Origin of the sequence: Rhodococcus sp. 27YEA15 (genome assembly GCF_049739425.1) — a bacterium.
GTDB lineage: Bacteria > Actinomycetota > Actinomycetes > Mycobacteriales > Mycobacteriaceae > Rhodococcus_F.
In genome coordinates, this window is record NZ_JBMHHW010000001.1 from 3,984,797 (window position 1) to 4,907,542 (window position 922,746).

Consider the following 922,746-nt stretch of genomic DNA (forward strand, 5'->3'; position numbering starts at 1 on the left):
TGTCGATCCCTTGGCTGCGATAGCCCTACTGGCCGCGTCTCGACACAGTCGGGGCCCGCCCGCCCGGGGACCTTCGTCCCCGGCAGGGAACTAGGTCCCCGAGATTCGGTTTACTTGCAATTTGAAAGCGAATCAACTTCCGCCTCTTGGAAATACGGAGCGTTGCACCAGCTGCGACGACCGATCGTGGCTAGGGCGCCAGAAATCAGTGCGCTGAAAATCGATTCAGCAATTCCCACTATGTGGGAATTGTGGTGCATTTGGGGACCTTCCGATCCGATGCGCCCCTTCTCGATCCGAGATTCCGACACTCAAGTAAGGTCGAAAAGTCGGGTTCTGCTCTCCAGCCGGCCGGACGCGAGATCCGCAAACCGTCATCTGCCGGTCGATGTCGAATGGGACCACACGTTGAAAATTCGCGAGTTCCGCACGGAGTCCGGAATAGTTCCTCGACTTGCTGTTCGCTGGGTGATGATCGCGCTCGCCACGATTTTCGCGTTCTGGCCCACCTGGAAGAACCTGTGGTCGAGCACTGCGGGCGGTACCGCCATCGGGTTCGTATTCGTCCTTCCGCTCCTGTGCGTGATCGCGGCGGTGGGCATCGACCTCCGACGCGGACCCGACTTGCCCATTCACGATCGCGAAACCGACAAGATCGTCGGCTGCATCGGGTTGGCAGTGTCACTGGGCACGCAGGCATTGCTTCTGCCGCGCTTCGCCGAGAACTACGAGCTCATGCACATCGACGTACTCTCCGCCTGGATTTTCGTCTGGAGTTCGGCCGTACTGATGTTCGGTCTTCGACCCGTCAACCGGTACTGGCTGATCTGGATCGTACCGATCATTCTGTCGCCGCTGGCATATCGGACGGTGGCCACCGAACTCGGCGGAACCCGATTCGACTACAGCATCATCATGGTTCTCGTCGCCTCCGCCGCAACCACGATTGCCGTCAGTCGCACCTGGACACGGGGCTTCGTCGGATTCCTCGCGTCGGTGGCATTGGGCACCGTCCTGGTTTACTACGTCGCCGACGCGTATCCCCTTGCGCCCCTGTTCACCGTGCAGCTCTTCCCCCCACTCGGTGCCGCACTGGCGATAGGTGGAGCCTTTTATCTCTACGAGCGACGCGGCAAGTCGTTGAAGCCGTTCGATCGCCCGCTACGACGACCGTCGACCCCGACCAGCAACTGGACCATCCTTGCCGTCTTCGGGGCTGCGGTACTTCTGTTCTTCACCTCGCTTCCCGATCCGAAGGGTGCGCCGGTCGCCGTCGGTCCACCGCCGACCGGTGAGCCCGGACTCGTGGTTCCGGCCGGCTGGCACCAACTCGCACTCGTCCGATACGACTGGCCGAAGCGCTATTTCGGATCCACCTCCGCTCTGTCGCGGCAGACGATCCGCGCCGACACACCCAACCCTGCCTGGGATTCACAGATGCGCCCACGCACCGTTCAAATGGATGTCGTCCAGGTTCGACGCCCGTCGACGCTGGCGGTGTATCCGAGCAGCTCCACATACGAGCTGCAGAACTCGCGGGTCAGCCCCACGATCGAGGTGGAGCTCACACGAGGAGTGATCGCACAGATGTACACGATCGTCGACGATTCGCTCCTACTCACCTGGACCAACCTCAATTTCGTGTGGGTCAGAGGCGACAATGTCGCCCAACGGGTCAGTCTCATCACCGTCGACAATCACGAACCGGACGCGCACTTTCCCCAACCCAAACCGTCGATGGCATCGAATGCAAGCAATACTCTGGCCGTTCTGCTGCGCGGACGAACGTCGACAGTCGACAACGAATCGCAGTACAAGGACCAGGCAATGCTCCAATCACTAGGACGTCACATCGTGGAGGCCCAACCGTGGTGAATGCCGACAGTCCCGTCGCCGGCGATCCGTCGTCTCCGGCCTTCAAGGCAGCTGCGCTCGACGATGCTGTCAACGGGCTACGTGAGCGGCGGCCGATCTCATCCGCCTCGGTGGCGTTCTATCCCTGGCAACGGAATACGCTCCTGCTGGCTCTGGCTCTGGTAATCCTCGGTCTGGTCTTCTTCCTGACTCCGACGCTGATCGCCCTGACGCTGATCTGCACTGTGGGTTACGTATGGACGATGATCGACCGATTGCTGCTCTTCACTCGCGGGTTGGATGCAGCGTCGATCGTCACGGTGAGCGACGAAGAGGCCAGAGCACTCCCGAACGAATCTCTGCCCACATACACGATCCTCGTTCCGGCGTACAACGAACCGGAGGTCGTGGCGGACTTGATCGCCGCCATGCGAGCCATCGAGTATCCGCCGGAGAAACTCCAGGTCCTCCTTCTCCTCGAGGAAGACGACGACGTCACCATCACCGCGGCCGAGGATGCCGGGGTCGACCAGGTGGTGAGCATCTTGAAAGTCCCGGCGGCGGACCCGCGCACCAAACCGAAGGCGTGTAACTACGGGCTGCACTTCTCCACGGGCGAGATCATCACGATCTACGACGCCGAGGATTCTCCCGACCCGCTGCAATTACGAAGGGTGGCTGCGACCTTCGCCGCAATGCCGCCGGAAACCGCGTGCGTGCAGGCGAAGCTGGCTTTCCACAACGGAACCCAAAATCTGCTGACCGCCTGGTTCACCGCCGATTACGCACTGTGGTTCAACTTCATCCTGCCCGGCCTCATGAAGAGCAACTCTCCGATCCCGCTCGGTGGCACCTCCAACCATCTCAAACGCAGCGTGCTCGACGACATCGGCGCCTGGGATCCGTACAACGTCACCGAGGATGCCGATCTGGGGGTCAGAATCGCCGAGAGCGGTTACCGGACAGCAGTTTTGAACTCGACAACGCTCGAGGAGGCTAACAGCGACACCATCAATTGGATTCGGCAGCGCTCACGCTGGTACAAGGGCTACCTGCAGACCTGGTTGGTGCACATGCGTCGGCCGGTAGCGCTGTGGCGCGGGCTGGGGCCGATCGGATTTCTGCGATTCTCCCTCCTGATGGCGGGCACTCCTCTGGTCGCTGCCGTCAACATGGTGTTCTGGCTGGTCAGCCTCGGCTGGATTCTGGGCCAGCCGACAGTGATCCAGGAGGTCTTCCCGAACTACGTCTACTTCCCGGCGCTGGCATCGTTGATCTTCGGTAACGCCGCAGTCATGTACATGAATCTCGTAGCGTGCCGGGAGACACGTAACGCCACTCTCCTGCTGGCATGCATTACTGCGCCGCTGTACTGGGTGTTGATGAGTATCGCGGCCATCAAAGGCACCTATCAGCTGATTCGAAACCCGTCCTATTGGGAAAAGACGTTTCACGGATTGAGTAGTTGAGCTGATCACGCTACCCAGCTCGGCGGCGTCCGCCACGACACGCCGCGATTGGTTCACCCCGAATTTCACACTTCCTCGAGCTGCGAAGGCATAACGCCAGGACAGTGGCGCACCAGCCTGCCACCGGGCGAGCTCACCGGCATCTGCACAGGGAGCGAAAACAGCCTGAGAGGTCTGTTCGGCTCGGTTGGTGGTGGATTCCCCGATAACCGTCGTGCAATATGACCTTTATGACCGGTTTCTCCGATTGGGTTAAGTACCAGCTCACCCTTCGCCTCTACACCGACGTGCCCGAAGCAGCGCGAGCGCTGAAACTTCGCCCGTCCGAGCTGAGCCGGTGGATATCCGCCAAACGCCCACCAACTCAGGACACGATTCGCGCTGCGTGCCGGGTCTTCGACGCCCCCGTCCTCGAGGTGTTGATCGCCGCCGGCTATCTCTCCGCAGAGGAAGCCGGCGTGCGAGAAGACCTCCCCGCGGTCTCGTCTCTCTCGACCCAGGACCTCGTCGACGAACTGTGCAGGCGCCTCGGACCGGAAGCGGTGTCGGCATCGGTCTCGCGCACGCTGTCGTGACATCCGCTCGTCAGGCAAGCTGGGGGTCAGGCTGCCGCAGCCGCTCCTCCATCCACACTCGCAACGCAGGGCCGTATTCTGCCCGCCCGAGCGCATGATCGAGCGCCGCGCGTAGAAATCCTCCAGGATTACCCAGGTCGTGGCGGGTACCACGGTGGACGACCACGTGGACGGGATGTCCACGACTGATCAACAGGGCAATGGCATCGGTCAGTTGAAGTTCGCCACCTCGACCGGGACGAATCTCGCGGAGTGCGTCGAAGATCGCACGGTCGAGCAGATAACGTCCCACTGCAGCCAACCTCGACGGTGCGTGCTCCGGCGCGGGTTTCTCGACCATACCGACGACTTCGAGCACATCGGGATCGCCGGTTGCCGGTTTCACGGCGAAGATTCCGTAGGAACTCACTTCCTCTTCGGGTACGTCGAAAGCACACAGCACCGAGCCGCCGCGTTCGGCCCGCACCCGAGCCATCGCATCCAGAACTCCACACGGGTAGACGAGGTCGTCGGGCAAGAGCACGGCGAACGCACTTTCATCTTCTCCCAGAACCGATTCCACCAGACCGACGGCATGGCCGAGTCCGAGTGCGATGTCCTGGACCACTGGCTGGACGGTGATCAAACCCGGCGCCTTCCGCACCTTCTCGAGTAGATGATGCTTTCCCGACTGCTCGAGCTTCCCTTCCAGTACCGCATCTTCGAGAAAATGAGCCATCACTGCGGCCTTGCCCGGTGCTGTGACGATCACGAGCCGGTCAGCTCCGGCTCGCGCCGCCTCGCCTGCCACCAGTTCGATCCCCGGCGTATCCACCACCGGAAGCAATTCCTTGGGAACGGTCTTGGTGGCGGGCAGGAATCGCGTACCCAAACCCGCCGCCGGAACCACGGCCGTCTTGAAGGAGAACTTCTCGGTTGTCGTCATCTGTCGCCTTTCCCGGCCTGCGTACCCGCGTGTCGCACATACGTAGTGTCAAGGTTTAATTCTTCAGCCCTCGGCAGGCAAGTCGTCGGTCGCACCGAATCCGGTGAGCGCGAACACCACTCGAGATGCCAGAACAGAGGTGCCACCAAACAGGTTGCGGATCACCGCTACTGGCGCGTTACCCGAGGCTGGAACCGGCAAGAACAGTCGCAGGGCATGAACCACGGGCCGGTAACGCCAGCACCGCACTCCCCCGGGCGGTCCGACTCGACGCCATACGTCCGGCTGCAGTGACGACAAAGGTCCCGGGCCTTTGGTCACGCGTATTACGTTCACAGTCAATACTATTCGACTCCGCTACTGGCAAGCGAACCGTCATGTCGAGCGTGTCGTCGAGGGTGCGACAACCGAAAGCGTCTCCGATCAGGGCGTTTGGCGGCTCATTTCGTAATCGAATTGTTACCGGATATCGACTCAGCCCCACTCGCCTTCGGCTTCGATCACGACGTGAAGCGGATCGTCCGGTCCGATGTCCATGGTGCATTCGCCGGGCCGTGGGTCCGGTACGAACGCCCACAGGAGGGCACCGGCAGTACCCGCCGCTTTCTGTCCCGCGATCTTGGTACCGATACTCTTCGCGCGAGTATCGAGCGATCCGCAGCTTCCGGCCGATTCACCGATCTCTGCCACCAACAGCGGCTTGCCGACCGCCTCGGCTTGGTCGATCCGCCGGGCGAGCCCGTTCCACTGATCACCCGGCAGCGGCACACCATCGGCTCCGTAGTCGTGGTATTGCACGATGTCGACATACGGCGACGCACTGACGAACTGGTAATCGTCTCCGGCAGTACCACATTGGCCACCACCGGTAAATCCTGCGGTAATCGGCGTCGAGGCGTCGACCTCACGCAACTCGGCCCCTGCCACATCGAAGAAATTGCGGAGGACGATCGCGGCATCGGCTGGGCACGACCTTGTCCACCAATGACAGGCCGCGTCGGTGCACGCACTCGTCTCCGGTTCACCGACGAGCTCCCAGGCGGCCAGGGACGGTGAGTCCTTCCACCTGGCAACGGCGGTGCTCATCCAGTCCTGGAAGCTCATCCGGGCACGCTCCGCACCCACGGTGTAGCGCTTCCAGCCGTCCACGTACCACTGCCGATCCTTGAACTGATCGTTCTCACACGCACCGTCTTGAGGGGCCAGTACCGGCACCACCAGCTGATCGTGCGCTTCGGCTGCGGCAAACACCCGATCCATCGGACCGAAATCGAGGGCACCGGTGAAGCGGTTGACCGCCAGTGCCTGGAACAGGTTGAAGCGAGTCAGGGAATGGGCGGGCAGCGCCGCGAAATACGCGTCGAGGTCTACCATCGCGCCACACCCCCAGTTGACCGACCAGTCGGTGGACAGCTGATAGGCGTTGAACCCGGTCGGCCACCACCTCTGCCCGTCCAACCGGATATCACCCGCTGCCACGGTGACCCGCGGGTGTGCCTGCGGGCTGGCATCGACGGAGCGAGCGTTGAAGCAAGCCGCCATGGTCAGCACTAGTACCGCCACGAACAGCAGACTGATAGTTCGCCGATATCGCGACACCGTGTTGTCACCGTTCATGGCTCACCTTCGCCTCGTACTCCGTTGATCACGCGGAGAAAGTGTCCCATATGTCCAGTTTTTAGTTACCGGACCGAGGTTCCCCGGTCGCTCGATACAACCGCCATGACGACGGCGCCATCCCCCCGTCGTTGGGTACCTCCAACACCAATGCTCCCACCCCGCCGGCTCCGGTGTCGAACATCGTCGGATAACGGCGGTTGATCGCATCGGACTCACCACGCCCGTCGTTGGGGACGGCCAGGATGTACTCCACTGCGAACGTCGTCGGATCGTTGAGAATCCGAACGAAGTCGCCGTCGGAAGGCACGACGAACTGGCGAGGATTGTCGGAGGCAGTCACCACCGCGTAGCTCTCGACGGTGTCGAGCAGAACCGACCCCGGTGGTAAGTCCAGATTGTCGAGGTACTTGGCAATACGACGCTCGGCCGCGAATGTCCGCAGAATCGCCTGCTCGTCGAGATCGTCCCGGCCTGGAACCACCGCACTGGCTATCGAGTGTTCCAGTACCGCCAGTCGCGCATTACCCATTGCCACGAAAGTCAGGGCGTTGGATCCGGCCAGTAGACAGAGCGCGACGATCACCGACAACGACGCCGTCGCCGGGGCTCTCTTCAGGCCGACGGCGGTACTCGCCGCGCGGCCCGGCCGTCGCGAGATCACCGGGGCACCCCGCGGATCGGTGAGCACCGCCAGGACGAAGCACAGCGGGATGACCGCGATGTAGAACCGCAGCAGCGGGAAGGTCGAGCCCATCGCGTACAGCAGTGTCTGCGCCCCCAGGATCGAACCGAAGACTGCCGATACGACGATCAGTTCCGGGTCACGATGACCGATGGCACGCACTGTTGCCAACACCAGCAGGACGGGCAGTGCCGGACCGAGAACTGCGATCTCCGTCGTGGAGAACACCACGCGCGTCAGCAGTGAGTCGGCATTGACGCCCGCTTGTTCGATGATCGCGCTGTTGCCGTACACGGACGAGAATTGTTGAAACGCCTGGCCCGTGATGAGCCAACTCGAGAACGACCATGCGATGAAGGCCAGCATTCCCGGCATCAACACGACTGTTCCGTCCAGTACAGCGGCCCACAGTCGGCGTACGCGAACACTGTCGTCGGAATCTGGGTCGACATCGGAAAACCGGATCCAACTCACGACGGTCACCAGCATCACGGCGACGAACAACGGCGCCAACGCGTCGTATCTGGTCAGATAGGCCAGACCGAGCGCCAGGCCGGCCGCGATCAGATCATGTACGTCGTCGCTGTGCATCCACCGCATCAGACGGCGAACCGCCCACAGCACGAAGAACAGGAACGGGGCTTCACTCATGCCGCTCGCGGCGTACATGACGATCATCGGGTTGAGCGCGAACAGTGCGGTCAAGACCACCGTGGTCCATCGAGTACACCCGCGGTCGCGGCTGATACCACGAATTTGAACCACTGCCCCGGCCATGAATGCCGCCGACATCACCGCAGCGGTGATGTTCCAGCGCAACAATTCCGGCCACCAGTGTCCCAGGATTCCCATGGGAATCTGTGCCGCTGCCGTCAACGGTGTGAAGATGAATCCGATGGCCGCGAAATGCGGGTCGCGGCTGAGGAGCATCGCCGACACCGACGCGACTCGGCTCAGCGAGTCGGTGAAGATGAACCCGATGCCGGCGTTCATCCACACCCCCACCGCGGCGTAGAGCACGAATATCGCAGTGTACAGCCGCCATGGCTTCCGAACCGGAAGATTGTGCTCCACAACGACCTTCATCGGCAGGTCAGCGACGGTCACTTCGCGCGACGCCTGGCCATCAGCACTGCCCCGACGGCAATCACGATCAAGGCCACGGTGCCGGCGCCGATCCAGCCCAGTAGCGCGCGATCGATACCCGAATCCACCGACATTGCCGGAGTCGAACCCAGCGGAGCCACGTTGACGCCGATGTCGAATGGCGCAACGTCGCGGGTGCCGACCAGCAGATCGCCTGTCAGAGCAGCGAAGCGGTTCCGATCACCGTCCAGCCAGTTCAGAATGTCGTCCGCATCGCCGGCGTCGCCGTTGGAGGTCAGCGCGAGTATCTCGTTGTGCGGCCCGGACACCACCTGCAGTGCTCCGTAAGCGCTGTCGAACGCGAATCCGTGAAAGCGGAGCAGCCCCTGATCCGCGGAGTCCATCGGCAGAACGACGGCAGTAGGCAGGTCGCCGTCCGCGGCGACGAGGAGAGCAGGCAGCGAGCTCGTCGCCGCGTCGTCGAACGACAGGACACGGGGCTGCAGCGGCAGGTAACTCAGTCGCTGCATCTGCACCATCAAACGCTGGGCCCGAACCAGATCGGCGAAATCGCCATGGCTCAGGCCCACGTCGATGGTGGGCAGCATCGACTGTGGAAGTGACTGGAATCCACCGGGCACCGGCGGGAACGCCGTCGAACTGCTGATCGTGCTCGACGGATCGAGAGTGAGCGTCGACGGACTACTGGTTCCACATTGGAAATCCCCGGTCACGTCCATCGCGAGCTGCACCACGTTGTCGCGTCGCAGCAATTCGTTCGCAATCGTGACGCTGATATCGAATCGCCCGCTCGAATCTGCGTTCTGCGAACCCAATCTCGTATCGCCGACGGAGACCGTGAGTTCACCGCTGCGCGAATTGGGCAGCGGGACATATGTTCCGATCAGACGCAGCTTGACATTCTCGAGGGATCGGCCCAACTGCGACTGACTGAACGGGACATCCACCTGAATGTGGGTCAGCCCCGACGCGCTCAACGTACCCAACTTCAATTGCCCGAGGGTGATCACGTCCTGGGATATTTCGGCCACTGCTCGATCCGGGGAGGCAAGCGCCTTACTGGCAGACCAGAAGCCGTCGAAATTTGCCGCCAGCAACGTGACCTGGGATACCAGTGACCGAGCGTCGCCGCTGATGCGCAGCACCGGGGCATGCCCGACCTGAGTGACCAGATCGATTCCGGCTTCACTGCTGTCCGACAGTACGATGCTGCGCTCGAACAACTGCGGATCGACCTGAGGCAGCGTTCGACCCGCTGGGAGTTGTTCGAGCACGACCGAATCGGGGCGGCCGTCGTATTGATTGACTATCGCGGTGCTCAGACGCAGCGCTGCACTCTGTTGCGCTTCCGAGGATCCGTCGGTCACGTAGACAGTCGCCTTACGCAGGATCGACGGGAAGAATGCCGCGACGGTTTTCGGCTGCTCCTCGACCCCGTCGTACACCACGCTCGCCCCGCGCACAGCCAGCGGCTGGTAGTTGGTTCGGTCATAGCAGCGGTCGTCGATCGGAACGAGATGAGCAACCATGGAGACGGTGACGCTTCGGTCCACCACCTCGAGTCCCGCCAGCGGGATCGACACCGGCAAGCCCTGACCCGCCTGAACACCGTCGAAGTCGAGGCGGTTCACCAACCTGCCCGCCGCGGTCACCTCGAGCCAGCCTCGACTGAAATCGGTCGGGGCAGTCAGCGTCCCGGTGATCGCAGATGCGGTGAGACCGTCCGGCACCGGGACGGTCACCACCACCGCGGTGTCGTTCGACGGGAACAAGACGTCGATCCCACGTCCGAGTTCGGTGAACGAGATCGGCACGGAACCAGCCGGGACGATTTCCGATTCCTGATCGACATCAACCGACTCCGGCGCTGAAGTGGTCGGCTCCGCGGAGTCCTGTGCGGCAGCGATTCCCGCGCCGGCGCTCACCAGGCCGAGAGCAACCACGAGTGCAACGGCCAGCGAGCGGGTCGAGCCGAGACCAATTCGTCTCATCGCCTTCTCCTCAGTGTCGATTCCTGGAGTACCCGAAGGTCTGTCACCCAGGGCACGTTCCCGCCGACCCGGTGGCTGACAGCTACCCGGCCGATGTAGACAAACAAACCATATCGAGGGTTTTCAGGGTTTGGCTAATTGTCCGGAAATTGATCTGGAGTCGAAAGTCCGTAAACGGAACTGTTCGCTTGGTGGGACTACCGAAAAAGCGGCCCACCGACGATTGCCGGTGGGCCGCTTCATGGAACGAGTTCTAGTTGGTGAGCGTGTCCTTGATGTCGGAGGCAGCATCACTGACCGCGTCGCCCACTTTCTTCGCCTTCGCCTTCACCTGATCCCCTGCACCTTCTGCAGCGAGATCGTCGTTGCCGGTTGCGTGACCGATCTTCTCCTTGGCCTCGCCGATGAGATCTTCGGCACGGTGCTTTGCCTTGTCGATGAAATCAGCCATATGTTCCTCCTGGAGAATTGCGTGGGTTGTACCGCCCGACGAGGCGGTTCGTGTGCCGGTCAGCGTCGTACGGTCAGCGTTTCCCCGTAACCGTCTTGACGATGAACAGCAGAATCACTGCGCCGAGAACACAAGTGAGGAAGCTGAAGATCAGGCCTCCGCCGTTGACGTCGACCCCGAATATCTTGAGCAGGAACCCACCGATCAAGCCGCCGACGATACCGACGACGATGTTGAGGACAATGCCCTGTTGGGCGTCCGTCTTCATGATCTTGCTGCCGATCCAACCGGCCAGGCCGCCGATGATGATCCATCCAATGATTCCTAAACCGAGCATTGCAACTCCTTGTGAAGGTTTTTGACGGACATTTGATGATAGGCGGCGAAATCGCAGCCGTCTGCCGTTTCAGTGCCACTGTCACCCGATCGAGATGTACGCCGACGATCGCTCGGATGCCGACGCGGAAGCGTCGTCGTACGAGATCCGAAACGGAACAGTGGCAACATCACCGCCTTTTATTTCTATCAGGACAAACGTTCGATTCCAAATCCGAACCACGGCAACATAATAAGACATTTCAGGCTGTTGCGGGTTCACCCGTCGCAATGGACCGAGAGCCCGAGCGTGCTACCAGCAGGAAGGTGCGAACCTCGATCGACGGGTCCTGTGCCATGTGTCTCACACTGTCCCGAACCGAGTTGATCGTGTCATACACCGCAGCAATGGAATCGGCGCTCCGAACTGCGGAACGCCGAACGGTGACGTTCAGTTCGACAGAGCGGACCCGCTGATCGAGAACAGCTTTTCCGCGCGCGCGAACAACATGTGGTGAACGTTCCAGCGCATCGGCAGCCGCCGATGTCAACATGCTCAGATCCGAGGTCACCTTTTCTCCGGTTCCGTGGTCCGCCAACACTATCCGCTTCACCTTGCGCGCCGGTCGATGCGAGATGAGCCACCACACGGACAATGCTCCGAGCCCTATCCCCGCAGCACCGACCGCCCACGGCCACCAGGATCTATCCGTTTCGGACAGGACTGATGACAGATTCAGGCGCTCAGGCATGCCGGGGAATCGATCGGTACCCCACACAACCGCGCCACCACCGATCGCGACGACGCTCAACGCCACCACCCCGGACACCACGCGGTCCACAAATTCGACTGTGCGAGACATGATCACCTCCTGACATCGCTACGTATCACGAGACGAGGAACAGGCGACAGAGATTCCGTCAGATGAGCGACCACCGCCCTCGCTTTCGCCTCGACATCGACGGGATCGACTCCGGCGATTGTCAGTCGAACCACCAGGCGCCGGCGACTGGCCTTCGCCTTCGCTGACAGCACACCGTCGACGGACTCGGCTCGCACCGTGGCCACTGACGCCACGTCTCGCGGCGCAATCCACAGATCGGGCTGCCCTACAACCCGATTGGCCCGCTTTGAGCGAGGCTTGAGGGACAACGTCAAGATGCAACCGCCCACGACGACGGCCGCGATCCCGGCCGGCAACATCCATGACTGATAGCCGATGCCGTCTGCCGCGTCGAGCGCGCGGACTATCCAGGACGGTCCGGCGAGCAAACCGGTGGCGACAAGGGTGTCTCGGATTGCGACAACTCCCACCGCCAGAACGCCCATTGCCAGAACGACACCGACGAGCACGGCACCGGCCGTCGCGACCGGGACCCGCTCTTCCGGGCTCGATTCCCTCGGCAGCACCTCGACACTTTCGTCTGGTCGCACCTCGGAATCTATCACCGCACACCCCTCCGCGACTCGTCCGTTTCCGGCGGGAGAACACTCACCACATCGACTTCGACTCCCGCCACTGTCAGACCCGACACCGTTTCGAGTTCGGTTCTGACATTGTCGCGCACCGCCGAGCCGATGAACGCCGGTGAGTCGGCCCATTGCACTGCGATATCCACCCGAACATGAACCACGTTCCCGGACAGAGTGACTCGGGCCCGAGGTAGACGGCGTCGGGTGAGTTTCTCGATCCCTCCCGCATGCCGCCGAACACCGGTCGTCTCTCGGGCAGCTTTGAGAACCAGCTTGTGCGCGACGTGATCGCGAACAGTCAAGGTTCCGCGCATGCCTGGCTCGACTGACTCAGCCACGACCGCGCCCTCGGAACAAGACGGCGAGATCGAACTCGCCGTCTCGTTGCCCGCCCACGAGATATCCGATCACTCCCAGCACGAGTGCGATGAGAAACCCGGTGAATCCGCCTGCTGCTGCGGCAATTCCCAGAAGTAGTCCGGCAATGAGACCTACCGTGGATGTGGTCATGACATGTCCTCCCGTGAACGCCTCGGCGTTCAGATCTCGGTATAGGTACGCGCGCCCGGCAATCGCGCTCGAAACTTCTTGTAACGAACCCGAACCGGCTTGGCCAACTGTTCAACGGTCCCGCGAAAAGATCTGAGTACGGTGACTTCGCCCGATGCCGAAGCCGAAGCCGAAGCCGATGCCGATGGCGCGTCGGCGAACAGTGCATCGATGTCGGTCAGAGCCGCTCTCAACGCATCGGCGGATCCGCCTATGTCCGGATGGAACTTCCGGACCGCCGCTCTGCGAGCAGAGCGGCGATCGGGATATGACGTCCATTCGATGTCGGCCACGAAAATCAGTGCTCGACTATGTCTTCCACGGTCACATTGACCGTCCCCGTCACCAGATGGGCCACAGCGGCACGAATACGTGCGGCAGTGTCGTCGATCGACGCCTCGGTGGTGACGGTGACGTGAATATCCGTGCCCGCGTCACCGACACGAACTCCCACCACCCGGTGGCCCGGTAGATACGTACCGACCTCACCGAACATTCCGGGATGTAATCCCGACACCCCCGGTACGGCCAGCACTGCCACCGCTATCGAATCAGCGACATCCGGTTCGGAATTCACTGCACCCGCGAGATCTTCGGATCGCCGCTGTCGTCGTCGTTGCCGTCGTCGAGATGGACGTCGTGGACGGTGATGTTGACCTCGGTGACCTCGAGCCCGGTCATCCGTTCCAGCGCTGCAATGACATTTCGGCGAATCCCCGTGGCCAGATCCGCGAGCGAGACCCCGTACTCTGCGACGATGTCGATGTCGACAGCCGCCTGCTTTTCGCCGACCTCGACCGAAACCCCCTGCGAGTGGTTGATGCTCGCGCCCGGAATGCGTTCGCGCAGGGCGCCGACCACACGAGAAGCACCGCCGCCCACGTCGTAGACACCGCTCACCTCGCGAGTTGCGATCCCGGCGATCTTCGAGACAACCGTGTCGGCGATCGACGTCTTGCCCTGTGAGCTGACCAGAGCCGAGTCGGTAGTCGACTCGACGTCCTTGCTCGAGCTTGATCCTGACTGTGTGCCGGCCATTACCGTCTCCTCCTGTTTGGTCTTTCCACCTGTGTAGTCGGTGGTCGAGCTCCGAACCGAACGTACGAATACTGTGACACCCATTACTTCTGCTCACCAGTTACCTTACGTAACATTTACCACCGATGCGGACGAAAGAATGAACTACCCGTCCGAAGTACCTACCTGTCACTCGAGAATTTTCACGAGAGGAGCGACTGTGGCGTCACCACGACCACAGGGGCTCACAGGGGCCTCGACACCGGGCGGGACCACGGGCGGTGAAGCCGGCCTCGATCAGCGGATCGTGGACGCTGCGATGCTCGACGATCGTGAGGCGTTCGAAGCCGTCGTTCACCACTACGGCCCGGCATTGCACCGCTACGCGCGAAGAATGCTCGCGGACGAGGGAGACATCCTCGAAGTCGTACAGGACACCTTCGTCGCGGCGTGGCGCCGGCTCGATTCCTTCCGCGGCGAGTCGTCCATCCAGACGTGGTTGTTCTCGATTTGCTCGCGCAAGATCATCGACACGTACCGGATCAAGCGGGCCCAACCGATCGACGACAAACTCCTCGATCCCCTGATCCCGTCGCAGGAGGCCGGACCTTTCGACACCACCTCCAATGTCGCATTCCTCGAAGCGCTCGAGGAGGCACTCGGCGAACTACCGTATCGTCAACGCGCAGCCTGGATTCTCCGCGAAGTGGAGATGCTGACATTTGTTCAGGTGGGCGAGATACTTCGACTTTCTGCAGACTCGGTCCGGGCCCACCACCATCGAGCACGTGCGAACCTGGGTGAACGAATGATGAGGTGGCGATGACGAAACCGGAATCGGATCAATTGCTGACACGAGCGGCGGACGTTCTGAAGACCCTCCCCGAGCCGGGATGGACTCGGATCAGCGACTCGGTCATCGGTGCTGTTCGATCGGCGCCGATGTCCGGGTGGCCGATCCGGGTCCGGAGGTCCCCGAGTGCGAAGCTCGGCTCGGTGTTCGTCAGCGATCGTGTCGTTCGGAAAAAGCTCGCAGCTCGGATTCGCCGGGACGATCGCTGCTCGCCGAGCGCTGTGGAGCTTGAACTGAGCGGGGTCGATCTGCGTTCGATTCGAATCGAACTGGCAGCGGCGTACGGGTCCGATCTCACGGAACTCGGGGCATCGGTCCGAAGGGACACCGTCGAACTCGTCAGCGAGTTGCTCGGCGAGTTCGACTCGTCGAGCTCACTGTTGCGGGTCGACGTGGAAATCACCGACATCATCGAGGTGCACGCGAGCACCGTCGAGGAGTAGCCGCCCGGCGGAACTCCGACACTCCTCAGCCGCCCAGTTCGGCAATCATCGAGGTCAGCGCCTGCGCCGCGACGCTCAGTGCGGCCTCGTCCGGTGCGGCCGATCCCACGATCACACGCTCGGCCAACTGCTCTCGACCGATCAACGACACACCGTCGAGTTGGAATCCTTCCTCGTCGGGGACGAAGATCTCGATCTCGCCACCGATGGCTACCAACTCCGACCGCGGACTACTGGCAAGCAACCTGCGTAGATGGTCCGTCGTGATCGTCAGTCCACTCATGGCGAGCCTCTCCCGGTTCTACAACTTTGCGCACACATGACTCGGTTTTCCGGCATGCCGAACCTCTTGACTACCAGCGCACGGTGAGCGGAATGCGTCGCCCAGTTGAACAGTGATCGGTACCGTGGATGATTCTCGAACCGGGAACACAGTCCCACATGGTGACGGTACTCCGAACTCATTTCTTCACAAGACTTTTCACTGCGATGCCTGATTCATGTACCGTAGAGGCGTCGAATGGTTCGGTCGAGTTCGCACCCGAAGACCGTCGCAGTACTTGGCAGCGCCACGCGTACGAGCCATCACACACAAGGCAAACACACACGACCACGAACACGAAAGACACGGACATCCGATTGACGACGGCGCCACGGCCTGACCGGGTCGCATCGCCGCCACGAACGAGAGGAAGAACATGTCGAAGTTCACGATCCCAGGTTTGACCAGCACCGACGGCGCAACTGTCGCGGCCGCCCTGCAAGAGCGCCTCAGCATGTACAACGACCTTCACCTGACACTCAAGCACGTTCACTGGAACGTCGTGGGGCCGAACTTCATCGGCGTACACGAGATGATCGACCCGCAGGTCGAGTTGGTGCGCGGGTACGCCGACGAGATAACCGAACGTATAGCGGCCCTGGGTAATTCACCTCGAGGAACAGCCGGCGCCATCGAACGCGACCGGACGTGGGACGACTACTCGGTCGAGCGGGACGATGCCACGGCACACCTGGCCGCCCTGGACCTGGTCTACACCGGCGTGATCACCACCAACAGAACCGTGATCGACACGGTCGGCAAGATCGATCCGATCACCGAAGACATACTGATCGGGCAGACTGCGCAGTTGGAGAAATTCCAATGGTTCGTCCGTGCACATCTGGAAAACTCCGGCGGCGGACTGGTTCACGAGGGATCCGCCACCGAGCGTGGTGCCGCGGACCACGCCCGGTCGAATTGATCGGAATTCCTGTCAAACATATTCTCGGACAAGACGATCGAACTCGGCGCGGTCGATGATGCCCGGTTGACCGATGTCGAGTGCCTCGAGGTACTTGTTCGCCAACCGGTAGTCGTGACCCCATCGACCGCCCTCGCCATCCTGATCAGGGCGTTTCACGCTCGATCCAGGCGGTACCTCGTCCCGCAATCCGTTGGTTTTCGAACCGATCAGCGTATCGAGCTTGGTGGAGACGACGGTCAGTGCTTCACGATCGTTCATCGTTGCCCTTTCGTTGCACGAATGCCGTTACACGGCCGGAACTACCTACACCGTACCTGTTTTCGACATCGAGAACTCTTGTTGCACTTTCTACTTGGTTCAACGGCGGTCGACATCCCATGTCACGGCACTACAACCGATGCACTTTCGAATGCGGTCATGCCCGGTCCGGTCGAGGCCACGCACAGCGCGGCCTCGGCCGTTAGCGGCTAGGGTTCTTCGAGCCGACGGCCGAACGAAAGTGACCGGACATGACGATTGCCACCCGCCTGGACGCGCTCCAGCAGAAGCATCCCGCGCTGGGATTCCCCATCGCCGTGCTCTACAAGTTTCTCGATGATCAAGGTGTGTACCTGGCGGCACTGATCGCGTACTACGGGGTCATCTCACTCTTTCCGCTTCTGCTGCTCCTGTCGACCGTGCTCGGATTCGTTCTCGCCGACAACCCCGACTTGCAGCAACAGATCATCGACTCCGCCTTGCACCAGTTCCCGGTCATCGGCGACGATCTGGGTGATCCCACTCAGATCGGCGGTGGAACCGCCGGACTGGTCATCGGGATCGTGGGCGCTCTGTACGGCGGCCTCGGCGTTGCGCTTGCCTGCCAGAATGCGATGAACACCGTGTGGTCGGTCCCGCGGAACATGCGCCCGGACCCGATCCGCGGCCGACTTCAGGGACTGCTACTGCTGGGAACCATCGGCCTCGCCGTTCTCGGCACCACAGCGGTCTCCGCCGTCGGTGGAGTCTTGCATCTGGCCGGTCCGTTCCAGTACCTGTTGATCCTGGCAGCCGTCGCACTGAACTCTCTGATATTCATTCTGGCTTTCCGTCTGACATGTGCTCGACCGCTTTCCTTCACCGACGTCGCCCCCGGGGCGGTGGCGGCGGCAATTCTGTGGCAGGCACTGCAGTCGTTCGGCGCCCTGTACGTGGACTCCGTGGTCCGTGGCGCCTCGACCACAAATGGCGTTTTCGCCATTGTTCTGGGATTGCTGGCGTTCTTGTTCCTCGCTGCCGCTTCGATAGTGATGTGCGCGGAGATCAACGTCGTGCGGGTGGATCGACTACATCCACGCGCGTTGCTCGCACCGTTCACCGACAACACCGAACTCATCGAAGGCGACCGTCGCACCTTCGCCGATCAGGCCAAGGCGCAGCGTGCCGTCCCCCACGAAAACATCCACGTCACGTTCGACCCACCCGCTTCCAAGACGCCCGATGCGGTGGCCGACACGACGCCGGAACCCCTTGTCGTTAGTCCCCATTGCGACGCAACGCGGGAACAGGACACATAGACCCAAGATTTAACACAACGATCCCAATTCTTCTTCGCAATCCCCTTTTCGGCACGTATTGACTGTTCAGAGCGGCCTTCAACGCCCGGCACTTCAACTGAACAACGTATCAATACTGACAAATTGGTCAAAAATTTCAACTCGCCATGGAGGTAATTGGAGACAGAAAAAGAACGGCATGGCAGGATCACTGGGGAGACCGAACTCTCGATGGGAGGGCTCGGCTCGATGGATCCAGGAGAATTTGGTTATGGCTCAGGGCAGTGTCAAGTGGTTCAACGGTGAAAAGGGCTTCGGATTCATCGAGCAGGAAGGTGGCGGACCGGATGTGTTCGTTCACTACTCGGAAATCCAGGGCAGCGGCTACAAGTCCCTCGACGAGGGCCAGAAGGTCGAATTCGAGATCGGACAGGGCCAGAAGGGCCCCCAGGCGCAGAACGTTCGCGCTATCTGAGTTCGACCCCCGTCTGACTTCAGATTGAAAAGGCTGGAACCGCACCCAGAGGTGATGGCTCCAGCCTTTTCTGATGTCGGACGCTCGAAGCGTCGCAGAGTTGTCGTTACAACAGAATCCTGTCATTACAACAGTATTCGTTCGTTTCACCTATCCGCGCTTGTCGAGTACCGGATCCTCACCGGTATGCAGTTCGGCTACTTCGGTCTTGAGGATTCTCATCGACCGCCCCAACCCGCGGGCGGCTTCGGGTAACTTCTTCGAGCCGAACAGCACGAGTAACACCACCGCTACGATCGCCCAGTGGGTCGGGCTCAGCGCGCCCATCAGGCCGGTTCCTTGTCTGCCGGGTAGACGGCGTCCACCTCGACCTCGACCAACCAACCCGGCACTGGCAGACCGGCCACCTCGAGCGCGAATCGGGTGGGCCTGGCGCTGTTTCGTTCGATCGGGGCACCGGGTTCGGCCGTGCCCAGTGGCACCAACTCCGTGTCACCGGTATCGAGATTGGTGTTGGCGAAGAATTGGCGATAGGCGCGGTTCCAGCCGGCGTAGTCGGCCTTGTCGGAACCCGGTGCGTTGTCGAGGAAGACGCGCATCGTGACGACGTCTTCGAGAGTGAGTCCCTGCGCTTCGAGATTGTCGCGAATCTTCTCGAGCACGTTGAGACCCTGAGCCTCGGTGACGGTGACCCCGGCCGGCAACACTCCCCCGGCGAACCGTCCGCCGATGTAGGACTCGGGCGATCCTTCCGGAGCGGCCTTGTTGCTCGCGGTCGGCCCGATGCCGCTCGTCTTGTATATTGCGGCGTTGCTCCCGATCGACACCCCTTGGGCGATCATCGGATTAGCTTGCCCGGCTTCGAGTACCGACTTCGAGACGAATGCGCTCGTAGGTGATGCGGGCTTGTCGGAATCGGACGAACATGCCGTTGCGGTACCGAGCAGGACGGTAGCGGCGAACGCCGTGACAACGGTCTTGGCGACTGATGATTTCATGGTGTGCTGACTCCTCGAAAATGGGATGGGTGATTCGCTACGAGCCCGACGCGACACGTTGATGCAGAGCCGTGACGACGTCCTGAGCGGAGGTGAAAGCGCCGTGCTGCCAGGCGATCGCGTTGGAAAGGTGATCGCCGGCGAAGTAGATCTTGTCTACTGGTTCGAGCAATTTGGTGTACTCGGGGGTGGCGACACCGCCATGAGAGTCCCCCGCGCCCGCCCACGACGCCCAGGCGGACTCCGAGTACTTTGTGCGACGCCAACTTCCGGAGAACGAGGACGAGATGTCGCGGGTGTACTTGTCGCCGTGAATCTCGGCACCTTCGGCGATCGCTTTGGCCAGCCGTTGGCGATGGGTGAGAGATTCGAATGCCTGCTGCCGCTTGCCGGAACTGTAGTAGGCGACGACGACTCCCCGGTCGGAGTTGTAGTGGTCGTAGGGGAACATGATCTGAGAGATGTCGCGGTCGGTGTTCGACGCTCCGCCGTAAATTCGCTCCTCGGTCTCCCACCACCGGCGCGAGTACTCGATGCCGAGCTTGCCGGACGACGACGGCTTGGCCGCATCCAAGGCCAGCAGGATGTCGGCGGGCAGATTGTTGTCGAGTCGCTTGATCAGATGCGGTGGAATCGTGCAGATGGCGTAGTCGGCGGTGATCGACTTCGTCTGCCCGTTCACGACGTAGTCGACGGTGACGCCGTCGGAGGTGTTCTTCATTCCCCGCACCTCGGCGCCGAACTCGATGTTGTCCATACCGATCGCGTCCTGGAACCTGTAGTAGATCCGGTCCATGCCGCCGACCGGTGTCAGCATCGTCATCGCCTGGTCGTACCCGAATTCGAAGGAGAACGCTCGGCCGATACCACCCTGGATGACGTCACTCATCCCGAACGGTTCGATCTCAGTTCCGAAGTTCAGTCCGGCTCCCGGCTCGGCCGAGTGACCACGTCTCGACGATCCGAGATAGCGCCCGTCGCTGGAGAGATCACCGAAGTCACTCAGGAACGAGGACAACGCTTCCTTGTCCTCCTTGCTGAGAACCTGGTCGAGCGCACCCTGGTTGGTTGCCTTCTGCAACAGTTCCGACATGTATCCGTAGGTGTCGGCCTTCGCTGCCCGGTAGGTGATCGACTGACCCGCCAGCGGCGTGTCGCCGGTGTAATTGACCACCGTGTTCGCGTTCTGGTTTCCGAACATCTGCAGTTCGACACCGAGTTCACGGCAGTAGTCGATGGTGTTGTGATTCTGCGGGATTCGGGTGGCTCCGAGATTGTAGAAGTGGCCCTCCGAGAATGTGCATGTCTGGGTCTCGCCGGCCAGATCTGTTTCCTGGGTTCCGTTACGGATCGACCACACGCGTCCGCCGGGGCGAGTGCGGGCTTCGAGGACGGTGACCTGGTATCCGGCCTTCTGTAGTTCGTAGGCCGAGCACAGTCCGGCCGGCCCGCCGCCGAGGATCACCACCGAGTGGCTACCCTTGACCCGACCGATGAGATCCCCAGGCGTCGGCGCTTGAAAGCGCTTCGGGCTCGCCGCCGCCGTCGGCGCCAGTCCGATGGACGACATCGCCCCGAGAGCCAGACCCGCTCCGCCGGTCAAGCCCAGTCTGCGCATGAAAGATCTACGTGTATATGGCAATTGAGTCTCCCATTCGTGGACCCGGCGACCCGGGTTGTCGGTGTGAGAGACAGACTTCAGGATCGGTGAGTCCAGAACTTGTCGGCTGCGAAACGCTCCGGGATGCCCGAGTGGGAATCCGATGCGTGCCGACGTCCCGTCCCCTCACTCGGATGCGATCAGCTGAAGCATGTTCGAAATCTCGGCGTTACAGAAGGCGACTAGCGTGACGCGACATGTCCGCCCTCAACGAAGCCATTGCGCTGTCCTTCACGACACGCGTGGACGAACCGCCTGCGCGGTCACCTCTTCGCGCCCTGGGCCGACGTCAACTCTCCGGCGTCGAAGTTCTCGCACAATCGGTGGCGACCACGGCCCCCGCCGCCTCCATGGTGGCGCTTCCGGTCATCATGCTGACACATGGGCGACTGCTGAGCGGGATGATCACCATCATGGTAGCCACCGTGTCGGTGACTCTGATCGCATTCTGTGTCTCCCAGTTCACGCGTCGAATGGCGGCATCGGGCGGCTTGCACAGCTTCGTCTTTCGCGGCCTCGGAACCAGAGCAGCGTTGACAACGGGCATCGCCATGCTGGTCAAGTACGTCGGTAGCGCCGTCATGACGCTCTATCACGGCGGTCAGGCCGCGGTGCTACTTCTCGGCTTCGCCGGTATCGGCCTCGACAGCGCGGCTGCTGTGATCGCCGTATACGCGGGGATCGCGCTACTGATTCTCGGAGCACTCGTTCGCGGTGTTCGATTCGCGGCTCTGGTAATCCTTGCCGTCGAGGTCTGCTCGTTGCTCTTCATCGTCGGGCTGATGGTGTTCGGCGGATCGGGAAGCCAACAGGCTCAGCTTGTTCCCCCTACATCTACCCATGGACTACTGCTCACCGCATTGACAGCGGTGTTCGCGCTGGCCGGCTTCGAGAGCGCCGCTTATTTCGGACCAGAAGCCAGAAGACCGCTGGTCACCGTCACTCGTACGGTTCTCGCGACTCCGGTGATCTGCGGATCACTGTTCATCTTTGCCGGATGGGCCGCCTGGACCGGGCGTAGCGACACCCTGGTCAACGCGTACTTGCACGGCACCGCAACGGGAGTCAGCTCGACTGTGGTGATCATCCTCAACATCGGCCTGGCGTGCTCGTGGTTGGCGTCGTCGATGGCGTCGTCGAATGCGGCTTCCCGGCTGGTGTATTCGTTCGGGGTGGAGCGTCTGCTACCGCGCCGGTTCTCGTCCGTTCATCGCACATTTCGCACACCGTATTTCGCATTGGTTGCGGTCGTCGTCGTAATTTTGTCGATCAGTGGAACTTTCGCCGTACTCGGCCAAGGATCGATCTTCGAAGATCTGAAACTCACAGTGCGCGCGGCCGTCATAGTCGCGTACGTTCTGGTTGCCGTCGCATCGGTCGTATTCCTCGTCGGAATCGGTGAGCACACCCCACTGGTGCTGGTTGCGGCGTCATGCGGCAGCGGTGCGGGCGCGGCCGTGCTCGGATATCTGGTGTATGTCAACGTCGTCGACGCACACATCGGTGCTCCGATTGCCGTTCTGGCAGTACTGTTTTCCGGCATCGCATGGCGGTTCTGTCTACACCGTCGACGCCCCGAGTGTCTGGCACACATAGGCGCATTCGACAGTGCCGAAACCGAAGACGTACTTCCCGGCGCCGGGGTGTTCAGCTCCGATGCTGCGGGCAACATCGTGTTGGTGGGCGAATCCTCCGCCGGCTCCCGCTGATGGTCGGAAGAACCCGTGATCTCGGTGGCCATGAGCCGAGAGCTGTGCAGCGCGCGTTGACGCTCCTCGAAGCGGCTGCGCGTCTCGGCTCCGGAGCCACCGCCAAGGACATCGCCGCAATGGCCCAGATTCCCCCGGCTACCGCCTACCGGCTGCTGAACATTCTCGTCGCCGACGGCTACCTGGTGAGAATCGCCGATCTGTCCGGCTTCGCTCTCGGTCGAAGGACCCGCGAACTGGCCGGGGCCGCCCTGGAACCGACGTCCATCGACAATTCACTGATCCTCGCGGAACTGCGCGATCAGCTTCGCTACGGCGTCTACCTCGCGTCGTACGTCGGCGGGAAGGTCCAACTGATCGACCGCGATCCCGATCACGAGCTGAGCGGCGAACGTACGGTGGTGAGTGCATTGCACGCATCGGCGATCGGGAAGATCCTGCTGTCCGCGCGACCCGAGCTGCTGGATGTGCCACTACGGAGAATCACGGCGCGAACAGTCACCGACACCGATCAACTCGAATGCGAACTGTCCCTGATCCGGCGGGGGGAACCGGCCCGCGAGGTCGACGAGGTTCGTCTCGGACGATCCGCCATCGCCGTACCGGTACTCGACGTCGACCGCTCGCCAGTGGGAGCTCTTACAGCGATCGGACCCACCGGGCGGCTCGCCGTTCTCGATCCGGACCTCGAATACCTACTTCGCGACTATGCCGGAAGACTCGCTACCCCGGCGATTTCCCGAGCAGGCTGATCCGGAGCATCAACTCTCAACTGACGGGTGGCGGGTTACGACGGTCGGTGCGAGCGTGCTCCGTTTCCGGTTCTTCCCGCATCCGCCTCAACACGTTGTCCACCCACCCGCGGTTGCGCCGCTCGAACTCTGTGTGGTCACGACGCGAAATCATTCGTCCCACGAGGATGGCAACAGGAACGGAACACACCACCCACACGAGGAGTACGCCGCCGACTATCCACCACATAAGCTGCAAGTATGCCCGATTTTTTCCGTTACGCCGGGTGCTCTTAACAAACACACAGGATAAAAGCGTCCCTTACTGCGCCGGGCGCCCGGTATCCGAGTTCCCGGTCAATCCGCGATGCTGCATCCACCCCCGTGCCGCGACGGCTATTGCCACGAACGACAGTAGATCCGAAACGGTGAGACCGTGTTCCCGGTTGATCGAGATCAACACGTTCCCTTCGAGAGGGCCGTTGAAGAACAGCCAGGCCACAGCCGAGAACACCGTGGCCGCCACGCTCCACGTGGATGGTTTGACCACACAGACCGCACTGGTCACGAACAACAGATTCATACAGACCAGCCCGTAGAAAAGCTGATTCATGGCACTTTCCCCCACCGCAAGACCGATTACGTACAGTCGTCAGCCACGATTGAAATTCAGGTACGCCTTCGACGGTGTCGGGCCGCGCTGCCCCTGATACTTGGAACCGACCTCGGAGCTGCCGTACGGATGCTCCGCAGCGCTCGAGAGGCGCAGCAGGCACAACTGCCCGATCTTCATTCCCGGCCACAGCGTGATCGGGAGGTTCGCGACGTTGGAAAGCTCCAACGTGATGTGCCCGTTGAAGCCCGGATCGATGAACCCTGCTGTCGAGTGCGTCAGCAGACCCAACCGCCCCAGGCTGGACTTACCTTCGAGCCGGCCGGCCAGATCGTCGGGCAGTGAGCACACCTCGAGCGTGGAACCGAGTACGAACTCCCCCGGATGCAGCACGAACGGTTCGCCCTCGGCGGGTTCCACCAAGCTGGTCAACTCGTCCTGCCGCAACGACGGGTCGATGTGTGTATACCGCGTGTTGTTGAAGACCCGAAACAACCCGTCCAGGCGCACGTCGACACTGGACGGCTGAACCAGGGCGTCGTCGAAGGGTTCGATCCCCAGACGGCCCACAGAAATTTCGGCACGGATGTCACGATCTGAAAGCAGCACGTATCGAGGTTACCGGTAGAGCACCGAGCGCTTTGACCTCGACCAGGTGAGGCTCTGCGCAACCGCTCCGGTGATCTGATAATCTTCCCGAGAGCGTTACGCCGATGTAGTTCAATGGTAGAACATCAGCTTCCCAAGCTGAATACGCGGGTTCGATTCCCGTCATCGGCTCCAGTACTTGGAATACCCCGCCTTCAGTTGCCCTGGAGCGGGGTTTTTCGTCCCTGGCTCGGGATCGTTCCGCGACGCTGAATCGGTAGGACGCACCGACGGACGATGGGCACTACACGATCGGCTACTTCGCCCTGTCGATCACATCGACAGGGCAGAAGACCGGTGCACTTCCGATTCCCGACACCGCGTGTCGACTGCCTGCACACGGAGCGCTGTGCGTTCCGGGCATCGGCCCACCGCGAGTTCTATCACCCCGGCAACTCCGTCGCCGCGCTGCGTCGTATCCGACGCGAAACCTGTCCGACGTGCAGGACGCCGCCTGTGTCGTGTCGTCGTCGTACGTCCGGGCAATTCGTTCCGGATCTGCGGTGGCGGTGAAGTTGAGCAACGAGTATCCGGCACTCCACGGAGACACCGCCTGCATTACCTGTTGCGTATGAGCAACTGTGGCCTCCGCGAAAGCCGGATCGAGCGCGCCGACCACCAATATGGTAAAAGCCGCATCACGGTGACAGAATACGCTGCGGTACAGCGGATCTCTGCTGAGCGCTCCACCCAGAAGTCGCAGTCCGACGACTATGTGCGGCGAGACCGAACCCGGGCCGACCACAGCGAGCAACTCATCGACAGCGTCATGGGGGCAGATCTCTCGTCAATGACACTGACTTCGTGTGCAAGCATGGGATCCACCGGATCAGCGTGTACCGCCGCGATTGCCGAATACGGCAAGTACACCGACACCGTCGATCAGTGGCGTTGCCACCGAACGGATTCGACCCATGATCTCCTCCGCCTCCGACTGTTCGGCAAGACTGCAAATCGGACCGCGAAGGTCAGCCGGCCGGCAAGCGGTGGAGGAACCTCCGGAATCGGCCGAAGTCGAAGAAAAGCAACAGCAGTGGAACTGGGCTCCGGAAGATCTGCACACCAGTCCAGCCACGCGTGCGCAACGACGCCCGCATCTGATCCGTCGACATACAGTGCACCACCGTAGAAGTTCTCGATCGTCACGAGATCGATCTCCGTCGCCGCAACGATACCCACCGTCGCCTTGCCGCCACGAAGTCCCGCGAACAGGTCGGGATGTGATCAGCCTAGATCGCAGGCAGTGACACAGGGCCTGGATTCGAGTACGGACTCGAGGGTGAAATCGGAAATCCTTGCTCGTACAGTCGAACCGAACCATCGCGGCCTACAGCACCCTCCCCCGGGTCAGGGAGTTCGCGATGTCCGAGAGGTCCGCGGCCAGTGCCCGCGCATCGGCCGCCGAGAGGTCTGCGGTGCACACGCGTACGAACGGGGGGCTCGACAACCGGGACAGCTCCCCGGCGCGAACGGCCCAACCCCGCGCCATCAACTCTGCGCACACCGTGGACTCGTCACCTACCGGAACGGTGAGGGTAAAGCCGGAACTGCCGATCACGTCGATACCTCTGATCGCGAGTTCGCCTGCAAACGCTTCTCGGCGAGTGCGGTACGCATCTGCCGCGTCGGCGATGCGTGCCGAGCATGCGGCGTCGGCGAGCATCGCAGCCACGGATCGCTGAACCAGGTGACTGACCCAACCCGGGCCCAGCGCCTGCCTGCCCTGGACGAGATCTGCGGTGGTCCGGTCGCTGGACATGACGGCAAGCCGTAAGTCGGGTCCGAGGATCTTGGACATCGACCGGATCACCGCCCAACTACGACGGCCGTGTGTGAGCGAATGCGCCGGGGACCCAGACACCAGGGAAACATGATCATCTTCCACCACAACACAATTCGGATATTCCTGCAAAATCTCACGCAGCTCTTCCGCGCGAGGGGCGTCCAACGCGGCTCCGGTGGGATTCTGGGCGCGAGGTTGCAGGAGCAACATCGCGCAGTGATGCTGCTTCATCACCGCCGACAAACTTGCGGGAATCAGTCCGCGCGCGTCGACGTCCACCCCGGCAAGGGCATACCCGGCCGTTCGAAGCAGTCCGTAACCGGCGATCCATCCGGGGTCTTCGACCGCCACTGTCGAGCCGGGTGCGACGAGGGCCAGCGCAATCCGCTCGACTGCATCGTGCGCGCCGTTGGTCACGGTGAGATGACCGTCGATACCGTCGCCACCGAAGAGTCCGCGCATGACGGCGCCCAATTCGGCTGTCACGTTCTGCATGGCGTACTCACCGCTGCGCGCACTTCCGGCACCGAGGAAACGGCGCACGTCGGGAAGCATCTCCGTATCCGGCGCGACCGTGCGCAGATCTCGGATTCCCGGCCTGACCGGCATGTCACCGATTGCCGGCACCGCAGGTTTTGCCGCAACCCGTGCTCGTTTGCGGTCCCCGGACGTGATCAATCCTCGTTCTCGCAGTGTGCGATACGCCAACGACACCGTTCCTGGACTGACTCCGAGGTCGGCAGCGAGGGCGCGGACCGACGGCAGTGCCTGACCGGACTGCAGTTCACCGTCTCTGATCGCATCCGCGATTGCATGATGGATTTCACGCGAGTATCTTTTTCCTACCAGCGCTTCAACCAACACAGTTTGAAACTGTACTAGGACAGATTATGTGGGTCAATCCCCTGTTTCACCGTGACCGCACCGCCGCGCTGGACTTCGTCGGCCGAAATCCCTTTGCCACCATCGTCGGCAGCACCCCCATCCAGGCGGCACATCTGCCTGTTCTTCTCGACGACCTGAACGATCCGCGATATCTGATCGGTCATGTTCCCCTCGTGGACCCCATCGTGGAACAGTTTCGGCGTGGCGCGAGGGTGCTGGCGGTATTCGGCGGTCCGGCCGGTTACGTGAGCCCGGCCGTCATGACCGGCACCGCCCTGCCCACCTACAATTTCGTGGCCGTGCACGTCACCGGCAGTGCTGAGGCGATCGACGACGAGGAGTTTCTCCTCGATCATCTGCACGCCCTCACTCGCGCCGCCGAAGCCGCCAAGAGCTACGAACCGCAATGCGCGTGGTCGATCCGGGGAGCGGCTGCCGAGCGGGCAGAATCCCTCCTCGAACACATAGCAGCCTTCCGTATCGAGATCGACACGGTGGATGCCAAGTTCAAGCTGGGCCAGGACAAATCCGTCGACGATCGCTCCCGGATTCAACATGCCCTCGCCGGCTCCCAGAATGCGAACGACCGTGCCGTGGCAGCTCTGATGAGTGCGAACTCTCGCCGATGCGCGACGCCGGAGACGCGGACGGTTCGCACAACCGAATCATCTGCCCACCCCGCTGTCGCGGACTAGAGTCGCCCATTCTCCCGACCGAGTGCAAAGACAAGCAGTTGAGCGAGATGCTCACCTCTGCGCTCCGTCAGATCCGACAGTTGGGTACGGCACGAGTACCCGTCAGCGAGGATCGTCGTATCTGCTTCGGCCGCTCGGACTGCAGGCAGAAGTTGCTGCTCGGCAACAGCAACCGATACCTCGTAGTGCCCCTTCTCGACGCCGAAATTACCCGCGAGTCCGCAGCATCCGCCGAGTCGATCCACCTGCGCGCCCGCGTTCTCGAGCAATTGCGCGTCGGCGTTCCATCCCATGACCGAGTGATGGTGACAATGCGGTTGCGCAACAACAGACTTCCCCACCAATGACGGTGGTTGCCAGTTGCTGTCCGTCAACAACTCGGCGAGCGTCTTCGTGGCCGAAGCCACCGACTCCGCCGAATCTCCCACCAACTCCACTGCATCCGAACGTAATACGCCGACACAGGACGGCTCCACCCCGACGATCGGAATTCCGGCATCGACGTACCCGGACAACGCCGCAACCGTTCGACCGAGAATCCTCCTCGCCGCCGTCAGCTGCCCGGTCGAAATCCAGGTCAACCCGCAACAGTGCTGCTTGTCCGTCAATTGAGGGCGGAACCCCGCCGCTTCGAGCACCTGCACCGTGGCACGTCCGACGTCCGGCGTGAAGTAGTTGGTGAACGTATCGACGAACAACACCACCGGCTTACCGGCGTCGACACGTTCGCTCCGCGTTGCCCTGAACCAGGATCGGAAACTCTGGCGAGCGAACGGCGGAATCGTACGTCGCGAGTCGACGCCCGCAGCGGACAACGCCAACCGACCCACAACGGGAATCCGTGCGCCCGCATTGACCGGCCCCGGTGCCAGGCTCGCAATCCTTGCCCATCGTGGAAGCCACCCCAACGAATAGTGAGACGTGGGCCGGAGACGGCCACGATAGCTCTGATGCAGCACCTCGGATTTGAACGCCGCCATGTCGACGCCGGTCGGACAATCCGAGAGACATCCCTTGCAGGACAGGCACAGATCGAGAGCGTCGTGCACTTCGGGTGAGCGCCACCCACCGTCGATCGCGGAGCCGTTGATCATCTCCTGCAGGACGCGAGCACGCCCGCGAGTGGAATCCTTCTCCTCTTTGGTGGCCTGGTAGGACGGGCACATCACCCCACCGGACGCGGTGTTGTCCGCACGACATTTTCCGACGCCGGTGCAGCGGTGCACTGCCTGGGTGAAATTGCCGTCGTCGTGGCGATACGCCAAAGCCAGATCGCGCCGCAACACCGGCGCTGCCGGTATTCGCAGATCGACGTCGATCGGTTGCGGGTCCACCAACACGCCGGGATTGAGGATGCCGTCGGGGTCGAAAGCGTGCTTGACGGCCGCAAACAGATCGAGGGCGGCCGGGGAGTACATCAGCGGCAGCAGTTCACTGCGGGCGCGTCCGTCACCGTGTTCACCCGAGAGCGATCCGCCGTAGCGGGCGACGAGTTTCGCAGCTGATACCGTGAAACTCCGGAAAATTGCTGCGCCGCCGAGCTTGTCGAGAGGCCAATCGATTCGGACGTGCATACAGCCGTCACCGAAGTGCCCGTACGGCAAACCCGTCACACCGTATTCGTGCATCAAGGATTCGAAGTCACGCAAGTAGGCGCCGAGCCTGGGCGGCGGCACCGACGCATCCTCCCAACCCGCATGAGCCGGCAGCCCGGCCGGACTGCGGCCCGCCAGCCCGGCCCCGTCGGCGCGAATTCGCCAGAGCTCCGCAGCCTTCGCGCGGTCGGTGACGACGAGATTGTCCACTGCCCCACAGGTGCGCCCCACCCGCTCCGCTTTGGCCACGGCCTCGTCGAGCCGATCTCCCACTACTTCGACGAACAGCCATGCCGCACCGGACGGCAAGGGTGGCACCGCATCCTGACCGCGACGATCGCGAACGACATCGACTATTCGCGAATCGATGCCCTCACACGCGGTGGGGTGATGCTCGAGGACCAGCGGAGCTGCGTCGCCGGCGGATGCGATGTCCGGGTAACCCAATGCCACGAGGACTCGATGCGCCGGTTCGGTGACGAGCCGAACAGTAGCCTCGGTGACGACGACGAGCGTGCCCTCACTACCGACCAACATGCGAGTGACGTCGAATCGGTGTTCCGGCAGTAGATGCTCGAGCGCATATCCCGACATCTGCCTGCCGAACCGTCCGAATTCCGTTCGGATGGTGCTCAATCCGGATCCGGTGACCGCTTGCAGCCTGTCGAGTGACGTAGACGCGTGAACCAGAGACTGCCACTGCCCTGCCGAATCGAAGACCAGAGATTCTCCGCTGCCACTGAGCACATGCAGACCCGTCACGTTGTCCGACGTGCGGCCGTAGCCGAGAGTCCTTGCACCACAGGCGTTGTTGCCGATCATACCGCCGATCGTGCAGCGAGTGAAGGTGGACGGGTCCGGACCGAACCTGAGCCCATGCGGTGCCGCTTCCTGCTGCAGCGATACTTGTATCACTCCCGGCTGCACCGTTGCGATCTTGGCATCGGGGTCGATCGACAAAATCTTGTTCATGTGGCGACTGAAATCGAGAATCACACCGGTACCCACCGCATTTCCGGCGACAGAGGTACCCGCTCCACGAGAGGTCAGAGGCACACCCGTTCGTCTGCAGACTTCGAGGGTCTGCGCTACGTCGTCGGCGTTCCGCGGGCGCACCACCACTAGCGGTCGCACTCGATACAGAGAAGCGTCGGACGAGTATGCGGCCCGCGTAGTACCGTCGAAGAGAACATCACTCACACCTGACCCACGCAGCAGTGCAGCCATCGAGCCGGCGGAGATCATGCTCAGTATGTTACATACTCCACCGTCCGGGCGGACTACCAAATCGATTGGACGCACCACGGCCGCTGTGGGAGACTGACTCGCAAACCTTTACCTGCCCTTGGGAGTTGGCATGGCCACCGCAGTATCGTTGATTCGCTCGAACACCCTCAGCGGCGTAGCCGAATACGCCTACGCTGCAACAGCTCCCGCGAATGCCCGCTTGATCTTCCTAGCCGGGGCCTGCCCGCTCGAAGACGACGGTTCCACAGCAGCCGTGGGCGACTACGCCGGTCAGGCCGCGAAAGCCGTGGAGACCATGAAGACAGCGCTCGCCGATGCAGGTGCATCCATCGAAGACGTCGTCAACACCCGCGTCCTCGTGGCATCGAGCGAACAAGCCGATCTGGTCACCGCCTGGGAGGTCGTCCGGGCAGCATTCGGTGATCACGACGCTCCGAGCACCTTGATGGGCGTCACGGTCCTCGGATACGACGATCAGCTGGTGGAGATCGAAGCGATTGCCGCCGTCGTGGACTGATGCTCAGCTCACTTGCCGGGGGGACGACTCGGTTCCGGTCCCGGTCAGACGAATCTGTGACGGCGTCAGGTCGTAACGGTCGCGGACAGCCCGACGCAGTTCACCGACCGACGAAAATCCGGATCGGACGGCAAGTTCTTCGAGCGGTGGCGGTGCCGCACCGCCCCCTCGAAGCAGCAGGGCTGCATAACCCGCTCGCTGATGCCTGATCTCACGAATCACAGTCCCGCCGACCTTTTCGAAAGCGCGCTGGAGTTGTCGCACGGTGACACCGAGCCGTTCGGCGACAGCGGTCGGGGTCAGTGACGGATCGCGATACGACGCGCCGATCGTGGCAACCGCACGAGCATGAAGTCCGTAGTCGAGTTCGGAACTGTGACCCTCGTAACCGAGTCCCTCGAGATGTAGCCCCACGAGCAATTCGAGTGCCGCAGATTCGATCGCTGCCGGAACCCGAGCGTCCGTCAGTGCCTGACCATGCAAGGTCGCCTTGACAAGCGCGGACAACGCATACGTGGTCGTCGTCGCAGTCGGCGGCCCGAAGCCGTCCGCCTCGGCCGCGATCCGCACACCCCGCTCCGCGAGAGAGCGTCGGTCGAGCCGGAGCATGATCAAGTCGACATCGGTGTCGTGAGTGCCATCGTGTCGATTCCAACCCACCTGAGCGTTGATCTGTCCAGGCAAGAAGACACTGTCGCGTTGACGGTGCTTGACCACCGTTTTCCCGCCCAGGACCAACGTCAGATTGACGATTTCACTGTCGACAATCTCTCCAGGCAGAAATCGACTGGGCGACATGCATATTCGACTGAAATTGAGCGATCCCACGTCGCTCGACTCGAGGCTGAAGTGGAACCGATCCGGGTCGGGCACGATTATCTCGGTTTTGTTTCCGGCCTCTGGGATCATTGCTTCGAACCCGGACCTTGCTCGGAGTTCGACTTTGTGCAACATCGTTTACTCCCTTCTCGGGATCTGTGGTCCCGTCGAAAGACTAAGCGAAAAGACGCGAATCTTACCGAAAAAGCGATGTCGCAATTGTCACTTTCTGTCGAGATATCAGGAATTTCGAGTTACATGTAACCCGTCGAATTACGTGGTCGAAATCCAACTCACCCGGGCGCGCCACTTGCCTTGTTCCAATTTACGACACCGTATTAGAAAATACGACAAATCGCCCATGCTTGTGCTGACCAATTGATATCTTGCGCAATGCTCACAGATCTCGTGCAGTTCGCTTAGTCCATCCGGAAACGAATGGTCGGTCCCGTCCCGATACATGAGTTTCCACCTTTCATCGAGGAGTTACCGATGCCCGACGCATCACCATTACTCAGTACTGCCCAGATCAAGGATGTTGTGGCCGGGTTGATGCCGGTGCTCGAGGCTGAGTTGGTGGGGCTGGTGGGGATTCCGTCGGTTGCGGTGGAGGGTTTTCCCGACGAGCCGTTGTTTGCTGCGCACGAGATGATTGTGGGTTTGCTTACCGATGCCGGTGTCGATGAGGTCGAGGATTTACTGATTCCTGGAAAGACTGCTCCGGTTATTCGTGCCTGTGTTCCGGGGCCGGTGGGCGCTCCTACAGTTCTCTTGTATTCGCACTACGATGTGGTTCCTGCTGATGATGTGGAGTTGTGGGATTCGCCGCCGTTCGAGGCGGACAAGCGCGATGGTGCGTTGTACGGGCGGGGGACGGCGGATTCGAAAGCAAACATCATCGCGATGATCGGAGCGTTACGGGTCTTCGGTGGGCGGCCGCCGGTGACCGTGAAGTTCGTGATCGAGGGTCAGGAAGAGTTCGGGAGTCCGTTCGACACTTATCCGCCCGAGGCGCCGGAGCTCTTCGCAGCGGATGCGATGATCATCGCCGATGTAGGAAGTGTGCGGCCGGGTTCGCCGACGTTGACGGTGGCGTTGCGTGGTTCGGCGCAGGTGGTGGTGGAGTTGACGACGCTGGGCACCGACAAGCACAACGGTTTGTACGGCGGTGCCGCCCCTGATGCCCGGTTGGCGTTGATTCGAGCGTTGGCGACGTTGCACGACGAGAGTGGCGATGTCGCGGTCGAGGGATTGTTGCGTGAGCCGTGGGCGGGCAGTACCTACACAGAGGAGGAGTTCCGCACTCTGGCCGAGGTTCGTGAGGGTCTACCGCTGCTCGGTAGTGGTGGTATCGGGGAACGGATCTGGTCGGGCCCGGCGATCACGGTCACCGGGATCGACGCCCCACCGGTGGACGGGGCGGTCAACGCTGTCGCCAGTTCTGCTCGGGCGGTGATCAATCTGCGGGTGCATCCGCGTCAACCCGCCGCGCAGGCTCAAGCAGCACTGGTGCGTCACTTGCAGGCGCTGCGTCCGTTCGGGCTCGAACTCACCGTCACCGCGGGGGAGACCGGCGACGGGTTCGCTGCCGCTCAGGGCGGGCCTGGCTTCGATGCGGCGTTGTCGGCGCTCTCCCAAGCGTGGGATGCGCCGGCGGGGTTGATGGCGGGTGGTGGTTCGATTCCGATCGTGATGGCCCTCGACACCGCCGTCCCGGGGGCGGAGAAACTGCTCTTCGGTGCCACGGACGGGTACGCGAACATCCACGGCCCCAACGAACGTGTCCTGCTCGACGAACTCGAGAAAGCAGTCGTCGCGAAAGCGGTGTTCTTCCAGGAATACGCCCGAACCTTCGACGCACGCACGCCCGAAGCAGACACTGCCGAGGGAAGCAAGTGAGTATCGGGGTCGACAAGGGCGCCGCGCAGATACCGGCGAAGAAGAAGTTCGAGTTCCCCGGTGCGGTGACGATGCTCGCAATCGTGACCGTGTTGGTGTGGGTTGCGGCGCTGTTCATTCCGTCGGGGCGTTTCGGTGTCGACGAGGACGGCTCCCCGATACCGGGCACGTTCGAGACGACCTCGTCTCCGCTGACGTTCGGCGAACGTATCGAGCAGTTGATCTTGTCGCCGGTCAACGGTTTGTACGGTGTGCAGGACTCGGTGACCGGGTTCGTCGACACCGACAACATCGGCCGGTTGTTCGGCTCGGTCGGTGTTGTCCTGTTCATCATGGCGTTGGGTGCGTTCATCTCGGTGAGCTTCGCTACCCGCAGCTTGGAAACCGCTGTCTCGCAGTTGGCGACGAAACTCGGAGACAAGGGGTGGCTGCTGATCACGGCCATCATGGTGTTGTTCTCGCTGCTCGGTTCGACCATGGGTTTCTCGGTGGAGACGTTCGGGTTCTACGCCCTGCTGATCCCGTTGATGACCGCTCTCGGGTACGACCGGATGGTCGCAGCGACGATGATCATCCTCGGTGCGTTGGTGGGGAATCTGGCCTCGACGGTCAACCCGTTCTCGATCGGTGTCGCGTCCGGTGAAGCGGGCGTCTCGATCGGCGACGGAATCGTGCTGCGGGTCGTCTTGTGGATCGTGTTGACCGCGGTGGCCGTGGTCTTCGTGCTGCGCTACGCCGCGAAGGTGAAGAAAGATCCCACCACCTCGATCGTCGGATTCGACATCGACCACCACGACAGCGACAGCGGCGCGGACTCTGCCGAGCCGCTCGATATCGACGGCAGGTTGACCCGGGTCCAGAAGCTCGTGTTGATCATCACCGGTCTCACGTTCGGGTTGATGATCTTCTCCGTCATCCCGTGGTCGAGCATTTTCGGCGGCTCCACCGGCCCGGCCGAGTACGACGCGTACCACGTCACCGCGGCCGAGCCGTACTGGTTCGAGTTGAACTGGTGGTTCCCGCAATTGGCGATGCTGTTCACCCTCGCTGCCGTCCTGGTCGGGATCGTGGCGAAGATGGGTGAGAAGAAAACGGTGTCGCTGATCACCCGCGGCGCGGGCGACATGGTCGGCCCGGCGATCGTGATCCTGCTCGCCCGCGGGGTATCGGTGATCATGACCAACACCGACACCCTCGACACCATCCTCAACGCGATGGAACACCTCGTCAGCGGCGCCTCGGCCGGAGTGTTCGCCATCTTGGTGATGCTGGTGAACATTCCGTTGGCGTTCTTGATCCCGTCCAGCTCCGGGCACGCCACCCTCGCGATGCCGTTACTGGCCCCACTCGGTGACTTCGCGGGTGTGAGCCGGTCTTTGGTCATCACCGCCTTCCAGATGGGCCACGGCCTGATGCTGATGGTGGCACCGACCAACGTCGTCGTCGTCGGTGGCCTCGCGATGGCAAAAGTGGGGTACGACAAGTTCCTACGGTTCGTGTGGCCGCTACTGCTGATCAACTTCGTGATCGTCGTCGTCGTCCTCGGCGCCGCAGCCGTCCTCGAATGAGCCCCGCCGCGATCAGCCTCCTGGTTCTGGGCTGCGTCGTCGTTCTATTCGTATGGAACCGGCTTCCGGTGGAAGTAGTGGCCATCGGATCGGCGATCGTGCTCTACTTCACCGGCGTGATCACCCTCCCGGAAACCCTGGCCGGTTTCGGGGATCCCACGATCGTGCTCATCGCCGCCCTGTTCGTGGTCAGCGAGGGCCTCGAAGCCACCGGTGTCACCACCTGGGTCGGGCAGATCCTGCTCAAAGGCGCCGGGGACAACTCCCGCCGGTTGGTGATCCTCACGATGGCGTTGGCAGCGACGCTGACCGCGGTGATCAACCTCAACGGGGCGGTGGCCGCCCTGTTGCCGATGGTTGTGGTCATCGCCGTCCGCAAAGGGATTGCGCCCTCGAAGCTGCTGATGCCGTTGGCCTTCGCGGGCAGCGCCGGATCACTACTGCTCCTGACCGGCAGCCCGGTCAACGTGATCATCTCCGAAAGCGCCGAAGCTGCCGGAGTCGGCGCGTTCGGGTTCGCCGAATTCGCCGTGATCGGTATCCCCCTGATCATCGGAACCATAACCTTGGTGACCTTCCTCGGGGATCGGCTCCTCCCGAATCGTGTCAGTGATCTACTTCCCCCAGATTTGAGCGCACACGCCTCGACGTTGGCCCGGCAGTACGCGCTCGAGCACATCACCCACCTCCGGTTGACCCCGCAGTCCCCGTTGGTCGGTACAGATCGGGGAACCTGGGATCTACGCGGCTACGACGGCATCAACATCGTCACGGTCCTCGACACCGCAACCGACAGCCCCGTCTCGGACGGTCGGCACCGCACCACCGATCGGCTCACCGTTGTCGGGGACTGCGACGTCGCCACCCGCTTCGCCGACGCCCATGACCTGATCGTCGACGCGGTCTTCGGCGACTCCGACGTAGTGGAACGGTTGATCGACCGTGGCAACGGCGTGGCCGAGGTGATGATCTCCCCCCGATCCCGCCTGATCGGGGAACCCGTGCGACCGGGCCGGGTCGTCGACGGGCGAATCGTGATCCTCGCGGTTCACCGGCAAGGTGCCGATCGCGGCGCGGAGACCACCGTCCTGAGGGTTGGTGACGTCCTACTCCTCGAAGGGCCCTGGGACGAACTCGACCGCGGTATCACCCGCGACGGATTCCTGGTCGTCAACGACCCCGATCTCGTGAAACGGCAAGCAGTTCCGTTGGGTAACCGCTCGGCACGCGCCATCGCCGTCCTGGCCGTGATGATCCTCGCCCTGGCCACCGGTATCGTGCCCCCGGTAATGGCGGCGCTCCTGGCCGCCGGAGCGATGATCGTGCTACGGGTGTTGACCATCGAACAGGCGTATCGCCGGATCGCCTGGACCACCGTCCTTCTCGTTGCCGGCATGATTCCCCTCTCGACGGCGATCCGAACGTCCGGCGCAGGGGAACAGGTCGCGGAACTGATCGTCTCAGCAGTCGGCGGCGCAGGCCCGACCGTGTTCCTCGCCGCACTGTTCACGTTGACGGTCGTCTTCGGACAACTCATCAGCAACACCGCGACCGCGCTGGTGGTGATACCGATCGCCGTCTCCGCCGCTGCGCAACTCGACATCTCGGCCCGCCCGGTGTTGATGTGTGTCTGCATCGCCGCGGCCGCCTCCTTCCTGACCCCCGTTGCCACCCCGGCGAACATGATGGTCATGAACCCGGCCGGGTATCGGTTCGGTGACTACTGGAAACTCGGCCTGCCCATGATCGGACTGTTCTTCGTCGTCGCCGTCGGCGTCGTTCCCCTGATCTGGAAGTTCTGACCAAAACATACATAGCGGACCATCCCGGCGGGAAGACTGACAGTTCGGAAAACAGAAAGGAACAAAAAAATGAAGAAGATTCTCAATTCCCTCAACGAGGACGAGTACGTGTTGATCCTCGAAACCAAGAAAGCTCAACTCCTCGAACTCGACGAAGACGAGTTGATCGCCCTGCACACCCGAATTCGTCGGGCCCGCAACAAATACACAAAAAACTATCGACGCGCCGGAGCCGGGAAAGTCGGCGCGAAGAAGGGCCGCGGCGCCGGCAAAGCAGCCAACGCGCGCAACGCCGGCAAGGCCGAAGTCTTCGAGGACGCCCTCAGCCGCGTCAGCCGCCGACTTGCCGCCGCCGCCAACCAAAGCGCTCGACAACTCAAAGAAGAACGCCTGGCCCGCGCCCGCAAGGACGCACCCTCCTTCAACGACATCGACACCGGTTCGGGGAAGGTCGGTTCCGCCGGAAAAGCCCGCGTAGACTCCACCCGTGATTCGTCCGGCAAGAAGAAGTTCGAAGCCTCCAGCATCGCGGCCGGTGCACGGCGGCAAACCAAGAAAGACAACCGCCCCTAGCGCACCACGCCGAGGGCACCGATAGATCGAGTGGAGAGAACGATGACGGCGGTCGAGGATCTGACCGAGGTTGCGTCCAGAGCCGTCGCCGCCGAGCGGGACGCTCGATCGGTGCGGTGGCACAACCGGGAAGCTGTCCGCAAAGCTGCGGCGTCCGTGCGAGATTCGCTGGACGACGAACGGTCGGCACTGCGCCGGCCGTCGTACAGCGGCTTGTCTCCGTCACCACACATGGCACGTCAACTCGAGTTGATCACGCGCCTGCAACCGCCACCGGTCGCCGACGACGGCGTCGGTGCTGCCGCCCAGGCAGAGGCCGACGCCGTCGCGGCGGTGACCACGGCGCGGATAGCTTTGCGTACCGCTCATCTGGCCGTACTCGAAGCCAGAGTCGCCGCGCTGGACGCCGGGGACTCCGATGCCGTGGCCGCTGCGATCCGTGGCTACGTCCCGTTCGACCCCGGAAATCCCGCGATCCGGAATCTGCAGGAACTCGGCGGGCGTATCCGCGAAGAGATACGGAATGTGTTCGTTGCCAAGCCTCGATCGATCGCGTTCCGACTCGGACTGAGCTTGGGAATGGGCATGGCCTACCTCGCGTTCATCCGGCTCTTCCAATGGGACGCCAAGGAAGATCGTCTGCCTTATCTTGCGCTGTATGCGCTTTCGGGCGTCGTCGGCAGTGTCGTGTGCACCAACGCACTGAGCTTCGACGCCGGTCGAGTGCGCGCCGCCTTGTCCGGAGGAACACGACTCTGGCATGTACTCGTCGCCAAGAACGCCGTGATGTTCCTGCTCGTCGGTTCGGCCGGACTTGCACTCAGTCTTGCACTTTCGTGGCACACCGGGAGCACCGCCGAGTTGGTGAAAGCCTGCGGGCAGGTATTGACCATGATCTTGTTGTGGCTGGGTGTCGCCAACGTCATGTCGGTCAGCCTGCCACTGCGGGCCGAACCGTTGACCGCGCGGCGCCACGACGGTACCTGGAAGCCGTTCCTGCTCTCCTTCGTGATCTCTTACGGCATCGGCCTGGTCGTCAATTTGATGCTCTACTGGCGGGTCTGGGCAAAGACGACGCTCCTCGAGCAGATGGGCGGACCGTGGATTCCGGTGCTGATGCTTGTGGCGAGTGCGGCGATAACCTGGCTGCTCCTGACGGTACTCGCCGTCCTACTGGCCGAGCAGCCACGATTCCGGCGCAGCCTTCAGCGCGAAATGATCGTGTATCGCCGTGCCGATCTCACCGCTACCGAGTAACCGAGTCCGAGGCACGTGACGGGGTCGACCGAATCCGGAAGTCCGCGTCGGCGATCCGGACGAGGACCCGCTGATCCTTCACCAACGGCCACCGCTCGAACAGCAACATGTCCACTGGATGCCACAGCGAAATCCAGCCGATGATAACGAGACCTTCGGTGGAGACCTGCTGAATCCATTCGGGGACGATCGACGCCAGCTCGAGACTTCCGGCAAGTACCAGACACACTGCGAGAAAGATCATTCCGAACATCAGTTCCTTGCGCCCACGACGCTTGACCCCTGCGATCTCGGATGCGAGCTCCGCGGAACGCACGCGGCAGTAGCCCTGCACCGCCACACGAACTCGCTGCTCGACGTCCTGATCCAGGGGTGAGGCAACCGAGATGTCGACAGTCAAGGGCTGCTGTCCCATTCCCCGCGCCTGGGCCATAGCCCGATCCATGCCGGAGGTGGATTCGAACTGCCCGGCCATCGGGTCGAGGTCCGGGGCGACAAAAAGTTCGTCGATGTCGTTCAGGGACAGTTCGACAAGGCCGGTGGATTCAGGTCCAGGCATGGATGGGTCTCTCTCGCAATACGTTCGAACTCCACGATCGACAGCCGCCGGCGTGGGCAATGGAACCTGTATCGTACCGCTACACCTCATCCCCTGTACGAAATACCCGACTATTTGGACATGGAGGCCGACGGATGGTACCCACACGCAGCAACGTCCCATTCGATCGACCGGACCACCAGAACGCACTCCTGAGCGGAAGACACCACCCGTTGGTGTCCAGGACGCCCCGGTCGGCGACATTCCACAACGCCCGACACCCCGCGCCACAACACTGTTCGAGCAATTCAGCGGTTCGCCGGAGTTCGCGCACCCACAGAATATCGGCTTGGCCCGGATCGAGGACTCCCCACCACTGCGAACCTGCGAATCCGAGGAAGACAGGTGAACCTGTAGCTCCACATTCGACTGCTTTCGCCAGGGTCGCCGGGTCGACACGTCCTCGAACCGATGGAGGTTGTCGGCAGTTGCGTCCCGCACTCCGTGGACGGCAGACTCTGCTCGAGTACCTGGCAGCTGCTATCTGTGCAGGTTCTGTGGTGTGCAGCCATGTCAACGACGGCGGCTTCTGGATGGCCGTCAAGTTCTTCAACATGACCGTCAAACAAGGACTACAGACGTTCACCGTGGTGACCACGATCCTCTCGCTCACCAGCTTCGCTGTGGTAGCAGTGCTGTACAGCCTGATTGCCTGAGCATCACATCGATATCAGAAGGAGATGCCGCTGTGATCGACACAGAACGGATCGACCGCCTGCACTCGACGACGATAGGCCCGGAGCACAAAAGCTTTCCAGCCCGCTCGTGGGGCATGACTGTGGACGAGTTCTTGGAAAGCTCACCGCGCCTGAGCGACCTACACACCCCCATCGCAACTCTCGACGCGAGAGCTCTCGACGCAAATCAGTCCGTGATGACCGGCTGGGTTCGTGGACTCGGTGTCGAGATCGCCCCGCACGGCAAGACGACCATGTCTCCCCAACTGTGGCGCCGCCAGCTCGACGCCGGCGCCTGGGCGGTCACTGTGGCCACGGGCTGGCAGGCACAGCTCGCCCGACAGTTCGGCGTCCGCCGCATCCTGGTGGCCAACGAAGTTGTCGACCCTATCGCGCTGTCGTGGATCCACGACGAGCTCGAGCGTGATCAGGAATTCGAAATCTACTGCTGGGCCGATAGTCCGCAGACAGTTCAGACCATGACCAGTGTCTTGGACGGCGGACGAGAGAGCCGAATCAACGTTCTGATCGACGTCGGGACCGGGGGTGGCCGCACGGGTGCGCGCGACCGTGCCACTGCCATGTCCACCGCTCGAGCAGTTGCCGCCTCACCGCACCTGAGGTTGGCGGGGGTCGCCGGATGGGAAGGTGTACTCGGGCACGACCGGACACCGGAGACCACGGATCGACTCCACCGATATGCCGACGAATTAGCGGCCGTACACCGCGAAATTCGCGGCGCAGGTCTGTACGACGGCCCTACGGTACTGACGGCCGGCGGCAGTGCGTTCCCCGATATCGTCGCCGAGCACCTCACCCCTCTGATCGACGAGAGCACGTCCGTCGTCATTCGATCGGGGTGTTACATCACTCACGACGACGGCATGTACGCCGAACTCTCGCCACTGCGTGCGAACCGCACCGATCGGCCGTTAAGATCTGCACTGCATGTCTGGGCGAGGACGTTGTCTCGACCGGAACCCGGTCTCGCAATTCTCGACGCAGGCCGACGTGACATGTCGTTCGATGCCGGACTTCCCGTTCCTCAACAACTTTCCACCGGCGAATCTGTCGGCGGTGACATCACCGCTCTCAACGACCAACACGCGTTTTACGCCGTGCCCGCCGACAACGAGTCCATCACGGTGGGCACCGTCGTCAGACTCGGTGTCTCGCATCCGTGTACGACTTTCGACAAATGGAGACTGATCCCGGTGATCGAGGGTGCGGACACACCCGATCCACGCGTCGTCGACGTAATTCACACCTTCTTCTGACGATCGGCAGCGTCGGATACGCTCGTTCGGCCTCGCCGCTCCCGTCGAGAGCGGCGAGGCCGAACGTGATGCTGACGTCGAGCAATGTCGTCGCGCAGACGATTCCCGGTTCCCGTACCGGTCACCCCGCCCAGGCCTCCGTAGCGTTTCCCGGTTGGCTCGTCTCCACTTGTCCGGGTGCTCGAGTCCGCTTGATTCCGAGAAGTCGGGAGGGTCGTGAGATTCACCGGCATTGCCCATTATATCGATATCTGTCAATATAGAAGAATGTCGAATCAAGGGTCACAAGGTGCCGACGCGTGCTGCACTCCGGTAACACGGGAACCCCTGGCCGAGAATCAGATCGCCGATCTCGCTCGAATGTTCAAGGCCCTCGGCGATCCTGTTCGCCTTCGGTTGTTGACCCTGGTGGCGAGCCATCCCGGCGCAGAAGCGTGCGTCTGCGACATCTCCGATACCTTCGACCTGTCCCAGCCGACCATCTCGCATCATCTGAAAGTGTTGCGCCAAGCCGGAATTCTCGAGTGCGCGCGACGCGGAACCTGGGTGTACTACTGGGTGGTTCCGCGAGCACTACAACAGCTCTCGGCGCTCCTACTGGTCAACAGCTCCCCCGCGCCGGCCTCCAACCGGTGCGCACAATGACCTCAGCCGCGGCTCCCCCGGTCATCGGGAGGCTGTCTACCCTCGATCGATATCTGCCGGTGTGGATCGGCGTCGCGATGGTCGCGGGCCTGCTTGTCGGCCGATGGATTCCCGGTGTCAACACTGCGATCGACTCGATCCAAGTCGACGGGATCTCACTCCCGATTGCCGTGGGCCTACTCGTCATGATGTATCCGGTGCTGGCGAAGGTGCGCTACGACCGTCTCGGTACCGTCACCGGAGATCGAAAACTTCTCCTCGGATCGCTGTTTCTCAATTGGATCGTCGGCCCCGCCGTCATGTTCGCCCTGGCCTGGTTACTGCTACCCGATCTTCCGGAGTACCGAACCGGGCTGATCATCGTGGGCTTGGCACGCTGCATCGCGATGGTGGTCATCTGGAACGACCTCGCGTGTGGTGACCGTGAGGCCGCTGCCGTTCTGGTGGCGATCAATTCGGTATTCCAGGTGGGGATGTTCGCAGTCCTCGGCTGGTTCTACCTGTCCGTGCTTCCCGGCCTGCTCGGCCTGGAACAGACCACGATCGACGCATCGCCGTGGCAGATCGCCTCGTCGGTTCTGATCTTCCTCGGCGTCCCACTGCTCGCCGGATTCCTCTCACGGCTACTGGGCGAGAAGATCAAGGGGCGCGACTGGTACGAGAACCGTTTCATACCGAAAATCAGCCCGTGGGCGCTGTACGGACTGCTGTTCACCATCGTCGTCCTGTTTTCGATGCAGGGTGCGCAGATCACGTCCAAACCTTGGGACGTCGTGCGCATTGCGCTACCCCTGCTGGTGTACTTCGCTCTCATGTGGGGCGGCGGCTACGTCGTGGGCGCGGCACTCGGATTGGGCTACGCGCGTATCACCACACTCGCGTTCACGGCGGCGGGCAACAACTTCGAGCTGGCAATCGCCGTCGCCATCGCCACCTACGGCGCGACGTCGGGTCAGGCACTCGCCGGTGTCGTCGGCCCTCTCATCGAGGTGCCGGTACTGGTCGGGCTGGTGTACGTCTCACTCGCACTGCGAAAACACTTCGGCGCCGCGAACAGGTCAGAGTTCGGATCGGTCCGTGGCTGAACGATCGGTGTTGTTCGTGTGTGTCAAGAACGGTGGCAAGTCCCAGATGGCTGCCGGGCTGATGAAACAGGCTGCCGGTGACGCGGTCGACGTGCACTCTGCCGGCACCGAACCGGGCAGTTCCGTCAATGCCCTGTCCGTCGAGGTGCTTCTCGAAGTAGGCATCGACATCCGCAAAGGATCTCCGAAACCCCTGGACCCGCAACTGGTGTCGGAAGTCGATCTGGTGATCACGCTCGGCACCGAAGCGACGGTCGAACAGGTTCCGGAGACCGCATTCGAGAACTGGGCGATCGACGAACCCTCACTGCGCGGCATCGACGGGATCGAACGAATGCGACTCGTCCGCGAAGACATCTCGGCACGAGTCACCGCGTTGGCCGCCCGCCTACGCCACGGCGTCAGCGAGTCAGACGGCCAAGACAGGCCGAGGCAACGACGATACTGATCAGTGCAGCGGCAATGAGAACCGCGAAATCGATCCAGTAGTTGGTCGGAACGCCGATCAGCAAGCCGCGCAACGCCGACACTTCGTAACTGAGCGGGTTGATCCGGCTGAGCCACTGCATCCACCCCGGCATGGCACTGACGGGATACAAAGCATTGGAGGCGAAGAACAGTGGCATCGTGATCGCCTGCCCGATCCCCATGAGTCGGTCACGTTTGAGTACGATTCCGGCGATCGCCACGGACAGGCAGGCGAAGAACGCCGCCCCCAGCACCACCACCACGAGCACACCGAGCAGCTTCACCGGGTTCCACGTCATGCTGACACCGAGCAATGCAGCGACGATCACCACGACAGCGGCTTGTGCAACGGCGCGGACGCCGGCGGCAAATGCCTTGCCAGTCACCAACGCTGCTCGTGGAGTCGGTGTGACGAGCAGTTTGGTCAGCACCCCCGCGTCGCGTTCCCAGATGATCTGGATTCCGTAGAAAATCGATACGAACATGGCCGACTGCGCGATGATTCCCGGCGCCAGGAAGTCGAGATACGGAACGCCTCCGGTCGGGATCGAACCGATCTTGCTGAACGTCGTCCCGAATATCACGAGCCACAGGATCGGCTGAATCGCGCGCGTGACCAACTCCGACCGATCGTGGCGGAGTTTCTGCAGTTCGACGAGGCAGAAGGTATAGATCCTCGACAGGAGTCGAACGACCGGATTGACTACTGGCTCATCCCATACGGTGAGCGGTACTGCGGGTGCTACGGACATCGCGAAGACCTCCTGACTTTCCTTCGGCGACATCGTCGCCGGTGTAGTGACGGAAGACGTCCTCCAGTGTGGCGTTCGGGCCGAGTTCTGCTGCCAGATCCGCCGGCCTACCTGCAGCGCACAGCTTTCCGTGATGCATCAAGGCCACTCGGTCGCACAGCACCGACGCTTCTTCCATGTAGTGCGTGGTGAGCAGTACGGTCATTCCGTACTGCTTCTGCATGTTCGCGACTCTCGTCCAGATAGATTCGCGTGCAATCGGATCGAGGCCAACTGTCGGTTCGTCGAGCACGAGGAGAGCCGGTCTGTTCACCAGCGCCTGCGCCAACTCCAGTCGACGAACCATGCCGCCGGAGAAACTCGATGCGAGTTTGCCTGCCACGTCGAGCAGATCGACCATCTCGAGCGCCTCGTCGACGCGATCCCGACGCTCCGCTCGCGGGACGTCGTACAGCCGAGCAAACCAGGTGACGTTCTCGCGGGCCGTCAGACCGCTTTCTATGGAAAGTTGTTGCGGGACATAGCCGAGAACTCGGCGTATCGCGATCGGTTTGGCGCGTAGCGATCGACCGAAGATTTCGATGTCGCCGCTCTGAACCGGAAGCAGTGTGTTCAACACTCTGATCGTCGTGGTCTTGCCCGCCCCGTTGGGGCCGAGCAGACCGAAACACTCGCCCGCGTCGATGTTCAGGTTCAACGAGTCCACTGCCGTGTGGTCACCGAAGCGGTAGGTCAGATCGGAAATGCGAACAGCCGACCCCACTGCCTTCATCGGGGCGGATGGATAATTCGAATATATAGTCACAGTTACCTTTCCGTTGTCGAGCCCTCCAGGGTGCGGAGTTCGTCGACAAGTCGAACAAGTGACGGAAGTGCCGCTTCGACGGATTGTCGATCGGCGGGCGAGAGCGCGGAATACGCGAGCGTGAGCGCGCTGCTTCGCCGAGCACGAAACGCGTCCACCCGGCGACTGGCGTCCGGGGAAAGACGCAAACGGGCCACGCGCCGATCCGCGGGATCGGCTACCCGTTCGACGACGCCCGCATCGGTCAACTGACGGACCAAGGTAGACACCGTGTTCGCGGCCAACCCCAGTTTGGCTGCCGCGTCTGCCACCGAGACGTCGGGGTGACGCCTGACCAACCGAACCAATTCCACTTGGGATCCGTTCAACGGCGAAGCCTCGAACGGGTGCCCGGACACGCGGCGACTCTGGCGTCGGATCTGACCGAGAACCTCGAACAATTCGTCGGCGACGTCGGCGGACGGTTCGATCGTGGATTCAGCCGGTGACATGCATCAAAATTACCTCTGGAACAGAGGCAGTGTCAACGATCGGACCTGATTCCGCCGAGACGGTGACAGGAGTTCGGAATGCGACTATCTTGGACGAATGTCCAGCTCAGAGTTCGGTCCGGCGCGCTCCGCCATGTCCGAAGCCGCGCGTGCACTCGCGCGCGACGGCCTCGTTCCCGGTACGGCCGGAAACATCAGCGTGCGAATCGGCGACGCCGTGGCCGTCACGGCAACAGGAGCTCGCTTCGAGTCCCTGACGGCCGATCAGATCACCGTCGTCGACCTCGACGGCAACACGATCGACGGCACGTTGGCGCCCACTTCCGAACTGGGCCTGCACCTGGCGGTGTACCGCACATTCGGCGCCGGAGCCGTCGTCCACACGCACGCAGCCACCTGTGTCGCGGTCACCTGCGTGACGGACGAACTGCCCTGCATCCACTATCAGATGCTCACGTTCGGCGGTTCGGTCCGCGTCGCCCCGTTCGCTCCCTTCGGTAGTGCCCAATTGGCCGACTCCGTGATCGACGCCCTCGAGAACAAGACCGCCGCGCTGATGGCGCACCACGGAACCGTCACCTACGGGCACGATCTCGAGGCGGCCCTGACCTCCACCCGACTACTCGAGTGGGCCGCGAAGATCTACTCGACAGCTCGCTCCATGGGTGAGGTACGCAGCCTCGACGTCGCTCAGCAGACCGCCGTGATCACAGCAGCGGTCGAACAAAAATACGGCTCCACCCGACCGGCCAGGACCTGAGGAGAACCAGATGAAAATCGTCACACTCGGAGTTCACATCCTCGACGTACTCGTTCGCGCGGTCGACGAGATTCCCCCCGGCCAAGGTTCGGTGTTGGTGGAACAGATCCGCCTCTCCCCCGCAGGTACCGCCGGTGGAACCGCACTGACCCTCGCGAAGCTGGGCGCCGAAGTACTCAGCGCCGGAGCCGTCGGAGACGATCATTCCGGACGAATGCTGATCTCCATGCTCGAGGACTACGGCATCTCGACCCAGCATCTGCTGACCAAACCGGACACCCAGACGTCCGCGTCGGTACTGCCCATCCGGCGCAACGGCGACCGACCCGCATTCCACGTCGTCGGCGCCACCGCCGCGTACACGATCGACGACGTACCGCTCGACGCCATTGCCGGCGCCACCCACCTGCACTTCGGTGCACCTGAATTCCTCGGTGGTGAAGTGGCGTCGAAGATACTCGCCCATGCCCGCGAGAACGGCGTCACCACCTCCGCCGATATTCTGGCCGAAGGAAATCCGGGCCTGCTCGAATGGATCGCGCCGGCTCTGCCGTACATCGACTTCCTGCTCCCCAACGACCAGCAGGTCACGGGATTCACCGGGACCGACTCGCTCGAAGACGGTTGCCTCGCGCTGCTCGAACGCGGAGTCGGTTGCATCGCAGCAACATCGGGCCCCAACGGCGCGTTGGTGGTCGACGGCACATCCGCCGTCCCGGTACCGGCATACGAGACGGACGTCGTCGACACCACCGGATGCGGCGACGCCTTCTCCGCCGGGTTCCTGCGTGGCCATTCGTTGGGCCTCGACCCGGTCGAATCCGCCCGCTTCGGTTGTGCCGCAGCCGCACACGTCGCGGCAGGCCTCGGCAGTGATCACGGCAATTTCGATCTCACCGCAATCGAGGCCTTCGTCGCCGCACATCCTCCGGTGGCCGAGTGACCTCGACGGACATGATCGACGTCGTCATCGTCGGCGCGGGCCTCTCCGGTCTGACGGCCGCACGAAGCCTGACCGCGCTGGGATTCTCGGTGAAAGTGTTCGAAGCCGACATCCGAGTGGGCGGCCGTACGATGAACCACGATCTCGGGGGCTGCAACACCGATCTCGGCGGTACCTTCATCGGTCCGGGCCAGGACCGAATCATCGCGCTGGCCCACGAGACCGGCGTCGGCTACCACCCCACGCACACGCGCGGTGACAGCGCGATCTCCTGGCGTGGGCAGATTCGTCGATACTCCGGCACCGTCCCGGCATTGGGGGTGTTCGAACTCGCCGACATCGGACGGTTGCAGTTCGCGATCAACCGACTCACCCGCCGTATGGTTGCGGGAAAACCGTGGCAGTCGCCCGGTGCCGCCACACTCGATTCGCACACCATCTCGAGTTGGCTCACCACACACCACGCCACCAGGGCAAGTCACGACCTGTTCTCGATAGTCGCCAAAACCACCTGGGGATGCGAAACCGACGAGATCTCCATGCTCTACGCGTTGGACTACATCCGCGGATGCGGTGGGTTCGACAGCATGCTCGACACCGAAGGCGGTGCCCAACAAGATCACTTCCCCGAAGGCTCGCACACTATTTCGTTGCGGATGGCTGCCGATCTGGGCGAACGAGTGATCCTCGACTCCCCGGTACGTCGTATCGACAGGTGTGCAGATGCCGCGGTCGTGCACACCGACCGGGAGTCGGTACAGTGCCGCTGCGTCATCGTCGCGATACCGCCGACCATGCGCTCGAAGATCGAATTCTCGCCGCCGCTACCCGAAGAGCACCGGAGCCTGATCCAGCGATGGCCGCAGGGCGTCCTGACCAAGATCTACGCCTCCTATCCGCACCCGTTCTGGCGTGAGCAGGGCCTCAACGGCCAGATCCTTTCGGACGCCGGTCCGATTTTTGCGACCTTCGACACCAGCCCGGACGTCGAGAACGGGCGGGGGGTTCTGCTCGGGTTCATCGGTGGCGACTATGCCCGCGAGTTCGACCGCCTCCCCGATGCCGAACGCCGCCTTCGGGCGCTCTCGTCGCTGTCGTCCATGTTCGGCGACGAAGCTCTCGACGCCATCGACTACGTCGATCAGCGCTGGGCCGATCAGGAGTGGATCGGCGGTGGTCCCACTGCCGTCGTCGGCCCCGGCATCCTGACTCGATACGGTTCGCGGTTGGCCGAACCGGTCGGACCCGTTCACTGGGCCGGTACCGAGACGGCCGATCAGTGGTCCGGATACATGGACGGCGCGGTGCGCGCGGGTGAGCGTGCCGTTCACGAATGTCTACCGCTGCTTCGCTCGACGCGATCGGCCGCCTCCGCAATGAAAGCGAACCTGCCATGACCTGGATCCGTACGTACAGCGTCGTCACCACCGCTGCCGCAAGTTCGGTCTACGGACGCTGGACGGACCTCGACACGTGGGCGATCGACGACGCCGATCTGCAGTGGGTGCAGGTCGAGGGCCCTGTCCGGGTGGGCGCGAGCGGAAAGGTGAAATCCGGCGGGCCCGCCCAGAAGATCACCTTCACCGAACTGGTACCCAACCGAGCCATGAACTTCGAGATCAAACTGCCGTTGGCGACTCTGTCGTTCCCGCATTCGATCGAGAAGCTCGACGAGGGTCTGCGAATCACCCACGGCGTTCGCTTCGACGGCCCGCTGGCTGGGTTGTTCGGCGCCGTCGTCGGGCGAAGCATCGGTGCCGGTCTACCGGCAGTGGTTCGAGCAGTCGTCGACCGGGCGGTTGCCGCCGAGCACGGAAACTCCTGAAACAGCGCCTTCAGGAGTTGGGCCGGCACGACACCACGACAACGGCACCGAGCATGGAGATCACCGCAGTCAGCACCGCCGCCGTGTTCCATCCGGCGATCAGTGCGGCGGCGCTCACCCCATGCGCGGGAACGGCGATCACGGACACCACGGTGACACCGAGTGCCGATCCGACGTATCGCGCGGTATTGTTTGCGCCACTTCCCATTCCGGCACTGCCGGCCGGGACGCTCGCCACTGCCTCACGGCCGAGGGCCGCGTTGATCACACCGCTTGCCAGCCCGGCGAGTAGAAGTCCCGGGATCAATCGCAGCTCCGACGAGCTTTCGGCGAGTCCGGTCAGTGCGAGCTGGCCGAGCGCCACGAACACCAACCCACCTGCCAGTTGGAATCGACCGGTCCACCGCGCAGGGAGACGACGGGCGAGAAGTGCCGCCACCACGCTGGTCGCCGACCAGGCCGTCAACAGCAGCGCAGCCGACGTGGAACTGGTCTGGTACGCGGCGGCGAGGAACCCTGCGAGGTAGGACATCAGCGCGATGATTCCGGCCCCGGTGGCGAAGGCCGCCAAGGTGGCCGAGAGGAATGCCGGAGCTCGGAACAGTCGCAAGTCCAGCATAGGCTCGTCCGAGTAGTGTTCGACCGCAACAAATCCCACCAGCGAGATCACCGATGTACCGAGAAGTACCAGCGGCGCAGGCTGCGACCATCCGCCTCTGCCGATCACCAGCGCCGCAAGCAGAGTACTGATACCGGCGACGAGCAACGTCGCCCCGAACAGATCCAGTCTGCGCCGATCGTCCGAGCGCGACTCGGCGAGACAACGACGGGCGCCCAGCACCAGAACGAACGTCAACCCCGCCAACAACCAATAGCACGCCCGCCACGACGAGACGCGATCCAATCCGACTGCCAGCAGCGGTCCGAGCATGATCCCGCCGCCGACACTTGCTCCCCAGATGCCGCTTGCGCGTGCCCTGCTCGGCCCGGCCGGAAAGGCGTGCGCGATCAAGCCCAGGCCGGCCGCGATGATCGCCGCACCGCCGACGCCTTGAACCACCCGGGCCAGAACGAATACGAGGGTATTGGGTGCTACTGCGGATGCGAGGGCGCCGGTCACGAGGATCAGCGCTCCCACCACGAAGGTGCCACGCCGACCGTAGTTGTCCGCTACAGCACCTGCCGTGAGCAGTGCCGCGCCCAGACCGATGCTCATCGAACTCAGAATCCAGATCCGACCCGACGCATCGGCGCCCAGGGACGACGCCACCGCCGCCATCGTGGACAGCGGTGCCGTGAACGCGATCAGCGCGAGAAGCGTACCGACAGCGGCGATCACCAGGGTCGCGCGCTGGGTGCGGGCGTCGGCGGGCCGAACAGGTGCGGTGAGAGTCATCGGACGTCCTTAAGTCTGTTCAACGAACCTTAGGTGGAGAATCCGGTTCGGTCAACAGACCGTCGCGTACGATTGGTCCATGGCGCTAGGACACGATTACGCACAACAAAACTGCTCACTGGCGCGAGCACTCGAACTGGTCGGCGAGCGGTGGACACTTCTGATCATTCGAGACGCTTTCTTCGGCGTCCGACGATTCAACGACTTCCAGGAGCATCTCGACATCTCCAAGGCCGTACTCACCCAGAGACTGTCCAAACTCGTCGCCAACGGACTCCTCACCCGCCAACCCGTCGGAGGTCGAGACGAGTACGTACCCACCGAGATCCTGACCGACCTGTGGCCCGCGCTGTACGCGCTGACCGCGTGGGGAGAGAAGTACGCGCCCGCGCCTCTCGGTCGGCGCAGGTTCTTCACCCACACCGAGTGCGGCGAGCGCCTGAGTGAGACCGGGTGGTGCACGCGCTGCGGCCGCATACCGCTACCCGAAGCAACGGTGATGCATCCAGGTCCCGGTACCGCTGCAACCGCAACCTCCGAGATATCGGTTGCACTTCGCGCACCCCGACGACTGCTCGAACCACTGCGATGACTGCACCTACACAGCCGTGAGTTCGGCGAGCAACGCTCGCGGGTCGTCGACGTGCAGACTCACCCCGACAACCGCTTTCGGGCCGCCCGCACCGACGCGAACCGACACCGCTCTGCGAAAGTCGATGTCGAGCACAGTCCCGTCCGGGCCGGGCAGGAACAATCGATCGTCGGCCACCACTTTCTGTGTGCGATCGAAACGTCGTGCCATCCGCACCGACTCGATGTCGGATCGATCCACCGTCGCCACTACCGTCGAACCGGAGCGGAGGATCAACTCCCGCTCGGTCACCAGATGCGGATGCACCACACGCGTCGCCAGCGTCCCCACCAGCAGCACGATCGAGAGAGTCGTCGCGACCAGCAGCACCCATCGCAGCCACTCCCACGGCACCAACAGGTGCACCGCGAGCGCCTCGATCAGACTTGCCACCACGAACGCAACGGGTATGACGAACGTTCCTGCGCAGTAGCCGAATCCGATCGCACTGCCGCCTCGGTCATCGACCTGCCCGCGACTCCACAGCCACACCGACGCGATCACGGCTCGGACCTCAGATCGCGTAGCACGAGAGCCAGAACCTTCTGCTGCGCCCGATCAGGCACGATGGACTCGACACTGACCACCGATTCCGGGAACGACGCGGAGTCGAACAGATCCACGTCGGCATACTCCCTGCGGAGCACCGACACCAGATCGCCGGCAAGAGTGCCGATCTCGATCTGCACCGCGTCAGGATCTGCACCGGCCACAGCGGCGAATCGTCGATAGAGCTCAATCGTCTCCGCTCGTTTCTCCGAATCGGCGAGCACCCGTGCCGCACCGTCGAACAATTCGGCCGGCCCCGTCCCGGAAATAGCCAGTAGCTCCCACGCATCGCGATCGCGCTCGAACTCCTGCCGCGTCGCCGGATCGGATTCGTCCTCGATCAACTCGGCAAACGCCATCGCCAAACCACTCGGCAACGGTGACACCGGCCGCCCACTGCGATGCGCGGCGAGCATGTCCTGCAACCGGCGTCGTTGCCCCTGCAGCCGCTCCAACTCCACGTCGAGGCTCTGCACGAGCGAGCTGAGGTCCGCTTCGAGATCGTCCGCGTCGGATTTCTCGCGAGTCGACGCCATGACCGTCGCTACGGAGCCGAGCGGAACACCGGCCGCCGCCAGCCAACGAATTCTCAGCAACCCGATCAGATCGGTCAGCGCGTAGTCCCGGTAGCCGTTCGAGAGCCTCGTCGGCTCGGCGAGCAGTCCCAACCGGTGATAGTGCCGAATAGTTCTCGCAGTGACACCGGCGGTGCGCGCAACATCGCTGATTCGCATGCAGCAAGCATCAACCATGACGCTACGTCATAGTCAAGCACCGGGTCGAGCGTCCGAAACGTATGACATTTGTCAGTGTCAACCGAGGAACGCCTCGGTACCGCAGTACGAACAGTTCTGTACCGAAGACGGATGTGCAAATCAACAGTTAATGATGAAATTTCGGTATGAAAACACACATACACCGAAACAGGCGACGGCCGCTGGCGCTGATCGCACTTGCCTCCGCAGCCGTACTTGCGCTCGGAGCGTGTTCGTCCGACAAGGACTCGACCCCCACCTCCGGTGGCACCACGACGGCGGGCACGACCACAGCCGCCACCGCCGGCGTTCCCGACAGCAGCGTCGGAAAGCAGATTTCGTGGCTGCTGGACACGATCAACTCCGACAAATCCGCAACGCAGGACGAGATCGACCAGCATTTCGGCCCGGCCATGCCGGTCAAGTTGACCCCGCCCGACTTCGACTCGCTGCGCGTGAACCAGCCTTGGACCACTGTCGCGTACTCCGGTGGAGACACCGACGGAACAGTGTCGATCACCAGCACCGGCGGCGGAGCGCTCGACGTCAACATTGTCGTGGACGGCACCGGAGTGATCGCCGGAATGCAGATCACCCCGACACCGGAACCCCACGTTCCGGCCACGTCCTGGCAGGAACTCGACGCGGCCGTGCAGGCATTGCCGTCACCGACCAACGTGACCGTCACCGAGGTGACCGGCGGCAAGAACACCGAACTCTTCTCGGTCGGCGCCACCGGGCCGCAGCCCACCGGATCCGTCATCAAGCTGTACGTCCTGGGCGCCGTCGCGACCGCCGTGGAAGACGGCAAGCTCAGCTGGGACCAGAAGTTGACCGTCACCGACGACCTCAAGTCACTGCCCGGCGGCACGATGCAGGACCTGCCGGCGGGAACCGAGGTCACGGTCCGCGAGACCGCCGGAAAGATGATTTCCATCAGTGACAACACCGCCACCGACATGCTGATCGCCGCAGTCGGACGCGAAGCCGTCGAAGCCGAACTCACCACCATGGGCATGGCCGATCCGTCCCTGAACATCCCGTTGAAGCCGACGCGGGCACTGTTTCAACTCGGTTGGGGCGACGACGGTGCCCACCGCGCCGAATGGCGTGACGGCACACCGGATCAGCGTCGCGCGATGCTCGCTGCCCTGCCCACCGGACTGATCGACATACCGCTGACCGCGTTCACCGATCCCGCCTGGCCCTTCGACGTCGACTGGTTCGCCGGCCCGGCAGACATTCGGGCCGCGCTGGTCTCCTTGCAGGCGAAAGCAGAAACCCCTGCGGGTGCACCGGTCCGCGACATCCTCGCGATCGATCCGGCAATCAACGACAAGGCAGCCGAGTACTTCGACTACGCCGGGTTCAAGGGCGGAAGCTCCATCGGAGTTCTCGCCGGCGCCTGGTATCTCAGCCACGGTGACCGTTCGTGGGTAGTGACGATGCAGACCTCCAGCCCGGACCTGGCGCTCGTCTCCCAGCCGAACTTGTACTTCGACATCACCGACGACGCCATGGCACTGATCGAGAAGGAAGCCGGACGCTGATTCGGCGAAATCGAAGGGCTTAACGCTTCTTCTGTCAACACAATCGGGAATCTCACCCGGTCGACCGGTGGCGGACGGGTGAGATTCCGGGTGATATCTCGCGGCTACCGCGAATCGGCAGGGCCTCCGCTCTACTCTGAATACCGACGCGCCATTCCCCGAACCACCCGACGCGTCTGGACCTGTTGACGCTCGCGGAGATGTTGACAAGACCGAGCACAGACCCCGCTCTCCCGGGAGGGCGGGGTCGCTTCGTGTCAGGAGTCCGCTCGAACGGGCATCACCAACGTCGTCAGGTCCCCGGCACCAGCGGAACGAATCACCACAGGCTGATCCGGGCCGGAGATGTCGACCATGATCTCCGGCCCTACGGCACCTTCGACTGCCGGGCGCAAAGTGGCCGGATCGAAGGTGAGAGTCACATCGGTACCTTCCACCGTCGCCGGAACGAGAAGGTCGTCGCCGCCGATCGTCGATGTCAGACCGCCGGACCCGAACCAGCAACGCACCGCCGTCGACCCGGCGTCGTTCAGGACCTGCAGTAACGCTTCACGCGAAAGAACCGCCCTGGTCGACACCGGGCGCAGCGACCCGAGCATGCTCCGGTAGTCGGGGAACACGTCGTCGAGCGCAGTGAATCGAAGATCGACGCCACCCCCGTCAAGTCGGAACTCCGCGACCGAGGCACTCACGCGGATGTCCTCGTCCCGCCTGACCGACGACAGCGCGGCGGCCAGTTCCGCCGCGTCGACCACCCGCGACCAGTCACCGCCACCGCCGCCTACGTCGACGAGCGTCCGCGTGGTGAGTCGGTAACGATCCGTTGCCGTCAGCACGAGCGAATTCTGGGTTGCCTCCACGAAGATCCCACGCAGCACCGGGAACTCCCCGCCCTGGGCCGCGGCCGGAAACACCTGTGCGATTGCATCCGCGAGTTCCGCAGCCGAGACGACGACGCCGGACCCGGAGCGGCCGAAAGCCATCTTGACCGTCTCTGCCACCAGCGCGGCGTCACGGGCTCGCTGTTCGAGGTCGCGAACGTGCTCGTCGAGCAAACGAGTCGCATCGTCGACGTCGCCGGCGAGAACGGCCGCCACCGTGTGGAGCGGCATCCCGATTTCCCTCAGACGCCGAATGGTCGACGCCCGCTCGCGCTGCGAGTTCGTGTAATACCGGTACCCGGTGTCGGGGTCCACTCTGGCCGGAACCAGCAGCTTGCAGTCGTCGTAGAACCGGAGGGCGCCGGCGGTGAGCCCACTCCTTCATGCGAGTACGCCGATGGTGATCAGTTGGTCGGATTCGGAATCAGTCACCCCGCCATCTTGGGGCTTCAACCAACTCCAAGGTCAAGCCGACAACCGGGGTACCCGCCGATAGATCGCTAGGGTGGAGTCGAGCCGACCCACAATCGACCGAGCAGGGGCCCGACGTGACTTCAGTACCCGATCGCAGCCGTATCACATTTCCCGATATCAGCTCGCGCGCCTGGGAGCACCCTGCCGACCGTGCAGCGCTGGTCACCCTCCGCACGCTTCGCGGATTCGATGCGGTGCTGCGAACGCTGTCGGGCCTCCTGCAAGAACGTCAGCATCGGCTCATGTACCTCGCGACGTCCGTCCGGGTGAACGAGCGTCAATTCCGCGATCTTCACGAGCTACGTCAAGACTGCGCCGACATCCTCGACGCCGACCAGATCCCGGAACTCTTCGTTCTGCAAACCCCTGTGGTCAACGCGTTCACCATCGGAATGGACAAGCCGTTCATCGTGATCACCACGGGTCTACTCGACGTGATGAACTACGAGGAGCAGCGATTCGTCATCGGACACGAGCTCGGACATGCCCTGTCCGGCCATGCCGTGTACCGCACGATTCTCATGCACCTGATGCGGTTGGCAGGAACTATCGGGTGGTTGCCGGTCGGCGGCTGGGCATTGCGAACAATCATCGCCGGACTCATGGAATGGCAACGCAAATCCGAACTCTCGGGTGACCGGGCCGGTCTGCTGTGCGGACAGGACGTCCACACGGCCATCCGCGTTCAGATGAAACTTGCCGGCGGCTCACGCGTGAGCGAGATCGACGTCGACGCCTTCCTCGAGCAAGCCGCCGAATACGATTCCAGCGGCGATCTGCGCGACGGCGTCCTCAAACTCCTCAACATCGAACTCCTCTCCCACCCGTTCTCGGTACTGCGAGCCGCTGAATTGAAGAACTGGGTGGACAGCGGCGCGTACTCCACCATTGTGCGCGGCGACTATCCACGGCGCGCCGGCGACGACGCCGCGAAGATCGGCGACGAGTTCAAGAACGCGGCCAAGAACTACAAGCAGAACTTCGACCAGTCCGAAGACCCCCTGATCCGGACGATCCGTGATCTCGGCAGCGGATTCGGCGGAGCCGTCGGGGCAGTCGGCAATGGAGTCAGCGATGTCGCCTCCGATATCAAGGACCGATTCACCCACTGGCGCAAGAATTCCGACACCACATCGGGAGGCGAGGACGCCTGACGTCACTTGCCGTGCGGGTCCAGGTGATTGAGGGTCGCAACCACCTGCGCATAGTCTCCCCTGGCTTCGCCGTAGCGAAGGAATTTGACGTTCTCCACCTGAATTTCGGTGGCATCGGGCTGCGAGTCGAGCAGTCCGATCACCTCGGTCACGAAATCGTCGAGCGGCATCGCGAAGGCGCTCTCTTCCTGGCCGGGCATGAGTGAGGTACGCACCGCCGGGGGTTCGAGTTCGAGAACCTGCACGCTTGTATCGGCCAACTGAAGACGTAGCGATTCGCTGAGCATGTGGATGGCGGCCTTGGTGGCGTTGTAGCTCGGAGTCGCCGCAAGCGGGGCGAACGCGAGACCTGACGACACTGTGAGAATCGTCGAGTCCGGGCGAGTGGACAGATGCTCGACGAACGCGCCGATCAACCTGATCGGTCCCAGCAGATTGGTGGTGACCGTCTGCTCCGCCGAGGCCAGGAATCCGTCCGGGGTATGCCAATCCTCCACGCGCATGATTCCCGCCATGGGGACCACGACATTCAATTCGGGGTACGCGGCGATCACTTCCGCTGCCACCGCTGTGATGCTCCCCGGATCGGTCGTGTCGATGGTCACGGTGTGGATGCCAGGGTTCTCGTGTCCGATCCGGTCGAGGAGTTCGGTCCGGCGCCCACCGACGATCACGGTGTTGCCCTTCTCGTGGAGCGCCAGAGCCAGGGCCAGGCCGATTCCGCTGGTAGCGCCGGGAATGAATACGGTGTTTCCGCTGATCTTCATTGTTCGACGATGACACCTCTGGTGCGCGTACAACAGGGTCCGTCGATCGGTGGATTCGCGATCCCTGGATAAATCGAGCAACCGCTCGGATGATGGAACGATGGACCGCCCTGCACTCGCCGACTTCCTCCGACGCCATCGGGAGGCCCTGCAACCTGGTGATGCCGGTCTACCGACTGGGCCACGGCGCCGAACCGCCGGTTTGCGCCGCGAGGAGGTTGCGGGGCTCGCCGTGATGTCGGTCGACTACTACACCCGGCTGGAACAGCAACGCGGCCCACAACCGAGTGTCCAGATGCTCGCCGCTATTTCGCGGGCCTTGCGACTGACCGACGACGAACGCGATTACCTGTACCGACTCGCCGGTCACAGCTCCCCCGACCGGAACGGTACCGGCGGTCAGGTCGCTGCTGCACTGCTACGGGTGCTGGACCGACTCGAGGACTGTCCGGCGTTGATCATCTCGAACATCGGTGACACCCTGGCCCAGAACCGGATGGCCGCAGCACTGTTCGGTGACGTTTCGCAATACTCGGGACTGGAACGCAACGAGATCTACCGCTGGTTCGTCCGCCCCACAGCCGAACGTCTGCGATACCCCGAGGCCGACCAACCGCGACACAGTCGTGCGCAGGTGTCCGCACTGCGCGCAGCATACGGTTCGATGGGTCCGATGTCGCGGGCCGGCGAACTGGTACTCGCCCTACTCGACAAGTCCGAGGAATTCACGGGGCTGTGGGCACAACACGAAGTGGCCAAACGATTCGAGGATCACAAAACCCTCGTCCACCCCGAGATCGGATTCATCGAGGTCGACTGCCAGGCACTGTTCACCGAGGACCAGTCCCAGGCGCTGCTGGTACTGACCGCCCCACCGGGCAGCGAGGGAGCCGACAAGCTGAAACTCCTGTCGGTACTGGGCCTGGAAACCTTCAGCGACCACTCGCACTGACACCTCTCGGGCCCGCCACCGCGGAAAGCGGTTCGGACGGAACGAGTATCACGTATGGTGTATCCCGGAACCGAATTCGCTTCCGCCAGTGAGCCGGTCGCCGCCTCGGCGGCTGCGTTCGTGCACCCACCCGGCAGGGCCTGCCAATGCCCGGGTGAGGCCGAGAGTAAAACGGCACCCGCACCCGCGCCGATGCAATCACCGCGGTAACCGCACAGCTCACCACCACCGAATCGTGCGGTGCGAGAGAACGTGCGGTGCGAGAGAACGTGCGGTGCGAGAGAACGTGCGGTACGAGAGAACGTGCGGTACGAGAGACAAGGAGAAGACAATGGGACGCCTCGCCGGAAAGATCGCTTTCATCACCGGAGTAGCCCGAGGTCAGGGACGCGCACACGCCATTCGCCTCGCTCAGGAAGGCGCCGACATCATCGGCGTCGACCTGGCTGGACCGTTGCCCGGAGTTCTGTACGATTCACCCACACCCGACGACCTCGCGAAGACGGTCGAACTCGTCGAGAACGAAGGCCGTCGCATCATCGCCGACAAGGCCGATGTTCGCGACCTCGAGGGCATGCGCGCCGTACTCGACCGAGCAGTCGGTGAACTGGGTGGGCTCGACATCACCGTGGCCAATGCGGGCATCTGCATCCCGGCAACATGGGACAAGTCGACACCGGAGATGTTCCGAGATCACATGGACATCAACGTCACCGGCGTCTGGAACACCGTCATGATCAGTGCACCCCACCTCATCGAACGCGGCAAGGGTTCGATCATCTTGACCAGTTCGTACGCCGGTAAGAAGGTCCAGCCGTTCATGGTGCACTACACCACCAGCAAGCATGCGGTGACCGGCATGACCCGCGCGTTCGCCGCAGAACTCGGTCGACACTCCATTCGCGTCAACAGTGTGCATCCCGGCGGCGTACGGACCCCGATGGGCTCCGGGGACATGCAGAGCGCCTTGGCCGCGGCGTCGGAATCGAATCCGAAGCTCGCGCAGATGGGCACCCCGTTCCTGGAGCAGTGGGCCGCCGACCCCGAGGAGATCGCCGCTGCGGTCGCGTTCCTCGCGTCCGACGACGCCGGCTTCATCACGTCCGAGCATTTGAGCATCGACGGTGGATCGCAGTACTTCTGACCGGCAGTACTTCTGACCGGCAGCACTTCGGGTCAATGTCCTTCTGGTTCGAGGAATTCGAGCCGATTCCCGACGCCGTCGTGAGTATGAAAGCGGCGGCGCCCGGGAATCTCGGCCGGATCGGCCCACGTGATCGAGAAGCCTGCGTCCTCGAGCGCCTGTGCCGCGGCGTCCACGTCGACGACGAATGCTGGATGAGCCTTGCGGGCCGGCCGAAAATCGGGCTCGATGCCGACGTGTAGTTCACCGTCCGGCCCGCCCACTCCCGGCACCTTGAACCAACACCCACCGCGGGCGGCGAGCAGAGGCGGCTTGGGAAGTTCCGTCCACCGCAGAGCGCCACCGTAAAAGGCGCGCTGTGCATCCTCGGAACCAGGCGGGCACCCCACCTGAACGTGATGGATCATCTCTCGACTCTACTCGGGATTTGAGTCGGCCAGGTGCACGCGCAATCGTCGCTTCACCGAATATGTTGTTCACCAACATATTCCGTCTCCAATTTCTACTGAACTCAACCTCCGGATAAAACCTGGGCCTTGCATGCGGTCGTTGTAGTGTATACCGTATCCAATACATGAGATGCGCGCCACTCTGCGCGTTCCGTGTGATGACTACGACAAATGCCCAGCAATACCGTGGAGGTACCGCGTGTCACCGTTCAATCACCAGGTTTCCGTCGAGGACGACTCGTTCCACACCATGCCTGATGGCAGTGGATTATGGAGTGAGAGCGTGCAATTCACGTGCTACGACCCGAAATCCCAGATCGCCGCGTACATTCACTGGGGCCTGCTTTCGCGCGAAATCTGGGAAGCCAATTTCGCGATCTACCTGCCCAACGGCGAGATTCTCGTCAGCCGAACCTTCGCACCCAGACGCGAAGGTGAGCCGATGTACACAGGCCAGGCCGAGACGAAGCCGCTGGAACCACTCGAGAAGTGGCAAATGACCTACGACGGCGTAGTTCGGCGCGTGCTGATGGCCGACCTCGCGAAGGGTCCGCTGACCGACGGGCTGACCGAGCGTGTGAAAGTCGACCTCGTCGGCACGGCGTCCTCGCCGGCATTCGGCAAAGGAATGCGTCTCGATCCCAAGACCATGACGGCGCACGACAAGAACCCGGCGGTCAGCGGATCCGGCCTGCACATCGAACAGTCCATGAGGGTGACCGGCCAGGTGGAAATCCACGGCGAAACGATCGAGTTCGACGCCGTCGGGCATCGCGATCATTCGTGTGGTCCGCGCAGCAACAGTCACATGTGGCGCGAATCGTGGATCAACGGAACCTTCCCGAGCGGAAAGACCTTCCACCTGCTCCAGATCCACGTCACCGGGCGTCCCACCTACTTCATGGGTTATGTCTGGGACGGTTCGGAATTCATCGAGGTGAGCAACCATCAGGGTCCGGCACTCACCGGTCCGCTGGGCGAGCCCCGCGAGTTCGAGACCACCTTCGACACTGCGGAAGGACCGCAGGTCATCCACGGTGAAATTCTCGGCGTACTTCCGATCACCGTGCTGCCACAGGGCATGTACCCCGGTGTGGAGCCTCGCGGCAACCTCGCCGCGGAGGCACCCACTCGGTGGACCTGGAACGGTGAGGTCGGTTACGGCTGGACCGAGCGGGTATTCACCAGCGGCGGTTGGGTGCAGTTGCGCGACGCCGACGCCAGGGCCAAGTGAGCACTCCGTCATCCGATCGACTCGGGTTGTCCGAGCATCTCCCTGACACGGCACGTTGACGAAACGGAACCAAAGAACATGCTATTCGACAATAAAATGGAAATGCCAGATTCGGTCGCATCCGAAAACCTCGGAGTCTGGCTGTCCAAGCACATGCCCCTCGCCGAAAATCTGACTGTCGACAAGTTCGAAAGGCCAGGCGAAAACGGCTTCTCGAACATCACGGTGTTGATCGACGCGTCGTGGACCATCGACGGGGTCGAGGAATCGAAGTCGATGGTTGCACGTATCGAACCCACCGGCGAGACCCTCTTTCGCAAGTACGACGTGGAATTTCAGTTCAAGGTCATGAAAGCACTCGCCGATTCGGAAGTGCCAGGTTCCGAATGTCCTCTGGTACGAGAAGTCGAACGACGTGCTCGGCGCACCGTTCTTCGTGATGGAGCACGTCGCCGGAAACATCCCGTCCGATGATCCGAGTTTTGCAGCACCCGGAAGCTGGGTGCTCAGCCTCGACGTCGCCGATCGCGAACTCCTGGTGAACAACGGCCTGAAGACCCTCGTCTCGATCCATCGGCTGGACTGGCAGTCTCTCGGCCTGAATTTCGCGGCGCGGACATTCGACGGAAACTCGGCAGCAGAAAAAGAAGTCAACTACTACGAGGACTTCTACACGTGGACCGTCGGAACCGACCGCTGCCCGGTCATCGACGAAGCACTGTCCTGGGCCAAGGCCAATCAACCTACCGGCGAAGAACTCGTGCTCTCGTGGGGCGACAGCCGAATCGGCAACATGATCTTCGGTGACGACCTCTCCGTCAGCGCTGTGATCGACTGGGAGGGCGCCACCTTGTCCTCCCCGGAGAAAGATCTCGGTCACTGGATTCATCTGTCGCGGGTGTTCAGTCAGTACTACGGTTTCGATCTCCCGGAAGGTTTTCCCAGTCGCGACGAGATAGTCGGACGATACGAAGAGCTTTCGGGCCGGACCACCCGAAATGTCCATTTCTACGAGGTGCTGTCCGGAATTCACGGGTCGATCCAGGCGAACCGCGCGCTCCGCCTGATGATGGAGTCCGGAGTCATCCCCAAGGACAAGAACGCCCTGGACAACAATCCCTTCACCCGTTCGCTGGCCGATCTGATCGGCCACGTCCTGCCGGAATCGGAGGGACTTGCCGTCATCTCCGGCAAGGGGTGAACACGTTACCCTGACCGGAGGACGAAACCTTCGTTTCCGAAGTGACGCCTGCCTGACAATCCGAAACCAATCGGTAGCAACAATTTTCAGATCCGATCGAATCCGGACCTAGTTCTACCGATGGTGCCGTCGGACTCCCCTGAACGGTGAGGAACAACTCGAGGTTCACAGCTGAAGGCAGTCAGCTGTGAACCTCGAGTTCGTGGCGGCAGTGATGCAGGCTTCCCACTGCACCACTGCCGCGCAGTAGAACGGTAACATTTTTCGAACAGATGTGCGAATGTATTACTTGGATGCGTGTCGGCCCACCGAGTCGGGGAAGCCCTCGGCGATCGCAGCCACCAACTCGAGATACGCCCGGGCGGTTCGCTTGTTCAGGAGTTTCAGGTCGATCGGGCCGCCTTCGCCCAGATGGTCGTCGTACGGCAAGGTTCGCACTGCGCGTACCCCCCGCTGCACGAAGACATCCTCGAGTTGATCCAGATCCAGCGACGACGACCCCGGCCTGGTCGCATTGATCGCCACCACCGACCTCGTCACCAGATCCGCATAACCGTGCTTCGACAACCAACTGAGCGTCGCTGCAGCACTACGTGCACCGTCCTGGGCTGTCGGACTGACGATGACCAGCGCGTCAGCCTCGTCGAGGATTCCGTACATCGCCGAATGCATGATCCGCGGTACCACAGTCGGTGATGATGATGTTGTAGTGAACCTCGAGTATGCGCAACGTGTCCAGGTAATCCTGCTCGTTGAACGACTCGGACGTTTCCGGGTCCGCCTCGCTGGCAAGAATTTCCAGCCGACTCTCGCCTTGCGACGTGTAGTACCTGACATCGCTGTAGGTCTTGATGTCGCTGTCCGCCAACAGATCTCGAACCGTCAGATGATGCTCGCGCTCCTCGCGATCGGCAAGAGTGCCCAGATCTGGATTCGCGTCGATGGCGACGACGCGGTCCCCACGAATCGATGCGAACGTGGAACCGACGGTCTTGGCGGCGGTCGTTTTTCCCACACCACCCTTGAGCGAGATGAACGCAATCTTGTACACCCCTCGGACCGTCTGATTGGCCCGGCGCACCAGCGCCTGGTGCTCGAGTTCGGCGGCCGACTGGCCCGTGTTGATCCGTCCACCGGACAACTTGAAGAGCACGCTGCCGAAGCCGCGCTCCGGTGGCCGCTTCGCTCGCTTGATGATGTCCAGATCGTCCACCGACGTCATGTCCTGCGGGCGTGCCGATCGAAAATCCGCCTGCTCGTCACGCCGTGACTGTCGCATCCGTTGACTGGGCAGGGGCTTGGCCGACGGCTCGTCGAACTGTGGCGTGAACGTCACTGTTCGCAACGACCTCACGTGTTCCTCGTCGGACGCGGCGGTGCCGCCGGACTGCGGCGTCGCCGAGCCGTCGCGGAGAAATCCCGTATTCGAGCCGTTGTTGTCGCTTCGCACCGTCGTCCTATGTCGAGTTGGGAGTAATCGGACATAACGTCTCGGACGTTATCACTGCTGAGGCCTCCGAGTTCGGCGGTCGATACCGTCTCGGAGAGAGAAACCGTTGCACCCGAACTTCGATGACTTTGGTCCTCTTCGACCGTCGACGTGCAGCAACTTTCCCGAAGGTGCCCTCGACGCAGCACCGACTCCACCCACGGGTTCCCGACGCTCGCCACGGGCAACGGGCGCGGCAAATGCCCGGGGTGAACTTTATTGTCAAATTCCGACTCGACGCCGCCGAAAGCCACCGCCATCGCCACAGGTATCTACTAGTTGCCGTAGTAGATACCTGTATCCTTCCGCGTATGACGCCTGGACCCCGCGATGTCGCGCAGTTGCGCGGGGCAGTCGTGGGCGGCACCTCTGGAGCAGTCAGCATCGCGGCCCACGCTCTGGGTGGCGGCAGCGCGCCTTCGGAGAGCGCGATGGCACTTCTGGTCCTTGCGTGCGTAGCGGTCGGCGCAGTGGTCGCATCCTTCGACACGAGACGCGCGCCTGTCCTCTCGTCGGCACTCATGCTCGCGGCCGGGCAGACAGTCGGCCACGCCACCTTGACCGTGGCATCCGATCATCACCACGGATCGCTGCGTACCCTCCCGATGCTCACCGCGCACGTCCTCGCCATCGGTGTCTGCGCACTCCTCGTCCGCGCAGCAGAGCACGGATACCGGGTGACCGCATCAACCCTGGCAGCCGTCGTGGCCGTCGTTCTGCGTCCCTGGGCACCTGCACCCGCCACTTCTACTGTCAAGACCCGCTACCGGCCCAAAGTTGTTCTGCGTCAACTCCTCACCTCAGGCCTGGGCACTCGCGGTCCGCCCGCATTCGAGTAGTTCGCCCCCTTTTCTCATTGCGCGCGGAAAGCCCGTGCGCCACTTTGCCGTGCGCCTTTGTCGACCGCCGGCGGTTGACAAAGGCGCACAGCGGGAGTGCTTTGCCGCACTGCCCCAGTGCAACCACCAGGATCAGCTCGCCTGCTGGTCCTGCAACCGAACTTCACCGATCACGGAGACACATATGTCTGCTCGACACACGATATTCGTTGCTGCCGTCTTGACCGCAGCATTGGCACTGACCGGTTGTTCCTCGGAGTCCGACAAGGAAACCGAAGCAGCACAAGCCGTCACGATCAAGGACCAGTGGGTCAAGGCCGCACCGGACGGAATGAGCGCGGCCTTCGCCGAGCTCGTCAACTCCGGCAGCAAGGACGTGCGCGTCGTCTCTGCGACCAGCCCGGCCTCACCACGGGTGGAACTGCACGAAGTGGTCACCGGCGACGGCGGAACGATGACGATGCGACCGAAGGACGGCGGATTCCTGATCCCCGCCGAGAGCACCGCAAGCCTGACGCCGGGTGGCGATCACCTGATGTTCATGGACCTGTCCGCACCGCTGCTTCCCGGCGCCGAGACAGACGTGACCGTGATCTACGACGACGGCTCGAGCACCACGTTCACAGCCCAGATTCGCGACTTCTCCGGCAACCAGGAGAACTACGACCCCAACCACGGTGGCTGACAACAGCAACCCGCACGTCCGAGCGCTCAGCAGGCGACGCCTCCTCGGAGGAGGCGTCGCCACGCTCGGAGTGGCGGGAATCACCTGGGGCGCAACAACAGCGATCGACCAACGCGGGCATGATCGACCGGCCGGGCAACTGGTGGAACCGTTCCACGGTGCGCACCAGGGCGGGATCACGACCACCCCGCAAGCACATGCCGTCTTCATCGGGTTCGACCTGTTACCGAGTACCGACCGTTCGGTGGCGGTGGGGATCATGAAGATGTGGTCCGAGGACGCGTCGCGGTTGACGGCCGGACAACCCGCCTTGGCTGACACCGAACGGGAGTTGTCGCTCGATCCGGCCCGCTTGACGGTTACGGTCGGGTACGGACCCGGACTGTTCACGAAGCTGGGACTTCAAGACAGCCAACCGGATTGGTTCGCACCACTTCCGATCTATGCGATCGATCGACTCGACGACCGCTGGGGTGCCTCCGACCTGCTCTTGCAGATCTGCGGCGACGATCCGGTGACGGTCGCCCATGCTGTCCGGGTGCTGTCCAAGAACGTCCGCGCCTTGACGACGATTCGGTGGACTCAACGAGGCTTTCGCAACGCTCGCGGAACCACCGCTGAAGGCGCCACGATGCGCAACCTCATGGGACAGGTGGACGGTACCGTCAATCCGAGACCCGGCAGCACGGATTTCGACTCCCTGGTCTGGCACGACGGCACCGACTGCCCCTGGCTCGCCGGGGGCACATCGTTGGTACTGCGACGGATTCGAATGGAGATGGACACCTGGGACGAACTCGATCGGCCGGGGCGCGAGATCACGGTCGGTCGCACACTGTCGAACGGTGCCCCGCTCAGCGGCACCGACGAATTCGACGAGGTCGATTTCGAGGTGACCGACGCGTTCGGAATCCCGGTGATTCCGCAGGGCTCGCACATCGCGCGCGCTCGTCACACCACACCGCAGGAACAGTTCTTCCGGCGGGCGTACAACTACGACGACGCACCGGAGGCGGGCCAGAGCAGCAATTCCGGGCTGATCTTCGCTGCGTACCAGCGCGACATCGCGGCGCAGTATCTACCCGTACAGCAACGGTTGAGTGATTTCGACGCCCTCAACGAGTGGACGACGCCGATCGGCTCGGCCGTCTATCTCGTTCCGCCGGGCTGCGGCGAGAACGACTATCTGGGCAGCGGACTACTCGGGTGACCAACTCCGGGCGGACTCTTTCGACGAGTCCGCCCGGAGTGGGCAGTCGCCCTACTTCGTCTTACGCGGACCCGGCATCGCTGCGCCCGGGCGGGCGGTGGTCAACCGGGTGACCCACCCGCTGACCGGCCACTTCTTGAGGCCCACATTGTGCGGTGTGACCTCGGTACCGACGTACGTACCGGCCAGCTCTTCGTCCGCGTCGCCGACAAATCGCCACAGCATACTGCCGTCGGCGTTGCGGGTCGACACCTCCCACGAGTGGGCGCGGAATGCTCCACGAATAATGCTGTCCGCGAACACCAGAACGGGGATCCCGGCTTCGGCTCGCACCGCCGCGCCCGCCGACCATTCCTGGCGCGCCAGCTCGTAGATCTCTTCCTGGGTGGCCCCGGCCGCCGCTGACGCCGGTACGTGCAGAACCACACTCGGGGTCGGCAGTTCCGGTGCCGGATCGGGCGGAGTACCGCAGCGCCAGTTCTTCGACCCTGGTGGCGCGCAAGTCTTTGTCGATGCTGTCGCCGGCAAGGTTGGTCAAGCTCGCGCCGCTCTCGCCGATACGCAGAACCTCGACGATGCCTCGCACGATCTCACCGGCAGTCCCCGACGCCTCGCCCGTCGGCGCGGTCGAACGAACAACGACGAAGTGTTCCACTGCCGACCCGGCATCGTAGATCTCTCGGATCCGTGAGATCTTCGCAGCGGTGACCTTGGTATCGGTTTCGACCGGACCGACTGCGCCCTCGAGTGCCGCGGACTCCCCCAGCGCTTCGAAGACCGGCGCGAACACCTGGTTGCCGCTTCCGTGGCCGACGTGGAACACCTGATCGTTTCGCGGATCACGCAGCGCAAAGACATACTCCCCCAAACGCTTCGCCACCTTGTCCGAGAACGGTCGCGGAGCAGGCTTTCTGACGATGACCTCGGTGGAGAGGGTTCGCATCACCGCGAGCCGAAGTGCGTCCGGAACCGTGCTGGAGCCGGCTGCGCCGGAAAAGATGGTGGCCGACGCCGTGCTGATCGAGGTGAATGTGCGACCTGTCAGCTTCTCCAACGACGCCGATACGAGGCTGACGGCGGCGAGCTTGGCGTCGAGAGTGCCGCCGTCGGCGGCGAGAAACTCCTTGACCGACGGTGCTACGAGCAGGGTGGGGCCGATACCGCGAGGAACTGTCCAGACAATTGCCATGGGACGAGCCTAGGCGATCACACTCGACGCCGAAGGCAGGTCGCCGCTCGTGTGAGCGTGCGGAGCCCGACCGGCCGGTAGCATCGATGTTCACCGCGTACTCGCCGAGAGGAACAGCTACCGCCGTCATGACCCTGTTAGTGCGCGGAATCGATTGGTCCGATTCGGCTACGCCCAAGATCCGCTGTGTCGACGACGACACCGGTGCGACGTCGTACTTCACGTGCGGTTCCACGTTCAGGTTCTTCGTTCACCAATCGCGTGGCCTCCGGTGTCTGGGCCGACAGGACGGCTCGGTTCGTCTTCCGTGCGATCGCGACGCGCAGATCGTCTCGGGCCGCCAGTGCGAGCGGTGCCGCGCACGGGACGGTTTCACCACCGTTCACCAGGCCCACCTCGACGGCGCCCGCATCCACCCCAATGTTCGCGCCTACCTCGCGCTCCCACAGTGGCTGTACGTCGATATCTTCGCGGGCGGTCGAATGAAGGTGGGCACTGCTGTCGACTTCCGCAGACACTCGCGAGTGGCCGAGCAGGGCGCGGTGTCGGCTTTTTTCCTCGCCCGCTCCCGTGACGGGGTAGCGGTCCGGGAATTGGAAGCACGTGTGTCCCGAGAATTTCACCTGAGTCAGGCAGTCAGGACCTCACGCAAGATCGAAGCTCTCGCCGCCCGAGTAGACCGCGGTGAGCTTCGCCGAGCGCTGCACGACTTCGTGGTCTCGGCAACGGCGGATCTGGCGGAGCTGTCCGACGGGATCGACGGAGTCGACATCGCCGGACCCGCCGAAGAATGGTCGCCGCCGGTATGCGCCGAACAAGTTTTCGATGCCGCTCCGCTCAACGTGTATCCCCACGCATTCGTATCCGGCGAGCACTCTCTGTATGTGACCGGAATGGCCGGTTCTGTCGCGATGGTGCGCACCCGACTCGATCCCGAATCGCCACGTTTCGTCGCCGACCTGTCGTCCCTGGTCGGTCGAACCCTCACTGTCGGAGAATTCGACTCACCAGGCGTGGCAGTTCAGGAATCGTTGTTCTAGCCGCGTCAGCAACTACCGTCCGCTGCGGCGCCGATGCCTCTGGTCACCTCGGACTGCTCGTCCGGCGACAAAGTAGACCACTCCGGGTACGCCTGGATCGAGGACAGCAGGTCGTCGGCAAGTGACTGACGCGTGATCCCCGTCTGGCTGCCGGTCTCGTCGATCGCCTGCTGATATCCGTCGAGATACTGCAGAACGTCGGAACACGCCTGCGCATAGGTACGCGGCAGAGCCGACCCGGCGGCAGGATCGACCGGCACGTCGCCTGAGGGCGCACCGTCTGCTGGGGGAAGATCGGCGGGCGGAGCATCGCCACTTCGGCTCTCTCCTGGAAGTGCAGACGGCGCCGGCGCGGCGACCGATTCCGACGATACGACCGTCGACGACCCCGACCCGTCCTCAGCCGGCGACGAGTCCCCCGACCCACACGCTACGAGGACAAGTACTGAGCAGGCACCGATGAACCCGGTGATCGTCTTCTTCATTCCACCAGCATGCCAGAGGGGCAGGCAGCGCCTTCCCACACCGAGGGCAATAGCGGCTTTTGGGAGAAACCAGTTCTACCAGCACTTTCGATGGAGATTTCGACAAAAGGGCCGATTCCCCGCCGCAAACTCACCGCAACCCGACCGATTGCCGGAGCTCTTGCACCCCTGTTGACGCCCGACATTGCGTCTAATACCGTGCTAGTGTTGCTTAACTAAAAAGTAACTGCGTAGCGAATGTCTGAGTTGTCGGACTATTTTCAGCAGTAACTATTCGGTGGGGATTCGTCTCGAAGGGGTAGAAAAGTGGGTCTGTTTCGCCGGCGGGGGTCGCGGGAGGAAGACGACGATCGTGGCAAGAATGTCGATCACGAAGATCCCGCATACGCAGCATGGTTCGCGAATGTCATCGATTCGAGCGGGCAGGCCATTCCCTACAAGCGCCCGCTCACCTCACCGGTGTATCCGCAACTCCAGCAGTCTGCACCGACGCAGCATTACGAGATGTACTCGCCGCCGCCGCAGACCGGTCGAGACGCGTGGACCTCAACGGCTCGCACCCATGAAGAACCCGACCAGAACGATCAGTTACCAGCGCATAACGGGATAATCCCGCAAACATCCCATCTTGGACAACGTGCGCTCGAACCAGTGGAACCATCGCATCCCCCACCCGAACCACCCCCACCCGAACCACCCCTGAGCAACCCGATCTTTTCCCCACCGAAACATCAACTGGAGACGCCGCCGGTGCCTCTGCCCTACCAAGGAGAACTAATGAGCAACATCGACAAAGTCCTCAACGAACTGATGCGCGTCGACGGTGCGACGGGCGTTGCCGTCGTGGACGCGGACAGTGGAATGGTTCTCGGCATGGCCGGAAACCCGGCTTTCAGCCTCGAGTACGCCGGGTCCGGCAACTCCGAGGTGGTCCGGGCGAAACTCCGCACGATGAGTAACCTGGGAATTACTGACACCATCGAGGACATCCTCATCACGCTCAGCACCCAGTACCATCTCATCCGCCTCATCGAGACCCCGGGGTTGTCCACACTTTTCACCTACCTCGTGCTCGATCGTTCTCGCGCAAACCTGGCGCTCGCACGCCACAAGCTCGGGGAGCAGACTCCCAAGATCGAAATCTGATACCACGTCGTCAGGCGGCCCGGAATGCGCGCACTCTGCGCGTTCCGGGCCGTTCCGGTTTCCGTAGCGTCCAAATTCCTTACTCCACACCATAATTGGTATTCGACACAGGGCTCGAGGGTCCGATGGTCGTCGTTCGCCGAATCACCTTCACCATGCACGGCCCGCTAGGGTACACAGGCGCCGAACACCGCCCTCGAGCCTGAGTCATTCGTATTTCATTGCCACACAGCATGGTCCGCTACATCCTCGACCACGTCCGATCGTTCGACGTGTCGAGATCGCAGATCCCTTCAGGCCCGGTTTGTCATAAATGACATACTTGTAGTTCACCTCTGAAGGAAGCGATTTCACACGCATGGCAAGCAAGACACACCGCGGTCGCGGCATCACTGCGGTCACCATCGGCGTATTCGCCGCTCTCACTCTCACCGGATGCGCCGGAACCTCGGCCGCCGGCGACGCACCGTCGACGAACGTCGGGTCAGGCGTCGGCGTCGGCGTCACCCCTTCCGTGAGCGCCGGATCCGGTGTCGGAGTAGGGGTCACCCCTTCGTCGGCGCCTACGGTACCGACACACACCTCCGCGACCTCGGACCTCCTGGCCCAGATCCCGATCAAGGGCCGAGCCCCCAAAACCGGCTATGACCGGGCGTTGTTCGGCCCGGCCTGGACCGACGCGGTCGACGTGGAGTTCGGACGCAACGGTTGCGACACACGTAACGACATCTTGCGACGTGACCTGACGGACCTGGTCGTCAAGGACGGGGCCAAAGCATGCACGATTCTTTCCGGAACGTTGCACGATCCGTACACCGGGAAGACGATCAATTTCACTCGGGGACAAGATACGTCGACGGCCGTCCAGATCGATCACGTCGTCGCGCTGTCCGACGCCTGGCAGAAGGGCGCACAGCAACTGGACACGCAGACTCGAACAAACCTGGCCAACGATCCGCGCAATCTACGCGCCGTCGACGGACCGACGAACCAGAAGAAGTCCGACTCCGACGCCGCGTCGTGGCTACCACCGAACAGATCGTATCGATGCGAATACGTCTCCGCTCAAGTGGAAGTGAAAGCGGCATACGGGCTGTGGATGACTCAAGCCGAGCACGATGCCATCGCCGCAATCCTCGAGTCCTGCTGACGGATCCGACGCCGAGGCTTCCGGCGCTGATCTAGGCTGGATACATGGCCAGATACTTCGATGTGCACCCGCAGAATCCGCAACCACGCTCCATCGGCCAGATCGTCGAGCTTCTGCGCGGTGATGCCGTCATCGCTTACCCCACCGATTCGTGCTATGCCCTGGGCACGCGGATGGACAATCACGGTGGAGCCGACCGCATTCGAGACATCCGAGCACTGCGGTCGGACCACCACTTCACTCTGGTATGCGCCGACTTTGCGCAACTCGGCCATTTCGTGCACGTCAGCAACTCCGCATTCAGAGCAGTGAAGAACGCCACACCCGGGCAATACACCTTCATCCTCCCGGCCACCAAGGAAGTACCGCGCCGTCTCGCACACCCGAAGAAGAAGACCGTCGGAGTACGCATCCCCAGCCATCCGGTCGTCCGCGCACTGCTGCAGGAACTGGGCGAGCCGATCCTTTCGAGCACACTGATTCTTCCGGACTCCGACGAACCGATGACCGACGGATGGCTGATCAAGGAAGAACTCGACCATCAACTAGATGCCGTCGTCGATTCCGGAGACTGCGGCACCGAACCCACCACCGTCGTGGACTACTCCTCCGGAGTACCAGAAGTCATCCGTGTCGGTGGTGGCGACCCGAGTCGGTTCGAGTAGCGCCTCGAGCGGGACACCGGCCCTTGTTCACGAGGTTGCCGGTCCATGCCTACAGCCGAGACTCGCTCCCACGGGGCGCGCCCTTCGGTATCGCCCGAAATCGGGCCGCCGATGAGGCGAGCAGTCCTGCAAAACAAGACAATTCGACGCGGATACACCTCCGGCCCGCTACCGCGAAGGTCATGCCTTCACGGTGGCGGGCCGGAGATTTCCGACTGCCGAAGCAGATCAGGAAGCGCTGTTGCCACCGAAGAGGGCAGCGAGGGTCGCGGCTGCACCGATCGCGCCGATGAGCGTTGCGACGGGTCCGACGACCTTGGCCAGATCGGTGAGCGGTCCGGTGGTTGCGTTGGCTGCAATGCTGCTCTCGTATGCCATGTCTATCTCCTCATCATGGAATGTCTACGCGGTCCGCGCGTCCGGTTGTGTAACGGCGCTCACAATATACGTAAGACAGCCGAAAGTTGAAACAGCCCCCTCATGTGCGATGTAACTCACACCTCACCCGATCGGAACCCGCCAGTAACTATGCGGGCCACGAACGACGTGCCGGAAACAAGCACGTGACGAACAGGCTAACAACCGTCGGCAACCTAGGACTGAAAAGTGGCTCCGATCACGATTGCCATATCAGATCGCAGCCGTGAAGCGGTGCTCACCCGACACCCGGAACCGACCGCGACTCAACGTAATCGGACACATTCACTATGAATCACTGTCACAGACATCTGCTCATCCGGACGATTCCTCCATACCGAGCCACTTCCCGAGAATCTGTCGGCGCACGCGCGTAGCGTGCGGTTCGCGTCCCCCACCTCTCACCTGTTCGACCGATTTCACTCGGCAACCTCGGCGAAAGAGAATTCAGATGCCTGCACGTACCCCTGTCGACGGAACACCCTGTTGGATCGACCTCACCAGTTCCGACACCAAGACGGCCGCAACCTTCTACACCAACCTATTCGGATGGCAAACCGACACGAACGACGACGACCAGTACGGCGGTTACGTCATTTTCAGCAAGAACGGTCAGCCGATTGCCGGACTCGGCGGTCGACAGCCGGGAAATCCGTACGCAGACGTGTGGACCACGTACATTTCCTCGGCCGACGCCGCCGCGTCGGCAGCCAAGGCCGAAGCCGCAGGCGCAACGATCATGATGTCCGCCATGACGGTCGGGCCGAAGGGCAGCATGGCGATCCTCGGCGATCCGAGCGGCGCCGTGGTAGGTCTCTGGCAACCAGACGAACATGAAGGGTTCGCACTGGCCGGTGAAGCCGGTGCGCCGGTGTGGCACGAGACCCTGTCCAAGGACTACGACGCCGTCCTCCCGTTCTACAGCGACCTCTTCGGCTGGCAGTATCACACGCTCTCGGACAGCGACGAGTTCCGCTACTCCCAGGCCACCCGGAACGGCACCGTCGTTGCCGGGCTCATGGACGCACGGTCGTTCCTTCCGGCCGACGCACCGTCTTTCTGGCAGGTGTATTTCGGGGTGGACGACACCGACGCGGCAGTGGCCAAGGTGATCGAGTTCGGCGGCAGCGTTCTCAGAGCACCGGAGGACACCCCGTTCGGCCGCCTGGCATCGGTAGCGGATCCGCTGGGTGCGGCCTTCCAAATTTCCACCAACGAGGGGTGACCTCGACCTGTTTTTCCGTTTCGGCACCACGCTTCATCGCTTACTTCTGGTCATTCATCCAGTAGGTGTGCGCTTTTCCCACTCCACCGCCTAATCTCAGTGAATGCCCGAACACACACCTCTCCTCGATGTGTACTCGCAGCCGACGCTGTCGACGCTCGCCCCGTCCGTTCTTGCGTCGTTGGGCGTCGCCGGTGAGGTGAACAGACTGAACCTGCCGCCGAGTAAGCGCACGGTGATACTGCTGGTGGACGGGCTGGGAGCGAACCTCCTCGCCAGGAACAGTGCGCACGCCCCTTTCCTGGCATCGCTGAGCGGAAGCCCCATCCGGGCCGGGTTCCCCACGACGACGGCCACAAGCATCGTCTCGCTCGGTACCGGCTTGGCTTCGGGCGCTCACGGCATCACGGGCTACCAGTCGTACGTCGAAGAAGCCGATTCGGTGTTCAACTGGCTCGGTTGGCACAGCACCGGCAAGTCGGCGGCGCAAACCGATTCCATCGTCCCCGAAGTTCTCCAGCCCTCGGCGACCACCTTCGATCGTGCACAAGCGGCCGGGATCGTCACCACCACGGTCGTTCCGTCGAAGTTCGACGGTAGTGGACTCACCAGGGCCGGCATGCGCGGTGCCAACTTCACCGGGGTTCAGGCCTATGGCGACCTGGTTGCCAAAACCGTCGCCGCGGCGCGTTCGGCCGAACGGACCTTCACGTACTGCTATGTCAGCGAGATCGACGCACTCGGTCACGTGTACGGCCCCGAATCCGAACCGTGGAACTATCAACTGATTCTCGTCGACCGCCTGGTCGAACAGTTGTCGACGGCGCTCGGACCGGACGTGACGTTGCTGGTCACGGCCGATCACGGCATGGTCGAGGTGGCCGACACCGACAAAATCGACTTCGACAGCACCTCGGCGCTGTCCCAGGACGTGGCGGCGCTGGCCGGCGAGCCGCGCTGTCGCCACATCCACACCCGCGCCGGCGCCGCAGACGACGTCGCCGCTCGGTGGCGGGCCGAACTCGGTGACAGAATGTGGATCGGTACCAGATCCGAAGGTATTGCTGCCGGGCTGTTCGGGTCTTCGGTGCATTCCGGCTATCACGGCAGGATCGGGGACGTACTCGCCGTAGCGAACGGTGACGTCGCTGTGGTCAGACGCTCCGTCGAGCCAGGCCTGTCGAACCTACCCGGACAGCATGGCGCTCTCACCCCCGACGAACTGCTGGTTCCGCTGCTCACGTCACGGCCGTAGCAGGACCCGCGCCCGACGCACCTCGGGCACGCCCACCAGTGAACACCCCCACAATAGAAGTGCGCCGCCTGCCACGGTTCCGGCCACCAGCGCGGCCACCGCCGCAATCCTGGGCTGGTGCACGGCGCCGTCGATTCCGAGCACCACAGCGAGTGCGAGCCCACCGGCCGGCACCGAGGCTGCGACGATCCGGCCGAGCGTTTCGCCGACATGGTGAAAACCCAGCAGTCCGTATCGTTTCCGCAGCAGAACGTGACCGAGAACAGCACCGACGACGAATGATACCGATCCGGCCGAACAGAGAGTCACGAAAAATGCGTCGCCACCGAGAGAGTGTGCAGCAACTACGATCACCGCGATCTTGACGGTCACCATGACGCCGTTGATCACGGCCGGTGTTCGAGTGTCGTTGCCGGCGTAGAACACCCGCAGTTGCAGCATCACCATCGCGAACGGAACGAGACCGAAGGCACTCAATGCCAGCGCCGTTCCGATCTGTCGCGCACTCGCCACATCCACCTGGCCGATGAAGATCACCGTTGTCAGCGACGGCGCCAACACCATCAATGCCACCGTGACCGGAATCAACGTCACCACCGAATATCGGGCACCCCGGCCGAGATCAGATATCACCGCACGGACGTCTCCGACGGAGATCGACTGTGCGATACGCGGCATCAGCACTGTCAACAACGACACCCCGAGAACGCCGTACGCCACCTGGAACAAGAGATCCGCCTGCAGATATGCCGCGAATCCTTCCCGCGCGAGAGCCGCCTTCATCGCGACCACGATGCCGATCTGGCCTGCCACGACGTAGACGATCACCCAACCGAGAATCGGCGCTCCCGCGCGGATCGGCCGCCAGGTGTGCGGAATTACACGAACCCGCAGCTTCCATCGGAAACCCGTGCGGTGCAGGGCGAGTGCCACCGCTGCCGCCTGTGAGACGACACCGAGAAGAGTTCCGACGCCGATCACCAGAATCTGCGGGACCGTCATGGTGGTAGGTGTCAATGTCACCGGACCCGGAACAAGAAGGAACACCGAAATACTCACCAGCAGAACGATATTGTTGATCACCGGGGCCCATGCCGGCGCGGCGAAGACCGCACGGACGTTGAGTACCGACGTCATGACGGCCGTCATTCCGTAGCCGACGATTCCCGGAAGCAACAGATAGGCGAAGAGCGATGCCAACCGCCGCTGCTCGGGATCGGAAACGAGGGCGCCCACGATCAGCGGTACGCAAGCCAGAGCGACCAGTGTGATCGCCGCCAAGGCAAGTGCTGCAACTGTGAGCAGTCGCTGCGTCTGTTCACGGTCGAGTCGGCGTCCGCGAGCCCGCTGACGGGTCAGGTAAGGAAGCATCACCGCAGCGAGCACGCCGCCGAGCAGCAACTGGTAGATCATGCCCGGAAGACTGTTTGCTGCACTGTAGGCGTCACCGACGAGCCCTACCCCCAACACAGCCGTGAGTGCGGTGGTGCGGGCAAGTCCGGTCAAGCGGCTGACGGCACTCGCCACGGTCATTTTCCCGCCACCGCGAGCCAGTCCCGCTCCGGATCGGTCTACCGCACTGATCCTCTCCATCTCGACAGAGTGCCACAGCTGAGGGCCGTCGAAACAGAAAGTGAGTGCCGCGAGCCGAGTTCGCGGCACTCACTTCGTCAAGGCGGAGCTCAGGACGTGGCGGCCGCCGCCAGCGGCGGCATCACGACAACCTGTCCGGCGAAGGACAGACCGGCACCGAAGGCAAGCAGCAGAGCCTTGTCACCGGTCTTGCACTGGCCCTCTCGCAGCATCTGCTCCATGGCCAGCGGAATCGACGCGGCCGAAGTATTGCCGGTCTCGGCGATGTCATTGGAGACCGGGAAGTCCTCGGGCAGCTTGAGGCTGCGCGCAATGACCTCGTTGATGCGCTGGTTGGCCTGGTGCGGCACGAACGCGTCGATGTCTTCGATGGTCAGACCCGAACGCTCGAGGGTACGGGTGGCGACCTTGCCCATCTCGAATGCAGCCCAGCGGAACACAGCGGTGCCTGCCATCTTGATCCACGGCCGCGGGCCGGCCGGATTCTTGGCGAAGTCGAGCCAACGCGGCTCCTGGACTATGGCATCGGACTGAGAACCGTCCGAGCCCCACTCGACCGGTCCGATGCCGACGGTCTCGCTGGGTCCGACCACCACGGCGCCCGCACCGTCGCCGAAGATGAAACGCACACTACGATCGGTCGGCTCGGTCGCCTCACTCATGATCTCGACGCCGACCACGAGGACGTTGTCCACCGTTCCGCCGCGAACGAGATCGTTCGCCACTGCCAGAGCCGTACAGAAGCCGGCGCAACCAGCACAGAGGTCGAATGCCGCCGGGCCCTTGATGCCCAGTTCGTGTGCGACGATGGCCGCTGCCTGCGGGGTCTGCATGTCCCACGTCGACGTCGCGATGATCACGGCGCCAATCTGCTCGGGCGCGATTCCACTGACCTCCATCGCCTTGCGGGCCGCGCTGACCGACATCGAGATGACGCCTTCGTCCTCGCCGATGAAGCGACGCGACTTGATACCCGAGCGCGTCTGGATCCATTCGTCACTGGAATCGATGAGCTCGCAGATCTCGTCATTGGAGACGACCCGCTCGGGGCGATGAACGCCGAGCCCGAGGAGGGCGGACTGCCGGCCTCCGATGACACTGGCTATCGGCTTACCCATTCGATCGATCTCCTCGTTCTGGTGATAATTCCGCTACGTCCATCACACGTTACGTAGTGGACTGCTGTCCCGGTCCCCCAGGTCCGTCGGGTCGCATCACGTCGACAACGTGAGGCGGGCTCACATTACGCTTCGGTAGGGTGCACCGTCCACAGTCTCGAGCACCGACGCCGACGGGCACGAACCGTTCCGACGCTTCGGCACGCTCCCGCACCGGATTTTACGACGCTGCACTCGGACGCAGTCCTTCACCACAACCCGACCGACCAGCGGTTTTCGGATGACGTGCCGACCCACCCCCGTTCCGGTCGTCGGTTCGAGCACCTCCGGCCCGCACGAGGCCGGCGTGATGATCCATCCTCCGCCTCGGCATCTGTTCACTGGATGGGACAGCGGTCGGTGAACCAACCGAACGCCTACCCGACGTACCGAGATTCCCCGACCCGAACGGCACCGAGGGGTACCACTACCGTCGTAGATCATGGACTCCGCTGCCTGGGACAAGAAATACGCACAATCCGAACTCGTCTGGGGAGCACCGCCCAACGAACTGCTCGTGGAGTACGCAACCGCACTTCCCGACGGCGCGGCTCTCGATCTGGCATGTGGAGAAGGTCGAAACGCGCTGTGGCTCGCCACCCGAGGCTGGTCGGTGACGGGAATCGACTACTCGTCCGTCGCCATCGACAAGGCCGCCGCAATCGCAGCCCGATCGCCGCGCTCGGTCCGCGAACGCCTCGATTACCGCTGCCTCGATGTGACCGATGCCGACTACGGCAGCGACTACGACCTGGCGATGCTTCTTTACCTTCATCTTCCGGCGCCGATTCGGACGCTGGTTGTGAACCGTGCCATAGATTCTCTCAAACCTGACGGAATCCTCATGATTCTGGGGCACGCGCGCAGCAACATCGAGGAAGGCGTCGGCGGGCCGCAAGATCCCGAAATCCTTTACGAGCCTGAAGATCTGGTGACGGAATTCAGCAGTCGTGTTCGATTCGAACTCGCCGGCCGGCCGCAACGCACAACCGAATCGGGCATTGCGATCGACGCCCTCGCCATCGGAAGGAAACTCGGTGTTGGCAAGGAACTGAACGCCAAGTAACATGTATTAAGTTACCGACGAGTAATAAACTTCGGGCGGTACTAGGAGTGCTGGACCGCACCACCTCACTGGAAGAAGCGAAGACATGGGCCATTACAAGAGCAACGTTCGGGACCTGGAGTTCAACCTCTTCGAGGTACTCGGACTGGAGAAGCCGCTGAGCGAAGGCACTTGGGGCGATCTCGATGCCGACACCGTCCGCAGCATGCTGGGCGAGGTCGCACGCCTGGCCGAGGGACCCCTCGCCGAAGCGTTCGCAGACACCGACCGCAACCCGCCTGTCTTCGATCCGGAGACACACGAGGCGACGTTCCCCGAGTCGTTCAAGAAGTCCTTCCACTCCATGTGGGATGCCGAGTGGTACCGCATGGGTCTGAGCGAAGAGATCGGCGGAGTGCCGGTCCCCCGCACCGTCGTGTGGGCAATCTCCGAAATGCTGCTCGGCGCTCAGCCCGCGGCATTCATGTACCAGGCCGGCCCGTCCTTCGCCGACGTGCTGTTCAACAACGGCACCGACGAGCAGAAGAAGTGGGCGGCCACCGCCGTCGAACGCGGATGGGGAGCGACCATGGTCCTCACCGAACCCGACGCTGGTTCGGACGTCGGAGCGGGCCGCACCAAGGCCGTCAAGCAGGACGACGGCTCCTGGCACATCGAGGGCGTGAAGCGCTTCATCACCTCCGCCACCTCCGACGACCTGTTCGAGAACATCTTCCACCTCGTTCTCGCGCGCCCCGAAGGTGCCGGACCGGGCACCAAGGGTCTGAGCCTGTTCTTCGTCCCCAAGACGCACTTCAACTTCGAGACCGACGAACTCGGCGAACGCAACGGCGTCTTCGTCACCAACGTCGAGCACAAGATGGGCCTCAAGGCCTCCACCACCTGTGAGCTCACCTTCGGTGGCCACGGCATTCCAGCCCAGGGATGGCTGGTCGGCGAGGTCCACAACGGCATCGCCCAGATGTTCGACGTCATCGAACACGCCCGAATGATGGTGGGCACCAAAGCTATCTCCACGCTGTCGACCGGTTACCTGAACGCACTGGACTACGCAAAGCAACGCGTCCAGGGCGCGGATCTGACCCAGATGACCAACAAGGCCGCGCCCCGCGTCACCATCACGCACCACCCGGACGTGCGTCGTAGCCTGGCCATGCAGAAGGCGTACGCCGAAGGCCTGCGCGCGGTGTACCTGTACACCGCAGCGCACCAGGACGAGGTAGTCGCCCAGCACGTCTCGGGCGCAGACAAGGACACCGCGTTCCGCGTCAACGATCTGTTGCTGCCCATCGTCAAGGGCGTCGGCTCCGAGCGTGCGTACCAGTACCTCACGGACAGCCTGCAGACCCTCGGCGGCTCCGGCTTCCTGCAGGACTACCCGATCGAGCAGTACATCCGCGACTCCAAGATCGACTCGCTCTACGAAGGCACCACCGCCATCCAGGCGCAGGACTTCTTCTTCCGCAAGATCGCTCGTGACCGCGGCGTCGCCCTCGCTCACGTCGCGGGACAGATCAAGACGTTCATCGACAGCGAAGCCGGGAACGGTCGCCTCAAGGCGGAGCGCGCATTGCTCGCCACCGCTCTCGAGGACGTCCAGTCCATGGCCGCCACCCTGACCGGCTTCCTCATGGGCGCGCAGGAACAGCCCACCGAGCTGTACAAGGTCGGCCTCGGCTCGGTGCGTTTCCTGATGTCCGTCGGTGACCTCCTCATCGGTTGGCAGCTGCTCCGCCAGTCCGAGATCGCGCTGGCCGCCCTCGACAACGGCGCATCCGAGAAGGACAAGGCCTTCTACGAAGGCAAGGTCGCCATCGCGTCCTTCTTCGCGAAGAACGTGCTGCCCGAGCTCACTGCCTCACGCGAGATCGTCGCGCACACCGAGAACGACATCATGGAAATCGACGAAGCAGCATTCTGATCCGAGTCGATCTTTCGACAGAACGGCCCCGAGATTTCTCGGGGCCGTTCTTCGTCGGCACTCAACCGTACGATATTGACGTAACCAAGAGTCACACATACAGTGCGGTAGGCAGGCGAGCTACGACGAAGGTGTGATCATGGGGACCGAGGACACGAACGCTCTGGCAACGCCGTTGACGCTGGCATGCGGACAGGTACTACCGAATCGAGTGATGAAAGCCGCGCTGAGTGAAGGACTGGCAACCGACACCCACGCGCCCGACGTGCGCCTCGAACGCCTGTACACGCAGTGGGGAGCTGGCGGGTACGGACTGATCGTCACGGGTAACGTCATGGTCGATCGACGCCATCTCGGCGAACCCGGCAACGTGGCCGTCGACGACGATCGCGACCTCGACGCTCTCACCCGGTGGGCGAAATCCACTCACGACGGTGGAGCCCCGATCTGGATGCAGCTGAACCATCCCGGCCGACAGGCGAACCCACTGGCGACGGGTACGAAACCCGTAGGACCGTCTGCGCTCGCTCCCGGCATTCCAGGGATTCCGGCACCACGAGCCCTGGAAGAATCCGAAATCCACGACATCATCGATCGGTTCGCGGTGACTGCCGCCGTTGCCGAAACGGCAGGATTCGACGGTGTCCAGATTCACGGCGCCCACGGATACCTCGTGTCGCAATTCCTCTCACCACGGTCGAACCGGCGCGAAGACTCCTGGGGAGGCGACCTCGACGGACGAATCCGATTCGCGGTCGAAGTGGTTCGCGCCGTCAGAGCTGCGGTGTCACCGGGGTTCGCGGTAGGAATCAAACTCAATTCGGCAGACTTTCAACACGGCGGCTTCAGCGAGCAGGACTCACGCACAACCGTCGAACGTCTTGCCGACGAAAGCATCGACCTGATCGAAATCAGCGGTGGGAGTTACGAATCGCCGGCGATGACGGGCCGACCGGTGACCGTCGGCGACAGTACCCGCAGTCGCGAAGCCTACTTCCTCGACTACGCCCGAACAGTCCGGGCCGCCGCAGGTGCCGTGCCACTGGCGGTGACGGGCGGCTTCAGAACCAGATCGGTGATGAACCTCGCCGTCGCGTCCGGTGACTGCGACATCGTGGGCCTCGGACGCCCGACTGCACTGACTACCAAAGCCGCAGGAGCACTGATCGACGAGAACACCACCCGACTCGACTCGCCCACGATCACTCTCGGCCTGCCGAAACGGATTGCCGCCCTCAAACAACTCGAAGGCGCGCTCGATCTACAATGGCACACCGATCAACTGCACCGGATCGGTGCCGGAGAGACACCGGACCGGAATCGCTCTGCGTGGCGGACGGCGGCAACCATGATCGAACGTAACGGGATCGGAGCATTTCGCAGCAGACGCGCGATATCGAATCGTCGCTACTCGCCTGCCGAACGAAAGTTTCAGCGCGAGAGAATCATCGGCAAGTACCTGGCCAATCCCGTCGTGCGAGGACTCGCCGCCCTCGGCTTTCGCGTGGCGTTGATGACCGATATCGAAACGATCGGACGAAAGACCGGACGAGTTCGCAGCGTCCCCGTGTCGGCGTCTTTCGACGCCGACGGCGCCTGGATAATCTCACAGCACGGCACCCGCTCCGGATGGGGCGCAAACATCTGCGACAATCCGAACATCAAGATCCGAGTCGGTACCCGCTGGCGCAGCGGTACAGCTGTTTTCGTGCACTCCGACGACGTATCGGCACGGGTCCGGACCTTCTCCACAAACAAGGTGTTCACGCCGATCATCGCCGCGGCATTTCGAACACTTCAGTCGAACCCGGTATCTGTGCGCGTCAACTTCACCGACCACCAGCCGTGAACCAATCCGCCACGGACACTTTCTCGATGTTCAGGCAGCCGGCCTGGCGAACGGCACGGCAGGATCAGCTCTCACGCGGCCAGAGCTCGACCACGAGCGACGGCCACTCCTGCTGCCAGCGTGCAGCTTTGGTCTCGTAGACCTCCCGCGGCGCAAGCACCGGATTGGGTCGCACGATCATGGCGAACAGATCGTCGTATCCATGCGGGGCGTACACGTCTAGATCTCCGCCCACGGTGCGGGTTATTCCGAAACAACACGTGGTCGAAGCAAAGTGGTCGATCGCATCACGGCAGCTGGTGAACGGAACACCGGGACTTCCGAAGTGTTCCTCGTACCAGAGATGCACCCGCGCCTCGTTGCGTACCTCGATCTCGACATCGGCATCGGCAAACAGCTCTGCCGCACTGCGGATCACTCGATCCTCGGCGTCGTAGGTCAGATCCGAATCGTCGAAGTAGAAGAGGTCATAGTCCTTGATGCCCGCCCCGAGTTCACGGCCGTCGAGGTGGTTCCACACGGTTTGGACCAGCCCACCGGCGGTCAGATACCACTCGCCGAGTCCGAGTTGCGGTGCGCGCTCGAGGATCGTCTCGATCACCGGATTGCCCAGAACTGTCTCGAGGAATCGATCACGCATGCGCTCAGCCTTGCACATGACAAGCAAACTTGACATATTTTGACAAGTATTCTTTACTTTTTTCATGCCAGCCCCGGTCGGAGACAACACAGTGCGCGAGCACCGACGCCTCGCCGGCCTCACGCAGGTCCAACTGGCGACCGCCGGCCGGGTCAGCCGTCAGAGCATCGTCTCGATCGAACGAGGCGACTACGCACCGAGCGTCTACCTGGCGCTTCGACTGGCCGCCGCCCTGGGAACGACAGTCGAAACACTCTTTCCGCTACCCGAACTCGAGGAGACGAGATGAACACCATCGTCAAGGCACTGCGGTTCGTCGGTGATCTCGACGACGACTTCTACCGCGACGAGCGTCAGCGTGACGTGTGGAACGAAGCCTCCGCCGTGGGATTTCAGTTCGCCTACTGGCTCGCGCTCGTCGCTGCCGCTATCCTGCCGTGGGCGGCGGGGCGAACCGGCGCCTGGATCGCGCTCGGCCTGCTCGCCGGATGGCTACTCACGTCGGTGGTGGTGATGGGCTACGCAAAAGCTTTCGATGTCAACGTCTACGACAGCTCCCGCTTGACTCCCCGCGTCGTCGTCGCAATCACCGTCTATCTCGTTGCCGCGGTGGGAGTGCTGGCCCAGTTGATGATGCCGCCGACCGCCGACACGGCAACCTGGGCGGGCGGTGCCGCAGGAGCACTGATCGGCGGCGGCGCCGCCGCTATGGGTGTGAAGTTGCACCAGCGCAACGTCGCCCGACGCGACATCAAGGAAGAATTGCTCTGACACGATCCGGCAATCGGGCGTAGCGTCGAACCGGTGAGCACTCGCCTCGGATACCAGATGCCCAACTTCAGCTACGGCGGATCGGTCAAGGACCTGTTCCCCACCGTCATCGCGCAGGCCCGCGAAGCCGAAGCTGCCGGCTTCGACACCGCCTTCGTGATGGACCACTTCTATCAACTCCCCGGCATCGGAAACCCCGACGCTCCGATGCTCGAGGCTTACTCGGCGCTCTCCGCGCTGGCCACGGCCACCGAGACCATCCAGCTGTCGGCGCTGGTCACCGGCAACACCTATCGAAACCCGCCGACCCTGGCCAAAACCGTCACCACTCTCGACGTCGTGAGCCAGGGGCGCGCCATCCTCGGTATCGGGGCCGGCTGGTTCGAACTCGAACACAACTCGTTCGGCTACGAATTCGGCACCTTCACCGAACGATTCCAGAAGCTCGAGGAATCACTGACGATCATCGAACCGATGCTGCGCGGCCAACGACCCACCTTCACCGGGAAGTGGTATCACGTCGAGGACGCGATCAACGAGCCCCGCGTGCGCGACGACCTGCCGATCCTCCTCGGCGGTGGTGGCGAGAAGAAGACGTTCGGGCTCGCGGCACGCTTCGCGAATCACCTCAACATCATCGCCAACACGTCCGAAATTCCCACCAAACTCGACGCGCTCGCGGCCCGCTGCGACGAGGTAGGACGTGACCGCGACACCTTGGAAACGAGTTTCCTCGCGTTCGTGATCATCGACGAAGACGGCGACAAGGCCCGTGCCCACCAACGCACCTTCCTCGCCGAACGGGGACTCGACATCACCACGGCACCGGACGACGTCGTCGCCCAGGCCACCGCACGCCAGTTCGCCGGTAACCCGGATGACGTCGCCGAGCAGATTCAGACGAGAGTTCTCGACCACGGTATCGACGGCATCGTCATCAACCTGGTCACCAACGGCGACGAGCCGGGCATCGTCGATCTGGCAGGGCGCACCCTCGGCCCACTCGTCGGCAGGTAGTCTCCTACTCGCACTTCACGATCGGCACCGGATCATAGGTGACGGTCCGCGTAGTCGAGGAAATCTGAGCACCACTGGCGACATCGGTGATCGTGCGGGTATCGCTGGTCGTGAAGCCGGGAGCACCGCCGGACGCAATGCAGCCCGGTCCCTTGGGCAGGACCACGGTATTGGGCGACGTCGGGGACGTCCGAGGACCGGTACTCGAGGTGACCTCGACGGTCTTCGTTCCCCAGATCCGCACCGTCACGTCGGACGACGTCGCGCTCGCCTCGATCAGCACACCGGTCTTGGCCGGATTCCGGAACTGGAGGTCGATGGCCCCGTCGAAGATGGTGGCCTCGCGCGCCGCCGGATACCGTGAGATGTAGTAGCTGTGTTCGGTGTGCGCCACGTCGTCCATCCCGGCGAAATACGTGGCGTTGTACAGCGTAGTGGCCAACTGGCTGATACCGCCGCCGACGGCCTTGTCCGGGCGGCCGTTGTTGATGATCCCCGATTCCACGTACCCCTCGGCCGCGCCCCGTGGACCGGTGAATCCGTTGAGCGAGAACGTGTCTCCGGGCTTGACCACCGCTCCGTTGATCTTCGACGCCGCCAGTGCGATATTGACTCCCGAGGCGTACTCGAACCCACCCGTGGTGTACTCGCCGATCACCTCGTTGATACCCAGACCTTCGGCTGCCTCGGTGGTGAGCGCAGGCGGAACCGGCCCGTACAGAGCAGGAGTCGCACGAGAAGCCTTGCTGGCGAGTAGAACCGGAAGATCCTTGACGGTGTCCGGCCAGTTGATCAGATCGCCGACCACACCCGGCACCACCGTCGGCTTCCCACCGGCAAATGTGAACGACGCATCCTTGGGCTGCTTTTCCGTCGAGACCAACTGCGGCGCCAACAGCTTGACCGCAGCATCGGTGTCGTACTCCGGCGTCAGTCCACCCGAACCGTCCGGGACGAATCTCAAGACCTCGCCGATCTGATTCGGCTCCAAAGTTGCCGCGGCAGCATCTCGACCGTTGACGACTACAGCACTCGACACCGCAGGCTGTGCCACATCGGTCAGAGCAGCATCCACTCCGGCCTGCGTCACCGTCACGGGCACATCTGTCACCGGTACGGTGATCGGACCACCGTCGGACCACCGTTGAGTGAAGGTTCGGCCGGCCTCGGCCACGTCAACGGACTGACCAGCCAGCGGAGACACCCCGTTGGCCTTGCCGTTCTCGATCACCACCGCGCCTTCGACGGGCGCTCGATCTGCAGCCGCGGCCACCTGCGTCATCGACGCGTCGAGCGCACCCTGATCCGCGCGGGAGACAACCGGCACTTCTCGTGAGCCGAAGAGCGAAGTGACCCTGGTGATCGGGTTGATCGGCTGAGCGTTGACGCCCGCCAGCGTTGCCGCCCAGTCCACGTCGACGCCCGCCGCCGCGGGGACCACCTCCACGTCGACTCCACCCGCGCGGACCTGTAGCGGCTGAGCCAGCCGCGGACCGAGATCGGAACGTAACTTCGCCTCGGCGTCGGCAGGGCTGAGAGCGCCGATGTCGACACCCGCAACCTGCGTACCTCGAGGCGTCTTTCCCGAAGAGGTGACCATGTCCACGCCGTACACCAGAACTGCGGCGGCAACTATCCCACCGACGATCAGTGCAGGCTTCGCCCAGTGACGCTTGGACGCCGGAACTACCTCGTCGGTCGGCTCCGGCTCTTGATGCACCGGTTCCGGCTCGGCCCACTGCGTCACCGTGTCCGCGTCAGTGGCCGGCCCACCTGGTTCGGAGATCACCCCCGGCACGAGCGGGATTCGCGCAAATTCCTCGGTCGCGTCAGTGGAGCCCCCGTCCGGTGCACCGGACGGGGCCACTAATTCAACAGTCGGCACCGGCTCGACAACGGGAATGACCGATGTGACTTCGGCTGCGGATTCGTCGGATTCCGACGGCGACAGCTCATCCGGCTCTTCTGCATGCGCGAGTTCATGCTCGTCCGGCGCAGCCGACTCGTCCGACTCGGCCGCGTGCGCGTGCGCGGGTTCGTGCTCGTCCGGCGCAGCCGGCTCGGCCGCGTGCGCAGGCTCGTGCTCGTCCGGCTCGGCCGCGTGCGCGGGTTCGTGCTCGTCCGGCTCGGCCGCGTGCGCGGGTTCGTGCTCGTCCGGCTCGGCCGCGTGCGCGGGTTCGTGCTCGTCCGGCTCGACCGCGTGCGCAGGCTCATGCTCGTCCAGCTCGGCCGCGTGCGCAGGCTCGTGCTCGTCCGGCTCAGCCGCGTGCGCGGGTTCGTGCTCGTCCGGCTCAGCCGCGTGCGCGGGTTCGTGCTCGTCCAGCTCGGCCGCGTGCGCAGGCTCGTGCTCGTCCGGCTCAGCCGCATGTGCGGGCGTCGTTTCGCTCTCCCCAGAGGCATTCTCGGCGGACGCGCCGTCCTCGTCACTCACCTGTAGGGCTCCCTCGCTGCATCCTTGCCTCGCTGCGGCGCTCACCGACAACTGATCACAGACTAACTGGACAGACGAGAGCCCCGTGTTGCTGCTAGGTCGGGGGTCAGGCAGCAACACGGGGCTGACATGTTTATCGGCCAACACCCACCGGCGTTACACCACCACGAAAAAACTTTGTACGAGGTCGGGGACCCGGTCACCCCTCGTGGCCGGATCCCCGATTTACCCCACCTTTTGCCGTCATCACTGCAGGTGAGCGCAGCAGCTTCGAACAAAAGGACGACTACTGGACCGCTACCGCTCGATGATCGCCGTGACGCCCTGCCCACCGGCCGCGCAAATCGAGATCAGGCCACGCCCCGATCCCTTCTCCGCAAGCAGCTTGGCCAGAGACGCGACGATGCGTCCACCTGTTGCCGCAAACGGGTGCCCCGCTGCCAGAGAGGAACCGTTGACATTGAGCTTGCTGCGGTCGATCGACCCCAGCGCGCCGTCGAGGCCCAGACGCTCCTTGCAGTACTCGTCCGACTCGAAGGCCTGCAGCGTCGCCAACACCACCGAGGCGAAGGCTTCATGGATTTCGTAGTAGTCGAAGTCCTGCAACGTGAGTCCGTTGCGGGCAAGCAGACGCGGGATGGCATAGGTCGGCGCCATCAAGAGTCCGTCCCGGCCGTGCACGTAGTCGACCGCTGCCGTCTCGGAATCGACGAGGTGGGCCAACACCGGCAGGTTCCGCTCGGCAGCCCATTCATCGGTGGAGAGCAGGACCGCCGACGCGCCGTCGGTCAGAGGCGTGGAGTTTCCGGCCGTCATGGTGGCGTCGCCCAGTTTGGTTCCGAAGACCGGCTTGAGGGTTGCGAGTTTCTCGACGCTCGAGCCCGGCCGGAGATTGTCGTCACGCGTGAGCCCGAGGAACGGGGTGACGAGATCGTCGAAGAAACCGCGGTCGTAAGCGGTGGCCATGTTGTGGTGGGACGCGGCGGCCAGTTCGTCCTGGTCCTCACGCTTGACACCGAACTCCTTGGCTGTGATCGCCGCGTGATCGCCCATCGACTTACCGGTCCGCGGTTCGCCGTTGCGAGGAATCTCGAGACCGAGCATGCCGGCCCGGACGTTGCCGAGAAGTTTGATGCGGTCACCGGTCGACTTCGCCCGGTTGAGGGAGAGAAGGAACTCGCGGGCCTGCTCGTTGACTCCGATGGGCGCGTCGGACGTGGTATCGGTCCCGCCGCCGACGCCGGAGTCGACGCGACCGGCGGCAATAGCGTCACCGACCGCGATGACGGACTGCAGTCCCGTGCCACATGCCTGCTGCAGGTCGTAGGCCGCCGTGTACGGGCTCAACGCACTGCCGAGCACCGATTCGCGGATGAGATTGAAATCACGGCTGTGCTTGAGAACCGCGCCGCCGACCACCAGACCCAGCTGCTCACCCTGCAGGCTGAACCTGCTGACCAGGCCGTCGAGTACCGCCGTGAACATGTCCTGGTTGGACGCTTGCGCGTAGGCCTTGTCCGACCGCGCGAAGGGGATCCGATTGCCGCCGACGATCGCGACCGGGCGTCGCTGACCTGCAGGCTTGGCCGAGGATGCGGAGGGTGCTGCCGGCTTTGCTGTGGAACGGGCTTTGCTGGTCACTTGTCTCTCCAAGGATGGTGCGATTACCGGTTGAAGACTATTCTTACTCAGTAGTAAGTTACTTGTCTATCGCCGCATTCACCCGAGTGCCCGGAAATCGACACATTGACACCGACAGAAGGTAGGACCGTGGCAGCCAGCAAGGGAGCTCCCGACCCGTATTCCCAGTTCCTCTCGTCCGCACCCGGCGCATTCATCGCGTCCAAGGTCGGCCTGCCCAGGCCTGAGCACCTACGCCGCTACCGGGCAGGAGAGCCCGCACTGGCCGGTCCCGTCCTGATCGGCGGCAACGGACGCCTCGCGGAACCACTGCGCGTTCTGCTCTCCGACTACCCGGCAGCACAGGCCCACGACACCTCTTACGGCGGACTGGTCTTCGACGCGACGGGCATCACCACGGTCGGGGAACTCGAGCAACTCTTCCAGTTCTTCCAGCCGGTCATCCGCAATCTCGCACCGTCGGCGCGCGTCGTCGTCCTCGGCACGACGCCGGAGGAAACGTCGAGTGTCGACGAGCACGTGGCGCAGCGCGCGCTGGAGGGGTTCACCCGAAGCGTCGGCAAGGAAATCAAACGCGGCTCCACCGCTCAGCTGGTCTACGTCTCCCCTAAGGCGTCCACCGGACTGTCCGGTGTCGAATCGACCCTGCGCTTTCTGCTTTCGGCCAAGTCCGCCTTCGTCGACGGTCAGGTCATCGTGGTCGGAGCCGAAGATTCCGTAGCCCCCGCGAGTTGGGACAAGCCGCTTGCAGGCAAGGTTGCCGTCGTCACCGGCGCAGCTCGTGGCATCGGCGCTACCATCGCCGAAGTTCTCTCCCGGGACGGCGCCCACGTCGTTTGCGCCGACATCCCGGCCGCCGGTGAAGCCCTGTCTGCGACTGCGAACAAGGTGGGCGGAACATCGCTCGCCCTCGACGTCACCGCCGACGACGCGGCCGAAGTTCTGGCAACGCATCTGCTCGAACGCCACGGCGGAGCGGACATCATCGTCCACAACGCAGGCATCACCCGCGACAAAACCCTCGCCAACATGGACGAGAGCCGATGGAACACGGTTATCGGAGTCAATCTCCTTGCACCACAGAAGATCACCGAACACCTCGTCGCGAAGGGTGCGCTCAAGGAAGGCGGCCGCGTCGTCGACGTCTCCTCCATCGCGGGCATCGCGGGCAACCGCGGCCAGACCAACTACGGCACCTCGAAGGCCGGCGTCATCGGTCTCGTTCACGCCGAAGCGCCCGTCCTGGCGAAGAAGAACATCACCATCAACGCCGTCGCTCCCGGATTCATCGAGACCGCGATGACCGCAGCCATCCCGTTCGCGACCCGTGAGGCCGGGCGCCGGATGAGCTCGCTGCTACAGGGCGGCGAGACGGTCGACGTCGCCGAAACCGTCGCCTACTTCGCGAGCCCGGCCTCCAATGCCGTTACCGGACAGGTCGTTCGCGTGTGCGGCCAGAGCCTGCTGGGTGCATGATGGCACCGCAGACCGTCTCGCTGACCGAGCAGCCGAAGACCCTCGACATCTATTCCCGCGCAGTCTGGGGATTGCTGCCGTGGAACACGTCGAACTCTCGATCGGTGCCTTCGCAGAACCTCGCTCTTCGCGGACTGACCGTGGATACGGATAATCTGGCGGCGTACTGCCGGGTCACCGGGCTCCGGTTCGGTGACACGCTTCCGATCACGTACCCGTTCACCTTGGCCTTCCCGAGCGTGATGAAACTGATGGTGGGCAAGGACTTTCCCTTTCCTGCCGTCGGTTCCGTTCATGCCGAGAACGTCATCGAATCACTGCGGCCCATCTCCGTCAGCGAACCGCTCGACCTGACCGTTCACGCCGAGAACCTGCGTGAGCACCGCAAGGGCTTGCTGATCGATCTGGTCACCGAAATCCGGGTGGGTCGTGAGCTGGTGTGGCGGCAGAAGTCCAGCTTCTTGAACCAGCAGAAGACCTCACTGTCCGGCGAGCCACGTCCGGAACCGAAACCCGACGAGATCCCGCCGCCACCGATGAGCACCATTCGTGTCGACCAAACCGCGATCAGCAAGTACGCTGCAGTCTCCGGGGATCGTAATCCGATTCACGTGTCATCGTTGGGCGCCAAGGCTTTCGGATTTCCGAAAACCATTGCTCACGGAATGTGGAGCGCTGCAGCGCTTCTACGGACAGTAGAGGGAGGCGTGGCGGACAAGGTGACGTACAGCGTCCGTTTCGGCAAGCCGATTCTGCTGCCGGCCACACTCAACGCCTATGCCGATCGCGTAGACGGCGGTTGGGATCTGGCACTGCGTCACCCCAAGAAGGGGTACCCGCACGTCACCGCGACGCTGCGCAGTTAGATCACGAACCCATCGGGGTGAGCGAGCCCTTCGACACGCAGGGGGCGTCGAAAGACTCGTTCACTCCGATTTCTTCTTGCCCGACAGACCACGCCAGGCCAGGGATTCGAGGAGATCGGCCGCCGCGTCGACGTCGATGTCGCCGCCGGCCACCCGGTCTGCGACCGCTTCGCCTGCACCCACCAGTGCGATGGCGATGATCTGGAAATCGTGCGAGTCGTCCGGCTCCCTGGTGCTGGATTCGAGCAGATGGGCCGTGAGTTCGATCAAACGATCACGACTGGACTGCACCGTACCGGCAAACGCCTGCTGACCGACGGCCTGACGGTAGAGCACCATCCACGAGTTCCTGTTGGCTCCGACAAATCCCAGGAACCCTTCCAACGCGACACGCAACTGCTCACGCGGAGACAGGTCGGGGGCGCCGGCCGGTGCCAGCGCCTCGAGGAAACGCAGCCCCTCACGGTGAATGCACGCGGCGAACAACTCTTCTTTGGATCCGTAATACAGGTAGAGCATCGGCTTGGAGATTTCAGCTTTGGCCGCAATGGCATCCATCGATGTTTCGTGAAAACCCCTGTCGGAGAATACCTCTACCGCCGCGTCCAGCATCTGCTGCTCCCGCACTGCGCGCGGGAGTCGCTTGGTGCCACCGGCCATTCTTCCTCCAACCACCGAAAAGAACTACCTTACTCTACGGTAAGATGGAGCGTCGAATCAGCAGGTGATCGCACCCTTCATCCGCGACACGGTGATCACCGCCTGATCGACCCGCTCGGCCGCAAGCGCACCCGACTCCACCGACGCCTCGAGATGGTCGAGGACCCGCGGCACGTCGTCGGTGGTCAACCACAATGCTTGATCGACCCCCGCCCCCAGAGCCGCCTGCACGGCATCGGCAATATCGTAACGGTCGGTGATCGCCTGCATACCGCTCAGATCGTCGGTGAAGACCGGCCCGGCGAACGGCGCTGCTCCGTAACCAACCCCGTCCCGAAGCAACGCGACTGCCGCCGGGCTGATACTGGCGGGCACTCCGGGTTCGGTCAATCCCGGAACCTCGAGATGACCGATCATCACTCCGACCCCGGTCCCGGACAACTCACGGAACGGAACCAGATCCGAGGCGATCAGATCCGCCAACGGCGGCGTCGTCACCGCACCGGTGTGCGAATCCCCCGAGGCGCTGCCGTGCCCGGGGAAATGCTTGATCACCGGAAATACACCGGCATCTCTCATACCTTTCGCGTACGCACCGGCATAGGCGACAACCGTCGCCGGATCATCGGAGTACGAGCGATCACCTATCACCGAATCGGCAGCCTGACTGCTGACGTCGACGTCGGGCGCGTAGTTGACCGTGATTCCGAGATCCCTGAGACCCTGCCCGCGTTTGAATGCCATGTCGTAGGTCTGCTCCACCGTCATCGTTTGCGCGGTCGATCGTGCGGACGGATCGGGCCCGAGGATGTCCGCGACTCGGGAGACCCGACCACCCTCTTCGTCGATGGTCACCATGAGCGGCAACTTGGAGGTCGAAGACACCTCGGCGACTTCGCGATTCGTCAGCATCGACTGATCCGTCCAGCTGCCGACGAAAATTCCGCCGATCTGCTCGTCGGCGACAACAGCCTTCGCATCGGCGGTTCCCGTGACACCGACGTTGAGGAGTTGCGCAAGCTTCTGACGAGTGGAGAGCGACGCGAGCAGATCACCGCCACACACCACCGGGGCAGGCTCGACCATCCCGGTCTCGGCGGCGATCGACGCCGGTGCGGTCGACGACACCGCACTCGACGGCGCCGCTGTCGAGCCCCCGTCACCACTGCCACACCCTGCGGCCAACACTCCGCAGAACACCAGGGCAGTCGCCGTCTTCACGCTCGAGATCCGCATGACCCGACCGTAACGGACCGGCTGACCCCACATCCCCTCGCGGGGTGGACCTGGAATGTAAAGTGACGACAACCGATACCCCCCACGAGGAGATCGTGATGTCCGAGAATCTGATGCTCATCGCCTACGACGGTTCCGAGAACGCCAGACGGGCCGTCGACTACGCCGGACGATTCCTCTCCGCACATCGTGCCGTGCTGGTGACTGCATGGGAACCGATGGCCAGACAGGCCGCCAGGATGTCCGGCCTGTCCGGGGTCATGGCACCGGAATGGATCGCCGAGGAAGACGTCGAAGACATCGCATACACCGAGGCGAAGGCCACTCTCAGCGAGGGCGTCTCGCTGGCCGAAGCCGCCGGGCTCACCGTGGAAGGCCGTAGCGCCGAGTGCACGTCCGCCATCTGGTCCGCGATAGTGGAGACGGCCGACGAACTGGACGTCGACATCATCGTGACCGGCACCCGAGGTACCACCGGGTTGCGCTCCTTGCTACAGAGCAGCGTGGCGGATCACGTTCTGCGTCACAGTCATCGGCCGGTACTGATAGTCCCACCGGGAAAGTGATCCGAAGCATCTCCCGGCGATGACCGCAACAGCCTCGTCGACAGTGGCCGATTAGGCTCGACAGCACTATGGACGGATTTGTGCTCTCTCGGCCCGATCACAGTGTGCTCACCCGCGGTACACGGCAAACGTTCGACGGTGCCGCGGTGGCAGCTCACGCGCTCTCCTCGGGTTCTGCACACATGGTGGTCGGTGCGCTCCCGTTCGATCCTGCCGGGCCCACTGCCCTGTACGAGCCGGTGGATTCGACGGTCTCCGATCACCGCTGGCAGGCCGTGGCGCCCGAACCGCTCCCGCTCACCCGGGTGCGGGACGAAGTCCCGTCACCGCACGAGCACTTGCGCCGAGTGGCGCACCTGGTGACCAGACTGCGAAACGGTGAGGCCGACAAAGTCGTCTCGGCACGCACCGTGGAATTGGAAGCGGAAGCCGCCTTGCAGCCGACGGTGCTCGCCGCGCGGTTGGCTTCGCTCAACCCGACCGCTACGACATTCGCCGTGGACCTCAGTGCCGCCGGACCCGGATTCCGGGGGCACTCGCTGGTCGGTGCCACCCCGGAGGTACTGGTCAGCCTGCGCGGAGACACTCTCACCTGCCGACCCCTCGCCGGCACCGCGCGTCGGGCGACCGAACCCGACGCGGATCAGGCCGTGGCTACGTCGCTTCTCCGGTCGACCAAGAACCTGGCCGAACACGCCTTCGTCACCCGGTGGATTCGCGCCGTGTTGGAACCACTGTGCAGCGATCTCTCGGCGCCGGAGACTCCCGTCCTCACCAGTACGCCTCAGGTGTGGCATCTCGCCACCGACATCCGGGGCACCGTGCGTGATCCACGCACCACTGCGCTCGATCTCGCCGTCGCCTTGCATCCGACACCGGCCCTGTGCGGAACACCCACCGACGTGGCGCTCGACATCATTCGCTCGACCGAGGGGCCACGGCGGTTCTACGGCGGCGCTGTGGGCTGGTGCGACGAATCCGGAGACGGCGACTGGGTGGTGGCTATTCGGTGCGCGGAAATAAGCGCGGACGGCCGTACCGCGTGGGCTTCGGCCGGGGGAGGAATCGTCTCCGATTCCGACCCTCAGGACGAATTGGACGAGACCACCAACAAGTTGCGCACTCTCCTGACGGCCCTCGGTGTGGACGAGGACAACTGATCGTCCACGTCGCGAAGCTAAACGTCCGGATTCCGGAATGCGGGTGATACCTTGACCCGAGCAGTTCCTGCGAGCCGGTACCGATGTGCGGCGGGTAGAGCGGCTGCGTCACGACCACGACTCACGACCACGACTCACGACCAATTGGGAGATCTGAGATGGCTTCGAAGTTCCTTGTCCCCGGTGTGGCCAGCGCCGTCATCGGTGCCGTTCTGGGTGCCGGTGTGATCTTCGGTGTCACTGCCGCAGCGTCGGACAACACCCGCCCCGACATCGATCGCAGCGGAAATGCCAATTCCTCCGTCCTGAACCAGGTTGAGTACGGCAGCCGCTGAGAACGCGCAGCCCTCGGATTCCCGTATTCGCCCCGACGCCGTATCCGAGGTGTCGGCGCAGCCGCTGTCCCGGCGGTGGCTTTTCGGCGCCTCCGTCGTAGCGTTCCTTCTTGCTTTCTTGCAGTCGCCCGGCCTGATCACCGCTGACACCAAATACGACCTGACCCAGAACCCGTTCGGGTTCCTCGAACGTGCGTCGCATCAGTGGAGCAGCCAGGCGCCACTCGGCCAGGTGCAGAACCAGGCCTACGGCTACTTCTTCCCCCACGGCCCGTTCTTCGCTCTCGGCGAACTCGCTCATGTTCCGCCGTGGATCGTTCAGCGTGCCTGGTGGGCGTTACTGCTGATCGTCGGCTTCTGGGGCATCGTCCGGCTGGCCGAAGTGCTCGGTATCGGCAGCAGCAGTTCACGGATCATCGCGGCGATCGCGTTCACGCTCGCGCCTCGGGTGTTGACGACTCTCGGTTCCATTTCCTCGGAAACCCTGCCGATGATGTTGGCGCCGTGGGTGCTGATCCCGGTGGTGGTGGCCTTCGCCCCGATGCACCGTTCCGGTAGCTCCCACGACCGAAAAACCGCACAGTGGAAATTGGCGGCACAGTCGGGGCTGGCGGTCGCGCTGATGGGCTCCGTCAACGCCGTCGCCACCGCCGCCGCCTGCCTGGTCGCCGTGATCTGGTGGCTCTCGCACAAACCCAACCGGACGTGGCTGACATTCACCGCCTGGTGGGCGCTGTTCGTCACGCTCGGCACCCTGTGGTGGATCGTCCCGCTACTTCTCCTCGGCAAGGTCAGCCCGCCATTTCTCGACTACATCGAATCTGCCGGAGTCACCACCCAGTGGGCATCGCTCGCCGAGATCTTGCGCGGCACGGACAGCTGGACGCCCTTCGTCTCCCCCGAACGCATCGCAGGCGCAGTACTCGTCACTCAACCGGCAGCCGTTGTCGCTACCGGCCTGGTTGCCGCTGCCGGTCTGGCGGGCCTCTGTATGCGGTCCATGCCTGCCCGTGGGCGCCTGACGATCATCTTGTTCGTCGGCATCGCCGGACTCGCCGCCGGATACGTCGGCGAACTCAGCTCCCCGATCGCAGACTCGGTCCGCCTGTTTCTCGACTCCGCCGGTGCCCCCCTGCGCAACGTCCACAAGCTCGAGCCCCTGGTTCGTCTACCGCTGGTTCTCGGGCTCGCCCATCTGCTGGCCAAGGTGCCGCTACCCGGCTCGGTTCCGCGCCGGCGCTGGCGGCAGGCATTCGCGCACCCCGAACGCGAGCCGATCGTTGCCCTCGCAACGCTGATACTCGTGGCACTCACCCTTTCGACGTCACTCGCCTGGACCGGCAAACTCGCGCCACGCGGCGCATACCCCGAGGTTCCGTCGTACTGGAACGACGCGGCCGGCTGGTTGCAGGAGAACACCTCCCCCGGTTCGGAAGCCGAACGTGCCCTGGTGGTCCCCGGAGCGCCGTTCGGCAGCCAAGTATGGGGCCTGACCCGTGACGAGCCCCTCCAGGCGTTGGCGAGTACACCGTGGGCCGTGCGGGACTCGGTTCCGCTGACACCGCCCGGCGCAATCCGGGCACTCGATTCGGTGCAACGTCTGATCGCCGACGGTCGACCGTCCGACGGTCTGGCACCGACGCTGCTCGGTCAAGGCATTCACTATCTCGTGATGCGCAACGATCTCGACGGCGACACGTCCCGCTCGGCCCGCCCCATCCTCGTTCACCAGGCCGTCGCAGGATCGCCCGGCATCACCAAGGTCGCGGAGTTCGGCGACGACACCCGGCGAGCACCGGTGGAAGGACTGGTCGCGGACAGCGACCTGCGACCCGGCTACTCACCGATCGAGATCTTCGAGGTCACACTGCCCGACGGCGGTAGTACCGTCGGTGGTCCGTACTCGGTGGACGTGAACGCAGTACCGCGCGTCCAAGGCGGTCCCGAAGCCCTGCAGCGGCTGCACGAAACCGGTCTGATCGCCGGCGCCGGTCCCGTCCTTCTCGCTGCCGATGCCGAGGCTGCCGGACTTCCGGTGGACACCACCATCGTCACCGACACCCCACGAAACCGCGAAACCGACTTCGGTCAGGTGGACAATCACAGCTCGGCGCTACGCACCCCCGACGAGGCGCGCCGCACCCACAACCTGGTGCCCGACTACCCGGTGGCGAACACACCCCTGGTCGAGGGTCGGTGGATCGGCGCAACCATCACCGTCTCCAGTTCGGCCTCCGACGCCACCCAGCTGGGTGGAGCGTCGCCGTCGAGCAGTCCCGCCGCCACTGTCGACGGCGATCCGGCGACGGGCTGGTTCAGTAACGGCATCGAGCGCGCACTGGGCCAGTGGTTGCAGCTCGATTTCGATCAACCCATCTCGAGTGGGCTGCTTCGTCTGACCACCAGCGCAGCGGCGATAGGCGCGCCGGTCAAGTGGGTGGAGGTGTCGACTCCCCGAGGCAGCACCGCCGTCAAAGTGGACAGACCGGGTGAACCTGTCACGGTCTCGATTCCCCCCGGGCAGACGCCCTGGGTGCGCGTGACCGCCACCCACACCGAGAATGGCTCTGCCGGAACACAGTTCGGAATCAGCGAGCTTTCCGTGGAGGACTTCTCCGACGCGAACAACCCGAAACCGGTGCCCATTCGATTCGACACCGTCCTGCCGACTACACCAGAGGGCGCATCGGTGCAGGCCTGGAACCTGAGCCAGGAGTTTCCCGGGCGCAACGCCTGCGCCGACTCTGCCGACCGCGTCCGCTGCAGCAATGCATTCATGGCGATCCCGGAAGAACCGGGCCGCTTCGAACGCACCCTGTCGGTGCCCGAGAACACCACGGTGACACCGAGTCTGACGGTGCGAGCACGCCAAGGTCACGCCCTGGATTCGCTGCTCACCGATCCGGATCGGATCACCGCCTCAGGATCGAGCGATATCGGAGACACCCGTGGATCGGCGTTCGCCGCGACCGACGGTGATCCACGCACCACGTGGTCGGCCCCGCAGAGCACCACCGAAGCGGGTGGCCCGAAACCCACCCTGACACTGAAACTTCCCGAACCCACGGTGGTGACGGGCGTCGACATCGCTCGTGGCCTCGGCGCCTTGCCGTCGACGCCGACGAGCGTGGCGGTCAACCTCGGTAACGGGCCTCAGGTTCACGATCTCCACGATGATCGGAGTCGGATAGCTCTCTCTCCCTTCTTCACCGACACTGTCGTCGTCAGCGTGACCGCATGGGACACAGTGCTCGACCAGACCGCACTCGGGTTTGCCCAGGCACAGCCGACCGGACTGGCCGAGATCGGAGTCCTCGGGCCGGACGGCACGCCGATCGCCGGTTCCGCAGTGAGCAACACCGATACTGTGGACGACCGACGGATCTCCGTCCCCTGCGGGCTCGGACCGACCGTTACCATTGCCGGGCAACAGTTCTCCACCTCGATCGACACCACCACACGCCTGCTCCGCACCGGCGCGCCGGTGCACGCTCACGTCTGCGAAGACCGCACTGTCGCCGCCTTGACGGCGGGTACCGCCGAAGTCGTCGTCGACCCCGGGCCGGCATTCTTCGTCGACAATCTCGATCTCACCGCCGCTGCATCCGACGCGGTTCAGGAACAGCGACCGCTGAGTTCCACCGTATGGACGGCGAACCACCGCGAACTCACCGTTCCCGAATCGTCCACCGACCAACTGATCGTCAACCCGGAGAGCACGAGCATCGGATGGATCGCCACGGCGCCGGACGGCACCGAATTGACCCCGGTGGTCGTCAACGGATGGCAGCAGGGCTGGATCGTGCCTGCCGGAGTCTCGGGAACCCTCACCCTCGACTTCCCCGGTGATCGCTGGTATCGACTCGGCATCTTCGGTGGTCTGATTCTGCTGATCCCGTTGCTGTTCGCGGCGCTGGCCCCCACTCGCAGACCGGCGAAGCCCACCGCAGCGCCCAGGCCCTGGCGCAGCGTCACCGCCGGCTGGGTGGGCGTCCTGCTCGCGGCCACCGTCATCGGCGGCGGCGTCGGTGCGGCGATCGTGGTGGTCTGCTCGGTGGTCGGGATACTTCTGCTGTGCACCGTCGGCGCCACCCGAACGGCCCGGATCATGGTCGCCACGGCCGGTGTGGCGACCATGATCGGCATCACGTTGCTCTCGACCGGCCCGTGGCGCGCGGTGGGCGGCTACGTGGGTGACTCGTTCGCGATTCAGTTCTCCGTGTTGGTAGGACTGGTGGTGGCCGGACTCGCCGCGCTGCCCGTGGCCGATTCACCGATGTGGCGACGTCTCTCCCAGCGGGTCACCGCCATGCGAGCCGGTTCCTCCACCAAGGCGTAACTCACCGATGCGACGGGAATGCTCAGGGCGATCGTCAGGGCAAGCACGTAGTAGAAGTTGCCCGAGAACGGCACGATGCCGAATACCGGGAACACCACGTTCAGTACCGCGAGATGCCAGATGAACAGTCCGTACGACCATCGCCCGATCGCGAGGGCGAACGGACTGGCCAGAAAGCGATGCCTGGCTCGATCGCGCAGAACCAGGGGCGCGATCAACGAGAAACTGATCACCGCACCAAGCGCCACCTTCACCGCGTACTGCCACGGCTGTGGCCGGACCAACCCTTCGGGGCCGGCCAGATCCGTGCACGCGAGCACGAAGGCGATCAGCGCGATCGCAGTGAGCAGCGCGCGATGACGAGCCAGTCGATGCATCCACGTCGACGGGCCGACGGCAAGTTCGGCGAGAATCATCCCGGCGGCGAACCACGGCAGATAACCGGGGAGCCAGTTGTCGTGATGGATGGCGTCAGGTGTGGGCACCGGGATGAACGCCCACGTCAAAGCGAACGCCGACATCACCAGGAGCAGCGGGATGCGAAACTTTGCCGAGTTCTCGCGCACCCGCACCATCAGGAGCGCGAACAACGGCAGAAGTACGTAGAAGGCGACCTCGACGGACAGACTCCACATCTGGGTGAGGCCCTCGGTCAGGGTCAGCGGCACGAAGACCTGCACCAAACCCAGATTCGCCAGCCACACCTGCACGCCGCCGCCTGCGCCTGGCAGAAACAGCAGGATGAGGACCACCGCCACCCAGTACCCCGGCAGGATGCGAGTGGCGCGCGAGATCCAGTACCTGATGATCGGTTGCGGGCGTCCGATACCGCGGGCAGCGGCCGCATGAGGGCGCCACAGCAGGAACCCGGACAGCGCGAAGAACACTGCAACCGCCAGATCAAGTCGCCCGTACGCGCGACCGATGAAACCCGACTGCACGTGGCCGGTCTGAAAGGCCACGTGTGTGACCAGCACGCCGAGCGCAGCCAGCCCACGCATACCGTCCAGTGCAGGTACGAATCCGCGTGCTTGCTGCGGTCCGGATTCCGACACTGTCGGGCTCGACTTCGTCATCGGTCAGTGCCCCTCGGCTGGATTTGGACAAACTGCCAAGACGGTGAAAGAAAAGCCTGGCAATCGGGACCTCGTACGACAATACGGGCCCCTGGACTGTTAGTGTTCTGCCACACATGGAGTTCACGGGGGCACCATGGGACTGAGCAGCTCATTATTGTGCCGGTTGGGGAACCTCGAACGACTAACGGGTTAGGAGTCACAGCATGGCGGAACGCTCAGGACCGAGCCGGATACTTCCTTGCATTCTGGTGGGCCTGGGGGCCTTTTTACTGGCCGTCGCCATTCTCATCCCTTCCTACACGGTGGGCAGGTTGGAGAAGACACCTCTCGATCTGGAGGTGACCACCATCGCCGACGGTAACGGCAGCGTCTTGAACGCCGCCTCCCTCGCCGCAGGCAAGGCCCAGGTCGATACCAACGTCCCCATCGTCGCTCAGCGATACGTGACGACGCAGGACCCGTCCAACGCCGACGTCATCACCGTCCAGGCCGGGCAGACCGTGCGCCGCACCGACAAGCAAGGCGATACCGGCCTGCTGACGGCAACCGTGGACAAGGTGACACTCGATCGCGTCAGTTCGTTGCCCACCAATGATCCGGCCGGCACTCTCCAGATCAGCAGCGACCAGCCCGCGACCGAAGTTCCGCGCGACGGACTGCAGTACAAGTTCCCGTTCAACACGGAGAAGAAGTCCTACCCGTACTTCGATCTGAACGCCCGTGCGACGCAGCCCATTGATTTCGTCGAGGAGACCGAGATCAACGGCCTGAAGGTCTACCACTTCTCCCAGACACTCGAGCCCGTCGACCTGTCCAAGGTCGTCGACCTTCCCACCAACAAGCTGAGCCTGCCCGCAGACACCTGGGGTGTTCCCGGTGGCGCAACACCCATCACGATGACTCGTTGGTACACCAACGTCCGTGACTTGTGGGTCGAGCCCAAGACCGGTGTCGTCGTCAAGGGTCAGGAAGCTCTCCACCAGTACTACGGACGCAACAAGAACTCTGTCGACGTCGAGGTCTTGAAGGTGACGCTGCCGTTCGACGAGGCAACCATCGAATACCAGGTCAAGCAGGCTCGGGACGGCATGGACAAGCTGTCGACGTTCGGACGTACCGTGCCGATCATCGCCGGTGTCGTCGGCGTGATCGCCCTGCTGGCCGGCATCTTCCTCGGTCTGCGCTCCGGTCGCGGTAATCCGCCGCCCGCCGCCGCGCGTAACACGAGCTCGACACCTCCCCCTGGACGCGGTAACGCTGCACCCGCCGCAGGTGCGCACGATTGGACTGCAGACGACACCGCAGTGATTCCGCGGCCGGATCTACGCAAGGACTGATCCGCACCACGACACGAGTAAGCGCCTCTTCCCGCACGGGAGGGGCGCTTTCTCGTTGCCCGATTGCCGTACAGGTTGGCGCGCAGCACGCTACCCGCGGCGTCGAAACCGCACGTAGCGTTTTCGAAGTAGTACCAGTTCTCGAACACAGGAGCTCCATGCCGATCGCTGTGAAACCCGCCCCGACCGACCTCGGACCCCGCACCTGCGTCGGTGGTCTGAGCAGGAGACGATTCTTCGTCGGCACCGCCGCGGTGTCCGGTCTCCTCGTAGCCGGATGCGCTCGATCCACGAACGCCGATGGCGCTTCCGTCGACATGCGCACCGTCACGTCGTCTCTAGGAACCTACGACATCCCGGTGACACCGAAGCGAGTGGTTGCCATCGATTCCCGGCTCGATCTCGAACCCGCGGTCGCGATGGGACTACCCGTCGTCGCATACAGCTTCGACGCCGCCGAACCGTGGGTACCCGCCGATCCCACCGCGCAGGTGTTCGAAGCACCCGTGAACGTCGAAGCGATTCTGGCCTTGGAGCCGGATCTGATCATCTGCACCGACATCGGCGAGGCGTCGGACATGTGGCCGCTCGAGCAGTTGAGCAAGACCGCTCCGGTCCTGCCGATGGACTTCACACGTCCGTGGCGCGAGAACATCGACCAGTTGGCGTCGTGGTTGGAGCGAACCGACAACTCCGAGGTCCGGCAGGTGATCGGAGGGTACGAGGACAAGGCTGCAGGCCTCCGCGAGCGTCACGCGAAAACCATTGCAAGTAAACAGATCATTCTTCTGAACTACGTGAACGAGAAGGTCAACGGCGTCAACCGGAAGGGCATCTCGGCGCAGGTGGCCGAAGACCTGGGTGTCCGGGTGCTCTGGCCGGTGGAGGGTCAGCAGGAGATCTCCACCGAGAATCTGGTGACCAGCCTCGACGAGGCCGACGGCATGATCGTCACCACCGCCCCGGGCGTCGATCCGGTAACCGATGATCGGGCCATGTGGAATCGCATCCGTTCCGTCCGCAACGACGACGTCGTGTACACCGGCGGCAACATCAACTACGGCTCCGTCTACACCGCGACACGCACCCTCGACTACTTCGACGACCTGTTCACTCGTCTGGAGAACTGACCGTGACGGGCAGCGCCGACTCGACCCGGTCGGCGCTGCGCACTGCGGCGACGGCGACGCCGATCGCCGTCACCGACGCGACGGTGACGCCGACGCCGATGAGTTCCCCCGGAGTCTTCGCCCACACCAACATGGTCGTCGCCTCCACGGCCAGCCCGATCCAGGCCAGCACCGCCACCCTGGTGCGTTCGGACGCGATGGCTGACAGCAGGGCGCCTTGGAGCACTGCCAACACCGCGCCGTGCAGTGCGAAGGCCCACAGCATCGGTGCCACGGCGGCGTAGTCGTCGCCGGCTAACATCGGCACGAGCGGTCCGGCGACCAGGGCGCCCACGACAAGCACACCGCCGATACCGACCAGTACCGCCAACGCCGACCGCACGGCCTGCGCGGACTGGGCGGGATTCGCCATTCTCGGATAGAGAACGACGCCGACCGCCTGCGGCAACCAGAACGCCACTTTGGTGGCGACGGCGCCGAGTGCGTAGACCCCAGCGTCGTGTTCGTCGAGGACAAGACGCACGATCAGCAGATCCAGTGACGAGAGGGCGATGAGTGCCAACTGGACCTGCGATGCGGCGAGAACCGACACGACACCGATACGAACCGGTGCGGCGTCGTGCGGCGTCTCGGTCCGATCCAGCACCCGCACCAGTGCGACAAGCAGTGCGGTTCCTGCCGCCCCGGCCATCAGAGCCGCCCCGGCGCCCCCACCGAGAGCTAGAACCGCTACCGCTGGAACCACTTTGAGCAGTCCCGCACCGGCCAGCACCGAACTGAGCGCGACAAAACGGCCCTTACCCTGGAGCAGGCCCTGTTCGGTCGCGAGGAGAACGAGCATCGGCGCGGTGACCAGCGCCGAGAACGCGGCCCCGATTCCGGTACCGAGCAGCCAGGCCATCGCCGGGGTGAGAGCCACGGCGAGTACGGTGACCAAGGCCGCACATCGATATCCCAACGAACGCAACGCGTCCGGGCTTCGACCGCGCACCGATTCGCGCGCGACCACGGTCTGCAGTGCCAACGCGGGAACGGCGAGCACAAGTTGCGCGGCCAGGAGACTGGCGAACTCCCCGTACCCGGCCGGACCCAACCATCGGCTCGCGAGCCAGGCCAGCAGGTAGGACACGACGTTGGCCGTCATCGACCCGGCCATGACCAGACTGACCCCGGTCGCCGCGGCGCGATCGAGTGGTTGGCGAGGCATGCGAACAATGATGCACCACGTATCGTGCGCGTCATGACAGTGCAAGCGAAACGCCGCACCACGATCCCGGCGGCGTACAGCTTGGCACTGACGCTGTTGATCGTCGGCCCCCTGCTCGGACCCGGCTACCTCCTCCTTCGCGACGCGGTGAGCACTCCTCGCTCGTACCTGACCGATTCCGCGCTCGGCCTGACCGATGCCGCGGCCCGCGCAGTTCCTCAGGACGCCTTGATCGCAGCGCTGAGCACCGTCGTCGACGGCGGTGTGGTGGTGAAGGTCATTCTGGGGGTGTCGCTGTGGCTGGCCGGATGGGGCGCGGCCCGCATGGTCACGACCCTGTTGCCGAGCGCCGGGATCGGTGCGCAACTGGTCGCGTCCACGGTCACGTTGTGGAACCCGTACGTCGCCGAGCGCCTCCTGCAAGGGCATTGGAGCCTGCTGGCCGGATACGGTGCGCTGCCGTGGATCGTCTGCGCGGGCGTCGGGGTGCGGCGGGCCTCGCCTGGTTCCTGGTGGGCTCTGGCCGCGGCGCTGGCCTTCGCCGGTTTGACCCCTACCGGCGCGCTGCTGGCGGTGGTGACCGCCCTGGTAGTGGTGGCGTCCCCCGGTGGCCGTACGACCGTGCTGCGCCGCGTCGGCGGGGTGTGTGGGCTCTTTCTCGTGACGGCGTCGCCGTGGCTGGTAGCGACCGTCGTGTCCGGAGGCGGCGGCGGTTCCGATCCGGCCGGGGTGGCGGCTTTCGCGGCCCGCGCCGAACCCGGGTTGGCCACCGTCGGCAGTGTGGCCGGGTTGGGCGGCATCTGGAACTCTCAGGCGGTGCCCGGAAGCCGCACGACGGTGTTCGCGCTCGTCGGGACGGTCGTGCTGCTGATCGTGGTGGTGGCCGGTCTGCCCGCACTGTGGCGTCGCCGTCGTAACCCGGTGATCTCAGGCTTGGGTGTACTCGCCCTGTTCGCGGTGCTGGCTCCGGCCCTCGCTGCCACGCCGTGGGGATTGGCGGCCGGACGGGTGTCGGTGGAGTCCTTTGCCGGCGCCGGTCTGTTGCGTGACGCACAGAAGTGGTCGGCGTTGGCGGTGCCTTTCTACGCGCTGGCCGCCGGGGCCGCCGGCCCCGTGCGACTTTTCGGTAGTCGGAACTACCAGAAAGGCGCACAGGCGGCTGCCGTGCTGGTCGTCCTGCCCGACTTGGCGTGGGGCGTCGGGGGTGCGTTGACGCCGGTGCACTATCCGTCCTCGTGGACTACCGTGGCCCAGGAAGTTCGCGGCGAAACCGGTGACGTGGCAGTACTTCCCGCCGGGATGTTCCGGACGTTCGACTACAGCGGCGATGCCCCGGTCCTCGATCCGGCACCACGATTGTTGCCACTCGATGTTCTGCAGACCGGCCAACTCGTGGTCGCAGGTGGCTCGGTGGGCGGTGAGGGAACCCGCGCCGGCCAGGTGGAGGATGTCCTCCTGACCGGCCGAGGCCCCGACGCTCTGGCGGAGTTGGGTGTCGGCTGGGTACTGCTCGAGCATCGGACGCCGGGCGAACTCGGCGAATCCACGCAGACCCTGAGTCAGCTCGAACGGGTGTTCGCCGACGACTCGCTCGAACTCTACCGAGTACCCGCGCCGATGCCCACCGAGACTGCGTCGCCGGCAGCCCGCGCAGCGGTGATCGCCGCACACCTTGTATGGGTGGCGACGGGAGTGATCGGGCTGCTCTCAGTCGGACTGCGCCGGTACCGGATTCGCCGCACGCACCGAAACGAGCCCTGACACTCGCTGTCCGGCATTCGTCGCCGTCAGAACTCCGAGAACTCCGGCACCGGTCTGTTCCCAGGAGAATTCACCAGACCACACCCGTGCCTTTTCCCCGAGCACGCCGCGCAATTCGTGATCGCGCAGCAATGTACCGGCGGCGTCGGTGAGGTCGGCGACGTCATCTGCTCCGACGCTCTCGCCACCTACCAGCAACCCGGTCACACCGTCGACGACGGAGTCGGTGAGCCCCTTGGAACTGCGGTATCCGACGGTGGGCACACCGTGCTGCGCCGCTTCGATGACAGCCAGTCCCCACCCTTCCTTGCGTGAGGGCATCAGGTGAATCCACGACTGCGCCAACAGTTCGTGCTTACGCATTTCGTCGACGTGCCCGTGAAAGGTGACGGCGTCGCCGATACCCAGATCCGCAGCACGTTCTCGCAAATTCTGCTCCCACCAGCCGCCGCCGATCACGTCGAGATGCAGGGTCGGCATCGTCGGTCGTAATGCCGCGACGGCGTCGAGTGCGTCCTCGATCTGCTTGTGCGGCACCAATCTCGAGAGAACCGAGATCGTGGGCTCGGCTGCCCGGGTGATCGAACCACCGGCGTCGACACCAACCGGAATCCGATCCGATCCGTTACGCACCACGGCAATTCGTTCACGGTCGACTCCCAGATCCACCAGCTCGTCGGCCGACGGAAGTGAGACCGTCAAGTACTGGCTGCGACGGTGGACGCGCGGCGACAGCACCGATTCCACCCACCAGCCGATCCGACCGACCAGTCTGCCTGCCACCGGCCACTGCTCGCGGTGACCGTGGTGCACCAACAAGGTGACGGGGGCGCCCACCACTGCGGTGGAGAAGAACGGGATGCCGTTCTGGGTATCGACGACGGCGTCGGGACGAATGCCTTTGAGTGGTCCGAAACCGAGGCGCCCGGCTGCGATGGCGACGAGAGCTCGCGGGTACACGGTGAACCGGCCACCGCCGCGGCTGACGGTGATTCCGTCGCGAATTTCCTTCGCTGCAGCACCCGGATACGACGCGGTCCGCAGCGTCACCTTGACGCCCTGTGCGGCCAGTTGCGATCCGACCTGTTCGAGGTATCGCTCGCTACCGCCACCTTGCGGGTGCCCGGTGTCTCGCCAGCAGAGCAACAGAACCTCGCGCACGTGCGTTACTCCCCGAATCGGTTCGACGATCACCACGGCCGGTGGCGATCCTGGCGGGTCGCCACCCTGACCGGCCGGTAACCCTGCGGAACACCCTAACTGTTCTCGCCGGAAAAACGATGCGCTACCGCCCGCGCCTCGGCGGATGCGGATACAGCGATGCCGACTGGCTAAAGTGGCTCTTCGTGACCAAGCCCGAAGTGACCCGATCGTTCGGCCGCCGGGCGACCTTGAAACGATCGGTACGACTGCTCGGCGACTTCCGCCACGAACAGAGCGCACCGGACATCTTCTACGGCGCACTGGCCAGAGATTCGGTCGAGCTGATCACGGACCTGCACAAAGGCCACACCGGCAGGTCCCTCGACGGGTTGACCGTTCTGGACGTCGGCGGCGGACCCGGCTACTTCGCCGAGGTGTTCGAAGCAGCAGGTGCCCGGTATGTTCCGGTTGAACCCGATCCGTCGGAAATGCATGCTGCCGGTCTCACAGTGGGAGCCGCTGTCCGAGGTTCCGGACTGGCATTGCCGTTCCGTGACGGCTCGGTGGACATCTGTTTCTCGTCGAATGTCGCCGAGCACGTGTCCGACCCGTGGTCGATGGCGGAGGAAATGTTGCGGGTCACCAAACCGGGCGGGCTGATGGTTCTCTCGTACACCCTGTGGTGGGGTCCGTTCGGTGGCCACGAGACCGGACCGTGGCATATCTTCGGCGGTGAGTACGCGGCGCGACGGTACAAGCGTCGAAACGGCCGTGAACCGAAGAACAGATTTGGTGTCTCGTTGTTCGAAGTGGGCGCGTCCGACGGCCTACGCTGGGCTCGTGGCACCGCCAACGGCTCGCTCCTTGCCGCTTTTCCCCGCTACCACCCGTCATGGGCCTGGTGGCTGGTGCGCGTACCGCTCGTGCGGGAGTTCCTGGTGAGCAACCTGGTCGTGGTTCTGGAAAAGCGCTGACCGTGCGGGTCGCACCTGATATTGCCGTGCGGGTCGCACCTGATGTTGCCGTGCGGGTCGCGCTCGACGTGGGTGGGACGAAAATGGCGGCCGGGGTCGTGGAAGCGGACGGCACGGTCCCCACTTTCGAGACGGTGTCGACGCCGCAATCGGGAACGTGGGAGGGGTGTGCCGATTTGCTGCGCACAGTCGCTGCGGGCCGCGAAGTCGACGCCGTCGGGATTGCATGTGCCGGCCCGGTGGACACCGTTGCCGGGGTCGTCTCGCCCATCAACATCGCCGAGTGGTCCGACGGCTTCGGGCTGGCCGAGTCGGTGTCCTCGATTTTTCCGGACGCTCGAATCAGCCTCGCAATGGACGGTGCAGCGGCGGCGCTCGCCGAGTACCGCCACGGCGCCGGTCGTGGCACCCCGAACCTGCTGAGCCTCGTGGTCTCCACCGGTATCGGCGGTGGTGTTGTCCTGGACGGTCGGATCGCGTCGGGCCGCACCGGAAACAGCGGGCATATCGGGCATATGGTGGTGCCGGGTTCCGACGAGAGATGCTCGTGCGGCGGTGCAGGTTGCCTGGAGACCGTGGCCAGTGGGCCGTCAACGGTGCGCTGGGCTCGTAGTCGGGGCTGGACCGGCGGCGGTGACGGACGCGACCTCGCCGAGGCCGCCCGTCGCGGTGACGTCGTTGCACTTGCCGCCTTGCACCGGGCGGGAACTGCACTCGGAATTGCCGTCGCCTCCGCGGCCGCACTGCTGGACGTGGATCTCGCCGTCGTCGGCGGCGGGTTCGCGCAGTCCGGGCCGGCACTGTGGGCACCGATGCTCGAATCGGCTACCCGACACGCTCGGTTGTCGTTCATCTCGAACCTTCGGATCGTGCCCGCCGAACTCGGGAGTCGCGGAACTCTGACTGGTGCCGGACTGCTCACTCTCTGACACTCGTTTCTGCAAGCGTTCGATACACAGATCCTGTGAAATCACTACCTTTTCAAGCTCATTTCTGTGATGAGTTTCAGGGTCTCCGGTGTGCACGGCACTCAACGGAAAGAAGGTGGCCGTTCGCGTCGAGCTTTCTGCCGATACCAAGCACCTCACTCGAAATGCCTGGGCCGGCACTTCACTTCGCGAAGGCGAGGGTCGACGCACACGGCGGGCAAGATCGGCGAGGTAATCCTCCGACCTCGACCTCCACCCAGGATCCGCACCGACACCGATGCGATCCACCGGGATGCCTTCGACCCCGGTTCATCGTTCGGTGGCTACAAGAATTCGAGCATCGGAGGCGAAAACGGACCGGAAGGACTCGAGGTGTTCGGTGAGACCGAATCGGTATTCGTAGCGCGTGGTTACACGGGCTGATCGTCGGACCGCACACCGACCAGTGCTCCGTCAGCATGAAGCGGGCGCTCACTGCCAGGAAATACTCAGCGGAGCGCGCTACCGTCAGGGACGAATCAGTCGCCTGACAAAGGAGCTTCATATGCTCACCAACGTCATCAACGCTTTCCTCGGTCTCTGGGGTAGCGCCTCCGTCGGCAGCAGTGGCTACCAGATAGACCCGGGAACTCTCCCCTACGGTTCCTGAGATCGGACGAGAACACCCGCTGGACCCGATGGGTTCCAGCGGGTGTTCTCGGTGGGGTCAACGCGGCAGTAGTTGCTCGCCCAAATCCTCGTGGTTCCCCTCGACCAGCGCCTGAGCATGATCGGCGGTCAGGTGACCGAACCACGACCCGTGCGGATTCTCGATCGCCAACGGCCCCAGGTTGCACGGGCTCAGGCAACCTGTCCCGGTCACCTTGGTGCTGGTGCCCTTGGACGCTGCGGTCAGAGCCCGGTGCAGGGGCCCGGCTCCGTACGCCATGCAGCGAGGTCCCTTGCACACCAGGACGTGGCGGTCATGCTCCTCGATCACCGACCACGCCGGACTTCGATACGACGCCGCGCTGACGGTGATCGGCCTACCCGGCTCGCCCAGTTCCCCAGCCACCGCGCCGGCCAGTACATCCTCGACCGATCCCGGCTCGTGTATCGAAATATTCACTGCCGCACCGGCTCTGGTTTCACGCCAGTTCGCCACGGCCCGCGCGGTCCAGGTGATCAGGTACTTGTCCCGCGGCACCGCAACCGGTACCAGCAACACACTCGCCGCCCCGTCGGCTTCGGCCAGATCGAGTTCCTCGTGCACACTCGGCGACGCCACGTCCAGGTACGCTATCCGAACGTCGGCGTCGGTGCCCGCGGTGATCCCGTCGATCAGCCGGTCGGCTGCGCCTTCGTCGATCCCGCTGACCGTCGGTCGCAACACGATCAGGACCCGGCGACGTTTGCTACTCATGCGGACGGCGCTGCGGCCCAGTCGATACCGCTCGCGGGAGCCAGCCCGAACGCTTCGATCTGCGCACGCAACTGCTCGGCGCCGTAGATGTTCGGAAATCCGCTGGTGAACATCGCCAACGGGAGGACGACAAATCTGTTCTGCTTCACCGCATCCAGATCACGAAGGCCCTCACGTGCCTTGATCGCGTCGATCTTGCCCTGCACCTCGTCGGCACTCTTCTTGTAGTCCATGATCACGATGACGTCCGGCTCCGCCTTCGCGACGGTCTCCCAACTCGCCTTGAACCAGGTGTTGTCGACGTCGGCGAAGACATTGGTGGCGCCGGCCGCGTCGATGATGCCGTTGGGGGCACCGTTTCCGCCGCTGGTGTACAGGTCTTCCTCACCGCTGTCGTAGATCAGCACCTTGGGCCTGGCAGCTGCGGCCGGAGCAGACTCCAAGCGCTCGAGGCGTTGGTCGAGTTCGGTGCGCGCCGACTTCGCCTTGTCCTCGGTCTCGAACAGCTTGCCGTAGTTCTCGATATCGGCGCGCAGTGCGTCCCACGGCCCCATCGTGCCGAGTACCGTGTCGTCCGCCGCATTCTGCCGGCAGCTGTCCGAGATGACATATGCACCGACACCGTTGTCCTTCAACGATTCCGGAGTGACTCCCGATGCGCCCTTGAACAGTCCGCTGTACGAGCCGACCACCAGGTCCGCATTCTTGCCCAGAACCGTCTCCATGGTGGGAGTGCCCTCGAGATGCGGAATGTCCGCGATACCGGGGCCGAACATGGAGTCCATGACAGCGTCGTTGGCGGTGTTCAGGGTGACGGCGGAAAGCTTGTCCAAGCCGCCGACCTTGATGATAGTGCCGACGTTGGCGGAGTTACTGGTGGCGATGACGCTGCGGATCGGGAGATCGAACGAGGTGTCGGTACCGCAGTTCTCCAACGTCACCGAGGTCTTCGCGGCTGCCTCGTCCACCGGCGCGGTGGCCGAGCATCCTGCCGCTGTGAGCAGCGCCGACACGGCGGCTCCGGCGTAGAGGGTCGACCGAATTCTCTTGGACATCAACGTGCACTCTCCGAATTATCTTGTTGGGTTTGACGTGTCGGTGACTCGAACACCAGATGCGTGCGTCCGGTCACGGGGTTGCGAAGCTCGAAGGCCTGCACACCGAAGACCGAGGCGAGAACCTCGGGGGTGAGGACGGCGCCCGGGCTGCCGAATGCCCGGGTGACGCCGCCGTCGAGGACCATGATCCGATCACACACGGACGCAGCCAGATCCAGATCGTGCAGGGCGACGATCACCGTGCGGTCCAGCGACCGGATCAGATCGAGAAGCTCGAGCTGATGCCGGATGTCGAGGTGATTGGTAGGTTCGTCGAGGATGAGCAGGCCGGCGTCCTGGGCGAGTCCGCGGGCCAGTACCACGCGCCGACGCTCACCGCCGGACAGTGAGTCCATCGAGGCGTCGCGCAGGCCGCCGACGCCGACCTCTCCCAGTGCCCGATCCACCACCAGCGCTTCGCTCTTGCCGCCGATGGTCCAGGGTTTGGCATGCGGGGTACGCCCGAGTGCCACATATTCGTGGACGAGTAGATCGGCCGGCGAATCTTCTTCCTGAGCAACGAACGACACGGCGCGGGCCCGCGTGCGCGCCGACATGGATCGCACCGGGACGCCATCTATTCGCACGTCGCCTGCGCTGAGCGTCGACAGCCCGGACAGCGCGCGCAGCAAGGTCGACTTGCCCGATCCGTTGGGCCCCACCACCCCGACGACGGACCCCGCGTCCACCTCCAGGTCCACGCTGTCGACGATCGTACGTCGGTCGATGCGTACCGAGACCCCGTGCGCCGACAGCGCTGTCGCCGCCCCGGTCACGAACTGCCGCCGAACCGGTAACGACGCCTGCCCAGCAAGAGCAGGAACAGCGGGGCACCGATCACACCGGTGACGACGCTGAGCGGGATCTCCGTGGGACGCAGTGACGTCCGTGCGATGACATCGACCCACACCAGGAACATGGCGCCGATCAGCGCGGCTGCAGGCAGCACCACCCGGTGCCGGGCACCGACGATCATTCGCGTGACGTGCGGGATGACCAGACCGACGAATGCAATGGCTCCCGATACCGCCACCATGGTGCCGACCAGTGCGGCCAACACACCGAACAGCACGTTCCGCAGGGTGCGGATCGGAATACCCAGGGAGGCTGCGACGTCCGGTCCGGCCGCGAGCGCGTCGAGCCATCCGTGCAGTGCGAACACCACAACCGTCAAGACCAGCACCACGGCCAGCGGCAGCCACAGTTTGTCCCACGACGCCCCGGCCAGCGAGCCCAGTAGCCAGAACAGCACCGACTGCGCTGCCTGGGAGTCATTGGTGCGCAACACCAGAAAGCTCGAGATCGCGGACAGTGCGGAAGCGGTGACGGTTCCGGTGAGTACCAGCCGCAGCGGCGTGATCCCGCCCTGCAGGGTGGCGATGGTGAAGACCAGTATCGCCGCACCGAGAGCCCCCACCATGGCGCCGAGGCTCAGCGCCCAGATCCCCATCCCGGCGAACAGGCCGGTGGTGATCACCGCCGTCGCACCGACACTCGCTCCGGACGAGACACCGAGCAGATGCGGATCGGCGAGTGCATTGCGGACCAGGGTCTGCACCACTGCCCCGGCGACGGCCAATCCAGCTCCGACAACCAGCCCGAGCAGGACGCGCGGCGCACGAATTCCCCACACGATGGCCAGTTCCGAGCGGGTGACGGCTGGTCCGCCGAACCGCGAGTGCACCACGTCCACCACCGTGGACACCGGCAGCATCTCCGCACCGAACGCCAGCGCGCAGATCGCCGAGGCGACGGTGAGCAGCAGCAGAACGGGCAGCGCCGTCCGCGCCCGCAACCGTCCCCGAACTGCACGTACCGGCGATTGCGGTACGTGTTCGCGCGGAGTCTGAACTCCTGGCGAAGGCATAGCTCCGCCTACAACTTTCATGGTGTGACTGTTCCATCCTCGTGGTCTGACACAACGTCGACGAGGGTGGTATCTGGCTGCGGCCGCCGTTACGGCGACCTCACAGTGGCGGGACCGCGTCGGGTTTGCACCGACTTCCCAGTACCTCGTTGATGACGTTCAAAACCATAGCGGACGATCATCGGTCGTCCGTACACCGGATCGGATGCCACCGAGGCGTCGGCGGCGGGGAGGGAACTCGGTCAGGTCGCGAATTTCTCGTACGCGCCGGCCGAGATCGATGCCCGGACGGGGCTTTCCGTCGAGCCGACGCACCCAGCAGTGCGCGTTGCCCGCCGACACGTCGCCACGAATATGGCGCGACACTGCACCCGGGGGTGAGCGTCACCTTTCGTTCCACTGCAACGCTGCCGGCGATACCGGACTCGCCGAGGTCCTCATCTGCGGCGGTGTCCCCGACATCCGGATCGGATTGCGGAGTTGCGGTGTCACGACGCCGTCGTAGTTGCTCACGTCGACGAAATCCTGCCGCAGCACGATCTGTTTGTCGGCGAGGACGTCACGGATGGAGTTGACCGGCGAATAGCAAACGTCGGCGTCGCCGAGTAGATCAGACCATTCGGCGCGGGTCCGGCTCGCGAACTCCGTCTCCAGCTCTGCCGCAACCTCGAGTGGATCGCTGTACCTCAGGGTCGGGAGCTCCGGGCGTCCCACCAGTTCGCACAGCCGAACGAAGAACTTGTGCTGAAATGCTCCGATCGCTACGTGCAATCCATCCGATGTTCCATAAGTTCGATACGCCGGATCATGTCCACGGTTATGGTCGTCCTCCTCACGGACCGGTTCGGGCGAGGTCGCTTTTATCACTTGTGGCGCAACTAAACTCAGCGCTGCACCGAGAAGACTGACATCGACATGCTGACCTTCACCCGTCCGATCACGGTGATGTAATGCTGCCAGTATCCCGACAGCCGCATGGAGTCCGGCGGTGATGTCGGTGACGGGTGGCGCTACCGGTACCGGATCGCCCGCCGCATCTCGCGACTGGTCCAGGAAACCTGAGCGAGCCTGGTAGGTGAGATCGTTACCGGGCGATCGAAGACTCGGATCGCTGTTCCCCGCACCGGAAACACTGCAATAGACGATATCGGGCTTGACTGCAACACACTGCCGATAGCCGATTCCCAGACGATCGGCAACCCCAGGTGTGAATCCCTCGACCACGATATCGGCCTCTCGAAGGAGCTCGAAGAACACATCGCGACCCTCCTCGGTCTTGAGATCGAGAGAGCGACTGCGCTTGTTCCGTCCCACCCAGTTGTGCAGAGCACTGTCCGAACCGACTCTCGGTTCGACAGACCGCGCAAGATCTCCACCTGGCGGTTCCACCTGAATCACGTCGGCACCGAGATCGGCCAGCATCAAACTCGCATACGGCCCCGGCAGATACATCGACACATCCAGGACCCTGATCCCGGCCAGCGCCCCCGGCGTGTGTCGTTCGGCCAGCCTGCTGCGCAGATCCGCCTTACGTACCTTTCCCGTCGCCGTCATCGGCAGTGCATCTATCAACTCGAGACGCTCCGGCAGTTTGAACGTTGCAATTCCTTGTTCGAGCAGGAATTGCGTCAACGAACGCAGATCAGGCGCATGCCCGGGCGCAGGCACGACCACCGCACAGCACCTTTCCCCGAGCCGGTGGTCCGGGTAGCCGACCACAGCGACACCGTCGACCGACGGATGCCCAGCCAGCGCTTCCTCGATCTCACGGACGCTGATGTTCTCGCCCCCACGGATCACGATGTCCTTGATACGTCCGGTGACGTGGAGCATGCCGTTGTCATCGATCAACCCGAGGTCGCCGAACCGGTACCACTCTCCGCGAAAGCTCCGTCGAGTCAGATCGGGGTCCCCCAGGTAGCCCAGAAACAATTGCGGACCGCGAGTCACGATCTCACCCGCACTACCTGCCGGTACCGGATCACCTTCCTCGTCGAGGATCGCAACCTCGATGCCAGTCAAGGGATTTCCGTCGGACATCGCCAACAGATCAGCCGAGCCCGGAGTGGTCGCCGTGGTGACGTAAGATTCGCTCGCACCGAACACGGCCAACAGTTCGGCGCCGAAAGTCTCGCGAACCCGAGGAAAGAGATGGCGCGGAATCGCCGCGCCGCCCGATGCGACGTATCGCAGCGACTGCCCCCGTACCGGTCCGGTGGACGCTGCCGAGAGCAGGTCGACGATGAACGGGGTGGCCGCCAACGTGTACGTGCAGCCGTGCGTGTCGATCAGGTCAAGCGCCACTTCCGGATCCCAGCGATCCTGCAACACCAACGGGGCACCCACGTAGATCGCAGTGCGCAACCCCCACTCCATGCCGGAGGCATGGCAGATCGGCGACGGCATGAACACGACGTCGCCGGCGGTGAGTCCGAGTCGGTCTCCGACGTAGGCGCGGAGCCCGTACATCGTGGTCTGATGGGTGTGCACGACCCCCTTGGGGAGGGCCTCGGTTCCGGAGGTGAATGTGACGGTGTCCCATGCTCGGGCATCGGGCGACCACCGCGGAACTTCGACACGGTCCTCCCACGACTCGGCGAGGATGTCGTCCAATGTTCCTTCGCCGCCTCGAACCCGAACGACCTCGATGACGGACTCACATCGCTCGGCTGCACGAACAGCAAGCGTCGCGGGCAACAGCCGACGATGCTCGTCGGCAGCGAAGACGAACCGTGAACGGGAAGTGCCGAACACGTGCTGCATCGTCGCCTCGTCCACCAGTGGCAGAAGTGGATTGACCACGCCACCGAGCAGCCCGACGGCCATGTGCACCACGACGAACTCGCGCCAGTTCGGCATGATGACGGTGACGACGTCGCCGCTGCGCACCCCGCGGTGGTACATGTACGCGCTGAGCCGTCGTGCGGCGTGCAGAACTTCACCGTGATCGAGACTTCCCTGTTCGTCGACCACCGCCGGCGCACGTGGGGTCTCTCGCCCCAACGCCTCCGCCAACTCGACCCACGTCTCGTCGGTCCAGTATCCCGCCGCCTCGAACTCCTGACGGACGGAGTCGGTGAGCCACGTCGTGACCGTCGGCCCGGCAAAACTCGATTGCGTGCTCACAGTCAGGACGTCTTCCATTTCAGTGTCCGGTTCTCGATTGCCAGCAGAATCGAATTGATCAGAGTCCCTGCGATTCCCAAGATTATGAGCATTGCAAAGACGCCCTCGGGTCTGAGCTCCTGAGAACTACGCACGATCAGCTGACCGAGGCCCTCCCGGGACGCGATCATCTCACTAGCGACGACGCCGAGGATCGAGAAGATCACACCGAGCCGAAGCGCACCGAAGATCGACGGAAGCGCACCGGGGAGGATAGCCTTGGTCAATTCGAACCGAGCGTTGCCACCGAGTAGACGCACGGCTCTGATCAAGTCTGGATCCGAACTCTTCATGCCGGCCTGAGTTCCGACCAGAACTACGAAGAACACGACGCTGACTGCCAGAACTACCTTCGCCTGCAAGGTGATTCCAAACCAGAGCAGGAACAGCGGTGCGAGCGCAATACGAGGAAGGCTGGCAAGAAACGTGACCCAAGGATCGAAGATTCGTCCGACAGTCCGCCATCGTTCCAAGACGATACCCAATACCAGACCGGCAAACGAACCGATGACGAACCCGAGCGTTGCAGCATAAAACGTCGCGACCGTATTGGAGATCAACATCGATCGTTCTTCGACGATGTAGTCCACAACCGCACTGGGACGACTGACGAACAACTCACGCATGATGCCCGCCCGGACCACCCATTCCCAGCCGGCCAGCAGAATGACGACCGACGCTACCTGGCACGCTCTGACGAACGCGGTGGTCCGTCGCCGTCTCGTCCGTGCCCTGGTAGTCCCCTCCGATACCGCGCGGACGACGTGGTCCGGTATTTCCCGTCCCTGTCCCTTGTCCAGCACCGCAGTCATGACACACTCTCTTCCGCAATCAGACCCCACAACCGTTGTACAAGCGCCGAGAATTCGGGGTCGAACCTGAGAACATCTAAATCCCTGGGCCTTTCGAAGGGGACGTCGATATCTTCTACGATCTCTCCCGATCGCATCACCACGATGCGATCGCTGAGCAGCGCGGCCTCCGAGAGATCGTGGGTAACGAAGACGACTGTTGTCCGTTCGCCTTCCCAGATACGCAGAAATTCGCCCTGCATGTTCGCCTTGGTCTGGGCATCGAGTGCACCGAACGGCTCGTCGAGCAACAACATGCGCGGCCGAACGGCAAGGATACGAGCAAGATTGACTCGTTGACGCATCCCTTGGGATAGTTCGCCCGGTCGTTTCGCACCGTGCCCGCCGAGGCCTACGAGTCCTAGCATTTCATCGGCTCGTGTCCGTCGTTCCGAGCGGGGCACACCACGGATCTCCAGCCCGAGTTCCACATTGCGTCGCGCACTTCGCCACGGCATCAGCGCATCTCGGGCGAACATGTACCCGACCTCACTCGACGGGGTGGGTTCCACACGTCCGTCGAGCAGGAAGTCCGCGCGGCCATGCCCGACTTGTACCGAACCTGCGATTGCATTGAGCAAAGTTGTCTTACCGCAGCCACTCGGCCCGACGATGGACACGAACTGCCCCTGCGGTATCGACAGATTCACCTCGTGCAGGGCGAATTTGGTTTCCTGGTCGACAGTAAACCACACCCAAAGGTCCTCGACCTCCACAGCGTTGCCCGTGAGCGAAGTCGCGCCCGTGGGGTCAGGTAGAACTACTTCATCGGCTACGTACGTCATCGTTCTCCTTCAGTCTGTCTCGGCCCGGCTCGAGCGCGTCTGCGTTTTGCACACCGACGCATGGGTGAAGCAACCAGTTATTGAGATGGCGCCTGCCACAACAGTTCTTGACCGGTGACATCCGACTTCAACAGACCGATCTGGCGCCAGAAATCCAGTGTCGTATCGAACGCTGCCGGATCAACTTCCGAAATGTATCCGGGGGCCAGTTTTCTGATCGTCGCGTCGAGTTCGGGGGAGTCCTTGGTGGCCGCCATGTTGTTCACACTTCGCAGAGCCACGTCGTGCAGGTACTCGGAGTTGGCGGGATCGTTGATGAGATCGACGGCCCGCTGAGTGGCACGCTGCCATCGAGCCTGCAGTTGTGGATACTTCTTCAGTGTGGTTTCCAACGCTGCAAAGCCTACGTACTGCAAGTTCGCGAAGTATTCGGGGATGTCGTCCGCCAGATCGAGTGCAACTTCCCCCACTCCCGAATTCACTGCCGTGATGGTGGTGGCGTCGGCGTGCAGGAATGCGTCCGCACGGCCACTTTCGATCGCACCCACAAGTGGAGCACCGGCCGCGGTCTCGATCAGTGTGTAGTCGCCGGACTTCAACCCGGACTCACCGGCTAGCATCTCGAAGATACGGCCACCCGAAACTGCAACGCCAGGAGTCGCGACCACGCGACCTTTCATCGCCGCCATGACGTCTTTCCACTCGATGCCGGGGTCACCCATCTTGGGGATGTCCAGACCCTTGCGAACGACGAGTTGCAAACGCAAGCCCTGGTAGAGGCCCGCGAACACACGCAGATTGATGCCACGGTCGAAGTTCGCGGCATGCACCGAATTGTCGTCGGCAGCTACGTCGACAGACCTGTTCTCGAGAGCCGCACCGATCACGCCGGGATCGCCGATCGTGATCACTTCGGGGTCGATGCCTTCGTCTGTGAAGAAGCCCTTGTCATGTGCGACGCGAATCGCCAGGAAACTGAGGGACCCGGCCGACTGGTGAGCAATTTTCACGGGGATTCGATCCGCGTCGTCGGCAACCTGGATGTTGTCGTCTCCATTGCCGCACGCAGCGAGCGTGACTCCGAGGAGGCTGATCGCGGCAACTACTGCTGCTGGGCGAATTATGTTCCGCAGCCAACTCACATGACGTTGTGGATTCATTCAATCTCCTCAGAAACTCGACTCACGCAAGACCGCGATGATGTCGCATTCGAGTATCCAAACACGCAAAAAACAATGCGTCAATACAGTATTCCGTATACGGTAGACCTACCAGCGAGTTCATTTCCGTGTGTCGAACAGAAAGCATGCGCAGGTGTCCCCACTCTCCTGCGCCAATATTTTTTCAATCCGATTGACATTCAACAAGAAGAAGGACAGCACGGGATCTCGATCTGCCCCTGGAAGCTCTGGCGAAAGTTGAACGCCAACTCCTCGGCGGGAAATCCGAAATCGTACATCGTTTCCGAATTCACGACTCGGTATTGAAATACATCAATCAGTACATTTTTTCAGCTCGTCACTGTCACTCATGCCCGAAATCGAAGGCCTACGCATTCCTGCCGGGCGCCTCGAATCCGTCAGGTAGTCTCGTCACATCGGCCAGCAGTGCGAGCTTGCACCCCGGCAGGATCTGCGCAAGCAAACAGCCGAGATTATCCAGCTCCGAACAAGACACAGGAGCCTCGGAGCGGCATCACAACACAATCGATGTTTCACGCCCTGTCTTGTCGATCCTGTCCAAGCCCGACAGACCAAGTTCACGGGCGGTGTTCGCAAGCGCAACTCGGTTGGTGACTCCAAGTTTCCCCATCGAATTCTCCACATGCCGCACCACCGTCTTCGTCGAGATTCCCAATCGACTACCGATCCAGTGATTCGTCGCGCCAGTTGCCAGAAGCGTGAGAACGTCGAGTTCTCTGGCAGTGACTGCATACGGAAGCGCATCACGTCGATGCATCACCATCCATCCGTCGACTACCGGCACCGCGAATACGTAATGCCATTCTCCGGCCGGATCCTGCCAATGCCACCTGGCATCGAGTGCAGCCATCGACGAGTGTGGCGGCAGCTGTCTGCGCACCGATTCCAACAGATCACTTGCTCTTTCGAGCAGATCACACGCGGCACGTCCCGGAATCACCTCGATTCCACCGGCCACCATCACAACGGCGCAGGTTCCAGGAGGTTGCTCGTCTAGCAGTCTTTGAGGAAGCGTGAAATCGTTGACCATCCCGGAGATGAGGGGGCCCATGAGGTCGATGACCGACAACGCCCGTGGCGTTGGCCAACGCGGATCCTCGGTACTTATGTGCAATTCGCCGACGTAGCGGCTCCGCACTTGAAGATGATTGGTCGATCCCCCCGAAAATCCGGCCGGACGAAACCAGATTCGCGCGGAATTGCTTGATGCATAGTCGAAGTCAGGAGCAAGCCAATTGAAATGCCGGGACCCGGATTTCAACATCCACTGATATCCGGGATCCTCGCGAAGGTAACTTCGATCGAGGAATTCGAGAAGCGACTGATCGTACCCACGCGATGCGATGGTCCGATGCTGTCCGACAACCGGACGTGGAACCGACAGTGACAGACCGGCATAAGGAACTAACCGCTCCAACGCATCGAACATCGCATCAGCGGTCGTCTCGACCGGAAGACCTTCCCCCAAGATCTCCGCAACGTCGGAAACGACTTCCGCTTCCGAGTGTGTCAACTCTCGCAACAGATCGGCACGACTTGCTGTGGGCATGCCTTCCACCTTTCCGATCATCTGACAACAACCAAAATCTATTACCACAGTCTAACTGAAAGTTCAATGGGAATTGAGTCCCATTCCCCATTCTGCGTGATCTGGATAACTTTTTCACCAGGTGATTCTCACCCTCCCAGACTCCACGGCGCTGCGTCGGATTTCACAGCCGTGGCGAACGATGAAGATTAGGAATCCACATGCCACGACAGCCCGCCCGACATCTGCCCGGTTATCGAGACCGTCAGCAGGACTGGGACGATCACTTCGACCGCACTCGTCGCCGTGAGATCGCAGCATTGATCGATGACGATGTCACCACCGAGCACCAACTCAATCCGATCGGATACCGCGCATGCCACAGTTGGAAGCTGCAGCGCGTTCTCAACTACATGCGCGTACAGCCCGTGCTGGGAAAGTACTTCGTCTACCCCGAAAAAGCGTGGGAGAAATACCGTATCGCAGTGATCCACGAACGTGGGCATCCGCCAGTCGTGCTCGATGAGCACATCTATCGCTCGGAGGAAGAAGCCATGCACGCAATTTTCCTTCTGCGAGCCGAAGAAATAGTCACCAGTGTGAAGGAGCACGTTCGATGAGTAACATCACGATCCGCGGCTACTGCGACACGCCAAGTGTCGCACCTGGTGAGGTAATCACGTTCCACGTCTCGAGCGACCTGCCCGGCCAGTACGAGGCCAAGCTCGTGCGTTTGATCCACGGCGACACCAACCCTCGTGGTCCCGGATTCAAAGAAATTCTGCTCGATTCCACAATCGACGGCACTTACCCGGCGACGAATCAACGAACCCAGTCCGGTGGATTCATCGAAATATCTGATCCTTCAGCCTCTTTAGCGCCCGACGGAGACTTCGGGGTTCAGCTTTTCCTGTGGTCCACCACACCGAGTAAGCATCGTCAAGGTGTCCTGGCACGCTGGACTGACGACGACCACCGAGGCTGGGCGCTCACCGTCGACGACGGCCATCTCACCTTCACAGTGGGTGACGGCACGCAACAGTCGTCCGTTCGCAGTGACATGCCACTGTTTGCCGAGGCCTGGTACGCCGTGACCGCAAGCTTCGATGCCACCAGAAGCGTTCTCTCACTGCGCCAATCACCGGTGGTGAACCGCGTCAACAGCATTTTCGGTCCAGTTTTTCCCATCAAATCGTCCTTCGCAGGGGAAGTGCATGACGCGGCACCACCGGCACCTGCCGAGGCGCCCGTTCTGATCGCCGGATTGGCAGAGTCGGCTCCCGATCACGGCCGCACGTGGGTGAAAGATCATTTCAACGGAAAGGTAGACAGCCCACGCATATTCGGACGGATCCTCACCGAGTCCGATCACTCGTCTTTGATCGACGACAGACCTTCTAGCGGAGCATTGTTGGCCCATTGGTCGTTTGCCGAAGGAATCGGTATCGGAGGCATTCCCACCGATCGAGTCGGTGATGTCTCCGGGCACGGACGCCACGGGCGATGCGTCAACCAACCCGACCGTGCCATGACTGGTTGGAACTGGAAGGGAAAGGAGGAGAACTTCGTTCACGCACCGGAAGAATACGGCGCGATCTGGTTCCACGAGGATTCCCTGGATGATTGCAGGTGGAAGCCCGCGTTCAGTCTCACGATTCCGGAGGAACTCCGGTCCGGGGTCTATGCCGTCAAAGTGAGTCAACTGGGAGGTGAGGACTACATTCCGTTCTTCGTCACCCCGGCCCGCGGGACCGCAACCGCGAAAATTCTGTTGCTGTTCCCCACCTGCTCGTACATGGCGTACGCGAACGGGCAGATCATGCAGAATGCCGATGCCGGACAGGCCGTCGCGGGCCACGTACCGGTACTCGACGAAAGAGACATCGAACTTCACGAACGATACAAGGAGTACGGGCTGTCGACCTACGACTATCATGTCGACGGGCGAGGTGTCGGATACTCGACTTGGCGCAGACCGATTCTCAACATGCGACCCACCCATCGACAGGAGTTCGGATCGCTGTGGCAGTTCCCGGCCGATCTCCATCTGGTCGACTGGCTCGAAACCCACGGTTACGACTACGACGTGGCGACCGATCACGACCTGTGCCGAGAGGGTGCCGATCTTCTCGGGCGTTACAACGTCGTCATGACGGGCTCCCACGCCGAGTACTCGACGTGGGAAATGGAAGATGCTTGGGAGGACTACCTCTCGGCTGGAGGCCGCGGCATGTATTTAGGGTCGAATGCCTTGTACTGGATCATTTCGATGCATCCGGAAAAGCCGTGGCTCCTGGAAGTCAGGAAGGGCGAGACCGGGGCGAAGGCCTGGCAGGCAAGACCTGGCGAGCTCTACCACTCCACGTCGGGCGAACGAGGAGGTTTGTGGCGCAACAGAGCCAGGGCGCCTCAGAAGATCTGGGGAACCGGATTCACCAGCTTCGGCTTCGACCATTCAGGCTACTTCGTGCCGATGCCCGACAGCAAGGATGCGGAGGTGAGTTGGATCTTCGAAGGATTTGCCGAGGACGAGCGGATAGGTGACTTCGGGCTCGTCGGGGGTGGAGCCGCCGGTTACGAACTCGACCGATACGACCTGTCGCTGGGAACACCCCCCAACACACGGTTACTTGCCAGCTCGTACGGACACAGTGAAAACTACACCGTCGTCCCGGAGGACATGATGTTTCCGCACCCGGGCCTCAATGGCGGTGAGAGTTCGTTGGTTCGAGCAGACATCACGTACTTCAGTACCGCCAACGGTGGCGCGATGTTCAGCAGTTCCTCCATCTCGTGGCTGGGAAGCCTGTCATGGAACGACCACGAGAACAACGTCTCCCAGATGATGCATAACGTTCTCCGCCAGTTCGAGAAAGACGAACCCGCTCCGACCGTCTGACACGTCTGCAGTCCACTTGTGCCGGCTGGCGACGCACCAGACTCCGCGTCGCCACCTGGTGCAGGGCCGATCGCCGGCAACCCAGCCCAGATGCTCGGATCACGGGTGAATGCCAAGCCGAACAAAGTCTGCTGATTGCCACCGCACGAATTCGGCCGATCGGGCCTAGCCTGAGGTTCGTGAGTACCGAAACCGAGGTCGAAACCGCGAGCGGGGACGAAAGCACAACGACGGTCGTTCTGGCTTTCGCCGCCAATGGTCTGGTGGCTGCTGCGAAAACGGTAGCCGGAGTGATCACCGGGTCGGCGTCGATGGTCGCCGAGGCCACGCATTCGTGGGCCGATACCGGCAACGAGGTGCTACTCCTCATCGCAAACAGGCGTTCCCGACGGCCTGCCGACAGTGAGCACCCGCTCGGATACGGACGTGAGGCGTACATCTGGTCGATGTTCGCCGCGTTGGGACTCTTCGCCCTCGGTGCTGGAGTGTCCATCACCCACGGCGTGCAGGAGCTGTTCCATTCGGAGCCCGCCACCGATTTCGGTATCGCCTACGCCGTACTCGCAGTGTCCTTCGTGCTCGAGGCGATCTCGTTCCGGCAGGCGTACCGGCAGCTACGCGCTGAGGCTCACGCGGTCGACCGTGACGTCCTCGATCAAGCCATGCACACCTCCGATCCCACCACGCGCGCCGTCTTCGCCGAGGACGCGGCTGCTCTCGTGGGCCTGGTCATCGCCTTCGCCGGAGTTCTCGCCCATCAGATCACCGGCTCGCCAGTCCCGGACGCAATCGGTTCCATCGGCGTCGGTGTTCTACTCGGTGTTGTCGCAATAATCCTCATTGATCGCAATCGCAGGTTCCTGGTCGGAGAAGAAGCATCACCCGCCCTGCGCGCTGCCGCGGTGACCAAACTCGTTCAGCTTCCGGACATCGATCGAATCACCTTTCTGCGCATGGAGTACCTCGGTCCCCGACAGGTCTACCTGGTGGCAAGCATCGACCTCGTCGGTGACTACGCGGAATCTCAAGTGGCGCAGACCCTGCGCAACCTGGAACGCTCGATCGAACGCAGCCCGCGCGTCGTTCGCGCGGTGCTGACACTCTCGACCCCCGAAGAACCCTCCATCTCAGTGTGATTCAGATTCGACAAAGCTCCGCGAGTCCCCTGCCTCGAGTTCGATGCTCAGAATCGGCCGCGTGGGTGCCTGTCGACAGGGCTCGCTCGCGCGTACCTCTACCAGAGCGTCGACCCAGAACCAGCTTTCGACTCGCAGGCCCCACCGAAATGAACTGGCAAATCCGACGAACCACAACGAGAACAGCCTATCGTCGAATGATGCGGACACTGGTGATCGTCTTGACCCTACTCGGCTTGGTCGTCGGCGCGATTCCGTTGGCGATGTACCTGATCGACGTGACGACCGACTCCGATTCGACCATCGTCTACCAGGGAGCGTACGAACCGCTGCACGGCGTCACCATGAGCCGCAACTACGAATCCTCGGCAAACATTTCGTTCGAGGACCGTTCCGCGGCGCGGCCAGAGTGGATTCTTCCAGCCCTCTTTCCCGTCGGCGGTGCCGCGCTCGGGGCTCTGACAGCCCTGACACTGGGTCGGGCAGGATGGCGTCTGACACGTAAGGGGTAGCTGTGGAAAGCCTTTCGGAATCAGCGTGGCGGCCCACCGTCGAGACGGAAGGCGGCCACCGGATTCGGAAACTGCACCAATCCTGGCCGAACGTCGGCCAAAGTCACGCGAAAGCCCTCGAAATATTCTGTTCCCCGACCGTGAGGATCACCTTCCCGTCGGTGCGACGGCTCTCCAACGCGGCATGCGCGGCCGCAGCGTCCGCCAGCCGGAACCGTGTCACGGTTGGGGTCAGGACCCTTGCTGCTGCCAGCGCGAGAGCTTGTTCCTGGAGTGCGCGTGGGTCTGCGTCGGGATACAGGTGTGGCCCGATCGCCCAAGTCGCGGTCAATCCGCGCTGAATGAGATCGTGCGTGTCCAATTCGGTCGGAGCGCCGGATGACCATCCGTACAGGAGGATTCGACCGCCGGGTCCGAGCAGTTCAAGCGCTGTTCGCCCGGAACGACCACCCACGCCGTCGAGAACGAGGCTGACCCGCCGATCTCCGAGCGCCAGGCTAATCCTGTCGGCCCAGTTCGGATTACGGTAGTCGACGGCAAGATCGGCACCCAACCGGCGGACGCGGTCTACTTTCGTCTCACCGCCCGCAGCGCCGATGACAAAGGCCCCCGTTTTCCCCAGAGCCTGGACCATCAGGCTGCCGATTCCCCCGGCTGCGGACATCACCAATGCAACATCGACTGCTTTTGGTCGGGCGACATGCAGGAATCCCAACGCGTTTGCGCCGGAACCTATCATCGCAACAGCGTGATCTGTGGAGAGGCTCTCGGGGACCGCGTACAGCGACTTCACGTCAGCGACAGCTTTCTCCGCGTATCCACCCCCATGGCCGAGTCGTGCCACCACGCGTCTTCCTCGCCAACTGGTGTCGACTCCGTACCCTGTTCCCTCCACGAAGCCGGCCACTTCTCCACCTGGAATCATCGGCAACACGGGTGGGGCGTGTGGCCCGACCGCTTCACCTCGTCGGAGAACAGTTTCGATCACGTGGACGCCGATGGACTGTACTGCGATGCATACTTCTCCAGCAGCCGGGACAGGATCCGGCAGCTGCTCGTATCGTAGATTTTCGGAAGACCCGAACTCGTAGAGCCTTATCGCCCACATATCAGGCCCTGTAGGGGTTCTCGGCACGAGCGGCTCGCAGGGTAGTGCCCCACCAATAAAGTTGGTCGAGCATGTTCTTTGCCGCACCGTCGCACACAGCGCTCTCGATCGGCATCCCGTCATCGCCGAAAATTCTTGCGGCGCCATGGAAGCTGACCGAATCCCGAACGGTGACGGCATGCAGCTCAGCGAAAACCAGGCGTAGGTGTTCGACCGCACGCAATCCCCCGCCTTGCCCTCCGTAGGACACGAAACCTACAGGTTTGGCTTTCCATTCGTCGCGGAACAGGTCGATCGTGTGCTTGAGTACAGCCGGAAAGCTGTGGTTGTACTCGGGTGTGACCACGACGAATGCATCGGACGCGGACAGCCGCTCGCCGAGTGCCGCCAGCTCAGATGTTGCTACCGTCCCAAATGCCGGATGCACCACAGGAAGCTCTATTTCGGCTGGATCTACGATGTCGATCGTCATTCCGCCGTGGCTGGTTGCCACATCGGTGAACCAGGTGGCGACAGTCGGGGCGAACCGTCCCTCCCGGGTGCTGCCGATGATAACGGTCGTATGCAAGGTCTCGTTGAACATACTGTTCTCCTGTACGTTTCGGAGTCGTCGGGCCGGAGCTGTTACTTGGTCGAAGTTCTGAGGAGAAGACGAACGGTGAGAGCGGCAACAACACAGAAGCCTGCCACCGACCAGAGAAGGATGTGCCAGGCATCGGTGAAATGGGTGGCCCACAGCAAATGGTCCTCTCCCAATGAAATTCCTGCCGTGACGTATTCGGCCGCGTCTTCGCCGATGTCGCGTTGGAGCAGGGTGAACAAAGCGGTTCCGAACACTGCGATGACAACCGCATTGGATCCACCTCTGACTGTGTTCAGGAGTCCGGAAGCCATCCCGATTCTCGATGGTTCCACCAGGTTCATCGCCTGCGCATCGATGATTCCGATCGCCAGTCCGTTTCCCGCGCCGACCGTGACCAGTGGACCTGCCAGCATGAACGCGCTGATTCCCGGGTGCAGCACGGTGAGCGCGGCGTTGCCCGCGGCGATCGCGAGTAAGGCGATCACGATCAGAAATCGAGGCGATACGCCGACATTGACCAGGCGACCCGCAATCGGCGACACAAGCAGAATCGGCACGGTGAACATCAACATCAGCGCACCTGCTTCACCGGCCGACGATCCATTGGCACCCTGAAGGTATGTCGGTAACGACACCAGAATTCCTGTCGAGCCGACGGCCACTGTAACGGACGCCAGGCACCATCCTGAAAAATATTGATTACCTAGCAGTTTCAGGTCCAAGAGCGGATGCTCACTTCGGCGCTGCAGAACCCGAAAACCGGCGAGTAATCCACCACCCACCGCGAACAGGCCGACGATCCGAGGACTACTCCAACCCGATTGAGAGCCTTGGGTGACGGCGATCATCACGGCCCCGAGCCCGAGCATGAATGTCGTTGCCCCTGGCCAGTCGATCGGCGACGAGCCCTCGGCGCTCGATTCGGCGATGAACACTGTTCCCAGGAGTATGAGAATGCCCGCGGCAGCGAACGCGAGAAACATTGCGCGCCAACCGACCGAGTCCACAAGCCCCCCTGCAAGCGACGGACCCAGCGCCAGTCCCATGCCTGCCGTGGTGCCGACAGCGGAGTACGCACGGGTGCGTGCAGCACCTGTGAATGTGACCGCCATAATGGCACTTCCGGCGGCCATGACCGCAGCTGCGCCGAACCCGGACAGTACGCGAGCGGCGTTCAACACCCAGATATTTTGAGCCAGTGCGGATATCAGTGCGCCGAGAAAAAAGGTCGACGCTCCGAGACGGAACATCCGGCGTCGTCCCAGCTGGTCGGACAGTGAGCCGGCGGTGAGCATGGACGTCGAGGCCGCGAGGAAGTAGCCAACGACCACCCACTGCAATGCTCCGCCGCTCGCACCGAGATCCGTTCCGATACGTGGCAGCGCGACCGTAATCCCGGACATGAGCATAGGTAGTACCAGAAATCCCATGAGGACCGAGGCCGCGGTGACCGCACGGCGGAATCGGCCCGATCGAGTGTCGATGACCGGATAATGCGTTGATTCATTCCCAATCGCCATAGTAAGTAAAGTACAACATGCATTGTACTTTTGTAAAACGGTCGTTGCATTACACTGAGAAGATGTCCGTGAAAAGCAAACGTGTGACACCACGACCTCGCACGCGCTCAGAGGAGAAACGGCAGGCTATCGTCGACGCCGCTCGAAAAGTCTTCGGGCGCGAAGGGTTCGCCCGCACCAGTATCGATGCCGTCGCCACCGAGGCGGGAGTATCCACCCGAACGATCTACAACCACTACGCCGGCAAGGATCAACTGTTCGCATCCGTCATCGAGGAAAGCGCCACTCAGGTCGCTGACAGCCAAGAAGCGATGATCGCGCACCACCTCACCGAGGTCGTCGACGTCGCGAAGAGTTTGACAGATTTCGGCTGCGCCTGGGTGAGCACACCGCTCTCGGCCGACTTCGCAGACCATTTCGCGATGGTCAGGCAGATCGGAGCCGAGGCCGCTCATGTTCCGCGAGCAGCTCTCGTCGCCTGGCGCGATGCCGGCCCCCGCCGCGCACATCGCGCACTCGCGACAGCATTCGAAAGACTTGCCCGCGACGGACAACTGTGCACAACCGACGGACCCCGTGCTGCACGTCATTTCATTCGACTGGTTGGCTCGGAGGTGGAAGATCGATCCGAGTTCGGGGCAGTTCCGCTCGGCGCTCGCGAAGTGCGGGCAGCGGTCACCGCAGGCGTGAACGTCTTTCTGCACGGCTATTCACCGAAAGAATGACATTCCTTCGGAAGCAGTGTGGCCGCCCACCGTCTGAACGGAGAGCGGCCACCGAAGCCTGAACGGTAACTCAGATGTACATGGCCGGGTCTATGTAGCTGTTGGGATCGACCAGTTTTTCCTTCGACGTCCGCGGACGAGCAACTGCCGGAATCCCGGTGGCGATGGAGTCGGCCGGAACATCGCGTGTGACAACGGCATTGGCACCGATGGCGCTGCCCTCACCGATCACGACGGGCCCGAGGATCTTGGCTCCGGCCCCTACGGTGACGCGATCCCCGAGCGTCGGATGACGTTTGACCTGCTCGAGGGAACGACCGCCGAGAGTGACCCCGTGATAGAGCATCACGTCGTCGCCCACCTCCGCTGTCTCCCCGATCACGACGCCCATGCCGTGGTCGATGAAGAACCGCCGGCCGATGGTGGCACCGGGATGAATCTCGATGCCCGTCGCGAATCGCGTCAGCTGCGCCAGTACACGCGCCGGGCCCCGCAGAGCGGGAACAGCCCACATCCGGTGTGCAATCCGATGCGACCAGACGGCGTGCAGCCCCGAGTAGACGAGGGCGTTCTCCACATTGCTGCGCGCGGCCGGATCCTGGCCACGCGCAGCCTGCAGGTCCTCGCGAAGTGTCCCGAGGATACTCACGAATATCAGTCCCGGATGTGTTCGAACAGCGGGGTGGAGATGTAGCGCTCGCCGAAGTCGCAGACGACAGCCACGATCAGCTTGCCCGCGTTCTCCGGGCGCTTCGCCAATTCGAGGGCGGCCCAGACGATCGCGCCGGAGGAGATACCGCCGAGGATGCCTTCCTGCGTTCCGAGTGCCCGCGCGGTCTCGATGGAATCGGGGAACGAGACGTCGACGATCTCGTCGTAGATCTCCCGATCGAGGATGTCGGGGACGAAGTTCGCGCCGATGCCCTGGATCTTGTGCGGGCCGGGCTGGCCGCCGTTGAGGATCGGGGAGTCGATGGGCTCGACGCCGACGATCTTGACCTCGGGCTTGTGCTTCTTGAGGGTGCGTCCCACACCGGTGATGGTGCCGCCGGTGCCGATACCCGCGACGAAGATGTCCACTGCGCCGTCGGTGTCGGCCCAGATCTCCTCGCCGGTGGTGGCCTCGTGGATCGCCGGGTTGGCGGGGTTCGCGAACTGGCTCGCGGAGACGGCGTTCTCGGTCTGCTCGACGATTTCCTTCGCCTTGGCCACCGCGCCCGCCATCCCCTCTGAGCCCGGGGTGAGCACGATCTCGGCGCCGTAGGCCCGCAGCATCACGCGACGCTCGGTGGACATCGTCTCCGGCATCGTCAAGATGACCTTGTAGCCACGTGCAGCACCGACCATGGCGAGAGCGATACCGGTGTTACCGCTGGTGCCCTCGACGATGGTGCCGCCCGGCTTGAGTTCACCGGACTTCTCGGCTGCGTCGATGATCGCGACGCCGATCCGGTCCTTGACGCTGTTGGCCGGGTTGTAGAACTCGAGCTTGACGGCGACCTGCGCGTCCAGGCCCTCCGTCAGACGGTTGAGTCGAACGATCGGGGTGCGCCCGACCAATTCGGTCACATTGTTGTAGATCCCGCTCATATCTGATCCTCCTGAAGGTCGACCGCGCCGACCACTCGATTCACTGATCACTGACAAAGGGCGTCAAGACGACTGATGCCGCATCGGTTCATCAAATTGAACCAATGCGGCATCAGGCCACTACAGACGGGTACGGATTATCAGCCCAACCGCTGCTTCAAGGCTTCGAACTCGTCACGGATACCGGTGGGCAGCTTCTCGCCGACGAAGTCGAACCACTCCTCGATGAGCGGGATCTCGGCCTTCCATTCGTCGATGTCGACTGCGAGCGCCTCGGTGACATCGGCATCCGATACATCCAAGCCGTCGATGTCGAGAGCCGCCGCGGTCGGAACGACACCGATCGGGGTGTCGATACCGGCGGCCTTGTGCTCGATGCGCTCCACGATCCACTTCAAGACGCGCGAGTTCTCACCGAAACCTGGCCACAGGAAACGTCCGTCGTCGCCGCGGCGGAACCAGTTGACGTAGAAGACCTTGGGCAGCTTGGACTCGTCGGCAGCCTTGCCGAGGTCGATCCAGTGCTGGAAGTAGTCGCCCACGTTGTAGCCGAGGAACGGCAACATCGCCATCGGATCACGGCGAACCGTTCCCACCTTGCCTTCCGCGGCTGCGGTCTGCTCAGAGCCGACCGTGGCACCCATGAAGACACCGTGCTGCCAGTCGCGAGCCTCGGTGACCAGCGGAACCGTCGTCTTACGACGCCCACCGAAGAGGATCGCCGAGATCGGCACGCCCTTCGGATCGTCCCACTCGGGAGCCATGATCGGGCACTGCGCCATCGGCGTGCAGTACCGCGAGTTGGGGTGAGCGGCGTGCGTACCCGACTCGGGCGTCCACTCGTTGCCCTTCCAGTCGATCAGGTGCTGCGGGTCTCCTTCGAGGCCCTCCCACCAGACGTCGCCGTCGTCGGTCAGAGCGACGTTGGTGAAGACCGTGTTGCCCTGGTCGATGGTGCGCATCGCATTGGGGTTCGAGGACCAGTTGGTACCGGGAGCCACACCGAAGAAACCGAACTCGGGGTTGACGGCGTACAGCTGTCCGTCGTCACCGAAACGCATCCAGGCGATGTCGTCGCCCAGGGTCTCGGCGCGCCAACCCGGAATCGTCGGCTGGATCATCGCGAGGTTCGTCTTGCCGCAGGCGGACGGGAAAGCCGCCGCGATGTAGTAGGCCTTGTCCTCCGGCGAAATCAGCTTGAGGATCAGCATGTGCTCGGCCAGCCATCCCTCGTCGTGCGCCATCGCCGAAGCGATACGCAGCGAGAAGCACTTCTTGCCGAGCAGGGCGTTTCCGCCGTAGCCGGAACCGAAGCTCCAGATCTCACGATCCTCGGGGAAGTGGGTGATGTACTTGGTCTCGTTGCACGGCCACGGAACGTCTGCCTGTCCGTCGGCCAGCGGCGCACCCAGCGAGTGCAACGCCTTGACGAAGAATCCGTCGGTTCCCAACTTCTCGAGAACCTTGGCACCCATGCGTGTCATGACACGCATGGAGACCACGACGTACTCGGAGTCGGTGAGCTCGACACCGAGCTTCGGATCCTCGGCATCGAGCGGACCCATGCAGAACGGCACGACGTACAGGGTGCGACCGCGCATCGAGCCGCGGTAGAGATCACTCATGAGAGTGCGCATCTGCGACGGATCCATCCAATTGTTGGTGGGGCCGGCGTCGACTTCTTCCTTCGAACAGATGTAGGTGCGCGATTCCACACGAGCCACATCGGACGGATCGGAATTACCGAGGAAGGAATTCGGCTTCTTCTCCTCGTTGAGGCGGGTGAACGTCCCGGCCTCCACGAGCTTGTCGGTCAGGCGGTCCCACTCCTCGTCCGAACCGTCGGCGAAGACGACTCGATCGGGCTGGGTGAGTTCGGCAACCTCACGTACCCAGGCAAGCAATTCTGCATGCTGGGTGGGAGGCGTGCTGTCAGTTCCATTGAGACCGGGAATAGTCGCTGAGGTCATCAAACTCTCCTGGGGTGAGCCGGAACCGGGTCCTCCCGGAATCGGACGCGATCTCGTGCAGCGCCCCGATGCCGGTCGATCCCGGTGTCCCCCTCTCGACGGGGTCCAGCCGCGTCATCCACTCACGTAGATTCCACGGACGCCGGGTGTCCAATGTAATGAGGCTAACGCCGGTAGTTCACCTGCAGGTAATCGGGTGTGGTCAGAATTGTCACAGAAACGATTCAGTTGGCCCTCTCGACCGCCCGTCAATGGTGTCCGACTCCGATACTGGCACCGAATCAGAGGCTTCCCGCATCCGTTTTCTCCCAAACGAGCTCACCATCAGGGTTTCGGCGGCATTCCCAACTCGTGTAGTCACCGTCGGATTCGATGGCCGACAGTTGATCGACGGTGCCGTCCCGATCGAAATCTGACACCACGAGAATGGTGTCCCCCACCTGCATGACGTGACTGTCGACGGCGCCGTCGCCGTCGAGGTCGAATCCGTACAGTTCGAAGTTGTCGACGCCGAACGTGACGTCTCCCGCCGGTCCGTCTCCGTGGGAATTCACACCGAGACCACCGGGATCGAGCGGTTCGAATCCGACACCGCCGACTTCGACGTCCACTGCTGACACAGAAAAAACATCCATGGCCGTCCCCCGCCCATAGTGCTGACCCGGCAACCCCTACCGAGCACTGACTGCTCAGTAGTACCAGATTGCGGTCACCCCGTCACCGCAATCCGACGCACCCCGTTATCGGCCCACGGACTTCAACACCGCAAGATCACGCTCACACGCTGCCAACCTGCCGGACCGGGATCGGGCCGTATCCCTGAGTTCGCCGTCGATCGCCACTATCCGCTCGTGCACCGACGCCGCCTGTTTCCTGCTCGCCGCCATGATCTGCGCACCCAGTTCCTCCTCCGCATCCACGAGAGCTTCCTGAACGCGCTGCTCCCATTGCGCGCGCACTGCCGACATCGTTTCCTCGACCCATCCCCTGGTTCGCGCCCGATCTGCCATCACCGACCGAGTACGTGTCAACCACCATGCCGCGACCCCGCCGAGAACGAGAGTCACCGGAACACTGGCCACGTCGAGCATCGGAACCATCTCGAGCGGAGCAACCACCATCCGGCCCAAACCCACGCCGGCCGAAGCTCCGACCACCACCGTGATTCGTTCCTCCGTCCCGCGCCGGCGTTCGGGCCGATCGGCGGGAATCTGCGGGGCCGACGAAAAACCACGCGCGGCAACCACACCCGGAACTATCTCGATCGACCCGTCCAAATTCCTTGTGGAGGAATCTATTTCCTTTTGCAACCAGACCGCAATCCCCTCGAGTTCGCTCGGTGAAGCTATCTCGATCCGCGACCTCGCGGACAACACGATGGTTCTGACCGCGTCGGAGATCTGCCTGCCCAGTTCCCCTCCGGCACGGTGAAGACGACTGCGTATCCGAACCAGCAGTTCGCCACGACGACCGTCTCGGTCGGCGAGAAGTCTCGACCGTTCGCTTCGTAGTTCGTCCTCGGACGACCGGTCGGACAACACCGCCATCTCGGCTTCGATCATCCGACGGGTGCGCGCGATCACAGCCGAAAATTCGTCCACCAGTAACGCCCCGGACGACGCAACCCGAGCTTGCGAAGCTCCGATCATGGCGTCGAGCAAGGCTTGTTCACCACCCGATACCAGTGGCACCGTCGTTACCGGCACAGCGCCGTGATGATCAGCGAGGATCTTCCGGTCCCGGACCAATACCTGCTGCCAGTCAGCGTGAGTGTCGATCCCGGTGAGCGCAACCACCACCGGCGTTCCACGCGCCGACGCGTCGTCGAGCAGCGTGAGCTCCTCACGCCCGATGACGCTGCTCGCATCGACGGCCAACACCGTCAACAACGCGCGACTCGAGGATCCGGCGAGAGCGAAATCCGGTGATGCCCGCACCGCGCACTCGACAGCGTCGCGACCGGACCGCGGCGGACCCACGACGGACACCGACCGGGGGGAGCATTCGCCGAGATTCGTGGAATCGAACTCTGCAGGCATCGCCGCCAGAGTCGACATCGCCGCAGGATTCCACCGACGCACCACCGCCAGCACCGATTCGGACAGCTGCACCGGGTCAGGCATCGGTTGCCACCGGAGCGCTGCGATCGCCACCGAGTCGAGCCCATTGCCGTAGGTAGGCGCGACGAATCGACGTGCATGCGGGCCGAGCAGACTCGGTCGCCTCGCCACCGTGGCGAGTCCACCACTGCACGCAATCCCACGCCTGCTGAGCCGTCTGCGGCGGTGGCGGCGATGCGTCGACCAATCCGGCCGAAAGTGGGCTCGCCATCGCTGCGGCGCCCGACAGCAGCACCGACTCGTCGGAGCACAGGTAGTCCTCGATCGCGTCGCGTCCAACGCCGTCGATCGACGGTGCAGCTTCCAACACCGGACCGATCAGCTCTACCCGCCGCCACCACTGCGCCTCGAGGAGGCCGAGTATCTCGCGGCGCACGCCGTCGCCTCCACGGCCGTCCGACGACGACACCGCAACGGTCGGTACCCCGAAATCTTCGGCGATCTCGACGGCTCGACGCTCGGCATCCCCCCAACCGTCACCGACCAGATCTGCCTTGTTCAGCGCCACGACAACCCTCCCGTGAGCGCCGGACACCGCGCGGCGATCAGCCTCGCGGATCGAATCCACCACCACATAGACCACGCATCGCTCCCGAAGATCCGGATCTTCGGCCCCCGGGACGTCGAAGGCCGCGAGTTCGGTCACCGAGATCGGACCCGAAGCGGTGGCGGCAAGACTCACATCTGCCCGGAGCATGTCGGCCAACCTCGAACGGCCGACTCCTGCCCGTCCCGCCACCGCCACCTCGAGAGGCGCACCGAGCTCATCGCGCACCGCCTCTACCGCATCTGCGAGATCGGCATCACCGGAGCGAATCCGCTCGGCAAGCTGATCCAAGGCACCGATCGTGTCGGTAGCGAGCGCGCTCAGCGACGTCGACGGCACCATCCGCGCCCACCGACTCGAATTTCCAGCTGTGTCCATCCCCACCCCACCCACACGTCCCAACCGTGCAGTCACCCCACCACACGTTCCCACCGTACGAAGCACGATTGTGTCAGTAACCAGGCGATGTCGGCAGGTCGATGTCAAGCGCCGCCGGCGTCTACATTCAGCCCGTTTTCCGAGAGTTCGCACGGAAAGTCTCAAGTCAAACTTCAGACCCGTCTGCGTCAAAACGCGATCATGCGTGACAATGGGTGAGTGAACGAAGCCGATCAGCACGCACCGCAAGCCCCGGAGACAGAGAGAACCGACGATTCCACCGGTTCCCGTCTCCACCCGAGAGTGACGAGTTTCCGCTCTCGCCGGGGTGCGCTGACCGACGCACAGCAGAAGTCCTGGGACCGGCAATGGCCTCTCATCGGCGCCGACGTCTCCGACACACCGCTCGACGCAACCACCTGGTTCGGTCGCGACGCGCCGTTGATCATCGAAATCGGTTCGGGTACCGGCACGGCGACAGCAGCGATGGCCAAGGCGGAGCCGCACGTCAACCTCGTCGCCATCGAGGTGTACCGGCCGGGGCTCGCGCAACTCCTGCAACACGTGGAGCGCGACGAGATTCCCAACATCCGTGTGCTGCGCGGTGACGCCATGGACGTACTGGAGAACATGGTCGCTCCGGGTTCACTGACCGGTGTTCGGGTGTTCTTCCCCGATCCGTGGCCCAAGGCCCGCCATCACAAGCGTCGGCTGCTGCAGCCGGCAACGTTCGCGATGATCGCCGATCGTCTCGAGCCGGGCGGCGTCCTCCACGTAGCCACCGATCACGCCGACTACGCCGAATGGATCGAGGAGTTCGGCAACGCCGAGCCCCTGCTGACGACCCTGGACTGGGAATCGCCGATGACCCACGAGCGTCCCGTCACGAAGTTCGAAGACAAAGCCCATAAGGTCGGGAGTGCTATCACGGAGCTCATATGGGGGAAGATCAGAGAATGAGTGTCAGCGAACAGCTATCCGACGACGTCGAGTCATCGGGATCTCCCCTCGACACCGGACGTGATTCACGCACCGGCAAACGCGTCCTCCTGGTGTGGGACGCCCCCAATCTCGACATGGGCCTCGGTGCGATTCTCGGTGGCCGACCGACCGCCGCGTACCGGCCACGATTCGATGCCCTCGGTCGGTGGCTGCTTTCCCGCACCGCGGAGTTGTCCACTCGAGGTAACGGCACTCTCGAGCCGGAGGCGACGGTCTTCACCAACATCGCCGCAGGCAGCGCCGATGTTGTGCGTCCCTGGGTCGAAGCTCTCCGTAACGTGGGCTTCGCCGTGTTCGCCAAACCGAAGGTGGACGAGGACAGCGATGTCGATTCCGACATGCTCGAGCACATCGCGCTGCGGCACGGTGAAGGTCTCGCCGGAATCATGGTCGCGTCCGCTGACGGCCAGGCGTTTCGTGAGCCGCTCGAAGACATCGCGGCCACCGGCATCCCGGTCCAGGTTCTCGGATTCCGGGAACATGCCAGCTGGGCTGTCTCGTCCGACATTCTCGACTTCGTCGATCTGGAGGACATCCCCGGTGTCTTCCGCGAACCGCTACCGCGGGTCAGCCTGGACACTCTGCCCGACGAGGGTGCCTGGTTGCAGCCGTTCCGACCGCTTTCAGCCCTGCTTATCGGGCGAAAAAGTGTTGCCGACTAGGAGTTGATCAGTGTTCGCCAGCTGGGGAAGCATCGTCTACCGAGCCCGCTTTACCGTTATCGCGGTCATGGTGGCGGGTCTGCTCGGGCTCGCTGCCTACGGTGCGAGTCTGCAGGACCACCTCAGCCAGAGCGGCTGGGACGATCCGAGTTCGCAGTCAGTGGAGGCGGCGAAGCTCGCTGACAGCACCTTCGGCCGCAGTACCACCGGCGATGTACTGGCGCTGTACACAGCTCCCGAGGGCAAGACTGTCGACGATCCAGAGTTCCAGGCGAAGGTCATCGACAGCCTGCAACGGCTCGTGTCCGAAAACCCGGATCAGATCCTCAAGATCAACGGATCGTATTTCAAGGTCGGCAACGCGTTGTCGGTCGCGGCCCTTGCCGACGAGAGTAAACAGCACGCAGTGGCGAGTATCGCCATCGCGGGTGACAACGACACCGCGGTGTCGAACAACTTCAGGGATGTCTCCGACGCATTCAAGATCGACGGCGTCGACGTGCAACTGGCCGGCCTGCAGCCGGTCGCGAACGCACTCAACGACACGATGGCAAACGACATCAAACGCATGGAGATGCTGGCGATCCCGGCCGTGGGCATTCTCCTGTTCTTCGTCTTCGGTGGTGTGGTTGCAGCGGCTCTGCCGCTGATCGTCGGCGGTTTGACGGTGATCGGCGCCAACGGAATCATTCGTCTGATCACCAACTTCACCGAGGTCAACGCCTTCGTCGCGCCGGTGGTCTCGCTGGTCGGTCTGGGTCTGGCGATCGACTACGGCTTGTTCATCGTCAGCCGTTTCCGCGAGGAGATTGCCGAGGGTTACGAGACTCCTGCTGCTGTGCGGCGCACCGTCATGACGGCGGGACGAACCGTGATGTTCTCGGCGACCATGGTGGCCGTCAGCCTCGGTGGTCTGCTGATCTTCCCGCAAGGCTTCCTCAAGTCGGTGGCGTACGGCGCCATCGCGGCCGTCATGCTGGCCGCTGTCTCGTCGATCACGATCCTGCCTGCGATCCTGGGGATCCTCGGCAAGCGGATCGACGCCCTCACCTTCAAGAGACTTCGGCAGACCAAGACGAACGAGGAAATCGAGAACGGTTTCTGGGGCAAGCTGACCCGCTGGGTGATGCGACATCCCCTCAAGGTCGCCGTTCCCATCGTGGCCGCGCTGCTGCTGATGATCATTCCGCTCAGTGGCATCAAATTCGGCGGAATCAACGAGACGTACCTGCCCCCGGACAGCCCGACGCGAGTCGCCCAGGTCGAGTTCGACGAACTGTTCCCCGGCAACCGAACCGAACCGGTTCGGCTTGTCATCGAAGGTGCCGACAACACCACACTCGGGCAGATCGTCAAAGCTGCCAACGCCGCCCCCGGACTGATCGAGACCTTCACTCCCGAGGTGGCCACCAAGGACGGGGTCAACGTCCTCAAAGCAGGTCTGACCGAACGGAACAACGCCCGCCCCACGATCGACTACCTGAGGTCTGTCGATTGGCCGGACGGCGCGACGGTGCTCGTAGGCGGGACCCCGGCGATCGAACAGGACAGCGTGGACGCGTTGCTCGACCGATTGCCCTTGATGGTGGTCTCGGTCATCCTGATCACCACCTTGCTGATGTTCCTCACCTTCGGATCGCTGGTGCTGCCCATCAAGGCGGCCCTGATGAGCGCACTGGGGCTGGGATCGACTCTCGGCATCCTGACATGGATATTCATCGACGGGCACGGGTCTGGCTTACTCAACTTCACGCCGGGTCCGATCATGTCGCCGGTACTGGTCCTGATAATCGCGATCGTCTACGGCCTGTCCACCGATTACGAGGTGTTCCTACTCTCCCGCATGGTCGAAGCGCGAGCCCACGGGGCAAGTACCACGGAATCGATACGTATCGGTACCGCGCACACCGGCCGCATCATCACGGCCGCGGCACTGATATTGATCGTCGTCACCGGAGCCTTCGGACTGTCCGAACTGGTGATGATGAAGTACATCTCGTACGGCATGATCTCGGCGTTGATCATCGATGCCACCCTGATCCGCATGTTCCTGGTGCCTGCCACCATGAAGATGCTCGGCGACGACTGCTGGTGGGCTCCGAATTGGATGAAGCGGATCCAGCAGAAAGTCGGTCTCGGGGAACTGATCCTGGACAACGAGTTGGCCCTGGCCAACGTGCCTCAGATCGCACCGGTCGGTGCGATCCCCGGTCCCGATACCCCGCGCAATTCCCCGCGTGCGGAAAGCACGCGTAGCTCGCGCGTACTCCCACCGCCCGCCGCAGCGCCTCGCGTTCGGACACCGGACCCGCTCACCGAGCCGATACCTCTCTCGGACATGTCGATCAAGGCGCCGATCGCCGTACCGACACCACCGGTCGAGTCCAGGCATCCGACCGTGGTGACCCCTGTCGAGACGCCCGCACCGATCGAACGGGCCACACGAATCCCGCGCGACACCGCAGAACCGCCGACGCAACGCGTCATCGGACGCCCGCAGTCCGGACAGACGGACAGATCACGACGCGCGCCTTCCGTCGCACCGGACGAACGCCCCATCGAGAGTTGGCTCTCGGACTTGCGTTCTCGCGAACAGGTTCCGCCGCCGTCGCGCCCCCTACCAGTGGTGCGGACACCCTCTCGGGTCAACGGATCGGCATCCACCAACGGATCGGGATCCGGTTCCTGGTCTGCGTCCGGCCCGGTCAATGGCTCTGCGCCGAGGAACGGTTCGGCGACCACGACTGACCACGCGTCCGCAACCGGTCCCGGGAAGAACGGCCTCACGAACTCCGCTGATGCCGCCTTCGAGGCCACACCGGCCCGTACCGACGTTCCCGAAGCACCGCCTGTCACACCGCCGCAGGCTTCGGAGGAGACGACACCCCAGTCGCCGCCTCCCCCGAGCCCCGCACCGAGCACCGGACGCAGATCGCGGCGATCGGAGATCGACGACACCGCTACCCAGCCGGACGGAACCACCGGCGGCAGGCACCGGGCCGACGACGGCCAGGCCGTCAGTGTCAGTGAGCTCATCGCTCGGCAGAAGCGGGACTGACCTGATCGTGCTTGCCGAATGCACGCGCGTAGCGTGTACCGACGAGCAGGAGAAGCAGCCCCACCACCAGGAAGGCTGATCCTCGGACGAGACCGCTGAGTGTGGCGAGGTCGAAGAGGAACAATTTTGCGAGGGCCGCACAGGTGAGTGTCAGACCCGCACCGAGTAACACCCGAGCCTGTCCGCGGTTGCTCAGGCCGAGTACCAGAGCGGAGGTGGCGGCAAGCATCCACACCACCGTGGCCACACTGTGTCCGATGACGAATCCGCTTGTACCCCCGAAGAGTTCGACACCGGACGAGACGAGCGCACCGGTCGCCGAATACAGGGCGGCGCATCCCGTCACCGCCCACAGTGTCGCGGAATTCGACTCGGTGACAAGCCCGAGACGGTGAATCGTCCACGTCAGCATCACCAGAACGCCGATCATGACCAGACTGGACAGCGCGGTGATGGCATCGAGGTACAGTGCCGCCGATCGCGCCGTCGTCATGGCGGTGAGCGGAACGGTGTCGAGGTAACCGACGGCGCCCAGTGTGGCGAACGCCGCACCGAGCGCGAAGACGAACCGCGATCCGGTTCGATCGGCAACTGCCAGGAACACCATCGAGATCACGAGCACAGCCGGAACCGCGAGAGATTCGGTCGCCCCGGCAAGCACTGCCAGAAGCAGCGCGAGCGAACCCGATCCGGCCGCGCCGAAGCGAAGATGAGTCGGCAAGGCGGTGCACACGGCAGACCCGGACAGCAACACGAGTGCACCGGCGCCGTAGATCGCAGCAGCCACATACTCCTCGAGTACAGCACCGACACATACCAGGGGAAGCACCGCGACGACAGCGGATGCAGTGGACCAGGCTCCGGCCGCACCGTCACGCAGGGGCGAGCCGGGGCGCTGGAGAACAGCCGCGGAACCGAATCCCACCGCCGCCACGAGTGCGGCAGCGATCACCAGTTGAGCGGCTGTACCTGCTGGTCGATCGAAGGCGGACGCCGAGGCAACGGCGAGGAGCAGTGCGAGCACCGCCGGTACGGTTCGAGCCATCCCGAGGTACTTCCAGTCCCGACCGACCTGCACCGAAAATGTACCGAGCTGGATCGCGACCAGAAACGCAATCAGGGTAATCGACACTCCCGAGGTGAGAACCGGGGCGAGTACGGACGCACCGAGCACGGCCATCAGCGCGAGCGGTTCGGAGTCCCATTTCACCGCCACGGCTACCCCGGCGGCCGAAATTCCGAGCGCGATCACGACGGCCGGCGCAGTGATCATCCAGCCGTACAGCACCGATGCCGCGACAACGTCCAGGAAGAGCCCGGCAAAACCGGTGGCGGCCAAGGCGACTGCGCCGACGGTACCGCCTGGTCTGGCGTGGACGCGCAAGGCGACGACAATCAGCGCCACGGACAGGATCGCGCCACCGGCGACCCGCAGCGGCGGCCCGAACAGTCCCGCTTGGGCCGCGAGCACCAGGAGCATCACGACTCCGGTCAGGGTAACCGCAACACCGGCGATCGCGAGAAGCCGACTGATCACACCGTCACGTTGAAACCACGGCAGCCGGTCGGTCGCGAGGTGCGGCGGCGGTGCCGGACGCGCCGGTCTCAGGGGTACCGGTCGAGCGGGTTCGAACTGCGTCGGCTGCACGTACACGGGCGCCGGTGGTGCAGTCTGGTGAGGCGCGGCGTTCGATGCCACGACGGGCGGAGCCGCGACGTTCGATGCCAACTGCATCTGCAGGATCGAGAGATTGCGGCCCATGTGGTGCAACTGTCGGCCGATACTCTCGCATTCAGCCGACAGCGCCGTCACAAGCCTCGGATCGACAGTGGAAGGTCGCGGTGAAGTCATACGTACAGCCTGACGGGCCGACACGACGATCAGATGCGTAGTTCTACTCGAATGCCCTGGGTGCTTCTCGCGTCGACGGTTCGGGAGTGCATGCGGGCACTGATGCACACCGGCGCGTCGCCGTCGGCTGAGGCATCACGGAAAGCTCAAGAACCGAACATCTTTCGGAAAGTGGTGCTGTACGGATATCTGGCTGTGATGTTGCCGAATCGCACCTTCCCGTGCACAACCAGGTGTAGCGGACCCATCCGCAGGCCGGAGCCGACCTTGTTGGTCGCGCTTCCGCCGACGGCCTGGACGCCGTTCATGTCCACCGTCGCCTCGGCCGGAACGATCAGCGTTATCGACGAGGCGTAGTCGTCGATCGACACTGTCACGATCTGAGTCTGCATCACTGCTCTGGTGAAATCGACGCTGATACTGGACATTCGGGTGTCGATCACGAGATTCGGTGGAACGCTCCACGCCCCGTTCCGATTCACCGTGGACATGCGCCCTCGGATGACTGCCGAGTTGGAGGGACCGTACGAGCTGTGCGCGGTAGTCGTATGCGGGCCCGGCGCCGGCGGCTGATAGGCAGGGGGCTGATACGGCTGCCGATATCCGGGCGGCGGCGAACTCGGGTACATCGGTGGTTCGTAATCCGAAATCAGGGTGATACCGGGAAGGTCCGCGAGGACGGAGTTCAGCTCCCCCCGGGTCTTGGATGCCAACGCCGTGTCCATACGTTCGGTGAACTCACCGAGTGAGAGCATCCCCTGACCGACGGCTTTCTGAAGCAGTTCACCGACATGCTCGCGTTCGGCATCGGACACACGCAGATTTCTGGCCTCCATGGATTCCAGAATAGGCGTTATTCCAGTCCTTTTTCTATTGCGTAGCGCGTCAATTCGACCCGGTTCGCCAATTGCAGCTTCCGCAGTGTCGCTTGTACGTGGTTTTCGACGGTTCGATGGCTGAGGGTGAGCCGCGTGGCGATCTGCTTCGCACTCAGACCTTTTGCCACCAACCTCAGCACTTCGGTTTCGCGATCGGTCAATTGCGGCACCTCGGGCACTCGGTCGTCGACCGGTGCAGCGGACATCCGGCGGTACTCCCCCAGCACCAGCCCGGCGAGACCCGGCGTGAAGACCGCCTGGCCGTCGAACGTCGCACGGACGGCCTCAAGCAGTTCCGTTGTCGAAGCACTCTTGACCAGATATCCCGACGCACCGGCCTTGACCGCGTCGAGTACGTCGTCCCGCTCCGAGGACGCGGAGAGCACCAGTACCTTGCTGCCCGGTGACACCTCGAGGACGGCGGTGGTGGCGTCGGCACCGTTACCGTCCGGCAGGTTCATGTCCATCAGGACGACCGCGGGGTGGACGGCGGATGCGCGGCGGCGCGCGCTCTCGACTCCGTCGGCGGTCGCCACGACGGTGACACCGGCGGCTTCGAGATCGCGGGAGACTCCGTCACGCCACATCGGGTGGTCGTCGACCACCATCACCGTGATCGATGTACCGCGCTGTTCGTCAGTCACTCGACTTCCCTTTCGGAACCGTGATCTCCCATTCCGTACCCTCACCCGGTCCGGTATGTAGATCTGCTGTGCCGCCGAGTACCTCCGCGCGGCCGAGAATGGACTTCGATACTCCCATGCGACCTTCGTTCCGGGCTTGGTCCAGTCTGCCCGCTGCGATACCGACACCGTCGTCGCGGATGCTGACGACCACCTCACCGGGAAGATCCTCCAGGAGTACGTAAGCCTTGGCGCCCGGACCTGCGTGCAGTTCGACATTGGAGAGTGCATTGTCGACTATCGCCGCCAATTCGATTGCGCGATCTCGCTCGAGCACGACGGGATGCGCGGGAGTGGAGACGGACACCGTCGTACTCGCCTGGGTGGTGAGCAGCGGGCAGAGGTCGACGGTCTGCCCGCCGACGTCGGAGGTGGAGCCGGAGACCTGTTCGGAGATGAGCGTCCGCAGGGCCACCTCCTGTTCCCCGGCGAGTTCGGCGAGCAGCGCCGCTTCACCACCGAGTGCCGTTCCACGCCGACGGACCATCGCCAGGACTTGCAGGACACCGTCGTGCACCTCGCGAGCAAGTCGTTCTCGCTCCTCCGTTGCCGCTGCCAGCCGTACCGCCTGTTCGAGTTGGCGGTGGGCGCGCCTGGCGGTGGTGGTGGCCAAACCGAGGGCGAGTCCGACGGACACGAGAACCGGCGCGGTGGCGTCTCGCCACAGATCCAGATTCAACTGATCACGTACCACCACGCTCGCTGTCGAGATCAGCACGCCCGATGCCATTCCGATCCACGGTCCGCCGAGGACTGCCGCCGATATGACGGCGTTGGTCGCCCAGAGTGTGGTGGGCAGGGTCTGGTGGTCGTGGTACCAGTCCGGATCGGCGACCAGACGCGTCGACGCCATCAATGCGATCACGATCACCTGGTCGGCGAGCACGATTCGGTATCTCGGCACCTTGCCGCCGGCAAGCATGATCGCGGACGCACCGGACCAGATCGCCATCAATGCGACGAGCGACCAGCTCAGACGCAGGTGGGTGTACTCCGACGCCGACGCGAACTGGTAGCTGACGGCGTACCCGAGTGTGACCAGACGGAAAGCCTGCGCCGCCCGCCAGAGCGGTGCGTCCGGGTGGGTGTCGACGCCGGACGCTTCACGCACGCTCGGACGATAGTGCAAGCGCCGACGCCGGCTCGGCTCAGTCATCGCCGGGTGGGTTGGGACGGTCGGCGCCGTCGCCGGGTGGGTTGGGACGGTCGGCGACGACGCCGGGTGGGTTGGGACGGTCGGCGCCGTCGCCGGGTGGGTTGGGACGGTCGGCACGCGGTTCGGTTCGTGTTTCGTCCGGTCGGGCGGGATGTAGGGGCGTATCCGGATCGTCGACGTGCATTTCGGCGTACGTGGCATCCGGATCATCGGCGAGAAGGGAGCGGATTGCCGTGTTCAACACGGCGACGATCGGTACGGCCAGCAGTCCGCCGATGATGCCACCGATCACGATGCCCGCGGTGATCGACAGGACCACCGCCAGTGGATGCAGGCGGACTGCCCGACCGAGCAGCAGCGGTTGCATGACGTGGGCTTCGAGTTGCATGACGCCGACGATGATTCCGAGAACTATCAGTGCCGTCAGAAATCCCTGAGTGACGAGGGCGACGAGCACGGCGAGGAATCCGGTGAGGAAAGCACCGATGATCGGGATGAACGCGCCGATGAACACCAGCGACGCCAGTGGCAGTGCCAGCGGTACGCCGAGTATCGCCAGGCCCGCGCCGATGCCGATCGCGTCGGCGGCGGCCACTGCGACGGTGGCGCGGACGTATCCGATCAGCGAACCGAACCCGGCCGCGCCGGCGATCCGGACCCGCCGCCTGGACGTGCGCGGCACGATTCGGGTGACGAACTCCCAGATCTGGTCGCCGCCGTACAGGAAGAAAATGAGAGTGAACAGTGTGAGCAGGGCGCCGGTGAATATCTCGCCGATGACGGTTGCGGTGGTCAGGGCTCCGCTGGTGAGGGATTCACGGTTGGATTGCACGGATTTTACGACGGAGTCGCCTGCTTGACGGATCTGGTCCTCACTGAAGTGCAAGGGTCCGCTGGTGAGCCAGTTCTGAATTTGTGTGACGCTGGCGGTGAACTGGTCGGCGAGTTGCGGTAGTCCGTCGATGAACTGTTCGACGACGAATGTCATGATGCCGGCGATGATGCCTATCGACCCCAGGAGAACCAGTATCACCGCGGCAGCGCGTGGGACGCCCCACCGCTGAAGTCTGTCGACCAGGGGAACGAGTAGGGCGGCGGCCAGCAGGGCCAGACCGACGGGGATGACGACCGTCTGCAATCGGTGCACGACATATCCGAGTACGAGGAGGCCGGCGAAGATCACGATCAGCCGCCACGACCATTCGGCGGCTATCCGCACTCCCGGATGTACTGCGCCGGCGTCCGCACCGGTGAGTTTGCCCGCCGAAAATCGCTCTCCACGCCTCTGCGTTGCACTCACCACGCGAGCCTAACCGCCGCGGGCTACCGGCGGCGGTCGGACGCATATCCGGGCGCGGATGCGACGATGTGGACCCGTCCCGGCTAAATTGAACGGTGTGCGGGCGTCATACAGAGCGATATCGGTGACCATCCGCAGCCGGTGGCCTCTCTACATGGTGTCGATGCTCGGCGCGAATCTGATCGGTGCCGTTCTGGTCTTCGCGTTCATCAGGTACGGCATTCCCATTCACGAATCCGCCTCGATCGTGCAAGACCGGGTTCGCAATTTTGCCGTCTTCGGCGTGTACCTGGCATTTGCCGGAGCGGTGAGCCTGACGGCAGCGGCGGTGATGCTGAGATCGGTCATCCGTTGGCGTCTGCGGGGTGGCCCACCCACCAGGTCGGAGCAGATGTCCGCCCTCCACGCTCCGCTACGGCAGGCCATCGTTCATCTGGTGCTCTGGATCCTCGGTGGAATCATCTTCGTTTTACTCACCGCCAAGGAGATGCCAGGTCTGGCCGTCGCCGTGATCGTGACCGTGTGCATGGCCGCGACCACTACTTTCGGTTTCACCTACATGCTGGGGGAACGAATCCTGCGGCCGGTGGCCGCGCAGGCACTGAGCGAGGGCGAGTTCGATCGCACACTGGCGCCCGGCGTCGGCACCCGGCTGGCGATGACGTGGGGTCTGGGTACCCTGATGCCCGTTGCCGGCATCATCCTGCTCTGCTCGACGCAGCTGACCACGGACATGGAGTTCTCCCCCGACTCCCTCGCGTGGGCGATCCTGTTGATCTCGATCATGGCGATCGTGCAGGCGTTTGCGCTCACCATGCTCAACGCCTCCCAGATATCCGACCCGATCCGTCAGCTTCGACGCGCCATCGAGCGCGTCCAGCGAGGGGCGACCGACGTGCGTGTCGAAGTGTTCGACGGTAGTGAGATCGGTCGACTGCAGGTCGGGTTCAACCGAATGATGCGCGAGTCCGACGAGCGTCGACTGCTCCGTGAGTTGTTCGGCCAGCATGTCGGTGAAGATGTGGCGCGTCGCGCGTTGAAGTTCGGCACCGAGTTGGGCGGGGAGACCCGCTTCGTCGCGGTCATGTTCGTGGACATGGTGGGCTCGACCGGGGCGGCGGCGGAACGTCCACCAGGTGAGGTGGTCGAGTTGCTCAACGAGTTCTTCCGGGTGGTCGTCGACGTGGTCGATCGTCACAACGGTTTCGTGAACAAGTTCATGGGTGATGCGGCGCTCGCGATTTTCGGCGCTCCCCTGGATCGACCCGATGCGCCGACGGCAGCGCTGGCCGCCGCTCGTGAGCTCCGGTTCAAGTTGGCCGAGATCACCGGGCTCGATATCGGCATCGGGGTCAGCGCTGGGCTCGCAGTCGCCGGAAACATCGGCGCTGCGGAGCGCTTCGAGTACACGGTGATCGGCGATCCGGTGAACGAGGCATCGCGGTTGACCGAACTGGCGAAACTTCGCCCGAGCCGAGTGCTCGCCTCGACGAGCGCACTGTATTTCGCCGACGAGGACGAGCAGGCCGAGTGGGAACTGGGCGAGCAGGTGCAATTGCGGGGTCGACGGCGGCTGACCCATCTGGCCTGGCCGGACAAGTATCCGGAGGTGGATCCGGAACTCATTGGTTAGGGTGAGTCGATGGCTCAGCCTGGAACTACCCCACCCCCGGCCGAACCCGGCCGGCGAAGCGGGCGCTTCCGGTGGCTGAAATGGGTGCTCGGTGTCGCGCTGGTCGCCCTGCTCGCAGTCGAGGGCACGATCATGTGGCCGCTCCTGAGCGAGTACTGGCAGGCGTTGACGGAAATCCATTGGGGCTGGGTTGCGGCGTGTGTGGCTGCGCAGGCGGTATCGCTGAGCGCGTATTCGGCAGTGCAGCAGCGACTGCTCCGAGCCGCCAACGTGATAGCCGGGCATTGGAAGAATGTGTCGGTGATCTACGCCAGCACGGCGATGGCGTTGACCTTGCCCGCCGGTCAGGTGTTCTCCACCGCGTTCACCTACAAGCAGACCCGCAAGTGGGGAGCGACGCCGGTGGTGGCGTCGTGGCAGCTGGCGATGTGCGGGGTGATCGCATCGGTCACGCTCGCTCTGCTCGGCGCTACCGGGGCGGTGGCGTTCGGCTCCAAGGTGAGTCCGGTGACGATGACCATCTCGATTGCCGGAATGATCGTACTGTTCATCGGCCTTCGGTACATCGCACGCAATCCGGGCAGCCTCGAGCGGATCGGGCATCGGATCCTCGCCTGGTACAACCGTTTCCGCAAGAACGAGACGGGTCGCGGGATGCGGCGCTGGTCGCAGATTCTCGGCCAACTCGACTCGGTTCAGCTCGGGAACACCGACACCGCAGCCGCTTTCGGGTTCTCGGTGACGCACCGCGTCGCAGACTTGCTGTGTCTAGGTTTCGCGTGCTGGGCAGTCGGCTCCGATCCTTCGTTCGCCGGGCTGCTCATCGCGTTCACCGCAGCCAAAGCTGTCGGTAGTATTCCGCTGCTGCCGGGCGGTCTCGGCGCCGTGGAACCCGTCCTGGCGGTGGCACTGACGGTCGCCGGCTCCTCGGCGGCACAGGCCGCCGCTGCCGTATTCGTCTATCGGATAGTCAGCCTCGTCCTCGTGGCACTGGCCGGGTGGCTCGTCTTCCTGATCTCCTTCCGCGCCACCCATCACGAGGATCCGGAGCTGAATCTCGCGTACGAGAGCCGGGATCAACCCGGCAACTGAGCCAGTAGTGCGTCCGCCAGACCGTCGAGATGCGCTCGGCTGATCCGCACTGCCGCATCCGCGTCACCCGCTTCGATCGCATCCACCAGCTGGCGGTGCTCGTCGGCGTCCGGCTGCTGCTCCGAGCGAAGGTCGAGTACACCGATCAGCTCGAGTAGCGCCGCGCGTAGACGCGGCACGAACGTCTCGAACAGCTCGGAGAGCACCGGATTGTGCGCGGCGAGAACCACGGCGCGGTGGACTGCGATGTCTGCGTCGACGAAGGCGGCGTCGCCGGCATGGGCGGCGGCGGAGCGCCCGTCGAGAGCGCGTCGCAGTGCGTCGATATCGGATGCGTCGCGGCGTAGGGCAGCCAGTCGGGCGGCTTCGAGTTCGACGGCGTTGCGCACTTCCACGACGTGCAGGATCGCCTCGGCTTCGAGCACTCGCGGCCACTGGTCCGGCGGGGTGATGCTGCGCAGGAACACTCCCGCGCCTTGACGCGATTCGAGCATTCCGAGCCCGGCGAGAGTGCGTACGGCTTCCCGGATCGTGGATCGGCCGATCCCCAATTCGGCAGCGAGAGTGGTCTCACCTGGCAGTTTCGAGCCGACTTCCCATTCACCACTTACGATGCGGGCGCGCAGCAGTTCCGCGGCCTGGTCGGTGAGCGGGCGTCGCTGGACTGTCGGTGGCACAAAAACTCCTCAGGTTGTCTGATAAGTGATTTCGCTCTAGTGTAGCCCGCATGCGCATCAGCGGACTTCTTCTCGACCGCCGCGGCGGGGCCTGACAGACCGGCACCCCGCCGCGGGGTTTCGCCGTGCCGGTCGATCGTTCACCTCGACCAGCAGGAGCCACCCGTGAGCACCACCTGGAACAACCAGAAACCCTCCCCCATGCCGTCCGGTCGATACCGCGCCGCGTGGGATCGCGTCGACATCCCGGACGTCGAACGCACCTGGCCCGCCGCCCGTACCACCGAAGCACCGTTGTGGGTTCCGGTGGATCTACGCGACGGCAATCAGGCGCTCGCCGAACCGATGGACCCGGCCCGCAAACGTCGCATGTTCGAACTGATGGTCTCGATCGGCTACAAGGAGATCGAGGTGGGCTACCCGTCGGCCAGTCAGACCGATTTCGACTTCGTACGCGACCTGGTGCGCTTGAATCTGGTGCCGGACGACGTCACGATCGTCGTATTCACCGCCGCCCGAACGGATCTGATCGAACGCACCTACCAATCCATCGAGGGTTTGCCCCGCGCGGTGGTGCACATGTACACCGCGACAGCCCCGACGTGGCGCAACGTCGTACTGGGAAAGGAACGAGAAGATTTGCACGCCATGATTTTCCGTGCCGCCGAAGACGTCGCGCGCGGCGGCGAAGGCCAGGACGGATGGCGTTTCGAATTTTCCCCCGAGGTGTTCAACCTGACCGAACCCGATTACATCCTGCAGGTGTGCAACAGCCTCACCGAACTATGGGACGCCAGTACAGATCGTCCGGTGATCCACAACCTGCCCGCCACAGTCGAAATCGCGACACCCAACATCTACGCCGACCAGATCGAGTACATGCATCACCACCTGACACGTCGCGAGTCGGTGATCTTGTCGGTCCATCCCCACAACGACCGCGGCACCGGTGTGGCCTGCGCCGAACTCGCGGTACTGGCCGGGGCGCAACGCGTCGAAGGCTGTCTGTTCGGAAACGGTGAGCGCACCGGCAACGTCGATCTGGTGACACTCGGACTGAATCTGCATGCGCAGGGCATCGATCCGATGATCGACTTTTCCGACATCGACCGAATACGTCGAACTGTCGAGTACTGCAACAGAATTCCCATCCACGAGCGACACCCCTACGGCGGCGACCTGGTGTACACCGCTTTCTCCGGCACTCATCAGGATGCGATCAAGAAGGGGTTCGCCCACCACTACGAACGCGCGGCGGCGGCCGGCGTCGACCCGTTGCACGCCCCGTGGGAGGTGCCGTACCTGCCGATCGACCCGGCCGACGTCGGCCGCGACTACCAGGCCGTCATCCGCGTCAACAGCCAATCCGGCAAGGGCGGGATCGCGTACCTGCTGCAGTCCGAGTACGGCGTCGAACTGCCGCGTCGACTACAGATCGACTTCGCATCGCGTGTGCAACTCGAGACCGACGACTCCGGCTCGGAGATGACCGCCGATCAGTTGTGGAACCTGTTGCTGCGCGAGTACGGATACCAAGGGGGAATACGCCGATACGCGGTGGAACACACCGAAGCCGGTGACCATCTGCTTGTCGTGTTGGATCAGGACGGCCGAGAGGCCGTCGCCCAGGCGAATGCCGCCGGCCCAGTGGACGCTCTGACCGAGATTCTGAGCACGTTCGGCACGAGCATCGAGGTCCTCTCACTGACCCAACACGCTTTACCTGTTGCCGCCGATGCGTCGGCGAATGCGGGCTCGGCGGTGAGCATCACCGAATGCGTTGTGAACGGCGAGAGTCGGTGGGGCGTTGCGGTGCACCAGTCCGTGACCGCGTCGGCTCTGCACGCGGTGTTCTCGACAGTTCGAGCAAATGTGATGCAGGACACCTGATGTTGCGGAAGTATTCCTTCGGGCTCATAGTTGAGAGAAGAAGAGCTTGAACCTTCAACTACTTTTAAAGGGGACATCATGACCACCACCACCTTGCCTGCACTGACCGCCGGAACCTGGGTCATCGACGCTGTTCACTCGACCGTCGGCTTCTCCGTACGCCACCTCGTGGTCTCCAAGGTTCGCGGAACCTTCGACGAGTTCTCCGGAACCGTCACCGTCGCCGAGGACGGAACGCCGTCCGTCGAGGCCGAGATCTCCGTGGCCTCCATCAACACGCGCAACGAGCAGCGTGACGGGCACATCAAGTCTGCCGACTTCTTCGACGTGGAAAAGTTTCCGAAGGCCACCTTCAAGTCCACGGCAGTGCGCGCAAAGGGCAGCGACTTCGTCCTCGCCGGCGATTTCACCTTGCACGGCGTCACCCGCGAGGTCGAACTGAACCTCGAGTTCAACGGCGTCAACCCCGGAATGGGTCACGGCCCGGTTGCCGGTTTCGAGGCCACCACCGTCATCAACCGCAAGGACTTCGACATCTCCATCGAAATGCCCCTCGAAGGCGGCGGAGCTGTTGTCGGCGACAAGATCACGATCACCCTCGAGATCGAAGCCGGCTTGCAGGCTTAGGGAAGAGGCTTCGCGCCCTGTGCGCCTTTTTGGTAGTGGTCACTACCAAAAAGGCGCACAGTCGTATTGTGGTCGCGTGAAGAAGTACGCACTCCCCTTGTTGATCGACGCCGTCCTCGTGATCGTCTTCTGCGCGATCGGACGCCGAACCCACGACGAGGCGAATGCAGTGGCCGGGCTGCTGAAAACCGCCTGGCCCTTCCTCGCCGGGCTGCTCCTCGGATGGGCGGCGACATACGCGCTCTACCGCGACAAGTTCGTCCCGGAGCTGATTCTCCCCACCGGCATCATCGCCTGGCTGTCCACCGTCGCGATCGGCATGGTCCTGCGCGTGATCAGCGGTCAGGGCACCCAATTCAGCTTCATCGTCGTCGCGACGACGGTTTTGGCGGTCCTTCTACTCGGATGGCGCGCGCTCGCTCCCCTCCTGAACAAGGTTCTTGCACGTTGACGACGTACACAGCACCTCTCGAGACAAGCGGGACCGCCGTTTGCCGTCACTTCCAGTCGAGTTGACCGTTCACGACGACCGGCGTCGCGTCACCACCGAAGGCAGTGCCGTTCTCGCGACTGTCCACGAGGTCGATGACCTCAGCGCTGACAAAACCCAGCGCGGGCCGTCGCCGGTACCTACCTTGTCGAATTTCGGTCACGCCCGTTGAGTGGGCCCGGTCTGGTGAGGCATTCCTGGGTCGCGTCCGGATCATTGTGATCGAATGCGCCGGGTAACTACGACAATCAACTCGAATCTGGCTGAAGTCCCTGCTCACGCTCTCTCGAAACTTCTTTGGGCTGCACCCGAATCGACTCGGAACGAGCGACCGAGGTGTCCCGGGTCGGTGAAACACCACTCCGCGGCCAGAACACCGATCCTCGTGCAGGATTACGTGCCGCACGCACTTCACACCCTCGACTCCTCTCGTCTACGACGCCCGCGAGACCGCCCCACCGTGTCGGGTTCCGTGACTGTCCGTCTCATACGTCTCCCCTGGTAAGACCGGCGCGAACCTCATGCAGACCGGAGGTCGGTATCCTGGGTTCGAACCGTCGACGACGAACTACGCTGGGGGCGACCGTGAAGCTCTGGACCTGGTTGATGATCAAGATTTCCGAAGTCGGTAGCTCGCCGCGGTTTCGCAAGATCGCCGATTCGCCGATCTGGGCAGGAAGTGCCGACCGGAAACTCTGATAGGCGAATCGCCCCCGGCGTCAGTTGCCGTCGACGGCGCGCCGATAGTCGCTCGGGCTCGAACCCAGGTACCGCTGAAAATCCTTCGCCAGGTGAGCTTGGTCGGTATAGCCGAATTCAGCGGCAATGGTCGCGAGGTCGGTTGCCGGATCGGCACGTGCCGTGTCGGCCGCCTCCTGCAGCCGTCGGCGCCTGATGAGTGACGTCGGAGTCAATCCCACGTACTTCCGAGCGAGCCGCTGCAAGGTTCGCGGCGAGACAGTGAGCCGCGCCGCCACGTCGCCGAGTCTGATGACGTCTCGCTCGGTTCCGATGAGTTCCGCCATGGTGTTCGCCAAGAGTCCGTCCGCGGTGATCGCGATGTTGCGGCCGACGAACCAGTCGACGAACACCTCGACTGCACGCGCTCGACGCGCGTGTGGCCTCGTTCCGCCCATCGCTGCGGCAATCGAGCCGTGCAGATCCGGAAGATCCAGCGGCACAACGGTATCGCACAGTTCGCTCGGAACGTCGGTGAAGTGCGCAATGGCCGCCGGCTGCAACAACGCTCCGACCGCCCAGCCCTTGCCGGTGAGATCACGGTGCGTGCTGCGCGTGGTAGGCCCGGCGAATTCGACGCCGCTGTCGGTGACGACGAGGTTCGATGTCGGAAACGACATCACGTGCTGGCGTGACGTGCATCCAGGCTGAATGTCCCACTCGGGGATCCAGAACCACCGGACCAGATCGGCGACCAGCTCCGGCGCGGGTAGCCGATGAAAGGTCGGCAGTCGCTCCGGATAGAGGATACCGGTGAACGATTCGACCATGAACGAATCTCCTTCCGGCCTGTCGCACATTTACAAGCGCCAGGGTAACTGCTATCCGTAGCGTCGAATACATGACCGAAACATCGAACGACTTTCCGACCGCCGCCAACGGAACCCACACCACGAATGGTATTCCGCACGGGTCGACGTCATTGACACCTTTCCTCGCCGTTGCCTCGGCAAAGGACGCCGTGAATTTCTATCGCGATGTCTTCGGCGCCCGCGTCGTCGACGCCACCGAGATGAACGGCGTCGTCGTCCACGCCGATCTCGATTTCGGAAACGGCCGCCTTCAAATCGGGGAACCCAATCCGGACTACCACCTCGTTCCTGCACCGAGTGGTGACGACGACTGCTACTCGCTCGGGTTGTACTGCGCCGACGCCGACGCGCTGGTGACCCGCGCCGTCGATGCAGGGGCGACAGTTCGCGAACCGCTCACCAATTTCGTTTCGGGCGACCGCTTCGCAAGTATCCGTGACCCGTTCGGTGTGCGCTGGTCGATCATGACCCGGGTGGAAGACCTCTCCGAAGCGGAGAGCGCCGAGCGCGTCGCGAAGTGGGCGGCCGAACAGGGCTGATTGATCGTCCTCTGCTCGCGCTCGACTGATTCGGTGGACCGAAGGCCGGCTCCTTATGAGTAGTGCTCTCGCAACGATCGCAATCATCAGCGAGCAGCCCGAGGGACTCGACCAACCGATTCCCTCGCATCTTCGCAACGTCAATCGGTTTCGTTCCACGGGAACAGCACTCAGCAGGATTAATGACAAACCGCTCGAGACGAGCACTGCACTGCTCATTGTCGCCGCCGTGATGTTCGCCGCCCACCCCGTGTTCCGGTCCTGTTCGAACGAGGCGGGATTGGACAACGCCCGTGCACCACCGGCACCACTCGGCTCGTCTCGCTCGGTTTCATTACGCGAGCCGTGACGCTCGGATCGACTTGCTCGGCGTTGGGCTTGCCCTCACTTCCTTCGACGCAACGGTTGCGGGCACTTGGGCTGCCACACTTAGTTCTTCGCTCCACCTGCCGTGCGCACAACGCACGGCATACTGACGGCTGTCGGTTGCCTGATCCTTGCGACGGCGTTGCGACGGATATCCGCCAACGGCGTCGTTTCACCGAGTCCGTAACCGGTCTGACGATCGAACGGGCTGCGAAACGATGCGGCTTCACCACCTCTCGTGGATTTGCCTCGGCGTTCGTCAACTGCCGGACGGGAACCTGCGTCGCTCCGGTGAAGTCGGTGATCGCCGCCGCAGTACGAAAGGCGTGATAGCGCCGCCATCGGTCACGCACTCGTTCCCAGCCTTCCGGCGGCCGATCGGCGGCCCATGTATGTCGCGGCGACGGCATAGACGATCGCGCCGACCCCGGCCGATACCGTCATCGAGACAACCCCGTGAGCCAACCCGACGACGGTGTCACCGACTTGCACGATCGCAGACAGAATCAGGACTGCGGTCAGGCTGACCCGTTCTCGTCGGACGATGACGAATATCGCCGCGAGACCCAGCGGAATATTGCGTACGGCGACAAGATCACCGAAAAACTTCGCAGACGAATCGGCGATGTCGTCGGTCGGCAGCATGGTGTCGGGGGCGAACACCGCGATGAAGCCGAATACGACGACCACAACGCTGAATACTGCAGCGAGCGCGAGCGCGACCACTGCCGCCCTCGAGTACCTGATATCTGAGGATGCGAGTGAAACCATGTCGTTCTCCTTGTCGTGTCTGCCGGAGGTTGTCAGGCCCGCGCGCTCGTGTGCGCATCTTCGGTCTCGGATTCGTTTGCGGGGTTGACATTCTCGTTGTGTTCCGACGCGCGGATGAGGGCGATCGAGACGAGCGCACCGACGATCCCGACCAGAGCGGCTGTGTAGAAGGTGATGTTCAGCCCGGCGGCGAACGCCGAGTGGACGACGCTAGCGAACTCCGCACGCGCCCCGCTCTGAACCGCTCCGATCAGTTCGTTGCCGCCTCCGCCGGCCACGGCGCGTGCGGCCGTGTTTGCGTCGGCGATCCCGGCATCGGCAAACTCTCGACTCACTCGGGCCTGGAAGACCGTGCCGAGCAAAGCGATTCCGAATACCAAGCCGAGCTGCCTGGCAGTGTTCACTGCCCCTGCCGCCATGCCGCCGCGGGTAGGTGGCACCGACGACATGGCAGCGGAGACCAGCGTCGGCGTTGCCAGACCCACACCGCAGCCCGCGACGACGAGGCCGGCGATCAGCCGCGTCCAACTCGAGTCGGCGTTGAGGATTCCTTGCAGTGCCGCGCCGATGGAGATCAGCAACAGTCCGCCGCCGATGATCCAGCGCGGATTCGAATCGTGCAGGTGCCTGCCGATCGCTCCACTGACAACGAAGCCAGCGATCGCCAGCGGCGCCGCACCTGCCAATCCTGCCGCGACCGGGCTCATTCCGCGATCGGTCTGCAACCAGAGTCCGCTGTAGAGCAGATAGCTGAACGCCGCAAAGTTGAGCAGTGCCGAGCCGACGAGGATGCCGGTGAACGATCCGTTGCGTAACAGACGAAGATCGAACACAGGGTCGGCCACGACCAGTTCGACCACCACGAACACGGCGAGCGCGAGGACTGCAATCCCCGCGGACAGGACGAACTCCGCGCTCGACCAGCCTTTCGCTCCTGCCTCGATGAGCCCGAAGGTGGCAGCGGCGGCGGCAACGGTGAACAGGATTGTTCCGGGGTAGTCGAGGCGACGCGATCGGTCACCCGTCCCGTTGATCCGGAATACCCGGTAGGACAGGACAATCGCGATCACACTGACGGGGATGTTTATGATGAACACCCATCTCCACGAAATCTCCTCGGTGAGAAATCCTCCGAGGACCGGGCCGATTCCGCCCGCCGCACCGGCAACCGCACCCCACACCCCGAAGGCGATTCCACGGTCCTTCCCCGAGTACGAACTGCTCAACAGCGCGATACCGGTCGCCAGCATCGCTGCTCCCCCGATTCCTTGAACGGCGCGGGCGGCGACGAGGATCGAGAGATCCGAGGCAATGCCGCACACCAGCGAGGCGAGCGCAAACACCACAAGCCCGCATACGTAGATTTTCGCGTGTCCGACGCGGTCGGCGAGCCCCCCTGCTCCGAGGAGCACGGCGCCCAATGCCAGTGCGTAGGCGTTGACCACCCACTGCAAGTCGGCCAGATCGGCGCCCAGGCTCCGGCCCATGTGAGGTATCGCGACGTTGATGATCGTGACATCGATCAACAGCATCAAGGTACCGAGCGCAACAGCCACTAACGGTGTCCATTTTCGCATGTCGGACCTCCTCGATTCATATGTACCGACGATTCGACTGTCGTCTGCGCAGGATGCTAGGAGGCGGTTGTCAGGCATTGACATCTGCAGTGACTCTGATGAGTATTTCTTCCATGCATCCCGACTACGTCGAGAAAACCGCCATTGTCGATGCCGTGGACATGCAGTTGATACAGGCGTTGTCGATTCACCGTCGAGCTTCGTTCGCATTGCTCGCCGCGGTACTCGGGTTGTCCGAGCAGACGGTCGCTCGCCGATACCGTCGCCTGCAATCGGAAGGGATACTGCGCATCGTCGCGGTGGTCGACACCGGTGATGCGTTGCAGACCAACTGGACCTTGCGGCTCCGGTGTAGCGCCCAGGTTGTCGAGCAGGTCTCGGCGACGCTCGCGCGGCGTACCGATGTGTCGTGGGTGTCGATTGCCGCCGGCGGCTCGGAGATCGTGTGCAACGTCCATTGCCGGACTTTGCAGGAGCGGGAGTCGTTGCTGCTGAACAAGCTTCCGAAAACACGGTTCGTCGACCATGTCGATGCCAGTGAGTGGATTCACGAGTTCAAGAAGGATGAAGGCGCGGACTGGCAGGCATACGGCGACTACCTGAGTCTGGATCAATGCGCAGTACTGGAAGCCGAGATCGTCGGCCGTGCATCCTCGACTGCAGCCAGTGCGTTGACCGCCGAAGACATGCCGATGCTCAGTCTGCTGGCCGTGGACGGCCGGACGAGCGTTGCTCGCCTTGCCCGCGCTACCGGGCACACGTACGGGCGAACCTCACGCCGGCTCGACGCGTTGGCCACCAGTGGCACAGTCGCTTTCGACATCGACATCGCCTATGAATTGCTCGGCTATCGATCGACGTCGTATCTGTGGCTGACGGTCCACCCGAATCACCTGGCCGAAGCCGGGCAGTTCCTTGCCGGCCAGCGTGAAGTCCCCTTCGTAGTTGCCATCACCGGTCGCTACAGTCTCGCGGCAGCGGTCATCTGTCGAACTGCGGCAGATTTGTACGATTTCGTCACCACGAAGGTGCGGATTCTCCAAGGGCTGAGCAAGTTGGAGGTCTCACCGATCATCAGAACAGTCAAACAGGCCGGAGCCCTACGAGACGGCCTGCGGCTTGCGCCACCGGCTCCGGCGGTCGGCTGACACCGGGAGTCCGGAACCTACGGCGCGAGATTGCCGGCTATCACGGTGTCTGCTTCCGCGTGTCCAACGATTTCGGCGGAATCGGGAAGTGCCGTGATGTTCCAGTCTGCGGACGCGACCGATCCGGTTCGATCGAGTCTGGCCGGGGGCGGCCAGACCGCCCCCTGAGACCGGAAGGTCACGTTCGGCGAGTCGTTAGGAGAGTTCGTATCCGTAGACCGGATAATTTTTCAGGAGGGCCAGAAACGAGATATGCCGACAAACTGCCATTCGAATAGGACACTTTCAGGATGAGCGATACCGAAACCGATGCCCGGAAAGATCGCCGCTTCTTCGGGCAGCCGTTTGCACTGGCTAATCTCTTCGGCGTCGAGATGTGGGAACGATTCTCGTTCTACGGGATGCAGGGCATCCTCATCTACTACCTGTACTACAGCGTCAACGACGGCGGCCTCGGTATCAGCCAAGGCGCTGCGACCAGTATCGTCGGCGCCTACGGCGGAACGGTGTACCTGTCCACCATTCTGGGCGCATGGATAGCGGATCGTCTTCTCGGATCCGAGCGCACCCTGTTCTACAGCGCGTCACTGATCATGACCGGCCACATCGCCCTGGCAATTCTGCCTGGAATGTGGGGCGTCGGAACCGGTTTGGTGATGGTTGCATTCGGCAGCGGCGGCCTCAAAGCCAACGCCACGTCCCTGGTCGGCGATCTGTATGCCGAGAAGGACGAGCGCCGCGACGCCGGATTCTCCCTGTTCTACATGGGTATCAACATCGGCGGTTTCGCCGGACCGCTGCTGACGGGAGCCGTTCAGAAGGCGTGGGGTTTCCATGCCGGATTCGCGGTTGCGGCCGTCGGAATGGCGCTCGGACTGTTTCAATACACCGTGGGCCGCAAGCATCTCCACGGTATCGGGACACATCCCGGCAATCCCCTTCCCCGCGAGAAGGGGCCGCTCTACATCGGTATCGCGGCGGGTGCCGTGGTGGTGATCGCCGTCGTCACGGTAACGGGGTTGGTCACTGCCGACAATCTCTCCAATGTCGTCGTCGGTCTGACGATCGTTGCCGCGGTGACGTATTTCGCCTTGATGTTCACCAGCACGAAGGTAACCAAGGTCGAACGCAGCCGCGTAGTTGCCTTCATCCCGATGTTCATCGCCAGTGCCGTATTCTGGTCGTTGTTCCAACAGCAATTCACGACGGTTCCCGTGATCGCGGACAAGTTGTTGAACCGCAATCTCTTCGGCTGGGATTTCCCACCCAGCTGGGTGCAGTCGATCAATCCGGTGTTCATCATCGTCTTCGCGGGATTGTTCGCTGCGATGTGGACCAAACTCGGACCCCGCCAACCATCGTCACCGTTGAAGTTCGCGGTGGGTACCGGCCTGATGGGATTGGCCTTTCTCGCGTTCATTCCGATAACGGGTGGCGGGCCGAACAGTGCTCCGATTCTCGGGCTGGCCGGGGTGCTGCTGCTCTTCACCTGGGCGGAACTGTTCCTCTCGCCGGTCGGACTGTCGCTGGCCACCAAACTGGCGCCCGAGCATTTCCACACACAGATGGTGGCGCTGTTCTTCCTCTCCGTCGCTCTCGGGTCGTCGTTGTCCGGCACGTTGGCGGGATACTTCGACATCGACGACAGTCGGCCGTTCTTCCTGATCATCGGTGGCGCGTCCATCGCCATCGGCGTGATCCTGGCCGTGATGTCGCCATGGATCAAGAAGTTGATGCACGGCGTCCAGTAGCCGTCACCTGACCGCGAGCCAGATCGCCAAGCCGAATCCTGCCAGCGCGACCGCCACTCGTAGAAGTGAGGGCGGGATCTTCTTGACCACCAGCGGCCCACACCAACCGCCTGCCAACGCTCCGAGAGCCATCGATGCCGCCGCACCCCAGTGCACCTGCCCGGAGAAGGCGAACAAACCGGCCGCTACCAGGTTCGCAATACCGAGGAAGAAGCTCTTGAGGATGGTTGCCCGCCAGATGCTTTCGGATGTCAGTATCAGTGTGGCGGCCAGGAAGACGATTCCGGCTCCGGCCCCGAAGTAGCCGCCGTACACGGCGACGCCGAACAGGGACGCCGAGTACAAGCCGGGGCGGTCCGCGCCACCGGAGCGCTTCCGAATCTTCGGTTGCAGGAGCAGCGCCAAGGCCGCGACAGCCACCAGTGCCGGAACCGTGGCCTCGAAGGAGCCTTCGGGCGCTGCCCACAACAACACCGCACCGACGACGCCACCGGCTGCCGAATAGAGCGACCATCGCACCAGCTTGGGTCCGGTGTCGGCCACTTCACGCGAGGAGTTGGCCAGCGCGCCGATGCCGACGGCGACGAGCGCGACGGTGTTGGTCATGTTGGCGCTGACCGGCGGCAGTCCCACTGCGAGCAGCGCCGGATACGAGACGATGGACGCGAGACCGGTCACGAAACCGACCAGACCGCTGAAGAAACCTGCTACGACGAGAAATCCGATATCAAGCAGGCTCACGAACCGACAACTTACCGGGAATCGTAGGGCAGGCTGTCGGCAGGGACTCCGCCGCTGACTACATCAGTTGGCCGCAGGTGCCGAGAGTTCTTGAAGGAACTTCGCCGTCATCTGCTGAGCCCGGTCGCCACCGTCGGCGTCGGCGACGAAGACTGCGAAGGCAAGATCGCCGCGTGATCCGAAGAACCATCGATCGTCGCCACTAGCTGCGCCGACAGCCTGCACGTCGGGATAGCCGACCAGACCGCCTGCTCCCTTCATGGCTTCGCGCAACCGATCGTTGACATCGGCGGGCAATGCCGGCGCAGATGTCCCTGCGGTCCCCGGTTGCCCGAAGATCATCGTCGGCAACACTGCGCTACCGCGCGCGATCGAGGCCGCCAGGACCGCCATGCCGAACGGAGTCACGGCCGGGCTGTCAGATCCGGTCGAGGTCCGCGAGGCCATCACGTTGCTGACTGCTTGATCGGCGGAGGGCCGGTCCGAGGCAAGCACCGCGGTCTGCTGTTCGAGCCCGGGAATGATCAAACCTGCACCGAGTCCGAGCTGTCGCCCGGTGTCGGCGAGCTGTTGGGGACTCACTGCACCCGGATCGACACCGTTCTGGATCGAACTCGCCAGACGCACCAGGTCCAGTGCGCCGCCGGCCGGTTGTAGGCCGGTGAAGGCAATGGGGCCCTGTTCGAGTGCCTGATTGTTCTGCGCGGTGGCCAGGATCGCGCCGTCGGACGGTCTGATCGCCACGATGGCGGCCGGGGTTCCGGCACTGACGACCGCTTCGATCGCTGCCAGTTGAGTTCGCGAATCGAGGGTTGCCGCGACATCAGGGCCGGGCGGACCTTGGAACCCGGCTTGCCTGATCCGGGCTCCGTTCTGATCGATCAGATTGACTGCCCAACCCGCCGTCGCATCGCGATTGTCCTGCCAACGCGTGCGCAGCGGGTCGAGCAATGGTGACGTGATCCGGCGATCGGAGGCGATCAGTTTGGGGGTCTTGACCACCACTACGCCGGGGATGGCGAGGTCGTCTTGCAGATACAGGTAGTCGGGATCACGCAACTGAACCGCGGTGACCTGATTTCCGGGGTTGGCGGCGAGCTCGGCAAGCATGGTGTCCGAGGTCACCAAGGGAGCGACGGGTTCGATCACCTCGGCAAGACGACGGGTGGTCTCTACCGGGTCGGCCATGGTAGCGGGGTCGAGGGTGATGCTGTTGATGGTCTGCTCGTTCATCAGCAAGGTTCCGGAGCTGTCTACGACCTTGGGTGCGGGTGCGTCGGTCCGGGTGTAAGCCACGGTCGCACCTCGGCCGAGGCCGGGCACCACGGCATTGGGATCCCACGAAACTCGCCACCCCACGGACAGGTCGCGAACCTCGCCCTGCGACTGGTAGCTCCAGTCCTTGCCTTCACCGAAATTCCAGGAGGCGTCGAGGGTGAAGTAGCTGGAATCCGACCCCAGATCCATCACCTGGGCGACACCGAAGTTCGCCGAGTCGGCCGGCAGTCCGTCGAAGATCTGCGCGATGGAAGTACGTGCCGCGTTCGGATACGAGGTGAGGGCGGCGGCGGCGTCGACGTCGTGGTTGTTCAGTGCATCGACGAAATCCTGCACCACGGAGGAGGCATCTGCCTTCTCGCCGCCGATCACGCACGACGCCAAGCCCACCGTCAGCACGACGGCAGTTAACGACGCCAGGACGAATTTTCCACGACGGTTGTGCAGTACTACGGGCCCCATACCTGCCACTCTTCACTCCTGTCACATGAGCCACAAGCACGACTTGCCTACAAACGTGTCACGGTTGAGATACGACGATACTGCGCCAGTGCCGTCCATGACGAGTTTCAACGGAGAAAAGCGCCCGCTACCTGCACCGCAGGCGCAGAGCTCTCACCACCTTCGACAAACACGGCAAAAGCCACGTCTTCCCGAATGCCTACGAACCACCCGTGCGCCGGACCACCCGCAGTTTCGGCGGTTCCGGTCTTGCCCAGCAGCCCGGAAATATCGTTCAGTGCGGTGGCAGTTCCACCCGTGATCGTCTCGCGCATCATGATCCGCAACTGTTCAGCCACCGATGCGGGGACAGGCGGAACGGTTTGGTCGGCCACTCCCGGTCGACCCTGAACGAGCATCGGAGTCGGGGTGGAAGAATTCGCGATGGCGGCGGCCACCAAGGACATACCGAACGGTGTGGCGGTTACGGCGCCTTGGCCGATCGCCGATTCGACACGTTCGGCGGGCGTGCCCGCCGCCGGAACATCGCCCGTCACCGTTGTCAATCCAGGCGTCACGTAATCGATTCCCAGACCGAATTGCAATGCTGCGTCGTGTAGAGCATCTGCGGGCAAACCGACCGCGAGTCTGGCCATCGTGGTGTTGCAGGACTTGGCGAATGCGGTGTGCAGGGGTACCGAACCCAGGTCGAACTCGTCGTCGTTGGGGATTTGACGGCCTTCGACGTTTTCTGTTCCAGGGCACGGCAGAACCGTGTCCGGAGTGGCTACTGCGGCCTGCAACGCCGCCGAGGTGGTCACGGTCTTGAACGTCGAACCCGGTGGATACAAGCCTGTGAGCGCGATCGGACCCTGGGCATCGGCGGCGGCGTTCTGCGCCACCGCCAGAATCGCCCCGGTCGACGGGCGCAACGCTACGACGGCCGCCGGCTCACCGACCCCGGACACCGCCTTCTCCGCTGCGAGCTGCGTCGGTCGATCCACAGTGGTCGCGATGTCCGGCGCCGCCGTGCCGTCCTGACCGGCCACGGTGTCGACACTTCCGTCTGCTTTCACCGACTGCACGGCCCACCCCGCCGACGCGTCCTGCCCCTGCTGCCACAGCTCGGTGAGGCCGCTGAACAGGGGCGACGACAACGATTTGTCGACGGTGAGCAGGCGTGTCTGGGGTGCGAGCGTGACGCCGGGGATCGCAGCCAATCGGTCACGGATCGGATTCAGATCTTCCTCGCGCAAAGTGATTGCGGTGACGGGCTTCCCCTTTGCTTCGGACAGGTCCTGCCGGAGCGAGTCGCCGGTGATCGTGGGAGCAACAGGCGCCACAAGTGCGGCGAGGGCATCGACGTCCACTGCCGGAACAACAGCGGGATCGAGATCGACGAGAGTCACCACCTGCTGCGTCAGGAGCGGTTGCCCGGCGGCGTCCGCTACCTGCGCCGGCGTACCGCTGGTGGGGGTGTAGCGCAGTGTCGTGGACGACGCCAGGCCCGGAGCGAGAAGGGCCGGGTCCCATCGAATCTGCCAGGTGTCACCGTTCTTGGTCGCGTTGCCGTCCGTGGAGTAGGTCCAGTTCTGTCCGTCGGCGAACGTCCAGGTTGCGCCGAGGGTGAACGTACCGGCATCGCCGCCCGACTCCTTGGCGTCCGACACGGTGAACTTTCCCTTGTCCTTTCCCAGTCCGCCGATCAACGACGCGATCGCAGCCGACGCCGCGGCGGGGTCGGTGGTCAGGTTCGCAGCCGTATCGACGTTGCCGCTCGAAAGCGCCGAAGTGAATTCCGCGGCAGCCGATTTCAGCTGGTCCACCCCAGCACTACAGGCCACCACGGACGCGGCGGCCACCACCGACACGGCAAGCACGGCGACGCTACGAGGAGAATTTACGAACCGACCGCGAGCTGGTGACGTACGCATCTTCTCGATCATGCCCGAATCCGCCGACCGCTGCGATGGCCCCACGCGTACTCGGCCAGACGGTGGCGCGATGCGCGATATCGGAGTAATCATGTAATCAGTGCAATGATCTACGGCCAACCCGGCTCCACACTTTCAGAGGAGTAAGAACATGAAGAATCCCTCGAGCCCCCGCGACCGCAAGTTCGGCCGCCCGGGCGGCTGGCAACAAGCGTCGGTTCCGGACGCGAGTGACGCGGCCGACTGGTTCGCCGGTCGCCTCCCGGACGACTGGTTCGCCGGCAACGCCGATGTTCAGGTCGACCGCGAGGAGATCGTCGTCATCGGCGAACTACCCCCGGTAGACGGCGGAGCCGCCGCTGCGGACGGCCGGATCTCACGATTCCGGGAAAGTACCCGAGATACCCGAATGACCATCGCCGACGAAGCAGAGGCGCGGTACGGGCGCAAAGTCGCGTGGGGAGTACGCATCGACGAAAAGACGGTCCTGTTCACACATCTCGCCGTTCCGGTGATGACACGGTTGCGTCAGCCCGAACGCAAGGTCCTCGACACCCTCGTGGACGCGGGGGTTGCTCGTTCACGGGCGGACGCACTCAAGTGGACCGTACGACTGGCAGGCAAGCACAGCGAGCAGTGGCTCGCCGAATTGCGAGAAGCAATGTCCAAGGTCGACGACCTACGGTCCGAGGGCCCGTCCATCTGATTCCGCAGGCGGGGCTCACACAGGAAATACCGCACCGGGCATACTGATCCGGTGATGCTGAATGTGACGAACCCGGTGGACGGAACACGTATTGCGTACCAGGTGATCGGTGACGGACCACCGTTGTTGATGGTGCACGGCACCGCACTCTCGCATGTCATCTGGCGCGGATTCGGATACGTCAAAGCGCTCCAGGATCACTACCGGCTGATTTTGGTCGATGTCCGCGGCCACGGACGGAGCGAGAAGCCGCATCACCCTGATTCTTACGCAATGGATCTGGTGGTCGGGGACCTACTCGCGGTACTCGAGACGGAGTCCCCGTCGGAACCGGCACACGCACTGGGGTACTCGTTCGGAGCTCGAGCAGTTCTGTCCCTCGCCGTCGGACATCCCGAGCGCGTCCGTTCGGTCAGCGCGGGCGGCGGAAGCAGCAGGCCGATGGCCGGCGCGTTCGACGCACTGTTCTTCCCGGGTTGCATCGACGCCCTCGAGACGCAGGGCATCGACGGCTTCCTCGCCGGCTGGGCCGCCCGTCGCGGATCGCCGGTCGATTCACAAACCGCGCTGGCCTTCCGCAGCAACGACCCGATCGCCCTCGCCGCCTACATGCGTCGATCCGATGTAGAGCCGGGCATCGACGATGCTGCACTGTCTGCGATGCAGATTCCCACCTTGCTGTTCGTCGGTTCTCGCGACAAACAGCGTATCGCCGACTCGCGGCATGCGGCTGCGTTGATTCCGAACAGTTCCCTGACTGTCGTCGAGGGCACCGATCACGCCACCGCAGCCGCTGCCTCCGGGCCGGTGCTGGCCGCGCTGATCCCCTTCCTCGACGACGTCTCCCGCAGCGGCACCAGCTGACGTCAGGCCAGGAGCCCTTTTGCTATGTGGGTGACCTGAATTTCGTTACTGCCCGCATAGATCATGAGCGACTTGGCATCTCGCGCCAACTGCTCTACCCGATATTCGGCCGTGTAGCCGTTACCGCCGAAGAGCTGCACTGCTTCCATCGCTACGTCGGTTGCGGCGCGGGAGGAATACAGTTTCATCGCCGACGCCTCCGCCAGGCTCACCTTCTGTCCAGCTGCACTGCGTTCGAGCGCATTGAACACCATGTTCTGCACGTTGATCCGGGCAATTTCCATCTCGGCGAGCTTGAGTTGGATCAGCTGGAAATGCCCGATCTCCCGCCCCCACAGTTTCCGCGACTTTGCGTATTCGACACTGAGTCGGTGACATTCGTTGATGATGCCCAACGACAGTGACGCGATGCCGACTCGCTCGGAGACGAAGTTTTCTCGGGCACTGGACTTTCCGTCAGATTTCTTCGCATCTTCCGTCTCGCCGAGCAGTCGGTCCTTGGTAATGCGGACGTTGTCGAAGAACAGCTCACCAGTCGGCGACGAGTTCATGCCCATTTTCTTGAACGGCGCGCCCTGGGTGAGCCCCTCCATGCCCTTGTCCAGAATGAAAGCGAGCACGGGGCGATCCCGCCGGTCGACGGAGCTGTCGCCGTCGTCGAGTTTCGCGTAGACGATCATCACGTCGGCGTAGGGCCCGTTGGTGATGAAAGTTTTGCTGCCGTTGAGGATGTAGTCGTCGCCGTCGCGGCGAACCGTGGATTTCATGCCACCGAACGCATCGGAACCGGAATCGGGTTCGGTGATCGCCCAGGCGCCGACCGTCTCGAACGTGACCAGACCCGGTAACCATCGCTCCTTCTGCGCAAGGGTGCCGCGACTGCGAATCGTCCCAGCAGCCAAGCCGAGGCTGACTCCGAGCGAAGCCACGAGTCCCAGACTGACCCCGGCCAGTTCGCTGTTGAGAACCACGGCGAAACTACCCGCGCCACTGAACACGTTCGGCGTCTCGCCATCCTCGTCCGGCGCCTCGCCGCGCTCGCGAGCCAGTGCCTTCTCCAATGAATCGCGTGCCAATTCGTCCAGACCGAAAGTTGCGTAGAGTTTTCGGATGATGTCGAACGGTGGCAACGCCCCGCTCTCGAGATCATCGACGTACGGCTTGACCTCCTTGTCGATGAACCCACGCAACGCATCTCGGAACATAAGGTCGGTATCGGACCATTCGTACATTCTTGCACTCCAGTCGACGAAGGATCTAGCCGTGCTCCCCGAATATAGAACACGTTCACCTTCGATGACCTACCTCAGCTGATCAAACCCATCCGCTGCGAGATCCAACCGAGTTCCTGTTCCACTCCCGCAGACCACACGGCGAAGCTGTGGCCACCCGGCAGTTCCAGATACTTGACGTCCATACCGGCAGCCTTGGCGGCTTCGTACACCTTCTGCTGGCCTGGTTTGAATTCGTTGTCGTCGGAGCCGACAACGAAGACACCTCCCGAGTCGGGGAATTTACGCGTGGCCAGTATGTCCATCGGGTTGACCTTCACGAAGGCAGCCTCGTTACCGCCGAAAATCTGGTCGACGGTTCGTTGCCGATCACCGAGCGTCGGCTCCAGCTGCCCGGAGAGGTCGAGAAAGGTGGGGTAGACCTCTGGATAGTTCGTCGCCATCTGGAGTGAGCACGTACCGCCGTACGACAGCCCGCCGATGGTCCAGGCCTTCGGATTCGTGTCGATCTGGAATGCGCCGGCCACCGCAGCCGGAACATCCTTGGCCAGATACGTTCCGACGTTTCCGGCCGGAGAATCAGTGCACAGTGGGTTCGCCAATTGTGATCCGGTGCCGTCCACGATGACGACGACCGGAGCCAGACCGGAATGCTGACGGGCAAACGAATCCATGGTGGCAGTGAGTTTTCCACCCTGCAACCAATCTTCCGGCTTGCCTGGCTGACCGGCCATGAGAACCAGAACCGGCAGCAACGGACGTGGATCCGTGAAATACGCCGGCGGCAGGTACACCTGTGCGTCCCGCGCGGTGAACCCCGAAATCGTGCCAGGCACCGGGAGCGTGGTCACGCGGCCGCGAATCGGCATGCCTTCCGGCGCTTTCCAGAGACTGTCCGTCGGATTTCCGGTGACGACAGGATCGGTGGGACCGGGTACGTCCGTGAGTGCGACTCGATCGAAATCGTCGTGACCGAGCACGATTCCGACGGTGGGATAGGCGGCGAAGAACAGATTGATCTGCGTAGCCGAGGTCAGGATCATCGACAAGGCCGCTAAGACACTGACAATCGCCCGTCCGGCGGTGCCACCTGCCTTGATCCGTGGCCCGAGGAGCAGCAGCGAGAAGATCCCCAGTCCGATCCATACGTAGACGGACATGGCAACCGGATCAGGGAAGGGCCTGATCACTTTCTCCACCGTGATCCAGATGGCGATCATGACGACCAGCGAGACCAGAGCGCACACCGGAACGGCAATTCGCGAGAACCACCGGGCCCTGGCGCCGAGAAGCCACACACCACCGAGCACACCCAGTACGGTCACGACAACCGGCAGCGGGCCGGAAATCACACTGATTCGGTAGAGCCAGTCCACGTCGAGCCTCTCGTATCTGTCATCCCTCACGCCGATGAAAGCCTAGAGCCAGGACGGCGGGTTCGTCACGATCTTGCCGGTGTGACCGGTACTCTGGTCTGAGTGACATTCATCAAGGTCTGTGGGCTACGTGATGCGGGTACCGTTGATCTCGCCGTCGATCTCGGCGTGGACGCCGTCGGTTTCGTCTTCGCCGAGAGCGTCCGCAGGGTCGAACCGTCCGCGGCCGCCGATCTGGCGAAGCGCGTTCCCCGTTCGGTGAACGCAGTCGGCGTGTTCCTGGGCAATTCCGTCGAACAGATACTGCAGGTCGCCGACACCGTCGGATTGACGACCGTGCAGGTTCACGACCTCGAGACTGCCGATCAGGTCGGCCGACTTCACGATGCCGGTCTAACCGTGATCCGGGCGGTGGTCGCGAGCCGTATTCGCGACGGCTACGACGCAGACCTCGGCGAGGACGGCCTTCTCGTCGACGGGGCCGACGCCGGTTCCGGGGTGGCGTGGGACTGGTCGGCGGAGCGATCGCGCCCACGCGGTGACTGGATCCTCGCCGGCGGTCTCTCCCCTGACAACGTTGCCTCAGCACTGGCCGCCACCGGAGCTTGGGGAGTGGACGTTTCGAGTGGCGTCGAGTCCACTCGCGGAGTCAAGGACCACGCTTTGGTGACCCGTTTCGTTGCCGCCGTTCGTGGTGGCGCCTAGTTCTTCACCTGTTCGCTGTTTCGGAGTTTCAGATCCTCGACCGCCCAGGCACTCATGACGGCTCGAACTCCGGTCACCAGTTGCAGTGGCTGATCGATCATCACGTGATGGCCGGCCTCGGGGATTTCCGCGATGATGGCAGTCGGGCCCAACAGTTCGACGGTCTTGTCCATCAACTCGTCGTCGATGATTCCGTTCTCAGCTCGAAAATAGGCTGTTCGGCAACGTGGTTGACGCTCCAATACGTCGTCGACCCCGGTACGAAGGAAGAATTTGGGGTCGAACTTCCACGACCATCCCCCGTCGACTTGCCTCATCGAGGTCTCGGCGACATGGTCGACCACCGCCGGGATGCCTTCGTCTTGCGGCGGCACGAATCTGAACCGGCCGATCGCCGTTTCTTTCGACGGATAGATCCGCTTGGGCCCGAACGCATTCTGCCGTCGAGCCGCTTCTTCTTCCGGCGTTCTCGCCCGGAGTGGAGAATCGATGATGACGACACCGCGCAGCTGCTCGCTGTGCTCGTGCGCGGCGGCGAAGGAGACTATCCCTCCCATACTGTGCGCAACAAGCACCGGCTTGCCCTCGACACCGCCTGCTCGGCCGGCCGCGAGAATCTCACGGCCCCACTGCAACATCGAGTACTCCGCGCGGGTGTCACTGTCGCCGTGCCCGGTCAGGTCAAGGGCGACCACTCGCTGATTCCGGGCGAACTGCGGGCCCACGTGATCCCACCATCGACTGTGTGCGGCACCGCCGTGAACCAGCACCATTCCGGGCCCTACCTGCCCCCAGGCACGGAATCGAACTTCGGCGCCTTCCACGTCCACCGATCCGGTCTCGACCGGCGCATCCAACGCGCGCGAGAACCAACCAGGTACTTCGTCGACTCGAACGTTACTCATCGTTCGAACATACATAGCCCCTGAATGTGTCTGCGCACCCTTCCCAGTTCAGGGTTCGTCGCCTATATTGAATCCGGCCTCGAGTTCAGTTCGCCTTGACGAAAGGGAGCGATGACCAACCGCCAAGTGCGCCTCGCCGCCCGCCCCACCGGACTTCCCGACGCGTCCACCTGGGAGTACATCGACGCCGAGATCCCGACAGCCGGGCCGGGCGAATTCGTCGTCAAGATCGAGTATCCGTCGCTCGACCCGGCGATGCGCGGTTGGCTCAACGACGTCAAGTCCTACGTCCAGCCTGTCGAACTCGGTTCAGTCATGCGTGCCCACGGCGTCGGACCCGTCAACGAGTCGCAACATCCGCCGTACCAGGTCGGCGACGTCGTCGCCGGAGCCTTCGGCGCGTCGGAGTACGGGGTGTCGGACGGGCGTGACGTGACGCGGGTGGACGAATCGATCGCGCCCTTACCCACCTGGCTGGGAGCACTCGGATTCCCCGGCATGACAGCCTATTTCGGACTCCTCGACGTCGAAAAGCCGAAAGACGGCGACACTGTCGTTGCCTCGGGTGCCGCCGGCAGCCTCGTCGGCCAGATCGCAAAACTGCGCGGCCGCACGGTGATCGGTATCGCCGGTGGTGCCGAGAAGTGCACCTGGCTCACCGAGGATCTCGGCTTCGACCTGGCGATCGACTACAAGAACGAGTCCGTCTGCAAGAGTCTCGAGACTCATGCACCCGACGGTATCGACGTGCACTTCGACAATGTCGGCGGCGAAATCCTCGGCGCGGCGCTGTCTCGCCTTCGCCTGGGCGCGCGAGTTGTCATCTGCGGCGCCATCGCGGGATACAACGCGACGGAGCCGCAATCCGGCCCTGCCCACTACCTTTCGCTGCTGGTCAACGGGCGAGCATGGCAGGCTTCGCGGTTTTCGACTACCTCGATCAGTGCTCCGAAGCGCAGAAGTAGATCGGAATGTGGATCAGCAGCGGCGAATTGACCGCTCGCGAGCATGTCGTCGACGGCGGTAGCGATGCCTTCGGCGACAGCCTCGATCTCCTCTTCGCCGGTGCCAACACCGGGAAGCTGGTACTGAAGGTCGACTGATCGTCGTCGGGTACGCTGCACAGCGCGAGGCACCCAACCTCCGTACAGTCGCATCCGGCACTGAAATTCTCCACTACAGTTGACGCGATGAAAACTCTCACGGCGGCGTCGCTGACCTCGATACTGTGCACGGCATCGGTGCTGTTGTACGCGGCGCCGCAGCTGCTGAGCTCCGGAATGATAGAACTCGGGCCGCTGTTCGGACTCATGGTGGTGCTGCCGACGCCGGTCGGGCTCATCGCCTCTCTGGTGGGTGCCGTGGCCGGCGTCGGTGGCCTGGTTCGGCGGACCGACCGAACGTGGGCCGCTGCGCTGACGACACTCGGGCAGGTGATCACCTGGGTTCTGGCAATCGTGATCGTCGTGTGGTCCCAGAATTTCGGCACGACGGGGTGGGAACTGCTGGCACTACCGGGATCCTTGCTCGTGGGGCAGACCGTGGTCGCTGCTGGTCTGATCACAGCGGCGATCACTCGGCCCACTCCGCAACGAGGCATACCCGCCGTCTGATCGCGGCCCGCCTTCGGTGGTCAGGAAGTCCAGTTCGCCGATCCGAAAGAACCGAGAGAGCCGGTCGGGTTCATGGTGGTGTCGGCGATCTCGAAGACCACCGGCAGCTCCGTATCATCGCCGAACGCGACTGCACTGAGACCTGTGGAGAGTTGGACTCGCCATCGAGGCGAAGATGATCGATCGACAACAGTCATGACCAGCGTGTCCTCCTGGTGCAGTCCGCACCGGCGGGGTGCGCAGTGGCCCACAAACGTAAGCCTCGCAAAGGAATATAACGTGCATCAAGCCCTAAACAGACCGCACGGACGGTGTGTGTAGCTCGATGTAGCGCCCTCGGCGCGGCCGGTCTGACCATGCCCTGCCTTCGGCAGTCAGGCAAGCGAGTTCACCGGTCGGCCGGATTCGAATCGCCAGATCGCGTGGTCGAGATGAATGAGGTTGTGACCGCAATTCTCGGCTACTGCTTTCACGAGCCCGGCCGCGTCGACGGCACCGACCGTTTCCGGCGCAACACCGAATGCGGTGGCGACATACCGGACATCCATGCGATCAGCCTTGACGCCGGGAATTCCGGCGAGCTTCAGGAAGTAGTCCCACGTGATTTCCGACCGCTGCCCCCGAGACTGCGAGCCACGCTTTCTTCGCATCCGCGAGGAAATCGGCGGTTGCCGAGCGGATGTTGTCGGTGCTGTCGATTCCGAGATCGTGAAGCAGACTGGCCGCGTCTCGAATGGCTGCTGTTTTGAGTGGAGGTCGGCGTCGCACCGCTTCTGCAGAAATTCTACGCGGGCATCGTCGGCATTTTCTGTCCTTCGGGTCGTTCCCATCGGGCGGCTTGACGACGCACTTTGCCCGAAATCACCGGCAATGGCGCGAGGACAGCGGTATTCAGTTGTCGAATGCTGCGACGGACGCCAGTGCTGCCACCACGGCGTCCGGGTCGATCCCGGCGTCGGCGAGTGCACTACGCAACACGTTTTCGATGGCGGCCAATTCGGCAGTGAGACCGGCGTGTTCGCGCCGCCCCGACTCACTGATCCGCACTTCCACCTTGCGGCGGTCGGTCAGGCTGGGCGCCCGGTACACCAGCGATCGACTGACCAGGCGATCCACGGCGCGAGTCAACGATGCACCTGCGGACAGCACGTGTGTCGAGAGCGTCGACATCGCAAGCCCGTCGGCGGAGGCAAGGGTGTCGAGGATCAGCCATTCGTCGGCGGACAGGCCAAGGTCGATTCCGGCTGCCGTGGCGGCCGCTTCGAGTCTCGAACCGCGCACGATCAACGACCGGAGCACGGAGGCTCCGATCTCGGGGCGCTCGACGGAAGCCGTCGCGAGTTCGCCGGTTGCGTCGGGCATGGTTCTTCCTCTCGATCCTGTTAGCTGAAATACTTTCATTTGAAGCAATACGCTACATACACTTCGAGGCAACTGTGAGACATGACCCATTTCGGTCGTGGCGTGACCTGGCCGAGATGGGAGGAAGTGTGATGTCGCGGATCATGTTCGGCACCGGCGCTTCGTATCGAATCGGCATGGTGATCCCGCTCCAGGGAACGGGCGGGATCTTCGGACCGTCGTGTATCGCCGTGTGCGAAATGGCGAAGAACGAACTCAACACAAGCACCGGGATCAACGGGCGTGAAGTCGAGATCGTCTACATCGACGGTGGTCGGGATCCCGCAGTGGTCGCCGCCGAGGTAGCGGATCTGGTAGATACCGGTGGAATCGACGCGATCACCGGGTGGCACATCTCGTCGATACGGCGGTTGTTGGAGCCGATCGTTCGGGGCCGCATTCCGTACGTCTACACCTCGCTGTTCGAAGGCGAGGAGAAGGCGCGCGGCGTTTACCTCAGTGGCGAGACTCCCGATCAGCAGATTCTTCCGGCCATGACGTGGTTGCGTGACAACCGTGGAATCCGGCGGTGGCACGTGATAGGCGCACGGTACGTGTGGCCGTTGCGGTCGCTACAGAAGGTGGTCAGCTTCGCGTCCACACTGGATGTGGAGATTGTGGACACTTCGTTTGTCGCGATGGGCTCCGGCGACGATCCGCGCCTTCCGTCGGCAGTAGCCGCGAGTGGCTGCGACGCGGTCCTGATGCTGCTGGTGGGTCAGGATGCAGTTGCCTTCAACCGGGCGTTCTCCGACGCCGGGTTGTCTTCGCGTATCACGCGTTACAGCCCGTTGATGGACGAGAACATGCTCCTTGCGAGTGGGCCGGACGCTACTGCCGACCTGTATTGTTCGGCCTCCTATTTCAGTAGCCTGACCAGTGGTGACGCGTTGGACTTCCTCAGTCGCTACGTGGCGTCGGCTGGTCCGGCCGCACCCTCGCTCAACAACATGGCGCAGTCGTGTTACCAAGGTATGCACACGCTGGTCGAACTGGCCAGGCGATCGGGGGCCTTCGGCGTGGACGACTTCGACCGGGTCATCGACGGTCTCACGTTCGTCGGACCGCGGGGTGTGGTGCGCTTCGACGGAAACCAGGCCGTGCAGGACGTTCATCTCGCTCGCGCCGACGTCTTCGACTTCGACGTCATCGGCACCCTCTGACCGCATGGGAAGAACGCAGAGCCCACCATCGCGGGTGCGACGGTGGGCGGTAGCCGGTCAAATCATGCGGGGACGGGCGCGGGACGGGCGGGTTCAGGTCGGGCGATCACGAAAACGGCTGCGGCCACACCGATCACCTGCGCGACGATGATCCAGCCGAGCGGCAACCCGCTCCACGATCCGTCGATCATGAGGAGCGCCGGGACGGTTGCGGTGGTGACCGACTGGGCGATCGCGATGACACCGGCCGCCGTGTCGAACCGGGGGTTCGCCGTAGTGGCGGACAGGAAGAATGCGAAGAAGAGAACGGTCCACGCCAGCCACAGCCATGCCATGTGGCCGTCGCCTGCGGCAAAGTTCACTCCTGCCAGTATCAGCGCCACCACCGCCGCCCAGCCGCAGTACCAACCGAGCGCCGAGCCGTCGGCTCCCAACAGGGATCCACTGCCGACGATCAAGTAGGTGACTCCGAACAACGCGAAGCCCACTGCACCGAACAGGGTGAGCCGAGCATCGTCACCGGCTGCGGGAATTGCCGCGAGCAGTGACGCGGTCACGAGGCCGGCGCCGACGATCAGATTTACCGGAACGGCTGCGCGCGCCGATACCCGTCCCAGCAGAACGAGACCGTTCACCAGCAGGACTGCACCGACGAACAGCAGAGCGAGACTGGACATGAGTTCTCCGAGCGGTATCGGCTCACCGACCGTGTCGGCGAGGGTGTGGGATGAACCCGCGGACGTACCGAAGTCGGCACGCCCGCGGGCAGTGGAAATCGTCTCGCCTGATCAAGCGGCGTGTGGGGCGCGCTTGCCCTGCAACGGATTCGATTCCTCGACCAACTCTCCGACACGAAGCACGGTGGCCTCGTCGAACGCCTTCCCGATGATCTGCAGACCGACGGGAAGTCCGCCGTTGAGTCCGGCAGGCACGGTGAGCGCTGGTAGCCCGGTCAGGTTGCTGGGTCCGGTGAACCGAATGAAGTTCTGCACCAGGTCAACTGGCGAACCGTTGAGGTCTGCCACCGCAGATCCGATGTCCGGTGCCATCACCGGCAGTGTGGGCGCCACAATGACGTCGACGTCGGCCAGCGCTACCGCGAACTCCTTCTTGATCTGGCGGCGCGCCTGCTGGGCTTGCAAATAGTCCACCGACGAGAACAGCTCGCCCAGGTAGAACAGGAATCGGATGTCGGCACCCAAGTCCTCGGGACGGTCGATCAAGTCCTGATGATGGATTGCCGACGCCTCGGAGAGGCTGGTTGCGAGTTCGGTCCACTCCGAATACCGCAGGGCCGGAATCGACACCTTCTTGACGGTGGCGCCGCGGGCGACCAGGTCTTCGATGCGAGCGCGCACCAGACGTTCCACTTCGGAGTCGACGTCACGGAAGAAGTATTCCTCCTCGATTCCGATCACCAGATTCGACGGGTCGCCGCCGAGAGCGCCCGCGTAGTCGTCGACCGGCACGTCCACCGATGTCGGATCGCGGTGATCGAAACCGGCAATCGCCTGCAGCATGACGGCGGCGTCGGCCACGGTCTTTGCCATCGGGCCGATGTGGTCGAGGGTCCATGCCAGCGGGTAGCAGCCGAACTTGGCGACACGGCCGTGCGTGGGCTTGAGTCCGACCAGTCCACAGGCCGACGACGGGATTCGAATGGAGCCGGCGGTATCGGTGCCCAGCGTCGAGAACGACATGTCGGCTGCGACGGCAGCGCCAGATCCGCCGCTCGACCCGCCTGGAACCTTGTCGAGGTTCCACGGATTGTGGACGGCACCGAAGTGCGGGCTGTTGTTGTCGATTCCCCACGCGTATTCGTGCATGTTGAGCTTGCCGGTCAGTACGATTCCCGCGTCTCGAAGTTTGGAGACCACGCTCGCGTCGTCTTCGGAGACGAAGTTGCCGTGGATCTTGCTCGCCATGGTGGTGACTTCACCGGCCACGTACAGATTGTCCTTGAGCGCCATAGGCACGCCATGCAGTGGTCCGCGGTGCTGTCCGGCGATGATTTCCTTCTCGGCTCTCTGCGCTTCGGCTATCGCTGCGTCGTCACGGAAGCTGACGTACGCGTTGATCTCGTCGTTGCGAGAGTGTGCGTGTTCGAGGAGCGCACGAGTGAGATCGACGGGCGATACCTGCTTGGTACGGATGAGTTCGCCGACCTCGGTCGCGGACTTGGAAAGCAGTTCCTCAGCCAATGTGATCCCCTCCCGGGATGTTTCGGACGGCGATGTCGGCGTCGGCGGTCTCGATGGTTGCCAGGTCACGGCGCAATTCCTGGTACCCGGCCCAGGTGGATTCGATCCGGGCGAGCTCGTCTGCGTCCGGGTGCAGCCCCTTGGCGGCGAGCGCGTCCTTGATTGACAGCGGCATCGAAGGTCTCCGTTCAGCTTGACCGTTTGAAATAGTTCCATTTGAAACTGTTTCAAAAGTAAGTGATCCAGACCACTTTGTCTCCAATTGTGACTTGAATCACATTTTAGGTTGATCGTTCGCGGTAGCCCCGGGTCCGCTGACCCTGACCCCACCGCGGCCGCGGCCGCGGCCGCGAGCACGAGGTATCGCGCCCGGCCTACCGTTATTTCAGCCGGCGGGCAGTGGCATCAGTGGTCAAAACAGTTCGAGTGCCTCTTCGATCATCCGGCGGCCCGGACGCTCGAACGATGTGTCGCCGACCTGATACGCCCAGACGGCTGTTCCCACGGCTTCTCGCAGCGACAACAGCGCCCAGAGTTCCGGCTCGCGCGGATCGGTGCCGTACCCCTCGAAGAATGCGCGTTCCAAGGAAATTCTGTGTGGTTGATCCAGCCATGCAATAGATTTCGCTACCAGGCCGGATACCGCGTCGTGATCGAGCCACTCCGACTGTCCGTGGAAGATTCGGAGCGCGTCCCCCGCCTGGCGGTAGATGTCGTGATCGCATTCGGCCGGAGTCCCCATCACCGGATCACCGTCCAGATATTCTGTGACGAGAATGTTCGCCGACCGTTGTAGTCGATCATTACGGCCGCCCGGCCGATGTCGACCAACACGGACGTCGAACTCTGGTGCGCGGTGATCTCGCGGCCGATGTGATGGTTATTCGGACCGGCGGCCTTGACGACGAAGCGACCGCGATCGGCTTCGACGTCGAGGACGACGGTCTCGACCAGATTCCAGCTCAGGTCCGCATTGAACCGCACTCCCGGCAGGCGACGTTCGACGTGCGCGGCCTGCTCCGCGCTGAGTCGTCCACGATGCCAGGAATCCACCCGAACGAAACTAGCAGGCCGCCGCTCCGTCCTCCCCCAGTCTCGGCGGTGCCGAGCGATAGGTGGCCGGAGTGACGCTGAGACGAATGGGGTTGGCCACCTGCCGGGTTGGCACCTCGCGTCGCGGATCGTCGATACTGACTACCGGGTCCAGATTCAGTCGCTCAGCCAGTGCCAGCGCGTCGGCGATGTCGTTGAGGGGGCCGCACGGAACGCCCCGTTCGGTGAGCGCCTCGAACCAGAAGTCCGCAGTACCACGCGAGAATGCCGCGGCGAGGGCCTCGAACAACTCCACTCGATGCGCAACGCGCGAGCTGTTGGAGGTGAAGCGCGGGTCCGACGCCAGCTCGGACAGGCCCAGAACCTCTGCCAGTGCGCCGAATTGACGGTCGTTGCCGACAGCCAGAACCAGTGGACGATCGGCGGTGTCGAACACCTCGTACGGTGCCACACTCGGATGCCGGTTTCCCATCGCCTGCGGCACCACCCCGGCCGCGACGTAACCCGACGACTGGTTGGCCAGCGCGGACAGCAACGAGGACAACAGATTGACCTCGACGTGCTGCCCCTCGCCGGTACGATCTCGGTGTCGCAGCGCGGCAAGGATTCCCACGCCGGCATGCAGTCCGGTGATGATGTCGACCACGGCGACACCGACTTTGGTAGGCGTCGCCGCATCCGGCCCGGTGATGCTCATCAGTCCACCGACTGCCTGGATCAGCAGGTCGTACCCCGGCAACGAGTTGTTGGCGCCGAAGCCGCTGATCGAGCAGTACACGGTGTGCGGATTCATCTCCCGTACGGCGTCGTAACCCAGCCCGAGGCGGTCCATGGTGCCGGGCAGGAAATTCTGCACCACCACGTCGGCGCGCCGAACGAGATCACGCGCACTTTCCACATCGGCACGCTCACGCAGATCGAGGGTGACCGATTTCTTGTTCCGGTTCACCGACAGAAAGTAACTCGACTCCTCCCCCACCCACGGCGGGCCCCACGCACGGGTGTCGTCGCCGACCCCTGGCCGCTCGATCTTGATCACCTCGGCTCCCAGGTCAGCGAGGATCATCGTGGCGTACGGTCCGGCGAGAACGCGGCCGAAGTCTGCGATCACCAGCCCGTCGAGCGCACCGGCAGTGCTCAACGGAATGCTTCCTCGCCCGTCAGCGCCCTGCCGATCACCAGCTGGTGTACCTCGGACGTGCCCTCGTAGGTGAGCACAGACTCGAGATTGTTGGCGTGCCGAATCACCGGGTATTCGAGGGTGATGCCGTTGGCTCCCAAGATGGTTCGGCACTCGCGAGCGATCTTGATGGCTTCGCGGACGTTGTTGAGTTTGCCGGTGCTGACCTGCTCCGGGCGCACGGTTCCAGCGTCCTTGAGTCGTCCGAGATGAATCGCGAGCAACTGGCCCTTGCCCAATTCGACTGCCATGTCGGCGATCTTGGCCTGAGTGAGCTGGTACGCGGCGAGCGACTTGTCGAACACCTTACGATCGCGCGCATACGAGATCGCCGTCTCGAGGCAGTCGCGCGCTGCGCCCATCGAGCCGAAGATGATGCCGAAGCGCGCCTCGTTGAGGCAGCCGAGCGGACCGGAGAGCCCTCGCGCCTTCGGCAACATCGCCGAGGCGGGCAGGCGCACGTCGTCGAGGACCAGTTCGGAGGTGACGGACGCGCGCAGCGACATCTTGTTCTTGATCTCCGGAGCCGAAAACCCCGGAGTGTCGGTGGGGACGACAAATCCGCGCACCCCGTCATCGGTACGCGCCCAGACCACCGCGACATCCGCGATGGAGCCATTGGTGATCCACATCTTGGTGCCGTTGAGAATCCAGTCGTCACCGTCACGCTTGGCGTTGGTCCGCATACCGCCGGGATTGGAACCGAAATCGGGTTCGGTCAATCCGAAGCAGCCGATGGCCTCACCGGCGGCCATGCGCGGCAGCCATTCCTGCTTCTGCTCCTCGCTGCCGTTGTGGTGGATCGCGAACATCGCAAGTGAACCTTGCACCGAGACGAGGCTGCGGATACCGGAATCGACGGCCTCGAGTTCCTGACAAGCCAGGCCGTAGGTGGTGGCGCTCATGCCGGCGCAACCGTAACCGTCGAGATGCATTCCGAGCACGCCCAGCTCGCCCAACTCTTTCGCCAGTTCACGGGCGGGCAGTGCAGCCGCCTCGAACCATTCGCCGACGTGCGGACGGATACGATCGCTCGCCATCTTGCGGACGGTGTCGCGGATCGCGATTTCCTCGGCGTCGAGCAGGGTGTCGACGGCAAAGAGTTCGGACAGGGACTGCGGCGTGCTCACGTGGCCTCCGGTGACGTAGTGCGCAACCGTTCGCGAGAACGATTGTGCAATCGTTTGCATCGCCTAGAGTAGGGGGCAAGCGCACCCTCGTCAATCCCCGATCCACTCCAGGAGCACCACCGCTGATGACGTCCGATCCGTCGACCCGCAGTAACGGCCGCCCGCCCACACTGCGCGAAATCGCCGACCGAGCCGGCGTCCACGTCTCGACGGCGTCGCGGGTGCTGCGTCAACCAGAACCTGCCGACGGCTGGTCGGACTCCGCGCTGCGCGTGCGGCAGGTCGCCGCCGAACTCGGCTACCAACCGAATCTGTGGGCGGCGAGCTTGCGCACCCGCAAGACCACCACCATCGGCGTCGTGATGCCGAGGCTGACCGACGTCGTGGTGGCCACCATGTTCCAGGGCATCGAGGAAGCTGCGACGGCAGCCGGGTACTCGGTACTGCTCTCGAGCCCACCAGACGATCCGGACGCGCAAGGTAAATCCGTCGAGTTCCTGATCAGCCGTCAGGTGGACGGCCTGATCCTGAGCAGCATCCACCTGCCCGGAGCCGATTTCGTGGACACACTTCCCGTGCGCTCCCTGCCGCTACTGCTGCTCAACCGACACACCGACGGCGGCCTACCGTACGTGAGCGGTGACGATCGTCGCGGCGGCTACCTCGCGGGGAAGCATTTGATCGACTGCGGCTACCGCGATCTCGGCGTCGTCGCCGGGCCCGACCATGCCAGCACGTCCCGCGAACGCGTCGCCGGCTTCCGGGACGCGCTAACCGAAGCCGGTCTGGAACTACCGCCGTATCGAATAGTGGCGTCCGAGTTCGAAGTTCAGGGTGGCGTCGACGCTGCGACCCGGTTACTCGGAGGCACCTCACGCCCCGACGCCGTCTTCACCGTCAGCGACACCATCGCGATCGGTGTACTCGGCGTGGCCCGCGATCTCGGCCTGAGCATTCCAGGTGATCTCGCTCTGGTCGGCTACAACGACATCCCGGTCGTCTCGCAACTTCCCGTGCCGCTGACGACGGTGCGATCACCGGCCCATCTGATCGGGGCGACCGGTGTGGACCATCTCCTGGCACTGATGGCCGGCCGCAGCCCCGAATCGGTGAAGCTGCCGGTGGAACTGATCGTGCGGGCATCCACCGACACCCACTGACGAGACTTGTCCGGCTCCCCTACTGCGCGATCAGGCCGATGATTTCTACAGCAGCTTTTCGAAGTGGCCGTTTGCGCAACCACACAGCATGTTGCGGAATCGGCAATCCGTTCTCCGTGTTCTCGAATTCGAGTTTCCGCAACAACCCGGAGTCGATCTGCGATTGGACACAGGCAACAGGAAGGTTGGCCCACCCAGCACCCCTTGCCACCAATTCGATTGCCGATTCGACGGAATTGGTACGCCACAGCGAGTCGGAGAGTTGCAATCGTTTATCCGATATCGGTCTCTCGTGACTCGCGACCAGTATTTGTCTGGCCCCGCCGAGTTCTTCGAGATACCTGAAGTCGGACCGAATGCCGGCGGTTCCGACCGTAGCCGAGACTACCGCCACAAACACCGACATACCAACATGCCTGAACAATTCGTCTCGATCATAGCTACTACCCGAAAACATTATCGCAAAATCTATCTGGCCGGAATGCAGCATTCCTTGAATGTCGTCCTGCTGCCCGAAGAAAGTGTCCACGGACAGTAGCGGGTATTTGATCAGTAGAGAATTCATCGCGTCGAGTATCGAATCTCGGTCTATTCCGGCCGATATTCCGATCTTCAATCCACTCTCCAGGTCATCTCCGAGTTCTATCGCGTGTGAATTCAGTACTCGCAATCTCCGGTCGATGGCGCGCGCCTCGGGTACCAAAGCCATCGCTCTCGAAGTGGGTATCGGCTCCCGCCCTGAACGATCAAAAAGTTGATAGCCCAACTCGGCTTCGATATTCGCGATTCCCATACTCACAGCCGACGGGACTCGGCGAAGCTTTCGCGCTGCGGCCGAAAAAGAACCGTGCTCGACGACAGCCAGGAATAACGTAATACTCTCGCTGGTCAACACCATGTTCCATTCCTATCATCAAAACTGACAGTAGCTGTCTTTTCCCGCACACACCACAACAGTACGGTGATCGGACCAATGAAGGATATCGATGCCGAAGAGGGTCACGTGCAAGGTTTCAAACGTAAAGTAGTCTACGTTCTCGGATACGAAGGCGTAGGGCTTCTCATTTCCACCGTACTACTCACAATTTTGTCCGGGAACTCCCCGACGTCGACGGGCGCGCTCGCGGTCATAATCATGACCATCGCCGCGACGTGGAACATGATCTTCAACTACTCGTTCGAGGCGTGGGAAAGTTCCCGAAAAAGCCGAACTCGAACATTGTCTCGGCGAATCCTGCACGCGATCTTGTTTCAACTATCGATTGTATCAGTACTGATACCCGTCATAGCGTGGTGGATGAACATCAGTCTCCTGGATGCGCTTCTACTGGACTTTGCGCTGATATTAATCTTCCCCGTGTACACGTTTTTCTACAATTGGGTGTTCGACAAAATCTTCGGCCTTCCCACTTCTGCGATCGAAAACCCCGAGCTCAGCCCATGCCGATGACGGTGTCAGCGGATGCCGATGGTTCGCGCCTCCACCGGCATCCGCTGATCTGCTACCAGACCTGGGACTCGTCGATACCCAATCGCCGGGCGTATCCGGAGTTAAGTGCATCCCAACCGTATTCGCGGGCCTTCGCTCCGACGACCGGTCCGAACGGCTTACCGGCGAGCAGGGCGTCGAGCACGTCGAAGCACAGGTGCCAACCGGCCGCGAGCGCCGACGCCATACCTTCGGCCCGCGATCGTTGTGTCAACACGACGCGAGTCCCGCCGTCGACGGCCGTCAGGTCCCACACCAACTCGTCCGGGCCCCACTCGTGTTCGAGACGCGATGCGTTCTTCACGACGCGAATAGCGGCCGGGAAGGACATTTCCGGATCACCGTTCTCGGCCAGCATGGTGATGACTGCCTCGCCGGTGCTGCTCAGCGCTCGATCTGCCGTGTACGGAGTCCACTGCGCCAGCAGCTCCGGATCGGTGATTGCAGCCCACACCTGCTCGACGGGGTACGGGAGCATCCGAGGAAAGGTGACGACGGTATCGTCGCCGTCCGCCTCGACCGTCACGTCGGCGAAGATACTGGGCTGATACTGCTGCGCGCTCATGCGTCGATCTCACCAGGAATCACCGTGTTCGGGCAAACGACCCTCGGAGTTCGAAGAGTTCGAGCACTGCGGCAACCGTCTTCTCCACCACCGGGAACCTGGTCACGGACAGATCGTGCCTGGCTCCGTCGAATTCCACGAGTCGTGTTGTCGCAGGTACGAGCGCCAGCGCAGCGGCCATCTCGTCGGTGGTGGCAAATTCGTCCTTCGACCCGTGTACGACGGCGGTAGGGGTGTTCAGTTCCGGTAGATGTTCGGTACGGAGCTTCTCGGGTTTCTTCGGCGGGTGCAGCGGATACGAGAGCAGAAGCAGACCGTCGGCGAGCGAGGGGTTCGCCGCTGCCGCCATCGACGCCTGACGGCCTCCGTACGAGTGGCCCCCGAGCAGCACCGGACCCGGCGTCGGATAGTCCTCACACAGCATCGCGACCACATCCGCGATGCCGGCCCGATCCTCACCGGCACGAGAAGGGTGCGGCGGACCTTTCGGCTTGCGCACCCGGAACGCGAGATCGAATCGGAGAACCTGAATTCCGGCGTCCGCGAACCCTTCGGCCACCGCACGCAACAGAACTGTGTCGCAGTCACTTCCGGCACCGTGCGTCAATGCGAGAGTGGCGACGGGCGAGGCCGTCGGTCGGTGCAGAAAGCCGCGCAACTCGCCGCTGTCGACTGTTTCGACGGTTGTCACGGTCGCATACTCGTTCGCCCCGCACGAGCCTGCTCGACGGCCGTCGTCATGGGGCCCCGGTACACGGGTCCGTGCCCGGGCAGAAGTACGTCGGCGGGCGCGGCCGAGATGTTGTCCAAGGCCGTGTCGGTGGCCGCACGGTCGTGATTGAAGGGGCACACCAGAAATTGTGGTCCGGCCAGGCTCGACGTCGCATGCCCGGTGACCAGAGCATCTCCTGATGCGATCACCCCGGCATTCGGGATCAGATAGGCACTGTGCCCGTCCGTGTGTCCGTGCGTGGGGACGGGGACGATTCGGCCGGGAACATCCAACGCCGCACCATCGGTAAAGCCCTGCGCCTGGGGAAGTTCCGCACCGTCGAGGGCGCCGGCCCGGATCACGTCGAACAACCATCGCGGAGCTCCCCTGCGCCACAACAACAGCGGAACCTTGACCGGAGACAGTTGGTGCAGGTACTCCCGCTTGGCGTGTGCCACTTCGAGCGGATCCATCAGGACCGGAACCTGATGGCGGGTCAGAATGTTCGCGATCCCACCGATGTGATCGACGTGCGCATGCGTCACCAGCACGGCGCGGACGTCTTCGAGTCTGCGACCGATCTGCTCGATCGAGCGCTCGACGTCGGCTCCGTTGTGCGGATAGCCGCCGTCGATGAGAGTGAGTTCCGATCCTTCTTCCACCAGCACCCAATTCGCGTGGCCACAGCGAATCAGGTAAGTGTTCTCGATCTGTGTGATGGACAGGTCCGCGTTGGTCATGGACCTCAGTGTGCGCCACCGACCGTCGAACTCGCTCGTGGAACGTCGACCTGAAGGATCTCCCGGACCGTGTCGACCAACGGACCGACGGGCAGTTCCGGATCGATCGCGCGTTGCAGCCCGAGACCGACGCCGACACTCAGAATGCGCAGAGCGGCCGCGTCCGGGTCCATGTCCAGCGTCACACCACTGGCGGTGGCCAGGTGGCGCAGGACGGTGGCGATCAGAGCGCGCGCGTGATCCGCACCGGATGCGATCTTGTCCTTGATCTCGTCACTGTGACGCGCTCGGACCGAAAACTCCACTTCCAACAGCGTCCAGCGTTTGTCGCCGATGGTCCGCTCCGCCCAGTGCTCGAAGTCGACGAGCGCAGCATCCAGGCTGGTCCCGGAGGTCAAGTGGCCGGCGATCTCACCGACCTTCGACATTCTGATCCGCCCGAGCACCTCGTCACACAACTGGTCCTTGTTCTTGAAATTCGAGTACACCGCGCCTTTCGAATATCCGGCGTCCTCTGCTATCTGATCGAGCGACGCGGCGGCATACCCGCATTCGAGGAAATGCTCGACGGCCGTCTCGAGAAGATTCTCGCGGGTCAGCGCCTGCGCTTCCTGCCTGCTCAATCTGGCCATCGATATTTCTCCCAGTGATCGGTTTCGGGATTCCCACGGTAGTCGAATACCGACAATGGGCCGACTCCGGACTCGGTCGCACAATTCCGAGTACTCATGTTATTCAAATACTGATAGTCTCCGAAATATGAATCGAACTGTGACCGACAACACGGTGCCGCCGGGTCGGCAGGCCAGACGCGGATTGGCCATCGGGTGCGGAGGCACTCTCGGTTTCGCATGGACGGTCGCCGCACTCGCATCGGTCCGAGACGCGTTGAACTGGGATCCGCGCGAAGCAACAGCAATGATCGGCACCTCGGCCGGCGCCGAACTCGTGACGATGCTCGGCAGCGGCGTCGGCGTCGACGAGTTGATCGCGATGCAACTCGGCGATTCAACAGTTCGCCCCGACCTCCTCCGACACCTCGAATCCGGACCCGGCCGCACGCCGCCACTCTCGCGCCCCCGAATCGGAAACCCGCGCCTGGCCATCAGGAGTGACCTTCCGATTCTGAGTCGAATGAGCGGCCTCGCACCCCGCGGTGGCGGCGATCCGTCCTGGCTGGCCGAACTCGCGGAATCCATGTCAGCGGGCGATACATGGCTCCCGCATCCGAACGCATGGATGGTGTCCATGGACTACCGGACCGGCGAGAGGGTCGCTTTCGGAGCCCAAGAGTCTCCGAAAGCGACTGTCAGCCAAGCGCTTCGCGCATCGTGGGCCATCCCCGGATGGTTCCCGCCAGTGACCATCGGCGGTACGAGATACGTCGACGGCGGCGCCGCGTCCACCGCTTCCGTCGACTTACTGCTTCCACTCCAGCTTGACGAGTTGATCGTCTTGGCACCTATGGCATCTCGAAATCTTCGAAAGCCCCGTGGTGCGGCACGAATCGAACGCGCCGCGCTACGGAACACCATGTCGGCTCAGCTCGATCACGAGATCGAACTGGTTCGTGCGGCCGGAACCACGGTGTTGCGGATCGACGCCACCGACGACGATCTGGCGGTGATGGGCGCCAATTTCATGGACGGCCGACGCCGTCTGGCCACGTTCGAATCCTCGCTACGCACCACCAGAGCGTCCGTGGCACAAGAGTTGGCGGTCAATCCGCTGCAACCGTCGAAAGCGGTAAGCCTGTGAACGAGAACAGCACACATTTCGAAGCGGTCGTCGTCGGAGCCGGAATCTCCGGCATCGGGGCTGCCATTCACCTGAAGCGAATCGGCGTCCGGAACTTCGTGATTCTCGAGAGGGCAGATTCTCTCGGTGGCACCTGGCGGGCCAATACCTACCCCGGTTGCGCATGCGACGTCCCGTCCGCCCTGTACTCGTATTCCTTTGCCGCGAACCCAGATTGGTCGCGGGCCTTCGCCGAGCAGCCGGAGATCCGTGAGTACATCGAATCCACCGCAGGCAAGCACGACGTGGATCGACATGTGCGCTTCGGCGTCGAGATGACCAATGCACGGTGGGACGCGGCTCGATCTCGGTGGCAGATCGAAACATCCGACGGCGACATCACAGCCCGATTCCTGATCGCTGCCGCAGGGCCGTGGAGCGAGCCGTTGACTCCGGACCTTCCGGGGTTGGATACCTTCACCGGCGAAGTGTTCCATTCGTCGCAGTGGAATCACGACTACGACCTGCGCGGAAAACGGGTTGCGGTGGTGGGCACCGGCGCATCCGCCGTGCAATTCGTTCCCAAGATAGTCTCGCAGGTTTCATCACTGCACCTGTACCAGCGAACTGCGCAATGGGTACTCCCCAAACCGGATCACTACGTTCCCCGGATCGAACGGTCGATCATGCGCTTGATCCCCGGCGCCCAGAAGACCTTGCGCAGCCTCGAATACGGAATGATGGAAAGCCTGGGCCTGGGCTTTCGCAATCCGTGGATACTTCGGATCGTCCAGAAATTGGGATCGGCTCAACTTCGCCTACAGGTACGCGATCGGAAACTCCGCAAGGCCTTGACACCGAACTACACCCTCGGATGCAAGCGCCTGCTGATGTCCAACACCTACTATCCCGCCCTCAGCCGCCCCAATGTGAGCGTCCATACCAATGCCGTCAGTGCCCTACGCGGCAACACCGTAATCGGTGCCGACGGTGTCGAAGCCGAAGTGGACGCCATCATTTTCGGGACTGGATTCCACATCCTCGACATGCCTATCGCCGACAAGGTCTTCGACGGCGACGGACGCTCACTCGACGATCACTGGAAGGGCAGTCCGCGGGCGTACTACGGATCGACAGTCACCGGCTTCCCCAATGCGTTCATCCTGCTCGGTCCAAGCCTGGGCACCGGCCACACCTCGGCATTCATGATCTTGGAAGCACAGTTGGACTACATGGCGCAGGCGATTTCGCATGCACGCGCTCGAGAGTGGGATACTTTCGACGTACGCCCTGAGGTACAGGCCGCGTTCAACGCCCACGTTCAGGATGCACTCGCCACCACCGTTTACAACGCAGGCGGTTGCGAAAGCTATTTCTTCGACGTCAACGGCCGAAACAGCTTCAACTGGCCGTGGTCGTCGGACGCCATGCGGCGACGGCTTCACGACTTCGATCCGAACGCCTACAACCATACGGGCCGATCACACGCCACCTCACCTGCTGCGGCACTGAACGAGGAGTACTCGGTATGAGCCTGTTCGGAACCACATACCCGAACATCGAACTCGGCGCGGTGGTCGTCGTCTCCTGAGGCGGACGCGGCATCGGCCGCGCCACCGCCGAACTGTTCGCCTCCCACGGCGCAATCGTCTGCATCGGCGATCTGGACTCCGGTACCGCCGCCGATGCCGCCGCGACCATCGTGGACGAGCGCGCGGATACACCCTCGACGTCACCGTACGAGAATCGTGGGACGGCTTTGTCGGCAAGGTGATCGACGAATTCGGCCGTATCGACATTTTGGTCGACAACGCCGCAGTGATGCCGCTGGGCGGCTTCCTCGACGAATCCGATGCCACCGGCCGCGTCACCCTCGACGTCTACGTCTGGGGCCGATCCACGGAATGCGCGCCGTACTACCGGGAATGGCCAGCGGTGTCGAGGCCATGTCGTCAACATCGCGTCGATGGCCGGTTAACTCCCGGTGCCCGGGATGGCCGTGTACAACGCCGGCAAGTTCGGGGCAGACGGCCTCTCGGCATCGGCACGAGTGGAATTCGCGGATTCGGGAATCCGCGTCAGCACGATCCTGCCGAGCGCAGTGCGCACCGGACTCTCGTCCGGGGTTCCGTCGGGTAAGGGAATGCCGACCGTCGAACCGGAAGTCGTCGCCGAAGCAGGGGTGGGCACGCTCCGTCATCGCAGCGCCGAAACCGCCGTTCCGCGATACCTCGCCGTCTGGGATCTCGTCGATGCCGTGGTCCCCGAATGGCTGATCAACGTGGGACGACGGTCCGTCGGCGACCGCCGCGCCCTGACTGCGGTCGATCCGGCAGAGCGCGCCGAATACACGCAGCGGGTAGCTCGCCAGGCGGAAAGCGGCGAGCACGCGCCGAGCAGGTAGTTTTGTCTCCGCGCCGTGAAACCCCGTCCGATCGAGAAGCGGTGTACTCCCTTCTCGATCGCGCATTCGCAGAACAGAAACCGCCAGGCCAGGTCCCGGTCGAGACAGAACTGACACGTCGACTCTTCGCCTCGTCCGAGTACCTGCCGGCCAGACCGGAACCTTCATCTACGCAGCACCCTTCGACGATCTGTGATAAGAGTTCTTTGGCATACGCGATTGCACACTCCAACCTTCGAATGTCAAAGAACTCTTACATAGGCGGATATGGTCATGACACGGACTACCAGGTGGAGCACCGTCGTCACTATCGGCGTCGCAGTGGCGCTGACGCTCGGCTTCTTCGCATTCTTGGCGACCGACGATCGCAAAGTCCTCACGTTCGTCGTCTTCGCGGTGATGACCGCTCCAGTCTGCATCGGAGCGGCATGGGCGTTCTTCACGTCCGAGAAAAACGCACCTCCGACTCACCCCGAAGACACCGTCGAGACGGAATGGAGTCGCAAAGCCGGGTTGGGGGCGTTCAGCGACCTGATCTGCGCCATGGGCATCGCCCTGACCGCACACTACGTATTCGGCGCGCCCGAGGTCCCGCTACCTGCATTCCTCGCACTCGGCATGGCCGACTTCGGAATTCGATATTTCGCTGCCACACGAGCACACCGCTGATGCACAACAATCTGCACGAACTCCGAACGGCAGCCGGACTGTCGCAGCAGGCCTGCGCCGACGCGCTGGGCATCACCCGACAAACTGTCGTCTCGATCGAGAAGGGCCACTTCGACCCACGGCTCTCACTGGCGTTCCGAATCGCCGAGTATTTCGGCAAGCGAGTCGACGACGTTTTCTCGGGCTGAGTTCCCGGCCATACGGCAACTCAGCCGCACAACAGCTCAGTCGAACAGAGTCGGCGATGCACCCTCCTCCGAATCACTTTCCACCGCAGCCGCTTTGTTGCCCGAGTTCTTGCGGACCACGGTCAAGGTGGTTGTTCGACGCGACAACTTGTGCCCGTCCGCGTGTTCGAGCAGAGCCATGCCCTGACGTACTTCGATCACCGTCCACGGACCCGCATGCCCTGCCGCCTGCACGAGGTCACCGGACTCCACCTCAGTCGCCATCACCACTCCTCGTCGCTCTCGTACTGCACGTTCTCCTTGTCACAGTATCGAGGTCGAGGTGTTGCCGCTCGCGCGCAGGTCCCCTATGCTGCGGCAGCCGACTTCACCGCCAGCCCCACTTCGGCACGAATGGCCGCATATTCGGGGGATCCGCGGAGTTCGTCCGGGGCAACTCCGGTACGGGGCAGGTCGATCTTCAGATCGAGTGCGACCTTCCCCGGCCTACTGGTGAGGACCACTACTCGGGAGCCGAGAAACGCCGCCTCCTCCGCACTGTGTGTGACGAACACGCTGGTTCTACCCGATTCTTCACTGACTTGACGAAGGTCTTCCTGCAATCGTTCCCGCGTCAGTGCATCCAATGCGGCAAACGGTTCATCCAGCAGGAGCAACGACGTTTCCGCGGCAAGAGCGCGGGCGATGGCGACCCGTTGTTGCTGACCACCGGAGATTTCCCAGATACGTCGATCTGCGGTTCCTTCCAACCCGACACGATGCAACAAGGCATCCCGTCGCTGCGCACGATCGGATTTCGCGACGCCCGCGTACTTCAGAGCCAAGTCGATGTTGCCGCCCACCGACTTCCACGGAAAGAGTCGTGGCTGCTGGAACACGACGCCGGCGCTGGCTCCCGGAACCGGGTCTGCCCCCGATACCTGCACTGCCCCGCTGGACGGAGATTCGAAGCCCGCGATGAGTCGGAGCAGCGTGCTCTTTCCACACCCCGACGCTCCGACAAGGACCAGGAACTCACCTGGGTCCACGTCCAGTGAGACCGGTCCAAGTGCGGTCACCGCGTCACGGCCGTGCCCGTATCGGTGCGAGACACCGCCGATGTGAATAGTGCCTCGGCTCTCGGACCGCACGCTGTCCGAGTCCGTCCTGGTCTCAGCCGGCAAGGACATCGGGAAGACCTCTCAGATAGAGAGCATTCTGGAATGTATTCAGATCCGGTGCCGCATCGATCTGCTTCTGCTCGGCCAGAAACTGTGCCGCGCTGTGCAGGTTGACCGCCAAGTTGCCCGGAGCGCCTTCCGTTCCCAACCATTCCGGTGAACTGATCTGAGCCGGGGTGAGGAATACGCCTTGCCGGAGCTGAGACGCAGCATCGTCCGTGGTGGTGCTCAGTTCAGCGGCAACGGCTTTCGCGGCAGCGTCAGGGTCGGTTTCGATGGTCTCGAGTGCACGTGACTGATTTTGCCGCCAGATGTCGACGACGTCCGGATGATCACCGGCGAACTTCGTGGCGACCACGCCGAGGTCCAATGTCGGTTTTCCTGCAGTTGCGAGCTCACGACTGCTGATCAGTTGCGTTCCGTCCTTACGAAGTTCGTCCAGGGTAGGCAACCAGGTGTAGACGGCGTCGATGTCACCACGCTGCCACGCGGCGAGAGAGGCTTGCGGCTGTAGGTCCACCAGTTGAACGTCCTGAGCGCCGAGTCCGGCCTGATTCAGTGCGGCCAAGAGGCTGTAGTGGGCTGTGGAGGCGAAAGCGGTACCGATCTTCTTGCCGCGCAGATCCGCAACCGTCTTGATGCCGGTGTCGTTACGCGCTACGAGAGCTTCGTTGTCGCCGGCCACATCGAGAACAAAGGCAACCTGATACGGAATGTTCAGTGGTGCAGACAATCCGCGGGCGACAGGACTGGATCCGATTGCGCCGAAGTCGATCTCACCGGCGATGAAGGCGGTGTTGATATCGGCACCGGAATCGAACTTGGTCCACTTCACGTTGTAGTCGGGAAGCGCGTCCTCGAGCCACTTGTTGTTCTTCACCACCAGATCACCGCTCGGGAAGGACTGGTAAGCAATGCGTATGGTCGGCTTCGACGAATCCTGGCCGGAGTGATCGACCGAGCAGGCACCGAGTACCAACGCGAGAACCCCGGCGAGAATTGCCAGCGCGGATTTGGATGCCACATCGGCGCTCCGCTTCTTCTTGTCGGTCATACTTTTCCCCTCCAGGGAACGGCGCGACGCTCGGCGACACGCAATAGTCCGTCGATGATCAGCCCGGAGAAACCGATGGCGAATATGCCCACCAGAACCACTGGGGTGTTGTTGTAGTTACTTGCGTCCTTGACCATCCCGCCGATACCGGGAATTCCGTTGAACAGCTCGGCAGCGACCACTGCCGAATACGCCATTCCGACCGACAGCCGAATCCCGGTGAACGTTTCCGGTAACGCCGAAGGAATCACCACGTCACGGATCACCTGAGCTCTCGATGCCCCCAGTGCCCGCGCCGCCTCGATCAGGCTCAGTGGTGCCGCAACCACAGCGGCCGTGGTGGCCACCGCGGTCGGCGGAAGCGCAGCCAACGCCAAGAGCGTGATCTTCGGGGCCTCGTCGATGCCCAGCCAGATCACCAGCAGGAAGAAATAGGCCAGCGGTGGCAAGGCCCGTAGAAATGTGAGCCAGGGCTCGAGGAGGCTGCGAACCCACTTCACCGATCCCATGGCCAGCCCGAGCAGAACACCGAGTCCCACACCGATCACCACACCCACCAGCACTCGGCGCAAGGTCATGTACAGGTGTTCCCACAACAGGTACCCCTGGTAGCCGCGCACTCCGTCGTGGGTGGTCATGGTGTTGACGAACGCATTCCACACCGTGCTCGGGTAGGGCACGAAGGTTTCGCTCCAGGTGCCACTGACCGCGGCCAGCTGCCACAACGCACCGAACACGATCACCGAGAGCACCGGCAGACCCACAGTGGTCAGGCCGGATTTCCAGGTTCTACGTGGACTGCGGTCGGTCTCCTGGACCGGCGGATCCTCGACTGCTTCGACAAGTGTCGACATTGCCATCTCTTCCTCGACGGATGGTCACCTGCGCATGCGGACAAGGCAGATGCGACGGTGCGAGCGCACACTGACGGGCGCCACGTTCTTTCGAACGGAGAGTCGGAAGGATCAACGGCAACAGCAGTTGGCGCCGAGACGGCACAGGTCGACGGCGATGCGTCGAGTCAGTGGCGTCGTAGGCATGAGGCAAATTAATGCATGTTCCACCCATTTACCGCAAGCGGAGGGGAAATACCCACCGATCCCACCGATCGATGTCCGAGAACGCTCGACCCCTGGGTCGCGCTCGCAATCGCAGCCTCGGTGACCACCAGCATTCGTCTCGGAGCGTCGGCAGCCGGACCGCTCGAACACGATCCGATCGCCCCCGCGAAGACCATCATGTCGCTCGAGCACCTCTCCGACGGCCGTGTGGTGTTCGGAGTCGGATTCGGGTGGAATGCCGAAGAACTCGCCGATCACGATGGTTTCGCCGAACACGCGGCGCACCGCACTGCGCGAATACCGCGAAAGTCTCCCCGAGAGGTTCTCGGCTACATCGAGCGACTCGCGGCCACACTCGACCGGTGACCGAGGTCACCACTTCTTGACCTCGAGTGCACTCGAGATCCTAGGGTCGGGTTCGCATGAAACGTGCATCAACCGCACACGGAAGGCTCCTCCACGATGACCGAATACGTTCTGCCAGAACTCGACTACGACTACGCAGCTCTCGAACCCCATATCTCGGGCGAGATCATGGAATTGCATCACAGCAAGCATCACGCCACCTACGTAGCCGGTGCCAACAGTGCGATAGAACAACTTGCTTCCGCTCGCGAGGACGGCTCGATCTCCACCAAGGCACCGCTGCTGAGCAAGAACCTCGCGTTCCACCTGGGCGGGCATACCAATCACTCGATATTCTGGAAGAACCTCGCACCCGCCGCCGGGCAGCGGCCCGAAGGCGAACTGGCAGCCGCACTCGACGAGCACTTCGGCTCATACGACGCGTTCGTCACTCACTTCTCCGCGGTCGCAACCACTTTGCAGGGTTCCGGTTGGGCAGTCCTGGCATTCGACACGATCGGACAGCGACTGGTCATCGAGCAGCTCACCGACCAGCAAGGAAATATCAGCATCGGCCTGATCCCGATCCTCATGCTCGACATGTGGGAGCACGCCTTCTATCTCCAGTACAAGAACGTCAAGGTGGACTACGTTGCCGCGTACTGGAACGTGGTCAACTGGGCCGATGTCTCGCAGCGCTACACCGATGCACGTTCCGCAGCTCGTGGGCTGATTGTTCCGGCCTGACCCCACGCTTGAGCCCGGTTCGGTACTCATGACACCGGTACCGAGTCGGGCCTGAGTAATAGCTTCCCCCGAGGACAAGTTCCTGTGAAGTCGGGTAACATGCAGCGTGGTCGCCGTCATTTCGGTCGACACGTCGATCGGAGGGGCGACAGTGGCAGATCTCGGTGAAACAAGTCGGCGCTGGCGACATGCTGCGCGCAATGCCTGGGGCCTGACCCTCGGTGGGGGCGTCGAAAAGCCGGACCACGCCACGTCGTATCTCGTCGAGAGCGGCCCGCACCGCGATCTGTACAAATTCGGCGCCCGCTGGGCGCCGAAGCAGCGCCCGGTTCTGCTGGTACCGCCGCTCGCCGTCTCGGCACACTGCTACGACCTTCGCCGAGGTCAAAGCTTGGCAGCACATCTGGCCGACGGCAGGTTCTCGACCTACCTCCTGGACTACGGAGCCATGCGATACGCCGATCGGGATCTCGGTTTCGAAGACTGGGTCGACGGCATTCTTCCGGAGGCAATTCGCCGAATCTCCGAACTCCACGACGGTGACGACGTAGCGGTGATCGGCTGGAGCCTCGGCGGAACGATGTCACTACTGACCGGAGCGGCACACCCGGACCTTCCCCTGGCTTCCGTCACCGCGATCGGTACGCCGATCGACTATCGCAAGATCGGCGCGATAAGCCCGCTGCGGCTGATCGGAAAGTACACGGGAGCCACACCGCTGACCACTCTCACCGATCTGGTGGGCGGACTGCCGTCACCTTTGGTCAAGGCGAGCTACCGGGTGACGGCATTGCAACGGGAGTTACTCAAACCGTGGTTCGTCGTCCGGAACCTGCAGAACACCGAAATCCTCGCCCGGATGGAAGCCATCGACAGGTTCATGGCCGAGATGCCCGGATATCCGGGCAAGGCATTTCGGCAGATCTGCGAACAACTCATGTTGGGTAACAACCTCTTCCACGACCGTATCGAGTTGGCAGGCAGAAAAGTTTCGCTCGCAGATCTGAAAGTTCCAGTACTCGCCATCGGTGGCACCTCCGACGTCATCGCACCGATTGCCGCAGTTCGAGCAATTACCACCGTCCTGACCGGGTCGCCGTCCGTCCGGTTCGAAACAGCGCCGGGAAGCCACCTCGGACTGGTCGCCGGACCGACCGCCGCCGGGTCCACCTGGGCTTTCATCGACGAATTCCTCGAAGGAATCGAAGTACGCACGGCCTCGACCGCGTAACTCGCTTCGATCGGCTACCTGTTTGTCACGACGAACGTGTCGGTCGGTATCGAGATGCCCGACTCCCATGCCGCAGCGACGAGTGGTCTCGGCGGTGCGATGACAGGGGTCACGGTCTGGGTTCCGGTAGCTGCAGCGGTTGCGTCGTTGGACATCGGGGGACAGATCCGACTCGGATGACGGCGGATTTCCGTGGACCCGCGCTTGTCGTTTCTACACATTGTCGCAGCGGTGAACGAATCCGACGATGTCTTCTCGCCCCGCCAATATGTCGGATATCTTCTATTTCCGTGGTTGTTCGTGATAGCCAGTGCGCGCACCCCGAGTTAGTTCCGACGGAAAGGGCGATAGGGGCATGGCATCATGTCGACGACACGAGAGCTTCGCATCAACCACAACGGCCTCGCGGACCCACTCGGCGACACCGTGATCGATACCGACCCGAATCGGCGGACATCATCGTGAGAGGGTCGCTCCAGACGGCCGGTGTCCGCTCGACCGCCGCCACTCGACCATGGTGAGCGAGTTCGGTCTCGGGAACATGGGAAAACGTGAATTCGAATTCACGACCGGGGCACTGCGCACTACCGGGTATCTGGGGGTTCTCAAGAGCGCGATCTGCGTGCTGTGCGTGTCCATGGCCGTCTTGGGGACGATCGTCCAGTTTCATCCCTTAGGCCCCCAAGGACTGGAAGTCAGAATCATTCACGGCACGATCCTGGCATCCGCAGTGGTGGTCGGCGTGTGGTGGCAGGTGCGGCCGTGGCCTGGTCATCGCAGCGCGATCGCCTTCGTGGTGTGGGCAGACGTGAGCGTGATCGCGGCGGCGGCACTGACGTCGGCTCCGCAAGCGAGGCTGTCCGCCACCACCCACATGGGGCTCATCGGAGTGTTCGCTGCGTTCCTGCTCGGCTGGCGCGTCCTGGCGCTGCACTGCGCACTGGCGACGACGGCTATCGTCGGATTCACCCTGTGGGCAGTATTCGCCGACCAGGCCACTCTTCTCGATCTTTACATCTACTACGCTCCGGCACTGTCATCTGTCGTGGTGTTGCCGATCGTCATTCAAACCGTCATCGAGGCCGGTCGACGATCCATCAAGAGAACGGCGCGCTTGGCATCTCGTGACCCGTTGACCGGCCTGCTGAACAGGCGGGGCATGTACGCCGCCGCCGACGCCTCCAAGCCGGCATCGTTCGAAGGTCCGATTCTGGTTGTCGTCGCGGCAATCGACGTCGACCGGTTCAAACAGCTCAACGACGGACACGGCCACGACGTGGGTGACCGGGCTCTGCAACTCGTCGCCGGACAACTGCTCGGCATGATCCGATCCGGCGACATTGCCGCACGAACCGGCGGGGACGAATTCGTGGTCATCGCGTATCGCGAGAATGCCAGTGACGTAGACAGTTTCGTCGATCGATGTGCAACTCTTCTGCTCAACAAGACCGACGGCGCAGTGGTCACTACCAGTATCGGCGTCGTGTGCGAGTCGAGCACCGATCGCCACTTCAGCCTCGACTCACTGCTGCGCAACGCGGATTCGGCAATGTACCAGGCCAAACGAAGCGGTGGTCGACTTCTTGTCAGCAAACATCACAGAACCTCGAACCACCACACCACGCTGTGAGGGGTGTGCCGACGGATCACCTGTCCATCAGTACGGCCGAGTCGGCAGTCACGCTCTCATACTCGGGTGTACTCTGCCTCGACGTCACCGTCGAACAGCCTCCAGTAGAAGGCGTTCATCCGCGCCGCGACGGGTGCATGCCTGGCCAAGATCTCGGCGACTTCCGGTGGTATGTCGTCCGCAATGACGCCGCCGGCGCAACGACGTACATACTCGTTGCGAGCGGTGGGGCCGCCGCTCGTCGGCGACGGCACTCCACCGACCGCGGTGACCAACCAGTCGACCAGGAGCATCGCGGCATAGTCGGCGTCATGGGTGGCGTGCCGGTTGGCGAAGGTACGCTCGGCGGCCGACAACTCGAAACGCGGTGATGTGGCCAGCCCGAAATCGCAGAGGTAGATCTGGTGTCCATCGGTACGCATGTTCCCGAAATGCCCGTCCATGTGCAGCAATTCCCTGTCCTCGAGAAATGTCACGACATCCGCGAACTGATGTTCCACCCAGGTGGCCTTGCCTGCCGGACCCTCACGCAGCCAATCGACCACCGAGTGCGGAATGTATTCGAAGAACAGCACGAGACTGCACGTTGCGGCGGCCAGTGCTTCGAGACGAGCGCGGACAGCCGGGCTGCCGCCGTGCGCGGTGACCACCGATTCGATATCGGCGTGTTCGGCGGCTATTGCCGAGCGGCCAGGCAGCACCCTCCAGTGGTACAGCACCGGAAAAGACCGTGTCCGGCCGGCCAGAACTGCGTCGGTGACGATGGTGTTCGCGGCCAACTCTCGCCACGCATTGAAGCTCGGTCCACCGATTCCGTACTGGCAGTGTGTGGGAAGGTCGAACAGATTGGCGGTGGAACCCGGATTGTCGAGCTCCCGATCGGTCAGTGGTATCCGCTTGACGAACACGCTCTCGCCGTCGATCTCGACAAGCACCGCCTCGCCACCGACACCGATGTTCACTACTCTCCCGACGCCCACGAGCTGATCGAGCTCGACATCGCTACGGGATGCCAACGCTGCCGAAAGCCGGTAGTGGAGGGAAGTTCGGCCGACTGTCATCGCACAATTGTGGCACGCTGGGCCCAACCGCCTGTGCGCCCTTTTCGGTAGTCGGGCCTACCGAAAAGGGCGCACACCGGGCGGAGCCCTCTTCAGAATGGAGTCAGTACCGATGACCGACGAACACCTCGACGTCCTGATCGTCGGAGCTGGGTTGTCCGGTATCGGTGCCGCGTATCGGCTGCAGACGAAACTTCCCGACAAGTCCTACGCAATCGTCGAGGCCAGGTCTGCCATCGGCGGAACATGGGATCTGTTTCGCTACCCTGGCATCCGGTCCGACTCCGACATGTTCACCCTCGGCTACCCGTTCCGGCCGTGGACCGGCGAGAAGGCCATCGCCGACGGCGATTCGATCCTGCAGTACGTCCGCGACACCGCCCGCGAGAACCGCATCGACGAGCGAATCCGGTTCGACCGGAAGGTCACAGCTGCCTCGTGGTCGTCGGAAGCTGGGCGGTGGACGATCACCATCTCACCGACCGACGGCGAAATCGAAACACTGACATGCACTTTCTTGTACCTGTGCAGCGGATACTACGACTACGACGCCGGGTATACGCCGAAATTCCCTGGTCTGGAGCGCTTTACCGGAATCGTAGTGCATCCGCAGACATGGCCGGAGGACCTGGACCACGCCGGCAAGAAGGTGGTGGTCATCGGTAGCGGAGCCACCGCAGTCACCTTGGTGCCCAATATGTCTCGCACCGCAGAACACGTCACCATGTTGCAACGCTCCCCCACTTACATCATGTCGCTCCCGTCTCGCGATCGAATCGCCGACGCTGTTCGCGCCGCACTCCCGAAGAGGCTGGCGCACAGTGCCTCCCGCTGGAAGTCCGTGCTGGCGCAGCAGGCGTTCTTCCAGTTGTGCCGACGAAGTCCGACCCGCGCAAAACGGCTTCTGAGGTCGTTGGTTGCACGCCAACTCCCGCCCGGTGTTCCCGTGGACCCCCACTTCCTTCCGACATACGACCCCTGGGATCAGCGGCTGTGTGTCGTTCCGGACGGGGACCTGTTCAGGGCGCTGCGGTCAGGTAGGGCCTCGGTCGAAACCGACCACATCGAGACGTTCACCGAAGCCGGGATAACACTACGGTCCGGCAAAAAGCTCGAGGCGGACATCGTGGTCACCGCGACCGGCTTGACGATGCTGGCGTGTGGTGGCATGTCGATCGAGGTGGACAGCGAACCCGTGACCCTCGGCGACCGGTTCGTCTACAAAGCGATGATGGTCAGTGGTGTCCCGAATTTTGCGATGTGCGTCGGTTACACCAATGCGTCCTGGACGCTGAGAGCAGATCTGACATCGCTCTACGTCTGCCGCCTCTTGGCGGAAATGGATAAGAACGGCTATGTGACGTGCGTGCCGCAGGTGACCGAAGACATGGATCGACTCCCGATCCTGGATCTTGCATCGGGGTACGTCCAACGCGCAGTGGAGGCGTTCCCGAAGCAAGGATCCAAATCTCCGTGGACGATGCGGCAGAACTACGTTCTCGATCGCGCCTGGACCTCCATGGGAAGCCTGAACGATCACATGAGGTTCTCGACGTCAGTCGGCCACGGAGCCTCGGTACCGAGCGGTAAATGACCGTTTTGCACCGGCGTGCCGCACCAGCGGGCAGAAAACTCGAACAGCGCCTCCGAGCACACCGATCGTCAAGCAGAGCAATGATCCGGTAACGGCCGCAACCAAGGCCCCCAGGACGACGATGGTTGACGCTTCCACCACGAGGCCGGCCATTTCGGAGTCGAGCAGGTGCGTTCCCTCGTCTCCAGCATCCATTCCGCTATCGTCCGTCGAATACACGAGGTGAACGTAGAGACTTAAGTCCTGATTAGTGCGAAAATCGGCATCTCATGCCCGCCACCTCGATAATCGCGGACGATCGAGGCGGTCACGACACACCCGCCCTCGGGCAACCAGTTCCAAGGTCACCGCTACCGAACACGTCTGTGCCAGCAACAATCCGCCGAGCACGAGAATTTGAACGGCGCCGGCCTGCAGCGCGGACCCAGTAGCCAGGAGTACACCGACAAACGCTCCCGGAAGGGTGACCAGGCCTACGGTGCGTGTCTGATCCACCCCAGGCAGCAATGCATCCGCAGCAGCCGTTCGCGCTACCTCCCAGCGTGCGTCACGCTCGGAAAATCCTAGGCTCAGCGCGGCTTCCACCTCTCCGTATCGAGCATCGACGGCATCCAGAGCACGTTTGGCAGCCATGGAGGTCGCAGTCATCGCCCCGCCCATCACGATCCCGCCGACCGGCACCAACGCCACACCCTCGAGTGGCACCACTCCGGAGAGGAGCATCAGTGGTAGCACCACACAGATTCCCGACGCCAGAGCCAGAGTCAGCCAGACCCCCGAGAGACCGGAATCCGAACGCCGCACTGCCGTCACCGACGCCGCCGCAAACATCACGACGAGCACTGCGACAGCGGAGAAGATGTGAGCCAAAGCCGCGGCAAGGACGAGTGACACGGCGGCCAACTGCAGTGCGCCACGCACGAGGGCGCCCGGTGCGACGAGCGGGCTACCCAGCTTCGTTACGTGGTAGACCAACGCCGCAAGTGCAACCATTGCGAAACAGAGCGCGAGGAGTCGGACGCCCGAGTCCGCCACGGAAATGCTCATGGCTCACAGTGTTCCCCACGAGCAAGGGCGACCGGGAGTCAGAACACCAGTCCGCGTAGCGCGACGAAGCGCAGGCCACCGACGACGCCACTGACCAATATCACCAGAGTTGCCTGGACCAGACCGTCGGCGCCCGGGAAGATCATGCCGAGCACACTGATCGCCGCTGAACTGGCCGCGAGACCGACCAGCGCGAGCCCTCCACCTTCCCACTGCGCAGTGAACCAGTTGACCCGATCTGCGGCATGGAACGTCAGTCTTCGGTGGAGTTCGTTGGCGAGGATCGTACTGAGCACCGCGCCTACCGCATTGGCGATCAGGGCCCCGTCGCCCCGCAATGCGAGGAAGGCCGCGAAGTACAAGATGTTGCTGGCGCCACCGACGAGGGCGAAGCGCACGAGTTGCGCGAAAGCACCGTCACTGCCGAGCCTGCGTAGCCGGGTGACACCAACGCTCGACATCCGCGCCATCGGGATCGGAGTGTGTCCGGCCCAGATGTCCGTCGTGCTCATATCGGCTTCTCTCGTACAAGTAATCGGAACACCACGTTCCGCTTAGAAATATAGCACTAACGGAACTTATGGTTCCGCTTAGTCCCGTAGGCTGTGTAGATGTCGACAACACACCCCGATGCGACTGTCGCGGGACATTCAGCCGACTCGGCCCCGCCTCGCCTCCGCTCGGATGCGCAGGCCAATCTCGGCAGAATTCTGTGTTCGGCCCGCGAGGTTTTCGCCGCCCATGGCCTCGACGCCACCCTCGCGGACGTCGCGCGCCATGCCGGGGTCGGCGTCGGCACCGTGTATCGACGTTTCTCGAGCAAGGACGAGCTGATCCAGGCACTGTTCGACAACCATTGCGCCGAGATCGAGTCCGTCGCAGCCGCCGCGGGTGACATCGCGAACGCCTGGGACGGACTGCTGTTCTTCGTCGAGACGATGGCGGGACGAATGGCGGACAACCGCGGTTTCGGCGATCTGCTCATGGACGCCCGTTTCGAGTCCGACACCTTCACCCGCGCCCGCAGCAGCATCTTCGGGCACACGGCGGTGCTGGTCGACCGCGCCAAGGAGCAGGGATCGTTACGCGCGGACTTCGACGTGAAGGACATTCCACTCCTGATGCAGATGATCAAAGCAGCTCAGCGGTTCGGCGGCGACGAAGCGCCCGATGCCTATCGCCGATTGCTCGGATTCGTGACCGACGGATTGTGCTCGTCTCGGACCGGGCACTGCGAGCTTCCGGTTCCACCGCTCACAGAACAGCAACTCGATCGCGTTCTGCACCGCTACAAATCGGGTCCGAGCTGCTGACTGAGCACTCTCCCACTCCGGAGAGCGCTCAGGGGACGAGCACCGGTTCGCCGTGGGCCCCATGGAACGTCGCGAAATAGCCTGTCACCCCCTGACCTTGCGCCTGACCGCGAACATTGCGACACCAGAGACGACGATCGCCAGGAACGAGCCGGCACGTACGCCGCCGCGTCGGATCCGTACGGAGATTGCTTCTGCGGTCGAGAAATTACGGTACACCGAAACGGAGACATTGTCTCCGCTTGTCAAGGTAAGGTGTTGGTCATGAGTACCGCAATCGAGCGCCCCCTTCGCGCTGACGCTGCACGAAATCGGCAGCTCATCATCGAAGCCGCCCGCGATCTGTTCGCCGAGGAAGGGATCGACGTCACACTCGACGACGTCGCCCGACGAGCCGGCGTGGGGGTCGGGACGGTCTATCGGCGGTTCGCGAACAAGGAAGAGCTGATCGACGGCGTATTTCAGCAGAACTTCGTCGACATGGCGGCTGCTACCGAAGCGTCACTTGCCAACCCGGATGCGTGGGACGGGTTGGTGACCTTCGCAGAGTTCGCCTGCGAACGAATGGCCGTCAACCGCGGACTCAAGGACGTTCTCAACGGAACCGACGAAGGTTGCACCCAGGTCGCAGACCAACGGTCCATCATCGAACCCGCCGTCGAACAGATCTTCACCCGCGCGCAGGATGCCGGAATGATCAGGTCCGACGCGGTACCTACCGATCTGTTCGGCCTCATCTACATGGTGGGAGCCGTTTCCGAATTCGCCCAGCCGGTCAATCCCACGGTGTGGCGACGGTATCTGTCGGTGGTGCTCGACGGCCTCCTCGCCGAAGGACGGCAACGTGATTCGCTTCCGCTTCCACCGCTGTCCGCCGATCAGTTGCAGTGCGCGAAGTTGCAATTGAGCAGACCACGCCGACGCTGATTCTTACCCGCCGGCCCGCGGGATGACTATCCACATCACCACGTAGATCAGGAACTGCGGGCCCGGAAGAACGCACGAGACGATGAACAGAAGTCTGACCGCCGACGGTTTCCAGCCCACGTAGGCCGCGATACCGGCGCACACGCCGCCGAAAATCCGGCCCGATCGTGCCCGAGTCAGCCGACGTCCGTTCGGAGAAGCCATGACGTAGGGCCTTTCTGTCGAAAATCAGGTTCGGTACCCTGCACTCTCCCCTACCTGGAGTACCGCCGCATCACCCTCCGGTACCGACGATTTCGCCGAATACTCAGGGCACTCCCCCAACCGCGTCACCACGAGACTGCCGATCCGATTTCGAACAGCCTTCCGCAGGAAGGTTTTCCGAAGCCCAGGTGGTGAGCGCTTCGAGGGCGGGCAGCAGCGCGTTTCCCGAATCGGTGAGTTGGTATTCGACGGACACCGGCGGCCCTGCCTCGACACTACGGACCACCAAACCGGCCGCGGAAAGTTCGGTGAGCCGGTCGGAGAGCACGGAATCACTGATGCCGGTCACCGCACGCTTGAGTTCGGAAAATCCCGAGGCCCCATTGGAGAGGAGGGTGCCGAGGATGATTCCGTTCCATCGTTTGCCGAGAAATCCGAAGGCTCGAGCCAGCGCCCCGTCGCAGGCACGAGGCTCGTGTCGAGGGTCACTGATACTTGTCATGCCGTCATCCTACCGGCGGTGCTACCGTATCCATAGTCACTTTGTTTTTACTAGTAACTCGGTTTCTCGAATAAACGAGATCGAGCCTTCACAGAAACGGATTCGCGATCATGTCGATCGACGCAACCACTTCACCGACCACCGCACTCGACGATGCGGCCCTGGCTCAGCTGTTCACACAGGCGCGCACGGCGAATACCTTCTCCGACGAGCCGGTGTCGGACGCCGAACTCACCGCGATCTGGGAACTGGCGAAGTGGGCACCCACCGCTGCCAATACCCAGCCACTGCGCGTGCTGTTCGTTCGTACCGAAGACGGCAAGGCGCGCCTGGTGGAGCACATGGCCGATGGCAACAAGGCCAAGACCGCATCGGCTCCGGCGGTGGCAGTGCTGGCCGTGGACACCCAGTTCCACGAGCACATCCCGACCATCTTTCCCATTCGTCCGGAAATGAAGGATTACTTCGCCTCCGACGAGGCCGCCCGCACCACCACGGCACAATTCAACGCGACACTTCAGGCCGCTTACGTGATTCTGGCGATCCGGGCACGCGGGCTCTTCGCCGGACCGATGGCCGGTTTCGATGCCGCAGGAATCGACGGAGAATTCTTCGAGGACGGTCGATTCAAGACAATTCTGGTGGTCAACCTCGGACATCCCGGCACCGATCCGTGGTTCGATCGCCTTCCGCGCCTGACCGATGACGATGTCATCAGCTGGGCCTGACACAGAGATCGATCTACCTCTGGTAGTTGATGATTCACCGAACGGGAAGGTTCCTCACGGAACCTTCCCGTTCGGCGTAGGGCCGCGATGGATAGCTGCGGAGCGGTCAACCATACACCTTCGGCGCACAGCCCGTGGGCACTTTGATCACGCAATCGTCCAGAATCCGAACAACATCCGACACGCTGCACACAGAATTAGTTGCGGTATCCGAATCTTTGGAGAACAGTCGTAGCAAAGCCCTTGTGCTCTAGCCAGTGTCGGTCTCCTTGTGCACCGGATGGAGTGAGGGGCTGTCCGTTTCGAGTGAGCAGCAGTCCGAAAGTGGGTGGGTTCGGAAAATGGGCACGCTGTGGAGTTTTGTCGTTGAACGAAGACAGCAGTTGTTGACCGATTCGTATCTTCACGTTTCAGCAGTTTTGCAATCCGTGATCATCGCGACAGTAGTCGCCGTCGCGGTCGGGATCCTCGTCTACCGAAGCCCGGTCGGCTCGTCGCTGGCAACCGCGCTGGCCAGCACCATCCTCACGGTCCCGTCGTTTGCACTTCTAGGCCTGCTCATCCCCATCCTCGGGTTGGGCGTCGCCCCTACCATCACCGCGCTGATCCTCTACGCGCTCCTGCCGATCATCAGGAACACGATCATCGGCCTCGATGCCGTCAATCCGGCTATCACCGACGCCGCTCGGGGTGTGGGCATGAATCGACTGCGGGTACTGAGCCGTATCGAACTACCGATAGCCTGGCCGTCGATCCTGACCGGTATGCGCGTCAGCACACAAATGCTCATGGGAATCCTCGCGATCGCGGCGTACGCCAAAGGCCCTGGCCTGGGCAACCTGATCTTTTCGGGACTGTCCCGCGTGGGCAGCCCCAACGCCGTCCCCCAGGCCCTCGTCGGCACCGTTCTCATCGTCGTTCTCGCCTTGATCCTTGACGGCGTTTACGTCGTCATCGGGCGTCTCACCACCTCGAGAGGTCTGAAATGACTGCAACCAACTCATCCGACACTTCGCACGGTGACAAAGTCTCCGGCGTCGAGATCGTGCTCGAATCCGTCACGAAGCGGTACTCGGGGCAGAAGACGCCGGCTGTGGACGATGTCTCGATGACTGTCCCGGCCGGCGAGATCGTCGTGTTCGTCGGCCCGTCCGGCTGCGGTAAGACGACGACCATGCGGATGATCAACCGCCTCATCGAGCCGACGTCGGGCCGCATCACCATCGACGGCCGCGATGCCCTGTCCATCGATCCGGACAAGCTACGGCGCGGTATCGGCTACTCCATCCAGCAAGCCGGACTGTTTCCACACTTCACCATCGCGAAGAACGTCGCCACCGTTCCCGGATTGATCGGTTGGGACAAGAACCGTGTCGCCGCACGTGTCGACGAGATGCTCGATCTCGTCGGTCTCGATCCCGACACCTACCGCAACCGCTACCCACGCCAGCTCTCCGGCGGCCAGCAACAGCGCGTCGGAGTGGCGCGGGCACTAGCCGCTGATCCCCCGATTCTGTTGATGGACGAGCCTTTCGGCGCCGTCGATCCGATCACTCGCGGACTTCTCCAGGACGAGCTGATGCGTCTGCAGTCGGAACTGGGCAAGACCATTGTCTTCGTCACCCATGATTTCAACGAGGCAGTCAAACTCGGTGATCGAATTGCCGTACTGGGCAGCCAGTCTCGGGTGATGCAGTACGACACCCCTGAAGCCATCCTGGCCAATCCGGCAAACGAGATGGTGGCCGGATTCGTCGGGGCCGACGCGTCGTTGAAGCAGCTGACTCTGACCCGGGTTCGACAGATCAAACTCGAGCAATGCCTCACCGCCGGCGAGGACGACTCCGTCGACGACGTCCGCGCGTCGCTGGCGGCGAGAAAGTGGAAGTGGGCCCTGGTGATCGATCAACGAGGACGCCCACTGCGATGGGTAAACCCCGCCCATCTCTCCCACGCGTCGTCGCTGCGCGGAATCGGCAACGAGATCGGTGAAGTCGTTTCCATCCAGTCGACCCTGCAGGACGCACTGGAAGCTCTTCTCGCCGAAAGTAATGCATCCACCGTAGTCACGGGCAGGCGCGGCGAATACGTCGGGCTGATCACCATCGATTCACTGGTAAGCCATCTTTCGGAGATGCGTCTCGAGCATCTACACGACCACGACGACGATCACGTTCCACACTCGGCACCGGGCACCGAGCCGAATCCACGAGTAGCGGTCAGCGAGGGTCACGCATGAGCGCCCCCGTCGACGAACAGGCTTCGCCCCCTGGCCCCGGTGGTTCCGTCCCCGATCCAACCACTCCCGATCCCACCACTCCCGATCCCACCACTCCCGATCCCACCACTCCCGATCCCACTGTGTCCGAGAACGCGGCAACGCGAAGAGCCGAACGTGCCCGACTGTTCGTCCAACCTATCATCGTCCTGATTCTTGCTGCGGGAGTAATCATCTGGGCGTTTTCACGCGATCTCACCGCAACTCAGAAGGCGAGTATCAACGCGAGCAACATCGCCACCCTGACGTGGCAGCACGTCACCATCACCGCGGCGGTGGTGGTCATCGTGGTCGCGGTGGCGGTTCCACTCGGGACCATGCTCACCCGGCCGAGATTCACCCGACTTGCCCCCCTGTTCGTCGGCGTTGCCAACATCGGCGCGGCGGCCCCTGCCATCGGTCTCCTCGTCTTGTTCTACCTCGCAACCAGAACCACCGGATTCTGGATCGGTGTGCTACCCATCGCGTTCTACTCGTTGCTCCCGGTATTGCGGAACACGATCCTCGGATATCAGCAGGTGGACAAGACACTGATCGACGCCGGACGCGGCCAGGGGATGTCTTCGTCGGCGATTCTGCGTCAACTCGAATTCCCGATGGCTGTTCCCTACATTCTCGCCGGCCTACGTACGTCGCTGGTGCTCGCGGTCGGTACCGCTACGCTGTGCTTCCTCGTCAGTGCGGGCGGGCTGGGCATCATGATCGACACCGGGTACAAGTTGCGCGACAACGTGACTCTGGTAGTCGGTGCCGTACTGGCGGTCTCCCTCGCCCTGCTCATCGACTGGCTCGGCGCTCTCGCCGAACGATACCTGGGGCCGAAGGGACTGCGATGAAAGCAAGACTCACCCACGGTTGGAAAATTGCCGTTGCAACACTGGCGGTCGTCTCCGTGGCATCATGTGGGCTCGAATCCGGAGGCGCGCTGCCCCTGTCCGTCAACCCGGGCAGTATTCAACCGATCCCCGAACTGCAGGGCGTCAAGGTCACGGTGGGGTCCAAGGATTTCACCGAACAGATAGTGCTCGGATACATCATCGAGTTCGCACTCTCCGCCGCCGGAGCCGACGTGCGCGATCTGACGAACATCCAGGGCTCCAACAGCACTCGCGACGCGCAGTTGAACGGCCAGGTGGACGTGACGTACGAGTACACCGGAACCGGTTGGATCAATTATCTGGGTAACGAAACCCCGGTCCCCGATCCCCGGGCGCAGTACGAGGCCACCCGCGACGCCGACCTGGCGACCCATGACATGGTGTGGAGTGACCCGGCGCCGATGAACAACACGTATGCGCTGGCGATGAGCCGGGACACCGCCACACGAACCGGCGTGAAGACGATCTCCGATTACGCCCGCCTCGTGGAATCGGATCCGGGTGCTGCGGTGACATGCGTGGAAACCGAATTCAACGTCCGCCAGGACGGGTATCCGGGTCTGGCCGCGAAATACGGCTTCGATGCCGGCCGCTCGCAACGGAGCATCCTCCAGTCCGGCATCATCTACCAGGCGACGGCCGACGGGGACCAGTGCAAGTTCGGTGAGGTGTTCACCACCGACGGGCGCATCATCGCTCTCGATCTGGTGCTACTCGACGACGACCTCGCTTTCTTCCCCAAGTACAACCCGGCGATCGTCGTCAAGAAGAACTTCTCGCAAGCACACCCGGAGATCTCACAAGTGATGGCACCCATCTCGGCGCTCCTCACCAACGACGTGATCACCGAGATGAACCGGCAAGTCGACGTCGACGGCCGCGAACCCGCCGACGTGGCGCGGGACTGGCTGGTGTCGGAAGGGTTCGTCACGGTCGGATAAGTCGGCATCGACAGCAATGCGCGAGATTGGCGCCGAATCGGTTAGGCGGCTACTGCTTTCGACCGACGCAGAACACCCGCCGAAACGGGAACAGTGTCCCGGCCGACGTCGGCGGGTACGCCTCCCGCAGCATGGCGGCGTACTCGCTTTCGAACTCGTGCGATTCGGCATCGCCGAGCACGTCGAGTACCGGGCGCAGCGCTGTTCCACGAACCCACTCCAAGACGGGGTCGGCCCCGGGAAGCACGTGGACGTACGTCGTCTCCCAGGCGTCCACGTCGAATCCGGCGGCCTGTAGTCGTAGTGCGTACTCGGCCGGGCCGTCGACACCCTCTGCTCCGCGCAAGAGCGAACCCACCCGAGTGTTCCAGCGCGGCGACGACGCCAACGTCCGCATCAACGCATGCGACGGTGCGCTGAAATTGCCCGGAACCTGCCAGGCGATCCAGCTGCCCGGCGTCATGGCCGCGGCCCACTGGTCGATCAGCTCGCGATGGCGCGGAACCCACTGCAGAGCCGCGTTACTGACGATCACGTCGAATCCGGTGGATTGGAAGCTGTCGATATCTCCGAGTTCGACGCTGACATTGGCGGGGAGCCCGGACGGAGCCTCGGCGACCATCTGGGGTGAGGAGTCGAAGCCGGTGACACTCGATCCCGGCCATCTCTCGCCGAGCAGTGCGGTGAGTGCGCCCGAGCCACAGCCGAGGTCTGCGACACGGTCCGGCTCTGCGGCACCGACTCGTGTGATCAGATCCACGAACGGTCTGGCTCGCTCGTCGGCGTATCGGCCGTACACATCGGGGTTCCAGGTGACGGTTGCCATTCCTCCATCCTCGCTCGCCTCCCCCACCCGCGCCAGGAGAAGGGCAGGTGCTTTCGGCGGGATCTGGATCGGGGAATACGCGGGGCTCGACTTTGTTGACGTCGAGTGAGATAGTTGAAATATCAACTACTGAGCACGAGGAGAACACCATGCCTGCAGTGACAGTCGACAACATCTTGACGCTGCCCCGCCTCGACGAGCCGTCACCCACATCCGTCGACCGACCGGTTACCGGCATCACCACCGCGCCGGTCGGCTACGAGGGCGAAGGCTTCCCGGTCCACCGGGCGTTCGCGGGCATAGACATGACCGCCCTCGATCCGTTCATCCACATGGATCAGATGGGTGAGGTCAACTACGCCCCCGGCGAGCCCAAGGGCACCCCGTGGCACCCCCACCGCGGATTCGAAACCGTCACCTACATGATCGACGGCATCATGGAACATCAGGATTCCAACGGCGGCGGCGGCGTCATCGGCGGCGGCGACACCCAGTGGATGACCGCAGGTGGCGGAATCCTCCACATCGAAACCCCACCGGAGCACCTCGTTGTCAGCGGTGGCCTGTTCCACGGCGTCCAACTCTGGGTGAACCTCCCGCGCGCGGACAAGATGGCCGCACCGCGTTACCAGGACATCACCGGCAGCAAGGTCGCTCTACTGTCTTCCCCTGACGGCGGCGCACTCGTTCGCGTCATCGCCGGAGAAATCGCAGGTCATGCCGGACCCGGCTCGACCTACACCCCCATCGCGCTCTCCCATGCGACAGTCGCCCCCGGTGCCCGCGTGACCTTGCCGTGGAACCCCGAATTCAATGCCATCGTCTACGTCCTCGCGGGCAAGGGCAGCGTCGGAGCCGAGCGTCGACCGATCCACGCGGGACAGACTGCCGTGTTCGGCCGAGGCGACACCGTCACCGTCGCAGCCGACGAGCAGCAGGATTCGCGTACCGAGTCGCTCGAGGTCTTCGTTCTCGGCGGCAAGCCGATCCGTGAACCCGTCGCCATGGCCGGACCGTTCGTCATGAACACCAAGGCCGAAGTCATGCAGGCATTCGAGGACTACCAGGCCGGTCGTCTGGGCTCTGTGCCGGCCGCGCACGAAACGCTGAGCTGACATGTCCTCGGCAATGGTCCAGCGTGCGGACGAACGTGTCCATCTGAACTACGGCTGGCTCACGGCGCGTCACAGTTTCCCCTTCGCCGGAAACTTCGATCACGCCGCGTATGCACACGGACTACTCCTGGTGAACAACGACGACATCATCGAAGCGGACTCCGGGTTCGACACTCATCCGCACCGCGACACCGAGATCGTGACGTGGGTACTCAGCGGGTCACTGGTTCACCAGGACTCCGCTGGGCACTCCGGCGTCATCCATCGTGGCCTCGCCCAACGGATGAGTGCCGGTTCCGGAATCCTGCACTCCGAGCGCAACGACCGTTGGCGGGCCGACGGCTCTCGCGTCACCGATCCCGTGCACCTGGTCCAGATGTGGATACCGCCGGACGCCTCCGGGGTGACACCGAGCTATCAGGAACTCGACATCAACTCCGAACTCGATGCAGGAGGGCTGATCACCCTGGCCTCGGGTATGCCTGCCCATCGGGGCGAGAGCGCGATCAGCCTGCACAACAAACACGCGGCACTACATGTCGCGCGTCTCGGGCCGGGCAGTTCGATCACGCTCCCGGATGCGCCGTACGTGCACGGGTTCATCGCTCGCGGCACCGTCGACGTGGAAGGGATCGGATTACTCGGTCCGGGAGATTCCTTGCGGCTCGCAGGAACCGGTGGCCACCATGTCGCGGGCATCGACAACGCCGAGATCCTGGTGTGGGAGATGCACGCTTCGGTCAACTGACCGCGCTACCGAGTACTCGTGCCGCCGGATCAGGGGTTCGCGGACTGCCACGCAAGTTGGCCGTAGGGTGGGTAACGGCCGTTACAGCAGTACCGCCGAACAGCAGGAGGAGCCATGGCATCCGGTCGAGCACAAGCCCCGCGAGCGGTACCGCACGTCGACGTGCACCGCGCCGGCGATCGCTTGAAATCCCGGGTGTCCTGGCTGGATTCGAAGCACTCGTTCTCCTTCGGACAGCACTACGATCCGGACAACACTCATCACGGCTTGCTGTTGGTCAACAACGACGACACCGTGCTGGCCGGGACCGGTTTCGACACCCATCCGCACAAAGACATGGAAATCGTCACCTGGGTGTTGGGAGGATCACTCGTGCACCAGGATTCGATCGGGCACTCGGGCATCATCTATCCCGGCCTCGCTCAACGGATGAGTGCGGGATCGGGCATCATGCACAGCGAGAAGAACGACTCCTGGCGGCTGCACGGGCACCGGCATACCGACCCGGTGCATTTCATCCAGATGTGGGTGGTGCCCGATCAGAGTGGGCTGACGCCTGGATACGAGCAACTCGAGATCGACGACGCACTCCTGCGTGGAGGATTGCTTCCCGTCGCAACGGGAATGGCACGATACAAGGATCATTCGGCCATCCGTATCAACAACAAGAACGCCGCACTCCACGTCGCACGCATCCAACCAGGAACGTCGGTGCACATCCCGGACGCGCCGTTCTCACACGTCTTCGTCGCGCGAGGCGCTGTCGACATGGAAGGTGTCGGCATACTGCACGAAGGCGACGCAGTCCGGCTCACCGACTCCGGCGGGCAGCACCTGACCTCCGCCGAAGGAGCCGAAGTCCTGGTCTGGGAGATGCATTCGCGACTGGGCGGCTGAGTACCCGCTCGCACCGGCCACCGTCGGCCCCGGCGATACTGGACCGATGAGTATCGACACCACCGCCACCCATGCCCATCCACTCAACACCCTGATGGACGTGCGGGTCGTCTCGGTAGCCCCCGGCAATCTGACCTTCTCGCAAGAGGTCGGCACCCGATTCCACGATCATCGCGGCCGCACCGTGTTCGGCTCCCTCGGTGTCATGCTCGACGGCGCTGTCGGCGGCGCCGTCTACACCGGCCTCCAGACCGGTCGGCAATCGGTCATCGCCCAGGTCACACTTGCCGCTGCCGCCGACATGAGATCGGACGGATCGGTCGCTGCCACCGGCACCCTCGTCCATCTCGACGACGGCGTCGGGTTGGCATCGGGAGAACTACGCGGCGAGGACGGCGCTCTTCTCGGCGTCATCGCCGGACGAGCAATGGTGGTTTCCCGCCCACCGACCGTGGACCACGACACCTACGTCAACGGTGAGGCGCTCAGCGTGCCGGAATCCGAACCCGTCAGCGACCTCGACGGGCTGAGCGGATCCGACATCGTGGACGGCATTCTGGGCGGGACGGTCCGACGCGGACCGTTGGCAGGGCTGCTCGATTTCACCATCACGTCGGCCTCCGACGGATCCGTGGTCGGAGAACTGGCTCCGGTGCAGTGGATGGCCAATCCATTCGGTGCCGTGCAAGGCGGCGTACTGATCTCGATCGTCGACGTCGCCACCGGGTTTCTGGCGCAAACTCTCACCTCGGACCGGCAGGACTATCGCATTCTCGATCACAAGATCGACTTCCTACGCTCACCGAACATCGACGGACCGCGGCTTCGCGCCGAGGCACACCTCCTGCGTGCGGGTCGTCGGCTCGCGCTCGTCGAATCTCGACTCGTCGACGCGTCCGGCCAGGTCTATGTTCGCTCGACCTCCAGCGTGCAGATGATCACCCGGCACAGCGCCCACCTCCGAGCGGAATCCGATCACGCCTGAACAACTCCTCGTCGGGCTCTCTCGTCCGGTGGCCGACATCGCCACCGGACGTTCTCTCGAGGTTTCGGTGGTAGGAATCGTGACGAAGTGCGAGGTCAGTTGCGGAGGGTGAGAGAACCTTAGGGTTTACTTACCTCATCGTCCTCGAAGAGGTCCTTACCGCTAGGAGCTTCATGCGCCTCAACATTTCGCGTCTCTCACCGCCGCGCCGCCGAATCGGCACTGCAGTGATCGCCACACTCGCCACCGCACTGGTACTCACCGGCTGCTCGTCCTCCGATTCCGATTCCGGGTCCGGCTCGAACACCTCGGCGTCCGACGGATCGTTCCCCGTCACGATCGAGAGCGCCCTCGGCTCCGTCACGATCGAGAAGCAGCCCACCCGCGTCGCCACCTGGGGCTGGTCGACGCAGGACGCAGTTCTGGCATTGGGAGTGGTACCGGTCGCCATGCCGAAGAATGTGTACGGCGGCAATGCCGACGGCGTTCTGCCCTGGAACGTCGACGCGATCAGCAAGCTCGGCGGTGACACACCCCAACTTCTGAGCGGCGGCGACAACGGAACCATTCCGTTCGAAGAATTGGCAAAGGCCGATCCGGACATCATCCTGGCCCCGTATTCCGGGCTGAAGCAGGAGGAGTACGACACCCTGAGCAAGATCGCTCCGGTTGTCGCCTACCCGGACAAGCCGTGGTCGCTGCCCTGGCAGGATCAGCTGTCCATCGTCGGTCGCGCCCTCGGCAAGACTGCCGAAGCCGACACGCTCCGCAAGGACGTCGACAAGCAGATCGCCGACCTCGCTGCCGCAAATCCGGTGCTCGAGGGCAAGAACTTCATCTACGTCTCCGCACGCGAGGCGGACAAGCTGAACATCTTCCGCACCAGCGATCCTCGCGTCGACCTGCTCACGCAGCTCGGTCTGGTTCCTAGCCCCGACGTCACCGAACTCGATGCCGATCCCAACGCAGGCACCTACTTCTTCCAGCTCAGCTACGAGAACCTCGGTAAGATCAACTCCGATCTCATCGTGGGCTACTTCGAGAACCAAAGCGCTGTAGACGCTTTCGTCGCCAACCCCAGCGTCGCCGCGATGCCCGCAATCCAGCAGGGACGTTTCGCGCCGGTCGTCGGCGAATCGTTCGTGATGGCCAGCAGCGCACCCACCGTTCTTTCCATTCCGTGGATGCTCGACCAGTACGTTCCGCAGTTGGCTGCCGCTGCGGAAAAAGTCGGCTGACACTCTCACCGATTTCCTGACCGTGATGCTCCCGCCCGACTCGGGTGGGAGCATCACCGGTTCCAGCTCACCACAGATTCCGCCGTCACAACCAGTCGATCACGGGCGAGCAGCATCGACCACCACATCGACGTGGTGTCGGACCTGCTCGCCCCAGCGTCGCAATCGGTGATGAGCAGGGCAGAGTTTCAGGGACCGTATCGGTTCGGCGTCCACTCCGGTCGCAGCGACATCCGCGAACATCGGCCAGGCACCACACACTGCGGGTAGCGATACGGGTGTAGTACGACGGCACTTGCGCCGCAGACGGCTGCATCGAGCAGTTCACCACGATCTTTCCCAGCTGGTATCGGTCCGCATCACCCACATTCACGTCGAAGTTCACATCGACAAGAAAACCGTTCTCGCCTCGCAGACGTTCTTCGACGAAGACCTGCTCGACCAGGTGCATTCCGTCGATCCCACGCAGCTCCTACCTCGCAGTCGTGAAGCTCGAGATCAACGCTCGACGCGGCGGCACACCCCTGGTCAGCCGACTCCCGAGCAAACCCGGCCCCGGAATTCGAGAACCCCACGATCGGTGTGCACACCTGGCACTTCGCCCTGATCGTGTAAGGATGGAGAAATGACCACGGCTCATCGCTCAGGCATCGACCTCACCCACCTCGACGGCGCCACCCGCGCACAAGACGATCTCTTCGTCCACGTCAACGGAAAATGGCTCGCCGAACACGAGATCCCAGCCGACCGCGCGGTGGACGGTGCATTCCGCACTCTCTACGACCGCGCCGAAGAGGACGTCCGGACCATCATCACCGAGGCCTCGGATTCCGCTGCGGCCCCTGGCACCGATGCACAGCGCATCGGCGACCTCTACTCGAGCTTCATGGACGCCGAGGCAGTCGAAGCCGCCGGACTCAACCCGATCGACGACGAACTCGACGGCATCGCCGACGCCCCGGACCGGTCCGCTCTGGCCACCGTGATCGGTCGTCATCAGCGTGTCGGTGTCGGCGGCGCCATCGCCCATTACGTCGACACCGATTCCAAGAACTCCGAGCGCTACCTGATCCACTTCAGCCAGTCCGGCATCGGACTACCCGACGAGTCGTACTACCGCGAGGACGACTACGCCGAGATCCGTCAGAAGTACGTCACACACATCGGGAACATGTTCGATCTGGCCGGAGTCGGCTACGACGCCCAGCGGGTGTTCGAACTGGAGAAGAAGATCGCCGCCGGCCACTGGGACGTCGTCAAGCGGCGAGATGCCGACCTGAGCTACAACCTCCTCGGCTTCGAAGAACTCACCGAGCAGAACCCGGGTCTGGACTGGGCCGCATGGTTGTCCGGCTTGGAAGCCGATTCGGACAAGTTCGCCGAGATCGTGGTCCGTCAACCCGACTTCCTGCATACCTTCACGGCACTGTGGGCGTCGGAATCCCTCGACGACTGGAAGGCTTGGGCGGCGTGGAAGGTCCTCCACGCACGCGCACCGTACCTGCACTCCGCTCTGGTGCAGGAAAACTTCGCGTTCTACGGCACCGCACTGTCCGGCACCGAAGAGAACCGCGAGCGGTGGAAGCGGGGGGTCGGGCTCGTCCAGGATCTACTCGGCGAAGCAGTCGGGAAGCTGTACGTGGAGCGTCATTTCCCCGCCGACGCCAAGGCCCGTATGCAAGAACTGGTCGCGAATCTTCAGGAAGCATACCGCCGCAACATCTCCGATCTCGAGTGGATGAGTCCCGCCACTCGCGAGGCAGCGTTGAAGAAGCTCGAGAAGTTCACCCCCAAGATCGGCTACCCCGACACATGGCGTGACTACTCCGGTCTGGAGATCTCCGCCACTGACGTCGTCGGGAACTACCGTCGTGGTTACGCCGCGGAGTACGATCGCGACCTGGCCAAGCTCGGCGGACCTGTCGACCGCGACGAATGGTTCATGACGCCGCAGACCGTCAACGCCTACTACAACCCGGGCATGAACGAAATCGTTTTCCCCGCAGCGATTCTCCAACCCCCCTTCTTCGATGCAGCTGCTGACGACGCAGCGAACTACGGCGGTATCGGCGCCGTGATCGGACACGAGATCGGGCACGGCTTCGACGATCAGGGCGCCAAGTACGACGGCGACGGAAATATGGTCGACTGGTGGACCGACGACGACCGCACCGAGTTCGGCAAGCGCACCAAGGCACTGATCGAGCAGTACAACGAGTTCGAGCCCAAGGACCTGCCGGGGCACACCGTCAACGGCGAATTCACGATCGGCGAGAACATCGGCGATCTGGGTGGCTTGTCGATCGCGATCGCGGCGTACAAGATCGCCACCGAGGGAACCGAACCGCCCGTGTTGGAGGGGCTTACCGGCCTGCAGCGCGTCTTTTTCGGTTGGGCTCAGGTGTGGCGCACCAAGGCTCGTGATGCCGAGGCGATCCGTCGTCTCGCCGTCGACCCGCATTCGCCGCCGGAATTCCGGTGCAACGGCGTGGTCCGCAATCTCGACAGCTTCCACGAGGAGTTCGACGTCAAGCCCGGTGACGCGCTGTATCTGGAGCCGAGCAAGCGCGTCCGGATCTGGTAGAAGCGGTAAAGCCCCTGTGTGCCTTGCTCGTAGTGCGGACTACCAGTAAGGCACACAGGGGCCTAAGGCTCTACAGTCGCGCGCCCGTCTCCGCCGAGAAGAAGAACACTTCCTCCGGGTTGGGCAGGAGCCGCAACTGCTCTCGGGCGGTCACCGATGTCTTCCGATCGACGCGGATCACGATGTGCCCCGTAGCACTCTCCCATGTCGCTTCCGGCGCGCCTTGTGCGTGAATGAACGATTCGGCACCCAACTCTTCGATCTGATCGACCGTGACGGAGAAGGCCCCTTTGCGCCACTCGCCCACCAGGTTCCATGCCTCCGGGCGCACACCGACGACGACCGTGCTGCGCTTCGGCGCCCCCGTCGGCAGCGGAATGCGCAGGTCACCGATCACCGCGACGGTACCTTCGACCGGCGCGGTGATCAGGTTCATACCCGGCGATCCGATGAACGAGGCTACAAACGTGTTGACCGGATTGTCGTACAGCTCACGCGGTCTCGCCACCTGCTGCAACCGACCGCCCAGCAGAACCGCAACGCGATCCCCCATCGTCATGGCCTCCACCTGATCGTGGGTGACGTACACCGTCGTGGTACCGAGACGGCGTTGCAATGCCGCGATCTGCGAGCGAGTGCTCACGCGCAACTTGGCGTCGAGGTTGCTCAGCGGCTCGTCCATGCAGAACACTTTGGGGTGCCGAACGATAGCTCGCCCCATGGCAACTCGTTGCCGTTGGCCTCCGGAGAGCTTCGCGGGTTTACGCCCCAGAAGCGGCTCCAGTTCGAGCATCTGAGCTGCTTCCAGGACGCGTTGCCGGCGCTCGACCTTGCCGACGCCGGCGTTCTGCAACGCAAAGCCCATGTTCTGCTCGACGGTCATGTTGGGGTAGAGCGCGTAACTCTGGAACACCATGGCGACGTCACGGGCGCGGGGCGCCATGTGGGTGACGTCCGTGCCGCCGATCTCGATCCGCCCGTCGGAGGTGGATTCGAGACCGGCGAGCATTCGCAGGCTGGTGGACTTCCCGCAACCGGACGGCCCTACCAGTACCAGGAATTCACCGTCGGCGATGTCGAGATCGAGTCGGTCGACTGCCGGTCGGTCGGTTCCGTCGTAGCGATGGGTGACGCCTGCGAACTGCACGTTGGCCATGAGTGGTCTCTCCTACTACTTCGGCAGCTTGGGGGTGATCTGCCGGTCGATGATCTGCTGCAACTGCGAGGTGACGCCGGCGAAGGTCGATGTCACCTCGGCATTCTGGAGCGCGACCTGTTCGAGCCCGGTACCGATGATCTGGTCACCGCCGGGGACGAATACGCGGGCGTAGTCCTGCGAGCGGGTACGTGCCAGCTGATCGACGGCGGTACGCGAATTGGGGTTCTTGTCCAAGAATGCCTTCATCTCGGGCTGCTCGGACGCGGACTTGCGCACCGGCATGTAGCCGACGTTCTGCGAGAAGTAGGCGGTGTTCTCACCGTTGGTGACGAAGTCGATGAACGTGAGTGCATTCTTCTTGCGCTCGTCGGAGATCTTGGCCGGGATGGCAAGTCCGGCACCACCGGTGGGGCAGCCGGGGATTCCGTCGACCGCAGGCAGGAAGGCGGTGCCGAAGTCGAAGGTGGCCGTCTTGGTGATTCCGGAGAGGTCACCGGTGGAGGCGATGGTGGAGGCGAGGATGCCGGTACCGAATTCGTTGGCGATGTCGGTGGACACAGCGGCGTACTTCTTGTCGTAGATCATCTGCTGCAGGAAGCGGCCGGCCTCGACCGTCTTGTCGTCGGTGAACTTCAGGTCCCACTGGTCCGAGTACGATCCACCGAACGTCCAGATGGGTCCCTCGAAGGTCCAGCCGAGGTAGTCCTTCGCGTTGCCCCAGCCGTGGGCGAGCTTGCCATTGCCGACGACCTTCTGCAGTTCTGGGCCCCACTGGTCGAATTCCTGCCATGTCGACGGTCCGCGATCGGGCAGTCCGGCCTTGGACCAGACGTCCTTGTTGTAATAGAACAGTGGGGTCGAGCGGGCGTAAGGCAGTGCGTAGTGCTTGCCCTGGAACAGGTAGTCGGACAGCAGTGAATCGACGTAATCCGCCGAGTCGACGCCTACTTCGCCGAACATGCCGTCGAGGGGTTCGATGGCACCCGTGAGCGCGTAGTTGAACCACCAGACGTCGGAGAGCACGACGACGTCGGGTACTTCACCGCCGGAGAGCGCGGCGTTGAACTTCTGGGCGACCTCTTCGTAGTTCTTGCCACCGTCGACCAGGTTCACCTTCAGATCCGGGTACTTGGCCTCGAATCGTTTGATCAGTTCCTTCTCGACGTCCGTGGACTTACCCGGGTGGTTCGACCAGAAGGTGATCGTGTTGGTCTCGCCGCCCGATGCAGCGGAGGTCCCGGACGAGCCCGCGCTCGATCCACCCGAGCCTGCACACGCGCTCAGCGCAGCGCCGGCGGCGAGTGCGCCACCGAGGCTGAGGAACCCACGTCTGTTCATGCTTGTCATTACCGCTCCTTGAAAAAATTACGGAAGAGAGTGTGATGGGAGTAAGTCAGCCCTTGACCGCACCGGAAGTGAGGCCCTTGATCATGTGCCGTTGCAGCACAAGGAAAATCACGAGAACAGGCAACATGGTCAGCACAGTTCCGGCCATGACCGGACCCCAGTTGGTAAGGCCGTCGTTGTTCTGCAACTGTGTCAGCCCGATCGGCAGTGGCGCCACCGACGAGTCGTCGGACATCAGGAACGGCCAAAGATATTCGTTCCACTCGTTGACGACGGTGATGATGCCGAACGCCACCATCGTCGGCCCAGAGATCGGCAGTACGACACGTCGCAGCAACCGCCAGTGACCTGCACCGTCCATACGCGCCGCTTCGATGATCTCGCCGGGAATGGACAGGAAGTGATTGCGCATCAGGAAGGTGCCGAAGGCCACGCCGGCCAGAGGAACGATGATGCCCTGAAAGGTGTTCCGCCAACCCCACTCCGCAACCAGTGCGTAATTGGAGATGACGGTGATCTGATTCGGCACCATCAGAGCGGCGATGATGCCGAGGAATACGAAGTTCTTGCCGGGGAACCGGAGGAACACCAGACCGTACGCACTCAGTGTTCCGAGTACGAATTTCACGGCGGCCAGAACGGTGGTGATCACTATCGAGTTACGCAGAAAAGTCCAGAAGGGGACGGTAGTGGTTGCCTCCGTGTAGTTTTCCGGATGCCACGACGACGGCCACCATGTGGCCGGCTGCGTGTAGATCTCCGGCCGATCCTTGAACGAGGTCATCACGATCCAGTAGAGCGGCAGCACGATCACGGCCAGCGCGATGATCATCGCGGCGTATCCGAGAATCGTCACGCCGATCTCACGCTTGCCGTGCGGCTTTGCATCCGCCCTGATCGCCGACGCGGTCACGACTGTTTCCTTCTCCTGCAATGCGGTCACGCGGTCTCTCCCCGGTCCATGACACGAACCTGATACACGGTGATGATCAGGAGAACCAGGAACATGACGGTGGCGACGGTGGCCCCGTAGCCGGCCCGAAAGTTACGGAAACTTTCGTTGTAGACCTGATAGACCATGGTGGTGGTACCCGTTCCGAGTGGGCCGCCGCGTGTCATCACGTTGATGATGTCGAACACTTGAAGCGAATTGAGCATCACCGTGATGGACAGGAAGAACGTCGTCGGCCGCAACTGCGGGAGAAGTACCCGGCGGAACTTCGTCCACGGCCGCGCACCGTCGATCTCGGCAGCTTCGTTCAATTCCTGCCGAACCCCTTGCAACGCAGCAAGATATATCACGAAGGTGTAGCCGAGATTCTTCCACATGTACGTCACCGTCACCATGAACAACGCCCAGTGCGGGTCCTGGTAGAAATCTGGCGACTGTATTCCCACGCGCTGAAGTAGATCCTGGATCAATCCGAAATGCGGATCGAACACGAACTGGAACGCGACACCGATCGCAGCACCGGAGATCACAAACGGTGCGAAGATCGCCGAGCGAACCAGATTGCGCCCCACCAGTTTGCGGTCGAGTAGCATTGCCAGCGCCAACCCGATCGCCATCGATCCGAGTACCGTCACAACCGTGAAGATCACTGTGTTGCTGACGATCTGCCACGTATCGCTGCGCCCGAACCACTCGCGGTAGTTACTCAGACCGATGAATGTCGCCTGAGGATCGGCGATGTTCCAGTCGAAGAACGAGAGCCTGATGTTGTCGACCAGGGGTCGGTAGGTGAAGATGACCAACAACGCGAGGTTGGGTCCCACCAGTAGCGCGAACAGCAGATAATCTCGCCAGGGCCTACCAAGTAGACCTGGCCTCCCTGTTTGGGGCAGCGTTCTTTCCGGACTCGACGGCACTGTGGAAGTCTGGACGCCTTCAACCAATGAACGGTGAACGAATGAGACATTCAGTCTGAACGGGATACGAAAAAGGTCCCGCACGAGTCATTCTCGTGCGGGACCTTCAGCTGTTGGTGTACTAACGGTTCCAGTCGCCCAGACCGTCTGCGCCGTTGAGGACTCCACCGGCTGTGTTCTGCACGATCACCGGATCACCCTTGCCCGCATTCTCGAAGAACCATTTGCCGTCGTCGGTGCTGACGTTGAGGCAGCCGTGACTGACGTTGGTGAAGCCTTGCTGGGCCACCGACCACGGGGCCGCGTGAACGAAGATGCCGCTGTAGGAAATACGCGTGGCGTACTCGACGTAAGTGCGGTATCCCTCCGGGGAGTTCACCGGAACACCGTAGGTGGACGAGTCCATGTACATGTCCCGTCGCTGCTCGCCGACGATGTAGGTGCCGTTCGGTGTCTCATGGCCCGGTTTGCCGAACGACGTCGGCATGGTGCGCACCACCTCGCCGTTGCGGGTCACGGTGATCTGCTTGGTGTTGTCGTCCGCGACGGTCACGAGAGCGTCGCCGATGGTGAACGTCGAGTGCGAGGCTCCGGCGTCGACCGTGACGGAGATGTTGGCGGGCCAGAACTGTGCAGGCTTCCAGCGCACCTGACTGTCGTTGATCCAGTAGAAGTTGCCCTCGACCGGCGGATCGGTGGTGACACGGATGGCGCGTTCGGCCGTTGCGCGGTCGCCGATCGCCTCGTTGAACCGGATGATGACGGGCTGCGCGATACCGACCGTCTCGCCGGATGCCGGATTGACCGACGGTGCGGAGAAGTTCGGAGCGCCGATGGGCGGCGTGAAGGGCTGACCGGGCACCGGGACCGCCGGATCGAAGAACGGCACACCGGGGATCAGCGGCAGTTGAACGTCGGGGCCACCGGGAAAGAGGGGCACCGCCGCTGACGGTCCGGCCAGTGCGAGTCCTGCGGCCACCGCTCCGACGAGTGCCACTGCAATCCGTGACGTCCGACGAACCTGTTTGCTGCGCATGTCACTTCTTTCGCTCGGCTACGTGTCCGGGAATGTGTCGACCTCTCGCTCGGCGCCTTACCAACGCACAAACCAGACCAAACCGAACATTTCCATAGCCATTAACACACAAATGCGGCAATCGAGCAATTCGCATGTTTGCCTGATCGTTGCCGACTTCGCGCGCACGCGCATCGGCTCGTCCGGTCGGCGACCTGTCGCCCGTCGATTCGGGGTGCCTGGTCAACCGCTCCTGTCCAGCTGACCGGGTCAGATCCGACGAACCAGCTCCTGGGCTTCCGCACCCAGCTTGGCCAGACGAAGATCACCGAGGGCAGTGACAGCGCTTCCGAGCCTGTTGGTGGTGAACGCCAGCGAGAGTCCCGTCGCCAGATCTGCGTATGCACCCGATCCACCGACGCCGTAGTGACCGATCGCGTGCTGAGGTTGCCGACGAGCGGCGATGATCGGCGGATGGTATCCGAGGGTCCAATTGGGCCGTATCGCCAGCACGTAGTCGCGGTCCCGGGTCTGGATCGTCGCCATCTGCTCGATGGTCGACTCCTTCAGGAAGACGGCGCCGTCGATCACGCCCCCGTTGGCGATCGCACCGTACATCTTGGCCAGCGCACGGGCACTGAAAACACCGTTCCAACCTGGCATGACAGCGTCGTACACCGCCGGGTTACGAACCATGACGTCGAAACCGTCCGGCATGGCCGCTTCCGCCAGACCTCGTGTCGGTCCGACGTGTGAGAGCACCGTCGACGCCAACGACCAGTTGACTCCGGCCGGATTGATGTGCGGGAACAACTTCGCGATCCGTCCACGATCAGGCTCCGGGACCCGATACCAGAACTCGTCAACTCCCAGGGGCCCTGCGATCTCCGCCTCGACCACGTCGACGAACGGGCGCCCCACAACCCGAGCGACAAGTTCGGCGACCAGCCACCCGTAGGTCACCGCGTGATATCCGGGCCCTTTCAGGCGACGTTTGTCCGGTGTGGTCGCCGCCAATGCGGCGACCACACTGTCGTAGTTCATCAGGTCCGTCGGATGCGGCACGAGTCCGCGGACTTTGTGGAGTCCAGCGCGATGCGACATGAGTTCTCGGACCGTGATCGACTCTTTGCCCGCTGCTGCGAATTCCGGCCAGTACCGGGCGACCGGTGCGTCGTAGTCGACGAGGCCGCGCTCGGCCAGCCGGTGCACTACCGTGCTGGCGACTCCCTTACCGGTGGAAAACGACAGTGAGACGGTGTCGTGGTCCCAGCGACGGTCACGATCGGCATATCCCGCCCAGATATCGAGCACCTTCTCGCCACCCAGATAGGCGACAAGGGCGCCGCCACCCTGATTCGACTGGCGATACATCGCGAAGAAACGATCGGCGAGCGGCAGGAACCTGCGATCTACATACAGCTCCGTCCGCGAGGGAACTGCAACATTCGCGAGTGAAACGCCCTGTGCGTCAGGTGCCATCACGCCCTCCGCTTCCCCTGATCATGCCCAGCCGCCTGATCCACGACCGGAACCTTTTCTCATTGTGACTACCGTCACGTCGTTGACACGATTCAGGGTGGGTTCAGGGCAGAGACCACACTCTCGCGCCATCGCTGACGCAACCTTGACCTGTGGCTACGTTGAAAACCAGACTGGGACCGCCTGCACAGATCGCACCGACCGATGCGTCGCCCACCGCAGCCCGGCCACCGGGACCGCTGATCACCAGAGCCAGCGGAGCCGAGTCCGTGCGACCGAGTGCCAGCGAATCGGGTCCCACCGCGATGCTCGCGAGGGCTCCCGCTCTCGATTCCGCAGCCGAAACACCCCCGAAAAGACTGATTCCGGCGGCGAATCCACCATCGCGTGAGTCGGCCGCCGCCACCCCGTCACCGTACACGCGGGAGATCGCGTTACTGGTGTCGTCGGCCACGGCCCGGCACGCGGACGCTCCGATCACCGTCGTCTGGTCCTGGCTGCGAGCCGAACAGTCGAGTGTCGCCGCTGACGCGGTCCCACCTGCCAGAACTGCGATCGATCCCACGGCTGCCACCGATGCCGTCGAGATGCCCAGCAACACTCGTACTGTTCGCTTACCGCCGCGATACATACCGTTCAACCCCACTGAGCCGTCGAAGTGCAGAAATATCCGAAGTGCAGAAAACCTAGGTGTAGAAAAACTGAAATACCCGACATTCGTCCTCGACGTTACCCGTCTTCACGATGCCGATCGCGATCTCGGCTCGGTTGCACGCGTTTCGGTTCGCCCGGCATCTTGGGATAGTTCGGCGGATACGGCAGGTCACTCAACCCGGCGACCACGTCGCGCTCGGCCATTTCCAGCAGAACGTCGAGCGAACAGGGGCTCTCGTGGATCGACGCCATCGGATCGCCGCGATCGGCCAACAGTCCGGGCACCGTCGCGATAGTGCAATCGTCCGGATGGACGTCGCGCAACTCTGCCCACGTCACCGGCGTGGACACGGTGGCAATCGGCGTCTTCCGGGCGGAGTACGCAGCCGCGATGGTTCGGTCGCGAGCGTTCTGGTTGTAGTCGATGAAGATGCGCTCGCCTCGTTCTTCCTTCCACCAGGCCGTGGTGGCGCGATCACCGCTGCGCCGCTCGACTTCACGGGCCAACGCAATCCCCGCCCGGCGAACCTCGATGAAATCCCAGTTCGGAAGGATCGGTACGTACACGTGCAGACCGCGCCCACCGGACGTCTTGGGAAAGCCGGTCAGACCCAGCTCGTCGAGCAGGGGCCGCAGAACGTCGTCGGCGATGGCAACCGCCTCGGCAAATCCCGTTCCCGGCTGGGGGTCGAGATCGATACGCAGCTCGTCCGGATGATCGACGTCCGGGCAGCGCACCGCCCACGGGTGGAAGGTGACGGTCCCCAGGTTGGCCGCCCATACGATATTCGCGGCAGTGCGGACTCGAAGCACCTCGGCCGTGCGCCCTGACGGAAAGGTCACGGTGCACGATTCGACATGATCGGGTCGCTTGGCAGGTAGTCGTTTCTGGTAAACCTCGTCGCCTTCGACGCCGTCCGGAAAGCGCTGAAGATGCGTCGGGCGATCCGAGAGAGCCCGCAGCGCGGCGCCGTTCTCGGCAACTGTGCGGTAGTACTCGACGAGGTGACGTTTGGTCCCGCCGTCGACGCCCAGTTGCGGGTAATAGATCTTGTCGGGACTCGAGAGTCGGACGGCGATTCCGTCCACCGTCAGTTCTTCTGCCGCTGCAGCCATCATCTACCGCCTGCCAGTACATCCGTGAATTCGTATCGCACCGGAACCTCCAGTTGCTCGAACGTGCATTCGTCGGGCACACGGTCCGGACGCCAGCGCAGGAATCGGGCGCCGTGCCGGAATCGTTCCCCTTCCATCTGGTCGTACGCCACTTCCAGTACCCGCTCGGGTCGGAGCGGAATCCAGGATCGTTCGGCAGCCGACCGCCAACGGCTCGCTTCACCTTCGGCAACGACGTCGTCGCCCAGGCGCAGCGGCTCGAGTTCGGCGAGCAATTCGATCCGCCTGGCAGCGGTGAACGCCGAGGCGCCGCCAACAGATATGAGTTCGGAACCGTCGAACAGGCCGAGTAGCAACGATCCGATACCCGGCACGCTCTTGTGCGGACGGTAACCGAGCAGTACGACATCTGCTGTCCTGGCGTGCTTGACCTTGACCATCTCGCGCTTGCCTGGCAGGTACGGTCCCAGGAGTTTCTTCGCGACGACGCCGTCGAGGCCTGCGCCTTCGAACATGTCGAACCAGCGCCGCGCCTCGGCACTGTCGGTGCTCGCGGCCGTGACGTGGCAGCGCGCCCCACCGCCGGTGTCCGCGAGCGGCGCCCCACCGCCGACGGTGTCCGCGAGCAGCGCCCGCCGCACCGCGAAGTCCTCGGTCGACACATCACGTGAGCTCAGGGCAAGGATGTCGAACGCGACGAATTGCGCCGGAGTCTGCTCGGCAAGCAACGTCACTCGACTGGTTGCGGGGTGAATGCGTTCGGACAGTGCTTCCCAACTCGAACGCGTGACGCCGTCCTGGGATCGAGTAACGACCAATTCGCCATCCAAAACGCATTTTTCGGGCAATTCATCGCGAAAGGCATCCACCATCTCCGGGAAGTACCGTGCCAAATCCTTCCCCCCGCGTGAACCGATCACAACCTCCTCGCCATCCCGAAACACTATCGCCCGGAACCCGTCCCACTTCGGCTCGTACGACCAGACCGGTTGTTGCCCTTCGGTTTGCGTCGGCACGGACGCCGCCGCCTTAGCCAGCATCGGCGCAACAGGCGGCATCACAGGAAGGTCCACCACCCCATACTGTCAGTCGGCTTGGCAATTCGACTACCTATGCAGTGGAATAGGTCCCGAACAGTTCGATCCAGCACACAGGGAGCACATATGCCCGGAACCCTCCGGCGCCTTCTCGTCGCCGCGACCGCCGCCTCGGCGGTCGCATTCTTCGTCGCAGGCTGTAGCAGCAGCAGCGACGGCACTCCGATGGCCGCAGCAGACTCCGAGACTGCCGTCACCTCGTCGAGCGCACCGACCACCACGCGGATCGTGGGCCAGGAAGGCGACGACGACGGTGGCCGAGTGAGCATCGACGTGGCGATCGGTGACTGCGTGAAACTCGGCGGAACGATGACCAATGCCGAGATAGACAAGGCGGACTGCGGTAGCGCCGATTCCAACTACAAGGTTGTGGCGAAGGTGCCGTCCAACTCACAATGCGCCTCCGACGTCGACTCGTATTACTACGAGACCTTCGGCGGCAACGAGCGAGGGGCAGTCTGCCTCGACGTCGACTGGGTGATCGGCGGATGCGTCGACCTCGGATTCGGCAGTACCGAACCCGCGCACGTCGACTGCGGAGCCTCGGATACCAGTAACGGCGTCAAAGTACTCGACATTCTGCAGAACACGTCGTCCATCGACGACTGCGGCGGCGAATCGGACTCGGGCTTCTCGTACCCCGAACGCAATTTCGCCGTCTGCGCCCAGACGCTCTGACCGTGGTCCGTGCGCCGACCTACAACCTCGCCGGTCGGCGCACGGCGAACGTCAGAGCCAACCCCGCCGCTTGAACACGGTGTAGAGCGTGCCGCAGGTGAGCACCATCATCGACAAGGCAAACGGATAACCCAGATGCCAATGCAATTCCGGCATCTCGTCGAAGTTCATTCCGTACACGGTTCCGATCAGCGTCGGCGCGAACAAGATTGCCGCCCACGCCGACACCTTCTTGATTTCCTCGTTCTGCGTGTAACTCGCGCGCGTCAGATTACGCATTTCCTCGTTCTGATTCTGCGACACCAGCGTCGCGTTCACGGTGAGGATGTTGCCGAGCAGCTGACGGAAACCGTCGGCCTGCTCGACGACCGTGGTTGCATGGTCGGTCACGTCTCGCAGATAACGCTGTAGTTCTTCGTCCGTATGGTACTTGTCGAATCCGGCTGACAGTCCGCGCAACATTCCGAGCAAGGGACGTGACGCACGTTGGAACTCGATGACCTCGCGGGTGAGCTCGTAGATGCGACGCGACACCCCGGGATCACCGCTGAATACTTCAGTCTCGATCTCGTCGATGTCGTTCTGCAGGCCCGCCACCACCGGTGCGTATCCGTCGACCACCGCGTCCAAGATCGCGTACAACACAGCTTCGGTACCGAGTTTGAGTAGCTCGGGATCATTTTCCATGCGGTGGCGGACGGCAGAGAGATCCGGCGACTCGCTGTGGCGAACAGTCAGGATGAAACTGGGGCCACAGAATACGTGCAGCTCACCGAACTCCACCCGCTCGGTCTCGTCCCGATAACGAGCCGCTCGCAGCACGACGAACAACGTCTCGCCGTAACGCTCGAGCTTCGGCCGCTGGTGCGCGACGATCGCATCCTCGACCGCCAGCTCGTGGAGATCGAAATGCTTTGCTGCATCGTACAATTGAGCATCATCGGGGCGGTACAGGCCGATCCACGCCATGGACTGCTCGTCCGGGACACAGGAGAGCGCCTCGGCCAGCGTCGACGGCGACGCGATCCTCGCACCGTCGCGGTACACCCCACTGTCGACGACGGTGGACTCGACGGCGATATCCGGCGACGGTGACGGACGCGGGCCACCGGAATGGCCGGGACGTGACTCGCCCAGCCCGGCGGAGCGGCGCGGGAGGATGGATCGAGGCTGACGAAATTCGCGCATACTGAACAGCTTTCACGGGAAGAGTGAACAACCTTGACTCGCCCGACAGCGAAGCAGAGGTCGATGAACACACGGTGAAGCTGCAGCGAAACACCCGGCTGACCGGATCGTCTGCAGCTTCAGTTGGTACTCGGAGGTTGGCCACGCATTACAGCCACACCTCCTCTTCCCTGGATTCCCACTCGAAAGTCGTGCCAGGACCGCGCACGACGCCAACACTCTACCCCGCGCCCTGCGGTAGGACAAACCTGCCGAGAGCGCGGGGCGGGCGCGGCTAGAGCGTGATGGCGTCGAGTCGCAGCTTCACGAAATCGGCCGACACCACGGGGTCGAGATCGGACACCTTTCCGACCGGCTCGGTCAAGGGAATCACCACCGCATCGTGGTTGAGTTCGTAGAAATAGATGAGCGATACCAGATCTTCCTCGGGTGCATCGGATTGGGGCGGCAGCACACGATGCCGGCCCGACGGCCACCGTCTTCCGCTCCAGTATTCGAGGAGATCGCCGATGTTGACGGTCAGCGCTTCCGGATCGTACGGCGCATCTTCCCAACCACCTTCGTCGGTGTACACCTGCAGTCCGCCCGAACCCGGTTCCCGGTCCAGCACGGTGACGGTCCCGAAGTCGGTGTGCGGTCCGATCCGGAACTGTCCGGGTTCAGGCTCACCCACGGAACTCAACGGCGGATAGTGATTGATGTTGCAGGTCCACGTCGGACGGTCGGCGAGTCCGTCGAAAGGATTCGCAGTCAGGCCGAGGGCGGCAGCGAACATCTCGAGCAGGTCGTCGGAGAGTCGCCGCATCTGCGCGGTGTAGACGGTGAGAAGTTCGCGCAGTTCGGTCACCTCCGTCGGCCAGACATTCGCGCGGAACCAGACGTCGTCGACCGCTCGATCACCGGTAGCCGTGTCAGCACCCACCGCGAAGGTCTCTTTGAGATCGGGCGGAGTTTGCGTTCCCTCCGAGTAGCCGTTGGCCTCCATGCCCGGCCCGATCCAGCCGCGTTCCCCGACCACTGCGGCGTACTTGTTCTTGACCTCGGTGGGCAGCGCGAAGAACTTCCGGGCGGCGGCGCGCACGTCGGCGGCCAGCTCCGCAGTGATCCCGTGGCCACGAACAAGAAGGAAACCGGCGCGTTGCAGTCCCTCGTCCACCTGCGCGGCCACATCCTGCGCTCCCGGGCCACCGGCACGCCAGAGGGAAATATCGATGGTGGAAACAGCTTTCATTCGGGTACTCCGATGTCTTCGTTCCAGAGAGCTGGACACGTATCGATGAATTCGGTCATCAGGTCTATGCAGCGTCGGTCGCTCAGCACGGTGACGTTCACACCGTGCTCTCGCAGCCACTCGTGCCCACCGGTGAATGTGACACTCTCCCCGATGATCACGGTGCCGATGCCGAACTGCCGCACCAGTCCGCTGCAGTACCAGCAGGGCGACAACGTGGTGACCATGATCGTTGTCCGGTAGTCCTGTTGACGGCCCGCGGCGCGAAAAGCGTCGGTCTCGCCGTGCACCGACGGATCGTCGTGCTGCACTCTGCGATTGCGCCCACTGCCGAGAAGGGTTCCGTCGGAGCCGAAAAGTGCGGCGCCGATGGGAATACCGCCTTCGCTACGACCCAGTTCCGCCTCGGCGATCGCGCACTGCAACATCTGTTGGGGATCGAGAGCCGCCCGGGCACTCGTCGTTGTCGTCGACATACCTCTACTTTCTGCGGTTACCTACCGGACCACAACGGACACATTGTGGTAACGAGCCGCTCCTAATGTGGACATACTGTCGCCCCGAGAGAGGAAGCCCTGCCCGTGACCCTGACTGTGCGCGAGCTGCTCGACCGCCAATTCCGCAGTGCAGATCCGCAGGTGTTGGCCGGCGGGCGGTCATTGGGGCGGGCGGTCCGGTGGGTACATTCGAGCGAAATCTACGAGATCAGCCCGCTGCTCTCCGGCGATGAACTGCTCCTGACCACGGGATTGGGGCTCTCCGGCGTCGACCCAGGAACCCGCAGGCACTATCTGCGCGAGGTCGGCAAACGCAATGTTGCAGGCGTCGCCGTAGAACTTGGCCGAACCTTCGACACGATTCCTCAGGACATGATCGAGGAAGCCACCGCCATGAACATGCCCTTGATCGCCCTGCGAACGGTCGTGCCCTTCATCGAACTGTGCCAGAACGCGAATACCGAGATCATTTCGCGTGAAGTTGCCGTGCTACGACTGCGCGACGAACTGGCCCGGTCCCTCGAACTAGAGTTGATGGCAGGCAACGGTGTGGCCAAGCTGCTCGAACGCATCAGTGCAGTGACCGGGTGCCCGCTCATCGTGACGAGCGGCAGCGGCGCGCTCGTCGCAGCGCACGGCGTCGACGACGATCGGTCGGCATGGCGGGCGGCCGACGCTGGAACCGCCACTGCCGCTGTACGTTCCAGGGACGGCGTGTGGGGCACGTTGACGGCTGGTCCCGGCTCACCGCTCGATACCGGTGCACTTCACGCTCTACTCGAGCAGTCCGCCTTGTCACTGGGTCTGGCGTTGACCTATTCGGGGAGTCTGACCGGCCGACCCCAACGCGCTGCCGCTGCTCTGGTCTCGGACCTACTGGACGGCGGCGACGTCCGCCACATCGATCTCCGGGTCCGGTCCGGCGCCGCAGGCTTTCACCCGGCACCGGGGAATCTCGTGGTGGCGGTCGCCGTCGATTCTCCGGGCTCGCGAATTGCCAGTCGACTGCTCGAATCCGCAGCTCGGCATCTGGGTCAGCCCAGCTTGTGCGCCGAAGTCCACTCGCGCACTTACGGTCTCGTCGCGGTGCCGGCCGGTACCGTCGACGCCGTCGGCGCCGTCAGCGATGCATTCGGGAAATCGTTGGCCGCCAACATCACCGACGGGGTGACGGTGGTGATCGGCGATCCGTGCCTGTTCTCGCCACCCGAGGTGAGTACCGCACTGCACGGGGCACGCTCGGGGCTTCGCCTTGCCACGTCGGCGCGTCGGACGTGGCTCGCAGGCCGAGTCGTGACCACCACGCGCGAGCTGACACCGGAACTGTCCGTCGACCAACTGCCCGCGCGGGCCCGAGATCGGATGCTGGACATCATTGCGCCGCTGATCAACTGGGATTCAACTCATTCCAGTGACCTGACTCGAACCCTCGAAGTGCACTTGCGGCACGGATGCAGCGCGACCAGTTCCGCGTCCGCACTTCACCTGGGGCGTCAGTCGCTCTATCAACGACTCGATCGCATCCGCTCGTTACTCGGATACGATCCGTCGACGCCGTCGATGTACGCGAGCCTGTTACTTGCGCTGTGCGCTTACCGTCTTGCCGCCGCTGATCCGCGAGCCGTTGATCGCCAGGTACAGTCCGGCCGCCATGACAAAGCCGACGAAGAACGTGATGTCCCCCAACTCCGGCACTGAGCGAACGAGGTACCCGACGAACTTCTCCTGATTGGAGAACAGTAGAACCGAGCCGACGAGCGCGATGAGGAAGGCCGAAAAGCCGCCCCAGTTCGAATATTTCGGATCGTAGAGCAGCTCGTCGACACGCTGCCCTCGGCGCAGGTACTGGTCGGCGAACATGATCCCGAGCCACGGCCCGATCCAGTAGGCGACGACGAGCAGGAAGGCCTCGTAGCTGGCGGCCGCATCAGCGAGAGCCCACCACGCCACCAGGAATCCGATCACACCGAACGCCATACTGACCACAGCGCGCTGCGTTTTCAGCGGCAAGGTCAATCCGATGGTCACAAAAGCCATGGAACCCGAGTAGACGTTGAGAGCGTTTGCGGCGACGGCACCGAGAGCGATTGCCAGGAGCGTCAAGTCGGCGAGCAGCGAAGGAAGGTTGGACGTGAACGCATCAGCCGGGTTCGTCGACGATACGCCACCGATCGTCACCGATGCCGCACCGACCACCGACAGCACCACGCAGGAGACGAACAGACCGGCCGAGGCGTACAGCCCGGTGCGAACGGTGGAGACCGATGCAGGTAGATAGCGGGTGTAATCGGCGGCGTACGGGGTCCAACCGGCGGCGTAACCGAACGCGGTACCCACGGTGAGCAGGAAGCCGCCGATTCCGCCGACACCCCCCTCGATCGCCGGTGCGCCCGGGTTCGACTTGGTCAGAATGACGATCGCGGTAATCGCGAAGATCACGGCGAGTACCGGAAATGCGTAGCGCTCGAATGCCTGGACGAGATTGTGACCGAAGAAGGCGAACACGGTCTGGATGACGACGATCACCAACAGCGACGGTACCGGCGGTAGCCCGGTCAACGTGTTGAGGGCGAATGCTCCGCTCACGCTGTTGGTCGCGAACCATCCGACTCCGCACATGATCGACATGAACGCCGACGGCAGGGCGTTGCCCCGATATCCGAATCCCAGCCGGCCCAACACCATCTGCGGAACCCCGTGCAGCGGCCCGCGAGCGGAGAGAACGAAGTGAGCGGCAGCTCCGAGTCCGGCACCGATCACCAAACCGAGCGCCGCCTGCCAGAACGTCATACCGAACACCGACACGGCGAGAACGCCGATGAAGATGGTGGCGAACTCGAGATTCGGCGACATCCACGTCCAGAACAGTTGTCGTGGAGTGCCGTGCCGATCTTCGTGCGGAATGAACTCGTTTCCGCCAGGCTCGACGGCGAGTACCCGATCTCCGTACTCGCGATCCGCCACGGCTCGTTCGGATGCACCTTCGGTAATTGCCATACCAGAACTCTGCGGTGCGGCGCCTCTGGCGACAACCGACAGAATGTCCGTCGCGGACCTTGTTCCGACGGACATTTCGAGTCGAGTCCGACCTTCTACTCCGCCGCCCGCCTATTTCGTCATCCGCCTACGTCGTCATCCGCCTATTTCGTCATCCGCAGCCCGCCGATCAACAGTTCGACGATCTCGGCGGCCAGTGCCGCGGTCTCCTCCGTCGTCTGCCCGTCGCGACGCCGAAACCACAGATCTGTCCCGTTGAGGCTACTGAGCAGTACCTTTGCCGCCATCCGCGGCGATGTCGTCACGATCGACCCATCCCGCACACCGGCCTCGATCACCTCGACGTAGCGGTCTTCGTAGTCCAGACGCAGCGAGTTCAGGGCGGCCAACTGAGCTTGTTGGCGCGGCTTGAGCGCCGAATTCATCTGACCACGAACCCCGTGATGGATGGTGTGGTGGTGCCCGAGGTGGGTCATCAAATTCACCAGATGCGCACGCGACATCGCCTCCAGTCGTCCGAGACCGCTGCCCTCGGCTGCCATCGGGATGTCCACGGCGGTTCGAAGCAGACTCATACCGCGTTCGTAGATTGCCAGGTAGATGTCGAATTTCGACCGGAAATGGTAATAGACAAGGCCTTTGGTGGCTCCGATCCTCTCTGCCAGGTCGTCGACGGTCGTCGCCGCGTAGCCGTCGTCGGCGAATGCGTCGGCGGCGGTGTCGATGATCACCGATTTCATGTCCGGCAGAACGGTCTCCATGAGCGTGTCGTCTCCTCGTGCGCCTTGACTTGTCTCGAACCTTGACCCCGGGAATACTCGAGAGCAGTAATACTCAGTAGTATCCCTGATCAGAGAGGTTTTCCAATGTCGTTGGATTTTTCGGGCAAGGTAGCGATCGTCACGGGCGCAGGCGGCGGTCTCGGCCGCTCACACGCGCTGGCCCTGGCTGCGCGCGGTGCACGCGTCGTCGTCAACGACATGGGCGGCTCGGTGAACGGTGTCGGTGGAGCCGACACGGCCGCAGCCAAGGTGGTCGCGGAGATCGTCGAGCAGGGCGGTGAGGCGATCGCGGACCATTGCGACATCACCGACGTCGACGCCGTAGCCGCCATGGTGGCCGCCGCGATCGAGAAGTGGGGCCGCGTCGACATCCTGATCAACAACGCCGGGATCCTGCGCGACAAGTCCTTCGTCAAGGCCGAACTCGACGACTTCCGCAAGGTGATCGAGGTTCATCTGATGGGATCGGTGATCTGCTCCAAAGCGGTCTGGCCGCACATGGTCGAACAGAACTACGGCCGAATCCTCATGACGACGTCGGCGTCGGGAATCTACGGCAACTTCGGCCAGTCCAATTACGGTGCCGCCAAGTCGGGCGTGGTCGGTCTGATGAACGTCCTCGCCATCGAAGGAGAGCGGAAGGGAATTCGAGTGAACTCGCTCGCACCGACCGCCGCCACCCGAATGACCGAAGACCTCCTGGACGAGAAGACGCTGGCGTTGCTGGCCCCCGAGTCGATCTCGCCCGGCGCGTTGTTCATGGTCTCCGACGACGCTCCCACCAAGACGATCCTCAGCGCCGGCGCCGGAGTGTTCGCCATCGCCCGGATGGAAGAATCCCAGGGTGTCTACATTCCGACGGATGCACTCTCACCGGAGGTCGTCGCCGAACGGTGGGCCGAGATCAGCGACATGAGCAATCCGGTTCAAGTTCCGTCGGCGTTCGATCAGACACATCGATTCGTCGAGAAGGTCGTCACGGAGCAGTCCCCCACCTGAGTGACAGGAGCTGAGAAAACCGCCTGGACATCTCTACTCGAGTGAACTCGCTCATGCCCGCACGCCCTGTTACCCGAGTCGGACCGCAAGGTTTCGGTCCGCGTGGGAGGTGTGCGGGCGTTTGTCGCTCTCCACATCAAGCGGTGACGACCGTCGCATCGAACCGGCATCTCCGCTGGTAGTTCCCGACCTCATCCCGAACGATGACCCCTGTTTGCCGGCGGCAACACACGTGATGCCGCTGATGCGCCGTTTTGCGGACTTTTGGTGAGAACCGACTAAAAACGGTTCGAATTTCGTGCGGATCGACAGAGATGCAGGTCACGCCATGGGACAAGATTTAGCAGTCAGTACTCGAACACGCCCAGCCGATCTCCACTCGGGCGACGGCTCCATCTCGGAGGCACCATGAAACACCGTTCTTACCCAACACTTGCAGCAGCCGCAGGGCTCGCACTCGTGTTGACCGCTTGTGGCTCAGGAGGCACCAACGCGGGTGGCTCCGGTGGTGGCGATCCCGTCACGGACGGTACGTTCCGATTCGGTCTTCAGGCCGATCCCGGCGCCCTCAACCCGATCATGGCGGCTTCCTCCGCGACTGCGGAGGTCTCCCGGTTGGCGTACGACTATCTCGTCTATCAGGATCCTGACACGAGTGTCGTCGGACCGTGGCTCGCGGAGAAGTGGGAAGAGTCGCCCACGTCGGCGTCCTTCACCATTCGTGACGGCGTCACCTGTACGGACGGATCCGCCCTGACCGCCCAGACTGTCGCTGACAACATCAATTTCGTCGCGGACCCCGCCAACGGCTCACAGATGCGCGGAACCAATGTGCCGGCGACGGCAACAGCCGCAGCCGATCTCGCGACCCGCACCGTCACCGTCACGACTCCCGCTCCCAGCCCGTTCCTGCTGCTCAACCTCGCTCGGTTGCCCATAGTCTGCGACGCGGCATTGAAGGATCCGACCGCCGCGAACAAAGCTTCGCTCGGCACCGGAATGTACAAGGTCACCGAGGTCGTGCCCAACGATCACTACACGTTCGAACGCCGCGACGGTTACAACTGGGGCCCGGACGAGACCACCTCGGAAACGCCCGGCGTGCCCAAGACGGTCATCGCGTCGATGATTCCGAATGTCAGCACCGCTGCCAACCAGCTGCTGAACGGTGAAATCAACGCCGTGGCGATCTCCGGACCCGACAAGGCCCGTGTCGACGCCGCCAACCTCACCGTCGTCGAGCGTCCGGTGCCCGCAGGCCAGATGTACTTCAATCACATCGACGGCAACCCGACCAGCGATCCGGCCGTGCGCAAGGCACTGGTCCAGGCTGTCGACCTCGACGACATCGCCCAGGTCTTGACCGCCGGTCAGGGTGTCCGGGCGACCAGCTTCGTCGCGATCGAACCCCGCGCCTGCATCTACGACTCGGTCGACGGCAACCTTCCGACGTTCGACGTCGACGGCGCCAAGGCGACACTGGATGCCGCAGGCTGGAAGGCCGGCTCCGACGGCAAGCGCAGCAAGGACGGCCAAGCCCTCAAACTCCGCATGTACTACGACGGTGTCGACGACTCACGCAACGCGGCAGTCGAGATGGCGCAGAACGCGTGGAACGAGATGGGCGCGGTGGTCGAGGTGACCGGTGGCGATTCCAACAAGGTCATCGACGTCATGGTCAGCGGCAAGGACAACACGGCCTGGGACATCGGCTGGATTCAGATCAACAACAGCGTTCCGAGCGCGTTCACCGGCTTCTTCGCCGGGCCGGTTCCGCCGGCAGGAAAGAACTTCTCCTCGATCAACAACGACGCTTACGAAGCAGGCGCAACCAAAGCCTCCGGCCTGACCGGTGCCGAAGCCTGCGATGCCTGGGCCGACGCCGAGTCCGAGATCGTCAAGGCTGTCGACGCGGTGCCGTTCGCGAACTCGGTCAACAACACCTACTTCTCCAAGTCCGGACTCGCATTCGGTAAGACGTTCACCGGCCCGGCGCTGCGCGTCTACCAGTAGGCCGTTCCACCGTCCCAGCATCCCGCCCCTCGGAAAGACAGCCATGAGTCAAACACTTGAAGCCGCGACACCACCAGCGGCACCGTCGGCTCGCAAGAAGTTATTCGAGTCCGACAGCTGGCCTGCGTATCTCCTACGCCGTCTCGGTACGTTCGTTGTCTCTCTCTGGGCGCTGGTGACGGCGGCCTTCCTGATGCTCCAACTGATTCCGGGTGATCCCGTCCGGTTGGCACTGGGATTGAACGCTCCCGTCGAACTCGTCGAGGCGACGCGCAAGCAACTCGGTTACGATCTGCCGCTCTACCAGCAGTACTTCCGCTTCATCGGCGGACTACTCACCGGCAATCCGGGTGACTCGATCACCTTGAGGACTCCGGTCCTCGAGGTGATCGGCACCCGATTGCCCGCCACGCTCGAACTGGCCTTCCTCACGGTCGTCACCGTGTTGGTCATCGGCATCCCGATCGGGCTCATCTTCGCGGCGCTGACCAGAGGTGGCCGGCGACGCGGAGTCGAAATCGGTTACACCGCAACATCGGGCACCATCGCCGTGATTCCGGAGTTCATGTTCGGTACGGCACTGGTCTACCTCTTCGCCGTCACCTTCCCGATCCTTCCCGTCGCCGGACGGGGCGGGCCGGAAAGCTACATCCTCCCCGTCGCCGCCATGTCCATCGGCACCATCGCCTCCATGTCACGGATCGTGCGCGCCGAAGCCCTCAGCGTGCTCGACATGGATTACATCCGTACCGCGCGCGCCAAGCGGATGTCCCCGGCGCGCATGTACTTCCGGCACGCCATGCCCAACCTCCTGACGTCGACCCTGACGCTGGCCGGTCTGCTGCTCGGTGGTCTCATCGCCGGAACCGTGCTCATCGAAAGCATCTTCGCTTGGCCCGGAATGGGATTGGCACTGGTCAAAGCCATCACCGAGAAGGACTATCCGCTCGCCCAGACGCTGGTCGTGATCTACGGCAGCATCGTCCTCCTCATCAATTTCATCGTCGACGTGGTGCTCGCTCTGATCGACCCACGATCCACCATCCGGGAGAACTGAGTTGAGCACCTCACCTACGGTCGAAACGGCCGCAACGACGCCTCCTCGTCGGCACTGGCTGGTCCAGACTTTCCGCACTCCGTTGGGAATGCTGGCTCTCACCTTTCTGACCGGGCTGATCGCACTCGTGATCTTCGGGCCGATCATCTGGGGTGATGCCGCTGTCGTCGGAAACCCCAAGGCCCTCTCCCAGGGTCCGAGTTCCGAACACATCTTCGGCACCGACGCCGGTGGACGAGACGTCTTCGCCCGCACCATGACCGCAGCACGGTTATCCGTTCTCATGGCGCTGAGCGCCGTGGGACTCGGCGTCGCGCTGGGCCTGTTCCTCGGAACGCTCCCATTGCTCGCTCCGCGCTGGATCGGCCGGTTCGTCGTGGCGTTCCTCAACTTCGCCATCGCCTTTCCCGGACTGCTGCTCGCCATCTTCCTGCTGGTCGTGCTCGGACAGGGTTCGGGCAGTGCCGTGATCGCGATCGGTCTGGCCATGGCGTCGCCGTTCGCCCGTCTGACCTACGCGCTGTCCTCGTCGGTGAACGGCCGCGACTTCATCGATGCCGCTCGCATCCTCGGAGTCACCAAGCCCGGCTTGCTGTTCCGGCACATCCTCCCCAACATCCGCGAACCTCTCATCGTCAACGCCAGCATCTCCGTCGGCAGTGGGCTCGTCGTCTTTGCCGGTTTGTCGTTCCTCGGACTCGGCATCCAGCCGCCGTCCTTCGACTGGGGTCGCATGCTCAACGAGGGTCTGTCGAAGATCTTCGTCAACCCCGCCACCGCTCTGGCACCGGGTATAGCCGTCGTACTCTCCGGTCTGACCTTCACGTTGGTCGGTGAAGCGATCGCCCGCGGCGCGGGTGTGCGCAGCCCGATCAGCAGCAAGCTCCCCAAGTGGAAGCCTCTCAACACGTCCAAGCCGGCGCCGAAATCGGCTACCGCCGAAGACGTCACGCCGTCGGCGCCGGTGGACAAGGACGCTGTTCTCACTGTCCGGAACATGTCCGTGGCGGTTCCCGCCGGTAATACCTGGCGTAGCCCGGTCGACAACATCAGCTTCACGGTTCACCGCGGTGAAACCGTCGGTATCGTCGGCGAGTCCGGTTCCGGAAAGTCGCTGAGCTGCATGGCGATTTCTCAGCTCACGGACTATCCGACCGTCGTCGACGCCGGCCTCATCGAATTCGACGGCTCGGTTCTGATGAAGGACGGCAAGCGGCCGGAAGGCACTGCCGCCCGCAAGATCGCCCGCCAACTCGGAACCCGTCTGTCCATGGTGTTCCAGGACCCCATGTCGTCGATGAACCCGTCTCTCAAGGTCGGCTACCAGGTCGCCGAGATCGGCTGGCTACACGAGGGAATGAGCAAGACGGAAGCCAAGAAGGCTGCCGTCGACCGTCTGACCGCCGTGAAGATCCCCGACGCCGAACGCCGGGCGAAGCAGTACCCCCACGAGTTCTCCGGCGGTATGCGTCAGCGTGCCATGATCGCCATGGGCCTGATGGGAAAGCCGGCATTGATCATCGCGGACGAGCCCACCACGGCACTCGACGTCACCGTTCAGCGCGAGGTCCTCGGACTGCTGCACGAGGTTCGTGAAGAGACCGGTGCCGCAATCCTTCTCATCTCACACGACATGGCTGTCATCACGGGTATGTGTACCCGAGTCCTGGTCATGTTCGCCGGCAACATCGTCGAGGACATCACCGTCGACGATCTGGTAGCCGGGCGCGCTCGACACCCGTACACCCGCGCACTCATCGCCGCAGTCCCCACCATGACCACCGATCGCGACAAGCCACTCGCCACCGTCGACGAGGCCTGGCAGGTCGAAAACCTCGGAACCCCGGCGAGCGCCGTGGACGTCGAGTTGGAAGAGCTGGTTTCAGCCGCAGAGGAGACGACCAGATGAGCAGGCTGGAATTTCGCGACGTCAACGTCCATCTCGGCACCGGCACCAAACGTTTCCACGCGGTCAAGAACATCAATCTCGATATACCGTCGGGTTCGATTGTAGGGCTGGTCGGTGAATCCGGTTCCGGAAAGTCCACCCTCGCGCGGGCAACCGTCGGTCTGGCGGAACCCAGCTCGGGCCAGATCCTTCTCGACGGTGTCGACGTGGCTCATGCTCGCGGCGCCACCGCCCGCCTGCGCCACACCATCCAGATGGTGTTCCAGGATCCCTATTCCTGCCTGGACCCGCGTATGACGATCGGACAGTCTCTGGCCGAGGCTCTACGCTCCACCGAACGACGTGACAAGACCAAGCGCAGTCGTGGCGAGCGTGACACCGAGGTGGCCCGGTTACTCACCACAGTCCAGCTCCCGGCAGAGAAGGCCCACGACTATCCCGGTTCGTTGTCCGGTGGTCAGCGTCAGCGTGTCGCGTTGGCGCGGGCGCTCGCTGCAGCTCCGTCGGTACTGTTGGCCGACGAGATCACCTCTGCACTGGACGTATCCGTACAGGGCGCCGTCCTGAATCTGTTGATGGATCTGCAGAAGCAGTTGGGCCTGACAGTCCTGTTCGTCAGTCACAACCTCGCGGTGATCCGCTACGTCTGCGATCACGTGGCGGTCATGCTCGGTGGACAGATCGTCGAGCACGGCCCGGTTCTCGACGTGATCGATTCTCCGCGTGAGGAATACACACGAAAGCTGCTCTCAGCCATTCCCCAGCTCGGGGAGCCGATGTTCCAGTGACCATCCTCGAGTCACCAGTGGCCTCTCCGAGTGCGACTGCGCGCCGAGCGGCAACCATCGAGGACTACGCCTCGGTGGTCACACCGAGCAGCATCGCCGTCGGCGCGTCGGGCCGCATTGCGTACGTACGCACTCGGTCGAACCTGGTCGACGACGTCGACGAGCACTCGATCTGGCTGGCGTCGCCGCAGGCGCAACTGACCGCCGGTCCTTTCGATACTGCTCCGGCGTGGCATCCCACGTCGACGCAGTTGGTGTTCGTGCGTCCGGATCGCTCCGGCACGCCGCAGTTGTGGTCGGTCGACGCCGCCGGTGGACAGCCGATACAGCTGACCACCGCTGCGCAGCTTCCGCTCGGCGCAGGCGCACCGGTCTTCTCGCCGGACGGCACCCGGATCGCATTCGGTGCCCCCGTCGAGCGTGCGGTCACGACGTCGACGCGGCCCCTGGTGACTCGAAAGCTCAACTACAAGATCGACGGGCCGGGGACGCGCGGCAGCGTTCGCGTGCACCTGTTCGAACTCGATCTCGCAGAGGGCGCTGTCCGCCGGTTGACGGACGGTGACTGGGACGCCGCCGATCCCGTGTACAGCCCCGACGGCAGCGAACTGGCCTTCACCGCCGCGACGGACGAGAACTCCGATCTGACGCTGGCGAACTCCGCCTGGGTCGTGTCACTGACGGAGATCAACGCGGCCCCGACCCGACTGGGGCAGGCGACGAGCATCTGCGGGCCGCTGGCCTGGGCACCGAACGGGGACGCCGTCGTCGCGGTCGGTCGCCACTGCCCCGATATCGGAAACAACGAACTTCTCGTCCTTCACCGAGACGGTCGGGTGACCGATCGCAGTCTCACCGCCGGACTCGATCGCAACGTCATGCCGGGAGGCACCGGATATCCCGGCGGTGCACCAGGTTTCACCGCCGACGGCGACGTCGTCTTCTGCCTGCGCAATCACGGCTCGACCGAGCTTCACCGGATCGGATTCGAATCCGGGGTGGCCGCACCGGTCGTCGCCGGTGAGCAGACCGTCGTCTCCGGACTGGCGCTGACCGACGGACATGCCGTCGTCTCCGTGTCGACGGCCGAATCGTTCAGCGAGATCGCCGTGGTCGATCTGGCCACTCGCGACATCGAGATCGTCACCGAACTGAACACGGAAACAACAGCGTCGGCTCGGTTCCCGGTCGCCACCGAGCGCTGGTTCGACATCAGCGACGGCACCCGCGTTCAGGCCTGGATACTGCGAGATCCGGCGGTCACGAGCGCCGGACCGCTGGTACTCGACGTGCACGGCGGACCGCACAACGCCTGGACCGGCACCCGGACCGTGATGCACGCCTACCACGCGGAGTTGGTGCGCCTGGGATACACGGTGCTGACCGTCAATCCCCGTGGCAGCGACGGTTACGGCAACGCGTTCCTGGACGGCGTCCGCGACAGCTGGGGTGACGCGGACCGCGCCGATCTGCTCGAACCCGTCGAGACCCTGGTCGCCGAAGGTATCGCCGATCCCGCCCAACTGGTGCTCACCGGGTACAGCTACGGCGGATTCATGACGTGCGCGCTCACCTCGATCACCGACCGGTTCGCGGTGGCAGTGGCGGGCGGACTGGTCTGCGACGTCGCGAACACGGCGGGCGCGTCGGACGAGGGCATCTTGTTGCAGACCGTCGAGTTCGATCCCCGGTCGGCTCGCGTGCAGGAAATCTCGCCGCTCGCACGCGTCTCGAAGGTCACCACGCCGACCCTGATCCTGCACGGCGGCAGCGACGTCCGCTGTCCCGTCAACCAGGCCGAGCAGTGGTTCGCCGGTCTGCGTCTGGCCGGTGTGGAGACAGAACTCGTCGTCTACCCCGAGGCGTCGCACGCATTCGTTCTCACCGGACGACCCTCGCACCGCTCGGATTACAGCAGGCGTCTGGTCGCGTGGGTGGAGCGCCATCTGTCTCCGACACCGGCACGGACCGCCGTCGATCCCGACTACTGGCAGTACCGCCTCGACACCCTCGTCGAGAAGTACGGTGTCGCCGGTGCCTCGCTGGGAATCGTGACGACCTCGCGCAGCGGCTTCGACCGCACCGTGGTCACCTCCGGCGTCGTCAACACCCGCACCGGTATCGCTGCTACCCCGGACACCGTGTTCCAGATGGGCTCGATCAGCAAGGTCTGGACCGCCACGTTGATCATGCAACTCGTCGAAGAAGGGCTTCTCGACCTCGACGCACCGGTCCGAAACGTGTTGCCCGAATTCACAGTGTCCGACGAGACGGCAAGCGCGGCGATCACGACACGGCACCTGTTGACCCATACCAGCGGAATCGACGGTGACGTCTATATCGACACGGGCCGAGGTGACGACTGCATCGAACGCTACGTGACGGAGCTGAAATCCGTCGCACAGCTCTTCACGCCGGGCTCCGCCTGGGCTTACTGCAATGCTGCATTCGTCGTCCTGGGAAGAGTCGTCGAGGTTCTGCGCGGCAAGGTGTGGGACGTCGTCCTACGCGAGCGGATCATCGAACCGCTCGGGTTATGCCGGACCACGACGCTGCCCGAGGAAACCATCCTGCACAGCGCAGCGGTCGGCCACGTCCGCTCGGGCGACGATCTCGTACCGACACCGCACTTCCTGATCTCGCGCTCGATGGGTCCGGCCGGACTTGTCAGCGCCGCCGTCGAGGATCTGCTGCTGTTCGCTCAGGATTCGATGCGTGACGATCCGATACTCCTTCGCCGCTCGACTCACCTGCAGATGATCGAGAATCCCTTCGACATCAGCACTGTCGCAATGGCCGATGCCATGGGGCTCACCTGGCAGATCCTGGATTGGGACGGCGCCCGCGCATACGGGCATACCGGTGCGACCCTGGGACAGAACGCGATCCTGCGCGTTATCCCCTCGCGCGGCATCGCGATAGCGCTGATGACCAATGGCGGCGGAACAGATTCACTCACCGCCGATCTCGTATCCGAGATCGCTCGAGTTGTCGGCGGCGTCACCGTCACTCCGGATTTCACGCCTGGCCGTCCAGAGAGTCGCCAAATCTCGTCCGATGTGGAACGTGACGCATTGTGCGGACTCTACCGCGATGCCGCCACCGACTACGCCGTCTCCAGAACCGGTAGTTCGATGACCCTGATCCGCACCGAGCACACGAATCCGTCCGGCTCCGAAGAACTCGCCCAATCCATCGAACTCGATCTGATCGAAGTCCAGCCAGGAGTGTTCGCGTCCAGACTGCCGCAGACGGCCGCCTGGGTGCGAATAACCGTCATCGACAACGAGAGTAGACAATTGCTGTACGTCGGAAGTCGCGCATACCCGCGAGTGGAGGATCAGTGACCACACTCCTCGGCCTCGCCGAACAACATCTCCCCCAGATCCTCGACGACGCCATCGCTCTCATCGAGATCGAGTCACCGTCGCACGATCTCGAATCGGTTGCCCGCAGCGCGAAGTGGACGTCGGACCTGATCCAGGAACGGCTCGGGGTCAGCCCGGATTGGGTCGTCGTCGAAGGCCGCACCCACCTGATCACTCGTTTCGGCAGCTCGCCGACGCGGCTGATGCTCCTGGGACATCACGACACGGTGTGGCCGATCGGCACCTTGCAGCGCCTACCTGCCGCCGTGACCGACGGCGCCCTTCGCGGCCCCGGCGGTCTCGACATGAAACTTGGCGTGGTGCAGGCAATTCACGCTCTCGCCATCACCAGGGACTTGCACGGGCCCGACGCCCTCGACGGCGTCACGCTCATGGTGACCGGTGACGAGGAGATCGGCTCGCCCACCTCACGTGCATTGATCGAAGAGCACGCAGCAGGCGCTGTCCTGGTACTCGAAGCCGGTGGCGACGGCGGCGAACTCAAAACGGTTCGTAAAGGTGTCTCACTCTACCGAATCCACGTTGCGGGGCGTGCCGCTCATGCCGGCCTCGAGCCGGAAAAGGGCATCAATGCAGCGGTGGAGCTTTCGCACCTCGTCGTCGCGATCAGCGCCATGTCGTCACCGGAGCACGCCACCACCGTCACCCCCACTGTGACGGCGTCCGGGACTACCACCAACACCGTTCCGGCGCAGGCGTTCGTCGACGTCGACGTCCGTGCGACCAGCGCGGCCGAGCAGGCTCGCGTCGACGCGAACATGAGGGCGCTGCGCGCAATTCATCCCGAGGCCGTCGTCACTGTCACCGGCGGCGTCAATCGCCCACCCCTGGAAGCCGCGATGTCCGCACCGCTACTGGCACTGGCAGCGCAGATTTCGCTCGACAACGACCTGCCCGAACCGGTCGGACTCGCTGTCGGTGGAGCGTCGGACGGAAACTTCACCGCCGGAATAGGCGTCCCCACCCTCGACGGACTCGGCGGCGTCGGCGGCGGCGCCCATGCCGAAACCGAGCACGCACTGGTGTCTTTCATCGCACCCCGAACTGCCTTGGTGGCCGGGTTGATTCGCACGATCACGACAGAAGGAGGCGACGGTGCAGGCTGACAACGCTGTCGAGTTCCGAGAATTGGTCGACACCCAGGAGATAGCCGAACTCTCAGCCGTCTTCGACGAGATCTGGGCGACCACTCCCGGTCCGGCACACTTCGGCACCGCGATGCTCGTGGCACTTCATCACGGCGGCCACTACGTCGTCGGCGCCTTTTCCGGTGACCAGATGATCGGCGGCTGCGTCGGGTTCTTCGTCGAGCCTCTCGGCGAGGTGCTTCATTCACACATCGCCGGCGTGCTTCCCAGGTTTGCCGGCAAAGGCGTCGGGCGCGCTTTGAAGCTCCACCAACGAGATTGGTGCCTCGAGCGCAGCGTCCCGACAATTCGCTGGACATTCGATCCGCTCGTTGCCCGTAACGCATACTTCAACATCGAGCGCCTCGGCGCCGATCCTGCCGAGTACAACCCGGATTTCTACGGATCGATGGTGGATGGAATCAACGCGGGCGACGCCAGCGACCGAATGCTGGTGAGCTGGAATCTGGCCGCCAGCGATGCGCCGAGTTCGGCTGCACGCGTGGAAGATATACTCAAGGTGCTCGAACCGTCCCCCGACGGTAAGCCTCACAAGATCCCGATACCTTCCGACTGCACGGACATCGCCGTCGGAATACCGCGGGACATCGAGCAACTGAGGTCACTCGACCGCGAAGCGGCGTTCGCATGGCGGCTGGCGCTTCGCGAGTACCTCGAACCGCTCGTCGCGTCGGACCAATGGCGCTCGACAGGCTTCGACCCCAGCGGCTTTTACATGTTCACGAAAATCTGCGAGACAACCGGAGAAGAACAAGTCCATGCACATTGAATCCGTAGAATTGCGCGAGCTGCGCATTCCCCTGGTCTCACCCTTCACCACGTCCTTCAGCACCCAGCTCGAGCGCAACACCCTCGTCCTCAAGGTCTCGGGAACGACCGAGGGCCCGAACGGTCCGGTCGAGACCGTCGGCTGGGGCGAGTGCGGTTCGCTCAGCGATCCGTACTACAACTCGGAATACACCGCCGGGGCACGAACGATGCTGCGCGAGTATCTCGTTCCCACTCTCCGTAAGTCACAGACGGACCAGCCGCTGTCCGCCGAGACGGTCGGCAGCGTCCTGCACGGCATCGTCGGCCACCAGATGTCCAAGTCGTCCATCGAGATGGCGATCCTCGACGCCGAGCTGCGTGCTCGTGGTCAGTCGTTCGCCCGTTACCTCGGCGCGACCCGCACCCGCGTCCCTTCCGGTGTGTCCGTCGGCATCCAGGACAGCATTCCCGAGCTACTCGAGACGGTCGGAAACTACCTGGCCCAGGGATACGTCCGCATCAAGCTGAAGATCAAGCCCGGCTGGGACATCGCTCCTGTCGCTGCCGTCCGTAAGGAATTCGGCTACGACGTACCGCTGCAGGTCGACGCGAACGCGGCGTACACCCTCGTCGACTCCCAACTGCTGCGTCGCCTCGACGAATTTGCGCTGCTGCTCATCGAGCAGCCGCTCGCCGAGGACGATCTGGTGCAGCATGCCAAGCTCGCGCAGACCCTGTCGACCCCGATCTGCCTCGACGAGTCGGTCGAATCCGCCAAGGACGCCGCCGACGCGATCACCCTCGGTGCGGCGTCGGTCATCAATATCAAGCCGAGCCGCGTCGGCGGATACCTGGAAGCCAAGCGCATCCACGATCTCGCCTCCGCGCACGGGATCGCCGTGTGGTGTGGCGGAATGCTCGAGACCGGTATCGGCCGCGCCGCCAACACCGCTCTCGCCGCACTCGACGGCTTCACGCTGCCCGGTGACATCTCGGCGTCCGACCGGTTCTACAAGGAGGACATCACCGAGCCGTTCGTCATCGAGGACGGCCACATCGCCGTTCCGCAGGGCCCCGGCTTCGGCGTGACGCCGCGTGAGGACGTCATGGATCGCTTCACCGTGGGTACCGAGATTCTGTAAGTCTCACAACTCGAGACAGCCATCTCCACCGATTCCCGGCGGAGGTGGCTGTCTTCTGTTTGTGTCGGTAGGGACGTGCATAGTGAATCGGACATCGACGTTCGCACCGAAAGGCCCCTGATGAGTAGCTGGTCCGATCGCCCGATCTGCGCGTTCGACCTCGAGACCACGGGGCGAGATCCGTCGACGGCGCGGATCGTCAGCGCCTGCGTTGCGGTTGTCGACGGCCCTCGGATCGAAACTCGCACATGGCTGCTCGATCCGGGAGTGGACATCCCGGCCGGGGCCAGCGCAGTTCACGGCATCAGCACCGAATACGCCGCTGAGCACGGTCAGGACTATCTCGAAGGATACGACGAGATCCGCGACGCCCTGCAGCACTCCTGGGCCAGGGACCACGCGGTAGTGGCATTCAACGCCTCGTACGATCTGACGATCATGCATTCGGAAGGGCTTCGCCTCGGCCGGGACGGACTTGTCCCCGGACTCGTGATCGATCCGTACGTCATCGACCGCGCCATGGATACCTATCGTGCGGGCCGCCGGACCCTCGCAGCCGTATGCGAGCATTACGGCATCACGCTCGAGTCAGCGCACGAGGCCGAGGCCGACGCGATGGCCGCAGCCGGTCTCGCCCGCGCACTGGCAGTGCACTTCCCGGAGATCGTCGAACGCGATTTGATGACCGATCAAGCCGACTGGCATGCCGAGCGTCAACGCGATTTCGCCGACTATCTGATCAGCCAGGGCAGGGAGGCTTCGGACATCAACGGGCAGTGGCCGATTCGCTTCACCGCCTGAGCGGTCAGAAAATCAGTCCCTGACTGCGCGCTTCGACGACGGCCTCGTGACGACTGCGGGCGTCGAGTTTGCCCATCAGATTCCGCATGTACGTCTTGACCGTCTCGACGCTGAGGAACAGCCGGTCGGCGATGTCGGCGTTGCGCAGGCCGAGGGCAACGTAGCCGAGCACCTGGCGTTCGCCGGGTGAGAGGACGGTCGCGGACTCGGCCGCCATCGGCGAGACGAGTGCTCGGAGTTTCGCTTCGACGGCCTGCACTTGCGCACCGAGGGCGGCATCGTCCAACCTCGCGACGATCTCGTGCAATGCCAGAACACTCTCGGACACTACGTCGCGGTTCGAATTGTTTTCCACTGCAACGGTATCGAGCATTTCCACTCGCCGGTCCACTTCGTCACGAATCTCGATCTCGCGAGCGAGTGCATACGAGGCTCGCATCATCTTGTCCGCGATCACGTTCCCGATCGGAAGATTGGCGCGCAGCCCACCGCAAATCGCGCCCCTGGTGACACCACGGACGACGATCGGTACCGCCATCAACGATTCGATGGCCTCGGCGCCCACTTCGTAGTCGTAGTCGTGGGTGATGTGCGACGAGTTCGCATAGTCCTGCACAGCGCCCGGGCGCTGTTCGGCGATCGCCCGACCACCCAGCCCGAGAGCGGCATCGATTTTCAGGTTCCGCAGGACGTTACTGCGGGTGCCGAGATACCCGGTGATGGTCAGCGACCGGTCGGCGGCGCAGCCGCCGAACAGCACCGGCAGTTCGGTCTGTGGGTGCAAACGTCACAGTTCGGCGCGTAACGCGTCGTCGTCGCTCGGCCTCAACACCCTGCTCACTCGCACTCCCTGTCACTGCGCCTACCCAATTGAGAGGGTAGCGGCCACATGTGCGAGGTCATAGCGTGCATGAAGAACATGCACCCCGACCACGCCGTCAGTTCCGGAGGAACCGCGTCCGCACCGATCGCTCTCGCCGCCAACAACACCCCGCTCAGTCCGCTGCGCTTTCTCGAACGCAGTGCGTCGGTGTTCCCGGACCGCATTGCCGTCGTACACGGCAACCGGGCGTCGGTATGGTCCAGGCCGAGAACGCCCGCGTCGTCGATACCGCGATGAACGACGTCCCTGCAGACGGCACGACAATGGGTGAGATCGTGCTGCGGGGTAACAATGTGATGCTCGGGTACTACCGTGACGACGCAGCGACCGCCGAGGCGTTTGCCGGTGACTGGTTCCACTCGGGCGATCTCGGTGTCATGCATCCCGACGGGTACATCCAGCTCGAGGACCGGGCCAAGGACATCATCATCTCGGGCGGCGAGAACATCTCGACCGTCGAGGTGGAGCAGGCGATCATGAGTCATCCGGCGGTGGTGGGCGTGGCGGTCGTCGGTGTTCCCGACGAGAAGTGGGGCGAACGCCCCAAGGCGTTCGTGGTACTCGGCAAGGATGCGCAGGCGAGCGTCGAGGAGATCGTCGAACACACCCGCACGTTGCTGGCCGGATACAAAGTGCCCCGGGACATCGCCTTTCCGCTCGACCTTCCCCGTACACCGACGGGCAAGGTACTCGAGTTCCGACTACGCGCCGACAGCTGAGTGAGCCTGCACCTGGATACTGGCATCCATGACCGAACGCGCCGACGTACCCGAAACTGATCCCACACAGTTTCGGGTGCACGTCGCCTCTCAGGCCATTCGCCTGTTCTCCGAGAACGGCTACGAGGCCACCACCGTCGAACAGATCGCGGCCGCAGCCGGAGTGTCTCGCCGTACCTTCTTTCGTCAGTTTCGTTCGAAAGAGGACGTGATCTTCGCTGATCACGAGTCCCTCCTCGCCCAGGCGGCGGAGTTCCTCACGGTCGACGCCCCGGATCCGTGGGCGCGGGTGTGTGATGCTGCGGGCCTGGTCTTCGATCGATTCCGTCAGAACCGAGATCTGTCCATGCGCCGCTACCGCGTCGTTCAGCACGTTCCGGCGCTACGCGATCGCGAACTGGTGACTGGCTTCCGGTACGAGAGATTGTTCGTCGACTATCTGCGCAGCTCGGTGCCGCGAGAGCCGGTACTGCGAGTGGTCGGTTTCGCCGCCGCTGTCACCGCGTGCCACAACTATCTTCTACGCAGCATGATCAAAGGTGACTCCGATGCCACCGCCGAGGCATTGCGAGCTGCACTGCTCGACGTCCGGCGCACGTATGCAGTGGTTCCGGGCGCGGACGTCGAGCGCCGTGGTGACGAGAAGTCCGTGCTGGTGGTGACGTTTCCGCCTGGTACATCCGCGGCAGAAATCAGCCGGCAGATCCACCGACAGCTCGATTGACGGTCCTCGTTTTCGTGATGATCTTCGACACTCGTTCATCTGACCACCCTTGACCTGGCACTCAGTGCCGTGGTTGACTTCCCCCTGTTGGTCCCAATTCGTCCATATCGCCGCCCCGGCGCGGTCGACTCGGACATAATTCGGACCAGATCTTCGCACCGCCCTGGCACTGAGTGCCTATATCGTCTTCGAACTAGGAGCGCCCCATGGCCGGAAATCCGGACTTCAACCTCTTCCAGCTCGGCGAAGAGCACGACGAGCTGCGGGCCGCGATCCGCGGCCTCTCCGAAAAGGAGATCGCACCGCATGCCAAGGACGTCGACGAGAACTCACGCTTCCCCGAAGAGGCACTGACCGCGCTCAACGCTTCGGGCTTCAACGCCATCCACGTCCCAGAAGCCTATGACGGTCAGGGCGCGGACTCCGTCGCCACCTGCATCGTCATCGAAGAAGTGGCCCGCGTTTGTGGCTCCTCCTCCTTGATTCCCGCCGTCAACAAGCTCGGCACCATGGGTCTGATCCTGCAGGGTTCGGAAGAACTCAAGGCCAAGGTTCTCCCGGATCTGGTGGCAGGCGCCATGGCGTCGTACGCCCTGTCCGAGCGTGAGGCCGGCTCCGACGCCGCCGCCATGCGCACCCGCGCGAGGGCAGACGGTGACGACTGGATCCTCAACGGCTCCAAGTGCTGGATCACCAACGGCGGCAAGTCCACCTGGTACACCGTCATGGCCGTCACCGATCCCGACAAGGGCGCGAACGGAATTTCCTCGTTCATGGTCCACAAGGACGACGAAGGATTCGTCGTCGGACCGAAAGAGAAGAAGCTCGGCATCAAGGGCTCCCCCACCGCCGAACTGTACTTCGAGAACTGCCGCATTCCCGGTGACCGCATCATCGGCGAACCGGGCACCGGCTTCAAGACCGCACTGCAGACCCTCGACCACACCCGCCCCACCATCGGCGCTCAGGCCGTCGGACTCGCTCAGGGCGCACTCGACGCGGCACTGGCATACACCAAGGACCGCAAGCAGTTCGGGAAGTCCATCAGCGACTTCCAGGCAGTACAGTTCATGCTCGCCGACATGGCGATGAAGGTCGAGGCCGCCCGCCTGATGGTCTACACCTCGGCAGCTCGCGCCGAGCGCGGCGAGAAGAACCTCGGTTTCATCTCCGCCGCCGCCAAGTGCTTCGCGTCGGACGTCGCCATGGAGGTCACCACCGACGCCGTGCAGCTGTTCGGTGGCGCCGGTTACACCACCGACTTTCCGGTCGAGCGCATGATGCGTGACGCCAAGATCACGCAGATCTACGAAGGCACCAATCAGATTCAGCGCGTCGTGATGTCGCGTGCACTGTTGAAGTAAGAAGGGTCTCCGGCCGCTGTGCGCCTTTTCGGTAGTTCCGACTACCGGAAAGGCGCACAGGGGCTTCGCCCCCCATTCAGAGGAGAAACATGGAACTCGTAGGCGTAGTCGGCGGCGGCACCATGGGTGCCGGCATTGCCGAGGTCTGTGCAAAAGCCGGTAGCTCGGTGCTGGTGCTCGAAACGAAGGAAGAGTTCGCGGACGCTGCCCGCGAGCGGATCACCAAATCCATCAATCGCGGTGTCGCCAAAGGCAAGATCACCCAGGAAGACGCCGATGCCGCGATCGCTCGCGTCCGCGTCACCCTGGATATCGAAGAGTTCGCGGACCGCGATCTGGTGATCGAGGCCGCCCCCGAGATCGAAGCACTCAAATACGAGATCTTCGGCAAGCTGGACAAGATCGTCAAGCCGGCCGGCATTCTGGCAACAAACACGTCGTCCATCCCGGTCATCAAGATCGCCAAGGCCACCACCCGCCCCGGCCAGGTTGTCGGCGTTCACTTCTTCAACCCCGTACCGGTCATGCCGCTGGTGGAGATCGTCGTCAGCCTCACGACGTCCGAGGAGACGGTGCTCGCCGTCACCGACTACGCGAAGAACACGCTGCGCAAGAAGACCGTTCGCGCGGGTGACCGCTCGGGCTTCATCGTGAACGCGCTGCTGATCCCGTACCTGTGCCAAGCCGTGCGGATGCTCGAATCCGGTTACGCCACAGCCGAAGACATCGACGAGGCCATGAAGGGCGGCTGCGGCTACCCGATGGGTCCGCTGACGCTGCTCGACACCGTCGGTCTCGACATCGCGCTCGCGGCCGCAGAATCTCTGTACGCGGAGTTCGCCGAGCCGCACTACGCACCGCCTGCTCTGCTTCGCCGCAAGGTCGACGCCGGCCAGTTGGGCAAGAAGACCGGTCGCGGGTTCTACGAATACGCCTGATCCACCCGCTGCAGCGGCGCCTCGAATATCGAGGCGCCGCTGCAGTCACGGTGTCGAGACTCGCCGCGCGAACTCGTCCACCGCATCGGCCGGCTGCTGCAGCCGCATTCCACCCCCGTCGACAGACTCTTCTCATCGAACGCGACGACGCCGGCCGGCGCAACCGAGCCCGGTATCGTGGACCCGTGCCGTCACTGCCTCCTACCTCACTCTCCGTTCGCGTGGACAGCTGGACGTGGGCGGTCCGCCTGTTCAAGACACGCTCGCAGGCTGCAACGGCATGCCGCTCGGGGCACGTCCGGGTGAACGGCGCGTCGGCGAAGGCTGCGCAGCAGGTCAAGGCCGGCGACGAGGTGCGCGTTCGGGTGGCCGGGGTCGAGCGGATAGTCGTGGTGGTCAAACCGATCACCAAACGAGTCAGTCCTGCACTTGCCGCGGACTCTCTCGTGGACAATTCGCCGCCGCCACCGCCACCTGAGGTCATCGCCTCCATACCTCGGCGCGATCGGGGTGCCGGGCGCCCCACCAAACGGGAACGACGCGATCTGGAGAAGCTCCGCGGACACGAGCTCTAGCCGTGTGTTCACCGCCGGCGTATTCGGACATTGTTGTTAACAGACCAATGGTCCTTTAACCTGGATGGAGTGAGCTCCCCTTCGGCGAATACCGCCCCCACCACGACGCGACCTCGACGACCGCTGCGTATCGTCACGATTTCCGCCGTCGTCACTGCCATCCTGATCTTGCTGTTCGGGGTGCCGTGGTGGACGCTCGTCGCCGGTGGACCGAACTGGCCGACACCCGTCGTCGTGGTCGGCACCCTCATTTTCGCGCTGGCCTTGGTCGGACTACCCGCGTCGATGTTCCTTTCCTACGGTCGCGTCGACCGTGACGGGCTGCACCGAGTCGGTGACACCCTCATCGGAGTGGTGTGGGTGGTGTTCGTGTGGTCGGTGCTCGGATACGTTCTCCGACTGACGTTGATGCTGTTCGGCGTCGACGATCCGGTCCGCTCGCGGATTTCCGCGCTTGCGACGATCGTGGTGTCCGTGGCCCTGGTGCTGTGGGGTTACCGCGAGGCCATGCGGGTTCCACGCGTCAAGTACGTGGACGTCGTCATTCCCCGCCTCGGCGCCGGCCTGGACGAACTCAGGGTCGTCGCGATCACCGACACCCACTACGGCCCGATCAATCGGGCACAGTGGTCACAGGGAGTCGTCGACGTCGTGAACGAACTGGACGCCGATATCGTGGCGCATGTCGGCGACATCGCCGACGGCACCGTCGATCAACGCCGCGAGCAGGCTGCGCCGCTGGCCACCGTCAGGTCGAAGTTGGCCAACGTGTACGTCACCGGCAATCACGAATATCTACACGAGGCCCAGGGCTGGCTGGACCACATGGACCACCTCGGCTGGGAAACCTTGCACAACAAGCACATCGTGATCGAGCGAGGGGGCGACCGACTGGTGGTCGCGGGCGTCGACGACGCCACCGCGCGCGGCTCCCGGCAGGCAAGTCACGGAGCCGATTTCGGTGCCGCGCTGGCTGGAACGGATCCCACACTCCCTGTCCTCATGCTCGCCCACCAGCCCAAGCAGGTCACCGATTCCGTTGCGGCGGGAGTGGATCTGCAGATTGCGGGACATACGCACGGCGGTCAGATCTGGCCGTTCAATATGCTGGTGAAGCTCGATCAACCCTCGGTACACGGCCTCAGCCGTCACGGTGAACGCACTCAGCTGTACACCAGCCGGGGATCGGGATTCTGGGGACCGCCACTGCGGGTTTTCGCCCCCAGTGAGATCACCGTCCTGACTCTGCGCCGCTCCTGAGCGAGGCCCGCACCGACGCTCCCACAACCTGATTGATCAAACTCTCTCGCAGGATGGACGCGAACACGTCCGCCGCCGGCGCCGACCCCATTTCCTCCTGCACGGTAGCGACGGCGGCTGCGGGTTCCGCGTGGGGCCACAGGCCCGCCACCAGCATCATGATCGAACTCGCAACCTGCCTGGCGTCGGCCTCCGAGAGCGCCGGAATCCTCGAACGGATCAGCGCCGCAGAACGATCGACGTTGGCCACGGCACGAGATTTGAAGTCGCGCGCAAAATCGACAGAGATATTTCGCTCGAGAACACCCGCCATGACGGAGACCAGTTCACACAGCAGGCGTCGTTCGACCAACGATTCGGCAAGTTGGGTGGCGACCTGGATCTCGGCCGCGTACGGAGCATCGGAATCGACGGCTGTCGGTGCGTTCTCGACGGCGTCGAGCCAGGACACCCAATTCTCGTCCAGCACCTCGAGGAAGATGGCCTCACGACTGTCGAAGTAGCGCAGCACATTCGACTTCGCGAGCCCGATGCTGTCACTGAGTTCCCGCAGACTGATGTCGGCCACCGGCTTGGAGCCGAGCAGAGCCCGAGCCGCGTCGAGAATCGCGCACCGCCGGGCTTCGATCTGCTCGGGTCGCCGCGCCCGCTGGAACCCTTGAGTCGACACCATGACGCGAGGCTATCAAACCGTCGTTCTGTTATCCGGATCCCGGACGGCAGCCACGGGTGCACCTGTCTCGGCTGCGGCGTTTCGGGACGCCAACTCACGACGCAGCGTCTCCGTGTCGACATGGCTGAGATCGACGTGGCCCAGATCGGTGGGTTGATGCCGCTCGGCCAGCGCTCGAACCTCTGCGGCCAGATCGGCAACCTGCTTTCGCGTGGCTACCTGCGCTGCCTCGTCCTGTTCGGCCACTCGATCCACCAACCACGACGCGAGGGTGGCCGTCACGATGCCCAACAACGCAATTCCGCCGATCATCAGCGCACCTGCGATCAGTCGACCAGTCGAGGTGACCGGGGCCATATCGCCGTATCCCACCGTCGTCACGGTCTCCATCGACCACCACAGCGCTTTGCCGTACGACGTGATTTCCGCACCTGGTGCATGTCGTTCCGTGTCCAGCATCGCCAGCGCGGCGACGCCGATCAACAACGTCGTCGCACCCACCGCGTACACGACCACCCGACCGCGCAAACTCGCGCCGCTGGAGCGGTACACGACGGCCAACAGAGTCACCAGACGCAGTAGCCGCAGGGGGCGCAGCATCGGAAGCACCACCATCGCGAGATCGAGGAGGTGGCGGACGAACCAGCGACCACGTTGCGGAGCCAACCACAGGCGAACGGCATAGTCGACCGCGAATACCACCCAGGCTGCCCACATGATCCGGTTGGTCAGCACGTACGCGCCACCCACCGGCTCGGCCAGCACCTGATACGCATAGGCCACCAGAATCAGACATGCCGCTGCCGTCAGCGGTAAATCGGTCAACCGCTGCCACCGCTCCGACGTCCACACGGTGCGATCATGCACCGGGTTCACTGGTTCGTTCATCCGGGCAGTCTGACACTCCGGCAACGGATTCGTCAGGAGAAGGTGGTCAAATCCGGCTTCGAGTCAGTATCCGCACGGCATCGGGCACGGCATCGATCGAGATCGGCAACGGGCCGACTCGATCACCGTCCGCGTACGCGGTGATACCTTCGCAGACCAACCGGACATGCGCAGACCGAAACGTCTGCACCTCGGGGAGATCGATGTGCGTTCCCTTGTACACCCGCGGAAAGAGCCGAACCAGTCGCAGCCTCGACCCGTGGCCGACCACTGTGACGTCGAGGAGCCCGTCCGATCTGGACGCGTTCGGCGTGATGAGCATTCCGCCGCCGTACGAACGCCCGTTCCCTACGGCGACCAGGCTCGCATCCACGTCGACGATCCGATCGTCGAGTTCTATCCGATAACTCAGCGGGCGCAGCTGAGCCAACTCCGCGAGCATCGCCAGGTTGTACCGCATCGGCCCCTTGGGCCAGGACATCCGATTGGCCCGTTCGGTGACAAGTGAATCGAACCCGCTTGCGACGATGGTCCCCGACCACACGATCGAACTGTCCTCGAGGGTGATCCGTGCCAGGTCCGACAACTGCACCAGACCGTCGACGACGACATCGGCAGCGGCCTCGGGATCACCGGTCGGAATCCCGAACTCCCGGGCGTGATCGTTGCCGGTACCTGCCGGTACCAGCCCGATCGGTATGTCGGTGAGCGCGGCCGCCTGCAAGCCGATGCTGATCGCACCGTCACCGCCGACCACCACCAACGCATCCGTTCCGCCCGCGATTGCCCGCGCTGCCAGTTCCTTGGCCTCGTCGGCATCGGTGCCGATGATCTCGCTGACGGCAACGCCACGCTCACGCAATCGGGCGACGGCCCGGCGCCCGGCGCCCGGCGCATGCCCGTGGCCCGCCAACGGGTTGATCAGAACGGTGACCTTCTCGATCCGGCGGCGGGTTTCGGTCAAGGGATCAGCTTTCCAGGGTTGAGGATTCCGGCAGGGTCAACTGCATTCTTGACCGCTTGCAGAATATTCGCACCCAATCCGCCGATCTCGTCTGCCATCCACGGCCGATGGTCGACACCGACGGCGTGATGATGAGTGATGGTCGCACCTGACCCGGTGATGGCGTCGCCGGCTGCGCGTTTGGCCGCCAGCCACTGACCGCTGGGATCAGTTGTCTGGGCGCACACCACGGTGAAGTACAGCGAGGCCCCGGTTGTGTAGGTATGCGAGATGTGGCACATGACCAGTGGAGACGTTCCCTGCGTGGTCAACGCGTCCACCAGTGCCTGCGTCACGGCGGTGCGCACGTTCGCCAGATTGCCCCACGTCGTCGCCGTTTCGAGGGTCTCGCACAGCGCTCCGGCGTCGAGCAGCGCGTCCCGTAGATACGGAGCGTCGAATCTTCCTTTTTCCCAGTCATTTCCGGGTTCCGGACCGAGCGACGTACCGCCATGGGCGGCAAGGACGGCGCGCGCCTGCGCCATCCGTTGCGACACCAGCTCTGCTGTGCCCTCGTACGTCGTGATACCGAGACATCCTCCGGCTACGGCACTCTCACCGATCTTGCCGGTGGTAGCCAGGTTGACGCCGGTCTCGGCTTCATCGGACAACCGCAATACCGTCGGTACCGAACTCTCCTGAACGAGTTGACGCAATGCCGCTGCCCCGGTGGCGAAGTCGGGAAAGTTCCAGCCTTCGCGTTCGATCGCCTCCGGCACGTGGTGCACTCTGACTCGAACCTCGGTGATGACACCCAAAGTCCCTTCCGACCCGACGAAAAGCTCGCCCAGATCCGGTCCGGCCGCCGACGCAGGCGCCCGGCCGGTAACGAGTACACCACTCGGCGTGACGACGGTCAGCCCGTGCACCATGTCTTCGAAACGCCCGTAACCGGCCGACGCCTGACCCGAGGAGCGGGTCGCTGCGAAACCGCCGATGGTGGCGAATCGGAAGCTCTGCGGGAAGTGTCCGATCGAGAACCCTCGGGCACGAAGTAGTTCCTCGGCCCGAGGACCCGTGATGCCGGCCCCCAATGTGGCTATTCCCGATTCCTCGTCCAGATCGGAGAGCTGGTCGAAGCGTCGCAGATCGAGGGACACCACTGCCTCGAACCCGTCTCGGACCGGGTCGAGCCCACCCACGACGGACGTTCCACCGCCGAACGGAACCACCGCGATGCGATGCTTCGAGCAGTACCGCAGAATGTCCTGCACTTCGTCCGCACCGCCGGGTGTCAGGACTGCGTCCGGCGCCTGTTGTCGGTCGACGCTTCGACGACGAAGCAGGTCGAGGGTGCTTTTCCCACCGGCGTGCAGGAGCCGATCGATATCCGAAACTCCGACGTGCGAGTCGCCCACCACCGCGGACAGCGCTCGGAGGTGGGTTGGGCCGAGAGCGGACGGTTCGACCGGGACCTCACCGATGCTTCTACGCAGGACCGGCGGCGCGGTAACCCCCAATGCGCTGGTCAACAGTGCCCGCACACCATCGGAGAGTTCACGCCTGCACGCTGGATCACCCCAGGCATCCCACTGCATCGGAGGGAGCGACGGAGCATTCTCGGTACTCATCGCCTCAGTGTTACACATCTGCTAGATGTGTAACACTGATCGTCCGTCAGCCCATCGTCTTCATGCCGTCGATCGATTCCCGCAGGATGTCGGCGTGGCCGGCATGCTGCGACGTCTCGGCAATTATGTGCAGGATTACTCGCCGCGCCGACCAGCTCGCATCGGGTTCGAACCACGGCGCCCGGGGTAACGGATGTGAGCTGTCGAGACTGTCCACCGTTGCCAGTATCTCGTCCGTCTCAGCTGCCACCCGCTCGTATTCGGCCAGGATCTCGGCCAGGTTCTCGCCGTCGACTACGGCGAACTCGTCGGCGCGCATCTGCTGCATCTCGGGCGTCCACGCCGTCGGATCGAAATCACCACCCAACCCGCGAGCTCCTTCCAGAATAAATGCAGCCCAACCTTTTTCGGTTGCCGCCACGTGTTTGACCAATCCGCCGAGGCAGAGTTCGCTGACCGTCGGACGGGACGCGGCTTGATCCTCGCCCAGACCGGCAACGGTGAACCGGAGGAATTCTCGATGCCGGCGCAGACTCTCGAGAAGGTCTGCGCGTTCGCCGGTGAGGGTGCTGTGGGTCGTGGTCATGACGGGAGTCCTGCCTGTAGGGGTTCGTGCTGATACCCACAACGCTAGAATCGATTGCGGACAGTTTCAGTCCTGAATTGACCGGAGGTGATCGCAACCCTTCTGATCGCGCCAACACTGCGATAGACACGAGCTGTGGATACGTCGTCCTGGTACCGATCGTTCGCAGAAGTCGAGGCCCGCGGGAACTCCGACATGTACGAACAGTGGGGCATCGGCGTCGCCGACGATCCGGAACTGCTCGCCCTCGTCGACCGCCTACCTCGACACAAACGGCAACCGAATCTGATCCTCGGCGCCAGTCGATATCTCGGCGCCCCGGCCGGGGCGTACTCGTCGTTTCGGCGGTGGGCGATCGATCATTGGCCTCAGATCGAGCACCTCGCACTCAATCGCTCCACCCAGACCAACGAAGCCGGCCGAGCGGCGGCCTTGCTTCCCGTCCTCGGACTTCTGGGCGGGCCACTGTCGCTGATCGAAGTCGGCTCTTCCGCCGGACTCTGCCTCTACCCCGACCGGTACAGCTACCGTTACGACGAGCATCAGCGGCTCGATCCCGTCAGCGGCCCGTCGACGGTGGTTCTCAACTGCACGACTACCGGACAACCTCCGATTCCCCGGGCACTTCCCGTGGTGACCCGTCGGGCCGGGATCGACCTCAACCCACTCGACGTCTCCGACGAGGACGATATGCGATGGTTGGACAGCCTCGTGTGGCCAGAGCAGGAACATCGACGCCTGCGCCTACGCGACGCCGCCGCCATTGCACGGACCGAACCGCCCCACCTTGTTCGCGGCGATCTCAATTCCACTGTTGCCGAACTGGTTCGGCAGTCGCCTCCAAACACCACCACCGTGGTCTTTCACAGCGCTGTACTGAACTATCTGGCACCGGACGAGCGAGCAGCGTTCACCGACACCGTGCAATCGTTGCCGTGCCACTGGATTGCGAACGAGGGCATCGGAGTGCTGCCCGCGGTAGACGAGCAGTTGACGACCTCCCCGGCCCGACAGCGCGGGAAGTTCGTCGTCTCTCTCGACGGAAAGCCGAAAGCGCTGGCAGGTGGCCACGGGCAATCGCCGGCTTGGCTCTAACCTGCTGTGCGCCTTCATCAACCGCGGGCGGTTGATAAAGGCGCACAGCAAAAGGTCAAACGGTTCGGGCCAACCGGTCGGCCAGCAGGCGGGTGAAGTGAGCGGGATCGCTCAGCTCTCCGCCTTCGGCGAGAAGAGCCATGCCGTAGAGCAGCTGCGCGGTCTCGGTGAGGTTGTCCGCGTTGTCGTTGGCAGCCTGAGCCTCACGTAGACCGGACACCAACGGGTGCTCCGGGTTGAGCTCGAGAATGCGCTTGCTGTGTGGGACCGGCTGCCCCGACGCCCGATACATCTTCTCGAGTGTCGGCGACATGCTGAACGCGTCACCGACGATGCATGCGGCCGACGTCGTCAACCGGGTGGAGAGACGAGTTTCCTTGATGTCGTCGGACAGGGTTTCGGTGAGCCACGTCAGCAGCGCGCCGAATTCCTTTTCCTTCTCCTCACGTTCGGCCTCGGCTGCTTTCTTCTCGTCCTCGGTGTCGAGGTCTACCTCGCCCTTGGCGATGGACTGGAAGGACTTGCCGTCGAAGTCCGACACCGCGTCGACCCACATCTCGTCCACCGGATCGGTGAGAACGAGCACCTCGAGGCCCTTGGCCTTGAAAGCCTCCATGTGCGGCGAGCTTTCGATGAGGTGGCGAGATTCGCCGGTCATGAAGTAGATCTGCTCCTGACCGTCCTTCATGCGCTCCACGTACTCGGCAAGAGTGGTCACACCCTCGTCGGAATGGGTCGACGCGAACGAGGAGACGTCGAGCAAGGTCTTCCGGTTGTCGGCATCGGCCATCAGACCTTCCTTGAGCGCCCGACCGAACTCGTTCCAGAAGGTCGAGTACTTCTCGGGCTCGTTCGCCTTCATGTCCTTGATGGTCGAGAGGACCTTCTTGGTCAGACGACGACGAATCGCCGCGATCTGCCGGTCCTGTTGCAGGATTTCACGGGAGACGTTGAGCGAGAGGTCTTGTGCGTCGACGACACCTTTGACGAAACGCAGGTAGTCGGGTACCAGCTCTTCGCAGTCGTCCATGATGAAGACGCGCTTGACGTACAGGTGAATGCCGGTCTTGCGCTCGCGCATGAAGAGATCGAACGGGGCTGTCGACGGAATAAACAGCAGCGCTTGGTATTCGAACGTACCTTCGGCCTTCATGGGAATGATCTCGAGCGGCTCGTCCCACGCATGACTGACGTGCTTGTAAAACTCCTTGTACTCTTCCTCGGACACGTCGTCCTTGGAGCGGGTCCACAGCGCCTTCATCGAGTTGACCGTCTCGGTCTCGATGGTGATCTCGGGTTCTTCGCCTTCGGCCGGCGTCGACGTCCGGGCCACGTCCATGCGGATGGGCCAGGCGATGAAGTCGGAGTACTTCTTGACCAGTTCCTTGATCTTCCACTCCGACGTGTAGTCGTGCAGGCCGTTCTCGGAATCCTCGGGCAGAAGCTGCAACGTCACAGAGCTGCCCTGTGGTGCCTGCTCGACGGTCTCGATCGTGTAGGTACCTTCGCCACTGGATTCCCAGCGCGTCGCATGCTCTTCGCCGGCGCGACGGGTCAGCAGCGTGACCTTCTCCGCGACCATGAAAGTGGAGTAGAAACCGATGCCGAACTGGCCGATCAGCTCTTCCGATGCGGCGGCGTCCTTCGCTTCCTTGAGCTTGCGCCGCACCTCGGCGGTGCCTGACTTGGCGAGGGTTCCGATGAGATCGACCACCTCCTCGCGCGACATACCGATACCGTTGTCACGGATGGTGAGGGTACGTGCCTCTTTGTCGATGTCTATTTCGATGTGCAGGTCGGAAACGTCTACCTGCAGTTCCTTGTTCTGGTACGACTCGAGACGGAGCTTGTCCAGCGCATCGGAAGCGTTGGAAATCAGCTCACGAAGGAAACTGTCCTTGTTCGAATAGATTGAATGAACCATCAGATCCAGCAGCTGGCGCGTTTCTGCTTGGAACTCGAGCTGCTCGGTGTGCGCGGTCACTTTCGAACCCTCTCTCTACTCTGAGTTGACTCGGAGAATTTTACGTCACCGAGATAGCTGCAGACGTGCAGCTCGGCCAGGAGCAGAACCAGGATCGACGACGACGCCCGTTACACGTCGTCGAGTTTGCCGAGCATGTTCACGAAGCCCCCCGCTTCGGGGCCGAGCCTAGCGAAAAACTCGCGATCAGTCGCCTCGACCACTTGATTTGCCCTGTTCACCAGGGTTGCCCCGGCCGGCGTGACGGCCAGAGATCGCGCTCGCGCGTCGGTGGGATGCCGGTGACGCTCAACCAACCCCTTGGCGGCGAGCGTCCTCACCACCTGCGACGTCATCATCGGATCGACCCTCGCATGGTCGGACAACTCACGCTGGGTGATCGCGGATTCGCCGTCGAGCCAGGCCAACGACGCCAGGAGAACGAACTGGACATGGGTGAGGCCGAATGGTTGCAATGCGCTGCGGATGACGGCCTGCCAGGAGTTGGTGACCCGCCACAGCATGAGACCGGGGCTCGCGGATTCGTCGTCGAACCCGGTTTCGAAAGTCTTCGTCACCGACACAGTCTGTCAGCTCATCGCCGACCTCAGGACCGCGACGTCGACGTCCGCCAACGGGATCAGTCCCCGCCGCAGTTGGTACCCCCAGTGCGGTGACGCGGTCAGTTGCAACCGGTCCTTCACCTCGTCGAGGCGAACCGGCTCGAGCCCCTCGTACCGCACGCGACGCCGGAACGGCGTGAACTCACCCTCGTCGGCTTGCCATATCTCGTCGTCTTCGACGGTTCCGAGCGCAGTGAACTGACGCAAGGGATTTCGGTTACCCATGGATTCGACGGGCGAATAGTAGACGAGGGTGTCGCCTGCATTCATTCTCACCAGGCCTGCCTTCTTCCCGTGCCCGATCTGCGCGATCCCCAGCGAGACCGCGCGCCGCACGTGTTCTGCCGACACCACCCCCAGCCAGGCGTTCATCGCCCCTCCACAAGAGCTACGAGACGATCCAGATCGGCCTGGGCCGATTTCTCGAAGCCGCGACGCAGTACCAGACCCCACACCAAGGAAAGGGGTCCGTCAATGGCCACGTGCACTGCGAGCCGAGTACCGTCGGCGAACGCCTCCGCAGTATGGCGGAACACCAGTCGGGCGCCGAAGAACAGTGCGGTGTCGGTGTATTCACTGTCGGGTTCGACAGTAGTGATCTCGAACCTCACCCTCGGGCCACCCTTGGCTCGTAGTACACCCCGAGCCCCCGCTCGAACTGGTCCGTCGACACGAACCCATTCGGTATCGGGCGACCATTGCGGCCAGGTCCGGTGATCGACCCATCTCGCATGAAACTCTGCCGGAGCGGACGTAGAAGTTGCTGAACCACTGGCAAGTTCGATCATGAATTTAGTATGCGCGCTTATTAAATACTTCGCAAGACCGCCCGCACCAACCTCTCCGATACTCGAGGTGGCACTACCGGCTACAGCCCGCCGGCAGTGCCACCGTAAGTGGCGATCTTGTATTCCGTCGCCGCCAGTGACAGAGTCAATTCCTTGATCTGACGACGAACGGTGTCGCGATGTTCGAGCAACATGTCGAGTCGCTCCGCGATCGTGCTGTCGCCTTCGTCGACGAGTTCGACGTAATGTTGAAGATCTCGAATTGCCATTCCCGAGAGCCGCATTCGCGTCAGGAATACCAATCGACGAATGGAATCCGGCTGGTAGAGACGATAGCCGGTGCTATCGCGCGCCACAGTCACGAGCCCGATTCTCTCGTAGTACCTCAGCGTGTGCGCCGAGGTGTCCAGCAGGTCGGAGACCTCGGCGATGGACATCGGACCTGCCACGTCCCCGGCATCGACGAGTCGGTGAATCACCTCGATCGACATCGGGCCGTCGACCTCACCGAGTACGGCGAGCGCCTTGCGCATCAGATCGTCGGTAGCCATACCGTCGAGCCTAGAACGGTCGGACCGGACCGGCAGCGTCGACGAAGTCCGCACTACCGGCGACATCCGCCCACACCTGCAACTCGGCGAGGTTCCGACGATACGAATCGGAGATCCGGCGGACCGCCTCGTTCCCCAACGGAAGGCGCAGCGGGAGCCGATCGCCGTGCACCAGATCGACGATGATGTCGGCAGCTTTTGCCGGGTCACCTTCCTGAACACCGTTCGCCGCGCTCATGTCCGCGAACACGGGTGCGAGGATGTCGCGATACGTCGCCGACAGCTCGGCACGGCCGAGCACTCCCGGTTCGTTGAATGCGGTTCGGAAGCGGCTGGGTTCTACGATCATCACCCGGATACCGAAAGACTCCAGTTCGCTCGCCAACGCCTCGGACCAGCCTTCCAGTGCGAATTTGGCCGCCGAGTAGCTGCCTGCACCACGGAACGACATGCGTCCGCCCTGGCTGCTCATCTGGACTATTGTCCCGCTGCCCTGCTCGCGCATGCCAGGAAGTACCGCACGCACCAGCGCGGCCGGCCCGATCAGGTGCACGTCCAACAGATTCCGCAGTTGCGCTTCCGTCACGTCTTCGGCGGCACCGATCATGCCGCTCCCGGCGTTGTTGACCAGTACGTCCACACCCCCGAACCGGTCCTCCGCCTGTCGGACGACAGCGGGCGCCGCCGCGGTGTCCCGCACGTCCAACTGCACCGTGGCAAACCGGTCGGGATACTCGGAGGCGATGTCGTCGACGGACTCCGGGCGCCGTACCGCGGCGAGAACCGAATCTCCCGAACGTAGAGCCGACTGTGCAAGTTCTCGGCCGAATCCCTGGGAGACGCCGGTGATAATCCATGTCTTGGTTGTCATGACGGCCACGCTAAGGCTTCGAGCGCGCTCGAACGCAAGCTCGGAGCGGCGGCCCCGCTCACCAACTTCGGTTTCCATGGAGCAATGCCCATCGACACGACGACCTACACAACGCTCTTCCGTCGGCTCACGGCCGGCGTCGGTATCGCCGGGACAGTGGTGGGTGGAGCTGCGCCGGCCGCCACGAGGCTCGACGTCGACGACGATGCGGTGATCATCGCGGCGCCCCTTGCCCCGCCTGCGATGATCGCCACTGCCGCAGGAGCAGCAGTCGCGGCGTTCGGTCGACGGTGGACGGTCGTCGCCGCATCGCTCACCGTCCTGGGGCTGTTCGGATGGTCGGTGAACCCGCTGTACGTCCCCGCGATCGCGGATCCACTTCGCGATGACGACACCTCGATTCGGATCATGCAAGCCAATCTTCTGGTGGGGTCTGCCGATCCGGACGCTCTGGTAACGACCGTTCACGCCCGCGGCGTCGACGTGCCGGCCGTCCCGGAGTTGACGACATCCGAGGCCAGAGCCTTCAAGGACTCCGGCCTCGAAGATCTTCTGCCCCATCACTTCTGGTTACGTATGCGGACGGGGGCGGCGGGACTGGTATTTGCAGTCGCTACCCGCTCTCCGATACCCGTGCCCTGGACGGCCTCTCTCCGCAGACCCTGGCCGCCGAACTGCACGTCGGAGCGCGACATCCGGTTACCGTGTTCTCGGTCCACACTGCCGTCCCGTACGTATCGCCGGCGACGGTGTGAGGAGCCGAGCAACGCCGACTGGGCGAGCATCTGAGGGGCACATCGAGCAGCGTGATCATCAGTGGCGACTTCAATTCGACTTACTTACACAAGCAGTTCCGTCGGGTGATCGCCGACCTCACGATCGAGGGCGACGAAGCGCTTCGCGGAGCGGACGAATCCGAACACCCTGCGCAATCAATTCCTTTCGCGCCTTGCCACGGGTGACCAGGACACCGGCGATACCCAGAATCCAGACCGGGTACTGCACCAGCCAGGCAACTCGGAACGCGTCGAACGTGTACCCACCGAGACGACCCAGGATCACGCCCATCACCTGAATCACGATGAGAGTCGCCAGAAATCCGCCGATGTTCACCATTCCCTGCGCAGTGCCCATCGACGAACTCGGATTGGAGGTGCGCGCGAAGTCGAATCCGATCATCGATCCTGGACCACCCACCGATATCACGATGATCAGAAGCACGAGAAGCCACAGTGGTGACGGACCGCTACGTAGAAGAACGACGGTCCAGATCACGGCGCTGGTGGTCATGATCGCCAGCACGAGCAGCGACCGGCGCATCGGATAGCGGCCGGTGAGAATGCCCAGTATCGGCCCGGCCGCTATCGCTGAGATCACCGACAACGTCAGGAGTGAACCGACAGTGGCCGAGTCGAGCCCCTGAGCCGACGTCAGATACGGCACACCCCACAGCAATGCGAATGTGGTGATCGAGAACTGGGTACCCATGTGGCTGAAGAACCCCAGCCGAGTTCCCGGCCGCATCCAGGCCGTCTTGATCTGACGACCGATGTCTCGGGCGCCGGCCGATACCGTCACGAGCTCTGTTCCGGGCGGCGCGTTCCGGACCACGGTCAACGCCAGAACGCAGGCCAACGCACCCAACGCGGCAGCGCTCACGTACGCCGCCGACCAACTCACGTTCGTCAACAGCATCATGAACGGCAAAGCCGAAAGCACCTGCCCCAATTGGCCGAGAATGCCGGTGAACTGGGAGACGAGCGGCACCTGCCGAGGCGGGAACCACTGCGGCACCAGTCGAAGTACCGAGATGAACGTGAACGCGTCACCTACGCCCACTGCCACGCGAGCAGCGATGGCGACAGGCAACGATTCCGTTGACGCCAACGTGAATTGCGCTGCCGCCATCACGAACGCACCGATGGCAATCATCACCCGCGAGCCGTACCGATCCAGCAGAACACCGGCCGGAATCTGCATTCCCGCGTACACCACGATCTGCAACACGACGAAGGTGGAGAGCACACTCGGCGAGATCGAGAATCTTTCTGCAGCAGAGAGTCCCGATACTCCGAAAGAAGTACGGTGGAGAACGGCGATCAGGTAGGAGAAAACTCCGACGCCCCACACCCACCATACTTTTTTCATCGAGGGTGAATACTACCCCGTTCTCCGGGGGCTTCTCGGTTCGACTATTCGCGCCCCTGCGACACCCAGTTCAGGTCTGCGGAACGCTGACCGACCGTTCGACCTGCCAGCGCGTCGAGTCGGGCGATCTGATCGTCGGAGAGCGTCACCTCCAACGCCCCGGCGTTCTCACTGACACGGGCCGCGAAACGGGTGCCGGGAATGGACACCGACGGCAGTCCGTAGTGCCGCCCCTTCGCGTCGAGCCATGCCAACGACACCTGCGCGGGCGTCGCTCCCAGTTCGGCGCCCACTTCGCGTACGACGTCGAGGACACGGTAGTTGGCCGGCAGCGCTTCGGCGGCGAAGCGGGGGAAGCGTCGTCGCAGATCGTTCTCGGCTGCACTCGCGTCGTCGTACGATCCGGCGAGGAACCCCCGGCCGACGGGCGAGAACGGAACGAACCCGATGCCGAGTTCGGCTGCCGCGGGAACCACCTTGTTCTCGACGTCTCGACTCCAGATGCTCCATTCCGACTGGATCGCGGCAATCGGGTGCACTGCGTACGCGCGCCGCAGCTCGTCGCCGGTCGCCTCGGAAAGGCCGATGTGGCGAACCTTCCCCGCCTTCACTTGCTCCGCGATGGCGCCGACGGTGTCCTCGATCGGGACGTTCGGATCGACACGGTGCAGGTAGTACAGGTCGACGTGGTCGACTCCCAGACGGCCCAGTGATTCTTCGAGTGCCTGCGACACGTATGCCGGATCGCCGTTTATCCCCCGCTGACCGTTGCCGAGAACACCGACCAGGCCGAACTTGGTGGCCAATTGCACCTCGTCACGACGGTCCTTGATCACCTCGCCGACAGCGAGCTCGCTGGCGCCCTCGCCGTACACGTTGGCGGTGTCGATGAACGTGATGCCGATGTCGATCGCATGATGAAGCGTCGCGAGTGCTTCGGCCGGGTCCACCGGGCCGTAGACCGGAGCCACCGACATCGCGCCGTAACCCTGAGCGCTGACGGTAAGACCTGCGGCCAGTTCGACGGTGGGAACAGACATGAAAACTCCTCGGGCTCGATTTCGAGAACAACCCTTTCAGTGTTCACGGAATCGACGCCGAACGCACCGGTTGTGCTCATCCTGACGAGTATCCGAACCTCACCGGCCCCGCGCCCCGGATTCCGGCCGCGAGAGGACACCGGCGGAAGCTTCGACGCCCACTCGAATGGCATTGCGATCGAACTGTCACCATCGCGGCCGCCGTAACGCGTTAGCCTGAAACTTATGGCATTCGATTGGCTCGAACTCGTGCTGGCTGCCCATCAGGAATTCGGTTCACGCCTGGCCGAAGTCGACGACTGGAACGGATCCACCCCCAACTCCGACTGGAATGTGGAGCAGCTGGTCCGGCACGTCATCGACGAACAGGAATGGGTGCCGCCACTGCTCGGTGGTCTGACCGTCACACTTGCATCCGCCCACATCGCCCCGATCGGTGATGATCTGTGGACCGAATGGCAGAAATACTCGGACGCCGCGATCAACGCCTGGCAGAGCACCAGCTTGTCCGCCAAGGTCCATCTGTCGTTCGGAACCGTGGGCATGGAGTACTACCTTCGTCAGCAGATCTCCGATGTTCTCATCCACAGCTGGGATCTCGGCCGCGCCGTGGGCTACGACGATCGACTGAACCCCGAACTGGTCGAGGCCGTGTGGTCCGACATGTCGCACCAGCAGGACGTCCTCGCCCAGAGCGGCCTGTTCGCCGCCCCTGTCGAGATCGCCGAAGACTCCTCGTTGCAGGACAAGCTGATTGCGTTGACCGGCCGCGACCCCCGCTAGAGGTTCAACGCCACACCAGCGGTGCGGGCCACACCGTCCCAACCACCTACCGGTGCACCGAGACCGAACAACGCTGCGACGGTGGGCGCGACGTCGATCGTACGCGCCTGCGTCGAGACGGACCGCCCGCCGTCGAGCGCCGGATGGCCGCCGCTGAGGAAGAACGGAATCGGCAGAGTCACGAAATGTCCGTGGTTGCCAGGGATCGGATTCGACAACGGGGTGGGGTCGCTGAACCGCCAACCCGGCGCGCAGAACGCCACGACGTCACCGGCATTACCACCGAGAGTGAATTCGGATGGGAGATGGGTTGACTCGACGCCGGGGACACCGCTCGCAATTCGACGGATGCGCTCGACGGCTTCGGCCCGTTCACCGTCCTGGCCCACGAAGTAGATCAGGTCGGCACCACCGTTCTGCGATATCCGAATCTTGCCGGACAGCAACGGATCCGCATTCAGTGGCTGGTCGAGCCCGATGAGTCGTGCCGGTTCGGACCAGTCCATCGAATGGTCGGCCAAGACAATGAGAATACTCCGATTCCAGCGGCCGGTGCCGTGGAGGAAGTCGACGAAACGTCGCACCTGGTTGTCGGTGTTCTGCAGGGCCGCCGTCCGTGCGATGCGAATCGACGGCCCGGTCAGATCCAGGTGCCCGACGCGGTCGACGTCGCCGAGATTGGTGAACGTCAATCGTGGTGAGTTCGCTCCGACGATCTGCACGAGTGCGTCGATCGTGAAGTTGTCCGGGGCATGAGCGGTACCGGGCACCAACGGTTGCGGATCCCACACCACCGATGCCCGATCTCCGAACAATCCGTGCAGATAACGTTTGGAGAGCACGCCGGCCGTGGTCAATCCGAGTTCGGTGCGGACGCGATCGAGCACTGTCGACGTTTTCAGATCCGACGCCCGATCGAGATCGCGCGTCTTGTCGATGGCGGGATCGTAGACGGAGTTGGCGGGCACACCCGAACGTGCGGGGAGAACGCCGGTCATCATGGCGGTGTGATTGGGTAGCGTCTCGGCGATGGTGATCGCCGTGGCATCCGGGTAGTGTATTCCGCCGGCCGCCAACCCGGTGAGGATGGGGGTGAGATCGGCGCGTAGCTCGTCGGGTCGCATACCGTCGATGACCACGACATGAACATCGACATCCGGAATCCCGCCGCGAGCAGGGACATTCGCGTGCGCGGTCGATCCGAACAAGGCGGTTCCGGCAGCTACGCCGCCGCCGATGAGGACGTTGCGGCGCGAGACTTCGATGCTCACTGGGTCACTCCTGGTCGGTACGATGCCGGGTCGAGGGCAACAGCGGTGGAGGCGACTGTACTGCCCGCCCCGGCCGGCTGCCGGTAGCTGACTGCGTAGTGCACGTCGCTCTGCGGGTTGGTGACGTCATCGAGGAAGTACCAGTCCATCTGGGTACCGCTGCGTGCGATGTCGAATACCCCGTAACCATGCGAATCCAACTCGACGTAGCGAACATGACGATTGATCGCCTTGAACGCCTCTTCTGCCGCCGGCGACACCGTGCGCGGGGGTACGTTCAGCATCTCGTCGATGTTCGGGGAAGTCACCGAGGGCACCACGAACTCGGCCCCCACTGTCGGTCCCCCCGGGTAGTCGGCGGCATTGATCGGCAGATCGCAGGCCCACGAGCTGTGAATATCGCCGGTGATGAAAACCGTGTCCGCGATGTTGTGGTCACGAATCGTGTCGAACAACCTCCTGCGGTCGGCCGTGTACCCGTCCCACTGGTCGGTGTTGTACGGGTATCCGGCCTGCGGGAGGCCGACCAGTTCCGTCAGCGCTGCCGTCGTCGCTGGTTCGAGCGGCGGGAACACACACGGGGTGATCATCACCGGATTGCCGACCACCTTCCATTGCGTCGGCGAGCTGACGATACCGCTGGTCAACCAATCCATCTGGGCTCTACCGGTAATGGTGCGGGTGGGGTCGTCGACCTGCTTCAGCGTCGGCTGCTCGTCACGATAGGTGCGCAGATCCAACATCGAGATCTCGGCGAGATTACCGAAGCGGAATCGCCGATACAGTTGCACGTCCGATCCGCGCCCGGACGGGCGAACCGGCATCCATTCGAAATACGCTCTGGCGGAGTGCGCCTTTCGATCCGCCCAGTCGCCTTCGATGCCAGGGGTGTGGTTCTCGGCGCCGTCCCGGTACGAGTTGTCGGCGGACTCGTGATCGTCCCACGTGGCGATGAACGGAAGCTTGGCATGCAGAACCACAAGATCAGGGTCGGTCTTGTACTGCGCATGGCGGATTCGGTAGTCCGCGAGCGAGATGATCTCGTGCGCGGGCTCGTGCAGACGCACCGCCCCACTTTTCGTGCCGTACTCCCCCTGCCCGTACTCGTAGATGTAGTCGCCGAGGTGAATGATCGCGTCCAGATCGTCCCGTAGGGCCAGGTGACGGTAGGCACCGAAGTACCCGGCCTCCCAGTTGGAGCAGGACACCACACCGAACCTGATCCGATCCAGGTCTGCCGAGTTCGACGGCGCCGTCCTGGTCTGCCCGACCGGCGACACGACGGAATCGAGCGTGAAGCGATACCAGTAGGCAGTGGCCGCCTTCAGTCCGGTGACGTCCACCTTGACAGTGTGATCGGAATCCGCCGACGTGTTTGCACTTCCTGATCGGACGACGTTCGCGAACCCTGCATCGGTCGCGACCGCCCAGTTCACCGTGACGGCCGGTCCGATCCCGGAACCCGGCGTCGCGGCGGCAGTGGGAGTCACCCGCGTCCAGATGATCACCGCCTCGGGTAACGGGTCTCCGGAAGCAACGCCGTGCCCGAAGACTGCACCGTCGGTGGGCGTTCCGGCTCCGGCACTGGTTGCCGACGCGACTGCGAACCCCACCGCACCGGCCAGCGCCGCCGAGCCCTGCAGGAGTCCACGTCTGGATATTCGATCGAAGGCATTCGTCTGCACGCTAGGAGTGAACCGGGAACTGAACAGGTGTTCAAGGGAGTTACCCGAAGTTCACCCAGGCTTCGCCTGTGCGCCTTTTTGGTGGTCCGCGCCGGCAGAAAGACACACAGGGGGTAGAGTGCCTGGCATGACAAATTTCCGACAGGCATGGTGGTGGCTGCGTCCGCAGTCCGACTGACCATGTTCACGGGCTGTACGTAGCCCGTGAATGCCTGCGATCGGCATGAGGGTTCGTGTAGTCCTCTCCCGATCTGGAGCTTGAATCATGAATTCCTACACGACTTCTCGTGCGCGTAGCGACGACCTGAACACCGACGTAGCCCGCGATCCGGCCCGGTATCGCATCCTCACCGGTGAGCGCCCCACCGGCCCGTTGCATCTGGGCCATTACTTCGGCACCGTCACCGAACGGGTGCGCTTGCAGAACCTGGGCATCGAGACATTCGTCATCTTGGCCGACTACCAGGTCATCACCGATCGGGACGGTATCGGCCGGGTACGCGAGAATGTCTACGCAGCCGTACTCGACTATCTTGCGGCGGGTATCGATCCCGAACAGTCAACGGTGTTCACCCATTCGGCTGTTCCGGCATTGAACCAATTGCTGCTGCCATTTCTGAGTTTGGTCACCGAAGCCGAGTTGCATCGCAATCCGACGGTGAAAGCGGAACTCGGCGCATCCGGGCGCGCGCTGAGTGGGCTACTGCTCACCTACCCCGTTCACCAAGCCGCAGACATCTTGTTCTGCAAGGGAAATCTGGTGCCGGTCGGCAAGGACAACTTGCCGCACGTGGAGCTGACCAGGCTCATCGCCAGGCGTTTCAACGAACGGTACGGCCCGATCTTCCCGGAGCCGCAAGCATTGCTGACACCATCGCCAGAGGTTCCCGGTCTGGACGGCCGAAAGATGTCGAAGAGCTACGGGAACGCAATCTCCCTGTCGATGACTGCCGATCAGACTGCCGATCTGATCCGGCGGGCCCCTACCGATTCCAACCGGACCATCACCTTCGATCCGGAGATCCGCCCCGGAGTATCCGCGCTGCTGACCACTGCCGCGCTCTGCTGCGGCGCCGACGAGAATGCCATCGCAGCCGAGATCGGCGACGGCGGTTCCGCAATGCTGAAGAAGCTCACGACCGAGGCTGTCAACGACTACCTCGCAGGCCATCGTCACCGTCGTGAAGAGTTCGCCGCTGATCCGGTTCTTGTTCGCGACGTACTGCGGGCCGGTAACGAACACGCGAACGAGATCGCACTCCGCACCCTCGACGAGGTAGGTCGGCCATGGGCACCGTGTACTAGAGCGAGTACAGGCGGCGTCCGCCGAATCGATCACTGCTCCTGTTCAATTCGTCGAGCGCTGCCTGCGATACGGCATCGGCCGCACGGTAGACGATCAACCTCAGATCGGGATCGTCCAGTGGATTCAGAACGTCGAAGGTCACAGTCAACGGACCGACCGTCGGGTGGTTCATCGGCTTGTCTCCTCGAGCGCGTACCGACACCTCACGAGATTTCCAATACCGCGCGAATTCTTCACTGCCGTGGACCAACTCTGCGATCAACGATGCCAGTTCACCATCCTCGCAGTGAGCTGCCCATGCCGCACGCAGATCCGCAACGGCGCCCCGGACAACATCCTCGCGTCCTCGATAAAAGTTTCGAAAACGCTCGTCCAGGAAGCACATTCGAAGAATATTTCGATCCTCGACCGGCCGCAGATTCAGGTCGAGAAGTAGAGCTGACATCACATCGTTGAAAGCGAGGACGTCGAGTCGGTAGTCGAGGATCATCGCGGGCAAGGGACTGACGTCGACGACCAGCCTCGCCAGGCCGGCCGGGACTCGCTCCCGTTCCGAGCGGCCCGGTGCACGATGGCCGGCGAGGGCGAAGAGGTACTCGCGCTGATCGTCGTCGAACCGTAACGCTCGACTGAGCGCTCGGACAACCTGCGACGACGGGCGAACGTTCCGGCACTGCTCGAGCCTCGTCAGATAGTCGACGCTGACTCCTGCGAGCGCCGCGACCTCTTCACGTCGCAGACCGGGCGTGCGTGTGTGCCCGATACGCGGCGGTAAGCCGACCTCTTCCGGCTGGAGCGCTTCCCGTCGATCACGCAACAACGCGGCGAGTTCGCGGCGGGCTATCGGAAACGGTGTGCTCACTCCTACGAGACTAGGCCGCTCGCGGTCATCCAGCCTGGTACCGGCCGTCCCAGGGTAGGGCCGGCCTGGTTGCGGGCATGCGTGTACGACACAGTCGACAGGCGTCAGAAGATCGACCCGTCGAAAGGAATCACGTATGACCAAGTTGAACGACTATCGGTTACTGGGCAAGTCCGGTCTGCGGGTATCACCGTTGTCGTTGGGTGCCATGACGTTCGGTGATGCCTGGGGATGGGGTTCGGACAAGAAGACCGCACGCAGAATCTTCGACGCCTACGTGGACGCGGGCGGCAACGCAGTCGACACCGCGAACATCTACACCGACGGCCAATCCGAGGAATACCTGGGAGAATTCGTTCGAGGTCGTCGCGAATCGATCGTTCTGGCAACCAAGTACACCGGCACCCGCAATCCGTCGGACCCCAATGCAGGTGGAAACAATCGCAAGAGCCTCGTCGCGTCGGTGGAATCGAGTCTGCGACGGCTGGGAACCGACTACCTCGACCTCTTGTACGTCCATGCCTGGGACGGCCTGACCTCTGGGGACGAAGTCATCGCTGCACTCGGGGATCTCGTACGCAGTGGAAAAGTGCTGTATCTGGGGATTTCAGACACCCCGGCCTGGCAGGTGGCCAGAATGCAGACCATCGCCGAACTCAGAGGCTGGGCGCCGTTGGTGGCGCTGCAGGTGGAGTACAGCTTGATCGAGCGCACCACCGAACGAGACCTGATCCCGATGGCGGCCGAACTCGGCCTCGGCGTCGTACCGTGGGCACCGCTGGGCGGCGGCGTTCTCACCGGCAAGTACACCGCCGCCGACCTGGCCGCCCCACCGGCGGATCGTCCGGGCGGCACCCGTCGTGATCACGCAACTGCCAACCGCACGCTGACCGCGCGTGGGCTCTCGATCGCCGACACCGTCGTAGCAGTGGCGAACGACCTCGGAATACGACCGGCGCAGGTGGCACTGGCCTGGACGCTGCAGAATCCGGCCGTCGCAAGCTCGTTGATCGGTGCTCGGACACCCGAACAACTGCACGAGAACCTCTCCGCTCTCGATGTCGAATTCGAGGTGGAGCACCTTCGGCGACTCGACGACGCCAGCGCAATCGACCTGGGTTTCCCACACGAATTCCTGACCCGGCCCATGGTTCGCGGGGTGGTGCACGGAAACACCCGTACTCGCCCGAGGGTGTAGGGACTGCGCCCCTGTGTGCTTTTCTGTCAGGCCGGTCTACCGGAAAGATGCACAGGGCGAAGCCTATGCTGAGGCAATGACCGAACCCGACATCAAGCCCAGAAGTCGTGACGTCACCGACGGACTCGAGAAGACCGCAGCACGCGGCATGTTGCGAGCAGTGGGGATGGGTGACGAGGACTGGGTCAAGTCGCAGATCGGCGTCGCCTCGTCCTGGAACGAGATCACCCCGTGCAATCTTTCCCTCGACCGGCTCGCGAAAGCCGTCAAGGAAGGGGTGCACGAAGGCGGCGGCTTCCCACTCGAATTCGGCACCATCTCCGTCTCCGACGGCATTTCCATGGGCCACGAGGGCATGCACTTCTCCCTCGTCTCTCGTGAGGTCATCGCAGACAGTGTCGAAACGGTCATCCAGGCCGAACGCCTCGACGGCTCGGTCCTACTCGCCGGTTGCGACAAATCACTGCCCGGCATGCTGATGGCGGCTGCCCGCCTCGACCTGGCCAGTGTCTTCCTCTACGCCGGTTCCACCCTGCCCGGAGTGGCCAGACTGTCCGACGGCAGCGAACGCGAGGTCACCGTGATCGACGCGTTCGAAGCGGTGGGCGCCTGCTCACGCGGATTGATGAGTCGTGCCGACGTCGACACCATCGAGCGCGCCATCTGCCCTGGCGAGGGCGCGTGCGGTGGCATGTACACCGCGAACACCATGGCCAGCGCCGCCGAGGCGATGGGAATGTCCTTGCCGGGCAGCGCGTCACCGCCTGCCCCGGACCGACGACGCGACGGATTCGCCCGAGAGAGCGGCAAGGCCGTGGTCGAATTGCTTCGCCGAGGCATCACCACCAGCGACATTCTCACCAAGGAAGCGTTCGAGAACGCGATTGCCGTGGTGATGGCGTTCGGTGGTTCCACCAACGCGGTGCTGCACCTGCTGGCCATCGCCCATGAGGCGTACGTCCCGCTGACGCTCGCCGATTTCGCCCGCGTCGGTGCGAAGGTTCCGCACCTCGCGGACGTCAAACCTTTCGGACGTCACGTCATGACGGACGTCGACCGCATCGGCGGCGTCCCCGTCATCATGAAAGCCCTACTCGACGCCGGACTCCTGCACGGCGACTGCCTGACCGTCACCGGACGCACCGTGGCCGAGAACCTCGCCCACATCACCCCGCCCGACCCGGACGGCAAGGTGCTGCGCGCGATGAAAGATCCCATCCATCCCACCGGCGGCATCACCATCTTGCAAGGCTCACTCGCACCCGGCGGCGCGGTGGTCAAGTCGGCGGGCTTCGATTCCGACGTCTTCACCGGGACAGCAAGGGTTTTCGAGCGCGAGCGCGCGGCAATGGACGCTCTCGAAGACGGAACGATCACCAGCGGTGACGTGGTCGTGATCCGCTACGAAGGCCCTAAGGGCGGACCGGGAATGCGTGAGATGCTCGCCATCACCGGCGCGATCAAGGGTGCAGGTCTGGGTAAGGACGTCCTGCTGCTCACCGATGGGCGGTTCTCCGGCGGCACCACCGGGCTGTGCGTCGGCCACGTCGCCCCCGAAGCTGTCGACGGCGGACCGATCGCCTTCGTTCGTGACGGCGATCAGATCCGGCTCGACGTCGGCTCCGGGCGACTGGACCTGCTGGTCGACGAAGCCGAGCTCGAAACCCGCAAAGCCGGATGGGAGCCGCTGCCTCCGCGTTACACCCGCGGCGTGTTGGCGAAGTACACGAAGCTGGTGGGTTCGGCGTCGGGTGGGGCGGTCTGCGGCTGATCACGAGCGCCGCAGACCACCCACGTCACTGGTCTGCGGCGCCCAGTGCTTCGAGCATCTTGCGCGCTTCTTCCAGTTGACGGCTCAGCTCGTCCACCCGGGCCGCGGCAACATCGCGCGCGGCGACGATGATCGACTCGACCGCCTCGACGGCGGTCGGTTCGCCCAGTTCACGGATTGCGCGCTCGACAGCGTCCGGGGTGACCGGAACTGCCTTACCAGGGCGCTTCGCCCCATGGGTAACCGTCACGCTCCAGTCGTTGTCGGCTCCGGCGTGAATGGTGACGCTGACACCTGCAGGCAGCTTCTTCGCGCGCTTGACCGCCGGCCGGGGCACCGGCACCGGAGCTGACGTCACTTCCGCCTGCACTGCGACTGCGCGCGGTTGTTGCCTGGTCCGGGGATTCGGGGTGAGAGGTTCCATGAGAGGTTCTGACTCCACTACTGCCGGTTTGGGGCGCTGCATCGGGGCGGCAGGCGTGGCCGAGACTCGATTGATTCGCAATTCCTCTGCCTCGAAGGGCAATTCGTCGTTCACACCCTTCGGCCGAATGAGCACGGTATTGCCATCGACGGACACCACCTTGGCCGAGGTGCCCGCTTCGATTCCCAAGCTGGGGGTGGCCTCACGCAGATAGACGGTGGCACGTTTTCCTTCGGCTACTGCCGAAGCCAGTGTCTCCAACTGCTCCGCGGTGAGATGATCCGGCGTCGACGCGGCGGCACCGGAACGTCTACGGGGTGGCATGCGCAAGTCCTTTCACGAGGTCGGTTGTGCTCTGTTGCGCAAACTCTTGCACATGCCACCGACCAACACTGCACCCCCTGCGCTCGGTTCATCGCCACCGGTAGTTCCGGACTGCGTCCAGGGCTGTGGTAACCCGCGGCGACCCGAATTCCGAACTCCGGTCCACCGCACTTCCGCCACCCGTCGAACACACCGGCGGTAAAGTCGGATCAGGCATTCGAGCTACCGCCCGATCCCGCAGACCGTGAAGTTCGTCCACGCCTGTGTGCACAACCCCTCCCGTTACCGTACGAAGGAGCCAGGTGAGCAGTTCCCGTTCAGCTCGGACCGACCACGCACCCGAACTTCTGACACCTGTCCGCTCCGGTGTGGACCCTCGGCTCCTGGCGCGAATCCAAGCCGACATCGAAGAGTCACTCCTCGGCGGTCCACCTTGCTTCAACCAGTCCCAGATCGCCGAATACGCAGGCGTCTCGCGCGACCGTGCCGATCGACTGTGGGTCGCGATGGGCTTTGCCCTCGACGAAGATCCAGATGCCGTCATGTTCACCCAGCAGGACGCCGACGCGCTCGCCACCATCACCGGCCTCGTCGACCGCGGCATCATCTCGGCCGGAAACGAGGTGGCCGCCGCGCGTTCGCTGGGTCAGACCATGTCTCGACTGGCCGAATGGCAAATTTCGCTGATCAGCACCCACATCGTCGACCAACTCTCGAACTCCGCCGATCTCGAGCCAGAGGAACTCAGGAAGATGGTGCTCCATCTGGGAGCCGACGTGATCCCCGCCGTCGAAGCACTCCAGACATACGTATGGAAACGACATGTCGCATCGTCGACGGGCCGTAACGTCGGCAATCCCGGCGAGGAAGTCGCCAGCAGGGTCGTCGTGGTCGGATTCGCGGACATCGTCGGCTACACGTCACTGACCGGCAAACTGGACCCAGCCGAGTTGAACGAGCTGTTGGAGCGTTTCGAGTCGGCATCCACCGAGATAGTCGGGCGCAACTTCGGATGGGTGGTCAAGACCGTCGGCGACGAGGTCATGTTCGCCACCGAAAGTGCACACCATGCGGCAATGTTGGCGCTGCAACTGCAGGAATTGGTCTTCACCCACCACGATGATCCCCAGTTGCGAGTCGGCTTGGCGCTGGGCCCCACTCTGGTCCGTTTCGGCGACCTCTACGGTTCGGTGGTGAACAAGGCCGCCAGGCTCACCAGTTCTGCTCGTCCGGGTACCGTACTGATCGACTCGGCGCTGGCCGAAGAACTCGAGTCGGATGCGAATTTTGCACTGCGCCATCTGCGTCCGCGGCGTGTGCGCGGGATCGACCGGCTCGAGCAATACGTGCTACGACGCGCGGCCGAGCAGTGACCGTCTGTTCCATCGCCGAGCGACCACTGCCACGGCGTTACGCAACTCCCGTACTGCCGGGCTGAGATCTCCCTGCCTCGTGCAGAGCTCGATCGAGCTGGGTTCGATGTCGGTGATCGTCACGAACCTGATGTCCGAACGGGTGTAGTACTCCGCGATGGTGGCGGCCGTGATCGCCACTGCCCGACCGTTTGCCACCACTTCGAGCTGTTCGTCCATGGTGCGCACCGACCGCCCGTACGTCACGGGGACGCCGCTCGGTCGCGGGTCCACCGACCACCATTTCACCCATTCTGCCGGGGCACTGTCGCTGGCGACCTGGATTTCGCCGTCCAATTCGTCGATCGAGATCACGTCACGATCGGCGAGCCGGTGCCCGCGCGGCAACGCGGCCACCCGCGGTTCGGTCCCGATGCGCTCGAGGACCAGGCCGTCGAGGTGCGGCAACGGTGGCCGTACGAACGACGCGTCGACCATCGCACCCGCGACCGCGCTGACCTGCTGAGTCCAATCCAGTTGCACCAGTTCCACTTCCGAGTGCAGGGAGTCGAGAACTTCGCGCCCGAGACTGCCGGCCGCCCCGTTGATGAATCCGATCCTCAACCGCCTCGATCGACGCCGGTCCAGCGCGTCGAGAACGTTCATGGCCCGGTCGGCCGAGTCGAGACACTCCCGCGCCTGCGGCAGGAACAACTCCCCCGCCTCGGTCAGCGTCACCGGATGGACACTGCGGTCGAGCAGACTCGCACCCACCTGCTCTTCGAGTCGACGGATCTGCTGACTCAACGCCGGCGCGGTGACGAACAACCGATCTGCGGCCCGCCCGAAGTGGCCTTCCTCGACGACCACCACCAGCGACGCCACCAGTCGCAGGTTCAGCTCACAGCCCCGTCGGCTACCGCTCTTCATTACCGTCCATTCGGTCGTTTTCTACCATCTCAACCAGCTCTTCGTGACAGCCATCACAGTAGCTGAACTGGAGTGTTAAGTGAAGAAGCAACATATGTACGGACTTCTACATGTACAGAACCGTGTGCTCCCGTCCACAGTTGTGACACATCCGGACAGCCCCCGGATCGGAAGACATCAGGAGCCTCGATGAGCAAATACGAGCACGAGTTCGTTCACATGATGGACGACGTCGAACGCCAGCTGGACACGATCACCAATCCCCGGCACCAGAAGATCCTTCGCAATTTCCGTCGCCACGCAATGCTGGAGGTCTCCGGTCGGTACAAGGAAATCCTCACTCCGGAGATGACCGTCGAGGAACCCGTCTACCGCCTGTTCGAGGACGGCCAGTCGATCGTTCTCGACGGAATGGACGAGGTGAGCAACTTCTACCAGTCGCTCGCCGTCACCGACACCCTCGTCATGTGGACGAGCAACTCCGATTTCGCAGTCAACGACAACGGATTCTCCGGCGAAACGCTGTTCAGCCAGTTCGTTCCCGGTTCCATCCTCGGTGACGGCGTGTTCGGCGCCGTCCACGATTCGGGTGACGCGGACTCGAAGGCCCCGAGCAACTCCGCCTCCGACATCGACCCGGACGGCTGGTATCTGGTGCGTCGCACGCTGGCCTTCGTCTGGCCGTACGACGAGCAGGGACGCCTGATCGGCGAGCACGTCTACGAGGACTCCGCGTCCAAGGTGGTCACCAAGGTGGACCCCAGCGAGGTGATCAGTGCGGCCCGCGCCGCAGAACTCCTGGCGCCACTGCTCGAAAAATACCTCCCGTGAGCGGCCAGGTCGCCCTCGTCACCGGTGCCGCAGCCGGACTCGGCGCCGCCATCGCCGAACGCCTGGTCCAGGACTATCCGATCCTGGTCCTGCTCGACATCCAGGAGGCCGCTCTGGCCGAGACCGCCGAACGGCTTCGCGGACTCGGCGCCGAGGTTCACACGTCGCGGTGCGATGTTCGCAGCGAAGCCGACGTCACCACGGCCTTCGACGTCGCATTGGCGGCGGGCACACCGGCCGCACTGGTCAACGGCGCCGGTATCGGTGTCTTCACCCCGTTCCTCGAGATCACGGAAGCTCAGTGGGACAACACGTTCGACGTGAACACCAAGGGCACCTTTCTGATGTCTCGCGAGCTGGTGAGCCGCACCGAGGGTGCGGCGGCGATCGTCAACATCGCGTCCATCGGAGCACGCCTGGGCGGTGACATGCTCGCCCATTACGGGCCGTCGAAGGCGGCTGTGATCGAACTCAGTCACAGCGTCGCCAGGATCGGGGCCCCTCGCGGACTACGGTCCAACACCGTCATGCCCGGTCTGATCCTGACCGACATGTGGCTGCGCACCATCGAGGAACTGCGACAGCGCGATCCGGCGCTCGAAGGCGTCTCCGATTCAGACGTGTTCGATTCGTTTGTCGCGCAGATGGTTCCGATGGGCCGGGCACAGACTGCCGGCGACATCGCCGAGATGGTTGCGTTCCTCCTCAGCGACAGGGCGCGCAATGTGACGGGTCAGACCATTGCGGTCGACGGCGGTGCCGTCATGACGTGACGGGCGGGATTATTCCCACTGCCACACCACTGCCGGGCGGCCGGTTGCGCTCACCCGCACCCGCTCGTCGGTGCGTGTCAGCCCCGGCACGGCTTTGAGGGTGCGATTGAGATTGCCGGGATCAGGTCGCTGACCGGACAGTTCGGCAGCCACGGCAAGCGCGTGGGATGCCGGGAACGACGGCCCGAGCAGTGCCCGCGTGAAACCTTGATCGCGCCACAGCAACGTGTTCGCCAGTATCGGGCGCGTATCGGCAACAATTCGGTCGTGGTCGAACGCGAGTGCATCCGTCCTCTGCCAGCCGGCCCATTCGATTTCGATCCCGGCGCTCTTCGCGCCGGATGCCAGCACGGCCCACATCGCGACCGAGAGCGTCGGTCCACGCGGATCCCGGTTCGGTTCGTCGAACACCGCGAGTTGGCCGGTCGCCAAAACTGCGTCGTCCGGCAGCCCTAGTTTCGTCGTCACCGCACGACGCGCTGCATCCCGGAGTTTCTCACCAGCACCGAGCAGGACACCGGGCAGTGCTCGTTGTCCGATGTACGGCTCGGCTACCCGTGCAGTGACGGCAAAGCGAAGTTGCCCGGGTTCGGGGTCGCCGAATCGCACGGCGACGACGTCGATCGAGACGAGTGACTGATTCACCTCACCATCATGCAGGCAGCGTTACACCGAGCCGACGGTCGGCCCGGTACGGTCCGTCGGCGGTGAGCACGACAGGCACACCGGCCACCCCACCGACGTACTCGACGAAGCCTTCCGGATCCGTCGGGATCGTCTGCGGTACAGCGGTTACCGACATGAGCACGTCGGTGAGGTACTGCTGGTGACCTAGATCCTTCCACCGTCCGACCGGAATCGACTGCCAGCGCGGCGCCTCGTACCTGGCCACACCGACGACAGGCACGGCGGCGTTCCGCGCCGTGGCCAGAGCATCGAGATGCGTGAGCGCCAACCCGTCGATCCCACCACACGAAGCGATCGCGTAGCGCATCAACAGTTCGTCGAAGTGGCCCACCCGAAACCCACCCTGATACTCGCCGTGACCGTTGTGCAGTTCCGGTAACACTCGACGCAGCGCTTCGTCTTCGGTCGGGAACGGGCCGGCGCCGTGCCTGGTGGTGTACGTCCTCGAGACGCCGAGTACGTATGCTTCCCGCCCTGATTCGGCGATCATGGCACGTGCGTCGACCGGCTCCACCGTCGACCACGTGGTATGAGGGTGAAATCCTCGCCATTCGTCGAGCAGCATCCCCTGGGCGCCCTCGAACACCATCCGCCCACGCCGAGCCAGAGTCGCCACCGCACCGGCATCGACAATCGACACTGTCGCAGCGAATTCCGTGTACATCTCCACCATTGCGTCGATCGGCGGCCACGAGTGCCCACTTTCGCCGATCATCGACGAATAGTGTTCTGCCAATTGGACGAGCTTACGTCGGAGAATCCCCGGCCGCCGACAGTCCCCGACGGTAGGGGCCTGGGCACACTCCAGCGCGTATGCCGCCGTCTCCCCGATCCCTTTGCCGCACGAACCGTGACGAGCGCCGCCACGAGCATCTTCCCTTGCCCGGTTTGCAGCAACGTGGATCGGTGTCGTCAGCAATGCCTCCTCGTCGATCTGGATCAGCGCGAACGGGTTTACAACACCGAGAGCGGCCAGCTTTCGCGCCTCCGACGCCAATGCGATGGGCTCGACGAGGACGCTCCGCGACAGAAAGGTCGAGATTCCCGAGAACGTGCCGGACCCGAACTGCGAGAAGGTGTGGTGCCGCCCGTCCACCTGGACATTATGTGCCGCCTGGGCGCCGCCGTTGAACCTCACGACCGCGGCCACGTCCAATCCGGCGGCGGGTGAGCACAACCAGTCGACGGTGGCACCTTTTCCGGCGTCGCCGAAGCCCAGGTCGACGACGACGATGTCTCGGTCACCGAATATCGCGTTCATCTCGATTCCTTCCTTCCGCAGACCGACCTATCCGAATTCGACGTCGTTCGAGCCGGTGTCGAGGTCGGCCGGCAGCGCGGTGGCCGTGGGACGAGCATTACCACCGACGACGGCAAGTGCCTTGCCCACCATGGCCGCTTCTGCCACCGAGCCCAGGTCGCGTAAGTCCGCCAGGCCGTCGCCTAGATCGATCCGATCCTCGCCGATCCCTATCGTCACTGCGATCAGCTCGCACACCGCAGCCGGATCGTCCAGTTTCACGAAACGCTCACCCAACAGCCCGTTCCAGTGTTCGGCAATCTCCGGATCGTCGAAGTACGACGATTGATCTGGCAATACGAAGTAGACGTTCCAGCGCCTCTCGAGCTCACGGTAGATCGACGGAACCGACACGTCGACGCGTACATCGTCCCCGATCACCTTACGGATGTGCCGCGCCGCTAGTCGTGGTTTGTTCAACTCGTCGCCGATGACGAACAGATATCCCTTACGTCCACGCTTGTCCCACGCATCGGTCGCCGTGTGCTTGGCCATGAAATACGCTGCCAATTCGTAGCTTTCCGATTTCTGGCCGCCACCACCGCCTTCGAGGAAGATGGTTCGCAACTGCTCGTCCATCGCGTTGCCCGATTCGAACTGCCCCATCTGCAACGGAACCCGGTCGGAGTCGGCATCGCCGATCCCACCGAACAGAATCTGTGGATCATCGGCGTATCCCTTTCGTTGGAGCAGCCCGTGCAGTTTCCCGAGTTTGTCCGCCATGATTCTCGGCACTGCGCCCATCGATCCGGTCACGTCGAACAGGACCGCGATCGGCAGCGAATCGGGGTGCCCCGCCGAGTCCCGGCTCTCACGCATACCCACGCCGAACGGATCCAATGCCGGATCCGCCTTCCAGTCCTTGACCGGTCGCGTCCGCAGTGCGTCGGTGTAGCCGAACGCATCGGTTCCGCGGGCAGCCCGAAACGTCTTGCCTGCCAGGTAGGTGTTGTCGTCCCAGTTTCCGTATCCCATGACAGTTCACTGTTCCTTTCGAGTGGGCAGGTCGAACGGACGGAATGTTCGTTCGCCGTAGAGAAGGTCGAGAAGGTCGTCGAACTCCGCGAGGAGGTCGGAGGCATCCGGCCGCATTCTCGGTGCGTCCTGCATGCACCCGGAAGCGAAGGCCCTCATGCGGTTCGGGATTCGGCTACCCAGCAGACCGAGCATCACCTGGTGCGCCATGTACACATCCCATGCCGGACTGACCGGACCACCGGCCTCCGGGGGATAGTGCGCTGCAGAAATCCTGGCGGACGGACTCTCGCCCGGGCGCGTCGCGAACGACCAACCCGCCAACACCACCCCGTGCCAGTCCGGATGAATGAGCACGTTCTCGGGAGTGAGCGCCGTGTGCACCCAGCCCACCGAATGAGCTGCCGCGAGTGCCCGCAGAATGCGGCGGTGCATCCAGGCGTAGTCTCGCGGGTCGAGTCCGTGCGGATACGCGGCCGCGACATCGGCCAAGGTTACGAATCCGACGCTCAAATCACCCAGAACCGTGATCTGACGCCTGGTTCCGGTACCGAGATCGGCGTGTGTGATGTGGTCGATCAGCCGCGGAAAGTAGGGCAACCACCATTCGCGTCCGCCGACTGCCGAATCCGCGATCTCACGCAGAGCTCGGCGCTCGTTCTCGATCAGCCCGTTCGCTCGTGGATCCCGCGGAATCTTCAACACCACCGGCTCATTCGATTCGCTCGTTCCGCGGTACAAAGTCGCAACCGAACCACGCGCCAGCAGATCGCCGAGCGAATACTCTCCCACTTCACCGCGGTAACGAATCGCAGTGCCACCGGCCGACCACTCCGTGTACAGCGCGCTCAACCGCGCGGTAGCCGCAACCGCGCGCCGATGGTGGATCGGGTCGACGCGATCGGGATGTACCGACAGCACCAGTCGGTGGTAGCGGCGCCTCGCAGCTCGCCTCTGTTCCGCATCGGCCCCGCGAGGCCCGAACAGATCGACCGACTCCTCGATCAAGGCCAATGCTTCCTCCGTCTTCATTGTTTTAGTCTAACTGACTAAAACAATGAAGACAAGTCCCCTGAACGAACACGGATCGGCCGGTCAGTCGTTCAGCAGGGCGCCGCCGAGGAGGTGCGGTTCGAGAATCCACTCGAACCGCACCGGCGATCTCAGATAACTGCCGTGGTGCGCGTTGCCTCCACGAATTCGGATATCCACGGTAGAACCGCAGCCCGTACGTCGACCGCCTGCGGCGCCAAACCGTTGGCGAACAACAGATCCGCCGCATGCTGCTGCTCGTCGAGGAATTCGTCGTTCACCGGGTTCAATCCAAATGGTCGGCCGCGCAGGGCGCGCTCCCAGCGATCCAGATCCGCCTGTCCACCACGTGCAACCACGTCGTCGACGAAATATCTTGCCGCCTCACGAGGGTTCGCCTCGATCCAGGCATCGGATTCTTGCAGCGCTGCGACGATCGCTTCCAGTGCCTCTCGGTTGTTCTCCGCGAAATCGCGACGAGTAAACCACAGCGACGGGTGGCTGAACAGTGACTCGGTATCCACGAGAGTACGCAGTTCGTGCGTGCCCTCGATCCCCTCCAGCCCCGGGTACGCACCGACCCACGCATCGAGATCACCACGTGAGAGCGCTTGGGCGCCATCGTTCACACCCGTGTCGACGGGTTCGATGTCGGCCCACGTCAGACCGACTTGCTCGAGTGCCAACAAAAGCAACGTCGTCTGCCACGAGCCGTGGGCAATCCCAATTCGCCTACCCTTCAGATCCGCCGCGGTCTGGATGTCCGAACTCGAGAGAGTCACAAGGCGCCCGTTCTCCACTCGTGGACCCGAAATACCGATATACACCACGTCGCGGCTATGTGCGAGTGCGGTGATCGGTGGCGTGAAACCGGTTCCGATCACGTCGTAACCCCCTGCGGTAAACAGCCAGTCCGAATGCAAACTCGGCAGTCCGGACTTCACGTCCACCGGATCAGACTCCGGAAGTTCGCGCAGGTCAACCCATTCCACGTCCGATAGCTTCTGTTCGAGAATGCCGCGGTGGCGCAGCACGAAAAGGGAATTGTTGTGCGGGAAGTAGCCCACTCGAACTGTCATGAGGATTCTCCTTGAGATGTGGTTGATTGCATGGCCGGCAAGGTCCACCCGCAACAAACCGAATTCGGTCCAGACATCAGGTTCTGACGCGAGATCACGGACACACTCAAATCAGACCGCGCTCGCGAGCCTTCTCGAGCAGTCCACTGCGCCCCCACTGAGCGACGAGGTTAGTGTCATCGAATTCGACTGTGCCTCCCACAGACTCGCCGATCGCTTGATACTGAGCCCCCTCCTCGAGGAGTACCACAAACTTGGCCAGCTCTAGCAACCCACTCCGCCCGATCACGTTGACACCGCCGTTCGCCTCGAAAATCGCAACCAAATCGGGGTCACGAAGGAGTTGTTCGAGAATGAAATCGCCGGCACTGACACTACGATCGATGTGAGGCGGGATAGATCGGGACAAGGTCAGGCGCTGCGAGGCAGCGTATCGGATCGGCAAGGTCCTGTGCGTCTGTGCGAAACCACCGAGCCACGGCGTATGCACGTGCACTACCGAGGTGATCTCGGGGTGCGCCCGGAAGACCTTGGCGTAGGCCGTGACGAATCCGGCCGATGCTCCACCCGCTAGCACCTCTCCGCCGAAGGTCGCCACGATCGGCGTCGCGATCGGATCATCCGCCCATGGGCCAGGCTCGTTGATTGCCACGGCGATTTCCTCGCCGGGGACGCGCTCGACGAAGTTCACGGTTCCGTTGGCAGAAACCGTTCCGGTCTCGCGCAACACCCGAAATGCCTTCTGCGCGTCGCGGGTGGTCGATTCGACGAATGCAGCGACGGACTCGTCGATGCGGGATTCGGCAGTGGTCATGGGATACTCCTCATAGGTTCGAAAGGGACAGCGACGATCAGGAAACAAGCAATTGTGAGCCCACTGCTGCAGGCTCCTGGCCGGGCGAACTCATCGGTGACGGTGTGGTCTGCAACAGTGGAAGGACTTCCTCGCCCACTCGGTACGCCTCTTCGAGATGCGGATTACCAGCAAGGATGAAGGCCTCGACACCCAACTCACGTAATTCGTCGAGTCGTTGGGCGACCTGCTCGTAGCTACCGACCAGACCGAACGCTGGTCCACCTCGAATCAGGCTGAACCCACACCACACATTGGGTTGAACCTCGAGATCACGATAGCCGGTGATCGTCTCCGGTACCCAGCCGGAGATTCGCGCAGCACCGATCGAATCTCCTTGCGCTGCACGATTAGCTGCGTCTCGATCGACGAACGCCCAGCCCTTCTCGATTTCTGCCCACGCGGCCTCCTCGGTATGACGGGCGACAACGTCGATTCGAACCGCGAATCGAGGAGTACGTCCTAGCTTCTCCGCGTATTCGCGCACTGCGCCGAATTTTGCCCGCAGATCTGCAAATGGTTCCAACCAGGACAGATAGTAGTCACTGTGCAATCCGGCAGCATTCACAGCGGCCCGAGACGAACCGGAGAAGTACACCTCCGGAAATGGCTGACCGGCAAGTCCCGGAGGTAGTGCAGCGCCGTCGGTCCGGAAGAATCGACCTTCGTAATCGTACGGTCGACCGTCCCAGACTCCACGAAGTACGTCGAGGAATTCACTGGTGCGCGCGTAACGGTCATCGTGGTCGACTTTGTCTCCCCACCACAACTGCGCCGGCCCGCCGCCGCCACTTATGATGTTGTACACCAAGCGTCCGCCCGTCGCGCGTTGCAGACTCGCGGACATTCGCGCAGCTTGAACCGGATGAAGGAACCCCGGTTGGAAGGCGACCATGAAGCGATACGTTGTGCTCTCGCGAGCCAGAACCGATGCAATCGCCCACGGATCCTCGGTGATGGGAAATGACGGTAGCAGACCACCGACGAAGCCGGCTGATTCCGACGCCCGAACGACAGCAGCCACGTGTTCGATGTAGCTGTAGCCGTCGAGTTCACCGTTCCTGATCGCCGGGGCGATATTTCCCGGTCCGTATCCGTTTGCGTGTCCACGGTTGTTCCGACGCGGGTTGCGAAGCGACGCGTGATCGCCTTCCATTCCGATGCGCCAGTAGAAGTCGATACTCATGTTCTGGTCTCCGTCAAAGTTCGGCCGACCGGGTCGGCGAGAAACAACAGATGTTCACCGATACGGTGCAGTTCTTCGATCTGCGGTCGTCCGTCGAAGACGAACGAATCGATTCCGGCAGCCTCGTAGTCCGAAATCTTCTGCGCTACTTGTTCGTAACTCCCCACTAGTCCGATCGCCTGCTCGTAGCCAATCTCGGAGAACCCTGCCCATCTGCCGCCACCGAGGTCGAGCGACCTGGCATCTTCAGCGTTCGGGTGAACCTCGCGCCACTGGCGCTCGACCCGCGCCCATGCCTCGTCCTCACTCTCGCGGGCAACGATCGGGAGCTCCAGCCCGGTCCGAACTACTCGGCCCCGAGCTGCAGACCGACTGCGTAATCTCTCCACCGCCTCGGCAACGCCCTCGACGGTCTCGCTGAACAGGTGTACGTCACCGTGGCGAGCCGACAGATCCAAGGCCTCGTCTGACGAGCCCGACAGGTAGACCGTCGGGAAGGGCAGCCCGGACAGAATGCTACGGAACCCACCGTCCACGACGTCGAAGTACTCGCCCTCGAAGTGGTAATCGGTTCCCTTGAATCCTGCTCCTGCGAAAGGCGTTTCGTTCCACACTCCGCGAGCGACGGTGAGAAACTCCGCAGCCCGCGCGTAGCGGTCAGTGCCCACGACCTTGTCCCCGCGGGATCGTGCATCGGCGTCGCCGGTATCGACTCTCAATCGCCAGGACAATCGTCCCGCCGCGATCCGCTGCAAGGTCGCGGACATCTTCGCCGCGTATACCGGCGTACCGAAGGACGGATGGAACTCGACGATCACAGCTGCATATCGGGTATCTCGCACGGCACCACCTGCAACGATCCACGATTCTTCACCCAACGGGTCGTACGGTGCGAGTACGCCGTCGAGTCCCGCCAGTTCTGCGGCCAGAACAATCTGCGACAACTCGTCGAACGGCCCGAAGTTTCCCGGACGTAGGTCGGTCGCCGGGGTGGGGGTCCGCCGGCCTCCGAATCCGCCGCGGTTATGTGATCCGGGGACAGCATGCCGGCCGTCACCACGAGACGTCAGGCGCCACAGAAACTCGGTCATGACACCGCCTCCCCCGACGCGATCACGTCGAGCGCCTGTCGAAGTGGCTCGCGGGAAACCCAGGACTCCAGATCGAAATCCGCGGCGAGAAATCCGTGCGCCAAAAGGAATTGCTTCTGGATTCCGATCAGCTCGACTCGTTCATCCGACAACGATGGGTGCAGATCCAAGTGGAATCCCTCCCGGTACGCGGCCGCGACTCCTTCCGCTCCGGAGAGTGTTTCGCGAGCAAGCACGTCTCGGACGGAGTCCAGGTTCTCCTTCGCCCAGTCCGCCGCTCGCAGGCTCTGCACGAGAAATCCGACCACCAGTTCAGGCCGGGACTCGAGCAGATCCGCATGCACTGTGATAGGGCGGGGGGTGCCGTTGTTCACACGTAACCGTTTTGCTTCGGTAGCGTCGAGATCCACCGCCACACGCAGTCCGTGTTCGCGGGCGGTCTCCTGCGCACGCGCTCCCTTGACGTAGACGGCGTCCACGTCACCGCGCAGCAACTCCTCGACACCCCATGTCGTCAAACGCCGTTCCGAAGTGACTCCGTTGCGCACCTGCGGGTTACGTTCCACATCCACTTCGACCACAGTCACATCGGCCAGTGTCAGGCCTCCCAATCGCAACGCATTCGCGAAACCGTGCAGCGCCATTGCCCGGGGAAAGCTACGAGCCTGATCCTGCGCCCAGGACGGAACCGCAACTCGCAGTCCCGCCAAATCCGCAGGTCCGGAGACCGTGGACTCGGGTCCGACGAGAATCGCCTGTGATTCGTCGATCCAGGTAAGGCCGATCAATCGCGTCGGTGAGCCCTGCGCCCTGGCCGCGATGGCAGGCACGTTTCCGCCCTCCCGCACCAGGCCTCGGAGTTGGTGATCGAAGTGCCGAACAGCCAGTTCCGGTCCGGCGTCCTGAAGTACACCCAGACTCGCCCCTCCCGATTCAGCTGCCACATTCAACCAACCGAGGCTGTGTGCAAGCCCGCTCGCTGTGGGCACCGGGCATCGGGTGTACCAGAGGGTATCGAGCGAGGTGTCGGCTGCAGTAGTCATGTTGCTCTCCTAAGGTGTTGTGGTAGTGATGGTTCGGCCGACTCCTAGTTCAGCGAGGAAGGCTGCTCGGTAGCGCAGAGTCTCCGGATCGGTGCGATCGCGCGGACGCCCGATGTCGACGTCGACGTCCACGGCGAATCGGCCATTGTTGAGGATCAGTACACGATCCGCGAGCCGAACCGCCTCGTCGACATCGTGGGTGACCAACAGTACGGCCGGCCGGTGCCTGGCAACCAGATCGCCGACCAGGTCCTGCATCTGCAATCTGGTCAGAGCATCGAGTGCAGCGAACGGCTCGTCGAGCAGTAGCAGTTCTGGCTCCCGAACCAGTGCGCGCGCCAACGCTACTCGCTGCGCTTCACCCCCGGACAGTGTGGCCGGCCACTGTCTCGCCTTACCGGCAAGATTGACCTCGGCGAGTGCGCGCTCCGCACGTTCACGGTTCGTCGCACTCCGACGTTGACCGATCGTGACATTGCCCAGCACGCGCTTGGACGGTACGAGTCGGGGCTCCTGATACACAGTGGTGCGTCTGCCCGGTACCAGCACCGAACCTGAATCGGGCTTTTCCAACCCGGTCAGCAGGCGCAGCAGTGTGGTCTTGCCCGTGCCACTGGGGCCGAGTAGGACCACGAATTCGCCACGGTGAATCTCGAGGTTGATGCCGTCCAGAATGACATTGTCCCCAAACGCCTTGTACAGACCCGTTATCGAAACTGCTACCGGCTCGCTCTTCCGTCGTTCGTCAGCGGTAGTGGCTGTCGGTACACGCTCGTCGAGCGGTGGTAGGGGTGCCTCCGGTACGACGTCCGACTTCCCAATCTGGCTGCTCTCGCGCATGATCGCATTCATCGAACTGCCACCTGTCCACGCCATGGCATCGAGTACCGCTCGATGATACGTACGACGCCGTCGAAGACGAGTCCGAGCAGGGCGTAGAGAACCACGCACAGCACCATGTAGTCGGTCCGGTTGTACTCCTGGGCAAGCGTCACCAGGTAGCCGATGCCTTCCCTCGTTCCGATCTGCTCTGCCGCGATCAAACCTGTGATCGAGATGGAGAGACAGATACGAAGGGCCATCAGTATTCCCGGCAGCGCCGAAGGCAGGATCGCACCGACTACCAGCCGCCAACCGCAAAGCCCGAAACTCTGTGCGGCCTCCACCATCTTGCGGTCGACGTTGCGCACTCCGAGATAGGTGTAGGCATACATCGGTCCGACCGTGGCGAACGCGATCAGCAATACTTTGAACGTCTCGTCGATACCGAACCAGGCTATGAACAACGGAACCAGAGCCAGGAAGGGGATGGCGCGATTGATCTGCATCGTCGAATCTATGAGTTCCTCACCGAGACTGGATAAACCAGAGAGGATACCCAGCACCAGCCCCACCGCGACACCGAACAAAACCCCCAGTGCAGCACGCTTGAAGGACGCGATGGAGAAGTCGATCAATTGGCCTGTCTCGAACAGTTCGGAAAATGCGGTCCACACCTTGGGCGGGCCGGCGAGCACCTCCTCCGGAATCGCTCCGGTAGCCGAACCAATCCACCAACCGACCACTATGAGAGCGGGGACCAGGAACCGCAATGGAACGGACAGCCAGCGTGGACGAGCGCGACCGACCCGGTAGCTCGGCGTCTCGAGAGTCAGATGCGTACCGTCTTCCTGCCCGGAAGTCGCGGCGCGCGCCGCCAGAACAGCCATCTTACTTACCCGAGTTCGGTTGTGTCTGCTGATATTCCGCAAGTTTTTCCTGAAGCGGATAGAAGAGATCCTCCGCGGTTACGGCGCGCGAGATGACACTGTTGGCGTAGAACAGTCCGGCTACGTCTTGCACATCAGCGAAATCCGCCTCTGTCGGGTACCTGGGGACTGTCGCCTTGCGCCCCAGTTCGACTGCCCTGCTCAGTCGGTCGCCGGACAGCGCCCGCGGGCCTGCCTTCTCGAATACATTTTGGTAGTCCTCGGGGTTGGAACGCTGGCTCTCGGTGAGCTCCTGCAATGTCTCGAGGTACTTGGCCGCGACGTCCGGTCGTTCGTCGAGTACTGCAGTCCGGAACGCGACGATGGTGTTGTCCTTGGAGCCGATACTCGCCTCAGTGGCGATCTCGACGCCACCACGGGCCTTTGCCTCCTGATACGGATCGTTGAACGAAGCCCAAGCGTCGACCTGCCCGGTCGAGAAAGCCGAGGCAGCGTCCGCCGGCTGCAGCGAGACCCTTTCAACCTGATCGAACGGTATTCCGGCCTGCTGCAAGGCTTTCAGCGTGATGTACTCACCCTTCGCTGCCGAGTTGACCGCGATCCGCTTGCCCACCAGGTCCGAAACCTTGGTGATACCTGATTTCGGAGTCGCAATGATGCCACTTTGATCCTGCTCCACCGGATCTGCAACGGCGATGATGCGAACCGCGACATCTTTGGACAACGCCCCGACCACCGGACTGTAGGCACCGCCTGACACATCCAACTCTCCTGAGTTGAACAGCTTCAGATTGGCACTGAAGGCCGGTGCGGTCTGCACCCACTCGATCTTCGCGCCGAGCGGCGCGAGCGCCTGATCGAATGTGCCGTCCCGCTTCCCCACCGCCAGCGGCCCGGCGTTTCCGGGGTCCGTGACCTTGAGAACGAAGGTCGGTTCGACATCGGAGCCGGCGGCAGACGCAGAGTCACCCGCGCCCGAACCACACGCGGCGACCAATGCGACAAGGGGGAGGATCGCGAGCGCTGCGCGGGCTCGGTGCAGTAGGCGGGTGCGGGGCATCTGGAGGCTCCTGTTCGAGGTCGGGTCGATCGGAGTCTCAAACTACTGTCTGCATTTCCTACGGACTATCTATAATTTTCCACTGATTGGAAAGGTTGCTCACTGGCCATTTGTTTTGAATGAAGCATCGGCCGAAATCCATCGATCCGCGGATGTTTCACTCGCCCAATCGAAAGCGTCGAAACGCCCCGAACCTCACACCGCCTCCGGTGTCGACGCCGCTCGCCCAGGCATCACGTTTACCACCTTCAAACGACTACGGTTTCACCATAAGGCGAAGGGGCCAAGACAAACTCGGGCTTGTTTCGCTAGAACAGATCCAAAAGGCGGATATACAACGGGGTGTGCAACTCGGATGGCACCAACTCCGACGTATCCGCCGTGACGCATCACCGGCAATAACATCTGAACGTCAACTGACATCACTGTTACCGCGATCGACCTTCATGTTCGCCGACCTACTTCTTCGATCAGAGGCGTACATGCATGCTTTCCGCTCAATGGAAAGATTTGAATTCGTCGTGACGAAAGACTGGAACGGCTAACACCGATGTCCGCTATGTTAGCCTCTCGCTCGTGAAGTCCCCCGGTATACAGACCGTAGCTCGCGCCCTCTCGGTACTAGGATGCTTCCGGGGCGGCGACGAACTAGGCGTCTCCGAGGTGGCACGCCGCCAAGGGCTTGCTGTCAGCACCACACATCGACTTCTCGGAGCGCTGGTCGAAGCCGGCTTCCTTGACAAGAATCCCGACTCGCTGCGCTATCGCCTGGGGGGTGCTCTCGCGGAATACGGCCAAATCGCGTACCGACAACATCGCATCTATCTCGCCGAGCCACACCTTGAACAACTTGCCACCACGACAGGCGCCAGCTCGTCGATTGCCATCAGACACGGTAACGACGCGGTGATACTGGGAACCAGTCATTGGCGAAAGGCAGACGGCCACCAATTGCAGGGACTCCGAATTCCACTGCACGCGAGCGCACTCGGCAAGGCGCTTCTTGCCTGGTCGCAAACTTCCGATGACGAACTGTCGCGACTTCCGTACGAACCTGGCACCGAACGATCCGTTCTGGGGCCCGAGGAATTAGGAAAAGAGCTCAACCTGACTCGTGAACGTGGATTCGCCTTCAACGACCAGGAACTCGCCCCCGGATACCGAACCATCGGCCTTCCCATCCTCACCGAGGGAGAGGTGCCGCGATTCGCCCTGGGCCTGCGGGGGCCGGTCGACCTCATGATTCCGGAGAGAATTCCGTTCTTTGTCGAACTGGCGAAGGTCACCGCCCACGAGATCGCCGTCGGCATGCGCTGACCGACTTCGATCTTCGCCGCCAGATCGACCGCCGGTCAGAATGATTTTTTCTCGACGTGACGCCTACCCGACATCGCCGTCAACTACACCCCAATTAACCAAGCGATTGCTTGTGATGGCGTCTGGTGGTGCACCACCAGGAGGGTTCCACCGGATCCTGCCAAGCCCTGTCGACTTCACCGCACGTTCCGTTCTCGTCTCCGGCGGAACCAAGGGCATCGGGTTCGTCATCACCACGACCTTGTTGACGGCGGGACAATCACGTACTGGTCTGCGGTCGAAACCGGCCGCACGAGTTGCCGCCGTTCGAATATCTGGCCGGTCCCTACCCGTCATACGTCACCGGTGCCGATCCGGCTGTGCACGGCATCGGCGAGCTTCCAGCCAGATATCTGGCCGTCCACACTTCCCGACACGCACCGAGACCAAGAATTTCGACTCCCTTGCACGTCCGGAGGCATGAGAACGCCCACCCTTCCGGCCGGTGAACAGCTCCAAGACAAGGGAATCGGGCTGCAACGACAGCGCTGTCACGTCAAGTTGCCTACCAGTGGATGTCCCCACTGCGCCTGTTGCGCGTCGATACCACCGAACAGATCTGCCGGGTGCCCGATTTGCCAGACTTTAGAATCCCGTTGATTCTGAATCTGGCCAACGGATCGGCTCCGCGTTATCTTTCACCGAATCGTCACGTCCACCCGACGTGGCAGTCCGCTATGTCTTGGAGATTTGCATGTCGCGCTTGCACGCCAGAAGATTCTTCGCCGCCGTCGCCGTCGCCGCCGTAGCGGTGGGAACGATGACCGCCTGCTCGAGCAACAGTGACAGCTCCAGCGCTGACGCGCCCCTGCGGATCGTCGCCTCTGCTGTTCCACACACCGAAATCCTGAAGTACGTCCAGGACAAGGGACTTCTGGGCGATACCAAGATCGACATCCGCGAGATCACCGGGGACCTCGACGCCAACGAGGTTCTCGAAGCAGGCGACACCGACGCCAACTACTTCCAGCACGTCCCGTACCAGGACTCGTGGTCCAAAGAGAAGGGTGTCGACGACCTGGTCGCCGTTGCCAAAGTCCACGTCGAACCGCTCGGTGCGTACTCCAAGAAGGTCACCAACCTTGCCGATCTCCCGCAGGACGCGACGGTCGCACTGCCGAACAACGTCACGAACTTCGCCCGCGGTCTCTTCCTGCTGCAGCAGGGTGGCCTGATCAAGCTCGATCAGCAGTTGGGTGCTCCGGGCACCGATATCACGCAGATCAGCGAGAAGAACATCATCGACAATCCCAAAGGACTGAAGTTCGTTCAGGTCGATCCGCCACAGTTGCCGCGCACTCTCGACGACGGCAAGGTGGATCTCGCGGTCATCAACGGCAACTATGCAATCGAGGGTGGACTCACCCCCGCCAAGGATGCACTCGTCCTCGAGAAAGCAGAGGGCAACCCTTATGCCAACGTCCTCACTGTCCGAAAGAGCCTCCAGGACGATCCGCGTGTGCAGAAGCTCGCCGAAGCCTTGACGTCCAAGGACGTTGCAACATACATCGAGCAGACGTTCCAGGGTTCGGTCATTCCAGTCAACAACGCCTGAGCAGTCGGGACATGGTCTTCACGATCGAGTCGGTTTCCAAACAATACGGTAGTGGCGCAAAGGTACTGAACGCACTCGATTCGGTGTCGTTGACCATCGACGACGGTGAGATCTTCGGAATCATCGGCAAGAGCGGGGCCGGGAAATCGACGCTGCTTCGCTGCCTGAATCTTCTGGAGCGTCCCACCAGTGGACGAATCCTGTTGGGCGAGACCGATCTGACACAGCTGAGCCCGGCCGAACTCCGGGACGCCCGTAAGCGGATCGGCGTCGTCTTCCAACATTTCAACCTGCTGCATTCACGAACAGTTGCCGGCAACATCGCTTTCCCGTTGGAAGTAGCCGGATACTCACGCGCCGATCGGCAAGCCCGTGTGGACGAGTTGATCCAACTCGTCGGCCTGAACGAACGCCGAGGCGCGTTCCCGTCTCAACTTTCGGGCGGACAGAAACAACGGGTCGGTATCGCCCGAGCACTTGCTGCCTCACCGGACGTTCTGCTGTGCGACGAGGCCACCAGTGCACTCGACTCCGACACCACCGAGTCGATTCTCGACCTTCTGGCCGATCTGAACCGCCGACTCGGCGTGACGATCGTTCTGATCACACACGAACTCCACGTGGTTCGCCGGATCTGTCATCGGGCGGCTCTGATCGAGCAGGGCCGGATCGTGGATGCCGGCGCGCTCACCGACCTGGTGGCCGACCCCGATTCCAGGTTGGGCGAGGCCATCCTCCCCACTGGCACGGCACGCGCGAAACCCGCCGGAGTGTCCGCGCTGCTCACCTTCGTGGATTCGCTCTCCACAGCTCCGGTGATTTCCCAACTGTCCCGCGATCTCGACGTCGACGTCACGGTGATCTCCGGCGGAATCGAAGCTATCGGAGAACATCAGGTAGGCCGCCTCCGAGTCGAGTTCAGCGCCCTCGATGCCACGAAGACGGACAGCCAAACGAGAGGCGTTGTCGAAGAGTATCTTTCGCAACGCGGGGTAAAGGTGACATTCTCGTGAACAAGATCTCCTGGCAAGATTCCCTGGGCGAGGCGTGGCAGGCTCTACTCGAAACGCTGTACATGGTGGGCGTGTCCTTCGTGCTCACGGTGATAGTCGGCATCGTCATCGGCGTCGTCCTGCACGTGAGTGCATCCGACGGCATCCGGCCAAACCGCATTCTCAACGCAGTTCTGGGCACCGTCGTGAACATCGGACGGTCTCTGCCGTTCGTCATCTTGTTGGTTCTTCTCATTCCGACGACACGCGCCATTGTCGGCACTGCGCTGGGGTCCACGGCGGCCATCGTTCCGTTGACGGTCGGCGCAGTTCCGTTCTTTGCGCGGGTAGTGGAAAATGCGCTGCGCGAAGTCGATTCGGGCCGGATCGACGCAGCGCGGTCGATGGGTGCCGCCGACCGCCATATCATCGTCAAAGTCCTTCTACCGGAGTCGGTTCCCGGTCTGGTGGCCGGAGCGACCCTGACCGCGGTGATGTTGATCGGATACTCGGCGATGGCCGGTGCGATCGGCGCAGGCGGCCTGGGCGACTTCGCCCTCAAATACGGCTATCAACGTTTCAACACACCGGTACTGCTCGTTGCGGTGGTGATCCTGATAGTGGTCGTCCAGGTAATCCAGTCGATCGGCGACCTGATCGTGCGCTCGCTGGCACACCGTCGCTGACCGGAACGTCCACTCCCGGCAGGCCACGGTAAACAACGTGCAAAGGCGGTCGGATTATGCCAAAGTCGGTAGATGTGAGCCATGACGACCAGATTTTGTTCCGTACCGCGACCGACAGCGACTGGGATGCGCTCAAACTGCTGATTTCCACCGGATTCGGGTTCCACCCGTCCGAGAACGACGCCACGATGATGCGGGCACTGCACAGTCCCGAGAACATCGTCGTGGCCACCGACGGCGGAGTACCGGTAGCGATGGCCGTAGGTTTCGACATGGAGTTCACCGTTCCCGGCGGCCACCAGGTACCCACTCGCGGCATCACCTGGGTGTCTGTCGCTCCTACCCACCGACGTCGAGGCATTCTGCGCTCGATGTTCGAGAAGCTACACGAGACGATTACCGCGTCCGGCGCACCGCTCGCCGCGTTGACCGCCAGCGATGCCGGAATCTACGGAAGGTTCGGCTACGGACCTGCGACCGTCGAGGAGCAGATCACCTTCGACCGTCGCTTCGCCCGCTTCCAAGCCGATGTTCCCGATCCGGGCGGTGTGTCGATCGTCGACGCGCGGACCGCTGCCGCCACCCTGCCCGACATCTACGACCGATGGCGCCTGCTCACTCCCGGCGCGCAGCAGCGTCCGACAGCGCATTGGGATCGCACCTTCGCAGAGTCCGCCGACGACAAGAACGGTGGTTCGGCACTGTTCTTTCTCACTCATGCGGACGGCTACGTCGCCTATCGACACAACTACGACGGCTCCGAGAATGTGGTCAAGGTCAGCCAGTTCGTGGCCATCACACCACAGGCCTACGCGGCCTTGTGGCGCGCGCTGATCGGCCTCGACCTCGTGACGCGTATCGAGGTCAACCAGCACCCCGATGATCCACTCCGACTGCTGCTGACCGACTATCGGTCGGTCCGCACGAAAAGTCGGACAGATCACCTTTGGCTTCGAATCATGGATGTGCCCGCCGCACTGCAGGCCCGGGACTACGCCGCCGACCTGGACACAGTGATCGAGATCGACGATCCCTACCTCGACGCCGGTGGAACGTTCCGGCTCCGAGTGCGGGACGGCCGGGCAACATGTACCCCGACGGACGCGTCGCCACAGGTCACGATGGCTTCGGACGTTCTGTCAGCCTTGTATCTGGGGACTCATCGCGCGCGCACTTTCGCATCGGCCCACCGTCTTCGAGCGACGGATTCCCGGGCGGTCGACGCAGTCGATGCGGCCTTCTCGGTGGATCGCCCAGCTGTACTCGGATACGGATTCTGAGGCGCCACCCGCGCAGCAGTTGTGCACAGGGGCATCGGTCGGGTTAGCCTCGACCAATGGCGTTTGTCGGAAAACTGGTGGCCAGGCTGCCCGAGAAAATACTCGTGCGGGTCCTTCCCCATGCCGAAATGCTCAAATTCCTGGTGGTCGGCGGCATAGCGTTCGTCGTCACCACCGTCCTGTTCTTCGGCATCAAGTGGACGGTGCTGCCTCAGCATCCGGTGACGGCGAACATCCTCGCCGTGCTGATCGCAACCGTGCTGTCCTACGTTCTCAATCGAGAATGGTCCTTCGCGCAGCGCGGCGGCAGGCAGCGCCATCACGAGGCAGCCCTGTTCTTCATCGTCGCCGGCATCGGCTTGGCCATCAACCAGGTACCGCTGTGGATTTCGAGTTACGTATTCCACCTGCGTCAACCCAACGTCTCACTCCTGATGGAGAATTTCGCCGACTTCATCAGTGGATCCATCATCGGAACACTCCTGGCCACAGCTTTCCGCTGGTGGGCGATGCGCCGTTACGTGTTCCCCGAACCAGTGGTCACCGAGTCACTACCCACACCCGCGGTGTCCGATTCCAAGTCCGCACCGCGCGACTGATACGGCAGGAACAGATCACAGCGGTGCTTGAACGCTGGACGCAGACTTGCCTGTGGTAGCGAATCATCAACAGAGTGAACAGATTTCACATTCAGTCTGGGTCCTTCTCATCAGCCGAGTCTCCCCGCCCCGAGAGGGCTCGTTTCCTATGGGGCTGGTCGGAAAGGGCACGTACCGGTTAGAGTCACTTCCGTGAAGGGAACCGACGCATATGCGACTGGCCCGCTGCTGACGCGGCGACGCCATGTCGATTTTGCGCATGTCTGTACATCCGGGTGTCCGATCTTCTGATCGGACCCACTTCCGTGGGCGCCGCTCGCGGGAGGTAACCGTATGTATACCCAGATCAGGGGCTATTTCCGCTGTGACCACCGCATCCGTTTCACACCTGACCTCCGTCGTGACCGCCAACGCCGACGCGATCGGCAAGGACCCAAGCAAGGCTCACGTCGTATTCAAGGCATCAGCCCAGGCGCACGACGCCGTAGCCAGCACCGTCACGCTCGGTAAATACAGTGTCGAGGTCGACGAGCCGCCGGCGCTCGGTGGCGAGAACACCGCAGCCAATCCGGTCGAGTACTACCTCGCCTCGCTGCTCTCCTGCCAGGTTGTCACCTACCGCGTATGGGCCGACAAGCTCGGTATCAAGCTCGACGACATCTCCGCGCGCGCCGAGGGCGATCTCGACGTCCAAGGTTTCTTCGGCTTCGACGATTCCGTTCGCCCGGGATTCTCCGAGGTTCGGGTTGTCGTCACACTGACCGGCCCCGAATCCCGTGAGCGGTATCTCGAACTGCAGGAAACCGTCGATGCGCACTGCCCCGTACTCGATCTCACTCGTAACCCGGTTCCCGTACATACAGTCGTCGAAACTGCCTGACCCAGCACCACCCACCTTCACCACGGAGTAGGAATTCATGAGCGAGAACACCCCCGTCGAAACGGATCCGACCGCGAACTGGTCGTTCGAAACCAAGCAGGTTCACGCGGGACAGTCTCCCGACAGCGCGACCAATGCCCGCGCACTGCCGATCTACCAGACCACCAGCTACGTCTTCGACAACACCGATCACGCCGCTGCGCTCTTCGGGTTGGCCGAGCCCGGCAACATCTACACCCGCATCATGAACCCCACCCAGGATGCCGTCGAGCAGCGCATCGCCGCCCTCGAAGGCGGTGTCGCGGCTCTCCTGGTCGCTTCCGGTCAGGCGGCGGAAACGTTTGCCATCCTCAACATCGCCGAGGCAGGAGACCACATCGTCTCGAGCCCTCGCCTCTACGGTGGCACCTACAATCTCTTCCACTACACCCTCCCCAAGCTGGGAATCACCGTCGACTTCGTCGAGGACCCGGACAACCTCGACCACTGGCGCGCTGCGATCAAGCCGAACACCAAGGCGTTTTTCGGTGAGACGATCTCCAACCCGAAGAACGACATCTTCGACATCCCGGGAGTCAGCGGCGTTGCGCACGAGCACGGCATCCCGCTGATCGTCGACAACACCGTCGCCACCCCGTACCTGATCCAGCCCCTGAAGCACGGCGCCGACATTGTCGTGCACTCCGCTACCAAGTACCTCGGCGGACACGGCACAGCTATCGCCGGTGTGATCGTCGACGGCGGCACCTTCGACTGGACCCAAGGCCGCCACACCAACTTCACCACCCCCGACGCCAGTTACCACGGCGTCACGTTCGCCGACCTCGGTGCGCCCGCCTACGCCCTCAAGGCTCGCGTCCAGCTCCTGCGTGACCTCGGCTCGGCGATCGCACCGTTCAACGCATTCCTCATCGCACAGGGCATCGAGACATTGAGCTTGCGCGTCGAGCGCCACGTGTCGAACGCCAAGAAGGTCGCCGAGTACCTCGAGGGCCGTGACGACGTCACCTCCGTCGCGTACGCCGGACTTCCGTCGTCCCCGTGGTACGAGCGCGGACAGAAGTTGGCACCCAAGGGTGCCGGCGCGATCATCGCGTTCGAGCTCGCGGGCGGCATCGATGCGGGCAAGAAGTTCGTCAACGCATTGACCTTGCACAGCCATGTCGCCAACATCGGCGACGTTCGCTCGCTCGTCATCCACCCGGCGTCGACGACGCACTCTCAGCTCACTCCCGAGGAGCAGCTCGCCGCAGGCGTCACCCCCGGCCTGGTCCGGCTCGCCGTCGGGATCGAGGGTATCGACGACATTCTCGCCGACCTCGACACGGGTTTCGCTGCCGCATCCTCGTAACCCGAGACATACAAACGTGCTCGACCCCGACTTCCGTCGGGGTCGAGCACGTTTGTATGTCCGCCTGGTGTCGATCCGAAGATCCTCGGCCCTAGCACCGAGAGATTGCTTACGTTGAAAGTTCGGGGTACCGAACTCTACAGTTCTTCTATTCGAATCGAATGGGTCGGTTCCGGGATCCAGGGAGTCCGATGAGTACGCCCACTCAGCAGTCGCCCACGCGGCGTCGACTTCCTTCGGGTAGATCGCTGGCACTGCTCGGCCCGGCGTTCGTCGCTGCCATCGCCTACGTCGACCCCGGAAACGTCGCCGCCAATCTGACCGCGGGCGCAAAATACGGATACCTGCTGATCTGGGTTCTCGTCCTGGCCAATGCCATGGCGGTACTGGTGCAATACCTCAGCGCGAAACTGGGATTGGTCTCGGGCAAGTCATTACCCGAGATGCTCGGTTTGCGCCTGAAGAAGAACAACCGGCGCGCGTTCTGGTTACAGGCCGAGGCCATGGCCATCGCCACCGACCTCGCCGAAGTGATCGGCGGTGCGATCGCCCTGAACCTGCTCTTCCACATCCCCCTCTTCCTCGGCGGACTCGTCACCGGATGTGTGTCGATGGTGATCCTGTCCGTTCAGAACCGCCGCGGACAGCGCACGTTCGAGTTCGTCGTGATGGGGCTGCTCGCGATCATCACCATCGGGTTCCTCGCCGGCCTCGCCTTCACTCACATCGACGGTGGTGAAGCCGCCTCCGGACTGGTCCCCAGCTTCGACGGCACCGAAACCGTGCTCCTCGCCGCCAGCATGCTCGGGGCGACAGTCATGCCGCACGCCATCTACCTGCACTCCGCACTCGCCCGCGACCGGCACGGCCACATCGAACCGGGACCGCGCCTGCAACGCCTACTGAAGATCACCCGCGTCGATGTCGTGATCGCGCTGGTCATAGCCGGCGGGGTGAACATCGGCATGCTGCTCCTCGCTACATCCGCGCTGCGCGGTGTCCCCGGAACGGACACCATCGAAGGAGCGCACGCGGCCATCGAGAATTCCATCGGCCCCGGTGTGGCCATCGTGTTCGCTGTCGGCCTGCTGGCATCGGGACTCGCTTCGACGTCCGTGGGATGTGCGGCCGGCGCCGAGATCATGCACGGATTGCTCGCCGTGCGGATTCCCGTGCTCCTTCGACGGATCGTGACCCTCATTCCGGCATTGATCGTGCTGGGAATGGGCGTCGATCCTACGCTCGCTCTGGTACTCAGTCAGGTGGTTCTGAGTCTGTGCATACCGTTCGCGATCATCCCACTGGTGCGGATGACCTCGGACGTCGCACTCATGGGAACCTCACGCAATACCCCGTTGACCACCGTCGCGGCCTGGGTCTCGGCCGGCCTGATCGTGGCATTGAACGGTGCACTGTTGTGGTTGACCATCACCGGTACCGGCTGAGCTGCTCACACCGAGAAGAGTTCCGCAGCGTTGTCGTGCAGAACCGAACGTAACCATTTGTCGCCCAGGTCCAATCGCGTCACCGATCGCAACGCCGTCAGATACGAGTACGGAATGTTCGGGAAATCGCTGCCGAACAAGATGCGGTCCTCGAGATCGAGCAGACGAGGTTTCGCATCCGACGGAAACGGTGCCTGTTCCTCGGTGAACTCGGTGAACGCCATCGTCGTGTCGAGTCGGACCTTCTCGTACTTCTCCGCCAGGACCAGAAACGGAAGGTACTCGGGCATTCCCATGTGCGCGATGATCAGCGGAAGTCGCGGATAGCGATCCAACAGTTTTCCGATCCGATCCGGACCGGTGTACTGCCCGGGAGCGGGCCCCGATCCGCAGTGGATCACGATCGGAATCTGCGCGTCCTGTAGCAGGCCCCACACCTCGTCGAGCAGCGGATCACCCGGGTCGTAGTTGCCGACCTGGATGTGCGACTTGAAGATTCGCGCTCCCGATTGGACGGCAGCACCTACGTAGCGCGGCGCCGATTCCTCGGGATAGAAGGTTGCCGTGTGCAGACAGTCCGGCGTTTGAGCGGCAAATTCGACGGCCCACTGATTGAGCCACTCGGCCATCGCGTTCTTGTGCGGGTAGATCATGGAGGTGAAGGCACGAACACCGAATTCACGCAGGCGCAGTACACGCTCTTCCTCTGCCAGTCGGTACGCGATGGGCCATGGCCGACCGATCATCGGGCCCGCCGAGTCGAAGTACGCCCATACCTTGTCCATGACACTTTTGGGCATGAAATGGGTGTGGATATCGATCAACCCCGACAACCCCAGGGACTGCTGGAACGCCCTGACCGCCACGATCTCCTGTGGTCCGGTACTCGAAACCTCGTCGGTGCACACCTGACGCACTCCTTCCGTTCGCTCGACCATACCGACCGCCTTAGCGCTCGCTACAGCAGGCGACGGGGAGAGCTCAGAACAGAGTGAACAGACCCTCGGGTTCCTCGGACGAGCTGCGCCGACCGCCGTACTCCGCGCTCACCGCTGTTACTCTGCCCTTGACGGCCGTGCCTGCACCCGTGTGCGGCGGGACCGTCGACACCGTCAGCGGGACCGATGCGATGATGCCTGCCACGATGGCGCGGGCGGCCTCACCGGCCAACTTGTCGGCCATCTCGTTGTAGTGGTTTCCGACGTGCCCTCTGACCCAGCGGAACCGAACCGGTCCGACGCGATCGGTGATCGCACGATCGATACTCTGAACCAGCTCGAGATTCTTGACGGCACTACCGTTCGCGGTCTTCCATCCCTTGCGCTTCCAACTTGCAAGCCATTCGGACGCGCATTTGATGGCGTACTGCGAATCGGACTCGATGAGCAGTGGATCAGATCCCGGGTGCGCCGCTACTGCTTCGAAGAGCGCGCGCAGCTCGGCCGTCTGATTGGTTCCGGATGCTTCACCACCTGAACAGCTCGGACCCTCGTGATTGACCCACGCCCAGCCCACAGCCCCACCGGGGTTACGCAGACAGGATCCGTCGGTGCTCACGATGATCATTGCTCGGACAATACGTTGCGCCACCGACAAAGAGCTGAACACCCGGCGACAGTCGCCTATACGCTGTCCTGGATGACGCAGTTGACCGACGCCGTCGAAGTTGTCGTTACTTCGGACCGGCCCCTCGACGCCGCGCTGACGCTCAGTCCGCATCAGCGTGGACCCGCCGACCCCACCCACCGTCGCACCGCGGACGGCGCGATCTGGCGAGTATCCCGACCAGCATCCGGACCGGCGACCTACCGCATCACCCAAGCCGATCGGCACACGGTTCGAGTACAGGCGTGGGGGTCGGGCGCGGCCGAGTTCCTCGAGGGCGTCGACGCCCTCCTCGGCACCGACGACGACGCCGACGACTTCACACCGGAACATCCGAAGCTGGTGGAGGCGCATCGACGGTTCCCACACCTGCGCCTCGGCCGCACCAACCGAGTGATGGAGGCTCTGATCCCGGCGATCCTCGAACAGCGAGTGCACGGGAAAGACGCATTTGCGGCCTGGCGAAGGCTGTTGACCATTTTCGGTGAACGCCCACCAGGTCCCGCGCCGGAGGGGATGCGTGTTCCGTTGACCGCGGACCAGTGGCGGCGGATGCCGTCGTGGGAATTTCACCTGGCCAACGTGGACCCGGCGAGGGCCAAGACGATCGTTCGATGCGCCCAAGTGGCCGACCGGCTGGAACAGGCGTCGGCCTTCACCCGGGCAGCGGCCTCGGCGCGCCTGAGAGCAGTTCCCGGCGTTGGCATCTGGACTGCGGCAGAGGTCTCACAACGCGCGTTCGGAGACGCGGATGCGCTGTCGGTGGGCGACTATCACCTCGCTGCCGTCGTCGGCTGGTCATTGCTCGGCGAACCGATCGACGATGCGCGCATGGTGGACTACCTTGCACCCTTGAGCCCGCACAGGTACCGCGCCGTACGGTTGTTGCAGGTCAGTGGGCAGGCGGTCAAGCCGAAGTTCGGGCCACGGACAGCGGTGGCAGATCATCGGTGGCACTGATGTACCGAGAAACTGACGGACCGAGAAACTGATGTACCGAGAGACTGATCGTGACGCCGACATACGAACAGAGGGTGGAGATCCTGACCGACCCTTACGCCCCCCGTAGAGAATCCCGCATCGACCGATAGTTCTATCCGGGCGATCGCACGATCGCCCGTTCGACTGTCCCCGGAGGATCGCAGATGGCCCAGTACACCGCCCCGTTGTCAGGTCTGCGCATCATCGAGATCTCGAGCTTCGTCGCCGCGCCACTGTGCGGACTGACACTTGCCCAACTCGGCGCCGAAGTCATCCGTATCGATCCGATCGGCGGAGCCGCCGACTGCAATCGGTTGCCCGTCACCGACAACGGCGACAGCATCTACTGGTCCGGTCTCAATCGCGGAAAACACTCGATGTCAGTGGATATGCACTCCCGACAGGGCCGGGATCTGATCCGCCGGATCGTCACCACGCCGGGATCGGGCAACGGCATCCTGGTCACCAATGCCGGCGGCCGGAACTGGTGCAGTCACGAATCCCTCGCCCAACTCCGCAGCGATGTCATCACATTGGAAATACTCGGCCGCCGCGATGGCACCCCTGCAGTCGACTACACCGTCAATGCCGCGCTGGGATTTCCATTCATCACCGGACCCGAGAATCATTCCGGTGTCGTCAACCACACCTTGCCCGCCTGGGACGTCGCGTGCGGCCTGCACGCGGCGCTGTCCGTCACTGCGGCCGTCCGCCATCGAGATATCACCGGCCACGGCAGCGCGATCACTCTCCCTCTCGAAGACGTCGCACTGGCAACCGCCGGAACCCTCGGATATCTCACCGAGGTGCAAATCAACGGACGCAGTCGCGAAGCCTGCGGCAATGCCGTCTACGGGATATATGGAATCGACTTCGTCTCCGCTGACGACGAACGGTTCATGATCGTCGCACTCACCACCCGTCACTTCCGTGACCTCACATCGGTAACCGGCACCACCACCGCTGTCGAAGCGGTCGAAACTGCCCTGGGAGCAGACTTCTCGGCCGAATCAGATCGATACCGTCACCGAGAAGTCCTCACCGCTCTGTTCACCCGCTGGTTCCGCGAGCACAGCAGTACCGACATCGTCGCGGCACTGAAGAACACCTCCGTGCTGTTCGAAAGATACCGCAGCTTCGCCGATGTAGCGGCATCCGACGCTCTGACTGCGAATCCGATGTTCACACCGCTCGATCAACCGAGAATCGGTACGTACCTGGCCGCTGCCAACCCCGCCGCGTTCGACGGCATACATCTCGGCACCGGGCCGGCGTCTCCAGTCGGTGGCGATACCGTTGCCGTTCTCCGCGACCTTCTCGGGTCCACCGACCAGCAGACCGCTGCACTGATCGAGAGCGGAACGATCGCGATTGCACCGAACTGAGTCACCTCGGTCTACTCACCGGTACAGGCATTGTGTTACGAGCCCGACCGGCACACCGACAGCGATTTCAGAGGCCGAGATCCTTGGCGATGATGGTCTTCATGACTTCACTGGTGCCACCGTAGATTCTCGTGACACGCGCATCCGCATAGAGTCGCGCGATGGGATACTCGGTGACATATCCGTATCCACCGTGAAGTTGCAGGCATTTGTCGATCACCCGCCCCGCCGTCTCGGTGCAGAACAGCTTCGCTTTCGCAGCGTCGGGAATTGTCAACGTACCGCGGTCGTGGCATTCCAGGGCATTGTCGACGACCAACTGGATGGCATCGACATCGGTAGCGCACTCCGCCAGAACGAATTTGGTGTTCTGGAACGCCGCAACGGGCTTGCCGAACACCTTACGGTCCTTGACGTAGTCGAGGGCGAAACGAAGGGCGGCAGCCGCAGTGGCAGCGGCACCGAACGCAATGGTCAATCTCTCCTGCGCCAGATTGTGTGTGAGATAACTGAACCCGTCGCCCTCCGCACCGAGCAGATCCTCCACCGGTACTCGCACATCGGTAAACGAGAGTTCTGCCGTGTCGGATGTCTTGAGACCGATCTTGGCGATCTTGCGTCCGACCTCGAAACCGGGTGACGACGTGTCGACGACGAGAATCGACAATCCGGTTCGCCGGTTCTCTGCCGAACTCGGCGACGTCCGGCACACCAGGAGTACGCGATCGGCCAACGCGCCGCCGGTGATGAACGTCTTGGCTCCGTTGACCACGTAATGGGTGCCGTCGTCGGACAACTTCGCCGTGGTCGCGATACTCGCCAAATCCGATCCGGCTCCCGGTTCGGTCATCGCAATCGCGAACATCAGATCACCTGATGCGAAACCGGGTAACCAACGATCCTTCTGTTCGTCGTTCGCATACTCGAGCAGGTACGGCAGGATGAGATTGGTGTGTACCGACTGCGATCCGAACGACGCACCAGCAGCAGCGATTTCCTCTGCGACGACGGCGTTGAACTTGAGAGATTTCTCGCCGCCGCCACCGTACTGCTCCGGCACCTGGATGCCGAGGACTCCCAATTCCCCCAGTCGACGGTAGAAGTCACGGGGAGGATGCCCATCCACTTCCCACTTCTCGTGTACCGGAGTCACTTCTTTTGCGATGAAATCTCGTAGCATTACTCGAAATGTTTGGTGATCGTCGTTGAACACGTTGCGTTGCATACGAACTCCAGTCAATTGGTGACGGCGCGGCCACTGATCCTGTCGCCGGCAAAGACACAGCACACTGCCTTCAGTCTGCCGTGGTGGCGGCACTCGGGTCCAACACTTGTCGGCTATGTGTCGGATAGGACGAACCAATATCACCGATCGGCTCCCATCAGTGACTGCCGCTCTTGCGACCGAAGGTCTGATTACCTGGTGTTCCGATGGTGCCACGATCCTGCGGGGGGGTGATCGCGTCCCCGACAGCCGTTCATCTACACAGTCATTCACGGAGAAGCATTGCCGGATCGTGGTTACTCGTGATCCACTCGACGTGCTCCGTACCGAGATCGAACAGCAGGAGAGACACATGCGAGATGCCGTCGTCGTCGATGCCGTGCGTACCCCGATCGGACGGCGCGGCCGAGGCTTGGCCGATATTCATCCGGCCGAACTCACCGCTCACGTCCTGCGAGCGCTCGCCGAACGGACCGGCCTCGAACCGTCAACCGTCGACGACGTGATGTGGGGATGCGTCGGACAGGTCGGCGAACAGGCCGGAAACATCGCGCGGACGGCGATACTGGCCGCCGGTTGGCCGCAGAGCATTCCGGGGGTAACGCTCACCCGGGCCTGCGGCTCGAGCCAACAGACGATTGCTTTCGCCGCTGCCACGGTGATCTCGGGCCAGAACGAGGTGGTTGTAGCCGGAGGCGTCGAGTCGATGTCGCGAGTACCGATGGGATCGGCTGCCAAGCACGGCGAGCACTTCCCTCCTTCTGTTCTGGACCGCTTCGGCGTCAGCGGATTCAGCCAGGGTGTCGGTGCCGAAATGGTGGCCGAGAAGTGGGCACTGTCACGAACTGAACTGGACGAATACTCGCTCCGGTCACATGATCTGGCGGCAACTGCAACAGACAGCGGTGCCTTCACCTCTCAGATCGCCCCGATTGCCGAACTGTCCCAGGACGAGGGCATCCGGCGCGGTGGGACGTTGGAGTCGATGTCGACGCTACCGGCGGTCTTCGATCCCGACGGCGTCATCCACGCCGGCAATTCGTCGCAAATTTCCGACGGGTCGGGTGCCACACTGGTAACCACCAGCGAGTATGCACGAGCTCACGGCTGGCAACCCCTCGTCCGTATCCACACGGCGGTAGTGGCAGCCGACGATCCGGTCATCATGCTCACCGGCCCGATCGCTGCCACCGCAAAGGCATTGAGCAGGTCCGGTTTGCGCATCGACGATATCGGCGCTTTCGAGATCAACGAGGCATTCGCACCGGTACCACTTGCCTGGCAGAGGGAAACCGGTGCCGACATCGCGCGCGTGAATCCACTCGGCGGAGCCATCGCCGTCGGCCACCCACTCGGCGGCTCCGGCGCAATTCTGTCTACCCGACTAGCGCATCACATGCACGACAACAACATTCGCTACGGTCTTCAGTCCATGTGCGAAGCTGGTGGTATGGCCAATGCCACCATTTTCGAACTGATCTGATCTCGAACCTCGTTCATCTCGATTCGACTACCCCCAGAGAGAAGTATCGACTCGTGAAACTCGACGGAAAATCCATCGCGGTCACCGGCGGCGCATCAGGTCTCGGGTTGGCCACTGCTCGGCGGCTACTCGATGCCGGAGCGCACGTCACCTTGATCGATCTCCCGTCGTCCGAAGGCAAACAGGTCGCAGATGATCTGGGCGCAGCAGCTCGATTCGCCGAAGCCGACATCACCGACAGCGAGCAGTTCTCCCGTGCGCTCGACAGTGCACACGAGCGTGGTGGATTGCGTGCTCTCGTTCACTGCGCAGGAGCCGGGCGCCGCATGCGAATCCTCGACAAGGACGGTAAAGCCGGGTCTGTCGAAGATTTCGAGTTCGTCGTGAAACTCAATCTCGTCGGTTCTTTCAACGCACTTCGTCTGGGCGCCGAGCGGATGGCCGAACTCGTCGCGGTGGACGGTGAGCGAGGCGCCGTCGTCATGACAGCGTCAGTAGCTGCCTTCGAAGGTCAGATCGGGCAGATCAACTACACCGCATCCAAAGCAGGCATCGTGGGAATGACGGTCACTGCGGCCCGCGATCTGGCAAGCCGTGGTATCCGTGTCAACACCATCGCTCCCGGCGTCATGGACACGCCTCTCCTGGCCCGCTTGCGCGCAGACGTACGCACGTCGCTGGAAGCGTCGGTCCCCAATCCTTCGCGGCTCGGTCGCCCCGACGAATTCGGGCAACTGGCAGTGTCGGTTCTGGAGAACGGCTACCTCAACGGTGAAACCGTCCGACTCGACGGCGCCATCAGAATGGCCCCCCGATAGCAGCGACGACCCGAAAAACCCGCTGCCTCACCATGTACCTGCGTCGAACACGGTTGCCACCGTCAGTGGCTGGACAGGTGTTCGTCGACCAGATCCACGAATGCCCGTCCGACCGGCGAGAGCGTCGCCGGGTCGAAGGCGACACCGTATTTGCGCACCAGCCTCGGCTCGCACGAGCGCTCGACGATCTCGGCACTCTTCGCCCGCGCCACCGATCGCTCGACCAACGATCCCCCCACTCCGGCGACCACCATTGCCAGGCGCGATTCTCGCTGGTCGGTGACTACCGCGGTCTCCGTTCTCGTACCGGCTTTTCGAATCGAGTCCTCGATTGCATCTCCCATTGCCGCGCCGCGTGGGACGAAGATCATCGGGATGTCCGGCATGGTCGAAAGGTGCACCGGACCGGGCGGCAGATCGGTTCCGGCGGGATACACCAGACAGTATTCCTGCTCGCCGAGCTCGACGATCTCGACCTCCTCTCCGGCCGCGAGCGGAAGATGGGCGATCACGAACTCGCACTGTCCGTCGCGAATGAGGTTCTCCACGTTGTCCTCGCGCTCGAGTTCCGAAAAGCTGACTCGTGCTTGGGGATATCGTCGACAGAACTCCTCGATCAGATCGACCACCACCCCCAGGGTGAGCGCAGGAAAGGCCATGATGTGGAGACGGCCGACAACCGCACCGTCGGAGGCCGTCAACTGCTCCGCCGCTGCGGCTACATCACGTAGAACCTGTCGACTCGGTCCCACGAGACTGCGCCCGGCTGCGCTGAGAACCATGCCGCGCCCGATCCGGTGAAACAGCCGCACCCCCAGCTCTCGCTCCAACCCGCGCAGCGCTTGCGAGACCGTGGGTTGAGCAACGCCGAGAGCCGCTGCTGCGCCGCTGATTCCGTTGTTCTCGACCACCGCGAGAAAATACTCCATCTGACGGAAGTCCACCGTTCAGCCCTTGCCCGTGGACTGCGTGGCGGCGGCCATGTCCACCGCCGTCGCGATGAAAGCCGCTGCCGCGGGTGACTGTTCGCCGCGCCGGTGTACCACTGCGACGCAGCGAGCGAGGGGTGGATCGAAGGAGAATATCTGCATGTCGGAAATCTGCTGTTGTGCGACCTTTCTCGGTAGTATTGTCGCTCCGATTCCGCGACGCACCAATTCCCACGTCGTCACCTCGTGCGCACAATCGACGACGACATTCTCAGAGCCCGCGCAGAGTAGACCTCGAACCCAGCTGGATTGGTCGCCCAGATCGATCACCAGTGGCAGGGTACGAAGCAGCACCCGCGGCACCGGATCGGTCAACGGTTGTTCGAGACGATCGGACATCGACGAATGCGTGGCAAGAACCAATTCCTGAGTGACGATCGGAGCGGCGACCAAACCTTCGTAGCCGACACTCAGATCGGTGACTCCCACTTCCGCGGACCCGTAACGCAAGGCGGTTTCCACCCCGGACGGGCCGAAGGTGTCGATAACTCGCACGACGACCTTCGGGAAATCCGTGCGGAATCGCCGCACCAGTTCGACGATCGGATCGATCGAGAATGCCGAGTACGTCGCAATATCCACACGGCCGAATTCGAGGTCACGAACTGCAGCGACCTTCGCCCTGGCACGGTCGACGTCAGCGAGAATTCGCCTGGCTGCCAGATCGAAATCCCGGCCTGCATCGGTGAGTACCAGTCCTCGACCGGTCCGGTCGAACAAAGTAGCTCCCAACCGGCGTTCGAGTGTCCGAATTGCTTGCGAAAGGGATGGTTGCGAAATGTAGAGAGCACGAGCGGCCTTCGTTACCCCACCGTGGTCCACCACAGCGACGAAGTAGGTGACGAAATGCAGGTCCACGCGCTCATCATACGGTTGGCAATCGGTCTCTGACCCCACTGGAGACAAGCGGTGAGGGGCAGTGCACTCGCGCGGATGCCCGGACTCCACCACGTTGTTCGTCCTCATTCTCGGACAAAGCGGGCTACAGGTCAGTTGTACGACCGCAGTAACCCCTTGGCGATGATCTGCTTCTGGATATCGCTGGTCCCTTCGCCGATCAGAAGGAACGGGGCTTCGCGCATCAACCGTTCGATCTCGTACTCCGTCGAATATCCGTATCCACCGTGAATACGGAAGCTGTCCTGAGTGACCTCCGAGCAGAACTCGCTCGCCAGGTATTTCGCCATACCCGCAGCTACGTCGTTACGTTCCCCCGAGTCTTTGAGTTTCGCGGCATTGACCATCATCAGATGAGCCGCTTCGACCTTGGTACCCATCTCGGCAATCCGGAACGCGATCGCCTGATGCTCGGCAATCGGCTTGCCGAACGTCTCACGCTGCTTGGCGTAGGTGAGGGCCAACTCGAACGCGCGCTGGGCTATTCCGCACGCACGGGCGGCCACATTGACCCGCCCGACCTCGACGCCGTCCATCATGTGCCGAAATCCCAGCCCCGGGGACCCGCCGAGCACCTCGTCGGCACCTAGTTCGAATCCGTCGAAGATCATTTCCGTGGTGTCGATTCCCTTGTAACCCATCTTCCCGAGCTTGCCCGGAATGGTCAGACCTGGAAGTACTGTACCGAAACCTGCGGGCTTCTCGATCAATACGGTCGTCAAGTTGTCGTGTGGTCGCTGCGCGCCTTCGTCCGTCTTGATCAGAACCGCCACCAACGTCGACGAACCACCGTTGGTCAACCACATCTTCTGGCCGTTGATCACGTAGTCACCGGATTCGGTACGACTGCCCCTGGTACTGATCGCGGCAACATCGGAACCCAGTGCAGGTTCCGACATCGAGAATGCGCCCGTGAGTTCTCCGGACGCGAGCCGCGGTAGGTACTTCGCCTTCTGGTCCGGTGTGCCGTGGGCAGAAATCATATGGGCCACGATGAAATGCGTGTTGATCACTCCGGACACACTCATCCAACCCCGAGCCAACTCTTCGACGCACAACGCGTACGTCAGCACAGACTCGCCGATCCCCCCGTATTCGGGATCGATGGTCAGCCCGAACAGGCCCATCTCCTTCATCTGCGCGACGATGTCGGTCGGGTACGTGTCCGCGTGTTCGAGCCCCTGTGCTGCGGGAATGATCACGCGATCGGCGAATTCCCGCACCGCGCGGACAATGTCGGTCTGGGTTTCGGTCAGTCCTGCCGTCTGCGCCAAACGAGTCACTGTTTCACCTGTCAGTCGGTCCTCATGCGATCGTGTCGATGAAAACAACTCGAAATCAAGAACTTTCGCATTTTCCACGATTGTGTCGAGCAGTGATCGCACGTTCATTCAATCGCCGAAGGCTCGACGTGTCAAAGTTGATCTCGTTCAGGGGCCTGGTGGTGGAAACTATATCCGCCGCTTTCGTTGCGACGCGCAGATAGAACAACTCCGGCACTGCCACTGTCGTCACGGCGGCGATCGATGCCGAACGACTCTACTTACGACGTCCGCGAAACCGGCCCGCCGGCGAAGTACATCGTCACCGGACAAGGGACGGCCACAGCGTTCGAGAGCTCACACCGACGTAGGCCTATCCGATCGTTCCGTCGCGGCGCAGGTCCGCGATCTGGTCGTCGGTGCGCCCTAACTCCACCATTAGCGAGTCCGTCTGCATACCGAGCGCCGGGACATCACCCATGCGCATTTCGACGTCCGAGTACGTCATCGGCGGCAACACGGCATCGATCGGACCAACTTCGGTGCCTACCGATCTCCATCGAGCCCGCTCATTCAGTTGTGGGTGTTCCACAAGACCTGCCATGTCGTTGAGTGCCGCAGCGGGGACACCGGCGGCGGCAAGTCGTTCATCCAGCTCTGCCGTCGAGTACCGACGCGTCAGAGAACCCACCACTTCGTCCACCTCCGCACGGTTGTCGACGCGCGCGATGTTGTTTCGGTAGCGCGGATGGTCCGCCAGGTCTTCGCGCTCGAATACATCGATCATCAGCGCGCGCCACCCCCGATCGTTCTGGACGCCGATGAGGATCTCCCCGTCGGCAGTGGGATACGAATCGTACGGAACGATCGCCGCATGGCCGAGGCCGATTCGCGGAATCTGCTTGTTCGCATACATTTTCATGTACATCGGATGGCCGAGCCACTCGGCGGTGGCATCGAACATCGAGACCGCGACCAGCGCCCCGTTTCCTGTCCGTTCCCGGCGGAAGAGGGCGCTGAGAACCGACGTCAACGCGTACATTCCAGCGGCGAGGTCCGAGACCGGGACACCGGTCTTGGTCGCGGTCTCGGGTGTACCCGTCACAGAGATCATCCCGGTCTCGGCCTGCACCAGCATGTCGTAGGCCTTGCGCGCACGACGCGGGCCGTTACTACCGTATCCGGACATGTCGATCACGACCAGACGCGGGAATTCCGCATGCAGTTCTGCTGCACCCAATCCCAGGCGCTCGGCCGCGTCAGGGGCCAGGTTTTGCACGAAGACATCCGCCCGAGCAATGAGATCGAGAACTATCTGACGTCCGGACTCCGACTTCACATCCACGGCGATCGATTCCTTGGACCGGTTGAGCCACACGAAATGTGACGCTTGCCCGCGCACTGCATCATCGTAGTGACGAGCGAAATCGCCCTCTCCGACTCGTTCTATCTTGATCACCCGTGCACCCATATCCGCTAGATGCCTGGTTGCGAGCGGAGCCGCCACGGCCTGTTCGAGGGCAACAACGGTAATGCCGTCGAGCGGTAGATCCGGGTTCGACTGTCCCATGTCATTGCCCATCTCTGCATTCACAGAATCGAACACGACCGCTCACAGGTGGCGGCCACCGGTGATCTCGAGAACCGTGCCCGTCATGTAACTCGACAGGTCACTTGCCAGGAACAACACGACCGACGCCACCTCCGACGGCTCACCGGCTCGTCCCATCGGTATCTCGGCGAGCTTCTCGTCCCAGATATGTTGCGGCATGGACTCGGTCATCGCCGTGCGAACCAGTCCCGGCTGAACAGCGTTGACACGAACGTTCTTGAACGCGACCTCTTTCGCCGCAGCCTTCGTCAACCCGACGATCCCTGCCTTAGCCGCCGAGTAATTCGTCTGTCCGAGCATGCCTACTTTTCCGGAGATCGACGAAATATTGACAATGGCGCCGGTCTCCCGCTCACGCATGCGGGCCGCAGCAGCGCGGGTACCGTTCCAGGCCCCCTTGAGATGCACGGCAATCACGTCGTCGAAATCCTGCTCGGTCATCTTCCGCATCGTGGCATCGCGTGTCATCCCGGCGTTGTTGACCATCACGTCGAGTGGACCGAAGTCATTTTCAGCCAGATCGAGCATTGCTTCCACCTGCTGTGAATCCCGCACGTCACAGGAAACGAACCGGGCGACCGACTGGCCACCGAGTTCATCGACCGCAGCCGTTCCGACTCTTTCGTTGATGTCACCGATGACGACGGTTGCGCCTTCGTCGATGAAGGCGCGCGCGATCTCGAGTCCGATCCCTTGCGCTCCACCGGTCACCACTGCGACCTTGCCATCCAACAATCGCATGTCCACTCCGTTCTCGAGGTTGACGTCAGTCAGGCAGAAATCAACGCTGATTGCGTTTCTTCGCTTGTGCGACGAGCCCACCGCCGAGAATCAACCGCTGAATTTCACTGGTACCCTCGTACAAACGCAGCAGACGAACATCCCGATAGATCCGCTCGACCGGCACCCCCCGCATGTACCCGCTACCCCCGTGGATCTGTACGGCAAGGTCGGCGACCTTTCCCACCATCTCCGTGCAGAAAAGCTTTGCCGCCGACGGTCCCAGACGCCGATCCTCACCACTGACGTATCGCGCGGCAACCTCACGCACCATCGCTCTCCCGGCCATGACACCAGCCTGCTGATCGGCCAACATCGCCTGAACCAACTGGAATTCACCGATCACGGTACCGCCCTGCTCCGTGACCACGGAGAACGCGACGGATTCGTCGAGCGCTCGCTGCGCTGCTCCCACCGACAGCGCCGCGATGTGGACTCGTCCGCGAGCGAGAGAGGTCATCGCTGCGCGGTACCCCGCGTCCCGATCGCCGCCGACCAGGGCTGACCCGGGAACGCGAACACCGTCGAAGCTGACCTCCGAGGTCCACGCACCCTCCTGCCCCATCTTCTTGTCCTGAGGCCCGACCACGACACCCGGCGCGTCGGCCGGAACCAGGAACACTGCAATTCCCGGACCGTCGGAATCAGCTGCACGAGTGCGCGCGAACACCACGAACAACTGCGCCAGAGGAGCGTTCGTGATGAATCGCTTGCTACCGTCGATGACCCAGTCCGATCCATCCAGAACGGCTGTGGTCCGCAGCCCGGCCGGATTGGAACCAGCGCCAGGTTCGGTCAAGGCAAAGGAAGCAACGACATCACCGGAGGCGATCAGCTCGAGCCACTGAGCTTTCTGCTCGTCGGTGCCGAATCCGACCAGCACTTGCCCCGCAATTCCGTTGTTGGTGCCGAACATCGAGCGCAGCGCCAGGGACGTATAGCCGAATTCCATTGCCAATTCGACGTCTTGGGTGAGATCGAGCCCGAGTCCGCCCCATTCCTGGGGAATTGCATAACCGAACAGACCGATGGCTGCGGCCTTCTTGCGTATGTCCTCGGGAATGGCGTCGGTATCGGCTATCTGCTGCTCACGCGGGACAACTTCCTTCCGGATGAACTCTCGCGCCGTCGCCAAGATATCAGCGAAGTCATCTGCATCGACCTGCATACCCACCACTCACTTGTCATCCGAGTCCATGTCGTCTTCCGAAGTCAATACCGTCAGCCCACCGGAGTCAAAGACCTGAATACGAAACGAAGGTAAAGCAAAACCTATAGTGGGTCACGAGCTACGCAATTCCCGCTTGAGCAGCTTGCCACTCTGATTACGCGGAAGCTCGGAAACGAATCTGACGTATTTGGGCACTTTGAACGGCGCGATCTTCTCCTTGACATGGGCGATCAACTGGTCTGTCGTCGGTGTATCCGACCCGTCCTTGAGAACAACCACTGCGGTGATCGCCTCGATCCATTTCTCGTCCGGGGTCCCGATCACCGCGACTTCTGCGACCGCCGGGTGTGTGTACAGCGCATCTTCGACTTCGCGTGATGCGACCAGGATTCCGCCGGTGTTGATGACGTCCTTGATTCGGTCGACGACGGTGATGAACCCGTCCGCATCTCGGACGACAAGATCTCCGGAATGAAACCACCCGTCTCGAAAGGCTTCTGCCGTCGCCTCCGGATTGTCCCAGTAGCCGTTGCACAACTGTGGTGACCGGTAGAGAATCTCACCTGATTGCCCGTCGGGAACGGTGTCACCGTTCGCGTCGACGACCCGGGTTTCGACGAAAAACACCGCCCGCCCGCATGATGCCGGTCGATCGTCGTGCTCGTCCGGCTGGAGCACCGTTGCCAGCGGACCGATCTCGGATTGCCCGAAGCAGTTGTAGAAACCGATGTCCGGGTATCGTTCACGAAGTCGGTTCAGCACCGTCACCGGCATGATCGACGCACCGTACTGCGCCTTCTTCAACGAAGACAGGTCACGGATCTCCAGGTCCGGGTGGTTGGCCAGTGGAACCCACACCGTTGGAGCCAAGAACAGTGAACCGATCTCCTCCGCCTCGATTCGGCGAAGAATCTCCGCAATGTCCGGGGCTTGCATCAGACTTACACTCGCCCCCACCGACAGGTACGGGAGCATGAACACGTGCATGCCCGCCGAGTGGTACATCGGCATGCAGATCAACGGATTATCGTCCTTGCCGAATCCGAGTGCGATCACCGACGACACGTACTCGTGAACCAATGAACCGTGAGACATCATGGCGCCCTTGGGCTTCGACGTGGTCCCCGAGGTGTACAGAAGCTGCGCCAGATCCGTCGACGACGCCCGAGGCTCGAACTCCGGCACCTCGCCCGCACCCGCGATCGCCAGTAGCGACTGCTCGTCGTCATGCAGCGCGATCACGTGGTCGACGTCGAGGTCTGCGCGTACCGCGTCGAGCGTCGCAGCCAACGCCGGGTCGACCAGCACCGCCCGCGCCCCCGACTGGGCGACCAGATACCGCAACTCTTCGCCGGTCAGCGCGTAATTGACGGGAACGTGCACCAAACCTGCTCGCGCACAAGCGAGGAAGGAAATCGCATACGCATCGGAGTTCTTTCCGTACGCCGCCACCCGATCGCCGTGTTCGAGCCCGAGACCCGACAGGTGCGCAGCGGCCCGCGTCACCGCATCGTCGAGTTGCCGGTAGGTGTGCACTCGACCGTCGAATCGGACTGCAACTCGGTTCGGATACTTCGCCGCCGAGCGCCGGAGCACTCCGTCGACGGTATTGGTACGCGGGTCCAGGCTCATGCACCCCAGGCTATAGGTCGCAGATCCGATCCGGCTGAGAATCTCGACTCCACTACCGAGGAATGTTCGCGGACACGACCTTCACTCTGACTGCGCCGGATCGCCACATCACCGCTGCCGGCGGGCGCACCGGTGCTTACTTCAGTCATGGCAACCGATTTCGACTTCTCCTGGGCACAGTTCGTCTGGATCGTGGTTGCGTTTGTGGGCGTGCCCACCGCCGTCGGGATCAGCATCATTCGCTCCGCTGTGCGACCGGAGCAGAAAGAGCTACTCCACATCACGAACAGCAAGAATGTCGCCGACCTACGTACGCGCAGGGGCAGGCTGGGGCTGTGGGCAACTGGCCTGATCGCGTTTCCCCTGGGATTTCTGTCCGGTGCGGGTTGGCTGAGCTGGTCCGCCGATCACAAGGGCGAATTCCGCGGCCCCGGACTACCGGCACCGAATCAGTTCCCCACCTGGCAGGTGATCGCCTGTGTAGCGACGACGGTGCTGGTTTGTCTCGCCGCCGCCCACCTCTCTCGCTGGGCAGTCGCCGGGGGACTCGCCGCTGCTGCAGGGACGGCGTCAGGATTCGCCACTGCATCAGCCGTGAGCGCCGCAGCCGATATCACCGGCCAGTCGGGAGTGGGTGTAGCGCTCTCGGAGATCGGGTGGGGTCTCGTCCTGGGCGTGCTGATGCTTGCTCGAGGTGCATGGCTGACGAGGCGACACACCACGTCGGCGTCGCAGATCTGAAACACCGGCGACCGTCGAACTCTGCGGGTGGACGGTCACCGTCCGGTCCACTCGGGTGCCCGCTTGTCCACGAAAGCCTGCATCCCTTCCTGCGCGTCGCAGGTCATCGCATTGGTCGCCATCGTTTCGCCCATCGCCACGTACGCCTGGTCCTGCGGCAGATCGATCTGGTGATAGAACGCCTGCTTGCCGATACGTACCGTCAACGGGCTGGCCGTGGTGATCTGCGCGGCGAGCTCACGCACCTTCACCTCCAGGTCGTCGGCGTCGACGACGATGTTCACCAGGCCCCAGTCCGCGGCGGTCTGCGCGTCGATGGTCTGACCGGTCAACAGCATCTGCATCGAACGCTTCCGCCCGATCGCGCGGCTCAACGCCACCATCGGCGTGGAGCAGAAGAGCCCGATCTTCACTCCCGGCGTACCGAAGACCGCATTCGACGCCGCAACCACCAGATCGCAGGACGCGGCCAGCTGACACCCTGCCGCGATGGCCGGACCCTGCACCGCTGCGATCACCGGTTGCGGTATCCGCTGTACGGTTTCCATCATCTCCGTACAGCCGTCGAAGATCGCCCGCTCGTCGTCGAGACTCCGGCCGATCATCTCCGTCAGATCATGCCCGGCGGAGAACACCGGCCCCTCGGCGCGCACGATCACCACCCGTACCCGCTGGTCCGCGGACAGTTCGGTCAATGCGGCCGTCACCTCGCGCATGGTCTGCGCCGACAGCGGATTTCGGCGGCGCGGCTGGGTCAGTGTCACGAACCCCAGACCCACCGCCTCGTCGACGGAGGTGTCCACTGCACTGTTCTCGAGATTCGTCTGCGACATGACACTTCTCTACCAACCGAACCCGCGCCGGTCAACGGGCCTACTCGGCAGGCGCCACGGCGAGCCCCCGGCTCAGGAACTCCACGAGTTGTCCCGGCGTGGTCTCCTCCGACTCGAGCAGTTCGATCAACGCCTCGCGATCCTGGGCGCCGACCGGCTCGATACCACCGAACGTTCGCATGGTCGCGCCGACGGGAAGGATCCGTGCGCACACCAGCATTCCGGCCTCGAGGTTCAGGCTCCCCCACTCGTCCGTGACGTCCGCGACGTCGCCGCTGCGAACATCGCGCAAAGTCAAGGAACTGCCGGGATCGGTGGACACGACTTCGTACACCGAGCGCGCGAGCGTCAGCCAACGCCGCGCGAGTGCACGCTCGTCCAAGGGAAGAATCTCGCCACGCCGATCGAGGAAGGCCTGGAAAATCCCGGCGTCGAACAACGCCACGTCCACAGCCAATCCACCTTCGACCGCCCGAGTGAGCGCGTCGTCGTCCCCGAACTGCTCGGCCCGGATCAACGCGAGGTCGAACACGTCGTCGAAGAATTCCGCTGTCCGCGAGAACAACTGAGCCTTCACGTACAGCCAACTCGCCCGGTCCTCGAACGTGATCTCGGACTTTCCCAGATGGCATATCTTGTACTTGCGACCGGATCCGCACCAGCACTTGTCATTTCGTCCGAGCTCCGGATGATCCTGCGGAGCGTACCGACGAAGGACCTCGTGCAGGATTTCCGATTCGCCGCCCTCGATCCGTCCGAGCAACGCCAACGCCCTGGCAGCATCGCTGCGGTCGGCCGCGAGAAGCGCGAGATCGAAGATTGCCGGTGTCCAGTCCGGATCGCGGTCGTGCGCCTGCTCGTATGCCTTCTCCGCGTCGAGAATCCGGCCCAACCGGTCATATGCCTTGCCGGTCAGCCAATGCGCGGCAGGTTTGACACGCCGCGACCCCTTGTCCGCCAACACGGTCGCAACCGCGAGCAACGCATCCTCGTGGTATTCGAGTTCCGACGCCAACTCGAATGCCGCTGCCGCAGCTGGAGGTTCCGCAATCCCCACGAATCTCGCGGGGTGATCCTTGATGTATTTTCGTGCCCAGTCCTGCGCGAGCTCCGGATCCTCGTCGGAATTGTCGTGCGCCGCTGCGACCAGATCGACGAACGCGATCACCGCAGCAGCTTCCTCCGGGTGCAGGTTCTCCCGGATCTCGAGCATGCGCGCACGGTTCGCGAGATGGAACGCGTCGAAGTCGAAACCCGCCTCGGCAACGTAGTCGCCGTCGCGCACGTACCCGGCGGCCTCGATCAGTTCACCGAACGGCGCAGTCGGCCGGCGAAACAACGTCTCGTCGTCGAGCATCAACTGCCAGATGATCGCGTCCAGCGTGCTGGCGTTGCCATCGGGGATCGCTGCGGCCAAGGCGTCTACGAAGTCAGGCGAACGATCGATCACCTCTGCGACAGTGCAGAGCGTCAACTCCCGATCGGCGACGAACACACCGACAAGATCACCCGGTGCGCACTCGGAGAGCGTGTCGGGGTCGAGGAGAAAACCCTCGTCGACCGGGAAGTCCGGTTCCTCGATCTGCCGCTCGGCCAGAACGACGTCGTCGATACCTCGATGAACCACCCGAATACCCGCCGAGTTCTCGGCGTCCTCGGCCCCGGTTCGGTCGAGGAACACTCGCAGCATCATCAGGTCGGGGTTCGCGTCGAGCACACCGGTCCGGATCTCCGTCTCGGAAATGCGGTGCGTCAGGACCCGGTGTTCGAACAGGGTGTCGAGTGCCGCGTAGCGATCCCCGCTGAGATATCCGAGGAGCGGGTCTTCCACGTACTCGACGAACTCCGCCATGTCGTCCGGCGTACCGTGCCCGGCGTCGGCGAGCAGTGCGCCCCAGCTCACAGCGGTCTGTGGGCCATGCGCGCGCAACAACTCCATCGCCGCCTCGGCGATCAAGTCGTTGGGGTCAATCAGTTCGGTCACCCCTCCAACTTTAGAGGTGTTTGCCTGCGAGAGCCCCATCGCCCGACGTTGCTGTGCGCCTTCACCAACCGCCGGGGGTTGACAAAGGCGCACGGCAAGCGCGCACCACATCACCCGCGTCGACCGGTTCGCCGGATTTCAACAGCTCGCCCACCGCCGCTACCTGCTGCTCCGACGCCAGCACGACGGTACCGACTGCGAGCGCCGACAATGGTGTGGGCAGGATCCGCGTGCACACCACGTCACCTGGGCTGACCTGCTCGAACGGCCCGGCCAGGACGGCCGTCACCTCGCCCGTGGAATTGTGTCGACGCAACGTCGCGCGGTTGGCCACGACATCGACCACGTCGTAGACGTCACGCGATGCCCCCACCCAGTCCGCTGCGATGGCCGCGTCTGATTCGGAGAGAAGTGCGCCGCGCCGAGCCACGAATTCCGTGAGGATGCCGCCTTCGAACAGGGCCACGTCCAGCGCCGGGCCGTCGAAGATCGTTCGGGTGATCAGCTCGACGTCGTCGAGATGCTCCGTGGAGATCTCGTCGAGTCCGGTAACCGTGTCGACGAACTCGGACGCGAACGCGAACAGGCACGCCTTCTTGTACAGCCACCGGCCGTCGGACTTCACGGATTCGTCTGCCTTGCCCAGATGGCAGACCTTGTACTTACGTTCCGATCCGCACCAACATTTGTCGTTACGTCCCAACTCCGGGTGTTCGGCGGGAACGACCTCCTGTAGCACCGCGTAGAGGTCCTCCTCCGTGCCGCCGTCGATCCGGCCGAGCAGCGACAGCGCCCGGGTCGAGTCGCCGCGGTCGGACGCGAACTGGGCCAACTCGAACAATGCGGGCCCCCAATCCGATTCGGTGATCGCCTTCTCGTAGTGGCCTTCCGCTTCGAGTACGCGCCCCAACCGGTCGGCGGCTTTGCCCGCCAACCAGTGTGCGGCTGCTCGGACAGCTCGCGGTCCTCGTTCGGCCAGTTCGACGGCAAGGGCTTCGAGGACCGTGTCCGACACCGGATCGTGTGCGCGAAAGCCCAGGTCGAACACGGCGACGGCGGCTCCAGGATCAGCCAGCGAAACGAAGGAGTCGGGGGACGCGCCGATGTGGCGGCGTGCCCAGTCTGCGATGTCGAGGCCGTCGATCGCAGCGTCGGTGTAACCGCGATCTGCCAGATCCACGAATGCCACTGCAGCGATGGCCTCGTCGTGGGTGAGACCGTACGTAGAAGCAACCGAGGCGGTGTGCAACTGGACGTCGTACGCGTCGAAGTCGAAACCTCGTCGGGCCAGAAGTTCACGGCGGTGCACGTAGCCGGCGGTGTCGAACAGTTCGGTCAATGGGGCAATCGGGACCGTGAACAACGTCGGGTCCTCGATCGCGAGTTGCCAGCACAGCGAGTCCAACGCCTCGACACCGCCTTCCCCGACAACGCCCGCGAGGATCGGTGTCAGATCGACGTCGTCCTCGATGTCCACCGGGCGACACGCGAGTTGCCCGTCTTCGACGGCGATCCCGATCAGGTCACCGTCGCAGTGCCCGTCGAGAGTGCCGGACGGCAGCACCACCACCCGGCGACCGGACAGTGCCTGCGCTCCGCGTTCGAGGAGCATATCGGTCTCGAATTCGGCTACTACCACCTGAATTTCGGCGTCCACGCCTTCACCGAAGGCGAGTAGCGGTTCCAGGTCGGGGCTTGCGGCGAGAACGTCGGACGCAATTTCCGGGGCACTGAGCCGATGCGTGAAGACCAGTCCTTCGAGGGTGGTGTCGAGAGCGAGACACCTGCCTCCGGGAAGGCGGCCGAGCATCGGTTCGGACAGGTAGTCGAGCATGTCACCGACATCCGCCGGTGATCCGTACTCACCGAGTGCGTGCGCCCACTGTTCGAGACTCAGCGGGCCTCGCTCGCGCAGAACAGCCATGGCAGCGGTGGCGAGGGCGTTGTCGTCGAAATCATTCACCGGCCAATGGTAGGCGACCTGCTACGGGCCGCTGAGCCCGTCTCCCAGCATCATCGCGCCGAGTTGCGTCAAGATCACGGCCATCATCACCGCACTGTTGGCGGTGAGCCACATCTTCGCCGCCGCGAAACGGGCGTCGGCGCGATCACCGGTGTAGGTTACGGTTCACCTTGTCGGATCGGTGGTTTTTCACCAGCGCTTTTCGGTTTGCATGTCGGTTGGAGATTCCGGATTAGGTGTCGGATTCTTCCAACGAATCTGAATGCACGCATCATTGGGCCTCCAATATCGAAATTCACCGCGAAACCGCTGCCAACCACTGTGCGGCCGTCGATTACACGGTCGGCCACTACAACTAGTTCTCACCTCCCTCCATTTGTGCGCTGCAGGCCGTGAATGTGGACCAAGTGCCGGCCGGGATTCTGCACGGTGCTGCTGGAGGACCGCCGCGGTGAATTCTATTTCGTAGTCGCGCCCATAAATCGTTTCGGCAGGAACCACTCTCGTCGTTGACTTCTAGTGTGCGACCGTGCAGGCACCTCATGTTCAGTGACCTCATTGCGCGAACCCTGCTGTGGTGCAACAACGGGAATGAACCCGATTCTGTCTGTGATGCGATCGATCAATAGTTCCGCCTGCGTTACCAGTGAGATCGGCCAGTAGATGTGCGCCCCTGGCCCAATCGGAGCTACACCGACTCCAAACATCTAAAATCTCCATCGGACCGGCATTCTCCGCATGCCGGCAGATCAGATCGGATGCAGCCAAGTTGCCCATCGACCCATTCTTCTCGACCATGCTCGCCAACCTCGACGCAGCCGGCAAACTGGTTCCCGCCAGTCACGGGACCGCCCAGCAGGCGCGGGACCGGTTCAAAGCCAATTCCATGGCTCGCCGCGGCTCTGGTTACGTCCCGGAGGTTGTGGCTGGCATATCGGATCACGTAGTGGACTCCACGTCGGGGCCAATTCACGTCAGGGTGTACGTGCCAGTCGAGGATCGCGGGCGAGTTGTCACCTACGCACATGGCGGCGGGTGGGCGTTCGGCGACATCGATACTCACGACCCGGTTGCCCGCCGGATCGCCAATGGACTTGGTGCGCAGGTTGTGTCGGTCGATTACCGGCGTGCTCCCGAGTCGCCGTTCCCTGCAGGTCTGGTCGACGTGGCGGCTGCCCTGGTATGGACGGCCGCCGCGTACCCCGACCAGGCCCGTATCGTGGCGGGTGACAGCGCCGGTGCGCAGCTGGCGATCGGAACCGCTATGCGTGCGCGCCTCGGTGGACCGCGTGTCGACGCCGCATTGCTCCTCTATCCGTTCGTCGACCCCACGATGTCTTACCCGTCAATCGATGAGAACGGCGAAGGTTACTTCCTCACGGCGGATGACCTGCGATGGTTCTACGATCAGCTTCTGCCCGACACCTCGATGTCGAAAGCCTCGGAGGTCGACCTGCTGCACGCCGACCTCACCGGGCTTCCGCCGACAGTGGTGGCTACTGCAGAATTCGACCCACTTCGAGACGAGGGTGTGGCGCTCGTCGAGCGACTGAGATCGTTCGGTGTGACGGTCGAGCACGTGCCCGGTCTGACACTGATCCACGGCTTCGCATCATTCGCGAAAGCTCTTCCCGCCGCTGGAAGTTCACTACAGGACGCCTTCGACGCGGTCGACGGGATTCTCGCGGACACTGTCGGCCGATAGCAGCGTGGATCTATCCCGCCGCCATCGACACAGTGCGATGGCGGCGGGGTAGGTTCAGTGCAGGTGGAGTGATCGGGTGTCGAGTTATCTGGGGAAGGCCGCTGTCACGGCGATATCGCGTGCAGTTTCTTCGAAAGATACGGTCTCGCACACCGCTGGACTGCGATCACCGTGCCGCGCCCAAAAGCCGGTGTGCTGTCCCTCCCGCAACGGATACCAGATCCTCTCCGGCCAGACCGGCCGCGCGCAATGAGCCGATGACGGCGTCACGGTCGACGTGTTCAGCGACGATCGGTGAGTCCGATCCGACCACAATGTGATCAGCACCCACCACCTCGATCAAGTAGCGGATGCTCGCGGGGTCGAAACCCATGGTGTCGAAGTAGACGTGCCGACGCGCGTCGGGTGTTGCGTGGCGAGTGATCGGCTCGATTAGCTCGGTGAATGCACCGGCCAGTAGTGCCGGTGCCCCGATCAAAGGCAGGACCAGTCGCAGTTCCGGCAATCGGTCCAGCACGTCCGAGTCGAGTAGCGCCAGTAGGCTTGCAGCATCGATTGCCCCGCGGGCCAGCAACGATCCTGGTAATCCCAGGCCGGCAAGTTGTTGGGTGAAGCCTCGCGGATTGATCGGGTGTACGAACACGGGAACGTTCAGTTCGGCGGCAGCACGCAATACCGGAAACGTTGCCGGGTCGTCGAGCAGGCGATCGCCGCCTGCGGTTGCTGCATCCACGACCACACCGGACAGGCCCAGATCTTCCACCGCGCGACGGATTTCGTCGGCGGCGGCCTCACCCTGCCACGCATCTATCGTCGCCAGACCCCGTAGCCGTGTGGGATTTTCTTGTACTTGGCGACCGAGGTGGGTGTTGATCGCGCGGATCGTTTCCGGCGGTAGCGGCGCACCGGAGGGAGCCACAATCGCCGGCGGTGCATTCAACACCCGGACCGCGACCTGATCGCGATCGGACGACAGTACGTCCTCGATATCGGTGAGTCGAGCAACCAACTTCTCGTTTGCGCGCGCGAGTTCGGGAGTGGTCGGCACCCAGATCGTCGGAGGGTACGCAGGATTGACGTAATGGACGTGAAAATCCACGATTTCGATGTCTTCGGCCATGTGCCTACCTGAAATCCTCTCCGTGGCGGCCTTTGCGCGCCGGAGTTCTGCGACAATCCACGCTCGTTCTCTCCGTTCGGGAACGAGCGTGGATGTCTTGACCGAAGTGCGTTTGCACCCTGACGACTAAAATGGTCAGGCGATCGTGACCTGACGCGGTATTGGAGTGAGGCTGGCTTCACCCAGGCCGAGATGGTCGCGCAACGTTGATCCGGTGTAGTCGGTGCGGAACAGCCCGCGGCGCTGTAGCTCGGGCACGACGAGGTCGACGAAGTCGTCGAACGTTCCCGGCGCCTGCGCGGCGGAGACGATGTAGCCGTCGGCTTCACCACCGTTGAATCCCTCTTCGATCTGGTCAGCAATCTGGGAGGGTGTTCCGACGAACTGTGGAAGCAGAACGCCTTGGGCGTACAGCTTTCCGATATCGCGCAAGGTCAGAGAGTCCTTGTCGCTCAGGCGCTGCGCAAGGTCGAACAGACCTTGGCTGCCCGGTACGGAAACCTCTCCGATCGGTGCGTCGAGGTCGTACTGCGAAAAGTCGTGATCGGTGTGCACCGACAGTGTGATCAGGCCCGAGATCGGGTCGGCCAATTCGTTGTGGAAGGCTTGCTTCTCGCGTGCGATCGACTCGGTTTCACCGATGAACGGCACGAACGACGGGAAGATCTTGACGTCGTCAGGGTTGCGTCCGAAGTTCGACGCGCGCGATTTCACATCATCGTAGTACGCCCTCCGACCCTCTGGAGTCGGGTCGATTTCGAAGATTGCCTCGGCCCAGCGCGCGGCGAAATCCTTACCGACACTGGATGCTCCGGCCTGAATCAGAACCGGCCGATTCTGCGGCGAACGCGGCACGGTCAACGGGCCGCGGGACCGGAAATACTTCCCCTCGTGGTCGATCGTGTGCACTTTGTCGGGATCGGCGAAGACACCGGTCTCCTTGTCCTGCACGAGGGCGTCCCGATCCCAGCTGCCCCACAGCTTCAACGCGACCTCGACGAATTCGTGTGCGCGTTCGTAGCGCTGGTCGCGGTCGATGTGGTTGTCGAGGCCGAAATTCTGGGCTTCTGCTTGGCTGACCGATGTGACGATGTTCCATCCGGATCGTCCCCGGGACAGGTGATCCAGCGTAGCGAAGACTCGCGCTACATCGTAGGGATGGAAGTACGTGGTGGACTTGGTTATCGCGACGCCGAGTTTCTCTGTGACGTTCACCAGGCTTGCTGCGACGAGCATCGGGTCTATCGCCGCCGAGAACTGGGTACCACTGCTGAGCGGAACCCGAATGTCGTTGCCGTACCGCACCGGAGTTGTGAGGGCGTCCGCGAAGAACAGGAAATCGAACTTGCCTCGCTCGAGGGTCTGGGCGACGCGGCGGTAGTAGTCCGGGCCTAGATAGTCCGTCTCCGATCCGGGGTGCCGCCATGACGCGTGCGAGTGCGTGACGTGGGAAGCAATCAGAAAGCCGGCCAGATGTAGTTCACGCGCCACAGGAAATCCTTAGAGTGTAGAAGATTTTGAACCCCGAGCGGGGCAGGTGCCTTTTCGGCCAGCAAACGACCCCCTACGGGCGCCTACACCCCGCACCGGCGGGTGCGGAATGTTCGCAGACCCCTGAATGCGGAATCAGAAGAAGCAACCGGCGGGATAGATGACATGCACAATATGTAACCCCATATTTGGGGTGCTAGGTGCAGATGCACTGCATTATCCGCCTGAACCGCCGACCATCCCGTTGATGCATTCACGCCTTGACCAGCGTTGATGCGAAGACGACACGGGTCGGCAATCAGGGAAGGTCATTTAAATTCACTCTGCGCGGATTTATTCAGAACATCTCCCAACACGGATTCGATACGTTCGAGGCGTGCGGCCATGGTGGACAGCATCACCACTGTCGGACTGCTGTGACGCTCAGTTGCACGGCCATAGAGCACAGCCCCGCGCACTGTGGCTTCAAATGATTCCGTGAAGATCCGATCGATCCCGAGCGCCCGCAGAGTGTCACCGGCCGCACCCTGATCGTCCAGCAACGCTTTGACGATGTGAACCCCGTCCACCGCGCCGGCTGCCTGCGCTAAAGCTTCTGCGCACGCGGAATCTGCCAACGCCTGCAGCTCGTCCGACAGTCGATCGGGAGCAGTGATCGAATTGCCATTCTTGTCAGGCAACGGATCCCGGGAATCAAGCTCGGCAACAATCGAATCGCGACTGACTCCGCCCTGTTCTATCAGCAGCAATGTGAGGCTGCCACCCTCTGCGACAAGGCCTCGCAGTAGATCGGTGACCTCAACTTCGACGGCGCCGCGCGCAGCCGCGATATCGACAGCGCACGCGAACATGGCACTGACATGCATCCCCAGCGGCACCTCACTCACCGGTTCGACCGTCGCGTGCCCAACGGCGATCTCCGCGTTAGTAGTTGCGAAAAGCGCATTGCGTAAAGCATCCTGACAGATCCGTGAGACAGACAGATGTGCGAACTTGACGTCGGCAGCCAACTGGTCCGGCAGGTAAACATTGATCTTGGGCATTGCTTCAGGCTTTCACACCGAACCGCGGGAGCACACGACCTGACCGGACCGACAACAGTGCCTTGCAGCTCACATCACGCACCGATTGCGCGAGCAGCGCAGCAGCATCCTGACCCCTGACCTCATTGGGCGAGCAGCCCGATCTGGGCAATACCTTCCCGATCACCGAAGCTGTGGCGCTACCTCACCCGATCCGGCAGGCAGGCAGGGTGAAAGTTCATGTGGATACCAATTGCAGGAACCCTGCGGAGCGTCACGCATGAAGCGTCCGGATCACGAGCGACTCGATGTGACATCGCAACAGTATTGAGAGTAAACCTGAGAGATGACTGGGTGCCGTTTCCACACAACACCTTTCGAGTGCGGCAGCTCTCTTCGGAGAGTCTTAGGCTCATCGTGATCCCATGTCGTGACGGTAGTCCGAGATTGAAATAAACAGTAGAAATGACATCTACAGTCGAGCAAGCACGTGTCGTCGTACCCGGAACTCCGGAGTACCGCCAACTGTTAGCCAGCATCGCCGAGGGGGCAAGCGCTCGCGACCTCGCGGACGAGAATCCATTCGAACAGATCGAACTGCTACGCAGTGCAGGGTTCGGCGCGCTGAGGCTTCCGGCAAGTATCGGCGGCGGAGGTCTGAGTATTCGAGAACTGTTCAGTGTCATCATAGATCTGGCAGAGGCCGATCCGATCGTCGCGCATATTCTGCGTACGCACTACTGGTTCGTGGAGGAAAAACTGCGTGCCGCAACAGCGGATGACTACGTCGGCTTCGACAATGATCCCTGGATCCAGCATGTCTTGGGGGGAAAGCTTTTCGGCAACGCTACCAGCGAGCGTGGCACCGAAGCTGTCGGCAATTTCAAGTACGGAACACGTCTGACGAAGGCCGGGGACGACTACATCCTCGACGGCGTGAAGTTCTACAGCACCGGAACCCTGTTCTCCGACTATGTGAGCACGTGGGCAGACGGCGACGGCACTACCGTCGCCCTCGTGATTGTCCCCACCGACCGCGAGGGAGTCACGATCATCGACGACTGGGATGGCATCGGCCAGCGTCGCACAGGTAGTGGAACAACACGATTCGAAAACGTCCCGATCACCGATGCCGACATCGCATCTCACATCACGCTCGAGCAGGCACCGGATCCGACGTACCAATTCGCCTTGCTTCAGTTGTACCTACACGCTCTGATCAGCGGAGTACTGCGCAATGTCGTCTCTGACGCCACCGAGCTGATCCGGACGCGAACTCGTGGTTTCTCCCATGGCCCAGCCGAGGAACTGTCGCGGGATCCACTGTTGCAGAATGTTCTCGGGAAGCTCGCGAGCACCGCATTCGCGTCGGAATCCGTGGTTCTCGCTGCAGCTGACGCACTCGACGCAGCCTACGGATCATTGAACAATGCGGTCCCAGACGCCGATCTTTCAGCCCTCGCCTCGCTCCGAGCGTCTGAAGCCAAGGTGCACATCGACGAGATCGCGACACACGCTGCTACCGCTCTGTTCGAGGTCGGAGGCGCGTCTGCGGCTTCGCGCGCAAGGAACCTTGATCGTCACTGGCGGAACATTCGAACGATTTCGGTGCACAACCCGGTTCTCTACAAGGCTCAGGCCATCGGCAACAACATCCTCAACGGCGAACCGTTGCCCCTCAACGGCTACTTCTGATTCAGTTCGGCGACCAAAGAAAGAGCGGTACCCCAGACAGACAACCATTATCTACGCTGCCTTCAGCGTCGAATCTGGGATAACTGTTACTCCACCGCCGAAACTCAGACGATACGCCGATATCTGATACCCGAGCTTGTCCGAACGTCGACAACACAGCTGGCGAAGGCCTGCGGTCAAAGCTGCCGCGGGCCTTCCGTCTGTGGCAGGCACCAACGAACATGTACGCAACAGTCCGAGCACTTCCGACCTGCAAAGTGCGCGAGAAAGAATCAGCCTGCATTTGTCTCAAACCTACAAAACCGCAGTTGTTTGTCTCAAAATCTCATGATGTCCGATTTTTGTCTCATCATCAGGCGGTGACGGCAGCTTGCCCCGACATCACATCCTGTCCGCTTTATGCCCCAACTTTCGACGATGGCGGCATATTGACGCTTCGGGTGCTGGCGGGGCTCTCGGCCCGACACGTTAACTGGAAACGAATGGATCCGACATCTAGCCCGACGCGTTAATGGGAATCCGACATCGCGAACCAGAACCTACACCGGAGAACGCTCGCACGAGAAATGGGTACGCAACCCCGATACTCGCGAGAGCGGTGAACACCAGAGCTGTGATCACCTGTGCCGGAACGTCATTGGTGGCGGTATCGATGGTTTCCGCCCCGGACACTGCCGGCGCCGCATTCTTGGGATCGACTGCCACGGACACCAAAGACACACCGAGAGCCTTGCCAGGTGCCGGCGAAGCGATGCTCGCATCCACGCCGGAACATGCGGTTCGGTTCCGGGCTTCGGACGTGATCGCCCGAGGTGATCATGAGAAGCACGATGACGGCCATAGGTGCGGAGACGGCGAGCAGGCCGAGCGCGAGAGGTATGGACTGTCCGATCGCAGCGAGCAAGGGATGCCTCCGAATGGCGGACGAAATGCGACAAATCAGACTCATGTCGATAGCGCGGCTTCGGCGGCGTCGGCACCGAGTCGGCGGTGGTCACCGAACGTCTGCTCCATCCCTTCAGCCACGCCTTCAGGTCGTCGATGGTCGAACTCGAGCGGCCCCTGTCACCGCACCCTCGAACAGTCCCAGTACCGCGCGCATCGGCGGAACCGAATCGAGCGCCGCGACGAAATGGATCTCGGTCCTTCCCGGAAACCGAAGCACACCTCGACTCCAGACTCCGGATCAGCGTCTGAGCACAGTTCGTGTCGCCACCGCTCTCCCGTGCATTCGCGCCACCCGTGACAGGCCGCGACCGAAACGACGCGCGAGACTCGTAAAACGAGTGAGCGGCATCCCGTTCGCCTAGTCTCAGCCACGGTAATGCTGCTCGAGAGAAAGTCGGTCGATTGTCGATGAGCGAGAATTCCAGGCCGCCCGCCCCCTCCGTTCTGCGGACGCCACGCTTCTGGCTGGCACCGGTGATCGTGGTGACGCTGTTGATGTCCGCACTCGCCGCGCTGTACATGGGCGGCATACTCGACCCGAAGAAAAACCTGGACCACTTCCCGATCGCCCTGGTCAATCAGGACGAAGGCGATACCGTCCCCGGCAGCACTCCACCCGAACGCAAGAACTTCGGCAACGACATAGCAGCTGCCATCGACAACGGAGTAGATCACCAGAAGATCGATCTCCAACAGATCGGCATCGCCGAAGCTCAATCGAAACTCGACTCCGGGACGCTGTACGGGGCAATAGTCATACCCAGCGATTTCTCCAAGCGAACCACCATTCTGGCGCAGGCAAGTGTGGTTCCCGGAGAGGTCGAACAACCGATCATCACCATTTACACCAATCCTCGGGCCGGTACCGTCTCGGCGTCACTGGTCCAATCCATCGGCACCACGGCCTTGGAAGCGGTCAACAAGAACATGGGCGAGCAACTCACGGCGCTCGTGACCCAACAGTTGGAAGCCGGCGGTGCGGGCACCCAGATGTCCGGAGCGAGTCGACTCCTCCTCGAGAACCCGGTGAACGTGCTCGTCGTGGCACACAACCCGCTTCCCGACGGCACCGGATTCGGCTTGGCTGCTTTCTACTTCGCACTCTTGCTGGTACTCGCCGGATTCACCGGAGCGACCGTCGTCAACACCTTGGTGGACGGCATGCTCGGATATGCGCCCACCGAAGTGGGTCCGTTGTACGTGCAGAACGACGTGGCCGGGCTGACGAGGTTCCACACTCTCCTCGTGAAGTGGGCGTTCATGATCGTGCTCGCCGGAATCGTCTCCGCGTTGTTCCAATGGATAAGTCGTGCACTCGGTCTGCCGGTGACACACGGACTTGCCTTGTGGGAGTACAGCACACTGGTCATCGCCGCCGTCGGAATCACGGCGATGTCGGTGATGGCGGCCTTCGGCTCGGTCGGCATGCTCGTCAATCTGTTCATCTTCGTGATCCTCGCGCTGCCGTCGTCAGGTGGAACCATCCCCCTCGAGGCGAGCCCCCGCCTGTATGCGTGGTTGGCACAGTTCGAGCCCATGCATCAGATCTACATGGGATGCCGGGCGATCCTGTTTTTCGACGCACGAAGCGACTCGGGCCTGCTCCACGCCGTCGTGATGACGTTGGCAGGTCTGCTGATCGGTCTGATACTCGGCTTCGTGGTCACACGTTTCTACGACCGCAAGGGTTTCGATCGCACTCACCGGCCCAAGGGTGCCTGATCCTGAAGGAAATCGTCGAGTATCCGGTTCAGCCGGCCTGCCGGCACCATCGGCAGGCTGTGATGTGAACTGTTCGGCACGGTGACCACCTGAGCGTGTGGAATCGATTCGTGCACGACGTCGGCGACTGCGTCGACGTCGTGCACGCGAGACTGCTCGGCGAGAACGACGAGTGTCTGCGCTCTCAGGGTGGTGAGTTGCGCCGCCGAAGGCCGCGGCGGCACTACCAGTTTCCGTCTCGTCGAGGCACCGAGTTCGAGCAGTGTGAACCAATCCTCGTCGAGTGCGCGAGAATCGGCTTCCCACGTCACCAACCGACGCTGCCGTGCGGGTGTCGGTGCGAGGAGAAGCGGCACCGCGCGCAGCAGGTAGCCGAATTTCATTCCGGCGAAGCATGCAGTGGGATCGAGCAGAATCAGAGTCCGCACTCGGTCCGGGTTCGCGACGGCGTAGGCGAGCGCGATCTTCGCGCCGTACGAATGCGCCAGCACGTCGATCTTCTCCGAACCGGTGTAGTGGACGAGAGATCCGACCCACTCGACGAGATCGGCCAGGGATCTCATCCGTTCGGATCCCGGAACGCTACGCCCGGCATCACCGAGGATGTCGACGGCGCACACTCGGTGGGACTTCGACAACGTCGCCACGTTGTCGAACCACACTGTCGAGGTTGCGCCGCCACCGGGCAGCAGCAGAATCGGCGGCGCGTCGGTCGCGCCGCACACGTTGAGATGCGTCGTCCCGAACCGGCCGTCGATGTCGACCCCGGCAGTTGCCGCCGGCCACTTGGCCAGAACCTTCTCGTACCTGTCGTCGAAGTCCGACACGATCATCCCCCCATTTCTCTCGTTTATCGAGATATTAGACAATCAAGTAAACAAGTGGAAGAGGTGAGCACAGTGACCGAGAGTGCCGGAATATCGGTGGTCCATGCTCTGCGCGCACTGACCGTGGACTTGAATATGTTCGCCGCGGAATTCGCCAGAAAGCACTCGTTCAACGTCACCGACGTTCGGGCGTTGATCTGTCTACTGGATGCGCAGCGCTCGAACACTCCGGCGACCCCGGGCTGGTTGGGCGCGCAGCTCGCGATCAACTCGGCGTCCGTCACCGCACTGATCGACCGGATGACGCGGGCTGGTCACGTCCGGCGAGAACGTGACGTCGTCGACCGCCGACGCATCCTCCTGCACCTCACGCCCGCTGCGGTGACTCTGGGTGAGAATTTCTTCGGGCCACTGATCGCGCGCGTCGTCGACACAGCCGACACCTTCACATCAGGCGAGCAGCAGACGATCCGCAGGTTCGTCACGGCGATACGCGACGACGTTGCAGCGGTACGCGAAAGCTCCTCCGATGAGTAACGCCACGATTCTCTCGGCGGGCGAGCGGGCACTGTTGATCGAGGTCTCCTCCCCCGCTGACGTATTCGACCTCACCGACGCTCTGGCACGGCGAACGCCGGCCGGTGTCGAGGATTTCCTGCCTGCAGCTCGAACCGTTCTGGTGACATGCACCGCCACAGCAGACCTCGCGGAAGTCCGCAGAGCCTTGCTCGAACTGGCTCGGCATCGCAACCGAACGACGACACCACCCGACGACGCGCTCACGGTGACGATCCCCGTTCACTACGACGGCCCAGACCTCGACGACGTTGCTCGAATCCTGGGCATGACTCGTGCAGAGACGATCTCGTTGCACACCGGCAATAGATGGCGCTGTGCATTCATCGGTTTCGCTCCGGGTTTCGCCTACCTGACGCCAGACGATCGTCCGATGGACGTCCCTCGTCGAAGACAGTCACGCACTGCGGTTCCGGCCGGCTCCGTAGCGGTGGCAGGCGGATACAGCGCCGTGTATCCGCGAGCGTCACCGGGCGGTTGGCACGTCGTCGGCACCACCGATCTCTCGATGTGGGACCTCGACGCCGAACCGCCTGCCACCGTTCAGCCCGGTACGGCTGTGCGCTTCGTGGACGCGACGACGCTGTGACGGGGCTTCGGACGGTGCATACCGGTCCGCTGAGTCTCGTTCAGGATCTGGGCCGGATCGGCCATCTGCGATCGGGGGTCGGGGTGTCCGGTGCGGCGGACACCAGTGCGTTGCGGTTGGCGAACCGGCTCGTCGGCAATCCTGACAGCGCTGCGGGCATCGAAGTGTTGATGGGCGGATTGGAAATCGTCGCGGAAAGATCTGTCACCATGTCGGTGACCGGAGCGCCCGCACAGGCATATCTCGACTCGACGCCGGTGGGCCACGCGAGCGTGATCCACGTGCGCCCCGGCCAGACCGTTCGACTCGGGTACGCACCGATCGGAGTTCGTGTCTACGTCGCGGCACGCGGCGGTATCGCAGTGCCCGAGATACTCGGATCACGCAGCACCGATACGCTTTCCGGTATCGGTCCACCGCCACTGCGACCGGGAGATCTACTTCCGATCGGGCCGGCCCCCGCACACTACTCGGCTGTCGACCTGGCACCCGTGCCACCCGTGCCAGGCGGGACGCTCGACATCACGGTGCTGTTCGGACCTCGCGAGCGATACTTCGTCGACCCGGATGTCCTGACGCGCGGCGAATGGATCGTGTCTGCGGAATCCGATCGGGTCGGAATCCGACTCGACCGGTCCGGCAGCGAGCAGCCTCTTCGGCGCACGGATCAACGCGAACTACCGACCGAAGGGATGGTCGTCGGCTCGATCCAGGTACCCCCCAGCGGTCAACCGGTGGTGTTCCTGGCCGATCATCCCATTACCGGCGGCTACCCGGTGATCGGCGTCGTCACCGCCGCAGACGTGAACCGTCTCGCCCAGGCACGCCCTGGTCAGCACCTGCGATTTGTCCGCGGCGTCCGTTCGTGACGGACCCACCGGGCAGACTGAGATCGTGAGAGTTGTCCTGGTTCCCGGTGCTACGACGTCCACGGGTGCCTTGACGGCAACCGTACTGCGCACCGACGGCGACGGAACCCTTCTCGCCGAACCCGTCGAACACCCCGACCTGACGGCTGCTGTGACCGCGATCGAGGCTGTCGAGCATCCTCGCTGGGTGTGGCCGAGTACCGCGTCGACGTATCCGATGCTTCTTCGAGCCGGAGTTCGGGTCCGGCGCTGCCACGACATCTCCCTCACCCGCGCGATCCTCGGGATGCGTGCCGGCCGTCCGACTCCTCCGGCCGAGGAGTTCGACGACGATCGGCTCGGGCTCTTCGACACGGCACCCGTCCTCGATCCCCGCTCAGTTCTGGCCGAGTTCGCCGCGCAGCGCAACATCATCGGCGGCGATCGCCGTCTGGACCTGCTCGTCGCCGCCGAATCCGCCGGGGCGCTGAGTGCAGCAGAAATGACGCACACCGGGCTGCCGTTCTCGACGCAGAAGCATCGAACTCTGCTCGAGGACCGTCTCGGGCCTCGCCCCACCGGATACGACGTACCGCCGCGCATGCAGGAACTGGCCGCACAGATCAGTGACGTGTTCGGGCGCACCGTCAATCCGTCGTCGTCCGCCGAGATCACCGAGGCATTCGGGCGGCAGGGAATCGATCTGCCGTCGACCCGTAAGTGGTTTCTGCAGGAACTCGATCATCCGGCAGTACCGCTGTTGCTGCGTCACCGCGAACTCGCCAAGCTCTACAGCACCAACGGTTGGCAGTGGATGGACAGTTGGGTGCGCGGGAACAGGTTCCGTCCCGTCTACGTACCCGGCGGTGTCGTCTCCGGCCGATGGGCCAGTCGCGGCGGCGGCGCGCTGCAGATTCCGAAGACGATGCGATCGAGCGTCGTCGCCGATCCCGGTCACCACTTCGTCGTCGCCGACGCCGGGCAACTCGAACCGCGAATTCTGGCGGCGATGTCGGGTGATCGCCGCATGATGGCCGCCGCAGGTGACGACGACCTGTACGCCCTGGTCGGCGCCGACGCTTTCGGCGGTGACCGCGCCAAGGCCAAGGTGGCCGTTCTCGGAGTGCTGTACGGGGCCACGGCAGGCGAAGCTCGCGCATTACTCACCTTGCTACGCAAGAGATTTCCGGTGGCCGTGGACTTCGTCGAGAAAGCCGCCAGGGCAGGTGAGCGGGGCGAGGTGGTCCACTCGCTGCTCGGACGGGCCTGCCCCCCACCGTCGCCGAACTTCTACTCTCACGGTGACGCCCATGCTCGTGGCCGGTTCACCCGTAACTTCGTCGTGCAGGCGACTGCATCGGAATGGGCGCTGTCACTTCTGGCTGATCTACGCCTTCGACTCTCCGACGACCCGGACGGTGAACTGGTGTTCTTCCAACACGACGAGGTGGTCGTGCACACTCGAAATCCTTCGACGGGAGCCGCCCACGTCCTCGCCGCTGCGGCGACCGCCACCCGCTTGCTGTTCGGAGATACCGTCGTCAGATTTCCCATGGACATCGGTATCCGCGACTGTTATGCGGAGCAATCTCAACCGGCCTGAAGGCTTCCACCGCGCAGGTATCGCGTGTTCTACTGGACGACGTCGCTTTGTTGGTGCTGGTCGAGTGCGTTCGAGGAGAACCATGACCAAGCTGGACACAACTGACGCAGAACCGAACGACACCGGGGCGCTCCGACGCCACCGTGTGCCGATCTTCACCGTGATCGCGCTGGCGATCGTCGCCTTCTTCGCGGGAGGTTTCGGCGGTTCGTTCCAGGGCAAGCTGTCCGAGGTCCAGAAGAACGACAACGCCTCGTATCTTCCGAGTTCGGCGGAATCCACGATCGTCGGAAACGAGTCCGCGAAGTTCCTCTCGGTCGAGACCATTCCCGGTTTCATTGTGTTCCATCGAGATTCGTCGTTGACCGATACCGACAAGTCCGCGATCGACGCTGCCCACCAGGCCATTGCAGGCATCTCCGGTGTCGATACCGACGCGATGGCGCCTACGCAGTTCTCCGACGACGGCACCACGGCGTCGATTTTCGTGCCACTGATCGCGAAAACCGGCGGAACCACCGTCACCGGCGACGTACTGGCCACCACCGAGCAGAACGTCATCGACGCCGCGAAGGCCGCGGCGGGAGACGTCGAAGTGCTTCCGGCCGGGCCCGGCGGACTCCTGGTCGCGTTCATCGATGCATTCGCCGGACTGGACGGCGCTCTGCTCGGGGCGGCGTTGCTGGTCGTGATCCTCATTCTGCTGATCGTCTACCGCTCGCCCGTGCTGTGGTTCTTCCCGCTGTTCTCCGCCCTTCTCGCCATCGGTCTGTCCTCGATGGTGATCTACTACCTGGCCAAAGCCGACGTACTGACCCTGACCGGACAATCCCAGGGCATTCTGTTCGTCCTGGTGATCGGCGCGGGAACCGACTACGCGCTTCTGCTGATCTCTCGATATCGCGAGGAATTACACGCCTGCCCCAGTCGGTTCGACGCGATGGCCAAAGCGTGGCGTGAGTCGGCGCCCGCGATCACCGCGTCGGCGGTCACCGTGATCCTCGGCCTGCTGTGCTTGACGTTTTCAGAACTCAACTCCAACAAGAGTTTGGGGCCGGTCGCCGCCATCGGAATCGCCTGCACCTACCTGGTGATGATGACATTCATGCCCGTGGCTTTGGCGGCCACCGGACGCTGGGTGTTCTGGCCACGCAAGCCCACGGTCGACCAAGCGGCAGACCTCGCGACACACGGGATGTGGGGCAAGATCGCCGCCACCGCGGGCAACAAGGATCGCCCGTTCTGGATCGGCGCCACAGTTGTGCTGATCGCGCTGTTCGCCGCCGGAATCGGCAGCCTCCACACCGATGGGCTCACTTCCACCCAGAGTTTCACCAATCGACCCGATGCCGTTGTCGGGCAAGAACTCTACGATTCGAAGTTCGATCCGGGAGCGGGCGCACCCGCCGTCATCACCACCAACGCCGACCAAGCAGATGCCGTCATCGCCGCCGTCGCCGCCGTCGACGGCGTCTCACGCGACGCAGGCAGCGTGTGTATCCAGGCGGATATCGCCAAGGTCGCCGGCCTGATCAAGTCGAACCCCGCTACCGCAGCACAGATCGCCGCCGGCGGTTGTGTGCCCGCCACACTGACCGTTGCACCCATCGACGGCCGTACGGTGATCAACGCGAACCTTGCCGACTCGTACGATTCACCGCAGGCGCTCGCCACCGTCGAACGACTGCGGGCCGCCGTCCACGACGTTTCCGGTGCCGACGCCTTGGTCGGGGGCAGCACCGCCACCACCGTCGACGTTCACGCCGCTTCCGTGCGGGATCGCAATCTGATCATCCCGATCGTGCTGGTGGTCATCTTCCTCGTGCTGGCAGCTCTCCTGCGAGCGCTGCTGATACCGGTAATCCTCATCGTCACCGTCGTACTGTCCTTCGCGGCAACTCTCGGTGTCAGTGGATTCTTCTTCACCCACGTCTTCGGCTTCGCCGGCGCAGATCAGTCGTTCCCGCTGTTCGCCTTCGTATTCCTGGTGGCACTGGGCATCGACTACAACATCTTCCTGATGACGCGCGTGCGGGAGGAGACTCTCGCATTCGGCACCCGCACCGGTGTCCTACGTGGACTTGCCGTCACCGGCGGCGTCATCACGTCGGCCGGAATCGTTCTGGCGGCCACGTTCTCGGTACTCGGCATTCTCCCGCTCGTTTTCCTCGCCGAGGTGGGCTTCGCCGTCGCATTCGGGGTTCTCCTCGACACGATCATCGTCCGAAGCATCTTGGTGCCGGCCCTCTCACACGACATCGGCAAGCTCATCTGGTGGCCGTCGAAGCTCGCCCGGCGAACCGACTGACTACTTACAGAAATGCTTCCGAGGTCCACAGGTGGAACAGTGCATAGGCCCGCCACGGACTCCACCGCTCCGCCACCGCCGCAGCTTCCCTGCCCGACGACACCCCGAGCGCACGTTTGAGCACCAGATCGTCCGGCACGAACGCATCACGATCACCGAGAACGCGAACCGTGAGATAGTCGGCTGTCCACGGTCCGATTCCCTTCAATGCCAGCAGATCCCGACGAAACTGCACGGGGTCGCCGTCCCAGGACAGATCGAGGCCGTCGACGGCGGCAGTAGCCAAGGTATGCACCGTCTGCGCCCGAGCATTGGTCAACCCGACAGACTTTCGAATGACGTCGGGTGTCTGAGCGGCCACCACAGAAGGCGTCGGGAAAGCTCGGAACTCGTCATCCACCGGTTCACCGAAGGCACCCACGAAACGAGAGCCGAACGTTCTGGCAGCACCGAGCGAAACCTGCTGGCCCAGAACGGTCAGGATTGCCGCTTCGAATCCGTCCACCGACCCGAGTACCCGCAAGCCGGGGCGCGCTGCGACCATCGGCGAAAGCACCGCATCGGATCCGAGGAATCGGTCGATGATCGAATGATTGGCATCCAGATCCAGCCACCGCCGCACGATAGTGACGAGTTCGGCCGAATCTCGTTCGGCAATATCCCCCGTCACCACGACGTGATCGTCGTCCCACGACACGGACACGACAGTAGGGCCCGAGGACAGCGGAATCACCCTGGTGTGTACGCCGTCGTCGTGCCGCTCGAGACCGGACACACAATGCGCGCGTAACGCGCTCACCAACGGTTCGAGCGCGTACGGCGGGGAAAAGGGGACTTTCACCGAATTCACCTGCCGGATTCCAGATTCAGCAGGACAGCCTTGAGTTCGGGTCCGCCTGCGTACTGACCGAGACTACCGTCGCTGCGCACCACACGATGGCACGGAACAACCACCGGCAGAGGATTCTTCGCGCAGGCAGTTCCTACCGCCCGCACCGCCCTCGGGCTTCCCGACGCGGCGGCAACCACCGCATAGCTCGCGGTACTGCCGTATTCGATCTCCGGGAGATGACGCAACACCTCTCGGCGAAATCCCGTGGCCAGCTGAAAATCCAAATCCAGATCAAAAGCCTTTCGCGTCCCGGCAAAATACTCGTCGAGTTCCCGCGCTACCGGATCGAGCCGTTTCGGGTAGCGCAGCACGCGGGGACTGACAGTGGACGAGAGCCGATCCAGGACCAGATCGTGCCCCTCGACGGCAAAAGCCACTCGCACCAGACCGGCACCGGTAGCGGCCAGCAGCAGTTCCCCCAGCGGAGAATCGACGGTCCGGTAGGCCACGTCGATCAGGTTCGCCTCCGCAGCATCCCTCGCCAACCTCGACCGTAGACGCGCGAGCGCGTCGGTGTCGACGACGGGAAGCGCGTCGAAAACGTCGGTTTCGGTACTCACAGGTGACTCCCTTCGGGGAAGGCGTTGGGCAGATATGTTTTTCGGAGTGCGGCGATTCCGTCGGCACCGGCCCGCCTGGCTGCGGCCGGAGTATTGCCCAGGATCTCGGCGACAGCGGCATAGGGCAACCCGCCGAGAAAGTGGTAGGCGACCGCCGATCGCTGCTTGAACGGCAACTTTTCCAACGCATCCCACAATTCGTGATCCCAGGCACCAGGCACACCCAACCCTGACGGTGCGTCCGGCACCACGTCCGTCGGTACCGCGCTGCGGCCACGTACCCGCGTGATGTCGATCGCCTTGCGATGGGCAATGGTCACCAACCAGGCCTCGACGTTGGCGTCGTCGTCCAGTGCCGGATACGCACGCATTGCCGCGATGAACGTCTCGGACCACGCGTCGTCGGCCTCCGCCGGACCGACCACTGCTCGGCAGACCCGAAGAACGACCGCGCCGTGCTCGGCGACGACGTCTTCGAACGGCTTCAGAGTCACAGCACGTAGACGCGTCGTACGCGCATTGTGTGAGCAGCACTCATCAGAACAGGACTTCCGAGACCCCGCCGTGTTCACGATCGAGCAGGAAGCGTTTCCGTTCCAACCCACCGGCAAATCCGGTGAGGCTTCCGTCGCTGCCGATCACCCGATGACAGGGAACGATGATGCTGATCGGATTCTTTCCGTTTGCCGCAGCAACAGCCCGAATAGCCAAAGGATTGCCCAACTGCTCGGCCAACTCCAGATATGTCCACGTCTGCCCGTACGGAATGGTCCGTAAACCCGCCCAGACTCGCTGCTGGAACTCCGTTCCGACAGGCGCCAACGACAGCGAGAACTCCGTCCGTTCGCCGTCGAAGTACTCGGTCAACTGCTCCTGGACGTCACCGAACATCGAGTCCGATCGCGCACCAAACGTAGATTCGTCCGGTTTGTGACGATGCTCTGCCATGTACAGTCCGCACAGGCCACTACCTGTTGCTACCAGCGTCAACGGTCCGATCGGCGAGTCGATCACAGTGTGGGTACGGGTATCGGGCATTCCTCGATCCTTCCAGGTTCGGTGGCGCCGCGAGTTGCGAGCGAATCCGATATTCGCGCGGGCACCGATACTTCGAAGACGACACGCAGCACCCGGATGTGAGATTCGCGCGCACTTCTGCGTCACATCAGGCAGGATCGGGTGATGGCCTTAGTTTTGCCGGGACCCTCGACTGTGGTCCGTTCCGTCGGTGATGTCGTGCACTGGTCGCTGTCCGCGGTCGCGTTCGCCGTCACGTTGCCGACTCGACTCGAGGCCTTGCTCTTCGACATCGAGCGTCTGGTGGCTCGCATCAGTCAGATCGCCGAGAACGCCGACCGCGTGATAGTCGGCGCTGCGTCGGTGACGGTTCGGGCCGAGACGTTGATCGAAGCCGTCGAACAAACGTCGGATATCGCTGATCAGCTCCTCGAAATCTACGAGCCGATCGCCATGAGCCTGGCACCGCTCGCCGCCAAGTTCGCCGACGAGCTCAGCGAAGACGAGGTGCGCGCCGCGATCAGGCTCGTCGATCAGCTCCCGGAGCTGACCGATCGAGTGATCGGGCTGCTACCGATTCTGTCGACCCTGGACTCCGTCTCTCCCGAGATTCACGAACTCCTCGGAGTGGTCAAGGACTTGAAACAGGTCATCGTCGGGGTTCCCGGCTTCCACTTCTTCCGCCGACGCGGCGAGGCGAAGCAGGACTGATCGGACCCGGTTTCTGTCAGGCGCTGTGCCCGCCGGTACCCGTCAAGCGCTGTACCGGCGGTACCCGTCAAGCGCTGTACCGGCGGTACCCGTCAGGCGCTGTACCCGCTGGTGCCGGCTCGATTGACGACCACTTTGGAGATGACCGACCTGGCGGACAGGCGCAGTAGTCCGTCGACCACCTCGACGATGTCGTCCACCTTGATCATCGATTCGGGACTGATCACATCGTGCGTCCACGCCGACATGTCGGTGTCCACGTATCCGGGCGCTACGGCGGTTGCACTGATCCCGTTGCCTGACTCTTCGGCATTGAGGGTCTCCACTATCGAAATCAGGGCGGCCTTGGTCGCGCCGTACACGGCAAGGCCGCCCTCGGCGAATACGCCGGTCATCGACGACAGAGCGATCACCTTGGCGCCGCCGGCGGGGTCCGCCTTCACAGCGGCATGCAGCAGTGGCAGGGATGCCTGCAGGAGAGTGAACGGGGTGCGCAGATTGACGGCGACCGTCTTGTCGAACCGGCGCATCGGGAAATCGGCGATGGCGCCGCTGGTTCCGACTCCGGCGTTGAGGATCAACGCACGCATCGCGCCGTAGTGCTCGCCGTGTGCGGCGGCGAGCCGTACCGCGAATTCCTCGTCGGCCATGTCCCCCGCAGCGACCACGACGTCGGGAGCGCCTGCCGCACGCAGATCCTCGGCAACCATCTCGAGTCGTTCCGCATCGCGAGCGGTGACAGTCAGTCCGTATCCCTGAGCGGCCAGTCGGGTGGCGATCCCCAGACCGATGCCTTTTGACGCACCGGTGACCAGAGCTGATCTACTCATTCGAAATCGCCGTTCAACGCGCGCAGCCCGGCCGAGACAAGTTCGGGGACAGCAGATCCGGCAGTATCGAAACCGGCACCGATCGTGGCACCGGCACGGTAGCGGTGATCGATACCCTGCGACACCACGGCAAGTTTGAAGAATCCGAGCGCCATGTAGAAATTCCAGTGCGCGAGTTCTCGACCGGAAACTGTCGAATACCGTTGTGCTAGTTCAGAAGCAGACGGCAGCAGGGAACTGGTCCACGCCGCGGGCTCGCCGAGCACACGATCCAACGACGGATGTCGATACACACACATCATCGCGATGTCGGCCAACGGGTCACCGAGAGTCGACATCTCCCAGTCGACGACGGCCGCAACCTTGGTGACGTCCAGTGAATCGAGGATGGTGTTGTCGATCCGGAAGTCGCCGTGCACGATCGACGAATCCGACCGAGCCGGAACAAGCTCCGACAGTGCTGCCGCCAGAGTATCGACGTCGGCGCTGTCCTCGATCTTGACCCTCGACCATTGCCCGGCCCACAGCTTCACCTGTCTGGCGACATAGCCGTCGGGCCGACCGAGCTCTCCGAGACCCACCGCGGTGTAATCGATCTCGTGCAGCGCCGCGAGTGCGGCCACCAGATTGTCCGCGCACCGATCGATCTGTTCGGCCGAAAGCGGTTCGAGGTCTGCTTTGTTGCGGATGACCTGTCCGTCGACGAATTCCACCACGGTGAAGGAGGCACCCGTCACCGCAGCGTCCTCGCAGAGCGCCACGGTGCGGGCAACCGGCACCGCAGTGTCCTGCAACGCCGAGGTGATCCGGAACTCGCGAGCCACGTCGTGCGCCGACGGGGTGAGCCCGGCGGTCGGTGGTCGGCGCAGAATCCACTTCGACTCCTCGTCGAAGATGCCGTACGTCAGATTCGACTTACCACCCGAGATCAGCTCTGCGCGTAGATCACCGGAAACGGGGACACCGGAGTCGAGCAGATACCGTTGCAGCGACGGGAGATCGAGGCCGGGGAATTCACTCATTTGGCCGACTCCTTCGCTGCCCGCTTCGCCGCACCGACGACACGCTTGGCGATGGCCCAGCGGTGCACCTCTGACGGTCCGTCGTACACCCGGAAGGGGCGCACCTCGCGGGACAGACGTGCCAACGGCAGATCGCCGGAGACACCCATGCCGCCGCACATCTGAATGGACCGGTCGACGATGGCGAAGATGGCCTCGGCAGCGTACGTCTTGGCGATGGAAGTGGAATTGCCCGCGTGGCCGCCCTGGTCGAGTTCCCAGCAGGCCTGGATCAGGAGTGCGCGCGTGGCGGCAATGTCGATCTCGTTGTCCGCGATCATCTTCTGGATCATGCCGAGATCGCCGAGTTTGGAACCGAAACCCTCGCGTTCGGCGACCCGCGCCACCGCGACGTCGTGGCCGCGTCGTGCGGCGCCGAGCCAGCGCATCACGTGCGTCATGCGGGCGGGGCCCAGGCGAACCTGTGCGTAGGAGAATCCCTGGTCCACCTCACCGAGGACCGCCTCGTCCGGTACGACGAGATCCTCGAAATCGACCTCGCAGTGGCCGCCGATCATGGACTTGTCGAGAGTGTCGATGTGTCTACCGACGTTCAGGCCCTTCGTCTGCGCTGGAGCGAGGAACATGGTGGCACCGCCGCGGTGACCCGGTTCGCCCGACGTGCGCGCCATGATGATGAAGAAACCGGCACCCTCGGCTCCGGTGATGAACCATTTCTTACCGTTGATCTTCCAGCCGCCGGGCACTTTCTCCGCGCGGGTGTTCAGTGCCGACGGGTCCGATCCCGCACCGGGGGCCGGTTCCGTCATCGCGAAGGCAGATCGCACGTCACCGCGAGCGAGCGGGGCGAGGAACTGCTCCTTCTGCGCCGCATTGGCCACGTGGGCGAGCATGTGGACATTGCCCTCGTCGGGAGCGGCGATGTTCAATGCAGTCGGCCCGAAAAGCGAGTAGCCGGCCTCTTCGAAAACCGGGGCCCGGTCGCTCATGTTCAGTCCGTGTCCGCCGTACTCGATCGGCGCGTGCGGTGCGAAGACTCCGGCAGCCTTGGCAGCGGCCTGCATCTCGATGCGAAGGTGGTCGCCGCCTGCGACGGCGATATCGCCTGCGCTCTCGTCCTCGATGGGAAGAACGATGTCGCGCGTGAAGTCGCGCGTCTTTTCGACAAGCGACACCACCTCGGGCGCATACGTCAGATCGATTGCCACCAGACACCTCCGAGAGACCAGATACACGACCGAGCGAACGATCGGTCAATGCACTCTGGCACATCTCGGCCGCCGAGGTCAACAGCGTGCACGCAGGTCAGTCGCCGAGAGTGGCCATCTGCTGGTCGAAGCGCCCGGCTACGACCATGTCCCGATACAGCTCGTCACCGCCCATCAACTCGTCGTGTGTACCGATGTTCCGAATTTGCCCATCCTCCATGACAACTATCGAATCGGCGTGCCGCACCGTCGACAGCCGGTGCGCGATGGTGACCACCGCGCCGGTGCGCGCGCGCTCGTTGACAGCACTCACGATCGCCGCTTCGGTGAGCGTGTCCACCTGGGCGGTTGCCTCGTCGAGCAGAAGCAGCGCCGACGGGCGCAGCACAGCACGCGCCATAGCGATGCGCTGCCGCTGACCACCCGACAGTGACGTGGCGGTGAGCGGTGTTTCCAGTCCGTTCGGCAATGCGTCGATCACCTCGTCCAACCGAAGCAACCGCAGCACCGCCCGCACCTCCTCGTCCGTCGCGTCGGGATGGCTGAAAACGACGTTCTCGCGGATCGTCCCCGGTACCACCGGCGTCTCCTGCTCCACGTACGCCAAACTTTCGCGGACGACCCGATGATCGAGTGCGTCGTACCGGACCCCACGCAGGAGCACCTCGCCGGATTGTGGTTCGACGAATCGGAGCACCGTCGAGAGCAACGTGGTCTTCCCCGCTCCCGATGGCCCTACTATCGCCATGTGCCCCCGCGCCGGAATGATCAGCGAGACATCGTGGAGCGCCGGATCACGTGATCCGTGATAGGTGACCGTGACGTCTTTCAACTCGATCAACGCGGTGTCGGAGCCGGCGCTGCCAACCGATACGGGCACGGTCGAGGTCGTTCGCTGCTCGATCTCCATCGACTGCATTTCGCGAATTCGGATGGCCGCGGCGATACCCGACTGCACAGATGTCACGTTCTGAGCGAGTTCGGAGACCGGGCCCATCAACGTGAACGCGTAAAGCAGGAACGCGATCAGCGTGGACACCTCCATCGCGCCGTCCGCTACCCGCCAGGCCCCGAACCCGAGGATGGCAATGATGGCGCCCTGAATAGCCGTCCATGCAACGGTCCACGCCGTCGCCGAGACCCGCACCGCCGTGATCGCATGTTTCCTGGCATCAGCGGCGTTGGCCGTGACCTGCCCGCCGACGCGATCTTCCGCCAGCGACACCTTCACGGTACGAATGGCCCTCAGACCACCTTCGAGCACGCCGCCGAGTCGGCCGAGCGATTCCTGGGTCCGGGCTTCCGCTGCGGAAATACGTGGCATCAGCAGTGCGAACAGAATCCCGGCGAGCACGATCGACACCATCGTCACACCCAACAACGACACGTCGAGCACACCCATGAGAATGATCGTTCCCACCGTCAGTGCGGCAGCGTTGAGAATATTCACCGCAGCCGACGACGCAGCCTCCCGAAGTAGCAACGTATCCGAGGTGACGCGGGTAACCAGCTCCCCGACCGACCTGCGCTGCAACGAGGGAACTGTTGCCGCCAGAAACCGCCGCACCAGCGAAGAACGAGCGTCGTAGACAACCCTCTCGGCCGCCGTACCCAGCACGATCCACTGCGCACATCCGAAAATCGCGCCGACGACCAACAGGACCAGGAGCGTCAGGATCGGGCCCTGCAACGAGGCGCCGGTATCGAGTGTGTCCAGTACCCATTTGGTCACCATCGGAGTTGCCAGGGTAGCTGCGGATCCGCACAACGCCAGGATCAATCCGAGCACGAGCGAGCGTAGGTGCGGCCGAGCGAAGTCCGCCAGGACCCGAAGATTGCTCCACTTCAACGAGGGCTTCGACGTGTCGGTTGCTGGTTCGTCACTTGCGAGCATGAAATTATGGAACAGGAATGTTCCATAAAGGGCAAGAACATTCCGATCGAGAACTGATTGATACCTCAACCAGGCAGGGCTACGCTACGGATTTGTGACAACGATCCACCGAGTACTTCAACAGCGCTCACCCGAACCCAGCGCGACCCGAGAACGCACACGCAAGGCAATCCTCGGAGCCGCCGTCTCCGTGCTCGCCCGCCAGCCTGCCGCAACGCTCGCCGATATCGCAGCGGCAGCGAAAGTAGGGCGAACCACCCTGCACCGCTACTTTCCCGAGCGCTCGGATCTGGTCGCCGCGGTCTCCACCGAGGCGGCCCACGCGGTCCGACGCGCTGCGACGGCAGCACGACTGAACCAGGGCACGGGAGCCGAGGCGCTGACCCGGCTCTGCCACGAGTACTTCGAACTCGCCGACCTGCTGACGGTCCTGTTCTTCACTCCCGGTGTGTACCAGGAAGATTCCTTCGCCGAAGCCGCCGCCGACTACCGTGCCGTCAACGACGCCATCGAGCGCGGCCACCTCGACGGCACCGTTGACCCCGCGATGAGCTCCGACTGGGTCCACAACCTGCTGTGGTCACTCATGTACACGTCCATCGACTACGTCAACCGCGGAGCAGGCACCCGTCTACAGGCATTGGAGCTGACCCTGCGCAGCCTCCGACGCTCGATCACCCCGGACCCGATGCCATAGCCCCCACCGTCACTCCCCCACCCGCTTCGCCCCCACCATCACTCCCCCACACCCGCTTCGCCCCCACCATCACTCCCCCACCCGCTTCGCCCCCACCATGCGCCGGGCGATCGCCAGATACCTGGCCACCAACTCGTCCGGCGAGAGCTCCCCGTCCGGGCGATACCAGACGGCTACCGCTACACACATGGTCACCACGGCGCGGCTGGCATCCTCCGGGTGGCCCGCCTCGAAAGCACCCGAGTCGATTCCCGCGAGCACGATCCGATCGACCTGCGCCTGCTGCTCGTCCCGCTGTGCAACATAACCGGCGCGACTCGCCGGTTCCATACTGCGAATCTCCGACGATGCGACGAAGGACTGCTCGCGCCGAAACATGTGAAACCGCAACAGTGATTCGATCACCGCATCGAAACGGTCCGACGGGTCGTCGCCGGCCTCCGACTCCGCTGCACGGCAGCGCTCGAGTAGCTCGTCCATCACCACGGTGGTCAAGCCGACCAGCAATGCCTGCTTGGACGGGTAGTGGTGGTAGAGGCCCGGTACGGACAGACCCGAACGCGCCGCGACGTCTCTGATCGACGTACCGTGATATCCCTGCTCGACGAACGCCGCCAGTGCCGCGGCCAGCGGCTTCGGTAGACCCAGATCTTCGTAGTGGCGCCAGGATCCGTTCGGCGAAGGTTCGATCGTCATACCGTTACCGTAGATCGCTTGCGCCGCCGCCGAAAACGTCGGAGCCATTGGTTACAGTCGATGTCCACCGAAAAGACAGGGACCAGTCATGATCCATGTTCGCCACACCGCAGTCGCCGCCGTACCGGTCGAGATCGCCTTTTCCTACATCGACGATTACCGCAACGTCCCCACCTGGATGTTCGGTGTTTCGAATTTCACCCCCATCGGCGAATTCGATCAGGGCCTCGGGGCCACGTTCGACGCCGCCATACAGATCGGGCCCACCACACTCGACACGACGCTCGAGGTCACCGAGTGGGAGCGAAACCGGATCATCACGCTGTCGTCGCTCAGCGGCGTCTCCAACTCCTCCACCTGGGAGTTTTCCGCGGTAAGCGAGACACAAACCGAATTGACGGTGGACTTCGCGTACAAGCTTGCGGGCGGTTTGGCCGGTAAGACACTGGGGTTGCTGGTCGGTCCGTTCGTCGACACTGCGGTCAAGAACAGCGAAGAAACTCTGCGGCGCAAGTTGGAAGAGCAGTTCGCCACAAACGAGCGCTGAATCAGGTCGGCTCGACCTGAAGTTCGAGAGCATTCGCCCACACCCGGGTAGCCGTCTCGACCACGGCCTCGAACGGCACCGGCTCGCCGTCGGAACCCAGTTCCTCGGAAACGAAGGAGCTGTAGGCGAGTCTGCTCACCATCGCCGACAAGGCGCGTGAGGCCAGCAGTGGATCCAAGGTCCGGTCGGCCTTGCCCTCGGTCTGCAAGCGTTCGATGGCACGCGCATTGCGGTTGATGAACGTCTCGGCCCGATCGCGACGAAGTTTCGCGAACGCCGGGTCGATATGCGAGACCTGTTCGAGCAACCCCATCAGTTTCGCGTTACGTCGAAACGCCGTCAGGTACGCCCGATTGCTCGATTCCAGCACGGCATACGGGTTGTCGACGTCGCGGACTCGTCCCATTCCGGGGTGGAGCATGTCTTCCTGTGCCACTTCCAGAACCGCGGCGAAGATCTGTTCCTTGTTGTCGAAGTACGTGTAGAACGTTCCAGTGGAACAGTTCGCTTCCTGGGTGATGTCCGTCAACCTGGCGTCGAGATAGCCGGCACGTTCGAACACCGTCCTGGCTGCCGCAACAAGAGAAGCCCTGGTACGAACACCACGAGCCGTCACCGGGAGCTCACGTAGAAGGCCTGCCGCAGCCATCGACGGTGGCGGACGGTCTTCCCAGTTCTCCTGAGATTCGGATCGAGAAGTCACCTGCTACTTATACGCCAACAGCAGTGTGCTCACGGAATCGGTGTCAGGTGATGGTGATCCCGCCGTCGACGGCAATGGTCTGCCCGGTGACGTATCCTCCGGCGGCGGAAGCAAGCCACACCATGGTGGCCGCAAGCTCCTCCGGATCACCCATCCGGCCCATGATGAGGCGCGGCGCCATGGAATCGAGATACCCGTCCTGGTACTGCTCGGTCATCTCCGACTTGAAGAAGCCGGGTGCTATCGCGTTGACGCGGATGCCCTTGCGCGCGCCCCACTGTTGGGCGAGATCACGGGTCAATCCGATGACACCTGCCTTGCTCGCCGCGTACGCCGCCTGCGGAAGCCCCGCAGTGGTCAGGCCGAGAATGCTGGCGATATTGACGATGGAGCTGCCCGGCAGCATCACCCTTCCGCACGCCTGTGCCGCCCAGTAGGAGCCGTTCAGGTTGATGTCGATCACCGAGCGGAACTGCTCGGGGGTCTCACGAGTGGCAGGGACGGCAGTTCCGACGCCGGCGTTGTTCACCAACACGTCCACGCGCCCGAATTTCTCCATGGCGGCGTCCACCATGTGCTGAGCCTGCGCGGGGTCGACGATGTCGGTGGCGACGCACAGAGCCTCCCGGCCGGCTGCACGGACCAAGTGCGCGGTGTCCTCGAGTTTGTCGACTCGACGTGCGGCGAGCACGACGTCGGCGCCGGCCTCGGCAGCTGCCTTCGCGAACGCCACTCCGAGGCCTGAGGACGCACCGGTCACGACGACCACTCGATCGGTCAACGAGAACTTGTCGAGAACAGACATATACGCAGTACTCCTCGGGCGTCGGGGCTGGTGGTTTCGGAACGAAGTTACAGGCCGAGATCGCGGCCGATGAGTTCCTTCATGATTTCGTTGGATCCGGCCCAGATCTTGGTGACACGGGCGTCCATCCAGGCGCGAGCGGCCCGGTACTCGGTCATGTAGCCGTAGCCGCCGTGCAACTGCACGCAGTGATCGAGAACTTCGTTCTGCACCTGCGCCGTCCACCACTTGGCCTTGGCAGCGTCGATGGCGGTCAGCTCACCCGCAGCGTGCGCGGCAACACAGTTGTCGACGTAGGCCTGTGTCACCTCGACCCGGGTCACGAGATCGGCGAGGAGGAACTTGTTCCACTGAAGCGATCCGATGGGCTGCCCGAAAGCCTTGCGGTCCTTGGCGTACTGCAACGTCTCCTCCAGGATCGGAACGACGTGTGCGATATTGGAGACCGCAGCGCCGACGCGCTCCTGCGGAAGCATCTCCATCATGTGGATGAAACCGCGATCGAGCTCACCGATGATGTTGGCGGCCGGAACCCGCACGTTCTCGAAGAACAGTTCAGCAGTGTCGGATTCGTGCTGGCCGACCTTGTCGAGCTTGCGGCCACGCTCGAAACCTGCCATGCCGGTCTCGACGGCGAAGAGCGTGATGCCCTTCGACTTCTTCTCGGGGCTGGTACGGGCGGCGACGATCACGAGGTCGGCGTTGTAACCGTTGGTGATGAAAGTCTTGGAACCGTTGATGATCCAGTCGTCGCCGTCCTTGACGGCGGTGGTCTTGAGCGCGCCGAGGTCCGAACCGCCGGAGGGCTCGGTCATACCGATTGCGGTCAGCATCTCACCGGTGCAGAACTTGGGCAGCCAACGCTGCTTCTGCTCCTCGGTGGTGAGTTGGACGAGATACGGTGCCACCACGTCGGCATGAATACCGAAGCTCGATGCCACAGCTGCACTTGCCCGCGACAATTCTTCGCCCAGAACGGCATTGAATCGGTAGTCGCCTGCTTCACTGCCGCCGTACGCTTCGGGCACTTCGAGCCCGAGGAAACCGTTCCGGCCTGCTTCGAGCCAGATCTCCCGGTCGATGAATCGCTGTTCGATCAGCTTCTCGGCCACCGGAAGGATGTTCCGGTTGACGAACTCGCGAGCAGATTCCCGGAATGCCTCGTGATCGGGTCCGTACAGAGTGCGACGCATGATCGGTTGCTTCCTTTCGACACGGCAGCTACTGCCACTGCTACCTAAGCAGGTGCTTAGAATCTAAGCACTTGCTTATACTGATGTGGACGCGGGATATTGTCAACATCGACATCTACGACGCGGCGACGTGGACAAGACTGCGAACTTCGTAGACCTGCGATCTTCCTAAGACCTGGAGGAACCTGTGAGCGATTCACCCGAGACGGTGATCAGCACCTCCAAAGCGGCAGCCCGCATCCGCGCGGCCGCCGTGGAAGCCTTTGCCTCGACCGGCTACGGCGGCACCACCACTCGCGACATCGCAGCTCGTCTGGAGATGAGTCCGGCCGCGATGTATCCGCACTACCGCTCCAAGGAGGATCTGCTCTTCGCCATCAGCTACGAAGGCCACACCGAGGCCCTGCGGGTGGTGCGGGCCGCCGATCGACCGGACGCGCGCACACCGGTTCGGCTCCGAGTGCTCATCAGCACCTTCGTCAGCTGGCAGGCCGAACACCACTCTCTCGCGCGTGTGGTGCAGTACGAACTGACCGCACTCACCCCCGAGCACTACCGGACGATCGTCGGACTACGCCGACGCACCACGCAGATCGTCCGCGACGTCCTCGACGCGGGAGTCAGTTCGCGTGAATTCACGATCCCCGACGCCGAGGGCGTCACGCTCGCACTGATGTCCCTGTGCGTCGACGTCTGCCGCTGGTTCCCGGCCGGAAATTACACCGACCCGGAAGAGCTCGGAAAATTGTACGGAGACTTGGCTTTACGAATGGCGGGCGCGGCCTGAGCGGTACGGATACTCGCGAGAGACACGGCCCGGGAAGTGCGTGGTCGGAAATACCCGGGGCGGATGCGATTGCACCGAGGCAGTCGCGAGATGGCTGAACGTGACATCAGGAGGACGGTTGGGTGCTCTCAGGCCCGCCCACCGCGTCGACGGATCGCCGCACCAGATCGACATTTCCTACCACCCCGGTTGACAATACCCGGACGCCGACTCGTAGACTCTCCGTTGACCATCCAGAGCGACCGAGAGACCTGGCTCCGTGAAGTCGCAGCAACCCCCCGAGCGATCGGGTGTGGGTGCTACCGCCAGGACCGATGGAGGAGCACGAACGATGAAGGCAGTTGAGGGCGGTTTCGACACCGCGTGGTCTCGTAGACATGTCGATCTCTGCCGTACGTCGGGATCATCCTGTACGTACTGACCCTCCGGTCAGACCCTGGACTTCCCGACACTGCGGGTAAGTCCCCCTTCTGCTCTCGCCACAGCCGATACGCACCCGGCGCACAGGTCGACGCGTGCGCTGTTCGGCATCCCTGCTTAGGAGTTCCTTCGGTGTCCTCGTCCACTTTCGGTGCGCGCTCCCGCGTCACTGTCCTCGCCGGTATCGGCGCCATCTCGATTCTCGGAACCCTGCTGACCGGCTGCAGTAGTGACAGCAACAGCAGCTCGAACGCAGGTCCCGCGCAATCCGGCGGCATACTGCGATACGGCCTTTCCCAAGCGCCGACGTGCGCCGACCCCGGCCAGGCCGGTACCAATCAGACGGTGTACGTTGCTCGAACCGTGGTGGATTCGCTGACCGATCAGAGTCCGGAGACCGGCGAGATCAAGCCGTGGCTGGCCAAGAGCTGGGAGATCAGCCCCGACGCGTCGAGTTTCACCTTCCACTTGCGCGACGACGTCACCTTCAGCGACGGCACCCCGCTCACCGCGGACTCGGTGAAGAAGACCTTCGACTCCGTCAAGGATCTCGGTCCCAACGCCTCGTTGGCCAAGAGCTACCTTTCCGATTACACCGGCACCGACGTGGTCGACTCGCACACCGCGAAGATCAACTTCTCCGGACCCAATGTTCCTTTCCTACAGGCAACTTCGACGCCACAGCTCGGAATCCTCGCCGACTCCACCACAGCGCTGACCTCCGATCAGCGGTGCATCGGCGACGCGGTGATCGCATCCGGACCGTTCGTCTACAGCAGCTGGCAACAGGACAAGAGCGCTTCCATCACAAAGCGCAGTGGATACAACTGGGGTTCGGACGTCTTCGACCACCAGGGGGAGGCGTACCTCGACGGCGTCGACTTCACCGTCGTTCCCGAATCCGGGGTCCGTGCCGGAAGTCTCGCCTCCGGTCAGCTGGACGCGGTCAGCGATGCGCTGCCGCAGGACGCAGCTCAGGTCGAAGGTGCGGGCGGCCGAATCCTGACGCGGCCGAACCCTGGCACCACATTCGCGTTCCAGCCCAACGTCAGCCGCGGCGTTCTCGCCGATCAGGCTGTGCGCCAGGCAATCATCCCGGCCATCAACCGCCAGGAACTGGTCGACACCGTTCTCGATCCGTCCTTCTTCCCCGCCACCAGCCCGTTGGCGCACACCACCCCGCTCTACAAGGACCAGTCCGATATCGTCACCTACGATCCGGATAAGTCGGCCAAACTGCTCGACGCTGCCGGCTGGACCAACGGCAGCGACGGCATCCGCGAGAAGGACGGCCAGAAACTCTCGTTCAAGGTGATGTTCGGTGCGCAGTTCGCCGGTAACCAGGCCATCCTCGAACTCGCCCAACAACAGCTTCGCAAGGTAGGCGTGGACTTGCAGCTGGATCTGGTGTCTTCCGGCGAGTCCACCGCACGTACCAACAGCGGTGACTACGACGCCAGTTACGGAAACAGCACCCGGGCCGACGCCGACATCCTGCGTACCACTTTCGGTCTCGACGGACGCAATACCAACCGACGCACTGCCGATCCCGAACTCGACAAGGTCTTGACCGAACAGCTATCGGCCACGGACAACGACAAGCGCAGCGAATTGGTGGCCACCGCACAGAAACTGATCGTCGAGCGCGGATACTCCATCCCGACCATCGAACTCTCGCAGGCCGTCGGAGCCGCGTCGAAGGTTCAGGATCTGAAGTTCGAAGCGTCCTCACGTCTCCAGTTCTACGACACCTGGTTGTCGGGTCAGTAAGTCACGACTCCTCCTTCGTCTGCCGGTCGACGTCACCCTGATTCGGGTGGCGTCGGCCGGTCACTTACCAGCTCCGCCAGTTTTCGTTCCACGTAGACCCGTTCCGGTTCACTACCAACCAGTTTCAATGCATACCGAAAGGAAGAAATCGCCGAATCGGTTCGCCCCGATCTCGCCAGGAGTTCACCCCGCGCCAGGTGATACGGGCGATACTCGGCGAGCTTCGGTTCCCCGGACAATTCGTCCAAAGCTTCGAGGCCGGCAGCATCTCCGTCTCGCATAGCCAGCGCCACCGCATGATTGACGCCGACGACCGGCGACGGTGCGAGAACGCGCAGCACCGCGTACAAGGCACAGATCTGCTCCCAATCCGTATTCTGCACGTCCTCTGCCTCATCGTGCAGCGCAGCAATCGCGCCCTGTACGCCGTACGGTCCCGGCGCTCCCCCGGTCAACGCGATCACGACGAGATCGCTGCCCTCCTCGATCATCGATCGATCCCAGCGGGCGCGATCCTGGTCGTGGAGAAGCACGATCGCGCCACTGTCGTCGACTCGAGCGTCTCGACGGGCGTGAACCAGAAGCATCAACCCCAGCAGACCGGCGATCTCCCGCTCCGCGGGGAGCAGGCTTCGCAGGATCCGCGCCAGTCCGATCGCCTCGGACGCAAGGTCGACACGCAGCAGATCCGGTCCGGAACTGGCCGAATACCCCTCGGTGAACACGGAGTAGACGACTTGCAGGACACCGGGCAGCCGGCCCGCAAGCTCGTCGGAGTCCGGGACTCGAAACGGAATTCGGGCCTGACGGATCTTCTTCTTCGCCCGAACTATTCGCTGTGCCATCGTCGCGGTGGGCACCAGGAAAGCCCGTGCCACCTCCGGTGTGGTGAGACCGGCAAGGCAACGAAGCGTGAGCGCAACCCGGTCGTCATCGGCCAGCGCCGGGTGCGCGCAGGTGAAGAACAGTTGCAGCCGCTCATCGGGCAGCTCACCGCCTCGTACCGAAGGCGCCGGAGCAGCTCGGTCCGCATCGACCTGCATCACCGCCAGCCGTGCGGCGTAGGCCTGGTCGCGTCGCAGCCGGTCGACGGCCTTACGTCGGGCTGTGGTCAGCAGCCACGCACCCGGTTTGGCCGGCACCCCGTCAACCGGCCAGGACACCAGGGCCGCTTCGATCGCCTGGGACGTCACTTCCTCGGCCAGGTCGAGATCTCCGTACCGTCGCACGAGCGAGGCCAGTAACCGCCCACGTTCTTCGCGGAACACGGACTCCACCGAACTCCGGGCGGTCATGGCCTGCTCGTCCACGACGGTTCAGTTCTCGTATTCGGCCAGTGGGCGTACTTCGACGCTGCCGCCGTCTCGTGCGCCGGGACAGCGAGCCGCCCAGTCGAGTGCCACATCCAGATCCGGCACGTCGATCACCTCGTAGCCGCCGAGAATCTCACGGGTTTCGGCGAACGGCCCGTCGGTGACCGTCCGCTCGCCACCGGACACCCGCACCGTTGTCCTGGAGGTCAGGTCGGCGAGTGCGTCGCCGGACACCCATACTCCGGCGTCTTTCATGTCCTTGCCGAATTGTTCCCATTCCTCGATGGTGCACTGCGGTTCTGTTGCCGAGCCTGGTGCGGTGTAGATGAGCAACATGTATTTCACGACGTATCTCCCGAGATAGGTGTTCGTTCCTTGCCTGACAACATGACGACGAACGGGCTCCGCGGAAATCGACAGGTCTCCGGGAATTGTTTTCGCGAGTCTGCGAGTCTGCTGCCGTTAGGGTGAGTGTATGACCGAACGTGACCGTGACGTGGCCGGAAAACCGCTCAACGCGCGGCCACGCGACGGTCTCGGACGGCCGATGCCGCGAGACGCCGTGGGCGGTATCCCCCGGATTGCGGACGACGTGCGGTTGCCGCCGGACGAGTCGATCACCGAAGCCCAGCGTCTCCTGGACCACAGCATGCCTTTTCACGCGCACGAGATCTTCGAGGGAACCTGGAAGGACGCGGCGGCCGGCGACCGGGATTTGTGGCAGGGTCTGGCTCAACTGGCGGTGGGGCTGACACACCTGATGCGGGGTAATCTCGTCGGTGCGCAGTCACTGCTCGGGCAGGGCAACGGCAGGATCAGGCATTACGAGATCGACTGTCCGCACGGCCTCGACATTGCGGGGCTGTTGACGTGGTCCGAGCATCTGCTCACCGAAATCGCTCGCGGCGGCGAGATAACTGTCCCCCCTATTCCGAGGTTGAGAATCCCCTGATGCCCACCTTCCCCATGTTCCCGCTCGGTACCGCGTTGTTGCCGGGCGAAGTGCTGCCGTTGAACATCTTCGAGCCCCGGTACCGAGCACTGGTCGAGCATGTTCTCGAAGCCCCGGACGGCCCGCTGTTCGGAGTTGTCCTGATCGCCCGGGGACACGAGGTAGGCGGCGGCGAGTCACGACACGACACAGGCACTCTCGCGCGCGTCGAGTCTCACGTGGCGATGGGCGGTGGGCGGTATCAGTTGTTCTGCCGAACCGAGGACCGCATTCGCGTCCGGCAGTGGCTACCCGACGATCCGTATCCGCAGGCAGAGGTCGAACTGTGGCCGGACGAGAACAACGGAACACCGGTCACTGCTTACGAATACGAGTCCCTCCTCGAGCGGATCGACTTTCTCTTCGGTCTACTCCGCAAGCTCGCCACCCGCGCGGGTAAACCGGTACCCCGTGTTCCGACGCCGCCACCGGTACTCGATCCGTTGGGATCCCGGCTCTACGCGCTGGCCAGGGGCATTCCGATGGGTGATGCGGACAGGCTGGCGATACTGACTGCGCCGGGTGCGGACGAACGCATCCGCACCCTCTCCGAAGCTGTGGAGAACGCCGTGGAGTTGGCGCAGTTCAACCTGTTGTGACGGGTTACCGTGGCGACGGCCCGGTGACCAGAGGCAGGTCCGGATTACTCGACCACGCGGACATCGATCCGTCGTAGACGGCTACGTCGTCACGACCGGCCAGAGCCAGCGCGTGGGCTACCCCGGTGGCCGCAATTCCGCCGCCGCAATACGTGACGACTGTGCGATCGGTGTCGAGCAGGCCTGCCTCGGTGAACAGCGTCCGTAGCTGGTCGACCGATTTCAATTCACCGGTCTCGGAGTCACGAATCTCGGAGACCGGGAGATTCACGCTTCCGGGGATGTGGCCACGTCTCGGCGCGTCACTGTTGTCACCCCGGTACGACGCCGGATCGAGAACGTTGACCAGGATGGTGTTCGGATCGTCGAGAGCGGCTGCAACATCCTCGGTGGAACGGATCAACTCGGGGCGACGTACTCCGGTGAACGTGCGGGCCGTCGGAGTGGATTCTGCATCTGTCACCGCTCGCCCCGATGCCTGCCAAGCAGGTAGTCCACCGTCGAGCACTACAGCCGAATCGAATCCTTCGAAGCGGAGATGCCACCACAAGCGCGTCGCCCAGTACCCGTCGTGCTGGTCGTAGATCACCACGATTGCGCCGTCGCCGATACCCAATGCTCCAGCGGCTGCGGCGAACTGCTCCGAACTCGGCACGGTCCACGGCGCGGCGGCGTCATGGTCTGCGAAATCGGTCAGCAGATCGGCGAACACCGCACCCTCGATGTGGGCCGCGCGATACGACTGTTCCCCCGATTCGATGGCAGGTTTACCGTCGGGAAAGGAGAGATGGGTGGTCGCGTCCACCACGACCACGTTCGGATCACCGAGGTGAGCCTCCAGCCAGGCAGAATCGACGGGGGACGGCAGTTCGTTGCTACTCATGTTCGCTTTCCTCGAGCTCTCGAATCGGACAACCTGTTCGCAAGGCTAACCAGCATTTCGCTCGACGACAACGACCCGGGCTGCACTGACTCGAACCATTGACAACAGCGGCTAGCCGCTCACGATCACGACATGCAAGTTTCGCGGACCGTGGACACCTTCGACACGTTCGAGTTCGATGTCGGAGGTGGCCGACGGGCCGCTGATCATGGTGGTGGGGCGCTCCGGTGTCAGCTTCGCCATCGCTTCCGGAACTCCTACCTCGACACTAGTGGCGAACACGACGCAGACATGGGTGTCCGGTACCAGTGTCAGTGCACGCCTGCCCTGGTCCGGGCCCGCGTCGAGGAAGATCGTTCCGGTTTCGGCGCTCGAGACCGCCGATCCGGTGACAACCGCGTCGAGTACCTCCAACTCCGGCGCCGGCACGTTCGAGCTGTCCACCACCACCGCACCACCGAATCCTTCCGTCCAGGATCTGTCCAGTCCGGCCGGGATTCCCACGGCATTCAGGTTGTTCTCGGTCAGAACTCGAACGATGGTGGCAGCGATATCCGTTGCAGCACACTGGTGAACGTGTGCCTTGTAGTCGACCAGCCGGTTGACGAACAGCGCGATGCGTTCTGCATCGGGCAGAGTTCGCCCCGTTCGGTAGTGTCGCGGAATCTCGGATTGCCGGGCGGGGGCCAAGGTGATCGCATCACGGATGCGGCCGAGGACCAGATCTCGTGAACTCACTTGTCGTCCTCACCGTTGCCTGCTGAACGGGCTTGATCGAGAGCGGCGCGCCCTTCGTCGGAATCCCACCACGAGCGAAACGTCTGCTTCGGCGGCGCCGGAATGTCGCGCGCGTCCGTCCACCCGGACAGCGGCGGCGGCAGTTTCGAGATCTTTCCCTTCTTCCCGGCGACGACGCGGCCGAGGCCCGCAGCCTTCTGGGCCAGGATCCAGCGGCCGGGCGACGACATCGCGAACGACGCGGCCTTCATCGCCACCGACTCGGCAGTGAGCCCGGACTGCTCCACTTTCTGATGGCGCAACTCCACCAGCAGCGACGGGATGTCGATCTTCACCGGGCACGCATCGAAGCAGGCGCCGCACAGGCTCGATGCGAACGGCAGCGTCGAATTGGGGTCGTCCTTGCCGTGCATGCCCGCGAGTTGCGGTGTCAGGACCGCGCCGATGGGCCCGGGATACGTCGACCCGTAGGCGTGACCGCCGGTGCGCTCGTACACGGGGCACACGTTCAGGCAGGCGGAGCAGCGAATGCAGTTGAGTGCTTCGCGGCCGATCGTGTCGGCCAGTGCCGCGGTGCGTCCGTTGTCGAGAAGGACCAGGTGGAACTCCTGCGGACCGTCGCCGGGGGTGACTCCGGTCCACATGGAGGTGTACGGATTCATCCGCTCACCGGTCGACGAGCGCGGCAGCAGTTGGAGGAACACCTCGAGATCCCGGTACGTCGGCAGGATCTTCTCGATTCCCATCACCGTGATCAGCGTCTGCGGCAGGGTCAGGCACATACGGCCGTTGCCCTCGGATTCCACGACGGTCAGGGTGCCCGTGTCGGCGATACCGAAATTAGCACCGGAGATCGCAACCGGCGTCGTCATGAACTTGTGGCGCAGAAACTTTCGGGCAGCAGCGGCGAGTTCGGGTGGATCCTCCCCCAGCCCGGGATCGACATCGGGCATCTCGCGTAGGAAGGTGTCCCGGATCTCGGAGCGATTGCGGTGAATCGCGGGAACCAGAATGTGCGAGGGCTTGTCATGGCCTAGTTGCACGATCAGTTCGGCCAGATCCGTCTCGTAGGCGGTGATGCCCTGGGTCTCGAGGTGCTCGTTGAGCCCGATCTCCTGGGTGGCCATCGACTTGACCTTGATGACCTCGTCCGATCCGGTGGCCCGAACCAGTTCCGTGACAATCGAGTTGGCCTCGTTGGCGTCAGCGGCCCAATGGACGTGCCCGCCTCGGGCGATGATTGCCGCCTCGAACTGCTCGAGCAACTCCGGAAGCCTGGCCATGACGTCGGTCTTGACGGCCGAGCCGGTATCGCGCAGATCTTCCCAGTCGGGCACCTCACCGGTGACGCTGATGCGCTTGGCTCGAATCGTGTGCGTGGCTTTGCCGATGTTGCGGCGCAGCTGATCGTTGGCCAACTCGTGATGCGCGGCCTTGGGGAACGTCTCGGTGCCGCGCAGGAATCCGGCGCCCTCGGGTGCGCGCGGCGGGAAGCTGGGCAGCCCCAAAGTCACGCCGCTCATGCCGTCACCCGACTGTCCACCGACGCAAGGATTTGCGCGAGATGAACGGTCTTGGCGCCCATCCGCAGTCGCGACATTCCGCCGCCGATGTGCATGAGGCAGGACGAGTCGCCCGCACTGCAGAACTCCGTGCCGGTGTCGGCGACGTTCTTGATCTTGTCGGCCAGCATGGCCGTTGACGTCTCCGCGTTCTTGATCGCGAAGGTACCGCCGAATCCGCAGCACGAATCGGCGTCGGGGAGTTCGATCAGGTCGATACCGCGCACAGCTCTGAGCAGCGCCAGGGGTTTGTCCCCGACTCGCAGCATGCGCAGCGAGTGACACGTCGGGTGATAGGTGACCCGGTGCGGAAAGTACGCGCCCACGTCCGTGACGTCGAGGACGTCGACGAGAAATTCGGAGAGCTCGTACGTCTTGGCCGCCGTCGTGGTCACCTGTCCGCACAGCGACGCGGTCCCGAACCGCTCGGCAACCGCCGCGTGCTGGTGACGAACCGATCCCACACACGATCCGGACGGGGCCACGACGGCGTCGATCGAGGTATCACCGAACGTGTCGGCGAAATTCTTCACCAACGGCAGCGCATCCGGCTGGTATCCGGTGTTGACGTGCATCTGTCCGCAGCACGTCTGCGCGGCGGGAAACACCACCTCGTGTCCGAGCCTGGTGAGCAGGAGGGCGGTGGCCTTGGCCGCGTCGGGAAACATCGTGTCCCCGATGCAGGTGGCGAACAGCGCGACTCTCATATCGTTCTCCGCAATCTTTCGGTGTGGTCTGACCACAGTAGAACACACGCGGGAACGCCCGCAGCCGAACGGCCCGGGTAGCGGAAAACGACAGATCAGAGTTCGGTGCGCTCGTCCATGGCGATGGAACGCAGACCTCGGGCGATGACCGCACCGGATACGTCCGGGGCCACGGCACGCTGCAGTGCAACACCGAGAATGAGGCCGAGCATCAACGTGCCCGCCGCATCGGGATCCATCCGAGCGGCAGCACCCAGTCGCGAAGACGCCACCGAGATGACACCGATCAGCTGTTCGCGCAGCCGCGCATAGCGTTGCGCCATAGCGGTTCTCAGCTCTTCCCGCGCGGACATGGCACCAGCGAGTTCCAGTTCGAGGCGCGCCCACGCCGGATCGCCGATCGTCTGTTGGGCCCACTCCCCGATCGTGACGAACCAGGAGTCGATCGAGCTGTCCGCAGCCCTGGCGAGAGCCTCGAGAACATTCTGCGTCTCGCGCGTGTACAGATCTTCCACCACTTCGAGTGCAAGTTCGGCCTTGCCGCCGAAGTTCGAGTACACCGCACCCGTCGAGAATCCGGCCTCATCCGCGATCTGCTCGAGTGACGACGCATGAAAGCCGTGCTCGAGGAATCTCGCGGCCGCAGCCTCCAGAATCAATCGCCGTGTTTCTTCTTTGCTCTCGGCCCGGCCACGTCGTCTCACGACCCCATCCTAACCTTGCCAATAACGCGATTCTCTGCATAATTGAATTATCTGAATACTGCGATCATCCGAACTGAAGGACGCATCATGCCGGTACGGGACGAATCTCGAACTTCGGAGCAGCACCACGAAGTGGTGGTCGTGGGCGCCGGATTGGCGGGAATTGCCGCCGCGGTCAAACTCGAGCGCGCCGGGATCACCGACTTCGTGGTTCTCGAGAAGGCCGATCGCGTCGGCGGAACCTGGCGGGACAACACCTACCCGGGGTGCGGGGTGGACATTCCCTCGCCCGTCTACTCCTTCAGTTTCAACCCCAACCCGCAGTGGAAGCACAACTTCGCCCTGCAACCCGAACTCCTCGAGTACATCGAGGACACCGTGAAGAAGTTCGACGTGACACGGCGCCTTCGCCTGAACACCGAACTGATCGAGGCGCAGTGGTCCGACGCCGATCGGCGCTGGCATCTCGACACCAGTCAGGGTCAGATCACCTCGCAGTTCACGATCTTCGCGGGCGGACCCATCTCCGCCCCGTCCATCCCCGATGTCGACGGTATCGACACCTTCGAAGGCGAGATCTTTCATTCGGCACGCTGGAATCACGATTACGATCTCGCCGGCAAGCGAGTCGCCGTCATCGGGACCGGCGCGTCGGCGGTGCAGTTCATTCCCGAAATCGCGCCGAAGGTGGAGCAGCTATTCGTGTTCCAGCGGACACCGTCATGGGTGGTGCCGCGCCTGGACATCGACTTCCCCGCGCCCGTCCGATCCCTGTTCGCTCGAATCCCCCTGGCTCAGCGCGGTTTCCGCGAGGCTCTCGACATAGTGCTGCGGTCACTCACCATGACCATGCGCCGCGACACCACCGCCAGACTTCTCAATCCGATCGGCCTCTGGCATCTCAAGGCGCAGGTTCCGGATCTTGAACTGCGGCAAGCACTCACACCGGACTTCTCCCTCGGGTGTAAACGCCTGCTGCTCTCCAATACCTACCTGCCGACGCTCGCGAAACCACACGTCGAACTGGTTCCTCATGCCTTGACCGCCGTCGGCACCAACTCCGTTCGCGGCGCCGACGGCGTCGAACACGAAGTCGACGCCATCATCTTCGGAACCGGTTTCGACGTCAGTCACCCGCCCATCGCCGGCCGTATCCGCGACCGCAATGGAAATCTTCTGGCCGATCGCTGGAAGGCCAGCCCCGAGGCGTACCTGGCCACCACCACTCCCGACGTACCCAACGCCTTCATCATGCTCGGTCCGAATATCTTGGTGTACAACTCCTTTCTCGGTCTCGCCGAATCCCAGCTCGACTACGTCATCGACGCGATCACCCAGGCTCGGGCCGACGGCATCGAGGTGTTCGACCTCGAGGAAGAACCGTTCCGCACGTTCAACGACGACGTGCAACGCGACCTCGAGCCGACGGTGTTCAACAACGGCGGCTGCAGCAGCTACTACCTCGACGCCAACGGGAAGAACTTCGCGGCGTGGCCGTGGTCCACAGGTTCGCTGCGGCGCAAGCTCTCCCATTTCGACGCCGAGAACTACACCGCCCGACGGTACGAGAAGGCCGAGAGCGCGAGCTGACCAGTTCGCTCCGCTGTCGGGTTAAGCTCTTGCCTCATGCCGACCGAGTCGAGCCCACGCGCGTGGGAACAAGTACTGAGCCATCTCGAGCGTCGACTCGTCTCGGGTGAACTGGTACCCGGCCGGCGGTTGCCTGGCGAGCGCATCCTCGCAGCAGAACTCGGGGTGAGCCGATCTTCGGTGCGGGAAGCATTGCGCGTCATGGAGGCTCTCGGCCTGTTGAAAGCACAAACCGGATCGGGGCCCACCGCCGGCGCGATGATCGTAGCGCGCCCCACCGGTGGCATGGCCATGCTGATACGTATGCAGGTTGCAGCACAAGGCTTTCCAGTCTCCGACGTGGTGAAGACCCGCCTGGTTCTCGAATCCGAAGTGATGCACCTTCTCGCATCGCAGCGCCCGGCGCCCGATTTGAGTGCCGCGATCGAATTACTCGAGTCGATGGACGATCCGGGATTGTCGCCCGAGGAGTTCCTGATCCTCGACGCGCACTTCCACCTGGCTCTGGCCCACGCAGCGGGCAACCAGGTGATCGCGGCGATGATGACCGGGCTTCGCGAATCCATCGAGTCCTACGTCCTTGCCGGCGCACCCGTCGACAGCTGGCCCACCACCTGCACTCGGCTGCGTCACGAGCACCGCGAACTGGTCGACGCCGTCACTGCCGGAAACATCGAACTCGCACGTCAACGCATAGTTGACCACATCCACGGCTACTACTCCGAAAGCACACGTTCAGGCCACTGACAGGGGGTGGTAATTGCACCTCCGAAAGTCGTGTACTGTTGGTTTCACACCGACGCGGGGTGGAGCAGCTCGGTAGCTCGCTGGGCTCATAACCCAGAGGTCGCAGGTTCAAATCCTGTCCCCGCTACAAAGTGAAAGTCCGTAGGTTGCGAACTACTCGCGCCCTACGGACTTTTTGCTGTGCGCAGCAAGATCAGGACCGAGGCACCCGGCCCATCAGATAGAACTCCGGATTGGGCATCATGCCGGAGAAACTGGCCATCCTGTTGCTGAGCCCGAAGAATGCGGTGATCGCTGCAATATCCCAGGCGTCTTCGTCACCGAAGCCGTGTTCCCGCAGCGCGTCGAAATCTGCGTCGCCGATTTCATGGGAGGCCGAATTCACTTTCACCGCGAAGTCCAGCATCGCTCGCTGACGTGCGGAGATGTCGGCCGTGCGGTGGTTGACCGCGACCTGGTCGGCGACAAGCGGATTCTTCTCGTAGATGCGGAGAATCGCGCCGTGTGCCACAACGCAGTACGTACAGTTGTTCGCCGCGGAGATCGTGGTGACGATCATTTCGCGATCGCCCTTCGTCAACGCCGAGTCTTCCTTCGTCATGATCGCGTCGTGGTAGGCGAAGAATGCCCGGAACTCCGCCGGCCGACGCGCGAAGGTAAGAAACACGTTGGGTACGAATCCCGATTTCTCCTGAATTTCGAGGATGGTCGCGAGGATGTCTTGAGGCAGGTCGGCGAGTTCGGCATGCGGGAATCTGGCGGTCATGAAAGCTCCTGAACTGTCGACGAACATGAGATTTCAAGATAATGACGATTAACTGAGCTGTCCAGGGCTTCGGCGGATCCTCACGCTCCGACCTGCGAGACCCCCGGATCGCCGAGTTCGCCCTGCAATCCGTCGAGGAGAATCCGCAGTAGGTCGGTGAGGCCCTCGCGTTGCTGCTCGGTCAGCACTGCCGTGAGCTCCGCTTCACGCCCGAGCACGCGGTCGACCAACTCCTCGACGAGAGCGTGCCCAGTTGCGGTAAGAGCAACGTTCACCATGCGCGACCCGCTCACCGACGACCGCTCGACAAGGCCGGCCCCCTCGGCTTTGGCCAATCGCTGCGAGATGGCACCAGCGGTGACACCGGTCCGCTCGGAGATCTCGCGGGTCGTCAGTCGATACGGCGTCCCGGACCGACGCAACACGCTCAGCAAGTCGAGGGTCGCGGTATCCGCACCCGCTCCGGCGAGCACCCGGCGACGATCTTCGCCGAGAAGTTTGGCGCACATCCACAGCCTGGTCACGATCCCGATCCCAGCCACCGGCGTGTTCGGACGCTCACGTAACCAGGCCAGGGAAATCGCGTCGACTGCGTCGGCCGGGTCGTACTCACTCATGTCCGCTCGTTTCGTTTAGCTCTAAATGATAAACTCTCGTATAGATCTAAACGTAACTTATCGGAGGTTTGCCATGCAGCGCACAGTTTTGATCACCGGAGGCGGAACAGGTATCGGCCGCGCCGTTGCCGCGATCTTCGCGAACGACGGCGACACCGTCTTCGTCACCGGCCGGCGCACTCCCCCACTCGAGCAGGCCGCGGCCGCACTGGGACCGGCAGTTCACGCGATGACCTGCGACAACACCAATACACATGATCTGGAGCAATTGATGCGGGCACTACCGGCATCTGTCGACGTCGTCGTGAATTGCGCCGGCGGCAACACCGACTTCGACCGCGAAGCTCCTCACGATCTCGAATCCCTCGCAGCGAACTGGCGCTCCAATCTCGACTCCAACCTTCTCTCTGCGGTTCTGACGACTGCAGCAGTTCGTGATCGCCTGACCGACGGTGGCAGCGTCGTCACCATCGGGTCAATTGCCGCTGACAAGGGAGCTGGTGCCTACGGTGCAGCCAAAGCCGCCGTGGCAACGTGGAACATCGACCTCGCTGCCGAGCTCGGTCCGCACGGAGTCACGGCGAACATCGTCTCGCCCGGCTACGTCGCCGACACCGAGTTCTTCCGCGACGCGCTCACCGACGAGCGTCGGCTCTCGTTGATCGCATCGACCTGCACCAAACGGGCCGGAACGCCGGCGGACATCGCCGCCGCCGTACATTTCCTGGCCTCACCCGGGGCTCGTCAGATTACCGGGCAGGTGCTCGCCGTCAACGGCGGCGAGCGAACTACCCGCTGATCATCGAAGGTGCTCGGTCAAAAATGCATCGATCCGGATCCACGCATCCGCCGCTGCTTCCGGGTCCGGACCGACACCGAGAATTCGCTCGATCGGGTGCAAAATCTTCGGCCCCCGCCGGGGCGTCGTTGAGAAACGCATGGCCGGCGGTCGGATACTCCTTGACATCATTGACCACTCCGGCATTGTCCAACGCCCTCTTCAGTTTCACCGAAGCTCCCCGCAGCGAGAGGTCCCGGCCGCCGAAACTGCCAACCACCGGGCACGAATCCGCCACTGCAACGTCGATGTTTCGCGGCAGCTGCCCGTAGTTGACGGACGCGACATCAAAATTCGGCGCGCTGACCATCGCGAAGCCGCCACCCATGCAGAATCCGACGACGCCGACCTTGCCCGTACATTCGGGAGAAGCGAGAAGCCAAGTGCGCGCCACTTCTATGTCGATACAGGCCTTACCACTCCCGCGCAACATCGACGCCATGGTCGGCACCAGGCAGCGTTTCGCTCCGCCGGCACTGTAGAGGTCGACCGCCAACGTCAGAAATCCCGCTTGTGCCAGACGCAGTGCCTGCCGTCGCATCACGGCGTCGAGGCCGAAGGCCTCGTGAATCATCACCACACCTGGCCACGGACCGGCGGTATCCGGGAACTCGACTACGCCACGTAAGGGCTGGGATCCGCCGACCCCTGCAGCTTGGTTCGTGAGATCGATGTCCGCCACGTACCCGATGCTAGACCGGTCGCGTCTGGTGTGCGCGCCGAGCAAATCGGATCGACGCCCCCTGTCTCGCGCCGACCGCCACGCAGGTCACCTCCCGTAACTGCGAGTGCATAAGGCCTAGTCGACGGCCTGGATCACGGGCTATCGGACCACCTGGAATGGTTATGGGTACTGCGCGGTACACCTCGCTTGCGCGGCGTGGGAGGATAGACAACATCGAGATCGGGACTTCGATGTGAGGGCCCGGATCGAGTTTGTAGGGAGTATCGGTATGGCACAGGGCATCGTGAAGTGGTTCAACGGCGAAAAGGGCTTTGGTTTCATCGCTCCCGACGACGGAACGCCGGACGTGTTCGTTCATTACTCTGAAATCTCGGGCAACGGCTACAAGTCGCTCGACGAGAACCAGCGTGTGGAGTTCGAGGTAGGCCAGGGCCAGAAGGGTCCTCAGGCCACCAATGTGCGCGCTGTTTAGTCAGTGACACTGAAAGTGGGCCGCACCCGCGAGGGTGCGGCCCACTTTCGTTCAGGTCACCCGGTTCCGATATCCGGCGCTCACCGCCGTCGATCTGCGCTGTCGACTACTCGCCGTCGATCTGCGCCGCCGCCGACTCGACAACGTTTGCCTCCACAGCAGACTTCTGAATACCCAGCGCGGCCAACACCCCGGAGCCATCTTCGAGTTCGAGCAACGCAAGCAGTACGTGTTCGGTTCCGATGTAGTTGTGGCCCAATCGAAGAGCTTCGCGGAAGGTCAGCTCGAGCGCCTTACGGGACCGGACGTCATACGGAATCAACTCGGGCAGCTCCGATACCGGGGGCGGAAGTACACCTTCCACCGCGCGCCGAACTGATTCCGGTTCAACTCCCCCGGCAACAAGCGCCCCGGCCGCCAGTCCATCCGACTCGGCAAGCAGTCCGAGAACGAGATGTTCGGGCCGAATTTCGGCATTACCGGCAGCGCGAGCCTCGTTCTGCGCCGCCATCACGACATTTTTCGCACCCGGCGTGAATCGACTGAATCCGTCGTTCGCGTTCATGGGCTTGTCCGCGCTGGAAGGCTTGGGCACGAATCGCTTCTGTACCGCCTGTTTGGAGACACCCATACTGGCTCCGATCTCGGTCCACGACGCCCCGGACCTGCGCGCCTGATCGACGAAGTGACCGATCAGATGATCCGCCACCTCCCCGAGGTGATCGGCGGCGATCACTGCGTCGGACAATTGGTCGAGCGCATCGGTGTGCACATTCTTTATCGCTTCGATCAGGTCGTCGAGCCGCACCTTGTTCGTCATCTTCACTGATTCCGTCATTCGTCAACTCTAAGTTGACGAATGTATGTCGTCAACCCAAGATTGACTTTGCTCCTTCACGAATACCGCGTGTATTACCGACGGTGCTCCGGCGAACTGCGCACATCGGAGACCGATCGGACCACCATCTCGAGCGTCGAAAAGTTTCTCGCCGCGTCCGAAAAACACCGCAACACCCCCACACTCCGATGATCGACCAACTCGGCTCGCAGACAAGCCTGGACGGTTGCGGCGGCGCCGCCGATCTGCAGCAGCTTCGACGGCTTACTCGGGCGCCGATTCGCTTCCTTCGGTGACGAAGTGGAACGTGGTGCCGCCTTGCATCACCAGCAGTGGGCTCCGATAGTGCGGGAGGACGAAAGTCGGGTGATGATGAGCGACTCTTCCCCCACGACCCTTTCGACTCGCCGCCGTCCCACTCACCGTGAACGGGCCTGACAATCGTGTGGCCCATGATCTTTACTCGACATCGTCGTCCCCGATCACCAGGTGGTCGCCGACGCCTGCGAGGCCGCCGGACTCACCGTGCATCGAACGCCAATGCTGCGGACGCGAAGACTCAGTCGAACAATTTCAGGCCGTCGACCTCCAATGCTCGGTCCAGGCTCTGATCGGATCCGGCCAGGTAGCCGTTCAACGACATTGCGATGTCGCGCACTCGCAGCTTCGACATCTCAACGCCCCGTCGACGATGCGCCAGAAAAGAAGTCGCGCAAGAGCGGAACGATGGCGTTGTCGTCGACACCGTGCCCCTGCCCTGGTATCCCAAGGCACTTCGCGCCGGAGATCCTTCCCGAAATTCTCTCAGCCGCAGACTGTCCCCACGGCCCACTGGCGCCGCCGTACATTGCCAACGCGGTCACAGTGATCGAAGACAGCCAATCGAGTGACGAGGTGCCGTGGTCACAGATGGCCACGTCGTACGGCAGCGTATGCGCGATGGCGCACATACCTTTCCACTCCGGGCGCTGCTTGGTCAGCTCGATCTCCTCCGGTGAAGCACCTGTCAACGTGAGGAACCTGGTCGCAGCGCCCGCCATGTCGCCGGCATCGACCAGCTGTCGGAGATCTCGCAACACAGTGCGATCCACGTGACCTTCATCCATGTACGGCGCTTCGTACACGGCAAGCCGCTTCATCGGAACACCCCTGGACGCAGCCTCCAAGGCGAGTGCACCACCCGAGGAGAGTCCGTAGACCAGCGGCGCCTCTCCGATCGCTGCGACGACAGCGCGCATATCGTCGCTCTCGGCCTCGATCGAGAACTCACCGTCACCACTGTCCCCGCGTCCACGCCTGTCGTAGGTGTACACGGTGAAGTCGGTTGCCAGCTCAGCCGCGATCGAAGTGAACCATCCGCGATCACAGAAAGCGCCCGCGACGAGAAGTACTGCCGGACCGGTACCGCAGCTCTCGTACGCGATGTTAGTTCCGTCCTTCGATGTCACTGTCTTCACGAAGTTCTCCTCGAGTCGAAGTAGGCGCCTACGAGAGGAGACCTCTGACACCCACGAAATTCATCGTGCGTGCCGCTGTGGCGCGCTGATCGGCGGCGGCCCATACCGATCATCGCCCCCGACGTCCGGTCCGTTGATCGCGTCCACATGATCGCGCTGTACGGGCATCCCATCCCGGTACGACGTGCGAGTTCGGGTAGATCCCCGGTTGGGAATCTCGGGCCGGAACGGAACCCACGGCGTGCGCATACCCGACGATCGGAAGTTCACGCGCCACAACCGGTTCGAGATCCACACTCGAATCGATGGCAACCACCCGCTGGGGAGGGTGAGGGGAATGCCGTAGGTACCGAGAGGTGTGTCACGGACCACGTTTCGGCGTTACCCGACCTTCCGGACAGATCAGGGTGCCCTGACAGGTTACGCATGCCGCATCGTCGCGGTCGGCCCGAAACTCTTCGATTCAGGCCGACCGATACGTTATTTTTCGTTTCTACGTATCTCCACGAAGTACACGGCACCGAACGCCACGTACGTCGCGAGCACGGCAAGTACCGAACCCAGGAATAGCAAGACCAGAAGCAAGGTCATGGCGTCCCCATTCGCAGAAATATCGCTTCGTTTGCTCGTGAAACGAGACCTGGCAGATGCATCTGCGGCATTGCAGTCGCGAGGTGATGGTTTCTGCGCACCACAGTAACGGTTTCACATCCGGAATCGGTGAACTGCGCGTGAATTCTGAGGCACACTCGTCATATTTCGACGCTCAGTTCGCCCCGAGTACCTGCCCTGACCACTCCACCAGTGGCGTCAGGGCGCGCCATGCCTTACGCACCTCGGTCAACGTTCGCGAACTGTCCAGCCAAGACGGGCTGGGGTAATCCAACGATGCGGTCAAGGACTTGTGCCGCAGCAACTCGATCCGCGAGTGGTCGACCGTGTATCCGCGCGGTGCCGTCTTGAGGGAATCACCACCGATCGTGAAACCGGCCTTCTTCACTCTGGCGAGAATCTTCTCGAGTTCGGGGCCGCGAACATCGTCGTCCACTGCGGCACGGTATCGGGCGATGGTTTCCGACGTGCTGGCATAGAAACCACCGGCCACCATCAGGCCTGACGCGTCTATCTGCAGGTAATACCCGCAACTGTCGGCGAGCGCGACGAAAGCACCCTGATGGGTCTTGTACGGAATCTTGTCCTTCGAGAAACGAACGTCTCGGTAGGGCCGAAAGATCTTCCCGGTACCGAATTCCGACTCCAGCTCCGACATCAGCGCGGCGACCGGACGCCGAACCACCTCGTCGTAGGTGTGCTTGTTGGCAGCCCACCACACCTTGCTGTTATCCGCCTCGAGGTCTTCGTAGAAATCAAGGGCGGCGACGGGGATTCCGGTGAAGTCAGCCATGGTCCCAGCCTAGCTGGCCGCCGTGGTCGACTCGTTACCTGCACCGATGCCGCACACACCCGGAGTCCGTAGACTGCTTGGGGATGATTTCAGATGTATACGCCTGGGAACTGACCGAAACCAATCGAGACTGGCTCATCCACCGGCCGATCGAGATTGCCGTCTACACAGTACTTGCGGTGGTGTTGAGATTCGTACTTCACCGCATGATCGATCGAATGTCGAACAGACGCAGATCAACCGACACCGCGGTGAACGAACGCCGGTCACAGCGAACCCGAACCATCGGTTCGGTTCTCAAGTCGACGGTGTCGATCGCAGTGCTGACGTGGTGTGTTCTGCAGATATTGGGGATACTCGGAATCAATGTCGCGCCGTTCATCGCGTCGGCCGGAGTTGTCGGCCTCGCAATAGGTTTCGGTGCCCAGAATCTTGTCCGGGACTTCCTGTCCGGCATCTTCATGTTGCTCGAGGATCAGTACGGCGTCGGCGACGTGGTCGATCTCGGTGACGCCGTCGGTACTGTGGAGACAGTCGGCCTTCGGGTGACCACGGTACGAGATGCGAACGGGACACTCTGGTATTGCCGCAACGGAGAGATACTGCGGGTGGGCAATATGAGTCAGGGTTATGCGAACGCCGTTCTCGACCTTCCGGTTGCCCATAATGCGAACGTACACAAGGCATGTGAGGTCGCAACACGCGCCGTCCTCGATGCAGCAGCCAGTGCGGAGATTCGAGCCGACGTGATCGACACACCCGAAATGTTGGGCGTCAACTCCGTTACAGCCGAGTCGATCACGATACGGATAACCGCGCAGGTGAAACCTGGCCGGCAGTGGGCAGTACAACGTGCTTTCGCGCGCTCGGTGCTGAGCGCCTTCGAGAAACACGGCATAGAAGCCCCGTACCTGCCGTCGCCGCACCGATCTACGATCTCTCCTACGGCCGACATATCTCGATGAACCACGTGGACACACTCGCTAAGCGGGCCTGTCCGACGGCATGTTCAGGAGAATTCCGAGGAAGTTCTCGATGTCACCCCGAGTGCGTAGGACGACTATCGGCAAAGCCGGTACGTCGACGGCGAGAGTGGCCATGCGCTCGGCGTTGTGCGAATCTGTTCGCCACCCCCACCGCACCACATGCCCCGGATCGTGCAAAATAGTGTGAAGTGGTGGTTCGATATTGCCGTTGAACAACACTTCTCGCCGAGCCCGTCGACGGACGGTACGGATGATCAACTGACTCATGACCTTCCATTTCGGCAGGTCCAACCACACCATCAGATCCGCCCGTTCGGCGAGCAGAGCGCGCACCGCGGAGTACTGCCATTCGGTGACCCATTCCGAACCACTACTGAATCGTCGGACTTCGTCCTCGAAATTTTCGAGCGGCGTCCAGCTCGGGCCGTGGAACAATCCGTCGAGCTCGATGTGCTCGATACCGAGCACCGCACCGACTCGCCCGGCGAGCGTCGTCTTCCCGGATCCGGACGTACCGGCAATCAGGACTTTTCGTGGACGGTGAGGAAGCATGGCCGGCTCTGTGAACGACACCCCTCACCGTAACGCGAACCTGAGTCGCAGCTACGGGCCGGCACTCAGCACGCAACAGATCGGATGTGCACCGGATTCCACGACATGTAACTGGACAGGCGAATAACATGTGAACATCCGCGCACCGGCGCCGGTCGCAGAGAGGGCGCACCATGCAGCACGAAGAGTCGTCGTTCACCGGTAGAGCCGGGACCAGGATCGTCTACGACGTGTGGTTCCCGGACGTGGAGCCCACCGGTATTCTCGTTCTCTGCCACGGGCTCGGCGAGCATGCCCGGCGCTACGATCACGTGGTCGCAGCTCTCGGTGAACTCGGCCTGATCGTCTATGCACCCGACCATCGTGGGCACGGCCGCTCCGGCGGAAAGCGCGTTCACCTGAAGGAATTCTCCGACTTCACCGACGATCTCGGAGCCTTGTTCGCCATCATCGACGGCGCGCATCCAGGCAGGAGGAAGTTCCTGCTCGGACACAGTATGGGTGGCGCGATCGCCCTGTCGTACGCCATCGATCACCAGAGCGATCTCACCGCGCTGGCGCTGTCGGGCCCAGCAGTGATCATCGCGACCGACAAACCCAAGCCGATCATTCAACTGGGCAAGTTCGTCGGAAAGTATCTCCCCGACCTACCTGTGGACAACCTCGACTCTGCTGCTGTGTCTCGCGATCAACGGGTCGTCGACACTTACAACGCCGACCCGTTGATCCATCACGGGAAAGTGCCTGCGGGTATCGCTCGTGGCCTGATCACCGCCGCTGAAAGCTTTCCGGCTCGGTTGCCGTCGTTGACAATTCCGGTTCTCCTTCAGCACGGATCTGCCGACCAACTCACCGATCCGGCCGGCAGCAAGTTGGTCGCAGACTTGGCAAGCTCCACCGATGTGACATTGAAGGTGTACGACGGCCTCTACCACGAGATCTTCAACGAACCCGAGCAGAAGCGAGTGATCGAAGATCTCGTCGACTGGCTGCGTCCGCGAGTCGCCGGAGCGTAGCCGGTGGAAATGTGCGCCGTAGTACTGGCAGCTGGAGCCGGCAGCAGAATGGGCATGCCCAAGGCACTGGTGCACGACGCCGACGGTCGTTCGTGGCTTCGCCACGCCGTCTCGGTGCTTCGTGATGCTCACTTCTGTCCCGTGATCGTCGTGCTGGGCGCCCGAGCTGAGGAAGCCAGGTCCATCCTGGCGCCGGGAAACTCCGATGTGATAGTCGTGGAATCCGATTGGCGGGTCGGGGTGAGTTCGTCCATCCGGTGCGGGCTCGACGCCGCACTCGACCTGCCCGACGTCGACGCCGTTGCGGTCACGGTGGTGGACGTTCCCGATTTGAATGTCGCCACCGTCGAACGTGTGGTGACGGCCGATGCAGTCAATGCGGACACCTTGCGACGAGCGGTCTTCAACACCGAGCCCGGCCATCCGGTCATCATCGGACGCAATCACTGGCGAAATCTGATCGCAACACTGACCGGGGATCGGGGCGCGGGCGCGTATCTGCGTGAAAATGGCGTCGTGGCAGTCGAATGCGCAGATTTGAGTACCGGCCTCGACGTCGACTATCCCGCCACCTGAACTGTCGGGTGGTGGGTGCCCGACTTCAGTGCGAGGATGAGCCGATGAAACGTACCGTTGCCGCTCGGCTCGACATCGAGATAGCCGAGGCAACGAGCCTGGAATTCAAGATTGCCGTTGCGCGATCGCCGGGTGTCCAGTTGATCGAGACCATGACGTTCATCCATGACGGCGCCGCGGTCACACCCCGCGAATTTCTCACCGAACACGGTACGAGAGTGCACTTGATCGACTGCACCCCAGGAATTCTCGTCGTCACCTACGATGCAACCGTGATCGGTCAGACCGACGCGGGGCCGGTCTCGGACAACGACATGTCGACATATCTACGACCGAGCAGATACTGCGAGGTCGACAAGTTCCTCGGTTTCGTCGCAGGACAATTCAATCTGTCCACGCCACCGCGACAATTGCTTCTGGAAGTAACTCGATGGGTCAGCTCGCACCTGAGCTATGTTCCCGGCACCAGTCGCGGAACCGACAGCGCCGTCGACACGTTACTTGCGGGCGCCGGGGTCTGCCGCGACTACTCGCACCTGACGGTCGCGCTCCTGCGCGCCGTCGGTATCGCAGCGCGACTGGTGGCGGTCTATGCACCGGGCTGCGACCCCATGGACTTTCATGCCGTGGTCGAGGCGAACATCGACCGAACCTGGCGCGTGGTCGACGCCACCCAACTTGCCCCACGCAGCAACCTCGTTCGGATTTCCACCGGACGAGATGCTGCGGACACCGCATTTCTCGACAACCACGGCGGTTCGATCACTTTGAGATCGGCAGAGGTTCGCGCCGTCGTCGACGGGGATCTCGCCGCCGACGACTACACCGAACTGACGTCGATCGGCTGAGCTGGTCCGGATTTGCTCGCGGCAAGCGTGCGTTCGATGAAGTCGACGGTGAGCGAGACAATCGTCCTACCTTCGCGGACAAGGGTTCCGAGCACCGGGAATGCGTGTATCTGTCCGGTCCAGATGTGCGTCTCCACGGGCCGGCGGGCCGCAACGAGTTTCTCCGTCATCACTTCGACATCGGGTCGCAGTAGTTCGTACTCGGCAGCTACCAGAAACGCCGGAGGGACAGCAGCCGAATCGGCATTGACGGGAGACTGTTCACCTTCGATGACGTCGCCGCCGAGCCAGCGACTCTTGAGCTCGACCACTTTCCTCATGGGCAGATAGGCATCACGTTTCATGTAATCGGGATCGTGGTTTTCGAGATCGACGTTGAGCAGAGGTGAGTACCCGATCACCGCGGCCGGACGAGTGATACCTCGAAGTGCAGAGATCTCGGCGACTTTCATGGCCAGGTAGCCGCCCGCAGAATCGCCGGCGACGACGATCTTGTCCGGATCCTCGGCCGATTCCAGCAACGCCGTGTATGCCGACATCGCGTCTGTCACCGACGTACCGATCGACCCTTCCGGAAGCTGGCGGTAGCGGACGGATATCACGGGAACCCCCGATTTGGCTGCCAGCAGTCCGCACAGCGCCCGATGTGTCGCCAACCCGCAGAAAACGAAGCCGCCACCGTGGAAATACAGAATCGAAGCCCCGGCCAGTGCACCGGTGGCCGAGCGCGGGTGGGTGATCTTCTCGCACGGCACACCGCCGAGGAGAAATGGTTCTACCATGAGATTCTTCGGCGTCGGCAGCTTGTCCGCCCACATATCCAGATATTTCATCTGCTCGAGCCCCCGATCGCTGCTCGGCCAATACGAGAACACGGGCTTCACGAGCACCTTGCAGATGATCAAGGCAATACGCGAGCTCAGGCTCGCATCCCAGTGCCACGTCGTCGAACCGTGCGATCTCATAGTGTCCCCCCTGGACAAAACCGAGCCGGAACCCGAGTCACGTGTACTTTCGAGTATGCCGTGACCTTAACCGGCCATCATCGACGCCGCTCGACTTCCGCGCACTCTCGCGTTATCGGAGATAGCGCGAGAGTCCCGCACATCCGCCACTCATCATCAGTTCGTGATTCCACGCGAACAGCGGTTTGGCGATGTGTGAAAGCACTCCGAGATTGCCGACTACGGTCACTTCCTGCTCGAAGTACGCTCGTGAACGCACACCCGATGCCTGAATCGTCCAGCTGCTCCAGCCCGTCATCGCACCGGACAGCGTGGCTCGCAGGTAGCGCGACATCGGGTCCTCGACCGCACGCCGACCCACGATCCGGAAGGTCCACGGAACGGCGCTTCTGATGGTCATCACACCGGAACCGGCATCGATCGTGCTCACATCACGTACTTGTGGCCACCACCGTGCGTAATTCGCAACGTCTGCGAGTGCGCTGTAAACCCGGTCTGCGGACGCATCCAACTCCCAGACGCTGTGAAATGCGAAGTCGGTCACGTCCTCCACAGTAGAACCGATCAGTAGTCGAGCGCTTCGACGCGGCGCAGGATGATTTCGGCGATCGCGGCCGGACTGCCTCCCACGTCGACGACGATCGATTGTTCGTCGGGTTCCAGTGTTTCCAGCGTCGAGATCTGCGAGTCGAGAAGCGACGCCGGCATGTAGTGATCGAGACGTGCCGTCAGTCGTTGGCCGATCTGATCCCGCGAACCGGCCAGGTGCACGAACACGACGTGTTCGCCTCGGAGCACGTCCCGATAGCTTCGTTTGAGAGCGGAGCACGTGACGATGCCGGGCCTACCGGCATCGGTGTGTTCACGTATCCAGTGTGCGATCTTCTCCAGCCAGGGCCAACGGTCGTCGTCGTCCAGGGGGTGCCCGGCCGCCATCTTGTCGATATTGGACTGCGGATGCAGATCGTCGCCCTCCTGCAGGTCCCATCCCATGGCACCTGCAAGCATGCCTCCTACCGTGGACTTTCCGGAACCGGAGACCCCCATCAATACCAGCACCGGGTATTGCTTCTGTTGTGTCGCAGTTTTTTTCACGTATTTCTCCACCTAGACTATTGCACTGAGCGCCAGGACACCGGCAAGCCCGGACACCGAGATGACACACTCCATCACAGTCCAGGTCTTGAGATTCTGCACCACACTGACGCCGAGGTATTCCTTCACCAACCAGAAGCCCGCGTCGTTGACGTGCGACAAGAACAGCGAACCCGCACCGATCGCCAGAACCATCAGCGATACGTGCGCAGACGAGAGGTCCGCGGCCACCGGGGCGAGGATTCCCGAAGCCGTTACCGTGGCGACGGTCGCCGAACCCGTTGCCACGCGGATCAATACCGCCACCAACCAGGCCAGGAACAGCACCGGCAGGCTACTTCCCTTGATGGCGTCGGCGATGACATTTGCAATACCGGTGTCGATGAGGACCTGCTTGAATCCGCCACCGGCACCGACGATCAGGAGGATTCCCGCGATGGGCGGCAACGAACTCTCGAGAGATTTCGAGATGGCCTTTCGGTCCATCCCGCCGCCGCGACCGAGGAGAACCATTCCCACCAGAACTGCGAGACCCAATGCCACGACGGGTGTTCCGAGGAAATCGAGAACCGATTTCAGTGGCGACGCAGAGTCTGCGGCAATCACATCGGCGAGCGCCTTGCCCAGCATGAGCACGACCGGGATGAGGATGGCAACGATCGTGGCCGCGAAGGTCGGACGCTGCTTTTTCTCGTCCTCGTCCAGATCTTCACCGGTGACGAACAGGTCTGGCACCTTGACGTCCACCCAACGCGCGGCGATCTTGCCGAACACCGGGCCGGCGATGACGACAGTGGGAATGGCGACGAGCACGCCGAACGCGAGCGTCAGTCCGAGATTGGCGTCGAGGGCCGATACCGCGACCAGAGGGCCGGGATGCGGCGGCACCAATCCGTGCATCGCCGAGAGACCGGCGAGCGTCGGGATCGCGATACGGATCAGGGACTGTCCGGACCGGCGCGCCACCAGGATGATCACCGGCATCAGCAACACCAACCCGATCTCGAAGAACATCGGCAGTCCGATGACTGCTCCGACCAGCGCCATGGTCCACGGCAACGCCCGATCGCTGGAGCGCCCGACCAGGGTGTCCACCACCCGGTCTGCGCCGCCTGAATCGGCGAGGAGTTTGCCGAACATCGCACCGAACCCGATCAGTATTCCGACGCTGCCCATGGTCGAGCCGAATCCCGTGGCAAACGCGGCGACGGCGTCACCCGAACCGAGTCCGGCAGCGATTCCCACACCCACTGCTCCAATGGACAAAGCCAGGAAGGGGTGCAGGTCGAGCCAGGTGATCAGGGCAATGATCACGGCGACGCCGGCAACGGCAGCAACGATCAGTCGAGCGTCGCTGCCGGCCGGGACGACGTCGGCCGCAAGCAATGCAGAGGTGTTCATAGGGGACTCCCAGTCCGATCAGTGATGGCAGTCACTGTTCCTTAATTACCCTACAATTTCAAGGCTTCATCTTTATTTGTAGTATGTATATGGCCGCGTGTGATGTTATCCGTACGCATGGGACGATCTAGTGATGGCCACTGCCCCGTTTCAGCAACTGCACGACACGATGCTGGAACAGCTCGGTCAGGACATCGTCGGCGGCCTCCTCGCGACCGGCACCACCGTCTCTGCCGACGAGATCGCAACCAGGTACGACGTCTCGCGAACGGTAGTCCGAGAGGTTGTGCGAGTACTCGAATCACTCGGGCTGGCATCGGTACGTCGACGTGTCGGCATCACCATCCTCGGACCCGACCACTGGAACACACTCGATCCCCACGTCATCCGCTGGCAGCTCGCCGGGCCACACCGGTTCGAGCAGCTGTCCATCCTCAGCGAACTTCGATCCGGAATCGAACCGCTGGCAGCGAGACTGGCCGCGACCCGAGCCACGCCGCAGCAGTGCGGAGAACTCACCGCCGCCGTCATCGGCATGGCATCGACGTCCCGTGCCGCAGACACCGATGCCTATCTCGGCCATGACTCCGACTTTCACCGAACCCTGCTGGCCGCGTCGGGAAACCCGATGCTGCGCGCGATGTCGCAGATTGTCGTCGAGATACTCGCAGGCCGAACCCGTCATTCCCTGATGCCCCACGAAGCCGATCCCGACGCCGTTCACCTGCACGGCGTCGTCGCCTCTGCCGTCCAGGCCGGGGATCCCGACGCCGCCGAAGCCGCCATGCGATCGATCGTCACGGAGTCCGCCGAGGCCGTGGCGACCATGCGCAAAAGCCCCAGCGACGTGTAAGGCGAACCACAGACTCGGCGGATTCGGCCCGCAACCGCGCGGCAAGTGGAACGCTTGGCGTCATGACTGCACTCACCATCTCGAACGTCGCACTCTGATGGCCCGCCCCGTACGCGTCGTCGTCCTCGGTGCCGGATCGTGGGGAACCACCGTCGCCGGTCTCGCCGCCCGCAACACGCCGACCCTGCTGTGGGCACGCAATTCCGAAGCAGCAGACGAGATCAATTCCGATCGCACCAACTCCAAGTATCTCGGTGAGCGCAAACTCCCCAAGACCCTCAAGGCGACATCCGACCTGGTCGAGGCGGCCCGCGAGGCCGACGTTCTCGTCTGCGGTGTGCCGTCACACGCGGTGCGGTCCACTCTCTCGGAAATCGCCAACGAGGTGCGCGCCTGGGTTCCGGTGTTGTCCTTGTCCAAAGGCCTCGAACCCGGCACACGTCAACGCCCCACCGAAGTGATAGCCGAATGCCTGCCCGGCCATCCCGTCGGACTGCTCGCCGGACCGAACATCGCCAAGGAGATCGTCGACGGTATGGCTGCCGCCTCCGTCGTGGCCACCCAGGACGACCGCGTCGCCGCAGCGCTGCAACCTCTCTTCGCGTCGTCGGTGTTCCGCGTCTACCGCAACACCGACGTCCTCGGCTGCGAACTCGGCGGCATTCTCAAGAACATCGTCGCCATCGCCTCCGGAATGGCCGACGGGTTGGGCGTCGGCGACAACACCCGGGCTATGGTCCTCGCTCGCGGACTTGCCGAGATGACCCGTCTCGGCGAAGCGATGGGCGCCAACCCACGCACCTTCGCCGGATTGACCGGCGTCGGCGATCTCATCGCGACGTGCATGGCACCGACCTCACGTAACCGACGCGTCGGCGAGGCACTAGCACAGGGTCTGACGGTGGAGGAAGCAGTCGCGAAGCTCGGGCAGGTCGCCGAGGGCGTGAAAACCGCACCCACCGTTATGGATCTCGCTCGTGAGTACGGTGTCGAAATGCCGATTGCCGCGGAGGTGGAAGCCGTGATCGCCGGACGACAGAGCGCCAGCGACGCCTACCGCGGCCTTCAGCGCGTCGCTCCTGGCGGCGAACACGAGGTGGCCTGACCGACTCGTTTACATCGCGCCGCTTGCGCTCCAGTCGAGCGCCGGAGCGACTTCGGTGGCGATGTTGCCCAGCAGCCGAAGGTTTTCGGCCGGTCCGAGCAGGTTCGGAATGGTGATCAGAACGGTGTCCGCTGCGCTCACCGCTTCGTCGTCGGCCAACGCTGCCGCAATGACGTCGGGTACACCGACGTAGCTTTTCCCGAAGCGTGACACCACTCCGCCGAGAATACCGACGTGTTCGCGGGACATGCTCGCGCCGAAGAGATCTCGGTCCCGCGCCGAAACCAGCGGAAGAATACTCCGGGTCACGGCGACGCGCGGCGTGCCCTCGTGCCCGGACTGCTGCCACGCCTGACGGAAGGTGTGAATCTGCTCGGCTTGAAGTTGCGCGAAAGGTACTCCACTGTCTTCCGAGAGCAGCGTGCTGCTCAGAAGATTCATCCCATGCGTTCCGGCCCAGTGCGCGCTCTGCCGCGTCGCCGAGCCCCACCAGATCCGTTGCGGCAGAGTCTCCGATCGCGGCTCGATCGGGAGCGGAACACAGCCGAAGTAGACGGCGAAGGATCCTGCGAAGCAGTCCCGGTCGAACAACCCGCAACAACAACCACCGTCAGCCCAACCAACATCATCAAACCCGGCCTCGATCGACAAAGATTCAGCCGCCGAGTCACCACCCCGGATACGCCGGAACAGTCACCGGCGGAACATCACTCCTTACCGTACGAGAACCGCTTACCGGAGCTTTCGGCACAATCGCGTACCCCCAATCTTTGCACGCCTGCATAGCCGCCGATTTTCCACCGGTACTCACCGACCACCCCGAAAACACGTTCTCCGACAGACGCTGCCACTGCGGTCGCCCACTACTCGAGGACCGATCAACACCAAGTGAACTGGGCCCCTTCGATTCAAAGGAGACACTCTCGTTCGATGACGGAACCAACACCCGCTCAAACGTCACCCTCTCACTCGAAGCGGGACCGAAACTAGTTACATAAGTATTGTTTTCACGCAACTCCGCAATGCGTGAACTCTGATTACACACAACGGCCTCGAAGCCTGCCGAGGTATCAACGATATCGAGGATATGCCAATAAAAGGTACCCACCACCGGCCAACGCTTACGACCCGGATCATCGAACTTGAACACACCGTACGAGCCGACAGCATCCATGAAACCCGGATACGTCTCCCCCGACCCCACAATGAGCCCGATCCAATCCGACTCCTGCGCCGCCCGCACCATCCGACCCCGCTCGTCGAACAAGTCGATCCCCGGCTCAGCAGACCACACCACCGTCGCATCCCGAACCCCCACCGGACCCGCATCCTCCACCACCACAGCCGAAGTAGACGGCAAGGCGTCCGGCAAATCAGGCCCGGTCGAACAACCTGCAACAACTATCACTGTCAATCCAGCGGCCCAACGAGCACTTAGCCGGCATCGACTCATGACGGCCACCTATTCACGTTTTCAGATCCCCGACCGTTGAGTAGCACCAGATTGAACGAATCGCGCGCATCGAAATGATGCGGATAGATGATGCCATCAAGACCCACGCCAGCTTCAGTAGCAACCCTCAGGTAGTCAAGGCGACTCGTGGCAGAAACTCCCGCGCCCATCAGTACGTCGGGTAGTTGTTTCGTCAAATCCAGCGAGGACAGGTCTTGCGTCATCCCATCGAACGTCTTCAAACGCCCGTCTTCAGTCAATTCTTCGTTCAACATGTTTGGATCCACATGCCCATCTGCGACCAGTGCGCTGAGCATGGAATACATTCGATTGTTGCTCGCTCCTGCTGAACTCTCGGCCAACGATTCCCCCGAAAATCCCGAAGTGTCTCCGACAAATTGAGCCGGGTTGTTGACATAGTCGTCCTGCAGCATCAGAGCAACAGAATTGGCCAGCGGATTCACCACCGCTCCACCCGGAATGAAGCTCACCGCGCCCGACGCCAGCCATTGGCTCACACCGTAGGCGGTTGAGCGTTGCTGCCGCATAGCGGCGTCCGCGTCTTCCCCGTTCAAGTTTCGATCGGTGACTTCCGAGCCCAAGCCTGCTTCCACCAGCCCTCTCAGATTTCCGGAACTCACTCCGAGGGACAGGTCGGTGTCCCCCTTCACCGCCGATACGGCGAAGGCCCCGTCGATCTGTGCCGCTTGGGCCAGCGCTGCACCGTTGAGAATTCCGCCCGCGAGAGGGTCGCCATCAACCAGGGTGAAGACCCGAGTTGCTTCGACTGGCCCAAGGTGACCGAAACCTCTGGTATCAGTGTATTTTTCGTCAAGTCCCACGATATCGCCCGTGTAGGGAGCCAGCGCACCGGCGATCTGCTGGGTCAGAGCCGGATTGACTTGGCCCATCGACAAGTTTCCCGGACGATCAGCGCCCTCGGCGATATCGATCAACGATCCGAAATTGTTGCCACCATTCCCGGATTCGGTGGTCGAGAGCACTTGCGCCAGACCGTATGCGGATTCACCGGCCCGCGTAGCTGACGCGACATCTGCTGGATCATCCGGATTATGCACCACCGCATCGGCATTGATCCAATCAACCAACGCACCGGCACTGGCGCCGTCGTCGCTCCATTCGTGTGTGAGAAGCGGAATGATCACGCTGTCACGGTGAAAGTCCAGTGGATTGCCGTTCGAGTCGAGACCGGTGAGGATGTGCGACGACGATTCGTGATTGCGGGTTCCGACGTCGAGGAATTGTTCGGCCGTCCGTTCGACGTCCATCCCGTAGGGCATCGTCAGGCCGATCGTCCCACTCGATTGGTTGGACATGTCCGCGATATGCGCTGCCACCCGGTCGAATTCCACACCCAACTCGGATCCCGGCTGGTTCCCCGGCGTTGCCTCACCTATCAATTCGCCCAACCGGTTCAGGTCTGCCCAGTCACGGGAATTGCGGTCTCCGTTCGAATCCGGTTCGTATCCGTGATACACCAACTCGCGGACGTCGGACGGTACCTGCCCGTATCCGCCGGTTTCCGTTCCCGTGCCTACCTTTTCGTCGGAAAGGGTGAGCAGTCCGTTCGCGAGCGCATCGAGGCGGCCGGCCGCCAGCGGGTCCCCGCTGTTCTCCTGCTCACGAAGCTTGTCGGCGAGATCGAGTAGCCCGCCTTTACCTGCCTCGTTGTAGAAATTTCGCACGTAGTCGAAGGTGCTCTGAGGAAGATCGTCGACCCGCTCACCGCGCGCGATCGCATCAAGCTGCTCCGGTGTCAGCTGGGCTTGTACCAGCGCGTCACTGATCCGGGCCAGATCAGCGTCCGAGGCCTCACCGGAACTGACCAGATCGCCGTCCTCACCGCCCTGCGCCCCGGAAAGTACCGTCCCGGCAGAGCCGGAAATCGGATTCTCCCGCAGGTTGCCCGCTGCAGCGTTCACTGCAGAGGCAGCGCTTCGGTCAGCTTCCTCGAGACCGTTCAACGCTTCGCGAATAGTCTGCTCGTGCTCGCGCGCAAGCCTTTCGAGCTCGGCCTTCGCCGCGTCTGCCCCGTCCGGTCCCGCTTCCGTGACAATCCAGACATACAGGTCGGGGGGTACCGTCACGGCCCCGTCGTCGGCCACGACGAATCCCGCAGATTCTGCAGCGGCCACACAACCGAGTACGTGCCCGCGAGCCGCAGCGATGTCGGCCGAGCCCAGACGTGCAGCCTCCGACGTATCTGCCAACGACGAAACCAGTACGACGGTGTCGATTCCGAGCTCGTCGGCGGACTGTCTCATGGCGTCTGCGCCACGTCCACGCCAGAAGTCCGGCGATTCCGACACCCTGTTCGACAGCGCGCGCCGCTGGTCATCGACGGATTCCGATGCCGCTGCCCACAGCGCGGCCTGTGCATCCAGCGCAGATGTATTCCACGATCGAGCCTTCGACACCGTGACGGTCATGTCGATCCACCGCCGGCGTGGGCTACGGCCGTTCCCGCCTCCGCGTCGGTGCGGACGTAGTCGTCCACCGCGCTGGTGGAACTGTCGGCGAGCGTCGCTATTCGCAAAACGAGGGCAGTCGCCGAGGCATCCATCAACTGCGACACGTCGGCGCACGCCCCGGCCACAGCAGAATCCGTCAAACCCGCCAGAATTCCGTCGCTCTCGGACACGACGTCGACTCCTGCTACTGCACTGCTCGTTGCCTGGACCGTTGAAACGAATTCCCTGGTCTGGTCAACGGACATCCACAATTCATCCGGCATCGGTCCCCCAACCCGCCTCGATATGTACTGCCGCACCCTAACACCGACCAGTCGTTTTCCAATAGACTGTTCGCCGACGCAACAACCTAAGTCCCTGCGCGCGAGCATCAGCGACCGAACCGGTACCTGCCGCCACCCGGTTGACCGGGAATCGTCAGCTTCCCACAGGGCGCAGAATCCACCACCCACCTACCGCCAGCACGCTCAGGTTGACGAGCATGAACAAGACCACCCAGACGATCGCGGGTACGGGTGAGAGTCTGGCCAACTGATCGGCGTCGGAATCTGCGGCACCGCCACGTCGCATCCGTTGTCGCTGCAACTCGACGACAGGTCTCGGACCGGCGAACAGAAGGAACAGCGTCAGAAAGTAGGCGGCCGCAACCTGTTGATCCTGTGTCCCCCACCAGACGAGGACGAACAGCACAGCCCCGACGACGGCAAGCGAGAACATTCCGTAGAGGTTGCGAATCAGAGCCATCATCACGGCGACGACGACAAGACCGATCCACAACACCGACACGGCTCGTTGCGCCCCCAACAGCAACGCCGCGCCGATACCCAGAATCGACGGCCCGACGTATCCGGCGAACGTCATCACGATCACGCCGGGACCTGTCGGTTTTCCCGACGAGATAGCAACACCGGACGTATCCGAGTGCAGGCGAAGACCGTTGAGTCGGCGGCCGACCAATGCTGCGACTATCAGATGCGCCCCCTCGTGGGCGATGGTGACGACGTTGCGAGCGATCCTCCACAGGTGCGGCTCGAGCACCACGACGATCGCGCAGACTGCGGCCACCTGGACTACCCATGCCGGCGGATGCGGGCTGACGGCCGCCACGCGGTCCCATACGCTGTGCGCGGTGTTCACGACGACGATCCGCGTCGTCGAGATTCGAGGTGCCTGTCACGGATTGATTCCATGACCGTCGACGGTACAACCTCCGGTCACCTTCACCGCGAGTAGCGAGCACACCAACGCTTCGGCTCACTCTGCGTCGGCGCCGAAGTGCCGCTGACCTACTTGAACCGGGAAGTACGTCGACGCATGCTCCGACAACCGCGTACAACTCGTTCGGAAGAGCCGGGGTCGATTGGCGACCGTCTGACCGGGACCGACTGAGCTAGTCAATTGCCAGTGGACAGAAATGGAGTCCGAACCGGCCCGGACGACACACTCGACGCCTGCACCAGACCACGCTCGATCAGGATCGGACGCACTCCTTCGCCGAAGTTGTAAACCTCTTCCAGGTGCGGATAGCCGGAGAGCACAAAGTGATCCAGACCTATTGCCGCGTATTCGGCGATCCGATCCGCCACTTCCCGATGCGAACCGACCAGCGCAGTACCCGCGCCTCCTCGAACCAAGCCGACGCCGGTCCACAGGTTGGGTGCGATCTCGAGAGAACGTGCACTGGCACCTTCGCGGTAAGAGGAGCCACCGCCGTGCAAGTCCAGCATGCGGCGCTGCCCTTCGGATCCCGATCTCGCCAGGCTCGCCTGCGCAGCGGCGACGGTGGCCGGATCCAGCGCGCCGAGAAGACGATCCGCCTCCGCCCAGGCCTGTTCCGAGGTGTCTCGGCTGATGACGTGCAGTCGGATTCCGTAGTCGAGGCGTCGGTCCTGCACTTCTGCCAGGTCACGTATCCACGTGATCTTGGCCGCCACCGCAGCGGTGGTTTCACCCCAGGTCAGGTAGGTGTCGGCGTATCGCGAGGCAACCGTACCCGCAGCCGGCGAGGACCCACCGAAGAAGACGGGCGGAATGGGGTCCGGAATACGTTGCAAGACAGCGTTCTCCACCGTCACGTAGTCGCCCGAGAAGTTCACCGGGCCTGTCCCTGACCACAACTGACGAATCACGTCGAGGAACTCACCGCAGCGTGCGTACCGCTGGTTCTTGTCCAAGAAGTCGCCGAACGTCCGCTGCTCGTGATCCTCGCCGCCGGTCACGACGTTGAGCAACAATCGCCCACCGGACTGCCACTGAAAGGTCGCCGCCATCTGGGCCGCCAGCGTGGGGCTGAGCAAGCCCGGTCGGAGCGCGACGAGAAACTTGAGTGTCTCGGTGGTCTCGATCATCATCGCCGTGGTCAGCCAGGCGTCTTCACACCACGCCCCGGTCGGCGTCAGAACCGCTTCGAAACCGTTGGTCTCGGCCGCTGCACCGATCTGATTGAGGTACTTCAGCGTCGCCGGCCTGTCACCCGACATCGAACTACCGTGCCCCCCTGCCATCAGGTTGCGAGAGTCACCGTAGGTGGGCAGGAACCAGTGGAAGCGCAGTGACACGATCTTTCCCTTCGTGGACAAAATCGGAACGGCAGAGTTCGGTTCTCATTGAATCGGCCTGTCGACGGTACGGCCAGGGTTGCAATCACGGAGATCGCCGGCAGTGATCGAGCGGGAAACTCTCGATACACCGACGTATTCGATACACCGATGTATCCTTTGAGGTAGAGGATCGAAAGCGAGTTGACTGTGACGGACATCGACCACACCCCCGTCAAACGAGTGACCAAACGTCGAGATCAAACGCGTCAACGGCTACTCGACGCGGCGGCTGTCGTCTTTGCCGAGGTAGGTTTTGGACGCGCCACGATCGAGCAGATTTGTGAGCGCGGCGGGTACACGCGCGGCGCGTTCTACTCCAACTTCGATTCACTCGACGAATTGTTCTTCGCCATGTGGGAGCAACGCTCGACCTCCATGTTGGCCGATCTGCGAACCGCCGCCGATTCTGCGATCACAGCGATACCCGTCGACCTCGAGAGCATGGTTGCCCGCGTCATCGCCGTTGTCCCCGTAGATGCGGCGTGGTACCGGATCAATGCCGAATTCACCGCGTACGCACTTCGACATCCCACTCTGCGCCGGGCCCTGGCCGATCGTGAAGACTCGATCCTGCGCACGATGCTTCCCATCGTCGTGTCCGCCCTGCGCGACGTCGGACGCCGCGTCGCCGGGGATCCGACGGCGCTCGGACGAGCCCTCGTCGCCGTACACGACGGCACCAGCATCCAGTGCCTCGTCGACGGTGACAAGGCTGCCGCTCTCGAACTGCGCCGCGACATCTTCACCCGAATCCTATTGTCGTACAGCGAATCCATCACCATGTATCAACCAGAAGAGGAGTTGCCGTGAGTGAACAAGCCGACGTCATCGTGGTCGGGGCCGGACTCGCCGGTCTGGTTGCCACCTACGAGCTGACCCGTGCGGGCCGTCGAGTCCTTCTCGTGGAACAGGAGAACGCGGCCAATCTCGGCGCGCAGGCATTCTGGTCGCTCGGTGGACTGTTCCTCGTCGACAGCCCCGAGCAGCGCCGCCTCGGCATCAAGGATTCACTCGACCTGGCGATGCAGGACTGGATGGGCACCGCAGCATTCGACCGGGACCGCGAAGACCACTGGCCTCGCCAATGGGCCAAGGCGTATGTCGAATTCGCAGCCGGCGACAAGCGGCAGTATCTGCACGATCTCGGCCTTCGACTCATGCCGAACGTCGGCTGGGCTGAGCGCGGACGCGGAACTGCACTCGGGCACGGTAATTCGGTTCCGCGTTTCCATCTCACCTGGGGTACCGGTCCTGGTGTCGTGGACGTGTTCTCGACCAGGGTCGTCGCGGCTCAGAAGCGTGGGCTGGTCACCTTCCGTCATCGTCACCAGGTCGATCAACTGATTGTCACCAATGGTGCCGTCACCGGAGTGCGGGGTACGGTTCTCGAACCGTCCGCCGAACCACGTGGGGTGAAGAGTTCCCGAGATCCGATCGGCGAATTCGAATTCACTGCCGGGGCCGTCGTCGTCACCTCCGGCGGAATCGGAGGTAATTACGAATTGGTGAAGAAGAATTGGCCGGAACGGCTCGGCAAGGCCCCGAAGCAGATGCTCACCGGTGTGCCTGCCCATGTAGACGGCCGGATGCTCGAGATCACGGAGTCCGCCGGCGGCAACATCGTGAATCGAGATCGCATGTGGCACTACACCGAAGGAATCCAGAACTGGAATTCGATCTGGCCGAATCACGGGATCCGCATCATTCCCGGCCCGTCGTCGATGTGGTTCGACGCGGTCGGTAAGCGCCTTCCCGTTCCCAATTTCCCCGGCTTCGACACCATGGGCACCTTCAAGTACATTCTCGACAGCGGGTACGAGTACACCTGGTTCATCCTCGATCAGACCATCATCGAGAAGGAATTCGCGCTCTCGGGTTCCGAGCAGAATCCAGACTTCACCAATCGCGATCTCAAGCTGCTGCTCCAACGCATCAAGAAGGGCGCACCTGCTCCGGTCGAAGCATTCAAGCAGAAGGGCGCGGACTTCGTGGTGCGCAACAACCTACGCGACCTGGTGGACGGGATGAATGCACTCACCGACGAGCCCTTGCTCGATTTCGAGGGCATCGAGCGTGAGATTGTTGCACGCGACCGCGAGACGGACAACAAGTACAGCAAGGACTTCCAGGTCACCGCCATCAACAACGCCCGAAATCTGCTGGCGGACAAAATCGTGCGGGTCGCGACGCCACACAAGATCCTCGATCCCAAGAACGGCCCGCTGATAGCGGTTCGCCTGCATCTGCTGACACGAAAGACTCTCGGCGGCTTGGAAACCAATCTCGATTCTCAGGTGATCAAAGCCGACGGAAGCGCATTCGACGGGCTTTACGCCGCCGGGGAAGTCGCCGGCTTCGGCGGTGGCGGCGTCCACGGATACAGCGCACTGGAAGGCACCTTCCTCGGCGGCTGCATCTTCTCCGGTCGTGCAGCCGGACGCGCACTGGCACGCGATCTGTAAGCATTGCGTGCCGATCGACGTCGGGATCTCACAGCGAAGTACCGAACAGCATTCCCAGAAGGTAGGTCGCGCCCGCAGCGCCGTAGCCGATGGCCAGCTGGCGCAGCGCACGTTTGAACGGAGGTCCGCCGGACAACAGACCGACCACCACGCCTGTTGTCAGTAGCGCGATTCCCACGAGCACCGAGGCGACGATCAGGGCTGCGAGCCCCTGCAGACCTAACAGGTACGGCAGAACCGGAATGATCGCGCCCGACGCGAAGAAACAGAAACTTGCCGCGGCCGCTCCCAGTCCGGTACCGACCGCTTCGTGGTCGTCGACGGTGTCTGCAACTCCGAAGGTGCTGTTGGCGAGCACCTCGGCGGCACGGATGTCGGCATCATCGGCCGACATGCCGCGAGCCCGGTAGACCAGGGCCAGTTCGTTCGCGTCGACGTCGAGCAGTCCGATCGCGTCGCTCGCTGCCTGACCTGGATCGGACGCCTCCAACAACTCCCGCTGGGAACGAACGGATACGTACTCGCCCGCTCCCATCGAGAGGGCACCGGCCAGTAGTCCGGCCATACCGGTGATCAGCACGATCTGGTTCGAGACACCACTTCCGCTGATACCGAGGACGAGAGCGAGGTTGCTGACCAGACCGTCGTTGGCCCCGAAGACAGCGGCGCGAAACGTTCCCGAGAGCCGGTTGCGCCCGCGCGTCGCCAACGCCCGCACCACTTCTTCGTGAATCTTCTCGTCCGCGCCCATGGACGCGGTGGCGTCGGAGTCGTGCGGATAAGGCGAGCGGGTTTCCGCGCGTTGTGCGAGGGCCAGTACGAACACGGACCCGAAGCGTCTGGCCAGAAAGCCCAGTATCCGGGTGCGGATGTCGCCGCGCAGCGGTGTACCCACGTGATCGCCGAGAAGTGCTCGCCAGTGCGCCTCGTGCCTGCCCTCGGCATCGGCCAGTGCGAGAAGGATTTCCTGTTCCTCTCCGGTGCGCCTACCCGCGAGGTCTCGATAGACGGCCGCTTCGGCCCGTTCGTCCGCGAGGTACCGTCTCCAACGCTTGACCTCTCGCGGGTCGGGATCGGGTCGTGCTGCCGGAACTGTGGACATGTCGTTCCCCTCCGATGCGCACGCCGAGCGTCGAAGTCTCGGCTCGTCGCGTCGTCCTCATGGTAGATCCGTGTCCGCGATCTCGAACATTTTCCGATCCTTCGGACACTGATCAGGCGGTACCGCACGCACGGGCCGACGGGCAGGCGGACGATGAAGCGACGACGTCGGTCCGAACGCGAACCGTCGGCATCCTGCCGTTGCGGACCTGAAGGAGTATCCGCCGGGCAGTTGCGACTCCGTCTTCGTCGTACAGCCCGTCAGCGGGTACTCGATGCCCGGTGGAAACACCAACCAATTGACGGTTGCACCGGTCACTCCTCGAGCGTCATGTCACCGACAGTGCTACCTGGACCGAATCTTCAGGCGGTGATGTCACCTTGGCATCGCGGTTCCGAATCATGTCGAGCGCCGCTTTCGGTTTGGAGAGTATCCATTCACGAGCCGCATTCTTGATCAAAGTTGCTGCAGCACAACCACAATCACTGTTCACGCCATCCGTATCGATGCCTGCATCTCGGCACAGCGACACAGCCCGCGGAACATGATAACCCTGTGTGACAATCAAAGCTTTCGTCACACCACACGTATGTATTGCCCTAAAGCAGGTGTCATGCGTGTCGAGACCGTGAGGATCACCGGCAATCCGGCGCCCGTCGATACCCTGTTCCACCAGGTAGTTCGTCATAGCGGTGATCTCGTCACCCGATGCACCGTTCGCGTCACCGGAGACGAGAACGGCACGGGCCTTGCCCGCGTTCACCAATTCGACGGCCACATCCAGTCGCCCTTTCAGGAAGGCCATCGGTTTGCCGTCTTTGATCTGCGCCCCCAACACTATGGCGACAGGCGCCTCGGGTGCGTCCGCGGCATCGAAGACATGACCGGACGATGCCACCGAAATCCAGATCGCCACTCCGGCGTAGGCCACCGCGCCGACGACTACGAGTCCGGCAATCCATCCGAGCACCGTGCGCCTGTGTGGTCGATCGATCGGATTTGCGGCGGGTTCGTCCATCGACTGATCAAACCACACAGCACACCAAACGGACTCGGACCGAACACATGCGCCGTCACTGCTGCGAATTCGAGGTCGATTGCGCCTACACTCGGCCCGGTCCCAGACCCCGAAAGAAGCTTCCACTGGCCACGCCGAATTTTGCGATCGCGGACAGTCGTCATCCGGACGGCCGTATTCTCCGGCGAACCGGACGAGAGGTTTCACGAAGAGGTGCTGCTGGGAGCAGCTTCTGTTCGGACAAGGTGATCGTTTCGTGGTATCGACTAAATACACACTCTCGCGCGACGGGACGGACCCGAACGCCGCAGGCGGTCACCGCAAGAACCTGTCCGCGTCTCTTGAAACCAGCCTGAAGCGATTGCGCACCGACTACATCGACATCTATCGGGTTTACGTAGGGGAGAGGCATACACCGCACCGATCGAAGAGACCATGCGAGCACTAAAATGACGCTGTGCGTCAAGGCAAGATCCTGTACGTCGGAATCTCGGACACTCCGGCTCGGGTGATCTCGCGCCCGGCAACTCGACGACAATCTCGGCAGAATCGAAGTGCCTTGTCTGCAGAAGCGGTGACTCGACTCGGCTGCGCAACCGACTTCGCTGTCGACTTTCCCGGTGACTTCATTGCCTGGCTGGGCACCGGAGTGTTCGGCGCCGCGTCAGCCGGTCTCGACGGTCGACGAAACCCCTAGCTCGAGAACATGGTTCGCCTACCAGGTAAACCTACTTCTCGTCGATCGTCAGCGGAACAGGTCTGCCACGAACGGGACGGTGTCCGCTTGCGATTCGACCAACGCTCCGCTGTGGTCGGTGTTGTAGGTCTTGAACGTCACCGGCTCACCGTTGGTTACCAAGGCGGCAACCAGCGAGATTGCGGCCGGCGCAGGAACATCCGTGTCCAGCAAGCCCTGGCCGATGAAGATCGGACGATCGTATCCACTGGTGGGCACACCCATGTAGTCGGTGAGCAATCCTTGGAAGTTCGGGATCTCGCTCAACGGCCGTGAAAAGATGTCACCGAGGACCAGTTTCTTCGACGCCTCCGCCAGTTCGCCTGCGCAGAGTTTCTCGGCGGAATCGACCTGTTCCTTGCCGAGTGGGGTCAGGTAGGAATCGAGGTCGATCTCGGGATGCGCCGCCCGCAGTCCGGCAAAGATGTAGAGGGCGTACGACGTCAGGTTGCCACCGAGCGCGACGGGCGGGAAACCCGGGCCGGCAGGCAGGAACGCAAGTTCGATGTTGGCGGGCACTCCCGTCCCGACGCCGCCCCGGTAGTCGAGGGTGTCGCCGCCGTATTCGGTGGCGTATCGCGCAGTGGTGATTGCAGCACCGCCACCTTGCGACTGTCCGACCACCGCCCAGCGATTCGAGATGGAGGGATCGATGACGCGCGCCGCCTTCACCGAGTCGACGACGCTGTGTGCCTCCACCTTTCCGTCCAGGTACGGCATGACGCCCGGGGTGCCCAGGCCGACGTAGTCGGTGGCCACCACCGCGTACCCTTCCGAGAGCCAGCGTCCCAGATAGGGGTAGTCACGTTCGGGCAGGCCCGGTCCGGCGAGAGACGGTGCGCAGGAGTCGTCCAGACCGGTGGTGCCGTGCGCCCAGGCGATCACCGGCCACCCACCGGCAGGAGCCGGGCCGGCCGGTACGTAGTAAGCGCCGCTACTCAGCGCCGGCCCACCGTCGGAGCCGATGGTCCAGTACGTGAATCGCTTCGCGTCGACGGCACCGGGGATCCACAGGTCTTTCGGCAGTGGTTCGGTCGACACGACGGTTCCAGTTTCCTGCGAGAGAGCAGACGGTGCGGCCGATGCCACCGGCGCGGCAACTGCGGAACCGATCGTCGCAGCGCAGAAGGCCGCCAAAGACACGCGGGCAATAGATCTCGACAGGTTTTCCACGTCCGACACTTCCGATTCTTCGACGAGCGATCCAGTGAAGAGCATCGTAGATATTGATCTACCAATCGGTCAAGCAATAGTTGGTGGCGTGGTCCACGCCACGAACAGCGCCTGCATCGATTCCACGAACACACCGAAGGCGGCGTCGACACGCTCTCGATCTCCGGTCGTGAGCAGATCGAGTGTCAGCCCGCGTATCTGTGCGAGGACGATGGTCGCGTAACGATCCGCCTGCACCGGCGCACAGCCCTGGGCCACAGCCAGGTCGGTCAAGTTTCCGAGCCAATCCGCGACCACGTGCTCGAGAAACTCCCGGTACCGATCCTGGTGCAACAACGCTTGACCGTAGATTTCGAACATCACCCGGAAGGCGGGCAGCGCCTCCGGCGACGTTCGCTCGCGCCAGTACCGATGCAGCAGTTCCACCCCCGCAGTCGAATCGTCGTTCCAGCAAAAGGACTGATCACGCAGTACCGCAACGACTTCGGTGAGTAGTTGCTCTTTGGAACCGAAATGATGAATGAGTGTGGCATGACTGATCCCCAGATCCTTGGCCAGCGGACGCATCGACAATCCTCCGACGCCATTGACCGTGACGTATTCGGTGACCTGAGCCAGTAACTCGGCACGTCGATGCCGGTATCGTAATTTCCGGCCGTCCACGCCTACTCCCTCGTCCACTCCTGCGAGGGTACGCAACCACGTCACGACTCGAGATGTCGGTAATCGGATCGACTGATCGTCGCTGCCGCGAGGGCTATTCCTGTCACCACGCCGATGACCGTGTCGACCACTCGGGTCAGAGCCACTCCTGAATCAACGGGCGCCCCGAATCCGATGAGCGTCAACGCCATCGGTGTCACCGCCAGTGAAGTCAGGGCATAACTTCGCATGACGAGCAGTTCGGCAGCGGTCTGGAGAACGACCACCACGACGACGGCCTGCCAGTAACCCAACGTCAGCGCTATCACCACGGCGGCGATGGCAGCACCACCGATATTGCCCACCAGCCGCTGAATTCCGCGTTGCACGGTGTGCCGATAGTCCAATCCCTGCAATGCGGCGATGGCACCCATCGACGCCCAGAGAGGATGCTCCAGGCCTGCCCCTGCCGCAACCCATCCGGCGAGGGCCGACGCCGAAGCCACCCGAGCCGCATTCACCGCCACCGACGTCGAACAGATTCGCCGAAGCCCGGCAACGAAATGTCTCTCGTCGATGGTGAGCGCGCCGACAGACCTCGAACCACTTCGGATCACATTGGAGTGCTTGATCTTGCGCAGATCATCCTCCAATCCCGACAGCCGAAGAATCGGCGCCGCGTCCCCGAAGCCCTGCCAGTGCTGCACGGCGGATTCGAGTTCGTCCAAGACGGCAGTCAATTCACCGCAGTGCTCGACAGTGGATGCGATTCGCCCGCTCGATGTGATGACGGACCGCGCATGCGCTATCGACGCTCGAACGGAAGCGACGCTCGATCCACTCGAATCCGTCAGCCCACTCGCGGCAGCCACCGCGCGCGCAACGGCCAGTCTCGCCGGACCGGTCGGCACGATCAGAGCCGGGAACATCGCCGCAGCCCAACCCACGAGCACACCGACTGCGCCCGACACCACTATGGCAATCAAGTCCGAAGCGGTAGATGCGTACCCGGCGGCACCGGTAGCGGCGAACACTGCGATCACCGGCCCCGGACCGTTGATACGGAAACCGGACATGAAGCTGTAGGCCCCACCTGCCAGTAATGACAGGGCACCGATTTCCAACCACACAGGGGTTGCGGCTACTCCCATGCCTGCCCCGAAGGCAATGGACCCCACCAGCAACAAACCGACCATCGCCAGCTTGCCTGCCAACCGCGGGTACGGTTCATATCTGCAGAAGGCCGAGCACAACGCACCGAAGGTGGCGAATCCGGCCAGGTCGTAGCGCCCGAACACTCCCCCGACGATCAACACCGTTGCAGATGCGAGCCCGACCCTGAGAGCTGGTGCCACCGTCGCGTCAGCCGGCGCAAGCCGAAACGCATCCCGCCAGGTAGTCCCGGCCACTGAATACTTCACAGCCCTTCGCGAGCTGGTGCGGCGGCGGACCACAGTTGTCGTGTCGGTACTCGGCATCGTTCGAGAGTACATTTATTTCACTAGTAAATTACATGTGAAATATTGTGAGATGAATCGCTACACTACGAAAATGCCTCAACCTGCCACCTCCGAGGGCGACTTCATCGACCGCGTACGACGCGACTGGATCAAGAGCTACCCCGACATCGACACCTCTCCCGTCGAAGTCATGGGCCGAATCACGCGAATCAGCTCACAATCGCTCAACCAACTCGACCGCGCACTGGCTCCCAGCGGAATCTCACGCGCCGAATTCGACGTGCTGAGCGCTCTCGCGCGCAGCGATCGTCCCTTGCGTGCCAGCGAAGTGACCGCGGTGACGATGTTCAGCGGCGCCGCCACCACCAAGCACGCCGATCGACTCGGCAAACTCGGCCTGGTACAGCGCACCAGGTTCGAGCACGACGGCAGAGTGGTCCTGCTCCAACTCACCGCCGCCGGCCGCGAACTGGTGAAGACCGAATTCCCGAGACGCATCGACCGTGACCGACGAATGCTTGCCGGACTCGACGAAAACGAACTCGTACAACTCGCCGCATTACTCAGACGAATATCCGTCAACGCCGAATCCGCAGCGCTCGACTGAGCAACTGGGGCGAACTCGCCAACGTGGGCAGGGGCACGTTCTGCAACGCACCTGCCCCCGCGCAACGTCCTTGCCCGTTTCCGGATCGGCGATCACCACGGACCACAACTGCCGAATCCGCCCCTGCCACCAGACTGCGAACACTCGTCGATTAAGGAGTGCTCACGAAGCGCCTGTACGAACAACACCCGCCGCGCTACGACTACGTCGCCACCGAATCCGGCAATGCGTCGTACCTGATCCTCATTGCTCTCATGAATTGGGGCGACTCCCTACGCAACCACCGGTCCGCCACCCATCGTCCTCGAACATCGTTGCAGTGCAACGTTACTTACAGAGGTAACCTGCGGGCACGGCAAGGAACCACTGTCGGCGCGCGACTCGACCGTAGACCACATCGCGCCCGCGCCACGGTAGGTCAGCGCGGCGGCGGGAATCCGCCGGTTGCAATCGGCCCCCACGAATCGACGGTGACACGAAGGAGGCTCTTCCCCTGCTTGCGCATCGCGGCGCGGTACTCGTCCCAGTCGGGGTGATCGCCGGCGATGGAACGGTAGTAGTCGACCAACGGCTCCACCGACTCGGGCAGGTCTATCACCTCTGCTGTTCCGTCCACCTGAACATAAGGTCCGTCCCATTCATCGGAGTGGATGCACAGCGACACCGCCGAGTTCCGGCGAATGTTCACGGCCTTTGCTCGGTCGGGGTAGGTCGAGATCACGATTCGACCCTCGTCGTCGACGCCACAGGTGACGGGCGAGATCTGCAGTCCCCCCGACTTCTTGACGGTCACGAGAGTGCCGCGATGACGTGGGCTGACGAATTCGAGAAGTGCTTCACGGGAAACGCGATCGGCGCTGGCAATTTTCGGCATGCCGTCAAGCCTAGTTTCGATCCATGTCCGATGCCGGGACGGTCAGGGCATTTCGATGGTCTGAGCTCGGGCGATCTCGCCGATGGCCCTGGTGACGTAAGCGGCCGGCGACTTCTTCGATACCGTCGACAGGTTGCCGATCACCAGCACAGCGGAGCGTAGATAGGCTCCGTGACCGACCCGGAAGGAGTCGTCTTCCAGGTCGGAGATTCCGAGTGCACCTGTGTAGACCGCCGCGAGCGCCTGCACATCGAGATCGGGCAGCCAGACGATTGTCGCCCTGGCACACGAGGTAAGCGCGTCTTGAACATCCTCGCTGGACAGACCATCCGGATGCGTGTCCTCGAGTAATTCGCGCACGATCGCCGCATGCACCGAACTCACCTGTTCGAACGACAACCCACGAAGCTCGTCGACCGCATCGTCGAGTGCGTCGCGTTGTGCACTGCGCACTGCGGTAAGTGCGTCGAGAGTGGCATCGGCGATGTCACGGGCTACGGGTGGCCACTCGACGGGCCAATTCCGATCAGGCTTCACGGTTCGATCTCCCAACAGTGCTCGTTGTCGATGGTGTCATGCTGGTAGGACAGCGATCCACCGGTACCGCGCATCAGCCTGCAGTCCCAGGTGATACTCCCGCCGTCAAGGCAACTGACACCGGAATCACGGTCAAACAGACCACGGCCGAAGCGAACAATGCGATCACCAACCGTCTGTCCCACTTGCCTCGGGCACCGCTCGCTGCCAACACGAAGATGACAAAACCCACGCACACCGACACGATCGTCAGAATCACCGCACTACCAACCATGCAACGATTGTCCCTTACCCGCTGCCGGACGAACGGTCGCACCACCGGGCCGAGCGTCCGACGGAATAGATCGCATCTTCGGAAAGTTGGACCGACCGTGACCGACACAACACAGACACCCGAGCTGGGCACCTACGGAATTTGGCGCGGAGCCGACGGCTTGACTCCCGAGCTGGCGGCGGCAATCGAGAATCTCGGCTTCGGGACCATCTGGATCGGCGGGTCACCTCCGGCCGACCTACAGATCGCGGAGGATCTTCTCGATGCCACCGAACGCATCGTCGTGGCGACCGGCATCGTCAACATCTGGACTGCGACGGCCCCGGAGGTCGCAGAGTCCTACCATCGGCTCGAAGCCAAACACCCCGGACGATTCCTGCTCGGGGTGGGCGTCGGACACCCGGAAGCGGTGGGCGACTACACAAAGCCGTATGCGTCCCTCGTTCGGTATCTCGACGAATTGGATGCCGGCCGGGTACCGGAATCTCGACGGGTTCTGGCAGCGCTCGGCCCGAAGGTCTTGAAGTTGTCCGCCGATCGCGCCGCCGGCGCCCATCCGTACCTGACCACTCCTGAACACACCGCTGAGGCGCGCGAGATTCTCGGCGCGTCGAAGATCCTTGCACCCGAGCACAAGGTCGTTCTCGAAGCAGATCCGGAAGCGGCCCGCGCGATCGGACGGCCGGCAGTGGCGTACCCCTACTTGCACCTTCGTAACTACACCAGCAACCTCGAGCGCCTCGGCTTCACTCCGGACGAGCTGGCGAACGATGGCAACGACCGCGTGATCGACGCGCTGGTAGCGCACGGAGATGCTCGTTCGATCGCGGGACGGCTACGCGAACACGTCGACGCCGGCGCCGATCACGTGACGATTCAAGCGTTACCCGCCAACGGCGATCCGTTAGCGACATATCAGGCATTGGCGACCGAATTACTGCCCTGACCGGGTACCGTGACGGTAGACGGCGGAAAGGACTTTGCCATATCACGACCTCATCTCGCTGACGTGGCTATAGCCGTCGGCTCGGCTGCCATCCTCGGTGCGACTGTCGGGATACTGCTCGCCGACGTCGTGGCAGGACTTGCCGTGGGCGCCGGCGCCGCGATTGTTTTCCGCTTCACCCTTCGAATGATCAACGGGCGGCGGTGAAGACGAACCAAGGAATTGCTCCGGTCTCCACGTGCAGGTTCTTCACCGTCTCTGGCGAGTCGGGCACGGACGTCCGGTGCGCGTCGAACGCGTGACGAACGCCTGACGTTCATCACGCGTTCGGGTCCGATCACATGGTGAGTACCGTCTTTCCGAATCCCTCCCCCGATGCCATGGCACGAAAGGCATCCGCAGCTTCCTCCAACGGCCGAACCGAGTGCACCACCGGAGTGATCGAATGTTCGGAGACGAACTCGAGCATGGCAAGGAATTCCGGTGCGCTCCCCATCGACGAGCCCAGCAGTGAAATCTGCCGAAAGAACACCTCCCGAAGCGAGAGTTCCAGGTCGGGCGTTGTCGTGGCGCCGAAACTTATCAATGCCCCACCCGGACGGAGCGCACGCAAACCGGCAGGCACGGTCACGGCTCCGACGCCGTCGAGAACCAGGTCGGCAGGGCGCGTCAGCTTTCGGTCGAACTCGTTGTCCGCTACCACTGCGTGAGCCGCACCCGCCGCCAGAGCTTTCTGGGCGTTCTGCGCACTTCGAGTGACAACCGTAACCTCGGCGCCGGCCGCCACCGCCATACTCAACGCCATGACAGCTGCGCCGCCGCTCGCTCCCGTAATCACCAGATGGTCACCGGCACTCAGGTTTCCCTTGGTGAACAGCGCTCGATACGCGGTCAACCCCACCAACGGCAGCGCCGCAGCCTCGTGCACGGATAGATGCCGGGGAATCTGGTGCACATTGACAGCCGGGACCGCCACGTACTCGGCGAAGGTACCTTGCAGCGGCCCGCCGAGAATCGTCGGCACCTCGGGAACGTCGTCGGTGACATCCCACCCGATGCACGGGTTGATCAGCACGGTGCGTCCTTCGTCGGCACCTCCGCCACTGATGACACCGGCGGCATCCGCTCCGACGATGTGCGGTGATTCATCGCCGCTCCGTGCGTCGACGACGAACAGTTCGTGTCTGTTCAGCCCTGCAGCCATGACATTCACGAGTACCTCGTCGGGCCCCGGAACTGGTTGTGGGACTTGCCTGATTTCCAAGCCGTCCACACCAGAACGTCCTGAGTGGACCAGCGCGCGCATCATCTTCTCTTGGGACACTTGATATTCCTTCGTTATTTTTTTCCGTGTCGAGAACTCTGTTCCCGACGAATCGCGTCGAGTACCGACGCGAGCACTCCCGGTGCCGCAGAGTTGATCTCCCCGACCCGAAGGTGATTGAACTTCCGCCCCGATCGAGCGTATTGATCGAGGACTCCCGCGTTCCGCAGTATCGAAAAATGGTATGAAGCAGATGATTTGGCCACATCATCGTACAGTTCACCGCAGGTGAGATCTTCCGGCGAGTCCGCCAGGCGGCGAATCATCTCCAACCTCACCTCGTCGGACAGCGCATGCAGGATTCCGGCAACGGACATCTCGACCACTTCGCCTCCAAGTTTCCGACCGCACCCCGGCGAGGGGTTCGATTTTTTCGAACACCAGCGTACCGTGGCGGTAGAGGTTCGAAAAATTCGAACCAACTGGAGGTCGATTCATGCCATTGCGTATCGGACTGGTGGGCGCGAACATCGATCGTGGTTGGGGATTTCGCGCACATGTTCCAGCCATCCGAGCTCTCCGACAGTCGAAGTCGGCAGATATCGCCCTCACCGCCGTGGCGACGTCACGCCCGGAATCAGCGAGGGCAGCAGCCGATGCCACCGGAGCGGAACCGTTCACATCAGCAGCCGCTCTCGCCGCGTCACCCGACGTCGACCTCGTCGTCGTCACCGTGAAGGTTCCCGCACACCTCGACCTGGTCAGCGCGGCCCAAGCCGCAGGCAAACACGTGCTGTGCGAATGGCCGCTCGGCCTCGACGTCTCCGAAGCTCGCGCCATGAACAGCCGAACCACCCCGTCTTCCAGGGGTTTTGTCGGACTACAAGCACGGATGGATCCGGCGGCATCTGCCCTTCGCGATGCTCTCGCCGACGGGCAACTAGGTACCCTACAAGCGATCGACGTCCGATCGTCCAGAACGAAAGGTCTCGAAGTACCCTCCGAAGCGCCGCGCTACACACTCGACCGTCGCAACGGTGCCGGCGCCAGAGAAGTGCATACCGGTCATGTTCTCGACCTGGCCGATCAGATCCTCGGCGGTATCGTCGTCACGGCCGGTTCGGCAATCGTGCATCGGAAAAGCTATCGCCTCGCCGGCTCCGACAAACAGGTGGCGATCACTGCACCCGACACCGTCTCGCTGTCGTTCACTGCCGGAAGAGCACTCGGGGCCGCGCTCATCTGGGACGGCGACGAACTCGCGGAGACGGTCGTCACCATCCAGGGAGATCTGGGAGACAAGTACAGATGGCCCCCATGCAGGCGGTCATTCAATTGAACGGATCGGACTCGACAATCACCTTGCTCGACAATGCAATCAGCCCCGAAGGTGTCGGTGACCCCGCTTCCGCGAACGTTGCTGCCCAGTACCTGGCGATCATTGCCGATCTGGCGGATGACGGCAACCGTGCCGCGACATTTGCAGATGCGGAACGCATCCATTCGTTCATCGAACAGATCACCGAATTTCCGCAGTGGTAACCGCAGTTCGATTGCCTTCTCGCGGATCAGGTATCGGCCGAATCGAGTCTCGAGGTCGCTCTGAGCGAACAGGGTACGAGCGATTGCACGTTCTCGACATTTGCGAACTGTTCGTCTTCAGGTACGCGAACGGCGCCGGGTTTCGGCCGTGGGATGTCGGCGGACGTTACGATTGTTCGACGGGTCTCCGCAACATCGATACCGCCGCTCCGAAACACCTCGACAAGCCCCTGCCGTCCGGCCTGCGCCGACCAACCACAACTGCCCAACACCACACAACGATCCGAAATCTGTTGCATTCCAGTCATACTACCGGTTTACCCACCATCGCAGATATGACACCATCAGTCCATGGAGCCACTCGATCCCATGCGAACTGTGAGCGTTCGACCCGATTCGCAGACAACGCCGCCTACATGGAAGGTTGTCGCCGTGCTGGTTGCGGTCGTGACGGCCGCAACAGTGGCCCTCGTATACTCGGGCACCGGCCGATCGGCCGTTCTACTCGGAATCGTCATGGCTCTTGGAGGGGCCGCGCTCACGGTGATGTCAGAACGTCGAATACTGCGGGAAAATGCAGGCCGGCGCATGTCGTTGTTCGGTTCACCTCCGGTCCGGCCGCGCCGCTTCGACCTTCTCAGCGGAGCGGGCGTCCCACTGCTGATGTTCGGATCGGCGATATCGGTTCAGGCATCGACGGGACCACGGCCTTACCTTCTCCTCGGAGTACTCGCAACAGCCACGATCTTGGCGATGACCTTCGCATACATCGTTCACAACCGGCGGATCAGCCAGGTGCCCGAAGCGTGATCACCGCGGTTGCGTCATGCCGGTATCGCGCAGCGTGATATTCAATCGGCCAGTCGCCAAACCGAGTGCAGAATCGGGTTTTCCGGCAAGAATTTTCGGCACACCATGATATGCGAATCGTGACGGTCCACCGAACACGAAGAGATCACCCGACTGCAACTCGACGTCGACGTACGGCTTGTTCCGGCTCTCCGTGTTTCCGAATCGGAAAATGCAACTCTGCCCGATGCTCAACGAGACCACGGGTGCGCCGGAACGCTCCTCCTTGTCCTGATGCATCCCCATCCGGGCGTTTTCGTCGTAGAAGTTGACCAGCGCCGTATCGGGTGTGTAGGACTGCGCTGCACACTGATCGTCGTATGCCGCCGCTACCGCTGATTGCCCCAATTCGACCAACCATTGCGGCACGGCCGCGACCGGAGCACCGTTCACGTCGTCGGCGGTTCGCGTGTACCGGTACGGCTGCCAGTGCCAACCGAGGCAGACGGTCTGTGCCGACATCCGGTGACCACCGGGAACTACAGCGGCCCGCATCGGCACGGGTGAGGTGGCCCACCGTCGACACTCGGCGACCAGACCGTGCTGCTGCTTCAGGTCGAGCCAGTCCGGAACGTGGACTGCGCCCGGTACCACTACCGTCCGCGGCCGAGGGATCAGCGCATTCATGATTTCCACGTTAGTTCGTCGCGGTCGCGTTGACATCGGTCGGCCACCCTCGAGGCTCTCACCCATGGATAGATCGATATCGACTGATCCACGAACAACAGTTCCGCACGCTCGATCCTCTGCTCAGCACTACACCGAAGGAGACATAGCCGTGGATACCACTTCCAACCCCGTCACGATCACGGCACCCGATTCAGTGCAGTTCATCGACATCACCCGCGAGTTCGACGCACCGGTCGGTGACGAGTTCGGCTTCAACGGAGTGTTTCACGTGGTCCGGGAGAACGAATTCGCGGTCCAGACATTCGAATTCGATGGATATCCCGATGCGGTCAGCATCGAATCACTCTCTTTCGATGCTCTGGACGACAATCGTACTCGGCTGTCCATCCATGCCGTCTACCCGAGCCTCGAGGCGCGCGACGGCATGATTTCGAGCAATATGGAGCGGCGGCGTCACCGAAGGCTACGAACGCCTGGAGAAGGTCATCGCCGAAAGCTGATCCCCTCGACACACCTACGAAGAACGGAAGGCAGTCTCATGGATTGGACCCTCGAAGTAGTCGTAGTTCCCGTCGCCGATCTAGGCCGATCCATCGCGTTCTATCGCGACAAAGTCGGATTCGACCTCGACCATCACACCGTCAACGAACACATGACGGTCGCCCAGTTGACCCCGCGCGGGTCCGGTTGTTCCATCGTCATCGGCAATTTGCCTTCACACACCGAGATGCCTCCTGGCTCTCTGAAAGGCCTCCAGTTGGTGGTTGCCGACGCGGCGGCAGCCCGAGCGGAACTGATCGATCGTGGCGTCGACGCCAGTGAGATCACGGTCTTCGACGAGCGTGACGGTGGAACGTTTTTCGGATTCGCCGATCCCGACGGAAACACCTGGGCAGTACAGCAGCTGAAGGTTCGTCGCGAGAAGCCTCTCATCCCACAGGACTACCGGGACCGCTTCAGCGCTTAGCGTTCACCCTGCACCGCGTCCAGTCATCCGGCATACACACGACGCAAGGGCGGTAGCCGGCGTCAATCGCAGTCGACTCGTCGGTAGAGAACACACGGCTGATCAGATTCCGCCGCGCACAATCATCTGGGCCCCGATCGTGTTGATCTCCTCGATCAGATTGTCAGCACGGCGCCGACCCGATGACCCCACATTCCCGACCCGCCGTTCGGTGCACGCGAGTAGCAGTCAAGCCATTCTCCAGACTGTCGAGGCTCGTCACCGGCCGAAACCGGTCTTCACCGCATCCGCTGATCGTAGACTCGAAGGGCAGGCGATTCCGGTCGGTACACGTGACTTGTCATACTGGCGTACCGGAGGGGTGGAGACACGGCCTTCGGTGGAACACCGTTTCTGCTCGTCGAACGAGGGAGTGCTGTGCCGGAACCAACGCGACATCCAGTCGGACCTTACGCATCGGGAGTACCCTCAGATGCCCTGTATGTTCGGATTCCCGAATTGGAGCGATTCGGTCTGGCCCAGCTGTGGCGTTCGGCAGTCATCGCGGTGGTGCTGTCCACCTCGATAATGCTCGCTCTGATCGTCTGGCCGTTTCGCAAGGACGGGCGCACATGGGCTGACGCCGCCTCCGACGGACTCGTCGACGGCTTCATCAGGCTGGGCCCGACGTTCGTCAAACTCGGTCAACTGGTGGCGTCCTCATCCGGTCTCTTTCCCGCCCCCGTCGCCAACGCATGCCTTCGATGCCTTGACGACGTACCGCCGTTTCCTGCCGACCAAGCGCGCAGCGTCGTCGAATCCGATCTAGGGCATTCCGTCGAGGAACTGTTCGCCGATTTCGACGACGTGCCCCTTGCCGCTGCATCAGTGGCGCAAGTGCACGCATGTGTTCTGCACGACGGACGCGAAGCTGTCATCAAGATCCAGCGACCTCACATCTACGCGCGCATGTTGATCGACCTTCGCGCCGCCTACTGGGGTGCCAACATCCTCGAAAAGTTCGTCGAATTCTTGCGAATTGCCAATGCCACAGCCATCATTCGCGATCTTCACAACGCCACGATGACCGAACTCAACAGTGCCGTCGAGGCTGACCGGCAAACCACCTTCCGAGACAACATCGGCGCGTTCGGCGACAACACCGGTGTCACGACTCCCGAGGTGTACTGGGACTACTGCGGGCCGCACGTGGTGTGCATGGAGCGAATGCGCGGCGTGCCCCTCGATCGCTTCGTCGCGGTCGCCGACGAGACGGACGAGGCATCGATGCTCGTCCGACGCGGAGTCAAGGTGTGGCTCGAGTCCGTCATCGTCCACGGACCGTTCCACGGCGACGTCCACGCCGGGAACCTGTGGGTTCTCGACGACGGCCGAATCGCAATCCTCGACTTCGGCATCGTCGGTGTGCTGCCCCAGACGTGGCGGACGATTCTCACCGACATGATGCGTGCGACCCTCATCGACGGCGATTTCGCACGGGTTGCCCGCGGCATTCGTGCCCTCGGATACGCCACCGACTACGAGGTCGACGACCAGCAACTCGGCCTGCAGGTCGCCGGCGCACTAGCTCCGATTCTGGGACGCGATCTCGGGGAGCTCCGACTCAGTGCGCTGATCATGGCTCTTGTTCACCTCGGCAAGCAGTGGGGCGTCGCCAGCCCCGAAGAGCTGGTTCTCTTCGGAAAGCAACTGGGATACTTCGAACGTTATGCCACGGCCCTCGCGCCGGGCTGGGTGATCGGCCAGGACCTGTACCTGTTCAAGAACATCTTTCCCGACGCGGTCAAGGCCAAAGCCGAGGAATTGGGAATCAAACTGCCCGACCAGTGAGGGGATGGATCAGCCCCCGTCGAGCAGTCCGGCTCAGCCGAGTGACGAGGCAATCGCCTCTCGCCCTGCCGACGCGCACGCGTGATCCTGCATACCGTCGGGGGCGCCCCCGACTCCGATTCCGGCGATCGACGACGAACCTGATTTCAGAGTGACGCCACCGGCGAGAAAGAGCGTTCCCGGTAGGTCTGCGATGGTGGATCCGTCACCTTTTGTCCGGGCCGACAGGTCGGTGGTGTCCGCCCCGAAAGCAGCCGAAGTGTATGCCTTCTCGCGCGATGCTTCCACTGTGTGTTGGGCAGCATTGTCGCCGCGCACCATGGCGATGACGTTTCCGCCGCGGTCCACGACGGAGACCGTCACGAATCCGAGTCCGTCGGCGCGGCACTTCGCGAGGGCCGCGGCGGCTGCCTTCACCGCCGCGTCTGCGCTCAACCGGTTCTCGGTGATCACCGCCGAGTCATCAGGCGACGAAGGCGGCACGGCGGCAGTAGTCGACGACGCACTCGAGGCGTTCGCCACCGGAGTATCGGCGGTCGAGCACGCTGCGCCTGCGAGGATCGCGACTACGGGAACGACTATGGCGAGCGTACGGGGCACTCGCGTGTGAAAACGGTGGTTCATGATCGGCACCTTCGTTCTGGAATGTTTCGAGTGGTTCGAATCCGTCCACAACAGCGTCTCTTGACCGACTCTGCGGGCGCATCGGACAACCAGCGGACGAATCGTGCACCTTTCGGCGGCGGATATGTCATCCGATCGGTTGATCCGACGGTCCGAGGCGCTCCGTAAGATCCGAGGGATGAGTACCGGAGCCACCACCAGCACCGACCTAGGACTCCGTGGCCCGTTGTCGTATGCGATCCACGCATCGTTCTTCGTACTCCTGGCAACGTCCGGGATTCGGTACGTCGCAGTGCACGGCACCAGTGGCCGCTTCGGAGTGGTGCTCGCCCTGTCCGTGGTTCTGGGCATTCTGTACGGCGTCATGGCGGTGACGTCCTCTCACGGAATGTTTCTCCGGCGACTGTGGATGTGGCCGGTACTGAGTACGTGGGCGGTACTGGTATGGATGGCACCGAGTTTCGCGTGGAGCGCGTTTCCCGTCCTATTTCTGTGCATACGTTTGTATCCGAGCAAGATCGCATACCCGATGGTCGGCCTCCTCGGCCTCCTTGCCGGTATCTCGTTCTACCGTGTCACCGGTCGAGCCGAGTTGGTGACGCTGCTTGGGCCGCTGTGCACGGCAGCACTGGTCGCAGCGGCATACGGTCAGATGGAACGGGATGCACGAGAACGTCTTCGGCTTCTTCGTCAGGTGGCGGAGGCGCAGTCGGCGTTGGCTGACACCGAACGGGCAGCAGGTGTGGCGGCAGAACGCGAGCGCCTAGCTCGAGAGATTCACGACACGGTGACCCAGAGCCTGGCGAGTGCCCTCCTGAGGCTCGAGGCAGCCGAACAAACTTGGAATACAACAGGTTCTCCGTCACGGCCGGATATCGAGGCCGCCGCGGCGAACATCCGAACCAGCCTCGCGCAGAGCCGCGATCTCGTCCACGATCTCGCTCCCACCACGAGCAATGCCGGCGACTTCGAGGCCGTCGTCGCCGCCGCTACCCGTCAGTTCCTCCCGACGGCTCGGATCCGCACCGTGGGAGAGTCTTTCATCGTGCCGCCGGATATAGCGCATGCGATCGTGCGAGTGATCTCGAGTGCAACATCGAACATCGTGCACCACGCGATGGCCGATACTGCCGGAGTGACGATCACGTATCTCGACGATGCGATTTCCGTCGACATCTTCGACGACGGCATCGGCTTCGAACCGGGGAATTCGTCGAACCATTCCCGGGACGGCGGGTACGGTCTTCGCGCGATGCGAAGCCGCGTCGCGCAACTCGGTGGAGCCTTCACGGTCGAAAGCACCCCGGGTGACGGCACTGTGATCGCAGCTCAATTCCCGATCGAACGGAGAAGTCGATGACCGTCATTCGCGTGTTCCTCGTCGACGACCATCTGGTCGTGCGCACCGGCCTGAGCGCCTTACTCGGTACTCAACACGATCTCCAGGTGGTAGGCGAGGCATCCTCCGGCGAGGAGGCAGCCGCGGTGATACCTTCTGCCACACCCGATCTGGTGATGATGGACCTGGACATGGGCGCAGGCATGCACGGGGCCGATGCGATCAGACAACTTCGCGCCGCGGGCGTGGAAGTCCCGGTGCTCGTCTTCACCACCTATGACACCGATGCCGACGTCGTTCGGGCGCTCGATGCCGGCGCCATCGGTTACCTCCTCAAGGATTCCGGGCCTGACGAGATCTTCGGTGCTGTACGCAGTGCGGTCGCCGGGCGCAGCGTCCTCTCTCCCACCGTCGCCTCGCGTCTCGTTCAGCAGATGCAACGCCCACAGGAAGCACTCACCGCGCGTGAATCCGAATTGCTGAGCTTGCTGGCCGACGGAATGTCCAATCGCGAATTGGGGAAGGCACTTTTCATCAGCGAAGCGACCGTGAAAACCCACCTCGGGCACATCTACGCCAAACTCGGCGTCGATACTCGCTCCGCCGCGGTGTCGGTCGCATTGCGCCGCGACGGAATACGCTGACTCCGACCTATCTCCGTGCCGCAGATCCGAGATTCGGCCCGTCTGGCAAGGAATCAGCGGGTTACCTCGAACCGAGGATCGAGCCCGGCCTGACTCACGCCTGCCATCGATGCGATCATTCGCATAAGCGACTTTGACAATCATTTACATTAGTGGCTACATCTATCCCCATGCACCTCACTTCCCACAGGTCACGGCGTCTGAGCACCCTGATGTCCATCGGCGTCTGCCTTGCACTGATCAGCAGCTGCTCGAGCACTTCCGACAGTTCGACGCCCGACAGCGGGGCGACATCCGACAGCAGTGCCACGTCCACAACCACATCGGCACCCATCGAGCAGTCGGCGGCCTCGCCTCGTCTCGCCGTCTCGTACGACGGTGGCGTGCTCGTTCTCGACGCCAACACTCTCGATGTCGTCGGCAAGACCGAAATCGACGGGTTCACCAGACTGAACGCAGCGGGTGACGGCCGTCATGTCGTCGTCTCCGCGGGAGACAAATTCAAGATCCTCGACACCGGCACCTGGTCTTCAGCTCATGGAGACCATTCCCATTACTACACATCCGATCCGGCTATGACCGAAGTCGAGTTCGCCGCCGACAAGCCCGGACATGTCGTCCGACACGCAGGCAAGACGGTTCTCTTCAACGACGGCTCGGGGCTGGTCGAGATCTTCGATCCGACGCAGTTGGCGAAGCGTCAGCCCCGAGTCGAGACGTACACGACACCCGAGGCTCATCATGGCGTCGCAGTGGCGCTCTCCGATGGGACGCTGTTGACGACGGTCGGAAATACGGAGTCCCGCAACGGTATCGTCGTACTCGATGCGGATCGCCAGGAGATCCTCCGGAACGAGCAGTGCCCCGGAGTGCACGGCGAAGCTGTCGCAGCCGGTGAAGCCGTAGTGCTCGGATGCCAGGACGGCCTACTCGTCTACAAGAACGGTGCAATCACCAAGGTCCAAAGCCCGGACGCGTACGGTCGCATCGGAAACCAGGCAGGCTCGGAAGAGTCGGATGTCGTTCTCGGTGACTACAAGACCGACCCCGACGCCGAACTCGAGCGACCGCAACGTATCTCACTGACCAATACCGTAACTGCCGAACTGAAACTAGTCGATCTGGGAACCAGCTACACTTTCCGCTCCCTCGGGCGCGGACCCCACGGTGAAGCACTCGTCCTCGGTACCGACGGCGCGATTCACGTCATCGACCCGGGTACCGGCAAGATCGTGCAGAAGATCGCCGTGATAGGCGAGTGGACCGAGCCGACACAATGGCAGGACCCGCGACCAGCGCTGTTCGTGAGCGACCACACTGCCTACGTAACCGATCCGGCGTCGAAGAAACTGTTCGCCGTAAATCTCGACGACGGAACGATTTCCACTCAGACGACGCTCGAACATACTCCCCACGAGTTGACCGGCGTCACGGGCTGAACTCCTGGACGACACTGTCTGCCTTCATCCTTCGACTGAGGGCAGACAGTTGGCAATACCCGCCTCCGCTCATGACATAGATGTCTGATACTTACAATAAATTGCCTTCATATCACCGAGACCATCGGGTTCTCGAGGGTTAAATTTACCTACGTCGGATCAACACACTCGAGGGAGAGGCAGTTCATGTCCAAGATCGCAGTATTCGGTGGAAACGGCTTCGCGGGTAGCGCCATCTCCAAAGAAGCCGAATCCCGAGGCCACGACGTCACCGTTGTGGCCCGAAGCGTAACGGATTCCGACGGCAGCCGGCTCGTGCAGGGTTCGATCCACGACGCAGATACGATCGAGAAGATCACAGCCGCCAATGACGTGGTGGTGGTTGCCATTCCGGCCCGCGAGATCGACGGTAAGCAACTCATCGAGGCAGTCACACCGCTCTCGGATGCTGCGGCGAGGAACGGAACGCGCATCGGTGTGGTCGGCGGCGCCGGAAGCCTGCTGGTCACCGATGGAGGTCCACGGGTGGTCGACACACCCGATTTTCCGGACGCGTTCAAAGGTGAGGCGCTGGCCCATGCGGCCGTCCTCGATGCGCTGAGCGCCACCGACGACAAAGTCGACTGGTTCTATGTGAGCCCGGCCGCGTCTTTCGGTGCGCACGCAGGTGTTGCCGCCACCGGATCGTTCCAGGTGGGCGGCGACGTACTCTTGACCGACGCTGCGGGAAACTCTGCTATCTCCGGGGAGGACTTCGCGCACGCCTTCGTCGACGAGATCGACACTCCCGAACACAGCCGCCGGCGCTTCACCGTCGCGCAGCGATGACGGTCGGGATCATGAAGAAGATCACCTGGATTGCGGTTCCGGCCGTGGCGGCGATACTGCTCGCCGGATGCTCGAGCAATGACGACCCGGCAAGCACGAGCAACTCGAGCACCGCGTCGCCGACAGTGGCGCCAACACCGTCCTCAGGACAGGACCAGTTGGCGGCAAACAAGAAGGTAGTCACCGACTTTTACGAACTCGCATTCAACGAGCGGCAATTCCAGCAAGCCGCCGACCAGTTCATCGGCGATACCTATATACAACACAATCCAGGTGTCGCCGACGGAGCTGCTGCGTTCGTCGAGGTAGTGGGAGGTGCTCTCAGCGCGGCGCCGGACACACACGTCGAGGTGGTGCGGGTCTTCGCTCAGGACGACCTGGTGGGCTTGCAAACCAGGTCCACCGGAGCACCCGACAGTCCCGACGGGGCCACGTTCGACATCTTCCGACTTCGGAACGGGAAGATCGTCGAGCACTGGGATACAACGCAGGCGGTGCCGGCGACATCGGCAAATCCCAACACGATGTTCGACGGGCCCACGACGTCGGAGCCCCGCTCTGCGGACGTGTTGGACCGCAACTCGACCAACGCCGTGGAGTTCCTACAGCTCGCATTCAACGAGGGCAAGGCAGCGGAGGCAGCCGACAGGTACATCGGCGATACTTATACGCAGCACAATCCGTCGTTCGGTGACGGAAAAGAGGCTTTTGTGCAAGCCCTGTCCGGACTGCAACCGGCCGCCGGAGACAAAGCCGCAAAGTTTCCTCGTACCATCGCCGAGGGAGACTTCGTCTTGCTGCAGACGTTCTCGTCTTCCGGCGACGGGACGGCCGGTAGTGGGTCGATGGACATCTTCCGCTTCGACCAGAACGGCAAGATCGTCGAACACTGGGACGCAGTCCAGGATTTCCCGGCAACCACGGCAAGCGGTAACACCGTGTGGGACAACGGCCGCTGACGGCTCGAAGCTGGGGTGGTGCGCACCGCAGTCGTGCGCATCACCCCGAGGTACGCCGTCAGAGCTTGCTCAATACCGTGGTTTCGACGTCGTTCAGCCACGCGTCGGCGGTGACGAAGTCGGTACTGCTGCCCTGGAGACCGAACACCCGCCCGGCCTGAGCAGCAGGCAACCGGGTGAAGAGATTGTCGTCGAGAATCGTCTGTACCGCAGCGCTAGTCGACCCGTCCGCGTTCAAGGGATACAGCACGACGCTGACACCGTTCATGATGTCGGCCAACTGTTCCATCGGGTAGGACTGATAACCCCCGTCGCTGTAGTCGGTCGGCACTCCCGCACCGTAGGACAGCCCCAGTTCGTTCACGACGAGGTTTCCGACGGCGCCGGTGGGTTGCTGCACGGAGAACGATCCCGGCGCGTCACCGAGCGAGATGTGAATCCATGTGTTGTCGGCAATAACCTGAGAGTACTGACTGCGAAGTCGGTCCAGGTTCTGATCGTAAGTGGTGCTGGACTTTTCGAGAACGTCCGACTTCCCGACAGCGTCGGCGATCTGGGTGGCGACGGACTTCCAGTCACCGCGACTGTGACCTTGGACGATGACGGTGGGGGCGATTGCGGAAAGCCGGTCGAAGGACTCCTTGTCGATCTCGTACGCGTCGCCGACGATGACGTCGGGGTCGGCCGATGCGACAGCTTCGAAGTTGATCTCGCCAAACGGACCGACCGTGGGTATCCCCTTGACGAATTCCTGCTGCGCAGAGGTGAATTCACTCACCCACTTGCCGTAGTCCTGAACACCTACCGGCTTGACGTCCAACGACATCAGCTGCCACGGCGTGTCGTAGGAGACCGCGACGACACGCTCAGGCGTCACCGGAACCTGAACGTCTCCGTAGGCCGATGGCACGGTACGGGTATCGGCCGACTCCGAATCGGCTGTCGAGGACGAGCAAGCCGCCAGCATGACTGCCACCGCCACTGCGGATGCTGCCCGCAGGAAGTACGAGAATGACCTTGAACGTGAAGCGGGCACGCAGAAACTCCTACCAAATCCGATTGTTTAGCCAACCCTAAGTTGACTGTGCAGGTAGATACAAGTCTGATCGGGTCGATCACAGTCGCAGTTCGGCCTATCCCTGTAGCGGATCAGCCAATTCGCGTGGATCGGAGTCTTCCACCAAAGTTGCGAACTCACCGGGTGTCACTCCCATGGTGCGCCGGAAGGCGACACCGAACGCGCTTTCGGAACTGAACCCCGTCCGGCGCGCCACATGGGAGATACTGCGTCCCTGCGCCAACAATTGCATTGCATGATGGGCTCGTGAACGCATTCGCCACTCGGAGAAGGTCAAGCCGGTCTCCGCAGGAAATCGTCTGGTAAGTGTTCGCGTGCTGACCCGAGCGCCGGTGGCCCACTCGGCTACCGATCGAGTGTCTGCCGGCGCTGATACCAGCGCGTCGGCAATTCCTCTGAGCCACGGCGTGCTCGGTAACGGCAGTTCGAACATCAGTTTCGGTGCGGGCTCGACCAAATCGATGGCGAACGCTTCCGCGCGCCGGCGCGCGGCATCGGTCAGGTCGTCGCGGGTGAGATGATCGAGCACCTGCTCGAGCAGAGGTGGGGTGGACAGCGCGACCACTCGATCGAGTCCGGTGACGTCGGACGATGCCAGCCAGGTGCACGAAAGCGCCGTTCCACTGCGCGCTGTCACCTCGTGTGGAATGAACGAAGGGATCCACACGCTGACGCCGCTCGGCACGGTGTAGACCGTCCCCGGCGTCCGGAGTTCCAGCACACCCTCGATGGCCCAGAGCAACTCGTGATCGCTGTGCCTGTGCATCGACCAGGTGTAGTCCTCGTCCACGACCAACCGATTGGTGGCAAGTCGAAGATGCCCGTCGGCGCTGACACGAAGCGGGCGCACCACCCGTTGCCATTCGGACAACTCGTCGAGGGGGCTGGTGAGCGGATACTCGCTCACCGCTGCTCAGGCACCGATTCGATACTGGACGTGGTCATGGGCACCACATTAACCGCCTGCCCGCGCCGTGATACTCGACTACAGTCGGTATGCGGTACACCTACAGTCAGTTCATGGGAACTTTCATCACGACCGTACATGACGTGCCGCTGACAGTCAGTCGACCGGATTCGCCAAGCGCGCAGCATCACGCCGTGGTTGTCCTCCAAGAAGCCTGGGGCGTGAACAGCCATATCGAGACCGTTCTCGAGCGACTGTCCGACGCGGGATATCTGGCAGTGGCGCCCCACCTCTATCACCGAGGGTCGCAGACCGCGTTCACGGATTTCCCGTCAGCCAAGGACGCGCTGATGGCTTTGGACGGCGACGGCATCGGCCACGACGTACGGGCCGCTGTCGACTACAGCCGATCCGAGGGCGCGGACCAGGTCGGCTCCCTCGGATTCTGCATGGGCGGCACTGCCTCGCTCTGGTGTGCCGCCGTGCCGCTCGTCGATTCTGCTGTCACCTACTATGGCGGCGGGGTGGCCGAGGCCAGGTGGAACGGAATCGCCTCTGGAATCGAACTTGCTGCACACCTTCAGGTTCCGTGGATCGGACACTACGGCGACCTGGATTCGAGCATCCCACCCGACAGCGTCGAGCAATTGCGGACGACGGCCTCCGATCTGGCCACGGTGTACCGCTACGCCGACGCCGGTCACGCGTTCAACAACGACACTTCTACCAGCCATTACTCCCCCGAGTCCGCCGCGCTCGCGTGGACGCGCACCATGGAGTTCTTCGCCGAAACCCTCTGATTTCCCGGTCGACGTCGGCGGCCCGTGAGGCGGTGGGGGACACCGGCGTCGGTGCCCCCACCTCTCGGTCGTATCAGGATCCGGCGCGGATCCATTCTTCGAGATGTGGCGCTTCGGTACCGATCGTCGTACCGTCGCCGTGCCCGGTATGAACTGTCGTCTCGGCGGGAAGCGCGAACAGCCTGTCACGAATGGAACCGATGATCGTCGGGAAATCGGAGTACGAACGGCCCGTGGCACCGGGACCACCGGAAAACAGGGTGTCGCCACTGAACAGCGCGGCCGCTTCCGGAAGATGGAGACACGTCGACCCCGGCGAATGACCCGGAGTGTGAATCGCGAGGACGTCCGTGCCCGCCACGGCAATTCGCTGCTCGTCTTCCAAGCTCAGATGCTTCACCCCTGGATGAGTCATCTCCCACAGGACATCGTCTGCCGGGTTCAGGTAAATCGGAGCGTCGAGCTGCTCAGCCAGTTCCGGTGCCACGGTCACATGGTCGTTGTGACCGTGCGTACAGACAATTCCGACAACCTTCCGTCCACCGACGGCGTCGATGATCGGCTGCGCGGTGTGAGCTGCGTCCACGATCACCACTTCGTGGTCGTCACCGATCAACCAGATGTTGTTGTCGACGTCCCACGTACCACCGTCGAGACTGAAAGTGCCCGAGGTGATGACGCGGTCGACACGCAACGTCACAGGACCACGACCGAACGGAGGACCTCGCCGCGGTGCATCGTCTCGAACGCCTTCTCCACCTCGTCGAGCTTGATGCGCTCGCTGACGAACTTCTCGAGCGGCAGACGCCCCTGCTGATACAGGTCGACCAGAACGGGGAAGTCGCGCTCGGGCAGGCAATCTCCGTACCACGACGACTTGAGTGCGCCGCCGCGCGAGAAGAAGTCGATCAGCGGCATCTCGAGCTTCATGTCCGGAGTCGGAACACCGACCAGAACAACGGTTCCCGCGAGGTCGCGGGCATAGAAGGCCTGCTTCCACGTCTCCGGACGGCCGACTGCGTCGACAACCACGTCGGCACCGAAACCGCCGGTCAACTCCTGCACGGCTTCCACGACGTCGTCGACCTCGGTGGCGTTGATCGTGTGTGTGGCACCAAGTTCGGTTGCCCACTCCAACTTTCGACGATCACGATCGATCGCGATGATGGTACCCGCACCGGCCAGGCGCGAGCCCATGATCGCGGCGTCGCCGACGCCGCCGCAACCGATCACGGCCACCGAGTCACCGCGACCGACGTTGCCGGTGTTCATGGCAGCGCCCATACCGGCCATGACGCCGCAGCCGAGCAGTCCGACGACAGCAGGATCGGCGGAGGCGTCGACCTTGGTGCACTGCCCTTCGTGGACGAGGGTCTTGTCGGCGAATGCACCGATGCCCAGTGCCGGCGTCAGCTCGGTCCCGTCGTCGAGGGTCATCTTCTGCTCGGCGTTGAACGTGTCGAAACAGTACTGCGGACGACCGCGCTTACACGCACGACACTGGCCACACACGGCACGCCAGTTGAGGACCACGAAGTCGCCGACCTCGACGTGCGTCACGCCCGTTCCGATACTCTCGACGATGCCCGACGCCTCGTGGCCGAGCAGGAACGGGTACTCGTCGTTGATCCCGCCGTCGCGGTAGGTGAGGTCGGTATGGCACACACCGCACGCTGCAATGGCGACCACTACCTCGTTGGCGCCGGGATCGGGAATCGTGATGGGAACGATCTCGACGGGGGCACCTTTGGATCGGGCGATGACGCCGCGTACCTGTTGTGGCATGGTTCTGCTCCTGGCTCGTGCGTGTTTTCGGACGTGTGCGCACATAGCGATATGTGCACTACCTAGAAGGTTAGCCCGTCCCGCGGGCTCGAAAACCTGGCCGAAATGACGGGCAGACCTGGCCGAAAGAACTACGTGGCCGGTTTGATGCCTGCTTCTGCACCCACTGCTGCCGCCGCACCACGACTTTGCACACCCAGTTTCTTCAGTACCCCGGCAACGTGGAACTTGACCGTGCTCTCGCTGACACCGAGCCGCTCGGAGATCGCCTTGTTGCGCCTGCCCGCCACCAGATGTTCGAGCACTTCGAACTCGCGTGGACCCAATTCGGTGAGTACGTCCCGATTGGGCACGATCATCGGGGCCGTCAGTGGAATACACACCCCGAGCCGACTTCCCCACCCCCGGACGGATTCAGATTCGAGGGATCCGCCCAGGGTTTCCACCCGCGCCCGAAGTTGATTCTCGACAGTGTCGATGTCGATCTCGCCACCGCCGTCGTCTCTGATGTCGATCGACAGCGAGGCCGCGTCCAAGTGCCACGCGATGCGAATGCGCGACAAGCCCGGCTGTTCGGAAATCGCCAGAACCGCGCCTCGGACCACTGCCCGCGCGCCATGCGCCACCTCACCGGGCAGTCCTCGGCCGCCGACCGGCGGTTCCACCAGCTCCAATTCGATGTCACGGTGTTTGAGCAGCGATTTCAGCTCGCCCCTCATACGGGCGAACGCGGTGGTTGTCGACTCCTCGGCAAGCTCACGATGCCCGTCGACGGCGGTAGCAGACCGATCAGCGCCGACGACGCGGTCTCTCGCGCCGACGTCCGGGCACGAGTGTCGTCGAGGTCCGGCGATCGTAGTGTCGCCAGAATCGTTTCGAGTGTCGCCGCATGCACCTCGGTCATCTCCGCCACAGTGCGGGCCCGTTCGGACGACGCCGCCCTGGATTCGGCCAAGTACGCCGGGCTCGCATTGCGAACCTGAAGCTGGATGCCCGTGGCGACGACGGCGAACAGTGACTTCACCAACTCGAGGTCGCCGGCCCTGGCCGGCTTCTCGGTGGCTGTCAGCACCAGCAGTGTGTCCGCCCGGTCGAGCATCGCGTACAGCGGCCGTTCACGGCCCGCGAGCATCGATTTTCCACGAAATATCTGTCCGACAACAAGATCCGTGCGTATCCGGTCCAGCTCGGCGATGGTCACTCGGTCGACGACGGTCGGATCGCCGGCAACTTTGCGCGGACGCCCGGTGCATTCGCGAGTGAAGATCACCAGCGCGGTGTGCGGAACCATGTCGGCGACGAGATCGGAAAACCGTCGCCCGATTTCGGGCAGCGAACCCACCAACACCTCGCGCAGCGCGATGATCAGGTTCGGAGCGTTCACGGTGGTACTCACGAATCCACGATAGCCATCTACAGTGCCGACACCGACTGCAGCCATTTCTCCATGACCACGACGGCGATACGGAGCGACTGTTCTTCCACGTCGCCGAGTTGTTCCGCGAAGATCTTCGGGCCGTCGACGCCCAACGACTCGTGCAGTGATCGGCGGTATTCGTCGAGTTCCATCCACTCCCGAGCCACATCCGTCGACGCTTCCAGGTGGAATTGCACCCCGTAACTGTTCTCGTACCGGAAGAGTTGGTTCGGGTACTTGGCCGAACCTGCCAGCCGCAGCGCACCATCCGGAATCTCGAAGGTATCGGAGTGCCATCGCATCGCAGGGAAAATCGCGGGCAGCGTTCCCCACACCGGATCTCCTCGCCCCTCGGCGGTGAGAACGATGTCTTCAACACCCACTTCCGGCACCTCACCGGTGTAGACGCGAGCACCGAGTGCGGCAGCCAGCAGTTGGGAGCCGAGACACACACCCCACACCGGGATCCTGGCCGCCACCAAGCCGCGAATGAAGTCGATCTCGTCGCTCAGCCACGGCACCGTGCCTCGATCTCCGACACCCATGGGCCCGCCCATCACGATCACGGCATCGAAGCCCCGACGTTCCGGCAGCGGATCGGTACCCATGAGGACCGTACGCACTGTGCCGTAGCGTTCGAGCACCGGAGAATACGCGGCCGGGGGCTCGCATTGCGCGTGACGAAGCTCCAGGATGTTCATCGTTCGGCAGACCTCCCGTTCGGATTCGTGAAGCATAGTTTTCCGATGGATGTGAGGCGGATTCAAACGCTCCGGCACCACCCGAGACCGAGACAATCCAACCATTAGGATTATTTACTCGATTCGCCAAATAGTTGATCTTCTCGATTTATGCTCTTCCAGAACTCCGAAGCATGCGACGTATTCGCTGCATGAGTCTCATCCCACCACTCGACGAAGGATCATCTATGCGCACACCTCTACCCTGCGCCCGCCGCCTGCACAGCACTGTCGCCAGGATCGCGGTGGCCGCGTTCGCGATGACCGTCCTGGCCGCATGTGGCGGAGAGTCCGGCACGAGTGCTACCGAGGCGACCACCACGTCGAGTAGACCGCCGATCACCACGTCGAGCGCCGCCCCGGCCACGACCACTCCTGAGCCGGTTGTCATCACACCCGAGGCCAGCACCACGGGTGCTCCACCACCCGCAGCACCCGCACCCGCAGCCGCGCTCATGCCGAACGTGGTGTGCATGAATCTTCAAGCAGCCCAGAATAAAATCCAGGATGCCGGTGTGTTCTACTCCAGAAGCAAGGATGCGACTGGAGCCGGAAGGCGTCAGGTTGTCGACTCGAATTGGGTGGTCGTCGCCCAGAATCCCTCTCCCGGAACTCCGTTCGGTGAGGGCGATGCCGTGTTGTCCGCGGTGAAGATCGGCGAGCCGAACCCCTGCTGACACCGGCGTGTCGACGCACGGCGATCAGGTCACTACGACACTTCCGCGTCAGGCGCACAATCCAGAATTTTCAGGTCCCATCCTTCGATCCTGGTGGACGCCGCAATTCCTCTCTCCTCGAGAATCTCCGACACCTCGTTCAGAAGGCGAACCTTCGGCCGGAGATCCGGGCCGTCCACTACCGCAACTCCTAAGGCGAGCCCGATCAGGGAACAACCCAGAAGAGGCTTGCGACGACCAGGGCGAACGGTAGCGCCCTGACTCCGCGAGCACCAGACTCTCGTGAACGACGCTGGACACGATCCGCTCGTCAATGGCTGAATCCACCCCTCACGCTGTGCGCCTTCATTAATCGTCCGCGGTTAACAAAGGCGCACAGCGGATGTTCAGGGTTGGAAGACGACGCGGCCGACGGTACTGCCGTCCCCGAGTCGACCGACTCCGTCCGAGACGTCGGACAATGCCAGTCTCTCACCTATCAACGGCATGACCAGTCCCGCATCGGCGAGCCTGGTGAGCTCGACATGGCAGTCGTCGATCGCCTGCTGGTTGTATGCTTTGTACAACCCCCAATGCAGTCCGATGATCGAATAGTTCTTGATGAGAGCATGATTGAGAGCAGGCTGCGGCACAGTGCCACCGGCGAAGCCGATGACCACGATCCGCCCCTCGAAGGCTATGCACTTGGTGGACTTGGCGTATGCGTCCCCGCCGACCGGGTCGAAGACCACGTTTGCGCCCTTGCCGCCGGTGAAGTCCTTGACCGCAGCGATGATGTCCTCACTGTGTCGGTCGATCACCAGGTCCGCACCTAGCCTTCGTGCGTACTCCACCTTGTCCGGACCACCGACGACACCGATGACCTTGGCACCTGCTGCCTTGCCGAGCTGTACGGCAGCACTACCCACTCCGCCGGCCGCCGCGTGGACGAGCAGGGTCTCTCCCTCGAGCAATTGGGTCCGGCGATGCAGAGCGAACCATGCCGTCTGATACCCGATACTCAGGGCTGATGCTTCGGCATCGTCCAGAGCGGCCGGTGCCGGAAAAGTGTTGTTCTGATCCAGTATCGAGTATTCCGCGAAGCCTCCGTCTGGCAGACTCGGATTGCCGATCACACGGTCTCCGACTGCGAATCTGCTCACTGATTCACCCACCGCGACAACTTCCCCACACAGTTCGACGCCCGGTGTGAACGGAAGCGGCGGCTTGATCTGGTATTCACCGCGACACATGAGCACGTCGGGAAAATTGGCAGGCGTTGCCAGCACTTTGACGAGCAGTTCGTTTGCCTTGGCAGTGGGCTCCGCAACTTCTTCGAGGGTGAGAACATCTCGGGGTTCGCCGAGTTCGTTGACGCGCCAAGCCTTCACAATTCTTCTCCAGAGAGGTGGTAGGTGACATTCATGACGGGATCCGACGGTCCACGAGTTCCGTCGCTTCGCCTCGAGCTATGACGACTCCCGATCTTCGGGATACCGATCAGGAACACCAGGCGGATCGAATTCAGTCCTTTGGCCCGCCTGCAACGTAGACGACCTGGCCGGAAACAAACCCCGCACCGTCGCTGACGAAGAAGGACGCGGTGTGTGCGATATCTTCCGGCTGACCGACTCGGTTGACCGGAATCTGAGACGCAGCTGCCGCTTTGAACTCTTCGAATCCGACTCCCACACGCTCAGCGGTCGCGGCCGTCATCTCGGTTTCGATGAATCCAGGCGCAATCGCATTGGCGGTGACGCCGAACTTGCCCAGTTCGAATGCCAAGGTCTTGGTGAAGCCTTGCATGCCCGCCTTGGCTGCGGAGTAGTTGACCTGGCCCCGGTTACCGAGAGCCGACGTGCTCGACAAATTCACGATGCGGCCGAACTTGGCTTCCACCATGTACTTCTGCACGGCACGAGACATCAGGAACGCGCCGCGGAGATGAACGTTCATCACCGAATCCCATTCTCCGACACTCATCTTGAAAAGCAAGTTGTCGCGAGTGATACCGGCGTTGTTGATCAGCACAGTCGGCGCACCCAGCTCTGCAGCTACCCGTTCGACCGCCGCCGCCACCGATACCTCGTCGGACACATCTGCGCCGACAGCCAGCGCTTCACCACCCGCTGCCTTGATCGCGTCGACGGTGCTCGCACAGGCGATCTCGTCCAGATCGAGTACGGCAACGGCAAAACCGTCGTCGGACAACCGTTTTGCCACCGCCGCACCGATTCCACGGGCGGCGCCGGTGACAATCGCTGTTCTACGTTCCTGACTCATCTGACCTCCAATTTGTCGTGACTTGACCGGTACCCGGCGCCTGACCAGACCCCGTTCGATTTCTGCTGTGCGCCTTTGTCAACCGCCGGCGGTTGACAAAGGCGCACAGCAAAGTGGTCAGCCCGCCTTCACCTCACGATACTTACGCAGTTCCTGCCTGGCGATCGCACGCTTGTGCACCTCGTCCGGGCCGTCCGCCAACCGGAGGGTGCGCATGTGGGCGTAGGCCATCGCCAACGGGAAGTCGTCGGTGACGCCGCCGCCGCCGTGAACCTGGATGGCGCGGTCGATGATCTTCAGCGCGATATTCGGCGCGGCAACCTTGATGGCCGCGATTTCTGTTCGTGCTTCTTTGTTGCCCACCGTGTCCATCATGTGCGCGGCTTTGAGAGTGAGGAGTCGAACCATCTCGATGTCGATGCGTGCCTCGGCTATCCAGTCCTGGATGTTGGCGTTCTCGCTCACCGGTTTACCGAAAGTAGTACGTGTGGACGCTCGCCGGCACATGAGTTCCAGCGCTCGCTCTGCCATCCCGATGGCGCGCATGCAGTGGTGGATGCGGCCGGGGCCGAGTCTCGCCTGACTGATGGCGAACCCTTCGCCCTCGCCGGCGAGGACGTCTTTGGCCGGAACTCGAACATCCTCGAACGTGATCTCACCATGGCCTTCTCGGTCCTGGTATCCGAATACCGGAAGATTCCGCACAATGGTAACCCCGGGAGCGTCGATGGGAACAACCATCATCGATTGCTGCCGGTGCGTGGCCGCATCGAAGTCGGTCTTGCCCATGACGATCAGTACCTTACAGTTCTGATGTAACGCATTGGATGCGAACCATTTACGACCGTTCAATACGTAGTCGTCACCGTCGCGGTCCATCCGAAGTTGAATGTTGGTGGCATCGGAGCTGGCAACCTCGGGTTCGGTCATCGCAAAAGCCGAACGAATTGTTCCGTCGAGGAGTGGCTGGAGGTACTTCTCCTTGTGCTCGTCCGTGCCGAAGAGTGTGAGCACCTCCATGTTCCCCGTATCCGGGGCCGAACAATTGGTGGCTTCCGACGCGAGATGGCTGCGGCCCAGAATCTCGGCGAGCGGCGCATACTCGAGGTTCGTCAAACCGGGCCCCCATTCCGGATGCGGATGGAAGAGATTCCACAACCCGCGCGCTTTCGCTTCCTTCTTCAACTCTTCGATGATCGGAGGCTGGAAATGCGGATTTCCGGACTCACGCATCTGCTGTTCGTACACCGCTTCCGCGGGATAGACGTGTTCGTCCATGAAATCGAGCAGTTCTGTCTGATATTTCTTGGTGCGATCCGAGAACTCAAAGATTGACATGTGGACTCCTGACGGAAAGAGATGGAAAATTCGGAGCTCGACGTTCGAGATGGCTGGAAATGCCTTCGCCGACATCCGGCCGGCGAAACGCCTCCAGCATCAACGATTCCGCTCGCCGGGCCGCCTCCGGGAATGTGGAAGATGCATCGGCGCTCAGCTGGGATTTGACGACGGCAAGCGATGTCGGGGAACAGTGGACGGCGATGTCCTGCGCATACGCCACTGCCGCATCCAGCACACTGCCCTCAGCGACGAGATGGTCGATCAAACCGATCCGATGAGCCTCGTCCGCATCGACCATGCGGCTGGAGAGCAACAGATCAGCAGCACGACTGTGACCGACCACGCGCGGCAGGATCCAGGATATTCCGTACTCCGCGATCAGCCCTCGACGAGCGAAAGCAGTGGTGAATCGTGTGGCAGGTGAACCGAAACGTACGTCACAGAAGAGCGCTTCCACGAATCCGAGCCCGGCTGCAACACCGTTTATCGCGCCGATCAATGGCTTACGCAGGCTTACCGGGAAATCGCGATCACGCGGACGCACAAGGTCCGCTTCGGTGAAGCCCCCCGCGTTTGCCAATGCGCCCAAGTCCGCTCCCGAACAGAATCCTCGGCCCGCTCCGGTGATCACCACTGCTCGAATATTCGGGTCGTCGTCAGCTGCGGCAAGGTGGTCGAAGTACTGGTCTTCGAGTTCATTGGTCCACGCGTTGAGCACGTCCGGGCGATTGAATGTCACAACCAGTACCGCTCCACGACGGTCGACGAGTACCGGATCTGCTGTCATCTCTCTCCCGCGAGCAGCGACGCCTGGAAACGGCGCATTCCACGCAGCCACCGGTCGTAGTCGGCGCCTTTCTGACGGTACATGTCCAGGACACTCGTGTGCGGCAGGATCAGAAATTCTTCGACATCGATTGCAGCAAGGACGATTTCGGCGCACTCGGCAGGCTCGAGTACCTTGCCTGCGGCCAGGACGGCACCGGTGGCCGCCTTACCCACCGGATCCCCGGAGTTCTCGCCTTCGTAGAGAAGTTTGGTGTTGATGCCCATCGGGCACAAACAGCTGACATGGACGCCTTGATCGCCGTACGTGATGGACAGCCACTCGGCGAACCCCACTGCAGCATGCTTGGTCACCGAGTAGGCCGCCGAACCCACCTGGCTGAGCAGACCGGCAGCAGACGCAGTACTCACGAAGTAGCCCTCACCGCGCTGGATCCAACCCGGAACCAGGAGTTTGGCAGCGCGAATGTGCGCTCGAAGGTTGACGTCGATAGTTGCATCCCAGAGGTCTTCGCTGATGTCCAGTCCGGAACCGCCGGAGATACCGGCGTTGGCGAAGTACAGATCTACCGGCCCGAAAGCCGCCTCCGCCTGTGCGATGAGACCCGCGATAACGGTTTCGTCGGCGACGTCACCACCTGCCGAGACTGCTGCTCCCGGATGCTCGGCGTTGATCGCGCCTGCAACTTCCGCCGCGGTGCCCGGATCGAGATCCGCAACCACGACGCGCGCACCTTCTCGAGCCAACCGCTGGGCCAACGCGCCGCCGATCCCACCACCACCGCCGGTGACAACTGCAACCTTCTGGGCAACCTTCACAACAGATTCCTCTCGCTTGCATTCACGGGCACGCACAGACAGTGACTCACGTCTCCCCTCATGTATAGTTGAATCCGGCGTCAGTTTCAATCCGCTGTCGAACACCGCATGTCCGAGCACACCGTTCCGTCCTCCTGAACTGCGAACACAAGGGATCAACGATGACCGACCATGAACTACCTGTCCGCCCGGCTACATTTGCCGAACTCGAAAAACTGATCGGGCAGGAGTTGGGCCCCACACAGTGGTACGACGTCACCCAGGAACGAATCGACGCCTTCGCCGATGCCACCAATGATCATCAGTGGATTCACGTGGACCCGGCGCGTGCCGCGTCGAGCCCCCTCGGCAGCACCATCGCCCACGGGCTCTTCAGCCTCTCCCTGGGACCACAGTTCTCCTACCAGCTCATCGCGTTCGACGGGTTCGCGCACAGCCTCAATTACGGGTACGACAAGGTGCGCTTTCCGGCCCCCGTCCCGGTCGGGTCACGAATTCGCATGCGTTCGACCATCATCTCCGCCGAGCAGGTGTCCGGTGGAATCCAGATCACCACCAAGCAGGTGGTCGAGCGCGAAGGCTCGGACAAGCCCGTCGTCGTTGCCGAATCCGTGGCTAGAGTCGTCGAAAGCAGCTGATTCCCGGTATTGCCTACTCCCCAAGGCGGCCGGAAGCGCTCTCATGCAGAGCACTTTCGGCCGGGGTTCTTCCCGTGGACGGTGCGACTATCAGGACCGACTCGGAAACTTGAGCGCGTTCGCCCACAGATCAGTGACAGTCGCGACTACCTTGTCGAGATCGGGCGGGTGACCGTCCACCCCGCCTTCCTTCAGCGTGAACAGGCTGTACGCCAGTCGACTCACCATGCCGAACAACGCCATCGACGTCGTCATCGGATCGAGTGTCGCGTCCGCGATGCCACGCCGCTGAAGATCGGCGATGCCACGCGCATTGCGCCGAATGAAGGTATCGGCCCGTTCGTTGCGGAAACGTCGGAAGTTCGGGTCGATATGGGCGACCTGGTCCATCAGTCCCATCAATTTTGCATTGCGTTGAAAAGCAGCAAGATACGCTCGATTGGCAGCTTCGAGAACCGCATAGGGGTCATCCGAGCTTTCCACTCGCCCCATGCCCGGATGCATCATATCGTCTCGCGCGATCTCGAGCACTGCGGCGAAGACTTCCTCCTTGTTGGCGAAGTACGTGTAGAAAGTCCCTGCCGCACAACCTGCTTGCTTCGTAATGTCGATCAGACGCGCATCGAGATAGCCGCTCTTTTCGAAGACCGTACGAGCCGCCTCGACGAGCGCGGCGCGGGTTCGCACACCACGACGTGTACTCGGTAGGTCCCGCGACAGCGCAGTCGATATCGACGACCGATCTGTCACACCCGCATCGTCGTCGAGCACTTCACACTCCTTCACTCCCGTGAGCCAGACCAATTGCAGTGCAGTCACGCAAGACTCAATGTTGACGCCGGATTCAAGTGTACGCTTTGGTGCGGTCGAGGAATCCGGCGGATCGAACCGGCACCGGGCTGATCGGTTTCACCGACAGCCGGACCCGTCGAATCCTGGTGGAATTTCGCGACCACGACAGAAATGTCGGACCTGCAAGAACAGTCGAAGAGGTGCTCGCCAAACGGCCCACAAATGACGAAGGGCTACCGGAAGTGGCAGGCGGACGGCGCTCCGGCCTTGTCCGACGATGGCCGGCTCCGTACAGGTAACTTGGGTGAGGCCGATGCCGACGGCGCCTTTCCTCTGGTCGACCAGGAAGTGGCAGCAGGGCTCGCACTTCGCCACGGAGCGAGAGTCGATTCCGCAGAGGTCACCGAGTGATCGCGCGAGAGACTTTCCATCTCAATGATTCCCCAGTTGGTTCAGTTGGTCGACTCACTCTCGCGAGAGTCCACCGGAAAGATCGTCGAGCGCTCGATCAATCGCAACATACCGACCACGTCGACGCGAGAGCGAGTTCGCGGACAGCCGGTGCGGCCGGCCATCTCGTCGAGTAGCCCGCCGCACCGGAATAGATACCGCTACGGCGCTACTCGTAGTTCACGTCGAAGGATCTTGCCGCTGACTGTCTTCGGAAGATCGTCCATCACCTCGACGACACGCGGATACTTGTACGCCGCGAGTCGTTCCTTGCAGAACTCGATCATCTCGTCGGTGGTGGCCACGGCGCCGTCTTTGAACGAGACGAATGCCTTGACGGTTTCTCCCCGGTAGGAATCCATCACACCCACCACCGCAGCTTCACGAACTGCCGGATGCTCGTACAGAACGTCCTCCACCTCGCGCGGCCACACCTTGAATCCCGAGGCGTTGATCTGATCCTTCATCCGATCCACGATGAAGAACCAGCCGTCGGCGTCCATGAAGCCGATATCACCGGTGTGAAAACGTCCGCCCGGCATGGCATGTGCGGTTTCTGCCGGCTTGTTCCAGTAGCCGACGGCCACCTGCGGACCCGAGATCACTATCTCACCGTATTCGCCGACCGGAAGGGGGTTGTCGTTCTCGTCCACCACCTGGGCGTGGGTGTTGGAGACCGGGACGCCGATCGCCACGGCACCCGACGACGGATCCACCGGCGCCTGACACGAGTTCGGCACCACGATCGCCGGACTGTTGGTTTCGGTCAGCCCGTACCCGTTGTGAATGTAGTGGCCGAACTTCGCCCGGAACGCCTCCAGCGCTGCATGCGGGATGGGTGCGCCACCGGAGTACACCGATTTCAGGGGGTCGAGCAGTTTCTTCGGCACCGCGGCGCTGTCCGTCCAGGCGATGAACACAGTGATCGCACCGATGATCGCGGTGGCCTGGTGCTCCGAAATCGCCTCCGCTGCAACAATCGGATGAAATCGGCAGGTCAGAATGGTCGGCACACCCGCGAGAAGTGGGGCCGCGAGATGTCCGATCAGTCCTGTGATGTGGAAGAGCGGGGCAACGGCGAACATTGCGCCACCGCGTCGAAGCCCCAACCAGTCCCGATAGATCTGCGCCGCGAACACGACATTCGAATGGGTGTTCATCGACCCCTTGGGAGGTCCCGTCGTGCCGGATGTGTACGGCAGGTAGGCAAGATCTTCCGGTCCCGGATCACAAGGAGCCGGACTCCGCCCGCGTGTTGCCTCGATCAATTCGAGAAAGTCCGGGAATCCGTCGTGGCGAGACCTTACCGAGTAACCGAAAATACGTTCGTCGACTCTGGTCTGAAAGTCCAGTTCCGACGTGGTGATCACGCGCCGAACATCGGTACCGACGGATGCACGTCCAACCGCGCCTGCGACGGATTCCAGGCAGATAACTGCCACCGCCCCGCTGTCGGTGAGCACCGTCGACAGTTCCCGATCACGATACATCGGGTTGATCGGCACCACTACGGCACCCAGTTTCCACACTGCCACAGTAGAAATCAGGAACTGCGGTACGTTCTGCAGGACAAACGCAACCCGATCGCCGAAGCCGATACCGTCACTCGCGAGCGACACCGCGAGAGCGTCGGACAGCTCGTCGAGTTCGCCGAACGTGAGGGTCCGGTCGAAGTACCGCACCGCCGGCGCCTCCGAGTCCTGTGCCAGTGACGCCCTGAACATCGCGAGTGCGCTGCGATGTTCGATGTCGACCACCGGCGATGTGTGCTCGTCGTATCGGGTCAGCCAGGGTTTGCCCGCGTATACGTCGTCCACGATCAGCTCTCGAAGTAGCGACGAGGATTGTCCACCATCATCGCAGCGACCTGATCTTCGGTGACACCACGTTCGAGCAGTGCGGGGATGACGTCGTCACTGATATGGGTGTAGTTCCAGTTCGGCAGCGCCGCCTCACGAGCCGCACTCGGAAAGTAGTCGATGAAACACGAAGCATCGTGTGCGAGAACCATTTTTTCCGCGTAGCCGCGACGTGCCATCTCCACGACGGTGTTGACCCGATCCTCGAACGAGAGGAACGGTTCCAGACCGAAACGGTCCATGCCCAGGAGTGATCCCGCATCGGCCAGGGCGCACAGGTAGTCGAGATCGGTGGTGTCGCCCGAGTGGCCGATGACCACCTTGGTCAGGTCTGCACCCTCTTCGGCCAGCACTTTCTGTGCAACCAGTCCGGATCCGGTGTGCGGGTTGGTGTGCACGGTGACGGGCACTCCAGTTTCCACCTGCGCCTGTCCGACTGCCCGCATGACCCGCTCGACTCCGGGTGTGAGACCGGGGATCTCGATGGCACACTTGAGGAAAGATGCCCGGACACCCGTTGCGGCGATGCCCTCCTCGATGTCCTTGATGAAGAGTTCGACCATCGGTTCCGGCCCGTCGAACAGCAGACCCGGTCCGGTGTAATGGAATTGGAAGGGAATGTCGTTGTAGGTGTAGATTCCGGTGGCAACGATGATGTTGATGTCGACCTGCTCGTTGATACGCACGATACGGGGAATGTACCGACCGAGGCCGATGACCGTAGGATCGACGATCGTACTGATTCTGCGGGACTTCACCTCGGTCAGCTTCGCCACCGCGTCTGCAACCCGCATTTCCTCGTCCCACCGTTCGGGATAGTCGGGGTAGTTCTGACGCAATTCCTCGCCGAGGACGAAGACGTGCTCGTGCATCAGCACCCTTCCCAAATCCGCTACGTCCACCGGGCCACGCACGGTTTGTACTGAATTCATCGATCGAACCCCTGACTGTGATCGGCATCACTAAATGAGACAATGAGCTAGTGTGTCTCACGCCACGGCTTTCGTCAACAGGTCCAGCGAGCACAGATCTCGACCCGATCCCAGCCTCGACCGGACCGCACGAGAGAATGGCTCTATGCCCTCCGACCTCGACCGCAGGCGCGCGATCGACACCGCCGCCAGCATGTACCTCGCCGAGGAACCCCTCGACATGTCGGCGCTCGCCGAACGACTCGGCGTCGGCCGAGCAACTCTCTACCGGTGGGTCGGCAACCGAGAAGAACTGCTCGCAACGGTGCTGTCCGAAGCCACGGAACGCACTTACCGCAAGGCGATAACGCAGGCATCCGGCGAGGGCCCCGCCTACATCCTCGACATCTTCGCCCGCGTCATGCGATCGGTCGAGGCATCCGCCGAACTGCGCGCCCTCACCAGGCGCGAACCGATCGTGTTCGTCAAACTCGCGATGATGCCAGGCCCGATCGAATCGATCTCGTCCGCGATCACGGCCGAGATCCTGCAAGCGCAAGTCGACGCGGGCACATTGACCATCGCACTCTCCCCCCAGGTACTCGGCAACGCACTCGTCCGCATCTGCGACGTTCACCTGTACGCCCCGCTTCTGGGCCGCGAGAATGCGGAGATCGAGACGGCACTCGACCTGATTGCGCTCTTGCTCGGAGTCATTCGTACCTGACACTCGAACTGCAGGTCGGGCAATTGACACCACTCTCAGTCCTCAGACGTCTGAGGACTTGCTAGGCTGTGCAGATCCTTCCGAGAGGCAGTCATGTCCGACAACCATCTGGCATTCACGCTTCACAATGGCCCGTTGGTGCCGCAGCTCGAACAGCTGCTTCGGTCCCGCATCACCGAGTCGACATGGGCGCCGTCCGAACGCATACCGAGCGAGGCGGCACTTGCCGTCGAACTCGGCGTCGGCCGGTCATCGATCAGAGAAGCCGTCCGACTCCTCGCCCGCGAGGGACTCCTCGACGTTCGCCATGGTGTCGGAACTTTCGTCGCCGCAACACCGGCAGTGGAACCGGCCGTCGAATTCACCGCCCTGCTACGACGTTCTCGAATCCTGGAGGTATTCGAGGTGCGGCGCGCACTCGAGGTAGAAGCAGCGCGTCTTGCCGCCGAACGAGCACACATCGGCGATCTCGTCGAGCTCGAACGTCGACTAGCATTGCGGCACAGCAGATTCAAGGGAGAAATCGACCATTTTGTCGACGCCGATCTCGATTTTCACACCGAAGTGGTGCGCCTGTCTGGAAACGCCGTTCTACTCTCGCTCTTCGAATCCGTTCGACCACTACTGCGAGAGACTCTCGTCGAGATGACAGCTCGCGTCGACACCGTACCCGATACCTCACACGCTCACGACCAACTACTCGACGCACTTCGAAACGCCGACCCCGACGCAGCTGTCACAGCGACACGGGCCAACATCGACACCATCGTCTCCCGACTGCGGGCGCTCGACACCTAGAAAGGCACCATCGTGCAACATCCCGACGGCACCGTACTGTCGACCGAACACGTGGACTTGGTTCGCGACGGTCGATATCTTTTGCGAGACATCAACATATCCATCGAACCCGGACAACACTGGGTACTGCTCGGCGCGAACGGAGCAGGTAAGAGCACACTGTTGAGCCTGCTCGGCGCCACGGCGCACCCCACTCGCGGTTCGGTGTTCGTGCTCGGTCACAAACTGGGCCGCGTCGACATGCGCGAACTGCGGATGGACATCGGCCACGTGAACCCACGACATACCATCGGCATACCCATCACTGTCCGAAACGTCGTCATCACCGGCCTCACCAACACCACCGAGGTGATGCCTCGATGGTCGCCGACGCCGGAGCAGGAGGCTCACGCGGACCAGTTGATCGAGCTACTCGGCATGGGGCCACGATCGGCTGCTTTGTGGCCCAACCTCTCTCAAGGAGAGCGCGGTCGCGCCTTGATCGCACGGGCGCTGATGGTGCAGCCCCGACTCCTGCTGCTCGACGAGCCGGCGACCGGACTGGACCTCGCTGCTCGAGAACAGCTGCTGACCGCCCTGGACGACCTTCGATCTCAGAACCCCTCATTGGCAAGCATTCTCGTCACGCACCACATCGAGGAGATTCCGACGACCACGACTCATGCGCTCCTGATCAAGGACGGTGCCGTGACCGCGAGTGGGCTCGCCGACGAGGTGATCACCACAGAGAACATCAGCAACTGTTTCTCACACCCCATCGAGATAGAACGACGCGGCGGCCGATGGAACGCGCAGTCCCGGCCGCGAGAGTCATTCTGAGACAAGACATTCAGAGGCGTCTGGCGCCGGGACCGTCCCGGCCCAGCTCGTCTTCCGGGTTGAGCAGGTTACACGTCATCAAGGACAGGCAGCCACAACCGATACAACCGGTCAACTCTTCCTGCATTCGCGCAATGGCCTGCTTACGATCTTCGAGCCGCTGATTCCACTGCGTCGAGATCTTGCTCCAGTCCTTCTTGGTAGGAGTGCGTCCCTCCGGGAGAGAGGCAAAAACCTCGCCGACTTCCGCCAGCGAGATCCCGAACCGAACTGCCACCTGAATCAGTGACACGCGCCGAATCGCATGCCGGGGAAACTTCCGCATGTTCCCCGCCGTCCGCTCGGCGGGCACCAATCCCAACGTCTCGTAATAACGCACAGCAGACACAGCGACGCCAGTTCTCGCCGCAACCTCGCCGATCGAGAGAAGCTCGTCACTCTTTCGGATCATTCGGCCTCCAAGACGGTGCTCGACATTGACCTCGAGCGTACTCGAGATTTTACATTCGTCGGCATGCATTCTCCTACCGAAGTTCCTGCCGGAACCTGGCGGCAACTCCTCGGTGGCCGCTACCTCGGCACGGCCACCGTCCTCGCGGGCGGCGTCGCTCTGTACGCGACGAACGTCTACCTCACCACGAGCCTGCTTCCCACCGCGATCGACGACATCGGTGGACAGCGGTACTACGCCTGGACGGCTACCGTCTTCCTCATCGCGTCGGTCATCTCCTCGATGGTGGTCACCAAACTTCTCGGTGCACGAGGCTCGCGCGGCGCCTACCTGATCGCACTCTCGATCTTCGCGATCGGCACTGTCGTCTGCGCTACCAGTCCCACGATGGAAGTGCTGTTGGTGGGCCGAGCAATTCAGGGCTCGGGCGGCGGACTGCTGGCCGGTCTCGGTTACGCCGTCATCAACGCAGCCCTACCCGAGCACCTCTGGACGCGCGGAGCCGCCCTGGTATCGGCGATGTGGGGCGTCGGGACCTTCGTCGGTCCGGCCGTCGGCGGAGTTTTCGCCCAGTTCGACGCCTGGCGTTGGGCATTCGGGGTACTGGTAGCGGCAACGACAGGCGTTGCCGCACTTGTGCCGAGCGCCCTACCTGTCCGCACGACCGGTAGCGGTGACGATCATCCGATTCCCGTTCTCTCGCTCGCGTTACTCACTGCGGCAGCGCTGCTGGTGAGCATCGCCGGACTTCTGTCCAACCTCACGGTGACCGTCGTGGCAGTGGGCATCGCCGTTCTGTTCTTGATCGCTTTCGTCGCCGCCGAGCGCCGCGCCGGGCACGGAATCCTGCCCCGGTCGACGTTCACGGCGCCGTCACTGAAATGGGTGTACCTCACCATCGTCGTCCTGGCCGTCGCGTCCACCGTCGAGACGTTCATCCCCCTGTTCGGTCAACAACTGGCCGGCCTGGCTCCGCTGGCAGCCGGATTCCTCGGCGCCGCACTCGCACTCGGATGGACCCTCGGCGAAATCCCGAGCGCCTCGGCCACGTCGCCGTCCGTCGTACGACGGATCGTCGTCGCCGGACCCGTTCTCGTCGCCGTCGGTCTCGGCATCACCGCGGCGTTCCTCACCGAGCACGCCGGGGCTGGGGCGGTCACCACGTGGGTGATCGGTTTACTCGTCGCGGGCATCGGAATCGGGATCGCCTGGCCGCACTTGGCGGTGGGTGCGATGTCCGCCGTCGCCGATCCCGCTGAAGGCGCGAACGCCGCTGCCGCAATCAACACCGTGCAGTTGATCGCCAACGCCTTCGGGGCAGCGTTGGCCGGCGTGCTCGTGAACATCGGCGAACCCTCGACATTGCGCTCTGCTCAACTGCTGCTGATCGCCTTTGCCGTCATCGCGGTGATCGCAGTGCCGATCGCCCGTCGCGCGCTTCCCCGATCCCGGAAAAGGAGTCCGGCGCTAGACTGACTTCTATCATTGACTCCTCTCGAAAAGGGCCGTGACGTGACCGACTCGAACGCCGTCGAGGCACTGACAGATCTTCCGAAAACCGGTGCGCCTGCACACCGGGCCCTGCTGGCCGCAGGATACACCGACCTGACACAACTCACATCGGTGTCCGAGAAGGAACTGGGGGCACTGCACGGAATCGGCCCGAAAGCGCTGAAAATACTTCGTGAAGCACTCGCCGAGCGCGGGCTGACGTTCAGAAACTGATCGACTTACAGTTGCCCCATCGGTTCGGTGCCGCCCCGTCCGACAGCGACAACGATCAGCCGACAGTCACGAGAGCCTCGTCGTCGCTCTCCGCGGACTCGAACTCCCGAACCAGTGGAAGCACCTTCGCTCCGAAGTACTCGATTTCTTCCTGGAAGTGCAGGAAACCACCGAGTATCAGGTCGACACCCCGTCTCCGGTAATCGACGATTCGGCGCGCGATCTGCTCCGGAGTTCCGATCAGTTGGGTGCGGAATCCGTCGTTGTACTGAACAAGATCCTCGAACGTCGAATCGGCCCACATTCCGTCCTTGGCCGCAGTGGATGCTCCTGCCTGCTGCACGGCATTCTTGAATCCCTCGACTGCCGGACGATTGGCCTTGGCGATGATCTCGCGAAGCGTGTCCTTGGCTTCAGCCTCGGTATCGCGAGCAATGATGAACCCGTTGAGTCCGAATTTCACCTCGCGCGCGTGGGCACGCGCGACCCGTCGCAGATCGAGGAGTTGCTCGGTGACCCCGTCGAAGTCCTTGCCGTTGCTGAAGTACCAGTCCGAAAACCGGCCGGCGTTCTCACGTGCCGCTGACGAGTTACCACCTTGAAAAAGCTCCGGATTGAGGCGCTCCGGCGTGTTGAGCGGTTTCGGTTTGAGTGTGAAATCGTGAATGCGGTAGAAATCGCCGCGGAAGTCGACGTCGTCCTCGGTCCAGATCTTGCGTAGGACTTGCAGGAACTCGGCGCTTCGCCGGTACCTCTCGTCGTGCTCGAGCCACGGCTCCCCCAGATGGGTGAACTCGTCCTTGAACCAACCGCTGACGACGTTGACGGCGAAGCGACCATTCGACAGGTGATCTGCCGTAGCACCGAGCTTCGCCAGAACCGCAGGCTGCCACAGTCCCGGATGCACGGCAGCGATGACTTTCAATCGCTCGGTGGCAAGAAGTAACGCCAGGCTGAAGCTCGTCGACTCGTGTTGGAACTCGGCACCGTAACTGGCTTCGTACCGCACCTGACTCAGGGCGTACTCGAACCCGTTGTTCTCCGCTGTCTGCGCCAATTTCTTGTTGTACTCGTAGTCCCAATCGGTTCGCTGCTCGATGTCCGAAGTCACCAGACCACCGCTGACGTTGGGGACCCAGTAGGCGAACTTGATCTCGTCGGGGATTCGTTCTGTTGACATACCCGCCAGCGAACATCCAGTTCACGACTGGTTCCAGGGTCGCGATCACACAGGTTGTAAGTGTTTCGAACCGGTACAGGCTGTGGAACGGTGGCAGCATGAGCGTCGTGGACATCCATGAGAGCGCACATCGCATCGCCGACGACACCGAGGCACTCGAAGTAGCCGAGCGACTGTCCAGGCGCTTCGCAACCGAAGCAGTTGAGCGGGACGCGCACCGGATCCTTCCCCACGCCGAGATCCGCGAACTCGCACGTTCCGGACTGCTCGGGCTGTCGGTGCCACGAGAGTTCGGCGGAATCGACGTGAGCACCGAAATCTTGGCGGAGGTGTTCCGGCTTCTCGCCGAAGGGGATTCCAGTATCGCGCAGATCCCACACAGCCACTTCACGTTCCTGGAAGCCCTCCGATTTCAGGGCTCCGACGGCCAGAAGAAATTCTTCTACACGAAAGCTCTTGCCGGTGAGCAGTTCGCCAACGCACAGAGTGAACGGGGCAACAAGACCATCGACATCGACAACACCACACTTACCCTCACACCCGGGGGTCTTGTCCTCAACGGTCGCAAATTCTACTGCACAGGAGCACTTTTCGCCGACTGGATAGTGGTTCGGGCCGCGCACGCACAGGAGTTCACCGCGAGCGGCGCTCAAGTCAAATCCATCGTCTTCCTTCCCCGCGACACACCAGGGCTCGCCATCGTCGACGACTGGGACGGTATGGGGCAGAAGACCACCGCAAGTGGGACGGTAACTCTGGAGTCGATTTCGGTTCCGGCTTTCAACGTCGTACCCTTCACGCCACTGTTCACTCGCCCTACCACCTACGGAGCTCGCGCTCAGATCCTGCACGCTGCGATCGACACCGGAATCGCGTCGGCCGCGCTGCAAGAATCCGTCGAACAGGCAGCGAGGGCCCGGCCATTCTTCGAAGCGAAAGTCGACACCGCAGTGGAGGACCCCCTTCTCGTTCAGATTGTCGGAGAAGTTGCCGTCGAGGTACGCGCGGCCCGGTCCCTGCTCGCCGACGCCGCCCGCTCGATCGATGCCGCCAGACTGGACCCCACCGAGGAGTCCACGGCACGGGCATCCATCGACGCCGCGACGGCAAAAGTAGTGGGAGCCCGAGCTTCGCTGGCCGCGACGAGCACCCTGTTCGAGGCAGGTGGCACGCGCAGCGCCGGCGATTCGGCGAACCTGTCCCGATTCTGGCGGGACGCCCGAACCCACACCCTGCACGACCCGACGCGCTGGAAGGTCCAGCACATCGGCCGGTGGACTCTGTCCGGAACGACACCGCCAAGGCACGGCCTACTCTGACACCCCCCGCCCGTCCGACTCTCGGCCGAATCGTGCGATGTATCCGTCGATCAGAATATCGAGACCTTCGAGATAGTGCTGCTGCGTCGTGCCCTGCGGCCAATCCTCGAGGACCGCTTTGAGAGTAGGGAGCTCACCCGCATCGGTCGCGCGAATCTTCTGCGCCAGTGGTGATGCACTGCCGTCGGCAGGTCGATCACCATCGTAGATGTTCAGTAACGCACCGAGAGCGTAGTTCCACAGGGCCCGGTAAGTCAGCAATGCACGGCGCGGCTGCATACCGAGTTCGATACACGCGGCAATCGCCTGATCGACCATTACCAGAGCGCCGCTCCCGCCGCGCCCACCTCTCTGAAGCAATTCGATGATCCACCGCTCCGAGGCGAGGACGTCGAAGATGGCTGCGAATACGCTCCGCAACCGATCGCCGGGATCGTCGGGAAGATCGAGCGCGCCCAACCCTTGCGAGTACGTGTCGAGTACAGCGCTGATCAACTGCTCCTTGTCGCCGACGTGGCGGTAAAGCGCCATCGGAGTCGTGCCGAGCGACTTGGCCAGTGCACGCATGCTCAACCCATCGGCACCACCGGCCACGAGATGGGTGCGCGCCTGCTCGACGATTTGCTCGGACGTCATGGTCGGCGGGCGTCCACGGCGTGGCGTGCGAGTTCTACTCGTGTCGGACATCCCTCGATTGTGCGCGTGGCCGACTCGTCACCGCACATCGGGGAACGCTTGCATCCCATCTCAGAGTAAGGTAAACCTAATTAATTATGAGAACACGTATACAAATGGAAATCAGGACATGACCGGTGACACCACGGCGACCTCCGCCGCAAAACTTGTACTGATCGCGGCCGCCGCAGCCCAGTTCTTGGTGGCATTCGACATGTCGGTGATCAACGTCGCGCTCCCGGACATCCAGGAATCCCTGCACTTCTCCGATGCCGGACTCTCGTGGGTGGTCAACGCATATGCTCTCGCCTTCGGTGGGTTGCTCCTCCTCGGCGGTCGACTGTGCGATGTCGTCGGCACCCGGCGCGTGCTCGTATCGGGTTTGCTCTTCTTCGCATGTGTCAGCGTGATCGGCACCTTCTCCACCTCCGCGTCGATGCTGGTCGGCGCGCGCGCCCTGCAAGGTGTCGGAGCGGCAATGATCGCGCCCGCCGGTCTGGCCGCCCTGAGCCAGGCCTTCCCCGAGGGACGCGCTCGCGCAAAAGCCTTCGGTATCGGCGCCATGGGCTCGGCACTGGGCGGCGCACTCGGCGTCGTCCTGAGCGGCATCCTGACCGAGGGACTGAGTTGGCGTTGGGTGATGTTCGCCGGAGCACCCATAGCCCTGGTGGCCGCGATTACCGGCGCGTACGGGTCGGCCGCGAGCCGATCCGGTTCGGTCGGCTCACTCGACTTGCCTGGCGCCGTACTCGCCACAGCCTCGATCACAGCGCTGATCGCAGCCGTCATTGCCACCGAATCCCGTTCCTGGACTTCCGGTTACGTTCTCGGTGGCATTGCTCTCGCTCTCGCACTGCTCTTCGCCTTCATCTTGGTCGAGACTCGATCATCCACACCGCTGGTGAGATTGGCCATCCTTCGGCGGCCCAGAATCGGTCTCGCCAACGCAATCATGTGCCTGGTCTGCGCTGGTCAGTTCAGTGCCTTCTTCTTGGTTTCGCTGTACCTGCAACGCGGACTCGGATATTCACCGTCCCGGGCCGGTCTGGCATTCCTACCGTTCTGCGTCGGATTGATCATCGGCATCGTGTCGTCGACCAAGATTCTCCCGAAGTACGGACCTCGCCCGCTGCTGATGTTCGGTACGGCACTCGCCGCGGTCGGCACCTTCGGATTCGCCACCGTGAACGCCGACAGTGGCTTCTGGCTCCTGATCGTCGGCCCCTCCTTGGCGACCAGTATCGGCATCGGACTCTCCTTCATGCCGCTCAGCAACGTCGCCACCGCCGACGCCCCGGTAGACGAAGTGGGAATGGCATCCGGCCTTCTCAGTACCTCCCGTCAGATCGGCGGGTCACTCGGGCTTGCGGCGACGGTCAGTGTCGCGGCAGCAGCCACTGCCCGTGCCGATGGCGGCCCGGTCGAATCCCTCGTCGCGGGTTATACACAGGCCCTGCTGGTATGCGCCGTCCTCTTTGCCATCGGAACCCTTCTCTCCCTGGTTTTTCCACGAAAGGTAACCTGATCCTCGATGTTCGGCACGAAAACAGCTTTCGGCATCGTCGCCGCGTTGATCCTGACCATCGCAGGTGCCACTGCCTGCGGTAGGACCTCCACTACCGAAGACCAATCACAAACACGTCCCGTCACTCACGAATTCGGAACGGTCGAGGTTCCCACCTCACCGCAACGCATTCTCGCTCTCGACGAGTACGCCGGACTGAGCGCTCTGACACTCGGAGTGAAGCCGACCGTCGTCTTCAGCACGCTTCGCTCCGATGTCGCGAAATCGATTCTCGCCGAGCAGGGTATCGAGGTGATCGACAAGTCGGGATTCTTCGCCAATCCGGCGATCGAAGAGATCGCCACGATCGAACCTGACGAGATCCTGATGAGCAATGCCGGCCCTCTTCCCGGCCTTTACGGCCAGATCAACGCGATAGCACCGACTCTGGTGCTGCCCTACTCCGCACCCTGGCGGGACGTACTCTCCGCCGCCGGTACCCAACTAGATCGCGAATCGGAGGCGAACGCCGTCATCTCGAAGCTCGAAACTCGTCTCGACACGGTGAAAACCGCTGCAGCCGGCAAGAGTCTGGCGATTCTAGGAGGGTTCGCCGGCTCACTGTTCACCGTTCCACCGACAACACCGCTGTCCACCCTCGTCGGCGAAGCAGGCTTCACTCGACCGGCCGCCGAATCCGACGCGACTACCAGCATGAATTCCGGCAGCATCGCGCCACTGTCAGCCGAATTGTTGTCACTGCACGGCGCGGAGAACGTGGCCGTCATGTCCGGTCGACAATACGATTCCGCACTGGTGCGCAATGAACCGCTCTTCGTCGACCTGACCTCGGACCCGTCCCGCGCGTACGACGTGAGCGGTGACCTGTGGTTCGGCAGTCACCCGTTTGCCGTCTACTGGATCATCGAAGATCTGTCCGCAATCGCCGACGGACGCGGCCAGAGCAGCATCGGCACCCCGGAGAATGCCGCCGCACGATGGACGGCGTTCAGCGCGCTCTGATCTGACGCCGAAAAGCCAAGGGCGACAATCCGGCCCGGGTGGCAAAAAATTTGGTGAAGTTTGCCGAATCGTCGAAGCCGAGAGACGACGCCACCTGGGTGACGGTGTCTGTCCCGAAGGACAGCAATCGTTTCGCCTCCAGCACTACTCGCTGATCGATGTATTGTTTGGCCGTCATTCCAGCGGCAGATCGAGTGGCTCGAAGGACCGTCTTCTCCGAGTACCCGATCCGTTCTGCGTACTCCGACACGGATCGGACGGTAGCGAACTCCCGCTCGACTGCGTCGTGGAAACGTTCGAACACGTCGCTGTGCCCCAACGTCGACGTATTGGCCTGCCCACCCATATCGGTGAGTTTCAGCAGTATCGCCGTCAGTGTGTGGCGCAGTATCGCCGCCCGGATTTCCAGCGACGAGGCACTCGTGGAACCGTATTCGAGCACCAGATGACGCATGCCTGCGGTGATCGTCTCCAAGTCCGCACCCCCCAACGACCAGACTGCCTGTCGACTGTGGGCACTGCCGTACAGGACTTGCTGTGTCAATGCGTCGAGCGAGGACGGCGTGAACAACGCTACCGTCGCCTCGAAATCGTGAATCCTGCCCCACTGCTGAACTTGACCCGGACGGACCCAGAACACCGTTCCCGGACCGATCGCGTAGTTCACGAAGTCGATGGTGTGGAGCGCCGAACCTGCTGTGACCAGAGCCAACAGATGAAATCGTGGACGTTGAGGTCCGACGAACTCGGCCCGACCACCATTGGTACGAATCGTGTCCAAACTGAGCAACTCGATCTCGGTTGTGCTCGCCACCGACGAGGCGTATCCGATATCTCGCACATCATGTTGTCTGTTTTTTACCATACCGAGACCCATCTTGACCGTGACCGAAGGCCCAAATAAGACATACCGTCACACTATCAATCGGCGTGTGTCCGGAGGGGACAAAGATGGCATCATCATCGGAAAAATCGCGTGTCACATATGTGTTCGATGCATACTGCGGCTGGTGCTATGGCCTCGGACCTGCAGTGAGGCAGTTTGCACAGGATCATTCCGACACCGTAACCCTCTCCGTCGTGAGCGGCGGCCTCTACATCGGGGACCGCACGGTACCGATGTCCACCATCCCGCATCTCGCGACCGCCAACGCCACTATCGCCGAGCGGACCGGAGCGGTATTCGACGACCGATATGTACAATTTGTAACAGATGGAACATTCGTTATGGATTCCATGGACGCCGCGATCGGCCTCGCGGCGTTGCGAGCTCAAGCGCCCAGCAAAGCTGTGGAGCTGGCATCGGCTATGCAGTCTGCGTTCTATTCACAAGGCCTGAGCCTCTCCGACCCCGAGACCTACCGCGACATCGCCAGACAATTCGGGCTCAACTCGACGCTCGTCGTGTCCTCCCTGTTCGACCCGGAGGTGAACAACGATGCCCGAGCCGACTTCGCCCTGGCACGCGAACTCGGTGCTACGTCGTTTCCGACGCTCTTTTTTCACGGCAACGACGGATCGACGGTCAGATTCGGCTCACCGACCAGCACTGCGGCCGAGCTTGGCCGTGACGTGAAGTCCTGTATGCGCGCATACGCCGCAGCCTGACGAACGACCCCTTCGTCCCAGCACAACAAGTACTCCTCGCCGACTCGACGACGTGGAACACTCCACGTCACGAGGAGCCATGAATGCAGGGGAGTCGGATCCGATCATCGGCCTGGAGACGGAAACAGCTCAGAATTGACATCACGTCCGCAGCCGGCGACTCGCTACGCATCGAGGTCCCCTCTGACCGGACATCGGACCGGGTGCCGTTCTGTCCGTCGACCGAGACCACACCGGGTGCCTGCCGACCGATGACGGCCGTGCAGGTACACCCCCGAGGTGATTTCTGTTCGAGGAACGAAGGTCACGGGGCAGCGATGACTCCGGCAACGGGAATGCTTCCCGCGACGGCATCTCGGAAGTCGATCATCGCGCGTTCTACGTGATCATTGCTGGATACGACCACCACTCCGGTGGCTCCACGATCAGCAAGTATCCGGGCCGTGTTGTCGGCATTCTCCACAGTGGATCCGGACCTACCCTCTTCGGTGATCCGATCCTCCGGAATACCGTTGGAAACCAGCCAATTACGCATCGCCTGAGCCTCAGTAACCCCGGACTTCGGCGCGCCGCCGCTGGTGATGATCGGCGCTGTCGGATACTTCCGAGCCAAGGTCAGTGCCGCGTCCAGTCGGTCGACCAGTAACGGCCGCATGGTCCCGTCGTCGAACAGTCCGGCGCCGAGAACCACGATATTGGTTCCTATTGGGTTGAGGTCGAGCATGACCGGTGACTGCGCGGTCAACGTCTCCGCCTCGGTGCACTGGACGATCAAGGATTTGATCGGACTCTGGCACCCCCCGAACGTGGACAATATCCCGTTGACGATGGTGGTCGGTGTGACGTCGGCATGCGCGCTCGGCGCCATTACGACACCTGCTGTCGCCACCAACGCTGCAACAGCCATTCCCCGCACGGTCGATCTGCGCGCATTCACCATTGAATCGTGCCCCCCAAAAATTCCGAATGTGCAGCACACAGTAGCGAACATCGAGACGGTTTTCGCTACCGACCCCAAACTTTAATGTTTACTTCAAGTTATATTAAGTCATTTGACGCAAATAGGACTTCTACCTGCGATGATAGTCGGGTTCAGCACCTAAGGCCCGCTCAAATATCCGGGCTCAGGCATCGACTGCGGACATCAAGACGCCACCCCGGAACGCCGGCGGTTTCACCGATGGGACAACATCGGTGAAATCGCATCCCGGACTCCGAGACGTCGAGCAATCAAGTCCCGCCGCAGACGGTTACGCGGCGCGAGATCGAGGCTGTCGACGAGACACTCTCCCGTAGGAAATGCAAAGCAGCAGTCAACTTTCGCATCTTCCAAAGCCGGAGGATGCGGTTTCCCCGACGAAAGGACACGGACCCGGCGATCCGCCGGATCCGGACTTGAGATTCATCGAAAGATCTTCTTCGTCAGAATATTCGGGCCGATGCCAGCGGGCGCGTCGGTAGTGATCGAATCCTCGAGCCCAGCGCGCTCACGCAGGATTCGTGGCGGCGCAGGACGCGGAAAACACATCGACAAGCACCTGGGAAAGACTCGAACGACAATTCGGTTACCACACCCGATGCGGGCGATCACCCGACAATCCGCCCACCGGACCCACGTATCGTTACGGCCATGAGCGTTGCGTACGAATGGGAGCGAATAGTCGCCTGGTGTGAGAAACATGCACCGGTGACGGCCGCGGCTCTGCAACCCGGCTCGACTGCCGACGTCGTCGACAAGTGTGAAGCATCGACCGATCTGGTGTGGCCGGGCGACCTCAAGGACCTCTACCGAGTACAGAACGGGAGCATCACGCACGACGACGAAACCGGACTTTTCCTCGGCTCGGTACTCCCCGACAAGTTCCTGTACCCGATCGACGTCGCAGTCGAAGTCCGGCTGGCGCTCCTCGAATCGTGGGACGACACCATCTACGACAATCCCGATCGATATGCCGAGGACGAGATGGATCAACGCGACCGTGACGATGCAGGAACTGCTGCAGCCATGTTCATTCCGACGTTCATGCCCTTTGCCGGACTCGACGAATACCACTACTTCACCGACACCCGGGCCGGCGCTCTCCGTGAATGTGTCACCGAGTACGGGCGTGACACCGCAGACGGCGGTGGACCGATCTGGGCGTCGATCTCGGTGATGCTGGCCGCCCACGCGGACGCACTCGAGAACGGAAGTACAGTCGGTGTCTGGAAACCCTTGGTGGCCAACGGTGTTCTGGAGTGGGAAGTCGACGCCTGAGTCCGGCCGGTCCACGGCGACCGAACTGGACCTTGCCGGTACCTCGGCGATCGATGTCTACTCGGATCGAGTCGAGAGAGCGGAGTCGAGCATGGTCACGTCAGCGTCGGTAGCGGGGGTAGCCCTCGTCGCCACGGCCATGGTCCTGACCCCGGGCCCCAACATGATCTACCTCATCTCACGCAGCATCAGCCAGGGCCGCCGTGCCGGTTTGATCTCACTCGCCGGTGTCGTTCTCGGGTTTCTGTTCTACCTGGCCGCGACCGGGGCCGGCCTGACGGTGGTGTTCGTCGCAGTCCCGACGCTGTTCACCGTGGTGAAGATCGCCGGAGCCCTGTATCTCGGCTGGCTCGCCTGGTCGATGGTGCGCCCCGGCGGGACATCGGCATTCGAGGTCGGAGACACTCCACGGCACAGTAATGTTCGCCTCTTCGGGATGGGTCTGACGACCAACCTTCTGAATCCGAAGATCGCCCTGATGTACGCCGCGCTCATCCCCCAGTTCGTGAACCCGGCCGCCGGTCCGTTGTGGCAACAGGTCGCGGTACTCGGCGCCGTGCAGATCGCGGTGGCGGCATCGATCAACGCACTGATCGTCTGTGGCGCCGCCGCGATGTCGAGGTTCCTGACCGCGCGCCCGTCGTGGCTACGCGCTCAGAAGTGGCTTGCAGGTGGCGTACTCGCGGTGTTCGCCACCCGCATGGCCCTCGAGTAAGGAGCGTCAGTCCTTCGGGCGCTGGTCGATCAGCCGACGTGCCTTGCCGACCGACCGCTCGAGTCCGCCAGGGTCGACGATCTTGACGTCGACGGTGACGCCGATCCTGTTCTTGACCAGTTTCTGCAATGCCTGTGCGGCACCGGCATGATCGTCGAACGGCACATCCGCGCGGGATTCGACCCGGACCGTCAGGGTGTCCATCCGGCCATGACGATCGAGAACGCACTGGAACTGCGGTGCCAGTGCCGGGACGGTGAGGATCAACTCTTCGATCTGGGTGGGAAAGAGATTGACACCACGCAGGATGATCATGTCGTCGCTGCGACCGGTGACCTTCTGCATCCGCCGCATCGATCGCGCGGTCCCGGGCAGCAACCGCGTCAGATCCCTGGTCCGGTAACGGATGATCGGGAGTGCTTCCTTTGTCAGCGAGGTGAAGACCAATTCCCCTTCCTCCCCGTCGGGAAGTACCTCACCGGTCACCGGATCGATGACCTCCGGATAGAAGTGGTCCTCCCAGATATGCAGTCCGTCTTTGGTTTCCACACATTCCATCGCCACGCCTGGGCCCATGATCTCGGACAGCCCGTAGATGTCGACGGCGTCCATTCCCAGCTGCTGCTCCAGCTCGACACGCATCTGTTCGGTCCACGGCTCGGCACCGAAGACACCGGTGCGCAAGGACGTCTTCGACGGATCGATACCCTTCTTGATCATCGCGTCGAGGATCGTCAGCATGTACGACGGCGTCACCATGATCGCATCGGGCTCGAAGTCCTCGATCAGCTGAATCTGGCGCTCGGTCATACCACCCGACATCGGAATCACTGTGCAGCCGAGCCGCTCCGCACCGTAGTGGGCTCCGAGTCCGCCGGTGAACAACCCGTACCCGTACGCGACGTGCACCTTGTCGGACGGGCGCACACCGCCGGCGGCGAGGCTGCGGGCAATCAGGTCGGCCCAGTTGTTCAGATCGTTCGTGGTGTATCCCACGACGGTCGGACGCCCCGTCGTTCCCGACGAAGCATGGATGCGAGACACCTGACCCTGCGGTACCGCGAACATCCCGAACGGATAGTTCTCACGTAGATCCGCCTTGGTGGTGAACGGGAACTTCGCCAGATCACTCAGATCCTTCAGGTCACTCGGGTGTACCCCGGCGTCGTCGAACGCCTTCCGGTAATGCGGAACGTTGGTGTACGCGTGCATCAGCGACCACTGCATACGCTCGAGTTGGAGCGTGGAGATTCGGTCGCGACTGGCGTGTTCGATGTCGTTCGGGGCGGTGGCGAGGTCGGTCATGATGGTCTCCGGTTCGAGCGAATGTGGTGGCGCGAGTTGATGGATCAGGCGTCGAAGTCGACGGTGACCTTCTCGCCGGTGGGGAAGGTTTGACACGTCAGGACGAACCCCGCATCGACCTCGTAGTCTTCGAGTGCGTAGTTGCGCCGCATTTCGACGTCGCCGCACGTCACCTTGGCGCGGCAGGTTCCGCACACTCCACCCTTGCAGGCGAACGGCAGATCCGAACGGTACTGTTCCGACGAATCGAGGATCGACTGATCGCGCGGAAGTGTCGCGGTGGTCGATCGTCCGTCGAGAGTGATCGTGACCTCGCTGCCCGGCCCCTCGATCCCCTTCTCCCGGTGCACAGCTTGCGGCGGCGCGGCATCGTCGACGTAGAACAGTTCGTGATGGATGCGAGCCTTCGACACCCCCAGTTCACCGAGCACATCCTGAGCGTCGTTCACCATGCCGAAGGGTCCGCACAGCCAGAAGCCGTCAACTTCGTCGCAGGGCACCAGCGACGTGAAGATCTCACGTAACCGATCTGCGTCGAGCCGGCCCGAGAACAGTTCCACTTCCCGGGGCTCACGGGACAAGACGTGGATGACATCCAGTCGTGACCCGTACCGGTCCTTCAGATCGGCGATCTCCTCGGCGAACATCACCGAACGCGTGCGCCGGTTGCCGTAGAGCAACGTGACGTCGGTGTCCGGGTTGGCGAGCAGCGTCGCGGCGATGGAGAGCATCGGGGTGATCCCCGAGCCGGCGGCGATGAGAACGTGTCTGCCGCCGACGGCGGGATCGGCAACGAATGCGCCGGAGGGGCCCTGCACGTCGACGAGTTCGCCCACCTTGACATCTCGCACCAGCCAGGTGGAGAACAGGCCGCCGGCCACCTCACGCACACCCACACGAGGAGCAGCACCGACCGGAGAACAGATCGAATACGAGCGCCGATGCTCGACGCCGTCGACCATGCGTCGCAGCGTGAGAGACTGGCCGGCGTCGAACGCGAAGGTCTCGGACAGCTCGTCCGGCACGTCGAAGGTGACGGCGACAGCGTCGTCACACAGGGATTCGACTCCGGACACCGCCAAGGTGTGAAACGGTTTGTTCCGATTCGAAGTCCCAGCGGTCCTCGAAGTCACGGCAGTCATGGTTCAAATCTCCTTCACGTGATCGAACGGTTCGAGGCAGTCGAGGCAGCGGTAGAGCGCTTTGCACAGCGTGGCACCGAATTCGGAGCTGAGCTGGGTGTTCGCGGAATCGCATTGGGGGCAATGAATCTTGCGGGGCTTGGCGATCAAGGTCAGTGCGATCGGCCCGGCGGCGCGGCGCGGCGCGGCCCCTGGAACCGAGTAGCCGGCCTCGCGTAGCTTCTGCCTGCCGTCCTCGGTGATCCAGTCCGAACTCCAGGCAGGCGAGAGGGAGGTCTTGATCTGGACTCCGGTGTAGCCCGCGTCTCGAAGCGTGTGTTCGATGTCGTCGCGAATGGTCGCCATGGCCGGGCACCCCGAGTACGTCGGGGTGATGGTGACACATACCGTGTCGCCGGCGACGTCGACGTCCCGGATCACACCGAGATCGGTCAACGTCAGCAGTGGCATCTCCGGATCCATGACGGCGGCGACCACGTCGCGCGCGGACATCGTGTGGGTGGCAGTCATGGCGTCACCAGAGCCCTTCCGGATGCGCCCGAGCAACGCTCTGCATTTCTGCGAGCACGAATCCCATTGCTTCGGTGTGCAACCCGGCACGCCCGCCGCGACCACCGACGAATCCCACCGAGTGCGGCGGCGGCGCGTCGAGCTCCGCCGCGTGCAGTACCTGGGCCAGTACGGCGTCGAACTCCGGGCGGACGTCACGAGGATCCACGGCGACGCCGGATTCGGCGAGCGCAAGTTCCTCCGTGGTCGGCACGAAAAGTTCGTCGACGAACGGGAACACCGCGACCAGCGCGTCTGCCGTACGACGCTTGGACTCCTCGGTACCGCACCCGAGGGTGACCACCCAGCGCGCCGCGTAGTCGCGGTGGTAGGTCAGCTCCTTGATGCCCTTCTCCGCCACTGCGGCGAGGACCGGATCACGGGATTCACGAAGGCGATCGAACACGGCCAGGCGCCACGTCGAGAACGCCAACAGTCGTACGACGGTCTTGGCGAAGTCCCCGTTGGACAGCTCCACCAATCGCACGTTCCGGAACGCCGACTCGTCCCGGAAGAACGCCAACGCGTCCTCCGCCGGGACGGGTGAGGTGTCCGAGATGAACGGGGTCACCGAGGAATCCGCAGCAGCGGCGCGGGCCAACAGGAGCCTGGCCTGACCGATCAGGTCCAGACCGACGTTGGCCAGCGCCACCTCCTCTTCGAGTTCCGGTGCCCTGGTGGACCATTCCGCGAGGCGCTGCGAGCTGACCAATGCGTCGTCGCCGAGCATGAGGCAGTACTGCGCCAAGGCTGCAAGGTCGACGTCACCGGGAACGGTGGTGTCGATTCCGGCGAGCGGATCGTCGAAGCTGGTTCCGAAAGCCCACTGGCCGTGGCCGTCACCGTCGACGAGGCCGTCGTAGGCACTGTCGTGATCGTTCATCTGTTGGTCCTCGAATCGAAAGTGGGTCTCACATGTGGGGAACGGAATCCGGGATCTCGTAGAACGTGGGGTGCCGGTAGACCTTGTCCCCGCTCGGTGCGAAGAACGGGTCCTTCTCGGAGGGGCTCGATGCCACGATCTCGTTGGACGGCACCACCCAGATGCTCACGCCCTCGTTGCGGCGGGTGTACACGTCACGGGCGTGACGTAGCGCCATCTGGTCGTCGGCAGCCCGGAGCGATCCGACGTGGACGTGGTTGAGTCCGCGCTTGCCTCGCAGGAACACCTCGTACAGCGGCCAGTCCCCGCGTATCTGCGAACTGTTTTCGGTCATGACTGCTCCTTCGTGGTGTGCTCGCGCGTCGACTTCTCCCGCTGCGCGAAGGCGTATGCCGCGTCCCGGACCCAGGTTCCGTTCTCGTGGGCGGCTTTGCGATTGGCTATCCGTTCCGCGTTCGACGCACCGTTGCCCTCGAGTACCGCCATGAACTCGCTCCAGTCCGGCTCACCGAAATCGTGCGCCCGACGCTCGGCGTTCCAACGCAGGTCCGGATCCGGGAAGGTCACGCCCAGTACTTCGGCTTGCGGGATCGACATGTCGACGAAGCGTTGCCGCAGTTCGTCGTTCGTGTGCCGCTTGATGCGCCATTTCATGGACTGCTCGGTGTTGGGCGACCGATCGTCCGGCGGGCCGAACATCATCAGCGCCGGCCACCACCAGCGATTCACGGACTCCTGCACCATGGCCCGCTGGGCGTCGGTGCCGCGCATCATGGTCGAGAGCAACTCGAAGCCCTGACGCTGATGGAAGGACTCTTCCTTGCAGACGCGGATCATCGCGCGAGCGTACGGTCCGAAGGAGCTGCGACACAACGGAACCTGGTTGCAGATCGCGGCGCCGTCCACCAGCCAGCCGATGACTCCGACGTCGGCGTACGTCAGGGTCGGGTAGTTGAAGATCGAGGAGTACTTCTGCTTTCCCTCGATCAGCTTGTTCGTCAGATCGGTACGGTCGGCTCCGAGCGTCTCGGCCGCAGAATAGAGGTACAGCCCGTGCCCCGCCTCGTCCTGCACCTTGGCCATGAGGATCGCCTTGCGGCGCAGCGACGGCGCCCTGGTGAGCCAGTTGCCCTCCGGCTGCATTCCGATGATCTCGGAGTGCGCATGCTGGGCGACCTGACGGATCAGGGTCTTGCGGTAACCGTCCGGCATCCAGTCGCGCGGCTCGACACGCTGGTCGGCCGCAATGGTGTCGTCGAACAGGTCCTGCAGGTCTTGTGGAGCATCCACATTGGTCATCGTACCCACCTTTTATTACCGAATGATCGGTTGGTAACTAGTATGCACCGAGGCGCTCCGGCACACAAGGAAATCTTTCGGAAGCCCTGAGCTTTCAGAAACCCACGACTTTCAGAAACCCACGACTTTCAGAAACCCTGGAAAACCGGCTTCTGCTTGGACAGGAATGCGGCGACGGCGCCCTGATGATCGGTGCTCGCCCCCAGCTTCACCTGAGAGACGGACTCTGCCGCCAATGCCTCAACCAGACCCGGGGCCTGGGCCTTGATCAACGACTTGACCTCGCGATACGCCGCCGTGGGACCGTCGGCGAGGCCACGCGCCAGCGCGGTGGCCTGCTCGGCGACCTCCTCGTCCGACACGACGCGGTGCACCAATCCCCACTCCGACGCCGTCGGCGCGTCGAAACGATCGCCCAACAGCAACAGTCCGCTCGCCCGGCTGGCACCGAGCGCCTGCACGAGCGCGAAGCTCAACCCGGAATCACTAGCCAACCCGATACCGGTGAAGGCCGTGGCGAACGACGCACCGCGCCCGGCCACCCGAATGTCTGCCGCCAACGCGATCCCGAGCCCCGCGCCGACACACGCACCGCCGATTCCCACGACCACCGGAACCGAGATCCCGGCGAGAGCGGTGACGATCGGGTTGTAGTGGTCGGCGACCGTGTCCATCGCGTGGGCCGGATCGGCCTTCAGTGCCGCGGCATGCTCGGCCAGATCCTGACCGACGCAGAAGTGCCTGCCCTCGGCCAGCACCAACACCGCCCGAACCTGTGAATCCTCCCGAATCCGGATCAGTGCGTCGAGAAGTTGCTTCTTCATCGCGCCGTCGAGTGCATTGGAGGACTTCGGTCGGCCGAGAGTGACTGTCGCCAACCCTCGCTCGATCTCCAGGCGAATCACGTCGGTCATCGGTGTTCCTTTCGAATCGGGTCGCATCGCATCAGTTCCACGTGTGAAATCCCTGGCCGGTCTTGCGGCCGAGCTCACCGCGCGCGACCTTCTCACGCAGCAGCGCAGGCGGTTCGAAACGGTCACCGAGCGTGGCAGCCAGGTGCTCGGCGATCGCCAGGCGTACGTCGAGCCCGACGAGATCGGTCGAGCGCAGCGGACCCATCGGGTGGCGGTAGCCCAACTCCATTGCGCGGTCGATCGACTCGGCGTCGGCAACGCCTTCTTCGAGCATTCGGATCGCTTCCAGACCGAGACCGACTCCGAGCCGGCTGGTGGCAAAGCCGGGTGAATCGTTGACCAGGACCTCGGCCTTGCCGAGCAGTGACACCCAGCCGCGAACCGCATCCACGACGTCGGGACGGGTGTGCGGGGCCCGGACGATCTCCACCAGCAACGACGCCGGTACCGGATTGAAAAAGTGCATGCCGATAAAGCGGCTCGGGTCGGTGAGTGCTGCGCCGAGTTCCGCGATCGACATGGAGCTGGTGTTGCTGGCTATCACTGTTCCCGAATCCGCGACAGCCTCGACGGCCGCGAGGACCTGCACCTTCAGGGCCGCGATCTCCGGCACCGCCTCGACGATCAGATCCAGCGCTGGGGGCAGGGCCGCGACACCGTCGACGACGCTCACCCGACCCAGGATCTCCGCCGGATCGGCGCCGCCGAGCTTTCCGCGCTCGTGCGCGCGATCGAGCCCGTCCGACACGCGTCGACGAGCGGCCTCGACGTCACCGCTCTCGGCGATGGTGACCTGTGCGCCGAGGACGGCGAACACCTGGGCGATCCCGGCACCCATACGGCCACCGCCGGCAACGCCGACGGACTGGGGAACTACTGCTTCGGTCATGATTTCTTCTTTTCCAGGAAGGCCGTCATCCGATCGTGTTTGTCCGGGCTCTCGAACAAGACGGCTTGGGCGATATCGTCGGCAAAAGCGTGCGATCCGGGTGCGTCCACGATGATCTTCGTCAGTCGCAGCGCCATCGGCGAGAGTCGAGAGATGCGATCGAGCAGCTTGTGAGCTGCGAGCAGGTGCCCACCGGGTTCGGTTACCTCGATGACCAGTCCGGTTCGCAAGGCTTCTTCGGCGTCGAGATTCTTGACGCCGAGAAGTACTTGCTTGGCAACCGAGACGCCGACAAGTTTCTGCAGACGGTAACTCGCGCCCGCTGCGGCCATGATGCCGAGGTTGGGCTCGGGATTGCCGAAGAGGGCGGTGGAGGTGGCGACACGGATATCGCAGGCGTAGGTCAGTTCGGCACCGCCGCCGAGTGCGTACCCGCTGACTGCGGCAACCGTCGGCAGGGGAAGTTTGCCGATCCGGTCGAACAGGGTGCGATTGATTCCGGCCAGCGCGTCCTCACGACCGCGCTGACGGAGCTCGGCGATATCCGCGCCACCGGCGAAGTGATCGCCAGTTCCGGCGAGAAGAAGCAGCTTGGGCTCCCGCTCGAGCCCGCCGCAGATCTGATGCAGTTCGTCGATCATCTCGGCGTTGATCGCGTTACGTTGCGCCGGCCGATCGAGGGTGACGACGACGCGGTCCTCGCGCTCGTCCACTTGCAGAGTTTTCACGCTGACTCCTTCTCGTGCATCATTCATTAATAACCGAACATTCGGTCGTTTGGCAAGAGTGGAGACAACGTTGATGCGTACTGGTACCCGAACTGAGAAGATGTCTGCATGACTACGGCACGCCCTACCCGACGCACCGGCCTGCCCGGGCGCCCCGGCTACGATCTCGATTCCCTGCTCGCCGTGGCCGTCAAGGTGTTCAACGACAAGGGTTACGACGGCGCCAGCATGGAAGTGCTCGCCAAGAAACTCGGCATCACCAAGTCGTCGATCTACCACCATGTGTCCGGCAAGTCCGAACTGCTCGAACTCGCCCTCTCGCGGGCACTGAACGCGCTGTTCGCGGTTACCACCGAGGACGGCGCCACGACCGGACCGTATATCGACCGGCTCGAATACCTGGTCCGCCGAAGTGTCGAGGTTCTGGTCGCCGAACTGCCCTACGTCACGCTCCTGCTTCGAGTGCGTGGGAACACGACCGTCGAACGCGCCGCTCTCGCTCGTCGGCGCGAATTCGACAATTTCGTCGGCGGACTGGTCGCGGCAGCAGCAGCGGAGGGCGATCTGCGCCCGGACATCGAGCCGGCCCTGGCCAGCAAGCTCATGTTCGGCACGGTGAACTCGCTGATCGAGTGGTACAAACCACGATCGGGTGAATCCGTCGCCGACATTGCCGACGCCGTCGTAGCAGTGACGTTCGACGGACTGCGCAAGGCCTGATCCTCAGGCGATCGAGTCGATTCCTTGACATCTCGAAGATCCCGCGCGATGGTAATTACCGACCGAACGTACGGTGAGATGGAGATATCGTGAGCAGACTGTTGGAAAGCTACGTGGCCGGCCGTTGGGTCGCCGCCCAGGACGCGGGAACCCCGCTGCCGAGTGCCCTGGACGGATCGGAGATCGCCAGAATCTCCTCGACCGGTCTCGACCTGGGCGAGATGGTGACCTACGCCCGCGAGGTGGGTGGTCCCGCACTTGCCGCGATGACCTTCCACGAGCGCGCCGGGGCACTCAAAGCCCTCGCCCTCACACTGATGGCGGGCAAGGCCGAGTTCTACGCGGCGTCCACCTCGACCGGTGCAACCACGCGCGACTCCGGCGTCGACATCGACGGCGGCTTCGGCACCCTCCTGAGCTACGCCGGCAAAGCCAAACGTGAACTTCCCGACGCCACCGTCCACCTCGACGGAAACCTCGAGGTTCTCGGCAAGGGCGGCACGTTCCTCGGCCGGCACATTTACACCTCGCGTCGCGGCGTCGCCGTACAGATCAACGCCTTCAACTTCCCGGTGTGGGGCTTCCTGGAAAAGCTGGCCCCCGCCTTCATCGCCGGTGTGCCGTCCATCGTCAAGCCCGCCAGTTCCACCGCCTATCTCACCGAACTGGTGTTCCGGCGCATCATCGAATCCGGGCTCTTGCCCGAAGGTTCCGTACAGCTGCTCTCCGGTAGCGCTCGCGGACTACTCGATCACCTCGGCGGCCAGGACTCGGTGGCCTTCACCGGATCCGCCGACACCGCCGCCACCCTGCGCGCGCATCCGAACGTCGTCGAGAAGGGTGTGCACTTCAACGCCGAAGCCGACTCGCTCAACGCCTCGATCCTGGGCGCCGACGCTCTCCCCGGAACACCCGAATTCGACCTGTACGTCAAACAACTCGTCACCGAGATGACCGTCAAGGCCGGACAGAAGTGCACCGCCATCCGGCGCGCGCTCGTACCGCTCGCACTGGTCGACGCGGTGATCGACGCCGCATCGGAGCGCCTCGGCCGCGTCGTCGTCGGACACCCCGACGCCGACGGTGTCACGATGGGCGCACTCGCCGGCCTCGAGCAACTCGACGAGGTTCGCAAATCCGTTCGCGGCCTGCAGAAATCGGCCACCGTCGTCTTCGGCGACCCCGACAACGTCGAGGTGGTCGGCGCCGACGCCGCTACCGGAGCCTTCATCTCCCCGATACTGCTACGCGCCGACGCCGATTCGAACGAGGTCCACGAACTCGAGGCATTCGGACCCGTCAGCACTGTCATCGGCTACGAGAGCATCGATCATGCCATCGAATTGGCGGCCCGCGGCGAAGGCAGCCTCGTCGCCTCGGTCGTCACGAACGACACCGAAACGGCCCGCGCCCTGGTACTCGGCCTCGCCGCGTTCCACGGCCGCGTTCTCGTCCTCAATCGCGAGGACGCCAAGGAATCCACCGGTCACGGGTCACCGCTCCCCGTCCTGGTACACGGTGGTCCCGGACGTGCGGGCGGCGGCGAAGAGCTCGGCGGGATTCGCGGTGTCCTGCATCACATGCAGCGCACTGCCGTTCAGGGAACACCCGACGTCCTCACCGCGGTCGGTCAGCGCTGGGTCACCGGATCCCAGCGCAGCATCGGCGACGAGCACCCCTTCCGTAAGAGCCTGGCAGAGCTGAAGATCGGCGACACCATCGTCGGCGGACCCCGCCTGGTCAGCCGCGCCGACATCGACCACTTCGCCGAGTTCACCGGCGACACCTTCTACGCCCACACCGATCCCGCAGCCGCAGCCGCCAATCCGTTGTTCGGCGGGATCGTCGCACACGGGTACCTCATCGTCTCGCTCGCCGCCGGCCTCTTCGTCGACCCCGCACCGGGTCCAGTGCTGGCGAATTTCGGCGTCGACAATCTGCGGTTCCTCACGCCGGTCAAGGCCGAGGACAGCCTGACGGTCACCCTCACCGCAAAATCCATCACACCGCGCAGCAGCGCCGACTACGGTGAGGTTCGTTGGGATGCCGTCGTCACCAATCAGGACGACGAATCCGTTGCGACGTACGACGTCCTGACGTTGGTGGCCAAGACCCGGACCGAAGGGAACTGATCGACATGTCCTACCTGGTAGCCGTATGTTACGGACGCCCCACCGACCCAGACGCCTTCGACGCGTACTACCGCGATGTTCACATCCCGCTCGCCCGCGCAGTACCGGGGCTCTCGGACTTCACCTACGGCAAATGCGCGTCGACAGACGGTACGGAGCCGGCCTTCTACGCCGTCGCGAACCTGGTGTTCGCCGATGCCGAAACCGCGCGAAGCGGCATGTCCTCGCCCGAGATGCGGGCAGCCGGAAAGGACGTGGCCAACTTCGCGACCGGCACCGTCACCATGTACACCCAGGAAGTTTCGTCCTTCCTCTGATCGAGAGCAGGAACCGCCCGTGAGTGCGAGCCAGACCGCCCGAGAGATGTTCGACGCAGACCTCGCGTCGAGAGCTCTCGGGATCGCCGTCACCGAATTGTCGCCCGGCAGCGCAACGGTCACCGTCTCGGTGACCGAAACGATGGTGAACGGCCACGGAATCACTCACGGCGGGTACGTCTTTCTGCTCGCGGACACCGCATTCGCGCTCGCCTGCAATGGCTACGACGCAGCCGCCGTTGCAGCGCGCGCGGACATCAGGTTTCTTCGTCGCACCGGACTCGGTGACACACTCGTCGCGACAGCGACGGAAAAGTCACGTCAGGGCCGCACCGGAATCTACGACGTCACAGTACGCAGCGGTGACGTCGTGGTTGCGGAGTTCCGCGGCGACAGCCGCACCATCGGTTCCTGAACCGGCGGCGGTAATGTGGTGCGGTGCCCAATGCACGCACCACGAACCACTAGGACGCCCGATGACCACCACCGAGATCGAGACCAGCCACGGCATCATGGCCGTCGACGACAGCGGCACCGACGGCTTTCCCGTCGTGTTCGTTCACGGCAACTCGGCGAGCCGCACGATCTTTCGGCACCAGGTGGATGCGGAGTGGGCAACCGACTACCGCATGATCGCCCTTGATCTGCTCGGGCACGGTGACTCGCAGGACGCACGCGACCCCGAGGTGGCCTATACCCAGCGCGGGTATGCGGATTCGATCGTCGAGGTGCTGACCCAACTCGGTATCGACCGCGCCGTCGTCGTCGGCTGGTCACTCGGTGGGCACATCGGCCTCGAGATGATCGCCAAGTTCCCGGGCCTGACCGGGCTGGTTGTCACCGGTACCCCGCCTGCCAACGCCGAGACTCTGAACGAGGCGTTTCGATCAGGCGACGGACTCGCTGTCGGCGGCACCGAGATCATCACCGAGCAGGAAGCCGAACTCTTCGCACGACTGGCCGCCGTCCCGTTCGAGCAGGGCGCTCTCGATGCTGCGATCCGCACCGACGGGCGGGCACGGAAAGTGATGTTCGACGCGTTCGCCGCGGGCCGGGAATCCGACCAGAAGCAATTGGTGGCAACGTCTTCGGTGCCGCTCGCGGTCATCGACGGCGCGCAGGATCCGTTCGTGAACACCGAATACGTGGCGTCGTTGACGTACGCGAACCTGTGGGAAGGGATCTACCACGTGATCCCCGGGGCCGGACACGCCTCGTTCTGGGAAGCCCCCGAAATCTACAATCCGGTGCTTCGTCGATTCCTCGTCGAACACGCTCGCTGAGAAGACCTACCGTGCTGTCCACACTGCCTCTCGCCGCTCGGTCGGGCTAGGCCAACGATCCGACAGCTTCCCCGCGGTCCTGCTCGGATGCCAGGTATGCCGCCACCCGCTCCCGACTCATCGGGCGGCTGATGTGATATCCCTGCACCAGTTCACACCCGGCCGCACGTACCCTGCGCAACTGCTCGGGTGTCTCGACACCCTCGGCCAGAGAACGCATTCCGAGGGCAGCAGCCAGTTCGACCATCGACTTCACCACCGACATCTGCGGATCGTCGGAACCGGCCACCAACAGGCGATCGATCTTGAGCACGTCGATCGGCAGTCGCTGCAAGGTTGCAAACGACGAGTACCCGGTACCGAAGTCGTCCAGAGCGACGGTCACTCCCAGTTCACGCAAGCGATCCAATTCGAATATCGCATGATCGTCCACGACACCGGTCTCGGTGATCTCCAATTGCAGCGATCGGGCATCGAGCCCTGACCGAGTGAGCGCGTCTCGCACCATCTCGCTGAATTCTCGCGACGCCAACTGAACCGGCGAGACGTTCACCGTCACACCGATCCCGGCCGGCCAGCGGACAGCGGCCGCACTCGCCAGGGCCATCGCCTGCGCGCCGAGGGGAATGATCATCCCGGTTTCCTCTGCCACCGAGATGAACTCGCTCGGGCCGATCAAACCGCGCTCCGGATGATTCCATCGCAGCAGCGCCTCGAACGCGACGACCGCCCCGGTGGCCATGTCCATCTGCGGTTGATAGTAAAGCTCGAACTGCCCCTTTTCGATGCCCTGGTCCAATTCCTGCAACGCTGCGGCCCGGATCGACGCGCGTTCGCGTAACTCGGGTGAGAACCGGCCTACCCGGTTTCGCCCGGTGGCCTTCGCTTCGTACAGTGCCAGATCCGCTGCCATCACCACTGCGTCGGCATCGGAGGCATCGTCCGGCGCGAACGCCCAGCCGATTGTCGCCCGCACTTCGATTCGATTTCCTGTCACGAAGAACGGTTCGTGTAGCGCGTCGAGATACCGGTCGAACACCGGATCAGGTTCGCCGCCCGGCATCACCTTGACGATCAACCCGAACTCGTCTCCACCCATACGCGCGCACAGGTCGGATCCGAAGACCTTTCGCAAACGTGCCGTCACCTCGATCAACAGTTGATCGCCTACCGGGTGTCCCAGGGTGTCGTTGATCGACTTGAAGTTGTCCAGATCGAGAATTCCGACACAAACCATTGCCCCGGCGTCGCGCCCTCTGATCGCCTCCGCCAATGCAGTGGAGAATGCCCGCCGGTTCGGCAATCCGGTCAACGTGTCGGTGCCGGCGAGCCGCAGAATCTCCTGCTCGTGGACGTACTGCTCGGTGATGTCGGATCCGACTCCACGCCATCCCAGTGTCGTGCCGTCGTCCAGGGTTCGAGGATTGCCCGACAGTGACCACCAGCAACGTTCACCGTCGACGCGGACCGCGACCACGACGTCACGGAACGGAATTCCGGCCCGCAATTTGTCGAGCAGGGATTCGGCATCGGACTCGCCATGCGAAGGACTCGGCGCCTGGAGGCGAATGAGGAGCTCACCGAAGGTAAGTGTCTGCAAGTCGGCGACGGTCACTCCGGCCACCTCTGCCAGGCGCACGGACGCGTGCGAGAAGCGGCCGTCGTTGTCGCACTCCCACAGCCAGTCGCGAGAGCCACCCTCGAACCCGTCGAGGAGCAACGTCACGGTTTGGCGTTCGGATTCAGCCTGGAACTCGGCCAGGCATCGCCGCCGAAACGATGCCGAGAGATAAATTGCCCCCACAGTCAGGGCAAACATGTAGATGGTCAGTTGCACGAGAAGGACACGGATATGTGTCTCGGTGATCGGTACGACTACGACGAACAGTCCGAGTCCGTGGACGAAGATCCACGACATGGCCAACGAACGCACACTCGACAGCGTGACAGTGCCCGCTCCCATGATTCCGGCCACCGTGGCGATCAATATCAGGTCGCGGTACACATCGCTGTGATGGAACAACAACCCGAACAGCACCATGTCCAAAGCTGCCAGGACCACGACCTCGAGTAACAACGCGCGGTAGTCGAACAGCGGCGTCCGCGCGGAGCGATGCCGACGAAACGGTATCCAGATACGAAGGGAGTTCACGAGAAGTGCCGTGATCAGGAATCCGAGGAGCCACACTGCCGGTTCCCCGGCCGATGTACCGACGTAGGAGAGAATCACTCCGAGGCTGAGCAGGTATGCGGCATTCGAGAACGGCACCACAGCCGCCGCTTCGTCGATCTGTCGGCGAAAGAGCCGCTCCCGTTCGGTCCGCGAGGAGGTCGGCAGATCGCCCGACCGTAGTACGTCGCTCACCACCGTGCGACCTCGAATCGGGAGGTTCGGTGTTTCGTCGTCAGGGCTTCGACAGGGGTGTACGCCGGAGAACACGTACCCGCGTGTCGAGACAATCCGCACCTCCCTGACTACGTCACCGAACAGAACATTCGATACGCCCGAGTGCGTCCGACCGCCGTCAGTTTCTCACGGCTAACGGTAACCACCAAAGGGCCCAAATGCGCCAAGATGACTATATCGGGAGGTGGCGCACACCGACACCGTAGCCGAGAACTACTAGCCCTTCAGTAGCCACGGTCGACGACCGGTTCGGGCGCTCAGCCCTGGCCTGCGGTATTGCGGTCCGCCCACTCCCCTACGTCACCTCGCTCGAGAGCCACCGCCAACAGGTCCGGAAACTGGTCCGGGGTGCATGCAAAGGCCGGAATGCCGAGAGCCCCCAATGCTGCGGCGTGATCACGATCGAACGACGGCACTCCGTCATCCGACAATGCCAACAGCACCACCACTTGGACCCCGGAGGTTTTCATCGCGGCCATACGCTTGAGCATCTCGTGTCGGATTCCGCCTTCGTACAGATCGGAAACAAGCACGAACATGGATTGATCCGGACGAGAGATGAGCGACTGGCTGTAGGCGATGGCTCGATTGATATCCGTACCGCCACCGAGCTGCGTACCGAAGAGTACGTCGACCGGATCGGCCAGCTTCTCGGTCAGATCGACTACTGCGGTGTCGAAGACCACGAGGGAAGTCTTCAGCGCACGCATCGATGCAAGAACGGCACCGAACACCGACGCGTAGACCACACTGGACGCCATCGACCCCGATTGGTCGATGGCCAACACCACGTCACGCTGCACCGCATTCGATTTCCTACCGTAACCAACGAGTCGCTCCGGCACCACAGTTCGATATTCAGGCAGATAGTGCGATAGATTTGCCTGAATAGTGCGGTTCCAGTCGATATCTCGGAGCTTCGGATTCGTGGTGCGGGCCGCTCGGTTCAGTGCACCTGTCACCGCAGTCTTCGTGCTTTGTGCGATCCGTTCCTCGACCTCACGGACAACCTTTTCCACCACCGTTCGAGCGGTCGCTCTACTCGCCTCCGGCATCACCCGATTGAGGCTGAGCAACGTACCCACCAGGTGGACGTCCGGCTCCACCGCGTCGAGTAACTCCGGCTCGAGAAGCAGTTGCGCCAACCCGAGACGATCGATCGCGTCTTTCTGCATCACCTGGACCACCGAACTCGGAAAATAGGTTCGGATGTCGCCCAACCATCGAGCGACAGTCGGCGCCGACGCTCCGAGACCTGCGGAGCGTCGCTTCGATTTTCCACGGCCGGACGAGTCGTAGAGCGCTGCAAGAGCCGCATCCATTCGGGTATCGCCCGGCAACGCCGGCGTGCCCGTCGATTCCTCGGCCGAACCACCCAGCATCAGACGCCATCGCCGCAATCGTTGCTCGTCGCTCACCCGCTCACCCCCAGAATGTCCGCGACGACCGTCATCGCCGCTCGGCCCCGGATCACGTCGGTCTCGACTTGCCGCCCAGTACCCCGACCACCACGTACCGCCTGACCTATCGCCCGGCGTTCACCCGGCTCGAAAGCTCCGAACGTACGCCGCAACAAAGGGAGGGTGTCGATGAAATCCTGCTCCCGCAGCCGGCGTACCCAATCGTCGATCAACGTCAGCAATTGACGATCATGGATCAGAACAAGCCCCCCACCGCCGATAAAACCGTCGACCCACCCGGCTTTGTCGACCGGCGTGCTTCCGATCGACAATGCGCGGGACAATCGCTCGGCCGCTTCGACTTCCGGTATCACCCCGGCGTCACGCAACAACCTCACCATTCGTCCGACAAGTATCCCGTTCACGTCGCCGCGATCGATCAAACCGGACAACGCATTCAGCCACCGCGCGCTCGCGGCCACATCGTCGCGGGTCATGACTGCCGCGTGTACCTTGTCGAGAAGTTCTCGGAATTCCTCGGCACCGTCGTCGCCCAGCCCGGTTACCGCGATACCGAGACCGGTACAGATACGGATCAACAGTCCGTCCCCCACCTCTGTCAGAGCCGGCAAGTCGGTCCCCCGCACGTCCCCGTAGCGCAAAGTCCTGGTCAACGCCGGAAGTGCCACCATCAAGTGAGCGACGTCGTTGTCGAGGGCCGCAACAGAGCTGATGGCGGCAAGAACATCCGTCAGCGCTTCGGGTAGGTCCGCAAGCAGCGAGCGCTCCAACAGTTCGATCAACTCGGCGAGACCAATTCCAGGCTGACGCACGGTCGAACCGATTTTCATCGCTGCCGCAACTGCCACCGTGGTGCCCCACAGGGATGCCTCGATCACCGAGACCGCGCACTCGGGTTTCCATTGCAGCGACCACGTTTCGCGGAACGTACCGGTGGAACGTACGTCACTGTCCACCGGCACCGCCCAATCGATCCCGAGTACTGCCAGACGATGCAGAAAGTGCGACCGCTCGACGTCGATGGTTCGCCGTAGATCCAGATCCAGATTTTTTGCTCCGGCTTGTTGTTTGAGCCGCAACGTCTTTGCCCGCGCTCGCAAATCGGCGTCCAACGGCACAGTCGGCGTCTCCTCCGGTACGGCGCCCAACGCCTCGCCGACGACCAACCGGCGCGTGACCAGATCGAGCAGGACGTCGTTGCCATCGCACATCACCGACCGCGTCGCTTCCGTGACCTCCGACAGGCCCGCCAACGGACGCGACCGTATCGCGGCCAAGGTATCTGCCAGCCGCACCGCTTCGATGACGTGTGCACTCGAGATCGGCAGATCTTCGGAACGCAGCACGCGGGCAACTTTGGTGAGCCACCGAGTGATCATCTCGTCGGGCGCCGTGAACAGGTGGTGATACCAGCCTGGTGAGGTGATCCCCGCTCCATAGCCGGACGCGGACGCCAACCTCGAATGTGTCCACGGCACCCACGTCAACGACGTCTTGACCTTGGCCATTCCCTTGAGGATGCGTGCATCAGCCGTGGCCGGCCCCAGGCGGCCGACCAACGCCGGGGCATGCCACGCACCGCAGACCACGGCCACTCGCTGCGCGCCACCCTTGAGTGTCCTTCGCAGCACCTGACGCATGTACGCCTCGCGGTGTGCCGTCTCCTCGTCGATCGGTACCGACTCACGCAGCGCTGCCATTGCCTCGGCAATCGCCTCGAACGAATCCGATCCGGAAGAACCTGTGTCGGAACCTGATTCGATAACGGAATCCCACCAGCGCTCGGTATCGTCGTGACCGGCCGCCGCCGCCAGCCGAGCCAAAGGATCACCGTCCCGGGCGGTCTGGGTAGCCTCGCCGGCCAACACGTTGAACGCCGGTAGATCACAAAATCGGGCCTGCGCACCGTTGCTCGCAGCCCAAGTCAATGCCTGCCATTCGGGTGAGAACACTGCGAACGGCCAGAATGCCGCCGTGGACGGCTCACCCGTGGCATAGGCAAGCAGGGCCACCGGCGGCTCCATGGCCTCCGAGGCTGCCAACATCACCAGCGGATCTGCGTCCGAGGGGCCTTCGATGAGGACTACATCGGGGGCGAAATCCTCGAGTGCATGCCGAACCGCACGCGCAGATCCCGGACCGTGATGTCGAATCCCGAACACACGCACCTGCTGCCCGGTGGCCGTGACGGTCACCCGGTGACCTCGCGGCACGCCCGATAGAAGTCGGACCACTCGCCGCGCTCACGTACCACTGCTTCGAGGTACTCGTTCCACACCACTCGGTCCGCAACCGGATCCTTGATCACCGAACCCAGGATTCCGGCAGCGACGTCGGATGCCCTGAGCACACCGTCACCGAAATGAACCGAGAGCGCCAAACCGTTGGTCACCACCGAGATTGCCTCAGCCGTCGACAGGGTGCCGGACGGCGACTTGATCTTGGTGCGACCGTCCGTGGTGGCACCGGACCGTAGTTCACGGAACACGGTGACCACTCGACGAATTTCCTCGGCCGCCGCAGGCACCGCGGGCAGCTCCAGCGCAGCACCCAACTGCTGCACCCGACGTGCCACGATGGACACCTCGTCCTCTTCACTTGCAGGCAGTGGCAGCACCACGGTGTTGAAGCGTCGACGTAACGCCGACGACAGGTCGTTGACCCCCCGGTCACGATCGTTCGCAGTGGCGATCAGGTTGAACCCCTTGGCGGCCTGCACTTCTGTCCCGAGTTCTGGTACCGGTAAGGTCTTCTCGGAGAGAATCGTGATCAGCGCGTCCTGGACGTCGGCCGGGATACGCGTCAATTCCTCCACTCGGGCAATCTTTCCGGTCCGCATCGCCGTCATGACCGGAGACGGCACCAATGCACCGTCGGACGGGCCCTCGGCGAGAAGTCGCGCGTAGTTCCAGCCGTAACGAATGGCTTCTTCCGGAGTGCCGGACGTCCCCTGGACGAGCAGCGTCGACGCGCCGGAGATTGCCGCCGAAAGATGTTCGGACACCCACGTTTTTGCAGTTCCCGGCACTCCCAGCAGTAGCAGGGCGCGGTCGGTCGCGAGTGTCGCCACCGCAACTTCCATCAGTCGACGAGGCCCCACGTACTTCGGTGAAATCACCGTTCCGTCGTCGAGAGTGCCGCCGAGGAGGTAAGTGACCACCGCCCAAGGCGACAGATTCCACGACGGCGGACGCGGCCGTGTATCGGTGGCCGCCAGTGTCGCCAACTCGCGAGCATATTCCTGCTCGGCGTGCGGGCGGATCAGCTTCTCCGGCTCCGTGGATCGAGGGGACGGGGTGATAACACTGTCAGTCACTTGAGCTCCTCGAGCAGAGTTCTGCGGTAGGTGATGGCGTGTGCGGTTCTGACGAAGGCCTGCTGCCAGTCAGGGTCGCGGGCGCGTTCGGCGGCTTTGTCGAGCAGAGACACTGCGGTGTACGGGAACCTGTTCTCCGCCAAGCGTAACGAGGCCGCATATCGGTGACGGGAGAACTCGCCCGCCTTGGATCCACCGTCGGCGCGGCGAGCTCCGGCTCGCTCCCATTGCCCCAACACCGCACGCGTGATGTCCTCGGGCCACGGACCCGGCAAGGCTTCGTAGACTGCGGCCCGATCAGGATTGAGCACGTTGGCGTCGCCGTTTCCGGAGCGGAGCAGTGTCGCCAACTCCTGGGACGGCACCAGCCGGAGGAGACGCCGATCGGTGGACAGACCTCTGGTGTGCAAGATAGCGAGCGCCCACTCCGAATTGCGTTGCGCCAACGCGGCCGAGGTCCACGCGTCGTGCAGTACCGGCTCCCAGTCCGGGTCGACGGCGGTAGCCAGAACCTTTCGAGAATCGCCGATCACACTGTCCCACAATGCTAACGGTGCGCACGAGATAGCCTGCCTGACATACTCCACCCGGTAGTCGGTCTGCGGATTCGGCCGATCCTCGATGCCGTCTCTACGCGCCGACGCGTCGATCTCCTCCGGTGGCTGAATTACCAGCTTGGACCGGAGCAGCTTACGTTCCACCCGCACCCACGAGAGGACCCTTTGCGCCATTCGCTCGGCGAGCGGCGAGCTGGGAATCCGGCTGGACAACACCGCGGCTTCGCGTCGTACGTCTTTTCGCTTGTCGTCGAGTGCCCGCTCCAGCAGAGACGCGTCGGCCGGGCTCGAACCGATCGACAGCGCGGTAACGAATGCGACTTTGTGTTCGCCTCGCTCGGAATCCCACGACTGTTCGAGTTCGGACAGCGCGGCTGCCGGATCGATTCGTCGGGTGTCTCTGAGCCACTGGACACGCTCTTGCGGTGTTCCGTGACGCCAGAGGTCCACGTCCGAATTCTTGTGGCGAACAAGTTTCTTCCACTCCGGATTGCGAGCGGCGAGCCAACGTCCTCGTTCACCGACGATGTGCAGAATGCTCTCACGATGTTGCTCACTCTTGTGAGCGTGGGAAAGTAGTTCGGCGACAAGATGATCGGGGGCGCGAAAATCACGTTCGAGGGCGAGAACGAACCAGTCGTCGAGCAGCGTCGCTTTTGCGGCGAGCAAGGACAGCAAGTGCGCTGCCGACGACTGCGGAAGCGTCGGCCTGGGGTCTTCCGGTGCCGGTGGGGGTACGTCAGCGGTGACCGCAACTGCGCCACCGCGTCGGTAAGCGCGTTCCAACGCAGCGGCAGCGAGTAACGTCCGCGCGGGATCGTCGCCGAGTGTGCCCACAGCGTCGCGAATCTCCGGCGGCAACGAGTCGAACGCGGGCGCAGTGCGCGAAGTTCCCAGCAGTGCCGCTGACAGCAACGAGCTCACAGCATGATCACCCGACCTCCGGTGAACACCGACACCGGGGTGTAGGCCACTGCATTCCAGGTTCCACACACAGTGACGGGGTGGCCGCCCGAAACAGCCGACAACGTCCACATCACCTCAGGATCTCCCGCCGCGGCGATCGCCGCACCCTCACCGTCCACGAAGAACCAGTTGCCCGAGTCGACGGACGGAACGACCGCACCGATCACAGCCGGCCACGACCGCAACCACGGATCAGCGGCAAGCGCATCGGTGTAGTTCTGCAGTGCAGTGTCGATGCCGCCCACCGGCATGGTCGTGAACGGTTCCGGCTCCCCGAAAGTGGTCCCCATCCTCGCGCGCAGCGGTGCCGCACCTGGATAGAAGTGGAGTTCCGCGTCGATCAGAAAGCCGACCGGTGGCGTCGTACCGGAGAAATTGGCCGATCCGTGGGAAAAATCGAGCAACTGAGCCCACCGACCGGTGTTCCGCCCGAGCAGCCACACGATACGGGTGAACAAGCGGTTGTCTTCAGAGGTCGAGGAGCTCAGCACCATCCAGCGCTCCCGAACCGGCGCCGACTCCATGACGCTGTCGGTCGAGACCGGGTATCCGAGGTGAGATCGCACCGAATCCTGAAGACTCCCCGGCAATTCGTCCAACCGTTGATGGGCGACGATCAGGAGATGAAGCCTGGAGAACTCGTCCAGTACCCGCTGTGGCCAATTCTCGGTGGATGCCACGACGGCGGCCAATGCTCGCAGTGCCGTCGCTGCGCCCGGTACCTGCGCATCGACCATACGGCCGGCGATCGCATCGAAGCTCGTCCAGGACGTGTCCATCGACGCCAGGCCACCGCGAATCTGATCGGTGATCCACAGATCCAGTTCGACGAGTCCGCTCGCAACTCGCTCCGCACGCTTCTGCGCAGTAGCTGAATCGGACGCAGGCTTCGTGAGCGCAACTGCCCTCTCGGTGGCTCGCTCTGGCTTCTCTTGTCTGCTCAGCAGCCATTGAGAGGCAAAATCGATCGGGTCGGCGGCATCCGGCACTCGCCCTTCGGACCATTCGACCAGCAGCCCCAACGCGTGCTTGCACGGAAATTTGCGGCTGGGGCACGAACACTTGTATGCAGGCCCGGTCAAATCCACCACCGCCTGGTACGGCTTGGACCCGCTACCCTGACACAGCCCCCACAATGCGACGCCGTTGCATCCGGTAAGCGTCCACGAGGCGACAAGTTTTCGTGCAGCAACCAGCGAGGCGGTGTCGGAGGCGACCGACGCCACCTGCCCAGCGGTCCACGGTGAAGTCACTCGAACACCGTAAGGCACCCCACAGACAATGGGGCACCGGGCCAGGACAGCGAAGTCGAACACCCACTCGATTCGCCGCTGCGCGCATCCACCCGTCTTCAGGCGGTCGAAGCCGATCCGCTGACAGCGCGAACGGACTGCTTCGCCGGGACGGCCCGGTGACTGATCAACGAGTGGGCCGCAGCACCGATCTGCCCAGTAACTCGCATACCTGCAGTGCCAGCGCGAGGTCGAGTTTGTCGCGGCCTGCCGCAACCGGATCGCCGAGTGCCTTGTTGATACGGTACTTGACTGTGTTCCGGTGCAAATTCATGTGATTGGCGGTATGGAGGTGGCTTTCACCGTGCGCGAAATACACACTCAACGTAGTCCGAAGTGACGCCGCCGCGGGAGTGTCGCCGGCCAACGGGCCGAGTACCTCCCACACCCAGGCCTTGGTCGATTCCGGATTCTGCGAGAGCAGGGACACAACCGCCACACCACGGTCCCCAAAGCTCACCACCGGGCGCTGCGGGGTATCCGGAACCGCTGCAACCGAATATGCGGCCCGCGCTTGCTCGTGTGAACGGATGAAGCCGTCCACACCGGCTCCTGGCAGCCCGATCGCGACCCGAGTCCCGCTGTCCAGCGGCATCGACACGGACAATGTCTCCGAGTCGGGAGCGGGAACCCGCCTACCGAACGGCAGCCACGCCCAGACCGTTCGACGGTCGATGGCGGTGATGATCGGCGGCTTGTCCGCGCTTGCAGCCGAACCCAGGTCGTGCACGAGGCGATCGAGAGAATTGATTCCCAACACGTCGGCATCCCGCGTGGACCAGATGATCAACGCCAGGTGATTTTGACCGAGACGGTATCCGGTCTCCGACTCGAAAGCTGTCACATCGGTGCTGTTTCCGGAAAGCAGGGCGTGAATGGCCGCGGAATGCAGATTTCCCTGCGCGTTGATCCATCTGCTGCGCTCCTGCTCGTACGCATCGAACACGTACAGCGTGATCCAGTCTATGTAGCTGTAGACGACGTCCGAAATATGCTTCAGTACAGCCGAAGTGAGGTGCGAGGAGATGTCGAGCGCGCTGACCTCGTCATGGCAGATCCGCATCAGGTCGCCCTGCCCCATGTGGTAGGCACGCACCAACGAGTTGGACGGTACGTCTCGCTGAGCAAGGCGCAGCGCGTACTCGACCGCAGCCGTGGTGGGCTGGAGGTGATCGATCGGAATGTCGTTGGCCAGAACGTGAATGATGGTGGTCACATTGCCCTGCACACTTGCCTCGAGCATCTCGACGAGGTTCGCATCGGCGTCCAGCTGGTCGATCTCGTGAGCCATCATGATCGCCATGGCGCGCGCGATGTCGGCTGCCCGTACGTCGAGTCGTCGTGCCACCTCCGCCACGACGGCGAGTACCTCTGGTTCGGCGGCTGCAGGTACTCGGGCGAGGCGCCGTATGGCTCCGGCGCCTCTGTCCTTCGGCGGACTACTCACAACACCTCCGAGCCCTGCTTCCGTAGATACTTCAGAGCCGATTCAGCCGCGTTGTACCCACACATTCCGTGCGCACCGGCGCCCGGCGGCGTCGATGCCGAGCACAGGTACGTACCCTCGATCCCCGTACTGTACGGATCGAGCGCGATGCGTGGGCGCATAACCACCTGTAGTTCGGAATTGGCGCCGCCGATGATGTCCCCACCCACCTGATTCGGATTGTCCGCGGCCAGTTGCGTGGTACTGCGACTCGACGACGCGACTATCCGATCGCGGAATCCGGGTGCGAAGCGCTCGATCTGCCGGATGACGGCCTCGGTGGCATCGCCACTGTATCCGTACGGGACGTGGGCGTAGGCGTACAGCGGATGAAAGTCACCTGCGGAACGGGTCGGGTCGGCCAGATACTGCTGGCCGACGAGAACGAACGGCCGCTCGGGCATGCGCCCGGAGTTGACGTCCCGCTCCCCTGCCACGATTTCGTCGAAGCCGCCGGCCAGATGGACTGTGCCGGCGCGGGCGCAGTCGGCATTGGTCCAGGGAACATGCCCCTCGATCGCGAAGTCGACTTTGAAGGCGCCGGGCGCCCGCCTGAACTTCCGGTAAGCTTTCGCCACCCTGGCCGGTAACCGGTCGCCGAGAATTCGGAGCGCACCCCCCGGGTCGACATCGAGCAGAACCACATCCGCGTCCGGTATCTCGGCGGCGGATCGCACCCGTATCCCGGTCGAGATCTTGCCGCCGTGATCGGTCAGCATCGCCGCCATCGCGTCCGTGATGGCGCGCGATCCACCTTCGGCGACCGGCCAGCCGTAGCGGTGACCCGCACCGATGATCATCAGCCCCACCGCAGAGGTGGCCGGCCGGTCGAGCCGGTAGTAGGCATGCGCAGCGACGCCACCGAAGAGCGCCCGACCCTTCTCCGTTTTCCACAGCCTCGCGGTCACCGTCGCCGGAAGCAGCGCGCGCGGCCCGAACGCAGCCAGCCGCAGCGGATGACGCGGAACATTGACGACTGGGCGCATCAAATCCGATGCCAGTGCGTCGAACCCGGTAGAGAGATCGCCGAACATCCACTGCCAACGCGAACCGTCGACGCCGAGATCGGCTGCGGTGTCCTCGAGTGATCGGAACAGAACACCGGCATCACCGTTGTCGAGCGGGTGTGCGCAATCGACGTCCGCCCACCGCCACGTCAGCCCGTACCGCTCCAAGTCCAACCGGGACAGATACGGAGACCCGATGCCCATCGGATGAAATGCCGAGCAGTGATCGTGAATCAGTCCGGGAACGTCGATCGGCCCGGATCGGGTACCGCCACCGATCTCGTCGGCGGCTTCGAGTACCTGCACGTTCACTCCGCTTCGCGCCAGGTGCACCGCGGCAGCGAGCCCGTTCGGCCCGCTGCCGACCACCACGGCCGTGGTCACTTACTCACCTCGCTCCCGTCGGTGCTCCTCGTACGCATCTGTGGTTCCGCCACGACCTGCGGGTCGGTGATCGCTCGATCAGCGTGCACCTCGAGGGTCCACTGCACGTCGAACGGTATGGGGCCGTTGGGCAACCACGGCTGTTCCGCAACGGCGTCGGCCACCTTGTACGTTCCACGCTCGATGACACCGAGTGCCGCGTCGATGACTTTGTACGCCTGCGTACCCTTGTGAATCGGCTGCGATTCGATCCACGTCACCAGGAACTCTCCCGGCGCGAAGTTGCATCGTCGTTGGATCGCAGCGATCAGCTTCTCGTCGTGGAGGTGCCCGTCACCGAAGTTGAAGGCAACTATGGAGTTGCAGCAGAACTCCGCTTCACGCAGTGAGTAGGTGTTGATGTCCTCACCGAGGTGCCGGATCATCAGCGAGAACAGTGCCCGGCCTTGACTGTGCATGGAACGCCAGCCGAGAAGTTGGTGTATGACGACGTCCGACACGTCTTCGGGGTAGGTCGCCAACAGCTGAGTCCGGGTGATCGTCGCGGGACGTTCGATGTACTGATCGATCTTCGCTTCCGCTCCTGGCGCGAACGCCCACGTTGCCGACGCCCAGTTACCGGCGTACTGGCGCATCGATGGAAGGAAAGAGACCAGATCCGGTCGCAGGTTGCCCACTATCGGGAAGAAGATCAGTGCCGCAACGATTCCCACGGTGAGCCACGGCGACGACATAGCTCCGATACCGTACCCGTCCCAGGCCGGGAAACCGAGGAACAAAAATGCTGCGGCATAGGCGAAGAGCAGGTTCCATTCGAGCGGGACGGCGAGCGGGAACGTAGAAGCGATGAACAGGTGGAATCCGACCATCAACAACACCGCGAGCAAGGTCAGCGTGTGGTTGGTGGAGAACAACAAGATCAACGGCGTCACGATCTCCACCAGAGTGCCGGCCACGTGCGCCACCCCGCCGCCGAGTCGAGACGGACGCAGGTCCTCGGGGAAGTTCCGGTAGTGAGCGCGCTTGATCTTTTTCGACGGAATCCACGGTGTATTGCTGATCATGGGCGGAATCACCAGCGAGAAATGGCGGCCGAACTTGGAGATGCCCGCGCAGATCCACACGGTGACGATCAGGAGTTTGAGTGCGAGGATCATGTCGACGAACGGCAGGAACGTGAAGAAAACGATCGCGGGCAGGTACTGCTCGCTTCGAGCCGCGATGAACGGGACCTTGTCGCGCAGACCGGAAATCACCATCAGAACCAGAAACGAATAGAGGGCTGCCGGGCGAACCAATCCGGAGTTGCCGTCGACAGCGGCGTCGATCCCGCTGGTGTGTACTCCCGGAAGAGTAACGGCGACAATAAGATTGATCACTGCCGCAATGTAGATCACGACGTCGAAGACCGTGCGCGAATCACCGGACGTGAACGGGACCTTACCGGGCCACGGTGCCAGCCGGATGGTTCCCGGACGGATCCAGTAGAGGACACCGCCGGTCATCGGCTTGAAATGCCCGGCGAGCGGCCCCCACGAGCCGGCGAGACCGAGCATTTCGAGCATCATCGTCCACATGATCAACTTCTGGTAGACGATGGGCTGATTCCACCAGGACCCGATGTCGAACCACGAGAGACCGGACGTCAGGGTCGCGATGGCCGTACCGGCGGCGACGTACAGGAACAGCAGCTTCATGATGTAGACGGTGTGCACCATCTTCGGTGTACCGAACCCGTAATCGACCCAGTGCGTGGACATCTCGCGTAAGCGCAGGAGAAAGGGTTTGTCCATGAACGTGGCCGGGTCTACGGGAGGGAAGTTTCCTTCTTTGAATCCCATGATGTACTCCTGACATGTGGGCATGACGGTTCGACTCGACGGACGTCGTCGAGGTTCGAGGTTCGAGGTTCGAGGTTCGAGGTTCGAGGTTCGAGGTTCGGTGGAAGCTACTAGTTGACTGCGGTCGCCTTCAGGTCTTGTCGCATTCTCGGCTTGTCGATCTTGCCCACCGGGTTTCGGGGAAGTGCATCGACTACATGGATCGCCACCGGTACCTTCACTCTGGTGAGCAAGCCCGTGACATGTTCCAGCAGTTCGTCTTCGGTAACCGGCGTGTCCGGATATGCGACGACATAGGCTACGGGAACCTCTCCGTACACGGCATGTGGGCCACCGATCACGGCCGCTTCCAACACCGACGGATGCGAGGCGAGCGTGTTCTCGATCTCCTTGGGGTAGATGTTCTCACCGCCGCGAATGATCATATCCTTGATACGATCCACCAGAGTCAGGTAGCCGTCGTCGTCCAGAACTCCGACATCACCGGTACGAAGCCACCCACCGTCCAGCGCTCTCGCCGTCTCATCGGGTTTGCCCAGGTATCCGCGCATGATGTTGACGCCCTTGATGATCACCTCACCCGACACTCCGGCCGGCGCGTGCGTACCGTCGTCGGCACGGATCGCGATCTGCTGCCCCGGCAGTGCAGGACCAACGGTACCGAGCTTACGAACCCCATCGACCGGGTTACACGCAGACGCGCACGTCCCCTCCGTGAGCCCGTACCCCTCGACGATCACGAAACCGAAACGGCTCTCGGCACGTTCGAGGAGTTCCTTGCTGATCGGGGCGGCACCACACACCGCGAAGCGAAGCGACGAGGTGTCGATCGGGACCTCGTCCGGCTGCGATGTCAACATCGCGTAGATCGCGGGCACCGCCGAGAAATACGTGGGCCGCAGGCGGGCGACGTCGTCGAAGAACCGCGACACCGAGAATGCTCCGGTGATACTGACCTGTCCGCCGACGACGAGCGGAGTCAGGACGCTGACACAGATGGCGTTGACGTGAAACAGCGGCAGGATCAACAAACAGTGATCGTCGCCGGTGACGCCGATAGCGCCGCCCATGGAGGATGCCATGAACTGCAGGTTGGCGTGGGTCAGCATGACGCCCTTCGGCCTTCCGGTCGAGCCACTGGTGTAGATCAGCAACGCCAGGTCGTCGGCGTGCGGTTCGACGGCCGAACGCCACCCGGCGGACGACACTGTGTCGAGGTCGTCGACATACAGTGCGGCTCGATCACCGGTCGGCGCGTCCGGCCCCACCGTGACTACAAGTGTCGCATCGGAATCCGCTATCTGGTAGTCGGCTTCATTGGCTGTGAACATCGGGTTGATCGGAGTTGCGGCCGCACCGAGACGCCAGGCCGCCATGATCACGATCAGTAGTTCGACCCGATTCGGGAGCATGACGGCAACGACGTCACCGGCGCCGATTCCCCTACCGTCGAGTTGTGCTGCCACTGCTGCAGTGCGATCGGCAAACTCCGCGTACGTCAGCTCGACGCGATCGTCGCGAAGGCACGGCTTCGGGCCGTGAGTCTCCGCCAGGTCCCAAGCCAGATATCCGATGTCCGTCACGAGAGTCAGCACCTTTCGTTCCTGTGTGACTCAGAACACTATCCATACTCGATGGGCGAAGAAACGGTCCCCGGAGCTCAATTTCATGGCTCTTTTTGTCCTGCGAGCACAATGATCATCGAGTCGGCTGATGGAGAACGTCACGGGCCCGAGCAGCCACGGCCTCGGCTATTCGAGCCGACATCGGCGACGACAGTTTCCACTGCTGCCAATAGAGCGGGACATCGTCGACATAGTTCGAATCGATTACGACCAACGCGCCGGACTTTCGCGCCTCCACCGTTTGCAGGTCCGGGAGCAGTCCCCAGCCGTAGCCGGCGAGCACGGCATCCGCGAAATCCGCAGACGACGGCACGAAATGTCTTGGTGTGTCTCGAGAACTCTCGGACACGTGATTGAGATAGCGGTCCTGCAGGAGGTCCTTACGGTTGAAGACCACCATCGGAGCCGCCGACAGCGACTCCGGCCTGACACCGTCCGCGAACCAGCGCCGGCAGAACGTCGGCGTAGCCACCGGCCGGTACCGCATGACCCCGACCGGCCTGATCGTGCATCCCTGGATTGCGGTAGCCGTCGACGTGATCGCCGCGACAACGGACCCGTCACGAAGCAGGTCAGTCGTGTAGTCCTGGTCGTCGAGATGGAAATCGAACATCACCTCGTCGGTGAATTCCGCGAGCGCCCCGAGCACCCAGGTCGACAACGAGTCCGCATTGACGGCGATGGATACCCGAGCAAATCGACCGGCAAGATCCCCCAACCCCAATTCACGCATGGTGCCGTGCGTCAAGGATGCAATCTGCCGGGCGAGCCGCAGCACCTCCCGCCCGGAGTCCGTGACCCGCACAGGTTTGGTGCGCTGCACGAGAACTCGACCGACCGAGGTCTCCAAAGCTTTGATTCGCTGACTTATCGCAGAAGGGGTGACGTGAAGTTTCTGCGCGGCCGCATCGAAGGTGCCCTCCTCGACCGTTGCCTTCAACGCCGCAAGTTGCTCGAAATCCCACATGATATGAAGCTACGTTAATGCGACGTAAGAATAATTAGCTGGACGATTGAAGGCCCGGTCAGCACGCTGTAAAGCATGTTCCACTCTGTTGATCTCAGCTCGGTTTTCGTAGGATTCGCCGTTGGTCTGTCCTTGATCGTCGCCATCGGCGCTCAAAATGCCTTCGTGCTCCGCGTGGGACTCACCCGCACACATGTACTTCCCGTTGTCGCCATATGCGCGCTTTCCGACGCGGTTCTTCTTTTCGCCGGAGTGAGCGGGATCGGAGTTCTTCTCGAACGAGCGCCGACGCTGATCACTGGAACTCGAATCCTCGGCGCGATCTTCTTGCTGGGCTATGCAGCCTTCGCCGCCAGGCGGGCGTGGCGGCAGCCGACATCGAACCCGGAAGGTCGCGGACCGGGCACTGCGGTGGCGGCGGTGACGACGGCACTTGCGTTGACCTGGCTCAATCCGCACGTCTATCTCGATACGGTGATCTTGACGGGATCGATCGCCAACGGCAGACAAGCCGACGGGCGGTGGTGGTTCACCGGTGGGGCCGTGGCAGCCGGCGTCGTGTGGTTCTCGGCGCTGGGTTACGGGGCCCAGCTGTTGACGCCGTTCTTCGAGAAACCCGGAACTTGGCGCATTCTCGATGCGGCCATAGCCGTGATGATGACAATTCTCGGTATCAGTTTGCTGGTAGAGCTCTGACCAACTGGTGGTGGATCCATGCTGATCGGTACATCACCGCATTCGAAGCAAACACCCGAAACCCCTGCATGGGTTGCACCGACCAACAACGTTTTCGGCGACTGGAAAGTCTCATTTCCCGTCGACCTCGAGAACCCTTACAACCAGCAGTGCCGAGACTGGGGCAACACCGTCGCCGCCACCCCCGTTCTCAACAAATACGTCGGTGTCGACACCCCGCACGAAACCCTCCCCCAATACCCCACCTGGTAACGGATACGCGCCCACTCGCAAACCGAACCGTCCCGACGTCTCACCAATGCAACTGCAGCACAACATGATCAATACGACGCATCGAATCACACCGAAGCCTCCTAGGAACCTGACGGATCCCGAGCCCGAGGTAATCGACATGATCGAGATGACGACACTAGAAGGACTCCCAACACCGACTGCCTGTCGCGTTGATATCGGAGGCCGGCCGCCACGAGTGGCCAAGTCGAACGCCCAGGAGAGGCGCATCGTGCACCCACGATCCCAACCACGAGAAGTGATCGCATCCACCAACCAGGCGCGATAGACGATCCGCTTGTCACCCCCGACACAATCAGCCAACCAAAACTTCGTGGGATCGAGGAAAATGCTCTTGCCCCGAACACGTCGTGTCCGGGGCAAGAGCCGAAAAGAGCCTAGGCGGAAGGGACTAACGCGGGTTTGTCCTCGACCACCGACGTTTCAGCTGGTTCGTCGTCATCGACCACCGGCGGTACCGCCGGTACTTCCATTGCCTCCTGGGCGTAATGGAAGTGCGGGCGACGATGTCCGATGAAGGAACCGAACCACGACATGATCGCAACGGCACGATTACGGAAGCCGATCAGGTACATCGCGTGCACGGCAAGCCAAATCACCCAGGCGAAGAACCCCTTGAGTTCGACCTTGCGCACGCGGACGACAGCACTGAACCGGCTGATGATCGACATGCTGCCCTTGTCGAGATACTTGAAAGGTGTGCCGGGCTTACGCTTTCCGTTGACGATCTTGGCCACATGTCGACCACCCTGCATCGCGACAGGCGACTGGCCCGGAAGACCGTTCAATGATGTCATGTCGCCGACGGCGTAGACATTGGCGAACCCACCGACGGTGAGGTCGGGATTGACGAGCAGACGTCCGGCCCGATCGGTGTCACAGCCGGTCGCCTGGCCGAGCACCTCGGCAAAGTCGTTGGCTCGCACGCCCGCCGACCAGATAACGGTTTCGGCGTCGATGCGGGTCTCTTCCTTGGTCTTCGTCGACGAAACGGTAACTCCATGCTCGTCGATCGCGGTGACCATGGTGTTGAGGACTATCTCGACTCCCGACTTCTCGAGCGAGTTCTGAGTGTACTCACTGAGTTTGCCACCGAAGGCAGGAAGTGTGACGCCGGCACCTTCGACCACGGTCACCCGTACGTCGTCGGCAGTGAGGTTCCTGACGGCCTTGGGGAAGTAACGCCGGGCCAAGCCCTTGATCTCACCGGCCAGTTCGACGCCGGTGGCGCCTGCACCGACGACGACGAAGGTGAGAAGGGCTTCCCTGGCGACCGGGTCGCTGGTGGTGTGCGCTTCCTCGAAACAGCGCAGGATCTGCGTACGCAGCGCCTCTGCGTCCTCGACGGTCTTGAGTTTGTAGGTGACCTCCTCGAACTCGTCACGGCCGAAGTACGCCTGGGTAGCGCCGGTGGCCGCGATGAGTGAGCGGTACTCGATGGTGTGACGCTGTCCCGATGCCTCGTACACGAGTGTCTTGGCCTCGGCATCCACCTCGACGACGCGGCCGAGTCGGACGTCGGCGCCGGGCACCTTCTCGAGGATTGCCCGCACGGGCGGGGCAATCTCTCCGGCCGAGAGAACACCGGTCGCTACCTGGTAGAGCAAGGGCTGAAACAGATGCTCGGTAGTCGCAGAGATGAGAACGAAGGGGGTTTTGGACTTCGCCAGCGTCTTCGCCGCGGCGAGGGCTCCGAAGCCCGAGCCAACGATTACTACCTGCGTCTTCTCGTGCACGGCCGCGTCGACATCCGCGCGCCCGGCAACTGTGCTGCTCACAACTCACTCCTCAATCAAATTGAAAGTATGACTATTACGGTATGGACTGATCATGGGTCCAGTCCAGCTAGCTGCAGCATTCGCAAGACTGTTATCTCGATTGCTCATAAGTAAGGTGTATTCATGGATTTTCGACAACTCAAGTATTTTCTCGTCGTGAGCGAGGAGTTGAGCTTCAGTCGCGCCGCGGAACGGTGTTTCATCTCGCAATCCGCGATCAGTCATCAGGTGGCGCGGCTCGAGAAGGAGCTGGGGACGACGCTGTTCGAACGATCGACCAGAGAGGTCCGGCTCGCTCCTGCCGGGTCTCGTCTCGTCCCCATCGCTCAGCAGGTACTGAGTCTGGAAACGATGGCGTATTCAGTGGCCCGCGACCCGCGTGCTCGAATCCGCATCACCGGAAACATGAGCTTCGCCGCTCAAACTCTCGATGCGATAGCCCACGTCCGCGAACGTCACCCGGATCTGGACGTCGAGTTCGTGATCAAGAGCTTTGCGCATCGCATGGACGCCGTGGCCTCCGGTGATGCAGACATTGCACTGATTCGTGGAGGCGTCGACCGACCCGGGCTCGAGCCTCTCGATCTCGGAGTCGAGGACCTGCTGATCGTAATGTCGAGTCGACACCCGCTGGCCGGTCGTCAAAGCGTCGACCTCAACGATCTGGCCGCCTATCCCCTACTTCTGCCACCACGACAAAGTCAGGTTCTGATCCACAAAGTGGTCGAGAATGCATTCCGGGAGATCGGTCGCCGGGTGCAATTGGGGCCGGCGATTCCCAGTGACCACACTGCGACGCTCGATGTGATCACCAACCCGAGCGCGTGGACCCTTCTGTACTCGATCACCGCAGGAGAGTCACCTCGCGCGGGAATTATATTCATGCGAGAAACTCACGGCCGCTTACGGATTCCTGTTTCCGGAGTGACACGAAGCGGAGCAGCGCACTCACCGGAGTTCGTCGACCTGATCAATGCACTGAAGAACGCGATGAACCCCTCGTTCACCGACTGAGTCCTCTTTGACGCGGAAACGTGCGCCGATCTACTATCCGAGAAATTACTTCACAACATTAAGTATTCCGGCGCAGTACCCGAGAAGGACTCCTTGACGAACACCCCCGCCACACCCACGGACACCGAGCCCGACTCGACACGCCCGAATCGATCACCGCGCAACGAAGCGGTGATCATCGCGGTCCTGAGTCTGTCGGCGATGATCGTCTCGATGATGCAGACCCTGCCGGTCCCCATCCTCGGGCTCATCCAAGCCGATCTGGGCGTCTCGGCGGCAGGCGTGAGCTGGGTGACCACGGCGACCCTCCTCTCCGCCGCGGTCTTCACTCCCCTGTTGGGCCGTTTCGGTGATCAACACGGCAAGAAGCGCACTCTGATCGGCGTGCTGATCGTGATGGTGATCGGTTCGATCATCGCAGCACTGGCACACAATCTGCCGTTACTCGTCCTCGGACGCGTACTACAGGGAACCGCGACGGCGATTTTCCCATTGGCACTGTCCGTACTACGCGACGAAGTCAGACCTCAGAAACTGCCAGGTGCAATGGCTTTGGTCAGCGGAACCTTGGCATTCGGCAGCGGACTGGCTCTGGTTGCGACGGGGCTCCTCACATCCGGACCGGACGCCGACTACCGCAACGTGCTGTGGATGGCTGCCGGAATCGCGGTGCTGGCGCTGATCGCCGTCGCCTGGTTGATCCCGGATTCTCCACACAAGATCGGTGGCCGTACCGACGTCGTCGGCACGCTGAGCCTGGGTGCCGCGCTACTGCTTCTCCTGTTGTCGATTTCGCAAGGACACCAGTGGGGTTGGGGATCCCCGTCGACCATCGGTGTGTTCATCGGGTCGATCGCGATGTTCGCAGTCTGGGTGTGGGTCGAGCGCACCGTCGACGAACCTCTCGTGGACATGCGAATGTTCGTGTTCCGCCCGGTGATGATGGCAAACATCGCCGGGCTCATGGTGGGTTTCGGCATGTTCGCCAATTTTCTGGGCGTCTCGTATCTCGCCCAATTACCTACCGAGCTCGCCGGTTACGGATTCGATGCGAGCATTCTTCGGGCATCGGTTCAGTTCCTGCTCCCCGGAGCAGTGGTCTCACTGATCGCCGCGCCCATCGGCGGACGACTGATTCGATTACGTGGGCCGCGTTTCGTTCTCGGACTCACTGCCCTGTTCGGCGCAGTTCCCTTCGCCTGGCTCGCTGTCGACCACACGCACACCATCTCCGTTGTCGGCGCGAGTATGGCCGTCGGGGCTGCCGTGAGCCTCGGTTACGCAGCGATGCCCGCCATCATCATGTCGAGTGTTCCCAATCATCAGAGCGGGATCGCCAATGGCATCAACTCGATCTCCCGGTCCACGGGCAGCGCGACGGGCAGCGCCGTGGTGACGACGATTCTGGCATCGATGACCATCGCGAACCTCCCTGCCGGTTCGCCGGCGATACCGAGCGAATCCGCGTTCACTGTCGTGTTCGTCATCGCAGCCGGCGCGTTCGTTCTGGTCGGCGCCGTCGGCTGGTTGGGTCTACGCCCTCGCCCATCAGAGTGACCGAATTCTGTCGGTGATCTGATCGACGGTCTTGTCGCCTACTCGCTCGAATGCCCGTTGCGCGATCGGATCGATCAGAAATGCCCACTTCTTGAATTCGATGTGCGCCTGATACGTGATGGTTGTCGACTCACCGGTCGACTCGAACGCCAGATCATCGGTGGAATCGGCGGTCTTGTTCGATCCCTCGAAAACGATGCGATCCGGTTGATCGAGAACCAATTCGTAGGTCAGTTCGGTACTGATCCCGAAGAGTTTGGACACGTTGCGCCACCGCGTCCCCCGTACCACCGGGCCGCCACCGAGCTGAGTGCATGTCTGCGTCCCCGGGTCCCACTCGACCGCATGGGCGAAGTTGCGCAGGTAATTCACCACTTCCTCGATCGGTCGATCTACCGTGAAAGTACGCCGAACGTCGACAGTCATGGGACAAGTCTGCACCCCGTTACGGTTTCCGCAAGAAAAAAAGGAGGCCACGCCGAGACGTGACCTCCCTGTGGATCCGACTGAAATCAGGCTGTTCCGCGTCCGGTAGTCGAATCGTCGTCGACGCGCTTCGGCCTGACCGACTCCGATTCCGATTGCGTCGCGATTCCCGGTGTGACGTCGCCGGCTGCCACGTCGGCATCCGGTTCCTCCGGCAACGGTTTCTTCAGGCTCAGAATGATCGAACCCGCCAGCACCACGATGATCACCACCAAGCTCACCAACGACGGAATCTCGGGGATCGAGGTACTGATCACCTTGTGACTTGCCTGCATGATCAGCTTGACACCGATGAACGCAAGGATGATCGACAAGCCTTTCGAGAGGTAGTGGAACTTCTCGAGCAGTCCGGACAGCAAGAAGTACAGAGCACGCAAACCTAGGATCGCAAAAGCGTTACTGGAGTAGACGATGAACGGATCGTCACTCACCGCCAGAACAGCAGGGACGCTGTCGACGGCGAACACCAGGTCGGCCGCCTCGATGGCGACGACCACTGCGAACAACGGCGTCGCAACACGCTTACCTGCTTCTTTGACGAAGAACTTGGTTCCGGCGTACTCGTCTCGGACCGGCATGATCTTGCGCAGCAAGCGAACTGCCACCGAGGTTCCGGGGTCGAAACTGTCGTCGTCGTCCTTGAGCAGCTTGTACGCGCTGTAGAGCAGAATGGCAGCGAAGACGAACAGCACTGCAGTGAACTTACTGACGATGGCGACACCGGCGGCGAGAAAGATTCCGCGGAAGATCAGCGCGCCGATGACACCGAAGAACAGCACCCGGTGCTGATATTCACGCGGCACCTTGAAGTAACCGAAGATGAGGGCGAACACGAACAGGTTGTCGACGGACAGGCTCTTCTCGAGCAGCCACGCTGTCGTGAATTCGACACCGGAGTTCACCCCCAAGGTCAAGGTGACGACCAAGGCGAACACCAGTGACAACCCGACCCACAGCGCACTCCACCAGGCGGCTTCCTTGAACCCGATGACGTGGGCCCCACGGTGCGCCAGTAGATCGATGAGCAGCATGACGACGATGACGGCGGCGAATGCGGCCCACGCCCATGCGGGGACGGTCATCGCAGATCACCTTCTCGACTGTTACTGAGATATCCGGTCACAATGCACTCCTTTACAAGGTGTCGAACGGCCGCCTCGCCGCCCCTTCCAGTGTTCCTTGCCGAATAAGGGTCATGCACGGTCGATTTCCAGCCCAGTTTCACCTCATACTTTGCCGGGTTGCGGCAAACATGATGGCGGAAGGAGTGAGATCAGGACAACGGCTTCGTCGGCCAGTCCAGAAGCTTGGCACCGAGCACCGCTGCGTGGAGCGCAAAGCTTTCGTCGGGGTCGTTGACGTTCTGCCCGGTGAGCTCTCGTATCCGATCCAGTCGGTACGTCACCGCACGTACCGACAGGTGCAGATCGCGGGCGGTCTTCGCAGTGTTCCCTCCGGCTGAGAAATACGCGAGGAGCGTCTGCACCATCGGCTCGGCTCCACCACGCGCGGCGAGAAGTGGGGTGAGCAGGGTCTGGATCAAATCCGCTACTGCCTGCCTGTCGTTGACCAAGACCCGGTACACCAGCAAATCCCGTGCGTCGACCACGTCGTCGGCCAGAGCAAGCCGCTCAGCGAGATCGAGGGCGTCGAGGGCTTCGCGGTACGACGCCACCACCCCCGTCGCCGTCGGCCGCGGCCGTCCGACCGCAGCTTGCCAGTTGCCCGCAGTCGTCCGGCGGTGCAGGTCCACTCGATCCTCGACATCTGCTCGGGGCCCGAGCGATGACCTGATGCCGCGCAGCACGTGCTCGACCGCGTCACGATCCGGGGCGGCGAAGACGACCACGAGCTTGCCCGACTTGCTTGCCACCAACGCGTCCGCGTCACCCTTACTTCCGAGGATAGCGCGTTCGAGCACACCGACGAGCGGGTTGTCGTCGGTGAACTCGCGGGATGCAGCAATCACCGCGACAGCATGAGGCCCACTTAGATGAAGACCGAATTCGGATGCACGAGACAGTATTCCAGCGACGTCAGCGCCGCCGACAAGTAGATCGTCGACGAATTCACGTCGCGCCGACACCTGCGCGCGAACCAGCGTTCGACGAGCCAGCTGGAACCCCTCGGTCAACTCCGCCACCACGTCGTCGACCGCTTTGAGCATCACCTCACCGGCTTTGACCACGGCGAGCGGATTCGATTGAGCAGCAAGGACAACGGGCAGTTCGCTCCACAGCCGCCAGACCGAGGACAGGTAGAGGTCGAGCAGTGCGCGAAGCGCTACGCCCTGCTCGGCCGCAGATTCTCCGTGCACACGGAAGCGACGAAGCGCACGCCGCTGTAACGGCTGACCGAGGTTCACAGCTCCGACAAGGGTCTCGAGGAAATCACCGAGCAATGCCACCGGTAGGCGACCCGCATCCTGCGCTCCAGCATGACTGACCCGGTCAAGCACGTCCGGGGGTACGCCAAAGCTGTTCACGCGTTCATTCTCGCACTCACCACTACCCGATGTCCTGGTGCTCCTCGAAGATTCCGGACAACACCCACGTACCCTCGACCCACGTTGTGATTTTCCTCGAACGGCGATCCCGCATGCGTCCGGCACCACCGACCGTGAGGCTGTCCCTCGATGGCCTCACGTCGCGATCAGCGACGCTCGCGGGAGGCGCACGACGCCGAGCCCTCGGTATCACCGGTCCACCGGGAAGTCGACTCGATCACGCCAACGCCCACCTGATCGAGTCGACACGCCGTCGAGCAGATTTGATCATCGAAATTCTGACCACCTGATCCGCGCCGACCAGGGACTTCCGCCCGCGACAACGGGGGATTCCGCCCTCCGGACATCATGATTCGAGCGAGCACCGACTACACTGAGGCGCGAGTATTCACCCGAGTAGCCGAAAGGATCAGGCCATCGCGCACCGCCACCGTGTCCGCTTGGTCCGCTACCTCGCAGTCGCTCTGATCACGGCTTTCACCCTGGCCGTCTCCATCAGTAGTGCGGCCGGGTTCACCAGATCCGTCGATCCCATTCGCATCGCCTATTCGACTACCGCCGACACGTTCGGCGACCTGTACCTGCCGCCAGGCAACGACGATTCACTACCGGTGGTGATCCTGGTGCACGGTGGCGGCTGGATCCAGAAGAACAATCTCGACTACGCCGGGGCCTGGGCGCGAACGTTGACGCCGTACGGCGTCGCGGTCTGGAACATCGAGTACCGCCGCGTCGGCGGGCTCGGCGGCTGGCCGACGACTCTCGAGGACACTGTCGCCGCCACCAATGCACTCGCCGACATCGTCCAGGAACGAGCGGCCGGGCGCCTGGATTTGAATCGTGTTCACATAGCCGGATACTCGGCGGGAGGGCAACTTGCCGCGTGGACTGCCAGCCGACCGCAGCAGGGTCCTGACGCTCCCGCGCCGCAGCTGACCGTCCCGATCCGATCCGCAACCATCATGGCCGGGGTGTTCGACCTTTCGCTCGCAGCCACTGCAGGCAAAGACAAATACGTCCGAAATCTCTTGGGCGGCATGCCTGTCGATCACCCGGATCGATACCGAATCGCATCACCGATTCGACATCTTCCCGTCGGAATTCCGGTGACGGCGATTCACGGCCGCAACGACCGTGTCGTTTCGATCGAGCAGAGCCGCCGATATGTCGCGGCCGCTCGATCAGCCGGAGACGACGCAGTTCTGATCGAACTACCTCGGGTCGGTCACGGCGAATTCGGAAATCCGACGTCGAGCGCCTGGGCTGTCACCAAACGAACCATCCTCGATCAGGTCAGCCGATCCCGATAGCGGGGACGGCTGCTACCCGGAAACCGCACTGCACAATGTGATACCGCCGCGGTTGAGATTTCAGTGCAGCCCAGATTTCAGTGCAGCCCAGATTTCAGGGCAGCCCAGATTTCACGGCAGCCCGAGTTTCGACACGCGAAGGACTCGCCTGCGAGCACGTTCTCAGGACTCGGAGCAATCAAGAATTGCAGCCCGCGAAGTGTACGCACGACGTCGACGGTGGACCGACTGATTGGGTTGCGCACACTTCGCGAGCTGCGCTGCTCAATGTACCCGAAAATTCAACCGACAACGCGATCTCGAATGCCAGATACGCAGATACGCATTCAACTGCGCTCGCCTACACGAATGACGTCGGCCGGATGTCTGCGCTTACATCTCTACATTGGCAGCTAAGCCCGCCTTGTCCGGGCCCGCGATTCCGACAGAACACAATATCGTTGACTACGAACAGAAATGATCACATCCGATCGACAAGACGGTCCGACGCGACCTCCGCCGTCGAGCGGCAAACCGAAATCGCAATGTGCGTAGTGCACGGAAGAATCGGCAACGAAGTGATGTCTCGATGAGCGTACGGGCTGCGGGAACCTCGGTTCTCGCAGCCCGACGGAAGACTGTCGACCTTCTGATTCCGCGCCTGAACTGGTAGTTCCGTACCGAAGCCGGTTAGTCCCACGACAGGGAATTGGCCGAAACAGTCTCGATGACGTACGGTGTGTTTATCAGAGGGCAGCCGTCAGTCAGGCAGCCGGTCGCTTAGCCCTACGAGGCAAATCTTCCAGTTCGGTGCAAATCCGCGCCTTTGGTCACTACGCACTTTCATCAGTCCCGCAGATTGTTGACCAGGCAGAAGACTCCACGCGAGTCCGCCGCCAATCGCGTACCGACTGCACCAGTATCAACATGCGCTACACACCGCACGGAATCGAAATCCGTGCGGTTCAGAGGAATACCATGAACGACACATTGACCCACCCCAGCCCGACCGTGAGCAAGTCGATCCGCACCCGAGCACGGGCCGCCGAGATCGTCTGCACCCTCTATCGGTGCACACCGGACGAGGCCTCAGCTCTGCTGATCCAACTTTCTCAGACCAACAATCTGAAGATCGCCAGTCTTATCCGGGCGCTCGTCGCTATCGTCGACGACACGTCGGCGGCGGGTATATACGGGAACTCGGATGCATCTGCCTCGCATTTCTGGCTGCGTGAGATCCGAGAACTGAGCAAGATTCACCGACGAAGCGATCATTTCGAACGCCACTTCGCAACTCCCGCCAACCGCTGTGCGCCTTTGTCAACCGCCGGCGGTTGACAAAGGCGCACAGCAGGTGCGTGGATCAGGGCCGGAGGAGTGTGCACATTTCTGATCAAGTCGGTGGCGATGAGCTCGAATCTTTCCCTCGTTACCGCACCTGGCTGCATCCTTCGTCAGCATGTACGCGGTCTCGACGTTACGAAGCAGAGACTCGGGCTGAGCGCACCCGACGTTCAGACATGCACCATCCCAGCGCTTCTCCTCGAAGGTCGTCACACTGGGACCGAGTTGCGCAGCCCGGATCGCAGCGACGTATCCCACCGCTCGGCGGCGAGAACCACCCCCTGGTAGTGGGTGTTCACGTCGGCACTTCCTACTCTCACACCGAGCGCCATCCCAGGCAAGGATCTGAATTGCCGCTCGCCCAGTCAACTCGACGTCGCTCGGAGTCGCCGGACAACCGAGCCGACCGGAATTCGGCCGACAGTCACCGTCGGGGACGCGCAGCCTCCGCCCTGGACTGATTCCAGCGGGGACGCGGCGGCCCGTATTTCCGGTGTCATCTTCGCTTCGGACATCGCGCGTGGACTTGCCGAAATGACTCGGGTGACCAACTCTAGCGGAACACTCTGCGTTACAACGTGGTCCACGAACGCGTGGTCTGCCGCGCTTCGCTACCAGGCCGCACATATCGGGGACGGCATCACCGAATTACCTACGCCGTGGTCGACCGGCAACTATTCGGTTCCACCGCAAAGACACTGATCGACATACAGACCCACATGCGCACTCTCGAACTGCACACCCCGAACGGGTCGGATCCGATCGAGCACCTGTGCGACAACGCTCCCGCACTGAACCGCTTCCGTAGCGCCATGCACGAACTACGGAATGCCATGCGTGGGCTACGGCCACGGGGACCCACTGCCGCGCGACTACACTCGGCGTTGACACCGGACCGACGCACCATCAGCGCCGGTGTAGTGGCAGTCAACGACTATGTGATTCACATCGGCACAGTGGCACGATCTCGGTAACTTCGAAGAACCACGACGTGCGGGTAACCACCTCGGCCGGATACCGTTTCTTCACAGTCCCCGATTTTCGAAGAGGCCCACGTGATGAGCGAGCCCAGGCAGACCCTGTCCATGACCGTCCTCATGACCCCCGACATGTCCAACTTCTCGGGCAACGTCCACGGCGGAACAATCCTCAAAATTCTCGATCAGGTGGCATATGCCTGTGCCAGCCGGTACGCCGGCACTTACGTGGTGACGCTCTCTGTCGATCGAGTCGTCTTCCGGGAGCCGATACACGTCGGTGAGCTCGTGACATTCTCTGCGGCGGTCAACTACACCGGTCGGACGTCCATGGAAGTCGGGATCAGGGTCGAGACCGAAGACATCCTCGAGGGTCGATCCCGGCACACCAACAGTTGCTATTTCACGATGGTCGCGATGGGAAACAACGGTAAACCAGTGGAAGTGCCGCAGTTACAGCCCGTCGGCGACATCGCCGAGCAACGGTTCGAGGCCGCACGTCGACGACGCGAACTGCGTAAAGAGAATGAAATACGCGAACAGTCAATACGCGATGCAGCTCGCAAACTGCCGCAGGGCGAGGCATCTCAGAACGTCGTTGAACGATAAGTTATCGATTGATGCATTAAACTTCCCGATGTGACTTCGACGAAGAGAACGAATTACGACGTCGTGATTGTCGGCGCGAGCATCGCGGGATGCTCGACCGCCGTCATGTACGCCCAGCAAGGATTGCGCGTGGCACTTCTCGACGCGAGTTCCGATCCGAACAGTCACAAAGTTCTCTGCACCCACCACCTGCAGCCTTGTGGCGCGCCAGTCCTCCAACGAGTGGGCGCGACCGAACAACTACTCGACTTGGGCATGGTGGAAACCATCCCCAACTTCTGGACACCCTGGGGCTGGGTTCGGCCGGGGCTCAGTTCCATCCCGCCGCCGGCTGGATTCAATGTTCGCCGCGAAACGCTCGATCCCCTACTACGGCAACTGGCCGACGATTACCCCAATGTCGAACTCCTTCTCAGCCACAAAGTATCGGGTCTACTGACCGCCAAAGAAGGCACTGTCGGGGTCTTCGGCACCACCAAAGGAACACCGTTCACCGTCACGGCGAAGCTGACGGTCGGCGCAGACGGCAAAGATTCGGTAGTGGCGCAGTCTGCTCGCAGCGAGAGTGCCACGATACCCAACGGCAGATTCAGCTTCTTCGCACAACTGTCCGGACTGGACCGGGACGACGAAGCCGAATCGCTGTCTTGGTTCCTGGATCCGGACGTTGCGTATCTCCTGCCCAACGACGGCGACATCACCGTTCTGGTGCTCTTCCCCACTCTCGACAAAATAGAACCGTTCACCACAGATCTGCGGTCCGCTTTTCTCGATTACGCGAACTCTCTACCCGGCGGCCCCTCCATCCGGAGTGAACACATAGTCGGAAAGATCGTGGGAACCAAGCACTTCCCGATGACCGTCACCGACCCCGTCGGAAACGGTTTCGCGCTTGTCGGCGACGCAGCAGCGACCAACGACCCACTCTGGGGGATCGGTTGCTCCTGGGCGCTCGAAAGCGCCCAGATGTTGGTCGACGCCACCGCCGACGCTTTGCACGGACACGGCGATCTGACGTCATCCTTGAACGAATACCGTTGCGCACGAGACAGGATGGGCGATCATATCGAATACATGCGCGGTTACGCCGGGGCTCGAAAGTTCAAGGCAACCGAACGCTTACTCATCTCGGCGGCCGCTCACGATCCCGAAGAGGCAAAGCAGTTCTATCTGTTCGGATCACGCTTGATCCCGGCCGAAGAGTATCTGTCGGCTCGATCGCTGGCCCGCGCAGTGCGGGTTCACCTACGTCGTCTTTTTCGGAAACACACAACAGGCAGGCACATGGCGATATCTCCTACGTGATCTGAGAACACTTCTCACCCATTGGGTGTCGCGAAGTACACGATGTCGGATCTCACCTCCGGATCTTGACGACCACCGCCGTGACCATGCAGGTTCAGGTGAACTTCCTCGATAACTTTCTGATCGAAGTCCGTGTGACCACCAGCAGATGCGACTTCAGTGGTCGTACGCGGGGATACTCCACTCAGAGTTTCCGGGCAGGTCAGGCACCCCCTGTCGGTGAACCGGATTGACAGCGACGAGCCGTTGTCGATGAAATAAGTCATGACTTACTCGTACATCGACCTCCGTTCGGACACCGTGACCAAGCCGGATGCGCAGATGCGTCGGGCAATGGCCGCAGCCGAGGTCGGCGACGACGTCCTCGATCACGATCCGACCATGATGGCACTCGAAGAGCAGGTTGCCGAACTTCTCGGCCTACCGGCTGCACTGTGGGTGCCCAGTGGATCCATGGGAAATCTGATCGCGTTGATGATCCACCTGCGTCGCGGTGACCAGTTCCTCGCTCCCGAACACTCCCACGTCCTGGGCTCGGAACTGGGCACGGCCGCCTGGCTCGCCCAGGGCATGCCAGTGGCGCTTCCCCACGACGGCGGCCCCGGCCGGCCCACCCCGGAGACGGTGACGCGGGCGGCCGGCACCGCCGGACCGTACTTCGCCTTGAACACCACTCTCCTATGTCTCGAGAACACCCACAATTTTGCCGGCGGCTCGGTGACGACCCCGAGGCAATGGGCTGCGCTGGTCGATGCTGCCCGCGCCCGTGATCTGCGGGTCCACCTGGACGGCGCACGATTGTGGAATGCGGCTGCTGCCCTCGATGTTCCACTCACGGAATTGACGGCGGGCGCAGATTCCGTGCAGGTGTGTCTGAGTAAGGGCCTCGGCGCGCCCGTCGGCTCGGTACTGGCCGCGTCGACGAATCAGATCACCGAAGCCCGTCGTATTCGCAAGATGCTCGGCGGCGGCGTACGTCAAGGCGGGGTGCTCGCAGCCGCCGGACTGCTGGCACTGCGCAGTCGGGATCGTCTGTCCGACGATCACGCCAACGCCGCCAGGCTCGCTTCCGGGCTGCGCGATCGAGGGTGGACGGCCAGCGAACCTGCCACCAACATCGTGTTGGCCGAGAGCGCCGACCCCGTCGCCACCGTGGCCGCGCTCGCAGCAGTCGGCGTCGGGGCGGTGACAGTCGCCGGTAAGGTACGCTTCGTGACGCATCGTGACGTAGACACCGCCGCAATCGACGACGCACTGACCCGAATAACCTTCTGATCGATCATGGCAGAAGTGGTTGAACATCCTGCGCGACAGTACGAATGAACTCCCGAATGTCAGGTTCGTCGGCGGTCGGTTGAAGCACCACGGTGGTCGCTCCGGCATCCAACCACCGGCGCACGGCTGCTGCGACGTCCGCAGCCGTGCCGACTGCGACCGCCTCCTCAGGTGAATCGCCTTCGGCAGAAACAACTTCGGCAACCGCTCGCTTCCGCGAGTCTCGTCCGAACGCGCAGACGAGATAGACGATCACCTCGTGGTCCTGCGCTGCGATGTGACCGAGTGCCCGACGCACCCCGTCCGGCGTTGTGCCTCCGCTCAGGATGGTTCCGTCGGCAACTTCACCACTGAGCGCAAGAGTCTTGGGGCCGGTGGCGCCTATCAGGAGCGGCGGAACCGCTGCAGGAGGCCATCGCAAGATGACATCGTCGAGGTTCACGTAACGTCCGGACACCGTCACCGTCTCGCCGCGAAGTAGCCTCCCGACGGCAGTGAACTGTTCGCGCAAAAGAGTCAACGGCGATTGCGCCTTGGCGCCGATCTGCTTCATCCAGCTCTGAACGCCGTGGCCGAATCCGACTCGAAGTCGCCCCGGATGTACCCGAGCGATCGCCGCTATCTCCATCGCCGCGATCGCCGAATTACGCATCGGCGTCGGGAGTACACCGATACCCAGTGCCATCGTCTTGGTACTCGCCAATATCTGTGCGGCCACAGCAACCCCACCGGAGAGGAAGCAGTCCTCCCATATCCACGCCTCGTCGATGCCGAGCTGGTCGGCGAAAGCCGCGAGTTCGGCAAGATCTTCCGGCGGCAGTTCCGGACGCAGAACCACTCCGATCCGCGGCGTACTCACGCCGCCGCCAGAAATACGGTGATCTCACGGGCGATGCGACGACCTTGCTCACGTCCGAGTTCCGCAGCAGGCCGCCTGGTGGCGGGCGAGAGCGAATTCGGGCCGATCGCGTCGATCACGGCCTCGTCGGCGAACACAGCCAGAACGGAAGTCCCCGACATCGAATCGATCTCGTCCCGCAAGCTCCCTCCCAACAGATGCACCCCTGGGTCTTCCGCAGGTGACAGCACCACAACGGCGTCACAATCGTGCGCCAACTGCAGATTCGATCCACTTCCCATTCCGCCGTCCATGTATCGGCTCCCGTCGATCGTCACCGTGGGCCACACACCCGGCACCGCGCAACTCGCCCCGACCGCGTCGATCAGATCCACACCGCTGCCGTGCTCGAACACCGTCAGCTCTCCGGTCGCGGCATCGATCGCCGGAATGCGTAGAATTCGATCTGTCCACCGGCAATCGGAAAGTCTGGCCTCGATCACCGCCCTTCGTCGCGCGGGTTCCACGGTATCGGCATCCAGGGCCGCCGCCCCGAGTGATTTCAATTGCTCGACACGTTCCGAGGCGCCATCGATCGCGTCGACGAACATCTGCCCCAGACGTTCGGCGTCCACGTTCGGTTCGATTTCCGCAGTCTCTTCAGCCGTTTGAATCTCGAACAGTTCACGCAGGCTCACACCTCCGGCTATCTGGGCGGCCACCGTCGAACCGGCAGACGTACCCACCAGAACATCCGCAGCCAACAAGGCAGCCGCAGTTTCCGGAGCGGCGTCCTCGATGCCCGACAACACGCCCGTCTCCCAGGCGATTCCTGCTACACCGCCACCTGCCAGTACCAAACCCAATTTCAACTCGCTCACCTTTCCCTCGCAACTCTGCCGTCCGAACTCGACGGTAGCCTTACTCTTGAATCATGTTCATGCGCAGCGCGAAAACTTTTGTTCCCGATGCACTCCGCGGATTGATCGCGTCCACCGACGACATCGCCTGGACTCCGGACCCCGGGTATCTCACTCGTGCACAGCCCCTCACACCGGGCCGTGTCGCTCTGATGTCCGGCGGTGGATCCGGCCACGAGCCACTGCACGCCGGATTCATCGGTGAAGGAATGCTGACCGCGGTGTGCCCAGGCCTGGTGTTCAGCTCGCCCAATGCGCTGCAAATTCACGAAGCCGCCAAAGCTGTCGACGCCGGCGGCGGTGTCCTCCAGATCGTGAAGAACTACACCGGTGACGTTCTGAACTTCGGGATCGCCCGGGAACTTCTCGGTGAGGACGATATCGATGCGAGCGTGGTCCTCGTGGACGACGACGTCGCCACCGAACGCGCAGACGGCAGCGGTCCGGGGCGTCGGGGAACAGCTGCCACTGTCGTGGTGGAGAAGGTGTGCGGCGCTGCCGCCGAGCGCGGAGACGATCTTGGCGAGGTCACCGAGATCGGTAACCGCGTTACAGCCAACGCGCGCAGCATGGCGGTGGCCCTGCGTGCATGCACTCTGCCCGGTGCAGACAGTCCGTCCTTCGAACTTCCGGCCGGCCAGATCGAACTCGGTGTCGGGATCCACGGCGAACGGGGCCTGGAGCGAATCGACTCGCTGCCTGCACCTCAACTCGTGCGTCGCCTGACCGACCCGATCATCGAGTCACTCGGCCTTCACGAGGGTGAGGCGGTGATCGCAGTGGTCAACGGACTGGGCGCCACTCATCTACTGGAACTGCAACTGCTCTTCGCCGAGCTCGCAGACTATCTGAACGAAAAGGGAATTCGGATCGAACGAACCCTGGTCGGAACGTACGTCACCGCCTTGAACATGTCCGGCGCATCCATCACGCTAGTCAGAATCTATGAAGAATTGCTTGAATTATGGGACGCGCCAACAAAAGCGCCGGCCTGGCCCAATTCCGTCGCACAAGGATTCCGGGGAATCGGTCCACGCGAATCCTTCGGGCCGACGTTCACACCCCCGGACGGGCAGCACCCGGACAGCACTCTCGTCGGCCCCTGGGTCGCCGACTGGGCGCAGAAGGTTCTGGATCGGGAACCAGAGCTCACCGATCTCGACCGACGTGCCGGAGACGGCGACTTCGGCACGAACATGGTGGCGGCGCTGGAGCAGATCGATCTCGTTGCGGTACGTGATTCTTATTCGTCTGCAACCATTTTCGACGCCTTGTCGCTCGCGTACCTCGGACATGCCGGCGGTACCTCCGGGGCACTGTTCGGCATCTGGTTCCGACACTTCTATCGAGTCGCCACAGAATCCGAACTGGACTTGAACGGTATTGCACACGCTGCACGGGCGGGCTTGGACAATATCACCGAACTCGGCGGTGCCCGCGTCGGCGACAAGACGATGGTCGACGCATTGGTGCCCGCCGTCGAATCTCTGGAGGAGTCCGTCCGCTCCGGAGCCGATCTGGAAACAGCATTGCGCAGCGCAGCAGATGCTGCGTCGACCGGCGCTGCATCAACCGAATCCATGCTCGCACAGCGTGGACGTGCAAGTTATGTCGGCGAAGCTGCTCGCGGAGTGATGGATCCGGGGGCACTTCTCGTCTCGTGGTTCTTCGCCGGCGCGGTGGGCAAGTAGCCGGCGCGGTAAGGGTGTGACTAATCTGGCACTCACAGCACACCGTGAGTGGTGACCGGCGCCCGGTAAGCGTGGGTCTCACGTATCAAACAGGAGCAGCCCCATGCTGAGCACGATGCAAGACGCCCCACTCTCCACCACGCAAATTCTGCGCCACGGAGCCTCCGTGCACAGCACCGCAGAAGTAGTGACCTGGACCGAGGCCGGTCCCCGCCGCCGCACTTACGCCGAAGTCGGCACTCGTTGCGCCCAACTCGCCCACGCCCTGCGCGGACTCGGCGTCACCGGCGACGAACGCGTCGCGACCTTCATGTGGAACAACGCAGAGCACCTCGAGGCCTACCTGGCCATCCCCTCGATGGGGGCCGTGCTGCACACACTCAACATCAGGTTGTTCCCCGAACAGTTGATCCACGTCGCCAACCACGCCGAGGACCGCGTCATCATCGTGGACCCTTCGCTGATCCCGCTACTGAACCCACAGCTTCCGTCGCTGAAGACCGTCGCGCACATCGTCGTCACCGGCACCTCCGCTGCCGGACTCGAAGTGCCCGAGGGCGTGCAGGTGCACACCTACGAGGATCTGATCGCCGGTCAACCCACGGAGTTCGATTGGCCCGAAATCGACGAACGCAGCGCTGCCGCCATGTGTTACACCTCCGGCACCACTGGTGACCCCAAAGGTGTTGTCTACTCGCACCGCTCGATCTACCTCCACTCCATGCAGGTATGCATGAGCGACGGACCCAACCTCGAGCAAGGTGACCGCGCGCTCGCTGTGGTCCCTCAGTTCCATGCCATGTCCTGGGGACTTCCCTACGCCTCGTTCATGATCGGCGCATCCCTCATCATGCCGGACCGCTTCCTCCAACCTGCTCCGCTCGCCGAAATCATCGAGAGCGAGAAGCCCACCTTCGCCGCAGCGGTACCCACCATCTGGCAGGGACTGCACCTGCATCTCGAGCAGAAGCCTCAGGACATCTCCTTCATCCGTGAGGTCCTGATCGGCGGCTCGGCCGTTCCGCCCGCGCTCATGCATGCCTTCGAAGACGACCACGGCGTGTCAGTTCTGCACGCCTGGGGCATGACCGAGACATCGCCCCTCGGCTCCGTGGCTCGCCCACCCGCCGGAGTCACCGGTGAAGAGAAGTGGAAGTACCGCTACTCGCAGGGCCGCTTCCCCGCCTCCGTCGAAGCCCGCTTGATCGACGACGACGGGAACGCCGTTGCCCACGACGGTGTCTCCGTGGGTGAACTCGAGGTTCGCGGCCCCTGGATCGCAGCCTCCTACTACGGCGTCGACGCCGAGGACAAGTTCAACGACGGCTGGCTCAAGACCGGCGATGTCGGGTCGATCACCTCCGATGGGTTCCTCTATCTCTCCGATCGCTCGAAGGACATCATCAAGTCCGGCGGGGAATGGATCTCCTCCGTCGACCTCGAAAACGCCGTCATGGGTCATCCCGATGTCGCGGAGGCTGCCGTTATCGGCATCCCGGACGAAAAGTGGGACGAACGACCACTCGTCGCAGTCGTTCTACGCGCCGATGCGAAAGCCACTCTGGCCGATCTCCAGCAGTATCTCTCGGACAAGGTTGCGAAGTGGCAACTCCCCGAGAACTGGGTGGTGGTGCAAGAGGTTCCCAAGACCAGTGTCGGCAAGTTCGACAAGAAGCGTCTGCGCTCGGACTTCCAGGACGGTGGACTCGACGTCACTCGTCTCTGATCGGATTCGAACTCCGAAGGAGAGATGCCGGTTTCAGATCTGGCATCTCTCCTCGTCGAGTGGTGTAGCCGACGGTGTGCAGTGCAATGTCCACGTACCGCTGCGCGACCTCGCTGTGTGTCAACGGGCCGTCGGGGTGGAACCAACGAGGCACCGATTGGCACATACCCAGAAGTGCCCGCACAGATTCCCCGGTGTCCGTGACCGAGAATTCACCGGACGCAATTCCGCCTGTCACCACCTCGCGCATCAACACCTCGAGTCGCTTCCGACTCGCCGCGTATCTGCTGCGACTTTCGGGAGAGACGTGCCTGATCTCGGTGTCTAGTGCCGCATGGCGTGCGCGGTGAGTCATGTAGAGGACAATCGCCTCGACCAGAAATGAGAATCGAGCCACCGGATCGTCGCCGGCATCTTTCACCGCGGCTTCGGTTCTCGTGTTCAACTCTCGCATCGAGACCTCGAACAACTCCACGAGTAACGCTTCTTTACTCGCATGGTGATAGTAGAGCGCCGGAACCGTCACCCCCACGTGGTTGGCGATCTGCCGCACCGTCGTACCGTGATAACCGTTCGCGTCGAACAACTCCAGCGAATGTCGAAGGATATCGCTCATCGGCAGCGGTGGGAACGACCGCCAGTCCAGCGCTGCCGACTCCGCACTCATCCGTTGCCTCAGCGCGGAGCCATGCGAATGGCACCGTCGAGCCGGATCGTCTCGCCGTTGAGCATGGGATTGGCGACGATGTGCGCGACCAGAGCTCCGTACTCGCTGGGATCTCCGAGACGGGCGGGGTGGGGCACTTGCGCACCGAGTGAAGCCTGTGCGGCGTCGGGCAAGCTACCCAGGAGCGGGGTCTTGAACAGACCTGGCGCAATGGTGTTGACCCGGATCAGGAGCGACGCCAGATCGCGGGCGACGGGCAGCGTCATTCCCACGACACCACCCTTGGATGCGGAGTACGCCGCCTGCCCGATCTGGCCGTCGTAGGCGGCAACAGAAGCGGTGTTGACGATGACGCCACGTTCGCCGTCAACCGGTTCCGTTTTCGAAATGCGCTCCGCTGCAAGACGGATCACATTGAAGGTGCCGATCAGGTTCACCGACACGATCTTGGTGAACGCATCCAACGGGAACGCACCCTTCTTCCCGACGGTCTTGATCGCGTTGCCGATCCCGGCGCAGTTCACCGCAACTCGTAGCGGGCCCAGGGTTTCGGCGAGATCGAGCGCGGCGACCACTGCGCCCTCGTCGGTCACGTCCGCAGCAGCGAATCGGGCACGATCCCCGAGCTCCGCCGCAACTGCTTCACCGTTCGACGACGGCAGATCGATGATCACGACTCGGGCACCTTCGGCAAGAAGAGCTTTCGCGGTGGCCAAACCCAGGCCGGAGGCTCCGCCGGTGACGACGGCTACGTTGTCATTGATTATCACGGGTAGTCCTTTCGAAGGATTGTGTCTGTCAAATGCGTTCGATGATGGTGGCGTTGGCCATGCCTGCGCCCTCGCACATCGTTTGCAGGCCGTAACGCCCGCCGGTGGCCTCGAGCTGGTTGACCAGCGTGGTCAGCAGACGAGTACCGGAGGATCCGAGGGCGTGCCCGAGGGAGATCGCACCGCCGCGTGGGTTGAGCTTCTCCGGATCGGCACCGAACTCGTGAGCCCACGCCAGCGGTACCGGTGCGAATGCTTCGTTGACTTCGTAGGCGTCGATGTCGTCGATACTCAGCCCAGCGCGAGCGAGCACCTTGTGAGTAGCCGGAATCGGCGCGGTGAGCATGAAGATCGGGTCGTCGCCGGCGACGGAGAACGAATGGAATCGTGCCCGCGGAGTCAGACCGAGCTTGGCCGCCATCTCTTCGCTCATGATCAGCGCTGCCGAAGCTCCGTCTGTCAGCGGCGACGAGTTACCGGGGGTGATCGCCCACTGTGCCTCGGGGAATCGCTGTGCGTACTTCTCGGTGTAGAACGAGGCTTTCAGACCGGCCAGGCCGGCAGCGGTGGTCGAGGCGCGGACTGTTTCGTCGACGACGTGCGAGACGACCTCACCTGCCGCATTGGTTGTCGAGATCGGCACGATCTCCTTGTCGAAGAGCCCCTGCGCTGCTGCGGCAGCTGCGCGCTGATGGGACTGCGCCGCGTACGCGTCGAGGGCATCGCGATCGAATTTCCATTTTGCAGCGATCAGTTCCGCGGAGATACCCTGGTTGACCAAACCGTCGGGGTAACGCGCGGCGATTCCCGGTCCGCCGGTGTCCTGGCCGAGCGTGGTGGTTCCCATGGGTACACGGCTCATGGATTCGACGCCTGCCGCTATGACGATGTCGTAGGCGCCGGCAATGACTCCCTGTGCCGCAAAATGCGCCGCCTGCTGACTTGATCCACATTGGCGGTCGATGGTGGTGGCGGGGACGGACTCTGGGAATCCGGCCGAGAGGACGGCGCTGCGAGTGATGTTCAGGGCCTGTTCGCCGCCCTGGCCGACACAGCCGCCGATCACGTCGTCGACCAGTGCGGGATCGAGGTTGTTACGTGAGGTGATCGAACGCAGGACATGCGCCATCAGCTCCACCGGATGTGTGCCCGACAATGCGCCGCCGGGCTTACCTTTTCCGGATGCGATCCGCACTACGTCGACGATCACTGCTCTGGTCATCTTGATTCCCTTCGAGGACGCGCAAAGTTGGGACGGTCCGGCGGTCGAGAGGTTCACACCGGTCGCCGGACCGCGCTCGTGGACCAAGTCAATCTGCTGACTTAGCGCTCGTTAAAGAGTTATCACGAAGGCGTCCACCCGTCAACGGAGGGCAACCCCGAAAACCGACCTCGAAAAAATCTCGGGAGGTTTCTCAACCGATCAGATCCGCCTTTTGTGGATCGCACGCCTCGGCTGAACGAAAAGAAAACGCGCTGATCAGGAGGTTTTACGCACCGAACACAGACTACCGGTGAGTAACTTGCCGGCCGGCCGGCCGGCATGCCGACGGCCGAGTTCCACCGGGCGAATCAGCCACTAGCTTTTTCTGATACCTACAGTTACATTAAAAGGAGCCTGAGTGCCGCCGATCACATCGTCGAGCACTCGATCCATGAGTTGCACGACGAAAACTCACGAGAAACGACACAAGCAGGGAGAGGTCATGACGCTGACAACTCAATTCGACAAAGCCGCAGAAGAATCCGAAGACTCGTACAACGAGACCCTTCGCCTGCTGTCCGAGGGATCGGTGAACAAGCACTTCGACCCGTACCTCGACATCGACTGGGACTCCCCGGAGTTCGCCGTCACCCCGAACGATCGCCGCTGGATTCTTCCAGCGGAGACCGACCCGCTCGGCGCGCACCCTTGGTACCGGGCCCAGACCGAAGCCAAGCAGATCGAAATCGGGATGTGGCGTCAGGCCAACGTCGCGAAGGTCGGCCTGCAGTTCGAGAACATCTTGATCCGCGGAATGATGCAGTACGTCTTCTCGCTGCCCAACCAGTCCGCCGAGGCACGCTATTGCACCCACGAATCGGTCGAAGAGTGCAACCACACGATGATGTTCCAGGAGATGGTCAACCGCATCGGTGCGGACGCTCCCGGTATGAGCCGCCCCATGCGAATGCTGGCTCCGTTCATCCCTTTGGCGGCCGGGCCGTTCCCCGAACTCTTCTTCGTCGGTGTGCTCGCCGGGGAAGAACCCATCGATCACATCCAGAAGAGCATCCTTCGCGCCGGCGGCGACGTCCATCCGATCATGCAGCGCGTGATGGCTATACATGTCGCGGAGGAAGCACGCCACATCTCGTTCGCCCACAAGCTCCTCAGCCGCCGTATCCCTCAGATGGGGCGCTCGCGGCGCTTCGTACTTTCACTGCTCTTCCCCGTCACCATGCGCATCCTGTGCGATGCCATCGTCATTCCCCCGGCATCGTTCTGGAAGCAGTTCGACATCCCCAAGTCGGTAAAGAACGACCTGTTCTGGGACCTTCCGGAATCGCGTCAGACCTTGCGTAACTACTTCGGCGATGTTCGGATGCTCGCCACCGAGACCGGTCTGATGAACCGTGCTTCGCGTCTGGTGTGGAAGGCCTGCAAGATGGACGGCCGCGCTTCCCGTTTCCGCAGCGAACCCCACCGCGCCGCCGCCTGACCTCGACGATCGGACTGACGAAGAGATGCCTCACGTAGTCACGCAGTCCTGCTGCAGCGACGCCTCGTGCGTCTACGCCTGCCCGGTCAACTGCATCCATCCGACGCCGGACGAACCCGACTTCCTCACCGCCGAGATGCTGCACATCGATCCACAGGCCTGCGTCGATTGCGGGGCCTGCGTGTCGGCGTGCCCGGTGGACGCCATTGTTCCGGAGTCGAAACTTGCTGAACCGCAGCGGGTGTTCCTGTCCATCAATGCGGACTTCTACAAAATGGATCGACCCCGGCCGATCCTCGCCAAAGTCATACCGGCAGCCGCTGTCGACCAGAACCGGCCACCGCTTCGGGTCGCGATAGTCGGGTCGGGGCCGTCCGCGATGTACGCCGCCGACGAATTGCTGACCCAGCCCGGTGTGCAGGTCAACGTCTTCGATCGGCTCCCCGTTCCGTACGGTCTGGTGCGTGCAGGGGTGGCGCCGGATCATCAGAAGACCAAACAGGTCACCACACTCTTCGACAAGATCGCCGACCAGAAAGGCTTCCAGTTCTATCTGAATGTGGAAGTCGGTAGGCACGTCTCCCACGACGAACTGCTCGAAAATCACCATGCGGTGCTCTATGCGGTGGGTGCATCGGCAGATCGTGAACTGGGCATCCCCGGTGCGGACCTTCCCGGCACGGCGTCGGCAACGGACTTCGTGGCCTGGTACAACGGTCACCCCGACCACGTGGACGACGTCTTCGACCTCTCGCATCGTCGAGCCGTCATCATCGGCAACGGCAACGTCGCCCTCGACGTCGCCCGCATTCTCACCGCTGATCCCGAGGAGTTGGCGAGCACCGACATTTCCGCGCACGCCCTCGACGCACTACGCAACAGTCGTGTGGAAGAAGTTGTCATCGTCGGTCGACGTGGCATCGCACAGTCCGCGTTCACCGTCCCCGAGTTCACCGGCTTGATGGCTCTACCGAACATCGCTTTGTCGGTCGGGCCCGACGACATGGTGCTCGACCCGGGCACCGAGAAGCTGGCGGAACAAGGTTTACTCCCGCACTCCGCCGAGCAGAAGCTCCGCTTGCTCGAGGCACTGAAGAACCGCGATCATGTCGACGTCGGAAACAAGCGCATCACCTTGCGGTATCTACTCACTCCGACGGCAGTCACCGGAGACGGGCACGTCGACGGCGTGAGGTTCACCCGCAACACGCTCGTCGACGACGGCGGTGACGTACGGATCGAGCCGACCGCCGACACCGAGACCATCGACACCGGCCTGGTGCTCACATCCATCGGATATCGCGGCATTCCCGTGGCCGGAGTTCCGTTCGACGAGCACGCCTCCGTCATCCCGAACGAGCGCGGGCGAGTCCTGCAGTCACCGAACGGCGATACGGCTGCAGGCGTCTACGTGACAGGTTGGATCAAGCGCGGGCCGAGCGGTTTCATCGGTACCAACAAATCGTGCGCCCAAGAGACTGTCACCGGGTTGGTCGACGATTTCAATCACGGTCGACTACGCAACCCGGTAGCCGAGACCGAATCGGTGGATCGCCTGATCAGGGCCCGTCAACCGGCAGTCGTCGACCGTGCCGGATGGCACGCGCTGGATCGGGCCGAACTGACGCGAGGCGCTGCGCACGGGCGGGTGCGCGAGAAGATTCTCGATCAGTCCGAGGTGGCGGCGATAATCGATTCGGTATCGACCGTTTCAACGACTCGCCGATTCCGCCGCCGGCTCCGTAACGGTTGAGCGAACGTCCCACCCGCGCATGCCACACGGCGCGACATCGGTGGAAGTCGCTCCGATCGAATAGCAGATCGGGAGCGAATCTCACCTCTACTCCCAGCGTAAACCCGACTTCCCGAACCCGACCACTGCCGAATCCGAGGTCCAGTCGAGACTGTGGACACGGACCTTTCCGGATTCGTTTCCACCGACGGTCACCGCCGTGTCCCCGTCCACCGACACGATGAAATTGGTGTGCTGCCCGATCCATCTGGTGCTGTCGTAGATCACGACGTCACCGACCTCCGGCGTGTAACTGCCGTCGTTCTCGGCGTATGCGTCTATGCCCTGGTAATACTCCTGGAGCGTGTAAACACCAGGGATACGCCAACTTCCCGAATTCAGATTCGACAACGGCCTTCCGGATTCCTTCATGATCCAACTGACGAAATCGGCGCACCACTGCTCGTCGACACCCTCCGAGTAGTAAGTTCCGGGCCGACCCGCCTCGTGTTCGACAGCAAGCAGTTTCAGTATCCGGACTTGTTGCGACGAAAGTGCACTGCTCTCGATCGGCGGGAAGTCGGCGGTATCCCACGGCAGATACCGCGACGGCGCCACCCAGACGAGTGCGGCACCGATAGCGACGACCACGGCGAGAACGCCGCTCAGAACGAGAAGCATTCGCAGTCGGCGGTTCGGTTCGGCAGAAGTCACCTTTCCGAGTGTGCCGGCCCGAACGCGCTCACCGTGTCCCCTCGGCGAACGCGAAACACCCGACCCTCGAGAACGGGTACCGATTCACTTGTGCCCAATTCCGATGCGACTGCCACATCGTCCGGATAGCCCATCGCCGTCAATTCTCGACCGGACGAGCATTCGCGCAACCGTTCGCCGACGTCATCGGACACCGCCGACCACGCGTCGGCCGCCATCCGCGCCTCCGGCGACACCTCACCGGCCCAGCCTGCCCCGAGTAAACCGGCGACGACAGCGCCGGCACCCCACAGGTCTTCCACCGCCGGACGCAATTCTCCGCCGGGCCACTTCTCCCCCGATGCGAGCACCGCGACGGTGCACCGTGAACCGTGTTCGCGGACAATCCACTCGGCAGCCGAGCGCGAATTGCGCAGCGACGCCCCGACACAGATCGGTGCCATCGAGGACAGCAGGAACGAGATCGTGGATCCGTTGGGCGAGGGCAACACCAGCCGTCCGGGGTTGGAGGCTCGGCGAATTGTTCCCGGAGACAAACTGATCTGCCCCGCGGCCGCTACGGATCGTCGCACCGCGAGGGCGGCACCGGATTCGCGGGCGTATGCAACGGCCGTTTCGTCGTACCTCTCGTACGGGAGTACGTCGATTCCCTCGTCGGCGGCAACTGTCAGGGTTGTGGTGAAGGAAAGGACGTCGACGACGACCGCGACATCGCTGTCCGGGGCGACCGCCCTGGCCCCACTCACACCCCAGTCGAATCGCAGACCGTACGCGCGCTGCTGATGTTGAGGGTTCACTGCGCGCTCACCGCTACGTCAGTAACTTCTCGAGACCTGTGGGGGCTACGTTGCGCGCCTGCGCCGACAATCGACATCATCGTGTAAGCCAACCAGATCTGCCCACGCAGTCGAACAGAACACCCGATCTCACCGACACGGACCGGCGCTGCCTTCGTCCACGGTCAACCGTCGAAGACAGCCTCGGCCTTCGCTCGGCAGCGCCGGTGATGAATGGTACTTTTCCGTCGAGCTTTCCGTGAGCGAAATACCGTGTTCGAGTCAGTGACAACACTACGAGCGCACAGTGTTTCGGCCTAAGAATCCAGACTCGAAGACGATCGCGGCAAGATGACCGGAATCGAGGGCCTGAGCACAAATCTATGCAACACCGAGTGCGACAGTTGGCGAATTGATTGAATTGTCTACATATTCGAACAGCCGCCGAACCAGGACGACCGTGGGGAGCCGAAACAACTGCCATCGGGGGGCTCGAGTCCTCACCACCGGGTCAGCCCTCGACAACGAGAGCACTCACCGCGTCGGCGAAGGAATCGTTGAATCCCCCGCCGCCATGACCGGCGTCCTCCAGCACCACGAGCTTGCTCCCCGGCCATGCTCTGGAGATCTCCCACGCCGTGTCGAGCGGACCGGAAACGTCGTAGCGACCGTGAATCAAGATCGCCGGCACTCCGGCCAGCACCGGCATGGCGTCGAGAATCTGGTTGGGGGCGAGAAAGCAGTCGTTACTCCAGTAATGCGTCACCAACCGGGTGAGCACTCGCCGGAACGTCTCGTTTTCGTAGCGGGCGGTGGGGCTGAAGCCGGGCATCAACGACACGTGCACGTCTTCCCACCTGCACCACGCCACTGCTGCTTGGTCACGGATCGCGGGATCAGGATCGGCCAGCAGTTTCGCGTAGGCGGTCGCGATGTCACCGTCACGGTCGGCCGCCGGAACGGGAGCGACGAATTCTTCCCACTCCCGAGGGAACACCCGACGCATCGACCGAGTGATCCAGTCGATCTCCTTGCGTGTCCCGCTGGTGATCGCACCCAATGCCATCGCCGTCACCCGCCCGGGAAACTGCTGTGCGTACACCAGAGCCAGGCTGACACCCCATGAAATACCGGTGACTATCCACTGCTCGATGCCGAGGTGTTCGCGCAGCGCCTCGATATCGGCGACGAGATGCGCAGTCGTATTCACGGTGAGGTCGATATCGGGGTTGTCGGCGAGCGGTCGACTACGCCCGGTCCCTCTCTGATCGAACAGGACGGCACGGCACCGTTCCGGATCGAAGAAACGTCTGGCTCCGATCGTGCAACCGGACCCTGGACCACCATGCAGATACAGCACCGGGACGCCGGACGCCGCTCCGACGCTTTCCCAGTACACGCTCTGGCTGTCTCCGACGTCCAGCAGTCCGGACTCGTACGGCTCCACTGACGGAAACAGTCCATCACTCATGTACCGGATTCTTCCACCGATCTACGCTTCGGTATGCCACGAACACACCATGTGGCCTAGCGTGTGACTACACAGCAGCGTGTTGACCACACGGCGACGACAGGAGACTCGCGGATGCGCGACGGGTTCCGCCTACCGGGGTACGGCGGCGCCGCCGTTTTCCTTCGCAGTCACGCAGTTCCAGCCGGCTCGCTCGCGGAAGCAGCGGATCGTCAGACGCAGGCGCCCACGCTGGTGTTCGACGTCGGGCTCCTCAGCCCGGACCACTTCGCGCAGTATCTCAGTCGCCTCGCCGGTGAAGATTTCGTCGAACGACTCGCCGCGTTCTTCTTCCGCGCTGCGGCGGATTTTCATCCCGAACAGACTCTGCCGACGTTTTCGGACGAACGCCTCGGCTTGACGATCTCCGTACGCTCGAGCACTGACCGCACGGTCGAGCTCGAATTCTCCCTCGCCGAGGACGCCGACACCGAAGGCGTGGAACGGGACGATCTGAATTTCGAGACGAGTCGCGTCGTCCTGGCCACCTCCGCTCAGACCGTGTCTCGCCTGACCGGCGATGTGGCCACTCATTTCGACCAGGAGCTGTGACTGTGGGACATCTCTTCGACGTTCTCGACTTTCCGGACGGCAGTCGCATGACCGACCTGTGGAACAACACGTGGGCAGACGCACCCGCAGGCGAGGAGATCGCCTCCGGCCACTTCATACACCTCGGCGACGATCAGCACGTGGACGTCGAGACGGATTTCCTCGGCAGCCACCTACCGTTCCAGATCGCCGGCCTGGGCGGTGTCTTTCCCGACGGCAATCCCTGGATGTTCATCATGCAGAAGGCGCCGGCGGATCTGGCGGTGCGTCTGCGCGGCGAGAACGATCCGCACTCGATGCTTCGAAGCTCGCTCGATCGCGCTTTGTCGTTCAATGCGGATGCGCTGGTCGCTGAGGAATTGTCTTGGCGGCAAGCCGATCTGGTCGTCATCTACGAGGACGAGGGTATCCCGGCCGAATCCGTGGAGTACTGGCCGGTCGCCGATCTACTACGCGGGCTACTGGCCCAGTGCGCCGGGGCTGAACTCTCCGATATCGTCACCGGATATCCCGAGTGCGCGTATCCCGACACAGCGCACGAATGCGAGTTGGACGTATTCACCGACGTGTTCGCGAATTGGGTGCGCAGACCACGGTGACGCGAATTCACCACTCGGCCATCAACTCGACAGATTGCGTCCGCCGGACGGAAACTCACCTGAGCGATGGTGACCCCGGTCCTTTCCGTCGGCAATCACCCATTCCAGGAGTCATCGTTCAATGTCCACCGTGCGCGGTTTCGCCGTCTCGACCCTGACCTCGATAGTCCTGCTCGGCGCGACGGCACTGGCCGGTAGCTCCGGCATCGCCGGTGCCGCACCGACCTCGTGCAACGCCCCTTCCACCGGCTCCTGGTCCGGGTCCGCCGCTCCTGCCGCCTCGCCTTATCTGTGTGCCGAACCCGGCGATCTCGTCGACGTACGGATCGGCGATGTCCACGCCACCCAACCCTCCCTCGGGTACGACGAGGTGTACTACAAGCTCGGCCGTTACACCCTCGGAAAAGATGCGATCAACAAGAAATTCGACGACTGGTGCGAGGCGAACGGCCAAGGCGCGGCAGCTACCGCGACCGATACCTCGACGTTGCGAGATCCGGCATCGTTCACCTGCACGATTGCGCTGGGTCGGGAAACCACCGAGAGCATCGCGGCCATGAAGACCGTGGTGATAGGTCCGCGTGGCGACCTGTACCTCACGGACGGGCATCACACGCTCACCTCCTTCTACGAGACACCGGACGGTGGCGCAGATCTGCACGTTCGGCTTCGCGTGTCGGGCAATCTCAGCGGACTGAGCAGTACGGCATTCTGGGCCGAGATGGACAAGAACAAGTGGGTCTGGACCAAGGACGTCGACGGCAAAACGGTTCCGTTCCAGTCACTGCCCACAGGCGTCGGCCTGAAGAACTTCGCCGACGACAAGTACCGCAGCCTTCTGTACTTCGGCCGGGACATCGGCTACTCGGCCGGTTCCATTCCGTTCCAGGAATTCTATTGGGGCGCTTGGGTTCGCGACAATCCTTCCGTCGATATGAATACTTGGAACAGCAACGAACTCGGTAGTTATCTGGACACGGTCAAGTCACTGACCAAGGCGCAGACGGCACTGCCCGGATCGACGGTCGTGGACAGCGGATTCACCGCCACCGACCTCGGTGTCCTCGCGGCCTGGAACGACGGCAAGTCCGAGACCAAGGGGGAGTTCGCCAAACTCTCCAAGCCGTACACGGATGAGAAGCCGGGCAAACTCGCGTACGCCCTGGCCTACAAGGCAACTCTCTGACGCTGCAGAAACCCGCTACACGAGAAGGGCCCGGATCGCCGTCGACGATCCGGGCCCTTCTGATGTTCGCGCTGCTTCACCCGGCGTGTACTGCTCCGAGTTCGATGAACAGCACTCCCGCGATGATCAACGCTATGCCCAGACCCATTCGAGGAGTCAGCGGCTCCCGGAACACGATTCGGCCCAGGATCGCGGTCAAGGCCACCCCGCATGCCACCCAGATCCCGTAGACGACACCTACCGGCATGCCCCGGCCGAGCACCATCGCAATCAAACTGAACGCGATGACGTAACTGATCACAGTAGGAACCAGCCACCACCGTTTCGCCATTCCGTCGGACATCTTCAAGCACAGTGTGCCCGTCACTTCCACCACTATCGCCACGATGAGCAACAGCCACGTCACAACGAAACATCCTGCGCAGCAACGTCATCGGAGCTCAATACCGGATCACGGGAATCTGAGCCCATCTCGACGAGCAATACCCCGGCAATCACGAGGGCGATGCCGACCCCCATCAGCAGGGTCAGTGCATCCCCGAAGAGCACCGCCGCCAGAATCGCGGTGAGGGTGATTCCACACGCCCCCCAGATGCCGTAGGCGACGCCGACGGCCATGCGCTTGAGCGTCCCGGCGAGGAACGCGAACGACGCAAGGTAGCCCGTGACCACCAGCACATACCACCCGGGATGGTCCGTTGCTGCGCGCAGGGACAACGTCGCCGCGACTTCACTCACTATCGCGCCGCTCAGCAGCCACAGTCTCATTCGAACAAGGTACATCGAACCCCTGATCGAGCATGTCGCTATCCACCGTGAAAATGGTCAAGAACGAGTAAATGCGCAAATTTAGGACGCCCTGGATTGACTTTGCGTAATTATCTACGCATGCTGTTACGCAACCGCATGTGAGCTGCCTTACACGTGAAGCTCGCGACGAAGAACAGGAAGTGCGATCGGTGACCATTCACATGGACGACATTCGAGCAAAATACGAACTGCCGACAAAAGACGAGATGCTTGCGTCGTTGGCCGCCGGCGAGACCTTGCCTGCAGCGTTCTACTACGCCCCCGAGATTCATCAGCTGGAGCAGGAGAAGATCTTCGCCAAGTCGTGGCAGTACGCCTGCCACGAATCCGCAGTGGCCAAGCCCGGCGACTACGCCGTCACGAAGGCCGGATCGATACCCATCATCGTCACACACGGCAAGGACGGTGAACTCCGCGGATTCGTCAACGTATGCAGGCACCGTCTGCACTCCATCGCCGAGGAGAACGGCAACAAGCCACTACTCCAATGCCCCTACCACGGTTGGACGTACGGTCTCGACGGCCAACTCAAGACCGCACCCCGCTCGCAGCGCGAACCGAACTTCGACTGCTCGACCATCTCGTTGCAACCCGTGTCGGTAGCACGATGGGACCAGTGGATTTTCGTCAACCCCGATCCCGATGCCGCTCCGCTGGAATCGGTGACCGCCGACATTCGTACCCGTACCGATGCGATGAACGTCGATCTGCGCGAGTACGAGTTCCAGGTTCGCTACGAGTACGACATGGAATGCAACTGGAAGTTGTGGGCCGAGAACGCCGTCGAGTGCTACCACTGCCCTACCCTGCACAAGTCCAGCTTCGGGATGACTTATCACACCAGCCCCGACGACTACGCGATCGATTCCAGCGAAAACACGATCTGGCATCAGGGACCGATCAAGTGGATTCCCGAAGGCGTGGATCCGTCGACGTTGGAAGGTTTCCGATTCGCCTTCACCTTCCCGTCCTCGTTCTTCGCACTCGACGACTACGTGGGATTCATCGGTAGCGTCCAACCGGTCAGCCCACAGAAGTGCTGGGCGTTCGTGGACATGTACGCCAAACCCGGCGCCGATCCCGAAGTGGTCAAGCAGTGGCTCGAAATGTGGGACCAAACCCTCATCGAGGACAAGCAGGCCACTGACATCCAGCAGATCGGTTACAACTCGGGACGTGTCCCCGCCGGCAAGCTTCTTCTCGACAGTGAAAGCCCGCTGCAGAGCTTCATGCAGACCACACTCGCTGCACTCACGTCCTGAACTCTCCCGCCCACGAAAGACTGAAGATGGCTACAATCATCGCTGACCTGCATAAATGCCAGGGATACGCCAATTGCGTCGTCGCAGATCCTGATACGTTCGATCTCGACGACGACGGCAAAGTAGTACTGGTACGAGCACACATCGCAGACGGAGACCTCGCGGTTGCGGAGGAAGCAGTTCGCTCCTGCCCGGCGACGGCGCTGACGCTCGATTCGAGTGCCTCGTGACGCACATCGCCGTGGCCGGAGCGTCACTCGCTGGTGTGCGGGTAGCGGAAGCTCTGCGCAACAAGGGTTTCGAGGGAGACATCACCCTCATCGGCGATGAGGACATGCTCCCGTACGATCGCCCGCCCCTGTCGAAAACGATACTCACCGACGCGGCCCCGACGGCGATACCCACATTTCACGAGCTCGACTGGTATCGCGACAACAACATCGAACTCCGCCTCGGCGTGCCGGCATCGAGCTTGTCACCTGAGCGACGTGAAGTCGAAACAGCAAACGGGACAGTCAGTTACGATCAGCTGGTCATCGCAACCGGCGCCAGAGCTCGTAATCCCTTTGCCGACGCACCTGTCGGTGTGCACACCCTACGGACATTCGACGACGCGCAGGCACTACGTGCGGACATCACTGCCGGGAGCCGAGTCGTCATCATCGGCGGCGGTTTCATCGGCCTCGAGGTTGCCGCCTCGGCACGGACACTCGGTGCTGATGTCACGGTAGTCGAATTGGCCCCGATACCCCTCTCCCGCAACCTCGGCGCCGACGTGGCACCGCTCATCGCTCAGACCGCAATCGATCACGGTGTCCAGTTGATCTGCGAACGCTCCGTCACCGAACTCGTCGGTTCACCGCGCATCCGGCAGATCGTTCTCGACAACGGAGAGCGCATCGACGCCGACGTCGTCGTCATCGGAGTCGGAGCAGCGCCCAACACCGAATGGTTGGCCGGGTCCGGTTTGACCATCTCCGCCGCCGGCGTCGTCTGCGACGGCTTCGGCCGTGCGGGCAGAGGGATCTGGGCTGTCGGCGACGTGAGTGCCTGGACCGATGCCGACGGTGTTCCCCGCCGGCACGAGCACTGGACATCCGCCGCCGAACAGGCGAAAGTAGTCGCACACAACATCATCGGATCCGACGAACCACGCCGCGCCATGGCCGCAGATTACGTCTGGTCGGATCAGTTCGGTCGCCGGATCAATATCGTCGGCGATACGACCCGACACGACGGTATCCGTTTCATCTCCAGCGATCGTGAAAATCTGGCGGCGCTGTATTCGTTCGAAGGCATACTCGTCGGCGCCTGTGTCATCGGCCAGGCACGCCTGATGCTGAAATGCCGCAACTGGATCGCGCAGGGCACGGCCATCTCGGAGATACCCGAATGGAACGCCGCCCGTGCCGAAGCGGCGCCGTAGCCTGAGCCCCTGTCGTGCACAGCAACTCTCGAGAGAAGTCCAATGAGTTCAGCTGAAATACCGAAACAACGCACTACATCAACTGAAAAACCGAAGATGGTTCGCACGCTCACCTGGCGCGACGGTATGGTCTTCGCATTGAACATGCCGATCGGCCTGTTTCTCACTCTCGGTTACACCGTGGGTGCGATCGGCGGGTGGACGGCAATCGCGATCTGGGGTGTCGCCTGCACGTTGGCGTTCCTGCAGAGCAACCTCTTCGCCGAGATGGCCTCGATGTTCCCGGACAAGTCCGGCGGCATCTCGGTGTATGCCTATGAGGGCTGGAAACGTCACTTCGCTCCCCTCGGCGCTATTGCGGCCTTCGGCTACTGGATGGGGTGGTCACTCTCCCTGTCCGTCGAGGGAGTTGTTCTCGGCACGCTCATCGAGCAAGCGTTCTTCCCGAAGAACAACATTGCCGTCCACCTGCCGATCGGCCACGAACTCGGTTTGCCGTACCTCATCGCCATCGGCGCCATCGTTGCCGCGTGGGCGTTGAACTACTTCGGCGTGAAGTTGGCCGCAGGGGTCGCACGAGTTACGGGCGCGCTGCTGGTGATCGGACTGGTCGTCCTCATCGCCGGACCGTGGCTCTCCTCCGGTGCCGATTTCGACATCAGCCGCATCACCTGGACCGGTACGAGCTCACCGTTCGACTGGAAAGTCATCGTCGTCTGGTTCTACATCACGGCGTGGACGACGTACGGCACCGAGGTGTGTGCCAGCTTCGCGGCGGAGTACAAAGACCCCGTCAAGGACACCGCCCGGGCACTACGTGCCTCTGCCGCAATGATTCTCGGCCTCTACATCATCGTGCCGTTCATGGTGGTCGGAGCTCTCGGCGAAGAAACGATCGGCGCCAATCCGGTCAACTACATCGGACTCGCCTTCGATCAGATCCTCGGCAGCTACTCGTGGCTCGGGCAATTACCGGTGATGGCGGCCTTCATCATCGCCATGATGACCGCTACTGCCGATGGCGGCCGCTCGCTCTACGGAATATCCCGGTCCGGCGGCACGATCAAACAACTCGGTACCCTCAACAAGTTCGGAGTGCCCGGTAGAGCGCTCACCACCGACATGACGATCAACGTCGTCGTCTTGATCGTGCTCGGCGAACCTATCGCCATACTCCTGGCCAGTAACCTCGGATACCTGACCGCAGTCACGCTGGCAGTGGGCGCCTTCGTCCTGCTACGGCGTGATCGCCCGGATATCCCGAGACCGATCAAGTTGTCCCGGATCTGGATTCCGATTGCGTGCATCCTGTTTGCCGTCAACAGCTTCGCCATAGTGGTCGGGGTGCTGAACCCCGGGCTGACCGGATACGGCGGGCTCTCCGAAACCATCACCGGTATCGGCATTCTCATGATCGCCTGCGTTCTCTGGTACTACCGGCAACGAGTGCAGGACAAGACCCGGATCGAATGGCGCGTCCGCGACGCCCACCAACCACGGAAGAACAAGACACTCTCGAAAAGCACCACCGACAAGTCCGACACCGGACACAGGAGTTGAGCAACACATGAAGGCAGTACGAGTTCACCAGTACGATCGACAGCCGACCCTCGACGAGGTTCCGAAGCCCGTCGTCGTAGACCCGCACGACGTGATCGTGAAGGTGGAAGGTGCCGGCGTGTGCCGCACCGACCTCCACATCATCGAAGGCCAGTGGCAGAACAAGAGCGATGTTCGTCTGCCGTACACGATCGGCCACGAGAACGCCGGAACCGTAGTCGAAATCGGAAGCGCAGTCACCAATGTCGCCGTAGGTGACTGCGTGATCCTGCACCCGCTCGCCACGTGCGGACTGTGTCTGGCCTGCCGCAGCGGCGACGATGCCCATTGCACCAATTCCGATTTCCCGGGAATCGACACCGAAGGCGGCATGGCCGAATACCTTCGGACCACCGCACGTAGCGTCGTCACACTCGATCCGTCCCTCGCCCCTGCCGATGTCGCCGCACTCGCCGACGCCGGACTCACCGCGTACCACGCCGCCCGTAAAGCCGCAGCGATCCTGCGCCCTGGCCACACCGTGGTCGTCATCGGTGCCGGCGGACTCGGGCACATCGGCATCCAAGCCTTGCGCTCCCTCGCGTCCGCACGGATCGTCGTCGTCGACCGCTCCGCCGAAGCCCTCGAACTGGCGCGAGAGATCGGTGCCGACGTCACCGTGGTCGCCGACGGCACGGAAGCCCAGCAGGTACTCGATCTCACCGCCGGTGCCGGCGCCGAGGCTGTACTCGATTTCGTCGGCGAAGGAACCGCCATCGCGGCCGGCGTGGCGATGCTGCGCCGCGCAGGCACTTACTACGTCATCGGCTACGGCGGGAACCTGGAGATTCCCACCATCGACATCATCAGCACCGAGATCAACTTCGTCGGAAATCTGGTCGGAACGTACAACGACCTGGTCGAACTCATGGCTCTGGCGGCCCGCGGGGCAGTCAAACTGCACACGGTGAAGTACCGATTCTCCGATTTCCAACAGGCTCTCGACGATCTGCACCACGGCAATGTCCGTGGGCGCGCGGTGCTGGTGCCCGACGATCAATTCACGGCGCCCTGAAGCGCCGCGAGGACACGTGGAACGGATCGTCCCGGTTATGCAATGCGTAGGAACTAGACTTATCTGGTGCGCAAAATGACGATCCCCGGAGATTCAGAGTCGATCGGTCGCTGCGAGAGCGCCGCCGAGGAACTCGACGACGTCGATCGCGGGATACTGCGGCTCCTCCAGGGCGACGGCCGGATCCCCTACCGTCAGATCGCGCGTGAGCTCGGCATCTCGGAGGGAACCGTCCGTATCCGGGCCGGACGTATGCAGGATTCAGGAGTGCTGAACATCGTCGCGATAGCCGATCCGTTCCGCCTCGGCTATCGAGTGCTCGCATTTTTGCTGATCAAGGTCGAACCCGGCCGCCACGATCACGTCGTCGAATCGCTGACCGAGTGGGAAGAGGCCACCTACGTCTCGACCTGCGTGGGCAACGCCGACATCTACGTACAGCTCGTCTGCCGTGACAACAACCATTTGAACGAACTCCTCCATACCCGGGTACCCGACATCGGTGGCGTTCGCGAGTGCCAGACCTACATGGAACTCAAGATGCACAAGGTCTCGTACGGATACGAACCCTCCTGACCTGAGGCCGACACCCGACCTTCATCAGATCCACTTCCCGCACCACGCACCACAGCGCGTGGGCTCTCTTCGGCGAACCCGAAGAACATTTCCACAGATCGGACATTCCATGATCTTCATCGTCGTCAAATTCACCGTTCTTCCCGAACACCAGCAGAATTGGCCGGACATCACCGAAGCCTTCACCGCCGGAACCCGAGCCGAGCCCGGTAATCTCTGGTTCGAGTGGTCCCGCAGCCTGGACGATCCGGCACAATACGTTCTCGTCGAGGCATTCCGCGATCCGGAAGCCGGCGTACAACACGTGCAGAGCGAGCACTTTCGCGCCGGCCTCGAGGCCATGCGCCCCGCACTGAGCGAAACACCGAAGATTCTCAACACCGAACTCCCCGGCGAAGACTGGTCACGCATGGGCGAACTCGATATCGCGAACTGAGTTCGTCAACCATTTACACTGAGCTGGAACAGAATTGGACAATCATGAGTAGAGTTGCAGGAAAAGTAGCGTTCATCACCGGAGCCGCCCGCGGCCAAGGCCGTAGTCACGCGGTCAGACTGGCGCAGGAAGGCGCCGACATCATCGCCATGGACGTCTGCGGCAAGGTCGGCCGCACGGCCGATTTCTACGCCCCGGCCACCGACGAGGATTTGGCCGAAACCGTCCGACTGGTAGAAGCAGAAGGACGTCGGATCGTCGCATACAAGGCCGACGTACGTGACTACGACGCCCTGGCAGCCGGCCTGAAAGATGGCGTCGAAAAGCTGGGCAGGCTCGACATCGTCGCCGCCAACGCCGGAATATTCCAGTTCGGTGACGAAGTTCCGGAGATCCTCGGCGGCGACTGGGACGACGTCATCGACGTGAACCTCACCGGCGTGTTCAACACCTGCAAGGCCGCGGTTCCCCACATCGTCGGCGGCGGGCGCGGCGGAACCATCGTGATCACGTCATCGGACGCCGGCGCGAAAGGTTTTGCCCGCTTCGGCCACTACGTCACGTCCAAGCACGGCGTGATCGGCCTCATGCGCTCTCTGACAATGGAGTTGGCACCGCATTCCATTCGTGTGAACGTGGTGTCCCCGACGAACTGCAACACGGACATGATCCAGAACGATGCCGTGTACCGTCTGTTCCGTCCCGACCTGGACAAGCCCACTCCGGAAGAGTTCGCTGTGGCATCGGCTACGCTGCTCGCCCTGCCGGCGCCCTGGGTCGAACCCATCGACGTCTCGAATGCATTGCTGTTCCTCGCCTCGGACGAAGCCAGGTACATCACCGGAGTCAATCTCCCGGTGGACGGCGGATCTGCCGCGATCTGATCGACCCGACGGCCGCACCGGTAACCCATATCGGCGAGGTGGTACGTGGACGACATCCACACTCGGCCATGGCATCGAAACCCAATCGGTCCGATGCCATGGCCGTCACCTCGGCTGTTCAGTACCCGCGTGCCGCTCGAACCAGGCGAGAGTGGTCGACCACGCCTGCGCCGCCGATCCCGGCTCGTACGTGGTTCGCACATCGCAGTGAAAGCCATGCCCTGCCGCCGGAAAGCGAACCACTCCCCCGGGACTGTCCGACAACGACAGTGCAGCCTCGAGGACGTCCACGTCGGCTTCGGGTATCCAGCGGTCGAGTGCCCCGTACATACCCAGAAGTGGAGTTCGCCGCCGCGCAGCGACACTCGTGAACGACGGAACTGCAAAATGCGGTTCATCGATACCGGCGCCGTAGAAAGCCACTGCTGCTCCGACCGCACGGACACACGAGGCATACAGCGCTACCGAACCACCGAAACAGAATCCGACAAGCCCTATCCGCTCCGTCGTAATTCCGCGAGCGGCCAGCGTGTCCACGGCGTCGTCGACATCGGCCATGACACCGGCTTCGGTCAACTGCAACGCATGCGGGCCGATTGCCCGACCTGCGGCTTCCTCCGCCGCGGGCCTGCGGTCGTCAACTCCTTCTCCTTGCGCAACGTCGTAGGAAAATGTCGGCGAACCACTGCGATGATATAGATGCGGGATGACGGTGGTCCACCCTGCCGCCGCGAATCGTTCACCGACACTTACGATGTGAGGCGTCACCCCGAATGCTTCATGCAGAAGGACCACCCCTCCTCGAGGGGTTTCAGCCGCATCGATGACCGACAGATGACCACTCACTGCGGTGCGCCTCCGAATTCCATGTTCGACCGACATTCACGGATTCCCACGTCGACGATTCAGCCATCGACCGACGGACCTTCGACGTCAACTATGTGCTCCACATCACGGTATTGCGCTCGCGCATTCATGTCAAGTAAGCGCTGTACATATTTAAATCGAGGGAGCGCTCCGCGTCGGCATAGTCTCGCCGGTGTTAACCTGAAATTGTCGAGAACGACGACGGCCCAGTGCACAGTTGCACGCACAGAACGGATCTCACCGGCTCGACGCCCGCAGCACCGCATCCGCCCTCGAAGGAAGCCTCGAATGACATCGATCCCCACATCGTCCATCGACCCCGCTCGCACCGCGCTGCTGGTAATGGATTTACAGAACGGCATAGTCGCTTCGCTTCCGGAGCCCGAAACGTTGATCGCGACCATCGAACGAACTCTCGACAAAGCGCGTTCCCGAGGAGTCACAGTGGCGTACGTACGTGTCGCATTCACTCCGGAAGATCATCTCGCCGTACCGTCGATCAACAAGACGTTCAGCGGCGTCGCAGCAGCAGGGATGATGGCGGACGACGATCCGACCACGGCCATTCATCCGCGACTGACGCCGAAGGACGGCGATATCATCGTGCGTAAGAAAAGGTTCGGGGCCTTTTCCACTACAGATCTCGACGAGCAGTTGCGCGCCCGCGGCATCGAAACCCTCGTCCTCACCGGCATCAGCACGGGCGGTGTGGTCCTGAACACCGTTCTGGACGCAGCCGATCGCGACTACCAGGTTCTGGTACTGACCGATGGAGTTGCAGATCCGGATTCAGAGCTCCACCGCGTCCTGATCGAAAAGGCATTCCCGCACCGAGCTCACCTGGTCGACAGCAGTCAATTCGAAAGCCTCTTCGCTCGGTAGTACCGATCGGCCGAGTGCTCGTACGCAGGTGCCGGCCGGACTTCCGTGTGGGTGTTACCTCACCCCACGCGCACGGAAGTCCGGCCGCCGCATCGGCAGCGAAGACATCTCACTGCGCCGTACGATTACACAGGCGCCGGCTTCAGCATCGCCCCGGCATCGACCCTCAGGTTCAACCCGGTCATGTATCGCGATTGCTCGCTTGCCAGGAAAGCGACGATGCTCGAAACGTCCTCCGGTTCGATGTACGGGACAGGCATGGCGTGCATCGCAGGGAAAGCATCGATGACATCGTCTCTTGTCGGACGCTCCAGATCCGGCCGAAACGCCTTGTACACGTCGATATTGTGCAGCAGTGGCGTGTTGCAGTTGGTCGGATGGACGGCGTTGAGCCGAATCATCTGCGGCGCAAGCTGAAGCGCCAGTACCTCGACGTAACTTGCGATGGTCCTCTTCGCCCACGAGTACCCGGAACCACCAGGGCCCAGCTTGTCGGTAGCGCCGTCTATCATTCCCGCGGTAGACCCGGTCACGATGATCGATGCACCGGACTGCAGGTGTGGCAGACTCACCGCCACCGTGTTCATGACTCCGATCAGATCGACATCCGTCGCGTCGACGAAGGCCTCGCACCGAGTGCCGCCCTGGCCGGGATAGATACCCGCATTCGCAACAACGACGTCCAGCCGGCCGAAGCGCTCCATGCCGGCCGCGACCACCGACTCGAGATCCGGCCGCACCCGCACGTCGGCCACAGACCCCACCACTGCGCGACCGAGAGCTTCGACTTGTCTTACGGTCTCGTCGAATTCCGCCTTCGTCCCTTGCGGATAGTTGACCGTGTCGAAGTCCGCGCACAAGTCGACGGCAATGATGTCCGCGCCCTCGGCTGCGAGCCGTAGCGCGTGGCTACGACCCTGGCCCCGCGCCGCCCCGGTGATGAATGCGACCTTGCCATCCAAACTCCCCATCGGAAAGCACTCCTTTTCATGTTCGCTGTTGTTCGTACTTACCCGTGCGCCGACACTCGATGATGGGAGCGCCGGGTCGACCTACGACCAGGTCAGTGACTTCAGTTCGGTGAACTCGGACAACCCGTACCGGCCCCACTCACGACCGACACCGCTTTGCTTGAACCCGCCGAACGCGCCCGATGTGCCGATAACCGCAGGCTCTCGGCCCCATCCCGGCCCTTGATCGCCGCCGGGCGGCGCCACCGTCACCGTGCCGTTCACTTCGGTCTGCACGGTGACGTACCCGCTACGAATCCTGCGGGCTACGTTGAATGCTCGTGTCGTGTTCGCGGATACGACCCCACCCGCCAGACCGTAGACGGTGTCGTTGGCCAACCGGATCGCTTCCGTGTCATCGCCGTCGTACTCGATGACGGTGAGCACCGGCCCGAAGATCTCCTCCTGCGCGACGTGCATGTCGCTTCGTGCATCCATCAAAACCGTGGGCTCGTAGAAGTATCCGCGTTCGAGATGGTGCGGTCGCTTACCGCCCACCAGCACGGTAGCGCCGTCGTCCACCCCGGACTGGACCATCTTCTCCACGCGATCGCGCTGTTCGGCCCTGATCAGCGGGCCCAGCGTGGTCGTCTCGTCGCGGGGATCACCGATCTTGATCGATCGGTACGCCGCCTTCACACCCTCGACATACGCCTCACGCAGTCTCGACGGGAGCAACAGCCGACTTTGCACGACGCACGCTTGACCACAATGGGCCAGGACGTCGCCGAACCCGATCGTGGCCGCATACTCTTCCGACACGTCCCCGAGCACGACCCGCGCACTCTTTCCCCCGAGCTCCAACTTGACTCGCTTGATCGTCGATGCCGCATTGGCCATGATGCGTCGGCCGGTTTGGGTCGATCCGGTGAAGGTCACCACGTCCACCATCGGGCTGCTGGTCAGGATGTCACCGACCTCAGCGCCGCCGGGCACGACATTGAGTACGCCCGGAGGAACACCGGCATCCGATGCAGCACGGGCAATTTCGTATGCGTCGAGCGGAGTCCACGGATGGGGTTTGAGGACGACAGTGCAGCCGGCGGCTATCGCCGGTATCAGCTTGAACAGATTCAGCTGGAACGGAAAATTGAAGGGGGTGATCACAGCGACGACACCGGCCGGTTCTCGGACAACGGCACTTCCGCCGATCCCGTTCACCCCGCCGACCGGCACTCCCATCTCCACCCATTCGAGGGCGTTGTGCAAGTTGTCCCCGAACCAGCGCACAGTGTCCACGGCGCCCGCACATTGAATGAAATCTGCAGTTCCCATGTTGTTTCCGCCGGCGATGGCTCCCGTCTCGGAGACGATGAGTTCATGCAGTTCAGGATGGCGTTCGGTGAGAATCTCGGCCATCCGCTTGATGATTCGGCCTCGTTCTGCAGGTGTTGTCCACGGCCACGGGCCCGTGTCGAAAGCCGATCGGGCTGCGCTGATCGCACGCTGAACGTCGCCGGTAGTCGAGTCCGGAACAGTGCCGATGACCTCCTCGGTTGCAGGATTGAGAACCGTTATCCGATCCGACGTTCCCGCCGGAACTTCTTTCCCGTCGATGAACAGATCGAAATCCCACGTCATAGTGCTATCCGCCTTTGCTCGTCGGGTGGAGTGAACACTTCAGATGATTCGACGAATCGAATGACGAAGTATCACGTTGCGTTGGAACATCTCTGACAGAAGCCGAACCGATCGTCGGCGCCGATACGAGTTGCGCTGCTTCGACACCGGTACGGTCTCCACCTTCAGGGGCAGCGCCCTCACCAGCCACGCGACCCCGAGAATACTGCATGTGTGACCTACATCCCACGCTACTAGGCAAAGTTTTGTAAGTAAACTCTATACATCCAAGCGGAGGTCTGCGAATATGCACCGGACTGCCGGTCGACAGCCGTGAACCCGCATGACACACCCGAGCGTCCAACGCCCGGACGGCAGCGTTATCGCACGGCAGTCGAGGTAGCCTCCGACCGCCGGCGGTCCACCTACGTTCGGAACACCACAGTTGAGCTGTTACCGACACCGACCAAGAATCATTCCTGAACAGCTACGACGTAACTCACACCCGAACCGCTTGACTAAGGTAAGCCTCCTCTCAGTATTGTGATGATGTTCGGGTGCCGCTTCATCGAAGCAGCGACGCCCTGCCCTGACGGAAATCCACCGTCATATCTGCCCGGCCGAATTCTCGCCGGGCAACCAGGACAGGGAGAAGGTTGCTGCATTGAGCACGTCCACAGTCGGCTTGTACGACCCCGCAGATGACAAGAGCAGCTGCGGAGTCGGGTTCATCACGCGCAAGGACGGCGTCCAGACTCACGACGTGCTGGTCAAGGGCCGCGAAGCGCTGTGCTCGGTACCGCACCGCGGTGGTATGTCCTCGGAAGGTGTCGGCGACGGCGGCGGCATCTCGGTGGACCTTTCGCTCAGATTCTTCCGCAAGGTCACCGGACGGCCGGACCTGCGGGCCGGACGCTTCGGCGTCGGCAACTTCTTCCTGCCCGACGACACGTCCCAGCACGAGTACGCAGTCGCACTGGTAGAGCGTGAACTGGTGGACAGAGGCTTCACCATTCTCACTGTTCGCGATGTCCCGGTGGATAATTCGTCCATCCGCCCCGCCGCAGTGAAGCATCAACTCCCGATTCGACAGTGGATCTTCGAGATTCCGAATCCCAGATCGGAACCGGCTGTCGTCGATCGACTCGTCCACGATGCACTCCTCGCCATCGAAGCCGTCGCATACACCACGCCCGCACTGAGCGGGCTCTACCCTCTCTCGCTCAGCGCCAGAACACAGGTCCTCAAGGGACGATTGAACTCGGACGAGGTCATCTCGTACTTCTCCGACCTGGTCGATCCCGACCATGCCGTACACACCGTCTATTTCCACACCCGCTTCTCCACCAACACCGATCCACATCCCACGATGGCTCAGCCGTTCCGGCTCATGGCGCACAACGGGGAGCTGAACACGGACAAGAAGAATCGATTGTCCGAAGCTGCCGTGGCCAGCGCCAAACGACGGGCTATCGTGCGTCCACCCGGTCAGTCGGACAGCTGCCGACTCGATCAGAGCCTCGAAGCCCGCGTCATCGAGGACGGCGTCGATCTGGTGACCGCCGTCGTCTCGATGATGCCGCCGGCCTGGGAGAACGACGACACGCTCTCCCCCGATGTGCGTGCGATGTTCGAATACTTCTCGCTGTACGAGGAGAAGAACGACGGGCCTGCAGCCTTGGTGTTCGGCGACGGCACCATTGTCGGTGCACGCTTGGACCGCCTCGGTCTGCGTCCGCTGCGTACCGTCGAGACGCACGACTACAGTTGCGCATTCTCCGAGGCCGGGCAGATCGCCTTCGACCCGGACACCGTGATCCACCGCGGCCGAGTGGAAGCCGGCGGAATGATCTACTTCGACCACCGCGACCGCCATACGTATACCGCGCACGAGGCACTGGAAAAGATCGCCGCGCAGCGTGACTACCGATCCCTGCTGGCACAGGCACGGATCGACCTCGCCGATGTCGACGCCGTTCCCGCCGAAAAAGTCAGCTCGCCCACCCGGTACAACGGTACGTTCGACGTCCACCAGCGGTACATGGCGTACTCCCTGGATCAGGAGAGCTTCAAATTCCTGATGGACCCGATGCTCACTCACGGCGCCGAGAAGGTGTCGGCCATGGGGTACGGGAACGCGATCAACGCGTTCACCGATCGAGAAGGCGGTGTGGCCCGGTACTTCTCGCAGCGTTTCGCGCAGGTGACCAACCCGCCGTTGGACAGTATTCGCGAGGCGGACGGCATGACTCTTCGGGTCGCTTTGGGCGCCAAGACGTCCGCGGGCGGCGCCAAGCAGATCATTGTCCAGTCCCCCATCCTCGGCCACCTCGACATGCTCAAGATCCGCGAGCAGGGTCACACGCCGCATCGCCGGTTCGAGATGCTCTATCCCGCCGGTGGCGGCCCGCAGACAATGGTCGACGCCATGACCGCGCTCGGCGACGCCGTGGTCGAGTTCGCCCGTGAAGAAGGCGGGATCGCCGTCGTCACCGATCGTCACGTGTCCCATGAACGGGCAGCTCTTCCGGTGATCATGGTGGTAGCCGCGGTCAATCAGCGGCTCATCGACGCCGGATTGCGCCTGCGGGTGTCGTTGATCGCGGAGAGCGGCCAGATCGAGTCGTCCCATCACGTGGCTGCCGTACTCGGCTTCGGCGCGTCGGCCGTCTACCCCCTGTCGGCGCAACTACGTGCGGAAGAAAAGTTCGCAGCCGATCCGGACACTGCATTCCGGCGCTTCGCGAAAGCCGCCGAGAAGCAGCTCATGAAGACAATGGGCCGCGTCGGCCTGTGCACTGTCGAAAGTTACATCGGCGGCGAGTTCTTCGAACCGAACTTCCTCGACACCACCGATCCGGTTCTGCGGCAGTGGTTCCCCAACATGAAGTCGCCGGTCGGTGGTATCGGCTTCGACACCGTTGCCGCCGCGTCGCAGCACTGGCACGCACACGCGGGCGATGTCACGGGCGAGAAGGATCTGCCGCTGTTGGGTCTGTTCAAGGAACGAGGTGACGGCGCAGGACACTCCTTCGGCACCACCGCCGTCCGTAAATACGTCGAGCTGACCGAGGAGAAGATCTCCTTCGACAGCCCGTCCAAGGACGAGCAGTTCGACGCTCTGCGTCTGCTGCCACTCGGTCGACTCGACGACGCGTTCCGCTTGGACGCGGGTGCCTATCGCTCGACCAGTTTCGATCGACTGACCCCCGAGCAGATCGACGAATTCGAAATCACGGCCGGCTACCGTGATTTCAGTACTGTGATGGCTGCCGAGCGATCACGCCGGCCCGCTGCCCTGCGGGACGTACTGGCCGTACCCGCCGACGTCACGTTCGCCGTCACGGCAACCGAATTCGCGGAACAGATCGGCCGATTCTCGGTGCGCGGGAACACCAGCATCGTGATTCGCGGAATCGACTGCGTCCGAGCGGGGGCCGACCGGTTCCGCATCGGCCTCGACGGCCCGTTGGCAGACGATTACGCTCGCATCGCCGCACTCTCCGAAGCTTTGACGTCGGTCTTCGGCGACGTCTTCGAGTTCGGTGGCACATCAGGAGAGTTGGAAGTGACGGCTGCCGGTATCGGCGCCGACTTCCTCGCCAAGCTTCGGACGGCACCGGCCGGTGTTCCGCTTTCCGAGGTGCAGAAGGCCAGCACCATCACACCGATGTTGGCTTCCGGGGCCATGAGTCACGGCGCCCTGAACGCACCGGCACACGAAGCGGTCGCACACGGGACGAACATGGTGGGCGCGATGTCCAACAGCGGTGAAGGTGGCGAGCATCTCTCGCGGTACAACACGATTCGGGCCTCCCGCATCAAGCAGTTCGCGTCCGGGCGCTTCGGTATTTGGGCCGGGTATCTCGCCGACCCCATGCTCGAGGAAATCGAGATCAAACTCGGGCAGGGCGCGAAGCCCGGTGAGGGCGGACAACTTCCGGCCGCCAAGGTCACCGTCGACATCGCAGCGGCCCGTGGTGGCACTCCAGGCGTCGAGCTCGTGTCGCCGCCACCGCACCACGACACGTACTCGATCGAGGATCTGGCGCAGCTCATCCACGACTGCAAAGCTGCACGCATCCGGGTGATCGTGAAACTCGTGTCGTCCGAGGGCATCGGCACCATCGCCGTCGGTGTGGCCAAGGCAGGCGCGGACGTCATCAACGTCGCCGGAAATACCGGCGGAACCGGTGCTGCGTCCGTCACCAGCCTCAAGTACGCAGGTCGGGCGGCCGAGGTCGGCATAGCCGAGGTGCATCAGGCTTTGAGCGCCAACGGTCTTCGGCAGAAAGTGCTGCTTCGATGCTCCGGTGCGCACCAGACCGGCAGCGATATCGTCACCTCTGCGCTCCTGGGGGCGGACAGCTTCGAGTTCGGCACGTCCGCACTGATGATGATGGGCTGCGTCATGGCCAAGAACTGCAACATCAAGTGCCCGGCCGGACTGACCACCAACCCGGAACTGTTCGACGGAGATCCGCGGGCGATGGCACAGTACCTGCTCAACATCGCTCACGAAACCCGAGAACTGCTAGCGAATCTGGGAATGCGGTCTCTGCAGGAGGCACGCGGGCGCAGCGATCTCCTGCATCTGCTCGATCACCCGTCCATCGTCGGGAACCTGAATCTGGCGGCCATGCTCGAAGTGGCACCGGATATCACGATCGACAACCCGGTGTATCTGGAACGTGAATACGCCCTCGACGACAAGATCATGGACGAGGTCCGCACTGCCCTGTTCGCACGCGGCGAATCATCCGTCACCGTCAGCGGTCCGTCGTTCTTCGGCGGAGCACTGCATCTGGGTAACCGTGACAAGAGCGTCGGCGGGCAGTTGGCCGTCGACCTCGAGCGCGAACTCAACTACGGAACAGTCGATACGGACGTACCCAGTGTGCTCAGCGACGGGCGTGGGCGCCGCTACCTGGCGCCAGGAAGCGTGCGTGTGGAGACGACCGGCTCTGCCGGCCTGTCCTTCGGTGCCTTCTGCAACGACGGCATCCACCTCGAGCACACCGGCACGTGCAACGACGGCGTCGGAAAGAGCATGAGCGGCGGCGTCATCGCGGTTCGCAGCCCCGGCGGCGGTTCCGTCGAGGCCGGTGGCAACGTACTGATCGGCAACTTCGCACTGTTCGGGGCGACCGGCGGTCGAGTGTTCGTCGAAGGAGAGGCAGGAGATCGCTTCGCCGTTCGAAACTCGGGCGCAACCGCAGTGGTCGAGGGCGTCGGCGACTTCGCCTGCGAGTACATGACAAATGGCGCTGTGCTCAACCTCGGCGAGTTCGGCAAAGGCGTCGGCAACGGCATGAGCGGTGGATTCTTCTACCAGTACGACCCACGCGGCGAGCTCTCCCGCCGCGCCAGCACCGATTCCGTGCTGCTCGGATCGATTGCGGACGTCAACGACCCGCTGGCAGCGGTCCACAATCAGGCCGTACAACTGCTCCTCGAAATGCACGTCGCCGAAACAGGATCCGCCATCGGAGTGCGACTGCTCGAGAACTGGGAAGTGGAACAACACTGCTTCGTGTACGCCATGCCCCGGGCACTGCTGCTCTACCAGGACAGTGATGCCATCCTGGCAGCGAAAACGCACAGGGAACTACTCGACGAACTGGCAGCAGCCATCGCGGCACGACAGGTGCGATCGTTCAAACTGTCCGTGCGGGACAACCGTCCGGCACTGGGCGGAGCGGTGCCGGGCTACGGCGAGACCGACACCTCCACCATGTACGCACTTCTGAACGAGTACACGGTGCTGCACTTCGCTCAGAAACTGGCGGCCGCTCGCACTCCGGGTGCTTCGGGGCCGGCCGATCCGGCAGTCCAGAAGGCGGCACGAAACCTCGTACTGACGGAGGACTTTGCGCTCGTCCAGCAGTTGGTGAAGTACTCGAAGGAGATCCTCGCCGACTACGACGCCGAACAACTCGCTGCGCTGATCGCCGCCAAGCGAGTGGACGACTACAAGCAGGCGTTGAGCTTACGGAACGTCCTGGCCATGGACAGTCCCGCCACGTACGGCTGGATCATCCATCAGGACAACAAGAATCGTGACAAGCTCGGGTCTCTACCGAACTTCGACGAGCTGTTCGCTTCGCGCGCTGTCCCCGACCTGGTGTCCTGACCTCTCACCACACACGAAAGTAGGTGAACTCCACTCGTGGAAATCCCGTACATTCCCGAATACGCGCCGTTCACCGGCGATCAGAAGGCGTGGCTTTCCGGCTTCCTCGCCGGGCTGCATTCCCGTACCGTCATGCCGGGAACTGCCGCCGCTACAACCACGGTGGAGAAGTCCGCCGGAGCAGCAGTACACATCCTCTTCGGAAGTCAGACCGGTAACGCCGAGTCCGTGGCCGAGGACGCGGCCGCCGCAGCACGGGCGCACGGTCTGCAACCCCTCGTCGCCGGCCTGGACACGGTCGACATGAACACGCTCTCCGCCATGCGCCGGATACTCGTGGTCACCTCCACTTACGGCGAGGGTGAGATGCCCGACAATGCCCAGTTGTTCTGGGACGCGCTCGAGGCCGCGAGCGCTCCCCGACTCGAAGGGCTCTACTTCGGTGTCCTCGCGCTCGGCGACACCAGCTACGACGGCTACTGTCAGTCCGGCAAGAACATCGACGCCCGTTTCGAGGCACTCGGCGGCACCCGCGTCGTAGACCGCACCGACTGTGACGTCGACTACGAAGATGCTGCGGCAGAGTGGATCACGCGTGCAGTCGGCGCCGTCGCAGTCGTGGACGGTGACAACGACGCCGCGTCGACGGCCCTCGCCCCGGCACCGGCGAAGGTCAAGTCCCAGTGGACCCGGAAGAATCCGTATCCGGCCACCGTCCTCGCCAATCGATTGTTGTCCGGAGCGGACTCGGCAAAGGAGGTCCGGCACTTCACGTTCGCGCTGGGCGCGGACGGTCTGGACTACGAAGCCGGTGACGGACTCGGCATCCGCCCGATCAACGATCCGGTACTCGTCGACGGCATCATCGGGCAGCTCGGCGTGACCGGCGAAACTTCGGTCACCACGAAGGACGGCTCGTCGGTACCGTTGGATCAGGTACTGACCGGTGACTACGAGATCTCGATTCCCTCAAGGGATCTGATCGAGGATATCGCGCGCCGCAGCGGTGACGCCGAACTGAACCACATCCTCGACACCGAAGACCGAGAAGCCCTCGACGCCTGGCTGTGGGGCAAGGACGTGCTCGACCTCTTGCAGTTGGACCCGACGGTGAAACTCACTCCCGACGAGCTACTCGGGTTGCTGCGCCCCTTGCAGCATCGGGTGTACTCGATCTCGTCGAGCCCGCTGGCACACGAGGGCACCGTCCATCTGACGGTGGCCAGTGTGCGATACCGGTCGGCCGAACGAGATCGGGGCGGAGTGTGCTCGACCTACCTGGCCGATCGCGTCGGCGAGGGTGACCGTGTCGGCGTGTTCATCTCGAAGAACAACTCGTTCCGGCTCCCCGCCGACGACGGCGCACCGGTCGTGATGATCGGGCCGGGAACAGGTATCGCTCCTTTCCGTGCGTTTCTACACGAGCGTCGCGCCCGAAACGCATCGGGGCAGAACTGGCTTTTCTTCGGCGATCAGCATCGGGCGAGCGATTTCATCTACGAGGACGAGCTGAGTGGTTTGACCCGCGACGGCGTACTTACTCACCTGGACTTGGCATTCTCTCGTGATCAGACCGAGAAGGTGTACGTGCAGACTCGGATGCGCGAGCGTGGCAAGGAACTCTTCGACTGGCTCGAGAGCGGGGCACACGTCTACGTCTGCGGTGACGCCACGCGAATGGCGAAGGACGTCGACGACGCCCTGCACGAGGTGGTAGCCACCCACGGCGGGTTGAGCTCCGACGCAGCCGAGGACTACGTCAACGACCTCAAGAGAACGAAACGTTATCTGCGGGACGTGTACTGATCGTGATCAGTCGCCCGGTGTCGGAAGTACGCATCGGGTGTCGATGCCAAGGACGTGGTCGAGTCTGTCGAAGGCCAACCACGATCCACGGCACTCGGTCGGTTTCACGATCGCCGTACCATTTCCACCGGCTGAATCGGTTATCGCCCTCGTCGGTTGCCGCGATGCCGGTCTCGATGCGAAGTCTGTCTTCGAGAATCACCCTGCGTGCACCGGCGCCGCCGTCGGGCGGCAGCGGCCAGACACTCGCACCAGCGGGGGTGGATACGGGTGATGCGTTCGATGACTGTCAACCGGCCCGCCGTCGACGGGATACCCGGCGACACCGCCGGCGATTGTGCGAGCAACGCATCGACGTCGTCCGTCGCGGTAATGCCGGGCTCGACGCCGAGATCGGCCAGTCACCGCCATCGCGAAGCACTTTCGCCGGATTGGCGACGACACCGACAAGACCGAAGGCAGGGTTGGCGGCGACGGCACGGATCGCCGCGCGACCGACATTGCCGGCCTCCCCACACGAGTCTACGAACGCCGGCGAAGCCGTGGCCATGAATCGGACACTCGCTCAGGCTGCGGGAGATTCTCCCGGAAACGCCGTGAATTGATGTCTGCGAGGTGCTGTGATGCCTGCGGAACCCTCACATCCCACAGGCATCACAGCGGGTCGGACAACTACCGGTGCGACCTGGTGCGCATCTGCCGACTCAACTGCCGACCTCCGAAGTCGAGACCTGATCCGTCCCTCGTTGCCAGCACGGTCAGTCCTGCAGCCACCAGTACGGAGATGAGTACAACACTCATGATCGGTCCCCTTTCTTCCAGTCGTGACAGCGGCGTCCGCCTGAACGTAGATCGGCAGATCCACGTCGTCCAGACCACCTCAAAGTACCTGTAACCAACAGTTACATTCAACGTGTGGCTGCTCACTACTGCGCAACCACGTACTCCAGCTCACTACGACCTCGATGCCGTAACCCGGGTCACCGACAAGGCTGGACATTTGTCCAGCACTTTCGTAGCGTGAACGCCACAGGACCGTCGGACAGAGAGGCACTCATGTCGATTCAGGACCGGATTGCAGGAGCGGCACTCGGGGTTGTCGGCGGACTCCCGACCGCAGCGCAGCGACTCCTCGGCGGGACGCCGAAGGCCATCGACGGACAAACTCTCGATCCGGAAATCCAACTGGCACTGCGCCTTCTCAATGCGGTCGAAAGCTCCAGTTTCGAGAATCTGCCGCTACCGCAAGCGCGCGCTCAGATCGACGCGGAATCCAGATTGTTCGGCGGTACCCCCATCCCCGTCGAGACCGTCCGCGACATCAGCATCCCGGCAGACGGGCGAACCATTCCAGCCAGGCTGTACCGTCCTGCCGGAGAGTCGGATTCAGCTTCACTGCTCGTCTACTTCCACGGCGGCGGCTTCGTTCTCGGAAGCCTCGAGAGCGGGGACAGCGTGTGCCGCTTCCTCGCCGAGCACGCCGACGTGACCGTACTGTCCGTGGACTACCGCCTCGCCCCCGAACACCCCTTCCCCGCCGGTACCGACGATGCCGTCGCCGCATTCCGGTACTGCGTCGACCATGCGCCCGAACTCGGAGTCGACCCCAATTCCATTGCGGTGGGCGGTGACAGTGCGGGCGGCAATCTCGCTACCGTCGTTGCTCAGGTGACAGTCGACGACGACACCCCGCCGGTATTTCAACTGCTCTTCTTCCCGTGGGTCGATCTGTCGGTCAAACGCCCGTCGCACTCCCTCTTCGCCACCGGATTCTTCCTCACCGATGCCCAACTCGACTGGTATGCAGCACATTACCTTTCCGGCGGCGCATCGACCCTGGACCCGAAGGTGTCACCGCTGCTGACCGAAGACCTCGGCGGACTGCCGCCTGCCTACATCGCCGTCGCCGGTTTCGATCCACTTCGCGACGAAGGCGAAGCGTACGCACACAAACTCAGCGCTGCCGGAGTACCGACAGCATTGCGTCGGCACAGTGGCCTGATCCACGCGTTCGTCAACTCGACCGGCGTCGGGCACACCGGCCGAGACGCGATGCTCGAAGCCTGCGGCGCGTTACGCGTCGGCCTGGCGACTGCTCGCGGAGCGGAATCACGAGACCGGTAGTGCGAGGTCGGCCCACACGACCATCGCTTCGAGCACCGACTTCAACTCCATTCCCGTCGCGGTCAGTTCGTACTCGACCCGCGGCGGGACCTCTGCGTATGCCGTCCGGGTCACGAGATCGAACTCCTCGAATCGCTTGAGCCTGGCCGAGAGGGTGCGAGGACTGATACCCGGCAACGCTTTTCGGAGCTCGGTGAAGCGCATCGGACCGTGCGTCAGTTCACGGACGATGAACGTCGCCCACGGACCGTCGAGGACGAGCAGGAAACGGGCAACCCCACACTCCGGCAAAATATGTCCTGAATCACTCATCGATTCTCCATTAGTTCACTTGAAGTAACTGGTTCCCGATGTGAACTATAGGCGTCATGACATACACAGTGCACGGCGCAACCGGAGCGCAGGGCTCCCCCGTCCTCGCAGGTCTGGTCACAATCGGAGCCGACGTCCGAGCGATCACCCGCGATCCGTCCCACACGTTCGGCGGTGCCACCACCGTCGTCGCCGACAATGCTTCGGTCGACGCCCTGACCGCCGCCTACCGCGACAGCGACGGCGTGTTCTTTCACCTGCCGCTGGCCGGCGACGCGGAAACCTACGCCGAGAACGTGCTGGCGGCAGCCCAGTCTGCCCGACCGGCGCGGTTCGTCGTCTCGACCAGCGGAACGGCAATCAGCGACGCAACCTCACCGCTGGCCGGCCCCAACACCCCGGTTCTTGCCGGTCTCGTCGACGGACTCCGCGCCGCCGGAATCGACACCACAGTACTGAGCCCGCGTCTGTTCCTGGAGAACCTCCTCGCCCCCGATGTGACCGCCGGTATCGAGAACGACGGTGTTCTGCGCTATCCCTTGCGGACCGATCTCGCCGTCGCCTGGAGTTCCCACCTCGACGTGGCAGCCGTCGCCGTCGCCGCGCTGACGGCAGAGCAGGCCCCCGAGGCAGTGCAGATCGGGCAGATCCCGGCGCTCACCGGCCCCGACCTCGCCGAGGCCTTTGCCCAGCACCTTTCCCGCCCGGTGACGTTCGAGAGCCAGAGCCCGGAAGAATTCCGCGTTGCCATGGCGCCGATCATCGGCGAACGAGCAGCGGCAGAAGTGGCCGCCCTCTACACGGCACTCGGCACCGCGGATGCGGTCTCCTACGATCCGGCCGCCGGATCGGCCGCACTTTTGGGAGTCGATGCCCGCAGCACCCGGACCTGGTTGGCCGACCTCGCCGTCAACTGACCGAACCGAAAGCTGCACCGGTGGTCAGTGGACGTCGCGGCGGTCATCCACCGACCACGCCTGCACATCGAGTTCGGGATGGTGCTCATTCTGGACGGTGTTGCCGCGCTTGCGCATCGAGGATCACCGCGGCCGTGACCGAGACCGTTCGGTCGTCGTCTTCGGCGAACACGCCGAGCGCGTCCATCGCGGCCGGTCCCGGAATCTCGGCCAGCGCCTGCACGAGGCGCAGGCGAACTGACGGTTCGGCCGCACCGGAAAACCTGCACGCCAGAGCGTCGATCACATCGACGGCGGAGCCGACCGCTTCGGCGATCAGCCCCAGCCGTTCGGCGGCCTCGACGTCGCTGCGGCCGCCGAAGACCATGTCGACGAGAATCGGAATCGCGTCGACACTTCCCCGGTCTCCGAGTGCGAGCGCCGCGCGATCACGAACTGTGGCATCGGAATCCGCGAGCGCCGAGCGCACCAACTCGGTCGCCTCGCTGCCGTGCAGGGCGGCGATGACGTGGACGGCGCGCCGCCGAATCTCGACGTCCGCCGAACTCAGACCGGCAGCCAGCTCACCCAGACCCCGATCAGCGGTGCGCCCCAATGCCCACTGCAATGCACCGGCCACGTTCAGATCCCGTTCCGACAGCGCAGCCTCGGCCAACACGGTCGCCGGTATCGGGGCATCCTGCGTCAGCACCGCCTTCTGACGGTGCGCACCCGAATCCGATTCGAGAGCACGCAGCAGCGAGACCAGGCGCAGGACGTCGTCCCATCCCCCGGCTGCAGCCGAGTCGATCCGAGCCAACCTGACGAGCAGGTCCTCCTCGGCGGCGATCCGCTCCCGGGTATGCCGGATCAGATCTGCCACCAACGCACCGGGCGCGAAATCCGGCTCGTCGAGCGCCCGCTTGACGTCGTGCAACGACAACCCGAGCGTTCGGAGACTCTCCACGTGGAAAAGTCGCCGGACGTCGTCGGCGGAGTACTCCCGATAGCCGCCGGACGTGCGACCAGTCGGTCTCACCAACCCCAGGTCGTCGTAGTGCCGCAGCATCCGCGCACTGACGCCGGAGCTTCGCGACACCTCACCGATGAGCATTCCGCTACCCTTCCACCCCGATCACCGAAATACGCTTCGCCAGCTCCGACGACGGATCGAAACCGCTCTCCGGATCCTGGCACAGCTGTACGGTAGCGGCGGCGTGAGCGCGCACCAGCGGGTCGGCGCTCGACTCCAGCGCAGCCAGGACGGGTAGTGCGTCGTCGTCCAGACTCGCCAGCGCGCGGCTGAGACTGAGCTGCATCTGACGATCACCGCGCCCGAGCTCCCGCACCAGTTCGGCGGCAAGCGCAGCCTCGCCACCGATCGGGACGAGAGCCACTGACGCCCGCCACGCACTTCGCGCAACCTCGGCGTCACCGTCGTGGACGAACGTGACCACCGTCGGCCACGCCGTGCGATCACCGATCTTCGACAACGTGTGCAGAGACTGGCTTCGCGCCTGAGAACTGCCTGACGACAGCTCCGCAAGCAGTCTCGGAATCGTGACGTCGACCGGAAGCCTGGTCAAGGCCCAGGTCAGCATGTCGCGGACGAAGAAGTCCGGTTCGAGTGCGCAGCGGAGAACAAGTACATCCGCCATCCCCGGATCACCCGCGGTACCCGCAACCAGTGCTGCCTTCAAACGCACCGAGGAATCGGTAGCTGCCAATGCTTCGTGAAGCCGTATGTTCTGGGTGTCGTGGTTGGTCGTGTTCATCAAAGGTGCCTCCTTCGACGACAACACAACGCCTTCTCACCGTGTGAAGGTCAAATCCTTCGCACTGGTCAGTCGTCGGGGCCACCTTTGAGCTCGAGGCTGATCTGATCGGCGTCCAGCACCTCGAGTACGGTCGCGAGCATCCTGCCGTCGAACAGTCCGTCGTCGCGCGCGTCGAGCACGGCCTGACGTTGGGCGTCGAGCACCGCGAGTTGATACCGCTTCGACGAACCGTCCGAGACGACGGCCACTGCCGCACTGTCGAGGAGCTCGAGTATCCGTCGACGCTCGTCGATATCGGAATCCACGGTGGTGCCGGGCGAAGACCCCACTCCGAGCACGACTCGTTTCAGCGTCCCACCCTGCAGGATCAATGATCCGGCGGCAACCAGGAAGGCGATCAGGATGAGCAACGGTCGACTGGGCGTATCCTCCGGAAGTGTCTGTGCCGCAGCCAGGGTAACGGCACCTCGCATTCCGGCCCAGACGACTACAGTTCCTTCACGCCAACCCAACGGCGCGGCAAGATAGTAGTCGATATCCGCGGCCGTGCGTCGCAGTCGTGTCTTGAACCTCTCGAGCTGATTGTCGGACGGCTCCCACGGTTTGTCGCCGCGGCGGCCCTTGAACTCACCGTACTGCTCCGGATTCTCGAGTTGGTTCGTGTAATCATGCAAAGTGGGTTTGATCTTCTCGCGGCGACGGGCCACCGCCTGCAATGCTCGCAGCAGCGGCGCCACGTACACAGCTCGAACCACAACCGTCAGTGCAAGAGCGCCTGCCGCAACGAGTATCGCGGCGGGAATACCTTGGTGCTCCGCTCGAACGTCCTCGATGATCGACGAGAGTTCCAGGCCCATGACGAGAAAGACGCTGCCTTCCAACACCAACTCCACAGTGCGCCAATTCTGCGCATCCGACAGTCGATGACTCGGCGACAGTGTCCGGGGCGCGCCGTATCCGGTGACAAGCCCGGCGACGACTGCGGCAACCAGGCCGGAGGCACCCAATTCCTCCGCCGGAATGGACGCCAGGAACGGCACGGTGAACGAGATGACCGTGTTGGCCGTCGAATCGGTGATTCTGGCCCGGACCATCAGATTGACCTTGCCGACGAGGAAACCGATCACAACGGCAACGACGACGGCAAAAGCGAACTTGCCCAACACACTCCACAGCGATACGGACGCCGCAGTACCGGCGATCGCGGTGCGCAACAGCACCAGCGCCGTCGCGTCGTTGAGCAGGCTCTCGCCTTCGAGAATCGATACCACCCGTGGCGAGACCGGCAGCTTCTTGGCGATAGACGTCGCCACCGCGTCGGTCGGGCTCACGATCGCACCGAGGGCAATGCCCCACCAAATCCCCAGGCCTGGGATCACCCAGGTGAAGAACGCGCCGAGGACAAGGGAACTGACCACCACGAGCAGGACGGACAGCGCACCGATCGAACCGAACTCGCGACGAAAATCCATGGACGGCATCGATACCGACGCCGAGTACAGTAGCGGCGGAAGGACTCCGGCCAGAATCCATTCCGGATCGATATGGACGGCGGGAACCCACGGCAGCAGACTGACCCCGATTCCGACCACCACCAGAAGCAACGGTGCTGCCACCCCGATCCTTGCTCCGAGCGTCGAAGCCGCGACGATGCCGAGCAGTCCGAGAACCACGATGATCAGAGCGTCCATTGCTGTCCCCTTAGAGCGCGAATTTTGTCAGCTCTTTTTACACCCGCACCGATTCTGCGGGGGATACGCGCCACGCCACGCCGATCAGGACAAGGGCAAATGCCGAAGCCGGCCACAGGGCGTGAAGACCGATACCTCGGTGCGCCACTGCTCCCAGAACAGCACCGGCGATCAATCCGGCACACATTCCGAAGTGTTCCAACCACGCCCACTTCGGACCACCCAGAAACGCGCCGGTAAGTCGCTGGGCCATCTTGACCAACGCGCCCGTCATATATGTGACACCGATGGTGACCTCACCGTCCCGCTGGAACACGGAGTTGACCGCGCCCATCGACAACGCCATCGCTGACACCGCCCCGGCGGTGACGGCGAAGCTGCTCAGAACCGACCCGATACCCAACAAGACTGCGACGATCGCCAGCACGGTCACCTTGCGTGTGCGTAGTGAATACCGCTCGGTGACGTGAGTGACGACGGTACCGAGTGCAATTCCGACGAGAAACAGCGCAATCACACCGCCGGCCACCCCCGCAGCCGACCACAAGCCGTCCGCCGCCGAAACGCTTGCCTGGGTCATGTTTCCGCTCATGAACGAGACGAACGGGCCACCCAAGACGATGAAACCCAGAGCGTCCACGTAGCCGGCCAAACCGGCAAGAGCGATGGCCAGACCGATCAGCGATCTGCTGTAGCCCGGCACCGCCCCGACCGTCAGCTCAGTTTGCTGGTGCGCAGTTCATGGCCCTTGGAGGTCTTGCACCGGCCGGTTTCGAGATCCCACTGCCAACCATGCAGATCACAGGTGAGGTTTGTTCCGTCCACCTTGCCGAATTTCGACAGATCAGCCTTCAAGTGCGGGCAGCGACGCTGGATCTCGTATCCACCGAGTTCGATGGACGCGCTGTCGTCATGAGCCTCGGAGAACCAGCCGTCCGCATACGCGATCCGCTCGTCGGTGAGGCACTTGAAGAACGTGTAGAGGAACTCGTTGTAACCGCCGATACGCCACGCCGTGAACCGCGTCGACAGGAAGATGGTGTTGACCCAGTCCGGCTCGTCGTCACGCAGAACCGTGCGTACCAACTCCGGTGCGATACGGAAACCGTAGCGGTACTTACCTTCTCCTTCGATCGGCTCGCGAACGATCCGCTTCGGGAAGTCGAGAACGACGGTCTCTTCGCCCATGACGAGTCCGACGGGGTAGCCGATGCCGTCGCAGATCAGATCGGACTGCGCCATGATCGGCTCGAACTTGGCCTTGAGCCCGTCCAGAAGCGGCTCGCCTTCCGCCGGTGCCCACGACGCCTTCTGCGCGTCGATGACCGGAGCCATCTTCTGCGCCATCTGCTCGATGTACTCGGCCTTGTTCGAGAAGATGCGGTCGACGTCGGCGTCGGGAATCGGATGCGTCAACCCGACCTTCTCACTGCCACGAAGCTCGACGGTGGAACCGGGGATCATGAGAAGCCCGCGGTCGTTGCCGTTGATGTGCATCTGCTCGAGGAAGGTGATCTGATCCGGGAAGATGTTTCCCTCGTCACCATGATCGTCGTTGAGGTAACGCAGATCGTCGTCGAGGAATACCGGCGGTCCGGCAGAGGGAACCACCCAGCTCGCGTCCACCTGCGCGATGTAGTTTCGGCACCGGTCCATGCCGCGCTGACGCTTCTGCTTGCCGAAGTTCCGCTTGGTGCCCTTGGGGATGTCGTAGACCATCGGGTACCAGATTGCGCCCGAGTACTGCAGAAGGTGAATGTCGATCTTGCCGAAACCCTCGGTCATCGGATCGAGGTCCACGGGGCGGGCGTCGTTCATGTTGAAACAGGTGGTCTCCCCGTCCGAGACGATCAGCCCGGAGTCGCCGATCGGCCCGTCGGCAGGCGCGCGCAAGGCGATGATCATGATGTCAAGGTCGCCCTTGGGGCCGGACACCGTGTGCTTGACCGAATCCTCGGTCTCGAAGAACTTGTGGAAACCGAGCTTCTCCAGCTCACGCTTGAGATCCGGGACCGGGTAGTCGGGGAGCAGAACCGTTGCGTCCTTGTTGACGTGCGCGATCAGGTTCTTCGGGTCGAAATGATCCTTGTGCAGATGCGAGACGTACAGGTAGTCGCAGTTCCCGAGCGAATCCCAGTCGAGCTCGGTGTTGTCCGGAAACGGTACCCAGGACGCGAAGTACGTCGGAGTGACCCACGGATCGCACAGGATGGATCCGGCCGCCGTCTGGATGTGAAATCCCGCGTGGCCGACACTGGTGATCTGCATAACAACCTCCGAAATCGTACTGCTGGTCGGAAACCAGCATAGTCGGCGAAATCAGGGCCGAATCGCGATCCGGCAGGCCACGGTTGTGACGTCGAGTACCCGTTCAGGCGGTCGGTGCACACGCTCAGATCCGAATCGCGGCCTGCCGCTATCACTATGGGCGTTGAAACGTCACTGCCCGCAATCCATCTGTTCATCCTCCCGGATCACGAAGCAACGGCTTACGCCCGGATTCGTCTCCGCAAGCAGTCTCTCGCCCTCCGACGCTTGACGCTCTCGTAACGTCAACCTCTAGCGTCGAGCGTGCCGGAAGTTCCGGTACGAGTTCAGCGAAGGAACGTGACATGGTCTTCTCGATCGTGGAAGTAGCGCGAATGTCCGGAGTCACGTCGCGGACACTTCGCCACTATGACGCCATCGGCCTGCTTCCACCTGCCGGTGTCTCCGGCAACGGGTACCGCTACTACGAACAGGAAGAACTGCTGCGGTTGCAGCAGATCCTGGTGTTGCGCGAATTGGATCTCGGCCTCGCCGAAATCGCCTCGATTCTCGACGAGCAGACCGATCGAGTGCAGTCGCTGCGAAACCATCTGGAGAGGTTGGTCCGCGAACGAGATCGCCTCACTCGCGTGGCCGACACCGTTGCACGAACCATCGACGAACTCGCGAGAAACGAGGGGAAGCAAAACATGTCAGAGATTGCACGACCGGAGAATCTCTTCGACGGCTTCGATCCCACCGAGCACGAGCACGAAGCGCAGCAACGGTGGCCGGATCAGTGGGCACAGTCGAAGAAGTTCACCGACACGCTGACTCCGACCGACACCGAACGCATGCAGCGCGAACAAACCGCTGCCATGATTCGGATGGCCGAACTCATGACAGCCGGTCTGGGAGTGGACGACGCACAGGTCCAGGTGGAAATCGAACGTGCGTACCAGTCGATTCGTCGAATGTGGACGCCTGATGCGCAGGCATTCAAGGGTTTGGGGCAGATGTATGTCGACGATCCACGCTTCGCCGCGACCTACGACGCGATAACACCGGGACTTGCCGCCTTCTACCGTGATGCCATGGCCGTGTACGCCGACGCCCGCTTGGGTTAGGGCAGTCTCACCGATCCCGGGTATTGCGGTTATCGGCAGTCGATGTACTCGATGTAGGCCACACCCGAGACTTCACGGTCACGGTAGCGCCCGGTGTAGTCGTACGTGCCGACGTACCCGGCACCGAGACCGTAGGAGTAGCCGCCTCCGGACCGACCTTCGACGGTGATCAGCTCACGACCGTCGTCGTCGAGAACGTGCCAGGAGAGCGACGCCGGAAGCCGCATCGTGCGGCCGTCGGGTGTGCGGCGCGGTTCCGGTTCGTATTCGTCTACCCGGAAACCGAATCCGCGAGTGAATACCGTACCGGGATCGTCGAGTGAGCGGATGTACACCGCCTTCTGGACGGGGAATCCGGCTGGCCCCAGAACCTGAACCAGCAGGGCCTGGGTGCGGTCGTCGAGATTGAGGACATGATAGGTGAAGAACTTTGCCGGCACCCGGGGGCGCATAGACCTTGTCAGACTGTGCATTCCGATACCGGAAGCATATTCGACGGTGCACAGCCCCTCGACGTCGATGCGACCCCCCTGATGCTCGACGTACCCGCGATACGTCGACAGCAGACTCCAATGCCGATACACGCCTGGAACGTTAGCGAAGTGCGAAACCGTGTCCGTGGCTTCGATCTCGAGTTCGACGGTCACATCCTGATGTGACCGTCGAACGGTGAAGTACGGGTACACGCCGTTGATCTCGAGTTCGTTACCGAACCTCAGACGGCTGCCGTCCGGGGCGAACTCGCAGTCGTGAGCAATGCTGTGCACCAGAAACTGTCCGCTGTCCATGGATGCGGTCGCAGACGAGGTGTAGACGGTATCCGGCGCCGTCGTGGTGATCTCGAGGTCATTGGCGAAGATCGTGACACCGGGGGTGCCGACGATCGACATGACTCCGAACGCGCGATGCGGCTCAGGAAGATCCGGCACCATCACTCCGTAGTGCACCCAGTTCCGCAATCGACCTTGTGGAGGCGGCATCGGCGTACCGGGATCGAACGGCTTGCCGTTCACCCGGCCCGTCCGGTTCACCAACTCCGTCAACCGCCTGGCCACACCCGGCGAATCAACCACTGTTCCCCCCAGTATTCGAAGAAGATCCGAACTACGTGAGCGCGTCGGCTCGAGCAACCGTTCGATCCGAGGAGTTCCGCCGCGGCACCCGCTCGCGGATCTCGGCCGGTGTGACCACGCGCGGATCGACAGGCCGATCGTCACGCAGATGACGTGCGAGCACCTTCCCGGTCATCGGCGCAATGACCTTCAATGCCTTGGTCATGTTCTTCGGTGAGCTACCGGCACGGACAGCCATGCGGGTGGCCGGCACTATCGCCTTGTCCACCAGGGCCGGCTGATCGAATCCGCCCATGGTGCGCATCCACTGCGGAAGCGTCGCGATGGTGGCCGGAGCAACCATCCGGCTGAACGCGGCAAACTTGGTCTTGCCCTGCGCGCGTGGAGTTCTCAACAGATAGTGCATCGCCCGATTCGCCCGCTCGGACGTGCACAACCTCGGCCTGACCTCGGCGAAGTAGTCACGGACCTCGGCACGTGAGCGTGGAACCTCGGACGGCTTACACGTCTGCAGTTCTGCGGCGATCACACATTCGTCCCAGTACCGCTGCTCGTCTGCTGCGGAAAGCGGTCCCGGTCCGTACATCTCGTAGCACTTCAACACCGAATGCCAACCCGTGACGTGAATCCACAGCTGCGATGCCGGATTGTTGGCGCTGTACCGCGTGCCGGTGATCGGTTCGATTCCCGTTGCCTTCGCGTGAACGGTCATGAGGTGGTCGGACAGTTCCATCGCTGTTCGGCCGTCTGCAGTGGCAACGGTGAGGAAGTATGCCAGCGTGCGGTCCAACCGGCCGGCAGGATCGCTGTAGATGCCACTCATGTCGGCGACCGCCGCAGCCAGATACGGATCGAAGTGTTCCAGAACAACCGAGCGCTGAAATCCGATCAGCGCGGTGGGCGCCGCCCAGATCTTCCAACTCGGCGAGCCCGGGCCGAAAAACCCGTAGTCCTCGCGCGGCCGATTCCCGAAGTGCTCAGACATTGTGCGATCCTCCGTTCATCGCGTATGCACCGGACAGTCCGACGACGTGCTGCCAGACGTTCTCGAATCTTTCAGCCGCGAACTCGGGACGGCGGATTGCAGCGAGCGCCAATCGCTGCTGCGGCACACTGGCACTGGGCTTTCCGTGCAGCTCGACCGCCGCCGCGCTGAAATCGCGGACGAGGACGTCGAAGATCTGGTCGAGGATGTCCCCGGTGGCCAACCCGCTGTCGCGGCCGAGGATCTCGGCCTGTTCGAGAATCAACTGGCCGTAGACGACGAGAGTGAAGAGTTCGGTGATCGCCAAGCCGAAGTCGAGGTCCACCTGCTGAGCCGCGTCCGGCGCGGCTTCGGCGAGCAGCGTCACCAACGACTCCGCCTGCGAGACGAAGAGCGCGACGTTGGGAATGTCCGCCGATCGTGCGTACACCGCGCGCCAGTCGCCGAACCGGACCTTGGACAGCCCTCGCGCCGGTCCCTGACGGAAGAGGAATTCGTCGTCGGCGCCGTCACGTCGAGTCGGAATCTCCGGGAAGTTCTCCGGTGCAAAGAGATACGCAGGCATGAACTTCGCGATCAGTGCCAGGTTGACGGCAACGGTGCCCTCCAACTTGGGCAGGCCGTCGACGTCCATCTTGGCCACTGCCAGATAGCTGTCCTTCTCGAACCCCTTGGCTGCGGCGATGTCGGAAAGCAATCCGATCACCTTCTGCGCTTCGGTGGTGACCTTCATCTTGGTGACCGGATTGAACAGCAGGTAGCGGCGATCGTCCTCGGATGCGCTGCGAAAGTAATCCACTGCTCGGTCCGAGAAGAGTCGCATCGCGAGCAGTCGAGCATACGCGTCGACGAACTCGCGCCGCACGTGCGGGAAATTCGTGACGGGATTGCCAAAGAGAATTCTGTTGTGAGCGTGGGTGATCGTCTCGTAGAAGGCGTGGGTGGACATCCCGATTCCACCGAAGCACAGGTTGAACTTGCCGATGTTGACGGTGTTGAGCGCAGCACTGAACGCAGCCTCGCCGGTGTGCAGAATATCGTGGGCCGCAACAGGGTAGTTGTCGAGCGAGAACTCGGCGACGTACATCTGGGCGGGCACGATGTTCTTGACGACGGAGAATGCGGGATGCTCGAAGTCGGCGTAGAAGAACACGTACTGGTCAGCGCCCTCGACGCCGTTCACCCGCCCGAAGACGGATACGGTGTTGGCGCAGTTGCCGTTTCCGATGTAGTACTTCGAGCCACTGGCCAGGTATCCGCCGTCTCCGTCCGGCGCCAGGACCATGTCCGTCGAGTAGACGTCGGCTCCGTGTTCCTTCTCCGACAGACCGAATGCGGCGACGCCGCCCGCCTCGAGCGACGCGGCGGCCCGCGCCCTGGCCGGTTCGTTCTCGCTCTGCCACACCGGACCGAGACCGAGGATGGTTACCTGCCACGGGTACCAGTAGTTGAGACCGTAGAAGCCCAGAATCTCGGACAGCGCGGCAATGCGACTGGTGTCCCAGCGCTTGTCCGGATCACCAACGGCATCACGCGTCGGAGTGAGGAAGGTGGCGAACAGTCCTTCTTCGGCCGCGAAGTCGAGGAAATCCGAGTAGAAGACCTTCTCGTGGTAATCGGAAAGCAGCCGATCCTTTCCCCTCGACTCGAACCATTCGACCGTAGCTCGGAGCAGCTTACGGGTGGTTTCGTCGAAATCCTGCGGGTCGTACGCAGTCGGTTGAAGCAGAAGTTCGTTCGGCGACGTCATTGCGATGGTCTCCCTCGAAATCTCGGCGCGACTGCGCGGGCAGCCACTCGAATACAACGCCACCGTAACAATTGCGCCGACTGAATACAACGGTTGTGTATTATTCATCCGAAAGGTGCAGGCAGATTAAGGTGAGAGCCGAGGTGAGGCACACGATGACCAGGTCAGAATCCGACACAACGACGACCCCCCGGCGGAAATACGCACCCCGCATGGCACCTGAGCAGCGCCGCGAGCAACTCCTGGATGCAGCATTCGAGGTCACTGGACGCATCGGGCTCCACAACTTGAGCATGGAGGCCGTTGCCACCGAGGCCGGCGTGGGCAAGCCGGTTCTCTACACGGTCTTCGACACCCGCACCGATCTGGTGGAAGCGCTGCTCCGACGTGAACACGAGCGCGCCGTCGCGCAAGCACTGTCCACGATGCCGACCGACCTGAGCGAACTGGGCCCGGCGGCGTCGTACGCCGGAACGGTCGGAGCCTTCGTCGACGCCGTACTCGAGAACCCCACACGCTGGCGACTGATTCTCACGACACCGGAAAACGCGCCCACCGAGTATCACGAACTGCTCAGACTCGCCCGTACCGCGATCCTCGCCCGAGCCGAAGAACTCGCGCGGGCGGGCATCGCTCTCGAACCGCACCTCGAGGGACTCGATCCTGTCCTGCTCGCGCACACCATGCTGTCGTTCGCCGAGATGCTCGGCCGGTTGGCGGTCGGCGATCCAGAGGTCTTCACCCGCGAGAGGCTCGCAGCGTTCGCCGTCACCCTGGCCCAGTCGGTCGGTCGGCGACGCGAGTTGTCGGCCGACTCTGCTTCAATGCCCTCATGACATCACCCTCGATCGAACCGCTCCAGCTGTTCGAGACCTCCGCAGGCACGTGGTCCCTGATGCTGACGGATCAGTATTTCGGGAAAGTCGCATCGGTCTTCGAGCAGACCGAGGGGTTCGAGGGCAACGGATACGACTGGGGCTCCGTCGCCGAGGCAGTGGTCGGGCGCGATGCACCACACCTGAAAAATCGCTTCGGCACCGATCCGGAGGCCGGCATGTTCGTCGCCTACGGAACCGACCACGAAGCGCTTACCGAACTCGGAATTCTTCTTGCCAAAGCCTATTCGGATGTCGAATATCTGAGCGGGCTGATCGAGATTTCGGAACCCGACTAGATCCGCCCGGCCTGTCCGTAGTCGGCCACTGCGGACAGGCCGTCGCCTCAGGCTCCCTGAAGTGCCGCGAGTTCGACGGCAACGTCGATCAGCATGTCTTCTTGCCCACCGACGTACCCTCGTTTGCCGACCTCACGCAGCAGTACGTGCGAGGGCACCCCGTATCGCTGGGCCACGCGCCTGGCGTGAAGGAGGAACGACGAGTACACCCCGGCCCGGCCCTGGATGATCGAATCGCGATCCGCCCACGGCACCTGCGTGAGAAACGGATGTACGACGTCCGCTGCTGCGGCCAGTACGAGGTCGAGGTCCAGCCCCGTCTCCACCCCCAGACGTTCGAACGCAGCGACCAGCGCCTCGGTGGGCGAATTTCCGGCACCGGCTCCCAACGCGCACAACGTACCGTCGATCTGACGCGCACCCGCCTGGTAGGCCACCAACGAATTAGCCACGCCGAGAGTGAGATTCTGGTGACCATGCAGACCGACCTGTGCCTGACCGCCGATCTCGGCCACCAGCGCCTCCACCCGCGCGCGGGCGTCGTCGGGCAGCAACGCGCCGGCCGAATCGACGACGTACACACACTCACAGCCCGCATCGACCATTATTCGTGCCTGCGCCGCCAGAGCTTCGGGGCTCACCATGTGCGAGAGCATCAGGAAACCCACGGTTTCCATACCCATTCGGCGCGCCGCGCCGAAGTGCTGCGCCGCAACATCCGCCTCGGTGCAGTGCGTGGCTACACGCACTATCGATGCGCCCGCCTCCTGCGCGCGCCGGAGATCGTGCAGCGTACCGATTCCCGGAACGAGCAGGACCGCGATCCGCGCTCGCTCGGCGGTGTCGACTGCCGCCCTGATCAATTCGATGTCAGGTGTCGACGAAAACCCGTAGTTGAACGACGAACCACCGATACCGTCGCCGTGACTCACCTCGATCACCGAGACGCCTGCTACATCCAATGCGCGCACGACGTCCGTGACCTGCTCCACGGTGAAACGGTGCGACACTGCATGACTGCCGTCACGCAACGTCGTGTCGGTGATGCGTAGAGGTACTGTATCGATACTCATGTCAGACAGCGGCTTTCGGAGTAGTGGCGATGGTCTCGGCGATGCGGGCGGCTGCGGCGGTGATGATGTCCAGATTGCCTGCCCATGGCGGTAGGTAATCTCCGTTGCCGCGGACCTCGAGCAACGTCGTCACCCTCCCCCATCCGTTCCACTCCGGCCTCGGTGAATCGAACTGCGGGTCCGCCCGCAACTGGTAGCCCGGTACATATTCCTGCACCCGCGCGACCAGCGTGTGGATGGACTCGAGAACCTCGGCGTGATCGGCGTCGGGAGTCAGCGCACAATACACGGTGTTACGCATGATCATCGGCGGATCGGCCGGGTTGAGGATGATCACGGCCTTGCCCGATCGTGCGCCGCCGACCGATTCCACCGCCCTCGAGGTGGTCTCGGTGAACTCGTCGATGTTGGCACGGGTGCCCGGCCCGGCCGAACGCGAGGAGATAGTCGCCACGATCTCGGCATAGGGCACCTCGGTCACTCGGGAGACCGCATGGACGATCGGAATGGTCGCTTGCCCGCCACACGTGATCATGTTCAGATTGGGAGCAGCGCGATGTTCGTCGAGATTGACTGCCGGACACACGAACGGGCCTATCGCAGCAGGCGTGAGATCGACAGCCTGAATCCCCGCCGCCGCATATCGTGGCGCGTTGGCCGAATGTGCTCCGGCCGATGTCGCCTCGAAGACGATGTCGGGGAGAACGTCGCGCTCCAACAGCCAATCCACCCCACCTGCACTGGCTTCGACGCCGCGCTGACGGGCTCGCTCCAAACCGTCGGAGGTCGGATCGACCCCCACCATGTAGGCCACGTCGACCGCGCCGGAGTTCTGCAGTTTCGCAAGTAGGTCGGTGCCGATGTTCCCCGGGCCGACGATGGCTGCGATCGGTTTGCTCATTGATGCTCCTGTTCGTCTCGATTGCCCCTCGACAATCCCGCAGCGAGCGGCCAGAATGCTATCCGTGAGTCCCATTCATCGGACCGAGGGCGAAATTTCCGCCATCGGTCGATCCACCGAGATACTGAAGACATTCCGAGACAGCTCAGGCGTTCTCAGCGCTGCCGCCCTGGTCCGGCGCACCGGCATGGCCAAGACCACCGTGTACCGAATGGTGGACGATCTCGTTCGCGTCGGCCTGCTCGAGCGGCAGGGAACCAACTACCGCCTCGGATTGCTTCTTTTCGAGATCGGCGAGTCGGTGCCGCGCCAGCGCAATCTACGTGAAGCCGCGCGCCGACATCTCTCGGCTCTGCGTGAAGCCACCGGCCACAACGTCGGGCTCGCGGTGCTCGACGGTTTCGAAGTGGTCTACCTGGACGTTTTCCGTGGCGATGACGGGCCTCGACTGCCGCAGCACATCGGTGGCCGCTGGCCGGCTCACGCGAGCTGCTCCGGCAAGGCGGTACTGGCGTTCACCGATCAGGCGGATATCGCCATTCCCGCAGTACTGAAAGCGCACACCGAGAACACCATCACCGATCCGGCACTCTTCGAACGTGAACTGGAACGAATACGCAAGCGCGGCGTAGCTTTCGACCGGCAGGAGGCGCTGCCGCGAATAGTCGGGGCCGCAGCACCGATCCTCGGGCCCGAGAACGAGGTGCTCGGAGCCATCTCCATCTCGGGTATGGCAGGCCGGATCAACCTCACCCGGATCGACGCGGCCGTACGTACTACAGCGATCGCGATTTCCCGTGACCTGGCGGGCGCACAATCGGTGGTCCGGCCGGTACTGCAGCGGCATTGAGCAGTATCTGCAGCGACACTGCGCAGTACCTGCAGCGACACTGCGCACGTACCGACCGGGCCGAGCAGGAAAGCGTCAGCCGCGTCCGACGTACGGCATTCGATTGGCCATGATCGTCAACGTCGGGATGTTGACGTCGAGTGGTAGATCAACCAGGCGCACAACGGTATCGGCCACATGGCGGGGATCGAATGTCGGCTCGGGCCGCGTGGAACCGTCAGCTTGCCTGGCCGAGGTGCCGATACCGACCGTCATGTCCGTCGCAGCATTGCCGATGTCGATCTGGCTGCAGCAGATGTCGAACTCCCGCCCGTCCAGCGAAATCGACTTCGTGAGCCCTGAGACGCCGTGTTTGGTGGCCGTGTAGGCGACACTGGCCGGGCGGGGCGTGTGCGCGGACAACGAACCGTTGTTGACGATGCGTCCACCGCGAGGGTCCTGAACTTTCATGATGCGCACCGCTTCACGAGCGCAGAGGAACACGCCGGTGAGGTTCGCGGCCACCGTGGCGCTCCAGTCAGCCGGGTCGATCTCGTCCACCGTCCCGGACGGACCGAACGTTCCCGCGTTGTTGATCAGCACGTCGAGCCGTCCGAATCTGTCCGAGACGGCAGCGAACAGTTCGTGAACCGAGTCTGCCGACGAGACGTCCGCAGTCAGCACCACGGCGCGATCGTGTCCGGCGGCGGTCGCCTCCAGGTTGTTCGTGTTCCTCCCGACCAGCACGACGTCGTGCCCGGCGTCGAGCAGCCCGGTGGCCATTGCCCGGCCGAGTCCGGAGCCTGCCCCGGTTACCACGACGACCTGCCGCGTCCGTTCAGTGATTGTCACCATGAACCTCCGTTCCACGTTTACCGACGAGGAAATCGAAATCGACTCCACGATCCGCCTGCATGACGTGATCGACGAACAGTCGCTGATATCCGCTCGTATTCTTCTGTATCGGGAGCGGCAACGCGAGTAGCCGCCGCTCGAGTTCCTCGTCGTCGACGAGTACCCGCAGCACCCCGCGCGGAACGTCGAGTTCGATCATGTCACCGTCCTGCACTGCAGCCAGCGGACCACCCGCTGCCGCTTCCGGGGCGACGTGCAGCACCACTGCCCCGAAGGCGGTTCCGCTCATCCGCGCATCGGAGATCCGGACCATGTCACGCACACCCTGTTCGAGGAGCTTGCGCGGCAACGGCAGGTTACCCACCTCAGGCATTCCGGGAAAGCCCTTCGGCCCCGCGCCGGTCAGCACGATGACGTCGTCGGCTTCGATGTCCAGATCAGGGGAGTCGATACGGGCGGTGAAATCGTCCATTCCGTGAAAGACGACTGCGCGCCCGACATGCGAGAGTAACTCGGGTGCTGCGGCCGACGGTTTGATCACCGCACCATCTGGAGCAAGGTTACCGGTCAACACGACGATTCCTGCTCGCTCACGAAGCGGCGTCGCGGTGCTGCGGATGACTTCGGCGTCCCACACGGGAGCATCCGAGTTGTTCTCTCCGAGGCTCTTCCCGGTGACCGTGACGGCGTCGGTGTGCAGGGCGTCACCGAGTTCTGCGATCACGGCGGGCAGGCCACCCGCGTAGTAGAAGTCCTCCATCAGGAAGGTGCCGGAGGGCATGAGATTGACCAGCAGCGGAATGTCGCGACTCTGCTCACCGAAATCGGCTAATTCCAAGGGTATTTCGAGTCGTCCGGCGATTGCGAGAAGATGCACGACCGCATTGGTGGAACCACCGATCGCGGTATTGACCCGAATTGCGTTTTCGAACGAGCGTCGATCGACCACCGCGGACATCGTGAGATTCTCCGCGACCATCTCGACGATACGAACACCACTGTCGCGTGCCAGAACTCGCCGCCGTGAATCCACGGCCGGGATCGCGGCGTTGCCGGGAAGCGTCAGTCCCATCGCTTCCACTATCGACGCCATCGTCGATGCCGTCCCCATCGTGTTGCAGTGCCCAGGAGAGCGCGACATCGCCGATTCGGCGGCCCGGAACTCGCAGTCGGTCATACAGCCGGCCCGGACGGCTTCGCTCATCTCGAACACCGATGTACCCGATCCGACCGTCTTTCCTTGGTGCCTGCCGTTGAGCATGGGCCCACCGGAGACGACGATGGTCGGCAGATCACAACTGGCCGCACCCATCACCAGCGCCGGAGTGGTCTTGTCGCAACCGCACAGTAGGACGACGCCGTCGATCGGATTGGCCCGGATCGACTCCTCGACATCCATGCTCACCAGATTGCGGTAGAGCATTGTCGTCGGCCGAATGATCGTCTCCCCCAGAGACATCACCGGAAACTCGACGGGAAATCCGCCGGCTTCGATGATGCCGAGACGTACCTGCTCGGCCAGATCGCGGAAATGTGCGTTGCACGGTGTCAGTTCCGAATAGGTGTTGCAGATTCCGATGACCGGGCGGCCGTCGAACATCCGATCCGGTATGCCCTGGTTCTTCATCCACGAGCGGTGGATGAACGAGTTGAGATCGTTACCGCCGAACCAGTCCTGCGAACGCAGCGTCCTGCCGACTTCAGACATCGGAGGACTCCAGACCGAGAATCTGCCGCGCTTCTTCGCTGGTGGCAGGCTGTAGACCCAGTTTTTCGATGATCGAGACGATGTTCTCGACCAGACGAACGTTCTCCGCCGGTTCACCGTTCTCGAGGTACGGATAGTCCTCGATACCCACCCGGACGTGTCCGCCCAGTACGAGCGCATGGGTGAGACCCCGCAGTTGGTCCGGGCCGCTGATACTGACGGAGAACACCGAATTCTCGGGTAGGTAGTCGATCATCTCCTGCAGGATTCGTGGCGAGTACGGCATCGCATTCTGGAACGTCCGATCGAGACCGAGCACCATGTTGACCAGGTGCGGTCCCGGCGTCCCGGCCGTCAGATCGCGGATCTCCTGCAGGAGATGAGAAGGGCTGAACGCCTCCCATTCCGGCTTGATACCGAGATCCCGCATGGCTTCGGCAAGTTCGGCAGCCCGGCTCGGGGGGGTGTCCATCAGGATCTCACCCACCGGCGAGCTGACATACGCGGTGATCGCGTCCAGCGTGCAGGTGTCGGCGCCGCCGTGTAGTCCTTGCAATCGTGCGTCCCAGTCCACGACGCGAGTTCCGTCGGAGCGGGTACGCACCATGTCGCCGTTGACACCGCCGCCGGTCGAGTTGTTGAGTACGATGTCGCATCGCTCACGGATCAGGGTGTTCATCCGGCGGTAGATGTCACCGTCGCAGGTGGCCTGGTCGTCGGGCAGACGCGCATGCAGGGCAGCAACACTGGCTCCCGCGCTGTGACACCGCGCGACGTCGGTGGCGATCTGTTCGGGCTGTGTGGGAATGAACGGGGTGTCCGCCGTTGTCAGGAATCCGCCGGTCGGAGCCACCGTGACGATCACCTTGCCCGCCAGATCACTCATGCCGTAATACCTTTCGATTGCGCTGCCGCGAAGAACATGGCGATCGCCGCCGCGCCCGGATCTTCCACACCACGCGCATGCTCACCGACGTAGGTGGCCCGGCCGCGACGCGCCAGCATCGATCGCGTCGATTCGGCGCCGCGGCGTGCACCCTCCGCGGCAGCCTGGAGTGCGTCGAGAACCCCGGCATCGGCCGCTGCTGCGGCCGTCAACGACTCGGCGGCAGGCACCATCGCGTCCACCATCGTCTTGTGACCGACCTGGGCGTTACCCAGACGTTGAACTGCCACCGTGGCTGTATCCACCGCTGACGCCAACTGCGTTGCGGTGACGTGATCTCCGGCCACGGCCGCGATCTGCCCGAACCACAGACCGAGCAGCGGCCCGCTGGTACCGCCGGTATCGAGGAAGGCATCGGAGACCCGCGCGAACACCGAACCCGGATCACCCGGCGGATCTTTTGCTATCCGTCCGGTGGCACTGCGTAGTCCCGAACGCAGATTCATTCCGAAGTCACCGTCTCCGACGAGCCGATCCAAGTCGGTCAGCGCATCGAACTGGTTCTCCGACTCCTCCGCGAATCTACCGATCCACGATCGGGTGTCGAAAACGTTCAGCGTTGTCATCTCGAGCTCTTTTCGATTGTGCTGTGGGGGTTACCAGGACAGTGCAGCGGTGTGGACTGGTGCGTCCCACAGATCCAGGAACTCGTCGGTCGATCGGACGAGAGTGATGGAGAGTCCGTGCATGTCCAGTGCGGTGACGAACGATCCGGCGATCACCCGGTCGAGGGAGATGTTCGCAGCCGCGAGATACGTGCTCAATTCTGCTGTGGCGATCGCCAACTCGATTCCGTGAGCCGAGCCCAGCCCGTTGACGATCGCGATGACACCGCCGCCGTCCGAGACTCCGATCGCCTCGAGAATCGGGGCGCTGAGCATCTCGACCAACTCGGCCGCCGGCACCGCCGGGCGGGTCTCCCGGCCGCGCTCACCGTGAATGCCCACACCGAATTCCATCTGACCCGGTTCCAATTCGAAGGAGGGCCGACTCTGACCGGGCGGGGTACAGGAGCGGAAGGCGACGCTCAATGTCGCGGCAGCGGCCACCACTCGCCGGCCGAGGTCTGCGATCTCGGCCAGCGTCTGTCCGCGCTCCGCGGCGGCGCCGCAGATCTTCTCCACTGCCAGGACGGCCGCAGTTCCACGTCGTCCCGGACCACCCTCGTCGGTACTCGCCGTCGCGAGATCGTCGTCGACCAGCACGATCTCCACTTCTCGATCCTTGCCCGCCAGTTCGGCGGCGATGGAGAAGTTGAGTCTGTCGCCGGTGTAGTTCTTGACGATCAGTAGTGCGCCGTGGCCGCTTTCGACTGCTTCTATCGCGGCGCGGATCTGAAAAGCCGTCGGGCTGGCGAAGACGGCGCCTGGAACTGCCGCGTCGAGCATCCCGGTGCCGACGAACTCGGTGTGCAGTGGTTCGTGCCCAGCCCCACCACCGGAGATCAGCACCACCTTGCCCCGACCACCGGTTGACCGAGTTACGAACAGGGGATCGCGTCGGTAGTCGATGATCGCCGGATGCAGTATTTGCAACCCTTCCAGGGCATCCCGGACGGCGTTCTCTGGCTCGTTGACCACATGACTCATGACGATCTCTCCGATTCGGCGGCGATACTCGGGGCAGGTGGGGTGCGCCCGGCGAATCCGACGACACTCGAGTGAACGTCGTCACCCACCCGAATTCCGGCGGCGGCCGCCGGGCCGTTGACGTACGAGATTATTCCGTGGTGCCACATGTCCATTCCGTTGCTGATCTCGGCGGAGTCGTGACTGACTGCCACCCCGGCAAGGCCGGCCTCACCCATGTGGACGATTCCGATGATCCCGGCGTCGTCCTTTCCGACGCCCGCGTCGTTCATCACAGCCAAGGCACACCCGGTGGCGATCGCCATCCGGCCCGATTCCTGTCCGCCGTTGGAGGCGGCGACTACTATCCGGTCGCGATCGCCGAGTTCGATCTGCGACATGCTGTCCATGACAACGATCTCTCTGCCGTTCTCCACGCCGACAATGCCCCTGAACATCAGTGGAGCCCTCTCTCGATCAGTGTCATAATCTCTTGCGACACAGGCTCTCCCACCCTCACTCCGGCAATACCGGCAGTCTTGTTGACGTAAGTGACGATGCCGCTCTCCCATACGTCGGCGCCGTCGCCGATACGCGAACTGTCGTGTCCGACGGCAATTCCCGCAATCGACTGTGCGTCGATTGCCGCCAATCCGGCAACTCCCGCCTTGTTCTTTCCGATACCGGCGTCGTTGCAGACGACCACCCGCACTCCGAATCCGGCGGCGTACTCCCCCGCGCTCGTACCGCCGTGCGAGCCCGTCACGATCACGTCACCGGCCTGTGCGGCGGAGGCGAAGGCAATCGAATCCATCACCCAGACCCGCAATCCGTTCGCGGCGTGCACCAACTCGGGCGCACTTGCTTCCGTGTCAACTATGCGCATGAACGTCAACTCCCAGGATTCGGCGAGCCTGCTCCGGCGTCGCGGGTTCGCGCCCGTACCGGCGTGCGATGGCCGCTACTTCGGACACCAGTTCGGGTGTGGACGGATAGCCGAGTTCGGCGTAGTGATAGTCGCCCGCACCGATGGCGACGTGACCGCCGCGCTTGACGGCCTCTTCGGCAGCCTCGAGGACATTGCCTCGATAGGCGGAGACGATCCATTCGATCGCCAGGTCGGCCGGAAGCAGGTCCAGTTGCGCCCGCAACCCGGCGGCACTCGCCGGATGCGCGGCGGGAAATTCCGCGCCGCCGAGGATGAATGCGACTACCAACGGCAACGGCAGTTCCCGCGCGGCGGCGTGCGCGACTATGGCGCGGGTCCAACTGACATTGAATGACGTGAGGTACGGCTTCATCCCCAGTTCTTCTGCCCGGGAAAGTAATTCGATCTGAGTTCGGGTGTCGTTGACGAATACCTTCGTCTCGGTGGCATATCGGCCGGTCGCCGGGTCCAACAGATCCATAGCGGCGCAGCCCATGTCGATCACCAGAAAGTCCGAGCGACGTTCCGGATCGGATTGATGTGGAGCGAGATTCGACAACCGCTCCGTGACGGTACTGCCCGGCAGGTTCGCGAGCGACGGCGCCAACAGCAGATCCGACACCGCGCGCACCCGTTGCGCAATCGCCCCGTACGTCGACGCCGAGTGATCTGCACCACCGTCCGCAGTGCGGCCGTGAACGTGCATCAGCGACGCTCCCGCGTCCTGACCGGCGCGCGCGGTCTCTGCGATTTCGTCAGGTGTCCACGGGATGTGGGGATTGGGTTCACGCATCGTGTTCTCGTTGACGTGGATACCGATCACCACGGGTTTACCGCGATGCGGTGAGATCACTTCAGTTGTCATGACCGTCCTTTGCTGGTTTCCATCCGGCACTCGTCGACTGCCCACCGTCGACCGTCCAGGTCTGTCCGGTGACGAATCCGGCTCCTGGGCTCGCCAGGAACCTCACGACCTCGGCGATCTCGGCCGGGTCCGCATAACGGTGCAGCGGGATCGACTCCAGAATCGCTTCGCGCATGCGTGGGCTCTGCGCTCGCTGCGCCAGGGGTGTGAGGGTGGAACCCGGGGCAACGCAGTTCACCCTGATGCCTTCGCTCGCCAACTCGAAGGCCAGTTGAGTGGTCAACGCGATCACTCCACCCTTCGACGCCGAATACGACGCCCGGTCGACACTGCCTCGCAGCCCCGACACCGACGCGATGGTCACCACTGACCCGCCGCCTGCCGCCAGCAGGTCCACGAACTCCCGCACCACTGCGAACGTGGACACCAGATTCAATTCGAGTGTCCGCCTGAAACGTTCGGGGGTCGTCTGCCGTACTGGCGCGTTGTCCGCGGTTCCGGCGGATGTCACCACCGCGTCGACGCGGCCGAAGGTCGACTCGGCGATCTCCCGGAGTCGGCGGACGTCCCCCTCGTCGGTGACGTCCGTCCGAACCTCCACCGTGCGCCCCTCAACCGGTACTGCCGGTTCTGTGGACGAGTGCACCAGATCAGCCGAGACGACGTTCCAGCCGCTCTCGAGGAAACTCGTGACCGCCGCCAATCCGATTCCGGAAGCACCTCCCGTCACCACGGCAACCTTCTTACTCATGGCTACAACACCTTCCGCATGTCGCGGACGGGATCCGACCCGTCCCATCCGGTCGACGCCGCCGCGACAGCCCGGAAGAGATCACCCTTGCGCCCGCTGATCTCCGAGAGTTCGAGAACGGTGCCGGGGTGCGGGCCCTCCTCGAAGTACACGAACCGCTCGTCCGGTGCGCCGCTGCCGGAGCGGCCGCTCTGCACTTGCGTCAGACCACGCTCTGCCGACTCTTCCAGTAATCGGTCGAAATCCGTTGTCCAGTAGGCGACGTGCTGCAATCCAACGCGACCGAGGTCGGTGAATTCCTTGAACGCGGACGGCTCGTCGTTGTGCTGCTGGATCAATTCGATCTGGACGTCTCCGCTCTGCGCGAGAGCCACGCTGAAGCGTGGCGCACTGGATCGGCCACGAAAGACGAAGTTGTTCAACGGCTGGTCCTCGACGAAGTAGAACGGTCCGACGCCGAGGCCGATCCAGTACTCGAGTGCCGATTCGATGTCTGTGACGACGTAGCCCAATTGGCGTAAAGGTCCTAGATATCTGCTCACGCAATCCTCGTCAGAAAGTAGGCAGTCGCCGAGTACGGTCGACCTGCGGTTCGAATAAGGTGATGATGCCCTGGTCGACCGATCGAAAAGAATGTAAAGATCCCGTTCATCGGGACTTTCATCGCCGACGGTTCGCGCCGGTCTAGTCCGGTTCGACCAGCGACCCTTCGCGCTCAGCGCGATAGTCCCGAGTCAGTTGAGCATTCGCACGATCGGCATTTCTGGTGACCACCTTGAGCGCCAACACGATCAGCGCAGCCATCGCCAGGACTCCGGAGTAAACGCCGATGGCAGGTGTGAAACTACCCGTGGCGTCCTTGATCCAGCCGGTCACCTGCGGGCCGAAATAACCGCCCAGGTTGCCCATTCCGTTGATGACACCGAATCCTGCAGCCAGGGCGACACCGGTGAGGAAGCTCGACGGCATGGTGATGAAGATGCTCATCGAACTGTAGAGACCGATTCCGGCGATGCAGAATCCGACGATCGCGACGGCAGGAGTGGTGAAGAACAGTGCCGCGATACCGAAGCCGAGCGCCGCGACCACGGCGGCGATGGCGAAGTGCACCGGTCGCTCGCCGGCACGATCCGAGTGCCGCGTCCACCAGATCATGGGGCCGATGGCCAGTAGTGCCGGTAGCGCGGCAACCCACCCGATCTGCGTGGTACTCAAACCGAACTGAGCGTAGATCTGCGGCATCCAGATCTGGAAACCGTTGAGACTGAATGTAAAGCAGATGAAGACGGCGATCAGGACGAGAACTCGCGGATGAATCAGGCCCTGGAAGAAGCTGTGCTTACCTGCCACCGCCTCTTGCTCCTTCGCTTCCGCCTCGAGAGTGTCGCTCAACCATCCACGTTCCTCTTCGGTGAGGAATTCGGCTTCGGACGGCTTGTCACGAAGCACCTTGAAGATGACGAACGCCATCACGACGGCCGGAACGCCGGTGAGGATGAATACCCACCGCCAACCGGAAAGACCGAAAAGACCGTCCAGGTGCAGCAGATAAGTCGTGAGAGGTGTACCGAGACCGGAGATACAGATGAACGTCACGATCCACGCCATCGCCTTGCCTCGATCACGATTCGGGAACCACTTCGAGACGAAGAACAACATGCCCGGCGAGAATCCGGCCTCGGCGATACCGAGCAGAAAACGCGCAGCCACAAGACTGGTCGCATCTTGCACGAACGCCGTCCCGATCGTCACCAGGCCCCAGGTGATCATGATGCGAGTGATCCACCGTCGCGCGCCCACCCGCGTGAGGATGTAGTTGCTCGGCGGCTCGCAGATCGTGTAGCTCCAGAAGTAGATTCCGGCGGCAAAACCGAACATCGACGCCGAGATCCCGAGTTCCTTGTTCATCGTCAACGCTGCGACGCCGATGTTGAGTCGGTCGAGATAGAGAATGATGTACGCCAGACCGATGATCGGCATGAACCGGAACATGACCTTCCGGACCGTCCGAGCCGGGAGCGGCAACAGCTCCGTGGGGGTTCTATCGAAACGCATGATTCACCTCGTTGTCATTCGAACACATCGTTGTGATGGCCGACACGGAGACGATGCGTGTCACAGATCGAAGTTCACATACACGATTCCCGATGATCGGCACTCGGGGTTGCTCGCCCGCCCTGGCGATCGCAGCACCTGCTCCTCGAAACCTGTCGGGCGGCAACCGGTCCGGGGGATCCACACGGCACGGGTCGGTGATGTCCGACGTCAACTTGTAGAGGAAGGCGAGATGCACTGGTCATGGCGCCGTGTCTGAACTATCACGAGGTAGTCTCCGTCGATGGCGCGAACGAGACCGTGCTCATGATCGATTCGACGCGAAGATGCACCGGAAAGTGCGGTTTCCACTGGATCACGCCGGCGGCGGCGATCAGTTTGTCTCTGCACCTGCCGATGACGGTCGGCAGACCGCCGGTACGACCCCCGCACCGCCGCCACACTGTCGAACAGATGACGTGCGTTGGCACGTTTGGACAGACCTTGGTACATAACGAGGTACCACCGACTCGTACCGTGCGCCCGACACACGACGGAGGCCCCGCACCGTAGCGCGAGGCCTCCGTCGACAAAGAGCCGGCTCCCTGAGGAAACCTGTCAGCCGACCAGCAGCTCGGCGATCTGAATTGTGTTGAGCGCAGCGCCCTTACGCAGATTGTCGCCGGACACGAAGAGCGCGAGCCCACGCCCCTCGGGAACACCCGGATCCTGACGGATACGACCGACCAGCGACGCGTCCTTGCCTGCAGCGGCAAGCGGCGTCGGCACGTCCACCAGCTCCACACCCGGCGCGCCGGCGAGAAGTTCCTTCGCCCGCTCGACCGAGAGCGGATTGGCGAACTCGGCGTTGATGGCCAGCGAGTGCCCGGTGATCACCGGAACACGGACACAGGTGCCCGAGACCAGAAGATCGGGGAGCCCGAGGATCTTGCGGCTCTCGTTGCGGAGCTTCTGATCCTCGTCGGTCTCGCCGCTACCGTCGTCGACCAACGAACCTGCCAGCGGCAGCACGTTGAACGCGATGGGCGCGACGTAGTTGTTCGGTGCCGGGAAATCGACGGCACTGCCGTCGTGGACCAGCTTCTCGGCGTCACCGACGACAGCACGCACCTGACCGAGGAGTTCCTCCACACCGGCGATGCCGCTACCGGAGACGGCCTGATAGCTGGAAACTATGAGGCGTTGCAGACCGGCCTCGTCGTGCAAAGCCTTCAGGACCGGCATAGCCGCCATGGTGGTGCAGTTGGGGTTCGCGATGATGCCCTTGACCAGGTTTTGCGTGTCCTGCGGGTTGACTTCGCTGACCACGAGGGGAACCTCGGGATCCTTGCGCCACGCGGAGGAGTTGTCGACGACCGTCGCGCCGGCCGCGGCGAATCGCGGGGCCTGGGCGCGCGAGAGCGTCGCGCCGGCTGAGAAGAGGGCGATGTCGATGCCCTTCAGATCTTCGTCGGACGTGGCAGAGGCGTCTTCGACGACGATTTCTTCACCGCGGAACGGCAGCTTCTTGCCTGCCGAGCGAGCCGATGCGAAGAACCGCACCTTGTCCGCCGGGAAGTTCCGTTCCTCGAGCAGTGTGCGCATGACGATGCCTACCTGGCCGGTGGCACCGACTACAGCGATCGTGGTCATCTGAAAACTACCGTCCTGTTCCCGCGTGTACTACCGCTTCTTCTTCGCCGCCGAGTCCGAAGGCTGCATGGATGACGCGTACGGCGTCGTCCAGTTCGGTGTCCTTGACCAGTACCGAGATACGGATCTCGGAGGTGGAGATGAGATCGATGTTGATGTCGGCCTTCGCGAGCGCTTCGCAGAACGTGGCCGTGACACCCGGATGGCTCCGCATCCCTGCACCGACGAGTGACACCTTGCCGATGTGGTCGTCGAACAGGATCTGCGTGAAGCCGATGTCTTCCTGACGCTTGGTCAGAATCTCCACCGCTCGCGGGCCGTCGGCCGTCGGCAGCGTGAAGGTGATGTCCGTCTTGTTGGTCTCCACCTTGGAAATGTTCTGCAGCACCATGTCGATGTTGATCTCGGCATCGGAGACCGCGCGGAACACCTTGGCAGCGTGTCCCGGGGTGTCCGGCAGTCCGACAACGGTGATCTTCGCTTCGCCGCGATCGTGCGCGACTCCGGTGATCAGGGCCTCTTCCACAGGAATGTCCTCCATCGATCCGGACACGATTGTTCCGGGCTTGGTGGTGTATGACGAACGGACGTGCACTGGCACGTTGTAGCGACGGGCGTATTCGACGCAGCGGAGCATGAGCACCTTGGCACCGCATGCTGCGAGTTCGAGCATCTCCTCGAACGACACCGTCTCGAGCCGGTGAGCGTCGGGCACGATGCGCGGGTCGGCGGAGAAAACGCCGTCGACGTCGGTGTAGATCTCGCAGACATCGGCATTGAGCGCCGCAGCCAATGCCACCGCAGTGGTGTCGGAGCCCCCGCGGCCGAGCGTCGTGATGTCCTTGCTGTCCTGACTCACACCTTGGAACCCGGCGACGAGAACGATCGAACCTTCGTCGAGCGCGGTACGGACCCGACCCGGCGTGACGTCGATGATCTTGGCATTACCGTGGCTGCCGGTGGTGATGACGCCGGCTTGCGAGCCCGAGAACGAGCGGGCCTCCGCACCGAGGGAATGAATCGCCATGGCGACCAGGGAGTTGGAGATACGCTCACCGGAGGTCAGCAGCATGTCCATTTCACGGGCCGGCGGGGACGGGCACACCTGCTGAGCCAGGTCGAGCAGCTCGTCGGTGGTATCGCCCATCGCGGACACCACGACGACGACGTCGTTGCCTGCCTTCTTGGTTTCGACGATCCGCTCAGCCACTCGTCGGATGCGCTCGGCGGTTGCCACCGAGGATCCGCCGTACTTCTGGACGACGAGAGCCACGCGTTTCTACCTCCAGGTCGAAATTGGTTACAGACTTTTTCAGGGCAAGCTTACCGAGGCGGTGCTGGGACTTCCCGTTGCGTACTGCTGTCGTCGTCGGATCCGCGCCCGATCCGTTGCGTGACTGCGTTTCGCATCCTCGTGGCCGAACGCGATCCTCCCGCCAGATAACCGATCACCGCGACCCCGACTCCGCAGGCGAGCAGCACCCGAATGCTCGCAACCAGCGGGGCTGTCAGCGTGCCGAAGACCGCCGCTGCCGCCTCGGGCGTCGGGATGTCGAGGTTCTGCAGGTGGACACGCCGCACAACGGCCAGTGCCGTCAGGGCCGCAATGCTGGTCAGCGCGGTTACGAGGCCGAGGAGTGACACCGCACGTAGTCGGTTCGGCGCGAGGAGGAGCGCGGCCACTGCGAAGACAACGGTGACCAACGGCAGCCAGGTCGCCACTCGGTCCAGGGCGTTGGACAGATCCTGGGCTTTCGCCAACTCGTCGGATTGCAGGATCTCGAACTGCGGATCGAGCGCCGGGAGGCGATCGGCCGGTGTGAATCCGCGATCACGCAGAAGTGACCGCAGTTCGGTCATGACCGGTCCGAGCGAGACGGTGACCGACCCTGTGTCGTCTACCCGAACTATCCCGTCGGTGGCACGGCCGGTGACGGAGTCGGCGAACCTGGAGTGCGCCTCGCGGTTGATCGCCGTCCAGACGGACGCGAACCGATCATCGGAAACGACGGCCAGCGCGACCTCACGGACGTAGCCTTCGGTCTGTCGAGTCAGTACCGGAGCCAGGCCGGTGATCCTGTCCGATACACCAGGGAGGTTTGCGACGGTGCCCAACGCATCGGTGATCAAGTGGTCGAGATCGAGCCGTTCGGTCACCGCCTCGGTGAGTCGGTCGGCGACCGCGGACTGCACCGCCGGGTCCGACGCCAACGGAGCCACCGTCGCGACATAGGCATCGGTGTCGTTGACCTGGATGTGCACGAACAGGGCCACTGCGGCGACCGCACTCCCGAGGGCTGTGAGAAGCAGGAAGAGTGCACTGAAGGTCCAGCGGACCGACGTCCTCACGCTGCCGCGTGACGGGCAGGGCGGATCTTGACCGCGACGCGATCCTCGAGATCACGAGAAAGGCTGCGACGCAAGTGATTTCCAGGAAAGCCGGCCCGCGCGCCGAATTCGTGACGACCCGCGCCCGGCGCGCAGGCGACCGAACTGTCGGCATGAGCACGAAGCGCGTCGAGGTACGCACTCGCCACCGCAATGTGAGGATCCATACCGGACAGTCGACCATTTTCTCCGATGAAACAACAGCTAAAAAAACGGCAAATCGTGCGGATAGGGGCACCCGGCCGGGTTTTCTCCGATTCCGGGGGTAGAGTGTCGAGAATGCAGCGCGCACTCCTTCTTGGTTGCCGCGACGGGGTCTGATCCAGACTGGCCTCCCGTCGCGGGGTTTTGTGTGCGCCGGTCGACCACGCCTTCCGGACTCACGGTCCCGACCGACAGGTCGTTCGACCAGGTCCACAATCCTGGAGATCACCACCATGCCCCCCGCTGACGCATTCACCACCGGCACTCGCACCATCACCCCGCCCAGCAAGCCCGCACCTTCCGACCAGCCTGCGTGGAACACGCAGAAGAACTCGTCGATGCCGACGTTCCGCTACCGCCCGTTCGCCGAAGAGGTCGAGACGGTGACGCTGCCCGACCGCACCTGGCCGGACAAGGTCATCGACCGCGCCCCCCAGTGGTGCGCCGTGGATCTGCGCGACGGCAACCAGGCACTGATCGACCCGATGAGCCCGGCACGTAAGCGTCGCATGTTCGACCTGCTGGTCCGTATGGGATACAAGGAGATCGAGGTCGGCTTCCCGTCCGCGAGCCAGACGGACTTCGACTTCGTTCGCGAGATCATCGAAGACGGCGCGATCCCGTCCGACGTCACCATCCAGGTGCTGACGCAGTCGCGTCCCGAACTGATCAAGCGCACGTTCGAGGCGTGCGAGGGTGCCGAGAACGCGATCGTGCACTTCTACAACTCCACCTCGATCCTGCAGCGCCGCGTCGTGTTCCGCGCCGACAAGGACGCCATCAAGAAAATCGCGACCGACGCAGCCGAACTGGTTCTCGCCGAGTCGAAGAAGTACCCGGACACCAACTGGCGCTGGGAGTACTCCCCCGAGTCCTACACCGGCACCGAACTCGAGTACGCCAAGGACGTGTGCGACGCCGTCACCGAGGTGCTGGGTGCAACTCCCGACAACCGCGTGATCTTGAACCTGCCCGCCACCGTCGAGATGGCCACACCCAACGTGTATGCCGACTCCATCGAGTGGATGCATCGCAACCTGGCCCGCCGCGATTCGGTCATCTTGTCGCTGCACCCGCACAACGACCGCGGTACCGGCGTCGCCGCAGCCGAACTGGGCTACCAGGCCGGCGCGGACCGTATCGAAGGGTGCCTGTTCGGCAACGGTGAGCGCACCGGCAACGTCTGCCTGGTCACTCTGGGCTTGAACATGTTCACGCGTGGTGTCGACCCGCAGATCGACTTCTCCAACATCGACGAGATCCGTCGCACCGTCGAGTACTGCAACCAGCTGCCCGTCCACGAACGTCACCCCTACGGCGGCGATCTGGTCTACACCGCATTCTCCGGTAGCCATCAGGACGCCATCAACAAGGGGCTGGACGCGATGAAGGTCGACGCGGACAGCCAGAACTCCGACGTGGACGACATCCTCTGGCAGGTTCCGTACCTGCCCATCGATCCCAAGGACGTCGGCCGCAGCTACGAAGCCGTCATCCGGGTGAACTCGCAGTCCGGCAAGGGCGGCGTCGCGTACATCATGAAGGCCGACCACGGCCTGGTGCTGCCTCGCCGTCTGCAGGTCGAGTTCTCGCAGGCCGTACAAAAGATCACCGACGGTGAGGGCGGCGAAGTATCACCGAAGGAAATGTGGGACGTCTTCCACGAGGAGTACCTCGCCCCCGTCCGGCCGCTCGAACGCATCAAGCAGAAGGTCACCGCGTCCGAGGAGGACGGTGGCACCGATTCCATCACGGCCGTGGTGAAGGTGAACGGCAAGGAGCAGGAGATCTCCGGCACCGGCAACGGCCCCCTCGCTGCATTCGTCGACGCGCTGGCGAGCATAGATCTCGACGTGCGGGTTCTCGATTATTCGGAGCATGCGATGTCCGCGGGTGACGACGCCCAGGCCGCCGCATACGTGGAGTGTGCCGTGACGCGACCGGACGGACAGAGCACCGTCGTGTGGGGCGTAGGCATCGCCACGTCGATCACCACGGCGTCGCTGCGCGCAGTGGTCTCGGCAGTCAACCGCGCAAGCTGACGTGATCGATATCGAATAGAAGTGGCCGCCGACCCGTTACGGGTCGGCAGCCACTTCTATTCGGCCGGGTGGACGACGGAAGACCGATCGACCATTCCGCGTCCTAATGCCACAATTCACCCAAACAGGTAGATGCAGACATCGGCTTCGCGTGAGATAGTTCAGCTCAGATAGTTCTTTCACTGCGAAATGGAGCTCTACACATGGATTCGTTCTGGGATTTCCTCTGGCTGATCATCATCAGCTTCGCGTTCATCGCGTATCTGATTCTTTTGTTTTCGATCATCACGGACCTCTTCCGCGATCACAAGACGTCCGGTTGGGCGAAGGCGATCTGGATCGTCTTCCTGTTCTTCATTCCGCTGATCACCTCGCTCGTCTACCTGATCGTGAAGAGCGACGGAATGTCCCAGCGCTCCCTGCAGGCAGCGCAGCAGGTGAGAAATGCACAGGAGAGCTACATCCGTGAGGTTGCCGGAAAGTCTCCCGCCGAATCCATTGCCGACGCAAAGGCGCTACTCGACGCCGGCACGATCAATCAGGCAGAATTCGATGCGTTGAAGGCCAAGGCACTGGCCTGATCCGCAGTTACGGAACGAGAAGAAGGGTGAAGTGACGCCGCGACGTCACTCCACCCTTCTTCTATTTCACCGACATTCTCGCAACCTGACGAAAAGTCTCGAGCACCTTCGCTATTGCCGGACTACGATCAGCGTGAACGCGGGTAGCCAATTCGTATATGCGAGCCGCCCGAACACCCGCCAACGGCTTTCTCGACACATCTCGATGCCTGATCGCATGGCGAGGCATCAAGGCAACCCCGTGCCCGGCCGCCACCAACTCCTCGATAACCCGGAAATCGTTGATCCGCTGAACGACACGGGGCTGCACTCCCGTGACCGCGGTGATCGACAACAAGACGTCGTCGACCGGGAATCCCCCGTGCACACTGATCCAGCTCTCGGCCGCCAAATCCTCCAACCGCACCGAATCCCGCTGAGCCAAAAGATGATCCAACGGTAAAACCATGTCGATCGGCTCACGCATCAAAGCTTCGACGGCAACCCGCGGGAAGGACGTCTCGGCGGCGCGTTCGTCACGGTGTGTCAAGATCACGTCGTGATCGGCCAACAGACCCGGCACCGCCGACGCCGGCTCGTCGACATCGCGGGCGTCGATCGTCACCCCGGAATCACGCAGCGCGGTGAGCACCCGGGGTAACAGCATCGCCGCGCCGGACGGAAAGAGTGCCACCCGAACCCTGCCGCGAGGCGAGCCGCGATACGACGCCATCTCGGCGTCGGCTCGCTCGAGTGCCGCCACCACCTCGTCGGCTCGTAGTACGAGCGCCCTTCCGGCATCGGTGAGCCGTAACCGTCTGCCGTCCGGCTCGAGCAGCGCAACACCGGCTTCCCTTCCCAGGATCTTCAGTTGCTGTGATACCGCGGACGGCGTCATGGACAGTGCGACAGCCGTCGCTGCAACGGTTTCGCGATCTGCCAGCTCCCGCAATACCCGAAGCCTGGTGGCATCCATCAATGCACGCTCGATTTCATACAGAAAAACTACATTGTCAATCAAATTATATTCGCTTGTGCTGATGCTTTGTTTTACTCACGATTGACAGCATGACTCCCCGCGACCGACTGCTCGGACTGACCGTGATCATCGTGTGGGGGCTGAACTTTCTGGCGATTCGCGCCGGCCTCGATCATTTTCCGCCATTTTTCTTCGCCGCACTCCGATTCCTCGTCATCGCGATCCCGGTCGTCATCTTCGTGCCCCGCCCCCGAGTACCCCCTCGATGGCTACTTCTCTACGGAGCCGGTTTCGGCATCGGCCAATTCGCATTCCTGTTCTGGGCCATGCATATCGGCATGCCGACCGGGCTCGCCTCCCTGGTGCTGCAATCATCGGCACCGTTCACGGTGATACTCGGCGCTTTCCTGCTGCGCGAGCGCCTCGGCATCTGGCAGATCTGTGGGATCACCGTCGCCGTGGCCGGAATGGCGCTGATCGGCTGGGATCGCTCCCACCATGCAGCCCTCCTGCCCGTCTTGCTCACCCTCCTCGGCGGATTGGCCTGGGCGTTGGGCAACCTCGGCAGCCGATTGGCCGGATCGAACACCGTCGGCGATCCCACCCCGATGCGTCTGATGCTGTGGGTATGCGTCGTTCCGCCACTGCCCATGCTCGCCCTGTCTGCCGCCGTCGAAGGACCCACCACGGGTTGGCACGCCCTCGGCACCGCATTCAGCTCCGACGGTTGGACATCGTTGATGGGCCTGCTCTACGTCGTCCTGCTCGGCACCGTCGTCGGTTCCGGCCTGTGGACCTATTTGATGGGCCGCTACCCGGCCGGAACGGTGGCACCACTGACCCTGTTGGTTCCCGTCGTGGGGATCGGCGCATCCTGGCTGCTACTGCACGAAAACCCCTCACCACTCGAACTGGTCGGCGCAGTGATCGTCATTGCCGGAGCAGGCGCTGCGCAACGGCGTCGGACCCCCACCGAAACTGTTTCCTCGAGCACATCGGCGGCCCCGTTACCGGCGCGACTCGGCGTCTGAGCACGGGCTGTGCCAAACTCGGGCCGTGGGAACTGGACTAACGATCACCGTGCGCGGAAAGCTCGCCATGCGCGCCGCAGCAGCGGCATCCTGGGCGTCGCAGAAAGCCGGTCGCGGCAAAGGTTCGATGATCGGTGGGCTGATCGCTCTCAAGATCGACCCGACGCTCATGACGCAACTCGGCCGCGGTAAGCGCACCGTCGTCGTCACCGGAACCAACGGTAAATCCACGACCACTCGGATGACGGCAGCAGCGCTGGCCACTCTCGGTGACGTCGCGACCCAGGCCGACGGCGCCAACATGGACGCCGGGATCGTCGCCGCACTGTCGCTGCATCCGGACGCGACACTCGCCGCGCTCGAAGTCGACGAACTGCACGTCCCGCATGTCGCGGACTTCGTCGATCCCGAAGTGATCGTTCTTCTCAACCTCAGCCGCGACCAACTCGACCGGGTCGGCGAGATCAACATGATCGAACGCAAATTACGAGCCGGCGTCGCCGCGCACCCGGAAGCGATCATCATCGCCAACTGTGACGACGTGCTGGTCACCTCGGTGGCCTACGACGCCCCCCACGTGGTGTGGGTGGCCGCAGGCGGCGGTTGGGCAGGCGACTCCGTCAGCTGCCCGCGCACCGGCGAGCCCATCGTTCGCGAGGGAACCCACTGGCGTAGCACCGGATCCGACTTCGCCAGGCCGGAGCCGGCGTGGTGGCTCGACGACGACAATCTGTACGGCCCCGACGGGCTGGTGCTGCCGATGACCCTGACACTGCCCGGAAAAGCGAACCGCGGCAACGCAGCCCAGGCCGTAGCCGCAGCCGTGGCCCTGGGCGCCGATGCCGCCGGAGCCGTCGCAGCTGCATCCACCGTTCAAGAAGTGGCCGGGCGCTACAGCACCGTCGAAGTCGGACCGCACTCCGTGCACATGCTGCTCGCCAAGAACCCGGCCGGTTGGCAGGAAGCCCTGTCCATGATCGACCCCACCGTCGACGGCCTCGTCATCGCCGTCAACGGGCAGGTGCCGGACGGCGAGGACCTCTCCTGGCTGTGGGACGTGAAATTCGAACACTTCGAAGGCGTGAAGGTGATCGCCGCCGGCGAACGCGGCACCGATCTGGCAGTACGACTCACCTACGCCGGAGTGGAGCACACACTCGACCCGGACCCTTTGCGCGCCATAGCGTCCTGCCCACCCGGCCGCGTCGAAGTGCTCGCCAACTACACCGCATTCCGCGACCTGAACACCGCCATCGCCAAGGAGACCCGCAATGTCTGACTCGACAGTGCGTATCGGTCTGGTACTCCCCGACGTCATGGGCACCTACGGCGACAACGGCAACGCCCTCATCCTGCGTCAACGACTACGCATGCGCGGCCACGACGCCGAAATCGTCGAGATCACCCTCGACGACCCGGTGCCCGATTCGCTCGACGTCTACACCCTCGGCGGCGCCGAGGACTCCGCCCAACGCCTCGCCACCCGCCATCTGGCCAAATACCCGGGCTTGCAGCGTGCCGCCGAGCGCGGCGCACCGGTGCTGGCGATCTGCGCCGCGATCCAGGTGCTCGGCAACTGGTACGAAACCTCGAGCGGCGAACGAGTGGACGGCGTCGGCATGCTCGACGTCACCACCTCACCTCAGGAGAAGCGCTCCATCGGCGAGGTGATCAGCACTCCCCTCGTCCCCGGATTGAGCGCACCTCTGTCCGGGTTCGAGAACCATCGCGGCGGAACAACTCTGGGTAATGCGGCGACCGGATTTGCCCGCGTCACTCACGGCGTCGGCAACGGCGTCGGCGACGGGCTCGAAGGCGTCGCACAAGGTTCGGTGTTCGGGACGTACATGCACGGACCGGCGCTCGCGCGTAACCCCGAACTGGCCGATCTGCTTCTGACACGGGCGCTCGGTGTGGACGAACTCGAGCCACTGCACCTGCCCGAGGTGGACAAGCTCCGCAAGGAACGCCTCGCCGTCCGCTGACATCTCGGTGGCCGCGGCCGTCACCGATCGACGGACTTCCTTCCTTCCGTGAGGTAGAGCTCCACACCCAACAATGCGGTACAGGCCAACCCCGCGATCAGTTCCGGCACCGGCGTGAATGTCGCGGCCAACACCACGGCGACGGTGATCGAGAACGGAACCAGAGTCCGTGCCGACGCGTCGTGCGGTCGGATGTGAATCAGCCACATCGCTGCAAGGAGCACCGCCACCGGCACCGTCACCGCGGCTCCGGTGACAAGCGCACTCTGATCACCCTCGTGTGACCAGAAGTCGACGCGAACGGACAGGCCTGCCCCGACCGCCGCTGCCGCCGCGAAGATGAAGTAGTGCCCGAAGCCCCAGACGAATACGGAATTGTTCTCGCCGGCTTCGAGTGCATCCCCGGCGCTGCGCTGAAAGTAGAGCCACCACAAGCTGAAGACGATCAGGACACCGCCGATCACCACGAAATAGACACTGCCTGCGGGGTGCTCCGACTGCACCGAATCATGAATGGCCAGAGTGGCGGCCAGAATGGTCTCGCCGAGCACGATGATGAAGAACAGCGAGTACCGTTCGGCCACGTGATGCGGATGCCATGGGGTCATCCCGGATCGCTCGGAGACTACCGGCACCGAAAATTCGAACAACGCCAAAATCACGAAGACCGGGATGGCGACTGCCGTCGGAACGAGAAAATAGAAACCGATCCAACCAAGTTGGACCACGACGATGCCCAGTGCATAGCTGCGAGCAGTCCGCGCCCGCTCCGCGTCGTTTCGCGCTACCCGAATCCACTGAATCACCAACGCAATACGCATGATCACGTAGCCGAGGATGCCCAACAGCAGGTCGCCCTCGAAGAACCGCTCGATGCCCGCCGCCATCACCAACACTCCGATGATCTGGACCAGCGTGAGCAACCGGGTGATGCCGTCGTCGTTGTCGTAGGCCGAGTTGAACCAGGTGAAGTTGAGCCAGGTCCACCAGATCGCAAAGAACGCCATCACGAAATATCCGACACCTGAGGCCGCGTGCCCCCCGCTCACCGCATGGTGCAGGCCCGCGGCAGCCTGGCCGACGGCCACCACGAAGCACAGGTCCGTCAACAACTCCAACGGGGTCGCAACTCGGTGCGGCTCGTGACGATCGCGGGGCACCAGCGGCCGTATGAACGACCCGATCCTAGTCATCAACGCACAGTAGCGCGACGATTGCCGGCGCGCATTTCCGGTGAACAGGTGAAAAATCAGCCGTCGAGCAGTTCCTGCACCAGCGGCGCGTACCTCATGACCACGTCGGCTTCGCTTCCGGTCGCGTGACCGGCCATCATCCGGCGCCGCATGATGGCAAGACCCACCACCATCGACATCGCCAACTCGGCCCGCAACCGCGCGTCAGGACCGGACAGACGCGCCGCGAGCGCATCGATGACCTGCGTCGAGTAGTTCTCACGCAGCTTTCGGTTGCTCTCCTCGCTGACTCCACTCATGAAGAGCAGACTCATCGACAACGGTTTGTACGATTCGAGGGGTTTGGCGAGCAGCGACACCATTCGCTCACCGAGCGCGTCGTCGGCGGCGTCGAGCAACGTGCGCGCGGCAGCTCTGAAGTCGACGAGTTCGTCGTACAACTGTTCCTTCGAGCCGAAGTACTTGATGATCAACGGCGCACTGACACCCGCATCCTCGGCGATGTCCTTGAGCGTGATCTCACGGTACGGCCGAGTCGCGAAGGCCTTGCCCGCCGATTCGACGATCTGTGCGCGTGTCTGTTCCGACGTTCGACGGGCGGACCCAGAGCCCACCATCAGGCGTTCCTGGACAGCTCACGACGTCCGGACAACGCCCGTCCGAGAGTCAGCTCGTCGGCGAACTCCAGGTCACCACCCATCGGCAGCCCCGACGCCAACCGGGAAACGGTCAGCCCGGGGATGTCGCGCATCATCCGCACCAGGTATGTCGCCGTGGCCTCGCCTTCCGTGTTGGGGTCCGTAGCGATGATCACTTCCGAGACGTCCACGCCGTCCTCCTGATTGGCGATGCGCGCCAACAGCTCTCGAATTCGCAGCTGGTCCGGACCGATCCCGGACAGCGGGTTGAGTGCGCCACCGAGAACGTGATAGCGGCCCTTGAACTCGCGGGTGCGCTCGACCGCCTGGACGTCCTTGGGCTCTTCGACGACGCAGATGACAGTGCGGTCACGTCGTGGATCTGCACAGATGCGGCACTTCTCCTGATCGGAGACCGTGCCACATACCGTGCAGAACTGAACCCCGTCGCGAATGCGCTGCAACGCGTTGTTCAAACGGTCGATCTCGGGAGGCTCGACGGAGAGGAGGTGAAAAGCGATACGTTGAGCACTCTTCGGCCCGACTCCCGGCAGTTTGCCGAGTTCGTCGATCAGATCCTGGACCGGACCTTCGTACACGCGAACTCGTTTCTAGAAACCGGGGAGACCGGGAAGGCCTCCGCCGAGCCCGCCGGCCAACGGGCCGAGTTTCTCGGCAGCCACTTCCTGTGCCTTGCGGGATGCGTCTTCGATCGCACCGATGACCAAATCCTGCAGGGTCTCCACGTCCTCGGGATCGACGACCTTGGGATCGATCTGCAAGCCGACCACCTCACCGGTGCCCTTGACCGTGGCCGTCACCAGGCCGCCACCGGCTTGGCCGGTCACCTCTGCCTGTGCCATTTCCTGCTGTGCTGCCATCAGTTGCTGCTGCATCTGCTGGGCCTGAGCCAACAGCGCAGACATGTCCGGCACTCCACCTGGTTGCACGAGGGGTCCTTTCTCACAGTGTTGTCCCACCAGCGTAGTCGGTGAGCATTACCGTGAGCAGATGCGCCGAATCCCGTCGAAAACGCCGACGCGGACGAACGTTGCTTCCGCCGGTGGCCGGACTGGCAGCCGTGGCCCTCTGCGCGGCCTGCACCATCGCCACCGGATCCGACATTCCGGCGACGACAACCCCTGAAACGCCCAACCCTGTGGCCGTCATCTCCCCCGACCGGCTGACGGGAAAATCGCTTTTCTCGACCCCGGCCACAGCGGTGCAAACGACGCGACGATCGACACTCGGGTACCCACCGGACGCGGCGGCACGAAGAACTGCCAGACCACCGGAACCAGCACTGATGCCGGATACCCCGAGCACACCGTCAACTGGGACGTATCGGCACTGGTGAAGCAGAGCCTCGAACAGCGAGGGGCCACCGTCGTTCTGAGCCGCCCGGACGAGGTGAGCATCGGGACCTGCGTCGACGCGCGCGCAATTGCAGCCAACAACTCCGGAGCCGATCTGGTGGTCGGCATCCACGCCGACGGTGCCGCTGCACACGAACGCGGCTTCCACATTTGCTACTCGGCGCCTGCGCTCAATCCGGTGCAGGCCGGACCGTCCGTTGCCCTGGCCGAGCGTCCGTCGATTCTGATCGAACTCGGTAACCTGCGCCATGCCGACGACGCCGCCCGCATGAGCAGCCTCGACGGCCGGCGCGATTACGCAATGGCCATCTCCGTCGGCATCGAGACGTTTCTGCCTGCCGACTGAGCCGACTCTGTGGACAGACCCACCCTGTCCCCAGGAGAAAATTCGGCCCACCGCACCGGGTGTCCCGCGAATACGGTCCGATCATGGCTCCGATACTCCAGGTAGACGTAGACGCACTTCGGCAACTTGCCATCGACATGGCCCACGCTGCTGACACGATCCACGAATTCGACCTCACCCAACCGGCCACGGGCGCCGCCGAAAGTCTCGAATCATCCTCTGTTGCAGCAATATCGCAGAATGTTTCGTGGTCGCTGCGCGAGGCCTATCGCCACCTGGCCGCCCTGGTCGACCAGATGGCGACTGGAACGGAATCCGCAGCGCGGATCTTCGAAGCCGCGGAACGCTCGTTCACGGGCGCACTGCGAAGAATCCACTGATGCGCCCCGGAATCTCCCAACTGCGACGGTGGTCACCGGACGAACTGCGAGATGTCGGTACCACACTGATCGCCGTCGACCGTGATGCCGAGGAGATTGTGAGGCAAGCGCGGCGAAACCTGAACGACGTCAACACCTTCTGGCTCGGACATGCCGCCGCGGCGGCCGCGATGCATTGGTCTACGGTGACTGTCGCGGCCCAACGACTATCCGTTGCGATTCGAACCGTGTCCGCCGTGTATTCGAGCACTGCCCACGAACTCGCCGATGCCCGCCGAACCGTGCTGGATCTGGTCGACGACGCCGTTCGCGGTCACGGCCTGACGGTCACCGACACAGGCGAGGTGATCACGCCGGAGCCTGACGACCCCACGACTCTCGCCGCGCTACTGCCGCACAACCGATTCCAGGATTGCGCACCCGAATTTAGGCGCAGGATCGCCGACGCTCTGGCGTCCGTCGACGAGACTGACCAACGCGCGGCCGAGGCCTTACGGCGAGCACTGCAGGACGTGTGCAGCCTGCTCGACGATCGAGCCGCACCGACAAACCGTTACGTGGTGGACGTGCTCGACGGAAACGCTTTCCTGCCCGACGATCCCGGTGAATTGAACAGGTTATGGCGCTCGCTCTCTCCCGGCGACAAGGAAGCGTTGGCCGCCTGGGATCCGGCCATCGGCCGCCGAGACGGAATACCCGCCGCCGATCGCGACTACTACAACCGCCGATATCTGATCACGCTCGAAGCCGGCGCCGATCCGACAGCCGCCGCAGCAGCCGGCGCCGTGCGGGACGAACTTCGACCCGACACCTTCCTCTTGTCGATCACGCCGAGCCATGTGGTCATTGCCGTCGGCGATCCGGATTCCGCAGACAACGTGGCCACTCTCGTTCCCGGAACAGGGTCCGGAATCAGCAGTGTCGGAACAGACCTCCAGCGCACGCGGGTCATGTTCGACACGGCCGGGACAATCGCCCCGACCGAAGCGACAGCGGTGATCCTGTGGTCCGGATACGAATCTCCCAAGACAATTCCCGAAGCCGGACGCGACAGCTACGCAGAGTCCGCAGTCGACCCACTCGATGCCTTTCACGACGGGTTGCGCGCCTCGCACGAGGGCCCCGTATCCCACAACGTACTCATCGGCCACTCGTACGGCAGCACGGTCATCGGTGCCGCATCGACCGGCGAGAACTCACTTGCCGTGGACGATCTGGTATTCGTGGCAAGCCCCGGCGTCGACGCTCATCGCGTGACCGACCTGCATCTGGACGGCGTCAGCGCTGCCGACCTGCCACGACGGGTGCACGCGACGACGGCATTCTGGGATCCGATCCGGCTGGTCCCACAGATACTCGGCATACACGGCTTCGATCCGGCCGACCCCGCGTTCGGCGCTCAGGTGTTCGCGAGTGCGCCCGGGCGCCCGGGAACAGACGTTCACAGCGACTACTGGGAACCAGGCAACACTGCGCTCACCGAACTCGGGCGCATCATCACAGGTAGTCCGCCGAGATAGTGTTCGGCTCGATCGTGGCCGAGGCAGCCGGTGACAGAGTCAGGTCCCTCGCCGTTCTCGTACCGAGCGGGGAAGATGCCCGTCTACCGAACCGCGGATCGGGGTTCGGTAGACGGGCCGGTTCGGTCGAATCAGCCGAGCTCACGCTTGAGGTTGCCCAGAACCTGAGCCTGAATGCGTTGCAAACCCTTCGGCGCGAAGGTCCGCTCGAAAAATCCACCGATACCGGTAGCACCCTTCCACTGCGTCAACGTGGTCACCGTCGTACCGGTTCCGTTGGGCGCCACGGTCCACGTGGTCACCAAAGTGGAGTTGGCATCCTTTTCCGTGATGACATTGCCGTCGACCGTCACAGTGGCCTTGACGTTGCGCGAACGCTTCTCCGTGGCCTTGAGCGTCCACTGCGCAACGGTGCCGTCGCCCTGGCCGCCCTCGAGCACCTTGTAGTCGAGGTACTGCTCGGAGAGGATCCGCGGGCGAACCGTTTCGTAGTCCGACAGCGCCGCGAGCACCTTGTCCGGCGCTGCCGTGACGACCACAGAACTCATTGCGTTGACCTGACCCATTGCCTACTGTCTCCTTAGATCGACCGATACCGAAAAACCTGGGTAGAAACTCGTGTCCATACTGCCCCGTCTGTACCGTTGCCTCGACAATCGAGTCCGCCGATGTGGGCTGGTTCACCTCGACGTCGCGCTTTGATCCCACGTTATGCAACAACTCGGGTCCAATTCCGGCATTGGACCCCCTCCGGATAGCTTGCCTACACAACTACCGATAGCGTCAGGGTGTGACTCTCTCACTCAATGGGGTAGTTCAGAAGCTCGCCCGAATCCGGACTCAGCAAAGCCCGGATTCCGATGCTGCGCGGGAAACGGGGTTCGAGCAGCACGAAGTCGGCGTCAATCGTCTGCTCGACTCCTACCGCGCCATCCCCGTCGACGCTCCTGTACGCCTCGCCAAGAAGACATCCAACCTGTTCCGAGCGCGTGCCAAGTCCACTGCGCCAGGGCTCGACGTCAGCGGCCTGGCCGGCGTGATCGCTGTCGATCCGCAGGCGAGAACCGCCGACGTCGCAGGAATGTGTACCTACGAGGATCTCGTCGACGCGACGCTCCCCTACGGCCTCGCGCCGCTCGTGGTCCCACAACTCAAGACCATCACCCTCGGTGGCGCGGTGACCGGTCTCGGAATCGAATCCACCTCGTTCCGCAACGGTCTCCCCCACGAGTCCGTTCTCGAAATCGATGTCCTGACCGGAAGCGGTCAGGTGATCACCGCGACCCCGGACGGGGAGCATGCCGAACTTTTCTTCGGATTTCCCAATTCGTATGGAACTCTCGGATATTCGACGCGTCTGAAGATAGCCCTGGAGCCGGTGAAGAAGTATGTGGCGTTGCGTCACGTCCGATTCGATTCGCTACGCGCCCTTCAGGACACGATGGATCGCATCGTCGTCGAACGCGAATACGAGGGCGTCGCCGTCGACTATCTCGACGGCGTCGTGTTCACCGAGACCGAGAGCTATCTCACCCTCGGAGTGCAGACCGACGACGACGGCCCGGTGAGCGACTACACCGACCAGAGCATCTTCTATCGCTCGATTCAGCACTCGTCGCGCGAGGAACCGAAAACCGATCGACTGACCATTCGGGACTATCTGTGGCGATGGGACACCGACTGGTTCTGGTGCTCGCGCGCCTTCGGCGCTCAGAACCCGAAAATTCGGCGCTGGTGGCCCAAACAGTATCTGCGCAGCAGTTTCTACTGGAAGCTGATCGCACTCGACCACAGGTACGACATCGGCGATCGGCTCGAAAAGCGCAAGGGCAAACCGCCGCGCGAACGTGTCGTCCAGGACGTCGAGGTACCCATCGAGCGCACCGCCGACTTCGTCGAATGGTTCCTCGAGGAAATACCCATCGAGCCGTTGTGGTTGTGCCCATTGCGACTTCGTGAACCAAGCCCGGCCGGAGCTTCGGCGCTGCGACCGTGGCCCCTCTACCCCCTCGAGCCCAAACGTACCTACGTCAACATCGGATTCTGGTCTTCGGTGCCGATCACGGCGGGCGAGCGCGAGGGTGCAGCAAATCGACTGATCGAGGAGAAGGTCAGCGATTTCGACGGACACAAGTCACTCTATTCGGATTCCTACTATTCGAAGACGGACTTCGAAGAGTTGTACTACGGAGGTGACCGGTACGTCGGACTGAAGGGCCGCTACGACCCGAATTCCCGTTTGTTGGATCTATTTTCTAAGGCGGTGCAACGTAAATGACCACGTTCAAGGACTCGAAAAACCAGGACAAGCTCTCCATCGCGGAGATTCTCGAGACGCTGTCCGACGGAAACCTGCCGCTCCGCTTCACCGCGTACGACGGTTCCAGCGCCGGCCCGAAGGACGCCGACTACGGACTTCACCTGAAATCCACCCGCGGAACCACATATCTTGCAACCGCTCCCGGTGATCTCGGAATGGCCCGCGCCTACGTCTCCGGCGATCTCGAGGCCGAGGGCGTCCACCCCGGCGATCCGTACGAGATCCTTCGCATCATGGGCGACGAACTGCACTTGCGGCGGCCCTCCGCGCTCACCCTCGCGAGTATCACGCGTTCACTCGGTTGGGATCTGCTGCGCCCGATCGCCCCACCGCCGCAGGAACACCTTCCCCGATGGCGGCGAGTGGCAGAAGGGCTGCGGCACTCCAAGACCCGCGACGCCGAGGTCATTCACCACCACTACGACGTATCCAACGCCTTCTACGAGCACGTTCTGGGTGAATCCATGACGTACACCTGCGCTGCATACGAAAACGCGGAACAGACCCTCGAGGAAGCCCAGGAGAACAAGTATCGCCTCGTATTCGAAAAGCTCGGACTCCAGAAGGGCGACCGACTACTCGACATCGGCTGCGGTTGGGGATCGATGGTGCGCTACGCCGCACGCCGCGGCGTCAAGGTGATCGGCGTGACGCTGTCCCGCGAACAGGCAGACTGGGCACAGAACGCCATCGAGAAGGAAGGCCTCGCCGACCTCGCGCAGGTCCGCTTCTCCGACTACCGCGACGTCACGGAAACAGGCTTCGACGCCGTGTCCTCCATCGGGCTGACCGAACACATCGGCGTCGGAAACTATCCGGCGTACTTCGAGTTCCTCAAGAGCAAGCTGCGCGAAGGTGGCCGCTTGCTCAACCACTGCATCACCAGACCCGACAATCGCAGCGGCGCCAAGGCAGGCGGATTCATCGACCGGTACGTCTTCCCGGACGGCGAGCTCACCGGTTCGGGCCGCATCATCTCCGAGATCCAGAACGTGGGACTCGAAGTGCGGCACGAGGAGAACCTGCGCGAACACTACGCGTTGACGCTGGCCGCCTGGTGCCAGAATCTCGTCGACAACTGGGAGGCCTGTGTCGCCGAGGTCGGCGAAGGCACCGCCCGCGTATGGGGCCTCTACATGGCGGGTTCACGTCTCGGTTTCGAGCGCAACGTCGTTCAGCTGCACCAGGTCCTGGCCGTCAAACTCGGACCAAAGGGTGAGGCGCACGTACCGCTGCGCCCGTGGTGGAAGGGCTAGGGGCGATCCGCCTCCGTGCGCCTTTTCGGTGGTTACCACTACCGAAAAGGCGCACTGGCGCCGCAGTGGCTGGGGATTTGCGTCTCCAGCCGCCACGGCGCAGCACCATTTCCACTCAGGCTGACTAGGCGGATTCAACTGATCGTCGCAACACCGTCCAGTGGGAGTGAGTATACTTGTTCAGCAAGGACTTCCGCGGGCGTTAGCCATTTGAGTTCTTTGCGAGGCCGATTGTTGAGCGCGTCAGCGATTGCATCAACTTCACGTCGATCGTATCGGGACAGGTCGGTGCCCTTCGGAAAATATTGCCGAAGAAGACCATTCGTATTTTCGTTCGTCCCACGCTGCCACGGACTGTAAGGTTCGCAGAAGTAGACACTGATCCCGGTGGCCGCGGTGAGGTCCGCGTGTCGCGCCATTTCCTTCCCTCGGTCCCAGGTCAACGATCGCCGGAGATGCTCCGGTAGAGGCAACAACGCCTTGGTCAGAGCATCACGGACAGCCTCCGACCCGTACCCGGACAGTGCCGGCCCGTTCTTCACGGGTGGTATCGTTCCATATCCGATCTTGCGCGGCAGGTGCAGCAGCACCGTGAATCTGCTGGTCCGCTCGACCACCGTGCCGATCGCCGAACGATTCAATCCAATTATCAAGTCCCCCTCCCAATGTCCCGCAATGTCGCGACTGGCGACTTCCTCGGGCCGCGCGTTGATGGTGACTTCGTCGGTGATGAACCCGGCCGGTCGCTGCCGCGCCCGGGCGCGAGGCCTACGCAACGCTCGCCCTGTCCGCAAACAGGTCACCAACTCCCGCTCCAATCCGCCGCGCCCTTCGATATAGAGCGATTGGTAGATCGCCTCGTGCGAGATACGCATCGACGTATCGTCAGGAAAGTCGATACGTAACCGATTCGAGATCTGCTGCGGACTCCAGGCAGTCGCCCACCGACGATCACGACGCCAAGGCTTATTTCGACCTTTCCATCCCGCGACGTCCGGTCCGGCGACCACTGTTCCGTCTTTGGCATAGACGTATCCGGAAAGCTTGTCTTGCACGTACTCTCGCAACCGTTCGTGCTCTGCGAGCTTCGCCGGCTTCGGGCGCCTCGCTGCGAGGTCGGCCTTCCATTGCGCGGTAGAGGCGCGGTACTCGATCTGCCCGCTTCGGGTGGCGGCGTTGCGTCGCAGCTCTCGCGAGATCGTCGACGGCGACCGCCCGATGTGGCGCGCAATTTCCCGTACGCCGATCTTCTGGGCTCGCAACATCGCAATTTCCCTCGCGCTCGGTGAAGGAAAGGTATCTCCCCGAGACCGGGGTCAGCTCAATGGGCGGCATACCCCCAGCGTGCCGGAACCACCGTGTGCCAACCGGTGCCGACACGCCGCATGCGATAGCAGCATCCTCGCTGGTGAGCCCCTTGACGATCTGCGACCAGAATGCCCGTTCGAGGTCCCTGCGTACCGGGGGACGTCCCGGTGACCGCATCACCGCTCGCCCGGTCAACGCTGCCGCCCATCCTGATGGTCGTCCCATCTAACACCTCCATTGTCGAGGTGTTGCGTCCACCGGTTGAACCTGGCCTATCAGCGGCACTGCAATGTCGCTGATAGTCGCAATCCTCGTACAGGTCCAGGCAATTCCGCACGACGCCTCGCTTGTATCAGCAATCCGAGAGTTGTTGCTGACGTACAAGTCCGGATCGAGAGTCGAGGAGGGGAAGAAATTCGCTCGCACCATGAGGTGTACTCATGGTGCGAGCGTCTGTTCGAACACCGACAAAGACCGATATGGAACCTGTCGGCGACGTTCGTCTGTGGATAGCCCTTGTTGTTGGTGCGGGTAAACCCGTTGTGCGCCTTTCCGGTGGCGGTAGCTACCGGAAAGGCGCCCAGGAACTACGCGCCCAGCGACGCCGGCGGGGTGAACCGAGGGCCGTACTGCGCAGCGAGTTCCTTTGCGCGAGCGACGAAGCCGGCCGTGCCACCCTCGTAGCCGACGATGAACTGGTGCACGCCACCCGTCCAGGCCGGGAATCCGATGCCGAAGATGGAGCCGATGTTGGCGTCGGCCGTGGTGATCAGGACGTTCTCGTCGAAACACTTCTGCGTCTCGATGGCCTCGATGAACAACATGCGGTCGATGAGGTCCTGGATCGGCGCATCCGACGTTCCGGGATTGAAGTTCTCCCGCAGCCCCGACCACAGTCCGGTGCGCTTACCGTCGGCGTAATCGTAGAAACCGGCGCCGCCGAGCTTGCCCTTCCGATCGAACTTCTCGACGAGGGTGTCGATGACTTCACCTGCCGGGTCGGCAGGCAGTTCCTTGCCCTCTGCCAGCAACGCCTCGGCGCTCTCCTTGCGAATCTTCTGCATGAGCGTGAGATTGAGTTCATCCGAAAGCTGCAGTGGCGCAGCGGGGTAACCCGCCTGCAGGCCGGCCTGTTCGATGGTGGCCGGCTCGACGCCCTCGGCGAGCATGCCGATGGCCTCGTTGATGAAGGTGCCGATGACGCGCGAGGTGAAGAAGCCACGCGAATCGTTGACGACGATCGGTGTCTTGCGGATGGCCTGCACGTAGTCGAACACCCGAGCCAACGCTTCGTCGGAGGTCTTTTCACCGCGGATGATCTCCACCAACGGCATCTTGTCGACGGGCGAGAAGAAGTGGATGCCGATGAAGTCCTCCTGACGCTTCACACCAGTCGCGAGGCCGGTGATGGGCAACGTCGAGGTGTTCGAGCCGAGCAGCGCCTTGGGATCGACGATGTCCTCGATCTCCTGGAACACCTTGTGCTTGAGGTCCTGGCTTTCGAAGACCGCCTCGATGACGAAATCGACGCCGGCAAAATCTGCCGGATCTGCCGTCGGGGTGATCTTGGCGAGTAGCGCATCGGACTTGTCCTGGGTGGTCTTGCCACGCGAGAGCGCCTTGGCTTCGATACCTTCGGAGTACGCCTTGCCCTTGGTCGCAGCTTCGATGGTGACGTCCTTGAGGACGACGTCGAAACCGGCCTTGGCGGAGACGTACGCGATGCCCGCGCCCATCATGCCTGCGCCGAGAACGCCGACCTTCTTGATCGTGGTCTTCTCGACGCCGTCGGGACGCGATCCGCCGCCGTTGATGGACTGCAGGTCGAAGAAGAAAGCCTGGATCATGTTCTTCGCCACCGGGCCGGTGACCAGCGAGGTGAAGTAGCGGGCCTCGATGAGCAACGCATTGTCGATGTCGACCTGCGAGCCCTCGACCGCGGCGGCCATGATGGCGCGCGGTGCAGGCATGGGGGCACCCTTGAGCTGCTTACGCAGATTCGCGGGGAACGCCGGAAGGTTCGCGGCGAAGGCCGGGCTGGACGGAGTTCCGCCGGGAATCTTGTAGCCCTTGACATCCCACGGCTGCACCCCGCCTTCGGGGTTGGCCTTGATCCATGCCTTGGCGGCAGGTACCAGCTCCTCGATCGAACCGACGATCTCGTCGACGAGGCCGACTTCCTTGGCCTGCACCGGGCCACGCTGCTGGCCCTGCAGCAGGACCTGCATGAGGGCGTTCTGCAGGCCGAGCATACGCACGGTGCGCACGACACCGCCGCCGCCGGGCAGTAGGCCGAGTGTGACCTCGGGCAGACCGATCTTGCTGCCCTTGACATCTGCGGCGATGCGGTGATGGGTGGCAAGCGCGATCTCGAGCCCGCCACCGAGTGCCGCGCCGTTGATGGCGGCAACTACCGGCTTGCCGAGGGTTTCCAGGCGACGCAGGTCTGACTTGATGGCGACGCTGTGCGCGTAGATCTCCTCGGCCTGCTCGGGACCGACCTTGATCATGTTCTTGAGGTCGCCGCCGGCGAAGAACGTCTTCTTGCCGGACGTGAGAACGACGCCGGTGATGGTGTCCTTCTCCGCGACGAGACGGTCGACGGTGGTCTTCATGGACGCTATGTACGCGTCGTTCATGGTGTTGGCGCCCTGGTTGGGGTCGTCCATGGTGAGCACGACGATACCGTCGGCGTCTTGTTCCCAGTTGATGATGTTCTGATCAGTCACTTGCTCGACTCCTGGTAGGCCACGTTGGTGGAGGGACGCCGCGTCAGACGCGTTCGATGATGGTGGCAACGCCCATGCCGCCGCCGATGCACAAGGTGATGAGGGCGCGCTTGCCGCCGCGACGTTCGAGCTCGTCGACCATGGTGCCGAGGATCATCGCACCGGTCGCACCCAACGGATGGCCCATCGCGATGGCGCCGCCGTTGACGTTGAGCTTCTCGTCCGGGATGTTCAGATCCTTCTGGAACTTCAGAACGACGGAGGCGAACGCCTCGTTGATCTCGAAGAGGTCGATGTCGTCGATCGTCAGACCGGCTGCGGCCAACACCTTCTTGGTCGCCGGGGTGGGGCCGGTGAGCATGATCGTGGAATCAGCGCCGCTGGTGGCGGTGGCGACGACGCGGGCACGCGGTGTCAGGCCCATGTCCTTGCCTACCTGCTCGCTGCCGACCAGTACGAGCGCCGCACCGTCGACGATGCCCGAGCTGTTGCCACCGTGGTGGACGTGGTTGATCTTCTCGACCCAGTGGTACTTCTGCAGCGCCACCGCGTCGAATCCGCCGATCTCGCCGATCACGCCGAATGCGGGTGCCAGGCCGGCGAGGTTCTCGGCTGTGGTGCCCGGACGCATGTGCTCGTCGTTGTCGAGGACGGTGATGCCGTTGACGTCCTTGACCGGCACGACCGACTTGGCGAAGTATCCGCCCGACCACGCCTTGGCTGCGAGTTCCTGGGAACGGACGGCGTATGCGTCGACGTCGTCACGCGAGAAGCCTTCGATGGTGGCGATCAGGTCTGCGCCGACGCCCTGCGGAACGAAGTAGTTGTCGTAGTTGGTTGCCGGGTCCAATGCCCACGGCCCACCGTCGGATCCCATGGGAACGCGCGACATCGACTCGACGCCACCGGCGATGACCAATTCGTCCCAACCGGATCGCACCTTCTGAGCTGCGGTGTTCACGGCTTCGAGACCCGAGGCGCAGAAACGGTTGAGCTGCACACCGCCGACGGTGTCCGGAAGTCCGGCGTCGTTGACTGCTACGCGCGCGATGTCCATTCCCTGGTCGCCGACGGGGGTGACGACGCCCAGGACGAGATCGGAGATACGATCCTCGTCGAGATCGGGGAAGCGTACGCGCAGTTCCTGGATCAGACCCGTGACCAGCGAAATCGGCTTGACCGAGTGCAACGACCCCGTCTTCTTGCCGCGTCCTCGCGGGGTACGGATGGCTTCATAAATGAATGCCTCTGTGGTCACTGTGAGGTGTTCCTTCCGTGTGTTTCGTCGAACCGGCCTGCAGTCGTAGTTCGTCGCCTGAACGGCATCGCTGAGCCGAGGTGCACACCCCAGCTACTCCACTGTAGAACCGGTTACAAAAAAACGGGAAGGACCGAAGCGATCGTGGTCGGTGACCGAGGCGATCACACACTTCGATGTTCGAGGTCAGCGTTTGTCGGGATTTCGGATGCGCTCGATCTCCGATTCGGTCAGGGGGGCCGAATCGAGGTCGCCTGCCCCCGGACGCAGCCCGGCGAGAACGACGTCCAGGTGGCGTCGCCATCCAGCGTCGGTGACACCGCGCGTCATTTCGACGACGCCTCGAAGTCCCCAGAACACGACGTCGATGTCGGAACTCGTCACGTCGGATCGAATTCGGTTGTGCGCTTGCGCTCGATCGAGAAGTTCGGCGATCAGTGACCTGAACTCGTCACTGAGGGCGACGGTATCCTCGTCGCGCCACAACCGGGTGAGGCAACCCCGATGGCTTGCGTTGATCTCACCGGTGCGGTGAAGCACTTGCTCGAGCCCGGTTCCGTCGGTCACGTCCAGAGCCTCGCGTGCCACCGCGACCAGGTCGGTGATCAGCTGGCGAACCAATTCGCTGATCAGAGCCTCCTTGGTGGGGAAGCGGCGATACAGCGTTCCCATCCCGACTCCGGCTCGAGTGGCGATGTCTTCCACGCTCGCATCGAGCCCCTGCTCGGCGAAGACGTACGCCGCAGCTTCGAGGAGTCGACGACGGTTCTCGGCCGCATCGCGCCGTAAGGTCGGTGCGGTCACTTCGACGTAGCCCCCCCGACAGCACTACCGGAGACCATTTCGAAATCGTCCTGCCGCGGTTCGGCAGACGTCTCGAGCCGCAGCACACTGGTCCGCTTGATTCGGGGCACCAGCAGGGCTGCTGCGGCAGCGACGATGCTGACGCCGCCGAGCATCAGGTATCCGTTGACGTATCCGGATTCTTGCGGAAGTCCGGAATCGGACGCTCCGACCGTGACAATGCTCGCCATCACTGCGGCCCCCAAAGCACCGCCGATGGTTCTGATGTTGGCATTCATACCGCTGGCAACTCCGGTCTGCTCGGCAGGCACTGCAGTGACGACGACGTTGGACATCGCCGAGAACGCGAGCCCCAAACCCACTCCGATGACGGCAGTGGAAAGATACATCTCCCATTTGTAGTCGTGCATCAAGGCGACCATGAAGAATCCGGCGGCAGTGATCACAGTGCCGATTGCGAGTATCCGCTTGGATCCGTATCTCTCGGCCAGTCGGCTCGAGAACATACTCAAGACGAACATTCCCACCGTCATGGGCAGCAGCATGAGACCGGCTTGGGTGACCGACGCACCGAACCCGTAGCCGGTGGAGGTCGGCGTCTGCAGGAATTGCGGCAGGAAGCCGAACGACGCGTACATTCCGACACCGAGGAGCAGGGCGACGAGGTTGGCGGCCCACACCGATCGGATTCGCATCATCCGCATGTCGATCAGCGGATTGTCCGAACGCGATTCCGCGATCACCCAGACGACAGCCAGCACGATCGAGAGGGCGACAAGTGCGAGGACCTTCGCCGAACCCCATCCCCACGACGGTGCCTGGCTGACTGCCAGGAGCAGGGCGACGAGCCAACTGGACAGCAGACCGGCAGTGATCCAGTTGATCTTTCCCGGTGTGACTACTCGCGACTCCGGGATCAGGAAATGCGCGGCCACGGCGGCGACGGCGGTGATGATCATCGGAAGCAGGAACAACCAGCGATAGCTGAGCAACGAGACGATAGGCCCGGCCAAGACGATTCCGAAACCGGACCCCACGGCGGTGAGAGCCGCGATGATACCGACTGCACCGGCAACTTTGTGGGGCGGAAACTCGTCACGAACGATGCTGAATGCCAACGGTAGTAGTCCACCACCGACACCCTGAATGACTCGGGCGACGAGCATGACCGGAAGCGAGGTCGCCACGGCTGCGAGGAGCGAACCGGCGGTGAGCACGATCAACGCAATGACGAAGACGCGCTTTTTCCCGGTCATGTCACCGAGGCGACCGAGGATCGGAGTGAATACCGACGCGGAAAGCAGGTAGGCCGTCAGGACCCACGTCACGTTGGTCTGGTTCGTGTTCAGTTCACGCTCGATCATCGGCAACACCGGCGTGACCAGTGATTGCAGAAGCGAGAACGAGGCAACTCCGAGGCAGAGAACCACGTATGCGACGCGGTACGACGAGCCTCTCTTGTTGCTCGTGGTGCCCACTGGTGAGGTCTTCATCGAGTCGAATCTCCAAGGTGTATCGAAATAAGCAGTGCCGTGCGACGGCCAAGAAGCGGAGTCTCAACTCCGGATAGGACTCATTAGATCACCCCGGCGCTCGCTAAGCGGAGTTTGAACTCCGGATAGTGGGCGCAATCACATGTAGTTACCTTTTGTAACGGTCCCCTCCGGGGGATCAGTCACGCCCGGCTGCACTCGATGCCCCCGGCAGCTCGGATATGGTCGTTCACGTCACCCTGAAATTGTCCACAATAATGTAGGAGAAATGAGTGAGTTACGTCGTCCGAGCAATCTGGACAGCCACCGCGGAATCAGTGGACACAGTCCGTGAGGTGCTTCGAGAGCTCGCACCACTGTCTCGTCGAGAACCGGGAAACGAGCTCTACATAGTCCATCAGGAACCTGACCTACCCCTCGTTTTTCACCTGTTCGAGGTGTACGCCGACGAAGAGTCCTACCGGGCGCACGGCGAGTCGGAACACTTCCGGCGTCTCGCCGTCGACCGGGCCATTCCGCTGCTCGCCGGTCGCGAACGCCAATTCCACGAAACGCTGGACTTCTAGAAAATCTGCATTGGGGCACAGTGGAGCTACCGACGGCGAGACGCCGTCGGTAGCTCCACCGAGGCGGATCGAATCAGATGGTGGTCCAGCCGCCGTCGCTCGGCAGAATCGCTCCGTTGATGTTCTCGGCGTCGTCCGACAACATCCAGAGAATGGACTTGGCCACGACCTCGGGCTCGACAGAAGGAGTCGGCATCGTTTCCAACAGCTTTCCGGTGCGCTCGACGGCATAGCTCGAATTGAAGGCGATGTCGATGTTGGTGTTCACGCCGCCGGGGGCAACAGCGTTGGCGCGCACACCCTTCGGTCCGTAGTAGAACGCGACCGACTTGACGAAGCCGTTGAGCGCATGCTTCGAACTCGTGTACCCCGCACCGGAGATCGAGGAACGGAATCCGGCTTCGGACGAGACGTACACGAGCGCTCCGGCCCCACGCTCGATCATCTGCGGCAGCACCGCACGCGTCAGACGCATCGGCGCTGTGAGATTGACGTCGAACACACGCTGCCAGGTGTCGTCGTCCATCTCCGCGGCCGGTAACCAGTTGTCGGTGATACCGGCAACGCTGGCAACACCGTCGACGGTGCCTGCCGCGGATACGATCGCGTCGACGGTTGCCTGGTCGGTGAGATCTCCGGCAACGGTGACGAGGTTGTCCGTACCGGTCTCGACCGCGAGTTCTTCGAGTCTGGGAGCGGACACGTCAGCGCCCACCACCCGCGCTCCTTCGGCGAGCAGGCGCAGGGTCGCCGCTCGGCCGATCCCTGATCCGGCCCCGGTGACGATGATGGTCTTCCCGGTGAATCGTGTACTGAAATCGGTACTCATCGATTGTGGTTTCCTTCTCGATTCTCGTGGTGTCACTCGACAGCGCAAGAACCGCGAGATACCCCTACCGGGATGCGAGCCCGTAGCTCTTGCGTCATACAGATTTATTCTAAGTGTAAAACCGTATGAACGCTCTCGGCGGGCCACGATGCACCGACCTCTCGGAGAAGCTGCCTTCCGACGGGAGCCCTGCCGGTCGGGGCCTCGGTCCGGCTACCGCGGACGGGAACCACCCTCGGTAACCGACGCACACACCGCCATGACAAGAGTGACGATCAAATCATCGAGATGACCACGAGAAACCGCGAACTTCTTGATCCCCTGCAAACTCAAATTCACCACCTCCGCCAACCGACGCGGCTCGAGCTCACGCGGCACACCCACCACACCACCGAAAAGCCCCGTCAGAAAATCCTCGAAAACCCGATTACTCGCCCGCACCGCCGGAAACCGCGCATCGAACATGTCCGCCGCATCCGGATTCGCCTGAACCAACTCGTAACCAGCCAACACCCACAACGAACACGCACGCTCGACCCTCGACACCAACGACCCACACCGACCGACCTCAGCCTCGATCTCCGCGACCAACGCCACCGTCATCGACTCCAACACCGCCGCGAAAACCGCATCCTTGTCCGGAAACTCGGAATACAACGTCGGCCGAGACATCGAAGCACCACGAGCGATATCCGCCATCGTCGTCCGACTGTAACCATGCCGCCGAAACAAATCAGCCGCCACATCCACGGCCTGCACACGCCGCCCCGTCGTCTCACCCACCGACACAGACTACCGCCACCACCACACACGCAATCACATTTACGTAAAGTGTCAGTTTGTCAACACGCGGTCGCGACGACAGTGCTGTCACCGATCCGACGGCAACTCGCGGCTACGGCCCGGAAGAACAGGCCGCAGCAGCTATGATTCCCGACAGGTCCGAAACGGGTCGGCCGACACCTCCGCGAAGCACTACCCGACGGCCACTGCCCTCACGAAGCTCGAAGGCCTCACCCACCTACCCGAGCCCGGCAATCGCCTCCACGATCGATTCGATCAGCGACGACGGAAGGTGCGACGGTGACGGAAGATTCAGACCCCCGGGAAGGCTCGGCATCGTCCAGATCGCTTGCTGCCGACCGATTGCCAACTTCTGCCGTGAGCCGTCCCCGTTGACCTTGTAATACTCGAACTCGAGATCCATGCCCTTCTCGTACAGCGCGGCGAGAGACATCGTCACGTGGACGGTGTCGAAGGGCATCACTTCCCGAAGGTGCTCGACGCGGCTGTGTACACAACGCAACTCGCCGAATGCGCCACGCGCAGCAAGGCTCTCACGCTGAGATCGGACCAGGAATTTGTCCCGCACCCTGGCCTGCCAGATGTAGTAGTTTCCGAAATACACGTTTCCGACCGCGTTTCCGTCCTGCAAAGTGGTCTCGAACGTCTCCTCCTCGAGTCGATACGGATTGCGCGGCACCATCGGAGCCGATCGGATCAACGCGCCTCGGTCGACATCTCGCGGTTTCTCGGGAACCGTGTCCTGCTCGGCTCCGGTCCGGGTGGTCATCGGCTCGATGAAATCGTGAAAATACTGCGGCATGGGCCGCGCCGCAACCACTCCGTGCGAGAGGATCTCCACCCACGTGGTCTGCATTGCGCCCCAACCGATGTGAATACGCCGATCACCGTCGACCTTGCACCATTCCATGTTCAGATTCGTCGTAGCCTGGTCCGGGCCGGTGAGTTCGGTGATCCAGATGGTCCCTTCGACGATCTCGTCGGTGTAGAGGTTCGCATCGATGAAGACCTCGGAATTGTTGGTCACCATTCCCCATCGGCCTGTCGCCATGTCCTCGACTATCCGTTTGGACACCGGACCCGTACCGCGCTCCCGCAACGCACCCAACCAGAGTGCGAAACTCGCGAAACCCACCGAGCCGCCGATATTGGTGGCATCGCGAAAACCTACCGGGAACCTGATCGAAACAGCAGGGTAGCCGCTCCGCGACACGGGGCGGACGTCGGAACCGTATGCCATCGGGTCGAAGAGCGACATGGATCGAAGAATGTCCGGCCCCGCATTCGACGTCTCGACAACCGAATACCCCTCACCATCGGCATCGGCATCGGCATCGGCATCGACATCGACATCGACATCGACATCGACATGCTCTTCGAGAGCATCCTCTTCGATGACGAACGCCAACATCCTCTCCTCGTTGTCCGTGAGCCGCACCGGGAAGGTCAACACCACGACATCGTTCGACCCTTCACCGTTCCCGAACGTGACAGCGTCACCAGCTCGATCTCTCCATTCGATTGTCACCGAACGACTTCCGGTGGCCTTCCGAATCACCTCCGCTGCGGACCACAACCTGGTACCCGCGTGATCGAGCGAATCCCCCTCCCTGACAAGCCTTTCGAGCAGCGGAATGCGAGCGTTGCCCAGCAGCGTCTTCCACTGCCCCTCGGTTCTGGACCTGATCGGTTCGATGTCACAGCCCTGTGGCCGATCACCGACGGAGCCGAGTAACTTCCGCCCGTCGTGCGACATCGACACCTCCACAGCTGAAGGCACATCGCCTACCACGGTCGGCTTACCGGAGTCCTGCCATTCGACGCTGAAAGCGCTACTCATCCCCCGATGCCCTCTCACCCAGATACATGCTCACGGCAGCTTCGACGATCGGCTTCTCCTGCTCATGACGCTCGGCCTTGGACAGATCGTGAATCCCTGGAACATGAGCCACCATCACGTGAGGATCCCGCACTCTCAGTGCCCGACTGTGCCCGGCCAGCTTCTCTCTGATGATGCGCGCGTCGCGCTCCGTCGGATCGGCAATGTCCTCTGCTGTCGGCCGGCTTTCGTCGTGTGAGAGGATCTGCGCCCGGTAGCCCTGCAATTGCATCACCACGCGATCGTCGGCGAATGCTGCCAGATCGAATTGCATGTGGGAAGCGGACTGCACCTTGTCGTACCCGAACGCCTTGAACGATCGGTCTGCGAACCGGCCGTCGTAGAGATCGATGCGATCGATGGCGACCGGTAGGCAAATGTCACGCGGAACAATGATCTGACCCGATTGCAGGAGCGAATCGAGGAAGTACGGATCGCCGAGCAAGTGCCGGCGATGGTCGGTTCGGGTGATCGCATCGAAAACGATATGTTCGGAATCGAGACTCGTGATGCGCTCCAGCCGACGGAATTCCCCCTCCTGGAACAACAACCAGGAATACAGGTCTGTGCGCGGATCGATGTCCAGAACTTCTGCGGGCACCTCCCGTTCGAACGTCGGCGGCGTCTCGTCCAGACCGAAGATGAAGTCGGCAGCGAAATGCGGTCGGCTGAATCCGGTCCGCTCGGTTCCGATCGTCACGTGAACCTTGGTGCCGACGGCGTCTGGATCCGACTCGGCGACCACTGCGCTGATCTCGATCGCGGTGCCCTCGACGGTGTCGACGACGATCGGTCGCTCGAGCAGGATGTCGTCGATCCGTACCCGGCCGAGCGATGCTCGTCCCGTTACGTACGCGGCAGCTTGAGCCATCGCCTCGAGACCGAATACCGTGGGGAACAGTGCTGATCCCTTCCACACGTGATCGAGGACGAAGGGATCGGCGGCCACCGTCAAACGCGTTCGTGAGACCAGTTCCACCGATGGCTCGAAGCTCGTCACCTGGTCGATGTACCGGGAGACGACCGGTAACTCCGGCACCGACCGGGCCCAGGTATCGAGTCCGCCGAGCCTGCTCGTGATCACGATTCTGCTCGAATCCGGTCCGCTTTCGATCAACCGCAGGAAATGAGCCACCCCGTCGGCAGTCGAGATGGGCATGACGCCCATCTTCGCCAGATGATCGACGCTTCCCATCCGCGCACCCATTCCGGTTTCGCCCCACACGCTGTACGCCAGGGAGAAGGCCCGAGTTCGCGGATGCGCTTCGGCGTATCTCGCTGTCAATTCGTCGAGCAACTCGTTTCCGTAGGCGTACCACGCGTTCCCCGGCATCCCGGTAAAGCCGATGATCGAGGAGATACCGACGAACAGTGCCAGATCGTGATCGCCGAGAGCCTCGACGAAGTTGATCGCTCCCAGCACCTTGGGCGCCACTTCGGCGAATGCCGAATCCGTGTCGACTCTTTCGAACAGACGGGGCACGTTCGCGCCCGCACCGTGCACGAATCCGGTTATCCTGCCCACTTCGGACTCTATCCGATCGACAGCCTCGATTACCGCTTTCGCGTCCGTCACATCACACCGGTAGTAGTGGGCTTCGAGCCCGGCGTTCGCGAACTCGTCCAAAGTCGCACTGATCTCGTCACCGTCGCGGCGCTGCGAACTTCCCACCAGAATTGCCCTGACACCGTACTTCTCGCCCAGTGCACGGGCGCACCGAGCCATGATGCCCTTGGCCCCACCGGTGATCACGACGACGTCCGAACTTCCCAGTGCACACTCGCGCTCGGTGTAGTCGGACGGACCGAGAGGACGAGGACGCCACTCCTGACGTTCGATTGCGTGATCATAGGTGGCAAATACGTACGGCGCCGACGAATCCAGCTCCGACACCACGGACTCGGCCACTCCCCCGGGTGGTGTGCCCCCGTCGAATTCCAGCACCCGAACATCAAGGTCCGAACGCTCGTGATGTATCGACGCTGCCCACCCCGCTGAGCTGGGAACCCGAGCGCTACCGTCACCCCGCTCGCCGGCGAATTGGACGATCACCAACGTCGAACGCTCGTCGCCACCGATTCGGGCCGGCACCACCGCATGCATCGTGTCGATGTTGCGGCGTAGAACAGCATTCGCGGCGGCCACCGTGTCGGGCCTGCGCGGCAACACTGCAACAACGTGACGGGCCGCCAATTCCCGTACCGCGTCGTACGTTCCGGTCTGCACCGACGCGCCGCGGTCACGGAGCGCTCCGCTGACACGATCCGTCACCTCCGGGTTCTCCCCGTCTCCGACAACCACAAACGAAAGGCCTGCCAGGTCCCGGACATGGGACATCTTCCGATCGCCGCGTACCACCTCGAGCGAGAAATCCCGAACCCAGGTGAACCGTTCTGCTGTTACGGACTGCTTCCGCTTCGCGACTGCTCGCGGCCTACTTCCCACGGAAATCGAACGCTCGAGCAGTTCGATCAATTCTCCGACACTGGCGTTGACCCATTCGGCAGGGTCCAGGTCGTCGTGTATTTCCAACCGGGCTGCCACGGTGGCTATCGCGTCGGCGGCCTTGATCGAATCCATGTTCAGGTCGTCGAGAAGATGTAGGTCGGAATCGAGTGAATCCACCGGGAACCCCGTATGTCCGGCGATGACGTCCAACAACATTTGCGATACATCCGACCGTGAAGTCGAGGCCGATACCGACGGGGCAGGGTCCGAGGGGGCAGGGTCCGAGGGGGCAAGGTCCGATGAACCGCTGCCGGTCGACTCGGCCCGGATCAGCGCTGCCGCCTCTGCGACGGTCGCATTGGCCAACTCGGCAGGATCAAGATCCGTTGCGCCGAAACGAGTGGCGATCTTCGCGATCGCCTCGGCCGCGCTGATCGAGTCGAGATTCAAGTCGTCGAGCAGACGCAGGTCGGAGCTGATCGACTCGACCGGAAAACCGGTGGTCGATGCCAGCACCGAGACAAGCTGCTGCTCGACGGAATCCGATCCCGCTGCCACGGACCCCACCGAGGGCTCTAATCGTGCAGTAGCAGCGGGTGGTCGCTTCTCGTCGATCACCCCCGCAACGACTGGAACGACCTCGACCGGCGACACCGGCGCACTACCGATGTCGGCGCGAATGACGTCGACGAGAAACCCGCCTCGCCTGGTCAGATAGTCCGCCAGCGCAGTGGCCGGATCTGCGCCCGACACACCGACCGACAGCGGGTCCGGCGTCGACGAGACCGACAGATGCGATTCGGCGAGATTGCCGATGAACGTCTTTTCACGGGCAGGCTCGAAATCCTGAACGAAGCGGCCCTCGTACAACTCTTTCCATCGAATCGGTGCGCCGTGCACGAACATCGCTGCCAGGGCCAGATTGAAATCCTCGTCTCGTCCGGGCTTCGCGGACACCGGAAAGCACTGCACACCTTGCGATCCGTTGATCGACTTGGTCAGACTCGTCAACACCGCACCAGGCCCGACTTCGATCAGAAGGCCTACTTCAGCCGAGACCGCTCGGGTGGTGGTGACCCAGTCGATCGGGGAAACCACCTGCTCGGTGATCATCGTCTTCAGGTCCAACGGCAATTGGACCCGAAGTCCACTGACGCACGAATACACCGGAATGCGTAGCGAATCGATCCGGTCGTGCACCGGAGCCGTCGACTGCAAGGTTGTCTCGGCGTCGTCCATCATCGCGGAATGAAACGCGTTGGACACGGCAAGTCGACGAGCCGAAACGCCGTTCCGCCCGGCTCTGTCGACAACCTCGTCCACGGCACCACGCGCGCCCGAGACCACGGTCTGGGTGGGCGTATTGAGATTGGCGACGGTCACGTACCCCTGCACCTGGCCGACGAACGACTGCGCAGTTGCGCGGTCGCAGACCAGACTTGCCATGGCTCCGTCGCCGCCACCGCTGACCGTCATCGCTGCACCTTTGGCCGCGGCCAGCGTGATCAGCGTTTTCCGATCGTAGGCCCCGGCAGCATGGAGCGCGGTGAGCTCGCCGAGGCTGTGACCGGCCACGGCGGCAGGCTCGACGCCGAGACGGCGGAGATACTCGAGCCACAACAACGACGCCAACACCACAGCCGGTTGAGTGATCTCCGTTCGTGCCAGATCCAGCTTCCAGGCTGCCAACTCGTCGGCGTCGATACTCCGCACCGGATCGCGCAACACATACGGTGTCACCGGATCGGCTCCCACGCTGCTCAGCCAACCATCAGCCTCGTCGGCAAGTTCTCGAGCCCATCCGAACCGATCGATCAGGACCCGGGCCATTTCCAGTTGCTGAGAACCCTGGCCGGGGAAGACGAATCCGATGTCACTGCGGGCCGAATGCGAGACCGAAATCTCGTTACTCACCGCCGTCACCTGCCCGACAGCCGGAGCCGAGGTACTACATCTGTCTGCAAGTAGACGGAGTCGCTCGGCCAACTGGGCTGGGCGACCGGCTACCACAGCAGCGCGCACCGGTGCCGAAGCCGAGACCGCAGTGGACAGCTCGGCAGCAAGATCGAGCATCTCGGCCGAACTCAACGGAACAACGAGATCGGCCAAGGCCAGTGCCTTCGATACGAGATCTACCATTGTCTCCGCTACGAGAACGAATATCTCGGTGTCCTGGTAACTCGCCATCACCGCCCGGGTGTCGTAGTTGATCTGCAATTTCGGTGAGGGCGCATCCGCGGATTCCAGCGCCACATGGCAGTTGATACCGCCGAATCCCATCGCCTGCACTCCCGCTCGCAGCTGAGTCCGAGGATCTCGGATCTCACCCTTGATCAGCGGATACAACGCCGGTGCTTCGGTCTGGAACACGGGGTTGGGGTCGGTGCACCCGGCGATCGGGGGAAGGATTCGCTGGTTGACGGCGCCGGCCGCCTTGATGAGCGCCAATATCCCGGAAGCCGCCTTGGTGTGTCCGATCAACGACTTGAGTGACGTCATACCGATGCTCCGTCCCGGCGGCGAGGCATTCGTTTCTGCTGCTTGCTGAATCCCTGCCAATTCGACCGGATCTCCGACTGGAGTTCCGGTGCCGTGACCTTCCACGAATGCCACATCGTGGATGCCGAATCCTGCTCCCGCGTAAGCCCGGCGGATCATCTCGGCTTGGGTTTGCGAACGCGGCTTGGTGATCCCGCCCTTGCCGTCCGTCGAGATACCCCACCCGCGAATTGTTGCGTACACGTAATCGCCTGCAGCCCTGGCGTCTTCGAGGCGTTTGAGGACGACGAACCCGCACCCCTCGCCGGGGATGAAGCCACTGCGCTTGGCGTCGTAGACGTTCATGTCCCCTCGTGTCAGAGCGCCGAGTCGAGAGAAACCGACCAATTCGAGGGGGTCGAGGCTGACGTCGACTCCACCTGCCAGAACAAAGTCGGCCTCTCCCGAAACCAGCTTCTCCGCAGCTGTCGCCACCGCCAGCATTCCGGAGGCACATGCACCGTCGACGACGTATCCACCACCGTTGAAGTCGAGGTAGTTGCAGATCCGCCCGGCGATGGTGTTGGACAGCACGCCGGCCAGAGTGTCTTCACTCGGTTCCGGCAGCGGAGCTTTGTAGACCTCCTCCATCGTCTCCGCGAGTGCGTCGATCAGTGCACCGTCCAAGCGGCGAGCCTCGCCTGCAACTCTCAAAGCCCGTTTGACGTAGGGCCAACGCAGTCGCATCGACCACATCCGGGACTCCTCACCGGTCAACGAATTGCCTACGATTGCGGCACTACGATCACGGGGCACCGACTCGCGGGTGTATCCCGCGTCTTCCATTGCCGAGAGAGCTGTTTCCAGGGCCAGCCAGTGAGTGAGGTCGGTCGATCTGAACGTTCGCTCGGGAATTCTGCGCTTGATCCAATCGAATTCGAATCCGTCGATGAACGCACCACGATCAGCGTACATTTTATCCAGATCATCCGGATTGTCGCTCCAATAGTCTTCGAGCGACACTCGCCCCGCGGGAAACCTTCGAAATTGCGTTCGACGTGCAAGAACGTTCCCCCAGAAGCTCCGCAAATCGTTTGCGCCAGGAGACCGCACGCTCATCCCTATTATCGCAATTGCCGGCTTCGTCGAACTTTCAGTCATTCGCACACTTCCTATCTCGCGCACATCTTCGGAAGACCCCATCAGCCGAAAGCTAGCCACATTCGGCGATATGTCGTAAGACCAAGGATTACCTTAAAGCATAAACAAATAACAAATACCGAGCCTATTCGACAAAAGCCGACAGCTACCGTCTGGATATGTGAGTGTTAGCTGAAATTTCTGGCCGCAAGCTTGCCGGCACAGATGCCGACAGAGACACGGCGCGACGTTCAACTGGACGCACTCCCCCATCAAACAGCCACTATCCCCACTGCTCAGCATTAATAAATCTGGCAATGTGGGACTAACCAGTCAATACCGGCAATTTACTTCTTTGCCAATTCGGTCAATTTACGTAAAAGAATATGGCCCTTCGTCTCGAACCTTAATAATTCGACCAGCCTGGAATTAACCAGTAAAAACCTCGTTCGAGGATTTAACGCCAAACGCGAAGTTGAGAATACAGCGCGCATCGCCACACGTCGGCATTACGTTACACAACCCGGAATGCATCGAGCGCTCAGCAAACCGTCGACGAATATTCGACCGAGGCACCCGGTCCGGTCGGCACGACAAACACCCGCCGACCGCGCACGTGAGCATATGTAACGATTCGATAACAGTAGGAGGAGCGCGACAGGCGAGCGTGCCTTACTCAGGCCGAACAGACCGAGCGACATCCGGCACAGCGCAGTCGTCGCACGGGCCATGCATCGCGAGATGTCCCGGCCGACAGCTCTCGCCGCAGCGCATTCGAGTTCGTTCGATTTTGCAGATACGCGTCCGAGCGCTGTCGACACCGGCATTGCAGTTCGACACCGTCGCTACCGCGGACGGGAACCACCCTCGGTAACCGACGCACACACCGCCATGACAAGAGTGACGATCAAATCATCGAGATGACCACGAGAAACCGCGAACTTCTTGATCCCCTGCAAACTCAAATTCACCACCTCCGCCAACCGCCGCGGCTCGAGCTCACGCGGCACACCCACCACACCACCGAAAAGCCCCGTCAGAAAATCCTCGAAAACCCGATTACTCGCCCGCACCGCCGGAAACCGCGCATCGAACATGTCCGCCGCATCCGGATTCGCCTGAACCAACTCGTAACCAGCCAACACCCACAACGAACACGCACGCTCGACCCTCGACACCAACGACCCACACCGACCGACCTCAGCCTCGATCTCCGCGACCAACGCCACCGTCATCGACTCCAACACCGCCGCGAAAACCGCATCCTTGTCCGGAAACTCGGAATACAACGTCGGCCGAGACATCGAAGCACCACGAGCGATATCCGCCATCGTCGTCCGACTGTAACCATGCCGCCGAAACAAATCAGCCGCCACATCCACGGCCTGCACACGCCGCCCCGTCGTCTCACCCACCGACACAGACTACCGCCACCACCACACACGCAATCACATTTACGTAAAGTGTTAATCTGTAAACACGAGAAGGAGTGAACAGACATGACCACCAACAAGACATGGTTCATCACCGGCGCCGGCCGAGGGTTCGGAAGACACTGGGCAACAGCCGCACTCGAACGCGGCGACAACGTGTGCCTGACCGCCCGCAACAGCGACACCTTGACGGACCTCGTCGAGCTTTTCCCGCGAACCGCACTACCCATCGAACTCGACGTGACCGATCGCGACGGCGTGTTCGGTGCAGTACGCCAAGCCCACGACCACTTCGGACACCTCGACGTCATCGTGAACAACGCCGGATTCGGCCAGATGGGCGCAATCGAAGAAGTTGACTTCGAGAGTATTCGCGCGAACTTCGACACCAACGTCTTCGGCACACTTTCGGTGATTCAGGCCGCACTCCCCCTGCTTCGTGAACAAGGCAGCGGGCACATCATCAACGTGTCCAGCGTCGCCGGAGTCATCGCCGTGCCCACCGCCGGAATCTACGAGGGCGCCAAATTCGCGATCGAAGGCATCTCGGAAGCCCTCGCTGCCGAAGTTGCCGCATTCGGTATCAAAGTCAGCATTCTCGAACCCAGCGGCTACGCAACGGATTTCCTTACTCCAAGCTCCATCGGAAACGCGCCGACGATGCCCGTCTACGACGCCTTGCGCGAAGAACTCTCCGCATCCCTGACTCCCGACGCACTGGGAGACCCGTCCGCCAGCGCCACCGCGATACTCGCGCTGGTCGACGCCGACCAGCCACCACTGCGGCTGATGCTGGGCAATCTACTACCTGTCGTGAAAGACGTCTACGCTCAACGCATCAAAACCTGGGAGGACTGGGACCACATCGCCCTGGCCGCCCATGCGCACCCCGTCGAAGCGGCGGATGGACGGTAAAATCCACACGCGCCAAGGGAAAGAGGTTACGCCAGTGGCAAACTGGAAAGAACTGAAGACACAAGCACCAGATTTGGCGTCGGTGATCGCCGGGCTCTTCAACACGAAATCAGCTGTTCTCGCCACGTTGCGCCGCGACGGCTCACCGCGAGTGAGTGGAGTCGATCTCACTATCGACGACACGGACATCTGGTGGCCGATGGGTGAAGGATCCGTCAAACTCGCGGATGTACGCCGCGATCCTCGCGTAGCGCTTCACGCCGAACTCCGTCCGGCACCCGACGGTCCGGCGTCTCGATGGGACGGCGATGCGAAGCTGGCGGGCCGTGCCAGAGTCGTGGCGTCGGAAGGCGATCAGCCACCACGGATCGAACTCGATATTCGTGAGGCAGTCTGGGCGCACGTCGATTCGGACGATCGCACACTGCTGGTCGATTCCTGGATCGAAGGTCGAGGATTCGAGCGTCGTATCGCACGCGGATAACCCCGGCCGATCAGCTCTCCAGCCGCCGGGCCCCCAGAACATCCTTGAGCAGCTCCTTGGCCACTTCCTCCGGATCGCGGCGATCAGCGGGGCTGCCCGGCTCGGCGGCCTCGGCGAACATCTCGTCCTCGTCCTCGGGGGACGGCGGTGGCGGGGCCGATTCGTAGTCGACCTCGGGGGCCGGTCCGGGGTCTTCAGGATAGTCGGGAGCTTCGGGCGGCGGAATGTCGTCCGAATCGCGATCCGAACGACCTGAGCCCTGCTGCGGCAGCACGGTCGGCGACGCCGCCGCCCGCTCCTGACTCGGCCGCGAGAACCTCGGAGTGGCCGTGGGCCGCTCCGGCGCACTGGCAGTCTTGACGGTCGCCGACTTCGACGCCGGCGCAGGTGCCGAAGCGCCATCCTGGTACTCCACTTGCCAAGTCCCGCCGAACATCTCGGACAGAACCTCGCAGATGACCGCAGCATTGTGCGGTTGCGTCACACGCGCGCCGAGCAACGGGGATCCGTGCGCAATCACCATGACGTGACCGCGCACGTCATGTACGGTAGCTGCAGACAGCATTGCCGGAAGAACCTTGTTACGTTCACCGACTTTGTTACGCAAGGCATTCCAGGCTTCCCGCAGCGTTTCCACCGTCGGTCCGGCGGTAGCCGGTTCCGGATCGGGGACAAGCTCAACAACGGGTTCCGTCGCCGCCGGTTCTGCAACGGGCTCCGTCGACGCAGATTCTGCGACCACCTCGTCCACGGTATCGGGCACTGGTTCCGATGATTCAGGCACCGCTGCAACCGGCGGCTCAGGTGATTCAGGCACCGCTGCAACCGGCGGCTCAGGCACCGCTGCAACCGGCGGCTCGACGTTCTCCGCGTGCGCCGCCCGCTGTGAAGGTCGCTGGAACTTGGACGCAACCTCCGGCTCCAGTGGACGAACCGCGTCGTCCACCACGGGGGCCGGTGCCGATGCGCCCGAACCCGCTGCCGGAACACCACGCTCGATGCGTTCGAGACGCTGCAACACAGCGGACTCGTCGTCCGATGCCGACGGCAGCAGCATCCGCGCACACATCACTTCGAGAAGCAGACGAGGTGCCGTTGCACCGCGCATTTCGCCGAGACCGGCGTGAACCGTCTCCGCAAACCTGGTGAGAGTGGCTGGGCCGACGCGCTGGATCTGCTCACGCATCGTGATCAGTTCGGCTTCCGGTGCGTCGACCAACCCGCGTTCACTGGCGTCGGGCACCGCCTGCATGAGAATGAGATCGCGGAGTCGTTCGAGGAGATCCAAGGCGAAGCGTCGTGGATCGTGACCGGCGTCCATCACACGATCGACGGTGCCGAAGAGTGCGGCGCCGTCACTGGCGGAGAGTGCGTCGACGGCCTCGTCGATGAGCGCTACGTCCGTGACGCCGAGTAGCGACAGCGCGCGAGAATACTGCACGCCCTCGTCGCCTGCACCGGCAAGGAGTTGATCGAGAACACTGAGGGAATCTCGCGGTGATCCGCCGCCGGCCTTGATGACCAACGGATACACCGACGGCTCGACCGGAACGTTCTCCTGGGCGCAGATCTTCTCGAGCAGCCCACGCATGGTGGACGGGGCCAGCAATCGGAACGGGTAGTGGTGCGTACGCGAACGAATCGTCGGCAGAACTTTCTCGGGTTCCGTCGTCGCGAAGATGAAGATGAGGTGTTCCGGCGGTTCCTCGACGATCTTGAGCAGTGCGTTGAAGCCTGCTGCGGTGACCATGTGCGCTTCGTCGATGATGAACACGCGGTACCGCGAGGCCGCCGGAGCGTGGAACGCCTTGTCGCGGAGTTCACGAGTGTCGTCGACACCGCCGTGGCTGGCCGCGTCGAGTTCCGTGACGTCGAGATTGCCGGTACCACCGGGACCGAGGGATACGCACGAGTCACACACACCGCACGGTGTGGAAGTAGGGCCTTCGGCACAGTTCAACGACCGCGCCAGAATACGAGCCGACGACGTCTTACCGCAGCCGCGCGGACCCGAGAACAGGTAGGCATGATTGATGCGCCCACTGTCGAGTGCTGTGCTCAGCGGGGCAGTGACGTGCTCCTGCCCCACCACCTCGGCGAAGGTCGCGGGTCGATACTTCCGGTACAGGGCCACGCGGAAAGACTACCGGCGAGCGGCGACAGACTCTCCGCACGGGGCGCACTGCCACGGTCATCCGAAACATGTTCGCAACACATTCGCAGCGCAGATGAAACCGTGCGCATCCATCGTGGGTTCCGTGCATGCGGGCTGATCCGTGTGCGTGAGGAGAAAACCGTGCCCGCCACCATCGATGCCGGAGCAACTGCCTGGCTGCTCGTCAGTACCGCCCTGGTACTTCTCATGACACCGGGACTCGCACTGTTCTACGGCGGCATGGTCCGCTCGACCGGCGTGTTGAACATGATCATGATGAGCTTCGTCTCCATCGCGCTCGTCACTGTGGCCTGGCTGTTCGTCGGATACAGCCTGGTGTTCGGGGACGATCACGGCGGCGTCATCGGTGGGCTCGAGCACCTCGGCATGGCAGGTATCGACCCGTCGACGGTGCACGGAAACGTCCCGGAGGTTCTGTTCGCGACATTCCAACTGGCGTTCGCCATTCTGACCGCGGCACTGATCAGCGGTGCGATCGCCGACCGCGCCAAGTTCTCCGCCTGGATGATCTTCGTTCCGATCTGGTCGTTGCTCGTCTACGCCCCCGTCGCGCACTGGGTATGGAATCCGCAGGGCTGGCTGGCCAGATTCGGTGCACTCGACTACGCAGGTGGTCTCGTCGTCGAAATCGTCTCCGGGGCGTCCGGCCTGGCTTTGGCCCTGGTACTCGGTCAGCGCATGGGCTTCAAAGCAGAGTCGATGCGACCGCACAATCTGCCGTTCGTGCTACTCGGTGTCGGATTGCTCTGGTTCGGCTGGTTCGGTTTCAACGCCGGATCAGCCCTGGCCGCCGACGGTATGGCCGCGCAGATCTTCCTCAACACACTCGTCGCCGGCTGCACCGGGCTACTCGGCTGGTTGCTCGTCGAACAGAATCGGGACGGGCATCCCACGACGTTCGGCGCCGCATCCGGCATCGTCGCCGGCCTGGTCGCCATCACCCCGTCGTGTGGAACTGTCAACATGTTCGGTGCCGTGATCATCGGTTTGGTGGCAGGCATCGTCTGCTCCTACGCCGTGGGCTGGAAGCACAAACTCGGCTACGACGACTCTCTCGACGTGGTCGGCGTGCACCTCGTCGGCGGAATCATCGGCTCGCTACTCATCGGTTTGCTCGCCACAGCGGTCATGACCGGCGGCCCGGAAGGTCTGTTCTTCGGCGGCGGGTTCGCTCAGTTGGGCAAGCAGTTGGTCGGCGTCGTCGTGGTGGCGCTGTACGCCTTCGCCATCACCTACGGTCTCGGGAAACTCATCGACAAGACCTTCGGTTTCCGCATCTCGCGTGAAGACGAAGCCCGCGGCATCGACGTGGCATTGCACGCGGAGTCGGCCTACGAACACGGCGTGCTCGGGCACGGTCCGATCGGTGGTCAGAACCCCAGCCCGTTCCTGCAGCGTGCGCGTGAGCGCGAATGACCTACTTCGCCTTTGCCGCGGCTTTCGCCGCTTTCTTGAACTCCCGCACCTCGAGCAGGGACTGTTCGTCGACGACGTCGGCGATGGAACGCCGCGAACCGTCGAGGCCGTAGTCGCCGGCAGCGGCCCGCCACCCCTTGGGCTGGACTCCGATCTGCTTGCCGAGCAACGCCAGGAAGATCCGCGCCTTCTGATCTCCGAAACCAGGCAGTGCCTTGAGTCGTTTCAGCACCTCCTTGCCGTCCGGATCGCCGGACGTCCAGATTGCTGCCGTGTCACCGTCGTAGTTCTCGACGACGAACTGGCACACCGACTGGATGCGCTCGCCCATCGACTTGGGAAATCGATGTACGGCCGGCGGTTGGGCGCAGATCGCAACGAACTCGTCCGTGTCCATGTCGGCGATCCGCCGGATATCGAGATCTCCGAGTCGGTCGACGAGTTTCTTGGGCCCCAGAAATGCCGTCTCCATCGCTACCTGTTGATCGAGGAGCATTCCGACCAGCAGTGCCAAAGAATTCTCGGCGAGGAGAGCATCAGCTTCAGGGTCACCGACGAGATTGAGTGAAAGCGCCATAGCTCGATACTGCCACTTCAGGACGGATGTGCCGCTGGCACGTAGGCCGTCGGAATCGGCACCGTCCACTTCTTCCACCCGAACACGATCAACGCGGCCAACGCCACCGCGACGAACACCCACAGATAGATCCCGCGCGTCGGAATCCTCAAATACTCGGGGGTGACGAACATGAACAGACCCATCCCGACGAAACGATCCGTCCCGGGAATGACCGTGGGATCCCACCAGGTGTGCGACCAGTTCAGAACGGGCAACAGACAGAACAGAGGGAAAACCCAGGCCCAGAGCTTCCCGGATGCCAACGCGTAGTGCGCGGCCAGAATCACCAACGGCACGAACCACACCCAATGATGACCCCAGGAAAAAGGCGAGACCGTGGTGGCCGTCATACCTGTCAACGTCAATCCCAACAACTTCTGGCCCTGGCGATGCGCGAACCACGCAGCGCTCAACCCGAGACAGACCGCCACCAGGCTGACGGCGATCACCAGCACCTTGGACGGTGTCGGCGTATGGGTCAGCTGCGCAATCAGCCCGGACACGGACTGATTGCTGGGTGTATCCGTCCGCCCCACTCGATCGCTCTCGAACAGCGTGCCTGTCCAGTACTTCTTCGCGTCACCGAAGATGAACACAAACCCCAGGGCGATCGTCGCCCCGAACGTCGTGACCGCGATGACGAGCGCCCGCCACTGTCGGGTGACGAACAGATACACCCAGAAGAACGCCGGTGTCAATTTCACACCGGCAGCGATACCGGCACCTATACCGCGAAGCCGACTGCTCTCCTCGCGCCCCAGATCCCACACGATCAGCAGTAACAGGAAAATATTGATCTGGCCCAGCCACAATGTGGTTCGAATCGGCTCCATGAACAGAAAAATGGCGGTGGCCAGCACACTGACCGCGTATGCCCGGACGTCGAGCCGATAGCCCAGATACTTCCAACACAGGACAACCACCGCCAGCAGCGCCGCAACGTTGAGAACCGTCCACACGACCGCCGCGTCCTGCAACGACAAGACCGCCCAGCCGGTGAACAACAGTGCAGCAAACGGCGTGTAGGTGAACATCATGCCCTGCAGGACCGGGCCGTCGTACAGCGGACGACCCTGTACCACCATGCTGCCACCGTGCCGATAGACATCCAGATCGAGGAAATTGTTGAATATGCCCCAGTAGCTCGCGCCCATCGGGACACCGAGAAAAACCATCAGTACCGAGCACACTGCCAGCACCGTGAGGATCGAGAACCCAACAAAACCGAACGTCAGCCGACGTTTCTCATCGGTGCCCACGACAGCACGGTTGTCCGAATCCTTGATCGCGCCCGTCACTGCAACCTCCGGTTCGCACCCTATGCCGGGAACTGGCTGTCCCGAAGGCTACAAGGTTCTCCCCGATACCGCCCGACAAGCGGCCGAGTTGACGACTCGACCGCTCAGTCCTCGACCACTCAGATTTCAGTCAGCCGTGATTCCGTCGCAGCCAGCAACACGCAGGTTGCCACGCCGTCCATCGCAACCTCGAGTTCCGCAGTGCCCGGGAAACTCGGCGCCAGACGAATGTTTCGGTCATCGGGATCAGTGCTGTAGGGGAAGGCGGAGCCGGCAGCGGTGAGCGCGATGCCCGCATTCTTGGCCAGCTCGATCACGCGCTTGGCGGTCCCGTCGACTACGTCGAGGCTGATGAAGTACCCGCCCTTGGGCTCGGTCCACGACGCGACCTTGGAGGCACCGAGGCGATCCTCGAGAATTCTGAGCACCAGTTCGAACTTCGGAGCCAACAAAGCTCGATGCTTGTCCATGTGTGCACGCACACCATTCGCATCACCGAAGAAACGCAGGTGCCGCAACTGGTTGAGCTTGTCCGGGCCGATGCTCTTCTTACCCAGGAACTTCTGGTACCACGCCAGGTTATCGGCGGAAGCACCGAAGAAGCTCACGCCGGCGCCGGCGAAGGTGACCTTGGACGTGGAGGCGAAGACCAGTGGACGATTGGGGTGTCCGGCCTCGGCAGCCATCGAGAGAACGTCGTACGACGGTGCGGTCTCGCCGACCAATGGATGGACGGCGTAGGCGTTGTCCCAGTACAAACGGAAATCGGGGGCAGCAGCCGGCATCGACGCGAGCGCACGCACCACGTCCTCGGAGTACACCGCCCCGGTGGGATTCGCGTACACGGGAACTGCCCACATGCCTTTGATCTGCGGATCGGAAGCGACAAGTTCGGCAATCTTGACCACGTCCGGACCATCCGGGTTCATCGGGACGGCGATCATCTCGATACCCAGCGACTCGGTGATGGCGAAATGGCGGTCGTAACCCGGTGCCGGGCACAAGAACTTCACCGTCTCCTCACGCGCCCAGGGGCGAGCGGAATCCGGTGTGCCGTGCAGCAACGAGAAGACCACGTTGTCGTGCATGATCTCGAGGCTCGCGTTGTTGCCTGCGAGAAGATTGGCTACCGGGATGCCGAGAAGTTCACCGAAGATGGCACGCAGTTCGGGCAGACCTGCAAGGCCACCGTAGTTACGGCAATCCGTACCGGTTCCGTCGCGGAAGTCCCCGTCGCCCGGCAGCGTCAGTAGCCCGGACGAGAGGTCGAGTTGTTCCGGTGACGGCTTGCCTCGAGTCAGATCGAGTGCGAGCTTCTGCGCCTGGAGCTGCGTGTACTTCGCGCTCTGGCTCTCGTGCTCGGAAGTGAGTTCTTCATGGCTCATCAACCCGATTTGGGTTTGGATAGGCATCCGGAGCGGCCTTTCACCGACGAGGCGGGGTCGGGATATGCGAAAAATAAGAGGACCCCGCGCACCCGGCAGAGCCCGTTGACCCTTGCTGCCTTCCGGCCCTGGGGGAGTTCACAGGATGCGCGCCGCGCGGGATCCAATGAACAGTGTAGACGGCCGACGACAGTCTTGGCACACCACCCACCCGCGCCTGCTCGACATGTCGACAGCCGGACCTCTTTGCGCAGCTCAGGCACCCGTTTAACGCTTGGGGGAGATAGTTGGGTATGCTTCTGCACGGAGGATTCGCCTAGTGGCCTATGGCGCTCGCCTGGAACGCGGGTTGGGTTAACGCCCTCAGGGGTTCAAATCCCCTATCCTCCGCCAAGGGAACCCCTTGTGACTGCAGAAGTGCAGATCACAGGGGGTTCTTTTCTGCTCTCGTACGACCGGCCGATTCGAGCCGAAACTGCCGTGGGGGAATGCCTGCCCCGACGACGGTTCACGTCTGCGCCGAGGTCATGGTGAGCATTCGATTCCTCGGCAGCGTGTCCGCGCATAGGCTGCCCGGGCGACAATTGCCGCACTCGCCTTGCGCGATCGGGTCGGTCACATGTGCGGCGATATCGAGATCCGGGAGTCGGCTGTAGTCACCGCCACAGTTCCCGTCTTGGTCGGAGTCCTGATTCCCGCTACAGGTACGGCACGTCGGCTGCTCGGAACCGGTCGGCGGCACCCACCCGCTGTTCGACAATCTCGGCACTGCCGTACTTCCCCCCTCACCGAGCCGCGCAAATCGTTTGACAGTCGCCGCACCGAGACACACACTTCGAGCGAACCACGACTGTCAGGAGAAACCTCGCGTGCTCGATCAGACCAACCTGCTCGCAGACTGCAGCAACTGCTTCGGGCTGTGCTGTGTTGCGCTCCCCTTTGCCAAGTCGTCGGATTTCGCGGTGGACAAGGACGCCGGTCGGCCGTGCAAGAACCTACAGGACGATTTTCGTTGCGGAATCCACACCAGCCTACGACGCAAGGGATTCACCGGCTGCACTGTCTACGATTGTTTCGGTGCGGGACAAAAGGTTTCACAACACACCCATGGGGGAACGAGTTGGCGAGATGCCCCTGAAAGTGCGTCCGGCATGTTCGAAGTTTTCCCTGTCGTTCGCCAGCTACACGAACTGCTGTGGTACTTGTCCGAGGCAAGATCGTTACAACAGACGCGAATCATCTTCTCCGAGTTGGATGCCCAAATCGAACGCACGAAGAATCTCGCCGACGGTCCCGCGTCCGCCATTCTACGAATCGACGTGGCAGCGCACCGGGCCGAGGTCAACGTTCTACTGTTGCGGACCAGCGAGCTGGTTCGATCGTCATTGGGCGGCAAGAGAAGTCGCAAGACGGAGCATCGCGGCGCGGACCTGATCGGCGCGAAGTTTCGTGGAGCAAACCTTCGCGGCGCGAACTTTCGAGGCGCATATCTGATCGGCGCAGATCTGCGCGCGGCGGACCTCGAGGGGGCAGACCTCATCGGCGCTGACCTACGTGGCGCCGATCTGCGCGGGGCACGACTGCGCGGCAGCATCTTCCTTACTCGATTTCAGATCAACGGAGCAATCGGCGACGCGGCCACCGCCTTGCCCGACTCACTCCCGAGACCCGCCCATTGGTCCTGAACCGGTCGCACCACCCGTACGCCACCAAAAACGGCCCTGACGTGCCGATATTCTCCATACGTGGGTATTGTCACCGTATGCCCGAACGCCGAAACTCCGCCACGAACCCCGAATTGCTCGCAGCGGCCCTGTTCGACGTCGCCGCAGAGTCAGGACTCGACAATGCGAGTGTTCGCGAGGTGGCAAAGAGTGCGGGAGTCTCGATCGGGGCCGTCCAACACCATTTTTCGACCAAGGACGAGATGCTGGCCTTCGCCCTGCGAACCCTGGTAGACCGCCTGCTCACCCGGCTGCCCGATGCCGGCTCAGGCACCGGCCCGCACCGTGAACTGTTCGACGCCTTGTCCCAGCTACTCCCCCTGGACGAACAACGCGGGCGCGAAGTGCACGTCCTCTCAGCCTTCGCCGTGCGGGCGGCAACCAACTCCGCATTGGCCGAGATCAGACGCACGTTCTTGTTCACTGCCAGGACCGCACTGTCCGGGGCACTGATCGGAGTAGGGACACCGGAGGCCGAGACCCGCGCAGCACTGCTTCTGGCAACAGTGAACGGATTGGCGCTCGATGCGGTCTCGAATCCCTCGATGTACCCGGCCGACTATCTCACCTACGCATTGGAAACCCAGATCCGGTTGACGCTGCACGATGCCGACATCTCGCGTCCGTCCACGGATCTGGTCGGCTGACACGGTGAGCGCAGGCAGATTCGCACCCAGCCCGTCGGGCGACCTGCATATCGGCAACCTTCGGACTGCCCTGCTGGCCTGGCTCTTCGCTCGCACGACCGGCCGCCGCTTCCTCATCCGCGTCGAGGACCTCGACCGAGTACGACCAGGTGCAATGAAGCGACAACTTGCCGATCTCAGCGCGATCGGCCTCGAGTGGGACGGCGAAGTAACCCAGCAAAGCAACCGAATCATATTGTACCGCAATGCCATCGATATATTAGCCGAACAGGGACTCACCTACCCCTGCTACTGCACTCGCCGAGAGATCCTACAAGCACCGTCGGCACCCCACGCTCCCGCCGGGGCCTACCCCGGAACGTGTCGCGATCTCACGGAAGACCAACGTGCCGAAAGGCTTTCGTCAGGACGCTCACCCGCTTTGCGACTCCGCGCCGACAACCGCCGAATTTGGTGTACGAGATATATTGCACGGCAATGTAACCGGATCCGTCGACGATCTTGTCCTACTTCGCGGTGACGGAGTTCCCGCATACAATCTCGCAGTTGTAGTCGACGACGCCCACCAGGGCATCGACCAGGTGGTCCGCGGCGACGACCTACTGTCGTCCGCGCCCAGACAGGCATACCTCGGACAGTTACTGGGGACAGCCGATCCGACGTACGCCCATGTACCCATGGTGCTCAACAGGGAGGGGAAACGTCTGGCCAAACGGGACGGGGCGGTTACCGTTGCCGACATGGCCGCCACAGGCGTCGGCCCAGCAGAAGTATTGACAGCAATCGGCGTCAGCCTGGGCCTGGCCGCGCCCGGCGAGAAACTGACGCCCGCCACTCTTGCCGACCGCTTCGATCCCGAAGGAATACCACCCGATCCGTGGATCTTCATCCCGCCCGCCATCGGATGACAATCCCATCTGTTTTGCGCTAATTGTCTAATTATAAAGAACTATCGATTATAGCTATTCATTGGCAATTCACGCCGAGTGAAGTACCGTTAGCAACGGCTGACATTTGTGACCGAAAGCACGAAGTCACGGCAAGCGTCATCCAGGGTCATCCCCCGACTGACCGCTACACCCGTTTGCAGCATTCAGGCTGTCACTCTCGTGCGGCAGGAACGGCAGAGGACGAAAAGGAAATCCGTATGGTCCGCGAGCTTCGCGAGGCACTCGACGACCATCAATTCGAGGTGTTGTACCAACCACAGGTCAACCTGCATTCGTCCGCGATCACCAGTTACGAAGCACTTTTGCGCTGGAGACACCCGCTCCGCGGGTTGATCGAACCTCAGGATTTCATGCGATCCGCGGAATCATCCGGACTCATCATCCCGATCGGCCTCCAGGCTCTGGACATGATCTGCGTACAAACCGCGACATGGCCGTCACACCTGAGCGTGGCAGTCAATTTCTCGCCTCGCCAACTGGCCACGCCGCACGCAGCAGCGGAGATACTCGACGCCCTCCACAGCTCCGATACCCCGCATAATCGCGTCATTGTCGAGGTCACCGAACTGGGAGTGGTGGGGCGACACGCGGCGAAGACGCTCCGAATACTGCACGGTGAGGGAATCCGGATAGCTCTGGACGACTTCGGCGCGGGGTTTGCGTCCTTCTCCGCCCTGTCGGAGCTGCCACTCGACATCCTCAAGATCGACCAGTCACTGATCTGGTCCACCGGACTGGACGGCGACGCCGGAGACCGCGCCTTCATCGTCGTGGAGTCGATTGCGGACATCGCCCGGAAGCTGGGCTTCGAATCCATCGCCGAAGGCGTCGAAACTCCCGATCACGCCGCGAGCGCACTACGTGCGGGTTGCGACCTGGGGCAGGGCTACTACTTCGGCAAACCACTGCCGGCCACCACTGCCGTCACCATGGCCTGAACTCGTCAGATCGCCCCCACGTCAGCTCCACGCGCTGCCGGTCAACGCCAACAGAAACAAAAGACCATAGGCCGCGAAGCCGGCAACACCGACGCAGATTCCCGCTATCGCCAGTCCGCGACCCTGCTCACCGGTCTGCTTGATCTTGTTCAGCGCCACAATCCCCAAGACGATCCCGACAATCGACGCCAAACCGAAGCACAGGCCGACTATGGATGTGACCAACGACCCGATAGCCATACCGTTGGTTCCCTGTACCTGCCCGGGCGACACATAACCCGGACCGTACGGCGGTTGGTATCCGCCAGGCTGTTGATACTGACCGGGTTGCTGGTATCCGCCGGGTTGCTGGTATCCGCCGGGCTGCTGGTACCCGCCGGGCTGCTGGTACCCGCCGGGCTGCTGGTACTGGTTCTGCGGCGCGGAATATCCAGGCGGGAGGTAGGGGTTGGTCGCGTCTACGTGAGACCCGTAACCGCCCGGCGCCGGCGGCGGCTCATGTGGCGGTACCCCGTACGTTGGGGGCGGGTAGCCGGGGTACTGCTCGCCGGGCGAGACGTATCCCGGAATTTCTGGTGAACTACCGGTTTCCGCGGGCGACACGCCGTAGCCCTCCGGCGGCAGGCTCGGGAACTCTCCGTATCCAGGTTTTGCCTGGTAGTCACCCGAAGGCGTCTCGTTATTCCCCCCGGGAGTGCTCATGAGACAAAGCCTAAACCACCAGTGGCCCCGGAATCCAAATGAATAGATGTAATGCCCGACGACATACAACCCACGTAGGGTTTGATCCATTGCCATGGTCGAAGGCGTCCGCGAACGGTCACGCCTTCCATTACAGAGGGGAACACATGACAAGCGGTGGGTACGATCCCAACCAGAATCCCGGCGGCGAGCAATTCCCGCCACAGAACCCGTACGGGCAGCAAGGCAACCAACCGCCCGGTAGTTACCCGCCACCGGCCGGACCTCCGCCTGGCGGCAACTACCCACCGCCGCCCGGCAACTACCCACCACCTGGCGGCAACTACCCACCACCGCCCGGCAACTACCCACCACCTGGCGGTAACTACCCACCGCCGGGCAACTACCCGCCACCCGGCAGCTTTCCGCCGCCGCCCGCCAACGATTACGGCGTCGGATTCGGCGGACCGCAACTCTCGGTAGGTGCCGCGCTCGGGTACGGCTGGGAACGGTTCAAGAACAACGCGCTGGTCTGGGTGGTAATCACCTTTGTCGCGGTTGCCGTTTCGTTCCTGATCAACTTGCTGTTCGGTGGATTCAGCGCGTCGGCCGACGCCTCGTTCTCCGCTCTGAGCATCCTCGGATCGCTCGTCTCCGTCGTGGTCGGGTTCCTGATTCAGGCCGCATTCGTCCGCGGTGCACTCCACGAAGTCGACGGCAACAAGCCTGCTTTCGGCTCCTTTTTCCAGTTCGCGAATGTCGGCGCAGTGATCCTGGCCAGTATTCTGGTGGGCGTCGCGACCGCGATAGGCTTCGTGCTGCTGATCATCCCGGGAATCGCAATCGCCTTCCTGACGTACTTCACGCTGCAGTTCGTGATCGACCAGAATCAGGATCCGGTCACGGCGATCAAGTCGAGCTTCTCGGTGATCTCCAAGAACGTCGGACCGCTACTCCTTCTCGCCCTCGCCGCTATCGGTATCAACATCCTCGGTGCCATTCCCTGCGGGCTGGGACTGCTGGCCACCGGACCGATCACGCTGATCGCCGGTACCTACGCCTACCGGGTCGTCACCGGCAGGCAGGTTGCCCCACTGCACCACTGATCCACCCACCGAAGGCCCGGCCGGTTCGCTCGAACCAGCCGGGCCTTCGGTGTGTTCCGGACAACCCGACAGGCACCTCGACGCTCTGAAGTGCTTGGATGGCTGTCGTGACAGCACCAGATCAACCCGAAGATTCGACTCCCGACACCAAATTTGCGCACGTCAGCCTCGGTTACTACCCGACGATCGTCGCCCTGTTCACCGCAACGCTGTTGATATCGAATATCTGCGCGACCAAGGGGGTCGCATTTTTCTCCGGCACCGAGTTCGCCCTCGGCCCGCTACAGATTCTGCCCGTCATCACCGACGGCGGCTTCTTCCTGTTCCCGCTGGCCTACGTGCTCGGTGACGTTCTCAGCGAGGTGTACGGCTTCAAAGCCACCCGCCGCGCGATCTACATCGGTTTCGGTGCCCTGATCCTGGCGGCAGCATGCTTCTGGGTAACGGTCCAACTGCCCTCTGCCCAGTTCTACGACAACCAGGATTCTCTGGAAACCGTCGTCGGCGTCATTCCGCGACTGCTCGTTGCAGGTCTGGCAGCGTATCTGGTCGGCCAACTGCTGAACTCGCTCGTCCTGGTGATGATGAAGAAGCGGATGCAGGAAAAACACCTGTGGGCACGTCTCATCGGTTCCACCGTGGTCGGCGAATTCGCCGACACCCTCATCTTCTGCTCCATCGCCGCCGGCGTCATCGGCATCGACACGTGGACCGACTTCGTCAACTACGTGCTGGTCGGCTTCCTGTGGAAGACCCTCGTCGAGGTTCTGGTCATGCCGGTCACCTATCGCGTCATCGCCCACGTGAAGAAAAACGAACCCACCTACACCTGAGTGACGGTTTTCGGGGAGTAGAACCGTCCGAGCATGTCGGCCTTGAATTCGTGGAAGTACCCGCCTTCGATACCGGCTCGGATGTCGTCCACCAACTTCACGGTGAACCGCTCGTTGTGGATCGTGCAGAGCGTCGACGCCAACATTTCCTTCGCCTTGAACAGGTGGTGGATGTAAGCGCGGGTGTAGTTGGCGCAGGTGTAGCAATCGCAGTCGTCGTCGATGGGTGTGAAATCACGGCGGTAGCGACTGGTGTTGATGTTGAACCGCCCGGAGCGCACGTAGATCGCGGCGTTCCGGGCCACTCGTGACGGGTTGACGCAGTCGAAGGTGTCCGCACCGTTCTCGATGGCGACGAAGAAGTCGTCCGGTTCGCTGATACCGAGCATGTGGCGCGGTTTGTGCTCGGGCAGTTCCTCGTTGCACCAGCGCACGATAGTGCCGAGGTTCTGCTTCTCGAGGGCTCCGCCGATGCCGTAACCGTCGAAGCCGTGACCGTTCTCGTCCATGACGGATTCAAGGCCGCGGCACGCTTGACGACGCAGGTCCTCGTACTGCGCACCCTGCACTACACCGAAGAGCGCCTGGTAGGGCTTGCCGACACGTTCAGCGGTGAGTTTGGCGTGTTCGGCCAGGCAGCGCACGGCCCACGCTTGAGTTCTCTCGACGGAGCGTTCCTGGTAGGCGCGCGTATTGAGCAGGGTCGTGAGCTCGTCGAAGGCGAACATGATGTCTGCCCCCAACTGATGCTGGATCTGCATCGACACCTCGGGGGTGAACCGGTGTTTGCTGCCGTCGAGGTGTGACTTGAAGGTGACCCCTTCGTCGTCGACGGTGGCGAGACGTTCCTTGCCTTTGGCGATGACGTCGTCGGACTGCACACCGACGGCTTCCATCGCGAGCACTTTCTTGAAGCCGACGCCCAGGGACATGACCTGGAATCCGCCGCTGTCGGTGAAGGTGGGGCCGTCCCAGTTCATGAATTTGCCCAGGCCGCCGGCTTCGTCGACGATGTCGGGGCCCGGCTGCAGGTACAGGTGGTAGGCATTGGCCAGTACCGACTGCGCGCCGAGTTCCTTGACGGATTCGGGCACCATGGCCTTGACCGTCGCCTTGGTTCCCACCACGACGAACGACGGAGTCGCGATGTCTCCGTGCGGGGTATGGATGGTGCCGGTGCGGCCAAGCCGGTCTTCGAGCCTGGTACCGATCGTGAAAATCGACTCGGGGCGCTCGGCGGCGGATTCGGACGGTGTCGGTACAGCGGTGCTCACGTGAGTAATCCTGTCACAGCCGCCGACATCGCCAGGTCACGTGCCGGACGACGCGGACGCGGCAATCGCGGCAGCGGTAGCAGCCTGGGTGGCTGCGACGGATGTCCGGACCGCGGCACTGGCCCAGTTGCCTTCGGGCAGCCGCTTCGCGCGGGCGCGTGACCCTGTGAACTCGTGCGAGGGGACGATGATTCTCAACATGCTCGCCCCGGTGAGGACGGCGACGAGTGCGGCCTCGTTCGGTGCGGGTTCGCAGGTGCCGTCGAGGATCTCACTCAGTGTGGCCCGTGATCGGTCCTCTCGTCGTGGATCGGTGGTCATCCACCGGGTACGTGGGAAAACACCGAGTACCCGGTGGGCGGCGGCGAACACCAATGCTCGAGATTCGAGATTCCGATAGGTCGTTGCGCGAGGACCAACGCGACCAGGAGAGCGCCCCCGAGCCCGGCGTCCACGTACGTCGCAGTTTTCCGCTCTCGGGATCGGTTGCGAGAAGTAACATCTCTTCGCCGATCAGCATCGCTCCCAGACCAGTCGGCCGGTCACGTCAGCACGTCGTCGAAGTGGATGACATGAGCCAACTTCTCGGGCAGTTCGATCGTGTCGAGCCCGCGGACGAGATACGACCGTCCACAGGCCGTGATCGTGACCCGCCCACCGGGAATGACGCCTGCCGTGATGAATCGAGTGATGAGTCGACTATCGGCTTGAGCGTGTTCGGAGATACTTCGAACCGTACTCGTCACCGGCATACCGGAAACCGGAATGTCAGCGAGTTGCATTGTTGCAGAATCAGGTTCGACCTCGATACCGAAATGATCGAGACCCGGAATCGGGTTACCCCACGGCGACGTGGTCGGCCCGTCGAGAATGCAGATGATGCGACGCTCGACCGCTTCGCTCATCACGTGTTGCAGGCGACGGGCTTCGTCGTGCACGAGAACAGCAGGCATGTCGAGGATGTCGGTGAGTAGTCGCTCGGCCAGCCGGTGCTTACGCGTGACCTCCACCGCGCGCGCACGGCCCGCGCCGGTGAGTTCGACGCGATGACCGTCGGCGAGCGTGACGAGGCCGTCTCGCTTCAACCGTGCAACGGTCTGATTGACCGTCGCACTGCTCTGACGAAGGCGCTCGATCAGTCGGATCTGCCGCGCCGGAACACGGTCTTCTCCCAGATCGTAGACGGTGCGCAGATACATCTCGGTGGTGTTGATGAGGTCCCTCATACGGTAGAGCACATTCTCGAGTGATTTGCCGGTGCCGACACAGGGTCACGAACAGTGGCGTGAGCGGGACCGTGGATAGTAGAGCCGTGCGAATACTCGTGGTGGACGACGAACACAACGTCGCGGAAACCGTGCGCCGCATGCTGGTCGCCGAGGGTTGGGTCGTGGATGTGGTCCACGACGGCGTTCTGGCACTGGAAAAGGCGACCACTGAACATTTCGACGCCGTCGTGCTCGACATCATGATGCCCAAACTCAACGGGTACGAGGTGGTGCGGCAGTTGCGCAGCGTCGGCGTGTGGACGCCGGTGTTGATGTTGACCGCGAAGGACGGCGAATACGATCAGGCCGACGCCTTGGATTTCGGTGCCGACGACTATCTGACGAAACCCTTTTCGTTTGTCGTACTGATTGCCAGATTGCGCGCCCTGGTACGGCGCGGCGCACCCGAGCGCCCGACCGTGATGACCGCGGGAACGTTGACTGTCGATCCGGCAGCCCATATCGCCAAGCGTGGGGACGTCGAATTGGTTTTGACACCAAGAGAATTCGGAATGCTCGAATTCATGATGCGACGCAAGGGCGAGGCGCTGACCAAAGCCGAGATCCTCGACTCCGTCTGGGACATCCACTACCGAGGCGACGAAAACGTCGTCGAGGTCTACATCAGCTATCTGCGCAGACGCATCGACACACCGTTCGGGTGCAAAGCTATTCAGACGATTCGGGGCGTCGGATACCGATTGGCCGCCGACGGCGGGGGCTAGCGATCCCACGACTGCACCGGAACGGTGAATCCAACGGTGGCGCCGCCCCCCGGGGTGTCGGTGATGACGATGTGCCCGTCGTGGGCGCGAACGATCTCGTCGACTATCGCAAGACCCAAACCTGAACCGCCACTGCTACGTTCCCGAGCGTCGTCGAGACGCACGAATCTCCCTGTTACTCGGGTTTTATCGGGATCGGCGATCCCCGGACCGTTGTCGGCCACCGTCACTCTCACCTGGTCCCCGTCCACCGACATGTCGAAGGCGAGGCGGTCCACAGTGTGCCGGGTCGCGTTGTCCGCGATATTGCGCAGCGCCCGAGCAAGTTTCTCCTCGTCACCGCGCACTCGAGCCGGGACGACAGTGGCGGTGATCTCGTGTCGGCCCAATGCCTCGAGGCGGGCGACCTCCGCGCTCACCAACTCGTCCAGATCGAGGTCGGCGCCACGTAGCGGCACACCGTTTTCGTCGGCACGCGCCAGGAACAACAGGTCCGAGACCATCCCTTTGAGCCTCAGCGCTTCAGGCAGCATCACTGTCTCGACTGTCTCGACGTCGATGGGTTGCCTCGTCTCTCGAGACAGATCGAGCAACCCGACCAGCGTGGTCAACGGACTGTTGAGTTCGTGGGACGCATCGCCCACGAACCTCATCTGCTGGGCACGGGCGGCATCGATACGGTCGAGCATCCCGTTCATGGTGGCCGCCAAGGTCGCGATCTCGTCGCCGGTGGCGGGCACCGGAACTCGACGATCGAGATCGCCTCCGGAAATGTCGTCGACCTGTCGACGAATCTCTTCGACGGGCTCGAGGACTCGGCCGACGAAGTAGTACGTCAGCGCCGCCGCCGCTCCGATGATCGGAATCAAGGCAGCACACAACGCCCCGACGTGCACGAGAACCGAATACAAGGGGCCTTCCGCTGCACCGACTTCGATCGTCATCGGCCCGCTGTCCGGACTGTCCACCCCGATACGTGCCGCTCGGAACTCCGAACCACCCGGTTCTGCAGCCAGGCCACCTTCACGTAGCTGTTCCCCCGGGCGCAATACCGGACCCAATGCCGAACCCGGACCGCCTGCGCTACCGAAGACGACCCGGCCTCCACTGTCGAGAACATGGATGACATCGACGTACCGGCCGGCGGTGAGTAGAGATCCGTCGAGCGCACCGACACCGTCCGATTCGACGACAGCCGCGATCTGTCGTGCTCGCGCCGTCGTAGCCACATCAGCGGAGTGGTGCAGCAGCTTGTGTACGACGAGAAGCGTCACACCGGCCGCGACGGCCAGAGTGACGGCAACGAGGAGGGCAGCAAGAAACGTCAGACGATTGCGCACCGGTCGGAAGTGTCGCCGAACTCGGCTCCTCCACTCTGAGATTCGGGATGGCACAGCGTACGACACTAACCGTGACATGCCGTCCACCGAAACGCTCCTCAGCGTCCCTTAAGCATTGCTCAGGAGTCGCTGCACAATACCGAGTCCTGCCCACTCGCTGCCCGGCACTGACGCACCGAACCGACCGTACGGCGCCCCGCAGCTACGTCGCCGCGAGAGCGACAGCGCCCGCGGACTGGCGTCGGCCCACACCGGTCCAGGTCAGACCGGCTCGCGTCAGGACGTCCCGGTCGAGCAGATTTCGGGTGTCGATCACTCGTGGAGAACCCATCACTGCGGCGATCTTCGGCCAGTCGAGGGTGCGGAATTCCGGCCATTCCGTCAACACCACCGCGGCATCTGCCCCGGCGACCGCGGCATACGCGTCAGCCGCCAGTTCGATACCTGCCAAATCCGGATGTGACATCGGAACGGACAGAGCAGGATCGTATCCGACCAACTCGGCGCCTGCCTGCCGCAACAAGGCCGCGATCATCAGGGCAGGCGAATCACGAAGATCATTCGTGCCGGCTTTGAAGGTCAATCCCAGCAGTGCCACGCGGGTATGGGTGAGTGATCCGTTCCGGTTGCCGGTGACTGCCAGTCGAATCTTGTCCACCATCCGCTGCCGTTGACGGGTGTTGGTGTCGATCGACGCCCTCATCAATCGGAACTCGAAATCGGCGGCGTCCGCTACTTGAAGTAGCGCCTGGGTGTCCTTCGGTAGACACGATCCACCCCAGCCCGGACCTGGATTCAAGAACTCACGACCGATTCGGCGGTCGTAACTCATACCTTCTGTGACATCCGAGATGTCCGCACCGAGTCGTTCACACAGTTCGGCCACCGCGTTGACGTACGACAGCTTCATCGCGAGAAACCCGTTGGCCGCATATTTCACCAACTCCGCACTGGCCGAGTCGGTGAGCACCGTCGGCGCTCCGAGTCTGGAGTACAGCGCCGCTACGCGCTCCGCCGCATCCTGCGCTTCCCCTCCGACGACGATTCGATCGGGGTTGAGGAAGTCGCGAACCGCACTGCCCTCTCGCAAGAACTCCGGGTTGCTCGTCACCGCGACGTCGGACCGCCCCAACAACTCCGCGGTACGGATGGCTGTGCCGACAGGCACTGTGGATTTGTTCACGATCACGCATCCCGACGGCACGGCTTCGCGAATCTCGTCCAGCACGGCCTCGACGGCTCGCAGGTCCGCAACACCGCCGACGCCCATAGGGGTGGGTACGCACAGGAATATGACCTCGACGCCCTCGGAGTGTTCTTCGACGGCAACGGCAGCTCCGAGCGTGAACGAAAGACGTCCCGCGGCAAGTCCTTCCACCACTAATTCCGACAAACCAGGCTCGAGAATGTCCACTTTTCCCGCCTGCAACCGTCGGATCTTTTCTTCGTCGACGTCGGCGCAGACGACGTGGTGACCGAGCGATGCCAGGCAGGCGCCCGTTGTCAGCCCTACATACCCTGTTCCAACAACAGTTATTCGCCGTGCAAACACTTAGCCTCCACTGATATCGACAAGAACCAGGCAGCAAAATATGTTGCGGTTAAGTTACCGAAGACACCAATCGCTGCGCTATCCTCTAACCATACATTGGTAAACCCGACATCAACCCAGGTCGCTGGAAAAATCTCGGGAAAGTCAGCAATCACTCAGCGACCACAACGGCGAAAACGGACATACATGAAACAGTGGCCAGCTGGAACATTCAGCAAATATCGGGCAGGAATCGTGAAGTGACCCGGCGTATCGGATATGCACCTGGCGTATACGACATGTTCCATATCGGACATCTCAACATCCTCAACCATGCGGCAAGCCAGTGTGACTACCTGATCGCAGGCGTCGTATCCGACGAGATGGCTCATCTCGCCAAGGGCCGCAATCCGGTGATTCCCCTCGCCGAGCGGATTGCCATCGTCGCAAGCATCAACTGCGTCGACGAAGCCATTGCCGAAACCAAGCCCCACAAAATCGATACGTGGCGCGATGTGAGATTCGACGCGATCTTCAAGGGCGACGACTGGCGGGGAACTCCGAAAGGTCTTGCACTGGAGCGCGAATTTGCCGCAGTCGGTGTCGAGGTTGTCTATTTTCCCTACACACTCGACACGTCGAGCACCCTCCTACGCGCAGCCCTGGAGAAGTCCGTCAACGCACGACAGACCGGCACAAACTAACGTATGTCTCACTGTAATCAACACGAATCGGGCAGCAATCCATGAGAAAAACTCAATCCGCTCGTAACTTTGCGCGATCGCCTCGGATGGTCGGAATGTCCGCACTGTTGGCGATTGCGGTGTTTACCGGGTGTTCCAGCCCGGATTCCGACGCGGCCGATGTCCCAGCCGGGCCGCCACCCTCGGCAGGCATGACGGAAGATCGCTCCGAGAGCATCACCACGTTGCCACCGGTGCCGGTGGATCAACCCAGCACTCTGTCCAATGATCTCGAGGTCACGGCCGTAGGAACCGAGCCTCTCGAACTCTCCGCCAACGGACCAGGAGAGATCGGCGGCAGCGGATTGAGCGTGACACTCGAATTCGTCAACACTGGCACCACGGACATTTCACTCGACGACCTGACCGTGAACGCGTACTACAACGAAGGCCTCCCCGCTTCCCCTGGTTCAGCGGAAACCGCAGCACCCGTCGGCGGGATTCTGGCGCCCGGAGACCGTGCTCAGGGAGTCTACCTGTTCCAGATACCGGAAGACGGGCTGGACTCGACGGTATTCGAGGTCAGCCACAGCGATTCCGAGAACGTCATCGCCGTAGCTCGCTGAGAACTGCTCGGCGAACGCCGACCACCTCGCTCAGGTCCATCCACCCGAACGGCCCGTCTGCCAGTGGCAGACGGGCCGTCTTGCGTCGGCACCGGATTCCATGACCGAGATGCTCAGAAGACGGAGCCACGGCACCGCCACGCAGACAGACGTTGCCTGCCTCTCGCATCGCAAGAGACAGGCAACGTCGGCACTGATCGCTACTGAGGGACGACTACCTCGAAGTTGTCGAACCGCGCAACAACCTGTTCGGTGGACGACGCCGAGATGTACACGGCCAAACCGGTCGAACCCATATCTTGCAGTCCCGAGCTGGAATCGGTTACAGACCTGGTCCAGCCGGCGGGCTCAGGCTTGCTCTCGTCCCATACCTTCACCTGCAAGGTCGACGGTGATGCACCGAGGATCTGCGCGCGTACTCGTAGACGCGTGCCTGCCGAGTAGGTCAAGCCGGGCAGCGTAGTGGAATTACCGAGCACCGTTTCGGTGCCGGCCACCGTCTTGGCCAACGATACCTGCACCGAACCGTCGGCGAGGATCCTTATCCGCGAACGGTAATCGCCACCAGGCCCACTGCGCAGCACGGTCGACAGGTATGCACCGCCGCCGGTCGGCATCGCTTCCAACCACACCGAATGCGTCACGTCGACATCACCGGTGGGAACCGCGGGCAACAGCATCGTCGCCGAACGACCGGCAGGCACTGTCACTTTCGCCGAGCCCGATTCAACCGAAGCTTTGGCCCCGGCACCGGTCACCGACCATGTGCCGCCCACCTCGGCCGCACCCAAGCCGGAGGCCGTATCCCTGCTGAAATCGTCCTTGGCCACCAACTCTTCGCCGTCTGGTGGGTCGACCACAGGCGGATCTACTTCCGGCGGATCGACCACAATTGGCGGATTCGCGGCATCCTTCACGGTAACGGGGTGCGACGTAGTGTTTTTCGCTCCGCCGTTGTCCACGACCGTCAAGGTCACGGTGTACGTTCCGGCCGCCGCATACGTGTGGTCCGTCTTCGCGGTCCCCACCGTCGTCGTGGCTCCCGTTGCATCGTCCCCGAAGTTCCACTCGTACGAGGCAATGGTTCCGTCCGGATCAGTGGACGCACTGGCATCGAAGGCAACTGCCAGGCCGGTCACCGCCTCGGTGAAAGCTGCCACCGGCGGCTTGTTCACCGCCACTCCCTGCCCACGCTGCCAATGTGTCTGCACCGCATCAGAGTTCAACGCCATGTTGTAGACGGCAACCTCGTCGAGAACACCGGAGAAGTTCGCGGTGCTCGGCATCGAGGGCCAACCCGACATGTTGTCACCACCTACCCGCCAATAGCCGGACGTACGGTAAGAGGCCTGGATCGTATCGGCACGGTCGGCCACCTGCTTGCCGTCGACGTAGAGCTTCATACCGGTTGTGTCCAAGGTGCTGACGACGTGATGCCATTGCCCGTCGTTGTACGATGCCGGGCTGGTCACCGTCCGGACTCCGTTCACATTCACACCGAACGTCAGTTGACCCGAATTGCTCATGTACACAACACGATCGTTGACACTGCTGTTGTTGCCGTTCGCGTTACCGAAACCGACGATCGCGCCTCCCGAACGGGTGGTTGTCTTGAACCACGCCTCGGTGCTGAACGTCTGCGGGGCGAATTGCGCCCTCCCTCCGGTGCTCGATCCGGCCGAGAATTGCGTCGACTTGTTCGGGTCGCCGACGATCGCACCGTCGACGTTGCGCTGGGCCGATCTAAACGTCAGATCCGAATCACCCGCCCAGTCCGATGCGACAGCTCCCGTAGTCTCACCCAGTCGCCAGTAGTGATTGGCACCGTCTGCGGCAACCAGTCTTTGATACTCACTCGGTGACGCACTGCCGGCCGGTACCGTGGCCGTCACTGTCTGACCGATCATGTTGTTACCGAAAGCATCTGTGACTCTGACCCGATACGATTGGACAGTTCCGGGTGGTGCTGACGTATCCGTGGCACCCATCCGGCCGCGATTCCACCACTGCGAGTCGTTGGCGGTGGTAGCCACCACCGTCGCAGTCGACAGTTTCTCACCGCGAAGCAGCTCATAGGTCAAGCGACTGTTGTCGCGGTCCCACGCGGCCGTCCACGTCGCCCGAATCGCGCCAGGGCCCACCGCCGTCAGATTCGGCGTGAGCTCGTTGTAGCCGTTCGGCCCTTCCTTGTTCGGAGACTGATCTTTGATCGCAAAACGGACAAGTCCTTCTTGCGGTACACCGTTGACTCTGGGAAATTCACCACCGACAACGATGTAACGATCATTCCCCGCGATCGACCAACCTGCCTGAAACTGTTTGGTTTTGACTCCGGGGGCCAACGTCGGCAACCAATGCAACAACTCCGGAGCCGGTCGCCCGGGAAAATCTCCACCCATGTTGACTGCTCCGGTCACGTTCTTGCGGAAAGCCAAGCCGTATTGGTAAGACCACGGATTTGTCTGCGGCTGACCACCGATCGAGCTGCAGTCGTGCGGGTGCCCGACCGCGTACATCACGTCACCCACGAGAACATTGGAGTACGTGTCACCTCGGCAGCCGCTGACCCACCGTAGATTTCCGGTTGCGACATCGGAGGAGAAGACGTTCTCGAGGTTTCCCGACCCGTACGAATAACCGGTGCCGTAGATCGCGTCGGCGTCGCTGCTCAAGCTGTAGATCGAGGAACCCGTGCCGTAGTTGCGCACAACATTGTTGGTGGGAAAGGGGTATGCGGCAGCAGTGGTGGCGTCGAGCGAACCGACGCCGACATTGTTCACACCGTTGAGCGTCGTGAAGCGCCCACCTACCACCACCTTGTTACTGCCGGGTGGCGCGGTTATCGCCATGACCTCGGCGTTGGCCTTGGGCGACCAGGGAAGGACCACTCCGGTCGAGACATCGAATGCTGCCAGCCGCTGCCGGGCCTGCGCTCCGACACTGTTGAAGATGCCGCCGACGTACAGCGTGTTACCGCTGACCTCGAGAGATCGCACGCCGGCATCCAACGCCGCAGTCATCATGTTGAGAACCGCACCGCTGTTCGCGTCGACAGCGACCAACCGATACCGATTGACACCACTGACGTTGGTGAAGTCGCCGCCGATGAAGACGGTTTTTCCGTCTTCCGAGACTTCGATAGCGCGCCCCTGTGCGTTGAGCATGGGCGCCCACGGCTTCAGTTCACCGGTGTCGATGTCGTACGCCAGCGCGTTCGATCTCGGAATGTTATTTGTTCCATTCGCTGATCCCGCAGGTCTAGCGTTATCGAAGTTGCCTGTTACGTACACCGTGTTACCGGCAACGACCTGGGACCAGACCACGCCGTCCACCTGAACGGTGGGCAGCGCGTCCGAGGACACTGTGGGTGGGGTGGATGGACTCGGTGGCGCGGAATCAGCGGTTGCTGTACCTACACTCAACGATCCCACGACCGCCAGAACTGTCGTCACCGCTACCCACGCAGTGGTCAAACGACGCCATCTCTTCCGACGATCCTGATATCCGTCGGTACGCGTACCGGCGATGTCGACCATTCGAACTCCTGATTGCAGGGCGTAACGCACCCGGTTTCATCCCCCGGACACGAGTTGAAGCCACGGGCGAGACGCCTCTGGCAATCATCAGGCTACTCTATTTTTGGAGAGAATTACTCCACTTTCCGATATGATTACTTTGTCCCTACGAGCTTCGTACTCGAACTGGACTTCCGCCGGCGAGCCACACGTTTCTCGGCCAGTCGCCGACTGACGATTTCGGTGCCAGAATCCCGCAATCCTTGATTCCCGACTTGCCGAACCTGTTGTTCTTTATCGTCACCCCGACCGGACCGCGTCCCTTCTCGTCGATGTTGATCGCGCACTGGCCGCCGGAAATGATGTTGTCGTTGATCTGGATGTTCGCTCCGCGTGCGTAATTCTGCGTGATCATCACAGCCGCATTGTGTGCCCCCTCCAAGCGGCTGTTGTGCACGGTGATGTTTCGGCCGCCCTCGATCTGCACGTTGTCGTCGTGCGTCTGGTTGTCCCACTGCTGCGGCCACGGCGAATAGTGAAGATTGTCGTGCAACCAGCTGTACCCGAAGTCGACGTTGTCACCGAAGATGACCACCGAATCGACCACGCCGGAGATGTCGAGACCCCGGGCGGAGAAATTCCTGCCCTTGATACCGTCCACATACGGCGAACGCGTCGTCGGCTTCAGCGTCGTGTCCTCGATCCGGAAATTCCGATGGTCTCCGTATGCAGCCACCAACGCCTGATTCGTCTTCTGTGGATCTCGCCCCCGAATGATGGACCGGCGGATCGTGACATTACTGGCCTCGACCCGGACGAAACCCCGAATATCCAGATTCTCGATCACCGTACCGGCGGTTCGTATCGTCAAGTCCCCATTGTGAACTTTCAACGGTGTTCGCGGAGGTAGACCGAAAGAAGTGGGTACTTCGGCGTCGGCCTCCGCCGCCATGTCGACGTTGAATCCACCTATCGTGAGTAATACGGCAAATACCAGGCCGGTAGTTCGGAAAAATCGTCCAGGACGTGTTGTCCACTGCATTGTCGAAGCTCCCCCTTTTGCCGCCCCTGCTGCGGGGCAGGTCTCAGCAAACACGTAGCGCTATCATATGACAGGTGATCAGCAATGCCAGTGCCTCCTCAGACTCAGACGGCGGGTCCGACTGCCAGATGTCCGGCTTGTCGGTCGTGATAGCCGTTTTGACGTATCGGCGGCCAGACGACCTGATCGAGCTACTTCCACAGTTGCTGATCCATAGCTGCGAGGTCGCCCAGATATACGACATATCGCCCCCAACCATCCTTGTCATCGACAACGATCCCGACGGCGGCGCTCGCGAGACCGCAACCCGATTCGGCGACGGCGTCACCTACGTGCACGAGCCGACTCCCGGTATCGCGGCCGCCCGCAACCGGGCACTCACCGAATCCCGAGAATTCGATCTGCTCGTCTTCATCGACGACGACGAGCGCCCGACACCTGGCTGGTTGACGTCGCTACTGGGCACTCGCCTTCGAACCGGCGCAGACGGTGTAGTCGGTCCAGTCGTATCAGCATTCGCGACTCCGCTCGATCCGTGGATCGCCGACGGCGGCTTCTTCGAGCGACGTCGACTGCGTACCGGTACCGAGGTACGGGTGGCCGCAACCAACAACCTGCTTCTGGATTTGCGTCTGGTCCGCTCCATCTCGTTGCAATTCGACGAGAGCTTCAGCGCCAGCGGTGGATCCGACAGCCTGTTCACGCGCCGATACACCGGTGCCGGTTTCACACTGGTGTGGTGTGACGAGGCTGTCGTCACCGACGTAGTGCCCGCAGACCGCGCTACTCGCGACTGGGTGATACGTCGACGCTATCGGATCGGCAACTCGTGGGCTCGAACCGAACTCGCACTTACTTCAGGCCGCGCGCGGATCGTTCGGCTACGGGTGGCACTGCTGATTGCCGGAACAACTCGCCTGCTGGGCGGAACCGCTCGCGGCGTGCTCGGTGTGTTGGGCCGCAGCCCTGGCAATCAGGCCAACGGAATCCGAATCGCCGCTCGCGGAGCCGGGATCGTCGCAGGCGCAGTCGGCCGGACCTATCTCGAGTACCGTCGCCCGGTCGGCGGTTGACACCGGTGAATCTCGCGGACAAAGCCGCTCGTGGCGGCGGTGTCACGCTTGCATTCCAGGCAGTGAAGTTCATCGTCCAGACCACGTCTCTGATCCTGTTGGCCAGGCTCCTGACGCCGGAGGACTTCGGCATCGTCGCCATGGTAGTCGCGATCACCGGCGCCGCCGATTTGATCCGTGACTTCGGCCTCTCGCTCGCTGCCGTCCAGGCCAAGAATTTGAGCGATGCCGAACGAACCAACCTGTTCTGGGCCAACACCGGTATCGGCACCGTCTGCTTTGTCGTCGTGTCCGCGTCAGCGCCCCTCATCGCATGGATCTACGGAGAATCCCAGCTTCTACCCATAGTCTTCGCCGTTGCGGGCGTATTCGTCCTCAGTGGCGCAGCAACCCAGTTCCGCGCCGAACTGATGCGCAGTCTTCGATTCACCGCCTTGTCCACGACCGACGTACTCGCAAGCGCCATCGGAGTCGGCACAGCGGTGGCGCTGGCACTGTCAGGTGCCGGATACTGGGCCATTGTCGCGCAGTTGATCATGGTGGCCGTTGCCACCCTGGTACTGAGCGCCTTCATGTCCAAATGGCGTCCCGGACTTCCGCAACGAGACGTGTCGATCAAGCGGTTCTTTCGTTTCGGTGGCGGACTGCTCGGTACCCAACTCCTCGGATATGCCACCAAGAACATCGACAGCATCGCCATCGGTGCGATGTACGGCCCCACCACACTCGGGTTCTACAATCGCGCATACCAACTGTTGATGACCCCCCTCAACCAGATCAACGCCCCGCTGACCAACGTCGCGCTCCCCATCCTCGCCAAGGTCCAGGACAATCCGGTGACCTACGGGCGGTATCTGGCAAAAGCCCAGCTGATCGGCGGATACATCACCGCGTCGGCTCTCGCGGTCAGTGCCGGAGTTGCGGAACCCCTGATCAAAGTCGCCTTCGGCGATCAGTGGTCGTCCGTGGTGCCGATCTTCGCGCTCTTGGCAATCGGCGGAATCTTCCGCTCGGTATCTCAGATCTGCTACTGGGTATATCTGTCACACGGGTTGACCGTCGCGCAGCTGCGCCTTTATCTGTTCCTCCGACCAGCGGTAATCGTGATCACCCTCGCCGGACTGCCTTGGGGGGCTGTCGGAGTGGCCGCGTCGTCGTCGATCGGTTTTCTGGTGGACTGGCTGGTCACCTTGTGGCACGTTCGCCGAGTCTCCGGCGTGGACACCATGATGTTGTTCCGCAACTCCTTGCGAGCGATCCTGCTGTTCGGTGCGCCCGCCGGGCTGCTCGCATTTGCCGGATCTCGGCTGTTCACCGCACCACTCGCCGCCCTGGCCGCCGGCCTCGCCTGCGCCGTGGGTAGCGCCGCGGTATCGGCCCTCGTCTTTCCCGCTGTCCGGCGCGACCTGACAACGATGCTCGAGTTCGCCGGCCGGGCGATCGGCCGTGGTCCTCGACCGAAGAAACACGTCGAGCACGCCGTCGAACCCGTCGAGCACGCCGTCGAGCGAGTCGTCGTCGATCGAAGTCCACTCCTCATACCGAGCCGCCTGGATCATCCCCGCTTCTCGACACCGATATCGGCTGACGGCGACTCTGGCGCGGACTCGGCAGACACCGGTGCGCCCGAGGATTCGTCCGGCACCATCACGCTGTGGAACTACCTGACCATCATCCGGAACCGGTGGCGCATCTTCGTGGCGGTCCTGACCGCGACGCTGGCCGTTGCCCTTTCCATATCGATGTTCACACCTCCCACCTACATCGCCCGCGCGGACGCCGCCCTTCAACTGGGCGTGGTCGGTACACCACGTCAGATCAGTGACAGGTACCCCCAAGCACTCTCGCTCACCCGATCCTATGCGGCCTTGACCACCACCTCCGCCGTTCTGGAACCGGTGATCGACCGCCTGCAGCTCGACGTGTCCGCCGAATCACTGGCCCGAGACATCGAGGTCACCATCCCGAACGACACCGTCACCATGAAGCTTGCCGTCAAGGCGAGCACTGCCGAAGGTGCAGCACAGATCGCCGACGCCGTCGCCGAGCAACTCGCAGAAGTCGCCGCTCAATTGACCCAGACCGAACAACCCGAAATGCTCAAGCTGACCGTCACCCGCGCATCCGTGCCGGCGTTCTCGACCACACCGCGCCGTGGCCTGAACATGCTGACCGGTACCGCCGTCGGACTGATGCTGGCGGTGATCGCCGCTGTCTCGAGGGATTGGCAGCTCCAACGCGCAGCCCGCCGCCAAGGCAAGCACGTGGACATACCTGGTTCGGATCGCCGGACTCACGAGAACGACAACGCCACAGCGGTGCGCTGATCCCATAGAGCACGCGCGCGCACTCGATCGTCCCGTCCGATCGACGGTTCACCCGGCTCGTGACAGTCAGCGTCGATACCGTGAAATACGTTCCGGGAGAGGTGCGAACATGGCGAACATCAGTGGAAGCACAGTCACCGCTACGAGAAACGCGCGGTCGATGAAACCGAATGACACCTCCAACGTGGACGAAGCGAACAGCGCCACCAGCAGGGCAACCGGCTGGAACACACCACGCGCACTCCACTGCGATGCCGCCCAGGTGATCGTCACGAACATCGCAGTCACCAGAACCACGAAGACCAATCCACCGGTGGCAATGGTCTGCACGAACTGATTGTGCCCGTGGAACGCGAAACCACCGAGGCTCCCGACATTTTGCGGCAGAACCGAATACCAGTTCGATCCGGACCCGAACCAGGGGGTGTTCCACCAGGCCGCCAGACTGTGGCGCCAGATCGCGCCGCGATTGGTCCACGCGTCGTCGGCGGGGCCGGACAACGGCCACCACATCATCACTCCCACGCACGCGGCCACCGCACACCAGGTGGCAAGTCGGCGCAGCACCGACGGCGTGACGGACATCAACGTCCAGACAATGCAGGCGATCGCGGCGGCAGCCAAGGACGACCGCGACGACGTCCACACGATCGCGAACAGTACGACGGCGACACCCATCGCACGTACCAGCCGGCGTGGAATCAGCATGACCGCCGGCAAGCCGAGTACCAGGTACTGTCCCAGATTATTGCCGTCGGTGAAAATTCCGATCAGAATTCCCAGCGGCAGAATCTCTTTCGGCGGCGCTACCGCTGAACCTGCACTCGAGATGAGTATCCCGCTTTCCGGCAGTAACGCCCCCAGGGCGATACACGCCAATGCGGTCAAGACAACCAGATATCCGAGTGTCGCCAGCTTCTTCAGCTGTGGCCGCAGTATCCAGATCGCAACCACCAGGAGCGGATAGAGCAGGCCGCCGCGTGTCGGCACCTGGTCGTTGTACAAGTCCCTGATCACGATGTACACCCATGGGGCGAGCATGAGCACCAACGGCACTCGCCGATCGGTGGGCATTTCTGCCGTTCCGCGGATGACGATGTACGCACACAACCCGAAGATCAGCAGTAGAAACAGCAATTCCAAGTTGACGGCCAGCGGGGTGAGCGGCATGGCCTCGCCGACCGTGGCCCGTCTTTTCACGCCGGTCAGCGACTGCACCAGCCGCGGTATCGCATACAGCGCCCACACGAGAACGATCAACAAGGAGGCGGTGTCGGGGCGAAAACGACTGAAGGTCATGGACACTCCTCGGCGCGGTCATCGTGCGCCACCGACGCCTGCGAGGAACCGAGTCGTTTAGGATACGGTCGCATGAGACCTCGAATCGGCACCGACGAAAGCCAGTTGCAGGTCATGTTGTCCGTTCGCGGGCCGCACAAGACCACCAACCCGTACGTAGTGAAACTTGCCGACTCGATCCGCGACCATGGTGTCAGTGTTCGATATTTCAACTGGAACACAGCCCTTTTCGGACGCTACGACCTGATCCACATTCATTGGCCGGAAGTGATGATTCGTCGAGACGGCGCGCTCGCCCAGGCAGCTGCCCGGGCACGATTCGCGATGTTGATGACGCGCCTGCAGTTCACGAAGACCCCGATCGTTCGTACCGCACACAATGTTCGAGCGCACGAATCCGGCAGTCGCATCGAGGGCATACTTCTGCGATGGTGTGATCGCCGAACCCGAACCTGGATTGTGCTCAACGAGTCGTCGGCTGTGCCGTCCGGTCGAGATCGAGTACTGATTCCACACGGCGACTACGTCGAGTGGTTCACCGGATACCCGAAGGCCGCATCCGTTCCCGGACGGATTGTTTCGTTCGGTTTGATCCGGCCGTACAAAGGAACCGAAGTTCTGCTCGAGTCCTTTGCCCACGTTGCCTCGGGCGATGCGAGTTTGCGGATAGTCGGTAAGCCGAGCACCGACGAACTCCGAACCGTCGTCGAATCCGCGGCCGGGCGGGACAGTCGGATCAGTGCTGTGCTCGAATACGTCGACGACAGCACCTTGGCGCTGGAAATCACCGCAGCACAATTGGTTGTCCTTCCGTACCAGAACATGCACAATTCGGGTGCCCTGCTCCTCGCGCTCTCACTCGAACGTCCGGTATTGGTTCCGGATACCGCGATTACCCGAGCACTGGCCGACGAAGTCGGAGCGGGTTGGGTTCACCTGTACGCCGGCGCGCTCACAGCGACCGCACTCGAAGTCGCGCTCGCCGCACCCGCGCCGGCGCGATCTCCCGACCTGTCGGCCAGAGCGTGGCCTCGACTCGCCCTCGCCCACATCGACGCGTATCGAGACGCCGTGGGACGGGCCGATCTCGAACGTGTGGATCAACGTCGACCGTCCTGAATCCGGCTCTTCGTCCCGGACAGAACACGCGAGATGCCCGAGCGCCGCTCCACCAGGACGATGCCTGCGACAATTCCACGCGATCCGGACAACCGGTCCACGGCATCGGCGAGGTCACGACGCCTGGTGTGTCCACGCCGCGCAACCAGGACCGTGACCTCGGCCGCGGCCGCCAATGTTGCACCGTCCGCTACCGGTATGGCCGCACCACCGACCGTCAGAAGCATCTTGTACCGCCCCGACTCGACCCGGAAGAAGGGCTTCAACCACGAGCTCGCCAACAACTCGGCGGCGTCCCCGTCGGCCTTGCCTGCGGCGACGAAATCGAGCCCGCTCGTCGGTTGCAACACCTGGCCGAGTTTGGCGGTACCCCTCAGGATTTCCGCGAGACCGGGGGCCGGTTCCGCGTCCATCATTGTTGCGACGGATCCCGATCGTAGATCGGCATCGACGAACAGGATCCGCTCCCGCGCCCGGGCCATGACTGTCGCGAGGTCGACGGCAACCGCGCGCGCATCACCGTTCGCAGTCACCGGAACAACCGCCACGGATTTGACGCCTCCGCGTTTTTCGCACGCCGCCATGAGGTTGGTCCGCAGCACGAACGTCCCGACGGCTCCTTCGGATCCACGGGGACCGTCGGACGCCGCTACCCGGTCACCGTTGAACGCAATGGTCGCCAGTACCGGCATCGACGTCACGAACTCGACGTCCGACACCGATCGAACAGGTCGGGTCAACGACTCCCAGATCCCCACTATTGCCACTGCCAGAACCAGACCGCCGACGGCGCCTACCAGCCCGAAGGTCAGGCTGCCCACGGCCGACTGACTACCCGACGCCACTGCCGGAGATACCGACGACATCTTCATTGCGGGGTTGTCCTCGTCGCCGCGCGGTGACAGGGTCCGGACCGCGTCGTCGAGGAATCTGATCACCATGTTGGCCGTCGTCGCCGCACCCGCGCTGGTGGTGTCGGTGACTGTCACGTTCATCACCGTCGTATTCGACGGTACGTCGACCTGGATGCGGCCGGCGAGACCCGAGGGGGTGGTCTGCAAGTCGAGTTCTCTGATCACCGGGTCGAGGACGACCGGCGATTTGACGATCTGGGCGAACGAGGGCATGACACTTTGCGCGAACGAGCTGCCGGCGGTGTAGTCACTTGCCGTCTTCGCTCGGTCGACGGCGAAATACACCACTGCCGTCGAGCGGTGCTCTACGACGAGTGTTCCCGCGTACATCACACCGCCGATCGTGCCGAGCAATACACCGGCAACCAGCAGAATCCACCGGGCACGAACGAGATCCCATAAGTTTTCCACTCATTCTTCACTTTCTTCCGAGTTTCGAAGGCCAAAGTAGACAACGCCTTGTGCCGACGACTAACCTCGCTGCAACTATACGGTTACTATCGCTGGTCCAACGCTTCTGCACTGAGGAAATCCCATCCGGTGCGAATATTCCGGGAGTAATACTTGGTTCACATCGGGACACCTGCCTACCGCGCACTAGTGGCCCACCCTGGGGCCGAACTGTACGGTTCCGATCGAATCGTGCTGGAATCGGTCACCGCCTTGACCGCCGCGGGCTGGGGTGTGACGGCCGTTCTGGGGTCCGACGGGCCGCTGGTGCCGCTGACGGAGGAATCCGGGGCCGAGACCACGATCATGCCGATGCCGGTTCTCCGCAAATCGAAGATGTCCGCTCTCGGACTGCTCTCGCTCGCCGTGGAAGCCGCTCGCTCGACACCTTCCATCGTGCGAATGCTACGACGCTGCTCGCCTGACGTCGTCTACGTCAGCACCGTGACCATCCCCTGGTGGGTGGTGGTCGCGAAAACCTTCGGCTACCCCGTGATCTGTCACGTACACGAAGCCGAGGACACGGCACCCAAGCTGATCCGAATCGGGCTGGGCGCGCAGCTGCTGTTGTCGCGGCGAATCATCGCGAACAGCAACGCCTGTCGCGAACTGATTCTGCGTGACATCCCGAGGCTCGCGCGCCGAATGCACGTGATCTACAACGGCGTCGCCGGCCCGACAGTCGAGCCGACACCCCCCAGGCAGACGCTGACCGGGCCGATTCGCCTGGTGCTGGTCGGGCGCATCGCTCCGCGCAAGGGCACCGATGTCGCGGTTGAAGCGCTCGGGATCCTGGCCGGCCGCGGATTGGACGTGACCCTGGACCTGGTAGGTGGCGTCTTCGCCGGCTACGAGTGGTTCGAGGCAGATCTTCGCCGGATTGCCGCGGCCGCCGGCGTCGAGAGCCGTATCCGCCGCGTCGGTGTGGTGGCGCAGGTGTGGGAAGCGCTCGATTCCGCCGACATCGCCCTGGTTCCGTCGAGAGCTGAACCGTTCGGCAATGTTGCAGTCGAAGCTCAACTCGCCGCGAGGCCGGTGGTGGCGTCAGCGGTGCAAGGACTCGTCGAGATCATCGACGACGGCCGAAACGGCCGTCTAGTCGAACCGGGAAACGCCGTCGCGCTGGCGGACGCCGTCCAAGCGACGATCGACAACTGGGAGATCTCGCGTGAGCAGGCCCTCGAAGCGCGCATCGAGGCGTCGACGAGATTCTCCCCAGAGCGCTACCGCACCGACATCACCGATGCATTCAACGCGACAATCGGGAGTATCCGAACATGAGCACTCGTCAAGACAATGCGCGACCCGAAGAATCGTTCGCCGACACCGTACGACGGTTGGCAGGCGCTCAGAAACCACCGGCCAAGGGCTCGCCCGCGTACTCACGGTTCGTCAACAGGAAGATCGGACGCATCATCGCTGCGGCCGCGTACCAACTCGGTATGACACCTAACCAGGTCACCTACATCAGCGCCGGATTCAGCGCCGCGGCCATCGCCGCCATCGCCCTGGCACAGCCACATTGGTGGGTCGGCATCCTCATCGCGGTCGGACTGCTGCTCGGGTACGCATTCGACTCGGCCGACGGTCAACTGGCACGCCTACGCGGCGGCGGTACACCCGCCGGCGAGTGGCTCGATCATGTTGTCGACAGCATCAAGACCACCGCGTTGCATCTCGCGGTTCTGATCGGGTGGTATCGCCACTACGACATCTCGCATATCGAATTGTTGCTGATTCCAATCGGCTTCACACTCGTCGCGTCCGTCTTCTTCTTCGTTCAGATCCTGACGGATCAGTTGCGCCGCGCGCACCCGGACCGTGCACCTGCTCCGGCAGATTCCAGCGCCGGCGCCACCCTGCGATCGATTCTGGTCATTCCCACCGACTACGGCGTCTTGTGCGCAATCTTCGTGCTCTTCGCGTGGCCGTCGATCTTCGCCGGTGCGTACGTAGCGCTCCTGGCGGGAACGACGCTGTTCCTCTGCGCCGCGCTACCGAAATGGTACCGAGAGATTCGCCGCTTCCACGAGCCGGCCGCTTAGTCGCTCGACAGTAACCATAAGTCTGATTTGTAACCATTTCCCCGCCCCAAGTGCTGATAAATGTTAGCCATGAGTTGTCTGTAACTTGGATATTGGTTCCCCTTTTGGTAATCTTTTAGAAATCTCGAAGCGCTCGGCTCAGCAGTCGCCCCGCAACGTGCCACACCCGAACAGCGGTGCTACACGTGGATCAGGCGTCGCGCCCGGCGATCCGAGTACAAGCCAACAAGGGAGGGATCGCCGATGCGGATCGCAATGATCGGGACACGGGGAGTGCCCGCACGGTACGGCGGATTCGAAACTGCGGTGGAGGAGATCGGCTCACGCCTGGTCGAAGGCGGACATGAAGTAGTGGTCTACTGCCGAGGTGACGACCGTTCATCGACTTACCTTGGTATGCAACGAGTATCACTTCCCGCCTTGAAGCACCCCATCCTCGAGACATTGAGCCACACCGCATTGTCCGTCGGGCATCTTCTCCGACGCCGCTGCGATGCTGCAATCGTCTTCAATGCCGCGAACGCCCCACTCCTACCAGTCATCCGTGCAGCCCGCATTCCCGTGGCCGTGCATGTCGACGGCCTCGAGTGGAAGCGCGGCAAATGGGGGCCGGTCGGTCGTCGATACTATCTCGCCAACGAACGTGTATCCGTCTGGCTTGCAGACGAATTGATTTCCGATGCCGAGGGAATCGCTGAATACTATCGCCAGCGCTACAACACCCCGAGCATGTTCCTGCCCTACGGTGCACCGATCCGCGACACCGTCGATCCGGGCCGGCTGGCAGAACTCGATCTGACCGAACACGGTTACCATCTGATCGTTGCCAGGCTCGAACCCGAGAACCAGGTGGACAAGATCATCGAAGGCTACCTGCAGAGCAACGCAGAGCTCCCCCTGATCGTCGTCGGATCCGTTCCCTACGAGAGCGAACACGAAAAACGAATCAACGAACTCGCCGCTACCGACTCACGCATCCGCCAACTCGGCGGTGTCTGGGACCAGGATCTCCTCGATACCCTGTATGCGGGAGCGGCGAGTTATCTTCACGGACATACGGTCGGCGGCACCAATCCTTCGCTGCTGCGCGCGATGGGGGCCGGGGCCAACGTGATCGCCTGGGACGTGAACTTCAATCGCGAAGTACTGGGGGATCACGGAGTCTTCTTCAGCGACCTGCCCGAGCTCGGCACGGCACTCGAGGAGACCGAATCCGATCCTGGCGCCGCTGCCGAACGTGGGCTACGGGCACGGGCGCACGCCGCCGCCACCTACCGGTGGGACGAGGTCACCAAAGGTTACGAACAGCTCTGCGAAGAGATGCGCGCAGGAACTCGAAGCCGAAAGCTACGCAAGCAGTCTCGTCGCTCCCCCCTGCCGTCCGGCGGGGTGACGCGACCTAGCGGGCAGCACACCGCCTGACGGGCAATTCGGACGGAGGGAGCCGGTCGCCTATATCTCGGCTCCCACGAACTGACTGTTGTACAGCCGGTAATAGGCACCTCGTGCCTGCAACAGTGCCTCGTGACTTCCCTGCTCCACAATTCTTCCCTCTTCCATCACAACGATGAGATTCGCATCCCGGATAGTCGAAAGACGGTGTGCAATAACAAAACTGGTCCGATCGTTACGCAGCACCGCGGTGGCGCTCTGAACGAGCAATTCGGTGCGTGTATCCACGGAACTGGTGGCCTCGTCGAGGATCAGGATGGACGGTTGCGAAATGAAGGCGCGGGCAATGGTGATGAGCTGTTTTTCGCCGGCGCTGACGTTGTTGCCCTCGTCGTCGATGACAGTGTCGTATCCGTCGGGCAGTGAATGCACGAATCGGTCGACGTAACTCATCTGCGCGGCACGCTGGATTTCTTCCTCGGTGGCATCGGGCTTGCCATAGGCGATATTCTCACGAATCGTTCCGCCGAACAGCCAGGCGTCCTGAAGAACCATTCCGATTCGAGAGCGCAGATCGTCGCGCGCCATGGTGGCGATGTCGACACCGTCGAGAGTGATACGGCCTGAATCGAGTTCGTAGAACCGCAGGATCAAGTTGACCAGAGTGGTCTTACCCGCGCCGGTCGGGCCGACTATCGCCACCATCTGACCTGGCTCCGCTGTCAGGCTCAGGTTCTCGATGAGTGGTTGCTCCGCCTTGTAACTGAACGACACTTTTTCGAATGACACGCGGCCTTCGGACTTCGCGGGCGAGTCGGCGTCGACCGGGTCGGGAGACTGCTCGTCCTGATCGAGGAGCGCGAACACGCGCTCGGCCGACGCTACACCGGACTGCAGCAGATTGGTCATCGACGCTATCTGAGTCAGTGGCTGAGTGAACTGGCGTGAATACTGAATGAACGCCTGCACGTCACCGAGAGTCATCGTCCCCGACGCCACCTTCACACCGCCGACGACGGCGATTGCCACGTAGTTGAGGTTGCCGAGGAACATCACGGCAGGCATCACGAGGCCGGAGATGAACTGCGCCTTGAAACTCGACTCGTACAGTTCGCTGTTCTGCTTGCGGAACCGCTCCTCGACCTCGTGCTGACGGCCGAAGACCTTGACCAACTCGTGGCCACTGAATGCTTCCTCGACCTGAGCGTTGATGCCGCCGGTGCTCTTCCATTGCGTGACGAAGTGCTTCTGCGATCGTTTGGCGATGAACGTGGTCACCAGAATCGACAAGGGAATCGTCGCCAACGCAATCAGGGCCAGCAGCGGCGAGATCACCAGCATCATCACCAGAATGGCCAACACGGACATCACCGACATCACCAACTGGCTGAGTGTCTGTTGCATGCTCTGGGCGACGTTGTCGATGTCATTGGTCACGCGCGAGAGCACGTCACCGCGGGCGTGGGAGTCGAAGTAACGCAGCGGAAGCCGGTTGATCTTGTTCTCGATGTCCGAACGCAGACGACGCACGGCACGTTGCACGACAATGTTGAGCAGGTACGCCTGGAGCCAACTGAACACCGCCGCACAGACGAACAGGAGCAGCACGATCGTCAGGACGTGCCCGACGGCCCCGAAGTCGATACCCTGACCGGGCACGACGGCCATGCCGGACACCATGTCTGCGAACTTGCCCTGACCCGAGGCCCGCAAGCTCGCCACGGCTTGTTCCTTGGAGATACCGGGCTGCAGTTGTTTGCCGACGATACCTTCGAAGATGAGGTTGGTTGCGTTGCCGAGGATTTTCGGTGCAATCGACGACAGTACGACGCTGATCGCCACGAACAGGAAGATGAGTATCACCATCGGCTTGTCCGGTGCCAGACGACCGAGGAGTCGTTTGAGGGAAGGCCCGAAATTGATGGCTTTCTTGGTGGGATCTCCCCCACCGGGCGGGCCGATGGGCGGTGACGTCGGGCGATTACTCATGATGCGTCCTGTACGGCTAGCTGCGAGGCGACGATTTCGCCGTAGGTGGCACAACTGGTGACGAGTTCGTCGTGAGTACCGACTCCGACAACTGCGCCGTCGTCGAGCACGATGATCTGGTCGGCTTCGACGATCGTGGAGATACGCTGCGCGACAACGATGATGCAGGCGTCCTTGGTGACGGGGCGCAGTGCCGCGCGCAACCGAGCGTCGGTGGTGAGGTCGAGAGCCGAGAACGAATCGTCGAACAGGTAGATCTGTGGTTTGCGGACGAGCGCCCGCGCGATGGCCAGTCGTTGGCGCTGTCCGCCGGATACTGTAGTACCGCCTTGGGAGACTGCGGTGTCCAATCCGTCGGGCATTGCTCGCACGAAGTCCGCGGCCTGCGCGATCTCGAGGCATTCCCACAACCATTCGTCGGTTGCATCAGGATCACCGTATCGGAGGTTGGTTGCCACGGTGCCGGAGAACAGGTACGGCTTCTGTGGGACCAGTCCGATGACCGAGCAGAGCAGGTCGGTGTCGATCTCCCGGACATCGACACCACCGACGGACACCGAACCCGAAGTGGCGTCGATCAGTCGGGGAATCAGATTGAGCAGAGTGGTCTTTCCCGATCCGGTACCACCGATGATCGCGGTGGTCTTGCCTGGCTCGGCCCGAATGGTGACATCTCGCAAGACCGGCTCGTCGGCTCCCGGGAAATGGAACTGCGCGCCACGCAGCTCCACCAGACCAGGGGACGTCAATTCGAACACCGGCTTCGTCGGCGGCACAACGGTGGACTCGGTGTCCAGGACCTCGGAGATGCGCTCCGCGCACACCGACGCCCGGGGCAACATCATGGCCATGAAGGTCGCCATCATGACCGCCATCAGTATCTGCATGATGTAGCTGAGCATCGCGGTGAGCGAACCGATTTGCATCGATCCGCTGTCGATCTGGTGGCCGCCGAACCAGATGACGGCGACGCTGGTGACATTGCTGATCAACATCACCAGCGGAAACATCAAGGCCATGAGTCGACCGACACCGAGCGCAGTCTCCGTCAGCTGCCGGTTCGCATCGTCGAAGCGCCTCACCTCGTCCGATTCACGGACGAAAGCTCTAACGACTCGTATTCCGGTGATCTGCTCACGTAGAACACGGTTGACCGAGTCGAGGCGACCCTGCATGATCCGAAATCCCGGGACCATGCGCGAGATGAGCACCCCCATCGACACTACGAGCAATGGGACGCTGACACCTAGAATCCAGGACAGATTCAGGTCTTGACGTACCGCCATGATGATGCCACCGATGCACATGATGGGCGCCATCACCAGGATGGTGCAGCTCATGACGACCATCATCTGGACCTGTTGGATGTCATTGGTATTACGTGTGATCAACGACGGCGCACCGAAGTGGCCGACCTCGCGCGCGGAGAAGGTGCCTACCTGGTGCAGCACCGATTCTCGCAGATCGCGACCGACGCCCATGGCGACACGCGCCCCGAAGAACACCGCACCCACCGAGCAGAGGATTTGAGCCAACGTCACGACGAGCATCATCGAGCCGGTGGACAGGATGTATCCGGTGTCGCCCTTCGTGACGCCGTAGTCGATGATATCGGCATTGAGACTAGGTAGGTAAAGAGCTGCCATAGTCGAAATAAATTGCAGGCCAACGACGCCGGCGAGCTCACCTCGATACGGCTTGACATAGGTTCTCAGCAGCCTGATCAGCATAGTGAGCGAAGGTTACCAACGTTCACCGACAAGCGCCTGTGGATTTCCCGCGACCACGATCGACGACGAAAACGAGCGTGCCGCAACCGACCACGGGTCGATTGCGGCACGCTCGGATCAGCCTGGCCGTACTACTACTTGGCTGTCGGCTGCAATTCCGATTCGTCCTCGCGGAGAGCCTTGCTGAGCTTCTCTCCCTCGATGTCGACGTTGGGCAGAATCCGGTCGAGCCACTTGGGTATCCACCACGCCTTGTCACCGAGCAATGCCATCACGGACGGGATGATCACCATGCGCACGATGAAAGCGTCGAAGAACACTGCCGCGGCAAGCGCGAATCCGATCGACTTGATGAACGAGTTGGGCTCGGCGATGAACGCCCCGAACACCGAGATCATGATGATCGCCGCAGCGGTGACGACCCGCGCACCGTGGTTGAAGCCGATGGTGACAGCCTGCTTGGCCGTAGCGCCGTGGACGTACTCCTCGCGCATTCGAGTCACCAGGAATACCTGATAGTCCATCGCCAGACCGAATACCACACCGATCAGGAAGATCGGCATGAAGCTCACGAGCGGCTGCGGGTTGGAGATGATGCCCAACCAGCCGTGCTGGAAGATCGCGACCGTTGCGCCGAAGGTGGCGAGCACGCTGAGCAGGAAGCCGAGAGTGGCCGTCAGCGGCACCAGGATGGAACGGAACACCAGCAGCAGCAAGATGAAGGCAAGGCCGACAACCACTGCGAGGTACGGAACCAGAGCATCTTGCAGCGTGTCGGAGACGTCACCTTCGAGGGCTGTCTGTCCGGTGATGCCGTAGCTGACGCCGATCGAACTGTGCAGTCCGCCTTCGGCGCTGCGGATGCTCTGGACCAGATCCATCGTGGCCGGATCGGTAGGACCACTCTTCGGAGTGATGAGGACCTTGGCGGTGTCGCCTGCCTCGTTGACTCCGATGATCTGCGCGTTCTGGGTGTCGGAGAACGCCGAGATCGTGGACACGACCTCAGCGAAGGCCTCTCCGGCCGGAACCTTGGCGTCCTTCGCGTCGACGACAGCGATCAGCGGGCCGTTCTTGCCGCCGCCGAAGCCCTCGTCGATCAGGTCGTAGGCCTGGCGCGAACTGGTAGCCGGATCACCCGTCGCTTCCGACGGCAAGGCCAGACTCAACCCGGTTGCCGGCAGCGCCAGCGCGCCGAGCAGAACGACGCCGGCGATCAGCGGGACCGCGGGGCGCCTGACGATGGCACCGATGTAACGCAGGGCGAGCGTTGGCTTGCCCGAATCCTCGGCCTTCTGCGCCTGGTTACCCAGGAACGGAATCTTGCCGGCGAATGCCTTGCGTCCGAACATCCCCAGAATCGCAGGCAACAAGGTCAGCGCGATCAGGACCGCGATGAGAACGGTGAAGGCCGCCGCAGCACCCATGTCGGAGAGGAACGGAATCCCGACCACTCGCAACGCCACAAGAGCGATGATGACGGTCAGGCCGGCGAATACGACGGCCGATCCGGCGGTACCGACGGCACGTCCGGCTGCTTCTTCCCGGTTGTCGGTGAGCGAAAGTTCGTGCCGGAACCTCGACATGATGAACAGCGAATAGTCGATGGCGACGGCCAGGCCGATCATGATGGCCAAGGTGGGCGTCATCGAACTGAGATCGGTGAATCCGGTGGCCACGGTGATACCGAGGCTGCCGATCGCAATACCGATGATTGCGGTAATGAGCGGAAGTCCCGCGGCCACCAGCGAACCGAACGTGATGGCCAGCACGACGGCTGCAACTGCGATACCGATCAGTTCGGTAGCACCACCAGGCATTCCGGCTTCCTGCGCGGCCGAACCACTGATCTGGACGTTGAGTCCTTCGCTGCGTCCGGTATCGGCGGCCGCGTTGATCGCTTCACGCAACGCGTCGTCCGCATCGGTTACACCGCCGACGAACGGAACGTCGACATATCCGACGGTGCCGTCGGAACTCAACGGAGACAATGCACTTGCGTTCTCGACGGCCTGCGCTTCAGGAGTTCCTGCGGCAGCGGCATTTTCCTTGAACATCGCGACCATCGAGTCGTTCGAGGCAACCGGATTGACCAACGCCTTGGCTGCTTCTTCCGGTGATGCCGCCGCCGGATCGACCTTCGCTGCCGGCTCAACCTGTTCTATGCCGCGAATCTTCGCCAGCATGTCGTCCATAGCCTTGACGTTGGACGGATCCGACAATGTGGTTCCGGCAGGCGCCTGGATCACGAATCGCGCACTGAGCGAGTCCATCGGACTGTCCGTATCGGGGAACCGTTCTGCCATCAGGTCCTGCGCATGCTGCGCCGGAGTTCCCGGGATGGAGAACGAATCCTTGGTGGGGCCCGAGAGCGTCGCTGCTCCCACGCCCATCAAGACGAGAATGATCAGCCAAATGCTGAGGACCGCGCCTTTTCGCCGATAGGCGAACTTGCCGATCCGATAGAGATAGGTGGCCACGACGGGCTCCTTGCTGTTTCGGTGCGTGTACGTGGACAGGTGTCTCGTGTGCTCTTACTTGCGTGGTGAGGGCGCGGGAAGTCCGGCGCGAATTTGTCGGAATGCGTCGTGGATCAGTTCTTCCGGTCCGGACGCATCCGACTTTCCGCCTGCCCATATTTCGAGCGCGGCTTTGCAAGCTCCGCCCACCACCATGTGGAGCACAGTCGGATAGATGTCTCGATCCACGTCGGTACCGGTCCGCTTGGCCAGAGCTTCGCTGACCAGGCGGCTGATACGTACGTGCATCTCGGCAGCCTTGTGAACCAGGGCCGGACTCGCGTCCATGAAACCCATCAACCTCGTCGTCTCTTCGAGAGGGCGAGTGGGATCGGTGACGATTTGAACTACGAGATTTTCGAGAGAATCGAGAATATCCTCATCGGCTGGGCGAGCTGCAAGCATTGCCAACCATTCGTGAACCGATGCTTCGAAGTGCGAGAGAACCGCTTCCTCCTTGCTGGAGAAATAGTTGTGGAACGTTCTCGTCGACACTCCTGCTTCGGAGGCGATCGCGTCAGCGGTGACACAGTCGATTCCGAGCCGTCGAGCCAGTCGCGCCGCCGCATCGCCGAGTGCGGCACGGGTTGCTGCCTTCTTACGATCGCGAAGGCCTGGCTCGATGATCACTCCACCACCGTACAGAAGTTGCAGAGCTCTGCAACTTTGCGTAGCTCTGCAATTTTGTGCGGTTGGCCACAGGCTCTAACCGAAGCGACGCGCGTCACAATTCGGACATGGATTCGACACCCGCACACTCAACGCCTACTCCACGCACCAGGATCTGCGGTCAGCTCACGAATCGACTCGGGAAGATCGCCCGCGGCAATATCCGCCAACGTGACGGTTTCGAGTACCGCACGCAAGTTGACCCGCAACGCGATCCACACATCTTTGAGCGCCGCAGCCGGACCGCAGTAGTCGACATCCTCCGGGCGCTGGCCGCGAACAGACGCCAACGGACCCTCTACCGCCCTGATCACGTCAGCGACGGTGATCTCAGTGGCCGAGCGCGCCAGCCAGTAGCCGCCTTCCGGGCCACGTCGACTGTTCACCAAACCGCCGCGCCGCAGGTCCGAGAGCACCGCCTCGAGGAACTTGTGGGGAATCGTCTGGGACTTGGCAAGGAATTCGGCCTTCGCGGGCTCCGGTCCAGCGGCCGCCAGCTCGATCAACGTCCGCACGGCGTAGTCCACCTTTGCGGTGATATGCACCGCAAATTCCTACCATTGTTCTATGAATACCCGCAAACACGCCGAGCGGACCGAGGTCCGCTTGCCCTCGTCGCAGATCAGGGTCTGAGACGGCCCGGCGAGACAAGTCCGCACATCGATATCGAGTAGAAGCCGGCCGCCGCGCCGCCACCGACGATCGGTTGCCGCCCGTACGAACGGAGCCTGGACGAGTCCGCCCGCTCGACGGCCTCGAAGGTTCCATCGCGACAAGACAGTGATTGCATCGACGGCACAGCCTTGACAATTCGAGACACGAACATCGAACAGACACTCCGTCAGCGGCCCGGGCGTTGCGCCTTCTGATTCAGGAACTCAAGGTCACCAGGAAATCAACCGATCCACTTCCGTCAACGGTCACGAAACCGAGCGACGGCGGTTGAACACCGTAATCCGTCCAGGTGACGGGAATCGAACCGGACGCGATCAGTGACGTCCCGGAATGCAGGACTGTCATCTGCACCGTTTCCGCCCGCGTCTGCCCTTTGAGCGTCAGCGTTCCGGGAACAGAGACGCTCGCGGTGGTTCCGTCTGACGGCACTGCCGACAGATCCACTGGACCGTCGACGGTGAACGTGGCAGTCGGATAAGCGCCGACGTTCATGATGCCGGCGAACTGACCGTCACGGCGACCCGAGTCCGTGGCGATGGTCGACACCTTCACGGTGATCTCACCGGCAGTGAGCTTCTCGCCTTCCACGGTCGCCGTTCCACTCACGTCAGGACTGCTGCCCACGACATTGACACCGGCACCGTTGAGGATTTCGTGTACCGAGTAGCCCGCGGCCGTCGTGTTGATGCCATCACCCGGGACGACCGTCCAGGTGCCGTCGATCGATCCGGAGGCCGCCTGGGCGCCCTCGGTGGACACCACCGCCGCCGGCGCGTCGTCCTCCGCGAAAAATCGACCGTATCCCCATACACCCACGAAGAGAACGAGGACGATCGCGATCAGAGATCCACCTATCCACCACAGTTTCTTCATGCCCCGAGAATAGTTGTAGCTTCAACGCATGTCAGGTCTTCAATCCTGAGAGAACTCTGCGAATCTGCCGGGCGACTCACCTCGGTTCTGCAAATCCCGACAATCGAACAGACCACCGATGCACTCCGCATACGATCCACCCGCAACCAATCGCGAACGCACAAGACAGCCTGGCAGCGAGTTGCGAACAGTCGAGGCCGGGGCACGACCCCATCGGCGCCGGGTTGGCCAACTCCAGAACTGCTCATGAAAGCATTTGTGGTGCAGATATTTTCACGCCTACAAGTCTTTTACTGGAATATGTGTTCGATAAGAGTGAACGTACGGAAAATCGGGAAATGAGGCAGTACGACGGCACCGGGTTGCGGGGTGAAGCCCTGGACATCGTGCGATCACGGCACGCGGTGCAATCGCAGTGGGTGTCGGTGGTCACGGGGTTGTTCACTCGTAGTGTGATCGGGCGAGGTGGGTTCCGGGACCTCGCGGTGCGGTTGTGCGGAGAACGAGCTCGGAGATGAGGGAATGCTCCCGCCTGGTGGAGTCGGGTGTTGATGCTCGAACCCGAGGTTGCGGACGCTTTCCACGGCGGCCGGGTCGATGAAGTGAAAGCCCGTCAGGTCGCCGAGTTCTGTCAACGTCCACCGGCGAACATGCACTCCGATGGTGTCGATGCTGTGTAGCCACCATCATCGGGCGATTCATCATCAGGGCTGGGAAGTAGAGATCGGGGAGGATCGGCGCACGGTGTTCTTCCCGCCGTACTCGATTGATCCCACCGACCCCCGATACCAGGAAACAGACCACGATCACGGCCTGAGCACCAGTGCCGGCTGCCGGGAAACATGCCATTTCCCGGCCGACAGTCATGCCCGGAACACCATGCAAATCTCTTGCCGCATACCTCTATGCTGCAAACCGTCTGTACTTCAAACCTTCTGTGCCGCTAGTGCGTCGCGCGTTTTGCCAACGCTCCCAAAAAATCCCGGTTGAGTTGAGCTATGTCGTCGAGCGGAATCCCTTTGGGACAGGACGCAGTGCACTCTCCGATGTTGGTGCACCCGCCGAACCCCTCGGCATCGTGTTGTTCGATCATGCCGATCACTCGAGAGTCACGTTCGGGTTGGCCTTGTGGCAGCAATCCGAGGTGTGTGATCTTCGCGGCGGTGAACAGCATTCCCGAACCGTTGGGGCATGCGGCGACGCAAGCGCCGCATCCGATACATGTTGCGGATTCGAATGCGCGATCGGCATCGCCCTTGGGCACTGGAAGGTTGTTCGCTTCCGGGGCAGAACCCGTTGACACACTGACAAATCCGCCGGCTTGGATGATACGGTCGAACGCGGATCGATCGACTACGAGGTCCTTCACGACGGGAAAGGCACCTGCACGCCACGGCTCGATGTCGATGACGGCGCCGTCCTCGAAGCTACGCATGTGCAACTGGCACGTCGTGGTGGTCTCCGGCCCGTGGGCTTGCCCATTGATCACCACGCCGCACATCCCGCAAATGCCTTCACGGCAGTCGTGGTCGAAGGCGATGGGGTCGTCACCGTCGAGGGTGAGTTGTTCGTTGAGTACATCCAGCATTTCGAGAAACGACATGTGCTCGCTGACGTTTTCGACGCCGTAGGTGACCATCGAGCCTTTGCTGTCGGCGTTCTTCTGACGCCACACCCTCACGGTGATGTTCATTTGTAGCTCCTGGCTTTCATCTCGACGTACTCGTATTTCAACGGCTCTCGATGCAGAATGGGTGTGGCGCCGGCGAACTCCCACGCCGCGACGTATGCGAAGTGCTCGTCGTCGCGCAGGGCCTCGCCGTCAGCGGTCTGACTTTCCACGCGGAAGTGCCCACCGCACGACTCGGCGCGATGCAATGCGTCGATGCACATGAGTTCGGCGAGTTCGAAGAAGTCGGCTACTCGCCCTGCTCGCTCGAGGGTTTGATTGAGCTCTTCGTTGACGCCGGTGACTTTGACGTTGTTCCAAAAATCTTCTCGCAGTGAACGTATGAGGTAGATGGCTTCGGTCAACCCGTCCGCACTGCGTTCCATGCCGCAGTGCTCCCACATGATGTGCCCGAGTTCCTTGTGGAACGAGTCGACGGTGCGGGTGCCGTCGATCGCCAAGAACAACGCGATCCTTTCCTGCACGGCCCGCTTCGCCGCTGTCACAGCGGGATGGTCGTCGTCGATTTTCGCGAACGGTGAGGCTGCCAGGTAGTCGGCAATCGTGTTGGGAAGTATGAAATAGCCGTCGGCCAATCCCTGCATCAGTGCCGACGCGCCGAGTCGGTTCGCGCCTTGGTCGGAGAAGTTGGCCTCGCCGGTGACGAAGAGTCCCGGCACGTTGCTCTGCAGATCGTAGTCCACCCACAAGCCGCCCATCGTGTAGTGGACTGCTGGGTAGATGCGCATCGGTGTCTCGTAGGGGTTTTCGCCGGTGATCTGCGCGTACATGTCGAAGAGGTTGCCGTACTTCTCCTCCACCGCGGCGCGCCCCAGACGGCTGACGGCGTCGGCGAAATCCAGGTACACGCCCAACCCGCCAGGCCCTACTCCCCGACCGTCGTCACACTGATTCTTCGCCGCGCGGGACGCGATGTCCCTGGGTACTAGGTTTCCGAATGCGGGATAGATGCGTTCGAGGTAGTAGTCGCGCTCGTTCTCGGGGATCTGATCGGCTGGGCGATCGTCGCCGGCTTTCTGTGGAACCCAGATCCGTCCGTCGTTTCTCAACGATTCGGACATCAACGTCAGCTTCGACTGATAGTCGCCGGAGACCGGAATGCACGTCGGATGAATCTGTGTGTAACAAGGGTTTCCGAAATAGGCTCCCTTCCGGTGTGCGCGCCATGTCGCGGTGGCATTGCACCCCATCGCGTTGGTCGAGAGGAAGTAGACGTTGCCGTAACCCCCGGTGGCGAGGACCACGGCATCAGCGGTGTGAGTTTCTATCTCTCCGGTGACCATGTCTCGCACCACGATTCCACGGGCTCGCCCGTCCACCAGGACAAGATCGAGCATCTCGTGGCGCGTGTGCACCTCGACGGTTCCGGCGGCAACCTGTCGCTCCAGTGCTTGGTAGGCACCGATCAGGAGCTGCTGACCGGTCTGACCGCGAGCGTAGAACGTTCGCGATACCTGAACGCCGCCGAAGGACCGGTTGTCGAGCAGTCCGCCGTATTCGCGGGCGAACGGAACGCCTTGGGCTACAAACTGATCGATGATGTCCACGGAGACCTCCGCCAGTCGATACGAATTGGATTCACGGGAGCGGAAGTCACCTCCCTTGACCGTGTCGTAGAACAACCGGTACACACTGTCGCCGTCGTTGCGATAATTCTTGGCGCCGTTGATACCACCTTGCGCTGCAATGGAATGCGCACGACGCGGACTGTCCTGGTAACAAAAGCTCGAGACGTGGTAACCTGCCTCGCCCAGTGTCGCGGCAGCCGATGCACCGGCCAGTCCGGTACCAACCACGATGACCTCGATTTTGCGACGGTTGGCCGGGTTCACCAGCTTCGCACTGAATTTACGATCGGCCCAACGGCTGTCGATCGGACCGGACGGAGCCTTGATGTCGCAGATGTCTTCTCCGACAGAATGGAATTGCTCGGATATGTTTACGGTCACGTCAGTCTCCTAGGCCGAAGAACAGGATCGCGGTCGGTGGGGCCAGGAATCCGATCGTGATGATTGCAGCGAGCGCGATGGCCAAACCGGTCCACCGTGACGCCTTGCGGGTGGGGGAAAAGTTTTGACCGAGCGTCGTCAGCGCGCTCCAGAAGCCATGTGCCAGATGAAATCCGACCGCAATCATGGCGACGACGTACACCAGCCACACGACGGGTTGGCCGTCGAAGCTGTTGTGCAGTTTGCCGTACGGCGTGTCGGCCGAGCCGCCGGGGTGGATGGTGTTGGTCGTCAGGTTCAGGATGTGGAAGACGATGAACAGCGCGATCGTGAGGCCGCCCCACCTCATGGTGAACGACGCGTAGCTGCGCTGCCTACCGCGCTTGTGCTGTTTGGTCTGATAGCGGGTGTTGCCCACGTACCCGGCGGCTCGCCTGTTCCGCCGCCACAGTGTGATCGCCGCGTACGCATGCAGGATGACGGCGACGACGAGAACAGCACGGACCACCCAGAGGAGACCTTCGTACGGCAGGAACGGCAGGCCGAAGGTTCGCAGATGGTGGGCGTACTCGTTGAAGGCATCCGCTCCGGCGAACGCCTTGAGATTGCCGTACATGTGCAGGATCAGGTATCCCACCATGATCAGTCCCGACACCGCCATTGCACTTTTGAGGGCAACGGTCGAGGTGATGACCGAGGCGCTCTTCGTCGATCGGGTAGTTGCCACGCGGCTACAGTAGGACCACTCTACGATTCTGGCTAAGTCCTTCTGAGGCAACACTTCATGCCCAACGGCTATGAAAGGTGCGGTTCATGCAGATCAACCAGCTGACCTACTTCGTGGCGGTGGCGAGGACTCGCCACTTCACGCAAGCCGCCGAACAGACCGGAGTGTCACAGCCCACTTTGTCCAAACAGATTCGGGTTCTGGAAAATTCGTTCGGTACGCCACTGTTCGTCCGCGAGCGCGGGGCGATCGAACTCACCAGTGCCGGCGAGGCGCTGCTTCCCCACGCCCAACGCATCGTCCTCGAGGCCGAGAACGCCGTCCGCTCCGTCCACGAGGTCGCTATGCTGCGCCGAGGACGCGTCAGACTAGGGGCGACTCCGTCACTGTGCGAAAGTCTTCTGCCCGAAGCGCTGAACCTCTTTCACCGGAAGTATCCCGACGTCGAACTCGAAATTCACGAGGCCGGTTCGGGTGTTCTCACCCAGGAACTCGTCCTGGGCCGACTGGACATCGCACTGGTGATCGAACCTTTCCATGACGCCGCCTCCGAACTCGAATCGACCCGACTGATGACCGAAAGCCTGGTTCTCGCCAGTCCCGTCGAGTCCGCGATGCCGGACGCCATGAGTGTCGCGGACCTACGCGAGGTACCACTCGTCATGTTCCGAGAGGGCTACGACCTGCGTGACGTGACGATCCGCGCCTGCGCGGACGCCGGGTTCGCGCCGCTCCTCGCCATCGAAGGCGGAGAAATGAGCGCGGTGCTGCGTTTCGTCGAGAGCGGCCTGGGCTGCGCGATCGTCCCGAGTATGGTGCTCGGCACCCGGCCCCAATTGCTGGCAACTCGGCTCACTGACCCCGCCCTCGATCGCACCATCGCGATAGCTCACCGGGGCCCGACGCCACTCACCCTCGCGGCCCAGACGTTCAAGGCCGATCTTCTCCGGTATCTGACGACGCACAGACATACCCTTCGGGGGGTTTCGGTCACGAGTCCGACAATGTGACAGCCGGTGCGTGCTGCGTACACGCCCGTCGCTTCGAGCCACTACCCGACCTTCGGAAGCAAAAAAGCTCCCCACCTGCGTGAACAGATGGGGAGCTTTGGCGGTGGCGGAGGGATTTGAACCCTCGGACGGGGGTTACCCGTCACACGCTTTCGAGGCGTGCTCCTTAGGCCGCTCGGACACGCCACCGTTGGTGACTTTACCGGATGCACTGCCCAAGGCTGAAATCGCCAGGTGAAGGACTGTTTAGGTGAGCTTGTCCTTGAGGTCGGATGCGGCGTCCTTGATCTTCTCGCCGGCACCCTTCACAGCCGATTTGACCTGGTCGGCCTTACCTTCGTTTTCGAGGTCCTGATCTCCGGTAGCGCCGCCAACAGCTTCCTTGGCCTTGCCCCCGAGCTCGTCGGCCTTGTTCTGAGCCTTGTCTGCGATTCCCATGAGTTCTCCTCCGTGAACGCGAGCGGACAACCGATCGGCAGTCCGCCGATACCGTGGTGGCATCTGGCTCCACACTGCCTGTAGTTCGCAATTCCTGCCACCCTTTCGCAGAACCGCTGCGCCCGGAAATATCTGGCTTGCCCCGAACCGTCGGCCCCGAAGTGCAGCATAAGCCCAGTTCAGAGGCTTTCGCGAAGTGCCGCTTCGGTACGGCACACAGCCCTGCTCCTTTTCCGCAGCGTCGATTCGAATTCAAAACCCAGATTCGCGGTACAGACGTATACAGTTCGATACAGGCTGATCGAAACTCTTGTTCACCGGATACTGCACCCGTAATTTTTTCTGTGGATCGACACAGACGCCGACTCCTTCCACCGGACAATCAGGACCGGCGGCGACAACCCTGAGGAGGATGGGATGACGGATCAGCCGACGAGCAGTAGGTGGCCGGACCCCTACGTCACCGAGGCATTGGCTCGCGTTCGGGAAGACAAGCCGTTGACGTTCGGGCTCACCAACTACATCGCGGCTCCACTGAGCGCCAACACCCTGCTCGCAGTCGGCGCCTCGCCTGCTATCGGTGGCATTCCGGACGGGGCTGCTCATTTCGCCACCATCGCCGGCGGTGTATGGATAAACCTGGCAGCGCTGATCAGCGACTCCCCTCAGCTGCTTCTCGACACCGCAGCCGCCGCGGATGCGGCAGGCACACCGTGGGTGCTCGATCCGGTGACGGTCGGTGCGGGTATCACTTCCACCGACCAACTCGCGGCAAAGCTGGTCGATCTCCGCCCCGCCGTCGTACGCGGCAATGCCAGCGAAGTCGTCGCCCTCGCAGGCGGTGACGGCGGCACGAAGGGCGTCGACTCAACGATCTCCTCGGAAGCTGCGGTGCCCTACGCGAAGTCTTTGGCGACACGCACCGGCGGCGTCGTGGCGGTCAGCGGCCCCACCGACTACCTCACCGACGGCAAAACCGTGATCGCTGTTCCCGGCGGGCATCGACACCTGACGCTGGTCACTGGTGCCGGATGTAGCCTCGGCGGACTGGTGGCTGCTTTCGCGGCCGTCAATCCCGACCGCCTCCAAGCTGCGACGGCAGCGCACGCGACACTTGCCGTCGCGGCCGAACGTGCCGCAGCGACAACTCGCGGAACCGGTTCTTTTGCTGTCGCGTTGGTAGACGAGCTGTCCGTGCTCGGCCTAGATCAGTGAGCACGACCCTCACACCTCCTTCGCGCACGAGCCGGGCACGCACGCGCCGCCTTCCGTTCTGGGTGTCGTGGACAAGCACGATCGCGATCGTCGGGTTCTGGTGGGCAAGTACCACATTCGGTCTCGTGAATACTCGCGCACTACCAGGTCCGGACAAAGTGATCGAGGCTGGATGGAACCTGACGAAGTCCGGTGTCCTCGGCGACGCCGTGATCGTGAGCTTGGGGCGAGTGCTCGCAGGCGTCGCCATCGGAGCAGTTCTGGGAGTGAGCCTCGGACTCTTCAGCGGCTACTTCACCTGGGGTGAGGCCGCTGTGGACAAACCACTGCAAATGCTACGTGCTATTCCCTTCAATGCTTTGACACCACTGTTCATCATCGCTTTCGGCGTCGACGAGACCATGAAGATACTGCTGATCGGTGTCGGCGTGCTGGTTCCGATCTACCTCAATACCTTTGCCGGTGTCCGCGGGGTGGATCGCAAGCTGGTGGAAGTAGGTACCGTCTATCGCATTCCGAAGTTCTTGATCACCACCCGGATTCTGTTCCTGGGCGCTCTGCCGTCCGTGTTCACCGGTCTGCGGTTCTCACTCGCCATCGCCTGGATCGCGCTGGTCACCAGCGAAACAGTCAACGCAAGTTCAGGAATCGGGTTCATCCTCGCGCAAGCACAACGCTTCGTCCGCACCGATCAGGTGGTGCTGTGCATCGCGATCTACGCCTTCCTCGGCATCTTCACCGACTGGATAGTGCGCCTGCTCGAACGCCGCTTCCTGCGTTGGCGCGGTGCATACCAAGGTCGATAACGACTCCCCCTCTTTGCATTCCCCTCGAACTACATCTGGAAAGAAGACATGAAGAAGTCCCGTTTCGTCATTGCCCTCGCGGCAATCGCCACCATCGCCGCCGGCACCGTCGGTTGCAGCACCAACTCCGACGACGACAACGGCTCGGTGCAATTCCGTTCGGCATTCTTGCCGACCGCGAACTACCTCACCACCGTCCGCACTACTGGGATCCTCGAAGACGAGCTGGGCAAGGTCGGCGCCACCGTCAAGCACATCGGGCCCCTCGATCCGATGGACGCCTACAACACCGTCACCTCCGGTAACGCCGACGCATCGTCGACGGGAACCGGGTATTTCGTCAACCTTGCTGCCAATCAAGGCGATTGGGTCGCATTCGCCCTCGAAAAGTACAGCGGCAACAGCCAGGGGATCGTGGCAGCGCCGGGCAGCGGCATCAATTCTCTGGCCGATCTGTACGGCAAGAAGGTCGGCATCGACAGCCCCGGTGCCACCGGCGACTATCTCGTCCACCAAGCGTTCAAAACTGCGGGCCTCGACATCTCGAAGGTAGAACTCGTCTCCCTCGCACAGAGCGACTTCGCTGCAGCATTCACCAGCGGCCGGATCGACGCGCTCGCGTCGTTCGACCAGAACTTCGCCAATGCGATTGCCACTCCAGGCTCCAAGGTTCTCGTGACCGGCGACCAGATCGGCTCGTACAACTGGTCCATCCACATCGCCAGTCGCGACTTCGCCGAGAAGCACCCCGAAGAGCTTGCCGCCGTGTACCGTGGGCTGGTTCGCGAATCCGAACGTGCACAAGCTGATCCGTCCGTCATTACCGACGCGTACCGAGAGTTCGGTGCCGGCGAAGACATCGTCAAGGTTGTCGCCGGATTCTCCACCCCGCAGATCCTCCCGCTCGACGCCGCCGCGGTGACCGACCTGAACGCACTGGCATCGCAGTACGTCGACTTCGGATTCATCGACAAGGCACCCGACATGGGCAACTACGTCGTCGATCTCGCCAAGTAGTATCGATGAGCGCGATCCGACTGAATTCCGTGACAAAGGATTTCGGCGACAACCGAGTTCTCGACTCGCTGTCGTTGGATATCGCTGCCGGCGAGTTCATCGCCTTGGTCGGGCGATCCGGCTCCGGCAAGTCGACGATCCTGAGGATCATCGCCGGGTTGGAGGAAGCGTCGGCGGGTCAGGTGACCGCCGGTGACAAACTGGCGGTTGCCTTCCAGGAATCGAGGCTGATGCCCTGGCTCTCGGTGCGCAGCAACGTCGGTTTCGGCCTGCCGAGATCAGGCCGTGCGGAAATCGTCGAACAGGCACTGACCGAAGTGGGGCTCTCCGACAAGGCCGAACAGTGGCCATTGACACTCTCGGGTGGTCAGGCGCAGCGCGCATCACTGGCTCGCGCCCTGGTACGCCGGCCGGAAATCCTGCTGCTCGACGAACCGTTCGGCGCATTGGACGCACTCACCAGGCTGGAAATGCAGAATCTGGTCGGACGCTTGTGGCGCGAACACGGCTGGACTGTCGTGATGGTCACCCATGACGTCGAGGAGGCCGTCCGACTGGCCGATCGGGTGGTGGTGCTCGCCGACGGCGCGATCGCCGACGACGTGACGGTTCCCGGCAGTGGCCCGCGCAGCACATCCGATGTTGCCCGGACCGGGCTACCCGATCGGCTACTGGCCGCACTCGGCATACACACAACTGTTTGATCTGCGTGACCGCAATACTCAGAGCCACTCACCACTTTTGATCTACTCCAAGACAGATCGACTCGAAGGTAAGGGATTCGACATGGCAATCTCCTCGTCCGCCGACGACGGCCGGATGCGACTGGCCGCGTTCATGAACGCCGGCCCCGGTGGCGTCGGCGGCTGGCGTCATCCGCTGGCCGAGCCCGGCTGGTTCTCGATGTCGTACTACCAGAACATCGGCCGAATCCTCGAGGCCGGGCGTTTCGATCTGGTGTTCTTCGCCGACAGCCTGTCCGTGCCGCGCAGCCTCGGTGACAGTGTCGCCGACAACGTCCGGTACGGCGTCGGCGTTCCCCGCCTCGATCCGATACCGGTGATCACCCTGATTGCTGCCGCAACCGAGCATCTCGGGCTGGCCGCCACGTCCTCCACCGGATTTCAGCAACCGTTCAACACTGCTCGTACGTTCGCCAGTCTCGATCACCTGACCGAAGGCCGCGCGGCCTGGAATGTGGTGACGAGTTTCCAGGACGCCGAAGCCCGCAATTTCGGTCTGGATCGATTGCCGCCGCGCGAGGTCCGATATGCCAAAGCCGAAGAATTCCTCCAGGTCACGGCCAAACTGTGGGACAGTTGGGCCGACGACGCCCTGGTTCTGGACAAGGACACGGCTCACTTCGCCCGCCCGGAACGCGTGTCCGCGATCAACCACGCGGGTGAACATTTCCGCGTCCAAGGCCCGTCCGGAGTGCCGCGCAGCCCACAGGGCTATCCCGTCATCATCCAGGCCGGATCGTCTCCGGCGGGCCGCGACGTCGCGGCGCGATGGGCTGACGTGATTTTCTGTAGCCACGAATCCATCGAATCTGCAATAGATTTCCGTGCCGACGTACGTCGACGCGCTGCCGCACACGGCCGCGATCCCGACCACGTGAAGATTCTGCCTGCCGTCACCCCGATCGTCGGAACCACCGCCGAGCACGCCAACGAGCGCCGCGAGGAGTTCGAGGACCTGGTCCCGGCCGAAGCCGGCCTGTCCCGCCTGGCCTACCACCTCGACGTCGACCTGTCTCAGTACGAACTGGACGAACCCCTACCTCCGCTGGACGTGCAGGGCGTCGACGGCCACTATCGAGAAGTAGTGGAAGTTGCTGCCCGCGAAGGTTTCACCGTCCGTCAGTTGGGAAAATGGTACGGAGCACGTACCGAGGGCAATCTGGTGGGCACCACCACGCAGATCGCCGACCGCATGGAGGAGTGGTTCACCCGGGGCGCAGCCGACGGTTTCACGGTGTGCCCCACCCACACACCGGTCGCGTTCGAGGATTTCACCGCCAACGTGGTACCCGAACTCCAGCGGCGTGGACTCTTCCGCGAGGAATACGAGGGGCGCACGCTGCGCGAGAACCTCGGTGTACCCAGACCTGAAGTGGGTCAGTGGAATCGGCGGGCGATCCGATCCTCGTGACCGCCGGAAAGTCTCCTCTGGTAGACGCGGCGTGGCTGCGTGAGCACGGCGCCGATCCGTCACTGATCGTCTTCGACGCAACTGTGTCCAAGACCGCCGACGGCGAGTATGTCAGCGGAAGAACGTCATTCGCCGAGAACGGACATATTCCCGGGAGCCGACATGCCGATCTGATCGCGGATTTCTCGGATCCGGATGCGCCCACCCCGTTCATGCGTCCTCGACCGCAGGCACTCGAAGCAGTAGCCCGCACCCACGGGATCGGTTCGCACTCGACTGTCGTCGCGTACGACTGTCGCGGCGGAGCGTGGGCAGCACGGCTGTGGTGGCTGCTGCGTGCGTACGGACACGACGATGTCCGCGTCCTCGACGGCGGCCTGCAGTCGTGGATCGCTGCCGGTGGTGAGATGGAGTTCGACGATCCGGCTCCCGCGGCGGTGGGCGACTTCCGCACCGAAGTCCGCGGCGGGTACTTCGTCGACACCGCCGAAGTACGCGCGTTGACCGAGAGCAGCCTGCTGGTATGCGGCCTGGGACGGGAAGTGTTCGACGGGCGAGAGCCGGTCGCCGGACGTCGCGGTCACATCCCCGGCAGCGTGAACGTGCCCTACCTCGAACTACTCGACGCGCAGGGCCGCGTGGACCCCGACCGTGTACGCGCGAGGTTCGGCCCACTCACGCAGCATCGCCAACTCACACAGCATCGCCCGGTCGTCGGTTACTGCGGAGGCGGGATCAACGCCGCCGGACTCGCTCTGGCACTGTCCGTGGCAGGATTTACCGACGTACAGGTCTACGACGGGTCATTGTCCGAGTGGAATGCCGATCCGCGCAATCCACTCCGGTACGGCGATACGCAGATCACAGTCCGACCGGACTGAGAAGAGGAAAGGACGACAGTGCCGCGTCAAGCCGACCACAACGAGGCAGGTCCCCCCGACGACGGCGGTGGGGTGTACGAACGATTGCGTTCGGACCTGACTCACGGAGCGTTCGAGCTGGGCGCTCAGCTTTCCGAAGCGACCCTCACCGCCCGTTACGGCGTCTCGCGCACTCCGATCCGGGAGGCGCTGGCGCGACTCGACCAGGATGCACTCGTCGAGCGCGGACCACGCGGTTACCAGGTGCGCCTCGGCGGCCCGGCGGACATCCTGGAGATCTACGAAGCCAGGATCGCGCTGGAAGGCGTTGCCGCCGCCGATGCAGCAGAACGGCGCACCGAGTTGGAGCTCGCGCGGCTGTACAAGATTCACGAGCAGATGTGCACGTCACCGGAGCCGAGCGTCATCTTGGACATGAACTCCCGTTTCCATCAGGAACTCTGGGCCGCAGCTCACAACAACACCATTTCGACACTGCTCCAACGGTTGTCCGCACAGCTGCGCCTGTTCGATCGAGGCAATCGCGGCCTCGACGATCTGGACGTCACGCGCGCCGAGCACGAGAGCATCCTCGAAGCAGTCGCCACCCGCGATGCCGCTGCGGCCTACGCCGCAGCGACCTCCCACCTGGCTCGGACCCGCGAAGAGCGGATCAACCACTTCGCCCGGACCGGTCTCGAGCCTTAACCCAGCAATCGGGTGCGTAGCCGGCGCACCACGGACTCGTCGAGACCCGCTGCGTACAGCGGGTCCAACGGGCTCTGCCCGCGGGCGTCGAAGATCTCGAGCATGGTCACCATGGTGGCGGGGACGGCGCCCATCAGCGCGTTGGTGGCCGGGGTACCGTACTCCTCTTCCGACGCCGCAGCCGACCCCAGCGTGTGTCGCATCCGGGCGATGATCGCGTCGAGGTTCGCTTCGGTTGCCGAGTAGTCGGAGACGATCCGTTCCGGATCCGCACCGACGCACGACAGCAGCATGGCAGCAAGGATTCCGGTGCGATCCTTGCCGGCGGCACAGTGAAATGCGGTGGCCCCGTCACTGATCGCGATGATGTTGAGGCACAAGACCAATCGAGACGCGGCGCTCTCGACCACCTCGACGTACCAGGCACCTACCTGCTGCGGCGTGAGCGCCCCGAAATGACCGGCGAGGTGCGCAGGTGACGCCGCGGACTCCAGAAGCGGTACGTGGTGATATGTCAGATCCAGCGCCGCGAGGGGGCCCCGTCCGGTCTGCGACACCTCCGCGTGCGAACGCAGGTCGATCACGGTCCGCAGACCCCCAGCTACCAGACCTGCCGCGAATCCCTGACTCATCGATGACAGGTCGTCACTGCGCAACGCGACGCCGGTGCGTACCGGACCGAGAGGACTGTCGAAGCCGCCGATGTCCCTCAGATTGACGGGATCCGGAGAAACGTCGACTCGAACTGGATCGGACACGAAGTCAGTCATGGGGGGGCCTGTTCGTCGAAGTGGTTGTCGCACATGCGCGCCGGTTGTTTCATGTTCTCACGAAATATCGGTATACAGAATTCCACATCCAGTTCGGGCTGGTCAGCCGCGCTGCCTGCGAAAGAATTCTTCCAGCAGCCCCGCACACTCCACTTCGAGGACACCTGCTCGAACCTGCGGCCGGTGCGTCGACCGCTGATCGCGAACGACGTCCCACAGGGAGCCGACCGCGCCGGTCTTCGGTTCCCAAGCCCCGAACACGACGCGGGACACCCTCGCCGACACCAGGGCACCCGCACACATCGTGCACGGTTCCAGTGTCACGGCGAGCGTCGCACCATCGAGCCGCCACCCGTCACCGTAAACCTTCGCCGCGGCGCGCAGAGCCAGAATTTCCGCGTGCGCAGTCGGGTCCGACAGTGCTTCCCTCGCGTTGGCGGCCCGAGCGATTTCCGTGCCGTCCGCATCGAAGACCACGGCGCCCACCGGGACGTCGGCCGCCGACGCGGACTGCGCGGCCTCGATCGCCACACGGATCATTCGTCGATCGCCGGCGAGCGACATCTAGCGAGGAAGCGTGTCGAGCACTGCCGCCAACTCTCCGGAGAAGCCCAACCGCTGGGCGATCATGCCCAGTTGCTCGTCCGGGTACAGATCCGTTTCGGCGGAAATCACGGCAAGCACCGGCTCCGGCAGTCCCAGGTCCGACAGGATCGACAAATCACCCTCTTCCCAGGGTTCGATGTCGTCGAGGTCGTCCGGATCGATGTCGGGGATCTCGACGTGCAATGCGTCGAGGACGTCGGCGGCAATGTCGTAGTCGACAGCCGCGGTAGCGTCGGAAAGCAGCAACTGGGTTCCCGACGGCGCCGGTCGCAGAATCACGAAGAACTCGTCGTCGACATCGAGCAACCCGAAGACCGCACCGGAACTCCGCAGCTCACGCAGGGCATTCTCGGCAGCCGACAACGACGTCAACGCGTCGGAGTCCAAGGACTTGACCGTCCACCGGCCTTCTTCCCTCACCACTGCCACGGCGAAGCCTTCGAGGTCGTTCGACTGGCCGGACTGGTTCGTGTTCGACTTGTTCGGCTGATTCGAGGAGGCGCTCTTGTTACCCGCGCGCTGTGCACCCATGTCGCAACGGTAGCCCGGCCGGTGCCGTCGAGTGAAGTCCGTGCCTCGATATGCCACCCTGATGCAGTGTCAGCTTCAGAGTCCTCACCCCCCGTCTGTGTCCTCGGCCTCGGTTTGATCGGCGGTTCACTGCTACGCGCAGCAGCCGCAGCCGGACGCCAAGCCTTCGGCTACAACCGCTCGAACGAGTCCGCCGACGCAGCCCGGACGGACGGGTACGACGCCGACACCGACCTCACCGCCGTCCTGAACCGGGCCCGCGACACCGGCGCGATCATCGTGGTCGCGGTCCCCATGCCCGCTGTCGAGGCAACGCTGACGAAGATCGCCGAGCATGCTCCAGGCAACCCGATCACCGATGTGGTCAGCGTCAAGGGCGAGGTACGCGACGCCGTCGCACGCGCCGGGCTGAGCAGCAGATTCGTCGGCGGACATCCGATGACAGGCACGTCCGCGTCCGGTTGGTCCGTAGGCGAGGCCTCTCTGTTCACCGACGCAGTGTGGGTGGTCGCGACCGACGACGGCGTCGATGCAGCCGTGTGGTCACAGGTGACGCGGTTGGCTCTGGACTGCGGATCCGTGGTGGTTCCGGCCGAGTCGTCGGAACACGATCGTGCCGTTGCCCGAATCTCGCATCTGCCGCATCTGCTGGCGGAAACCCTCGCGATCACCGGTGCCGCGGGCGGCGATCTGGCCCTCGGCCTGGCTGCGGGATCGTTCCGCGACGGCACTCGCGTGGCCGGCAGCGCGCCCGCACTCGTACGGGCGATGTGCGAAGGAAACCGTGACGCACTACTCGACTCCCTCGACGAAGCCCTCCGCCTACTGCAGGACGCTCGCACCGATCTGTTCGAAAACAGTTCGACGGCGACACTCGTCGACGCCGGCCATGCGGCCAGGCGCGCGTACGACAACCATCAGCGGTGGGACATCACCGACGTGTCAGTCGGCGCGGACGGATGGATCGAGCGGATGCGCGACGCCGGTCGACGCGGCGGCGTCATCCGAAACCCCGAACTCTAGATCCGCTTCGCCAGACCGGGATAGTCCAGGACGAAACCGTCCTCGTCCACGGCGAGAGTGGAACTCGACGCGGGCGAGATCACACTGATTCCGTCGGCACTGCTGCTGTAGACGACGGTGGCACCTTCGACGCGAAGGTCCAGCAGGTTGACGTACGCCACGGGGACCTCGGCGTCGTTGCTGCCCTTCTGCAACTCGGCGCGGCGGATCGGCAGCGTGTTGAAGAACGGACTGAGGATCACGTCCACGTCCAGCGCCCCGTCGAAGGCGGACCGCTGGTGGTTGGCACCGTTGTCCACCATCCAGGTTCCTTCTTCGTCCCGGCTGATGGACATCTGACGTTCACCGGCAGCGATGGCAGTGCGGATGGACAGGCGCCTGGTGACGCCCGCCTCGTCTGTGACCAGGTCGTACGACGCACTGAATGCGGGATGCTCGCTGCAGGCCCCGCCGATGATCCGGCCGGAGGCCTTGATGCGATTGCCGTTCAGCTGCACGCGCACCGACTCCATACGCGGAGCTCCGTGGGCCTGCCAGGTCAGTACCGCGGGCCAGGTCGCGTCGCCGGAAGGTTCGATGGTCACCGGTCCACGGTAATGGACGATCGGATGCGGAGCACCGCTGGTTCGGATTATTGTGCCCAACCCGATCCAAATAACGTTCGGATAGCCCGATAATGGACATACACCCCATCGCGGAATCGCGTCTCCGGCAGCTATCCGCAGGTCGAGGAATCACCTGGCGAACTCTGTCCGACTTCTCGAGTAACGTGCTTCTACGGATCTGTACGTGAGAAAGGGAGCTGTGACGTCGTCGCGGAGCATGGTGGGATTGTTCGCCGGTATCGGCGGGCTCGAGTTGGGTCTGTCCGAACATGGGTGGAACACCGAACTGCTGTGCGAGATCGATCCAGGTGCCCAAGCTGTCCTGCGCTCACGATTCTCGGACGTTCCGCTGCACGGTGACGTCACCAAACTGCGCGCACTCCCTCAGAACGTCGAACTCGTCGCCGCCGGATTCCCGTGCCAGGATCTCTCGCAGGCCGGGAAGACCGCAGGCATCACCGGCGCCCGATCCGGTCTCGTCGACGAGGTGTTCCGTCTGGTCAAGCGCAAGAAAGGTCCGCGCTGGCTGTTGATCGAGAACGTGCCGTTCATGCTGCAACTCGGCAAAGGCGCTGCCATGCGTCACATCACCGACGCCCTCGAAGATCTCGGCTACACGTGGGCGTATCGGGTGGTGGACGCCCGCGCGTTCGGGCTTCCCCAGCGCAGACAACGCGTCATCATGCTCGCCTCCCGCACCGACGATCCTCGCGAGATTCTCTTCGGGCAGGACGCAGGCGAACGCCTCGGCGGCGACCCGGCCGATTATCCGTGCGGCTTCTACTGGACCGAGGGCACCCGCGGGCTCGGCTGGGCCGTCAACGCCGTCCCCACTCTCAAGGGCGGGTCCTCCGTGGGCATCCCCAGCCAACCGGCAGTGCGTCTGCCGTCCGGTGAAATCGTCACTCCTGGGCTCGTCGACGCCGAGCGTCTGCAGGGCTTCGACCCCGACTGGACTCTGCCGTCCGTCGAGGTCCCCGGCCTGCGTCACAGCCACCGCTGGAAGCTCGTCGGCAACGCGGTGAGCGTGCGGATGGCGTCGTGGGTCGGTGGCAGACTGAGCGACCCCATCGAATACGACGCCGCAGCGCAAACCCCGCTCGAACCCGGTGACGCGTGGCCGAGTGCCGCATGGGGGCACAATCGTCAGGCGTTCCGCGTCCACACCTCGACGTGGCCGGTGCAGTACGAGTACGAAGACCTCAGCGGTTTCCTCGAGGACACCCGGCTATTGTCCGCTCGGGCCACGGCGGGCTTCCTCAAACGCGCCCGACTGGGCAATCTGCGATTCATCCCCGGTTTCATCGAGGACGTCGAAAGCCATCTCGAGCGGATGGGCGGATATCCCGAGGCGGTGGCATGACGGAGCCGCTGTTCCCCGAGCCCGACAGTTTGTTCGCGGATGCGGATCTGACGGAGCCTGCCCCCGAACCACTGTGGAGTGCCCTGCACCTCGCAGGCGACAAACCTGCCGCCGACGCCGATCGTGGCGAGAAGAAAAACTACGCTCAGCGCCTGTCCAACCAGTTGGCCCAGACTGTCGCCGACTCACTACGACCGCTGTACCCGAACATCACCCCTACCGCGACCGGCGAAGGTCAGGAAGCGACGGTCGATGTCGCCAAAGGCCGAAAGCGCTTGGACGTCAAGGCACTCGACCCCACGCTGGGCCTGATCCTGTGCGTGTCCATCAAGACCTATAATTTCCAGGACTACAGTCCGCGCAGCGGCAAGCTGGGCCGGTGGACCAAGAACATCGTCCGCAATGATCACGAATTACGCGGCGAGGCAATGGTTCTGCATCAGCGCCAGCCGTACAGCGTGTTGGTCGCCGTGATGTTCGAACCGTATTCCACCTGCGACGACGGTGATCCCACCAAGTCCAGCGACACCGGCAAATCGTCGTTTGCACACCATGTCACCACACTGTCGAAGAGATCCGGGCGCGGAAAACGTGCCGTTGTCGGCGTACCGGGAAAAGCCTGGGTGGACCTCGGCGCCGAGGACACCCGCTACGACCTCTTCGAGAAGGTCTACATCGGACTCTACGAAACCGACGGTGCAGTAAGATTTTTCGACGTCGAAGAACCGCCGCCTCGTAACGGCCGGCCCACCGACTCCCAGACACTCTCCTTCGACGAGTTCGTCACCGTCGTACACGGCGAGGTCGAGCGCCGTAACCGGTTCGCTCCTACCTGGTCCGAACCCGAAGACAGCGACGACGCCGACGGCTGAGGTGAGCCCACATGCCCGCGACGGATCGCCACACCAGCGCTCGGATGAGCGCGCAGCGGCGGCGCGACACCAAACCCGAGATCGCGCTGCGGCGCGAACTGCACCGACGCGGGCTGCGCTACTTCGTGGACCGGGCGCCGGTGAAGGGTATCCGTCGGCGCGCCGATCTGGTGTTTCCGCGTCGTAAGGTCGCGGTGTTCGTCGACGGATGTTTCTGGCACAGCTGCCCGCAGCACGCGACGTTCCCCAAGAACAACGCACAGTGGTGGGCCGACAAGCTGGCTGCCAACGTCGCGCGAGACCGCGACACCGACGCGCGTCTCTCCGATCAGGGCTGGTCGGTGATCAGGGTGTGGGAACACGAAGATCCGCTGGTTGCAGCGCAACGTGTTCAAACTGCCGTGTCCGATCCGTAAAGTCGGTGTGATGACGGCACGCAACGCAGCGCGGTGGGGTTTGGTGGCCACATTGGTGCTCGGCGGCATCACGTACTCGTCGTGGTTGCTCGAGTTCTTTCTCGACACCGGCCTCGATCCGGTGACGTCGTTTCTCAGCGAACTCGACGCCGACAATCAGAAGTATCGTGAGCTGTTCGGCAACGCCGACGTGGTCAGTGCGGTGTTCGTTCTGATCGCCGCCGTTCTGGGCATCTCGTTCACCTCCCGGCGCCGGTTGTATCTCACCGGCTGGGTCGCGCTGGCGGTGTTCGGCGGCTCGACCATCGCCGACGCGTCGTTCCCACTCGAATGCTCGGGTGACGGGTGTCCGTCGAGCGCACCGGACGGCTTACTACCGCAACTGCACCACGTTCACGCCTTGACCAGCAGCGTGGCGGTGTTCGCGATCTTCATCGCGATGATCGCCTTCACCGTGGGCGCCTACCGTTACCGGGAGCATCGGTTCCTGCGGACCGTGGGGCTCGGCCTGCTGATCCTGACATCGGTGGCGACGGTGTGGATGTTGACCACCAACGGAATCGAGCTGGCGGGCGGCGGAAACCTCGGTCTCGGAATCGCGCAGCGCGTCCAGGTACTCGGAATGACCTTGTGGCTGTGCGCCCTTGCGTACGCGATGTGGCAGGCACCCACCACCACGGACACTCCGGGCGGTAACCGTGATGTACCAGAAGAACATGGTTCTGCCCGCTAGCACCAAGTCCCGCACGGCCATGCGGTGTCGTTGACCGAGCCGATTGCACCGAGTTCGGCCGCGCAGGGTCTGTGCACCGCATGCACCCACACGGATCGGTGGCACACCGTCGCTCGGGATTCGACCGGCCGCAACGTCTCGACCCGTAGGCTTGCGATATGAGCGATCGCGCGGTGCCGAATCTGCCCTCTCGCGACTTCGACGACACTCTCGCGTTCTACGGACGGTTCGGATTCGAACCGTCCTACCGCGACGCCGGCCGGCTCATTCTCCGCCGTGGGAAACTCCAGGTGGAGTTCTTTCTGTTTCCCGATCTGGTGCCGGAAGAGAGTTCCTTCATGTGCAGCATCCGCGTTGACGATGTCGACGAACTGTATCGGCAGATCAAAGCATCGGGCGTAGCCGAGAGGACGGTCGGGAGTCCACGACTGCTCCCCGTTCGGCTGCAGCCGTGGGGGCAACGAGTAGGTTTTCTCGTCGATCCCGAAGGGACGCAGCTACATCTGATCGAGAACCTTTCCCAGAGCGACAACGACTGACCGGTCGATATCGCGACGTACTTCAGGCCCAAGTCAGCACATGTCGTCAGCGCTGCAACCACGAGCGCCGATGCCAGACACGAGAACCGGGGCACCTGACTCGACGTCCGCCGCGAGCGCCGTGATCAGTGCGCTCCATAAGGAGGGGGAGTCGACATTTCCGATTGCGGATTCGCAAAACTCCTGCCTCAGCCCTCGTGCGAGTCACTGTGCGTTCAATACAGATACTTGCGGTATGTCTCTTTCCTCGCCGGTTCCATGTCCTCGACTCGTCGGTTGTGTTGCTGCGCCGTCATGTCGCGCAAACTCGGAACATCGTCATCGGATGGCCACGTGGACGGATCCCACAGTTTCGCGCGCAGAATCGCCCGGGCGCAATGAACGTAGGCCTCGTCGATTCGTACGATCACCGCAAGCAGAGCCGGTTTGCCGGACATTGCCATCGACGCCAGCAGTTCGGGATCTGTCGAGAGGGCCGCGGTACCGTTGACCCGCACTATCTCGTCGTGCCCTGGCGCGAGAAACATGATCCCGACGTGCGGATTCTCGAGCATGTTCCGATACGAATCCGCCCGCCGGTTTCCGGGGCGATCCGGCAGAATCAGCGTTTTCTCGTCGGGGAAGTGAACCTGGCTGAGCAGGTCTCCGCGCGGTGAGCAGTCACAGTTGCCCTGCGCATCGGCGGTCGCGAGCACGAAGAACCGCGCCTGTTCGATGAAGTCACGTATCAACGGCGTCGTGAACGCGGTGTGTTTCTCCATGATCACCGGATGCGGTTCACCCAGAACGGCGTTGAGTTCCTCGAGTGACTCGATGCGGTGGTTCACGGCCGGCTCACGAGGACGCTTCGGCGGTGACGTGATGCCTGCCCAATGGCAACACCAGCGGCTTTCCCGAGACCGGGTCGGGAATGACGCGACTGTCCAGACCGAACACGGTGCGCACGTTCTCGCTGGTGAGCACGTTGCCGGGATCGCCGGCGGCATAGATCCGACCGTCCGCCATCGCGACGAGGTAGTCGGCATAACGAGCGGCGAGGTTGAGATCGTGCAACACCATGACGATGGTCGTTCCCCGGGACCGGTTGAGATCGGTGAGGAGGTCGAGCACCTCCACCTGATGGCTCACGTCCAGGAACGTAGTGGGCTCGTCGAGTAGCAACACGTCGGTCTGCTGGGCGAGCGCCATTGCGATCCACACTCGCTGGCGTTGACCGCCGGACAGCTCGTCCACCGAGCGTTCGGCCAATTCCGTTGTGGCGGTTGCCTCCAGCGCATCGGCAACTGCGGCGTCGTCCTCGCGGCTCCACCTGGCGAGCACTCGCTGATGCGGATGACGGCCACGCCCCACGAGATCGGCCACCACGATCCCTTCCGGTGCGATGGGTGACTGTGGCAGCAACCCCAGGGTGCGAGCGAGTTTCTTGGCCGGTAACCGGTGGACGTCCTTGCCGTCGAGCAGCACATGGCCGTGCCGGGGGCGGAGCAGCCTCGACATGGACCGCAGCAATGTGGATTTTCCGCAGGCGTTCGCACCCACGATGGTGGTGATCTTGCCCGGCGGCACAGCGAGATCGAGCGACTTCACGACGGTGCGGTCACCGTATCCGAGTTCGAGGTTCTCCACTGTCAGGGTGTGGGATTCGGTCACAGCGAACCTCCCGTGCGATTGGATCGAATGATGAGGTAGACCAGATACGGCGCACCGAGTGCGCCCGTCACCACCCCGACGGGGTAGCGGGTACCGAGCGCGTACTGTCCGATGAAATCGCCGATGAGCACCAGCAGCGCCCCGACGAGCGCCGACGGGACGAGCAGGGAGGTTCCCGATCCGACGAGCCGCGCTGCGATGGGTCCGGAGAGAAAAGCGACGAAAGCGATGGGGCCGGCTGCGGCCGTGGCGAAAGCGATGAGTCCGACCGCTGCGATGATGGCCAGGATGCGTGTTCGCTCCACCCGGACGCCGAGCGCTTGGGCTGCATCGTCACCGAGCTGGATCATCGAGAGGCTACGGGATTGGTTCAGCAGTACAGGGCCCAACACGGCCAGGGCGACGAGAACGGGAACTGTCGACGCCCAGTTGGCGCCGTTGAGGCTGCCGGTGAGCCAACGCATCGCCTCCTGCAGATCCCATGCAGCGGCGGTGCTGAGCAGATACGAGGTGACGCTGTCGAGCATGGCAGCGATGCCGATGCCGATCAGGATCAGGCGAGTTCCGGCAACGCCGTTCTTGAACGACAATAGGTAGATCAGGATCGCGACGGCCAGGCCGAACACGATCGCGAAGGCGGACACCTGCGTGCCGCCGAGTGAGAACACGATGATCGCGAAGGCAGCTGCCGCACTGGCACCGGAACTGATTCCGATGATGTCGGGGCTGGCCAGCGGATTGCGCAGCATCGTCTGGAAGGTGATGCCGCCCAGACCGAAACAGATCCCGGCAACGACAGCCAGAACGGCACGGGGAAGTCGGAGTCGACCGACTGTGAACGACGCGCCGGGAACGTGCTCCCCCAGAATGACACGCACGACCTCGGACGGCGAGTAGAAGGTTTTCCCCACCGTCAAACTCACCGCGAAGGCCACGACTACGAGAACGGTCAGGATCGTGATGACGCTACGGCGTCGCCGCCCTCGCCTGATGCGGTTGACGGCAACGGTGTCGATCGTCGATGCCGTGGCATCGAGGGTGGCGGTCACAGTTCGCGTATTTTCTGTCGACGGACGATGTAGATGAAGAACGGCGCGCCGATGAGCGCGGTGATGATGCCGACGTCGATCTCGCTCGGCCGTGCCACGATACGCCCGAGAACGTCGGCGGCAACCAGCAGACCGGCACCGGTGAGGGCAGAAAACGGAAGTAACCAACGGTTGTCGATTCCGATCAACAGCCGGCAGAAATGCGGCACAACGAGGCCGACGAAACCGATGGGGCCGGCAATCGCCGTGGCAGCGCCACACAACAGGACCGCACCGAGTGCGGTGGCCGCACGGACGAGTCCGACACGTGCGCCCAGACCCGCGGCGACCTCGTCACCGAGCGCCAGGGAATTGAGGCTGCGGGCCGAGAGTAGGCAGATCACGAAACCGACTACGAAGAACGGCAGCCCCTGGCGGATCGAGTCGAAACTCGCCCCACCCACACCACCGATCTGCCATGACCGGGCACTGGCCGCGATATCGTTGCGGGGCAGCATGATCGCTGTGATGAATGACGCGAACGCTGCCGACGTGGCAGCGCCTGCCAGCGCCAGTTTGAGTGGGGTGGCGCCGTCGCGGCCGAGTGAGCCGACGACGTAGACGAACAGCGCTGCAGCAGCGGCTCCGAGGATCGCCACCCAGATCATGGACGTCTGCGTCCAGAGCCCGAACCACGCCATGCCGACCACCACCGCGAGTGAAGCACCCATGTTGACACCCAGGATTCCGGGGTCTGCCAACGGGTTACGGGTGATCCCCTGCATCACAGCACCGGCCAAGCCGAGCGCTGCACCGACGACGAGAGCGAGAACTGTACGCGGAATGCGCTTGGCTATCGCACCCTGGCCGATATTCTCCGTCGAACCTCCCAGCGCCGCAACGATGTCGGACCAATCGACATCACGTGAGCCGATGACGACCGACGCTCCCGCAAGTGTGACGAGCACGATGAGAACGCCGATCAGCCACAACCCGTTACCGAACGCCGGGCGCCGCATGTCGCGGGCGCCCGACGTCGAGTCTTGCGAGGTTACCGTCACTGCCCGGCAGCCGAGGACTTTTCAGCAGCTGCGGCAAGTAGGTCGACGTAGTCGCCGAGCACCCAGGAGATGGCGAGCGGTGTGGGGTTGGCGGCCGTGCCCATCGGGCCGGTTCCGTCGAGGAACACCACGGCGTTGTTCGCGACGGCAGGCATCTGCGAGAGCAACGGATCCGCCTTCAGAGCATCGACCAGTGCTTGATCGCCGTAGGTGACGATGATGTCGACGTCGTTGAAGACGTCCACTCGTTCGGCGCTGACCTTCTTGGAGAACTCGCCGCCGGTCGACGCGTCGGCAACGCTCTTCGGCGTGGTGAGGCCGAGGTCCTCGAAGAACGCGGCGCGGGTGTCGTTCGCGGTGTAGAAGCTGACCTGGCTCAGGTCGGACGTGTCGACGTGCGTCAGGAACATCGTCGCTTTACCGGCCAGCTGCGGATGTTTGGCCACCTCGTCGGAGATTTCCTTCTCGATGGTGGCAGTGAGCTCCTCGCCTTCCCTCTCCAGCCCGAGGCCCATGCTGTTGTACTTGATCACATCACGCCACGAGGTTGCCCACGGCCCCTGCGGGTACGCGACAACCGGAGCGATCTCGCTCAACGTCTCGTAGTCCTCCTTGGTCAGACCGGAGTATGCAGCCAGGATGACGTCGGGGTTGGTGTCGGAGACGGCTTCGAAGTCGATCCCGTCGGTTTCGTCGAAGAGCACCGGCGGTTTCGCGCCGAGCTCGTCCAACTTCTCCTCGACCCAGGGCAGCATGCCGTTTCCGTTGTCGTCGCCGAACGTGGCCGCAGCCATCCCGACGGGAACGATCCCGAGAGCAAGGGGCACTTCGTGATTGGCCCACGCCACGGTGGCGACGCGTTCCGGCTTCTCCTTGATCGTGGTGGTACCGAAGGCGTGGTGGACAGTGACGGGGAAGCTGCCGGATCCACTGTCGCTGTTGCCACGATCAGCAGAATCAGACGAGTCCGAACTACAGGCACTCATACCGAGTACCAGGGCGACGGCTGCGGCGGCGGCCGCCAAGAAGCGTTGTGAACGCATGGAACAGAACTCCATCGAGTAGGAATACAGGTCCTCGACCCAGCGCAACGGAAGCCAATTAGGTGAGGTTTGCCTAAACCGTAACGGTGGAGACATGTTGGCGCAATCGCGGGTTTGGGACACCCCATGTAGCGATCGGGACAGAATGCCGGCGTGGTCAGCCCACTCGAAACGTGCCAGGCGTAGCCCCGGTGACGCGTCGGAATGCGGCGCCGAAAGCGCTGGTCGAGTGATATCCCACCCGTTCGGCCACCTCGCTGAGGTCCAGGCCGTGCGCCAGCAAAATCACTGCGCGCTGAGCCCGCACCGCCGCCACCCATCGCCCGAAACTCAGTCCGGTTTCCGATCGGAACACCCGCGTGATCGTGCGCGGGCTCACATCCAACAACGTCGCCCAATCGGACAACGTTCGTGAATCGCTCGGATCGTTCTGGATGGTCTCCACGAGTGGACGCAACAACGGCAGTTCCGGGATCTGGACGAGCAACTCATGGGGAGACGGCGCGAGAACATCGATCACCATGCTCTCCGTCAGCGAGCGTGAGTAGCTTCCGAGCGTGTCGTCCGTCAACCGCTCGAGCAGGTTTCGCAGCAGCGGTGTCACCTCGACCGTCACCGGAACATCGGACAACGACGGCACCGAGTCGATGCCGAAGTGCACCGCCCGATACCACGTTCCCGCTGGGGCCATCGACGAGTGCAGTACACCGGCCGGCATCCACAGCCCGACAGTCGGGGTGATCGTCCACGTCCGCGAGCCAACCGTGGAACTCGACGCTCCACGTTCGTTCCACAGCAGCTCGTGGGTGGGATGCGAATGCGCGTCCCAGTGAGTTTCGCGTGAGACCACCTCGTCCATGCCCGCGATCACGAACGGCACCGCGACCGATCCGGCCGGATAGATCGGCAGCGCCCGACTGTCCACGGTCACCAGCGCATCCTCCTCGGCTCGCGGACGGGAACGATCGGCTCGCCACCAGTCTTCTCGACATGAATCATATGGGCCGTCTTCCACCACGAAGACAGTGCCACCAGACCACGAGTCATGGCGAGCCTAGAGATCGGCGATGCCGAACAGTTATACGTAGTTCACGTTCAGCGAACTGAGAAAACGCCGCAACTCTGGCAAGTTCGATGCCTTCCGGTCCAAATCCTTGTAAATACTGTTGTCACTGTTGAGTGCCCGCTTGTCGCTCTTTTCCTTCAAATACTGCATGTCTTTCCTGTATGAATCGAGATTTCCCAATGCCCATTTCCTTCCGCGCTCAACCTCGGCCGATTTATGCATCCTCTAACGAATTCTCTACGCAAGACTGTCGTTCACATCGGCCACTTACGGGTCCTGCCTCCTACGCTCCGAGCCGCACTACTCAGAGCCGAATTCATCTTCATGACGTTGCCGAACCATCTCTCGTCGTTGACAGTAAGCGAACCGAAACTCCCGGCGACCGGATTGTCTCCCTGGAGTTCGAGTTGCATACGCCACAAGGTCTTGACTCGATTACCAGCAGCAACGACAAATCCATTGTCAGACAACGATTCGATGTAAACCGTCTCAGCCAGGGGAGGTCCAGACAATGGCCCCACATCCAGCATCACCTGGAACGGATATTCCCCGTCATAGTCGCTGGTGCCGTGTAACACTTGCAAGAATTCCGAGCCAGTGCACGGAGCCGTGAATGTTCTTTGGCGAAACTCTTTGGCAGGTCGGAACAAACCCATCCTGTTTCCTCTCAGCGCATGGAGGTGGGCTGCTTTGCGCCCAACATCCTCGGTCAACCGAATACCACGGCGCCAAGGCTACTCAGAATTGATCGTCGCGACAGTCATTCACATAGACGACATCGCGAACTGCGACATTGACGAAACCACACCGGTGGTAGATCGAATTCCCTTGGCCACCAGTTGAAGTGCACTACGCGTTGCTTTTCAGATTCCCGATCAACTTGCAGAGGCCACTCCACTACACCGGTAACCGCACACTGAGCGCCGAACTTCGCGAGCGCCCTCAGCTCACCCAATCCGTCATCACGTCGGCCAGCGCCAGTGCACCGACATTACAGTCTTCGGCCGATGCGTACTCGTCGGGAGAATGCGAGACACCGGTGGGATTTCGCACGAACAGCATCGCGGTCGGCACTTTTTCCGAAAGGATTCCGGCATCGTGGCCGGCCGCAGTGGGCAGGACCGGGACCTCTCCCAGGTGTGCGAGCGCCCGCGCCAAGCGCTCTCGCGGCGCTGCCGGGAACTCGACGATCGGAGTGATCGACTCGGCAAACACCTCGAGACCGATCCGATCGACTTCGGCGTGCCCACGCGCCTCGGACTCGATCTGCGCAACGAGCTTGCTCAGCGTCTCCTCGTCGGCGGCGCGGGCGTCCAGCCAGGCCTTGACCTCCGAGGGAATCGCATTCGCACCGTTGGGCAGGACTTTGATCTTTCCGAAGGTCGCAACCGCGTCGTGCACGGCGGCAGCGTTGCGGGCGCTGTGTACCGACGACGCGTACGCGAGCATCGGATCCCGGCGATCCACCAGACGAGTCGCACCGGCATGGTTCGCCTCACCGGTGAAGGTGAACTCCCACCGGCCGTGCGGCCAGATCGAGGACGCGACGGCGACCGGCTTGTCCACGAGATCGAGCGCCCGACCCTGTTCGACGTGCAACTCGACGTACACCCCGACTCGCTCGACAAGCGACTCGTCCACACCGAGGTGCGCGGTGGGCCGACCCGCTCGCGTCATCGCCTCCGCCAGGGTGATGCCGTCGTTGTCACGCAACGACAGTGCCCGATCCGGTGCAAGCGCGCCTGTGGAGAGCTGGCTGCCGACGCACGCGACACCGAATCTGGCCCCCTCCTCGTCCGAGAAGGCCGTCACCGCGATCGGGATGACCGGCTCCACTCCCCGGCCTCGGAGTATGTCGATCGCCGCGAAAGCGGACACGACACCGAGCGGCCCGTCGTACGCACCGCCGTCGGGCACGGAGTCGAGGTGCGATCCGGTGACGAATGCTCCGGTCGGCTCTCCGATCCACCCGTTCGGTAGCCACCATGCCCACAGGTTGCCGTTGCGGTCTTCCTCGACATCCATGCCCCGCTTGGCAGCGCAGTCACGGAACCACTCGCGGAGCGCGAGATCGGCTTCACCCCAGGCAAATCGACGATATCCGCGCGTCGAACGATGCTGACCGACGTCAAGGATGGTCGACCACAGCGAATCGAATGCAGTCACGATCAGTACCGTCCCGGGATCCAGGTGGTGCCTGCCAGCGGCACCCGCGCCATGGCGGACGCTTCGACGGTCAGGGCAACCAAGTCCTCGGGTTCGAGATTACGCAGATGCGACTTTCCGCAGGCCCGCGCCAGTGTCTGCGCTTCCATGGTCAACACGCGCAGGTAGTTCGCCAACCGACGCCCACCCTCGACCGGGTCCAGGCGAGCGGAGAGTTCCGGGTCCTGCGTGGTGATGCCTGCGGGGTCGAGTCCGGCCTGGAAATCGTCGTAGAATCCCGCCTCCGAACCCAACTTTCGGTACTCGTCGGCATAGCGAGGGCTGTTGTCGCCCAATGCGATCAATGCGGCGGTACCGATCGCCACGGCATCAGCACCCAATGCCATGGCCTTCGCGACGTCGGCGCCACTGCGGATGCCACCGGAGACGATCAACTGCACCTTGCGGTGCACACCCAGTTCCTGTAACGCCTGGACGGCCTGCGGGATTGCGGCGAGCGTCGGTATTCCGACGTGCTCGATGAACACTTCCTGAGTGGCCGCCGTGCCGCCCTGCATTCCGTCGACCACCACGACGTCAGCTCCGGCCTTGACCGCCAGCTTGACGTCGTAGTACGTCCGCGTCGCACCGACCTTGACGTAGATCGGCTTCTCCCAGTTGGTGATCTCTCGCAATTCGACGATCTTGATCGCCAGATCGTCCGGGCCGGTCCAGTCGGGATGCCGACACGCGCTGCGCTGGTCCACCCCGATGGGGAGGGTTCGCATTCCGGCGACACGCTCGGTGATCTTCTGCCCGAGCAACATTCCACCGCCACCCGGCTTGGCGCCCTGACCCAGGACTATCTCGATGGCGTCGGCCTTACGAAGATCGTCGGGGTTCATTCCGTAACGCGACGGAAGATACTGATAAACAAGGCTTTTGGACTGTCCACGCTCTTCCGGTGTCATTCCGCCATCCCCGGTCGTGGTCGAGGTGCCGACTTCACTGGCACCACGACCGAGGGCCTCCTTGGCTTGTCCGGACAGCGCGCCGAAGCTCATTCCCGCAATGGTGATCGGAATGTCCAGATGCAAAGGAAATTTGGCGTGAGTATCGCCGAGGACCACATCGGTGTCGCATTTCTCCCGATAGCCTTCGAGGGGGTATCGGGACATCGAGGCGCCGAGGAAGAGCAGGTCGTCGAAATGCGGGAGCTTGCGCTTGGCGCCCCAGCCGCGAATATCGTAGATCCCGGTTTCCGCCGCGCGCTGGATTTCGGCGATGACACCGCGATCGTACGTCGCGGATTCACGTAGACGGGTGCCCGATGCCGGTGTGTTCATGACTGCTCTCCTAGTACGCGCTGGCGTTGTCGACGTGGAAGTTGTAGAGGCTGCGTGCCGATCCGTACCGGGTGAACTCCCGTGGGTCGTGGTCCAGACCGGCAGCGACGAGCAGTTCTGTCAGCTCGTCCAGGTGCTCCTGGCGCATCGACTTCGCGATACAGTCCGCACCCAGTGACGCAACGGTGCCGCGCACGTAGATTCGCGCCTCGTAGATCGAATCGCCCAATGCCTCACCGGCGTCGCCGCATACGACGAGACGGCCGGCCTGCCCCATGAAGGCACTCATATGCCCGATGTTTCCGCCGACGACGATGTCGACGCCTTTCATCGAGATCCCGCATCGGGCGGCGGCATTGCCGTCTATGACGAGTAGACCGCCGTGCGCGGTGGCCCCGGCGGACTGCGACGCATCGCCTTCGACGTGCACAGTCCCGGACATCATGTTCTCGGCCACACCGACTCCCGCATTACCGGTCACCGTCACCGACGCATGCTGGTTCATGCCGGCACAGTAGTAGCCGACATGCCCGTCGATGGTGACGGACAGATCCTGGTCCAGCCCGCAGGCGAGCGCATGTGCCCCCTGAGGATCGGTCACGATCAGCGATTTCGGCGCGTCGGGTGAGCTGAGGAGTTCGTTGACCTCTCGAACACTGGACGAACGCAGATCGACGACAGCCGTCTCGGCGGGGCGCGTGTCCGTTACCTGCACGCTGTTGTCCTTCGTGGTGGTCACTACCGGTGCCATACGTACACCTCTTCCGGTTCGGGCTCGAAGATTCGGGCGTTGTCGATGCCTGGCAGGTGTGCCAGAGCGCGGTATTCCGATGCCATGGCGACCCAGCGGTCCGTCTCGGCGATCACGGCCGGCTTGCAGGAAATGGCATCACGGACCACGGCGAACGAATCGCTGTTGGAGACCAGCAACGTGTAGAAGCCGTCGAAGGTCTGGTTCAGCATCAGCAATGCTTTTTCCAGGTCCACTCCTTCGGACAACTGCTTGGCGACGAACCTGGCGCCCACTTCGGTATCGTTCTCGCTGTCGAATTCGACTCCGCCGCGCTCGAGTTCGTGCTTGATCGACATGTGGTTCGAGAACGAACCGTTGTGCACCAGGCACTGATCCGGTCCGACGGCGAACGGATGCGAGCCTTCTGCCGTGACTGCGGATTCGGTGGCCATCCGGGTATGTGCGACGCCCTGCCACCCGCTCGCCCGGGGCAGACCGAATCGGTGTGCCAGCTCGGTCGGATTCCCCATGCCCTTGAGTACGGTCAGATCGTCGCCGAAACCGATGATCCGCGCGCTCGGGGCGACTGCGCGGACCGCGGAGACCAGGGCATCGGCACCGATCGGTGCGTGCAGGACGGTGGTGGGAGCGAGGTCGATCACCGTGACCGGTACACCTACCAGCGCGCCGAGCTCCTCGGACAACCGGTCGGCGGTGATCGGTGAATCAAGCAGGGAGACAGTCGCTTCACCAGACGGTGACCAGGTGGGATCACCGTAGACGGCCATACCGGCGGAGTCGGGTCCGCGATCGCACATCTGGTCCAGCATGTCGGTCAGTAGCGCACCGAGTCGAGGATAGAGCGAGGCATCACGTAGATGAAGCCCGACGATTCCACACATGCGGAGTCCTTTCGGATAGTTCGGGTAGTTCGAGTTCGGACAGCGGTGAGTTCGGACAGCGGTGAGTTCGGACAGCGGCGAGTTCGAACAGCGGCGAGCCCAGAATGCGGCGAGCTCAGAAAGCGGTGAGATAATGGTCTATCTCCCAGGCCGATACCGTGTTATGCCACGAGAAGAACTCCTCGCGTTTGGTTTTGGCGAAGTACTCGGCCACTCCAGGACCTGCGACATCGAGCGCGGCGGTCAACACCGGGTCGGCTTCGAGAGCATCCATTGCATGGAGCAACGTCATCGGCAGCATGTCGCTGCGACGATCCCCACTACCCGGCGCCCCCGGGTCCAGGTTGCGGCGGATACCGTCCAAGCCGGCCGCGATCGCGCCGGCGGCGGCCAGGTACGGATTCGCAGAGCCGTCACCACCGCGAAGCTCGACACGATTGCTGTCCGGAACCCGAAGGTAGTGTGTTCGATCGTTACCGCCGTAGGTGGCGTATCGCGGCGACCAGGTGGCACCGCTGGTGGTCGCGGTGGCACCGGTCCGCTTGTAGGAGTTGACTGTCGGTGCGATGAGACCCTGCAGAGCACAGGCATGCTCGAGGATTCCGGCGATGAACGAGTACGCCGTACCCGAGAGCCCCAACCCCTTGAAGTCTGCCGAGTCGGGGAACGCCGATCCGCCGTCATTCCAGAGAGACAGGTGCAGGTGCATACCCGACCCGGTGCGATCGGTGAACGGCTTGGGCATGAACGTTGCTTGCATACCGCGCTTCTCGGCAATGACCGAGAGAAGATATCGGGCCGTGATGACACGATCTGCGGTACACATGGCGTCGGCGTAGTCGAAGTTCTGTTCGAACTGACCGTTACCGTCTTCGTGATCGTTGGCGTAGTTGCCCCAACCCAGGGCGTTCATCGCTCCGGATACCTCGGTCAGGTGGTCGTACATCCGCGTGACGTCCCGGGCGTCGTAGCACGGTTGCCTACTCGTATCGGCACGGTCGGCAGTGACCAGCTCACCGTCGACACGATTGACCAGGAAGTACTCGATCTCGGCGCCGACGTTGACCGTCAAACCGAGATCAGCTGCGCGACGCAACTGTTCGCGGAGGATCACCCGCGGTGCATACGGCCACGGCACCCCGTCGACATGCGGATCGCAATGCACGAGCGCCAATCCCGGCCGAATGAAAGGAATCGGCGTGAACGACGAGACATCGGGCACCGCTACCAGATCGGAATCCTTGGGTTCCTGACCCATGTAACCGGCAGCATATCCGGCAAATCCAACACCGTCGTTCTGGAGTTGCTCGACTGCTTCTACCGGAACCAGCTTGGCACAGGGTTTTCCGGACAGAGTGACGAAGAGGGCGAGAATGAAGGTCGTTCCACTCGCCTGGGCGAGTTCGGTGAGTGTAGGTGATGTCGATGCCGGAACCGAGTTCACGGCAATTGCCTCCGAAGTATCGATGGCCATGTCAGATCCTCTGGTTGGTCGAGTCGGAAGGTACCGAATATGGGCGGTCATCGCATTTCCCCGGCACCCTCGTACGGGTGCAGACTGAACAGCAGATCGTCTTCCGCGAAACGCGAGTACCGGAAGTCCGCGGCGTTCACGTTCGGAAGGTCGGTGACGCCGTCGACCAGCAGGTCGGCAACGAGCTTTCCGACGGCCGGGGAAATCTTGAACCCGTGCCCGGAGAACCCGGTGGCAAGAAACAGTCCGTCCACCGGAGCGGGTCCGATGATCGGGTTGTAGTCGGGTGTCACGTCGTAGGCGCCCACGTAAGAGCTGGTGATCCGCGGGTCCGGCATGTCGGGAAGCCGGTGGCTGAGCTTGACGATGTTCTTCTCGATCGCGGCGGCGTCGGCGCGATTGACATACTTGTCTGGGTCGATGTATTCCGGTGCCTGATGATCGGAATTACCCACCAACAGTTCACCGTTGGGCTCCCGGCAGATGTACTGCAACCCCGCAAGATCGGAGAGCACCGGCACTTCCGGCGTCGGCGCGCCTTGATCGATCAGAACCAATTGCGCTCGTTGCGCTTTGACATCCAAATCGACACCGACACCGGCAGCGAGGGCCGGCGCCCACGGCCCGGCGGCGAGTATCACGTGCTCGGCGTGAATTTCGGTTCCGTCCGGCAGAGTGACTCCGTACACCACCCCGGCAGCATTCTGCAGCAGTGCTGCGACCGGTGTGCTCTGACGTATCTTCACCCCCAGGCGACGAGCGGTGGCCGCAAAGGCCATCCCCGCCATGTAGGCCTCGCCGCGCCCGCCGAGCGGCTCGTACGCGAACAATGCAAAGTCGTCCAGATGCAACCCCGGCCACAACTCCGCCATCTTGTCGTGGGCGATGAATTCTGTCGCGATACCGAGACCCTGCATCATCTCGATGTTCGCCTCGAGCGGTTTGACGTTGTTCTCACCGACTCCTACGACGTATCCACAAGGCCGAAAACCCATGTCGTCGTCGAATATCTCGGTAGCCCGGGTGAAGATGTCCACTCCGTACCACGACATTGCGGCCAGAGACGGTGTGCCGTAGTGACAGCGAACGACGCCGCTCGATTTTCCGGTCATGCCGGAGCAGAGTGTGTCGCGTTCGAGTACGAGCACATCGGTCTCACCGCGAGCAGCCAGCGAGTACGCGACAGCGAGCCCTTCGAGCCCACCACCGATGATCAAGAACTTGCTCTTCTCGCTCACGTGTCGATCCTTTTCCGTCGGAGAGTGGTGGATGCGCGCCACTGACATCCGCCATGTTTCAGCTCATTAACTTTTGTTATCTCACATGAAACTCGATATATGTGACGACCACGTTAAGGCAACGTCAGATCGGCGTCACCTTTCGGCGCTGTCCACCCTCATCTGGGCAATAAACGCTTTGCGCGACTGAACTTCATCGATATTTCGAATTTTGTAACCCAGACGTAACGGTCATCATGGTTTCATCAGAGTGCTTAAGGTTTCACAAGAGTTCACTTATTTACGGAATCCGCACCTCAGCAAGGAGCAATCAGATGACCATCACACAGCAATCGTCCAAGAATCCGTTTCGCGTCACATCAGGGTTTCACGAGCAACTGCCGCCCATGCCGACCGAGCAGTACCCGGGAACCGCAGGATTCATCGGGGACGTGTTTTCCAATCCCGAGGGTTCGGAAATGTCCGCAGGCTACTTCAAGCTCGATCACACGGACGCGGTACTGGACTACTTCTACGAGTACGACGAGATGAAAGTCGTCCTCGAAGGCGAATTCCGCCTGGAGAACCCGGACACCGGGCAAGTGACCATCGCACGGAAGCACGATGCGATCTTCTTCCCGAAGGGATCACGCATCCTCTTCTCCACGCCCGAATCCGCACTGGCCTATTTCGTGGGCCACCGCTCGTTCGCGCCGTAACCCGTCATGGTTGTGAGCATGCGCTCGACCAGCGTTCCACGTTGGGACACAAGCGACATCGCAGTCGCGCCAGTCGACGAAACGGTGACCTGTGTCGTGCTCATCACCGACGAGTCCGCCGACGAGGCGGCGTGGGAGCCGGCCGAACAGTCGGCTCCCACCACCGTGATCGTCAGACTCACGAACGCCCAACCCCTGATCCCGGAGTCGATTCTGAGTCAAGCCCGAGTGGGATGGCGTTTTGTCGTCGTCGCCGCTGAAACCACCGTGGGTCGAATCCGTTCACAACTCGTCCGAGCGGGGGCCGTCGACACCGAAATGATCACGGTGACCACCGAACAGCCAGACATCCAGGCGATCCGGCACCGCGCAGTCTTCTGCGCTCACTGCCACGCCGTGACCGACACGATCGCTGCGATCGACGACATCGTGAAGTGTTTCGACATGTCGGGTCGATCTCGCTGTGTATTACCACTATTCGCGACGGCACGCGGCATATCTCGGATACCGACCCGACTCGGAGGAACTCGAATGAGCGAGGAACTGAGATGAGCATCGACACGAACAGGCCGGCAACACACACCGGCGACCTCGAGCTTCGAGTTCGCAGTACTCGAACGCTCTGTACCGACGTCCGGCAACTGGTTCTCGCGTCCGCGGCCGGGACGCCACTTCCGTCGTTCACACCGGGAAGCCATGTCGCGTTGAGATGGAGCGACGGACTGTACAACGCGTACTCGCTCACCGGACCGTCGATCGAACCGGAATTCTACACGGTGTCCGTTCGCCTCGACGAGAACGGGCGAGGCGGCTCACGGTGGGCGCATTCCCTACGCGAGGGCGACCTGGTTCACCTTCGTCCGCCCCGCAGCGATTTCGCCCCGATACTCACCGCGCGTCATCATGTTTACGTCGCGGGCGGTATTGGCGTGACTCCCGTTCTGTCGCACGTTCGCGCAGCGGTCGACTGGGGTCGGTCGTTTCAGGTTCTATACGCGTTCCGCCCCGGATTCGGGGCGCACTTCGACGAACTCACCCAGTTGTGCGGCGATCGACTGCAAGCGGTGGCGTCCGCCACGCAGCTCGAGCAGATCCTGGACGACGCCCTCGCCGATCAACCGCTGGGAACGCACCTGTATTCGTGCGGACCGCGCTCGATGATCGAGGCGGTGGCCGACGCTGCTCACGCGAAAGGATGGCCGGCTGCGCGAATACATTCGGAGGCATTCGGTTCAGGCCCCCTCGACGCCGGACTTCCGTTTGCCGCGAAGCTGGGACGCTCGGGAATGATCGTGCCGGTCCCGTCCGGCACCTCACTTCTGGATGTCCTGCTCGACAAGGGAATCAACGTCCCAAATCTGTGCAGGCAAGGCGTGTGCGGCGAATGTCGTCTGTCGGTGCGCGGTGGACGGATCGAACACCGGGACCTGTATCTGAGCGAAGACGAGAAAGCGTCGGGGGACTCGATGATGCCGTGTGTGTCGAGAGCGGCCGGCGACCTACTGGAATTGGAGCTGTGACATGAACGTGCCGACAACAGAACACGGACCCGCCGTGGCGGGGTTCCCGTTCCCCTTCTCCCGCGACCAGTACCGCTACAGCACCAACGTGGAACCGTCGGGTACATCGCACATCACGGCCGCCGGCCTGTGGGGCGAGCATCGAATCGTGATCGACCAGAACTACCACAGCGAACTCGCGGAACGACGCCGGATACTCGACCGGGATCCGTCACGCCATCAGTGTCTGGAGCATATGACGCCCGCGGCCTGGGACTGCATGTTGACGGTGATGCGCGACCTCGCCCGAGAACATCCCGAGATCATGTCCCTCGAGCGAACCGACTCGAGATGGCGGTGGCAGAACGCATTGCTGTCCGTGGACGACCATTTCGTACTCGGCGATCTCTCGACGCTGCCTGCGCCCCCGTTGGTGTACATCGGCAGCCAGATACAAGAGGACGTCGTTCTACTCGACCAACGCGAAAATCAACTGTGGGCCGATGCCGGTCTCGTCACCTTCGCTGCGGACTGGTCTTTCGGCTTCGATGTCGGAATGAGCTTCCTGCAGATCCACGGTCCGGTACCCCGAGTACACACCGAGAATGTAGCGACGCGGGCACAGAGTTTTCTCATGCGACTCGAATCGGGACAGAGCTACCGCCGAACCAATTGGACTCTGACGGTGGACGGAAAACTCGACACCTCAACCGAGACGTATCCCGATTGGGGGCGTGACCGCCGGACACTGGCAGACGGGCCGCTGACAGCGGTAGGCGATCGCTTGTCTCTGCGCACGGAGGTCCAGCATCTGGTGCGCCTGGCCAATTCCGATGCGGTCATGTTCCTGATCCGCACGTATCTACTGCCGTTTCGTGAGCTGGCAACGGTTCCCGAATGGGCCGAGCGCACCCACAAGGTGCTCGAGGATCTCCCGTTCGACATGGCCGAATACAAAGGGATCACCCGAACTCGTGAGCCTGCCATGCGATGGCTGCGCACCTACGGTGGAGTGTCACTGTAGCCGTGATGAAACCGACGCGCGTATGACGGCAACCAACACCGAAGCGGTACCGCTGATCCGGACGGCTGCATGCCGAACGACGACGCAGTCACCCGCTGCGGCACAGCGGGTATCGACACATACCTGCCCGTCCCGGACCAGAACCACGGTGACCGCTGCCGGGTCCGTCATCCAATCGCCGTCGCCGGGCCGGCGCATCACCACCGACCCGCAGGCGCGCGACGGGTCTGTCATCACGTTGAACGCGCTCGTCTCACCCTCGGGGACGCACCATGGGTTCAACGCACCGTCGAACGAAAATGGCTGCCATGGATCAACTTTCGTCATCGATGAACCCCAGTCGAACTCAACTCCGTACCGACCGACGACGGTGAAGATTCGATCCGTACCCCGGAAGGTCGAGAATTCACTCGGAACCGAACCGAGCCGGGCGACGCTCACCCGCCACTGCGGCAGCCCGCCGACGACGTCTCCGACGGCTATCGGCGCAGTGAGACCGGCACCGTTGCTCCACGGCACGTACTCGCGCTCGACCACCCGAACCAGTTCCACGGACTGATATTTCACGAAACTCCTTTATTTTTCCTTTATTTGGATTGAGCTTAAGTATCAAGTCGACGAAAGGCCATGAATTTACCTATAATTCACGCCCTCGAAGCCAATCCTGATGGAAAACTTGTTTGACTGACCGTGCACTCAGGCTGATCTCGCGCCTCTCGTACCGCGAGCGCCGTTCAGCCGTCAACGACTCTCGCAAGGTGGATCGGATATGAACGAAGCTGTCGCCGCCGCAGATACAGCGTGGATTCTCGCGGCCTTCGCCGCCGTATCGCTGATGGTTCCGGGCGTTGCACTCTTCTACGGAGGAATGGTCAGCGTCCGCAGTACCTTGAACATGGCGATGATGACATTCGGCGGGTTCGCTCTCGTCGGAGTATTGTGGATCGTCTTCGGATACTCGGCAGTGTTCGGGAATTCACTCGGCGGCGCAGGCCTGCTGGGCGACCCGGCCGAATACTTCGGTTCCAGCACACTTCTCGATGCTCCGGCAGAGCCCGGACTACCGCCGGCGCTGGTGTCGGCGTTTCAACTGCTCTTCGCTGCGATCACCGTCGCACTCATCTCCGGAGCCGTCGCCGACCGAATGAAATTCGGAGCCTGGATCGCCTTCTCCGGCCTGTGGATCACCCTCGTGTACTTCCCGGTGGCGCACTGGGTATTCGCGTTCGATTCCGCAGACGGCTCGGTGACAGGCGGCTGGATCGCGAACACCCTCGGGGCAGTGGACTTCGCAGGTGGCACCGCCGTACACATCAACTCGGGCGTGGCAGCACTGGCCGTCGTCATCGTTCTGGGCAAGCGCAGCTCGTTTCTCAATCCGCCACGACCACACAGCCTTCCGTTGACCATGCTCGGATCCGGCCTGCTGATGTTCGGTTGGTTCGGATTCAACGGCGGATCGGCGTTGGCCGCAGGCAACAGCGCGTCGGTGGTCGTACTCAACACCGTCGCCGCCGCATGCGCCGGGATACTCGGTTGGCTCGCCGTCGAACGTGTCAAGGAAAAGCATGCCACGTCTTTGGGTGCTTCCTCGGGGCTGATCGCCGCACTGGTGGCGATCACGCCGGCCTGTGGAGCCGTCTCCCCCATGGGCGCGTTGATCATCGGCGCCCTGGCCGGAGCTGTGTGCTGCCTGGCGGTGTCCCTCAAGTATCGACTCGGATACGACGACGCACTCGATGTCGTCGGCGTTCACATGGTCGGCGGTGTGCTCGGCACCGTGCTCGTCGGATTTCTGGCCACCGGCGCAGCTCCGAATGCCGTCTCCGGTCTCTTCTACGGGGGTGGACTCGATCTTCTCTGGCGTCAGGTGGTAGCCGTTCTCGCCGTTCTCGCCTACAGCTTCACGGTTACGTGGCTCATCGCCAAGACGCTGCAGAAGACCATGGGGATCCGCGCCGACCGGGCCGCAGAGTTGGAAGGACTCGACATCGTCGAGCACGGGGAAACCGCATACGTTCTGGACGGGCCGGGCCTGGCCGGACGTGCGGTGCACGAACGTGACGCAGTCGTCGCGGCCGAGTCGATCACCTCGTCATCCGCGCAGGACACACACTCGCGGTGACACACCCGAGACAGGCGCCGGGAGTATTCCCCCGGCGCCCGTCTCGTCAGTCGTCGTGGTTGTCCGGATATGCGGTGACAGCAAGGAACCTGATCGGCAACCGGACCAGATCGTGCGGGCCGTGCAACCCCTCACCGTCGAGCAACAGCGAGTCACCCGGTCGCAGAGTGTATTCGGACTCACCGTGCCCGTACACCATCACACCTTCGAGCATGTAGAGCATCTCGGTTCCGGCGTGCTGGAAGAGTGGAAACACTTCACTGTCGTCGGTGAGGGTGACGAGCACCGGCTCGAGACGTTTGTGTTGACCGCGTAAGGCCCCGAGCAGCTCGTAGTGATGGCCGATCCGAGTGCCGCGCCCGACGATGACCGCACCGTGACCGGCTTCGACGTAGACCGCTTCACGCGCTGAATCCGCCCCCCGGAACAACGACGTGACCGGCACGTCCAGCCCGGCGGCCAGCCGGGCGAGCGTGTTCAGACTGCACGAGGTCTGCGCATTCTCGATCTTGGAGAGCATCGCTTTCGATATCCCGACCTTGGTCGCCATGTCGCCCACCGACAGACCGGTCGACCGCCGAAGTGCTCGAACCTGTTTTGCGATCACCCGCTCGAGGTCCTGCCCGGTTGCGGAGCTGTCGGAGACTTCACGCTGAATCGGAGCCGGGTCACCGGTGTCCCGATGGATTTCCAGTGCATCTGATTCCGCCATTTCACGATGCTATCCCAGGGTCCACTGCCAGTAGATCCTCGAAGAGGACGTCTCACCGCAGCCGGTCTCGTGGTGAACATGTTCGACCACCGAGGCGTATGCTTTTTTGAACATGTTCAAATCGAGGAGCAGGCATGGGTGATCGGGGAACGGATACGCGCCAGAAACTGGTGGACACCGCACTGCGGCTCTTTCGCGACGAGGGCTTCCAGGCAACCACCATGCGGCGGATCGCCCAGGAAGCAGGAGTCTCCCTCGGAAATGCCTACTACTACTTCGCGGGCAAGGACGAACTGGTTCACGAGCTCTACCTGGTTGTACAACGCGATCATCGCGAACGCACTCTTCCGCTGTTGCGCGACGGCGGCTCGCTCGCCGAGAATTTCGGCACGGTGCTGCATTCCGGTCTCGACGCCATGAGCCCGTACCACGGATTCGGCAGCTCGTTCCTGCAGAGCGCCCTTCCGGTGGCATCGCGGTCGAGTCCGTTCTCCGCCGAGTCGACCGATGCCCGGGACATGGCGATCACTCTGATGCGTGACGTCCTGGCCTCGTCCCGGCAGAAGATTCCACCCTCGCTGGATAATCAGCTCCCCATGCTCCTGTGGCTCATCTACCTGGGTGTGACTCTGCACTGGGTCACGGACTCGTCTGCAGGACAAACACGCACTCACGCTCTGGTCGACAGCATTGCCCCCGTCGTCGGCAAGGCCGTGCAACTCGCCCGACTGCCGGTGGCGCGAAGCCTGATCAGTGACATTGCCGAGCTGACTACCCGCTTCACCACTACCGAGAGGACCACACCGTGAACCGCGTCGTGATCTGTGGAGCGTCCGGCTACATCGGACGATATCTCCGCCATTCGTTGCACACGAGAAACGTCGAGGTGCGGACGATCGGTCGAAGCATTTCCAGCGACGCCGTCTGGTCCGACGAGCACGCCGTAGTGGACGTTCTGGACGGCTCGGATCTAGTCGTCAATCTCGCCGGACGCTCGGTGAGCTGCCGGTACGACAAGCGCAACGCCGACGAGATCTTCTCGTCTCGGGTGGAGACGACCGCGCTGCTCGGTCGCGCTCTCGCCCGCGCCTCGCGACCACCGTCACTTTGGGTGAACGCCAGCACCGGAACGATCTACCGAGATTCTCGTGACCGGCCGATGGACGAAGAAACCGGAGAGCTGGGTACTGGATTGTCGGTGGCCGTCGCACGCGCCTGGGAACAGGAACTGTTCGATGCGCCGACGCCGATTCGGAAAGTAGCGCTGCGGATGTCGATCGTGTTCGGTTCCGGCGGCGGGGCGCTCAACCCCTTTGTCGATCTGGCGCGGCTAGGTCTCGGCGGACGGATGGGTGACGGTCGACAGATGTTCAGTTGGGTACACATCGCCGACGTCCTCGGCGCAATCGATCACATCGTCGGGCATCCCGAAATCTCCGGCCCGGTCAACATTGCCTCACCTTTCCCGGTGACCAACACCGAGATGATGCGCCAGGTGCGGTCGACCCTGGGTCGATCGCACGGGCTACCGACTCCCCGATGGTTACTCGAATTCGGTGCACGAATCATCCGCACCGAGGCCGAGTTGGTACTCAAAAGCCGCTGGGTGGATCCGAAAGTACTCGTGGACAATGGATTCCAGTTCGCGTTTCCACACCTCGATGAGGCGCTCCGCCAGATAGCGCGAGACACTCCTCGCGGCCTGCTCCCGGTAGCGTTGGGCTGAGCCGCTTACGCAACAGTCGAGGCGCTGGTGCCGCAGTCCGATGGTGACGAGAATCAGTCGACTCATGCAGATTGTCGACAGCCACAGATCCGGGCGGACCGGTGTTCGGTGGACGGCCTGAGCGTCACGGAAAGCGTCCGGCGCCGCCGCGCCTGCACAGCGGCCCGAGCCGGGGAGGTGTAAGTTCTCGATCGGCGCCTTCTTCGGAAGGCAGTCGGTGCCTGCGGCCTCCCCCCCCAAGGTGCTTGCACTTGCCGAGTGGGGAGAGGTAGCGCGCCCCCCCTGCACTGCCGTCTCCCCACTTCGTCAGCCACCCGTCTGATCGACTGGACCGCCCGACGCGCCTCACGCCAGAGTGCCGCGACCCTCTACTTCGACCTGTCCACGATCAGCGATGCCACACCGCGTCAACCCGATGGCTGTCCGTCGCCCGGACACTCACGGCGCGGAGGTGCTCGTACGCCGCAGCAGTGTCGGCAGCGAAGCGTCCTGCCGAAATCGTCAGCCCGGTAGCAAGATGCCGGTCGTAGGGTATTTCCTCGACCGCGAACACCTTGCCGATCAGGTGGTGACGCAGTTGGCCGATATCGGCAACCGCAGCGCCCGCGCTCTGGTGGGAGACCACCACGATCGTGCGATCGAGTGCCGCCTGACCAGCGGTAGTTCGAATCGTCTCGAGAACCACCCGCATACGATTGAATGCGTCGGCCCTACAGGGCACCGCAACCACGATCGCGGACCACGGTTCCCCCCGCAATGCCTGCGCGCTGTCGCGGCCGAATGCACGATGGCCCAAGTCGTACAGCGCCGTATCGACCTGGGCTCGAACGTATCGAACGATTTGCCGAAAATCCGGCTCGATCGTTTCTCGCCAATGCCGGCCCAGGATACGGACACCGGCAGAGGTGGCCGAGGTCAACTCCCGGAACGACTCCCGAGCAAGGACGGTCGACTCCGGCCCGAACATCGTCTCGACAGTGGCCTCCGAGACGGTGGCATCCGCTCCTCGACTCACCAGATCACCGCCGCCGACGGTCGCATCGACAACAGCAAGTGTTGCGCCGGTTGACGCCCACGCATGTCCGAGCCCCAATGCCGTGGTGGTGCTTCCCGCTCCCCCACACGCCCCGACCACAAGCGTCATCGGCGGAATCGGATCGAATCCCAGTCCGGACGAAGAGGTCCCGTGTGAGCCACCGAACGAAAGCTGTTGATTCCGAGCTACGCCTGAGACATTCTCCGCCTGGTCGTCGCCGCCGACACTAGTCGTCATGCTTTTCCGATCGAGGTGATCAACGTGCGCCCACCTAGGTCCACTGTTGACACGACCTGGCGGCCGATAACCTGGGTTCCGTCCGGATAGCGTTGAAATAGACTGACCGCGAATGTGTTCGGACCGGAGTCGCGGATCTCGACACAATGCTCCGTCCCCTGCGGAACAGTATCGATTCCGGCCTGCAACTCCTCGGCGGTAGCAGATTTCACCTCGGCATCCGGCACCAGAAACGTCCGTGCCTTCGCCCCGTTTCGGTCGACGTAATACGCATGATCGAAGGCGAGGATGACGTCCGCGCCGGACCCCGTTCCACCCGGCCCGGCCCCCCGTACGACACCCGCGTCGCTCGACGGTGAGCACCAGGGCGGCGGAGCGGCCGCCGTGGACTCGATCGTGGTACTCGCGGCCGCCGAATTCACGGCCGAGTCGGCACCGGCGTCCCCCAAGGCGGCGACGACAAAACCACCGACACCCAACGCCAATACCGTAATCGCCGCGACGGCACTGACCACGACGGCCCTAGAACGAATCGGATGACGATCCACTCTCGTGACGTGGAGGAATTCTTCGATATTCGGGCCGGTGACGAGCCCGCGTCGTGGATCTGGACCGAATGCACGAAATGTATCGTCGCGGCCGGCGCGGGCGCCGTTGTCCGGCGCGCCGCCGCCGAGTTCGACAGCGGCCGACGGCGTGACGCTCACCCCGTCTCGATCGTCACTCCCGACATCGGCCGGGAGGCCGAACTCGAGGGTTTCCTCGGACGTGGGGTCCTCGGACTTCGGTCGGTCGTCCTCGGGGGGCGTGAACGGCGGAAACCACTGGTCCACAGAGGGGCCAGTGGGTCCGACACGATCTTCGCCGTCAAGCGTGGCCATCAACTCCGCCGTCCCGAGGTGGGCGCATCATTCGGAGATGCCGCCGCCGATGGCGTCCGCGATCATCGAAATAGGCAGGCCAGGAACGGTCGTGGCAGCCAGGATGCCACTGACGCCCTGATCGACGGATGCGACAATTCCACTTCCACCGGGAAGCGCCGCCACAGCCTCTCGGAGTTGCCGGTCGACGGACGGAGCCGAAGAGACGGTGGCACGAACAGCGTCGACCACGGCCGCACCGGCCGGCGAATCCGACGACCACTGCTCGAGCGTTGAGCGGGTCTGGTCCGTGATTGCCGACTGATCGATGTCCGGAATATCGAATTCCACCGGCCGGCCCAGATCTCCCGCCCCGTAAGCAGATGCAGCGAGCGCTCCGCCTGCGCCGCCGGCGATCCCACCGACCACTGCTGCCGGAAGCGCCAATGCAGCCGCGCCGATACCCGCCCCCGCGGCGGTGCCCACGACACCTGCGGGAATGACACCGAGCGGTGTGACCAACGCCGATGCGAGACCTACCGCCGACGTGCCACCGATCGTGCCACCGATCAGCGCTCCCGCGGCACCTGCAGGCGCCGCGGCCGCGGAAGCGCCGGCCAGGACTCCGACCGCGCCGCCGCCGATCTGGCTAGCGGCGAGGCGTTCCGCCTCACCGGTCTCGAGACCGGTCGAGCGCCAGAAATCAGTTGTCTGGGCTTCGACGACGGCAGTTTGACCGTTGGTCTTCTCCCCCGTGTCCTTGCTGATCCAGTTCGGCAGATCGGTTTCGTATCGGCCGAATCGAAGCCGCTCGGCGGGAGCTTGAACAGGCGCGGTGAACGTGTCCAGCTGCACCGGAAGGTGCAGAGTCGAATAGTCGATCGGCGGTGCGGGGTCGCCGTAGTAGGCCGGCGAGACATACGGTTTGGCCGGCTGGCGGTACACCTCGGGAACCGGCGTCCACGTCTCGACAGGTGCCTGGGGCGCAGGAGCCGTGACACCCACTTGACCGGGAACCTCGCTCGTCACCCCTGCCTGATCCCCCGGCGCCGCCACCGCGAATCCGGCACCGCCGAACGTCGCCGCAACCAAGGCGGCGAACGACGCCGTGGCGACAGTTGTCATGGCGGCGCGAGACTTGCTCGGGGCGCGGTGACGACCGGACGAACGCGGTTTCCGTGAGTATGTCATGTGGCCCTTTCACAGGTGTAGTGGTTCAGCGGTCGACCGGGTGTTGACACCGAACTGGCGATGCACGTCTGCAGGATGCTTCGTGGGCTATGCCGTCGTGAGCTATGGCTGCGCGGGCCGGATTTCTCGACCGAGCGGGAGCGAAAGCAGGAGTACTCGACATCCACCGCGCCGGGGAGATCGCGCCTGCGCACCGAGAGGTCGAACCCGGGCAGCGCAGACAGCACATCCGTCCCCACCACGGTGCCGCCCCCTACCGTCGTCTCACCACGTTGCGCACACCACAGCCGGCGGCAGGGAAATCATACCAATTCCGAGAGCGCCTGCACGCGGTCCGAAAGAAGCTAGAGACAACAACATCTCGATGAACAGTACAATATTTACTCTTGGGATTAGAACGTCATAAGCCCCAAAAGCAACTAAAGGGCATTGATTTCACGATAAATCGGACAACCTGATGATCGCCAAGGCAGCGGTCGGCCAAATATGTTCCCCTGCAACGAAAATACGATTCTCGTCACCCATTCTCGTTGTTCACCATCATAATTCAGTCAATTCAAGGCAGAATCACCCGATGAAGGATGCCGATACCGATTGACGGCGATGCAGACGCGAATCGATTCGACAACGACGACACCTCTCGGTGCACCAACTTGTCCACATCACCTCCTTGCAGCAAAAACCGAAGATGTCCGCAGCCGGCACACGCCGGCGCCGTCGACCTCGGACCAGCGATGTCATTCGTTATCCGTTACTCCGTAGCGCAATTCGGCATTTCGACGCACAATCTCTCCTGCCGCACCTTGACTCGATCCCTGCAGATTCAAGACCTACGCAGACCGCAAGAATCGCCCGCCGCCCTCGACCCGGCCGGGCGCCTCCGACTTCTCGCCTGCAGGCACCTCACAACCGCACAAGGACGGCCCTCGCCGGGGGGAGGCGAGGGCCGTCAGAGTTCAGCCCCGGGGGGTGGGCTGAACCGGCCCGAACGAATCGAGCACCCACGATGCTACACCCGAAATCTGCGACAAAGGCAAGCCTGAACAGTGCTGAACTGGGGATTCACCGTAAGTCCGGAGATCTCACCACACGCCCGGACACCTACACCGACTATCGTCTACAAGGTGACCGACACTGCTGAGAATGGATCGCGACCGCAGCGGATCGCTGCCTTCTTCGACCTCGACAAAACCATCATCGCCAAGTCGAGCACCCTGGCCTTCAGTAAACCGTTTTTCGCCCAGGGCCTGATCAATCGTCGATCGGTCCTCAAGAGCAGTTACGCGCAATTCCTCTTCCTGCTCTCGGGAGCAGACCACGACCAGATGGAACGCATGCGCGAGCACCTCACCGCGATGTGCGCCGGCTGGGACGTCGAACAAGTCCGGGCGATAGTGGCGGAGACTCTGCACGACATCGTCGATCCACTCGTGTTCGCCGAAGCTGCCGATCTGATCGCCGATCACAAACTCCGAGGCCACGACGTGATAGTCGTGTCGGCGTCCGGCGAAGAAATCGTCGCCCCCATCGCCGAGGCGCTGGGCGCGAGTCGATCCGTCGCGACGTCGATGACGGAAGTGGACGGCCACTACACCGGGGAAGTCGACTTCTACTGCTACGGACCCGGCAAAGTGGAGGCGATGGAACGCCTGGCGACGGAATACGGCTACGACCTGAGCACGAGCTACGCGTACTCGGACTCGATCACCGACCTGCCCATGCTCGCTGCCGTCGGACATCCCACCGCAGTCAATCCGGACCGGGCCCTGCGGAAAGAAGCATCCGTAAATGGTTGGCCCATACTCACTTTCTCCAACCCGGTCTCGTTACGGGCCCGCTTGTCGGCGCAATCCACGACGACGGTGGCCACCACCGCAGCAGTCGGAATCGGCGCACTGGCAGCCGGCGCAGTCACGTTCGGATTGCTGCGACGCAAACGGTGAAATACGTGGCCACAAACAAAATTTGATACTTGCAGTGAGCGTGGTCACAGGGTACAAAGGTACTACGGAAGAACGGAAGGCCAGCATCGGTTCGGAAGAGAAGGACCGTTACCCCGACCCAGATTCCCAGCACGGGCACTATGGCACCCACGCGGAGCACATGCCACTATAAGGGCAGAAGCGTTGTGGGCCTGCGAGATTCGTTCGATTCGAGCGAGGACTCCGCACAGGTTGCGGGGACGAACCCGATAACTGCGAAAACTCGCCGAGGCCACCCACACAACCCACCGAGCACGCTTGGTAACGAGTAGTCCGTGCTTACGGGCGGCGAAGTCGATTCATCGGCAGCGCCGCCCGTATTACGTGCGCAGAGTTACAGAATGCTCACGGTGCGGCCGCGTCGGCGATCGACGTCGCCTCCCGCGCTCCGGCCTCGAGCGCACCGCAGCACAAGATCACCCAACTGCCGACAGCATCTGCGCGGCCGGAAGCAAAACCGATCGCACCGTCCGCGTACGCCTGCGAGCGCCGGAACCAGCTGACCTCCGGTACGCCCAGGTTATGGGGATCGAGCCCCGAGGACACCGCCACCAAGCGGGACGCCGCTCTCGCGACTATCGCATCAGCACTCCCGAACGGGCTCAACGCCAACAGTTCGCCGTGCACGACGGCAGCAAGAACCGGAGCCGGTGCGGTAGTTCCACCTGTGACGAGTTGCGCGAGCCCGTCCAGCCGCTCCGCCACACCCCGATCCGATCGTGGACGGCCGAGCGCATCGGAATCCTCCACCAGATCCGCCGCCGCGAGCAGATGAAGTCGCGCCAACGCCTGCAGAGGTGCTCGTTTCCACGTGGCCTCCATCAGCGGGAGGCTGTCACCGTCCAAAGCCTGCGCAACGCGCAACGCGCCGGCCAGAATGGGATCGCCCGCCACACCTTCGGGCGGTAATTCGGTACTACCACCGGACAGCGACGCCGACGCGCGAGCAGCACGCACCGCTGCTTCGGCCGCGGTCGTCGGCCAACCGCGACGGTTGCTCTTGTGCCGGTGGACCTCGCCGAGAGCATCACGAGCACGGTCGGCGGCGTCCCGAACACCGGGAAGATCGACGAGGGGCTGCAAAGGGTCCGTCACGATCAACGACGGTACCCGCGCAGTCCCGCCACGATCGGCGGCGCCTACCTGCCGGACCTACCATCCGTCGCAGCATTTCGACCGATCGTCGCAGGACAGCGTGTTGCAACGTGATGCAACGGTGCGTTCCCCAAGCCTTGTGACTACCCTCACATGAAGTCGGAAAGTGTCGAACCAGAGCGAAAGAAGGCCGTCAGAGATGACCAGCGCAGCCGAAACAGACGCCTCCCAGGCGTATCCGCCGAGTGCAGAATTCGTGGCGGCCGCCAACGCCGGACCGGAGTTGCAGGCTGCTGCCGATACCGATCGTCTCGCCTTCTGGGCAGATCAGGCCGAGCGTCTGCACTGGCACGAGAAATGGTCCGACGTACTCGACTGGACCGACGCCCCCGTCGCCAAGTGGTTCGTCGGCGGAAAACTCAACGTCGCCTACAACTGCGTCGACCGCCATGTCCTCGCTGGTAACGGCGATCGCGTCGCGATCCATTTCGAGGGGGAGCCCGGCGACAGCCGTGATCTGACCTACAACGACCTGCTCGCCGAGGTCAGCCGCGCCGCTAACACGTTCACCGACCTCGGACTCGTCGCCGGTGATCGCGTCGCGATCTACATGCCGATGATCCCTGAAGCGATCGTCACGATGCTCGCGTGTGCCCGCCTCGGATTGACCCATTCGGTCGTCTTCGCCGGTTTCTCCGCCACCGCACTGCGCTCGCGCATCGACGACGCGCAGGCGAAACTCGTCGTCACCGTCGACGGTCAATGGCGTCGCGGTGCCGCCGCACCCATCAAGTCCGCGGTCGACGAATCCGTCGACGGAGCCGACTCCGTCCAGAACGTCCTCGTGGTGAACAGGACCGGCATCGACGTCGCCTGGACGCCCGGGCGCGACCTGTGGTGGCACGAGAGCGTCGCGCAGGCATCGCCCGAGCACGAGGCTCAGGCTTTCGACGCCGAGCATCCGCTGTTCATCCTCTACACCTCGGGGACCACTGGAAAACCCAAGGGCATCATTCACACCTCCGGTGGCTATCTCACCCAGGCGTCGTACACCCATCACAACGTCTTCGATCACAAAGCCGGGCAGGACGTGTACTGGTGCACGGCCGACATCGGCTGGGTCACCGGCCACACGTACATCGTCTACGGGCCCCTCTCCAACGGTGTCACCCAGGTCGTCTACGAAGGCACCCCCAACTCCCCCGACGAGCACCGCCACTTCAACATCATCGAAAAGTACGGCGTCTCCATCTACTACACCGCCCCCACCCTCGTGCGCACGTTCATGAAGTGGGGCCGGGAAATCCCCGACGCCCACGATCTGTCCTCGATCCGCCTCCTCGGCTCCGTCGGCGAGCCCATCAACCCCGAGGCGTGGCGCTGGTTCCGGGAAGTCATCGGCGGCAACAACGCCCCGATCGTCGACACCTGGTGGCAGACCGAGACCGGCGCGATCATGATTTCCCCGCTGCCCGGTATCACTGCCACCAAGCCAGGTTCCGCGATGGCACCCCTGCCGGGCATTTCCGCGAAAATCGTCGACGACGAGGCCAAACCACTGGGCAACGGCGGTAACGGCTACCTCGTCCTCGACGAGCCGTGGCCGGCGATGCTGCGCGGTATCTGGGGCGACATGGACCGCTACCGCGACACCTACTGGTCCCGTTACGCCGAAGAAGGCTGGTACTTCGCCGGTGACGGCGCCAAGTACGACGACGACGGCGCACTGTGGGTACTCGGTCGCGTCGACGACGTCATGAACGTCTCCGGGCACCGAATCTCCACCTCCGAGGTGGAATCGGCGCTGGTCAACCATCACGGTGTCGCCGAAGCCGCCGTCGTCGGTGCTGCGGACGAGACCACCGGTCAGGGCATCGTGGCGTTCGTCATCCTGCGTGAGGGCGTCGAGAACACCGGTGACACGCTGATCGCCGAACTCAAGGCGCAGGTCTCCACCGACATCAGTCCCATCGCCAAACCGCGTCAGATCACGATCGTTCCCGAACTACCCAAAACCCGTTCGGGCAAGATCATGCGCCGGCTGCTGCGCGACATCGCCGAGGGACGCGACCTGGGCGACACTTCGACCCTCGTCGATCCCAAGGTATTCGACGCAATCCGCGGCAAGTAAGGGCCTTCGGCCTCTGTGCGTCTTCCTGACGATGGTCACCACCAGGAAGACGCACAGAGGCTATACCCCCACGTTGTCGAGGGAATCGTTCTTCGTCTCCCGCATGACGAGCAGTGACACGAACGTCAGCAGAGCGGCAACGAGCAGATAGACACCCACCCAGCCGACGCCGTAGTTCGTCGCCAGGTAGACCGCGATGAACGGTGCTACCGCCGCACCGAGAATGCTCGCCGTGTTGTAGGCGATTCCGGAACCGGTGTATCGGACGTTCGTCGGGAACAGTTCCGGCAGAACGGCACTCATCGGCCCGAAGGTCAGACCCATGAGCAGCATGCCGATGATCAGAAACGTCAACATCCGACCGTCGTTCATGCCGTCGACCTCGAGGAAGACGCCGAAGGTCAACCCGAAGATCATGATCAGGCCGGTGATGACCAGCAACGTGATCCGGCGTCCGTAGCGATCGGCGAGCCACCCCGACACCGGCACGGCCGCTGCGAAGAACACCACTGCAACCAGCTGCAGCACCAGGAAATCCGTGTAGCTGAAACCCGCCCCGGTGCCACCTTCCGCACGTGTCTTGCCCGTTCCGTAGCTGAGCACCCACGTGGTCATGATGTAGAACAGCGTGTACGTCGCGAGCATGACGAACGTTCCGATGATCAGCTGACGCCAACTGGTCTTGAATACTTCGGCAACGGGAGTCTTGACCTTCTCCCCACGCTCGACGGCTCGCGCGAAGACCGGAGTTTCTTCGAGCTTGAGGCGAACGTACAGTCCGATCATCACCATGATTGCGCTGAGCAGGAACGGGATTCGCCATCCCCAGGTGAGGAAAGCGCCGTCGAGATCCGGATTCGTGTTGTCATGGTTCATGAACAACGTGATGATCAAGAACAGGCCGTTGGCCATGAAGAACCCGAACGGCGCTCCGAGTTGCGGCCACATGGCCGCCCAGGCACGTTTGCCTTCCTTCGCTGTCTCGGTGGCGAGCAGGGCCGCACCCGACCATTCGCCGCCGAGCCCGAGTCCCTGACAGAAGCGCATGAGCGCCAACAAGGCCGGTGCGAGTAGCCCGACCTGATGGTAGGTGGGCAGCAGCCCGATGAGGAACGTCGCAATGCCCATCGTCAGCAGCGAGCCGACCAGCGTGGCCTTACGTCCGACGCGATCACCGAAGTGCCCGAAGAGGATCGAGCCGAGGGGGCGCGCGACAAAAGCCAGACCGAACGTCGCCAGGGAAGCGAGGAGCGCGGTGGTGTCGTTGCCCTTGGGGAAGAACAGGTGCGGGAACACCGATACGGCGGCCGTCGCATAGATGTAGAAGTCGTAGAACTCGATCGACGTACCGATCGTGCTGGCGACGATGATCCGACTGCGGGGAACGCCGGCGACGGTGTCACCGCCCGCCGATTCCGGCCTGTTCTCACTAGCTGACGTGCTCAAAACCCACTCCTGCGTATCCGTACATCGATGTCCATTTTTTGGGATGAAGTCCCAGTTAGTAGGAATTGAACACCCACGACGACGGACGAGCGGGTACAACCCCCTCCCGTAGTGACCGTTATCATGAGTACACACAGACCTGCGGGTCGGTGTGGTGAGCCGGGAAGTCTGGTCGGCACGAGCTCCGACGTCTCCGAATGTCGGGCGCGTCCGCTGTGCCCTCGACAGAAGGTCGTTCCACGTGATCGCCCGTTATCTCCGCACCGAAACCGTCGGCGGCGCGATTCTGCTCGCCGCCGCCGCAATCGCCCTGATCTGGGTGAACTCGCCGCTCGGCGACAGTTACCTGTTCCTACGCGACTTCCAGACTGGTCCGGCTGCACTGCACCTCGATCTGAGTCTGGGCACCTGGGCGCAGGACGGACTGCTCGCGGTCTTCTTCTTCGTCGCCGGTCTCGAACTCAAACGCGAACTCGTCGTCGGCGAACTCGCCGACCGCAAAGCCGCGATGCTGCCGATCATCGCCGCCTGCGGTGGTGTTCTGGTGCCCGCGATCATCGCGGCGTCGATCGGTTTCGGCACTCCCGGCATGGACAGGGGTTGGGCGATACCGGTCGCCACGGACATCGCGTTCGCGCTCGGTGTGCTCGCGCTCACCGGGTCGCGACTGCCACCGAGCGCCCGGGTCTTCCTGCTCAGTCTCGCCGTGGTCGACGATCTGCTGGCCATCATCTTGATCGCCGTGTTGTTCACCGGATCCGTTGCGATGCTCTGGCTGCTGACCGCCGCCGCATCCCTGGCCGTCTACGCCATCGCCCAGCATCGACGGATCACGACACCGGTTCTCTACATCCCCCTGGCCCTGCTGACCTGGTATTCGATGCACGAGGCCGGAATCCACGCGACGCTCGCCGGCGTCGCACTCGGTCTCCTCACCCGCGTCCGACGCGATCCGGGCGAGGAACACGCACCCGGTGCCCGCCTCGAACACCGCATCCAGCCGTACTCCGCAGGCATCTGTGTTCCGGTGTTCGCACTGTTCGCCTCAGGCGTCCCGATCGACGCAACAGTGCTGGGGGACATCTTCACCGACCCGATCGGTCTGTCCGTCTTCGTCGGTCTGCTCCTCGGCAAGACGATCGGAATCTTCGGGATTTCCCAGCTTGCGCTCAAACTGGGCATAGCCACCAAACCCGAGACACTGCGTTCAGCGGACCTGTTTGCCCTGTCAGTGCTCGGTGGCATCGGGTTCACCGTTAGCCTGCTTGTAGCAGACCTCGCACTGGACGGGGTCGGTGATGGCAGCGAGGCCGACGTAGCGAAGGCTGCAGTTCTCGTGACATCGTTGACGGCGGCGCTGATCGGATCAGCGCTGCTGTGGCGACGTGGACGAGTACACGCAACCCGAGACGACGCTGCTACTGCCACAGATACGAGAGAACTACCTGGAGAGGTCGACAAGTGAGCTTGACCAACGGAGAGAGCAAACGCTTCACCGGCGACGGAGTGCCCAACACGGTGTCCTCCATCCCGCTCACCGACGTGGACGCCCGGACACCGAGCGAAGCCAGCATCGGTGCCCTCGTCAGGGATGCGACCGCGCAGGTCTCGACGTTGGTCCGCGCCGAGGTCGAACTCGCCAAGGCCGAGGTCACCGGAGAGGTGAAGAAAGGCCTGCAGGGCAGCGTCTTCTTCATCCTGGCATTCACGGTTCTACTGTTCAGCTCGTTCTTCTTCTTCTTCTTCCTCGCCGAGTTGCTCGACATCTGGGTGCAGCGCTGGCTCGCGTTCCTGATCGTGTTCCTGATCATGATCGTGACAACTGCCCTCTTCGCGCTGCTGGGGTATCTGCGGGTGCGAAAACTCCGCGCGCCGGGAGAAGACGATCGAATCGCTCAAGCAGGCCAGGAACGTCATCCCGAGCGGCAGTGACGCCAAGGCACCCGTCGAGTTCACCGCGCGTCGATAGCGAACGCGAGCTCCGTGGCACCCCCTGATCCGTCCACCGTCCGTTTCGACGGGCCCTGGGTTCACCGGGACATCCACGCCAACGGCATCCGGTTCCACGCCGTCGAGGTCGGCGACGCGGCACCGGATGCACCGTTGGTGGTACTTCTGCACGGCTTCGCGGATATCTGGTGGTCGTGGCGACACCAGGTGACGGCGCTGTCGGAGGCGGGTTTTCGCGTCGTGGCCATTGACCTGCGCGGTTACGGCGACTCCGACAAACCTCCACGCGGCTACGACGGCTGGACCCTGGCCGGTGACGTCGCCGGTCTCATCCGAGCGATGGGGTACGGGAAAGCCACCCTCGTCGGCCATGCCGACGGCGGCCTGGTGTGCTGGGCGACCGCCCTTCTGCACCCGCGTCTGGTGCACTCGATAGCGCTGGTGTCGTCGCCACATCCGAAGGCGCTCAAACGCGCCGTGTTCCGTGATCGCTTTCAACGGCGAGCGCTGCTTCCCTCGTTCCTCGCCTACCAGGTGCCGCGACGCCCCGAGCGTCGACTGACGGCAGACGGCGGTGCCGAAGTGGAGCGTCTGATCCGCATCCGGTCCGGTCCGACCTGGCCGGAGAACCCCGAGTTCACGGATGTGGTGACCAAACTACGATCGGCAATCCGAATTCCGGGCGTCGCACACTCGGCACTCGAATATCAGCGCTGGGCGTTCCGCAGTCAACTGCGCAACGAGGGCAGACGATTCATGGGTTTGATGGATCACACCCTGAACGTTCCGGTCCTCCAGATCCACGGCGAGCTGGACCCGTACGTTCTCACTCGCACTGTCCGCCGGGATAAACGGTGGGCACCGGACAAGAAGCTGCAGATCGTTCCGGGCGTGGGGCATTACGCCCACTGGGAAGCCCCGGAGCGTGTCAACGGAATACTCGTGGGCTTCCTCGACACCCATCGCAGCTAGAGGATGCAGGCCCCGGTCGAGACCGGCGTCGTCGCCCCCGTCGCCATACTCACCTGACGTTCGATTTCGTTGGCCGTGAGCACGAACCCGGTGTCGCTGTCGTCGACGGCGGCGCCGAACACGACACCGAGCACCCGGCCCTGGTCGTCGACCATCGGCCCGCCCGAATTACCTTGCCGTATCGATCCGCGCACCGTGTACACCTCACGTTGTGTGGTGCCACTCTTGTAGATGTCCGGACCGTTCAGGTCGAGTACTTCCCGTACTCGCGCGGCACTGGCGGTATACGGTCCGCCACCGGGGTAACCGAGCACGAGAGCACTGTCTCCGGTCGTCGCTTCGTCGGGCGCAAACGGCAGGACTGGCGCATCGAGGCCGGGAACTGCCAAGATCGCGACGTCCACGGACGGGTCGAAGAGAACGACCGTTGCAGGCAGCGAACCCGCGACGGAGTCGACGGTGATGCTCTCGGTACCGGCGACGACGTGGGCATTGGTCATGACCCGTTCGGGTGCGATGACGAAACCGGAGCCTTCGAGAGCACGCTGACAGCTCGGTGCGATGCCGTTGATGCGAAGCACGCTCGGGCGCAGTTGCGCGGCCAGCGGGCTCGCCAGGACACTCGGGTCCGGAGGTTCCACGTTGGTGATCGGGGTGCGACCGAAAGGACCGATGACGTCTGGCAGACCCGAGGTGTCGAGCAGCGCCGAGAATTCGGTGGGAACCTGGCGCAGCCACTGCGGTGCGAGGTCGTCGACACGGGCGAGTACGTCGGAGCCGCGTACGGCTGCCGCGATCGAAGGCTGAGACGACGACGTCAGTGGTATCGCGAGCAGCCAGGCTGCGACGACGACGGCGACGGCCTGCAATCCGGCGCCGATGACGCTGTCCACCGATCTGGCTGCCGGACTGTGCATGTTGCTGCGCGCGGCTCGACCCAGGACCATGCCTGCGACCTCGCCGATCACGACCAGGATCACGATCAACGAGATCCCGGCGAGGATCCGGAGTTTCCCTTCGGTGACGTGCACGAGCACGTGCGGTGCGAGGAGGATTCCGGCGACCGCACCGAGGATCACCCCGACGAACGCCAGCGCCGACGCCACCGCTCCCTGGCGCCAGCCGGAGGTTGCGGCAATGAGGGCGACCACGATGATGCCGATGTCCACCCAGCGGGACCCCGTCATCGAGGCGCCACCGCGTCGTCGACGCCTTCACCGAATTCGGCGAGAGCAGTGTCGAGGTCGCGGACATCCTTCAGATCCCACGGGATCTCCCAGCCGGACACGGCGAACAGCGCGGCGAGAATTCCCGCCGTGAAACCCCACACGAGCATTCCGTCGGCACGGAAGGCCGGTCCTTGGTAGCCCAGGGGATGACGAACCTGGAACCGGTTGTCCGGCTCCAGGAGGGTGTGCAGCGGGACCCTGGCTACCCGGCCCACTTCAGCGGTGTCCTGAATCCCCACCGTCGTCGGCGTCTCCCAGTACGCGAGTACCGGCGTGACGTCGAACCCCGACGGCGGGACGAAGATCTCGGGTAGCACCGCCAACGGTTGCACACCGCTCGGTTCGAGGCCCGTCTCCTCACGAGCCTCCCGCAGCGCGGTACCGGTGGGTCCGTCGTCGCCCGGGTCGGCCGCACCGCCGGGGAACGCGACCTGCCCGCCGTGTTGGCGCATCGTCGTCGCTCGCTGGGTGAGAAGTACGTCTGCATTCGCAGGTAGTCCACCGAGCGCCAACGGGTCCGCCTCTCGGGCACCGCCGAAGAGGACCAGGACCGATGCGAGACGGGTATGCAGTCCCGGTGGCGCCTGCCGATCGAGTACCGGGTTGATCTGATGCGGATCGGTCAGTCGTGTGGTCGAGACGGCCCGCAACCACTCGGGAACGGGTGCACTCATACGACAACCCCCAGATACTGTGCGACGGCGTCGGCGATCTCCTCCGAACTGCGGAACGGTTGCGGCAGCACTTTCGCCACGGTGCCGTCTGGACGGACGAGAACGGACACCGGCAGTACCGGCGGTGCTCCCACCGCGATCCGCACCTTGCCGTCGCCGTCCTGCACCCCGGGCAGATGCACGGAGTAGTCGATCAGTCGCGTCAACGCGTTCTCCTGGTTCGGATCGGAGTGGACTGTGAGCACGTTGAGATTCGCACCTGCGCTGTCCGCGAACTCCTGCAGGTGCGGTAATTCTTCGGCACAGGGCGCGCACCAGTACGCCCAGAGGTTGATCAGCGCGGGTTTACCGCCCAACGCCGCAGCGAGGTCGACCGAGCTGCCGTCGGACACGCAGTCGAGGGTGAGCCCGGTCAGAGCCGAACCGGCAGGCGCCGGACCGACGGGGGTCGGGCAGGCGGCCAACGAGGCCTCGCTGCGGAGCGTGTCGAGTGAATCCGAGGACGGCGTGAACGAGGGCGGTTGATAGGTCGAGGACGACGTCCCGGCTGTCGACGCCGGGGTGTCGTCGGCCCCACGCGGCCAAATTGCCACGACGAGAGCTGCGACGACGACGAGGGCGGCGAGGGACCAGCGAGCTGCACTGTTCATCAGGCGATCACAGTCCGACCAGCGCGAGCAGGTGATCCGTCTCCGGTCCCTTGACCAGTGCGGCGGCTTCGGATTTGTCGGTGGGCCCGAGCCCGTACGACGGACAGTCCTTGGCCAGAACGCAGACTCCGCAGGCCGGCTTGCGTGCATGACAGACCCGCCGGCCGTGAAAGATCACCCGATGCGAGAGAAGGGTCCATTCCTTGCGTTCGATGAGCGCACCGACGGCGTGTTCCACCTTGACCGGATCTTCCTCTTCGGTCCACTGCCACCGCCGCACGAGCCGCCCGAAGTGGGTGTCGACGGTGATTCCCGGCACATCGAAGGCATTTCCCAGTACGACGTTGGCGGTCTTTCGACCGATACCGGGCAATGTCACCAGGTCTTCGAGTCGCGCTGGTATCTCACCGTCGTATCGTTCGAGCAAGGCTCGGCCGAGCCCGATCAGGGAAGTGGTCTTGTTGCGGTAGAAACCGGTGGAGCGGATGTACTCTTCGAGCTCGATTCGGTCGGCTTCGGCATACGCCTTCGCATCCGGATAACGAGCGAACAACGCAGGTGTCACCATGTTGACCCGCACGTCCGTGCACTGGGCCGAAAGTATGGTCGCCACCGCAAGTTCGAGTGGTGTCGTGAAGTCCAGTTCGCAGTAGACGTGCGGGAACGCGACAGCCAACTGTCGGTTCATTCGGCGCGCCCTCCGGACGAGGGAGAGCCGCGACTGCACGCCGACGGGTGCACCCGAACGCGGCTTTTGCCGCTGCTCTGAACTGTCCGTCGGGGTTCTCTGCACTCAGACAACTGTACGGATACAACACGTGCCGATACGTCGTCGTGTCGATTCTGAGACCTTGGCCGTGTTAACTCACGGGTATGCAAGGTCTCGCGGTGATCCTCTTTCCGCTACTGCTGATGCTCTTCGCCCTCGCGATGGAACGCGTGGAGGTGCGGCTTCGTCGGCTGTCGGTACGTGAGCACGAGGTCGAGGAATTCCTCGACCAGGCAAGCGACGCCGACGTCGCAGCGCTCGCCAATGACGGGTTCCCCCACGCTTTTGCCCGATTTCGCCGACGGCGCAAAGGACATCGGTCACAGTCCGCCGACCCGTCGAGTATCAGTAGAATTTCTTCTCAACAGGCAAGTTGAGGGTTATCCAAACTAGTCAAACTTGACGGTTTTGCGACTATTTTCGCCACTTACGTGGCATCAATCACTCACCGAATGCCCTCGGGACGTAGACTTCGATGCCGTACCTGTTGTATCGACCACAGACAGCGGCCGGCACAGGCTCCTCTTCCAGTAGGGGAACCGGTGTCTGCCTCCCTGTGCGGCACAGGGGTGCGTAGATCGACAGCGCAAGAAAATGACACCGAACAAAATCAATTCTCAACAAGGAGCGCACGTGGACGACGTCCTGGCAAGAGCCGGCATCTTCCAAGGAGTCGAGCCCTCAGCGGTAGCGGCGCTGACCAAGCAGCTGCAGCCCGTCGACTTCCCCCGTGGACATGTCATCTTCAACGAAGGTGAGCCGGGTGACCGTCTGTACATCATCGTGTCCGGCAAGGTGAAGATCGGTCGACGCTCACCCGACGGCCGCGAGAACCTGCTGACGATCATGGGGCCGTCGGACATGTTCGGCGAGCTGTCCATCTTCGATCCGGGCCCCCGCACCTCGACGGCCACGACCGTCACCGAAGTTCGCGCCGTGAGCATGGATCGCGACGCCCTGAAGGCTTGGATCCAGCAGCGGCCGGAGATCGCGGAGCAGTTGCTTCGCGTGTTGGCACGCCGCCTGCGCCGTACCAACAACACGCTCGCCGATCTGATCTTCACCGACGTTCCCGGCCGTGTCGCCAAGGCGCTTCTGCAGCTCGCACAGCGCTTCGGCACCCAGGAAGGTGGCGCTCTGCGCGTCACCCACGACCTGACGCAGGAAGAGATCGCTCAGCTCGTCGGTGCTTCCCGTGAGACGGTCAACAAGGCGCTCGCCGATTTCGCACACCGCGGATGGCTTCGCCTCGAGGGCAAGAGCGTCTTGATCTCGGATTCCGAGCGTCTCGCCCGTCGCGCACGCTGACTTTCCGATCGGAACTGCAGTTCCGGTTGGCACCTTCGGCCGCCCCACCTCGTGTGGGGCGGCCGAAGTCGTTCTGGACACGGCTTGTACCTGACCGTACTGTTTGTACCGATAGGTACAAGGGGAATCGAGAGGACGCACCGTGAGAGCACCCATTCCACCCTTCACCCGCGGGACCGCCCTCCAGAAAGTTCGCACGGCCGAGGACGGCTGGAATTCCCGTGATCCGGAGCAGGTGTCGTTGGCGTACACACCGGACAGTTGGTGGCGCAACCGCTCGACGTTCGTCGCCGGTCGTGCTGCGATCGTCGAGTTCCTCACCGAGAAATGGAATCGCGAACTGGACTACCGCTTGATCAAGGAACTGTGGGCTCACAGTGACAACCGCATCGCGGTGCGGTTCGCATACGAGTGGCATGATCACGACGGTCGGTGGTTCCGCTCGTACGGCAACGAGAACTGGGAATTCGACGCCGACGGGTTGATGCACCACCGCCATGCCAGTATCAACGACGTCGGCATAGCGGAGTCGGAGCGGAAGTTCTTCTGGGATCCGAGCGGTCCACGCCCGCACGGCCATCCGGGCCTGAGCGACCTCGGTCTCTGATGGAAGAGTGAGCCGTGGCCGTGCGATCCGATTCCGTCCCGGCGCTGGCCGGCGTATTTCGAACCTACGGCTTCGACGGCGCGAGTCTGGCCGTCATCAGCGAGCACACCGGCCTCGGGAAAGGCAGTTTGTACAACTTCTTCCCGCGTGGGAAGGAAGAGATGGCGGAGGCCGTACTCGACCAGGTTGGTGCCTGGTTCATGACCGAGGTCTTCGATCCACTTCGCGTCGAGTCGGTTTCGCCGGCCGAGCGGATAACAGCGATGTTCGACGCGGTGGCGGAGCATTTCGGGTCCGGGAACCGGATCTGCCTGTTCGGCGCGTTCGCGTTGGGAAACGAGCGTGCGCGCTTCGGCGCCAGAGTCCAGGGCTACTTCGACGCCTGGATCAGCGCGCTGACCACGGCACTGGAATGCACCGACGACCCGGCGGGGCTCGCCGAGGAGTGTGTCTCGACAATCCAAGGCGCACTTGTCTTGTCACGAGCGCTCGACGACAGCCTCGTGTACACCCGACTGTCCGGAAGGCTTCGTGACCGATTACTCGCCCGGATGGAGCTGTGAGTACGAAAACTGCCGCCGGATATGCACACGGCAGATCCGGCGGCAGCGCAATCGAAGCGGGAGGTCAGCTGCGCAGATATGCCAACTGCACGTTCACCGATTTCTCGGCGGCGGGCCAGAGTTTGGGATCGACGTCCGAGTAGACGTGCTCGACGATCTCCTGCACGGTCGCGTTCTCGCCCAATGCTTTCAGGGCGAAACGCACTTGGTCGAGACGCCCTTCGCGGTGCGCGAGATAGTCCGTGGAGATCGCGTGCAGATCGGGCAGGTCCGGGCCGTGACCGGGTAGCACCGCCCGACCTCGACCGAGGTCGACGAGTACGCGCAACGAGGCGAGGTAGTCCCGTAAATTGCCGTCGGAATCATCGAGAACCGTTGTGCCACGGCCAAGTATGGTATCGCCGGTGAGAACGCTGCCGTCGTTCTCGACCACGATGGAGACGGAGTCCGCCGTGTGACCGGGAGTGGCGAGGATCCGCAGTGTCAAACCCGCCACCTCGACCACCTCGCCGTCGACGAGCGCAGTGCCGCCCCCTCGCAGGAAACTCTCGTCGACCGAACGTACGGGCGCCGAGGTCAATTCGTGAAAACGGCCCACCCCGCCGGTGTGGTCGAAGTGCCGATGCGTGATCAACGTCAACGCTACCGGGCCGACCGCGGCCACACGTTGCAGATGTTCCTCGTCGTGTTCACCTGGATCGACGACGACACACTCGGTGTTGCCGGGCGCACGCAGAATCCAGGTGTTGGTTCCGTCGAGCGTCATCATGTTCGGGTTGTTCTCGAGCATGACCGAAGCGAAGTCGGTGACGCGGCGTAACTGCGCGTAGGCGGGGTGAACCGTGGACATCAGCGGACTTCGACGATCAGTTCCACCTCGACGGGCGAGCCGAGAGGTAGTTCGGCGACACCGACCGCAGAGCGGGCATGGATACCTGCATCACCGAGTACCTCGCCGAGGAACTCGGAGGCGCCGTTGATCACACCGGGTTGGCCGGTGAATCCTTCGGCGGAGGCCACGAAGCCTACGACCTTGACGACGCGGACCACGTTGTCGATGCCCACGAGTGCGTCGATTGCGGCAAGCGCGTTGAGCGCGCAGGTACGCGCTGCCGCCTTGGCGTCCTCGTCGGACACGTCTGCACCGAGCTTGCCGGTCAGAGCGAGCTTTCCGTCGACGAACGGCAACTGGCCGGATGTGTACACGTAATTTCCGGTGCGTAGCGCCGGAACGTAGGCTGCGACAGGGGCCGCGACTGCAGGAAGCGTGATGCCGAGTTCGGCGAGCCGCGCCGACCAGGTTGTCGTCTCACTCATCCCGGATCAGGCCTTCGGACGCTTCAGGTATGCGACATGCTGTTCGCCCGAAGTGCTCGGCAGCACGGCAACCAGTTCCCAACCGTCGACGCCCCAGTTGTCGAGGATCGCTTTCGGGTTGTGGACCAGCAGCGGAGTAACGGTGTATTCCCAAGAAATTGTTTCACTCATACGGGTGAGCCTATCTGCCACACATCATCGGCTCGAGACTTATAGGCTCGCGGTGTGCTTACATCCCAAGTCGAGCTGAGTAAGTCCTGGCCGGAGTCCGCAGCCAAGGCCCGCCTGCATTTCGTGTCAGGCAAGGGCGGGACCGGTAAGTCCACGGTTGCGGCCGCGTTGGCGTTGGCGTTGGCCGAGGGCGGCAAGCGTGTACTCCTGGTCGAAGTGGAGGGGCGTCAGGGCATCGCGCAGCTCTTCGACGTCCCGCCGTTACCGCCGCAGGAGACCAAAGTTGCCACAGCGGACGGTGGCGGTGAGGTGATGGCGCTTGCCATAGACATCGAGACGGCGTTCTTGGAATACCTCGAGATGTTCTACAACCTCGGCTTCGCCGGGCGAGCGATGCGCCGCTTCGGCGCCATCGAGTTCGCCACGACCATCGCGCCCGGACTGCGAGACGTCCTTCTCACCGGAAAGATCAAGGAGTGCGTCATCCGCACCGACCGATCCGGCAAGCGGGTGTACGACGCCGTCGTGGTCGACGCTCCCCCGACGGGCCGGATCGGCAGCTTCCTCGACGTGACGAAGGCGATGGCCGACCTCGCCAAGGGTGGACCCGTTCATTCACAGAGTGAAGGTGTCGTGCGCTTGCTTCACTCGCCGGAGACGATGGTTCATCTGGTGGCGCTACTCGAAGCCCTTCCCGTGCAGGAGACCGCCGACGCGGCGGTCGAACTCGCCAAGTCCGATCTCAATCTCGGTGCCGTCATCGTCAACCGGGCCAGCCCACGATTCCTGCCGCCGGGAATACTCGGCGACGCCGCTGCCGGAAACATCGACGCCGAAGCGGTACGTTCGACTCTCGCCGAGTCGGGGATCGAGCTGTCCGACGACGACTTCGCGGGTTTGCTGACCGAGACCATCGAACATGCATCTGTGCTCTCTGCACAGGAGTCCAGCGCGGAGAAGCTGGACGAGATCGACGGAGCGCAGGTCCGCTTGCCGGCACTTGCCGACGGCATCGATCTGGGCGGGCTGTACGAGTTGGCCGAATATCTCACCGAACAGGGCGTGTGATGAGCGAAAACACCGAGAACGTCACCGTCGGCAGTACCAGAACCGGCAAGCGCAGCGCTCCCGTGCTGGATATTTCCGCGATCATCAACGACCCCACAGCGCGGATCGTCGTCTGTTGCGGTGCGGGAGGTGTCGGCAAGACCACCACGGCGGCATCGTTGGCGTTACGCGCGGCCGAGCAGGGGCGACGCGTCGTCGTCCTCACCATCGATCCGGCTCGCCGGCTCGCTCAGGCATTGGGCGTGGCGGAGTTGGACAACACTCCGCAGCCGGTCAAGCTAGGGCCGGATGCCACCGGCGAGTTGCACGCGATGATGCTCAACATGCGTCGCACTTTCGACGAGATGGTGATCGAGCATTCGAGCCCGGAGAAGGCCGAACAAATCCTGGCGAACCCCTTCTATCAAACGGTTGCCACATCGTTCTCCGGAACGCAGGAGTACATGGCGATGGAGAAACTCGGTCAGCTCGCGTCGAATGACAAGTGGGATCTGGTCGTCGTCGACACGCCGCCGTCTCGGAACGCTCTCGACTTCCTCGACGCGCCGCAGCGGCTGGGAAATTTTCTCGACGGTCGCATGATCCGGCTGCTGTCCGCTCCCGGACGTGGTTTGACCAAATTGGTGGCAGGCGCGATGGGCCTGGCACTCAAAGGGGTCTCGACGATCGTGGGCAGCGACATGCTCGCCGACGCGTCGGCGTTCGTGCAGTCTCTGGATTCGATGTTCGGCGGATTCCGCGAACGCGCGACCAAGACGTACGAACTGCTGCGAAACCCGGGCACCCATTTCTTGGTGATCGCCGCTGCCGAACCCGACGCGCTGCGAGAAGCCGCGTTCTTCGTCGACCGCCTGGCCGGCGACTCGATGCCGCTGGCCGGGCTGGTGCTCAACCGCACTCATCCGACATTGACGTCGCTTCCGGCCGATCATGCCGTGACGGCGGCAGACAGGCTGGAGGCGAAACCCGATTCGAGCGAGGCCGAGGACTTGACTGCGGCGATCCTGCGGATTCATGCACACCGGGCCGTCATCGCGAAGCGGGAAGTGGCGTTACTCAGCCGATTCACCGCCGCGCATCCCCGGGTTCCGCTGATCGGGGTGCCGTCGCTACCGTTCGAGGTCTCCGACCTGGAGGCCCTGCGCGCCGTCGGCGATCAACTCACGCGTAAGAGTTAGTTCGCAGGGGCCACCGGCGTCGGAGCGGTTCAGATCGCAGCGTGATGTTGGCGCTGGTCCTCGAAGAACTCCGACCAGGAGTCGACGTCGGGGTGCTGCTTGAGCAGTGCGCGACGCTGACGTTCGGTCATACCACCCCACACGCCGAACTCGACGCGGTTGTCGAGCGCGTCAGCTCCGCACTGCATCAGAACCGGGCAGTGACGGCAGATGGTGGCCGCCTTGCGCTGGGCGGCACCTCGTACGAAGAGTTGATCGGGATCGACTTCACGGCATCGGGCCTGCGTTACCCAGGCAATTCGCGCCTCTGCCTGCTCTACATCCAAACGGCTACTCGGGGTGGCTGTGTACATTCTTGTCCCCTCTACAAAGTCTGACCGTCGCCATGAGGCGAGCAGCACACCGTCTCCGCTCCCGCAACTATCACGGTGAAACCCGAGACACATTCGCGATCGAGTGTTATGTCAATCACACCGTGTACACAATTTAGGTAAAGAATCGCCCCGGCGCAAGGTGGCGAGCAGCATTTTTTGGTACGGCAGTACAAAGCGGGTGTTCAGGACGTCCCGAACACCCCCGATTTCATTCCGGACCGGGTTCGAAGGCCGACACACGTACTCTGTAGATCGTGTCGATTGCAAAAACAGTGGCAAAGCTCGCCGGCAGTTCCGTGTTGGCCGGAGTTCTGGTCGCCGGGGTGATGTTCCCGCTGGCAGGCGGATTCGGATTCGCCTCCAACCGGGCCGCCGACACCGTCGACAACGTTTCCGCCGAACTGGTCGAGGGCACAGTTCCGGCCGTCTCGACAATGGTCGACGCAGCAGGCAACACCATTGCCTGGCTCTACGATCAACGTCGTTTCGAGGTTCCGAGCGACAAGATCGCCAATAACATGAAGCTGGCGATCGTCTCGATCGAGGACCGTCGGTTCCCGGACCACAAGGGCGTCGACTGGCAGGGCACGCTGCGCGCCTTCCTCACCAACACCACCACCGGCGAGGTGCAGCAGGGCGCGTCGACGCTCGATCAGCAGTACGTGAAGAACTACCAACTGCTGGTCGTCGCGAAAACCGACGCCGAGCGTCGTGCGGCAATCGAGACCACTCCGGCGCGAAAGATCCGTGAAATACGGATGGCTCTGACCTTGGACAAGGAACTGACCAAGGACGAGATCCTCACTCGATATCTGAACCTCGTTCCGTTCGGCAACGGTTCCTTCGGTATCCAGGACGCCGCGCAGACGTACTTCGGCGTCGACGCGGCAGATCTGTCGGTTCCACAAGCCGCGATGTTGGCGGGGATGGTGCAGTCCAGTTCCGCTCTCAACCCGTATACGAACGTCGAAGGTGTCACCGAGCGTCGTAACACCGTGTTGGACACGATGGTCACCAACATTCCCGATCGTGCCGACGAGTTCCGCGCGGCCAAGAACGAACCACTCGGCGTGCTACCCACACCGAAAACCCTGCCGCGCGGCTGCATCGCTGCCGGTGATCGTGGGTTCTTCTGCGACTACGCCCTCAAGTACCTGTCCGACGCCGGAATCAGCCGCGATCAGATCAACGAGGGCGGCTACCTCATCAAGACGACTCTCGATCCGGAGATCCAGGCGTCCACCAAGGCCGGTCTGAACGCCAACGCGAGCCCTGGGCTCGACGGAATCGCGAACGTCATGAACGTGATTCGGCCAGGCCAGGATTCGCACAAAGTAGTCGCCATGGCCAGTAGCCGCACGTACGGCCTCGACGCCGACGCGGGGCAAACAGTCCAAGCGCAGCCGTATTCACTGGCAGGCGACGGCGCAGGTTCGGTGTTCAAGATCTTCACCACCGCCGCGGCGATGGAGAAGGGCCTCGGTATCGACGCCGTTCTCGACGTGCCCAAACGATTCGAGGCCAAGGGTCTCGGAAGTGGTGGTGCCGCGAATTGCCCGCCGTCGACGTATTGCGTCGAGAATGCCGGTAACTACCCACCGAGCCTGTCCGTCACCGATGCGCTCGCCCAGTCACCGAACACCGCATTCGTGAAACTGATCGAGGCGACCGGCGTGACACCGACCGTCGACATGGCAGTTCGGTTGGGTATGCGTTCCTATGCCGATCCCAACACGTCGGGTTTCGATCAGCGCAGCATGGCGGACTTCCAGAAGGAACAGAATCTCGGTTCGTTCACCCTCGGTCCCACCTGGATCAATCCACTCGAGCTCTCCAATGTCGCGGCGACGTTGGCCTCGCACGGCAAATGGTGCCCACCGAGCCCGATCGATTCGGTCTACGACCGGAGCGGTAAGCAGATTGCAGTCGCCGAGCAAGGCTGCGAACAAGTTGTCGAACCCGGTCTGGCGGACACGCTCGCCAACGCCATGAGCCGTGACGACGTCGGCGCGGGCACGTCGGCTGGTGCTGCGGGCGCCGCCGGTTGGACCCTGCCGATGTCGGGCAAGACGGGTACCACCGAGACGCACAAGTCGTCCGCGTTCCTCGGTTTCACCAACAACCTTGCCGCGGCCGTGTACATCTACGGCGACTCCCCCACCCCGGGTGAGATCTGCTCGAGCCCGTTGCGCCCCTGCTACAGCGGCAATCTGTACGGCGGCACCGAACCGGCCCGGTCATGGTTCGCTGCGATCGGTCCGGTGGTCGGCAAATTCGGTCCCACCGCGTTGCCGCCGATCGACCCCAAATATGCGCGGGGTTCGCAGAACGGTCAGGTCCCCGAGGTCGTCGGGTTGAGCCAGTCGGCGGCTACCTCTCGTCTGCAGGCGGCGGGGTTCACGGTGAACTCCGTGACGTCGGCGTCGGGCGCTCGGGCCGGCACCGTGACGAGCGCGTCGCCGTCGGGATCCGCGATTCCCGGTTCGGCGATCACGATCTACGTCAGTGACGGTTCAGTGCAAGCGCCACCAGCGCAACCTGCCGATCAGCAACCGCCGCCGGCCGATCAGTCACCACCTGCCGACGCACCCCCGCCCGGGGCACCGGCGCCTTGATCGACTGAAGTCCTTGATCACCTGTTGAACGAAGAACGGCCGCAACCTTCCCGGTTGCGGCCGTTCTCGGCATTCAACGAGGTTTCACAGGCGAGACTTCACGGCCTTCGAGATTCGGGCACCGTCGGCTTTGCCCTTGGCCAGGGCGCTTGCGGCCTTGATGACCTGGCCCATCTGGCGCACTCCCGGACGCTCACCGAGCTCCTCCGCCACCTGCGCCAGTGCGGTATCGACGACATCGACCAGCTCGGCGTCGGTCAAGGGAGTCGGAAGATATTCGTCGATGATCTGAGCTTCGGCACGTTCCTGCGCAGCGAGTTCACCGCGCCCGTTCTCGGTGTAGATTTCCGCGGATTCTCCGCGCTTCTTCGATTCCTTGGCAAGAACTTTGACGATCTCGTCGTCGGTGAGGACTCGTGCTTCCTTGCCGGAGACCTCTTCGGTCTGCACAGCTGCAATGAGCATCCTGAGGGTGGCAGTGCGTAGTCGGTCCTTGGCCTTCATGGAGGCAACCATGTCGGACCGGAGAGCATCTTTGAGCGAGGGAGACGTTTCTGACATGACGGAAACGCTACGCGCTCGCCTGTTCCCATGTCGCGGGAGTTACTCGCGGCGTGCGCGAGCGTTATCTGTGGCCGTGGTGTCAATCTGTCAGGAGATGGTCACCAGATCGCTTCTCACCCGTATCCTGGATGAGTGTCCGAGACGTTTCGCACCAACTTGACCCGCGCTGCGATTGGTGCCGCAGGAGCCGCTGCACTGGGTATCGGCTACGCATCCGGTATCGAACGCAACGCTTTCGCGTTACGCGAGGTGACCATGCCGGTCCTCGAACCCGGTTCGTCGTCGCTACGGGTCCTTCACCTGAGCGATCTGCACATGATGCCCAATCAACGGCTGAAACAGAACTGGCTCAGAGAGCTCGAACGACTCGATCCCGACCTCGTCGTCAACACGGGGGACAATCTGTCGCACCAGCGCAGTGTCCCAGCCGTGGTTCAGGCACTCGGCGATCTTCTGGCCAGGCCAGGTCTGTTCGTCTTCGGCAGCAACGACTACTTCGCGCCGAAGCCGAAGAATCCGTTCAACTACCTCACCGCGAAGAAGAAACGCATCACCGGCGAGCCGTTGCCGTGGGGCGACCTCCGGGCCGCGTTCACCGAACGCGGATGGCTGGACGTGACACATACGCGTCGCGAACTGGAGGTGTCCGGCATCCGGATCGCCACGGCAGGCGTAGACGATCCGCATCTGCATCGTGATCGCTACGACACCATCGCCGGCCCGCCCAATCCGCTGGCGCATCTCAAACTCGGCCTGACGCATTCACCCGAACCGCGAGTACTCGATCGCTTCGCGGACGACGGATACGATCTCGTCCTGGCCGGTCACACGCACGGCGGGCAGCTCTGCTTACCGTTCTACGGCGCGATCGTGACCAACTGCGAGCTCGACCGTTCACGAGTCAAGGGCCCGTCACGGTGGGGGGCGCACACCCAGTTGCACGTCTCCGCCGGCATCGGCACGTCGCCGTGGGCGCCGGCGCGCTTCTGCTGCCGCCCCGAAGCGACACTCCTGACGCTTGTTCCCGCCACTCGACGCGAACCGGAGCGTGCGAGCGCAGCCGATTCCCAGGCCACTCGGACGTCAGCTCTACGTAACTGAGCTGCGGATTTACTGCCTGCCCCTTCGGTAATGTAAGCTAGCCAAGGTTCGACACGGGGTGTGGCGCAGCTTGGTAGCGCGCTTCGTTCGGGACGAAGAGGTCGTGGGTTCAAATCCCGCCACCCCGACAGAACTGGAAGGCCCTCGGCCACCGTCACGGTGGCCGAGGGCCTTCTTCTTGTCGATATTCGAGTCCTCGACCCCCGGGCCGGACGTGGCTTCGCTGGAGAGAAAAACCCCGAACAGCGCGTCGGCGGCGCTCCCCGGCGCGCAAGCGTATCGAGAAGACCGTGGGTGGCGCGCGACATCGAACAGCCCGTAGTTGCTCACTGCAACGCCGATGACTGCGCCCGACGGCACCGACCAGCACCCCCCACGACACCGGCGGCATCGAGTCGGCGGCCGTCGCAGTCCCAGACCTCGTCGACGGTTCTCACCGCATCGAGCCGATCGATGTCACCGATGGACGAGGACGGGCCGATGTCATCTACAGGTCCGCGCTCACGCATCATGGCGCACCGCTGCCGGAAGCAACTGGACTTCAATAGAATTACAGCAAATCACAAGATTTGATCGAGTGCGAAACAGAACCCGATCAGAGCTCTCGACGAGAAGATCCACGCGGGCATGACTCGTTCTGCACCACCCGGAGCCTGCCGCGCGCTGGTCGGTCGAAATTTGGCATGTAGCATATTGTTTCACCGCATCAGACCGCCGAAATGGTCACCGTGCCCATTTTCGACGACACACCTTGCGCAGGACGCCCCAAACTGGTTCTGTGTGGTGTGCATCAAGGCCTCTGGCCCTGACAGATCGAATTGGCACCACAGCCGAGATCGTTCGCGATGTGAGCCGACAGCCTGCTGATCCTTCCCGAACAACCCGAACGACAGATGAACCCGGAATCCCGACCACGAACAGGTGGCATTGTCGGCGCCACTTCGACACGTAAACCTGCTGACGAAGCGAATCGACATCGCTGACCGAGCGCGCCTTGCGGGTGTTCACGGGAAGATTCGCTCAACCTTCGATCGCCAAAATACAAATCTGTCAGCGGATTTCATCTCGAAGTGACGTCCCAGCTGCGCCAAGCCAACAGATGCTTCACCAGCAGTCTCGATACAGGAGATTTACATGACACCGACGAGCACCCTCACCACCGCCATCGATACAACCGCGGTCTTCGATCGCAAGGATTCGAATCCCGAATTCCCGCACGAGCAAGTGATCTTCTGCGAGGATTCGGCGACTGGCCTGCGGGCCATCATCGGCATCCACTCGACCGTGCTCGGCCCGGCCCTCGGTGGAACCCGTTTCTACCCTTACGCCGACCACGGGTCTGCGTTGACCGATGTGCTGCGACTGTCGCGAGGCATGACCTACAAGGCGGCCGTTGCCGGCGTGGCGCTGGGCGGCGGTAAAGCTGTCATCATCGGCGATCCGGCGCAGGCGAAGACAAACGATCTCCTGCGCGCCTACGGCCGATTCATCGAAACGCTCAGTGGCCATTACATATCCGCCGGCGATATCGGCACCAGCTCCGACGACCTCGACATCATCGGCCAGACCACCGACCATGTTGTCGGCCGCTCGGCTACAGCAGGTGGGTCCGGGAACAGTGGCCCGATGACCGCGCTGGGGGTTTTTCAGGCGATGCGTGCTGCCGCGACATCGGTGTGGGGAGAACCAAACCTGTCCGGCAGGACTGTCGGTGTGGAAGGTCTTGGCAAAGTCGGCTCCGAACTCGTCTCGCTCCTCCACGCCAACGGTGCACGAGTCGTCGTCACCGACGTCAATTCGCATGCGGTTGAGCGAATTATCGCCAAGTATCCGGATGTGACCGCGGTGAAAAACATCGCGAGCTGCGAAATCGACGTCTACGCGCCCTGCGCCCTCGGAGGCACACTCACGGCAAGCTCGGCCGGGCAGATCAAAGCGCGAGTCGTCTGCGGTGCCGCGAACAATCAGTTGTGGACACCTGACGTCGACCAGATACTCCACAGCCGCGGCGTGGTGTGGGTTCCCGACTACGTCGCCAATGCAGGAGGCCTCATCCAGGTGGCGAACGAACGAGTGTCGTCGACTCCCGAATCTGTACGCAGTCAGGTCGAAAGCATCTACGACACGGTGCAGGCACTTCTGGATCAAACGAGTGCCGAGTCCATAACTCCTGGTCAAGCAGCTGATTTGATCGCCGAACAGCGTATCCGAGCTGGTCGCATTTCGTGAGGTCTCACTGTGCGGAAGGCGGCGCAGCATATCCCGATGCCAGGGCGCAGGCCTCGATGTCAGGACACCGCTGCATCCAGATCGACCGCCGCCGGCAGACTAGGTGAAATCGCCGGTCGCCCCGACTCGAAGTACGAATTCCTGCTCGGATCTCTGCCGTCACCCGGCTCGGAGCCTGCGGGCCGTGATCGCGCCATGAGGCCGGTAACCGCCCCCGGTTCGAGTGTGGGTCTCGATCACCTCGAATCCGGCGTCGGCCAACTCTGCGCCGAGTTCGGCCACCGGCCACCGGTAGCCGGTCGCAACGGCATGATCGAAAGGACCTCTGGTCGATCCTTCGAAGAATCCGACCAGTAACCCACCACCCGGCCGAATCACGCGCGCGAACTCCGCAAGCGGGATCTGGATGTCCTCAGGACTGTGGTGGATGAGTGAATACCAGGACAGCACACCACCCAACGACGCTGCCGCCGTGCGCAATGCCTCGAAGCTACCGACGTCGAAGGTGAGGCCGGGGTATTGCCGACGCGCATGCTCGACGAACTCGGGGACCACGTCGATCCCGTTCACGACGGCTCCGCGCCCCGCCATGAAACTCGTCCACTGCCCCGGTCCGCAGCCGGCGTCGAGCACCGGACCGGTCAAGGTGTCGGTCCACGTTCCCACCAGTTCTCGATCGGACGGGTGCGCAGAAGCAGTGGAACCGAAAAGTTCTACATACTCGTCGAACCTGGTCGAATACGACTCGCGGACGATCTCTTCCGACACAGTGGTCCCCTGTTCCATTCCGTCAACTTCGCCGGCTCCCGAGCTTCACGAAATGTTCCGCGTATCTGCCGTCGAGTAACGGCGGTCGAGGGGAATGTCACGACCGCGCCGAAGCCAGGAGAGGCAGGCAAATTGTTCTCACACAATATGATACGAAACCCGCCCGGCCGCAACAGGACGACGGTATCAGCCATCGCGGATCCCGCTGCGATACCGAAACTCTTTATGCATCATCATTTTTCGGACCCGACCAACCGAGAGCCGGGCCCAGCGCAGTAGCCATGTCCGTCAATATCTGCACATAGTCTTCGTGTTCGAAACTGAACGGCAACGCGAACGCCACCTCGTCCACTGCACGGAAGGACGCGTTGTCGTAGAGCATGTCTGCGATCTCGTCCGAGGTGCCGACAAGATCGGGTGCGAACATCATGCGGGCAGGCCCCTGCGGCGTCGTGGTACGTGGGAGCCTCGTCTGGGCATACTCCCGATACTTCGCGACCTGCTCGTTCGATGCCGAGTCCGTCGGAATGACTACCAGCCCTTGCGATACGCGCGCCGCGTCACCGTCGGGATGCCGGGCCCGGAAGTGCTGGATGTGCGAGAGCTGAATGTCGTCGAAGTCCGTTGATTCCTCCGCTCTGACCACGCTGCTCACCAACAGGTTCATCCCGGCCTCCCCGGCCCATTCGGCGGATCGCACACTCGCTCCGCCGTACCACATTCGACTACGCAGCCCTGGTGAATGTGGCTGCACCCGATTCGAATACTGCTCGAATCCTTCGGTTCCACTCCATTGCGATACCGATTGCCCCTCGACAGCGCGCAGGAGGCGCTGCACACGTTCGTAACTGAAGTCCTCGATGTCCGCGGTATCCGGGTAGAGCGTTTCCTTGACTCGTTCGTACTGCATCGGCAGCCCGACGCTGACACCTGGATTCACCCGGCCACCGGACAATATGTCGACCGTCGCGAGATCCTCCGCCAGGCGAATGGGGTTTTCCCAACCCAGTGGTGTCACGGCAGTTCCCAGGGAAATCCTTCGGGTGCGCTGTGAAGCGGCGGCCATGACCGCAATCGGCGAGGAAATCCCGAATTGAAGGTGCCGATGCCGCAACCAGGCGCTGTCGAACCCGAGCCGCTCGCCCAGTTCGATGATCTCCAGCGTCGACTCGTGCCCGAGCTCGGGTCGATGCTCGTCGAACAGACCGATCGTCAAGAACCCGAGATTCTGCAGTGGTGTGGAGCGAGCAGGCATGAAGACCCCTAGATCGGAGAGGAAGTGATGCGTTGTTGACCGTACAACCATCATATGGGCAAGGTTCGGGCCCCTGAAGACTCGGCGACATCGACCGTCTGCGATCCGTGCTCATCTTCGCCCGGGCGATAAGCTGGTCAGGTGGGTTCTGATCCAGATTTTGCGCACAACGACATAGCCAGCCGCAGCCGTCGCGAAAAAGCGGTCGGTCTCGCAAAATTTGCCTGGGATCGCGATATCAGCAGCACCGAATTGCTGGCTCTGCCAGACGACCGCCTCCGTAAATTGGCTCGGGCTGCGGGAGCTAACCCGCCGAGCACGCGGGAAACCTGGACAATTGCCGCCGACCTGCTCGATCAGAAGGAAATCTGGGCAGCGGCGCACCCGGATCGTCCCGAGACAGCCCGCGCGCATGCGGACGAGAAGATCATGTGGGTGAAGAAGCCGATCGAGCCCTGGCTGTGACAGCCGATTCGGTACAGCTGTGACAGCCGATTGGGTACAGCTGTGACAGCCGATTCGGTACAGCTGTGACAGCCGATTGGGTACAGCTGTGACAGCCGATTGGCCGCAGCGGCCAGTGGTCTCGAACCGAGTATCCAACTGGTCACTGGCGAGCGGCCGGGCGGGAGTATCGTCGCGGTGCCACGAATTTGCCGAGTGTCGATCGGATTTCGTGGGGAGAAGGCGAACGGGCGACCGGCTGCGCCGGAATCGAGTGGTCCGATGATGCCGCCGGTGTGCTGGTTACGCCGTTTCGAGATGCCTGCCGGCTGCTCCGACGCCACGCTGACAATCACCGAAACCGCAGGCTAGGCTGGCCTAATGACATCTCGCACTACACTTCGGGGTCGGACATCCGTCCGGGTGGCCATGATCGCGTTGGCGACAATTTTCGCCGCGACCGCCTGTGGCACGTCCGACGCGGGCGGTAACGCCACCGGTAATACCGACGTGGCTACGGGCGGCACGCTGTTCAGCACCGCCGACAGTGAAACCGCCAAGCTGGGCACCGACGCTGCCCCCGGCCAGTTTCCACGCACGGTCACCCACGCACTCGGTGAGACCGTCATCGAGAGCAAGCCCACCCGAGTGGTGGTGCTCGACAGTGGTGAACTCGACCAGGTTCTGACGCTCGGGATCACGCCGGTCGGTATCGCCAGCCCGGAAAGCGCGGCAGGCCAGCCGTCCTACCTGGCCGACAAGCTGTCGGGGGTACCGGATGTCGGTACCACCAACAACCTCAACCTCGAGGCGATCACCGCTCTGCATCCCGACCTGATCCTGGGCAGTAAGTTGCGCGCCGACAAGCTGTACTCGCAGCTGTCGGCTATCGCCCCGACCGTCTTCAGCATTCGCCCCGGTTTCCCGTGGAAGGAGAACTTCCTCCTCACCAGCGCCGCGTTGGACGAGCAAGCCAAGGCCGTCGAGGTTCTCAACGACTACCAGGAGCATGCCGATCGGGTGCGGCAGTCCATCGACGGTTCGCCTACCATCTCGCTGGTGCGGTTCATGTCCGGCAAGCTCCGTCTGTACGGCAATTTGTCGTTCATCGGTGTCATCTTGAAGGACGTAGGACTTCCCCGTCCCGCCATCCAGGACATCGACGAATTGGCTGTCGAGGTCAGCCCGGAGACGATTACCGAAGCCGAAGGCGATCGGATCTTCTACTCGAGCTACGGCAAGCCCGCAGATACCGGCCAGACCACAGTGGTCGCCGGGCCGTTGTGGGAAAGCATGAATGCCGTCAAGGAAGGTCACGCCGTGGAGGTCAGTGACGAGACTTGGTTCCTCGGACTCGGTCCGACCGGCGCGGGCCTGGTACTCGACGATCTGCAGGCAAAGCTCGGTAAGTAGCCCGATGAACAACGGCCGCCGTTCGACTCGTGGGAGTCGAGCGGCGGCTGTTTTCGTATCCGACTGGTTCTCACGATTGCAGTACGGTGCGATTATGCAATTCGCTTGGTTACGGCGTCCGCAGCCGCCTGCCCCGGTGGCGATCGACCTCGCCGACGTCCGCGAGCGGGCACGCGAACTGATCGCGCCCGGGTTCATGACATTCGACGAGGCCTGCGCGGCGGCCCGCGACCATGTCGACGTCGGCTACGAGGACGACGACAACGGTCGTCGAGTGGATACCGTCGTGCTGGAGGTATGGACTGAACGGCTCGCGGAGCAGAGCACCTGGACGAATCCCGGCGACTTTTCGCGGGTGGCGGCCGCGTTCGACGATCTCGGTAAGATGGGTATCCTCGCACGAATGAATTTCGCCTGCTGTGTGACGTGCGGCACCGCCGAAATCGATGCCGAGCGCACTGCGACGGAACCTGACGACATCGGCTATCGGTTCGCCGAGTGGGCGTACACGTTCTTTCACATGCAGGATGCCGAGCAGTTGGGCGACGAACGTGCCGATCTCTACCTGTCCTACAGCTCGTTTCGTCCGGCGCCCGATCTCGATCCGGTGTTGCTTTCGGCGGCCGCAAACGGTGATGCCGATGCTCGGCTGCAGGTGATCGCGCAGACCGATCAGGCCGTCGGCCGCCAGATCACCGACACTCTCCGGGCGCACGGTCTGCGGGTCGATTGGGACGGTGACCACAATCAACGCATACGTCTCATCGACGTGCAGTGGCACAAACCGCTACCGCAGTAGGAGATTCGGAGCAAAATCAGTGCTTCGACGAATCGAATACCGCGTAGACGGCTTCCGGTGCACCGTCGAAGGCGTTGACGGTCAACCAGATGGTCAGAAGGGTCAGGAGCGGCCCGATCACGATCTTCTCGGCGTTTCCGCCGGCCCGGATGGACAGGAACGACGGTAGTCGTTGTTCCCACCACCGTTTACCACCGAGTGGAATCAAAGGTGCCAGAAAGGGCACTCCCTCCTTGGTGATTGCGTCGCCGAGACAATGTGTGGCGCAACCGAGGGCCACGGCGACTCCGAGCCCGGTCGAGCCTGCGTCGGTGGGATACCACTGCCACGTCAGGGCGGAAAGAGCCAGCGAAACTCCCGATACCGCAAGCCACCCTTTCTCTTTCGCCAGTTCACCGGCCAATCCACGAATTGCCAATCCGAGGCAGAAGAACAACGTGATGATGATCGCGGGCTTTCCGAATTGCACCACCAACGTCGACACTCCGACTCCGAGGCCCGCGGCGAACAACGCCGTGTGCGTGAGCGTCCTGTGTCCACCCCGACGCTTACCATCTTTGCGTCCCTTGGTAATTCGATAGAACGCCACCGAGACTGCGTCGACTCCCTTGGCGAGCGCTTTGCTGAGCGGGCCGAACGAGCGCGACACCGTCGACTGGCCGGTATCGAGATCGGGAAGCAGTGCCGCCCCGGCGCACACCCCGGCAAAGGTCAGCGTTTCCGCAGTGGAGGTCGGTCCGCCCCAGTCCAACGGCAGCAACTCGGCAACCACCAGCCCCACGGCAGCACCGGACATTGCGTGGGTGGGGCCCATGACCATGAAACACAACACCTTTCAAAACGCAACTGGTTCCGAGCATCCAACGCTCGGAACCAGTCACCACACCCGTGACGCCGTCGGCGGCAGCCTCGGCGTGTATGCCGGGGCTACCCCAGAACGTAACAAATCCCACCGACAGGCCGCGCCTGCCGTCAGCCGACTACTGCGCACACCCCGGCGTCGCTGTCGGACGGAACAGCCTGCGCGGTCTGGAACCCCTCGACGTTGAGGTTCTCGGGCAACGTCCCCTGCCACTCGACGGACTCGTCACCCTGCTCGGGCAGGGCTTCGATGATCTGGAGACCGTCCGGCAGTGCCTGGGAGGGCAACGCCTGGATCACTGTGCCGTCGTCGATGAGTTTCTGCAGCTCGTCGTCGGAGATGGTCGCGATCGAAGCGCACGACAGCTCCAGTGAGGCACTCGGCGCTGTCGACCGAGTCCCGTCGACGGCTTGTACGGCCACCGGAGATCCTTCGGCGATGGGGTTCGACGCCCAGGCGATTCCCGGTACCATGACCATGCCCAGTGCTGCCATGGATGCCACCACCGCACCGGTTCGGCGGGCCTGCTTACCGTTGAGTGTCATTCGCGTCATCGTTCTCTCCTCGATCTGGACTGCTGTGGTTTCTCGGTGCGCTTGCATCCGATGAACTCGAAGTTATGGACGTGACACTGCGGTTCCGTTGTCGCTTTCTTAGGAATTGGTGAGAATGCACTCGCACTGCCCTTGCGCAGTAGCCACGACACGGCAGTTCAGGGCGGTACCGGCAGCTCAGCGGACCTACTCGTGGCCTCGCCTGTCCCGACGCCGATGGCAATATGGCCCTGGTGAGCACATCCGAGCACATTCTGATCGTCGACGACGACGCCAAAGTGTTGGCCTCCCTCGAACGCGGGTTGCGCCTGTCCGGCTTCGAAACGGAAACCGCGACGGACGGTCGATCGGCATTGTCGTCGGTGAACAATCGCTGCCCGGCTGCCGTGGTCCTCGACGTCAACATGCCCGGCCTCGACGGCGTCGGGGTGGTGACGGCGCTGCGTGCGATCGGCAACGACGTCCCGATCTGTGTCCTGAGCGCCCGTAGCTCCGTAGGTGATCGCATCGCCGGCCTGGAGGCAGGCGCAGACGACTATCTCACCAAACCTTTCGAACTGGCCGAGTTGGTGGCCAGGCTTCGGGCGTTGCTTCGGCGTACGACGCAGACACCGCCGAGCATCGAGCGTCCGATCACCGTCGGGCCGCTGACGGTGGATCTGCCCGGCCATCGAGTTCACATCGCCGGCGAACGTGTCGAGCTGACCAAACGCGAATTCGATCTTCTCTCGGTGCTTGCCGAGAACGTCGGTACGGTGCTCAGCCGCCGGCAACTTCTACGCCTGGTCTGGGGGTACGATTTCGCAGCCGACACCAACGTCGTCGACGTGTTCGTCACTTATCTGCGTAAGAAACTCGAGATCGACGGGGCGCCACGGGTGATACACACCGTGCGCGGCGTGGGATTCGTGCTGCGGGCTCAGCGATGAAGCGTTCACTCTCGCTACAAGCCCGCGTGGCCATTGCATCGGGATTGGCGGCCGGCATCGTCATTGCCGCCGTCGGCGTCGCTTTTGCGGTGTTCTTGCGGGTCAACGGTTCCGAGCAGTTGGATCGCACCTTGAATTCGGTCACCCTGGGGGTTCCGGCGGATTCGACGTACGCGCTGCGGGCCGAGTCCGTCACGCCGATGCAGCCGGCGCTTCCGTGGGATCCGACTGAACCCGCACCGGTATCGCAGTACACCAACGAATCCACCGTAGCGCCGGCGGATGTGATTCGCACTCGAGATGTCGCAATCACCGGAGAGAGCGGGATCGCTCTGGCGGTCAGCATCCCCGAAGATCCACTTACCCAGGCAATTAAAGAGCAGCAATATCAGGTCGCCACGGCGGCAGTGGTAGCGATTCTGGCCGCATCGGGACTGGGTTGGATTCTCACCGGCCGGGCCGTCCGCCCGCTCCAGCAGTTGACCCGGACCGCCAGCTCCATCGGCAACAACCTCGACGTCGACGGATTGTCGCGCCGCGCACCGTCTATTCGCGGCACCCGCGAAGCCGAGGATCTGTCCGAGGCGATACACAGCATGCTTAGCCGAATCGAATTGGACCGCAATCGAACCGAGCAAGCCCTCGAAGCGGCGCGCGACTTCGCCCGGGTATCTGCACACGAGCTGCGCACCCCGTTGACATCGATGCGCACCGATCTGGAAGTTCTCGCGACCCTGCAACTGACCGAGCCGCAGCGACGCGAGTTGTCCACCGAACTTCTGGCCGCTCAACGACAGCTCGAACGCACCCTGACAGACCTCGAGACACTCGCCCTGGGAGATGTCGCCGATCCGGGCGACTGTGCGGCAGTCGACCTGGCGGAGGTGGCGGATCGTGTTGCCGCAGAATCACGTCGGCTTCATCCCGGCATCGAGATTCGGCTGACGGTGCCGGACGAACTGACAGTGCGGGCGTTTCCTGCCGGGATCCGCCTCGTGTTGACCAATGCCGTCACCAATTCCGTTCGGCACGGCTCTGCCGACACCATCGAGATCATCGTCCGCCCTGGTGCAACCGACGGTTCGGCGACAATCTACGTCGACGACGACGGAGCGGTGATCGATCCGGCCGAGCGTGAGGCTATGTTCGATCGCTTCGTCCGAGGAACAGCAGCTTCCGAGGGAAGCGGGCTCGGACTCGCACTGGTGGCCCAGCAGGCACATCTACACGGCGGCCGAGCCTGGCTCGAGGAAAGTCCACTCGGCGGCACCAGACTGGCGTTCACGATCAACCCGGTCTGACGCGCTCCGAACAGATGCGGACCGCTGCAGCGGAATCCAATTCCACTGCAGCGGTCCGCATCCGAATATCACTTACCGCCGGCGCGCACACCTTCTTCGACGCGCTTACCCAGATCCGGGTCGACGTTCTTCCAGTATTCGAAGACCCGCAGCAGCACGTCTTCACTGACGCCGTCGGATGCATGGCCGACGATGTTGCTCACCAGACGATCGCGTGCCGCGTCGTCGAGAACCTCACGCACCAGGGTGCCTGCCTGCGTGAAGTCGCCGTCCTCGGCGTGCTCGATGTATCCGGCTCGGACGGCTTCGCCGTCGAAGGACCACAGGCCTTCGTCACCGGCCACCGAAGGATCGGCGTGTGGTCCGCCGTAGGAGTTGGGTGCGTACACCGGCGTCGACGGCGAATTGAAGCTGTACCGCATCGCACCCTCCTTGGAGTAGGAGTTCACTTCGTTCTTGGGCGCGTTCACGGGCAGGTCGGCGTAGTTGGTGCCGATACGGTACCGGTGCGCGTCGGCATAGGAGAACACCCGGCCGAGTAGCATCTTGTCCGGGCTGAATCCGATGCCCGGCACCACATTCGACGGCTCGAACGACGCCTGTTCGATCTGTGCGAAGAAATTCTCCGGATTGCGGTTGAGGGTCCACTTGCCCACCTCGATGAGCGGGTAGTCCTTCTGCGACCACACCTTGGTGAGATCGAACGGGTTGAACCGGTAGCCCTGCGCCTCGTCCACCGGCATGACCTGAACCTTGAGAGTCCAGCTCGGGAAGTTGCCGGCTTCGATCTCGTTGTAGAGGTCGGCGCGGTGGTAGTCGGGGTCGGTTCCGGCGAGGGTGTCGGCCTCGGCCTGGGTGAGAAATTCGATACCCTGATCGGTCTTGAAATGGTACTTCACCCAAAAGCGTTCACCGGCCGCATTGACCCACTGGTAGGTGTGGGAGCCGAAGCCGTCCATGTGACGCCAGCTCTTCGGGATGCCACGGTCACCCATGAGCCAGGTCACCTGGTGCGCTGTTTCCGGGCGCAGCGTCCAGAAATCCCACTGCATGTCGTGATCGCGCAACCCCGAGCCCGGCAGTCGCTTCTGCGAACGAATGAAGTCGGGGAATTTGATGGCATCCTTGATGAAGAACACCGGCGTGTTGTTACCGACGAGATCGTAGTTACCCTCGTCGGTGTAGAACTTCAACGCGAAGCCGCGTGGATCTCGCCACGTATCGGGGCTGCCTTGTTCACCGGCAACGGTGGAGAAGCGAACCAGTGACTCGGTTTTCTTACCGGGCTGCAGGAAGTTCGCCTTGGTGTACTTGCTGACGTCGTGGGTGATGACCAGTTCACCGAAGGCACCGCCGCCTTTGGCGTGAACGATGCGCTCCGGCACTCGCTCACGATTGAACTGCGCGAGCTTTTCGATCAGGTAATGGTCGTGCAGGAGTACCGGGCCTTGAATTCCTGCTGTGAGCGACTCGTCGTCGCTGGCCACGGCGATACCGAAATTGTTGGTAGTGGGCTTGGTCATGGCGAAGCCTCCTGGCATCGAGTTGGCTGTGCTTCAGAGCAGTGGGACTGCTCCCGAACCGAGCGCATGCGAGGCACGCACCGGGGCTGGTTCGGGTTTCCGAGGAGCATCATCGAGGTTCTGAGAATCCGCTTCCGGCGCAACGGCCGGTTCGGCCGTGTTCTTCTGGCAATCCACACAACGACCCCAGAAGACGACCTCCGCTTCGTCGATCTCGAAGCCGTGACTGTCGGACGGCTCCAAGCAAGGAGCTTGTCCGACAACACAATCGACGTCGACTACCGACCCGCACTGACGGCAGACCAGATGATGATGATTGTCGTCCGTCCTGGTTTCGAATCGAGCAGGCGAGCCTGCCGGTTCGATTCGTCTCAGCAGGCCTGCATGGACGCATGCCTTGAGCACGTCGTACACGGCTTGAGTGGATACGGATCCCAGCTGTTGCCGCACTTGCACAGCAACAGAATCGGCGTCCGAATGCGGCTGGGCTGCAACTGCATTCAGGACCGCGAGACGAGGTGCGGTAACCCTGAGCCCCGCAGCGCGCAATTGCGCCCGGGGGTCGAAGTCACCTTTTTCTTCTCGCATGTCAACCAGTATGCGCGCTTTCTGGAATTAGTCAAGAAAAGGATTACCTAACTAGACTGGTGACCGGGCTCACAACGCGGCGGAACTCACCCGGAAACGAACCAAAGGGCTTTTACCGTTTTGTCGGTCTCGTTACGCAGACGGTGCGGAACATTGCCCGCGAGATGTATCGCCTCACCGGTCTTGAGCAGTCGACGGAGCCCGTCGATGTCGATGGTCAGGGTGCCCTCGAGCACATACCCGTAATCGTCTCCGGAGTGCGTCTGCGGTGCATCTCCCGGCGCGGAATCAGCACCCGGCTCGTACTCGGTGAGCAGGAACTGGATGTGATGATTGTCCGGCACGTTCCCCAGTCGCTGCCATCGAACGCCCGAGCGGAAGGTCAGGCAGTCGGCCACACTGGCGTCTTCCGGTGTCCGGGCAGCGGGATGCGGCTGCGAGTCACGATCCTGGTCGACGTTGTTTCCGAGCAGATCGTCGAGCGAGAGATTCAGTTCCGTGGCAATCGCGAAGAGGGTGCTGACGGCGGCCTGGCTCTGGCCGAGCTCGAACTGGGAAAGGAAAGACGGGGACACACCGAGACGCCTGGCGAGTTCCCGTACCGGGATGCCCTGCTTCGTTCGCTCGGCTCGAACCGTCTTGCCCACGGATGTGCCCAAACCGCTGTCCTCCGTCTTTTTCTTCCGCGTCGATGTCTTCGTCGCGGTCGTGCTCCGCACCGAAGAATCGGCCTTTTTCACCGGAGCCGTCTTCGACGCGGCCTTCTTCACCACGGCCGTCTTCGGCGCAGCTTTCTTCACCACGGCCGTCGTCGGCGCGACCTTCTTTGCCGCTACGACTTTCTTCGCGGCCGACTTCTTCGCGGTAGCTTTCTCGGCAACCGATTTCCTCGGCGACACAGCCGACTCCGATGTACCGCGTGATGCCGCACTACGTGCTGATCGTGCGCCTGATGCCGTCATCTACGAGCTCGCTTCCGTCAGTCGGGGGGACCGTCTGTGCGTTCAAGACTAATGCCCCGCGCAGAAGGAACTTCTGGACCTTCCCACTCTCCGTCCGAGGAAGTGCGGAAACGATCTCGACCCGCTCGGGCGCTTTCTGCACGGCAAAGCCTTCGGCGAGCAGGAAGTCTCGAAGATCACCGACACTCGGCGGCCGCGTGTCGGCCACGACGAAAGCGCAAGCCCGCTCGCCGAGTTCGTCGTCCGGGTATCCGACCACCGCAACTTCGGCGACCGCCGGGTGCCGTTCCAGCGCCCACTCCACTTCGGCGGCACTGAACTTCTCGCCGCCACGATTGATGATGTCCTTGATCCGAGAGGTGATCGTGACGCGCCCCTGCTCGTCGACGAGGGCGACGTCGCCGGTGCGGAAGAATCCGTCGGCGGTGAACGAGTCCTCGTTGAGGGTGGCGTCGACGTAGCCGACGAACAGCTCCGGGCCTCGGACCAGCAGTTCACCGGTGTCGTCGAGCGCGAGTTCGTTGCCACCGATCAGTGGGCCTTCGTTCTCACTCTGCCCGTCGACGTCCCCGAACGGATCGCCCATCACCAGTGTCGGCAGTTCAGTCGAACCATACGTACGTACTACGGCTGTGCCCATCTCTCGATGTGCGCGGCGCACAAGCTCCGGCGGGATGCCGGCGCCACCGCAGACGAATCTGGTCAGGCTGGATCGACTCAGAATGCTGCTCGCGTAGGCATCGGCGAGCCCCCGGAGGAATGGCGTCGCACTGACGGTGAAGGTGCATGCTTCCTTCTCGATCAGAGCGAGCGCGGCGGTCGGTTCCCACCGCTGCATCAGAACGGTTGCACACCCCGCTGCGGCCGGAAGTACCACGGCGTACGAGATGCCGGTGATGTGCGCCAGCGGTGACGGCATGAACACCCGATCGTTCGCATCCACTCCGCAATGGGAGATCATGGACGCGCTCTCCGCGACGAGAGTGCGATGGCTGTGCAGCACGCCCTTGGGGGCCGAGGTGGTCCCCGAGGTGTAGAGAATCAGCGCAATGTCATCCGGTTCCGCTTGACAAGTGTGGAATTCGACTCCACTACCGAAGCCGATCAAATCCGAGAAGGTGGTTCGCCGCACTCCCCCTCGACCGCGAACCTCGACCAGCAGGATGCCCCGGCGGCTCTCCTGAATGAGCGCCTGCAACTGATCGGCATGCCGGTATCCACGGAATTCGGAGGGTGCCACGATCACCGTCGGGGACACCTGTTCGATGATGAAGGAAAGCTCGTGGGCCCGATAGATCGGCACCACCGGCAACAACACTCCGCCGGCCAACCACGTACCCCACGCGGCGACGAGGGACTCCCACCAGTTGGGGAGTTGTACCAGTACCACCTCGCCGGGCTCGAACCCCGTGGCGTGCAACGCTCCGGCAAAATGACGTGCAGCATCGAGGAGTTCACTGAAGTCGAGCCGTGAGTCCTCGTCGACTGCCGCCAGGGCCTTCGGAAAGGCGCGCTGAGCGCGCTGCAGAAGCTCGGGCAAGGTCGGACCGGAAGCGGCGGGAGCGATCTCGCGTGTTGCGCTCAGCACGACATCACCCGCTTCACTGCCGTCACGATGTCGTCCGGACCGGCCTCCCATTCACGTTCGAGCAGTGGGGCGTACGGAGCGGGCGAGTATCGTGCACCCACCCGGACCACCGGCGCGTCGAGCGAATGGAAACCCGAATCAACGGCGATCGCTGCGATTTCGGCGCCGACACCGAAGTCGACGACGGCTTCCTGGGCGATCACCATCCGATTGGTCTTGCGGAACGATTCGAGGATCGTCTCGCGGTCGAGCGGCGCGATGGTGCGCAGATCGATCACCTCCGCCTCGATTCCCAGTGCCGCCAACTCGTCGGCGGCAGTCAGTGCATGTGTGGCCATCCGCGACCACGACACGATCGTGACGTCGGTACCCGCCCTGGTGACGGCGGCCTTGCCCAACGGAACCCGGAAGCCTTCGCCCGGAATCGCGGACTTCTTCTCGTACAGCAACCGGTGTTCTACGAACATCACTGGATTGTCGTCTTCGATTGCAGCCCTGAGCAATCCGTACGCATCTGCGCCGGAACTCGGCATCACCACGATCAGACCGGGAATGTGCGCCAGCAGCGCTTCGAGGCTCTGCGAATGCTGCGCCCCGGACGAGCGTCCCGAACCGAACTGGGTACGCACCACCAGTGGGAGTTGGACGGCCCCACCGGTCATGAAGCGCAGCTTGGCAGCCTGATTCATCAACTGGTCCAAGCAGACTCCGAGGAAGTCCAGATACATGAGCTCGACGACAGGCCGACGGCCCGCCATGGCACTACCGATCGCCAAACCCATGATCGCGGACTCCGAGATCGGGGTGTCCAGTACGCGACCCGGATACTTCGCCGCCAGCCCACGGGTCAAACCGAAGACGTTTCCGCCTGCCACGTCGATACCGGCCAGGAACACGTCGGGATTGCCGGCCAGCGCATCGTCGAGGGCCTGCTTGATGATTCGCGACTGCGACACAACGGCCCCGTCCGGGTCGGCGAGGATGCCGGTATCCACCAGAGGTGACGGAGAATAGATGTAGTCCATGACCGTCGAGATGTCGGGCTGCGGTGACGCTCTCGCAAAACGCTCGGCTTCGTCGACGACGGCGAGCACACGAGCGTCGACCGACTCGATCACGGACTGAGCAATTCCCCTCTTCGACAATCGAACTCGACTCACAACCAATGGATCTGCCGCGAGTACGTCGCGCGCCATCTGCTCCTTGTCGCGATACACCTGCGGATCGCCCTCGTAGTGCCCGTGCACACGCAGTGTTCGCACCTCGACGAACACCGGACCGTTGCCGGCGCGCACCTGCTCGAACACGGGGGCGATACCGTCGGCCACGGCCTCGACGTCGTTGCCCGGCAGAATGATCGATTGCATACCGTATCCACCAGCTCGCGCAGAGATGGCGACCGGGTGCTGGTCTTCGGTGGACGAAAACTCCGAGTAGCCGTTGTTCTCGCAGAGGAAGATGATCGGCAGCTTCCAGAGCGACGCCAGGTTCATCGCCTCGTGGAACGCGCCGGTGGCGATAGCGCCGTCGCCGAAGAATGCGACCACCAAGTCCGATTCGCCACGCTCGCGCAAGGCGAACGCCGCGCCGACGGCGATCGGGAGCCCGGCGCCGACGATGCCGTTGGCTCCGAAAATCCCCAGCCTCGGATCCGCCACGTGCATGGACCCGCCGCGACCGTTGTTGGCCCCGGCTTCCTTACCCATCAACTCGGCCATCATCCGATCGGGCTCGAGCCCTTTCGCCAGTACGTGGCCGTGACCTCGGTGGGTCGAGGTGATCACGTCACTGACCCGTGCATGCATCAGGGCGCCGACTGCGCAGGCTTCCTGACCGATAGAGGTGTGGACGAATCCGGGGATGGTGTCGCCCTTGTAGAGCGCCGCGATGCGCTCCTCCATGAGCCGGATCAACAGCATCTTCTCGTAGGCCTGTAGTGCTTCTTCGCTGTTCACAACCGGGGGCACCTCCAATGATGCTGCGCTCGTTGTCAATACGTACGCAGTGCGTAGCGGGGACTATACCGACGAAAAATACCCACTGTCCAGTGGCACTTGACAAAGCCTGTGAGGTGACTCACGATTGGCGAGTACTTCGGATCCGCGACGTTCCTTCGACCGATCAGCCGACACGCATCGAGCCGACGCCGTAATTCCCACGGCGAGAAGACCGTCCGTTTTCTTTACCTTTTTCTTCCGTTCAGCTTCATCCCGTTACATGAGGAGTCACGCAATGCGCCGTGAAGATGTCGAATTTTCCAGCGACGGAGTCACCGTCCGCGGCTGGCTGTACCGTCCCGACACCGACGAGGACGTTCCAGCCGTCGTACTGGCTGGTGGCTGGTGCTACGTCCGTGAACTGGTCATGCCGTACTACGCGGAGGCCTTCGTCAACGCCGGCATGGCTGCGCTGGTCTTCGACTACCGCAACCTGGGAGTCTCCGACGGCGCACCCCGCCAGCACCTCGATCCCAAGCAGCAGATCCGCGATTATCAGAACGCGCTGAGCTTCCTCGAGCGCACCGACGGTATCGACAACGACCGTCTCGGAGCCTGGGGAATCTCCTACTCCGGTGGACACGTCATGATCCTCGCCGCCACCGATCCCCGCGTGAAGGCGATCGTCTCGCAGATTCCGGTGATCGACGGCTACCGAAACATGCGCCGAATCCACGGCACCATCGGCTACCGCAAGCTCTGGGACGCCATCCTCGAAGACCGCAAGCTGCGCTACGACGATCCCGAGGCCCGCCTGCACATCCCCCACGCGAGCGAGAATCCGGAAGAAGAACTGTCCTCGTGGCCGTTCCCGGAAACCAAGACCACCTTCGCTGCGCTCCAGGCGACCGAGGCCCCGCTCTACCAGAACAGCTCCACCATGGAGTCGGTCGATCTGCTGCTCGACTACGACGTCAACTACTTCGTCCCGCGCATCCTCAACACCCCGTCGATGATGATCGTCGCCGAGGGTGACGACTTGACGCTGTGGGATCTGGAAATCGACAGCTTCAACAACATTCCGACCACCAAGAAGGAATTGGTCGTACTGCCCCACACCTCGCACATGACCCTCTACAGCGATCAGTCCAAGCTCGCCGTCGCTGCCGAGCACGCATCGCGTTGGTTCAGCCGGCACCTGTCGGCGAAGTAGTCGCCCCTCCCCGCTTCATTCCCCCATTCGAGAACACCTCGTGAACACAAGGATGTGATCATGCCTTCGATCGAATCGAAGATCGTCGACGTAGCTCGTAACGCGACGTTCTCTCATCCACTGACCCGACGTTCCTTCTTCGCCGCTATGGGCGCAGCAGGTATCACGCTCGGCGCGGTGGCCTGCGGTGCCGGCGGCGGTTCCACCAGTTCTGCATCAGGTGGCGGCGCCGGCGCGGGCAAGGTCCAGGAAAAGACCCTCTGCCAGGTGACCACGCTGTCCAACGACTACTTCGTGGCGTTCTCGGACGGTGGAAAGCAAGCGATGGATGCACTCGGAGTCGGCATCTCCTCCGTCGAGGATCAGGGCAACGTCAACACCGCTCTCGGACAGGTCGGCAACGTCAAGGCCTCCGGCGGAAAATCCATGTTCGGCACACCTGCCACCGAGGCACAGGCTGCGGCGGTCACCAAGGCATGCCAGGCAGCGGGCATTCTGTACGCCAGCTCGTACACCGCACCGGCCTGGTACACCCCGGCCGACGCCGACAAGTGGGTCCGTTTCATCACCCCGCCCTCCACCAAGATCGCCATCGCCACCGCGAAGGCACTTTTCGACAAGGTCGGCGGCTCCGGAACCATCATTCATGTTCCGGGACAGAAGGGTTCGTCTGCAGACGATCAGCGCACCGCCGGCCTGAACAAGGCACTCGAGGGCTACCCGAACATCAAGATCGTCACGGCATCGCCGGGTAACTGGACGTCCGAGGACTCCCGCAAGGCGTTCACGAACATCCTTCCCTCGGTACCGGATTTCGTGGGTGTGTTCGCCCAGAACGACAGCCAGGCAGCGGGTGTCATCGCAGCACTGGACGCAGCGAAGATCACCGGCAAGATCGTGGTCGGTTTCGACGGCAACAAGCAGAACGTCGAGTACATCGCGCAGGGCAAGCAATACCTGACCAGCTCGACGGTCGGCGGTCTGACGGCAGGCATTCTCGGCGTCACCATCTTCGACCAGCTCAACGGCATCGATCTCTCTCTCCCCGAACGGTTCTTGTCCCAGGGCGCCCTGCTGGTGACCCCGGATATCGCCGACGACGTCCTCGCAACCGTCTACGCGTCGACGCTGCCGTTCGACTGGGCGAAGATGAGCAAGGCACTGCACCCGGACGACTGGGATCCGCAAACCGTGCTCAACCCGATCGACCCCAGCGAGTACTACACCGGCGTCCCGCAGGATCAGTACAAGCTCAACAGCGCTTGGGGCTCGGCCGACATCGCCGGCGTCCGCGCCGAGTACGCGAGCGCGTTCACCTCCGGACCGCTGTTGCAGTACAAAGACCAACTCGTGGCCTGACAGTGAGCGGAACAACAGCAATGACCGAAACAGCAACAATCAGCCTGCGCGGTGTCTCGAAGAGTTACGGGCCGGTCCACGCATTGCAGAACGTCTCCCTCGACGTCAGTCGCGGTGAGGTACTCGGGCTGATCGGCGAAAACGGTGCCGGAAAGTCGACATTGATCGGGGTTCTGACCGGCACCGTTCGGCCCGATTCCGGCCAGCTGCACGTCAACGGCGAAGCAGTCGAACTCGGCCATTCCCGGACGCTACGCGACCTCGGCATCTCGGTCGTCGTGCAGGAACAGGCCCTCGTCGACGCGCTACGCGTGTACGAGAACATCTATCTCGGATGTGAGGGCGAGATCGGTGGAATCGGGCCTGGTCGGCGACGTAAGTTGCGCAATGCTGCGCAGAAGCTGCTCGACGAGCTCGGCATCGACGGACTGCGGGCAGATGCCGTCGTCGCCGAATTGACATACCCACAACGGCAATTGGTCGAGATCGCGCGGGCATTCTCGAGGATCACCGAAGAGTCGGCGGCTCCGGTGATCCTGCTGGACGAGCCGACCAGTGCACTCACGGAGACGGAGGTGGAGATCCTCTTCGCACTCATCGAGGGATGGCGCGACCGGGTCTGCTTCATCTTCGTCTCCCACATCCTGCAGGACGTGCTCCGGATCAGTACCCGCTTGCTGGTGCTGCGAGACGGGCGCTCCATCGAAACCCTGCCTGCCGAAGGTGTCACCGCAGAACGCCTGCACGAGTTGATGGTCGGCAGCGAACGTAGCGCCGACTACTACCGTGAAGGCGATCAGACCGGTGCCACCTCGGATGTTGCGTTGGTCGAACTGCGCGGCGCATCGTGTGCGGGCGAGTTCGAAGGCGTCGACCTGGTGATCCGGCCGGGCGAGGTCGTCGGCCTGGCCGGTGTCATCGGCTCGGGCAAGGCCTCGGTCGCGGCAGCTGTTGCCGGCGCGGAAACACTGTCGGAAGGCTCCATTCACGTTGCCGGACAAGACCGTACACATTGGTCTGTTCCTGCGGCCGTCACCAGCGGAGTGCTCTACATCCCGCCGGAGCGCGCCCAGGACTCCCTGTTCCGCAGCGCGTCCATCCGCAACAACATCTCCATCGGATTCCTCGACCTGCTACGGCACCGCTGGACGCGGTTACTCGCACTGCACACCGAACGCGAGCGCACCGCGACGCTCGCCCGTGCCCTGCAGGTCAAGGCCCCGTCGCTGTCCACACCGATCGGTGAACTCAGTGGCGGAAACCAACAGAAGGCAATCTTCGCGCGCTGGCAGGGCCGCGAATGCAAGGTACTCGTCCTCAGCGATCCGACTCGCGGTATCGACGTCGGTACCCGTGAGGAGATCTACACCCTGGTCCGCTCGATGGCGGCTTCCGGCGTCGGGGTGCTGCTGTGTGCCGAATCCCTCGAAGAGGTGATCGGCATGTCGGACCGCATCGTGGTCATGAAGGACGGGGCGATCAGCGCAGAGCTGGCCGCTCCCGCAGACAACAAGCCCGCCGAACTCGACGTGATCAAGCACATGATGTGAGGAATGCAGTGACCCAGACACTCTCGAAGCAATCGCCGACCGGCGATGCCACGTCGCACTCGGGCGCACGCGCGCTGCTCGGTCGACTCGATCAGCACCGCAACATCGTCGTCCCGACGGTTGCCGTACTCGTACTCGTCATCTATTTCCAGTGGCGCACCGACAGTTTCATCTCGTCCTCCTCTGCCCACAATATTCTCAACCAGATGGCGTTCCTCACCGTTCTGGCGCTGGCCGGCACGTTTGTCATCCTGATCGGCGGTATCGATCTCTCGGTCGCTGCCACGGCCACTCTCGCGGGCATCCTGATCGCGACCTGGATCGACAAGTTCGGTGGGCCACTGGCCATCGTCCTGGTAATCGGCGCGGGTGCTCTGGTGGGCCTGGTCAACGGCTTGATCACGACGATGCTGAAAGTACCGTCGTTCCTGGTGACCTTGGGTATGATGTCCGTACTCGACGGAATTTCCAATACCGTCTCCAAAGGTGGCCCGGTCTCGTACAATTCGAACCTGTTGCAAAGTTTGGTCAACGAGTCGATGATCCCCAACGTACCCAACGGTGCGCTGATCGCGTTCCTCCTGACCATCGGCGCCACCGTACTCGCATTCGGCACCTCGTTCGGTCGCCACATGTACGCGGTGGGCGGCAACGAACGCGCTGCGGCCCTCGTCGGTGTACGGGTGCAACGCACCAAGCTGGCCGTGTTCGCGGTCGCCGGCGCTGTCGCCGCGATCGCCGGAATCATCTTCACCGGGCAGGCCAGCACCGGCGTCCCGATGGGCGCCGGACCCAGCCTGCTCAACTCGATCGCGGCAGTGGTGGTCGGTGGTACCGCACTCTCCGGTGGCGTCGGCGGACCACACCGCACCATCCTCGGCGCACTGGTGATCGTATTGCTCAGCGCCGGTATGGATCTGACCTCGGTCGATCCGTACACACAACTTGTCATCAAGGGCATCGTCGTCATCGCCGCAGTGGCCCTGACCATCGACCGTCGCCGGTACGGAGTCATCAAGTGAACGCAGCAGACGGAGTCGAGAAATGAGCACTACCGCACGCACCGGCAGGATCGCCGGCAAGGTCGCCTTCATCACGGGCGCCGCCCGCGGACAGGGCCGAGCTCACGCGATCCGCCTGGCAGAAGAAGGCGCGGACGTCATCGCCTTCGACCTCTGCGCCGACATCGAGGGCGTACCGTACGAGTTGGCCGACGCCGACGAGCTGGCCGAGACCGTCCGGCTGGTCGAGTCCGCCGGTGGGCGTATCCACGCCGAGGTGGCGGACGTCCGCAACTTCGACTCCGTCGCCGGAGTACTGGCCCGCGGTGTAGCGAAGTTCGGCCGAGTCGACATCGTCTGCGCGAACGTCGGAATCAACATTCCGGCACCCACGCACGAGCTCACCGAAGACCAGTGGGGCACCGTCATCGACGTCGATCTCAGTGGAGTCTGGCGTACCGCCAAGGCTGCGATTCCCTACCTGATCGATCAGGGCACCGGCGGCGCGATCATCCTCACCAGTTCCGCTGCCGGGCTCAAGGGGTACGGCAATATCGCGCACTACACGGCGGCCAAGCACGGTGTGAACGGCCTGATGAAGACCCTCGCCCAGGAACTCGCACCGCATCGCGTCCGGGTCAACACCGTCAACCCCACCCAGGTCGACACCCCGATGATCATGAACGACGCCATGTACCAACTGTTCTGCCCCGGTCTCGACAATCCCACCCGTGAGGATTTCGCACCACTCTCGCAGGCGATGAACGCATTACCCGTTCCGTGGGTCGAGTCCGTCGACGTCAGCAACGCGGTGTTGTTCCTGGCATCGGACGAGGCCAGATACATCACCGGGGTTGCGCTTCCCGTCGACGCCGGCGTACTGGTCAAGTAATACCTTCACTGCTTCACATACATACCGAATTCAGCACAACAGGAGGATGGTCATGACAGGAAGATTCGAAGGCAAGGTTGCTTTCATCACCGGTGCAGCGCGTGGACAGGGCCGCAATCACGCCCTGCGTCTGGCACAGGAGGGCGCGCACATCATCGCCCTCGACTCCGTCAAGGACAACGACACCGTCCCGTACGCGCTGGCAACCGAGGACGACCTGCAGGAGACCGTCCGCCTCGTCGAGGAAGCCGGCGGACAGATCGTGTTCTCCCACGCCGACGTCCGTAACTTCGATTCGGTGAAGTTGGCTCTCGAAGCCGGCATCGACCGCTTCGGGCATGTCGACATCGTGATCGCCAACGCCGGTATCCTCTCCTTCGGCGACACCCACGAACTCGACGAGGAGAAGTGGGGGGAGATGATCGACGTCAACCTCAGCGGTGTCTGGCGCACCGTCAAGGCCGCCATCCCCCACCTGATCGAGCAGGGCACGGGCGGCGCTATCGTCCTCACCGCGTCGGTCGCCGGGCTACGCGCGTACACGGGTGTCGGACACTATGTTTCGGCCAAGCACGGCGTCGTCGGCCTGATGAAGACCCTCGCCCAGGAACTCGCCCCGCACCGCATCCGCGTCAACACCGTCAACCCCACCCAGGTCGACACCCCGATGGTGCAGAACCAGGCGATGTACAACCAGTTCGTGCCCGGTAAGGAAAACCCGGTCAAGAGCGATTTCGCCGCAGCATCGAACAGCATGATTCTCTACCCCATCGACTGGGTCGAGAACGACGACGTCACCAACGCCGTCAAGTTCCTCGCCTCGGACGAGGCCCGCTACATCACCGGTGTCGCTCTGCCTGTCGACGGCGGCACGCTGGTCATGTAATTACCGAGTACCGACACCGAAAGGTGCAGGTGTTCACGTGAAGTCGTCGAGAAGGGCGGTTGGCTGCAGGGTTTGCGAGAACCCGTGGCCAACCGCCCTTTCTCGTTTCGGCACCCCATCCACCGCTACCGGAGAACGTCACCATGACCATCGCCCCCCTCACCCGACCTGCCAGTCAATGCCTGGACGAGCACGTCTGCCTCAACGCCCGCCGGCAGTTGGCCAGTGGCCGCCGCCGCACGTACGGCGACGAGCTGCTCGACTTCGCGATCAAGTGGCGGCATTGGAGCGGCCCCAGCGCCGAGGACATCTTCGTCACCTTCGGCCTGCCACGGCACGGGTACTACAACCGCCTGCGTCAGGTGGTCGACGGGCCCGCTGCGGCCGGACTGTGCGGAGCCATGAAGGCAAATCTGCTCCGCCACCGCTAGGTTCACCCACCAGACCTTCCTCGCTACGCATCACGACCCGGCGACTCGAACTCACTGTGCTGCTGCTCGAACTGGGTATCTCGCTACGGGAGATGGCGCGACGCGTCGACGTCTCGCCAGCTTCATCTCCCAGGTCGAGCTCGGCCGTACCCGCCCGTCGGTCGGCACCCTCTATTCGATCGCGTCCGAATTGGGGTTGTCGCTGAACGATCTGATGCCGCAGAACGCCGAACTGCCCACACCCGCCGCACCCACGCCCGCCCGGACCGTGGACCCGACCCCGGTCGATCGCCAGGATCCCCCGGGGTCGCCGGTGCAGCGCGCAGTCGGTAGACCCGAGTTGCAGATCGGCGGGGCCACCTGGGGCAGGTTGACGAAGGGGCATGACTTCGCGAACGACTTCCTGCACGTCACCTATGCACCGGGCGGTCAGTCCTGCCCCGAGGACAACCTGATCCACCACCCCGGCCACGAGTACGGATACATTCTCAGCGGCCAATTGATGGTGCAGTCGGTTTCGCCACCTACGAGCTGGGGCCGGGTGACTCGATCAACTTCGAATCCGTCACCCCGCACCGCCTCTCCAATCCGTACGACACCGCCTCCGACTCGGTGTGGTTGGTGGTCGGACGCGGCGGAACGCCCGTGCTCTAGCAGCTCCGCAGCAGGTCATGGGCGTCGGGAACAAATCTCGGAGCAGGTCCGTTGAACCCCCTGTCGGCGTCCGAGCAAGCCCCGGGCCCCACCCCATTTGTCGCTACGAGCGACCACCCGCCGAGAGGCGCCTGCGGGGCGTCGACACCCGAATGCCGCTCAGCCAGCCTGAGCGGCATTCGGTTTCCGACACGCCGAACCTTCAGGTGGCGAGCACGTCGAGGCAGTGTGCAAACCCGAGCCGGCGCGCAGCGTCCACCGCCACCTGGTAGGCCGTCCGGGCGAAATCGGCCTTGCTCTGCACGTCAGTCCTTCCCAGCGCATTTGCGTCGTTCCTCCCGATCGTGGACGGCGGTCGTTACGCAAGCAGTCGTGGTGCGGTTGGAGGGCTCGCCGCGACCCTTGTCGGTACCGACCGGTCGAGCGGATCGCCGTGCAGGTCTCCCGCCCACACAACGATCTGACCGAACGTCAACAGGGTGGCATCTGAACTGCTGGAGCTCTGAGATCCGATGTCGAGAGGCTGATCGGTCGCGCTGACGGGATCGAGATTCGAGGTGAGCTGGTCACCGGTGAAGGCTTGCTCGGCACCTTCGAACTGTGCAACGGCCATGTTCACTCCCGGGCAGGTCCGCCTCGTCGGATGTGGAGATCGGGCCCGCAGTGCAGACGCGCAGGCAAACTCTTCGCGAACACATCCTGCGCCACTGGCTCAGCACACACGGCACTGTGGTGAATTTCAGGGTGAATTACCGATTCCGACGCACAGAGTTCCGCTGGTTCAGTGAGAACCGGCAGTGGACGGTTCCGGCATTGCCGGAGCAACGCCGACGATCAGGGTGACACGCATGGACGAGGTGGCACCGACACCGTTCCCGGCACTGACCGTGAACTGGTAAGCGCCTGCTGCGGTGGGCGTTCCGGACAGCACTCCCGCGCCGGAGAGCTCCAACCCGTCAGGGAGGTCGTCGGCGGTGGTGACGGTGGGCTTGGGATATCCGGTCACGGTGAAGCGGTACGAATACGGGCTGCCCTGGCGGGCTGGCAACGGTATTCCCGAGATGCTCTGCGCGGTCCTCGAGTCCACAGCCAACGAATAGTGGTAATTGGCGGCAACAGCGGCGTAGCCGCTACCGCCCGGAATCTTGTCGAGCTGCCCGAATCGGTTGTCACCCCATCCCCTGATCTCACCAGCGGCGGTCAACGCCAGCGCATGGTTACCACCCGCAGCGATTGCTGTGAAACCACCACCTGCGGGAACGTCGAGCTGCCCCGAGTGGTTGTCACCCCATGCCCTGATCTCACCGGCCGCAGTCAACGCCAGCGAGTAGTAGTCACCAGCGGATATTGCCGTGAAGCTGCCTCCTGCCGGAGCCTCGAGCTGCCCCGAGTGGTTGTCACCCCATGCCCTGATCTCACCGGTGGCGGTCAACGCCACCGAATGCCAACCACCGGCTGCGATGGCCGCATACCCGCCACCGGACGGAATGCCCTCGAGCTGTCCGGATCTGTTGTCCCCCCATCCCCTGATCTCACCGGTGGCGGTCAACGCGAGCGAATGGTTGGCACCCGCAGCCACCGCAACGTAGCCGTGACCAGCAGGTATGTTGTCGAGCTGCCCCCAACTGTTGTCCCCCCACGCCCTGATCTCGCCGGTGGCGGTCAACGCCAGCGAATGGTTGGCACCCGCAGCCACGGCAACATGCCCTTGGCCGGTGGGAGTGTCGTCGAGTTGGCCGATGTTGTTGACACCCCACGCTTCGATCTCGCCGGAGACCGTCAGCGCCAGGGAGTGGACAGTGCCGACCGAGACAGCGGTGAAACTGCCCGCATCGGGAACACCGTCGAGTTGCCCGGCACGATTGACTCCCCACGGGGTGATGGTTCCGGGAAATGCGACCGGAACGCCGACCGGCGCGGCAACGGCAACCGTCCCCGAGAAGAGTGCGATCGCGGTAGCGGTGAGAACGGCAACGACACCTCGAAGGCGGAGGAATCGGTACGGTCGGCGCCGACGCGCGATCGTTGTCATGACGGGTGTGCCTTTCCGACAGAGTCCGCATCGGTGCGGAGCGGTCACCGATGAGCAACCACTCAGCACAAGATAGCTGTCAAAAAGAGACAAATCGCCTAACTAGCCTGGACGTTTCCGGCCATTTGATCATCAAGGCCGTAAAAGCCCTCCAAAATCTTCCGAACCGACATCGAGTCGATCAAGCCCACGGGCCCCCGACAAGCGCATAGTTACCTAGAGGCAACTAGCGCTGCCGGGGTGCGGAAACTGCCGAGCCACTGTTCGGCGGATCGTCGGTGACCCGAGCGCTCCCCGGCTCCACCACTATCGACCCACGGCGTCGGCGGCCTTCCTGCGCGTCGAATAATTCTCGCGATCGAAACGACGGAGTTGCGCTCGGAATTTCCAGGTGAAGGTCGGCCACTGCAACGAATTTCGCCCTTTCGAGTCGAGGTACCAACTCGAACAACCACCTTCGTTCCAGACAGTGTGCTGTAGCTCTTTCTGAATCTCACGGTTGTAGCGCTCCTGCACCGGTTCACGCACGTCCAGGACGTTCAGCCCTTCCCGGCGCATCGTTCCGAGAGCATCGTTGATGTACTCCGCCTGCGATTCCAGCATGTAGACGATAGAACTGTGCCCGAGGTTCGTGTTGGGCCCGTACATGAGGAACAGATTGGGGAATCCACTGACCGTCGTCCCCTTGTATGCGGCGGGGCTGCCGTTCCAGTGCGCCGCCAAAGTCTCACCGCTGCCCCCGATGATCAGGTGTGCAACAGGCGGTTCGGCGGGGGTGAACCCGGTGGCGAAGATGATGGTGTCCACCGAATGCTCGGTTCCGTTCCCGTCGACGACGCCGGTGGGTGTGATCGAAACCAGGCCGCTGTCGACCAGACCGACATCGGGGCGGTCCAGGGTACGCAGCCAGTCATTGGACAGCAGTACCCTTTTGCAACCAATGGTGAAATCCGGCGTCAACTGCATCCGCAGAGCATGATCCTTCACCTGACGTCGCAGATGCAGCTTTGCGACAGCCTCGAACGCCGGGAGCATCCGAGGTACCCGCGTCATCGCCGCACCCAGGATCTCTCGGGATCCATAGGTCAACGCGCGCATCGCTTTCTGCGTCGCCGGAACTCGTGCATACAATCGTTGCCGCCTGGCCGCAAGGTCGTGTCCGATCCGCGGGAGGACCCATGCAGGGGTTCGCTGAAATACCGTCACCCGCGATGCGGTGTCGACTATTTCCGGTACGAACTGCACCGCCGACGCGCCGGTGCCGACCACCGCAACGTTTTCCCCGGCAAGTGAATGCTCGTGATTCCACGTCGCCGAGTGAAACATATTCCCGGAGAACGACTCCACACCGGGGAAGTCCGGAATTCGCGGAGTGGACAGTGCGCCGGTGGCCGCCACCAGCACCGCGGCGGTCAGGGCGCCGGCTGTGGTCTCGATCTGCCACAGTGCACGTTGGTCGTCCCAACGCGCCGAACTGAGTTCACAGTCGAAGACCACTTTCCGATCGACACCGCTCCGCGCAGCGACACTCTTGAGGTAGGCGTAGATCTCCGGTTGGCGCGCGTAGGTATGGCTCCAGTTCGCACTCGGCGCGAACGAATACGAATACAGCGCCGTCGGTACATCGCACGCACAGCCCGGATAGGTGTTCTCGCGCCATGTGCCACCGACGTCGGACGCACGCTCGATCAGTACGAGATCGGCAGTGGGATCGTCACTCATCATCCTCGCGGCCAATCCTATTCCCGCGAACCCGGCACCGACGATCAGCGTTTCGACATGTACGGGAAGTTTCACTTCTTCTCCACTCTTGACTGCCAGGCCGGAAGAAGCCGCGCCCTGAGCGCGTCGTCGGCCTCGGGTGTGCGAAACAGGGCTGACACGGCAAGCCCTCGAACCAGTTCAACGGTGAGTTCGATCGACTCCGCGTCGAATCGATCGCCGTACACCTGCGCAGCACCGAACTCGAGCGCTTCACTTACCTTGCGCTCGAGCGGAAGTACCGCAGCATGCAGCGACGGATCAGTCCGCGCCGCTACCCACAATTCGAGGGCGGCATGGAACAGCGGTCCGGAGAACGCCTCGGCAAGCACTTCCAAACCTCGACCGGAGTCCACCTCGGTAGCCAGAATCTCGGCCAACCGTTTTTCCACCAGGTGTTCCACGGCCGCCACCACCAGAGACTCCTTGGTGGGGAAATGGTGCAGTTGCGTTCCCCGCGCAACACCGGCCCGCCGCGCAATTTCCTGCGTGCTCGTGCGCGCATATCCCAGCTCGACGAGGGAGTCGACGGCAGCGTCGAGCAGACGCAGCCGCATCGCGGCGGTTCGTTGCGCTTGCGTACGAGCAACTTTCGGTTCCCGAGTGGCCTTGATCACACCTGACTGTAAACCGAAATCGAGAAACAGTCCAGTCTGACTTCAAATCCAGCAGAGCCGCGTCGGGAAAGAAACCTACCGGTTCGAAATCCTGATAACGTCGTCGCTATTCGAGAGAGGCCTACGCACATGCCGTCAATACCTGATTTCGGTCGCCGTCGGATCGGCCTCGTCGAAGACCACGAATCGGTGGCCATCGGGCTGTCCGTCATGTTGAAGGACGAGCCGGATCTGGAACTGACATGTGTGGCAACCACCGTCACAGAACTACTCGCTCGCGGGATGCACCTTGACCTAGCGATCCTCGATCTTCGGCTGGCCGACGGGTCATCACCCAAGAGCAATGTCGAACAACTGCGTGCCGCCGGTCTCGAAACACTGATCTTCACCGGCGCCGAGAACACGTCGATGCTGCGCTCGGCCGCGCGGGCGGGAGTGCTCGGCGTCGTACGTAAATCCGAGCCTGCGGCCGTCGTGATCGACGCCGTGCGCACTGCCGCCACCGGCAAGCAGGTGGTGACCACCGAATGGGCCGCGGCCATCGACGGCGATCCTGGCCTTGACGACGTCGGCTTGAGCCCGCGCCAGCTCGAAGTCCTCGCGCTGTACGCGTCCGGGGAGAAGGCCGACAGAGTTGCACGACTGACGGGGCTGTCGCCACAGACGGTCAACGACTATCTCCAACGCATCCGACAGAAGTACGCCGCGGCCGGAAGGCCGGCGCCCACCAAAACCGATCTCTACAAACGCGCTGTCGAGGACGGCGTCCTCCCTGTACCGCAACGCACCTGGGGACAGGTGCCAATCCATGAGCCTGGCTAACCATGCCCCTTGTCTCACGGGCAGAAGAATTGGCGTCTACGTCGAGTTCCCTCCCAGACCTACATTGATGTTCGGCCCAGACACCAGGCCGACAATTCGCATTTGACACCCACGTCGTGTCTGCCGAAAGAAAGGGACGAATTCATGACCGTGACAGCCGACGGGCCGATAGGCGAACCGCTTGCGAAGCCGAACCTGTCCGCTCGAGAGATAGAAGTGCTGCGACAATGGCTACTCACCGACTCCAAGTCGAGTGCCGCCGAGAAGCTGTACATCAGCCCGGGAACCGTCAATACCCATCTCGCACGTATTCGCGAGAAGTACACGCACGCTGGGAGGACGGCCTCGACCAAATGCGAACTGCTCGTACGCGCGTTCCAGGACCACATCGTGACGATCGACGAGTTCTGAGCACACGAGACGTTCCGGCCTCGAGTGCGCTCTGCAACCGTGTCGCGTGACCGCACGAGGGTGACCCTCGACCACGGTGTGGACCCGACGGCTTCGTCGGACAACCTGCTGCGACTCTTCGCTCGGTTCATCTGCGTCGGTTACCTGTGCTATCTGATTCTGTTGGCGCCCACCGTCAGAGCAGCCGCCGCGTTGTGCGCAGCATGGTGGACACCGTTCGCCGTCGGCACCGTTCTGGCCGCAGCCCTGGCCCTGGGAGTGGCATCCTTCCTCCGGGACGTAGCCTGGGTGACGCGAGCTGCTGCACTGAACGCGATGGCGTTCATACTGGTCAACGCCTTGTGGTGGGCAGCATGGGACGGCACGAGCGCCAATGAGGTCAAGCTCTGGATCACCACTTTCCCCGGCCTGTCCAGCCTCGCGGCCGCCGCGGCGTGGACACCCACGATCACCGCGTTGCACCTGGTAGTCGCGGTCAGCCTCTCCCAATTCGCCAGTCATGCGGCCCGTACCGAACCGACGACGCACATGCTCTTCGCCGACATCTCCTTCTCCCTGATGTTCTGTTCGGTGTTCGTGGCAGCTGCGGTCATGGCCATGCGAACCGGTCGGGTACTCGATTCCACCATCGCCAGTACCTACGCTTCGACGTCGAGTGCTGCCGCTGCAGAAGCGACGGCGGTCGAACGCGAACGGTTCGGCGCCCTCGTGCACGACACCGTCATGTCGACCCTGCTTGCGGCTTCACGAAACGAGCGCGATCCGTCAGTGATAGAGCAGGCACAGCGAACCGTGTCGTATCTCGACGATCTACGGTCAGGAACACACCGAAGGAGGCGGGTAGACATCCACGATGCGCTCGCGCAGTTGCGTTCCGTTGCAGCTGAAGTGGACGAGTCCATCATTTTCATCACCGATATCCGCACAGTGACCGATACCGACGCCTACCCTTCCGATTCGATTCATGCCCTCTCCGGCGCCCTGGCGGAAGCACTGCGCAACAGCGTCAGACATGCCGGCCCTCATGCCGTCCGACGAGTCGGCGCCACCGTGTTCGCGGGTTACGTCGAGATAATCGTCAGCGACGACGGTGTGGGTTTCGACCCGAGTGCGGTCAGCACTCATCGACTCGGCATAACCGTGAGCATTCACGCTCGTATGCAGAAGACCGACGGAGGCTCGGCACGCGTGCGGTCCACTCCGGGGCAGGGCACCGTCGTCGAATTGGTTCTTGCGACCACCCCGAGCGAAACGGATCCGGCATGTCCGTGATCGATCGAAACGAACGAGACATCCGCGATCTTCTGGGTATGCACAGCCCGGCCGCCCGTGTCATGGCCCTGTGTTTCGCGCTGACGTGTGCGGCCTCCGCCGCCTCCACGTCTTCCGACGTCCACACGGTATGGCCGTCCACTCTCGCCGTTCTCATCTGCTCGGCGGCGGCATTCACCCTCATCTCGAGCAAGGGCGACCCACTGCCGCTGTGGCAGAGCATCGCGCTGTCGTCGACCGGCGCCGCAACCAGCGCTGCCGTGCTGTCCGTCCTTCCGACACCGATCGACGATCCCACCCGACTGTGGCCGTGGCCCATCGGCATGTCGACCGTAGTCTTGACGTTCATGTGTGTGCGAGGCCGCACCGCGTTCGCCTGGCTCGGACTCACAGCCATGGTGGTGACCGTAACAATCTGGCTAGTCGTCACGAAACAAAATGCCACACAAGCATTCTCCCTGACGTCGCTGAGCATCGGCCCCGTTCTGATGGCAACGATGTTCGCCTACACCATTCGGCCACGATCGAAAATCATCTACCGCCTTCGTGAGCAGTCCACTCGAAGAATCGCGGCGGAAGCTGCCGCATCAGCGGCACTCGCCGAAAGAGACGAGCAGCTGAACCGCCTCGATCTTCTGGCCAGGCCGCTCCTCGAGCGAGTCGCATCCGGAATCCCACTGACCGAACACGAACGCACAGCGTGTGCACTTCTAGAAGCCGAACTGCGAGACTCGCTCCGCGCACCGGGCCTTCGACGGCCGAATCTGATCGCGGCCGTCCAGGCCGCCCGTGAACGAGGCGTCGAAGTGGTCTTGCTCGACGATCACGGCCTGGACGACGCCGATGTCGCCGTGCGTTCCCGCCTGGATCAGGCAGTGATCCGCGAACTCGCCGGCCTCGACACGGGCAAGGTCACGGTCCGAATTCTTCCGCCCAGACGAGACATCGCGGCGACAGTACTCGTCAGCGCCGACGAGGTGCGGCGCATCGAATTCGACCGTGTCGGCAACCAGGTGAATCCAGATGCCGTACTACCGGATTCGATCGCCCGCTCGGAGTAGATTGCTCGGCACCCGATGCCCGACAACGTCCTCGGCGACACCTGCTGCCCTGATCGACGCCTCCAGATCCACGCCGGTCTCGATGCCCATGTCGGTGAGCATGTAGACCAGTTCCTCGGTGGCGATGTTCCCACTCGCTCCGGGTGCGAACGGACACCCACCCAATCCGCCGGTGGATGCGTCGAGGTTGCGAACTCCGTGCTGCACGGCAGCCAAGGCACAGGCCAAGCCACTCCCCCGGGTGTTGTGGAAGTGCGCGCCGAGTTCGAACTCACCGACGCGCTCGCTCAGCGCGCCGATCAACCGGGCGACCCGGCCCGGCGTCGCGGTCCCGATGGTGTCCGCGATTGCGAACTGGTCAACTCCGAAGTCCTTGGCACGCTCCGCTATCGCGAGCACACGCTCCGGATCGGTCGGCCCGTCGAACGGGCAGTCCCAGGACGTGGCAACGATGACTTCGACCCGTCCGCCCGCGCCGTGCACGATGTTGGTCACCTCGCCGATCCGGTCGGTGGCCTGCGCCGTGGTCGACCGGACGTTCGCCTGACTGTGCCCGTCCGACGCGGACACCACGTACTCGACGGTCTTCAGTCCGGCCGCGACGGCGCGCTCCGCGCCACGAACTCCGGCGACCAGGGCCGAGAACTCCACACCCGGCCATCTGTGCAGCTCGGCCGCAACCAGTTCCGCATCGGCCAGGGACGGAACGGCGCGTGGTGAGACGAAGGACGTGACCTCGATTCGTGGCACCCCGGTCTGCACCAGCGCATCGATCAGACGCAGCTTCTGCTCCAACGAGACCGGGTCTTCGATCTGTAACCCGTCACGCGGGCCGACTTCCCGGATACTGACGCGAGTTCCGTCCATGTCAGATCACACCCTTCTCGTGCAACGCATTACGGTCCTGTTCCGAGAGCCCGAGCAAACCACCCCATACCGAGTCGTTGTCGGCTCCGGGAGTCGGCGCTCCGGCGTTACGCACCGATCCCGGGGTGTCGCTGAACGTCGGCACCACGCCGAGACCGAGAACGTCCGCGTCGATACGAAGATCGTGGTGTGGCACCAGCATGCCGCGCTCGATCAGCTGTGGATCCTTGATGACGTCCTCGACGGTGTTGATGGGGCCGGCGACGATGCCGGCGTCCGTGAGGCGGTCCACGAGGGTTGACGGATCCTGTGTCACAACCCAATTGCCGATCAGTTCGTCGAGCTCGTCTTGATTCTTCCCGCGGGCGACGTGGTCGGCGAATCGTGGGTCGCCGGCGAGTTCTGGTTGCCCCATGACGGCGCACAGCCGCGTGAACAACGTGTCCTGGTTAGCCGCGATGACTACCCAGCTACCGTCGGAGCGGCGATAGATATTGGACGGCGCGATGCCGTCGAGACGGGTACCGGACGGCTGCCGGATCACGCCGCCCCGGTCGTAGTCGGGAATAGTGGATTCCTGTACGGCAAGGCAGGATTCGGTGAGCGCGACATCCACCACCTGTCCGCGTCCGGTGCGCTCACGAGCGAGCAGAGCAGCCAGGACGCCTTGGACGGCGAACATACCGCCGAGGGAATCCCCCAGCGACAGTGCGATACGCGGGGGCGCTTGGCCGGGGTATCCGTTCAAATGCCGAAATCCGCTGACAGCCTCCGCGACCGACGCATAACCTGCGCTCGCAGCCTTGGGGCCGGTCTGCCCGTAGCCGGACACGCGAGCCAGCACCAGCTTGGGATTTCGCGCGGACAGGACATCGAATCCGAGTCCCCACTTCTCCAGAGTGCCCGGCCGAAAATTCTCCACGACGACGTCGGCGTGCTCGACCAGGTCGAGAAAGAGTTCACGGCCCGCCGGTACCCGGAGGTCGAGCGTGATGCAACGCTTGTTGCGGGCGTGCACGGTCCAGAAGAAACGGTGGCCGTCCTGCTCTGCCTGCCCCCAGGTCCGCAGCGGATCGGGTCGATCAGGCGACTCGATCTTGATCACGTCAGCACCCAGGTCACCGAGAAGTTTCCCCGCGAACGGGCCCGCGATCAGGGAACCGAGTTCGATCACTCGATATCCGTCCAGCGGCCCGGTGGGCGCCACATCCGACACAACTGCCTCCTTGGGAAAATCACCTGCCCGGAGATTACGTCACAGATATGAGTCGGTTCCGACTCGAGGTTCGGCCCGATGTCGCGCGGCCGTTGACCTGCACCACATCACCATTTATTGTTTGTCATACAAACAATAAATGATCAGGTTGGTGACCGTGACAGATATGACAGAGTTCGCCCGCACCATCTTCGACTCGCAATCGTTCAGCACCTTCGTGGGCGCCAGGCTCGAACACGTCGGACCCGACAGCGCCGAGATATCGGTGGACATACGCAGCGAACTGCAGCAACAGCACGGCTTCGCCCACGGCGGCGTGATCAGTTACCTGGCCGACAACAGTTTGACCTTCGCCGGCGGATTGGCGCTCGGCGGTGATGCGTTGACCGCCGAGTTCAAGATCAACTACCTCAGGCCCGGCCGCGGCACGAAACTACTCGCCCGGGCGCACACCGTGTCCACCGGTTCCCGGCAGGCGGTATGTCAGAGCCTGATCTATTCGATCGACGACACCGGAATAGAAACGCTGTGTGCCGTCGCACAGGGCACGATCGTCACCACCGCCGGCCGACGTGGGGAATCGGCCTGAGAATGTCCACACCCTTGCCGAGAAATCTTGCTTCGCCGCTCCGTTCGGGCATCCGAATCGAGCCGTCGGGTCACGAAGTCCAATGCCATCGGACCGGCAACGAATGTTGCGGCCGATTCCGCCAACGATCAACCGGTCCGACGGTCGACGACGACGGGGTCGATCTCGTCACCAGTGTGCTCGTTCACCAGCACGACGCTCTCGTCCCGCTCCCCGAGTTGTCGATTGCCCCACACGTAGAGTGCGCCGAGCACCGGGCGCAAGTCCCGACCGCGCTGCGTGGGAAGGTACTCGTGTCTCGGCGATCTCCACGACCGACGCACCCTGGTCACGGCCGTGGCAGGCGTGAATTCGATCTACTTCACCTATCCGGTCGCGGCCGGCGCGGTCTCCGCGGCAGCGAACTTCGCTTCGGTGATCAGAGAAGCCGACACCGCACCGCACCTGGTGGTCATGTCCATGTGAGCAGCCGCACCCGACAGTGCGTCCGGCCTGGGTCGGGCGCAGTGTAGCGCTGAAGAGGTATTCGAATGGGCGGGCCTCAACCCCGTCGTCTTGCCAGTGTCCGCACTGTTCTTCGAGAACATCCTTACCCTCCACGGCCAAACCATCCGACGGAACAGCAAGCTTTCCAACAGCTTCGGAACCGGCTCGGCCACGTGGATCAGCGGACGAGAGGCCCCCGATCTCGGTGTGGCCGCTCTGCTGCACTCGGCAGTGTTACACCCAGAACCTCATCTCCAATCCGCCCGCAGCCCAGATGCTCTCGCACAGTGAGATAGCCGAAATCTTGAGCCGGGTCACCGGCCGTGACATCAAGTACCAGTCCGTCAGTGCTGGACAGTGGCGAGCCGAGCTCGAATCGGCGGCAGGCGAGCGGACCTGTCGACGATCAACAAGGGTATGGATCCGCATATTTCGGTGGTCGATGCACAATTCGCGCCGCTGGGAGCTTCGCCTTCGATTTCGCCGAACCCGAATGCCCTCGCCCGGACACTCGGGCGCGAGCCCACGACATTCGAGGAGTTCGCCACCGAGAACGCGTCGGAATTCGCCCAGTGCTGACCGCCCACCCGAGCCGCCCGGCTCAACCTGACCACCAAGATGGCCGTATACCCGATCGTCGCTTCCGGTAGCCCTACGCAGTGAAGCCGCAGACGCGGACCCTTCCCGCTCATTTATCCGAATACTCGGAAATGGACCAAACCTGATGACTCCCCGCGCCGAATGCCTGCCATGGAAACCCTCGCGTTGATCGGATTCGTCGGTGGCGTCATCACCGGAATATCCCCGTGCATTCTCCCGGTGTTGCCGGTGATCTTCTTCTCCGGCGGCGCACAAGGCGCTCGAAACGGTGACGATCCCGAGCCCGGCGCAGTGAAGACCGCAGTGCCTCGGGCCGTGCGATTGCGCCCGTATCTGGTCATCGCCGGCTTGGTACTGAGTTTCGCCACCTTCACTCTCCTCGGCTCGCTGCTGCTCTCGGCGCTGGGACTCCCCCAGGACTTCCTCCGGTGGGCCGGACTCGTCGTACTGATCCTCATCGGGCTCGGATTGATCTTTCCGCAGTTCGAGCATCTGCTGGAAAAGCCGTTCTCCTGGATACCGCAGCGCCAGGTAGACACCCAGAGAAGCGGATTCGTACTCGGCATTGCACTCGGCGCCGTGTACGTACCGTGTGCCGGACCGGTGTTGGCCGCTATTGCGGTAGCGGGTTCGACCGGCAGGATCGGTACCGACACGATCGTGTTGACCGTCGCGTTCTCGCTCGGCGCGGCACTGCCGCTGCTTGCGTTCGCACTGGCAGGCCGGCGTGTCGCCGAGCGGGTCAAGGCTTTCCGCGAACACCAGCGTGGGGTACGCATGGCGGGCGGGTTCCTGATGATCGCTCTGGCTGTCGGCCTGGTCTTCGATCTGCCCGCCATGCTGCAACGCGCGATCCCCGATTACACCACTGCACTGCAGGATTCGGTGGCCGATTCCTCCCAGGTTGCCGAGAAGCTGAACCTGGGCGGAATCATCACCGACCAGAACCGACTCCTCGACGAATGCTCGAACGGCGCAAGCGAACTCGAAAGTTGCGGGATGGCACCGGACATCACCGGAATCACCGCGTGGCTCAACACCCCGGACGGGCAAGCCGTCTCGCTCGAGGCCGAGCGCGGCAAGGTGGTCCTCATCGACTTCTGGGCGTACTCCTGCATCAACTGCCAGCGTTCCGTCCCGCACGTGCGCGACTGGTACGAGAACTACAAGAACGACGGCTTCGAGGTCATCGGTATCCACTCCCCCGAATACGCCTTCGAGAAGGAACGGCGCAATGTCGAAGCCGGTGCGGCCGGCCTGGGAATCACGTATCCGGTGGCACTGGACAACAATCTCTCCACCTGGACCAACTACCGCAACCGCTACTGGCCCGCCCACTACCTGATCGATGCCGAAGGCACTGTCCGCCACATCAAATTCGGTGAGGGCGACTACGACGTCACCGAGAGGCTGATCCGTCAACTCCTCGAGGAAGCGAACCCGACGATCGATCTTCCCTCCGCAACGGAGAAGACCGATCAGACCCCGGACATCGGCAGTACCACCCCCGAGACCTATCTGAGTGTCGGCAAACAGATCAACTACGGCGGCGGAACGAAATACCCTGCCGGCAAAGGTGATTTCACCTACCCGAGCAACCAGCCTGCAGATTCCTTCGCGCTACGCGGAAAATGGAATCTCGACTACCAGGGAGCGACAGCGGTGGGTGACGAGTCCAGTATCCGGCTCGACTACCATGCCCGCGAGGTCTACCTCGTGGTTGGTGGCACCGGAACGATCACCGTGACGGAGGACGGGGTGAGCAAGACCGTCGACATCAGTGGCGCTCCCACTCTCTATCTCATCCACACCTCCGACACCAACGCACCGGGCACCCTCGAAGTCCAGATACCGAACGGACTACAGGCGTTTTCCTTCACCTACGGATAGTCGACACCGAAGGCTCGGATGCGCGAGTCCATCCATTTCGCCACCGAATTATCGTACGCCGGGACGGCACGACACCGAAGTGACCGACTGGCATCGGTTCCATCCGATGCCCGGACGGACGTCCCGGATATAGTGACAACCGCGGCTGTCGTCCCGCATCGGTATCGCAGCCACCGGAGCCCAGTGGATGCGAGCACAGATCCGACCTCGGCCAGGAAGTGCACCTTAGGTCAGAACGGCGCTTGATCCGTCGGAGACTGACCTGGCTGGGTCGAGGCGGTCATACCGAATACCAACACGTCGAGGAAGTCGTCAGAAATCTGTTCCGGCGAACGTTCGCCATCTACAGTGAGCCACAGGTAACTGTAATTGAACATCCCGAGAATGCCTTTGACGGTAAGTGGCGGCAGACCGTGAAACTGGCCGTCACGCACTCCTTGGTCGAGTGCATGACGCCAGTGGGCTTCATAACGTTCCCGCGCAGCCACCACTTTGTCTCGGCGCTCGCCGGTGAGTGCGTGGAATTCCCGGAAGAATACCGTCCACTCCGCACGATGCTCGGCGATGTTTCGCAACAGGGCAGCACCCAAACCCCGCAACCGCCCCTCCGGACCACTGACGCTCAAGGCCAGGCCGTCTGCCACCTCGTTCATCTGCGCCAGCTGCCGACTACTGATCTCGTAGAGAATGGTCTCTTTGTTCCCGATGTAGTGGTAGAGAGTGCCTCGGCCGTATCCGACGGCCTCACACAATTCGGTGATCCCGGTACCGTGATATCCGGATTCTGCGAACAGCTCGGCCGCAGTCCGGAGAATCTGATCTCGGTTGAGATCGAACTTCTTGCTCATCGGGCGAGATCTCCTCACATTGACACGCACGTCCGCCATGCAACAGTGAACCTACCTGCCTGCACGTAGAACCAGAGCTTGGCCTTGCCCGCCGCCGCCGCAGAGTGCCGCCGCGCCGATCCCACCGCCACGTCGTCCGAGTTCGAGAGCAAGATGCAACGCGATCCGGGCGCCGGATACCCCGATCGGGTGGCCGACGGCCAGCGCGCCGCCGTTGACGTTGACTCTGTCCGCGTCGACCCCGAGCGATCTCGTGGAAACGATTCCGATCGCAGCGAACGCTTCGTTCACTTCCAAAAGGTCCAGTGCAGCGGGATCTAGACCGATGAGTCCGCATGCCTTCTTCACGGCATTTGAAGGTTGCTCGTGCAGCCCAGAGTCAGGACCAGCAACGACTGCTCGCGAGAGAATCTCGGCGAGCCATGGCAACCCCAGCCTCTCGGCTACGGACTTGCGCATCACCACCGCTGCGCAGGCGCCGTCGGAAATCGGAGAGGCGTTGCCTGCAGTGATGGTACCGTTCGGGTCGAATACCGGAAGCAGCGCCGACAACCCTTCACCTGTGGTGTCCGGCCGTACTCCCTCATCCCGGCTCACCTCCACCACCGTCGAACCGGTACCGAGAACGGACACCGGAACGATCTCGGATGCGAACAGTCCCGCCGTGAAAGCTCGGTTCGCTCGGATGTGCGACTGGGCCGCAAACTCGTCTTGCTCCGCACGCCCTACGCCGTATCGAGCATTCCGGGAATCGGTGAGCGCACCCATCGACTGGCCGGTGAACGCGTCCTGCAGTCCGTCGAAAGACAGGTGATCGAGGAGTCTGGTGTTGCCGTACTTGGTTCCTCGTCGGCTTCCCTGCAAAAGATGCGGTGCGTTGCTCATCGATTCCTGACCACCGGCCACCACGATATCGGCGTCACCACTGAAGATCATCTGATGTGCCAGTGTTATTGCGTCGATCCCCGACAGGCACATCCGGTTGATCGCCAGAGCCGGAACGGACATCGGGATACCTGCGGTCGTGGCAGCGACGCGGACAGGAAGCTGACCGCTGCCTGCGGTCAACACTTGACCCATGACGACATGGTCAACCTGTTGCCCTGAAATTCCCGCCGCCGCCAACGCACCTTTGATCGCCATCGCGCCGAGGTCCTGAGCAGCAAGACCCGACAGTGAACCGAGAAACTTGCCGAACGGCGTTCGAGCGCCACCGACGATCACTGTCGAGTCCGAGGTCGTCATGGTTCTGTCTCCTTCGTTGTCAGGCTGGTTTTGGTGTTTGAAATCTCAATGAGCGAACCGATTTACATGTCGTGAACGTCGAATGCATCGTCGAACGTGTAGCCATCGAGCAATTGCGCTGCCGTCACCATGTACTGGATCGTCGGGGTGCCCTCCTCCAGCCAGTTCAAACGCGCATCTCGATACAAACGCTCCACCGGATGCGCTCGCGTGTAACCGATTCCGCCGTGAATCAACAGCGCACGATCGGTAACCCGCCCTACCGCTTCGAGACCGAACAACTTGCACATGGCCGCTTCAGCAGGGATCCGTCGACCCGAATCCCACTTCTGTGCGGCGTCCGCGAGCAATCCGCGAAGTGCATAGATGTCGGTTGCCATCTCTGCGAGGTAGCGCTGGATCGCCTGACGGGAACCGATCGGCTTCCCGAACGTCACTCGAGACTTCGAGTGTTCGATCGACAACTGCAGTGCACGTTCGGACGTGCCAAGCGAACTGGCCGCGATGAAGACTCGGCTGATCTCGAGTGCGCGCTCGAGATGCTGCCCGCCTTCACCCTCCGAGCCGATCAGTGCCGATGCCGGAACCCGCACGGATGACAACGTAATTCGGCCGTGCTCTCCGCCCTTGCAACCCATTGTCTCCGGCAGCGCTTCGATCGACAGACCTGAGGTTCCCCGGTCGACCACGAATGCGGATACCTCGGAGTCTGCCGTCTTCGCGAAGACGATGAAATGGGAGGCTATGTCGGAGTTCGTGATCAACCACTTCTCGCCGGTGATCACGTAGTCGTCACCCTCGCGGACCGCCACCGATCCGAGATCGGCACCGGTACCATGGCCGGGTTCGGTCAATGCGAAAGCCACGGAATGCACGCCGCCGACACAGTCCGGCAGTACCGCCAACTTCTGCTCGTCGCTTCCGATCTCTGACAGTGCATGCGCGAACGAATTATGGACGTGCACCATCACTCTGATTCCACCTTGAACCTTGGCGAACTCGGCGATGATCGGAAGGTACTGGCCTATGGACAGCCCGCTTCCGCCGTACTCTCGTGGCACGAGCAAACCCAAGGCACCGATTCGAGCGAGTATCGGGACGACGACGTCGTTGGGAATCTGCTCTTCGTCTTCGATCCGTCGTTCGAGCGGGTCCAGTTCGGACCAGATCGCATCGAAGATCTGCTCGCGTAACGCCTTGTACTCCTCATCGGGAAGTCCCACGGACTGATGCGCGGTCACGGTGACACTCATGATGTCGTCTCCTTTGTCAGTTCGGTTCTCACAGGGTCCATCCACCGTCGACGGCAAGGATCGAGCCTGTGCAGAATGTTGCCTCTTCACTGAGAAACACTGCAGCTTTTGCAATTTCGGATACTTGACCGAGGCGACCGAGTACGGTTGCGTCCTCGATCCGCGCTTTGGCGGCCGGCGACACAGCGTCAGTCATGTCGGTCTCGACGAACCCTGGGACCAGGACGTTGACGCGAATTCCGTCACGCGCCACCTCCTTTGCCAGCGAGCGCGAGAACCCGATCAGAGCTGCTTTGGCGCTCGAGTAGGCCGTGTCGCCGGCATGGCCGATGATTCCCACGACCGACGAGACTACGACGATACTCGGCGACTGGCCCCGAGCCAGATGGGGAAGCGCAGCATGGGCCAGAGCCGCTGTCCCCCGCACATTGGTTTCGACGACCTCCCACCATGCCGTTGAATCCATCTCGGCCAGTCGTCCACCTGCCCACTGTCCCGCATTGAGGACCAAGGTATCCAGTCGGCCCCACTGTTCGACCACCGAATCCACCGCGGTTGCGGCCGTATCAGGGTTCGACAGGTCGAACGAAACGGGAAATATTCTTCCCAAATGCTTTTCGGCCAGATTTTGCGCCTGCACCATGCCGTTTCGATAGGTGACACCGACGCGGACTCCACGCTCGGCGAGAGCGCCGGCAATCGCCGCACCGATCCCCCGTGAGCCGCCCGAGACCAGACCGACTCTCCCTGAGTTACTACCGTCTTGGATCATACTAGGACTGTACCGATCGTTCGAATTTTGTCCAGACTTTTTCCTTAAATAGCAGTTCAAATCAATATATGAACCCTGTAGGAAAGCCTTTAGAGCTAGACCAATCGTTCCATTTAGGGTTGTGCAAACTCACGAGACCATGCTAAACCTGTGACTGACAGCACAGTTTCGAGCGATTCGCGAGCCGCCTCGACGGCCCCGGAGACGTCATCTCGAGACGAGGGATGCAGTCCGCTGGTACCCGACCCGCGTGCGATTGCGATCGCACGCCGCCAACCGTCCGACGTCAGTCCGCAATTCGATGCGAACACCTGGAGACATGCATGAAAGTACTTGCAGAAAAGAAAGATTCGGTCAGTCCCGGCAAAGTCGCATTTGCGAGCTTCGTGGGAACTGCGATCGAGTGGTATGACTTCTTCATCTTCGGCACCGCGGCTGCACTGGTGTTCAGCGGAACGTTCTTCCCATCTCTGAGCCCCGCCTCTGGCACCTTGGCTGCATTTGCCACCTTCGGTGTGGCGTTCTTCGCCCGACCGGTCGGAGCTATCGTATTCGGTCACTTCGGCGACAGAGTTGGCCGCAAGAAGATGCTCGTGTTGTCGCTCGTGCTCATGGGTTCCGCCACCGTCACGATCGGACTGATACCCACCTACGACCAGATCGGCATCGCTGCACCAGTTCTGCTGGTACTGGCTCGTCTCGTCCAGGGATTCGCAGTCGGCGGTGAATGGGGTGGCGCAGTACTGATGGCCGTAGAGCACGCGCCACCGAAACGGCGCGCGTTCTACGGTAGTTTTCCGCAAGCCGGAGTCCCGGCCGGCCTCGTCTTGGCGACTTTCGCCTTCATACTCGTCGAATTACTTCCCGATGATCAGATGATGTCCTGGGGTTGGCGACTTCCGTTCCTGGCCAGCGCCGGCCTCGTCGTGGTCGGCATGTACGTTCGCCTCAAAGTAGTCGAGTCCCCGGAGTTCGAAGAGGTCAAACAACAGGACAAGGTCGCCGACTTTCCGATCCTCACCGTCTTGCGCGAACACAAGATCTCGCTGTCGGTCGGAATCCTGACCCAAGCGGCATCTCTCGTGCCCTTCTACCTGGTCACCGTTTTCGTTCTGTCGTACGGCCCCAAGGAACTCGGCCTCTCACGACACACCATACTCGTGAGCCTTCTCGTTGCCTGCGCTGTTGACATCTTCACGGTTCCCTACGCATCGGTGATCGCCGACCGTGTCGGCGCCAGGAAGATGCTGATATTCGGATCGATCTACATGGCGGTCATCGCATACCCATTCTTCTGGCTACTGTCGACTGGAAGCGGACTCGCTGTACTTCTCGCTATGTTCCTGGTCATCACGATCGGCCATGCCGTCACGTACTCCGCTGTCGCCGCCTATGTTTCAGGACTCTTTCCCGCCTCGATCCGGTACACGGGAGCGTCCGTGTCCTACCAGTTCGGCGGGGTCGTGTTCAGCGCACCTGCGCCTTTCATCGCGGCAGCTCTGACCGCGGCCACTACCGGGCAGTGGGCACTGGCGATATACGTCGCTGCAGCCTGCCTGGTGTCGATTCTGGCCCTCACCCTGATCAAAGCTGCAAAGGTGGCACACTGATGATCCCCACGAATCACACGCATGAAACAAGCGAGACGACATGGGAGTCGATTGAATCCCGAATGGACAAGAATCCGTTCGGCCCAGACTTCAACACAGCACACGAAATATGCACGCGATACGCGAACAATACCGGCATGCTCGCCATATCCGTTGTCCACGAAAATCTCTCGGTTGAGAGATGGACTTTCTCGGAGTTGGACAGACAAGCTTCCAAAGCTGCACGCATGTTCGCCCAAGCCGGACTCCAGCCGGGCGATCGTGTCGCCGGTCTGCTCTCGCGGCAGATCGAAAGCTGGATCACTGCCTTGGCCGCTTGGCGGTCCGGTCTCGTCTACGTGCCGCTGTTCGGCGGGTTCGCGCCCCATGCCATCGGCACGCGCCTGGAATCAGCTCACGCAAAAGCCGTTGTCGTCGACCACAAATATCGTGCCGCGCTGGTGTCAGCACAGACAACCTTCGACCTCGACCTCACCGTCTACGTGGTTGGTGACGCCGGAAGCTCCACCCAAGTCGACGACGTGTCATTTCACCAGTCTCTCGACGAGGCATCCGCGGACGGGCCGATCCGGCCGACAACGCGGCATGACGCCGCGACACTGTTGTTCACCAGTGGAACCTCCGGCACCCCCAAAGCCTGCGAAATGCCTCATGCCGCATTTATGTCCGTACTTCCTTACGCTGCAAACACTTTCGGAACCTCACGACAAAGCACGATATTCAGCACTGCAGACCCGGCGTGGGCGTTCGGCCTGTACAGCACGGGTGCTGCCGTCATGGCCTTGGGGATTCCCCGCGTCATGTACTCGGGACCGTTCGTTGCGGAAGCATGGCACCGAATCATCGAGACCGAACACGTCACTGCGTTGGCAACTGCGCCTGCCGCGCTTCGACGGCTCGCGCCGGTGTTCAGATCACGCGGAGTACCCGGACACCTCCGTACCGTCGCTGCCGCGGGTGAACCTCTAACCGCTGCTCTAGCTCAGGAGTGGGCCGAGACCGGAGCACCGTCCATCCGCAACGGATACGGACTGTCCGAGGTAGGTATGCTTCTCGGCGATCCGATCGGTGCCGAGACTCTGATGCGACCAGGAATGCTCGCATCAGTGATCCCAGGATTCGACGTGTTCCTTGCCGATCGAGACGGAATTCCGGTGGACTCCGGCGAACCCGGCATGGTCGCAGTGCGACGGCCTCGACACCAGATGTCCCGCGGCTACGAGAACGCCCCTGATCTGTGGTCCCAGCGGTGGCGGGGTGACGTCTTTCTCACCGAAGACCTTGCCGTAGTCGACAGCGACGGCAGATGGCGGGTACTCGGTAGAGACGACGACATGATGGTGATTTCCGGACACAACATCAGCCCCGTCGAGGTGGAGAACGCCTTGTTGCAGCATACGGCGGTTACGGACGCGGCCGCGGTGTCGTTCGCTGATCCGACGCGCGGTGACGTCATTCGCGTCGTAGTCGTCCGGCATGATGCGAGTACCGACGCAGATGCCGACTTCGCGGAACAGCTCAAAGCCCTCGTTGCCGACCGTGTGGGCCGATTCGCCACACCGCGCATTGTCGACTTCGTTAGCGAATTACCCCGCACCGAGGTCGGAAAGCTTCGACGCGCAGCACTGCGGAACAGCGCCGTCGAGGCCGCACGGTAATGCGCGCGATTGTGGTGTCCGATCAGCAAGGACCCGAGACGATCGGCCTCGAAACGGTTTCGGAACCCCGCCCCGACGGCGCGTCGATCGTCGTAGACGTGCACGCTGTGGGTGTCACCTTTCCCGACCTGTTGCTCACCCGAGGGCTGTATCAGTACCGACCGGAACTTCCGTTCGTTCCCGGCGGAGAGGTTGCAGGAATTGTGCGATCGGCACCACCAGGGTCGGGATTCTCGACTGGTGATCGGGTTGTCGGATTGACCGGAGTAGGCGGCGCAATGGCGGAAGTTGTCCTACTCACTCCCGAAACGACGTTCCCCTTACCGCGGCACATTCCGCTCACAACGGCTGCCGGAATCCTCTTCAATTACCTCACTGCGCACTTCGCGCTGCGGCATCGTGGGTCACTCACACCGGGGGAATCGGTTCTCGTCCACGGCGCGGCCGGCGGTATCGGTACTGCTGCAATGACATTGGCTGAGCGGCTCGGCGCTGCCCGCACGATTGCCGTGGTCAGTACGCCGGAAAAAGCCGACTATGTTCGTTCCCTGGGCGCATCGGAGGTGGTAGGGACGGAGCAGTGGCGAGACGACGTCCATCGGATGACCGACGGCCGAGGTGTAGACATCGTCGTCGATCCGGTAGGAGGTGATCGATTCACGGACAGCATCCGATCACTGGCCGCCGGGGGTCGAATCCTGGTACTCGGTTTCACTGCTGGCAGCATCCCCATCGTCAAAGTGAATCGGTTGCTTCTCGCGAACGTATCCGTCGCGGGTGTCGCATGGGGAAGCTGGTGGATGGAAGATCCACGACGACTTCGGACGCAATGGGACGAACTCGCCCCGTTGCTCGATTCCGGGCAGTTGACGGTGCCTGCACCGAAGGTGTTTCCACTCGAAGAAGCGGCTGAGGCGTTGCATGCGATGGAGGTGCGGTCCGCCGTGGGAAAGATCGTTCTCGCTCTTCGATGACATGACCCGACGACATGGCGTGAAGCGGTCGCACAACCGGGAAGGGCTGTGCGACCGCGGAGATGCCGCTACCTATCCCGGTGATGCACCGTCCGGGAAGTCGGTGGACTCGCCGAGCTCGCGCCACTGATCGAGTTCCTCGTCGAACTCGACCCTGGCTTCTCTGACCAGTCGGTGTGCATCGGTGCCGAGCACGAGGTGACCAGGCGGATTCGGGGTGTCGACGAGAGCCAGAAGTGCAGCGCCGGCAGCTGCCGGGTTACCGAGCTGGCTCCCGCTCCTCTTCTGTCTACCTTGACGAATGGGGTCCATGAATTCGTCGTAGTCGGAAATGCTGCGCTCGACGCGAGTCATCGAGCGCCCGGCCCAGTCGGTGCGGAATCCGCCGGGTTCGATACTCGTGACGTGGATTCCGAACGCCGAGAGTTCCAGTCGGAGACTGTCCGCGATTCCTTCGACTGCGAATTTGGTGCCGTGATACGCGGCCAGCCCGGGGAAGGCGCGCAAGCCGCCCATCGAGGTGATGAAGATGACGTGCCCGCGGCGACGTCGACGGAGATACGGCAGAACTGCCTGGGTAACGGCGACCACTCCGAAGACGTTGACCTCGAACTGCTCCCGGAACGTATCCAGGCTGGTTTCCTCGAATACGCCTTCGACGCCGTATCCGGCATTGTTGACCAACACATCGATCGGTCCGACGTTCTCTTCGACGAAGGAAACCGCAGCCGAGATCGCATCGGTGTCAGTGACGTCGAGGAGGACACCGTGTGCGCGACCTGGTCTCAACGCCTCGAACTCCGCGATCTGATCCTGCCCGCGTAGTGTGCCCGCCACGGTGTGCCCGGCATCGAGTGCCGCGATCGCGAATGCTCGTCCGAGGCCGGTGCTGACACCGGTGATCAGGAACGTGTGTGACATGCGTGATGCTCCTTCAGGTGGTTGTCCGTAAAAGTCCGTGCAGGACGGTCCGAGCTAGCGACGCGGCCGCTTCCTCGGTGAGTTCGTAGTGGCCGGTCAATCGACGAAAAACCAACGGACCGAAAAGAATGTCGATGACATCGTCGATTCCGACCGTCTCGTCGACGTCACCTCGATCGAGGCCTCGCTGCCATAGCGTCGCGATCGCGGCGCGGCGTCCGTTGAGGAAGTATTCGCGAAAGTACGACGCTCCCGGCGGATCGTCGACGCAGGCTGCGACCAACTGCGCGAAGACCACCCCGAGATCACTTGCATAGAATGCACTGACTCTACGTACCTGCTCGGTGAGGTCACCGACCGTGCTTCCGGTGTCGGGCAGCGGTAGCGCATCGGACATCATGTGCCCGAATGCCTTTGCCGCTACCGCGGTGCGCGAAGGCCAGTGCTTGTAGATGGTCGCCTTACTGACATCCGCCCGCTGTGCGATCGCGTCCACCGTCGCCGCCGGATAGCCGCCTTCACGAATCAGTTCCTGCGTGGCTTCGAGCACCGCTCGATGAATGCGGTCGCTACGAGGCCCGGTCGGGTGCGCGATGATGCCGTCTTCGTATCCGACCGCCGCCTCACCACCGAATCGAGCATCAGGGTGCACTGCCGGTCAATTCGTCGAACTCTTCATCGGTGAGAGTGACCCCGGCACCGGCAATGTTGTCCTCGACGTGCACGACCGAGGAGGTACCGGGTATCGGCAACATCACCGGCGAGCGTCGGAGCAACCAGGCGAGGGCCAGTTGCGACAGCGATGCATTGTGTCGTTCGGCCGCGGCGGCAAGCGGCCCGTCGCCCTTGGTGAGAGCGCCTGTCGCTAGAGGGAACCACGGAATGAATCCGATCCCGTTATCCTGTGCGTAATTCAGCAGCGGCTCTGCCGAGCGGTCGGCAAGATTGAACAGATTCTGCACCGAGACGATGGTCGCGACCTTCGATGCTGCTTCGAGTTCTGCAACGGTCACCTCCGACAGTCCGATGTGGCGGATCTTGCCTTCGTCTTGGAGAGCTTTCAACTCACCTACCTGGTCTTCGAGTGGAACGTCCGGGTCGATGCGATGCAACTGGAACAGATCGATCCGCTCCACGCCGAGGTTTCGCAGACTCAACTCAGCCTGCTGACGCAGGTAGGCCGGCCGGCCCACCGGAGTCCATATTCCAGGCCCCTGCCTGGTCAAACCCGCCTTCGTGGCGACGACCACACCGTCGCGGTACGGGCTGAGCGCCTTTTTCACGAGTTGCTCGGCCACGACAGGGCCGTAGGAATCTGCGGTGTCGATGAAGTTCACACCGAGTTCGACGGCGCGCTGCAACACCCGCACGGCCTCGTCCGGATCCTTCGGGTCTCCCCACACCCCCGGCCCGGTCAGCTGCATCGTGCCGAATCCCAGGCGGTTGATTTCGAGATCTCCGCCGAGGGTGAACGTCCCGCTTGCTGTGGCATCAGTGAGAGTCATCTGAGCTCCTTTCAAAGTAAACTGTACTCCCAGTTCACTTTTGTGACGAGGACTCGACAAGGCTTCGACCCACCGTGACCGGAACCATTGCCGACAGCGCAGCGGGCATGATGGCCTGTAAGGCAGTCGACGTGAGGGGTCCATCGAATGAATCGAGCCGATCGCAGTGCGGGCGATGCCGACTACACAGCGATCGGCGACCGATACTCGTACTATCGACGACCGGAACCCGTCATAGAAGCCGCGATTCGCGACGCACTCGCCGGCGCGTCCACGCTGCTCAACGTCGGGGCAGGCGCAGGGTCCTACGAGCCCCGCGATCTGGATGTGACAGCCGTCGAGCCGAGCGCGGCGATGCGCGCCCAACGACCCCCGCACCTCGCGGAGGCGATCGATGCCGACGCCGAGCATCTTCCGTTCGCGGACAACCGATTCGATGCAGCGCTGGCGTCGTTCACCATCCACCAGTGGAAGGACCTCGCCGCCGGGCTACGAGAACTTCGACGGGTGACGATCGGCCCGATAGCGATCCTGACATGCGATCCTACTGTGCTACAGAGATTCTGGTTGTTCGACTACGCGCCAGAGGTGATCGAGGTGGAGGCCGCCCGCTACCCACAGCTGTCTACCGTCTCGTCCCTTCTCGGCGGCATCACGACCATCGAGAAGATCGACATTCCACTCACCTGCTCGGACGGATTCAGCGAGGCGTACTACGGACGCCCCGAGGTTCTTCTCGATCCCGGTGCCCGACGGGCGAACTCCGCGTGGAGCTTCGTCGCCGACAGCGTTCAGACACGATTCGAACGAGAACTCCGAGCGGATCTCGAATCCGGAGCCTGGGATGCGCGTTACGGAAATTTTCGGACTCGACCGATGTTCGACGGAGCTCTCCGCCTGATTGTCGGTACCGAATGACCAGCAGTCGTGGCCGGTCCGCGCCCTAGGCGCTGGTCGGCCACGCAGTCAGCATCGTGTCGAGCGCGTCGAGGATCCGCGACCAGGATTCCTCACTGTCCGGGGCGCTGTGACTGAACGATCCGCCGAGCTCGAGACTGGTGTATCCGTGAAAGATGCTGCCGAGCAACCTGACTGCGTGCGTCTGATCCGGTTCAGCGATGTCGTAACCGCGTAAGATTGCCCGGATCATCTGCGAGTGCCTGACACCGGCGCTGGCCGCCGCAACGTCCGGGTCGAGACGCATCTGTGTGGCTGCGTACCGGCCGGGGTGCGCCCGTGCATAGTCGCGGTAGACGTTCGCGAATGCCACCAAGGCGTCCCGCCCGGCACGGCCTGCCAGTGCGTCAGCCGCCAGGTCTGCCATCTCTTCCAGACCGAGTAGAGCGATCCGCACTTCGAGATCCTGGGAACTTTTCAGGTGCGAATACAAACTGGCGACCTTGACGTCGAAGATCCTCGCCACCGCTGAGAGCGTCACCTGCTCGAAGCCGATTTCGTCGGCCAGGTCCGCCCCCGCCACCGTCAGTCTTTCCGGAGTAAGCCCTGCTCGTGCCATCTCACCGTGTTCCGTTCGATTGAGTGCCAAATCACTTGCCTAAATACTATAGGCAAATTACTGTGATGCATAGCCAGTGGTTCATCGACCTTTCCGAACCTGACGAGGAGTCAGCCGTGTTGCCCATCACCGAACGTGAAATCAGATCATCGTTCGTCAACTGTTCCAAGGGAGACGCCAAACGCCTCCCCGTACCACGCGACCTCGACGAACGCCGCTGGGACGACCTCGAGTTCCTCGGCTGGAACGACCGTTCCATGCCCGGACGTGGCTACCTGGTCGTGCCACAGGACGACACACTCGTGGGAATCGCCCTGCGCTACCAAACCGGCAAATCAGGGCGCGCACAGATGTGCACGATCTGCCTCACGACGCACACCAGCGGCGGAGTCTCGCTACTGACCGCGGCCAAGACCGGCGAAGCCGGACGTCGAGGCAACACCGTCGGAACGTACATGTGCACCGATTTGGCGTGCTCGCTGTACGCGCGGAACATCAAGCGTCCGGCGCTGGGAAATCGCTACCAGGAAGCTCTGTCTCTCGAGGAGAAGGCAGAGCGCGTCCGCACCAACATCGACGCCTTCGTGGCGCGTCTCGGCGACTGACTTCACTCAGGTCAGATCGTCGACGACTGCGGTGAGCGGCCCCCCGGCATCCCCGGTGTTGACGACACCGGCCGGTTCGATCAGCATCACTTCGGCCTCCTCGTCGGCGATCGGGCAGTGCTCGACGCCGCGCGGAACGACGAACAGTTCGCCGGGGCCCAGCGCCACCTCGCCGTCGCGAAGTTGAATGCGAAGGTGTCCTTTCAGTACCAGGAACAACTCGTCCGTGTCGGCGTGGGAATGCCAGACGAATTCGCCTTCGACCTTGACGATCTTGATGTCGTAGTCGTTGAGGGTCGCGATCTTCTTCGGTGACCACTGCTCGGTGAACTGGGCGAACGTGTCGTGGAGTGAGACGGCAGACATGATGATCCTTCGGTTCGGGGCGGTGCGACGGCCCCAGTGTGCTTTACCTCCCCGGCCCGCCTCTTGTACGTTTCTGACATGGACCCCGAGGGTGTGCAGGTCACCGCGTGGGCACCGGGAGTGGACGGAATTTCCGAGGTGTTCCACGCCGATTTCGTGGGCCACGCGTATCCCAAACACACGCATGATCAGTGGTCGCTCATGCTCGTCGACCGGGGGTCGATCGCCTACGACCTGAACCGCCGATCGCACGGCGCCGCACCGGAGATCGTCACTCTACTTCCGCCCGGTGTGGCGCACGACGGGCTGCCCGGCACTGCCGCAGGATTTCGGCAGCGAATCCTCTACCTCGAGACCTCCGTCCTCGGTGAAGAACTGATCGGCCGCGCGGTGGACAACCCGGAAATTCGGGATCCACTGCTACGCAGACGAATCAATCAGCTTCACCGCACCCTGACTACCTCGGACGATTCTCTGGAAGCCGAGAGCCGGCTCGTACTTCTCGGCGACGGGCTGAACCACATCCTCGAATCCCCCAGCGGAGAAACACATTCCACTCAAAGCACGAGCCGGCGGATCGCCGAACAACTGCGGGGGCTGCTCGACGCGCGTCTGATCACCGGAATCACCATGCGCGAAGCGTCGGAGATCCTGCAGGTCAGCCCCACGTACCTGATCAAGAACTTCTCTGCGCATTTCGGGTTGCCGCCGCACACGTACCTGACCGGCCGCCGCATCGACCTCGCCCGGCGCGGCCTCCTCGAAGGCCGCGCCATCGCCGATGTCGCTGCCGACGTGGGGTTTCACGATCAATCCCACTTCGCGCGGCACTTCGTCAGACATCTCGGCACCACACCGGGCCGGTTCGCCAGGTCCGGCGCACCGGTCGTCAGCGAGCCACGAGTGCGCGCAGCGCCGCCACGATTTCCGACGGCGCTTCCTCTGCCATGAAGTGCCCGGCGTTGGTCGTGTAATGCTCGAGATCGGGTGCCCAGGCCCCCCAGACCGCAGCAGCGTCGTACCCGAGTGCGGCTCCCCAATCCTGTTGGATCACCGTGACCGGCATCGCGAAGGTGTTGCCTGCATCCACATCTGCTTGATCGTGAACGGTGTCGATCCCGGCCGACGCGCGGTAGTCCGCGACGATCGACGGCACCGCATCCGCACTGGCCTTCAGATATGCAGCTCGGTACTCCGCCGGCAGGGCTTCGGGCTTTTTCGTCCACGCATCCAGGAAATAGGTGAAGAAGGCGTCGGAACTGTTGGCGATCATCACCTCCGCCAGACCGGGCGGCTGCGCCATCAGATACAGATGAAATGCCACCGCCGCCGATGTTCCCTGCAGCACCTTCCACATGTCGAGCGTGGGGAGAACGTCCAGACCCGCGAAATGCGTTACCGCCTCCGGATGATCCATAGCGGTACGGAATCCGACCAGGGCACCGCGATCGTGGCCCGCCAGCGCGAATTGCTCATGCCAGAGCGCCTGGGCGAGGGCCACGACGTCGTTGCCCATCGTCCGGTTGGAGTACGTGTTCTCGTCGACTTCGGCCGGCTTGTCGCTGTCACCGTATCCGCGCAGATCCGGGCAGATGACGGTGCACTCACGGGCGAGTTCGCCGGCAACGTGACGCCACATGAGATGGGTCTGCGGGAAGCCGTGCAGCAGCACTATCGGGCTGCCACTTCCGCCGACAGCGACGTTCAGTGCCACACCGTCGGCAACGGTGATGCGGCTATACTCGAAACCCGGAATGGACAGTGCCATGGGTGAATCCTTTCGTGGACGAACTGACACCTTCAGGTTGCCGTCCGCGAATCAGCATCCGATCAGCATCGAGGTCAGGCCGTCGTGGACATCAAGATCGGCATTCTCGGCCCTACTGCCGCATGGAGTTCGACCGGCGACGACGTACCACTCAAGGGGCCGCGGCACAGGATGCTCCTCGCCCGGCTGATTCTGGCGCGTGGCCGTGCCGTTCCACTGTCCGTACTGGTCGACGACGTCTGGGAGCGCCCGCCTGCCGATCCGGTCGGCGCCCTACGCACCTTTGTCGGCGATCTCCGTCGCGCGCTCGAACCGAATCGTCCCCCACGGGCCACACCGCAGATCCTCGTCACGAAGGGCCACGGCTACGCACTGCGCGTGCCACCGCGGAACGTCGACGCCTGGGCCTTCGAGAAGTCTGTCAACGCGGCACGCATGATGGCTCCCCAGGCCGCCGAGTCCGAGCTCGCCACTGCGCTGCAGTCGTGGCGGGGACCGGCGCTCAGCGACGTCGACAGTGAACCGTGGGCACGAGCGGAGCGGTCGCGGTTGACCGAACTGCGCTTGCAGTCGGTCGAGATACATGCTCGGGCGCGTATAGACCTGGGCCGGATCGAGGAGACGATTCCCGATCTCGACGCCCATGTCGCCGATCATCCGTGGCGCGAAAACGGTTGGCATATGCTCGCGTCGGCGTTGAATCAGATGGGACGACAAGGCGATGCGCTCGCAACGATCCGGCGGGCGCGCACCATCTTGGCCGACAACCTCGGTATCGATCCCGGACCGCAGCTCCAACAGCTCGAGACCGAGATCCTCCGACAGACCGACAGCCGAACCGACAGCCGAACCGGAACCGAAGGTTCCGAACGGCTGTGGATTACCGCGACCGACAGCTTCCGTCAGGCAACGGCTTCGTCGGGTGGTTCGCGCACACATCTGCGCACCACGGTGGACGTACTACGCAACCTGGCGATCACCGGCGGCAGCGGGCTCCGACTTGCCCGTGCGCAACGACTGACGGCGATCAGGGCAGCCGAGGACATCGGCGACGTGGAACTCACCGCCCGCGTCGTCGGCGCGTACGACGTTCCGGCGATCTGGACCAGATCCGACGACGAGGACCAGGCCGCTGCGGTGGTGGCCGCAGCCCGGCGGACGTTGGCCCGACTTCCGGACGACGCGTCCGATACGATTCGGGCAAAGCTGTTGTCCACCATTGCAATCGAGTGCAGAGGCCGACCTGATCGAGGCGGCATTGTCGCTGCCGCACAGGCCGAGCAACTCGCCCGCGGCGTGGACGATCCGGCGGTTCTCGCCTTCGCCCTGGGCGGGGTGTTCATGCAGTCGTTCGGACGCACCGGACTCGCGGGCACTCGCGACGGAATCGGCGCGGAACTGATCTCACTGTCCGCGCGAGGAGAATTGACAACGTACGAGATACTCGGTCATCTGGTCCGCATGCAGGCCAATTGCGCGTTGGACGAGCTGGAGATCGCCGACTTTCACGCCGAGGCCGCAGACACCCTCGCCGCGCGATACGAGTCACCGTTGGTGAGCCTGTTCACCCGCCTGTTCAGAGCTCTCCGCCTGGCGATGACCGATCAATCTCCCGCTGTCGTCGCCGCAGCATATCGGGCCGCCGAGGGCGAGTTGGCCAACTCGGGCATGCCCGGACTGGCGGACGGTCTCATCCCCCTGGCTCTTCTTGCGGTGCGGGTACGTCATGGTCGGCCGGCACCCGTCGACCCTGACATCGACTGGGGAGTGCACTTGCCGTGGGTACGGCCACTCGTGCTACTCGCACAAGGTAATCCCGAGGGTGCCGCGGAGGCGCTTCGCGTCGTACCCACGCCCCCACCGGGACATCTGGCGGAAGCGTTGTGGTGCCTGGTTGCCCGCGCAGCGGTCGCGGTCGACGACCAGGTGGCCATGCGCCGGGCGTACGTCGCGTTGTTGCCCGCGAAGGCAGAGATTGCCGGTGCCGGCAGCGGCGTCGTGACACTCGGGCCCACCGCCGACCATCTCGCCGCTCTGTCCACGGCGTTGAAAAGATAACTTGTCTCCCCATCGACGTGTCGGCAAGGGACGATAGGTGGCCCCTGCCGGACTCGACGTCGACGATGCATTTCAGGGCCCGGTCCGACGGCTCAACTCGTGCTGAATCCGCCGTTGGAGTGAAGGATTTGACCGGTTATCCAGCCTCCGGCGTCGGACATCAGGAATCGAACGAGATCTGCAGTATCGCCGGAGGTACCCAGCCTGCCTGCCGGGGTCTGCAGAGTTGCGGCCTGTCTGATCTCCGGTGTCATCCACCCGGTGTCGATCGGTCCGGGGTTGATGACGTTAGCCCTGACCCCGCGTGATCCGAGTTCGACTGCGGCAGCGATGACAATGCGGTCGAGAGCGCCCTTGCTGGCCCCGTACGGCAGATTGTGGGCCGTATGGTCACTGGTGAGCGCGACGATCCGCCCGGTCACCTGACCGGCGTCGCAATGCTCCGGAAGACGTTCGCCGAACGCTTTGACAAGCAGCCACGTAGCGCGGGCGTTGACGGCGAAATGTCGTTCCCAGCTCTCGATGGTGGTATCGAGGATTGAACTGTCGACGCTTTCGCAATGCGACAACACCAGCCCGCGAAGGTCGTTCCGGGCGGCGGCAGATTCGACCAGTTGAACGGCGACGTCCGGTAAGGCCAGATCGCCCGGAACCAGCTCCACACGGCTTCCGAGTGCCCGGCACCTGTCTGCAATATCCTGCGGGTCATGGGCTCCGCGCGCCGACCCGATCCGTTCGTCGTACGGCCCCCAGTGACCGATCGTCAGATCCCAACCATCCTCTGCGAGTCCCAATGCGAGACTTGCCCCGATCGAACGATCCCGCCCGACTCCGGTGATCAACACGGTTCCACGCTTTTTCGACACTGCTCGCCTCCGTCGACTGCCGGTAAACCGACGCGCACGAACCGAACAGTCGACCGAGTATGGCATCAGTTGGAAGCACCACTGTAGCAGTGGAGTTGGCAGTGCCGGTCGCCCACAGGATCGTCTCGCAGATGTGAGGTGTTCGACACCGCAGATGCACGTTCTTCACCGATGTCACCGTCCGACACCCGTCGGGCGATCTGCGTCGACGGCGAGGCTGCCCGCGAAGGTGCTCTCCCGGCGTTGACGGAGTCGGTGATAACCCAGCGCTGCAACGGCTGTCAATGTCGGGGCGAGTAGGTTCCACCCGGTCAGCACGAGAAGCGCGGACATGACGATCAGCGACAGCAAAGCGCACCACCATCCGAAGCCTCGGGCAGGAAGCAGACGCAACGCCGCGACGAGCCCGATCACGTACACGGCTATCTGCGAAGCGGTGCAGACAAGGACGAGATCGGTGGCGTTCCAACCCGCGAACCACGCCACCGCCAACAAAGCCGCCGAGTAGGCAGTCATCACAGCGAGGCTGCGGCGAGCTACCGAACCCGCAGATGCGCCGTGTGCAAGCCATTTCGGCCCCGAACCGTCCCGGCCCATCGCGGCCCCCAACTTCGAGAGACTGGCAAGGTACGCATTGGTCCCACCGAGCGTGATGATCACGGCCAGTGCCGCGGTCCCGATCACCGCGCCGCGTCCGAGTCGACCCTCGACGAGCGCGGCGATCGGAGCGTTGGTCGATGCCACCGAGGTGCCCAGGACAACCAACATCGTCACCGTGACGAGAACGAACAGGCAGGAGATCACCACCAGCGCAACGGCAGTCGCTCGTCGAATGTCGCGCGCCGGGTTTCGGAATTCCCCAGCCAGGTGCGTCACCGCCTCCCATCCGGTCAACGACCACACCAGCACCAGAGCAGCCGGAACCACCGCCGACCAACCGAACGGCAGAAACTGCTCGAATTGAACTGCGCCGGAGGGTGACTGTGAAAAGATCACTGCCGAAAAGAGACCGAGTACGAGAAGGGCTGTCAACCCAAGTTGTACTCGTCCCGAAAACTTGACACCGAACACATTGGCAGCCACGCATACTGCGAGTAGTACACCCGCAATTACGAAAGTGCCGTCGCGCCCTCCTCCGACAACAGTCTCCAGGTATCCAGCCCCGAACAGAACGAGTGCCGGAACCCCGATCGGCACACCGAGGTAGAACCACCACGACGTCACCGTCGACGCACCCGCACCGAACGCTCGCCGAACGTAGGTCCCCACCCCACCGGAGTCGGGGTGGCGCGATCCGAGCGCCGCGAACGCCGACGCCAGGGGCACCGAGAGCACGAGGAGAGCGACGAGCGCAAGCAACGCTCCCGGTCCGGCCTTGGCGATCGCCACACTCGGTAGCACCAGAATTCCGGTGCCCAGAACTGCAGCGATGTACAGCGCGCTGCCCTCGGCGACGCCCAGTCCTCTACTCATGGCAGCAAGCCTTCCCGACCTGGAAGCCTCGGACGAGTGGCAAAAATGACAACTATCCGTACTATTTGGCCATGCACAAAGTTGCCGTGGCTGTCATCGACGACATGCCGGTGTTCGAGGTCGCAATTGCCTGCGAAGTGTTCGGAATACCCCGTCCCGGACTGCTCGAGCCTGGATACGACTTGATTCTGTGCGCCGTCAGTGGCAAGGACACTCGATTGGGCGGCGGACTCAGTGCGGCGGCAGACCACACTCTCGCCGAACTCTCCGAAGCCGACACCGTCGTGGTGCCCGCGCTGCCCCGATACGACGCACCCGTTCCGTTCGCACTGACCGATGCCCTGCGCGTTGCAGCGCAACGCGGCGCCCGCATCGCGGCCATCTGCACCGGCGCGTTCGCCGTAGCGGAAGCCGGACTTCTCGACGGGCGGACCGCCACGACGCACTGGATGTATGCGGACGAACTCGCCCGTCGATATCCCCACGTCCACGTGGACTCCAACGTGCTCTATACCGCCGGCGGCGGACGCGATGCTCGTGATGCGGACGGGGGCGGTGTCTACACTTCAGCCGGGACCGCCGCCGGACTGGACCTTTGCCTCGAGTTGGTTCGCCAAGACCACGGCGCAGCAGCCGCCTCCGATCTGGCGAGACGGCTGGTTGTTCCACCACATCGGAAAGGTGACCAGGCTCAGTACGTCACCACACCGGTCCCGCTACACTCCGACACGTCCATCTCAGTGGCACTGGACTGGGCGCGTACCCATCTGGCGGACGACATAACACTGAAAGACATTGCCGCCTATTCCAATACCAGCACCAGAACACTGAACCGACAGTTCGACGCCGTCGTCGGCATGGCACCCATGCAATGGCTGACACTGCAACGGGTGACACACGCCCAGGGACTCCTGGAGAGGACAACCCTGTCGATCGAACAGATCGCCGCCGCCAGCGGCCTGGGTACTGCCGCGAATCTACGCAAGCATTTCCTTCGCCACATCTCGGTCACTCCGAGCAGCTACCGTGAAACCTTTGCGCAGCTGCCGCATTGAGCGCATGCACAATCCTGATCCTACCGCGCAGGTAGGGTGATCCGCCGCCGCAGAATCTGGACCTCAGTAAGCTTCGATACTTCCTGGCAGCGGCCGACGAGCTCAATTTTACTCACGCTGACGAGGTACTGTGCATCGCCCAATTAGTACCCACCCGACAGAAGCTATTGGGGAGTGATGCTGTCCGTGCCGGACTGCGAAGGATTCGCCGCCACCGTCGAGCAGTACTTGGAATTGGTAGCGTCATGGCGCGGTTTCGTCGTCATTCCTCGCTCGACCAGCACCTTGCATAGACGCGCCGACGTCGCGATCGTCCCGATGACAGCCCTGGAGTCCAGTCACGTCGTTTTGGTCAGCTGTGTCGGCGACCCGAGACCGGACCCGAACTCCCTCACTGGAAGCTTGAGATGGCCACGTAGCGTGTCGGCGTCGTACTCCGATCGGGCCACACCGCGTTCGGTGAGGATCGGCATTACCTGAGCGCGGAAACGATACCAATCGCCCGGATCCTGTACGAAAACGTTGAATCCGTCTGCTGCGCCGTCGCGATACCAGCTTTGAATCTCGTCCGCCACAGTCTCAGGGGAACCGACAAAGGTCGCCCAATGATCACCGAGGCTGTACAGGGCCTGACGGAGCGTCCATCCCCGGGCATCGGCACGCTCGGCCAGTTCACGGGCTCCGGCCAGAGATTCCGGAGTCGACGGGTCGATGTCGGGGAACGGCTCGTCGAGGCCGAACGCCTCGAAACTCCGGCCTCCGAAGAGTCGTTTCACCTGAGCAAGAAGACGAGCCACAGGAATACGGGACCGAGCATCGTTGTGCGCCTGCACTGCCGCCTCGTCGGTATCGCGGATGACGACGCTCAGCCCGGGCACGAACCGTAACTCCTCGCTCGTTCGGCCATACCGCGCGGCCCGGCTCACGATATCGGATTTCAACTCCAGCGCAGACTCTTTCGTGGATGCGAAGCTGAATACGATTTCACCTACCTGGGCGCTGAGATCACGGCCCTCGTCAGAGGTGCCTGCCTGCACGAGAACGGGTTGCCCCTGCGACGACCGCTGGATGTTCAACGGGCCGGTCACCGAGAAGAATTCGCCGACATGATCGAGTCGGTGCTGTTTGGCGGGATCGAGAAACCGTGCCGCAGTCTTGTCGGTGGCGAACGCATCGTCCTCGTATGAATTCCACAATCCTGTCACCACGTCGACGCTCTCCCGGGCACGTCGATACCTGGTTTCGTAGTCGCCGTGCTGAGTTCGGCTGAAATTTCCCGCAGTACCGGGATCTTGACTGGTGACGATATTCCACGCCGCCCTTCCGCCGCTTATCAGATCCAACGATGCAACACGTCGAGCAATATCCCACGGTTCGCTGTACGTCGTACTCACAGTAGCCACCAAACCGATCCGATCGGTGGCAACCGCAACCGCCGACAGAAGTGTGAGCGGTTCCAACCTGTTCAGATGGTGCGGCGGAAAGCCCGCGTCGATGTACTGACTGTCGACGATGAAGACGAAATCGAAGTGTACGTCCTGAGCTTCTCGGGCCTGCTTGACGTACCAGTTGATGTCAATGCTCGCAGTGGTGGGAATATCTGGGTGCCGCCACAGATCGGCACCGCTGGCGTCTCCGACACCGATCAACACGGCTCCGAGCGTCAAATACTTGTTCTCGAAATCTTTTCCGGTCATCATGAGGACCTTTCTGCCAAGGCATGTCGGAGCTCGCGCCGTTGTTTGCGGGACACCGATCCGCCGGTCAAGGTGGGTGCGGAACCGAGCAAGAGGGCTGTGTACGGGTGTTGCGGGTCGGAGATGACCTCATGCGTAGGCCCGTCTTCGACAATGTCTCCGCGGTAGAGCACTACTACACGATCGACCAGTGCGGCAACGGCACCCAAGTCGTGTGAGATGAACAGTTGGGCGAGTCGACGCGAACGGCCCAGCTCGGAGAGAAGTTTCAGAATCTGGATGCGGTTGACGGAATCGAGTGCGCTCACCGGTTCGTCGAGCAGCAGAAGCTGCGGATCCAGGACGAGCGCTCGGGCGATCGCCACGCGTTGTCGTTGGCCCCCCGAGAGCTCCGCAGGTATTCGGTCCGCGAGGGCAGCGTCCAACCCGACGCTGTCGAGCACTGCTGCAACACGTCCCGACACGATGTCTGGGGCGACCCCGCCGCGCACGATCAGCCCTTCCGCTATGGAATCACCGACCGCCACGTCAGGGTCTAGACTCAGCAGTGGGTCCTGAAAGACGTACTGGACTGCTCCGGTGCGTCTATGTGCCATCCGCTGAGCGTTCGACAGGTTGTCGATCCTACGACCGGAGATCTCGACCGTGCCTGCGGTCGGCTTTACTAGGCCCAGTATCGATCGCGCCAAAGTAGTTTTTCCAGAGCCACTTTCACCGATCAATCCGATCTTCTCACCCACGTCGATGGTCAGATCGATTCCGTGCAATATCTCGGTCCGAGCACGCCGGTTGCCGACTTCCACCCGTAGGTTCGCTAGACGCAACAATACCTCAGACACCAGCCGTAACCTTTCGCACATATGTCTCCAGTCCGTACTCCCTATGGTTGTCGACGAGTTCACGGGTGTACTCGTGCTGTGGATCGGCGAGTAGATCCGCTGATCTTCCGGATTCGACGACAACGCCGCTGCGCATGACGATCACGTGGTCGCACACCTCGGCCACCACAGCGAGATCGTGGGAAACGAAGATGAGAGCAAGACCCAGTTCCTGTCGAAGGTCTTCCAGGAGATCGAGTACCTCAGCCTGAACGGTGACGTCCAACGCCGTTGTCGCTTCGTCCGCGATCAGCAGTTCCGGCTCGGCCGACACGGCAATCGCGATGAGAACTCGCTGGAGCATTCCCCCTGAAAGCTCATGCGGGTACTGGCGATAGACGACCGTGGGGTTGTTCAGGCCCATTTTCTCGAACAGTTCGAGCCCACGCTGTTCGGCATTCGCTCTGGATAGACCGAGAGTTGATCGAAGCGATTCCGCCAGCTGCTCGCCTACACGGATCGAAGGGTTCAGGTACGACGCCGGATCCTGGAACACTGCGGCGATGCGGAGGCCGCGCAGTGGGCGCCAGCGCTTGCTCGGCAAATCCACCAGTTCGATCCCGTCGAAATCGATCGACCCTGCGGTGACATGGACGCCTGCGGACAGAATCCCCAATATCGCACGGCATGTCAGTGATTTGCCACTACCCGATTCGCCGACGATTCCGAGGGACTCGCCGCGGGCCAGGGAGAAATCGACACCGTCGACCAGGACGGTTCCGTCGACAAGTGCGATCCTGAGATCACGTACGTTCAATACATGAGGGCTGGAATTTACTACGTCAGTGGACATTTGCGTTCACCTTAGACCTTTTGACTACGGATCGCCTGGAGCTTCCGCCGGCATCACGCAACGCATCGGCGATGGCGTTGAGCGCCCACACGGTGGCAACTATCAACAACGCGGGCACTACCGGACCGAAAGGCGATTGGTAGAGGTACTGCAAACCACCGGCGAGCAGCCCACCCCACGTCGGATCCGGCGGAACTACGCCTATCCCGAGGAACGTCAGCGACGACACGATGACGAGGCTGGCACCGGTCATGGACGCGAATGTCACACCCACGGCAGGCATCACCTTGCGCACTGCGTGACGTCTGATGATCCACGACGTATCGGCACCCATCAACTCCGCCGCCTCGACGTACTGGGAATTGGCCACGGTGAGGGCAGCGGCGCGGGTCACTCGGTAGAAGGCAGGCGCTATGAGAATGCCGACCGCGAACATCGCCTGTGTCAAACCGTTGCCCAGCAAGGCCGTCATCGCGACCGCAAAGACGAGAAACGGCAACGTGATGAGTGCATCCATCAGTCTGAGCGTGAACCACTCCACCCCGGAACCGAGATAGATGGACAAGAAACCCGGAATCACTCCGAGCAGGAAGCCGATGGTGACACACTGCAATGCCGAGAGCACTGACACCGTCGATCCCGCAAGCAGTCTGCTGAACACGTCACGTCCGACGTTATCCGTTCCGAGCCAATGGACTCCGCTGGGTCCCTGCAGAATCGCCGAGGTGTCCTGCTCGAGCGGATCGAACGGTGCCAGCATCGGCCCGAACACTGCTAGCGCCAGGATCAACCCCAGAACGATCAACGCAGCACGAGCGGACTGATAACGTAAAATAGATATGAGCATGGGATCTCAGTCTCTCCGCTTGGTTGCCGGCTGCAAGGCACTCTGGGCGATGTTGACAACGACGTTGCAGAACAAGACGAATACGATCGCCACGACGAGTGTCCCTTGAACGATGGGAACGTCACCACGGAGCGCCGAGTCTGCGGCCAGTCGACCAAATCCCGGCATGGAGAACATGGTCTCCATAACCACGGCGCCGCCGATCAGTGTGGGGATCTTCATGCCCAGAATGGACAGAGCCGGCCCTGAACCGTTGCGTAGCGCATGTACGAAAAGGATTCGTGACGGGCTGATTCCGCGGACCACGGCACCGGTGACGTAGTTCTGATCTAGTTCGGCGACCAACCCGGTACGTAACTGTCGCGCGATGTCCGCGACGACGTCCATACTCAAGGCTATGGCAGGCATGATGATCAGCGACAACCAGCGGCCGAAATCCTGATCCGGGGGAACGTATCCCGCCGATGGCAACCACTGCAGCCATACGCTGAACACGAGGATCAGCCCGATCGAGATGACGAAGGGCGGCAATGTCGACACTACCGAGGTGTATGCGGTGATGAGCCGATCGAGCAGGCGCCCCCTGTACACGGCCGCGAGCACTCCGAGCCCCACACCGAAAACCAGGCCGATGACCAAAGCGACACCCGCGATGGAGGCGCTCACGGCGAGCCTCTCGCCGATCAACTGACTGACCGGGATCTTGCTGAACCATGACACGCCCAGGTCGCCGCTGAACATACTCGACATCCAGTCCACGTACTGTTGCCACACCGGCTTGTCCAGACCAAAATCGCCGTTGATGCGCGCAATGGTCTCGGGAGTTGCCGCGTCACCTGCAATCCCGGCCGCCGGGTTCAGCCCACTTGCGGCGCCGAGCATGAATGTGATCAGTGTGGAGAAGAGGAACACCGGGACGACGATCAACACCGTATTGAGCGTCAGCCGCGCGACGGTGCCGAGCGCCCCCGGCAGCGCGGAGAGCGCGAATGCTCTCGCTTGGCTGCCGGGGGACAGTTCAGCAGTGCTCACGAGACCGTGACGCCTTCCCAGCGGATCTGGGAGGGCAAGATGTTGAGATTCTTGACTTTCGGGTTGGACACCGTGATCCACGGGTTACTGAAAAGGTAGTTGGTCGGGGACTGTTCGACACCGATCTTCACGGCATCCCACAAGCGCTGCTTGTACTCGGGGTCTTCGAGAGGAGTTCGGCGCACGGTATCGAGTGCCGCAGTGAATTCCGGGGTGGCGTGCGGGCCGCTGAGGTTCATGATACCGGCCGGACCGTAGACGGCGAGCAGGTTCTGCACCGGTGATTCACGTCCGATGGTTCCGTCCGTCGCAAGCTGAGGATTCTTTGCGATGTACACCTCGCTCTGCCACGTCGACGAGCCTGGGGGCACCACTTTGATCGTCGACTCGACGCCGATCTTCTTGAGTTGCGACTGCACCAACTCGGCGCGGTTGGTCGCTGTCGACATCGCTGTCACCTCGATCGACAGCTGCCCCGGCCCGTATCCGGCCTCGGCTAGAAGACGACTTGCCCTGTCCGGATCGTAGTTCCAGAGTTTCTCGATCTCCGGATTGAAGGCCAGATATCCCTCGGGGAACGGCTGGCTCGTCTTGCTTCCGAGCCCGTTGGTGATGACGTCGACGAATACCTGGCGGTCAAACGCGTAGCGGAACGCCTCAACCACCTTCGGATTGTCAAACGGCGCCTTGTTGAGATTGATCGAGACATTGTTGGCAGCAAGTGAGGGCTTCACGGTGACGGTCAGACCCGCAGCCTCCGCTTCTTTGGACTGCAGCGCAGGCAGAGTCGCGAAGTCGATCGAACCCGACTGGACACCGGCAACCAACGTGGCGGGGTCCGGGGCGACACTGAGCTCGAAATGCTCGATGTGAATGTTGTCCGCGTCCCAGTAGTTCGGGTTCTTCTTGAAGTACGCGTGGTCCTCGGCAACGAAATCGGTGATCTCGAACGGTCCCGCGCCGACGGGCCACACACTGAGTTTCTGGGGATCAGCAGCGGCAGTGGGGCTGGCGATCGCGCCAGTGCGTCCGGCCACCAGGTACGGGACCTGGTAATCGGGTTCTGTGAGATGCAACGTCACGTCGGTAGTGCTGTCCGCGGTGATGTTGTCGATTCCGGCAAGTTGATCGCGAAGGAACGAATCCTCCTGCTTCTTACCGCGGTCGAAGAAGTCCTTGACGGCCTGGGCATCGAGCGCAGTTCCGTCCGAGAACGTCAGCGCGTCACGAAGTGTAAAGGTCACGGCCGTACCGTCGGCATTGTACTTCCACGTCGACGCCAGCGCGGGCTCGACATTGCCTTCACCGTCGAGCCTGGTCAATGATGCGTAAGCGAGGCTGATGGTGTTGATGTCGTTTCCGGTCCGACTGGTCACCGGATCCCAGGACGTCGGCAGGCTGAACGCCCACTTGACCGCCGATTCATGAGTGGAACTGCCGCCACCGCACGCGGTGGAAACCAAACCCACGATCACTGCGAATATTGTTGCGCCGACGATCCGCCGGCTCTTTCTTGTCACCTGGTGCTCCTGACAATGCACGAATGAGGGATGAAGTTTCAGGCGCTCGTGGTGAGCGCGACTGTGCTACCCGGCAACGGGGCAAGAGGTGCCCCCTCACGCAGAGCTCGGGTATGACGGTTCTCCGCGAACGGTAGGCCGAGGTTTCCGCGCAAAGTGTTGTGTTCGTAGTCCTCTCGGACGACACCACGTTCGCGAAGAATCGGAAGTACCTCACCGACGAAGCGGCGGAACTGATCGGGATGGCCGATATGGATGTTGACCCCGTCCAGGGCGTATCCGTCGAGCCAGCGCTGCAGTTCGTTCGCGACCGTCTCTGCGCTGCCGGTGAACGGCGATGTCCTGGGCGCGCTGAGCGCTTCCACCGTCTGCCGCAATGTCAAGCCACGATCTGCAGCGAGCTCGGAGATCTTCTTCGCCTGGGTGTAAAAGCTTCGCTCGGCATGCTGCAATGCTTCGACCGGGAAGGGTGCGTCGAGATCGTACTGACCGAAGTCATGCCAGCCGAACGGACGTCCCAATTCACGCAAGGACTTTCCGAAGTCGTTGTCCGCAAGCTGGGTAACCCGTTCGATCTCCAGCGCTTCGTCATCGGTGTCACCGACGGTGACTGACACTCCCGGCAGAACTACAAGTTCTTCCGGGTCACGCCCGAATGCGACTGCGCGCGACTTGATGTCTGCGTAAAACGCGGCTCCGGCTTCGAAACTCGCTGCATGCGTGAAGATTCCCTCGCCGACCCGAGCTCCGAGATCGCGACCCTGATCGGAATCACCCGCCTGGAAGATGACGGGTTGCCCCTGCCTCGACCGCTCGATATTGAGCGGGCCGGTCACGGAGAAATACTCGCCTCGGTGATCGAGCGAGTGCAGCTTGCTCGGATCCAGGAATTGCCTGGATGCTCGATCACGCGGAAATGCATTGTCCTCGTACGAATCCCACAACGCCTTCACGACCTCGACATGTTCGAGGGCACGTCCGTAACGAGTGGCGTAGTCGTAGTGCTCATCGAGTCCGTAATTCCCGGCGGTGCCGGCATCTCCACTGGTGACGACGTTCCAGCCGGCACGCCCACGACTGATCAGATCCAGCGACGAGAGTCGACGCGCCAGGTTGAACGGCTGATTGAACGAAGTGGTCAGCGTGCCGACCAATCCGATGTGTTCGGTCGACACGGCCAACGCCGATAACAATGTCAACGGCTCCAGTCGATTGAGGTAGTGCGGCGGCGAGTCCTCGGTGATGAACTGGCTGTCCACGATGAAGACCAGATCGAACTTCGCCTCCTCTGCCAGTCGCGCGTACTTGACGTACCAGTCGACGTCGACGCTCGCGTCTCCCGGAATCTCGGGGTCCAGCCATGTGTACGGATGCCCGGGTCCGCCGGTCGGAGTGAGGACCGCACCCAACTTCAGTTGCCGTCTCGTCATATTCTTGCTCCTTGATTGCAAGTATCTGCCTCGGTCGTTGTGTGAAGTGTATGGAGCAATCAGAGCTGTGCAGAGTATTAAACTCGCCATGTTCAAAACATATTCGGTATGTTGCGCAATGATTTTGAACAAAAGTTCTATCAGTCGAAGAATTCGCGGGACGACTCGGCGACGGCTCCGGCGACGATGTCGGCGAGCTGACCGATCTGCTCTCGGTCGTCCGGTAGTTGAGTGGCCGACAAACGCAACAACTGCCGCTCCGGCGCCTCTACGAACGAACGTGATCCGGCACCGACCGAGATACCTTGCCTGGCCAATGCCACCAGCGCGGCGGTCTCGTCGGATACTGTCACCCACACCACCAGACTGTGCGGTCCGGCGAATGCCTCTATCCCACGGTCGATCAGCGCATTCAACAGTGATGTTCGTCTGGACGCGTAACGCTCGTGCGCAACGGATACCGCACGAGCGGCATCAGCACTGCCGATCAGATGCGCAAGAGTGTTCTGCAGGATCCGGCTGTTGGAACCGACACCGTGACTTCGCATCTTCATGGCCCGGTCCAGCAATTCTCGCGAGCCGCCGAGCACCGACGTACGAACGTCGATTCCATATGCCTTACAGTAACTGCGAATTCGAACCACTCGATCCGGAAGTTCACCTCCGAGAGAAGGTGGTAACACGGGATCGAGTGGCCCGATCGAGTCGTCCTCGACCACCCATACCGCCGGATGACGCCGGAGAACGTCGGCAAGCTCCACGATGCGCTGCGTGGTGACGGAATGTTGCACGGCGAACGGCGCGCCGGGTTGGAAACACGAAAGCCACCGCGCCGGCCGCCAATGCCGCGCCGAGGGCTTCCGGTTTCGGCCCGTCACTGTCGGCACCGACCCCGATTGCCTCGAGTCCCAGGTCACGAATGGTGTCGAGAACACCGGGGCCGAGCGGCTCGTCCACCGCCACGATCGAGCCACGCGGAGCTGCGGCCTCCACCGCCAACAGCAGCGCCTCCGTGCCGCCTCCTGCCGTCGCCCATGCTTCCGGATCGAATGGCCAACACGAGGTGACGGCATCACGCAAACGCTCTGTCATGAGTTCACGGCCGAAGACGTTCAACGTCTCTGCGTTCAGACTCGACAACAGCGCCTCGGACAGCGACGGCTGCAAAGTGATGTCCGGGGCGTTCTGTGCGAGATCCACACCACGCCAGTCGGGAATACCACGCTCGGGCACAGTGTCTCGTGGTGGAAGGACCACAGTTCCGCCACGTCTGCGCGTCTGGACGAATCCCTGTTCCTGCAACCGCCCCCAGGCGCCGACGATCGCACCGACACTCAGGTCCGACGACTGCGACAGTGCCCGCACCGTCGGAAGACGGTCACCGGCGACGAGTTCACCCGATCGGATGAGATCGGCGACGGCCTCGGCCAGATTCTCTGCCTGCCCGACACGTTCCAACAACCAGTGCGGAGCAATCGATTCCGTCTCCGATACCGCCGACATCGCAGAACCTTTCGTTCGATATCCGATACCCGTCCCGTCACCGGTAAGGGTCGAGTCCAAGACTCAGAGACTCAGTGCAACGGCCGGATCACGGACGACGACAACCGGTCGGCCGGGCAGACGAAGACGCTCGAGGAATTCGACGACGGCAGCGGCGACCGAGCGATGAGAAACGTCGTTGAGGATGTCGTGACGCCCCTCGTGCACGACGGCGATCTGCGTATCGGGTAACTCGGCAACGAGGGCCAGCACTTCCGCCGCCGGGCTGAGCTGGTCCGCACTGCCGTGCACGACGAGCGTGGGAACCGTGACTCGAGTGAGTGATTCGGTGGTTGCAACAGTCGCCGCATCGCCTAGATGTCCGGGATCCAGGGCACCCACGGACGTCAGAACACCGCGGTGTACCGGGCATGCGGAGCGGATCTCGAGCTCGCGCTCCCAGTCCGACGTCAATGTGTCGGTGCCGGTGACCAGCAGTCCGGCCGCCACTACCCCATCCACTGCCGAGTATCTCGCGGCAGCGTCGAGCGCAGCCAGCGCCCCGGTATCCGAGCCGATCACGGTGAGGGGCACATCGCCGGCCGCATCTTCGATGGCGTGTTCGACGGCGTCGGCGTCGTTCTCCACTACGGCAACGCGGTATCCGTCGAACGCTATCCGCCGTGCGAACCGGCCGTACACGTCTGCGTGCTCGCCGCGACCGGCGATGACGATCACCGAGCCTCGGGCGTTAGCTTCGGGATTCAGCCAGTCGGTGCTCACGTTTACCTCAATCGAGTGTTGTTCACAGGTTTACAGCGTCACCTTGACTCACCCGATCGACCGGAACAAGACTAACGCTCGAGTAGAACAAAACCGGTGCGCCCGGGCCAGTGATCGTGTTTTGTACCGAACATATTCTTTTGTGTTGATCAGCAATGCCTCAGACGTATCGACGAAGGGACAGACACACCGATGCCCGAGACCACAGGGTTCGCGACTCGCCAAGTCCGTGCCGGCTATCAAGTCGGAACGCCGCAGAACACCGCGATCCCGCCGATCTACCAGTCGGTTGCCTACAACTTCGAGAGCTTCGAGCAGGCGCGTGAGATATTCTCTCTGCGCCGGACGGGGAATCTATACAGCCGCACCGGGAACCCCACCCAGGCTGTGTTCGAGAAACGTCTCGCCGAACTAGACGGTGGTGTCGCGGCGCTGGCTACCGGCTCCGGACAGTCCGCCGTGGCAGTTGCCCTGCTGACTCTCGCCAAAACGGGTCAGCACATCGTCGCCGCCAAGCAGCTGTACGGCGGAACAGTCGACCTGTTGACCGACTTGTTCGCGGACTTCGGAATCGACGTCACACTCGTCGATCAGGATGATCTCGCAGCGTGGCGTGCGGCAGCTCGCCCCGAGACCCGGGCCTTCTTCGCCGAGTCGATCGGCAATCCGGTCGCCTCGGTCCTCGACGTCCAGGCCGTCGCGGACATCGCCCACGAGGTGGGTGTGCCATTTATCGTCGACAACACCATTGCCACTCCGTATCTGCAACGGCCGAAGGATTTCGGCGCCGATGTCACGGTGTACTCGGCCACCAAATTCATCGGCGGTCACGGAACCTCTCTCGGCGGCGTCATCGTCGATCTCGGAACCTTCGACTTCGGCGCCGAACCGGAGCGGTGGACGCAGTTCACCGAGCCGTATCCTCGGGTCGGCGACCTCGTCCTCTGGGACGAGTTCGGCCGCGAGCGCAGCGCCTTCCTCGTCTACGCGAAGACGAAGATCGTCCACGATCTCGGTCCGTCTCTGTCACCGTTCAATTCGTTCCAGCTGCTTCAGGGATTGGAAACTTTGGATCTGCGGCTCGAACGCCAGGTGGATTCGGCGCTGACCATTGCGCGGTTCCTCGAGAACCACCCTGCCGTCTCCAAGGTCAATTATCCTGGTCTCGAAAGCAATCGGTGGCATGAAGCAGCCCAACGCTATCTGCCGCGCGGCGCCGGTTCGGTGTTCTCCTTCGAACTGGCCGTAGACGACGACGCGAAGGTCGAGACGTTCGTCGACTCACTGAACCTGTTTGCCATCGTCGCCAACATCGGTGACGCCCGCTCGCTGGTGGTGCATCCTGCCACCACGACACACAGCCATTTGAGCGACACCCAGCTCGATGACGCCGGATTCGGCTATCGGACCATCCGATTGTCGATCGGACTCGAGAGCGTGGACGACCTCGTCGGCGATCTGACAGCATCGCTCGACGCCATCACGGAGGAATGACATGCACTTCGGCTACTGGACACCCATCTACGGCGGATTCCTCCGCAACCTCGGTGACGAGGGGATGCCCGCTACGTGGAACTACGTCAAGAAACTCTCGCAGCAGGCCGACCGTCTCGGCTATCACACCACTCTGGTCCCAGAGCTGTACCTCAACGACCGTAAAGGAGTCCAAGCGCCCAGCCTCGAAGCTTGGTCACTGTCTTCGGCAATACTTGCAGTCACCGAACATCTTCGGGTGATGACTGCCGTGCGGCCGGGATTCCACCTCCCGGCCGTGACGGCGAAGGAATCGGCGACCATTTCCGACATCGGCGGCCTGACCGAGGCCGGTGCAGCTCGATTCGCACTCAATGTCGTTGCCGCGTGGTGGGAAGAAGAAGCTCGCCAGTACGGCGGCGCCTTCACTCGACACGACGACCGCTACCGCCAAGCCACCGAATTCGTCGACGTTCTCCGCGGGCTCTGGGAGCAGACGCCGTTCACCTATTCGGGTGACCATTTCTCGGTGCAGAATTCGATTCTGTCGCCGAAACCTGACGTCCACCCGCCGATCTTCGCGGGCGGCGAGAGCGAAAGCGGTCGTGAGTCGATAGCGACGTTCGCCGACTCGTACGTCCTCCATGGCGGAACCGTCGAGGAGGTGGGAACGAAGATCGCTGACATGAATGCTCGATCGCAGCGAATTCACCAGCGGGACATGGCCGAATTCGGGATGTCCACCTACGTCATCGTGCGCGACACCGAAGCCGAGGCCCGCAAGGAACTCGAACGGATCACCACCGTCGACCCGCAGTCCCCCGGGTACGCGTCCTTCGAGGAGTTCGTCCAGAACTCCGAACTCGACGTCGAACTGTCCAAGCGCGAGTACTCTGTCGGCACCCGCGGGCTGCGCCCCGATCTGGTCGGCACCGCCGAGCAGGTGGCCGAGAAGATCCGCGCCTACCAGGATGCCGGCCTCACCTTGTTGCTCATCCAGTGCTCGCCCGCACACGAAGAACTCGAACGTATTGCCACCGAGGTCTTCCCGCTGGTTCCGGAAGTGGCCCGAACAAGCTCCTAGCCTGTCGTTTTCTTCTCAGGACGACAGAGATCGTGTCGAGCTGAATACCGGACCGCTAGTGTTGGCGACATGGGGCAGGTTCTTGCTGGTCGTTACGAGCTCGTCGACCTACTCGGAGGAGGTGGCGGTGGCGACGTATGGCGGACCTGGGATCATCGGGAGCGTCGATACGTGGCCGCCAAGGTGTTACGTCAGGTGGACGCCGCAAGCCTGCTGAGGTTCATGCGAGAGCAAGCTTGTCGAATCGAACATCCACACGTTCTCACTCCGATCGGTTGGGCCGGTGAAGACGATCGGGTGCTGTTCACGATGCCGATCGTCACCGGTGGATCAGCAGCCACCCTGCTCGGTGACTTCGGCCCGCTACCCGCTCCGTGGGTCGCCAGAATCCTGGACCAGACGTTGGCGGCGTTGGTCCCGATTCACGATGCCGGGCTGGTGCATCGAGATGTGAAACCGGCAAATCTGCTGCTCGACGCCACAGGGCGGGCGGAACCGCGGATCCGCTTGTCGGATTTCGGCATTGCCGCACGTGTCGGAGATCCTCGTCTGACCGGGACGGCGGCGTTGCTCGGCACGCTGGGTTACCTTCCACCGGAAGCAATACAGGGCCACACCGAGCCGACCCCGGCAATGGACTTGTTCGCTGTCGGCGTGGCGGGGCTGGAGTTGAGTACCGGTCGACAGAGTCGGGGCGCTTTGAGCGCAGCGGTGCCCGAGTCACTCACTCTGTTACTGCTGCATCTCACCAACACGGATCCGAAACACCGTCCACACTCGGCAGCCGCCGCCCGCGCCGAACTGCATGCCACCGGTTTGGTTCACACACCTCTTGCACCATTCGAGGTGGAGGTCTTCGATCAGATACCGCCGTTCCCCCCGGGTTGGGGTGAATTCGGTCCGTCCACGCAGAGTTCCGAGCATGTGTCCATCGCGTCCGCGGGAACTCGTCGGCCATGGCCGGTACTGCCGATAATCGGTGTGCTTGCCGGATCGGGACTGTTGGTGGCTGCTCTGACCCTCGCATGGGGTTAGTCACGGCCGGACGGTTCGGATCGTAGGGTTGTGCCGCCGTAGGTGCTCGGCAGCGTCGTGTACGGACCCGAGTCCGTACACTCGGAGCAATTCGGCCAGCCTCGGTTGGGTCGGACCGAGCAATTCGGCCGCAGCACGCAGTTCGCACCCGGAAGCCAATTCACGCAGTAAGTTTCGAATCACGACGGCATCACGCGTGAAATCCTCGGCGCTCGAGTCGGGTGAACCTTCGGTCGTGGTGGCCGCTTCCGTATCACTGCGACTCAGGTGCCCGGTGACGGCGCGTATTCGGTCGAGTTGCGAGATTGCGGCAGCGAGCTCGACGCGTCCGCTGCGAACACGCTCGACGAGCAGCGTGAGTTCGTCCATCCGTTGCAGTACCGCTGGATTGCCGATTTTGACTCGTCGACCGCTACCCAACTGCGACAGCATCGGAGCCGAGAGTCCCAGGACAGACGCCAATCGGGCCTGACTCAGACCCAGCGTGTCCATGGTGCGCCGAAAACCGTCGTACAACGGCTCACCGTAGAGCTTGCGCTGTGCCACAAGATTACGAGTGATCTGATCTTGCTCCATTCACACCCTCTCGTTTGCTGTTGTGAACGATGCCCGAGTGTAGTCGTGGTGTGAACGTTGTGAATGCAGCACTTTTGCATCGCCATTGACTTTGCAGTAACGACGTTCTAACTTTGCATTTGCAAATGTTTCCGTGGGGGGAGTGTTCATGAACTGGATTTCCAGGACGACACGTCGCATGACGGTCGCAGCACTGGCGCTGTGCATCGGCATACAAGCGATACTGATGCTGCAACCGGCCGCGGCCGATCCCATCGGCAATTCCACAACCGAGACAAATGCGAAGTTGGTACTGACACTCGATGCCTCCGGTTCGATGCTCGAACGCGACGCGGGCGGACAAACCCGCATCGCGGCCGCACGGTCCGCACTCGGCACGGTGATCGACGGTCTGGCCGCGAACCAGCAGGTGGGATTGCGGGTGTTCGGGGCAACCGTGTCCGACGGGTCGTCACCTGACGCCTGCACGGACAGTCAACTTCTCGTTCCCATCGCCGGAGACAATCGGGCACAGCTGAAAACCGCAGCGGGATCGTACGAACCGTTGGGGCAGACCCCGATCGGCTACGCCCTGCGTCAAGCAACCGACGATCTCGGTTCCAGCGGCCAACGCTCGATCCTGCTGGTATCCGACGGCGAATCCACATGCGCTCCGGAACCGTGCGAGGTGGCTCGCGAATTGTCCTTGCAGGGAATCGATTTGATGATCAATGTGGTCGGACTCAATGTAGACGGCGCCGCTCGCGAACAACTTCAATGCATCGCCAGATCCGGTAACGGCTCGTATTTCGATGCACAGGATACCGATTCGTTGGTCCAGGTACTTTCCGCGATGACAGTTCGCGCCTTCGAACCGTTTGCGATCACCGGACAACCGGTGACCGGTACACCGACACGCAACGGAGCGCCGACGCTTTCCGACGGCGGGCAGTACACCGACACTTTGCGAGCGGGTGAAGAAATTGTTCATTACCTGCTCACACGCAAAACTCCAGGCTCGTCGCTGCACGTAGGGTTCACGGCACTGCCCTCGACGAAGGTGTACGGACAGGCCGGTCTGCATCTGGAAACCCTCAGTGGGAAGAGTTGCGCCTGGGACTACCCCATGGGCACTCCGGGCGGATCGTGGTCGTTGCTGAGCGGGGCCTTGGTCGCGTGGTCTCTCGACCCTTCGAACAACTGCGTGGCCGACGACCAATTGGTGCTCACCGTCGAGACGACGAAGTGGGGCGACGGTGCCGCCGGTACACCGTTCGAGCTACTGGTGACGGAAGAACCTCCGCTCGCGCCGGGGCAGACGTTGCCCGACAAGGTGACCGACGCTCAGAATTGGACCTCCACCTCGCCGGACGACGGCGCAAACGGTTCGGTGCGAGCAGGATCGAGCGCAAATGCGCCGACCCCGCTCGCACCAGGTTCCTACACCGGCAACGTGCTGCCAGGAGAACAACAGTTCTTCGGAGTCGATCTGGACTGGGGGCAGGAACTTCGAGTGAACACACGCCTCGATCCCCTCGATCCTCGAGCGAAGCAACCGAGTGCGGCGACCTCCACGAACGTGAGGCTGAACGTGGTGAGCCCGATGCGCGGCGCGGCAGTTCCCAACCTTGTCGGCTCCAGAAGCCCCCAGGCCGCTGTGACGGTCAACGGTGGGAAGGTCGCCACGATCGGCACTCCCCCCGTTCGATGGATGAACCGCGACGACATCACCGGCGGTAGAACGTATCTGCCGGGTAGATACATCGTCACGCTGGCGGCCGACGCCGTCGAGGACACCTTCGAGATTCCGTACACTCTCACCGTCGAAGTAGTGGGCCGAGCCGGGGAAGGCGCCCCGCAGTACATCGCTGGAGCCACTGGGACCGGCGCCCCGTCCGACACCCCGAACACGGCCGCTCGGTCCGCGGGAACCACTGAAGCGGCTGCGGAAGATTCCGCGAGCAAACCTCGGTGGGCATTGATCGGCGGACTGGCACTCGGCGGCGTGATCCTCCTGGGAGCGGGTGCATGGGGCCTGTTGAGCCGTCGCCACACCAACCGCTGAACGCCGTGAACACAATTCAGCCCGCGCGACACCTGTTTTCCTGCAAGACTCTTCGAGTCAGAGCCCACAGGAGCAACCCGATCGAGAGGATGGCCAAGAGGGGCTGGATCGGCTCGAAGTACTGCATCGCACCGGCCGACCCCAGAGCCAGTAACACCAGCTTGTTGCACACCGGGCAGCCGACGGCGAAGAAGGTCAGTACCGTTCCCGCCATGCCCCTACCGCTCCGCTCGCGATCGCGCGGAATCGGCGAGGCCACGTAGGTCGCCACCAGAAGCCCGGTCAGGACGGCACTGACGATCAGCACAGGATGCGACCACCAGGTAGGTGGAACTTCCCGAGTGAAGTACGGGGTGTCGATCAGATCGGTAGGAATCGCGACTACGACGTAGACGATCACTGCTACGGCAGCGGTGACCGACCAACGCCTGCTGGTCCAACTGCGCAACCCGTCGGCGAAGAGCGCCATCTGCGTACCGATCATCGTCTGCTCTCGCGTCGTCGGAGGTTCGAAGTATGAAAAGCATAGGTCACTGCTGTGGTAGCGAGAACGACTACCGCTGCCACACCGAACCAGAGATTCGATATGCCGGAGGAGCTTTCGACAACCCAGGACTCGGTCCGGTATTGCGCGTCGACGGTCAGAATTCCGCCGAGTGACGCCGTCCCCTGCGTCGCGAGCAGCAGCACACCGATCGCGATCGACAACAGGCCGGACACCACCATCGAGACAGAGTTCTCCCAACGGCCGACGCGGATCCAGCGCGGTCGCATCCAGACCCGACTGCCGAGCTGAAGCCGCTCCCATACGAGCGCGAGCAGCCCGAGCGGAAGTGCCATACCCAGCGCGAAGATCGCGAGCATGATGCCGCCGTACAGTGGGTTCGCCCCCGCGGCGGCAACGGTGAGTACCGAACCGAGTATCGGACCGGCACATGCTCCGGCCACCCCGTACACCGAACCGAGAACGAATACCGAGACGGCCGACGTACCTTCACCTCCCGAACCCCGGCGAAGCCAGGGGATGTCGATTCCCGCGACCTGCACGGCACCGATCACGATCACGATCGTTGCCGCCGTCGTCACGAGAGCGGTCCGGTTGTCGGTGACGAGCGAGCCGAAGACACCGGCGAGCAGACCCAGGGGAACGAGTGTCACGACAAGGCCGAGATAGAACATCGCCGTGCGGTTCAGTAACTTGGTGGGACTCGAGAAAGCGTACGCGAAGAATGCCGGGAGCAGCATGACCGAGCACGGGCTCAGCAACGTGAGAACGCCACCGAGAAATGCTCCGATATATCCGATGTCCACGCTACTTCGCCCCGTCCGTCCGCGAGGTTTTTGCGAGCTCACCGTCAATGATCTGGCGGAATACGCTCAGCGGCTGGGCACCCATCACCGGCGTCTCGTTGACCAAGAAAATCGGTGTGCTGGAGACACCGATCTGCTTGCCCTCCAGGTAATCCGCCCGGACCCGATCGAGAAGGCCCGGCTCTTCCAGATCCCGCACGAACCGGTCCAGGTCGGGAACGTTCACCTCCCGCGCGAATTCGACCAGCCGCGACGTAGGGAAGTCCGGGTGCCCGCGCTCGGGAGCACCAGCGAAGAGCGCCGTGTGATACTCCCAGAACAGCCCTTGCTCGCCTGCCGCTCGGGTTGCAACCGCTGCACCGATGGATTCTTCACCGAAAATCGGGAAGTCGCGCCACTCGAAGCGAACCTTGCCGTCGTCGATGTAGTCGGCGACGATCGTCGGGAGCGTGTTGCGGTCGAACACGCCACAGAACGGGCACCGATAGTCGGCGTATTCCACGATGACAACCGGCGCATCGACGGCTCCCAGCGCGGTCATGTCGTCGGCGATTCTGCGACCGGGATCGAAGTCGGACGTCGAGTTGTCCTGCGCCGTGGACGTGACGGGCTCGTCCGTGGGCGCGACGGACTCGGACCGCCCGGCGAAGATCATCACTGCGACCAGGACCGCCGCCCCCGCAAGTGCCGCCCACACGATTGTCGCGCGTCTGGGCCGTATCGCGGTCGCGACGGTTCGCGAATCGGGTTTCTCTGATCGAATCATGTTTGTACCTGCAAGCTCTCGGCAGTGCCGGCTGATCCACCATGCCTGAAAACGGCAGCACGAATCGACACCGGACTAGGTGATCGGGACGACGTGTCGCACTATGTATTCCGCACCAGGTACTCACCTGGGGGATTACCGTGTGCGGCGATCACATCACCTTCGAGAGATGCAGAGCTCCTGCAGAGTGGGAGCTGTCGGCCGATTCGTACTGCGCTGCAATGATTCCCGCAGCGGCTGCGTCGGACCGGTGTCATGGGACACCCGGACGACGGATTCTGCGCCGCTCGAGAGCGCTACGCCGCGAAAGACCTGGTTCTCGGCTGCAGGCTCGTCGTTGCCACCACACTTGACCGTTTTCGCATCGACCAACTCCGTGGGGCCCGTTTCACCGTCGGCAACCGGCGCTATCGCAATCTCAGTCGATACGGTGCCGGTACTTGCCGTGTCGAATGCGGTGACAGTGTCAGCGTGTGACGCCGCGATGCAGGCCATACCGATCACACTCGAGATCACGAGCAGAGCGAGCGCGAGGGCCGCAGCGGTGAACGTCGGCTTGGCGCCGAGCCGAGAAGGGGCGCGAAGACGCACGTTCACCCCTCTGCGAGTCGGTTCGGACAGTTGACCGAACTGTATCAGCCGCCCGCGGCCCTCCTGTCACCTCACAAACCGAGAAGCTCCGTGGAGAGGTTCCACAGACGAGAAGCGGCGTCCGCGTCCAGGGCGTGAGGACGCACACCGTGATCAGCGGTGGGATCTTGCGTCACCACTGCCTCGTTGTTGTCCTCGAAGTACCGGCCGGTCACGCCCTCCACCAGCGGCGACGCCGCGAGGAGAACGGTTGTGGATGCGCCCTGCTCCACTGTCTTCCAGCCGTCGTAGTTGTCGAAGAGTTCCTGCGCAGCGGCGCTGGTCTGGTGCCGCTGCAGGTTGGTACGAATACCGCCGGGCATGAGCGCGTTCGCCGTGATCGCGTCGCCGGCCCACCGCTTGGAGGCTTCCACGGCGAACAAGACGTTCGCGGTCTTGGACTGGCCGTAAGCAGACCACTCCTCATACGGACGATGTTCGAAATCTATGTCGTCGAACACGACCGGCGACATACGATGAGCATTCGAGCTGACGGACACGATCCGAGCGCCGCCCGCAGCGGCGAGCGCATCGTGCAAGCCCAGCGCGAGCTGGAAGTGGCCGAGATGATTGGTGGCGAACTGCAGTTCCCAGCCTTCCGGGCTACGACGCAGTTCCGGCAATGCCATGATTCCGGCGTTGTTCACCAAGATGTGCAGGGGTCCGTCCCATCGCTCGACGAATCCGTCGATGGATGCGCGGTCGGTCAGCTCGAGCTCACCGACGAAGACCTTCGGGTTGCCGGTACCTTCGCGGATGTCGGCCGCCGTCTGCTCGCCTGCCGCCAGATTCCGAACTGCGAGAGTTACCTCGGCCCCGGCCGACGCCAGCGCCCTGGCGGTTTCCGCTCCGATACCGGATGCTCCACCGGTCACGATGGCTCGCTTACCCGACAGATCGACTCCGGCGAGAACGTCGTCTGCGGTGGAATCCCTCGTGAACGGGGTGGTGAAACGAGTGGTGTCGCTCATGGACTCTTCCTCTACTTGTCCGGGCCGACTGCCCGCTAAGCTAAACGGAGGAACCTCCGCCTATTGCAGGTTAAGTGGAGATTCCTCCGTTTAGCAACTCGTGCGAAGATGTTTTCTGCAAGCGAACAGCCTTACAGGTGAGCAGGGACGAGGACGACCGATGAGTACGACCGGGGGACGCCCGTTGCGCGCCGACGCGCAACGCAACCGCGATCGACTCCTGACCTCCGCAGTTCGAATGTTCTCCGAACACGGACCGGACGTACCACTCGATGCCGTCGCGAAGGACGCGGGCGTCGGCATCGGCACCCTTTACCGGAACTTCCCCACCCGAGAAAACCTCATCGAAGCTGCCTACCGTAACGAACTCACCCACGTCTGCGAGCAAGCCAACCGCCTCCTGACGACGAAAAACCCTCCAGCAGTGGCTCTTCGAATGTGGATGGACCAGTTCATCGACTACATGACCACCAAAGCCGGTATGGGCGACGCCCTACGAGCCGTCATCGCGGCGGGCGGCGACCCGTATTCGTCCAGTCGCGCGAGACTCGGCGAAGCCGTCACCCTCCTACTTCGAGCTTCGACGAAGGCCGGTTCCATCCGCTCCGACGTCGATCCCGACGACATCCTCCTGTCTCTGAGCGGTATCGCGCTGGCCGCCGGCGCTCCCGAACAACGCGCACAAGCCGACCGCATGCTCGACCTCCTGATGGATGGACTGCGGTACCGCGACACTCCCTGACCCCGATCGCGGCAGAACCGATCACGAGGTATCCGGATCGCCGGGCGGATTTCGAATTGTCAACGGCGCATTACGTGAACGAGCCCCGTGTGAGCACCATGAAACGTGGCGTTGTTCCGAGCGTGACCATCACGACATCACCGAACTGTGTACTTGTTCCAGCGGCAGAACCACTGGCGACGACCGGGTCGTACAGGTAACGCAGGACAACGTCGTCCGATGTCGCCGGACAGTCATCTTCGCCGAGTGGGCGCAACGCCCCTACGTTCAGGAGCTTACCCGTGACCGATATCGATCAGTCCATCGCCGAGAACATCCAGAAGTCATTGGGCGAGATCCCCCATCCTTCGTTACCGAAGGGCAGCAACATCTACGGTTCGACGAAGATCTTCCCGGACTACAAGGCGGAGCACGGCGAATCCTACTTCACCCTGGTTCACGGAATCGCGCACGAGTCGTCGGTCAGTTTCGTGGCCGTCTTGCAGGCAACTCGAGCTCTTCGCAAGGGATTCGAGTCCGCGATCTACTTCTACGGGCCGGGATCTATCAATTGTCTTGCAACACGGGGCTTCCCGACCACCGGTGACAGCGGTTTTCCCGGCGAACAGAACATCAACGACGCGCTGGCGACCTTCATCTCCGAGGGCGGCACCGTATTCGCGTGCCGATTCGGACTGGCACTGCACGGCGGCCGCGAAGAAGACCTCATCGAGGGAGTGATCCCCGCGCACCCCCTCGACGTGCAGGATGCGATCATCCACTATTCCCGCAAGGGTGCCGTCGTCAATTCCACCTACATGGTCTGAAGGCATGATCCATGAGCGATCTCTCCACGCGAATTGACGTAGCAGTACTCGGCATTCGCTCACTGCACGTTCCCGTGACCCGCACTTCCGGAGCAGGGCCCAGCGATGACGGGCACGTGCTGATCGGCGGGATCGCAGGTGCGATCCCGATCCGCTCCGACAGTCCGTACGAGGTCAGCGGAAACCGTCTGTTGATGAACGGCACGGACATGGGAATCGACATCGAACCGATTCGCCGGCCCCGATTCTACGATCTGGCCACTGCAGACGGAGTGTCGTACGAAAAGATCGCTCGGCTACACGGGACGAACGTTCTCGCGACAACCGTTGTACAAACCTGCATTCGATATGATCCGGCACAACGCTGCCGCTTCTGCTCGATCGAGGAGTCGCTGCGGGCCGACTCCACTATCGCGGTGAAACGCCCGGAACAGCTGGCCGAAGTCGCCGAGGCGGCGGTGCGCCTGGACGACGTCACCCAGATGATCATGACTACCGGCACCTCCGCCGCGAAGGATCGCGGCGCGCGCCACCTCGCCAGATGTGTCGCAGCCGTGAAAGCTGTAGCGCCGCAGCTTGCCATCCAAGTTCAATGCGAACCGCCCGGAGACCTCGCGACCATCACCGACCTGTACGAGGCCGGCGCGGACTCCATCGGCATCCACGTCGAGTCCTTGGACGACGAGGTCCGTCGACGCTGGATGCCGGGCAAGGCAACCGTGCCGCTCGACGAGTATCGGAGTGCCTGGCGCGAAGCCGTGCGAGTATTCGGCCGAAACCAGGTTTCCACCTACCTTCTGGTGGGACTGGGTGAGAATCCCGATGAACTGGTCTTTGGTGCAACAGAACTCATCGAGATGGGAGTGTATCCTTTCGTCGTCCCGTTCCGACCGCTCGCCGGCACCCTCGCAGTTGGTGACGGTGCGCAGGCGCCGGCGCCCTCGCTGCTGGCGGACATCACCTCCAGAGTGGCCGACGCACTTCACGCCGCCGGTATGCGCGGGGCCGATCAGAAGGCCGGGTGCGCCGCCTGCGGCGCCTGCAGCGTCCTTCAGAATGCGGGAGGCTGACATGTGGGACTCCCGTTCGATCACCGCCAGTGCTACCGACTTCAGCGTCCTCACCGGACCCACCGTCGCCAAGGCCGTACCCGACTTTCTCGTCGTGCGTGCCGAGAGCCGACTCCACGTAGAGGCGTACCGGAAGATCCGCGAACAGACGTTCGTGGCCGAACAGGCGCTCTTTCGCGAAAGTGATCACGACGACGTCGACGACGATCCGCGTACCGTGATTCTCGTCGCCGTCGATCCTGGCGGAGACGTACTCGGTGGTGTTCGCCTGTCCCCGAGTACGGACGGTTCCGATCTGGGGTGGTGGCACGGTGGCCGGCTGGCCGTGAGCGGCCACCAGCGCAACGGTCGCGGCATCGGCACCGCTCTCGTCCGAGCTGCCTGCGCCTGTGCCGAATCAGCGGGGGCGCTGCGGTTCGACGCCACCGTACAGAGCCGAAACGAGACTATGTTTACTCGTCTCGGCTGGCTCCGGATCTCCGACGTTGTTGTCGCGGATGCCCCACACGTACGTATGACCTGGCCCATCAGTCGAGTAGAACGCCTGGTCAGAGCCACCAAATCGTCTCTGGCCGAGGCTCTCGCTCCTTTTCGCGCCCAGGACGGCGCTCTCGGTGGTGCCGGGTTCCGTGGTGACGACGGCGCACCGGTTCCGGGCAGCGATCTGATCGCCGCCTGCGACGCGATACTGCCCGCAATGGTCCAACGCGACCCGGAATGGGCCGGATGGTGCGCAGCCCTGGTCAATCTCAACGACCTGTCCGCGATGGGCGCCGCCGCGATCGGATTGCTCGATGCCGTCGGCGCACCGAACACGTCGATCCTGAACAAGGTGATTCGAGGACTCGCACATGCGGCCGCGGCCTGGGAGGTGCCGGTACTCGGCGGCCATACCCAGCTCGGCGTCCCCGCCGCGCTCTCGGTCACGGCACTGGGCCGCACCCCCCACCCCGTGCCTGCCGGTGGCGGACGTCTCGGCGACGGCCTCACCTTGACTGTCGACACTGGCGGTCGGTGGCGCCCCGGATATACCGGGCAACAGTGGGATTCGACGTCCACACGTAACCGCACAGAGTTGCAGGAGATGACAACCTTCGTAGCTCGCACCCGGCCCGCCGCTGCGAAAGACATCAGCATGGCCGGTATCGCCGGAACTGTGGGAATGCTCGCCGAGGCGAGCGGGCTCGGCGCCGAGCTCGATGTTGCGGCGATACCGCGCCCGGCCGGTACGAGCGTCGGCGACTGGTTGACGTGTTTTCCAGGATTCGCAATGGTCACCGCAGACCGCCCAGGTTCGGCCGTGGCACCGGCAGGGCCGGCGACGACGTCGCTTTGCGGACAACTGACGCACACGGCCGGTGTGAGCCTTCGCTGGCCCGACGGCGCAACTACACGAGTGATCGACTCTACCGTCACAGGATTGGGAAGAGCATGACAGAGATCGGAATATCGGTTGCAGCAGCAGAATTCGGTCGCGACATGGAGCAGGCGTACCGTACGATCGGCCGGCTGATCAACGAGGCGCGCCATGTAGGCAGCTCACTATTGGTCTTGCCCGAGGCATGCCTGGGCGGATACCTGCCCAGCCTGGGCGGAGGTGACGAGAACGACGAGCAACGGCAACACCGTCTCCGCAACCTTCCGCCTGCCCTGGAGTTGGACGGCCCGGAAATAGCCCGAGTCGCCGAGATGGCCGCAGATCTGGTGATCACCCTGGGATTCTGTGAGGCGGACGGTCCGGACCGGTACAACGCCGCTGTCACCCTCGACGGCGACGGCGTCCTCGGCTCGTACCGGAAGGTTCACCAACCACTGGGTGAGAACCTCTGCTATCTCGCCGGCGACACCTACGAAGCATTCGATACTCCGGTCGGCCGGATGGGGATGCAGATCTGTTACGACAAGGCGTTTCCGGAGGCTGCGCGAGCGCTGGCCCTCGACGGCGCCGAGATCATCACGTCGCTGTCCGCGTGGCCGACCGCGCGCACCAACCAGGTGACGAATCCCGAAGACGATCGATGGAAACAACGATTCGACATCTACGATCGGGCCAGGGCCACCGAGAACCAGGTCGTATGGGTCGCCTCGAATCAAGCCGGAACATTCGGATCGCTCCGATTCGTCTGTAGTGCAAAGGTGGTCGGTCCCGGTGGCGACATCCTGGCCACCACCGGAGTGGAACCCGGCCTCGCTACGGCCCGACTGGATGTTCGAGCCGAACTCGACGCGATCCGCAGTGGCGGAATGTACAACCTCCGCGACCGCCGTCCGGAACTGTACGGCGATGTCGTCGAGGCCAATCGAGTCACCGGGACACATCTCGACGAAACCGCGCGCCCGGCATTCTCGCGGCGCTCCGACGCCTCCGCCAAGGAGCCGATCCGTGCCTGAGATGACGTTCACCATCAGCTGGCCGGACGGATCTACCCAGTCGTGTTACTCCCCTTCGTTGGTGATGCACGATTACCTCGTCGCAGGCACCGAGTACACGGTGGCCGAGTTCATCGAGCGGTCCACCACCGCCCTGACCACGGCAAGCGAACGGGTGCGCAGCAGATACGGAATGTACTGCACCTCTGCGGCCGCACAAATCGAGGAGCTCGACCTCGCCGCTCGCGTCCACGACCCCCACTCACTCGTCCGGGTTCTCGACATGAATCCGCCGTCCCTCCCCGGAGAATCATCATGACCGAACAGCACGCAGTCGTCGTGATCGGCGCCGGACAGGCCGGACTCTCGATCAGCAGGCACCTCGTTCAACGCGGCATCGACCATATCGTACTCGAGCGCAGCACGATCGCACACGAATGGCAGGACAGCCGTTGGGACAGTTTCACACTCGTCACGCCGAACTGGCAGTGCAATCTTCCCGGGTACAACTATTCCGGTGACGATCCTGACGGATTCATGAACCGCGAACAGACGTACCAATTCGTTCGCGGGTATGCCGACACCTTCGATCCTCCTGTTCTCGAGGGTGTTTCGGTACGGTCGGTCAGTCAGGCCACGGGCGGGGGATTCGACGTGGACACATCGGCCGGGCCGATGCATGCCGAGCACGTCGTCGTCGCCACGGGTGGTTACCACACGCCGATCGTTCCGCGTTTCGCCGAACGGCTCCCGGAATCCGTCACGCAAGTGCATTCGTCGCAGTACCGGAGCGCCGACGCCCTACCTGCCGGCAGCGTCCTCGTGGTGGGTAACGGCCAGTCCGGCGCACAGATCGCTGAGGATCTTCAACTCGCCGGTCGTACAGTTCATCTGGTGACCGGAGGCGCGCCGCGCGTCGCCCGCTTCTATCGTGGCCGTGACTGTGTGGCCTGGCTGCACGACATGGGAACCTACGACGTCTCGATCGCCGACCATCCCGGTGGTCTCGGAAAACGCGAGAACACCAACCACTACGTCACAGGCCGCGACGGCGGTCGGGACATAGACCTGCGCGCCTTCGCGCACGCCGGAATGCAGCTGTACGGGCGGCTTACCGACATCCGCAACGGAGAGCTCCATTTCGCCCCAACTCTTCAAGCGTCCCTCGACGCCGCCGACGCGGTCAGTGAGAGCATCAAGGATTCCATCGACACCTACATCGACCGGGAGGGTATCGATGCTCCGATCGAAGAACGGTACGTCCCGGTGTGGCGACCGGACCAGGAGGTCACGAGACTCGACGTGTCCTCGGCGGCGATAACGTCGGTGGTGTGGTCGATCGGATTCACCACCGACTACCGCTGGCTCCATGTCGGTGTCTTCGACGGTAGCGGCCATCCCACCCATAACCGTGGGGTCACCGCGGTTCCCGGGCTCTACTTCCTCGGACTGCCGTGGCAGCACACCTGGGGGTCCGGGCGGTTCGCCGGTGTGGCGAGGGACGCGGAGTACCTCGCCGACCACCTGCAGTTGCACGCTCGCGCACTGCATGAGCAGGCGAGCGCCTGACGCGTGGCCACGATGAGACTCGGAGCTGTGGCCGGGCACTTCGGTAAAGACGTCGATCGGGCGCTACTCAAGTTGGGAGCCTTGATCGAGAGTGCATCCCGTGACGGTCTCGAGTTCCTGGTCCTGCCCGATGCCTGCCTGGGCGGATACATCTCGGATCTACTCAGCCCGGACACCGACGAACTTCCGCCCGCTCTGGCGATCGACGGCCCGGAACTGCGCGCCGTATCGGCCATGGCAGGAGATATGACCATCTGTATCGGCTACACCGAACTGTGTGACGGTCTTCGATACAACGCAGCGGCGTGTGTCACCGGAGACGGCGTCATCGGAAACCATCGCAAAGTACACCAACCCATGAACGAGTCGCTGGCCTATGCGTCCGGGGATTCCTTTGCCGCCTTCGACACTCCGGTTGGGAGGATCGGGATGCTGATCGACTACGACAAGACGTTCCCGGAGTCTGCTCGCACTCTTGCCTTGAGCGGGGCTCGGATCATCGCCGCACTGTCGGCCTGGCCGGCCAGCGTCACCGACCGCGCCGCGAGAATGTCCCAGGACCGGCAGTCACGGTTGTTCGATCTGTACGATTCGGCGCGCGCAGCCGAAAATCAGGTGGTCCTCGTCTCGTCCAATCAAACCGGAATTCACGGTGGGTTGCGGTTTCTCGGCCAAGCGAAGGTGGTCGGACCCGGTGGGGATATTCTGGCGCGTACCGGTTCGAAAGGTGGTATGGCAGTGGCAGATCTGGACGTAGACCTGGAAATAGGCCGAGCTCGGAAAGTTCTCCGCCACTTGGAGGAGAGGCAAGTGGACACCTACCGTGGGCTCCTCGACAGGAACGAGAGCTGACATGCGCATCGCTCTACTGACATATTCGACGAAACCCCGGGGCGGGGTGGTACATACGCTGGCATTGGCCGAAGCTCTGGCGAGGCGCGGCGCCGACGTCACCGTGTGGACCCTCGGCCGAGAAGGTGACGGCGCCTTCTTTCGCACGGTTGATCGTCGAGTCGCCGTCGAGGTCGTTCCGTTCGCACCTCAGGACGGCGAGAATGTCGGTGACAGAATTATTCGTTCCATAGCAACTCTACGGGCCGAGTTCACTTCGCACGCATACGATGTCGTTCACGCACAGGACTGCATCACCGCCAATGCCGTCGGGCGGTGCATTCGCACGATTCATCATCTCGACCAGTTCACGACGCCGGCGCTGGCAGCGTGCCACGAGCGAGCGATAGTCGAACCGTACGCGCGCATCTGCGTCTCCGCCGCCGTTGCCGCAGACGTGCAGGCCGGGTGGGGGCTGGGGTGCACCGTCATACCCAACGGCGTCGACGCTGCCAGATTCGAAGCTGCGAGTACAGACGCCGCCCGACGACGCCACTGGGAAGCGGAACTGGGTCGGTACATCCTGGCCGTGGGAGGCATCGAACCTCGCAAGGGCAGCATCGATCTACTCGAGGCCTACGCCCTGATGTCAGCGCGACGACCCGACCTACGCCTCGTCTTCGCCGGCGGTGAGACTCTCTTCGACTACCGCGATTACCGCGCCCGATTCGACGCGCGTGCACAGGAACTCGGAATCACCCCGCTTGTACTGGGCGTAGTCGCCGACGACGAACTTCCTTTTCTGGTAGCACAGGCCGAGATGTTCTCGTTCCTCTCCGTCAAGGAAGGTTTCGGACTGGCCGCCATGGAGGCCTTGGCGGCCGGTGTGCCCGTCACCGCACGCGACCTACCGGTCCTTCGAGAGGTATTCGGCGACAGCGTGATGTATGCGTCGACGCATGCCGACATGGCCATCGCACTGGGCCGACCTCGTGACGACGCGTCGACCGAACGTGGCCGAGCACTGGCCAGAGCGCATCGCTGGGACGAAGTCGCCGAAGCGCACCTCGAGTTCTACGCAGTGGTCGCCGGGTGAATACTCAGCGCTTCAATTTCTGCAACGCTGCTTCGAAGTCGTCGAGAAGAGCCAACGCAACTCGGTAGCTACTACCGAAGAAGTGATCGGACATACTGACGTCACCAGACCGGGCGGCCTTCAGTGTTCCGAATACCGCGTTGGCGGTGATCGCCTCGACGCCGCGGCGTCCTTGCCCGAGACGATCATGTCCGGATGCAGCGAAGCGATCTTCTCCGCGTTCGGTTAGCCGGACTCCGCCGCGATCGGGATCGGGTCGAACAGTTCCGTGTACGCAGGCAAGTTCGGTATGTAGTCGGGTCAGCCGACCGGCGTCGCGAGGGCGCCGAGGGCCAGCCGACATGTTCCCATTCCATACGTTGCAGAACAACGAATTTCGCACTTCTCGCCGGTTCCCGGGAGGTACGTCCCCGATTCGATTCGCACCCGTGCCGCGCTCGGAATGCCTGCCGGTGGCCACGGCCCATCCCTGGGCTCGGCACATCGATCCGGGCGCAACACCTACGAACGGGTGGACGGCGACAACACTACCGCCGAGCTTCTACCCTGTACGGCAGCGGATTCCAGTCGATGCCGATGCGCAAATCCGGTCTACGCTCACGACGAAGAACCATGGGAGTGCGAGAGGGTGCGGCCCTTGTCGACAGGACCGCGTCCGTATGAACGGCTCGAATGTGTCAGTAGTTCATATGTTCTCGCGTATGGACACGAACGACGCCGATGCAAGTGTCATCAGTGCGAGATCCTCGTCGAGGGTACGCCGCAGCCGCTGATCACCTGGATCGGTATCCAGCACGACGTGTGCCGCACCGAGATCTGACAGGAATGCCAGATCGTCGGCGATCTGATCGAGGCTGCCGTACCCGAGCGGCCGATCAGGATCTGCCACCGCGTTTCGGGTCGGAAGGAAGTACACTCGCGGAGCGAATTCGCGGCCCTCGGCGAGTTGGCCCACAGCTGACACGCACCGTTGCCTGCTGGGGTGCAACGGATGCCAGGCCGTACCGTACCGGTTCGTTCGCGCAACGGCTGCCGGACCGTTCCCCCCGATCCACACCGGCGGGTGCGGCACCTGCGCTGGACGCGGTCCGGTATGGACACGATGATCAGCGACGGTCCCCGGCACCGTGACGACATCTGCGGTCCACACCCGATGCAGAACCTCGAGAGTCCGGTCCGTCAGACGTCCACGTTCACGAAAGGGCACCCCCAACACGTCGAATGCCTCCGCTGTCCAGCCGACTCCGATACCGACGATGAGCCGGCCGCCGCTGAGTTGGTCGATGGTCGCCGTTGCATGCGCGAGATGGACGGGGTGCCGATGCGGCCCGATCAGTACCCCGCTACCGAGACGGATCGTCGTGGTACGCCCCGCCAACCAGGCAAGCGTGGACAGGCATTCGTAAAAGGGTGCAGGAGATCGACGGTTGGCGTCCTCGGTGAGTGCGACGTGATCGGACAGCAGAACGGCGTCGAAACCCGCGTCCTCGGCTGTACGTGCCCATCGTTCGATGCCGTTGTGATCCATCTGCGGACCGAAGTTCGGCAGGTTCACGGCAAATTTCACGAGTTGACCTCCGTCGAAGTCGGGAGCGACGATCCCGAGTGCGACGTAGCTGTCGGTACCGCGACGACAACCGAGGCCGGCCCGGTCGACCTACGGATGGCATCGGCTCCGACGCCCGATTTCGAAGAAGTCACGGGATCACCAGAACCTTTCCCCGGATTCCCCCGGCCATGAAATCGGTATGTGCCCGACCGACGTCGGCAAGCCCATACGACCGCGCCACCGGCACGTCCAAGAAACCGGCATCGATTGCAGATGCCAACTCTGCCAGAGCTTTCCCATTTTCGTCGACGTAGCTCTCCAGCGGCATGATTCCGCGTTGCGAGGCAGGTTGTTCGTTGTCGTCGATGGAGAGGAACCGACCACCGTCTCGAACCGCGTCGACGGAATCGGCAAGGCCTGCGGTGTCGAACACCGCATCCCAACTCCTCGAATCGATTCGATCGAGCTTCGACACCCATGCCGCGCCGAGCGCGCGTAGCTCCTCGACGTCACGATCACGCACCACCGCTCCCACCGTATGGCCTTGATGGCGCAGCAGCTGGACGGCGATCCGCCCAACTGCCCCGGCTCCGCCGGTGACCAGCACGCGGGCATCTTCCGGCACAGCCAATTCGGCCAGTGCCTGACGCGCGGTGAGGCCCGCCAGCGGGATAGCCGCGGCATTCTCCAGTGCGATAGAGACCGGCGCAGAAGCGAACAGCGACTGGTCGGCGACCACCTGCCCCGCATAGGTCCCGTAACGGTGCACCGGTTGAGCGATCATCCCGATCACTCGATCGCCGGAGCGGAACAACGTCACGCCGTCGCCTACCGCAGTGACTACTCCTGCCACATCCCAACCGAGCACAGCCGGAAAGGTCAAATCGATGAATCCGGATCGGGTCTCGAGATCAACCGGGTTGACTGCTACAGCAACTACTTTCACGGAAATATCGGTGGCGCCGACCGGAAGATCGGGCACCTCGCCCAGGACAAATCGCTCGGGGCCTCCGACGGTGTCCAAGAGTGCAGCTTTCACGAGACGAGTCCTTTCAGTCGCAGGGCACGATAGAGCCGGCCATGGGCGTCTCGTTCGCAGCGGCAGGCACCGGTGCGCCGTCGAAGACGAACGACGCCCTGGGCGGTAGCCGGCTTCCGATCCGGCGAGAAATGCCGCCTCACGGCAATGTCGTCGGGATTTCCGGAGCGACCCAACGGGATGGAGAAACGTGACAGCCTCTCGGCACAGACACCTTCGGGATCACCATGCAAGTACGCTACGCTATTTATGTAGTCATCGCTACATGAGTGTTGGGAGTCGCAATCCGAGTTCACTTCTCGAGCAACTCACATCAGTTGCACGCCGCGCCGCCCTGTACGCAGGCAACCATCACCAGGTAAACGGTGCGGAAAGCGCGAGCGTCGGCCAATTCACGCTCGATGTCGTCTCGGCTACGGCAATCCTCCAGTCGGCCGACGCGACAGCTTCGACCGCTTGATCGGACACCTGCCAGATCCGCTTGCCGAACTGGGGTACGCGACCGGCGAGGCCGCGCAATTCCGCGGCGGGAGGCCGGCAGGTAATCTCGATGACGCACGGCAGGGCCCCATTCACATCACGGAATGAGGCAGGAAAGGGACATGAGATGGCCGGGGTGCCCGGGCAAGGCCGAAAGTTCGACATCGACGCCGCACTGGCTGCGGCAATGGCGTTGTTCTGGCAACAAGGGTACGAGGCGACGTCCGTCTCCGAGCTCACCAAGGCGATGGGCATCTCGCCGCCGAGCCTGTATGCCGCGTTCGGCGACAAACGACAACTGTTCTGCCGAGTGCTGGATTTCTACCTGCAGGGTCCGGGTTCCTGGATGGAACACGCCTTGAACGAACCGGTGAGCGCAGATCGGTTGGTCGCGAACCTACTCGTCGAAGCTGCTCGGCATTACGCAGATCCGCTCGAACCTGGCGGCTGCTTGGTGATCAACGCCGGGAGCACCGTTACCGATCCGGCGGTAGCCGAACTTCTCCGCAACCAACGCAATACGAACATCATCCGAGTGGAGGAACTTCTGCGACTGGGCGCCGAGTCCGGACAACTGAGCGCAGACATCGATCCGCGAGCCGCAGCGGACTTCATCGGCGCAACTGTCCAAGGCATGTCCACCCGAGCCCGGGACGGTGCCGACGTAGCCCAACTCATCGCCGTTGCGGTTCTCGCCGCACGGGCCCTCGGCATCGAAGTGGACGCCGATATCACCCGCGAGACTCGATCGCGCCGCGACTGACTTCAGTCGGCCGGCCCGGGACGTCCAGAGTGAGCCGACAAAGCGGTGCCGTCACACCGCAACAGCAACCGACACCTTCTCACGCAGGTGCTCGGCGGCCGACGGCAGCACCGGTATCGATTCGATCAAAGCTCGGGTGTACGGATGAGTCGGATCGCGCAATACTTCGGTGACCGAACCGTTCTCGACCACCAGCCCCTTGCGCATCACCAGAACACGGTCGGAAATATGTTGCACCACACCAAGATCATGAGAGATGAACAGCAGCGACGTACCCCACCTCTCTCGCACCTCGGTAAAGAGATCCAGAATCTGCGCCTGAACCGACACGTCCAATGCCGAGACCGGTTCATCGGCGACGATGACCCTCGGTAGCGGTGCGAGAGCGCGAGCAATCGCCACTCGCTGACGCTGCCCGCCAGAGAGTTCTCGTGGATATCTCGTCAGCGTCTGCCGGGACAGATGCACCGAATCAAGCAGTTCGCCCACTCGATTCGCCCGTTCCACCCCCACCACACCGACCGAGTCGAGGCTCTCGCCGATTGTCGCCTCCACTGAGTACCGGGGATCGAACGAACTCAGCGGATCTTGAGCAACGGACTGGATGAGCCGTCGTAACGGGCGTCGTTCCTTCTCTGATTTTCCCGTCCATTCGTGCCCGTCCAGCACTACCAATCCCGAATCAGGCTCCACCAGACCCAGCGCAATCCTTGCAACGGTGGTCTTGCCGGAGCCGGACTCACCGACGATGCCCAGTGTTTCGCCGGCCGCCAACTCGAAATCGACTCCGTCGACTACGGTGACCGGCGCGTTGCCCGGACTGCGGTAGGTTTTGCTCAGGTCCGACACCGCCAGGACGGTGGTCGGCGACGACCACGACTCGGGCGACGGCGTCACCACCCGACGTTCCGCATCGGCGGCAGAATCTTGTGTACTCGTAGTTGATTCGACTACCGAGGCGCACGCACCGAGGCGGCGGCCACGAGTGGCCGCTGACGGAATGGCCCGAAGCAACTGCTTCGTGTAAGGATGAGTAGGCGTGCCCAGAATCTGTTCGGTGGTGCCGTCCTCGACTACTTCGCCCCCACGCATGACGAGAACGCGAGTGGCCAGCCTTGCCACCACTGCCAGGTCGTGGCTGATGAGCAGTAGTGCGTTACCGGCATCCCGGCGCTCTTCCAGTAGACGCAGGATCTGTGCCTGAACAGTGACATCCAGGGCCGTGGTGGGTTCGTCGGCGATGATCAATTCTGGTGCCGCGGCTATGGCAGTGGCGATGAGCGCCCGTTGCCTCAGACCGCCGGACAGTTGGTGCGGATACTGTGTCAGCCGCCGGGCCGGATCGTCCACTCCCACGGACTCGAGCAATTCGATACTCCGGTGTCCGACCTCCCCCCGCGATACCACCTTGTGCGTGCGAAGCACCTCACCCAATTCCTGGCTGATCCGACGAAGGGGGTCGAGGGAAACCAGTGCGTCCTGCAGCACGAGTCCGATTCCGCCGCCACGAACACTTCGCCATCGGCGCTCGGAAAAATTGCGCGCGTCCTCGCCCGCGATCTCGAATCGGTCGGCTCGAATTCGGGCGGTAGGTCCGTGGAGACCGACTACGGTCCGGGCCGTGACGGTCTTACCCGATCCGGATTCTCCCACCAGGGCGACGGACTCGCCGGGAGCGATCGTCAGGCTCACACCGCGAACAGCAGAGATCTTCTGCCGTCGGCTCTCGAAGTCGACGTGCAGGTTCTCGATGGTCACCAGATTCTCTGTACTCATCGCAGTGATCTCCCTTCGAAGCGTGCTTGCCAATGCCGACCCAGAACGGTTACCGACACCACTGTCAAGGTGACTGCAATGCCGGGTAGGACAGTGACCCACCAGGCTTGCCTGAGATAGTTACGTCCCTCCGAGAGCATCGCGCCCCACTCCGGCGACGGAGGCTGCGGACCCATGCCGAGGAAACTCAGAGCGGCGGCACCGAGAATCGTCGAACCGAAACCCAGGGTGGCCAGGATCGGCAGCGATGCTATGGCGTGTGGGAGTACATGCCTGCGAACGAGAGTGATCTTCCCCAACCCGAAGGTCTTGGCCTGCTCCACATATCCGGACCGGGCTATCACGAAGGTCTGAGCGCGCACCACCCTGGCAAATCGCGGTACCGATGCGATTCCGAGCGCGAAGATCAGATTCACCGTGCCCGGGCCGGTGAAGGATATGAGCACCAACGCCAACAGTAGATCCGGGAACGACGAGATCACGTCGAGCAGTCGGGTGAGAACCTCGTCGACTTTCCCACGCGAGAGTCCGGCCACCACGCCGATCAGAGCACCGACGACAACCGCGAGCACGATGGCACTCAACCCGATCAGCAGCGAATGTCCGGCACCGTGCACGACTCGCGAATAGACATCTCGGCCCAGCTGGTCTGTGCCGAACCAATGCTCGGCGCTCGGCGCCCGAAAAGCGACCAGCGGATCGGCGTACAGCGGGTCTGTCTTGCTCAGCAGTCCGGGCAAGACCGCGGCGATCGCGACGAACACCAGAAACACTCCAGCCGCAAGCAGACCCACTGACAGCCGGCCGCTCCCCCGAACCTTCGATGGCGGCTCGTCGTTGTGCAGCGAAGCGGAAATATTCTCCGTGACAGTCATTTCCGGTTCCTCAATTGCCTTGCCCACGCAAACGCGGGTCGACAAGTCGGTACAGCAGATCCACGATCGTATTGACGACCACGAAAACGAACGCCGACAGCAGCGCGACGGCAAGCACGATGGGAAGATCCTTACTCGTCACCGCCGACACCGTGACCGCCCCCAGCCCCGGCCGCCCGAACACCTGCTCGACGATCACGGCACCGGTCAGTAGCCCGCCGACGACGTAACCGGTCAGTGTCAGTGCCGGTAAAGTTGCATGCCGCAGGGCATGCCGAACCCTCAAGACGATGTCTCTGACTCCCCTGGCCCGCACCGTCACCGCGTACGGCTCCTCGAGCGAGCGTTCTACGCCCTCGCGGAGTACTTGACCCAACAGTGCACCGATCGGCAGCCCCAACGTCAGTGCGGGCAGGACGAGCGATGCAAGGTTCTTGTCGCCCGCCACCGGGAATATCTTCAGCTGAAAACTGAAGATCGCGAGAAACACGATTCCGATCCAGAACGACGGTGCGGACACCAGTACCAACTCGACACCACTGGCGATCCGGCGCGGCCAACGCCGGCCCGCCGTCAAGACCGCGGAGGACACCGCGACCACCACACTGACCAACAATGCGGCTACCGTCAATTTCACCGTCGGCAGCAACTGTGACAGAAGAACGTCACTGACATCGCGGTGCAGCACATACGACTTGCCGAAGTCACCGACGGCCAACCCTGCCAAGTACTCGATGTACTGGACGAACACCGGACGATCGAGCCCCCATTCGGCCGTGACGGCCGCAACGATCTCCGGGGTACGTACCTGCTCGCCGATCAACAGGTCCACGGTGTCTCCTGGTGCCAGATGCAGGCTGAGGAACGCCAATGTGGCTGCGGCCCAGAGAACGAACACGCCGGCGATCAATCTCTGCACGACTGCACGCGCGATGGACGGCCATGGATACGAACCCTTCTCGCCCCCCTCGGATCCGGCCCTCGTATCGGGCCGGGCGTCCGCCTCCACTGCCGTCATGGTCTACACCTCTCTTGCTACTGAAATCCGCGGTGAACTACGGAGTCAGGGCTTGTCGATCCATACGTTGTAGGCACTCTCCGGCATCTGACGGAAGGGCCGGAAACTCGTACCGTGCACGTACGATGCTGCGGCGATCTGATCCTCCGGTTCGTACAGCGGAAGGAAGTACGCCTTGTCGGAGACGAATTTCTGCAACGCCGCGTAGTTTTCGGCACGAATCGCTGTGTCCGTGGTGGCGGATGCAGCAGAAAGCCACTGGGTCAGTTCGGGATCACTCACGAGCGAAAGGTTGATCGAACCGCCCTTGTCCACCGGCAGCCAATGATATTCGATGTCCACCCCGTCCGGAGCGGTGTTCGAGTTGTCGTAGATCCCGTAGTCCTTGGCGTTGCGATGCGTCAGGGAAGTACCCGGATCGACGAGCTGCGTTGCGAAGTCGATGCCGGCATTTTGCTTGACCTGCGCCTGAATCGCCTGGAGCAACACGTCGCGCTGATCACGCACGTACGGCTGGGACTGATAGTTGGTGATAGTCAGACGCTGTCCGTCCTTGGTGCGAAATCCCTCGGAATCCCTTTCCGTCCAACCAGCTTCGTCCAGAAGCTGATTGGCCTTGTCGACGTCGTTACCGTAGGTGCCCTCGAGAGAGGAATCGTAGTAGTGAGGATCCTGAGGCGACACCGCAGTCCACGCCCGAGTCCGCTTGCCCTGGTAGACGGACGCGAGTACGCCGTCCAGATCAACCGCCTCGCGGAAGGCTTTACGCACCCGCTCATCCGTAGTCGGCCCGGTGATTGTATTGAAGTACAACGAATACGGTGTTCCCGTGTTGAGAGCCGTCTTGTAGCTGAAATCGCTGCTGTTCTCGAACTGCGATGCTTCGAAGCCTGGTACGCCTTCGATGACGTCGACCTGACCGGAACTCAATGCTCCTACCCTCACCGAGGATTCGGGTAGGAACCGGTAGGTCACCTCGTCCAGATAGGCCGGGCCCTGGTGTTCGGCGTTTTCCGGCGCCCAGTTGTACTTGTCGAACTTGGTGAAGTGCAGATCCTGTCCCTTGGAGTAGCGGTCCAGGACGAACGGGCCGGTACCGGCGACCGTCGGCCCACCTGCCTTGACGTCTGGGCTGGAATAGGATGCCGGAGAAATGAGTTCGACAGCCGCGGACCAGTCCAGGAACGGTGCCCACGGCGCATTCAAAACGATCTGGACCGTATCCGCCGACGTGGCTTGGACATCGGCGATATGTGACGGCGGCCCCTGCGACGAACTGTTGTAGGCCGGGTCTCTGAGCTCGGTGAAGTTCTTCACCACCGCAGCAGCATCAAGCTTCTGTCCGTCGTGGAACTCGACTCCGTCCCGCAATGTGTAGGTGTACCGAAGCTGATCGGGGGAAACTTCGTACGACTTGGCCAGCCACGGTACGAATTCCCCGTCCGTCGTGCGGTACAGGAGCGAATCGTAGGCATTGCGCAGCAGCAACTTCGTCTTGTCCTGGCCGTTCAACTGCGGATTGAGCGTGGTCGGGTCGGTCTCGACACCCCAGGTCAATGATCCACCTGACACCGGGGTGCCGGAATCGTCGTCCGAAGCCGCCGACGACGAACCACCACATGCAGTCAGAAGAAGAGTGAGCGCCAGACCTGCGGCAACGACGGTGCCGGTTGTACGCGAAAGGAATCCATGTCTTGTGGACATCGTGAGTGATTCTCCAATGTTGGTGAAATAACGAGAACGCAGTCAGCACGGCCGAAGCTACGCACAGCGCCGCGAGCATCGAAACGAAGGGGAACGGCATCGCCTGACAACGCCGCCGGAAATCGAAAGGTCAACAATTCCAAGTACAGAGCGATATCAGGTGATGCACAAGATCCTCGTTTCGAAATGGCATGCTTACAGCCGCCCGTCATGGCGGCCGCCAGGTCGCGCTCAGGAGCACCCCGCCATTACCAGAGGGTTGCTGTTCCGACCGCTGAGCCGATCGTCGGAACTCTTGACCGAGTTGAAGTGTAGATGGCCGTAGCTTTACGTTTCAATCAATACATTCGCACTGATCGAAACTGGCCCCCGTCGCCGCGGCAACGGGGGCCAGATGTTCACCGGTCTAGCTACTCGGTGTACGAACGATGTTGAAATGTACATGTTTACGAAGTTCGAAGCCCAGGCCGAGATAGAGACTGATCGCAGTGGTGTTGCCTGCTCCGGTATGCAGGAACGGTACGTCACCGCGTCGATAAATTCCGTCTGCAACGGCGCGCACCAATCGTCCGGCGAGTCCCTGACCGCGGAACTGGGAGTCCGTGCACACGGCGCTGATCTCGGTCCATCCTGGCGGATGCATCCGCTCACCGGCCATCGCAATCAGATCGCCGTCGCGGCGTACGCCCAGATACGTTCCGAGTCGGTATGTTTCGGCAGAAAACGGTCCGGGCTGCGTTCGTGCCACCAGCGCCAACATGTCGTCGGCGTCGGCACCACCAAGCTGAACGGCTTCGTCGAACGGTTCGGCGCGTAATTTGTCGGTGGCGATCAGCTGGACACCTTCGATCGACCTGACCACCGACCACCCTTCGGGTAGCTCGGCGAGATCAGCGGTGATCGAAACCTCTTGGCCAGGACCGACAAGGGCCGCAAGGTCGGTCCAGGTGTTGGGATCGCGCAGGTCGTCGACCGCTAGTATCCGCGACACCTCGGGCCTGAACCGGCGGACTCGGCTCGTCCCCTCGCTCAAGTGTGCGTGAAACCCGGTAAGGCTCGCCCACGCCGGATTGTCGAGGACATCCGTCCGAGATGATGTCGGTGCGTTCATCGACGTGCCCACTCCTGTGCGATCAGTTCGTACGACCGCACCCTGGCAGCGTGATCGTGAGTGATGGTGGTGATGGAGATCTCCACGGCACCGGTGGCCTCGCGCAGCTGTTCGAGTTGGTCGGCGACCGCAGTGGGCGAACCGACGAACTGTGTGGCGAGACGGTCTCGAACCAATGCGCGATCGTCGTCGTTCCATTCGAAGGCCGCGGCCTCGGCCGGTGTCGGATACGCTATCGCGCCCTCACCACGCCGAATGCTCCGCACCCACGCACCGTATCCGGAAGCGAGTTCACTTGCCTCCTCATCGGTTTCGGCGATCACCGCATCCACGGACACTGCAACGTACGGCTCAGGTACGTCGGCGGACGGCACGAATGCCGCCCGGTACGCTTGGACGGCATCGATCACCGTGCTGGGACTGTGGTGGTAGCTGGCGATGAAACGCAATCCGTTCTCCCCGGCAACCGTGGCACTGCGCCCACCAGACGCACCCAGTATCCACACCTGGATATCGGCGTTCTCACCGGGAGAGGCATGCACGGGCAACCCTTCCGACGATACGTACGTACCGGCAAGCAAAGCCAATACCTGCTCGATCTGCTCCCCGTACTCCGGCGCATACGCCCCGGGCTGCTGGAGCAGCTCGAAGAGGTGAGCCAGGGACTTCTTCGAAAACGACTTCGCCAGGTCGTACTGGCGCGGAATCAGCAATCCGTTGGCTGTGAAGGTGTCCTCGTCGTGTGTGCCCCCGCCACGCGAAGCGAGATACGTCTGCGCGGCGGTCGACGACTCACCGGCACCGGCCGAGTTGGGTGCCGCTCGTGAGATCGATCGTCCGATCCCCAAGTCCAGACGGCCCGGATACAGGGCGTCGATGAGCCCGAACTCTTCGACCGTTCCCAACGGAGTTCGGTGCCCGAATTGAACACCTGCCGAGCCCAAACGAATCGTCTCCGTCGCTCCGGCGACCAGCGCGATCTCGATCGGTGGCGACGAACCCAGAACGCCCGGATTCAGATGATGTTCGGCGAACCAGTATCGGTGATAGCCGAAACGCTCTGCAGCGCGGGCGAGATCTATCGTATTTCGCAACGCCGTGGCTGAATCCGCGCCACTCGAGCGGGGAACGAGATCGAGAACGGACAGCGGCACAGGGTTGGTCATGACAGGACTCCTCGAAAACTGACAGTGGAGAAAATCGACAAGGAAGACAGTGGTGGGGCGGACTCACTCACCGCGACCCGACCCGTACGGCGGCAGCGGAGGCAATTCCAAATTCTCGCGGAAGGTGTCACCGACATAGTCGTTACCGACGATCCCGCGCTTGCGAAGCTCGGGAAGTAGTCCGTTGGTGACAAAGTCTCGTGTGCGGGGGTCGGCGAGCCCACCCAACGAAATGACGTCGAGCACTCCGGCGTCGTACCGCTCCTGTATCGCATCGGCAAGCTGCTCCGGCGTGCCCGCCTCAGCCCAGTGACCAGTGTGCTTGGACTCGATGATCAGTTCGCGCAACGTCTTCCCCTGCGCTGCCAACTTGCCGAAGATCTCCACCCGACCCCGACGCCGATTGACGGTAGCCGGGTCGGGTAGCAAAGACACCGGAATCGGCTTGTCCAGCGCCAATTCCGACAGATCGATTTCGCCACCCAACATGTCGGCCAACCGCAACCGACCGGCGTCGAAGTCCGTGGACTCGTCCTCTTCTCGCACCAACTCGGCAACCTCGGACTCCGTGGCTCCGTAAGTGGCGTGGAACGAACTGAAGATCAACGGCAACTCGTCTCCGCGACCCAACTCTGCCGCCCTCGCACGAATCGTCTTCGTGTACGTGATCGCATCTTCGATCGTGGCCAGTGACGTGAACACGACCTCGGCGAACCGTGCACCGAGTTCGATTCCACCAGCGGATTGGCCGGCCTGAAACTGAACCGGACGACGCTGCGGTAAGGACGGAATGTTCAGCGGACCCTGCACCGTGAAGTACTTGCCCTGATAGTCGATCGGCACGACACGTGAGGAGTCCAGAACTGCGGAGCCCTCGCCGGCGGTCAGAGCACCGGGCCGCCAACTGTCGAACAACTCGTTGACAACCTCGAGCGATTCAGCGGCTCGTGCGTACCGCTCCTCCGGGCTCGGCAGGACCTGATCGCTGTAGTTTTCCTCGCCGAGTGACGAAGTAACGGCATTCCACGCCGCTCGTCCGTTGCTGACGTGATCCAGCGTGCCGAACAACCGTGCCAGGTTGTACGGATGATGGAACGTCGTCGTCACCGTCGCGATGAGCCCGACGTGGGTGGTCACCGCGCTCAGTGCCGCGAGATAGATCAACGGCTCCTGCGCACCGATCGCACCTTGCGCGCCAAAACTGAGCAGGTCAGCGGCGAACAAGGCATCGATCTTGTTCGCCTCGGCGATCTTTGCAACCTCGATCGACGAAGCGACGGTCGACTGCGCGGGGTCTATCGCGGCGTCGTAAATGCTCACCGCCCCGCTGACACCGGTCACTGTCTTGAGCGGACGCCTACGATCGGCCACCGAGCACACTCCTACATCTTCGAAACGTATCCGAAGCTTCGACGCTAGGAGTGATACGTGCGCGTGCACAGATATCGGATCAGCTTGGTTCTTAACCCCGCGCTCTCTGGTCGACACGCACGAGTCGGCGACAGTAGCGCGGACAGTCAGGGCCGGCGAACGCACCAGGCACCGAAGGACGAGTCCGTGGCCCTTGGACCTGATCGAATCGGCACGTGGCGAAACGAAGCAGACCACGGTCTGTAACGGGTCGGACATCTTCTTTCCATACTGTTTTCACGAGAAGATCGATTCCGCACCGTCCGCGATTCCGGCAGGAAGGAGCACTGTGTGATCGACCATGACGACATCGCGTACCTCGAACTGATCGAGGTCGCGGAACTTATCCGCGCTCGCCACGTCAGCTCCGTGGAAGTGACCGAGGCAATCCTCGAGCGAATCGACAATGTAGACCCCTCGCTACTGAGTTACGCGCATGTCGCTGTGGAGTCGGCCTTGGCCGCCGCGAGGGATGCCGACGCCGAACTAGCGCGAGGGAAGTATCGAGGCCCTTTACACGGCGTTCCCGTCGCGGTGAAAGACCTCTGCTTCACGAAGGACTCGCCGACGGGTTCCGGAAGTAAAATGCACCAAGAATTCGTACCGGATTTCGATGCCACGGTTGTGACTCGCTTGCGCCAAGCAGGCGCAGTGTTGACCGGCAAACTCAGGATGACCGAGGGCGCGTACACCGACCACCACCCGGACCTGCCCGTCCCGGTCAACCCTTGGGATGCCGCCACGTGGTCGGGTGTGTCGTCGAGCGGTTCCGGCGTGGCGACCGCAGCCGGTCTTTGTTTCGGCTCGATCGGCTCCGACACGGGTGGGTCGATTCGGCTGCCCTCGAGCATGAACGGCGTCACCGGTCTGAAGCCGACGTGGGGCCGCGTCAGTCGACACGGAACAGTCGAGCTGGCTGCGAGTCTCGACCACATCGGCCCGATGGCGCGCAGCGCAACGGACTGCGCGGCCATGCTCGGAGTCCTGGCCGGTGCCGACGTCAATGACCCGACCAGTTCACTGATTCCGGTGGATGACTATCTCGGTCAGGTTGCACGGCCCATTCTTCCCCGCATCGGGATCGACCGCGCTCTCCTTGCCCGATTCGACGAGCCGACCCGGCTTGTGCTCGAGAATGTAACCGTTGTTCTCGAGGGTCTTGGCTGGACAGTCACGGAGATCGAGACTCCCGATCTCGCCTCCGCTGCTGCCGATTTCGCACCGCTGTGCGCCGTCGAGGCCGCTCACGCCCACGCCGAGACATACCCGGCGCGTGCAGCTGAATACGGTCCGGCACTACGGGGTCTGATCGAGGCGGGACTCGCCATGAACGCCGTGGAGTTCCAGCATCTGCAGGAGCATCGGCGCGCGTTCGTCGGCCGGTTGCAGCGTGTCTTTCTCACCACCGACCTTTTGATTCTCCCAGGAATCGGGTTCGCGTCGCCGACGCTCGAGACCATGGACACCTTGGGCAGTAATGCAGACCTGCTCTCGGCCCTGCTGATTCCCACCGCACCATTCGACCTCGCCGGTGTGCCGACCGTGACGCTGCCGGGTGGATTCAGCGATCGTGGAACACCGCTCGCGTTCCAATTCGTAGGGACGAACTTCAACGAACTACTGGTGCTGCAAGCAGCTCACACCTTCCAGTCGGTCACCGACTTCCATCGGAGGCATCCTCAGCTCGTCGATACACCTGGGCTCGAGAAGAACTCCCCGTCCGCCCTCGACTGATCGGCCCCGCGAACCGTCGACCTGGCTGCGACGCATGGCACCGACGTATCCGGTTGTCGATGCCACACCCGAGTGGGGGAGTCGATCCTCGGTTCAGGCCGGTTTCGGCGGGCGAACCAGTCGGCGGGCGCCCGCCAGTCCTGACTCGCATCGGGAAGAACGAGCCGAGTTCGCTTCCGGAGTAAAGCCATTCGCTTCCGTTACCGACGCACACACCGCAAACCCGACGATTGTCGACGTCCCCGGCGGAGGCAACGATGAGGTGGGCGCCTAGATCAGGATCGATCCGACCTGAGGGCGTCTCGGAATCCGGAATCCGCCCGAGCTGATCCGCAATGAAGCGCACCAACGCATTGGGCGCGTCCAAGGACTCTTCCGAAGAGGCTTCCTGACCGGTGACGGCTGCGATGTTGAAGCGCACGGATACTGACATTCGTTCAACACCATGACAATTAGCTGCTGAGCCAATGCGTACGCCGGCCCGCTCGCCCCCACCCCACACCGGTTCGGGCGCAGGGCGAAGACGAGCGTCCAGGGTCCTGTGCACTCAGCTCATGGAGCGGTCCTTCTCGGCGGCGGATTCGACGATGCTCTCCGCACTGCGCCCCGCCTCGGCCTCGGCGGCCCTCAGGAAACCGGGCGTGTTCGACGCACAGGCCAGGCAGATGGCCTGATGGCTCGCAGACGGATCACGATCCATCTCGTACGCGATGTACGAGTCCTCGCATCTGTGGCACCGCACTCGCGACTCCCAGGGATCGTCGACTTCGATGCGCGGGTCGAACGGGCGATCGAGAACAAACCAGTTCGGCTTCGAGAATCGCAATGCCAGTAGGTACAGGACAACTGCCAGAACACAACTCACCGGTGGTGCCCAGACCGAGCCCGCGGTTGCACCGAAGGCGACCATCAACACACCCACCACGGACGACACACCCCACGCGAACACGCCGGCCGGGTTCACCGACGGAACTCGGCCCGGCCGGAACTCGGCAGGCGGGACGTGGGCAAACGTGCCCCGCGTGGTGACCAGAATGTGAGTGAGCGCGATCGCCACCCAGCTGACGATGATGACACCTTGATAGCTCAATGCCTGAAGAATCCAGGTGAGCACATTCGTGAGCATCATGACGTAGACGATCACAGCCACGACGCCCAACCAGAACACCCGTGGAAGAGACAGATTGAATACTCGTGCGAAGAAGTTCTGGACATTCGTCGAAGCCAGGTAGAAGTTTCCCGCGTTGACACGAGTCTGACTCACGACAACCCACAGTAGTCCCCAAAATCCCATCATCGAGACGACTCCGAGGATCGCGGATTCTTCGTTCAGCGCTCCGGAGATCTCGATCGTGTGCGCCAGGAATATCCCCACCACCGCGTTGACGAACAACGTCATGACGTAGAACGGAGTGCCGAACGTGACCCGCCCGTTGAACTTCGCGTCCGCGGGTCGACCGAACCGAGCGAAGTCCCAGGCCATCATGGTGACCACCCACACTCCCATGTACACCGTGTACGCGAACCACCAGCCGGGAACTCCGAGATCGGCAGCACCGGCCGGTTCGAATGTGAGCCAGTCGTTACTGTATCCGTAGCGCACGATCGCCCAGACGACGGAACCGACGAGCCCCACCAGGTACAGCGGGAGCAGGAAACCGTTGATCTTGTCCAGCCAGGTTGCTATTCCTCGCATCGCCAACGGGGCCTGGTAGACGACGACGATCAAGGCGCACAGAGCTATCGGAACGACCGGGATGTACGCATGCAGCGCACTGGCCACGATCGCACCCTCGGCCACGACGTAGTAGGTGATCGTCGCGCCGAACAGTGCCGCCGCAAACGCCGAGCCGGCCCGACCGAACAGAGCCCGCGAGAAGAGCGATACGCTGGTTCCCGTTTTTGCTGCATATCGGGCGACCACCGAGTTGATGGCGCCGTAGCTGATTGCGGAGAGAGCGATACCGATCAGCGTGTCGACAGTTCCGACTGCGAGTGTCACGGTGCTCCCCACCACTACCCAGAACATCGCACTCATGAGCCCGAACCACGCCATCGAGATCGACAGACGCCCGCTGCGCCACGACAGTGGAACAATATGCATCGAGTAGTCCTCTGCAGCAGCACGTTCCAATACCTTTGGATCGTCGACGCTCGACACGACGAGCGCGGGTAGGCCGGTCTCACCCGGGCCTGGAGATAGTGACATGGTGATCCTTTACGATGACGTTCCCTGGCGCCGTTGCCATCTGGACACTGATGTGAATGGAATGGAACTGCACCCGGGCGCCTCGGTTCGTGCAAGGCGCCCGGGCTCGAGGGTCACAGAGCCGCGACCTCGGCTACGGTCAGAGTTCCTTTGACATAGTCGATCTCGGGATCGTCGGTCCAGTGCACGACGGTTCGTCGCTGAAGCATCGCGCGGAACTGGCCGGTGGTCTTCTCGAGTACTTCACCACTACCCCATTCGAGAATCACGCCGTACTGGCGAACACAATCCATCTCGTTGATCAGACCCGACCGGTACTCCGACGACACTTCCTGCGGATCCCGTTCCATCCAAGAGTGCCGATTGTTCCGAATGTACTCTCGTGCCTTGCCCGTCGCATCGGTGTCGATCTCGTATTCGAAGATCTCGGGATCGACCTCCTTGACCACCACGCCGTAATCTTTCTCTGCGCGTTCGATACTCACATATCCGTCGATGACGTCTTCGAGAACAGCACCCAGCTCACGCTGCAACGGATCACCCAGGCCACCACCGCCGGCCGAGGGACGGGTGAACTCGTCTCCCGATTTGATCGGAATCGCCGCGAAGATCGATCCGAGATACCGCTCCTCCTCCGTGCCCTTGTTGAGCCACACTCCGTGCGGAATGGATGGCAGTCCACCCCACAGTCCCCAGGTGACCGACCGTTCCCGATCACAGCAGTAGGACATCACGGTCTTGTTGCTCGCCCAGAGTCGACCACCCTTCTCTGCTCCCAGTCCGCCTCGGTACTTTCCCGGGCCACCGGAATCGGGCACCAGATCATGACAAGAGGTGAGTACCGGCGCGAGCCGTTCCTGACCTTCGAAAGGCTGTGTGCCGTACTGAACTCCGAACACCGCCGCCGACGCGTTGTATCCGTCCGCGCCGTTTCGTGCACCCCACCCGCCCATCATCCAGTCGTACCACATGAAGTTGGGGCTTCCGTTCTCACGCTCGTCGCGTCCACCGACGAGAAGGTACTCGAGATTGAACGTACAAGCCATCGCCCGCTCCGGTTGGATGTCCGACCAGATCTCGAACACCGAACTCATGATCTTCTCGAACGGGCCTGAACAGAAGCCGGCACACGGCGACGGCCAGTCGGCATTGACCACCGATCCGAGCGGACCGAGATCCGCTGTCACCACTCGATAGAATCCGGAATTCAATGGTATGTCCGGAAATTGCATCTTGGTGCCCGCGACGATGCCGGCGAACGAACCGCCGAAGCCGGCGTTGAGCATCGACGAGATGGAGGCGTGTGAATCACTGAGGTCGTAGTGAACCGAGTCTCCTTTGATGGTCATCTTCATGGTGACCGGAATCAAACCCTCTCCCAGCGCCGGATCCTGGTCGATGTAATCCTCGGTGTACCAGACCCCGTCGGGAAGAGCTGCGATCTTGGCGCGGGTCAGATCCTCGACGTAGTCCTGAACCTCCGCCATCGCCGTCTTGATCGTCTCCACACCGTACTTGTCGCACAGGCGCTGGATTTCGCGTTCGGCAACGCGGGTGGCTTCCGCCTGCGCCTGCATGTCCCCGATGATGTCACGAGGGTTTCGGGTGTTCTTCGCGATGAGATAGGCGACGTCTTCGAGGAACTCGTCCTTGCTCCACAATCGGGTCGGCGGAATCCGCAGGCCCTCACCCATGTGATCGAGCGCGTTCACGTTGAACGATCCGGGGGTGGCACCACCCACATCCGCCCAGTGACCGTTCGCCTGTGCATATCCGAGAAGCTCACCCTCGTAGTAGATCGGCCGGATGATGCGGGTGTCGTTGAAATGGCTTCCACCCTCGTAGACGTCGTTGATGACGAAGACGTCCCCTGGATGGATGTCACTGTCGAACTGACGGATCACCGCTTTGGCGGTGTAGTGCAATGTGCCGACGTGCGCCGCGATGTCGCCCGTTCCCTGCATGACGGTGTTGCCTTCGGTGTCACAGATCGCCGACGAGAAATCACGTGAATAGATCACGAACGAGTAGCAAGTTCGTAGGATCTGTTCAGCCATCTGGTCGACGGTATTGATGAAGGCGTTCTTGAGGACTTCGAAGGTCACCGGATCCAATGATGTAGTCATGATGTCTGTCCCTCGTGTGAAGTTGATCGTGGACTATGGAAGGTCATGCCGAGAATTCGAGAATGAGGTTGCCCCACACGTCGACTCGAGCTGTGGTTCGAGGTGGAACGACAGTGGTCGAATCCAGCTGGTCGACGATGCACGGCCCGGAAAAGACGGCGCCGGCCGGCAGTTCGGTGCGCTCGTACACCGGAGTGGCCAGGCGAACGTCCTCGTCCGGGAACAGAACCTGACGGATCTCCGTGGCCACGGGTGTGAAGTCGGCCGGGTCCACGGGTTCGGCAGGTGTCACGTCGGCTCGCGGGGTCAGTCCGATGGCGCGGACCAGGATTCGGTAGATCTCCACTCCTGCGTCCTCCGCGGCGAAGTTGTGCTCCTTGAGGTGAGTGGCGTGGAACGTCGCGATGACGTCGGTGAGATCGGCGAGTGGAACGGCAACCGGGACGGCGATCGCCCGCCACTGCCCCAGATACCGCATGTCCAGGTAGAACTCGAAGATCATGTCCGCCTCGTCGACATGCTCGGCGGTCAGGCGTTCGCGCCCCTGCTGCTCGAGTTCCCGGAACGACTTCGCGAGATGCGCGAGGTCGGCATCGGCAGCTTCAGCGAGGTACATCTTGGTGAGATCGTGCTGAATGTCGACGAGCATGCATCCCATCGCGGACGTCACGCCGGGGTGCGGCGGAACGATCACCGTCGGGATTCCCAGGTCCTTGGCCAGGTAGGCCGCGTGCAGCGGTCCGGCACCGCCGAATCCGACGAGGGCGAAATCCCGGGGATCGTGCCCCTTACGGATCGAGATGAGCCGAACGGCATCCGCCATATTCGCGTTGGCTACCTTGATGATCGACTGAGCTGCCGCGTCGACGTCGAGGCCGAGTGGAGTAGCAACTTTCTCGATGGCAGCACGCGCCCGAGACTCGTCGAGTTCCTTGACTCCACCTGCCAGCTTCTTGCCGACAGTACCGAGAACAAGATTGGCGTCGGTGTTGGTAGCGAATTCACCGCCCGCGCCGTAACACGCCGGCCCTGGCTCGGATCCCGCCGACTGCGGTCCGTTCCGAAGCGATTCTGCATCATCGAGCCAGGCGATCGACCCTCCACCTGCTCCGATAGTGAGAACCTCGATGCTGGGGAAGCAGATCGGGTACCCGAATTCGACGCTCCACCTGTTCGTCGTTCCCAATACGCCGTTGTCCGTCAGCGAAACATCGGTCGACGTTCCGCCCATGTCGAAGCCGATCGAGTTCTCGTAGCCGCAGGTCCGGGCTATGTGGCGACTGGCGATGGCACCGGCTGCTATGCCGGATGCAGCGAGGCGCGCTCCGTACTTCTCGGCCATCTTCGGTGTCATGACGCCGCCGCCCGAGTGCAGAAGCAGAACGTCGTTGGTGTAGCCGCTTTCCTCCAACCGGCCTTCGAGGGTGCGTGCGTACGGGCCGATGATCGGCACCAGCGCCGCATTTGCCACGGTCGTCGAAAACCGTTCGTACTCGAAGATCTCGGGATGAACGTCGCTCGACGTCGTGACGGCGACTCCGGGCAGTTCCTCCGCGAGAATTTCCGCCATCCGATTCTCGTGATCCGGGTTGGTGAAGGAGTTGACGAAACACACTGCCACGGTTTCGACTCCGCGGCGACGCAAAATTCTCGCGAGGTCCCGTGCCTGCTCCTCGTCGAGAGGCTCGAGCACGGTGCCGTCGTACCCGACCCGCTCGCGCACCGTAAGTCGGTGTCGGCGTGGCACGAAGGGCTCGGCGACTTCCTGATACGGATCCCAGCTCTCACGATCACCTCGTCGGATCTCGATGACGTCACGAAATCCCTCGGTGGTCACCAGCGCGATGCGAGGAAAATTTCGGGTGATCAGAGCATTGGTCGCGATCGTCGTTCCATGAGAGAAGAATTCGACGTCCTCCCAGTTCACCCCGGCTTGATTCATCCCGGCGAGGACACCCTCGATCGGATCGGCCTGAGTCGGGTACTTGGCCGTGATGATCCGGCCGTCCGCATGCTGGACGAACACGTCGGTGAAGGTTCCGCCGATGTCGACCGCGGTTCGGATCTTTCCCGGCGTGGTGATGGCTTCGGTCATGTTGCCCTCCTGGGGATTTGTCGCTGTCCACGGACAACACAACTCTCCGCCGACGAAACGGACAATTGGCTCTTCACCCAGGTACCGCTGAAGTCGTACTGGAGATTCACACAAGCCGAGAGCCGAAACAGCGCATCTACCTGCAGCGACGGTTCCACGATCCGGGTTACGTCCAGATATCGGACATCAGGACGAAATGCGTGGTCACCGAATCGAAACGTACGGCTCACTCGGTCGAGTGTCACATCGCGTCGTCGTGTGCGAGGCACGGACAGACCGTATGGTGGGTGGAACCGCCACCGTTGTGGCACCGGTACCCGCGAGGAGGGGACGAGTGAAGATCGGAATGGTGTACTCGCTCACCGGAGCACAGTCAGTGATGGAACAATCCATTCTGGACGGTGCGCTACTCGCGGTCCACGAAATCAACTCGGTCGGTGGAACTCTCGGTGAGGAATTGACGGTCGCGGTGTTCGACGACTGCTCCGAGGTCGGGCGGGCCGCACACGGCATCGACCAACTGTGCCGACGCGATTCGGTGGACGTGGTCGTCGGTGGATACACCTCTGCCAGTCGAGTGGCGATGAGACCGGCGATTTCCGCCAACCGTTCGCTCCTGATGTATCCAACGTACTTCGAAGGCGAAGAGACCGATCCGCGTGTCTTCTACTGTGGTGCAGCACCGAACCAATTCCTGGCGGACTACATCGGCTGGATCGCGCGGTCACTCGGGCGACGTGTGTACATCGTCGGATCCGACTACATCTATCCGCGAGTACTCGGCGAGGCGATTTGTCGACTCGGGCAGATCTGGGACGTCGACATCGTCGGTGACCGCTACGTGCCCTTCGGGGAGACTTCCTTCTCGGACGTACTCGACGACATTCGACGCAAGCGTCCTGACGTGGTCGTCTGCAATCTTGTCGGGCGGGATTCGACGACAGCCTTCTACTCACAGTTCCACGACGCCGGTCACACGTCGAACTCCCTTCCGATTGCCGCAACAGTGACCACCGCAATGGATCTCGCTCAGATGTCGTCCGAGGTCAGTGACGGCCACTTCATGGTCGGCACCTACTTCTCCAGAATCACCTCCGACGCCAACGCAGCCTATCGCCGAGCATTGCAGGATGTTCGGGGACAACACCGAACCCATGCAGCGCAAGTCGGCGCGTACAACGCCGTGCACGCTCTGCACCTGGCCGCACAGCAGTCCGGATCACTCGATCCTGCAGATCTCTGCGACGCGCTGCTCTGCGTTCGGTTCGACGGAAGTCCGGAAGGTCTGCCCTTCTACTTTCGTAGCAATCACTACAGTGCGCACCCGTCGTACGTCGGACGGGCGTACGACGGCGACTACGACATCGTCGAAGAGTTCTCACCCCGACTCCCCCAGCCCTGGTGGTCGGAGAGCATCCCTGTGTCTGTTCCGCGCTGACTCGTGTAACGCCAGCGCCGTGTAGAAGTCTGCTCGATCCGCGCTGGTGTGCAACCCACGCCCCGTCAGACGTTCGATACGGACCAGTCGGTAACGCAAGGTGTTGATGTGTATTCCCAACTCCGATGCGGTTGCGCCCCACTGTCCGTCGAGTGCGAGAAAAGTTCGCATCGTCGCCAGATAACACGAGCCCTTCTTCTCGTCGTAGTCGACGACGGGCTCGAGTAGCGCCCGGTAGAGAACGTCCACCAATCGTGGCTCGTTTGCCAGCAACGTCGCCACCAACGGCTCCGGAAGCGGAATCGAATGGCTGTCGAGGTCGACAGAACGGATGTGACGGTCGGCCATCTGCCGTGCGCTGATCAACCCACGGACCAGATCGTCGCTGCTCCCGAGTACACACGAACTGGTACCGACCGTCAACGTACAGTGGTGGCGCTCGACGAAGAGACTCTTCAGGACGCCGAGATGCCTGTCGAAAGTGTTGCTGCCGTCGCCGTTTTCCGACCCCGAATCGCCGTTCATCGTGACGAGGGCGTACGCATTGCCTCCGTGAGCTCCACACACCGATGTTCCACCGCCGCGGAGCGCCAGATCCTGCAGTCCTGCCACCACGGTGTCCACTCGGCAACTCGACGACTCCGGCACCACAACCGATACCGCGCGAATGCGGCTCCCCTGTTCCAGGCCCAGCGACCGAACCCACGGATCGAGGCCCGCTGACGTCACTTTCGCCTCGACCAGTTCCCGGATCAACGTACTCTCGGCGAGTTGCCTCGCCGCCCGAGTCACCGCGAGGGCCTGCATCACCGTGTCGATCCGATGGGCTAGATCACCGACCCACCGCAGATCCCAGGGCCGACGATTCGGATTCGTCAACACAAGTGCGTGACCCGACCCGGCGAGCCGCGTGTGGACACCCGCCGATTCACTCGAAATCTTCTCCACCGGAACCTGAGTGCGCGAGAGAATCTTGAACGGAAGGTCCGTGGTTGTCGAAGTGGACCCGGTGAGAACACACCCTTCCGTCACTACCCACACCCGGACATCGGTGCCTCTGGTGAAACTGTCGATCACATCGGCGATCGCGTCCACGCTGGAATCCCGGTCGAGACCGCCGGATACCGTGCGAAGACGAGCCGGTAGATCCTCGAACGGAATGGATTTCGGCAACAGGAACACGGGAAGCGACTCTCTGACGCATTCGGTCACGAATTCCGGTGGCAGGTTGCAATCGTCGTTGTCGACTACGGCACCAACTCCTGATCGCACCTCACCGAAGACAGCGTCGACGTTCGAGAACGCCGACCACACCGCAGCCGGAAGGTAGATCAAACTGCCCGGCGCAACCGTGATCTGCACTGTGGGATCGATCCGACAGAAAGCGGAGAGCTGGCGATCCCGCGCCCTTTCGACGGCCCCAGGCGTGAGGGAACGTAAACCCACCCGATCGATCAGATCGCCTATCGTGGCCAACGTACCTCCCTCTGCGCTTCGAGACCATGAGCCCGATTATGAAGCCTTACAGCAGTTCTCTCGACCGCTGGAGACCGGATGAGCCGGCGACACCGCGTGTTGTTCGACACAATCGAGAAATCCGGATGAGAAGGCCGGGCGGCACGTTGCTCACCACGAAGAAATTGTCTGCTCACGATGTGGAGCGCGGAAGGGAGTTCGACTCTTTTCCCACTCCAATGTATAGCGCACCCCGGGGCTTGCGGCAAGGCCTGGGTGATGCCGCACAATGGCGGACCGAACCAGAAAGCGAGGGCTTGTGCGCACCCACACATACGAAGACGAATTGCGGTCCGAACAGAGTTACGTGGACGAGCTGTACGTTCGCCTCGCCGCCGAGCGCGCCCGGGTGAGAGCCGAATACGACGAAGCATTACGGAGCCCGGTCGACACACAGAACGGCGGAGCGCTCGTCGAGCGGGACGCGAAGGTGCGGGCGCTGTTCAAGGAAGCCAAGCGGTTGGAGGTCGCCGACAACGGACTGTGCTTCGGCAGACTCGATGCCGTCACGGGTGAACGCACCTACGTCGGCCGGATCGGGCTCCTGGACAAAGACAACGACTACGAGCCGGTGCTCCTCGACTGGCGAGCACCCGCTTCGCGAGCGTTCTACGTCGCCACCGGTGCAAGTCCGGAGAACATGCGCAGGCGCCGCCAATTCCACACCCGTGGGCACGCGGTAGTCGACTTCACCGACGAACTACTGGGACGTCCGGATGCCATAGCGCGCGGAAGCCGTGGAGATTCAGCGCTACTGGCAGCCATCGATGCGCCACGCGGCGATGGGATGCGCGACATAGTCGCAACGATCCAGAGCGAACAGGACGACATAGTCCGACTCGACCATCAGGGAGTGCTGGTCGTCGAAGGTGGACCAGGAACCGGAAAGACCGTCGTGGCACTGCACCGCGTCGCCTACCTCCTCTATACCCAACGGGAGCAAATGGAACGTCACGGTGTGCTCGTCGTCGGCCCCAACCCCGCCTTCTTGGACCACATCAGTCAGGTACTGCCGTCGCTGGGCGAGTCCGACGTGGTGTTCACGAGCACCGGCGATCTGGTGCCCGGGCTGCACGCCACCGCAGAGGACGAACCGGAGACCGCACAAGCCAAGGGATCGCTCCAGATACTGGACGTTCTCGTAGCTGCTGTCGCCGATCGACAACGTATCCCCGAAGAGGCGATACCGATCGACTTGTCGGGAGTCACCGTGCACCTGGACGCGGAAACAGCGGACTGGGGCCGCGAGGAGGCGCGCGCGAGCGGACTACCCCACAACGCGGCACGCGCCGTGTTCGTCGACATCCTCACGTGGGCCCTCACCGAACGCGCCATCATCCGGATCGGCAAGGGCTGGCTGACGCGGTCCGACCGGCAGGCGTGGGAGCAGATGCGGGACGGTCTCCGCCTCGAGCTGATCGAGAACCGCACTTTCAGTGCCGCGCTGGACGAACTATGGCCGACATTGACACCGGAAATATTACTGGCGCAGTTGTACACATCATCGGAGCGGCTGAGTTCGGCAGGCGCCGGTCGAGACCTCTACCGCGCGAACGGCGCGGCCTGGACGGTATCGGACGTACCATTGCTCGACGAGTTGACCGACATGCTGGGCCAGGACACGGTCGAAGACAAGGCGGCCGAGCAAAAACGTCGATCCGAGATCGATTATGCAGCAGATGTTTTGGATACCTTGATAAGTCACGAAGACCTCATGGACGATGAGGATCATCTGATCGCACAGGACATGCTCTACGGCGAAGATCTGGCTGATCGCTTCGTCGAGCGTGACACCCGGGCACTCGCCGAACGCGCTGCAACAGACCGAAACTGGACCTATCGACACGTAGTGGTCGACGAAGCTCAGGAGCTCTCGGCGATGGACTGGCGAGTATTGATGCGTCGCTGCCCGAGCCGATCGTTCACGGTGGTAGGCGATCTCGCGCAACGCAGATCGGCCGCCGGGGCACTCTCGTGGGATGCAATGCTGGATCCGTATGTCCCGGACCGCTGGGTGTACCGATCACTGTCGGTGAACTATCGCACCCCATCGGAGATCATGGCCGTCGCCACAGCTGTCCTCGCCGAATTCGCGCCGGACGTCACCCCGCCGGAGTCGGTCCGTTCGTGTGGAATCCGACCCTGGTCCCTTCGCGTGGACGAAAGCGAGTTACCATCCGCGATAGAAAGTTTCGTGCGTGCCGAATCTGCGCGCGAGGGAAACAGCATCGTCCTCGGACCAGCCGGCTCGGCGGGCACGACGGCGGTTTCGGAAACCAAAGGGCTCGAGTTCGATGCCGTGTTGGTGGTCGAACCGGAACGAATCGTCGCCGAAAGCCCTCGTGGTGCCGCTCAATTGTATGTCGCTCTCACCCGCTCGACTCAGCGGCTGGGCATCCTGCACGTGAGTGCGTTGCCACGGGAATTGGCAGAGCTCACCGCACGAGATCAGAGTTGCGGAACCTGCGACAATTCGATGACGACGCCGTGACGATCGTCGGCGAGGAAACAGGTTCGCTTACCACGCCCTCCGGTGACTACGGGCGTCTCGAGTTCACCGGGCAGTGCTTGCAGCGCATCCTCGATGCTCGGAACTTCCAGACAAAGGTGATGCACTCCTTGCCCCTTCTCTTCCAGGTAGCTTCGAATGGGGCCGGGAGCGTTGGGTTTCAGCAACTGCACGGACTGCCCGGCAACGCTGAGGAACGCACTCTCTGCCCCCACTGCGTCGATCAATTGTCGCGAATCCTGCCGAAATCCGTAACGCGTGATGAAATGCGCGATTGCCTCGTCCAGGTCTTCGACGACGATTCCGATGTGATCGATTCGTGTCACTGCCGCACCGGATTCGCCGATGGGAAACGTACTCGTCATGTAAACCGTCTTTCAGGTGCAGTCGGTGGCGTGTCCTCCGATTACTGCAACCTCACGGGCTCGAGCAGCGACGAAGGACTGTGTCACTGGGCAGAGTACGCAGCAATCTCCTATCGGTCAATTGGTCGACCAATATGCGACAGGCAAGGCCTCGACATACGCAACCCTCCACTCTCGTATGGTGGACGACATGGCAGAGCACAAATCGACAGGTCTCGAACGTATGGACAGACCCGAGTCGATGGTGGCGGAAATTGCCAGACGACTGGTCGACTACCTGCTCTCGGGTGCCGTGCAACCCGGCCAACGATTGCCGTCCGAGCGCACCCTCGCGCAACTCCTGGGCGTCGGAAGATCCTCATTGCGCGATGCGGTAAAACCCCTGCAACTGATGGGGTTACTGGACGTTCGCATCGGTGACGGAATGTACCTCAACCAGGCCGACTCGGACTTCCTCCCGAAAGTGATCGAGTGGGGACTGCTCCTGAAGGCGACCCGGACGCTCGAGATGGTCGAAACCAGATCGTACGTGGAGGTCGCCTTGGCAACCCTGGCCGCCGAACGACGTTCCGACGACGAACTGGCCTCTATCGAATCAGAACTGGTCGCCATGCAGACTGCGCCAGACTGGCCGTCGTTCATCAAGGCCGACAAGGCCTTTCATCTCGCGGTTGCAGTAGCAGCGCACAACCAGGTACTCGCCGGAATACTGACCAGCATTCAATCACTCCTCGAGGTCTGGATCGGCCGCGTCGTCGCCGCCGAACAGGACACGTCCGCATTGTGCGACGAACACCGAAAGATCTTCGACGCCGTCCGACTCAGGAATACGTCCGCAGCAGCGGAGGCGATGCGCGCCCATATCCAACGAGTCACCGCACTTCTGAAGGACACCCTCGCCGAGACCCGGTGAGGCGGCACGCAAACAACAGGCCCGTTCCCGCAGTGCACGTCGTGACAAAATTGGTCGATCAATCGTCCGATCTGATACCGTTCGGTTGCAGCCACGGAATTCGAAAGGTGTCTTCGTCCCTCGAGGCCGTCGGCCACCTCGAAAGGACGAGACGAACATGCAACTGGCATTCATCGGCATCGGCAAGATGGGTCTCCCCATGGTGGAGCGACTGATCGCTTCCGGGCACGACGTCAAAGTTCACAATCGGTCGAGTGCGGCGGTCGAAGCCGCCGAATCACGTGGAGCGAGTGCCGCGCCCTCGGCGACTGCCGCCGCTGAGGGTTCCGAGTTGGTGCTGACCGCCCTGCCCACCGTCGACGCTGTCCAGGCCGTGTACGCGGAACTTGCCGACAACGCAGCGGCCGGGCAGGTCTATATCGACCACTCCACAGTCGACATCGGGACCAACCGGTTCTGTGCAGAACTCGTCAGCGCACGCGGTGCCGGGTTTCTCGACGCTCCGGTCTCCGGCGGTCCCGCCGGCGCCGAGGCCGGATCTTTGACAGTCATGGTTGGTGGCGACGAAAACGACTACCAGCGAGCACTTCCCGCCTTCGAGTCGTTCGGCAAGACCATCCGCCTCTGCGGCCCGGTCGGGACCGGTCAGGCCGTCAAGCTGGTCAATCAACTTCTGGTGGGTATTCACACCGCAGCCATCGCGGAGGCGACCGTACTGGGAACCGCACTCGGCGCCGACCCGAAGGTCGTTCTCGACCTGGTCGGTTCGTCGTTCGGGGGATCGGTCATGCTCTCCCGTAACATTCCACGTTTCGTCTCGAGAGATTTCTCCGGTGCCACACCCGTGTCACTGATCCTGAAGGATCTGGGCATCATTCGCGACGAGGGCGACCGAGTGGGGGTGCCGTTGCCGCTGGCGGAAATGGTGAAGCAACACTTTGCCCTGGCCGATTCACAGGGGTGGGCCGACGAGGACATGGCGGCGCTCGTCAAGCTGTGGGAAACGGGTGTCAGCTGAGCAGCTGAGAGGGTCGGCGTAGCCGAAAGTTCGGTGCCGCAAACTCCCTCATTGAGATGCGGCACCGAACCGGGTCACACGAAGTAGGCTCCACCGTTCGCCATGAGGGTCTGACCGGTCACGAATCGGCAGTCGTCCGAAGACGCGAACAGCACTGCACCCGCGATGTCTTGCGGTTCGGCAACCCGATGAATTGCCCGGGCCCGAGCAGCGGCCTGAACTGTCTCCTCGCCGAGCGAATCCCTGGCCATCGTCGTCACCGTCATTCCCGGACTCACGACGTTGACGGTGATCCCGTCATCGCCGACCTCCGTGGCCAATGCCCGCGAAAAGCCGATCAGCCCCATCTTGGCCGCACGGTAGGCGACGAAGCGCGGCATCGGATTCATGACGACACCGGAAGCGATGTTGACGATTCTGCCCCATTCGTGTTTCCGCATCTGCGGCACCAGCGCCTTGCAGAGGAGGAACGGAGCTTCGAGATCGACGGTGAGGACTTTACGCCAGACATCCAAGTCCAGTTCATCCCAAGAGATTCCATCGTCGATGGCGGCATTGTTGACCAGAATATGCGCCCCGCCGAGGCCCGCGACCATCGAACCGATGCGAGCCACCTCGTCTGGATCGGTGATGTCGGTCTGAATCGACTCCCAGTTCCGGCCGAGACCGGCGACCAATTCGCCGGTCTCGCCCATCTCGAGGATGTCGACTCCGACCACGTCGGCGCCACGGGCCGCCAGCGCGGTGCACAGAGCCTGTCCGATTCCGCGAGCCGCACCCGTGACCACGGCAAGACGTCCGGCATGGGTTTGAGGTTGATCTTGTGTCATCACATTCTTTCGTTTCGTTGTTCTCGCACCGACCGTCTCACGACGGGTGGTTCCGCAACAATCGACGTTCGATCACATTGAGCAGCCCGTTGAGAACGAATCCGAAGATTCCGATCAACAACAGCAATCCCCACACCGCAGGCGCGTCGAGACTTTGCTGCCGTTCGGAAATCAGCGCGCCGAGACCTTGACCGACGCCGAGGATATCCGCGAGCAGGGTAACCACCAGCGACACGGAGATCGCCACCCTGATACCGACGAGAACACCCGGGATCAGGGAAGGTGCCACCACTTTGAAGAACGTATCGGTCCTCGACAACCCCATGCTGACCGCGGCCTCACGCCGTACTGCCGGGACCTGACGCAACGACGTCGCCGTGCTCAACAAGATCGGCCACACGATCGCCAATGTCACAATGGTGACTCCCGAACTCGTCGAAGGACCGAGCAGGACTGCGATCACCGGAACCAACGCAGGCGGCGGAATGACCCTGATCAGTTCGAGAAGGGGGCCCAGTGCCCGGTCCGCTTTCGCCGAGCCACCGATCAGCACGCCGAGTAGGACGCCGAAAACCGTTGCCACCACCAACGAGAGCGAAAAGGTCTTGAGTGTCATCTGCACTGCGCCGATCAGGAGACCCTGATCGTGCAGGTTCCGAAGCGAGTCGATCCAAGTGGACGGCGGCGGGAAGGAAAGCGAACGCTCGTCACCGAGTAACTGCCACAGGACGAGCCCGAGCGCCAAGGGCAGAAGTCCGAGGAGAACCTTCGGACCACGCAGTAGTTCACGAGCACGCGAGAGAGTACTAGTCGTCATATCAGCCTCGTCCCTTGGGAAGTGGACGCCCGCCAGGCACGAGCCGTTCGACGGTGAACACCACGATTGCGTTGAGGACGAGTCCGATCACTGCGATGATAGCCACGTAGGCCCACATCTGGCCTGGTTGCATTCCGGACTGTGCGCGGGAGAGTGCCCAACCCAGACCGCTGGGATTCACCAGCATTTCTGCGACGATCGCAATGACCAATGCGCTGGTCAGGGCAAGCCGGGCTCCGACCAGAAGCGAGGGAACCGCTGCCGGCACAACAATTTTCGTGAGATTCTCCCACTTGCTCAACTTCAGGCTCCGCGCCATCTCACGAAGCTGCGGATGTATCCGAGCAACGCCACTGGAGACGTTGACGGCGACCGGCCACAGCGAGGCGTACGTCGCGACGATGATCTCGGTTTTCGTCGACGGGCCCCACACGAGCAGGGCAACGGGCATCAATGCCACCACCGGCAGGGTGCGGAGGAAGTCGAGCGACCCGTTCGCGAAGGTGCGAACGAATCCCGAGAGCCCCAGGATCAGGCCGACTGCGGCGCCGATCACCAGTGCCGAGACGAAGGCCACCAGAGCAACGAGCAGCGTATGCCCTACCGCCTCTCCTACACCGGTGAGCTTCCCGAAGGACTGTGCCACCGCTATCGGTGACGGAAGATTCCGCAGAGACAGAATTCCCGTGTCGACCGCGACTTGCCACAGCACCAGAACCAGAACGATCACCCCCAGACCGGTCCAGTTCACTGCCTTCACGCTACGAAGTACAGACACGCTAGGCTCCCAACGCAATACCGAGCCGGTGGCGTACCTCGAGATACTCCGGCAGTTCGCGAGTCAGGAGCTGATCGCGGGGTCGGGGGAGGTCGCACACGATCTCTTCGACGAGTTCTCCAGGCGAGTTGGCGACAACCAGTACTCGATCTGCCAGGTAGGCGGCCTCGTCGATGTCGTGGGTGATGAAAATGATTGTGGCCCCGGTACTCTCCTGGACTCGCAGCACCTCGTCCTGCAGTGTTGCTCGGGTCAGCGCGTCGAGTGCGCCGAACGGTTCGTCCATGAGAAGCACCTTCGGGCGCATCGCGAGAGCCCGTGCGATCTGAACTCGCTGCTGCATACCACCGGAGAGACGCCACGGGTGCTCGTTTCCCTTGTCGCCGAGGCCGACGAGACGAAGCGTCTCGGCCACCCGCTCGCGCCGCTCCTGACGCGACAACGTGCGTTCGAGTGGCAAGGCGACGTTCCGCTCGACAGTGCGCCACGGCAACAGCGCGTTGACGTAGTCCTGGAACACCGTGACAGCGTCGCGCGTAGGTCCGGTCAGCGGCTGGCCGATCAGCTGGACCGAACCGGACGTCGCCTGGACGAGACCACCGAGCAAGCGCAGCAGCGTGGTCTTACCGGTACCGGATCTACCGATGATACCGACGATCTCACCGGACTTGATCGAGAAATCGAGGTTACGCAAGATCTCGCGTTTGCCCTGGTGACCGGTGAGCCACACGGACGCGTCCTGGACGCGGTAAGCCAGATGCGCAGAATCGGTGCCCACGGAGGCTCTCTGATTTCCGGTATCCGCGCTCACTGTGCTGCTCCCGACCAGACCAGGTCGTCGAAATTGGGCGCGGAACCGGTCAGCTGACCACTGACCTCGGCAGCCGGCACGAACTTCTCGAGCATGGACGGCTCGAGCTTCGTTCCCATGACGGGAAGTGGCGCCTTGTTCACGACGTCGGCGGGCAGTCCGAGCCATTCCTGGGTTACAGCTCGTGCACGGGCCGGATCGGCCTGGATCCACTCGATCGCGTCGGCAATCGCAGCGTGGAAGCCCTCGACCACCTCCGGGTTCGACTCCGCGTACTCCTTACCGGTGGAGTAGAACGTGTTCGGCGAACCTTCGCCACCCACCTCGAGCGGGACGTCGACGACAAGACGGTATCCCGCATCCTCGAGAGCCGACCAGAACGGAACGGTCGACAGTGCTGCGTCGATGTTGCCGGACTCGAGCTGATCGAACTGATCCGGGAACGGCGTCGCGATCAGCGTCGCATCACCCTTCTTGACCCCGGCCTGATCGAGCGCGTACACCAACGTTCCGTATCCGGTGCCCGCCATCGAGACCACACCGATGCGCTTGCCCTTCAGGTCCGACAACGACTGGATCGACGGATCCTTGGTCACCAGTGCGTTGTTCGCAGCGGATGCGGAGTTGAGTTGCATGTTGGTCACCGCGTAGATGTCGATGCCCTTGCTCGCGGCGGCAATGAAGTCCATCGGCGTGTTCAAGATGAAATCGAACTGCTTACCCAGCCCCGGACCGAAACTCGCAGTACTCGAATTCTCCAGCACCTTCGCGTCGACACCGTGCGCCGCGAAGAAACCTTCCTTCTCCGCGACACGAATCGGCAGCGAACCGAACCCGGGAACAACAGCGATCCGAACCTGGCTGTCTCCGCCGGTGTCACCGTCGCCACTCCCACACGCCACCAGCGCGACGGATGCCACCGACGCGGCGATCAACGCCACGAAGGCACGAAAACTCTTTCTCGGAACACGCATATCTCTTGACTCCAACATTCACTCGATTGGTTTCTCTAGCCGCCCGGACATTCCACGTAGGCCACGCGGGCCATGAGCTCGGTCACGGTTTCTGCCTCAGTTGTACGCAGTCGTGGCCGTGCATCGGGGATTTCGGCGGAGAGTTCCCGGTAGCAGAATCGCAGTTTACGATCCCGACTGCACCGCTTGGGTTGTGCCCGCTCGGAGCGCGGAACCCGCCGTTCCCGCCCACCATACGTGAGCTCAGTTCGAAGCCCCAGGCCACACTCTCTTCGCCAGATCCGGCGCGTCACCTTCTATTTGTCCACTGACCTGGGCAGGTATCACGAACTTGTCCAACGTTGCCGAGTCGAGCTCGGTGGCGAACACCGGAAACTCCGCACCCGCAACGATATTCTCCGGCAAACCCAGCCAACTCACCAACTCGCTGCGGGCACGGGATTCGTCAGCCCTGATCCACTCGATGGCCTCGGCGAGCGCATCGTGGAATCCCTGTACGACATCCGGATTCTTCTCCGCGAACTCGGATGTGGTGCTGTAGAGCGCGTTCGGCGATCCTTCACCACCTACCTCGAGGGGGATGTCCGCAATGGTGCGGTAACCGTTACCCCGAACTGACGAGGAAAACGGTGATGCCGACAGCGCCGCGTCGATGTTGCCGGACTCGAGCTGATCGAACTGATCCGGGAACGGCGTCGCGATCAGCGTCGCATCACCCTTCTTGACCCCGGCCTGATCGAGCGCGTACACCAACGTTCCGTATCCGGTGCCCGCCATCGAGACCACACCGATGCGCTTGCCCTTCAGGTCCGACAACGACTGGATCGACGGATCCTTGGTCACCAACACGTTATTGGGCACCGTCACCGTATTGACGTACATGTTGGTCACCGCGTAGATGTCGATGCCCTTGCTCGCGGCGGCAATGAAGTCCATCGGCGTGTTCAAGATGAAATCGAACTGCTTACCCAGCCCCGGACCGAAACTCGCAGTACTCGAATTCTCCAGCACCTTCGCGTCGACACCGTGTGCCGCGAAGAAACCTTGTTTTTCGGCCACGTGGATCGGCAGCGAGCCGAATCCCGGAACCACGGCGATCCGAGTGGGGCCGTCGCCGCTGGAATCACCGTCGCCGCTGCCACACGCCACCAGCGCGACGGACGCCACCGACGCGGCGATCAACGCCACGAAGGCACGAATACTCTTTCTCGGAACTCGCATATCCATTCCACTCTGTCGGTGCGACAATTCATGTGACCTCGATCACTGGCTTGATGCATTTCTACGGGGCGTAAGACCGACACGGGCATAGAGCGAACATAAGTTCCACATAGAGGAATCACAGGAGTCCCGGCCGGCGGCAAACCGGCAGACGACCTTCGGTATATTTAGATCGGATAACAAGTTGAACCACCGTCCCCGCGCACCTGGTGTCGAGTTCGACCGTGCATGTTCGGGCCCTGGCCCAGATCGCACCCTGGTCGAACTCGTTCCACTCAGAGGAATACCTTCCTGGCCGCGTGAGTGGGGTCACAAGCCCCGATTAGGTTGGTTGGTAAGTCAATTCCAAAAGCAGGATGCAATGCCGGACCACAGTTCACACAAGAGCGGTACATACCCGTCCGTTCGCCACCGCGAACCCGTCGAGTCGACACACCACACTGTTCGACACTCGATCCTTCTGAAGCGAATTATCCGGCGCGGCCGCCCGCAACTACCCTTACCGCTTACGACAAACAGGAGAGACAGATGATTGACGGGATTCCGGTGTTCGACGCGATCGTCCACCCCTACAACCTGTCCGCCGAGAACGCCAAGACTCAGCATGCGCCCTACATCACCAGAATGCTCTCGGGCGCGAACCATGCAGCTCTCGGACCGGGATACCGGATTCCCCGCGAGGACTACGAGCGCGACTGGCCGATGGAGGACGTCGCCATGATGACCTTCGTCGAGAGCTATGCGGACCTCGCGGCTTACCATGTTCTGCCCATCGGCGCATTCCATGACGGCATCTGCGGAATCGACAAGGCACTCGAGACCAAGCGCCGCTGGCCGAACCGTTTCGTCTTCTACGCCGGCGTGGATCCCATGCAAGGACAGAAGGCCATCGACGAGCTCGAGGAGCAGCACGAGCTTCTCGACGGCCCCAGCGGGCTCAAGATGTACCCCAACAGTTGGGTCGGCGATCAGATGGTCGGCTGGAAGATGGACGATCCCGAAGTCGCGTTCCCGCTCTTCCAGAAGGCGCTCGACCTCGGCATCAAGGTGGTCGCGATCCACAAGGCGCTGCCATTGGGCCCGGTCGAGCTGGAGTACTACGCGATGGACGACATCGATCGCGCCGCAATGGCATTCCCGGACCTACAGTTCGAGATCGTGCACGGCGGAATGGGGTTCCTCGATGAAACAGCGTGGCAAGTAGCCCGTTTCGACAACGTGTGGATCAACCTGGAAAGCACCGCGACCATGCTGACCACGAAGCCGCGGGCGTTCGAACAGGCTCTGGCCACCTTCGCCGGGCGCACACCGAAGGCATTCGACAGAATGCTGTGGGGAACCGGCTGCATGGTCACGCACCCCAGGCCGCATCTGGAGAAGTTCGCTCGTGAGTTCCAGTTCAGCGAGGAACTACAGCAGGAGTGGGGAGTTCCCGAACTCACCGACGTCGCGCGGCGCAAGATCCTCGCGGAGAACTACGCGTCGATGCACGGCTTCTCACTGCAGGAACGACTCGACGGAATCGGCGAAGACGACTTCACCAGACGTCAGGCGGAACTCGGCAAGGTACCCGATCCCTACACGACGACGACGCTCGCCGACGTCGTCTACTGACGATCTATCCGAAGGACCTGCGCACCGGGCAACCGGTGCGCAGGTCCTTTGTCGTGTGTACCCGACCCACACGACGAAAACGGTTGGAGCCGACGTGTAGAACGTCGACTCCAACCGTTTTCGTCGTGCCTCGGTGGCACATCACTGCGCCGGGAACGGCCGCCGCTCTCGCAGCGCGATCCGCGCATGCCCAGCCACCATCGACGGCAGCCACTCGGCGGCATGATCGATGTCGACGTCGACGTCGTCGATCCCGTCGATCGTGGAGACCTCTTCGAGGATCTTGGCCTGAATGATGCCGATCTGCATGCAGATCGGGCTCGTGAGCTGGAGCCGCACGACAGCCCGACGCTCCTCGCGCCGCGCTTCGAGCACCAGACCCATGTCGATCAGATTAATCGGGACGCCGGTCGCGATACTGCACGGATCGGCGATACGTCGTAAGGCATCAACGATGGCCTCGTCGAACCCCGGGGCCGGATTGGATGCCACGGCCGTGGTTTCAAGGGTACTCATCCGACTACCACTCCTTTTGCTCGCAGGTCGGCCAGCGCTGCGCCGTACACCCGCTCGAACTCCCTCTTGGTCTCCCGGATGAAGTCCAGGTGCGGCATCTTCCAATACGAATCCGGGAAATCGTTGAAATACGTGCCGTCGTCGGAGAATACCTCCATCTCCCAGTAACTGTTGTAGCCGGCCTCGATGAGCGCCGCAATAATGGGCTGCGCCGTGGCGCGTCCACGCCCCGGCAATTCACGATCGTGACCGCTGCGCTCGTTCACTCGAACGTCGCACACCTGAACGCTGTTGACGTACGACCCGTAGGTCTTGATCCGCTCGAGCAGATCCGGCTCCGGCCAGCTGTGGAACACGTCCAACATGATTCCGATTTGCGGACTACCGACAGCGTCGATGACCTCGACCATGGCCGGGATCGTGTGCAGTGGCGAACCTCGACGCTCGGCCAGCAGTTCAAGACCGATCAGTACGCCGTTGGCCGCTGCCACCTCGGCGATGGTCGCCAAGTTCTCGACGACTGCCTCCACCGGGCCGGCCGGCGCGGCCGGATCACCACTGGTACCAGGAGCGACGGCGATCACCGCCGGACCGAACTTCGCCAACCGCTCGATACTCCGACAGATCAGCTCGGTACGTGCGGCAGGGTCTTTCGGTGTGCCGGGTCGATCGAAGGGAATCCCGAGGATGGAATGAACTCTCGGCACCGCCGTACTGGTGGCCACATCTCGCTCGGCCATGTACTCGAGCAGCTTCTCATCCGATTCGTCGCTGAACTTGCCCTCCCACAGCCCGACCGCAGCCGCGCCGACGACCGAAACATGGTCGACGTCGTCATAGATCGAATTGTGCGGCGTCGAATACGAGTTGACTGCGAACTGCGGCGAATCCAGATCAGGGAACTGCCTGGGTGGAAGCGGTGTCATATGTCCTCCATCTGATGAATCAGCGCTCCCGACCAAAGTAACTCGACGTGACCTGTAACACCCCGACGTGCATCAAGATTCTGCTATCTGGAACTTTACAGGTCAGGCTCACGGCCATACCGCACCGGCAGCGGCGTGACCGCCCTCCCCGTTTCCGCGGTGAGGAACCCGGGACGCCAGGATCTCCCGACTTCGACCAAGACTCTACGATCACCGGCAAGCAGATCCGCTGACCGACCAGAGAAAGCGAGAGAGTACCTCGATGACGCCACCGGCACCCTCGAAAGAGATCCCCGTATACAGCCGTTTTCTCAATGTCGGCGGTATCCGCACCCACTACCTGGATTCAGGGGACGGTCCACCGGTCGTTCTTCTGCACTCCGGTGAGTTCGGTGGCAGCGCTGACCTCTGCTGGGAATACAACATCGCTCCTCTGGCTGCAGCCGGCCACCGCGTCATTGCCCCCGACTGGCTCGGATTCGGCCGAACCGACAAGTTGCGCGACTTCGTCTCCGGCTCGGATCGGATGGTGCGTCACATGGCCGCGTTCCTGGAAACCATGGCAATCGACGAGGCCGACTTCGTAGGCGCCTCGATGGGTGCAACCACGTTGCTTCGGGAGTCGTCTTCTGGCAGATGTCGATTCCCCATTCGCCGAATGGTTCTCGCGAGCGGAGGCGGCTTCGTCCCCGATAATCCGGAGCGTCGGAAAATTCTCGACTACGACGGCACCCCGGAGGCCATGGAAGCCATCCTGCGCGCCAACTTCACCGATCCGGCCTGGTATGCCGATCGCGAGTACATCGAACGGCGCGTCGCTGCCAGCATCGAGCCAGGAGCCTGGGAGGCTGTCGCAGCAGCGCGATTCAAGTCGCCCGCCACTGCTCCTCGCACGCAGTTCGGTCAGCCGGACACCATCGCGTACGAGAACATCCCGTTTCCGACCCTCGCCGTTGCCGGTGGCGCCGACCAGCTACGTGAACCGGGCTATCACAGTGCACTCGAGCGGATCCCCGACTCGAAAGTCGTCGTGCTGGACGGTGCGGGACATCTGCTCAATATCGAACGTGCAGAAGAATTCAACACGTTGACCGTCGAATTCCTCGCCTAGTACATCTCGGAACAGCCGAAAGCCGGTCGCGCGCTCGACGAGCGCGCGACCGGCTTTCGGCTGTCGGTTACCGGGAGTCGATTCGGGTTCGACCGAGACCGAGCGCCTCGAACACCGGGGCGTCGGAGAAGCGAAACAGATCCAGTGCGCCGGAATCCGAATCCGACGATCCGGCTTCGGATTTGGCCGAGAACGGCTGCCACGACGGGACGACGAAGATGTCGCCACGACTGACCGACCAGGACGCGTCCCCTACGGTGACGACGCCGGAACCGTCGAAAACCTGGTACACGGACGACCCGGTCTCGCGGACCGGGGCGGTCTCCGACCCGCGACTGATCCGGTGAAATTCCGCTCTGATGGTGGTCAGCACATCCGAACCCGTGGCCGGGTTGGTGTAACGCACCGCTGCGTGACCAGGTTCGACTGTGCCACCGTACCCTTCACGTTCCATCGCCAGTTGATCGGAGAGCGCCAGATCCGTGAACTCCCACTTGTACGAGAGCAACGGCGTTCCCGGGCCGGACGGTGTCGCCGCCAGTGGACGCAGACCCGGGTGTCCCCACAGCCGTTCGGAACGCGACCGGCTCGGCGTGATCCGCTCGGCGTCACTGATCTCGTCACGACCGAACTCGAAGAACTGCGATTCCATCTGGTACTGAAACGGAATGTCGAGCCCGTCGATCCACGCCATCGGCTTGTCCGTGGCGTTGTGGTGTGCATGCCAGTTCCAGCCGGCCTGCGGCAGAAAGTCACCGCGTCCCATCGGAATCGGATCGCCTCCCACCACTGTCCATACGCCCTCGCCTTCGACGACGAAGCGGAAAGCGTTCTGCGTGTGCCGATGTTCGGGAGCGTCCTCGCCCGGCATCAAGTACTGGATTGCGGCCCACAGAGTCGGCGTCGCGTAGGGACGGCCACCTAGCGCCGGATTGGCCAACGCGATGGCGCGTCGTTCCCCGCCTCGACCCACCGGTACCAGATCTCCGGCCCGAGCCGCGAGTGGCACCAGATTCTGCCAGCGCCAGAGATGAGGAACAGCATGTGAATTCGGATGTGCGGGCATCAGACCGCCGATCTGAGTCCACAGCGGTATCAGAAGTTCCTGTTCGAAACCACGGTAAAGCTCCTCGAGCTCGGCCGTCACTTCGGGTTGGCCCTCCGCGGACACCGCCTCCACACGCACGGGACTCTGACCTTCGGACATACGTTTTCCCTTCTCGAGTCTTGCAACAGATCTGCCGTGAACGACTGGTGGCGAGGCGACCAGGTCGTCCTACGAGGCACCCTCGCGCAGCGCGTCCAACGACGAACCAGTCACCGCCCGATAGCGGTTCAAGAGCTCGTGCATCTCGTCAGGGCTGATGACGTCGTCGATGTCGTCGAACGGACGGTCTCCGGTTCGCTCGAACACCTCGCGCAGGATCGCGTCCGGCGGATTCGATCGATTGAGCTGTACCACCTCCGCAGTACGTGGCAGTCGCTCCGCCTCGTAACGGATCAGTGCACGCTGCGGATCTTCTTCCTCCACCAAAGCGTCACGCAGCGCCCTGGTGTCGAGAATCGCCTGTCCGGCGCCGTTCGATCCGCGCGGAACCATCGGGTGCGCCGCGTCGCCGAGTAACGTGATCCGGCCCTTGGTCCAGAACGCCAACGGGTCCTGATCAACCATGGGGTATTCGAAGACGGCTTCGGCGGCGCCGAGCATCTGCGGCACATCCAGCCAATCGAACGTCCAATCCGCAAACGGCTCCATGAATCCCGTGTCACTGGTGTTACGGGTCCAGTCGCGGTCACTGCGTTGTGGCGCTTCGATTTCGGCCACCCAGTTGATCAACTGAGTTCCGTCCTCGAAGTCGAGAATCGGGTAGATGACCATCTTCCCGGTCTCGAGCCAGCCCGCCCGAACCATGCTCGCTCCGTCGAGAAACGGCTTCATCCGCGTGGTGCCGCGCCACATGGTGTACCCCGAGTAGAGCGGGTCCGAATCGCCGGGATGCAAGCTGCGACGGACGACGGAACGGATTCCGTCACAACCGATAGCGACATCGCCCTCCCATTGACGGGCATTTCCTTCCGTGTCCACCGTGTGCACGACGACGCCGTCACCTCGGTCCTCGATCTCGGTCACTCGCGCATCCAGGACGAGACGGTCTTGCCCGAGTCGTTCCCGGACTACGTCCGCGAGCATCGTCTGGAGCTTTCCACGGTGGATGGAGTACTGAGGCCACGGGTATCCGGCCGCCTTGCCCGCCGGGTCCGAGTGAACGAGCTGCCCGAATCGGTTGTAGAAGACGGAGGTGGACGTCGCGACGGAGATCTCGGCCAGTCGGTCCTGGAGTCCGAGGCCCCACAGTTCTTTACTTGCATGGGGAAGGATGTTGATCCCGACGCCGAGGGGCTGAAGGTCCGGTACCGCTTCGAGTACTCGGGCAGGCACACCGGCCTGCTCCAACTGGAGTGCCAAGGTAAGACCACCGATGCCACCTCCGATGATGAGTACCTCGTTCGCTATCGCCATGCACATCCCTCTCGTCTCGCGCCCGTACCGTCGCACCCACCCCGCACCATGCGGGCTTCCGAAAACCTTGGGGCACGACGGAATAGGAATCGAGGTTGGCGGGGCAAAATTCCGTCTTCCGTGACAACTCGCCGGCGCCGCCGACGTCCCCACGACGAATTCGCATTCCACGGTCTTTATGCCGAAGAGCTCTCCGTCTGGTTATGATTCCCCTATGAGGAATCAATCCGTGGGTCCGCTTTCCTCCGTCGACAATGCGTTGCAAGTCGTGGAGATGCTCGCGACCCGGCCCAGTTTGCGAGTGATCGAAGTATCCGAAGAACTGTCGGTCGCACGGTCGACGGCACATCGCATCCTGGCAGCTCTGATGGCCAGAGGCTTCGTCGTCCAGGACGCACACAAGGTGTACCGCCCCGGCCCCACCCTTCAGCGCCTTCGCCAACCGGAATTGCACGGGCGACGGATCTCGCTCGAGATCATGCATCCACACCTCGAGCGCCTTGCCACGCTGCTGGGCGAGACCTGTCATGTCGCCGTCCTGGAAGGCAGCAGTACCCGCTTCATCGACGGCGTCGAGTCGCACCGCACGCTCCGCATCGGTACTCGAACGGGAATGCTGTTGCCTGCACACAAGACCGCCATCGGGCTGGTACTTCTCGCCGAACTTCCGTTCAGCAGCCTGCGCGCGATGTATCCTCGCGGACTCACCGGTGACGCGAAGGAAGCACGGCTGACTCTCGAAACCCTCGACCGCAAGATCCGCGCAGCACGTCGAACCGGATACGCCCGCAACATCGGCGAATCCGACGCCGGGATCTCGGCGGTGGCGACGTGCCTACGCGATCCGTCGGGACGGGCGATTGCCGGACTTGCCGTGGCGATTCCGACCCCTCGATTCGACGACTACTCGCTGGCCGATCTCAAACGCGAACTCAACGAAACCGCCGAGGCCTTCAAAGCGGATCTTGCTTCTATGTCGCCCGACATTTCCGACTGACCTTCGACAGAGGTGCCCCCCGCGTAAATAAATTCTGCAAGACGGAATTTCTCGACACGCATCTGTGACGCCGTAGGTCCGTCGATAATCTCGACTGCATGCGTCAGCGCCCCCGATACTCGTTCACGGCCTACTGCACGCCGCACAACGATGCGTTCGACGATGTCAGGGACGCGGTCCGGATCGGGGCTGACGGAATCGGGTTGTCCGAGCTGAAATTCCAGCCCGGTCGCGACGACGAACTCCGCGAACTCATGGTGGCGAACGGCGTGAAGGCAACTTTCTGTGTACCTCGCAGTCACACCTTGTTGGGGATGTCGTTCGGACCGTTCAAGGACGCCGAACTGACGCTCTCCGAGCGGGTGGACATGATCGGTGCCAGTATCGAGCGACTGGCACCGTTCGATCCGGTCGCGATCTGCGTTGCCCCTGGCGCATCGGGTGATCCCAGGAAACCGGTGGGACCGGTAACCGAGGACATGCACGAGGCGCTTCGGCAAATCTGCGACATTGCAGCCGAGTTCGGGCAGACGATCGCCTTCGAACTTCTCGGCGAACGGCGCGGTTCTCCCATTCACAGCATTGCTGCCATGCTCGATGTCGTCACCGCAGTCGATCGACCCAACATCGGACTACTGATCGACACCTTTCACAGTTGGCCGGAACCAGACCTGCACGAGCATCTTCGCAACCACGTCGATCGCTTTGTGGGAGTGCAGGTGTGCGACGTCAAGGTCGACGAGCGCAGCGGGATGGATCGCGAAATGCCCGGCTTGGGAAGAGGGATCGCGGTCGAGTGGGTCAACACCCTGGTATCTGCAGGCTACGACGGCTGGTGGGAGTTCGAGGTCTTCTCCGATGACGGAACTTTCGGCAACGATTTCCCGGATTCGTACTGGAAGATGCCCCACACGGAGTTCTTGCAGTTGGGCCGCACCCACTTCGACAAGATCTTCACCGATGCGCAGGCGGCGGCCGACGCGCAATTCGACAACGGGAGGACCGGTAGATGACGGAGTTCGGACAGATGCTGGCGGTCAACCAGCGAACGACACCACACAACGACTTTGCCACCGACCTCCATCAGATCCGCCAGAGCGGATACACCGGCGTTGGTCTTGACGAACTCAAACTCACACCCGGCAACGATTCTCACGCCGTGGAGTTGTTGAGGGGCAGCGGACTTTCCTGCACTTACGCGACACCGGCGGTGTGGCCGATCGTCGCCGGCCCGCTGGACCGACCCGACCATCCTGCCGACGTGGGGGCACGCGTCGATGCGATCTGCTCGAGTATCGAGCGGCTCAGTGCATTCTCACCACAAGGCATCGTGGTCGGGGGCGGGCGCAGCGGCGACCCGGACCACCCCACCGGGTCGGCCGAGGAGATCGCCGCACCGCTGGCCCAGATCGCGGACGTCGCCGCCTTCCACGGACTCGGCGTCGCATTGGAGATCATGCCGCTGCGTAAAGGATCCGCGCTCTTCGATCTCGAGGAAGCGGTCGCATTGATCGAGCACCTCGGTCGCCCGAACATCGGCTTCATCGTCGACGTCGCGCACCTCTGGGATCTCCCCGATCGTGACAATGTTCTCGAGCGGTACGCACGCCACGTCGTCTACGCCCAACTCAACGACGTGCGCAGCCCCGAACGAACCTGGGCGGACCGACTGCTGCCCGGCGACGGGCGCGGTCTGGCCGTTTCCATCGCCACGGCACTCCTGCGTGGTGGCTACCGCAGTTGGTTCGAGCTCGAAGTCTTCTCCGACGACGGCACTTTCGGTACAGAACTGCAAGACTCGTTGTGGAAGATTCCGCACTCGGAGCTACTGATCCGTGGCCGCAGCCGCATCGAAGAGGTCCTGCGCGAGGCCGCCGCGATGTCCCGAGTGGGCGAACCGTGACCGACCGCGCGGCATTCGACCAGTTCGAAATCGCCGGTTGGCAACTTCTCGCCGACGACTACCACCGCGAACTCGGACCACTGACGTCACGGGTCGCCGCCGCAACAGTCGATGCCGCACGGGTATCGGCCGGCGATCGACTCCTCGACCTGGGAACGGGCCCCGGATACATCGCGGCGGAGGCGATATCGCGCGGAGTCGAAGTAACCGCCACTGACATCGCCGAGCCGATGGTCGATCGGGCACGAGCCGATGTCCCGCAGGCTCGTGTGGAAGTCGCCGACGCACGCTGCCTTCCTTACTTCTCGGCGTCCTTCGACGCGGTAACCGCCGGATTTCTGCTCTTGCACACCGCGATGCCCGAAGTGGTTGTGGCGGAGGCAGTCCGGGTCCTCGAACCCGGTGGCCGATTCGTCGCTTCCGTCTACGACACACCGGATCAGGCACGGTTCGTCGGACTGTTCGGCGACGCGATGGCCGGCCTTCCACTGGTACCGCCGGCGATTCCACCCGGGCCCGGACTGTTCGACCTGTCGTCCCGAGACCGCCTGGAGGCTCTTCTCCCGGAAGCGTCGTTCGACAATATCGAGATCACGACCTTCCACCTCGTCCACCAGGTGCGATCTCCAGAAGCATTGTACGACACCTTCTCCCGAGGAACTGTTCGCGCGGCAGCGCTTCTGGCCGCCCAACCCCCAGATCTACGCGAACCGATCCTCGGCGCCCTCGGGGCACAGTTGGAGCCCTACCGTAGTGGTGACCACTACGACGTGCCGGTCTCGTTCCTCCTCGTGACGGGGCGGGTATCGCCAGACCACAGGAGTAACCAATGAACAACACCCTGCGTCCCGCCGACGTACCCGACTTCCAGGCCCGTGCACGATTGGACGGCCACCGCGTCGTCGTCCTCGGTGGTGGCGCCGGAATGGGTCGCCAAACCGTCCACGCTCTCACCCAGCTCGGCGCGCTGGTCGCCTGCGTGGACCGCGACAGCGCATCGGCGGAAACGGTCGCCACCGAGTCCGGGGCGATCGGACTGACGTGTAATGCCGTAGACCGCGAGGACCTGCTCCGGTGCCTGAAAGACGCCCGGGATCGGTTGGGTGGACCGATCACCGGAATCGTGGACATCATCGGAACTGCCAAGATCGGCACCTTCCGGGATCTCGAGCGCGACGATTGGGAAACTCTCCTCGACGTCAATCTGCGTCACGCCCTGAATCTGACCACTGTCATTCACGAACTTCCGGAACTGCCCTCGTCCATCGCCGTGGTCGGTTCGATTTCGGGTGTCAAGAGCGTTGTGATGCAGGGGGCCTACGGCGTGGTCAAGGCCGCGCTGCATCAGCTGGTGGTGACCTTGGCCGACGAGCTGGCATCGCAAGGAGTGCGAGTCAACGCCATCGCCCCCGGCTGGACCAAGACTCCGCGGCTGGTCGACAAACTCGGCGAGGAAGCCTGGCGAACAGTCGATTCGGAAATCCCTCGCGGATTTGCCGCCGACCCGTCGGAGATCGCCGGACCACTGGTCTTCCTTCTCTCGGAACTGTCGAGCTATGTCACCGGCCAGGTCATCGTCGTCGACGGCGGGCTGACCAACAGCCAGAGATATCCTCGGGTCTTCTGAACGCTTCTCACCTGGGTACCACGTCGACATCGTCCGCACGAAGGGAAGCACCTCACCGATGAGCACAATGAAAGCGATCAGCTTCACCGAATCGGGTCCCACCTCCGAACTGATCTACGCAGACATTCCGACGCCGGTTCCCGGGCCGGGCGAGGTGCGGGTTCGGGTTCGAATGTCCGGGGTCAACCCCAGTGACTGGAAGTCTCGTCTGCGTGGCACGTACGGTCGTAGCGAGCAGCCCAAGGTGCCGCATCACGACGGAGTCGGCATCATCGACGAGGTCGGTGACGGGGTGTCGTCGGATCGTCTCGGTGAGCGAGTGTGGCTTTACTTCGCTGCCTGGCAACGTCCGCACGGCACCGCTGCCCAATGGTGCACCGTCCCCGCATCACATGCGGTTCCGTTGGACGAGAGCATTCCTGACGACGTGGGTGCGTCCTTGGGGATCCCCGCCCTCACTGCCCACAACCTCCTGGGGGATATCGCGGCGCTCGCCGGCCGGTCGGTGCTGGTCTCGGGTTTCGGAGCCGTCGGATTCGCAGCGACGCAGCTCGCTCGGTGGGCAGGCGCCCGCGTCGTGGTGTCCACGAGTTCTCCCGAAAAGCAGAAAGCTGCCATCGAACTCGGGGCCGACGCGGTGGTGGATCCGAGCTCGCCCGATGCTGCCGATCAGTTCAAGGCCGTGCTACCTGCGGGTGCCGTCCGGATCGTGGAGCCTGCCCTGGGTTCCAATCTGATTCGGGACCTGGCTGCACTCACCCCCGGCGGTACCGTCGCCGTGTACGCCACCGAGGGTGATCCGGTGACGGAATTCCCGGTGCGCTCGTTCATCGATCTGAATGCGCGCCTTGCCTTCACCATGGTCTATCGCCTCGGCACAGACGACGTCATGCGAGCTGTCACCGATATCACCCAGGCATTGGCGGCCGGGTATCTGCGCGGATATCCGGTGCATCATTTCGACCTCGAGGATACGGCCGAAGCCCAGAAGGCGCTGGCCTTGAATGTGTTCGGGAAAGTGATCGTGAACATTCCGTAGTCCGCCACATTGGGATTCCGCACCGCGGAACCCATGCCACCGAGAAGGGTTCGGCCGCCCATAGTCGACGTAAAATATTCTCGGACAACGGTAATCGATGCCAAGGTATTCGCCGTGCCGGCGCGGCATGGTGCGAATCCATCGAATCCAGATAGTCCGACAGCGAAGTTACCGAAGGAGCTTGACGAGTGAGACTGGCCACGATTCGCCTGAAGAATTCCGATTCCGAGTCGGCTACGGCCGCGGTACGAATCAATGTCGACGAGTCGGCAACGGTGATCGAAGGATACTCCGATCTGTCCGAGCTGCTGCAGGATCCGAACTGGGAGGCGCTCGCACGCGAGGCCAACGGCGCTCTCTTACGACCCGAAGGCACCGACTTCGCGCCGGTGGCTCCGAACCCCGGAAAAATCATCTGCGTCGGTCTCAACTACGCCAACCACATTCGTGAGATGGGACGAGAGCTTCCTACTCATCCCACCCTCTTCTCCAAGTTCCGCGAAGCACTCACCGGTCCGTACGACGACGTCCTCGTCCCCGAATACGCCGCCGAGAAGCTCGACTGGGAAGGCGAACTCGCCTTCGTCATCGGCAGGCAGGCATATCAGGTGGCTGAAGCCGACGCGGAAACCTACATCGCCGGGTACTCGGTGATGAACGACTACACGATGCGGGACTACCAGTACCGGACGCTGCAGTGGGACCAGGGAAAGACATTCGAGAAGACCAGCGGATTCGGCCCCTACCTGACGACCACGGATTCCTATTCGTTCGGCACCGCACTCGAAACCCGACTCGACGGCGAGTTGATGCAGACGACGACCACCGACGATCTGGTTTTCACCCCGGCGAAGTTGGTGGAATACATTTCGCACATCGTGACGCTGCAGCCCGGCGACGTCGTCATCACAGGCACACCCGGCGGCGTGGGTCATGCGCGCACGCCTGGTGTCTACATCCAGGACGGCCAAACCGTCGAGGTACTCATCGACGGTCTCGGTTCGGTACGCAACAAGACAGTGGTGCAGCGAGATTCGGCCGTATGAATTTCCGGCACCTGACCCTCGCCGAACGGCTCGATTTCACCAGGGGCGGCACCGAGCAGCTCACCCGACACCTCGCCGAACTGCGTGACGACGAGGTCGCGGAGCAGTCCGTCCTGCCTGGGTGGACTCGCGCTCATCTCGTCGCTCACGTCGGCTACAACGCTGCCGCGCTGTGCAGGCTGACGGACTGGGCGGCCACCGGCATCGAAACACCGATGTACGATTCCGTCGAGCAACGCGGGCGTGAGATCGACGACGGCGCCGGTGACAGCGTGCAGGTTCTGCGAGATCGAGTTGGCGACACCGCTCGGCTCCTCGACGAAAAGTGGCACAGCCTCTCGGAATCAGCGTGGTCACGGGAGGTGCGCACCATCCAAGGTCGGACCGTTCCGGCATCGGAAACCATCTGGATGCGGGCTCGGGAGGTCTGGATTCACGCTGTCGATCTGGGTAACGGCGCTCGGTTCTCGGAAATTCCGGATCCGGTACTGCGATCACTCGTCGACGACGTGATCAAGGCGTGGCGCAACAATGGCCTCGGTAGCGGATTGACACTGCAGATTTCGGAGGAGGAACCGATCTCGATCGACCCGGACCGTGGCCGAGACAATCAGGTCTCGATATCAGGAGACCTTGCTGCGGTCGTCCAGTGGATCACCGGCAGAGGCGCCGAAGGCGTCACCGGACTACCCGATGGCGTCGACGCCCCGCGGTGGCTTTAGGCTTTCGGAGTACGGACCACCGCGAAATCCGACGTGGTCCGCACTTCGAATCCCATCCTCTTCGACAGCCGAATCGCATTGGTATCGGTAGCAGCGGCGTGGAGGAACGGCGTTTCGCCTCGCGCTCGAATGCCGTGCGCCAAGGCTCGCACCAGGCCGCCTGCCAACCCTTGACCACGGAACTCGGAGTCGGTGCACACCGCGCTGATCTCGGTCCAGCCCGACGGCTCGAGCCGCCCACCGGCCATCGCCGTCAACCTGCCACCTCGCCGGGCGCCCGGATATGTTCCCAAACGATAGATTTGAGCACTGAACGGCCCGGGGGTTCGTCCGCGAGATCAGCTCGAGCATCCGACGCTCCGCGAACCACCGCCTCGGCGAACGGTTCCGGGTGACGAGCATCCGTCGCCACCATCTGTGCGCCTGCGGCGGCTTCGAGAACATCGCAGCCCGTCGGAACCGTCCCGGTAGCCGACGTGACCGGAACGGCCTGACCGGGACCTACCAATTCGGCGATCTCGACCCACGTCCTGAGATCACTGAGATCGTCGGTACCCAGCGACGACGAAATCGCAGGCAGGAATCGTCGAGCCCGCGCGCTCCCTTCCCGTCAGGCGCATCTGAGGTCTGGTCAGAGCGGACCACACGGCATTGGCGAGTACCTCCGGCCGGCCTGGGTAGACTGCACTCACCTGTTGGACCACTCCTTCGCGATCAACTCGTAAGAGCGCACCCGAGCCGAATGATCGTGGGTGATGGTGGTGATCGCGATTTCCGCCGCGCCGGTAGCGTCTGCGAGCTGCGAGAGCTTGTCGGCCACGGTCGACGGCGAACCGACGAACTGAGTCAGGACCCGGTCACGAACCAACTCACGATCGTCATCGGACCAGTCCAGAGCGGCAGCTTCCGCAGGCGTGGGGTACGCGATGGCACCCTCACCGCGTCGAATGCTCCGCACCCACGGAGCGTAGCCGGACGCGAGCTCGGTTGCCTCCTCGTCGCTGTCGGCGACCACCGCGTCGACGGAGACCGCGACATACGGCTCGCGGACGTCCGCCGACGGGACGAAGGCATTCCGGTACGCCCGGACCGCATCGACGACCGTACTGGGGCTGTGGTGGTAACCGGCCGTGAAACGCAGCCCGTTCTGCCCCGCGACAGTAGCGCTCTGTCCGGCAGAGGCTCCGAGTATCCACACCTGCACGTCGGCACCTTCGCCCGGTGCCGCGTGGAGCCGAACCCCGTCGGATGATGCGTAGGTGCCATTCAACAGCGCCAGTACGTCGGCGACCTGCTCCCCGTACCCCGGCGCATAGGCTCCAGGTTGCTGCAGCAAATCGAGTATTGCGTTGATCGGGGCACTCGAGTACACACTCGCCGCGTTGTAGTGGCGTGGCAGGAGCAACCCGCTCGAGGTGTACGAGTCCTCCTCATGTGGATCTCCGCCCTTTGATGCCAAATACTGTTGCGCCGCTGCCGGAGCCGTTGACTGCCCTCCGGTTTCGTCGACAGCTCGAGGTGCCGGACGGGAGAGCGACCGCCCGATACCGAGATCCAGACGGCCGGGATACAGGGCATCGATCAATCCGAACTCTTCCACCGTCGACAACGCCGAACGGTGCCCGAACTGCACTCCGGCCGAACCGAGACGGATGGTTTCGGTGGCAGCGGCAGCCAACGCGATAGCGACGGCCGGTGATGATCCGAGAACTCCTGGATTGACGTGATGTTCGGCAAACCAGTAGCGGTGATAGCCGAAGCGTTCCACCTGCCGAGCGAGATCCACCGCATTGCGCAGCGCGGTGGCGTTGTCGTCCCCGCTCGAGCGTGGAATCAGATCCAGCACCGACAACAGTATCGGATTGGTCATGCCGAGGCTCCGTTCGACGTTCGGGCCGAACGACGGGGCGGGTCCGCCGCAAGCCCCAGATGATCGCGGAGTGTGGTTCCGGTGTAATCGGTGCGGAACACTCCTCGTTCCTGTAGTTCGGGGACCACCGTACGAGCGAATTCGTCCATACCGGTCGGTGAAATATGCGGAATGAGAATGAATCCATCCGACGCACCGGTCTGGACGTAGTGGTTGATCTGGTCGGCGACCTCGGACGCGGTACCGATGAAAGGCTGCTTCGCACTGAGTTCCACGGCCAGATCGCGGATCGAGAACCCCTTGGCCACAGCCAGTTCGCGCCAACCGTCGGCGATTTCTACCGCATTCGCCGGATAATGCGTCATCCCCTTCATGATCTGCTCCGCGTCGACATCCGGATCCACTGCGGGGAGCGGCCCGTCTGGATCGTAAGAACTGAGATCACGGTTCCAGATTCGTTCGATGAACTGGATCGCGGTCTGTCCACTGATCTGTTGCCTGCGGATCGCGGCTGCCTTTTCGTGGGCTTCCGCGGTGGTGTCACCGAGCGCGAAGTAGGCCGCTGGAAGTATCAACAGCTCGTCCGGCGTTCCGCCGGCGGCAACCTTACGTGCCTTGACTTCTCGATAGAACCTCCGATCATCTTCGATGTCGCCCATGAGCGTGAAGATGGCATCGCAGTATGTACCGCCGAAATCGCGACCGTCCTCCGAATTTCCTGCCTGAATCAGAACCGGGTGACGTTGCGGGCTCGCGGGAACAGCAAACTGTCCTTCGATCTCGAAATGCTTGCCGCTGTGCCGGAATCGACCGATCTCCGGGTTCTTCCAGAACCGACCCGACTCACCGTCGGCGACCACCGCATCCGTATCCCATGAATCCCAGAGCGTGCGAACCACTTCCACAGATTCTCTCGCCCGATCGTACCGTTGATCGAGGGCAAGGTATCCGCCACGTCTAAAGTTTGCTCCCGTGAACGCATCCGAGGATGTGACGACGTTCCATCCCGCCCGACCGGCGGAAAGATGGTCTAGGCTGGCGAACTGACGAGCCAGCTCGTACGGCTCGTTGAACGTGCTGTTGATGGTGCCGATGAGTCCCAGATGAGTGGTGACCGAGGCCAGCGCAGACAGTACCGGAAGCGTATCCGGACGACCGACGACATCGAGGTCGTGAATGGACCCGTTACGTTCGCGCAGACGAAGCCCCTCGGCCAGGAACAAGAAGTCGAACTTGGCCGCCTCGACGGTGCGTGCCAGATGCGCGAAACTCGCGAAGTCGATGTGACTGCCCGACTCCGGGTCGCTCCAAACCGTCGTGCTGTTCACGCCGGGGAACTGCACACCGAGATGAACTTGTCTGGGGACTTTTTCGGTCATCGCTGCGCACCTTCTGTATTCGAGTAACGAGAAACCGGCCGGTCCAGGCCGAGAATCGAACGGAGCGTGCTTCCGCGGTAACCGTCCGGACGCAGACCCCGGCGTTGCAACTCCGGCACCAGTTCATCGGTGATCACCGGTAGATCCCGAGCGTGACTCAACGGCCGCAGTCGGATACCGTCGAGGCCTGCGGCCGTCCACGACTCGATACGGTCGGCGAGTTCGGTAACGCTGCCCGCCAGGATCTCGGCGTCGCTCGTGAACTGCTCCCCCGCCAATTCGTCGAGGCGACCGAGTCGGTCTGCGCCGCGTTCGGTCTTGTTGTCCAACGCCACGAGAAGATCACCGAATATCTGAGTAGGAGCTTGCGTGGACAACCTCGCTCGCTCGGCGATCCGTCCGCTGATATCAGCAACGGAATGTGGAGTGGTCCAGACGATGTCACCGAAAGACGCCCCCAGCTCGAACACCTCGGTGGAGTGAGCCAGGCTTCCGATCACCGGCTGGCCTTGAGGCGGGCGCGGTACCGTGAGCGGCCCCTTCACGGAGAAAGACTCCCCACGAAAATCGATGTAGTGCAACTTCTCTCGGTCGACAAAGCGGCCAGTCTGCACGTCGCGAATTTCGGCGTCATCCTCCCAACTGTCCCACAGCCTACGAAGAACCTCGGCATAGTCCGTGAGCTCGGCGAAGGCCGCGGAAAAGCGGCCCGCCGCGACGGCCTCGCGCGTCTGATCCCGATCCAGGTCTTCGAAGTCCCTACGTCCGAACAGTTTCGACTCGGTGCCCGTGATTCCGATCCCGAGACGTACACCTGCCCGCCCGACGCTGATGAAATCGAGCGTTGCTATGGCCTTGGCCAGATGGAAAGGTTCACTGTGAGTCACCACTGCCGTCGGCAGGAGTCCGATGTATCGAGTCAGCGGCGCAATCCGAGACGCGACGAGAACCGAATCCAGCCGGCCGCGCAAGCGGTCTGTTCGAGCGGCCGGCCGTCCGTAGCCCTCCGATTGCAGAGCAAAACCGTCCTCGATGGTCAGGAAGTCCAGTCGGCCGGCCTCCGCACGTTGCGCAAGTTCTATCCAGTAAGTCGGATCAACCACACGCCGAGCATTTTCGGCGTCCTCACGCCATGCTGCCGGGTGCCATCCGACACCGTCCAACGCCACGGCAAGATGTGTGTAACTCATGCTGCGGTTGTCCTTTCACGAACGAGCCAGAGTGGGCCATGACCTCGACTACACGCATCTGCGACGGGTCCGGTGTGTACGGGCAATGTCAGACAACTTTCTCGGTGGTGTGCACAGCTGACGAGTCGGTAACTCGCGGGTGCAGTCGTATTCGGAGTGATCGAACAGCCGATCAGCCGAGCCGGTTTCGACAGCACTGCCGTTCTTGACCAGCAACACCCGACCGGAACACGGCAGATCACTCCGAAGTAAAGGGACTTTTCGCTCGAGACCGTCGTCCGCAGTCCTCGGAACGCCTGACCGGGTACATCTGAGCTCCTCAAAGTGCTGCGCCTGACAGGCGCAGCCGTAACTGCCCTGCACTGGGCATTCGGTGTGAGTGTCCCTTCCGGTTCGGCGACGTCGACTGTCGGCAGTCCCGGCGAGAATTGTGACATCGAAAATGTCTTCAATTTTGAACGAGATTCACGGCGACCAGGTTAGCCAATATCCAGTATTCGTGCCGGTAATAAAATCATGCTGAAGAAAAGTCGGGGCGGGCGCTACGTTTCCCCCGACCTCCGACACGCAGCATCTCGCACACCGATCCACCATCACCCGCACAGACCGATCTTCGAACTGACCTTCCTACAGGTCCGGCATGCAATCTCGAGTAGTTTCCCTGATGGCTGTTGTGGTAACAGGCGTCTATATTCGGCGCTGTTCAGGTAAACACTTCACGAATTGCGGGCCCGCATGTACCTCGACCAGTGCGATCATCACAGCAATCACCGACTCGACCTCCCCCCGCCCGAGCAGATGGGTCGGCGGTGGTCGTTACATGCGGCAGTGCTCGCAGCGCGCGGGCCGCGATGGTCCGACAGCACTCATGCACGAGTGCCCGGGACATGGCACTACGACGACGGTAGCGGCAACTGGGCCGACCTACGGTTGGTGACGGGAAAACGTGCGGTATTGATCGGGCACGATCACGAATACTCCGACACCTACTTCGGCGCCGCTGCCGAATACTTCGGCGAGAAAGAAACCGATCTACTTGCCGATACTCCGTCATGGTGGTCACAGGCGATCGCCGACTACCTGACTGGATCCGAGCAGGAAAACATCTGGATCGGGTTCGTCTACGGGTTCGACGGCAAAAACTGGTCGCGTGCCTCGTACTCGGCCGACGACGGTTTCACCGCGCTGGACCCACCATTCCTCGCCGACGACAACCTTGTCGACACAGTGGCCCGACAATTGGCCGGTTACGCGGACGACCACATGCTCCTTGCACGCGCCGACCACTCCGACATCGTTCATGCCCTCGACGAATGCCCAGCCCTCACCATTCCGACTGCCGAGCGGCTGCTGTCAGGCAGAACCGGCGACGCCGGTATCGCAGTAGAAGCCGCTCGCGCGTTCATTGACACCTGACCGTACCTCGCGGGCCGCACACGCAACGGCGACTGTGACGCACTCCCGAACATGAAGGATCAGAACAAGATTCATCGCACGATCGACCGGCCGAAATCCGTTCGATCGACAGCATGGATCGCCCCGTCCTGATGACATTGGTGTGCAGCGGCTGCGGCGTCCTGACTCAGATCAATCCATTCGACGACAACAGCAAGAAATACTTCGACGACCCGCAGGCCATATCCATGATCGACGCCGCATCCAAGGGTCGAATCGACTTCATGCCGTCCCGACGATCGGGATACTCACCCGGAGTATCTCGACCGATTCGCCGGGAGTCCTGTCGACTGGCGGTAAGCGGAGCTCCGCCCAACGGCGGCACAGCGCGGTGAGATACTCGGCAACCTGCGCTTTCGTTGGCGGCAAAATGCTCCATGCGCCCCAGCCTGCCGGTAGAGTAGCCTCTGTCCGCAGTATCGGCGGGCCGAACAGACATACATCCAAGGGGGATTCCCGTGTTCAAGATGACATCACCACCTACCGGTAGCGCCGCAGTCTTCTACAGCGCATTTGAGCAACTCCGAGACATCTTGCGCTTACTCGATAGTGCGTCATGATCGTCTGAGTGCGCTCGTCCTCCGATTGGTTGGACGACAGCAGGAGCTTTGAGCCACAATGTACTGTGGCCCAAAGCTTTTTTGTTGCCACCGACAGCCACCGCGCAGCGAAGAATGCATACCGATACCTCGTGGAGCAGACTGAACAGAGCCGATCCCTCGCTCGCAGACGCGGAGGGATTGCCGATTCGAAACCAACCGCCGTCGGCGTCCTTCTGCGGGTTCGGCACGCGTGTTCGCCTCGAAAGATCAGCGATTTTTGCTGTCCTCTCGAGGGGCCGTAAGAGGAGCTTCGCCGAACGGCGACACAGCACATCAGCTCCAGCGCAAGCATTGTACGCATCATCGACATACATTAATTACCCACTGGTGCAATATATTTCAGTGAATCTTGCCCACCTGCAGACCCTCTTTGCCATAGTCAGGTCCGCCGCATCAGATGACTGCGCACCGGCTGCTCATATCGCCCCGGCCAGCACAGCGGTTAGGTGCGGGCGCGAGCCACCGAAGAATCCATCGTCGGCGTCACCGGCGATCCGCACTGTGCGGGACACGCGTTTCGTTCCGGTCAACGCCGTGCGATCGGCCGACAGCGACAGGGCTACCCCGTGATTTTCATCAGCCGGCTCGTCAACGTCGCGTCAGCCGTCTCGCACATGCCTTAGACCTTCGAAAGCTCTGGAACCGAAACCTTTTCTACATACCGACGCCGGCCGAGCGCCACACCGAAACGACGATGAGCTGCAACGGCGGCAGCGGGGCGAACCCTCGGAAACGACGTTCGACACGCAAGTTTCCACGAGTCGTCGGATCAGGATTGCAGTCGAGGCCCGGATCGAAGCCGGCCCGACACCTGCGGTTAACCTCAATCCATGCACGTAATGTGGCCAGACGAAATCGACGACATCATCGGCAGCGACCTCACCTGCGGGGTCGCCTACACCACCCCGGCCGGCGGAGCGGTGGTGACGGCCGTAGCACCGATTGGGCTACGCGATCGAGAACGCGGCACGGCCGGATTTACCACCTCACTCGGTTTCGGCCGCAAACTCGAACGTATCAAAGAGAATCCACGGGTCACGCTGGCATACCACGCCCGCGAACACGGCATAAACTCCAGCGCTGCGCCACGATTCGTCCTGGTGCAGGGTGAAGCACGATTCGACCCGCATCCCGATCCCGCGACGCTCGCCGAGGTCGGGGTGCGTTCGAAGCCGTATCTTGGTGCGGCAAGACACGGATGGTTCTGGGACCGGTGGCTGCGCGCGTACCACGAGGACCGAGTGCTGGTGACAGTGAACGTCACACGGGTCGTGGCCTGGCCCTCGCTCAACGGCGACGGTGAGCCTGAGGTGTTTGGTGCGCCATTGCCCGGTGCCGCCGCCGCGTCGCAAGAGCCACCGAAGAAAGGCACAGGCCCGCGGGTCGACGCGGAACGAACCGGCAAGCGCGCGGCGAAGCTGCCCCACCGGTTACTCGCCTATCAAGACGCGGATCAGTATCCGATGATCGTGCCGGTCACGGTGACCGGGGCCGACGCCGACGGTGTGCGACTGCAGGTGCCGGCCTGCGTGCCGTCCGGTGGCCGCCGAGCCGGACTGCTCGCGCACTCGTACGGAACCCAGCTCGTCGGCCTCGAGACCCGTCAGAACACTGGATGGCTCCACACCACTGGCACCGAGGCACATTACGCGCCGCACACCGAGGCCGGGTTCAGAGCCCCCGCGAACAAGACGGTCCTGTTGCTGGCCAACGGTTTCCTGGCGCGGCGCGGGCTGGCGAAAGCTCGCAAACAAGGCCTAATCGAATCGCTACGCTGAAATCTGCTGTGCGGAATGACGATTAGTCATCCCACACCGTAGACGGCAGGGCTCTGTCAAATCAACTGGGCCGTGGGTCAGGGATGCTGATCAGATGAGTCGCGGCGACGAAATGAGAGTGGATGCGGTGCGGTCGTTGCGCAAGCGGTATCACTGCCCTGCGGAGATCATCGCGCACTGCGCGCGGCTGTACTACATCGCGTTGAGCTCGCGCGACGTCACGGAACTGATGCTCGCCACGGCATCGTCGTCTCGCACGAGGCGATCGGTACATCGTGTGCGACGTTCAGGCCCGAATACGCGTATGTCCTGCGTCGCCGCGCTCCCTGACCCGGCGACCCATGGTTTCTGGACGAGGTGTCAGTCAAGATCGGCGGCATCCGGAAGTATCTGTGGCGGGACGGCAGGTCGATCGGAAAAAAACGTCCTTGACGTCGCGGTCCAGTCACGACGCAATGCGACGGCAGCGAAACGTTTCTTCGGCACGCTGTTGCATAAGTAGGACCAGTTGCCAAGGATACTGATTACCGACAGGCTCGCCGGGTACATCGTGGCACATCGAGAGTGGATGCCATCGGTCGAACATCGGTGCTCGAAGTACCTCGACAACCGGAACGAGAAATCGCACCAACCCACCAGGCAGCGAGAACGCGTGAGCCTTTCCTATGCTCCATTTGCATACAAGGTTCACTCTGTCGGCGATGCGATCTGCTTTCGGTTGCGTCCGCATGACCAGTCACTTCGACCAATGTCTGTTGACACGACATCTACAGGCGAGCGAGCATGTGTCGTCGTACCCGGAACGCCCGAGTACCGCAAGCCGTTGGCCGGCATTGTCGAGGCAGCAAGCGCCCGCGATCTCACGGACGAGAATCCATTCGAACAGATCGAACTGCTACGCAACGCAGGGTTCGGCGCGCTGAGGCTTCCGGCAAGTATCGGCGGCGGAGGTCTGAGCATTCGAGAACTGTTCAGTGTCATCATAGATCTGGCAGAAGCCGATCCGATCGTCGCGCATATTCTGCGTACCCACTACTGATTCGTGGAGGAAAAACTGCGTGCCGCAACAGCGGATGACTACGTCGGCTTCGACAACGATCCTTGGATCCAGCCGAACGGTGAGCAAGTACCTGCGAAAACGGCTCCGATGAGACAAGCTTTGACATCGAGGGCGAGGCATTTCAAGTTGGGCACGCCCTTCCTTATCGGGTCATCTGCATCCGATGTGGCCGAGTTCGTTTCGGTCTGCCGGTACAGCAGACCTCAAAGGCTTTGACGAACCCCGGGGGCCGCTTCGTTCCATCCGCCGCTGGAGCACATCCCCGCTCGCCCGTTTCGGGGTGAATGTGCGTTATGTTTCTTTGCGGGGCTTACGACTGTGAGCTGCTGCGCACCCGGAGCGGGTGTGGACTGCACCGGGAGGGCACGCTTGTCATGACTGTTGTTGATCGATCACCTTCACCGCGGTGGCGGGTCCGACTCGCCGCGACCCTCAGTGCCGCCGCCCTGTCGGTCGCTGCAGTGGTCACCGGGACGAGTGCAGCATCAGCCGACACCGTTATCGGCAACCCCATCACGGTCGGCGCCGCCCCGTTCGGGGTGGCGATCACCCCGGACGGGAACCGTGCCTACGTCACCAACAATGCCGGCAACTCGGTGTCGGTGATCGACACCGCCTCAGGCACCACCATCGGCAACCCCATCCCCGTCGGCAGCAATCCGGTCGGGGTGGCGATCACCCCGGACGGGAACCGCGCCTACGTCACCAACTGGGGCAGCGACTCGGTGTCGGTGATCGACACCGCCTCGGGCACCATCATCGGCAACCCCATCACGGTCGGCTCAAGCCCGCACTCGGTGGCGATCACCCCGGGCGGGAACCGCGCCTACGTCACCAACCAGGGCGGCAGCTCGGTGTCGGTGATCGACACCGCCTCGGGCACCACCATCGGCAACCCCATCCCCGTCGGCGCCGCCCCGTTCGGGGTGGCGTTCACCCCGAACGGGAACCGCGCCTACGTCACCAACTTGAACGGCAGCTCGGTGTCGGTGATCGACACCGCCTCAGGCACCACCATCGGCAACCCCATCCCCGTCGGCGCCGCCCCGTTCGGGGTGGCGTTCACCCCGAACGGGAACCGCGCCTACGTCACCAACTTGAACGGCCACTCGGTGTCGGTGATCGACACCGCCTCAGGCACCACCATCGGCAACCCCATCACCGTCGGCGCAAATCCGAGCTCGGTGGCGATCACCCCCGACGGGAACCGTGCCTACGTCACCAACCAGGGCGGCAACTCGGTGTCGGTGATCGACACCGCCTCAGGCACCACCATCGGCAACCCCATCACCGTCGGCGCAAGTCCGATCGGGGTGGCGATCACCCCGGACGGGAACCGCGCCTACATCGCCAACCGGATCAGTAACTCGGTGTCGGTCATCGCGATCGACCGGGCGCCGACACTGAGCGGAACCCCCACCACCGCGGCACTCGACCAGCCCTACCGGTACACCTTCACCGTCACCGGCCAACCCGACCCGACCGTGACCATCACCTCCGGCCACCTACCGGACGGCCTGACCCTCTCCCCAACCGGTGAGCTCTCCGGAACCCCCACCACCGCAGGCCAATTCGAATTCACCGTCACCGCCACCAACGGCATCGGCGACGACGCAGAACTACCGGTAGTCCTCGACATCACCGACACCACCACAACCCCCACCGGATCCCTCGAATTCGGGTCCGGAATATTCGGGTCATAGAACCGGAATTCCTGACCCCATCACCACACCCACACCGTGGCCGCTCACCCCGCAACACAGGGTGAGCGGCCACCGTCCTTCACACCCGGCGTCAGGGCATGCACCGGTAGGAAGATCCAGCCCGCATGTATCTCACATCTGCATAACCGCAGATATTCATCTCCAATTTTCATGGTGTCCGATTTTTGTCTCATCATCATCAGGCAATGGCGGCAAATTTCTATCCGCGGGCCATATCCACGAACTTCGAGAGGTGAAGCTGGTGCGCCACAGTGATTGTCGCAGTCGGGCCGTTACGGTGTTTACCGAGAATCAGGTCGGCTTCACCACCACGGGGATCGTCGCGCTCAGTCGCGTCGGGGCGGTAGAGCAGGATTACCATGTCGGCGTCCTGCTCCAATGAGCCCGATTCACGAAGGTCGGCGACCTGCGGACGCTTGTCGGTACGCTGCTCGGGGCCACGGTTGAGCTGGCAGATCGCCACCACCGGCACTTCGAGCTCTTTCGCCAAAAGCTTGAGGCTACGCGAGAATTCGGAAACTTCTTGCTGACGTGACTCGACTTTTTTGCCGGAGCTCATCAGCTGCAGGTAGTCGATGACGATCAGCTTGATGTCGTGTTTCTGCTTGAGCCGCCGCGCTTTTGCGCGGATTTCCATCATCGTGAGGTTGGGGGAATCGTCGATGAACAACGGTGCTTCACTGATCTCGCTCATACGGCGCGCAAGCTTGGTCCAGTCGTCGTCGGTCATCTTGCCTGAGCGCATGTCACCGAGCTTGATCTTCGCCTCTGCAGACAGCAGGCGCATGACGATCTCGGTTTTACTCATTTCGAGTGAGAACATGACACTGGCCATGCCGTGCGTGATGGAACAACTTCGCAAAAAATCCATTCCCAGGGTCGATTTCCCGACTCCAGGTCTCGCCGCGACGATGATCATCTGACCGGGGTGCAGCCCGTTGGTGATCTCGTCGAGGTCCTTGAATCCGGTGGGCACACCGAGGGACAGACCACCTCGGCTGGCGATGGAGTCGATCTCGTCCATCGTGGGTTGCAGAAGCTCGGTGAGGGGCACGAAGTCTTCGGTGGTGCGGCGCTCGGTGACCTCGAATATCTCGGCCTGGGCACGGTCGACGACCTCGGCGACGTCCTGACCTTCGGTGCCCGCGTAGCCGTACTGCACGATGCGGGTGCCCGCATCGACGAGGCGTCGGAGCACCGATTTCTCCGCGATGATCTCGGCGTAGAAGCCGGCATTGGCGGCGGTGGGCACGGTCTGGGTGAGTGTCACCAGATAGGACGCACCACCGATACGACGGAGCTCGCCACGGCGGTCCAGCTCGGCAGAGACGGTCACCGGGTCGGCGGGCTCACCACGGCTGTAGAGATCGAGGATTACGTCGTAGACGGACTGGTGGGCGGGGCGGTAGAAGTCTCCGGGTCGCAGCACCTCCAGGACGTCGGCGATGGCATCCTTACTGAGCATCATGCCGCCGAGAACGGACTGCTCCGCCACCAGATCTTGTGGTGGCTGACGCCCGAATTCCTGCTCCGGCTCGTTGTCGGGAGGACCGGGATAATCGTCCGAATGGCCTCGATCGTCTACAACAGCCACCAGAACAACCTTCCTCAAGTCATGCTCGACGGCGTCGCCCGAAATCTCGACGCCCTCATCCTTTGTACCCGCCACTCCCGACAGTGCGGGGGCCTCGAACGACCTGCTCGTAGACAGACGCCGAGATGACGTTAGGGACCAAAACGTCGCTGCACAAACCGAGTTGTGGACAACTCTGTGGATGAATTGTGGAAACTCCTGAATCGAAGTGTGCACCGCCTGTGGAGAACCTGGGGACAACTACAGCGCATTCTCGAGAAAGCCCAGTTCACTGCATGTTCCATAATTCACAAGCCTGTTGATAGAAATACTTTTTCCACCGTCGGCGCGTCGCAAATTCGGGCGTGTTGAACCGCCGGATTTGCGGGGGAAGTGAGGCTGGACACTCTAGTTATCCCCAGGCTTGTCAATACTTCGAACAGGTGAAATTCGAGTAGATCGACCCCACCCGCAACAACGTCGGGCCCCGCACTCCGAATGGAATGCGGGGCCCGACGAGAAGAACTTGTCGACTACGCGCCGACGACGTTCAGGGTGAACTTGGCAACCACGTCGGGGTGCAGGTTCACGACCACGGCATGCTTGCCCGTGTTCTTGATGTGAGCCTTCGGCAACGCGATGCTGCGCTTGTCGACGACCGGTCCGCCGGCAGCCTTGATCGCAGCAGCGACGTCGGCAACGGTGACGGAACCGAAGAGCTTGCCCGAACCACCGGCGGTCTTGACCGACAGGTTTACGGATTCGAGAGCCTCGATGGTGGCCTTGAGCTCCTTGGCGTGATCCAGGCCGCGCACAGCGCGCGCTTCCTGTGCACGACGGATGCCCTCGACCTGCTTCTCGGCGCCACGGGTAGCGACGATTGCCAGTCCGCGGGGGAGCAGGTAGTTACGGCCGTAACCGTCCTTGACCTCCACGGTGTCGCCAGGCGCACCGAGGTTGTCCACGTCAGCGGTGAGGATGAGCTTCATGTTCTTTCCTCCCTTTCCTTAGCGAGCCACGGTGGCGTAAGGCAGCAGTGCTACCTCACGTGAGTTCTTGACGGCAATGGCAACGTCGCGCTGGTGCTGGACGCAATTGCCGGTGACACGACGAGCACGGATCTTTCCGCGATCGCTGACGTACTTACGCAGCAACGTCGTGTCCTTGTAGTTGATCTGCGTGTTCTTTTCCTTGCAGAAGGTGCAGACCTTCTTCTTCATAACCTTGTCGCGCAACGGCGGCTTCGGCATGTCTTTGCTCTTTTCTGAATGTTCCTGATCAGGTACGGATCAGAACGGCGGTTCGTCGCTGCTGCCGCCACCGAAGGAGCCCGAAGCCTGAGGCGCACTGCCCCAAGGATCGTCTCCACCCGAAGGTGCAGCGGCGGGACGTCCGCCACCGGATCCGCCGGAGGAACCTCCGAAGTTGCCTCCCCCACCGCCGCCGCCACGGTTGGCCTTGTTGACCTTGGCCGTGGCGTACTTCAGTGAAGGACCGATTTCGTCAACCTCGAGCTCGACGACGGTTCGCTTTTCGCCCTCACGAGTTTCGTACGAACGCTGCTTGAGCCGACCGCTCACGATGACTCGTGAACCTCGGGTCAAGCTTTCCGCGACGTTCTCGGCTGCTTCGCGCCAGATGTTGCAGCGCATGAACAGTGCATCGCCGTCTTTCCATTCGTTGGAATTACGGTCGAAGGTGCGGGGCGTGGAAGCAACCGTGAAGTTTGCAACCGCGGCACCCGCCGGGGTGAAGCGAAGCTCAGGATCAGCCGTCAGGTTTCCGATGACGGTGATGATGGTGTCGCCAGCCATGTGGTTCCTCCTGCAGTTGGTGTAAGTCCGTTGGCATCGAGCCTAGAGCTCGGTGCTGACAGAAATCACTTGTTGTGGCGCAGAACCTTCGTACGCAGAACCGACTCGTTCAGACCGAGCTGACGATCGAGTTCGGCGACGGTGGCAGGCGTGGCGTTGATGTCGATGACCGCGTAGATACCCTCGGCGTTCTTGAGGATTTCGTAGGCGAGACGACGCTTGCCCCAGACATCGACCTTGTCGATGGTGCCGCCCTGCTGGCGCACAACATTGAGGAACGTATCCAGTGAAGGAGCGACAGTGCGCTCGTCCAGGCTGGGGTCAAGGATGACCATCAATTCGTAATGACGCATAAGACCTCATCACCTCCTGTGGACTGAGTGAAAACGGCCACGGACGATCCGTGGCAGGAGGGTCGTTGCGTCAGCAACCCTCGTAGGTTACACGAGGTGCCCCTGACCTGCGAAATCGCGTCACTCATGCCACCCAACTGTTCGAAGCCCACGCTTGCCGACCCCATGGGTGCACCTTCTACCCCTAGGGTGGCTGTCATGCGAACCGACCGCAGGACTTCCACGTCGATCCTGGCATTGGTCGTGGGCCTGTGTGGGCTGGCCATGGCGTTCGGCTATGCCAACAAGGCCCGATGCGCCGGGGCGCCGTTCGCAGCCGACGGTCGGAGCCTCGTCTTCGACACCGACAAGAACCTGAACGTCTGCTACTCCGACATCCAGCTGCTGTGGCTCGGCCGCGGCATCGACCAGCATCTGTTCCCCTTCGTCACCGGCGGGATCACACCCGAGGGCTTCCTGTTCGGCGGCACCGTCGAGTATCCGGTACTCAGCGGAATCCTGATGTGGCTGGGCGGAATCGGTTCGCACACCGACGCGGACTTCCTGCTGCACTCGGCGCTGATCCTGGCACCGTTCGGGTTGGCCACCGCCTGGATGCTCGGCCGGATGAGCGGGGCGTATGCGCTGGTGTGGTCGGCGACGCCGCCGCTGGTGCTGTATTCCTTCCACAACTGGGAGCTGCCCGTCGTCGCTACCAGCGTCGGCGCGATCTTTCTGATGACCTTCGAACGAATTCCGTTGCGGATACGCGCAATAGCAGCCGCGGTGATTCTGGCGATCGGATTCTGCCTCAAGCTGTATCCGGGCATTTTCGTGCTGCCACTGATGGTGTACGTGCTCACGCGCGGCCGGGACGACAAACGCTACGACGTCCGCGGTGCGGTCATGACAGGCGCTGCTGCCGTCGCCACCGTGGTACTGGTGAACCTCCCGTTCGTCCTGATCTCCTACGAGGGCTGGCGTGCGTCGTTCAGCTTCCAGGAGAACCGCAGTGCGGACATCACCACCAACTCGTTGTGGTTCTGGGGACTTCGACCGTTCTACGGCTTCGGCGTACGCGAACTGAACTCGGACTACGATTCGATGGTCGGCATCCTGTCACCGGTGACGGTCCTGGCATCGTTCGCGCTAGCCGTCTATCTCGGGTGGCGACGCTACCTGCGGGACGGCTATTTCCCCTGGATTGCCGTCAGCGCTGCGATGCTGTGCGGATTCCTCTTGCTGCACAAGGTGAACTCGCCGCAGTACACGCTGTGGCTGCTGCCGTTTCTGGTGTTGCTGCGCATCCGATGGTTCTGGATCGTGGCCTACCTGATCGCCGACGCCGCATTGGGCGTCGGGATCTTCCGGTACTTCTACCAACTCGACATGGAATACGAGCCGAGCAAGTACGAGGCCGTGGTGCAGGCCAGCGTCTGGGGCCACGTGGTGTTGCTGGCTGTCTTCTTCTTCCTCTTCCTTCGGGTGCCGCTTCGCTATCCCCTGGCCGGGGCAGGTGACGCGGACTCCGAAAGGTCGATTGCGGCGAACGTACGCACGCCGGAGAAAGCGACGACACCATGACCATCGATTGGTTCGACGCCCCGACGCTGAGCGGCACCCGAGTTCGCCTGCAACCACTGCTCCCCGAGCACGCTCCGGCGCTGGCGGCAGCCGCCGACGACCCCGTCATCTTTCGCTGGACGTCAGCGCCGATCACCGGCGTCGACGACGCGGTCGCGTACATCGAGGCCGCAACCGGCGATTCCACCCGAGTCGCACTGGCACAGTTCGACACCCGCACCGGCATCCTGGTGGGTACCACGTCGCTGTACCAGATCGCGCCGGTTCACCGAAGTCTCGCGATCGGTTACACCTGGATCTCGCGATCCGTGCAGGGGACGGGGTTCAATCGCGAATCGAAGATGCTGCTACTCAGCCATGCCTTCGACACCCTCGGCGCGGTACGCGTGGAATGGCACACCGACGAGTTCAACGAGCAGTCCCGGGCGGCCATCACAAAGCTGGGAGCACGATTCGAGGGTCTGCTCCGCAAACACCGTCAGCGCGCCGACGGCAGCTGGCGGACCACCGCCCTGTTCTCGATGACCGACGACGACTGGCCGTCGATCACCCGATAGCTCGGCGCAGTCGGGTGGTCAGAGATCTCGCGACAGAGCCGATTCCGGACGGCTTCACGTACTCTCCGGAATCGATCAGCGACTCGATCCGCGACCACGGAACAACCATTCGGAATGCCGCGCATCTCGACGACCCGTTGGGTCCGGCCGCCACGATCGCCTCTACCCCACGCTCGAGCACTGCCCGGTCCTCCCCCAGCGCCTCCGCAAGCCAGAGAAGGCCAGGCGCGCAACGCAGATGGTTGTATGCGAACTTCGCATCGTGGGTCGTGTACTTTCGGTTGTAGGTGCCGGGAGTGTTGTACTCACCCCAGAAACCGAGCAGGTGCTGCTTCTGCGAGGAGTACCATACCGTCCCCGCCGTGCCACGCCCCTCGAATTCGTCGGTCACCGGTTGCTCAGCCGGCAACTTCTCGATGACAGCCAACAGTTCGGCTACCTCCACGTCCGCCCCTTCCTCGATCCGGTCCCCGTCGACGAGATCCCGTTACTCACCTGATGCAGACATTACGATAGGGAACTCCGGGAAGATAACGCTCCCACTCCTTCTCCGTGATGAGAGTTCCGGTGGAGGCGCAGATCCGGGCCGCCACAGCAGACGGATCCGTCCACCAGAGGCGAATCTTCTTGTCGGGCCCGCTACCGGCGATCATATCGGCCGGGCCTGCGAACTGAGCGTCGTTGATTCGAAGCTGTGTGGCCGTCAACTGGGCAAAACGCTGCGGCGCCGTCGGGTCGGCCACGTCCCACAGCCACACCGATCCGTCGCTCACACCAGCCGACAGACGATCGCCGGCTTTGTTGAACGACACCGAATAGATCGCACCCTCCGGTCCGTCGAGGCGCGCCGCCAACACCGGCGACGACGGATCATTCACATTCCACACCACCACTTTGTGATCTGCGCTCCCGGCGGCCATCAACGTGCCGTCGGGGCTGAACGTGACAGCCTGGGCATAACTTTCGAATCCGCCCACAGTAGAGATGACTCGCGGTGCGGCGCGGTCGGAAACGTCCCAGAGATCGACGTCGTTCTTCGCGTTCGCGATCGCCAGTATCGGCGAGTTGGGCCGAAACGCCATCATCTGCGGATACGATCCGGCATCGATCGACGAGAGTTGCTTCGGTGCAGTCGGATCGGCCACATCCACCAGAGCGAAATAGTTGTCGTCCTGCGAGGACACCGCCAACAGTGTCCCCAAGCGATCGAGGGTCACTACCGCGACGATGCCCTCCACATACGACTGCGGCGGACTGTAAAGCTTCGGAGCCGACGGATCGCTCAGATTCCACAGGTAGGCACCCCCGTTCGCGGTACCCGCCACTGCCAAGGTTCCGTCGGCTGACAGGGCCGATGCACCGGTGAGACGGTCGTCGGCGAGGGGAGCCATGTCCGGCATCAGGATCGGACGCTCCAAGTCTTCGGTGTTCCACGCCTGCATCGCACCACCCCTCGCACCGACACCGGCCAGTAGACGTGATCCGTCAGCGGAGAAAGGACTGGTGAAGATCGTATCTCGCGCACCGGCCCATACCGGCCCAGGCATCGACCACACCCGGGTCACCCCACTCAGACCGCCGGTGACGAGAATCCGCCCGTCCTCGCTGTAGTCCACCGTCGTGATCGCACCGACGTCCGGCAGAACCTCGATCAGCTCACCCGTCCGGGGATCCCAGATCCGCACCGAGTTGTCGGAACTTCCGGCAGCGAGCCGGGTTCCGTCCTTGCTGTAGTTGAGTTCGTTGACGTAGCTGGCAAACCCGGGCAGTGCCGGTAGCGGACGCGGACGAACTGGATCGGTCATGTCCCAACGCGCAACTTCACGACCCGTCGTACCGGCGGCCAGCTCACGACCGTCCGGACTGAACGCCACTCCGAGATAGTGATTGCTGGTGCCGTCCGGATCGGCTGCGAAAAGTGGTGCAGCAGATGGATCTTCCCACTTCGCGACGTCCCACACCCGCAGCGTGCTCTGGCGCCCACCGGCAACGAGCAGCCGACCGTCCGGGCTGAATGTCGCCGTCGCAACTCCTGTCGCCGGATGCGGGTACGAAGGCAGTGCGACGGCCTCCGCGGAACCGGTGACGTTCCAACGCAACACGTCCGGTGTCGACGTACCTGCGATCAGCTTCGAACCGTCCGGGCTGAATTCCAGATCCTGCACCACGTGATCGGCGTCGACGGGCAAAATGCCACGCACCGGATTCTTCGGATCCGACACATTCCACAATGCGCCGCCGCCGACGCCGCCGGTAGCCAACAGACGCCCGTTCGGGCTGAACGAGACCGCATACAGCGGCGATCCGTCCGTCACCCCGACGAACTCCGAGAGCGGCGACGCCGACGCAACACCGTCGACAACCGGGTACAGCCTTACCTTTCTGTCCGAACTCGCCGCGGCAACAACGGTTCCCGTCGGATTGATGCGAGCCTTCATGGCGCCGGGCGGACCGACCAGCCGCGTCGGAGCATGAACACCGGACGCATCCAGTAGCACCGAGCGCGCCTCGGTGGTCTGGTCGACCTCGAACGCCGCCAATGCTAGTTGCGCGGCAAGGGAGGGGTCCTGCTCGCGCATACGAACGGCCGCAGTGGCAACCTGACGCGACATCGCCTCGTCACGGGCCGTGTTCGCCACGACGCGCTGACGATTGGCGCCGATGCCCGCGATCGTGGCCACAACGGCAAGCACGAGGGCAATCACGGATGCCGTGGCCAGCGCGGAGACCAGTCGGCGCAGCAGGCGCGTGCGGCGCTGCGCCTCGTTCTCCTGCTGTTCGCGATGCACGATGCTCGATGCCAGGAACTCACGTTCGGCCGTATTGAGGTCGGCTGCACGGGTGGCTCCAGGTTCCGGATCGAGGCCCACCTCACCCGAACTCAGCCACTCCTCCGTCAGCTGGAGCCTGGCCGTCCCCATCAACGCACTGGGATCTCGGCCACTGTCTTCCCACGCCTGCGCCGAGTACGTGAACCTGCGGTGCACCGCCAACCCGGCACGATCGGAATCTATCCAATTCCGCAGCCGACTCCATGCCGACAGTAAAACCTCGTGCGAGACCTCCACCGTCTCCTCGGCAACAGTGAGAAGCCGACGTGACGCGAAGAGGTCCACGACGGTGTTCACGTCGTCGACGTCGTCACCGTGGAACAGTTCGGTCCTCGGCGCACGTCGACGGGTCTGTGTGGCTTCGTCGACGTTGACCAATCGCAGGAAGATCCGGCGCGCCAATTGCTGCTGGCGCCCTGTCAGCTCCGAATACACTTCCTCCGCACTCTGCTGAACGGCTCCTGCGATCCCGTCGGTGGCGTAGTAGTCGGAAACGGTCAAAGTCTTGCGCATCGAACGATGCCACGTCCCCAACAGCGCGTGTGAGAGCAACGGCAACGCACCCGGATCGCTCGCGGAATGCGAACCGCGCGGAGTCAACTCGCTCACCAGCAACTGGACCAGTTCGTTCTGCACGGACATCCCGGCCTTGTGCGCCGGTTCGACGATCACCTCGCGCAACTGCTCCTCGGTCAGTGGACCGACCACCATCGGGGAATCGTCCAGCAACGGAAGCAGTGCCGGTTCCGACGCCGCCGATCCGTAGAAATCGGCGCGCATCCCGATCACGACGACGGCGTTTTCGTCGAGCCGCAGGAGAACGTGCAGGAACTCTGCGCGTTGATCCTGATCGCACTGCGTCCACAGCTCCTCGAATTGATCGACGATCAGGACTGTGGGCTCGCGGCCGAGCGTCGCAGGCACAGGTCCGGAACCCGGTTGCAATGTTTCCACTCGCCACCCGTCGAACCGGGAATCGCTGCCGGCTATTTTCGCCGCGAGACCCGCCCGCAGCAACGACGACTTTCCCGAACCCGACGCTCCGATGACCATGAACTGCCGACGGCCTTCGCCACATATCGCCGACGCCACCCGCCGGGCCAGAACTTCGGTGAGTTCGTCGCGACCGAAAAACCAGTCCGAATCCTTCTGCCGGAACGGTTCGAGACCTCGGTAGGGGACAGTTGTCCCGCCTCGTCGCCTGGCCGTCAGTGTGCGGACGCGGTCGGCCGCGCTGACCCAACGCTGCTGTTCGATCTCCGATTCGACACCACACACCGTGAGAACCGCCAGAAACATCGGGGTGCTCGCTCGTGTCGGCAGATGCCGGCCGGAGAACCATCCGCTGACGGTGCCGTGCAGACCACCCGACCGTTCGACCGCATCGCGGATGGTCAGCCCGGCGGCCACTCGAACATGGGTGAGGTCCTCCGCGAACTGGGCTCGTGACTCGATTGCAGCGGGATCGACATTGCTGCTTTCGGAAAGATCCGACTTCGACGGCATAACGAGTGACTGTATCCGCGCAGCTCACGAAGTGTTCGGTGTACGGAGTGTGTATCGGCATTGTCCGTGGGCCGAATTTCGGCAGCGTCGGGCGCAATGATCGGAGAGCCGTTCATCGAGCGTCGAATCGTCCGCAGCCACGGGCCACCACAGTCGCCGAATCCCACCGCCTCTCTCCCGAGCCGAAAGGTGCCCGCCCACCATGGAATTACTACATGCCACACAAACCGTCCAGGGAAATCTGGTTCGTATCGGACACCACCGGACAGTCGATCGAGTACCACGGTTGAGTCCCCGCGAAATCGAAGTTCTACTCACCTGGCTTCGTTCGGACACCAAACGCGACGCCGCCCAGAAACTCGGACTGGGAATCGGAACGATCAACACACACATCACCCGCATCAGAACGAAGTACAACGACGTCGGGCGACCTGCCTCCACCAAATCCGCCCTGTTCGCGCGCGCAATCCAGGACGGACATACAACGCTCGACCAGTGGTGACCGGTAACTAACCGACCAAACCGTCTGATTTCATGCCAAGATTCACATCATGAGCGATCAGGGCGGATACGGATACCCGGGCAACGCCGACTGGCAACTCCAGCCGCCCTACGGCCCACGCCCCACCAACACCCTCGCCGTCCTGGCATTGGTTTTCGCGTTTCTGTTCGCACCGTTGGGAATCGTGTTCGGTCACATTGCGCGCAACCAGATCAGAAAAAGCGGTGAAGACGGGGACGGACTCGCTCTCGCCGGACTGATTCTCGGCTACATCTTCACCGGCCTCGGCGTCCTCGCGGTAACAGTCTGGATCGCGTTCTTCGGGCTGCTCACAGCCGCATTGAACGAGTCCAGCTCACAGAGCTATCCGTACACCCCGCAGAACTCGTACTCGGCGACCGCCACCCGCCCGCCGACGGTCCCACCCCGCACCACGACCCCATCTGCGACCCCATCTGCGACCGCAACGCCGCGTCCGACGACGGCAGTCGGTCCCGCGCCTACCGTCAGCGGCACCGACCGGCAGGGTTTCCGCTACGACGGCCCCAGTTGCAACGCGAACAATCCGGCGGTCGCCGTCGCCGTGACCACCGGATCGCGAGTCGTCATCTGCCAGACCGGCGTCGGCCGCTACTACTACAAAGGGGAACGGCTCAGCGACGGCGCCGTCATCGAACTCGACGATCCGGTTCGCACCGCGGACGGTTTCACCGTCACCAACAAGGACGTCACGTACAAGCTCACCAGCGCCGGCCTGAGCATCAGCGCCAACGGAACCCAGCTCGGCAACGAACCGGCCCTGGAGTTCTGGATCAATTGATCGATACCGGTTCGGTCGTCTCCCCGGCCTTGTGCACCCGTGGACGGAACCACTTCGGTAGCCACGACGGCGGAGCGTCCGGCGCACCGTCGAGTACGCCGCCCACGGGATCGTCGATGCCGCCCGCACGCACCAGATCGTCGCCGGGGCGATAGATCTGCCGCAGCACCACGGCGCAGAGAACGAGAACGGCGATGTCGCGAATCACAACGGTGCCGGTGAACCATTGCTCGGGCAGTCCCTTGTTGGAGACTCCGAGGTAGTACATCATTCGCGGCACCCACACGAGCGCGTCGATGGTCATCCAGGCGAGCAGAAGACGCCGATGTGGCAGTGCCAGCACGGCGAGGGGCACCAACCACAGCGAGTACTGCGGACTCCACACCTTGTTGGTGATCAGGAATCCCGCGACGAGCAGGAAGCACAGTTGCGCGACGCGGGGACGCCGCTGCGCGGTCAACGCCACGTACCCGATCCCGACGCAGACTGCGACGAAGAGCAGCAACGACACCGCATTGAGATTCGACGGCGACTCACCCTGCGCCAGCGGCCCGTCCAGCCCTGTCCACGACGTGAAGGACGCGATGACGTTGTAGATCGAATCGGGGTCGGCGCCGCGCTCGGAATTGAGGCGGAAGAACTCGTACCAACCGTGTGGATACAGTGCTGCGATCGGTAGGTTCACCGCCAGCCAGGCGGCCACTGCACTGAGCAGAGCCGTCGACCACTCCCGCATCTTCCCGGTCCGCAGGCACAACACCAGCAACGGCCCGAGCAGAAGGAGGGGATACAACTTCGCGGCCCCACCCAGTCCGAGCAGGATACCTGCGAGTACCGGCCGTTTACGCGCCCACGCCAGCAACCCACCAGCGGCGAAAGCCGTGGCCAGAGGATCGAAGTTCGTGAACACGTGCACGATCACCAGCGGCGAGCAGGCGATGAGGGCACCATCCCACACCCGACGCCCGGCCAGTAGAGTGCTCGCCCACACCGTCACCAACCAGGCCAGCGCCAATCCGAAAGCGACCACGTTGAAGTACAGCGCTACCTGGATGGCGCCGGGCAACCACGTCACCGAATCCCATGCCTTTGCCACCTTCATGGCCCCGTACTGATAGAGCCCCGACAGGACCGGATATTCCATGTAGCGGACTTGAACCGTACCGTCGCCGCGAGTCTCCTCCCAGGACGTCTTGTACGGGAACGCGCCCTGGTCGAGGCGTTCGGCGCCGTACAGCGGGACCGTGTCCGAGTAACACATCGCCACGTACTGCCGGCTACCACTCCAGTCCAACCCGACCTGGCCCTCGCCGATGGACGTCTGCTGAATACACCCGGCTTTGGTCGACCAACCCAGCGCGAGAAAGACCACGGCGAGAAGCAAGATCACGCGCATCGGAGTGAAGTATCGGGATCGCCCCACGAGCGCGTGCCGACCGATCGGGCCTCCGACCGCACCTGCGAGCGCGGACGACATGGCGTCGTTTCTGCTGGGAACATCACGCCAGTCCGCCGAACGAAGATCGTCGGCGAGCGGGGCCGGAGAATCGAACGACCTAGTCGACGAATCGGTCGGTTCGGGTTGGTCTACATTCGCGGCCACTCCGCGAGGCTACCGCCCCGAACCTCCCGTTCACCCATCTACCGGCCCGGGGCGGGGACCGCCGGCTCCTGCGGCGTCGTCTCGCCGACACCCGGCACCTCGGGCACAGTCGTGGTCGGTCTGGACAACCCCGGAATCGGGATCGTGATCCCCGGAACGATCTCCACCTGGGTGGTGGTCACGACAACCGGCGGCGTGGGTTCCGTGGTGACGGAGGTGCTGGGTTCCGTCGTCGGCACCGAAGTGGTGCGCGGTGGTGCAGGCGCGGTGTACTCCGGAACGCCACCGGCCTGACCGTTGATCTTTCCCGGCGTCGGGAACTTCTCGTTGTCCGATCCCGCCAGCGCGTCGTCCATCGTGTCCTTCCAGATATCGGACGGCAGACCGGAGCCGTAGATCATGGCGCCGTTGGAGTTGGTGATCGCCGTGGCATCAGGAGTGCCCACCCAGACCGCCGTGGACAGTGACGGCGTGTAGCCGACCATCCAGGCGTCCTTGTTGGCCCCGGTGTCACCGAGCTGCGCGGTTCCCGTCTTTGCCGCCGACAGTCGGCCACCGGCGAGGTTGTGTCCACGCGAGTACGCCGCAATCGGTTGCATCGCCGAGGTGACATTGTCGGCCACGGCGGCATCGATGACATTCTCGCCGGCCGGGGCGCCGCGGTCGAGCAACACTGTTCCGTCCGCTGCAACGACTTTCTGTACGAAGTGCGGGGCGTGATAGACACCGGACGCAGCGAGTGTCGCGTAGGAGGACGCCATGTCCAGGACACGTGCCTGGTACTGACCGAGCACGATGCCGTTGTTGGGTCCGGAACCGTCCGGTTCGGTAAGTGTCGGGCCGACACCCGGAATCGTCTCGGGGATTCCGGCCTTGTGCGCTATATCCGCGATCTCCTGGGGGCCGTTGCCGTCGAGGCTGAGCATCTGGCGGTAGAAGCTGGTGTTCAGCGACCGCTTGAGTGCTTCGGCGATGGTGCAGGTACCGCAGCTTTCGCCTTCGACGTTGCCGATGGAAATACCGTTGACGGTCAGCGGCGAGCTGTCGTACATCTGCGAGAGCGGAATGCCCTGATCCAGGGCCGCGGCCAAACCGAACACCTTGAACGACGATCCGGTCTGCAAACCGGCGTTCGCGAAGTCGTAACCCAGACCGTCCTCGCCGCCGTAGTAGGCCTTGACCGCGCCGCTACGCGGATCGACGGACACCACCGCAGTACGCAGATCGTCCGGCTCGCCCTTCATGTTGGAGCGGGCCGCGTCCACCGCAGCCGCCTGCGCCTTGGGGTCGATGGTGGTGGTGATCTGCAGGCCCTCGGTGTTGAGTAACTGTTCGCTGATTCCGGCGTCGGCGATCTCGCGCAGTACCTGGTTCTTGATCAGCCCTTCGGGACCGGTCGTGCCCTGGCTGCCGTTGTCCACCTGTGCCAGCGGAATGAATGCCGGGTACTGGGTGGTCGCACGAGTAGCCGCGTCGAGCGTGCCGGCGGACACCATGCCGTCGAGGACGTAGTCCCAACGGGATTTCGCTCCCGTCGGGTTGGTTTCGGGATCGAGAAGCGAGGGCAACTGGATCGACGACGCGAGAACGGCGCCCTCGGCGACGTTCAACTGGTCGATCGGCTTACCGAAGTACGCCTTGGACGCCGCACCGATCCCGTACGCACCGCGACCGAAGTAGATGGTGTTCAGGTACGCCGCAAGGATGTCGTCCTTGGACCATTCGTTCGCCATCTTCGAGGAGATGACGAGTTCCTTCATCTTTCGGGTCAGTGACCGCTCGGAACCGACGAGGGCCTGCTTCACGTACTGCTGGGTGATGGTCGAACCACCGCCTGCGCTGTCACGACCGAGGACGTTGTCGCGGGCGGCACGCGCGAACCCGGTCACCGAGAAGCCGGGATTGGTGTAGAAATCGCGGTCTTCCGCAGCAAGTACGGCGTTGCGGACCGGGACCGGGATCTGATCGAGCGTCACCTCGGTGCGGTTACCTTCCGGCGGCACGACGGTGCTCATGACGGTGGTGCCGTCCGATGCGAAGATCGTCGCCACCTGGTTCGCTTTGAGATCGCCCGGTTTCGGGACGTCCTGCACGATGTACGCGGCCATGAACGCCAACACGGGCAGCACCAGACCTAACGCGACGAGCACGTATGCCGTGCGACGGACCGTGCGCCAGCGTGATTTCTTCTTCACGGTGCCTTTCTTGCCCTGTGGAGGTTGGCCGTCGCCGGTACCTCCACCCGATCCGCCGGTCGGCGGCTTCGTCGGAGGCGGCCCTGCCGGCGGACGAGCACTGCTCCGAGGGGACGCGCCGGCAGCCGCGGCCACCCGCTGCGTCGGATCGGCTTCACTCTTGGTCAAGTCAGGTCGTGCGACGCGCTGCGTCGAATCATTGCCCGGCCGCGGTGGCGGACCAGCCGGGCGACCCTGCGGAGGCGGACCGACAGGGCGACCCTGCAGCGGCGGACCGACAGGGCGACCCTGCGGCGGCCGACCACCCTGCGGAGCAGGACCGACAGGACGACCACCCTGCGGAGCAGGACCGACAGGACGACCACCCTGCGGAGCAGGACCGACAGGACGACCACCCTGCGGCGGACCAGCCGACGGGCGACCCTGCGGCGGCGGACCGACAGGGCGACCCTGCGGGGGCCGACCACCCTGCGGAGCAGGACCGACAGGACGACCACCCTGCGGCGGACCAGCCGACGGGCGACCCTGCGGCGGCGGACCGACAGGGCGACCCTGCGGAGGCGGACCCGACGGACGACCACCCTGCGGCGGACCGCCCGGTCGGTTGGGGCCGGCCGGCCGATCGCCGGGATTACGGTTGTCGGACGAACTCACGAATCAAATCTCCAGTGGTCATGGACCGATCACGCGCAGACTTCGATCGGCTCCTACTTCGGTGTGGCGTTACTCGCTGGCCGTGCGCCGGCTCGGTGGGCGTGCTCGCCGCGGACGCGGCGGCGCAGGCACTGCGCCGAGCACATAGGACTGCACCAGATGGTTCCAGCTGCAGGAGCGGCACACCTCTACAACGTGCACCGTGAACTCCTCCGATGTTTCGGCTAACCGAGCGAGCTCGTCGGACGTTCGAGCCGAACCCGAAATCTGGCCGAGCTTGTCGCCGAACACCCAGGACACGAGCGTCAGCTGTTCCTTGCGGCAGATGGGACAGACGACGTCGCTGCCCCGGCCGTGGAATTTCGCCGCCCGGAGGAGGTACGGATCTGCATCACAGACTTGCTTGACGCCGGTCCTACCCGCAGACACCTCGGCCAGCACAGACCGACGCGCTAGCGCGTAGTCCACAACTTGCCGCTGTATCCGCACTCGACCAGAGTACGTGCGTCATCGAGCTTGGCGACTGTTCGGGAGGGTCACGATGAACACATTTGCGACTCTCAGGACGCAACGACCAGCAATTATCATCGGAACCTGTGAGTTCCTCCAGAACGCCCGCCACCCGCGCCCGCGATACCGACCGTATCGAGACCTGCGCGAGGCTGGACGCCGCGTACGCCGACGGCCAGCTGGGTGCCGTCGAATATTTCGAGCGCACCGAGCAGGCCCGGAATGCGGCCACGGTGGTCGAGTTGGCGTCGTTGGTCGGTGATCTTCAAGAGGCCCGGCCGCGAACCCGAGCGCGATCACCCCGTGTGGCGCTTCACCGCAAGGTTCTCTACGTGTCGCTGGCCGTTGCGGCGGTGGTCGGGGCCATCGCGGTGGTCGCGGCGCTGCGCGGACCGTTGGAGCCGTCGGCGGACGTGGTGGAGCGGTTCGCCGCGAGCACCGAGTCCTCCGCGCCGGCGTCTGTGCCGTTTTCTCCGGGTGGCATCGACGACGTCTTCGAGTCCTTCGTGACCGCGTACGGTTCCGACCCGGTTCGGGTTGCCACCTTCTATCCGGATCGAGCGGTGATCGGCCGCATCGACGAATCGGGGAACGTCCGGAACTTCGATTTTCGCGGCACCTTCACACCGTCCGACGAACCCGTGTCGGTGACCGGCACCACGGACGTGGATCTCACCGAAGTGAACCTCGACGCCTTGGCGTCGACGATCGCGCAGTCCCCCGCCGCCCTCGGTGGCACCCGCGTGGACCACGTCACCGTGGCCGATTCGGGCGCACCGGTGATCAGTGTGTATGTCGTCGACGACGCGGGCGCCTACACCGGCGTTCACAAGATGACCTTCGACGGCACGGTGTTCTGACCGTGCCGTCCGGAAATTAGGATTCTCGGCGTGGCCAAGAGATATCCGCCGAACACGCGCGCCGGGAACCGGGACCGGGAAGCAACCGCAGTCGTGGTAGACGCCGCCTTCGGGGACGGACAGTTGAACGCCGCCGAGCATCACGCTGCGGCGACGGCGGTGGCGAAGGCCCGCACCCTCGACCAACTTGCCGCCGTGGTCGCCGATCTGCAAGGTGCCGTAAGCCCGCCGGTGGATCGGCGCCGTCCACCGAAGCGACCCGTGCCGTGGTTCGCGGCTGCGACGGTGGTGGCAGCGCTGGTAGTCGGTGGCGGCGCCTACTCACTCACCCACCGAGATCCTGCGGCGCCTCGGTCTGCGGCCGCGACTGCCGTTCTCGCCGACCCCGAGCCACTGGTGATCCCCACGCCCTTCATGGCAAGCGCGGACGGGATCGCCCTGTTCCGTGACCGATTCCGGGAGAAGTTCGGCAACACCGTCGTCGACGAGGTCAGTTTCACCGAAAGCTCGGCATATCTGTCGATGGCCGTCCCCGGGCAACCCAACCGGAAGATCAGTTACAGTTTTCGTGGCGGCTTCGGCGTGAGCGGCGAGCTGGAGAGTCGCAAGATCGATACTCCGACAGTCGATCTCGACGACATCGACCTCGGCGCTCTGCAACGAACACTCGAGGAAATCCGAACATCTGTCAACGTACCGGACGCACAGGTCTACTACATCTCCTACGCTGACGAGGAACCGCCGAGCCTCCACATTTCGGCGAAGAACAGCTTCGGCGAGGGCGGATATGTCATCACCACTGCCTCAGGTGAACTCGTCCGCGCCTCCGCGTTCTCAGATTAGGAGTCAGGCCATGCCTTCGAGTCCCGCACCGTCGAAACGCGCCAGAGACTCCGACCGAACGGACACCTGCGGGGTGCTCGACACCGCCCTCGTGGACGGGCAGATCCGGGCGGAAGAGCACGAGGATCGTACATCGAAAGCCATGTCCGCGAAAACTATTCGTGACCTCCAAGTACTGGTCGACGATTTGCAGATCCCCTCCCGCTATCTGGACAGCGAAGTGGTCCGACCGCGATTGCCTGCGCCGCCGAGGTCCCTGAAGGTCGCCGCAGCGGTCGTCGTCGTCGCGGGAATCGTCGGGGCCCTGATCGGTTCGGCCACCAATTCCGACAGTCCGGCGTTCGGCGACGCACCGGCGATACCGGATCTGGCGACCGGCCGGGGCATGGCACAGCTCATCGAGGACTACCGAATCGAATTCGGGGACACCGTCGTCGACACCGTTCAGCTGAGGACCGACAACGCCACCGTCGAACGTGCGGACCCCGACCAGCCGGGAACCTACGTGAGCTACACCTACAGTGGCGAATTCAAGTCCTGGTCGACGCCGTCGCCGCGAAGAACCGGAACCCGGACGGTCGATCTGTCGACGGTGGACGTCGACGTTCTGGCACGTCTGATAGCCGGTGCCCCGGAGACACTCCGCGTGCCGGGCGGAGTGGTCGATCAGATCAGTATCGACTACGCGAACGACGATCCGCTGACCGAGCCGACCGTCTACGTGTACGTGAGGAACGAAGCTCGCGACTCCGGCCATCTGGAGACCACACTGTCCGGTGAACCGCTGAGCGTCTACCCGTTCACACCCTGAGCCGCGAGGCGGCTCCGAACCCACGCCACCACCAGGTCACGGGTGGGCTCGAGTACGTCGTCGGAAAACGTCGCCCGCGCAGAGTGATTGGACGGCAGATCACTCTCGTCGCTGGTGCGGGCTCCGACGAGCAGGAACACGCCGGGTACCTCGCGGAGAATCCACGAGAAGTCCTCGGAGATCCCGATCGGTTGCTGCAGGCGGGTGATCGACGTGCCGAGTCGTGTGGCGACGGCATCGAGTCCGTCCAACTCTGCCCCGTCACTGACCGTCGGCACGGTGTCCCGGGTCAGCACCACCTCGGCGGCGACGCCGTGAGCGTGTGCGACCCCGTCGACGGTGCGGCGCACGATCGACTGCAGCCGTATGTCCGTGTCCTCGGAGAAGCTGCGGATCACCCCGGACAAAGAAGCGTTGTCGGGTATGACGTTCCGCGCCTCACCGGCGCGGAGCGAGCCGAACACCACCGTTGACGGCTCGAACATCGAGACTCCGTGGGACGCGGCGATCCCCACGGCCCCAACGGCTTCCGCTGCGGCGGTGAGCGGGCTGTGGGCCAGGTGCGGCGAGGAGCCGTGGCCGCCGCTACCGGTGATGGTCACGTCCACGAGCGTCGAACCAGACAGGACGGCGCCGTCGCGTGAGGCGAATTCGCCGGGACCGAGCAGGTGCGCGAGAACGTGCAACCCCAGCGCCGCCACCGGGCGCGCGCCGGAGACGTCCAGGAGGCCTTCCTCGAGCGCCAGTTTCGCACCACCGTGGCCCTCTTCTCCCGGCTGGAAGAAGAAGACGGCGTCGCCGGCCAGATCGGCACGCTTGTCCTGTGTTTCCAGCGCCGCCGCGAGCACGATCGCCATGTGTGCGTCGTGCCCGCACGCGTGCATCGCACCGTTGTCGGAGGCCCAGTCGAGGCCGGTGTCCTCGGCGACCGGGAGCGCGTCCATGTCGGAGCGAACCAGGACGGTAGGCACGCGCGAGGGGTCCGAGCGGTCCACGTCACCGCCGCGTACCACAGCCGTCACAGACGACATCGCGGTACCGAGTGTCAGTTCGATCCCCGATCCGACGAGTCGATCGAGCAGATAGGCCTGAGTCACTGGGAGGTCGAGGCCCACTTCGGGAACGGCGTGCAGGTCGCGGCGCACCGCGACGATGTCGATGCTCACAGAGTGCTCCAGATGTCGCAGGTGACGGTCAGTTCGCCACCGTCGGTGTCGTCGAGGGTGAACGAGTGCAGCGCGCCCGGTCCGGGCGTCGTCACCAGTTCGGTGGGCCCGTTGCTCAGGCCGTCCGGTTCGCCAGGCCCGTGCAGGTGGATCGTGCGGAGTCGACGCGGCCCGTGCGTCGCGCCTGGGAATGCCTGGCCTGCGGGGCGCTCGAGCCGGAACGGCAGGTCGGGGCGGATGATCGCCTGGTCGCAGCCGACGAGGCGAACACTGACGCCCGCGCGGCTGAGCGGGACGGCGTCGTCCCCGACTGCGCCGGCCACTGCCCACGCCGCCAGGGCTCGGTTCTGGGCGAGCGCGGCCGTGACCAGCCGTCCGAAGGGATGCTGCGCGGCCGCGGCGGGGTCGTCCACCGTCGCCAGTTCCAGGTAGGACTCCCCCATCGGAATGATGAGGTTGCTGGTGCCGATGCCGTCGTGACAGCCACCGCCGCGCACGTCGAGACCTGTCACTTGCGACACAATTTGTGCAGCTTTCTTCAAGTCGCGATGTACGAGAACTATATGATCTACGCGCACGTTCACCGTGATCCGTTTTCCCTTTCGTGAGGTCGAGGTCCATGTCTTCAGCCAGTTCCCCGAGTAGTCCGGATGAGCCGGGGCCGAGGTCCGCAGCTGATGCCGCGATTCTCAAGATCGGCCACGTCGCCAGTATCGTCGGTGTGTCCACTGCGCGAATTCGGTTGTGGGAGCAGGAACGCCTGATCACCCCGCATCGCACCGATTCCGGGCAGCGGATGTTCTCGATGCAGGACGTCAAACGACTCGAGAAGATCCGCAAACTCCTCGAATCCCGATCGATGACGGTCGTCGGTGTCCGTCAGGCACTCGACGGTGACATCGAGGACGACGTTCCTCCCTCGGAAGACGACATCGGAGCGATCGGGGCCCGGGTCAAGGAGCTTCGGCGCCGGAACAGGATGAGCCTGCGTGACCTTTCCCAGGAAATCGCGATCAGTCCTTCCGCGTTGAGTGCCTTCGAGCGCGGGCTGAGCAAACCCAGTATCGGGCGGATCACCCAGATCGCGCACGCTCTCGGAACGACCACCCCGGAACTCCTCGGCATGCCTGCTTCCGAGGACCGGATGATCGTCCGTGCCGACGAACGCGAAGTTCTCCCCCTCGAGGTCGAGGGCGTCCGGATCGAAAATCTCTATCAGTCGTCGACGGTGCTGCAGTCCCAGATGGTCACCATCGAACCCGGTTTCGGCAGTGGTGAACCCATGACCCATGCGGGGGAAGAGTTCCTCACCGTCGTCGCCGGTAGCGTGGAGATCGTTCTCGATGGCGTCGAAGCCGTCTTCCTCGCCACCGGCGACTCGATGACGTTTCCCAGTACTCGCCCGCACACCTACGCCAATCGTGGCACTGTCACCGCTCGCGTAGTGTGGGTGAACACTCCCCCGACGTTCTAGGGCCTGCGCCCCTGTGCGCCGTCGTGATCGTGAGGACTACCGGGCAGGCGCACGGGGGATGGCAACCGCCCGAATGGGCGAGCCGGTTCCCCCGACGAGGTGCAGTGGCAGCCCGAAGTAGTCGAAACGCGTGTTGACCAACTGCCCGAGATTCTGCAGATGTTCGGTGTTCACGATTCCGTACTTCTTGCACACCATGTGTCCCGCGAAGCTGTCGTCGAGACTGTTGTCGATTGCATTACAGTCGGTGCCGATGTTCACCACACCCTTCTTGGCCAGGTATTCGGCACCTGCCCAGGAGAATCCGGGATTCTCGTCGATGTACTTGCGTTCGGGGAACCAGCGATCACCGTAGTCGAACCAGGCAAGTACGATATCGCCCGGCCTGATCTGCTCACCGGCTTCGGCCAGCGCTCGCTCGGCGATCTCGATGTCCGCGACGCCTGCCGAGCCGTGCGAGATTGGATCGGGCCCTTCGAATTTCACATGCGAGAGATCGAGGCAGACGGCGGAGCCGTAGTAATACGCCAACGGAGTGTTGTCGATGGTGGCGCCGTCGGGGTCGTACTCGATGGTGGCGTCGGCGTGGGTGCCGGCGTGCTCGCTGATCACCAGGTTGCGGGCGTAGAAGCCGTCCTTGGTCCCGTACATGGCCTTGAACTGCTCGTGAGTCTGATTGACCGGCGTGAAGGTGCGCTGGTGGCCGAACCACATCGGCATGCCCTCGTACACCGGCCTGGTCAGGTCCACAATCGGTTGCCGGTTCTCGAGCAGGTGATCACCGAGTAGTGGGCTCTGCTCTCTGGCAACGGTATCCGGTGTCGCGGTCATGCGGTATCTCCTTCAGGTTCTCCCACGGCAAACGAGCCGAAGGTGCGATCGAAATACGTCAGTGGTCCGGCAGAATCAGCGTGATCGCCGGCCCGCGCCGACACCACATCTGCCACTACGAGCACGTGGTCGACGGCCTCCACCATGAAGACCACTGCGCATTCGATGTTGTACAGAGCGCCGTCGATCGCGGGCAGCGAAAAGCGAGGCCCAGGGCTGCACAGTTGTTCCTCGGCAATGAATTTCGGCTTTCCGGGGGCGGCAAGATCGGCAGCGAGGGCTACCTTCTCTTCAGACAGGATGGCGACGCCGAACCGCTCGTGCTCGGCAATGTAGCGGGCCGTGACGTTGGTCTTGTTCACCGACAACGAGATCCGGGCCGGATCAGCCGAGAACGAGGATACCGAGCTGAGCGTCAGACCCCATGGGCGGCCCTCGACTTCGGTGGTCACCACGACGATGCCGCTCGCCAGCTTGCGCATCGAGGCGGCAAAATCCTCGGCGGGCACGCACGGGTGGGTGGTGCCGGCTGCTGCACGAAGCGACGCAGTGCGCCTGTCCATCACCGGCGCGCCCATCAGGCGATCCCCACGTAGTCGCGGACGCGGCGGGCAGCTGCCGAGCGATCGGTCTTGGAGTAGACGAGGTTGCGAACAAACGCCGGCGGGGTGGCATTGACGTTCTCGAAAAGTCCGACGCGGCCCGCATGTGCGCCGGCAACGAGATCCCAGACGAAGTTGAAGAAGGTGTTCTTGTCCCGCGCGGATACACCGGTTCCGGGGAAGAACTCTTCCATCCGGGCGCCGAATTCCGGATGGTCCCAGACTTTCTCGGGCCAGCGAGCGATAAGTGCTTGCCCGCACAGATCACGCAGCAGGTAGGTGATGCGGGGGTAGTTCTCGATCGAGTAGAGGCGGCCGGCCGTCGTCAGTTCCGGGTTCGGCACGTGCAGCCCGCACCACTCGACCGACTCGTGAACGGTGGCGAGCGAGTACGCCTTGAGGGTCTGCGCGTAGAGCGTGATGTCGGCGACAGCGGCCTGCACACCGGGAATCTTGTCGGTGCCGAGGATTTCGGTGATCACCTGGGCGACGCCGGTGAACATCTCGGCCCGGAATGCCAGGCGGGTCATCACCGACCACAGCGAGTACGCGCAGGATTCGTAATACAGGTCGAGCAGTCCAAGGTTGTACTTGCTGAAGACGTACTCACGCGGAATGAAGACGTTGTCGAAGATGATCGTCTGGTCGAGCTCTTCACCGGCGTGGTCGAGGGGGTGATCGTTGCGCGGAGTGTTCATCTTCGCCGTCGGCTCGCGCAGGATGAGCGAGAGACCGGGAGAGTTGACCGGGATCGCCGCCCAGATGGCTGCTTCCGGTCCGACACCGCCACCGAGAGTGGTCGAGAGAGTGAAGAAGTGCGCGAGGGAGCCGATGCTACCGGCGACCTTCGCACCCGAGATGACGATACCGTCGGGCCGGTCCTCGACGATTCGGAGCTGCGAAGGGCGTTCGTTACGCGGAATGCTCTTGTCGGACTGTGGGTCCGCGATGAGATCTGTGCTGAGTAGATTGTGATCGCCGGAGATCTGCACGAAATCACGGATGTTCTGCGCGAATTCGGGATTCTCCGCTTCGATCCGGTCGATCGTCGAGAGGAAGCCGAGAGCCATCATGGCCCCGTAGTCGTTGGGGCGGCCGTACATACCCATCGTCTTCTGCGTGATCAGTCGTGTTGCTTCACGTTTGGCCATCAGATCGGCGCGGGTGCGAGGAACCTGCCAGCCGATAGCGCGGCGACCACCGTCGTCGTCGACGTAGGTGAGGGTGTCACGGGTCTCGGGATCGAACTGGGCGTCCTGAATACCGGCCAGAGTGTTGACGGCGCGCAGGTCGGGGTGGGTGGTGACATCCTCGATGTCCTCACCCTGCGAGGAAATGATGCGCCGGCCGTCCCGTAGCGAGGCCTTGTACTGATCACCGGTGAGCAGGTGCCCGCCGGTCTGCGAGAGCTGTTCGGTGACCTTGTCGATGCGCAGTCTCCGGGCGTCGAGCGTGGGGTTGGTCATGATGTTCCTTTCGGTGATCAGCCGCGGATGACCGCGATGGCTTCGGCTTCGATGAGGAAGCCGTCGTACATGAGTCCGGCGACGCGCACGCCGGTACCGGCAGGTCCTTCGTCGGGGAGGAATTCCATCCGAACGCGGGTCATCGTCTCCCAGTTCTCCTGAACCTGGTCGCCCGAACCGTCGAAGCAGTAGTAGGTGTTGAGTTTGACGACGTCATCCCAGGTGGCACCGGCCTCGGCCAGTACTGCGGTGAGAGATTCGAATACGTTGCGGGTTTGCGTCTCGATATCGCCTTCGCCGAGGACGTTTCCTTTTTCGTCCGACGAGAGTTGGCCGCCGGTGAACACGAGGTTCCCGATCCGCCACCCCTGCGAGAACGGGGTCTTGATGTGGTGTGTCCAGGTGCTGTTCATCAGCCGCTGACGGTCGGTGCCGTCGCCGACGAGATCGGCCAGTTCGGTCCCGGTCATGAATGTTCCTTTCGGTGAGCGATTTTCAGACGGTGGCTACGGCGAGAGCCGGAGTGCGCTTGGCAGAGAGTCGAACGAGCGCGAGGTAGAGGAAGAAGCTGGCCACCGAGCCGACGAGCCAGGACACGTCTACCCCGTTCATGGCTGCGGCGACCGGCCCGGTGAAGAAGTCACCTGACATGAAAGGCATTTGGATGACGAATCCGAGGACGTAGGTAATCAGTGCCGGAACGTTGAAGGCACCGTAGCCGGCGTTGACGTCGCTGAACGCGGCAATGTCGTACTGCCCCTTGGCAATCATGTAGTAGTCGACCAGATTGACGATACTCCAGGGAATGAGCAGGCACATCAGGAAGTGAATGAAGTTGGAGTAGTTCACGAGGAAATTGTCCGCGAACAGCAGGGCCACCATGAATGCGACGACGGCAGTGCAGGTGGCTACGACATTACGTGCGAAAGCGCCTGGATTCCAGTCTGTTCGGAAGGTCTGTATCAGTGTGAGGGTGCACAGAGACGGCCCGTACAGGTTGATCACAGCTGCGTCGAGGGCACCGAGGAAGAGCATGACGAGGACGAAGACACCGACCGGGCCGGGCATGATGTCGAGCAGTTGGGCGACGCTGCCGTCGCCACCGGCCGAGGTCACCAGAAGCGCGCCGAGGGTCATGACGGGTATCGCTCCGACGACGGCTCCGAGATAGGTGTACCAGAAAGCCTCACGGGCGGGAGTTGCGACGGGAAGATAGCGAGAGTAGTCGGAAACATAAGGTGCATAGGCGATCTGCCAGGTCGCAGCAATCGACGTCATCCCGAGGAAACCTATCACGCTGAACCCTGTTTCCGCCGAGGCGACGGATCCACCACCGGCGGCATGGAAGGTGAACACGGCGATCAGGACGACTGCGATTCCGAAGAGTACGAGCAGTGCCCGGTTGAGGCGGTGAATGAACTCGTAGCCGAAAATGACCGCCACCAGAGTGAGCGCCGTGGTCGAGACCAAGGCAACTGCAGGATCGAGGGCGGGAACCAGGGCGACGAGGGTGTCGCGGGCCAGGACGATGATGGAGGCGAGGAAGCCCAGGTACATCAGGATGACGACGACCAGCACGAGCAGCGATCCGTACATCCCGAATTGTCCGCGAGCTTGAATCATCTGCGGCACACCGAGCTTGGAGCCCTGAACCGAGTGCAGGGCCATGAAGACGGCACCGACCAGGTTACCGAGGATGATCGCGGCGATGGTCGAGAAGATGTCGAGTCCGTACACAGTCGGCCCCAGCACTCCCATCACGAGGGTGAGGGGCATGATCTGGACGCCGAACCAGACCGAGAACAGGTGGCGGGCGGTACCGGTGCGACGCTCTTCCGGTACGGGTTGGATCGTGAGGTCCTCGATGAGCGAGGAATCAGTGGTCTTCATTGGCACCTCTGCAAGGCGTGAGTAGTGAGAAGTGGAGCCGATCGGGTGATGTACGGATAATCTACAACTGTGCGGCAAGAAATATCTACGAATGAACGGAGAGTTTTCCTTGCCGAAACATCCAAGAAACAGGGCAATTCGCCTGTTTAACCCTCTTCTTACGGAGAAACTTCATGCGATCTGTGCGAATTACTTCAAATTGTGCCGAGGAAACTGTGAGCGCGCACACGTCGATGGCCGATCTGTTCTCGATAGGCATCGGACCGTCGAGTTCACACACGGTCGGACCTATGCGGGCGGCAGCGGGCTTCGTGGCCGGACTGCGCAGTGCGTACCTGCTCGCGGAAACTACGCACATTCAGGTTCGACTGCGCGGATCGCTCGGCGCAACGGGCGTCGGCCACGGAACTCCCGACGCCGTTCTCGCCGGTCTTCGCGGATGGTCACCGCACGATTGCGATCCGGATGCAGTCCACGGACTGTGGGAGCGAGCACGCCACCTGCCCACGGTCTCCATTGACGGCCATCTCGTCACGATTGCCCACGACGACATCGTCCTCGATCCCTTCTCCCCGCACCCGGATCATCCGAATGCATTGGAGTTCAAGGCGATAAACACGGACGGCGCTGTTGTCGCCGTCCGCAGTTACCTGTCCGTCGGCGGCGGATTCGTGGTCACACCCGGAGAAGTACCACCGGCGCCGGCTGCTGTCCCGTATCCCTACCGCACGTTCGACGATCTCCTGACACTCTGCGCGTCCCGACACCTGACCGTCGCCGAGATCGTCGCGGCAAACGAGTGGGCGCTGGGCCGCGATCCCGAAGCCGACGCCGCACAGATCTGGGCGGCAATGCAGGCATGTATCGACGCCGGTCGAACCCGGGCCGACGGCTCGCTTCCCGGCGGTCTGGCCGTACGCAGACGGGCACCCGGCCTCGCCAGAACGCTCGATGGTCAACCGACGCACGAACTCACCGCAGTCTCCCGGATCCAACTCGCGGCCCTGGCCGTCAACGAGGAGAACGCGTCGGGCTTCCGGGTGGTCACCGCGCCTACCAACGGGGCAGCCGGAATCCTGCCCGCCGTCGTCGAGCATTATCTCCGCACTCCCGGCGCCGATCGGTTCGGCGTCATGGACATGCTTCTCACCGCAACCGCCATCGGCAGCGTCGTCAAGGCGGGCGCGTCCATCTCCGGAGCGGAGGTGGGATGTCAAGGTGAGGTGGGTTCGGCGTGCGCGATGGCGGCCGGGGCGTTGTGCGCTGCCCTCGGGGGCACACCGGCGCAGGTGGGAAAGGCAGCGGAGATGGGCCTGGAACATCACCTGGGCCTGACCTGCGATCCGGTGGGCGGACTCGTGCAGATCCCGTGCATCGAACGCAATGCGATAGCTGCCGTCACCGCAGTTCAAGCGGCCACCCTCACCTTGAACGAAGCAGATCAGCCGCATCACGTCTCACTGGACACCGCTGTCCGCACCCTGCGCGATGTGGGTGCCGACATGCATGACAAGTACAAGGAAACCTCGCGCGGCGGACTGGCGGTGAATGTCGTCGAATGCTGAGCACCGGACATTGCCGGAGAATCGGCAGCCCTCCTGTCCGTGACAGCCCGCTACACGTATCGAACGCCAGTGTGGTTTTATATATCGGCGCGATATAGTTGGTAATCGCATCAAGCGGTTAGGTTCATCGACTCGGGAGGGGTGTCATTTGCTCGAACTAGCAATTCTCGGGCTGCTTCTCGAGTCACCGATGCACGGATACGAGCTGCGCAAGCGGCTCACCGGTCTGCTCGGTGCCTTCCGTGCGTTCTCGTACGGATCTCTGTACCCGGCGCTTCGGCGCATGCAAGCCGACGGGCTGATCTCGGAGGACGTGGATATCGCGACCGGCGCACTGAAGCGTCGAGCGCGTCGCGTCTACCAGCTCACACCCGAGGGGCGGCAACGGTTCACCGAGCTCGTCGCCGACACGGGCCCGCAGAACTACACCGACGACGGTTTCGGCGTTCACCTCGCTTTCTTCAGTCGCACCCCCGCCGAGGCGCGGATGCGAATTCTCGAAGGCAGACGACGCCAGGTCGAGGAGCGCCGTGAAGGGCTTCGCGAGGCCGTCGGCCGGGCCAGCGGATCGCTGGACCGCTACACCCGCCAGCTCCATCAGCTCGGACTCGAATCGAGTGAGCGTGAAGTTCGTTGGCTCAACGAACTGATCGCAGCCGAGCAATCGACAACTGGAACATTCCCGAAAGAAGGAGAACCCGACCATGGGTGAGAACAGCACCACGGTGCGCGTAGCCATTGTGGGCGTGGGTAACTGCGCCTCGTCCCTGGTTCAGGGCGTCCATTACTACAAGGATGCCGACGAGACCGCAACGGTCCCCGGCCTCATGCACGTCAAGTTCGGCCCCTACCACGTTCGCGACGTCGAATTCGTCGCCGCTTTCGACGTCGACGCCAAGAAGGTCGGCTTCGATCTGTCCGAGGCGATCCTCGCGAGCGAGAACAACACCATCAAGATCGCCGACGTCCCGCCGCTGGACATTCCCGTGCAGCGCGGCCCCACTCTCGACGGTATCGGCAAGTACTACGCCGAGACCATCGAGCTGTCCGACGCCGAGCCCGTCGACGTCGTCAAGGCACTCAAGGATGCCAAGGTCGACGTCCTTGTCTCGTACCTGCCTGTCGGCTCCGACGACGCGGACAAGTTCTACGCACAGTGCGCGATCGACGCGGGTGTCGCCTTCGTCAACGCTCTGCCCGTATTCATCGCTTCTGATCCGGAATGGGCGCAGAAGTTCAAGGACGCCGGCGTCCCGATCGTCGGCGACGACATCAAGAGCCAGGTCGGCGCCACCATCACCCACCGCGTGATGGCCAAGCTGTTCGAAGACCGCGGCGTGGTGCTCGATCGCACCTACCAGCTCAACGTCGGCGGAAACATGGACTTCAAGAACATGCTCGAGCGTGATCGTCTCGAGTCCAAGAAGGTGTCCAAGACGCAGGCCGTGACATCCAACCTCACCGGCTCGCTCGCCGGCAAGGTGCACGATCGCAACGTCCACATCGGCCCCTCGGACTACGTGGAGTGGCTCGATGATCGCAAGTGGGCATACGTTCGCCTCGAAGGCCGCGCTTTCGGTGACGCCCCGCTGAACCTGGAGTACAAGCTCGAGGTCTGGGATTCGCCGAACTCTGCCGGCATCATCATCGACGCCGTCCGCGCTGCAAAGATCGCCAAGGACCGCGGCATCGGTGGACCGGTGTACCCGGCATCGGCATACCTGATGAAGTCCCCGCCGGTTCAGATGGCCGACGACAAGGCCCGCATCGAACTCGAAGCGTTCATCATCGGAGCCGACGAAGCGTAACTCGGCTTCAGGCCGTCGACGCCTGATTTCAACTGAATCTTGTGGGGCCGTGCATCTTCGGGTGCACGGCCCCACAAGCGTTCGACGCCCCGAACACACTCTGCCGTCACGCGTTGCCTCGGCGATATCACCGGATCGACATAGATTGCGGTCCAACGACTGTCGAATAGCGCACTCGCCTCCACCTCGTCGACCAATCGTGGATCTCGACCACCGTTACTGCAGCCACGCTCATGACGCCCGCCCGGGCCCTTTCGATAGCTCGAGACGATCGGTAGTGATCGGGAAGTGATATTGGACCTCAGGACAAGCCCGAAGTACTGTCAGGTAACCGAGTTCGGCTGTGTAGCAATACCTCTGTGAGCAAGAGCAAGGCCGGTCATTGCTCCGGACAACGGCCCGACACCGCTCGCGAACAAAGGAAATCACGTCAGCCTGCCGGCTCGGCAGAACGCACCGAAGGGAGCAACCACGTGCCTGTCGAGTTCATCAGCTTGACGTACCCGAATTCCTCGACCGAGCTGTCACCTGTTCCGAAGGCTCCGATCGACACCAAGTTCCTCGTCCGATACGCCAGAGCCGTCGAAGACGCGGGGTTCGACTACACGCTGTTGCCTTATTCGTCCTCCTCGTTCGACAACTTCACGATTGCCGCCGCTATCAGTGAGCACACCGAAAAGGTCAGGCCGATAGTGGCTCTCAGACCCAATACCGTCTACCCGACTGTCGCCGCCCGCTCGCTGGCCACTCTCGATCAGCTCAGCGAAGGCCGCGCGGTCGTGCACGTCATCGCCGGTGGAAGCGACCGGGAACAGGCCCGGGAGGGGGACTTCCTGGACAAAGCCTCGCGGTACGATCGCGCCGGCGAGTACATCGACATCCTGCGCCGCGCCTGGAGCGATCACGAGGCGTTCGATCATCGCGGCACGTACTACGAGTTCGAGGATTTTCGCAACGATGTGCGCCCCGTCAACGGGACGATTCCCGTGTCGGTCGGAGGATCGTCGGATTCCGCATACCGACTCGGGGGCAAGTCCGCCGACATCTTCGGACTGTGGGGTGAACCACTGGCAGAAACAGCGGAGCAGATCGCGGCGGTGGATGCCGCAGCGGCGGCGGCCGGCCGGTCGGACCGGCCTCGCTTCTGGGTGACGTTCCGCCCGATCATCGCTCCGACGGAAGAGTTGGCCTGGGAGAAGGCCGGCCGGGTTCTGACCGCGCTCGAGAGAAACGCTGCGGTGAATCCGATCAGCTCGCACCGACCCGAGAACGTCGGATCCCGGCGGCTGCTCGACCTCGCCGCGCGCGGCGAGGTGCACGACCGCGCGCTGTGGACAGTCCCCGCAGCGGTGACCAACGCGCAGGGCGCGTCGACTGCACTGGTAGGCACTCCGGAAACCGTTGCGGCAGCGATACTCGACTACGTCGACCTCGGGGCGACGTTGATATCCATCCGCGGATACGACAATTACAACGACGTCATCGACTACGGCCGTTACGTCCTTCCCTTGATCCGTCAGGAGTTGACTCGGCGCGAACATGCGGATGCGTTCTCGCACTGACCGCACCGGACCGACAGAGCTGACTGCACCCCCTCCGATCCGACTCGATCACAGAGTCCGGATCTCTTCGAAAGGCGATGAAGCCGATGACGGACACTGTTGCCGCGTGGGACGAACCGTACGGTATCAATCCTCGCGGAACCCTGATAGTCCTGGCTGGACGAGGAGAGAAATCCTCGGTGTACACCCGATTCGGTGCACGTCTGGCATTCGACGCGTACAAGGTTCGGGTGGTACCGGACGTGGCCGAGAACGTAGCGCGTGCACGACAACAAGTGTCGGCTCTCCTTGCCGACGACACACTCGTGGGGCCGAAGGTCCTGGTGGGTGCAGATACGGGTGCGCTCCTCGCACTTCAATTGGCGGTGCATCCGGAACTGGGTGTCGATGCGGTTGTCGTTGCCGGAGCGCCGGTCAACGGTGAAGTACCACAGCCTGATTGGAACGAAGAGCTCGAGGCCCGCACTGCATGTCCGACCCATCAGGGTGTGCTTTCACGAGAGAGCGAACGGGGTGCGATCGCGGTCGAGGTTCCCGAGACTCTGCGATCGGTGATTCCGGGCAATGTCAAGGTTCCCGTACTCGTACTTCACGGCGGCTCCGACACGATTGCACCGTGGGGACGCGCCTTCGACGATCTGTACCAGCACCTTCCGAACAAGGAAATCGCTGTTGTGGAAGAGGGTCGGCACGACGCACTCAATGATGCGGGTCACCGAACCGTCGCCGCAACGATCGTCCTTTTCCTCGAACGGCTCAAGCTCGGAAGCGAATTACTACCGATAGTCAGGTACGTCTGATCCCTCGGGCCGACTTCTCGAATCCTGGTGAGAGAAACCCTGGTCCGGCGCTGCCGTCGATGAAACGCTAGTGAGGTTCATGATCGATCAGCGACTTTGGGAGAATAATGGCAGACCCGCTCGATTTGGTTCACCTGCGAACTTTGGTGGCAATCGCAGAAACCGGCGGATTTCGGCGCGCAGCAGATGCATTGCATTTGAGCCAACCCACTGTAAGCCAGCATGTTCGACTCCTGGAGAAGCGACTGCGGCAAACGCTGCTCACGAAAGACGGACGCGGGTCTCGATTCACGTCCAGTGGTGAACGTCTACTGGTAGAGGCTCGCCGCCTTCTCGCCGCACACGAGCAGGCACTACAGCGCCTGCGTGTCGAAGAGGTGGACGATCTGACCATCGGCTCGAGTGAACATGCTGCGGACTACGTTCTACCCGAGCTTCTCGGCGTCCTGCGCGAGGCCTATCCGGAAGTGAGTCTCCAGTTCCGGCTCGACCGTTCGACGGCACTCGGTGACGCCGTGAACAGGGGGACACTCGATCTGGCCGTCATTCTCGGCGGGAACGACGGAGAAGTCGTCGGAACCGAGGTGGGTCGGCTGAATCTTCGATGGGTAGCGGCCGAGGGCTGGCAGGCTCCAGAACCGGGGGCTCGGGTCCCGGTAGTGGTGTTCGAGTCACCGTGCGGGCTGCGCCGGCGGGCGATACGAAAGCTGTTCGAGCTCGGGCACGACGTATTCGTCGCCGTCGAGTCGACGAGTCTGGACGGAGTGCTCGCCGCGACACGCGCCGGTCTCGGAGTAGCACTGTTGCCGTTCTTCGGGCCCGTACCCGCAGGACTTCGCGAACTGACCGATATTCCGTCGGTAGGCGACATCGACCTCCGACTGGTAGCGCGTCGCGCGTTGTCGATCGACATCGAACAGACGGCGATCAAGGCGGTCAGCGATCATTTTGCCGCCATCCCGCGAGGATCTGCTCCGGTAGCTGCCGACAACGCTGCCGATGCAGATCCACGCGAGTTCCTACGAGTGGTCTGATTCCTACTAGAGGACCGAGGCTTCGAGAGAGACTTGTCCCGGGAGCGGGCACCACCGACCCGTTCAGCCCAATCGTACGTCTGACGACTCTGCGAAGGTCTCCGCCGAATCGGAACTTGTGATCAAGTGCTGCTGAACACCGAGCCCGTCGACTTCTCCTCGAACCACGGCTCCCGCGTCGAGCGGTTCCAGTGGGCTCGTGTCGACTTGACCTGGACTTCCCATCAGGAGCACGTCGCCGGGAAACAGCGTAATGGATTGGGAGAGTTCACTGACGGCCTCTCGGACTCCGTGAAGATAGTCAGTAGTCCGACCATCTTGGACCAATCGGTCGTCGATCCACTGTCGGATCCGTAGATCGTCGATGCTCTGCACTTCGTCGGGTGTCACCAACCATGGCCCGGTGGGCACGAAACCCGCCAAGGATTTCGCCGGATTGAAGTAGACGACCGGGTGCTTACCGACTGTGGATTCGATCCTCACGTAGGAATTGGAGTCGACGAGATCCTGAGCGATCATGAAGCCGGCCACGTGCGAAAGCGCGTCCTCCGAAGTCACGTTTCGGGTCGATCGCCCGATCACGACGGCAACTTCGGTCTCGACGTACATCTTCTCGCTCGTGCGTGTGATGGGATTGCCCGGACCCGTCAGAGCACCACGCAGTTTGCTGATGAAACCGAGTCCGGAGGGCCGACCCAGTCCGAACTGGAGCAGCTTGATGTGGGAATTGACTCCGAGCGCGATAATCTGCGGCGGCTCCGGTGACGGCGGCCCTACCGTGTCCAGGGTAGGAAGGGGCTCCTGGGGGAGAAGCTGAGCCGATTGCAGCCACTGCGAGAATTCATCCCAGTGACGGTATACCTGCTGCGGGTCCGGGCCGAACCTACCGGCGCTCGATACTTCGACGTCTGCAACTGCGTTCGAAAGGACGATCTTCATGCGGCCGCCGACGTTGGCAAATCTGGTCATCTATCGTCACCTGATCTCGTAGCTGTGCGCCACCCTGTTGGTGGCTTGGGAATCGGAAGAGACGGGTGTGACGCCGTCGACAGATCGCAGTCGATCATGGCGCGGCGCATCCGAAGGCCGCGAAGTCGACGGCCAATGCTTGGCCAGGAGTTCGTACGAACGGGCTTTGTTGCGGTCGCCGTACACGAGAGTGCTGACCAGCACTTCGTCGGCCTCGATACTCTGGCCGAACGAGTGCACTCGCTCGCTCACAGCTGCCGCCTCCCCGATAATCCTTGTTCCCGAAGATGATCGAAGACGATCAGGGTCGAAGGGTGCTTCTTCCCGGCGCGTACCCGATGGGCTCAGCGTGTCGGAGAACCCCCGAGCCAGCACTCCCGAGATCCATACCGGATAACTCTCGGCGAGCGTACGAGCCTCCGCGTCCGTGTCAGCAGCTACGGCGTGAACTGATACCGCCACATATGGTTTCGTCAAGAAGGCCGAAGGGACAAACGCTTCCCGATAGGCGGTCACCGCGTCTTCGACCGGAGCATCGATCACGTGATTGTTGACCACGAAAGGAAGCCCCAATCTCGCGGATCTGACCGCACTCTCACGTCCGGCCGAGGCAAAGAGCCATGGAAGAACCGGCGCCGCGAGCCCCGGCATGGCTTGCAAGGGCCGTCCGTCGACCACACCGATCGGTCGTTGCAACAGCGACAGCACTTCCCGAACCGACTGATCGTATCCTTCTGGATCCGAAGGTGATACGGCCAGCAGTTCGCGAAGCAGAACCGGATGGTCAGCACGACCGAGGTCAGGCAGGTCGGCACCGGGCTCACGCAGAAGTTGCAACGCATTCGACACTCGCTCCGACGATCTCTCGGCGCTGTGCGTCAAACCCTTACCGATACCCAGGTGGACTCGTCCCGGATGTAGTTCCGCAATCGTGCTGATCTGCTCGACCAGAGCCAGCGGTCGGTAATGCGGCAGAACTGCCACTGCCGAGCCGACATGCAATGTCGAGGTACGTTCGGCCGCAAGTGCGGTGAGAACGATCGGCGCCGACCCGACCCGACCACGACCGAGATGATGCTCACCGAACCAGTACCCGTGGTAGCCCCATTCCTCGGACAAGCTGACGAGATTCATGACCGATCGCAGAGCCTCGCGAGGTGTCGTACCTTCGGAGACAGCGCTGAGATCGAAGACGGACAGACGCACAGGACCTCTTCTCGGCATCGGGGGCCGTCGGTTTCTCGACGACCCCCAGACCTTTGACGTGACTACTGTTATTTCTTGGGGTTCTCGGCGATCGATTTCGCCACTGCGTCCGACAGACCGATTTCGTCGATCTTCGACTCGATGGCATCTGTGAAACGCGCGTCGTATCCGACTGCTGCGTCGATCTCGGCCGGGAGGACACCGGCCTTGTAGGCCAGATCCGCGATGTCCTGACCCTTCGCGATATCAGTGGCCGTCACCGGCCCCACACTTCCACGCCCGAATTGAAGCCACTGGAAGGCCGCCTGTTCCGGCTTCACCTTGGTGGTTCCGACCAGGACGTCGACGTACCGGTCCTTGTTCTCGAGCGTCCACTTTCGAAATTCGACATATCGCTGGACGAAGTCTTCCCAGGCCTTGGCCTGCAACGGGTTCGACAGCGACGCCGTACTTGCGACGAGGGCGGTCGGGCTACCCGGCCCGACTTGGTGGGACGAGTCGAGCGCCGTGCCGCCGTTCTCGAGAGTCGCGAAGTACGAGGAGAACAATCCTGAAGCGAGATCCACCTCGTTGTTCAGCAGCGCGAGTGCCCCCGCCGCATTGTCGAGTTGCACGTAGTCGATGTCGCCCAACCCGAGCCCCAGGTGATCCAGCGTCTGCAACATCGTCAGATAGTTCGTCGCACCCGGCGACGCGGTCCATTTCTTTCCTCGGACCGAGTCGGCCGTCAACTCGGTGATTCCCGATTCGGCAGACGCCACCGTACCGAACGGATCGTGATTCTCGACGTCGATGAACTGCGGGATCAAGACGGTCCGGTAAGGAGCCGTGGTATCGGTCCAGGCCGGTTTAGCGTTTGCGGCGGCCTGAATCACCGTGTACTGAGCCAGAACCGAACCGTCGATTTTTCCGGTTGCCAGAGCCGTCGACGCTTCTACCTGGTTGCTGAAGTCGACGAAATCCACCTTGTACGGTGCGCCGTCCAGCGCTCCGGAGGCCGGCAGCAAGGCCTTGAGCGCGGGATCGTTCTGTCCCAGCGTGATGGTGACCGAGGAGAGATCTCCGGTGTCGTCTCCGCTCGGCGTGGAATCGTCGCTGTCGGAACCGCACGCAGCCAACGCCAATGCGGCAGCCGTGAGGACGGCGGCGACACGTACCGGCGATCGGCCGGATAGTCGAGAGAACATTCGAGAGTGATCCTTTGTGTGAGAGTGGAATTCCGAAGTGTGACCGTCGAACCGAATCGACGCTCAGCGGCTGACCTGGTCGCTCTGTTCGACACCGAGTTCGGACAGGAGCCGATCTCGGATTTCTCCGAATCCGGCCCACGAGCGCCGCTGTGCGCGAGGTTCGTCGATGGCGAGGTCTTCGACGAACCGACCGTCACGCAAGACCAGCACACGATCGGCAAGCAGAATTGCTTCGTCGACGTCGTGGGTGATGAAGACCACGGCAGGTTGATGACGGTGCCACAGGCGCAGGACCAGATCGTGCATCTTGATCCGGGTGAGCGCGTCGAGAGCCGCAAACGGCTCGTCGAGCAGAAGGAGGTGTGGTTCACGTATCAGCGCACGCGCGAGCGCAACACGCTGCGACTCGCCACCTGACAGGGTCTTCGGCCACCGATCGGCGTGATCGGCAAGCCCTACTTCGTCCAACGCGGCGACAATCCGTTCACGGCTCGCCTTTCGACGACTCAATCCGAGTCGGACGTTGCGCCATACTTTCTTGAAGGGCAGTAGCCTCGCATCCTGGAATACGACCGACCGTTGTGGCGTGACATCCAATTCACCTTCGGTAGCGAAGTCCAGTGAACTCAGAATACGCAGGAGCGTCGTCTTTCCGGACCCGGATGCGCCGAGCAGAGCGATGAACTCGCCGCGTCGGATCGTCAAATCCAAGTCGTCCAGCACCGCACGGTCGCCGAACCTTTTGACCACGTGACTCAGCCGCACCGCGACCAACTGATCGACGGCGGTCGTAGGGTGTGCTGTCATGTCACTTCCAAGGTAGGAGTCGGTGTTCGAGAATCCGCATGACGATGTCGACTGCAACACCGAACAGTGCGTAGATGATGATCGCGGCCGCAATGATGTCGATGCGGAGTGCGCCTGTCGCAACGAAGATGATGTGACCGATGCCGCTCTTGCTGTTGACCTGCTCTGCAACGATCAGTGCGAGAAGCGATACACCCATGGACATTCGCAGCCCGACCAGAATCTGCGGCAGTGCCGCTGGAAGGATCACGGTGACGATCGTGGCGAGCCGCGAGAGCCCGAACACCTGCGCCGCCTCCACCAGTCGGGAATCTACGTGTCGAACACCGTGATAGGTGTTGATGTATATGGGGAAAACACATGCGAGTGAGATGACGATCACCTTGAACTGCTCGCCGATCCCGAACCAGATGATGAACAGCGGGATCATCGCGATGAACGGCACCTGGCGCACGATCTGAAAGGACGAGTCGAACAACTTCTCGAACAGGGAGAACAGACCGTTCGCTATGCCGAAAACCAGTCCGATCGCAAGTCCCACCATCAGCCCGGTGGCCGCACGACCTAACGATGCAGGTAAAGCCTCCTGCAGCTCACCGGTCGATACCAGCTCGCCCAGCGCCTCCAACACTGTTGTGGGGGAAGGGAAGTAGAGTTCTTTGATCGCTCCGGTCGTGCTGAGTAGGTACCAAGTCGCCAACGCCGCCAAGGGCAGGAACAACCGAAGCGCGTTACCGGGTGAATACCACCGCGGTGTGCGTGGGGAGATGTCCGACATCGTCGGAAGGCGTTCGACGCTCGGAGCTGCTTTGCCCTCCGAGGGGGCGGACTGCACATGCACCTCGGTCGACGTCATCGCCCGTGCTCCCAACGGACGTGGGTGGCCTGGTCGGCCGAGCGGGAGCGTGAATACATCGGACTCGGCACACTTCGACAACTGCTCGACCTACCGACACAGGACGCGGCGGGTGCAGTCAGTGACATCATGCACACCACGGTAGATGCTCGAATTCGGATACGTCCAAGTGTGATTGACGATCGACGGTTATCGGCTCGATTGATCAATCGAGCGAAACAGTTGTCGCCGACGTGTCCGACCGACATTCATCACCTCGAGCGATGAGAACACATCGGCAATTTCTATTGGACTTTCCGGACGGACTGCGATCACGATTGTCGCAACACCCGCGTACCAGGAGGCTTCTGATGTCAACCGCTGCAACACCGTCCGTCGATCGCCGGATAGTCGTGATCGGTCCGGGTGCGACCGGCGGCGCGATCGCCGCAGAACTACATCTACACGGCGCCGAGGTAGTCGTCGTCGCGCGGGGCGCGGAACTCGCGGCGATCCGCGAACGCGGATTGATCTACCACACGCCTCAGGGCACCAGTACCGTACGTCTGAACACCATCGGCGGGCCGGAAGAAATCGAATTGACCGACCGAGACGTACTGGTACTCACCACCAAATCGCAAGATGCCGAGCAGGCTCTACGCACATGGGCATGGCGCCCGGTGACCATGACCAGCGGCGACACCGGCCGAGTCGGTGACGTGCTTCCCTTGGTCACGGTCCAAAACGGCCTCAATACCGACCGCGCGGCGTTGCGGTGGTTCAAATCCGTCATCGCCGGCACCATCTACTGCCCTGGCGGCAAGGAAACCGTTGGCGAGATCGCCAACTACGGAGCCGACAAGCGCCTGCTGCTGTGGGTGGGTAACTACCCGAACGGACACATCGACGATCGTCTACGCGAAGTAGTGGCAGCGTTTCGAGTCGCACCGACACTCGGCGTGCAGGCGATCGACGACATCGTCGGCGTCAAGGCATGGAAGCTCAGCTACAACACTGTCAACGGTCTCGAACCGGTGTTTGCACCGAGCGCCCGACGCGACGAACTCAAGGACGGACTGTTCCGGGAGGCCCTCGCCGTGTTCGCCGCACTGGGTATCGAACTCGTCGATCCGATCGGTTCCGGCCTGTCCGAATGGACGCGCGAGGCCATCGACGGATCGATCGAGGGCCGCGTCCGCCCCGGGAACTCGACACTGCAAAGTTTCCTTCGCCGGTCACCGCTCGAGACGGACTACCTCAACGGCGAAATCGTTCTACTCGGTCGGCAACACGGCATACCGACACCCCTGAACGAGGCACTGCAATCCCTGTCGGCCGAGGCATTCGAGAACGGCCTACCGGCGGGACATCTCGGGGACGACGCGATCGAACGTCTACTCGCCGGCCGGGCTACGGTCGCAACGTCCTGACTCCGTTCGGCTTCAGGCCCGACGCTGCGTCGTCGCTGCGGACTTTCCGATGTCGCGCCGGTCGCCGCTCTGCTCGGCGACCGGCGTTCACGAGCCACAGGGGAAGCCTGCAGATCCAAACTCTGGCGCAGTCGAGAAATACTTGATCTCATAGAGGTGCTCAGCCGCACATCACGAAGGAACACACATGTCGCCGACCACTCTGCCTGTTCTCGATCTGTCCCAGGCGCAGAACCCGGACACCGCCGAGCGCTTTCGTACCCAGCTTCGAGAAGTGACGCACGACGTGGGGTTCTTCTACCTGGTCGGACACGGGATTCCCGATGATCTACAAACTCGCCTCCTGGACGTGGCGCAGCAGTTCTTCGCCCTCCCGGCTGCCGAGAAGCTCGCCATCGAGAACGTTCTCAGCCCCCACTTCCGCGGCTACACACGCCTCGGCGGCGAACTTACCGAGGGCAAACAGGACTGGCGTGAACAGATCGACATCAGCACCGAGCAACCCGCCGCGGTACGCACGGATGGGTCGCCGGCATGGGAGATTCTCCAAGGTCCGAACCAGTGGCCCGAATCACTTCCCGAACTACGCGAAGTCGTCACCGAGTGGCACGACACCCTCAGCGCGATCGCCCGTCGTCTGCTGAGCGAATGGGCCGTGGCGCTCGGGCAGGAGGCGAACATCTTCGACGCCGCGTTCGCCGTCGACCCGTCCATCCTCATCAAAGTGGTCCGCTATCCGGGTCGGGACAAGGGTGCAGGCACTCAGGGCGTCGGCGGCCACAAGGACGCCGGAGTCCTCACGCTGCTCTTCGTCGAGCCAGGCAAGGGTGGACTGCAGGTCGAGCACAACGGTGAGTGGATCGACGCACCGCCGATCGAGGGCGCGCTGGTGGTCAACATCGGCGAACTGCTCGAAGTGGCGACCGGCGGCTATCTGAAGGCCACCGTGCACCGGGTGATCTCACCGGAGGGCGACGGCGAGCGTATTTCGGTGCCGTTCTTCTTCAACCCGAACTATGCGGCGCAGATCCCGAATTTCGAACTACCGGCAGAGCTCGCGGCACAGGCCACCGGCGTCACGGCGGACACGAAGAATCCGATCCACGACTCGTACGGCGCCAATGCTCTCAAGAGCCGACTACGCGCACATCCTGACGTGGCAGCACGGTGGTGGCCGGAGATCGTGGCTGCTCATGCCTGATGGTGCACGTGCCGCCGTCGGGTGTGGCGAGATTCGCCCGGGACAACTGCCACTATATCGGCGCGAGACGTTCGAGAGAACGAGCGATCACGGTGAGCGCATAGCTGAGATCGTTGTCGTCGACCCGGCCGTAACCGATCACCAATCCACCCGGATTCGTATGTGTTCGAGCAGATTCGGCAACGGTGGGTACCTCGACTCCCCCATACCTGGCATCACGCGCTACTGCCGCGGCGAGGGCTTCGTCCAGTACCAGCGTCGTGTGCATCCCGGCCCCGAGGCCCCGCAGTTCACCGAAGCGAGACAGTGCCGCCTGCACTTCGCGATCTCGTCGACGATATCGACGACGCGCCGCGCGCACAGCCCGATCCCACTCACCGTCACGCACCATGGACAATAGCGCCCGCTGCAACGGTACCGAGGGAAGGTCACCGATCCGCTCGCGGTAGTGCGCGATCCGCTCGACGAGTTCCGGTGGTGCCACCAACCAGCCCAGACGAATACCGGCCCCGAAAGTCTTTGCCACCGTTCCGAGATACACCACGCGATCCGGGGCCAACTGGGCAAGGGCAGGCAATGGCGCCACGTCGTATCGGTACTCGGAGTCGTAATCGTCCTCGAAGACGAGAACGTCGTCGGCACGCGCGTAGTCGACAAGCTGGTTACGCCGGCCCACGGGCATCAGTGCGCCCAGCGGATACTGATGTGACGGTGTGAGATACACACCGTCGACGTGTTGGTTCGACGACATGACGGCGTCGACGTCGAGCCCGTTCGCGTCCACCGGCACGTCCAGCACCGTCCATCCGCTGGCTGCGGCAGCCGTTGCAGCCCAACGATACCCCGGGTCTTCCAGTGCCAGAACGGAATCCGGAGATCGTAGCGCTGCGAGTGCCAGCGCGAAACCGTGTGTGGTTCCGGAGGTGATCAGTATCCGGTCCGAGGTCACCGCCATCCCCCGCGTGCGCGCGAGCAGTTCCGCGAGCGCGGCTCGAAGGTCACGGTCGCCGGCGGGATCGGGGTATCCAGCGGAAGACGTCGACATTCCCACGTCCCGCCAGGCTCGACGCCATGCTGCCGTGGCTCGAGGCGGCGTCCAGGGTACGCCGGGCCGCAGCGCGATCCGAGCCTCGGATCGCAGCGACAGTGCAGGTGCAGGTACAGGTACAGGTACAGGTGCGGCCGGGGTCGGCGATTCGGCGACGAAGGTGCCCGATCCCTGTACCGTTACGAGCCACCCTTCGGCAATCAACTGCTCGTATGCACGTTCGACCACACCGCGTGCCACCTCGAGTTCGGTGGCCAGCCTTCGGGAGCTCGGCAGCCGCAGCCCCACCGCTGCCCGACCATGACGTATTTCCGAACGCAGGTGATCGGCAATCTGAACCGGCAACGATCGGCGATCACTCCGGTCGAGAACAACGGCAACCACCGCGGGCAGCTGCATTCGCACACCTCTCGACAACTCGTCCGAAAAGTGGCCTATCAAGATTCCGCAGAATTGGATCCTGACTCAGGGCCACTTATCGAGCAACATTACCCCCATGCACTACGACACCACCTCGGACGACACCCTGTCACCGACTCCGCGCACCACGCTCAACCGCAGCCGAAACCGCGCGGTGACCGATCGCTCGGCACTGGCGGCGATACTCGAGAGTGCGAAACTGTGCCACTTCGGTGTGGTCGTCGACGGCACGCCGCTCGTCATGCCCACCGCTTTCGGCGTCGATCTGTCCGGGCCGGACCGGGCAGGGACCCTCTACCTCCACGGGTCGGTCGCAGCTCGCAGCTTGACGACGGGCGGTGAAATCTGCGTCACCGTCACTCACCTCGACGGGCTCGTCCTGGCCAGATCAGCCTTTCATCACTCGATGAACTACCGCAGCGCCGTGATCCTCGGGACACCGCGAGTGGTCAGCGATCCGGCTGAACGACTTACCGCACTCGATCTGATCGTCGACCAGATTGTTCCCGGACGATCCGCGCAACTGCGACACCACACAAGAAAAGAATTGGCAGCCACCACGGTAGTGGCATTGTCACTGTTCGAAGCATCGGTGAAAGTACGCTCGGGCGACCCGGTGGACGACCAGCAGGACGTGCAGAACGAAACCGTCTGGGCAGGTGTGATTCCCGCGTGCACACAGTTCGGCACACCTGTTCCGGCCAAAGATCTGACGCCCGGAAACCAGGTGCCCGATCATGTTCGAAACGTTTCCGAGAGCACAGGACGGCAAGTCCGAACTGCGGCCGACTGAACAACACCGGTCCGATCTCCGGAATCGAGACGAGCATTCACCGGGTCGGCATCGCCGAACCGGAAAGTTCATCGGAGCCGATTGCGGGACGCTACGAAAGTGCGCGAGTCGCCGCAGTCAACTGGTCCCGGCCGGGCACCTGGACGGCATCACCCGAGAGCTACACCTGCGGCGTGTACGCCATGCACTCCACTTCCATGTGTGCGCCGAGCGCAAGCCCGTCGGTGCCGAACGCACTGCGAGCCGGCAGTCGCGACGCGGGGAAGTACTCGAGGTACACCTTGTTGAACTCCTGCCACCGGGACATGTCGTCGAGCATCACGGTGCACTTGAAGACCGCGTCCATGCTCGTGCCGTAGGCAATCAGCGAGTTGGCGATGTTGTCCATCGTCCGACGGGCCTGTGCCTCGAATCCGTCGGCCAACGTCCCGTCGTCGAGCATGCCGATCTGACCGGACAGGTACAGAATGTCGCCGACACGCACGCCCGTGGAAAAGGGGGTGTCGAAGGTCGGCGGAATGAACTCTACGGTCTCGGACTGATTCACTGAAGATCTCCTGTTCGGCTGTGATGTTCTGTACGGCTGTAGGTCAACGTGTTTCGAGAGCACGGACCTCGGACAGGAAGTGTGCGACCAGTTCGTTCCAGGCGTGGGGATCTTCGAAGTACGGCGAGTGTCCCCGATCTGCCAGCTCGACCACTTCGGAGCGCGGCAGGAACTCGGCGGCACGGCGAATCCGGGCCGGAGTCATCAGATCGTCGAGCTCGCCGGCAATCAGCAGAACGGGGACGTCGACGGTGGACAGTACCGCCGGATCGTAGTTGTACTCCTTGAGGATTCGGAAGAATTCCGTGTCCGGCGGACGATGCCCGAACGAACCGAGAGCTTGATAGAGGTACGCGCGCGCCATGTCCAGACTGGGCAGTCGGCCACCGACAGCCGGGTGTTCGCCGAGGGGACGCGCCGTGACCGGCGCGGCTGTCAGCGGCACCACGATCTCCGGACCGAACCCCACCGGGATACCACCGGTGGTGCAGGCCAGGACTACCGATTCGACGCGGTCCGGCACGGCGACCGCCGTCCCCAGTGCGGCCCAGCCACCCATCGACTGTCCGACCACGTGAGCCTTCTCGACGCCGAGCAGATCCATGATCTCGACCAGATCGGAGACTGCCGCAGCCGGGCCGTGATTGCCTTTGTCGTTGGTTGAGCGGCCGAAACCTCTTTGATCCCAGGTGATCACCCGGTAGTGCTGCGCGAAATACGGGACCTGCTGGTACCAGACGGCTGCGTTGCCACCGAGTCCGTGCGTCAGAATCAGATCGGGTCCGGTGCCTGCGGTCTCGTACCAGACCTGTTCGCCGTCGGCGACGGTCAGAAAGCCCTCGGTGCGTGAAATCATTCTTCGTCTCCTGAATCGGTCGGGCGCTTACCCGAGGTGGTGTCGGTGAGGAGTTGTCGAACCTCGTCGGTGGCGTCTTTGAGATGCCCTTCGACGGTCCGCATGGTGTTCTCGTCGAAATCGGTGTCGAATCCTATAACCGTCAATGCACAGAGCGGTGATCCCTTGCGGGAGGACACCGCTCGGGAGATCGACCCGATGACGTCTTGGGAACGTTTGTGTACTACGGCGAATCCGGTTCTCCGGGTCTCCGCGACGTCGGCGAGGAACCCGCCGGGACCGTCCATGGGGTAGCCGCTCTTCTCCACCATCGCCAGGTACGGTGCCCGGTTCTGCTCTTCGAGCGCGGCAACCAGTGCGAGCGGACCGGCGAAACGATGCGGGGGAAGTAGATCACCGAGCATGCGGGTGATCATCTTGAGCCGGTCCGGACGCAGAGCGTCGATGATTCGCGTTCCTCCACTTTCGAGGACCTGCAGATTCACCATCATGTCCGTGCGGTCGGAGAGCGTCTGCATGGCCGGTCGGCACAATGCCGCCAGCGAGTACGACGCCGCCTCGTGTGACACCTGCAGTGCTGCCGGGCCGGGGAGATAGCGTCCGTCGTAGCGGAACACCCATCCACGGTTGGCCAGTTCACCAAGTACCCGGTGTGCGGTGGGACGAAGCATCCCGACTTCCTCTGCGAGTTCGCTGAGTTTCATCGGCGTCTTCGCACGCGCTATCGCTTCGAGTAGATCCAACGCCTTGTCGACAGCAGACACAGAACCCTTCGCCATCCGATCCCCTCCAGTGCCGTTCGAGCCAAGGCCGTTTGCCTACTTGGCGGTCCCGAATCTCGTAATCTTTGGAAAACCTTGGCATTCGCCTAAGAAATTACTATAGTCACAACAATCATTCCGGTGTACAGAACTTTTTCTCGGCTCTTCCCTTCCCTCCGGGTCACCGGTAAGGAAGTAATTTCTTTCCCAGCGAGAGGCTTTCGGACATGAAGGTTGGACACACCCTCCGGTCCGCACGACGTCTGCGAACTGCAGGCATCGCGGCGGTCGCAGCGACAGCATTGGTACTGACGGGCTGTTCGAGCGACGCCGATGCGACCGAAGAAAACAGCACCCAGACCACGACGATCCGTATCGCACCCCAACCGATCGCCGACTTCGCCCCCATCTGGCTGGGCATGGAAAAGGGCTTCTTCACCGATCAGGGCCTCGACATCGAGATCGTCGAAGGCGGGGCCAGCTCCTCGGCACAGATCCCGTTGCTGCTCAGCGGAAATGCGGACTTCGCCGCAACCACTGCGACCGCCGCAATCCAGGCCAAGAGCCAGAACATGGATGTCACCCTGGTCGGCGGGCTCACGAACTTCGCCGCAAGTGACGACACGGACCAGTCCGGACTCGTCGTCGCCAAGGACAGCCGGCTCACCGGTTTCCGCGACCTCGAAGGCAAGACCGTCGCGATCAGCGGCCTCAAGTCCGTCAGTGAGGCAGTGATCTCCGCTGCCGTCGAGAAGTCCGGCGGATCGGCGAGCAAAGTGTCCTTCATCCAGGCTCCGATGCCCAACCTCGGTGATCTGGTGGCGACCGGCGGAGCCGACGCCGCCTTCCTCATCGACCCGTTCTTGAGCAAGGCCACCGGCGAAGGACTGAAGGTCCTCGGCCATCCGTTCCCCCTCGCAGCTCCCGGCGTACCCGGAACCTCTCTCGCCGCATCGGCTCCGTTCGTGAAGGCGAATCCGGATACCATCGCGAAATTCCGTACTGCACTGGCCAAGTCGGTCGACTTCGCCAATCAGAACCCCGATCTGGTCAAGGCCGCACTCGCCACGAATGCCAAGATCCCCCTCGACATGCTGACGAACAGCAAGAACCCCACATTCGACGCCGTCATCGACCCGGCAGCGCTGACCGCCGAGATCGAACTTCTTCTCGAGTACGGCGTACTGACTGAGTCGGTGGACGCCAGCTCTTTGCTCACGCCGGCCAAGTAGATTGCCTGCGTTGACTTCCCGAAGCCGAACAGTACTGGTCGGCCGGTTGCTGACGCTACTCGCGTTGGCGGCCGGCTGGCAGGTCTTCGGGATGCTCGGCTCCGATGACGCGAAGGGCATCCCCAAGTTCACCGACGTGGCAACGTCGTTCGTCGACGAGCTCGGTACGTCGTCCTTGTGGGGTGCACTCGGTCAGACGCTCACCACCACGGCCGTCGGGCTGGCGCTGTGCCTGGCAATCGGAATCCCGGCGGGGCTGATCCTGGCCTCGCACCCGTTCCTGACTGTGTCGTCGCGGTTCGTCATCGACTTCTGCCGGACGGTACCGCCGTTGGCCGTCATACCCCTGTTCCTTCTGATCATGGGGCCGACCCCACGGATGGCGGTCGCATTGATCGTGGCGGTGAGTGTGTGGCCGATTCTGCTTCAAACCATTCACGGCGTCCGTAACGTGGAACCGGAGTTGCTGTCCACCGCACGCTCGTTCCGGCTTCCCCTGTGGCGTCGACTCCTCCTGGTGGTCGCGCCGGCATCGATGCCATACGTGTTCACCGGAATTCGCATCTCGGCCACGTTGAGTTTGCTGTTGACCATCGGTGCCGAGCTGATCGCCGGCGTACCCGGCCTCGGCAAGGAAATTCTGTTGAGCCAATCGGTTCCCGACCGGATGTTCGCGCTCATCATCGTCGCCGGACTGCTCGGAATGCTACTCGCCTTCGCCGTAACGGGAATCGAGAAGCGGATGCTCGCCTGGCACTACGTTCCGAGGAGGACGCGGCCGTGAGGTTACTGTCAGGGATTCGGCTCCTCGCCTGGGAAATCTGGCTACCGGTACTGATCGTGGTGATCTGGTATTTCGGATCGGCATCGAGCAAGTCGCCGTACTTCCCGCCTCTGTCCAAGATCTGGAAGGCATTCGTCCACAACTGGTTCGGTGAGGGATTCACCAAGGACGTCGTGCCGAGTCTGACGAACCTCGGGCTGGGGCTCGCGGTGGCACTCGCGATCGGGATCGGGGTCGGACTGCTGCTCGCGCTGTTCCCACTCGCCGCCGACATCGCCGATCCGTTTCTCCAGTTCTTCCGCGCCATACCGGCATTGGCACTGCTACCCGCCCTGTTCATCGTGTTCGGCACCGGCTCGACGGGCAATGTGGCCGCTATCGCCTTCGGGGCGGTGTGGCCGATACTGCTCAACACACTCGACGGCATCCGCTCCATCGACCCGAGTGTTCGACTGGTGGCGCGCAGCTACCGCATCCGAACCCCGCTGCTGGTGAGCCGAGTCCTGCTACCGGGTGCGATGCCACAGATCACGGTGGGTATCCGCACCAGTCTGGCCATCGGCGTGGTCATCATGGTCGGTAGCGAAATGTACGTCTCCACAGCAGGTATCGGACATTTCGTGATTGTGGCCCAGCAGACCTTCGCGATCGCCGACATGTGGTCGGGCATCATCCTGCTCGGAATCATCGGGTATCTGCTCAACGTCGTCTACGGAGTGATCGAACGGTGGCTGCTCGGATGGCAACCTCGAACTCAGGGCGCTCTCGCAGCGAAAGGTAAATAAGCCATGTCTTCCAGCACCTCCACGCCGGCAGTCGAATTGCGTGATCTCGGCGTCACCTACGGCGGCGCCACCGGACGGGAAGTTCTCCGCAAGATCGACCTCTCCGTCACCGCCGGCGAAATTGTCTGCATCGTGGGCCATTCCGGAATCGGCAAGAGCACCCTGATCAGATGCATCGCGGGCCTGCAGACACCGACGAGAGGCGACGTTCGTATCGCAGGCACCACCATCACAGCTCCCCCGGCAACGCTGGCACTCGTGTCCCAGGACTACGGGCGTACACTCATGCCGTGGCTCCGGGTCGGCGAAAACGTTCGACTCCCACTGCGCGGCATCGGATTGTCACGCAAAGAACAGAACGAGAGGGTGACGGCGGCCCTCGCCGTTGTCGGCCTCGAGACAGCGGCCCGTTCCTACCCGTGGCAGCTGTCCGGCGGTATGCAGCAGCGCGTCGCCATCGCGCGGGCGCTCGCCTACCGGCCGCAGGTGCTGCTCATGGACGAGCCCTTCGCCTCCGTGGACGCCCAGACCCGCGCCGAACTCGAGGATCTGCTGCTGACCCTGCAACGAGACACCGGCATCACCGTCCTCCTGGTCACCCACGACGTCGACGAATCGGTATACCTGTCCGATCGTGTCATGGTCCTGGGCGGAAAGCCTGCATTGGTGCAAGAGGTCATCGACGTGCCACTCGCCGGAGCCCGCGATCAGATCTCTACCAAAGCCGATCCTCTGTTCATCGAATGCCGAACTCGCGTGCTGTCCTCGATTCAGCAGTCCAAGACGACCATCGCCTGACCGCGATCTGCCTCCGGTCGCGACGAGGGCGACCGGAAGCAGATCTCACTCGAAGCCGTGGAGAGCCGCCGCTGGAGCCGAAATTTTCGGCGACCAACCGGCACGGGATACGGGCGCTCTCGCCAACGGTGAACCTACCCCGCGCGAACTTCACCGAATCAGGCTCTCGACGCTCCTCGGTCGGCCACCCAACAACAGTTCGACAGCCGCGCTGCCGGCGAGGAAGTCATGGTGGTTGTAGAACTCGAACATCGCGGTCAGACGCGAGCTGGCATTGACATCGAGGCCGCTGCCGATCTGTTCACGCCATTGATCCACGCTGATCTGATCGACCGTGACGGTACGTGAGGTCTGCTCTTGCACCATCTGTGCCACCTCCATGACGCTCAGTGCTTCGGGGCCGCCCACTTCGTATGTTGCTCCGTGATGCGCACCCGGGCCCTCATTGAGAACAATCGCGGCCACAGCCGCGACATCCGCCAAGCTCACGAACGAGAACTTCGTGTCCGCGCTGTATGGCAGGACAACAGTGTCGGATCGACCGGTCAGTATCGCTTCGAAATTCTGCGCATATGCACATGGTTGCAGCACAGTCCATTTCAAAGGCGAACGATGCAGTTCGTCCTCACACCTGGCTTTGTCCAGGTGATGCGGCATGGACGGACTGAACGGCCACGCGACGGAATGATAGACAAAGTGCTCAACTCCCGCCGACGCCGCTGCCGTCAGCGCATTGCGAAGCAGTGCGGGCTCGTCCGGATGGACGTTCGGGGCAATGAAATACACGCCACGGCAACCGGCAAGCGCCTTGCGCAACCCACTACCCGTCTCGAGCTCGACTTCGTAGTCGCCCTCGACACATGCCTTTCGCACCAGCCGCCGCACCGTCACGCTCGGCGGCAGGGCCGCGACGACTGCTGCACCGGTCTTACCCGCGGCGCCGATCACCGCGATGTCGGCGCCGCGAGTAATTCCGTTCTCCATGAGAGTTTTCCGTCCTAGACGTAGTCGTAGACCGCTGAGGTGGCGCCGCCGGAGAGCTGCGCGTAGCCCGGACCCCGATCGAAGAAGGGCTCGTTCTCACCGCGCTCCGCGCGCAACTGATCCCGCAGTGCCGTGGTAGCGGCTTCGTCGACGGACGGCTCGTCACCGTCGATCACGACAACACCGTAGTCGTCACGTGCACCTTCGACGGACACCTTACGCCACTCGATATCCCGCAAGACCTCGTCGGTCGGGCGCTCCAGTGGGTCGCCCCAGCCGCCACCACCGGTGGTACGAATCCGTACGACCTCCCCGGCCTTGATCGGCTCGGCATCGGTCAGCGCCTCGAACTCCCGCTCGTTCGGCCCACCCGGATCGAGAACGACGGAGAACGGTCGCCCGGCCTTGCCGCCCTTGACTCCCCAGCATGCGAGAATCGAACGGTCCGCGATGGACATGAAGTGCGCGTCCTTGAGCATGCGGATGTGCTTCTCGTATCCGAGGCCGCCGCGGTAACGTCCAGCGCCGCCCGAATCCTTTGCCAGGCCGAGCTTCTCGACGATGAAGGGGAATCGGCTCTCGGTGAATTCGGTCGGCAGGTTCCGTGAGTCGGGAACGACGTGAATCGTGTCCTCGCCGTCGGCGTAGTAGCGTCCGCCGGAACCGCCACCGAGCACCTCACGCATGAGGTACGAGTGACCCTCGAAGTCCTCCCCGTACACACCGGTGTACCTGATGGTCTCCTGATCGGCGGGCATGTTGCCGTCCACAGCCTTGGCGACGACGCCGGCCAGCACACCGAGCAGGCGGAGGATGACGAACGTGCGAGCGTTGGTGGGGGCGGGGAAGATCGGGGTGATCAATGTTCCCTTCTCGGGGAACTTCATCTCGATCAGCGGTACTACGCCCTCGTTGACATCCAGTTCGGCCATGCGCTCCGGGGTGTCCGCGAGGTTACGCAGAATCGGGGCCAACCACTTGATGAGGAAGTTTCCGTCCGCGTAGTCACCGCAGTGGTTGATCGGGCCCTTTGCCTGCGGTCCGGTTCCGTTGAAGTCAAGGATGAGTCGCTCGCCGCCCTCGTCCTCCGGCCGCGTCTTCGTGAGCGTGATGCGCTGGATGTGGAGCATCGGCTCGTCGACGCCGTCGTGCTCGGCGTAGTCCTCCCAGGTGTACTCACCGACAGGGATCTTGCTGAGGATCTCGCGGCGGTACGTCTCGGTGGTCGCGTCCATCATCGCATCGAAGCACGACTCGACGGTGTCGACTCCGTATCGCTCGAACAGTTCGGTGAGTCGACGCGCACCCATCAAGCACGCCGAGCACTCGGCGTCGAGGTCAGCGGCGAGTGCATCCGGCATGCGGGAGTTACGCGTCATGATGCGCAGCGCGGCCTCGTTGGGAACTCCCTGGTCCCACAGTTTGATCGGCGGAACCATCAGTCCCTCTTCGTAGACCGTGGTGGCACCGGACGGCATGGAGCCGGGGCAGCAACCGCCGATGTCGTCGTGGTGACCGAACGCCTGAACGAACGCGACAACTTTCGGCTCGGCATCGGGAGTGACGCGGGCGAAGACCGGTACGGTGACGCACAGGTCGGGGAGATGGCCGATGCCACCTTCGGACAGGTAGACGTCGTTGTGGAAGTACACGTCACCCGGCTTCATCGTCTCGAGCGGGAAGTCCCGGGCGATCGGATGGACCAGCGCGGAATACGAACGGCCCGTGAGCTTGCGGAGGTTCCGGTCGTGAATCCCCGCGCGGAAGTCGTGAGCGTCACGGATCATCGGTGAGCGCGAGGTGCGCGAAATGGAGGTCTCGACCTCCATTTCCACGCTGGCGAGGTAACCGGCGACGATCTCGACCAGAATCGGATCAGGTGACGCGCCGTCGGTAGCGGTGAGTCGGTACGGCTTGGCCGCGGTGGCAGCAGCAGCATCGAGAATGGCGGTCATCACTTCACTCCGTTCGAGTCGGAAGACTTCGAGATACGAATGTTCCCGAAGGTGTCGATACGTGCCGAGAATCCAGGATGGATCGGGACAGTCGAGCTGAACTCCTCGATGACGGCCGGTCCTTCGATGACGTCACCCGCACCGAGCAGCGTGCGGTCGTAGGTAGCCGTGTCGACCCAGCTGTCGAAATACGATTGACGAGAACCGGTTCGGGCCGAGTCGGCGCCGGTGCCGGCGGGGATCTCCTTGAGCGTCGGACGCTTGATCGGGCCGATGCCGCTCACGCGCAGGTTGACCCATTCCACGTGCTGCGACGGGTCGCCCCGGAAGTCGTAGCCGTACAGCTCGCGGTGCGCCTGGTGGAACGCCTCGGCCGCGTCGTCCATGATCTGTGCCGTGACGGTACCTTCCGCCACCGGGACGCGAACCTCGAAGGCCTGACCGAGGTAGCGAAGATCGGCAGTACGGGAGTACTTGCGCTGCGTCTGATCGAAACCTTCCTCGGCGAGCGCGATCTCGGCTTCGCCTGCCAGCGCGTCGAACTGGCTCTGCAGGTCTTCCGCCTTCAACCGGTCGTGGCGACTCACGTGTGTCTGGACGTAGTCGTTGCGGACATCGACCGTCAGCAGACCGAACGCGGAGACGTTACCCGGATTGAGCGGGACAAGAACGTCTTTCAGACCCAGAATGTCGACCAGACGGCAGGCGAGCAGGGAGCCGGAGCCGCCGAACGTCACGAGGGTGAAGTCACGAACGTCGAGGCCACGCTTGACCGTGATCTGACGCAGGGCGTTGGCCTGGTTCCAGGCCGAGACCTCGAGGACGCCGACTGCACACTCCTCGAAGCCCAGACTGAGCTGTGTTGCAAGCTCTTCGAGGCCCTTGCGTGCCAGTTCTGTGTCCAGGGGGATCTCACCACCGAGCAGGTGGGGTGGGATGCGTCCGAGCAGGACGTGCGCGTCGGTGATGGTCGGTTCGCTGCCGCCCTTGCCGTAGCACAACGGCCCGGGATCGGCGCCGGCGGACTGAGGGCCGACTCGGAGGGTGTGTTCCGGCGTCATCCACGCGATCGAGCCACCGCCGGCCCCGACGGTCACGACGTCGATCATCGGGATCTTCGACGGGTAGTTGCCCACTCGCCCTTCGGTGGTCAGCGCGGGCTCGCCCCGAACCACGACGGTGACGTCCGTCGATGTTCCGCCGCCGTCACAGGTCAACACCTGCTCGACGCCGGCCGCATCGGCGATCAGCGCGGCACCGAGGGCGCCGGCAGCCGGTCCGGAAAGTACTGTCGTAATAGGCTGGTGAACAACCTCTTTGGCTGAGAGAACACCGCCGTTGGATTTCATGACGTAAAACGGAATGTCGCGGGGTTCGCCGTCGGTGGTCGAGAATTCACGCAACCGATTCGCGATGTTGTTGACGTAGTTGCGGATGTTCGGCTTGACCGCGGCGTCCACGAGGGTGGTGATGGACCGCTCGTACTCGCGGTACTCACGAAGTACCTGACTCGAGATGCTCACGGTCGCATCAGGGAAGACGTCGAAGAGGATGTCGCGTACACGCTCCTCGTGCGTCGGATCGGCGTACGAGTGCATCAGGCAGACGCCGATGGTGCGGATACCACGGTCCTTGAAGAACTGCGCTGCGCTGCGGACGCTCTCTTCGTCGAGCGGACGAATCTCGCTGCCGTCGAAGGAAAGGCGCCCACCGACGGTGCGTACCCGATCGGCGGGGACGATGCGTTCGGGCTTGACCCAGAAGTACGAGTTGCCGTAGCCGTCCGGCACGGACTGACGAGCGATTTCGAGAACGTGCTCGTAGCCCTCGGTGGTGATGAAGCCGAGATTCTCGACCTTGCCTTCGAGCAGCTTGTTGGTCGCAACCGTCGTGCCATGGCTGACCGCGCCGATCGACTCACCGGTCTCACCGAGCTTGGCGAGTACCTTCTCGATACCGGCGAGAAAGCCCTCGGCGGGGTCCGCCGGGGTGGACGGGGTCTTGGTGGTGACGATGGTGCCGGTTTCGTCGTCCACTGCCACGATGTCGGTGAACGTTCCGCCGGTATCGATACCGACCCGAATCTTCCTGGGTTCCACGCTTCCTCCTGGGATCTTTGGCTCGTCTCGTCTGGTACCGATCGACGGTTGTGGCCTAGCCGGTAAGTGGCTCGTACCTGACGTGTAGTGCTATTCCACAGGTTCACAAGAGCGGTTTCTTTGTCACAATCCGCCGAATCGGGGGCCCAAGGTTCGGCGCACGATCACGAGCGGATCTTCGCCGGCACGCGCGCGGGCCACGCGGACGTGAAAAACGCCCCGAACCTGCTCGGTTCGGGGCGTTTCCCTCATCGCAAAACTGCGGTGGAGGCTCTGTCGACACTCCGGTGAACTAGTCGCGACAGCCGGAGCGCGCCAGGAAACCACCTATAGCAACTCCTGACAAAGCAATCGCAGCACCGACGACGGCGCTGACGATCACCGTGCGAGTCTCGGTCCCACCCGCCGCCGGCACCGCAGCCTGCAGAACCGTCGGTGTGGCAACAGCTCCGGCAGCTACCGCCGCCTCGACCGCCGCCGCCGGTGCCGGAGCCGCTGCGACCGCGGCGATCTTCTCGGGAATTCCGTTGGCGATGACGCCGTCGATACTCTTGAAGAACACCCCGGCCATCTTCTTGGCGACGCCGGTGATCATCCGCTGCCCGACTCCACCGACCATGCCGCCGACTACCGCGTCGGCGTCGTACGAAAGCAGCGTCCCACCCTCGTTCTCCGTCAATGTGACCGTGACGTCCGCCTTGACCGTGCCGGGAGCACCAGCCCCCGAAGCCGTCATGACAAACGAATTGGGCCGATTCTGCTGTGACAGGACAACCTCACCGTCGTAGACGCCCTTGATCGACGCGACCCCTGCCATGATGGAGAGTTTGTAGTGATTGTCCGTGAGCTGTTCGAGCGACTGCACACCAGGAATGGTCGCGGCCAGTACCCGACCGTCCTGGAGCTTGTCGTAGACCTCTTCGCGAGGTGCCGTCAACTGCGCGGTGCCGGCGATTCTCATGAATTCTCCTCTGATGACGAACCCGCATGTGCGAGTCGAAGTTCGAACAGTTCGGACGGTGAAATGGGCATAGACGTGATCGAGATTCCTTCGGCGTCCTCGATGGCAGCCGCGATCACGGCCGTGGTGGGGATCACGCCGGCTTCACCGGCGCCCTTCATGCCGAGTGGGTTGAGCCCCGACGGCGTGACAGTGTGATCCATCTCGAGCGAATCCGGCATCTCCGTGACAAACGGCATCAGGAAATCCATGTACGACGCGTTGAGCATCTGGCCGTGCTCGTCGTAGACGATCCGCTCGTACAGTGCGCCGCCGATACCTTGCGCGACGGCGCCCATGACCTGGCCTTCGACTATGCGGGGATTGATCACGTTTCCGCAGTCGTGGATGACGACGTAACGACGGACCGCGATTTCCGCTGTCACGGGATCGGTTTCGACGATCGCCGCGTGCACTCCCGAAGCGAAAGTCGAACTCGGTGGCGAGTAGTAACCGGTGGCTTCCAGACCGGGCTGCTCACCCTCGGGAATCGGGGGCTTCGACATGTCCGTGTCGGTCTTGGCAAAGCCGGTAGCCAGCTTCGACTCGCGATCGAACGCATATCGTAGCGGGTTCGAGAGCACAGCAACAACACTCAGCGGCACGGACGTACCTTCCACCCCGGCTTCGGTGCCGATCTTGCACACGTGACCATCCCGGAGTTCGAGTTCGGTGTCCGGCAGATCCAAGATTCCGGATGCGATCTTCTTCGCCTTCTCCGCGACCATCTGTGCCGCGACGTGGAACGCCGAACCGGACATGACCGCACCACGTGAGGCGAACGTGCCGACGGCATAACCGAACCGGCGAGTATCACCGGTGACGATCTCGACGTCGGAGACCTTGACTCCGAGATCGTCCGCAACGATCTGTGCGAACGCGGTCTGGTGTCCCTGACCCTGCGTCGTCAAGCCTGTTGCCGCCTTGACCTTTCCGGATGTCTCGACCACGACGTGTGCGCCCTCGTACGGTCCTGGGCCGGTTCCCTCGACGTACGCACCGATGCCGATGCCGACCGACCGACCTTCCGCACGAGCCTTCCTCTGGTACTCGGGAAATCCGTCCCAGTCGATGAGCTTCTTGAGCTTGTCGATGCCTGCCTGGTAGTCGCCCGTGTCGTAGATCAGCGGGCGTCCGTCCTGGAACATCAGGCCGAAGTCGTACGGCATGTCTTCGGGACGAATGAAGTTCGCCTCCCGTACGGCGATCTTGTCCTTGTTCAGGTGCTTGGCGATCGCGTCCATGGATCGTTCCATCGCGAACACGGCCTGCGGGCGTCCGGCACCGCGATACGGGGTCACGATGACCGTGTTCGTGTACAGCGAGTAGGCGTTGACACGGAAGGACTTCGGCTTGTACGGCCCGAGAACCTGTGTCGCGGTGTTGATCATGACGATGATCCCGTAGGGCAGGTACGCGCCGTTGTCGTGCCAGAACGTGAAATCGAACGCCAACAGACGACCCTCGTCGTCGAATCCGATGTCGACCTTCTGGATCTGCCCTCGCTCGTGTGCGCTCGAGATGAAATGCTCACGGCGATCCTCGACCCATTTCACCTCACAGGAGATGCCGGCCTGACCGAGGCGGCGAGCGGCCCACGTGATCATCACTTCTTCGGGCCACGGATGAACGATCTTGACACCGAATCCACCGCCGACGTCCGGAGCGATGCAGTGGACCTTGTTCAGTGCCATACCCAATCGGGCGGCAATAGCGGCGCGGGCGGATGTGGATGTCTGGGTGGAGGTCCAGAACGTGAGAGTGTTCTCGTCGCCGTCCCAGCGCGCATAGACACCCTTGCCCTCCATCGGCATGGACGCCGAACGTTCGATTTCGAGATCCAACGTCAGTCGGTGCGGCGCTGCGGCCAGTTCGGCATCCGGGTCACCGAACCCGTGCTGCAGATGGGCGGCGACGTTGTCCGGAACGTCGGCGTGGACGGCATGGTCGGCCGTGCGGGCGACATCGACCCCCACTACCGGCTTCAGCGCCTCGTACGTGACGTCGATCTTCGCGCAGGCGTCCTCGGCGATGTACCGATTGTCGGCGACCACCATGGCAATGGCTTCTCCGACATGTTTGACCTCGTCCTTCGCGAGGGGATAACCGTTGCGCGGCGCGATGATTCCCGGATGCGGAATGAGCAGCGGCAGGTTCTCCGCCATTTCCGGCGTATCGGCCAGGATATCGTCGTAGGTGTAGATGGCATGGACACCAGGAACTTCCAACGCCTGGTCGATATCGATGTCGATGATTCGCGCATGAGCGTGCGGTGACCTGACGAAGGCCGCGATCAGGGCGTTGTGACCCAGATCGTCGAGATACCGCCCCTGGCCGCTGAGTAGACGCGTATCTTCCTCACGGGGAATCGGTTTACCGAAGAACTTGCCGTCGTCGGCAATCGAATGATCGGACGTCGAATGATCGGGCGCAGGGCTTTTCGTCCCGTTGCGCTTTGCTGGTTTGACCGGAGTGCTCATGCCTTCCCCGCCCGTCCTCCGACAGGATTCGTTGTTCCTCGCACCTTGCGATCCAACGCCTCCCTAGTGGATTCGTCGTCGATTCCGAGCGGGAACTGCCCGGCTCGTTCGCGCTTGATCTCGGCAGCGCGCAGAACCGACGCCCTGATGTTCTGGTACCCCGTACAACGACAGAGGTTTCCCGCTATCGCGTCCGTTGCTTCCTCGCGCGTCGGATTCGGGTTCTCCTCGAGAAAGGCCGCGATGGTAGTCACGAACCCCGGTGTGCAGAAGCCGCACTGCAAACCATGACAGTCCTTGAACGCCTGTTGAACCGGATGCAGAGTGCCGTCGGGTTCGACGAGGCCTTCTACGGTGGTCACCGATCGACCTTCGAGCCCGGCCGCGAGGACGAGGCAGGATCGCACCGGCTTTCCGTCGAGCAACACGGTGCACGCACCACACACGCCGTGTTCACAACCGACGTGCGTGCCCGTGCTACGGAGGTGGTGGCGAATGGCATCCGAAGCCAGAGTGCGGGACGGCAGAACGACGGTACTCGTCACCTCGTTGAGCGTGAATGTCACGGCCACATGATGTTCACCCGTATCTGCTGCCAACTCGGCAAGTTGATCGTCGATGGAGCGATGGTTTTTGGACATAGTCACCACTTTCCTGCCAGTACTTTGTTCTCACTGAGAGCGTCTGTCGCCGCTGCGAAACCGACCCGCGCCGTGAGCGCGGACACCAGTTGCGAGCGGTAGGCCGCCGTCCCGTGAATATCCGCTTCGGTATCTATCTGCGCCCGAGCGCATTCCCCGACGGTGCGCCAGCGCGGATCTCGCGGATCCGACGCGGACGCCCCCGCCAGCACATCGGTATAGTCCACGACCTGCCCCAGCTCGCCGGCGGACACGTACGTCATGTGTGCGTCGGCTACCAGACCGTCCTCCACGCGAATCCGTGCGACGACTCCGACCAGTGCGTAGTCGCCGTGACGACGCGCGATCTCGTCGATGGCGGTTCCCACGCCGGGTTCGGCGGCGGGCACCGAAACCGATATCGCGATCTCGTCTGATTCCAGGCTCGACTCGAGCGGACCGGCAAAAAGATCCGTCGACGCGATCTCGCGGGTGCCACGTACCGACTGGACGGTAACGCTGCCCCCGAGCAGTGTCAGGACTGCCGGCATCTCCGCCGACGGGTCGGCGTGGACGATGGACCCGACGCTCGTCCCGCGGTTACGGATCGTGGGGTGCGCGACCAACTGGAGAGCTCGATTCAGCAAAGGCTGAACCCGACGAGCACCCTCGTCGGCCGCCAGCTCCGAGTGCGTGGCCAGGGCCTGGAACCGCACTCCTTCGTCTTCGGACGAGGTCACCGAGGCGAGGTCGGGGATCGATCCGATGTCGACGATGTGGGCGGGAGCGGCGAGGCGCATGGACAGCAACGGCACAAGTGATTGCCCACCGGCGAGCACCTTCCCCTCGTGAGAGACCTCGGAGAGGATTCGGCACGCGTCCTCGACCGAGGACGGTCGGTGATAAGTCAGCGGCGACGGTTTCATTACTCAATCCTGCCTTTACGAGTCACTTCACGTTTTGTGTAGATGTGACAACGGTCACGGGCTATACCTGGCATACATTCAACTTGGCATCACGTGAGCTGCACCACGGGCCCTCCCCGTTCGTCGTCGGGCCCCCTCGTCACCGGAGCTGCGCCGGGTCGCCGTGCGGTCTTCGACCTGCTCGGTTCGCGGTTCCAGGAGCTCACCAACGGGCAGAGGTGATACATCACGATCCCGTCGGCCTCGCCCCGAGACGGCGACAAGCCGAACCCCGACGCCGAATCCAGGTCGAGACGAACTTGCTCGGCGGGTACCTCCGCCGACGGACATGATCGGACCGCAGACGCGGCCGAGGACCCACGAGAAGACATAACCGACAACCATCGCGACGAGAAATGGCGATACATCCCACGAAGCCACGTAGTGCACGCCCATCACGATCATTGCCGTCCACCGGCAGCGGCCGGTACAGCCCGCGACGACGGATCGGCGGAGAAGTAGATCGCCACACCGATGACTGCGAGGACGAGTCCGGACACCAGGATTGCGTCGGTCATTTCGGCCGTCGTTCCACCCTGGGCACCACTGGCGGCGATACCACCGACACAAGCCGCCGACGTACCGAGGTAACCGGGAACGAGTCCGTTTCCGTCCGACGTCGTCATCGGCATCACGAGACCTTTCGCGAAGCAGGAAGGTGTTCGAAATGCTTTGTGCCCCAAATCATAAACACCACGTCTGGAGTGAACGCTAATGCAGTGCCCAGATGTGGACGTGATGACAATCTGCCAGAACCTACTGACCGAGATTGGCAACTATGGTGACAGCTGACACGGGCATGGGTCATCGTCGGTGCCGGCGAATTGTCTCGAACGAAACGAGGACCCCGTGCGACGTGCCTCGACAGCGTCTTCGGCTCGATAATTCCGCAATACGGGTCTTGTCAACGAAATACGTTGCTTGTCAACGAGAAACGGATGCTCTATCCGAGCGCTGCGAGAATTCCGGCAGCCAGTTCCGCTACCTGATCATCGGTCATCACGAACGCCGGCGAAATCTGCATCGCACCCTGACCGGCCGCACGACCGGAAATCCCGTGCTCACGCAAGGTCTTAACCAACGGCAACGCCTCAGCAGCATCGACCAACTGGACAGCGGCAACAGCACCGAGCCCACTACGCACCTCCGCGACCCGCGGATGCTCAGCCAACGGCTGCAAATACGCATGCAACGACGCTTCCAGACGCTTCGACTCCCCGAGCAGACCCTCCCGCTCGATGATATCGAGATTCGCCATCGCCGCAGCCGCAGCACCGGCATGCCCACCATAGGTGTACCCGTGACGCCACCACGCCCCCGCATAAAACGGCTCAGCCACAGCCGGCGCGATGAACACCGCACCCATCGGCACATACCCGGACGTCAAACCCTTCGCAGTAGTCATCATGTCAGGCTGCAAATCGAAACGACTAGACGCAAACCACTGCCCACCGATACGGCCGAACCCCGTCACGACCTCGTCGACGACGAAAAGAATGTCATGCTCACGGCAGATCTGACGCACCTCGGCCAGATAACCCTGCGGCGGCAGATAAACCCCACCCGCACCGATGATCGGCTCGACGAAGAACGCAGCGATCTTGTCCGCACCAACCCGCCCGATCAACTCGAGCAAACTTTTCCCATCATCCCAACCGACGGTAGCCGCGTCGGCCATGAACTCCCCGTAACCTTCACGATTGACCGCAATTCCGGCAAGCGCGGTACCCGCGACATGCATACCGTGATAAGCCTTCTGGCGGCCGACGATCATCGTCTTCTCGGGCCGGCCCACCTCATGCCAGTACCGACGGGCGAGCTTGGCCGCAGTATCGATCGAATCAGACCCACCGGAAGTGAAAAAAATCTTGCTACCCGGCACCGGCGCGATCGTCGCGAGCCGCTCGGCCAGAGCCTGCGTCGTCTCGGGCACGAAATCACCGAAATTAGAGAAATGGGCGATCTTCGACAGCTGAGCAGCCACCGCGTCAGCGATCTCGGTACGACCGTGACCGACATTGGTGAACCACAGTCCCGCCGTCGCGTCGAGATACCGGGTTCCCTCGCCATCCCAGATGTACGCACCCTCACCGCGCGAAACCACGAAAGCGCCGTTCTTCTCGACCGAACCCATGTCCGCGAAACCGTGCCACAATGCCGAAGCCATCGTCAGTGCCCCTTCGAAATAGATCCGTCAGTTCACACGGAGCGCCGGCGGAAGAACTCGCTCGGCCCACTTGGTTGCCTGCTCGAACGCATAGGCGAGTTGGAGAACGTTCACGTCGGCGCCGTGCCGACCGATGATCTGGATACCCATGGGAAGCGATCGATCGTCGAAGCCGACCGGCATCCCCGCCACCGGAACCCCGGCCATCGTCCAGGGAACAACCGTCTCCATCCACCGGTGATACGTGTCCATCGACCGCCCGTCGACGGCCTCGGGCCAGTGGATGTTCTTGTCGAACGGAAATACCTGCGCACTCGGCGCGAGAATGTAGTCGTACGTTTCGAACATCTTGGTCAGGGCCGAGAACCAACCGTTGCGAGCTTCCGTGGCCTTGGTGATGTCGAGCGCCGAGAGGGTGACCGCATGTTCGAGTTCCCACAATAGCTCGGGCTTCATCAACTCACGCATGCTCGGGTCGTTGTACTGATCGATCAGGCCGAGCTGTGCCCACCAACGCCATCGCAAGAACAGCTGCCAGATGTCCTCGGGTTTGAAGTCGGGAAGAGCCGCCTCGACGTGGCAGCCCAACTGTCTGAAGACCTCGAAGGAGGATTCGCACAACTCGAGAACCCCGGGTTCGGTTGCCAGGTAACCGTTCCAATCACCGACCCAGGCAATCCGAGCGCCCTTCAGATCACGTGCGAGGCTTTCGGTGAAGACCACGGGGTCCTCACGAATCCCCAATGGTGCATAAGCATCCGGCCCTGCCATCGTGGAGAGCAGGTGAGCTACGTCGGTGACGGTTCGGCCCATCGGGCCGACAACAGCGCCCTGTGCGATGAATCCCGGTTCCGGTATCCGGCCCCAGGAAGGCCGAAATCCCACGACGTTGTTGAATGCCGACGGGTTTCGAAGCGAACCCATGTAATCGCTTCCGTCGGCCACCGGCAGCATCCGAAGCGCCAACGATGCAGCGGCGCCTCCGCTGCTACCGCCGGCAGTGCGCGAATTGTCATACGGCGACACCGTCGTACCCCACACCGGGTTGTACGTCTGTGAACCGAGCCCGAACTCCGGTGTATTCGTCTTGCCGATCACGATTGCACCGGCAGACCTGATCCGCTTGACGAACAGTTCGTCCTCTGCCGCGATTCGATCCGCGAACATCGGCGACCCGGAGGTGAACGGCAGACCCTTGGCTGCCGAAAGATCCTTCACTGCATGTGGAAACCCGTGCATCCAACCGAGATACTGCCCACTCGCCAACTGCGAATCACGCTCGCGCGCCTCCGCCGTCAACACTTCCCGATCCCGCAAGGCAACTATCGCGTTCACCGCCGGGTTGTGGACGTCGATGTGGTCGAGGAAGCTGTCCATCACCTCGACACACGACACTTCACGCCTGCGTATCAGACCGCTGAGCGTGATCGCATCGACCATGACGAGCTCGCGATTCTCGGGCGCACCGGAAACGCTCTCGTCGGCAGGGTCGGCAGCATGAACCATCGTGAATCCTTTCAAGCAGTGAAGTGGGGTGCGCCGGAGCGGACTTGCCGCCACCGGCAACTGATTCGAGGACGAATCACCGGTGGCGGCGCGACTGTCGAGGTTCCAGCGAGGTTCTTGCCTACTACTGACCGAGATCGACGATGGCGGCGACAGGGCCGCCACCCTCAGGGCCCTGATGCGCTGCCGAGACCGACACGAACACAGCCGGATCACCGGTGACAGCTGCAGTGACTCCACCGACACACGACTTGATCTGGCGGTGCCAGTGCACATCGGAATCGTCGAGCATCGCGTTACGACGCCCGCGGACCGTTCCGTCCTGACTGGCCTCGCACTTCAAGAACACGTTGACGAGTCGACCGTCCAGATCGCTCGAGTGCGGCCGCTCCGGAAGTTCGAGCCCGGCGTCACGGATCGCGGCCCAGATGCCGTCCTGGTCGAGCGGATCCTTCATCACGCTGTGGCCGATCCGGTAGCGTCCGCCGATGCCACGTGCATTACCGACGACGACGATCTGAGCCCGGTCCAGCTCGACGCCGGACGAGCAGGATGCAACAGAGGAGAACAGTTCGCGGCTGTGCATGACATCCTCGTCGGACGGCATGTCGATTTCGCCGAGCGCAACCGCGATCCCGAGGGCCGTACCGCCGTTGGACAGGTCCATCGACTCATGAGTTTGTTCGGTCCACACCGTCTTGCCGCGACTCTTGGCGTCACGGATGGTGTGGATTGTCAGCAACGGAGTCTTGGTCTGGACGTAGTGCACGTCGGCGGGATCGGTGATGCCGGCATTGGCCATCGCATCTTTGACTGCCGCAGCCACTTTGGTGATCATCGCCGTGCGACCGATATCCTCGGGCAGCAACTGCTCGCTCATGGCGACACCCACGGTCAGGCGCGGCTCGTCGGTCGTGGTGACCTTGTCTGCCGGTACCGTCGCGAAGATCGTCGCGTGCGGGCTGATCACACCGTCCGTGCCGCCGGACCAGACGATCGGCACCTCCGCCACCTCCTCGGGGCTGCGATTGCCCTTGGCGGAGAGAACCTCTCGAAACGCTCGGTCCGCGATGATGCGCGTGTAGTCGTTGACGCCGCCGTTACCCTCGGTTTTGCCGATGACTGCAATGACGCGGTCGGCCTCGAGGACACCGTCGTCGATCAGTGCGGCGAGCTCACTGGCGTCGGAGACGCTGTGTAGCGGAACCTTACGGACCTCGATTGCTTCGGGCATTG

At 62.7% G+C, this 922,746-nt stretch carries 874 protein-coding genes, 5 tRNA genes, 1 other RNA gene, 16 pseudogenes and 3 riboswitches; of the genes and pseudogenes, 404 read left to right on the top strand and 492 right to left on the bottom strand.

Annotation, left to right across the window (positions count from 1 at the left end; translation table 11 throughout):
• The first annotated feature begins 408 nt into the window (after positions 1-408).
• The 3 genes from ABH922_RS18525 (at position 409) to ABH922_RS18535 (ending at position 3,898) form a co-directional block, all read left to right on the top strand.
• Positions 409-1,875 (top strand): hypothetical protein, encoded by a 1,467-nt coding sequence (locus ABH922_RS18525; RefSeq protein ID WP_424808305.1) that lies wholly within the window; start codon positions 409-411, stop codon positions 1,873-1,875.
• Complete coding sequence (locus tag ABH922_RS18530) at positions 1,872-3,323, top strand: glycosyltransferase family 2 protein (protein WP_424808306.1); 1,452 nt, start codon at positions 1,872-1,874, stop codon at positions 3,321-3,323. Before ABH922_RS18525 ends, ABH922_RS18530 begins: the two co-directional genes overlap by 4 nt.
• 230 nt (positions 3,324-3,553) lie before the next feature.
• On the top strand, positions 3,554-3,898 hold the full coding sequence (locus ABH922_RS18535) for a helix-turn-helix domain-containing protein (protein WP_424808307.1): 345 nt from the start codon (positions 3,554-3,556) through the stop codon (positions 3,896-3,898).
• A gap of 10 nt (positions 3,899-3,908) precedes the next feature.
• Here the strand turns inward: ABH922_RS18535 and ABH922_RS18540 are convergent, their stop codons facing one another.
• From ABH922_RS18540 to ABH922_RS18605, 14 genes are all read right to left on the bottom strand, one after another.
• Positions 3,909-4,823, bottom strand: a complete 915-nt coding sequence (locus ABH922_RS18540; protein WP_424808308.1) for a UTP--glucose-1-phosphate uridylyltransferase — start codon at positions 4,821-4,823, stop codon at positions 3,909-3,911.
• 63 nt (positions 4,824-4,886) lie between these two features.
• Positions 4,887-5,144 carry a hypothetical protein gene (locus ABH922_RS18545; RefSeq protein WP_424808309.1) on the bottom strand — a complete coding sequence of 86 codons (258 nt, stop codon included), beginning with the start codon at positions 5,142-5,144 and terminating at the stop codon, positions 4,887-4,889.
• A gap of 153 nt (positions 5,145-5,297) precedes the next feature.
• Entirely contained in the window at positions 5,298-6,440 is a 1,143-nt protein-coding gene (locus ABH922_RS18550; RefSeq protein ID WP_424808310.1) for a beta-mannosidase, read from the bottom strand.
• Between the two features lie 61 nt (positions 6,441-6,501).
• Positions 6,502-8,232 carry an ABC transporter gene (locus tag ABH922_RS18555; protein ID WP_424808311.1) on the bottom strand — a complete coding sequence of 577 codons (1,731 nt, stop codon included), beginning with the start codon at positions 8,230-8,232 and terminating at the stop codon, positions 6,502-6,504.
• Complete coding sequence (locus tag ABH922_RS18560; protein WP_424808312.1) at positions 8,229-10,223, bottom strand: hypothetical protein; 1,995 nt, start codon at positions 10,221-10,223, stop codon at positions 8,229-8,231. The genes ABH922_RS18555 and ABH922_RS18560 overlap by 4 nt, the downstream gene beginning before the upstream one ends.
• Positions 10,224-10,476: 253 nt before the next feature.
• Positions 10,477-10,674, bottom strand: a complete 198-nt coding sequence (locus ABH922_RS18565) for a CsbD family protein (RefSeq protein WP_424808313.1) — start codon at positions 10,672-10,674, stop codon at positions 10,477-10,479.
• Positions 10,675-10,747: 73 nt separating this feature from the next.
• The gene (locus ABH922_RS18570) at positions 10,748-11,011 is read right to left on the bottom strand and encodes a GlsB/YeaQ/YmgE family stress response membrane protein (protein WP_424808314.1); all 264 of its coding nucleotides are present in this window, start codon (positions 11,009-11,011) and stop codon (positions 10,748-10,750) included.
• A 241-nt stretch (positions 11,012-11,252) separates the two neighbouring features.
• On the bottom strand, positions 11,253-11,852 hold the full coding sequence (locus tag ABH922_RS18575) for a hypothetical protein (protein ID WP_424808315.1): 600 nt from the start codon (positions 11,850-11,852) through the stop codon (positions 11,253-11,255).
• A gap of 2 nt (positions 11,853-11,854) precedes the next feature.
• Positions 11,855-12,400 carry a DUF6286 domain-containing protein gene (locus ABH922_RS18580; protein ID WP_424808316.1) on the bottom strand — a complete coding sequence of 182 codons (546 nt, stop codon included), beginning with the start codon at positions 12,398-12,400 and terminating at the stop codon, positions 11,855-11,857.
• Positions 12,401-12,435: 35 nt separating this feature from the next.
• Positions 12,436-12,801 (bottom strand): Asp23/Gls24 family envelope stress response protein, encoded by a 366-nt coding sequence (locus ABH922_RS18585; RefSeq protein WP_424808317.1) that lies wholly within the window; start codon positions 12,799-12,801, stop codon positions 12,436-12,438.
• Positions 12,794-12,973 carry a hypothetical protein gene (locus ABH922_RS18590; protein WP_424808318.1) on the bottom strand — a complete coding sequence of 60 codons (180 nt, stop codon included), beginning with the start codon at positions 12,971-12,973 and terminating at the stop codon, positions 12,794-12,796. Before ABH922_RS18590 ends, ABH922_RS18585 begins: the two co-directional genes overlap by 8 nt.
• Before the next feature lie 29 nt (positions 12,974-13,002).
• Entirely contained in the window at positions 13,003-13,305 is a 303-nt protein-coding gene (locus tag ABH922_RS18595) for a hypothetical protein (protein WP_424808319.1), read from the bottom strand.
• A gap of 5 nt (positions 13,306-13,310) precedes the next feature.
• Entirely contained in the window at positions 13,311-13,589 is a 279-nt protein-coding gene (locus ABH922_RS18600; protein ID WP_424808320.1) for a hypothetical protein, read from the bottom strand.
• Entirely contained in the window at positions 13,586-14,050 is a 465-nt protein-coding gene (locus tag ABH922_RS18605; protein ID WP_424808321.1) for an Asp23/Gls24 family envelope stress response protein, read from the bottom strand. The genes ABH922_RS18600 and ABH922_RS18605 overlap by 4 nt, the downstream gene beginning before the upstream one ends.
• Positions 14,051-14,249: 199 nt before the next feature.
• Between ABH922_RS18605 and ABH922_RS18610 the strand changes: the two genes are divergently transcribed.
• Both ABH922_RS18610 and ABH922_RS18615 read left to right on the top strand, forming a co-directional pair.
• A complete protein-coding gene (locus tag ABH922_RS18610) occupies positions 14,250-14,855 on the top strand; it encodes an RNA polymerase sigma factor (RefSeq protein WP_424808322.1) in 606 nt (201 codons plus the stop codon).
• Complete coding sequence (locus tag ABH922_RS18615) at positions 14,852-15,325, top strand: hypothetical protein (RefSeq protein ID WP_424808323.1); 474 nt, start codon at positions 14,852-14,854, stop codon at positions 15,323-15,325. The genes ABH922_RS18610 and ABH922_RS18615 overlap by 4 nt, the downstream gene beginning before the upstream one ends.
• Before the next feature lie 25 nt (positions 15,326-15,350).
• On the opposite strand, the gene ABH922_RS18620 is transcribed toward ABH922_RS18615, so the two are convergent.
• On the bottom strand, positions 15,351-15,608 hold the full coding sequence (locus tag ABH922_RS18620) for a hypothetical protein (protein WP_424808324.1): 258 nt from the start codon (positions 15,606-15,608) through the stop codon (positions 15,351-15,353).
• A gap of 415 nt (positions 15,609-16,023) precedes the next feature.
• Here ABH922_RS18620 and ABH922_RS18625 point away from each other — a divergent pair, with 415 nt between their 5' ends.
• Positions 16,024-16,569, top strand: a complete 546-nt coding sequence (locus ABH922_RS18625) for a Dps family protein (RefSeq protein ID WP_424808325.1) — start codon at positions 16,024-16,026, stop codon at positions 16,567-16,569.
• Between the two features lie 12 nt (positions 16,570-16,581).
• Here ABH922_RS18625 and ABH922_RS18630 read toward each other — a convergent pair whose 3' ends face one another.
• Positions 16,582-16,830: a modification methylase HgiDII gene (locus ABH922_RS18630; RefSeq protein ID WP_424808326.1), complete on the bottom strand. Its 249-nt coding sequence runs from the start codon at positions 16,828-16,830 to the stop codon at positions 16,582-16,584.
• A gap of 251 nt (positions 16,831-17,081) precedes the next feature.
• Between ABH922_RS18630 and ABH922_RS18635 the strand changes: the two genes are divergently transcribed.
• A complete protein-coding gene (locus ABH922_RS18635) occupies positions 17,082-18,128 on the top strand; it encodes a YihY/virulence factor BrkB family protein (protein WP_424808327.1) in 1,047 nt (348 codons plus the stop codon).
• Between the two features lie 250 nt (positions 18,129-18,378).
• On the top strand, positions 18,379-18,582 hold the full coding sequence (locus ABH922_RS18640) for a cold-shock protein (RefSeq protein WP_003943666.1): 204 nt from the start codon (positions 18,379-18,381) through the stop codon (positions 18,580-18,582).
• A gap of 150 nt (positions 18,583-18,732) precedes the next feature.
• Here the strand turns inward: ABH922_RS18640 and tatA are convergent, their stop codons facing one another.
• The 3 genes from tatA to ABH922_RS18655 are packed head-to-tail and all read right to left on the bottom strand — an operon-like array spanning position 18,733 to position 21,198.
• A complete protein-coding gene (gene tatA, locus ABH922_RS18645) occupies positions 18,733-18,909 on the bottom strand; it encodes a Sec-independent protein translocase subunit TatA (RefSeq protein ID WP_424808328.1) in 177 nt (58 codons plus the stop codon).
• Positions 18,909-19,580, bottom strand: a complete 672-nt coding sequence (locus ABH922_RS18650) for a Rid family hydrolase (RefSeq protein ID WP_424808329.1) — start codon at positions 19,578-19,580, stop codon at positions 18,909-18,911. Before ABH922_RS18650 ends, tatA begins: the two co-directional genes overlap by 1 nt.
• A gap of 37 nt (positions 19,581-19,617) precedes the next feature.
• The gene (locus ABH922_RS18655) at positions 19,618-21,198 is read right to left on the bottom strand and encodes a flavin monoamine oxidase family protein (RefSeq protein WP_424808330.1); all 1,581 of its coding nucleotides are present in this window, start codon (positions 21,196-21,198) and stop codon (positions 19,618-19,620) included.
• 239 nt (positions 21,199-21,437) lie between these two features.
• On the opposite strand from ABH922_RS18655, the gene ABH922_RS18660 reads away from it, so the two are divergent.
• Positions 21,438-22,949 (top strand): APC family permease, encoded by a 1,512-nt coding sequence (locus ABH922_RS18660; RefSeq protein ID WP_424808331.1) that lies wholly within the window; start codon positions 21,438-21,440, stop codon positions 22,947-22,949.
• Positions 22,949-23,701 carry an IclR family transcriptional regulator gene (locus ABH922_RS18665; RefSeq protein WP_424808332.1) on the top strand — a complete coding sequence of 251 codons (753 nt, stop codon included), beginning with the start codon at positions 22,949-22,951 and terminating at the stop codon, positions 23,699-23,701. Before ABH922_RS18660 ends, ABH922_RS18665 begins: the two co-directional genes overlap by 1 nt.
• A gap of 301 nt (positions 23,702-24,002) precedes the next feature.
• On the opposite strand, the gene ABH922_RS18670 is transcribed toward ABH922_RS18665, so the two are convergent.
• The gene (locus tag ABH922_RS18670; protein WP_424808333.1) at positions 24,003-24,293 is read right to left on the bottom strand and encodes a hypothetical protein; all 291 of its coding nucleotides are present in this window, start codon (positions 24,291-24,293) and stop codon (positions 24,003-24,005) included.
• Positions 24,294-24,332: 39 nt separating this feature from the next.
• Positions 24,333-24,902, bottom strand: a complete 570-nt coding sequence (gene dcd, locus ABH922_RS18675; protein ID WP_424808334.1) for a dCTP deaminase — start codon at positions 24,900-24,902, stop codon at positions 24,333-24,335.
• Between the two features lie 100 nt (positions 24,903-25,002).
• On the opposite strand from dcd, the gene ABH922_RS18680 reads away from it, so the two are divergent.
• Positions 25,003-25,076 (top strand) — tRNA-Gly (locus ABH922_RS18680).
• A gap of 121 nt (positions 25,077-25,197) precedes the next feature.
• On the opposite strand, the gene ABH922_RS18685 is transcribed toward ABH922_RS18680, so the two are convergent.
• The gene (locus tag ABH922_RS18685) at positions 25,198-25,686 is read right to left on the bottom strand and encodes a hypothetical protein (RefSeq protein ID WP_424808335.1); all 489 of its coding nucleotides are present in this window, start codon (positions 25,684-25,686) and stop codon (positions 25,198-25,200) included.
• 582 nt (positions 25,687-26,268) lie between these two features.
• Positions 26,269-27,588 (bottom strand): aminotransferase class I/II-fold pyridoxal phosphate-dependent enzyme, encoded by a 1,320-nt coding sequence (locus tag ABH922_RS18690; RefSeq protein WP_424808336.1) that lies wholly within the window; start codon positions 27,586-27,588, stop codon positions 26,269-26,271.
• 26 nt (positions 27,589-27,614) lie between these two features.
• On the opposite strand from ABH922_RS18690, the gene ABH922_RS18695 reads away from it, so the two are divergent.
• Positions 27,615-28,304, top strand: a complete 690-nt coding sequence (locus ABH922_RS18695; RefSeq protein WP_424808337.1) for an FMN-binding negative transcriptional regulator — start codon at positions 27,615-27,617, stop codon at positions 28,302-28,304.
• On the opposite strand, the gene ABH922_RS18700 is transcribed toward ABH922_RS18695, so the two are convergent.
• Positions 28,301-31,144, bottom strand: coding sequence for an FAD-binding and (Fe-S)-binding domain-containing protein (locus ABH922_RS18700; RefSeq protein ID WP_424808338.1), 2,844 nt, complete (start codon positions 31,142-31,144; stop codon positions 28,301-28,303). The genes ABH922_RS18695 and ABH922_RS18700 overlap by 4 nt on opposite strands.
• Before the next feature lie 112 nt (positions 31,145-31,256).
• On the opposite strand from ABH922_RS18700, the gene ABH922_RS18705 reads away from it, so the two are divergent.
• Entirely contained in the window at positions 31,257-31,664 is a 408-nt protein-coding gene (locus ABH922_RS18705; RefSeq protein WP_424808339.1) for a Rid family hydrolase, read from the top strand.
• Positions 31,665-31,667: 3 nt separating this feature from the next.
• Here ABH922_RS18705 and ABH922_RS18710 read toward each other — a convergent pair whose 3' ends face one another.
• A complete protein-coding gene (locus ABH922_RS18710) occupies positions 31,668-32,462 on the bottom strand; it encodes a helix-turn-helix transcriptional regulator (RefSeq protein ID WP_424808340.1) in 795 nt (264 codons plus the stop codon).
• A gap of 513 nt (positions 32,463-32,975) precedes the next feature.
• Between ABH922_RS18710 and ABH922_RS18715 the strand changes: the two genes are divergently transcribed.
• The 5 genes from ABH922_RS18715 to ABH922_RS18735 all read left to right on the top strand — a co-directional run bounded on the left by ABH922_RS18715 (position 32,976) and on the right by ABH922_RS18735 (position 39,582).
• Entirely contained in the window at positions 32,976-34,382 is a 1,407-nt protein-coding gene (locus ABH922_RS18715) for a M20/M25/M40 family metallo-hydrolase (RefSeq protein WP_424808341.1), read from the top strand.
• Entirely contained in the window at positions 34,379-35,950 is a 1,572-nt protein-coding gene (locus ABH922_RS18720) for a YfcC family protein (protein WP_424808342.1), read from the top strand. The genes ABH922_RS18715 and ABH922_RS18720 overlap by 4 nt, the downstream gene beginning before the upstream one ends.
• Positions 35,947-37,752, top strand: a complete 1,806-nt coding sequence (locus ABH922_RS18725; RefSeq protein WP_424808343.1) for an SLC13 family permease — start codon at positions 35,947-35,949, stop codon at positions 37,750-37,752. Before ABH922_RS18720 ends, ABH922_RS18725 begins: the two co-directional genes overlap by 4 nt.
• Before the next feature lie 69 nt (positions 37,753-37,821).
• Positions 37,822-38,325: a hypothetical protein gene (locus ABH922_RS18730; RefSeq protein WP_424808344.1), complete on the top strand. Its 504-nt coding sequence runs from the start codon at positions 37,822-37,824 to the stop codon at positions 38,323-38,325.
• A gap of 42 nt (positions 38,326-38,367) precedes the next feature.
• On the top strand, positions 38,368-39,582 hold the full coding sequence (locus tag ABH922_RS18735) for a hypothetical protein (RefSeq protein ID WP_424808345.1): 1,215 nt from the start codon (positions 38,368-38,370) through the stop codon (positions 39,580-39,582).
• Here ABH922_RS18735 and ABH922_RS18740 read toward each other — a convergent pair.
• Complete coding sequence (locus ABH922_RS18740) at positions 39,572-40,141, bottom strand: hypothetical protein (RefSeq protein ID WP_424808346.1); 570 nt, start codon at positions 40,139-40,141, stop codon at positions 39,572-39,574. The two genes, ABH922_RS18735 and ABH922_RS18740, sit on opposite strands and share 11 nt — an antisense overlap.
• Positions 40,142-40,608: 467 nt before the next feature.
• Here ABH922_RS18740 and ABH922_RS18745 point away from each other — a divergent pair, with 467 nt between their 5' ends.
• The 5 genes from ABH922_RS18745 (at position 40,609) to ABH922_RS18765 (ending at position 44,312) form a co-directional block, all read left to right on the top strand.
• Positions 40,609-40,836, top strand: coding sequence for a hypothetical protein (locus tag ABH922_RS18745; RefSeq protein ID WP_424808347.1), 228 nt, complete (start codon positions 40,609-40,611; stop codon positions 40,834-40,836).
• A 32-nt stretch (positions 40,837-40,868) separates the two neighbouring features.
• The gene (locus ABH922_RS18750) at positions 40,869-42,134 is read left to right on the top strand and encodes an alanine racemase (RefSeq protein WP_424808348.1); all 1,266 of its coding nucleotides are present in this window, start codon (positions 40,869-40,871) and stop codon (positions 42,132-42,134) included.
• Between the two features lie 267 nt (positions 42,135-42,401).
• Positions 42,402-42,779 (top strand): ArsR/SmtB family transcription factor, encoded by a 378-nt coding sequence (locus ABH922_RS18755; protein ID WP_424808349.1) that lies wholly within the window; start codon positions 42,402-42,404, stop codon positions 42,777-42,779.
• Positions 42,776-43,864, top strand: coding sequence for an ACR3 family arsenite efflux transporter (arsB, locus tag ABH922_RS18760; RefSeq protein WP_424808350.1), 1,089 nt, complete (start codon positions 42,776-42,778; stop codon positions 43,862-43,864). The genes ABH922_RS18755 and arsB overlap by 4 nt, the downstream gene beginning before the upstream one ends.
• Entirely contained in the window at positions 43,857-44,312 is a 456-nt protein-coding gene (locus ABH922_RS18765) for a low molecular weight phosphatase family protein (RefSeq protein WP_424808351.1), read from the top strand. The genes arsB and ABH922_RS18765 overlap by 8 nt, the downstream gene beginning before the upstream one ends.
• Here the strand turns inward: ABH922_RS18765 and ABH922_RS18770 are convergent.
• Genes ABH922_RS18770 through ABH922_RS18780 form a run of 3 tightly spaced genes read right to left on the bottom strand, consistent with a single transcriptional unit; the run spans position 44,266 to position 46,380 of the window.
• On the bottom strand, positions 44,266-45,084 hold the full coding sequence (locus tag ABH922_RS18770; RefSeq protein WP_424808352.1) for an ABC transporter permease: 819 nt from the start codon (positions 45,082-45,084) through the stop codon (positions 44,266-44,268). The genes ABH922_RS18765 and ABH922_RS18770 overlap by 47 nt on opposite strands.
• Positions 45,044-45,856 (bottom strand): ABC transporter ATP-binding protein, encoded by an 813-nt coding sequence (locus ABH922_RS18775; RefSeq protein WP_424808353.1) that lies wholly within the window; start codon positions 45,854-45,856, stop codon positions 45,044-45,046. Before ABH922_RS18775 ends, ABH922_RS18770 begins: the two co-directional genes overlap by 41 nt.
• Positions 45,857-45,891: 35 nt before the next feature.
• Entirely contained in the window at positions 45,892-46,380 is a 489-nt protein-coding gene (locus ABH922_RS18780; protein WP_424808354.1) for a MarR family winged helix-turn-helix transcriptional regulator, read from the bottom strand.
• Positions 46,381-46,477: 97 nt separating this feature from the next.
• Between ABH922_RS18780 and ABH922_RS18785 the strand changes: the two genes are divergently transcribed.
• The 4 genes from ABH922_RS18785 to ABH922_RS18800 are packed head-to-tail and all read left to right on the top strand — an operon-like array spanning position 46,478 to position 49,908.
• A complete protein-coding gene (locus ABH922_RS18785) occupies positions 46,478-47,140 on the top strand; it encodes a class II aldolase/adducin family protein (RefSeq protein WP_424808355.1) in 663 nt (220 codons plus the stop codon).
• Positions 47,141-47,150: 10 nt separating this feature from the next.
• Positions 47,151-48,083, top strand: a complete 933-nt coding sequence (locus ABH922_RS18790; protein WP_424808356.1) for a carbohydrate kinase family protein — start codon at positions 47,151-47,153, stop codon at positions 48,081-48,083.
• An 11-nt stretch (positions 48,084-48,094) separates the two neighbouring features.
• Entirely contained in the window at positions 48,095-49,480 is a 1,386-nt protein-coding gene (locus tag ABH922_RS18795) for a flavin monoamine oxidase family protein (protein ID WP_424809719.1), read from the top strand.
• Positions 49,477-49,908: a hypothetical protein gene (locus ABH922_RS18800; protein ID WP_424808357.1), complete on the top strand. Its 432-nt coding sequence runs from the start codon at positions 49,477-49,479 to the stop codon at positions 49,906-49,908. The genes ABH922_RS18795 and ABH922_RS18800 overlap by 4 nt, the downstream gene beginning before the upstream one ends.
• A gap of 10 nt (positions 49,909-49,918) precedes the next feature.
• Here ABH922_RS18800 and ABH922_RS18805 read toward each other — a convergent pair whose 3' ends face one another.
• Complete coding sequence (locus tag ABH922_RS18805; RefSeq protein ID WP_424808358.1) at positions 49,919-51,304, bottom strand: MFS transporter; 1,386 nt, start codon at positions 51,302-51,304, stop codon at positions 49,919-49,921.
• A gap of 79 nt (positions 51,305-51,383) precedes the next feature.
• Between ABH922_RS18805 and ABH922_RS18810 the strand changes: the two genes are divergently transcribed.
• A complete protein-coding gene (locus ABH922_RS18810; RefSeq protein WP_424808359.1) occupies positions 51,384-51,896 on the top strand; it encodes a winged helix-turn-helix transcriptional regulator in 513 nt (170 codons plus the stop codon).
• A 6-nt stretch (positions 51,897-51,902) separates the two neighbouring features.
• Here the strand turns inward: ABH922_RS18810 and ABH922_RS18815 are convergent, their stop codons facing one another.
• On the bottom strand, positions 51,903-52,439 hold the full coding sequence (locus ABH922_RS18815) for a hypothetical protein (protein ID WP_424808360.1): 537 nt from the start codon (positions 52,437-52,439) through the stop codon (positions 51,903-51,905).
• Entirely contained in the window at positions 52,436-53,218 is a 783-nt protein-coding gene (locus ABH922_RS18820; RefSeq protein WP_424808361.1) for a MerR family transcriptional regulator, read from the bottom strand. Before ABH922_RS18820 ends, ABH922_RS18815 begins: the two co-directional genes overlap by 4 nt.
• A 167-nt stretch (positions 53,219-53,385) precedes the next feature.
• Between ABH922_RS18820 and ABH922_RS18825 the strand changes: the two genes are divergently transcribed.
• A complete protein-coding gene (locus ABH922_RS18825; RefSeq protein ID WP_424808362.1) occupies positions 53,386-54,789 on the top strand; it encodes a serine hydrolase in 1,404 nt (467 codons plus the stop codon).
• A 257-nt stretch (positions 54,790-55,046) separates the two neighbouring features.
• Here ABH922_RS18825 and ABH922_RS18830 read toward each other — a convergent pair whose 3' ends face one another.
• Both ABH922_RS18830 and ABH922_RS18835 read right to left on the bottom strand, forming a co-directional pair.
• On the bottom strand, positions 55,047-55,901 hold the full coding sequence (locus ABH922_RS18830; RefSeq protein WP_424809720.1) for a hypothetical protein: 855 nt from the start codon (positions 55,899-55,901) through the stop codon (positions 55,047-55,049).
• Positions 55,881-56,036, bottom strand: a pseudogene (locus tag ABH922_RS18835) (MerR family transcriptional regulator); the annotation flags it as partial. The pseudogene ABH922_RS18835 and the gene ABH922_RS18830, both read right to left, overlap by 21 nt.
• A 182-nt stretch (positions 56,037-56,218) precedes the next feature.
• Between ABH922_RS18835 and ABH922_RS18840 the strand changes: the two are divergent.
• A complete protein-coding gene (locus tag ABH922_RS18840) occupies positions 56,219-57,298 on the top strand; it encodes a M48 family metallopeptidase (protein ID WP_424808363.1) in 1,080 nt (359 codons plus the stop codon).
• Positions 57,299-57,300: 2 nt separating this feature from the next.
• On the opposite strand, the gene ABH922_RS18845 is transcribed toward ABH922_RS18840, so the two are convergent.
• Positions 57,301-58,065 carry an SDR family oxidoreductase gene (locus ABH922_RS18845; RefSeq protein WP_424808364.1) on the bottom strand — a complete coding sequence of 255 codons (765 nt, stop codon included), beginning with the start codon at positions 58,063-58,065 and terminating at the stop codon, positions 57,301-57,303.
• A gap of 100 nt (positions 58,066-58,165) precedes the next feature.
• On the opposite strand from ABH922_RS18845, the gene ABH922_RS18850 reads away from it, so the two are divergent.
• Positions 58,166-59,017: a helix-turn-helix transcriptional regulator gene (locus tag ABH922_RS18850; RefSeq protein ID WP_424808365.1), complete on the top strand. Its 852-nt coding sequence runs from the start codon at positions 58,166-58,168 to the stop codon at positions 59,015-59,017.
• A 331-nt stretch (positions 59,018-59,348) separates the two neighbouring features.
• Positions 59,349-60,161 carry a mycofactocin-coupled SDR family oxidoreductase gene (locus ABH922_RS18855; protein WP_424808366.1) on the top strand — a complete coding sequence of 271 codons (813 nt, stop codon included), beginning with the start codon at positions 59,349-59,351 and terminating at the stop codon, positions 60,159-60,161.
• Between the two features lie 32 nt (positions 60,162-60,193).
• On the opposite strand, the gene ABH922_RS18860 is transcribed toward ABH922_RS18855, so the two are convergent.
• A complete protein-coding gene (locus ABH922_RS18860) occupies positions 60,194-60,568 on the bottom strand; it encodes a glyoxalase (protein WP_424808367.1) in 375 nt (124 codons plus the stop codon).
• 325 nt (positions 60,569-60,893) lie between these two features.
• On the opposite strand from ABH922_RS18860, the gene ABH922_RS18865 reads away from it, so the two are divergent.
• The 3 genes from ABH922_RS18865 to ABH922_RS18875 all read left to right on the top strand — a co-directional run bounded on the left by ABH922_RS18865 (position 60,894) and on the right by ABH922_RS18875 (position 63,045).
• Positions 60,894-61,844 (top strand): DUF7064 domain-containing protein, encoded by a 951-nt coding sequence (locus ABH922_RS18865; protein WP_424808368.1) that lies wholly within the window; start codon positions 60,894-60,896, stop codon positions 61,842-61,844.
• A gap of 102 nt (positions 61,845-61,946) precedes the next feature.
• Positions 61,947-62,318 carry a hypothetical protein gene (locus ABH922_RS18870; protein ID WP_424808369.1) on the top strand — a complete coding sequence of 124 codons (372 nt, stop codon included), beginning with the start codon at positions 61,947-61,949 and terminating at the stop codon, positions 62,316-62,318.
• A complete protein-coding gene (locus ABH922_RS18875; RefSeq protein WP_424808370.1) occupies positions 62,260-63,045 on the top strand; it encodes a phosphotransferase family protein in 786 nt (261 codons plus the stop codon). Before ABH922_RS18870 ends, ABH922_RS18875 begins: the two co-directional genes overlap by 59 nt.
• Positions 63,046-63,330: 285 nt before the next feature.
• Here the strand turns inward: ABH922_RS18875 and ABH922_RS18880 are convergent, their stop codons facing one another.
• Together ABH922_RS18880 and ABH922_RS18885 are read right to left on the bottom strand one after the other, a co-directional pair.
• Positions 63,331-63,717 (bottom strand): MinD/ParA family ATP-binding protein, encoded by a 387-nt coding sequence (locus ABH922_RS18880; protein WP_424808371.1) that lies wholly within the window; start codon positions 63,715-63,717, stop codon positions 63,331-63,333.
• Complete coding sequence (locus ABH922_RS18885) at positions 63,680-64,495, bottom strand: AAA family ATPase (RefSeq protein ID WP_424808372.1); 816 nt, start codon at positions 64,493-64,495, stop codon at positions 63,680-63,682. Before ABH922_RS18885 ends, ABH922_RS18880 begins: the two co-directional genes overlap by 38 nt.
• A 350-nt stretch (positions 64,496-64,845) precedes the next feature.
• On the opposite strand from ABH922_RS18885, the gene ABH922_RS18890 reads away from it, so the two are divergent.
• From ABH922_RS18890 to ABH922_RS18900, 3 genes are all read left to right on the top strand, one after another.
• On the top strand, positions 64,846-65,373 hold the full coding sequence (locus tag ABH922_RS18890) for a hypothetical protein (protein WP_424808373.1): 528 nt from the start codon (positions 64,846-64,848) through the stop codon (positions 65,371-65,373).
• Between the two features lie 184 nt (positions 65,374-65,557).
• A complete protein-coding gene (locus tag ABH922_RS18895) occupies positions 65,558-66,058 on the top strand; it encodes a copper chaperone PCu(A)C (RefSeq protein ID WP_424808374.1) in 501 nt (166 codons plus the stop codon).
• The gene (locus ABH922_RS18900) at positions 66,051-67,268 is read left to right on the top strand and encodes a Dyp-type peroxidase (RefSeq protein ID WP_424808375.1); all 1,218 of its coding nucleotides are present in this window, start codon (positions 66,051-66,053) and stop codon (positions 67,266-67,268) included. Before ABH922_RS18895 ends, ABH922_RS18900 begins: the two co-directional genes overlap by 8 nt.
• A gap of 61 nt (positions 67,269-67,329) precedes the next feature.
• Here ABH922_RS18900 and ABH922_RS18905 read toward each other — a convergent pair whose 3' ends face one another.
• On the bottom strand, positions 67,330-68,457 hold the full coding sequence (locus ABH922_RS18905) for a GIY-YIG nuclease family protein (RefSeq protein ID WP_424808376.1): 1,128 nt from the start codon (positions 68,455-68,457) through the stop codon (positions 67,330-67,332).
• A 128-nt stretch (positions 68,458-68,585) separates the two neighbouring features.
• Here ABH922_RS18905 and ABH922_RS18910 point away from each other — a divergent pair, with 128 nt between their 5' ends.
• A complete protein-coding gene (locus ABH922_RS18910; RefSeq protein WP_424808377.1) occupies positions 68,586-69,497 on the top strand; it encodes a DUF2797 domain-containing protein in 912 nt (303 codons plus the stop codon).
• Positions 69,498-69,502: 5 nt separating this feature from the next.
• On the opposite strand, the gene ABH922_RS18915 is transcribed toward ABH922_RS18910, so the two are convergent.
• Complete coding sequence (locus tag ABH922_RS18915; RefSeq protein ID WP_424808378.1) at positions 69,503-69,982, bottom strand: hypothetical protein; 480 nt, start codon at positions 69,980-69,982, stop codon at positions 69,503-69,505.
• Positions 69,983-70,759: 777 nt separating this feature from the next.
• Between ABH922_RS18915 and ABH922_RS18920 the strand changes: the two genes are divergently transcribed.
• The 3 genes and pseudogenes from ABH922_RS18920 (at position 70,760) to ABH922_RS18930 (ending at position 72,943) form a co-directional block, all read left to right on the top strand.
• A complete protein-coding gene (locus tag ABH922_RS18920; protein ID WP_424808379.1) occupies positions 70,760-71,128 on the top strand; it encodes a hypothetical protein in 369 nt (122 codons plus the stop codon).
• Between the two features lie 358 nt (positions 71,129-71,486).
• Positions 71,487-72,275, top strand: a pseudogene (locus tag ABH922_RS18925) (HNH endonuclease family protein); the annotation flags it as partial.
• Positions 72,276-72,322: 47 nt separating this feature from the next.
• Positions 72,323-72,943, top strand: coding sequence for an L-threonylcarbamoyladenylate synthase (locus ABH922_RS18930; RefSeq protein WP_424808380.1), 621 nt, complete (start codon positions 72,323-72,325; stop codon positions 72,941-72,943).
• 228 nt (positions 72,944-73,171) lie between these two features.
• Here ABH922_RS18930 and ABH922_RS18935 read toward each other — a convergent pair whose 3' ends face one another.
• Entirely contained in the window at positions 73,172-73,321 is a 150-nt protein-coding gene (locus ABH922_RS18935) for a hypothetical protein (RefSeq protein ID WP_424808381.1), read from the bottom strand.
• A gap of 490 nt (positions 73,322-73,811) precedes the next feature.
• Here ABH922_RS18935 and ABH922_RS18940 point away from each other — a divergent pair, with 490 nt between their 5' ends.
• Positions 73,812-74,585: a VOC family protein gene (locus ABH922_RS18940; RefSeq protein ID WP_424808382.1), complete on the top strand. Its 774-nt coding sequence runs from the start codon at positions 73,812-73,814 to the stop codon at positions 74,583-74,585.
• A 103-nt stretch (positions 74,586-74,688) separates the two neighbouring features.
• Positions 74,689-75,840 carry an alkaline phosphatase family protein gene (locus ABH922_RS18945; protein ID WP_424808383.1) on the top strand — a complete coding sequence of 384 codons (1,152 nt, stop codon included), beginning with the start codon at positions 74,689-74,691 and terminating at the stop codon, positions 75,838-75,840.
• Here the strand turns inward: ABH922_RS18945 and murJ are convergent.
• Both murJ and ABH922_RS18955 read right to left on the bottom strand, forming a co-directional pair.
• Positions 75,829-77,433: a murein biosynthesis integral membrane protein MurJ gene (murJ, locus tag ABH922_RS18950; RefSeq protein ID WP_424808384.1), complete on the bottom strand. Its 1,605-nt coding sequence runs from the start codon at positions 77,431-77,433 to the stop codon at positions 75,829-75,831. The two genes, ABH922_RS18945 and murJ, sit on opposite strands and share 12 nt — an antisense overlap.
• 89 nt (positions 77,434-77,522) lie before the next feature.
• A complete protein-coding gene (locus ABH922_RS18955) occupies positions 77,523-78,551 on the bottom strand; it encodes a beta-ketoacyl-ACP synthase III (RefSeq protein ID WP_424808385.1) in 1,029 nt (342 codons plus the stop codon).
• Positions 78,552-79,032: 481 nt separating this feature from the next.
• Here ABH922_RS18955 and ABH922_RS18960 point away from each other — a divergent pair, with 481 nt between their 5' ends.
• The 3 genes from ABH922_RS18960 to ABH922_RS18970 all read left to right on the top strand — a co-directional run bounded on the left by ABH922_RS18960 (position 79,033) and on the right by ABH922_RS18970 (position 83,426).
• Positions 79,033-79,656, top strand: a complete 624-nt coding sequence (locus ABH922_RS18960; protein WP_424808386.1) for a class I SAM-dependent methyltransferase — start codon at positions 79,033-79,035, stop codon at positions 79,654-79,656.
• 85 nt (positions 79,657-79,741) lie between these two features.
• A complete protein-coding gene (locus ABH922_RS18965) occupies positions 79,742-81,577 on the top strand; it encodes an acyl-CoA dehydrogenase (RefSeq protein WP_424808387.1) in 1,836 nt (611 codons plus the stop codon).
• 139 nt (positions 81,578-81,716) lie between these two features.
• Positions 81,717-83,426 (top strand): nitroreductase family deazaflavin-dependent oxidoreductase, encoded by a 1,710-nt coding sequence (locus ABH922_RS18970; protein WP_424808388.1) that lies wholly within the window; start codon positions 81,717-81,719, stop codon positions 83,424-83,426.
• Between the two features lie 64 nt (positions 83,427-83,490).
• Here the strand turns inward: ABH922_RS18970 and ABH922_RS18975 are convergent, their stop codons facing one another.
• Complete coding sequence (locus ABH922_RS18975; RefSeq protein ID WP_424808389.1) at positions 83,491-84,066, bottom strand: nucleotidyltransferase family protein; 576 nt, start codon at positions 84,064-84,066, stop codon at positions 83,491-83,493.
• 64 nt (positions 84,067-84,130) lie between these two features.
• On the opposite strand from ABH922_RS18975, the gene ABH922_RS18980 reads away from it, so the two are divergent.
• Genes ABH922_RS18980 through ABH922_RS18990 form a run of 3 tightly spaced genes read left to right on the top strand, consistent with a single transcriptional unit; the run spans position 84,131 to position 85,854 of the window.
• Positions 84,131-84,355 carry a helix-turn-helix transcriptional regulator gene (locus ABH922_RS18980; RefSeq protein WP_424808390.1) on the top strand — a complete coding sequence of 75 codons (225 nt, stop codon included), beginning with the start codon at positions 84,131-84,133 and terminating at the stop codon, positions 84,353-84,355.
• Positions 84,352-84,837 carry a hypothetical protein gene (locus tag ABH922_RS18985; protein ID WP_424808391.1) on the top strand — a complete coding sequence of 162 codons (486 nt, stop codon included), beginning with the start codon at positions 84,352-84,354 and terminating at the stop codon, positions 84,835-84,837. The genes ABH922_RS18980 and ABH922_RS18985 overlap by 4 nt, the downstream gene beginning before the upstream one ends.
• A 33-nt stretch (positions 84,838-84,870) precedes the next feature.
• Positions 84,871-85,854: an LLM class F420-dependent oxidoreductase gene (locus ABH922_RS18990; protein WP_424808392.1), complete on the top strand. Its 984-nt coding sequence runs from the start codon at positions 84,871-84,873 to the stop codon at positions 85,852-85,854.
• A 4-nt stretch (positions 85,855-85,858) separates the two neighbouring features.
• Here ABH922_RS18990 and ABH922_RS18995 read toward each other — a convergent pair whose 3' ends face one another.
• Both ABH922_RS18995 and ABH922_RS19000 read right to left on the bottom strand, forming a co-directional pair.
• Positions 85,859-88,285: a VanW family protein gene (locus ABH922_RS18995; protein WP_424808393.1), complete on the bottom strand. Its 2,427-nt coding sequence runs from the start codon at positions 88,283-88,285 to the stop codon at positions 85,859-85,861.
• A 297-nt stretch (positions 88,286-88,582) separates the two neighbouring features.
• Positions 88,583-89,926 carry an acetyl-CoA C-acetyltransferase gene (locus tag ABH922_RS19000; RefSeq protein ID WP_424808394.1) on the bottom strand — a complete coding sequence of 448 codons (1,344 nt, stop codon included), beginning with the start codon at positions 89,924-89,926 and terminating at the stop codon, positions 88,583-88,585.
• Between the two features lie 129 nt (positions 89,927-90,055).
• Between ABH922_RS19000 and ABH922_RS19005 the strand changes: the two genes are divergently transcribed.
• Together ABH922_RS19005 and ABH922_RS19010 are read left to right on the top strand one after the other, a co-directional pair.
• A complete protein-coding gene (locus ABH922_RS19005) occupies positions 90,056-91,402 on the top strand; it encodes a 3-oxoacyl-ACP reductase (RefSeq protein ID WP_424808395.1) in 1,347 nt (448 codons plus the stop codon).
• The gene (locus tag ABH922_RS19010) at positions 91,399-92,268 is read left to right on the top strand and encodes a MaoC/PaaZ C-terminal domain-containing protein (RefSeq protein WP_424808396.1); all 870 of its coding nucleotides are present in this window, start codon (positions 91,399-91,401) and stop codon (positions 92,266-92,268) included. Before ABH922_RS19005 ends, ABH922_RS19010 begins: the two co-directional genes overlap by 4 nt.
• Positions 92,269-92,328: 60 nt before the next feature.
• Here the strand turns inward: ABH922_RS19010 and ABH922_RS19015 are convergent, their stop codons facing one another.
• Together ABH922_RS19015 and ABH922_RS19020 are read right to left on the bottom strand one after the other, a co-directional pair.
• Positions 92,329-92,928, bottom strand: coding sequence for a TetR/AcrR family transcriptional regulator (locus tag ABH922_RS19015; protein ID WP_424809721.1), 600 nt, complete (start codon positions 92,926-92,928; stop codon positions 92,329-92,331).
• Between the two features lie 57 nt (positions 92,929-92,985).
• Positions 92,986-94,164: a glycoside hydrolase family 3 N-terminal domain-containing protein gene (locus ABH922_RS19020; protein WP_424808397.1), complete on the bottom strand. Its 1,179-nt coding sequence runs from the start codon at positions 94,162-94,164 to the stop codon at positions 92,986-92,988.
• Positions 94,165-94,262: 98 nt separating this feature from the next.
• On the opposite strand from ABH922_RS19020, the gene ABH922_RS19025 reads away from it, so the two are divergent.
• From ABH922_RS19025 to ABH922_RS19040, 4 genes are all read left to right on the top strand, one after another.
• Positions 94,263-94,730: a universal stress protein gene (locus ABH922_RS19025; RefSeq protein ID WP_424809722.1), complete on the top strand. Its 468-nt coding sequence runs from the start codon at positions 94,263-94,265 to the stop codon at positions 94,728-94,730.
• A 68-nt stretch (positions 94,731-94,798) separates the two neighbouring features.
• Complete coding sequence (locus ABH922_RS19030) at positions 94,799-95,890, top strand: isochorismate synthase (RefSeq protein WP_424808398.1); 1,092 nt, start codon at positions 94,799-94,801, stop codon at positions 95,888-95,890.
• A gap of 158 nt (positions 95,891-96,048) precedes the next feature.
• The gene (locus ABH922_RS19035; RefSeq protein WP_424808399.1) at positions 96,049-96,225 is read left to right on the top strand and encodes a DUF2613 domain-containing protein; all 177 of its coding nucleotides are present in this window, start codon (positions 96,049-96,051) and stop codon (positions 96,223-96,225) included.
• A gap of 25 nt (positions 96,226-96,250) precedes the next feature.
• Positions 96,251-100,564, top strand: coding sequence for an alpha-(1->3)-arabinofuranosyltransferase (locus ABH922_RS19040; protein ID WP_424809723.1), 4,314 nt, complete (start codon positions 96,251-96,253; stop codon positions 100,562-100,564).
• A gap of 23 nt (positions 100,565-100,587) precedes the next feature.
• Here ABH922_RS19040 and ABH922_RS19045 read toward each other — a convergent pair.
• Positions 100,588-101,640, bottom strand: a pseudogene (locus ABH922_RS19045) (acyltransferase family protein); the annotation flags it as partial.
• Positions 101,641-101,846: 206 nt separating this feature from the next.
• Here ABH922_RS19045 and ABH922_RS19050 point away from each other — a divergent pair.
• Positions 101,847-102,980, top strand: a complete 1,134-nt coding sequence (locus tag ABH922_RS19050) for a DUF3068 domain-containing protein (protein WP_424808400.1) — start codon at positions 101,847-101,849, stop codon at positions 102,978-102,980.
• 158 nt (positions 102,981-103,138) lie between these two features.
• Positions 103,139-104,110, top strand: coding sequence for an ABC transporter substrate-binding protein (locus ABH922_RS19055; protein ID WP_424808401.1), 972 nt, complete (start codon positions 103,139-103,141; stop codon positions 104,108-104,110).
• Here ABH922_RS19055 and ABH922_RS19060 read toward each other — a convergent pair.
• Entirely contained in the window at positions 104,091-105,317 is a 1,227-nt protein-coding gene (locus ABH922_RS19060) for a lipopolysaccharide biosynthesis protein (RefSeq protein ID WP_424808402.1), read from the bottom strand. The two genes, ABH922_RS19055 and ABH922_RS19060, sit on opposite strands and share 20 nt — an antisense overlap.
• Before the next feature lie 33 nt (positions 105,318-105,350).
• On the opposite strand from ABH922_RS19060, the gene ABH922_RS19065 reads away from it, so the two are divergent.
• On the top strand, positions 105,351-107,078 hold the full coding sequence (locus ABH922_RS19065) for a hypothetical protein (protein ID WP_424808403.1): 1,728 nt from the start codon (positions 105,351-105,353) through the stop codon (positions 107,076-107,078).
• Here ABH922_RS19065 and ABH922_RS19070 read toward each other — a convergent pair.
• Positions 107,025-108,239 (bottom strand): glycosyltransferase family 4 protein, encoded by a 1,215-nt coding sequence (locus ABH922_RS19070; RefSeq protein ID WP_424808404.1) that lies wholly within the window; start codon positions 108,237-108,239, stop codon positions 107,025-107,027. The genes ABH922_RS19065 and ABH922_RS19070 overlap by 54 nt on opposite strands.
• 185 nt (positions 108,240-108,424) lie before the next feature.
• Here ABH922_RS19070 and ABH922_RS19075 point away from each other — a divergent pair, with 185 nt between their 5' ends.
• The 3 genes and pseudogenes from ABH922_RS19075 to ABH922_RS19085 form a co-directional block, all read left to right on the top strand.
• A complete protein-coding gene (locus tag ABH922_RS19075) occupies positions 108,425-109,195 on the top strand; it encodes a class I SAM-dependent methyltransferase (protein WP_424808405.1) in 771 nt (256 codons plus the stop codon).
• 50 nt (positions 109,196-109,245) lie between these two features.
• Complete coding sequence (locus tag ABH922_RS19080; protein ID WP_424809724.1) at positions 109,246-110,124, top strand: ROK family protein; 879 nt, start codon at positions 109,246-109,248, stop codon at positions 110,122-110,124.
• A gap of 258 nt (positions 110,125-110,382) precedes the next feature.
• A pseudogene (locus tag ABH922_RS19085) lies at positions 110,383-110,547 on the top strand (aldehyde dehydrogenase); the annotation flags it as partial.
• Positions 110,548-110,830: 283 nt separating this feature from the next.
• On the opposite strand, the gene ABH922_RS19090 reads toward ABH922_RS19085, so the two are convergent.
• The 9 genes from ABH922_RS19090 to ABH922_RS19130 all read right to left on the bottom strand — a co-directional run bounded on the left by ABH922_RS19090 (position 110,831) and on the right by ABH922_RS19130 (position 122,042).
• Positions 110,831-111,526, bottom strand: coding sequence for a (2Fe-2S) ferredoxin domain-containing protein (locus tag ABH922_RS19090; protein WP_424808406.1), 696 nt, complete (start codon positions 111,524-111,526; stop codon positions 110,831-110,833).
• The gene (locus ABH922_RS19095) at positions 111,523-112,581 is read right to left on the bottom strand and encodes an ABC transporter substrate-binding protein (protein WP_424808407.1); all 1,059 of its coding nucleotides are present in this window, start codon (positions 112,579-112,581) and stop codon (positions 111,523-111,525) included. The genes ABH922_RS19090 and ABH922_RS19095 overlap by 4 nt, the downstream gene beginning before the upstream one ends.
• Entirely contained in the window at positions 112,581-113,399 is an 819-nt protein-coding gene (locus ABH922_RS19100) for an ABC transporter ATP-binding protein (RefSeq protein WP_424808408.1), read from the bottom strand. Before ABH922_RS19100 ends, ABH922_RS19095 begins: the two co-directional genes overlap by 1 nt.
• Positions 113,396-114,490: a FecCD family ABC transporter permease gene (locus ABH922_RS19105; RefSeq protein ID WP_424808409.1), complete on the bottom strand. Its 1,095-nt coding sequence runs from the start codon at positions 114,488-114,490 to the stop codon at positions 113,396-113,398. Before ABH922_RS19105 ends, ABH922_RS19100 begins: the two co-directional genes overlap by 4 nt.
• A 48-nt stretch (positions 114,491-114,538) precedes the next feature.
• Positions 114,539-114,675, bottom strand: a riboswitch (cobalamin riboswitch).
• A 199-nt stretch (positions 114,676-114,874) separates the two neighbouring features.
• Positions 114,875-117,616, bottom strand: a complete 2,742-nt coding sequence (locus tag ABH922_RS19110) for a CoA transferase (protein WP_424808410.1) — start codon at positions 117,614-117,616, stop codon at positions 114,875-114,877.
• A 2-nt stretch (positions 117,617-117,618) separates the two neighbouring features.
• Entirely contained in the window at positions 117,619-118,467 is an 849-nt protein-coding gene (locus ABH922_RS19115; protein ID WP_424808411.1) for an ABC transporter permease, read from the bottom strand.
• Positions 118,464-119,291: an ABC transporter ATP-binding protein gene (locus ABH922_RS19120; RefSeq protein WP_424808412.1), complete on the bottom strand. Its 828-nt coding sequence runs from the start codon at positions 119,289-119,291 to the stop codon at positions 118,464-118,466. The genes ABH922_RS19115 and ABH922_RS19120 overlap by 4 nt, the downstream gene beginning before the upstream one ends.
• A 77-nt stretch (positions 119,292-119,368) precedes the next feature.
• Positions 119,369-120,451 (bottom strand): ABC transporter substrate-binding protein, encoded by a 1,083-nt coding sequence (locus ABH922_RS19125; protein WP_424808413.1) that lies wholly within the window; start codon positions 120,449-120,451, stop codon positions 119,369-119,371.
• A 535-nt stretch (positions 120,452-120,986) separates the two neighbouring features.
• Positions 120,987-122,042, bottom strand: coding sequence for a helix-turn-helix domain-containing protein (locus tag ABH922_RS19130; protein WP_424808414.1), 1,056 nt, complete (start codon positions 122,040-122,042; stop codon positions 120,987-120,989).
• Positions 122,043-122,242: 200 nt separating this feature from the next.
• On the opposite strand from ABH922_RS19130, the gene ABH922_RS19135 reads away from it, so the two are divergent.
• The 4 genes from ABH922_RS19135 (at position 122,243) to ABH922_RS19150 (ending at position 126,568) form a co-directional block, all read left to right on the top strand.
• Positions 122,243-122,641, top strand: coding sequence for a hypothetical protein (locus ABH922_RS19135; RefSeq protein WP_424808415.1), 399 nt, complete (start codon positions 122,243-122,245; stop codon positions 122,639-122,641).
• Positions 122,638-124,920: a N,N-dimethylformamidase beta subunit family domain-containing protein gene (locus tag ABH922_RS19140; protein WP_424808416.1), complete on the top strand. Its 2,283-nt coding sequence runs from the start codon at positions 122,638-122,640 to the stop codon at positions 124,918-124,920. The genes ABH922_RS19135 and ABH922_RS19140 overlap by 4 nt, the downstream gene beginning before the upstream one ends.
• A gap of 179 nt (positions 124,921-125,099) precedes the next feature.
• Positions 125,100-126,056, top strand: a complete 957-nt coding sequence (locus ABH922_RS19145) for a cation diffusion facilitator family transporter (RefSeq protein WP_424808417.1) — start codon at positions 125,100-125,102, stop codon at positions 126,054-126,056.
• A gap of 197 nt (positions 126,057-126,253) precedes the next feature.
• Positions 126,254-126,568 carry a hypothetical protein gene (locus ABH922_RS19150; RefSeq protein WP_424809783.1) on the top strand — a complete coding sequence of 105 codons (315 nt, stop codon included), beginning with the start codon at positions 126,254-126,256 and terminating at the stop codon, positions 126,566-126,568.
• A 103-nt stretch (positions 126,569-126,671) separates the two neighbouring features.
• Here ABH922_RS19150 and ABH922_RS19155 read toward each other — a convergent pair whose 3' ends face one another.
• From ABH922_RS19155 to ABH922_RS19165, 3 genes are read right to left on the bottom strand one after another with little or no spacing between them, the layout of a single operon-like run.
• A complete protein-coding gene (locus tag ABH922_RS19155; RefSeq protein ID WP_424808418.1) occupies positions 126,672-127,676 on the bottom strand; it encodes a zinc-binding dehydrogenase in 1,005 nt (334 codons plus the stop codon).
• 1 nt (position 127,677) lies between these two features.
• Positions 127,678-128,259 carry an NADPH-dependent FMN reductase gene (locus ABH922_RS19160; RefSeq protein ID WP_424808419.1) on the bottom strand — a complete coding sequence of 194 codons (582 nt, stop codon included), beginning with the start codon at positions 128,257-128,259 and terminating at the stop codon, positions 127,678-127,680.
• 41 nt (positions 128,260-128,300) lie between these two features.
• A complete protein-coding gene (locus tag ABH922_RS19165) occupies positions 128,301-129,779 on the bottom strand; it encodes an MFS transporter (RefSeq protein WP_424808420.1) in 1,479 nt (492 codons plus the stop codon).
• 62 nt (positions 129,780-129,841) lie between these two features.
• Between ABH922_RS19165 and ABH922_RS19170 the strand changes: the two genes are divergently transcribed.
• Positions 129,842-130,504: a TetR/AcrR family transcriptional regulator gene (locus tag ABH922_RS19170; protein WP_424808421.1), complete on the top strand. Its 663-nt coding sequence runs from the start codon at positions 129,842-129,844 to the stop codon at positions 130,502-130,504.
• A gap of 70 nt (positions 130,505-130,574) precedes the next feature.
• Here the strand turns inward: ABH922_RS19170 and epsC are convergent, their stop codons facing one another.
• From epsC to ABH922_RS19200, 6 genes are all read right to left on the bottom strand, one after another.
• Positions 130,575-131,153 carry a serine O-acetyltransferase EpsC gene (gene epsC, locus ABH922_RS19175; RefSeq protein ID WP_424808422.1) on the bottom strand — a complete coding sequence of 193 codons (579 nt, stop codon included), beginning with the start codon at positions 131,151-131,153 and terminating at the stop codon, positions 130,575-130,577.
• 5 nt (positions 131,154-131,158) lie between these two features.
• On the bottom strand, positions 131,159-132,094 hold the full coding sequence (gene cysK, locus ABH922_RS19180) for a cysteine synthase A (protein ID WP_424808423.1): 936 nt from the start codon (positions 132,092-132,094) through the stop codon (positions 131,159-131,161).
• A 140-nt stretch (positions 132,095-132,234) separates the two neighbouring features.
• Positions 132,235-134,064, bottom strand: coding sequence for a phosphoenolpyruvate carboxykinase (GTP) (locus ABH922_RS19185; RefSeq protein ID WP_424808424.1), 1,830 nt, complete (start codon positions 134,062-134,064; stop codon positions 132,235-132,237).
• A 281-nt stretch (positions 134,065-134,345) separates the two neighbouring features.
• Positions 134,346-134,684 (bottom strand): DUF6802 family protein, encoded by a 339-nt coding sequence (locus ABH922_RS19190; protein WP_424808425.1) that lies wholly within the window; start codon positions 134,682-134,684, stop codon positions 134,346-134,348.
• 120 nt (positions 134,685-134,804) lie between these two features.
• Entirely contained in the window at positions 134,805-136,187 is a 1,383-nt protein-coding gene (locus ABH922_RS19195; RefSeq protein ID WP_424808426.1) for a hypothetical protein, read from the bottom strand.
• Positions 136,180-137,109: a Rab family GTPase gene (locus tag ABH922_RS19200; RefSeq protein ID WP_424808427.1), complete on the bottom strand. Its 930-nt coding sequence runs from the start codon at positions 137,107-137,109 to the stop codon at positions 136,180-136,182. Before ABH922_RS19200 ends, ABH922_RS19195 begins: the two co-directional genes overlap by 8 nt.
• 219 nt (positions 137,110-137,328) lie before the next feature.
• On the opposite strand from ABH922_RS19200, the gene trmB reads away from it, so the two are divergent.
• Genes trmB through ABH922_RS19215 form a run of 3 tightly spaced genes read left to right on the top strand, consistent with a single transcriptional unit; the run spans position 137,329 to position 141,831 of the window.
• Positions 137,329-138,069, top strand: a complete 741-nt coding sequence (gene trmB / locus ABH922_RS19205; RefSeq protein ID WP_424808428.1) for a tRNA (guanosine(46)-N7)-methyltransferase TrmB — start codon at positions 137,329-137,331, stop codon at positions 138,067-138,069.
• A complete protein-coding gene (locus tag ABH922_RS19210; RefSeq protein ID WP_424808429.1) occupies positions 138,066-138,773 on the top strand; it encodes an NYN domain-containing protein in 708 nt (235 codons plus the stop codon). The genes trmB and ABH922_RS19210 overlap by 4 nt, the downstream gene beginning before the upstream one ends.
• A 10-nt stretch (positions 138,774-138,783) precedes the next feature.
• Positions 138,784-141,831, top strand: coding sequence for an MMPL family transporter (locus ABH922_RS19215; RefSeq protein WP_424808430.1), 3,048 nt, complete (start codon positions 138,784-138,786; stop codon positions 141,829-141,831).
• On the opposite strand, the gene ABH922_RS19220 is transcribed toward ABH922_RS19215, so the two are convergent.
• The 5 genes from ABH922_RS19220 to ABH922_RS19240 all read right to left on the bottom strand — a co-directional run bounded on the left by ABH922_RS19220 (position 141,806) and on the right by ABH922_RS19240 (position 147,700).
• Entirely contained in the window at positions 141,806-143,683 is a 1,878-nt protein-coding gene (locus ABH922_RS19220; protein WP_424808431.1) for a DUF2339 domain-containing protein, read from the bottom strand. The two genes, ABH922_RS19215 and ABH922_RS19220, sit on opposite strands and share 26 nt — an antisense overlap.
• A gap of 146 nt (positions 143,684-143,829) precedes the next feature.
• On the bottom strand, positions 143,830-144,519 hold the full coding sequence (locus ABH922_RS19225; RefSeq protein ID WP_424808432.1) for a DUF1707 SHOCT-like domain-containing protein: 690 nt from the start codon (positions 144,517-144,519) through the stop codon (positions 143,830-143,832).
• A gap of 17 nt (positions 144,520-144,536) precedes the next feature.
• Positions 144,537-145,169 (bottom strand): response regulator, encoded by a 633-nt coding sequence (locus tag ABH922_RS19230; RefSeq protein ID WP_424809725.1) that lies wholly within the window; start codon positions 145,167-145,169, stop codon positions 144,537-144,539.
• Between the two features lie 28 nt (positions 145,170-145,197).
• Positions 145,198-146,400 (bottom strand): MacS family sensor histidine kinase, encoded by a 1,203-nt coding sequence (macS, locus tag ABH922_RS19235; RefSeq protein ID WP_424808433.1) that lies wholly within the window; start codon positions 146,398-146,400, stop codon positions 145,198-145,200.
• Positions 146,393-147,700, bottom strand: coding sequence for an AI-2E family transporter (locus ABH922_RS19240; RefSeq protein WP_424808434.1), 1,308 nt, complete (start codon positions 147,698-147,700; stop codon positions 146,393-146,395). Before ABH922_RS19240 ends, macS begins: the two co-directional genes overlap by 8 nt.
• Before the next feature lie 154 nt (positions 147,701-147,854).
• On the opposite strand from ABH922_RS19240, the gene ABH922_RS19245 reads away from it, so the two are divergent.
• Together ABH922_RS19245 and ABH922_RS19250 are read left to right on the top strand one after the other, a co-directional pair.
• Positions 147,855-149,333: an adenylate/guanylate cyclase domain-containing protein gene (locus tag ABH922_RS19245; protein WP_424809726.1), complete on the top strand. Its 1,479-nt coding sequence runs from the start codon at positions 147,855-147,857 to the stop codon at positions 149,331-149,333.
• Positions 149,334-149,342: 9 nt separating this feature from the next.
• On the top strand, positions 149,343-150,425 hold the full coding sequence (locus ABH922_RS19250; protein WP_424808435.1) for a lysylphosphatidylglycerol synthase transmembrane domain-containing protein: 1,083 nt from the start codon (positions 149,343-149,345) through the stop codon (positions 150,423-150,425).
• Here the strand turns inward: ABH922_RS19250 and ABH922_RS19255 are convergent.
• Positions 150,410-151,102, bottom strand: coding sequence for a FadR/GntR family transcriptional regulator (locus tag ABH922_RS19255; RefSeq protein ID WP_424808436.1), 693 nt, complete (start codon positions 151,100-151,102; stop codon positions 150,410-150,412). The genes ABH922_RS19250 and ABH922_RS19255 overlap by 16 nt on opposite strands.
• A 201-nt stretch (positions 151,103-151,303) precedes the next feature.
• On the opposite strand from ABH922_RS19255, the gene ABH922_RS19260 reads away from it, so the two are divergent.
• From ABH922_RS19260 to ABH922_RS19270, 3 genes are all read left to right on the top strand, one after another.
• The gene (locus ABH922_RS19260) at positions 151,304-152,992 is read left to right on the top strand and encodes a 2-isopropylmalate synthase (protein WP_424809727.1); all 1,689 of its coding nucleotides are present in this window, start codon (positions 151,304-151,306) and stop codon (positions 152,990-152,992) included.
• Positions 152,993-153,070: 78 nt separating this feature from the next.
• Positions 153,071-153,619, top strand: coding sequence for a YceI family protein (locus ABH922_RS19265; protein ID WP_424808437.1), 549 nt, complete (start codon positions 153,071-153,073; stop codon positions 153,617-153,619).
• A gap of 76 nt (positions 153,620-153,695) precedes the next feature.
• A complete protein-coding gene (locus ABH922_RS19270) occupies positions 153,696-154,070 on the top strand; it encodes a DUF3054 domain-containing protein (RefSeq protein ID WP_424808438.1) in 375 nt (124 codons plus the stop codon).
• Positions 154,071-154,116: 46 nt separating this feature from the next.
• On the opposite strand, the gene ABH922_RS19275 is transcribed toward ABH922_RS19270, so the two are convergent.
• Together ABH922_RS19275 and ABH922_RS19280 are read right to left on the bottom strand one after the other, a co-directional pair.
• Positions 154,117-154,272: a hypothetical protein gene (locus tag ABH922_RS19275; protein WP_424808439.1), complete on the bottom strand. Its 156-nt coding sequence runs from the start codon at positions 154,270-154,272 to the stop codon at positions 154,117-154,119.
• 556 nt (positions 154,273-154,828) lie between these two features.
• Positions 154,829-155,617 carry a helix-turn-helix domain-containing protein gene (locus tag ABH922_RS19280; protein WP_424808440.1) on the bottom strand — a complete coding sequence of 263 codons (789 nt, stop codon included), beginning with the start codon at positions 155,615-155,617 and terminating at the stop codon, positions 154,829-154,831.
• A 71-nt stretch (positions 155,618-155,688) separates the two neighbouring features.
• Here ABH922_RS19280 and ABH922_RS19285 point away from each other — a divergent pair, with 71 nt between their 5' ends.
• Positions 155,689-156,198 (top strand): VOC family protein, encoded by a 510-nt coding sequence (locus ABH922_RS19285; RefSeq protein ID WP_424808441.1) that lies wholly within the window; start codon positions 155,689-155,691, stop codon positions 156,196-156,198.
• Between the two features lie 711 nt (positions 156,199-156,909).
• On the opposite strand, the gene ABH922_RS19290 is transcribed toward ABH922_RS19285, so the two are convergent.
• Together ABH922_RS19290 and ABH922_RS19295 are read right to left on the bottom strand one after the other, a co-directional pair.
• Positions 156,910-157,335 carry a DUF4267 domain-containing protein gene (locus ABH922_RS19290; protein ID WP_424808442.1) on the bottom strand — a complete coding sequence of 142 codons (426 nt, stop codon included), beginning with the start codon at positions 157,333-157,335 and terminating at the stop codon, positions 156,910-156,912.
• Positions 157,336-157,367: 32 nt separating this feature from the next.
• Positions 157,368-158,912, bottom strand: coding sequence for an MFS transporter (locus ABH922_RS19295; protein WP_424808443.1), 1,545 nt, complete (start codon positions 158,910-158,912; stop codon positions 157,368-157,370).
• 98 nt (positions 158,913-159,010) lie between these two features.
• Here ABH922_RS19295 and ABH922_RS19300 point away from each other — a divergent pair, with 98 nt between their 5' ends.
• Both ABH922_RS19300 and ABH922_RS19305 read left to right on the top strand, forming a co-directional pair.
• Positions 159,011-160,060, top strand: coding sequence for an Lrp/AsnC family transcriptional regulator (locus tag ABH922_RS19300; RefSeq protein ID WP_424808444.1), 1,050 nt, complete (start codon positions 159,011-159,013; stop codon positions 160,058-160,060).
• Between the two features lie 290 nt (positions 160,061-160,350).
• The gene (locus ABH922_RS19305) at positions 160,351-161,811 is read left to right on the top strand and encodes a peptide MFS transporter (protein WP_424808445.1); all 1,461 of its coding nucleotides are present in this window, start codon (positions 160,351-160,353) and stop codon (positions 161,809-161,811) included.
• A gap of 3 nt (positions 161,812-161,814) precedes the next feature.
• Here ABH922_RS19305 and ABH922_RS19310 read toward each other — a convergent pair whose 3' ends face one another.
• The 3 genes from ABH922_RS19310 to ABH922_RS19320 form a co-directional block, all read right to left on the bottom strand.
• Positions 161,815-162,552 carry a sulfite exporter TauE/SafE family protein gene (locus ABH922_RS19310; protein ID WP_424808446.1) on the bottom strand — a complete coding sequence of 246 codons (738 nt, stop codon included), beginning with the start codon at positions 162,550-162,552 and terminating at the stop codon, positions 161,815-161,817.
• Between the two features lie 63 nt (positions 162,553-162,615).
• Positions 162,616-164,292: an NTF2-like N-terminal transpeptidase domain-containing protein gene (locus ABH922_RS19315; RefSeq protein ID WP_424808447.1), complete on the bottom strand. Its 1,677-nt coding sequence runs from the start codon at positions 164,290-164,292 to the stop codon at positions 162,616-162,618.
• Positions 164,293-164,399: 107 nt separating this feature from the next.
• A complete protein-coding gene (locus tag ABH922_RS19320; RefSeq protein ID WP_424808448.1) occupies positions 164,400-166,217 on the bottom strand; it encodes a penicillin-binding transpeptidase domain-containing protein in 1,818 nt (605 codons plus the stop codon).
• A 139-nt stretch (positions 166,218-166,356) separates the two neighbouring features.
• Between ABH922_RS19320 and ABH922_RS19325 the strand changes: the two genes are divergently transcribed.
• On the top strand, positions 166,357-166,911 hold the full coding sequence (locus ABH922_RS19325; RefSeq protein ID WP_424808449.1) for a hypothetical protein: 555 nt from the start codon (positions 166,357-166,359) through the stop codon (positions 166,909-166,911).
• Positions 166,912-166,965: 54 nt separating this feature from the next.
• On the top strand, positions 166,966-167,775 hold the full coding sequence (locus tag ABH922_RS19330; RefSeq protein WP_424809728.1) for an alpha/beta fold hydrolase: 810 nt from the start codon (positions 166,966-166,968) through the stop codon (positions 167,773-167,775).
• Positions 167,776-167,777: 2 nt separating this feature from the next.
• Here the strand turns inward: ABH922_RS19330 and ABH922_RS19335 are convergent, their stop codons facing one another.
• Together ABH922_RS19335 and ABH922_RS19340 are read right to left on the bottom strand one after the other, a co-directional pair.
• On the bottom strand, positions 167,778-169,007 hold the full coding sequence (locus ABH922_RS19335) for an acyl-CoA dehydrogenase family protein (protein WP_424808450.1): 1,230 nt from the start codon (positions 169,005-169,007) through the stop codon (positions 167,778-167,780).
• A gap of 74 nt (positions 169,008-169,081) precedes the next feature.
• The gene (locus ABH922_RS19340) at positions 169,082-170,383 is read right to left on the bottom strand and encodes an alpha/beta hydrolase (protein WP_424809729.1); all 1,302 of its coding nucleotides are present in this window, start codon (positions 170,381-170,383) and stop codon (positions 169,082-169,084) included.
• 102 nt (positions 170,384-170,485) lie between these two features.
• On the opposite strand from ABH922_RS19340, the gene ABH922_RS19345 reads away from it, so the two are divergent.
• Positions 170,486-171,088: a phosphoribosylanthranilate isomerase gene (locus ABH922_RS19345; RefSeq protein ID WP_424808451.1), complete on the top strand. Its 603-nt coding sequence runs from the start codon at positions 170,486-170,488 to the stop codon at positions 171,086-171,088.
• Here the strand turns inward: ABH922_RS19345 and ABH922_RS19350 are convergent.
• Positions 171,085-171,993, bottom strand: a complete 909-nt coding sequence (locus tag ABH922_RS19350) for an alpha/beta fold hydrolase (RefSeq protein WP_424808452.1) — start codon at positions 171,991-171,993, stop codon at positions 171,085-171,087. The two genes, ABH922_RS19345 and ABH922_RS19350, sit on opposite strands and share 4 nt — an antisense overlap.
• A 111-nt stretch (positions 171,994-172,104) precedes the next feature.
• Between ABH922_RS19350 and ABH922_RS19355 the strand changes: the two are divergent.
• Positions 172,105-173,096: pseudogene (locus tag ABH922_RS19355) on the top strand (NADP-dependent oxidoreductase).
• A gap of 87 nt (positions 173,097-173,183) precedes the next feature.
• On the top strand, positions 173,184-173,606 hold the full coding sequence (locus tag ABH922_RS19360) for a hypothetical protein (RefSeq protein WP_424808453.1): 423 nt from the start codon (positions 173,184-173,186) through the stop codon (positions 173,604-173,606).
• A 20-nt stretch (positions 173,607-173,626) separates the two neighbouring features.
• Here the strand turns inward: ABH922_RS19360 and ABH922_RS19365 are convergent, their stop codons facing one another.
• The 3 genes from ABH922_RS19365 to ABH922_RS19375 all read right to left on the bottom strand — a co-directional run bounded on the left by ABH922_RS19365 (position 173,627) and on the right by ABH922_RS19375 (position 174,968).
• Positions 173,627-173,803 (bottom strand): hypothetical protein, encoded by a 177-nt coding sequence (locus ABH922_RS19365; protein ID WP_424808454.1) that lies wholly within the window; start codon positions 173,801-173,803, stop codon positions 173,627-173,629.
• A gap of 177 nt (positions 173,804-173,980) precedes the next feature.
• Entirely contained in the window at positions 173,981-174,256 is a 276-nt protein-coding gene (locus tag ABH922_RS19370) for a hypothetical protein (RefSeq protein ID WP_424808455.1), read from the bottom strand.
• Between the two features lie 241 nt (positions 174,257-174,497).
• Positions 174,498-174,968 (bottom strand): MarR family transcriptional regulator, encoded by a 471-nt coding sequence (locus ABH922_RS19375; RefSeq protein WP_424808456.1) that lies wholly within the window; start codon positions 174,966-174,968, stop codon positions 174,498-174,500.
• A gap of 176 nt (positions 174,969-175,144) precedes the next feature.
• On the opposite strand from ABH922_RS19375, the gene ABH922_RS19380 reads away from it, so the two are divergent.
• Complete coding sequence (locus ABH922_RS19380; protein ID WP_424809730.1) at positions 175,145-176,170, top strand: substrate-binding domain-containing protein; 1,026 nt, start codon at positions 175,145-175,147, stop codon at positions 176,168-176,170.
• A 62-nt stretch (positions 176,171-176,232) separates the two neighbouring features.
• On the opposite strand, the gene ABH922_RS19385 is transcribed toward ABH922_RS19380, so the two are convergent.
• The 7 genes from ABH922_RS19385 to ABH922_RS19415 all read right to left on the bottom strand — a co-directional run bounded on the left by ABH922_RS19385 (position 176,233) and on the right by ABH922_RS19415 (position 181,734).
• Positions 176,233-176,847, bottom strand: a complete 615-nt coding sequence (locus ABH922_RS19385) for an AmiS/UreI family transporter (RefSeq protein ID WP_424808457.1) — start codon at positions 176,845-176,847, stop codon at positions 176,233-176,235.
• A 111-nt stretch (positions 176,848-176,958) separates the two neighbouring features.
• Entirely contained in the window at positions 176,959-178,371 is a 1,413-nt protein-coding gene (locus tag ABH922_RS19390; RefSeq protein ID WP_424808458.1) for an amidase, read from the bottom strand.
• Positions 178,364-178,546, bottom strand: a complete 183-nt coding sequence (locus tag ABH922_RS19395; RefSeq protein ID WP_424808459.1) for a hypothetical protein — start codon at positions 178,544-178,546, stop codon at positions 178,364-178,366. Before ABH922_RS19395 ends, ABH922_RS19390 begins: the two co-directional genes overlap by 8 nt.
• Positions 178,547-178,783: 237 nt before the next feature.
• Entirely contained in the window at positions 178,784-179,116 is a 333-nt protein-coding gene (locus ABH922_RS19400; RefSeq protein ID WP_424808460.1) for a hypothetical protein, read from the bottom strand.
• On the bottom strand, positions 179,113-179,424 hold the full coding sequence (locus tag ABH922_RS19405; RefSeq protein ID WP_424808461.1) for a hypothetical protein: 312 nt from the start codon (positions 179,422-179,424) through the stop codon (positions 179,113-179,115). Before ABH922_RS19405 ends, ABH922_RS19400 begins: the two co-directional genes overlap by 4 nt.
• A gap of 10 nt (positions 179,425-179,434) precedes the next feature.
• Positions 179,435-180,565 (bottom strand): CaiB/BaiF CoA transferase family protein, encoded by a 1,131-nt coding sequence (locus ABH922_RS19410; RefSeq protein WP_424808462.1) that lies wholly within the window; start codon positions 180,563-180,565, stop codon positions 179,435-179,437.
• The gene (locus ABH922_RS19415; protein ID WP_424808463.1) at positions 180,562-181,734 is read right to left on the bottom strand and encodes an acyl-CoA dehydrogenase family protein; all 1,173 of its coding nucleotides are present in this window, start codon (positions 181,732-181,734) and stop codon (positions 180,562-180,564) included. The genes ABH922_RS19410 and ABH922_RS19415 overlap by 4 nt, the downstream gene beginning before the upstream one ends.
• Positions 181,735-181,859: 125 nt before the next feature.
• On the opposite strand from ABH922_RS19415, the gene ABH922_RS19420 reads away from it, so the two are divergent.
• A complete protein-coding gene (locus tag ABH922_RS19420; protein WP_424808464.1) occupies positions 181,860-182,894 on the top strand; it encodes a LacI family DNA-binding transcriptional regulator in 1,035 nt (344 codons plus the stop codon).
• A 19-nt stretch (positions 182,895-182,913) separates the two neighbouring features.
• Here the strand turns inward: ABH922_RS19420 and ABH922_RS19425 are convergent, their stop codons facing one another.
• A complete protein-coding gene (locus ABH922_RS19425; protein WP_424808465.1) occupies positions 182,914-183,792 on the bottom strand; it encodes a LysR family transcriptional regulator in 879 nt (292 codons plus the stop codon).
• A gap of 75 nt (positions 183,793-183,867) precedes the next feature.
• Between ABH922_RS19425 and ABH922_RS19430 the strand changes: the two genes are divergently transcribed.
• The gene (locus ABH922_RS19430) at positions 183,868-184,344 is read left to right on the top strand and encodes a PACE efflux transporter (RefSeq protein WP_424808466.1); all 477 of its coding nucleotides are present in this window, start codon (positions 183,868-183,870) and stop codon (positions 184,342-184,344) included.
• Positions 184,345-184,396: 52 nt separating this feature from the next.
• Here ABH922_RS19430 and ABH922_RS19435 read toward each other — a convergent pair whose 3' ends face one another.
• Genes ABH922_RS19435 through ABH922_RS19450 form a run of 4 tightly spaced genes read right to left on the bottom strand, consistent with a single transcriptional unit; the run spans position 184,397 to position 187,032 of the window.
• Positions 184,397-184,948, bottom strand: coding sequence for an SRPBCC family protein (locus ABH922_RS19435; RefSeq protein ID WP_424808467.1), 552 nt, complete (start codon positions 184,946-184,948; stop codon positions 184,397-184,399).
• 19 nt (positions 184,949-184,967) lie between these two features.
• Positions 184,968-185,639 (bottom strand): alpha/beta family hydrolase, encoded by a 672-nt coding sequence (locus ABH922_RS19440; RefSeq protein WP_424808468.1) that lies wholly within the window; start codon positions 185,637-185,639, stop codon positions 184,968-184,970.
• Positions 185,636-186,400, bottom strand: a complete 765-nt coding sequence (locus ABH922_RS19445; protein ID WP_424808469.1) for an MBL fold metallo-hydrolase — start codon at positions 186,398-186,400, stop codon at positions 185,636-185,638. Before ABH922_RS19445 ends, ABH922_RS19440 begins: the two co-directional genes overlap by 4 nt.
• Positions 186,401-186,405: 5 nt before the next feature.
• Positions 186,406-187,032, bottom strand: coding sequence for a TetR/AcrR family transcriptional regulator (locus ABH922_RS19450; RefSeq protein ID WP_424808470.1), 627 nt, complete (start codon positions 187,030-187,032; stop codon positions 186,406-186,408).
• Positions 187,033-187,159: 127 nt separating this feature from the next.
• Between ABH922_RS19450 and ABH922_RS19455 the strand changes: the two genes are divergently transcribed.
• From ABH922_RS19455 to ABH922_RS19475, 5 genes and pseudogenes are all read left to right on the top strand, one after another.
• Positions 187,160-188,158: a patatin-like phospholipase family protein gene (locus tag ABH922_RS19455; protein WP_424808471.1), complete on the top strand. Its 999-nt coding sequence runs from the start codon at positions 187,160-187,162 to the stop codon at positions 188,156-188,158.
• A complete protein-coding gene (locus ABH922_RS19460) occupies positions 188,155-189,669 on the top strand; it encodes a flavin-containing monooxygenase (RefSeq protein ID WP_424808472.1) in 1,515 nt (504 codons plus the stop codon). Before ABH922_RS19455 ends, ABH922_RS19460 begins: the two co-directional genes overlap by 4 nt.
• A 71-nt stretch (positions 189,670-189,740) precedes the next feature.
• Positions 189,741-190,541 (top strand): annotated as a pseudogene (locus ABH922_RS19465) (SDR family oxidoreductase).
• A gap of 273 nt (positions 190,542-190,814) precedes the next feature.
• A complete protein-coding gene (locus ABH922_RS19470; RefSeq protein WP_424808473.1) occupies positions 190,815-191,210 on the top strand; it encodes a hypothetical protein in 396 nt (131 codons plus the stop codon).
• Positions 191,210-191,398 carry a helix-turn-helix transcriptional regulator gene (locus tag ABH922_RS19475; protein WP_424808474.1) on the top strand — a complete coding sequence of 63 codons (189 nt, stop codon included), beginning with the start codon at positions 191,210-191,212 and terminating at the stop codon, positions 191,396-191,398. The genes ABH922_RS19470 and ABH922_RS19475 overlap by 1 nt, the downstream gene beginning before the upstream one ends.
• Before the next feature lie 36 nt (positions 191,399-191,434).
• Here ABH922_RS19475 and ABH922_RS19480 read toward each other — a convergent pair whose 3' ends face one another.
• From ABH922_RS19480 to ABH922_RS19495, 4 genes are all read right to left on the bottom strand, one after another.
• Positions 191,435-191,662 (bottom strand): hypothetical protein, encoded by a 228-nt coding sequence (locus tag ABH922_RS19480; protein ID WP_424808475.1) that lies wholly within the window; start codon positions 191,660-191,662, stop codon positions 191,435-191,437.
• A gap of 83 nt (positions 191,663-191,745) precedes the next feature.
• Positions 191,746-192,567, bottom strand: coding sequence for an ABC transporter ATP-binding protein (locus ABH922_RS19485; RefSeq protein ID WP_424808476.1), 822 nt, complete (start codon positions 192,565-192,567; stop codon positions 191,746-191,748).
• The gene (locus ABH922_RS19490; RefSeq protein ID WP_424808477.1) at positions 192,551-193,612 is read right to left on the bottom strand and encodes a glycine betaine ABC transporter substrate-binding protein; all 1,062 of its coding nucleotides are present in this window, start codon (positions 193,610-193,612) and stop codon (positions 192,551-192,553) included. Before ABH922_RS19490 ends, ABH922_RS19485 begins: the two co-directional genes overlap by 17 nt.
• Positions 193,609-194,466, bottom strand: a complete 858-nt coding sequence (locus tag ABH922_RS19495; protein WP_424808478.1) for an ABC transporter permease — start codon at positions 194,464-194,466, stop codon at positions 193,609-193,611. The genes ABH922_RS19490 and ABH922_RS19495 overlap by 4 nt, the downstream gene beginning before the upstream one ends.
• Before the next feature lie 207 nt (positions 194,467-194,673).
• Here ABH922_RS19495 and ABH922_RS19500 point away from each other — a divergent pair.
• From ABH922_RS19500 to ABH922_RS19520, 5 genes and pseudogenes are all read left to right on the top strand, one after another.
• Positions 194,674-194,986, top strand: a pseudogene (locus tag ABH922_RS19500) (LLM class flavin-dependent oxidoreductase); the annotation flags it as partial.
• A gap of 149 nt (positions 194,987-195,135) precedes the next feature.
• Positions 195,136-195,765 carry a superoxide dismutase gene (locus ABH922_RS19505; protein WP_424808479.1) on the top strand — a complete coding sequence of 210 codons (630 nt, stop codon included), beginning with the start codon at positions 195,136-195,138 and terminating at the stop codon, positions 195,763-195,765.
• Positions 195,766-195,916: 151 nt separating this feature from the next.
• Positions 195,917-196,996, top strand: coding sequence for an alpha/beta fold hydrolase (locus ABH922_RS19510; protein WP_424808480.1), 1,080 nt, complete (start codon positions 195,917-195,919; stop codon positions 196,994-196,996).
• 54 nt (positions 196,997-197,050) lie between these two features.
• On the top strand, positions 197,051-197,176 hold the full coding sequence (locus ABH922_RS19515) for a hypothetical protein (protein ID WP_424808481.1): 126 nt from the start codon (positions 197,051-197,053) through the stop codon (positions 197,174-197,176).
• A 361-nt stretch (positions 197,177-197,537) separates the two neighbouring features.
• Entirely contained in the window at positions 197,538-198,626 is a 1,089-nt protein-coding gene (locus tag ABH922_RS19520; RefSeq protein ID WP_424808482.1) for a GGDEF domain-containing protein, read from the top strand.
• Positions 198,627-198,682: 56 nt separating this feature from the next.
• On the opposite strand, the gene ABH922_RS19525 is transcribed toward ABH922_RS19520, so the two are convergent.
• On the bottom strand, positions 198,683-199,687 hold the full coding sequence (locus ABH922_RS19525) for a serine/threonine protein phosphatase (protein ID WP_424808483.1): 1,005 nt from the start codon (positions 199,685-199,687) through the stop codon (positions 198,683-198,685).
• 112 nt (positions 199,688-199,799) lie between these two features.
• Between ABH922_RS19525 and ABH922_RS19530 the strand changes: the two genes are divergently transcribed.
• Positions 199,800-201,281 carry a flavin-containing monooxygenase gene (locus tag ABH922_RS19530; RefSeq protein WP_424808484.1) on the top strand — a complete coding sequence of 494 codons (1,482 nt, stop codon included), beginning with the start codon at positions 199,800-199,802 and terminating at the stop codon, positions 201,279-201,281.
• Between the two features lie 267 nt (positions 201,282-201,548).
• Here ABH922_RS19530 and ABH922_RS19535 read toward each other — a convergent pair whose 3' ends face one another.
• A complete protein-coding gene (locus ABH922_RS19535; RefSeq protein ID WP_424808485.1) occupies positions 201,549-202,328 on the bottom strand; it encodes an ABC transporter permease in 780 nt (259 codons plus the stop codon).
• Between the two features lie 38 nt (positions 202,329-202,366).
• Positions 202,367-202,798: a GtrA family protein gene (locus ABH922_RS19540; protein ID WP_424809731.1), complete on the bottom strand. Its 432-nt coding sequence runs from the start codon at positions 202,796-202,798 to the stop codon at positions 202,367-202,369.
• Positions 202,799-202,939: 141 nt separating this feature from the next.
• Between ABH922_RS19540 and ABH922_RS19545 the strand changes: the two genes are divergently transcribed.
• Both ABH922_RS19545 and ABH922_RS19550 read left to right on the top strand, forming a co-directional pair.
• On the top strand, positions 202,940-203,641 hold the full coding sequence (locus ABH922_RS19545; RefSeq protein ID WP_424808486.1) for a TetR/AcrR family transcriptional regulator: 702 nt from the start codon (positions 202,940-202,942) through the stop codon (positions 203,639-203,641).
• A 264-nt stretch (positions 203,642-203,905) separates the two neighbouring features.
• Positions 203,906-204,568, top strand: a complete 663-nt coding sequence (locus ABH922_RS19550; protein WP_424808487.1) for a TetR/AcrR family transcriptional regulator — start codon at positions 203,906-203,908, stop codon at positions 204,566-204,568.
• 3 nt (positions 204,569-204,571) lie between these two features.
• Here ABH922_RS19550 and ABH922_RS19555 read toward each other — a convergent pair whose 3' ends face one another.
• The gene (locus tag ABH922_RS19555; protein ID WP_424808488.1) at positions 204,572-204,772 is read right to left on the bottom strand and encodes a PspC domain-containing protein; all 201 of its coding nucleotides are present in this window, start codon (positions 204,770-204,772) and stop codon (positions 204,572-204,574) included.
• Between the two features lie 103 nt (positions 204,773-204,875).
• A complete protein-coding gene (locus ABH922_RS19560; protein WP_424808489.1) occupies positions 204,876-205,274 on the bottom strand; it encodes a winged helix-turn-helix transcriptional regulator in 399 nt (132 codons plus the stop codon).
• 110 nt (positions 205,275-205,384) lie between these two features.
• Here ABH922_RS19560 and ABH922_RS19565 point away from each other — a divergent pair, with 110 nt between their 5' ends.
• The 5 genes from ABH922_RS19565 (at position 205,385) to ABH922_RS19585 (ending at position 210,099) form a co-directional block, all read left to right on the top strand.
• A complete protein-coding gene (locus ABH922_RS19565; RefSeq protein WP_424808490.1) occupies positions 205,385-206,002 on the top strand; it encodes a malonic semialdehyde reductase in 618 nt (205 codons plus the stop codon).
• A gap of 341 nt (positions 206,003-206,343) precedes the next feature.
• Positions 206,344-206,991 (top strand): ABC transporter permease, encoded by a 648-nt coding sequence (locus ABH922_RS19570; protein WP_424808491.1) that lies wholly within the window; start codon positions 206,344-206,346, stop codon positions 206,989-206,991.
• Complete coding sequence (locus ABH922_RS19575; RefSeq protein ID WP_424808492.1) at positions 206,988-208,241, top strand: ATP-binding cassette domain-containing protein; 1,254 nt, start codon at positions 206,988-206,990, stop codon at positions 208,239-208,241. The genes ABH922_RS19570 and ABH922_RS19575 overlap by 4 nt, the downstream gene beginning before the upstream one ends.
• A complete protein-coding gene (locus ABH922_RS19580; protein WP_424808493.1) occupies positions 208,238-209,116 on the top strand; it encodes an ABC transporter permease in 879 nt (292 codons plus the stop codon). The genes ABH922_RS19575 and ABH922_RS19580 overlap by 4 nt, the downstream gene beginning before the upstream one ends.
• Positions 209,113-210,099, top strand: coding sequence for a glycine betaine ABC transporter substrate-binding protein (locus ABH922_RS19585; RefSeq protein ID WP_424808494.1), 987 nt, complete (start codon positions 209,113-209,115; stop codon positions 210,097-210,099). The genes ABH922_RS19580 and ABH922_RS19585 overlap by 4 nt, the downstream gene beginning before the upstream one ends.
• A gap of 49 nt (positions 210,100-210,148) precedes the next feature.
• Here ABH922_RS19585 and ABH922_RS19590 read toward each other — a convergent pair whose 3' ends face one another.
• Positions 210,149-210,925 (bottom strand): trans-aconitate 2-methyltransferase, encoded by a 777-nt coding sequence (locus ABH922_RS19590; RefSeq protein ID WP_424808495.1) that lies wholly within the window; start codon positions 210,923-210,925, stop codon positions 210,149-210,151.
• 149 nt (positions 210,926-211,074) lie between these two features.
• On the opposite strand from ABH922_RS19590, the gene ABH922_RS19595 reads away from it, so the two are divergent.
• The 6 genes from ABH922_RS19595 to ABH922_RS19620 all read left to right on the top strand — a co-directional run bounded on the left by ABH922_RS19595 (position 211,075) and on the right by ABH922_RS19620 (position 218,492).
• The gene (locus ABH922_RS19595; RefSeq protein ID WP_424808496.1) at positions 211,075-212,040 is read left to right on the top strand and encodes a pirin family protein; all 966 of its coding nucleotides are present in this window, start codon (positions 211,075-211,077) and stop codon (positions 212,038-212,040) included.
• Between the two features lies 1 nt (position 212,041).
• Positions 212,042-212,788: a pirin family protein gene (locus ABH922_RS19600; protein ID WP_424808497.1), complete on the top strand. Its 747-nt coding sequence runs from the start codon at positions 212,042-212,044 to the stop codon at positions 212,786-212,788.
• A 114-nt stretch (positions 212,789-212,902) separates the two neighbouring features.
• Complete coding sequence (locus ABH922_RS19605) at positions 212,903-213,685, top strand: pirin family protein (protein WP_424808498.1); 783 nt, start codon at positions 212,903-212,905, stop codon at positions 213,683-213,685.
• A gap of 46 nt (positions 213,686-213,731) precedes the next feature.
• On the top strand, positions 213,732-214,670 hold the full coding sequence (locus ABH922_RS19610) for a PaaI family thioesterase (RefSeq protein WP_424808499.1): 939 nt from the start codon (positions 213,732-213,734) through the stop codon (positions 214,668-214,670).
• A 173-nt stretch (positions 214,671-214,843) separates the two neighbouring features.
• A complete protein-coding gene (locus ABH922_RS19615) occupies positions 214,844-215,908 on the top strand; it encodes an iron-siderophore ABC transporter substrate-binding protein (RefSeq protein WP_424808500.1) in 1,065 nt (354 codons plus the stop codon).
• A gap of 625 nt (positions 215,909-216,533) precedes the next feature.
• Positions 216,534-218,492, top strand: a complete 1,959-nt coding sequence (locus ABH922_RS19620) for a M13 family metallopeptidase (protein ID WP_424808501.1) — start codon at positions 216,534-216,536, stop codon at positions 218,490-218,492.
• Positions 218,493-218,562: 70 nt separating this feature from the next.
• On the opposite strand, the gene ABH922_RS19625 is transcribed toward ABH922_RS19620, so the two are convergent.
• From ABH922_RS19625 to ABH922_RS19665, 9 genes are all read right to left on the bottom strand, one after another.
• Positions 218,563-219,648 carry an ABC transporter ATP-binding protein gene (locus ABH922_RS19625; protein WP_424808502.1) on the bottom strand — a complete coding sequence of 362 codons (1,086 nt, stop codon included), beginning with the start codon at positions 219,646-219,648 and terminating at the stop codon, positions 218,563-218,565.
• Between the two features lie 15 nt (positions 219,649-219,663).
• Positions 219,664-220,998, bottom strand: a complete 1,335-nt coding sequence (locus ABH922_RS19630) for an ABC transporter substrate-binding protein (protein WP_424808503.1) — start codon at positions 220,996-220,998, stop codon at positions 219,664-219,666.
• A 46-nt stretch (positions 220,999-221,044) separates the two neighbouring features.
• The gene (locus tag ABH922_RS19635) at positions 221,045-221,941 is read right to left on the bottom strand and encodes a carbohydrate ABC transporter permease (RefSeq protein WP_424808504.1); all 897 of its coding nucleotides are present in this window, start codon (positions 221,939-221,941) and stop codon (positions 221,045-221,047) included.
• Positions 221,938-222,867, bottom strand: a complete 930-nt coding sequence (locus tag ABH922_RS19640; RefSeq protein ID WP_424808505.1) for a carbohydrate ABC transporter permease — start codon at positions 222,865-222,867, stop codon at positions 221,938-221,940. Before ABH922_RS19640 ends, ABH922_RS19635 begins: the two co-directional genes overlap by 4 nt.
• Positions 222,868-222,988: 121 nt before the next feature.
• Positions 222,989-223,903, bottom strand: coding sequence for a L,D-transpeptidase (locus tag ABH922_RS19645; RefSeq protein ID WP_424808506.1), 915 nt, complete (start codon positions 223,901-223,903; stop codon positions 222,989-222,991).
• Positions 223,904-224,152: 249 nt separating this feature from the next.
• Entirely contained in the window at positions 224,153-225,364 is a 1,212-nt protein-coding gene (locus ABH922_RS19650) for a serine hydrolase domain-containing protein (protein WP_424808507.1), read from the bottom strand.
• Between the two features lie 103 nt (positions 225,365-225,467).
• Positions 225,468-225,995, bottom strand: coding sequence for a DUF6764 family protein (locus ABH922_RS19655; RefSeq protein WP_424809732.1), 528 nt, complete (start codon positions 225,993-225,995; stop codon positions 225,468-225,470).
• A gap of 98 nt (positions 225,996-226,093) precedes the next feature.
• Positions 226,094-227,134 (bottom strand): non-homologous end-joining DNA ligase, encoded by a 1,041-nt coding sequence (ligD, locus tag ABH922_RS19660; protein WP_424808508.1) that lies wholly within the window; start codon positions 227,132-227,134, stop codon positions 226,094-226,096.
• Positions 227,134-228,207, bottom strand: a complete 1,074-nt coding sequence (locus ABH922_RS19665) for an ATP-dependent DNA ligase (RefSeq protein ID WP_424808509.1) — start codon at positions 228,205-228,207, stop codon at positions 227,134-227,136. Before ABH922_RS19665 ends, ligD begins: the two co-directional genes overlap by 1 nt.
• Before the next feature lie 90 nt (positions 228,208-228,297).
• Here ABH922_RS19665 and lppU point away from each other — a divergent pair, with 90 nt between their 5' ends.
• The gene (lppU, locus tag ABH922_RS19670) at positions 228,298-228,909 is read left to right on the top strand and encodes an LppU family putative lipoprotein (protein ID WP_424808510.1); all 612 of its coding nucleotides are present in this window, start codon (positions 228,298-228,300) and stop codon (positions 228,907-228,909) included.
• 51 nt (positions 228,910-228,960) lie between these two features.
• Here the strand turns inward: lppU and ABH922_RS19675 are convergent, their stop codons facing one another.
• The 3 genes from ABH922_RS19675 to ABH922_RS19685 form a co-directional block, all read right to left on the bottom strand.
• A complete protein-coding gene (locus ABH922_RS19675) occupies positions 228,961-230,097 on the bottom strand; it encodes a magnesium and cobalt transport protein CorA (RefSeq protein ID WP_424808511.1) in 1,137 nt (378 codons plus the stop codon).
• Positions 230,098-230,371: 274 nt separating this feature from the next.
• Positions 230,372-231,328, bottom strand: a complete 957-nt coding sequence (locus tag ABH922_RS19680) for an isopenicillin N synthase family dioxygenase (RefSeq protein WP_424808512.1) — start codon at positions 231,326-231,328, stop codon at positions 230,372-230,374.
• Positions 231,325-231,804: a nucleoside deaminase gene (locus tag ABH922_RS19685; RefSeq protein WP_424808513.1), complete on the bottom strand. Its 480-nt coding sequence runs from the start codon at positions 231,802-231,804 to the stop codon at positions 231,325-231,327. The genes ABH922_RS19680 and ABH922_RS19685 overlap by 4 nt, the downstream gene beginning before the upstream one ends.
• Positions 231,805-231,921: 117 nt before the next feature.
• Here ABH922_RS19685 and ABH922_RS19690 point away from each other — a divergent pair.
• A pseudogene (locus ABH922_RS19690) lies at positions 231,922-233,352 on the top strand (PucR family transcriptional regulator); the annotation flags it as partial.
• Positions 233,353-233,400: 48 nt separating this feature from the next.
• Here ABH922_RS19690 and ABH922_RS19695 read toward each other — a convergent pair.
• Positions 233,401-234,822: a purine-cytosine permease family protein gene (locus tag ABH922_RS19695; RefSeq protein WP_424808514.1), complete on the bottom strand. Its 1,422-nt coding sequence runs from the start codon at positions 234,820-234,822 to the stop codon at positions 233,401-233,403.
• A 143-nt stretch (positions 234,823-234,965) separates the two neighbouring features.
• Positions 234,966-235,583 (bottom strand): TetR family transcriptional regulator, encoded by a 618-nt coding sequence (locus tag ABH922_RS19700; RefSeq protein WP_424808515.1) that lies wholly within the window; start codon positions 235,581-235,583, stop codon positions 234,966-234,968.
• Positions 235,584-235,688: 105 nt separating this feature from the next.
• On the opposite strand from ABH922_RS19700, the gene ABH922_RS19705 reads away from it, so the two are divergent.
• From ABH922_RS19705 to ABH922_RS19750, 10 genes are all read left to right on the top strand, one after another.
• A complete protein-coding gene (locus ABH922_RS19705) occupies positions 235,689-236,603 on the top strand; it encodes an SDR family NAD(P)-dependent oxidoreductase (protein ID WP_424808516.1) in 915 nt (304 codons plus the stop codon).
• Positions 236,604-237,011: 408 nt separating this feature from the next.
• Positions 237,012-238,616: an ABC transporter substrate-binding protein gene (locus ABH922_RS19710; RefSeq protein ID WP_424808517.1), complete on the top strand. Its 1,605-nt coding sequence runs from the start codon at positions 237,012-237,014 to the stop codon at positions 238,614-238,616.
• A gap of 43 nt (positions 238,617-238,659) precedes the next feature.
• Entirely contained in the window at positions 238,660-239,673 is a 1,014-nt protein-coding gene (locus tag ABH922_RS19715; RefSeq protein WP_424808518.1) for an ABC transporter permease, read from the top strand.
• A 1-nt stretch (position 239,674) separates the two neighbouring features.
• Complete coding sequence (locus ABH922_RS19720) at positions 239,675-241,582, top strand: dipeptide/oligopeptide/nickel ABC transporter permease/ATP-binding protein (RefSeq protein WP_424808519.1); 1,908 nt, start codon at positions 239,675-239,677, stop codon at positions 241,580-241,582.
• Positions 241,579-242,370 (top strand): ABC transporter ATP-binding protein, encoded by a 792-nt coding sequence (locus ABH922_RS19725; protein ID WP_424808520.1) that lies wholly within the window; start codon positions 241,579-241,581, stop codon positions 242,368-242,370. The genes ABH922_RS19720 and ABH922_RS19725 overlap by 4 nt, the downstream gene beginning before the upstream one ends.
• Positions 242,367-245,717 (top strand): serine hydrolase, encoded by a 3,351-nt coding sequence (locus ABH922_RS19730; RefSeq protein ID WP_424808521.1) that lies wholly within the window; start codon positions 242,367-242,369, stop codon positions 245,715-245,717. The genes ABH922_RS19725 and ABH922_RS19730 overlap by 4 nt, the downstream gene beginning before the upstream one ends.
• Positions 245,714-246,865: a M20/M25/M40 family metallo-hydrolase gene (locus ABH922_RS19735; protein ID WP_424808522.1), complete on the top strand. Its 1,152-nt coding sequence runs from the start codon at positions 245,714-245,716 to the stop codon at positions 246,863-246,865. Before ABH922_RS19730 ends, ABH922_RS19735 begins: the two co-directional genes overlap by 4 nt.
• Complete coding sequence (locus ABH922_RS19740) at positions 246,855-247,676, top strand: GNAT family N-acetyltransferase (protein ID WP_424808523.1); 822 nt, start codon at positions 246,855-246,857, stop codon at positions 247,674-247,676. Before ABH922_RS19735 ends, ABH922_RS19740 begins: the two co-directional genes overlap by 11 nt.
• Positions 247,666-248,799 carry an o-succinylbenzoate synthase gene (menC, locus tag ABH922_RS19745; RefSeq protein ID WP_424808524.1) on the top strand — a complete coding sequence of 378 codons (1,134 nt, stop codon included), beginning with the start codon at positions 247,666-247,668 and terminating at the stop codon, positions 248,797-248,799. The genes ABH922_RS19740 and menC overlap by 11 nt, the downstream gene beginning before the upstream one ends.
• Before the next feature lie 120 nt (positions 248,800-248,919).
• Positions 248,920-249,600, top strand: a complete 681-nt coding sequence (locus ABH922_RS19750) for a 3'-5' exonuclease (protein ID WP_424808525.1) — start codon at positions 248,920-248,922, stop codon at positions 249,598-249,600.
• 4 nt (positions 249,601-249,604) lie between these two features.
• Here ABH922_RS19750 and ABH922_RS19755 read toward each other — a convergent pair whose 3' ends face one another.
• The gene (locus tag ABH922_RS19755; protein ID WP_424808526.1) at positions 249,605-250,384 is read right to left on the bottom strand and encodes a response regulator transcription factor; all 780 of its coding nucleotides are present in this window, start codon (positions 250,382-250,384) and stop codon (positions 249,605-249,607) included.
• 126 nt (positions 250,385-250,510) lie between these two features.
• On the opposite strand from ABH922_RS19755, the gene ABH922_RS19760 reads away from it, so the two are divergent.
• The 7 genes and pseudogenes from ABH922_RS19760 to ABH922_RS19790 all read left to right on the top strand — a co-directional run bounded on the left by ABH922_RS19760 (position 250,511) and on the right by ABH922_RS19790 (position 256,063).
• Positions 250,511-250,720 carry a hypothetical protein gene (locus ABH922_RS19760; RefSeq protein WP_424809784.1) on the top strand — a complete coding sequence of 70 codons (210 nt, stop codon included), beginning with the start codon at positions 250,511-250,513 and terminating at the stop codon, positions 250,718-250,720.
• Positions 250,669-251,202 (top strand): annotated as a pseudogene (locus tag ABH922_RS19765) (AMP-binding enzyme); the annotation flags it as partial. The gene ABH922_RS19760 and the pseudogene ABH922_RS19765, both read left to right, overlap by 52 nt.
• 28 nt (positions 251,203-251,230) lie before the next feature.
• The gene (locus ABH922_RS19770) at positions 251,231-251,926 is read left to right on the top strand and encodes a TetR family transcriptional regulator (protein WP_424808527.1); all 696 of its coding nucleotides are present in this window, start codon (positions 251,231-251,233) and stop codon (positions 251,924-251,926) included.
• A 206-nt stretch (positions 251,927-252,132) separates the two neighbouring features.
• Positions 252,133-253,290, top strand: coding sequence for an acyl-CoA dehydrogenase (locus tag ABH922_RS19775; RefSeq protein ID WP_424808528.1), 1,158 nt, complete (start codon positions 252,133-252,135; stop codon positions 253,288-253,290).
• Between the two features lie 89 nt (positions 253,291-253,379).
• Entirely contained in the window at positions 253,380-254,228 is an 849-nt protein-coding gene (locus ABH922_RS19780) for a 3-hydroxybutyryl-CoA dehydrogenase (protein WP_424808529.1), read from the top strand.
• Positions 254,229-254,413: 185 nt separating this feature from the next.
• On the top strand, positions 254,414-254,803 hold the full coding sequence (locus ABH922_RS19785; protein ID WP_424808530.1) for an RNA-binding S4 domain-containing protein: 390 nt from the start codon (positions 254,414-254,416) through the stop codon (positions 254,801-254,803).
• A gap of 69 nt (positions 254,804-254,872) precedes the next feature.
• Positions 254,873-256,063, top strand: a complete 1,191-nt coding sequence (locus ABH922_RS19790; protein ID WP_424808531.1) for a metallophosphoesterase — start codon at positions 254,873-254,875, stop codon at positions 256,061-256,063.
• Here the strand turns inward: ABH922_RS19790 and ABH922_RS19795 are convergent.
• From ABH922_RS19795 to ABH922_RS19815, 5 genes are all read right to left on the bottom strand, one after another.
• Positions 256,035-256,736, bottom strand: a complete 702-nt coding sequence (locus ABH922_RS19795) for a TetR family transcriptional regulator (RefSeq protein ID WP_424808532.1) — start codon at positions 256,734-256,736, stop codon at positions 256,035-256,037. The two genes, ABH922_RS19790 and ABH922_RS19795, sit on opposite strands and share 29 nt — an antisense overlap.
• 12 nt (positions 256,737-256,748) lie before the next feature.
• Positions 256,749-257,624, bottom strand: a complete 876-nt coding sequence (locus ABH922_RS19800; protein ID WP_424808533.1) for a potassium channel family protein — start codon at positions 257,622-257,624, stop codon at positions 256,749-256,751.
• 46 nt (positions 257,625-257,670) lie between these two features.
• Entirely contained in the window at positions 257,671-258,588 is a 918-nt protein-coding gene (locus ABH922_RS19805) for a diacylglycerol kinase (RefSeq protein ID WP_424808534.1), read from the bottom strand.
• Positions 258,585-260,165, bottom strand: coding sequence for an FAD-binding oxidoreductase (locus tag ABH922_RS19810; protein ID WP_424809733.1), 1,581 nt, complete (start codon positions 260,163-260,165; stop codon positions 258,585-258,587). Before ABH922_RS19810 ends, ABH922_RS19805 begins: the two co-directional genes overlap by 4 nt.
• 79 nt (positions 260,166-260,244) lie before the next feature.
• The gene (locus ABH922_RS19815; RefSeq protein ID WP_424808535.1) at positions 260,245-260,784 is read right to left on the bottom strand and encodes a DinB family protein; all 540 of its coding nucleotides are present in this window, start codon (positions 260,782-260,784) and stop codon (positions 260,245-260,247) included.
• Between the two features lie 135 nt (positions 260,785-260,919).
• Here ABH922_RS19815 and ABH922_RS19820 point away from each other — a divergent pair, with 135 nt between their 5' ends.
• A complete protein-coding gene (locus ABH922_RS19820; protein WP_424808536.1) occupies positions 260,920-261,879 on the top strand; it encodes a DUF2332 domain-containing protein in 960 nt (319 codons plus the stop codon).
• 55 nt (positions 261,880-261,934) lie between these two features.
• Here ABH922_RS19820 and htpG read toward each other — a convergent pair whose 3' ends face one another.
• From htpG to ABH922_RS19850, 6 genes are all read right to left on the bottom strand, one after another.
• On the bottom strand, positions 261,935-263,863 hold the full coding sequence (gene htpG, locus ABH922_RS19825; protein WP_424808537.1) for a molecular chaperone HtpG: 1,929 nt from the start codon (positions 263,861-263,863) through the stop codon (positions 261,935-261,937).
• A gap of 110 nt (positions 263,864-263,973) precedes the next feature.
• Positions 263,974-264,420: a MarR family winged helix-turn-helix transcriptional regulator gene (locus ABH922_RS19830; RefSeq protein WP_424808538.1), complete on the bottom strand. Its 447-nt coding sequence runs from the start codon at positions 264,418-264,420 to the stop codon at positions 263,974-263,976.
• Between the two features lie 12 nt (positions 264,421-264,432).
• A complete protein-coding gene (locus ABH922_RS19835; RefSeq protein ID WP_424808539.1) occupies positions 264,433-264,837 on the bottom strand; it encodes an EVE domain-containing protein in 405 nt (134 codons plus the stop codon).
• Complete coding sequence (locus tag ABH922_RS19840; RefSeq protein ID WP_424808540.1) at positions 264,834-265,253, bottom strand: SRPBCC family protein; 420 nt, start codon at positions 265,251-265,253, stop codon at positions 264,834-264,836. Before ABH922_RS19840 ends, ABH922_RS19835 begins: the two co-directional genes overlap by 4 nt.
• An 80-nt stretch (positions 265,254-265,333) precedes the next feature.
• Entirely contained in the window at positions 265,334-265,804 is a 471-nt protein-coding gene (locus tag ABH922_RS19845; RefSeq protein WP_424808541.1) for a MerR family transcriptional regulator, read from the bottom strand.
• A gap of 10 nt (positions 265,805-265,814) precedes the next feature.
• On the bottom strand, positions 265,815-266,675 hold the full coding sequence (locus ABH922_RS19850) for an SDR family oxidoreductase (RefSeq protein ID WP_424808542.1): 861 nt from the start codon (positions 266,673-266,675) through the stop codon (positions 265,815-265,817).
• Between the two features lie 84 nt (positions 266,676-266,759).
• On the opposite strand from ABH922_RS19850, the gene ABH922_RS19855 reads away from it, so the two are divergent.
• Positions 266,760-267,464 carry a hypothetical protein gene (locus tag ABH922_RS19855; protein ID WP_424808543.1) on the top strand — a complete coding sequence of 235 codons (705 nt, stop codon included), beginning with the start codon at positions 266,760-266,762 and terminating at the stop codon, positions 267,462-267,464.
• Between the two features lie 84 nt (positions 267,465-267,548).
• On the opposite strand, the gene ABH922_RS19860 is transcribed toward ABH922_RS19855, so the two are convergent.
• On the bottom strand, positions 267,549-268,823 hold the full coding sequence (locus tag ABH922_RS19860; RefSeq protein ID WP_424808544.1) for an MFS transporter: 1,275 nt from the start codon (positions 268,821-268,823) through the stop codon (positions 267,549-267,551).
• Positions 268,824-268,867: 44 nt separating this feature from the next.
• Positions 268,868-269,863, bottom strand: a complete 996-nt coding sequence (locus ABH922_RS19865; RefSeq protein WP_424808545.1) for an aldo/keto reductase — start codon at positions 269,861-269,863, stop codon at positions 268,868-268,870.
• 225 nt (positions 269,864-270,088) lie between these two features.
• On the opposite strand from ABH922_RS19865, the gene ABH922_RS19870 reads away from it, so the two are divergent.
• Positions 270,089-270,646, top strand: a complete 558-nt coding sequence (locus ABH922_RS19870; protein WP_424808546.1) for a TIGR03086 family metal-binding protein — start codon at positions 270,089-270,091, stop codon at positions 270,644-270,646.
• Here ABH922_RS19870 and ABH922_RS19875 read toward each other — a convergent pair.
• Positions 270,643-271,917 carry an alkaline phosphatase family protein gene (locus ABH922_RS19875; RefSeq protein WP_424808547.1) on the bottom strand — a complete coding sequence of 425 codons (1,275 nt, stop codon included), beginning with the start codon at positions 271,915-271,917 and terminating at the stop codon, positions 270,643-270,645. The two genes, ABH922_RS19870 and ABH922_RS19875, sit on opposite strands and share 4 nt — an antisense overlap.
• Positions 271,914-273,602 (bottom strand): alkaline phosphatase D family protein, encoded by a 1,689-nt coding sequence (locus tag ABH922_RS19880; protein ID WP_424808548.1) that lies wholly within the window; start codon positions 273,600-273,602, stop codon positions 271,914-271,916. Before ABH922_RS19880 ends, ABH922_RS19875 begins: the two co-directional genes overlap by 4 nt.
• A 265-nt stretch (positions 273,603-273,867) precedes the next feature.
• On the opposite strand from ABH922_RS19880, the pseudogene trpS reads away from it, so the two are divergent.
• Positions 273,868-274,821: pseudogene (gene trpS / locus ABH922_RS19885) on the top strand (tryptophan--tRNA ligase); the annotation flags it as partial.
• Between the two features lie 82 nt (positions 274,822-274,903).
• On the opposite strand, the gene ABH922_RS19890 reads toward trpS, so the two are convergent.
• Complete coding sequence (locus ABH922_RS19890; protein ID WP_424809734.1) at positions 274,904-275,770, bottom strand: helix-turn-helix transcriptional regulator; 867 nt, start codon at positions 275,768-275,770, stop codon at positions 274,904-274,906.
• A gap of 136 nt (positions 275,771-275,906) precedes the next feature.
• On the opposite strand from ABH922_RS19890, the gene ABH922_RS19895 reads away from it, so the two are divergent.
• A complete protein-coding gene (locus ABH922_RS19895; RefSeq protein ID WP_424808549.1) occupies positions 275,907-276,968 on the top strand; it encodes an aldo/keto reductase in 1,062 nt (353 codons plus the stop codon).
• Positions 276,969-277,044: 76 nt separating this feature from the next.
• The gene (ilvD, locus tag ABH922_RS19900) at positions 277,045-278,739 is read left to right on the top strand and encodes a dihydroxy-acid dehydratase (protein WP_424808550.1); all 1,695 of its coding nucleotides are present in this window, start codon (positions 277,045-277,047) and stop codon (positions 278,737-278,739) included.
• Between the two features lie 25 nt (positions 278,740-278,764).
• Here the strand turns inward: ilvD and ABH922_RS19905 are convergent, their stop codons facing one another.
• Positions 278,765-279,487: a DUF6319 family protein gene (locus ABH922_RS19905; protein WP_424808551.1), complete on the bottom strand. Its 723-nt coding sequence runs from the start codon at positions 279,485-279,487 to the stop codon at positions 278,765-278,767.
• Between the two features lie 347 nt (positions 279,488-279,834).
• Between ABH922_RS19905 and ABH922_RS19910 the strand changes: the two genes are divergently transcribed.
• Positions 279,835-280,860 (top strand): adenylate/guanylate cyclase domain-containing protein, encoded by a 1,026-nt coding sequence (locus ABH922_RS19910; protein WP_424809735.1) that lies wholly within the window; start codon positions 279,835-279,837, stop codon positions 280,858-280,860.
• On the opposite strand, the gene ABH922_RS19915 is transcribed toward ABH922_RS19910, so the two are convergent.
• On the bottom strand, positions 280,837-281,769 hold the full coding sequence (locus tag ABH922_RS19915; protein WP_424808552.1) for a LysR family transcriptional regulator: 933 nt from the start codon (positions 281,767-281,769) through the stop codon (positions 280,837-280,839). The genes ABH922_RS19910 and ABH922_RS19915 overlap by 24 nt on opposite strands.
• 189 nt (positions 281,770-281,958) lie before the next feature.
• On the opposite strand from ABH922_RS19915, the gene ABH922_RS19920 reads away from it, so the two are divergent.
• Together ABH922_RS19920 and ABH922_RS19925 are read left to right on the top strand one after the other, a co-directional pair.
• Entirely contained in the window at positions 281,959-282,600 is a 642-nt protein-coding gene (locus tag ABH922_RS19920; RefSeq protein ID WP_424808553.1) for a hypothetical protein, read from the top strand.
• Complete coding sequence (locus ABH922_RS19925; protein WP_424808554.1) at positions 282,597-283,373, top strand: SDR family NAD(P)-dependent oxidoreductase; 777 nt, start codon at positions 282,597-282,599, stop codon at positions 283,371-283,373. The genes ABH922_RS19920 and ABH922_RS19925 overlap by 4 nt, the downstream gene beginning before the upstream one ends.
• Before the next feature lie 9 nt (positions 283,374-283,382).
• Here the strand turns inward: ABH922_RS19925 and ABH922_RS19930 are convergent, their stop codons facing one another.
• The 12 genes from ABH922_RS19930 to ABH922_RS19985 form a co-directional block, all read right to left on the bottom strand.
• On the bottom strand, positions 283,383-284,018 hold the full coding sequence (locus tag ABH922_RS19930) for an NUDIX hydrolase (protein ID WP_424808555.1): 636 nt from the start codon (positions 284,016-284,018) through the stop codon (positions 283,383-283,385).
• A gap of 7 nt (positions 284,019-284,025) precedes the next feature.
• Positions 284,026-285,321, bottom strand: coding sequence for an adenylosuccinate synthetase (locus ABH922_RS19935; RefSeq protein ID WP_424808556.1), 1,296 nt, complete (start codon positions 285,319-285,321; stop codon positions 284,026-284,028).
• A gap of 27 nt (positions 285,322-285,348) precedes the next feature.
• A complete protein-coding gene (locus tag ABH922_RS19940) occupies positions 285,349-286,335 on the bottom strand; it encodes a hypothetical protein (RefSeq protein ID WP_424808557.1) in 987 nt (328 codons plus the stop codon).
• 6 nt (positions 286,336-286,341) lie between these two features.
• Positions 286,342-287,367, bottom strand: a complete 1,026-nt coding sequence (locus ABH922_RS19945; RefSeq protein WP_424808558.1) for a hypothetical protein — start codon at positions 287,365-287,367, stop codon at positions 286,342-286,344.
• Between the two features lie 131 nt (positions 287,368-287,498).
• Positions 287,499-288,446, bottom strand: a complete 948-nt coding sequence (locus ABH922_RS19950) for an ABC transporter substrate-binding protein (RefSeq protein WP_424808559.1) — start codon at positions 288,444-288,446, stop codon at positions 287,499-287,501.
• A gap of 106 nt (positions 288,447-288,552) precedes the next feature.
• Entirely contained in the window at positions 288,553-289,260 is a 708-nt protein-coding gene (locus ABH922_RS19955) for a class II aldolase/adducin family protein (RefSeq protein WP_424808560.1), read from the bottom strand.
• A 37-nt stretch (positions 289,261-289,297) separates the two neighbouring features.
• Positions 289,298-290,485 carry an LLM class flavin-dependent oxidoreductase gene (locus ABH922_RS19960; RefSeq protein WP_424808561.1) on the bottom strand — a complete coding sequence of 396 codons (1,188 nt, stop codon included), beginning with the start codon at positions 290,483-290,485 and terminating at the stop codon, positions 289,298-289,300.
• A complete protein-coding gene (locus ABH922_RS19965) occupies positions 290,482-291,576 on the bottom strand; it encodes an LLM class flavin-dependent oxidoreductase (RefSeq protein ID WP_424808562.1) in 1,095 nt (364 codons plus the stop codon). Before ABH922_RS19965 ends, ABH922_RS19960 begins: the two co-directional genes overlap by 4 nt.
• Positions 291,573-292,619 (bottom strand): ABC transporter substrate-binding protein, encoded by a 1,047-nt coding sequence (locus ABH922_RS19970; RefSeq protein ID WP_424808563.1) that lies wholly within the window; start codon positions 292,617-292,619, stop codon positions 291,573-291,575. The genes ABH922_RS19965 and ABH922_RS19970 overlap by 4 nt, the downstream gene beginning before the upstream one ends.
• 9 nt (positions 292,620-292,628) lie before the next feature.
• Positions 292,629-293,471: an ABC transporter ATP-binding protein gene (locus ABH922_RS19975; protein ID WP_424808564.1), complete on the bottom strand. Its 843-nt coding sequence runs from the start codon at positions 293,469-293,471 to the stop codon at positions 292,629-292,631.
• Positions 293,468-294,328 carry an ABC transporter permease gene (locus ABH922_RS19980; RefSeq protein ID WP_424808565.1) on the bottom strand — a complete coding sequence of 287 codons (861 nt, stop codon included), beginning with the start codon at positions 294,326-294,328 and terminating at the stop codon, positions 293,468-293,470. Before ABH922_RS19980 ends, ABH922_RS19975 begins: the two co-directional genes overlap by 4 nt.
• A gap of 1 nt (position 294,329) precedes the next feature.
• On the bottom strand, positions 294,330-295,388 hold the full coding sequence (locus ABH922_RS19985; protein WP_424808566.1) for an NrtA/SsuA/CpmA family ABC transporter substrate-binding protein: 1,059 nt from the start codon (positions 295,386-295,388) through the stop codon (positions 294,330-294,332).
• Positions 295,389-295,964: 576 nt separating this feature from the next.
• On the opposite strand from ABH922_RS19985, the gene ABH922_RS19990 reads away from it, so the two are divergent.
• The 9 genes from ABH922_RS19990 to ABH922_RS20030 all read left to right on the top strand — a co-directional run bounded on the left by ABH922_RS19990 (position 295,965) and on the right by ABH922_RS20030 (position 305,532).
• Positions 295,965-296,705, top strand: coding sequence for an IclR family transcriptional regulator (locus ABH922_RS19990; RefSeq protein ID WP_424808567.1), 741 nt, complete (start codon positions 295,965-295,967; stop codon positions 296,703-296,705).
• Positions 296,706-297,438: 733 nt separating this feature from the next.
• Positions 297,439-298,299 (top strand): MetQ/NlpA family ABC transporter substrate-binding protein, encoded by an 861-nt coding sequence (locus tag ABH922_RS19995; protein ID WP_424808568.1) that lies wholly within the window; start codon positions 297,439-297,441, stop codon positions 298,297-298,299.
• 11 nt (positions 298,300-298,310) lie between these two features.
• Complete coding sequence (locus ABH922_RS20000; RefSeq protein ID WP_424808569.1) at positions 298,311-299,312, top strand: methionine ABC transporter ATP-binding protein; 1,002 nt, start codon at positions 298,311-298,313, stop codon at positions 299,310-299,312.
• Positions 299,309-299,977: a methionine ABC transporter permease gene (locus ABH922_RS20005; protein WP_424808570.1), complete on the top strand. Its 669-nt coding sequence runs from the start codon at positions 299,309-299,311 to the stop codon at positions 299,975-299,977. Before ABH922_RS20000 ends, ABH922_RS20005 begins: the two co-directional genes overlap by 4 nt.
• Before the next feature lie 74 nt (positions 299,978-300,051).
• On the top strand, positions 300,052-301,257 hold the full coding sequence (locus ABH922_RS20010; RefSeq protein WP_424808571.1) for an enhanced intracellular survival protein Eis: 1,206 nt from the start codon (positions 300,052-300,054) through the stop codon (positions 301,255-301,257).
• Between the two features lie 56 nt (positions 301,258-301,313).
• Positions 301,314-301,856, top strand: a complete 543-nt coding sequence (locus ABH922_RS20015; RefSeq protein WP_424808572.1) for a GtrA family protein — start codon at positions 301,314-301,316, stop codon at positions 301,854-301,856.
• 364 nt (positions 301,857-302,220) lie between these two features.
• Positions 302,221-302,736, top strand: a complete 516-nt coding sequence (locus ABH922_RS20020; protein WP_424808573.1) for an OsmC family protein — start codon at positions 302,221-302,223, stop codon at positions 302,734-302,736.
• Between the two features lie 37 nt (positions 302,737-302,773).
• Entirely contained in the window at positions 302,774-304,087 is a 1,314-nt protein-coding gene (locus ABH922_RS20025; protein WP_424808574.1) for a bifunctional o-acetylhomoserine/o-acetylserine sulfhydrylase, read from the top strand.
• 191 nt (positions 304,088-304,278) lie between these two features.
• Positions 304,279-305,532 carry an Nramp family divalent metal transporter gene (locus ABH922_RS20030; RefSeq protein WP_424808575.1) on the top strand — a complete coding sequence of 418 codons (1,254 nt, stop codon included), beginning with the start codon at positions 304,279-304,281 and terminating at the stop codon, positions 305,530-305,532.
• 5 nt (positions 305,533-305,537) lie between these two features.
• Here ABH922_RS20030 and ABH922_RS20035 read toward each other — a convergent pair whose 3' ends face one another.
• Positions 305,538-306,470, bottom strand: a complete 933-nt coding sequence (locus tag ABH922_RS20035) for an amidohydrolase family protein (protein ID WP_424808576.1) — start codon at positions 306,468-306,470, stop codon at positions 305,538-305,540.
• Between the two features lie 43 nt (positions 306,471-306,513).
• A complete protein-coding gene (locus tag ABH922_RS20040; protein ID WP_424808577.1) occupies positions 306,514-307,098 on the bottom strand; it encodes a ribonuclease H family protein in 585 nt (194 codons plus the stop codon).
• Between the two features lie 72 nt (positions 307,099-307,170).
• On the opposite strand from ABH922_RS20040, the gene ABH922_RS20045 reads away from it, so the two are divergent.
• Together ABH922_RS20045 and ABH922_RS20050 are read left to right on the top strand one after the other, a co-directional pair.
• On the top strand, positions 307,171-308,097 hold the full coding sequence (locus ABH922_RS20045; RefSeq protein WP_424808578.1) for a DNA-3-methyladenine glycosylase family protein: 927 nt from the start codon (positions 307,171-307,173) through the stop codon (positions 308,095-308,097).
• 185 nt (positions 308,098-308,282) lie between these two features.
• Positions 308,283-309,503, top strand: coding sequence for a CoA transferase (locus ABH922_RS20050; protein ID WP_424808579.1), 1,221 nt, complete (start codon positions 308,283-308,285; stop codon positions 309,501-309,503).
• 67 nt (positions 309,504-309,570) lie between these two features.
• Here the strand turns inward: ABH922_RS20050 and ABH922_RS20055 are convergent, their stop codons facing one another.
• Positions 309,571-310,728, bottom strand: a complete 1,158-nt coding sequence (locus tag ABH922_RS20055; protein WP_424808580.1) for an acyl-CoA dehydrogenase family protein — start codon at positions 310,726-310,728, stop codon at positions 309,571-309,573.
• 352 nt (positions 310,729-311,080) lie between these two features.
• On the opposite strand from ABH922_RS20055, the gene ABH922_RS20060 reads away from it, so the two are divergent.
• Together ABH922_RS20060 and ABH922_RS20065 are read left to right on the top strand one after the other, a co-directional pair.
• Positions 311,081-312,211 (top strand): thiolase family protein, encoded by a 1,131-nt coding sequence (locus tag ABH922_RS20060; RefSeq protein WP_424808581.1) that lies wholly within the window; start codon positions 311,081-311,083, stop codon positions 312,209-312,211.
• Between the two features lie 53 nt (positions 312,212-312,264).
• Positions 312,265-313,029 (top strand): SDR family NAD(P)-dependent oxidoreductase, encoded by a 765-nt coding sequence (locus ABH922_RS20065; RefSeq protein WP_424808582.1) that lies wholly within the window; start codon positions 312,265-312,267, stop codon positions 313,027-313,029.
• Positions 313,030-313,091: 62 nt separating this feature from the next.
• On the opposite strand, the gene ABH922_RS20070 is transcribed toward ABH922_RS20065, so the two are convergent.
• The 7 genes from ABH922_RS20070 to ABH922_RS20100 all read right to left on the bottom strand — a co-directional run bounded on the left by ABH922_RS20070 (position 313,092) and on the right by ABH922_RS20100 (position 321,372).
• Positions 313,092-313,973 carry a LysR family transcriptional regulator gene (locus tag ABH922_RS20070; protein ID WP_424808583.1) on the bottom strand — a complete coding sequence of 294 codons (882 nt, stop codon included), beginning with the start codon at positions 313,971-313,973 and terminating at the stop codon, positions 313,092-313,094.
• A gap of 3 nt (positions 313,974-313,976) precedes the next feature.
• Complete coding sequence (locus tag ABH922_RS20075) at positions 313,977-314,876, bottom strand: LysR family transcriptional regulator (RefSeq protein WP_424808584.1); 900 nt, start codon at positions 314,874-314,876, stop codon at positions 313,977-313,979.
• Positions 314,877-315,007: 131 nt separating this feature from the next.
• Positions 315,008-316,198 carry an acyl-CoA dehydrogenase family protein gene (locus ABH922_RS20080; protein WP_424808585.1) on the bottom strand — a complete coding sequence of 397 codons (1,191 nt, stop codon included), beginning with the start codon at positions 316,196-316,198 and terminating at the stop codon, positions 315,008-315,010.
• A gap of 352 nt (positions 316,199-316,550) precedes the next feature.
• Complete coding sequence (locus ABH922_RS20085) at positions 316,551-317,747, bottom strand: CaiB/BaiF CoA transferase family protein (RefSeq protein ID WP_424809736.1); 1,197 nt, start codon at positions 317,745-317,747, stop codon at positions 316,551-316,553.
• Between the two features lie 42 nt (positions 317,748-317,789).
• Complete coding sequence (fabG, locus tag ABH922_RS20090; protein WP_424808586.1) at positions 317,790-318,530, bottom strand: 3-oxoacyl-ACP reductase FabG; 741 nt, start codon at positions 318,528-318,530, stop codon at positions 317,790-317,792.
• A 40-nt stretch (positions 318,531-318,570) separates the two neighbouring features.
• Positions 318,571-319,737 (bottom strand): acyl-CoA dehydrogenase family protein, encoded by a 1,167-nt coding sequence (locus ABH922_RS20095; protein ID WP_424808587.1) that lies wholly within the window; start codon positions 319,735-319,737, stop codon positions 318,571-318,573.
• A gap of 114 nt (positions 319,738-319,851) precedes the next feature.
• The gene (locus ABH922_RS20100; RefSeq protein ID WP_424808588.1) at positions 319,852-321,372 is read right to left on the bottom strand and encodes an acyl-CoA synthetase; all 1,521 of its coding nucleotides are present in this window, start codon (positions 321,370-321,372) and stop codon (positions 319,852-319,854) included.
• Positions 321,373-321,519: 147 nt separating this feature from the next.
• Between ABH922_RS20100 and ABH922_RS20105 the strand changes: the two genes are divergently transcribed.
• Complete coding sequence (locus ABH922_RS20105) at positions 321,520-322,113, top strand: hypothetical protein (protein WP_424808589.1); 594 nt, start codon at positions 321,520-321,522, stop codon at positions 322,111-322,113.
• A gap of 35 nt (positions 322,114-322,148) precedes the next feature.
• Here the strand turns inward: ABH922_RS20105 and ABH922_RS20110 are convergent, their stop codons facing one another.
• The 3 genes from ABH922_RS20110 to ABH922_RS20120 form a co-directional block, all read right to left on the bottom strand.
• Positions 322,149-322,946 carry an enoyl-CoA hydratase gene (locus ABH922_RS20110; RefSeq protein ID WP_424808590.1) on the bottom strand — a complete coding sequence of 266 codons (798 nt, stop codon included), beginning with the start codon at positions 322,944-322,946 and terminating at the stop codon, positions 322,149-322,151.
• A gap of 40 nt (positions 322,947-322,986) precedes the next feature.
• Complete coding sequence (locus ABH922_RS20115) at positions 322,987-324,930, bottom strand: SEC-C metal-binding domain-containing protein (RefSeq protein WP_424808591.1); 1,944 nt, start codon at positions 324,928-324,930, stop codon at positions 322,987-322,989.
• A gap of 61 nt (positions 324,931-324,991) precedes the next feature.
• A complete protein-coding gene (locus ABH922_RS20120; protein ID WP_424808592.1) occupies positions 324,992-326,893 on the bottom strand; it encodes an SEC-C metal-binding domain-containing protein in 1,902 nt (633 codons plus the stop codon).
• A 769-nt stretch (positions 326,894-327,662) separates the two neighbouring features.
• Here ABH922_RS20120 and ABH922_RS20125 point away from each other — a divergent pair.
• The gene (locus ABH922_RS20125) at positions 327,663-328,598 is read left to right on the top strand and encodes an alpha/beta hydrolase (RefSeq protein WP_424808593.1); all 936 of its coding nucleotides are present in this window, start codon (positions 327,663-327,665) and stop codon (positions 328,596-328,598) included.
• A 166-nt stretch (positions 328,599-328,764) separates the two neighbouring features.
• On the opposite strand, the gene ABH922_RS20130 is transcribed toward ABH922_RS20125, so the two are convergent.
• From ABH922_RS20130 to ABH922_RS20140, 3 genes are all read right to left on the bottom strand, one after another.
• Complete coding sequence (locus ABH922_RS20130) at positions 328,765-329,718, bottom strand: amidohydrolase family protein (protein ID WP_424808594.1); 954 nt, start codon at positions 329,716-329,718, stop codon at positions 328,765-328,767.
• A 135-nt stretch (positions 329,719-329,853) separates the two neighbouring features.
• Entirely contained in the window at positions 329,854-331,209 is a 1,356-nt protein-coding gene (locus tag ABH922_RS20135) for an LLM class flavin-dependent oxidoreductase (protein WP_424808595.1), read from the bottom strand.
• Between the two features lie 308 nt (positions 331,210-331,517).
• A complete protein-coding gene (locus tag ABH922_RS20140; protein ID WP_424808596.1) occupies positions 331,518-332,252 on the bottom strand; it encodes a Clp protease N-terminal domain-containing protein in 735 nt (244 codons plus the stop codon).
• A 444-nt stretch (positions 332,253-332,696) separates the two neighbouring features.
• On the opposite strand from ABH922_RS20140, the gene ABH922_RS20145 reads away from it, so the two are divergent.
• Positions 332,697-333,926, top strand: a complete 1,230-nt coding sequence (locus ABH922_RS20145) for an acyl-CoA dehydrogenase family protein (RefSeq protein WP_424808597.1) — start codon at positions 332,697-332,699, stop codon at positions 333,924-333,926.
• A 495-nt stretch (positions 333,927-334,421) separates the two neighbouring features.
• On the opposite strand, the gene ABH922_RS20150 is transcribed toward ABH922_RS20145, so the two are convergent.
• Positions 334,422-334,691, bottom strand: coding sequence for a hypothetical protein (locus tag ABH922_RS20150; protein ID WP_424808598.1), 270 nt, complete (start codon positions 334,689-334,691; stop codon positions 334,422-334,424).
• Between the two features lie 591 nt (positions 334,692-335,282).
• Here ABH922_RS20150 and ABH922_RS20155 point away from each other — a divergent pair.
• Positions 335,283-336,596: a YhgE/Pip domain-containing protein gene (locus ABH922_RS20155; RefSeq protein WP_424808599.1), complete on the top strand. Its 1,314-nt coding sequence runs from the start codon at positions 335,283-335,285 to the stop codon at positions 336,594-336,596.
• Here the strand turns inward: ABH922_RS20155 and ABH922_RS20160 are convergent.
• Complete coding sequence (locus ABH922_RS20160) at positions 336,575-337,429, bottom strand: alpha/beta fold hydrolase (protein WP_424808600.1); 855 nt, start codon at positions 337,427-337,429, stop codon at positions 336,575-336,577. The two genes, ABH922_RS20155 and ABH922_RS20160, sit on opposite strands and share 22 nt — an antisense overlap.
• A gap of 66 nt (positions 337,430-337,495) precedes the next feature.
• Here ABH922_RS20160 and ABH922_RS20165 point away from each other — a divergent pair, with 66 nt between their 5' ends.
• From ABH922_RS20165 to ABH922_RS20185, 5 genes are all read left to right on the top strand, one after another.
• Entirely contained in the window at positions 337,496-337,960 is a 465-nt protein-coding gene (locus tag ABH922_RS20165) for a MarR family transcriptional regulator (RefSeq protein WP_424808601.1), read from the top strand.
• Positions 337,953-338,588: a 5-oxoprolinase subunit B family protein gene (locus ABH922_RS20170; protein ID WP_424808602.1), complete on the top strand. Its 636-nt coding sequence runs from the start codon at positions 337,953-337,955 to the stop codon at positions 338,586-338,588. The genes ABH922_RS20165 and ABH922_RS20170 overlap by 8 nt, the downstream gene beginning before the upstream one ends.
• Positions 338,585-339,457 (top strand): biotin-dependent carboxyltransferase family protein, encoded by an 873-nt coding sequence (locus tag ABH922_RS20175; protein ID WP_424808603.1) that lies wholly within the window; start codon positions 338,585-338,587, stop codon positions 339,455-339,457. Before ABH922_RS20170 ends, ABH922_RS20175 begins: the two co-directional genes overlap by 4 nt.
• Before the next feature lie 25 nt (positions 339,458-339,482).
• Positions 339,483-341,039 carry a bifunctional 3'-5' exonuclease/DNA polymerase gene (locus ABH922_RS20180; protein WP_424808604.1) on the top strand — a complete coding sequence of 519 codons (1,557 nt, stop codon included), beginning with the start codon at positions 339,483-339,485 and terminating at the stop codon, positions 341,037-341,039.
• A gap of 82 nt (positions 341,040-341,121) precedes the next feature.
• Positions 341,122-343,347, top strand: a complete 2,226-nt coding sequence (locus tag ABH922_RS20185) for an MMPL family transporter (protein WP_424808605.1) — start codon at positions 341,122-341,124, stop codon at positions 343,345-343,347.
• A gap of 4 nt (positions 343,348-343,351) precedes the next feature.
• Here the strand turns inward: ABH922_RS20185 and ABH922_RS20190 are convergent, their stop codons facing one another.
• The 4 genes from ABH922_RS20190 to ABH922_RS20205 form a co-directional block, all read right to left on the bottom strand.
• A complete protein-coding gene (locus ABH922_RS20190) occupies positions 343,352-344,188 on the bottom strand; it encodes a DNA-3-methyladenine glycosylase family protein (protein WP_424808606.1) in 837 nt (278 codons plus the stop codon).
• Between the two features lie 5 nt (positions 344,189-344,193).
• Positions 344,194-344,724, bottom strand: coding sequence for a methylated-DNA--[protein]-cysteine S-methyltransferase (locus ABH922_RS20195; RefSeq protein ID WP_424809737.1), 531 nt, complete (start codon positions 344,722-344,724; stop codon positions 344,194-344,196).
• Between the two features lie 71 nt (positions 344,725-344,795).
• Entirely contained in the window at positions 344,796-345,293 is a 498-nt protein-coding gene (locus ABH922_RS20200) for an RNA polymerase sigma factor (RefSeq protein ID WP_424808607.1), read from the bottom strand.
• A 43-nt stretch (positions 345,294-345,336) separates the two neighbouring features.
• A complete protein-coding gene (locus ABH922_RS20205; protein WP_424808608.1) occupies positions 345,337-345,837 on the bottom strand; it encodes a methylated-DNA--[protein]-cysteine S-methyltransferase in 501 nt (166 codons plus the stop codon).
• A 144-nt stretch (positions 345,838-345,981) separates the two neighbouring features.
• Between ABH922_RS20205 and ABH922_RS20210 the strand changes: the two genes are divergently transcribed.
• Positions 345,982-346,527, top strand: coding sequence for a ribulose 1,5-bisphosphate carboxylase large subunit (locus ABH922_RS20210; protein ID WP_424808609.1), 546 nt, complete (start codon positions 345,982-345,984; stop codon positions 346,525-346,527).
• A 92-nt stretch (positions 346,528-346,619) separates the two neighbouring features.
• On the opposite strand, the gene ABH922_RS20215 is transcribed toward ABH922_RS20210, so the two are convergent.
• The 4 genes from ABH922_RS20215 to ABH922_RS20230 form a co-directional block, all read right to left on the bottom strand.
• Entirely contained in the window at positions 346,620-347,357 is a 738-nt protein-coding gene (locus tag ABH922_RS20215; RefSeq protein ID WP_424808610.1) for an SDR family NAD(P)-dependent oxidoreductase, read from the bottom strand.
• Positions 347,354-348,379, bottom strand: coding sequence for a phosphotransferase family protein (locus ABH922_RS20220; RefSeq protein ID WP_424808611.1), 1,026 nt, complete (start codon positions 348,377-348,379; stop codon positions 347,354-347,356). Before ABH922_RS20220 ends, ABH922_RS20215 begins: the two co-directional genes overlap by 4 nt.
• A complete protein-coding gene (locus ABH922_RS20225) occupies positions 348,376-349,587 on the bottom strand; it encodes an acyl-CoA dehydrogenase family protein (RefSeq protein ID WP_424808612.1) in 1,212 nt (403 codons plus the stop codon). The genes ABH922_RS20220 and ABH922_RS20225 overlap by 4 nt, the downstream gene beginning before the upstream one ends.
• A gap of 97 nt (positions 349,588-349,684) precedes the next feature.
• Positions 349,685-351,481: an ABC transporter ATP-binding protein gene (locus ABH922_RS20230; RefSeq protein ID WP_424808613.1), complete on the bottom strand. Its 1,797-nt coding sequence runs from the start codon at positions 351,479-351,481 to the stop codon at positions 349,685-349,687.
• A 94-nt stretch (positions 351,482-351,575) separates the two neighbouring features.
• Here ABH922_RS20230 and ABH922_RS20235 point away from each other — a divergent pair, with 94 nt between their 5' ends.
• Positions 351,576-352,178, top strand: coding sequence for a TetR/AcrR family transcriptional regulator (locus ABH922_RS20235; protein WP_424808614.1), 603 nt, complete (start codon positions 351,576-351,578; stop codon positions 352,176-352,178).
• A 69-nt stretch (positions 352,179-352,247) separates the two neighbouring features.
• Here the strand turns inward: ABH922_RS20235 and ABH922_RS20240 are convergent, their stop codons facing one another.
• On the bottom strand, positions 352,248-352,874 hold the full coding sequence (locus ABH922_RS20240; protein WP_424809738.1) for a TetR/AcrR family transcriptional regulator: 627 nt from the start codon (positions 352,872-352,874) through the stop codon (positions 352,248-352,250).
• An 88-nt stretch (positions 352,875-352,962) separates the two neighbouring features.
• On the opposite strand from ABH922_RS20240, the gene ABH922_RS20245 reads away from it, so the two are divergent.
• Positions 352,963-353,421 carry an SRPBCC family protein gene (locus ABH922_RS20245; RefSeq protein ID WP_424808615.1) on the top strand — a complete coding sequence of 153 codons (459 nt, stop codon included), beginning with the start codon at positions 352,963-352,965 and terminating at the stop codon, positions 353,419-353,421.
• A gap of 1 nt (position 353,422) precedes the next feature.
• Here ABH922_RS20245 and ABH922_RS20250 read toward each other — a convergent pair whose 3' ends face one another.
• From ABH922_RS20250 to ABH922_RS20260, 3 genes are all read right to left on the bottom strand, one after another.
• Positions 353,423-354,070 carry a TetR/AcrR family transcriptional regulator gene (locus ABH922_RS20250; RefSeq protein WP_424809739.1) on the bottom strand — a complete coding sequence of 216 codons (648 nt, stop codon included), beginning with the start codon at positions 354,068-354,070 and terminating at the stop codon, positions 353,423-353,425.
• A gap of 97 nt (positions 354,071-354,167) precedes the next feature.
• Positions 354,168-354,929: an SDR family NAD(P)-dependent oxidoreductase gene (locus ABH922_RS20255; RefSeq protein ID WP_424808616.1), complete on the bottom strand. Its 762-nt coding sequence runs from the start codon at positions 354,927-354,929 to the stop codon at positions 354,168-354,170.
• Between the two features lie 47 nt (positions 354,930-354,976).
• Entirely contained in the window at positions 354,977-356,122 is a 1,146-nt protein-coding gene (locus ABH922_RS20260) for an acyl-CoA dehydrogenase family protein (RefSeq protein ID WP_424808617.1), read from the bottom strand.
• Positions 356,123-356,309: 187 nt separating this feature from the next.
• On the opposite strand from ABH922_RS20260, the gene ABH922_RS20265 reads away from it, so the two are divergent.
• The 3 genes from ABH922_RS20265 (at position 356,310) to ABH922_RS20275 (ending at position 359,099) form a co-directional block, all read left to right on the top strand.
• Positions 356,310-356,909 carry a TetR/AcrR family transcriptional regulator gene (locus ABH922_RS20265; RefSeq protein WP_424808618.1) on the top strand — a complete coding sequence of 200 codons (600 nt, stop codon included), beginning with the start codon at positions 356,310-356,312 and terminating at the stop codon, positions 356,907-356,909.
• 226 nt (positions 356,910-357,135) lie between these two features.
• Positions 357,136-357,230: riboswitch (SAM riboswitch) on the top strand.
• Between the two features lie 10 nt (positions 357,231-357,240).
• Positions 357,241-357,330 carry a putative leader peptide gene (locus ABH922_RS20270; RefSeq protein WP_424808619.1) on the top strand — a complete coding sequence of 30 codons (90 nt, stop codon included), beginning with the start codon at positions 357,241-357,243 and terminating at the stop codon, positions 357,328-357,330.
• Between the two features lie 131 nt (positions 357,331-357,461).
• Positions 357,462-359,099 (top strand): ABC transporter substrate-binding protein, encoded by a 1,638-nt coding sequence (locus ABH922_RS20275; RefSeq protein WP_424808620.1) that lies wholly within the window; start codon positions 357,462-357,464, stop codon positions 359,097-359,099.
• Between the two features lie 32 nt (positions 359,100-359,131).
• Here ABH922_RS20275 and ABH922_RS20280 read toward each other — a convergent pair whose 3' ends face one another.
• Both ABH922_RS20280 and ABH922_RS20285 read right to left on the bottom strand, forming a co-directional pair.
• Positions 359,132-360,394, bottom strand: coding sequence for an RNA polymerase sigma factor (locus ABH922_RS20280; RefSeq protein WP_424808621.1), 1,263 nt, complete (start codon positions 360,392-360,394; stop codon positions 359,132-359,134).
• A 21-nt stretch (positions 360,395-360,415) separates the two neighbouring features.
• Entirely contained in the window at positions 360,416-360,757 is a 342-nt protein-coding gene (locus ABH922_RS20285; RefSeq protein ID WP_424808622.1) for a YciI family protein, read from the bottom strand.
• Positions 360,758-360,887: 130 nt separating this feature from the next.
• Between ABH922_RS20285 and ABH922_RS20290 the strand changes: the two genes are divergently transcribed.
• Positions 360,888-361,364 (top strand): DUF309 domain-containing protein, encoded by a 477-nt coding sequence (locus ABH922_RS20290; protein WP_424808623.1) that lies wholly within the window; start codon positions 360,888-360,890, stop codon positions 361,362-361,364.
• A complete protein-coding gene (locus ABH922_RS20295) occupies positions 361,364-362,002 on the top strand; it encodes an LON peptidase substrate-binding domain-containing protein (RefSeq protein ID WP_424808624.1) in 639 nt (212 codons plus the stop codon). Before ABH922_RS20290 ends, ABH922_RS20295 begins: the two co-directional genes overlap by 1 nt.
• 4 nt (positions 362,003-362,006) lie before the next feature.
• Here the strand turns inward: ABH922_RS20295 and ABH922_RS20300 are convergent, their stop codons facing one another.
• From ABH922_RS20300 to ABH922_RS20320, 5 genes are all read right to left on the bottom strand, one after another.
• Entirely contained in the window at positions 362,007-362,885 is an 879-nt protein-coding gene (locus tag ABH922_RS20300) for a sulfurtransferase (protein ID WP_424808625.1), read from the bottom strand.
• A 111-nt stretch (positions 362,886-362,996) separates the two neighbouring features.
• A complete protein-coding gene (locus ABH922_RS20305; protein WP_424808626.1) occupies positions 362,997-363,623 on the bottom strand; it encodes a LutC/YkgG family protein in 627 nt (208 codons plus the stop codon).
• A complete protein-coding gene (locus tag ABH922_RS20310) occupies positions 363,620-365,146 on the bottom strand; it encodes a LutB/LldF family L-lactate oxidation iron-sulfur protein (RefSeq protein ID WP_424808627.1) in 1,527 nt (508 codons plus the stop codon). Before ABH922_RS20310 ends, ABH922_RS20305 begins: the two co-directional genes overlap by 4 nt.
• Entirely contained in the window at positions 365,143-365,892 is a 750-nt protein-coding gene (locus ABH922_RS20315) for a (Fe-S)-binding protein (RefSeq protein ID WP_424808628.1), read from the bottom strand. Before ABH922_RS20315 ends, ABH922_RS20310 begins: the two co-directional genes overlap by 4 nt.
• Positions 365,893-365,987: 95 nt before the next feature.
• Positions 365,988-366,596: a TetR/AcrR family transcriptional regulator gene (locus tag ABH922_RS20320; protein ID WP_424808629.1), complete on the bottom strand. Its 609-nt coding sequence runs from the start codon at positions 366,594-366,596 to the stop codon at positions 365,988-365,990.
• 87 nt (positions 366,597-366,683) lie between these two features.
• Here ABH922_RS20320 and ABH922_RS20325 point away from each other — a divergent pair, with 87 nt between their 5' ends.
• The 3 genes from ABH922_RS20325 (at position 366,684) to ABH922_RS20335 (ending at position 369,060) form a co-directional block, all read left to right on the top strand.
• Positions 366,684-368,186: a flavin-containing monooxygenase gene (locus tag ABH922_RS20325; protein ID WP_424808630.1), complete on the top strand. Its 1,503-nt coding sequence runs from the start codon at positions 366,684-366,686 to the stop codon at positions 368,184-368,186.
• A 36-nt stretch (positions 368,187-368,222) separates the two neighbouring features.
• On the top strand, positions 368,223-368,933 hold the full coding sequence (locus ABH922_RS20330) for a FadR/GntR family transcriptional regulator (protein WP_424808631.1): 711 nt from the start codon (positions 368,223-368,225) through the stop codon (positions 368,931-368,933).
• A 53-nt stretch (positions 368,934-368,986) separates the two neighbouring features.
• Positions 368,987-369,060: transfer RNA gene (locus tag ABH922_RS20335), tRNA-Met, on the top strand.
• Between the two features lie 66 nt (positions 369,061-369,126).
• Here the strand turns inward: ABH922_RS20335 and ABH922_RS20340 are convergent.
• Both ABH922_RS20340 and ABH922_RS20345 read right to left on the bottom strand, forming a co-directional pair.
• Complete coding sequence (locus ABH922_RS20340; RefSeq protein WP_424808632.1) at positions 369,127-369,699, bottom strand: peroxidase-related enzyme; 573 nt, start codon at positions 369,697-369,699, stop codon at positions 369,127-369,129.
• Between the two features lie 80 nt (positions 369,700-369,779).
• The gene (locus ABH922_RS20345) at positions 369,780-370,316 is read right to left on the bottom strand and encodes a MarR family winged helix-turn-helix transcriptional regulator (protein ID WP_424808633.1); all 537 of its coding nucleotides are present in this window, start codon (positions 370,314-370,316) and stop codon (positions 369,780-369,782) included.
• 73 nt (positions 370,317-370,389) lie between these two features.
• On the opposite strand from ABH922_RS20345, the gene ABH922_RS20350 reads away from it, so the two are divergent.
• Positions 370,390-371,115 (top strand): SDR family NAD(P)-dependent oxidoreductase, encoded by a 726-nt coding sequence (locus tag ABH922_RS20350; protein WP_424808634.1) that lies wholly within the window; start codon positions 370,390-370,392, stop codon positions 371,113-371,115.
• Here the strand turns inward: ABH922_RS20350 and ABH922_RS20355 are convergent.
• Complete coding sequence (locus tag ABH922_RS20355; RefSeq protein WP_424808635.1) at positions 371,105-371,836, bottom strand: dienelactone hydrolase family protein; 732 nt, start codon at positions 371,834-371,836, stop codon at positions 371,105-371,107. The two genes, ABH922_RS20350 and ABH922_RS20355, sit on opposite strands and share 11 nt — an antisense overlap.
• Before the next feature lie 271 nt (positions 371,837-372,107).
• Between ABH922_RS20355 and ABH922_RS20360 the strand changes: the two genes are divergently transcribed.
• Positions 372,108-372,311: a cold-shock protein gene (locus ABH922_RS20360; protein ID WP_003939930.1), complete on the top strand. Its 204-nt coding sequence runs from the start codon at positions 372,108-372,110 to the stop codon at positions 372,309-372,311.
• A 106-nt stretch (positions 372,312-372,417) separates the two neighbouring features.
• Here ABH922_RS20360 and ABH922_RS20365 read toward each other — a convergent pair whose 3' ends face one another.
• The 3 genes from ABH922_RS20365 to ABH922_RS20375 all read right to left on the bottom strand — a co-directional run bounded on the left by ABH922_RS20365 (position 372,418) and on the right by ABH922_RS20375 (position 376,011).
• A complete protein-coding gene (locus ABH922_RS20365) occupies positions 372,418-373,149 on the bottom strand; it encodes a Clp protease N-terminal domain-containing protein (protein WP_424808636.1) in 732 nt (243 codons plus the stop codon).
• A 674-nt stretch (positions 373,150-373,823) separates the two neighbouring features.
• Positions 373,824-374,606, bottom strand: a complete 783-nt coding sequence (locus tag ABH922_RS20370; protein ID WP_424808637.1) for an alpha/beta fold hydrolase — start codon at positions 374,604-374,606, stop codon at positions 373,824-373,826.
• 766 nt (positions 374,607-375,372) lie between these two features.
• A complete protein-coding gene (locus ABH922_RS20375; RefSeq protein ID WP_424808638.1) occupies positions 375,373-376,011 on the bottom strand; it encodes a DUF2461 domain-containing protein in 639 nt (212 codons plus the stop codon).
• An 83-nt stretch (positions 376,012-376,094) separates the two neighbouring features.
• On the opposite strand from ABH922_RS20375, the gene ABH922_RS20380 reads away from it, so the two are divergent.
• Entirely contained in the window at positions 376,095-376,976 is an 882-nt protein-coding gene (locus ABH922_RS20380; RefSeq protein ID WP_424808639.1) for a mechanosensitive ion channel family protein, read from the top strand.
• A gap of 18 nt (positions 376,977-376,994) precedes the next feature.
• Here ABH922_RS20380 and ABH922_RS20385 read toward each other — a convergent pair whose 3' ends face one another.
• Positions 376,995-377,570, bottom strand: coding sequence for an AAA family ATPase (locus ABH922_RS20385; protein WP_424808640.1), 576 nt, complete (start codon positions 377,568-377,570; stop codon positions 376,995-376,997).
• Positions 377,571-377,722: 152 nt separating this feature from the next.
• Between ABH922_RS20385 and ABH922_RS20390 the strand changes: the two genes are divergently transcribed.
• The 3 genes from ABH922_RS20390 to ABH922_RS20400 are packed head-to-tail and all read left to right on the top strand — an operon-like array spanning position 377,723 to position 379,989.
• Complete coding sequence (locus ABH922_RS20390; RefSeq protein WP_424808641.1) at positions 377,723-378,565, top strand: lysophospholipase; 843 nt, start codon at positions 377,723-377,725, stop codon at positions 378,563-378,565.
• A 9-nt stretch (positions 378,566-378,574) separates the two neighbouring features.
• Positions 378,575-379,141 carry a nucleotidyltransferase family protein gene (locus tag ABH922_RS20395; RefSeq protein WP_424808642.1) on the top strand — a complete coding sequence of 189 codons (567 nt, stop codon included), beginning with the start codon at positions 378,575-378,577 and terminating at the stop codon, positions 379,139-379,141.
• 44 nt (positions 379,142-379,185) lie between these two features.
• Positions 379,186-379,989 (top strand): transglutaminase-like domain-containing protein, encoded by an 804-nt coding sequence (locus ABH922_RS20400; RefSeq protein ID WP_424808643.1) that lies wholly within the window; start codon positions 379,186-379,188, stop codon positions 379,987-379,989.
• On the opposite strand, the gene ABH922_RS20405 is transcribed toward ABH922_RS20400, so the two are convergent.
• The 4 genes from ABH922_RS20405 to ABH922_RS20420 all read right to left on the bottom strand — a co-directional run bounded on the left by ABH922_RS20405 (position 379,962) and on the right by ABH922_RS20420 (position 383,450).
• The gene (locus ABH922_RS20405; protein WP_424808644.1) at positions 379,962-380,954 is read right to left on the bottom strand and encodes an alpha/beta hydrolase; all 993 of its coding nucleotides are present in this window, start codon (positions 380,952-380,954) and stop codon (positions 379,962-379,964) included. The two genes, ABH922_RS20400 and ABH922_RS20405, sit on opposite strands and share 28 nt — an antisense overlap.
• A 112-nt stretch (positions 380,955-381,066) precedes the next feature.
• Positions 381,067-381,498 carry an SRPBCC family protein gene (locus tag ABH922_RS20410; protein ID WP_424808645.1) on the bottom strand — a complete coding sequence of 144 codons (432 nt, stop codon included), beginning with the start codon at positions 381,496-381,498 and terminating at the stop codon, positions 381,067-381,069.
• 20 nt (positions 381,499-381,518) lie between these two features.
• On the bottom strand, positions 381,519-382,001 hold the full coding sequence (locus tag ABH922_RS20415; RefSeq protein WP_424809740.1) for a gluconokinase: 483 nt from the start codon (positions 381,999-382,001) through the stop codon (positions 381,519-381,521).
• A gap of 60 nt (positions 382,002-382,061) precedes the next feature.
• On the bottom strand, positions 382,062-383,450 hold the full coding sequence (locus tag ABH922_RS20420; protein WP_424808646.1) for a GntP family permease: 1,389 nt from the start codon (positions 383,448-383,450) through the stop codon (positions 382,062-382,064).
• 133 nt (positions 383,451-383,583) lie between these two features.
• On the opposite strand from ABH922_RS20420, the gene ABH922_RS20425 reads away from it, so the two are divergent.
• Together ABH922_RS20425 and ABH922_RS20430 are read left to right on the top strand one after the other, a co-directional pair.
• Positions 383,584-384,303, top strand: a complete 720-nt coding sequence (locus ABH922_RS20425) for a FadR/GntR family transcriptional regulator (RefSeq protein WP_424808647.1) — start codon at positions 383,584-383,586, stop codon at positions 384,301-384,303.
• 97 nt (positions 384,304-384,400) lie between these two features.
• Entirely contained in the window at positions 384,401-385,408 is a 1,008-nt protein-coding gene (locus ABH922_RS20430; RefSeq protein WP_424808648.1) for an NAD(P)H-dependent glycerol-3-phosphate dehydrogenase, read from the top strand.
• 9 nt (positions 385,409-385,417) lie between these two features.
• Here ABH922_RS20430 and ABH922_RS20435 read toward each other — a convergent pair whose 3' ends face one another.
• The 5 genes from ABH922_RS20435 to ABH922_RS20455 all read right to left on the bottom strand — a co-directional run bounded on the left by ABH922_RS20435 (position 385,418) and on the right by ABH922_RS20455 (position 391,911).
• Positions 385,418-385,849 carry a hypothetical protein gene (locus ABH922_RS20435; RefSeq protein ID WP_424808649.1) on the bottom strand — a complete coding sequence of 144 codons (432 nt, stop codon included), beginning with the start codon at positions 385,847-385,849 and terminating at the stop codon, positions 385,418-385,420.
• 1,008 nt (positions 385,850-386,857) lie between these two features.
• Complete coding sequence (locus tag ABH922_RS20440) at positions 386,858-389,311, bottom strand: hypothetical protein (RefSeq protein ID WP_424808650.1); 2,454 nt, start codon at positions 389,309-389,311, stop codon at positions 386,858-386,860.
• A complete protein-coding gene (locus ABH922_RS20445) occupies positions 389,308-389,523 on the bottom strand; it encodes a hypothetical protein (RefSeq protein ID WP_424808651.1) in 216 nt (71 codons plus the stop codon). Before ABH922_RS20445 ends, ABH922_RS20440 begins: the two co-directional genes overlap by 4 nt.
• Positions 389,524-389,770: 247 nt before the next feature.
• Positions 389,771-390,490 carry a M50 family metallopeptidase gene (locus ABH922_RS20450; protein ID WP_424808652.1) on the bottom strand — a complete coding sequence of 240 codons (720 nt, stop codon included), beginning with the start codon at positions 390,488-390,490 and terminating at the stop codon, positions 389,771-389,773.
• A gap of 257 nt (positions 390,491-390,747) precedes the next feature.
• Positions 390,748-391,911 carry an LLM class flavin-dependent oxidoreductase gene (locus ABH922_RS20455; RefSeq protein WP_424808653.1) on the bottom strand — a complete coding sequence of 388 codons (1,164 nt, stop codon included), beginning with the start codon at positions 391,909-391,911 and terminating at the stop codon, positions 390,748-390,750.
• A 189-nt stretch (positions 391,912-392,100) separates the two neighbouring features.
• Between ABH922_RS20455 and ABH922_RS20460 the strand changes: the two genes are divergently transcribed.
• On the top strand, positions 392,101-392,763 hold the full coding sequence (locus tag ABH922_RS20460) for a TetR/AcrR family transcriptional regulator (protein WP_424808654.1): 663 nt from the start codon (positions 392,101-392,103) through the stop codon (positions 392,761-392,763).
• Positions 392,760-394,415 (top strand): FAD-binding dehydrogenase, encoded by a 1,656-nt coding sequence (locus ABH922_RS20465; RefSeq protein ID WP_424808655.1) that lies wholly within the window; start codon positions 392,760-392,762, stop codon positions 394,413-394,415. Before ABH922_RS20460 ends, ABH922_RS20465 begins: the two co-directional genes overlap by 4 nt.
• 28 nt (positions 394,416-394,443) lie before the next feature.
• Here the strand turns inward: ABH922_RS20465 and ABH922_RS20470 are convergent, their stop codons facing one another.
• Together ABH922_RS20470 and ABH922_RS20475 are read right to left on the bottom strand one after the other, a co-directional pair.
• A complete protein-coding gene (locus ABH922_RS20470; RefSeq protein WP_424808656.1) occupies positions 394,444-395,517 on the bottom strand; it encodes a VIT1/CCC1 transporter family protein in 1,074 nt (357 codons plus the stop codon).
• 328 nt (positions 395,518-395,845) lie between these two features.
• Positions 395,846-396,535: a SanA/YdcF family protein gene (locus tag ABH922_RS20475; protein ID WP_424808657.1), complete on the bottom strand. Its 690-nt coding sequence runs from the start codon at positions 396,533-396,535 to the stop codon at positions 395,846-395,848.
• A 79-nt stretch (positions 396,536-396,614) separates the two neighbouring features.
• Here ABH922_RS20475 and ABH922_RS20480 point away from each other — a divergent pair, with 79 nt between their 5' ends.
• Complete coding sequence (locus tag ABH922_RS20480) at positions 396,615-396,983, top strand: aldo/keto reductase (RefSeq protein ID WP_424808658.1); 369 nt, start codon at positions 396,615-396,617, stop codon at positions 396,981-396,983.
• Positions 396,984-396,992: 9 nt separating this feature from the next.
• Positions 396,993-397,232: a hypothetical protein gene (locus tag ABH922_RS20485; RefSeq protein ID WP_424808659.1), complete on the top strand. Its 240-nt coding sequence runs from the start codon at positions 396,993-396,995 to the stop codon at positions 397,230-397,232.
• Positions 397,233-397,280: 48 nt separating this feature from the next.
• On the opposite strand, the gene ABH922_RS20490 is transcribed toward ABH922_RS20485, so the two are convergent.
• The 3 genes from ABH922_RS20490 to ABH922_RS20500 are packed head-to-tail and all read right to left on the bottom strand — an operon-like array spanning position 397,281 to position 400,564.
• Complete coding sequence (locus ABH922_RS20490; protein WP_424808660.1) at positions 397,281-398,489, bottom strand: alpha/beta hydrolase family protein; 1,209 nt, start codon at positions 398,487-398,489, stop codon at positions 397,281-397,283.
• A gap of 24 nt (positions 398,490-398,513) precedes the next feature.
• Positions 398,514-399,125 carry a TetR/AcrR family transcriptional regulator gene (locus ABH922_RS20495; RefSeq protein ID WP_424808661.1) on the bottom strand — a complete coding sequence of 204 codons (612 nt, stop codon included), beginning with the start codon at positions 399,123-399,125 and terminating at the stop codon, positions 398,514-398,516.
• A 23-nt stretch (positions 399,126-399,148) separates the two neighbouring features.
• Positions 399,149-400,564, bottom strand: coding sequence for an FUSC family protein (locus tag ABH922_RS20500; RefSeq protein ID WP_424808662.1), 1,416 nt, complete (start codon positions 400,562-400,564; stop codon positions 399,149-399,151).
• 73 nt (positions 400,565-400,637) lie between these two features.
• Here ABH922_RS20500 and ABH922_RS20505 point away from each other — a divergent pair, with 73 nt between their 5' ends.
• Positions 400,638-401,153 carry a MarR family winged helix-turn-helix transcriptional regulator gene (locus ABH922_RS20505; RefSeq protein ID WP_424808663.1) on the top strand — a complete coding sequence of 172 codons (516 nt, stop codon included), beginning with the start codon at positions 400,638-400,640 and terminating at the stop codon, positions 401,151-401,153.
• Positions 401,154-401,311: 158 nt separating this feature from the next.
• Positions 401,312-401,689, top strand: a complete 378-nt coding sequence (locus ABH922_RS20510) for a hypothetical protein (RefSeq protein WP_424808664.1) — start codon at positions 401,312-401,314, stop codon at positions 401,687-401,689.
• On the opposite strand, the gene ABH922_RS20515 is transcribed toward ABH922_RS20510, so the two are convergent.
• The 3 genes from ABH922_RS20515 to ABH922_RS20525 form a co-directional block, all read right to left on the bottom strand.
• A complete protein-coding gene (locus ABH922_RS20515; protein ID WP_424808665.1) occupies positions 401,572-402,027 on the bottom strand; it encodes a PPOX class F420-dependent oxidoreductase in 456 nt (151 codons plus the stop codon). The two genes, ABH922_RS20510 and ABH922_RS20515, sit on opposite strands and share 118 nt — an antisense overlap.
• A gap of 42 nt (positions 402,028-402,069) precedes the next feature.
• Entirely contained in the window at positions 402,070-402,564 is a 495-nt protein-coding gene (locus ABH922_RS20520; RefSeq protein ID WP_424808666.1) for a hypothetical protein, read from the bottom strand.
• A gap of 73 nt (positions 402,565-402,637) precedes the next feature.
• Positions 402,638-402,838, bottom strand: coding sequence for a hypothetical protein (locus tag ABH922_RS20525; RefSeq protein WP_424808667.1), 201 nt, complete (start codon positions 402,836-402,838; stop codon positions 402,638-402,640).
• 97 nt (positions 402,839-402,935) lie between these two features.
• Between ABH922_RS20525 and ABH922_RS20530 the strand changes: the two genes are divergently transcribed.
• A complete protein-coding gene (locus tag ABH922_RS20530; RefSeq protein ID WP_424808668.1) occupies positions 402,936-403,784 on the top strand; it encodes an LLM class F420-dependent oxidoreductase in 849 nt (282 codons plus the stop codon).
• Between the two features lie 63 nt (positions 403,785-403,847).
• Complete coding sequence (locus ABH922_RS20535; RefSeq protein ID WP_424808669.1) at positions 403,848-403,991, top strand: hypothetical protein; 144 nt, start codon at positions 403,848-403,850, stop codon at positions 403,989-403,991.
• 130 nt (positions 403,992-404,121) lie between these two features.
• Here ABH922_RS20535 and ABH922_RS20540 read toward each other — a convergent pair whose 3' ends face one another.
• Together ABH922_RS20540 and ABH922_RS20545 are read right to left on the bottom strand one after the other, a co-directional pair.
• A complete protein-coding gene (locus ABH922_RS20540) occupies positions 404,122-405,108 on the bottom strand; it encodes a zinc-binding dehydrogenase (RefSeq protein WP_424808670.1) in 987 nt (328 codons plus the stop codon).
• Between the two features lie 14 nt (positions 405,109-405,122).
• The gene (locus tag ABH922_RS20545) at positions 405,123-405,425 is read right to left on the bottom strand and encodes an ArsR/SmtB family transcription factor (protein WP_424809741.1); all 303 of its coding nucleotides are present in this window, start codon (positions 405,423-405,425) and stop codon (positions 405,123-405,125) included.
• Positions 405,426-405,544: 119 nt separating this feature from the next.
• On the opposite strand from ABH922_RS20545, the gene ABH922_RS20550 reads away from it, so the two are divergent.
• The 3 genes from ABH922_RS20550 (at position 405,545) to ABH922_RS20560 (ending at position 407,400) form a co-directional block, all read left to right on the top strand.
• A complete protein-coding gene (locus ABH922_RS20550) occupies positions 405,545-406,387 on the top strand; it encodes a Gfo/Idh/MocA family protein (RefSeq protein WP_424808671.1) in 843 nt (280 codons plus the stop codon).
• Positions 406,366-406,590 carry a hypothetical protein gene (locus tag ABH922_RS20555; RefSeq protein ID WP_424808672.1) on the top strand — a complete coding sequence of 75 codons (225 nt, stop codon included), beginning with the start codon at positions 406,366-406,368 and terminating at the stop codon, positions 406,588-406,590. The genes ABH922_RS20550 and ABH922_RS20555 overlap by 22 nt, the downstream gene beginning before the upstream one ends.
• A 378-nt stretch (positions 406,591-406,968) precedes the next feature.
• Entirely contained in the window at positions 406,969-407,400 is a 432-nt protein-coding gene (locus ABH922_RS20560; RefSeq protein WP_424808673.1) for a hypothetical protein, read from the top strand.
• On the opposite strand, the gene ABH922_RS20565 is transcribed toward ABH922_RS20560, so the two are convergent.
• Positions 407,401-408,066: an alpha-ketoglutarate-dependent dioxygenase AlkB family protein gene (locus tag ABH922_RS20565; RefSeq protein ID WP_424808674.1), complete on the bottom strand. Its 666-nt coding sequence runs from the start codon at positions 408,064-408,066 to the stop codon at positions 407,401-407,403. It abuts the gene before it with no gap.
• 151 nt (positions 408,067-408,217) lie between these two features.
• Here ABH922_RS20565 and ABH922_RS20570 point away from each other — a divergent pair.
• The 3 genes and pseudogenes from ABH922_RS20570 (at position 408,218) to ABH922_RS20580 (ending at position 410,866) form a co-directional block, all read left to right on the top strand.
• Positions 408,218-408,569: pseudogene (locus tag ABH922_RS20570) on the top strand (SRPBCC domain-containing protein).
• A gap of 38 nt (positions 408,570-408,607) precedes the next feature.
• Positions 408,608-409,036 carry a VOC family protein gene (locus tag ABH922_RS20575; RefSeq protein ID WP_424808675.1) on the top strand — a complete coding sequence of 143 codons (429 nt, stop codon included), beginning with the start codon at positions 408,608-408,610 and terminating at the stop codon, positions 409,034-409,036.
• Positions 409,037-409,453: 417 nt separating this feature from the next.
• Complete coding sequence (locus ABH922_RS20580) at positions 409,454-410,866, top strand: ABC1 kinase family protein (RefSeq protein WP_424808676.1); 1,413 nt, start codon at positions 409,454-409,456, stop codon at positions 410,864-410,866.
• 33 nt (positions 410,867-410,899) lie between these two features.
• Here the strand turns inward: ABH922_RS20580 and ABH922_RS20585 are convergent, their stop codons facing one another.
• Entirely contained in the window at positions 410,900-411,490 is a 591-nt protein-coding gene (locus ABH922_RS20585; RefSeq protein WP_424808677.1) for a GlcG/HbpS family heme-binding protein, read from the bottom strand.
• A gap of 178 nt (positions 411,491-411,668) precedes the next feature.
• Here ABH922_RS20585 and ABH922_RS20590 point away from each other — a divergent pair, with 178 nt between their 5' ends.
• The 5 genes from ABH922_RS20590 to ABH922_RS20610 all read left to right on the top strand — a co-directional run bounded on the left by ABH922_RS20590 (position 411,669) and on the right by ABH922_RS20610 (position 416,699).
• Entirely contained in the window at positions 411,669-412,850 is a 1,182-nt protein-coding gene (locus tag ABH922_RS20590; RefSeq protein ID WP_424808678.1) for a sensor histidine kinase, read from the top strand.
• Complete coding sequence (locus ABH922_RS20595; RefSeq protein WP_424808679.1) at positions 412,847-413,473, top strand: response regulator; 627 nt, start codon at positions 412,847-412,849, stop codon at positions 413,471-413,473. Before ABH922_RS20590 ends, ABH922_RS20595 begins: the two co-directional genes overlap by 4 nt.
• Positions 413,474-413,643: 170 nt before the next feature.
• On the top strand, positions 413,644-414,912 hold the full coding sequence (gene aztD / locus ABH922_RS20600) for a zinc metallochaperone AztD (protein WP_424808680.1): 1,269 nt from the start codon (positions 413,644-413,646) through the stop codon (positions 414,910-414,912).
• 186 nt (positions 414,913-415,098) lie between these two features.
• A complete protein-coding gene (locus ABH922_RS20605) occupies positions 415,099-415,740 on the top strand; it encodes an NAD(P)-dependent oxidoreductase (protein WP_424808681.1) in 642 nt (213 codons plus the stop codon).
• Positions 415,741-415,751: 11 nt separating this feature from the next.
• Positions 415,752-416,699, top strand: coding sequence for a nuclear transport factor 2 family protein (locus ABH922_RS20610; RefSeq protein WP_424808682.1), 948 nt, complete (start codon positions 415,752-415,754; stop codon positions 416,697-416,699).
• A 58-nt stretch (positions 416,700-416,757) separates the two neighbouring features.
• Here the strand turns inward: ABH922_RS20610 and ABH922_RS20615 are convergent, their stop codons facing one another.
• Positions 416,758-417,735, bottom strand: a complete 978-nt coding sequence (locus tag ABH922_RS20615) for an ABC transporter substrate-binding protein (RefSeq protein WP_424808683.1) — start codon at positions 417,733-417,735, stop codon at positions 416,758-416,760.
• 97 nt (positions 417,736-417,832) lie between these two features.
• A complete protein-coding gene (locus ABH922_RS20620) occupies positions 417,833-418,684 on the bottom strand; it encodes an AraC family transcriptional regulator (RefSeq protein WP_424808684.1) in 852 nt (283 codons plus the stop codon).
• Between the two features lie 113 nt (positions 418,685-418,797).
• Here ABH922_RS20620 and ABH922_RS20625 point away from each other — a divergent pair, with 113 nt between their 5' ends.
• Positions 418,798-419,484, top strand: a complete 687-nt coding sequence (locus ABH922_RS20625) for a dienelactone hydrolase family protein (protein WP_424808685.1) — start codon at positions 418,798-418,800, stop codon at positions 419,482-419,484.
• Between the two features lie 73 nt (positions 419,485-419,557).
• Here the strand turns inward: ABH922_RS20625 and ABH922_RS20630 are convergent, their stop codons facing one another.
• The 4 genes and pseudogenes from ABH922_RS20630 to ABH922_RS20645 form a co-directional block, all read right to left on the bottom strand.
• Positions 419,558-420,184 carry an MBL fold metallo-hydrolase gene (locus tag ABH922_RS20630; protein WP_424808686.1) on the bottom strand — a complete coding sequence of 209 codons (627 nt, stop codon included), beginning with the start codon at positions 420,182-420,184 and terminating at the stop codon, positions 419,558-419,560.
• Positions 420,181-421,269 (bottom strand): S-(hydroxymethyl)mycothiol dehydrogenase, encoded by a 1,089-nt coding sequence (locus ABH922_RS20635; RefSeq protein WP_424808687.1) that lies wholly within the window; start codon positions 421,267-421,269, stop codon positions 420,181-420,183. The genes ABH922_RS20630 and ABH922_RS20635 overlap by 4 nt, the downstream gene beginning before the upstream one ends.
• A gap of 131 nt (positions 421,270-421,400) precedes the next feature.
• Positions 421,401-422,665 (bottom strand): annotated as a pseudogene (locus ABH922_RS20640) (LuxR C-terminal-related transcriptional regulator).
• Between the two features lie 17 nt (positions 422,666-422,682).
• Positions 422,683-423,387: a type 1 glutamine amidotransferase gene (locus ABH922_RS20645; RefSeq protein WP_424808688.1), complete on the bottom strand. Its 705-nt coding sequence runs from the start codon at positions 423,385-423,387 to the stop codon at positions 422,683-422,685.
• A 227-nt stretch (positions 423,388-423,614) separates the two neighbouring features.
• Here ABH922_RS20645 and ABH922_RS20650 point away from each other — a divergent pair, with 227 nt between their 5' ends.
• Complete coding sequence (locus tag ABH922_RS20650; protein ID WP_424808689.1) at positions 423,615-424,103, top strand: PASTA domain-containing protein; 489 nt, start codon at positions 423,615-423,617, stop codon at positions 424,101-424,103.
• 386 nt (positions 424,104-424,489) lie between these two features.
• On the opposite strand, the gene ABH922_RS20655 is transcribed toward ABH922_RS20650, so the two are convergent.
• The 5 genes from ABH922_RS20655 to ABH922_RS20675 all read right to left on the bottom strand — a co-directional run bounded on the left by ABH922_RS20655 (position 424,490) and on the right by ABH922_RS20675 (position 429,311).
• A complete protein-coding gene (locus ABH922_RS20655; RefSeq protein ID WP_424808690.1) occupies positions 424,490-425,473 on the bottom strand; it encodes an NADPH:quinone oxidoreductase family protein in 984 nt (327 codons plus the stop codon).
• Positions 425,474-425,606: 133 nt separating this feature from the next.
• Positions 425,607-426,365, bottom strand: coding sequence for a 3-oxoacyl-ACP reductase FabG (gene fabG / locus ABH922_RS20660; RefSeq protein WP_424808691.1), 759 nt, complete (start codon positions 426,363-426,365; stop codon positions 425,607-425,609).
• Between the two features lie 117 nt (positions 426,366-426,482).
• Positions 426,483-427,703, bottom strand: a complete 1,221-nt coding sequence (locus ABH922_RS20665) for an acyl-CoA dehydrogenase family protein (RefSeq protein ID WP_424808692.1) — start codon at positions 427,701-427,703, stop codon at positions 426,483-426,485.
• Positions 427,690-428,493: an enoyl-CoA hydratase-related protein gene (locus ABH922_RS20670; RefSeq protein ID WP_424808693.1), complete on the bottom strand. Its 804-nt coding sequence runs from the start codon at positions 428,491-428,493 to the stop codon at positions 427,690-427,692. Before ABH922_RS20670 ends, ABH922_RS20665 begins: the two co-directional genes overlap by 14 nt.
• Complete coding sequence (locus tag ABH922_RS20675; RefSeq protein ID WP_424808694.1) at positions 428,490-429,311, bottom strand: SDR family oxidoreductase; 822 nt, start codon at positions 429,309-429,311, stop codon at positions 428,490-428,492. The genes ABH922_RS20670 and ABH922_RS20675 overlap by 4 nt, the downstream gene beginning before the upstream one ends.
• A gap of 161 nt (positions 429,312-429,472) precedes the next feature.
• Here ABH922_RS20675 and ABH922_RS20680 point away from each other — a divergent pair, with 161 nt between their 5' ends.
• On the top strand, positions 429,473-429,949 hold the full coding sequence (locus ABH922_RS20680; RefSeq protein WP_424808695.1) for a MaoC family dehydratase: 477 nt from the start codon (positions 429,473-429,475) through the stop codon (positions 429,947-429,949).
• A gap of 90 nt (positions 429,950-430,039) precedes the next feature.
• Here ABH922_RS20680 and ABH922_RS20685 read toward each other — a convergent pair whose 3' ends face one another.
• Entirely contained in the window at positions 430,040-430,699 is a 660-nt protein-coding gene (locus ABH922_RS20685; protein ID WP_424809742.1) for a TetR/AcrR family transcriptional regulator, read from the bottom strand.
• A 264-nt stretch (positions 430,700-430,963) separates the two neighbouring features.
• Between ABH922_RS20685 and ABH922_RS20690 the strand changes: the two genes are divergently transcribed.
• Positions 430,964-431,152: a hypothetical protein gene (locus tag ABH922_RS20690; RefSeq protein WP_424808696.1), complete on the top strand. Its 189-nt coding sequence runs from the start codon at positions 430,964-430,966 to the stop codon at positions 431,150-431,152.
• Between the two features lie 200 nt (positions 431,153-431,352).
• Here ABH922_RS20690 and ABH922_RS20695 read toward each other — a convergent pair whose 3' ends face one another.
• Together ABH922_RS20695 and ABH922_RS20700 are read right to left on the bottom strand one after the other, a co-directional pair.
• Entirely contained in the window at positions 431,353-433,011 is a 1,659-nt protein-coding gene (locus ABH922_RS20695) for an AMP-binding protein (RefSeq protein WP_424809743.1), read from the bottom strand.
• On the bottom strand, positions 433,011-433,982 hold the full coding sequence (locus ABH922_RS20700) for a phosphotriesterase family protein (protein ID WP_424808697.1): 972 nt from the start codon (positions 433,980-433,982) through the stop codon (positions 433,011-433,013). Before ABH922_RS20700 ends, ABH922_RS20695 begins: the two co-directional genes overlap by 1 nt.
• A gap of 145 nt (positions 433,983-434,127) precedes the next feature.
• Between ABH922_RS20700 and ABH922_RS20705 the strand changes: the two genes are divergently transcribed.
• The 3 genes from ABH922_RS20705 (at position 434,128) to ABH922_RS20715 (ending at position 436,305) form a co-directional block, all read left to right on the top strand.
• On the top strand, positions 434,128-434,688 hold the full coding sequence (locus tag ABH922_RS20705; RefSeq protein WP_424808698.1) for a QsdR family transcriptional regulator: 561 nt from the start codon (positions 434,128-434,130) through the stop codon (positions 434,686-434,688).
• 93 nt (positions 434,689-434,781) lie between these two features.
• Positions 434,782-435,486 carry a FadR/GntR family transcriptional regulator gene (locus tag ABH922_RS20710; RefSeq protein WP_424808699.1) on the top strand — a complete coding sequence of 235 codons (705 nt, stop codon included), beginning with the start codon at positions 434,782-434,784 and terminating at the stop codon, positions 435,484-435,486.
• A 12-nt stretch (positions 435,487-435,498) separates the two neighbouring features.
• Positions 435,499-436,305 carry an ABC transporter ATP-binding protein gene (locus tag ABH922_RS20715; protein WP_424808700.1) on the top strand — a complete coding sequence of 269 codons (807 nt, stop codon included), beginning with the start codon at positions 435,499-435,501 and terminating at the stop codon, positions 436,303-436,305.
• A 10-nt stretch (positions 436,306-436,315) separates the two neighbouring features.
• Here the strand turns inward: ABH922_RS20715 and soxR are convergent, their stop codons facing one another.
• A complete protein-coding gene (gene soxR, locus ABH922_RS20720; protein WP_424809744.1) occupies positions 436,316-436,753 on the bottom strand; it encodes a redox-sensitive transcriptional activator SoxR in 438 nt (145 codons plus the stop codon).
• 66 nt (positions 436,754-436,819) lie between these two features.
• On the opposite strand from soxR, the gene ABH922_RS20725 reads away from it, so the two are divergent.
• Both ABH922_RS20725 and ABH922_RS20730 read left to right on the top strand, forming a co-directional pair.
• Positions 436,820-438,232 carry an MFS transporter gene (locus ABH922_RS20725; RefSeq protein ID WP_424808701.1) on the top strand — a complete coding sequence of 471 codons (1,413 nt, stop codon included), beginning with the start codon at positions 436,820-436,822 and terminating at the stop codon, positions 438,230-438,232.
• Between the two features lie 36 nt (positions 438,233-438,268).
• A complete protein-coding gene (locus ABH922_RS20730; protein WP_424808702.1) occupies positions 438,269-438,481 on the top strand; it encodes a DNA-binding protein in 213 nt (70 codons plus the stop codon).
• A gap of 55 nt (positions 438,482-438,536) precedes the next feature.
• On the opposite strand, the gene sfnG is transcribed toward ABH922_RS20730, so the two are convergent.
• Positions 438,537-439,661 (bottom strand): dimethylsulfone monooxygenase SfnG, encoded by a 1,125-nt coding sequence (gene sfnG, locus ABH922_RS20735; RefSeq protein WP_424808703.1) that lies wholly within the window; start codon positions 439,659-439,661, stop codon positions 438,537-438,539.
• A 98-nt stretch (positions 439,662-439,759) separates the two neighbouring features.
• Between sfnG and ABH922_RS20740 the strand changes: the two genes are divergently transcribed.
• Complete coding sequence (locus ABH922_RS20740; RefSeq protein WP_424808704.1) at positions 439,760-440,980, top strand: SfnB family sulfur acquisition oxidoreductase; 1,221 nt, start codon at positions 439,760-439,762, stop codon at positions 440,978-440,980.
• On the opposite strand, the gene ABH922_RS20745 is transcribed toward ABH922_RS20740, so the two are convergent.
• The gene (locus tag ABH922_RS20745) at positions 440,972-441,667 is read right to left on the bottom strand and encodes a TetR/AcrR family transcriptional regulator (protein WP_424808705.1); all 696 of its coding nucleotides are present in this window, start codon (positions 441,665-441,667) and stop codon (positions 440,972-440,974) included. The genes ABH922_RS20740 and ABH922_RS20745 overlap by 9 nt on opposite strands.
• A gap of 118 nt (positions 441,668-441,785) precedes the next feature.
• Between ABH922_RS20745 and ABH922_RS20750 the strand changes: the two genes are divergently transcribed.
• Both ABH922_RS20750 and ABH922_RS20755 read left to right on the top strand, forming a co-directional pair.
• The gene (locus ABH922_RS20750; protein ID WP_424808706.1) at positions 441,786-443,180 is read left to right on the top strand and encodes an MFS transporter; all 1,395 of its coding nucleotides are present in this window, start codon (positions 441,786-441,788) and stop codon (positions 443,178-443,180) included.
• Positions 443,181-443,186: 6 nt separating this feature from the next.
• On the top strand, positions 443,187-444,182 hold the full coding sequence (locus ABH922_RS20755; protein WP_424808707.1) for an ABC transporter substrate-binding protein: 996 nt from the start codon (positions 443,187-443,189) through the stop codon (positions 444,180-444,182).
• Here the strand turns inward: ABH922_RS20755 and ABH922_RS20760 are convergent.
• A complete protein-coding gene (locus ABH922_RS20760; protein WP_424808708.1) occupies positions 444,169-444,996 on the bottom strand; it encodes a helix-turn-helix domain-containing protein in 828 nt (275 codons plus the stop codon). The two genes, ABH922_RS20755 and ABH922_RS20760, sit on opposite strands and share 14 nt — an antisense overlap.
• A gap of 137 nt (positions 444,997-445,133) precedes the next feature.
• Here ABH922_RS20760 and ABH922_RS20765 point away from each other — a divergent pair, with 137 nt between their 5' ends.
• The gene (locus tag ABH922_RS20765; protein WP_424808709.1) at positions 445,134-445,790 is read left to right on the top strand and encodes a DsbA family protein; all 657 of its coding nucleotides are present in this window, start codon (positions 445,134-445,136) and stop codon (positions 445,788-445,790) included.
• 304 nt (positions 445,791-446,094) lie between these two features.
• Here the strand turns inward: ABH922_RS20765 and ABH922_RS20770 are convergent, their stop codons facing one another.
• On the bottom strand, positions 446,095-446,697 hold the full coding sequence (locus ABH922_RS20770) for a YdcF family protein (protein WP_424808710.1): 603 nt from the start codon (positions 446,695-446,697) through the stop codon (positions 446,095-446,097).
• A gap of 723 nt (positions 446,698-447,420) precedes the next feature.
• Between ABH922_RS20770 and ABH922_RS20775 the strand changes: the two genes are divergently transcribed.
• Both ABH922_RS20775 and ABH922_RS20780 read left to right on the top strand, forming a co-directional pair.
• The gene (locus tag ABH922_RS20775) at positions 447,421-448,047 is read left to right on the top strand and encodes a hypothetical protein (protein WP_424808711.1); all 627 of its coding nucleotides are present in this window, start codon (positions 447,421-447,423) and stop codon (positions 448,045-448,047) included.
• Between the two features lie 91 nt (positions 448,048-448,138).
• On the top strand, positions 448,139-448,762 hold the full coding sequence (locus ABH922_RS20780; protein WP_424808712.1) for a LysE family translocator: 624 nt from the start codon (positions 448,139-448,141) through the stop codon (positions 448,760-448,762).
• A gap of 6 nt (positions 448,763-448,768) precedes the next feature.
• On the opposite strand, the gene paaK is transcribed toward ABH922_RS20780, so the two are convergent.
• The 9 genes from paaK to ABH922_RS20825 form a co-directional block, all read right to left on the bottom strand.
• Positions 448,769-450,067 carry a phenylacetate--CoA ligase PaaK gene (gene paaK / locus ABH922_RS20785; RefSeq protein ID WP_424808713.1) on the bottom strand — a complete coding sequence of 433 codons (1,299 nt, stop codon included), beginning with the start codon at positions 450,065-450,067 and terminating at the stop codon, positions 448,769-448,771.
• A 44-nt stretch (positions 450,068-450,111) separates the two neighbouring features.
• On the bottom strand, positions 450,112-451,209 hold the full coding sequence (gene paaE / locus ABH922_RS20790) for a 1,2-phenylacetyl-CoA epoxidase subunit PaaE (RefSeq protein ID WP_424808714.1): 1,098 nt from the start codon (positions 451,207-451,209) through the stop codon (positions 450,112-450,114).
• Between the two features lie 3 nt (positions 451,210-451,212).
• On the bottom strand, positions 451,213-451,719 hold the full coding sequence (gene paaD / locus ABH922_RS20795; RefSeq protein WP_424808715.1) for a 1,2-phenylacetyl-CoA epoxidase subunit PaaD: 507 nt from the start codon (positions 451,717-451,719) through the stop codon (positions 451,213-451,215).
• Between the two features lie 4 nt (positions 451,720-451,723).
• Positions 451,724-452,641 (bottom strand): 1,2-phenylacetyl-CoA epoxidase subunit PaaC, encoded by a 918-nt coding sequence (paaC, locus tag ABH922_RS20800; protein WP_424808716.1) that lies wholly within the window; start codon positions 452,639-452,641, stop codon positions 451,724-451,726.
• Between the two features lie 28 nt (positions 452,642-452,669).
• Entirely contained in the window at positions 452,670-452,975 is a 306-nt protein-coding gene (gene paaB / locus ABH922_RS20805; protein ID WP_424808717.1) for a 1,2-phenylacetyl-CoA epoxidase subunit PaaB, read from the bottom strand.
• Complete coding sequence (gene paaA, locus ABH922_RS20810; protein ID WP_424808718.1) at positions 452,972-453,940, bottom strand: 1,2-phenylacetyl-CoA epoxidase subunit PaaA; 969 nt, start codon at positions 453,938-453,940, stop codon at positions 452,972-452,974. The genes paaB and paaA overlap by 4 nt, the downstream gene beginning before the upstream one ends.
• A 128-nt stretch (positions 453,941-454,068) precedes the next feature.
• Entirely contained in the window at positions 454,069-454,854 is a 786-nt protein-coding gene (locus tag ABH922_RS20815; protein WP_424808719.1) for an enoyl-CoA hydratase/isomerase family protein, read from the bottom strand.
• Positions 454,855-454,885: 31 nt separating this feature from the next.
• Positions 454,886-455,743: a 3-hydroxyacyl-CoA dehydrogenase family protein gene (locus ABH922_RS20820; RefSeq protein WP_424808720.1), complete on the bottom strand. Its 858-nt coding sequence runs from the start codon at positions 455,741-455,743 to the stop codon at positions 454,886-454,888.
• A complete protein-coding gene (locus ABH922_RS20825; RefSeq protein ID WP_424808721.1) occupies positions 455,740-456,471 on the bottom strand; it encodes an enoyl-CoA hydratase/isomerase family protein in 732 nt (243 codons plus the stop codon). The genes ABH922_RS20820 and ABH922_RS20825 overlap by 4 nt, the downstream gene beginning before the upstream one ends.
• Positions 456,472-456,579: 108 nt before the next feature.
• Between ABH922_RS20825 and ABH922_RS20830 the strand changes: the two genes are divergently transcribed.
• The 5 genes from ABH922_RS20830 (at position 456,580) to ABH922_RS20850 (ending at position 460,923) form a co-directional block, all read left to right on the top strand.
• The gene (locus ABH922_RS20830; RefSeq protein WP_424808722.1) at positions 456,580-457,191 is read left to right on the top strand and encodes a TetR/AcrR family transcriptional regulator; all 612 of its coding nucleotides are present in this window, start codon (positions 456,580-456,582) and stop codon (positions 457,189-457,191) included.
• A gap of 89 nt (positions 457,192-457,280) precedes the next feature.
• A complete protein-coding gene (gene paaZ, locus ABH922_RS20835) occupies positions 457,281-459,323 on the top strand; it encodes a phenylacetic acid degradation bifunctional protein PaaZ (RefSeq protein WP_424808723.1) in 2,043 nt (680 codons plus the stop codon).
• A gap of 5 nt (positions 459,324-459,328) precedes the next feature.
• The gene (locus ABH922_RS20840) at positions 459,329-459,640 is read left to right on the top strand and encodes an EthD family reductase (RefSeq protein ID WP_424808724.1); all 312 of its coding nucleotides are present in this window, start codon (positions 459,329-459,331) and stop codon (positions 459,638-459,640) included.
• A gap of 46 nt (positions 459,641-459,686) precedes the next feature.
• Entirely contained in the window at positions 459,687-460,055 is a 369-nt protein-coding gene (gene paaI, locus ABH922_RS20845) for a hydroxyphenylacetyl-CoA thioesterase PaaI (protein ID WP_424809745.1), read from the top strand.
• A gap of 61 nt (positions 460,056-460,116) precedes the next feature.
• Positions 460,117-460,923, top strand: coding sequence for an alpha/beta fold hydrolase (locus ABH922_RS20850; RefSeq protein WP_424808725.1), 807 nt, complete (start codon positions 460,117-460,119; stop codon positions 460,921-460,923).
• 46 nt (positions 460,924-460,969) lie between these two features.
• Here ABH922_RS20850 and ABH922_RS20855 read toward each other — a convergent pair whose 3' ends face one another.
• The 11 genes from ABH922_RS20855 to ABH922_RS20905 form a co-directional block, all read right to left on the bottom strand.
• Complete coding sequence (locus ABH922_RS20855) at positions 460,970-463,288, bottom strand: putative bifunctional diguanylate cyclase/phosphodiesterase (protein WP_424808726.1); 2,319 nt, start codon at positions 463,286-463,288, stop codon at positions 460,970-460,972.
• Between the two features lie 299 nt (positions 463,289-463,587).
• Positions 463,588-464,712: a VWA domain-containing protein gene (locus ABH922_RS20860; RefSeq protein ID WP_424809746.1), complete on the bottom strand. Its 1,125-nt coding sequence runs from the start codon at positions 464,710-464,712 to the stop codon at positions 463,588-463,590.
• A gap of 32 nt (positions 464,713-464,744) precedes the next feature.
• Entirely contained in the window at positions 464,745-466,964 is a 2,220-nt protein-coding gene (locus tag ABH922_RS20865) for a DUF5682 family protein (protein ID WP_424808727.1), read from the bottom strand.
• Complete coding sequence (locus ABH922_RS20870; RefSeq protein WP_424808728.1) at positions 466,943-468,067, bottom strand: ATP-binding protein; 1,125 nt, start codon at positions 468,065-468,067, stop codon at positions 466,943-466,945. The genes ABH922_RS20865 and ABH922_RS20870 overlap by 22 nt, the downstream gene beginning before the upstream one ends.
• On the bottom strand, positions 468,064-469,548 hold the full coding sequence (locus ABH922_RS20875; protein WP_424808729.1) for a DUF5691 domain-containing protein: 1,485 nt from the start codon (positions 469,546-469,548) through the stop codon (positions 468,064-468,066). Before ABH922_RS20875 ends, ABH922_RS20870 begins: the two co-directional genes overlap by 4 nt.
• On the bottom strand, positions 469,545-470,843 hold the full coding sequence (locus ABH922_RS20880) for an SWIM zinc finger family protein (RefSeq protein WP_424808730.1): 1,299 nt from the start codon (positions 470,841-470,843) through the stop codon (positions 469,545-469,547). The genes ABH922_RS20875 and ABH922_RS20880 overlap by 4 nt, the downstream gene beginning before the upstream one ends.
• Before the next feature lie 166 nt (positions 470,844-471,009).
• Positions 471,010-472,329 carry a PucR family transcriptional regulator gene (locus ABH922_RS20885; RefSeq protein ID WP_424808731.1) on the bottom strand — a complete coding sequence of 440 codons (1,320 nt, stop codon included), beginning with the start codon at positions 472,327-472,329 and terminating at the stop codon, positions 471,010-471,012.
• On the bottom strand, positions 472,326-473,759 hold the full coding sequence (locus ABH922_RS20890; protein ID WP_424808732.1) for a phytoene desaturase family protein: 1,434 nt from the start codon (positions 473,757-473,759) through the stop codon (positions 472,326-472,328). The genes ABH922_RS20885 and ABH922_RS20890 overlap by 4 nt, the downstream gene beginning before the upstream one ends.
• Positions 473,756-475,600, bottom strand: coding sequence for a DUF3556 domain-containing protein (locus tag ABH922_RS20895; RefSeq protein ID WP_424808733.1), 1,845 nt, complete (start codon positions 475,598-475,600; stop codon positions 473,756-473,758). Before ABH922_RS20895 ends, ABH922_RS20890 begins: the two co-directional genes overlap by 4 nt.
• Positions 475,601-475,710: 110 nt before the next feature.
• The gene (locus tag ABH922_RS20900; RefSeq protein ID WP_424809747.1) at positions 475,711-477,183 is read right to left on the bottom strand and encodes a class I adenylate-forming enzyme family protein; all 1,473 of its coding nucleotides are present in this window, start codon (positions 477,181-477,183) and stop codon (positions 475,711-475,713) included.
• Positions 477,184-477,298: 115 nt separating this feature from the next.
• Entirely contained in the window at positions 477,299-478,192 is an 894-nt protein-coding gene (locus ABH922_RS20905; RefSeq protein ID WP_424808734.1) for a LysR family transcriptional regulator ArgP, read from the bottom strand.
• 75 nt (positions 478,193-478,267) lie between these two features.
• Here ABH922_RS20905 and ABH922_RS20910 point away from each other — a divergent pair, with 75 nt between their 5' ends.
• Together ABH922_RS20910 and ABH922_RS20915 are read left to right on the top strand one after the other, a co-directional pair.
• Positions 478,268-478,888: a LysE/ArgO family amino acid transporter gene (locus tag ABH922_RS20910; RefSeq protein ID WP_424808735.1), complete on the top strand. Its 621-nt coding sequence runs from the start codon at positions 478,268-478,270 to the stop codon at positions 478,886-478,888.
• A gap of 18 nt (positions 478,889-478,906) precedes the next feature.
• Entirely contained in the window at positions 478,907-479,140 is a 234-nt protein-coding gene (locus tag ABH922_RS20915; RefSeq protein WP_424808736.1) for a hypothetical protein, read from the top strand.
• A 416-nt stretch (positions 479,141-479,556) separates the two neighbouring features.
• On the opposite strand, the gene ABH922_RS20920 is transcribed toward ABH922_RS20915, so the two are convergent.
• Positions 479,557-480,957 carry an NAD(P)/FAD-dependent oxidoreductase gene (locus ABH922_RS20920; RefSeq protein WP_424808737.1) on the bottom strand — a complete coding sequence of 467 codons (1,401 nt, stop codon included), beginning with the start codon at positions 480,955-480,957 and terminating at the stop codon, positions 479,557-479,559.
• A gap of 123 nt (positions 480,958-481,080) precedes the next feature.
• Between ABH922_RS20920 and ABH922_RS20925 the strand changes: the two genes are divergently transcribed.
• Together ABH922_RS20925 and ABH922_RS20930 are read left to right on the top strand one after the other, a co-directional pair.
• Positions 481,081-481,971 carry a LysR substrate-binding domain-containing protein gene (locus ABH922_RS20925; RefSeq protein ID WP_424808738.1) on the top strand — a complete coding sequence of 297 codons (891 nt, stop codon included), beginning with the start codon at positions 481,081-481,083 and terminating at the stop codon, positions 481,969-481,971.
• A 93-nt stretch (positions 481,972-482,064) separates the two neighbouring features.
• Entirely contained in the window at positions 482,065-483,528 is a 1,464-nt protein-coding gene (locus ABH922_RS20930; protein ID WP_424808739.1) for an MFS transporter, read from the top strand.
• Here ABH922_RS20930 and ABH922_RS20935 read toward each other — a convergent pair.
• The 3 genes from ABH922_RS20935 to ABH922_RS20945 all read right to left on the bottom strand — a co-directional run bounded on the left by ABH922_RS20935 (position 483,520) and on the right by ABH922_RS20945 (position 486,499).
• Positions 483,520-483,954, bottom strand: coding sequence for an SRPBCC family protein (locus ABH922_RS20935; protein WP_424808740.1), 435 nt, complete (start codon positions 483,952-483,954; stop codon positions 483,520-483,522). The genes ABH922_RS20930 and ABH922_RS20935 overlap by 9 nt on opposite strands.
• An 86-nt stretch (positions 483,955-484,040) precedes the next feature.
• Positions 484,041-485,096, bottom strand: a complete 1,056-nt coding sequence (locus tag ABH922_RS20940) for a TerC family protein (protein WP_424808741.1) — start codon at positions 485,094-485,096, stop codon at positions 484,041-484,043.
• A 191-nt stretch (positions 485,097-485,287) separates the two neighbouring features.
• Positions 485,288-486,499 carry a PucR family transcriptional regulator gene (locus ABH922_RS20945; protein WP_424808742.1) on the bottom strand — a complete coding sequence of 404 codons (1,212 nt, stop codon included), beginning with the start codon at positions 486,497-486,499 and terminating at the stop codon, positions 485,288-485,290.
• A gap of 461 nt (positions 486,500-486,960) precedes the next feature.
• Between ABH922_RS20945 and ABH922_RS20950 the strand changes: the two genes are divergently transcribed.
• The 7 genes from ABH922_RS20950 to ABH922_RS20980 all read left to right on the top strand — a co-directional run bounded on the left by ABH922_RS20950 (position 486,961) and on the right by ABH922_RS20980 (position 493,319).
• The gene (locus ABH922_RS20950; RefSeq protein ID WP_424808743.1) at positions 486,961-487,830 is read left to right on the top strand and encodes an alpha/beta hydrolase family protein; all 870 of its coding nucleotides are present in this window, start codon (positions 486,961-486,963) and stop codon (positions 487,828-487,830) included.
• A 789-nt stretch (positions 487,831-488,619) separates the two neighbouring features.
• Positions 488,620-489,147: a hypothetical protein gene (locus ABH922_RS20955; RefSeq protein WP_424808744.1), complete on the top strand. Its 528-nt coding sequence runs from the start codon at positions 488,620-488,622 to the stop codon at positions 489,145-489,147.
• 297 nt (positions 489,148-489,444) lie between these two features.
• Positions 489,445-489,855, top strand: a complete 411-nt coding sequence (locus ABH922_RS20960) for a class I SAM-dependent methyltransferase (protein WP_424808745.1) — start codon at positions 489,445-489,447, stop codon at positions 489,853-489,855.
• A gap of 17 nt (positions 489,856-489,872) precedes the next feature.
• Positions 489,873-490,127, top strand: coding sequence for a hypothetical protein (locus tag ABH922_RS20965; protein WP_424808746.1), 255 nt, complete (start codon positions 489,873-489,875; stop codon positions 490,125-490,127).
• A gap of 84 nt (positions 490,128-490,211) precedes the next feature.
• A complete protein-coding gene (locus tag ABH922_RS20970) occupies positions 490,212-490,739 on the top strand; it encodes an acyl-CoA thioesterase (protein ID WP_424808747.1) in 528 nt (175 codons plus the stop codon).
• A 30-nt stretch (positions 490,740-490,769) separates the two neighbouring features.
• Positions 490,770-492,044, top strand: a complete 1,275-nt coding sequence (locus ABH922_RS20975; protein WP_424808748.1) for an NAD(P)/FAD-dependent oxidoreductase — start codon at positions 490,770-490,772, stop codon at positions 492,042-492,044.
• A 264-nt stretch (positions 492,045-492,308) separates the two neighbouring features.
• Complete coding sequence (locus tag ABH922_RS20980; RefSeq protein WP_424808749.1) at positions 492,309-493,319, top strand: threonine aldolase family protein; 1,011 nt, start codon at positions 492,309-492,311, stop codon at positions 493,317-493,319.
• Between the two features lie 4 nt (positions 493,320-493,323).
• On the opposite strand, the gene ABH922_RS20985 is transcribed toward ABH922_RS20980, so the two are convergent.
• Entirely contained in the window at positions 493,324-494,178 is an 855-nt protein-coding gene (locus ABH922_RS20985; RefSeq protein WP_424808750.1) for an LLM class flavin-dependent oxidoreductase, read from the bottom strand.
• Positions 494,175-495,038, bottom strand: a complete 864-nt coding sequence (locus tag ABH922_RS20990) for a patatin-like phospholipase family protein (protein ID WP_424808751.1) — start codon at positions 495,036-495,038, stop codon at positions 494,175-494,177. The genes ABH922_RS20985 and ABH922_RS20990 overlap by 4 nt, the downstream gene beginning before the upstream one ends.
• 53 nt (positions 495,039-495,091) lie before the next feature.
• On the opposite strand from ABH922_RS20990, the gene ABH922_RS20995 reads away from it, so the two are divergent.
• On the top strand, positions 495,092-496,768 hold the full coding sequence (locus tag ABH922_RS20995; RefSeq protein WP_424808752.1) for a dihydroxyacetone kinase family protein: 1,677 nt from the start codon (positions 495,092-495,094) through the stop codon (positions 496,766-496,768).
• 103 nt (positions 496,769-496,871) lie between these two features.
• On the top strand, positions 496,872-498,494 hold the full coding sequence (locus tag ABH922_RS21000; RefSeq protein WP_424808753.1) for a long-chain fatty acid--CoA ligase: 1,623 nt from the start codon (positions 496,872-496,874) through the stop codon (positions 498,492-498,494).
• On the opposite strand, the gene ABH922_RS21005 is transcribed toward ABH922_RS21000, so the two are convergent.
• From ABH922_RS21005 to ABH922_RS21015, 3 genes are read right to left on the bottom strand one after another with little or no spacing between them, the layout of a single operon-like run.
• Positions 498,481-499,161: a TetR/AcrR family transcriptional regulator gene (locus ABH922_RS21005; protein ID WP_424808754.1), complete on the bottom strand. Its 681-nt coding sequence runs from the start codon at positions 499,159-499,161 to the stop codon at positions 498,481-498,483. The genes ABH922_RS21000 and ABH922_RS21005 overlap by 14 nt on opposite strands.
• A gap of 8 nt (positions 499,162-499,169) precedes the next feature.
• Positions 499,170-499,931, bottom strand: coding sequence for a 3-hydroxyacyl-CoA dehydrogenase (locus tag ABH922_RS21010; RefSeq protein WP_424808755.1), 762 nt, complete (start codon positions 499,929-499,931; stop codon positions 499,170-499,172).
• A gap of 28 nt (positions 499,932-499,959) precedes the next feature.
• On the bottom strand, positions 499,960-501,153 hold the full coding sequence (locus ABH922_RS21015; protein ID WP_424808756.1) for a thiolase family protein: 1,194 nt from the start codon (positions 501,151-501,153) through the stop codon (positions 499,960-499,962).
• A gap of 484 nt (positions 501,154-501,637) precedes the next feature.
• Between ABH922_RS21015 and ABH922_RS21020 the strand changes: the two genes are divergently transcribed.
• Both ABH922_RS21020 and ABH922_RS21025 read left to right on the top strand, forming a co-directional pair.
• A complete protein-coding gene (locus ABH922_RS21020) occupies positions 501,638-502,633 on the top strand; it encodes an AurF N-oxygenase family protein (protein ID WP_424808757.1) in 996 nt (331 codons plus the stop codon).
• A gap of 25 nt (positions 502,634-502,658) precedes the next feature.
• Positions 502,659-504,386, top strand: a complete 1,728-nt coding sequence (locus tag ABH922_RS21025) for an FAD-dependent oxidoreductase (protein WP_424808758.1) — start codon at positions 502,659-502,661, stop codon at positions 504,384-504,386.
• 87 nt (positions 504,387-504,473) lie between these two features.
• On the opposite strand, the gene ABH922_RS21030 is transcribed toward ABH922_RS21025, so the two are convergent.
• From ABH922_RS21030 to pip, 3 genes are all read right to left on the bottom strand, one after another.
• The gene (locus ABH922_RS21030) at positions 504,474-505,079 is read right to left on the bottom strand and encodes a CHAP domain-containing protein (RefSeq protein ID WP_424808759.1); all 606 of its coding nucleotides are present in this window, start codon (positions 505,077-505,079) and stop codon (positions 504,474-504,476) included.
• Complete coding sequence (locus ABH922_RS21035; RefSeq protein WP_424808760.1) at positions 505,076-505,876, bottom strand: 2-phosphosulfolactate phosphatase; 801 nt, start codon at positions 505,874-505,876, stop codon at positions 505,076-505,078. The genes ABH922_RS21030 and ABH922_RS21035 overlap by 4 nt, the downstream gene beginning before the upstream one ends.
• A 490-nt stretch (positions 505,877-506,366) precedes the next feature.
• On the bottom strand, positions 506,367-507,326 hold the full coding sequence (pip, locus tag ABH922_RS21040; protein WP_424808761.1) for a prolyl aminopeptidase: 960 nt from the start codon (positions 507,324-507,326) through the stop codon (positions 506,367-506,369).
• 114 nt (positions 507,327-507,440) lie between these two features.
• Here pip and ABH922_RS21045 point away from each other — a divergent pair, with 114 nt between their 5' ends.
• From ABH922_RS21045 to ABH922_RS21055, 3 genes are all read left to right on the top strand, one after another.
• The gene (locus ABH922_RS21045) at positions 507,441-507,917 is read left to right on the top strand and encodes a hypothetical protein (RefSeq protein ID WP_424808762.1); all 477 of its coding nucleotides are present in this window, start codon (positions 507,441-507,443) and stop codon (positions 507,915-507,917) included.
• A complete protein-coding gene (locus tag ABH922_RS21050; RefSeq protein WP_424808763.1) occupies positions 507,914-508,516 on the top strand; it encodes a hypothetical protein in 603 nt (200 codons plus the stop codon). The genes ABH922_RS21045 and ABH922_RS21050 overlap by 4 nt, the downstream gene beginning before the upstream one ends.
• A gap of 121 nt (positions 508,517-508,637) precedes the next feature.
• A complete protein-coding gene (locus ABH922_RS21055) occupies positions 508,638-509,702 on the top strand; it encodes a ParB-like protein (RefSeq protein WP_424808764.1) in 1,065 nt (354 codons plus the stop codon).
• A 76-nt stretch (positions 509,703-509,778) separates the two neighbouring features.
• Here ABH922_RS21055 and ABH922_RS21060 read toward each other — a convergent pair whose 3' ends face one another.
• Entirely contained in the window at positions 509,779-510,108 is a 330-nt protein-coding gene (locus tag ABH922_RS21060) for a DMT family transporter (protein WP_424808765.1), read from the bottom strand.
• Complete coding sequence (locus tag ABH922_RS21065) at positions 510,105-510,470, bottom strand: DMT family transporter (protein WP_424808766.1); 366 nt, start codon at positions 510,468-510,470, stop codon at positions 510,105-510,107. Before ABH922_RS21065 ends, ABH922_RS21060 begins: the two co-directional genes overlap by 4 nt.
• Before the next feature lie 191 nt (positions 510,471-510,661).
• Here ABH922_RS21065 and ABH922_RS21070 point away from each other — a divergent pair, with 191 nt between their 5' ends.
• The 8 genes from ABH922_RS21070 to ABH922_RS21105 all read left to right on the top strand — a co-directional run bounded on the left by ABH922_RS21070 (position 510,662) and on the right by ABH922_RS21105 (position 517,710).
• A complete protein-coding gene (locus ABH922_RS21070) occupies positions 510,662-511,774 on the top strand; it encodes an aromatic ring-hydroxylating oxygenase subunit alpha (protein WP_424808767.1) in 1,113 nt (370 codons plus the stop codon).
• A 26-nt stretch (positions 511,775-511,800) separates the two neighbouring features.
• A complete protein-coding gene (locus ABH922_RS21075; RefSeq protein ID WP_424808768.1) occupies positions 511,801-512,004 on the top strand; it encodes a ferredoxin in 204 nt (67 codons plus the stop codon).
• Positions 512,001-513,200 (top strand): NAD(P)/FAD-dependent oxidoreductase, encoded by a 1,200-nt coding sequence (locus ABH922_RS21080; protein WP_424808769.1) that lies wholly within the window; start codon positions 512,001-512,003, stop codon positions 513,198-513,200. The genes ABH922_RS21075 and ABH922_RS21080 overlap by 4 nt, the downstream gene beginning before the upstream one ends.
• Before the next feature lie 96 nt (positions 513,201-513,296).
• Positions 513,297-514,760: an APC family permease gene (locus ABH922_RS21085; protein ID WP_424808770.1), complete on the top strand. Its 1,464-nt coding sequence runs from the start codon at positions 513,297-513,299 to the stop codon at positions 514,758-514,760.
• A gap of 7 nt (positions 514,761-514,767) precedes the next feature.
• Complete coding sequence (locus tag ABH922_RS21090) at positions 514,768-515,814, top strand: NAD(P)-dependent alcohol dehydrogenase (RefSeq protein ID WP_424808771.1); 1,047 nt, start codon at positions 514,768-514,770, stop codon at positions 515,812-515,814.
• Positions 515,815-515,889: 75 nt separating this feature from the next.
• Positions 515,890-516,390 (top strand): Lrp/AsnC family transcriptional regulator, encoded by a 501-nt coding sequence (locus ABH922_RS21095; RefSeq protein ID WP_424809748.1) that lies wholly within the window; start codon positions 515,890-515,892, stop codon positions 516,388-516,390.
• Positions 516,391-516,499: 109 nt separating this feature from the next.
• On the top strand, positions 516,500-516,826 hold the full coding sequence (locus tag ABH922_RS21100; protein WP_424808772.1) for a putative quinol monooxygenase: 327 nt from the start codon (positions 516,500-516,502) through the stop codon (positions 516,824-516,826).
• Between the two features lie 44 nt (positions 516,827-516,870).
• Complete coding sequence (locus ABH922_RS21105; protein ID WP_424808773.1) at positions 516,871-517,710, top strand: mycofactocin-coupled SDR family oxidoreductase; 840 nt, start codon at positions 516,871-516,873, stop codon at positions 517,708-517,710.
• A 105-nt stretch (positions 517,711-517,815) separates the two neighbouring features.
• Here the strand turns inward: ABH922_RS21105 and ABH922_RS21110 are convergent, their stop codons facing one another.
• Positions 517,816-518,592 (bottom strand): dienelactone hydrolase family protein, encoded by a 777-nt coding sequence (locus ABH922_RS21110; RefSeq protein ID WP_424808774.1) that lies wholly within the window; start codon positions 518,590-518,592, stop codon positions 517,816-517,818.
• 273 nt (positions 518,593-518,865) lie between these two features.
• Here ABH922_RS21110 and ABH922_RS21115 point away from each other — a divergent pair, with 273 nt between their 5' ends.
• Positions 518,866-519,459: a cysteine hydrolase family protein gene (locus ABH922_RS21115; RefSeq protein ID WP_424808775.1), complete on the top strand. Its 594-nt coding sequence runs from the start codon at positions 518,866-518,868 to the stop codon at positions 519,457-519,459.
• A 125-nt stretch (positions 519,460-519,584) separates the two neighbouring features.
• Here the strand turns inward: ABH922_RS21115 and ABH922_RS21120 are convergent, their stop codons facing one another.
• Together ABH922_RS21120 and ABH922_RS21125 are read right to left on the bottom strand one after the other, a co-directional pair.
• Entirely contained in the window at positions 519,585-520,430 is an 846-nt protein-coding gene (locus ABH922_RS21120) for a mycofactocin-coupled SDR family oxidoreductase (protein ID WP_424808776.1), read from the bottom strand.
• An 81-nt stretch (positions 520,431-520,511) separates the two neighbouring features.
• Entirely contained in the window at positions 520,512-522,050 is a 1,539-nt protein-coding gene (locus ABH922_RS21125; protein WP_424808777.1) for an aldehyde dehydrogenase family protein, read from the bottom strand.
• 643 nt (positions 522,051-522,693) lie between these two features.
• Between ABH922_RS21125 and ABH922_RS21130 the strand changes: the two genes are divergently transcribed.
• Together ABH922_RS21130 and ABH922_RS21135 are read left to right on the top strand one after the other, a co-directional pair.
• Positions 522,694-528,162, top strand: coding sequence for a glutamate synthase-related protein (locus ABH922_RS21130; RefSeq protein ID WP_424808778.1), 5,469 nt, complete (start codon positions 522,694-522,696; stop codon positions 528,160-528,162).
• A gap of 36 nt (positions 528,163-528,198) precedes the next feature.
• A complete protein-coding gene (locus tag ABH922_RS21135) occupies positions 528,199-529,968 on the top strand; it encodes a sulfite reductase subunit alpha (RefSeq protein WP_424808779.1) in 1,770 nt (589 codons plus the stop codon).
• A gap of 289 nt (positions 529,969-530,257) precedes the next feature.
• On the opposite strand, the gene ABH922_RS21140 is transcribed toward ABH922_RS21135, so the two are convergent.
• Both ABH922_RS21140 and ABH922_RS21145 read right to left on the bottom strand, forming a co-directional pair.
• Positions 530,258-530,518 (bottom strand): hypothetical protein, encoded by a 261-nt coding sequence (locus ABH922_RS21140; protein ID WP_424808780.1) that lies wholly within the window; start codon positions 530,516-530,518, stop codon positions 530,258-530,260.
• A 122-nt stretch (positions 530,519-530,640) separates the two neighbouring features.
• Positions 530,641-530,769 carry a hypothetical protein gene (locus ABH922_RS21145; RefSeq protein ID WP_424808781.1) on the bottom strand — a complete coding sequence of 43 codons (129 nt, stop codon included), beginning with the start codon at positions 530,767-530,769 and terminating at the stop codon, positions 530,641-530,643.
• Between the two features lie 255 nt (positions 530,770-531,024).
• Here ABH922_RS21145 and ABH922_RS21150 point away from each other — a divergent pair, with 255 nt between their 5' ends.
• The gene (locus tag ABH922_RS21150) at positions 531,025-532,092 is read left to right on the top strand and encodes an alpha/beta hydrolase (protein WP_424809749.1); all 1,068 of its coding nucleotides are present in this window, start codon (positions 531,025-531,027) and stop codon (positions 532,090-532,092) included.
• Here ABH922_RS21150 and ABH922_RS21155 read toward each other — a convergent pair.
• Positions 532,078-532,404 (bottom strand): winged helix-turn-helix transcriptional regulator, encoded by a 327-nt coding sequence (locus tag ABH922_RS21155; RefSeq protein ID WP_424808782.1) that lies wholly within the window; start codon positions 532,402-532,404, stop codon positions 532,078-532,080. The two genes, ABH922_RS21150 and ABH922_RS21155, sit on opposite strands and share 15 nt — an antisense overlap.
• Positions 532,405-532,460: 56 nt before the next feature.
• Here ABH922_RS21155 and ABH922_RS21160 point away from each other — a divergent pair, with 56 nt between their 5' ends.
• Positions 532,461-533,321, top strand: a complete 861-nt coding sequence (locus ABH922_RS21160) for an NmrA family NAD(P)-binding protein (RefSeq protein WP_424808783.1) — start codon at positions 532,461-532,463, stop codon at positions 533,319-533,321.
• Positions 533,322-533,406: 85 nt separating this feature from the next.
• On the opposite strand, the gene ABH922_RS21165 is transcribed toward ABH922_RS21160, so the two are convergent.
• The 5 genes from ABH922_RS21165 to ABH922_RS21185 all read right to left on the bottom strand — a co-directional run bounded on the left by ABH922_RS21165 (position 533,407) and on the right by ABH922_RS21185 (position 539,037).
• Positions 533,407-534,414 (bottom strand): MerR family transcriptional regulator, encoded by a 1,008-nt coding sequence (locus ABH922_RS21165; protein WP_424808784.1) that lies wholly within the window; start codon positions 534,412-534,414, stop codon positions 533,407-533,409.
• A gap of 4 nt (positions 534,415-534,418) precedes the next feature.
• Positions 534,419-535,075: a HEAT repeat domain-containing protein gene (locus ABH922_RS21170; RefSeq protein WP_424808785.1), complete on the bottom strand. Its 657-nt coding sequence runs from the start codon at positions 535,073-535,075 to the stop codon at positions 534,419-534,421.
• A gap of 68 nt (positions 535,076-535,143) precedes the next feature.
• Positions 535,144-536,769, bottom strand: coding sequence for a cation:proton antiporter (locus ABH922_RS21175; protein ID WP_424808786.1), 1,626 nt, complete (start codon positions 536,767-536,769; stop codon positions 535,144-535,146).
• Positions 536,770-536,806: 37 nt separating this feature from the next.
• The gene (locus tag ABH922_RS21180; protein ID WP_424808787.1) at positions 536,807-537,472 is read right to left on the bottom strand and encodes a YoaK family protein; all 666 of its coding nucleotides are present in this window, start codon (positions 537,470-537,472) and stop codon (positions 536,807-536,809) included.
• A gap of 11 nt (positions 537,473-537,483) precedes the next feature.
• The gene (locus tag ABH922_RS21185) at positions 537,484-539,037 is read right to left on the bottom strand and encodes a Rieske 2Fe-2S domain-containing protein (protein ID WP_424808788.1); all 1,554 of its coding nucleotides are present in this window, start codon (positions 539,035-539,037) and stop codon (positions 537,484-537,486) included.
• A 344-nt stretch (positions 539,038-539,381) separates the two neighbouring features.
• Here ABH922_RS21185 and ABH922_RS21190 point away from each other — a divergent pair, with 344 nt between their 5' ends.
• Entirely contained in the window at positions 539,382-540,143 is a 762-nt protein-coding gene (locus ABH922_RS21190; RefSeq protein WP_424808789.1) for a MerR family transcriptional regulator, read from the top strand.
• A 29-nt stretch (positions 540,144-540,172) separates the two neighbouring features.
• On the opposite strand, the gene ABH922_RS21195 is transcribed toward ABH922_RS21190, so the two are convergent.
• From ABH922_RS21195 to ABH922_RS21205, 3 genes are read right to left on the bottom strand one after another with little or no spacing between them, the layout of a single operon-like run.
• Positions 540,173-541,216 (bottom strand): DUF6670 family protein, encoded by a 1,044-nt coding sequence (locus ABH922_RS21195; RefSeq protein ID WP_424808790.1) that lies wholly within the window; start codon positions 541,214-541,216, stop codon positions 540,173-540,175.
• A 31-nt stretch (positions 541,217-541,247) separates the two neighbouring features.
• Positions 541,248-542,201: an oxygenase MpaB family protein gene (locus ABH922_RS21200; RefSeq protein ID WP_424808791.1), complete on the bottom strand. Its 954-nt coding sequence runs from the start codon at positions 542,199-542,201 to the stop codon at positions 541,248-541,250.
• A complete protein-coding gene (locus ABH922_RS21205; protein WP_424809750.1) occupies positions 542,194-543,972 on the bottom strand; it encodes an acyl-CoA dehydrogenase in 1,779 nt (592 codons plus the stop codon). The genes ABH922_RS21200 and ABH922_RS21205 overlap by 8 nt, the downstream gene beginning before the upstream one ends.
• Positions 543,973-544,106: 134 nt before the next feature.
• Here ABH922_RS21205 and ABH922_RS21210 point away from each other — a divergent pair, with 134 nt between their 5' ends.
• Positions 544,107-544,787, top strand: a complete 681-nt coding sequence (locus ABH922_RS21210; protein ID WP_424808792.1) for a TetR/AcrR family transcriptional regulator — start codon at positions 544,107-544,109, stop codon at positions 544,785-544,787.
• Positions 544,784-545,125, top strand: coding sequence for an Imm51 family immunity protein (locus tag ABH922_RS21215; RefSeq protein WP_424808793.1), 342 nt, complete (start codon positions 544,784-544,786; stop codon positions 545,123-545,125). The genes ABH922_RS21210 and ABH922_RS21215 overlap by 4 nt, the downstream gene beginning before the upstream one ends.
• Positions 545,126-545,172: 47 nt before the next feature.
• Here the strand turns inward: ABH922_RS21215 and dmpG are convergent, their stop codons facing one another.
• Positions 545,173-546,198 carry a 4-hydroxy-2-oxovalerate aldolase gene (gene dmpG, locus ABH922_RS21220; protein ID WP_424808794.1) on the bottom strand — a complete coding sequence of 342 codons (1,026 nt, stop codon included), beginning with the start codon at positions 546,196-546,198 and terminating at the stop codon, positions 545,173-545,175.
• Between the two features lies 1 nt (position 546,199).
• Complete coding sequence (locus tag ABH922_RS21225; protein ID WP_424808795.1) at positions 546,200-547,099, bottom strand: acetaldehyde dehydrogenase (acetylating); 900 nt, start codon at positions 547,097-547,099, stop codon at positions 546,200-546,202.
• A gap of 64 nt (positions 547,100-547,163) precedes the next feature.
• Here ABH922_RS21225 and ABH922_RS21230 point away from each other — a divergent pair, with 64 nt between their 5' ends.
• A complete protein-coding gene (locus tag ABH922_RS21230) occupies positions 547,164-547,949 on the top strand; it encodes an IclR family transcriptional regulator (RefSeq protein WP_424808796.1) in 786 nt (261 codons plus the stop codon).
• 75 nt (positions 547,950-548,024) lie between these two features.
• Here the strand turns inward: ABH922_RS21230 and ABH922_RS21235 are convergent, their stop codons facing one another.
• From ABH922_RS21235 to ABH922_RS21310, 16 genes are all read right to left on the bottom strand, one after another.
• Positions 548,025-548,783 carry an SDR family oxidoreductase gene (locus ABH922_RS21235; RefSeq protein ID WP_424808797.1) on the bottom strand — a complete coding sequence of 253 codons (759 nt, stop codon included), beginning with the start codon at positions 548,781-548,783 and terminating at the stop codon, positions 548,025-548,027.
• Positions 548,767-550,491: an IlvD/Edd family dehydratase gene (locus ABH922_RS21240; protein WP_424808798.1), complete on the bottom strand. Its 1,725-nt coding sequence runs from the start codon at positions 550,489-550,491 to the stop codon at positions 548,767-548,769. The genes ABH922_RS21235 and ABH922_RS21240 overlap by 17 nt, the downstream gene beginning before the upstream one ends.
• Positions 550,484-551,377, bottom strand: a complete 894-nt coding sequence (locus tag ABH922_RS21245) for a 3-keto-5-aminohexanoate cleavage protein (protein ID WP_424808799.1) — start codon at positions 551,375-551,377, stop codon at positions 550,484-550,486. The genes ABH922_RS21240 and ABH922_RS21245 overlap by 8 nt, the downstream gene beginning before the upstream one ends.
• Positions 551,374-552,003, bottom strand: coding sequence for a dihydroxyacetone kinase subunit DhaL (gene dhaL, locus ABH922_RS21250; RefSeq protein WP_424808800.1), 630 nt, complete (start codon positions 552,001-552,003; stop codon positions 551,374-551,376). The genes ABH922_RS21245 and dhaL overlap by 4 nt, the downstream gene beginning before the upstream one ends.
• A 30-nt stretch (positions 552,004-552,033) precedes the next feature.
• Positions 552,034-553,026: a dihydroxyacetone kinase subunit DhaK gene (locus ABH922_RS21255; RefSeq protein ID WP_424808801.1), complete on the bottom strand. Its 993-nt coding sequence runs from the start codon at positions 553,024-553,026 to the stop codon at positions 552,034-552,036.
• On the bottom strand, positions 553,023-553,463 hold the full coding sequence (locus tag ABH922_RS21260) for a hypothetical protein (RefSeq protein ID WP_424808802.1): 441 nt from the start codon (positions 553,461-553,463) through the stop codon (positions 553,023-553,025). The genes ABH922_RS21255 and ABH922_RS21260 overlap by 4 nt, the downstream gene beginning before the upstream one ends.
• Positions 553,463-553,891 (bottom strand): hypothetical protein, encoded by a 429-nt coding sequence (locus tag ABH922_RS21265; RefSeq protein ID WP_424808803.1) that lies wholly within the window; start codon positions 553,889-553,891, stop codon positions 553,463-553,465. The genes ABH922_RS21260 and ABH922_RS21265 overlap by 1 nt, the downstream gene beginning before the upstream one ends.
• Positions 553,878-554,798, bottom strand: a complete 921-nt coding sequence (locus tag ABH922_RS21270) for a 3-keto-5-aminohexanoate cleavage protein (RefSeq protein ID WP_424808804.1) — start codon at positions 554,796-554,798, stop codon at positions 553,878-553,880. Before ABH922_RS21270 ends, ABH922_RS21265 begins: the two co-directional genes overlap by 14 nt.
• Entirely contained in the window at positions 554,788-555,549 is a 762-nt protein-coding gene (locus tag ABH922_RS21275; RefSeq protein ID WP_424808805.1) for an SDR family NAD(P)-dependent oxidoreductase, read from the bottom strand. The genes ABH922_RS21270 and ABH922_RS21275 overlap by 11 nt, the downstream gene beginning before the upstream one ends.
• Before the next feature lie 2 nt (positions 555,550-555,551).
• A complete protein-coding gene (locus ABH922_RS21280; RefSeq protein WP_424808806.1) occupies positions 555,552-556,091 on the bottom strand; it encodes a VOC family protein in 540 nt (179 codons plus the stop codon).
• Positions 556,092-556,233: 142 nt separating this feature from the next.
• The gene (locus ABH922_RS21285; RefSeq protein ID WP_424808807.1) at positions 556,234-557,604 is read right to left on the bottom strand and encodes an MFS transporter; all 1,371 of its coding nucleotides are present in this window, start codon (positions 557,602-557,604) and stop codon (positions 556,234-556,236) included.
• 210 nt (positions 557,605-557,814) lie between these two features.
• Positions 557,815-558,096 (bottom strand): type II toxin-antitoxin system YoeB family toxin, encoded by a 282-nt coding sequence (locus ABH922_RS21290; RefSeq protein ID WP_424808808.1) that lies wholly within the window; start codon positions 558,094-558,096, stop codon positions 557,815-557,817.
• Between the two features lie 105 nt (positions 558,097-558,201).
• On the bottom strand, positions 558,202-559,236 hold the full coding sequence (locus tag ABH922_RS21295) for an aspartate-semialdehyde dehydrogenase (RefSeq protein WP_424808809.1): 1,035 nt from the start codon (positions 559,234-559,236) through the stop codon (positions 558,202-558,204).
• 7 nt (positions 559,237-559,243) lie between these two features.
• Complete coding sequence (locus ABH922_RS21300) at positions 559,244-560,509, bottom strand: aspartate kinase (RefSeq protein ID WP_424808810.1); 1,266 nt, start codon at positions 560,507-560,509, stop codon at positions 559,244-559,246.
• A 50-nt stretch (positions 560,510-560,559) separates the two neighbouring features.
• On the bottom strand, positions 560,560-561,585 hold the full coding sequence (locus ABH922_RS21305; RefSeq protein WP_424808811.1) for a hypothetical protein: 1,026 nt from the start codon (positions 561,583-561,585) through the stop codon (positions 560,560-560,562).
• Complete coding sequence (locus tag ABH922_RS21310; RefSeq protein ID WP_424808812.1) at positions 561,582-561,791, bottom strand: hypothetical protein; 210 nt, start codon at positions 561,789-561,791, stop codon at positions 561,582-561,584. The genes ABH922_RS21305 and ABH922_RS21310 overlap by 4 nt, the downstream gene beginning before the upstream one ends.
• A gap of 270 nt (positions 561,792-562,061) precedes the next feature.
• On the opposite strand from ABH922_RS21310, the gene leuA reads away from it, so the two are divergent.
• Positions 562,062-563,870, top strand: coding sequence for a 2-isopropylmalate synthase (gene leuA / locus ABH922_RS21315; protein WP_424808813.1), 1,809 nt, complete (start codon positions 562,062-562,064; stop codon positions 563,868-563,870).
• Positions 563,871-564,073: 203 nt separating this feature from the next.
• Positions 564,074-564,451: an SHOCT domain-containing protein gene (locus ABH922_RS21320; protein WP_424808814.1), complete on the top strand. Its 378-nt coding sequence runs from the start codon at positions 564,074-564,076 to the stop codon at positions 564,449-564,451.
• A gap of 61 nt (positions 564,452-564,512) precedes the next feature.
• Here ABH922_RS21320 and ABH922_RS21325 read toward each other — a convergent pair whose 3' ends face one another.
• Entirely contained in the window at positions 564,513-565,406 is an 894-nt protein-coding gene (locus tag ABH922_RS21325) for a LysR family transcriptional regulator (RefSeq protein WP_424808815.1), read from the bottom strand.
• A 92-nt stretch (positions 565,407-565,498) separates the two neighbouring features.
• Between ABH922_RS21325 and ABH922_RS21330 the strand changes: the two genes are divergently transcribed.
• Genes ABH922_RS21330 through ABH922_RS21340 form a run of 3 tightly spaced genes read left to right on the top strand, consistent with a single transcriptional unit; the run spans position 565,499 to position 568,425 of the window.
• Positions 565,499-566,440, top strand: a complete 942-nt coding sequence (locus tag ABH922_RS21330) for an EamA family transporter (RefSeq protein ID WP_424808816.1) — start codon at positions 565,499-565,501, stop codon at positions 566,438-566,440.
• Positions 566,441-566,465: 25 nt separating this feature from the next.
• On the top strand, positions 566,466-567,719 hold the full coding sequence (locus tag ABH922_RS21335) for a MurT ligase domain-containing protein (protein WP_424808817.1): 1,254 nt from the start codon (positions 566,466-566,468) through the stop codon (positions 567,717-567,719).
• Positions 567,712-568,425, top strand: a complete 714-nt coding sequence (locus ABH922_RS21340) for a type 1 glutamine amidotransferase (RefSeq protein ID WP_424808818.1) — start codon at positions 567,712-567,714, stop codon at positions 568,423-568,425. Before ABH922_RS21335 ends, ABH922_RS21340 begins: the two co-directional genes overlap by 8 nt.
• A gap of 20 nt (positions 568,426-568,445) precedes the next feature.
• Here ABH922_RS21340 and ABH922_RS21345 read toward each other — a convergent pair whose 3' ends face one another.
• The 5 genes from ABH922_RS21345 to ABH922_RS21365 are packed head-to-tail and all read right to left on the bottom strand — an operon-like array spanning position 568,446 to position 571,582.
• On the bottom strand, positions 568,446-569,618 hold the full coding sequence (locus ABH922_RS21345; protein ID WP_424808819.1) for a low temperature requirement protein A: 1,173 nt from the start codon (positions 569,616-569,618) through the stop codon (positions 568,446-568,448).
• Positions 569,619-569,674: 56 nt separating this feature from the next.
• Positions 569,675-570,235: a TetR/AcrR family transcriptional regulator gene (locus ABH922_RS21350; RefSeq protein ID WP_424808820.1), complete on the bottom strand. Its 561-nt coding sequence runs from the start codon at positions 570,233-570,235 to the stop codon at positions 569,675-569,677.
• Positions 570,235-570,855, bottom strand: a complete 621-nt coding sequence (gene recR, locus ABH922_RS21355; protein WP_424808821.1) for a recombination mediator RecR — start codon at positions 570,853-570,855, stop codon at positions 570,235-570,237. Before recR ends, ABH922_RS21350 begins: the two co-directional genes overlap by 1 nt.
• Positions 570,856-570,867: 12 nt before the next feature.
• On the bottom strand, positions 570,868-571,206 hold the full coding sequence (locus ABH922_RS21360; protein WP_424808822.1) for a YbaB/EbfC family nucleoid-associated protein: 339 nt from the start codon (positions 571,204-571,206) through the stop codon (positions 570,868-570,870).
• Between the two features lie 13 nt (positions 571,207-571,219).
• Positions 571,220-571,582 carry a hypothetical protein gene (locus ABH922_RS21365; protein WP_424808823.1) on the bottom strand — a complete coding sequence of 121 codons (363 nt, stop codon included), beginning with the start codon at positions 571,580-571,582 and terminating at the stop codon, positions 571,220-571,222.
• Between ABH922_RS21365 and ABH922_RS21370 the strand changes: the two genes are divergently transcribed.
• The 3 genes from ABH922_RS21370 to ABH922_RS21380 all read left to right on the top strand — a co-directional run bounded on the left by ABH922_RS21370 (position 571,496) and on the right by ABH922_RS21380 (position 573,878).
• Positions 571,496-571,978 (top strand): N-acetylmuramoyl-L-alanine amidase, encoded by a 483-nt coding sequence (locus ABH922_RS21370; RefSeq protein ID WP_424809751.1) that lies wholly within the window; start codon positions 571,496-571,498, stop codon positions 571,976-571,978. The genes ABH922_RS21365 and ABH922_RS21370 overlap by 87 nt on opposite strands.
• Before the next feature lie 83 nt (positions 571,979-572,061).
• A complete protein-coding gene (locus ABH922_RS21375) occupies positions 572,062-572,358 on the top strand; it encodes a hypothetical protein (protein ID WP_424808824.1) in 297 nt (98 codons plus the stop codon).
• Positions 572,358-573,878 (top strand): alpha/beta hydrolase, encoded by a 1,521-nt coding sequence (locus ABH922_RS21380; RefSeq protein ID WP_424808825.1) that lies wholly within the window; start codon positions 572,358-572,360, stop codon positions 573,876-573,878. Before ABH922_RS21375 ends, ABH922_RS21380 begins: the two co-directional genes overlap by 1 nt.
• A gap of 131 nt (positions 573,879-574,009) precedes the next feature.
• Here ABH922_RS21380 and ABH922_RS21385 read toward each other — a convergent pair whose 3' ends face one another.
• Complete coding sequence (locus ABH922_RS21385; RefSeq protein ID WP_424808826.1) at positions 574,010-574,444, bottom strand: SRPBCC family protein; 435 nt, start codon at positions 574,442-574,444, stop codon at positions 574,010-574,012.
• Between the two features lie 266 nt (positions 574,445-574,710).
• Between ABH922_RS21385 and ABH922_RS21390 the strand changes: the two genes are divergently transcribed.
• Positions 574,711-576,156, top strand: coding sequence for an FAD-binding oxidoreductase (locus ABH922_RS21390; protein WP_424809752.1), 1,446 nt, complete (start codon positions 574,711-574,713; stop codon positions 576,154-576,156).
• Positions 576,153-577,454 carry a class I SAM-dependent methyltransferase gene (locus ABH922_RS21395; protein WP_424808827.1) on the top strand — a complete coding sequence of 434 codons (1,302 nt, stop codon included), beginning with the start codon at positions 576,153-576,155 and terminating at the stop codon, positions 577,452-577,454. The genes ABH922_RS21390 and ABH922_RS21395 overlap by 4 nt, the downstream gene beginning before the upstream one ends.
• A gap of 134 nt (positions 577,455-577,588) precedes the next feature.
• Here the strand turns inward: ABH922_RS21395 and ABH922_RS21400 are convergent.
• From ABH922_RS21400 to ABH922_RS21420, 5 genes and pseudogenes are all read right to left on the bottom strand, one after another.
• A pseudogene (locus tag ABH922_RS21400) lies at positions 577,589-578,987 on the bottom strand (IS30 family transposase).
• Between the two features lie 362 nt (positions 578,988-579,349).
• A complete protein-coding gene (locus ABH922_RS21405; protein WP_424808828.1) occupies positions 579,350-581,491 on the bottom strand; it encodes a 3-hydroxyacyl-CoA dehydrogenase NAD-binding domain-containing protein in 2,142 nt (713 codons plus the stop codon).
• A gap of 43 nt (positions 581,492-581,534) precedes the next feature.
• A complete protein-coding gene (locus ABH922_RS21410; RefSeq protein ID WP_424808829.1) occupies positions 581,535-582,749 on the bottom strand; it encodes an acetyl-CoA C-acetyltransferase in 1,215 nt (404 codons plus the stop codon).
• A gap of 186 nt (positions 582,750-582,935) precedes the next feature.
• Entirely contained in the window at positions 582,936-583,553 is a 618-nt protein-coding gene (locus tag ABH922_RS21415) for a TetR/AcrR family transcriptional regulator (RefSeq protein ID WP_424808830.1), read from the bottom strand.
• The gene (locus ABH922_RS21420; RefSeq protein ID WP_424808831.1) at positions 583,550-585,046 is read right to left on the bottom strand and encodes an MFS transporter; all 1,497 of its coding nucleotides are present in this window, start codon (positions 585,044-585,046) and stop codon (positions 583,550-583,552) included. The genes ABH922_RS21415 and ABH922_RS21420 overlap by 4 nt, the downstream gene beginning before the upstream one ends.
• Positions 585,047-585,318: 272 nt before the next feature.
• Here ABH922_RS21420 and ABH922_RS21425 point away from each other — a divergent pair, with 272 nt between their 5' ends.
• Complete coding sequence (locus ABH922_RS21425) at positions 585,319-585,612, top strand: putative quinol monooxygenase (protein ID WP_424808832.1); 294 nt, start codon at positions 585,319-585,321, stop codon at positions 585,610-585,612.
• 73 nt (positions 585,613-585,685) lie between these two features.
• Here ABH922_RS21425 and ABH922_RS21430 read toward each other — a convergent pair whose 3' ends face one another.
• From ABH922_RS21430 to ABH922_RS21450, 5 genes are all read right to left on the bottom strand, one after another.
• Complete coding sequence (locus ABH922_RS21430; protein ID WP_424808833.1) at positions 585,686-586,441, bottom strand: SDR family NAD(P)-dependent oxidoreductase; 756 nt, start codon at positions 586,439-586,441, stop codon at positions 585,686-585,688.
• Between the two features lie 213 nt (positions 586,442-586,654).
• Complete coding sequence (locus ABH922_RS21435) at positions 586,655-587,224, bottom strand: TetR/AcrR family transcriptional regulator (RefSeq protein ID WP_424808834.1); 570 nt, start codon at positions 587,222-587,224, stop codon at positions 586,655-586,657.
• Positions 587,225-587,462: 238 nt separating this feature from the next.
• Positions 587,463-589,085, bottom strand: a complete 1,623-nt coding sequence (locus ABH922_RS21440) for a hypothetical protein (RefSeq protein WP_424808835.1) — start codon at positions 589,083-589,085, stop codon at positions 587,463-587,465.
• Entirely contained in the window at positions 589,078-595,254 is a 6,177-nt protein-coding gene (locus ABH922_RS21445) for an SDR family NAD(P)-dependent oxidoreductase (protein WP_424808836.1), read from the bottom strand. Before ABH922_RS21445 ends, ABH922_RS21440 begins: the two co-directional genes overlap by 8 nt.
• A 782-nt stretch (positions 595,255-596,036) precedes the next feature.
• The gene (locus tag ABH922_RS21450; protein ID WP_424808834.1) at positions 596,037-596,606 is read right to left on the bottom strand and encodes a TetR/AcrR family transcriptional regulator; all 570 of its coding nucleotides are present in this window, start codon (positions 596,604-596,606) and stop codon (positions 596,037-596,039) included.
• Between the two features lie 84 nt (positions 596,607-596,690).
• On the opposite strand from ABH922_RS21450, the gene ABH922_RS21455 reads away from it, so the two are divergent.
• The gene (locus ABH922_RS21455; protein ID WP_424808837.1) at positions 596,691-597,539 is read left to right on the top strand and encodes an SDR family NAD(P)-dependent oxidoreductase; all 849 of its coding nucleotides are present in this window, start codon (positions 596,691-596,693) and stop codon (positions 597,537-597,539) included.
• Positions 597,540-597,573: 34 nt separating this feature from the next.
• The gene (locus ABH922_RS21460; protein WP_424808838.1) at positions 597,574-598,023 is read left to right on the top strand and encodes a pyridoxamine 5'-phosphate oxidase family protein; all 450 of its coding nucleotides are present in this window, start codon (positions 597,574-597,576) and stop codon (positions 598,021-598,023) included.
• Positions 598,024-598,033: 10 nt separating this feature from the next.
• Here the strand turns inward: ABH922_RS21460 and ABH922_RS21465 are convergent, their stop codons facing one another.
• Positions 598,034-600,157 carry a DNA polymerase III subunit gamma and tau gene (locus ABH922_RS21465; RefSeq protein ID WP_424808839.1) on the bottom strand — a complete coding sequence of 708 codons (2,124 nt, stop codon included), beginning with the start codon at positions 600,155-600,157 and terminating at the stop codon, positions 598,034-598,036.
• A gap of 162 nt (positions 600,158-600,319) precedes the next feature.
• On the opposite strand from ABH922_RS21465, the gene ABH922_RS21470 reads away from it, so the two are divergent.
• The gene (locus tag ABH922_RS21470; protein ID WP_424808840.1) at positions 600,320-601,615 is read left to right on the top strand and encodes an ammonium transporter; all 1,296 of its coding nucleotides are present in this window, start codon (positions 600,320-600,322) and stop codon (positions 601,613-601,615) included.
• A 1-nt stretch (position 601,616) separates the two neighbouring features.
• Here the strand turns inward: ABH922_RS21470 and ABH922_RS21475 are convergent, their stop codons facing one another.
• From ABH922_RS21475 to ffs, 4 genes are all read right to left on the bottom strand, one after another.
• Positions 601,617-602,192 carry an HhH-GPD-type base excision DNA repair protein gene (locus ABH922_RS21475; protein ID WP_424808841.1) on the bottom strand — a complete coding sequence of 192 codons (576 nt, stop codon included), beginning with the start codon at positions 602,190-602,192 and terminating at the stop codon, positions 601,617-601,619.
• Between the two features lie 17 nt (positions 602,193-602,209).
• Positions 602,210-603,532: a glycosyltransferase 87 family protein gene (locus tag ABH922_RS21480; RefSeq protein WP_424808842.1), complete on the bottom strand. Its 1,323-nt coding sequence runs from the start codon at positions 603,530-603,532 to the stop codon at positions 602,210-602,212.
• A gap of 119 nt (positions 603,533-603,651) precedes the next feature.
• Positions 603,652-604,944 (bottom strand): aminotransferase class I/II-fold pyridoxal phosphate-dependent enzyme, encoded by a 1,293-nt coding sequence (locus ABH922_RS21485; RefSeq protein ID WP_424808843.1) that lies wholly within the window; start codon positions 604,942-604,944, stop codon positions 603,652-603,654.
• A 45-nt stretch (positions 604,945-604,989) separates the two neighbouring features.
• Positions 604,990-605,086: signal recognition particle sRNA small type (gene ffs, locus ABH922_RS21490), an RNA gene on the bottom strand.
• Between the two features lie 136 nt (positions 605,087-605,222).
• On the opposite strand from ffs, the gene ABH922_RS21495 reads away from it, so the two are divergent.
• The 5 genes and pseudogenes from ABH922_RS21495 to ABH922_RS21515 all read left to right on the top strand — a co-directional run bounded on the left by ABH922_RS21495 (position 605,223) and on the right by ABH922_RS21515 (position 609,176).
• Positions 605,223-605,310, top strand: a tRNA-Ser gene (locus tag ABH922_RS21495).
• Between the two features lie 476 nt (positions 605,311-605,786).
• The gene (locus tag ABH922_RS21500; RefSeq protein ID WP_424808844.1) at positions 605,787-606,602 is read left to right on the top strand and encodes a pentapeptide repeat-containing protein; all 816 of its coding nucleotides are present in this window, start codon (positions 605,787-605,789) and stop codon (positions 606,600-606,602) included.
• Between the two features lie 77 nt (positions 606,603-606,679).
• Positions 606,680-607,288 (top strand): TetR/AcrR family transcriptional regulator, encoded by a 609-nt coding sequence (locus tag ABH922_RS21505; protein WP_424808845.1) that lies wholly within the window; start codon positions 606,680-606,682, stop codon positions 607,286-607,288.
• A pseudogene (gene gluQRS / locus ABH922_RS21510) lies at positions 607,248-608,196 on the top strand (tRNA glutamyl-Q(34) synthetase GluQRS). Before ABH922_RS21505 ends, gluQRS begins: the two are co-directional and overlap by 41 nt.
• Before the next feature lie 239 nt (positions 608,197-608,435).
• Positions 608,436-609,176, top strand: coding sequence for an EAL domain-containing protein (locus ABH922_RS21515; protein WP_424808846.1), 741 nt, complete (start codon positions 608,436-608,438; stop codon positions 609,174-609,176).
• 21 nt (positions 609,177-609,197) lie between these two features.
• Here ABH922_RS21515 and ABH922_RS21520 read toward each other — a convergent pair whose 3' ends face one another.
• The gene (locus ABH922_RS21520; protein WP_424808847.1) at positions 609,198-609,878 is read right to left on the bottom strand and encodes a DUF4190 domain-containing protein; all 681 of its coding nucleotides are present in this window, start codon (positions 609,876-609,878) and stop codon (positions 609,198-609,200) included.
• A 146-nt stretch (positions 609,879-610,024) separates the two neighbouring features.
• Here ABH922_RS21520 and ABH922_RS21525 point away from each other — a divergent pair, with 146 nt between their 5' ends.
• Positions 610,025-610,963, top strand: a complete 939-nt coding sequence (locus ABH922_RS21525) for a hypothetical protein (protein ID WP_424808848.1) — start codon at positions 610,025-610,027, stop codon at positions 610,961-610,963.
• Between the two features lie 107 nt (positions 610,964-611,070).
• Positions 611,071-611,796: a queuosine precursor transporter gene (locus ABH922_RS21530; protein WP_424809753.1), complete on the top strand. Its 726-nt coding sequence runs from the start codon at positions 611,071-611,073 to the stop codon at positions 611,794-611,796.
• On the opposite strand, the gene tgt is transcribed toward ABH922_RS21530, so the two are convergent.
• From tgt to ABH922_RS21545, 3 genes are read right to left on the bottom strand one after another with little or no spacing between them, the layout of a single operon-like run.
• Positions 611,787-613,070 (bottom strand): tRNA guanosine(34) transglycosylase Tgt, encoded by a 1,284-nt coding sequence (tgt, locus tag ABH922_RS21535; protein ID WP_424808849.1) that lies wholly within the window; start codon positions 613,068-613,070, stop codon positions 611,787-611,789. The two genes, ABH922_RS21530 and tgt, sit on opposite strands and share 10 nt — an antisense overlap.
• Before the next feature lie 36 nt (positions 613,071-613,106).
• Positions 613,107-613,553, bottom strand: a complete 447-nt coding sequence (locus ABH922_RS21540; RefSeq protein WP_424809754.1) for a GOLPH3/VPS74 family protein — start codon at positions 613,551-613,553, stop codon at positions 613,107-613,109.
• A gap of 59 nt (positions 613,554-613,612) precedes the next feature.
• Positions 613,613-614,296, bottom strand: coding sequence for a metal-dependent transcriptional regulator (locus tag ABH922_RS21545; RefSeq protein WP_424808850.1), 684 nt, complete (start codon positions 614,294-614,296; stop codon positions 613,613-613,615).
• Between the two features lie 86 nt (positions 614,297-614,382).
• On the opposite strand from ABH922_RS21545, the gene ABH922_RS21550 reads away from it, so the two are divergent.
• On the top strand, positions 614,383-615,063 hold the full coding sequence (locus tag ABH922_RS21550) for a response regulator transcription factor (protein WP_424808851.1): 681 nt from the start codon (positions 614,383-614,385) through the stop codon (positions 615,061-615,063).
• On the opposite strand, the gene ABH922_RS21555 is transcribed toward ABH922_RS21550, so the two are convergent.
• Both ABH922_RS21555 and ABH922_RS21560 read right to left on the bottom strand, forming a co-directional pair.
• Positions 615,060-616,403: a sensor histidine kinase gene (locus ABH922_RS21555; RefSeq protein WP_424808852.1), complete on the bottom strand. Its 1,344-nt coding sequence runs from the start codon at positions 616,401-616,403 to the stop codon at positions 615,060-615,062. The genes ABH922_RS21550 and ABH922_RS21555 overlap by 4 nt on opposite strands.
• A 202-nt stretch (positions 616,404-616,605) precedes the next feature.
• Complete coding sequence (locus ABH922_RS21560) at positions 616,606-617,955, bottom strand: UDP-glucose dehydrogenase family protein (RefSeq protein WP_424808853.1); 1,350 nt, start codon at positions 617,953-617,955, stop codon at positions 616,606-616,608.
• Positions 617,956-618,194: 239 nt separating this feature from the next.
• On the opposite strand from ABH922_RS21560, the gene ABH922_RS21565 reads away from it, so the two are divergent.
• Positions 618,195-618,638: an adenylyltransferase/cytidyltransferase family protein gene (locus ABH922_RS21565; protein ID WP_424808854.1), complete on the top strand. Its 444-nt coding sequence runs from the start codon at positions 618,195-618,197 to the stop codon at positions 618,636-618,638.
• Positions 618,639-618,733: 95 nt separating this feature from the next.
• Positions 618,734-619,243, top strand: a complete 510-nt coding sequence (locus ABH922_RS21570) for a hypothetical protein (protein WP_424808855.1) — start codon at positions 618,734-618,736, stop codon at positions 619,241-619,243.
• Between the two features lie 200 nt (positions 619,244-619,443).
• Here the strand turns inward: ABH922_RS21570 and ABH922_RS21575 are convergent, their stop codons facing one another.
• Both ABH922_RS21575 and ABH922_RS21580 read right to left on the bottom strand, forming a co-directional pair.
• The gene (locus ABH922_RS21575; protein WP_424808856.1) at positions 619,444-622,779 is read right to left on the bottom strand and encodes a LamG-like jellyroll fold domain-containing protein; all 3,336 of its coding nucleotides are present in this window, start codon (positions 622,777-622,779) and stop codon (positions 619,444-619,446) included.
• A gap of 145 nt (positions 622,780-622,924) precedes the next feature.
• The gene (locus tag ABH922_RS21580; RefSeq protein ID WP_424808857.1) at positions 622,925-623,629 is read right to left on the bottom strand and encodes a hypothetical protein; all 705 of its coding nucleotides are present in this window, start codon (positions 623,627-623,629) and stop codon (positions 622,925-622,927) included.
• A gap of 245 nt (positions 623,630-623,874) precedes the next feature.
• Between ABH922_RS21580 and ABH922_RS21585 the strand changes: the two genes are divergently transcribed.
• Both ABH922_RS21585 and ABH922_RS21590 read left to right on the top strand, forming a co-directional pair.
• A complete protein-coding gene (locus ABH922_RS21585) occupies positions 623,875-624,873 on the top strand; it encodes a glycosyltransferase family 2 protein (protein ID WP_424808858.1) in 999 nt (332 codons plus the stop codon).
• A gap of 5 nt (positions 624,874-624,878) precedes the next feature.
• Positions 624,879-627,200, top strand: coding sequence for an oligosaccharide flippase family protein (locus ABH922_RS21590; RefSeq protein ID WP_424808859.1), 2,322 nt, complete (start codon positions 624,879-624,881; stop codon positions 627,198-627,200).
• 66 nt (positions 627,201-627,266) lie between these two features.
• Here the strand turns inward: ABH922_RS21590 and ABH922_RS21595 are convergent, their stop codons facing one another.
• Positions 627,267-628,499, bottom strand: a complete 1,233-nt coding sequence (locus ABH922_RS21595; protein WP_424808860.1) for an O-antigen ligase family protein — start codon at positions 628,497-628,499, stop codon at positions 627,267-627,269.
• 72 nt (positions 628,500-628,571) lie between these two features.
• On the opposite strand from ABH922_RS21595, the gene ABH922_RS21600 reads away from it, so the two are divergent.
• Positions 628,572-629,618, top strand: coding sequence for a glycosyltransferase (locus ABH922_RS21600; protein WP_424808861.1), 1,047 nt, complete (start codon positions 628,572-628,574; stop codon positions 629,616-629,618).
• Here ABH922_RS21600 and ABH922_RS21605 read toward each other — a convergent pair.
• Positions 629,600-630,943, bottom strand: a complete 1,344-nt coding sequence (locus ABH922_RS21605; protein WP_424808862.1) for a Wzz/FepE/Etk N-terminal domain-containing protein — start codon at positions 630,941-630,943, stop codon at positions 629,600-629,602. The two genes, ABH922_RS21600 and ABH922_RS21605, sit on opposite strands and share 19 nt — an antisense overlap.
• Before the next feature lie 189 nt (positions 630,944-631,132).
• Here ABH922_RS21605 and ABH922_RS21610 point away from each other — a divergent pair, with 189 nt between their 5' ends.
• The 3 genes from ABH922_RS21610 to ABH922_RS21620 all read left to right on the top strand — a co-directional run bounded on the left by ABH922_RS21610 (position 631,133) and on the right by ABH922_RS21620 (position 634,449).
• On the top strand, positions 631,133-632,263 hold the full coding sequence (locus tag ABH922_RS21610) for a glycosyltransferase (protein WP_424808863.1): 1,131 nt from the start codon (positions 631,133-631,135) through the stop codon (positions 632,261-632,263).
• Positions 632,260-633,027, top strand: a complete 768-nt coding sequence (locus ABH922_RS21615; RefSeq protein ID WP_424808864.1) for a CDP-alcohol phosphatidyltransferase family protein — start codon at positions 632,260-632,262, stop codon at positions 633,025-633,027. The genes ABH922_RS21610 and ABH922_RS21615 overlap by 4 nt, the downstream gene beginning before the upstream one ends.
• 243 nt (positions 633,028-633,270) lie before the next feature.
• Positions 633,271-634,449, top strand: a complete 1,179-nt coding sequence (locus ABH922_RS21620) for a DUF1972 domain-containing protein (RefSeq protein ID WP_424808865.1) — start codon at positions 633,271-633,273, stop codon at positions 634,447-634,449.
• A 30-nt stretch (positions 634,450-634,479) separates the two neighbouring features.
• On the opposite strand, the gene ABH922_RS21625 is transcribed toward ABH922_RS21620, so the two are convergent.
• From ABH922_RS21625 to ABH922_RS21650, 6 genes are all read right to left on the bottom strand, one after another.
• On the bottom strand, positions 634,480-636,408 hold the full coding sequence (locus ABH922_RS21625; RefSeq protein WP_424808866.1) for an ABC transporter ATP-binding protein: 1,929 nt from the start codon (positions 636,406-636,408) through the stop codon (positions 634,480-634,482).
• Positions 636,405-638,138 carry an ABC transporter ATP-binding protein gene (locus ABH922_RS21630; RefSeq protein ID WP_424808867.1) on the bottom strand — a complete coding sequence of 578 codons (1,734 nt, stop codon included), beginning with the start codon at positions 638,136-638,138 and terminating at the stop codon, positions 636,405-636,407. Before ABH922_RS21630 ends, ABH922_RS21625 begins: the two co-directional genes overlap by 4 nt.
• Before the next feature lie 134 nt (positions 638,139-638,272).
• On the bottom strand, positions 638,273-640,618 hold the full coding sequence (locus ABH922_RS21635; protein WP_424808868.1) for an MMPL family transporter: 2,346 nt from the start codon (positions 640,616-640,618) through the stop codon (positions 638,273-638,275).
• A 54-nt stretch (positions 640,619-640,672) separates the two neighbouring features.
• On the bottom strand, positions 640,673-641,287 hold the full coding sequence (locus ABH922_RS21640; RefSeq protein ID WP_424808869.1) for a TetR/AcrR family transcriptional regulator: 615 nt from the start codon (positions 641,285-641,287) through the stop codon (positions 640,673-640,675).
• Between the two features lie 128 nt (positions 641,288-641,415).
• Positions 641,416-641,871 (bottom strand): RrF2 family transcriptional regulator, encoded by a 456-nt coding sequence (locus ABH922_RS21645; protein WP_424808870.1) that lies wholly within the window; start codon positions 641,869-641,871, stop codon positions 641,416-641,418.
• Between the two features lie 325 nt (positions 641,872-642,196).
• Positions 642,197-642,874, bottom strand: a complete 678-nt coding sequence (locus ABH922_RS21650) for a YceI family protein (protein ID WP_424808871.1) — start codon at positions 642,872-642,874, stop codon at positions 642,197-642,199.
• A 338-nt stretch (positions 642,875-643,212) separates the two neighbouring features.
• Between ABH922_RS21650 and ABH922_RS21655 the strand changes: the two genes are divergently transcribed.
• Complete coding sequence (locus ABH922_RS21655; protein ID WP_424808872.1) at positions 643,213-643,392, top strand: hypothetical protein; 180 nt, start codon at positions 643,213-643,215, stop codon at positions 643,390-643,392.
• 425 nt (positions 643,393-643,817) lie between these two features.
• On the opposite strand, the gene ABH922_RS21660 is transcribed toward ABH922_RS21655, so the two are convergent.
• From ABH922_RS21660 to ABH922_RS21670, 3 genes are read right to left on the bottom strand one after another with little or no spacing between them, the layout of a single operon-like run.
• Entirely contained in the window at positions 643,818-644,567 is a 750-nt protein-coding gene (locus tag ABH922_RS21660) for a succinate dehydrogenase/fumarate reductase iron-sulfur subunit (RefSeq protein WP_424808873.1), read from the bottom strand.
• The gene (locus ABH922_RS21665; protein WP_424808874.1) at positions 644,564-646,513 is read right to left on the bottom strand and encodes a fumarate reductase/succinate dehydrogenase flavoprotein subunit; all 1,950 of its coding nucleotides are present in this window, start codon (positions 646,511-646,513) and stop codon (positions 644,564-644,566) included. Before ABH922_RS21665 ends, ABH922_RS21660 begins: the two co-directional genes overlap by 4 nt.
• 1 nt (position 646,514) lies before the next feature.
• Positions 646,515-647,240, bottom strand: coding sequence for a succinate dehydrogenase cytochrome b subunit (locus ABH922_RS21670; protein WP_424808875.1), 726 nt, complete (start codon positions 647,238-647,240; stop codon positions 646,515-646,517).
• Positions 647,241-647,326: 86 nt separating this feature from the next.
• On the opposite strand from ABH922_RS21670, the gene ABH922_RS21675 reads away from it, so the two are divergent.
• Complete coding sequence (locus ABH922_RS21675) at positions 647,327-648,250, top strand: LysR family transcriptional regulator (RefSeq protein ID WP_424808876.1); 924 nt, start codon at positions 647,327-647,329, stop codon at positions 648,248-648,250.
• Between the two features lie 98 nt (positions 648,251-648,348).
• On the opposite strand, the gene ABH922_RS21680 is transcribed toward ABH922_RS21675, so the two are convergent.
• Positions 648,349-648,439 (bottom strand) — tRNA-Ser (locus ABH922_RS21680).
• A gap of 57 nt (positions 648,440-648,496) precedes the next feature.
• The gene (locus ABH922_RS21685; RefSeq protein ID WP_424808877.1) at positions 648,497-648,688 is read right to left on the bottom strand and encodes a CsbD family protein; all 192 of its coding nucleotides are present in this window, start codon (positions 648,686-648,688) and stop codon (positions 648,497-648,499) included.
• A 417-nt stretch (positions 648,689-649,105) separates the two neighbouring features.
• Here ABH922_RS21685 and thiM point away from each other — a divergent pair, with 417 nt between their 5' ends.
• The 7 genes from thiM to ABH922_RS21720 all read left to right on the top strand — a co-directional run bounded on the left by thiM (position 649,106) and on the right by ABH922_RS21720 (position 655,448).
• The gene (gene thiM, locus ABH922_RS21690; RefSeq protein ID WP_424808878.1) at positions 649,106-649,903 is read left to right on the top strand and encodes a hydroxyethylthiazole kinase; all 798 of its coding nucleotides are present in this window, start codon (positions 649,106-649,108) and stop codon (positions 649,901-649,903) included.
• Positions 649,904-650,028: 125 nt separating this feature from the next.
• Entirely contained in the window at positions 650,029-650,709 is a 681-nt protein-coding gene (locus ABH922_RS21695; protein ID WP_424808879.1) for an ABC transporter permease subunit, read from the top strand.
• A gap of 48 nt (positions 650,710-650,757) precedes the next feature.
• Positions 650,758-651,726 (top strand): ABC transporter substrate-binding protein, encoded by a 969-nt coding sequence (locus ABH922_RS21700; RefSeq protein ID WP_424808880.1) that lies wholly within the window; start codon positions 650,758-650,760, stop codon positions 651,724-651,726.
• Positions 651,727-651,731: 5 nt separating this feature from the next.
• A complete protein-coding gene (locus ABH922_RS21705) occupies positions 651,732-652,430 on the top strand; it encodes an ABC transporter ATP-binding protein (RefSeq protein ID WP_424808881.1) in 699 nt (232 codons plus the stop codon).
• A gap of 82 nt (positions 652,431-652,512) precedes the next feature.
• Entirely contained in the window at positions 652,513-653,880 is a 1,368-nt protein-coding gene (locus tag ABH922_RS21710; protein ID WP_424808882.1) for an LLM class flavin-dependent oxidoreductase, read from the top strand.
• Positions 653,850-654,761, top strand: a complete 912-nt coding sequence (locus tag ABH922_RS21715) for a sulfurtransferase (RefSeq protein WP_424808883.1) — start codon at positions 653,850-653,852, stop codon at positions 654,759-654,761. Before ABH922_RS21710 ends, ABH922_RS21715 begins: the two co-directional genes overlap by 31 nt.
• Before the next feature lie 18 nt (positions 654,762-654,779).
• Positions 654,780-655,448 (top strand): GntR family transcriptional regulator, encoded by a 669-nt coding sequence (locus ABH922_RS21720; RefSeq protein WP_424808884.1) that lies wholly within the window; start codon positions 654,780-654,782, stop codon positions 655,446-655,448.
• On the opposite strand, the gene ABH922_RS21725 is transcribed toward ABH922_RS21720, so the two are convergent.
• From ABH922_RS21725 to ABH922_RS21735, 3 genes are all read right to left on the bottom strand, one after another.
• Positions 655,445-656,218, bottom strand: coding sequence for a tyrosine-protein phosphatase (locus ABH922_RS21725; RefSeq protein ID WP_424808885.1), 774 nt, complete (start codon positions 656,216-656,218; stop codon positions 655,445-655,447). The genes ABH922_RS21720 and ABH922_RS21725 overlap by 4 nt on opposite strands.
• Positions 656,219-656,320: 102 nt before the next feature.
• Positions 656,321-656,782: a nucleoside deaminase gene (locus ABH922_RS21730; protein ID WP_424808886.1), complete on the bottom strand. Its 462-nt coding sequence runs from the start codon at positions 656,780-656,782 to the stop codon at positions 656,321-656,323.
• Positions 656,783-657,355 (bottom strand): tRNA adenosine deaminase-associated protein, encoded by a 573-nt coding sequence (locus tag ABH922_RS21735; protein ID WP_424808887.1) that lies wholly within the window; start codon positions 657,353-657,355, stop codon positions 656,783-656,785.
• Positions 657,356-657,403: 48 nt separating this feature from the next.
• Here ABH922_RS21735 and ABH922_RS21740 point away from each other — a divergent pair, with 48 nt between their 5' ends.
• The gene (locus tag ABH922_RS21740; protein WP_424809755.1) at positions 657,404-658,378 is read left to right on the top strand and encodes a prephenate dehydrogenase; all 975 of its coding nucleotides are present in this window, start codon (positions 657,404-657,406) and stop codon (positions 658,376-658,378) included.
• Here ABH922_RS21740 and ABH922_RS21745 read toward each other — a convergent pair.
• Positions 658,375-658,962, bottom strand: coding sequence for a putative glycolipid-binding domain-containing protein (locus tag ABH922_RS21745; RefSeq protein ID WP_424808888.1), 588 nt, complete (start codon positions 658,960-658,962; stop codon positions 658,375-658,377). The two genes, ABH922_RS21740 and ABH922_RS21745, sit on opposite strands and share 4 nt — an antisense overlap.
• 238 nt (positions 658,963-659,200) lie before the next feature.
• On the opposite strand from ABH922_RS21745, the gene ABH922_RS21750 reads away from it, so the two are divergent.
• The 5 genes from ABH922_RS21750 to ABH922_RS21770 all read left to right on the top strand — a co-directional run bounded on the left by ABH922_RS21750 (position 659,201) and on the right by ABH922_RS21770 (position 662,906).
• Positions 659,201-660,346, top strand: a complete 1,146-nt coding sequence (locus ABH922_RS21750; RefSeq protein WP_424809756.1) for a DNA cytosine methyltransferase — start codon at positions 659,201-659,203, stop codon at positions 660,344-660,346.
• The gene (locus ABH922_RS21755; protein ID WP_424808889.1) at positions 660,343-661,218 is read left to right on the top strand and encodes a hypothetical protein; all 876 of its coding nucleotides are present in this window, start codon (positions 660,343-660,345) and stop codon (positions 661,216-661,218) included. The genes ABH922_RS21750 and ABH922_RS21755 overlap by 4 nt, the downstream gene beginning before the upstream one ends.
• Positions 661,219-661,229: 11 nt before the next feature.
• Complete coding sequence (locus ABH922_RS21760) at positions 661,230-661,634, top strand: very short patch repair endonuclease (RefSeq protein WP_424808890.1); 405 nt, start codon at positions 661,230-661,232, stop codon at positions 661,632-661,634.
• A 10-nt stretch (positions 661,635-661,644) separates the two neighbouring features.
• Entirely contained in the window at positions 661,645-662,367 is a 723-nt protein-coding gene (locus ABH922_RS21765; protein ID WP_424808891.1) for a DUF998 domain-containing protein, read from the top strand.
• A 158-nt stretch (positions 662,368-662,525) separates the two neighbouring features.
• Positions 662,526-662,906 carry a bleomycin resistance protein gene (locus ABH922_RS21770; RefSeq protein WP_424808892.1) on the top strand — a complete coding sequence of 127 codons (381 nt, stop codon included), beginning with the start codon at positions 662,526-662,528 and terminating at the stop codon, positions 662,904-662,906.
• Positions 662,907-663,121: 215 nt separating this feature from the next.
• Here the strand turns inward: ABH922_RS21770 and ABH922_RS21775 are convergent, their stop codons facing one another.
• The 12 genes from ABH922_RS21775 to ABH922_RS21830 all read right to left on the bottom strand — a co-directional run bounded on the left by ABH922_RS21775 (position 663,122) and on the right by ABH922_RS21830 (position 676,592).
• Positions 663,122-663,733, bottom strand: coding sequence for a pyridoxamine 5'-phosphate oxidase family protein (locus ABH922_RS21775; RefSeq protein WP_424808893.1), 612 nt, complete (start codon positions 663,731-663,733; stop codon positions 663,122-663,124).
• Between the two features lie 7 nt (positions 663,734-663,740).
• The gene (locus ABH922_RS21780; RefSeq protein ID WP_424808894.1) at positions 663,741-664,556 is read right to left on the bottom strand and encodes an ABC transporter ATP-binding protein; all 816 of its coding nucleotides are present in this window, start codon (positions 664,554-664,556) and stop codon (positions 663,741-663,743) included.
• Positions 664,553-665,605, bottom strand: a complete 1,053-nt coding sequence (locus tag ABH922_RS21785; RefSeq protein WP_424808895.1) for a FecCD family ABC transporter permease — start codon at positions 665,603-665,605, stop codon at positions 664,553-664,555. Before ABH922_RS21785 ends, ABH922_RS21780 begins: the two co-directional genes overlap by 4 nt.
• Positions 665,602-666,645: a FecCD family ABC transporter permease gene (locus ABH922_RS21790; protein ID WP_424808896.1), complete on the bottom strand. Its 1,044-nt coding sequence runs from the start codon at positions 666,643-666,645 to the stop codon at positions 665,602-665,604. The genes ABH922_RS21785 and ABH922_RS21790 overlap by 4 nt, the downstream gene beginning before the upstream one ends.
• The gene (locus ABH922_RS21795) at positions 666,642-667,688 is read right to left on the bottom strand and encodes an iron-siderophore ABC transporter substrate-binding protein (RefSeq protein ID WP_424808897.1); all 1,047 of its coding nucleotides are present in this window, start codon (positions 667,686-667,688) and stop codon (positions 666,642-666,644) included. Before ABH922_RS21795 ends, ABH922_RS21790 begins: the two co-directional genes overlap by 4 nt.
• A gap of 157 nt (positions 667,689-667,845) precedes the next feature.
• Positions 667,846-668,619 (bottom strand): helix-turn-helix domain-containing protein, encoded by a 774-nt coding sequence (locus tag ABH922_RS21800; RefSeq protein WP_424808898.1) that lies wholly within the window; start codon positions 668,617-668,619, stop codon positions 667,846-667,848.
• A 1,077-nt stretch (positions 668,620-669,696) separates the two neighbouring features.
• Positions 669,697-670,920 (bottom strand): allantoate amidohydrolase, encoded by a 1,224-nt coding sequence (locus ABH922_RS21805; RefSeq protein WP_424808899.1) that lies wholly within the window; start codon positions 670,918-670,920, stop codon positions 669,697-669,699.
• Positions 670,921-670,922: 2 nt separating this feature from the next.
• Entirely contained in the window at positions 670,923-672,245 is a 1,323-nt protein-coding gene (locus ABH922_RS21810; RefSeq protein WP_424808900.1) for an FMN-binding glutamate synthase family protein, read from the bottom strand.
• A 10-nt stretch (positions 672,246-672,255) separates the two neighbouring features.
• Complete coding sequence (locus ABH922_RS21815) at positions 672,256-672,996, bottom strand: protein glxC (RefSeq protein WP_424808901.1); 741 nt, start codon at positions 672,994-672,996, stop codon at positions 672,256-672,258.
• Complete coding sequence (locus ABH922_RS21820; protein ID WP_424808902.1) at positions 672,984-673,880, bottom strand: class II glutamine amidotransferase; 897 nt, start codon at positions 673,878-673,880, stop codon at positions 672,984-672,986. The genes ABH922_RS21815 and ABH922_RS21820 overlap by 13 nt, the downstream gene beginning before the upstream one ends.
• A gap of 115 nt (positions 673,881-673,995) precedes the next feature.
• The gene (gene glnT / locus ABH922_RS21825) at positions 673,996-675,354 is read right to left on the bottom strand and encodes a type III glutamate--ammonia ligase (RefSeq protein ID WP_424808903.1); all 1,359 of its coding nucleotides are present in this window, start codon (positions 675,352-675,354) and stop codon (positions 673,996-673,998) included.
• A 47-nt stretch (positions 675,355-675,401) separates the two neighbouring features.
• The gene (locus ABH922_RS21830) at positions 675,402-676,592 is read right to left on the bottom strand and encodes an NAD(P)/FAD-dependent oxidoreductase (protein ID WP_424808904.1); all 1,191 of its coding nucleotides are present in this window, start codon (positions 676,590-676,592) and stop codon (positions 675,402-675,404) included.
• 314 nt (positions 676,593-676,906) lie between these two features.
• Between ABH922_RS21830 and ABH922_RS21835 the strand changes: the two genes are divergently transcribed.
• The 4 genes from ABH922_RS21835 to ABH922_RS21850 are packed head-to-tail and all read left to right on the top strand — an operon-like array spanning position 676,907 to position 679,813.
• Positions 676,907-677,290 carry an ethanolamine utilization protein gene (locus tag ABH922_RS21835; RefSeq protein ID WP_424808905.1) on the top strand — a complete coding sequence of 128 codons (384 nt, stop codon included), beginning with the start codon at positions 676,907-676,909 and terminating at the stop codon, positions 677,288-677,290.
• An 18-nt stretch (positions 677,291-677,308) separates the two neighbouring features.
• Positions 677,309-677,842, top strand: a complete 534-nt coding sequence (locus ABH922_RS21840) for a hypothetical protein (RefSeq protein WP_424808906.1) — start codon at positions 677,309-677,311, stop codon at positions 677,840-677,842.
• A complete protein-coding gene (locus ABH922_RS21845; RefSeq protein ID WP_424808907.1) occupies positions 677,839-678,810 on the top strand; it encodes a PDR/VanB family oxidoreductase in 972 nt (323 codons plus the stop codon). Before ABH922_RS21840 ends, ABH922_RS21845 begins: the two co-directional genes overlap by 4 nt.
• Position 678,811: 1 nt before the next feature.
• Positions 678,812-679,813 carry a heme-dependent oxidative N-demethylase family protein gene (locus tag ABH922_RS21850; RefSeq protein ID WP_424808908.1) on the top strand — a complete coding sequence of 334 codons (1,002 nt, stop codon included), beginning with the start codon at positions 678,812-678,814 and terminating at the stop codon, positions 679,811-679,813.
• On the opposite strand, the gene ABH922_RS21855 is transcribed toward ABH922_RS21850, so the two are convergent.
• On the bottom strand, positions 679,805-680,380 hold the full coding sequence (locus ABH922_RS21855) for a HutD family protein (RefSeq protein ID WP_424808909.1): 576 nt from the start codon (positions 680,378-680,380) through the stop codon (positions 679,805-679,807). The genes ABH922_RS21850 and ABH922_RS21855 overlap by 9 nt on opposite strands.
• A gap of 202 nt (positions 680,381-680,582) precedes the next feature.
• On the opposite strand from ABH922_RS21855, the gene ABH922_RS21860 reads away from it, so the two are divergent.
• A complete protein-coding gene (locus tag ABH922_RS21860) occupies positions 680,583-681,938 on the top strand; it encodes an ammonium transporter (RefSeq protein ID WP_424808910.1) in 1,356 nt (451 codons plus the stop codon).
• Positions 681,939-681,984: 46 nt separating this feature from the next.
• Here ABH922_RS21860 and ABH922_RS21865 read toward each other — a convergent pair whose 3' ends face one another.
• Positions 681,985-682,650 carry a helix-turn-helix domain-containing protein gene (locus tag ABH922_RS21865; RefSeq protein ID WP_424808911.1) on the bottom strand — a complete coding sequence of 222 codons (666 nt, stop codon included), beginning with the start codon at positions 682,648-682,650 and terminating at the stop codon, positions 681,985-681,987.
• 134 nt (positions 682,651-682,784) lie between these two features.
• Between ABH922_RS21865 and ABH922_RS21870 the strand changes: the two genes are divergently transcribed.
• On the top strand, positions 682,785-683,459 hold the full coding sequence (locus ABH922_RS21870) for a TetR family transcriptional regulator (RefSeq protein WP_424808912.1): 675 nt from the start codon (positions 682,785-682,787) through the stop codon (positions 683,457-683,459).
• Positions 683,456-684,376 carry a TIGR01777 family oxidoreductase gene (locus tag ABH922_RS21875; RefSeq protein WP_424808913.1) on the top strand — a complete coding sequence of 307 codons (921 nt, stop codon included), beginning with the start codon at positions 683,456-683,458 and terminating at the stop codon, positions 684,374-684,376. Before ABH922_RS21870 ends, ABH922_RS21875 begins: the two co-directional genes overlap by 4 nt.
• A gap of 388 nt (positions 684,377-684,764) precedes the next feature.
• On the opposite strand, the gene ABH922_RS21880 is transcribed toward ABH922_RS21875, so the two are convergent.
• The 3 genes from ABH922_RS21880 to ABH922_RS21890 all read right to left on the bottom strand — a co-directional run bounded on the left by ABH922_RS21880 (position 684,765) and on the right by ABH922_RS21890 (position 687,700).
• A complete protein-coding gene (locus tag ABH922_RS21880) occupies positions 684,765-685,520 on the bottom strand; it encodes a hypothetical protein (RefSeq protein ID WP_424808914.1) in 756 nt (251 codons plus the stop codon).
• A gap of 125 nt (positions 685,521-685,645) precedes the next feature.
• Positions 685,646-686,530, bottom strand: coding sequence for a hypothetical protein (locus ABH922_RS21885; protein WP_424808915.1), 885 nt, complete (start codon positions 686,528-686,530; stop codon positions 685,646-685,648).
• A gap of 27 nt (positions 686,531-686,557) precedes the next feature.
• A complete protein-coding gene (locus ABH922_RS21890; protein WP_424808916.1) occupies positions 686,558-687,700 on the bottom strand; it encodes an insoluble domain protein in 1,143 nt (380 codons plus the stop codon).
• A gap of 1,124 nt (positions 687,701-688,824) precedes the next feature.
• Here ABH922_RS21890 and ABH922_RS21895 point away from each other — a divergent pair.
• Positions 688,825-689,643, top strand: a complete 819-nt coding sequence (locus ABH922_RS21895; protein ID WP_424808917.1) for an HAD-IB family hydrolase — start codon at positions 688,825-688,827, stop codon at positions 689,641-689,643.
• Between the two features lie 384 nt (positions 689,644-690,027).
• On the opposite strand, the gene ABH922_RS21900 is transcribed toward ABH922_RS21895, so the two are convergent.
• Entirely contained in the window at positions 690,028-690,777 is a 750-nt protein-coding gene (locus ABH922_RS21900; RefSeq protein WP_424808918.1) for an oxidoreductase, read from the bottom strand.
• Between the two features lie 199 nt (positions 690,778-690,976).
• On the opposite strand from ABH922_RS21900, the gene acs reads away from it, so the two are divergent.
• Entirely contained in the window at positions 690,977-692,908 is a 1,932-nt protein-coding gene (acs, locus tag ABH922_RS21905; RefSeq protein WP_424808919.1) for an acetate--CoA ligase, read from the top strand.
• Between the two features lie 60 nt (positions 692,909-692,968).
• Here the strand turns inward: acs and ABH922_RS21910 are convergent, their stop codons facing one another.
• Positions 692,969-694,354 (bottom strand): MFS transporter, encoded by a 1,386-nt coding sequence (locus ABH922_RS21910; protein WP_424808920.1) that lies wholly within the window; start codon positions 694,352-694,354, stop codon positions 692,969-692,971.
• Between the two features lie 241 nt (positions 694,355-694,595).
• Here ABH922_RS21910 and nhaA point away from each other — a divergent pair, with 241 nt between their 5' ends.
• The 3 genes and pseudogenes from nhaA (at position 694,596) to ABH922_RS21925 (ending at position 697,276) form a co-directional block, all read left to right on the top strand.
• On the top strand, positions 694,596-695,819 hold the full coding sequence (gene nhaA / locus ABH922_RS21915; protein ID WP_424808921.1) for a Na+/H+ antiporter NhaA: 1,224 nt from the start codon (positions 694,596-694,598) through the stop codon (positions 695,817-695,819).
• Positions 695,816-696,323 (top strand): annotated as a pseudogene (locus ABH922_RS21920) (phage holin family protein). Before nhaA ends, ABH922_RS21920 begins: the two are co-directional and overlap by 4 nt.
• 14 nt (positions 696,324-696,337) lie before the next feature.
• Positions 696,338-697,276, top strand: coding sequence for an alpha/beta fold hydrolase (locus ABH922_RS21925; protein ID WP_424808922.1), 939 nt, complete (start codon positions 696,338-696,340; stop codon positions 697,274-697,276).
• Here the strand turns inward: ABH922_RS21925 and ABH922_RS21930 are convergent.
• From ABH922_RS21930 to nth, 4 genes are read right to left on the bottom strand one after another with little or no spacing between them, the layout of a single operon-like run.
• Entirely contained in the window at positions 697,273-698,463 is a 1,191-nt protein-coding gene (locus tag ABH922_RS21930; RefSeq protein ID WP_424808923.1) for a MarP family serine protease, read from the bottom strand. The two genes, ABH922_RS21925 and ABH922_RS21930, sit on opposite strands and share 4 nt — an antisense overlap.
• Positions 698,460-699,179: an NUDIX hydrolase gene (locus ABH922_RS21935; RefSeq protein WP_424808924.1), complete on the bottom strand. Its 720-nt coding sequence runs from the start codon at positions 699,177-699,179 to the stop codon at positions 698,460-698,462. The genes ABH922_RS21930 and ABH922_RS21935 overlap by 4 nt, the downstream gene beginning before the upstream one ends.
• Positions 699,176-699,829 carry a TlpA family protein disulfide reductase gene (locus tag ABH922_RS21940; RefSeq protein WP_424808925.1) on the bottom strand — a complete coding sequence of 218 codons (654 nt, stop codon included), beginning with the start codon at positions 699,827-699,829 and terminating at the stop codon, positions 699,176-699,178. The genes ABH922_RS21935 and ABH922_RS21940 overlap by 4 nt, the downstream gene beginning before the upstream one ends.
• Positions 699,830-699,836: 7 nt before the next feature.
• Complete coding sequence (gene nth / locus ABH922_RS21945) at positions 699,837-700,622, bottom strand: endonuclease III (protein ID WP_424808926.1); 786 nt, start codon at positions 700,620-700,622, stop codon at positions 699,837-699,839.
• 80 nt (positions 700,623-700,702) lie between these two features.
• Here nth and ABH922_RS21950 point away from each other — a divergent pair, with 80 nt between their 5' ends.
• From ABH922_RS21950 to ABH922_RS21965, 4 genes are all read left to right on the top strand, one after another.
• Positions 700,703-700,975: a hypothetical protein gene (locus ABH922_RS21950; protein WP_424808927.1), complete on the top strand. Its 273-nt coding sequence runs from the start codon at positions 700,703-700,705 to the stop codon at positions 700,973-700,975.
• A 256-nt stretch (positions 700,976-701,231) separates the two neighbouring features.
• Positions 701,232-701,906 (top strand): Crp/Fnr family transcriptional regulator, encoded by a 675-nt coding sequence (locus ABH922_RS21955; RefSeq protein ID WP_003943506.1) that lies wholly within the window; start codon positions 701,232-701,234, stop codon positions 701,904-701,906.
• 142 nt (positions 701,907-702,048) lie between these two features.
• On the top strand, positions 702,049-702,513 hold the full coding sequence (locus ABH922_RS21960; RefSeq protein WP_424808928.1) for a DUF1348 family protein: 465 nt from the start codon (positions 702,049-702,051) through the stop codon (positions 702,511-702,513).
• A gap of 14 nt (positions 702,514-702,527) precedes the next feature.
• A complete protein-coding gene (locus ABH922_RS21965; protein ID WP_424808929.1) occupies positions 702,528-703,076 on the top strand; it encodes a TetR/AcrR family transcriptional regulator in 549 nt (182 codons plus the stop codon).
• Positions 703,077-703,140: 64 nt separating this feature from the next.
• On the opposite strand, the gene ABH922_RS21970 is transcribed toward ABH922_RS21965, so the two are convergent.
• Genes ABH922_RS21970 through ABH922_RS21980 form a run of 3 tightly spaced genes read right to left on the bottom strand, consistent with a single transcriptional unit; the run spans position 703,141 to position 704,564 of the window.
• Positions 703,141-703,926, bottom strand: a complete 786-nt coding sequence (locus tag ABH922_RS21970; protein ID WP_424808930.1) for an MBL fold metallo-hydrolase — start codon at positions 703,924-703,926, stop codon at positions 703,141-703,143.
• Entirely contained in the window at positions 703,926-704,393 is a 468-nt protein-coding gene (locus ABH922_RS21975) for a RidA family protein (protein WP_424808931.1), read from the bottom strand. Before ABH922_RS21975 ends, ABH922_RS21970 begins: the two co-directional genes overlap by 1 nt.
• A 6-nt stretch (positions 704,394-704,399) precedes the next feature.
• Complete coding sequence (locus ABH922_RS21980) at positions 704,400-704,564, bottom strand: hypothetical protein (protein WP_424808932.1); 165 nt, start codon at positions 704,562-704,564, stop codon at positions 704,400-704,402.
• A gap of 54 nt (positions 704,565-704,618) precedes the next feature.
• Here ABH922_RS21980 and ABH922_RS21985 point away from each other — a divergent pair, with 54 nt between their 5' ends.
• Together ABH922_RS21985 and ABH922_RS21990 are read left to right on the top strand one after the other, a co-directional pair.
• Positions 704,619-705,632, top strand: a complete 1,014-nt coding sequence (locus ABH922_RS21985; RefSeq protein ID WP_424808933.1) for an ArsA family ATPase — start codon at positions 704,619-704,621, stop codon at positions 705,630-705,632.
• Positions 705,632-706,810 carry an ArsA family ATPase gene (locus ABH922_RS21990; protein ID WP_424808934.1) on the top strand — a complete coding sequence of 393 codons (1,179 nt, stop codon included), beginning with the start codon at positions 705,632-705,634 and terminating at the stop codon, positions 706,808-706,810. The genes ABH922_RS21985 and ABH922_RS21990 overlap by 1 nt, the downstream gene beginning before the upstream one ends.
• Before the next feature lie 29 nt (positions 706,811-706,839).
• Here ABH922_RS21990 and ABH922_RS21995 read toward each other — a convergent pair whose 3' ends face one another.
• Positions 706,840-707,163: a WhiB family transcriptional regulator gene (locus tag ABH922_RS21995; protein WP_424808935.1), complete on the bottom strand. Its 324-nt coding sequence runs from the start codon at positions 707,161-707,163 to the stop codon at positions 706,840-706,842.
• Positions 707,164-707,456: 293 nt separating this feature from the next.
• On the opposite strand from ABH922_RS21995, the gene ABH922_RS22000 reads away from it, so the two are divergent.
• A complete protein-coding gene (locus tag ABH922_RS22000) occupies positions 707,457-709,799 on the top strand; it encodes a penicillin-binding protein (protein WP_424809757.1) in 2,343 nt (780 codons plus the stop codon).
• Between the two features lie 84 nt (positions 709,800-709,883).
• On the opposite strand, the gene ABH922_RS22005 is transcribed toward ABH922_RS22000, so the two are convergent.
• Positions 709,884-710,360, bottom strand: coding sequence for a GatB/YqeY domain-containing protein (locus ABH922_RS22005; RefSeq protein ID WP_424808936.1), 477 nt, complete (start codon positions 710,358-710,360; stop codon positions 709,884-709,886).
• Between the two features lie 135 nt (positions 710,361-710,495).
• On the opposite strand from ABH922_RS22005, the gene ABH922_RS22010 reads away from it, so the two are divergent.
• Complete coding sequence (locus ABH922_RS22010) at positions 710,496-711,464, top strand: metallophosphoesterase (RefSeq protein ID WP_424808937.1); 969 nt, start codon at positions 710,496-710,498, stop codon at positions 711,462-711,464.
• A 54-nt stretch (positions 711,465-711,518) separates the two neighbouring features.
• Positions 711,519-711,592: transfer RNA gene (locus tag ABH922_RS22015), tRNA-Pro, on the top strand.
• A 198-nt stretch (positions 711,593-711,790) separates the two neighbouring features.
• On the opposite strand, the gene ABH922_RS22020 is transcribed toward ABH922_RS22015, so the two are convergent.
• A complete protein-coding gene (locus ABH922_RS22020) occupies positions 711,791-711,976 on the bottom strand; it encodes a hypothetical protein (RefSeq protein WP_424808938.1) in 186 nt (61 codons plus the stop codon).
• Between the two features lie 622 nt (positions 711,977-712,598).
• Here ABH922_RS22020 and ABH922_RS22025 point away from each other — a divergent pair.
• Positions 712,599-713,693: a Glu/Leu/Phe/Val family dehydrogenase gene (locus ABH922_RS22025; RefSeq protein ID WP_424808939.1), complete on the top strand. Its 1,095-nt coding sequence runs from the start codon at positions 712,599-712,601 to the stop codon at positions 713,691-713,693.
• 159 nt (positions 713,694-713,852) lie between these two features.
• Here ABH922_RS22025 and ABH922_RS22030 read toward each other — a convergent pair whose 3' ends face one another.
• A complete protein-coding gene (locus ABH922_RS22030) occupies positions 713,853-714,479 on the bottom strand; it encodes a class I SAM-dependent methyltransferase (RefSeq protein ID WP_424808940.1) in 627 nt (208 codons plus the stop codon).
• Between the two features lie 205 nt (positions 714,480-714,684).
• Positions 714,685-715,716: an LLM class flavin-dependent oxidoreductase gene (locus tag ABH922_RS22035; RefSeq protein ID WP_424808941.1), complete on the bottom strand. Its 1,032-nt coding sequence runs from the start codon at positions 715,714-715,716 to the stop codon at positions 714,685-714,687.
• A gap of 141 nt (positions 715,717-715,857) precedes the next feature.
• Here ABH922_RS22035 and ABH922_RS22040 point away from each other — a divergent pair, with 141 nt between their 5' ends.
• The 3 genes from ABH922_RS22040 (at position 715,858) to ABH922_RS22050 (ending at position 718,372) form a co-directional block, all read left to right on the top strand.
• On the top strand, positions 715,858-716,181 hold the full coding sequence (locus ABH922_RS22040) for a hypothetical protein (protein WP_424808942.1): 324 nt from the start codon (positions 715,858-715,860) through the stop codon (positions 716,179-716,181).
• A 360-nt stretch (positions 716,182-716,541) separates the two neighbouring features.
• Positions 716,542-717,573 (top strand): ABC transporter substrate-binding protein, encoded by a 1,032-nt coding sequence (locus tag ABH922_RS22045; protein ID WP_424808943.1) that lies wholly within the window; start codon positions 716,542-716,544, stop codon positions 717,571-717,573.
• Positions 717,574-717,667: 94 nt separating this feature from the next.
• Positions 717,668-718,372 (top strand): DUF6891 domain-containing protein, encoded by a 705-nt coding sequence (locus ABH922_RS22050; protein WP_424808944.1) that lies wholly within the window; start codon positions 717,668-717,670, stop codon positions 718,370-718,372.
• A gap of 16 nt (positions 718,373-718,388) precedes the next feature.
• Here the strand turns inward: ABH922_RS22050 and ABH922_RS22055 are convergent, their stop codons facing one another.
• The gene (locus ABH922_RS22055; RefSeq protein WP_424808945.1) at positions 718,389-719,192 is read right to left on the bottom strand and encodes a metal-dependent hydrolase; all 804 of its coding nucleotides are present in this window, start codon (positions 719,190-719,192) and stop codon (positions 718,389-718,391) included.
• Positions 719,193-719,344: 152 nt separating this feature from the next.
• Positions 719,345-719,788: a light harvesting protein subunit alpha gene (locus tag ABH922_RS22060; protein WP_424808946.1), complete on the bottom strand. Its 444-nt coding sequence runs from the start codon at positions 719,786-719,788 to the stop codon at positions 719,345-719,347.
• 224 nt (positions 719,789-720,012) lie between these two features.
• Between ABH922_RS22060 and ABH922_RS22065 the strand changes: the two genes are divergently transcribed.
• The gene (locus ABH922_RS22065; RefSeq protein WP_424808947.1) at positions 720,013-720,717 is read left to right on the top strand and encodes a response regulator transcription factor; all 705 of its coding nucleotides are present in this window, start codon (positions 720,013-720,015) and stop codon (positions 720,715-720,717) included.
• Positions 720,714-722,018 (top strand): sensor histidine kinase, encoded by a 1,305-nt coding sequence (locus ABH922_RS22070; RefSeq protein WP_424808948.1) that lies wholly within the window; start codon positions 720,714-720,716, stop codon positions 722,016-722,018. The genes ABH922_RS22065 and ABH922_RS22070 overlap by 4 nt, the downstream gene beginning before the upstream one ends.
• Positions 722,019-722,086: 68 nt before the next feature.
• Here the strand turns inward: ABH922_RS22070 and ABH922_RS22075 are convergent, their stop codons facing one another.
• The 5 genes from ABH922_RS22075 to ABH922_RS22095 form a co-directional block, all read right to left on the bottom strand.
• Positions 722,087-723,541, bottom strand: a complete 1,455-nt coding sequence (locus tag ABH922_RS22075; protein ID WP_424808949.1) for a catalase — start codon at positions 723,539-723,541, stop codon at positions 722,087-722,089.
• 33 nt (positions 723,542-723,574) lie between these two features.
• Complete coding sequence (locus ABH922_RS22080) at positions 723,575-724,129, bottom strand: Fur family transcriptional regulator (protein WP_424808950.1); 555 nt, start codon at positions 724,127-724,129, stop codon at positions 723,575-723,577.
• A gap of 86 nt (positions 724,130-724,215) precedes the next feature.
• Complete coding sequence (locus ABH922_RS22085) at positions 724,216-725,028, bottom strand: helix-turn-helix domain-containing protein (protein ID WP_424808951.1); 813 nt, start codon at positions 725,026-725,028, stop codon at positions 724,216-724,218.
• Between the two features lie 31 nt (positions 725,029-725,059).
• Positions 725,060-726,679 (bottom strand): AMP-binding protein, encoded by a 1,620-nt coding sequence (locus ABH922_RS22090; protein WP_424808952.1) that lies wholly within the window; start codon positions 726,677-726,679, stop codon positions 725,060-725,062.
• Positions 726,673-728,634 (bottom strand): alpha-ketoacid dehydrogenase subunit alpha/beta, encoded by a 1,962-nt coding sequence (locus tag ABH922_RS22095; protein ID WP_424808953.1) that lies wholly within the window; start codon positions 728,632-728,634, stop codon positions 726,673-726,675. The genes ABH922_RS22090 and ABH922_RS22095 overlap by 7 nt, the downstream gene beginning before the upstream one ends.
• A 277-nt stretch (positions 728,635-728,911) precedes the next feature.
• Here ABH922_RS22095 and ABH922_RS22100 point away from each other — a divergent pair, with 277 nt between their 5' ends.
• The 7 genes from ABH922_RS22100 to ABH922_RS22130 all read left to right on the top strand — a co-directional run bounded on the left by ABH922_RS22100 (position 728,912) and on the right by ABH922_RS22130 (position 735,948).
• A complete protein-coding gene (locus tag ABH922_RS22100) occupies positions 728,912-729,829 on the top strand; it encodes an alpha/beta hydrolase (RefSeq protein WP_424808954.1) in 918 nt (305 codons plus the stop codon).
• Between the two features lie 60 nt (positions 729,830-729,889).
• Positions 729,890-731,188: a sugar ABC transporter substrate-binding protein gene (locus ABH922_RS22105; RefSeq protein ID WP_424808955.1), complete on the top strand. Its 1,299-nt coding sequence runs from the start codon at positions 729,890-729,892 to the stop codon at positions 731,186-731,188.
• Positions 731,189-731,208: 20 nt separating this feature from the next.
• Positions 731,209-732,738, top strand: a complete 1,530-nt coding sequence (locus ABH922_RS22110; protein WP_424808956.1) for a sugar ABC transporter ATP-binding protein — start codon at positions 731,209-731,211, stop codon at positions 732,736-732,738.
• Positions 732,739-732,746: 8 nt separating this feature from the next.
• A complete protein-coding gene (locus tag ABH922_RS22115; RefSeq protein ID WP_424808957.1) occupies positions 732,747-733,760 on the top strand; it encodes an ABC transporter permease in 1,014 nt (337 codons plus the stop codon).
• A gap of 22 nt (positions 733,761-733,782) precedes the next feature.
• Positions 733,783-734,631: a mycofactocin-coupled SDR family oxidoreductase gene (locus ABH922_RS22120; protein WP_424808958.1), complete on the top strand. Its 849-nt coding sequence runs from the start codon at positions 733,783-733,785 to the stop codon at positions 734,629-734,631.
• A 52-nt stretch (positions 734,632-734,683) separates the two neighbouring features.
• A complete protein-coding gene (locus ABH922_RS22125) occupies positions 734,684-735,517 on the top strand; it encodes a mycofactocin-coupled SDR family oxidoreductase (protein WP_424808959.1) in 834 nt (277 codons plus the stop codon).
• 143 nt (positions 735,518-735,660) lie between these two features.
• Positions 735,661-735,948 carry a hypothetical protein gene (locus ABH922_RS22130; RefSeq protein ID WP_424808960.1) on the top strand — a complete coding sequence of 96 codons (288 nt, stop codon included), beginning with the start codon at positions 735,661-735,663 and terminating at the stop codon, positions 735,946-735,948.
• 1,012 nt (positions 735,949-736,960) lie between these two features.
• On the opposite strand, the gene ABH922_RS22135 is transcribed toward ABH922_RS22130, so the two are convergent.
• From ABH922_RS22135 to ABH922_RS22150, 4 genes are all read right to left on the bottom strand, one after another.
• The gene (locus tag ABH922_RS22135; protein WP_424808961.1) at positions 736,961-737,215 is read right to left on the bottom strand and encodes a hypothetical protein; all 255 of its coding nucleotides are present in this window, start codon (positions 737,213-737,215) and stop codon (positions 736,961-736,963) included.
• Between the two features lie 168 nt (positions 737,216-737,383).
• Positions 737,384-738,634 carry a putative Ig domain-containing protein gene (locus ABH922_RS22140; RefSeq protein ID WP_424808962.1) on the bottom strand — a complete coding sequence of 417 codons (1,251 nt, stop codon included), beginning with the start codon at positions 738,632-738,634 and terminating at the stop codon, positions 737,384-737,386.
• A 306-nt stretch (positions 738,635-738,940) separates the two neighbouring features.
• Positions 738,941-740,431, bottom strand: coding sequence for a flavin-containing monooxygenase (locus ABH922_RS22145; RefSeq protein WP_424808963.1), 1,491 nt, complete (start codon positions 740,429-740,431; stop codon positions 738,941-738,943).
• Positions 740,428-740,952: a TetR/AcrR family transcriptional regulator gene (locus ABH922_RS22150; RefSeq protein ID WP_424809758.1), complete on the bottom strand. Its 525-nt coding sequence runs from the start codon at positions 740,950-740,952 to the stop codon at positions 740,428-740,430. The genes ABH922_RS22145 and ABH922_RS22150 overlap by 4 nt, the downstream gene beginning before the upstream one ends.
• Positions 740,953-741,141: 189 nt before the next feature.
• Between ABH922_RS22150 and ABH922_RS22155 the strand changes: the two genes are divergently transcribed.
• The 4 genes from ABH922_RS22155 to ABH922_RS22170 all read left to right on the top strand — a co-directional run bounded on the left by ABH922_RS22155 (position 741,142) and on the right by ABH922_RS22170 (position 744,578).
• A complete protein-coding gene (locus ABH922_RS22155; RefSeq protein WP_424808964.1) occupies positions 741,142-741,834 on the top strand; it encodes a response regulator transcription factor in 693 nt (230 codons plus the stop codon).
• A 144-nt stretch (positions 741,835-741,978) separates the two neighbouring features.
• A complete protein-coding gene (locus ABH922_RS22160) occupies positions 741,979-742,245 on the top strand; it encodes a response regulator transcription factor (protein ID WP_424808965.1) in 267 nt (88 codons plus the stop codon).
• A 39-nt stretch (positions 742,246-742,284) separates the two neighbouring features.
• The gene (locus ABH922_RS22165) at positions 742,285-743,517 is read left to right on the top strand and encodes a sensor histidine kinase (RefSeq protein WP_424808966.1); all 1,233 of its coding nucleotides are present in this window, start codon (positions 742,285-742,287) and stop codon (positions 743,515-743,517) included.
• On the top strand, positions 743,508-744,578 hold the full coding sequence (locus tag ABH922_RS22170; protein ID WP_424808967.1) for a hypothetical protein: 1,071 nt from the start codon (positions 743,508-743,510) through the stop codon (positions 744,576-744,578). Before ABH922_RS22165 ends, ABH922_RS22170 begins: the two co-directional genes overlap by 10 nt.
• Here the strand turns inward: ABH922_RS22170 and ABH922_RS22175 are convergent.
• Together ABH922_RS22175 and ABH922_RS22180 are read right to left on the bottom strand one after the other, a co-directional pair.
• Complete coding sequence (locus ABH922_RS22175) at positions 744,549-745,445, bottom strand: hydroxymethylglutaryl-CoA lyase (RefSeq protein ID WP_424808968.1); 897 nt, start codon at positions 745,443-745,445, stop codon at positions 744,549-744,551. The two genes, ABH922_RS22170 and ABH922_RS22175, sit on opposite strands and share 30 nt — an antisense overlap.
• Position 745,446: 1 nt before the next feature.
• A complete protein-coding gene (locus tag ABH922_RS22180) occupies positions 745,447-746,661 on the bottom strand; it encodes a CaiB/BaiF CoA transferase family protein (protein WP_424808969.1) in 1,215 nt (404 codons plus the stop codon).
• Positions 746,662-746,827: 166 nt separating this feature from the next.
• Between ABH922_RS22180 and ABH922_RS22185 the strand changes: the two genes are divergently transcribed.
• The gene (locus tag ABH922_RS22185) at positions 746,828-747,250 is read left to right on the top strand and encodes a PaaI family thioesterase (protein WP_424809759.1); all 423 of its coding nucleotides are present in this window, start codon (positions 746,828-746,830) and stop codon (positions 747,248-747,250) included.
• Between the two features lie 128 nt (positions 747,251-747,378).
• Here the strand turns inward: ABH922_RS22185 and ABH922_RS22190 are convergent, their stop codons facing one another.
• Complete coding sequence (locus ABH922_RS22190; RefSeq protein WP_424808970.1) at positions 747,379-747,582, bottom strand: winged helix-turn-helix transcriptional regulator; 204 nt, start codon at positions 747,580-747,582, stop codon at positions 747,379-747,381.
• A 4-nt stretch (positions 747,583-747,586) separates the two neighbouring features.
• On the opposite strand from ABH922_RS22190, the gene ABH922_RS22195 reads away from it, so the two are divergent.
• The 3 genes from ABH922_RS22195 (at position 747,587) to ABH922_RS22205 (ending at position 750,226) form a co-directional block, all read left to right on the top strand.
• Entirely contained in the window at positions 747,587-747,715 is a 129-nt protein-coding gene (locus ABH922_RS22195; RefSeq protein ID WP_424808971.1) for a hypothetical protein, read from the top strand.
• A gap of 378 nt (positions 747,716-748,093) precedes the next feature.
• Positions 748,094-748,315 (top strand): hypothetical protein, encoded by a 222-nt coding sequence (locus ABH922_RS22200; RefSeq protein ID WP_424808972.1) that lies wholly within the window; start codon positions 748,094-748,096, stop codon positions 748,313-748,315.
• 171 nt (positions 748,316-748,486) lie between these two features.
• Entirely contained in the window at positions 748,487-750,226 is a 1,740-nt protein-coding gene (locus ABH922_RS22205) for a cytochrome c biogenesis protein CcdA (RefSeq protein WP_424809760.1), read from the top strand.
• 230 nt (positions 750,227-750,456) lie between these two features.
• Here the strand turns inward: ABH922_RS22205 and ABH922_RS22210 are convergent, their stop codons facing one another.
• From ABH922_RS22210 to ABH922_RS22225, 4 genes are all read right to left on the bottom strand, one after another.
• The gene (locus tag ABH922_RS22210; RefSeq protein WP_424808973.1) at positions 750,457-751,074 is read right to left on the bottom strand and encodes a TetR/AcrR family transcriptional regulator; all 618 of its coding nucleotides are present in this window, start codon (positions 751,072-751,074) and stop codon (positions 750,457-750,459) included.
• A gap of 51 nt (positions 751,075-751,125) precedes the next feature.
• Positions 751,126-752,319, bottom strand: a complete 1,194-nt coding sequence (locus tag ABH922_RS22215) for an acetyl-CoA C-acyltransferase (RefSeq protein WP_424808974.1) — start codon at positions 752,317-752,319, stop codon at positions 751,126-751,128.
• Positions 752,320-752,381: 62 nt separating this feature from the next.
• Positions 752,382-753,572 (bottom strand): acyl-CoA dehydrogenase family protein, encoded by a 1,191-nt coding sequence (locus ABH922_RS22220; RefSeq protein WP_424808975.1) that lies wholly within the window; start codon positions 753,570-753,572, stop codon positions 752,382-752,384.
• A gap of 28 nt (positions 753,573-753,600) precedes the next feature.
• A complete protein-coding gene (locus ABH922_RS22225; protein ID WP_424808976.1) occupies positions 753,601-754,344 on the bottom strand; it encodes an SDR family oxidoreductase in 744 nt (247 codons plus the stop codon).
• Positions 754,345-754,667: 323 nt separating this feature from the next.
• Here ABH922_RS22225 and ABH922_RS22230 point away from each other — a divergent pair, with 323 nt between their 5' ends.
• Genes ABH922_RS22230 through ABH922_RS22240 form a run of 3 tightly spaced genes read left to right on the top strand, consistent with a single transcriptional unit; the run spans position 754,668 to position 758,586 of the window.
• Positions 754,668-755,954: an MFS transporter gene (locus ABH922_RS22230; protein ID WP_424808977.1), complete on the top strand. Its 1,287-nt coding sequence runs from the start codon at positions 754,668-754,670 to the stop codon at positions 755,952-755,954.
• Positions 755,954-757,612, top strand: coding sequence for an AMP-binding protein (locus ABH922_RS22235; RefSeq protein WP_424808978.1), 1,659 nt, complete (start codon positions 755,954-755,956; stop codon positions 757,610-757,612). The genes ABH922_RS22230 and ABH922_RS22235 overlap by 1 nt, the downstream gene beginning before the upstream one ends.
• Positions 757,612-758,586 (top strand): NADPH:quinone oxidoreductase family protein, encoded by a 975-nt coding sequence (locus ABH922_RS22240; protein ID WP_424808979.1) that lies wholly within the window; start codon positions 757,612-757,614, stop codon positions 758,584-758,586. The genes ABH922_RS22235 and ABH922_RS22240 overlap by 1 nt, the downstream gene beginning before the upstream one ends.
• 72 nt (positions 758,587-758,658) lie before the next feature.
• On the opposite strand, the gene ABH922_RS22245 is transcribed toward ABH922_RS22240, so the two are convergent.
• The 3 genes from ABH922_RS22245 to ABH922_RS22255 are packed head-to-tail and all read right to left on the bottom strand — an operon-like array spanning position 758,659 to position 761,012.
• Positions 758,659-759,507 (bottom strand): oxidoreductase, encoded by an 849-nt coding sequence (locus ABH922_RS22245; protein WP_424808980.1) that lies wholly within the window; start codon positions 759,505-759,507, stop codon positions 758,659-758,661.
• 13 nt (positions 759,508-759,520) lie between these two features.
• Complete coding sequence (locus ABH922_RS22250; RefSeq protein WP_424808981.1) at positions 759,521-760,159, bottom strand: TetR/AcrR family transcriptional regulator; 639 nt, start codon at positions 760,157-760,159, stop codon at positions 759,521-759,523.
• On the bottom strand, positions 760,149-761,012 hold the full coding sequence (locus ABH922_RS22255; RefSeq protein ID WP_424808982.1) for an aldo/keto reductase: 864 nt from the start codon (positions 761,010-761,012) through the stop codon (positions 760,149-760,151). Before ABH922_RS22255 ends, ABH922_RS22250 begins: the two co-directional genes overlap by 11 nt.
• Before the next feature lie 147 nt (positions 761,013-761,159).
• On the opposite strand from ABH922_RS22255, the gene ABH922_RS22260 reads away from it, so the two are divergent.
• Positions 761,160-761,930: a class I SAM-dependent methyltransferase gene (locus ABH922_RS22260; RefSeq protein ID WP_424808983.1), complete on the top strand. Its 771-nt coding sequence runs from the start codon at positions 761,160-761,162 to the stop codon at positions 761,928-761,930.
• 25 nt (positions 761,931-761,955) lie between these two features.
• Here the strand turns inward: ABH922_RS22260 and ABH922_RS22265 are convergent, their stop codons facing one another.
• A complete protein-coding gene (locus ABH922_RS22265; protein WP_424808984.1) occupies positions 761,956-762,528 on the bottom strand; it encodes a TetR/AcrR family transcriptional regulator in 573 nt (190 codons plus the stop codon).
• Positions 762,529-762,593: 65 nt separating this feature from the next.
• Here ABH922_RS22265 and ABH922_RS22270 point away from each other — a divergent pair, with 65 nt between their 5' ends.
• Positions 762,594-763,133: an FBP domain-containing protein gene (locus ABH922_RS22270; RefSeq protein WP_424808985.1), complete on the top strand. Its 540-nt coding sequence runs from the start codon at positions 762,594-762,596 to the stop codon at positions 763,131-763,133.
• A gap of 6 nt (positions 763,134-763,139) precedes the next feature.
• Here the strand turns inward: ABH922_RS22270 and ABH922_RS22275 are convergent, their stop codons facing one another.
• On the bottom strand, positions 763,140-763,499 hold the full coding sequence (locus ABH922_RS22275) for a cupin domain-containing protein (protein ID WP_424808986.1): 360 nt from the start codon (positions 763,497-763,499) through the stop codon (positions 763,140-763,142).
• 78 nt (positions 763,500-763,577) lie between these two features.
• On the opposite strand from ABH922_RS22275, the gene ABH922_RS22280 reads away from it, so the two are divergent.
• Positions 763,578-764,450, top strand: coding sequence for an AraC family transcriptional regulator (locus ABH922_RS22280; protein WP_424808987.1), 873 nt, complete (start codon positions 763,578-763,580; stop codon positions 764,448-764,450).
• Here the strand turns inward: ABH922_RS22280 and ABH922_RS22285 are convergent.
• The gene (locus tag ABH922_RS22285) at positions 764,389-765,267 is read right to left on the bottom strand and encodes an alpha/beta fold hydrolase (protein ID WP_424808988.1); all 879 of its coding nucleotides are present in this window, start codon (positions 765,265-765,267) and stop codon (positions 764,389-764,391) included. The genes ABH922_RS22280 and ABH922_RS22285 overlap by 62 nt on opposite strands.
• Before the next feature lie 84 nt (positions 765,268-765,351).
• Between ABH922_RS22285 and ABH922_RS22290 the strand changes: the two genes are divergently transcribed.
• Positions 765,352-767,325, top strand: a complete 1,974-nt coding sequence (locus ABH922_RS22290) for a BTAD domain-containing putative transcriptional regulator (RefSeq protein WP_424808989.1) — start codon at positions 765,352-765,354, stop codon at positions 767,323-767,325.
• Positions 767,326-767,417: 92 nt separating this feature from the next.
• Here ABH922_RS22290 and ABH922_RS22295 read toward each other — a convergent pair whose 3' ends face one another.
• Positions 767,418-768,191, bottom strand: a complete 774-nt coding sequence (locus ABH922_RS22295; protein ID WP_424808990.1) for an SDR family oxidoreductase — start codon at positions 768,189-768,191, stop codon at positions 767,418-767,420.
• Between the two features lie 174 nt (positions 768,192-768,365).
• Positions 768,366-769,664 carry an APC family permease gene (locus tag ABH922_RS22300; protein WP_424808991.1) on the bottom strand — a complete coding sequence of 433 codons (1,299 nt, stop codon included), beginning with the start codon at positions 769,662-769,664 and terminating at the stop codon, positions 768,366-768,368.
• A gap of 71 nt (positions 769,665-769,735) precedes the next feature.
• Between ABH922_RS22300 and ABH922_RS22305 the strand changes: the two genes are divergently transcribed.
• Positions 769,736-770,719, top strand: a complete 984-nt coding sequence (locus ABH922_RS22305; RefSeq protein WP_424808992.1) for a helix-turn-helix domain-containing protein — start codon at positions 769,736-769,738, stop codon at positions 770,717-770,719.
• A 338-nt stretch (positions 770,720-771,057) separates the two neighbouring features.
• On the opposite strand, the gene ABH922_RS22310 is transcribed toward ABH922_RS22305, so the two are convergent.
• The 10 genes from ABH922_RS22310 to ABH922_RS22355 form a co-directional block, all read right to left on the bottom strand.
• A complete protein-coding gene (locus ABH922_RS22310) occupies positions 771,058-772,416 on the bottom strand; it encodes an NtaA/DmoA family FMN-dependent monooxygenase (RefSeq protein WP_424808993.1) in 1,359 nt (452 codons plus the stop codon).
• Positions 772,416-773,255 carry an ABC transporter ATP-binding protein gene (locus ABH922_RS22315; RefSeq protein ID WP_424808994.1) on the bottom strand — a complete coding sequence of 280 codons (840 nt, stop codon included), beginning with the start codon at positions 773,253-773,255 and terminating at the stop codon, positions 772,416-772,418. Before ABH922_RS22315 ends, ABH922_RS22310 begins: the two co-directional genes overlap by 1 nt.
• Complete coding sequence (locus tag ABH922_RS22320; protein WP_424808995.1) at positions 773,248-774,087, bottom strand: ABC transporter ATP-binding protein; 840 nt, start codon at positions 774,085-774,087, stop codon at positions 773,248-773,250. The genes ABH922_RS22315 and ABH922_RS22320 overlap by 8 nt, the downstream gene beginning before the upstream one ends.
• Entirely contained in the window at positions 774,077-774,934 is an 858-nt protein-coding gene (locus ABH922_RS22325; protein ID WP_424808996.1) for an ABC transporter permease, read from the bottom strand. The genes ABH922_RS22320 and ABH922_RS22325 overlap by 11 nt, the downstream gene beginning before the upstream one ends.
• A gap of 6 nt (positions 774,935-774,940) precedes the next feature.
• Positions 774,941-775,966, bottom strand: coding sequence for an ABC transporter permease (locus tag ABH922_RS22330; RefSeq protein ID WP_424808997.1), 1,026 nt, complete (start codon positions 775,964-775,966; stop codon positions 774,941-774,943).
• Positions 775,963-777,486, bottom strand: coding sequence for an ABC transporter substrate-binding protein (locus ABH922_RS22335; RefSeq protein WP_424808998.1), 1,524 nt, complete (start codon positions 777,484-777,486; stop codon positions 775,963-775,965). Before ABH922_RS22335 ends, ABH922_RS22330 begins: the two co-directional genes overlap by 4 nt.
• A 38-nt stretch (positions 777,487-777,524) precedes the next feature.
• Positions 777,525-778,916 carry an LLM class flavin-dependent oxidoreductase gene (locus tag ABH922_RS22340; protein WP_424808999.1) on the bottom strand — a complete coding sequence of 464 codons (1,392 nt, stop codon included), beginning with the start codon at positions 778,914-778,916 and terminating at the stop codon, positions 777,525-777,527.
• Between the two features lie 140 nt (positions 778,917-779,056).
• Positions 779,057-779,677, bottom strand: a complete 621-nt coding sequence (locus ABH922_RS22345) for an aminotransferase class I/II-fold pyridoxal phosphate-dependent enzyme (RefSeq protein ID WP_424809000.1) — start codon at positions 779,675-779,677, stop codon at positions 779,057-779,059.
• Entirely contained in the window at positions 779,574-780,479 is a 906-nt protein-coding gene (locus ABH922_RS22350) for a GntR family transcriptional regulator (protein WP_424809001.1), read from the bottom strand. The genes ABH922_RS22345 and ABH922_RS22350 overlap by 104 nt, the downstream gene beginning before the upstream one ends.
• A gap of 3 nt (positions 780,480-780,482) precedes the next feature.
• Positions 780,483-781,181, bottom strand: a complete 699-nt coding sequence (locus ABH922_RS22355; protein ID WP_424809002.1) for an alpha/beta hydrolase — start codon at positions 781,179-781,181, stop codon at positions 780,483-780,485.
• A 192-nt stretch (positions 781,182-781,373) separates the two neighbouring features.
• Between ABH922_RS22355 and ABH922_RS22360 the strand changes: the two genes are divergently transcribed.
• From ABH922_RS22360 to ABH922_RS22370, 3 genes are all read left to right on the top strand, one after another.
• Positions 781,374-782,675, top strand: a complete 1,302-nt coding sequence (locus tag ABH922_RS22360) for an O-acetylhomoserine aminocarboxypropyltransferase/cysteine synthase family protein (protein WP_424809003.1) — start codon at positions 781,374-781,376, stop codon at positions 782,673-782,675.
• A gap of 1 nt (position 782,676) precedes the next feature.
• Positions 782,677-783,738 carry an LLM class flavin-dependent oxidoreductase gene (locus ABH922_RS22365; protein ID WP_424809004.1) on the top strand — a complete coding sequence of 354 codons (1,062 nt, stop codon included), beginning with the start codon at positions 782,677-782,679 and terminating at the stop codon, positions 783,736-783,738.
• Positions 783,739-783,807: 69 nt separating this feature from the next.
• Entirely contained in the window at positions 783,808-784,773 is a 966-nt protein-coding gene (locus ABH922_RS22370) for a serine/threonine-protein kinase (protein WP_424809005.1), read from the top strand.
• Here the strand turns inward: ABH922_RS22370 and ABH922_RS22375 are convergent, their stop codons facing one another.
• A complete protein-coding gene (locus tag ABH922_RS22375) occupies positions 784,774-785,349 on the bottom strand; it encodes a DNA-binding protein (protein ID WP_424809006.1) in 576 nt (191 codons plus the stop codon).
• 178 nt (positions 785,350-785,527) lie between these two features.
• Here ABH922_RS22375 and ABH922_RS22380 point away from each other — a divergent pair, with 178 nt between their 5' ends.
• A complete protein-coding gene (locus ABH922_RS22380) occupies positions 785,528-787,393 on the top strand; it encodes a vWA domain-containing protein (RefSeq protein WP_424809007.1) in 1,866 nt (621 codons plus the stop codon).
• A 16-nt stretch (positions 787,394-787,409) separates the two neighbouring features.
• On the opposite strand, the gene ABH922_RS22385 is transcribed toward ABH922_RS22380, so the two are convergent.
• From ABH922_RS22385 to ABH922_RS22405, 5 genes are all read right to left on the bottom strand, one after another.
• Positions 787,410-787,877 carry a hypothetical protein gene (locus ABH922_RS22385; protein ID WP_424809008.1) on the bottom strand — a complete coding sequence of 156 codons (468 nt, stop codon included), beginning with the start codon at positions 787,875-787,877 and terminating at the stop codon, positions 787,410-787,412.
• Complete coding sequence (locus tag ABH922_RS22390) at positions 787,874-788,704, bottom strand: cytochrome c biogenesis CcdA family protein (protein WP_424809009.1); 831 nt, start codon at positions 788,702-788,704, stop codon at positions 787,874-787,876. The genes ABH922_RS22385 and ABH922_RS22390 overlap by 4 nt, the downstream gene beginning before the upstream one ends.
• Before the next feature lies 1 nt (position 788,705).
• On the bottom strand, positions 788,706-789,470 hold the full coding sequence (locus tag ABH922_RS22395; RefSeq protein ID WP_424809010.1) for a DsbA family protein: 765 nt from the start codon (positions 789,468-789,470) through the stop codon (positions 788,706-788,708).
• A 156-nt stretch (positions 789,471-789,626) separates the two neighbouring features.
• Positions 789,627-790,061: a hypothetical protein gene (locus ABH922_RS22400; RefSeq protein WP_424809011.1), complete on the bottom strand. Its 435-nt coding sequence runs from the start codon at positions 790,059-790,061 to the stop codon at positions 789,627-789,629.
• Positions 790,062-790,132: 71 nt separating this feature from the next.
• Positions 790,133-791,071, bottom strand: coding sequence for an SDR family NAD(P)-dependent oxidoreductase (locus ABH922_RS22405; protein WP_424809012.1), 939 nt, complete (start codon positions 791,069-791,071; stop codon positions 790,133-790,135).
• A gap of 160 nt (positions 791,072-791,231) precedes the next feature.
• On the opposite strand from ABH922_RS22405, the gene ABH922_RS22410 reads away from it, so the two are divergent.
• From ABH922_RS22410 to ABH922_RS22450, 9 genes are all read left to right on the top strand, one after another.
• A complete protein-coding gene (locus tag ABH922_RS22410; protein ID WP_424809013.1) occupies positions 791,232-791,813 on the top strand; it encodes a TetR/AcrR family transcriptional regulator in 582 nt (193 codons plus the stop codon).
• A gap of 281 nt (positions 791,814-792,094) precedes the next feature.
• Positions 792,095-792,619, top strand: a complete 525-nt coding sequence (locus tag ABH922_RS22415) for an MSMEG_0572/Sll0783 family nitrogen starvation response protein (protein WP_424809014.1) — start codon at positions 792,095-792,097, stop codon at positions 792,617-792,619.
• An 11-nt stretch (positions 792,620-792,630) separates the two neighbouring features.
• The gene (locus ABH922_RS22420) at positions 792,631-793,689 is read left to right on the top strand and encodes an MSMEG_0568 family radical SAM protein (protein WP_424809015.1); all 1,059 of its coding nucleotides are present in this window, start codon (positions 792,631-792,633) and stop codon (positions 793,687-793,689) included.
• Between the two features lies 1 nt (position 793,690).
• Positions 793,691-795,124: an MSMEG_0567/sll0787 family protein gene (locus ABH922_RS22425; protein WP_424809016.1), complete on the top strand. Its 1,434-nt coding sequence runs from the start codon at positions 793,691-793,693 to the stop codon at positions 795,122-795,124.
• Positions 795,121-796,080: a carbon-nitrogen hydrolase family protein gene (locus ABH922_RS22430; protein WP_424809017.1), complete on the top strand. Its 960-nt coding sequence runs from the start codon at positions 795,121-795,123 to the stop codon at positions 796,078-796,080. Before ABH922_RS22425 ends, ABH922_RS22430 begins: the two co-directional genes overlap by 4 nt.
• The gene (locus ABH922_RS22435) at positions 796,073-796,378 is read left to right on the top strand and encodes an MSMEG_0570 family nitrogen starvation response protein (protein WP_424809018.1); all 306 of its coding nucleotides are present in this window, start codon (positions 796,073-796,075) and stop codon (positions 796,376-796,378) included. Before ABH922_RS22430 ends, ABH922_RS22435 begins: the two co-directional genes overlap by 8 nt.
• Entirely contained in the window at positions 796,375-797,628 is a 1,254-nt protein-coding gene (locus ABH922_RS22440) for an MSMEG_0569 family flavin-dependent oxidoreductase (RefSeq protein ID WP_424809019.1), read from the top strand. The genes ABH922_RS22435 and ABH922_RS22440 overlap by 4 nt, the downstream gene beginning before the upstream one ends.
• A 12-nt stretch (positions 797,629-797,640) precedes the next feature.
• Positions 797,641-798,480 (top strand): carbon-nitrogen hydrolase family protein, encoded by an 840-nt coding sequence (locus tag ABH922_RS22445; protein WP_424809761.1) that lies wholly within the window; start codon positions 797,641-797,643, stop codon positions 798,478-798,480.
• Between the two features lies 1 nt (position 798,481).
• On the top strand, positions 798,482-799,555 hold the full coding sequence (locus ABH922_RS22450) for an MSMEG_0565 family glycosyltransferase (protein WP_424809020.1): 1,074 nt from the start codon (positions 798,482-798,484) through the stop codon (positions 799,553-799,555).
• Positions 799,556-799,559: 4 nt separating this feature from the next.
• On the opposite strand, the gene ABH922_RS22455 is transcribed toward ABH922_RS22450, so the two are convergent.
• From ABH922_RS22455 to ABH922_RS22465, 3 genes are all read right to left on the bottom strand, one after another.
• Entirely contained in the window at positions 799,560-799,898 is a 339-nt protein-coding gene (locus ABH922_RS22455; RefSeq protein ID WP_424809021.1) for a hypothetical protein, read from the bottom strand.
• 342 nt (positions 799,899-800,240) lie between these two features.
• Positions 800,241-801,122 carry a TIGR03619 family F420-dependent LLM class oxidoreductase gene (locus ABH922_RS22460; RefSeq protein ID WP_424809022.1) on the bottom strand — a complete coding sequence of 294 codons (882 nt, stop codon included), beginning with the start codon at positions 801,120-801,122 and terminating at the stop codon, positions 800,241-800,243.
• 130 nt (positions 801,123-801,252) lie between these two features.
• On the bottom strand, positions 801,253-802,143 hold the full coding sequence (locus tag ABH922_RS22465) for an NADP-dependent oxidoreductase (RefSeq protein WP_424809023.1): 891 nt from the start codon (positions 802,141-802,143) through the stop codon (positions 801,253-801,255).
• Between the two features lie 265 nt (positions 802,144-802,408).
• Here ABH922_RS22465 and ABH922_RS22470 point away from each other — a divergent pair, with 265 nt between their 5' ends.
• Positions 802,409-802,603: a hypothetical protein gene (locus ABH922_RS22470; protein ID WP_424809024.1), complete on the top strand. Its 195-nt coding sequence runs from the start codon at positions 802,409-802,411 to the stop codon at positions 802,601-802,603.
• A gap of 147 nt (positions 802,604-802,750) precedes the next feature.
• A complete protein-coding gene (locus tag ABH922_RS22475) occupies positions 802,751-803,386 on the top strand; it encodes a TetR/AcrR family transcriptional regulator (protein ID WP_424809025.1) in 636 nt (211 codons plus the stop codon).
• A 51-nt stretch (positions 803,387-803,437) separates the two neighbouring features.
• On the opposite strand, the gene ABH922_RS22480 is transcribed toward ABH922_RS22475, so the two are convergent.
• From ABH922_RS22480 to ABH922_RS22510, 7 genes are all read right to left on the bottom strand, one after another.
• Entirely contained in the window at positions 803,438-805,162 is a 1,725-nt protein-coding gene (locus tag ABH922_RS22480; RefSeq protein ID WP_424809026.1) for a dipeptide ABC transporter ATP-binding protein, read from the bottom strand.
• Positions 805,159-806,037, bottom strand: a complete 879-nt coding sequence (locus ABH922_RS22485) for an ABC transporter permease (protein ID WP_424809027.1) — start codon at positions 806,035-806,037, stop codon at positions 805,159-805,161. Before ABH922_RS22485 ends, ABH922_RS22480 begins: the two co-directional genes overlap by 4 nt.
• A 10-nt stretch (positions 806,038-806,047) precedes the next feature.
• A complete protein-coding gene (locus ABH922_RS22490) occupies positions 806,048-807,055 on the bottom strand; it encodes an ABC transporter permease (RefSeq protein WP_424809028.1) in 1,008 nt (335 codons plus the stop codon).
• 45 nt (positions 807,056-807,100) lie between these two features.
• A complete protein-coding gene (locus ABH922_RS22495; RefSeq protein WP_424809029.1) occupies positions 807,101-808,759 on the bottom strand; it encodes an ABC transporter substrate-binding protein in 1,659 nt (552 codons plus the stop codon).
• Positions 808,760-808,945: 186 nt separating this feature from the next.
• A riboswitch (SAM riboswitch) is annotated at positions 808,946-809,060 on the bottom strand.
• A gap of 105 nt (positions 809,061-809,165) precedes the next feature.
• Complete coding sequence (locus tag ABH922_RS22500; RefSeq protein WP_424809030.1) at positions 809,166-809,750, bottom strand: GNAT family N-acetyltransferase; 585 nt, start codon at positions 809,748-809,750, stop codon at positions 809,166-809,168.
• A gap of 116 nt (positions 809,751-809,866) precedes the next feature.
• A complete protein-coding gene (locus tag ABH922_RS22505; protein ID WP_424809031.1) occupies positions 809,867-811,036 on the bottom strand; it encodes an LLM class flavin-dependent oxidoreductase in 1,170 nt (389 codons plus the stop codon).
• Positions 811,037-811,099: 63 nt separating this feature from the next.
• On the bottom strand, positions 811,100-812,407 hold the full coding sequence (locus ABH922_RS22510) for an NtaA/DmoA family FMN-dependent monooxygenase (RefSeq protein ID WP_424809032.1): 1,308 nt from the start codon (positions 812,405-812,407) through the stop codon (positions 811,100-811,102).
• 330 nt (positions 812,408-812,737) lie between these two features.
• On the opposite strand from ABH922_RS22510, the gene ABH922_RS22515 reads away from it, so the two are divergent.
• On the top strand, positions 812,738-814,180 hold the full coding sequence (locus ABH922_RS22515) for an amidase (RefSeq protein WP_424809033.1): 1,443 nt from the start codon (positions 812,738-812,740) through the stop codon (positions 814,178-814,180).
• Positions 814,181-814,727: 547 nt separating this feature from the next.
• Here ABH922_RS22515 and ABH922_RS22520 read toward each other — a convergent pair.
• From ABH922_RS22520 to ABH922_RS22530, 3 genes are all read right to left on the bottom strand, one after another.
• Positions 814,728-816,389: a purine-cytosine permease family protein gene (locus tag ABH922_RS22520; RefSeq protein WP_424809034.1), complete on the bottom strand. Its 1,662-nt coding sequence runs from the start codon at positions 816,387-816,389 to the stop codon at positions 814,728-814,730.
• Between the two features lie 113 nt (positions 816,390-816,502).
• Positions 816,503-818,515 carry a hydantoinase B/oxoprolinase family protein gene (locus tag ABH922_RS22525; protein WP_424809035.1) on the bottom strand — a complete coding sequence of 671 codons (2,013 nt, stop codon included), beginning with the start codon at positions 818,513-818,515 and terminating at the stop codon, positions 816,503-816,505.
• A gap of 43 nt (positions 818,516-818,558) precedes the next feature.
• Complete coding sequence (locus ABH922_RS22530; protein ID WP_424809036.1) at positions 818,559-820,610, bottom strand: hydantoinase/oxoprolinase family protein; 2,052 nt, start codon at positions 820,608-820,610, stop codon at positions 818,559-818,561.
• Between the two features lie 334 nt (positions 820,611-820,944).
• Between ABH922_RS22530 and ABH922_RS22535 the strand changes: the two genes are divergently transcribed.
• Entirely contained in the window at positions 820,945-822,048 is a 1,104-nt protein-coding gene (locus tag ABH922_RS22535) for a transporter substrate-binding protein (protein WP_424809037.1), read from the top strand.
• Here ABH922_RS22535 and ABH922_RS22540 read toward each other — a convergent pair.
• Complete coding sequence (locus ABH922_RS22540; protein ID WP_424809038.1) at positions 821,989-823,524, bottom strand: PucR family transcriptional regulator; 1,536 nt, start codon at positions 823,522-823,524, stop codon at positions 821,989-821,991. The genes ABH922_RS22535 and ABH922_RS22540 overlap by 60 nt on opposite strands.
• 268 nt (positions 823,525-823,792) lie before the next feature.
• Between ABH922_RS22540 and helR the strand changes: the two genes are divergently transcribed.
• On the top strand, positions 823,793-826,054 hold the full coding sequence (gene helR / locus ABH922_RS22545) for an RNA polymerase recycling motor ATPase HelR (RefSeq protein ID WP_424809039.1): 2,262 nt from the start codon (positions 823,793-823,795) through the stop codon (positions 826,052-826,054).
• Here helR and ABH922_RS22550 read toward each other — a convergent pair.
• Positions 826,012-826,437 (bottom strand): VOC family protein, encoded by a 426-nt coding sequence (locus ABH922_RS22550; RefSeq protein WP_424809040.1) that lies wholly within the window; start codon positions 826,435-826,437, stop codon positions 826,012-826,014. The genes helR and ABH922_RS22550 overlap by 43 nt on opposite strands.
• 190 nt (positions 826,438-826,627) lie before the next feature.
• Between ABH922_RS22550 and ABH922_RS22555 the strand changes: the two genes are divergently transcribed.
• The gene (locus ABH922_RS22555; protein WP_424809041.1) at positions 826,628-827,350 is read left to right on the top strand and encodes a FadR/GntR family transcriptional regulator; all 723 of its coding nucleotides are present in this window, start codon (positions 826,628-826,630) and stop codon (positions 827,348-827,350) included.
• 157 nt (positions 827,351-827,507) lie between these two features.
• Complete coding sequence (locus ABH922_RS22560; protein WP_424809042.1) at positions 827,508-828,368, top strand: NAD(P)-dependent oxidoreductase; 861 nt, start codon at positions 827,508-827,510, stop codon at positions 828,366-828,368.
• Positions 828,369-828,442: 74 nt separating this feature from the next.
• Here the strand turns inward: ABH922_RS22560 and ABH922_RS22565 are convergent, their stop codons facing one another.
• The 6 genes from ABH922_RS22565 to ABH922_RS22590 all read right to left on the bottom strand — a co-directional run bounded on the left by ABH922_RS22565 (position 828,443) and on the right by ABH922_RS22590 (position 833,799).
• Complete coding sequence (locus ABH922_RS22565) at positions 828,443-829,198, bottom strand: SDR family NAD(P)-dependent oxidoreductase (protein ID WP_424809043.1); 756 nt, start codon at positions 829,196-829,198, stop codon at positions 828,443-828,445.
• A 37-nt stretch (positions 829,199-829,235) separates the two neighbouring features.
• Positions 829,236-830,015: an ABC transporter permease gene (locus ABH922_RS22570; RefSeq protein ID WP_424809044.1), complete on the bottom strand. Its 780-nt coding sequence runs from the start codon at positions 830,013-830,015 to the stop codon at positions 829,236-829,238.
• A gap of 1 nt (position 830,016) precedes the next feature.
• Positions 830,017-830,793, bottom strand: a complete 777-nt coding sequence (locus ABH922_RS22575) for an ABC transporter permease (RefSeq protein WP_424809045.1) — start codon at positions 830,791-830,793, stop codon at positions 830,017-830,019.
• Between the two features lies 1 nt (position 830,794).
• Entirely contained in the window at positions 830,795-831,571 is a 777-nt protein-coding gene (locus ABH922_RS22580) for an ABC transporter ATP-binding protein (protein WP_424809046.1), read from the bottom strand.
• A gap of 29 nt (positions 831,572-831,600) precedes the next feature.
• Positions 831,601-832,578: an ABC transporter substrate-binding protein gene (locus tag ABH922_RS22585; RefSeq protein ID WP_424809047.1), complete on the bottom strand. Its 978-nt coding sequence runs from the start codon at positions 832,576-832,578 to the stop codon at positions 831,601-831,603.
• Between the two features lie 243 nt (positions 832,579-832,821).
• A complete protein-coding gene (locus ABH922_RS22590) occupies positions 832,822-833,799 on the bottom strand; it encodes an ABC transporter substrate-binding protein (RefSeq protein WP_424809048.1) in 978 nt (325 codons plus the stop codon).
• Positions 833,800-834,327: 528 nt separating this feature from the next.
• Between ABH922_RS22590 and ABH922_RS22595 the strand changes: the two genes are divergently transcribed.
• Positions 834,328-835,413: an amidohydrolase family protein gene (locus ABH922_RS22595; protein WP_424809049.1), complete on the top strand. Its 1,086-nt coding sequence runs from the start codon at positions 834,328-834,330 to the stop codon at positions 835,411-835,413.
• A 141-nt stretch (positions 835,414-835,554) separates the two neighbouring features.
• On the opposite strand, the gene ABH922_RS22600 is transcribed toward ABH922_RS22595, so the two are convergent.
• A complete protein-coding gene (locus ABH922_RS22600) occupies positions 835,555-835,929 on the bottom strand; it encodes an iron-sulfur cluster assembly protein (RefSeq protein ID WP_424809050.1) in 375 nt (124 codons plus the stop codon).
• A complete protein-coding gene (locus ABH922_RS22605) occupies positions 835,926-836,855 on the bottom strand; it encodes a sugar phosphate isomerase/epimerase family protein (RefSeq protein ID WP_424809051.1) in 930 nt (309 codons plus the stop codon). Before ABH922_RS22605 ends, ABH922_RS22600 begins: the two co-directional genes overlap by 4 nt.
• Before the next feature lie 262 nt (positions 836,856-837,117).
• Between ABH922_RS22605 and ABH922_RS22610 the strand changes: the two genes are divergently transcribed.
• The gene (locus ABH922_RS22610; protein ID WP_424809052.1) at positions 837,118-837,966 is read left to right on the top strand and encodes an alpha/beta fold hydrolase; all 849 of its coding nucleotides are present in this window, start codon (positions 837,118-837,120) and stop codon (positions 837,964-837,966) included.
• Positions 837,967-838,033: 67 nt separating this feature from the next.
• Here the strand turns inward: ABH922_RS22610 and ABH922_RS22615 are convergent, their stop codons facing one another.
• On the bottom strand, positions 838,034-839,173 hold the full coding sequence (locus ABH922_RS22615; RefSeq protein WP_424809053.1) for a cupin domain-containing protein: 1,140 nt from the start codon (positions 839,171-839,173) through the stop codon (positions 838,034-838,036).
• Between the two features lie 69 nt (positions 839,174-839,242).
• Positions 839,243-840,487 (bottom strand): flavin-dependent oxidoreductase, encoded by a 1,245-nt coding sequence (locus ABH922_RS22620; protein WP_424809054.1) that lies wholly within the window; start codon positions 840,485-840,487, stop codon positions 839,243-839,245.
• Positions 840,488-840,701: 214 nt separating this feature from the next.
• On the opposite strand from ABH922_RS22620, the gene ABH922_RS22625 reads away from it, so the two are divergent.
• From ABH922_RS22625 to ABH922_RS22660, 8 genes are all read left to right on the top strand, one after another.
• Complete coding sequence (locus ABH922_RS22625) at positions 840,702-841,484, top strand: IclR family transcriptional regulator (protein ID WP_424809055.1); 783 nt, start codon at positions 840,702-840,704, stop codon at positions 841,482-841,484.
• 98 nt (positions 841,485-841,582) lie between these two features.
• Positions 841,583-842,497: a sugar phosphate isomerase/epimerase family protein gene (locus ABH922_RS22630; RefSeq protein ID WP_424809056.1), complete on the top strand. Its 915-nt coding sequence runs from the start codon at positions 841,583-841,585 to the stop codon at positions 842,495-842,497.
• Positions 842,494-843,387, top strand: a complete 894-nt coding sequence (locus ABH922_RS22635) for a sugar phosphate isomerase/epimerase family protein (RefSeq protein ID WP_424809057.1) — start codon at positions 842,494-842,496, stop codon at positions 843,385-843,387. The genes ABH922_RS22630 and ABH922_RS22635 overlap by 4 nt, the downstream gene beginning before the upstream one ends.
• Positions 843,384-844,220, top strand: coding sequence for a class I SAM-dependent methyltransferase (locus ABH922_RS22640; RefSeq protein ID WP_424809058.1), 837 nt, complete (start codon positions 843,384-843,386; stop codon positions 844,218-844,220). The genes ABH922_RS22635 and ABH922_RS22640 overlap by 4 nt, the downstream gene beginning before the upstream one ends.
• The gene (locus ABH922_RS22645; RefSeq protein WP_424809059.1) at positions 844,217-845,014 is read left to right on the top strand and encodes an SDR family NAD(P)-dependent oxidoreductase; all 798 of its coding nucleotides are present in this window, start codon (positions 844,217-844,219) and stop codon (positions 845,012-845,014) included. The genes ABH922_RS22640 and ABH922_RS22645 overlap by 4 nt, the downstream gene beginning before the upstream one ends.
• A gap of 58 nt (positions 845,015-845,072) precedes the next feature.
• Positions 845,073-846,053, top strand: a complete 981-nt coding sequence (locus ABH922_RS22650; RefSeq protein WP_424809060.1) for an NADPH:quinone reductase — start codon at positions 845,073-845,075, stop codon at positions 846,051-846,053.
• 188 nt (positions 846,054-846,241) lie between these two features.
• Entirely contained in the window at positions 846,242-847,099 is an 858-nt protein-coding gene (locus ABH922_RS22655) for a fumarylacetoacetate hydrolase family protein (protein WP_424809061.1), read from the top strand.
• Positions 847,096-847,821, top strand: a complete 726-nt coding sequence (locus ABH922_RS22660; RefSeq protein WP_424809062.1) for a maleylpyruvate isomerase family mycothiol-dependent enzyme — start codon at positions 847,096-847,098, stop codon at positions 847,819-847,821. The genes ABH922_RS22655 and ABH922_RS22660 overlap by 4 nt, the downstream gene beginning before the upstream one ends.
• Here ABH922_RS22660 and ABH922_RS22665 read toward each other — a convergent pair.
• The 5 genes from ABH922_RS22665 to ABH922_RS22685 all read right to left on the bottom strand — a co-directional run bounded on the left by ABH922_RS22665 (position 847,818) and on the right by ABH922_RS22685 (position 852,260).
• On the bottom strand, positions 847,818-848,114 hold the full coding sequence (locus tag ABH922_RS22665) for a GNAT family N-acetyltransferase (RefSeq protein ID WP_424809063.1): 297 nt from the start codon (positions 848,112-848,114) through the stop codon (positions 847,818-847,820). The genes ABH922_RS22660 and ABH922_RS22665 overlap by 4 nt on opposite strands.
• Before the next feature lie 243 nt (positions 848,115-848,357).
• Entirely contained in the window at positions 848,358-848,513 is a 156-nt protein-coding gene (locus ABH922_RS22670; RefSeq protein WP_424809064.1) for a hypothetical protein, read from the bottom strand.
• Complete coding sequence (locus ABH922_RS22675; RefSeq protein WP_424809065.1) at positions 848,510-849,691, bottom strand: LLM class flavin-dependent oxidoreductase; 1,182 nt, start codon at positions 849,689-849,691, stop codon at positions 848,510-848,512. Before ABH922_RS22675 ends, ABH922_RS22670 begins: the two co-directional genes overlap by 4 nt.
• Positions 849,688-851,070, bottom strand: a complete 1,383-nt coding sequence (locus ABH922_RS22680) for an NtaA/DmoA family FMN-dependent monooxygenase (RefSeq protein ID WP_424809066.1) — start codon at positions 851,068-851,070, stop codon at positions 849,688-849,690. Before ABH922_RS22680 ends, ABH922_RS22675 begins: the two co-directional genes overlap by 4 nt.
• Positions 851,067-852,260, bottom strand: coding sequence for an LLM class flavin-dependent oxidoreductase (locus ABH922_RS22685; protein ID WP_424809067.1), 1,194 nt, complete (start codon positions 852,258-852,260; stop codon positions 851,067-851,069). The genes ABH922_RS22680 and ABH922_RS22685 overlap by 4 nt, the downstream gene beginning before the upstream one ends.
• A 723-nt stretch (positions 852,261-852,983) precedes the next feature.
• Between ABH922_RS22685 and ABH922_RS22690 the strand changes: the two genes are divergently transcribed.
• The 5 genes and pseudogenes from ABH922_RS22690 (at position 852,984) to ABH922_RS22710 (ending at position 858,858) form a co-directional block, all read left to right on the top strand.
• The gene (locus ABH922_RS22690) at positions 852,984-853,676 is read left to right on the top strand and encodes a hypothetical protein (RefSeq protein WP_424809068.1); all 693 of its coding nucleotides are present in this window, start codon (positions 852,984-852,986) and stop codon (positions 853,674-853,676) included.
• Between the two features lie 113 nt (positions 853,677-853,789).
• Positions 853,790-854,050 (top strand): hypothetical protein, encoded by a 261-nt coding sequence (locus ABH922_RS22695; RefSeq protein WP_424809069.1) that lies wholly within the window; start codon positions 853,790-853,792, stop codon positions 854,048-854,050.
• Positions 854,051-855,147: 1,097 nt separating this feature from the next.
• Positions 855,148-856,095, top strand: a complete 948-nt coding sequence (locus tag ABH922_RS22700; protein WP_424809070.1) for a hypothetical protein — start codon at positions 855,148-855,150, stop codon at positions 856,093-856,095.
• A gap of 748 nt (positions 856,096-856,843) precedes the next feature.
• Positions 856,844-857,131 (top strand): annotated as a pseudogene (locus tag ABH922_RS22705) (acyl-CoA dehydrogenase); the annotation flags it as partial.
• 398 nt (positions 857,132-857,529) lie between these two features.
• Positions 857,530-858,858: a beta-propeller fold lactonase family protein gene (locus ABH922_RS22710; protein ID WP_424809071.1), complete on the top strand. Its 1,329-nt coding sequence runs from the start codon at positions 857,530-857,532 to the stop codon at positions 858,856-858,858.
• 220 nt (positions 858,859-859,078) lie between these two features.
• Here ABH922_RS22710 and dnaB read toward each other — a convergent pair whose 3' ends face one another.
• The 5 genes from dnaB to rpsF form a co-directional block, all read right to left on the bottom strand.
• A complete protein-coding gene (gene dnaB, locus ABH922_RS22715) occupies positions 859,079-860,473 on the bottom strand; it encodes a replicative DNA helicase (RefSeq protein WP_424809072.1) in 1,395 nt (464 codons plus the stop codon).
• Positions 860,474-860,985: 512 nt separating this feature from the next.
• A complete protein-coding gene (gene rplI, locus ABH922_RS22720; protein ID WP_424809073.1) occupies positions 860,986-861,441 on the bottom strand; it encodes a 50S ribosomal protein L9 in 456 nt (151 codons plus the stop codon).
• An 18-nt stretch (positions 861,442-861,459) separates the two neighbouring features.
• Positions 861,460-861,702 (bottom strand): 30S ribosomal protein S18, encoded by a 243-nt coding sequence (gene rpsR, locus ABH922_RS22725; RefSeq protein ID WP_003941245.1) that lies wholly within the window; start codon positions 861,700-861,702, stop codon positions 861,460-861,462.
• Positions 861,703-861,741: 39 nt separating this feature from the next.
• Entirely contained in the window at positions 861,742-862,266 is a 525-nt protein-coding gene (locus ABH922_RS22730; RefSeq protein WP_424809074.1) for a single-stranded DNA-binding protein, read from the bottom strand.
• Between the two features lie 65 nt (positions 862,267-862,331).
• The gene (gene rpsF / locus ABH922_RS22735) at positions 862,332-862,619 is read right to left on the bottom strand and encodes a 30S ribosomal protein S6 (protein ID WP_424809075.1); all 288 of its coding nucleotides are present in this window, start codon (positions 862,617-862,619) and stop codon (positions 862,332-862,334) included.
• Between the two features lie 198 nt (positions 862,620-862,817).
• Between rpsF and ABH922_RS22740 the strand changes: the two genes are divergently transcribed.
• Both ABH922_RS22740 and ABH922_RS22745 read left to right on the top strand, forming a co-directional pair.
• Positions 862,818-864,182: a hypothetical protein gene (locus ABH922_RS22740; RefSeq protein WP_424809076.1), complete on the top strand. Its 1,365-nt coding sequence runs from the start codon at positions 862,818-862,820 to the stop codon at positions 864,180-864,182.
• Positions 864,179-864,739 (top strand): GNAT family N-acetyltransferase, encoded by a 561-nt coding sequence (locus ABH922_RS22745; protein ID WP_424809077.1) that lies wholly within the window; start codon positions 864,179-864,181, stop codon positions 864,737-864,739. The genes ABH922_RS22740 and ABH922_RS22745 overlap by 4 nt, the downstream gene beginning before the upstream one ends.
• Here ABH922_RS22745 and ABH922_RS22750 read toward each other — a convergent pair.
• A complete protein-coding gene (locus ABH922_RS22750; RefSeq protein ID WP_424809078.1) occupies positions 864,729-865,184 on the bottom strand; it encodes a hypothetical protein in 456 nt (151 codons plus the stop codon). The genes ABH922_RS22745 and ABH922_RS22750 overlap by 11 nt on opposite strands.
• Before the next feature lie 46 nt (positions 865,185-865,230).
• Positions 865,231-869,076 (bottom strand): hypothetical protein, encoded by a 3,846-nt coding sequence (locus tag ABH922_RS22755; protein ID WP_424809079.1) that lies wholly within the window; start codon positions 869,074-869,076, stop codon positions 865,231-865,233.
• Positions 869,077-869,278: 202 nt separating this feature from the next.
• Here ABH922_RS22755 and ABH922_RS22760 point away from each other — a divergent pair, with 202 nt between their 5' ends.
• Complete coding sequence (locus ABH922_RS22760; protein ID WP_424809080.1) at positions 869,279-869,578, top strand: LuxR C-terminal-related transcriptional regulator; 300 nt, start codon at positions 869,279-869,281, stop codon at positions 869,576-869,578.
• A 49-nt stretch (positions 869,579-869,627) separates the two neighbouring features.
• The gene (locus ABH922_RS22765) at positions 869,628-870,398 is read left to right on the top strand and encodes a DUF4190 domain-containing protein (RefSeq protein WP_424809081.1); all 771 of its coding nucleotides are present in this window, start codon (positions 869,628-869,630) and stop codon (positions 870,396-870,398) included.
• Here ABH922_RS22765 and ABH922_RS22770 read toward each other — a convergent pair.
• The 3 genes from ABH922_RS22770 to ABH922_RS22780 form a co-directional block, all read right to left on the bottom strand.
• Positions 870,391-872,001, bottom strand: coding sequence for a glycosyltransferase family 87 protein (locus ABH922_RS22770; RefSeq protein WP_424809082.1), 1,611 nt, complete (start codon positions 871,999-872,001; stop codon positions 870,391-870,393). The two genes, ABH922_RS22765 and ABH922_RS22770, sit on opposite strands and share 8 nt — an antisense overlap.
• A 38-nt stretch (positions 872,002-872,039) precedes the next feature.
• Positions 872,040-874,196, bottom strand: coding sequence for a transglycosylase domain-containing protein (locus ABH922_RS22775; protein ID WP_424809762.1), 2,157 nt, complete (start codon positions 874,194-874,196; stop codon positions 872,040-872,042).
• A gap of 723 nt (positions 874,197-874,919) precedes the next feature.
• Complete coding sequence (locus tag ABH922_RS22780) at positions 874,920-875,339, bottom strand: DUF5318 family protein (protein ID WP_424809083.1); 420 nt, start codon at positions 875,337-875,339, stop codon at positions 874,920-874,922.
• A 107-nt stretch (positions 875,340-875,446) separates the two neighbouring features.
• Here ABH922_RS22780 and ABH922_RS22785 point away from each other — a divergent pair, with 107 nt between their 5' ends.
• Genes ABH922_RS22785 through ABH922_RS22795 form a run of 3 tightly spaced genes read left to right on the top strand, consistent with a single transcriptional unit; the run spans position 875,447 to position 877,874 of the window.
• Positions 875,447-876,220: a DUF1707 SHOCT-like domain-containing protein gene (locus tag ABH922_RS22785; protein WP_424809084.1), complete on the top strand. Its 774-nt coding sequence runs from the start codon at positions 875,447-875,449 to the stop codon at positions 876,218-876,220.
• A 30-nt stretch (positions 876,221-876,250) separates the two neighbouring features.
• Entirely contained in the window at positions 876,251-877,063 is an 813-nt protein-coding gene (locus ABH922_RS22790; protein WP_424809085.1) for a DUF1707 SHOCT-like domain-containing protein, read from the top strand.
• 10 nt (positions 877,064-877,073) lie between these two features.
• Entirely contained in the window at positions 877,074-877,874 is an 801-nt protein-coding gene (locus tag ABH922_RS22795) for a DUF1707 SHOCT-like domain-containing protein (protein ID WP_424809086.1), read from the top strand.
• On the opposite strand, the gene ABH922_RS22800 is transcribed toward ABH922_RS22795, so the two are convergent.
• Positions 877,856-879,040: a M20 metallopeptidase family protein gene (locus tag ABH922_RS22800; protein ID WP_424809087.1), complete on the bottom strand. Its 1,185-nt coding sequence runs from the start codon at positions 879,038-879,040 to the stop codon at positions 877,856-877,858. The two genes, ABH922_RS22795 and ABH922_RS22800, sit on opposite strands and share 19 nt — an antisense overlap.
• Positions 879,037-879,624, bottom strand: coding sequence for a VOC family protein (locus tag ABH922_RS22805; RefSeq protein WP_424809088.1), 588 nt, complete (start codon positions 879,622-879,624; stop codon positions 879,037-879,039). Before ABH922_RS22805 ends, ABH922_RS22800 begins: the two co-directional genes overlap by 4 nt.
• A gap of 35 nt (positions 879,625-879,659) precedes the next feature.
• Here ABH922_RS22805 and ABH922_RS22810 point away from each other — a divergent pair, with 35 nt between their 5' ends.
• Positions 879,660-880,514, top strand: coding sequence for a MerR family transcriptional regulator (locus ABH922_RS22810; protein WP_424809089.1), 855 nt, complete (start codon positions 879,660-879,662; stop codon positions 880,512-880,514).
• Positions 880,515-880,550: 36 nt separating this feature from the next.
• Here the strand turns inward: ABH922_RS22810 and ABH922_RS22815 are convergent, their stop codons facing one another.
• The 5 genes from ABH922_RS22815 to ABH922_RS22835 are packed head-to-tail and all read right to left on the bottom strand — an operon-like array spanning position 880,551 to position 885,303.
• The gene (locus tag ABH922_RS22815; protein ID WP_424809090.1) at positions 880,551-881,345 is read right to left on the bottom strand and encodes a cyclase family protein; all 795 of its coding nucleotides are present in this window, start codon (positions 881,343-881,345) and stop codon (positions 880,551-880,553) included.
• Positions 881,342-881,923, bottom strand: a complete 582-nt coding sequence (locus ABH922_RS22820) for a flavin reductase family protein (protein ID WP_424809091.1) — start codon at positions 881,921-881,923, stop codon at positions 881,342-881,344. Before ABH922_RS22820 ends, ABH922_RS22815 begins: the two co-directional genes overlap by 4 nt.
• The gene (locus ABH922_RS22825; RefSeq protein ID WP_424809092.1) at positions 881,923-883,413 is read right to left on the bottom strand and encodes a 4-hydroxyphenylacetate 3-hydroxylase N-terminal domain-containing protein; all 1,491 of its coding nucleotides are present in this window, start codon (positions 883,411-883,413) and stop codon (positions 881,923-881,925) included. Before ABH922_RS22825 ends, ABH922_RS22820 begins: the two co-directional genes overlap by 1 nt.
• 17 nt (positions 883,414-883,430) lie before the next feature.
• Positions 883,431-883,883, bottom strand: coding sequence for a RidA family protein (locus ABH922_RS22830; RefSeq protein ID WP_424809093.1), 453 nt, complete (start codon positions 883,881-883,883; stop codon positions 883,431-883,433).
• A 25-nt stretch (positions 883,884-883,908) separates the two neighbouring features.
• On the bottom strand, positions 883,909-885,303 hold the full coding sequence (locus ABH922_RS22835) for a purine-cytosine permease family protein (RefSeq protein WP_424809094.1): 1,395 nt from the start codon (positions 885,301-885,303) through the stop codon (positions 883,909-883,911).
• Positions 885,304-885,476: 173 nt separating this feature from the next.
• Here ABH922_RS22835 and ABH922_RS22840 point away from each other — a divergent pair, with 173 nt between their 5' ends.
• From ABH922_RS22840 to ABH922_RS22865, 6 genes are all read left to right on the top strand, one after another.
• Positions 885,477-886,868: an L-serine ammonia-lyase gene (locus tag ABH922_RS22840; RefSeq protein WP_424809095.1), complete on the top strand. Its 1,392-nt coding sequence runs from the start codon at positions 885,477-885,479 to the stop codon at positions 886,866-886,868.
• A 148-nt stretch (positions 886,869-887,016) separates the two neighbouring features.
• On the top strand, positions 887,017-887,580 hold the full coding sequence (locus tag ABH922_RS22845) for a PadR family transcriptional regulator (protein ID WP_424809096.1): 564 nt from the start codon (positions 887,017-887,019) through the stop codon (positions 887,578-887,580).
• Positions 887,573-888,676, top strand: coding sequence for an inositol-3-phosphate synthase (locus ABH922_RS22850; protein ID WP_424809097.1), 1,104 nt, complete (start codon positions 887,573-887,575; stop codon positions 888,674-888,676). The genes ABH922_RS22845 and ABH922_RS22850 overlap by 8 nt, the downstream gene beginning before the upstream one ends.
• A 473-nt stretch (positions 888,677-889,149) precedes the next feature.
• Entirely contained in the window at positions 889,150-890,238 is a 1,089-nt protein-coding gene (locus ABH922_RS22855; RefSeq protein ID WP_424809098.1) for an LLM class flavin-dependent oxidoreductase, read from the top strand.
• 86 nt (positions 890,239-890,324) lie between these two features.
• Entirely contained in the window at positions 890,325-891,038 is a 714-nt protein-coding gene (locus ABH922_RS22860; RefSeq protein WP_424809099.1) for an alpha/beta hydrolase, read from the top strand.
• A gap of 107 nt (positions 891,039-891,145) precedes the next feature.
• Complete coding sequence (locus ABH922_RS22865; protein ID WP_424809100.1) at positions 891,146-892,072, top strand: LysR family transcriptional regulator; 927 nt, start codon at positions 891,146-891,148, stop codon at positions 892,070-892,072.
• Positions 892,073-892,135: 63 nt separating this feature from the next.
• Here ABH922_RS22865 and ABH922_RS22870 read toward each other — a convergent pair whose 3' ends face one another.
• The 5 genes from ABH922_RS22870 to ABH922_RS22890 form a co-directional block, all read right to left on the bottom strand.
• Positions 892,136-893,041, bottom strand: coding sequence for a fumarylacetoacetate hydrolase family protein (locus ABH922_RS22870; RefSeq protein ID WP_424809101.1), 906 nt, complete (start codon positions 893,039-893,041; stop codon positions 892,136-892,138).
• Positions 893,042-893,047: 6 nt separating this feature from the next.
• Positions 893,048-894,247, bottom strand: coding sequence for an LLM class flavin-dependent oxidoreductase (locus ABH922_RS22875; protein ID WP_424809102.1), 1,200 nt, complete (start codon positions 894,245-894,247; stop codon positions 893,048-893,050).
• Between the two features lie 68 nt (positions 894,248-894,315).
• Entirely contained in the window at positions 894,316-895,434 is a 1,119-nt protein-coding gene (locus ABH922_RS22880; protein ID WP_424809103.1) for a hypothetical protein, read from the bottom strand.
• A 63-nt stretch (positions 895,435-895,497) separates the two neighbouring features.
• The gene (locus ABH922_RS22885) at positions 895,498-896,244 is read right to left on the bottom strand and encodes an ABC transporter ATP-binding protein (protein WP_424809104.1); all 747 of its coding nucleotides are present in this window, start codon (positions 896,242-896,244) and stop codon (positions 895,498-895,500) included.
• Between the two features lies 1 nt (position 896,245).
• Entirely contained in the window at positions 896,246-897,100 is an 855-nt protein-coding gene (locus tag ABH922_RS22890; RefSeq protein ID WP_424809105.1) for an ABC transporter permease, read from the bottom strand.
• Between the two features lie 350 nt (positions 897,101-897,450).
• Here ABH922_RS22890 and ABH922_RS22895 point away from each other — a divergent pair, with 350 nt between their 5' ends.
• Both ABH922_RS22895 and ABH922_RS22900 read left to right on the top strand, forming a co-directional pair.
• Positions 897,451-898,509 carry a ketopantoate reductase family protein gene (locus ABH922_RS22895; protein WP_424809106.1) on the top strand — a complete coding sequence of 353 codons (1,059 nt, stop codon included), beginning with the start codon at positions 897,451-897,453 and terminating at the stop codon, positions 898,507-898,509.
• A 187-nt stretch (positions 898,510-898,696) separates the two neighbouring features.
• Entirely contained in the window at positions 898,697-899,710 is a 1,014-nt protein-coding gene (locus ABH922_RS22900) for an isopenicillin N synthase family dioxygenase (protein WP_424809107.1), read from the top strand.
• A 52-nt stretch (positions 899,711-899,762) separates the two neighbouring features.
• Here the strand turns inward: ABH922_RS22900 and ABH922_RS22905 are convergent, their stop codons facing one another.
• Positions 899,763-901,157, bottom strand: a complete 1,395-nt coding sequence (locus tag ABH922_RS22905; RefSeq protein WP_424809108.1) for a PLP-dependent aminotransferase family protein — start codon at positions 901,155-901,157, stop codon at positions 899,763-899,765.
• Positions 901,158-901,254: 97 nt separating this feature from the next.
• Between ABH922_RS22905 and ABH922_RS22910 the strand changes: the two genes are divergently transcribed.
• Positions 901,255-901,971: a pyridoxamine 5'-phosphate oxidase family protein gene (locus tag ABH922_RS22910; RefSeq protein WP_424809109.1), complete on the top strand. Its 717-nt coding sequence runs from the start codon at positions 901,255-901,257 to the stop codon at positions 901,969-901,971.
• 160 nt (positions 901,972-902,131) lie between these two features.
• Here ABH922_RS22910 and ABH922_RS22915 read toward each other — a convergent pair whose 3' ends face one another.
• From ABH922_RS22915 to ABH922_RS22925, 3 genes are read right to left on the bottom strand one after another with little or no spacing between them, the layout of a single operon-like run.
• Positions 902,132-902,518, bottom strand: a complete 387-nt coding sequence (locus ABH922_RS22915) for a RidA family protein (protein WP_424809110.1) — start codon at positions 902,516-902,518, stop codon at positions 902,132-902,134.
• Positions 902,519-902,561: 43 nt separating this feature from the next.
• On the bottom strand, positions 902,562-903,374 hold the full coding sequence (locus ABH922_RS22920) for an alpha/beta fold hydrolase (protein ID WP_424809111.1): 813 nt from the start codon (positions 903,372-903,374) through the stop codon (positions 902,562-902,564).
• Positions 903,371-904,153, bottom strand: coding sequence for an IclR family transcriptional regulator (locus tag ABH922_RS22925; RefSeq protein WP_424809112.1), 783 nt, complete (start codon positions 904,151-904,153; stop codon positions 903,371-903,373). Before ABH922_RS22925 ends, ABH922_RS22920 begins: the two co-directional genes overlap by 4 nt.
• Before the next feature lie 209 nt (positions 904,154-904,362).
• Here ABH922_RS22925 and ABH922_RS22930 point away from each other — a divergent pair, with 209 nt between their 5' ends.
• Genes ABH922_RS22930 through ABH922_RS22945 form a run of 4 tightly spaced genes read left to right on the top strand, consistent with a single transcriptional unit; the run spans position 904,363 to position 907,734 of the window.
• Entirely contained in the window at positions 904,363-905,367 is a 1,005-nt protein-coding gene (locus ABH922_RS22930; protein WP_424809113.1) for an ABC transporter substrate-binding protein, read from the top strand.
• Positions 905,368-905,377: 10 nt separating this feature from the next.
• The gene (locus tag ABH922_RS22935) at positions 905,378-906,151 is read left to right on the top strand and encodes an ABC transporter permease (RefSeq protein WP_424809115.1); all 774 of its coding nucleotides are present in this window, start codon (positions 905,378-905,380) and stop codon (positions 906,149-906,151) included.
• On the top strand, positions 906,148-906,936 hold the full coding sequence (locus ABH922_RS22940; protein ID WP_424809116.1) for an ABC transporter permease: 789 nt from the start codon (positions 906,148-906,150) through the stop codon (positions 906,934-906,936). The genes ABH922_RS22935 and ABH922_RS22940 overlap by 4 nt, the downstream gene beginning before the upstream one ends.
• A 3-nt stretch (positions 906,937-906,939) precedes the next feature.
• Positions 906,940-907,734, top strand: coding sequence for an ABC transporter ATP-binding protein (locus ABH922_RS22945; RefSeq protein ID WP_424809117.1), 795 nt, complete (start codon positions 906,940-906,942; stop codon positions 907,732-907,734).
• Positions 907,735-907,884: 150 nt separating this feature from the next.
• Here ABH922_RS22945 and ABH922_RS22950 read toward each other — a convergent pair whose 3' ends face one another.
• The 11 genes from ABH922_RS22950 to ABH922_RS23000 form a co-directional block, all read right to left on the bottom strand.
• A complete protein-coding gene (locus ABH922_RS22950) occupies positions 907,885-908,718 on the bottom strand; it encodes an NmrA family NAD(P)-binding protein (protein WP_424809118.1) in 834 nt (277 codons plus the stop codon).
• 14 nt (positions 908,719-908,732) lie between these two features.
• Positions 908,733-910,673 carry a hydantoinase B/oxoprolinase family protein gene (locus ABH922_RS22955; RefSeq protein WP_424809119.1) on the bottom strand — a complete coding sequence of 647 codons (1,941 nt, stop codon included), beginning with the start codon at positions 910,671-910,673 and terminating at the stop codon, positions 908,733-908,735.
• Positions 910,673-912,772, bottom strand: coding sequence for a hydantoinase/oxoprolinase family protein (locus tag ABH922_RS22960; RefSeq protein WP_424809120.1), 2,100 nt, complete (start codon positions 912,770-912,772; stop codon positions 910,673-910,675). The genes ABH922_RS22955 and ABH922_RS22960 overlap by 1 nt, the downstream gene beginning before the upstream one ends.
• A gap of 292 nt (positions 912,773-913,064) precedes the next feature.
• Positions 913,065-913,733: an SRPBCC family protein gene (locus tag ABH922_RS22965; protein WP_424809121.1), complete on the bottom strand. Its 669-nt coding sequence runs from the start codon at positions 913,731-913,733 to the stop codon at positions 913,065-913,067.
• Positions 913,730-916,252, bottom strand: coding sequence for an aerobic carbon-monoxide dehydrogenase large subunit (gene cutA, locus ABH922_RS22970; protein ID WP_424809122.1), 2,523 nt, complete (start codon positions 916,250-916,252; stop codon positions 913,730-913,732). The genes ABH922_RS22965 and cutA overlap by 4 nt, the downstream gene beginning before the upstream one ends.
• Positions 916,249-916,893, bottom strand: coding sequence for a (2Fe-2S)-binding protein (locus ABH922_RS22975; protein WP_424809123.1), 645 nt, complete (start codon positions 916,891-916,893; stop codon positions 916,249-916,251). The genes cutA and ABH922_RS22975 overlap by 4 nt, the downstream gene beginning before the upstream one ends.
• Positions 916,894-916,895: 2 nt before the next feature.
• Positions 916,896-917,798, bottom strand: coding sequence for an FAD binding domain-containing protein (locus tag ABH922_RS22980; RefSeq protein ID WP_424809124.1), 903 nt, complete (start codon positions 917,796-917,798; stop codon positions 916,896-916,898).
• Positions 917,799-918,238: 440 nt separating this feature from the next.
• Positions 918,239-918,463: a hypothetical protein gene (locus tag ABH922_RS22985; protein ID WP_424809125.1), complete on the bottom strand. Its 225-nt coding sequence runs from the start codon at positions 918,461-918,463 to the stop codon at positions 918,239-918,241.
• A gap of 317 nt (positions 918,464-918,780) precedes the next feature.
• Positions 918,781-920,004 carry an aspartate aminotransferase family protein gene (locus ABH922_RS22990; RefSeq protein WP_424809126.1) on the bottom strand — a complete coding sequence of 408 codons (1,224 nt, stop codon included), beginning with the start codon at positions 920,002-920,004 and terminating at the stop codon, positions 918,781-918,783.
• A gap of 27 nt (positions 920,005-920,031) precedes the next feature.
• Complete coding sequence (locus ABH922_RS22995) at positions 920,032-921,510, bottom strand: amidase (RefSeq protein WP_424809127.1); 1,479 nt, start codon at positions 921,508-921,510, stop codon at positions 920,032-920,034.
• Between the two features lie 124 nt (positions 921,511-921,634).
• Positions 921,635-922,744, bottom strand: a complete 1,110-nt coding sequence (locus ABH922_RS23000) for a ring-opening amidohydrolase (protein ID WP_424809128.1) — start codon at positions 922,742-922,744, stop codon at positions 921,635-921,637.
• Positions 922,745-922,746: the final 2 nt, after the last annotated feature.

Bases quoted from the DNA above. Each gene is read 5' to 3' on its own strand.
- ABH922_RS21200 (WP_424808791.1), bottom strand. From the start codon at position 542,201: ATGTCTGAGCACTTCGGGAATCGGCCGCGCGAGGACTACGGGTTTTTC.
- ABH922_RS19645 (WP_424808506.1), bottom strand. From the start codon at position 223,903: ATGCGCAGCAAACAGGTTCGTCGGACGTCACGGATTGCAGTGGCACTC.
- ABH922_RS20775 (WP_424808711.1), top strand. From the start codon at position 447,421: ATGAGCGTTGCGTACGAATGGGAGCGAATAGTCGCCTGGTGTGAGAAA.
- ABH922_RS18575 (WP_424808315.1), bottom strand. From the start codon at position 11,852: ATGTCTCGCACAGTCGAATTTGTGGACCGCGTGGTGTCCGGGGTGGTG.
- ABH922_RS21385 (WP_424808826.1), bottom strand. From the start codon at position 574,444: ATGGGTCAGGTCAACGCAATGAGTTCTGTGGTCGTCACGGCAGCGCCG.
- ABH922_RS22070 (WP_424808948.1), top strand. From the start codon at position 720,714: ATGAAGCGTTCACTCTCGCTACAAGCCCGCGTGGCCATTGCATCGGGA.
- ABH922_RS20040 (WP_424808577.1), bottom strand. From the start codon at position 307,098: ATGATCATCGTGAGCACCGACGGATCCTGTCTGCGTAACCCCGGTGGG.
- ABH922_RS19895 (WP_424808549.1), top strand. From the start codon at position 275,907: ATGACCAAGTTGAACGACTATCGGTTACTGGGCAAGTCCGGTCTGCGG.
- ABH922_RS19365 (WP_424808454.1), bottom strand. From the start codon at position 173,803: ATGACTGTTGTCGATCGATCATCTTCGCCTCGATGGCGAGTCCAACTC.
- ABH922_RS20895 (WP_424808733.1), bottom strand. From the start codon at position 475,600: ATGGGATTCAAAGAAGGAAACTTCCCTCCCGTAGACCCGGCCACGTTC.
- rpsR (WP_003941245.1), bottom strand. From the start codon at position 861,702: ATGCCGAAGCCGCCGTTGCGCGACAAGGTTATGAAGAAGAAGGTCTGC.
- ABH922_RS20970 (WP_424808747.1), top strand. From the start codon at position 490,212: ATGAGCGAGCCCAGGCAGACCCTGTCCATGACCGTCCTCATGACCCCC.
- ABH922_RS18655 (WP_424808330.1), bottom strand. From the start codon at position 21,198: ATGCGCAGACTGGGCTTGACCGGCGGAGCGGGTCTGGCTCTCGGGGCG.
- ABH922_RS22555 (WP_424809041.1), top strand. From the start codon at position 826,628: ATGGCAGAGCACAAATCGACAGGTCTCGAACGTATGGACAGACCCGAG.
- ABH922_RS21090 (WP_424808771.1), top strand. From the start codon at position 514,768: ATGAAGGCAGTACGAGTTCACCAGTACGATCGACAGCCGACCCTCGAC.
- ABH922_RS20665 (WP_424808692.1), bottom strand. From the start codon at position 427,703: ATGTCAATCTTTGAGTTCTCGGATCGCACCAAGAAATATCAGACAGAA.
- ABH922_RS20205 (WP_424808608.1), bottom strand. From the start codon at position 345,837: ATGCCCGATACCCGTACCCACACTGTGATCGACTCGCCGATCGGACCG.
- ABH922_RS21160 (WP_424808783.1), top strand. From the start codon at position 532,461: ATGACATACACAGTGCACGGCGCAACCGGAGCGCAGGGCTCCCCCGTC.
- ABH922_RS21620 (WP_424808865.1), top strand. From the start codon at position 633,271: ATGCGGATCGCAATGATCGGGACACGGGGAGTGCCCGCACGGTACGGC.
- ABH922_RS21085 (WP_424808770.1), top strand. From the start codon at position 513,297: ATGGTTCGCACGCTCACCTGGCGCGACGGTATGGTCTTCGCATTGAAC.
- ABH922_RS19435 (WP_424808467.1), bottom strand. From the start codon at position 184,948: ATGAGCGCGCAGCAGTATCAGCCCAGTATCTTCGCCGACGTGACGGTC.
- ABH922_RS19780 (WP_424808529.1), top strand. From the start codon at position 253,380: ATGGAACTCGTAGGCGTAGTCGGCGGCGGCACCATGGGTGCCGGCATT.
- ABH922_RS21675 (WP_424808876.1), top strand. From the start codon at position 647,327: ATGCAGATCAACCAGCTGACCTACTTCGTGGCGGTGGCGAGGACTCGC.
- ABH922_RS21310 (WP_424808812.1), bottom strand. From the start codon at position 561,791: ATGGATCCTCACATTGCGGTGGCGAGTGCGTACCTCGACGCGCTTCGT.
- fabG (WP_424808691.1), bottom strand. From the start codon at position 426,365: ATGAGTCAGGAACGTAGAACAGCGATTGTCACCGGCGCCGCCCGTGGA.
- ABH922_RS20860 (WP_424809746.1), bottom strand. From the start codon at position 464,712: ATGCTGGGTGGTTCGGCCGAGGAATCGACGGGCACGCCGGCGTTGCCG.
- ABH922_RS18880 (WP_424808371.1), bottom strand. From the start codon at position 63,717: ATGCATTCGGCGATGTACGGAATCCTCGACGAGGCTGACGCGCTGGTC.
- ABH922_RS20170 (WP_424808602.1), top strand. From the start codon at position 337,953: ATGAGTAACGCCACGATTCTCTCGGCGGGCGAGCGGGCACTGTTGATC.
- ABH922_RS21215 (WP_424808793.1), top strand. From the start codon at position 544,784: ATGACATCACCCTCGATCGAACCGCTCCAGCTGTTCGAGACCTCCGCA.
- macS (WP_424808433.1), bottom strand. From the start codon at position 146,400: ATGACTGAGCCGAGCCGGCGTCGGCGCTTGCACTATCGTCCGAGCGTG.
- ABH922_RS18735 (WP_424808345.1), top strand. From the start codon at position 38,368: ATGACGGCGGTCGAGGATCTGACCGAGGTTGCGTCCAGAGCCGTCGCC.
- ABH922_RS21175 (WP_424808786.1), bottom strand. From the start codon at position 536,769: ATGGACGCTCTGATCATCGTGGTTCTCGGACTGCTCGGCATCGTCGCG.
- ABH922_RS22265 (WP_424808984.1), bottom strand. From the start codon at position 762,528: ATGGCACGAGCAGGGCTTACTCCGGAAAGACTGACGGTGGCGGGGGCG.
- paaI (WP_424809745.1), top strand. From the start codon at position 459,687: ATGTTCGACGCAGACCTCGCGTCGAGAGCTCTCGGGATCGCCGTCACC.
- ABH922_RS19795 (WP_424808532.1), bottom strand. From the start codon at position 256,736: ATGGTGTCGACTCAAGGGTTCCAGCGGGCGCGGCGACCCGAGCAGATC.
- ABH922_RS18825 (WP_424808362.1), top strand. From the start codon at position 53,386: ATGAAAACACACATACACCGAAACAGGCGACGGCCGCTGGCGCTGATC.
- ABH922_RS19800 (WP_424808533.1), bottom strand. From the start codon at position 257,624: ATGAACGAACCAGTGAACCCGGTGCATGATCGCACCGTGTGGACGTCG.
- ABH922_RS20670 (WP_424808693.1), bottom strand. From the start codon at position 428,493: ATGACAGCAGATCCGGTACTCGTCGACCGTCGTGGAGCGGTACTGGTT.
- ABH922_RS21150 (WP_424809749.1), top strand. From the start codon at position 531,025: ATGTCGATTCAGGACCGGATTGCAGGAGCGGCACTCGGGGTTGTCGGC.
- ABH922_RS20185 (WP_424808605.1), top strand. From the start codon at position 341,122: ATGACCAAGCTGGACACAACTGACGCAGAACCGAACGACACCGGGGCG.
- ABH922_RS21125 (WP_424808777.1), bottom strand. From the start codon at position 522,050: ATGACGTGGGATTTCGATCTGTTCATCGACGGGAAAGAAGTTCCGGCG.
- ABH922_RS22920 (WP_424809111.1), bottom strand. From the start codon at position 903,374: ATGATTTCACGCACCGAGGGCTTTCTGACCGTCGCCGACGGCGAACAG.
- fabG (WP_424808586.1), bottom strand. From the start codon at position 318,530: ATGCGATTGTTGGATGGCAAGGTCGCAGTGGTGACCGGTGGAGCGCAA.
- ABH922_RS22245 (WP_424808980.1), bottom strand. From the start codon at position 759,507: ATGTCACACACGTTCCTGATCACCGGTGTCAGCACCGGCCTCGGACGA.
- ABH922_RS21375 (WP_424808824.1), top strand. From the start codon at position 572,062: ATGGCTCCGATACTCCAGGTAGACGTAGACGCACTTCGGCAACTTGCC.
- ABH922_RS22880 (WP_424809103.1), bottom strand. From the start codon at position 895,434: ATGTTCTCTCGACTATCCGGCCGATCGCCGGTACGTGTCGCCGCCGTC.
- ABH922_RS18775 (WP_424808353.1), bottom strand. From the start codon at position 45,856: ATGAAGGCAGTGGGGTCGGCTGTTCGCATTTCCGATCTGACCTACCGC.
- ABH922_RS20910 (WP_424808735.1), top strand. From the start codon at position 478,268: ATGTTCCACTCTGTTGATCTCAGCTCGGTTTTCGTAGGATTCGCCGTT.
- ABH922_RS20780 (WP_424808712.1), top strand. From the start codon at position 448,139: ATGGTCACGTCAGCGTCGGTAGCGGGGGTAGCCCTCGTCGCCACGGCC.
- ABH922_RS19860 (WP_424808544.1), bottom strand. From the start codon at position 268,823: ATGAAAAAAGTATGGTGGGTGTGGGGCGTCGGAGTTTTCTCCTACCTG.
- ABH922_RS18850 (WP_424808365.1), top strand. From the start codon at position 58,166: ATGGACCGCCCTGCACTCGCCGACTTCCTCCGACGCCATCGGGAGGCC.
- ABH922_RS19420 (WP_424808464.1), top strand. From the start codon at position 181,860: ATGACGTCCGATCCGTCGACCCGCAGTAACGGCCGCCCGCCCACACTG.
- ABH922_RS22840 (WP_424809095.1), top strand. From the start codon at position 885,477: ATGCGATCTGTGCGAATTACTTCAAATTGTGCCGAGGAAACTGTGAGC.
- ABH922_RS20815 (WP_424808719.1), bottom strand. From the start codon at position 454,854: ATGACCGACGTGATTCGCCTGGAGATCGAGCGAGGGTTGGCGACAGTC.
- ABH922_RS22395 (WP_424809010.1), bottom strand. From the start codon at position 789,470: ATGATTCGATCAGAGAAACCCGATTCGCGAACCGTCGCGACCGCGATA.
- ABH922_RS22455 (WP_424809021.1), bottom strand. From the start codon at position 799,898: ATGTCGGCTGGCCCTCGGCGCCCTCGCGACGCCGGTCGGCTGACCCGA.
- ABH922_RS19385 (WP_424808457.1), bottom strand. From the start codon at position 176,847: ATGTCCAGTCTCGCTCTGCTGTTCGTCGGTGCAGTCCTGCTGGTGAAC.
- ABH922_RS22745 (WP_424809077.1), top strand. From the start codon at position 864,179: ATGACCATCGATTGGTTCGACGCCCCGACGCTGAGCGGCACCCGAGTT.
- ABH922_RS20935 (WP_424808740.1), bottom strand. From the start codon at position 483,954: ATGACTGTCGACGTTCGGCGTACTTTCACGGTAGATCGACCGATCGAG.
- ABH922_RS19920 (WP_424808553.1), top strand. From the start codon at position 281,959: ATGAGCAAATACGAGCACGAGTTCGTTCACATGATGGACGACGTCGAA.
- ABH922_RS18955 (WP_424808385.1), bottom strand. From the start codon at position 78,551: ATGGGTAAGCCGATAGCCAGTGTCATCGGAGGCCGGCAGTCCGCCCTC.
- ABH922_RS21015 (WP_424808756.1), bottom strand. From the start codon at position 501,153: ATGACCAGAGCAGTGATCGTCGACGTAGTGCGGATCGCATCCGGAAAA.
- ABH922_RS20050 (WP_424808579.1), top strand. From the start codon at position 308,283: ATGGCCCAGTACACCGCCCCGTTGTCAGGTCTGCGCATCATCGAGATC.
- ABH922_RS22850 (WP_424809097.1), top strand. From the start codon at position 887,573: ATGGGTGAGAACAGCACCACGGTGCGCGTAGCCATTGTGGGCGTGGGT.
- ABH922_RS18935 (WP_424808381.1), bottom strand. From the start codon at position 73,321: ATGGCATACGAGAGCAGCATTGCAGCCAACGCAACCACCGGACCGCTC.
- ABH922_RS21095 (WP_424809748.1), top strand. From the start codon at position 515,890: ATGACGATCCCCGGAGATTCAGAGTCGATCGGTCGCTGCGAGAGCGCC.
- ABH922_RS21660 (WP_424808873.1), bottom strand. From the start codon at position 644,567: ATGAACATCACCGTGAGGGTGTGGCGTCAGAAGAACGCCGACAGCAAA.
- ABH922_RS21290 (WP_424808808.1), bottom strand. From the start codon at position 558,096: ATGTACCAAGGTCTGTCCAAACGTGCCAACGCACGTCATCTGTTCGAC.
- ABH922_RS19050 (WP_424808400.1), top strand. From the start codon at position 101,847: ATGGCGGAACGCTCAGGACCGAGCCGGATACTTCCTTGCATTCTGGTG.
- ABH922_RS21240 (WP_424808798.1), bottom strand. From the start codon at position 550,491: ATGTCTGAAGTCGGCAGGACGCTGCGTTCGCAGGACTGGTTCGGCGGT.
- ABH922_RS21810 (WP_424808900.1), bottom strand. From the start codon at position 672,245: ATGAACACACCGGCATCGGGCACCCGTCTACGTGAATCCGCGACGTAC.
- ABH922_RS19430 (WP_424808466.1), top strand. From the start codon at position 183,868: ATGAAGGATATCGATGCCGAAGAGGGTCACGTGCAAGGTTTCAAACGT.
- ABH922_RS22280 (WP_424808987.1), top strand. From the start codon at position 763,578: ATGGACCCCGAGGGTGTGCAGGTCACCGCGTGGGCACCGGGAGTGGAC.
- ABH922_RS18965 (WP_424808387.1), top strand. From the start codon at position 79,742: ATGGGCCATTACAAGAGCAACGTTCGGGACCTGGAGTTCAACCTCTTC.
- ABH922_RS20965 (WP_424808746.1), top strand. From the start codon at position 489,873: ATGCGCACTCTCGAACTGCACACCCCGAACGGGTCGGATCCGATCGAG.
- ABH922_RS21420 (WP_424808831.1), bottom strand. From the start codon at position 585,046: ATGAAGACCTCACCAGTGGGCACCACGAGCAACAAGAGAGGCTCGTCG.
- ABH922_RS21880 (WP_424808914.1), bottom strand. From the start codon at position 685,520: ATGACGCTTGTGGTCGGGGCGTGTGGGGGAGCGGGAAGCACCACCACG.
- ABH922_RS20325 (WP_424808630.1), top strand. From the start codon at position 366,684: ATGCCGGTACGGGACGAATCTCGAACTTCGGAGCAGCACCACGAAGTG.
- ABH922_RS20060 (WP_424808581.1), top strand. From the start codon at position 311,081: ATGCGAGATGCCGTCGTCGTCGATGCCGTGCGTACCCCGATCGGACGG.
- ABH922_RS19165 (WP_424808420.1), bottom strand. From the start codon at position 129,779: ATGGCGATTGGGAATGAATCAACGCATTATCCGGTCATCGACACTCGA.
- ABH922_RS21265 (WP_424808803.1), bottom strand. From the start codon at position 553,891: ATGCGCATAGTTGACACGGAAGCAAGTGCGCCCGAGTTGGTGCACGCC.
- ABH922_RS19810 (WP_424809733.1), bottom strand. From the start codon at position 260,165: ATGCAGTGGGATGCCTGGGGTGATCCAGCGTGCAGGCGTGAACTCTCC.
- ABH922_RS22825 (WP_424809092.1), bottom strand. From the start codon at position 883,413: ATGACCAACCCCACGCTCGACGCCCGGAGACTGCGCATCGACAAGGTC.
- ABH922_RS19570 (WP_424808491.1), top strand. From the start codon at position 206,344: ATGGGCACGCTGTGGAGTTTTGTCGTTGAACGAAGACAGCAGTTGTTG.
- ABH922_RS21545 (WP_424808850.1), bottom strand. From the start codon at position 614,296: ATGAGGGACCTCATCAACACCACCGAGATGTATCTGCGCACCGTCTAC.
- ABH922_RS18550 (WP_424808310.1), bottom strand. From the start codon at position 6,440: ATGAACGGTGACAACACGGTGTCGCGATATCGGCGAACTATCAGTCTG.
- ABH922_RS20555 (WP_424808672.1), top strand. From the start codon at position 406,366: ATGCAGGCGGTCATTCAATTGAACGGATCGGACTCGACAATCACCTTG.
- ABH922_RS18830 (WP_424809720.1), bottom strand. From the start codon at position 55,901: ATGCCGCTCCACACGGTGGCGGCCGTTCTCGCCGGCGACGTCGACGAT.
- ABH922_RS18725 (WP_424808343.1), top strand. From the start codon at position 35,947: ATGAGCCCCGCCGCGATCAGCCTCCTGGTTCTGGGCTGCGTCGTCGTT.
- paaC (WP_424808716.1), bottom strand. From the start codon at position 452,641: ATGAACGATCACGACAGTGCCTACGACGGCCTCGTCGACGGTGACGGC.
- ABH922_RS20220 (WP_424808611.1), bottom strand. From the start codon at position 348,379: ATGAGTGAATTCCCCGGCCTCGATCTCCCGTCGCTGCAACGGTATCTG.
- ABH922_RS18625 (WP_424808325.1), top strand. From the start codon at position 16,024: ATGTCGAAGTTCACGATCCCAGGTTTGACCAGCACCGACGGCGCAACT.
- ABH922_RS19125 (WP_424808413.1), bottom strand. From the start codon at position 120,451: ATGAATCCACAACGTCATGTGAGTTGGCTGCGGAACATAATTCGCCCA.
- ABH922_RS20290 (WP_424808623.1), top strand. From the start codon at position 360,888: ATGACCGAACGTGACCGTGACGTGGCCGGAAAACCGCTCAACGCGCGG.
- ABH922_RS19935 (WP_424808556.1), bottom strand. From the start codon at position 285,321: ATGAACGCGATATTCGGTGACCGAGACATCGTCGTCGTCGACCTGGGC.
- ABH922_RS22635 (WP_424809057.1), top strand. From the start codon at position 842,494: ATGACGGAGTTCGGACAGATGCTGGCGGTCAACCAGCGAACGACACCA.
- ABH922_RS22930 (WP_424809113.1), top strand. From the start codon at position 904,363: ATGAAGGTTGGACACACCCTCCGGTCCGCACGACGTCTGCGAACTGCA.
- ABH922_RS19375 (WP_424808456.1), bottom strand. From the start codon at position 174,968: ATGCCCGACGCAACCGGCGAACTCGCGACGGCTTCCGTCGAGCGCCCC.
- ABH922_RS20215 (WP_424808610.1), bottom strand. From the start codon at position 347,357: ATGAGTAGATCAGCTCTGGTCACCGGTGCGTCAAAAGGCATCGGTCTG.
- ABH922_RS20400 (WP_424808643.1), top strand. From the start codon at position 379,186: ATGAAACGTACCGTTGCCGCTCGGCTCGACATCGAGATAGCCGAGGCA.
- ABH922_RS22055 (WP_424808945.1), bottom strand. From the start codon at position 719,192: ATGGTCATGGGCCCCACCCACGCAATGTCCGGTGCTGCCGTGGGGCTG.
- ABH922_RS20315 (WP_424808628.1), bottom strand. From the start codon at position 365,892: ATGAGAGTCGCGCTGTTCGCCACCTGCATCGGGGACACGATGTTTCCC.
- ABH922_RS22025 (WP_424808939.1), top strand. From the start codon at position 712,599: ATGACACCGACGAGCACCCTCACCACCGCCATCGATACAACCGCGGTC.
- ABH922_RS20405 (WP_424808644.1), bottom strand. From the start codon at position 380,954: ATGAGATCGCACGGTTCGACGACGTGGCACTGGGATGCGAGCCTGAGC.
- ABH922_RS21970 (WP_424808930.1), bottom strand. From the start codon at position 703,926: ATGTCCACGGTTCACCCCGCCTACGCGCAGTTACGCCGCGTCACCGAC.
- ABH922_RS22430 (WP_424809017.1), top strand. From the start codon at position 795,121: ATGACAGAGATCGGAATATCGGTTGCAGCAGCAGAATTCGGTCGCGAC.
- menC (WP_424808524.1), top strand. From the start codon at position 247,666: ATGCACATTGAATCCGTAGAATTGCGCGAGCTGCGCATTCCCCTGGTC.
- ABH922_RS21575 (WP_424808856.1), bottom strand. From the start codon at position 622,779: ATGGTCGACATCGCCGGTACGCGTACCGACGGATATCAGGATCGTCGG.
- ABH922_RS18620 (WP_424808324.1), bottom strand. From the start codon at position 15,608: ATGAGTGGACTGACGATCACGACGGACCATCTACGCAGGTTGCTTGCC.
- ABH922_RS22760 (WP_424809080.1), top strand. From the start codon at position 869,279: ATGGAATTACTACATGCCACACAAACCGTCCAGGGAAATCTGGTTCGT.
- ABH922_RS18855 (WP_424808366.1), top strand. From the start codon at position 59,349: ATGGGACGCCTCGCCGGAAAGATCGCTTTCATCACCGGAGTAGCCCGA.
- ABH922_RS19840 (WP_424808540.1), bottom strand. From the start codon at position 265,253: ATGATCGAACTTGCCAGTGGTTCAGCAACTTCTACGTCCGCTCCGGCA.
- ABH922_RS19320 (WP_424808448.1), bottom strand. From the start codon at position 166,217: ATGATCGAGAAGATGCGTACGTCACCAGCTCGCGGTCGGTTCGTAAAT.
- ABH922_RS20500 (WP_424808662.1), bottom strand. From the start codon at position 400,564: ATGCCGAGTACCGACACGACAACTGTGGTCCGCCGCCGCACCAGCTCG.
- ABH922_RS22405 (WP_424809012.1), bottom strand. From the start codon at position 791,071: ATGAGCGACACCACTCGTTTCACCACCCCGTTCACGAGGGATTCCACC.
- ABH922_RS22365 (WP_424809004.1), top strand. From the start codon at position 782,677: ATGCACTTCGGCTACTGGACACCCATCTACGGCGGATTCCTCCGCAAC.
- ABH922_RS22710 (WP_424809071.1), top strand. From the start codon at position 857,530: ATGACTGTTGTTGATCGATCACCTTCACCGCGGTGGCGGGTCCGACTC.
- ABH922_RS19940 (WP_424808557.1), bottom strand. From the start codon at position 286,335: ATGGGATACGGAAACTGGGACGACAACACCTACCTGGCAGGCAAGACG.
- ABH922_RS20415 (WP_424809740.1), bottom strand. From the start codon at position 382,001: ATGGGGGTCTCCGGTTCCGGAAAGTCCACGGTAGGAGGCATGCTTGCA.
- lppU (WP_424808510.1), top strand. From the start codon at position 228,298: ATGCCCGGAACCCTCCGGCGCCTTCTCGTCGCCGCGACCGCCGCCTCG.
- ABH922_RS20980 (WP_424808749.1), top strand. From the start codon at position 492,309: ATGACTTACTCGTACATCGACCTCCGTTCGGACACCGTGACCAAGCCG.
- ABH922_RS22590 (WP_424809048.1), bottom strand. From the start codon at position 833,799: ATGCGAGTTCCGAGAAAGAGTATTCGTGCCTTCGTGGCGTTGATCGCC.
- ABH922_RS21055 (WP_424808764.1), top strand. From the start codon at position 508,638: ATGTCCACCGTGCGCGGTTTCGCCGTCTCGACCCTGACCTCGATAGTC.
- ABH922_RS19475 (WP_424808474.1), top strand. From the start codon at position 191,210: ATGCACAACAATCTGCACGAACTCCGAACGGCAGCCGGACTGTCGCAG.
- ABH922_RS22260 (WP_424808983.1), top strand. From the start codon at position 761,160: ATGAATCGAGCCGATCGCAGTGCGGGCGATGCCGACTACACAGCGATC.
- ABH922_RS21725 (WP_424808885.1), bottom strand. From the start codon at position 656,218: ATGACTGACTTCGTGTCCGATCCAGTTCGAGTCGACGTTTCTCCGGAT.
- ABH922_RS20430 (WP_424808648.1), top strand. From the start codon at position 384,401: ATGGCCCGCCCCGTACGCGTCGTCGTCCTCGGTGCCGGATCGTGGGGA.
- ABH922_RS22810 (WP_424809089.1), top strand. From the start codon at position 879,660: ATGTCTTCAGCCAGTTCCCCGAGTAGTCCGGATGAGCCGGGGCCGAGG.
- ABH922_RS22990 (WP_424809126.1), bottom strand. From the start codon at position 920,004: ATGGCTTCGGCATTGTGGCACGGTTTCGCGGACATGGGTTCGGTCGAG.
- ABH922_RS20130 (WP_424808594.1), bottom strand. From the start codon at position 329,718: ATGGCCGAAGACATCGAAATCGTGGATTTTCACGTCCATTACGTCAAT.
- ABH922_RS19010 (WP_424808396.1), top strand. From the start codon at position 91,399: ATGATGGCACCGCAGACCGTCTCGCTGACCGAGCAGCCGAAGACCCTC.
- ABH922_RS22815 (WP_424809090.1), bottom strand. From the start codon at position 881,345: ATGACCGCGACACCGGATACCGTTGCCAGAGAGCAGAGCCCACTACTC.
- ABH922_RS19325 (WP_424808449.1), top strand. From the start codon at position 166,357: ATGAAGAATCCCTCGAGCCCCCGCGACCGCAAGTTCGGCCGCCCGGGC.
- ABH922_RS19590 (WP_424808495.1), bottom strand. From the start codon at position 210,925: ATGGCAACCGTCACCTGGAACCCCGATGTGTACGGCCGATACGCCGAC.
- ABH922_RS23000 (WP_424809128.1), bottom strand. From the start codon at position 922,744: ATGCCCGAAGCAATCGAGGTCCGTAAGGTTCCGCTACACAGCGTCTCC.
- ABH922_RS21755 (WP_424808889.1), top strand. From the start codon at position 660,343: ATGACGGAGCCGCTGTTCCCCGAGCCCGACAGTTTGTTCGCGGATGCG.
- ABH922_RS21485 (WP_424808843.1), bottom strand. From the start codon at position 604,944: ATGCCTATCCAAACCCAAATCGGGTTGATGAGCCATGAAGAACTCACT.
- ABH922_RS18890 (WP_424808373.1), top strand. From the start codon at position 64,846: ATGACGCCTGGACCCCGCGATGTCGCGCAGTTGCGCGGGGCAGTCGTG.
- ABH922_RS21525 (WP_424808848.1), top strand. From the start codon at position 610,025: ATGACAAGCGGTGGGTACGATCCCAACCAGAATCCCGGCGGCGAGCAA.
- ABH922_RS20380 (WP_424808639.1), top strand. From the start codon at position 376,095: ATGATTTCAGATGTATACGCCTGGGAACTGACCGAAACCAATCGAGAC.
- ABH922_RS22485 (WP_424809027.1), bottom strand. From the start codon at position 806,037: ATGACTGTCACGGAGAATATTTCCGCTTCGCTGCACAACGACGAGCCG.
- ABH922_RS22910 (WP_424809109.1), top strand. From the start codon at position 901,255: ATGCACTACGACACCACCTCGGACGACACCCTGTCACCGACTCCGCGC.
- ABH922_RS19330 (WP_424809728.1), top strand. From the start codon at position 166,966: ATGCTGAATGTGACGAACCCGGTGGACGGAACACGTATTGCGTACCAG.
- ABH922_RS22985 (WP_424809125.1), bottom strand. From the start codon at position 918,463: ATGACGACGTCGGACGGAAACGGACTCGTTCCCGGTTACCTCGGTACG.
- ABH922_RS22235 (WP_424808978.1), top strand. From the start codon at position 755,954: ATGATCCCCACGAATCACACGCATGAAACAAGCGAGACGACATGGGAG.
- ABH922_RS19425 (WP_424808465.1), bottom strand. From the start codon at position 183,792: ATGGTGTTGACCAGCGAGAGTATTACGTTATTCCTGGCTGTCGTCGAG.
- ABH922_RS21795 (WP_424808897.1), bottom strand. From the start codon at position 667,688: ATGCGTTCACAACGCTTCTTGGCGGCCGCCGCCGCAGCCGTCGCCCTG.
- ABH922_RS19505 (WP_424808479.1), top strand. From the start codon at position 195,136: ATGACCGAATACGTTCTGCCAGAACTCGACTACGACTACGCAGCTCTC.
- ABH922_RS20435 (WP_424808649.1), bottom strand. From the start codon at position 385,849: ATGAATCTTCTGAGCAGCACGCTGCTCTCGGAAGACAGTGGAGTACCT.
- ABH922_RS19515 (WP_424808481.1), top strand. From the start codon at position 197,051: ATGCCCGACTCCCATGCCGCAGCGACGAGTGGTCTCGGCGGTGCGATG.
- ABH922_RS19065 (WP_424808403.1), top strand. From the start codon at position 105,351: ATGACAGTGCAAGCGAAACGCCGCACCACGATCCCGGCGGCGTACAGC.
- ABH922_RS21475 (WP_424808841.1), bottom strand. From the start codon at position 602,192: ATGGCGCTTTCACTCAATCTCGTCGGTGACCCTGAAGCTGATGCTCTC.
- rplI (WP_424809073.1), bottom strand. From the start codon at position 861,441: ATGAAGCTCATCCTCACCGCTGACGTGGACAACCTCGGTGCGCCTGGC.
- ABH922_RS21115 (WP_424808775.1), top strand. From the start codon at position 518,866: ATGACATCGATCCCCACATCGTCCATCGACCCCGCTCGCACCGCGCTG.
- ABH922_RS20840 (WP_424808724.1), top strand. From the start codon at position 459,329: ATGTCCTACCTGGTAGCCGTATGTTACGGACGCCCCACCGACCCAGAC.
- ABH922_RS18980 (WP_424808390.1), top strand. From the start codon at position 84,131: ATGCCAGCCCCGGTCGGAGACAACACAGTGCGCGAGCACCGACGCCTC.
- ABH922_RS21120 (WP_424808776.1), bottom strand. From the start codon at position 520,430: ATGGGGAGTTTGGATGGCAAGGTCGCATTCATCACCGGGGCGGCGCGG.
- ABH922_RS22130 (WP_424808960.1), top strand. From the start codon at position 735,661: ATGACCATCGCCCCCCTCACCCGACCTGCCAGTCAATGCCTGGACGAG.
- ABH922_RS19965 (WP_424808562.1), bottom strand. From the start codon at position 291,576: ATGACCGAGTTTCTGTGGCGCCTGACGTCTCGTGGTGACGGCCGGCAT.
- ABH922_RS21730 (WP_424808886.1), bottom strand. From the start codon at position 656,782: ATGTCGCTCGCCGGCGATCGACGAATGATCCGTGTGGCGATCGAGGCC.
- dmpG (WP_424808794.1), bottom strand. From the start codon at position 546,198: ATGAGTATCGATACAGTACCTCTACGCATCACCGACACGACGTTGCGT.
- ABH922_RS19550 (WP_424808487.1), top strand. From the start codon at position 203,906: ATGAGTACCGCAATCGAGCGCCCCCTTCGCGCTGACGCTGCACGAAAT.
- ABH922_RS20145 (WP_424808597.1), top strand. From the start codon at position 332,697: ATGACATCTACAGTCGAGCAAGCACGTGTCGTCGTACCCGGAACTCCG.
- ABH922_RS20470 (WP_424808656.1), bottom strand. From the start codon at position 395,517: ATGTCCACAGTTCCGGCAGCACGACCCGATCCCGACCCGCGAGAGGTC.
- pip (WP_424808761.1), bottom strand. From the start codon at position 507,326: ATGAGTGATGGACTGTTTCCGTCAGTGGAGCCGTACGAGTCCGGACTG.
- ABH922_RS22620 (WP_424809054.1), bottom strand. From the start codon at position 840,487: ATGGCGATAGCGAACGAGGTACTCATCATCGGAGGTGGCATCGGTGGT.
- ABH922_RS22170 (WP_424808967.1), top strand. From the start codon at position 743,508: ATGTCCGTGATCGATCGAAACGAACGAGACATCCGCGATCTTCTGGGT.
- ABH922_RS22320 (WP_424808995.1), bottom strand. From the start codon at position 774,087: ATGTCCACTGACGTAGTAAATTCCAGCCCTCATGTATTGAACGTACGT.
- ABH922_RS19865 (WP_424808545.1), bottom strand. From the start codon at position 269,863: ATGTCTGTTCCCACCGTCGAACTGGCCGCAGGTCTTACCGTCAGCGCT.
- ABH922_RS19230 (WP_424809725.1), bottom strand. From the start codon at position 145,169: ATGGTGGTCGACGACCACCCGATGTGGCGTGACGGAGTCTCCCGCGAT.
- leuA (WP_424808813.1), top strand. From the start codon at position 562,062: ATGCCCCCCGCTGACGCATTCACCACCGGCACTCGCACCATCACCCCG.
- ABH922_RS19760 (WP_424809784.1), top strand. From the start codon at position 250,511: ATGAAGAACATGCACCCCGACCACGCCGTCAGTTCCGGAGGAACCGCG.
- ABH922_RS19095 (WP_424808407.1), bottom strand. From the start codon at position 112,581: ATGTCCAAGAGAATTCGGTCGACCCTCTACGCCGGAGCCGCCGTGTCG.
- ABH922_RS20270 (WP_424808619.1), top strand. From the start codon at position 357,241: ATGAAGGCAGTTGAGGGCGGTTTCGACACCGCGTGGTCTCGTAGACAT.
- ABH922_RS22650 (WP_424809060.1), top strand. From the start codon at position 845,073: ATGAGCACAATGAAAGCGATCAGCTTCACCGAATCGGGTCCCACCTCC.
- ABH922_RS21520 (WP_424808847.1), bottom strand. From the start codon at position 609,878: ATGAGCACTCCCGGGGGGAATAACGAGACGCCTTCGGGTGACTACCAG.
- ABH922_RS19710 (WP_424808517.1), top strand. From the start codon at position 237,012: ATGAAACACCGTTCTTACCCAACACTTGCAGCAGCCGCAGGGCTCGCA.
- ABH922_RS21890 (WP_424808916.1), bottom strand. From the start codon at position 687,700: ATGACATACTCACGGAAACCGCGTTCGTCCGGTCGTCACCGCGCCCCG.
- ABH922_RS22680 (WP_424809066.1), bottom strand. From the start codon at position 851,070: ATGACCGAAAAAGTCCCCAGACAAGTTCATCTCGGTGTGCAGTTCCCC.
- ABH922_RS21145 (WP_424808781.1), bottom strand. From the start codon at position 530,769: ATGAGTGTTGTACTCATCTCCGTACTGGTGGCTGCAGGACTGACCGTG.
- ABH922_RS18650 (WP_424808329.1), bottom strand. From the start codon at position 19,580: ATGAAATCATCAGTCGCCAAGACCGTTGTCACGGCGTTCGCCGCTACC.
- ABH922_RS22480 (WP_424809026.1), bottom strand. From the start codon at position 805,162: ATGAGTACAGAGAATCTGGTGACCATCGAGAACCTGCACGTCGACTTC.
- ABH922_RS20240 (WP_424809738.1), bottom strand. From the start codon at position 352,874: ATGACGATCGAACCTTCGCCGAACGGATCCTGGCGCCACTACGAAGAT.
- ABH922_RS21045 (WP_424808762.1), top strand. From the start codon at position 507,441: ATGCGCGACGGGTTCCGCCTACCGGGGTACGGCGGCGCCGCCGTTTTC.
- ABH922_RS19560 (WP_424808489.1), bottom strand. From the start codon at position 205,274: ATGACAAGTATCAGTGACCCTCGACACGAGCCTCGTGCCTGCGACGGG.
- ABH922_RS20310 (WP_424808627.1), bottom strand. From the start codon at position 365,146: ATGAGCGGCGTGACTTTGGGGCTGCCCAGCTTCCCGCCGCGCGCACCC.
- ABH922_RS20095 (WP_424808587.1), bottom strand. From the start codon at position 319,737: ATGCAGGTCGATGCAGATGACTTCGCTGATATCTTGGCGACGGCGCGA.
- ABH922_RS19130 (WP_424808414.1), bottom strand. From the start codon at position 122,042: ATGCCCACAGCAAGTCGTGCCGATCTGTTGCGAGAGTTGACACACTCG.
- thiM (WP_424808878.1), top strand. From the start codon at position 649,106: ATGACGGATCAGCCGACGAGCAGTAGGTGGCCGGACCCCTACGTCACC.
- ABH922_RS19525 (WP_424808483.1), bottom strand. From the start codon at position 199,687: ATGACAGTCGGCCGAACTTCCCTCCACTACCGGCTTTCGGCAGCGTTG.
- ABH922_RS18915 (WP_424808378.1), bottom strand. From the start codon at position 69,982: ATGAAGAAGACGATCACCGGGTTCATCGGTGCCTGCTCAGTACTTGTC.
- ABH922_RS22050 (WP_424808944.1), top strand. From the start codon at position 717,668: ATGCAATTCGCTTGGTTACGGCGTCCGCAGCCGCCTGCCCCGGTGGCG.
- ABH922_RS19155 (WP_424808418.1), bottom strand. From the start codon at position 127,676: ATGTGGGCGATAAGGCTCTACGAGTTCGGGTCTTCCGAAAATCTACGA.
- ABH922_RS21350 (WP_424808820.1), bottom strand. From the start codon at position 570,235: ATGGTGGGCTCTGGGTCCGCCCGTCGAACGTCGGAACAGACACGCGCA.
- ABH922_RS18985 (WP_424808391.1), top strand. From the start codon at position 84,352: ATGAACACCATCGTCAAGGCACTGCGGTTCGTCGGTGATCTCGACGAC.
- ABH922_RS22995 (WP_424809127.1), bottom strand. From the start codon at position 921,510: ATGGTTCATGCTGCCGACCCTGCCGACGAGAGCGTTTCCGGTGCGCCC.
- ABH922_RS21105 (WP_424808773.1), top strand. From the start codon at position 516,871: ATGAGTAGAGTTGCAGGAAAAGTAGCGTTCATCACCGGAGCCGCCCGC.
- ABH922_RS22645 (WP_424809059.1), top strand. From the start codon at position 844,217: ATGAACAACACCCTGCGTCCCGCCGACGTACCCGACTTCCAGGCCCGT.
- ABH922_RS19090 (WP_424808406.1), bottom strand. From the start codon at position 111,526: ATGAGTAGCAAACGTCGCCGGGTCCTGATCGTGTTGCGACCGACGGTC.
- ABH922_RS19220 (WP_424808431.1), bottom strand. From the start codon at position 143,683: ATGACTTCACCGCGACCTTCCACTGTCGATCCGAGGCTTGTGACGGCG.
- ABH922_RS22980 (WP_424809124.1), bottom strand. From the start codon at position 917,798: ATGAAACCGTCGCCGCTGACTTATCACCGACCGTCCTCGGTCGAGGAC.
- ABH922_RS22700 (WP_424809070.1), top strand. From the start codon at position 855,148: ATGCACGTAATGTGGCCAGACGAAATCGACGACATCATCGGCAGCGAC.
- ABH922_RS19395 (WP_424808459.1), bottom strand. From the start codon at position 178,546: ATGCCGCTGTCAATCAAGGACGCGCTCGCCGCCAAGGGGCTGCACCCG.
- ABH922_RS19265 (WP_424808437.1), top strand. From the start codon at position 153,071: ATGACCACCACCACCTTGCCTGCACTGACCGCCGGAACCTGGGTCATC.
- ABH922_RS22380 (WP_424809007.1), top strand. From the start codon at position 785,528: ATGACGGTCGCAGCACTGGCGCTGTGCATCGGCATACAAGCGATACTG.
- ABH922_RS20250 (WP_424809739.1), bottom strand. From the start codon at position 354,070: ATGGCTGCGGCAGGCCTTCTACGTGAGCTCCCGGTGACGGCTCGTGGT.
- ABH922_RS22020 (WP_424808938.1), bottom strand. From the start codon at position 711,976: ATGATGCGTGAGCGCGGACCTGTAGATGACATCGGCCCGTCCTCGTCC.
- ABH922_RS18930 (WP_424808380.1), top strand. From the start codon at position 72,323: ATGGCCAGATACTTCGATGTGCACCCGCAGAATCCGCAACCACGCTCC.
- ABH922_RS19970 (WP_424808563.1), bottom strand. From the start codon at position 292,619: ATGACTACTGCAGCCGACACCTCGCTCGATACCCTCTGGTACACCCGA.
- ABH922_RS19915 (WP_424808552.1), bottom strand. From the start codon at position 281,769: ATGAAGAGCGGTAGCCGACGGGGCTGTGAGCTGAACCTGCGACTGGTG.
- ABH922_RS22865 (WP_424809100.1), top strand. From the start codon at position 891,146: ATGGCAGACCCGCTCGATTTGGTTCACCTGCGAACTTTGGTGGCAATC.
- ABH922_RS21210 (WP_424808792.1), top strand. From the start codon at position 544,107: ATGACCAGGTCAGAATCCGACACAACGACGACCCCCCGGCGGAAATAC.
- ABH922_RS19540 (WP_424809731.1), bottom strand. From the start codon at position 202,798: ATGGCGCGGATGTCGAGCGTTGGTGTCACCCGGCTACGCAGGCTCGGC.
- ABH922_RS21705 (WP_424808881.1), top strand. From the start codon at position 651,732: ATGAGCGCGATCCGACTGAATTCCGTGACAAAGGATTTCGGCGACAAC.
- ABH922_RS20025 (WP_424808574.1), top strand. From the start codon at position 302,774: ATGAGCGAGAACACCCCCGTCGAAACGGATCCGACCGCGAACTGGTCG.
- ABH922_RS22150 (WP_424809758.1), bottom strand. From the start codon at position 740,952: ATGCGGCTGCGTCTGCTCGACGCTGCCGTCGACTCCCTCGTCGAGCTG.
- ABH922_RS20330 (WP_424808631.1), top strand. From the start codon at position 368,223: ATGCCGACCGAGTCGAGCCCACGCGCGTGGGAACAAGTACTGAGCCAT.
- ABH922_RS19835 (WP_424808539.1), bottom strand. From the start codon at position 264,837: ATGAACGCCTGGCTGGGGGTGGTGTCGGCAGAACACGTGCGGCGCGCG.
- ABH922_RS20525 (WP_424808667.1), bottom strand. From the start codon at position 402,838: ATGGTTGGTAGTGCGGTGATTCTGACGATCGTGTCGGTGTGCGTGGGT.
- ABH922_RS18590 (WP_424808318.1), bottom strand. From the start codon at position 12,973: ATGACCACATCCACGGTAGGTCTCATTGCCGGACTACTTCTGGGAATT.
- ABH922_RS22895 (WP_424809106.1), top strand. From the start codon at position 897,451: ATGTCAACCGCTGCAACACCGTCCGTCGATCGCCGGATAGTCGTGATC.
- ABH922_RS19605 (WP_424808498.1), top strand. From the start codon at position 212,903: ATGGCATCCGGTCGAGCACAAGCCCCGCGAGCGGTACCGCACGTCGAC.
- ABH922_RS19290 (WP_424808442.1), bottom strand. From the start codon at position 157,335: ATGGTTTCACTCGCATCCTCAGATATCAGGTACTCGAGGGCGGCAGTG.
- ABH922_RS19020 (WP_424808397.1), bottom strand. From the start codon at position 94,164: ATGCGGATCTCGAGCGTGAAGACGGCGACTGCCCTGGTGTTCTGCGGA.
- ABH922_RS22600 (WP_424809050.1), bottom strand. From the start codon at position 835,929: ATGAGTACCCTTGAAACCACGGCCGTGGCATCCAATCCGGCCCCGGGG.
- ABH922_RS19470 (WP_424808473.1), top strand. From the start codon at position 190,815: ATGACACGGACTACCAGGTGGAGCACCGTCGTCACTATCGGCGTCGCA.
- ABH922_RS19985 (WP_424808566.1), bottom strand. From the start codon at position 295,388: ATGCCCCGCACCCGCCTACTGCACCGAGCCCGCGCAGCGCTCGCGATC.
- ABH922_RS20425 (WP_424808647.1), top strand. From the start codon at position 383,584: ATGGCCACTGCCCCGTTTCAGCAACTGCACGACACGATGCTGGAACAG.
- ABH922_RS22125 (WP_424808959.1), top strand. From the start codon at position 734,684: ATGACAGGAAGATTCGAAGGCAAGGTTGCTTTCATCACCGGTGCAGCG.
- ABH922_RS20210 (WP_424808609.1), top strand. From the start codon at position 345,982: ATGGCCTTAGTTTTGCCGGGACCCTCGACTGTGGTCCGTTCCGTCGGT.
- ABH922_RS22450 (WP_424809020.1), top strand. From the start codon at position 798,482: ATGCGCATCGCTCTACTGACATATTCGACGAAACCCCGGGGCGGGGTG.
- ABH922_RS22420 (WP_424809015.1), top strand. From the start codon at position 792,631: ATGAGCGATCTCTCCACGCGAATTGACGTAGCAGTACTCGGCATTCGC.
- ABH922_RS20140 (WP_424808596.1), bottom strand. From the start codon at position 332,252: ATGCCCAAGATCAATGTTTACCTGCCGGACCAGTTGGCTGCCGACGTC.
- ABH922_RS21005 (WP_424808754.1), bottom strand. From the start codon at position 499,161: ATGAGTGCGGAGTCGGCAGCGCTGGACTGGCGGTCGTTCCCACCGCTG.
- ABH922_RS18870 (WP_424808369.1), top strand. From the start codon at position 61,947: ATGCCAGATTCGGTCGCATCCGAAAACCTCGGAGTCTGGCTGTCCAAG.
- ABH922_RS22230 (WP_424808977.1), top strand. From the start codon at position 754,668: ATGAAAGTACTTGCAGAAAAGAAAGATTCGGTCAGTCCCGGCAAAGTC.
- ABH922_RS21330 (WP_424808816.1), top strand. From the start codon at position 565,499: ATGACTCCCCGCGACCGACTGCTCGGACTGACCGTGATCATCGTGTGG.
- ABH922_RS20340 (WP_424808632.1), bottom strand. From the start codon at position 369,699: ATGACCGCCAGATTCCCGCATGCCGAACTCGCCGACCTGCCTCAAGAC.
- ABH922_RS20740 (WP_424808704.1), top strand. From the start codon at position 439,760: ATGAGCGTCGTGGACATCCATGAGAGCGCACATCGCATCGCCGACGAC.
- ABH922_RS20650 (WP_424808689.1), top strand. From the start codon at position 423,615: ATGCGCACACCTCTACCCTGCGCCCGCCGCCTGCACAGCACTGTCGCC.
- ABH922_RS19035 (WP_424808399.1), top strand. From the start codon at position 96,049: ATGGCTTCGAAGTTCCTTGTCCCCGGTGTGGCCAGCGCCGTCATCGGT.
- ABH922_RS21845 (WP_424808907.1), top strand. From the start codon at position 677,839: ATGAGCATCGACACGAACAGGCCGGCAACACACACCGGCGACCTCGAG.
- ABH922_RS19850 (WP_424808542.1), bottom strand. From the start codon at position 266,675: ATGACAACCAAGACATGGATTATCACCGGCGTCTCCCAGGGATTCGGC.
- ABH922_RS22310 (WP_424808993.1), bottom strand. From the start codon at position 772,416: ATGACCGGAAAAGATTTCGAGAACAAGTATTTGACGCTCGGAGCCGTG.
- ABH922_RS22410 (WP_424809013.1), top strand. From the start codon at position 791,232: ATGAGTACGACCGGGGGACGCCCGTTGCGCGCCGACGCGCAACGCAAC.
- ABH922_RS20765 (WP_424808709.1), top strand. From the start codon at position 445,134: ATGGCATCATCATCGGAAAAATCGCGTGTCACATATGTGTTCGATGCA.
- ABH922_RS22135 (WP_424808961.1), bottom strand. From the start codon at position 737,215: ATGGCCGTTGCACAGTTCGAAGGTGCCGAGCAAGCCTTCACCGGTGAC.
- ABH922_RS21260 (WP_424808802.1), bottom strand. From the start codon at position 553,463: ATGTTCAGGGGCATTGTCGGCGTGGAGAACGGCAGAGAGATCGTTGTC.
- ABH922_RS21025 (WP_424808758.1), top strand. From the start codon at position 502,659: ATGCCTCACGTAGTCACGCAGTCCTGCTGCAGCGACGCCTCGTGCGTC.
- ABH922_RS19960 (WP_424808561.1), bottom strand. From the start codon at position 290,485: ATGAGTATCGACTTCTACTGGCGCATCGGAATGGAAGGCGATCACGCG.
- ABH922_RS19585 (WP_424808494.1), top strand. From the start codon at position 209,113: ATGAAAGCAAGACTCACCCACGGTTGGAAAATTGCCGTTGCAACACTG.
- ABH922_RS22525 (WP_424809035.1), bottom strand. From the start codon at position 818,515: ATGACTACATCATTGGATCCGGTGACCTTCGAAGTCCTCAAGAACGCC.
- ABH922_RS22305 (WP_424808992.1), top strand. From the start codon at position 769,736: ATGCACAAAGTTGCCGTGGCTGTCATCGACGACATGCCGGTGTTCGAG.
- ABH922_RS18895 (WP_424808374.1), top strand. From the start codon at position 65,558: ATGTCTGCTCGACACACGATATTCGTTGCTGCCGTCTTGACCGCAGCA.
- ABH922_RS22005 (WP_424808936.1), bottom strand. From the start codon at position 710,360: ATGTCAGAAACGTCTCCCTCGCTCAAAGATGCTCTCCGGTCCGACATG.
- ABH922_RS20905 (WP_424808734.1), bottom strand. From the start codon at position 478,192: ATGTGGGATTTCGAGCAACTTGCGGCGTTGAAGGCAACGGTCGAGGAG.
- aztD (WP_424808680.1), top strand. From the start codon at position 413,644: ATGCACCTCACTTCCCACAGGTCACGGCGTCTGAGCACCCTGATGTCC.
- ABH922_RS18790 (WP_424808356.1), top strand. From the start codon at position 47,151: ATGAAAATCGTCACACTCGGAGTTCACATCCTCGACGTACTCGTTCGC.
- ABH922_RS20255 (WP_424808616.1), bottom strand. From the start codon at position 354,929: ATGTCTGTTCTCGACAAGTTCTCGTTGACCGATCGAGTGGTCGTCGTG.
- ABH922_RS18970 (WP_424808388.1), top strand. From the start codon at position 81,717: ATGGGGACCGAGGACACGAACGCTCTGGCAACGCCGTTGACGCTGGCA.
- ABH922_RS21270 (WP_424808804.1), bottom strand. From the start codon at position 554,798: ATGACAACTGAAGTGATCTCACCGCATCGCGGTAAACCCGTGGTGATC.
- ABH922_RS22030 (WP_424808940.1), bottom strand. From the start codon at position 714,479: ATGGAACAGGGGACCACTGTGTCGGAAGAGATCGTCCGCGAGTCGTAT.
- ABH922_RS19200 (WP_424808427.1), bottom strand. From the start codon at position 137,109: ATGGACACAGCTGGAAATTCGAGTCGGTGGGCGCGGATGGTGCCGTCG.
- ABH922_RS18540 (WP_424808308.1), bottom strand. From the start codon at position 4,823: ATGACGACAACCGAGAAGTTCTCCTTCAAGACGGCCGTGGTTCCGGCG.
- ABH922_RS21225 (WP_424808795.1), bottom strand. From the start codon at position 547,099: ATGAGCAAACCGATCGCAGCCATCGTCGGCCCGGGGAACATCGGCACC.
- ABH922_RS21320 (WP_424808814.1), top strand. From the start codon at position 564,074: ATGGATTCGTTCTGGGATTTCCTCTGGCTGATCATCATCAGCTTCGCG.
- ABH922_RS18635 (WP_424808327.1), top strand. From the start codon at position 17,082: ATGACGATTGCCACCCGCCTGGACGCGCTCCAGCAGAAGCATCCCGCG.
- ABH922_RS21325 (WP_424808815.1), bottom strand. From the start codon at position 565,406: ATGGATGCCACCAGGCTTCGGGTATTGCGGGAGCTGGCAGATCGCGAA.
- ABH922_RS19135 (WP_424808415.1), top strand. From the start codon at position 122,243: ATGCCACGACAGCCCGCCCGACATCTGCCCGGTTATCGAGACCGTCAG.
- cutA (WP_424809122.1), bottom strand. From the start codon at position 916,252: ATGAGCACTCCGGTCAAACCAGCAAAGCGCAACGGGACGAAAAGCCCT.
- ABH922_RS21595 (WP_424808860.1), bottom strand. From the start codon at position 628,499: ATGACCTTCAGTCGTTTTCGCCCCGACACCGCCTCCTTGTTGATCGTT.
- ABH922_RS20440 (WP_424808650.1), bottom strand. From the start codon at position 389,311: ATGACCGTCACGGTGTCGAAGGCTCGATCGTGGAATACATCTGCGCTG.
- ABH922_RS19695 (WP_424808514.1), bottom strand. From the start codon at position 234,822: ATGGCAATTACCGAAGGTGCATCCGAACGAGCCGTGGCGGATCGCGAG.
- dhaL (WP_424808800.1), bottom strand. From the start codon at position 552,003: ATGACAACGCTGAACGTTTTCGACACCCGATCGTGGATCGGTAGATTC.
- ABH922_RS20700 (WP_424808697.1), bottom strand. From the start codon at position 433,982: ATGAATTCAGTACAAACCGTGCGTGGCCCGGTGGACGTAGCGGATTTG.
- ABH922_RS19770 (WP_424808527.1), top strand. From the start codon at position 251,231: ATGACCGAACGCGCCGACGTACCCGAAACTGATCCCACACAGTTTCGG.
- ABH922_RS19055 (WP_424808401.1), top strand. From the start codon at position 103,139: ATGCCGATCGCTGTGAAACCCGCCCCGACCGACCTCGGACCCCGCACC.
- ABH922_RS20490 (WP_424808660.1), bottom strand. From the start codon at position 398,489: ATGCTCTTCACTGGATCGCTCGTCGAAGAATCGGAAGTGTCGGACGTG.
- ABH922_RS21940 (WP_424808925.1), bottom strand. From the start codon at position 699,829: ATGAACAGTGCAGCTCGCTGGTCCCTCGCCGCCCTCGTCGTCGTCGCA.
- ABH922_RS22830 (WP_424809093.1), bottom strand. From the start codon at position 883,883: ATGACCGGGACCGAACTGGCCGATCTCGTCGGCGACGGCACCGACCGT.
- ABH922_RS18695 (WP_424808337.1), top strand. From the start codon at position 27,615: ATGTGGGTCAATCCCCTGTTTCACCGTGACCGCACCGCCGCGCTGGAC.
- ABH922_RS22120 (WP_424808958.1), top strand. From the start codon at position 733,783: ATGAGCACTACCGCACGCACCGGCAGGATCGCCGGCAAGGTCGCCTTC.
- ABH922_RS21275 (WP_424808805.1), bottom strand. From the start codon at position 555,549: ATGAGTAAGAAGGTTGCCGTGGTGACGGGAGGTGCTTCCGGAATCGGA.
- ABH922_RS20100 (WP_424808588.1), bottom strand. From the start codon at position 321,372: ATGAGCCTGGACCCGCGTACCAATACCGTCGACGGAGTGCTCCGGCGC.
- ABH922_RS22140 (WP_424808962.1), bottom strand. From the start codon at position 738,634: ATGACAACGATCGCGCGTCGGCGCCGACCGTACCGATTCCTCCGCCTT.
- ABH922_RS22605 (WP_424809051.1), bottom strand. From the start codon at position 836,855: ATGACACCGCTTCCACCCAGGCAGTTCCCTGATCTGGATTCGCCGCAG.
- ABH922_RS18730 (WP_424808344.1), top strand. From the start codon at position 37,822: ATGAAGAAGATTCTCAATTCCCTCAACGAGGACGAGTACGTGTTGATC.
- ABH922_RS20750 (WP_424808706.1), top strand. From the start codon at position 441,786: ATGACCGGTGACACCACGGCGACCTCCGCCGCAAAACTTGTACTGATC.
- ABH922_RS18570 (WP_424808314.1), bottom strand. From the start codon at position 11,011: ATGCTCGGTTTAGGAATCATTGGATGGATCATCATCGGCGGCCTGGCC.
- ABH922_RS18905 (WP_424808376.1), bottom strand. From the start codon at position 68,457: ATGGCAATTGTCTGGACAGTTCCTCGCGGTATCGGCCCCACCCTGCTC.
- ABH922_RS21255 (WP_424808801.1), bottom strand. From the start codon at position 553,026: ATGAGTCATGTGGTCAACGAGCCAGAGAACGCCGTCCGGGATGCCCTG.
- ABH922_RS19630 (WP_424808503.1), bottom strand. From the start codon at position 220,998: ATGACAAGCATGAACAGACGTGGGTTCCTCAGCCTCGGTGGCGCACTC.
- ABH922_RS21935 (WP_424808924.1), bottom strand. From the start codon at position 699,179: ATGAGTGCACCCGTTCCCGAGTGGTTGCGGGCCGTCTCGACCACACGA.
- acs (WP_424808919.1), top strand. From the start codon at position 690,977: ATGACCAGCGCAGCCGAAACAGACGCCTCCCAGGCGTATCCGCCGAGT.
- ABH922_RS22660 (WP_424809062.1), top strand. From the start codon at position 847,096: ATGAATTTCCGGCACCTGACCCTCGCCGAACGGCTCGATTTCACCAGG.
- ABH922_RS19160 (WP_424808419.1), bottom strand. From the start codon at position 128,259: ATGTTCAACGAGACCTTGCATACGACCGTTATCATCGGCAGCACCCGG.
- ABH922_RS22505 (WP_424809031.1), bottom strand. From the start codon at position 811,036: ATGACCAACCCTGTGCCGCTGTCCGTTCTCGATCTCGTTCCCCGCTCG.
- ABH922_RS22965 (WP_424809121.1), bottom strand. From the start codon at position 913,733: ATGAGAATCGCCGGCACCGCGCAGTTGACGGCACCTCGCGAAGAGGTC.
- ABH922_RS22220 (WP_424808975.1), bottom strand. From the start codon at position 753,572: ATGAGTGTCACCGTGACCGCGCATCAGTCCGTGGGACTTCCCGATGAG.
- ABH922_RS19300 (WP_424808444.1), top strand. From the start codon at position 159,011: ATGAGTATTTCTTCCATGCATCCCGACTACGTCGAGAAAACCGCCATT.
- ABH922_RS20390 (WP_424808641.1), top strand. From the start codon at position 377,723: ATGCAGCACGAAGAGTCGTCGTTCACCGGTAGAGCCGGGACCAGGATC.
- ABH922_RS19350 (WP_424808452.1), bottom strand. From the start codon at position 171,993: ATGAGTAACGTTCGAGTCGACGAAGTACCTGGTTGGTTCTCGCGCGCG.
- ABH922_RS21140 (WP_424808780.1), bottom strand. From the start codon at position 530,518: ATGGCCACGGCTTCGCCGGCGTTCGTAGACTCGTGTGGGGAGGCCGGC.
- ABH922_RS20055 (WP_424808580.1), bottom strand. From the start codon at position 310,728: ATGCAACGCAACGTGTTCAACGACGATCACCAAACATTTCGAGTAATG.
- ABH922_RS20645 (WP_424808688.1), bottom strand. From the start codon at position 423,387: ATGAACATCCTGGAGCTTCGTCACGCGCAATGCGAGCCCCCGGCCGCG.
- ABH922_RS19295 (WP_424808443.1), bottom strand. From the start codon at position 158,912: ATGCGAAAATGGACACCGTTAGTGGCTGTTGCGCTCGGTACCTTGATG.
- ABH922_RS21285 (WP_424808807.1), bottom strand. From the start codon at position 557,604: ATGCGTTTCGATAGAACCCCCACGGAGCTGTTGCCGCTCCCGGCTCGG.
- ABH922_RS19870 (WP_424808546.1), top strand. From the start codon at position 270,089: ATGGCATTCGATTGGCTCGAACTCGTGCTGGCTGCCCATCAGGAATTC.
- ABH922_RS22495 (WP_424809029.1), bottom strand. From the start codon at position 808,759: ATGTCCACAAGACATGGATTCCTTTCGCGTACAACCGGCACCGTCGTT.
- ABH922_RS22870 (WP_424809101.1), bottom strand. From the start codon at position 893,041: ATGACCAGATTTGCCAACGTCGGCGGCCGCATGAAGATCGTCCTTTCG.
- ABH922_RS19565 (WP_424808490.1), top strand. From the start codon at position 205,385: ATGTCGATCGACGCAACCACTTCACCGACCACCGCACTCGACGATGCG.
- ABH922_RS20375 (WP_424808638.1), bottom strand. From the start codon at position 376,011: ATGGCTGACTTCACCGGAATCCCCGTCGCCGCCCTTGATTTCTACGAA.
- ABH922_RS20160 (WP_424808600.1), bottom strand. From the start codon at position 337,429: ATGATCGTGTCGGACTTCGACGACAGGTACGAGAAGGTTCTGGCCAAG.
- ABH922_RS20360 (WP_003939930.1), top strand. From the start codon at position 372,108: ATGGCACAGGGCATCGTGAAGTGGTTCAACGGCGAAAAGGGCTTTGGT.
- ABH922_RS19750 (WP_424808525.1), top strand. From the start codon at position 248,920: ATGAGTAGCTGGTCCGATCGCCCGATCTGCGCGTTCGACCTCGAGACC.
- ABH922_RS19370 (WP_424808455.1), bottom strand. From the start codon at position 174,256: ATGCGAAGAAAGCGTGGCTCGCAGTCTCGGGGGCAGCGGTCGGAAATC.
- ABH922_RS19620 (WP_424808501.1), top strand. From the start codon at position 216,534: ATGACCACGGCTCATCGCTCAGGCATCGACCTCACCCACCTCGACGGC.
- ABH922_RS21570 (WP_424808855.1), top strand. From the start codon at position 618,734: ATGTCCGCACTGTTGGCGATTGCGGTGTTTACCGGGTGTTCCAGCCCG.
- ABH922_RS20295 (WP_424808624.1), top strand. From the start codon at position 361,364: ATGCCCACCTTCCCCATGTTCCCGCTCGGTACCGCGTTGTTGCCGGGC.
- ABH922_RS20565 (WP_424808674.1), bottom strand. From the start codon at position 408,066: ATGAATGCGCTGATCCCTCGGCCGCGGACGGTAGTGGTACCGGGCGCA.
- ABH922_RS19025 (WP_424809722.1), top strand. From the start codon at position 94,263: ATGTCCGAGAATCTGATGCTCATCGCCTACGACGGTTCCGAGAACGCC.
- ABH922_RS21865 (WP_424808911.1), bottom strand. From the start codon at position 682,650: ATGGCGGAATCAGATGCACTGGAAATCCATCGGGACACCGGTGACCCG.
- ABH922_RS19905 (WP_424808551.1), bottom strand. From the start codon at position 279,487: ATGCCACCCCGTAGACGTTCCGGTGCCGCCGCGTCGACGCCGGATCAT.
- ABH922_RS21395 (WP_424808827.1), top strand. From the start codon at position 576,153: ATGACCACGTTCAAGGACTCGAAAAACCAGGACAAGCTCTCCATCGCG.
- ABH922_RS19855 (WP_424808543.1), top strand. From the start codon at position 266,760: ATGCCCATCGACACGACGACCTACACAACGCTCTTCCGTCGGCTCACG.
- ABH922_RS19485 (WP_424808476.1), bottom strand. From the start codon at position 192,567: ATGTCCTTGCCGGCTGAGACCAGGACGGACTCGGACAGCGTGCGGTCC.
- ABH922_RS20745 (WP_424808705.1), bottom strand. From the start codon at position 441,667: ATGTCCGACACGAGTAGAACTCGCACGCCACGCCGTGGACGCCCGCCG.
- ABH922_RS18860 (WP_424808367.1), bottom strand. From the start codon at position 60,568: ATGATCCATCACGTTCAGGTGGGGTGCCCGCCTGGTTCCGAGGATGCA.
- ABH922_RS19715 (WP_424808518.1), top strand. From the start codon at position 238,660: ATGAGTCAAACACTTGAAGCCGCGACACCACCAGCGGCACCGTCGGCT.
- ABH922_RS19380 (WP_424809730.1), top strand. From the start codon at position 175,145: ATGGTGATCCCGCTCCAGGGAACGGGCGGGATCTTCGGACCGTCGTGT.
- ABH922_RS22225 (WP_424808976.1), bottom strand. From the start codon at position 754,344: ATGATCCAAGACGGTAGTAACTCAGGGAGAGTCGGTCTGGTCTCGGGC.
- ABH922_RS20035 (WP_424808576.1), bottom strand. From the start codon at position 306,470: ATGGTCGAGCGAACGGAAGGAGTGCGTCAGGTGTGCACCGACGAGGTT.
- ilvD (WP_424808550.1), top strand. From the start codon at position 277,045: ATGACCGAACCCGACATCAAGCCCAGAAGTCGTGACGTCACCGACGGA.
- ABH922_RS22755 (WP_424809079.1), bottom strand. From the start codon at position 869,076: ATGCCGTCGAAGTCGGATCTTTCCGAAAGCAGCAATGTCGATCCCGCT.
- ABH922_RS22185 (WP_424809759.1), top strand. From the start codon at position 746,828: ATGACAGAGTTCGCCCGCACCATCTTCGACTCGCAATCGTTCAGCACC.
- ABH922_RS22610 (WP_424809052.1), top strand. From the start codon at position 837,118: ATGACGCCACCGGCACCCTCGAAAGAGATCCCCGTATACAGCCGTTTT.
- helR (WP_424809039.1), top strand. From the start codon at position 823,793: ATGGCGGACCGAACCAGAAAGCGAGGGCTTGTGCGCACCCACACATAC.
- ABH922_RS22560 (WP_424809042.1), top strand. From the start codon at position 827,508: ATGCAACTGGCATTCATCGGCATCGGCAAGATGGGTCTCCCCATGGTG.
- ABH922_RS21020 (WP_424808757.1), top strand. From the start codon at position 501,638: ATGACGCTGACAACTCAATTCGACAAAGCCGCAGAAGAATCCGAAGAC.
- ABH922_RS18665 (WP_424808332.1), top strand. From the start codon at position 22,949: ATGGTCGGAAGAACCCGTGATCTCGGTGGCCATGAGCCGAGAGCTGTG.
- paaD (WP_424808715.1), bottom strand. From the start codon at position 451,719: ATGACTGCCACCCACACGATGTCCGCGCGCGACGTGGTCGCCGCCGTC.
- ABH922_RS21185 (WP_424808788.1), bottom strand. From the start codon at position 539,037: ATGCAGATCACCAGTGTCGGCCACGCGGGATTTCACATCCAGACGGCG.
- ABH922_RS20680 (WP_424808695.1), top strand. From the start codon at position 429,473: ATGACCGACCATGAACTACCTGTCCGCCCGGCTACATTTGCCGAACTC.
- ABH922_RS19700 (WP_424808515.1), bottom strand. From the start codon at position 235,583: ATGGAGACCGTTCTGCCGGACATGAAATCGGTGATCATCGACACCGCC.
- ABH922_RS20475 (WP_424808657.1), bottom strand. From the start codon at position 396,535: ATGGACGAACCCGCCGCAAATCCGATCGATCGACCACACAGGCGCACG.
- ABH922_RS22075 (WP_424808949.1), bottom strand. From the start codon at position 723,541: ATGACCAAGCCCACTACCAACAATTTCGGTATCGCCGTGGCCAGCGAC.
- ABH922_RS19115 (WP_424808411.1), bottom strand. From the start codon at position 118,467: ATGACTGCGGTGCTGGACAAGGGACAGGGACGGGAAATACCGGACCAC.
- ABH922_RS20605 (WP_424808681.1), top strand. From the start codon at position 415,099: ATGTCCAAGATCGCAGTATTCGGTGGAAACGGCTTCGCGGGTAGCGCC.
- ABH922_RS19615 (WP_424808500.1), top strand. From the start codon at position 214,844: ATGCGCCTCAACATTTCGCGTCTCTCACCGCCGCGCCGCCGAATCGGC.
- ABH922_RS22595 (WP_424809049.1), top strand. From the start codon at position 834,328: ATGATTGACGGGATTCCGGTGTTCGACGCGATCGTCCACCCCTACAAC.
- ABH922_RS21455 (WP_424808837.1), top strand. From the start codon at position 596,691: ATGACCACCAACAAGACATGGTTCATCACCGGCGCCGGCCGAGGGTTC.
- ABH922_RS21235 (WP_424808797.1), bottom strand. From the start codon at position 548,783: ATGGTGACAATCACTGAACGGACGCGGCAGGTCGTCGTGGTAACCGGG.
- ABH922_RS21735 (WP_424808887.1), bottom strand. From the start codon at position 657,355: ATGGGTGCACAGCGCGCGGGTAACAAGAGCGCCTCCTCGAATCAGCCG.
- ligD (WP_424808508.1), bottom strand. From the start codon at position 227,134: ATGGCTGCAGCGGCAGAAGAACTGACGGTGGACGGAATCGCCGTCCGA.
- ABH922_RS19675 (WP_424808511.1), bottom strand. From the start codon at position 230,097: ATGCGCGAATTTCGTCAGCCTCGATCCATCCTCCCGCGCCGCTCCGCC.
- ABH922_RS21295 (WP_424808809.1), bottom strand. From the start codon at position 559,236: ATGACCACGATCGCTGTAGTCGGTGCCACCGGCCAGGTAGGCATCGTC.
- ABH922_RS22945 (WP_424809117.1), top strand. From the start codon at position 906,940: ATGTCTTCCAGCACCTCCACGCCGGCAGTCGAATTGCGTGATCTCGGC.
- ABH922_RS21155 (WP_424808782.1), bottom strand. From the start codon at position 532,404: ATGAGTGATTCAGGACATATTTTGCCGGAGTGTGGGGTTGCCCGTTTC.
- ABH922_RS19980 (WP_424808565.1), bottom strand. From the start codon at position 294,328: ATGGCTGTTCTGGCGGCGCGCGCCGCGACTTCCGGGCAGGAAGACGGT.
- ABH922_RS21630 (WP_424808867.1), bottom strand. From the start codon at position 638,138: ATGCTGATCAGGCTGCTGAGAACCTATGTCAAGCCGTATCGAGGTGAG.
- ABH922_RS20590 (WP_424808678.1), top strand. From the start codon at position 411,669: ATGAGTACCGGAGCCACCACCAGCACCGACCTAGGACTCCGTGGCCCG.
- ABH922_RS19815 (WP_424808535.1), bottom strand. From the start codon at position 260,784: ATGACCACGACCCACAGCACCCTCACCGGCGAACGCGCAGACCTTCTC.
- ABH922_RS22375 (WP_424809006.1), bottom strand. From the start codon at position 785,349: ATGGAGCAAGATCAGATCACTCGTAATCTTGTGGCACAGCGCAAGCTC.
- ABH922_RS19315 (WP_424808447.1), bottom strand. From the start codon at position 164,292: ATGGGGCCCGTAGTACTGCACAACCGTCGTGGAAAATTCGTCCTGGCG.
- ABH922_RS22285 (WP_424808988.1), bottom strand. From the start codon at position 765,267: ATGGCACTGTCCATTCCGGGTTTCGAGTATAGCCGCATCACCGTTGCC.
- ABH922_RS19245 (WP_424809726.1), top strand. From the start codon at position 147,855: ATGGTGTCGATGCTCGGCGCGAATCTGATCGGTGCCGTTCTGGTCTTC.
- ABH922_RS19775 (WP_424808528.1), top strand. From the start codon at position 252,133: ATGGCCGGAAATCCGGACTTCAACCTCTTCCAGCTCGGCGAAGAGCAC.
- ABH922_RS19150 (WP_424809783.1), top strand. From the start codon at position 126,254: ATGATGCGGACACTGGTGATCGTCTTGACCCTACTCGGCTTGGTCGTC.
- ABH922_RS22155 (WP_424808964.1), top strand. From the start codon at position 741,142: ATGCCGTCAATACCTGATTTCGGTCGCCGTCGGATCGGCCTCGTCGAA.
- ABH922_RS18920 (WP_424808379.1), top strand. From the start codon at position 70,760: ATGAGCAACATCGACAAAGTCCTCAACGAACTGATGCGCGTCGACGGT.
- ABH922_RS22955 (WP_424809119.1), bottom strand. From the start codon at position 910,673: ATGACCGCCATTCTCGATGCTGCTGCTGCCACCGCGGCCAAGCCGTAC.
- ABH922_RS21075 (WP_424808768.1), top strand. From the start codon at position 511,801: ATGGCTACAATCATCGCTGACCTGCATAAATGCCAGGGATACGCCAAT.
- ABH922_RS18780 (WP_424808354.1), bottom strand. From the start codon at position 46,380: ATGTCACCGGCTGAATCCACGATCGAACCGTCCGCCGACGTCGCCGAC.
- ABH922_RS19945 (WP_424808558.1), bottom strand. From the start codon at position 287,367: ATGAAGACGGAGGAAGCATTGGCCTTGATCGAGGAGTCGGTCGATCTG.
- ABH922_RS21380 (WP_424808825.1), top strand. From the start codon at position 572,358: ATGCGCCCCGGAATCTCCCAACTGCGACGGTGGTCACCGGACGAACTG.
- ABH922_RS22035 (WP_424808941.1), bottom strand. From the start codon at position 715,716: ATGCCTGCTCGCTCCACACCACTGCAGAATCTCGGGTTCTTGACGATC.
- ABH922_RS22740 (WP_424809076.1), top strand. From the start codon at position 862,818: ATGCGAACCGACCGCAGGACTTCCACGTCGATCCTGGCATTGGTCGTG.
- ABH922_RS18805 (WP_424808358.1), bottom strand. From the start codon at position 51,304: ATGACTCTCACCGCACCTGTTCGGCCCGCCGACGCCCGCACCCAGCGC.
- ABH922_RS22730 (WP_424809074.1), bottom strand. From the start codon at position 862,266: ATGGCTGGCGACACCATCATCACCGTCATCGGAAACCTGACGGCTGAT.
- ABH922_RS22860 (WP_424809099.1), top strand. From the start codon at position 890,325: ATGACGGACACTGTTGCCGCGTGGGACGAACCGTACGGTATCAATCCT.
- ABH922_RS19555 (WP_424808488.1), bottom strand. From the start codon at position 204,772: ATGGCTTCTCCGAACGGACGTCGGCTGACTCGGGCACGATCGGGCCGG.
- ABH922_RS18715 (WP_424808341.1), top strand. From the start codon at position 32,976: ATGCCCGACGCATCACCATTACTCAGTACTGCCCAGATCAAGGATGTT.
- ABH922_RS21515 (WP_424808846.1), top strand. From the start codon at position 608,436: ATGGTCCGCGAGCTTCGCGAGGCACTCGACGACCATCAATTCGAGGTG.
- ABH922_RS20575 (WP_424808675.1), top strand. From the start codon at position 408,608: ATGGATTGGACCCTCGAAGTAGTCGTAGTTCCCGTCGCCGATCTAGGC.
- ABH922_RS21750 (WP_424809756.1), top strand. From the start codon at position 659,201: ATGGTGGGATTGTTCGCCGGTATCGGCGGGCTCGAGTTGGGTCTGTCC.
- ABH922_RS20030 (WP_424808575.1), top strand. From the start codon at position 304,279: ATGAGTACGCCCACTCAGCAGTCGCCCACGCGGCGTCGACTTCCTTCG.
- ABH922_RS22385 (WP_424809008.1), bottom strand. From the start codon at position 787,877: ATGATCGGTACGCAGATGGCGCTCTTCGCCGACGGGTTGCGCAGTTGG.
- ABH922_RS22950 (WP_424809118.1), bottom strand. From the start codon at position 908,718: ATGGAGAACGGAATTACTCGCGGCGCCGACATCGCGGTGATCGGCGCC.
- ABH922_RS18630 (WP_424808326.1), bottom strand. From the start codon at position 16,830: ATGAACGATCGTGAAGCACTGACCGTCGTCTCCACCAAGCTCGATACG.
- ABH922_RS21995 (WP_424808935.1), bottom strand. From the start codon at position 707,163: ATGTACACAGCCACCCCGAGTAGCCGTTTGGATGTAGAGCAGGCAGAG.
- ABH922_RS22110 (WP_424808956.1), top strand. From the start codon at position 731,209: ATGACCGAAACAGCAACAATCAGCCTGCGCGGTGTCTCGAAGAGTTAC.
- ABH922_RS19480 (WP_424808475.1), bottom strand. From the start codon at position 191,662: ATGGCGACTGAGGTGGAGTCCGGTGACCTCGTGCAGGCGGCAGGGCAT.
- ABH922_RS19495 (WP_424808478.1), bottom strand. From the start codon at position 194,466: ATGTCGACACTTGTCGAAGCAGTCGAGGATCCGCCGGTCCAGGAGACC.
- ABH922_RS18670 (WP_424808333.1), bottom strand. From the start codon at position 24,293: ATGAATCAGCTTTTCTACGGGCTGGTCTGTATGAATCTGTTGTTCGTG.
- ABH922_RS20300 (WP_424808625.1), bottom strand. From the start codon at position 362,885: ATGAGTAGCAACGAACTGCCGTCCCCCGTCGATTCTGCCTGGCTGGAG.
- ABH922_RS21615 (WP_424808864.1), top strand. From the start codon at position 632,260: ATGAGCACTCGTCAAGACAATGCGCGACCCGAAGAATCGTTCGCCGAC.
- ABH922_RS21860 (WP_424808910.1), top strand. From the start codon at position 680,583: ATGAACGAAGCTGTCGCCGCCGCAGATACAGCGTGGATTCTCGCGGCC.
- ABH922_RS22470 (WP_424809024.1), top strand. From the start codon at position 802,409: ATGAGTGTTGGGAGTCGCAATCCGAGTTCACTTCTCGAGCAACTCACA.
- ABH922_RS18800 (WP_424808357.1), top strand. From the start codon at position 49,477: ATGACCTGGATCCGTACGTACAGCGTCGTCACCACCGCTGCCGCAAGT.
- ABH922_RS20850 (WP_424808725.1), top strand. From the start codon at position 460,117: ATGACCACCACCGAGATCGAGACCAGCCACGGCATCATGGCCGTCGAC.
- ABH922_RS22445 (WP_424809761.1), top strand. From the start codon at position 797,641: ATGAGACTCGGAGCTGTGGCCGGGCACTTCGGTAAAGACGTCGATCGG.
- ABH922_RS22270 (WP_424808985.1), top strand. From the start codon at position 762,594: ATGCATAGCCAGTGGTTCATCGACCTTTCCGAACCTGACGAGGAGTCA.
- ABH922_RS20085 (WP_424809736.1), bottom strand. From the start codon at position 317,747: ATGGGACAGTCGAACCCGGATCTACCGCTCGACGGCATTACCGTTGTT.
- ABH922_RS19490 (WP_424808477.1), bottom strand. From the start codon at position 193,612: ATGACCGACAAGAAGAAGCGGAGCGCCGATGTGGCATCCAAATCCGCG.
- murJ (WP_424808384.1), bottom strand. From the start codon at position 77,433: ATGGAGAGGATCAGTGCGGTAGACCGATCCGGAGCGGGACTGGCTCGC.
- ABH922_RS21930 (WP_424808923.1), bottom strand. From the start codon at position 698,463: ATGACGGGGTCCCGCTGGGTGGACATCGGCATCATCGTGGTCGCCCTC.
- ABH922_RS22045 (WP_424808943.1), top strand. From the start codon at position 716,542: ATGACATCTCGCACTACACTTCGGGGTCGGACATCCGTCCGGGTGGCC.
- arsB (WP_424808350.1), top strand. From the start codon at position 42,776: ATGACCTCAGCCGCGGCTCCCCCGGTCATCGGGAGGCTGTCTACCCTC.
- ABH922_RS19210 (WP_424808429.1), top strand. From the start codon at position 138,066: ATGAGTGTCAGCGAACAGCTATCCGACGACGTCGAGTCATCGGGATCT.
- ABH922_RS20515 (WP_424808665.1), bottom strand. From the start codon at position 402,027: ATGCCGAAAATTGCCAGCGCCGATCGCGTTTCCCGTGAAGCACTTCTC.
- ABH922_RS19185 (WP_424808424.1), bottom strand. From the start codon at position 134,064: ATGACCTCAGCGACTATTCCCGGTCTCAATGGAACTGACAGCACGCCT.
- ABH922_RS18755 (WP_424808349.1), top strand. From the start codon at position 42,402: ATGTCGAATCAAGGGTCACAAGGTGCCGACGCGTGCTGCACTCCGGTA.
- ABH922_RS19955 (WP_424808560.1), bottom strand. From the start codon at position 289,260: ATGACCACTGCCGAATCCCGCATCGACGAGTCCGTCGCTGCATTCGTC.
- ABH922_RS22625 (WP_424809055.1), top strand. From the start codon at position 840,702: ATGAGGAATCAATCCGTGGGTCCGCTTTCCTCCGTCGACAATGCGTTG.
- ABH922_RS22300 (WP_424808991.1), bottom strand. From the start codon at position 769,664: ATGAGTAGAGGACTGGGCGTCGCCGAGGGCAGCGCGCTGTACATCGCT.
- ABH922_RS21820 (WP_424808902.1), bottom strand. From the start codon at position 673,880: ATGTGTGGAATCGTCGGGCTTCATCTACGTGATGCCTCGCTCTATCCT.
- ABH922_RS20610 (WP_424808682.1), top strand. From the start codon at position 415,752: ATGAAGAAGATCACCTGGATTGCGGTTCCGGCCGTGGCGGCGATACTG.
- ABH922_RS18660 (WP_424808331.1), top strand. From the start codon at position 21,438: ATGTCCGCCCTCAACGAAGCCATTGCGCTGTCCTTCACGACACGCGTG.
- ABH922_RS21815 (WP_424808901.1), bottom strand. From the start codon at position 672,996: ATGGCACCGGTAGTGACCACCACGAAGGACAACAGCGTGCAGGTAACG.
- ABH922_RS20280 (WP_424808621.1), bottom strand. From the start codon at position 360,394: ATGACCGCCCGGAGTTCGGTGGAGTCCGTGTTCCGCGAAGAACGTGGG.
- ABH922_RS19685 (WP_424808513.1), bottom strand. From the start codon at position 231,804: ATGTCGACGACAACGACGAGTGCCCGGGCGGCTCTCGATCCCCAACAG.
- ABH922_RS22570 (WP_424809044.1), bottom strand. From the start codon at position 830,015: ATGACGACTAGTACTCTCTCGCGTGCTCGTGAACTACTGCGTGGTCCG.
- ABH922_RS20925 (WP_424808738.1), top strand. From the start codon at position 481,081: ATGGATTTTCGACAACTCAAGTATTTTCTCGTCGTGAGCGAGGAGTTG.
- ABH922_RS20770 (WP_424808710.1), bottom strand. From the start codon at position 446,697: ATGGCTGTTGCAGCGTTGGTGGCGACAGCAGGTGTCGTAATGGCGCCG.
- ABH922_RS20245 (WP_424808615.1), top strand. From the start codon at position 352,963: ATGATCCATGTTCGCCACACCGCAGTCGCCGCCGTACCGGTCGAGATC.
- ABH922_RS19105 (WP_424808409.1), bottom strand. From the start codon at position 114,490: ATGCCTTCGCCAGGAGTTCAGACTCCGCGCGAACACGTACCGCAATCG.
- ABH922_RS20830 (WP_424808722.1), top strand. From the start codon at position 456,580: ATGACTACGGCACGCCCTACCCGACGCACCGGCCTGCCCGGGCGCCCC.
- ABH922_RS22475 (WP_424809025.1), top strand. From the start codon at position 802,751: ATGGCCGGGGTGCCCGGGCAAGGCCGAAAGTTCGACATCGACGCCGCA.
- ABH922_RS19280 (WP_424808440.1), bottom strand. From the start codon at position 155,617: ATGGTCGAATCGTTCACCGGTATCCTCTATCCGGAGCGACTGCCGACC.
- ABH922_RS18845 (WP_424808364.1), bottom strand. From the start codon at position 58,065: ATGAAGATCAGCGGAAACACCGTATTCATTCCCGGCGCTACCAGCGGA.
- ABH922_RS19170 (WP_424808421.1), top strand. From the start codon at position 129,842: ATGTCCGTGAAAAGCAAACGTGTGACACCACGACCTCGCACGCGCTCA.
- paaB (WP_424808717.1), bottom strand. From the start codon at position 452,975: ATGACCGAAAACAGTTCGCAGATACGCGGGGACTGGCCGCTGTACGAG.
- ABH922_RS20000 (WP_424808569.1), top strand. From the start codon at position 298,311: ATGGTCTTCACGATCGAGTCGGTTTCCAAACAATACGGTAGTGGCGCA.
- ABH922_RS22530 (WP_424809036.1), bottom strand. From the start codon at position 820,610: ATGACCGAAGCCATCACCACGCCGGGAAAGATCCGAACCGCGGTCGAC.
- ABH922_RS19450 (WP_424808470.1), bottom strand. From the start codon at position 187,032: ATGGCCAGATTGAGCAGGCAGGAAGCGCAGGCGCTGACCCGCGAGAAT.
- ABH922_RS21440 (WP_424808835.1), bottom strand. From the start codon at position 589,085: ATGAGTAGCGCTTTCAGCGTCGAATGGCAGGACTCCGGTAAGCCGACC.
- ABH922_RS22885 (WP_424809104.1), bottom strand. From the start codon at position 896,244: ATGACAGCACACCCTACGACCGCCGTCGATCAGTTGGTCGCGGTGCGG.
- ABH922_RS18560 (WP_424808312.1), bottom strand. From the start codon at position 10,223: ATGAGACGAATTGGTCTCGGCTCGACCCGCTCGCTGGCCGTTGCACTC.
- ABH922_RS20155 (WP_424808599.1), top strand. From the start codon at position 335,283: ATGAGCGAGAATTCCAGGCCGCCCGCCCCCTCCGTTCTGCGGACGCCA.
- ABH922_RS19950 (WP_424808559.1), bottom strand. From the start codon at position 288,446: ATGACAGTTCGAGTGGGCTACTTCCCGCACAACAATTCCCTTTTCGTG.
- ABH922_RS19535 (WP_424808485.1), bottom strand. From the start codon at position 202,328: ATGAGCATTTCCGTGGCGGACTCGGGCGTCCGACTCCTCGCGCTCTGT.
- ABH922_RS18820 (WP_424808361.1), bottom strand. From the start codon at position 53,218: ATGCGAATCAGCGATGTTGCGCGCACCGCCGGTGTCACTGCGAGAACT.
- ABH922_RS22565 (WP_424809043.1), bottom strand. From the start codon at position 829,198: ATGACACAAGATCAACCTCAAACCCATGCCGGACGTCTTGCCGTGGTC.
- ABH922_RS18740 (WP_424808346.1), bottom strand. From the start codon at position 40,141: ATGCCTGGACCTGAATCCACCGGCCTTGTCGAACTGTCCCTGAACGAC.
- ABH922_RS18705 (WP_424808339.1), top strand. From the start codon at position 31,257: ATGGCCACCGCAGTATCGTTGATTCGCTCGAACACCCTCAGCGGCGTA.
- ABH922_RS22675 (WP_424809065.1), bottom strand. From the start codon at position 849,691: ATGACCAATCCGATACTGTTGTCGGTGCTGGATCTGATTCCACGCTCG.
- ABH922_RS18785 (WP_424808355.1), top strand. From the start codon at position 46,478: ATGTCCAGCTCAGAGTTCGGTCCGGCGCGCTCCGCCATGTCCGAAGCC.
- ABH922_RS19455 (WP_424808471.1), top strand. From the start codon at position 187,160: ATGAATCGAACTGTGACCGACAACACGGTGCCGCCGGGTCGGCAGGCC.
- ABH922_RS22890 (WP_424809105.1), bottom strand. From the start codon at position 897,100: ATGACGTCGACCGAGGTGCATGTGCAGTCCGCCCCCTCGGAGGGCAAA.
- ABH922_RS20705 (WP_424808698.1), top strand. From the start codon at position 434,128: ATGCCCTCCGACCTCGACCGCAGGCGCGCGATCGACACCGCCGCCAGC.
- ABH922_RS19120 (WP_424808412.1), bottom strand. From the start codon at position 119,291: ATGACGTACGTAGCCGATGAAGTAGTTCTACCTGACCCCACGGGCGCG.
- ABH922_RS19360 (WP_424808453.1), top strand. From the start codon at position 173,184: ATGAAAACTCTCACGGCGGCGTCGCTGACCTCGATACTGTGCACGGCA.
- ABH922_RS22520 (WP_424809034.1), bottom strand. From the start codon at position 816,389: ATGTCACTATCTCCAGGCCCGGGTGAGACCGGCCTACCCGCGCTCGTC.
- ABH922_RS21625 (WP_424808866.1), bottom strand. From the start codon at position 636,408: ATGAGTAATCGCCCGACGTCACCGCCCATCGGCCCGCCCGGTGGGGGA.
- ABH922_RS20940 (WP_424808741.1), bottom strand. From the start codon at position 485,096: ATGACCGTCCCCGCATGGGCGTGGGCCGCATTCGCCGCCGTCATCGTC.
- ABH922_RS19445 (WP_424808469.1), bottom strand. From the start codon at position 186,400: ATGACCAACGCGGACCTGTCCATCACACAGATCGAGAACACTTACCTG.
- ABH922_RS21760 (WP_424808890.1), top strand. From the start codon at position 661,230: ATGCCCGCGACGGATCGCCACACCAGCGCTCGGATGAGCGCGCAGCGG.
- ABH922_RS19530 (WP_424808484.1), top strand. From the start codon at position 199,800: ATGACCGACGAACACCTCGACGTCCTGATCGTCGGAGCTGGGTTGTCC.
- ABH922_RS22795 (WP_424809086.1), top strand. From the start codon at position 877,074: ATGCCTTCGAGTCCCGCACCGTCGAAACGCGCCAGAGACTCCGACCGA.
- ABH922_RS21190 (WP_424808789.1), top strand. From the start codon at position 539,382: ATGGTCTTCTCGATCGTGGAAGTAGCGCGAATGTCCGGAGTCACGTCG.
- ABH922_RS19140 (WP_424808416.1), top strand. From the start codon at position 122,638: ATGAGTAACATCACGATCCGCGGCTACTGCGACACGCCAAGTGTCGCA.
- ABH922_RS18615 (WP_424808323.1), top strand. From the start codon at position 14,852: ATGACGAAACCGGAATCGGATCAATTGCTGACACGAGCGGCGGACGTT.
- ABH922_RS22630 (WP_424809056.1), top strand. From the start codon at position 841,583: ATGCGTCAGCGCCCCCGATACTCGTTCACGGCCTACTGCACGCCGCAC.
- ABH922_RS22835 (WP_424809094.1), bottom strand. From the start codon at position 885,303: ATGAAGACCACTGATTCCTCGCTCATCGAGGACCTCACGATCCAACCC.
- ABH922_RS21065 (WP_424808766.1), bottom strand. From the start codon at position 510,470: ATGAGACTGTGGCTGCTGAGCGGCGCGATAGTGAGTGAAGTCGCGGCG.
- rpsF (WP_424809075.1), bottom strand. From the start codon at position 862,619: ATGCGTCATTACGAATTGATGGTCATCCTTGACCCCAGCCTGGACGAG.
- ABH922_RS18700 (WP_424808338.1), bottom strand. From the start codon at position 31,144: ATGATCTCCGCCGGCTCGATGGCTGCACTGCTGCGTGGGTCAGGTGTG.
- ABH922_RS20365 (WP_424808636.1), bottom strand. From the start codon at position 373,149: ATGACGGAATCAGTGAAGATGACGAACAAGGTGCGGCTCGACGACCTG.
- ABH922_RS20995 (WP_424808752.1), top strand. From the start codon at position 495,092: ATGTTCATGCGCAGCGCGAAAACTTTTGTTCCCGATGCACTCCGCGGA.
- ABH922_RS20110 (WP_424808590.1), bottom strand. From the start codon at position 322,946: ATGTCGCAGACGAATCTCGAGAACAGTGCAGTGGACACCTCCGTCGAC.
- ABH922_RS19995 (WP_424808568.1), top strand. From the start codon at position 297,439: ATGTCGCGCTTGCACGCCAGAAGATTCTTCGCCGCCGTCGCCGTCGCC.
- ABH922_RS22685 (WP_424809067.1), bottom strand. From the start codon at position 852,260: ATGAGTTACACACATCTTGCCGTGGCGTTGGACGGTGTCGGATGGCAC.
- paaE (WP_424808714.1), bottom strand. From the start codon at position 451,209: ATGACTGCCGTGACTTCGAGGACCGCTGGGACTTCGAATCGGAACAAA.
- ABH922_RS19545 (WP_424808486.1), top strand. From the start codon at position 202,940: ATGTCGACAACACACCCCGATGCGACTGTCGCGGGACATTCAGCCGAC.
- ABH922_RS22695 (WP_424809069.1), top strand. From the start codon at position 853,790: ATGGATCGCCCCGTCCTGATGACATTGGTGTGCAGCGGCTGCGGCGTC.
- ABH922_RS18975 (WP_424808389.1), bottom strand. From the start codon at position 84,066: ATGCGTGATCGATTCCTCGAGACAGTTCTGGGCAATCCGGTGATCGAG.
- ABH922_RS21950 (WP_424808927.1), top strand. From the start codon at position 700,703: ATGCAAGGTCTCGCGGTGATCCTCTTTCCGCTACTGCTGATGCTCTTC.
- ABH922_RS22160 (WP_424808965.1), top strand. From the start codon at position 741,979: ATGACCGTGACAGCCGACGGGCCGATAGGCGAACCGCTTGCGAAGCCG.
- ABH922_RS19030 (WP_424808398.1), top strand. From the start codon at position 94,799: ATGGACGGATTTGTGCTCTCTCGGCCCGATCACAGTGTGCTCACCCGC.
- ABH922_RS21710 (WP_424808882.1), top strand. From the start codon at position 652,513: ATGGCAATCTCCTCGTCCGCCGACGACGGCCGGATGCGACTGGCCGCG.
- ABH922_RS22820 (WP_424809091.1), bottom strand. From the start codon at position 881,923: ATGGGCGCGCCGGTGATGGACAGGCGCACTGCGTCGCTTCGTGCAGCA.
- ABH922_RS22900 (WP_424809107.1), top strand. From the start codon at position 898,697: ATGTCGCCGACCACTCTGCCTGTTCTCGATCTGTCCCAGGCGCAGAAC.
- ABH922_RS22215 (WP_424808974.1), bottom strand. From the start codon at position 752,319: ATGACGACCTCGGACTCGACAGTGATCGTCGGTGGCGCTCGAACGCCG.
- ABH922_RS19705 (WP_424808516.1), top strand. From the start codon at position 235,689: ATGTCGTTGGATTTTTCGGGCAAGGTAGCGATCGTCACGGGCGCAGGC.
- ABH922_RS21835 (WP_424808905.1), top strand. From the start codon at position 676,907: ATGACCATCACACAGCAATCGTCCAAGAATCCGTTTCGCGTCACATCA.
- ABH922_RS21650 (WP_424808871.1), bottom strand. From the start codon at position 642,874: ATGAAGAAACTGTGGTGGATAGGTGGATCTCTGATCGCGATCGTCCTC.
- ABH922_RS18810 (WP_424808359.1), top strand. From the start codon at position 51,384: ATGGCGCTAGGACACGATTACGCACAACAAAACTGCTCACTGGCGCGA.
- ABH922_RS19225 (WP_424808432.1), bottom strand. From the start codon at position 144,519: ATGGAGGCCAGAAATCTGCGTGTGTCCGATGCCGAACGCGAGCATGTC.
- ABH922_RS21430 (WP_424808833.1), bottom strand. From the start codon at position 586,441: ATGAGTACCGATTTCAGTACACGATTCACCGGGAAGACCATCATCGTC.
- ABH922_RS19680 (WP_424808512.1), bottom strand. From the start codon at position 231,328: ATGAAAGCTGTTTCCACCATCGATATTTCCCTCTGGCGTGCCGGTGGC.
- ABH922_RS20915 (WP_424808736.1), top strand. From the start codon at position 478,907: ATGCTGATCGGTACATCACCGCATTCGAAGCAAACACCCGAAACCCCT.
- ABH922_RS22210 (WP_424808973.1), bottom strand. From the start codon at position 751,074: ATGAGCAAGAAGTTCGATCTCAACCGAGATCAGATTCTCCGGACTGCG.
- ABH922_RS22765 (WP_424809081.1), top strand. From the start codon at position 869,628: ATGAGCGATCAGGGCGGATACGGATACCCGGGCAACGCCGACTGGCAA.
- ABH922_RS21990 (WP_424808934.1), top strand. From the start codon at position 705,632: ATGAGCGAAAACACCGAGAACGTCACCGTCGGCAGTACCAGAACCGGC.
- ABH922_RS20725 (WP_424808701.1), top strand. From the start codon at position 436,820: ATGCATTCTCCTACCGAAGTTCCTGCCGGAACCTGGCGGCAACTCCTC.
- ABH922_RS21505 (WP_424808845.1), top strand. From the start codon at position 606,680: ATGCCCGAACGCCGAAACTCCGCCACGAACCCCGAATTGCTCGCAGCG.
- ABH922_RS21975 (WP_424808931.1), bottom strand. From the start codon at position 704,393: ATGAGTGAGACGACAACCTGGTCGGCGCGGCTCGCCGAACTCGGCATC.
- ABH922_RS22340 (WP_424808999.1), bottom strand. From the start codon at position 778,916: ATGACGAGACGGCAACTGAAGTTGGGTGCGGTCCTCACTCCGACCGGC.
- ABH922_RS20595 (WP_424808679.1), top strand. From the start codon at position 412,847: ATGACCGTCATTCGCGTGTTCCTCGTCGACGACCATCTGGTCGTGCGC.
- ABH922_RS22275 (WP_424808986.1), bottom strand. From the start codon at position 763,499: ATGTCTGCCGTCTCACTCCACGACACGTTCGCCCAGTTCACCGAGCAG.
- paaK (WP_424808713.1), bottom strand. From the start codon at position 450,067: ATGACCGACCTCGCCACCGCCCCGAACGACATCGAACACGCCAGTCGC.
- ABH922_RS21655 (WP_424808872.1), top strand. From the start codon at position 643,213: ATGAGGCAGTACGACGGCACCGGGTTGCGGGGTGAAGCCCTGGACATC.
- ABH922_RS19610 (WP_424808499.1), top strand. From the start codon at position 213,732: ATGAGTATCGACACCACCGCCACCCATGCCCATCCACTCAACACCCTG.
- ABH922_RS22615 (WP_424809053.1), bottom strand. From the start codon at position 839,173: ATGTCCGAAGGTCAGAGTCCCGTGCGTGTGGAGGCGGTGTCCGCGGAG.
- ABH922_RS20420 (WP_424808646.1), bottom strand. From the start codon at position 383,450: ATGAACACCTCTGCATTGCTTGCGGCCGACGTCGTCCCGGCCGGCAGC.
- ABH922_RS20230 (WP_424808613.1), bottom strand. From the start codon at position 351,481: ATGCTCGCAAGTGACGAACCAGCAACCGACACGTCGAAGCCCTCGTTG.
- ABH922_RS20395 (WP_424808642.1), top strand. From the start codon at position 378,575: ATGTGCGCCGTAGTACTGGCAGCTGGAGCCGGCAGCAGAATGGGCATG.
- ABH922_RS22255 (WP_424808982.1), bottom strand. From the start codon at position 761,012: ATGACTCTCACTGATGCCACAGCAAGCGGGACGTTCACCCTCGGCGGA.
- ABH922_RS20045 (WP_424808578.1), top strand. From the start codon at position 307,171: ATGACGCAGTTGACCGACGCCGTCGAAGTTGTCGTTACTTCGGACCGG.
- ABH922_RS21770 (WP_424808892.1), top strand. From the start codon at position 662,526: ATGAGCGATCGCGCGGTGCCGAATCTGCCCTCTCGCGACTTCGACGAC.
- ABH922_RS20550 (WP_424808671.1), top strand. From the start codon at position 405,545: ATGCCATTGCGTATCGGACTGGTGGGCGCGAACATCGATCGTGGTTGG.
- ABH922_RS20585 (WP_424808677.1), bottom strand. From the start codon at position 411,490: ATGAACCACCGTTTTCACACGCGAGTGCCCCGTACGCTCGCCATAGTC.
- ABH922_RS22490 (WP_424809028.1), bottom strand. From the start codon at position 807,055: ATGACGGCAGTGGAGGCGGACGCCCGGCCCGATACGAGGGCCGGATCC.
- ABH922_RS18640 (WP_003943666.1), top strand. From the start codon at position 18,379: ATGGCTCAGGGCAGTGTCAAGTGGTTCAACGGTGAAAAGGGCTTCGGA.
- ABH922_RS22060 (WP_424808946.1), bottom strand. From the start codon at position 719,788: ATGACGCGAATGACACTCAACGGTAAGCAGGCCCGCCGAACCGGTGCG.
- ABH922_RS21765 (WP_424808891.1), top strand. From the start codon at position 661,645: ATGACGGCACGCAACGCAGCGCGGTGGGGTTTGGTGGCCACATTGGTG.
- ABH922_RS21840 (WP_424808906.1), top strand. From the start codon at position 677,309: ATGCGCTCGACCAGCGTTCCACGTTGGGACACAAGCGACATCGCAGTC.
- ABH922_RS22905 (WP_424809108.1), bottom strand. From the start codon at position 901,157: ATGCAGCTGCCCGCGGTGGTTGCCGTTGTTCTCGACCGGAGTGATCGC.
- ABH922_RS22550 (WP_424809040.1), bottom strand. From the start codon at position 826,437: ATGACGAGTACGTTTCCCATCGGCGAATCCGGTGCGGCAGTGACACGA.
- ABH922_RS19845 (WP_424808541.1), bottom strand. From the start codon at position 265,804: ATGGCTACCGACGATCTGATGCGCAAGGCGCTCGCCGTACTCGGTGAG.
- ABH922_RS19600 (WP_424808497.1), top strand. From the start codon at position 212,042: ATGTCCTCGGCAATGGTCCAGCGTGCGGACGAACGTGTCCATCTGAAC.
- ABH922_RS21000 (WP_424808753.1), top strand. From the start codon at position 496,872: ATGCTGAGCACGATGCAAGACGCCCCACTCTCCACCACGCAAATTCTG.
- ABH922_RS18910 (WP_424808377.1), top strand. From the start codon at position 68,586: ATGACCCTGTTAGTGCGCGGAATCGATTGGTCCGATTCGGCTACGCCC.
- ABH922_RS19060 (WP_424808402.1), bottom strand. From the start codon at position 105,317: ATGCCTCGCCAACCACTCGATCGCGCCGCGGCGACCGGGGTCAGTCTG.
- ABH922_RS21170 (WP_424808785.1), bottom strand. From the start codon at position 535,075: ATGAACACGACCAACCACGACACCCAGAACATACGGCTTCACGAAGCA.
- ABH922_RS19305 (WP_424808445.1), top strand. From the start codon at position 160,351: ATGAGCGATACCGAAACCGATGCCCGGAAAGATCGCCGCTTCTTCGGG.
- ABH922_RS21100 (WP_424808772.1), top strand. From the start codon at position 516,500: ATGATCTTCATCGTCGTCAAATTCACCGTTCTTCCCGAACACCAGCAG.
- ABH922_RS19195 (WP_424808426.1), bottom strand. From the start codon at position 136,187: ATGCCTGACCCGGTGCAGCTGTCCGAATCGGTGCTGGCGGTGGTGCGT.
- glnT (WP_424808903.1), bottom strand. From the start codon at position 675,354: ATGGCCATCGATACTTCGGAGGCAATTGCCGTGAACTCGGTTCCGGCA.
- ABH922_RS22325 (WP_424808996.1), bottom strand. From the start codon at position 774,934: ATGCTCATATCTATTTTACGTTATCAGTCCGCTCGTGCTGCGTTGATC.
- ABH922_RS20545 (WP_424809741.1), bottom strand. From the start codon at position 405,425: ATGTCCGTTGCCGGAATCCTGCATGCGCTGTCCGACGAGGTGAGGTTG.
- ABH922_RS21685 (WP_424808877.1), bottom strand. From the start codon at position 648,688: ATGGGAATCGCAGACAAGGCTCAGAACAAGGCCGACGAGCTCGGGGGC.
- ABH922_RS21340 (WP_424808818.1), top strand. From the start codon at position 567,712: ATGTCTGACTCGACAGTGCGTATCGGTCTGGTACTCCCCGACGTCATG.
- ABH922_RS21445 (WP_424808836.1), bottom strand. From the start codon at position 595,254: ATGGGGTCTTCCGAAGATGTGCGCGAGATAGGAAGTGTGCGAATGACT.
- ABH922_RS19725 (WP_424808520.1), top strand. From the start codon at position 241,579: ATGAGCAGGCTGGAATTTCGCGACGTCAACGTCCATCTCGGCACCGGC.
- ABH922_RS21600 (WP_424808861.1), top strand. From the start codon at position 628,572: ATGAGACCTCGAATCGGCACCGACGAAAGCCAGTTGCAGGTCATGTTG.
- ABH922_RS22100 (WP_424808954.1), top strand. From the start codon at position 728,912: ATGCGCCGTGAAGATGTCGAATTTTCCAGCGACGGAGTCACCGTCCGC.
- ABH922_RS22175 (WP_424808968.1), bottom strand. From the start codon at position 745,445: ATGGACGGAACTCGCGTCAGTATCCGGGAAGTCGGCCCGCGTGACGGG.
- ABH922_RS18795 (WP_424809719.1), top strand. From the start codon at position 48,095: ATGATCGACGTCGTCATCGTCGGCGCGGGCCTCTCCGGTCTGACGGCC.
- ABH922_RS21700 (WP_424808880.1), top strand. From the start codon at position 650,758: ATGAAGAAGTCCCGTTTCGTCATTGCCCTCGCGGCAATCGCCACCATC.
- ABH922_RS18945 (WP_424808383.1), top strand. From the start codon at position 74,689: ATGCCCGAACACACACCTCTCCTCGATGTGTACTCGCAGCCGACGCTG.
- ABH922_RS22205 (WP_424809760.1), top strand. From the start codon at position 748,487: ATGGAAACCCTCGCGTTGATCGGATTCGTCGGTGGCGTCATCACCGGA.
- ABH922_RS20635 (WP_424808687.1), bottom strand. From the start codon at position 421,269: ATGCCACAACAGGTACGCGGCGTCATCGCCCGATCCAAAGGTGCCCCC.
- ABH922_RS20755 (WP_424808707.1), top strand. From the start codon at position 443,187: ATGTTCGGCACGAAAACAGCTTTCGGCATCGTCGCCGCGTTGATCCTG.
- ABH922_RS19655 (WP_424809732.1), bottom strand. From the start codon at position 225,995: ATGTATCGCGGCGGTAAGCGAACAGTACGAGTGTTGCTGGGCATCTCG.
- ABH922_RS20690 (WP_424808696.1), top strand. From the start codon at position 430,964: ATGACGAAGGGCTACCGGAAGTGGCAGGCGGACGGCGCTCCGGCCTTG.
- ABH922_RS18940 (WP_424808382.1), top strand. From the start codon at position 73,812: ATGCCTGCACGTACCCCTGTCGACGGAACACCCTGTTGGATCGACCTC.
- ABH922_RS20105 (WP_424808589.1), top strand. From the start codon at position 321,520: ATGGCAACCGATTTCGACTTCTCCTGGGCACAGTTCGTCTGGATCGTG.
- ABH922_RS22925 (WP_424809112.1), bottom strand. From the start codon at position 904,153: ATGGCGAAGGGTTCTGTGTCTGCTGTCGACAAGGCGTTGGATCTACTC.
- ABH922_RS19650 (WP_424808507.1), bottom strand. From the start codon at position 225,364: ATGGCACCTGACGCACAGGGCGTTTCACTCGCGAATGTTGCAGTTCCC.
- ABH922_RS18565 (WP_424808313.1), bottom strand. From the start codon at position 10,674: ATGGCTGATTTCATCGACAAGGCAAAGCACCGTGCCGAAGATCTCATC.
- ABH922_RS21345 (WP_424808819.1), bottom strand. From the start codon at position 569,618: ATGACTAGGATCGGGTCGTTCATACGGCCGCTGGTGCCCCGCGATCGT.
- ABH922_RS20505 (WP_424808663.1), top strand. From the start codon at position 400,638: ATGCCTCAACCTGCCACCTCCGAGGGCGACTTCATCGACCGCGTACGA.
- ABH922_RS18710 (WP_424808340.1), bottom strand. From the start codon at position 32,462: ATGTCGCCCAGTCGATTTCTGCCTGGAGAGATTGTCGACAGTGAAATC.
- ABH922_RS21980 (WP_424808932.1), bottom strand. From the start codon at position 704,564: ATGAGTGAAACAATTTCTTGGGAATACACCGTTACTCCGCTGCTGGTC.
- ABH922_RS22240 (WP_424808979.1), top strand. From the start codon at position 757,612: ATGCGCGCGATTGTGGTGTCCGATCAGCAAGGACCCGAGACGATCGGC.
- ABH922_RS21850 (WP_424808908.1), top strand. From the start codon at position 678,812: ATGAACGTGCCGACAACAGAACACGGACCCGCCGTGGCGGGGTTCCCG.
- ABH922_RS19335 (WP_424808450.1), bottom strand. From the start codon at position 169,007: ATGTACGAATGGTCCGATACCGACCTTATGTTCCGAGATGCGTTGCGT.
- ABH922_RS20625 (WP_424808685.1), top strand. From the start codon at position 418,798: ATGGGAACTTTCATCACGACCGTACATGACGTGCCGCTGACAGTCAGT.
- ABH922_RS18605 (WP_424808321.1), bottom strand. From the start codon at position 14,050: ATGGCCGGCACACAGTCAGGATCAAGCTCGAGCAAGGACGTCGAGTCG.
- ABH922_RS20350 (WP_424808634.1), top strand. From the start codon at position 370,390: ATGCAGCGCACAGTTTTGATCACCGGAGGCGGAACAGGTATCGGCCGC.
- sfnG (WP_424808703.1), bottom strand. From the start codon at position 439,661: ATGTCAACAGAACGAATCCCCGACGAGATCAAGTTCGCCTACTGGGTC.
- ABH922_RS20260 (WP_424808617.1), bottom strand. From the start codon at position 356,122: ATGCGTCGCACTCTGTACGGACCCGATCACGAGGCATTCCGGGAATCT.
- ABH922_RS22360 (WP_424809003.1), top strand. From the start codon at position 781,374: ATGCCCGAGACCACAGGGTTCGCGACTCGCCAAGTCCGTGCCGGCTAT.
- ABH922_RS22105 (WP_424808955.1), top strand. From the start codon at position 729,890: ATGCCTTCGATCGAATCGAAGATCGTCGACGTAGCTCGTAACGCGACG.
- ABH922_RS19260 (WP_424809727.1), top strand. From the start codon at position 151,304: ATGCCGTCCGGTCGATACCGCGCCGCGTGGGATCGCGTCGACATCCCG.
- ABH922_RS19975 (WP_424808564.1), bottom strand. From the start codon at position 293,471: ATGAATGCGATCATGCGCGAGAGCAGCCAGATTGGGAAGTCGGACGTC.
- ABH922_RS19520 (WP_424808482.1), top strand. From the start codon at position 197,538: ATGGGAAAACGTGAATTCGAATTCACGACCGGGGCACTGCGCACTACC.
- ABH922_RS21110 (WP_424808774.1), bottom strand. From the start codon at position 518,592: ATGTCGGTCGAACATGGAATTCGGAGGCGCACCGCAGTGAGTGGTCAT.
- ABH922_RS22080 (WP_424808950.1), bottom strand. From the start codon at position 724,129: ATGCGAGAAGAAAAAGGTGACTTCGACCCCCGGGCGCAATTGCGCGCT.
- ABH922_RS18770 (WP_424808352.1), bottom strand. From the start codon at position 45,084: ATGTCCGTAGCACCCGCAGTACCGCTCACCGTATGGGATGAGCCAGTA.
- ABH922_RS19575 (WP_424808492.1), top strand. From the start codon at position 206,988: ATGACTGCAACCAACTCATCCGACACTTCGCACGGTGACAAAGTCTCC.
- ABH922_RS20710 (WP_424808699.1), top strand. From the start codon at position 434,782: ATGTCCGACAACCATCTGGCATTCACGCTTCACAATGGCCCGTTGGTG.
- ABH922_RS22370 (WP_424809005.1), top strand. From the start codon at position 783,808: ATGGGGCAGGTTCTTGCTGGTCGTTACGAGCTCGTCGACCTACTCGGA.
- ABH922_RS20345 (WP_424808633.1), bottom strand. From the start codon at position 370,316: ATGAGTGAGTACGACCCGGCCGACGCAGTCGACGCGATTTCCCTGGCC.
- ABH922_RS22425 (WP_424809016.1), top strand. From the start codon at position 793,691: ATGTGGGACTCCCGTTCGATCACCGCCAGTGCTACCGACTTCAGCGTC.
- ABH922_RS21885 (WP_424808915.1), bottom strand. From the start codon at position 686,530: ATGGCCACGCTTGACGGCGAAGATCGTGTCGGACCCACTGGCCCCTCT.
- cysK (WP_424808423.1), bottom strand. From the start codon at position 132,094: ATGAGCGGGATCTACAACAATGTGACCGAATTGGTCGGGCGCACCCCG.
- ABH922_RS20015 (WP_424808572.1), top strand. From the start codon at position 301,314: ATGGCGTTTGTCGGAAAACTGGTGGCCAGGCTGCCCGAGAAAATACTC.
- ABH922_RS18960 (WP_424808386.1), top strand. From the start codon at position 79,033: ATGGACTCCGCTGCCTGGGACAAGAAATACGCACAATCCGAACTCGTC.
- ABH922_RS19625 (WP_424808502.1), bottom strand. From the start codon at position 219,648: ATGGCCAACGTGCAGTTCGCAGGCGTCACCCATCGCTACGACGGAACC.
- ABH922_RS22585 (WP_424809047.1), bottom strand. From the start codon at position 832,578: ATGCGTGTTCCGAGAAAGAGTTTTCGTGCCTTCGTGGCGTTGATCGCC.
- ABH922_RS19250 (WP_424808435.1), top strand. From the start codon at position 149,343: ATGGCTCAGCCTGGAACTACCCCACCCCCGGCCGAACCCGGCCGGCGA.
- paaA (WP_424808718.1), bottom strand. From the start codon at position 453,940: ATGACCAATGTGGATGCTCCACAAGACCTGCAGGACCTGTTCGACGAC.
- ABH922_RS22975 (WP_424809123.1), bottom strand. From the start codon at position 916,893: ATGTCCAAAAACCATCGCTCCATCGACGATCAACTTGCCGAGTTGGCA.
- ABH922_RS22440 (WP_424809019.1), top strand. From the start codon at position 796,375: ATGACCGAACAGCACGCAGTCGTCGTGATCGGCGCCGGACAGGCCGGA.
- ABH922_RS19285 (WP_424808441.1), top strand. From the start codon at position 155,689: ATGACCGAAACATCGAACGACTTTCCGACCGCCGCCAACGGAACCCAC.
- ABH922_RS19015 (WP_424809721.1), bottom strand. From the start codon at position 92,928: ATGGCCGGTGGCACCAAGCGACTCCCGCGCGCAGTGCGGGAGCAGCAG.
- ABH922_RS19595 (WP_424808496.1), top strand. From the start codon at position 211,075: ATGCCTGCAGTGACAGTCGACAACATCTTGACGCTGCCCCGCCTCGAC.
- ABH922_RS21165 (WP_424808784.1), bottom strand. From the start codon at position 534,414: ATGCTCATCGGTGAGGTGTCGCGAAGCTCCGGCGTCAGTGCGCGGATG.
- ABH922_RS22065 (WP_424808947.1), top strand. From the start codon at position 720,013: ATGGCCCTGGTGAGCACATCCGAGCACATTCTGATCGTCGACGACGAC.
- ABH922_RS20820 (WP_424808720.1), bottom strand. From the start codon at position 455,743: ATGACCGAAGCAGTAGTTCCCCAGTCCGTCGGCGTTGCCGGCGGTGGC.
- ABH922_RS19580 (WP_424808493.1), top strand. From the start codon at position 208,238: ATGAGCGCCCCCGTCGACGAACAGGCTTCGCCCCCTGGCCCCGGTGGT.
- ABH922_RS21245 (WP_424808799.1), bottom strand. From the start codon at position 551,377: ATGAGTGATCTGGCGGGCAAGGTGATCGTCACGGTGGCTCCGACCGGC.
- ABH922_RS18535 (WP_424808307.1), top strand. From the start codon at position 3,554: ATGACCGGTTTCTCCGATTGGGTTAAGTACCAGCTCACCCTTCGCCTC.
- ABH922_RS21870 (WP_424808912.1), top strand. From the start codon at position 682,785: ATGGGTGATCGGGGAACGGATACGCGCCAGAAACTGGTGGACACCGCA.
- tatA (WP_424808328.1), bottom strand. From the start codon at position 18,909: ATGGGCGCGCTGAGCCCGACCCACTGGGCGATCGTAGCGGTGGTGTTA.